This window comes from Fundicoccus sp. Sow4_D5, assembly GCF_052116365.1.
Taxonomy (GTDB): Bacteria; Bacillota; Bacilli; order Lactobacillales; family Aerococcaceae; genus Fundicoccus.
Map to the genome: position 1 here is coordinate 173,014 of NZ_JBQKLF010000001.1, position 768,425 is coordinate 941,438.

At 37.4% G+C, this 768,425-nt stretch carries 703 protein-coding genes, 7 tRNA genes, 3 other RNA genes, 9 pseudogenes, 6 riboswitches and 9 other annotated features (1 of these 737 running past the window's edge); of the genes and pseudogenes, 427 read left to right on the top strand and 295 right to left on the bottom strand.

Annotated features, from left to right (window positions below; genetic code table 11):
• The 6 genes from ACTQ45_RS00750 to ACTQ45_RS00775 all read left to right on the top strand — a co-directional run.
• Positions 1-1,622, top strand: partial view of a transglycosylase domain-containing protein gene (locus ACTQ45_RS00750; RefSeq protein ID WP_441750075.1) — the 3' portion only. The gene continues 514 nt to the left of window position 1, outside the view; the window shows 1,622 of its 2,136 coding nt (coding positions 515-2,136); its start codon lies off the left edge, out of view; it ends in the stop codon at positions 1,620-1,622.
• A 140-nt stretch (positions 1,623-1,762) separates the two neighbouring features.
• Complete coding sequence (locus ACTQ45_RS00755; protein ID WP_441750077.1) at positions 1,763-2,116, top strand: YlbF family regulator; 354 nt, start codon at positions 1,763-1,765, stop codon at positions 2,114-2,116.
• Between the two features lie 230 nt (positions 2,117-2,346).
• On the top strand, positions 2,347-3,615 hold the full coding sequence (locus tag ACTQ45_RS00760; RefSeq protein WP_441762667.1) for a metallophosphoesterase family protein: 1,269 nt from the start codon (positions 2,347-2,349) through the stop codon (positions 3,613-3,615).
• On the top strand, positions 3,605-6,496 hold the full coding sequence (locus ACTQ45_RS00765; RefSeq protein ID WP_441762668.1) for an AAA family ATPase: 2,892 nt from the start codon (positions 3,605-3,607) through the stop codon (positions 6,494-6,496). The genes ACTQ45_RS00760 and ACTQ45_RS00765 overlap by 11 nt, the downstream gene beginning before the upstream one ends.
• A complete protein-coding gene (locus ACTQ45_RS00770; protein ID WP_441750082.1) occupies positions 6,496-7,440 on the top strand; it encodes a 3'-5' exoribonuclease YhaM family protein in 945 nt (314 codons plus the stop codon). Before ACTQ45_RS00765 ends, ACTQ45_RS00770 begins: the two co-directional genes overlap by 1 nt.
• A 66-nt stretch (positions 7,441-7,506) precedes the next feature.
• Positions 7,507-8,064, top strand: a complete 558-nt coding sequence (locus tag ACTQ45_RS00775) for an SRPBCC domain-containing protein (RefSeq protein ID WP_441762669.1) — start codon at positions 7,507-7,509, stop codon at positions 8,062-8,064.
• 143 nt (positions 8,065-8,207) lie between these two features.
• On the opposite strand, the gene ACTQ45_RS00780 is transcribed toward ACTQ45_RS00775, so the two are convergent.
• The 3 genes from ACTQ45_RS00780 to ACTQ45_RS00790 form a co-directional block, all read right to left on the bottom strand.
• Positions 8,208-9,212, bottom strand: coding sequence for a peptidylprolyl isomerase (locus ACTQ45_RS00780; protein WP_441762670.1), 1,005 nt, complete (start codon positions 9,210-9,212; stop codon positions 8,208-8,210).
• Positions 9,213-9,337: 125 nt separating this feature from the next.
• Positions 9,338-9,685: a YtxH domain-containing protein gene (locus tag ACTQ45_RS00785; RefSeq protein WP_441750086.1), complete on the bottom strand. Its 348-nt coding sequence runs from the start codon at positions 9,683-9,685 to the stop codon at positions 9,338-9,340.
• 22 nt (positions 9,686-9,707) lie between these two features.
• A complete protein-coding gene (locus tag ACTQ45_RS00790) occupies positions 9,708-10,133 on the bottom strand; it encodes an HIT family protein (protein ID WP_441750087.1) in 426 nt (141 codons plus the stop codon).
• A 297-nt stretch (positions 10,134-10,430) separates the two neighbouring features.
• On the opposite strand from ACTQ45_RS00790, the gene ACTQ45_RS00795 reads away from it, so the two are divergent.
• Positions 10,431-11,141: a hypothetical protein gene (locus ACTQ45_RS00795; protein WP_441750088.1), complete on the top strand. Its 711-nt coding sequence runs from the start codon at positions 10,431-10,433 to the stop codon at positions 11,139-11,141.
• A gap of 49 nt (positions 11,142-11,190) precedes the next feature.
• Here the strand turns inward: ACTQ45_RS00795 and ACTQ45_RS00800 are convergent.
• The 5 genes and pseudogenes from ACTQ45_RS00800 to ACTQ45_RS00820 form a co-directional block, all read right to left on the bottom strand.
• Positions 11,191-11,754: pseudogene (locus tag ACTQ45_RS00800) on the bottom strand (Gx transporter family protein).
• Between the two features lie 308 nt (positions 11,755-12,062).
• Complete coding sequence (locus ACTQ45_RS00805) at positions 12,063-13,160, bottom strand: tyrosine-type recombinase/integrase (protein WP_441762671.1); 1,098 nt, start codon at positions 13,158-13,160, stop codon at positions 12,063-12,065.
• Positions 13,161-13,273: 113 nt separating this feature from the next.
• The gene (locus ACTQ45_RS00810) at positions 13,274-14,131 is read right to left on the bottom strand and encodes a hypothetical protein (protein WP_441762672.1); all 858 of its coding nucleotides are present in this window, start codon (positions 14,129-14,131) and stop codon (positions 13,274-13,276) included.
• The gene (locus ACTQ45_RS00815; protein ID WP_441762673.1) at positions 14,128-14,580 is read right to left on the bottom strand and encodes an ImmA/IrrE family metallo-endopeptidase; all 453 of its coding nucleotides are present in this window, start codon (positions 14,578-14,580) and stop codon (positions 14,128-14,130) included. The genes ACTQ45_RS00810 and ACTQ45_RS00815 overlap by 4 nt, the downstream gene beginning before the upstream one ends.
• Positions 14,495-14,860 (bottom strand): helix-turn-helix domain-containing protein, encoded by a 366-nt coding sequence (locus ACTQ45_RS00820; RefSeq protein WP_373738932.1) that lies wholly within the window; start codon positions 14,858-14,860, stop codon positions 14,495-14,497. The genes ACTQ45_RS00815 and ACTQ45_RS00820 overlap by 86 nt, the downstream gene beginning before the upstream one ends.
• 281 nt (positions 14,861-15,141) lie before the next feature.
• Here ACTQ45_RS00820 and ACTQ45_RS00825 point away from each other — a divergent pair, with 281 nt between their 5' ends.
• The 68 genes from ACTQ45_RS00825 to ACTQ45_RS01160 all read left to right on the top strand — a co-directional run bounded on the left by ACTQ45_RS00825 (position 15,142) and on the right by ACTQ45_RS01160 (position 61,791).
• Positions 15,142-15,333, top strand: coding sequence for a hypothetical protein (locus ACTQ45_RS00825; protein ID WP_373738933.1), 192 nt, complete (start codon positions 15,142-15,144; stop codon positions 15,331-15,333).
• Positions 15,334-15,346: 13 nt separating this feature from the next.
• Positions 15,347-15,667 carry a DUF771 domain-containing protein gene (locus ACTQ45_RS00830; protein ID WP_441763014.1) on the top strand — a complete coding sequence of 107 codons (321 nt, stop codon included), beginning with the start codon at positions 15,347-15,349 and terminating at the stop codon, positions 15,665-15,667.
• A 168-nt stretch (positions 15,668-15,835) separates the two neighbouring features.
• The gene (locus ACTQ45_RS00835) at positions 15,836-16,036 is read left to right on the top strand and encodes a hypothetical protein (RefSeq protein WP_441762674.1); all 201 of its coding nucleotides are present in this window, start codon (positions 15,836-15,838) and stop codon (positions 16,034-16,036) included.
• A gap of 12 nt (positions 16,037-16,048) precedes the next feature.
• The gene (locus tag ACTQ45_RS00840) at positions 16,049-16,336 is read left to right on the top strand and encodes a hypothetical protein (protein ID WP_441762675.1); all 288 of its coding nucleotides are present in this window, start codon (positions 16,049-16,051) and stop codon (positions 16,334-16,336) included.
• On the top strand, positions 16,302-16,625 hold the full coding sequence (locus ACTQ45_RS00845) for a hypothetical protein (protein ID WP_441762676.1): 324 nt from the start codon (positions 16,302-16,304) through the stop codon (positions 16,623-16,625). Before ACTQ45_RS00840 ends, ACTQ45_RS00845 begins: the two co-directional genes overlap by 35 nt.
• Positions 16,626-16,630: 5 nt before the next feature.
• Complete coding sequence (locus tag ACTQ45_RS00850; protein WP_441762677.1) at positions 16,631-16,822, top strand: hypothetical protein; 192 nt, start codon at positions 16,631-16,633, stop codon at positions 16,820-16,822.
• Positions 16,823-16,833: 11 nt separating this feature from the next.
• Positions 16,834-17,049 carry a hypothetical protein gene (locus ACTQ45_RS00855; protein ID WP_441762678.1) on the top strand — a complete coding sequence of 72 codons (216 nt, stop codon included), beginning with the start codon at positions 16,834-16,836 and terminating at the stop codon, positions 17,047-17,049.
• A gap of 95 nt (positions 17,050-17,144) precedes the next feature.
• A complete protein-coding gene (locus ACTQ45_RS00860) occupies positions 17,145-17,891 on the top strand; it encodes a hypothetical protein (RefSeq protein ID WP_441762679.1) in 747 nt (248 codons plus the stop codon).
• 16 nt (positions 17,892-17,907) lie between these two features.
• Positions 17,908-18,579: a hypothetical protein gene (locus ACTQ45_RS00865; RefSeq protein WP_441762680.1), complete on the top strand. Its 672-nt coding sequence runs from the start codon at positions 17,908-17,910 to the stop codon at positions 18,577-18,579.
• 1 nt (position 18,580) lies between these two features.
• Positions 18,581-19,753 (top strand): DUF2800 domain-containing protein, encoded by a 1,173-nt coding sequence (locus ACTQ45_RS00870; protein ID WP_441762681.1) that lies wholly within the window; start codon positions 18,581-18,583, stop codon positions 19,751-19,753.
• A gap of 17 nt (positions 19,754-19,770) precedes the next feature.
• Entirely contained in the window at positions 19,771-20,046 is a 276-nt protein-coding gene (locus tag ACTQ45_RS00875) for a hypothetical protein (protein WP_441762682.1), read from the top strand.
• A 17-nt stretch (positions 20,047-20,063) separates the two neighbouring features.
• Entirely contained in the window at positions 20,064-20,639 is a 576-nt protein-coding gene (locus ACTQ45_RS00880; protein WP_441763015.1) for a DUF2815 family protein, read from the top strand.
• A gap of 144 nt (positions 20,640-20,783) precedes the next feature.
• On the top strand, positions 20,784-22,712 hold the full coding sequence (locus tag ACTQ45_RS00885) for a DNA polymerase (RefSeq protein WP_441763016.1): 1,929 nt from the start codon (positions 20,784-20,786) through the stop codon (positions 22,710-22,712).
• 11 nt (positions 22,713-22,723) lie between these two features.
• Positions 22,724-23,269 carry a hypothetical protein gene (locus tag ACTQ45_RS00890; protein WP_441762683.1) on the top strand — a complete coding sequence of 182 codons (546 nt, stop codon included), beginning with the start codon at positions 22,724-22,726 and terminating at the stop codon, positions 23,267-23,269.
• The gene (locus ACTQ45_RS00895) at positions 23,256-23,459 is read left to right on the top strand and encodes a hypothetical protein (RefSeq protein ID WP_441762684.1); all 204 of its coding nucleotides are present in this window, start codon (positions 23,256-23,258) and stop codon (positions 23,457-23,459) included. The genes ACTQ45_RS00890 and ACTQ45_RS00895 overlap by 14 nt, the downstream gene beginning before the upstream one ends.
• On the top strand, positions 23,456-23,773 hold the full coding sequence (locus tag ACTQ45_RS00900; RefSeq protein ID WP_441762685.1) for a hypothetical protein: 318 nt from the start codon (positions 23,456-23,458) through the stop codon (positions 23,771-23,773). Before ACTQ45_RS00895 ends, ACTQ45_RS00900 begins: the two co-directional genes overlap by 4 nt.
• Positions 23,770-23,988, top strand: coding sequence for a hypothetical protein (locus ACTQ45_RS00905; protein WP_441762686.1), 219 nt, complete (start codon positions 23,770-23,772; stop codon positions 23,986-23,988). Before ACTQ45_RS00900 ends, ACTQ45_RS00905 begins: the two co-directional genes overlap by 4 nt.
• Positions 23,972-24,214, top strand: a complete 243-nt coding sequence (locus ACTQ45_RS00910; RefSeq protein ID WP_373782203.1) for a DUF3310 domain-containing protein — start codon at positions 23,972-23,974, stop codon at positions 24,212-24,214. The genes ACTQ45_RS00905 and ACTQ45_RS00910 overlap by 17 nt, the downstream gene beginning before the upstream one ends.
• A 13-nt stretch (positions 24,215-24,227) precedes the next feature.
• Positions 24,228-24,458: a hypothetical protein gene (locus ACTQ45_RS00915; protein ID WP_373738782.1), complete on the top strand. Its 231-nt coding sequence runs from the start codon at positions 24,228-24,230 to the stop codon at positions 24,456-24,458.
• 5 nt (positions 24,459-24,463) lie between these two features.
• A complete protein-coding gene (locus ACTQ45_RS00920) occupies positions 24,464-25,276 on the top strand; it encodes an HNH endonuclease signature motif containing protein (protein WP_441762687.1) in 813 nt (270 codons plus the stop codon).
• Positions 25,273-25,755: a hypothetical protein gene (locus tag ACTQ45_RS00925; RefSeq protein ID WP_441762688.1), complete on the top strand. Its 483-nt coding sequence runs from the start codon at positions 25,273-25,275 to the stop codon at positions 25,753-25,755. The genes ACTQ45_RS00920 and ACTQ45_RS00925 overlap by 4 nt, the downstream gene beginning before the upstream one ends.
• Positions 25,756-25,880: 125 nt before the next feature.
• Entirely contained in the window at positions 25,881-26,201 is a 321-nt protein-coding gene (locus ACTQ45_RS00930; protein WP_441762689.1) for a MazG-like family protein, read from the top strand.
• 1 nt (position 26,202) lies between these two features.
• Positions 26,203-26,523 carry a hypothetical protein gene (locus ACTQ45_RS00935; protein WP_441762690.1) on the top strand — a complete coding sequence of 107 codons (321 nt, stop codon included), beginning with the start codon at positions 26,203-26,205 and terminating at the stop codon, positions 26,521-26,523.
• Complete coding sequence (locus ACTQ45_RS00940; protein WP_441762691.1) at positions 26,508-26,744, top strand: glutaredoxin family protein; 237 nt, start codon at positions 26,508-26,510, stop codon at positions 26,742-26,744. Before ACTQ45_RS00935 ends, ACTQ45_RS00940 begins: the two co-directional genes overlap by 16 nt.
• Entirely contained in the window at positions 26,741-26,911 is a 171-nt protein-coding gene (locus tag ACTQ45_RS00945) for a hypothetical protein (RefSeq protein ID WP_441762692.1), read from the top strand. Before ACTQ45_RS00940 ends, ACTQ45_RS00945 begins: the two co-directional genes overlap by 4 nt.
• Positions 26,912-26,983: 72 nt before the next feature.
• Positions 26,984-27,181 carry a hypothetical protein gene (locus ACTQ45_RS00950; RefSeq protein WP_441762693.1) on the top strand — a complete coding sequence of 66 codons (198 nt, stop codon included), beginning with the start codon at positions 26,984-26,986 and terminating at the stop codon, positions 27,179-27,181.
• Positions 27,182-27,296: 115 nt separating this feature from the next.
• Positions 27,297-27,455 (top strand): hypothetical protein, encoded by a 159-nt coding sequence (locus ACTQ45_RS00955; protein WP_441762694.1) that lies wholly within the window; start codon positions 27,297-27,299, stop codon positions 27,453-27,455.
• A complete protein-coding gene (locus tag ACTQ45_RS00960) occupies positions 27,445-27,708 on the top strand; it encodes a hypothetical protein (protein ID WP_441762695.1) in 264 nt (87 codons plus the stop codon). The genes ACTQ45_RS00955 and ACTQ45_RS00960 overlap by 11 nt, the downstream gene beginning before the upstream one ends.
• Positions 27,705-28,010 carry a hypothetical protein gene (locus ACTQ45_RS00965; protein ID WP_441762696.1) on the top strand — a complete coding sequence of 102 codons (306 nt, stop codon included), beginning with the start codon at positions 27,705-27,707 and terminating at the stop codon, positions 28,008-28,010. Before ACTQ45_RS00960 ends, ACTQ45_RS00965 begins: the two co-directional genes overlap by 4 nt.
• 40 nt (positions 28,011-28,050) lie before the next feature.
• On the top strand, positions 28,051-30,453 hold the full coding sequence (locus tag ACTQ45_RS00970; protein WP_441763017.1) for a DNA primase family protein: 2,403 nt from the start codon (positions 28,051-28,053) through the stop codon (positions 30,451-30,453).
• 345 nt (positions 30,454-30,798) lie between these two features.
• Positions 30,799-31,083, top strand: coding sequence for a VRR-NUC domain-containing protein (locus ACTQ45_RS00975; protein WP_441762697.1), 285 nt, complete (start codon positions 30,799-30,801; stop codon positions 31,081-31,083).
• Positions 31,080-32,444 (top strand): DEAD/DEAH box helicase, encoded by a 1,365-nt coding sequence (locus tag ACTQ45_RS00980; RefSeq protein WP_441762698.1) that lies wholly within the window; start codon positions 31,080-31,082, stop codon positions 32,442-32,444. The genes ACTQ45_RS00975 and ACTQ45_RS00980 overlap by 4 nt, the downstream gene beginning before the upstream one ends.
• Entirely contained in the window at positions 32,441-32,962 is a 522-nt protein-coding gene (locus tag ACTQ45_RS00985) for a hypothetical protein (RefSeq protein WP_441762699.1), read from the top strand. The genes ACTQ45_RS00980 and ACTQ45_RS00985 overlap by 4 nt, the downstream gene beginning before the upstream one ends.
• Before the next feature lie 130 nt (positions 32,963-33,092).
• Positions 33,093-33,302, top strand: coding sequence for a hypothetical protein (locus ACTQ45_RS00990; RefSeq protein ID WP_441762700.1), 210 nt, complete (start codon positions 33,093-33,095; stop codon positions 33,300-33,302).
• 21 nt (positions 33,303-33,323) lie between these two features.
• On the top strand, positions 33,324-33,854 hold the full coding sequence (locus tag ACTQ45_RS00995; RefSeq protein ID WP_441762701.1) for a terminase small subunit: 531 nt from the start codon (positions 33,324-33,326) through the stop codon (positions 33,852-33,854).
• Positions 33,847-35,283: a phage terminase large subunit gene (gene terL, locus ACTQ45_RS01000; protein WP_441762702.1), complete on the top strand. Its 1,437-nt coding sequence runs from the start codon at positions 33,847-33,849 to the stop codon at positions 35,281-35,283. The genes ACTQ45_RS00995 and terL overlap by 8 nt, the downstream gene beginning before the upstream one ends.
• Positions 35,284-35,286: 3 nt before the next feature.
• Entirely contained in the window at positions 35,287-36,735 is a 1,449-nt protein-coding gene (locus ACTQ45_RS01005) for a phage portal protein (protein ID WP_441762703.1), read from the top strand.
• Positions 36,713-37,774, top strand: a complete 1,062-nt coding sequence (locus ACTQ45_RS01010; RefSeq protein WP_441762704.1) for a minor capsid protein — start codon at positions 36,713-36,715, stop codon at positions 37,772-37,774. The genes ACTQ45_RS01005 and ACTQ45_RS01010 overlap by 23 nt, the downstream gene beginning before the upstream one ends.
• A gap of 14 nt (positions 37,775-37,788) precedes the next feature.
• Positions 37,789-37,968 (top strand): hypothetical protein, encoded by a 180-nt coding sequence (locus tag ACTQ45_RS01015; RefSeq protein WP_441762705.1) that lies wholly within the window; start codon positions 37,789-37,791, stop codon positions 37,966-37,968.
• Entirely contained in the window at positions 37,952-38,107 is a 156-nt protein-coding gene (locus ACTQ45_RS01020) for a hypothetical protein (protein WP_373792301.1), read from the top strand. The genes ACTQ45_RS01015 and ACTQ45_RS01020 overlap by 17 nt, the downstream gene beginning before the upstream one ends.
• Before the next feature lie 14 nt (positions 38,108-38,121).
• The gene (locus tag ACTQ45_RS01025) at positions 38,122-39,306 is read left to right on the top strand and encodes a hypothetical protein (protein WP_441762706.1); all 1,185 of its coding nucleotides are present in this window, start codon (positions 38,122-38,124) and stop codon (positions 39,304-39,306) included.
• A gap of 55 nt (positions 39,307-39,361) precedes the next feature.
• Positions 39,362-39,628, top strand: a complete 267-nt coding sequence (locus ACTQ45_RS01030; RefSeq protein WP_441762707.1) for a DUF6275 family protein — start codon at positions 39,362-39,364, stop codon at positions 39,626-39,628.
• A 134-nt stretch (positions 39,629-39,762) separates the two neighbouring features.
• Positions 39,763-40,359, top strand: coding sequence for a phage scaffolding protein (locus ACTQ45_RS01035; protein WP_441762708.1), 597 nt, complete (start codon positions 39,763-39,765; stop codon positions 40,357-40,359).
• 16 nt (positions 40,360-40,375) lie between these two features.
• Positions 40,376-40,687, top strand: a complete 312-nt coding sequence (locus ACTQ45_RS01040) for a hypothetical protein (RefSeq protein ID WP_441762709.1) — start codon at positions 40,376-40,378, stop codon at positions 40,685-40,687.
• A 4-nt stretch (positions 40,688-40,691) separates the two neighbouring features.
• Positions 40,692-41,735 carry a major capsid protein gene (locus ACTQ45_RS01045; protein ID WP_441762710.1) on the top strand — a complete coding sequence of 348 codons (1,044 nt, stop codon included), beginning with the start codon at positions 40,692-40,694 and terminating at the stop codon, positions 41,733-41,735.
• 18 nt (positions 41,736-41,753) lie between these two features.
• A complete protein-coding gene (locus ACTQ45_RS01050; RefSeq protein ID WP_441762711.1) occupies positions 41,754-42,134 on the top strand; it encodes a hypothetical protein in 381 nt (126 codons plus the stop codon).
• A 1-nt stretch (position 42,135) separates the two neighbouring features.
• The gene (locus tag ACTQ45_RS01055; RefSeq protein ID WP_441762712.1) at positions 42,136-42,504 is read left to right on the top strand and encodes a hypothetical protein; all 369 of its coding nucleotides are present in this window, start codon (positions 42,136-42,138) and stop codon (positions 42,502-42,504) included.
• Positions 42,491-42,919, top strand: coding sequence for a hypothetical protein (locus ACTQ45_RS01060; RefSeq protein ID WP_373757815.1), 429 nt, complete (start codon positions 42,491-42,493; stop codon positions 42,917-42,919). The genes ACTQ45_RS01055 and ACTQ45_RS01060 overlap by 14 nt, the downstream gene beginning before the upstream one ends.
• A gap of 6 nt (positions 42,920-42,925) precedes the next feature.
• The gene (locus tag ACTQ45_RS01065; RefSeq protein ID WP_441762713.1) at positions 42,926-43,342 is read left to right on the top strand and encodes a phage tail terminator family protein; all 417 of its coding nucleotides are present in this window, start codon (positions 42,926-42,928) and stop codon (positions 43,340-43,342) included.
• Positions 43,339-43,524 carry a hypothetical protein gene (locus ACTQ45_RS01070; RefSeq protein WP_441762714.1) on the top strand — a complete coding sequence of 62 codons (186 nt, stop codon included), beginning with the start codon at positions 43,339-43,341 and terminating at the stop codon, positions 43,522-43,524. The genes ACTQ45_RS01065 and ACTQ45_RS01070 overlap by 4 nt, the downstream gene beginning before the upstream one ends.
• A 1-nt stretch (position 43,525) precedes the next feature.
• The gene (locus ACTQ45_RS01075) at positions 43,526-44,803 is read left to right on the top strand and encodes a phage tail sheath subtilisin-like domain-containing protein (RefSeq protein WP_441762715.1); all 1,278 of its coding nucleotides are present in this window, start codon (positions 43,526-43,528) and stop codon (positions 44,801-44,803) included.
• Between the two features lie 29 nt (positions 44,804-44,832).
• Positions 44,833-45,279: a phage tail tube protein gene (locus ACTQ45_RS01080; protein WP_441762716.1), complete on the top strand. Its 447-nt coding sequence runs from the start codon at positions 44,833-44,835 to the stop codon at positions 45,277-45,279.
• Positions 45,280-45,332: 53 nt separating this feature from the next.
• Positions 45,333-45,731 (top strand): phage tail assembly chaperone, encoded by a 399-nt coding sequence (locus ACTQ45_RS01085; RefSeq protein WP_441762717.1) that lies wholly within the window; start codon positions 45,333-45,335, stop codon positions 45,729-45,731.
• A gap of 35 nt (positions 45,732-45,766) precedes the next feature.
• Positions 45,767-45,892, top strand: coding sequence for a hypothetical protein (locus ACTQ45_RS01090; RefSeq protein WP_441762718.1), 126 nt, complete (start codon positions 45,767-45,769; stop codon positions 45,890-45,892).
• Positions 45,893-45,912: 20 nt separating this feature from the next.
• A complete protein-coding gene (locus ACTQ45_RS01095) occupies positions 45,913-50,058 on the top strand; it encodes a tape measure protein (RefSeq protein WP_441762719.1) in 4,146 nt (1,381 codons plus the stop codon).
• An 18-nt stretch (positions 50,059-50,076) separates the two neighbouring features.
• Positions 50,077-50,979, top strand: coding sequence for a LysM peptidoglycan-binding domain-containing protein (locus ACTQ45_RS01100; protein WP_441762720.1), 903 nt, complete (start codon positions 50,077-50,079; stop codon positions 50,977-50,979).
• The gene (locus ACTQ45_RS01105; RefSeq protein WP_441762721.1) at positions 50,976-51,932 is read left to right on the top strand and encodes an XkdQ/YqbQ family protein; all 957 of its coding nucleotides are present in this window, start codon (positions 50,976-50,978) and stop codon (positions 51,930-51,932) included. The genes ACTQ45_RS01100 and ACTQ45_RS01105 overlap by 4 nt, the downstream gene beginning before the upstream one ends.
• Positions 51,933-51,934: 2 nt before the next feature.
• Positions 51,935-54,253, top strand: coding sequence for a phage tail tip lysozyme (locus tag ACTQ45_RS01110; RefSeq protein WP_441762722.1), 2,319 nt, complete (start codon positions 51,935-51,937; stop codon positions 54,251-54,253).
• The gene (locus ACTQ45_RS01115; RefSeq protein WP_441762723.1) at positions 54,250-54,708 is read left to right on the top strand and encodes a DUF2634 domain-containing protein; all 459 of its coding nucleotides are present in this window, start codon (positions 54,250-54,252) and stop codon (positions 54,706-54,708) included. The genes ACTQ45_RS01110 and ACTQ45_RS01115 overlap by 4 nt, the downstream gene beginning before the upstream one ends.
• On the top strand, positions 54,689-55,750 hold the full coding sequence (locus tag ACTQ45_RS01120) for a baseplate J/gp47 family protein (RefSeq protein WP_441762724.1): 1,062 nt from the start codon (positions 54,689-54,691) through the stop codon (positions 55,748-55,750). Before ACTQ45_RS01115 ends, ACTQ45_RS01120 begins: the two co-directional genes overlap by 20 nt.
• Entirely contained in the window at positions 55,737-56,516 is a 780-nt protein-coding gene (locus tag ACTQ45_RS01125) for a putative phage tail protein (RefSeq protein WP_441762725.1), read from the top strand. The genes ACTQ45_RS01120 and ACTQ45_RS01125 overlap by 14 nt, the downstream gene beginning before the upstream one ends.
• A gap of 13 nt (positions 56,517-56,529) precedes the next feature.
• Positions 56,530-58,302, top strand: a complete 1,773-nt coding sequence (locus ACTQ45_RS01130) for a phage tail-collar fiber domain-containing protein (protein ID WP_441762726.1) — start codon at positions 56,530-56,532, stop codon at positions 58,300-58,302.
• Positions 58,303-58,603: 301 nt separating this feature from the next.
• On the top strand, positions 58,604-58,867 hold the full coding sequence (locus ACTQ45_RS01135) for a hypothetical protein (protein ID WP_441762727.1): 264 nt from the start codon (positions 58,604-58,606) through the stop codon (positions 58,865-58,867).
• Position 58,868: 1 nt separating this feature from the next.
• Positions 58,869-59,000: a CD1375 family protein gene (locus ACTQ45_RS01140; protein WP_441762728.1), complete on the top strand. Its 132-nt coding sequence runs from the start codon at positions 58,869-58,871 to the stop codon at positions 58,998-59,000.
• Entirely contained in the window at positions 58,987-59,391 is a 405-nt protein-coding gene (locus ACTQ45_RS01145; protein WP_441762729.1) for a hypothetical protein, read from the top strand. Before ACTQ45_RS01140 ends, ACTQ45_RS01145 begins: the two co-directional genes overlap by 14 nt.
• A 1-nt stretch (position 59,392) precedes the next feature.
• Positions 59,393-59,656, top strand: coding sequence for a hypothetical protein (locus ACTQ45_RS01150; RefSeq protein WP_441762730.1), 264 nt, complete (start codon positions 59,393-59,395; stop codon positions 59,654-59,656).
• Positions 59,656-59,928 (top strand): hypothetical protein, encoded by a 273-nt coding sequence (locus ACTQ45_RS01155; protein WP_441762731.1) that lies wholly within the window; start codon positions 59,656-59,658, stop codon positions 59,926-59,928. Before ACTQ45_RS01150 ends, ACTQ45_RS01155 begins: the two co-directional genes overlap by 1 nt.
• 45 nt (positions 59,929-59,973) lie before the next feature.
• Entirely contained in the window at positions 59,974-61,791 is a 1,818-nt protein-coding gene (locus ACTQ45_RS01160; RefSeq protein WP_441762732.1) for an N-acetylmuramoyl-L-alanine amidase, read from the top strand.
• 411 nt (positions 61,792-62,202) lie between these two features.
• Here ACTQ45_RS01160 and ACTQ45_RS01165 read toward each other — a convergent pair.
• Positions 62,203-62,274: transfer RNA gene (locus ACTQ45_RS01165), tRNA-Arg, on the bottom strand.
• Between the two features lie 283 nt (positions 62,275-62,557).
• Here ACTQ45_RS01165 and ACTQ45_RS01170 point away from each other — a divergent pair.
• From ACTQ45_RS01170 to ACTQ45_RS01190, 5 genes are all read left to right on the top strand, one after another.
• Positions 62,558-64,438, top strand: coding sequence for an FAD-dependent oxidoreductase (locus ACTQ45_RS01170; RefSeq protein ID WP_441750091.1), 1,881 nt, complete (start codon positions 62,558-62,560; stop codon positions 64,436-64,438).
• Positions 64,439-64,656: 218 nt separating this feature from the next.
• On the top strand, positions 64,657-65,634 hold the full coding sequence (locus ACTQ45_RS01175) for a polyprenyl synthetase family protein (protein ID WP_441762733.1): 978 nt from the start codon (positions 64,657-64,659) through the stop codon (positions 65,632-65,634).
• 106 nt (positions 65,635-65,740) lie between these two features.
• Entirely contained in the window at positions 65,741-66,934 is a 1,194-nt protein-coding gene (locus ACTQ45_RS01180) for an FMN-binding protein (protein ID WP_441762734.1), read from the top strand.
• Positions 66,935-67,112: 178 nt separating this feature from the next.
• Positions 67,113-68,240, top strand: a complete 1,128-nt coding sequence (locus tag ACTQ45_RS01185) for an FAD:protein FMN transferase (protein ID WP_441750096.1) — start codon at positions 67,113-67,115, stop codon at positions 68,238-68,240.
• On the top strand, positions 68,230-69,183 hold the full coding sequence (locus ACTQ45_RS01190; protein WP_441750097.1) for a UbiA family prenyltransferase: 954 nt from the start codon (positions 68,230-68,232) through the stop codon (positions 69,181-69,183). Before ACTQ45_RS01185 ends, ACTQ45_RS01190 begins: the two co-directional genes overlap by 11 nt.
• On the opposite strand, the gene ACTQ45_RS01195 is transcribed toward ACTQ45_RS01190, so the two are convergent.
• The gene (locus ACTQ45_RS01195; protein ID WP_441750098.1) at positions 69,180-69,590 is read right to left on the bottom strand and encodes a NusG domain II-containing protein; all 411 of its coding nucleotides are present in this window, start codon (positions 69,588-69,590) and stop codon (positions 69,180-69,182) included. The two genes, ACTQ45_RS01190 and ACTQ45_RS01195, sit on opposite strands and share 4 nt — an antisense overlap.
• Before the next feature lie 162 nt (positions 69,591-69,752).
• Here ACTQ45_RS01195 and ACTQ45_RS01200 point away from each other — a divergent pair, with 162 nt between their 5' ends.
• The 4 genes from ACTQ45_RS01200 (at position 69,753) to serS (ending at position 73,901) form a co-directional block, all read left to right on the top strand.
• Positions 69,753-70,361, top strand: coding sequence for a 50S ribosomal protein L25 (locus ACTQ45_RS01200; protein ID WP_441750100.1), 609 nt, complete (start codon positions 69,753-69,755; stop codon positions 70,359-70,361).
• A gap of 225 nt (positions 70,362-70,586) precedes the next feature.
• Positions 70,587-71,753, top strand: coding sequence for a tRNA epoxyqueuosine(34) reductase QueG (gene queG, locus ACTQ45_RS01205; RefSeq protein WP_441750101.1), 1,167 nt, complete (start codon positions 70,587-70,589; stop codon positions 71,751-71,753).
• Between the two features lie 29 nt (positions 71,754-71,782).
• Positions 71,783-72,310 (top strand): tRNA (cytidine(34)-2'-O)-methyltransferase, encoded by a 528-nt coding sequence (locus tag ACTQ45_RS01210; RefSeq protein ID WP_441750102.1) that lies wholly within the window; start codon positions 71,783-71,785, stop codon positions 72,308-72,310.
• Between the two features lie 33 nt (positions 72,311-72,343).
• Positions 72,344-72,563: a binding site (T-box leader), on the top strand.
• 54 nt (positions 72,564-72,617) lie between these two features.
• Positions 72,618-73,901, top strand: coding sequence for a serine--tRNA ligase (gene serS / locus ACTQ45_RS01215; protein ID WP_441762735.1), 1,284 nt, complete (start codon positions 72,618-72,620; stop codon positions 73,899-73,901).
• Between the two features lie 72 nt (positions 73,902-73,973).
• On the opposite strand, the gene ACTQ45_RS01220 is transcribed toward serS, so the two are convergent.
• Positions 73,974-74,810, bottom strand: coding sequence for an undecaprenyl-diphosphate phosphatase (locus ACTQ45_RS01220; protein WP_441762736.1), 837 nt, complete (start codon positions 74,808-74,810; stop codon positions 73,974-73,976).
• Positions 74,811-75,144: 334 nt separating this feature from the next.
• On the opposite strand from ACTQ45_RS01220, the gene ACTQ45_RS01225 reads away from it, so the two are divergent.
• Positions 75,145-75,648 (top strand): PTS sugar transporter subunit IIA, encoded by a 504-nt coding sequence (locus ACTQ45_RS01225; protein WP_441750105.1) that lies wholly within the window; start codon positions 75,145-75,147, stop codon positions 75,646-75,648.
• 58 nt (positions 75,649-75,706) lie between these two features.
• On the opposite strand, the gene ACTQ45_RS01230 is transcribed toward ACTQ45_RS01225, so the two are convergent.
• On the bottom strand, positions 75,707-76,738 hold the full coding sequence (locus ACTQ45_RS01230) for a lactonase family protein (protein ID WP_441762737.1): 1,032 nt from the start codon (positions 76,736-76,738) through the stop codon (positions 75,707-75,709).
• A 146-nt stretch (positions 76,739-76,884) separates the two neighbouring features.
• On the opposite strand from ACTQ45_RS01230, the gene ACTQ45_RS01235 reads away from it, so the two are divergent.
• From ACTQ45_RS01235 to ACTQ45_RS01245, 3 genes are all read left to right on the top strand, one after another.
• Positions 76,885-78,099 carry an AI-2E family transporter gene (locus ACTQ45_RS01235; RefSeq protein WP_441750107.1) on the top strand — a complete coding sequence of 405 codons (1,215 nt, stop codon included), beginning with the start codon at positions 76,885-76,887 and terminating at the stop codon, positions 78,097-78,099.
• A gap of 141 nt (positions 78,100-78,240) precedes the next feature.
• Entirely contained in the window at positions 78,241-79,734 is a 1,494-nt protein-coding gene (locus ACTQ45_RS01240; protein ID WP_441762738.1) for a hypothetical protein, read from the top strand.
• Between the two features lie 120 nt (positions 79,735-79,854).
• The gene (locus ACTQ45_RS01245) at positions 79,855-80,532 is read left to right on the top strand and encodes a DUF554 domain-containing protein (RefSeq protein WP_441750109.1); all 678 of its coding nucleotides are present in this window, start codon (positions 79,855-79,857) and stop codon (positions 80,530-80,532) included.
• A 170-nt stretch (positions 80,533-80,702) separates the two neighbouring features.
• Here ACTQ45_RS01245 and ACTQ45_RS01250 read toward each other — a convergent pair whose 3' ends face one another.
• The 6 genes from ACTQ45_RS01250 to ACTQ45_RS01275 all read right to left on the bottom strand — a co-directional run bounded on the left by ACTQ45_RS01250 (position 80,703) and on the right by ACTQ45_RS01275 (position 84,266).
• Positions 80,703-80,822, bottom strand: a complete 120-nt coding sequence (locus tag ACTQ45_RS01250; RefSeq protein ID WP_441762739.1) for an IS3 family transposase — start codon at positions 80,820-80,822, stop codon at positions 80,703-80,705.
• Between the two features lie 6 nt (positions 80,823-80,828).
• Positions 80,829-81,125: a DDE-type integrase/transposase/recombinase gene (locus tag ACTQ45_RS01255; RefSeq protein ID WP_441762740.1), complete on the bottom strand. Its 297-nt coding sequence runs from the start codon at positions 81,123-81,125 to the stop codon at positions 80,829-80,831.
• A gap of 21 nt (positions 81,126-81,146) precedes the next feature.
• Positions 81,147-81,356: a transposase gene (locus ACTQ45_RS01260; RefSeq protein ID WP_441763018.1), complete on the bottom strand. Its 210-nt coding sequence runs from the start codon at positions 81,354-81,356 to the stop codon at positions 81,147-81,149.
• Positions 81,357-81,608 carry a hypothetical protein gene (locus ACTQ45_RS01265; protein WP_441762741.1) on the bottom strand — a complete coding sequence of 84 codons (252 nt, stop codon included), beginning with the start codon at positions 81,606-81,608 and terminating at the stop codon, positions 81,357-81,359.
• Positions 81,609-82,214: 606 nt separating this feature from the next.
• Positions 82,215-82,871, bottom strand: a complete 657-nt coding sequence (locus tag ACTQ45_RS01270; RefSeq protein WP_441750112.1) for a type 1 glutamine amidotransferase — start codon at positions 82,869-82,871, stop codon at positions 82,215-82,217.
• A gap of 60 nt (positions 82,872-82,931) precedes the next feature.
• Complete coding sequence (locus tag ACTQ45_RS01275; RefSeq protein WP_441750113.1) at positions 82,932-84,266, bottom strand: MurT ligase domain-containing protein; 1,335 nt, start codon at positions 84,264-84,266, stop codon at positions 82,932-82,934.
• Between the two features lie 311 nt (positions 84,267-84,577).
• Between ACTQ45_RS01275 and ACTQ45_RS01280 the strand changes: the two genes are divergently transcribed.
• The 36 genes from ACTQ45_RS01280 (at position 84,578) to ileS (ending at position 122,101) form a co-directional block, all read left to right on the top strand.
• Positions 84,578-85,150, top strand: a complete 573-nt coding sequence (locus tag ACTQ45_RS01280) for a thymidine kinase (protein ID WP_441750114.1) — start codon at positions 84,578-84,580, stop codon at positions 85,148-85,150.
• 44 nt (positions 85,151-85,194) lie between these two features.
• Complete coding sequence (gene prfA / locus ACTQ45_RS01285; protein WP_441750115.1) at positions 85,195-86,274, top strand: peptide chain release factor 1; 1,080 nt, start codon at positions 85,195-85,197, stop codon at positions 86,272-86,274.
• A complete protein-coding gene (gene prmC / locus ACTQ45_RS01290) occupies positions 86,258-87,112 on the top strand; it encodes a peptide chain release factor N(5)-glutamine methyltransferase (protein ID WP_441750116.1) in 855 nt (284 codons plus the stop codon). Before prfA ends, prmC begins: the two co-directional genes overlap by 17 nt.
• Before the next feature lie 24 nt (positions 87,113-87,136).
• Complete coding sequence (locus ACTQ45_RS01295; protein ID WP_441763019.1) at positions 87,137-88,183, top strand: L-threonylcarbamoyladenylate synthase; 1,047 nt, start codon at positions 87,137-87,139, stop codon at positions 88,181-88,183.
• 33 nt (positions 88,184-88,216) lie between these two features.
• The gene (gene glyA / locus ACTQ45_RS01300; RefSeq protein WP_441750117.1) at positions 88,217-89,440 is read left to right on the top strand and encodes a serine hydroxymethyltransferase; all 1,224 of its coding nucleotides are present in this window, start codon (positions 88,217-88,219) and stop codon (positions 89,438-89,440) included.
• Positions 89,441-89,477: 37 nt separating this feature from the next.
• Entirely contained in the window at positions 89,478-90,116 is a 639-nt protein-coding gene (upp, locus tag ACTQ45_RS01305) for a uracil phosphoribosyltransferase (protein ID WP_441762742.1), read from the top strand.
• A gap of 140 nt (positions 90,117-90,256) precedes the next feature.
• Positions 90,257-91,552, top strand: coding sequence for a hydroxymethylglutaryl-CoA reductase, degradative (locus ACTQ45_RS01310; RefSeq protein ID WP_441750119.1), 1,296 nt, complete (start codon positions 90,257-90,259; stop codon positions 91,550-91,552).
• A gap of 147 nt (positions 91,553-91,699) precedes the next feature.
• Complete coding sequence (locus ACTQ45_RS01315; protein ID WP_441762743.1) at positions 91,700-92,899, top strand: hydroxymethylglutaryl-CoA synthase; 1,200 nt, start codon at positions 91,700-91,702, stop codon at positions 92,897-92,899.
• Between the two features lie 459 nt (positions 92,900-93,358).
• On the top strand, positions 93,359-94,075 hold the full coding sequence (gene atpB, locus ACTQ45_RS01320; protein ID WP_441762744.1) for a F0F1 ATP synthase subunit A: 717 nt from the start codon (positions 93,359-93,361) through the stop codon (positions 94,073-94,075).
• A gap of 25 nt (positions 94,076-94,100) precedes the next feature.
• Complete coding sequence (gene atpE, locus ACTQ45_RS01325; protein ID WP_441750123.1) at positions 94,101-94,313, top strand: F0F1 ATP synthase subunit C; 213 nt, start codon at positions 94,101-94,103, stop codon at positions 94,311-94,313.
• A gap of 28 nt (positions 94,314-94,341) precedes the next feature.
• Entirely contained in the window at positions 94,342-94,848 is a 507-nt protein-coding gene (gene atpF, locus ACTQ45_RS01330; RefSeq protein ID WP_441750124.1) for a F0F1 ATP synthase subunit B, read from the top strand.
• Positions 94,848-95,282 carry a F0F1 ATP synthase subunit delta gene (locus tag ACTQ45_RS01335; RefSeq protein WP_441750125.1) on the top strand — a complete coding sequence of 145 codons (435 nt, stop codon included), beginning with the start codon at positions 94,848-94,850 and terminating at the stop codon, positions 95,280-95,282. The genes atpF and ACTQ45_RS01335 overlap by 1 nt, the downstream gene beginning before the upstream one ends.
• A 35-nt stretch (positions 95,283-95,317) precedes the next feature.
• Entirely contained in the window at positions 95,318-96,802 is a 1,485-nt protein-coding gene (gene atpA / locus ACTQ45_RS01340) for a F0F1 ATP synthase subunit alpha (protein WP_441750758.1), read from the top strand.
• A gap of 18 nt (positions 96,803-96,820) precedes the next feature.
• Positions 96,821-97,759: an ATP synthase F1 subunit gamma gene (gene atpG, locus ACTQ45_RS01345; protein WP_441750126.1), complete on the top strand. Its 939-nt coding sequence runs from the start codon at positions 96,821-96,823 to the stop codon at positions 97,757-97,759.
• A 2-nt stretch (positions 97,760-97,761) separates the two neighbouring features.
• Positions 97,762-99,222: a F0F1 ATP synthase subunit beta gene (gene atpD / locus ACTQ45_RS01350; protein ID WP_441750127.1), complete on the top strand. Its 1,461-nt coding sequence runs from the start codon at positions 97,762-97,764 to the stop codon at positions 99,220-99,222.
• A gap of 13 nt (positions 99,223-99,235) precedes the next feature.
• Positions 99,236-99,676, top strand: a complete 441-nt coding sequence (gene atpC / locus ACTQ45_RS01355) for an ATP synthase F1 subunit epsilon (RefSeq protein WP_441750128.1) — start codon at positions 99,236-99,238, stop codon at positions 99,674-99,676.
• 450 nt (positions 99,677-100,126) lie between these two features.
• Positions 100,127-100,339 (top strand): DUF1146 family protein, encoded by a 213-nt coding sequence (locus ACTQ45_RS01360; RefSeq protein WP_441750760.1) that lies wholly within the window; start codon positions 100,127-100,129, stop codon positions 100,337-100,339.
• A 65-nt stretch (positions 100,340-100,404) separates the two neighbouring features.
• Entirely contained in the window at positions 100,405-101,712 is a 1,308-nt protein-coding gene (murA, locus tag ACTQ45_RS01365; RefSeq protein ID WP_441750129.1) for a UDP-N-acetylglucosamine 1-carboxyvinyltransferase, read from the top strand.
• 30 nt (positions 101,713-101,742) lie between these two features.
• Positions 101,743-102,807, top strand: coding sequence for a rod shape-determining protein (locus ACTQ45_RS01370; protein ID WP_441750131.1), 1,065 nt, complete (start codon positions 101,743-101,745; stop codon positions 102,805-102,807).
• Positions 102,800-103,030: a DNA-directed RNA polymerase subunit beta gene (locus tag ACTQ45_RS01375; protein ID WP_441762745.1), complete on the top strand. Its 231-nt coding sequence runs from the start codon at positions 102,800-102,802 to the stop codon at positions 103,028-103,030. Before ACTQ45_RS01370 ends, ACTQ45_RS01375 begins: the two co-directional genes overlap by 8 nt.
• Before the next feature lie 108 nt (positions 103,031-103,138).
• A complete protein-coding gene (locus ACTQ45_RS01380; protein WP_441762746.1) occupies positions 103,139-103,516 on the top strand; it encodes a hypothetical protein in 378 nt (125 codons plus the stop codon).
• Positions 103,517-104,035: 519 nt separating this feature from the next.
• Positions 104,036-104,467 (top strand): division/cell wall cluster transcriptional repressor MraZ, encoded by a 432-nt coding sequence (mraZ, locus tag ACTQ45_RS01385; RefSeq protein ID WP_441750135.1) that lies wholly within the window; start codon positions 104,036-104,038, stop codon positions 104,465-104,467.
• A gap of 17 nt (positions 104,468-104,484) precedes the next feature.
• A complete protein-coding gene (gene rsmH, locus ACTQ45_RS01390) occupies positions 104,485-105,438 on the top strand; it encodes a 16S rRNA (cytosine(1402)-N(4))-methyltransferase RsmH (RefSeq protein ID WP_441763020.1) in 954 nt (317 codons plus the stop codon).
• Between the two features lie 76 nt (positions 105,439-105,514).
• The gene (locus ACTQ45_RS01395; protein ID WP_441762747.1) at positions 105,515-105,967 is read left to right on the top strand and encodes a hypothetical protein; all 453 of its coding nucleotides are present in this window, start codon (positions 105,515-105,517) and stop codon (positions 105,965-105,967) included.
• A complete protein-coding gene (locus tag ACTQ45_RS01400; protein ID WP_441762748.1) occupies positions 105,964-107,676 on the top strand; it encodes a peptidoglycan D,D-transpeptidase FtsI family protein in 1,713 nt (570 codons plus the stop codon). The genes ACTQ45_RS01395 and ACTQ45_RS01400 overlap by 4 nt, the downstream gene beginning before the upstream one ends.
• 14 nt (positions 107,677-107,690) lie before the next feature.
• Positions 107,691-109,187, top strand: coding sequence for a UDP-N-acetylmuramoyl-L-alanyl-D-glutamate--2,6-diaminopimelate ligase (locus ACTQ45_RS01405; protein ID WP_441762749.1), 1,497 nt, complete (start codon positions 107,691-107,693; stop codon positions 109,185-109,187).
• Between the two features lie 42 nt (positions 109,188-109,229).
• Positions 109,230-110,189, top strand: coding sequence for a phospho-N-acetylmuramoyl-pentapeptide-transferase (gene mraY / locus ACTQ45_RS01410; RefSeq protein WP_441750140.1), 960 nt, complete (start codon positions 109,230-109,232; stop codon positions 110,187-110,189).
• A gap of 18 nt (positions 110,190-110,207) precedes the next feature.
• Complete coding sequence (gene murD / locus ACTQ45_RS01415) at positions 110,208-111,596, top strand: UDP-N-acetylmuramoyl-L-alanine--D-glutamate ligase (RefSeq protein WP_441762750.1); 1,389 nt, start codon at positions 110,208-110,210, stop codon at positions 111,594-111,596.
• Between the two features lie 18 nt (positions 111,597-111,614).
• On the top strand, positions 111,615-112,736 hold the full coding sequence (gene murG / locus ACTQ45_RS01420; RefSeq protein WP_441762751.1) for an undecaprenyldiphospho-muramoylpentapeptide beta-N-acetylglucosaminyltransferase: 1,122 nt from the start codon (positions 111,615-111,617) through the stop codon (positions 112,734-112,736).
• 44 nt (positions 112,737-112,780) lie between these two features.
• A complete protein-coding gene (locus tag ACTQ45_RS01425) occupies positions 112,781-113,974 on the top strand; it encodes a cell division protein FtsQ/DivIB (protein ID WP_441762752.1) in 1,194 nt (397 codons plus the stop codon).
• Positions 113,975-114,121: 147 nt separating this feature from the next.
• A complete protein-coding gene (gene ftsA, locus ACTQ45_RS01430; RefSeq protein WP_441762753.1) occupies positions 114,122-115,639 on the top strand; it encodes a cell division protein FtsA in 1,518 nt (505 codons plus the stop codon).
• A gap of 35 nt (positions 115,640-115,674) precedes the next feature.
• The gene (ftsZ, locus tag ACTQ45_RS01435) at positions 115,675-116,964 is read left to right on the top strand and encodes a cell division protein FtsZ (protein ID WP_441750146.1); all 1,290 of its coding nucleotides are present in this window, start codon (positions 115,675-115,677) and stop codon (positions 116,962-116,964) included.
• Positions 116,965-117,134: 170 nt separating this feature from the next.
• Complete coding sequence (locus tag ACTQ45_RS01440; RefSeq protein ID WP_441750147.1) at positions 117,135-117,401, top strand: YggT family protein; 267 nt, start codon at positions 117,135-117,137, stop codon at positions 117,399-117,401.
• 24 nt (positions 117,402-117,425) lie between these two features.
• A complete protein-coding gene (locus ACTQ45_RS01445; RefSeq protein ID WP_441762754.1) occupies positions 117,426-118,208 on the top strand; it encodes an RNA-binding protein in 783 nt (260 codons plus the stop codon).
• Positions 118,209-118,249: 41 nt separating this feature from the next.
• Positions 118,250-119,029 carry a DivIVA domain-containing protein gene (locus tag ACTQ45_RS01450; RefSeq protein ID WP_441762755.1) on the top strand — a complete coding sequence of 260 codons (780 nt, stop codon included), beginning with the start codon at positions 118,250-118,252 and terminating at the stop codon, positions 119,027-119,029.
• Positions 119,030-119,308: 279 nt separating this feature from the next.
• Complete coding sequence (gene ileS / locus ACTQ45_RS01455) at positions 119,309-122,101, top strand: isoleucine--tRNA ligase (RefSeq protein WP_441762756.1); 2,793 nt, start codon at positions 119,309-119,311, stop codon at positions 122,099-122,101.
• Between the two features lie 513 nt (positions 122,102-122,614).
• On the opposite strand, the gene ACTQ45_RS01460 is transcribed toward ileS, so the two are convergent.
• The gene (locus tag ACTQ45_RS01460) at positions 122,615-123,637 is read right to left on the bottom strand and encodes a LacI family DNA-binding transcriptional regulator (RefSeq protein WP_441762757.1); all 1,023 of its coding nucleotides are present in this window, start codon (positions 123,635-123,637) and stop codon (positions 122,615-122,617) included.
• 651 nt (positions 123,638-124,288) lie between these two features.
• On the opposite strand from ACTQ45_RS01460, the gene ACTQ45_RS01465 reads away from it, so the two are divergent.
• Together ACTQ45_RS01465 and ACTQ45_RS01470 are read left to right on the top strand one after the other, a co-directional pair.
• Positions 124,289-126,463 carry a PTS transporter subunit IIBC gene (locus ACTQ45_RS01465; protein ID WP_441762758.1) on the top strand — a complete coding sequence of 725 codons (2,175 nt, stop codon included), beginning with the start codon at positions 124,289-124,291 and terminating at the stop codon, positions 126,461-126,463.
• Between the two features lie 71 nt (positions 126,464-126,534).
• Positions 126,535-127,368 carry an endonuclease/exonuclease/phosphatase family protein gene (locus ACTQ45_RS01470; protein WP_441750155.1) on the top strand — a complete coding sequence of 278 codons (834 nt, stop codon included), beginning with the start codon at positions 126,535-126,537 and terminating at the stop codon, positions 127,366-127,368.
• A gap of 102 nt (positions 127,369-127,470) precedes the next feature.
• Here the strand turns inward: ACTQ45_RS01470 and ACTQ45_RS01475 are convergent, their stop codons facing one another.
• Positions 127,471-128,721, bottom strand: coding sequence for a toxic anion resistance protein (locus ACTQ45_RS01475; protein ID WP_441750156.1), 1,251 nt, complete (start codon positions 128,719-128,721; stop codon positions 127,471-127,473).
• 15 nt (positions 128,722-128,736) lie between these two features.
• A complete protein-coding gene (locus tag ACTQ45_RS01480) occupies positions 128,737-129,828 on the bottom strand; it encodes a 5-bromo-4-chloroindolyl phosphate hydrolysis family protein (protein ID WP_441750157.1) in 1,092 nt (363 codons plus the stop codon).
• A gap of 236 nt (positions 129,829-130,064) precedes the next feature.
• On the opposite strand from ACTQ45_RS01480, the gene ACTQ45_RS01485 reads away from it, so the two are divergent.
• The 28 genes from ACTQ45_RS01485 to ACTQ45_RS01620 all read left to right on the top strand — a co-directional run bounded on the left by ACTQ45_RS01485 (position 130,065) and on the right by ACTQ45_RS01620 (position 156,114).
• On the top strand, positions 130,065-130,637 hold the full coding sequence (locus ACTQ45_RS01485; protein WP_441762759.1) for an NUDIX hydrolase: 573 nt from the start codon (positions 130,065-130,067) through the stop codon (positions 130,635-130,637).
• A gap of 28 nt (positions 130,638-130,665) precedes the next feature.
• Positions 130,666-131,199 carry a hypothetical protein gene (locus ACTQ45_RS01490; RefSeq protein WP_441762760.1) on the top strand — a complete coding sequence of 178 codons (534 nt, stop codon included), beginning with the start codon at positions 130,666-130,668 and terminating at the stop codon, positions 131,197-131,199.
• 22 nt (positions 131,200-131,221) lie between these two features.
• On the top strand, positions 131,222-131,938 hold the full coding sequence (locus ACTQ45_RS01495) for a 5'-methylthioadenosine/adenosylhomocysteine nucleosidase (protein WP_441762761.1): 717 nt from the start codon (positions 131,222-131,224) through the stop codon (positions 131,936-131,938).
• Positions 131,939-132,345: 407 nt separating this feature from the next.
• Positions 132,346-133,146, top strand: coding sequence for an amino acid ABC transporter substrate-binding protein (locus tag ACTQ45_RS01500; protein ID WP_441762762.1), 801 nt, complete (start codon positions 132,346-132,348; stop codon positions 133,144-133,146).
• A gap of 36 nt (positions 133,147-133,182) precedes the next feature.
• Positions 133,183-133,815 carry an amino acid ABC transporter permease gene (locus ACTQ45_RS01505; protein WP_441750162.1) on the top strand — a complete coding sequence of 211 codons (633 nt, stop codon included), beginning with the start codon at positions 133,183-133,185 and terminating at the stop codon, positions 133,813-133,815.
• A 14-nt stretch (positions 133,816-133,829) separates the two neighbouring features.
• The gene (locus tag ACTQ45_RS01510) at positions 133,830-134,495 is read left to right on the top strand and encodes an amino acid ABC transporter ATP-binding protein (RefSeq protein ID WP_441762763.1); all 666 of its coding nucleotides are present in this window, start codon (positions 133,830-133,832) and stop codon (positions 134,493-134,495) included.
• 234 nt (positions 134,496-134,729) lie between these two features.
• On the top strand, positions 134,730-135,338 hold the full coding sequence (gene rpsD, locus ACTQ45_RS01515) for a 30S ribosomal protein S4 (RefSeq protein WP_441750164.1): 609 nt from the start codon (positions 134,730-134,732) through the stop codon (positions 135,336-135,338).
• A 302-nt stretch (positions 135,339-135,640) separates the two neighbouring features.
• On the top strand, positions 135,641-137,365 hold the full coding sequence (locus ACTQ45_RS01520; protein ID WP_441762764.1) for a septation ring formation regulator EzrA: 1,725 nt from the start codon (positions 135,641-135,643) through the stop codon (positions 137,363-137,365).
• Positions 137,366-137,543: 178 nt separating this feature from the next.
• Positions 137,544-138,680 carry a cysteine desulfurase family protein gene (locus tag ACTQ45_RS01525; protein WP_441750167.1) on the top strand — a complete coding sequence of 379 codons (1,137 nt, stop codon included), beginning with the start codon at positions 137,544-137,546 and terminating at the stop codon, positions 138,678-138,680.
• 14 nt (positions 138,681-138,694) lie between these two features.
• Entirely contained in the window at positions 138,695-139,909 is a 1,215-nt protein-coding gene (gene thiI, locus ACTQ45_RS01530; RefSeq protein ID WP_441762765.1) for a tRNA uracil 4-sulfurtransferase ThiI, read from the top strand.
• Between the two features lie 114 nt (positions 139,910-140,023).
• Positions 140,024-140,515, top strand: coding sequence for a thiol peroxidase (locus ACTQ45_RS01535; RefSeq protein ID WP_441762766.1), 492 nt, complete (start codon positions 140,024-140,026; stop codon positions 140,513-140,515).
• A gap of 121 nt (positions 140,516-140,636) precedes the next feature.
• Entirely contained in the window at positions 140,637-141,368 is a 732-nt protein-coding gene (locus ACTQ45_RS01540; RefSeq protein ID WP_441762767.1) for an NAD-dependent protein deacylase, read from the top strand.
• 10 nt (positions 141,369-141,378) lie between these two features.
• Entirely contained in the window at positions 141,379-142,011 is a 633-nt protein-coding gene (locus tag ACTQ45_RS01545) for a DNA-3-methyladenine glycosylase (protein WP_441762768.1), read from the top strand.
• A 96-nt stretch (positions 142,012-142,107) separates the two neighbouring features.
• Positions 142,108-142,312 (top strand) — a binding site (T-box leader).
• Between the two features lie 95 nt (positions 142,313-142,407).
• Positions 142,408-145,047, top strand: a complete 2,640-nt coding sequence (locus ACTQ45_RS01550) for a valine--tRNA ligase (RefSeq protein WP_441763021.1) — start codon at positions 142,408-142,410, stop codon at positions 145,045-145,047.
• Between the two features lie 115 nt (positions 145,048-145,162).
• Entirely contained in the window at positions 145,163-146,527 is a 1,365-nt protein-coding gene (locus ACTQ45_RS01555) for a bifunctional folylpolyglutamate synthase/dihydrofolate synthase (RefSeq protein WP_441762769.1), read from the top strand.
• A 61-nt stretch (positions 146,528-146,588) separates the two neighbouring features.
• Positions 146,589-147,290, top strand: a complete 702-nt coding sequence (gene radC / locus ACTQ45_RS01560; protein WP_441762770.1) for a RadC family protein — start codon at positions 146,589-146,591, stop codon at positions 147,288-147,290.
• A 312-nt stretch (positions 147,291-147,602) separates the two neighbouring features.
• Positions 147,603-147,803: a cold-shock protein gene (locus tag ACTQ45_RS01565; RefSeq protein WP_153832586.1), complete on the top strand. Its 201-nt coding sequence runs from the start codon at positions 147,603-147,605 to the stop codon at positions 147,801-147,803.
• Positions 147,804-148,009: 206 nt separating this feature from the next.
• Complete coding sequence (locus ACTQ45_RS01570; protein ID WP_441750177.1) at positions 148,010-149,032, top strand: rod shape-determining protein; 1,023 nt, start codon at positions 148,010-148,012, stop codon at positions 149,030-149,032.
• Between the two features lie 17 nt (positions 149,033-149,049).
• Entirely contained in the window at positions 149,050-149,901 is an 852-nt protein-coding gene (gene mreC / locus ACTQ45_RS01575; protein ID WP_441762771.1) for a rod shape-determining protein MreC, read from the top strand.
• Positions 149,882-150,433 carry a rod shape-determining protein MreD gene (gene mreD / locus ACTQ45_RS01580; RefSeq protein ID WP_441762772.1) on the top strand — a complete coding sequence of 184 codons (552 nt, stop codon included), beginning with the start codon at positions 149,882-149,884 and terminating at the stop codon, positions 150,431-150,433. Before mreC ends, mreD begins: the two co-directional genes overlap by 20 nt.
• A gap of 112 nt (positions 150,434-150,545) precedes the next feature.
• Positions 150,546-150,770: a binding site (T-box leader), on the top strand.
• A gap of 154 nt (positions 150,771-150,924) precedes the next feature.
• Positions 150,925-151,734 carry a transporter substrate-binding domain-containing protein gene (locus ACTQ45_RS01585; protein WP_441762773.1) on the top strand — a complete coding sequence of 270 codons (810 nt, stop codon included), beginning with the start codon at positions 150,925-150,927 and terminating at the stop codon, positions 151,732-151,734.
• A 21-nt stretch (positions 151,735-151,755) separates the two neighbouring features.
• Positions 151,756-151,968 (top strand): hypothetical protein, encoded by a 213-nt coding sequence (locus tag ACTQ45_RS01590; protein WP_441762774.1) that lies wholly within the window; start codon positions 151,756-151,758, stop codon positions 151,966-151,968.
• 12 nt (positions 151,969-151,980) lie between these two features.
• Entirely contained in the window at positions 151,981-152,562 is a 582-nt protein-coding gene (locus tag ACTQ45_RS01595; protein ID WP_441763022.1) for a substrate-binding periplasmic protein, read from the top strand.
• A gap of 91 nt (positions 152,563-152,653) precedes the next feature.
• Positions 152,654-153,529: a transporter substrate-binding domain-containing protein gene (locus ACTQ45_RS01600; protein ID WP_441762775.1), complete on the top strand. Its 876-nt coding sequence runs from the start codon at positions 152,654-152,656 to the stop codon at positions 153,527-153,529.
• A 152-nt stretch (positions 153,530-153,681) separates the two neighbouring features.
• Positions 153,682-153,757 (top strand) — a sequence feature (ribosomal protein L21 leader region).
• 38 nt (positions 153,758-153,795) lie between these two features.
• The gene (gene rplU, locus ACTQ45_RS01605) at positions 153,796-154,104 is read left to right on the top strand and encodes a 50S ribosomal protein L21 (protein ID WP_441750183.1); all 309 of its coding nucleotides are present in this window, start codon (positions 153,796-153,798) and stop codon (positions 154,102-154,104) included.
• Between the two features lie 2 nt (positions 154,105-154,106).
• Complete coding sequence (locus ACTQ45_RS01610; protein WP_441750184.1) at positions 154,107-154,448, top strand: ribosomal-processing cysteine protease Prp; 342 nt, start codon at positions 154,107-154,109, stop codon at positions 154,446-154,448.
• Positions 154,449-154,468: 20 nt separating this feature from the next.
• Positions 154,469-154,759, top strand: coding sequence for a 50S ribosomal protein L27 (gene rpmA / locus ACTQ45_RS01615; RefSeq protein ID WP_441750185.1), 291 nt, complete (start codon positions 154,469-154,471; stop codon positions 154,757-154,759).
• A 230-nt stretch (positions 154,760-154,989) separates the two neighbouring features.
• Positions 154,990-156,114, top strand: coding sequence for a baeRF6 domain-containing protein (locus ACTQ45_RS01620; RefSeq protein ID WP_441762776.1), 1,125 nt, complete (start codon positions 154,990-154,992; stop codon positions 156,112-156,114).
• A gap of 206 nt (positions 156,115-156,320) precedes the next feature.
• On the opposite strand, the gene ACTQ45_RS01625 is transcribed toward ACTQ45_RS01620, so the two are convergent.
• Entirely contained in the window at positions 156,321-156,755 is a 435-nt protein-coding gene (locus tag ACTQ45_RS01625) for a DUF2188 domain-containing protein (protein ID WP_441750187.1), read from the bottom strand.
• Between the two features lie 190 nt (positions 156,756-156,945).
• Between ACTQ45_RS01625 and ACTQ45_RS01630 the strand changes: the two genes are divergently transcribed.
• The 4 genes from ACTQ45_RS01630 to pyrR all read left to right on the top strand — a co-directional run bounded on the left by ACTQ45_RS01630 (position 156,946) and on the right by pyrR (position 160,867).
• Positions 156,946-157,650, top strand: coding sequence for an SDR family NAD(P)-dependent oxidoreductase (locus ACTQ45_RS01630; RefSeq protein WP_441762777.1), 705 nt, complete (start codon positions 156,946-156,948; stop codon positions 157,648-157,650).
• 164 nt (positions 157,651-157,814) lie between these two features.
• Positions 157,815-159,005, top strand: coding sequence for an acetate/propionate family kinase (locus tag ACTQ45_RS01635; RefSeq protein WP_441762778.1), 1,191 nt, complete (start codon positions 157,815-157,817; stop codon positions 159,003-159,005).
• Between the two features lie 123 nt (positions 159,006-159,128).
• Entirely contained in the window at positions 159,129-160,208 is a 1,080-nt protein-coding gene (locus tag ACTQ45_RS01640; RefSeq protein ID WP_441750190.1) for a chromate transporter, read from the top strand.
• A 122-nt stretch (positions 160,209-160,330) separates the two neighbouring features.
• The gene (gene pyrR, locus ACTQ45_RS01645) at positions 160,331-160,867 is read left to right on the top strand and encodes a bifunctional pyr operon transcriptional regulator/uracil phosphoribosyltransferase PyrR (protein WP_441750191.1); all 537 of its coding nucleotides are present in this window, start codon (positions 160,331-160,333) and stop codon (positions 160,865-160,867) included.
• A gap of 61 nt (positions 160,868-160,928) precedes the next feature.
• On the opposite strand, the gene ACTQ45_RS01650 is transcribed toward pyrR, so the two are convergent.
• The 3 genes from ACTQ45_RS01650 to ACTQ45_RS01660 form a co-directional block, all read right to left on the bottom strand.
• Positions 160,929-161,198, bottom strand: a complete 270-nt coding sequence (locus tag ACTQ45_RS01650) for a hypothetical protein (protein WP_441762779.1) — start codon at positions 161,196-161,198, stop codon at positions 160,929-160,931.
• A gap of 144 nt (positions 161,199-161,342) precedes the next feature.
• Positions 161,343-161,533: non-coding RNA, 6S RNA (gene ssrS, locus ACTQ45_RS01655), on the bottom strand.
• 115 nt (positions 161,534-161,648) lie between these two features.
• Positions 161,649-162,914: a replication-associated recombination protein A gene (locus ACTQ45_RS01660; protein ID WP_441762780.1), complete on the bottom strand. Its 1,266-nt coding sequence runs from the start codon at positions 162,912-162,914 to the stop codon at positions 161,649-161,651.
• A gap of 347 nt (positions 162,915-163,261) precedes the next feature.
• Between ACTQ45_RS01660 and ACTQ45_RS01665 the strand changes: the two genes are divergently transcribed.
• From ACTQ45_RS01665 to mnmA, 5 genes are all read left to right on the top strand, one after another.
• Complete coding sequence (locus tag ACTQ45_RS01665) at positions 163,262-164,443, top strand: DUF1576 domain-containing protein (protein ID WP_441750194.1); 1,182 nt, start codon at positions 163,262-163,264, stop codon at positions 164,441-164,443.
• Between the two features lie 19 nt (positions 164,444-164,462).
• Positions 164,463-164,810: a hypothetical protein gene (locus tag ACTQ45_RS01670; RefSeq protein WP_441750195.1), complete on the top strand. Its 348-nt coding sequence runs from the start codon at positions 164,463-164,465 to the stop codon at positions 164,808-164,810.
• 422 nt (positions 164,811-165,232) lie between these two features.
• Positions 165,233-166,378 (top strand): cysteine desulfurase family protein, encoded by a 1,146-nt coding sequence (locus ACTQ45_RS01675; protein ID WP_441750196.1) that lies wholly within the window; start codon positions 165,233-165,235, stop codon positions 166,376-166,378.
• 5 nt (positions 166,379-166,383) lie between these two features.
• A complete protein-coding gene (locus ACTQ45_RS01680) occupies positions 166,384-166,722 on the top strand; it encodes a cysteine desulfurase (protein ID WP_441750197.1) in 339 nt (112 codons plus the stop codon).
• 108 nt (positions 166,723-166,830) lie between these two features.
• Complete coding sequence (mnmA, locus tag ACTQ45_RS01685) at positions 166,831-167,955, top strand: tRNA 2-thiouridine(34) synthase MnmA (RefSeq protein WP_441750198.1); 1,125 nt, start codon at positions 166,831-166,833, stop codon at positions 167,953-167,955.
• A gap of 88 nt (positions 167,956-168,043) precedes the next feature.
• On the opposite strand, the gene ACTQ45_RS01690 is transcribed toward mnmA, so the two are convergent.
• Positions 168,044-168,424, bottom strand: a complete 381-nt coding sequence (locus tag ACTQ45_RS01690) for a hypothetical protein (protein WP_441750199.1) — start codon at positions 168,422-168,424, stop codon at positions 168,044-168,046.
• 119 nt (positions 168,425-168,543) lie between these two features.
• Here ACTQ45_RS01690 and recD2 point away from each other — a divergent pair, with 119 nt between their 5' ends.
• On the top strand, positions 168,544-171,141 hold the full coding sequence (recD2, locus tag ACTQ45_RS01695) for an SF1B family DNA helicase RecD2 (protein WP_441762781.1): 2,598 nt from the start codon (positions 168,544-168,546) through the stop codon (positions 171,139-171,141).
• 115 nt (positions 171,142-171,256) lie between these two features.
• Here recD2 and ACTQ45_RS01700 read toward each other — a convergent pair whose 3' ends face one another.
• Positions 171,257-172,195 carry a diacylglycerol/lipid kinase family protein gene (locus ACTQ45_RS01700; protein ID WP_441762782.1) on the bottom strand — a complete coding sequence of 313 codons (939 nt, stop codon included), beginning with the start codon at positions 172,193-172,195 and terminating at the stop codon, positions 171,257-171,259.
• 170 nt (positions 172,196-172,365) lie between these two features.
• Here ACTQ45_RS01700 and ACTQ45_RS01705 point away from each other — a divergent pair, with 170 nt between their 5' ends.
• A complete protein-coding gene (locus tag ACTQ45_RS01705; protein ID WP_441762783.1) occupies positions 172,366-173,166 on the top strand; it encodes a Cof-type HAD-IIB family hydrolase in 801 nt (266 codons plus the stop codon).
• On the opposite strand, the gene ACTQ45_RS01710 is transcribed toward ACTQ45_RS01705, so the two are convergent.
• A complete protein-coding gene (locus ACTQ45_RS01710; RefSeq protein WP_441762784.1) occupies positions 173,163-173,963 on the bottom strand; it encodes a DUF92 domain-containing protein in 801 nt (266 codons plus the stop codon). The two genes, ACTQ45_RS01705 and ACTQ45_RS01710, sit on opposite strands and share 4 nt — an antisense overlap.
• Positions 173,964-174,398: 435 nt before the next feature.
• Between ACTQ45_RS01710 and alaS the strand changes: the two genes are divergently transcribed.
• The 12 genes from alaS to ACTQ45_RS01770 all read left to right on the top strand — a co-directional run bounded on the left by alaS (position 174,399) and on the right by ACTQ45_RS01770 (position 184,820).
• Entirely contained in the window at positions 174,399-177,050 is a 2,652-nt protein-coding gene (gene alaS, locus ACTQ45_RS01715) for an alanine--tRNA ligase (protein ID WP_441762785.1), read from the top strand.
• Positions 177,051-177,141: 91 nt separating this feature from the next.
• Positions 177,142-177,402, top strand: a complete 261-nt coding sequence (locus ACTQ45_RS01720; RefSeq protein ID WP_441750205.1) for an IreB family regulatory phosphoprotein — start codon at positions 177,142-177,144, stop codon at positions 177,400-177,402.
• Between the two features lie 19 nt (positions 177,403-177,421).
• Positions 177,422-177,832, top strand: coding sequence for a Holliday junction resolvase RuvX (ruvX, locus tag ACTQ45_RS01725; protein ID WP_441750764.1), 411 nt, complete (start codon positions 177,422-177,424; stop codon positions 177,830-177,832).
• 24 nt (positions 177,833-177,856) lie between these two features.
• Positions 177,857-178,150 carry a DUF1292 domain-containing protein gene (locus ACTQ45_RS01730; protein ID WP_441750206.1) on the top strand — a complete coding sequence of 98 codons (294 nt, stop codon included), beginning with the start codon at positions 177,857-177,859 and terminating at the stop codon, positions 178,148-178,150.
• 148 nt (positions 178,151-178,298) lie between these two features.
• The gene (mltG, locus tag ACTQ45_RS01735; RefSeq protein ID WP_441762786.1) at positions 178,299-179,528 is read left to right on the top strand and encodes an endolytic transglycosylase MltG; all 1,230 of its coding nucleotides are present in this window, start codon (positions 178,299-178,301) and stop codon (positions 179,526-179,528) included.
• Between the two features lie 153 nt (positions 179,529-179,681).
• Positions 179,682-180,308, top strand: a complete 627-nt coding sequence (udk, locus tag ACTQ45_RS01740; RefSeq protein WP_441750208.1) for a uridine kinase — start codon at positions 179,682-179,684, stop codon at positions 180,306-180,308.
• 102 nt (positions 180,309-180,410) lie between these two features.
• Positions 180,411-180,893, top strand: a complete 483-nt coding sequence (gene greA, locus ACTQ45_RS01745; protein WP_441750209.1) for a transcription elongation factor GreA — start codon at positions 180,411-180,413, stop codon at positions 180,891-180,893.
• 390 nt (positions 180,894-181,283) lie between these two features.
• Entirely contained in the window at positions 181,284-182,033 is a 750-nt protein-coding gene (gene liaF / locus ACTQ45_RS01750; RefSeq protein WP_441762787.1) for a cell wall-active antibiotics response protein LiaF, read from the top strand.
• Positions 182,030-183,079 carry a sensor histidine kinase gene (locus ACTQ45_RS01755; protein ID WP_441750211.1) on the top strand — a complete coding sequence of 350 codons (1,050 nt, stop codon included), beginning with the start codon at positions 182,030-182,032 and terminating at the stop codon, positions 183,077-183,079. Before liaF ends, ACTQ45_RS01755 begins: the two co-directional genes overlap by 4 nt.
• A gap of 33 nt (positions 183,080-183,112) precedes the next feature.
• Positions 183,113-183,745 carry a response regulator gene (locus ACTQ45_RS01760; protein ID WP_441750212.1) on the top strand — a complete coding sequence of 211 codons (633 nt, stop codon included), beginning with the start codon at positions 183,113-183,115 and terminating at the stop codon, positions 183,743-183,745.
• Positions 183,746-183,874: 129 nt separating this feature from the next.
• Positions 183,875-184,186 (top strand): HesB/YadR/YfhF family protein, encoded by a 312-nt coding sequence (locus tag ACTQ45_RS01765; RefSeq protein WP_441762788.1) that lies wholly within the window; start codon positions 183,875-183,877, stop codon positions 184,184-184,186.
• 28 nt (positions 184,187-184,214) lie between these two features.
• The gene (locus tag ACTQ45_RS01770; RefSeq protein ID WP_441750214.1) at positions 184,215-184,820 is read left to right on the top strand and encodes an ECF transporter S component; all 606 of its coding nucleotides are present in this window, start codon (positions 184,215-184,217) and stop codon (positions 184,818-184,820) included.
• A 47-nt stretch (positions 184,821-184,867) separates the two neighbouring features.
• On the opposite strand, the gene ACTQ45_RS01775 is transcribed toward ACTQ45_RS01770, so the two are convergent.
• Entirely contained in the window at positions 184,868-185,854 is a 987-nt protein-coding gene (locus ACTQ45_RS01775) for an aspartate-semialdehyde dehydrogenase (protein WP_441762789.1), read from the bottom strand.
• A gap of 220 nt (positions 185,855-186,074) precedes the next feature.
• A riboswitch (Lysine riboswitch) is annotated at positions 186,075-186,223 on the top strand.
• A gap of 131 nt (positions 186,224-186,354) precedes the next feature.
• Between ACTQ45_RS01775 and lysA the strand changes: the two genes are divergently transcribed.
• From lysA to ssrA, 4 genes are all read left to right on the top strand, one after another.
• The gene (lysA, locus tag ACTQ45_RS01780) at positions 186,355-187,647 is read left to right on the top strand and encodes a diaminopimelate decarboxylase (protein ID WP_441762790.1); all 1,293 of its coding nucleotides are present in this window, start codon (positions 186,355-186,357) and stop codon (positions 187,645-187,647) included.
• Between the two features lie 42 nt (positions 187,648-187,689).
• The gene (gene dapA, locus ACTQ45_RS01785) at positions 187,690-188,583 is read left to right on the top strand and encodes a 4-hydroxy-tetrahydrodipicolinate synthase (protein WP_441762791.1); all 894 of its coding nucleotides are present in this window, start codon (positions 187,690-187,692) and stop codon (positions 188,581-188,583) included.
• Positions 188,584-188,607: 24 nt separating this feature from the next.
• A complete protein-coding gene (gene dapB / locus ACTQ45_RS01790; RefSeq protein ID WP_441750218.1) occupies positions 188,608-189,381 on the top strand; it encodes a 4-hydroxy-tetrahydrodipicolinate reductase in 774 nt (257 codons plus the stop codon).
• 156 nt (positions 189,382-189,537) lie between these two features.
• Positions 189,538-189,904, top strand: a transfer-messenger RNA (tmRNA) gene (ssrA, locus tag ACTQ45_RS01795).
• Positions 189,905-190,129: 225 nt separating this feature from the next.
• Here the strand turns inward: ssrA and ACTQ45_RS01800 are convergent.
• From ACTQ45_RS01800 to ACTQ45_RS01810, 3 genes are all read right to left on the bottom strand, one after another.
• On the bottom strand, positions 190,130-190,633 hold the full coding sequence (locus ACTQ45_RS01800; RefSeq protein ID WP_441762792.1) for an NUDIX hydrolase: 504 nt from the start codon (positions 190,631-190,633) through the stop codon (positions 190,130-190,132).
• Between the two features lie 23 nt (positions 190,634-190,656).
• The gene (locus ACTQ45_RS01805; protein ID WP_441762793.1) at positions 190,657-191,805 is read right to left on the bottom strand and encodes a tyrosine-type recombinase/integrase; all 1,149 of its coding nucleotides are present in this window, start codon (positions 191,803-191,805) and stop codon (positions 190,657-190,659) included.
• A 717-nt stretch (positions 191,806-192,522) separates the two neighbouring features.
• On the bottom strand, positions 192,523-192,906 hold the full coding sequence (locus ACTQ45_RS01810; protein ID WP_441762794.1) for a MerR family transcriptional regulator: 384 nt from the start codon (positions 192,904-192,906) through the stop codon (positions 192,523-192,525).
• Positions 192,907-192,982: 76 nt separating this feature from the next.
• On the opposite strand from ACTQ45_RS01810, the gene ACTQ45_RS01815 reads away from it, so the two are divergent.
• The 3 genes from ACTQ45_RS01815 to ACTQ45_RS01825 all read left to right on the top strand — a co-directional run bounded on the left by ACTQ45_RS01815 (position 192,983) and on the right by ACTQ45_RS01825 (position 194,719).
• The gene (locus ACTQ45_RS01815; protein WP_441762795.1) at positions 192,983-193,282 is read left to right on the top strand and encodes a hypothetical protein; all 300 of its coding nucleotides are present in this window, start codon (positions 192,983-192,985) and stop codon (positions 193,280-193,282) included.
• Positions 193,283-193,562: 280 nt separating this feature from the next.
• Positions 193,563-194,051 carry a GNAT family N-acetyltransferase gene (locus ACTQ45_RS01820; RefSeq protein WP_407090318.1) on the top strand — a complete coding sequence of 163 codons (489 nt, stop codon included), beginning with the start codon at positions 193,563-193,565 and terminating at the stop codon, positions 194,049-194,051.
• Positions 194,052-194,131: 80 nt separating this feature from the next.
• The gene (locus tag ACTQ45_RS01825; RefSeq protein WP_441750223.1) at positions 194,132-194,719 is read left to right on the top strand and encodes a 3'-5' exonuclease; all 588 of its coding nucleotides are present in this window, start codon (positions 194,132-194,134) and stop codon (positions 194,717-194,719) included.
• 462 nt (positions 194,720-195,181) lie between these two features.
• Here the strand turns inward: ACTQ45_RS01825 and ACTQ45_RS01830 are convergent, their stop codons facing one another.
• Positions 195,182-195,958, bottom strand: a complete 777-nt coding sequence (locus ACTQ45_RS01830; protein WP_441750225.1) for a hypothetical protein — start codon at positions 195,956-195,958, stop codon at positions 195,182-195,184.
• Positions 195,959-196,340: 382 nt separating this feature from the next.
• Between ACTQ45_RS01830 and ACTQ45_RS01835 the strand changes: the two genes are divergently transcribed.
• From ACTQ45_RS01835 to ACTQ45_RS01875, 9 genes are all read left to right on the top strand, one after another.
• Positions 196,341-196,487 (top strand): hypothetical protein, encoded by a 147-nt coding sequence (locus tag ACTQ45_RS01835; RefSeq protein ID WP_441762796.1) that lies wholly within the window; start codon positions 196,341-196,343, stop codon positions 196,485-196,487.
• A 514-nt stretch (positions 196,488-197,001) separates the two neighbouring features.
• Positions 197,002-198,366: a carbohydrate ABC transporter substrate-binding protein gene (locus ACTQ45_RS01840; RefSeq protein WP_441762797.1), complete on the top strand. Its 1,365-nt coding sequence runs from the start codon at positions 197,002-197,004 to the stop codon at positions 198,364-198,366.
• Between the two features lie 67 nt (positions 198,367-198,433).
• On the top strand, positions 198,434-198,709 hold the full coding sequence (locus tag ACTQ45_RS01845; protein ID WP_441762798.1) for a hypothetical protein: 276 nt from the start codon (positions 198,434-198,436) through the stop codon (positions 198,707-198,709).
• A 29-nt stretch (positions 198,710-198,738) separates the two neighbouring features.
• Positions 198,739-201,150: a carbohydrate binding domain-containing protein gene (locus tag ACTQ45_RS01850; protein ID WP_441762799.1), complete on the top strand. Its 2,412-nt coding sequence runs from the start codon at positions 198,739-198,741 to the stop codon at positions 201,148-201,150.
• Positions 201,151-201,197: 47 nt separating this feature from the next.
• The gene (locus ACTQ45_RS01855; protein ID WP_441762800.1) at positions 201,198-201,512 is read left to right on the top strand and encodes a hypothetical protein; all 315 of its coding nucleotides are present in this window, start codon (positions 201,198-201,200) and stop codon (positions 201,510-201,512) included.
• 246 nt (positions 201,513-201,758) lie between these two features.
• Entirely contained in the window at positions 201,759-202,211 is a 453-nt protein-coding gene (locus ACTQ45_RS01860) for an AAA family ATPase (protein WP_441762801.1), read from the top strand.
• Positions 202,212-202,365: 154 nt separating this feature from the next.
• The gene (locus ACTQ45_RS01865; RefSeq protein WP_441762802.1) at positions 202,366-203,190 is read left to right on the top strand and encodes an SMP-30/gluconolactonase/LRE family protein; all 825 of its coding nucleotides are present in this window, start codon (positions 202,366-202,368) and stop codon (positions 203,188-203,190) included.
• A gap of 532 nt (positions 203,191-203,722) precedes the next feature.
• Positions 203,723-203,869, top strand: a complete 147-nt coding sequence (locus tag ACTQ45_RS01870; protein ID WP_441762803.1) for a hypothetical protein — start codon at positions 203,723-203,725, stop codon at positions 203,867-203,869.
• A 113-nt stretch (positions 203,870-203,982) separates the two neighbouring features.
• A complete protein-coding gene (locus tag ACTQ45_RS01875) occupies positions 203,983-204,570 on the top strand; it encodes a 3'-5' exonuclease (RefSeq protein WP_441762804.1) in 588 nt (195 codons plus the stop codon).
• Positions 204,571-204,627: 57 nt separating this feature from the next.
• On the opposite strand, the gene ACTQ45_RS01880 is transcribed toward ACTQ45_RS01875, so the two are convergent.
• Entirely contained in the window at positions 204,628-205,584 is a 957-nt protein-coding gene (locus ACTQ45_RS01880; protein WP_441762805.1) for a 2-hydroxyacid dehydrogenase, read from the bottom strand.
• A 184-nt stretch (positions 205,585-205,768) separates the two neighbouring features.
• Between ACTQ45_RS01880 and ACTQ45_RS01885 the strand changes: the two genes are divergently transcribed.
• From ACTQ45_RS01885 to ACTQ45_RS01895, 3 genes are all read left to right on the top strand, one after another.
• On the top strand, positions 205,769-206,587 hold the full coding sequence (locus ACTQ45_RS01885; RefSeq protein ID WP_441750238.1) for an MBL fold metallo-hydrolase: 819 nt from the start codon (positions 205,769-205,771) through the stop codon (positions 206,585-206,587).
• Positions 206,588-206,925: 338 nt separating this feature from the next.
• A complete protein-coding gene (locus ACTQ45_RS01890) occupies positions 206,926-208,668 on the top strand; it encodes an ABC transporter ATP-binding protein (RefSeq protein ID WP_441762806.1) in 1,743 nt (580 codons plus the stop codon).
• On the top strand, positions 208,655-210,409 hold the full coding sequence (locus tag ACTQ45_RS01895; RefSeq protein WP_441762807.1) for an ABC transporter ATP-binding protein: 1,755 nt from the start codon (positions 208,655-208,657) through the stop codon (positions 210,407-210,409). The genes ACTQ45_RS01890 and ACTQ45_RS01895 overlap by 14 nt, the downstream gene beginning before the upstream one ends.
• A gap of 67 nt (positions 210,410-210,476) precedes the next feature.
• On the opposite strand, the gene ACTQ45_RS01900 is transcribed toward ACTQ45_RS01895, so the two are convergent.
• Positions 210,477-211,172, bottom strand: coding sequence for a histidine phosphatase family protein (locus ACTQ45_RS01900; RefSeq protein ID WP_441750241.1), 696 nt, complete (start codon positions 211,170-211,172; stop codon positions 210,477-210,479).
• A 171-nt stretch (positions 211,173-211,343) separates the two neighbouring features.
• Between ACTQ45_RS01900 and ACTQ45_RS01905 the strand changes: the two genes are divergently transcribed.
• The 3 genes from ACTQ45_RS01905 (at position 211,344) to ACTQ45_RS01915 (ending at position 214,069) form a co-directional block, all read left to right on the top strand.
• Positions 211,344-212,345: a YihY/virulence factor BrkB family protein gene (locus tag ACTQ45_RS01905; RefSeq protein ID WP_441762808.1), complete on the top strand. Its 1,002-nt coding sequence runs from the start codon at positions 211,344-211,346 to the stop codon at positions 212,343-212,345.
• Positions 212,346-213,554: an FtsW/RodA/SpoVE family cell cycle protein gene (locus tag ACTQ45_RS01910; protein ID WP_441750243.1), complete on the top strand. Its 1,209-nt coding sequence runs from the start codon at positions 212,346-212,348 to the stop codon at positions 213,552-213,554.
• Positions 213,555-213,730: 176 nt separating this feature from the next.
• Positions 213,731-214,069 carry a glycine cleavage system protein H gene (locus ACTQ45_RS01915; protein WP_441762809.1) on the top strand — a complete coding sequence of 113 codons (339 nt, stop codon included), beginning with the start codon at positions 213,731-213,733 and terminating at the stop codon, positions 214,067-214,069.
• A 494-nt stretch (positions 214,070-214,563) separates the two neighbouring features.
• On the opposite strand, the gene ACTQ45_RS01920 is transcribed toward ACTQ45_RS01915, so the two are convergent.
• Positions 214,564-215,304, bottom strand: coding sequence for a gamma-glutamyl-gamma-aminobutyrate hydrolase family protein (locus ACTQ45_RS01920; RefSeq protein ID WP_441762810.1), 741 nt, complete (start codon positions 215,302-215,304; stop codon positions 214,564-214,566).
• Between the two features lie 187 nt (positions 215,305-215,491).
• Between ACTQ45_RS01920 and holA the strand changes: the two genes are divergently transcribed.
• Both holA and ACTQ45_RS01930 read left to right on the top strand, forming a co-directional pair.
• On the top strand, positions 215,492-216,511 hold the full coding sequence (holA, locus tag ACTQ45_RS01925) for a DNA polymerase III subunit delta (RefSeq protein WP_441762811.1): 1,020 nt from the start codon (positions 215,492-215,494) through the stop codon (positions 216,509-216,511).
• Between the two features lie 69 nt (positions 216,512-216,580).
• Positions 216,581-217,567, top strand: a complete 987-nt coding sequence (locus ACTQ45_RS01930) for a diaminopimelate dehydrogenase (protein WP_441762812.1) — start codon at positions 216,581-216,583, stop codon at positions 217,565-217,567.
• Positions 217,568-217,628: 61 nt separating this feature from the next.
• Here the strand turns inward: ACTQ45_RS01930 and rpsT are convergent, their stop codons facing one another.
• Positions 217,629-217,883: a 30S ribosomal protein S20 gene (gene rpsT / locus ACTQ45_RS01935; RefSeq protein ID WP_441750248.1), complete on the bottom strand. Its 255-nt coding sequence runs from the start codon at positions 217,881-217,883 to the stop codon at positions 217,629-217,631.
• A gap of 228 nt (positions 217,884-218,111) precedes the next feature.
• On the opposite strand from rpsT, the gene uvrB reads away from it, so the two are divergent.
• The 6 genes from uvrB (at position 218,112) to ACTQ45_RS01965 (ending at position 227,546) form a co-directional block, all read left to right on the top strand.
• The gene (gene uvrB, locus ACTQ45_RS01940; RefSeq protein ID WP_441762813.1) at positions 218,112-220,097 is read left to right on the top strand and encodes an excinuclease ABC subunit UvrB; all 1,986 of its coding nucleotides are present in this window, start codon (positions 218,112-218,114) and stop codon (positions 220,095-220,097) included.
• A gap of 193 nt (positions 220,098-220,290) precedes the next feature.
• The gene (locus ACTQ45_RS01945) at positions 220,291-222,336 is read left to right on the top strand and encodes an acyltransferase family protein (RefSeq protein WP_441762814.1); all 2,046 of its coding nucleotides are present in this window, start codon (positions 220,291-220,293) and stop codon (positions 222,334-222,336) included.
• 152 nt (positions 222,337-222,488) lie between these two features.
• Complete coding sequence (gene rpsO / locus ACTQ45_RS01950) at positions 222,489-222,758, top strand: 30S ribosomal protein S15 (protein WP_441750251.1); 270 nt, start codon at positions 222,489-222,491, stop codon at positions 222,756-222,758.
• 168 nt (positions 222,759-222,926) lie between these two features.
• Complete coding sequence (pnp, locus tag ACTQ45_RS01955) at positions 222,927-225,026, top strand: polyribonucleotide nucleotidyltransferase (RefSeq protein WP_441750252.1); 2,100 nt, start codon at positions 222,927-222,929, stop codon at positions 225,024-225,026.
• Positions 225,027-225,244: 218 nt separating this feature from the next.
• Positions 225,245-226,933: a ribonuclease J gene (locus ACTQ45_RS01960; protein WP_441762815.1), complete on the top strand. Its 1,689-nt coding sequence runs from the start codon at positions 225,245-225,247 to the stop codon at positions 226,931-226,933.
• Between the two features lie 13 nt (positions 226,934-226,946).
• Positions 226,947-227,546: an energy-coupled thiamine transporter ThiT gene (locus tag ACTQ45_RS01965; protein WP_441762816.1), complete on the top strand. Its 600-nt coding sequence runs from the start codon at positions 226,947-226,949 to the stop codon at positions 227,544-227,546.
• 252 nt (positions 227,547-227,798) lie between these two features.
• Here the strand turns inward: ACTQ45_RS01965 and ACTQ45_RS01970 are convergent, their stop codons facing one another.
• Positions 227,799-228,158 carry a hypothetical protein gene (locus ACTQ45_RS01970; RefSeq protein WP_441762817.1) on the bottom strand — a complete coding sequence of 120 codons (360 nt, stop codon included), beginning with the start codon at positions 228,156-228,158 and terminating at the stop codon, positions 227,799-227,801.
• 359 nt (positions 228,159-228,517) lie between these two features.
• Here ACTQ45_RS01970 and ACTQ45_RS01975 point away from each other — a divergent pair, with 359 nt between their 5' ends.
• From ACTQ45_RS01975 to ACTQ45_RS02075, 21 genes are all read left to right on the top strand, one after another.
• On the top strand, positions 228,518-228,841 hold the full coding sequence (locus ACTQ45_RS01975) for a hypothetical protein (protein WP_441750256.1): 324 nt from the start codon (positions 228,518-228,520) through the stop codon (positions 228,839-228,841).
• Positions 228,831-230,837 carry a V-type ATP synthase subunit I gene (locus ACTQ45_RS01980; protein ID WP_441762818.1) on the top strand — a complete coding sequence of 669 codons (2,007 nt, stop codon included), beginning with the start codon at positions 228,831-228,833 and terminating at the stop codon, positions 230,835-230,837. The genes ACTQ45_RS01975 and ACTQ45_RS01980 overlap by 11 nt, the downstream gene beginning before the upstream one ends.
• Before the next feature lies 1 nt (position 230,838).
• Positions 230,839-231,315: a V-type ATP synthase subunit K gene (locus tag ACTQ45_RS01985; protein WP_441750258.1), complete on the top strand. Its 477-nt coding sequence runs from the start codon at positions 230,839-230,841 to the stop codon at positions 231,313-231,315.
• A gap of 18 nt (positions 231,316-231,333) precedes the next feature.
• Positions 231,334-231,918, top strand: coding sequence for a hypothetical protein (locus ACTQ45_RS01990; RefSeq protein WP_441762819.1), 585 nt, complete (start codon positions 231,334-231,336; stop codon positions 231,916-231,918).
• Positions 231,919-231,929: 11 nt separating this feature from the next.
• Positions 231,930-232,946: a V-type ATPase subunit gene (locus ACTQ45_RS01995; RefSeq protein WP_441750260.1), complete on the top strand. Its 1,017-nt coding sequence runs from the start codon at positions 231,930-231,932 to the stop codon at positions 232,944-232,946.
• On the top strand, positions 232,930-233,247 hold the full coding sequence (locus ACTQ45_RS02000; RefSeq protein ID WP_441762820.1) for a V-type ATP synthase subunit F: 318 nt from the start codon (positions 232,930-232,932) through the stop codon (positions 233,245-233,247). Before ACTQ45_RS01995 ends, ACTQ45_RS02000 begins: the two co-directional genes overlap by 17 nt.
• A gap of 36 nt (positions 233,248-233,283) precedes the next feature.
• Positions 233,284-235,062 (top strand): V-type ATP synthase subunit A, encoded by a 1,779-nt coding sequence (locus ACTQ45_RS02005; protein WP_441763023.1) that lies wholly within the window; start codon positions 233,284-233,286, stop codon positions 235,060-235,062.
• Positions 235,062-236,450 carry a V-type ATP synthase subunit B gene (locus tag ACTQ45_RS02010; RefSeq protein WP_441762821.1) on the top strand — a complete coding sequence of 463 codons (1,389 nt, stop codon included), beginning with the start codon at positions 235,062-235,064 and terminating at the stop codon, positions 236,448-236,450. The genes ACTQ45_RS02005 and ACTQ45_RS02010 overlap by 1 nt, the downstream gene beginning before the upstream one ends.
• A 3-nt stretch (positions 236,451-236,453) precedes the next feature.
• Entirely contained in the window at positions 236,454-237,101 is a 648-nt protein-coding gene (locus ACTQ45_RS02015) for a V-type ATP synthase subunit D (RefSeq protein WP_441762822.1), read from the top strand.
• 258 nt (positions 237,102-237,359) lie between these two features.
• Entirely contained in the window at positions 237,360-238,358 is a 999-nt protein-coding gene (locus ACTQ45_RS02020; protein ID WP_441762823.1) for an LCP family glycopolymer transferase, read from the top strand.
• A gap of 118 nt (positions 238,359-238,476) precedes the next feature.
• On the top strand, positions 238,477-239,118 hold the full coding sequence (gene gmk, locus ACTQ45_RS02025) for a guanylate kinase (protein ID WP_441750267.1): 642 nt from the start codon (positions 238,477-238,479) through the stop codon (positions 239,116-239,118).
• Positions 239,115-239,309: a DNA-directed RNA polymerase subunit omega gene (rpoZ, locus tag ACTQ45_RS02030; RefSeq protein WP_441750268.1), complete on the top strand. Its 195-nt coding sequence runs from the start codon at positions 239,115-239,117 to the stop codon at positions 239,307-239,309. Before gmk ends, rpoZ begins: the two co-directional genes overlap by 4 nt.
• Before the next feature lie 108 nt (positions 239,310-239,417).
• Positions 239,418-241,856 (top strand): primosomal protein N', encoded by a 2,439-nt coding sequence (gene priA, locus ACTQ45_RS02035; RefSeq protein ID WP_441750269.1) that lies wholly within the window; start codon positions 239,418-239,420, stop codon positions 241,854-241,856.
• A 14-nt stretch (positions 241,857-241,870) separates the two neighbouring features.
• Positions 241,871-242,836 carry a methionyl-tRNA formyltransferase gene (gene fmt / locus ACTQ45_RS02040; protein ID WP_441762824.1) on the top strand — a complete coding sequence of 322 codons (966 nt, stop codon included), beginning with the start codon at positions 241,871-241,873 and terminating at the stop codon, positions 242,834-242,836.
• A gap of 20 nt (positions 242,837-242,856) precedes the next feature.
• The gene (gene rsmB, locus ACTQ45_RS02045) at positions 242,857-244,218 is read left to right on the top strand and encodes a 16S rRNA (cytosine(967)-C(5))-methyltransferase RsmB (RefSeq protein WP_441762825.1); all 1,362 of its coding nucleotides are present in this window, start codon (positions 242,857-242,859) and stop codon (positions 244,216-244,218) included.
• A gap of 20 nt (positions 244,219-244,238) precedes the next feature.
• Positions 244,239-244,997 (top strand): Stp1/IreP family PP2C-type Ser/Thr phosphatase, encoded by a 759-nt coding sequence (locus tag ACTQ45_RS02050; RefSeq protein WP_441750273.1) that lies wholly within the window; start codon positions 244,239-244,241, stop codon positions 244,995-244,997.
• Positions 244,997-246,979, top strand: coding sequence for a Stk1 family PASTA domain-containing Ser/Thr kinase (gene pknB, locus ACTQ45_RS02055; RefSeq protein ID WP_441762826.1), 1,983 nt, complete (start codon positions 244,997-244,999; stop codon positions 246,977-246,979). The genes ACTQ45_RS02050 and pknB overlap by 1 nt, the downstream gene beginning before the upstream one ends.
• A 172-nt stretch (positions 246,980-247,151) precedes the next feature.
• A complete protein-coding gene (gene rsgA / locus ACTQ45_RS02060) occupies positions 247,152-248,099 on the top strand; it encodes a ribosome small subunit-dependent GTPase A (protein WP_441750277.1) in 948 nt (315 codons plus the stop codon).
• Positions 248,100-248,122: 23 nt separating this feature from the next.
• Complete coding sequence (gene rpe, locus ACTQ45_RS02065; RefSeq protein WP_441762827.1) at positions 248,123-248,764, top strand: ribulose-phosphate 3-epimerase; 642 nt, start codon at positions 248,123-248,125, stop codon at positions 248,762-248,764.
• Positions 248,765-248,791: 27 nt separating this feature from the next.
• A complete protein-coding gene (locus ACTQ45_RS02070; protein ID WP_441762828.1) occupies positions 248,792-249,484 on the top strand; it encodes a thiamine diphosphokinase in 693 nt (230 codons plus the stop codon).
• A gap of 24 nt (positions 249,485-249,508) precedes the next feature.
• Positions 249,509-250,468: a phosphoglycerate dehydrogenase gene (locus ACTQ45_RS02075; RefSeq protein ID WP_441762829.1), complete on the top strand. Its 960-nt coding sequence runs from the start codon at positions 249,509-249,511 to the stop codon at positions 250,466-250,468.
• Positions 250,469-250,626: 158 nt separating this feature from the next.
• On the opposite strand, the gene rpmB is transcribed toward ACTQ45_RS02075, so the two are convergent.
• Positions 250,627-250,815 (bottom strand): 50S ribosomal protein L28, encoded by a 189-nt coding sequence (gene rpmB / locus ACTQ45_RS02080; RefSeq protein ID WP_441750282.1) that lies wholly within the window; start codon positions 250,813-250,815, stop codon positions 250,627-250,629.
• Between the two features lie 410 nt (positions 250,816-251,225).
• Between rpmB and ACTQ45_RS02085 the strand changes: the two genes are divergently transcribed.
• The 19 genes and pseudogenes from ACTQ45_RS02085 (at position 251,226) to ACTQ45_RS02175 (ending at position 273,186) form a co-directional block, all read left to right on the top strand.
• A complete protein-coding gene (locus ACTQ45_RS02085; RefSeq protein ID WP_441750283.1) occupies positions 251,226-251,585 on the top strand; it encodes an Asp23/Gls24 family envelope stress response protein in 360 nt (119 codons plus the stop codon).
• Positions 251,586-251,613: 28 nt separating this feature from the next.
• On the top strand, positions 251,614-253,293 hold the full coding sequence (locus ACTQ45_RS02090) for a DAK2 domain-containing protein (RefSeq protein ID WP_441750284.1): 1,680 nt from the start codon (positions 251,614-251,616) through the stop codon (positions 253,291-253,293).
• A 156-nt stretch (positions 253,294-253,449) separates the two neighbouring features.
• Entirely contained in the window at positions 253,450-255,495 is a 2,046-nt protein-coding gene (gene recG, locus ACTQ45_RS02095) for an ATP-dependent DNA helicase RecG (protein ID WP_441762830.1), read from the top strand.
• 31 nt (positions 255,496-255,526) lie between these two features.
• Positions 255,527-256,522, top strand: coding sequence for a phosphate acyltransferase PlsX (gene plsX, locus ACTQ45_RS02100; protein ID WP_441750286.1), 996 nt, complete (start codon positions 255,527-255,529; stop codon positions 256,520-256,522).
• 180 nt (positions 256,523-256,702) lie between these two features.
• Positions 256,703-256,945, top strand: a complete 243-nt coding sequence (gene acpP / locus ACTQ45_RS02105; RefSeq protein ID WP_441750288.1) for an acyl carrier protein — start codon at positions 256,703-256,705, stop codon at positions 256,943-256,945.
• Positions 256,946-257,024: 79 nt separating this feature from the next.
• Positions 257,025-258,038, top strand: a complete 1,014-nt coding sequence (locus tag ACTQ45_RS02110; protein ID WP_441762831.1) for an ABC transporter ATP-binding protein — start codon at positions 257,025-257,027, stop codon at positions 258,036-258,038.
• Complete coding sequence (locus ACTQ45_RS02115; RefSeq protein ID WP_441750291.1) at positions 258,038-259,000, top strand: ATP-binding cassette domain-containing protein; 963 nt, start codon at positions 258,038-258,040, stop codon at positions 258,998-259,000. Before ACTQ45_RS02110 ends, ACTQ45_RS02115 begins: the two co-directional genes overlap by 1 nt.
• 2 nt (positions 259,001-259,002) lie before the next feature.
• Positions 259,003-259,965 carry an oligopeptide ABC transporter permease gene (gene opp4B, locus ACTQ45_RS02120; protein WP_441750293.1) on the top strand — a complete coding sequence of 321 codons (963 nt, stop codon included), beginning with the start codon at positions 259,003-259,005 and terminating at the stop codon, positions 259,963-259,965.
• Positions 259,966-259,979: 14 nt separating this feature from the next.
• Positions 259,980-260,912, top strand: a complete 933-nt coding sequence (locus tag ACTQ45_RS02125) for an ABC transporter permease (protein ID WP_441750294.1) — start codon at positions 259,980-259,982, stop codon at positions 260,910-260,912.
• A gap of 524 nt (positions 260,913-261,436) precedes the next feature.
• On the top strand, positions 261,437-263,215 hold the full coding sequence (locus ACTQ45_RS02130; RefSeq protein WP_441762832.1) for an oligopeptide ABC transporter substrate-binding protein: 1,779 nt from the start codon (positions 261,437-261,439) through the stop codon (positions 263,213-263,215).
• Positions 263,216-263,504: 289 nt separating this feature from the next.
• Entirely contained in the window at positions 263,505-264,218 is a 714-nt protein-coding gene (rnc, locus tag ACTQ45_RS02135) for a ribonuclease III (protein ID WP_441750296.1), read from the top strand.
• Positions 264,209-267,751: a chromosome segregation protein SMC gene (gene smc, locus ACTQ45_RS02140; protein WP_441762833.1), complete on the top strand. Its 3,543-nt coding sequence runs from the start codon at positions 264,209-264,211 to the stop codon at positions 267,749-267,751. The genes rnc and smc overlap by 10 nt, the downstream gene beginning before the upstream one ends.
• Before the next feature lie 106 nt (positions 267,752-267,857).
• A complete protein-coding gene (locus ACTQ45_RS02145) occupies positions 267,858-268,667 on the top strand; it encodes a Cof-type HAD-IIB family hydrolase (protein ID WP_441750298.1) in 810 nt (269 codons plus the stop codon).
• 24 nt (positions 268,668-268,691) lie between these two features.
• Entirely contained in the window at positions 268,692-269,711 is a 1,020-nt protein-coding gene (ftsY, locus tag ACTQ45_RS02150) for a signal recognition particle-docking protein FtsY (RefSeq protein WP_441750299.1), read from the top strand.
• A 430-nt stretch (positions 269,712-270,141) separates the two neighbouring features.
• A pseudogene (locus tag ACTQ45_RS02155) lies at positions 270,142-270,598 on the top strand (ABC transporter permease subunit); the annotation flags it as partial.
• Between the two features lie 65 nt (positions 270,599-270,663).
• Positions 270,664-271,435 (top strand): annotated as a pseudogene (locus tag ACTQ45_RS02160) (sugar ABC transporter permease).
• A 392-nt stretch (positions 271,436-271,827) separates the two neighbouring features.
• Positions 271,828-272,454: a phosphoribosyltransferase gene (locus ACTQ45_RS02165; RefSeq protein WP_441750300.1), complete on the top strand. Its 627-nt coding sequence runs from the start codon at positions 271,828-271,830 to the stop codon at positions 272,452-272,454.
• Between the two features lie 183 nt (positions 272,455-272,637).
• A complete protein-coding gene (locus ACTQ45_RS02170) occupies positions 272,638-272,862 on the top strand; it encodes a YdbC family protein (protein ID WP_441750302.1) in 225 nt (74 codons plus the stop codon).
• The gene (locus ACTQ45_RS02175) at positions 272,863-273,186 is read left to right on the top strand and encodes a MazG nucleotide pyrophosphohydrolase domain-containing protein (RefSeq protein ID WP_441750303.1); all 324 of its coding nucleotides are present in this window, start codon (positions 272,863-272,865) and stop codon (positions 273,184-273,186) included.
• 57 nt (positions 273,187-273,243) lie between these two features.
• On the opposite strand, the gene ACTQ45_RS02180 is transcribed toward ACTQ45_RS02175, so the two are convergent.
• The 5 genes from ACTQ45_RS02180 to ACTQ45_RS02200 form a co-directional block, all read right to left on the bottom strand.
• Complete coding sequence (locus ACTQ45_RS02180; protein ID WP_441750305.1) at positions 273,244-273,450, bottom strand: hypothetical protein; 207 nt, start codon at positions 273,448-273,450, stop codon at positions 273,244-273,246.
• Positions 273,451-273,948: 498 nt separating this feature from the next.
• Positions 273,949-274,797 carry a metal ABC transporter permease gene (locus ACTQ45_RS02185; RefSeq protein WP_441750306.1) on the bottom strand — a complete coding sequence of 283 codons (849 nt, stop codon included), beginning with the start codon at positions 274,795-274,797 and terminating at the stop codon, positions 273,949-273,951.
• Positions 274,794-275,681, bottom strand: coding sequence for a metal ABC transporter permease (locus ACTQ45_RS02190; protein ID WP_441762834.1), 888 nt, complete (start codon positions 275,679-275,681; stop codon positions 274,794-274,796). The genes ACTQ45_RS02185 and ACTQ45_RS02190 overlap by 4 nt, the downstream gene beginning before the upstream one ends.
• The gene (locus tag ACTQ45_RS02195; RefSeq protein ID WP_441750308.1) at positions 275,674-276,462 is read right to left on the bottom strand and encodes a metal ABC transporter ATP-binding protein; all 789 of its coding nucleotides are present in this window, start codon (positions 276,460-276,462) and stop codon (positions 275,674-275,676) included. The genes ACTQ45_RS02190 and ACTQ45_RS02195 overlap by 8 nt, the downstream gene beginning before the upstream one ends.
• A gap of 25 nt (positions 276,463-276,487) precedes the next feature.
• Positions 276,488-277,432, bottom strand: coding sequence for a metal ABC transporter solute-binding protein, Zn/Mn family (locus ACTQ45_RS02200; protein ID WP_441762835.1), 945 nt, complete (start codon positions 277,430-277,432; stop codon positions 276,488-276,490).
• A gap of 186 nt (positions 277,433-277,618) precedes the next feature.
• Between ACTQ45_RS02200 and ACTQ45_RS02205 the strand changes: the two genes are divergently transcribed.
• Genes ACTQ45_RS02205 through ffh form a run of 3 tightly spaced genes read left to right on the top strand, consistent with a single transcriptional unit; the run spans position 277,619 to position 279,870 of the window.
• On the top strand, positions 277,619-278,026 hold the full coding sequence (locus ACTQ45_RS02205; RefSeq protein ID WP_441750310.1) for a metal-dependent transcriptional regulator: 408 nt from the start codon (positions 277,619-277,621) through the stop codon (positions 278,024-278,026).
• Positions 278,013-278,342: a YlxM family DNA-binding protein gene (gene ylxM / locus ACTQ45_RS02210; protein ID WP_441750311.1), complete on the top strand. Its 330-nt coding sequence runs from the start codon at positions 278,013-278,015 to the stop codon at positions 278,340-278,342. The genes ACTQ45_RS02205 and ylxM overlap by 14 nt, the downstream gene beginning before the upstream one ends.
• Before the next feature lie 43 nt (positions 278,343-278,385).
• Positions 278,386-279,870, top strand: a complete 1,485-nt coding sequence (gene ffh / locus ACTQ45_RS02215; protein WP_441750312.1) for a signal recognition particle protein — start codon at positions 278,386-278,388, stop codon at positions 279,868-279,870.
• A 379-nt stretch (positions 279,871-280,249) separates the two neighbouring features.
• On the opposite strand, the gene ACTQ45_RS02220 is transcribed toward ffh, so the two are convergent.
• Positions 280,250-281,137, bottom strand: coding sequence for an acetamidase/formamidase family protein (locus tag ACTQ45_RS02220; RefSeq protein WP_441762836.1), 888 nt, complete (start codon positions 281,135-281,137; stop codon positions 280,250-280,252).
• Positions 281,138-281,303: 166 nt separating this feature from the next.
• On the opposite strand from ACTQ45_RS02220, the gene ACTQ45_RS02225 reads away from it, so the two are divergent.
• The 5 genes from ACTQ45_RS02225 (at position 281,304) to ACTQ45_RS02245 (ending at position 287,807) form a co-directional block, all read left to right on the top strand.
• Positions 281,304-282,074, top strand: coding sequence for a MerR family transcriptional regulator (locus ACTQ45_RS02225; RefSeq protein ID WP_153861730.1), 771 nt, complete (start codon positions 281,304-281,306; stop codon positions 282,072-282,074).
• A 183-nt stretch (positions 282,075-282,257) separates the two neighbouring features.
• Positions 282,258-282,436: riboswitch (M-box (ykoK) riboswitch) on the top strand.
• A gap of 417 nt (positions 282,437-282,853) precedes the next feature.
• Entirely contained in the window at positions 282,854-285,505 is a 2,652-nt protein-coding gene (mgtA, locus tag ACTQ45_RS02230) for a magnesium-translocating P-type ATPase (RefSeq protein WP_441762837.1), read from the top strand.
• Positions 285,506-285,712: 207 nt separating this feature from the next.
• Positions 285,713-285,985, top strand: coding sequence for a 30S ribosomal protein S16 (gene rpsP / locus ACTQ45_RS02235; RefSeq protein WP_441750316.1), 273 nt, complete (start codon positions 285,713-285,715; stop codon positions 285,983-285,985).
• Between the two features lie 52 nt (positions 285,986-286,037).
• On the top strand, positions 286,038-286,310 hold the full coding sequence (locus ACTQ45_RS02240) for a KH domain-containing protein (protein WP_441750317.1): 273 nt from the start codon (positions 286,038-286,040) through the stop codon (positions 286,308-286,310).
• Positions 286,311-287,432: 1,122 nt separating this feature from the next.
• Positions 287,433-287,807, top strand: a complete 375-nt coding sequence (locus ACTQ45_RS02245) for a hypothetical protein (protein ID WP_441750318.1) — start codon at positions 287,433-287,435, stop codon at positions 287,805-287,807.
• 415 nt (positions 287,808-288,222) lie between these two features.
• Here ACTQ45_RS02245 and ACTQ45_RS02250 read toward each other — a convergent pair whose 3' ends face one another.
• Positions 288,223-288,876: an SDR family oxidoreductase gene (locus tag ACTQ45_RS02250; RefSeq protein WP_441750320.1), complete on the bottom strand. Its 654-nt coding sequence runs from the start codon at positions 288,874-288,876 to the stop codon at positions 288,223-288,225.
• 313 nt (positions 288,877-289,189) lie between these two features.
• Here ACTQ45_RS02250 and ACTQ45_RS02255 point away from each other — a divergent pair, with 313 nt between their 5' ends.
• The 8 genes from ACTQ45_RS02255 (at position 289,190) to ACTQ45_RS02290 (ending at position 296,638) form a co-directional block, all read left to right on the top strand.
• Complete coding sequence (locus ACTQ45_RS02255; protein ID WP_441750321.1) at positions 289,190-289,867, top strand: hypothetical protein; 678 nt, start codon at positions 289,190-289,192, stop codon at positions 289,865-289,867.
• 619 nt (positions 289,868-290,486) lie between these two features.
• Positions 290,487-291,419, top strand: a complete 933-nt coding sequence (locus tag ACTQ45_RS02260; protein WP_441750322.1) for a homoserine O-succinyltransferase — start codon at positions 290,487-290,489, stop codon at positions 291,417-291,419.
• A 10-nt stretch (positions 291,420-291,429) separates the two neighbouring features.
• Positions 291,430-292,518 (top strand): PLP-dependent transferase, encoded by a 1,089-nt coding sequence (locus ACTQ45_RS02265; protein ID WP_441762838.1) that lies wholly within the window; start codon positions 291,430-291,432, stop codon positions 292,516-292,518.
• A gap of 91 nt (positions 292,519-292,609) precedes the next feature.
• The gene (locus ACTQ45_RS02270) at positions 292,610-293,794 is read left to right on the top strand and encodes a MalY/PatB family protein (RefSeq protein ID WP_441750324.1); all 1,185 of its coding nucleotides are present in this window, start codon (positions 292,610-292,612) and stop codon (positions 293,792-293,794) included.
• A gap of 351 nt (positions 293,795-294,145) precedes the next feature.
• The gene (locus tag ACTQ45_RS02275; protein ID WP_441750325.1) at positions 294,146-295,534 is read left to right on the top strand and encodes a L,D-transpeptidase family protein; all 1,389 of its coding nucleotides are present in this window, start codon (positions 294,146-294,148) and stop codon (positions 295,532-295,534) included.
• A gap of 133 nt (positions 295,535-295,667) precedes the next feature.
• Entirely contained in the window at positions 295,668-296,000 is a 333-nt protein-coding gene (locus tag ACTQ45_RS02280) for a hypothetical protein (RefSeq protein WP_441750326.1), read from the top strand.
• A complete protein-coding gene (locus tag ACTQ45_RS02285) occupies positions 296,000-296,449 on the top strand; it encodes a 2-keto-4-pentenoate hydratase (protein ID WP_441762839.1) in 450 nt (149 codons plus the stop codon). The genes ACTQ45_RS02280 and ACTQ45_RS02285 overlap by 1 nt, the downstream gene beginning before the upstream one ends.
• A 15-nt stretch (positions 296,450-296,464) precedes the next feature.
• The gene (locus ACTQ45_RS02290) at positions 296,465-296,638 is read left to right on the top strand and encodes a tautomerase family protein (protein ID WP_441750328.1); all 174 of its coding nucleotides are present in this window, start codon (positions 296,465-296,467) and stop codon (positions 296,636-296,638) included.
• Between the two features lie 64 nt (positions 296,639-296,702).
• On the opposite strand, the gene ACTQ45_RS02295 is transcribed toward ACTQ45_RS02290, so the two are convergent.
• Complete coding sequence (locus ACTQ45_RS02295; RefSeq protein WP_441750329.1) at positions 296,703-297,746, bottom strand: superoxide dismutase family protein; 1,044 nt, start codon at positions 297,744-297,746, stop codon at positions 296,703-296,705.
• A gap of 185 nt (positions 297,747-297,931) precedes the next feature.
• On the opposite strand from ACTQ45_RS02295, the gene rimM reads away from it, so the two are divergent.
• From rimM to rplS, 3 genes are all read left to right on the top strand, one after another.
• Positions 297,932-298,459, top strand: coding sequence for a ribosome maturation factor RimM (rimM, locus tag ACTQ45_RS02300; RefSeq protein ID WP_441750330.1), 528 nt, complete (start codon positions 297,932-297,934; stop codon positions 298,457-298,459).
• Entirely contained in the window at positions 298,449-299,189 is a 741-nt protein-coding gene (trmD, locus tag ACTQ45_RS02305; RefSeq protein ID WP_441763024.1) for a tRNA (guanosine(37)-N1)-methyltransferase TrmD, read from the top strand. Before rimM ends, trmD begins: the two co-directional genes overlap by 11 nt.
• A 197-nt stretch (positions 299,190-299,386) precedes the next feature.
• A complete protein-coding gene (gene rplS / locus ACTQ45_RS02310; protein WP_441750331.1) occupies positions 299,387-299,734 on the top strand; it encodes a 50S ribosomal protein L19 in 348 nt (115 codons plus the stop codon).
• A 144-nt stretch (positions 299,735-299,878) separates the two neighbouring features.
• On the opposite strand, the gene ACTQ45_RS02315 is transcribed toward rplS, so the two are convergent.
• Entirely contained in the window at positions 299,879-301,786 is a 1,908-nt protein-coding gene (locus ACTQ45_RS02315) for a fructose-1,6-bisphosphatase (RefSeq protein WP_441762840.1), read from the bottom strand.
• Positions 301,787-302,010: 224 nt separating this feature from the next.
• Here ACTQ45_RS02315 and ACTQ45_RS02320 point away from each other — a divergent pair, with 224 nt between their 5' ends.
• A complete protein-coding gene (locus ACTQ45_RS02320; RefSeq protein ID WP_441762841.1) occupies positions 302,011-302,454 on the top strand; it encodes a hypothetical protein in 444 nt (147 codons plus the stop codon).
• Between the two features lie 42 nt (positions 302,455-302,496).
• A complete protein-coding gene (locus ACTQ45_RS02325; protein ID WP_441750351.1) occupies positions 302,497-303,447 on the top strand; it encodes a YitT family protein in 951 nt (316 codons plus the stop codon).
• Between the two features lie 62 nt (positions 303,448-303,509).
• Here ACTQ45_RS02325 and ACTQ45_RS02330 read toward each other — a convergent pair whose 3' ends face one another.
• Positions 303,510-304,349 carry a Cof-type HAD-IIB family hydrolase gene (locus ACTQ45_RS02330; RefSeq protein ID WP_441750352.1) on the bottom strand — a complete coding sequence of 280 codons (840 nt, stop codon included), beginning with the start codon at positions 304,347-304,349 and terminating at the stop codon, positions 303,510-303,512.
• Positions 304,350-304,480: 131 nt separating this feature from the next.
• Between ACTQ45_RS02330 and ACTQ45_RS02335 the strand changes: the two genes are divergently transcribed.
• Positions 304,481-304,846: a metal-sulfur cluster assembly factor gene (locus ACTQ45_RS02335; protein WP_441762842.1), complete on the top strand. Its 366-nt coding sequence runs from the start codon at positions 304,481-304,483 to the stop codon at positions 304,844-304,846.
• Between the two features lie 152 nt (positions 304,847-304,998).
• Entirely contained in the window at positions 304,999-306,000 is a 1,002-nt protein-coding gene (locus tag ACTQ45_RS02340; protein WP_441762843.1) for a nuclease-related domain-containing protein, read from the top strand.
• On the opposite strand, the gene ACTQ45_RS02345 is transcribed toward ACTQ45_RS02340, so the two are convergent.
• The gene (locus tag ACTQ45_RS02345) at positions 305,964-306,620 is read right to left on the bottom strand and encodes a hypothetical protein (protein WP_441762844.1); all 657 of its coding nucleotides are present in this window, start codon (positions 306,618-306,620) and stop codon (positions 305,964-305,966) included. The two genes, ACTQ45_RS02340 and ACTQ45_RS02345, sit on opposite strands and share 37 nt — an antisense overlap.
• Before the next feature lie 57 nt (positions 306,621-306,677).
• Positions 306,678-308,453, bottom strand: a complete 1,776-nt coding sequence (recQ, locus tag ACTQ45_RS02350) for a DNA helicase RecQ (protein ID WP_441762845.1) — start codon at positions 308,451-308,453, stop codon at positions 306,678-306,680.
• A 368-nt stretch (positions 308,454-308,821) separates the two neighbouring features.
• On the opposite strand from recQ, the gene ACTQ45_RS02355 reads away from it, so the two are divergent.
• The 7 genes from ACTQ45_RS02355 (at position 308,822) to ACTQ45_RS02385 (ending at position 316,970) form a co-directional block, all read left to right on the top strand.
• Positions 308,822-309,244, top strand: a complete 423-nt coding sequence (locus tag ACTQ45_RS02355) for a methylglyoxal synthase (protein ID WP_441750358.1) — start codon at positions 308,822-308,824, stop codon at positions 309,242-309,244.
• Between the two features lie 167 nt (positions 309,245-309,411).
• Entirely contained in the window at positions 309,412-312,033 is a 2,622-nt protein-coding gene (gene clpB, locus ACTQ45_RS02360; protein WP_441750359.1) for an ATP-dependent chaperone ClpB, read from the top strand.
• Between the two features lie 175 nt (positions 312,034-312,208).
• Entirely contained in the window at positions 312,209-313,336 is a 1,128-nt protein-coding gene (locus tag ACTQ45_RS02365) for an AI-2E family transporter (protein ID WP_441762846.1), read from the top strand.
• 36 nt (positions 313,337-313,372) lie between these two features.
• On the top strand, positions 313,373-314,578 hold the full coding sequence (locus ACTQ45_RS02370; RefSeq protein WP_441762847.1) for an AI-2E family transporter: 1,206 nt from the start codon (positions 313,373-313,375) through the stop codon (positions 314,576-314,578).
• 115 nt (positions 314,579-314,693) lie between these two features.
• Entirely contained in the window at positions 314,694-315,290 is a 597-nt protein-coding gene (locus tag ACTQ45_RS02375; protein ID WP_441762848.1) for an NfeD family protein, read from the top strand.
• A 1-nt stretch (position 315,291) separates the two neighbouring features.
• Positions 315,292-316,323, top strand: a complete 1,032-nt coding sequence (floA, locus tag ACTQ45_RS02380; protein WP_441762849.1) for a flotillin-like protein FloA — start codon at positions 315,292-315,294, stop codon at positions 316,321-316,323.
• Positions 316,324-316,325: 2 nt separating this feature from the next.
• Positions 316,326-316,970, top strand: coding sequence for a hypothetical protein (locus tag ACTQ45_RS02385; protein WP_441762850.1), 645 nt, complete (start codon positions 316,326-316,328; stop codon positions 316,968-316,970).
• 57 nt (positions 316,971-317,027) lie between these two features.
• Here ACTQ45_RS02385 and ACTQ45_RS02390 read toward each other — a convergent pair whose 3' ends face one another.
• Entirely contained in the window at positions 317,028-318,302 is a 1,275-nt protein-coding gene (locus ACTQ45_RS02390) for an Mbeg1-like protein (RefSeq protein WP_441762851.1), read from the bottom strand.
• 298 nt (positions 318,303-318,600) lie between these two features.
• Here ACTQ45_RS02390 and dhaK point away from each other — a divergent pair, with 298 nt between their 5' ends.
• The 15 genes from dhaK to ACTQ45_RS02465 all read left to right on the top strand — a co-directional run bounded on the left by dhaK (position 318,601) and on the right by ACTQ45_RS02465 (position 332,834).
• Positions 318,601-319,590 (top strand): dihydroxyacetone kinase subunit DhaK, encoded by a 990-nt coding sequence (dhaK, locus tag ACTQ45_RS02395; protein ID WP_441750369.1) that lies wholly within the window; start codon positions 318,601-318,603, stop codon positions 319,588-319,590.
• A gap of 12 nt (positions 319,591-319,602) precedes the next feature.
• Positions 319,603-320,181 carry a dihydroxyacetone kinase subunit DhaL gene (gene dhaL, locus ACTQ45_RS02400; RefSeq protein ID WP_441750370.1) on the top strand — a complete coding sequence of 193 codons (579 nt, stop codon included), beginning with the start codon at positions 319,603-319,605 and terminating at the stop codon, positions 320,179-320,181.
• Positions 320,181-320,555 (top strand): dihydroxyacetone kinase phosphoryl donor subunit DhaM, encoded by a 375-nt coding sequence (gene dhaM / locus ACTQ45_RS02405; RefSeq protein WP_441762852.1) that lies wholly within the window; start codon positions 320,181-320,183, stop codon positions 320,553-320,555. Before dhaL ends, dhaM begins: the two co-directional genes overlap by 1 nt.
• 151 nt (positions 320,556-320,706) lie before the next feature.
• Positions 320,707-321,420 carry an MIP/aquaporin family protein gene (locus ACTQ45_RS02410; protein ID WP_441750374.1) on the top strand — a complete coding sequence of 238 codons (714 nt, stop codon included), beginning with the start codon at positions 320,707-320,709 and terminating at the stop codon, positions 321,418-321,420.
• A gap of 121 nt (positions 321,421-321,541) precedes the next feature.
• Positions 321,542-323,059 (top strand): glycerol kinase GlpK, encoded by a 1,518-nt coding sequence (gene glpK, locus ACTQ45_RS02415; protein WP_441762853.1) that lies wholly within the window; start codon positions 321,542-321,544, stop codon positions 323,057-323,059.
• 75 nt (positions 323,060-323,134) lie between these two features.
• Complete coding sequence (gene glpO / locus ACTQ45_RS02420) at positions 323,135-324,967, top strand: type 1 glycerol-3-phosphate oxidase (RefSeq protein ID WP_441762854.1); 1,833 nt, start codon at positions 323,135-323,137, stop codon at positions 324,965-324,967.
• Positions 324,968-325,219: 252 nt separating this feature from the next.
• Positions 325,220-325,981: a 30S ribosomal protein S2 gene (gene rpsB, locus ACTQ45_RS02425; RefSeq protein WP_441750380.1), complete on the top strand. Its 762-nt coding sequence runs from the start codon at positions 325,220-325,222 to the stop codon at positions 325,979-325,981.
• Between the two features lie 224 nt (positions 325,982-326,205).
• Positions 326,206-327,087: a translation elongation factor Ts gene (tsf, locus tag ACTQ45_RS02430; protein ID WP_441762855.1), complete on the top strand. Its 882-nt coding sequence runs from the start codon at positions 326,206-326,208 to the stop codon at positions 327,085-327,087.
• 90 nt (positions 327,088-327,177) lie between these two features.
• Entirely contained in the window at positions 327,178-327,903 is a 726-nt protein-coding gene (pyrH, locus tag ACTQ45_RS02435) for a UMP kinase (RefSeq protein WP_441750383.1), read from the top strand.
• A 276-nt stretch (positions 327,904-328,179) separates the two neighbouring features.
• Positions 328,180-328,335 (top strand): DUF1697 domain-containing protein, encoded by a 156-nt coding sequence (locus ACTQ45_RS02440; protein WP_441762856.1) that lies wholly within the window; start codon positions 328,180-328,182, stop codon positions 328,333-328,335.
• 441 nt (positions 328,336-328,776) lie between these two features.
• On the top strand, positions 328,777-329,337 hold the full coding sequence (gene frr, locus ACTQ45_RS02445) for a ribosome recycling factor (RefSeq protein ID WP_441750385.1): 561 nt from the start codon (positions 328,777-328,779) through the stop codon (positions 329,335-329,337).
• Positions 329,338-329,501: 164 nt separating this feature from the next.
• Positions 329,502-330,248, top strand: coding sequence for an isoprenyl transferase (locus ACTQ45_RS02450; RefSeq protein WP_441750386.1), 747 nt, complete (start codon positions 329,502-329,504; stop codon positions 330,246-330,248).
• A gap of 114 nt (positions 330,249-330,362) precedes the next feature.
• Positions 330,363-331,154: a phosphatidate cytidylyltransferase gene (locus tag ACTQ45_RS02455; protein ID WP_441762857.1), complete on the top strand. Its 792-nt coding sequence runs from the start codon at positions 330,363-330,365 to the stop codon at positions 331,152-331,154.
• A gap of 135 nt (positions 331,155-331,289) precedes the next feature.
• Entirely contained in the window at positions 331,290-331,652 is a 363-nt protein-coding gene (locus tag ACTQ45_RS02460) for a hypothetical protein (protein ID WP_441762858.1), read from the top strand.
• A gap of 3 nt (positions 331,653-331,655) precedes the next feature.
• Entirely contained in the window at positions 331,656-332,834 is a 1,179-nt protein-coding gene (locus ACTQ45_RS02465) for an ATP-binding cassette domain-containing protein (RefSeq protein ID WP_441762859.1), read from the top strand.
• A 236-nt stretch (positions 332,835-333,070) separates the two neighbouring features.
• On the opposite strand, the gene ACTQ45_RS02470 is transcribed toward ACTQ45_RS02465, so the two are convergent.
• On the bottom strand, positions 333,071-333,349 hold the full coding sequence (locus ACTQ45_RS02470) for a response regulator (protein WP_441762860.1): 279 nt from the start codon (positions 333,347-333,349) through the stop codon (positions 333,071-333,073).
• A 254-nt stretch (positions 333,350-333,603) separates the two neighbouring features.
• Here ACTQ45_RS02470 and rseP point away from each other — a divergent pair, with 254 nt between their 5' ends.
• The 16 genes from rseP (at position 333,604) to dnaJ (ending at position 354,265) form a co-directional block, all read left to right on the top strand.
• Complete coding sequence (rseP, locus tag ACTQ45_RS02475) at positions 333,604-334,869, top strand: RIP metalloprotease RseP (protein ID WP_441762861.1); 1,266 nt, start codon at positions 333,604-333,606, stop codon at positions 334,867-334,869.
• A 131-nt stretch (positions 334,870-335,000) separates the two neighbouring features.
• A complete protein-coding gene (locus tag ACTQ45_RS02480) occupies positions 335,001-339,308 on the top strand; it encodes a PolC-type DNA polymerase III (protein ID WP_441762862.1) in 4,308 nt (1,435 codons plus the stop codon).
• Positions 339,309-339,648: 340 nt separating this feature from the next.
• Entirely contained in the window at positions 339,649-340,197 is a 549-nt protein-coding gene (locus tag ACTQ45_RS02485; RefSeq protein WP_441750392.1) for an NADPH-dependent FMN reductase, read from the top strand.
• A 455-nt stretch (positions 340,198-340,652) separates the two neighbouring features.
• Positions 340,653-341,126: a ribosome maturation factor RimP gene (rimP, locus tag ACTQ45_RS02490; protein WP_441762863.1), complete on the top strand. Its 474-nt coding sequence runs from the start codon at positions 340,653-340,655 to the stop codon at positions 341,124-341,126.
• A gap of 24 nt (positions 341,127-341,150) precedes the next feature.
• The gene (gene nusA, locus ACTQ45_RS02495) at positions 341,151-342,560 is read left to right on the top strand and encodes a transcription termination factor NusA (protein WP_441762864.1); all 1,410 of its coding nucleotides are present in this window, start codon (positions 341,151-341,153) and stop codon (positions 342,558-342,560) included.
• Between the two features lie 27 nt (positions 342,561-342,587).
• Complete coding sequence (rnpM, locus tag ACTQ45_RS02500) at positions 342,588-342,887, top strand: RNase P modulator RnpM (protein WP_441750395.1); 300 nt, start codon at positions 342,588-342,590, stop codon at positions 342,885-342,887.
• Positions 342,884-343,201 (top strand): L7Ae/L30e/S12e/Gadd45 family ribosomal protein, encoded by a 318-nt coding sequence (locus ACTQ45_RS02505; protein WP_441750396.1) that lies wholly within the window; start codon positions 342,884-342,886, stop codon positions 343,199-343,201. The genes rnpM and ACTQ45_RS02505 overlap by 4 nt, the downstream gene beginning before the upstream one ends.
• 32 nt (positions 343,202-343,233) lie before the next feature.
• Positions 343,234-345,528: a translation initiation factor IF-2 gene (gene infB, locus ACTQ45_RS02510; protein ID WP_441750397.1), complete on the top strand. Its 2,295-nt coding sequence runs from the start codon at positions 343,234-343,236 to the stop codon at positions 345,526-345,528.
• Positions 345,529-345,555: 27 nt separating this feature from the next.
• Positions 345,556-345,957: a 30S ribosome-binding factor RbfA gene (gene rbfA / locus ACTQ45_RS02515; protein ID WP_441750398.1), complete on the top strand. Its 402-nt coding sequence runs from the start codon at positions 345,556-345,558 to the stop codon at positions 345,955-345,957.
• Between the two features lie 238 nt (positions 345,958-346,195).
• Positions 346,196-347,110, top strand: a complete 915-nt coding sequence (gene truB / locus ACTQ45_RS02520; protein ID WP_441762865.1) for a tRNA pseudouridine(55) synthase TruB — start codon at positions 346,196-346,198, stop codon at positions 347,108-347,110.
• A gap of 24 nt (positions 347,111-347,134) precedes the next feature.
• Positions 347,135-348,085 (top strand): riboflavin biosynthesis protein RibF, encoded by a 951-nt coding sequence (gene ribF, locus ACTQ45_RS02525; RefSeq protein WP_441762866.1) that lies wholly within the window; start codon positions 347,135-347,137, stop codon positions 348,083-348,085.
• Positions 348,086-348,144: 59 nt separating this feature from the next.
• Positions 348,145-349,308, top strand: a complete 1,164-nt coding sequence (hemW, locus tag ACTQ45_RS02530; protein WP_441762867.1) for a radical SAM family heme chaperone HemW — start codon at positions 348,145-348,147, stop codon at positions 349,306-349,308.
• 180 nt (positions 349,309-349,488) lie between these two features.
• The gene (gene hrcA / locus ACTQ45_RS02535) at positions 349,489-350,505 is read left to right on the top strand and encodes a heat-inducible transcriptional repressor HrcA (RefSeq protein ID WP_441750402.1); all 1,017 of its coding nucleotides are present in this window, start codon (positions 349,489-349,491) and stop codon (positions 350,503-350,505) included.
• A 33-nt stretch (positions 350,506-350,538) separates the two neighbouring features.
• Entirely contained in the window at positions 350,539-351,132 is a 594-nt protein-coding gene (grpE, locus tag ACTQ45_RS02540; RefSeq protein WP_441762868.1) for a nucleotide exchange factor GrpE, read from the top strand.
• A 41-nt stretch (positions 351,133-351,173) separates the two neighbouring features.
• Positions 351,174-353,009 carry a molecular chaperone DnaK gene (dnaK, locus tag ACTQ45_RS02545; RefSeq protein ID WP_441762869.1) on the top strand — a complete coding sequence of 612 codons (1,836 nt, stop codon included), beginning with the start codon at positions 351,174-351,176 and terminating at the stop codon, positions 353,007-353,009.
• Positions 353,010-353,128: 119 nt separating this feature from the next.
• Positions 353,129-354,265 carry a molecular chaperone DnaJ gene (gene dnaJ / locus ACTQ45_RS02550; protein WP_441762870.1) on the top strand — a complete coding sequence of 379 codons (1,137 nt, stop codon included), beginning with the start codon at positions 353,129-353,131 and terminating at the stop codon, positions 354,263-354,265.
• Between the two features lie 377 nt (positions 354,266-354,642).
• Here dnaJ and ACTQ45_RS02555 read toward each other — a convergent pair whose 3' ends face one another.
• From ACTQ45_RS02555 to ACTQ45_RS02570, 4 genes and pseudogenes are all read right to left on the bottom strand, one after another.
• The gene (locus ACTQ45_RS02555; RefSeq protein ID WP_441763025.1) at positions 354,643-354,939 is read right to left on the bottom strand and encodes a helix-turn-helix domain-containing protein; all 297 of its coding nucleotides are present in this window, start codon (positions 354,937-354,939) and stop codon (positions 354,643-354,645) included.
• A 784-nt stretch (positions 354,940-355,723) separates the two neighbouring features.
• Positions 355,724-356,779: a hypothetical protein gene (locus ACTQ45_RS02560; RefSeq protein ID WP_441762871.1), complete on the bottom strand. Its 1,056-nt coding sequence runs from the start codon at positions 356,777-356,779 to the stop codon at positions 355,724-355,726.
• A 120-nt stretch (positions 356,780-356,899) separates the two neighbouring features.
• Entirely contained in the window at positions 356,900-357,232 is a 333-nt protein-coding gene (locus ACTQ45_RS02565) for an HTH domain-containing protein (protein ID WP_441762872.1), read from the bottom strand.
• A 311-nt stretch (positions 357,233-357,543) separates the two neighbouring features.
• Positions 357,544-358,827: pseudogene (locus ACTQ45_RS02570) on the bottom strand (IS1380 family transposase).
• Positions 358,828-359,689: 862 nt separating this feature from the next.
• On the opposite strand from ACTQ45_RS02570, the gene ACTQ45_RS02575 reads away from it, so the two are divergent.
• From ACTQ45_RS02575 to ACTQ45_RS02595, 5 genes and pseudogenes are all read left to right on the top strand, one after another.
• Positions 359,690-360,139, top strand: coding sequence for an FAD-dependent oxidoreductase (locus ACTQ45_RS02575; RefSeq protein WP_441762873.1), 450 nt, complete (start codon positions 359,690-359,692; stop codon positions 360,137-360,139).
• A gap of 232 nt (positions 360,140-360,371) precedes the next feature.
• Positions 360,372-361,274: pseudogene (locus tag ACTQ45_RS02580) on the top strand (FAD-dependent oxidoreductase); the annotation flags it as partial.
• A 9-nt stretch (positions 361,275-361,283) separates the two neighbouring features.
• Entirely contained in the window at positions 361,284-361,430 is a 147-nt protein-coding gene (locus ACTQ45_RS02585) for a hypothetical protein (RefSeq protein WP_441750795.1), read from the top strand.
• A gap of 266 nt (positions 361,431-361,696) precedes the next feature.
• Entirely contained in the window at positions 361,697-363,520 is a 1,824-nt protein-coding gene (lepA, locus tag ACTQ45_RS02590) for a translation elongation factor 4 (protein WP_441762874.1), read from the top strand.
• A gap of 77 nt (positions 363,521-363,597) precedes the next feature.
• On the top strand, positions 363,598-363,828 hold the full coding sequence (locus ACTQ45_RS02595; protein ID WP_441750410.1) for a hypothetical protein: 231 nt from the start codon (positions 363,598-363,600) through the stop codon (positions 363,826-363,828).
• Between the two features lie 112 nt (positions 363,829-363,940).
• Here ACTQ45_RS02595 and ACTQ45_RS02600 read toward each other — a convergent pair whose 3' ends face one another.
• Entirely contained in the window at positions 363,941-364,774 is an 834-nt protein-coding gene (locus ACTQ45_RS02600; RefSeq protein WP_441762875.1) for a PRD domain-containing protein, read from the bottom strand.
• A 317-nt stretch (positions 364,775-365,091) separates the two neighbouring features.
• Between ACTQ45_RS02600 and ACTQ45_RS02605 the strand changes: the two genes are divergently transcribed.
• The 8 genes from ACTQ45_RS02605 (at position 365,092) to ACTQ45_RS02640 (ending at position 375,871) form a co-directional block, all read left to right on the top strand.
• A complete protein-coding gene (locus tag ACTQ45_RS02605) occupies positions 365,092-367,266 on the top strand; it encodes a glucose PTS transporter subunit IIA (RefSeq protein ID WP_441750412.1) in 2,175 nt (724 codons plus the stop codon).
• 134 nt (positions 367,267-367,400) lie between these two features.
• The gene (locus ACTQ45_RS02610; RefSeq protein WP_441750413.1) at positions 367,401-368,054 is read left to right on the top strand and encodes an endonuclease III domain-containing protein; all 654 of its coding nucleotides are present in this window, start codon (positions 367,401-367,403) and stop codon (positions 368,052-368,054) included.
• Positions 368,055-368,169: 115 nt separating this feature from the next.
• Positions 368,170-368,433 carry an ACT domain-containing protein gene (locus ACTQ45_RS02615; RefSeq protein WP_441750414.1) on the top strand — a complete coding sequence of 88 codons (264 nt, stop codon included), beginning with the start codon at positions 368,170-368,172 and terminating at the stop codon, positions 368,431-368,433.
• A 24-nt stretch (positions 368,434-368,457) separates the two neighbouring features.
• Positions 368,458-369,813 (top strand): PFL family protein, encoded by a 1,356-nt coding sequence (locus ACTQ45_RS02620; RefSeq protein WP_441763026.1) that lies wholly within the window; start codon positions 368,458-368,460, stop codon positions 369,811-369,813.
• A 53-nt stretch (positions 369,814-369,866) separates the two neighbouring features.
• Complete coding sequence (locus ACTQ45_RS02625) at positions 369,867-371,546, top strand: formate--tetrahydrofolate ligase (RefSeq protein WP_441762876.1); 1,680 nt, start codon at positions 369,867-369,869, stop codon at positions 371,544-371,546.
• 131 nt (positions 371,547-371,677) lie between these two features.
• On the top strand, positions 371,678-373,405 hold the full coding sequence (locus ACTQ45_RS02630; RefSeq protein WP_441762877.1) for an ABC transporter ATP-binding protein: 1,728 nt from the start codon (positions 371,678-371,680) through the stop codon (positions 373,403-373,405).
• Positions 373,402-374,073, top strand: a complete 672-nt coding sequence (locus ACTQ45_RS02635) for a uracil-DNA glycosylase (RefSeq protein WP_441762878.1) — start codon at positions 373,402-373,404, stop codon at positions 374,071-374,073. Before ACTQ45_RS02630 ends, ACTQ45_RS02635 begins: the two co-directional genes overlap by 4 nt.
• A gap of 763 nt (positions 374,074-374,836) precedes the next feature.
• Positions 374,837-375,871 (top strand): nuclease-related domain-containing protein, encoded by a 1,035-nt coding sequence (locus ACTQ45_RS02640; RefSeq protein ID WP_441762879.1) that lies wholly within the window; start codon positions 374,837-374,839, stop codon positions 375,869-375,871.
• A 23-nt stretch (positions 375,872-375,894) separates the two neighbouring features.
• Here the strand turns inward: ACTQ45_RS02640 and ACTQ45_RS02645 are convergent, their stop codons facing one another.
• A complete protein-coding gene (locus tag ACTQ45_RS02645) occupies positions 375,895-376,569 on the bottom strand; it encodes a CPBP family intramembrane glutamic endopeptidase (RefSeq protein WP_441762880.1) in 675 nt (224 codons plus the stop codon).
• Between the two features lie 131 nt (positions 376,570-376,700).
• Between ACTQ45_RS02645 and ACTQ45_RS02650 the strand changes: the two genes are divergently transcribed.
• The 6 genes from ACTQ45_RS02650 to pip all read left to right on the top strand — a co-directional run bounded on the left by ACTQ45_RS02650 (position 376,701) and on the right by pip (position 383,312).
• Entirely contained in the window at positions 376,701-378,596 is a 1,896-nt protein-coding gene (locus ACTQ45_RS02650) for an ABC-F family ATP-binding cassette domain-containing protein (RefSeq protein WP_441750420.1), read from the top strand.
• 25 nt (positions 378,597-378,621) lie between these two features.
• Positions 378,622-379,563 (top strand): thymidylate synthase, encoded by a 942-nt coding sequence (locus ACTQ45_RS02655; protein WP_441750421.1) that lies wholly within the window; start codon positions 378,622-378,624, stop codon positions 379,561-379,563.
• 27 nt (positions 379,564-379,590) lie between these two features.
• Entirely contained in the window at positions 379,591-380,079 is a 489-nt protein-coding gene (locus ACTQ45_RS02660; protein WP_441750422.1) for a dihydrofolate reductase, read from the top strand.
• An 81-nt stretch (positions 380,080-380,160) separates the two neighbouring features.
• Positions 380,161-381,459, top strand: coding sequence for an adenylosuccinate lyase (purB, locus tag ACTQ45_RS02665; RefSeq protein ID WP_441762881.1), 1,299 nt, complete (start codon positions 380,161-380,163; stop codon positions 381,457-381,459).
• Between the two features lie 15 nt (positions 381,460-381,474).
• Positions 381,475-382,296, top strand: coding sequence for a pyrroline-5-carboxylate reductase (proC, locus tag ACTQ45_RS02670; RefSeq protein ID WP_441750424.1), 822 nt, complete (start codon positions 381,475-381,477; stop codon positions 382,294-382,296).
• A 62-nt stretch (positions 382,297-382,358) separates the two neighbouring features.
• On the top strand, positions 382,359-383,312 hold the full coding sequence (gene pip, locus ACTQ45_RS02675; protein ID WP_441762882.1) for a prolyl aminopeptidase: 954 nt from the start codon (positions 382,359-382,361) through the stop codon (positions 383,310-383,312).
• A 78-nt stretch (positions 383,313-383,390) separates the two neighbouring features.
• On the opposite strand, the gene trhA is transcribed toward pip, so the two are convergent.
• The gene (gene trhA, locus ACTQ45_RS02680; protein WP_441750426.1) at positions 383,391-384,038 is read right to left on the bottom strand and encodes a PAQR family membrane homeostasis protein TrhA; all 648 of its coding nucleotides are present in this window, start codon (positions 384,036-384,038) and stop codon (positions 383,391-383,393) included.
• Between the two features lie 177 nt (positions 384,039-384,215).
• On the opposite strand from trhA, the gene ACTQ45_RS02685 reads away from it, so the two are divergent.
• The 13 genes from ACTQ45_RS02685 (at position 384,216) to ACTQ45_RS02745 (ending at position 397,140) form a co-directional block, all read left to right on the top strand.
• On the top strand, positions 384,216-384,881 hold the full coding sequence (locus ACTQ45_RS02685) for a DUF2140 family protein (protein WP_441750427.1): 666 nt from the start codon (positions 384,216-384,218) through the stop codon (positions 384,879-384,881).
• A gap of 18 nt (positions 384,882-384,899) precedes the next feature.
• Entirely contained in the window at positions 384,900-385,115 is a 216-nt protein-coding gene (locus ACTQ45_RS02690) for a YozE family protein (RefSeq protein WP_441750428.1), read from the top strand.
• Positions 385,116-385,151: 36 nt separating this feature from the next.
• The gene (gene deoD / locus ACTQ45_RS02695; RefSeq protein WP_441750429.1) at positions 385,152-385,868 is read left to right on the top strand and encodes a purine-nucleoside phosphorylase; all 717 of its coding nucleotides are present in this window, start codon (positions 385,152-385,154) and stop codon (positions 385,866-385,868) included.
• 39 nt (positions 385,869-385,907) lie between these two features.
• The gene (locus tag ACTQ45_RS02700; RefSeq protein WP_441762883.1) at positions 385,908-387,380 is read left to right on the top strand and encodes a S41 family peptidase; all 1,473 of its coding nucleotides are present in this window, start codon (positions 385,908-385,910) and stop codon (positions 387,378-387,380) included.
• Entirely contained in the window at positions 387,373-387,966 is a 594-nt protein-coding gene (lepB, locus tag ACTQ45_RS02705; RefSeq protein ID WP_441750431.1) for a signal peptidase I, read from the top strand. Before ACTQ45_RS02700 ends, lepB begins: the two co-directional genes overlap by 8 nt.
• 311 nt (positions 387,967-388,277) lie before the next feature.
• Entirely contained in the window at positions 388,278-389,132 is an 855-nt protein-coding gene (gene ylqF / locus ACTQ45_RS02710; protein ID WP_441750432.1) for a ribosome biogenesis GTPase YlqF, read from the top strand.
• Positions 389,132-389,926, top strand: coding sequence for a ribonuclease HII (locus ACTQ45_RS02715; RefSeq protein ID WP_441762884.1), 795 nt, complete (start codon positions 389,132-389,134; stop codon positions 389,924-389,926). Before ylqF ends, ACTQ45_RS02715 begins: the two co-directional genes overlap by 1 nt.
• 108 nt (positions 389,927-390,034) lie before the next feature.
• Positions 390,035-390,964, top strand: a complete 930-nt coding sequence (gene dprA, locus ACTQ45_RS02720) for a DNA-processing protein DprA (protein ID WP_441762885.1) — start codon at positions 390,035-390,037, stop codon at positions 390,962-390,964.
• 141 nt (positions 390,965-391,105) lie between these two features.
• Positions 391,106-393,166: a type I DNA topoisomerase gene (topA, locus tag ACTQ45_RS02725; protein WP_441762886.1), complete on the top strand. Its 2,061-nt coding sequence runs from the start codon at positions 391,106-391,108 to the stop codon at positions 393,164-393,166.
• 98 nt (positions 393,167-393,264) lie between these two features.
• Positions 393,265-394,194 carry a tyrosine recombinase XerC gene (xerC, locus tag ACTQ45_RS02730; protein ID WP_441762887.1) on the top strand — a complete coding sequence of 310 codons (930 nt, stop codon included), beginning with the start codon at positions 393,265-393,267 and terminating at the stop codon, positions 394,192-394,194.
• A gap of 3 nt (positions 394,195-394,197) precedes the next feature.
• Positions 394,198-394,731 carry an ATP-dependent protease subunit HslV gene (gene hslV / locus ACTQ45_RS02735; protein ID WP_441750437.1) on the top strand — a complete coding sequence of 178 codons (534 nt, stop codon included), beginning with the start codon at positions 394,198-394,200 and terminating at the stop codon, positions 394,729-394,731.
• 75 nt (positions 394,732-394,806) lie between these two features.
• Positions 394,807-396,219 (top strand): ATP-dependent protease ATPase subunit HslU, encoded by a 1,413-nt coding sequence (gene hslU, locus ACTQ45_RS02740; RefSeq protein WP_441750438.1) that lies wholly within the window; start codon positions 394,807-394,809, stop codon positions 396,217-396,219.
• Positions 396,220-396,237: 18 nt separating this feature from the next.
• Positions 396,238-397,140 (top strand): aldose 1-epimerase family protein, encoded by a 903-nt coding sequence (locus ACTQ45_RS02745; protein ID WP_441750439.1) that lies wholly within the window; start codon positions 396,238-396,240, stop codon positions 397,138-397,140.
• A 129-nt stretch (positions 397,141-397,269) separates the two neighbouring features.
• Here the strand turns inward: ACTQ45_RS02745 and plsY are convergent, their stop codons facing one another.
• Positions 397,270-397,899 carry a glycerol-3-phosphate 1-O-acyltransferase PlsY gene (gene plsY, locus ACTQ45_RS02750; protein WP_441762888.1) on the bottom strand — a complete coding sequence of 210 codons (630 nt, stop codon included), beginning with the start codon at positions 397,897-397,899 and terminating at the stop codon, positions 397,270-397,272.
• A gap of 233 nt (positions 397,900-398,132) precedes the next feature.
• Between plsY and parE the strand changes: the two genes are divergently transcribed.
• From parE to ACTQ45_RS02775, 5 genes are all read left to right on the top strand, one after another.
• Positions 398,133-400,238, top strand: coding sequence for a DNA topoisomerase IV subunit B (gene parE / locus ACTQ45_RS02755; RefSeq protein WP_441762889.1), 2,106 nt, complete (start codon positions 398,133-398,135; stop codon positions 400,236-400,238).
• A gap of 2 nt (positions 400,239-400,240) precedes the next feature.
• Complete coding sequence (gene parC / locus ACTQ45_RS02760) at positions 400,241-402,733, top strand: DNA topoisomerase IV subunit A (protein WP_441762890.1); 2,493 nt, start codon at positions 400,241-400,243, stop codon at positions 402,731-402,733.
• A 276-nt stretch (positions 402,734-403,009) separates the two neighbouring features.
• Positions 403,010-405,238, top strand: a complete 2,229-nt coding sequence (gene pflB / locus ACTQ45_RS02765) for a formate C-acetyltransferase (protein ID WP_441750443.1) — start codon at positions 403,010-403,012, stop codon at positions 405,236-405,238.
• A 73-nt stretch (positions 405,239-405,311) separates the two neighbouring features.
• Complete coding sequence (gene pflA / locus ACTQ45_RS02770) at positions 405,312-406,082, top strand: pyruvate formate-lyase-activating protein (RefSeq protein ID WP_441750444.1); 771 nt, start codon at positions 405,312-405,314, stop codon at positions 406,080-406,082.
• 175 nt (positions 406,083-406,257) lie between these two features.
• Complete coding sequence (locus tag ACTQ45_RS02775) at positions 406,258-407,211, top strand: manganese-dependent inorganic pyrophosphatase (RefSeq protein WP_441750445.1); 954 nt, start codon at positions 406,258-406,260, stop codon at positions 407,209-407,211.
• A gap of 64 nt (positions 407,212-407,275) precedes the next feature.
• On the opposite strand, the gene ACTQ45_RS02780 is transcribed toward ACTQ45_RS02775, so the two are convergent.
• A complete protein-coding gene (locus ACTQ45_RS02780; RefSeq protein ID WP_441750446.1) occupies positions 407,276-408,982 on the bottom strand; it encodes an Rqc2 family fibronectin-binding protein in 1,707 nt (568 codons plus the stop codon).
• A gap of 450 nt (positions 408,983-409,432) precedes the next feature.
• Here ACTQ45_RS02780 and ACTQ45_RS02785 point away from each other — a divergent pair, with 450 nt between their 5' ends.
• The 5 genes from ACTQ45_RS02785 to ACTQ45_RS02805 all read left to right on the top strand — a co-directional run bounded on the left by ACTQ45_RS02785 (position 409,433) and on the right by ACTQ45_RS02805 (position 413,207).
• On the top strand, positions 409,433-410,425 hold the full coding sequence (locus ACTQ45_RS02785; protein ID WP_441750447.1) for an ABC transporter substrate binding protein: 993 nt from the start codon (positions 409,433-409,435) through the stop codon (positions 410,423-410,425).
• 5 nt (positions 410,426-410,430) lie between these two features.
• Positions 410,431-411,333, top strand: coding sequence for an ABC transporter permease (locus ACTQ45_RS02790; RefSeq protein ID WP_441750448.1), 903 nt, complete (start codon positions 410,431-410,433; stop codon positions 411,331-411,333).
• Positions 411,333-412,124, top strand: a complete 792-nt coding sequence (locus tag ACTQ45_RS02795; protein WP_441750449.1) for an ABC transporter ATP-binding protein — start codon at positions 411,333-411,335, stop codon at positions 412,122-412,124. The genes ACTQ45_RS02790 and ACTQ45_RS02795 overlap by 1 nt, the downstream gene beginning before the upstream one ends.
• A gap of 428 nt (positions 412,125-412,552) precedes the next feature.
• Positions 412,553-412,780: a glutaredoxin-like protein NrdH gene (nrdH, locus tag ACTQ45_RS02800; RefSeq protein ID WP_441750450.1), complete on the top strand. Its 228-nt coding sequence runs from the start codon at positions 412,553-412,555 to the stop codon at positions 412,778-412,780.
• A 121-nt stretch (positions 412,781-412,901) separates the two neighbouring features.
• Complete coding sequence (locus ACTQ45_RS02805) at positions 412,902-413,207, top strand: hypothetical protein (protein ID WP_441762891.1); 306 nt, start codon at positions 412,902-412,904, stop codon at positions 413,205-413,207.
• Here the strand turns inward: ACTQ45_RS02805 and istB are convergent.
• Positions 413,200-413,949, bottom strand: coding sequence for an IS21-like element helper ATPase IstB (gene istB / locus ACTQ45_RS02810; RefSeq protein WP_441753162.1), 750 nt, complete (start codon positions 413,947-413,949; stop codon positions 413,200-413,202). The two genes, ACTQ45_RS02805 and istB, sit on opposite strands and share 8 nt — an antisense overlap.
• 150 nt (positions 413,950-414,099) lie before the next feature.
• Complete coding sequence (gene istA / locus ACTQ45_RS02815; protein ID WP_441762892.1) at positions 414,100-415,404, bottom strand: IS21 family transposase; 1,305 nt, start codon at positions 415,402-415,404, stop codon at positions 414,100-414,102.
• Between the two features lie 186 nt (positions 415,405-415,590).
• Between istA and ACTQ45_RS02820 the strand changes: the two genes are divergently transcribed.
• A complete protein-coding gene (locus tag ACTQ45_RS02820) occupies positions 415,591-415,788 on the top strand; it encodes a hypothetical protein (RefSeq protein WP_441762893.1) in 198 nt (65 codons plus the stop codon).
• Positions 415,789-415,869: 81 nt separating this feature from the next.
• Here the strand turns inward: ACTQ45_RS02820 and ACTQ45_RS02825 are convergent, their stop codons facing one another.
• On the bottom strand, positions 415,870-417,033 hold the full coding sequence (locus ACTQ45_RS02825; RefSeq protein ID WP_441762894.1) for a helix-turn-helix domain-containing protein: 1,164 nt from the start codon (positions 417,031-417,033) through the stop codon (positions 415,870-415,872).
• A gap of 299 nt (positions 417,034-417,332) precedes the next feature.
• Here ACTQ45_RS02825 and ACTQ45_RS02830 point away from each other — a divergent pair, with 299 nt between their 5' ends.
• The 10 genes from ACTQ45_RS02830 (at position 417,333) to ACTQ45_RS02875 (ending at position 428,918) form a co-directional block, all read left to right on the top strand.
• Positions 417,333-417,485 (top strand): PTS sugar transporter subunit IIB, encoded by a 153-nt coding sequence (locus ACTQ45_RS02830; protein ID WP_441750773.1) that lies wholly within the window; start codon positions 417,333-417,335, stop codon positions 417,483-417,485.
• Positions 417,482-417,784: a PTS sugar transporter subunit IIB gene (locus ACTQ45_RS02835; protein ID WP_441750774.1), complete on the top strand. Its 303-nt coding sequence runs from the start codon at positions 417,482-417,484 to the stop codon at positions 417,782-417,784. The genes ACTQ45_RS02830 and ACTQ45_RS02835 overlap by 4 nt, the downstream gene beginning before the upstream one ends.
• Positions 417,785-418,187: 403 nt before the next feature.
• The gene (locus ACTQ45_RS02840; protein WP_441762895.1) at positions 418,188-418,865 is read left to right on the top strand and encodes a thermonuclease family protein; all 678 of its coding nucleotides are present in this window, start codon (positions 418,188-418,190) and stop codon (positions 418,863-418,865) included.
• Between the two features lie 19 nt (positions 418,866-418,884).
• A complete protein-coding gene (locus tag ACTQ45_RS02845; protein ID WP_441762896.1) occupies positions 418,885-422,382 on the top strand; it encodes a pyruvate carboxylase in 3,498 nt (1,165 codons plus the stop codon).
• Positions 422,383-422,404: 22 nt separating this feature from the next.
• Positions 422,405-423,592 carry a CapA family protein gene (locus ACTQ45_RS02850; protein ID WP_441762897.1) on the top strand — a complete coding sequence of 396 codons (1,188 nt, stop codon included), beginning with the start codon at positions 422,405-422,407 and terminating at the stop codon, positions 423,590-423,592.
• Positions 423,593-423,676: 84 nt separating this feature from the next.
• Positions 423,677-425,380, top strand: a complete 1,704-nt coding sequence (locus ACTQ45_RS02855; RefSeq protein WP_441762898.1) for a hypothetical protein — start codon at positions 423,677-423,679, stop codon at positions 425,378-425,380.
• A gap of 101 nt (positions 425,381-425,481) precedes the next feature.
• A complete protein-coding gene (locus ACTQ45_RS02860) occupies positions 425,482-425,838 on the top strand; it encodes a thiol reductase thioredoxin (RefSeq protein ID WP_441762899.1) in 357 nt (118 codons plus the stop codon).
• Between the two features lie 60 nt (positions 425,839-425,898).
• The gene (locus ACTQ45_RS02865) at positions 425,899-426,492 is read left to right on the top strand and encodes a hypothetical protein (RefSeq protein ID WP_441762900.1); all 594 of its coding nucleotides are present in this window, start codon (positions 425,899-425,901) and stop codon (positions 426,490-426,492) included.
• 112 nt (positions 426,493-426,604) lie between these two features.
• Positions 426,605-426,819 (top strand) — a binding site (T-box leader).
• A gap of 101 nt (positions 426,820-426,920) precedes the next feature.
• On the top strand, positions 426,921-427,568 hold the full coding sequence (locus tag ACTQ45_RS02870; RefSeq protein ID WP_441750459.1) for an amino acid ABC transporter permease: 648 nt from the start codon (positions 426,921-426,923) through the stop codon (positions 427,566-427,568).
• A gap of 177 nt (positions 427,569-427,745) precedes the next feature.
• Positions 427,746-428,918: a pyridoxal phosphate-dependent aminotransferase gene (locus ACTQ45_RS02875; RefSeq protein WP_441762901.1), complete on the top strand. Its 1,173-nt coding sequence runs from the start codon at positions 427,746-427,748 to the stop codon at positions 428,916-428,918.
• Between the two features lie 54 nt (positions 428,919-428,972).
• Here the strand turns inward: ACTQ45_RS02875 and ACTQ45_RS02880 are convergent, their stop codons facing one another.
• Positions 428,973-429,488, bottom strand: a complete 516-nt coding sequence (locus ACTQ45_RS02880) for a GNAT family N-acetyltransferase (RefSeq protein ID WP_441762902.1) — start codon at positions 429,486-429,488, stop codon at positions 428,973-428,975.
• Between the two features lie 186 nt (positions 429,489-429,674).
• Here ACTQ45_RS02880 and adhE point away from each other — a divergent pair, with 186 nt between their 5' ends.
• The 8 genes from adhE to ACTQ45_RS02920 all read left to right on the top strand — a co-directional run bounded on the left by adhE (position 429,675) and on the right by ACTQ45_RS02920 (position 440,007).
• Positions 429,675-432,317, top strand: a complete 2,643-nt coding sequence (adhE, locus tag ACTQ45_RS02885) for a bifunctional acetaldehyde-CoA/alcohol dehydrogenase (protein ID WP_441750462.1) — start codon at positions 429,675-429,677, stop codon at positions 432,315-432,317.
• Between the two features lie 256 nt (positions 432,318-432,573).
• Positions 432,574-433,812: a serpin family protein gene (locus ACTQ45_RS02890; RefSeq protein WP_441762903.1), complete on the top strand. Its 1,239-nt coding sequence runs from the start codon at positions 432,574-432,576 to the stop codon at positions 433,810-433,812.
• Between the two features lie 278 nt (positions 433,813-434,090).
• Entirely contained in the window at positions 434,091-435,428 is a 1,338-nt protein-coding gene (locus tag ACTQ45_RS02895) for a TrkH family potassium uptake protein (RefSeq protein WP_441750464.1), read from the top strand.
• 9 nt (positions 435,429-435,437) lie between these two features.
• Entirely contained in the window at positions 435,438-436,097 is a 660-nt protein-coding gene (locus ACTQ45_RS02900) for a potassium channel family protein (protein WP_441762904.1), read from the top strand.
• A 35-nt stretch (positions 436,098-436,132) separates the two neighbouring features.
• Positions 436,133-436,618, top strand: coding sequence for a GyrI-like domain-containing protein (locus tag ACTQ45_RS02905; protein WP_441750466.1), 486 nt, complete (start codon positions 436,133-436,135; stop codon positions 436,616-436,618).
• Between the two features lie 268 nt (positions 436,619-436,886).
• Positions 436,887-438,122, top strand: coding sequence for a M20 metallopeptidase family protein (locus ACTQ45_RS02910; RefSeq protein ID WP_441762905.1), 1,236 nt, complete (start codon positions 436,887-436,889; stop codon positions 438,120-438,122).
• Positions 438,100-439,290 (top strand): M20 metallopeptidase family protein, encoded by a 1,191-nt coding sequence (locus tag ACTQ45_RS02915; RefSeq protein WP_441762906.1) that lies wholly within the window; start codon positions 438,100-438,102, stop codon positions 439,288-439,290. The genes ACTQ45_RS02910 and ACTQ45_RS02915 overlap by 23 nt, the downstream gene beginning before the upstream one ends.
• A gap of 276 nt (positions 439,291-439,566) precedes the next feature.
• Entirely contained in the window at positions 439,567-440,007 is a 441-nt protein-coding gene (locus ACTQ45_RS02920) for a hypothetical protein (protein WP_441750469.1), read from the top strand.
• Between the two features lie 91 nt (positions 440,008-440,098).
• Here ACTQ45_RS02920 and pcp read toward each other — a convergent pair whose 3' ends face one another.
• The gene (gene pcp / locus ACTQ45_RS02925; RefSeq protein ID WP_441763027.1) at positions 440,099-440,743 is read right to left on the bottom strand and encodes a pyroglutamyl-peptidase I; all 645 of its coding nucleotides are present in this window, start codon (positions 440,741-440,743) and stop codon (positions 440,099-440,101) included.
• Between the two features lie 152 nt (positions 440,744-440,895).
• On the opposite strand from pcp, the gene ACTQ45_RS02930 reads away from it, so the two are divergent.
• From ACTQ45_RS02930 to ACTQ45_RS02940, 3 genes are all read left to right on the top strand, one after another.
• Positions 440,896-441,573: a hypothetical protein gene (locus ACTQ45_RS02930; RefSeq protein ID WP_441762907.1), complete on the top strand. Its 678-nt coding sequence runs from the start codon at positions 440,896-440,898 to the stop codon at positions 441,571-441,573.
• Positions 441,574-441,613: 40 nt separating this feature from the next.
• Entirely contained in the window at positions 441,614-442,633 is a 1,020-nt protein-coding gene (locus ACTQ45_RS02935; RefSeq protein ID WP_441762908.1) for a YdcF family protein, read from the top strand.
• A 135-nt stretch (positions 442,634-442,768) separates the two neighbouring features.
• Positions 442,769-445,666 (top strand): insulinase family protein, encoded by a 2,898-nt coding sequence (locus tag ACTQ45_RS02940; RefSeq protein ID WP_441750472.1) that lies wholly within the window; start codon positions 442,769-442,771, stop codon positions 445,664-445,666.
• 198 nt (positions 445,667-445,864) lie between these two features.
• Here ACTQ45_RS02940 and ACTQ45_RS02945 read toward each other — a convergent pair whose 3' ends face one another.
• Positions 445,865-446,425 carry a ClbS/DfsB family four-helix bundle protein gene (locus ACTQ45_RS02945; RefSeq protein WP_441762909.1) on the bottom strand — a complete coding sequence of 187 codons (561 nt, stop codon included), beginning with the start codon at positions 446,423-446,425 and terminating at the stop codon, positions 445,865-445,867.
• Between the two features lie 426 nt (positions 446,426-446,851).
• Between ACTQ45_RS02945 and ACTQ45_RS02950 the strand changes: the two genes are divergently transcribed.
• Complete coding sequence (locus tag ACTQ45_RS02950) at positions 446,852-447,040, top strand: hypothetical protein (protein ID WP_441762910.1); 189 nt, start codon at positions 446,852-446,854, stop codon at positions 447,038-447,040.
• A 330-nt stretch (positions 447,041-447,370) separates the two neighbouring features.
• Entirely contained in the window at positions 447,371-447,703 is a 333-nt protein-coding gene (locus ACTQ45_RS02955; protein WP_441750778.1) for a phosphotransferase, read from the top strand.
• A 93-nt stretch (positions 447,704-447,796) separates the two neighbouring features.
• Here the strand turns inward: ACTQ45_RS02955 and ACTQ45_RS02960 are convergent, their stop codons facing one another.
• From ACTQ45_RS02960 to ACTQ45_RS02970, 3 genes are all read right to left on the bottom strand, one after another.
• Positions 447,797-447,949 carry a hypothetical protein gene (locus tag ACTQ45_RS02960; RefSeq protein WP_441762911.1) on the bottom strand — a complete coding sequence of 51 codons (153 nt, stop codon included), beginning with the start codon at positions 447,947-447,949 and terminating at the stop codon, positions 447,797-447,799.
• A 135-nt stretch (positions 447,950-448,084) separates the two neighbouring features.
• The gene (locus ACTQ45_RS02965; protein ID WP_441762912.1) at positions 448,085-448,729 is read right to left on the bottom strand and encodes a hypothetical protein; all 645 of its coding nucleotides are present in this window, start codon (positions 448,727-448,729) and stop codon (positions 448,085-448,087) included.
• Entirely contained in the window at positions 448,726-448,908 is a 183-nt protein-coding gene (locus ACTQ45_RS02970; protein ID WP_441762913.1) for a hypothetical protein, read from the bottom strand. Before ACTQ45_RS02970 ends, ACTQ45_RS02965 begins: the two co-directional genes overlap by 4 nt.
• A gap of 375 nt (positions 448,909-449,283) precedes the next feature.
• Here ACTQ45_RS02970 and ACTQ45_RS02975 point away from each other — a divergent pair, with 375 nt between their 5' ends.
• From ACTQ45_RS02975 to ACTQ45_RS02985, 3 genes are all read left to right on the top strand, one after another.
• Positions 449,284-449,499 (top strand): hypothetical protein, encoded by a 216-nt coding sequence (locus tag ACTQ45_RS02975; RefSeq protein WP_441762914.1) that lies wholly within the window; start codon positions 449,284-449,286, stop codon positions 449,497-449,499.
• A 189-nt stretch (positions 449,500-449,688) separates the two neighbouring features.
• Complete coding sequence (locus tag ACTQ45_RS02980) at positions 449,689-449,988, top strand: hypothetical protein (RefSeq protein ID WP_441762915.1); 300 nt, start codon at positions 449,689-449,691, stop codon at positions 449,986-449,988.
• Positions 449,954-450,400 (top strand): hypothetical protein, encoded by a 447-nt coding sequence (locus tag ACTQ45_RS02985; protein WP_441762916.1) that lies wholly within the window; start codon positions 449,954-449,956, stop codon positions 450,398-450,400. Before ACTQ45_RS02980 ends, ACTQ45_RS02985 begins: the two co-directional genes overlap by 35 nt.
• Positions 450,401-451,904: 1,504 nt before the next feature.
• Here ACTQ45_RS02985 and ACTQ45_RS02990 read toward each other — a convergent pair.
• From ACTQ45_RS02990 to ACTQ45_RS03010, 5 genes are all read right to left on the bottom strand, one after another.
• The gene (locus ACTQ45_RS02990) at positions 451,905-452,201 is read right to left on the bottom strand and encodes a transposase (RefSeq protein WP_441762917.1); all 297 of its coding nucleotides are present in this window, start codon (positions 452,199-452,201) and stop codon (positions 451,905-451,907) included.
• Positions 452,202-452,306: 105 nt separating this feature from the next.
• Positions 452,307-452,888 (bottom strand): hypothetical protein, encoded by a 582-nt coding sequence (locus ACTQ45_RS02995; protein WP_441762918.1) that lies wholly within the window; start codon positions 452,886-452,888, stop codon positions 452,307-452,309.
• Positions 452,889-453,410: 522 nt separating this feature from the next.
• Complete coding sequence (locus ACTQ45_RS03000) at positions 453,411-454,148, bottom strand: 16S rRNA pseudouridine(516) synthase (protein ID WP_441750482.1); 738 nt, start codon at positions 454,146-454,148, stop codon at positions 453,411-453,413.
• Between the two features lie 392 nt (positions 454,149-454,540).
• A complete protein-coding gene (locus ACTQ45_RS03005) occupies positions 454,541-455,584 on the bottom strand; it encodes a PepSY domain-containing protein (protein ID WP_441762919.1) in 1,044 nt (347 codons plus the stop codon).
• Between the two features lie 384 nt (positions 455,585-455,968).
• A complete protein-coding gene (locus ACTQ45_RS03010; protein ID WP_441762920.1) occupies positions 455,969-457,426 on the bottom strand; it encodes a DEAD/DEAH box helicase in 1,458 nt (485 codons plus the stop codon).
• Positions 457,427-458,010: 584 nt separating this feature from the next.
• Between ACTQ45_RS03010 and ACTQ45_RS03015 the strand changes: the two genes are divergently transcribed.
• From ACTQ45_RS03015 to ACTQ45_RS03025, 3 genes and pseudogenes are all read left to right on the top strand, one after another.
• Positions 458,011-458,985, top strand: a complete 975-nt coding sequence (locus tag ACTQ45_RS03015) for a tocopherol cyclase family protein (protein WP_441762921.1) — start codon at positions 458,011-458,013, stop codon at positions 458,983-458,985.
• A gap of 340 nt (positions 458,986-459,325) precedes the next feature.
• Positions 459,326-460,552 carry a quaternary amine ABC transporter ATP-binding protein gene (locus ACTQ45_RS03020; protein ID WP_441750486.1) on the top strand — a complete coding sequence of 409 codons (1,227 nt, stop codon included), beginning with the start codon at positions 459,326-459,328 and terminating at the stop codon, positions 460,550-460,552.
• Positions 460,545-462,306, top strand: a pseudogene (locus tag ACTQ45_RS03025) (ABC transporter permease/substrate binding protein). The gene ACTQ45_RS03020 and the pseudogene ACTQ45_RS03025 overlap by 8 nt, the downstream one beginning before the upstream one ends.
• 151 nt (positions 462,307-462,457) lie before the next feature.
• Here ACTQ45_RS03025 and ACTQ45_RS03030 read toward each other — a convergent pair.
• From ACTQ45_RS03030 to ACTQ45_RS03040, 3 genes are all read right to left on the bottom strand, one after another.
• A complete protein-coding gene (locus ACTQ45_RS03030) occupies positions 462,458-463,543 on the bottom strand; it encodes an alpha/beta hydrolase family protein (RefSeq protein WP_441762922.1) in 1,086 nt (361 codons plus the stop codon).
• A gap of 187 nt (positions 463,544-463,730) precedes the next feature.
• A complete protein-coding gene (locus ACTQ45_RS03035) occupies positions 463,731-464,126 on the bottom strand; it encodes a universal stress protein (RefSeq protein WP_441762923.1) in 396 nt (131 codons plus the stop codon).
• Between the two features lie 626 nt (positions 464,127-464,752).
• The gene (locus tag ACTQ45_RS03040) at positions 464,753-467,245 is read right to left on the bottom strand and encodes a G5 domain-containing protein (RefSeq protein WP_441762924.1); all 2,493 of its coding nucleotides are present in this window, start codon (positions 467,243-467,245) and stop codon (positions 464,753-464,755) included.
• 402 nt (positions 467,246-467,647) lie between these two features.
• Between ACTQ45_RS03040 and ACTQ45_RS03045 the strand changes: the two genes are divergently transcribed.
• On the top strand, positions 467,648-467,851 hold the full coding sequence (locus ACTQ45_RS03045) for a hypothetical protein (RefSeq protein WP_441762925.1): 204 nt from the start codon (positions 467,648-467,650) through the stop codon (positions 467,849-467,851).
• A gap of 507 nt (positions 467,852-468,358) precedes the next feature.
• Here ACTQ45_RS03045 and ACTQ45_RS03050 read toward each other — a convergent pair.
• From ACTQ45_RS03050 to ACTQ45_RS03085, 8 genes and pseudogenes are all read right to left on the bottom strand, one after another.
• Positions 468,359-468,577 (bottom strand): annotated as a pseudogene (locus ACTQ45_RS03050) (universal stress protein); the annotation flags it as partial.
• A gap of 491 nt (positions 468,578-469,068) precedes the next feature.
• On the bottom strand, positions 469,069-470,280 hold the full coding sequence (locus ACTQ45_RS03055) for an aspartate aminotransferase family protein (protein ID WP_441762926.1): 1,212 nt from the start codon (positions 470,278-470,280) through the stop codon (positions 469,069-469,071).
• 22 nt (positions 470,281-470,302) lie between these two features.
• Positions 470,303-471,511 carry a bifunctional glutamate N-acetyltransferase/amino-acid acetyltransferase ArgJ gene (argJ, locus tag ACTQ45_RS03060; RefSeq protein WP_441762927.1) on the bottom strand — a complete coding sequence of 403 codons (1,209 nt, stop codon included), beginning with the start codon at positions 471,509-471,511 and terminating at the stop codon, positions 470,303-470,305.
• A gap of 35 nt (positions 471,512-471,546) precedes the next feature.
• Positions 471,547-472,587: an N-acetyl-gamma-glutamyl-phosphate reductase gene (gene argC / locus ACTQ45_RS03065; protein ID WP_441762928.1), complete on the bottom strand. Its 1,041-nt coding sequence runs from the start codon at positions 472,585-472,587 to the stop codon at positions 471,547-471,549.
• 36 nt (positions 472,588-472,623) lie between these two features.
• The gene (argB, locus tag ACTQ45_RS03070) at positions 472,624-473,475 is read right to left on the bottom strand and encodes an acetylglutamate kinase (RefSeq protein ID WP_441762929.1); all 852 of its coding nucleotides are present in this window, start codon (positions 473,473-473,475) and stop codon (positions 472,624-472,626) included.
• A gap of 59 nt (positions 473,476-473,534) precedes the next feature.
• Positions 473,535-473,743 (bottom strand) — a binding site (T-box leader).
• An 89-nt stretch (positions 473,744-473,832) separates the two neighbouring features.
• Positions 473,833-474,053, bottom strand: a binding site (T-box leader).
• 184 nt (positions 474,054-474,237) lie between these two features.
• Positions 474,238-475,479 carry an ABC transporter permease gene (locus ACTQ45_RS03075; RefSeq protein WP_441762930.1) on the bottom strand — a complete coding sequence of 414 codons (1,242 nt, stop codon included), beginning with the start codon at positions 475,477-475,479 and terminating at the stop codon, positions 474,238-474,240.
• Positions 475,463-476,278: an ABC transporter ATP-binding protein gene (locus ACTQ45_RS03080; RefSeq protein ID WP_441762931.1), complete on the bottom strand. Its 816-nt coding sequence runs from the start codon at positions 476,276-476,278 to the stop codon at positions 475,463-475,465. The genes ACTQ45_RS03075 and ACTQ45_RS03080 overlap by 17 nt, the downstream gene beginning before the upstream one ends.
• Positions 476,279-476,283: 5 nt before the next feature.
• Positions 476,284-477,639, bottom strand: coding sequence for an efflux RND transporter periplasmic adaptor subunit (locus ACTQ45_RS03085; protein WP_441762932.1), 1,356 nt, complete (start codon positions 477,637-477,639; stop codon positions 476,284-476,286).
• Positions 477,640-478,010: 371 nt separating this feature from the next.
• On the opposite strand from ACTQ45_RS03085, the gene ACTQ45_RS03090 reads away from it, so the two are divergent.
• The 5 genes from ACTQ45_RS03090 (at position 478,011) to ACTQ45_RS03110 (ending at position 483,602) form a co-directional block, all read left to right on the top strand.
• Entirely contained in the window at positions 478,011-479,087 is a 1,077-nt protein-coding gene (locus ACTQ45_RS03090; RefSeq protein ID WP_441762933.1) for an NCS2 family permease, read from the top strand.
• Between the two features lies 1 nt (position 479,088).
• Positions 479,089-479,628 carry a phosphoribosyltransferase family protein gene (locus ACTQ45_RS03095; RefSeq protein WP_441750499.1) on the top strand — a complete coding sequence of 180 codons (540 nt, stop codon included), beginning with the start codon at positions 479,089-479,091 and terminating at the stop codon, positions 479,626-479,628.
• 724 nt (positions 479,629-480,352) lie between these two features.
• Positions 480,353-481,534, top strand: a complete 1,182-nt coding sequence (locus ACTQ45_RS03100) for a M20 metallopeptidase family protein (RefSeq protein ID WP_441750500.1) — start codon at positions 480,353-480,355, stop codon at positions 481,532-481,534.
• 42 nt (positions 481,535-481,576) lie between these two features.
• Positions 481,577-482,749, top strand: a complete 1,173-nt coding sequence (locus tag ACTQ45_RS03105; RefSeq protein ID WP_441762934.1) for a M20 metallopeptidase family protein — start codon at positions 481,577-481,579, stop codon at positions 482,747-482,749.
• A gap of 139 nt (positions 482,750-482,888) precedes the next feature.
• The gene (locus tag ACTQ45_RS03110) at positions 482,889-483,602 is read left to right on the top strand and encodes an alpha/beta fold hydrolase (RefSeq protein ID WP_441762935.1); all 714 of its coding nucleotides are present in this window, start codon (positions 482,889-482,891) and stop codon (positions 483,600-483,602) included.
• A gap of 503 nt (positions 483,603-484,105) precedes the next feature.
• Here ACTQ45_RS03110 and ACTQ45_RS03115 read toward each other — a convergent pair.
• Positions 484,106-485,329 (bottom strand): MFS transporter, encoded by a 1,224-nt coding sequence (locus tag ACTQ45_RS03115; RefSeq protein WP_441762936.1) that lies wholly within the window; start codon positions 485,327-485,329, stop codon positions 484,106-484,108.
• Between the two features lie 121 nt (positions 485,330-485,450).
• Complete coding sequence (locus ACTQ45_RS03120; RefSeq protein ID WP_441762937.1) at positions 485,451-486,305, bottom strand: C39 family peptidase; 855 nt, start codon at positions 486,303-486,305, stop codon at positions 485,451-485,453.
• A gap of 445 nt (positions 486,306-486,750) precedes the next feature.
• On the opposite strand from ACTQ45_RS03120, the gene ACTQ45_RS03125 reads away from it, so the two are divergent.
• Both ACTQ45_RS03125 and ACTQ45_RS03130 read left to right on the top strand, forming a co-directional pair.
• A complete protein-coding gene (locus tag ACTQ45_RS03125; RefSeq protein WP_441762938.1) occupies positions 486,751-486,969 on the top strand; it encodes a hypothetical protein in 219 nt (72 codons plus the stop codon).
• Positions 486,970-487,060: 91 nt separating this feature from the next.
• Positions 487,061-487,309: a hypothetical protein gene (locus ACTQ45_RS03130; RefSeq protein WP_441762939.1), complete on the top strand. Its 249-nt coding sequence runs from the start codon at positions 487,061-487,063 to the stop codon at positions 487,307-487,309.
• Positions 487,310-487,483: 174 nt separating this feature from the next.
• Here the strand turns inward: ACTQ45_RS03130 and ACTQ45_RS03135 are convergent, their stop codons facing one another.
• From ACTQ45_RS03135 to ACTQ45_RS03165, 7 genes and pseudogenes are all read right to left on the bottom strand, one after another.
• Positions 487,484-488,485 (bottom strand): MBL fold metallo-hydrolase, encoded by a 1,002-nt coding sequence (locus ACTQ45_RS03135; protein WP_441762940.1) that lies wholly within the window; start codon positions 488,483-488,485, stop codon positions 487,484-487,486.
• 150 nt (positions 488,486-488,635) lie between these two features.
• Positions 488,636-489,289: a DUF4097 family beta strand repeat-containing protein gene (locus ACTQ45_RS03140; RefSeq protein ID WP_441762941.1), complete on the bottom strand. Its 654-nt coding sequence runs from the start codon at positions 489,287-489,289 to the stop codon at positions 488,636-488,638.
• A 93-nt stretch (positions 489,290-489,382) separates the two neighbouring features.
• The gene (locus ACTQ45_RS03145; RefSeq protein ID WP_441762942.1) at positions 489,383-490,093 is read right to left on the bottom strand and encodes a C39 family peptidase; all 711 of its coding nucleotides are present in this window, start codon (positions 490,091-490,093) and stop codon (positions 489,383-489,385) included.
• A 321-nt stretch (positions 490,094-490,414) separates the two neighbouring features.
• Entirely contained in the window at positions 490,415-490,774 is a 360-nt protein-coding gene (locus ACTQ45_RS03150) for a Spx/MgsR family RNA polymerase-binding regulatory protein (RefSeq protein ID WP_441762943.1), read from the bottom strand.
• A 202-nt stretch (positions 490,775-490,976) separates the two neighbouring features.
• A pseudogene (locus ACTQ45_RS03155) lies at positions 490,977-491,195 on the bottom strand (PH domain-containing protein); the annotation flags it as partial.
• Positions 491,196-491,211: 16 nt separating this feature from the next.
• A complete protein-coding gene (locus ACTQ45_RS03160; protein ID WP_441762944.1) occupies positions 491,212-491,454 on the bottom strand; it encodes a hypothetical protein in 243 nt (80 codons plus the stop codon).
• A gap of 142 nt (positions 491,455-491,596) precedes the next feature.
• Positions 491,597-492,529: a LysR family transcriptional regulator gene (locus tag ACTQ45_RS03165; RefSeq protein ID WP_441762945.1), complete on the bottom strand. Its 933-nt coding sequence runs from the start codon at positions 492,527-492,529 to the stop codon at positions 491,597-491,599.
• A 120-nt stretch (positions 492,530-492,649) separates the two neighbouring features.
• On the opposite strand from ACTQ45_RS03165, the gene ACTQ45_RS03170 reads away from it, so the two are divergent.
• The gene (locus tag ACTQ45_RS03170) at positions 492,650-493,828 is read left to right on the top strand and encodes a 5-methyltetrahydropteroyltriglutamate--homocysteine methyltransferase (protein ID WP_441762946.1); all 1,179 of its coding nucleotides are present in this window, start codon (positions 492,650-492,652) and stop codon (positions 493,826-493,828) included.
• Positions 493,829-494,200: 372 nt separating this feature from the next.
• On the opposite strand, the gene ACTQ45_RS03175 is transcribed toward ACTQ45_RS03170, so the two are convergent.
• The 5 genes from ACTQ45_RS03175 to ACTQ45_RS03195 form a co-directional block, all read right to left on the bottom strand.
• Positions 494,201-495,937, bottom strand: coding sequence for a M3 family oligoendopeptidase (locus ACTQ45_RS03175; protein WP_441762947.1), 1,737 nt, complete (start codon positions 495,935-495,937; stop codon positions 494,201-494,203).
• 100 nt (positions 495,938-496,037) lie between these two features.
• On the bottom strand, positions 496,038-497,222 hold the full coding sequence (locus ACTQ45_RS03180; RefSeq protein ID WP_441762948.1) for an ABC transporter substrate-binding protein: 1,185 nt from the start codon (positions 497,220-497,222) through the stop codon (positions 496,038-496,040).
• A gap of 41 nt (positions 497,223-497,263) precedes the next feature.
• Positions 497,264-498,013 (bottom strand): 2-keto-4-pentenoate hydratase, encoded by a 750-nt coding sequence (locus ACTQ45_RS03185; protein ID WP_441762949.1) that lies wholly within the window; start codon positions 498,011-498,013, stop codon positions 497,264-497,266.
• Positions 498,014-498,053: 40 nt separating this feature from the next.
• Positions 498,054-499,097, bottom strand: a complete 1,044-nt coding sequence (locus ACTQ45_RS03190; RefSeq protein ID WP_441750516.1) for a branched-chain amino acid aminotransferase — start codon at positions 499,095-499,097, stop codon at positions 498,054-498,056.
• A 490-nt stretch (positions 499,098-499,587) separates the two neighbouring features.
• Entirely contained in the window at positions 499,588-500,571 is a 984-nt protein-coding gene (locus ACTQ45_RS03195; protein ID WP_441750517.1) for an aldo/keto reductase, read from the bottom strand.
• Positions 500,572-500,766: 195 nt separating this feature from the next.
• Between ACTQ45_RS03195 and ACTQ45_RS03200 the strand changes: the two genes are divergently transcribed.
• On the top strand, positions 500,767-500,892 hold the full coding sequence (locus tag ACTQ45_RS03200) for a hypothetical protein (RefSeq protein ID WP_441750518.1): 126 nt from the start codon (positions 500,767-500,769) through the stop codon (positions 500,890-500,892).
• A 350-nt stretch (positions 500,893-501,242) separates the two neighbouring features.
• On the opposite strand, the gene ACTQ45_RS03205 is transcribed toward ACTQ45_RS03200, so the two are convergent.
• The gene (locus tag ACTQ45_RS03205; RefSeq protein ID WP_441762950.1) at positions 501,243-502,913 is read right to left on the bottom strand and encodes a DUF1002 domain-containing protein; all 1,671 of its coding nucleotides are present in this window, start codon (positions 502,911-502,913) and stop codon (positions 501,243-501,245) included.
• 247 nt (positions 502,914-503,160) lie between these two features.
• Between ACTQ45_RS03205 and ACTQ45_RS03210 the strand changes: the two genes are divergently transcribed.
• Positions 503,161-503,574, top strand: coding sequence for an OsmC family protein (locus tag ACTQ45_RS03210; protein ID WP_441750520.1), 414 nt, complete (start codon positions 503,161-503,163; stop codon positions 503,572-503,574).
• Positions 503,575-503,938: 364 nt separating this feature from the next.
• On the opposite strand, the gene ACTQ45_RS03215 is transcribed toward ACTQ45_RS03210, so the two are convergent.
• The 4 genes from ACTQ45_RS03215 to ACTQ45_RS03230 form a co-directional block, all read right to left on the bottom strand.
• Positions 503,939-504,712, bottom strand: coding sequence for an SIR2 family NAD-dependent protein deacylase (locus ACTQ45_RS03215; protein ID WP_441762951.1), 774 nt, complete (start codon positions 504,710-504,712; stop codon positions 503,939-503,941).
• A gap of 39 nt (positions 504,713-504,751) precedes the next feature.
• On the bottom strand, positions 504,752-505,438 hold the full coding sequence (locus tag ACTQ45_RS03220) for a metal-dependent hydrolase (protein ID WP_441762952.1): 687 nt from the start codon (positions 505,436-505,438) through the stop codon (positions 504,752-504,754).
• A 76-nt stretch (positions 505,439-505,514) separates the two neighbouring features.
• Complete coding sequence (locus tag ACTQ45_RS03225) at positions 505,515-506,057, bottom strand: TIGR01440 family protein (RefSeq protein WP_441750523.1); 543 nt, start codon at positions 506,055-506,057, stop codon at positions 505,515-505,517.
• A 14-nt stretch (positions 506,058-506,071) separates the two neighbouring features.
• Positions 506,072-506,563, bottom strand: coding sequence for a ComE operon protein 2 (locus ACTQ45_RS03230; RefSeq protein ID WP_441750524.1), 492 nt, complete (start codon positions 506,561-506,563; stop codon positions 506,072-506,074).
• Between the two features lie 173 nt (positions 506,564-506,736).
• Between ACTQ45_RS03230 and nth the strand changes: the two genes are divergently transcribed.
• Entirely contained in the window at positions 506,737-507,366 is a 630-nt protein-coding gene (gene nth / locus ACTQ45_RS03235) for an endonuclease III (RefSeq protein WP_441762953.1), read from the top strand.
• A gap of 73 nt (positions 507,367-507,439) precedes the next feature.
• Here the strand turns inward: nth and ACTQ45_RS03240 are convergent.
• From ACTQ45_RS03240 to lspA, 11 genes and pseudogenes are all read right to left on the bottom strand, one after another.
• Positions 507,440-508,374 (bottom strand): annotated as a pseudogene (locus tag ACTQ45_RS03240) (2-keto-3-deoxygluconate permease).
• Positions 508,375-508,488: 114 nt separating this feature from the next.
• Positions 508,489-509,079 carry a magnesium transporter CorA family protein gene (locus ACTQ45_RS03245; protein ID WP_441762954.1) on the bottom strand — a complete coding sequence of 197 codons (591 nt, stop codon included), beginning with the start codon at positions 509,077-509,079 and terminating at the stop codon, positions 508,489-508,491.
• Positions 509,080-509,099: 20 nt separating this feature from the next.
• Positions 509,100-509,456: a CorA family divalent cation transporter gene (locus ACTQ45_RS03250; protein WP_441762955.1), complete on the bottom strand. Its 357-nt coding sequence runs from the start codon at positions 509,454-509,456 to the stop codon at positions 509,100-509,102.
• Between the two features lie 2 nt (positions 509,457-509,458).
• On the bottom strand, positions 509,459-509,749 hold the full coding sequence (locus tag ACTQ45_RS03255) for a DUF503 domain-containing protein (RefSeq protein WP_441750527.1): 291 nt from the start codon (positions 509,747-509,749) through the stop codon (positions 509,459-509,461).
• A 133-nt stretch (positions 509,750-509,882) separates the two neighbouring features.
• On the bottom strand, positions 509,883-510,551 hold the full coding sequence (locus ACTQ45_RS03260; RefSeq protein ID WP_441762956.1) for a deoxynucleoside kinase: 669 nt from the start codon (positions 510,549-510,551) through the stop codon (positions 509,883-509,885).
• 241 nt (positions 510,552-510,792) lie between these two features.
• Positions 510,793-511,230: a pyridoxamine 5'-phosphate oxidase family protein gene (locus ACTQ45_RS03265; RefSeq protein WP_441762957.1), complete on the bottom strand. Its 438-nt coding sequence runs from the start codon at positions 511,228-511,230 to the stop codon at positions 510,793-510,795.
• Positions 511,193-511,846 (bottom strand): hypothetical protein, encoded by a 654-nt coding sequence (locus ACTQ45_RS03270; protein ID WP_441750530.1) that lies wholly within the window; start codon positions 511,844-511,846, stop codon positions 511,193-511,195. Before ACTQ45_RS03270 ends, ACTQ45_RS03265 begins: the two co-directional genes overlap by 38 nt.
• Positions 511,847-511,876: 30 nt before the next feature.
• Entirely contained in the window at positions 511,877-513,397 is a 1,521-nt protein-coding gene (locus ACTQ45_RS03275) for a pyruvate kinase (RefSeq protein WP_441763028.1), read from the bottom strand.
• 270 nt (positions 513,398-513,667) lie between these two features.
• Complete coding sequence (locus ACTQ45_RS03280) at positions 513,668-514,381, bottom strand: DUF2786 domain-containing protein (RefSeq protein ID WP_441750531.1); 714 nt, start codon at positions 514,379-514,381, stop codon at positions 513,668-513,670.
• A gap of 215 nt (positions 514,382-514,596) precedes the next feature.
• Complete coding sequence (locus ACTQ45_RS03285) at positions 514,597-515,538, bottom strand: RluA family pseudouridine synthase (RefSeq protein WP_441762958.1); 942 nt, start codon at positions 515,536-515,538, stop codon at positions 514,597-514,599.
• Complete coding sequence (gene lspA / locus ACTQ45_RS03290; RefSeq protein ID WP_441750533.1) at positions 515,535-515,993, bottom strand: signal peptidase II; 459 nt, start codon at positions 515,991-515,993, stop codon at positions 515,535-515,537. The genes ACTQ45_RS03285 and lspA overlap by 4 nt, the downstream gene beginning before the upstream one ends.
• A 134-nt stretch (positions 515,994-516,127) precedes the next feature.
• Here lspA and ACTQ45_RS03295 point away from each other — a divergent pair, with 134 nt between their 5' ends.
• Positions 516,128-516,757: a YkyA family protein gene (locus tag ACTQ45_RS03295; RefSeq protein ID WP_441750534.1), complete on the top strand. Its 630-nt coding sequence runs from the start codon at positions 516,128-516,130 to the stop codon at positions 516,755-516,757.
• Between the two features lie 45 nt (positions 516,758-516,802).
• Complete coding sequence (locus ACTQ45_RS03300; protein WP_441750535.1) at positions 516,803-518,188, top strand: putative glycoside hydrolase; 1,386 nt, start codon at positions 516,803-516,805, stop codon at positions 518,186-518,188.
• A gap of 135 nt (positions 518,189-518,323) precedes the next feature.
• On the opposite strand, the gene addA is transcribed toward ACTQ45_RS03300, so the two are convergent.
• From addA to tig, 11 genes are all read right to left on the bottom strand, one after another.
• A complete protein-coding gene (addA, locus tag ACTQ45_RS03305; protein WP_441750536.1) occupies positions 518,324-522,250 on the bottom strand; it encodes a helicase-exonuclease AddAB subunit AddA in 3,927 nt (1,308 codons plus the stop codon).
• Positions 522,240-525,893, bottom strand: coding sequence for a PD-(D/E)XK nuclease family protein (locus ACTQ45_RS03310; RefSeq protein ID WP_441762959.1), 3,654 nt, complete (start codon positions 525,891-525,893; stop codon positions 522,240-522,242). The genes addA and ACTQ45_RS03310 overlap by 11 nt, the downstream gene beginning before the upstream one ends.
• Before the next feature lie 43 nt (positions 525,894-525,936).
• Positions 525,937-527,163: a peptidase T gene (gene pepT, locus ACTQ45_RS03315; protein ID WP_441750782.1), complete on the bottom strand. Its 1,227-nt coding sequence runs from the start codon at positions 527,161-527,163 to the stop codon at positions 525,937-525,939.
• A 23-nt stretch (positions 527,164-527,186) separates the two neighbouring features.
• A complete protein-coding gene (locus tag ACTQ45_RS03320) occupies positions 527,187-527,999 on the bottom strand; it encodes a Nif3-like dinuclear metal center hexameric protein (RefSeq protein WP_441750538.1) in 813 nt (270 codons plus the stop codon).
• A complete protein-coding gene (locus ACTQ45_RS03325) occupies positions 527,989-528,711 on the bottom strand; it encodes a tRNA (adenine(22)-N(1))-methyltransferase (protein WP_441750539.1) in 723 nt (240 codons plus the stop codon). The genes ACTQ45_RS03320 and ACTQ45_RS03325 overlap by 11 nt, the downstream gene beginning before the upstream one ends.
• A gap of 181 nt (positions 528,712-528,892) precedes the next feature.
• Positions 528,893-530,050, bottom strand: coding sequence for an RNA polymerase sigma factor RpoD (gene rpoD / locus ACTQ45_RS03330; RefSeq protein ID WP_441750540.1), 1,158 nt, complete (start codon positions 530,048-530,050; stop codon positions 528,893-528,895).
• A gap of 15 nt (positions 530,051-530,065) precedes the next feature.
• The gene (gene dnaG / locus ACTQ45_RS03335) at positions 530,066-531,985 is read right to left on the bottom strand and encodes a DNA primase (protein WP_441750541.1); all 1,920 of its coding nucleotides are present in this window, start codon (positions 531,983-531,985) and stop codon (positions 530,066-530,068) included.
• A gap of 20 nt (positions 531,986-532,005) precedes the next feature.
• A complete protein-coding gene (locus ACTQ45_RS03340; protein WP_441750542.1) occupies positions 532,006-533,265 on the bottom strand; it encodes an MFS transporter in 1,260 nt (419 codons plus the stop codon).
• Between the two features lie 31 nt (positions 533,266-533,296).
• A complete protein-coding gene (gene yihA, locus ACTQ45_RS03345; RefSeq protein ID WP_441750543.1) occupies positions 533,297-533,884 on the bottom strand; it encodes a ribosome biogenesis GTP-binding protein YihA/YsxC in 588 nt (195 codons plus the stop codon).
• 17 nt (positions 533,885-533,901) lie between these two features.
• A complete protein-coding gene (gene clpX, locus ACTQ45_RS03350) occupies positions 533,902-535,146 on the bottom strand; it encodes an ATP-dependent Clp protease ATP-binding subunit ClpX (protein ID WP_441750544.1) in 1,245 nt (414 codons plus the stop codon).
• 141 nt (positions 535,147-535,287) lie between these two features.
• Positions 535,288-536,568, bottom strand: coding sequence for a trigger factor (gene tig / locus ACTQ45_RS03355; RefSeq protein WP_441762960.1), 1,281 nt, complete (start codon positions 536,566-536,568; stop codon positions 535,288-535,290).
• Positions 536,569-536,801: 233 nt separating this feature from the next.
• Here tig and recU point away from each other — a divergent pair, with 233 nt between their 5' ends.
• Positions 536,802-537,404 carry a Holliday junction resolvase RecU gene (gene recU / locus ACTQ45_RS03360; protein ID WP_441750546.1) on the top strand — a complete coding sequence of 201 codons (603 nt, stop codon included), beginning with the start codon at positions 536,802-536,804 and terminating at the stop codon, positions 537,402-537,404.
• Between the two features lie 29 nt (positions 537,405-537,433).
• Positions 537,434-539,950, top strand: coding sequence for a transglycosylase domain-containing protein (locus ACTQ45_RS03365; protein WP_441750547.1), 2,517 nt, complete (start codon positions 537,434-537,436; stop codon positions 539,948-539,950).
• Between the two features lie 151 nt (positions 539,951-540,101).
• Here the strand turns inward: ACTQ45_RS03365 and ACTQ45_RS03370 are convergent, their stop codons facing one another.
• The 12 genes from ACTQ45_RS03370 to ACTQ45_RS03425 all read right to left on the bottom strand — a co-directional run bounded on the left by ACTQ45_RS03370 (position 540,102) and on the right by ACTQ45_RS03425 (position 553,668).
• A complete protein-coding gene (locus ACTQ45_RS03370) occupies positions 540,102-540,842 on the bottom strand; it encodes a DnaD domain-containing protein (protein ID WP_441750549.1) in 741 nt (246 codons plus the stop codon).
• A 96-nt stretch (positions 540,843-540,938) separates the two neighbouring features.
• Positions 540,939-542,237, bottom strand: a complete 1,299-nt coding sequence (asnS, locus tag ACTQ45_RS03375; protein WP_441762961.1) for an asparagine--tRNA ligase — start codon at positions 542,235-542,237, stop codon at positions 540,939-540,941.
• Positions 542,238-542,258: 21 nt separating this feature from the next.
• The gene (locus ACTQ45_RS03380) at positions 542,259-542,735 is read right to left on the bottom strand and encodes a PepSY domain-containing protein (RefSeq protein WP_441750551.1); all 477 of its coding nucleotides are present in this window, start codon (positions 542,733-542,735) and stop codon (positions 542,259-542,261) included.
• Between the two features lie 58 nt (positions 542,736-542,793).
• A complete protein-coding gene (locus tag ACTQ45_RS03385) occupies positions 542,794-545,355 on the bottom strand; it encodes an exonuclease domain-containing protein (RefSeq protein WP_441762962.1) in 2,562 nt (853 codons plus the stop codon).
• 40 nt (positions 545,356-545,395) lie between these two features.
• Positions 545,396-546,637, bottom strand: coding sequence for a CCA tRNA nucleotidyltransferase (locus tag ACTQ45_RS03390; RefSeq protein ID WP_441762963.1), 1,242 nt, complete (start codon positions 546,635-546,637; stop codon positions 545,396-545,398).
• On the bottom strand, positions 546,627-547,175 hold the full coding sequence (locus ACTQ45_RS03395; protein ID WP_441762964.1) for a YpiB family protein: 549 nt from the start codon (positions 547,173-547,175) through the stop codon (positions 546,627-546,629). Before ACTQ45_RS03395 ends, ACTQ45_RS03390 begins: the two co-directional genes overlap by 11 nt.
• Positions 547,176-547,238: 63 nt before the next feature.
• The gene (locus tag ACTQ45_RS03400) at positions 547,239-548,543 is read right to left on the bottom strand and encodes a tetratricopeptide repeat protein (RefSeq protein WP_441762965.1); all 1,305 of its coding nucleotides are present in this window, start codon (positions 548,541-548,543) and stop codon (positions 547,239-547,241) included.
• Between the two features lie 383 nt (positions 548,544-548,926).
• On the bottom strand, positions 548,927-549,256 hold the full coding sequence (locus ACTQ45_RS03405) for an HU family DNA-binding protein (protein ID WP_441750784.1): 330 nt from the start codon (positions 549,254-549,256) through the stop codon (positions 548,927-548,929).
• 105 nt (positions 549,257-549,361) lie between these two features.
• The gene (gene der, locus ACTQ45_RS03410) at positions 549,362-550,675 is read right to left on the bottom strand and encodes a ribosome biogenesis GTPase Der (protein ID WP_441750556.1); all 1,314 of its coding nucleotides are present in this window, start codon (positions 550,673-550,675) and stop codon (positions 549,362-549,364) included.
• A gap of 111 nt (positions 550,676-550,786) precedes the next feature.
• Positions 550,787-552,103 carry a 30S ribosomal protein S1 gene (gene rpsA / locus ACTQ45_RS03415; protein WP_441762966.1) on the bottom strand — a complete coding sequence of 439 codons (1,317 nt, stop codon included), beginning with the start codon at positions 552,101-552,103 and terminating at the stop codon, positions 550,787-550,789.
• A gap of 155 nt (positions 552,104-552,258) precedes the next feature.
• Entirely contained in the window at positions 552,259-552,927 is a 669-nt protein-coding gene (gene cmk / locus ACTQ45_RS03420) for a (d)CMP kinase (protein ID WP_441750558.1), read from the bottom strand.
• 105 nt (positions 552,928-553,032) lie between these two features.
• Positions 553,033-553,668, bottom strand: a complete 636-nt coding sequence (locus ACTQ45_RS03425) for a LysM peptidoglycan-binding domain-containing protein (RefSeq protein WP_441762967.1) — start codon at positions 553,666-553,668, stop codon at positions 553,033-553,035.
• Positions 553,669-553,851: 183 nt separating this feature from the next.
• Here ACTQ45_RS03425 and ACTQ45_RS03430 point away from each other — a divergent pair, with 183 nt between their 5' ends.
• Positions 553,852-554,055, top strand: coding sequence for a ferredoxin (locus ACTQ45_RS03430; RefSeq protein WP_441750560.1), 204 nt, complete (start codon positions 553,852-553,854; stop codon positions 554,053-554,055).
• Here the strand turns inward: ACTQ45_RS03430 and ACTQ45_RS03435 are convergent.
• The 12 genes from ACTQ45_RS03435 to dnaE form a co-directional block, all read right to left on the bottom strand.
• Complete coding sequence (locus ACTQ45_RS03435; RefSeq protein WP_441750561.1) at positions 554,015-554,656, bottom strand: ECF transporter S component; 642 nt, start codon at positions 554,654-554,656, stop codon at positions 554,015-554,017. The genes ACTQ45_RS03430 and ACTQ45_RS03435 overlap by 41 nt on opposite strands.
• Before the next feature lie 136 nt (positions 554,657-554,792).
• Positions 554,793-554,920: riboswitch (FMN riboswitch) on the bottom strand.
• Positions 554,921-554,998: 78 nt separating this feature from the next.
• A complete protein-coding gene (locus ACTQ45_RS03440; RefSeq protein ID WP_441750562.1) occupies positions 554,999-555,724 on the bottom strand; it encodes a pseudouridine synthase in 726 nt (241 codons plus the stop codon).
• A 25-nt stretch (positions 555,725-555,749) separates the two neighbouring features.
• Positions 555,750-556,340 carry an SMC-Scp complex subunit ScpB gene (gene scpB, locus ACTQ45_RS03445; protein ID WP_441750563.1) on the bottom strand — a complete coding sequence of 197 codons (591 nt, stop codon included), beginning with the start codon at positions 556,338-556,340 and terminating at the stop codon, positions 555,750-555,752.
• Between the two features lie 4 nt (positions 556,341-556,344).
• Positions 556,345-557,097 (bottom strand): segregation and condensation protein A, encoded by a 753-nt coding sequence (locus ACTQ45_RS03450; protein ID WP_441750564.1) that lies wholly within the window; start codon positions 557,095-557,097, stop codon positions 556,345-556,347.
• A gap of 23 nt (positions 557,098-557,120) precedes the next feature.
• On the bottom strand, positions 557,121-557,543 hold the full coding sequence (locus ACTQ45_RS03455; protein ID WP_441750565.1) for a hypothetical protein: 423 nt from the start codon (positions 557,541-557,543) through the stop codon (positions 557,121-557,123).
• An 82-nt stretch (positions 557,544-557,625) separates the two neighbouring features.
• Positions 557,626-558,426 carry a purine-nucleoside phosphorylase gene (locus ACTQ45_RS03460; protein WP_441750566.1) on the bottom strand — a complete coding sequence of 267 codons (801 nt, stop codon included), beginning with the start codon at positions 558,424-558,426 and terminating at the stop codon, positions 557,626-557,628.
• A 24-nt stretch (positions 558,427-558,450) separates the two neighbouring features.
• Entirely contained in the window at positions 558,451-559,620 is a 1,170-nt protein-coding gene (deoB, locus tag ACTQ45_RS03465; protein WP_441762968.1) for a phosphopentomutase, read from the bottom strand.
• A 33-nt stretch (positions 559,621-559,653) separates the two neighbouring features.
• Entirely contained in the window at positions 559,654-560,550 is an 897-nt protein-coding gene (xerD, locus tag ACTQ45_RS03470; RefSeq protein ID WP_441750568.1) for a site-specific tyrosine recombinase XerD, read from the bottom strand.
• A 6-nt stretch (positions 560,551-560,556) separates the two neighbouring features.
• Positions 560,557-561,429 carry a CvfB family protein gene (locus tag ACTQ45_RS03475; protein ID WP_441762969.1) on the bottom strand — a complete coding sequence of 291 codons (873 nt, stop codon included), beginning with the start codon at positions 561,427-561,429 and terminating at the stop codon, positions 560,557-560,559.
• A 177-nt stretch (positions 561,430-561,606) separates the two neighbouring features.
• Positions 561,607-563,364, bottom strand: coding sequence for a pyruvate kinase (gene pyk, locus ACTQ45_RS03480; protein ID WP_441762970.1), 1,758 nt, complete (start codon positions 563,362-563,364; stop codon positions 561,607-561,609).
• A 17-nt stretch (positions 563,365-563,381) separates the two neighbouring features.
• Positions 563,382-564,359, bottom strand: a complete 978-nt coding sequence (pfkA, locus tag ACTQ45_RS03485) for a 6-phosphofructokinase (protein WP_441750571.1) — start codon at positions 564,357-564,359, stop codon at positions 563,382-563,384.
• Positions 564,360-564,537: 178 nt separating this feature from the next.
• A complete protein-coding gene (dnaE, locus tag ACTQ45_RS03490; protein ID WP_441762971.1) occupies positions 564,538-567,879 on the bottom strand; it encodes a DNA polymerase III subunit alpha in 3,342 nt (1,113 codons plus the stop codon).
• 149 nt (positions 567,880-568,028) lie between these two features.
• Between dnaE and ACTQ45_RS03495 the strand changes: the two genes are divergently transcribed.
• Positions 568,029-568,217: a YjzD family protein gene (locus ACTQ45_RS03495; RefSeq protein ID WP_441750573.1), complete on the top strand. Its 189-nt coding sequence runs from the start codon at positions 568,029-568,031 to the stop codon at positions 568,215-568,217.
• Between the two features lie 73 nt (positions 568,218-568,290).
• Here ACTQ45_RS03495 and queA read toward each other — a convergent pair whose 3' ends face one another.
• The 22 genes from queA to ACTQ45_RS03605 form a co-directional block, all read right to left on the bottom strand.
• Positions 568,291-569,325: a tRNA preQ1(34) S-adenosylmethionine ribosyltransferase-isomerase QueA gene (gene queA, locus ACTQ45_RS03500; RefSeq protein ID WP_441762972.1), complete on the bottom strand. Its 1,035-nt coding sequence runs from the start codon at positions 569,323-569,325 to the stop codon at positions 568,291-568,293.
• Positions 569,325-570,341: a Holliday junction branch migration DNA helicase RuvB gene (ruvB, locus tag ACTQ45_RS03505; RefSeq protein WP_441750575.1), complete on the bottom strand. Its 1,017-nt coding sequence runs from the start codon at positions 570,339-570,341 to the stop codon at positions 569,325-569,327. The genes queA and ruvB overlap by 1 nt, the downstream gene beginning before the upstream one ends.
• A 26-nt stretch (positions 570,342-570,367) precedes the next feature.
• Complete coding sequence (gene ruvA, locus ACTQ45_RS03510; RefSeq protein WP_441750576.1) at positions 570,368-570,964, bottom strand: Holliday junction branch migration protein RuvA; 597 nt, start codon at positions 570,962-570,964, stop codon at positions 570,368-570,370.
• Positions 570,965-570,969: 5 nt separating this feature from the next.
• Positions 570,970-571,407, bottom strand: coding sequence for a peptide-methionine (R)-S-oxide reductase MsrB (gene msrB / locus ACTQ45_RS03515; protein WP_441750577.1), 438 nt, complete (start codon positions 571,405-571,407; stop codon positions 570,970-570,972).
• Entirely contained in the window at positions 571,404-573,341 is a 1,938-nt protein-coding gene (gene mutL / locus ACTQ45_RS03520) for a DNA mismatch repair endonuclease MutL (RefSeq protein ID WP_441750578.1), read from the bottom strand. The genes msrB and mutL overlap by 4 nt, the downstream gene beginning before the upstream one ends.
• A 38-nt stretch (positions 573,342-573,379) precedes the next feature.
• Positions 573,380-575,983, bottom strand: a complete 2,604-nt coding sequence (gene mutS / locus ACTQ45_RS03525) for a DNA mismatch repair protein MutS (RefSeq protein WP_441750579.1) — start codon at positions 575,981-575,983, stop codon at positions 573,380-573,382.
• Positions 575,984-576,013: 30 nt separating this feature from the next.
• A complete protein-coding gene (locus ACTQ45_RS03530; RefSeq protein ID WP_441750580.1) occupies positions 576,014-576,832 on the bottom strand; it encodes a TIGR00282 family metallophosphoesterase in 819 nt (272 codons plus the stop codon).
• A gap of 221 nt (positions 576,833-577,053) precedes the next feature.
• Positions 577,054-578,043, bottom strand: a complete 990-nt coding sequence (locus tag ACTQ45_RS03535; protein ID WP_441750581.1) for an LLM class flavin-dependent oxidoreductase — start codon at positions 578,041-578,043, stop codon at positions 577,054-577,056.
• A gap of 307 nt (positions 578,044-578,350) precedes the next feature.
• Positions 578,351-579,910 (bottom strand): ribonuclease Y, encoded by a 1,560-nt coding sequence (rny, locus tag ACTQ45_RS03540; RefSeq protein ID WP_441750582.1) that lies wholly within the window; start codon positions 579,908-579,910, stop codon positions 578,351-578,353.
• Between the two features lie 227 nt (positions 579,911-580,137).
• Entirely contained in the window at positions 580,138-581,205 is a 1,068-nt protein-coding gene (recA, locus tag ACTQ45_RS03545; RefSeq protein ID WP_441750583.1) for a recombinase RecA, read from the bottom strand.
• A 79-nt stretch (positions 581,206-581,284) separates the two neighbouring features.
• On the bottom strand, positions 581,285-582,553 hold the full coding sequence (locus ACTQ45_RS03550; protein WP_441750584.1) for a competence/damage-inducible protein A: 1,269 nt from the start codon (positions 582,551-582,553) through the stop codon (positions 581,285-581,287).
• 176 nt (positions 582,554-582,729) lie between these two features.
• Positions 582,730-583,314, bottom strand: a complete 585-nt coding sequence (pgsA, locus tag ACTQ45_RS03555; RefSeq protein WP_441750585.1) for a CDP-diacylglycerol--glycerol-3-phosphate 3-phosphatidyltransferase — start codon at positions 583,312-583,314, stop codon at positions 582,730-582,732.
• Between the two features lie 9 nt (positions 583,315-583,323).
• Entirely contained in the window at positions 583,324-584,379 is a 1,056-nt protein-coding gene (locus ACTQ45_RS03560) for a helix-turn-helix domain-containing protein (protein ID WP_441750586.1), read from the bottom strand.
• 75 nt (positions 584,380-584,454) lie between these two features.
• On the bottom strand, positions 584,455-585,741 hold the full coding sequence (gene yfmH / locus ACTQ45_RS03565) for an EF-P 5-aminopentanol modification-associated protein YfmH (RefSeq protein WP_441750587.1): 1,287 nt from the start codon (positions 585,739-585,741) through the stop codon (positions 584,455-584,457).
• On the bottom strand, positions 585,734-587,011 hold the full coding sequence (locus tag ACTQ45_RS03570; RefSeq protein WP_441750588.1) for a M16 family metallopeptidase: 1,278 nt from the start codon (positions 587,009-587,011) through the stop codon (positions 585,734-585,736). Before ACTQ45_RS03570 ends, yfmH begins: the two co-directional genes overlap by 8 nt.
• 104 nt (positions 587,012-587,115) lie before the next feature.
• Positions 587,116-588,069 (bottom strand): ABC transporter permease, encoded by a 954-nt coding sequence (locus ACTQ45_RS03575; protein WP_441750589.1) that lies wholly within the window; start codon positions 588,067-588,069, stop codon positions 587,116-587,118.
• On the bottom strand, positions 588,069-589,157 hold the full coding sequence (locus tag ACTQ45_RS03580; RefSeq protein ID WP_441750590.1) for an ABC transporter permease: 1,089 nt from the start codon (positions 589,155-589,157) through the stop codon (positions 588,069-588,071). The genes ACTQ45_RS03575 and ACTQ45_RS03580 overlap by 1 nt, the downstream gene beginning before the upstream one ends.
• A 3-nt stretch (positions 589,158-589,160) precedes the next feature.
• Entirely contained in the window at positions 589,161-590,780 is a 1,620-nt protein-coding gene (locus ACTQ45_RS03585; protein ID WP_441750591.1) for an ABC transporter ATP-binding protein, read from the bottom strand.
• A gap of 191 nt (positions 590,781-590,971) precedes the next feature.
• Positions 590,972-592,000: a BMP family lipoprotein gene (locus ACTQ45_RS03590; protein WP_441762973.1), complete on the bottom strand. Its 1,029-nt coding sequence runs from the start codon at positions 591,998-592,000 to the stop codon at positions 590,972-590,974.
• Between the two features lie 173 nt (positions 592,001-592,173).
• On the bottom strand, positions 592,174-594,252 hold the full coding sequence (locus ACTQ45_RS03595) for a LysM peptidoglycan-binding domain-containing protein (RefSeq protein ID WP_441750593.1): 2,079 nt from the start codon (positions 594,250-594,252) through the stop codon (positions 592,174-592,176).
• A 162-nt stretch (positions 594,253-594,414) separates the two neighbouring features.
• On the bottom strand, positions 594,415-595,443 hold the full coding sequence (locus ACTQ45_RS03600; protein WP_441750594.1) for a BMP family lipoprotein: 1,029 nt from the start codon (positions 595,441-595,443) through the stop codon (positions 594,415-594,417).
• Between the two features lie 295 nt (positions 595,444-595,738).
• Positions 595,739-598,507 (bottom strand): DNA translocase FtsK, encoded by a 2,769-nt coding sequence (locus ACTQ45_RS03605; protein WP_441750595.1) that lies wholly within the window; start codon positions 598,505-598,507, stop codon positions 595,739-595,741.
• A gap of 143 nt (positions 598,508-598,650) precedes the next feature.
• Here ACTQ45_RS03605 and ACTQ45_RS03610 point away from each other — a divergent pair, with 143 nt between their 5' ends.
• From ACTQ45_RS03610 to ACTQ45_RS03620, 3 genes are all read left to right on the top strand, one after another.
• On the top strand, positions 598,651-598,926 hold the full coding sequence (locus ACTQ45_RS03610; protein ID WP_441750596.1) for an acylphosphatase: 276 nt from the start codon (positions 598,651-598,653) through the stop codon (positions 598,924-598,926).
• A 102-nt stretch (positions 598,927-599,028) separates the two neighbouring features.
• Entirely contained in the window at positions 599,029-599,997 is a 969-nt protein-coding gene (gene yidC, locus ACTQ45_RS03615) for a membrane protein insertase YidC (RefSeq protein WP_441750597.1), read from the top strand.
• Between the two features lie 119 nt (positions 599,998-600,116).
• Positions 600,117-601,250, top strand: coding sequence for a M20 metallopeptidase family protein (locus ACTQ45_RS03620; protein ID WP_441750598.1), 1,134 nt, complete (start codon positions 600,117-600,119; stop codon positions 601,248-601,250).
• A 68-nt stretch (positions 601,251-601,318) separates the two neighbouring features.
• Here ACTQ45_RS03620 and ACTQ45_RS03625 read toward each other — a convergent pair whose 3' ends face one another.
• The 3 genes from ACTQ45_RS03625 to gndA all read right to left on the bottom strand — a co-directional run bounded on the left by ACTQ45_RS03625 (position 601,319) and on the right by gndA (position 605,148).
• Positions 601,319-602,806, bottom strand: a complete 1,488-nt coding sequence (locus tag ACTQ45_RS03625; protein ID WP_441750599.1) for a sensor histidine kinase — start codon at positions 602,804-602,806, stop codon at positions 601,319-601,321.
• 3 nt (positions 602,807-602,809) lie between these two features.
• Positions 602,810-603,511, bottom strand: coding sequence for a response regulator transcription factor (locus tag ACTQ45_RS03630; protein ID WP_441750600.1), 702 nt, complete (start codon positions 603,509-603,511; stop codon positions 602,810-602,812).
• A gap of 194 nt (positions 603,512-603,705) precedes the next feature.
• Positions 603,706-605,148: an NADP-dependent phosphogluconate dehydrogenase gene (gene gndA / locus ACTQ45_RS03635; RefSeq protein WP_441750601.1), complete on the bottom strand. Its 1,443-nt coding sequence runs from the start codon at positions 605,146-605,148 to the stop codon at positions 603,706-603,708.
• Between the two features lie 142 nt (positions 605,149-605,290).
• Here gndA and ACTQ45_RS03640 point away from each other — a divergent pair, with 142 nt between their 5' ends.
• Positions 605,291-605,434 carry a DUF4044 domain-containing protein gene (locus ACTQ45_RS03640; RefSeq protein WP_441750602.1) on the top strand — a complete coding sequence of 48 codons (144 nt, stop codon included), beginning with the start codon at positions 605,291-605,293 and terminating at the stop codon, positions 605,432-605,434.
• 253 nt (positions 605,435-605,687) lie between these two features.
• Here ACTQ45_RS03640 and ACTQ45_RS03645 read toward each other — a convergent pair whose 3' ends face one another.
• The 4 genes from ACTQ45_RS03645 to rpmG form a co-directional block, all read right to left on the bottom strand.
• Complete coding sequence (locus ACTQ45_RS03645) at positions 605,688-606,086, bottom strand: rhodanese-like domain-containing protein (RefSeq protein WP_441750603.1); 399 nt, start codon at positions 606,084-606,086, stop codon at positions 605,688-605,690.
• A gap of 12 nt (positions 606,087-606,098) precedes the next feature.
• Positions 606,099-607,073, bottom strand: a complete 975-nt coding sequence (locus ACTQ45_RS03650) for an ROK family glucokinase (protein WP_441750604.1) — start codon at positions 607,071-607,073, stop codon at positions 606,099-606,101.
• 14 nt (positions 607,074-607,087) lie between these two features.
• Complete coding sequence (locus ACTQ45_RS03655; RefSeq protein WP_441750605.1) at positions 607,088-607,792, bottom strand: rhomboid family intramembrane serine protease; 705 nt, start codon at positions 607,790-607,792, stop codon at positions 607,088-607,090.
• Positions 607,793-608,066: 274 nt separating this feature from the next.
• A complete protein-coding gene (rpmG, locus tag ACTQ45_RS03660; RefSeq protein ID WP_441750606.1) occupies positions 608,067-608,219 on the bottom strand; it encodes a 50S ribosomal protein L33 in 153 nt (50 codons plus the stop codon).
• A 419-nt stretch (positions 608,220-608,638) separates the two neighbouring features.
• On the opposite strand from rpmG, the gene ACTQ45_RS03665 reads away from it, so the two are divergent.
• Together ACTQ45_RS03665 and ACTQ45_RS03670 are read left to right on the top strand one after the other, a co-directional pair.
• Entirely contained in the window at positions 608,639-609,043 is a 405-nt protein-coding gene (locus ACTQ45_RS03665) for a hypothetical protein (RefSeq protein WP_441750607.1), read from the top strand.
• A 15-nt stretch (positions 609,044-609,058) separates the two neighbouring features.
• A complete protein-coding gene (locus ACTQ45_RS03670) occupies positions 609,059-609,679 on the top strand; it encodes an endolytic transglycosylase MltG (RefSeq protein WP_441750608.1) in 621 nt (206 codons plus the stop codon).
• 349 nt (positions 609,680-610,028) lie between these two features.
• Here ACTQ45_RS03670 and ACTQ45_RS03675 read toward each other — a convergent pair whose 3' ends face one another.
• Positions 610,029-612,146: a peptidoglycan D,D-transpeptidase FtsI family protein gene (locus ACTQ45_RS03675; protein ID WP_441750609.1), complete on the bottom strand. Its 2,118-nt coding sequence runs from the start codon at positions 612,144-612,146 to the stop codon at positions 610,029-610,031.
• A 273-nt stretch (positions 612,147-612,419) separates the two neighbouring features.
• On the opposite strand from ACTQ45_RS03675, the gene ACTQ45_RS03680 reads away from it, so the two are divergent.
• Entirely contained in the window at positions 612,420-615,068 is a 2,649-nt protein-coding gene (locus ACTQ45_RS03680) for a YfhO family protein (protein ID WP_441750610.1), read from the top strand.
• 71 nt (positions 615,069-615,139) lie between these two features.
• Positions 615,140-616,003: a DUF1189 family protein gene (locus ACTQ45_RS03685; RefSeq protein WP_441750611.1), complete on the top strand. Its 864-nt coding sequence runs from the start codon at positions 615,140-615,142 to the stop codon at positions 616,001-616,003.
• A gap of 37 nt (positions 616,004-616,040) precedes the next feature.
• Here ACTQ45_RS03685 and ACTQ45_RS03690 read toward each other — a convergent pair whose 3' ends face one another.
• Both ACTQ45_RS03690 and ACTQ45_RS03695 read right to left on the bottom strand, forming a co-directional pair.
• Complete coding sequence (locus ACTQ45_RS03690) at positions 616,041-617,393, bottom strand: DEAD/DEAH box helicase (RefSeq protein ID WP_441750612.1); 1,353 nt, start codon at positions 617,391-617,393, stop codon at positions 616,041-616,043.
• A gap of 99 nt (positions 617,394-617,492) precedes the next feature.
• A complete protein-coding gene (locus tag ACTQ45_RS03695) occupies positions 617,493-618,815 on the bottom strand; it encodes an FAD-dependent oxidoreductase (protein ID WP_441750613.1) in 1,323 nt (440 codons plus the stop codon).
• Between the two features lie 233 nt (positions 618,816-619,048).
• Between ACTQ45_RS03695 and zwf the strand changes: the two genes are divergently transcribed.
• Complete coding sequence (zwf, locus tag ACTQ45_RS03700; RefSeq protein WP_441750614.1) at positions 619,049-620,485, top strand: glucose-6-phosphate dehydrogenase; 1,437 nt, start codon at positions 619,049-619,051, stop codon at positions 620,483-620,485.
• A 132-nt stretch (positions 620,486-620,617) separates the two neighbouring features.
• On the opposite strand, the gene ACTQ45_RS03705 is transcribed toward zwf, so the two are convergent.
• The 16 genes from ACTQ45_RS03705 to ACTQ45_RS03780 form a co-directional block, all read right to left on the bottom strand.
• Positions 620,618-621,595 carry a DHH family phosphoesterase gene (locus ACTQ45_RS03705; RefSeq protein ID WP_441750615.1) on the bottom strand — a complete coding sequence of 326 codons (978 nt, stop codon included), beginning with the start codon at positions 621,593-621,595 and terminating at the stop codon, positions 620,618-620,620.
• A 13-nt stretch (positions 621,596-621,608) separates the two neighbouring features.
• Positions 621,609-622,937 (bottom strand): DRTGG domain-containing protein, encoded by a 1,329-nt coding sequence (locus tag ACTQ45_RS03710; protein WP_441750616.1) that lies wholly within the window; start codon positions 622,935-622,937, stop codon positions 621,609-621,611.
• 148 nt (positions 622,938-623,085) lie between these two features.
• Positions 623,086-624,537 carry an aminomethyl-transferring glycine dehydrogenase subunit GcvPB gene (gene gcvPB / locus ACTQ45_RS03715; RefSeq protein ID WP_441750786.1) on the bottom strand — a complete coding sequence of 484 codons (1,452 nt, stop codon included), beginning with the start codon at positions 624,535-624,537 and terminating at the stop codon, positions 623,086-623,088.
• Positions 624,538-624,539: 2 nt separating this feature from the next.
• Positions 624,540-625,889, bottom strand: coding sequence for an aminomethyl-transferring glycine dehydrogenase subunit GcvPA (gene gcvPA, locus ACTQ45_RS03720; RefSeq protein WP_441750617.1), 1,350 nt, complete (start codon positions 625,887-625,889; stop codon positions 624,540-624,542).
• 53 nt (positions 625,890-625,942) lie between these two features.
• The gene (gene gcvH / locus ACTQ45_RS03725; protein WP_441750618.1) at positions 625,943-626,326 is read right to left on the bottom strand and encodes a glycine cleavage system protein GcvH; all 384 of its coding nucleotides are present in this window, start codon (positions 626,324-626,326) and stop codon (positions 625,943-625,945) included.
• A gap of 15 nt (positions 626,327-626,341) precedes the next feature.
• A complete protein-coding gene (gcvT, locus tag ACTQ45_RS03730; RefSeq protein ID WP_441750619.1) occupies positions 626,342-627,460 on the bottom strand; it encodes a glycine cleavage system aminomethyltransferase GcvT in 1,119 nt (372 codons plus the stop codon).
• Positions 627,461-627,931: 471 nt separating this feature from the next.
• Positions 627,932-628,792 (bottom strand): helix-turn-helix domain-containing protein, encoded by an 861-nt coding sequence (locus ACTQ45_RS03735; RefSeq protein ID WP_441750620.1) that lies wholly within the window; start codon positions 628,790-628,792, stop codon positions 627,932-627,934.
• Positions 628,782-629,663: a helix-turn-helix domain-containing protein gene (locus ACTQ45_RS03740; RefSeq protein WP_441750621.1), complete on the bottom strand. Its 882-nt coding sequence runs from the start codon at positions 629,661-629,663 to the stop codon at positions 628,782-628,784. Before ACTQ45_RS03740 ends, ACTQ45_RS03735 begins: the two co-directional genes overlap by 11 nt.
• Positions 629,664-629,884: 221 nt before the next feature.
• Positions 629,885-630,700, bottom strand: a complete 816-nt coding sequence (locus ACTQ45_RS03745; protein ID WP_441750622.1) for a ZIP family metal transporter — start codon at positions 630,698-630,700, stop codon at positions 629,885-629,887.
• Positions 630,701-630,704: 4 nt separating this feature from the next.
• On the bottom strand, positions 630,705-631,820 hold the full coding sequence (gene dinB, locus ACTQ45_RS03750; protein ID WP_441750623.1) for a DNA polymerase IV: 1,116 nt from the start codon (positions 631,818-631,820) through the stop codon (positions 630,705-630,707).
• An 83-nt stretch (positions 631,821-631,903) separates the two neighbouring features.
• Positions 631,904-633,082 carry a cation:proton antiporter domain-containing protein gene (locus tag ACTQ45_RS03755; protein WP_441750624.1) on the bottom strand — a complete coding sequence of 393 codons (1,179 nt, stop codon included), beginning with the start codon at positions 633,080-633,082 and terminating at the stop codon, positions 631,904-631,906.
• A 56-nt stretch (positions 633,083-633,138) separates the two neighbouring features.
• Positions 633,139-633,214: riboswitch (Fluoride riboswitch) on the bottom strand.
• 40 nt (positions 633,215-633,254) lie between these two features.
• Positions 633,255-636,086, bottom strand: a complete 2,832-nt coding sequence (locus ACTQ45_RS03760; protein ID WP_441750625.1) for a cation-translocating P-type ATPase — start codon at positions 636,084-636,086, stop codon at positions 633,255-633,257.
• Between the two features lie 628 nt (positions 636,087-636,714).
• Positions 636,715-637,722 (bottom strand): YeiH family protein, encoded by a 1,008-nt coding sequence (locus tag ACTQ45_RS03765; RefSeq protein ID WP_441750626.1) that lies wholly within the window; start codon positions 637,720-637,722, stop codon positions 636,715-636,717.
• A gap of 384 nt (positions 637,723-638,106) precedes the next feature.
• Complete coding sequence (yajC, locus tag ACTQ45_RS03770; protein WP_441750627.1) at positions 638,107-638,457, bottom strand: preprotein translocase subunit YajC; 351 nt, start codon at positions 638,455-638,457, stop codon at positions 638,107-638,109.
• Between the two features lie 105 nt (positions 638,458-638,562).
• Positions 638,563-639,708, bottom strand: a complete 1,146-nt coding sequence (gene tgt, locus ACTQ45_RS03775) for a tRNA guanosine(34) transglycosylase Tgt (RefSeq protein WP_441750628.1) — start codon at positions 639,706-639,708, stop codon at positions 638,563-638,565.
• A gap of 52 nt (positions 639,709-639,760) precedes the next feature.
• Positions 639,761-640,561 (bottom strand): glutaminyl-peptide cyclotransferase, encoded by an 801-nt coding sequence (locus ACTQ45_RS03780; protein WP_441750629.1) that lies wholly within the window; start codon positions 640,559-640,561, stop codon positions 639,761-639,763.
• 97 nt (positions 640,562-640,658) lie between these two features.
• Here ACTQ45_RS03780 and ACTQ45_RS03785 point away from each other — a divergent pair, with 97 nt between their 5' ends.
• Positions 640,659-641,300, top strand: a complete 642-nt coding sequence (locus ACTQ45_RS03785; RefSeq protein WP_441750630.1) for a lysophospholipid acyltransferase family protein — start codon at positions 640,659-640,661, stop codon at positions 641,298-641,300.
• 396 nt (positions 641,301-641,696) lie between these two features.
• Here ACTQ45_RS03785 and ACTQ45_RS03790 read toward each other — a convergent pair whose 3' ends face one another.
• The 4 genes from ACTQ45_RS03790 to ACTQ45_RS03805 form a co-directional block, all read right to left on the bottom strand.
• Positions 641,697-643,484, bottom strand: coding sequence for an ABC transporter ATP-binding protein (locus ACTQ45_RS03790; RefSeq protein ID WP_441750631.1), 1,788 nt, complete (start codon positions 643,482-643,484; stop codon positions 641,697-641,699).
• Positions 643,484-645,238, bottom strand: a complete 1,755-nt coding sequence (locus ACTQ45_RS03795) for an ABC transporter ATP-binding protein (protein ID WP_441750632.1) — start codon at positions 645,236-645,238, stop codon at positions 643,484-643,486. The genes ACTQ45_RS03790 and ACTQ45_RS03795 overlap by 1 nt, the downstream gene beginning before the upstream one ends.
• 239 nt (positions 645,239-645,477) lie before the next feature.
• Positions 645,478-645,690, bottom strand: coding sequence for a YneF family protein (locus ACTQ45_RS03800; RefSeq protein ID WP_441750633.1), 213 nt, complete (start codon positions 645,688-645,690; stop codon positions 645,478-645,480).
• A gap of 104 nt (positions 645,691-645,794) precedes the next feature.
• Positions 645,795-646,070 carry a DUF896 family protein gene (locus ACTQ45_RS03805; protein WP_441750634.1) on the bottom strand — a complete coding sequence of 92 codons (276 nt, stop codon included), beginning with the start codon at positions 646,068-646,070 and terminating at the stop codon, positions 645,795-645,797.
• A gap of 89 nt (positions 646,071-646,159) precedes the next feature.
• On the opposite strand from ACTQ45_RS03805, the gene lexA reads away from it, so the two are divergent.
• Complete coding sequence (gene lexA, locus ACTQ45_RS03810; RefSeq protein ID WP_441750635.1) at positions 646,160-646,774, top strand: transcriptional repressor LexA; 615 nt, start codon at positions 646,160-646,162, stop codon at positions 646,772-646,774.
• A gap of 100 nt (positions 646,775-646,874) precedes the next feature.
• On the opposite strand, the gene ACTQ45_RS03815 is transcribed toward lexA, so the two are convergent.
• The 20 genes from ACTQ45_RS03815 to ACTQ45_RS03910 form a co-directional block, all read right to left on the bottom strand.
• Positions 646,875-647,387, bottom strand: coding sequence for an adenine phosphoribosyltransferase (locus tag ACTQ45_RS03815; RefSeq protein WP_441750636.1), 513 nt, complete (start codon positions 647,385-647,387; stop codon positions 646,875-646,877).
• Positions 647,384-649,747 (bottom strand): single-stranded-DNA-specific exonuclease RecJ, encoded by a 2,364-nt coding sequence (gene recJ, locus ACTQ45_RS03820; protein WP_441750637.1) that lies wholly within the window; start codon positions 649,745-649,747, stop codon positions 647,384-647,386. Before recJ ends, ACTQ45_RS03815 begins: the two co-directional genes overlap by 4 nt.
• 40 nt (positions 649,748-649,787) lie before the next feature.
• A complete protein-coding gene (locus ACTQ45_RS03825) occupies positions 649,788-650,084 on the bottom strand; it encodes a LapA family protein (protein WP_441750638.1) in 297 nt (98 codons plus the stop codon).
• Entirely contained in the window at positions 650,081-650,881 is an 801-nt protein-coding gene (locus tag ACTQ45_RS03830) for an SDR family NAD(P)-dependent oxidoreductase (protein WP_441750639.1), read from the bottom strand. Before ACTQ45_RS03830 ends, ACTQ45_RS03825 begins: the two co-directional genes overlap by 4 nt.
• On the bottom strand, positions 650,865-651,827 hold the full coding sequence (gene rnz / locus ACTQ45_RS03835) for a ribonuclease Z (protein WP_441750640.1): 963 nt from the start codon (positions 651,825-651,827) through the stop codon (positions 650,865-650,867). The genes ACTQ45_RS03830 and rnz overlap by 17 nt, the downstream gene beginning before the upstream one ends.
• 138 nt (positions 651,828-651,965) lie before the next feature.
• Complete coding sequence (locus tag ACTQ45_RS03840) at positions 651,966-653,819, bottom strand: acyltransferase family protein (protein WP_441750641.1); 1,854 nt, start codon at positions 653,817-653,819, stop codon at positions 651,966-651,968.
• A gap of 9 nt (positions 653,820-653,828) precedes the next feature.
• Positions 653,829-655,133 (bottom strand): GTPase ObgE, encoded by a 1,305-nt coding sequence (obgE, locus tag ACTQ45_RS03845; RefSeq protein ID WP_441750642.1) that lies wholly within the window; start codon positions 655,131-655,133, stop codon positions 653,829-653,831.
• Between the two features lie 35 nt (positions 655,134-655,168).
• Positions 655,169-657,220 carry a glycine--tRNA ligase subunit beta gene (glyS, locus tag ACTQ45_RS03850; RefSeq protein ID WP_441750643.1) on the bottom strand — a complete coding sequence of 684 codons (2,052 nt, stop codon included), beginning with the start codon at positions 657,218-657,220 and terminating at the stop codon, positions 655,169-655,171.
• A 12-nt stretch (positions 657,221-657,232) separates the two neighbouring features.
• Positions 657,233-658,132 carry a glycine--tRNA ligase subunit alpha gene (gene glyQ, locus ACTQ45_RS03855; protein ID WP_441750788.1) on the bottom strand — a complete coding sequence of 300 codons (900 nt, stop codon included), beginning with the start codon at positions 658,130-658,132 and terminating at the stop codon, positions 657,233-657,235.
• Positions 658,133-658,490: 358 nt separating this feature from the next.
• On the bottom strand, positions 658,491-659,279 hold the full coding sequence (gene recO / locus ACTQ45_RS03860) for a DNA repair protein RecO (protein ID WP_441750644.1): 789 nt from the start codon (positions 659,277-659,279) through the stop codon (positions 658,491-658,493).
• A gap of 23 nt (positions 659,280-659,302) precedes the next feature.
• Positions 659,303-660,211, bottom strand: a complete 909-nt coding sequence (era, locus tag ACTQ45_RS03865) for a GTPase Era (protein WP_441750645.1) — start codon at positions 660,209-660,211, stop codon at positions 659,303-659,305.
• 14 nt (positions 660,212-660,225) lie between these two features.
• Positions 660,226-660,633 carry a diacylglycerol kinase family protein gene (locus ACTQ45_RS03870; protein WP_441750646.1) on the bottom strand — a complete coding sequence of 136 codons (408 nt, stop codon included), beginning with the start codon at positions 660,631-660,633 and terminating at the stop codon, positions 660,226-660,228.
• The gene (gene ybeY / locus ACTQ45_RS03875; protein ID WP_441750647.1) at positions 660,617-661,156 is read right to left on the bottom strand and encodes an rRNA maturation RNase YbeY; all 540 of its coding nucleotides are present in this window, start codon (positions 661,154-661,156) and stop codon (positions 660,617-660,619) included. Before ybeY ends, ACTQ45_RS03870 begins: the two co-directional genes overlap by 17 nt.
• A 24-nt stretch (positions 661,157-661,180) precedes the next feature.
• Complete coding sequence (locus ACTQ45_RS03880) at positions 661,181-663,427, bottom strand: HD family phosphohydrolase (protein WP_441750648.1); 2,247 nt, start codon at positions 663,425-663,427, stop codon at positions 661,181-661,183.
• 34 nt (positions 663,428-663,461) lie between these two features.
• Positions 663,462-664,421, bottom strand: coding sequence for a PhoH family protein (locus ACTQ45_RS03885; protein WP_441750649.1), 960 nt, complete (start codon positions 664,419-664,421; stop codon positions 663,462-663,464).
• A gap of 241 nt (positions 664,422-664,662) precedes the next feature.
• Positions 664,663-665,049 (bottom strand): hypothetical protein, encoded by a 387-nt coding sequence (locus tag ACTQ45_RS03890; protein ID WP_441750650.1) that lies wholly within the window; start codon positions 665,047-665,049, stop codon positions 664,663-664,665.
• Positions 665,049-665,294: a hypothetical protein gene (locus ACTQ45_RS03895; protein ID WP_441750651.1), complete on the bottom strand. Its 246-nt coding sequence runs from the start codon at positions 665,292-665,294 to the stop codon at positions 665,049-665,051. Before ACTQ45_RS03895 ends, ACTQ45_RS03890 begins: the two co-directional genes overlap by 1 nt.
• Positions 665,282-665,431 carry a hypothetical protein gene (locus tag ACTQ45_RS03900; protein ID WP_441750652.1) on the bottom strand — a complete coding sequence of 50 codons (150 nt, stop codon included), beginning with the start codon at positions 665,429-665,431 and terminating at the stop codon, positions 665,282-665,284. Before ACTQ45_RS03900 ends, ACTQ45_RS03895 begins: the two co-directional genes overlap by 13 nt.
• 963 nt (positions 665,432-666,394) lie before the next feature.
• Positions 666,395-666,568 (bottom strand): 30S ribosomal protein S21, encoded by a 174-nt coding sequence (gene rpsU / locus ACTQ45_RS03905; protein ID WP_441750653.1) that lies wholly within the window; start codon positions 666,566-666,568, stop codon positions 666,395-666,397.
• A gap of 192 nt (positions 666,569-666,760) precedes the next feature.
• Entirely contained in the window at positions 666,761-667,258 is a 498-nt protein-coding gene (locus tag ACTQ45_RS03910) for a Fur family transcriptional regulator (RefSeq protein ID WP_441750654.1), read from the bottom strand.
• Between the two features lie 58 nt (positions 667,259-667,316).
• On the opposite strand from ACTQ45_RS03910, the gene ACTQ45_RS03915 reads away from it, so the two are divergent.
• Positions 667,317-668,144: a pyruvate, water dikinase regulatory protein gene (locus ACTQ45_RS03915; RefSeq protein ID WP_441750655.1), complete on the top strand. Its 828-nt coding sequence runs from the start codon at positions 667,317-667,319 to the stop codon at positions 668,142-668,144.
• A 53-nt stretch (positions 668,145-668,197) separates the two neighbouring features.
• Here ACTQ45_RS03915 and ACTQ45_RS03920 read toward each other — a convergent pair whose 3' ends face one another.
• The 3 genes from ACTQ45_RS03920 to hisS all read right to left on the bottom strand — a co-directional run bounded on the left by ACTQ45_RS03920 (position 668,198) and on the right by hisS (position 672,267).
• The gene (locus ACTQ45_RS03920) at positions 668,198-669,088 is read right to left on the bottom strand and encodes a deoxyribonuclease IV (protein WP_441750656.1); all 891 of its coding nucleotides are present in this window, start codon (positions 669,086-669,088) and stop codon (positions 668,198-668,200) included.
• A 72-nt stretch (positions 669,089-669,160) separates the two neighbouring features.
• Positions 669,161-670,942, bottom strand: coding sequence for an aspartate--tRNA ligase (gene aspS, locus ACTQ45_RS03925; protein WP_441750657.1), 1,782 nt, complete (start codon positions 670,940-670,942; stop codon positions 669,161-669,163).
• On the bottom strand, positions 670,942-672,267 hold the full coding sequence (gene hisS / locus ACTQ45_RS03930; RefSeq protein ID WP_441750658.1) for a histidine--tRNA ligase: 1,326 nt from the start codon (positions 672,265-672,267) through the stop codon (positions 670,942-670,944). Before hisS ends, aspS begins: the two co-directional genes overlap by 1 nt.
• A 45-nt stretch (positions 672,268-672,312) precedes the next feature.
• Positions 672,313-672,507: a binding site (T-box leader), on the bottom strand.
• A gap of 291 nt (positions 672,508-672,798) precedes the next feature.
• On the opposite strand from hisS, the gene ACTQ45_RS03935 reads away from it, so the two are divergent.
• Complete coding sequence (locus tag ACTQ45_RS03935; protein WP_441762974.1) at positions 672,799-674,190, top strand: N-acetylmuramoyl-L-alanine amidase; 1,392 nt, start codon at positions 672,799-672,801, stop codon at positions 674,188-674,190.
• A gap of 150 nt (positions 674,191-674,340) precedes the next feature.
• On the opposite strand, the gene dtd is transcribed toward ACTQ45_RS03935, so the two are convergent.
• From dtd to ACTQ45_RS03965, 6 genes are all read right to left on the bottom strand, one after another.
• A complete protein-coding gene (dtd, locus tag ACTQ45_RS03940; RefSeq protein WP_441762975.1) occupies positions 674,341-674,787 on the bottom strand; it encodes a D-aminoacyl-tRNA deacylase in 447 nt (148 codons plus the stop codon).
• Between the two features lie 17 nt (positions 674,788-674,804).
• Positions 674,805-677,006, bottom strand: coding sequence for a RelA/SpoT family protein (locus tag ACTQ45_RS03945; protein WP_441762976.1), 2,202 nt, complete (start codon positions 677,004-677,006; stop codon positions 674,805-674,807).
• A gap of 226 nt (positions 677,007-677,232) precedes the next feature.
• Positions 677,233-677,910 carry a deoxyribose-phosphate aldolase gene (deoC, locus tag ACTQ45_RS03950; protein ID WP_441762977.1) on the bottom strand — a complete coding sequence of 226 codons (678 nt, stop codon included), beginning with the start codon at positions 677,908-677,910 and terminating at the stop codon, positions 677,233-677,235.
• 32 nt (positions 677,911-677,942) lie between these two features.
• On the bottom strand, positions 677,943-678,713 hold the full coding sequence (locus tag ACTQ45_RS03955) for a 16S rRNA (uracil(1498)-N(3))-methyltransferase (protein WP_441750663.1): 771 nt from the start codon (positions 678,711-678,713) through the stop codon (positions 677,943-677,945).
• The gene (prmA, locus tag ACTQ45_RS03960; protein ID WP_441762978.1) at positions 678,713-679,663 is read right to left on the bottom strand and encodes a 50S ribosomal protein L11 methyltransferase; all 951 of its coding nucleotides are present in this window, start codon (positions 679,661-679,663) and stop codon (positions 678,713-678,715) included. The genes ACTQ45_RS03955 and prmA overlap by 1 nt, the downstream gene beginning before the upstream one ends.
• Positions 679,664-679,693: 30 nt before the next feature.
• Positions 679,694-680,188: a DUF3013 family protein gene (locus ACTQ45_RS03965; RefSeq protein WP_441750665.1), complete on the bottom strand. Its 495-nt coding sequence runs from the start codon at positions 680,186-680,188 to the stop codon at positions 679,694-679,696.
• Between the two features lie 348 nt (positions 680,189-680,536).
• Here ACTQ45_RS03965 and gpsB point away from each other — a divergent pair, with 348 nt between their 5' ends.
• From gpsB to ACTQ45_RS03980, 3 genes are all read left to right on the top strand, one after another.
• On the top strand, positions 680,537-680,893 hold the full coding sequence (gene gpsB / locus ACTQ45_RS03970) for a cell division regulator GpsB (RefSeq protein ID WP_441750666.1): 357 nt from the start codon (positions 680,537-680,539) through the stop codon (positions 680,891-680,893).
• A gap of 22 nt (positions 680,894-680,915) precedes the next feature.
• Positions 680,916-681,281: RNase P RNA component class B (gene rnpB / locus ACTQ45_RS03975), an RNA gene on the top strand.
• 111 nt (positions 681,282-681,392) lie between these two features.
• Positions 681,393-682,532, top strand: a complete 1,140-nt coding sequence (locus ACTQ45_RS03980) for a THUMP domain-containing class I SAM-dependent RNA methyltransferase (protein WP_441762979.1) — start codon at positions 681,393-681,395, stop codon at positions 682,530-682,532.
• A 197-nt stretch (positions 682,533-682,729) separates the two neighbouring features.
• On the opposite strand, the gene ACTQ45_RS03985 is transcribed toward ACTQ45_RS03980, so the two are convergent.
• The 5 genes from ACTQ45_RS03985 to ACTQ45_RS04005 all read right to left on the bottom strand — a co-directional run bounded on the left by ACTQ45_RS03985 (position 682,730) and on the right by ACTQ45_RS04005 (position 689,499).
• The gene (locus ACTQ45_RS03985; protein WP_441750668.1) at positions 682,730-683,482 is read right to left on the bottom strand and encodes an amino acid ABC transporter ATP-binding protein; all 753 of its coding nucleotides are present in this window, start codon (positions 683,480-683,482) and stop codon (positions 682,730-682,732) included.
• Between the two features lie 24 nt (positions 683,483-683,506).
• The gene (locus ACTQ45_RS03990) at positions 683,507-686,785 is read right to left on the bottom strand and encodes an ABC transporter substrate-binding protein/permease (RefSeq protein ID WP_441762980.1); all 3,279 of its coding nucleotides are present in this window, start codon (positions 686,783-686,785) and stop codon (positions 683,507-683,509) included.
• Positions 686,786-687,116: 331 nt separating this feature from the next.
• Positions 687,117-688,004 (bottom strand): prephenate dehydrogenase, encoded by an 888-nt coding sequence (locus ACTQ45_RS03995; RefSeq protein WP_441750670.1) that lies wholly within the window; start codon positions 688,002-688,004, stop codon positions 687,117-687,119.
• A gap of 28 nt (positions 688,005-688,032) precedes the next feature.
• On the bottom strand, positions 688,033-688,914 hold the full coding sequence (locus tag ACTQ45_RS04000; protein WP_441762981.1) for a prephenate dehydratase: 882 nt from the start codon (positions 688,912-688,914) through the stop codon (positions 688,033-688,035).
• A 162-nt stretch (positions 688,915-689,076) separates the two neighbouring features.
• Positions 689,077-689,499, bottom strand: a complete 423-nt coding sequence (locus ACTQ45_RS04005) for a ribonuclease HI family protein (RefSeq protein WP_441750672.1) — start codon at positions 689,497-689,499, stop codon at positions 689,077-689,079.
• Between the two features lie 82 nt (positions 689,500-689,581).
• On the opposite strand from ACTQ45_RS04005, the gene ACTQ45_RS04010 reads away from it, so the two are divergent.
• On the top strand, positions 689,582-690,562 hold the full coding sequence (locus tag ACTQ45_RS04010) for a hypothetical protein (protein WP_441762982.1): 981 nt from the start codon (positions 689,582-689,584) through the stop codon (positions 690,560-690,562).
• Positions 690,563-690,680: 118 nt separating this feature from the next.
• Here the strand turns inward: ACTQ45_RS04010 and ACTQ45_RS04015 are convergent, their stop codons facing one another.
• Positions 690,681-691,124 (bottom strand): DUF2187 domain-containing protein, encoded by a 444-nt coding sequence (locus tag ACTQ45_RS04015; RefSeq protein WP_441750674.1) that lies wholly within the window; start codon positions 691,122-691,124, stop codon positions 690,681-690,683.
• Positions 691,125-691,213: 89 nt separating this feature from the next.
• A complete protein-coding gene (locus tag ACTQ45_RS04020; RefSeq protein WP_441762983.1) occupies positions 691,214-692,113 on the bottom strand; it encodes a diacylglycerol/lipid kinase family protein in 900 nt (299 codons plus the stop codon).
• A 127-nt stretch (positions 692,114-692,240) separates the two neighbouring features.
• Between ACTQ45_RS04020 and ACTQ45_RS04025 the strand changes: the two genes are divergently transcribed.
• Together ACTQ45_RS04025 and ACTQ45_RS04030 are read left to right on the top strand one after the other, a co-directional pair.
• On the top strand, positions 692,241-692,804 hold the full coding sequence (locus ACTQ45_RS04025) for a 5-formyltetrahydrofolate cyclo-ligase (RefSeq protein WP_441750676.1): 564 nt from the start codon (positions 692,241-692,243) through the stop codon (positions 692,802-692,804).
• Positions 692,805-692,846: 42 nt separating this feature from the next.
• Positions 692,847-692,949: riboswitch (THF riboswitch) on the top strand.
• A 38-nt stretch (positions 692,950-692,987) separates the two neighbouring features.
• Positions 692,988-693,545 carry a folate family ECF transporter S component gene (locus ACTQ45_RS04030; protein ID WP_441750677.1) on the top strand — a complete coding sequence of 186 codons (558 nt, stop codon included), beginning with the start codon at positions 692,988-692,990 and terminating at the stop codon, positions 693,543-693,545.
• Positions 693,546-693,632: 87 nt separating this feature from the next.
• On the opposite strand, the gene ACTQ45_RS04035 is transcribed toward ACTQ45_RS04030, so the two are convergent.
• Positions 693,633-694,985: an MATE family efflux transporter gene (locus ACTQ45_RS04035; RefSeq protein WP_441762984.1), complete on the bottom strand. Its 1,353-nt coding sequence runs from the start codon at positions 694,983-694,985 to the stop codon at positions 693,633-693,635.
• A 256-nt stretch (positions 694,986-695,241) separates the two neighbouring features.
• On the opposite strand from ACTQ45_RS04035, the gene trhO reads away from it, so the two are divergent.
• Entirely contained in the window at positions 695,242-696,213 is a 972-nt protein-coding gene (gene trhO / locus ACTQ45_RS04040; RefSeq protein WP_441750679.1) for an oxygen-dependent tRNA uridine(34) hydroxylase TrhO, read from the top strand.
• Between the two features lie 31 nt (positions 696,214-696,244).
• Positions 696,245-701,257, top strand: a complete 5,013-nt coding sequence (locus ACTQ45_RS04045) for a transglycosylase domain-containing protein (protein ID WP_441762985.1) — start codon at positions 696,245-696,247, stop codon at positions 701,255-701,257.
• A gap of 829 nt (positions 701,258-702,086) precedes the next feature.
• On the opposite strand, the gene ccpA is transcribed toward ACTQ45_RS04045, so the two are convergent.
• From ccpA to ACTQ45_RS04115, 14 genes are all read right to left on the bottom strand, one after another.
• Positions 702,087-703,085 carry a catabolite control protein A gene (gene ccpA / locus ACTQ45_RS04050; RefSeq protein WP_441762986.1) on the bottom strand — a complete coding sequence of 333 codons (999 nt, stop codon included), beginning with the start codon at positions 703,083-703,085 and terminating at the stop codon, positions 702,087-702,089.
• 346 nt (positions 703,086-703,431) lie between these two features.
• On the bottom strand, positions 703,432-703,887 hold the full coding sequence (locus ACTQ45_RS04055) for a YtxH domain-containing protein (RefSeq protein WP_441762987.1): 456 nt from the start codon (positions 703,885-703,887) through the stop codon (positions 703,432-703,434).
• Positions 703,888-703,899: 12 nt separating this feature from the next.
• Positions 703,900-704,442 (bottom strand): DUF948 domain-containing protein, encoded by a 543-nt coding sequence (locus ACTQ45_RS04060; RefSeq protein WP_441750683.1) that lies wholly within the window; start codon positions 704,440-704,442, stop codon positions 703,900-703,902.
• A gap of 176 nt (positions 704,443-704,618) precedes the next feature.
• Positions 704,619-705,332 carry a GntR family transcriptional regulator gene (locus ACTQ45_RS04065; protein WP_441750684.1) on the bottom strand — a complete coding sequence of 238 codons (714 nt, stop codon included), beginning with the start codon at positions 705,330-705,332 and terminating at the stop codon, positions 704,619-704,621.
• A gap of 66 nt (positions 705,333-705,398) precedes the next feature.
• Entirely contained in the window at positions 705,399-706,385 is a 987-nt protein-coding gene (locus tag ACTQ45_RS04070; RefSeq protein ID WP_441750685.1) for an acetylxylan esterase, read from the bottom strand.
• Positions 706,386-706,403: 18 nt separating this feature from the next.
• Positions 706,404-707,807, bottom strand: coding sequence for a glycoside hydrolase family 1 protein (locus ACTQ45_RS04075; protein WP_441750686.1), 1,404 nt, complete (start codon positions 707,805-707,807; stop codon positions 706,404-706,406).
• A 17-nt stretch (positions 707,808-707,824) separates the two neighbouring features.
• Complete coding sequence (locus ACTQ45_RS04080; protein ID WP_441750687.1) at positions 707,825-708,388, bottom strand: hypothetical protein; 564 nt, start codon at positions 708,386-708,388, stop codon at positions 707,825-707,827.
• Positions 708,389-708,393: 5 nt separating this feature from the next.
• The gene (locus ACTQ45_RS04085; RefSeq protein ID WP_441750688.1) at positions 708,394-709,248 is read right to left on the bottom strand and encodes a carbohydrate ABC transporter permease; all 855 of its coding nucleotides are present in this window, start codon (positions 709,246-709,248) and stop codon (positions 708,394-708,396) included.
• Between the two features lie 4 nt (positions 709,249-709,252).
• Positions 709,253-710,125, bottom strand: coding sequence for a carbohydrate ABC transporter permease (locus tag ACTQ45_RS04090; RefSeq protein WP_441750689.1), 873 nt, complete (start codon positions 710,123-710,125; stop codon positions 709,253-709,255).
• A 73-nt stretch (positions 710,126-710,198) separates the two neighbouring features.
• Positions 710,199-711,494, bottom strand: a complete 1,296-nt coding sequence (locus ACTQ45_RS04095) for an ABC transporter substrate-binding protein (RefSeq protein WP_441762988.1) — start codon at positions 711,492-711,494, stop codon at positions 710,199-710,201.
• Positions 711,495-711,511: 17 nt separating this feature from the next.
• Positions 711,512-712,447 (bottom strand): glycoside hydrolase family 113, encoded by a 936-nt coding sequence (locus ACTQ45_RS04100; RefSeq protein WP_441750691.1) that lies wholly within the window; start codon positions 712,445-712,447, stop codon positions 711,512-711,514.
• A gap of 22 nt (positions 712,448-712,469) precedes the next feature.
• Positions 712,470-713,648, bottom strand: coding sequence for an AGE family epimerase/isomerase (locus ACTQ45_RS04105; RefSeq protein ID WP_441762989.1), 1,179 nt, complete (start codon positions 713,646-713,648; stop codon positions 712,470-712,472).
• Between the two features lie 262 nt (positions 713,649-713,910).
• Positions 713,911-714,786 (bottom strand): ROK family protein, encoded by an 876-nt coding sequence (locus tag ACTQ45_RS04110; RefSeq protein ID WP_441762990.1) that lies wholly within the window; start codon positions 714,784-714,786, stop codon positions 713,911-713,913.
• An 8-nt stretch (positions 714,787-714,794) separates the two neighbouring features.
• The gene (locus ACTQ45_RS04115) at positions 714,795-717,047 is read right to left on the bottom strand and encodes an alpha-galactosidase (protein WP_441763029.1); all 2,253 of its coding nucleotides are present in this window, start codon (positions 717,045-717,047) and stop codon (positions 714,795-714,797) included.
• A gap of 411 nt (positions 717,048-717,458) precedes the next feature.
• On the opposite strand from ACTQ45_RS04115, the gene ACTQ45_RS04120 reads away from it, so the two are divergent.
• Positions 717,459-718,304: a mechanosensitive ion channel family protein gene (locus ACTQ45_RS04120; RefSeq protein WP_441762991.1), complete on the top strand. Its 846-nt coding sequence runs from the start codon at positions 717,459-717,461 to the stop codon at positions 718,302-718,304.
• 66 nt (positions 718,305-718,370) lie between these two features.
• Here the strand turns inward: ACTQ45_RS04120 and cbpB are convergent, their stop codons facing one another.
• From cbpB to racE, 4 genes are read right to left on the bottom strand one after another with little or no spacing between them, the layout of a single operon-like run.
• A complete protein-coding gene (gene cbpB, locus ACTQ45_RS04125; RefSeq protein WP_441750695.1) occupies positions 718,371-718,871 on the bottom strand; it encodes a cyclic-di-AMP-binding protein CbpB in 501 nt (166 codons plus the stop codon).
• 14 nt (positions 718,872-718,885) lie between these two features.
• Positions 718,886-719,401 (bottom strand): YfcE family phosphodiesterase, encoded by a 516-nt coding sequence (locus tag ACTQ45_RS04130; RefSeq protein ID WP_441750696.1) that lies wholly within the window; start codon positions 719,399-719,401, stop codon positions 718,886-718,888.
• Positions 719,398-720,000, bottom strand: a complete 603-nt coding sequence (locus ACTQ45_RS04135; RefSeq protein ID WP_441763030.1) for an XTP/dITP diphosphatase — start codon at positions 719,998-720,000, stop codon at positions 719,398-719,400. Before ACTQ45_RS04135 ends, ACTQ45_RS04130 begins: the two co-directional genes overlap by 4 nt.
• Positions 719,981-720,829 (bottom strand): glutamate racemase, encoded by an 849-nt coding sequence (gene racE, locus ACTQ45_RS04140; protein WP_441750697.1) that lies wholly within the window; start codon positions 720,827-720,829, stop codon positions 719,981-719,983. The genes ACTQ45_RS04135 and racE overlap by 20 nt, the downstream gene beginning before the upstream one ends.
• 222 nt (positions 720,830-721,051) lie before the next feature.
• Here racE and ACTQ45_RS04145 point away from each other — a divergent pair, with 222 nt between their 5' ends.
• Complete coding sequence (locus ACTQ45_RS04145; RefSeq protein ID WP_441750698.1) at positions 721,052-721,444, top strand: type II toxin-antitoxin system HicB family antitoxin; 393 nt, start codon at positions 721,052-721,054, stop codon at positions 721,442-721,444.
• Between the two features lie 181 nt (positions 721,445-721,625).
• On the opposite strand, the gene ACTQ45_RS04150 is transcribed toward ACTQ45_RS04145, so the two are convergent.
• The 8 genes from ACTQ45_RS04150 to ACTQ45_RS04185 all read right to left on the bottom strand — a co-directional run bounded on the left by ACTQ45_RS04150 (position 721,626) and on the right by ACTQ45_RS04185 (position 730,053).
• Positions 721,626-722,909: an ABC transporter permease gene (locus tag ACTQ45_RS04150; RefSeq protein ID WP_441750699.1), complete on the bottom strand. Its 1,284-nt coding sequence runs from the start codon at positions 722,907-722,909 to the stop codon at positions 721,626-721,628.
• Entirely contained in the window at positions 722,902-723,810 is a 909-nt protein-coding gene (locus ACTQ45_RS04155) for an ABC transporter ATP-binding protein (RefSeq protein ID WP_441750700.1), read from the bottom strand. The genes ACTQ45_RS04150 and ACTQ45_RS04155 overlap by 8 nt, the downstream gene beginning before the upstream one ends.
• Before the next feature lie 165 nt (positions 723,811-723,975).
• Complete coding sequence (locus ACTQ45_RS04160; protein WP_441750701.1) at positions 723,976-725,352, bottom strand: alanine/glycine:cation symporter family protein; 1,377 nt, start codon at positions 725,350-725,352, stop codon at positions 723,976-723,978.
• A gap of 269 nt (positions 725,353-725,621) precedes the next feature.
• Positions 725,622-726,317, bottom strand: a complete 696-nt coding sequence (locus ACTQ45_RS04165) for a PspA/IM30 family protein (protein WP_441750702.1) — start codon at positions 726,315-726,317, stop codon at positions 725,622-725,624.
• A gap of 23 nt (positions 726,318-726,340) precedes the next feature.
• Positions 726,341-727,438, bottom strand: coding sequence for a hypothetical protein (locus tag ACTQ45_RS04170; protein WP_441750703.1), 1,098 nt, complete (start codon positions 727,436-727,438; stop codon positions 726,341-726,343).
• Between the two features lie 213 nt (positions 727,439-727,651).
• Positions 727,652-729,313 carry a hypothetical protein gene (locus tag ACTQ45_RS04175; protein ID WP_441750704.1) on the bottom strand — a complete coding sequence of 554 codons (1,662 nt, stop codon included), beginning with the start codon at positions 729,311-729,313 and terminating at the stop codon, positions 727,652-727,654.
• A 364-nt stretch (positions 729,314-729,677) separates the two neighbouring features.
• Complete coding sequence (locus ACTQ45_RS04180) at positions 729,678-729,902, bottom strand: hypothetical protein (protein ID WP_441750705.1); 225 nt, start codon at positions 729,900-729,902, stop codon at positions 729,678-729,680.
• Entirely contained in the window at positions 729,889-730,053 is a 165-nt protein-coding gene (locus ACTQ45_RS04185) for a hypothetical protein (RefSeq protein ID WP_441750706.1), read from the bottom strand. Before ACTQ45_RS04185 ends, ACTQ45_RS04180 begins: the two co-directional genes overlap by 14 nt.
• A gap of 520 nt (positions 730,054-730,573) precedes the next feature.
• On the opposite strand from ACTQ45_RS04185, the gene ACTQ45_RS04190 reads away from it, so the two are divergent.
• On the top strand, positions 730,574-731,050 hold the full coding sequence (locus ACTQ45_RS04190; protein WP_441762992.1) for a hypothetical protein: 477 nt from the start codon (positions 730,574-730,576) through the stop codon (positions 731,048-731,050).
• A 619-nt stretch (positions 731,051-731,669) separates the two neighbouring features.
• Here ACTQ45_RS04190 and ACTQ45_RS04195 read toward each other — a convergent pair.
• From ACTQ45_RS04195 to ACTQ45_RS04205, 3 genes are all read right to left on the bottom strand, one after another.
• Positions 731,670-732,362, bottom strand: a complete 693-nt coding sequence (locus ACTQ45_RS04195; RefSeq protein WP_441750708.1) for a hypothetical protein — start codon at positions 732,360-732,362, stop codon at positions 731,670-731,672.
• 111 nt (positions 732,363-732,473) lie between these two features.
• A complete protein-coding gene (locus ACTQ45_RS04200; RefSeq protein ID WP_441750709.1) occupies positions 732,474-733,019 on the bottom strand; it encodes an ECF transporter S component in 546 nt (181 codons plus the stop codon).
• A 15-nt stretch (positions 733,020-733,034) separates the two neighbouring features.
• Positions 733,035-733,883 (bottom strand): PfkB family carbohydrate kinase, encoded by an 849-nt coding sequence (locus tag ACTQ45_RS04205; RefSeq protein WP_441750710.1) that lies wholly within the window; start codon positions 733,881-733,883, stop codon positions 733,035-733,037.
• Between the two features lie 152 nt (positions 733,884-734,035).
• On the opposite strand from ACTQ45_RS04205, the gene pdxR reads away from it, so the two are divergent.
• Complete coding sequence (gene pdxR / locus ACTQ45_RS04210) at positions 734,036-735,457, top strand: MocR-like pyridoxine biosynthesis transcription factor PdxR (protein ID WP_441762993.1); 1,422 nt, start codon at positions 734,036-734,038, stop codon at positions 735,455-735,457.
• A gap of 79 nt (positions 735,458-735,536) precedes the next feature.
• Here pdxR and ACTQ45_RS04215 read toward each other — a convergent pair whose 3' ends face one another.
• From ACTQ45_RS04215 to ACTQ45_RS04295, 17 genes are all read right to left on the bottom strand, one after another.
• On the bottom strand, positions 735,537-736,721 hold the full coding sequence (locus tag ACTQ45_RS04215) for a 3-phosphoglycerate dehydrogenase family protein (RefSeq protein WP_441762994.1): 1,185 nt from the start codon (positions 736,719-736,721) through the stop codon (positions 735,537-735,539).
• Positions 736,721-737,812, bottom strand: a complete 1,092-nt coding sequence (serC, locus tag ACTQ45_RS04220) for a 3-phosphoserine/phosphohydroxythreonine transaminase (RefSeq protein WP_441762995.1) — start codon at positions 737,810-737,812, stop codon at positions 736,721-736,723. Before serC ends, ACTQ45_RS04215 begins: the two co-directional genes overlap by 1 nt.
• Positions 737,813-737,999: 187 nt before the next feature.
• Positions 738,000-738,707, bottom strand: coding sequence for an MgtC/SapB family protein (locus ACTQ45_RS04225; RefSeq protein WP_441762996.1), 708 nt, complete (start codon positions 738,705-738,707; stop codon positions 738,000-738,002).
• 359 nt (positions 738,708-739,066) lie between these two features.
• On the bottom strand, positions 739,067-740,176 hold the full coding sequence (gene ald / locus ACTQ45_RS04230; protein ID WP_441750715.1) for an alanine dehydrogenase: 1,110 nt from the start codon (positions 740,174-740,176) through the stop codon (positions 739,067-739,069).
• A gap of 191 nt (positions 740,177-740,367) precedes the next feature.
• Complete coding sequence (gene trxA / locus ACTQ45_RS04235; RefSeq protein WP_441750716.1) at positions 740,368-740,679, bottom strand: thioredoxin; 312 nt, start codon at positions 740,677-740,679, stop codon at positions 740,368-740,370.
• A gap of 98 nt (positions 740,680-740,777) precedes the next feature.
• Entirely contained in the window at positions 740,778-743,132 is a 2,355-nt protein-coding gene (locus tag ACTQ45_RS04240; RefSeq protein WP_441763031.1) for an endonuclease MutS2, read from the bottom strand.
• Between the two features lie 142 nt (positions 743,133-743,274).
• Positions 743,275-743,826 carry a CvpA family protein gene (locus ACTQ45_RS04245; protein ID WP_441750717.1) on the bottom strand — a complete coding sequence of 184 codons (552 nt, stop codon included), beginning with the start codon at positions 743,824-743,826 and terminating at the stop codon, positions 743,275-743,277.
• Between the two features lie 10 nt (positions 743,827-743,836).
• Positions 743,837-744,313, bottom strand: coding sequence for a cell division protein ZapA (locus ACTQ45_RS04250; RefSeq protein WP_441762997.1), 477 nt, complete (start codon positions 744,311-744,313; stop codon positions 743,837-743,839).
• A gap of 389 nt (positions 744,314-744,702) precedes the next feature.
• On the bottom strand, positions 744,703-747,126 hold the full coding sequence (gene pheT / locus ACTQ45_RS04255) for a phenylalanine--tRNA ligase subunit beta (RefSeq protein ID WP_441762998.1): 2,424 nt from the start codon (positions 747,124-747,126) through the stop codon (positions 744,703-744,705).
• Positions 747,126-748,193 (bottom strand): phenylalanine--tRNA ligase subunit alpha, encoded by a 1,068-nt coding sequence (pheS, locus tag ACTQ45_RS04260; RefSeq protein ID WP_441750720.1) that lies wholly within the window; start codon positions 748,191-748,193, stop codon positions 747,126-747,128. Before pheS ends, pheT begins: the two co-directional genes overlap by 1 nt.
• A 311-nt stretch (positions 748,194-748,504) precedes the next feature.
• Positions 748,505-749,074: an HD domain-containing protein gene (locus ACTQ45_RS04265; protein ID WP_441750721.1), complete on the bottom strand. Its 570-nt coding sequence runs from the start codon at positions 749,072-749,074 to the stop codon at positions 748,505-748,507.
• A 340-nt stretch (positions 749,075-749,414) separates the two neighbouring features.
• Positions 749,415-750,206, bottom strand: coding sequence for a TrmH family RNA methyltransferase (locus ACTQ45_RS04270; RefSeq protein WP_441762999.1), 792 nt, complete (start codon positions 750,204-750,206; stop codon positions 749,415-749,417).
• Positions 750,206-751,609 carry a dipeptidase PepV gene (gene pepV, locus ACTQ45_RS04275; protein ID WP_441750724.1) on the bottom strand — a complete coding sequence of 468 codons (1,404 nt, stop codon included), beginning with the start codon at positions 751,607-751,609 and terminating at the stop codon, positions 750,206-750,208. Before pepV ends, ACTQ45_RS04270 begins: the two co-directional genes overlap by 1 nt.
• A gap of 27 nt (positions 751,610-751,636) precedes the next feature.
• Positions 751,637-752,362, bottom strand: a complete 726-nt coding sequence (locus ACTQ45_RS04280; RefSeq protein ID WP_441763000.1) for a pseudouridine synthase — start codon at positions 752,360-752,362, stop codon at positions 751,637-751,639.
• 3 nt (positions 752,363-752,365) lie between these two features.
• Positions 752,366-755,353, bottom strand: coding sequence for an oligosaccharide flippase family protein (locus ACTQ45_RS04285; RefSeq protein ID WP_441763001.1), 2,988 nt, complete (start codon positions 755,351-755,353; stop codon positions 752,366-752,368).
• 94 nt (positions 755,354-755,447) lie between these two features.
• Positions 755,448-757,865: a leucine--tRNA ligase gene (gene leuS, locus ACTQ45_RS04290; protein ID WP_441763002.1), complete on the bottom strand. Its 2,418-nt coding sequence runs from the start codon at positions 757,863-757,865 to the stop codon at positions 755,448-755,450.
• Between the two features lie 64 nt (positions 757,866-757,929).
• Positions 757,930-758,135 (bottom strand) — a binding site (T-box leader).
• 35 nt (positions 758,136-758,170) lie between these two features.
• The gene (locus ACTQ45_RS04295; RefSeq protein ID WP_441763003.1) at positions 758,171-760,060 is read right to left on the bottom strand and encodes a LysM peptidoglycan-binding domain-containing protein; all 1,890 of its coding nucleotides are present in this window, start codon (positions 760,058-760,060) and stop codon (positions 758,171-758,173) included.
• A gap of 266 nt (positions 760,061-760,326) precedes the next feature.
• Between ACTQ45_RS04295 and ACTQ45_RS04300 the strand changes: the two genes are divergently transcribed.
• On the top strand, positions 760,327-760,893 hold the full coding sequence (locus ACTQ45_RS04300; protein WP_441750734.1) for a tRNA (mnm(5)s(2)U34)-methyltransferase: 567 nt from the start codon (positions 760,327-760,329) through the stop codon (positions 760,891-760,893).
• Between the two features lie 52 nt (positions 760,894-760,945).
• On the opposite strand, the gene metK is transcribed toward ACTQ45_RS04300, so the two are convergent.
• Positions 760,946-762,133 carry a methionine adenosyltransferase gene (metK, locus tag ACTQ45_RS04305; protein WP_441763004.1) on the bottom strand — a complete coding sequence of 396 codons (1,188 nt, stop codon included), beginning with the start codon at positions 762,131-762,133 and terminating at the stop codon, positions 760,946-760,948.
• Positions 762,131-762,222: riboswitch (SMK box riboswitch) on the bottom strand. (Overlaps the previous gene by 3 nt.)
• A gap of 93 nt (positions 762,223-762,315) precedes the next feature.
• Between metK and ACTQ45_RS04310 the strand changes: the two genes are divergently transcribed.
• The 3 genes from ACTQ45_RS04310 (at position 762,316) to ACTQ45_RS04320 (ending at position 766,726) form a co-directional block, all read left to right on the top strand.
• On the top strand, positions 762,316-763,116 hold the full coding sequence (locus ACTQ45_RS04310) for a hypothetical protein (RefSeq protein ID WP_441763005.1): 801 nt from the start codon (positions 762,316-762,318) through the stop codon (positions 763,114-763,116).
• Positions 763,117-763,245: 129 nt separating this feature from the next.
• Positions 763,246-765,846 (top strand): hypothetical protein, encoded by a 2,601-nt coding sequence (locus ACTQ45_RS04315; RefSeq protein WP_441763006.1) that lies wholly within the window; start codon positions 763,246-763,248, stop codon positions 765,844-765,846.
• A 19-nt stretch (positions 765,847-765,865) separates the two neighbouring features.
• Positions 765,866-766,726, top strand: a complete 861-nt coding sequence (locus tag ACTQ45_RS04320) for an ABC transporter ATP-binding protein (protein WP_441763007.1) — start codon at positions 765,866-765,868, stop codon at positions 766,724-766,726.
• A 245-nt stretch (positions 766,727-766,971) separates the two neighbouring features.
• On the opposite strand, the gene ACTQ45_RS04325 is transcribed toward ACTQ45_RS04320, so the two are convergent.
• The 7 genes from ACTQ45_RS04325 to ACTQ45_RS04355 all read right to left on the bottom strand — a co-directional run bounded on the left by ACTQ45_RS04325 (position 766,972) and on the right by ACTQ45_RS04355 (position 768,425).
• On the bottom strand, positions 766,972-767,559 hold the full coding sequence (locus ACTQ45_RS04325) for an acetate uptake transporter (protein ID WP_441763008.1): 588 nt from the start codon (positions 767,557-767,559) through the stop codon (positions 766,972-766,974).
• A 261-nt stretch (positions 767,560-767,820) separates the two neighbouring features.
• A tRNA-Asp gene (locus ACTQ45_RS04330) sits at positions 767,821-767,893 on the bottom strand.
• Between the two features lie 2 nt (positions 767,894-767,895).
• Positions 767,896-767,968, bottom strand: a tRNA-Met gene (locus ACTQ45_RS04335).
• A 29-nt stretch (positions 767,969-767,997) separates the two neighbouring features.
• Positions 767,998-768,087 (bottom strand) — tRNA-Ser (locus ACTQ45_RS04340).
• Positions 768,088-768,115: 28 nt separating this feature from the next.
• Positions 768,116-768,187: transfer RNA gene (locus ACTQ45_RS04345), tRNA-Glu, on the bottom strand.
• A gap of 34 nt (positions 768,188-768,221) precedes the next feature.
• Positions 768,222-768,311 (bottom strand) — tRNA-Ser (locus ACTQ45_RS04350).
• A gap of 43 nt (positions 768,312-768,354) precedes the next feature.
• Positions 768,355-768,425, bottom strand: a tRNA-Ile gene (locus ACTQ45_RS04355).

Below are 768,425 nucleotides of genomic sequence, written 5' to 3' on the forward strand. Positions count from 1 at the left end.
TAGAAAAGCACTATACAAAAGATGAAATTTTAGAGATGTATTTAAATAATTCTTATTTTGGTAATGGCGTTTGGGGGGTCGAAGATGCTTCAATGAAATATTTTGGACATTCAGCTGCCTCACTTGATTGGAATGAGAGTATGGTCTTGACTGCGACATTGAATGGTCCATCGATATTTAATCCGATTGATGATTACGACCTATCCATTGATCGTCGAAATGCGATTGCAGAATATTTAGGAAGTGAGGGTATCATTAATCCAGATGATGCAGCTTACATCCAGAATAGCCCGATTTACTTATATGATGCATATCTTTCAAGTGAACAGGGACAAGAATATCCTTCCTATTTTGATGCGGTAATTAATGAAGCTGTTTCTCTAACCAGTATTCCAGAGTCCGATTTATTGTCGAAGGGGTATCAAATTTATACGAATTTAGAACCTTCTGCACAACAAATATTGAATGCTTCTTATGATACAAGTGCTTGGGTATTTGGTGATGACGGTACCGGCACACCTTTAGTCCAAAGCGCAAGTGCCGTTGTCGATCCGCATAACGGAGGTGTGATGGCTGTCTATGGTGGACGTGGCGATTATGTTTACCGTGGCTTCAACCGTGCGACGGATATGTATCGTGCACCTGGGTCTACAATTAAGCCACTCGCTGTTTATGTGGCTGCTTTAGAGTCGGGCTATAATATACATTCAATGGTTGAAGATGTTGTGAAAGGATATGGTAGAGATAATTATGCACCTGTGAACTATGATTTATATACGGATCCTGACGGTGAAGTGCCTTTGTATTATGCGTTAGCTCAAAGTAAGAATACATCCGCTGTTTATTTAATGAACGAACTAGGGATTAATCGCTCTGTTCAAAAATTAAAGCAGTTTGGCATTAACATTCCTCAAGATGATCAAACATTAGGTTTAGCTTTAGGTGGTTTAAAAACTGGTGTGACGCCACTGCAATTAGCCAATGCTTACGCAACATTTGCTAATGATGGCGTGCGTATTGAGAGTTATTTTATTCGTCGAATTGAAGATTCAACGGGAAAAGTTGTTTATAACAATGAAAAACCAGCACGACATATGGTCATGACGAAAAACATTGCATCCGATATGACAAGTATGATGCTGGATACTTATAGTGGCTATGGTACTGGTTATGGAGCAGGCCCTGATTGGGGACAAATAGCGGGTAAAACAGGTAGTACCGAAGTGTCTGAAGAAAATATGAACACACGTGATAAATGGATGGTTGGCTATACACCAGACTTCAGTATTGTTACTTGGGTTGGACTTGATGAAGAAGGAGACGTTCCATTAGATGATTTGATGCCTTCTGGTATGGGCTCTTTATTCAATATCCAAACGACGAACTTAATGTCAATATCTAATCAAACACCCTTTGACGTTACCTACGCATCACAAATGTCTGAATCAACCAACCATTTACCAACAGCAAGTTGGTCAGACGATTGGCAAGAGGCATTTTCTGAAAATTGGTTAAAAGTTCAAGAGAAAACTGGGGAGCTATGGCAAGCGACCAAAGAAGTTGCAAAAGACTTTATGCATGATGCGTCACTATGGCTAGAGACGGTAGAACTTCCATTTTAGTTACCAAATGTAGAGCTTTTTAATGAACTATTTTGATATGAAAATGTTTTTAGAAAAAAAGAAATATAGCGTCGTGTTTTATTGAAAAGTGACCTGTATATTTGATATGATAGAGATTGAGAAGAAAGGGTGTATGACAAATGACAACAAATAATATTTATGATACAGCAAATCAATTAGAAAAAGATATTCGTGAATTACCAGTATTTAAGCAATTACAAGAGGCTTATGCTGAAATACAAGCTGATGAGGCTTCAAGTGAGTTATTCAATCAATTTAGAGAAACATCACAAGACCTTCAAATGAAACAAGTTCAAAATCAAGAAATCAGTGAAGAAGAAGTGTCATCACTTCAAGAATTATTCATGAAGGTTTCAAATAATCAAACCATTTCAAAATTAATGGATAGCGAACAACAACTTAGTCAAGTAATTGAAGACATCAACAAAGTGATTGTTAAACCATTAAATGAATTGTACCAATCTGGAAATTAAGGATAGGACACTGTAGTCTTTTTAGTATCAGCTGGAAGTCAATCGATTTCATTCGATTCAACTTTCAGTTGATTTTTTCAATTAAGATTACTTCTTTGCCTCATTGTTCGATAAATGATTCGAATAATTGAGAAATCATAGGGGGGAATAAGTGCTCTGAACGGGTGAGGTTAGATTTTTGCTTTTATTAATTAAGAAAATAGACATTAAGAGAAAGGAGAAAATGAATCATGAAAATTATGCATGTTGCTGACTTACACTTGGATAGTCCATTTAGAGGGATGGAGCGACATCAACAAAGCATCCAAAAACATTTAATTCAATCGCCGTATCAAGCTTTTGAACGTTGTGTCTCGATAGCTATTAACCAAAATATCGATGTATTTGTGATTGTTGGAGATGTTTATGATGCAGAGCGACAAACAATTTACGCTCAAAATTTCTTTATGAAGCAATTAATTCGACTAGATAAAGCAAACATTCAAGTCATACTGACTCACGGAAATCATGATTTCTTGAAGCCAGATAAAAAGAGACCGCAGTATCCAGAACGGGTTTATGTCTTTAACACTGAAGAAGTGAAGCATTATGACGTTACTTTATCTGATCAAACGACCGTACGTTTTTATGGCTTTAGCTATTTACAACGCTGGGTAAAAGAGAGAATGATTCAAAGGTTTCCTAAAAATCCACGCGTTACTGACTTTACTGTGGGATTATTACATGGTTCTGCCGAAGGCATCGCATCGACTGAAGGAAACTATGCCCCTTTTTCAACAAAAGAATTATTGAGTAAACAGTATGATTATTGGGCTCTAGGTCATATTCACCAAGCGCAAGTACTCCATGAGAGTCCCCTTATTCAATACTCTGGGACAATACAAGGGCGCCATCGCAATGAAATAGGGGACAAGGGTGCCTTTATTATTGAGATAAATAAAAATAAACCAGTAATAAGTGAATTTATATCATTGGCACCAATTGTTTGGCAAAATGCACACATTGATTGTTCAGAAGATTGGCAATCAACCGAAGTTGTCACTCAAATTGAACAGGTCATCCAAAATTACCAAAGTGAAGCAGAAGCTTCCTTGCAATCACAAATTCTTACATTGACTTTAACGAATGCTCAACGATTAAATCAAGAATTACAACGACAAATCGAAAAAGGTGAATTAGCATTCGCTTTGGAAAGTAGCCATACAGACTTACCTTTTGTTCATGTTGCTGGTATTCGTTTAACTTCTAATATTGCTTTAGACGCTTTTCAATATGACGAAGCTTTGAACCAAAGCTTCCATGAGGCAAGTGAAGGATTAGAAAAAGGTCAAGCATATGAAGAGATTATGTCAGATGTTTTCCAGCACACAATCATCCAAAAATGGTTACCGGAGTTGGCAGAAGATTTATCATTGAAAGATGATATTATAAAATCCTCTCAACAATTAATGATTCAAACGATTGGATTTGAGGCCAAGGAGGTGACCCATGAAGATTAAAACATTAGATATTTATGGTTATGGTAAGTGGGTTAATCAAAAGTTTGATATCGATGACGGATTACAACTATTCTATGGTCAAAATGAGGCAGGTAAATCAACCTTACAATCTTTTATACGGAGTATATTGTTTGGTTTCCCAACTAAACGTAGACGTGTTAATCAGTTGAATCGATACGAACCACGTCATGGAGAAGTTTATGGTGGACGTATCCTACTAACAGACACAGCTTATCAAGATGTATGGATTGAACGCACAAGCAAAATATTTACTGTGACAACTGAAAATGGTGAGAGACTTGCAGATGATACGCTTGAGAAAATACTCGGTGGCTTGGACGAAACGTTGTTTGATAACTTCTATGCCTTTAATTTGCAAAACCTGCAAGAATTAGCAACAATCGACGCTGAAAAAATTAGTGATTATTTCTTAAGTATTGGAACATTGGGGAGTGATAAATTTTTAGAAATTGCCAAACAATATGAAAAAGAAACGGACGCAATGTATCGTAAACAAGCTCAGAATCGTCCGCTAAATCAGTTGCTAGTTGAATATGAAGCAATGGCAGAAAATGTCTATCATATGGAATTAAATATGTCTCGTTATGATTCTCTGATAGAACAACAAACTCAACAAGAACAGATTATTAATCAATTAAATCAAGAAATTGACTATTTAGATAAAGAACTTCGTGTAAAAGACAAATTGTTGGGGCGCTATGATATCTATTTAAAGGATAGATTAGCCAAAAGAGAATTAGAACAACTCGTTTATACACACATACCCGATAAAGCGGTCGAGATTCTTGAGAATAATTTGAAAGCTATTAAAGAAAGTCAGACATTAATTATCCAACATGAAGAAAGATTGCGCAATTTATCCGGTGAATTAGGAACATTGACACGTCTAAATTGGGCGAATAACCACGAGGATGACAGACGTCTCTGGATTGCTGAAACACAGAAAACAAAAGAAGTTCAGGCTAAATATGAACGAACCATCGAACGAATTCAAGAACAAAATGAGACGATGTTGCAATTAGCACGTCGAGGGCAATTTTATCCTGAGAAAGTGTTTCAAAATTTAGAGTATGACGAAAAAGTTGAAGAAGGTTTAGGAATTCAATCTCAACTGGATGATTTGCTTAAACAACATGATTCAATTAAAGCAGAACGCAAAGTATATATTGATCAACGTAAAGAACAACAAAACTTTAGTGCGATTGTTCGACAACAAGTGGCTAAATTAGAAAATCAACGGCTTAACGAAGAAGCACAATTAACTCAATCAACGAGTCTAAATCATTACTTCTTAGGTTTAATATTCTTAATTGTTGGTGTCGTGATTGTGGCCATTAACTTCTTTTCTGCTGAAGGTGGTCCGTCATTATATGGCTGGTTAGGATTAGCAATTGCTTTACTTGGACTTTTAAGTGTAGTTTATATATTTATTGAGCATCGTAAGCATCATAAAACATTTAAGAACAGCCCAATTATTGAGAAGATAACCGAGTTACGTCAAAAAGAACAGCAGTATGGCGAACAAAGTAAAGCATTAGGAATTGAAATTAATGAAAGAGAGTCTGCTTTAGAAGCAATTAGTGCTGAATTAGAATCTGTTTCAAGCCAACAAAAGCGCTGGTTAGTAGCAATTGGATTTTATCCAACTGCTGATCCAGAAATTATACTTAAGACAAATCCAGTGAAACATTATTTTGAAGCTAAGGCACAAAGAACACAATTTGAAGAAGAAAAAGAGACTCTGAATAAAAAGATTGTAGAATGGCGAGCAAAAATCCAACCATTACTTGAACGATTCCCTCTGATAGATGAAGGAACAAGACCCTTGATACGACATGTGGAAGAGGTTGAAGTTGCTTTGACGCGCTCCCAAGAAAGAGGAAAAGCAATCGAAGAAAGAATGGAAAATTCTAAGCAAATCATTGAATCTAATAGAACTTTGATAAAAGAGAGCGAGGAAGCTATTAAACAACTCTTTGAAGCAACAGATAGTGAAAATGAACTTATTTTCCGACAAAAAGTCGATACCAATCAATTAATTGAAGAGTTAACAGCTAAACGCAGCTTATATCAAGACCAGATGATTGGCTTCGAAGCGGCATTAGAAGCTGTTTCAACCAAACAAGCCTTATCTGAAGAGTTCCAAAGTTTAGAACATCAACTGATGCTAACGAAAGAAAGATTAACACCACATCATAACGAACGAGCAAGTCTTTTGGTGGAAATTAACCACCTAGAACAAGACGGCTCTTATCAAGACTTACTTCAATTGTTAGAAAACAAAAAAGAAGAAGTTAAAGCAATGGTTTTCGAATGGGGCCGTATGCGTGTTGCGATGGAACTAATTTATCAAACGTTACGTCAAGGGATGGAAAGCCCTGTTCCAGAAATGAACCAGTTGGCTAATGAGATTTTTTCAACATTAACTTATGGGCGCTATACGCAAATTAAATTGAATAAAAAAGGCTTGAAGGTTAAGCAATTTAGTGACATTCTTTTTGAACCACATGAGTTGTCCCAAGGGACATTAGAACAGCTATATGTGGCTTTACGATTATCGTTTGTTAAAAACGCCTTGCAAATGATTAATATGCCAATTTTAATTGACGATGCATTTGTTAATTTTGACGAGATTAGAAAAACAAGTATGTATCAAGTATTAGAAAAATTTGCAGAAGATCATCAGATTCTGTTCTTTACTTTTGACTTACAAGCCAAGGAGTCCTTTGCTGAGACACAAAGAATTGACTTAGACGAAACAGAAAAAAGTGAAGAAATTGTTACAGAAGAAGAGATAACTGAAGTAGAAGTATCAATTGAACCAACTAATATAGATGAAACAGAAGAAGGAGGTATTTAATGTCACAGTTGTATGATTTACAAAACGGAGAAGAATTTAGTTTGTTTGTGTTAATTAAATCTGCTGATGTTCGTATTGCACGAAATGGTAAACCTTTTATCGCATTTAGTTTTCAAGATCGTTCAGGTTCGATGGACGGAATGTATTGGTCAGCGACAGAAGAAGAAATTGCTCGTTATCAAGCAGGCCATGTTGCCTATTTAAGAGGGGAACGAGATACTTATCAAGGATCTCCCCAAGTAAGAATTAAAGCGTTACGTTTAGCAGAAGAAGGGGAACCAAATGATCCTACTTTATATGTTGAACGTGTTGCAATCAAAAAAGACGAACTGAATGAGGAATTAAAAGAAGCCTTATTCTTAATTTTGGAACCAAACATCGCAAGAATTGTTCGCAAAATACTCCATCAAGTAGATGAAGATTTTTATACATATCCGGCTGCTAAACGTCATCACCATGCCTTGGCTGGTGGTTTAAGCTACCATACAATCTGTATGGTTAGGGTAGCGCGTGCTATGTTGAAGATTTATCCTCAATTAAATGCCAGTTTATTAATTGGTGGTATAATCTTACATGATATTGGTAAGACCATTGAATTAAGTGGTCCGATTTCTACTGAATATACCTTAAGAGGTAAATTAATGGGACATATCGTTATAATGAGTGAAATGATTGATCGAGCTTGTGTGGAAATCGGAATCGATCAAGAAAATGAAGCGGTGTTGTTATTAAAACACGTTATACTAGCTCATCATGGTAAACAAGAATATGGAAGTCCGGTTGTGCCACAATTATTGGAGGCTGAAGTTATTCATCAAATTGATAATATGGATGCCACAATTAACATGATTACAACAGCTTTAGATAAAGTTGAAGTAGGAAATTTCAGTGAGCCAATCTATCCGCTTGATCGCCGTCAAATTTTTAAGCCAAAGTTTAAATAATTAATGTCAATTATTAATATTGATGCTTAAGTTTTAGACTAATTTTCCAAATGGAGGAATTTTATTATGCATAACAAAGAAACTCATGACCACTCTTGTGGTGGACATGACCATCATCATCATTCAAGTCCATTGGATGATTTAACGGTAGATCAAGGCTTAACAATTGAATTTCAAGGGGTTTTTAAAGCTAGAATTGAAGATGTTTGGGATATGTTAACCAATAACGAAAAAATAAACTTATGGTTCCCAGAGTTAGAGTTTGTTTCATTAAAGTCAGGTGGCGTCCTTAGATTTAATCATCTGGACGGTGAATCAGAAGAGATGCTGGTATTAGATGTTGAAGAACCCAATTATTTATCATTCACTTGGGATCTTAATACTGTAACCTTTGAATTGAAGGCACTAGAAAATAATACTCAAACAGAAGTCAACTTTACTGAATGGTTGGCTGAAGTAACAGACCATAGTCCACGAGATGTAACTGGTTGGATGGTATGTTTGAATGTTATTGCGAATATATTTGATGGTAAAGAGCCATTCGATCGTGAAGATAAATGGCATGAACTATATCCGAGCATTAAAGAAATGCTTGAACAACAATCAGAATTTGAATTTGAATAAACTTGTGTATATTATAAGAGAAGTGGAGCAAGTAGCTTTATCCTTATCTTACTGAAAATACTCAATTCTAACAAAAAAAAGATGTAGGTTACTCAACGGTGAGTTGAGTTAGCCTACATCTTTTTTTATATTATAGAAAGAAATTATTCAGCGTCTTCTGTCGATTCTGTTTCTTCTTCTTCAGTAACTTCTTCTTCAGGAGTTTCTTCGGTTGTTTCCTCTGTATCTTCCGCTTCAACTGGTTGGTTTGCAAGATCAATCAAATCTTGAATTGCTAATTTTAGATCTTCATCATTGATTTGAACGTTTGCTTGTTCTAGTAACTTACCAATAATAGTATAAGAGAAGTTTGAATCAGCGAACTTACTTTCTTTATAAAGGTTTGTAACTTCTTCTTTGATTTCATCTAATGGTGCTTTTTCACCATTATTCAACGTCTTAATAATATGGAAACCATATTGTGACTGAACTGGTGTTTGTGTTACATCCCCAGCTGCTTGACTTTTAACTGCTTCTTCAAATTCTGGAACCATTTGTCCTGTTGTAAAGGGACTTAATAATCCACCATTTGCAGCAGAAGAATCTAATGATAATTCCTGAGCAACAACATCAAATTCTTCCCCAGCATTAATTCTTTCGATCGCAGCAATCGCTTCGTCTTCCGTTTCAACTAGGATATGTTGGGCTTCCATAGTAGGAGCATACTCATTATCGTAATAAGATTGGATTGCTTCATCCGAAGTATCTACTTCACGAGCAACTACTTCTTGTAGCATATTACTTACATAAATTTGATGAGTAAAATCTTCGACGCTACCTAATTGCTGATAAGCAAGCAGTTGTTCAAAAACTTCTGCGCCTCCGGCTTGTTCGATTTGAGTGTTAACCTCTTCTTGTGCACCGGTTAAAATAGCTTCAGCATTGTCGACGTTTTGCTCTAATACAGTTTCTAATAACATCGTACGTAGAGTAGCGTTACCGTAAAAAGCTTTCATTTCTTGATAGAAATCTTCTTTGGTAATTTCTTGCTCACCAACTGTAGCGATAATATCTTCATCCTGTGCTAAAACAGTCAGTTGAATTGGACTAGCTAATAAAATAGTAAGTGCCGCTGCAGATGTTGCAACTTTTAATAAAGTTTTTTTCATGTGGACTTTCCATCTCCTAAATCAAAATTTAGCTATTAGTAAATTGTAATAGCTTTAATACTTATAGAATACTATAGCATATTCTAAGTTGTGAATGTAAAAAAAAGTAAAAATACAAACAAAAGTCAAAGGTTTGAAGTTTTTGTCATATTTTCTAAATTTTCAGCTAATGTGTTAGCACTTTCCTGAACTCTTCGTATTCTTGGTTGTGTTTCTTCATTAAAATGTTGAAGAGTAGTCTGTAGTTCCTCACTGATTATTTTAGAACTTCTAACACTTTCGTTTTGTAAACGTTGAATAGCAACTTTTAGATTATCAACTTTAAAACGCACATCATTGACATCATCTGTGGTTTGATCAATTACATTCTTCAATTTAAGACGAGTTTCTTTACCACTACGAGGAGCATTCATTAAGCCAGCAAGGCCACCAAAGAAAACACCCCAAAATAAGCCAGATTTAAAATTAGACATAATTATCAATCCTCTTTTCTATTTAATTTAAATTATCAGCAATTCTTTTAGCACGGTCAGCATATTCTTCAGGCGTATACTGTTCTTGATTATTGTCAAAATGCATTGCAAAACCTTCAGATGCTTCATAGCGAGGAATTAAGTGAACATGAGCATGGAAAACTGTTTGGTACGCTATTTCTCGGTTGTTATTTACTATGTTCAAGCCTTTCATTTCAGGAAATGCTGCTTCTATTGCTAAAGCAATTTTAGGAATCCTTGCAAATAAATCACTTGCAGTCTCAGAGTCCATCTCAAAAATATCTTGAACATGATGTTTAGGAATGACGAGTGTATGTCCAGGAGTTACTTGAGACATGTCTAGGAAGGCGAATACTTTATCATCCTCATAAACTTTTGCACTAGGAATTTCATTTTTCATTATTTTACAGAAAATACAATTTGTCATAATAGACGCTCCTCTTTATATTAAAAATAGTTATGTAAGTTCTTTCATTCTATGCTAGAATAACATATTAAAGGGTGAACTTAAATCATAAACCACTTCCAAGCTGGAAGTGGAAAGAGAGAATTCATAAAAAAAACATAAAAGATTCATAAACTATCAGTTTTTTGCGTATAAATTCAAAAATATTTCCACTAAAACTCACTTTAGACGCGAAACTATTATGTTATAATAATCATGAGAAAAGAAATATGTCAGAAATAAATTAGACATATCATCTTAGAGAAGGAGGGACAATTTTTGCGAAAAATAACATCTTTATTAAAGATAGATAAATTATCAAAAGTTGGACTATTTATGATCATCTGCCATTTAGTGGTCTTAGTGCCAGTAAATCAAGTGAATGCACAAGAAACTACTGATGAGAATATAGAATTAAGTGAAAACAACAAAACAGTGACGTTTTCTGAGTTTGTACCCTATGCTCAATTTTTAAACTATCAATATCAAGGGGATGGCGCTGAATTTGCTTCACAAGATATTATTATGGAATATACGCCGGATGCTAATGGTATCTTTCAAGTAGCTGCGTTCACTGAATCTAAAGCTGTTGCTTATGTTTATCAAATTCGTAGTTCAGGTCTTTATGAGTTAGCATTTTATGATAACTACTATAACGTTCAGGACTTGAGATACTCAGAGCTTGCCAATGATGGAAACGAGTCTTTAATATTATCAAGTGATTTAAGTGTCGGTTCTTCATTTTATTCAGGATATCAAAATGAAAAGATTCGAACAGTAATTGATGTAATCGACTATTACGTTTCAGGAAATACTCCTTATGAAAATGTTGTGATTATTTCTGAAAGCAATAATGTGAATGGTCATAATGTCCAGCTGAATTATTACTTTGCGCCTTATTACGGTATTGTATCTGTTGAGCAAACTTACAGTGATGGCGGGGTAGCACGTATACTTGAACTTGTTGGGACACAAGGTTTTCTAAATTAACGGATCAAAAAAAGCATTCCACCTCAAGACGAGGAGGAATGCTTTTTGGTTACTGATTTAACCAATTTGCTTGGTTAGAATTTGAGACAAGCTCTTGATGATAAATTCTTAAACGAGACACTTTATTCAATAAATAATTACCAACAAAACCAACTGCGAAACCAGCTAGAATACCGCTTATCGCTAATACAGGCATGTAATTGAAAACTGACCATGATTGAGCAAACAAAGCAGCAACCGACAATTGACCGAAGTTATGCATGACGCCACCCATTGTCGAAATTCCGATAATACTTACACGTTTTGGTCCAAGAAGCTTAACAAACAGCATTGAAAATTAACTTAAGAATGCTCCTACAACACTATACATGAAGGTTGATAAAGTTCCTCCTACTAACATAGTAACAACTACCCTGATAGTAATGACTTGGATGGACTGCTTCCAAGGAAGAGTAAAAATAGCGATTATCGAGATCAAATTAGCTAGGCCTAACTTTGCACCGGGTGCAAAAGCAAAAGGAGAGGGGATGACTCTTTCTAAAATACTTATCACAACAGCTTGTGCGGCTAGCATAGCAATGTAAACCATGATTTGATATTTACTTTGACGCATGTGTTTCATCCTTCCTAAAACTTACTTTATCATAGAAGGTACATATATTTCACACATTTATTAGTATAAAATTGTGTAAAATGATTTAATAACTAAAGTAAAGCAAAAACAGTAAAACGCATTAAATCATTCCTAATTTCAGCTATGACAAACGATGATTTGTTATAAAATGCCTCCGAAGGGAATACGTAGCCCTCTGAAACGCCTTTAAATCAACCTATTTTTTAACCTTGTGTAAAATTTGTGTAAAATGATTACACTCTGTTACCTATCTACGGTCGATTAAATCAATCGGCGTGATAAACTTTTTAAAAAATTTCCAAAGAACTGCGCAGATGTTCCTCTTTACGTTTCCGTGTTTCATCCAAAACGTGCGCATAAACTGTCTGAGTAACCGTCACATCTTTATGTCCTAAACGTTCAGCTATAATCATAATGTTTACGTCGGCATAAATCAATAGCGAAGCGTGAGTATGTCGTAATCCGTGCAAAGTTATTTGATTCATGTGTAGCCCAGTTTGAGTTTGTATTTTTCGTAAGTAAGAGTTGACGGCTGAATTTGAACATGTGTCGTAAATGATTCGCTCTGATTTCGTGTTATTTTTTACCTGGTGTTCTTCTAACTGATTAATAAAATCCAGTAGCGTGTCGCTCACCGGGATGGTGCGCGGTTTTTTATTTTTCGTGGCGCCGTAGCGGGGCGTCTCAAGCTTGTATTGCCACGACTTATCAATCGTAAGGGTTTTATCTAGGTAACTGAAATCCGACCAGTTAAACGCCAGTATTTCAGCGTAACGCGCACCGGTGTGTGCGGCCAGCATCACGATTGTTTTGGATAAAGTTAAATCTCGTTTATCTAAGTTGGCCATGATTAAATCGTATTCCGCTTTTTCTAAGAATTTCGCTTCGTCTTTTTTAACTCGTGCGTTGTTGCCGGAAATGACCGCTTTAAAGGTCGGGTCTCTAAATATGGTACGATCTTCTATTGCATAAGACAGGCATGCTTTTATGTAGCTGTTTAATCGCTTAACGGTCGTTTCCGCTACTCTTTCAGCGTATTGATTGAGTGCCCTTTGATATCTTTCTCGTGTCAGGTCTTCTAGTGTTTCGACGGGGAAGAGCTGCTCGATCGTATGAAGCGCCACTTCATATTTACGGTAAGTGATTTCAGATATGGCCGGTTTCTTATACATTTCCATCCAGTTTTTAAAATAGTCTGAAAATAATTTCTTTTTAGAGTTTGGATTATGCCCTTGTGCTATCGCACTTTCTACCTCTCTTGCTGCGGCAGTCGCTTCTGTTTTTGTGCGGAATCCACCTTTGCGTACTTTATCAAATTCACCGTTTTCATTTTTAAAAGACACGATGTAGGTCCACGTTTTGCCTCTTTTAACGTAGGAAGCCAATTTCTTTTCCTCCTAAATGTGATATAATAGGGCATAGAAAAGAAGCCCTAAACACGGGTATTTTTTCCGCCTACTTCCAGCCGTCCAGAGCTAAAGGAAGTGGGTTTTTTTATTTAATCTAAATCTGCCATTTCTTCAGGTGATAACTGTCCTTCAAATTGAGGAGTAGAGGGTCCCCAATATTCTTCGTAACCTGGTCCATCTTCCCAGACTTCGGGTTGTTCTTCATAGTATATCGTTTCAGGCGCATTGTAATAATCATTCTGCAAATCATTGTAATACGCGTCTTCGATAGCGCTGTAAATTTCATCTTGCGACAATTCGTCTGGGGCTGGGGTTTCAATTTCGGTTGTAGGTTTATCTACCTGAGCCGTTTGAATGGGTTGTTCCGAAGTGGTCTCTTGAACAACTTCTTCATCTCGATTAATTCTTTTGTATTCGTTTACTTTAAATTCGAAGATTGTTTCACCTTTAGTGTAGTCGTCGCTTGGCTGATATCTGACTAGCAATTCTTCTGAGTTCGAAACATCTTCGGTAACATTGAAGTGTCTTAAACCTTCTACTGTTGTGTGACCAGGGATCGCTTGCATTTCCATTGACTCGTAAATAACATTGACTCCACCTTGCTGAACTTCAGCTAAGTACATATTGAAGGCGCCTGGATCAAACGGAACCGCAGCACTGGCTGTATTCTCGACAGTAACATGCAGGATTATATAAGTATCATCAAAATAATCTTGAGTACCTTCATATGGCGTAACTTCAATCTGAATAGTAAAAGAGAGCTCCTCATGCTCAAATTGAATGGTTGCTTGCTCATCCAGTAATGATTGTTTTAAATCTTTCAATTCACTTTGTTTTGCAGCGATTTCAGTTATTAACTGGTCAATTTGTACCTGCACGTCGTTTTGTGCACTAACAGTCGAGAGTGGCAAAAGTAATAGAGTCGTAAAAAGTAATATTTTCTTCACGTTTTCATCTCCTTATAATAGTATTCGTACCCCATGCCTAAATTAAAACGCTCGTTAACTAGCGAATAATTATAATCGCCTTCGTGCTCTTTAATAGTTTCGTCAAGCATATATTGATTAGCTTCTTTCTCCATTTTTAGCCTGAAATTGAAGCTCCTATATAGTAGGCTATACTCACTATGCGTTATTGCATGCTTCAATTCGTGCAATATTACTATTTTTATCAAGGGTCCCGGTAGGCGTTGGTTAATAAATATCTTTCGCCATTCAGGGATGTAATATCCCTTGCCTTCCATGTCTAATAAATACAGTTCGACTTCGATGTTTTTTAGCTTTTCTCGTATATGCTGCAATTCTATCACCTCATACACCTTTTCGGCCCAACATAAACGCAATGATCGCGTCTTTGTCGTTCTCTGTAATTGCCTCGCCGTCAAACGACATGACATTTTCTAACGCACTGCGCAATTCGGTTTCTGTTTGTGCAGACGGAAAGTCTGCGAAATCTTCTTCTGCCGACGCTATGATCGCCGGATTGTCTGTTCTTCCCAATAAATAATCTGTTGTCGTGCCGAAATAGTCGGCGACCATACTAATTACTTTTCCGTTCGGGACTTGCGTTTTCCATTTGTATAAAACATTTTTACTCAGCCCTAAATGCTCTTCGACTTCGTTAATTGACATCTTCTTCGCATCCGCAAACCCTTTTACGCGCTCAAACAAGTTCATTTCTATACGCTCCTTTACATCGCCCCCTAAATTAATTTTAACTAATTGTATAAAAAGACTTGCTTTATTTTAGACAATCGGTTAATATAATATTTGTAAGCGAGATTGTTAGTAAATTCGTTAAAAAACTATAACATATTATCCAGTTCCCCAACTGATATAAAAGCGTTAAACAAGGCTTTCTAGCGTTTATTTACTACGCCCTAAGTTTAACCGATTGTATAAAATATGTCAACGATTTTTAACGATTTCGCTAACTTAAATTGAGAGGAGTTGAAATTATGCCTGAAACTAAAGATGCACGCGAGCTGATAGCAAAATGGAAAAGCGAGTCTAGCACATCCTACGATCAATTGGCAGTGATGGCCGGGGTCTCAAAGCAAACGGTTTATGATGCGATAACGGGACGTAACAAATCTGCGACAGCCAATACACTGTTACTAAATATCATCAAGATGTTTGACATTAAATAGTGAGGTGAGACAAATGCAGCAATTAAAAGTAGAAACTCTGATTACGATTCCTGCAGAATATACGCTTTTGAGAACCGTTGATTACGAAAATCTACTTAAAGATAACGAAGTCGGCACATGGTGGACGATGCAGGACGTGTTGGAACGTATCAACCGTAAAGAAAAGTGGTTTAAAGAGAACGTGTTGGAAAATCCGCGTTATAAAAATCTCATTGATGTGGAGTCCGGCGGCTTTGTTAAATACCCAAGTGGCGGTAAAAGTGGTTACTTGTTTCTGGCCACGCAAACAAAACAGTTTTTAGAAAAATATTTCGCTGACATCGTTGGCGGTTAGTTAAGAGGTGTAGAAAATGGTTAAAAATTATTATATCGGACGGTACGGTACTTGCTTAGTAGTAGAGGCTGTCGATTTGGATCGCTTTGAGTTTCTGGCAACTGATGAATTGACCCAGCATCACATCTACTGTGACTTGCGGACTAATCAATGTGTGGCGGTGAGGGCATGAGATTCGCTGAGTTTAAAACTGTGGAGAAGAAATTAGTTAGAGAACTCAAGTGGCTAGTCGTTTCATCGTTGATTGTCGGTTTGGTGCTCGTCTCGATTTACGGGATTGCATTATTCAGCCAGTGGCGGGTAGATGTGAATATGTCCAAAGTTGAAGCCGGTCAAGTGGAAGTGGTTTCTTATACAAGTTGGAAATAGGATGCGGGCTAGTTGGGGAAGTTTAAATGGCACGCGTCTGCAGTTAAAAACATTTACCGCAAACCACGTCACTACAATCACATTAAACAGTTGTACCGGTTCATTTTACGCTATCCTGGCACGTTTAAAAAAACTGGCGTATCAATCTTTGATCACAACAAGTTAATTATCCAATTAAGTTTTGAAGAAGTTCAGCAGCGTTTATCGCTTGGGTTAACCGAAGTTGAAGAAAGAAAATATATTAGAAAAAGAGGTCGAGAAGAGAATGAACAAACAGGAGTTATTCGAGAATGTCAGTAACGATTTAAAAACTGTTCAGTTAAAAGTCGGGTCAGAACCACGAACTACCTTCGTGGATAAGAATGAAGTGTTGAATTTGATTTCTAGATTAGATGAAGTAGCGCCTAAAGCAAAAGTTGAGAGTTCCTATCAAGTTGTATTTTCTTTTAGTCATCGTCTACCGCTCACGTATTTGATTGAAGCGTCCAGCGAAAGACAAGCAATTAGCTTAGCTCTAACAGCGTTTAATCGAAACGCTTTTCTAGACAACGAGGTAATTAAACAAATTTATGTTGCGAAAGAAAGGTGAGAGAAATGGACGATCAATTAAAACCGTTATCATTTGAACGTTGGTTGGATTTAACTCAGCCACACATGAATCGGCACCGTTACATGCGAGCTCATCCTGCACTTAAAGGCAAATTGCACCGTCGCTATAATGACTACCTGGAAGGCTGGGAGAAGTTAGCAAACAAAGAAGTTGGAAAAGAGTTTTACATACTTTAGGAGGCTATCAAATGAGAATTAAAGAAATTATTTCACAAAATAGGCGAGACTTCAGGGCGTTTTACGAGTGCGAACATTGCAGACATTCCTATGAATCAGAAGGATATGACGATTCTAACTTTCATCAAAACGTTATCCCTAACTTTAAATGTCCGGAGTGTGGTAAAACAGCGGACAAACATTACCGCGCTTTAACGACAAAGCATCCTGAGTGGCTGCAAATTTAGTAGAAAGGAGGTGAGAGCATTGCAGGACGTAAAAAAGACTACCTCGGCAAAGGCAGTCTCAAAGTTAAATCTATCTGAAAGGAGTATACCACAAAATGTCTAATTTATCGAAATTTGTTCAGCGTCATGTGGACACATCATTTAAAGAATTAAAGAAATTGCCAACTAAAGGTAGCAAGATGCGCTACTTGAAAGTACCAAAAGACGAAGACTGTAAAACGGACATGCAGCGCAAGAAACGTTTAGAGAAAATCGAGGAAAACGAACGACGCGAAAAAGTGAATTTCGAAATGGAACAAGCTTTTGTAAAGGATAAAGCGAATCTTGAAAAGCTGTCCGGTGTACGCATCTTAGAAAACAACGTGGTGGTATTTGGTTCTAATTACCGTGTTGGACGTATCCAGTTATCTGAGACAGATCATATCACCGCGCACGAAGGTTCAGACGAGTTTACTGAACGTTTCATAAAACTTTTAGAAGGTCTCAGGACAGGTGTTGATACGGTGACCGGCTTACTAGATACTACGATATTTGCCAAGCAGTTAGACGTATTTATCGCAAACAAAGACGAGGAAGGTCGCATCGAAATAAGTGTCACCGGCGACATTAAAGTAACGCCGAAAGAGACTTCAGAAATTCAAGACATGACCTATCAGTCAGAGCATCTATTTAATGCTGATCTGACCTTTGGTTTTAATCTACGCATTTTAAGAGACGTGTTGGTATTGGCTGCACGATTTGGCCACGAAACAGTTGAATTAAGATGTCAATCGCCAATTAGACCTCTGTTGTTTATTGCTGAAGGATTTGAGTATCTTGTTGCACCGATTCGTGTCCATTAATAGGAGGAAAAAATAAATGTTTAAATTTGAAATTGTTGCGGAAAACGCGACAGAACTGAAAACTAAGATTGCTGATTTAGCGTTACTTTTTGATGTCGGCGAAGATCCACGAATTACATTGGCCAAGCGAGTGAATAAAGTCGAAGGTGTTCCAATTGATGTAATAAAGAAGTTGGAACTAGTTGAGAAAACTGTTAATGGCGTGGCAGAAGCTGCTTATGAAAATTCCGATGAAGCTGAAACAGAAGAGAAATCAGAAGAGCCTGAAACTCTAGAAGAAGAGTCCGAAGAGAACATCGCAACTAAGATGACTTATTGGCTAGCAGGCGGCGAGTACGGCAGTTCTCGTAAAGGCGCAGTGATTCCCGATGGGGCTAAAGTTTACGGCAGCAAGTCTGCTTGGGACGCATCGAAAGACCAATCAGAAGAGGAAGAGGCCGCCGAGGAAGCCGAAGAGGAAGAAGAAACAACTACCAAGACTAATTTCCCGGTCGAAGACGCAGAACCTGTTGAGAAAAGTACAATCATCGACAAGATGGGCGAGCTACTACGCGCTAACGGATCCGTGAAAAAAGAAATCGTTGGGCTGATGGCACGTTTTGACGGTTCTCGTTTTAGCGAGATTGCCGAAAAAGACTATCCTGAATTTTACGCTGGGTTGATGTCAATCGAAAAAGGCGGGGAATAAGATGGCTGAATCGTTTGGTCCTTTAAAACATGCCTACCTGGGGCCTTCTAGCGCGGTTCGCTGGATGTCAGTCCCTGCTATCGTCCAATTAGAAAAGGATATTCCCAGACGAGATACTGCTTATACATTAGAAGGAACTGATGCGCATACTTTAGCTGAATTTAAACTGCAGCACTTTATTGAGCCGTTTAAAAATTACGACGACGCTTTAGCCGAAGTGATTGAGAATCTATCTTACTTCGATAAAGAAATGGACGAGTACACGGATCTTTATCGCGACCTGGTAGTAGAACAATTCAATTCTCATGCAGACGGCCGTATGGAATTAGAAGTGCAAGTGGATATCAGTAAATGGGTGCCAGATAGTTTCGGAACGTCCGATGTGGTGATTATCTCAGAAGGACTGATCGAAGTCATCGACTTGAAATACGGGAAAGGGGTTCCGGTGGATGCTTATCAGAATCCACAGCTTATGCTGTATGCCTTAGGCGCTTACGACCGGTACGACATGATTTACGACTTTGACCGTATTCGAATGACGATTGTGCAACCTCGCTTGGATAATATTTCAACGTTTGAAATTGAAGTGGAAGAATTGCTGTTTTGGGCAAATAACTATGTCGCACCAAGAGCTGTCTATGCGTTTGAAGGAATTGGCGAATGGGATTTACGTGAAGACGTTCTGAGATTCAGTCCTGTACGTGCCACGTTAAGACCCAGAGCTGAAGGGAATTTCGAAGTCATTGAGAAGTACGACTTTAAAGAAAACGCGCTGTTAGATGATGTAGAAATAGCTGAAATTTTAGCTAAAGCAAAAGAAATTAAAAAATGGTTGGACGATGTCGAAGGTTACGCCTTACACGCAGCGCTACAAGGTAAAGAAATACCAGGTTGGAAATTAGTCGAAGGGCGAAGCAACCGCGTAATTACCGATAAGAATGAATTGGAAGTACGTCTCTTAATGGAAGGTTTCGAAGCCGACAAAATTCTCAAACCTAAAGAATTGGTCGCAATGGGTGCTTTAGAAAAAATAGTCGGAAAAGCGAAATTCTCAGAAATTGCGGACGATTTGATTATCAAGCCCGCAGGAAAACCTGTTCTAGCTCCTGCTAAAGACAAGCGCCCAGGCATTAACAGTGAAGCGTCTGCACAAGATGATTTCGCAGATCTGTAAAAGAAAGAGGTGTAGCCGTGAGTTGGGCTGAAGACGAAGGCTATGACGCGTGGGACATTGAAGATTTCTATTCTGACTATTCTACTGTGTCAAAAGAACAGCAAGAAATTGACTACTTTTCCCACCCAGTAGCTAACAACAGAACTGTAGATATTCGCACTATTGACGCAAATTATGCCCGCAACTTGCATAAGTGGTACGCCGCTAGAGGTTTTAGTGAAGATTTACTTTACATGAAAACTCTAAAAGACTTGTCAGAAACTAGTGCAGTAGAAGATTTTAAAAACCTATAAAACGAAAAGAGGAAATTATCATGTCAAAACCATCATCAACGAAAGTAATTTTACAAAACGTCCGTTTATCATTTGTCGCTTTATTAGAGCCTAAGGCTTTCGAGGGTCAAGCTGAAAAGTATTCTTGTATGATTCTGATTCCAAAAGACGACAAAAAGAATTTAGCCAAAATTGAACGCGCGATTGACGCAGCGTTTGAAACAGAAAAAAATGGCAAATTGAAAGGAATCAAACGTGATCGCTTGAAAGTAACCCTTCGTGACGCGGATGAAGAGTTGGATATCGAGTCTAATCCGGAATTTGAAAATCACATGTTTATGAACGTAAATAGCGTGCAAAAACCAGGCCTTTTAAACAAATACAAACAGAAAACAGATAGCCAAGAAGATATCTACTCAGGCGTTTACGCTCACGTTTCAGTCAATTTCTATGCTTTTAACATGGCAGGTAACAAAGGTGTAACGGCAGGCTTAAACAACGTTTTATCTTTAGGTCACGGTGATTACTTAGGCGGACGTGCATCAGCTGAATCTGATTTCGATGAGTTTGAAGTTGAAGAGGACGACAGTGCCGAGTTGGGCGACTTAATTTAATTTTGCTGGGGGACGCTTTAGTCCCCTTTCTTTTAATAACTAGGAGGTAGACACATGACTCAGGTAATCGTGCAACGCACGGCACACCCGAAGTTTGACACAGGTTACTATTTTAATTGGCTAAGAACTAATAAGCCGAACAAAATGTCGATTGATATTGAAACACACTCAGATATTAATATCCGGTTAGGTGTTTATAAATATGTTGATTCACCTAACTTTCAAGTATTGATTTTTGCTTTCTCTATAGACGGCGGTCCGGTCGAGGTTTGGGACCTTACAAAATCCGATTTACCGCAGTATATTGTTCAGTTGATATTAAGTCCCGATGTTTTAAAAAAGGCCTACAATGCGCAGTTTGAGCGCGTGGCACTATCTAAGCATTTTGATATGAAGTTAGATCCGACGCAGTGGCAATGTACGATGGTCCAAGCAATGGAACTAGGCTTGCCTGCATCTTTAGGTAAGTGTGCTGAATATCTATCTATTGAAGAACAAAAGGATACAGCCGGAACTCACTTAATTAACTATTTCTCGAAACCCTGTAAACCGACAAAAACAAACGAGATGAGAACTCGAAATTTGCCAGAACACGACGGCGAACGTTGGGAAAACTTCTTACAGTATTGTGGCCAGGATGTGGTGGTTGAGATGGCAATTGATAAAAAACTAGGTGTGCTGCCAATGCCTCAATCCGAATGGGATTTATATCACCAGGATCAGCGCATGCACGACTTAGGAGTCAAGATAGACACTGACTTGGCTGAAGCCGCGATTAAGATGGACGAGGCTTTAAGAGAAGAAACCGTTTTAAAGCTAAAGAGACTAACCGGATTAGATAACCCTAATTCACCAGCTCAATTAAAAGAGTGGTTTCACTCTCAAAATTTCCCGGTCGAAACTTTAGCAAAAGGCATTCTTCAGGGCTATCTCGATAACGATATCGTATCCGGAGACATCAAACAAGCGATTGAATTGCGATTACAGCTTGCAAACTCCAGCACAAAGAAATACATCATGATGCGCGACGCCACTCATACAGATGGTCGTATGCACGGCATCTTACAGTTTTACGGTGCGTCACGTACCGGTCGTTACGCGGGTCGGTTAATCCAGGTCCAGAACTTACCACGAAATTACATGAAAACGTTAGATACTGCCAGGAATCTGGTTAAAGCAGGTGACTTAGAGGCGATGGAAATGATTTACGATGATGTGCCAGATGTTCTGAAACAGCTGATCCGTACAAGCATTGTCGCCAAAGACGGTTACGAGTTACATATCAGTGACTTTAGTGCGATTGAAGCGCGAGTCATCGCTTGGTTTGCGGGCGAAGAGTGGGTACTAGAAGCCTTTAGAGACCACGGGAAGATTTACGAGGCGACAGCAGATCAGATGTTTAACCTGGGCGGTGTGGATAAAGTGTCCAGCGATATGCGTCAACGAGGAAAAGTTGCCACACTCGCGCTTGGTTATCAAGGGGGCGTTGGCTCGCTGATGGCGATGGGTGCATTAGAACAAGGCATTAAAGAAGAAGAGTTGCAGCCGTTAGTAGACACGTGGCGAAAAGCAAACAGCAAAATTGTTAAATTTTGGTATGGCACGCAGCGTCAAGCAATTCAAGCTTTAGAAAAAGGCGGGGTAGTTAAAGGGCCAAAAGGTCTTAGATTCTTCCGGAAAGCTGGTTTCTTATTTATCCAATTACCGAGTGGCCGAACGTTAAGCTATGCCAAACCAAAACTGGAACTAGATAAGTGGGACAGACCTAAAATCACTTACGAAGGTCAAGGGATGAAAGTTTACTACGAAAAGCAAGACACTTACGGCGGAAAGTTGGTCGAGAACATTGTCCAAGCAACAGCCAGGGATTTACTAGCAGGTGCGCTCCTGAGGTTAGAAGAAGCAGGGTATGAGATTGTCTTCCACGTCCATGACGAGGCGGTGGCCGAAGTTAAAAAAGGCACTCGCACGATTGAAGAAATGAACGTCATTATGTCAGAAGTTCCTGACTGGGCTGAAGGCTTGCCTTTAGGCGCTGAAGGATTTAGCACAGATTATTATATGAAAGATTAGGTGAATGTGTCATGAGAAAACAAACTTTATATGATTTTCTTAAAAAAGAAAAAATCAAGGCGATTAAAAATGTTGAAGCTGAATGTAAAAAACGTAAACAGGAAATGTTAGTTAGCGCTTTATCTAAACGCGTAGAAGACGCCACCGGGAATTTTGTAACGCTTCGAGAGTTAATGGCAGACGTTATAGCAGGAGCCAAATCGTTTCGAGACCACGTGATAGATATTGGTGTTGACGATCTTGCTATTAATAGCTACTTGCAAAGTTTGGTTTTTTACATTCAAAAACCGGAAGATGCATTAGTTATTACTTACAAAGGTTTTGCTGGGTATAAAGATGCTAAGTTACTTGATTTAGAAAGAGCGGGGGAAGAAGTACGAGCTACGTTTAATCAGTTAGAAGCTATTGTTCGAAATAATACGGCTAAACGTGCTGCGGCTCTGTTAGTCGAGTTAGGTATGGAAGTCCCGAAAGAAGAGGCCGCTATGTTGCCAGCAATTAAAGTGGATATGTCTGCTTATGCTCGCTGGGGAGGTATGCAGGATGAAAAGCAATAAAACGGATACCCTTAGACGTGTTAGACGGTTGCAGTTAAACGTCAATGAAATTGATTCAGCTTTGCTGTCTGCCTCGCTCAAATACCCTTTCGTAAGCCAAACTTTAATGTTAAAAAAGCAAGAGTTGAAACTTGAAATAAGCGAACTTAAAGAGTTTGCCCAAAAAATGAATTGGAGTGATCATCAATGAGATTGCGAGATTGTCCCGAAGGGACTTTGTTATTATTGGAAGCTTTAGCTATTAACGATTTAGAACTTGCCCGAAAAATAGCCATTGATTTTAACTTAGTTAAAGACGATATCGCTCGGAAAAAACAGGCGGTAAAGGTTCAATTTATTTACAGCGTGTGGGCTCCTGGACACGATGTTAAAACTTTTATCAATGCAAGAGAGGCCGCTGAATATGTGAGAGTGCCTGAATCAACACTTAGTTCTCGTATGCGCAGCGAAGGAGTTTTCAGAAAAAACATATATTTTGTCACGAGAGAGGCGGTAACTGTTTGAAAATCAAAACTGAATCGCATTACCTTGTTAGGCTGAACGATTACTTGTTTCTAAAAGACCAAAATGTTTTTACCCGAAACCATAATATGGCTACTAAATTCGCTATTCATGGGGAAGCTTCTGATCTGGCCAAGCGTAATGGCGGTTCAGTCGTTAAAGTTGAAACGTCTTTTATAGAAGTTGCGGAGGATTTACCAAATGAAAAATCCAATTAATCCAGATCATTATAAAAGCCACCGCGACGGCAAAGATCCTATCCAGCGCTGGTATGAAAAATATCCGTTCGATCAGTTTCGCACAGCGATGCTGACTCACATTGACAAGTACCTAGATAGATATGTCCTAAAAGGCTTCATTGAGGATTTAGACAAAGTTATGGAATTTACGAGGCGTTTAAAAGAATACGAAATATTACATGCGAAGGAATTTGGTCCGATATAAGGAGGAACTTAAAATGACACAAAATAAATTGACAGACTTAAATAATCATCTGTTTATGTCGCTCGAGCGATTAAACGAAGAAGAGTTAAGTGAGGAGGAGCTAGGAAGAGAAATAAAACGTTCCGAAGCTATAACTAGCGTAGCGTCTCAAATTATTAGTAATGCAGCATTGTCACTTAAAGCGGTGCAAGTTCGTGCGAATCTTGGTCAAGAAGCGGAAGTTCCTAAAACGTTATTGGAGTGATCTAATTGGCTCGTAAAAGACTATTTACTGAAGATATTCTAGCCTTCATGCGGTCAGTCGCAAAAGGACGTTTACATGAAGAGATTACAGACTTGGTTAATGCCGAGTTCGGCAAAGCGTTTAAGGTTAGCCAAGTAAAATCTGCGATGAAAAATTATTCAATTGTTACTGGCGCAAGAAGAAAAGTTCGCACGAAAAATCAAATTTGGACGGATGACATGCGAGAGTTTGTCATAGAAAATTATGAAGGTTTGCCTACTTCAAAATTACAAAAACTTGTCAATGAGAAATTTAACTTAAATTTGACCAATCAGCAGGTACGGGCTTTTAAGCAACGTCAAAGATTAGCATCCGGCGTTAACACTCAATTCGGTGAAGGTCATGTACCTGCTAACAAGGGCACCGTCGGTATTTACAACGTCGGAGGTAATGCCACCAGTTTTAAAAAAGGAGTCCGGGCCGCCAACTATCTGCCAATCGGTACTGAACGGCTTTCTGCAGATGGCTACTGGCGTGTAAAGGTGCAAGACGAGGGCGCTTGGGACGAAAGGTGGAGAATTAAGCACCGAATTGATTGGGAAGCTGTAAACGGCCCCATACCGGCAGGACACAGACTTTTATTTATTGACAACGACCGATCTAATTGTAAATTAGACAATCTCAGATTAGTGACAGACCGTCAAAATTCTGCTTTAAACAGGTATGGATTGCGTACTGGTGAACCCGTTTCTCTGGAGTCGGCACTTGTTTTAACAGATTACATTGGCGCGGTAAATGATAAAAAACCAAAAAGAAAAAGAGGTATTTTAAAAAAATGAGAAAAATTAAAAAATCAGCTGTTGGCTTGTTACTTGGAGGATTGTTACTAGGCGGTGGCGCAACCTATGCAGCGTCGAACGTGTTCGGAAATCTCGATCAAATTGAGAGTGATTTTAATTTCACTTTAAACTTTGCCAAAAGCAAACAACTAGAAGTAACCAATTTGCAAAGTCAGCTAGAAGGTGTTTCGAACGATAAAACAGATTTAGAAGATGATATTTCAGCCCTTTTGACCGAAATCGAGCGTCTTAAAACAGATAACGCGATTGAAGTCACTAACAAGAACCTCGAGATTTCCAATAAGCAAGCAGAAATTGATGCGAAGCAACAAGAAGTAAATGCCAAACAGAATGCTATCAACGATTTAAATAAGCAGTTGGGTGCTTTAAATGGCGAGTTATCTCAAGTAGAAGCAAAAGTTAGCCAGCTAGTCAATCACACGAATGCAGGTGTTAAGGAATTAACTGATGGCCAATAAGAGAGAGAGGTGACCAATCATGGAATATGTAAAACTGTTTTTATTTTTATACGTGCTACGAATTTTTTTTACAATCACTGATTTGTTAGCCAAATGGGCGACTGGATCAATTAGGAGGAAATGGTTTGAGCGGAAAAACAGACTGTATAGACTTAAATAAATTGACTCATGCGATTAATTTGTGGTCAATTGAGCGTAATTTACACATGCAGGACCCAACGAGGCAGGCTTTAAAGTCACTTGAAGAGTTAGGGGAAATGGCAAAAGCTTTACTAAAAAACGACCGAGAAGAATTGATTGATGCTGTTGGTGATACTTATGTCACCTTAGTTATTTTGTGTCAGCAGCTGGGCATTGAAATGTCAGATTGTGTCAACGCTGCATATAACGAGATTAAAGATAGACGTGGGAAGATTGTTGATGGGACATTTGTGAAAGAGGGTTAACATGAGAGCAACTCAAGCACCAGAACAATGGAATAAGCTACTAGACGCAGTGAAAGTTAAAGATTACGAATTAGCTCATAAGATTTGCGTCACATACGGGTTCGATGGGCGAGACGTTGCACCAGATAAACCTAAAGTGCCCTACGGTCATTATGCGGCAATGAATCCAGAGGGAGCCGTTATCCACAGCGAATTTGCGAGTGTGTTGTCAAGGCATCTGGGGTTTAGTAGTAATTATATCACGATGAAAATTAGAGAAACGCAAGGTAGACCTTTAAGACAAGGTAAAATGAAGGGGTGGACATTTTGGCAAGAAAAATAACAGTTTATACGAAACATGGCTGTGGACCGTGCCTAATCACGAAGAAGTTTTTAAATGAACACGACATTCCATTTAAAGAAATCAACGTATCAGAGCAACCTAGCGGACTGGTGGACTTACAAGAGCGTGGCATTAAAAGTGTACCAGTAACCGTAATTGGCGATTGGGAAGATTATTGGACGGGGCTTGAAATGGATAAATTGGAGGGGTTAGTGGGATGAAATATCAAGACAAGCAAGGAAAAATGTATTTGATTTATTGTTACAACCGCGTAAGAAACACTTGGAAAATTGAAGATTATCCTTTCACAGGGAGAATTATGGAAGTTGATGAGTCTTATGTAATGAGATTTGTTAGAGAGAATAAACTGAAAGAGGTGGCGGAATGAAAAAAGATATAAAGTGGGATATGGTGCCGCAGTGATGATGGTTAAAGAATTATTAGAGACGGAGGAATAGATGTGGATCACTTTGAAGAATTATTGGTTGGGCACATAATGGATGAATACGTTAAAAACCAAGAAGATGAACCACCAGTCGATGAATTAGACGCTGGTGTTTATGTCAGAATGTTTATTGGAGATTTTATCAGGAATGAATTTGACAAGTGGGTTAAAGGCAATTGTTCCGATATTCATGAGAAAGAGGCGCCAGAATGAGAGATTATTGGGTAGGGACTTGCGACAAGTGCGGTCAAGATATCTACGCTTACGAAGATGGCAGTGACGAGTGGTGCTACTATTGCGAAGAGGAACCTAATTTGGAGGTATCACCATGACCCGAACATTTGAAAAAGGCGACACATATCGCCCAGTAGTTAAGGTTACTAAAGTTAAAAAGGATGTGCCGACTGTCGTAGTGATGAGTGGTAGGCAATATATTTTAGTGCATAAAGATCAATTTGTTAGGAGTGGTGGACGAGATGGTCATTGAAATTAACGAGAATTACTTTATCAAAATTGATAATTACAATACGTTTCTAATGCAGAGTTACTGGGGCAAAGATCAATTTGAGCAGCCAAAAGAGTTCCAGAAGTCGTTAGGTTCTTTCCGGACGGTTGAACAGGCGCTGGTCAGTTTAGCCCGCCAGCAGGTGCTAGATGATCACGAGACGCTAACGCTGGGCGAGTATGTGCAAACGCTGAAAGACAACATCCAAGCGTTGAGAGAGGTGTGTCAAATTTGAAACAAAAAGAACTAAAGAAGCTGAAACGTGAGCTGATTAATCAGCCGATTGAGTTGTCGCCTAAGGACATTCAGAAATGGAAAGCAGAGTCATTTGAGTACGTGCTGTCGGCCATTATGCCGTTTAGTTTATTAATTCTAAGAGATAAATTCGGTTTCGGTAAAGTTAGGCTAGACCGCTTTCAAGAGGCATTTATGGACCTGCACGATTCGGTCGACAAAGGCTATTTAACCTTTAGCGACATGGAAGATATCCTTAACGAGGAAACTGGCGTTGACGTGGTTAGATCAAAAATTGTATAAAATTTGAAGAGGTGACGAGGATGTGAAGCAACAAGAAGAAATGGTGCTTGATGTAAAAGTGGACCGCGACATTAACTTGTCGACTGGGGCCGATCGTTTTGACACTAAATGGAAAAATAAAACAATGGCATGGTCAGCTTTTCTTGAGCGTTTGCAACGTCCGACGGTAACTCAAGAGTCAGCCGCTGAATATGCCAAGATGGCAAAAAGCAAACGCGATGAAGTCAAAGACGTGGGAGGCTATGTGGGTGGGTTCTTAAAACAGGGCCGACGTAAGGCCGACCACGTCCAGTCAAGAAGTATCGTCACATTAGACGCGGATAGTGGCCACAAAGATTTATGGGAAGATATCCGGATGCTGGCCACGTTCGCGGTCGCTGTATATACGACGCATAGCCACACGAGTAGTTATCCTAGATACCGGTTCATTATCCCCTTACTTAGACCGGTGACTGTCGACGAATACGAACCAATTGCCCGCAAATTAGCGAGTAAATTCGGCATGGATTACTTTGACGACACGACCTATCAAGCTGAGCGGCTGATGTATTGGCCGAGTCACTCGTTTGACGGGGAATACCTGTTCGATTACCAGGATGATAACTGGTGCAGTCCGGATGAAATACTCGCTGAATACCCAGATTGGTCGGACAGTAGTTATTGGCCAGAGTCCTCCAGGGGGCATAACCTCCGGGCTCGTGCTGCCAAAAAACAAGGTGATCCTTTGGAAAAGCCTGGCGCAATTGGCGCGTTTAACCGGTCGTATTCAATTAAAGAAGCGATTGCTGAATTTCTACCGGAAGTCTACACGGAGTCACGACATCCGGACAGATACACCTTCACGGAAGGGTCAACGTCCGGTGGGCTAGTCATCTATGAAGATAAGTTCGCCTACTCCCACCACGGCACTGACCCAGTAGGTGACACGCTGGTTAACGCGTTTGACTTGGTGCGTATTCACAAGTTTGGTGAGTTAGACGATGAGGTAAAACCAACGACACCGACAAGTAAACGCCCGTCCTTTAGAGAGATGCACTCGTTTGTAATCAAGCTCGACACGGTAAACACGTTGATGGCCCAAGAGGCGTTCGCCGATTTTGGGGTGATAGAAGACGAAGCGGACGAGGGCACTCACGCCCAAGTGGTTCACGACGACCGTGCCTGGATCGAGATTACTAAGCAAGGCGCTGAAATCAATACGTACTTATTAGCCCGACAAGTCGTTAAAGAAATTCCATTGTTTTACGATGGTTATGAATTGCTACGTTACAACGCGAAAAAAGGTATTTGGTCTGCCGATTCAGAGGAGTTTTTAAAATCTTATATTGCGGTGAAGAAGTTGGCAGCAGAAACTAAAATCAGACTCCTAAGTGAAACGATTGCCAGTATTAGAGCACAGACCTTCAGCGAAACATCTTTTGCAGACGGCGATTTAAATAAAATCGTGTTAACGAACGGCGTGTATGATATTAAAAAGGATGCATTCAGCGCGGTGTTCGATCCAGATTTACACGCTAGAGCGTCCCACCCGATAGAATTTGACGCCGAGGCAGACTGTCCTTTCTTTAAAGGATTTGTCACCGAAGTATTAGGCGAAGAGATGCTTCCTTTTATTTTCGAGTGGTTTGGTTATAACTTCTATCGTAGTTACGATGTACAGAAAATGCTATTCATTCACGGTAAAGGTGGCACGGGAAAATCGACCTTGATTAATTTATTGCGCGAGATGATTGGATCAGATAACTATTCAGCCGTTACGCTGCAATATTTAATGACGGAACGTTTCGCGAAAATTGGACTGTACCGTAAAGTGGCCAACTTTGATACCGACGCCAAACCGCAATATTTAGCAGATGGTGCCACACTGAAGATGTTGACAGGTGAGGATGCGATTTATGCAGACCGCAAGAACAAAGAACCCATCACTTTTTATAACTACGCGAAATTAACATTTGCAATGAATGAGTTGCCGCCGATGCGAGACTTCAGTGGAGGTCTTAAACGCCGGATGATGATCTTAACGATGGACCAGGTGCTAACAGACGAAGTAAAAGAGTTGTACCCTTTGGAAGAGATTCAGGGGGAGTTGGCCGGAATCTTTAATGGAGCGATGGCCGGACTAAGACGTTTACTTAAAAAAGGCGACTTCACTGAGACCCAGTCGATGAGAGATGAAGTCGGTAAGTGGGAACAAGGTAACGATGTGGTGTCGATGTTTATCGAAGATGAATGTAAAGTTGGTAAGAATTTAAGCACGCCTGTCAAAACCGCCTATGATGATTACAAGATTTACTGCAATAGCTCCGGATATAAACCATTATCAAGAAATACTTTCGGCCAGCGGATGACAGAATTAGGCTTTGTAAACAAATTAATCAAGATCGACGGCAAGCCAATCAGGAGCTGGGAAGGTCTACAAAGTGAAAGTGATGTGTTTTTATAGCTGTCAACAACGTTATAGAAAACAGCCAAAAAAAGGTAACAATTTTAAAAACAAGAAATGTTACCTTTTTTGAAGAATTGTTACTTTGTTACCTAAATGTTACCTCTCTAAAGTCAAGTGTATCAAGGGTTTAGGGGGTGTTGGTAACAAAGTAACAATTTATTCTAACTTAGATTACTAGGGTATAGAATAAAACATGTTTAAAATAAAAAAAATAGGTTAAAACATGTTAAACCCTATGAACGCTGAGTGAGTTGAGAAAAATTGTTACCTTTTTTTAAAAGACAGTAAATAATAAAAAAATAAAAATGTTGCGCGCGTATAAATTTCAGAGAGGTGAGTCGATTGCTGGAAAAGAACATCGAGATGTATTTCAACAAACAAATAAAAAAAATGGGAGGTCTTTCGCGAAAGTTCACATCCCCTGGGCAAAGAGGTGTGCCAGACAGAATCGCCATATTGAACGGTCAGGTTTATTTTGTCGAATTAAAACGACCGGGACAAAAACCAAGACCGGATCAGTTAGCCGAACATCGTACTTTAGCCAAACACGGTGTTAAGGTATATGTATTAGATTCCAAGTATGCAGTCGACGTGTGGCTGGAGAATTTAAAGGGGGCGACGTTTTGAAATGTCAATTACATAGCTACCAAGAATATTCAGTCGATTGGATATTAGAAAAGAACCATTCAGGTGTTTTCCAAGACATGGGTCTTGGGAAAACCCTAACTACTTTAACGGCTATTGATTATTTATTTAAACTAGAACAAATTAAAAAAGTATTAGTCATCGCGCCTTTAAACGTAGCCAAGCAGACCTGGAGCGATGAGATAGCTAAGTGGGACCATCTACAACACTTGACCTATTCAAAAGTGATTGGGTCACCTAAGCAGCGATTAGAAGCACTAGACCAGGGAGCCGACATTTACATTACCAACATCGACGTTGTGACGTGGTTAGTTGATCACTATCTAAAAGATTGGCCGTTTGACATGGTGGTGGTTGACGAACTGTCCGGTTTTAAAACGGCTGTCTCTAAACGATTCAGAGCTTTACGAAAGGTCCGTCCGAAGTTTAAACGATTTGTCGGATTAACTGGGACACCTGCGCCAAACAGCCTGATAGATTTGTGGTCCCAGATGTATTTAATCGACGGCGGTGAACGACTGGAACAAAACATTTCGAAGTACCGCCGAAAGTATTTCACGCCTGACAAAATGAACGGCCACATCGTTTATAGCTACAAATTGATACCTGGTAGCGACGAACTTATTTATGAGAAAATCGAAGACGTTGCTATCTCGATGAAAAGTAGCGACTACCTTGACATGCCCGAATTAATCGTTAATGACATTGAAATAGAATTGGACGGCAAAAGTAAAAAGCAATATGACACCTTTGAACGGGATTATGTCCTGTCATTAGGAGAGGATGAGCTAGTCGCAGCGAATGCAGCCGTCCTGTCAGGCAAACTTCAACAACTGGCTAATGGTGCAATTTACGATGAAGATAAAAATGTTATCGAAGTGCACGACGAAAAGCTAACCGTCCTAGAGCGCATTGTAGATGAGGCGCAAGGGAAACCGATCATCGTATTCTATTGGTTCCAGCATGACCGCGACCGCATATTAAAGCGGTTTAAACAAGCGAAAGTGTTAGATGTGACCGACGGCGATGTGGCTAAGTGGAATGCTGGAGAGATCCCCATCTTGCTGGCCCATCCAGCCTCGGCAGGGCACGGTTTAAACCTGCAAAAAGGCAGCAACACGATGGTTTGGTTTTCAATGACCTGGAGTTTAGAGTTATACCAGCAAGCAGTGGCCAGGCTATACAGACAAGGGCAAACCGAACAAACAGTCATCATGCACCGAGTCCTGGTTAAAGGCACTGAGGATATAAGAGCTAGACGACGACTAGAAACAAAAGACCGCGGACAAAACGAATTGATTGAAGCCGTAAAAGCAAAAATTGAGGAGGCCAGTAAACATTGAATCTACCTAAAGAGTTGATGGAGACAATCGTAGAACAAGTTTCTAAAGAATTTGAAAGCCAAAGCAGACAGAAACGCGAAAACGACAAAGATTGGCGACTTAGAAATACTCGCTACCTACTGCGAAACTACCGCAAATTAAAAAGTCACTGCGAAGTGACGTCTGGCGAAATCAAAGACCACGAGGACGTACTGCAAACAATATATTTAAGTTCGGTAACAGAGTACAAAGTCAAGACGATTAAAATGATGGAATATGTCGACATGATGCTGGAAAGCTATAAGAAATACTGCGAAGGCAGAGGCGAAGCAGTAAGAAGACGATATGCCGTCATTAACAGCTTGTACCTAGACACAAGCGTAAAAGATATGACACAAGACCGAATTGGGGAGATCCATGCGGTAGACGTCAGAACAGTTAGACGAGACGAAAAAAAAGCAATTGATGAAATATCAATTTATTTATTTGGTATCTCACATCTGTCAGATTTGATAGAAGAGGAAATGTCCGAAAGATGACCTGACAATGTCCTATCCTTTGGTGTATATTAATAGCATAAGGGAATACCCTTCACATTTTATAGCTGGCAGAATCTTAACGATTCTGGCGGCTTTTTTGTGCGTTTAAACGTAAAGAGGAGGTGGCAACATGCAAAAAGGTATAGAGATTGTCGATCAATACAACATGGTGAAAAATCAAATTGAGTTGGTAGCGACTGAAATTTCAGATTTGCAGGCGCAAACGGAAGAAAAAGAAAAAGAGCGACAAATATATGAGAACCAGATTGCCACCTTGAAAAGCGTGGCGCCAAAATTAATCAGCGAACTAGAAAAGGAATATGCCTATGATGTCGGTTAGGCGAAAGAAAGGGTGGTGGCAATGAGCGACCAATTAATTCAAGAAATATCAAATAAAGCAAACGAGTTGATGGCGAGTTGGCCACCATCTAGACAAAGGCAAAAAGACTTTGTCCTGGAGTACGTCGCAGGAGGGTTTGATAACGCGTCAGAGGCAGCAAGGAAGGCAGGATACAGTCCAAAATCAGTTCGTAAAGTAGCGTCAAACATGTTAGTCGGTACGGACAAATTTAGACACATTCCGCCCGTTGTAGAGCAATTGAGGGCCGAATACAACGAACGTCAAGAAGCGCTGAAGATTGCAAGTGGGGCAGAAATACTACAATTCCACTCAAAAGTGATGCGAGGCGAACTGCCAAATCACAAAGTCGTTGACGGAATAGTCAAACAAGTACCTGCAGAAATCAGCGATAAACAGAAATCAGCGGACAGCTTAGCGCGAATGCTTGGCTTCAATCAAGAAAACGTCAATATCAACCATTCAGGAAAGATTGATCCGTTTTCAGAGTTAACGGTCGAACAGTTGACAAAGTTGGCTGATGGCTATGACTAATTTAGCCTTGACGAAAGCATACATTCAACGCAAAGCACGAATTGAGCTTGCATCGCATGATTTTTTCAGGTATTGCAATCTAACCGCACCGGATTTTTATAAAGCGGACAGGCAGTATCTGATTGATTTGGCTAAAGATCTACAAGATTTTTATAAAAATGACGAAGATGATGTGCTAATCATTAACATTGGACCTCGTCACGGCAAATCACGAACTGCAGGTAAATTTGTTGAGTGGGTTTTGGGAAATAACAAAAACAAGAAAATCATGACAGGGTCTTATAACGAGACGCTGTCTACCACTTTTTCTAAATCCGTCAGAAATGCTATCTCAGAAGTCAAGGCAGACGAGAACATCGTCGTTTTTAACGATATCTTTGAGAATACGCACATCCGACGAGGCGACGGCGCGATGAACTTATGGGGCTTGGAAGGTGGACACCAAAATTACCTAGCCACGTCACCAGGAGGAACCGCGACTGGGTTTGGTGCAGACATCATCATCGTCGATGACTTAATTAAAAACGCGGAGGAAGCCAATAACTCACGCGTATTAGATATGCACTGGGATTGGTTTACAAATACCATGCTATCAAGATTAGAAACAGGCGGTAAAATCATCTTGATTATGACACGCTGGCATTCGAAAGATTTAGCAGGACGCGCGCTAAAGGAACTGCCTGAGCTAGGCTTTAAGGTCCGCCACGTCAATTTAAAGACGCACCTGGGCAACGGCGTCATGTTATGCGATGACGTCTTAACCTACGAAGAATACGTGCGTAAGACGAAAGCCATGTCTCCCGAAATAGCGTCTGCTAACTATCAGCAAGAACCGATCGACTTGAAAGGACGCTTGTATAACTTAGGCTTTAAGACTTACACAAGACGCCCAACCTTTAAACGGGTCGAATCATATACCGATACGGCAGACACTGGGAATGATTACCTGGCAACTTACATATACGGCGTCACGTTTGATAACGAAGCTTATATTTTGGACGTGATCTTTACTAAAGCGCCGATGGAGGAAACCGAACCTTTACTGGCTGAAAAGTTACACGAGCACGAGGTTAACAACGCCTACGTGGAATCAAATAACGGTGGCCGCGGTTACGCACGTGCCGTTGAACGCATCTTGAAAGATCAATACCAATCTAACAGAACGAAAATCGTTTGGTTTCACCAATCGAAGAACAAAATCGCACGTATCTTAACCAACGCTACGTGGGTAATGGATCATATCTATTTTCCAGAAGGCTGGGAAAACCGATGGCATGAGTTGTCGGAAAGCTTGAACAGCTATCAACGCGAAGGTAAAAATGAACACGACGATGCGGAAGATGCAATTACGGGAATTGCTGAAATGATTAGCAAACCGCCGAGCATACAAATATTAACCCCAAAAAACTTAACGAGAAGGAGGCGCTAACTTTTGCAACCCAAATCAAAATGGTATTTAGATTTAGTTGATCGGTTTTTAGCGGTGGAAACACCACAAGCGAAAATCTTAGAACATCGCATCAATCAACATTTAAAATCAGACGAACTTAAACGGATGACTAAAGCGCACGAGTATTATCACAACCGAACAGCTATCCAAGATAAAAAATCTATGCTGAAACACCGAAGCAACGTCAAGCTAGAACTTGGCCAATTTCGCAAACTAGTTAAACAAAAAGTGGGCTATTTATTATCTAAACCGCCGTCCGTAACAGTCGAAGACGAACTAACGCAAGAATATTTAAACAAAGAAGTGTTTGACCGCGACATGTTAAAAGTTGTTAAATCCTTAGGCCAAGAAGCCATCATTAAAGGCATTGCCTACTCAATGGTTTACCTGGACGAGGAAGGTGAACTGAACTTATTTAAAGTTCCGACTGAACAGATCATTCCTTTCTGGAGTGATGAACGAAACGGATTCATGGATGCATTCATCCGCATCTATCCAATTGAGGTGTGGGACAAAGGCAAACCAGTGATACGGACGCAAGTGGCCTATTTTGATGAAAACGGCATTACCTACTACCTGCTGGATAAAGCGGGCTTTTTAGGTTTAGACCCAACTTACGACGGGCCACAATCGCATTTCTATTTATTTAACCCAGAACTAAACGAGGTTACAGGCCAAAACTGGGACCGCGCACCACTTATCGCGTGGCGCTATAACGAGGACGAAGCGAGCTTGCTTCAACAGGTTGAGTCAATCATTGATAACTTGGCCTTGCAAGCGTCCACGTCTGCTGACTTACTAGCGGATATTCCGAAATTTATATATATCCTGAAAAACTATGAAGGCGAAGACCTGGACGAGTTCCTGTCGCTGTTAAATGAGTACATGACGATATCTGTTGGAGAAGACGGAGGAGTGGATAAATTACAAGCCACAATTGATTCGACGGCAACCGAAAACGAATTGAAGCGTACGCGTAAAGCTTTGTACGAGGCGGCCGCGGCGATTGATACACAAGACGAAAACCTGGGAAATGCCTCCGGGACAGCTTTGAAATGGCGATACACCGATTTAGACCTGGATATGAACGACATGGAAGCGGAGTTCCAGCAATCGTTCGAACAGTTTTTATGGTTTGTCGAGCAACACGCTGCGAACAACGACATACAAATTAACCTCGACGGCTTTGATTATGTCTTTAACCGAGACATGATTTCTAATGAGTCTGAAGCGATTACTAATGCGCAAAACTCAATCGGCATCTTGGACGACCAAACAATTCGAGAACAGCATCCGTGGTATTCGCAAAAAGTAGAAGATCGCTTGGAGAAACAAAACGCACAGTATGGCATTCCGCCCCGACCTCAATACGACGACAGGTTTGAGCCTAAAAAGAAGGTGACAACAGATGCCGAAGAAGACACGGACTAATGCACAATATTGGCTAGAGCGGTCTAAGCAGCAAGAACAACACGCGGAAGAACTTACGACCGAATACTTGGCCAAAATGTACGCGCAACTGGAACTGTTCCAACGCGAAGCAATTAAAGAAATTGAAGTATTTTATAATCGTTTTGCTAACGACTATAAAATGTCTAAGCATGACGCGATACAATACTTAACCAATAATCAACTCAAAGAGTTTCAGAACGTCACGCTTGCGCGTTATGCCCGCCTAGCTAAGGACCCATTAGCCGAACCACGGTTGGTTGAAGCTTTAGCTTACCGACACCGAATCAGCCGTCAAGAGGCGCTATTAGCCGAAATTGAACTAAAGGCTTTGGAAGCATACGGCAGTTCGAACGGACTGATCGAATCAACTTATAAAAATATGAGTCATGTGTACGGTAGCGCTAAAATCGAAATTGCAAAAAGCTATGCAGATATCGGCTACAGCGTCCGTCGCCCGGTCCTGGAGCTAGATACGATTAAAAGCCGGTTGAAAACCAATTGGGTTAAAGATAACCTGTCGGAACGCATTTGGGGTCAGGAAGAAAAAACGTATGACACGATTGCAAACATCCTAGACCAGGGTTTCATCGGGCAGTGGCCACAAGAGAAAATCATAAAAGAAGTTCAAAAACGAGTGAGTGTTGCAAAATCCAGCATTGAGACATTAGTCCGGACCGAACAAACGGCTTTTAATTCAATGGGATCCGTTGAGCAACTAAAAGCCCATTTGGAAACAAAATATAAAATAGTCGCCATATTAGACAACAGTACAACCGATAAGTGTCGAGGTGAACACGACAATATTTACGACATTGACGATTATCAAATTGGCGAAACCGCACCACCTTTCCACTACCGATGCCGGTCAAGTGTGTCGTCCACTCGTGACGCAACGCTGATTGATTATTTCGCAGACGAACATGATTACGATGGCCCAGAACTCGAAGACATATATGAGGAATGGGAGAACGAGTTGCTGGAAACAGTCAACCAGCTAGTGATTGAAGATTTGAATTAAAAAGGAGGAAACGCATGACGATCATTAAAAACGAAAGTCCAGTCAAAATGACAATGCAAGACCTTTTAAAGTTGTGGATACCTTTGAGACCAACGGAAACAGAGCTGACACACGAGACGTCGCACAAGCCATCAGGAGGTGATCAGGATGACAATCCATATCTACTAGAGGTGACGAATGGAAAAACTATTTAAAGAATTCTTAAAAGAGGTCAAAATGATCCGTCGAGCTTTAGAAAGAATCGCCGCTACTGATGAAGCGTGGAATGAACACAATATCGAATCGTTTGATATTGAAATTACGGATGATGACCTCGATAAATACATAATTTGAAGTGAGGCAAAGGAGTGGAAAGAAAACGACTAGGCAACCTGTCCGATACGCAAATCGCGTTTATAAAAAAGCAATACTTGGATTTTGAAACTTGGCCAGATATTGCCGAAACCTTAGGGTATGACCGCAAGCAATACAAAGCACTGTCTCTCAAATGCTACCGTGCCCAGTGGTGGGAAGAAGTGAAACAACAACGCTTAAAGCAGTCCGCAAAAATGGGCGTTCCTCATATCGTCAAGAAGAAAACCGATGAAGGTAAACTCTACAGCGAAGATGAACTACTTGCTTTACATGGCCTTGACCCGGACATGTTTCGAATTGTAACCGGCGACAGCAACCACTGGACGGTAAACACAAAAGAAGAAGAAAAGCTTAATATGCAGCACAAGATTAAATGGAAACCTAAAGACCAGGTACTCACACCGCAAGACATTGTTGACATTATTGGGACGATTGAGCCCACAGAAGTGGCAATGCTTGTGGATGAAATACCACAACAATATTTGCTGATTCCGTTATTTGATATGCATTTTGGACCTAATACGTACGACTCTTATAGCCAATTGCTTAAACGCATTGTTGATATTGTTCAAAATACTTACGAGGAAATTCTAATTATTGTTGGAGGAGATTACCTGCACGTCGATAACCTAAACAATACGACAGCTAAAGGAACCCAATTAGAAGATATGGACTTTCCACAAATGGTTAAAGACGGCGTTCAATTCTTAAAAGACATCATCAAAGTATGTCTAGTGAATAGCCCAAACGTGAAATTGTCGTTTCTTCCCGGGAACCATGCACCAAGTAATGATTATATATTAACCTGGGGCATATCAGAAAGTTTTCAAGATTTAGAAGCTGACGTGGAACTGGATCATTTTAAGCAAGCGTGGCTAGGACCACATTCAATTTTTATGCACCACGGAGACAAAATTAAAAACGGCAAAAGATTATTGGAAGTTATGGTGTCTAAGTTTGCAAAAGAATGGGGACAAAGTACCTCACGATATTTAATAACCGGCCATAAGCACCACGAGTTGTCTCTGGCTTTTGGAGGACTCACACACTATCAAGTCATGTCACCAAGCGATTTAGGCGCCTACGACAAAGATAACGGCTATATCGACAGTGAAAGTGGGTTGATGCTAATCGAATTTGACGTTAAACGCCGTACCGCAATTTACTATTTGGAATAAGCAAATTGATTTAAGTCGACTAAGGTCGGCTATTTTTATTGGAGGTAATGAAATAATGGAAACAGATAAATTTATAGGTATGTGTAAGAAGCTTGTGGCTGATTACGCAACAAAAGGTTTGGACGTAACGGACAACGTAGAGTTTTCGGTCGATAATGTATATGTGGTGTGGCTATCAAAAACACTACAAAACAGCAAAGCGCTATTAAGCACTACATTGCCAGATGGTATGTATTATGAGTTAACTTACAACGGGGATAAAAATGAAATCTACTTTGACGCTTACAAGAAAATAGAAAATACAGCTTACCAAGTCGGCTAACAACGGCTATCTATTACTTAGAATAAAACCCTGACCGGAATGTCATTAAACTAACCGCGCCGACGGAATATCCGGCAAATAATAAAATCCTTACTGGAACCACCAGAATAAAAAGGAATAGAGGAGAGAACAAGATGAATATTACTGACATTTTGAATGAACACGTGGATGCAGACGGAAAACTAAATGTTGCAGAAGCCGAGAAAGCACTAAAAGCGGGTATAGCAACAGACTTCGTACCTAAACACGATTTTAATTCAAAAAACGACCAACTCAAAGACGCAAATTCGACAATCGAGAAGTTGCAAAAAGACAATAAAGATAATGAGGCCTTACAAGCTGAAATTAATGACCAGAAAGCGAGAGCCGACAAAGCATTAAAGGATTTAACGGCGCACCAAATACGTAAAGACGCTGAAGATGCGCTACGTGAAAAAGGTGTGACGAATATCGAATTTGCTTTGTTTAAGTTAGGTGAATTAGAACGAGACGCGGATGGCAAACTGAAAGATTTCGACACGAAATTTACAACGTTTGCAGAAGCTAATCCCGATTTCGTTAAAAAAGCCGATGCCGAAGAGGAAAAGCCAGCGTTTAAGCTTTATGGTGCTAAACCTGCGGGCGTAAACAAAAATGCTGATCCAACGAAAGTATCACTTGCCGAATCATTAGGACAGCAACGTAAAGCCGAAATTGAAGCATCCGCGCCAAAAGCGTGGGGAGAATACTAAGGAGGAAACATAAACTATGAAAATTAGTGATAAAACAGTCTACACAGTGGAACAGAATATCTTTAAATCCGCACACCATGTGGCATTTACAGATACTGCAGAAGGAACATGGCCTGACAACGTTGTACCACACGGTGCAATCTATCCAGCCAATGACTTAACCGCGCGCGGTGTAGTTTACCATGACACCGAAGTTGGTCAACCGTTGACATTGATTGTCGAGGGACACTTGTTAGCTCCGGCATTACCTGCAGAGCCGACAGCAGCAGCGCAAGGCGCTTTAAAACAGATTTCATTTTACGATTTAACACCAGTGGGAGGAGAATAAGAACATGCCTAAATTACACGAAATTGTTAATGCAACAAATTTACAAGATTATACACATGAAATTCCAGTTGATAACGGCGTCATTGATGCTTTATTTCCTGAAACTAAGCAGGAAGCATTAACGCTGGAATACATCAAAGGTGGCGAAGGCTTACCTGTAGTGGCATCTGTCCATAGCTGGGATGCTGAGACTGAAATCGGAGACCGCGAGGCATTCGAGATCATGTCTATGGAATTAGCTCAAGTAAGACGTAAGTTAAAACTTAGTGCCAAAGACGCAATGGTTATCGAGACACCTCGTAACGACCGCGAGTTAACAGAGAAGATTGCTAAAGTATTTGACGATGCGAATAACTTAGTTAAAGCGGTGCGCACACGTTATATCGCAATGGCTTTCGAGGCACTAACGACAGGCAAACTTACATTTGACGAGAACGGTTATAAAGGTACGTTGGATTACAAATTGCCGACAGCACACACAAGTACGCCTTCAACTAAATGGTCAACAGCAAGTGCAAAACCCATGGATGACATTAGAGCATGGCAAGACGCGGTAGAAATGTCTACTGGTACACGTCCATCACGTGCAATAACATCTCGTAAAGTAGCTAATACACTACAAAATAATGCGTCTATCCGTTCAGCATTATATGGAACGAACTCTGACCGTTTAGTTAGTTTCGCCGTCTTAAACAGTTTCTTCGCTGAACAGGGATTACCACAATTGCAAGTAGTAGAAGGTAAATACCGTAAGCGCGTATTAAAAACAGGCAAGTATATCAATGAGACTATTCGCTATATTCCAGAAGATACGTTTATCCTATTACCTGAAGGCATCTTAGGAAACCGCGTATTCGGCCCAACACCTGAAGAATTGGTACTACGTCAAACGAGCGAAGTGAATGACTCTAAAGTCGGAAACATCGTAGTCGACACTTATGTGACCGATGATCCAGTAGCTAGATGGGTACGTGCGTCTGGAATGGGATTACCTTCATTCCCGGCAGCCGACAAAGTTTATATCGCGACTAAAGTCGTAGCTGCTTAGTAGAGAGGAGCGGTCCAAGTGGCCAAAACACTCAAACAAACCATCGACCAAAGGCTAGCGGTTTATAAGCTGAAGATGGAGCCAGCTTTACAAGAATACGTGACGGATGAAATCGTTCAGCACATCTTGAACTTAACAAACCATTCCAAGCTGCCAAAAGAGTTGTATTATTTGGTGGCCAAAATGGTTTGCGAGGTAGCCGAACCCGAAGTTGACGAATCTGCGGAGGAAATCGTAAACCCTTTAGCAGGCGTGAAAAGCCTGAAAGTTGGAGACATAACGGTTGACCTGTCTGGCAGTACACCAACGGCTAAAGCAAAAGACGTAGACGAGGCTATTCAAAGCCTCTTGCAAGATTACAATCGACAAATCTTATCAGTTCGTAAGCTGAGGTGGTAGCATGGATATTAATTCGATCTTAGCTGCTGCAGGCCCAGCAATCGCTTGGACGTTTGATAAAGTATTTGATATCTATGAGATGGTCGAATACACCAAACCAAACGGTGCAGACGGTAAGCAGTTACAGGCGACAAAGCTAAACGAACCCTGCCGAGTGTCGCTAGACAAGCGTCCGGTGTCACAAAAAGGTGAAGGAAACTTGGATAATAGCAGTTTGATTTTATTCTGTGGACCGGATGTCAATGTACCAATTGGTAGTAAACTGATGGTGCGTAATGGCGACCATCGTGAGAAATATCAATCGACAGAAAAACCGATGAAATACCCCTCACACCAAGAAATACGGGTGAACAAGCATGAGTGGATATGATTATAAATCGTTTGAAAAACGACTTGCACAACTAAGGCAGGTGCAAACCGGAGTTCAGCGAGAAATTCATTATGCCGTGATTGCTTTGGCAGCCAAATTTGTTGAAATATTGGAATATAATTCGCCGTATGACACCGGCCAATTAGAAGATAGCTGGACGTGGGATATTGAATATGCAGGCGATTCAATCCATCTGAAAATATGGAACGTCGCTAGAAATAAGCAAGGTCAATATTACACGGAATGGGTAAACGACGGCCACCGCTTAGTTGTGCAAGGTAAGAAAGTCGGATACGTAGAAGGACAATTCTTTATCGAATTTTCCGAGTTCGAAGTCCGGCAGTTATTGCCGAAATGGAAAGTAGCCACTGAAAGGCAACTAGCTAAAGTCATAAGAGACGCAATGAAAGGATGATGATGAATGCTTGATGCATTATCCACAGCACTGATTCTTAAACTTAAAGAAACCTTTCCTGGTATCAAAGTTTATGATGAGCCAATCCAACAAGGCATGGAAACGCCTTGCCTTAACATTAAAGCGAATCGAATTAACACAGATAGGCAAGTCAACAACGCAGTTGATGTGGCTGTCTTTTATTTTATCACCTACACACCGGGTGACAGTCTGGACAAACGGACTGAAATGAATGGAATGGTGTGGACGATATTAAATTCAAAAAGATGGAAGTATCTAGGGGATTTTGCGCACATTAATTACCTGAAAGCCAACCATAACGACGAGGTAATGACAATTTCGTTTGAGGTGAAAATACATGGTAGTTATGAAGCAGATCCAGGAGAGACTATCACAAAAATAGAAGGAGGCGTTAAGCTTTGACAGAACCAAAGGCAAAGCCTAAAGCTGTGGTTGAAAACCGGTATATGAAAGAAGCGGTTGTGCGCGGAATGCATGTAACGGATCAATCCATTGCAAATGTAATATTAGTTGACGCAAAAGAATATACGGTCCAAGAAGCACGCAAGGCCGTAGACGAGTGGAAGAAAGGAGACTTTAAATAATATGGCGATTATTCAAAACATGCCTTTACCTGGCGTAAGGGTAGATTTTCAATCGACTGGCGGAACAGCTTCAATCGGTGAAACCGCTGGGCGTTCAGCATTTGTGGTACCTAAATCATGGGGACCAGATGATGTATTTGTGGAGGTAGACGGAGGCACGAACTTTTTAACCCTATTAGGTAAAGAGTTGAAAGACCTAGTTGAAATTCGTGAAACCTTTAAAGGAAACGGTCGCGCGTTAATCTATTTACCAGCTCACACAGGTGCGGCGAAAGCGACAGCTACCGTTTCAGGATTAGTGGCAACTGCTAAATACAATGGCATTTTAGGAAATAAATTATCAGTCGTTATCGTAAAAGAAGTAGACGAGTCACTCACAGTGAAGACTATCTTTAACAACCGCACAGTGGACGAACAGTTAAACGTGACTGCCCTGCCGGTTGCAAATGACTTTATTGTATTCAGCGGAACCGTTCCAACAGCGGCCGGAACAGGCAATTTAGTAGGCGGTTTAGACGGCACGTTAACGTCTAGCGCTTATTCAGATTTCTTGGCAGGAGTTGAGAAGTATGATTTCACTCACATCGCAATTGGTTCGGAAGATGAGTCAGTTAAAACCATCGCCGTGGCTAAAGTGCGAGAATTACAAAGCCTAGGCCGTCCGGTAGTATTGGTGACAAACAGCTTGGCAATGGACTATGAAGGTGTGACATCCGTCAAGAACGGTGTGACACTGGAAGATGGAACAGTATTAGCGCCGAAGGATGTGGTCTATTGGGTCGCAGCCGCTTCAGCAGCAGCCGAAACCAATTCATTGACTTATGCAGCCTATCCGGGTGCAGTCGACTGTGAGCGTCTCTCGTACGCTGAAACAGTTGCTGCAGTTAAAGCTGGTCACATCGTATTTATTTACAAGAACGATCGTGTAAGAATCCAGCAAGATATTAACACGTTGGTAACTTTCACTGATACCAAAAACCAAGATTTCAGCAAAAACCGCATCGGTCGTACGATGGCAATCGTCGAGACTCAAGTGACCTCGCTATTCGAAGAATCGTTTTTAGGGAAGTTTGTCAACAATCTTGACGGACGAGAAAATCTAAAAGCAGCGATTATCACGAATGTGTTAGATCCTTTAGTGATGGCGAACGCGATTAGCTATGACCCGGAAGAGATTGCCATTGAACAAGGTAATAACAAAGACACTGTAGTAGTAACAGTACCTATTGTAATTAACGACGCAATGGAAAAACTTTATGTACAGGTCTACTGCAATTAATTAAACCCATGGAAGGAGCAAACTAAACAATGATTAAAGCAAACCAAGCGATTAGTGGCAAAGAGGGGACAGTCTATGCGACTGTCGGATCTAGCCGCTATGAAATGGCTGAATTAAAAACAATTTCAGCGCAAATTGCCGTAAAAGTGGCCAACGTACAAGCGATTGGCATGCGAATGGAAAAAGGAAAGGTAGTCGGCGCTGCCGGTACTGGAGACTTAACCGCGCATTACTTCTCTAATGTCGCTCGTCAAGCTATTGCGACGTACGTTAAGACAGGCGTGTACCCTGATATTACGATCAAGGTTACAAATGCCGACGTACAAGCTCAAAAAGGCCGTCACACAGTCTTGCTAAAAGAAGTTATCTTCAACGATTCAATTTTAGCAGCATTAGACGGCACGTCCGAAGACACGTTAGAAGAATCATCATCTTTCACTTTTGGTGATTTCGATATCCTAGAAACATTCAAATAACAACGACGCTAGGGCCCTTCGGGGCCTTTAATTATTAGGAGGAAAAAACAACTATGAGTAAATTAACAGCATTTTTCAAACAAAACAAAAAAGAAGCGACTACTTTTGACATCCATTTGGAATCGTTCGAAGAGCCAATCACGCTAAAAGTCATTTCCGGTGCAGAAAACAAACGAATCCAAAAAGAGTCAATGGTGGAACGTAAACAAGGTCGTCAAACTAAAAAAGAAATGGACGGCTCAGCATACAACGAGAAATTAGCAATTGCGTCAATCGTTAACCCCCCTCTATCAAATACTGAAATTCAGGAGTCATACGGAGTGATGGGCGAAGCAGAATTGTATAATGAAATGTTTAACTGGGCAGAGCAAACATTAATCGTCGAGGCTATCTTGGAAGAATCAGGATTTAACCAGGACATCAACGAAAAGATTGCCAAAGCAAAAAACTAATCGAGAGCGACAATGAAAGTAAATTGCTCCACGTGATGTTTCAAAATCACAACATCACACCGATGATGTGGGAATCATTTAGCGAGGAACATCAGGCTTTTATGATCGCTTCGACCGAAATTAACGCAAAAGAAATGAAAGCAAGTCGATCTAAAAAATAATAATTAGGAGGTGAAAAAGTATGGCAGAAAACCCACCAACAGGTGGCACAGGCTCAGGAGGTAGCACTAGTCTACATCTAACGGATCGTGTGTCAGGGACAATCAACAAAATCGTCAACAGCTTTGAACGTCTCATCAACACGGCAGAACGTGTGAACCAAACAATGGCAGGCATCGACCGCACAATGAGCGCACAAGTAAATGGCGTAGTTGCTTCTAACGGTCGGCTAGTTACCAATGTGCAAGCGACAGAAGCACAAGTGCGCACAAGCTCTGATGAGTTACTAAGCGCATTTGAAGCGGTGAACACGACAGATTTCAAAGCAATTGGTGGCGAGATGAGTGATTTAGCGACTGACTCAAATTCGCTTAAAAAGGCCACCGGAAACGTAAATCAGCTAAGCGACGCTACCAGACGCATGAATGATATTCTCGGAAAGGTAAAGAATACCTCGTTGGCTAGTCCTTTGAAATTTGACCAGAGCCCAATAGATTTTGAAACAACGTCTACTAAGCTAGTCAAGATGACCGAAAACATGAATCAATTAAGCGACGCAACGACACGCATGAACGCGATTCTCGGGAAAGTGAAAGACACGTCTTTACAAGCACCGTTAGAGTTTGAACAGAATCCACTAGGCTTTGAATCAATGTCCAGTAAGTTGGCCAAGATGTCAGAAAACTTAGCAAAAATAAAAACAGATATTGAGCTAACACCGGTCTTTGAATCTATCACTGACTTAGATGATATTCCGGTAGAAGTCGTGCCGAACTTTAATTCATCCGGCTTGAACGTGGAGGATTTAGAGGTAGCGGTTATCCCTAACTTTGAGAGCACCGAAGTGCCCGCATTAGAATCACAGGTTGTAGAAGTAGATGTTATTTCTAATTTCGATAGCGATATCAGTACAGATTTAGAGCCAATCTCTTTACCAGTGGGTGTGGAAGAGGTTGTTATGCCTGATTTATCAAGCTTAGAGCAACCAATTGTTATACCTGTTAATTTTGATCAAGAAGAATTACCAATTTTTGAACCTGTCACTCTTTCAGTTGATATGGAAGAAATTGTTATGCCTGATTTATCAAGCCTAGAACAACCAATTGAAATCCCGATAAGTTTCGAAAAAGTATTCAACACTGAAGCAGATTTAAACGCTTTAGAGGTAGATATAATTCCTAATTTCGATAGCAATATTAACACTGATTTAGAAGCAATCGAGTTAGATGTGACGGCCATACCTAATTTCGACAACGTTGCAGACGTGGAATTAGCGCCAATTGACCTTCCTGTCATGCCTCAATTACCAGAATGGAACATCGCACCGCCGGAAGAAATAAAAATCCCACTATTATTTGACGACAGTGGTTTAGACGGTTTCGCACCACCAGAATTTGAACCTATTCCTCTCGAAATGGAATGGCTACCAATCGAACAGCCAGAGGTGTTTTTAACTGACGGATTGACACGCTATCAGCAAGAAATGGCCTCGGCAAATCTAATGCTGGAACGTGCTAGTCAATCTCAAGCTAACTTAAACGCACTCGCGCGTGAGTTAAGAGCATCACCTGCTATTATGAGTGATTTTCAAACAATGCAGAACCGGATTAATGGTATTCAGCAGTCTATTGCTAATTTAGAGCCGATTGACGGCGTTATATCACCTGGTGCTAACAATCAGATTGAATCACTACGTGCGAACCTACAATCGCTGTTACGGACGCAAGACGAAGTCGCTAATGGTTTGTCAGACGTTAACACTGAAGCGGCACACGCTGCTTATAACCGCTTGAATACACAAGTCGGACAGATAGAACGTCAAATCAGAGAGAACACAACCGCCCAAAGCCAATTCAACTCAACAGTTGAAAATGGAGTCGGTTCGAGTAACAAATTGCTCAATACCTTGAGAAACGTCGCTGTTGCAGTCGGAGCCAAACAGGCAGTACAGTCAGTTGTCGGCCTATCAGATAGCTACTCACAAACGATTGCTAGATTAGACTTGATGAATGACGGTTTGCAAACAACGGCAGAATTACAAAATATGGTATTCGCCTCAGCGCAACGTTCGCGCATGGAGTACCAGGCGACAGCCGACATGGTAGGAAAATTAGGAACTTTGGCCGGGGACGCATTCAGCGGATCAGGTGAAATCGTTCAGTTTGCTGAATTAATCAATAAACAATTTACATTAGCAGGAACTAGCGCACAGGAAGCTTCTGGCGCAACTCTGCAGTTAACGCAAGCTTTAGCCTCAGGAGTATTACGTGGAGACGAGTTGAACTCTGTCATGGAACAGGCTCCGACGATTATCCAAGCTATCGCAGATTATCTAGGAGTTACTAAAGGCGAGATACGAGAAATTGCTGCTGAAGGAGAACTGACGGCGGATATTGTTAAAAATGCGATGTTTGCAGCTGCAGACGACATCAATGCTAAATTCGAATCAATGCCTAAGACTTGGTCACAAGTTTGGACCAGTTTTAAGAATTACGCTCTAGAAGCGTTCGAACCTGTCTTGCAAAGAGTTAATGATTTAGCAAACAGCAAAGCAGTTGAACAATTTGTAACTACTGCTGTATCAGCTATGTACGTCATATCAACTGTCGTCGTCGGTATTATGGATGTGATAGGAGGGTTGATGTCATTTATCGGCTCACAGTGGGCGTGGTTAGGTCCTATTCTCATGACTTTCGCCGCTTTACTGCTATTGCATTACGGACGTATTTTAATTATTAGAAGTGTCACAATGGCCGCAGCCGCAGCACAGTGGGCTTGGAACGCGGCAATCGTTATTTATCAAGCGATAACGGGAAGCGCGTGGATGATGACTATCGCTTTGATTGCTATTGTGATAGGCGCCATATACGCGGCCACGGGGGCCTTTAGTCAACTGACTGGAATAGCAGTCAGCGGTCTAGGAATGATTATGGGGACGCTTTATCTATTGTGGGACGTCATCCTGAACATTGTAATTGCAATTATGAATGCGGTAATAGGTGTTGTTAACTTTGTCGTTAACTTATTCCAAGCGGGCATTTTTGCCGTACAACTCTTGTGGTACGGACTTGGTATGGCCGTCGCTTTGGTCGCGTTCGGCATCTTGTTTGTAGTGCAGGCAGTCGTTAATGGCGCAGGTAAAGCCTGGGCGGCAGGTATCAATTTCTGGAACCAATTGTGGTTCGGTTTCAAGATGTTCGTCGGCGAAATGCTAGTCGGTATGTTAGAAGGCGTGAGCGGTTTTATAAACTCCGCCGTCAATGGTTTTAGTACGTTGAAATACGAAGCCAGCAAAGTGTGGTATAACATCGCACAAGGTGCGGGAAACATGGCGACTGCTATTGCGCAAGGTATTGACGGCATGATTAATGGCGTCATATCGGGAATCGAAGGAATGTTAAATGCAGTCCTCGGCGGTATCAATGATATGATTTCAGCCTTAGACAAAATTCCAGGAGTTAGCATCGGCCCAATCGGGCAAGTAACTTTAGGCCGAGCTAATAATGCGGGCAAATTACAAAACTTCCTTTCTGGTCTGACAGCACCTGTCCCCGACTCAAGAGGAAGTGCGTCTAACATTGACTTGGGCGCAGGTTTGAGAGACTCGCTTGCGAATATGAAAATGCCTGAAATAGCAGAGTGGGAGAACGTGGATTATACGTCCGGACTGCAAAATTGGATTTTGGATAACAAAGCGCCAGAAGCTCCGGAGCAGTGGATTGCGGACTACATCGACTTTAAAGACTTGTCAGGATCATTTGGTCGAGGTTATGCACAAGGCGAAAGCTGGGAAGGCAAACTTAGCCAAATGCTGGAAGAGTTCAAAACCGGAAACGCTGGAACAGATATTGCAGATATGTTTAACGACTTAGACATGCCTGAAATACCAGAGGCGCCAGAAGTCGGCGGAGGTTCAAACCCGACAGGCGGAAAATTAGATTCCGTCGGAGAAATAGAAGATGAAATTGAAATGGATGAGGAAACACTTAATCTCATCCGGGATGTGGCCAAACAGAAATGGCAACAGAATTACATTACCATGACGCCGCAAGTTACAACGAATATCGAATCAATCAACACAGAGCAAGAATATGAAGATTTCATTGCGCAATTCAACGATGATTTATTAGACGCAATTCATGACGGCGTAGAAGGATTGCCGGTTTAGAAAGGAGCAGTTTAACTTATGGTCAAAATATTTATTAAAGGACAAGACGGCACACTGTTAACTGTGCCGGTCAATCCTGATGAAATTAAGTCAAATGAAAATCAAAAAATCGAAGTCGTCGAGGTGTTAAACCTCGGCGGTACTCCGATACCAGGCTACTCAGAATTACAAACATTGTCTTGGGAATCGTTTCTGCCTACTCTAAAAGACGGCAATTATATTTCTAAGGGAATGGATGCTAAATATTTCATTCAGAAATTGCGTGAGTGGAAACGTGCAAATCAGCCTGTCAGAGTGGTTATTTCAGGAGTGTTCGGCTCCGCGCTAGAACATGGAAATACGAGTCAACTGTATTATATTCAAAATTTTGAAACAGGCACGAAACACGGCTATGAGACGGATATTCTCTATAAGATTAGTTTCATCGAGTACCGAAAATTACAAGAAAAGAAATTGATTATTGTCGAGAAAGAAAAACCCAAAGAGACACCTAAGCCAGCACCTCCGGCTAAAACACCGCCTCGGGAAAAAGAGACGCCTCCTAAGCCTCCAGAACAGGTTAAGAAGCCGATTATGCATACCGTGGTTAAAGGCGACACGCTTTGGGGCATAGCCCGTAAGTATTACGGAAAAGCCGATAACGCGCTAGTAAATGGCATTGTGGCAGCGAATAAAGCCAAGATTAAAAACCCTAACTTGATTTACCCTGGTCAAGTGTTTTTGATACCAGGAACCGAAGCCAAAACGACCACCGCGCCTAAAGCTAAAACCTATAAAGTGGTGAAAGGTGACTACTTACGTAAGATTTCTAAGAAGTTTTACGGAGATGAAATGCAGTGGAAGAAAATATATAACGCAAATAAATCAGTCATTAAGAACCCCGATCTGATTTACGCAGGGATGGTGTTAACAATCCCATGATATATAAATTGTATTTTCAAAATGTTTTATCAGGCGAGGTCTGGGACCTTGCGCCGGTGGTTAAAAGCTTTAATCTTAGCTCAAAACGAAGCGGTTCACCGTCTAAATTGGAAGTTGAGTTATTAAGTACGATGGATTTTCCAGAAGGTTCAATGATTGCTTTGACGGCCGGAACACATAAATTATTTTACGGCTACCTATTTAGAATACGCCGCAATAAAAATGGTAAACACACCCTAACGTTTTTTGACCAAAAGAAATATCTATTAAGAAAAGAAACGTATGTGTTTCAGAACAGCACCTTGGCAAGCATTATCACGAGTATTGCAAAAGATTTTGAATTAAAAGTCGGAAAATTAGTTGGACCTTCCGCTAAAATGCCGACTATGCTAAAAGAGGAAAAAACCGCTTTAGACATAATCGAAGAGAGTATTGATCAGATGCTTGTACAAACTGGTGAACTAACGGTTTTTTGGGATGATTACGGCGAGTTGCGTTTAGATTATCCTAAGAATTTGGCAATATTAACCATTTTAGGTGAAGGATCTATCGTAACGGATTTTGATTATGAACGAAGTATCGAAGATTCAGCAAACGTCGTAAAATTGCTACACGAGGATGGCGAATCTGGTAAACGTACGATGTACCACTACATTGATAGCAATAACATTAAGAAGTGGGGGAAGCTTCAGTATTTTAAAGTGGTTGATGAAAACCTCAACGCGGCACAAATTAACAGTATGGGACAAATGCTGATTAAGTTAAAAAATAAACCAAAAGAAACAATCAAACTATCTATGAGTGTGGGCGATTTTGATTTTATTGCCGGCCGGTCTGCATATGTAGACTTGCCTGAAATCAAAGTGAAAGGCTGGTATTTGCTAGAATCAGTAGACCACAAAGTCACAGCCAGCTCACACACAATGGAAGTTGAGTTGTGGTTAGGAGGTTAAACGTGTCTAAAGTTAATGTCGACAATTTAAAACATTTAATTAATAACTTTATTGATAATAGGCAATTTGCGAAAGTTTCTGCGGGCACGATAACTTCTATTAACCCGCTCAAAATCAGATTAGAAAACAATATCGAATTGTCCGGCGAATTAGTGACTGTTACCTGGGCGGACCAATTAGGTCCAGAATCGCTAAATCAAAAAATCTTCTTGATTCGTCAAGACACTGGCGGACATTATTACGCTTTGCCTAAATTCACCTCGACACAGCTGGGTCGCTTAAATAGTGACGGCTTGGCGAATCTGGGCAGTACAAATGGGTACGGAAACTATGGCACAGTCACTAGCTCAAATGCCTGGCTTAAAGATAGTCAAATGGAAGAAAATGCTCAATATATTTGGACGTGGCTTAAAGACAATGGTTGGAGCGAACAAGCGGCTGCCGGTTTTTTAGGGAATACGCATGTCGAATCTTCACATAACCCTGGTATTTATGAGAATTTAGATGTGGGAAATATGCAACGAGGCTTCGGTCTAGTGCAGTGGACGCCCGCTTCAATTTTTCACAATTGGGCGAAAGCAAATAAACTCGATCCAACTGATATCAAAGCACAACTAACCTCGGTAAGCGGGGACACATTAAGACACTGGATCATGACAGATGAGTTTCCGTTGTCATACCAAGCGTTTAAAACTTCGACGGATAGTCCGACGAATCTTGCACGAGCTTTTATGAAGAATTTCGAAAGACCCGCTAACCAAACGCAACCTAAACGGGGCGAATGGGCCGAATATTACTACGCGAGATATAAAGGTAAAGTTTTCCGTCCGTCAAGTGGTGGCCTAGTTCAACCGAAAGCCGCGTCATTCGACACAAGCAAGGCAACACGAGCGACAGCCGTTTCAACAGTAGGGTGGAATTTAGAAGAAGTGAACCGCTTTAAAATGAACGCCGCTGACCCGCCACACGTGACGGGGACTTACATTGATAACTTCTTGAAAAGTTATTATTCAGACAGTCCGCTCATCGGACAAGGCGAAACAATTAAACGCTGGTCTGATTATTACGGCATATCAGTAGGAGCGGCGCTGGGTGTGTGGGCGAAAGAAACGACATTTGGTCGAGGACACCCTGGCAAAGTAGACCACAATTACGGCTGTATGACAGCTGCGACCGCGCCACAATACCCAAAAGTATATTATGGCGATCGCTATTGGGTGAAATTTCCAAGCAAGAACGTGGGAATAGGTGAGTGGTTTAAATACGTTCGCTATCGCTACATTGAACAGGGCTTGGCTAACTATGAAGCGTTTCTAAATGTGTATAGCCCGCCGTTTGAGAACAATCAAGCGACGTTTAAAAACATCATGTGGGGCGTAATTAAAGCGTTCGGTTACAACGCAAGCGATTCCGTTGTTAAGACGAACTTGTCTAAGCAGTCGGATGACGTGCAAACACTTAATATTAACCAAGTGGCCAATCCTACTGACTATCAAACAGACGCACGCGTCGAAAAGATATTGCAGTGGTTTGAAGCAAGATTAGGTAAAGTCACCTACTCAATGGCAAACAGAACAGGACCTAACAGTTACGACTGTTCAAGTGCTGTTTTTTATGCGTTGATGCACGCCGGATTTCTTCCGGTAGGAACTTGGCCAGGAACAACGGAAACGTTATTTGGCTACGAAGGAAAACGTTTAATTCGAATCAACCGCAATGAAATTCGGCGCGGAGACATATTTGTAACAGGTATTCCAGGCCAGTCATCGGGGGCAGCCGGACACACTGGTGTAGTCTACGATTCAAATCGAATCATACACTGCACATATTCGAAGAACGGTATCGTGATTACGCCGATTGCTGGGTATACTAGTTCAAATACACGCTGGTATCGACTGGCAGGTACTGGGGCAAGTGCAAATACACCGGCTATCTCAAATGCGACAGCGTCTAAGATTGAAGCGGCTATCAGCAAAGCGACTGCACAAGTTGGTAAACGCTACGTGCTAGGCGCAGTTGGGCCTAACGCTTTTGACTGTAGCGGTTTAATTTATTATGCCTACCGTGCTGCCGGATTTAAAATAAACCACCGATGCACGACCTACACGATGAACGCGAATCAAGCACCATTTAAAACAATCAGTCGAGGTGAGCTGAAGCGTGGTGATTTGATAATGTATCCAGGTCACGTCGGTATTTATCTAGGACCAACATTAAGCAGTCCTAAATCACTAGTACACGCCGCCACGCCATCACTTGGTGTTATTTATCAGCGGGCAGATTCAATGCAAATAACAGGCTATAGGAGGGTTACAGGATGAGTGTTCCAGAAAAACCAATACGCGATTTCAGCTTGGAGGCTTGGGCCGCTATTGAAGATGCAGTTCAAAGTGAGAATATGGATGTCGTTTCAGCGTCGGAAGAACATCCTCCTTCCTTGACACTGGATGAAACAGACATTTTAAGAGAGATTGACGGCGTAAACGCTTTGAAGCAAAGCATCCGACGGATGTTAACGACAGAGCGATTTACTCGTACGATTTACGACCATAGTTACGGCATCGAGTCGGAAGATTTGTTCGGAAACGATTCGGAATTTGTGGACGTAGAAATCGAACGACGCATTAAAGAAGCGCTGAACGAGGACGACCGGATTTTAGATATTCATGGTTTCGACAAAGTATTTGTCGGCAATGAGTATCGGCTAGTCTTTACGGTGGACACAATCTTCGGCGCAATGGAGGAGGTGGCAGAATTTGGCTTTAATACAAACTAAAGAATTTGATGAGATTCTAAGCGATGCGCTGGATCGTTTTCGTGCAAAATATGATTTACGTCAAGGATCGGTGCTATATAATTTGACCGCGGCAATTGCCCAAGAAATTGCCATACAATACATGTATTTAGAAGAGTATTCCAACACGCAATTCTTAGACACTGCTTACGGCGAGGGGTTAACTCGTCTTGCGTCGCAATTCGGTGTGGACCGTATGCCGGCTTCGGCAGCGTTACGAGAAGCTTTTTTTATTGAGAGCATTCCTATTGGGACAAGATTTTCCATCATTGACACAGACGCGAATTTCGTCGTCACCGAAGACAACGGCGGTGGAATGTATTTCTTATCAGCAGAAGATTTAGGCGCTGAAGGCAACACCGTTCAAGGCGAATTGTTGAATATTGACCCGCTGGACACGTTCAGTGGTGCGGTATTAGGACGTGTCGTCATTGCGGGGGAAGATGAAGAAAGCGATGATGATTTACGTGAAAGAACCGCCGCCAGAGTAAGAGCGCCGTCTCTATATGGGACAGTGGCACAATACGAAGCGTGGGCGAGAGACTTTGAAGGTGTTGGCTCTGTGAAGATTGAACCACTTTGGGACGGCGCTAATACGGTTAAAGTGGCAATTACTGACGCGACTGGTTCAGAGGCGAGTGCTGAGCTGGTAGCACAGTTGCAAGAATACCTTGATCCCGAGCCTCGTGGCCACGGATTAGGGGTGGCACCGATCGGCGCAATCGTAACAGTCGAAAGCATTAATGCAGTAGCCGTAACAATTGAAGCGGATATTCGATTGGATATCGACTTTGAGATGACTAACGTGGAAGAGTTAATTCGAAACGAGTTGCAAATCTACCTAGCCGGAGAAGCCTTTAATGATTCAGAAATTAAAATATTCAAAATCTTAACTGTGATTGACCGGGTACAAGGAATCCGAAGTGTCAGCGGCGTGAAAATTAACGGGGTCGCTGAAAGTCTACTAGTCGATAATGGGGTGCCTGCTTACCTGCAAGGGGTGATTCTGAATGATATTGGATGATATTGAATACAGACTACTCAGTAGTTTTGATTACATTGATCCAAAAGTTCGCGATTATTTCCTAGCAGTTGAGCCGGAACTCCGGACGGTCGGGCAACGGATAATTGACGAAAGGTCGCTTGTCCTGTTGCAATATGCGGACGAAACTCACATTAAACGCTGGGAAGAGTCAGTTCAGGTTAATCCTGCACCTAGTGACTTGGAACAGCGTAGGCGCTACTTACAAACGCTGCTTGTGACTAAAATTAAAGTTGGTGCCGATTCGCTAAGTACGCTGGTCAAACAATTTACAGGAGCCAGTAATAAAGTCGAATTTATGAATGATGAGTCGATTGTCAAAGTGACGCTATTAAGTGGGATAAATAAAAGCTTGATGCACCAATTTGAACTGTTGCTGAAACAAATCATTCCGGCTCATCTGTATTACAAAATAGACATGGATTACGATTTAGAAGCTAGTCTAAACTTAGCAAACTATAAATCCGGCACGATTGAATTAGAGGTGACCGATCAATATGAAGGTTATTTCGAATCAACTGGCGGGGTATTTGGGTCAGGGGGATCTGTTGCGAGTGTGACATTTACCGAATTTACGGATCAATACCACACTAATTTAGCATTGGACGGCGTCGCTCAGTCTGGTGCTGGCTATATCCATGCAACACTTTACGAGATGACAGACCAAAACGACGTCCTTATTACAAGCTCAGGCGAGTCTTATACAGTCAGCACTGCGGAATTTATCCAAGAAATATTAATTGATTAGGGGGAATTATTAAATGTCAGAATTTTCAAAGGTAGTTATCACGAAAAAAGGTCAAGCACTCATGGCCAAGCTGATGAGTGGATCGGGCAAGGTAGAATTTACAGAAATTCGCGTGTCTGAAACAGCATATAGCGAGTCGCAATTAGAAAACCTTACGGCACTAACAAACGTGAAACAAACAACAGCTGTATCTAAAGTCACACGAACTAATGATGTGGCTGTTCAAGTAGAGGGGGCTGTTGGAAACGAATTGCTATCCGTCGGCTATTACATGCGCACGATTGGCTTATTCGCAAAAGACCCTCAGGACGGCATTATCCTGTTTGCTGTAACGACAGCCCAACAAGCCGGTTTTATGCCACCTTTTAATGGCAAAACGACAAGCGGGGCGCATTTTAAAATTGTCACAACAATCGGAAATTCGAGTAATGTCACAATTCAAGTTGATCCAGCAGCAGTTGCCACGATTGGGGATATACGAGACCTAGAAGCCCAAATCATCGACTTAAAATCGTACGTCGGCTACAAAGATGAAGATATATTAGGTTTAGAGGTTGACTTCAAAGCAAGTAAATTCACTCGTCTCTCAGGTGCTGTCAATCGTACTCCAGGAACCTCATTTGATGGCTTTAAAATGTTTGGTGGACGTAAGCGTTGTATGCTAACTAACGACGGTGTCAACTTAGGTTACTTAGGAGACGCAGGCTATACCGAAACAGGTGCCTTAGCTCAGCCAGTTACAGAAAATGATGTGACGTATCCAGTAGGAACCCCCGTCCAGGTGATGGTAGAACAACCTAAATTTTATTATAAAGTCGTGCCTCTAGTGACAGAAAAAATTGAAGGTGGAAAAGGTCACCATTTAAGAAAAGCTCGCTACTATATATCGGATACTCCTAAACTCGGCTTTAAGCTTCACCCAGCCTTTATCAAGAACGGTGAGGTTCTTAACCGCATTTACTTATCAGCGTACGAGGGGAGCTTGTATGACGTGTCAGCGAGTGCATACAACTTGATTGATGACCAAGCTGGCGACTTTACAGCTACGACTGGCGACAAATTAAGCAGTATCGCTAACGCCAAGCCAGCATCAGGATTGACTCAAAACATGACCAGGTCCGGTGCAAGAATTGTGGCTCAAAATCGTGGGGCTGGCTGGGAATTGATGTATGCAGCAACAGCGGCTGCTACTCAATTACTTTTTGCAATTGAATACGCAACCTTTAACACTCAAACGGCGATTGGCACGGGTGTTTCAAAAACGGATGATGGTGCAACAAACCAATCTGACCCGACTGGTGCGACAAGCGCTTTAGGTAATGCTTCTGGAAAAGCTGAAAGTGGCTTGGTAACCTATCGTGGCGAAGAAAACTTTTGGACGAATATTTGGAAATGGGTGGATGGCATGAACATTAAACCGCAAGGTTTACACGAGCTGTACGTCGCTGACCACGCTTTCGCAGATGATAAAGGAGACGGAAGCTATATAAACGCTGGTATCACCATGGCGAAAGTAAATGGTTATGTCTCTGCGTTCGCTTACAACGAAGCTTTTGATTGGCTATTTATGCCCTCTGACACGGTTGGCGGTAATAGTTCGGTCCCAGTAGGCGATTACTTTTATCAAAATGCGGTTTCTACGGAGGGTTGGTTTACTGCTATCTTGGGTGGTAATTGGGGTAGCACGTCGAATAATGGCGGTTTCGATTGGTATTTGACTCATTCGTCGGCTATTCGGGATCGTAGTCGTGGCGCTCGCTTGGTGTATGCCGCGAAAAATTTATAATAATTAATAATTAACATTGGTAATTGCAACACAGACTGTGGTTACGCGCCAAAACATATAATCTCAATAGAGTCGCGTTAGTAGGTTAACACTCGAAAGCTCGGCTTAATTGCATACAAATCGGAAAGGTACTTAATCATTTGAAACGACTTGGAAATCTATATGAAAAAGTATACGACATGGACAATTTAAGGTTGGCTAAACACTGTAACTCGCACAGATTGTATCAGAAATATAGCGCATCGCTTCAGGTGCACTCAGATTACTATTACACACATTACATAAAAGGAGGAGTTGCATAATGATAGACCACGGAATAGTAGAAAGTAACACACTGCCAGAACCGATCGTAGTTGACGAGTATTCAGTTTGGGAAGCAACAGATATTGAAGAATTTCAAGTCGAGGTTAAAACTGGGGAAGAAACAGTACCAGTAGTACATTACCGCTACCAATTAAAGCAATACACGAAAGATGATTATATCTTGTCGACCATTAAACAAAATCAAACGACTTCAGATTTAGCAATCGCTGAACTGGTCGAGATGATGTTAGGAGGTGTCTAATATGGTAGGAGTATATGTCAGATTAATTAACGCCGGTCTTCGCAGACTAGAAGACGTTCCGTCAATTTTTTATGACGGAGTCAAAGCAGAGATAGACAAACAAAACGGCGGTGGCCAACATGTCAAACCGTGAGCTCAAACGTCAACTAATTAAAGAGGCTGAACGGAAACCGCAAATATTCTACAGCTTTTGCGTTTCGTTTATTAGTTTGTTCTTCGGAGCATTTACTATTTATTACGACGGCTATTTAATTGCTAACGCCGAGCCTTATTTTTCTCGCCTCCCGGAAGATATTGTCGGCGCGCTGCTTATCATTTGGGCCGTCATTAAAATTTTGGGGGTGATTACAAATCGGACCCTCTTAAAAAGAGTTGGTATTTTAGGCCTGTCAGCACTTTGGACAGGTCTTTTAGTGTTGGCAATTACCTATAGTTTTGGTACCGGCTATCCTAACCCGTCCTACATGTACATCGCTTTAGTCGCCGCGATATGTTACCGAATATCGTACAGGGGGGATTTCTGATTTGAATGAAACGACGTCTATTTTTCTCACGCTGATCGGAGGCGGTACAGTCGGAGTGATTGTCAGTGCTATTTTTCAATTTTTTAACGCCAACAAAACTAGCGCTAACAGTTTATTAACGATCGCTCACGGCAGAATCGAAGAACAAGAAGAAACCATCAAGGAATTGAAACTTGCCTATGATTTAGAACGAAACGAAAAGCACAGAACCCAAGAAGAATTTCACCGCTACAAAATGTTAAATCCGGTAAAGGAGGAAATTTAATGGATAACGAAACAGTTGCTTTAGTGGTTGTCATCGCAATCGCAATCGCGGTAATTTCAGAAATCGCAAAAGCGTTTGTAAAATTAACAGCCGAACAGATCCACTTGCTAAATTTATCATTAGGCGTTGTCGGAGGAATCATTGCCATGCAAATATTCGGTGGAGATTTTGCATCCAATGTATATGTCGGGGTGACAGGCGGGATCGCCGCACCTGGTATTTATGAACTGGCCACAAAATTATTTAAGCTTAAATTACCAACAAGCTTGTAAGACGGATTAACCTCCGTCTTTTTTATACTCAGAAAGGAGCATAAAATGGATATTAAAACAATGGCACAGCTGATTAAGAAGTATCCGTCCCCGATTTCAGAATTGACTAGATTAGCTCAAGCCGTCCACGAGACAGGCAATTTTACGAGCAACATTTTTAAGAATGCCAATAACTCATTTGGCATTAAAGCAAGTGCACCGTGGACAGGCGATAGCTACAACGCTAAAACAGGCGAAACGGTGAATGGTAAAGAGATTCAGATTCGGGACAATTTTAGAAAATACAAAACGGTTGAAGATTCTGTCGCAGATCAGGCGCTATTCTTTGTATCGACCTCACACCGTAAAAACGTGGCTTATAAAGAGGCGATTGAGGCTAAAAACTACCAAGAGGAAGCTAAAGCCTTAATGGGTCCAGGAAGATACGCAACAGATGTTCCTACCTCAAACTCAATCGGATATGAAAAGAAATTATTGAGAACAATTGAGAATTATGGGTTAAAGGTCTACGGCATGAAAGAAAGCGCAAGCTTGAAAGATATTGAAGAGGCTCCTAAGGAAGAAACGAATAAAGGGGAAGATAAAACAATGGGATTTTATATTGGTTTAGACATTGGTCACGGTGCGAACACGTGGGAAACCGGTGGAGGTAAAGGGGTCAAAACAGGTGGGGTGGTGTACGAAGAACACACCTTTAATTCAATCGTGGCAAGAAAATTAAAAACACTACTCGAAAGGTCTGGTCACAGAGTGACGTTTGGAGTCCAGCAACCTATGGCTAATGACACGTCTCTTGTGTCAAGAACCAACCGCTTTAAAGCTGAAAAAGTTGATATTATGGTCTCTATCCATGCTAATTGGATTGGGTCATTTAAAAACTCAACAAATGGTATTGGTGCGTTTTATGCAGCCTATGCAGCAGGAACACGAACTAACAGCTCTAAGCGACTAGCTGATGCGATCATGAATCAATACCGTAAGCAAGGTCAGGATATTTACGGCGCTGGGTCAATTCCGTCTGTCTATTCAAATTGGACGAATTTCCATATGACACGAGAAGTAACCATGCCAGCGGTCTTAATGGAGCTAGGTTTTATGTCAGGAACGAAAGATTTTGATAAAATCTTTGGTAGCCAACAGGACAAATACACGACTCAAATGGCAGAAGGAATGGCTAATGGAATTAATGCTTACTTTGGTATGCAAGAAATACCGGCAGGCGCTATTCCGTCAACGCCCTCATCAGGAGGAGGCGGTTTAGACGATGTGAAATGGCCAGCCTATAAAGCGCCGACACAAGAATTCGGTGCAGTGAAAGATGGAGCTAAAGTTAAGATTCGTAAAGGGCATTCAGCATGGTTTATTCCGAATAACCCAAGTTTTGGTAAAAAGCCATCAAAAGACTTTGCCGGTGATACCGATATCGTCGTTAAATCAATGGCTGTTAACGTGAGCTACTCTAAACGTGCCTACCTGCTGAAAAACAAGGTTAGCTGGATCCTAGAGCAGGACCTAGAAGAGCCAAGAGCTAATTGGGGCGCAAGTAATGCCAGCTTAAAAACACACACGGTTAAATCTGGCGAATATTTATACTTAATCGGCGAGAAGTACGGAATTACAGTCGCTAACATCAAGGACTGGAACGGACTATCATCGAATGTAATTTTTAGTGGTCAAAAATTATATGTTGAAGACCCGTCTAAAAAGGCACAAGAGCCGACAAAACCACTGCCTCCGACAGATGTAGTTGAAGCGCCTAAAGAAGAACAGCCTAAGGATGACGGCAATCAAACGCCAGCCATCGAGTTAAAAGACGGAGAATTTCTCTGGGAAGGCAAGAAATACAAAATCACTAAAGCTTAATAATGGACATTCAGCAAAATAGACACTGCTATTAGTTGAAATCCAAGTTCTATTTCCATAAAACGTTAGAAAATCAAAATAGAAACCCCACTACCTTAATCGGTGGTGGGGTTATTTTTTTTGGTAATTGTTTTTCTTCTAACATTAATCGACCATTATTATAGTACTTCTTTTTATTTACGGAAACAATTTTGTTCCAAATATTGTCAATACCGCCGTGACAACAGATATCACTACGAGTGAGTTTAAAACAATATAATAGTGGGAACAAAAAAAGACCTCCGCTATGGTGGTCTATTGTTTGTGTAAAATTTGTGTAAAATGATTTAATAACTAAGGTAATTCTAAAAATAAAAACGTTGTTAAATCAGGATTTAGGTTGGCTAAGACAGGCTAAGATTTGTTATAAAATGCCTCCGAAGGGAATCGAACCCCCATTTCAAGAACCGGAATCTTGCGTGATATCCATTACACTACGAAGACCTAACTATTCAATAATACACAGATTTGAGTTTTTTTGCAAGATAAGCCTCATAAATAGTAATTAGTTCGAATTAAGATTAATAAAATTGCAACTGTTTGTACAGAACCTCACATTGTGAGGTCGATAGGATGCATTAATTATAAATCTTTTACTTTGCTAAAAAATCTATGAATAAAGACTAGTTCTTAAACATAATTAAAAAAATGTTAAAAATAAGTTGTCATTTTTGCTTGTGAAAGGTATACTTAATGAGGATAAATTTTGAAGGGGGAAGTGGAGATTTTGGCAAAAGAAATAGTTATTGTCGGGGCTGGGTATGCAGGTATTGCTGCTGCTCGAAAATTAGGTAAGAAGTTTAAGAAAGATGAATCAGTAAACATTACATTAATTGATAGACATTCATATATGACCTATATGACTGAATTACATGAGGTCGCAGCAGCGCGAGTAGAACCTGATGCAATTAAGTATGATTTACAACGCATCTTCAAGAAGTTGAAGAAAGTAGATTTGGTTACAGATTCAATCACGAATATCGATTACGATAAACAAGAACTAGTTGGTGAACAACGCAATTATAAATACGATTATTTAGTTCTTGCGATCGGTGGAGAAGCCAATGACTTTGGTGTTGAGGGCGTTAAAGAACATGGCTTTACTTTATGGTCAATTGAAGCAGCAGAAGAAATACGCAAACATGTAGAAGAAACAGTTTATGCTGCATCTCGTGAGCACGATGACGTTAAACGTCGCGCTATGTTATCATTTGTAGTCTGTGGGGCAGGCTTTACAGGTGTTGAAATGGTCGGCGAGTTAAACGAATGGTTACCTAAATTAGCAAAAGAATATAAAATCAAACAGAGCGAAATTTCAGTACATAACGTTGAAGCAGCACCTTCAATTTTAAATACTGTAACTGAAGTTGAACAAGAGCGTTCATTAAACTTCATGCGAAAAGAAGGCATTCAAGTATCTTTAGGTGACGGGATTGTAAAAGTTGCTGAAGATCATATTGAATTGGCTTCTGGACGTAAAATTCCATCATATACAACAATTTGGACTGCTGGTGTTCAAGCGAATCAAGAAGCTGCAGAATGGGGCTTTGAAAGAGCAAGAGCTGGTCGTTTAGTTGCTGACGAGTATATGAAAGCTAAGGGACACGATAATATCTGGTTAGCAGGAGATGTAGTTTACTATGAAGAACCAGAAACAGGTCGTCCTACGCCACAAATTGTACAAGCAGCAGAACAAACGGGTGATACTGCAGCACACAACTTAATTGCGGCAATCACTGGTGAAGAAAAAGAAGCATACAAAGGTAAGTACGACGGAAACATGGTTTCTATCGGATCTCGCTATGGTGTAGCTTTATTGTATGATAAATATCACTTACAAGGCTTTTTAGCTATGTTTGTAAAACATGCAAGTAACATTATTTACTTCTTAAGTATCAGAAGTTTCTATTATGCATTCATGTATGTTAAACATGAGTTCTTTGATGTAAAAGACCAACGTAATATTTTCCGTGGCCATACATCAAGAAAAGGTAACGTATTATGGACAGTTCCATTACGTATCTTCTATGGTGCAATGTGGACCGTTGAAGGGCTGAAGAAAACATTTGGTATGTTTGGTGGTTCTTCTTGGTTCGGAGATAATGTAGTATTCCCATTCCCATGGCTACAAGAAGTAGTGTCTGGTGCATCTGATGCGACTTCATCTGCTTCAACAGCTGCAACAGAAGTTGCTGAAACAGTATTTAGCTTGAACTACGTTTACGGCGAAGAGCCAATGCTAGTGTTTGACTCAATGCCCGGTTGGTTCGCTTCAATTATGGAATTCATGATGCCTAATCAGGATGTTGCCTTGTTTATGCAAAAAATGATGTCATTAGTAGAATTAGGAATCGGTTTAGCTCTTATGGCTGGATTATTCACCTGGATTATCAGTGCAGTAACAGTAGGTTTAGTAGCAATGTTCTGTTTATCAGGAATGTTCGTTTGGGTAAACATGTGGTTTATTCCAGTTGCGATCGCACTTATGAATGGTTCTGGTCATGCATTTGGTCTAGATCATTGGGTAATGCCTTGGTTAGGTAAATTATTAGACAAGTGGGTTTATGGTACGCCTAAGCATATCTATAAACCAGGAATCGATAACTAATCGAACATTTTAATTAAAAAGATATAACTAACAAATACTGTTAGGAGCTGTAGGTGAGAAAGGTTAGCAAATGATGCGTCATAGCTGATTCTCGCATTAAACAAGCTACTAGCAGTATTTTTTTGTATAGTAGTGGAAATTTAAACTTATAAAGCGAAATAATTCGACTAATATAGTATAATTAAACAATCAAAAAATAAGAACGGAGAAAGATAGCCTTGGTACATGCTATTTGGCAAGATTACCCTGAAATCGAAGCAGCATTAAGAGAAGTAAAAGAGATAATTCATCAAGAGCTTGCGATTAGTTCTCCTTCAATCAGAGACATCATACGTGACTATATCGATGCATCGGGGAAGTATATACGAGCTGGGCTTTGTATAATGTTTGCGAAGTTAAATTATGGAAGCATTCCTCGTGAAATACTCTATTCTGCTGCAGCTATCGAAATGTTACATCTAGCAACACTCATTCATGATGATGTGATAGATGAAGCGGATAGTCGACGTGGAGTGAAAGCAATACATAAACAGCATTCGAATCGAATTGCGATATATGCTGGAGACTATTTACTCGCATATTCAGCAAGGCTGTTTAAGGAAGCTCATAAATTATATGAATCTACTTCAATGGATGACTGGGTGATTGAGAGAATTTTAGATGGAGAAATCAGTCAGCTTGAAAATCAATTTGAACAATCTATTTCTATCTATCAGTATTTGAGACAAATTCGAGGTAAAACAGCAATGCTATTTGCTTTGTCTGTTTTTTCAGGTTCAACCCGCCCAGAATTAAATCGATTTAAAAGTCGACAAGCATTTTATATTGGACTTGAAATTGGAATGGCTTTTCAATTATCTGATGATTTAATCGATTATCAAATTGATCAGAGAGCTTCAGGTAAACCACAATTACAAGATGTTCAGAATGGAATTTATACGGCACCATTGATTTTAGCAATGCAAGAAGAGACGTTCAATAAACAATTGATTCACTCGCGCGGGCATAAGTGGACAGAGAATGAATTGACAGCTTTAGTTAATGAGATGGAAAAATTTAATGTGTTTAATCGAACGAATGAACTTGTTGATTCGTATTTAAAAAAATCTTTGAAGAAATTAGATAAATTATCTTCACAACAAAGTAAAGATGAAATAAGACAATTATTGAATGCTGTTATGAAACGAAATTTTTAGCTTGAAATTGGCACTTTACTAGACAAAATCAGTAAATTGATTTACTATTAAAGTAAGAGTTACAAGAAATCTATACTATTAGATGTAGCAAAAGGAGAGAAATAACATGGAAATGAAAAAGATTTTTCTTAAGAGTACATTATTATTAGGATCGGTATTCGTATTAGCTGCTTGTGGAAGCGATGAGCCTCAAACTGAATCAACACCAGAGGAAACTTCAAGTGTTGTCGAGTCAGATTCTGAAGAAACTGTAGAGGAAACAGTTGAAGAAGAAACAACTGAAGAAGAAACATCAGAAGAAGAGTCAACTGAAGAAGAAACATCAGAAGAAGAGTCAACTGAAGAAGAAACATCAGAAGAAGAGTCAACTGAAGAAGAAACATCAGAAGAAGAGTCAACTGAAGAAGAGACATCAGAAGAAGAGTCAACTGAAGAAGAAACATCAGAAGAAGAGTCAACTGAAGAAGAAACATCAGAAGAAGAGTCAGCTGAAGAAGAGACATCAGAAGAAGAGTCGACAGAAGCAGAAACATCAGAAGAAGAGTCGACTGAGGAAACTGCAGAAGGTTTAGTAGATGGTGAATATACTGCTGTATCTAATGTAGACGAGAATGGTTGGTCAATTTTACATGTAATTACTGTAAAAGATGGCGAAGTGACAGATTCAAACTTTGATTATACTAATGCTGACGGTGATTTAAAATCAGAAGACGAAGAGTATAATAAAATGATGGAGGAAAATGCAGGCGTTTCTGCAGCAGATGCAATGGAAGAATTAAACACTGCATTAGTAGAAACACAATCAGCTGATGTAGATGTTGTTTCAGGTGCTACTAGCACTTCTGAATCATTCGTAAAATCTACTGAAGCATTATTAGCTGCAGCCGCAGAAGGCAACACTGATGAAATCAATATTGATGAATTAGGTGGAGACTTACAAGACGGTGAATATACACTAACAACTGAAGCTGACGAACGTGGCTGGGCTCACCAATTTACATTAGTAGTTAAAGATGGCGCAATTGCTGAATCTAACTATGACATGGTAAATGAAGCTGGCGACTTAAAATCAGAAGATAAAGAGTACAATGCTAACATGGAAGATGGAACTGGAACTTCATTCGCAACTGCAGTAGAGGAATTAAACGCTGCATTAGTTGAAAACCAATCTGTTGAAGAAATTGAAGTAGTTTCAGGTGCTTCAAGTACATCTAATGCATTCTTAGCTTACGCACAACAATTATTAGATGCTGCAGCAGAAGGAAATACAGATCCAATTGAAGCTGAGTTAGTAGAATAGTAGTTAAGTTTAAAAAACTTATGAATGGAGAAGAAATCTTAAAGATTTCTTCTCTTTTTTTATATCATAAAGACAGGAAGAACTTGGAAGGAATCTACTTCTAGTCTATACGCATGCCATATCAATATGTTAAACTATTAACTATTGATAGTTTATTTATGAGGAGAGAATGATGACCATGTCATACACTAATAAAGCTAAAATTGGAGTGCTCTTAGCAAGTTCTTTAATGCTCTGGGGCTGCCAAGATGAAGAGGTTACTAAAAATAACGAAGTAGAGGTTGTCACGCAAGCGTCTCCGACAACAGAAGAATATACTGGTGAAGAGCTAAAAGTTTCAAAGACTCCAGTCTCTAGAACAGAAACGTTGTTACATACTGCTGTTCAAATTCAAATTTTTCATGAAGGTGAATCTGTTGATAAAGCAATGGATGAAGTTTATAGATACATGGAAGAAATGGAATTACAATTTAGTACTAATTTAGAAGGATCCGATGTTTATCGAATAAATCAAGCAGCGGGAGAAGAAGCTGTAGAAGTTGATGAGGAAACTTTTGCAGTGATTAAACATGCCTTGAGTATCGCTGAGCAAAGTGAAGGGAAATTTGATGTGACGATTGGTGCTGTAACAAACTTATGGCAAATTGGTTCTGAAGATGCTCGTAAACCCAGCGATGAAGAAATTGAAGAAGCGCTTGAGTTAATTGACTATCGTAAAGTCACATTAGACGAAGAAAAGCTTACAGTTAAACTGGAAGAAAAAGGAATGGTTATTGAACTAGGTGGAATTTCTAAAGGCTATATTGGTGGAAGAGTCAAAGATATATTAGCGAGTTATGGTGTGACAACTGCAATAATCAATTTAGGTGGAAATGTTGTTGTGATGGGGACATCACCTGGAAATGATGAAGGATGGAATGTAGGAGTCCAAGATCCAGATGAAAGCCGTGGGCAAGTTGTTGGTACGCAAAGAATGACTGATAGCGCTATTGTGACATCAGGAATATACGAACGTTTTCTAGAAGTAGATGGTGTTAAATATCATCATATCTTAGATCCTAAAACGGGGTATCCATTAGATAATGAATTGTCTGGTGTGACGGTTTTTGCTCAAAGTTCATTTGAAGGAGATTCTTATTCAACTGCACTTTTCTTGTTTGGTATAGAAGAAGGTATAGAATTTGTTGAAACAATTGATGGTCTAGAGGCTGTCTTTATTGATAAAGATCATGGTGTTCATTTGACTTCGGGATTAAAAGATTCTTTCGAATTAACTAATGAGGAGTATCATTTAGATGAACAATAAAAACTTAACAATATTTTTGGAGTTTGTGGAAATCAGAACGAAAATAGCGAGTATTTTCCCGATGATAATTGGTTTTTTATGGACCGCGTATCATTATCAACAATTTAACTGGTTAAACTCATTCATTTTTGCAATTGCAGTGATTTCTTTTGATATGTGTACGACAGCGATCAATAATACGATTGATTTTCATAAAGCTATCGATTTGGAATATAAAAATCAAGAAAACGTTATTGGGAAAAACAATTTAAGTCTTAAAAAGATGGTATATATTGTCTTGGCTTTACTATTGTTTGCTTTCGCGTTTGCTATTTCATTGGTGTTTTTAACGGACTTTCTTCTGTTAATTTTAGGCGGTCTGTGTTTTTTATTAGGTATTATTTATACATTTGGTCCAACACCTATTTCAAGAAGTCCTTATGGGGAAGTAATGTCAGGAGTCACAATGGGTTTTGGAATATTCTTTTTGGCTATTTACATGACAATGTATGAAAGTATTCTATCAAGCGTACACACAGTTGGGAATATTATGATTAATTTTAATTGGTTTGAAACTGTTAAGATTTTTATGATGAGTATTCCTTTGATATGTTTTATAGCTAATATCATGCTAGCAAACAATACAAGAGATTTAGAAACTGATGTCGTTAACGAACGAAAAACGCTGGTTTATTTCATCGGAAAAAGGAATGCAGTCATCCTTTATCAAATCTTGAGTATAATCCCTTGGCTTGTTTGGCTGTTATATATAATTAGTGGCATTCTTCCAGTATGGGCTTCGTTAGGTTTAAGCGTGATTCCAATACAATATAAAAGCGTATTAAGATACAAAGAAAAGCAAACAAGAGAAACTTTTCCGGAATCAATCAAAAGTTTCACCTTGTTTGCGAGTATGTATCTTATTATATTGTTAATTGCTAATGTCATTCAATTTTTCAGCTAGAGAGGTAAAATTAATTCATCTTCAGCCATTGTGCCCAGAATTTCGATAATCAGTCCATGTGGCAGACAAATAACAGTTTGACCTGGACGACTTATCCAACCAGTCTTTACACCGACTTGATCAGGACTGTTGTCTTCCTTGATACGTATTTGCTTGCCGTTTTTTTCGATGATATTGTACTGGCCAGGATTAGGGTGATACGTTTTAATTTCTTGTTCAGAACCTTCCTCTAATTCAAAACGATCCACTTCTTGTCCATTAATTTTGACTATAGCGACAAGAGTTTGATTACTAGATTGGTTACCATAAACATAAGCGGTTAAAATGTTTGGTGTTAAAGATAAAAGAATAGAAAGGCCGATTATGACAAAGTCATAAGGGCGAAATTGTTTCAAAATAGCTCTCATAAGCTCACCTCAGATTCGTTTCTTAGCAAATTTTGTGTCACAACTAGTATTGTAGTAGAAAAATGATGATTTTTCTAGCTTTTATACCAATTTTTTGGTATTATACATGATGTGCGAAAATACATATAGGCATTAACTAAGTAAAAAGGAGAAATAAATACTATGGCAATTAAAGCAGAATTAAGAACAAAAACTGGTACTAGTGCGTCACGCAAAGCTCGTCAAGAAGGTTTGATTCCTGTTTCATTATATGGAACTGATTTTGATGCATTATCATTAACAATCAACCGCCGTGAGTTTGAAGCATTATTGAAAAAAGAAGGGGCTAACGCAGTATTCGATTTAGCATTTGACGGAAAAACTCAAAAAGTTTGGATCAAATCATTCGCAAAAGCTTCTTTACAAGATACTTTCTATAGCTTAGATTTAGAAGCAATTTCAGCTAACCAAAAATTAACGGTTGAAGTTCCATTATATCTTGTTAACGAAGAAACTGTTCAAGAAGGTATTGTTGAATTAATCGCTAACACGATTCAAGTAGAAACAACACCAGATAACATTCCTTCAAGTTTCGAAATCGATGTTAAAGGTGCTGTAATTGGTGACGTTAAAACTGTTAGTGATTTAGTTGTACCAGAAAACGTTACTGTATTAGATGAAGCTGATCGTACGATCGTTTCTGTATCTGCTCCAACTGAAGAACCAGTTGAATCAGATGAAGAAGTTGCTGAACCAGAAGTAATTGGATCAGAAACTAAAGAAGAAGAGTAATCAACAATAAGATTATTAACCAACATTAACGGATAACGTTAATGTTGGTTTTTTTATTCGTTAAGCGACATATTCGCTTTGTTTTAATAGTGATAAAGGTATCGTGTGGATAGAGATAGAAGCTGAAAACAGCATATACAGTGGTAATATTTAGGAAGGCACAAATTTTAGTGATGATTTCTTAGATTTTTGATACAATAATAGGGAGCGGAAGAGGTGATTATTATGAGTCATACACTACTAAAAGAGAAGATTAGATTGGCTGCTAAAGAAATTGGAATAGATAAAATTGGCTTTGCAACTGCTGAACCTTTTGACCATTTAAAGGAATCACTTGAAGAACAGCAAGCTGCTGGACATTCCACTGGTTTTGAACATAAGGTATTAGAAGAACGTTTGTATCCAGATAAAATATTTAATAAACCGAAAACTATAATTTCGATTGCATTAGCCTACCCAAGTAAACTGAATGAGCCACACCCACAAGACAAAGATAATCGACGTGGAACCTTTGCCAGAGCCTCTTGGGGTGTCGATTATCATGATATATTACGCGATCGTATGGAAAAACTCATTGATTATATCAAAACTGAAGCGTCAACAGCCACGTTTAAGCCTATGGTTGATACAGGTGAGCTTATTGATGTTGCAACAGCTGAGAGGGCAGGTTTAGGCTTTATCGGACGTAATGGCTTGTTGATTACAAAGGAATTTGGCTCCTATGTTTATTTAGGTGAAATAATTACCGATTTAGAGCTTTCACCGGATGAGCGTGTCCCTTTTGGATGTGGTGATTGTATGCGATGTATTACTGCTTGTCCACCGAGTGCCTTATTAGGAGATGGTCGAATTAATGGTCGAATTTGTCTGTCTTATCAAACTCAGACTAAGGGCTATATGCCAGAGCAATATCGCCGTCAAATATCTCACGTTATTTACGGTTGTGATATTTGTCAACTGGTTTGTCCTTATAATCAAGGGATTGATTCTCATATTCACCCTGAAATGGAGCCGGATCCAGATGCAGTACAACCTGCTTTAAAGCCACTGTTAACCATTTCAAACAAAGAATTTAAAGCACAATTTGGTCATATGGCTGGTTCTTGGCGAGGTAAAAAACCCTTGCAACGAAACGCAATTATTGCTTTAGCAAATTATCGAGATCAGACTGCATTACCTCAGTTAATTGAAGTGATGGAAGAAGATCCAAGACCGATGATTCGTGGGACTGCCGCTTGGGCAATTGCTCAAATTCAACGTTATCGTAATGACGTATTGACTGAATGTGTTGCTGACCAGTTAGCTAAGGAAACAGATGAAGAAACAATTGAAGAGATGACCAAAGCATTAAAGACTTTAGAAAATAAAAAATTACCGCGATCAATGCGGTAAAATAAACCTCAAAGAAACTAGGAGATATTGTGAAAAATCATATTGCGTTATTTGAACCATTAATGCCAGCCAACACTGGAAATATAGCAAGAACTTGTGCGGGTACAAATAGTAGTTTACATCTTATCGAGCCTTTAGGTTTTGATACTTCAGATAAAATGTTGAAAAGAGCAGGCTTAGACTATTGGCATAATGTTGATATTACTTATCATGCTAATTTAGAAGCGTTTATTGAATATGTAGGTCAGCGTTCATTATATTTAATTACCAAATTTGCACCAAGAGTTTATAGTGAAGCCAACTTGGCAAAAAACCAGACTGGAGAACAATTTTTCTTGTTTGGTAAAGAAACAACTGGTTTGCCGGTTGAATTGATGGAAAGTCATAAAGCAGATAGCTTAAGAATACCAATGAATGATGAGCATGTGCGTTCATTGAATTTGTCGAATTCTGCAAATATTGTTATCTTTGAAGCGCTAAGGCAACAAAGGTTTGCAGGTCTTGAAGCAATTCATCATTATGATGACACTGAGAAAGCTTTAGAATTAAACTGGTAGGCTACTTGACTTTTTGAGTAGCTGATTTATAATAAAGTAAATATGAAACGAATAGTAACTATTAAGTTTGTTCAGAGAAGCGACGGTTGGTGAGAGTCGTTCAAGCGAGATAGTGAATCCACGTTTTTAATAGCCTATGAAAACTTTTGATTAAGTAGTGCCGGTGTTCGCCGTTATCGATTTAGAGTGCATGACGAGACTAGACTCGTTATGAATACGGGTGGTACCGCGAGTTTAGACCTTCGTCCCAGATTTATTTGACGAAGGTCTTTTTGCATACAAATTTATATTTCTGGGAGGAAACATCATGTTAGATCGAAAATTATTACGTGACCATTTTGAAGAGGCAACAGAATTATTAACGAAGCGAGGTATTTCTCGTGAAACGCTTGAAACGTACCGTGAATTAGATGAGAAAAGATTAGCTTTATTAACAGAAGTAGAACAACAAAAACAAACTCGTAATCAAGTGACTCAGGAAATTGCAACACTTAAGAGAAATAAAGAAAATGCCGATGCTAAGATTGCCCAAATGCAAGAAATTGGTAAAACAATCAAAGCGAACGACGATGAATTAGAATTTTTAGCAGGTAAATTAGAAAAAATTGAACATACTTTGCCTAACGTTCCACACGCATCTGTACCTGTAGGTGAAGATGAAGACGATAACGAAGAAGTTCGTCGTTGGGGAGAGTTACCAAACTTTGACTTTGACCCCTTAAACCACTGGGATATTGCTGAAAAACTCGATATTCTTGATTTTGAACGAGGGGCTAAAGTTGCTGGAAGTCGATTTGTATATTACAAAGGTTTAGGAGCGCGTTTAGAACGTGCTATTTACAACTTTATGTTAGACCAGCATACCCTGCACAACGGCTATACTGAGATGATACCTCCTTATATTGTTAATGAAAAAGCAATGTTTGGAACTGGTCAATATCCGAAATTTGTAGAGGATACGTTCCAATTAAATGACGATCGTCATTTTACTTTGATTCCGACGGCAGAAGTACCTTTAACTAACTATTATGCAAATGAAATTTTAGATGAAGAAGCATTACCAATTAAATTTACTGCTTTAGCACCATCATTTAGATCAGAAGCAGGAAGTGCTGGGCGCGATACACGTGGATTAATTCGTATGCATCAATTTAATAAGGTAGAATTAGTTAAATTCTCACATCCGGATCACTCATATGATGAGTTAGAGTCAATGACCTTAGACGCTGAAGGCATCCTTAAAGCGTTGAAATTACCCTATCGTACAATTGTTTTATGTACTGGAGACATGGGTTTTTCGGCTGCGAAAACTTATGATATAGAAGTATGGGTTCCGGCTCAAAATACTTACCGTGAAATTAGTTCTTGTTCAAACTGTGAAGCTTTCCAAGCCAGACGTGCGAAAATCAGATACCGTAGTTTCGAAGGTAAGGTTGAGCAAGTACATACTTTAAACGGCTCAGGTTTAGCAGTTGGACGTACAGTCGTTGCGATATTAGAAAATTACCAACGTGCTGACGGAAGTGTAGAAATTCCAGAAGTATTAATTCCTTATATGGGTGGCGTGAAGGAAATCACTGTGTCAAAATAATTTGCAAAAATAGTAAAAAAATCACCACACTCTCAAATGAGTTGTGGTGATTTTTCTCTTGAAAATGATAAATTATGAGTTGAATAAGAAATATAGAATGACAAGAGAACCTAAAATGATTCGGTAATAACCAAATACTTTGAAGTCGTTGCGTCTAATATAACTCAATAAGAATTTAATAGCGATAAGTGAGACAACAAAAGCAATCAACATACCAGATAGCAAGTAAACTAACTCTGCACTTGTGAAGTTAAAACCGAATTTCACAAGTTTTAAAAAGCTAGCACCAAACATAATTGGAATACTCATATAGAATGAAAACTCAGTTGCTACACTACGGTCCATCCCTAGAAGTAAACCACCAATAATGGTTGAGCCTGAACGAGACGTCCCCGGGATAATCGACAGTGATTGGAATAGACCAATTTTAAATGCATCTAAATAAGAAATATGGCTTAACTCATCAATTGAATGAGAATGCTTGCCTTGATGCTTATTTTCAATCCAAATAAATACAAAACCATAAGCAATTAATGCGATTGACACGACCCATGGGTTATAGAAGTACTCATCCATATAATCATTAAGGATAAAGCCGAAAATCGCAGCTGGTACACTGGCAACCACTACTTTAAACCAAACAATCCATGTTGCTTTTTGATCTTCTTTTGATTTTTTGGGTGAAAAAGGATTAAGTTTATTAAAGTAGATAACAATCACTGCAAAAATTGATCCTAATTGGACTAAAACCAAAAACATTTCCGTGAACTCTGGACGGATACTTAATTGAATGAATTCATCAATCAAAATCATATGACCAGTACTGCTGACCGGAAGCCATTCTGTAATACCTTGAACAATACTTAAAATGAATATCTTTATTAATTCAATAATTTCTAAATTTTCCAAAACTTGAACCTCGTTTCTCTTTTTACTAAATGCATTATACACTAAATTCATAGAAAGTGTACATCAGACTCCTGAAGCACTTGAGTGAGCTCTTCTTTAAAGAGGGAAAATGACTTAAAAAGTTTAATTAACCATAATTTTAAACTTTTTTTCTGTTTCAGAAGCTTTTCCTACCTGTTTTCATAGGATTCGTTTATAATAGAGTTAACAATGTTAATTATGAATGAAACACACCATTCATCAAATAAGGTTAGTTGACTAGACAAAAGGCGAAAACTGATGATATATTTACATTGGGAACACCATAAAATTTTATTGAGTGAGGAGTGAAAAAATGTTTGGATTATTTAAGAAAAAAGATAAACAAGAAGACATCGTCAAAGAACTAGATGTTTATGCTGTTGCAGACGGAGATTTAATTAATATCGAGAATGTTAACGATTTAGTATTTGCTCAAAAGATGATGGGTGATGGCTATGCTGTTGTGCCAGATAATGGTGTAATCACTTCACCAGTAGCAGGGAAAGTTGGCACAATATTCCCAACAAAACATGCCATTGGTTTTGAAGCACATGGCTTAGAAGTTCTGCTTCATATGGGAATTGATACTGTATCATTAGATGGCGGACCCTTTCAATCTACTGTAAGCGAAAATGAACAAGTAACAAATGAATCAGTGGTTTCAAATGTTGATTTAGAGAAGCTAACAGAAGCTGATAAAGATAATGTTATGATTGTAATTTTTACAAATGGTAATGATGTAATTGAAAGTTTTAACATTACAGCAACGGGTCGCGTATCAAAAGGACAAGTTATCGGAAATATTCGTTTAAAATAAAAGTAATAAAAAAGCGACCCCCATGATTCATTGGGGTCGCTATTATTTTTAACAATGATTAGGCAGAAGCGATACACACACATTCTGGTGCAAATGTTTCGTTGTTTACGAACTTCAGCTCACCAGTTTCAGTGTTGCGAGAAAAAACTGTAATGTAATCACTATCTTGATGTGCCACAAGAACAAATTGATCTGTCATGTCTAAGATAAAATCTCTAGGGATTTGACCAACAGTATCAATTTCCTGAACTTTCTCTAATGTTCCATCTTCAGAAGCAATAGAGTAGGCGGTTAATACATTGTGGAAACGAGTTGACGTATACAAGAATTTACCATCTTTAGTTATGCGGATGGCTGCTCCTGCGGATTCTTCTATTTGATCATTTGGAATGTTGGTAACAGTCTGAATTTCTGAAAGCGAACCGTCTTTAGCTACTTCTAAAACGATTGTTGTACTATTTAATTCACCAATGGCATAAACAAGCGGTTTAGCAGGGTGAAATACTAAATGACGTGGTCCAGTTCCAGGAGTAAGTTTTAATTCACTCGCTAGTGAGAGTTGGCCAACATCATCGATGGAATAAGTTGATATAATATCAGTACCTAAATCGCAAACGTATAAGAGCGTTTGATCAGCGTTCATATCTGCGAAGTGTACATGAGAAGATTGTTGGTTCTTATGAACACTCGAGCCTTCATGTTGAACAACTTGGACGTGACTTAGTGTATCGTTGTCGTCTAATTGATAAACGTCCACAGTACCACCATGATAATTTGAAACATATATTGTACGACTAGTTTCTCGAAAGCTTACATGACAGCCTGGAATGTCGCTACCAAAAGAACGAGCAATTTCATTCCATTGCCCATCTTGTGAAAGACGGTAAGCAACGATCCCCCCTTTATTATCTTGCTTATGAATCGCACATAATAAATCCTTGTCCTCTGAAAGTGCTACGAATGTAGGGCCGTCTAACTCACTAATTAAACTGGAAGAACCAAAAGTGCCTGTTTCAGGATTAAATTCAATTGAATGAATCCCTTTGTTTTTGCGTTTTGTATAGCCACCTAATATGTAATTCTGTATCATATACAACTCTCCTTCGTTACCAAAATATAATAAAAGTATAACATAAAATTATAAAATAATCTTATTCAAGCCTTTAGACTGATGTAATATAACTGACATTAATCTATGATAAAATAATCTAATAATGAGCGTCAGGAGGAAGATATATGCGTCGCAATGGTAATATGAATAGTTCAATTAGGAACACTTGGTTTTTCCAACGATTTTTGAATAATAAGGCTGTGACAAGTTTATTAATCATATTGCTAAGTTTACTTATCATTAAGTTATTTACTCAAATTGCCTATTTATTTAGTCCAATCTCACAATTTTTTAATTTTATTGCCTTTCCAATCATAGCAACTATTATTTTATTTTACTTAGTTTCTCCAATTATTAACAAGTTAGACCAAAGAGGAATAAATAAGCGGGTATCAATTTTTGGTTTATTCATCGTTATTGTTTTATTAATTGTTTGGGGAGTTTCATATTTGGTACCAATTCTTCAAAATCAAACAAAAACTTTCATGGACAATTTACCAGGATATATGGAAACAATCGATAGAATGATAACCGAATCTCCCTTTATACCTAACGCAGAGGCTGTATTTCCTAATATAAGTTCATATATTGAGAACTTTGATTTAGCTGTTATTACTGAACAAATTAATCCAATTCTTACTTCTACCTTTGGAAGTTTAGGAAGTGTGATAGGAACAATCACACAGCTTGCTACAGGTTTTGTGATGATTCCTATTTTGTTATATTATATTTTAGTTGAAGGAGATAAGATATCTCAACAAATATTACATCACATACCTACAAAGTATAGACCGACCACTAGACGGATCATGTACCGAGGAAATTACCAAGTCTCCCAATATATCCGTGGTCAAATTCTTGTGGCTTTAATCGTCGGTATTATGTTTGGTGTTGGTTACGCCATCATCGGCTTAGACTATGGAGTCACGTTAGCCGTTATCTCCGGATTATTGAATGTGATCCCTTACTTAGGCTCCTTTATAGCGGTTGTACCTGCTTTAATTATTGGTTTATTAACATCACCGCTAATGTTTGTAAAAGTAATTCTCGTTTTAGTGATAGAACAAACGATTGAAGGACGAATCGTTTCACCTCAGATTTTAGGAAATAGTATGAAAATTCATCCTGTCACGATTTTATTGATCTTAGTTGGTGCGGGTCATATTTTTGGTTTAATGGGAGTTATTCTTGGAGTGCCTGGATATGCCGTTATCAAAGTGATAATATCTGAATTGTATGGTGTTTTTCGTGAGCAATCGGGCTTATACGATGAGGATGAAGCGCCTATTCCTTTGATTATTGAAGAAAATGAAGGAACAGCAGAGAATTCTGATGATTAGAAAGTTATGAACAAGAAGAAATTAATAGCGAATATGCTTGACGATTAAATCAAAGCATTCGCTTATATTGAGAAAGAAAGTTGGACAATTATGAATAAGCAATACAATCCCATTAAAAGAAAGGTTTTAGTTAAAAGTTCCATGTTATTATTTAGTGCATTCTTTCTAGTGGGTTGCGATTCATTTGGCAATACCTATGATGATTTTATTCAAAATAGCGCAAGCGAAATTGAGCAGTCTAGTCAGCTAACACAAATTAGAAGTGATGAGTTAGTAGAATCCGAAGTAGAAGCAGGCGTAGATGAGTTTGTCGATACGCGTTTAGTGCCAGAACAAAGCATGGTAGAAAGTGCGCTTTTATCAAGAGAAGATATAAGCTTTGGAGAACCTATCTTTTCAATACAGGAGAGATTCGTACAAAAGCAACAAACATTTGAAGTGTCGATTGATAGTTTTCAGATGTTTGCAGTCGAAGATTATGATGCGACACTTGAAAATGAATTTAATTTTGATAATAATGACGCATCTATTATTTTAATGCACGCGACAATAACGAACACATCCAATGAAACCTTTTATTTCCCAATTGAAGAGTTAAGATTGTCCTATCCTTCCGCAACGATTCACACCTATCCAAGCGCTGCTCTTTATCCTATGGAAAGTGGGAATTTGGCAGATATTTTACTGGCTAATTCTGGGGAGATGGCACCACAAACGGCTGTAGAAGGTTTCTTAGTTTATGGTGTGGGTGGCGAAGCAACTAAAGACATTATGGATTTAGAAAGTTTCTACTTAACAGTAGTTCCTCCACGTCAAAACTTAAGTCAAATTGTTGGCTTAGGTTCTAATCCTTTAGGAGAAGAGCTGCCTTTATATTTGCCTACTACTGGGGAAACGGCAGAACAACTATTATTGAATATGACTTATATTCAAGATCGCATTACCACAGAAATGTGGGGAACGAAGGAAATTGTGGCAGCTCAACAATTGGATAAGACTGAAAGGATTGATGAAGGGATTAGCGTCACATTGAAACGGATCGAAGTATCAGAGTTTGAACCCGATGAAGAGTACGAAGAAGCCTTTCAATACTTTATGTATGGCCAAATGATTGTGTCAATCGAATATGAAGTGACAAACGAGTCTGACTACGATGTTTTGCCAATTGATGGCTCTGCGAGTTTAGTCATTAATGGTGATGAGATTAGAGATGACTATATATTAATCAACGAGTTGTATGGCAAGTCATTGAAGCCAGGACAAAGCTACACAGTTGTGAAATCATTTGCTTTAGATAAAATGAGCTATGCTGAAAATTGGCAAGGAAATGATTATTATATTAGTGTAACAATTCCTATTGATGACACTTCAGCTGATAGTCGTCTAGAAGCGAGTGATTTGATAAAGGAAGACGAAGATCCAACCTTGGAAGCTGATGAAGCGAGTGATTTTATGGAAACTGCTCTAACAGAATTTTTCTTTGAATTTACTTGGACGCCTGAACTAACAGCCTTTATAGATGATGAAATGAATTTAATTAGCCAAGAAGAGTGGCAAAAGATACAAGCTACTAATGAAGAATCATCCGAGGAAGAAACGCCTGACGAGTCAATTGAAAGCTCTGAAGAAGAGTAACATTAAAAATAAGTGATCATTCAGTCAAAATACTGGAAATTAGAGACGTAAACTCTAGTTTTCAGTATTTTGTTATTGTATAGTTATTGATATCAAATATTAAGATAGGGAGGTTAACAGATGGGGGCAATTGTTAACGCGCTAGCGATTGTGGTTTGTGGCTTAATTGGTTTGTTTTTTAATGCAGGAATACCTGAACGGTTTCATGAGAGGTTGATGCAGGGGATTGCTTTGTGTGTGGTTACTTTAGGAATAAATGGTGCAATCCAAGGAAAAGAAACGATTATTATGATTTTATCGATTGTAATTGGCATTTTGATAGGTGAAGGCTTAGACTTTGATCGTAAATTAACGAAGGGTGTTCAAAAATTAGAAGCTAAAGTTCAACATTTGGACCATTTTAAAAATTTAGGCCAAGGTTTTATAAGTGCTTCTTTAATTTTCTGTGTCGGATCAATGGCGATTTTAGGCTCGCTTGAAAGTGGTTTAACTGGTGATAATACAACGCTTTATACAAAGAGTATTCTGGATGGAATCACGTCAATTTTATTAGCCTCTTCGTTAGGAGCGGGCGTTTTGTTATCGAGTTTGCCTGTTTTGATAATCCAAGGAAGTATTACACTTTTTGCTTTTGTATTAGAACCATTATTACCAACAGCGGTTATTATAGAAGTAATCTGTGTAGGCTCAATTCTTCTAATTGGTCTAGGATTGAATATGATTGGTTTAACCAAATTAAAAATCCTTAATTTTACACCAGCAATCTTTCTACCAATTCTATTTATGATGTTTATCTAAGAGTAAAAGCTTCTATTTGCTCTTGTTAATTTTCACTATCTTTATAATAAAACATGACTACATAAAAACACCCTCAACGATATGTCGCTGAACTACTCCCTGTCAAGTAGACAGGTAATTAAACAAAATATTTGTGCCATGTATGCTGTCTTATCATACATGGTATTTTTTTATGCCGGTATCTTTAATCCCATGCTCAGTGTGACTCGCTTGCTGTTGTAGAAGTCAATATAATCTTTGATATCAGACTCTAACTGTTCAAAAGTCTCATAACCATTCAAAAGTCTCATAATCATTCAAAAGACACATTTGCCCACTCTCGACATACTCTGAATAACTTGATGTTCATCCGCGAAATGTTTGAAGCTGTGTGACGGATATTGAAAGCCACGATCACTATGGATGAGTGTTTTAGTTGCTTTAATTCTATCCTCAATTTGACTGACTGACTCTCGAACTAATTCATTATTATTATGTTTAGAGAGTTTGAATGTCACAATTATCTTTTCGCCATAATCTAGGATGACACTTAGATAAACTTTTGCTTGAGTCCCGTACTTAAACTCTGTGACACCTGTTAATAGGACTTCCATCGGCTGATAGTCTTTTTGGTATTATCTATTCAGTCTGTTTTCAGCCACATGGGATGGAGAATGAGGTTTATAATTGTAACGTTTGCGAGGGATGACAACTTTTAATCCCAATAGATGCATCAATCGTTGAACACATTTAAGGTTGAATTTAGCGTTAAGAAAATGATTTAAATAGATCGTTATACTATGGTATCCATAAATACCTTTCTGCTCTTCATAAACTTTAATAATCTATTTAATCAGCTGTCTTAGACGATTTTCAGAGGCGGTTGGTTTTCGTTTTAGCCATTTATAGTCACTCGAACGGCTGATGCCTAAGATTTCACATAAATGCGCTACTTTGTATCCTTCTTTTTTGAGTTTTTTTGACCGTTTGATAGTCTGCTTCATACCGCGTTTGCGTAACATCAACTCTCTTTCCATTTCTTTTAACTTTTTTAGCGTAGCATTCTCTGATTCTAGGGACTCATTTCGTGCTTTCAATGCGGCATTTTCAGCGTGTATTCTTTCAGTTTCAGTTTGAATAGCATCTGGTTTCCCACGACCACGTCCATCAATCCGTCTGTCAGGGCTATGTTTCTTGTACTTCTGTCTCCATGAATAGACTTTATTGTAAGAACTTGATACTTTTCAGCCGTTTTTTTTATAAGATAAGTCGTTGGCAAGACAGTCTTTAAAGCTCTCAATTTTTTCTGCTTGTGTTATTTTTTATCTTTCATGGTATACGCCACGGGTTTCGGAGCATAATTCCTCATTTCTTCCCCTCTAGTATACTTCAGTATCCAAATTCTAACAGTTGCATGAGATGGAATGTAATATAGTCGAGCCAAGTGTTTGATAGGAATCCCTTTAATAATGTGTTCATTCACGACCGTTAGTATAAAGTCTTTACTATAGTGAGTGTTCTTTAATTTTGATTGATTCTCTTGGTGTCTATGGGTCTGGTACCTTAAGACCATTTCGCGAAACTTTGACTTACCCAATATTAATCCATAATGTTTACTATTTGAACGCATAAAAACTCCCCCTAAAGTAGTTTTACTTTTTCAAGTGTCTACTTTAGGGGGAGCATATCAGCTGAGGGGATTCTTATTTTGCTTCGATTTGTTTTATAACCAAATCGATTAAATGCTGTGCAAGCCATTTGTTACGAACCAGCAATGGTCCGTGAAAATAAGAACCATAGACATTTTTATAATGAAGACCTTCAGTTTGGTCTTTACCATTGTTACCATTTCCTTTAATCACACGACCTAAGGGTTTTAAGGAACCGTCAAGGTAAGTGACACCGTTATGGTTCTCAAAACCAACATAGGTTTGCTGGTTTTCTTCATCATAAATTTCAATGTCACCGATAAAACGATGATTTATTTGTCTTTCGGTATAATGTGGTAGCGCGCCTAAACCTGTAATTTTTTCGCCAGCGGCATTAACATAGTAACGACCTAGTAATTGATAACCACCACAAATTGCTAACATCACACCGTCGTTTTCTATATAGTCTGAAATAGCTTCTTTCATTTTATGGATATCATTAGCGATAATTTTCTGTTCAAAATCTTGACCGCCACCAAAGAATACAATGTCAAAGTCGTCGGCATTGAAGCTATCCTCTAGACTAACTAATGTCGTCTCAACTTCATAACCTTTTTCTTTGGCATAATATTGAATCATTAATAGGTTGCCGTTATCACCGTAAGTATTTAGTAGATTTCCATATAAATGACAAATACGTATTGTTTTCATTGGGTATACCTCGTTTTCTTAACATTATTTATGTTAGTAAGTTCTATTGATTAGTACTATTTATAAGTAGCCTTTATCTTTCAATTTTGTACGCAAATCCAACATCGCAGTATAAGTAGCAAGAATATGTACATAGTCTTGAGATGAATGTTCTATTAAGTTAATAATCTCATCTAAGGATGAAGATTGTGTGATTTTTTCTTCGGGAATACCAGCCACAGTTAATCTTAACGTCATTTCGTCAGCTTTCATACCACCTACGACGACATCTTGAACAGGATAATCAACGACTTGTTCATAATGACCGTCCCAAATCCAACTGACATCAGTTCCATCAGCATAGTGGTTGTTCAATATTGATACAAGCATAAATGGGTTTTTATCGAGTCCGATTAATTCTAATACTTGGTTTAACCCAACTGGATTTTTGACTAAGTTTAATAAAACTTGTTTGCCATTAATATCAATCATTTCTTGTCGGCCAAAGACTCTTTCTGCTTTTGAAAAACCTTTTTCAATTTGTTCAGCATCTGCTCCTAAATATCGTGCCACGCTATAAGCTGCTAAAGCATTATAGATGTTATACAAACCCGCTACTGGAATCGTAAAGGAAAAACCATCGATTTCAAAAGAAGAATGAGTTAATGACAGTTCTTTCACTTGGTTAATAGCGTAATCTAATTCTGGTCGTTTGAAGTCACAATGGCCACAATAGTATTTACCAAGATTCGCATAGGTTAATTGATGATACTTCAAAATATTATGACAATTAGGACAGAGTATTCCGTCTGTATTATAGTGTGGTTCAACGTCGTGATCACTTTGATGATTGAAGCCAAAAAACAGTTGCTTGTTCGGTAAAGAAACAGAATTGAATAATGGAGAATCAGCATTTGCTAATACAGTAGCAGACGGAACTGCTTTAGCTGCATCGGCCATGAGTTCGTAGATTGAATAGATTTCTCCGTAACGATCCATTTGATCACGGAAAACATTCGTGTGTACAAACAGTTCAGGTTTTAACGCTTTAACTACATGCTTTAGTGACCCTTCATCAACTTCAAGCACGGCGACACCTCTTTCACCCGCTTTAAGTTTAGGTGCTGTAAGAAATGTGCTTACAATTCCTTGTTGCATATTAGAACCGGTCGGGTTTGTCAGTACTTGTGGGTACTTTTCCTGTAAAGCATGAACGGTTAGGGCAGTTGTTAATGTTTTTCCATTGGTTCCTGTAATCACGACAACATCGTAATTCTGTGCCAGAGAGTCGAGTATATTGGGATCAATCATTGTAGCAATTTTACCAGGTAAACTACTGCCACCACGAGTGAAGGTTGTTAAGCCCCAACGAACGAAACGGCCAACATTGCTTGCTAATTTACTTTTTAATGTCATTATATATTGCTCCTTTTAAAGAGTGAGGCTTGTGTCAGCCACAGTCTAAGATTTACCATAAATATCTTTATGCAGTAATAGTATTTTAGCAAGCAATCGAATCAATTGAAAGCACAAGAAAGCACTGTTAAGAAAATGTCAGAAAAAATCACAGAGGATGTTCGCTTTTATTCAAAGAGCAAATGACCTTATATAAGGTTAATCAAAAAATAATAAGAGTATCATTGACTAAAATCATCAATTATTCTAATATGGATAGTTGAGTAAGTCTACTTAAAGTAGAAAAATTAAAGTTAGGAGCACAATGTTTTATGGCACAATTTTATTTTAAATATGGCGCAATGAATAGTGGTAAATCAATAGAAATACTCAAGGTTGCCCATAATTATGAAGAACAAAACAAAGCAGTTCAAATCTTTACTAGTGCGATAGATGTGCGTTCTGGCGTAGGGATGGTTGCAAGCCGCATTGGCTTTGAAAGAGAAGCTATTGCGATAACAGAAGATATGAACGTGTATGATACAATTGCCCAATTAAAGACGCCTTTATATTGTATTCTAATTGATGAGGCACAATTCTTAACAAAAGAACATGTGTTGCAATTAGCAAGAGTTGTCGATGAATTGAACATTCCGGTAATGGCATTTGGTTTAAAAAATGATTTTGTCAACGATTTGTTTGAAGGGACGAAATACCTTTTACTCTATGCAGACAAGATTGAAGAAATCAAAACAATCTGTTGGTTTTGTCATAAAAAAGCGACAATGAATTTACGCTTTTCAAATGGACAGCCTGTTTATGAAGGTGAGCAGATTCAAATAGGTGGTAACGAGTCTTACGTACCTGTTTGTCGTAAATGTTATAAGAACCCTGGAACGATTTAACTATTTTATTGTAAACCACTGAATTTTGAAAAGGAGTGATATTGATGTTTGAACAATTAGATACCTTAATTTTTCGATTTGATGAGATTCATGAGCTATTGAGTGATCCTGAGGTAATATCAAATACGAATCGATTGCGTGAATTGACAATCGAAGAAGCGGATTTACGACCTAAAGTCGAAAAAATCAAAAACTATAAGAGTGTTAACCAAGGAATTGCGGATACAGAAGAGATGTTGAATGAGGGCCTTGATAGTGAAATGGCAGAATTAGCTAAGATGGAATTAGCTGATTTAAAAGAACAACGTATCGTACTAGAAGAAGAAATCAAAGTGATGATGTTACCCGAAGACCCTAATGATGGTAAAAACATTATTATGGAAATTCGTGGTGCAGCAGGTGGAGATGAAGCTCAGCTGTTTGCAGGTGATTTATTAAATATGTATACACACTATGCTGATGCACAAGGGTGGAGAGTAGAAGTTTTGGATGCTAATATTACTGGAATTGGTGGTTACAAAGAAGTCACCCTAATGATTACTGGTAGTAAAGTGTATTCTAAATTGAAGTATGAAAACGGTGCTCACCGAGTTCAACGAGTACCTGAAACAGAATCTCAAGGACGCGTGCATACATCAACTGCTACAGTGGTTGTTATGCCAGAAGCAGAAGAGATTGATTTTAATTTAGATGACAATGACATCCGTGTAGATATTTATCATGCCAGTGGGGCAGGCGGACAACACGTTAACAAGACTGCGTCAGCGGTCCGTTTAACGCATATCCCTACAAACACAGTTGTTGCTATGCAGGATGAGCGTTCACAGCTAAAAAACCGCGAGAAAGCGATGAAGATTTTACTTGCACGCGTTTATGACAAAGTTCACTCAGCAGCTCAAGCAGAGTTTGATGCGAGCCGTAAACTTGCCGTAGGGACTGGGGATCGTTCAGAAAGAATCCGAACATATAATTTCCCTCAAAACCGAGTGACCGATCACCGTATCGGTTTAACGATCCAACAATTAGACTCTATATTAGGTGGTAAATTAGATGAGATTGTAGATGCTTTAGTGTTATATGATCAGACTCAAAAGTTGGAGGAATTGAATGGACCGCAAGTCTAGTCTAACCTTGATTGAAGCTCAGAAAAGAGCTTCAATTTTTTTGGAAGCAAACGGCTTTGATGGGCAACTGGCTCGTTTCTACTGGCTTTCATTGTTTGATTGGAGTTTAACGGACTATATACTTAAACTTCATCAACCAATCCTAAAATCCGAAGAAGAAAAGTATCAAAAGGCTTTAAACAGGGTTGTCCAACATGAGCCTATTCAATATATAGCCGGCTATGCTGAGTTTATGAATGAACGATTTAAAGTCACGATGGATACACTTATTCCTCGTGAAGATACAGCTGGTTTAGTTGAACTGGCCTATGTTTTTTTAAATAATCAGCCAACAGCGAGTGTTTTGGACATCGGGACAGGAACAGGCATTATACCTATAATGTTAGCCAAAAAATACCCTGATGCTGATATCATGGCGTGTGATATTAGTCCGTCTGCCTTACAAATTGCAGAAATCAACCGGGAACAGCATCAAGTATCTATCGAATTTTTAGAAAGTGATTTATTTGCACAAATAAACACCGAGCAAACATTTGATTTGATACTGTCTAATCCACCTTATATTTCTGAAGAGGAGCTTGACTGGATGGATGAAAGCGTGAAGCGGTTTGAACCGACCTCCGCTTTGTTCGCTGAAAACAAGGGTTTAGCCATTTATCAAAGGATAGCAGTTGAGTGCCAACCTTTTATTCACGAAAAAAGCCTTATTATCTTAGAGGTAGGATTTCGTCAAGCTGAAACGGTAAGCCAGATATTTAAGCAACACTTTCCAAACGCAACAGTTACCATTAATCAAGATTTTAATTTACACAATCGTTACGTTAGTATTCAACTTTGAAAGAGGGGTGGTAAAGTGGACAATATGCAAATGGAAGATTCTAATTGTGGACAGGACACGCAAATCTTTGACCTTCATAATCTGAAGGCTGCTGCAGCTTTACTTAAGGCGGGGGAATTGGTTGCTTTTCCAACAGAAACTGTCTTTGGTTTAGGTGCGATAGCAAACAATGAACAAGCCGTGAGTAAAGTCTTTAAAGCTAAAGGTAGACCGAGTGATAATCCTTTAATTGTGCATGTTAGTCAAATAAGTCAAGTTCATGACACCGTTTCTGAAGTAAATGAGTTGTCGAAACGTTTAATGGAGGAATTCTGGCCGGGGCCATTGACCATAATTTTCCCTCTAAAAGATAAAGTGTTCGCACCAAGTGTTACACCCGGTAAGCAGACTGTCGCAATGAGAATGCCTCGTCAACTTGAAACGTTATTGCTGATTGATATGGTAGGTTTTCCTTTAGTTGGACCTAGTGCTAACTTATCTGGAAAGCCCAGTCCAACGACTGCCGAGCATGTTTTGCATGATTTTAATGGGAAAATTGCAGGAGTCATTAAAAGTCGAACAACTACTGCAGAAATAGGCGTTGAATCAACCGTTGTACTGGCTGAGGAGAATCGAATTGTCATCCTAAGACCTGGAGCTGTGACCCGAAACATGCTTGAGAAAATTGCCCCCGTTATAGAAATGACTGCAAGTCAACAACTTGAAAATCAGAAGATTCAATCACCGGGCGTGAAATATTTGCATTACAGTCCACAGCAACCAGTCTATCTTTTGCCACATACTTATTCAGATCAAGATTGGATGATGGAAATCAATAAACGTAGTGAACGTATTGGCCTATTGGCAGATAATGATATATTAGCTTGCTGTCAAAAAAATAAAAATGTTTATAGTTCGTATTCTTTAGGAGAGAGTGGAGATATTGCTTCTGCAACCCGTCAACTCTATGCTGGACTACGTTTTCTCGAACAATCAAATTGCGACATTATATTCGCCCAAGCTTTCTCAGATGCAGATGATAGTCACGCTTACATGAATCGTCTCACAAAAGCCTCGAATTATATGCTATAATAATTAAAATTTGAATAAGGGGGCAACGTCTCTATGCCAAGCAAACAGGATCTAATTTTTGATGTTATTCAACAAGAAGAAGTACGCCAAACTGAAGGAATTGAATTAATCGCTTCAGAAAATTTTGTCTCACCCGCCGTTCTAAAAGCTCAAGGAAGTGTATTAACCAATAAATACGCTGAAGGTTACCCTGGTCGCCGTTACTACGGTGGTTGTGAATTTGTGGATATTATTGAACAAGAAGCAATCGACAGAGCTAAGAAATTATTTGGTGCTGAATTTGCCAATGTTCAACCTCACTCGGGTTCTTCTGCAAACCTAGCAGTTTATCGAGCCTTTCTTGAAGTGGGTGACCGAGTATTAGGGATGGATTTATCACAAGGTGGTCATTTAACACACGGTTCACCTGTAAACTTTAGTGGTCAATCTTATGAAATGTACAGTTATGGTCTTGACCCTGAAACTCAGTTAATTGATTACGATCAGTTAGAACGATTAGCTCAAGAGTGTCAACCTAAAATGATTATTGCTGGAGCTAGCGCTTATTCAAGAGCAATCGATTTTGAACGAATTGGTGAAATTGCCAAAAAAGTAAATGCAATCTACTTCGTTGATATGGCTCATATTGCTGGTTTAGTAGCTGCCGGTGAACACCAGAATCCAGTTGCGTACGCCGATGTTGTCACAACGACTACTCATAAAACACTTCGCGGACCACGCGGAGGAATTATCTTAGCTAAAAAAGAACATGCTAAGAAAATCAATAGTGCCGTTTTCCCTGGCATTCAAGGGGGACCTTTGGAGCATGTTATTGCAGCAAAAGCTGTTGCCTTAGGTGAGGCTTTGGAAGATAGTTTTAAAGACTATGCCAAACAAGTCATAAAAAACGCCCAAGCGATGGTTGAGGTGTTTTTAGAAAGTCCAGTAAACATCATTTCTGGTGGAACTGATAATCATCTATTTTTATTAGATGTCACACCTTTAAATATTACTGGAAAATGGGCTCAAGAACGATTAGATCAAGTAAGTATGACTGTTAATAAAAACTCTATTCCTGGAGATAAACTTTCATTTATTGAAACTAGTGGGATTAGAATTGGTACGCCAGCGATTACAACGCGCGGATTGAAAGAAGAAGACGCGCGTCAAGTAGCTAAACTTATTTTAAAAGCATTACAAGCAGAAGAAAGTGAATTACCAGAAATAAAAGCACAAGCACAAAAACTTGTTGCTGGTAAGCCACTTCATGCTGAGTAAAAGAAATGATTAATACAAATATCAAGGAGGAATTTTAATGGCAAATTTTACGGTAGTTAACCATCCATTAATTCAACATAAACTGACAATCATTCGTGACAAACACACTTCAACGAAAGCATTTCGTGAGGCTACAAATGAGATAGGAATGTTGATGGCTTATGAAATCACTCGTGATTTACCACTAGAAGACGTAGTGATCGAAACACCACTAGTTGAAAGTACTCAAAAACAATTAGCAGGGAAAAAATTAGCTATCGTTCCAATTCTACGTGCTGGTTTGGGAATGGTTGATGGAATTTTAGATTTAATTCCGTCAGCGCGTGTAGGGCATATTGGCCTTTACCGTGAGCATGTTACTTTAGAAATTGTGGAGTATTTTGTTAAAATGCCTCAAGATATTACAGATAGACGCATTTTCGTAGTTGACCCAATGTTAGCAACAGGTGGTTCAGCAATTGCTGCAATCGATGTTTTGATTAATAAACATAATTGTAAAGCTGAAAACATCACATTTGTCTGCGTGGTTGCAGCACCGGAAGGTATTAAAGCATTACAAGCTGCTCATCCTGGTGTAGCTATTTTTACCGCTGCTCTTGATGAAAGATTAAATGAACAAGGGTATATTTTACCAGGTTTAGGCGATGCTGGAGATCGTATTTTCGGCACAAAATAATATTTTCTAACAAAAACAAGCGAGCAAACTGTGGATTATATATCAGCTTTGTTCGCTTTTTTTATTATCTATGGCATAATATAAAGTGATAAATTATGAGATTATAATTTTAAATATTCTGACAGTAGAGGGGGCTTACAATGAATCAAATATTTGATGGTTTTTATAAAAAAACAGCAGCAGAAAGATTGGAGATTCTTCATGGTTTAGGTTGGTCTAAAATTCGTTTGAATGAAGACGATAATACTGGAATTGAGGAAGTGACAACAGTAGAAGGCGTTCAATTACCAGGAGTGATTGCTAATCAAATGATAGAAAACTATTTATTTAATTATCAATTACCATTAGGCGTCGCAGTGAACTTCATCGTAAATGACATTCCATATTCCGTTCCAATGGTTATTGAAGAACCAAGTGTCATTGCCGCAGCAAGTAATGGTGCAAAAAAACTGGGAAATATTCAAACTGTGATGGAAAAACGTGATGTAATTGGGCAAGTTGTTTTAGCTAATGTGATTGATACAAGAAAAATCGAACAGATTATCATGAGTCATCAAGACGAGTTGTTAAAAGTTGCTCGTTCAGCAAGTCAGAATATGGTCAAACGTGGTGGAGGACCTAGAAACATTTGGACTAAGTCCTATAGCTCACAAGAGACAAATTTTACTACCATTTATTTAAGTTTTAATCCGTGTGAAGCGATGGGAGCGAATGCTCTGAATACGGTTCTTGAGGCAATAACACCCGTTATCGAACGTCTCACTGGACATGACGGCTTAATGAGTATCTTATCGAATTACGCTACAGAAGCAGTTGTAAAAGCCCGCTGTGAGGTACCAATCATTAGTTTACACGCTGATGTGATTGAAGCAGACACAATCGCAAGAAAAATTACGCTAGCTAGTGACTATGCTCAACTTGATCCTTATCGAGCAACCACCCAAAATAAAGGTATAATGAACGGTATTGATGCCGTATTAATCGCCACAGGCAATGACTGGCGAGCGGTAGAAGCTGGCGTACATGCGTATGCAAGTAAATCAGGCCAATATCGCTCCCTTACCCGATGGTTTATAGATCAGGAAACTAATGAGCTAATAGGGGAAATTGAACTACCCTTACAACTTGCTACAGTAGGTGGGACAATATCTGTACATCCAACTGCTCAATGGGCTTTAGGTTTAATGCATCATCCAACAGCAAATGAATTAGCTGAAGTTGTTGCTGCAGTTGGTTTAGCTCAGAACTTTGCAGCAATCCGTGCTTTAGTGACAGAGGGTATTCAAAAAGGGCATATGGCATTGCAAGCACGTAGCTTGGCATTACAAGTAGGAGCAGAACTTACGGAAATTGATGAAGTCGTTCGTCAATTAGGTCATAGTGACATTATGAATAGTACAACTGCCAAGAAAATCTTAGAGGATCTGAGAAAATAATACTTAAACAAGCATTAAACTTTTATTAAAATGAAAGAATTTAACAAATAAACAATGAATTTTATTCTTTAAGTGGTAAAATATTTAATGCGAGCCGCTCATATCATTTGATCGGCATTTAAACTGTAAGTTAGATGGAGGAATGTAATGGATACGAAAGTCGGAATAGATAAATTAAGTGTCTATCTACCACACTTTTATCTTGAAATGGATGAATTAGCGAAAGCGCGTGGAGCTGAGGTTGAAAAATATACGATTGGAATAGGACAGAATAAAATGGCTGTTCCAACGATTCAAGAAGATATTATTGCTTTAGGAGCGAATGCTGCTAATTTAATTCTTGATGACGAGGATAAGACAACAATCGATCAAGTGATATTTGCTACTGAATCAAGTTTTGATTTTTCAAAAGCTGCCAGTACTTATATTCACGAGTTATTAGAGATTCAACCTTTTGCAAAATCATTTGAAGTAAAAGAAGCTTGTTATGCTGCGACGGCAGCACTTCAAATGGCTTGTGATTATGTTAGATTGAGACCTGATCGTAAGGTATTAGTTATTTCGGCTGATGAATCTCGTTATGGTTTAGGAACTGCTGGAGAACCAACTCAAGGAGCGGGTGCCATTGCGATGTTGATCAGTGCAAATCCTCAAATCTTTGCTATTGATATGGATAGTATTAGTATTACGGATAATCAATTTGATTTTTGGCGACCAAGTTATTCGGAGTTTGCCATGGTAGAGGGGAGTTTCTCAACGGAGTTATATCAAGATATATTCAAACGAGTGATGTCACAATTAGAAGAGACCGATCCCGAAAAATTGAGTCAAATTAAAGCGATGACTTTCCATTTACCATTTACAAAAATGGGTCGAAAAGCATTGAGTAGCTATGAGTCTCAAGAGAAATCAGTCTTTACAAAAGAAGATAAAACAGAATTGTTAAAACAGTGGAATGGTCATTTTGAAAACAGTGCGCGATTAAACCGAGAAGTAGGTAATATTTACACTGGCTCACTATTTTTGAGCTTCCTTTCATTATTATTATTCTCTGAAGATATTCAAAGTGGCGATAAAGTAGGTCTGTTTAGTTATGGATCAGGAGCCGTAGCTGAATTATTAACTGGAACGATTCAAGAGCACTACTTAACAGCTTTGAAAAAAGAGTCAGTGATTCAACAGTTTAATCAAAGAGAAGCTATAACAATTGATCAGTATGAGCAATTCTATAATGAATTGCTTCCAGCAGACGATAAAAAACACATCATTGCTGATTCTACAAAAGAAGAAGGCTTCTACTTGTCAGAAGTAGACGCTCATCGTCGCTATTATAAATATCGCAATTAATGACATAGAACCAAAAAACTCACTTTGTGATACCTACGGTATTTTCAAAGTGAGTTTTTTTTAGCACTCTCAAGATAATCTTTGAGCAATTGTTTATGTTTAATTGTCAGAATATGTCAAAAAATTGAAAAATAAAAGTAGTTTATCAATTATTAATAATATTAAAAAATATAAAAACTCGCTTATTTATTCACTGATAAGTATTGCATGATTAAGTTAAAGTAGCTGTTTTTAGCGTGTTGATAAAAATGAAAGTAATAAAAATATTTACGGAACAATATCGTTGGTTTTGTCAAAAAAATATTTTTTTTGAAACTGAAAGCGATAACGAAATTTGAATTGGCTTTAGCAAAGTGCTAGAATGAATATCGCAAGTCAGTGGCTAAGAATTTAAGTTAACTAGTTCATTATCTAACTAATAATGCTTAACCATAAATAAAGATGAAAGAAGGTTTAAATGTGGAAGAAACACGCATAATTAATGTGTTGGGCTTGTCAATCGGCATGAACACATTCATTGCATTAGTAGCCACGATTATTTTGATTTGGGTCTTCTGTTTTGTAAGTACGCGAAACTTATCAGTAGACAATCCAAGTAAGGCACAACTATTGCTAGAGTGGGTGCTGGATTTCGTTCGTGGACTCGTAGGTGGTGCGATTTCCGATTCGAAAGTACAAATGTACAACTTACTTGGTATGACGTTGCTTTTATTCGTCTTCGTATCAAATATGATTGGTCTTGGGTTTATTCTTACAGTGGATCACTATTCATTGTGGAAAAGTCCGACGGCAGATCCTATCGTTTGTTTGGCCTTAGCTTTAATCATGATTATCATGTCACACTTTTTGGGTGTGGATAAACTTGGTTTTAAGAAATACGTAGTCATAGGTTATATGCAACCCTCACCGATAATGTTCCCTATTAAAATAATTGAAGAGTTTACTAACACATTGACGTTAGCACTTCGTTTATACGGAAATATTTTCGCTGGAGAAGTTTTATTAGGATTAATTGCACAAATGGGAGGCATTTTCTTCCCGGTCACTTGGGTCATTGGTGTGCCATTACAAATGGTATGGCAAGGGTTTTCGTTGTTTATTGGTGCGATTCAAGCATACATCTTCGTTACTCTTACAATGGTTTATTTATCACACAAAGTTGAAACTGAACATTAATTATTAAGAAAAGGGGTATTTATTTATGGATTCAATCGCCGCAGCAATCGCTGTTTCAATCGCCGCTCTAGGAGCATCAATTGGTAACGGAATGGTAATTTCAAAAACTATCGAGTCTATCGCACGACAACCTGAATTAGAAGGTAAATTAAGAATGACAATGTTCCTTGGTGTAGGTTTAATTGAAGCTATTCCAATTATGGCAGTCGTTATCGCCTTTATTTTGGTCTTTAGATAATAAATAATAATTTGGAGGAGCGATAAGCATGTCGTTTTTAATATTAAATAGTGGCAATACAGCTTTAGGACATACACTGATGACAGTGATTTCATTTATCGTTCTGCTTTTAATTATTCGAAAAGTAGCTTGGGTACCCTTATTGAACATCTTAGAAGAACGTTCAAAGAAAATCCATGACGATATTACGAAGGCAGAAAGTGAAAAAGCAGATAGTTCAGAAGCCAATAGATTGGCTCAAGAAGAATTAAGAAAAGCCAAAGCACAAGCAAGTCAAATCATTTTACAAGCTAAAAAGCAGAGTGTGTTAATTCAAGATTCAATGTTAAACGAAGCGAAAGTAGAAGTTGAACGTTTACATGAAACATCTAAACGTGAAATCGAACTAGAGCGTCGTCGAATCATGCATGAAATGCGTGACGAGATAACAAGCATTTCAATTGAAATGGCTGAAAAGGTATTGAATCGTGAAATTAAGGAAGCTGATCATAGACGATTGGTTGATGATTTTATTCAAAGAATGGATGATTTATAATGATCGAGGATAAAACTGAAGTAACTTCAAGTGACTCATCATCAACGAATTCCAGTTCAATGAGTGAACGAATAGTTGTGAGAGCTAAGTCTCATGAGGATGAATTGTTAAGAAAATTATCATCTGAAAATAGTGCAAGTTCATTGAACAATTTTGGCTTGTTTTCTTCGAATTCACTTGAAGCCTCAGAATCATTAATGATTACGAGTGCTATTGAATTAACAGATGATGAGAAAGAAAGAATCGTTCGCAAGTTCATTAAAACGACTCATAAGCCTTTAAAACGTATAACTACAGTAGTTGACTCAAAAATGCTGTCAGGAATTCGTCTGCAAAGCGAGTCTTTTTATTATGAAATTAGTGGACAGAAAACATTACGTGAATTACAGAGTTATATAGATAAAAGTTGGGTACAGGAGGAGGAGTTGAATTGAAATCTGAAAGATTAGAACAACAACTACGACAACATATTCGACAATTCCAAAATGATGAACATTTTCAAGAAATCGGAACCGTCACATACATTGGTGACGGTATTGCTCGTGCTATAGGTTTAGAGAATGTCATGTCAGGGGAAATGGTAGAATTTGCCAATGGGTCAATTGGTATGGTTCAAAACCTTGAAACTGATGATGTCGGAATTATAATTTTTGGTGAATATATCAATATTCACGAAGGTGATCTAGTTCGTCGTTTAGATAGAATTATGGAGGTTCCTGTTGGCCCAGCTTTACTTGGTCGTGTAGTAAACCCTTTGGGTGAACCAGTCGATGGGTTAGGTGAGTTAGGTTCGACAAAAACTCGTCCGATTGAAGCAGAAGCACCTAGTATTATGGACCGTCAATCCGTTTCTGAACCAATGCAAACAGGGATTAAAGCAATTGATGCTTTAGTACCCATCGGTAGAGGACAACGTGAACTTATTATTGGTGACCGTAAAACAGGGAAAACAACCTTAGCGATTGATACTATAATCAATCAACAAGGCAAAGATGTCATTTGTATTTATGTAGCTATTGGTCAAAAAGAGTCAACGGTTAAAAATATTGTGACGACTTTAGAACAGCATAATGCGATGGATTACACTGTTGTAATGACTGCGAGTGCGTCACAACCAGCACCCTTATTATACTTAGCACCCTATGCAGCTACTGCAATTGGTGAAGAGTTTATGTACAACGGCAAGCATGTCTTAGTTATTTATGACGATTTATCTAAGCAAGCTGCTGCATACCGTGAGATGAGTTTATTATTAAAAAGACCACCAGGCCGTGAAGCGTATCCTGGGGATGTCTTCTATTTACATTCACGGTTGTTAGAACGTTCAGCCAAATTGAATGATGCATTAGGTGGGGGATCGTTGACCTCTTTACCAATCGTTGAAACTCAAGCGGGTGATATTTCAGCTTATATTCCAACGAACGTTATTTCGATAACTGACGGTCAAATCTTCTTAGAAAGTGATTTGTTCTTCGCTGGAGTAAGACCAGCAATTAACGCTGGATTATCAGTTTCACGTGTAGGTGGATCTGCTCAAATTAAACCGATGAAGAAAGTTTCAGGAACCTTGCGTATTGATTTAGCTAGCTACCGAGAATTAGAAGCCTTTTCTCAGTTTGGATCTGATTTAGATCCTCAAACACAAAGGAAATTAAACAGAGGGCGTAGAACAGTGGAAGTACTTAAGCAACCCTTGCATAAGCCAGTAAACGTCGCGCATCAAGTGATTATTTTCTTTGCTTTGACACATGGTTTTTTAGATGCAGTTCCTGTGGATAAAATCAAAGATTATGAACGTGAATTATACCAATTCATGAGCGATCAATATGATGTTGTCTTGAAAGAAATTGTGACCCAACAAATTCTACCCGACGAAGAATTGTTGGAGAGAATCTTAACGGACTTTACTCAACAATTTAATCCAAATACTAGTCGTGCAAACAGCTCACATTAATTAGGAGGAGGGCTATCGATGTCACTCAATGAATTGAAGAAACGAATAGATTCTACAAGCAAAACAGCCCAAATTACTAAAGCAATGCAAATGGTTTCTGCGTCTAAGTACAATCGGATGGTTCAAAATAGTAAAAACTATGATATCTACGCAGATAAAGTTAAACGTATGGTTGCCCATGTGGGTAAACAACAGTTTGATCTGCTTGACAATGGGATGCCGATTGAGGATGATCTTACGAATTATGTTGATTTTCATGATATGTTGTTAACTAGGCCTGTCAAAAAAGTGGGATATTTGATAATTGCTTCGGATAAAGGACTTGCTGGAAGTTATAATTCCTCAGTCCTGAGATCAGTGGAAAGTATGTTAAAACAAGATCATGAAAATCCAGAAGAAGTTGTTGTTTTAGCGATTGGAGAACCAATTGTCCGATTTTGTAAAGAAAATCATTATGAAGTTGTGCATGAGCTACACCATTTATCAGACAGTCCAAGTTTCACTGATGTACAAAAGTTGGTGAGAACGGCTGTGGATTTATTTAAAAAACAAGTATTCGATGCCTTGTATGTCTGTTACAACCATCACTTAAGTCCTTTGTCTTTCCAGTTTCGAGCAGATCAAATACTTCCCGTTTCGGAATTGGAATTGGCAGATGCAGTCGAAGCGGCTGAAACTCAAATTGAGTATTTAATTGAACCAGATGAGTCGGCTGTTTTAGATAGACTTCTGCCGCAATACGCTGAAAGTCAAATATACGGAGCGATTTTAGACGCGAAAACAACAGAACACGCGAGTCGTATGAATGCAATGCGTAGTGCAACGGATAACGCACAAGACATGATTGAGGAATTGCAACAACAATTCCATCAAATGCGACAAGTGAAGGTAACGAATGAAATTTTAGAAATTATAAATGGCGCGAATGCCTTAGATCAGAATAAGGAGGGCAAATAATAATGCGCGTAGGACTAATACAACAAGTTATCGGTCCAGTCGTCGATGTAGCTTTTCCATTGGAAAATGGTCAGCCAAATATTCACGATGCACTGATTGTAGTGCGTCAAGATGATGTTGACACTGAAACAGATATAAAGGATATAAATTTAGATAAAAGCATTACGTTAGAAGTAGCGCTTGATATCGGTGGCGGAATTGTTCGTTCGATTGCGATGCAGTCGACTGAAGGTTTGAGACGTGGAATGAAAGTGATTGATACAAGTCAACCAATTTCTGTTCCAGTAGGTGAAGTCACTCTAGGAAGAGTCTTTAATGTGCTAGGTCAACCAATTGATGAGATGGGTGCAATAACTGAGGACTTTGAGGTTAAGAGCATTCACCGTGACGCACCAAAATATGAAGATTTAAGTAGTAACTTTGAAATTCTGGAAACAGGTATTAAAGTAATCGACCTACTGGCACCTTATATTAAAGGTGGAAAAATTGGACTTTTTGGTGGGGCCGGTGTTGGTAAGACTGTTCTAATTCAAGAATTGATTCATAATATCGCAGAAAAATTAGGCGGTATTTCAGTCTTTGCCGGTGTAGGTGAGAGAACCCGTGAGGGGAATGATTTAGTTTTTGAGATGAGAGAGTCTGGCGTTAACAAGAAAACTGCAATGGTCTTTGGACAAATGAATGAACCGCCTGGTGCAAGAATGCGCGTAGTGTTAACAGGATTAACGATGGCGGAATACTTCCGTGATGAACTAAAACAAGATGTGTTATTATTTATTGATAATATTTATCGTTTTACTCAAGCGGGTTCTGAAGTGTCAGCACTTTTAGGTAGAATGCCATCGGCGGTTGGTTACCAACCGACTTTAGCAAGTGAGATGGGCTCAATGCAAGAACGTATTACATCGACGTACAACGGCTCTATTACGTCAATCCAAGCCGTTTATGTGCCAGCAGATGACTATACTGACCCCGCACCTGCCACTACGTTTGCCCATTTAGACGCAACGACTAACTTGGAAAGACGCATGGCAGAACAAGGGATTTACCCAGCGGTAGATCCACTTGCTTCTTCATCAAGTGCTTTATCAGAAGATATTGTCGGACAGCGTCATTATGACATCGCAAGACAAGTTCAAACCACTTTGCAAAGATATCGTGATTTACAAGATATTATTGCAATTCTAGGTATTGAAGAGCTTAGCGCTGATGAGAAAATAATCGTTAAACGTGCGCGTCGCATTCAAAACTTCTTATCGCAAAACTTCCATGTCGCTGAAGCATTTACTGGCATACCAGGAGCTTTTGTTACAGTGGAAGAAACCTTACATGGTTTCGAAGGTTTATTGAATGGTAGATATGATGCGCTCCCAGAAGATGCTTTCCGAAATGTTGGTAGTATCAAACAAGCAATCGAAAAAGCAAGAGATATGGGAACGCAATTGCCACCGGATCTAGATTGATTGGAGGCAACTAATGACAAACCAAGCAAATAAACAGTTAACGGTGCGTATCATCTCCCCTCAGGGAATAGTGTATGATCATCATGCGTACGCTTGTACGGTAAAAGCGTTAGATGGCGGGATGACTATTCTCCCAAATCATGCACCGATTATGGCTGCGTTAGATATATCAGCAGTTAGAGTCAGAAGAGTAACTGAGGATGAGGAGCAAGATTTCATCGCAATTAATGGTGGGATTCTTGAGATGCGTGACAACCATTGTGAGATCGTCACAAGTTATGGTGTTAGAGCTCGTGATATCGATGCTGCGACGGTTCAATTAGAAAAACAAGAAGCAGAAGCAGAGATGAAAGCGGCCATTACTAATAAAGATACGCAAGCGTTCAGAAGAGCGAAAGTTGCGCTTGAACGAGCGATTAATATGATAACAGTTAGTCAGAAACGTCGTAATTAGTAATCTTACTATGTATGGTAATAAGCCATTATTTAGGAACTTTCTAAATGATGGCTATTTTTTTTTGAATAATTATATTAATAAACAAAAGACTATAAGAGCGTATTTATGAGATGTACAGGTATCTGATAGATAAAACCAGCAAATTTACTCGAATAAAACTAATATAAATAGTCTATTGAATTCAGTTGATAGCAAAATCGATACTTAAAACATTTATGAAAAATTAAGAATTGATTATTATGAAATAAAAATTGACGCCATTCATTGACAAATAACTCTTTTATATGACAAAACAATCGTACTTTTAATTGGATTGACATAGTAAATGACAAAACTGACACTTTCGAGACAATTTCTTAATAAATAATATTTCATTCTATCGAGAATTTGTGCTATTATAAGTCTGGACTAGAAGGGGAGATTTGAATGTCAGCAATCATAAACGGTATGGCAGTACTCGTAATTCGCATTCTTTTCATCTTTGTCAGCTACTATATTTTACGCAAACTCGATTGGCGAAAGCTTTTTACACAGCGTAATTTTTACATAGCGCGTTATTTGTGTATTTTAACGAGCGTAGCTTTAGGACACCTAGCTGGTTCTTTTTTTATTACGATCATTGAATTACTACAAAACCTTTTGTTGAGTAGTTTTCTATAAAAAAGATTTTTGAGCTTGTCGTCTACTCCAAAACGACAAGATAATTTAAAGGGGATTAATTAGAGATGGAAGAGATTATTGTACAAGGCGGCAATCGATTAGAAGGAACAGTTAAAGTAGAAGGTGCTAAGAATGCAGTATTACCTATATTAGCAGCAGCTTTATTAGCTGAAACAGGGAAAGTGCATTTAGAAAATGTTCCAATATTATCAGATGTTCATACGATGAACGAACTGTTAAGTAATTTAAACGTCTTAAATACATTTGATGAAGCAACTAATGAAATGTTCATCGACGCCACTGGTGAAGTATCTACAAAAGCAGATTACGATTTTGTCAGTAAAATGCGTGCCTCAATCGTTGTAATGGGCCCAATGCTAGCGCGTTACGGTCATGCTAAAGTTGCTATGCCAGGTGGTTGTGCAATTGGTACTCGTCCGATTGATTTGCATCTTAAAGGATTTGAAGCAATGGGTGCTAAAATTACGAGTACAGCTGGTTACGTTGAAGCAAAAGTAGATAAATTAAAGGGTGCTAAAATTTATTTAGATTTCCCTAGTGTTGGTGCAACTCAAAATATTATGATGGCTGCGGTACTAGCAGAAGGTGTGACAATTTTAGAAAACGTTGCACGTGAACCTGAAATAGTTGACTTAGCAAACTTCTTAAACAAGATGGGGGCGAAAGTGGTTGGTGCCGGTACTGAAACGATTAAAATTACTGGTGTTGACACATTGCATGGAACAAACCATACTGTGATTTCAGATCGAATCGAAGCTGGAACATTTATGATTGCTGCAGCAGTGACTAACGGAAATGTGTTTATTGAAGGAGCAATTCCTCAACACAATAAACCATTAATTAGTAAATTATCTGAGATGGGCGTGGAATTCGAAGAATATACAACGGGCTTAAGAGTTATTGGACCTAAGGAATTAAAACCTACAGATGTAAAAACTTTACCTTATCCTGGTTTCCCAACAGATATGCAAGCGCAGATGTCTATTGCTCAATTATTAGCACCAGGTAGCAGTGCATTAACTGAAACTGTGTTTGAAAATCGTTTCATGCATTTCGAAGAATTACGCCGTATGAGTGCTAAATTTACAATTGAAAGACAAACAATTGTAATGTACGGGCCAACTGAGTTCAGTGGAGCGTCAGTAAAAGCGACGGATTTACGTGCAGCAGCAGCACTTATTATTGCTGGTTTAGTAGCTAAAGGTTTAACACGCGTTTCTGAATTAAAATATTTAGATCGTGGTTATTACCGTTTCCATGAGAAATTAGCAAATTTAGGTGCTAACATCGAACGAGTAAATATCCAACCGATTGAATCACAAGAAAAAGCTGTTTCTTCAACTTTAGTTTAAGTCATAGCAAACTGATAGAGGGATAAACCAATGAGCAGAGATATCGGAATTGATTTAGGTACTGCAAATGTTTTAATCCATCTTAAGGGTCGCGGCATTATTCTGAATGAGCCGGCGGTGGTGGCTGTTGATAGTCAAACATATGAAGTGATAGCTATCGGGCGTGAGGCATATGAAATGATTGGTCGAACGCCTCCCTCAATTGAAATAATTCATCCGTTAAAAGGTGGAGTGATTGATGATTATGATATGACCGAAGCACTTTTGATATTGTTTTTGGAGAAAATGAACTCTCGCAGTTGGTTTTCTAAACCCAACATATTGATCTGTGCGCCGTCTAATATCAGTGAAATTGAAAGAGTATCTTTAGTCGAAGCTACCGAAAAAGCGGGTGGCGGAAGAATATATATTGAAGAAGAACCGAAAGTAGCCGGAATTGGTGCTGGTATTGATATACTCGACCCTTCGGGAAGTATGGTTATCGATATTGGTGGTGGTACTAGTGATATTGCTGTTATCTCATCCGGTGAAATAATTACGAGTGATTCAATAAAAGTTGCAGGCGATGAATTTGACTCTGCGATTATTCAGTATTTCAAAGATAATTTTCAACTATTAATAGGGGAACGTTCAGCAGAACAAATCAAGATGACGTTAGCAACCGCTCAACCTTTAGATGAGAACGAACTACAGACTCATGATTTGAAAGGACGAGATTTGGTTTCTGGTTTGCCGAAATCAATCAATGTTAATTCAAATCACATACATGACGCAATTAAAGACCAAGTGATTGTAATTGCAAGAGCTGCCAAACGTATATTGGAAGATACACCACCAGAAGTAGCCGCTGATATTATAGAAAAAGGCATCATACTCACCGGTGGTGGGGCGATGATTTATCATATGGATACATATTTAACGGAGTATTTAAACGTAAGTGTGTTGAAAGCAGAACAACCTATGAATTGTGTAGCCATCGGGACAGGATTGATGTTAGAGCTAATTACTAGTGGTAAATTAGAGCGGACGAATCCAACTCGTAAACAAAAGCTCGCTCGATTTTTCAAGAGGCTCAAACGCCGCTTGATTGGCTAATCTATTCTTAACTGGAGATGATGAATTGGAACCACGTAACTTAAAAGACTCAATTTTTCTTAATGTGTTAAAAACAATAGCAAAAATATTGTTTTACTTGGTGCTCGTGATTCTCTTTTTCTTAGCTGGTATTTTTATAGGATATGCCGTCATTGGAGACGGGAATTTCTGGGAAGCGTTGAATCGTGACACTTGGCAACATATTATTGATTTTATTAGTTAAGAACGAGAACTCATGCTTACCATTTGTGGGCATGGGTTTTTATTCAATTAAACGAATGATAACTTACTGTTTCTTTGACGAATTATACCAAGTTGAAAGGATAAGTTTATGGCAAGTAAATTTCAATGGGTAGAAATACTATTATTTATAACGCCAATTGTAGTGGTGTATATGTCTCATAAATATTTCCGATCTTATCTGAATTATTTTAAAGGCTGGCCACTGTCTTTGGCTATAATATTATTACCTTTATGGTTAGTTATGATTCATGAATTTGGTTGGCTTATTTTTGATTATAATCTAGTACCTTATATCCTTTTTATTACCGCATTTATGTTAGGGTGCCAATTATATGATTTTGTCAGACGGGTTGATGAGTTCTTTTACCGCGATTATTATCGACCAGCAGGTCAATTGGTTTTTATGTCATTTTCATCTTTTCTTACTGGTTTAATTATATTGCGATTCATTACATACTTTATTTAAACGATTCTTTCTTTTCTAGAAGGAATCGTTTTTTTTGTACTATTTTTTGTGTTGAGTCCTGAGAAACCATCGATAATTGGAATCATGACAGTAATTAATGCGGGAATCACCACTCTTACCCACTGGTTGTTAATAAAAATACAAAATAAATTTATAATATCCTAAATACTTATTTTATTATCCAAATAGTAAAATAGTAAGCTTAATTTCATCAATTCTCTAGCTGTTTTATCCTGGTTTTAATAATAATAATTATATGCAATATTCTTATTTTTTATAAGTCGATAGACCTCTTAAGTTTAGAATTCATTGCGTGTTTTATTGTTTTTATTTTAGTCCTTTGAATCTATGGGAAATCCCCCCACTTTCTAAATAGCGTGAAGAACCTTGTTAAACAAACGTTTTCAAATGAATTAAATATGACATGGGCTTATATTGTAAAAAATATGGTAAATGTGTGGTAGAAAGTGGAGGGTTGTGGTAGACTAAGAATAACTTAGAAAGGGGAGGTGTATCGTCGTGCTAATTGGAGAATTTAATCATAATATTGATACCAAAGGCCGACTGATTATGCCCGCTAAGTTTCGTCCTGAATTAGGCCAACAATTTGTTATTACGCGTGGTTTAGATGGATGTTTGTTTGGTTATCCGATGGAAAGTTGGACAGCTTTACAAGAAAAATTGAAGCAATTACCCTTAGCTAAAAAAGATGCCCGTAAGTTTACTCGTTTCTTCTATTCGGCTGCCACTGAAGTAGAAATTGATAAACAGGGACGTATAAATATACCGCAGAATTTAATTGAGTTCGCAAAGATCGATAAGGAATGTCGCGTGATCGGCGTATCTGACCGTATTGAGATTTGGAGTAGCGACTTATGGGATTCATTTGCAGAAGAAGCAGAAGAAGATTTCGAGTCAATTGCAGAAGAGATGATTGATTTTGGATTTTAAATGGAGAGGTGAACGAGGTGCAGTTTGAGCATGAAACAGTATTATTAAGAGAGACCATAGATGGATTAGAAGTAAATCCAAATGGTGTATATGTCGATTGTACTCTTGGGGGTGCCGGTCATGCTCGCTATATATTGTCACAATTAAGCGACCGTGGTCGATTGTATGCATTTGATCAAGATATCAATGCAATTAACAATGCACAAGTGGCGTTAAAAGAGGAATACGAAAAAGGAAAAGTTGTCTTTATTCATAGTAATTTTCGTAACTTACAAGAAGAGTTAGCTAAACATGATGTTCGTTATGTCGATGGTATTTATTATGATTTAGGTGTATCGTCTCCGCAGTTAGACCAAGCGGATAGAGGATTCAGTTATCATCAAGAAGCCCGTCTCGATATGAGAATGGACCAGTCACAAGAACTATCAGCTTATGAAGTGGTCAATCATTGGACCTTTGAACAATTAGTAAAAGCTGTTTACCGTTATGGTGAAGAAAAATTTGCTAAAAGAATTGTCCGTTCGATTGAGCAGACTAGAGAAAAACATCCTATTGAATCAACCACTGAGCTTGCTGAAATTGTTAAATATGCCATACCAGCAGCTACTAGAAGAACTGGCGGACATCCGGCTAAACGTACATTTCAAGCGATAAGAATTGCTGTAAACGATGAATTAGGAGCGATTGAAACATCGCTTGAGCAAGCTTTATCATTATTAAAAGTGGAAGGTCGCTTATCTGTAATTTCTTTCCACTCACTAGAAGACCGTTTGGTAAAGCAATTATTTAAACAAATGAGTACACCACCGGAAACACCAAGTAATTTACCGTTATTACCAGAACAAATGCAAGCGGAGTACCGTTTGATTAACCGCAAACCAATATTGGCTTCGGACGAAGAACTTGAACATAACAATCGTTCACGAAGTGCAAAACTTAGAATAATTGAGAGATTAACCATTAAAGATTAATCATTCATATAGAAATGAAACATAGCATTTACTAGTTAGTAACATAAGTAAGTTATGATTGTGAGGAGGGAACCGAGTGGCAGAAAGAGCAGGCTATTATGAGCAAGATGACTTGAGGTATAGTAATCGTCGTTCATCAACAGACAGAAAAGTGAATAACCCCTATGACGAGGATATACTTAAAAGTGGTCAACCTGAATTTGTGGATGAGTTAGCTCATAATGTTGAGACTTCTACTCGAACATCTGTATCCACTCAAGGACTGACTAAGGTAGAGAAAAGCTATCTAGCAGTCATTGGTGCCCTAGTGATCGGATTGACTGTTTGGAATTTAGTAATACAGTATAAAGATAATCAATTGGCACAAGCAACGTTTGAATATCAAGCTAAAACGTCTGAAGTTCAAAATCAAACCGATTTGATTTTAAACGAACTAGCATCGAAATACGATTATGATACTATTAAGCAAGTTGCCAATGAAAATGGCATGATTTTGAAAAAATCACAAGTAAGGAATGTTGGTGAATGAGAAAGGTTAACTCTAATCCAGATACCCACAGAAACGTAAGTATGCTTGCTATCTTAACACTGGTAGTCGGGCTTTTATTAATCATACGTTTTGGCCAACTTACGATAAACAAAACTGTTAATAATATTGACTTAGTTGAATATGGTCAAGATAATGAAAATAGAAGTAGTATTACAGAAGCAAGGAGAGGGACCATTTTCGATCGAAATGGCCAGCCGATAGCTATGGATACTACTTCTTATTCTATGTATGCAGTTTTAAATAGTAGTTGGGATAATAATGTTGTCGAAGATCCAGATTATACAGCGAGTGTTTTAAGTCAAATAATTGAATTGAGTCAGGATCAACTATTAGATATTTTACTGACTCAGGACGTTAATCAAGTGGAATTTGGAAATGCAGGCCGCAATCTAACACCAGAAATAAAAGCAATGATTGATCAACAGCAATTGCCTGGTATCCAATTTGAAAGTCAAACTGTCCGTCAATACGTGAACGATCATTTTGCATCACACCTTATTGGTTATGCAATACCAGAAATGAATGAAAATTTTCAAATGAATTTACTGACGGGGCAAATAGGTATTGAAAAAAGCTTCAATAGTATTTTGAGTGGTGAAAAGCAGTATCAAACAAATTTAGAAAATAATATAATTGCTGATTATTTGGCTGGTGATGATATTTACGTAACGTTAGACGCCAGATTACAAAACTTTATGGAAGAAGCACTCAGTCGTTCTTATGAGCGTTATCAACCGGAAGAATTAAGTGCTTATCTAGTCGAAGTAGATAGTGGTAAATTGATTACTGCTGCTCAAAGACCAACGTTTAACTTAAATACACGTGAAGGTATTGAAGATAAATGGACCAATATGTTGGTCGAAGAAGCGTTTGAACCCGGCTCAACCATCAAAATATTAACAATGGCTCTTTCCTATGATATGAATCTTTATCAGATGGGGGAAACGTTTATGTCTGGAGCCATTGAAGTGTATGATCAAATTGTTAAGGACTATAATCTTGTAGGTTGGGGCGAAATAACATTTGATGAAGGTTTATCCCGCTCAAGTAACGTTGCCATGGTCGAACTTGTTCAAAGAATGGGTGAAGATCAGTGGATCGAACAGTTGTCTAGGTTAGGCTTTGGTCACTCGACAGAATCTGGCTTACCTAATGAAACGATTGGGAGTCTTCAATTTGATAACCCGGTATCAAAAATAATGTCCGGCTTCGGACAAGGATTTGCAGCTAGTCCTATTCAATTACTTCAAGCATATTCTGCGATTGGTAATGAAGGAAAACAAATGAAGATACAATATGTGAATGGAATTGGAACGAATGCAGACTCCGCTTATGAAAGTGAAATGTTAGGGCAGCCTATTTCAGCCGAAGCAGCGAACCATGTACTGCAATTAATGGTTAATACCGTAGAAGAAAGTTACGGAACCGCTCAAGATTTTAAAAATAATAATATTAATATCGCGGCGAAAACGGGTACTGCACAAATTGCAGATCCTGACGGTTTAGGTTATTTAACCGGACCTTATGATTATTATTTTTCAGTCGTATCCTTTTTCCCAGCCGAGGCTCCACAATATATGTTGTATTTAAGTATGAAACGACCACAGAATCCACAAGGTCGGACTGGGTCTCAAATTTTAGCAGAAATATTTCTACCATTTGTAGAAAATGTAATGATTAATCATTAGAAAGAAGGCGAACAATGGAAGTAAAAGAATTAGTGAGTGTCTTATCTGACACTCAAGTGTTGGGTAAGGATTATTCAACTCTTGAGTTATCATCCATTGTCAATGACACACGTAAAGTTAAAGAGAATAGTTGTTTTATTGCAATTAAAGGTGAACAGTTTGATGGACATCAAGCATTAGCATCCGTCGTTAAAGAAGGTGCTAAATTACTGATTGTCGAAGATATTCCAGACAATTGGCAAGAAATGGATGCAATGATTGTTAAAGTAACCTCTACTTATCGAGCGCAAGCTATACTAGCGAATAAATTTTATAATATGCCATCTCAACAATTGAATTTAGTGGCTGTCACAGGAACGAATGGTAAGACTACAACAAGCACCATGATTAGTGATTTATTAATGGCGCTTGGACGTAAGACTGGCTTAGTAGGCACGATTCATTATAAAGTTGATCAAACGTATTATCCTGCGGTAAATACAACACCCAATGCTCTGGAACTTCAAAGTTTATATGCTGAAATGCTTTCAGCTGGCTGCAAGGATGCAATTATCGAAGCATCTTCACACGCCTTGTCATTAGGTCGTATTTGGTATAGTGATGTTGACTGTGCCATATTCACTAATTTAACTCGTGAGCATTTAGACTTTCATAAAACAATGGAACACTATGCCTATGCTAAAAGCTTACTGTTCGCTCAAATGGGGCAACAGTTTCATTCAGGTAAACCAAGGATCGCGATTATTAACTTAGAGGATCCTTATCATGAAGTCATGATAGCTGCTACAGCCGCTGATATTGTTACTTATAGTTTGTCGGATACTAAAGCCACTGCTTATGTAAGTGATATCGAAAGCCAACGTGGCACAACGACTTTTGTGCTACATTATGCAGGCAAAGCCCATACTGTTAAATTACCGATGCTAGGTGAATACAACATCTCAAATTATTTAGCTGCATTTCTAACAATGACCATTTATTATGGTTTTCCTGTTGAGGATGTTTTAATAGCAACTAGTGAATTCCGTGGCGTGACAGGCAGAATGCAGTCAATCGATGAAGGACAAGATTTTACAGCCATTGTTGATTTTGCTCATACCTCCGATGCGTTGGAGCGAGTGTTACAAGAACTATCGAGCCGTAAAACTAGAAAATTAATTGCCTTAACTGGACACAGTGGTGGAAACCGCGATAGTGGTGCGCGTCCTGAACTAGGCGATTTATTATTTAAGTATGCAGATGAGATAGTGTTCACTGCTGATAATCCACGATTTGAAGGTGTGGACAAAATCGTGAGTGAGCTTGTCCAACAACATACTGAAAAACCATATATTGTGATTGAAAAGCGTGAGGAAGCAATTGAATATGCTATTACACATGCTGGAACGGATGATATTATTTTATTCGCTGGTAAAGGTGGAGAAGCGTATCAAATTATTAAAGATGAGTATATCCCTTACGATGAGGTCGCTGTCGTACGCAACACGTTAAAAAAACAGTTAACAAAATAAACCCAAGATAGCTTAATTAGATAATTGACAAGGAGAACATTTATGGAACTTTTAATACCTTTTTCAGTAAGTTTCGCACTTACTGTTACCATTATGCCATTTTTTATTGGCTATTTTAATTATAAAAAAATAGGTCAGACGACTCGTGAGGAAGGGCCTTTGTGGCATGAAGCTAAAACAGGAACACCAACAATGGGTGGGACGGTTTTCGTCATTTCGATTTTAGTTACTTTGTTAGTTTCAGCTTGGTTACTCAATATGTTGGATTCAAGTGTTTGGATGATTTTATTAACCTTTTTATTTTTCGGTGGGATTGGTTTTATGGACGATTTCATTAGTATTTTTAAAAAGCAAAACGAAGGTTTAACTTCTAAACAAAAATTTATTGCGCAATTGATTTTTTCAGTATTGATTATCGGCTTAGGCTATCTACTAGGCGCCAAATTCTCACTTCCATTTCTTTCAATGACCGTGATAAATCCTTTAATCGTCACACTATTTAGTGTCTTCTGGATTACTGGTTTTTCAAATGCAGTAAATATTTCCGATGGTTTAGATGGATTAGCCGGCGGTTTGAATATTATTGCTTATGGTGCTTATTTTTACTTAGCGATGCAAACCGGTCAAGAGTCAATAGCTCTCGTTTGTTTAGTAGTAATTGGTGCATTATTAGGCTTTTTATTCTATAATAAGAAGCCTGCAAAAATATTCATGGGCGATGTTGGATCTTTAGCTCTAGGAGCAGGGTTAGCCGTCATCTCATTAGCACTAAACCACCCTTGGAGTTTAGTAATTATCGGCTTAGTGTTTGTTTTGGAGACAGCAAGTGTCATCATTCAAGTGGCTGTGTTTAAGCGAACGAAAAAACGAGTATTCAAGATGAGTCCAGTACATCACCACTTTGAAATGAGCGGATGGTCAGAAACTAAAGTTGTATTTGTTTTCTGGGCTGTAGGGATTATCGCGGCCTTATCATACTTTACTTTAGCTGGCTTACTTTAATTAGAAGAGGAATAAATTATGCTAAAGAATATTGAATTTAACAAGCACAAAGTTCTAATAATTGGCTATGCAATGACTGGCAAAAGCGTTGCAGAATTTTTATTAGAACAAGGTGCAAGTATTACTATCAATGACCGAGGGGATCTTAGCCAAGACCCGTCGGTTAATTTACTTTTATCGCAAGGTGCCAAAGTTGTCACAGGTGGACACCCTGTAGAATTATTAGAAGAGTCTTTTGATTATATTGTGAAAAACCCTGGAATACCTTACTCAATCCCAATCATAAAAAGAGCAATAGAATTGAAACTGCCAATTTATACGGATGTAGAATTAGCCTCTTGGATCAGTGAAGCTGCTCTTATTGGTGTGACGGGTAGTAACGGTAAAACAACGACAACGAGTTTAATTCATCAGTTTTTATCCTATCGAAAAGAGGGCCAAGCTTATTTGGCCGGCAATATAGGTGTTCCTAGTTTAGAAGTCGCCAAACTAGCTAAAGCTGAAGATGATATGATTATTGAACTATCTAGTTTTCAGTTGATGGGAACAGAGAAATTATGCCCCAATATTGCAGTGATTTGCAATGTTTACGAAGCACATTTAGATTACCATGGTACTCGAGACGCTTATATAAAGGCGAAACTAAATTTAGTTTCCAATGTATCGGCAAATGAGTCTGTTGTATATAATTATGATCAACATGAACTCAGAGAGTGGTTGGAAGATAATGTCGCCCAGAAAGTACCGTTTTCTGTTAACGCAGTCGATGACTTCGTAAGAACAGAAGGTGCTTATCTGGAAGACGAGACGTTATGCTTTAAAGGTGAAGCTGTTGCATCCCTAACAGACATCCAGATACCGGGATCTCATAATGTAGAGAATGTTCTAGCCGCTTTAGCGGTTGCGAAATTAAAAGGCATTTCGAATTCTAATATTCAAGAGGCTTTACATCGTTTTAACGGTGTCGCGCACAGAATTCAACCAATTGGCCAATTTAAAGAACGTCATTTTTATAACGATTCTAAAGCAACGAATATGACAGCAACTATTACAGCTTTAAAAAGCTTTAATACACCAATTGTTTATATTGGTGGTGGCTTGGATCGTGGGAATGAATTTGATGAATTAATCCCTTACTTGAGTCATGTAAAAGCGGCTTTCCTTTATGGAGAGACTAAAGAAAAAATGGCAAAAGCATTTTTGGAAGCTGAAACAGCGCAAATTGATATCAAAGAAAATCTAACGGAAGCAACAGAAGCAGCATACAAAGCGGCAAAAAAAGGTGACACAGTGCTATTATCACCTAGTTGTGCTAGTTGGGATCAATTTAAAACCTATGAGGTTCGTGGTCAATTATTTGTGGATGTGATTCAAAACTTAATAAAAGAAGAGCCATACCAAGATTAAATTAAGGAGTGAAAGCAATTGAAAGAAATCAAGCGAATTGTTCTTTCTGGTGGTGGAACTGGTGGGCACATTTATCCAGCTCTGGCATTATATCGCGAAATCCAAGCAAAGTATCCGAATGTTGAGTGTCTGTATATCGGTACTGAAAAAGGGTTAGAAGCATCAATCGTACCAAAAGCGGGCTTAGCCTTTAAAAGTATTGATATCCAAGGGTTAAAGAGAAGCTTATCTCCTGAAAATATTAAAGCCGTATGGTTGATGATGACAAGTACTAAAAAAGCCAAAAAATTATTAGCAGAATTTAAACCTGATGTCGTCATTGGGACGGGAGGCTATGTTTGTGCACCAGTTTTATATGCAGCTGCTTCAATGAAGATTCCATCGATGATTCACGAGCAAAATAGTGTCGCTGGAATCACGAATAAATTCTTGAGTAGATCAGTTGATATAATTGCAACATGTTTTCCAGAAGTTGAGAAAGACTTCACTAAATATGCCGATAAAATACGTTATACAGGTAACCCAAGAGGTCAAGAAGTGATCCAATCGAAAATGGATGCTACTATTTTAAAAAATCAATTTGGCTTAAGTCCCAGTTTATCAACAGTCCTAGTATTTGGAGGGAGTCGAGGGGCACCTGCAATTAACGAGGCCGCATTTACTGCAATTGACAACTGGTCGGATAAAAATTATCAAGTCATTATCGCAACTGGTACGATTCATTATGAGGATTTTTTAAAGACATTAGCCGATAAGAAGCTAACACTTCCTAATAACATAAAAGTTGTCCCTTATATAGACAATATGCCGGCCGTTTTTCAAGCAATTGATTTAGTTATCTGTAGAAGTGGAGCAACCACTCTAACTGAATTGACAGCATTAGGCTTACCAAGTATATTAATACCAAGTCCTTTTGTGACAAATAATCATCAAGAGGCTAACGCTTTATCATTAGTCAATAATGGTGCAGCTAAAATGATCAAACAAGCAGATTTAACTGGTGACAGTTTATTTAACTTTGTCGACGAAATCATTAAAAACCCCAATCAATTAGCGTCAATGAAACAAGCTGCCCTTGCATTAGGCATTATAGATGCGTCAGATCGTCTCATTAAAGAAATTGAAACGCTTATCTCATAAAGAGTTGACTGGAGTCATATTTCAATAGTGAAGGAGGTGACAACATGGCAAACTACCGAATAGGCGCAGAGGATCTTCAAAAGAATTATCAACGTCAAAGGAAGACATTAAGTGAAAGAAGTGACCAACCAACGACTGTACCGATGGGGAATTATCGCATTGATCAGGAAGGAAATCCGATGTTGCCTCAAGCAAGTATCCCTGTTCAATCATCCGCTCCTTTAGAAGATTTGGATTATTTTAACCAAATGGCTGAAGCCGAAGAAATAGCGACACCTTACCGCGAAAATGTTTATGATCTAGCTGATTATCGGCAAACCTCAACAGATCACAATGAAGCTTATCAGAAAAATTCAACTTTAAATGCAGAGCGAGTGTTTAGAGAACCAACATTTGAAGGGAATCATCGTCTGGATACTCGATCGAACTGGGAAAAACTTAATCAAAAACTACAAACAGTTATTAATCCTGCAGGCAATAATACAAGTATTCAAAAGTTGCCTAGAGGCTTAATTAAATTATCATCGATATTCTTTTTCATTTATTTGTTGATGTTAATCGCTGGCTGGCAATTATTGCCATTTAACAAAGTGAACCAAGTTGTTGTCACCGGAAATAACTATGTCGAAAGCGAAGCGATAGAGCTTTCCTCTCGTATTAGAGACACGGATGCAGTTGATGATGTTATCAGCCAAAGACAAGCAATTGAAGCTAAAATAATCGAAGAGAATCCTATTATTGAGAGTATTGTCTTCACACGCGATAATTGGATGCAATTGCAAATGAAGGTAACGGAACATCAAGTGGTTGCGAAAGTAGAAATAAACGGTCACTATGTCCCTATTCTGACTAATGGTGAAATGCTAGATGACCAAATAACGATTTCAACGATTACGGATGAAGCGCTCAATAACTTGCCAACTTTGTCTGGATTTTCTCAAAAAGGAAAATTAATCGAATTGACCACGATTCTAAGACAGGTAGAACAGGCAGTTTTGACAAAGATTGATACTATTCAATTAAGGAATGATCCTCAAAAACCAAATGGCATTCATGTAGAAATGAAAGACGGGAATAAGGTGCGTGCAATAATTTCAACATTTGCTCAAAAAGTCAACTTTTACCCTGAAATGGTCCAACAAATTGATGGTCAAATTGGTACAATAAATCTTGAAGTTGGAGCTTACTTTACACCAGATAGCGAAAATGCTAATAGTGTGAACCTTGGCACTAATTAAGATAAACATATGTTACTAATTGATAAAGAACTATGATTTTTCTTCTTTTAAAATCAAGTTTGTGCTACTATATTATTTGAGACATAAGTAGAAATTATTAAATGCTCCTTATTCAATTAACAAATCAAGAAGGGGGTTAAAACCTGAATGAGAAACCAAGAAATTTTTGTGAGTTTAGATATCGGGACAACTTCCATTAAAGTCGTTGTAGCGGAATACATAAACGGAAACGTCAATATTATTGGCGTTGGAAATGAAAAATCACGTGGATTAAGCCGCGGCGTAATTGTAGATATTGATGAAACAGTTTATTCAATTCAACAAGCTATCTCTCAAGCCGAACGTAAGGCAGGGGTTAAGATAAACGAAGTGGTGGTAGGAATACCAAGTAATAAATTAGCCATAGAATCCTGTCATGGCATGATTGCTGTAGCGAGTGAAAACAGAGAAATTACATCGAAAGATGTAGATAATGTTATTTCTGCAGCAAAAGTACGTTCTGTTCCACCAGAGCGTGAAGTCATCAGTATTATACCTGAAGAGTTTATAGTTGATGGATTTACAGGAATTCGTGATCCAAGAGGTATGATTGGTGTGAGACTTGAATTGTACGCAAGTTTACTAACAGGTCCACGCACGATTATTCATAACATTAAACGCTGTGTCGAAAAAGCAGGTTTAAAAATAAATGAATTAGTACTTCAACCACAAGCAATCGCAACTGTGGCACTTTCTCAAGACGAACGAGAATTTGGTACGGTAATTATTGACATGGGCGGAGGCCAAACGAGTGCTTCAATCATGTACGATGACCAATTAAAATATTCGTTTGTAGATCAAGAGGGCGGAGATTTCGTAAGTAAAGATATTTCAGTTATCTTGAATACATCGTTAGACTCAGCAGAAAGAATTAAACGAGAGTACGGCTATGCAGTATCTAGTCAAACTTCTTCAGAAGAATATTTCCCTGTTGAAACTGTGGGGCAGAAAGAACCTGTTCGAGTAGATGAAAAATACTTATCTGAAATCATTGAAGCGCGTCTTGTTCAAATATTTGAGACGATTCATGAAGATTTAACAGCAGTAGATGCATTAGATTTACCGGGTGGTTTTGTACTCACTGGTGGAGCAGCCTCATTACCGGGTGTACTTGAGTTAGCTCAACAGTATTTTGGAGAACAAGTTCGAATTTATATTCCAACTCAAATGGGTATGAGAAATCCTATTTATACAACAAGTATGGGAATGATTGATTATGTTGCTGGGCTAGATGATATTCATCGTATCGCTCAAGGAACTTATGCAAGCATCAGCCCATCCACACAAGCTTCTCCAGGTTTTTCTAGAGAAAGACAGAATGTTCAACCAAGACCTGGAACTCAAACATCTAATCCACAATATTCAAACAAAGATTCTAAAGCAAGCGCACCTCGAGAAGTCTCTCAAGGATACTCCGACAGAAAAGCTCGCGCACAAGATTATGAATATGATTCTTTTAAACAAACAAATCAATCAGCTAATCTTGATGAATCAATGTATTATGAGGATTATCAAGCGGATCGTACTCAAGAAACAGAACAAACTGTTTCTTACCAAGAAGACGAGCCAAATCCAAATAGTCTTATTGGCAAAATACGATCATTTTTCGCTACATTTTTTGGTTAATAACGACCTAACAAAACACAGGAGGAATTCACATAATGGAATTATCATTTGATTCAACAACCAATACAGAAGGTGCAGTAATTAAAGTTATTGGAGTCGGCGGAGCCGGTGGGAACGCCGTAAATCGCATGATCACAGAAGATGTGCAAGGTGTTGAATTCATTTCAGCTAACACAGACACACAAGCGTTAAATGGTTCCAACGCAGAAGTGAAAATTCAATTAGGACCTAAAGTTACTAAAGGTTTAGGAGCAGGATCATTACCAGAAATTGGTGAGAAAGCTGCAGAAGAAAGTGAAGAGCAAATCAGACAAGCTTTAGAAGGTGCTGATTTAATTTTCATTACCGCGGGGATGGGTGGAGGTACCGGTACAGGTGCTGCACCAGTAGTAGCTAGAATTGCTAAAGAGTTAGGCGCTTTGACAATTGGTGTTGTCACTAGACCCTTTACTTTTGAAGGACCAAAACGCGGACGCTATGCAGCTGAAGGGTTACAAAAGTTAAAAGAAAATGTTGATACTTTAGTAACAATCGCAAATAACCGTTTATTAGAAATTGTTGATCGTAAGACACCAATGCTTGAAGCTTTCAGCGAAGCAGACAATGTATTACGTCAAGGCGTTCAAGGTATCTCTGATTTAATTACATCTCCAGGTTACGTAAACTTGGACTTTGCTGACGTTAAAACAGTTATGAAAGACCAAGGTACAGCATTAATGGGTATTGGTACTGCATCTGGTGAAAACCGTACAGCAGAAGCAACTAAAAAAGCGATTTCTTCACCATTATTAGAAGTGTCGATTGACGGCGCAGAACAAATTATCTTGAATATTACGGGTGGAGCAGACTTAAGCTTATACGAAGCTCAAGATGCAAGTGAAGTGATTGCAGCAGCATCAAGCAGTGACGTAAACATTCTATTAGGAACTTCTATCAATGAAGCCTTAGGAGATGAAGTTCATGTTACAGTGATTGCGACAGGAATTTCAACAGAAAAAAATGAAAAAGCAAAGGCTGCACCACGTCAGCCACGCTCTAATTTTAATCACACAAATGAATCGGTAGTGAAATCTAATCCAGTTCAAACAGAACCTACACAAGAGACTTCACAAAGACAAGTTCGTGAACCAGAACGCGATTTATTCAGCAATTGGGACATTAAACGTGAAGACAACCAACGTGATGTGGCAAATGTAGATAGTGAAAAACCACAACGTACGTTCCAGAGACCATCAAGCGAAGTTCCGAATCGTCAAACAGAAGGTTCAAGTGAAAATGACGAATTAGATACACCACCTTTTTTCCGTAAAAGAAACCGTAACTAGTCCTTAACGATGTCATCTAAGTTAAGTATAATTAACAATTGGGAGGAGACCATTTTCGGTTTCCTCTTTTTCAATATTTGTAGTAAAATAGTAGAGTACAGTTATTGTTAAAATAATGATTAGATTTAGAAAAGATATGAAGACATGCACTTATTAGATTGGAGTGACAAATGGGTATTTTATTATTTAATTTAGTTAAATCTTTTTTTAGCTTGTATAGTATGTTGCTAGTTATTTATGCGTTATTATCTTGGTTACCAGGTGGTTATGAAAGCCAGTTAGGTAAGATTGTTATAAAATTAAGCAGACCCTATCTAGACTTTTTTGATCGATACATACCACCAGTTGGTGGCATTAGCATCAATGTCATGATTGCTATTTTTGTGTTGCAATTGATACGTAATGGGTTGCTAGGGTTATTGATTAGACTATTCTAAACAAAGGGTTTAGGAGGTTATACAATGAATGAAGAAGTGTATCAACATTATCGAAAAGAAGAACAAACATTTATAGACCAGGTGTTTGGTTGGATGCAACAAGTTGAAAATCGTTATGCACCTTATCTGAGTGTCTTCCTTACACCACGTGAAGCGATGATTGTCACGCGATTAATTGGTAACAGCGATACAATCTTACTAAAAATGTTTGGTGGTTATGAAGGGGCAGAAAGAAAAAGAGCCTTACTCTATCCAGCTTATTATGAACCTCAAAATGAAGACTTTGAAGCTGCTGCGTTAAACATTATTTTTCCAGTAAAGTTTGCTAATATTAGTCACGGTAAAATTTTAGGTACATTAATATCTACTGGAATTGACCGAGAAAGAATTGGCGATATCATTACTGATGGTGAAAACTGGCATGCAATAGTTGATTATAATGTTAAAGAGTATTTCAAACTGCATGTAACAAAAATTGGTAACGTTGGCGTGAGGTTAGAAGATATTGCTTTTGAAAATTTACTAGAATCTAGTGAAAGTTGGGAAACTAAAACAATCATAGCAAGTTCACTTCGACTTGACACTCTGCTTGCAAAAGTCTATAATTTCTCAAGACAGCGTGCGAAAGATTCAGTTTCTTCAGGCATGGTAAAGGTTAACTTTATGGAGATGGATCGTAGTGACGTGACAATAGGTGAGAATGATATTGTATCACTTCGTAGATCAGGTCGATTCTGGATAGACAGTATTGATGGAACGACAAAGAAGGATAACTATCGTTTGACTATTAATGTGTTAAAAGTGTAATAAGCATTTTGAATTAACGAAAATTATCGCAACAAAGATAAATGGAAGGACGTGTAATTGTGGGCTTAACACCAAATGAAATCCTTAGTAAAGAATTTGAATCTAAATTCAGGGGTTATGATATTGATCAAGTAAATGATTTTCTTGACGTAGTCCGTGTCGATTATGAGAAAGCTTTAGATGAAAATGAAATTTTCAAACGAAAGTTAGCTGATTCTGAAGAAAAACTGGAGTACTTTGCTCAACTGCAAGACTCTTTAAATAGCTCAATAATGGTTGCACAAGACGCGGCTGAGCGATTAAAACAGAACGCACGTAAAGAAGCCGAATTGATTCTATTCGAAGCTGAAAGAGAAGCGGATCGTGTGATCAACGAAGCATCAGAGCAAGCTAAACGTATTTATAATGAGAATGAAGAATTAAAACGTAATAGTGGTATTTACCGTCAACGTTTAACACAAATCATCGAATCTCATCTATCGATGATCCAAGATAAAGAGTTTGTCGAGTTATTTGATAGTGAATTTGCGGATTCGTTTGTTTATCCTAAAGCGATTGAAAAAGATCAAGACATTTCAACAGAAGAAGTTCTTGAAACTGAAGAAGAACCTTCAGTTCAAGAAGATGTCAATTTACAGGATACGTTAGAATTCAAAGATTCCCTTCCTTTAAGCCAAGAGGAGTTAGAACACTTAACTCAACACACACAAACGAGTGTATTAGAGGAAGAAGCAGAAGAAGATATCCAAGTCGAAAAAGCGCCTGAAACTCCAATGGAGAGTGTCTTAGGACAGACTATCCGCATCGATTTACCGAAATAAGGTACAGAACATATTGATTTAATTATATTCAAAGCGAGTCAAGGTCGGTGTAAGCTTGACAGTCACTAATTAAATTAAGATCCTCTGTATACATGCACAATGAACTAAAGTAGTTGTAGCCGCTTAAAGAGCGTTATCATGAAAGAGTGATGATTTATTTCAATAAATCATAAGCTGGGTGGTACCACGTTCTGACGTCCCTTCATTATGAGGGGCGTTTTTTATTGTATTTTATTATTTTTAATTAATTAAAGTTTTAATGAAGAATAGGGGAAAAAAATGAAACTGAAAGAAACATTAAATTTAGGTCAAACAAATTTCGCTATGAGAGCGAATTTACCGACTAAAGAAGCCGCCATGCAAGTAGAGTGGGATGAAGCTGGTTTATACAAGCAAATTCAAGAAAAAAATATGGGGCGTCCGACGTATATTCTCCATGATGGTCCTCCATATGCCAATGGAGCGTTACACATGGGACACGCTTTAAATAAAGTTACCAAGGACTTTATTGTTCGTTATAAATCTATGTCTGGTTTCCGTGCACCTTATGTTCCGGGTTGGGATACACATGGATTACCAATTGAATCAGCTTTAACTAAAAACGAAGGCGTTGATCGCAAGCAATTCTCAGTAGCTGATTTTCGACGTATGTGTGAAGAATACGCACTACGTCAAGTAGAAGGCCAAAAGAAATCATTCAAACGTTTAGGAGTTACTGGTGAATGGGATAATCCCTATTTAACATTAAGTCCAGAATATGAAGCGGCCCAAATTAGAGTGTTTGGTCAAATGGCCGAAAAAGGCTTTATTTATAAAGGCTTAAAACCAATTTATTGGTCACCATCAAGTGAATCATCTTTAGCTGAAGCCGAGGTTGAATACCATGATATTACGTCGCCATCGGTTTACGTCGCATTTAAAGTAAAGAACGGTAAAGATGTTGTGGCGGATAATGTAGAATTCGTAATCTGGACAACAACTCCTTGGACATTAGCTGCTAATTTAGGGATTTCAGTCGATCCAAATGCTAAGTATGTTGAAGTATTAGTTAACGACCGTCATTTTATCGTGGCAGAGGACTTATTATCGCATGTGGCGAAAGAAGTTGAATGGGAAAACTATGAAGTGGTTAAAGAGTATCAAGGAGAACAGTTCGATCGGTTAACGGCACAGCATCCATTCTATGAGCGTGAATCGTTATTAATGGTAGGTGATCACGTAACGATGGAAACAGGTACTGGTTTAGTTCATACAGCACCAGGACACGGTGAAGATGACTATTTAATCGGTTTAGATTATGGATTAGAAATCTTGTCACCAATCGATAACCGTGGTCACTTTACAGCACAAGCGCCAGAACTTGAAGGGATGTTCTACTTAAAGGGTAATAAAGTCATTATTGAAAAATTAACTGAGAGTGGACATTTATTAGCTCAAGGTAAAATTAAACATAGTTACCCTCACGACTGGAGAACCAAACAGCCTGTTATTTATCGTGCAACTCCCCAATGGTTTGCTTCAATAGATAAATTCCGTAAAGAGTTGTTAGAGTCAGTTGAAAATGAGGTGACTTGGTACCATCCATCTGGCGAGAGACGTATCTTTAATATGATTCGTGATCGTGGTGACTGGGTTATCTCACGTCAAAGAGTATGGGGCGTTCCACTACCAATTTTCTATGCTGAAAATGGTGAACCAATCCTCTCAAGCGAAACAATTGATTATGTAGCAGATTTATTTGAAACGCATGGTTCAAATGTATGGTTTGAACGTGAAGCTAAAGATTTATTACCTGAGGGTTATACTCATCCAGGAAGTCCGAACGGCGAATTTACAAAAGAAAATGACATTATGGATGTATGGTTCGACTCTGGAACATCTCACGCAGGTGTATTGAAACAACGCGACGACTTATCTTTCCCAGCTGATTTATATCTTGAAGGATCAGACCAATACCGTGGATGGTTCAACTCAAGTTTTACTACATCAATTGCTGTAAATGGCGTACCACCATACAAAGGTGTCTTATCACAAGGTTTTGTAATGGATGGAAAAGGTCAGAAGATGAGTAAATCTGTAGGGAACGTTATTCTTCCAGAGGAAATTATGGAAGATTTAGGAGCGGATATCATTCGTTTATGGGTGTCTAGTGTCGACTACGAAAATGATGTGAGAGTATCCAAAGATATTCTGAAACAAGTTTCCGAATCATACCGTAAAATCCGAAATACAATTCGTTTCATGCTTTCAAATGTCTCAGACATTGATCCAAGTACAGGGTTAATTTCTGAAAGTGATTTACGTCCAGTTGATCAATATATGTTAGCTAAATTCAGAATTCTAACAAAAGATATTCTGGCAGCGTATGAAGCTTTTGACTACTCAACTGTTTATAAAAAAGTAATTAACTTTATTACGGTTGACCTATCAGCTTTCTACTTAGATTTTGCTAAAGATGTTCTATACATTGAAGCAAAAGAATCTTACGAAAGACGTGCAATGCAAACTGTAATTTATACAATTCTACGTGATTTAATTCCATTGTTAACACCAATTTTATTGCATACTATGGAAGAAGCTTGGCATGTATTGCCTGGAGTTGAAGCTTATGTGCAACTAGTTGACATGCCTAAAGCGACAGACACACCTGAAGATGTCGAAACACTAGCAAAATGGAGTACTTTCTTCGACGTGAGAGATGCTGTCAATAAGGCTTTAGAAGAAGCAAAAAATAATGACACACAGCCAATTAAAAAATCATTTGAAGCTAGTGTTACATTATATGCTTCAGAAGCAGTTCAAGCAGAATTGACTAGCTTATCTGATCATTTAAATCAATTATTAATCGTTTCGAAATTTGAAATGGAAGCGACATCTGAAAAACCAGAGAATGCTTTAGTAGTTGATGAAGTAGCTGTTTTAGTTCAACCAGCGCCTGGACATGTTTGCGATCGTTGTCGAGCTGTAAAAGTCGAAGTTGGAACAATCGAGAACGCACCAGAATTATGTTCAAGATGTTATAATATTGTGATGGACAATTTCCCAGAATACTTTGAACAAAACGAAGCTTAATATGTCAAGTTTGAGTCGTATCAAATGATTTCAAAGAAACTCTAAAGACTCAATGAATATCTTAAAAGCACCAGAAAGTCGCTAAGGCGATTCTCTGGTGCTTTTTTTAGTATAAAATTTGCTAAGTTTATGATGCCAAGTGTTTGCAAGTTCGTCGAAGTATAGAGCGAAATTCGCTTCAAACGGCTAGCTTATAAACCTATTTATTAGTTTTAACACATGAACTCATCCTTAGAGTCGATACGTTAAACTAAGTTTATCTTCCATAGCAGTCATAGGAATTAAATCATAAAGATGCACTGCATATATTCAATTCATCAAGTCTTTCAAGCTTAGCTAATCATAGTAAAAAACAGCCATTAAGGAAAATCCATGCTGGTTGCTTAAATGTAATATGAGATACCTACTGTTGGGAACAGAGCTAAATAGTAATGGTAACTTGCATTTGTTAGTATGTTAGTAAACTAAAAAGACAAGAAAGAATTGTTAATCCTTATATTAACAAGCGGTATCTCAATTGTTAATTAATTTTCGTACTGTTTCGCGTTCGATCAATTCATGAGGGATAACGATTCGAACGCCAGTAGTTAACTCATTTTTATTGTTTAGCTGATCGATGAGTGTTTGAGTCCCGTGTCGACCTAGTTCTTGGATTGTAATATCAATACTCGTCAGATAAGGGTGCATAAGTGTAGCGAAAATCGAATTGTTAAAGCTAATTAAAGACAAATCATCCGGAACTTTATAATGATGTAATTGAGCTAGCTGTAAGACTCGCAAGGCAAAGATATCATCGATTACGACGACTGCTGTAGCTTTTGTTTCGGTTAAACTTTCACCAAAGTGCATATAATCATCTGGGCCATGAAGTTTTATCGCTGGAAAAGTATCATAACCAGCCAACATTAAAGCTTTTTGATAACCGAAGTATCGCTCGAAATATATAATTTCATCCGTTGTATTGGTTACAAATAGAATACGTTTATGCCCATTCTTTATTAGAAATTCTGTAGCGTGTTTGCCTAATAGCTGATTGTCATTATCAACATAAGAAATTTCATCTTCATATCGGTAAGGTTGACCAACCAAAGTAAACTTAATTTTATGAGTCGTTAAAAACTCAATAATTGGATCAGAACGATCCGAATATAATAAGATAAATCCATCAACCTGTCTTTGCCTATGCATTTGTTGGACGTTATGAAGTAAACTATCGAAATTTCGAGCAGAAGCAATTGCAGTTGCTAGACCATGCTTGCGTGATTCCTCGTTGATTGCTTCAATAATTTCAAGGTAGAAAGGGTTCCCTAATCGTTCCTTTGAATCTAAAGGAGGAAGGATTACCCCAATGGCATTAGAGGCGCCTTTACCCAAGTTTTGTGCGTTTTTGTTAGGCACATAGCCCATTTCTTCCATGACTTTGCGTACTTTTTTCTTGGTGGCGGGTGATATACTGGGGTGATCATTTATCACTCGTGACACAGTAGAAGTAGCAACGTTGGCTTTTTTAGCGACATCTTTAACAGTAACGGACATATTATTCCTCCTCTACTTATTTGACATAGTTTATCATACTACTAGAATAACCTTTTGTCTTGTTCAAATTATTAAAAGCGATTTTAAGAGGATGTTATCCTTAGGAGCTTAATTGTAAAGACTAAGAGAAAATTTCCTTTTAATTTATTATTTTCATTAGACTCAAGTTTAGCTAGACTCAAGTTTAGCGAAAAAGATAAAAATAGCACTTGATCTGTTTAAAAATAACACACGATAAAGAGAACATTAAAAAATTACCTAAAAATCATTTGATCTTTTCTTGCAATTTACCAGCTGATATTTTCTATAAGAAGTATTCAATATTTAGAAAATGATGTGGGAAAATATTAATAATGACAAGTGCCATGCTGTATTTATCAATGGCCTTAAATTTAGAGCGCAAACTTTCTTAATTTTATAGGGGATTTACCAATATTATCAAGATTAATGTATTTAATGACAAATATTTCGGATAAACAAACTATACCAACGCAACCGATTGCACAATTGACCGATTGGTTATATTCTTATAAAGTGAGAATTATCATAGTGTAAAATGTCATAAAAAGGTTTACAAATTGTTAGAGAGAGACTATAATATAATTTATCGAAACCGCTTGCGTTACTAACTGAATCTTTAGGAGGAATAATATGAAAAAAATATTTAATTTCGAATTTTGGCAAAAGTTCGGGAAAGCTTTAATGGTTGTTATTGCTGTTATGCCAGCAGCAGGACTTATGATTAGTATTGGAAAAACTCTTCCGCTAATTAATGCAGACTTAGCAGTGCTTGTGACAGTTTCAAGTGTCATTGAGAATATTGGTTGGGCAATTATTGGAAACTTGCATTTATTGTTTGCCTTAGCAATTGGGGGAAGTTGGGCTAAAGACAAAGCGGGTGGAGCATTTGCTGCTGGTCTTGCATTTGTGTTAATTAATCGAATTACTGGCTCAGTATTTGGTGTAACTGGAGATATGTTAAATGATCCAGAAGCATTTACTCATACTGTGTTTGGCACGAAAATTATGATAAACGGATTCTTTACGAGCGTATTAGAAGCACCAGCGCTAAACATGGGCGTGTTTGTAGGGATTATTGCAGGTTTCGTTGGTGCGATGGCATTTAATAAATACTATAACTTCCGTAAATTACCTGATGCTTTATCATTCTTTAATGGTAAACGCTTTGTACCATTCGTAGTTATCTTATGGTCGACACTTATCTCACTCGTTTTAGTTATGGTTTGGCCATATATTCAAGCAGGAATTAACAATTTTGGTTTATGGATTGCTCAATCGCAAGATACTGCGCCAGTATTAGCCCCATTCTTGTATGGAACGTTAGAACGATTGTTATTGCCATTTGGTTTACACCATATGTTAACTATTCCTATTAACTATACACAATTAGGTGGAACATATACGATTCTTTCAGGTGCACAAGCAGGAACTCAAGTGTTTGGTCAAGATCCACTTTGGCTAGCATGGGCAACTGACTTAGTAAACCTACGTGAGGTTGATGTCTCACAATACGAATATATACTAAATGGTTGGGTACCTGCTCGTTTCAAAGTGGGGCAAATGATTGGAGCATCAGGTATCTTGATGGGCTTAGGATATGCAATGTATAAAAACGTTGATATGGATAAGCGTACAGGTTACAAATCCATGTATCTATCGGCAGCATTAGCTGTCTTTCTAACGGGAGTTACTGAACCATTAGAATTTATGTTCATGTTTGCGGCAGTACCATTATATGTAGTCTATGCTATTATTCAAGGGACAGCATTTGCGATGGCAGATATTCTACCATTGCGTCTTCATTCCTTTGGTAACATTGAATTACTTACTCGAACACCATTAGCTTTTAAAGCAGGTTTGGGTGCAGATTTAATTTACTTTGTAATTGTTGTCATCATTTATGCAGTACTTACTTACTTTATAGCTAACTTTATGATTCGCAAATTTAACTTTGCAACGCCAGGACGTAACGGTAACTATGAATCTGATAGCAGCGAAACGACAACGACAGAACCAGGTTCAGTTGATAAACAAGTTGCGTCAATTGTTGGTTTACTAGGTGGAAAAGCTAATATTGTAGATGTTGATGCTTGTATGACACGCTTACGTGTAACTGTTAAAGACAGTGCAGCAGTTGCGCCGGAGAAAGAATGGAAGAGATTTGGTGCAATGGGCTTACTTGTGAAAGACAAAGGAGTCCAAGCAGTTTACGGACCAAAAGCTGATGTGTTAAAGTCAGACATTCAAGATTTATTAGATTCAGGTGTCGAAATTCCAGCTTACACAGCAGTTGATACACATGATGAATCACTAGTTGTAGAAAAGGGTGTAACGCCAAATTTCGGATCAGCTAAAGTTGATCTATTAAGTGTAGCAAAAGGCTATGTTATCCCAATCAATCAAGTCAATGACCCAGTATTCGCCGAAAAAATGATGGGTGATGGATTTGCTGTAGAACCAACGGACGGTAAAGTGTACTCACCAGTTTCTGGTAAAGTATTATCAATATTCCCTACAAAACATGCGATTAGTCTCCAAACAGATACAGGAATAGACGTGTTAGTTCATATGGGCTTGAACACAGTTGAAATGAAACACAATGCGTTCAACTTGCAGGTAACTGAAGGACAGACAATTGAAGCGGGGGACCTATTAGCAAAGATGGATTTAGAAGCTGTTAAGGCTGAAGGAAAAGAAACAACAATTGTTGTAGTATTCACAAATAGTGACACAGTTAAATCTTATCAATTAACTGAAACTGGATTGAAAGATGCGAAAGCACTAATTGGTCAAGTTGAAAACTAAGCGAATAGAACACCGTAGAAAACTAGGGATTTATTCCTGGTTTTTTATGTCAGAATAGGAAGGGGACTAACATGGCGAAAATCATGACTTTAAATACTCACAGTTGGATGGAAGAAGAAGCAGAGAAAAAACGCCAGCAACTTGTTGAGCACTTAGTAGAAGCGGATTATGAAATTATCGCATTACAAGAGGTCAATCAACTTCTTAACTCTGAAACAGCTATAACGGATGCCTACTTTCAGCCATTAGCCGATCAATCGGATATCCACCAGGACAACTTTGCATATATGTTGGTAGAAGAGCTGAAAGAAAATGGTATAAATTATTACTGGACTTGGACGGCAAGTCATATAGGTTATGGTCGTTATGCGGAAGGAGCAGCTATTTTATCCAAACATAAAATTGAACCAGCTAGTTTCTTAGTTTCATTAGAAGATGACTTTTCCGATTATCACACGCGTCAAATTCTGCTTGCTAAGACTCAATTACTAGGCAAAGAAGTTAGGGTCTTGAGTGGTCACTATTCTTGGTGGAATCCAGCCAGAACATCAGGGTTTTCCTATGAATGGGACAAAACCTTAGGTTTTCTAAGTCAAGAGGAGACTCCAATCATATTAATGGGAGATTTAAACAATGCCGCTGATGTTAAGGGTGAAGGCTATGACTACGTTCAAGAAACCGCTCCTTTCTTGTTAGATACTTACAAGATAGCAGAAGAGGTCGTAGGCCGTTATACCGTAGAAAAGAGTATTGACGGTTGGGAAGGGAATCAACAGAAATTACGCATTGATTATATCCTGATTTCTAAACCGTTTAGTGTGGCACGTTATCAAGTGATATTTGATAATGTTTCAAGTCCAATTGTAAGTGATCATTATGGTGTAGAAGCCGAACTATTTATCTAAACGCAATAAACCAATAACCCCTTAGGTCTTTTCAGGCTTAAGGGGTTATTTATGTTGAATGACTATAAAAAAGCATGCCACTTTTAGATGGCATGCTTACTGTTAGTGTTGATTCATATGCATTTCTTTTTGTTGATCAGAAATTTCTAATAACTTATCACGCAATTGATTTTCCATACTTTCTAATTCTAATTGAGCAGTCGCTCTTTGTTGGCGGCCCTCTTGTTGAATTTTAAGCGTTTCTTCAATCGTTTGAATTAAGTTACTTTGTGTTTTCTGTAAAGTTACTAAATCAATAACACCGCGTTCAGATTCACGAGCTGTATCAATGGCACTTTGTTTCAACATCTCTGAGTTTTTAGTTAACAAGGTGTTCGTAGTTTCAGAAACTTGTCTTTGTGAGACAGCAGCATTTTGCTGACGTAATAGAGTTAAAGCAATTGTAATTTGGTTTTCCCATAAAGGAATTGCAGTGTGAACGGAGACTTGGATTTTTTCTGCCAAGGCTTGGTTCGTATTCTGAATCATTCGAATCTGTGGTGCTTGTTGAATTGTCATTTGGCGAGTTAAACGCAAATCATGAGTTCGTTTGTCTAAACGGTCTAAAAATTGATTCAAGTCACTAACCACTTGGACATCCATTTGACTATTACTTTCACGGGCTTTTGTTATTGCTTTTGGAATAACTTCTTCCTGCATTTCTTGCATTTTCAATTCTCCAGCGGCAATATAAATGTTCAAGGCTTCAAAATAGTCTTTATTTTTCTGATAAAGTTGTTCTAACATCATGTTGTCATTTAATAACTCGTTTTTTTCACGTTCTAAGCGAATGACAACTTTATCAATTTGACTACCAATTTGCTGATACTTCATTTGAGTTTCAGTAATCGATGCTTTCACTTTACCAAATAGGCGTTTAAAAACATTAGGTTCTGCTGAAAGGTCTTTAGGGTTTGATGTTTCTAATGTTTGCATCAAGTCTGTTAAGACATCTCCGATTTCGCCGGTATCTTTCATTTGCACAGTTGCTAGCATGTTATGTGAGAACTCACTCAATTTTTTCTGAGCATTCGATCCATACGCTATAACTGCGGACATATTTGTTTCATCAATTTGTCCAGCTAAGTCACGGGCTTGCTTCTTGCGATGTTCTGGTAAACGCTCAATCAGTTTTTCAGTTGTCACAGCTCTTTGTGCCATCATAGTTGCATCGGCTAACTCAGTTTGAACGGCACTTGCACGGTCCGTTGATTCTTCGTTGAAGGGATTTGATAATAGATCATTAAACTCTGGACTCATTTGAGCATCTAATTCGTCAAAAATATCGATTGTTTGCTTCTTATCTTCAGTCATAATATCCTCCTTTATTTACTCATCTGCTTGATCAGCTAACCAATCATTGCTTTCCTTTAGTATAGCATCAACAGAATCGGTCATGTTATCAATATCCTCTTGCTCAGAAGACATTTGTTGTCTGGCTGCTTTACGAGATAAATTACGATTAGCTAATTTGATTTCATCCTGCATTTCATTGTAAGTGTCTTGGTGGAACAAGACATATTCATCAGTAATTTGTTCACAGATTTGTTCAATTGTTTGAGCACTTTTTTCTAAAATTAAATAAGTCTGCTTGTTCTTCGCAACGTGTCCATTAATTTCATTATACTTTAAGATCAAATCTTCTAAAGAAGGTAAGAACTTGTATAAGAATTGACTCGCTTGAGTAAAGCGGGTAGGGTCTTCAACAATATCTTTAAAAAAGTTTTGTGCGACTTCAATTGTATTGTATCTCACTTCAATCGCTCTTAATTTAGCTGTTTTTGCAATACCAGTTTCTACCGATTTGATTTGGTCACGCGCAATAGCCATTTGAGATCGGAAGTACTCAATCTCTGTCTCCGTTAGTCCCTCATTATAGTAATGTTGAATTTTATCTTTATTAGTAAAATTCATTTGAGTGGTGGTTGATGAATAACCTTTGCTACGCGTACTCAAGAACAATCTGGCAAACAAACATAATAACCAAACGAAGAATGATGAGCCTAGAACGAAACTAGCCACCACCGCACTTGTCTCAAAGGCACCTTCATAAATAGAGTACGAATTTGTAATCAGTATTGATGTCATAAACACACAGAAGATACCAATGTAATAAATAGCTTTTAACCAAGAAAAGTTAAAACTTACTTCCAATTTGCTAAAGATTACGGTTAATAGAATAGTGTTAACGATAATACTTATGACCACAGATAGAGTGTATCTAGAGAAAAAGGCTAATTGTCCAAAGACGCCACCAGAAACTAACAGCGCAATACCGACAAAAATTAACACACCGATACGGCTCTTGAGTTGCGTTTTTTCAGCTGAAGATAAATTCTTACCTGCTACTAAGTTGTAAATATTTATACATAAAATGATAAATATTAAAAAGCAGAAAATTATATACCCCATAAAAATCATTATTGTTTCCTCCTTTAAATTCCTAATAATTCTTTACACTATTAGATTACCATAAGTCTTGTTTGGACTTATCGGACTTGAGGCTTATCTATGGACAATTCTATCTATTATCTTAAATAATCATGACATTTCATAAAAAGAATCGAGACTAAAGATGGATTAAGCTATAATAAGAGTGTGTTTAAATGTTAAATGAAGTTAACATAAAATAATGAAAGTATCAGAGGTGGAAACAGATGAAAGTAGAGAACAAAGATATCAATTTTTTACAAGATCCACGCCTAGTATCTAGTGAGATGATTTTTGACGGTGCGATTTTACGGTTATATCTGAACCAAATTAAATTGGATAGTAAGCAAATTGTCTCGAGAGAATTATTACATCATCAACCAGCAGCGGCTATATTAGCAGTTACAAAGGAAGATAAGGTACTATTAGTTAAACAATATCGACCAGCAATAGTTGAAGAAATTTATGAAGTACCTGCGGGGATCCTAGATTATTTAGATACAGGAACCGAAGAGGCTGAAGTAGGTGCAATAAGAGAGCTTGAAGAAGAAACAGGTTATCGTGCCAACCAAATAGAACGATTAGCAAGTTTTTATGTCACTCCAGGCTATTTAAATGAAGAAATTATTTTGTTTTCTGCCACAGATTTAGTCAAAGTCGATCACCCCTTACCTCAAGATGAGGATGAAAATGTAACAGTCCATGAATTTTCTCGCTCAGAAATCCAAGCCATGTTAAAGGTTGGAGAAATTAAAGATTTAAAAACACTATATGCCTTACAGATTTGGTTAAATAATTAAGACACTAAAGTAGAAAGGGAAGTGTTTTATGAAATTTCGCACTAAAAAAAATCAAAAGAGTCATAAATACGATGAGTATTTAGCTTACGACGAGTCGAAGCATGGACCTGCGAGTGAATCATTGGATGTTGATAATAATCAAGAGCTTGACCAAATAGAAGGTCCGCTTTATGATCCACAAGCTCTTAACCAAGCTGTAGATGACAATTATCAATATCCGCAAGGAGAATTAAACCCATATGCTTATGATTATCATGAGATGGCAAATGAACTAGAGGAGTATCGTGAAGAGGTGACTGAGTCCTATGACACGCCAAATACTTTCTATAATAATGAGACACTACCAGAAGAAGGGTATCCTTCAAGGCAAGCTTATCTACAAGCCCAAAAAGCTTATGAAGCCGAAGTGAAATCTATTCAAGAGGTCTATGAAGATGATAATGAGCAAGGCAATGTACGGCGTGCTAAATACAGTGCAAAGGTCGATCGTTTTTTAACTAATGGTATAATCGTAGTCGGTGTTTTATTAATTGCCGTCTTATTGATTGCATTTTTAGTATGATATTAAAAGGAGAAAACATTAAATGAAAATTGGTATTATTGGCGCAATGGAAGAAGAAATTCGTTATTTAAAAAAAGTAATAAAAAATCAAGAAACAATCCATCATTATAATTTTGTATTTACAAAAGGACAGCTTGGTCAACATGATGTTGTTTTAGTCCTTTCTGGCATAGGTAAAGTAAACGCTACTGTCAGTGCTTTGTTATTAAAAGAAAAATTTGATGTGGATGTTATGATTAATACTGGATCAGCAGGAGCAATTGACCCAGTTTTAGAAGTAGGCGACATTGTTATCGCACATTCTTTAACGCATCATGATGTCGATGTGACAGGCTTTGGCTATGAGCCGGGACAAATGGCAGGGATGCCAAACGTTTATTACCCGAATACCCAATTAATGAGAATCGCTCAAGAGGTATGTCGCACGATGGACATGGAACCTATTATTGGACAGATCGCCAGTGGAGACCAGTTTATTAATAGTGGTGATAAAATCAAAGCAATTGCTACAACATTTCCAACTGTACGCGCAGCTGAAATGGAATCAGCAGCCATAGCGCAGACGGCTTATGTTTTAGGCGTACCCTTTGTAATCATCAGAGCAATTTCTGATCGTGCCGATGATGAAGCGAGCATGTCCTTTGATCAATTCATTTTATTTGCTGGAAAAGTATCCGCAACAATTGTGACGAAGCTAGTTGAGGCCATTCCAGAAACTATAAAAGTCACAGATGATTAAAATTAGATTAAAAAGCTTGACAAAAAAGACTTGATATCTTATTATTATCTTAAATAATAAAGCGAAACCTATTTGGTTTTAATTTAAGACAAAGAGATAGGAACTATTTTGTAAGAGAGTTTGCGGTAGCTGAAAAGCAAATCCTAATAGCCTGTTTCAACACAGCTTAAATTCAAATGATTTTTGCCGTTTGCCACGATATAGCTTCAGTTACTCTGTTAACTGTATGAGATGAAAACTGTGAGGTTTTCATGAATAAAGGTGGAACCACGTTATGACGTCCTTTAATCCCTAGTTGGATTAAAGGACGGTTTTTTTTTAGGTAGTGAAGCCTTGGACTGTCGCGCAGGTCAAATTTGTTGTTGCTACACAATGTTGAATAATAAAATTAAAGTGGGGGAATTGTTATGAAAAAAATGGTGAAGTTAGTATTAAGTTTATTAGTAGTGTTCTCAATCGCTCCAAGTACTGCATTTGCACAAAGTGGTAAAACAATTGATCGAGAGGCCGGAGTAGTGATTGGTTTTGACGATACGTTTGCTCCGTTTGGCTTTAAGAATGAAGCAGGAGACCATGTAGGATTTGATTTGGATTTAGCAGCTGAAATACTCGGTCGTATGGAAGTTGACTATTCGTTCCAACCAATTGATTGGAGTATGAAAGAAACTGAATTGAATACTGGTAATATCGATATGATTTGGAATGGTTATTCCATTACACCTGAAAGAGAAGAAGTCGTTTTATTCTCAGAACCTTATATTGAAAACCGTCAAATTATTATTGTGCCAGTTGATAGTGACGTGAAGTCTAAAGCGGATTTAGCTGGTAAGGTTTTAGCGACTCAAGAGCAATCCGCATCATTAGAGGCTATCCTTGCTGATGAGGAGTTTGTCGCTACTTTAGGTAGTGATCCAGTCACTTATGCAACTTTTGTAGAAGTTTTTAGTGATTTGAATAATGGGCGTGTGGATGCAATTGTTGTAGATGAAACGCTAGCTAGCTACTTCTTAGAGCAAAATGATTCAGCGGCAGATTATAGAACGTTAGAAGATAACTTCGGAGAAGAAGAATATGGCGTTGGTTTCAGAAAATCAGATGACGCCTTTGTGGAAGAATTTAATGCTACATTAGCTGAAATCATTGAAGACGGTAAATTTGATGAAATCAAAGCGAATTGGTTCACTGCTATTGAAGCAGAACAGGATTAATCACTCAATATAAATAGTAGAAGGAAGTGCTAGACGATGGAATCACTCACGATGTTTGAACCACTAATGGAAGGATTTAAAACAACTTTACAATTTTTTATGCTGACACTGATAGGCAGTATACCTTTAGGGTTGTTGTTAGCCTTAATTGAACAGAAACTACCGAAGTGGTTGGGAAGCATTATTCGTGTTTACGTCTATCTGTTTCGAGGTACGCCACTTTTACTTCAAATGATGTTTGTTTTTTTCGGTTTACCTTTTGTCGGAATTGTTTTGGGGCGCTTTGAATCTGCTTTGTTCACATTGATCATCAATTATGCGGCTTATTTTGTAGAGATTTTTAGAGGTGGCTTAAATGCGATACCTTCTGGTCAGTATGAAGCGTTGAAGGTGTTGTCGATTAATCGTTTGACCGGTTTATATCGTGTCATTTTGCCTCAGTTATGGCAAATTGTTATGCCATCAGTGGGGAATGAAGTAATAAGTCTGATTAAAGATACCTCGCTCATTTATATTCTGGGGCTAGATGAGTTGTTAAAAACAGGACGGACCCTAGCCAACCAGAGTGCGAGTCTTTTACCATTTGTGTATGTTGGTATTATCTACTTACTGTTCACAGGAATCACCACTTTAATTCTAAATAAAATAGAACAGAAAATTGCAGATTAGGAGGCGTTAATCAAATGAGTTTAATTGCTACAGGTATATCAAAAAGTTTTGGATCAAACGTCATTATTGATCAGTATGATTTTACTGTCACACCAGATCGCTTGACGATTGTTCTGGGAGAATCAGGAAGTGGAAAGACGACTTTATTAAGGATGATTAATCACCTTGAATCAGTAGATAAAGGTTCTATTTCACTTGATGGTATTCCATTAGTGATAGAAGGTGTCTATCAATCGAATGACAATATAAAACAATACCAACACAAAATTGGTTTGGTGTTTCAGGATTATCAGTTGTTTCCTAATCTTACAGTCCTAGAGAATCTACTATTAGCACCTTTATCTAATAAAATGGGGGATCGCGAGCAATTAATCATTCAAGCTAAAGATTTACTAGAACAAATGGGACTGCCTGGAAAAGAAGACATGAAGCCCCGCCAATTATCAGGTGGACAAAAACAAAGAGTCTCTATCGCAAGAGCAATGATGATGAAACCAAGTATGCTATGTTTCGATGAACCAACTTCTGCATTAGATGAAAATACTGTTTCTAAAGTTGCAGAACTAATTTTACAATTGAAAAATCAAGGGATGATGATTCTTATCATTACTCATGATCGGACATTAGTTGAAAAACTAAGCGATCAAGCGAATGTAATCGAATCAACAAGCTTTATTTAAATAAAACAACTTAATAAAAGTGCTTGTATTAGATTATGTTTTCTGTATAATGATAGGAGTGTAAAATAATGCAGCGAAAAAAAAGAAAGCGCGTCAACAGTCTAACGCCTTGTCAATTAGAGAAGGTCAGCGAGTAACTGCGGCTGCTAATGCGAAAGTTGAAGTTAAACTGCACGCATTCGGTTTTTTTATCAAGTTATTTTACTCCATAAAACTTTTATTGGAGGAATTTAAATGTCAAGATATACAGGTCCATCATGGAAATTATCACGTCGTCTAGGTGTGTCATTAACAGAAACAGGTAAGGAATTAGCAAAACGCCCATTCCCACCAGGACAACATGGTAATGCACGTAAAAAACTTTCTGAGTATGCTTTACAATTACAAGAAAAACAAAAATTACGTCATATGTACGGAATGAACGAACGTCAATTCGCGACTTTGTTCAACAAAGCAGGTAAAATCAAAGAAGGTAAACACGGTGAGAACTTCATGGTTATCCTTGAAACTCGCTTAGATAACTTAGTATACCGTTTAGGTTTTGCTTCAACTCGTCGTCAAGCTCGTCAATTAGTTAACCACGGTCACATTACTGTAGATGGTAAACGTGTGGATATCCCTTCATACTTAGTTCAACCGGAACAAGTTATCGGCTTACGTGAATCATCACGTGATGTTGCAGTAGTTAAAGAAGCATTAGAAAACATGGTAACTCGTTTAGAGTACGTTTCTTATGACGAAACTGCAATGGAAGGTAAAATGACTCGCTTGCCTCTAAGAAGTGAATTAAACGCTGAAGTAGACGAAGCTCTAGTCGTTGAATACTACAACAAATTAGGCTAATCGCTAAATTATTGCTAATGAAGCAGGTAGGAATCGCTAGGTTCTTACCTGTTTTCTTATGATTTTATGAGGGGGATAAACCGCTTAAAACTCTGAGATTAACAATTAATTTAGTTGTGGGTCTAATGCTCATCAGTTGTTGGGTGAATGATCTACTCAGTAAAAATAAAATCTTATGAATATTACTGGGTTTCGCTTTAATTAACACATTTATAATGCTATAATATAGAGTGATTAATTACGGAGAAAATTCATCTACTGCCAATAAAGATAATTACGATGGAACAGAGGAGCGAACTAGAATGCAATTGAGATTTACTGACATACTATTTATTATAGTCGTCATTGTCCTGGTTGTTTACGGAGTTATTTATTATTTTCGTACCCAGCGCAATAAAGACATAAGAGACTTGGAAGAGCGAAAAGAGAAGATGATGGCAATCTCGATTGCTGATCAATTATATACGTTAAAAAACATGAATTTATCAGGGCAAACTAAGCGTAAATATGAAAGCTTAGTAGCAACTTGGCAGACCATCACAAACTTTCAATTTACAGAAATTGAATCAGCTTTAGTTGGTTCTGAACAATTCCTTGAACAAATGAATTTAGTAAAAGCTCAAAAAGCTGTCAATCAAGCACGTGAAATTCTTGACGAGACAGAAATTCAAGTGAATGAATTGCATGAACAATTAACAGACTTACTTTCAGTTGATACTGAAAACCATGAACGTAACGAACAATTATTGGAGCGTTACAACACGGCTCGTAAAAGTATCATGAATCAAAGTTTTGATTATGGTCCTGCAATTGAAACCTTAGAAAAGAATATACAATACTTAGAATTGAATTTCACTAAATACAACGAACATACAACAAATGGCGATCACTTAGAAGCACAAGACATGTTAAGCACAATTGATGCTGATATGACTAGTTTAGAAGAAATTCTAGAAAAGATTCCAGCAATGTATGACAAAATTAAGAATGACTACGAAGACTCATTAACAGATTTACGTGAAGGTTATCAACGAATGATTGACAGCCGTTATAATTTCGAAAACATCAATATTCCAGAAGAAATTGATGAGATTCAAGAGCAATTAAACAATGCCAAAAAAGAAATTAAAAACGCCGATTTATCAGACGCTAAAACTTTAATGGATAAGGCTGATCGTGAAATTAACTCTTTATATGATTTATTAGAATCAGAAATTGCAGCAAAAGAGTATGTTAATAAGAATGTGAACCAATTACGTGACCAGATTAAACAAGTGGTTGAAAATAACCGCTATGCTGGTATCGAAGTGGATCGTATCGCTCAGAGTTATATTCTGCATAACAGCGAATTAGATCAAGTGAATGAATTGACAGATCAAATTCGTGTGGAACAGAATAAGTTCCGAGACATTACAAAAGAAATTAATGAACATCATGCTATCTTTACTAAAATTGAAGCATCTGTTAAGAAACTAAAAAAACGTTTCGATGATATTGATGACAAGCAGCGCAAATTAGTAGAGAACTTGTCTGGTTTAACAATCAGAGAAAAAGAAATTAAAAGCAATCTTGATTTGTATGAATTAGACTTGCGTAACATTAAACGTAAAGTTGAAAAACATCATTTACCTGGTTTGAGCGAAGATTATTTCACTAAGTTTTATCAAGTCACTGATGAGATTGAGAGCTTATCTAAACAATTAAACCGTGTTCGTATCGATATGACTGAGATTGAACTGACTGCTAGTCAGTTAGAAGAGCACCTTGATCAACTTGAAAGTTTAACTGAAGAGATTATCGATAGTGCGATGTTAACTGAATACATGATTCAACATAGTAATCGATTCCGTTATGATTATCCAGATATGGATCAAGCAATTAAAGAAGCGCAATATCTATTCCACCGTGAACATCGTTATCAAGACGCTTTAGCTGTAATTGAAAAAGCTTTACGTCGGATTGATCAAGAAGGGCCTACCCAAGTAAGACGTATGTATCACCAAGAAAAACAAACAAGAATTTATTAATTGTAGTTATGAGACAGAATCGACTTAGGTCATTCTGTCTTTTCTTTTGTATTAGAGGATAGTGCTAAAAATTTAGACTTAAATGTTCTTCTATAGACAATAGCAAATCGGTTTCGTTATAATAATTAGTGCAATAATTTAGACAAGTAGACAATAGCTAAGAAAAAGGAGTTTGAGGATGTTTTATTTTGACCATAGTGCAACCACTCAACCGAGTCATGAAATCATGAAAGTCGTTCAGGAAGTGGCTGTAAATTTTTATGCCAATCCGTCCAGTATTCATCAAATGGGAGAAAAATCAAAAGCATTGATGAAACAAGCAAGACAACAGATCGCCACTATTCTAAAGTTTAATAGAGACGAGATATACTTTGCATCAAGTGGAACTGAGGTAAACAATTGGGTTTTTCAAGCAATTCTACCTGCCTTACAGGCACTTCATCCAGAGAGAAAGCGCGTCATTATATCGAGTGTTGAACACCCATCAATAACCGCCCAAATTGCAGTGTTAGAGCAACAGGGCTTCATTGTTGACTTAGCACCTGTTAATGGCGATGGACTATTGGATATGGCCGCTTTAGAAGCGTTACTCGCTCAGGATGTTCTCCTTGTTTCAACAATGGCTGTTAATAATGAAGTAGGCAGCATTCAACCTATCGAGGGTATTGCCAAACGATTAGCGTCCTTTCCTCAAATCGTTTGGCATGTTGATGGTATCCAAGCGGTAACCACTCAAATGGAGTCCTTATTAAATTCTAGAATAGATTTAATTAGTTTATCTAGTCATAAGTTTCACTCCATTCGTGGAGCGGGGATTTTGGCCAAAAGAAATAAAGTTCACTCACACCCTTTTCTATATGGTGGAGGTCAAGAATCTGGCCTTCGTAGTAGCACGGAGAACTTACCAGCGATTGTTGCAACGGCTAAAGCTTTAAGACTAGCTTATGAACAACAAGACAGCGTTAAAAAAATGCTTGCTCAATATCGAATGACTATTATTGAATCGTTAATAGAGAAGCAATGGCACGTATTTGCTGAAGATACAGCAAGTGAACATATTATATGTGCTGCTTATCCAGGAGTCCCTGGAGAAGTGCTTGTCCACGCGTTTGAAGAACAACAAGTCATTATATCGACAACGAGCGCTTGTTCAAGTCGTAAGCATCAAACGCACCATACATTAAAAGCGATGAGTGTTGCAGAGGACCTATCCACTTCAGCTATTCGAATCAGTATGTCTCAAACCACAACGGCTCAAGAAGTGGCTGGCTTGATTAAAGCAATCAACGTCGTAACAAATAAATTTTCTAAATAATGGAAGGAACTATTATGACACATAAACAAATTTTAATTCACTACGGTGAGCTATCAACTAAGGGTAAAAACCGCAGAATGTTTCAAAACAAAATGGCAGAACATATTCGTCATAAAACAAAGGAATTAGAGAAAGTAAAAATCTTACCTCATCATGATTTTATGCATGTTAAATGGGAAGAAGCGAGTTATGAAGAAATGATTGAAGTTTTAAAAGATGTTCCAGGTATTTCTCGTTTCGAACCGACTTATCGAGTTGAAAAAACAATGGAAGCAATTTATGAAAAAGGGATTGAGTTGTTTAAAGAATTGACATTTGAGAGTAATGATTCATTCAAGGTCGTTGCTAAACGCTCAGATCGTTCGTTTGAATTTGATTCTATGAAGATTCAGCGAGAAGTTGGTCATGTGATAGGTGAAGCTTTTCCAGAGCTACATGTTGAAATGAAAAAAGCAACTTATAAATTAACTGTGAGTATTCAACAGGATGCGGCATACTTAAGCCTGATTTCAGTCCAAGGTATGGGAGGTTTACCATATGGTTCGAGCGGTAAAGGAATGCTGATGTTATCTGGAGGATTTGACTCTCCGATAGCCGGCTATCAAATGTTAAAACGTGGTTTAGAAATCGAAGCCGTTCACTTCAGTAGTCCGCCTTATACAAGTCCTCAAGCCTTGGAAAAAGCGAAAAAATTAACCGCTGTTTTAGCTCGTTACTCCACGCCAATGAAATTCCATAATGTTCCCTTTGCGCGTATTCAAGAAGAGATAAAAGAACATATTCATGAAGATTTTTCGATGACGGTAATGAGACGAATCATGTTGAGGATTATGGATCAACTGTTAATTAAAAACAAAGCAATGGCGATTGTTAATGGAGAGTCATTAGGTCAAGTAGCCTCTCAAACATTACAAAGCATGAGTGTTATCAATGAAGTGACGACGACGCCGATTCTAAGACCTTTAATTGCAGTCGATAAAAATGAAATTATTAGTATTGCAGAAAAAATAGGAACGTATGATATTTCGAATGAACCCTACGAAGATTGTTGTACTGTATTTGCACCGAAGAAGCCTAAAACAAAACCTAAATTGCATACGATTCAAGAAATGGAAGCCGCACTGGATATTCCTGCTCTAATTCAAGAAGCAGTTGAAAAAACAGAAGTGATGACGATTGATGAACATTACCTAACGGAGCAATATGCAAACTTTACAGAACTACTGTAGGATTTGAGTCAACTCTTTTATTAGGGAAGATTGCGAGGACTCATAAGTCATTCGGTTAGAACTTATATTCTGACAATGTTATACTGAACATATAAGAGAAAGGATGATGTGAGTATGCAAGTTAAATTTGATGGTTCACCATTAGAAGTAAAAGGAACACAACCTACTGTTGGAGACAAAGCACCTAACGCTAATTTAGTGAATGGTAAAGGTGAGACAGTTGCATTAAATGATTTGTTTGGAAAAGTAACGATTTTAAGTGTAGTACCTAATGTTTTAACAAGAACTTGTGAATTACAAACAAAGCGTTTTGATGAAGTCACTTCTGATAAAGACATCCAATATGTGACAATTGGTCGTAATACGGTTGAAGAATTCAATCAATGGAATACTGAGAATGAATTAACTGTCGATACATTAACAGATTCAACGGGGGATTTCGGTAAAGCTTATGGTTTAGATATTGAGCTTGATGGAAACGACTTACTAACTCGTGCGGTTTTCGTCGTTGATACTGATGGTACAATTAAATACGTGGAAATTGTTGACGAAGTAGTTAATGAGCCAAACTACGATGCGGCCTTAGAAGTTGCTGAAAAGTTATAAGCACATTCTTTTACAATACAGAACAATCAGCGGTGCTTAGGCATACGCTGATTTTTTATATTTCTCCGGTAGAGTGTTACCGGCTTGTTAGCAACTTTGCATACTAAATGGAGGAAGATTTATGGAGAATAAAATAGAGCAGTTTCAAAAAAAATTAACAGATAGCAAAAAAATTGTCTTTTTTGGTGGAGCGGGCGTATCGACAGCAAGTGGCATACCAGATTTTCGCTCAGCGACAGGTTTGTTCATGCAGGCAACAGGCAAGAATTTTTCTGCAGAAGAAATTATATCGCGTAGTTTCTTCGAGAGATACCCGGAAGAATTTTTTGAATTCTATTTTGATAAATTGATTTATCCTGAAGCGAAACCAAATTTAGCGCATGAATTTTTAGTTGAGCTTGAAAGACAAGGCAAGGACATTACAATTGTCACACAGAATATTGACGGTTTGCATCAATTAGCTGGGAGTCAGAAAGTATTAGAACTACATGGTACGGTATTAGAGAATTACTGTTTACACTGTCATAAACACTATCGATTGGAAGAATTGACGCGTGATGACAAGGGGATTCCGCGCTGTAAAGAAGATCATGGAATTGTGAGACCAGATATCGTTTTATATGAAGAAGGACTTAATCAACAGACAATTCAAGAGACAATTTCTGCTATTGAGGAGGCTGATATGTTAATTGTTGCCGGAACTTCATTGGTTGTTTATCCTGCCGCTGGACTAATCAATTATTTCAAAGGTGAACATTTCGTTGTGATTAACAAAACACCCATCCATACCTATTTACCGAATGCAGTGGTTTTTGAAGACACGCTAAATGAGGTTTTTTCTCGAATGGAGTGAAAGAGAAGACATGATTAACTTAGAAGACTATTATCAAGGGACAATAAGCGGTTTTAAAACGGAAGAAATAGCTCAGGCTCTGTTAGGATGTCTTCTTGTCAATGAGACAAAAGAAGGCCGTACGGCAGGTTTCATTGTCGAAACAGAAGCCTATTTGGGTGTTATAGATGAAGCGGCTCATAGCTTTAATGGGCGCAATACCAAACGAATCCAAGCAATGTTTGAAATAGCCGGCAGCTTATATGTCCATCAAATGCATAGCCATGTGTTAGTGAATATTGTGACCCAAGAAGTAGGCGAACCGGAAGGTGTGCTAATCCGAGCACTCGAACCAGTCGAAGGCATTTCAATAATGGAAATGCGTCGAAAAAGGACAGGGCGAGAGTTAACAAATGGTCCAGGGAAGTTAAGCCAAGCTCTAGGAATTACAATGGCATATAATTTAGAACATATTCAAGACTCAAATTTATCACTTGAAATGGACAACCGAAAAACACCTGAAAAAATCCTTAAATCAGGACGAATCGGTATCAATAATAAGGGCAATTGGACAGATGCTCCGCTGCGTTTTTATGTGAAAGGAAATCCTTATGTCTCTAGGTTTAGAGGGGAAGTATCAGAGAATTTTGGTTGGCGAGAATAATGAGTGTAAATTCAAAATAAATTAATTATTAGCTACTTGTCTAATGGGCGATGTTTTGCTAAACTGTGATTAATATGTCGGCTAAAGCTGACCCTATATTAAGCAATGAAGAGAAGAGTAGTTAATTAAAGACAGAGAGAAAGTAATCGCTGAAAGCTTTCACAATTGACGAAAGTAGCTTGGAGCTTGAAGTGTGAACGTTAAGTAGTACTTCACGGAGGAAATCTTCGTTAACAATAAACGAGCGGAAATGTTATTATTTCTTAAATTAGGTGGTACCACGTCAACCAACGTCCTATGTAAAGCATAGGGCGTTTTAAATTGGGAAGAATTAATACATTCAGTTCTATTAATTGATAGTGACTACTAATAAATTTGCGAGTGAAAGGAAGCGGGATATTGAATAGAGAAGAAATGCCAACGAAATATAATCCTCAAAGTATTGAAGAGGGGCGTTATGAACAATGGATTGAAGCGGGAGTGTTCAAGCCTTCAGAAAATCCTGAAGCAGAACCTTACTCAATTGTTATTCCACCACCAAATGTGACAGGGAAATTACACTTAGGTCATGCGTGGGATGTAACATTACAAGATATGGTGATTCGTCAAAAACGAATGCAAGGATTCGATACATTGTGGTTACCTGGTATGGACCATGCGGGGATTGCTACTCAAGCAAAAGTTGAAGAAAAATTAGCGACACAAGGTATCAGTCGTCATGATTTGGGACGAGAAGAATTTGTGCAACAAATTTGGGATTGGAAAGAAGAATACGCTGGAACAATCCGTTCACAATGGTCTAAAATGGGAATATCTGTTGATTACTCACGTGAGCGATTTACATTAGATGCTGGTTTGAATAAAGCAGTAAATAAAGTCTTTGTTGATTTATATAACAAAGGACTTATCTATCGTGGTGAATACATCATTAACTGGGATCCAAAAGCACAAACGGCATTATCAGATATTGAAGTAATCCATAAGGATGTTAAGGGTGCGTTTTACCACATTAAATATCCCATTGTTGGTTCAGATGAATTTGTTGAAATTGCAACGACTCGCCCTGAAACAATGTTAGGTGATACTGCGATTGCCGTTCATCCTGAAGATGAAAGATACCAACATCTAATTGGCCAGAAAGTATTATTACCATTAATGAATCGCGAGATTCCAGTGGTGGCTGATGAGTATGTTGAACGTGAATTTGGAACGGGCGTAGTAAAAATTACTCCAGCTCATGATCCTAATGACTTTGAAGTGGGTAATCGTCACGATTTACCACGCTTAAATGTTATGAATTTAGATGGATCGATGAACGAAAATGCTGGTGAGTATGCTAAACTTGATCGTTTTGAAGCTAGAAAGCAAGTAGTAGTTGATTTAAAAACACAAGGGTATCTAGTGAAAATTGAAGAACTAGAACATAGTGTAGGGCATTCAGAACGTAGTGGTGCAGTTGTTGAACCTTACTTATCTACACAATGGTTTGTTAAGATGCAACCATTAGCTGAGAAAACAATTCAAAACCAAAAGAGTGATGATGCGGTTGAATTTTATCCTCCACGTTTTAACCAAACATTCTTAACTTGGATGGAGAATATTCATGACTGGGTTATTTCGCGCCAATTATGGTGGGGACATCAAATTCCAGCCTGGTATCATAAGGAAACTGGTGAAGTTTACGTAGGTGAAACAGCTCCAGATAATGAGACTGAATGGGAAAGAGATAAAGATGTTTTAGATACCTGGTTCTCTTCTGCATTATGGCCATTTTCAACAATGGGTTGGCCGGAAGAATCCACTGATTATGATCGTTACTTCCCAACAAGTACTTTGGTAACTGGTTACGATATTTTAACATTCTGGGTAAGCCGTATGATTTTCCAAAGTTTAGAATTTACAGGTCAACGTCCATTTAAAAACGTCTTAATTCATGGTTTGATTCGTGATGCCGACGGTCGTAAAATGAGTAAGTCGCTAGGGAACGGAATTGATCCAATGGATGTAATCGATGAATTTGGTGTGGATGCTTTAAGATGGTTCCTAGCCAATGGTTCAACACCAGGTCAAGATGTTCGTTATAGTGAAGAGAAATTAAGCTCATCATGGAACTTTATTAATAAGATTTGGAACGCAAGTCGTTATGTTTTAATGAACGTAGGCGACTTGACAATCGACCAAATCGAAATTGGTAAGGATCAAACAGTTGCTGATAAATGGATTTTATCTCGTTTACAAACAACGATTGAAGCTGTTACTCGTTTATTTGATAAATTTGAATTTGGTGAAGCTGGACGAATTCTGTATCACTTTATTTGGGATGATTACTGTGATTGGTATATCGAAATGACTAAGGAAAGTCTACAAGATGACTCATCAGATAATAAGACAACGAAAAGTATTCTAATCTATGTATTAGACCAATTCCTACGCTTATTACACCCAATTATGCCTTTTGTTACTGAAGAAATTTGGCAACAATTATTAAGTGAAAAATCTTCAATTGTCGTAGCCGATTACCCAACAGTTAATGCAGCTTATATTAATGAAGAGGCTGTCACTGCTATGAATCAGTTAATCGAAGTAATTCGTGGTGTACGTACGATTCGTAATGAAATGAATACACCGTTATCAAAAGCAGTTGATATTTTCATTAAAGTGAATTCTAAACAAGTTGCAGAATTACTAGAGGAGAACAAAGCGTATATTGAGCGTTTCTGTCACCCAGAATCACTAGTTATCTCAGAAAATCCTGAAACACCTAATGAAGTAGTCTCACAAACCTTATCTTTCGCACAAATTTTAATGCCTCTCGAAGGTTTAATAAAAATTGAAGACGAAATAAAGCGTCTATCTCAAGAACAAGAAAAATTAAATAAAGAAGTAGAACGGATCGACAAGAAACTTGCGAACGAAGGTTTCGTAAGCAAGGCTCCTGAAAAAGTTGTGGAGGAAGAGCGCATCAAACGAGCTGATTATGTTAATCAACTGGATGCTGTTACGGAGAGAATCAACCAACTCGAAACGCTTTTATAATATTAAAAACTTAACCTCAAAGTGCTCATGATTTTGAGGTTTGCAATGGAAACTTTTTGCATTAAACACGTTAAGTGTATTATATCTGTGGTAACACAAAGGAGAACGAAGTTAGTTGAAATTTAGAAATGTTAATGAAGCCATCGCTTGGCTCGATACTCAGAAAAATATTGTTCCTAACATTAATGGAAGCGGCGTAGAGAAAGTTAAATTAGCGCTTGCTTTTATTGGCAACCCACATCATGGTATTCCAGCAATTCACATTACTGGAACCAATGGTAAGGGATCTACGACTGCATTTTTACGCGAATTATTACTTAGCCAAGGGTTACAAGTAGGGACGTTCACTTCGCCTCATATTATGACCTTTAAAGAAAGATTCACTTTTAACGGTGAGTTAATCGCAGATGAAGATTTAATAACCATTATTGAAGAAATGGTTCAAATAAACGATTATATGGAACAAACTGAGTTTGGTCGTTTAGTCTTTTTTGAATTATATACTGTAATGATGGCTATCTATTTCAAAATGAAAAAACCGGATGTTTGTTTAATTGAAGTTGGTATTGGAGGACGTCGTGACTGTACAAGCGTTATTGACGGACAAATTGCAATCATTACGACAATCGGTCTGGACCATTCAGATAAATTGGGTAATACGGTTGAAGAAGTTGCAGCTGAAAAAGCTGGTTTAATTAAACAAAATACCCAAGTTGTAACTGGTTTAATTGAAGAAGGTCCATTGAAAGTCATTGAAGCTTATGCTGCTGAAATGAATTCTGAAATCTATCGTTATCAAACAGATTTCGGAATGGCCGATGTTTTAAACCATCTGGATCAAGGTTCTACCTTCAACTTCTGGCAAGCTATGTCTGACCCAAATGAAACGCAACAAAATAATTTTGCGATCGGTATGTTAGGATTACATCAGATTCAAAATGCGACTGTTGCAATTCAAGCATTCAATTTATGGATGAACTTTATTGAACAGCCAATTGATTGGGTAGTAGCAAAACCTGGTCTACAACAGACGAATTGGATTGCTCGAATGGAAAGAATTAATGAGGATCCTTTTGTATATATTGATGGTGCACATAACGTGGCTGGTTTAAATGCCTTAAAGGGTTTAGTTGAAGAATATTTCCCGCATAAAGCGATTCGAATTCTTTATGCTGGTTTAGATTCCAAAAATCAATTAGAACAACTTCCTTTGTTGTCTACGTTTAATAGTATTAGTTTAACAGTCACTGAGTTTGGTCATCCACATGCAACGACTTTGGCGCAGTTTCAAGAGGTCGTTCAACAAGTACCAGAGAAATTGGAACAAGCGATTCAATATGTGGCAGATTGGAAGCCTTATGTTACGGAGTTCATTAATCACAAAGATAGCGATGAAATGCTGTTAATAACAGGTTCACTCTATTTTGTTTCTGATGTTCGACAGTTCATTGTTAAAGAATTTCAAAAGATTTCAAATTAAAAAGTATATTTAGCCTCCTTTTTACGTATTTATATATAAATACTAAAAGGAGGCTGTTTTTATGCCTATTAAAATGTCGTCGTTCATTCAAGAAGTTCCCAAGGATGCTCAACCGCGAGAAAGACTTGTTAATTTTGGTGAGAAAGCACTGGCTACACACGAACTTCTAGCCATTATCTTACGCACAGGTACAAGGGAGGAAAATGTTCTACAACTGTCTGCTCGTTTTATGCAAACATTTGAAAGCCTTTATGATTTAAGGCAAGCAAGCATAGATGAATTTCAATTAGTGAAAGGGATTGGTCCCATTAAAGCAATAGAACTTAAGGCAGCGATTGAACTAGGTGCACGTATCAGTTCGAGTGATATGCCTAAATTTGGTCATATTACTTCCACTCGTTCAGCAGGGCAGTGGTTGATACAAGAAATGTCTGATTTACAACAAGAACATTTGATGGTCTTATTTTTAAATACCAAAAATGAAATTATAAAGAAAAAGACAATATTTATGGGGACTGTTAATAGTTCTGTCGCACATCCGCGAGAAATCTTTAAAGAGGCTGTAAAATATCCAACAGCCAGATTAATCATCGCACACAATCATCCTTCAGGAGATACAGAACCATCGCATGCCGATTTATATTTTACACGTCGTATGATAGCGTGTGGAGAATTAATGGGCATAGAAATTTTGGATCATTTGATTATTGGACAAAATCAATACCTAAGTTTACGAGAAAGTTCGGATGTCTTTGATGAATAATTAAGAGCTAAATTTAATTATATAATTTGAAAAAACTTAAGAAATAAGCGTTGCTAAAGTTAAAATAAGCGTATTGTGATAGCTTTTAGCCTTGGGAATGAATACCGCTTCCATTGCTTATGATAATGAATAAAAGCGCTCTTTTAAATAGAAAAAACGATGAAACATGTTGCAAATTCCATAGAGTATGTTATGATATAGTTATGTTTTTGTAAGAGGTAAGAAAGATTGTTTTTGTAACATCCGCTTCGTACCAGTTAGCAAGAATATAATAAAAAATAGTGCTTTACGGCACGAGGAGGATTTTCATTCATGGAACAAGGAACAGTAAAATGGTTTAACTCAGAAAAAGGTTTTGGATTTATCGAGCGCGAAGGCGAAGCAGACGTATTCGTACACTTCTCAGCTATTCAAGGTGACGGCTTCAAGACTTTAGAAGAAGGTCAAGCAGTAACTTTCGAAGTTGAAGATGGCGCACGTGGCCCACAAGCTGCAAACGTAGAAAAAGCTTAATCTTTTTAAATTAAACTTTTAGTCGGGGGATTTTTTCTCCGGCTTTTTTTGTGCCTAAGGCAATAGCACACATTTTATTGACCTTTGTAATATTGGAATTTCATAAAGAACAATTCTACAGGTAGCTTTTTACCTGAGACTTTTGCTATAATATTTTAACGTAGTGTATTTTACACAATATAATTTGTAAAGGAGTTCGAAGTGTAGTGGGTTTGTTTAGTAAACAGCGTTTAGGTATTGACTTAGGAACCGCGAATACCATTATCTATATCGACAATAAGGGAATTGCACTTCGAGAACCTTCGATTGTGGCTAGAAATATTAAAACGGGTGAAGTCGTTGCATATGGAAAAGAAGCAGCTAAGTTAGTAGGACGAACGTCGGATAACATTGAAACGATTCGACCAATGAGAGACGGTGTAATTGCTGATTTTTCTTTAACGAAGCAAATGCTCTCACATTTTATCAAGCAAGCCGTCCATCGTTCGATTTCACGACCAGAAGTTGTAATCTGTGTTCCAAGTAGTATTTCAAAAGTCGAGAGAAGGGCTGTAATCGATGCGATTAAGGATTTAGGCATCCATCGAGCTATGATTATAGAAGAACCATTTGCGGCTGCTCTAGGCGCTAATTTAGCGATAGAAGAGCCACGTGGGAAGATGGTAGTTGATATTGGTGGAGGAACGACAAATATTGCAACAATTTCTTATGGAGAAATTGTACAAGGCTTAAGTACACGCGCAGGCGGTAGCTTAATGAATGAAACAATAATGACGTATGTTCGTAATCATTATCAACTAGCGGTCGGAGATTATACGGCTGAAACCATAAAAATTGTTTTAGGAAATGCAAAATTTTCCGAGCTTGATACATCTGACAAACTAAAAGTAAGAGGTCGTAATATTGCGACAGGTGTGCCAGATGAAGCGTATGTTGAAGCGAGTATCGTAGCAGAGGCTGTTGATGAAGTGGTCCAATTAATTGTAACGAGTATCAAGCAAGTATTAGAACTAACACCTCCAGAATTATCAGCAGATATTATCGAAAATGGAATAGTATTGACTGGTGGAGGAGCGTTATTGAAGAGATTACCAGAGCGCTTATTTGATGAGATTGGTATTCCAGTTCATTTATCAAATGTTCCGCTGGATTGTGTAGCGATTGGTGCTGGTAAAATGTTAAAACAGCTAGATGTTCAATCAAAAATTGCTGAGAAAAAAGCTCGTTAATAGAAAGAGGATTATGAATGTTTAATAATAAAAAGTTAATTGGTATTTTAATTGCGAGCATTGCCATTGTGTCGTTAATCTCGTATTCATTATTTAGTAGCACGTCTAATGTTGTCACAACCTCGGTAAATGAGGCCTCATCTTGGGCAGGACGTATTTTTTCAGAGCCGGTCAATATGGTGGTGCGTTTCGTTAATTCGGTTGATAATTTAGTTAATACATTTGAAGAAAATCAATATTTAAAGCAACGAATTGATCAAGTAAATGAGTTTCAAGTTAGAATTGCTGATTTAGAAGTTGAAAACGAAAAAATGCGTCAAGAATTGAATTTAACGGAAACATTAAGTAATTTCGAACCTTTAAGCGCGACTGTTATTTCGCGTAGCCCAGATCAATGGATGGAAACGTTAGTAATTAACGTAGGGTCAAATGATGGCGTGCGTAAAGATATGTCAGTTATGTCAGGAAATGGTCTAATTGGACGCATTATTGAAGTGACACCGAATAGTTCGAAAGTTTTGCTATTAACCTCAGAACAATCTAACGAAGGGGTCGTATCAGCGAGAGTTCAAACTAAAAATGGAGCATCAGCAAATGGTATCGTTAGTGACTATGATCCAAAAGCTAAGCATTATATTATGACTCAAGTCAATCCAGATGCCCAGATTCAACCAGGAGATATGGTTATTACGTCCGGTTTAGGTGGCGTCACACCAAGCACTTTACTAATCGGTGAAGTAGCGTCCGCTCAAATGGATGATTATGGTTTATTCCAAACTGTGAATATCATACCTGCTGGAGAGATGACTGATATACGTTTTGTCACAGTTATCTTAGTTGGGGATCGGAGTGAAGCAAGTGAAGACTAGCCGCGATCGTAAAGCGAAATGGCTCGTGCCATTTCTACTTTTTGTAGGGATTATCATCGATGCTGCATTGCCAGCAATTTTTCCTGGCGCGTTTATTGGCACAAGTCAAATAATTATTTCTCATTTGGTGCTTTACTATATTGTGACCTTTAGTTTTTATTTACGCGATACAAACATTTTGTTTTATGCGTTTATATTTGGTTTGTTATATGAGTCTTATATAGCCACTTTACTTGGCTTATATGCAACATTATATTTTTTACTTGCTTATTTAATCATCAAATTACGCAAGTTTTTCCCTAAAAAAGCCTTCATCCACTTTATGCTATTTATTGTGGCAGTGACAATTGTGGATTTCATTGTTTTTGTCTTTTACTTTGAACTGGGCTTAACCAACGTGACGATTACGACATTTTTAGTGGATCGTTTAGGTCCAACTTTGATATTTAATGTCGTTCTTGCTTTCTTGCTTTACTTGCCGACGAAACAAATACTGAATTGGTTAGGGTTTGAAGAGTATATCATCTTCTAACTAATAAGAAAACAATGAGAGAAAATGCGTTTAAATCAATAATTCTAATTAATTTATTAAAAAGTGTTGACATTAGATCTAGTTCTGGTGTAAACTCATGTCAAGTTAATAAATCAAGTCGATGATTAAGAAAGTAAATTATTAATTCGCTCACAGCGAGGTAGGACAGAGTGGAAGCCTACTGAGGAATTATGATTGAAACGCACTTATGAGACTAGTCAGTGAACTTAGTAGCTGACTTCGCTGTCTGAGCGTTAGCAAAAAGAGTGGATGAAGCCTTTATTTAGTTAGGGGCAGAGTTAACTAGAGTGGTACCGCGGATTAACCCGTCTCTATGTTCTTTTGAACATAGAGACGGGTTTTTTTATCACCAATTTTTACTAATACAAAGCTGATATTTAACGAATGCCCTATCATGAGTCACTGTGGAAAGATTATTTTTAATAAATTGTATCATGTACTTGAATGTACATAGACCAGGAGGAATTATTATGAAAAAAATCAAACTGTTATTGCTTGCCTTGTTAATTGCTATTTGTCTATCGCTACCTACACAAGTAGGTTCAGCAAAAACGGTAGAGGAAATAAAAGAAGCGGGTGTCATTGTTTTGGGGACCAACGCGGAATATCCACCTTTTGAGTGGGTGGAGATGAAGGATGGCAAACAAGTGTATCTCGGAATTGATATTGATTTAGCACAATTAATTGCTGAGGAGATTGGTGTTGAACTGGTTGTCAGTGACCAAGCCTTCAATGCATTAATTCCTTCTTTACAAGCAGGAAAAATTGATATGGCCATCGCGAGTATGTCTTACACGGAAGAAAGAGCTGAACAAGTTGAGTTTTCCGAGATCTATTTTGAAACGAAAAACTTATTTGCAGTACCGACTGGTAAGGAAGCTGATTATCAAAGCATTGATGATTTTTCAAATGCTAAAATTGGTGTCTTGAAAGCTTCGGTTCAAGAGCAAATGATCAAAGAGCTGTTTCCAGATGGGGACATCGTCTCAATGAATAAAAACGGAGATCTCATTGAAAGTTTAAAATCAGGTCGTGTGGATGTCGTCTTAATGGATAATGTCGTGATTTATCAGTACGAAACCTTAAATTCAGATTCAATTGTTGTATTGGATGAATTTTCATTAGAAGATGGGTCATTTGGTAATGCTGTGGCGATGGAAAAAGGCAACAGTGAGTTAAAAGCCATTGTCGATCAAGTTATTCTAGAAGCTATCGAGTCAGGCGAGCTAGATGAGATTGTTGCAAAAAATATCGACTTATCCTCTCAATCACAGGACTAAACCATCAAAGGAGGCACCACGATGGAAAAGATACTGTTAACACTTTCTTTACTAGTCACTTGTTTCTGGCTCATTAGCCCAAGTTCACACGTGTCAGCGAATTCCTTAGAGGAAATCAAGGCAGCAGGAAAACTTGTGATGGGAACCAATGCTGAATACCCACCTTTTGAATGGGTCAAGATGGAGAAGGGTGAACAACAATTTGTTGGCATTGATTTCGACTTAGCTCATTAGATAGCCGATGAAATTGGCGTTGACTTAGAAGTGAGTGAACATGCCTTTAATGCACTGATACCAACTCTTCAAAGTGGCAAGGTAGATCTTGTGATAGCGGGGATGTCCTATACCGATGAAAGAGCTGAACAAATCGATTTTTCTTCGACTTACTATTCGACGGTGAATCAATTCGTCGTTTCAGCCGAAGCCGTCAATCAGTTCAATAGCCTAGAAGACTTTTCCAAGGTCAAAATAGGCGTCTTAAAAGCTTCAGTCCAAGAACAGCTGATTGCTAAGCAATATCCAGAAGCGGATTATGTCGCGATGAATAAGAATGGGGACTTAATTGAGGCCTTAAAAGCAGGTAAACTTGATGCGGTCTTTATGGATAACATAGTCATTGCTGATTTTATTTATCAAAACGCAGGCCTAATTGCTGCGGTCGAAGAGCTTGAGTTGGAGGGAGGTTCGTTTGATAAGGCCGTCGCACTCGCGAAAGGAAATAGCGAATTGCTAGAGGTCGTTAACAAAGTCATTGATGAGGCAGTGGCTTCCGGTGAAATGGAAGGAATTGTTCAAGCTAATATTGCTTTAGTTCGTGAAGGAAATTAAAGAAAAATTCAAATAAATCTGATTGCTTGTTAATTTTAAATTCGATATGATAAGCAATAAGAATAGACAATAGAGAAAGAGGTTAGTTAAAATGAAAAAATTATTATTAAAATTAACGCTAGTAGTCACTTTATTAGCAATGTTTGTACCAGCTGGTTTAGCATCAGCAAAAACAGTTGATGAGATTAAAGAGTCCGGTCAGTTGGTTGTTGGAACGAGTGCTGATTATCCACCATTTGAATGGGTTGTTTTAGAAAGTAATGGCGATTCTAAAATTGTCGGGATTGATGTTGACTTAGCACAATTAATTGCCGATGAGTTGGGTGTCGAATTAGTCATGGAAGATATGCCATTTGATTCATTAATTCCGTCAGTAATTTCTGGAAGAATTGATATGACGATTGCGGGAATGACTTATACTGAAGAACGTGCCGAACAAGTAGATTTTTCAGAACAATATCACCAATCAGTAAGTAATTTCGTTGTCTTAGCAGGAGAAGAAGGTAAGTATGAGACAGTTGAAGATTTTGATGGGCTAAAAATTGGTGTTCAAAAAGGCACTGTTCAAGAACAAATGGTGACAGAAAACTTGCCAAACGCTGAAATTGTTTCAATGCAAAAAACAGGTCTATTAATCGAAGCCTTAAAAACTAAAAAAGTAGATGCTATCTTTATTGACGATATTGTGACGATTGAATTCGTAGCAGTTAACGAAGGACAAATTGCAGTGGTCTCTGATGTGGTATTCGAAAACCCAGAACAAGGTAAAGCAGTTGCCCTTGCTAAAGGTAATGAAGAATTATTAGAACTTATCAATAAAGTTGTTTTAGAAGCTGTTGAATCAGGTAAGATCACTGAATTCATTGAAGCAAACGTAACACTACAAGCTGAATCCGCAGATGAAGAAGTTGCTGAAGAGGATTCACAAGAAGACGCAGCAGAAGAATCTGAAGAAGATTCAGAATAATCATGGCTTTCAAATCCGTTAGACTGTTAGGGTCTATCGGATTTTTTTGTCGGCAATAATGGGTAAGTTTATTGAGTATAATAATATTTGAAAAAAAAGTTTGACGTTGGTTAGTATATTTGGTAATATACTATTGTTGTATTTGTGTAGCACCACGTCTACAACCGCGCATTTTAAGAACTAAGAATTGCTTGGCAATCTCTTAACGTGGCGAGTCTAAGTGTAGAGTTCATCGAACTCGCAAATCTAATATAGGAGGTGCTTGAATGTACGCAATTATTAAAACAGGCGGAAAACAAGTAAAAGTTGAAGTAGGTCAAACAATCTTTGTTGAGAAACTAGACGTCGAAGCTGGCGAAAAAGTTACTTTTGACGAAGTTGTCTTAGTAGGTGGCGAAGAAACTAAAGTGGGTACTCCACTAGTTGAAGGCGCAACTGTTGAAGCAACTGTTGAAAAACAAGGACGCGAAAAGAAAGTCGTGACGTTTAGATACAGACGTCGTAAAGACTCTCATCGTAAACAAGGTCACCGTCAACCATATACTAAATTAACAATTGATGCTATTAACGCATAATTATGATTAAGATTACGGTTTACAAAGATGCACAAGATACGATTCAACAACTAAAAATGATAGGGCATGCGCAATACGCAGATCCAGGGTACGACATTGTTTGTGCGGCTGTATCAAGTCAGGTCATTTCAGTTGAAAACTCTTTACAACAGTTGCTTAAAATTGCAGTTGAAACAAAAGTAGATGAAGTCGAAGGTGGCTTTTTACATTTGAAGATGCCGGCAATTACACAGAAACGGTTAAGAAGTGATAGCCAACTATTGTTAAATCATTTAGTCTTTGCATTACAAGTTCTCGCTGAGAACTACCCTGAATTTATTAAAATTCAAGAATCAACTATTTAACCTTAAGGAGGTGCTTGTCAATGTTGAAATTAAATTTACAATTATTTGCAACGAAAAAAGGTGGAGGTTCGACTCAAAACGGTCGTGACTCAATCTCTAAACGTCTAGGCGCTAAATCAGCTGACGGCGAAACAATTCACGCAGGTACTATCATTTACCGTCAACGTGGAACTAAAATTCACGCTGGTAATAACGTAGGCCGCGGTGGAGATGACACATTGTTTGCATTAGTAGACGGTGTTGTTCGTTTCGAACGTAAAGGTAAAGGCAAGAAACAAGTTTCTGTCTATCCAGCAGCTTTAGAAGCTTAATAAGAAAACATTTTCGGGACTCTCTGATTCGTCAGTGGGTCTTTTTTTATACCCATCATTAGACTCGTCTGAATATGATGTCTAAAGCCTAGAGAGTATATGTTCCTATTCTGCAAAGGAAGACCTTCTGTTATTTTTTAAAAATTAATCTGAGTTTTGAAGCGAAATAATTTTACAAGCGGCTGAGATATTGATACTCTTAAGGTAGTATATAAGAAAGGGGTTTCAATATGATAAAATTAAATGCCTTTCCAGCACCAGAGCTGGAGAAAGATGATGAACTCTTTGTGACGGTTGCCTTAGAATTACATTCAACGTCTGTTAGTTCCGACCAAGATCGAATTCAATTGAATAATCTGTTAGATGACGCTAAGAAAAGGATTAAAGATGAGTGTGATAAGGATTTAGCTAAAAAGTTAATCGCTCAAGTAGATAAAGCTAAGAAACATGATATTGAATTAGTTACTTACCGTGGAGGCCTCGCGCTTTATATTACGCAAGATGATATTTTTTATTACCATTTAGGTATTCCAGTAGCTAATTTATTGAATGTATCTAATGGCCCTAACTTGACACCTTTAATTGAAAACTACCAATTTACAAATCAATATTTCGTATTAGTGTTAAATAGAGAAGATATTCGACTGTTCGAAGGGGATTCGACTTCTGTTAAGGAAATCAAACTCGAGGGAGAAGATGTGCCTAAGACTTTAGAGGCGGCTCTTGGAACTGAAAAAACTGGCGACAGTTCTGCAAGTGGTGCTGGCGGTGGAGGCGGTGGAGAGAGCGCTTTGCACGGCCATACAGAAACTAGTAAAGAAAAGGATATCGACCGTGAAAATTACTTTAGAATTGTAGATCGCTATATTCAAGAGCATTATACATCTGAACGTGATTTACCATTGATTTTATACGCACTACCAGAAAATCAAGCGGTATTTCGTAAATTATCAAAAAACAATCATCTGTTAGAGGATGGGATTGAAGAGTCAGGTGCAAACGTAAGCTTTAATACGGTCCAAGAAAAAGCTTTAGCCAAAAACATCGAAGTTGTTAAGAAGCAGCAAGAAAAAATGTTTAATCGCTTTAGAGAAACGTCTATGAAGTTTCGTGTTGATAATCAATTAAATGATTTAGCGATAAGTGCAACGCAAGGGCGTGTAGAAGAATTATTGGTTAACAAAGGGTACCGTCAAAGAGGTATCATTACGCCAGAAGGTGAATTTGAAGAAGTCGATCACGATTTCGTCAAACGATTAATTACTCGTGTTGTCGCAACAAAAGGTAAAGTCTTTGTAGTCAACCAAGACGATATGCCAGTGGGAATTAATTTATCTGCGCGATTGAGATATTAAATATTAAAGAAGCCTCCAAACGATTAGGTTAGATCGTTTGGAGGCTTCTGCGTATCTTGTCCCTTAAATGCTGTCAGATTGTTTTGTTAAAACTGGAGTGAGTGGTTGGTTCAATGCTAAGGAATCTACTGCACGTACGAGTATGTGAGTTAATCGTCATACTGCTGTAGCTGTGGCACACAAGTATGTCTTAGTTACCATTCATGCTATCGCGTTTGTTTATTACCTTCTTTAGTATAAGTAACGACTTTTGTGCCCTTATTCTTAGCAATCTCTTTTGCACGTTCTATAGCGGTTTCTTTAGTTGTAAAAGTATCACTTGCACGTTCAGCTTTGACGGTTTTAACATGCCATTCATCATTTTTATAAAACACTTCAACATTTTCATCGAGTAAGTCGGGATTTGAGCTTTGGTCATGTGTATCATTTTTCTTAGGATTTGGCTCCTGTTCAAAAGCCTCTTTTTCTTGTGTACTCGCATTGTCATACCATTCTTTGCCTTGTGAGATTGCAATAGGAATTGCTTGATTATCATCGTATCCATTGGCTAACAAAGCGTTTGCGATATCGATGATTTTCTTACGTAGTAAGTTGTCAAAGTTCTTTAATGAAGCAGGATAATCATTCATGTTCCATGGCATTTCATTCACTCTCCTTTGATAGAATATGTCACATCATAATGTGAGTATGCTGAAAATTTAGCAATAATTCAATTGAAAAGCCTTTGATAAGGCAGTCAATACGATATAATAAGCTATAACGATATCGTATAATACAATTACAAGCAGCGTGGTGAGTTAAAAACCGATCAGAGTAGAAAAGAGGGATTCAATGTTCAAGGATAAAGTGGTCGTTATTACAGGCGGTGCCCAGGGGATTGGTGAAGCCTTAAGTAAAGAATTTACTAAATTAGGAGCACACGTATGTATCATTGATCAACAAAGCAATCATTATTTTCAAGGCGATTTGGCAGATGGTCAAGTGATTCAACAATTTGCGGCCAAAGTAATTGAAGATTATGGCGGGCTGGACTTACTAATAAATAATGCAGCGCCTTTATTTAAAGGGTTGACAGAGTGTAGTTATGAGGAATTTAACTTAGCGCTAAGTGTGGGAGTGACCGCTCCTTTTATGCTGACGAAATTATTTGCAGACTACTTCAAGCCAGGTGCTTCAATCATCAATATTTCGTCAACGCGCGATAGAATGAGCCAAGCACACTCAGAAAGTTATTCTGCTGCTAAGGGCGGAATTTCAGCGCTCACGCGTAGTTTGGCCGTCACACTGGCAGGGAAAGTACGGGTCAATTCAATTTCGCCAGGTTGGATTGATACGACTAATACTATAGCTTCACCTAGCGATGACTTGCAACATCTAGTCCATCGAATCGGCCAAGTCGAAGACGTTGTGCATGCGGTTAAATTTCTAGCGTCACCAGAAGCTGGTTTTATTACGGGAGAAGACTTGACATTGGATGGTGGTATGTCGAAATTAATGATTTATCATGACGATGCCGGATGGACTTATCACCCTTAGTAAACAGAGAATAGAGAGCGTGTTCTTCTATAAGCAAAAGTTATGGTTTGTAGTTGATTTTATGATGTACTTCTAACCATATATTGGATTTAATTATTATCAATAATCAGTAAACGTGTTATACTTAGGATATTAATTAATATATGAAATGGGGAAATGGATTAATGTCTAAGATTATGGCGGTCAACGCTGGTAGCTCAAGTTTAAAATTCCAAATTATCGTTATGCCGGAAGAGGAAGTTCTTTCTATCGGTTTAGTGGAGCGTATTGGTTTAGCAGGCTCACGTTTGGAAATTGAATACGGTGAAGGTCAAGAATTTGAATTAGTAGAAGATATTCCAAACCACGACCGTGCGGTTGAATTATTATTCGAACACTTAAGTTCATTAAAAGTAATTGAAAACTTCGATGAAATTGCAGGAGTTGGTCACCGTGTAGTTGCTGGGGGAGAACTCTTTAAAGATTCAGCTTTAGTAACTGACGAAGTAATCCAACAAGTTGATGATTTAGGTGAATTTGCACCATTACATAACTATGCTGAAGCAACAGTTATGCGTGCTTTCAAAGAGCGTTTACCTGAAGTACCAATGGCAGCGATTTTCGATACTTCATTCCATACAACAATGCCAGCTGTTAACTACGTATACAGCTTACCATATGAGTACTACGAAGATTTCGCGGCTCGTAAATATGGCGCACACGGTACTAGCCACCGTTACGTTGCAAACCGTGCAGCTGAAATGTTAGGTAAACCAGTTGAAGATTTAAAAATCATTACTTGTCATTTAGGTAATGGTGGTTCAATTACTGCTGTTGAATACGGCAAGTCAATTGACACTTCAATGGGCTTCACGCCATTAGCAGGTATTACAATGGGAACTCGTACAGGTGACATTGATGCCTCATTAATTCCATTCTTAATGGAAAAACTAAATATCACTGATGTTCAAGAAATTATCGATATCTTCAACAAGAAATCTGGTTTATTAGGAATTTCAGGCGTATCAAGTGATATGCGTGACGTTGAAGGTGCAGCAGCAGAAGGTAACGAGCGTGCACAATTAGCATTAGATATTTTCTATAACCGTGTTCAAAAATATATCGGTCAATACGTAGCATTAATGAATGGTGTTGACGCAATTGTCTTTACTGCAGGTATTGGCGAAAACTCAGGTATCACTCGTAAAATTATCATGGATGGCTTAACATTCTTTGGTGGTACAATTGACGATGCTAAAAACGATACGCGCAAAGAAGCGATTATTTCTACAGATGACTCAACAGTAGCAATTTTAAACGTTCCAACGAACGAAGAAGTAGAAATTGCCCGTGAAGTAATCCGTTTATCTAAATAATTTTTTAAAACCTACATATTTATTTTATGTAGGTTCTTTTTATGCATACTAATCAATAGATCAACCGACATTGAAGTGGAACGTTTCCTTTCTATCGATTGATCGAATCAAAGGAGATCCCTGATGAGTTCATTACATAAAAATATTGTCATTGTTTTTCTTAAACTAGGTCTATTTGCATTTGGAGGACCAGCGGCGCATATTGCGATGATGGAGGAAGAATTAGTAACCAAAAGAAAATGGATGAAAAGACAAGAGTTTTTAGATTTGCTTGGTTTCACTAATTTAATCCCCGGCCCTAACTCAACGGAATTAGCCATATTAATCGGCTATTCTCAAGGCGGAGTTTTAGGGTTGTTTTTAGCGGGAATTTCATTTATTTTACCGGCGATGATTTTAGTGTTAATCATCGGCTACCTGTATGTCACTTATGGTGAAATGCCACAAATTCAAGCAGTTTTTAATTTTATCCAACCAGTCGTTGTTGCAATTATAGTCAAAGCCTTAGTTAAGTTAGGTAAAACTGCTATCTCTAATATTCAAACATTTATGATTTTTATATTATCCTTTGTTTTAATAACGTATGGTTTAAGTGAAATAACTGTCTTACTCATTGCTGGAGCGATGATGTTTACGTTTAAACAGCTAACACAATATAAAGCAAATAATCTTAGTCTAGAACCGATTTCACTCATGACTTTGTTTTTAACCTTTTTGAAAATCGGCTCTGTTTTGTATGGGAGTGGCTATGTCTTACTAGCTTTTATCCAAGCAGAGTTTGTAGATCGCCTTGGCGTGCTGACGCAAAGTCAAATGATGGATGCCATTGCCGTTGGAGAAGTGACACCAGGTCCAGTTTTTACAACCGCAACCTTTGTGGGGTATATCTTACATGACTTATCCGGCGGGATTGTCGCTACCATTGGGATTTTCTTACCTTCTTTTTTATTAATTTTGATTTTAGCGCCAGTCTTTAACCGATTGAAACATTCTGAAGTCTTTTCTAATATCTTATTAGGTGTAAACGTCGCAGCTTTAGCTTTAATGGCAAGTGTCACATTTCAATTAGGAGCCGCCATATTAATTCAGTGGCACTATTTACTAGTGTTTATCATCAGTTTGCTCGGACTTATGTATTTTAAGTTGAATTCTGTTTACTTTATTATTGGCGCCATTGCGCTAGGTTTAGTTACAGTTATTTAGTCACTTTAATAAGAGGAAAGAAAGCTTTTTGATTTCAAACTCAAAAATAAAATCGCATATTTTGAAAAGAAAAAATGTTTGATACAATGAATAAGTAAAGAGAAATTAGGAGGAGACTAAGTATGATCAAAAGAGTCATTATGGATGAACAAGCAATCAGAAGAACCTTGAAACGAATTGCTCATGAAATTGTCGAACGTAATCATGAAACTGATCAAGTCGTATTAATAGGGATTAAAACGCGTGGAGAATTTTTAGCGAATCGCTTAGCTGAAAAGATATATGAGATAGAAGGAGTGAATGTTCCAACGGAGGTGCTTGATATTACGTTTTACCGAGACGATTTATCTCCAAAAGATCAATTGACAGAACCGAAACTAGAACGCCCGAATTTCACAACAGATTTGGAAAATAAGATTGTCGTCATTGTGGATGATGTATTCTACACAGGACGTACGGTCAGAGCGGCGATGGATGCCATATTGGTTGAGGGTCGACCTGCCAACATTCAATTAGCTATTTTAATTGATCGTGGTCACCGTGAACTGCCGATTCGCGCGGATTTTGTAGGAAAGAATATACCTACCGCTAAGTCAGAAAGAATTGCTGTAAAATTACAGGAAGTTGATCAAGAAGAAGTAGTTGAAATTGTTAATTAGCACTTAGCTAATCGTAGGAAAACAGCCAGCTGAATTTTCAGCTGGCTGTTTGTGTCAACATTTATTTTAAAAGTGAGTACATCATAAACGAAAGAAGGGCGGTCAGTATTAAAGAGATAACCATCCAGATATAAACAAAGTTCATGACTGCGACTAAATTTAAGACAAACCCTAAGAGTCCCATCAATAAAAAGGTTAAGGCAAATAATTTAATTAAGCGAGGATTTGTTAGATTCAGTATTTCAATTAAACTAGCTCGATAGATGTATAAGTAGGCTGCGATAATTATCATCATCGAAGGGAAAGCGTACATCAAAACTTGTAATATCATAAAATCCCTCCCGTTTTGATTTTCTTAATGTTATCATAACATAATTTTAATAATTAGTGGAAGCAAAGCTCTTTAAAATCAGATGACATTTAATTCTCATTTATTTTAAGGCACAAAAAAATGCTGGCGTATAGCCAGCAAAAAAAGATATCCGATGGTGCCGTCTTAGTATATATTTTGCTTGAACCCGCAGTATAAGCAGGTGGGCTCCACAACAGTGTTTTCTGACTTCCAAATGAAAAGGCTTGTCATAGTCACTAATTGACAGGATCCCGATATATAAATAAAAATGTTCGGTCAACACAGTGCATATACAACGAACACCTCAGATATATTTTCCTTATACAAAGTATAGCACATCTTCTCTTGATTGCAAGTATTATGAAGTTTTGTTTTTATAAAAGACTACTAGACGTGCCTTGGTAAGGCTACCGCAATTTAAAACTATCACTATTTGCTTCGAATATTCTGATAGAATTGGTTCAAAGCCGCTTCGAATTTTCCAGTAGGTTCAGCTTGGAAGTACTCACGGTTTTTTAAATTATTGGGTAGGTATTGTTGTTTTACCCAATGACCTGGGAAGCTGTGTGGGTATTGATAGTCGACGCCTCGATTAAGTTTTGCTGCACCAGAATAATGACTATCTTTTAAGTGATCCGGCACAGGACCGCCTTTACCTGTACGAACGTCTTGCATCGCGGCATTAAAAGCTCGGTAGCTTGTGTTTGATTTAGGGCTGAGGGCTAATTCAGTGACGGCATAAGCTAAAGGAATAGAAGCTTCAGGCAAACCTACTTTTTCCGCAGCTTGAACAGCAGCGACTGTTCTTTCAGTTGCTCCCGGATTACCTAAACCGATATCTTCATAAGCGATGATAAGTAAACGACGACAAGCAATGACAATTTCACCGGCTTCCATTAAAATGGCTAAATAATATAGCGCCGCATTAACGTCACTACCGCGAATCGATTTTTGTAAAGCTGAAATCACATCATAGTGTGCATCGCCATCTTTATCATGGGTGAGTCTTTTTCTCTGAAGACATTCTTCGGCAATTGCTTTTGTAATGATGACTTGCCCCTTATCATTTGCTTGGGTCGAAAGGACTGCTAGTTCCAACGCGTTGAGTGCACTGCGAATATCACCATTGGTTACGTTGGCGAAATGATTGATTACATCATCTGCTATTTGAACTGAATATTTACCAAGTCCATTTTTTTCGTCAGCAATTGCTCTTTCGAGACCTAACCTCATATCTTCAGGTGCTAAAGGCTTTACTTCGAAAATTTGCACACGACTACGAATAGCAGGGCTAATCGAAATATAAGGATTTTCTGTCGTAGCTCCGATAAGAATGATGCGTCCATTTTCTAGATGGGGCAAAAGGTAGTCCTGTTTGATTTTATTTAAGCGGTGAACCTCATCTAATAGTAAAATGACAGTACCAGACATTTTGGCTTCTTCTACAACGATTTCTAAATCTTTCTTAGAGTCTGTTGCAGCATTTAATATACGAAAGGCATACTTGGTACTACCGGCAATCGCGCTAGCAATACTTGTTTTACCTGTTCCAGGTGGGCCATATAAAATCATCGAGGCTAGACGTTTAGCGTCAACCATTCGACGTATAATTTTACCAACTCCGACTAGGTGTTCTTGTCCTAATACATCTTCTATATTATTTGGGCGCATTCGAAATGCAAGTGGTTGTTGCATAATGACCCCTCCTCTTATAATTAAACTACACTCATAATACTAAAGAATGCCTAGTAAGACAAACAGATGTTCCAAAAATAAAATTGAACAATATTAATGAGTAAAAAATCTGTATTTCTCTAATAGCTTAGCGTATAATTAGACTATAAAACATTGGATGTAAGGTTAATGTCTATTAAACTTATTACAATGTTTGTTTAGTGAAGAGTGAGTTCTTTATATTAATAGTCAATTCAAAGAGGGGTGGATACAGTATCAAGTTCATACGTACTTCAAGCATCGATGCTTGGTTTAGGAGAAATATAATATTATTTTTTAGCATACTTACTTTAGGATATGCTTTGCTAATGCCAGATGCGCAAACAATTTTAAGTGATTACATCAATTTATTAACTCATCAGACCTATTTAATGCACGATTTTTTTGAAATAGGGGGGATTGCGGCTACCTTTTTAAATGTTAGTTTACATTTTTTAGTGGCTTTTTATTTAATGCGCGATCGCGAATCGTTTCGTTTTAACGGTTTACAAATGGGAGCGATGGGAATCTTTATTGGGCATTCATTTTTCGGAACACATCCTGTTAATTTTTTGCCGATTATTTTCGGGATTTGGCTGTACACAAAATACACTGAACAGAAATTTTCAAGAAATGCATCGATTTGTTTATTTGCTGCTTCAAATGGACCCATTGTGTCTTTTATTCTTTTTAGAGAAGGCTTAAGTGTGCAAGCAATTCTGCTTGCTTTAGTTTTTGCAATTGTTGTGGGCTTCATTGCGGTCCCTTTAGCTGAACATGTCATTAAATTTCACCAAGGATTCACCTTATACAACTTTGGTTTCACCGCAGGTATTATCGCTATGTTTGCAATGATATTTTTTAAAATGCTAGATTTTGAAATAAAAACTGTTTCATACTTGAGTGACCATGCTCATAACTATGCCTTGATATTTATATTACTGATCTTAGGCTTTCTAATATTGTTGGCGTTTCTTGGTAAGAAAAGTACACCCAATTACCGAGAAGAGTATACACGACTCATCGATAGTTCTGGTAGAGTGCCAGCAGATTTTGTGACACGTTTTGGTTATGGTGTCTCAGCGATGAATATGTTTTTTAATGGTCTTATCTTTTTAGGAATCGTCTTGATAACGGGCTATCCAATTAATGGTTCAGTAATGGGAGGAATTATCTCAGTCATCGGTTTTAGTGCTTTTGGCAAGCATCCACGTAATTCTATTCCAATAGCTGTAGGTGTGACTATCGCTACATTGATTGCTGGCGAGAGTTTCCAATCACAAAGCTTTTTACTGCCTGTATTGTTCGGAACGAGTTTAGCACCAATTGGCGGTTATTTTGGTTTTGGGTATGGCATAATAGCTGGTTTTCTCCACTATCATTTAGTTAACAGTGTATTTGTGCTACACTTAGGAATGAACTTATACAATAATGGCTTTTCTAGTGGTTTTGTTGCCGCCTTCTTAGTGCCATTATTGGAAATTTTACCTGATTCATGGGTACGTAAATGATCATTAAAGGAGTAATGGTATGAAAAAGATTGACGAGCAGGATAAAGCGAAACGTATTTTGAAAGAGCTAGCAGGTTACTTTTTCGATAATAAAATTTATGAATTCGATTTAAATGTTCAATTCAATACAGAGGCTTTGACAATCACTATCTCAGGAGAAGTGAATGCAGAGCCTAAAACTTTTAGATCTTTGATGAAGGATTTGTCTTTACCACGTCAGATGGATATTGACGAGTATTACAATGCACTATTAGGTAGCCATACTCATTATCATGATGATTACAGTTTATTGGGTGAAGCGATTGATGTTGTTGAAGGTAAGTTTGAAGACGGTCGCTTGTCAATTAAATTAGTCAGAAATCAGTAGACCTGGAGTTAACCAAATAAATGATCATGCACGATGAGTTTAATTGATCTTACTTAGACATACTCGAAAGAGAAAGTCTCAGGACAGATTAGATAATTAAACTCGTCGTTTTTTTTTATAGATAATCACAAGATATGACTTAAATAAGTTGCTGCATCAATTGATTAACCAGCAAACTTAAGGAGCGATGGCACCCTCGACACTTTGGCATCATTATATAATAGGATGAATGGTTATTTAATATTTTATTAAGATTTATTTTATGTCGATAGCCTCTGTCAAAATAATCAAATGAATGTTATAATGACTGAGTTGTAAACTTAAAGAAAAAGATAGTCAGGTAAATTAACGAAAGTTTACATACAATGTGGCATAAATCATGTATAATAATACAATGTAATTAAGTTTTGAAGGAGGATGCAATGATTTATTTAGACTATGCGGCAACGACACCTGTAAGGGAAGAAGTTGTCCAGACGATCCAAGAGGCTTTAATTAATTCATTTGGAAATCCTTCAAGTACCTATCGTATTGGTAAAGCAAGTAAACATCAGTTGACTTTGGCTAGGGCAGAACTTGCTCGTATATTAGGTGTTCACGAAAGCGAGATCTTCTTTACGAGCGGTGCTACCGAAAGTAATAACTGGGCCTTGCGTTCTCAAGCGGAACAAGCTTTCAAATTAGGTAAAGGAAATCATATTGTCTCGAGTGCAATTGAGCATCCGTCAGTGATGGAAGTTTTAGAGTACTTGGCGATGAGTGGTTTTGATATTACTTATGTTCAGCCAACTGCTGAAGGTGAAATTACTACAGAAGCTTACTTAGCGGCTACAACCGATCAGACCATTGGTTGGGTGGCTATGGCAGTCAATAACGAAGTCGGCTCACTTTTGCCGATTCAAGCCTTGGGAGAACTAGCTAAAGCAAAAGATATTTGGTTCCATGTCGACACTGTCCAAGCAATTGGCCATTTAGCGTGGGATTTTTCTCAGATTTCTTGTACAAGTTTTGTAGGCACTGGCCACAAGTTTTATGCGCCTAAAGGGATCGGCTTTTTAGTCTATCGCCCTTGGTCAAACGACATGCGATTGCAAGCTTTGCTTCATGGAGGCGGACAGGAAGCTGATAAACGTTCAGGTACTGAAAACTTGCCTTATATTTTAGGGATGGTTAAAGGTTTAACATTATTAGCCAACGAAGCAGCAGATAATTTAGAAAGGCATCAAGCTTTACAAGCGTATTTTTACGCTGAATTATCAGCAAATGGTATTGCTTATGAAGTTAACGGACATCCCGACGAGAGAGTGCCTTATATTAATAATATTTGGTTAAAAGATTGCTTAGCTAGTCAGTTATTAATCATGATGGATTTAGCTGGCGTTTATATCTCAGCTGGAAGTGCTTGTTCTGCAGGAAGTTTGACTGAAAGTAATGTTCTGAAAGCATATTATCCAGGACAAAGTGATCGTTGGAAGCAAAGTCTCCGAATATCTTTTGGTAAAGATACGATGAAAGCGGATATTGATACATTTATAAAACATATAAAACAGTTTGTAGAGAGGAAATGATTGTCATGGCATTTGGAAAAGAAGCAACTTTAAAAGGTTTTAATCGTAAATTTAGTGTGAGCCCGGAATGTAAACCTTACACCTTACGCGATAATGGTTTCTCAGAGACTAAAGGTGGCAACTTTCAATATAGACGAGCGTTAGATACTGAACATCGCAATGGCTTAGTTTTAAAAGTAACCGTTGATAAAGCAATTCAAGGCGTAAAAATATCAACTGTAAACAACAACGGCTTATCAGCAGTTGATGTAACTAAACTAGCGAATAATGCGATGGTAGTAGAAAAAATCAACTTTATCTTTGATGGATTTGTTGATCGCAATGTTTTGATTGAACACAAATAGTCAACAGTTATTTGAGAAACGAACATTTTTGAGTATGTCTAATGAAGACTGACGCTCAATTTGTTCGTTTTTCAACTCTAGTAAGCAGGTTAATAGAAAGGAAGCAAGATGACTGATAATAGTAAAACAAGAGTAGTAATCGGTATGAGTGGTGGGGTAGACTCATCAGTAGCGGCTTTGCTCTTGAAAGAACAAGGATATGATGTAGTAGGTCTCTTTATGAAAAATTGGGACGATACGGATGAAAATGGTTACTGTACAGCAACCGAAGATTATAAAGATGTGGCACTCGTAGCAGAACAAATTGGTATTCCTTATTATTCCGTTAACTTCGAAAAAGAATATTGGGACCGTGTGTTCGAATACTTTTTGGATGAGTATAAAAAAGGCCGTACACCTAATCCAGATGTTATGTGTAATAAAGAAGTGAAATTTAAAGCCTTCTTAGATTATGCGATGGATTTAGGTGCGGATTATGTTGCGATGGGGCATTACGCGCGTGTCAAAAGAGATGTGGATGGTACTGTCCACTTATTACGTGGTGTCGATGAGAATAAAGATCAAACGTATTTTCTAAACCAACTGTCTCAAGCACAATTACAAAAAAGCTTATTCCCACTAGGGGATATGCAAAAAAGTGAAGTGCGTGAGATTGCAGAAAAAGCAGGCCTTGCAACAGCTAAAAAGAAAGATTCCACAGGTATTTGTTTTATCGGTGAAAAGAACTTTAGTGAGTTTTTATCAAACTACTTACCAAACCGTCCAGGACGAATGGTGACACTTGATGGTGAAGACAAAGGGTCACACGCTGGCTTAATGTATTACACAATCGGCCAACGTCAAGGCCTAGGGATTGGTGGAGGGGGCGATTCAAATGACCCTTGGTTCGTGATTGGAAAAGACATCGAAACTCAAACACTATATGTAGGACAAGGTTTCCACCATCCAGACTTATATGCGGATTACTTAGAGGCTTCAGATGTGCATTTTACTGGGGACTTACCAATGCCACGTGAATTTACATGTACGGCTAAATTCCGTTACCGCCAAAAGGATACAGAAGTTAAAGTGGTTTTAGATGAAACTGGTACGAAAGCGACTGTCTACTTTGCCGAACCAGTGCGTGCGATTACACCTGGGCAAGCAGTGGTCTTTTACGACGGTGCTGAGTGTTTAGGAGGCGGCTTAATTGACGCTGCTTATTCCGATTCTAAAAAGAGACAATACGTTTAATCATTACCCAATATGACGAACACCGCAGGTGGCGATATCATTCATAAAATAAGAACCTCGCCATCCGGCGAGGTTCTATTTTTATTGACTAAAGGTGGCGAAAAACACGGGTTACTCGGTTTTCAATCGCTTCTTCGATTGCTAAATCGGAAAGGGTCATCGCTTGAATTAATTTATTCAAACGAGTGTAAGCAGGGTGACCTGGTTTAAATTTTCTCATCGCTTTTTCAGATTTATGAATGAGCGAATGAATAGGTGCTTGTGCAGCTTGTAATTCTTCTTTTGAATAAACAGGGCTGTTTGGCTTATCATGGAGTAAACTTTGTGCGATTTCTAATGCTTTAATACGATTGGTCAAAAGTGTGTGTTGCGAGCTACCTTCAGTAAATTTTGGCATTACTTTCACACAACCTGCGATGGTTGACTCAATGACTGCTAGCGTTGCCATCATTTCTCTTTTTTCTGTCATGCAAATCACCTTCCTTGAGTCATTATGCCACATTCCTTTAATAACTTTCAATCATCTCTTCGTCTGTAATACTCAGCTAGTAAGTCTTATGTTATAATATGTTTCAATGAATGTTGGAGGTGGAGACAATCGAAAGAAATCAACAAGCTGAGGAAGTAGTTGTAGGACAAGTGTCAGCTATTTTCTTTGAGAATCCGTCAAATTTTTATAAAGTGATGCAAGTTCAAGTCGATCAGACGGAGACCAGTCTCTTGATTGATGATGAAATCGTCTGTACCGGACAATTTATGGCGATTCATTTAGATACGCCTTATGAATTTTTTGGAAAATTAACGAGCCATCCTAAATACGGCGAACAATTTACAGTCACTCGTTATCAACAAAAAGCACCAACGAGTGAAAATGGTTTAGTCGACTATTTGTCGAGCGACCGATTCAAAGGCATCGGGAAAGTAATCGCACGTAGAATCGTCGACACACTCGGACTCGAAGCCATTGATGTGATTATTTCAGATGCCAATAGTTTGAAGAAAGTTGAAGGCATGACTCAAACTAAACGAGAGAGTCTAAGAAACACCTTGTTGCAACATCAAGGAACCGAACGTGTTTTTATGCAATTAACAGACTGGGGCTTTGGACCAAAACTAGCGGAAAGAATCTATAAAGTGTTTAAAAGTGACGCAATAGAGCGAATCAAAGCAAATCCTTATGAGTTGATTGAAAAAGTTGCAGGAATTGGCTTTCAAAAGGCCGATCAATTAGCTGAGCAATTAGGTTTTGAAGCTTTAGCAATTGAACGCTTGACAGCTGGGATTGTGATGGCAGTAACTGAACAATGCATGAGTAATGGCGATACTTATATTACGGAAGCAGAGGCTCTAAAAAAAGCGCAACAATTACTTGAGAGCAGTCGTCGTCAGTTAATTGAAAATGACTTATTAATTGAAGCACTGGATAAAGCGTTACTTGAAAAGACGCTCTTTCGTGTAGATACCGGTTTGATGGTTCCTAGCTTATATCAAGCAGAATTTGGAATAGTTGCACGAATTAAACAATATTTATCGACAGAATTAGTGGAACGTTTTGAAAGTGAAGAAATTGACGAAAAGATTGAACAGGTCATCGAGATTACAGGCATTCAGTATGATGAGACTCAGCGAGCGGCCTTAAAACTTGCGATTGCGTCACCAATGTCGATTGTGACGGGGGGACCTGGTACCGGGAAAACTACCTTAGTCAAAGGATTAATCCACCTACATGCCTTATTGCACGATTACAAATTAGAAGATATTACAAAGCATTCTGATTTAGATCCGATTGCTTTAGCAGCCCCAACCGGACGAGCCGCTAAACGGATGCAAGAAATGACCGGCTTAGAGGCTTCCACGATTCACCGTTTAATTGGATATACACGCGATAGTTCCGTTGATGATTTTTATGCCAATGAAATTGATGCGAGTCTTTTAATTGTTGATGAGATGTCGATGGTCGATACTTGGCTAATGAACTGGCTGATGCAAGCAATTCCTAATCATATGCAAATTATTTTTGTGGGCGATAAAGATCAATTACCATCAGTCGGTCCAGGAAAAGTATTTAGTGATTTAATTGAATCTGGCGTTTTTCCGACGATTTCTTTGACCAAAATATACCGACAAGGGCAAGATAGTTCGATTATTCAGCTGGCGCATAGCATTCGAGAAGGTGGCTTACCCGCTAACTTTTTAGAAAAACAAGCGGACCGCTCTTTTATACCATGTTCAACTAACCAAGTAACCGATGTCATTAGACAAATCGTCAGCAATGCGATTCAAAAGGGCTTCGACGGCAGTACCTTACAAGTCTTAGCACCGATGTACAAAGGACCAGCCGGAATTAACGCTTTGAATTCGATGTTACAAGAGTTAATGAATCCGCCGACTGCTAAAAAGCGCGAAGTAAATCATTTTGAAAAGAAATTACGTGTTGGCGATAAGGTCTTACAATTGGTCAATAATGCTGAAGAAGGCGTCTATAATGGAGACATTGGAAAAGTAGAAGGCATCTATTACGCTAAAGAAACAGAATCGAAGTCTGATGAGATTGTGATTAGTTTCGAAGATGATAAAGAACTCGTTTACAAAAAGAATGAACTAGATCAAGTGACTTTAGCCTATTGTTGCTCCATCCATAAATCACAAGGGAGTGAATATCCTCTAGTTATTTTACCGCTTGTTGATACATTTTCACGTATGTTAAGAAAAGACTTGTTATATACCGCAATTACGCGTGCACAGAAAAGTTTAGTGATGATAGGCAATCCCGCCAGTTTTAATTTGGCAGTCACTCAAAACCAAACAGAAAGACAGACTTTCTTAAGCGATATTCTAATTACCACGCTTGGCAAAATGAGTAGTCAAGAGGAGACAGGAAATTCAAACGCTGAAGCTATTGATGTTAGCGAAACTAAGTCAGAAGCTGACAGAGAGTTATCGTCGCCAAAACAGACGAAATCAAAATCAACAGATACGGCTCAAAGTGTTAATAGTCATGACGCCGACAACTCAGCTAATACAACTCATTCAGTTGCAGTTTCATCAGTAACTAGTACAAGGGCTACTCTGTGGGAACTTGATACTATTGAAGAGGAAAGACCGCAATTTTTAACGGTAACAAATCTCTGGCAAGTGGATCCGATGATTGGTATGGACGGCATTTCACCTTATGATTTCATGTAGGTACTTATGATTTTCATGATTCAAGTCAACTAGACAACAAACACAGCGAAACAAAGAACAGCCTGGACAGTCTCTTAGTAAAGAGAGAGTCCTGGCTGTTCCTATTGTCCTAGGTTTATAAATAAAATGGAAAATCGCTCACACTCAACGTTAAATCAGCTTGAATCAAAGATAAGTCTTCTCCATCAACTTGACCACGAACCGCTTTATTCAGCTTGATTTGCATGCTTTGACCGGTATAGCGACTGGAGTATTCGGATTCATGTTGAGTTTGAGTCATTAAGACACGAGGTAATAAATCAAAGACCCCTTTTAAATTGACATTATGAAAGGCAATCACAGACAATTCAGCTTTGTCTGCTTGAACAAGATTGTCTAACTTAATACCGCCTCCCATAAAAGGATTGTTCATAATAGATAATAAGTTACATTGCTTGATTTCAATTTCTTTACCATCGATGGTTAAGTTGGCCTCGAAATTTTTAATTTTATTCAAGCATGAAAAGACACCTAGTAAATAATTTAAATGACCCATTTTTAATTTATTCAAGAGGTTTCCAAATGGAACTTTTGAAGCGGCATAATTAGCTTCCGCATCAAAGCCAAAACCCATGCTGTTTAAAATGACCCCTTTAGAGTCTGTCACAGCTTCTTCGTATGTAAAAATAGGGATGCGAACCGCTTCACGTGCGTATAACATCGTCTCGACGATTTGGCGAATCGATTTGTCTTTTTGCCATACACGATTAAAATCATTACCTGTTCCAGCAGCAACATAAGTCACTGGAATATCTAGTTGGTTTTGGTGAAGGGCATTAATCACTTCATGCAAAGTTCCGTCTCCACCAATCACCAGTAATTTATGTGAATAAGGCTTATGACCACGCATTACGATTCCTTGGGTCAGTACGTAAGCATGGGTGGCATAATTCGTATAATAAGTTAAATAATCGATGTTGAAATTTGTCAGTTCCTTTTGAACTTCAAGCAGGACCTTCTTACCATTTCCTGCGCCCGCTTCGCGGTGGCAAATAATATGTACTCTCTCTGTCATAATTTTCCTCAATCTATGTCATAAATAATCTTCTTTTTGTCATTATACTGAAACTTGCTTGTTTATGAAAGGGCATCTTTCTTTTAGGGAAAGATAAGATGCAATTGCTAAAAAAAGGCAGCTCTTCTATAATAATCATATTGATTTGATTAAAAGGAGACAAACACTTAATGACTTATAAAATGCTCGTACTCGATATTGATGACACGCTTTTAAATAGCCAACACGAAATATCTGAAAAAACATTTAAACGTTTAATTGAATTTCAAGCAGCAGGTAATCACTTGGTTTTAGCGAGTGGTAGACCAACGGCTTCAATGTTTCAAACAGCCCATGAATTAAAATTAGATCAGTATGATTCCTATATGATTTCATTCAACGGTGCCGTTGTGACCGACTTAGCTAAGCACGACGAATTATTCAGCCAACGAATGAATGTAAAAGAACAACAAAAAGTGGTTCAGTATATTCGCGATAATGATTTAGTAATTGTCGGGTATACACCAGAGGGAATCAAAGTAGATCGTGAAAATGAGTACAGTCATGTTGAAGGAGAATTGACAGGCTTACCAGTTGATTATGATTATGAGCATTTCAATCACTTAGAAACACCGCAATTAAAATTAATGGGCGTAGGAGATCCAGCCATTGTTAAACGTCTTGAAAACGAGTTAGACCGTTCGTTTGGTGAAGAAACTAATGCGGTAACGTCTAAACCTTATTTCCTAGAATTCATGCATCGATTATCATCAAAAGGGAGCTCATTATTAAGGCTTTGCAATCATTTAGGCATCGATATATCTGAAGTGGTTGCTTGTGGAGATGGAAACAATGACTTGACAATGATTCAAACAGCAGGCTTAGGTGTCGCTATGGCTAACGCTACCGACGCACTAAAAGACGCTGCAGATTACATTACAGCGTCTAACGATGAAGATGGTATTGTGCAAGTAATCGACAAATTTTTCTAAAGCAGGCGAAAAATCATCCAGCTGATTATAACAATCAGGCAATCACTTATAATATTGACCATGCTGTTATCAATACCAGGCAAGCCTTTGATTCGTCTGTAACGTTGGGAATCAGCGTTTATTGGAAGTGCTTCATATTCCTGATTCGTTTCTAAGTCTATGTAAACTTCTTGAATACTCAGACCTAATAGACTATCAATGATAGAACAGAAGCCCCCAAGCATCGTCAGGAGTATAAAGTCAGACGCGCTCACTGCTTGAGTGAACATAACCGCAAGACTGATAATAAAAGCCGCGCCTAAAAAACTCGCAATTAAACCTAAACGTGTTACGCCTCCTGATTTTCCGGGAGGCATTTTTTTACCACTAATCATCGAGCGTGGAATCTCTTGACTCAAGATGCCTATTTCTGACGCCCATGTGTCAGCCGTCGAACCCGCAATGGCAATCACCATCAAATGAAAATAGAGTGTATCTTGGCTTTTCCAGTAAACTAACAAGCAACTAAGAGCCAATAAACTATTAGCCAAAACTTGTAACGCAGAGCGCCCATCTTTTTCTTCACTTGGAGAAGAGAGACGACGAGGAGATTTCAAGCGAAATAAAACGCTCGCTTTCTCGATAAAACTGGAAGAAACTAATAACATAATTAACAATAGCCAACTAACAAAACCTCCAATAATCATAAATAAAGATCCCACAAGGAAAGCAGCCACCGTGCCGGAACGGGATAAACTTTTAACCGCGTAGGCTAAAGAAACAGCGAGACCATTAATTAAAAAACTAAATATGAACATAAAGCACCTCGTAAAAGTTTGTATAAAGCATTATATCAGAAAGCTAGCTCCCATTCTTAAAAGTATAAAAGAATTTGTAAGTAAACAAAGAACCACAATGAGGCAAAGGAATCATAAACGTTCATTTTTTTAAGAATATGACTAAAGTTTATCTGGTGGATGTTGACTTTTAGGGGCTTAATTCTTTATAATGATTAAAGATTGAGGCCAAATCTAAACTATTTAGAGACAATTCCACCTGGTGAAAGGAATTGATGTGACAGATGCTCCCTCAAATATGTATTAATCGAAAGATTAGCGTACCATCGGCGTTAACGATATGATAAGAAATAAGGACAAGAGTCGTTATTTGTAAGGTGGTACCGCGTAAGTCGCCCTTACTTATGACGGCTCTTTTATGTTGTTTTTTAATTGATTATAGAGGAGAAGATTTAAATGAAAAAATTAACCAGTTCTCAAGTTAGGCAGATGTGGTTAGATTTCTTTGAGGAGAAAGAACACTTAGTGTTGCCAAGTGCGTCTTTAGTCCCTGTAAACGATCCAACACTACTATGGATTAACTCAGGTGTTGCAACATTAAAAAAATATTTTGATGGAACAGAAGTACCCGAAAATCCACGCTTAACTAACGCTCAAAAGAGTATTCGTACGAATGATATCGAGAATGTTGGCTATACAGCTCGCCATCATACGATGTTCGAAATGTTAGGGAATTTCTCGATTGGTGATTACACTAAAACTGAAGCAATTCCAATGGCTTGGGAATTTTTAACAAGTGATAAATGGCTAGACTTTGATCCGGAAAAATTATACGTTACTTACTATCCTGAAGATACAGAAACGAAAGAACTTTGGGAAGCAATTGAAACATTTGATTCGACTCATTTAGTAGCAGAAGAAGGTAACTTCTGGGATATCGGGGCTGGCCCATGTGGACCAAACACAGAAATTTTCTATGACCGTGGTGAAGCTTATAATGATTTGCCAGAAGGTGATCCAGAAAATTATCCTGGTGGAGAAAATGAACGCTGGTTAGAAATTTGGAACCTTGTGTTCTCAGAATTTAATCACTTACCAGATGATACTTACCAACCATTACCTCATAAAAACGTCGATACTGGTATGGGCTTTGAACGATTAGTTTCTGTTATTCAAGATACACCCACGAACTTTGAAACTGATTTGTTTATGCCAATCATTAAAGCAATCGAACATTTTGCTGACGGTGCTAAATATGAAGATAATGAAGACTTAAAAGTTAGCTTTAAAGTAATAGCTGACCATGTACGTGCGGTTTCTTTTGCAATTAGTGATGGAGCTTTACCTTCAAACGAAGGTCGAGGTTATATTCTACGACGTTTAATTCGTCGTAGTGTGATGCATGGACGTAAATTAGGGATTAAAGGTACTTTCATGAGTCAATTAGTGCCTGTGATTGCAGATGTTATGGGCGATTACTACAGTGAATTGCGTCTCAATATTACTTTTGTACAACAAGTTATTTTAAATGAAGAAGATCGTTTCCATGAGACGATTGAAGCGGGTGAAACTCACTTGATGTCAATCATTGAGCAGTTGCGTTCAGAAGATAAAACTGTAATCAATGGAAGCCAAGCGTTTCAATTATATGATACATTTGGTTTTCCTTTAGAATTAACAGAAGAAATTGCTCAGGATAATCAATTTACTGTCGATAAAGAAGGCTTTGAAGTCGAAATGGAAGCACAACGTAACCGTGCACGTTCGGCTCGTTCTCAAGAAGCTAGCATGTCTGTTCAATCAGCTGTCTTACAGAGTATTGAATCACCCTTTGAATTTGTTGGTTATGACCAATTGTCAACGAATGGAACAATCAAAGCGATTGTGATTAGCGACGAGCTACACCAGCAAGTACCAGCTCATTCACAAGCATGGGTATTCTTTAACCGAAGCACTTTCTATGCAGAAATGGGTGGACAAGTAGCTGACAACGGTGCTGTTTTTGATGGTGAAGAGATGTTGGCAGAAGTATTAGATGTTAAAAAAGCGCCAAATGGTCAATTTATGCATAAATTGCGTACCTTAGAAATGCCGTTAACTATAGAACAGTCTTATACACTAACTGTTGACCGTCAAGCACGTATTAAAACAAACCAAAACCATACAGCGACACACTTACTACATAAAGCACTTAAAGTAGTATTAGGCGAGCACGCGAACCAAGCTGGCTCTTATGTCGGACCAGATCGTTTACGTTTTGACTTTTCTCATTTTGGTAAAGTAACGAATGATGAATTAAAACAAATCGCGAATATCGTTAATTATTACATTGAAAACGCAGAAGATGTAAACATTTCTGAAATGTCAATTGATGCGGCAAAAGCAATGGGTGCGATGGCGTTATTTGGCGAGAAATATGGTGATAACGTTCGCGTCGTTAACATTGCGAATGAATCCATCGAATTATGTGGGGGCACACACGTCTCAAACACCAATGAAATTGGTACGTTCAAATTAATCAGTGAAGCAGGTATTGGTGCGGGTATTCGTCGAATTGAAGCTTTAACTGGCCAAGCAGCTATTGCAGATTACCAAGAAAAAGAAAATTTATTAACCACTATCCAAACACAATTAAAAGTACAACAATTAGACCAATTAACACATAGAGTTGAGCAACTACAAGAAGAGTTAAAAACAGCAAACTCTAAAGTTGACTCATTATCTGCTAAGTTAATGCAACAAGAATCAAATAATTTATTTAATGATGTTAAGACAGTGAATGACGTCACTTTTGTTGGCTTGAAACTTGAAAACCAAACAATGGATGACTTACGTAATCTAGGGGATGTTTGGCGTCAAAAAGCTATTTCTAACGTTCTTGTTTTAGCTTCGGCTCTAGGTGATAAAGCAAACTTAATGGTTTTAGTGGATGACGAAACAATTGCCAAAGGCTTAAAAGCTGGCGATTTAATCAAACCCCTAGCTAATTTAGTAGGCGGAGGTGGTGGTGGACGACCACAAATGGCTCAAGCTGGTGGGAAAAATCCAGCAGGCATTGATAATATGTTGACTGCAATAGAAGCGGAAATCGCTCAACGCTTAAGTTAAGATGGATGATTTTTAGTTTTCTACCGATATAAGTTTCATTTCTTGGTCAACTAATGTAAAATGTGACTATAAGAAAGGTTCGGTGAAAAAAATGCAATCATTAGATGAAACAATATTATTCAAATTAGATGATTTAAATAAACGTACTGTAAGAGAAACTTTAGAGATTGTTTACTCAGCACTCGAAGAAAAAGGTTATGATCCGATTAACCAAATAGTAGGTTACTTATTATCTGGTGATCCAGCCTATATACCGCGCCATAATGATGCGCGTAACTTAATACGACGTCATGAAAGAGATGAAATTGTAGAAAAATTAGTAGAGTACTACTTAACTCAGAAAGAGAGCTAATGTGAATTATCAACGTACAATGGGGTTAGATGTTGGTTCGAAAACTGTAGGAGTCGCTGTCAGTGATTTGATGGGATGGACTGCGCAAGGAGTAGAAACTATCCGCATCGATGAGGAAGTTAAAGATTTTGGTTATGAGCGTTTGCTCGAATTGATAAAAGAACATTCAGTCAATAAGGTAGTGATTGGTTTACCTAAGAATATGAATAATTCGATTGGCCCAAGAGCTGAAGCGTCATATACTTACGGAGAAGGTCTACTTAAATTATTGCCTGAGATGGAAATTACCTATCAAGACGAGCGCCTGACGACCTCTCAAGCAGAAAGAATGCTAATTACCGAAGGGAATGTTTCACGCAAAAAACGTAAACAAGTCATCGATAAGTTAGCGGCCGTTATTATTTTACAAAACTATTTAGATACTAAATAAAGGGAAATTAGAGGAGGCAATACTATGGTTCAAAATCACGAGCATAATCACGATCACGAATACATTACAATTTTAGATGAAGAGGGCAACGAGTCTTTATATGAGATTTTATTTACCTTTGAATCGGAAGATTTTAAAAAGAGTTATGTTTTAGTATACCCAGCTGGAACAATTGAAGACGAAGACGTGGAATTACAAGCTTATTCTTACACTGAATCAGAAGAAGGTAATGCTGGTGCGTTACAACCTATCGAATCTGATGAAGAGTGGGATATGGTTGAAGAAGTCTTAAATACATTCTTAGCAGACGAAGATTAATTATTAGCACAGTTACATCCTACTTTTAAATCACACTTTTGCGTAATACGCGAAAGTGTGATGTTTTTGTAACATGGTTAATCTAGCCAGCATAGATGAAGTCTGATATAATGCTAACATTATTAGTCTGTTAGTTAAAGGAGGAGTTATGGCTAGATTTGATTGGAAAACGATTCGTGAACAGGCGAAATCGAAAGAGACTTACCAAGTCAAAGAGAAAATGTGGACAAATAGAATCGTTAAAATCATCATTATTACCATTCTTACAATCATGATTGCAGGTGGCTTAGGTGGTTACTTTTATGTTAGACATACATTAAGCTCCGTTGATTCATCCAATGATGAAACAGTTGAAGTGACTGTGCCGATTGGAAGTTCTACGAACGACATTGCATCGATATTAAAAGACAAGAATATTATACATAATGATTATATTTTTGATATTTATTTAAGGCTTCAAAACGTTGGAGACCTTCAAGCAGGTCATTTTGAATTTAATCAATCGATGGATGCTGGTGATATTGTTGCAACATTGCAAAAAGGGGGCGAACCGATCTTTGAAGACATTGACACAACGATCACTGTCATTGAAGGAACGAACCTAGAAGAAATTTCTGAGTTAATTGAAGATAAAACCCCCTTTACTGCGGAAGAATTTATGGAACTGGTTAACGATGAAGCCTATATTGCCAGTCTAAGTCAGCAATTCCCAACATTATTGGGTGACTTGACAGAAGTGGAAGGGTTAAGATATCCTCTAGAAGGGTATTTGTTCCCAGCTACTTACGATTACATCGGCGGGATGACCCTCGAAGATTTAGTAACTCAGATGGTTTCAACCATGAACTTAGAGTTTCAAGCAATTCGTGAAGATCTAGATCAAACATGGATGACGTTCCACCAAGTTTTAACTTTAGCTTCAATTGTGGAACGAGAAGGTATTACAGATGAGGATCGTGCGATGATAGCAGGCGTATTCTTAAACCGTATAGAAGTGGGTATGCCACTTCAAAGTGATATTACCATTTTATATGCTTTAGGTGAACATAAGGAACTGGTTACCTTAACAGATTTGGAAGTTGAATCACCCTATAACTTATATATGTATACTGGATTAGCACCAGGACCTTACAATAGTCCAAGCATGTCTTCGATTATGGCAACAATTTATCCAACTTATACTGATTATTATTATTTTGTGGCCGATTTAGATACGCAAGAAATATACTATTCAACAAATATTGATGATCATAATGCTTTGGTTGAACAATACGTTAATCCGTATTTCGAAGAAGACGAAGAAGCGGTTGATGAAGAAGCTACAGGGGAAGATGTAGAGGAAGTTACCGAAGAAATCATTGGAGAAGATGTAGAATAAAAGAATCTATCAAAATGAGTTGGCTTGAAAAGGTAAACCTTCAGATAATCTGAAGTGGCCGTTTTTAAGCCTGCTTCAATTTGTATTATGTAGCACCAAGGAATAAAAACTAATAGTTAATCAGGCGAAAGCCTAAGTATAGGAAGTGGAAAAGTGACAAAGAAACCTATTATCATAGGAGTGACAGGTGGGTCCGGTAGCGGGAAGACCAGTGTAAGTAATAAAATTTTAAAACATTTCGGTACTGGTAATGTTATGTTAATTCAGCAAGATTACTATTACAAAGACCAATCGCATTTAACGTTTGAAGAGCGTCTTAATACAAATTATGATCATCCATTAGCGTTTGATACAGAACTGTTTTATCAACATATTAATGAATTGTTAGCTGGTAAATCAATCAATAAACCGGTTTATGATTATACAAAACACACACGAAGTGCTGAAACAATTTGTCAAGACCCTCGTGCTGTAATCATTATTGAAGGGATTCTAATTTTAGAAGACAAACGCTTGCGAGATTTAATGGATATCAAAGTATACGTAGACACCGATGATGATATTCGCTTGGCGCGTCGTATTCAACGTGATGTAATTGAACGAGGCCGTTCGGTGGAATCAGTAATAGACCAGTATGTGAACGTTGTTAAACCAATGTTCCATCAGTTTATCGAACCAACAAAACGTTATGCAGATATTATTGTTCCAGAAGGTGGATACAATCAAGTAGCCATTGATTTGCTGACTACCAAAATTGGGACCATTCTATTAAACGATTAAATATTGTTATTTTATAATGATATATAAAAATATATTGAAATCCTTGCATTAAAATGATATGTTAATTTTGTTATTTTATTTAGAGGGGATAAGGAGAAAATTATGGAAGAAAAAGTATATCCAATGACTTTAAAAGGCAAAGCTAAATTAGAAGCTGAACTTGAAGAGTTAAAAGTTAATAAAAGAAAAGAAATTGTAGAACGCATCAAAGTTGCTCGTAGTTTTGGAGATTTATCTGAGAACTCAGAATACGAATCTGCAAAAGACGAACAAGCATTTGTTGAAGGTCGTATTTCTACACTAGAAACAATGATTCGTTTTGCTGAAATTATTAATGATTCAGAAATAGATGAAAACATTGTATCGTTAGGTCGTAAAATCACTTTTGTTGAATTACCTGATGGAGACGAAGAAACTTATACAATCGTTGGTAGCGCAGAAGCAGATCCATTAGACGCAAAAATTTCTAATGATTCACCAATTGCTAAAGCGTTACTAAAAAAATCAGTTGGCGATGTTGTCTCTATTGTTACACCAGGTGGTTCTTTCGACGTAAAAATTACAAAAGTTGAAAAGGTTAATTAAAATTGTACTCTCATGTTTAGCTAGTCTAAATATGAGAGTTATTTTTTTGGGTTCGTAACCGAACTTAATTTCATAGAAGAGTGAAATTAAGTTGAGATTAACTAAACGTTTAGTGGCTTATGTCTCTTTAAGACAGTTGATCTGGATAGAAAGTCATTACGATCTAAATGAAAGATCAACGTCTAATGCAAAATTTCAAAAATGTCGAACTTTGCTTAGGCTCTGAAAGATTTAAGCCGGTCGAAACGCTTCGCTGATTATCAAGGTTTCTTATCATCTGTCAATTTATGTGCTTGACTCCTTTAAAAATAATTTTAGGACTTTTGATGGTTGCGCACACATTCAAGCAATGACATGATATAATTAGACAAATTGAAATGAGGGACGCAAATGCTAAGTTTTTTTAAGAATAATATATTTATTGTTATTGGTATTAGCTTGATTTTAATTGCATTTGAAATTTTAACTTCAATCGAGAATACTGCTATTATTGGTCTAGGTATATTGACTATCGTTGGTTCAGCATTTGTCAAGAATTTATCTGTCAAACGCACATTATTGGGCTTAGGCTTCTTCTTAATACTGCTGGCAGTTTTTCTGACACGCTCTATATGGATGATGGTGTTAGCAATGGTATTATTAATTTTTTTTTATCGAACGCCTGAAGGTAACGAGTTTTTCTTTTTCGGTGAATCGATGTTGCATCCTTTTCAAATGAAAGAACAATATCATGGTATCCAATTGGTACGCCCTCAAAGCGGTCAAAGATCATTATTAAAAAGTCAGTCCATGTTTGATTCGCGTGACGAGAATAAGAATATATATGAGTGGGATGATATTAATCTAGTTTATTTTGGTGGAAACTCTATTATTGATTTAGGTAATACTATTCTCCCCAGTGGAGAAAACATTGTGATGATTCGTAAAGTATTTGGACGGACACGAGTGATTATTCCAAAAGATTTGGGCTTACGCTTAAATGTCAGTGCAATATCCGGTCAAGTAGTTTTTGAATCACAACAGTATCCCTTGCGAGGAGACAATTTCCAATGGACTAGCCCTGGTTATTCTGAAACAGATCGAAAATTAAAAGTTTTAATCACATTAGTGACGGGTGATATTGAGGTGATTTTACTGTGAATTTACGTTTATGGTTTCGTTTATTTCTGAACCAATTAGTGATTGGTTTATCATTGGTTGTCGTCATTATTTCATTAATCGTATTTAGTTTTGAAGTCATCCCTTTAACGGACTTGTTGATGAGAAAAGTTTACAATTTACCATTCTTTATAATTTTACTGGCTTTAATTATATCAGCCGCTGCTGTCTATTCAGCCTATATTGCTTTTTCACTTAATGAACCTTATGAACAAATACGGGCAAAAATTAATTGGCTCTTATTAGGAAAGTATAAACATAGTATTTTTAGTCAAGAAACCACACAAAGAAGTTGGTATGATAATGATAAAATATTGTCAAATGATTTAAACAGAATCCGCGAACGTCTTGCACAATTATCGACTGACTTACAAGAATTTACGGCAGCACCCGTTTTTGTTGGTGATGATACTAAAGAAGAAATTATCGAACAAGAACGTTCTAGAATTGCACGAGAATTACATGATTCTGTCAGTCAACAGTTATTTGCCGCTATGATGATGCTATCAGCGATTAATGAAACGATCGATGGTCAACTATCAGCGCAGTATAAAAAACAATTACTAAAAGTAGAAGAAGTGATTGGTAATGCTCAAACAGAAATGAGAGCCCTATTACTTCACTTAAGACCGATAGCACTCGAGGACCGTTCATTAAAACAAGGTATTACGAGTTTACTCGAGGAATTATATTCCAAAGTGTCATTGACGTTGAAGTGGGAATTGATGGAAACGTGTTTAGATAGTGGAATTGAAGATCATTTGTTTAGAATCGTTCAAGAAGCAGTTTCGAATACACTCAGACATGCACATGCAAGTAAGTTGGAAGTATATTTACATCAGACAGAAGATAGCGTCACTTTAAAAATTATTGATGACGGAGTTGGTTTTGATACAAATCAGCCAGATAAAGTAGGTAGTTATGGTTTGCGCAATATGCGGGAAAGAGTCACAGGTTTAGGCGGTACATTTAAGACAGTCAGTATCAAAAATCAAGGGACCATTATTGATATAAGTATCCCAGTTTAGAAAGAATTGACCACTAAAGATAGGATGTAAGATATGATAAAAGTTTTATTAGTTGATGATCATGAAATGGTAAGATTAGGCGTTTCTTCTTATTTGATGGTTCAATCAGATATTGAAGTAATTGATGAAGCAGAGAATGGTTTACAAGGGTATACGAAGGCAATGGATCTAAGACCTGATATCATTTTAATGGATCTTGTGATGGATGTGATGGATGGAATTGAAGCAACACAGAAAATCATGTCAGAATGGCCTGAGGCAAAAATAATTATTGTGACATCATTCTTAGACGATGAAAAAGTTTACCCAGCCATTGAAGCGGGTGCTTCAAGCTATATCTTGAAGACCTCCTCTGCTAAGGAAATAGCGGATGCGATCCGTTCAACACATGCTGGGGATAATGTGATTGTTCCAGAAGTGACAGATAAAATTTTAGCGCGTGATGCCAAAGAAAGTCAACATCATTTACATGATGACTTAACGAGTCGAGAGTTAGAAGTATTATTACTTATTGCTAAAGGTTATTCAAACCAAGAAATTGCAGATGAGTTATTCATTACCTTAAAAACGGTGAAGACTCATGTATCAAATATTCTGTCGAAATTAGAAGTTGTCGACCGAACACAAGCAACTATTTATGCTTTTCAAAATGAGTTAATTAAATAATCCCCCCATAAATGCTTAATTTAAACATAAAGAAAAGTGACAGTTAATTGTTTTCAATAAGCCTAAATTTTCTTTTTAGTTGAATTAAGGTATAATGATTGAGAAACCTTTATTGAAAGGAGTATATTAATGAAACTAACTGTTGATGAAAAAGCTGCAAATTGGTTTAAAGATGAGGTGGGAATTCGTGAAGGTGCGGGAATCCGTATTAAAGCTAAAATTTATGGAGGTAGTCCGGTAAGAGAAGGCTTTGGTTTGGCCATTGATCCAGTTGAACCGATGACTCCGATAGCTACTTTTGAAGCTGATAACGGTGTACTATTCTTTATTGAAGATACTGATGAGTGGTTTTTCGATGAACATGATTTAATGATTACTTTAAATGAAAAATTGAAAGAACCATATTATATTTATTCTAAGGACGGCATCGCCATTAATTAAGCGATGACCAGTTGCCGGAGGGAAGATTATGACAAGTTATTCAAATAATAAAACGAAAGAAATGGTGAGAATCAGTTTATTTGCTGCAATCATCATTCTTCAATCCTGGGTGCCATTTTTAGGCAATATCACTATTCCCCTTTACCCCTTAGCGATTACATTTATACACGTGACCGTTATAGTAGCCACATTATATTTAGGTACAAAAGCTGGTGTAATTGTTGGTGGAGTTTGGGGTATTAATAGTTTGATTAGAGCGTACGTCATGCCTACGTCACCAATGTACTTGTATGTTTTTAATTCACCTTTTGTGACGATTTTGCCACGATTATTAATGCCTTTATTGGTGGGATTAATCTCACATTACATCTTAAATAAAACGACTTCATTTAAAGTAAATGCAGCGATCTCAGGAGTTTTAGGTAGTCTTTTTAATACTATCCTTGTCTTAGGTGCGATTGTCGTGTTTAGACGCAACGAGTATTTAACAATACAAGACGCTTCAATGGAAACGTTATGGAATATTCTAGGAGGCATTGTCTTAGCAAATGGTGTGCCTGAAATGATTCTTGCGGGGCTTTTAGTGCCGATAATCCTAACAGCTTTAAAACGGCCACAAGGCTTAAAAAAATAATCATATAAAAACGCGTGTCAGTTTTTTTAGCTGACGCGCGTTTTTGTTTATACTAAGTTGTTTTTAATGAGTGTTTCTGCAATTTGTACAGAGTTTGTTGCCGCTCCTTTGCGGATGTTATCGGCTACTACCCAAATATTAAGGCCATTTTCTAAGGAGTCATCACGGCGAATGCGACCAATAAAGACTTCGTCTTTGTCATTAGCTTCGCTTTGAAGAGGATAACGTAAGTTGGCCGTGTCATCGACAACTACCAAGCCACTGTGATTGGCGAATTCAGTTTTGACTTGCTCTAAATCAAAGGCGTTTTCGAGTTCAATATTAATGCTAACACCGTGAGAATTTTTAATTGGCACACGAACGGTTGTTGCAGTAACTCGTAAGTCGGGTAACTCTAATATTTTGCGAGTTTCTTCAATCATCTTAACTTCTTCTTTGGTATAACCGTTATCTAAAAACACATCGATTTGTGGTATAACAGAATCGTTAATTGAGTAAGGAAAGTTATTCGTTGTATTGTTTTCTAAGTCTGCAATGCCTTTTTGACCAGCACCCGAAACAGCTTGATAAGTACTATATACGACACGTTTAATACCATAAGGTTTAAGTACACCCAAGGGTACGACGGATTGAATAGTTGAACAGTTGGGGTTAGCGATAATCTTAGAGCCGCTGTTTAACGCATTTGGGTTTACCTCGGGTACCACAAGCGGCACCTTAGGATCCATACGCCAAGCTGAACTGTTATCAATAACAATGACTCCATTATCTGCAGCAAAGGGGGCATAGTGTTTAGATGCATCTCCACCAGCTGAAAAAATCGCAATATCAATCGGTGCTTTTAACGAGTCTTCTGTCAATTCTTGGATCGTCACCGGTTCACCTTTAAAATCAATGGTTTGACCAGCTGATCTTGCTGATGCAAAAAGGCTAAGATTTGCGACAGGAAAATCACGTTCTTCTAATACTTCTATCACTTTACGTCCCACAACACCGGTGGCGCCACACACCGCTAAATTATATTGTTTTTTCAATGTTGGAAACTCCTTTCAAATTCAAGTTGTTATCGTTAACCCTAAAGATTTAGAGGATAAATGTCAAGCAAATATTTCATTGTAAATTAATAAAAATAAGCATAAGCACGGAAACGTTGTGTTAGCGTTGTTTTTAAATGTGATTATTATGAGAGTTCGAAGGAAGTGCGTTGACAAACTTTTGAATGCTTGTTATGCTAGGTTCAGTTAAATATAAAAGGTTTTTGGGCGAGGCGCGATTGACAAGAGTACAGATGAATTTCTGGAAAGGGGATATCGCCGAAACGAGTAATCGTTGGGGGCTAACCATAATAGGTTGACCACTGTTGTAATTAACTGCCCAGTTAATTACGAAGAGCAAGCAAATACCGGGCAAAAGGAAAGTTAACTCCAAGAAATAAAGTGGCCTGTTAAAAGCCAAGTGTGAGTGAGACCGTCGAACCTTTTGTTCGTGGTCTCTTTTTGTATTTATAAATAAATAGAAGGGTGAGGAGTAGCGAATGCGATTAGAAAAGTACCAGAGTATTATAGGGGGGCGCTTGAAACATTCGGGCCATGATTATGTTGAGTTGGCGAACCAATATGGAACGCCATTATATATTTTTGATGAAGCAAGCTTTCGTGAGCGTATTTTGGCTTATCGAGAGGCAGTAAAATCTACTTATTTTGAAACGGATGTACTTTTTGCATCTAAGGCCTTGTTAACTAAAGCGGTTGCTCGTATTATTGCCGAATTAGATATAGGACAAGATGTCGTGAGTGCCGGTGAAATTTATACTGGAGTGCGTCATGGCGTTGATCCAAAACGTATGTATTTTCACGGTAATAATAAGCTCAATAAAGAAATTCGTTATGCGATTGATAAACGTGTGGGAACGATAGTAGTGGATAACCGAATGGAAGTTGAACGTATTAGTAAAATTGCTGCGGAGTTTGAAACTAAACAACGCGTATTACTTCGTTTGAATCCTGGTGTTGAAGCGCATACGCATGAATACATCATGACAGCAAATTTAGATTCTAAGTTTGGAGAAAGTGTCTTTGACCCTGAGATTTATAATATTATCCAGTCAATGGTTGTTTCGCCGCATTTAGAATTTGCTGGTTTCCATAGTCATATTGGCAGCCAAATTTTTGAAGCAGATTCGTTCTACAAAGCCGCCAGTGAATTATTAACTTTTTCAGCTGAGGTTCAAAAACGTTTAGGTATTTTAATTTCAGAAATTAACTTTGGAGGCGGTTTTGGTGTGTATTATACACAAGAAGATCAACCATTTGATGTGATTGATTTTCTTCCTGATTTTATGGAATATGTTCATCAAGAAGCACAAGCTTTGGCGATTGATTTAAAAAAAGTAACGATTGAACCCGGTCGTTCCTTGGTCAATGCCTCTGGTAGTACTCTTTATGAAGTGGGAGATTTGAAGCACACGGCAGGTGGTAAAGATTACGCTTTTGTCGATGGTAGTATGAATGATAATATTCGTCCAGCACTTTATCAGGCTAAATACGAGGCGCTTGCTGTTAATAAAGCGGATAAACCGCAAGAAAAAGTTTATACAATTGCGGGTAAAGCCTGTGAGAGTGGCGATAAAATTATTGAAGAGATTAAATTACCGATATTGGAAACAGGGGATTTATTATTAGTGAATGGGACTGGTGCTTATAATTATTCAATGGCAAGTAACTATAACCGAATTCCTAGGCCAGCGATGATTCACGTGAATGATGAAAAGCATTATTTGACAGTCAAACGTGAAAGTTTTGAAGAAATGTCTATGAGAGAAATATAAAATGATTGTGATTAGCTTTTTTAATAATAAGGAGGAATTAGTATGTTAATTTATGAAGGGTCAGCAGTAGCAATTCTTACGCCATTTGATGAAAGAACGAACGAGATTGATTGGCAAGCGTTTGAAGGTTTGCTTGATTTTCATTTAGAAAACGAGACGGATGCTCTCGTAATTACGGGAACAACTGGTGAAAGTTCAACTTTATCAGATGGTGAACAAATTGAATTGATTAAATTTGCAGTTGACCACGTCGCTGGTCGTTTACCAATTATTGCCGGAACTGGAATCAACGATACGGCGCATGCGATTATGTTGAGTCAACAAGCAGAGAGGGTTGGAGCGAATGCTTTACTAATCGTAACACCTTACTATAATAAGACATCTACACGCGGCATGTTAATTCATTTTAAAACCATTGCAGATTCAGTGAACATACCAATTATTCTTTATCACGTACCCGGACGAACTGCCGCGACTTTAACCGTTGAACAAGTGGTTGAATTATCAGCGCATCCAAACATTGTAGCGATTAAAGATGCTACAGGTGACTTAGAGTATACCAAAGCCTTAAGAGAGCAATTACCGGCTGATTTTGCGATTTACTCAGGTAATGATGATATTAACTTAGATATCCTTAAATTAGGAGGCGATGGCTTCATTTCAGTAACTGCTAACGTATTACCAAGAGAATTACACGCTCAATACCAGTTGTTTGCTGAAGGGAAAATTGAAGAGGCAGAAGCATTAACGGAAAAATTAGCTGGTATCAATCAGGCTCTCTTTATTGAGAGTAATCCAATTCCAGTTAAATACGTTGTCCATAAGCTAGGGTACTTACAGAATAGTTACCGATTACCTCTTGTTGAGCCAAGTGATGAAACCAAAGCTACCCTTTCTCAATATGACGAGTTAGTGGCTAGCTACCGTAAAAACTAAGCAAATACATTTGGAGGGTTTAAAATGAATATATTATTAGTAGGCGCGAGTGGGGCGATGGGACAAGCTGTCATCCAGTACGTCGCTCATACGAGTGATCAGGTGACCGTTGTCTTGCAAGATAAGCCTAATGATCAAGCAGATTATCAAGTGTTTACTTCCTTTGAAGCGATGGGAGCATACCTCACTGAAAATCGCAGTCTAGTAGATGTCATGATTGATTTTTCGACACCTAAGATTACGGATCAAGTAGTAGCTTTTGCCAAGGAACATCGATTACCTCTGATGTTGGCAACGACGGGTCAAACAGAAGAACAAGAAGCTTTAATTAAAGCAGCAAGCCAGCAAGTAGCCATTGTGGATACGCACAATACAAGTATTGGTGTCAATGTCATGGAAGCACTGGTGGCTCAAATGACAAAAATTCTTTATCCTTTAGGTTACGATATAGAAATAATCGAGAAGCATCACCGCTATAAAAAAGATTCTCCAAGTGGCACGGCTAAAATGATTCTTGACGCCGTGCAAGACACTATCGATGAAAATACATCTGTCCTTGGTGGTCGACAAGGTCTTGAATATGCTAGACCTCATTCTGAGATAGGCGTACATGCCATTCGTGGAGGAGATATTGTGGGAGAACATACCATTCTTTTTGCCAACAACCAAGAGACTCTTGAGTTGACACATCGAGCAGGCACTAAGGATTTATTTGTGCGGGGCGCAATACAAGCAGCTCACTTCTTGATGACTGTGGAGCCAGGTTTGTATGATATGAAAGACGTTATTGAGTTATAATATTGAACAAAATAGGATAGAAATAGGCTCTGACTTGCTTTTCGTAAGTTAGGGCTAATTTGAAAACATAGTGTTAGAATTAGATATTAATGGAGTTTGACCTTACCTGACTATATTTGACATAGTTTTTATGACATGATATACTATAAGTCCTACGGGGATGTCATGGTTTCGACAGGTATTGTCGAGCTGTTGATGCGCCAGCAAGGCAGCGACTTGCTAAAAACGCTAACAGTTAAATATAACTGCAAAAACAACAAACAACAATTTCGCTTTAGCAGCCTAAGAACTGCGAGTGAAGATCAGTCCGGCATCGCCCATGTGCTCGGGTCCTGGTCTCAAATTAAGTGGGTTACGATTTAACTTTCCGTCTGCAAGTTAAGTAAGAGATTACCAGACTCGCGATAATTGATGCCAGTTTTTCGGCTAAATTAGAGCTAAACTTTAAATAGAAAAACTATTGGCGTAGAATTGATAGTGGCGAGATATTTGGACAGGGGTTCGACTCCCCTCATCTCCATTATAGCTTTACTAAGGTTTCCCACCAGCTTCTAAAGGCTGGTGGGAAGCCTTTTTTAATTTCTAAACATTGCTTACGATTGCTATAAACCATTACCAACCATTACCATTTCCATTACTGCTCGAAAAATGGTAATGGTTTTTTTATTATTCACAACATATTGATTACTTCAAAAAAATTAAATACAAATTTCTTTAATAATCTGTTTCATTTTATAAGATTTCAGGTTTATTTGTGCTCTGGTAATTTTTTTAACCACTGCTCATCCCACTGAAAATATGGATTGTTTTTTTCGTCGTATATAAATAAATCTTTAGGGTAGGGAAGTGCTAGTTCTGGCATACTACTTGGACTAAAAAATTGTAATTTTTTAGTTTCATTATCATTGGGATTAAGCTGTCCTTTCTGAATCGCACTTTCAAATAAGAAGATGTTATATTCCACTTTATTCCCATTGGGGTATTGATAGCGATATTCCTTCCCGCCAAAAACACCTAATAACTTTTTTGGGATGACAGATAGACCCGTTTCTTCCCATACTTCACGAACAATGGCTTCAGCCGGAGCTTCTCCAGGCTCAATTGCACCAGCAGGTAAGCTCCAGTGTTCACCATTTCCTTTATTTTGCAGTAAAATTTCTCCATGATCATTTCGTATAATTGTTGCCACACTTGGAATGAAAATTAACTCGTTACCAACTTTTTTTCGAAGCCTTTTATAAAAATTTGACATTCCCATAGTCCTAATTACCCCTTTTAGTTTTCCATAAACTTTGCAAATTTATCTGCTGTGTCTTTCTTTTCTTCTTTTGTAACGTGAGCATAGATATTCATAGTTGTTTGAATATCCGTGTGTCCTAGGCGAGCCTGTACATCTTTTATTGAAGCGCCCATAGAGAAGAGGATACTACAATGCGTGTGTCGCAACCTATGAACAGTAATTCTCTTGAGTCCATTACGCTTTTGCACATTTCTCATGCGGTCATTCGGCACATTAATAGAGTAGAAATTGTTTCTAGAATTTGAAAATACAAGCTGATCGGGTGAATTAGTATTATAGCCGAGTTTCAGCATGAATTGAGCCTGATGCATCTTCCATTGCTTTAAAAGTCTCATTGAGTCATTATCCATATCAATAACTCTTCTACCGTTCACTGTCTTGGTAGGTTGTATGATAATCTTGTTATTTAAGCCCCTAGTAAGTGTTTTGTTGATGTTGAGGGTAGATGTTTCAAAATCAATGTCCGACCATTTAAGAGCCAGTAGTTCTGATTTTCGAGCACCGCTATACGCTAATAGCCTGAAATACGTATACCAATTAAGGTCTAAATCTTCTTTAACGTATTCTAAGAACTCGTTTAATTCTTCTTTGGTATAGAAATTCTCAAATTCACTTTCGTCAATCGTCTCAATCCGTTTCGGTACAGTAACTTTATCAAAAGGATTGCTATCGATGATATCCATTCTTACTGCATAATCGAATATACGGTTCGCATAGTTCTTTATACGTCTGTAATTGACTAGCTTATCACGCCATTTATTTAATTCAAACTGGCAATGATCGGGTTTTATTTCACGAATGTTCATGTCATCAAAAGAGGGGACAATGTGATTTTTAAAGTCACGCATTGTTTTATTGAGTGTAGACTCTTGGACATTATCTTTATATTCAGATTCTAACCACAGTTCATATATCTCGTTAAAGGTACTTCTTTTCCTCTGAGATGGGAAACCATTTTTATTAAAATCATTAATTAGTCTTGCTTTATCAATTTCTGCTTCTTTCTTCGTTTTAAAACCACTTCGTTTACGATACACATCTTTATTTGTCACTGGATCAAGTCCAATGTATGAATGAAACATATATCGAGTGTCGCAATTTTTTAATTTATATTTCTTTATCATTATTATCTTTTCCTTTCATTCACGCACACGCCTATGCTTTATGAAATCAAGGAACAATAAACATAAATTTTCATTGTGTTCAAATTTATAATGTTATTTTCAGTTAGCTAATATTTTTTAATTTCCTTTAAGGAATTCTATAACTTCTTCTTCAGTAGGGCTATTTCCCAACTTAGCTAATCTTGCCAAATTTTTAGGATCGGTTAGCATAGGACCAAAAGCTTGAAACATCATTTCATTTAACTTGTCACTTTCATTTGATTTTCTTTCTACTTTTGATATATACCCAAGGTTTGAAGCGCGTAAGTATGATTATGAACTTGAACAGATTGCTAAGTCTATTGAAGAAAATAAAAAATAGTAACAAAGTTATAAGTAGCGCGGGTAAATATGACTCGGTACGTTATTTAGGATCATTTTGAAACGAAATAAAAAATCATACATAAAACATAGGCGTATGAGTGAAAATTGAGTACAAACCATTACTAAAACCATTACTATATAACTACAAACGTTGATGCGAGGGGGATTAGATGAGCCCCCTCATCTCCATACTAAACTATTGAAACAATAATTGTTCAATAACAATCTCAAAAGAGTATATTTAAACCTTTTAAAACTCAACTACTATTTACATAGTTGAGTTTTGAAAGGTTATTATTATGGCCATAATTAAAGCTGTGTTATAAGATTAATAATCTTTTACTAAATATTAGTTCATCTGTCATTATTTATGCTTTTAATTTTTTCTTGCATAACTTTTAGCCTAGACAAGCCAGCTTCAATCATCTTAGATTTTTCTTCTAAGTAGTTTACTTTATTATCTAATAGTTGGATGATTTCTTGATAATCATCATGTGTCATTGAGTGGATTTCATCAATTGATTGATATTTTTCATCAATATCAACAAGCAACTTTATTTCAGAAAGCGTAAAGTCTAAACCTTTTAATTGTTTAATTTGTTCTATTCTTTCTAAATCATCATCTGCATATTCTCTGGAATAACTTTCCCTATTAGGTTTCACAAGTCCTAATTTTTCATAAAACCTAATTGTATCTTTTGATAAACCAGATAACTTAGTAATATCTTTTGTTTTCATTTTGATTACCTTTCTCTTGACATAGACCTTACTCCATCTTTTAAGATAAGTATATCAAATAGTAAAGGAGAATTTCATGATTTTATTTAGAATATTTATTTTTTTGTATGGTTTACTTACTGTAATTGCTGTTGGGGAAGAAGTTAAAGTTGAACAATTCAATTGGTCGCATCCAATCTATATTTTGTTAAGTCTTTGCTTAATGATATTTGCGGTAAAAACTGATCCAGAATGGCTATTGTATTTTGGATTGATTGCTCTTATCATTTTTGCAGTATTCATGGGAGTGACAACAAACTCTTTTCATTGGACACATCTGATTGTCCGATTAATTACTTCAATTACGCTTATATTCGTATGGAATTGGTTGAAATAAGATAACTAATGATTGTTGAATAAATCAATTGTTAGATGTTATCTTACCTAAATTATGAAAAGTTTCTAAAAACTCAGGTAAAACACTAATTTAACAGTGTTTTACCTGATTTCTTGTTATTTTCAGTTTCTTGCTATTGCTTGCGTTATATGTAACTATTATAAAATAAATGCTTATTACAGGGAAAGTATTAACCACTTAAAGTATCTTTTTCAATAATTCAAAAGAACGTTTGAGTTCCATTTTTTTGTAATATAATCCAAATAAAAGGAGACATGGATTGAAACATTACACTATAAAGCAAGTGAATGCACTTGAATATCAAATTTTACAAAAGTTTCTTTATGAGGCACTATTTCAACCGGATCCCAAGAATCTCTTTCCATTTTCGATTGTCGAGACAGCAGAACTCAATAAATACATTGATAAATTTGGCCAATTGATAGGCGATTATGCCATTGCAAGTTATGATGGAGAAAATCCAATTGGCTTAGTTTGGGTACGACTTGTTGAAGGCTATGGGCATGTGGATAGTAAAACTCCAGAATTGAATATCTCTATCCTATCCCCATATCGTGGTAAGGGGATAGGGCGTACATTATTACAGAGTATGTTCCAATTACTAAAAGACAAAGACTACAAACAAGTATCGTTATCTGTGCAAAAGGCTAACCGAGCTTTGACGTTGTATCTAGCGCTAGGCTTCGAAATTTATACCGAGGATGAAGAAACGTTTACAATGATTTATTCATTGATTAATAATGATTAAGTAGACAATTTCGAGTCCAGTTTGCTTTTCGTTTATAAGAAGTTTAAAATGAGTAGATAATTAAGAAAAGAGGTAGTTGTATGCATGATTTTGTCGCCTTAGACGTTGAAACGGCCAATCAGAATCGTTATACGATTTGTTCCATCGGGATGGTACGTTTCAAATATGGGGAAATACTGGACAGTTATTACCAACTGATTAATCCAGATGAAAGTTTCTCATTGGCGAATATTCATGTTCATGGTATTCAAGAGCATGAGGTCATTTCTTCGCCGAGATTTTATGATATAACTAAACAAATTGAAGATTTTATTGGAGGACGACCGGTTGTTGCTCATAATGCAACGTTTGATATGGGCGCTTTGAAAGATAATTTTAATCGCTATGGTTTAGAAATACCTGCCTTTAAATATGCTTGTTCATATCAACTTGCAAGGGCAGTGCGAAAGAACTTTTATAACTATAAATTAAGTACGATTGCGAATTATTATGGCATACCTTTAACGCATCACGACGCTTTATCGGATGCTAAAGCTGCAGGTCTCATTGTATCTAAGTTTGTGCATGAAAATCGGTTTTCAAACTTAGATCAATTAGTTAGATTTGCAGGATATCAAAATTACGGTATGTTAGGTGGCACGGGCTTTAGAAAAGGTCGCATTCGTTAAACATTATAATGAGTCAGTCAGCAATAAGCTGGGTGGCTTTTTTTATAATATAAGGGTTTATAAGTTTTATATTGATTTATCCAGCTTTGTACTTTGTTCAAAATCAGAGAAAGCTATGACAATTGACCTGTTTACGGCCTTGCAAACCAGAACGGTAAGCAAGGCGCAATGGATATGGAATGAGCACTATAAATTCTTATAGTTTAAAAAAACGAACTCCGAGAGTTCGTCTTACTAATTTGATACTTACTTCACAATGCATTTAGATTTACCAACTACCTATGAGCTTTATAAGTAGACGGATATATTAATGAGTGAAATAAGAATATTTTTTCATATAGCAGTTGGAGCATCTGCGCCAGCTACTATTACTTTTAGAGCAATGAGTAAATTTTTCGAGTAAAGTATTTAATACTCTAAACTTGATTTTAATATTATGGTAAAAATTTTAGTGGTTAATCACTAACTTTCAAAATTAATAGAATGAAGTAATTCGATGTAATGAATTAACTTATAAAAGTCTATAATTTTTAAATCGCTAGGTGGACTGTAACCGTGTAGAACTGAATTTCTATTAATGAATTTATTTTTTTCAAAGTTATTTTTAAAGAAATATTCAGTTGTAGCAATTACCAAGCTTTTTAAATTTAGTTCATTCTCAGAGGACGAATCCTCATTAAAAAGTTTGTTTTGTCTATTTGCAATCCTCTTAATATTCCAAATGTCTACATGTATATTTTTAACTTTTTGGAATTTATTTATAAATAAAGCTTCAGAATAAGAATACAATGGATACATTAAAAGCATAAAGGTTGACGAAATATTATTTTCTTTAATTAAATTTAAAATATTCGTAAATAAGCTATTCCATCCAACTAAAGCTTCTTTTTGGATATCTTCTAAGACTATAGTTAGGTATTGATGATATCCTGGGTCACTATGGAGATAATTATAATATGCAATTTCCATAGTGGTATTTTTAGCTGCATCAAATAAATCATTATAATGAGATGCGTCACAACCACTAGGTAAAATATAACCTTTTCTCAATGTGTCAACGATAGTCTTTTTATATAGTTCAATACTTACTTTATTAAATTCTTTAGATGCATCTAATATTAACTTCGCTATTTTTAAGTCACTTAAATTTTCGTAAATAGCTTCACTTGAATTTTCTAATAAGTAGAAAGCTGTACTTTTATTAAATGCCATAAGAATTTCATCGTTAGAGTAAATCATATTTTAATACCTCCTTTTATAAAACAACAGATGGAATCATTAGTGTGTCATAAAACACAAGTATTCTAAGGTAGCCTCGAATATACATTGCAAACTAATTTGACATAAGAATTAATAACAGCCTATTTCCTTAGTTGGAGATAGGTTCATGTTTTGATGTGAGATTTCGAAGTCTTTATACATCAGAGTTTTAAGTTCGCCCCTTTATTTCAAAACGATTCAATTCTTTGTCTATTGAGTCTTTCCATTCAATATAATTGTTTGTTTTGCATAATTTAAAAGTACACTCAATAAATCATACAAACAATCAATGGTACCATTGTTTGAGTATAAATACCTTTTAACGTTGCTATATTGTTTTATAGTAAGCGGGACTACTTGTATGGGTTTCCCTAACCAAGTAAAGCTTGACCACTATTTAAAAGCAAACGGTGCAGGTGATTTGAAGATTAAGATTGATCGTTGTGAATTTCTGCAAAATGCGAACTTAATTGGTGCGGCGGTTAATTATCAAAATACAACAGATTAGAGCAATAATTGAGATAAATGGAAGATAGCTTACGAATTTAAATTTTAAGTGACTAGATTCATTTATGGATTAACTAATATTAATCAATTTCAATTTATTTTTATTGGACGGCATTAGAAATGAAAAATTAATTTATCTTCTAATGTCTTTTTTTGTACCTGTTTGATGATAAAAATGTCGTTTTTATGCGGTTTTATTGCTATAATGATAAAATATCAACATTATTAAGAATAAAATATAAAACATTAATGTTTGCGGAAATACAGGTAAAATACTGTTTTAACGGTGTTTATATAATGTTTCTAATAAACATTATAATTTGAATATTTTGAGATTATTTTAAAATTATATATTTTTTGATAATGTAAGCGGATACTTTAATGTCGTTAATATGCTCTTTTAGTCAGAAACATAGTAACCACTGTCATAAAATATTGATATGATAAAGACATCAAATGACATTAAGTAATTAATGGCAATAATTAGGAGGGGTTTGAGGGGTTTGAGGGGTTTTATGAGAAAATTGTTGGCGAAAAGTTGTTTAGCATTGACACTTAGTTCAGTTTTATTATCGTCTGCAGCATCATTAGTTAAGGTAAATGCTGAAGAAGGTAAAGTAATTAATATTTATTCATGGAATAATGAATTTCGTGACCGTGTAACGGCAGTTTATTCTAAAGTAGAAAGTACATCTGAAGATGGAACCGTAACAAAATTAACAGATGGTACTGAGATTCACTGGATTGTAAATCCTAATCAAGATGGTGTATATCAACAAAAATTAGACGAGGCATTATTAAGACAAGCAGACGCTAGTGCCGATGAAAAAGTAGATGTTTTCTTATCTGAAACTGACTATGTTAATAAATACGTTGACGAAGCAGTTGATGTGGCAATGCCACTAATGGATTTAGGCATTGATCCAGAAAAAGACTTAGCGGATCAATTTGACTTCGCTAAAGCAACACCTTCTGATCAAAGTGGCGTTCAAAGAGGATCTACTTGGCAAGGAACACCAGGGCTATTAGTGTATCGTCGTGATATCGCTAAAGAAGTATTCGGAACCGATGACCCAGCAGAAATTGCTAAAAAGACTGAAAATTGGGATGTATTAAAACAAACAGCAGAGGAATTAAAAGATAAAGGTTATCATGTTTTCTCTTCTTATGCTGATACTTTCCGTTTATATGGTAATGCGATTGAACATCCATGGGTTGAGAAAGATTCAACTGTTATAAATGTCGATCAAAAAATTCTTGATTGGATAAATGATTCTAAAGAATGGAAAGACGCAGGCTATTTTGATGAGACAGTAAAAGCGCAATGGAATGATGATTGGAATAAAGCGATGAGTTCAGAATCTAAATCATTTGCTTTCTTATTACCAGCTTGGGGTATTGACTTCGTATTAAAACCGAACTGGAATGGCGAAGCAAATTCTTGGGCAGTAACTACACCTCCTCAAGAATTTAATTGGGGTGGTTCTTACATTCATGCAGCTGCTGGAACAGATAATGTCGAACATGCAAAAGAAATCATCATGGAATTAACAGCAAATAAAGATAACTTAATGAAGATTTCTAAAGAGTACTTAGACTTTACCAATACTAAAAGCGGTATGAAAGAAGTAAGTGAAGATGATACCTTCTCACATGAATTCTTAGGTGGACAAAATCCATTTACTTACTTTACACCTGTTGCCGAAAATATTAAAGTAGCACCATTATCAGCTTATGACCAAGCGTGTGTGGAAGAAATTCAAAATACATTTGGCGATTACTTCCAAGAACAAGTTACATTTGATGAAGCAAAAGCAAACTTTGAAACTGCGATTAAAGAACGCCATCCAGAAATTACTGAAATTAAATGGCCAGAATAATCAAGTAAAATAATATTTAATAAGGCGAAGTAAGCAGTCGATAACTTGCTTTACTTCGCTTTATTTCTTGGAGGGAATGAAGCCAGCGATTGCGGTTCAATCCATTTTCGTTTTCGTAGGAGCATGGAATAATTACTTTATTCCAGCATTGATTATTGACTCAAAAGACAAAATGACTGTGCCAGTTTTAATTGCGACTTTACGTGGAGCGGACTTTATGAACTTCGATATGGCGAAGGTTTATATGATGATTGTGGTTGCTATCATTCCTATTGTGATTGTTTATCTGTTGTTATCTAAGTACATCATTGCTGGTGTTACTTTAGGAACTGTGAAGGAATAAAAATATATAGAGAAAGAGGTTCGTTATAGATGAAAAAAAGTTCAAAGAAATGGTTGTCTTTATTATCGATTATGGCATTAGGTAATTTAACACCGATTAATATCTTAGCAGAGGATTCAACAAGTGTGGAAGAAACATCGATTGAAACACAAGAAGTTAAATCAGACGATTCAACAACGACAGAAAGCTCAAATGAAGGAACATCTAAAGTGGAATACGCTAGTGAGTACCTTGAAAAATACCAAGAGCAAGGAGTTAACTTTGAAGAGTATGGCTTTGTATGGGGCGATGAATTTGAGGGAGATCAACTAAATCGTGATGATTGGAATGTTGAATTGCATGAGCCTGGTTGGGTAAATGAAGAGTGGCAAGAATATATTGATGATGAAAAAGTTTTACAAGTAAATGATGGAAAATTAGTAATTCAACCAGTAAAAGAGTCAGTTGATGGTCAAGACCTGTATTATTCTGGTCGTGTTAATACACAAAACAAACAAAATTTTAAATATGGTTTTTTTGAAGCGAAAGTAAGAGTCCCTAAAGGGCAAGGCTATTTACCTGCATTTTGGTTGATGTCTGCAGATGAAAATGTCTATGGACAATGGCCGCGTGCTGGTGAAATTGATATCATGGAAATACATGGTAGTGATACGACTAAAAGTTATGGAACAATCCATTACGGTAATCCACATCGTGAAAGTCAAGGCGAAATGCAATTGACTAAAGGCGATTTTAACGAAGAGTATCATATATTTGCACTCGAATGGTTACCTGGAAAAATCAATTGGTTTGTCGATGGCCAATTGATTCATTCTGAAAGCGAATGGTATTCAAAGACAGAAGGACAAGGTGAAATTACCTACCCTGCGCCATTTGATTCAGAATTTTACGTGACTTTAAACTTAGCGGTAGGTGGTAGTTGGATTGGCTATCCAGATGATTCAACTGAATTTGAAGGACAATCCTTTGATATTGATTATGTCAGAGTTTATCAAAAAGAAACTTATGATGAAAATGTTAAAAAACCTTTACAAGAATTTACTGCACGTGAAGCCGATGAATCAGGCAACTACATTGTTAATGGTGATTTTTCAGAAAGCGAAGAATTATTGGATGAAGACAATTGGGTTTTCTTGACCACGCAAGGTGGCGAGGCAGAAGCGAGTATTGCAGATAATCAGTTATCGATTAATACCACTTCTGCGGGCGAGGTGGATTATAGTGTGCAGTTAGTTCAAGCTAATTTGCCAATGGAACAAAATTATCAATATCAAGTTAGCTTCACGGCTTGGAGTGACCAAGAACGTTTGGTTAAAGTGAATCTGACCGGTCCAGATAATGGTTATATTCGTTATTTTGAGGAACAAGAACTTGAATTAACCTCAGAACCACAAATGTTTGAGTTTGAATTTACAATGAATGAAGCTTCAGATGAAAATGGACGATTAGAGTTTAATCTAGGAGCCTACGATGAAGCCTCTCCATTTTACTTAAAAGGCGTCAGTGTGAAGCGTTTAGAAAAAACTGAAGCTTCTGATACGGCCGAAAGTAAAACCGTATTATCAGATGGTAATTATGTTTATAATGGTAAATTCCAAGAGGGTGACTATCATATTGGTTTTTGGCAATGGGACGGTGGTTCAATTGAAGAAGCTATTTCTCCGTTGGAAGACGGTCGCCGTTTAATTATTGCTGGAGGTAAGGAGAGTACCTTAATGCAAGAGCAGCTACCATTAGATGCTGGGGTAGAGTATGAATTTTCCCTAGATATTGAAGCTGAAGAAGACTTTACACTTAAAGGTAAGATTGGTGAATCTACATTCGAGTTACCTGTAGAAAAAGGGTTAAATCCTTATCGTTATAGCTTTACTTTAGAGGAGAATCAGATCGATAATACCGATCTAATTCTAAACTTTGATAATGTGAATGAAGTCAGAGTCGATAATGTAAAAGTGCAAGAAAATCGTTTAATTAAAAATGGAAGCTTTGATGCGGGCTTAACGGGTTATAATGCATTTATTGATGCTTCTGCTAATGCAACGGTTGTGGTGGATAGCTTGAATGAGGACAATGCAGCTGATTTTACGATATATAATACAGGAGACCAAGCTTGGAAAATTCAATTGATTCAAGAACAAGTTCCTTTAATAAAAGGGAAGACTTATCGCTTAACCTTTAAGGCCAAAAGTAGTGTGGATCGTAGTATTATGTATGCTTTGCAACGAGATGGGAAATCTGATGATGTTTGGACGACTTATTTGCCAGAACAGATTGTTCCTTTAAAGGCTGACTATCAAGAGTATAGTTATGAATTTGCGATGGAAGAACCAGATGATTTGCAAGCGATGTTGAGTATTTCGTTAGGTGCTGTGGAAGATAAAGTTATCGAACAAGAACATCGCGTAGTGATTGACGATATCGAACTAGAAGAAGTAAACTAAAGAAAAGACAATAAATGGAATGAAGTTGAGGTGTTAAAATGAATCCGTTGAATGATAAATGGATTATGAATTCCGATTTAGAACAAATCGGGATAAAGCACCGCAAATTATCGGAAGAGTATTTATTTTATAAAGCGGTAGCAGATGGCAATTTGGGTGCGATAGATAAAAATTTACGAGCAAATAAATTTATTGAAGCGGTAAAAACTGATCCAGAATGGCTATTGTATTTTGGATTGATTGCTCTTATCATTTTTGCAGTATTCATGGGAGTGACAACAAACTCTTTTCATTGGACACATCTGATTGTCCGATTAATTACTTCAATTACGCTTGTATTCGTATGGAATTGGTTGAAATAAGATAACTAATGATTGTTGAATAAATCAATTGTTAGAAGTTATCTTAACTAAATTATGAAAAGTTTCTAAAAATTCAGGTAAAACACTAATTTAACAGTGTTTTACCTGATTTCTTGTTATTTTCAGTTTCTTACTATTGCTTGCGTTATATGTAACTATTATAAAATAAATGCTTATTACAGGGAAAGTATTAACCACTTAAAGTATCTTTTTCAAGCAGGCGATGAATTGAAGAGTTAGGTGTACATGATGTGCGAGCCTGCGGGATCAGGCAAGTCTACTCTAGCGAAGAAATTTGAAAGAAACGGCATAATTATACTTTCTTATGATACAGAATCGTTTAAAAGGGGATTATTGGTTCATCCACTACCACAAGAAATTCAAGGAGAAATTAAAGCTTATTTAGATACTATGCTAATTTTACTAATTAAACAAAATAAGGATATCGTTCTAGATTATTCTTTCTGGTCGGTAGGTAGCAGAAGAGAGTACCTTCAATTATTAAAACAGTTTGGGATTAAACCACTTATTTTATATATTGAGACACCTAAAGAGATTGTCCTGGAACGCCTTCGCCTAAGGACTGGTAAGCATCCAAATGATATTATTTTAAGCAAGGAAACAACTTCTCAGTATTATGACCAGTTTCAAAAGCCCAGTCTTGAGGAAGCAGAAGTCATAGTAGTTAAAGGCTATTAATCGTTTTTATAAGCGCTTTTTTAAGAACTCACTACTCACTCGAAATTATAGAATACCTAACTAGGCATTCTTACTTCAGGCTGTATCATTGGAGTGTGCGTTCTTTTATATGTATAGTATAAGTAGACACTAGAACTTGAAAGGATTGAAATGTATGACTCAAAATCTAACACCAGAACTAGTCTATTATGCTGGCAATCAATTATTAGAAGGTCCACACTGGGATGAAGAGAACAATTTACTATATTTCGTATCGATTGAAGATCAGATGATTTATCAATTTAATGAAAAATCAACTGAGATACAGACTTATCCAACTAGTGGCCCGGTAGGAGCCGCTGTACTGACAGAAGGTGGCTATATTCTTTCAGCTGAAAAGGATGGCTTATATTCCATTGATCCTGATACTAAGAAAAGAACCTTTCTAATGCAACCGAACACGGATGACCGTTTACGTTATAATGATGGGAAATTGGATCCAAAGGGGCGTTTCCTAATCGGCACCATGGGTTATGGTGAAACGCTTGAAGGAGCAGCCAGTTTGTTTGTGATTGATAATGGACACTATAAGGAAATTCTGACAGATTTAACATTATCAAATGGACTCGGTTGGTCTGCGGATGGCAGGACTTTCTATCACATCGATACACCGACGAATAAAATTCATAAATATGATTATGATTTAATGACTGCCGATCTCTCGAACAAGCAAATGGTTGTGGAGATTACAGATGGTGGTTCACCGGATGGCATGTGTGTCGATTTAGATGGGAATTTATGGGTTGCTGAATACGGTGGTAAGAGAATTTGTAAATGGGATAGCCAAACGGGTGAACAATTAATTGAAATCCCGATGCCAGTTTCTAACATCACGTCTTGTTGTTTAGGCGGTAGTGAGAAAGAATATCTTTATATCACGACAGCCAAAGAAGACGGTGAAGCTTTATCAGGTGGTTTATTCAAAGTGAAAATCAGATAATTTTAACACGACTGTTCCTTATAAAAAGGAGCAGCTTTTTTATGTAGTCGATGAGTGAGGGAACTAGCTACCTGCCGATTGTTCGTGCCAAATTGGCAGTTGGGGACCCTAGAATCTTCCGATAATTTAAATGGAAAAGCTTACTAACTGACCATCTTTCATGATATAGTATTCTAGATAAAACTAACAAGGAGAGATTCAATGCCAGCTGAATACACGATTAAGGCAATCAAACGCATTGAGCAAGGTGTCTTAAAACAGTTTCTTTATGAAGCAATTTTTAACCAGCTTCTGATAACCTGATTCCATTTTCAGCAATTGAAAGGCCTGATTTAAGTAAGTATATCTCTAAGTTTGGTCAACAGTAAGGTGATTATGCCTTTGGAGCGTTCGCTGGAGCAGAAATTGTTGGTTTAGTATGAGTTCGACTCGTTAAAGGTTATGGACACATCGACAAGGACACACCAGAATTGAATATTTCGGTACTAGAAGGGCATGGGGCAAACAATTAGGACAATCACCAATTAACCATATGCTTCATAAGTTAGCAAAAGAAGGCTATCAACAGTTAGCCTTATCCATTCAAAAAGCTAACAGAGCCGTCACACTTTATCATGCACTTGGTTTCGGGGTTCATTCTGAAGATGAAGAGACAAAAAAGATGGGCTATTTTCTTTAATACTTCGTCAGCTTATGAGGTCGCATAGATGAAGAGTAGCCCTATTGTGTTCGTGATATTGCATTGGATAATTGTTTAGCCTATTATTTAGTGTCATTGAAAGGGGAGATTAGATGCATGATTTCGTCGCTTTGGACGTGGAGACGGCCAACCGCAATCGTTATAGCATTTGTTCCATCGGGATGGTTAAGTTTAAAGATGGAGATATTTTAGATACTTATTATAAATTAATTAATCCGGATGAGAGTTTTTCGTTAGAGAATATTAGAATACATGGAATCCAGGAGCATGAGGTGATTACGGCGCCACGTTTTTATAATTTGTCATACGAAATAGAGCAGTTTATCGGTGGTCGACCGGTCGTGGCTCATAATGCGACGTTTGATATGGGGGCTTTGAAAGATAATTATAATCGTTATGGCTTGGATATTGCGCCTTTAAAGTATGCGTGTTCTTATCAGTTAGCAAGAGCAGTGCGTAAGAATTTTTACAACTATAAATTAAGTACGATTTCTAATTATTATGGAATTCCTTTAACGCATCATGATGCCTTATCGGATGCTAGGGCTGCCGGGCTGATTACCTCTAATTTTATTCATGAAAATCGTTTTGTAAATTTAGATCAATTAGTGCGTTTTGCAGGCTATCCCAACTATGGTATCTTGGGTGGTAATGGTTTTAGAAAAGGACGTAGTCGTTAGAGTGAACATAAAAAAACCCACTTTTGGATTGTATCCAGTGGGTTTTTTGCTCGTGGTTTAGTTAACGATATTTGTTGGCTTTCCGTCTAAGAAAGCTAAGGTATTATCAAAGGCAATATGGGCACGTAAGACCATGGCTTCATCAGTAAGATAAGCAACATGAGGTGTCAAAACGGCGTTTTTAGCTTTCAATAAGGGATAGTCCGCTGGAATTGGAGGTTCCATATCAAAGACGTCAATCCCTGCTCCAGCAATTTTATCAGCATTTAATAATTCGGCTAGCGCATCGTTATCAATGATTGGGCCGCGCGCACAGTTAATTAAAATGGCAGATTCTTTCATTAGTTCAAGTTTTTCTCGTGAAATAGTGCCACGAGTCGAATCGCTGAGAGGTAAATGAATTGAGACGATATCACTTTGCGCCATTAATTCATCAAGACTTACGTATTCAATACCTAAGTCGATTGCTTCTTGTTTTTCGCTACGATTATAGCCAATTAATTTAGCGCCAAAAGCTTTAAATAACTGAGCTGTCATTAAACCGATTTCGCCGGTACCGACAATTCCGACTGTTTTACCTTTAATTTCACGACCTTGGATTAAGCCAGGAAAAGCGTCTGCTTTACGAATGTCTGCGTCGCCTGCAGTCAGCGAGCGGTAAACATCAAGGGTTAAACCAATCACTAATTCAGCAACGGCTTGGTTAGAATAGCCGGCTGCATTTGAAATCGCGATGCTTTTCGCTTTAGCAGCGGGGCCGTCTACGTGGTCGACGCCAGTAAAGGCAACGTTAATTAGTTTAAGGTCGTCTAATTTTTCAATGACTTCGGCTGGGTAAGGGTTATTGGCAATCATGACAATGTCTGCGTCTTGGCTGCGTGCGTATAACTCCTCTGGATCGGTGGTTTTATCTGTGTAGTAGTCAAATTCATGGCCATGATCCTTGATTTTTTGACCTAATTCTTCAATTAATGCGTCTGGAACGCGCAATGGTTCTAATAATTTTACTTTCATTGATAGCTTCCTTCCTCATAACATATTAGGCAATATTGGCGAAAATCTAAGAAAAGAGTATACTTATCTAGTAAACCGCCAATTTGCGTTATTACCATTATATCAGATAATCCATTATAGGATGGCTTAATAGTAGGTAAAGGTAACAGCTGAATTGGACAAAGACTAATTTGGAGAGAGAAACATGGTATTATTTAAAGCTGAAAAAGTAACAGAGGCGATTACGAGAATTGTGATGCCTTATGTCTGTGCTTATTTAATAGAAGGAAAGGACCGAGCCGTCTTAGTGGACACTGGCTTTGGTTATGGCGATTTAAAAGCCTTTGTCGAAGAATTGACTCAGTTGCCATATGACGTTCTATTAACGCATGCTCACCCTGATCATGCCGGAGGGAGCGCTCAGTTCGAGAAGGTGTATTTAAACCCAAGAGAATTTATTGCGGCACAAAGAGATTGTTCGATTGAGAATCGACGGGCCATTCGTCAATATGTCACACGTAAATCTGGCGTGTTGGAAGACAAAGTCGAATTATGGCAGCCACAAAGACAAGCAGATTTTACGCCTTTAGAAGAAGAGGATGTGTTTGATCTAGGTGGGCTGAGTTTGTTGCCGGTCTTAGTGCCGGGACATTCTCAAGGGATTATGTGTTTTATTATTAAGGAAGAGCGGGTGGCTATTTTTGGTGATGCGTGTTCGGATCCCACTTTATTGAATTTAGATGCAAGCACCTCCATTAGAGAACATTTGAAAGGTCTATTGCATTTAAGAAGCTTTGAGGGGCTGTTCGACCATGTCTTAATCAATCACACTGACTTTCACATTGCTAAAGAGGTACTGGCGAATAATATATTACTAGCTCAGAATATTATTCATGGCGTTGATGACAAAATTCGGATTCGTATGTCAGGTAAAGTGTCTTATTCAGCCCGACCGAATCGACTGAAGAATAAGTATCAAATGGTTCCTGTGGGAAATATTATATATACAGAAGAAAAGTTATGATTTACTTAACTTTTTGTTTACTTTTATCTAATGTTGTAGTAGATTTAAAACTGTAATATAAATTACTATATTTAGAAAGGAGAATTATTGATGTACAATTTATTACTAGGCAACACTCAAATGAAATTGAATAGTCGAACTCCTTTCGTGGTTAATGAAATCTAGCCTTGCTGGACTGTAGGTAGCTAAATTTTTGTTAACATTATTTTCTGCAACTATGTCTATTAACCTAGGCCTACGCAAAAGGAAGAGTTTACTTCTGGATGTGTAGGCCTTTTTGTGCAGAAAAATAACGGGCCACGAGAGAAAGAGCAGTAAGAAAGAGAGGCAGTTTATAGATGTTATTAGCTTTATGGCAGTATGTAAAAAAACATCCGATCGTTTATATCTTGGGCGGGTCTTTGGCAGTTATCTCAAGTCTTTTATACTTGATCCCCAATTATTTAATCCAATTATTTGTGGACGCGATTGTCCAAAGTACATTAACGATACCGGATTTAACGAAATATTTATTAATTTATGCAATCACGATGGTTTTAATTTATTTAACCGAAGCAGGCTGGGTGATTTTAATTTTTGGCCAGTCAATGAAATATCAAAAAGAATTAAGAACAAGTATGTTTCGTCACCTTCTAACGCTAAGAGCGCCGTTTTATGAACGACTTCGTTCTGGTGACTTAATGACGCGTATGACGACAGATATTGATTTTATGGGGCAATCGATCGGCTATGGTTTCATGTTAATCGTGGCAGACGGCGCGTTGATGCTCGGTGTGTTAGCAATGATGATCGCGACGATTTCTTGGCAAGCGACTTTATTGAGTTCGATTCCCTTGGTGGTCTTTGGTTTTATTGTCTATCGTTTGGGGATGGAAGTAGACAAACGCTATGAGAAAAGTCGAGATGAAGTTGCCCAATTAAGTAACGAAGTCTTAGAAGTAGTAGATGGGGTACGTGTCATGCGTGCCTATGGTAAAAAGGAATTAGAGCAAGCACGTTTTCAAGAAAAAACCGAAAAAGTGATGGGTAAAGCAAATGATTTAATTTGGATTAATGGTGCCTTTCGTCAAGTAGCCCGCGTCTTTTCCGGCTTATCCATTGCGATTGGTTTATTATATGGCGGTTACTTAGTGGGTGAGGGGCAAATGACAATTGGTGAATTAGTGACCTTTCAAATTTACTTGAGTTATTTAAATGGCTCTATTTGGGGGATGTCTGATTTAGTGGCAGTCTACCAACAAGGGAAAGTTTCATACCGTAAAATTCATGAATTAGAAACAGCAGATGATTTAGTCGAAAAGGATGGCGAACTTGCGATCAGCCAAATCGATAGTATTCAATTTGAAAATTATCTGTTTGCTTACCCCGACGATTTGAATGCAACCTTAGCCGATGTGTCCTTTACTTTAAATAGAGGAGAAACGCTAGGTATCGTAGGTAAAACGGGGAGTGGCAAGTCGACGTTGATTAAACAATTATTGAGGCAGTATCCAATTAGTCAACAAGGGTCTATCTTAATTAATCAAGAAGCCATTAGACAATATAAAGTGGCAGATTTAGAACAGTTAATCGGCTATGTCCCACAAGAACATATTTTATTCTCAAAAACAGTGCGCCATAATATTGAGTTTGGTAATGCTGAAGCTGACGAATCAGGGTTTAACGCTGCCATTCAAACGGCGGACTTCGAAAAAGATATTAAGAATATGAGTGAAGGTCTTGAAACTTTAATTGGAGAAAAAGGTGTGGCAATTTCTGGAGGTCAAAAACAAAGAGTATCTATGGCTCGTGCGATGATACGTGAACCAGAGTTACTTATCTTAGATGATTCATTATCAGCGGTTGATGCAAAGACTGAACAAGCGATTATCGCAAATATTCAGAAAGTGCGTAATAATAAAACGACGATTATTGTGACTCACCGTTTATCTGCTGTATCGCATGCGGATCATATTCTTGTCATTGAAGAGGGTCGTATTACTGAATCAGGGACACCACAAGAACTGCTTGCCTCTAAAGGTTGGTTTTACAAACAACATGAAAAACAACAAATGGAGGAGGTAGATTATGACAACATTTAATCGCTTATTAACGTATGTACGTTATCGAAAAGTGAGTTACAGTATTGGAATCGTTTTATTATTAATATCGGCCGGCTTGTCGATTTATGCACCTATTTTGGGAAGTCAGTTAATTAACTATGTCTCTGAGCAAACACAAGCAAAAGCTGTAATCGAATGGCCAGTGTTAGTTCAATTATTTTCGTATTATTTGGCTTTCGTTTTTACGAGTGCAACTATCGGCTATGCAAGCTATATCATTTTAGCTTATGCATCCAATGATATTGGACGAATCATTCGGAACCAAGTTCATGAACATATGCAAGAATTGCCTATTTCATATTTTGATGATAAACCCGCCGCGAAAATTTCTGCACGGATTGTAAACGATACGGAAGTTTTAAGAGAGAATTTTTATCAAAACTTTTCAACCCAAGTGTTACTCAATGGTGTTCAAGTGGTTGGAACGTATATTGCTTTATTCTTAGTAAGTAAGCCAATAGGCTTAGCGATGTTAGGTTTAATTCCGATTTTTATTATTTGGCAGTTAGCTTATATGAAATTGGTTCAGCCACTCAACCATCGTTGGCGAGAGTCGGTTAGTGAAATGAATAGTCAAACGGCTGAAATTGTACAGGGAGCTTCAATTGTTCAATTGTTTCACCGTCAACAATCAATGGAAGATGAATTTGAAAAAACAAATCAAGAGTGGTTGGAATCGCGTAAAAAAACAAACTATATTGATTCAACTTTAACGTGGAATATCGCAGGCTTATTGAAGCATCTTGTGACTTTATTTGTGATGATGTACCTTGGTACGCGTTTTTCGAATGGAGTATTAGGTTATTCAACGGGTATTTTATTTATATTGATTGACTATGTGTCACGTATATTTGATCCTATAAGTATGATTGTTCGTTTAATGACGATGCTCCAACAAGCGCTTGTGGCTGGTCATCGAGTGTTTGAACTGCTAGATACACCGGTTGAAGTAGATAGCCAAGCGACTTTAGCCGTCGGTGAAGGTGTAGTGAGCTTTGAGCATGTCAACTTTGGCTATAAAGAAAACCATCAAGTGTTGAAAGATATCAATTTCACTGTCAAGAAAGGACAAACAGTTGGTTTAGTTGGTCATACAGGCTCAGGAAAGAGTTCGATTATTAACTTATTGTTTCGTTTCTATGATCCACAAAGTGGACAAGTACTCATTGATGGTCAGAATATTTATGACTATAGTCGTGAAAGTGTTCGAGATAAAATGGGGATTGTTTTGCAAGAACCTTATTTATTTACTGGGACAATCGCGAGTAATATTAGTATGAATGATGAAACAATTACTGAAGAGACTATCCTTGATGCGATTGATAAAGTCGGAGCAAGACCAATGATTGATAAATTGGAAAAAGGGATTTATACCGAAGTTGTTGAAAAAGGGCAATCATTGTCGTCTGGAGAAAGGCAATTGATTTCTTTTGCACGTACATTGGCCAGTGATCCTAAAATTCTAATCCTTGATGAAGCCACTTCTCATATCGACTCACAAACAGAAGAAGTGATTCAACATGCGATGAATGTCGTAAAAGAAGGGCGTACAACATTTATTATCGCCCATCGATTATCAACGATTCAAAATGCTGATCAAATAATTCTACTTGATCAAGGCGTGATTCGCGAACAGGGTAATCACCACGAACTACTGACGTTGAATGGCCAGTATGCCGAAATGTTCCGAATGCAAGGGAAAGTTTCAACCGTTATTTAATAAAAAGAAGCCAAACTGTTTGCTTTTATTAGCAAACAATTTGGCTTTTCTGATTTTAATGATGTAGTTATTGGTCGTCAGCTTCTTCAGCAATATCAGCGAAATGATGCGTTTGATTATAAGCTAGTATTTGGAAATGTCCGTCACTATATTTAACGATCGAAACGGATGCGTTATTAAGTGGGTCGTTTTCTGAAAAATCAGCAACTAAACCATGAAGTAAGTTACGAATAGTCATGCCGTGGCAGACAACCAGAATGTTCTGGTCAGTTCCAGCATGCTTGTTTAATAATTGTAACAAACCATTCTCTACTCGGTTCCAAAATTCTGCATAATTTTCAGCGTGTTTATATGGGTCGAGTTCTTTGACTGCGTTTAATGCAGCTTCCACTTGTAAATCATTTCCAGCTGGTAGGCCATGTTTTAAACGAACGTTGTTTTGAACGTCGTCCCAAACTTGACGAGCATCTAAACCTTCAAAAAATCCAAAATGAACCTCGCGAAATTCTTTCATTGGAACAATTTTTAAATGATCAGCCTGTTGATTTTCTTTTAAAATAATTTGCGCGGTTTCAATGGTACGCATTAAATCACTTGAATAAACAGCATCGAACGTGACGTTGGTTAAGCCTTTGCCACTTCTGTGAACATCCGTGATGCCTCGATCCGTTAATGGGGCATTTGCCCAGCCTTGCATACGACCATAAAGATTAAGATATGTTTCACCATGACGCATAAAATAAAAAGTTACACCTTTCGACATTAAAAAAAACCTCCTACAATAGTGTTCTCCCTTATTATAGCCTTTGTATTGTTACATGTCTAAGCAAAGACAAATTTATCAATTTTACTTTAAATCGCACGGCTTCGAGTGCATTTTAAAGTGGAATATGGTAATCTGAAAGAGTTATAAAAGTGTGAAGGAGATGAGACAATGGAAGTCGAACAACCTACACTAGGGGATCGCCTGCTTAAAACATTTCAAGTCAATAAGCAGCAGTTGCAGTTTGGAACGTATGCAGCAGAGTTATCATTCTATATAATTTGGGCAATTGTACCGATTATGCTAGCACTTGCTAACGTCATCGCTATACTACCTTTATCTGAGCAAGACATCATCTTTTACATTGAAAGAGCCTTGCCATCAGAAGTTGAGACTGTATTAATGCCAATTTTGGAAAGTTATCTAGATAACACCAGTACTGGGGTATTTTCTTTGGGGTTGGTTATATCCCTATGGCCAGCATCTAATGTGTTTAATACATTGCAAAGAGTGCTCAATACGATTTATAAAGCGGAGCCTCGTAAGAACTTTTTCTTAGCACGTGGTTTTGCTTACGCCTTTACCTTGGCCATCGTGGTCGTGTCTGCGGCTTTGTCATTCTTGATGATTTTTGGTGAAACAGTGATTGAGATGTTACAAAGTGTCTTTCATCTGGATTTATTCTTTTGGAATTTTTTCATTGAACAAGGGAGTATCATTGCGCTATTAGTCTTTTTCTTAATGCTGACAGTGATTTACCATTTTATCCCCAACGTTAATTGGCCGTTTAAATACTCGCTACCAGGGGCATTATTTTCAGTCATTGGCTTCATATTAGTCTCGCAATTATTTAATTTGTACTTATCTTTTGCTAGCAATGCAGCCACAAGTAATAGTACAATTGGAGTTCTAATAGTTGTGATTATTTGGCTCTATTTTAATGCGATGGTTATATGTATCGGTGCCTATATCAACGTCTTCTACCGTGACTTTAAAGAAAAAAGTTATTGGCATTTGGTTGAAGAAACGACAAAATACAAATCATTCAACTCTTATAGTTCAAATTTTCAACACTATAGTGGCGCAATGCCTGGACTTAAACATGAAATTATTAAGAATTTACCAACATCAGTGATTGATCGATCTGATGACGAAAGGAGAACGAGATCTTAGATGACAACTAGACATCAATCTCGACGATTATCCAAATCGAGTGATTCACGTATCGATTATGGAATTATATTAAACGTATTAATTTTAGCTATTATAGGTTTGCTAAGTGTTTATGCGACAACAACTATGATAGAAGGTAGTAATATTACACCGACGCTTTTACATGCTTTATGGTATGCGGTAGGTGCACTTATCGTGATAGTAGTCATTCAATTTGATAGTGAACAATACTGGAAATTGTCTGCTTTCTTATATGGAGGCGGCTTGCTCTTGTTAGTGTTGGTCTTGTTCCTTTATGACCGCCAAATGGAATCGTTAACCGGTGCGAAAAGTTGGTTTATTATTGGGCCATTTTCATTCCAGCCTTCAGAGTTATTTAAGCCTGCTTTTATTGTTTTCTTAGCGAGAGTCGTTACCGAACATAATAGTAAAAATATTCAACGTACTTTGAAAACTGACTGGGTACTATTAGGGAAAGTAGCTCTGTTTTCATTACCACCCGTTATTTTGATTCAACTACAAAATGACTTGGGAACCAACTTAGTTGTTTTAAGTATTATTGCCGGTACAGTCTTAATGTCTGGCGTTTCTTGGAAAATACTTGTTCCATCACTTTCTGTCGTTGTAATCTTTGGTGGAGGTTTGATTGCCTTAGCAGCTTTTTACCCAAATATTTTACTGGATTCTGGCATATTCCAACCCTACCAATTAGAACGTATTAATAGTTGGTTGAATCCATTTGGGGATGCTCAGGGTAATAGTTACCAACTTGCTCAGAGTATTATGGCAGTAGGCTCAGGACAATTAGCAGGTAAAGGATTCGGAATCTCAGAAGTCTCTGTACCTGTTCGTGAGTCAGACTTTATCTTTACGACGATTGCCGAAAGTTATGGCTTCCTTGGTGGATCGGTTTTGCTATTCATTTATTTCTTACTTATTTATCAAATGGTTCAAACATGTTTTGAAACGAAAAATGAATTCTACACCTATATTGCAACAGGTGTTATATCAATGATTCTTTTCCATATTGTTGAAAACATTGGAATGACTATTGGTTTATTACCTATTACCGGGATTCCTTTACCATTCGTTTCACAAGGGGGATCAGCCTTACTAAGTAATATGATTGGTATAGGATTGATTCTATCTATGCGTTACCACCATAGAAGTTATATGTTTTCAAATAATGATCAATTTAATTACGATTAATGACAAACCAAACAGATTGAAACAGCTTCCCAAAGTGTTGCAATTTCTGTTTGGTTTTTTGTATGCAATTCATCGATTGACGGTAATATTTACTAAAGGTATAATGGTTTTAAGGATAAGCGACGATATAACAGAGCTTATGGACTGTTGTAATTAAGAAAGGGTGGAGGATAGATATGATAAAAGAAATCAATCAATTATGGGTTCAAGCGGGTGACAAGATAGATGGAGAAGTAATCTATACAATCGGTTTATCTAGTCAATTACAAGATGAGGTCGGTGATATCAGTTTTGCTAGTATTGCAGATTTAGGGACAATTGAAGCCGACGAGACTTTATTGAATGTAGAAGCTTCAAAAGCAGCAATTGAAATTCCCGCACCATTCTCAGGGACAATTATTGAACGTCACGAAACCGCTGAAGAAACGACTAGTTTATTAGACTCGCCTGATCAAGCTTCAAACTGGCTAGTTCGCATGACAGCAAGTGAAGCAAATGCATTTGCTTCACTATAAGTAACTAAATATAGTTAGAAATAAATAATGACTTCACACAGATTGATGGGTGTGAAGTTTTGTCCTAGTATAAGGGATTATAAAATATAGGTGGACTTATCATGCTTCAGGATACTTGTCTTGGTAGGAAGTAAATTTAAAAGAAAACCTAGTCTCGCTAAGGAAATTCGCCGTGTTGCCAATACGACACATGCTTTCGGGCATCTTCAACGCCGTGTCACCAATAGACACGTGCGCCAGAGTGCTAATCAGACACAGTACTTATATAAAAACCTGACAGAAAAAGGTGTCCATTGTCACGTCGAAGGACGATTAAAGCTTGGTGCTACTATTAAATTATCGTCAAAATCATTGTAGCAGCCACCTTTCATCTGTTCTAAAGTATCGTAAACAAGATGCAAGAGCTAATTCGGTCGCTAAACAACTAGGGTCTCTTTAAGGCCTAATGAAAAAACACGCTCACTTTATTGAAAAGTTGGGCGTGTTTTAATGTTTTACATGGACGACTTCGAACTAATGGAACGCTTGATTAAATCCTTGAAAATCGATAAACTCTCATGATTTTCTAGAAATGTTAATTCTGGATGCCATTGGATGCCGATAATGCTCTGGTTATCATCAACTACTTCAATTGCTTCAATGACATTATCAGGACTCCAAGCGGAGACTGTTAAGCCTTTACCTAATTCTTTGATTGCTTGATGATGAATTGAATTGACATAGCTGTTATTGTCAATGATTTCAGCAATATGCGTGCCAGATTTTACTTTAATCGAGTGAGTGGAAAACTCTGGTTGAGATCGTTGAACGTGTTGAATCGTAATTGATTCATCTTCGGATAAGTCTTGTAGTAAGCTTCCTCCTAAAACCACATTTATTAACTGTAAGCCACGACAGATACCTAAAATTGGTTTTTTCTGGCGAATCGCTTCTTTGACTAAAGCGACTTCACATTTGTCTCGTTCAGGTGAAGTTGGTCCAATTACTTTTCTAGGTTCTTCACCATACAACATTGGGGTCACATCTTGTCCGCCAGTCAGTAAGAGCCCATCAATTAATTGGATATATTCTTTAGCAAAAGTAGCATCATTAATGGGAATAATAATGGGTGTGCCTCCTGCCAGACTGATGGCAGTTGAGAAGCCAGTAGAAGAGTAATTAATTTTGAATGCTTCAAAATCATCGTTTTTAAAAGCAGATGTATTGCCTGTAATACCTATAATAGGGTGTGTCAATCAAATGCTCCTTTCTGTAAGCAGTTATAAACCTATTATAGCCTAAGAAGAGTGAAAATCAAACCCAAAATTAAAACTTGATGAGAAAGAAAGGGGTGTTTTTCCTTTTTTGTAAAAAAGTGACGGTGCTTTTAGTAATTTACTGTGAATTAAGTTATAATGTTTCAATGAAGCAAGGAGTGATGGCGTGGATTACCAAAAAGCGATACAAGATGTCAAAAAAGGAAATTTGAAGGCAGTTTATACGATTTTCGGGTCAGAATTGTTTCTACAACAGGAATTTCTGCAGATTTTATTGAATCAATTCGGCGAGGCTGACAATTTAGATATGGCAAAAATTGATTTAAGCGAGCAATCACTTGATGCTGCATTAGATGAAGCAGAGATGTTTTCTTTTTTTGCTGAATATCGACTTATAATTGTAGAGAACGTCCAGTTTTTGAATGCAAATTCGAGTCAAAAGTTATCAACGAGTGAAGAAAAACGTTTGTTAGATTATATCAATAATCCGAACGAAGCCTCTGTGATTGTGTTTGTTATACCTTTTGATCAAGTGGATAAACGAAAAAAATTAACAAAAGCTTTTCAAAAGCAAACTGCTTTTATTGAAGTGAATCCTCTGAAAGAACAAGAGGTTAGCCGCTATATCCAACGTTATATTGAAGGGGAACAGTTAAACATCACCCGAGAAGCCAGTCAAGAATTGCTTGTGAGAGTGAATTATCAATTAACAGAAGCGATGGGTGAAATTTCAAAACTGAAGAGTTTTAGTTTAACAGGCCAGCCAATTACAATCGATGTTGTGAGAACCTTGGTGCCACGAACGCTTGAGTCCAATGTATTTGAATTAACAGATGCTGTCATGAAGAAAAGAGTGGATAAAGCCGTTCAGATTTATCAAGATTTAATTTTAATGAAACACGAGCCAATTGCCTTACATGCCTTGATAATTTCTCAGTTTAGATTAATTATTCAAAGCAAATTACTGAATCAGCAAGGTTATTTAGAAGCAGATATTGCAAAAGAATTGAGTGTCCATCCTTATCGAGTTAAGTTGGCACTACAATCTGGCCGTCGTTCAAACTTGAAGCCGTTGGCTGAATTTTATGATGAATTAATTGAAGTCGATTATCATATGAAAACAGGTGTTGGTATTAAAGAAACACACTTTTACTTGCTATTAACCAAACTGGTTTCGTTAGCATAATTTTTTTGATGCTTGCAAGGAAACCGAACTTAAACCAGAAAATGAAAGCTTTGAAAAGGAGAAACACGTATGAGTCAAACAATTAGAATCGGTATCTGTGGTTATGGCAATCTTGGTAGAGGAGTCGAACGCTCGATTTCTCAACAAGCCGATATGTCATTAGTCGCAATATTTTCAAGAAGAGGCAAGGCTGGGGTTGAACCGCTTAATCCTTTGACGACGGTAGAACATTTAGATCAAATGATTCATTATCAAGATAAAATTGATGTGATGATTTTATGTGGTGGATCAGCAACCGATTTGCCAGAACAAACACCAATGATTGCGCAATATTTCAATACGATTGATAGTTTTGATACGCATGCAAAAATACCAGAGCACTTTGCTGCTGTTGATAAAATTGCTCAAAAGCATCAGCATGTGAGTATTATTTCAGTCGGTTGGGATCCGGGCCTATTCTCCATGAATCGGGTCTTAGCAGAAACAGTCCTACCTGTAGGTGAGACGTATACATTCTGGGGGAAGGGGTTAAGCCAAGGGCATTCAGATGCTCTTAGACGCATTGAAGGCGTTAAGCATGCCGTTCAGTATACGATTCCTTCAGAGCAAGCGATAAAGCGAGTGCGACAAGGAGAACAACCGAAACTATCCACTGGACAAAAGCATACGCGTGAATGTTATGTCGTGTTAGAAGCTGAAGCAGACGCAGAAGGCATTGAGCAAGAAATCAAAGCAATGCCAGACTATTTTGCCGAATATGAAACCAGTGTTCAGTTTATATCTGAAGCGACATTGCTTGCAGAGCATAATGAAATGCCACACGGTGGAGTGGTTTTAAGAAGTGGTCATACGGGGGAAGAGACTAAACAAACTTACGAATTTAATTTAACTTTAGGATCGAATCCTGAGTTTACCGGAAGTGTCTTAGTCGCTTATGCACGCGCAGCTTATCGAATGAAGCTAAAAGGGCAAGTAGGTGCAAAAACGGTCTTTGATGTAACGCTTAGCGAGCTATCGCCAAAAACACCAGAAACTTTACGAAAAGATTATTTATAAGGAACAAAAAAAGCGTCGAAGCTCACTCGATAAAGAGTGCTTCGACGCTTTTAAATTAGAATTATTTAGATAATAATCCGCTTAAACGAGATTTGTCACGAGCAGCTTTATTCTTGTGAATAAGACCTTTGTTTGCTGTGCTATCAATTTCCTTAACGGCTAATTTAAATAAATCTGCTGCGTTCCCTTCGCCAGTTTCCACTGCATTACGGAAGTTTTTAATTGCTGTACGCATTCCAGCAACGTGAGCACGGTTTACTTCAGATTTACGTACGTCTTGACGAATACGTTTGATTGCTGATTTGTTATTTGCCATGCTAGTCACCTCTTTCCTGTTTATTTGCTATTTAAGTCTGAGACTTAGTCAACAAGAAACATTATACATGAAAACACTACCTATGTGCAATATTAAAAAATCATTTTTGAACAAAATATTAATAATAGTTATTTGATAAAATCAGAAAGATAGGTAGATATTGACGAAAGTGTTATAATAAAGGAGTAGTAAACCTACCTAAATGATGCATAAGAGAGGAAGGTCGAGATGGTGGATTTTAAAGTCGTATCACCTTATGAACCTGGCGGAGATCAACCGCAAGCAATTAAAGAATTAGTTGCTGGATTAAATGCCGGTAAAAAAGAACAAGTCTTACTTGGAGCGACAGGGACAGGTAAAACCTTTACTGTTGCCAATGTTATCCAAGAAGTAAATAAACCAACCTTGGTACTGGCCCACAACAAAACACTAGCTGGTCAATTATATAGTGAATTGCTAGAATTTTTTCCTGAGAATTCAGTTGAATATTTCGTTTCTTATTATGATTATTATCAACCAGAAGCATATGTCCCTTCATCCGACGCTTACATAGAGAAAGAATCGAGCGTCAATGATGAAATCGACAAGTTACGTCACTCGGCATCTAGCGCTTTATTAGAAAGAAGAGATGTCATTGTAGTAGCTTCTGTTTCCTGTATTTATGGACTTGTTAATCCGGAAAACTACCGGGAACATGTATTGTCTTTAAGACAAGGTCAAGAAGTGAGTCGCAATGATGTACTCAGTCGATTAATTGAGATGCAATTTGTTCGTAATGATATCGATTTTCAAAGAGGAACTTTCCGAGTTCGTGGGGATGTATTAGAAATATTTATGGCTTCTCGCGACAAAGAAGTGATCCGTGTTGAATTTTTCGGAGATGAAATTGAAAGAATCCGAACAGTGGATGTCTTAACGGGTGAAATTAAAAGTGATGTGGAACATTACCCCATTTACCCTGCGACTCACTTTGTTGCTAATGATGAACAAACACTTTCAGCTGTTGAATCTATTCGAGCTGAATTAGAAGAAAGATTAATTGAATTACGTGAAGAAAATAAATTATTAGAAGCCCAACGTTTAGAACAACGGACGAATTATGATATTGAGATGCTACTTGAGATGGGATATTGTAGTGGAATTGAAAACTACTCTCGTCATATGGACGGTCGAAAACCAGGAGAGGCACCTTATACCTTAATTGATTTCTTTCCGGATGATTTCTTAATCGTAGTTGATGAATCTCACATGACGATGCCACAAATTCGTGGGATGTATAACGGAGACCGTGCTCGTAAAGAAGTTCTTGTAGATTATGGCTTTAGATTACCTAGTGCTGTGGATAACCGACCTTTAAGACTGGAAGAGTTTGAAGCGAAAGTAAATCAAATCCTATATATTTCAGCTACCCCAGGACCTTATGAGTTAGAACATACAGGCGGCAAATTTATCGAACAAATTATTCGTCCGACCGGTCTATTGGATCCAATTATCGAAGTTCGTCCGATTGATGGACAAATTGATGATTTAGTGAAGGAAATTAGCTTACGTTCTGAGCGTAATGAAAGAGTCTTTATTACGACATTAACGAAGAAGATGTCAGAAGATTTAACAGACTATCTTAAAGAACTAGATATTAAAGTGAAATACTTACATAGTGATATTAAAACGCTTGAACGAACAGAAATTATCCGAGACTTACGTCTAGGTATTTTTGATGTTCTAGTAGGGATTAACTTATTACGAGAAGGCTTAGATGTTCCAGAAGTGTCATTAGTCGCAATCCTGGATGCAGATAAAGAAGGTTTTCTACGTAGTGAACGAGCACTCGTTCAAACGATTGGTCGTGCTGCCCGAAATGAAAATGGACGCGTGATTATGTATGCCAATAGAATTACTAAATCAATGGATTATGCTTTAGCGGAAACTGAGCGTCGTCGTGGGATTCAACAAGCCTATAATGAGAAACACGGCATTGTGCCTAAGACGATTAAGAAAGGCGTCCGTGATTTAATCCGAATCAGTCACGATATCGAATCTGAAGAACGAGAAGAGAATATCTTAAAACAATTTAAAGCTTTATCTCGTTTACAGCGTGAAGAAGAATTGGAACGCTTAACACTAGAGATGAAACAACATGCTAAGGACTTGAACTTTGAGGCAGCAGCAGATCTTAGGGATATCATTATGGAATTACGTGCATCATTCAAATAAGCACTCACATGAAACCAACATTATATAGATAAGTATTCATTTAGGAATGTCTATAGTAATGTTGGTTTTTGCTATTTTAGATAAGTAAATTTTTAATTAAGATACATAAATGAAGTGAGCTTTCTTCCTTCTTATTTATTTTTACTCTATAATTAGGAATCAAGATAACAAATCTTAGAGAAAGGGGATGAATATGAGTAAAACGCAACGTATACCGAGTTTTGATGGCTTAAAAGGTTTAGCGATTGTTTCAATTATTGCCTATCATTTATTTCCATCAGTGATACCTGGGGGCTTCCTCATGGTGAATACATTTCTTGTGATTTCCGGATATTTTTTTGCAAGAAAGATGGAACAAATCCCTGATATTAATTACAAAATAAATTGGTCACGGGTATGGCAATATTTAAAGAAAACAGTCGAACGTTTATTTATACCCGTGTTTTGGATGATTTTATTAGTAGTGGTGGGATTATTGCTTTTCTATCCACAAGAACTCAAGCACATTCAATCGGATGTATTTTCAGGCTTATTTTTTTATAATAATATTTTTCAAATATCTGCTGAACGTTCCTATTTTGTCCAGATGACAAATGCCTCGCCTTTTACGCACCTTTGGTACAATGCATTATACTTACAGTCATTTTTAGTGAGTATTCCCTTAATTTTATTGACTCGTCAGTTGAAATTATCCGTCCAAAGTAAAGCCGTTTTCTGGCTAGTACTTGTCTTGCTGAGTCATTTAATGGTGTGGTATTTATATTCCCCAGGGGAAGATCCTTCACGCGTCTATTATGGTTTAAGTACCCGTTTGTCATCATTTGCGATTGGGATTGCAGCTGCTTATGTCACGCCTTATATACTTAAACTGATTTCGGTCATCAAAGAAAAAAGAGTTTTCTATAATATTATTGGCGTGTTGACGGCTATTGATATGTTGTTCTTGATTTTGATTACAAAGGATCAAGCTGATATTACGTATCATTTGTGGTTACCGGCCTTTAATATCTTTAGTATGATATTAGTTTTCTTAATTAGTGTTAGAACTCAAAGTCTCTCAGTTTGGCTATCTTTACCACCTTTGACTGCAATCGGAAAAAGATCCTACGCTTACTATTTATGGTATTACCCGATTATCGTCTTTATGATGAGCCAATTCCGTATATTTAATGGCAATATGACTTGGATTAATCTAGCTTCTATAGTAGCGATTGCTATAGTGGGTGAATTGTTCTATCGTTTAATCGAACGTCAAGGAATTTATTTCTGGTTTGGATCAAGTTTTAACTTTAAAGAAGATGCCGCAGACCTGAAAAGGATGTTTAAAGAATCTGAGTTTAATAAAAAGAAACTTCTCGCTTTCATTGCTTATATGATTCTGTTGCTGTTATTTGCAATTGGTTTACTCCAAACAGCTAATAATACGCGATTGACTCAGTTTCAACTAGAATATCAGGCTTTTCAAACAGCTACGAACATCCAAGGCGATCCTTATCCTTTAGAAGAGGGGATGATCGAAACCAAAGAACGACTACTAAATGTTGATGATGTTTTAGACACCCATTTATTAGCGGAACGTCCACTTCGTGATTTCCATGAGGAATTAATGAAGATAACAGATGAAGCTCAAGCAGTGAGTGCAGAAGCGCAAAGAATTTACTCAGAAAATCAAGCCGTTTTCAATCAAATCGAAGCAAGTAGTCCATTGACTTTTGAGTTGCTCCCACCTGAAGTCTTACTTTTTGCAAGTGAAGTACCTGTGACTTTCTTCGGAGACTCATTAGTTTTCTTAAGTGGACCCCAAGCCATGGATGTTTTCTTGAATGGTAATCATTTTGGGCAAGCGAATCTTCAAATTTGGGATGCAGTAGACATCATGATTGATTTAATCAACCAAGGTTTCGTTAAAGAAAATGTCGTGATAGTATTAGGAACTAACGCTGGCTTAGATGAAGATGGGATGACTCAACTAATTGAAGCAGCAGGTGAACGTCAATTGTTTTTTGTTAATACAAATTCACGCGTGATGCATATCGATGATGTGAATACAATGATTAAAGAATTTACAAAAGCTTATTCTAATGTACATGAAGTCGATTGGTATAATGCTCAACAGGGACACCCAGAATGGTATGACGGTGATGATATTCATCATAGTCCTGAAGTGGGTAGAGCGAATTTCAATGCCTTAGTTGCGGAAAAGATGTTTGAAGTGCTAGAAAGCGCCAATAATAATTAACCTAAAAATAAATCATTTAATGGTTGCTTTTTGAATGGATTTCATGTAAATTAATTGAGTGTGATAATCACACTGACCCGTGCTCAGTTTTACGAATCACCAACGTATTACTTAGCGTGAGGCATATTAAATAAAGGAAGAGGTGGAATGAGATGGCAATATCAAAAGAACGCAAGAATGAGATTATGAAAGAGTACGCAACTCATGAAGGAGACACTGGTTCTCCAGAAGTACAAATCGCCGTATTAACAGCAGATATTAACTCTTTAAACGGACACATTGGTACTCACAAGAAAGATTTCCATTCATACCGTGGCTTAATGAAAAAAATTGGTCACCGTCGTAACTTATTAGCTTACTTACGTAAGAAGGATGTTTCACGTTACCGTGAATTAATCCAACGTTTAGGTTTACGTCGTTAATTCAATCAATTAAGGATGGCCTAACCGCCATCCTTTTTGTGTATATAGAATACAATCGGATGCAGTCTACTATTCAAGTATGAGTTAGTTGTTTAATAATTAATTGATATTTGTATAGTAGTGCAATTTGCTCCGAAATCAGAAATTAAATTATAGAGGAGAGTTAATATGTCAGAAAAAAGAATTTTTAGTACAACTCTTGGTGGACGCCCCTTATCTGTTGAAGTTGGACAAATGGCTAAACAAGCCAATGGTTCAGTATTAGTACGTTATGGTGATACAGTTGTTTTATCAGCTGCTGTTGCTTCTAAGCGTCCATCAATGGGAGACTTCTTCCCCTTAACAGTCCATTACATTGAAAAAATGTATGCAGTAGGTAAAGTGCCAGGAGGATTCATCAAAAGAGAAGGTCGTCCTACAGAAAATGCGACATTAACTAGTCGTTTAATTGACCGACCAATTCGTCCGATGTTCCCAGAAGGTGTTCGTACTGAAATTCAAATCACTAACACTGTTTTATCTGTCGATCAAGACTGTACCCCAGAAATGGCAGCAATGCTAGGCGCATCTTTATCATTAGCAGTTTCAGACATTCCTTTTGACGGCCCAATCGCTGGTGTTAACGTTGGTCGAGTGAATGGCGAATTCGTCATTAACCCAACAACAGCTCAAGTTGAAGAGACTGATATTGAGCTAACAGTTGCTGGTACAGACACTGCAATAAACATGGTGGAAAGCTCTGCAAAAGAAGTTTCAGAAGCAGATATGTTAGAAGCATTACTATTTGGACATGAGACAATTAAAGAATTAGTTGCCTTCCAAAAAGAAATTGCTGCTGAAGTTGGTAAAGCGAAGTTTGAATTCGATATTGCACAAGTTAGCCCAGTTGTTTCAGAGCCTTTAAACTTATTATTTAAAGAACGCATGATTAATGCCATTCAAACTGAAGAGAAAAAAGCACGTGAAGCTGCAATTGCTGAAGTAATGGATTCTGCTAAAGTTTACTTTACTGAAAAATTTGCTGATGAAGCTAATTACGATGCTTTAATGAAAGATGTTAACACAGCATTACATGATTTAGAAAAAGATGAAGTACGTCGTTTAATTACCCATGAAAGAATTCGTCCTGATGGCCGTAAAATTGATGAAATTCGTTCATTAGCATCTGAAGTAGGTTTATTACCTCGAGTACACGGTTCTGGTCTATTCACACGTGGACAAACTCAAGCACTTACCGCGGCGACTCTGGCACCATTAGGAGAGCACCAAATTATCGATGGTTTAGGCACAGAAGAAGCTAAACGCTTTATTCATCACTACAATTTCCCTAACTTCTCAGTGGGTGAAACAGGTCGTGTGGGTAGTCCGGGACGTCGTGAAATTGGTCATGGTGCTTTAGGTGAACGAGCGTTATATCAAGTGATTCCGACAGTTGAAGAGTTTCCATACATGATTCGTTTAGTATCTGAAGTTTTAGAGTCTAATGGATCATCTTCTCAAGCAAGTATCTGTGCAGGCACTTTAGCTTTAATGGATGCAGGTGTTCCTATTAAAGCGCCGGTTGCTGGTATTGCAATGGGCTTGGTAATGGACGGAGACAATTATTCAGTTTTAACGGATATTCAAGGTCTAGAAGATCACTTAGGAGATATGGACTTTAAAGTTGCTGGAACTGCTACTGGTATTACTGCTTTACAAATGGATATCAAAATCCAAGGAATCACGAAAGAGATTTTAGAAGAAGCCTTAATACAAGCTCAAAAAGCTCGTTTAGAAATTTTAGATGAATTAGTGAGCACAATTGCTGAACCACGTGCAGAATTAAGTCAATATGCACCAAAAATTGATTTAATTACAATCAAGCCAGACAAAATCAAAATTGTTATCGGTAAAGGTGGAGAAACAATTAACTCAATTATCGATGAAACTGGCGTTAAGATTGATATCGATCAATCTGGTACAGTCAGCATCGCTTCAGCTGATCAAGCAATGATTAATAAAGCAAAAGAAATGATTGAACTATTAGTCAAAGAAGTAAAAGTTGACGAAGTCTATGAAGGAACAGTAAAACGTATCGAAAAATTCGGTGCTTTTGTTGAAATTCTTCCCGGTAAAGATGGTTTAGTCCATATTTCTGAATTAGAACACCGCCGAGTGAATAATGTAGAAGATGTATTAACATTAGGCCAAAAAATTCAAGTGAAAGTGATTGAAATTGATGACCGCGGTCGTATCAACTTATCACGTAAAGTTTTATTAGAAAAATAACAAATCCTTAATTAAGTAGATGGCTAGTTTAAGTAGCCATCTACTTTTTTTTTCATTTACATTGAAGTATGCTATAATATTCAAGAACATACGAAGTGGCATGTATTTATCTTTTAATTATATAAAGGTTGATTTTCTCATAAAGGCAAGTAAAAGTCGACGCTATCTTTATTTAATAACATGTAATGAAAATGTAAATTAGAACAATGAGGTGCAAAATGAGTAATATTAAAATCATTCCTTTAGGCGGAGTCCGAGAGGAAGGGAAAAATATATATGTAGTAGAAGTAAATCAATCAATCTTTATTTTAGACTGTGGTTTAGTTTATCCGGAAGATGAATTGTTAGGAATTGACGCTGTCATACCAGACTTTACATACTTAGAAGAAAACGCTGATCGAATTGTAGGGATTTTCCTAACGCATGGTCATGCAGATGCGATGGGAGCTTTACCTTATTTATTAGGCACAGTTGATGCTCCAGTGTTTGGAACAGAATTGACGATTGAATTAGCAAGTATATCAGCTAAAGCGCAAGGCATAGAAGACAGATTAGAGAATTTCTTTAAAATTGATGAAGAAACAGAAATTGAATTTGATGATGCAACGATAAGTTTCTTTAGGACAACACATACAATTCCAGATTCTGTGGGAATCGTTGTATCAACAGATCAAGGTTCAATTGTATATACAGGTGACTTTAAGTTTGATGCAAGTGCATCGCCTCAATATAAGACCGCTTTTGGTCGCTTAACAGACATAGGTGAATCAGGCGTTTTAGCGTTATTAAGTGATTCTGCTGAAGCAGAAAGTTCTGTTGAAAACGCTAGTGACCTCGTCATTGCGGAAGATATTACAGAAACATTTCGTAATGCGGATGGTCGTGTGATTGTCGCAAGTATTGGTAGCAATATTGCTCGAATTCAACAAGTATTAGATGCAGCTTATCAATCCAAACGTACAATTTTTATGCCGGGTTCAGATATGTATGAAATTGTAGACGTTGCGATTAAACTAGACAAAATTCAAATTCCAAGTGTAAGCGTGATTGGGCAAACTAAGCAATTAGAAAAAACACCAGATCACCAAATCGTTATTCTTGAAACGGGTGGAACTGGTGAGCCGATTAAGACATTACAATCGATGGCTCAAGGTCGACATTCTGATGTAAACATTAAAGAGGGAGACTTAGTTTATCTAGCAACCACACCGTCTATTAAGATGGAAACTGTTCTTGCCAGAACCAAAGATATGATTTACCGTGCAGGCGCTAGTGTAAAAGAAGTAACCGATAATTTTAAAACATCAGGACACGGCGGTCCAAATGACTTGAAAATGATGATCAACTATATGAATCCTAAGTATTTAGTTCCAATTAATGGTGAATTTAGAATGCTTTCAGCTCACGCTAAGTTGGCTAATCAACTAGGCATCGATGATAGTAGAATATTTATACCAGCTTTAGGAGACGTCATCGAATTTGACGGGAAAAATGTTGTCATGAACAAACAAGTTCCAGCTGGAAATGTATTGGTTGACGGCATCGGTGTTGGAGATATTGGAAATGTCGTACTTAGAGACCGTCGTATTTTAAGCGAGGATGGTATCTTTGTTGTTGTTGCGACTATTTCAAGACGCTTAAAACGCATCTTGGTTGGACCACAAATTACTTCACGTGGCTTTGTTTATATGAAAACAAGTACAGATTTGATTGAAGCCTGTTCAGATATGACTTTAGATGTATTGGAAGAGCATATTGCGAGCGATGATTTCGATTGGAGCGAATTAAAAGGGGACTTGCGTGAAAAATTAGGCAAATTCTTATTTAAAGAAACCAAACGTCGTCCAGTTATTCTTCCAATAATTATGGAAGCTTCAAACTATCAACCTCAAAATAATAAAGACTGAGAGGGGTCACCAGATGAATAAACGATCGATTCGAGTAGTGATTGATATGCTAATTGCCATTGCAATTGGTGTTTCTGCTCATCAACTATTAGGTGTGTTATTAGCCACTTTTAATGGATATATTTTCCCAATTATTTTAATTCCATTAATTTGGTTAGCACTTAGACACGGTGCATCAACTGCGATTGTCGCTGCAGCGATTGCTGGCTTAATTAATGGTTTAATTGAGTTTCATTTTACAGAATGGATAAATATTATCTTGTATGAAATATTACCATTATTAGCAGCTGGTTTAGCAGGTTTCTTTGCTAAATATACACAGAAAACCTTAAATAATCGTCGTTTGAAATCGACTTATCTTAATATCGTAACAGCAAGTATATTGGTCACTTTTGGCTATTTCGCATTGCGATTTTTCATAGTTCCAATGGGGACTGGAGATCTTACGGAATTAGATATTGTCGGACTCAACTTTTGGATTAGTTTTATAATTACGGCGGTCCTAGCAGCGGTTATTCTATGTGCGATTGCTAAAACGATGCCCCGTTGGATTATTCCAGCGCGTAGCAAATACTTATCAAGAAAAGAAACGTCTTCATTATTAAATGATTAATTATTTAAAAACAATAAAATAGAAATATGTTTGACCATTACCATTAATTTCGGTAATGGTCATTTTTATATGAAAAATTAATATGTTCTAACAACTTAAAAAAATATAAGGAATATTATAAGTGAATAGCATAAAAAAACTACCTGTCATTTCATCAAGATTGATGATAACGGGTAGTTATTTGGAGCGGAAATACAACTCCGTGATAAATTAACTTATAAGGGGATAACAAATAAGTTAATATCGAAGCTTCTAACCAATGTTGGCAGACACGGTTAGAATTCGCTCTAAATCTAAGATTAAGCTTCGATTTTGATTTAGCTCATTTAATATAATTCGACGATCTGGTCGAACTGTAGATTGGACTGTAACTAATGTAGTCCTTTGGTTAATTTTATGATTGCTATCATAATATTCATAGGTTATAAAAAGAGGTTGCATGGATACGTAGTGGTCGTGCAATTTATTTTCTACAAGATATAAAGGCATAATAAAAGTATCATGACTGAACTGTGTTGTTTCTCTTAAAAAAGGCGCAAACACTGTCTCTGTATATTGGTGTAATTGTTTGACTAATTTGTTAGCTGGTGCAAAAGAAATAGGTAATTCCATCGCAATACCTCCTAGGCTTGTGTTTTATTGAATGTTAAATATAAACAGATGAAAAAAAGAGTTGGATTGTGATTAGTTAACTGTGTTAATAATTAGTTAACATCTATCTGCTAAATTAAAAATCTGGATAAAGGATTGATACAATCGATTTCTCGCTCTACAAAACGAACGTCTGTTTGTATTTATATTATACGAACAGGCGTTCTGAAAGTCAACAGTTATTTTTAGTAATGTGAAAAGTAATGTTTTTTAGAAAACGATTACCAAATAAAAAAAGTATTAAAAACCTGTAAACATCAGTGCTTTTTGTTATAATTAAAATGTACGTTATAAATAGTCTAATTATAGGGGGTGGTTGTATGCCGAAAACAACTTTACAAGTTATTCAAGCAATTGAAGATGAAGCAAGAAAAATAAAGCTTATCTATGATGAAAAAATTGCAGAGTCTCGGCTTGAGATTGAGGATAAGTTGGCAGAAGACGAAGTGATTTTTGATCATGAAACTGAAGTAATGTTGTCTAATTTACGCGAGAAACAGGAACAAGAATTGAATGAAGCAGAATTAAAGTTGAATAGAACAATTGAGACTAATAAACAAAAACGAGAACAAGCGTTAACAAATCGTAAAAATGATCTTGTTCAACAAATTGTTCAGGAGGTGGTGAGTAGATATGGCGATTAGTCCAATGAATAAAGTGACGTTGCTTGCTCCTGAGACGGAATTGGATGCTGTCTTAAAAGTAGTTCAGGAGTTACAACAAGTACAGATCATCAATCTTAACGAATTAAAAGATTGGAAAACTGTTAATAATGAAACACTAGAATTAATAGACGATTATGACCAAACGAACGAAAAACCCTTAACTGACCAAGAAATACTGCAAGAGTTGACAAAAAGACGACAAAGAATTGAAAGAGCGATTCTTCAGATCGAAGATTATATAACGCAGCCATCTTTTTTCGAAAAATTGAAACAAGCAAAGCCCTCTGTTACTTTTAATGAAATTGAAATGAGTGGCTCAACATTTGATGAATACCATATTGTTGATCGCGTCAATCATTTAACTGAAACCTATAACGATTTAGGAGAAAAAATCATTTCGACTAAAAATCAATTAGAAGGCTTAAGAAAATGGAAACCCTTAACAGTTACCCCTAATGAATTAAATCGATTTCAATACGTTCGAGCATTAGTTGGGACGATACCTAGTACGAATGAAGACCAATTTATCAATTATATTCGTGAAAATGTCGATTTGGAACATGAGACAGTGTTTATTGATGAACATGATTATGGAGTTATTATCTTTTTAAAAGATTACGAAGATAAAGCAATTATTCAGGATTTAAAAGATTATCAATTTACACCGTTTGAATATACCTCTAATAAATTACCAGCGGAAAAAATTATTGAATTGGAAGAGAGTATTAAGCGTAATAAAAAGAATCGGGAGGATATTCTCAACGAATTAAAAAATTCACACAGCTTACTTGCAGAGTTGAAATTGCAATATGAATATGTTGCTAATCTAAGTTTTAGAGAACAAGCAAAATTACAAATTGCTAGAACTCAACACTTAGTTTCTGTACAGGGCTGGCTAGAAGTTGAAAATACAGAAGGTTTTCTTTCTTTACTCAAACGAAATTTTGGAGAAAAGATTGTCGTAAAAGTAGCTGACATCTCTGATGCAGATTTGGACAGTGTACCGACTAAACTTAAAAACAATGGTTTAATCGAGCCTTTCGAAATGTTAACGACAATGTATGGTCTACCTAATTATCGAGAAATAGATCCAACTCCATTAGTAATGCCTTTCTTTTTCATCTTTTTTGGCATGATGGTGGCAGATTTTGGTTATGGCCTCTTACTAGCAACAGTCACCGCAATCCCCTTAAAGTTATTAAAATTAAATCGTTCTCAAAAAAACACCGTAAAATTAGTCCATATACTTTCTTGGTCCATTATTCTATGGGGCTTAATATATGGTTCATTCTTTGGTTTTACGATGCCATTCCAGTTAATTGATATTAATAATGATATAACCATTGTAATGATATTGTCCATCGGCATTGGCTTCGTCCATCTACTTATTGCATTCGGACTCAATGTTTACTTGAAAGCACAGGATAGGAAATTTGCTATAGCTTTTACTGAAGGTTTAGCCTGGATACTTATTATATTGGGAATCATTATGCTAATAATAGGGAATTTCTTTCCAGCATTATCAGCGTTATCCACTGTAGGTGGAGTTATTGCAGGATTAAGTCTCATTGGTATTTTCATTGGAAGCATTATAGATGCCGGTAGTATCACTGGTATCGGTGGTGGATTACTTGGCTTGATTAATGGGGTCAGTTACTTTGGTGATGTCATTAGTTATTCAAGATTGATGGCCTTAGGACTTTCAGGTGTGAGTATCGCAGCTGCATTTAATATGATTGTTGCTTATTTACCCCCAGTAGGACGATTTACTATAGGTGCAGTTATTTTTATGGCTTTACATATTTTCAATTTATTTTTATCGATGCTAACTGCAGCTGTTCACAGTCTAAGGTTAATTTTCGTAGAATTTTTCGGGAAATTTTACACAGGAAATGGCAATCCATTTAAGCCCTTAAAAACAGAAGAAAAATACGTAGATTTACAACAAAATACTAACAGTACGGAGGAATTGTAATATGGAATATATTTCAAGTTATTTTAGTCAATACGGTGGTGCTTTTTTTGCCGGATTGGGAGTCTTTTTAGCTGTCACTTTATGTGGTGTTTCATCCGCTAGAGGATTAGGTCTAGTCGGACAGTCAGCAGCAGCTTTGTTGAAAGAAGAACCAGAAAAATTTGCGCAAGCTTTAATTTTACAGTTAATGCCGGCATCACAAGGCCTTTACGGATTCGTAATTGGTTTCTTAATTTTGACAAACATCACGACAGATATGGCATTGAGTACAGGCGTTAGCTATTTTGTAGCTGCATTGCCGATTGCGGTTGTGGGCTATTATTCAGCAGGTAATCAAGCTGACGTTGCTGTGTCATCAATGGGTATTTTAGCTAAGAGACCAGAAGAGAATAGCCGTGGGATAATCTTGTGTTCTATGGTTGAAATGTACGCTATCTTAGCCTTCGTAATTTCATTTATCTTACAATCCAATGTTTAATTAGAGAGGACGTATTATATGAGCGAATTAACTCAATTAAAAGATTCTGTCCTAACCCAAGCGAATGAAAAGGGCCAACTAAAACTTGAGAGAGCTCAGCAAGAACATATCAAAGAATACGAACATAAACGAGAGCAATTGTTACATGATAAAGAAGTACTTAGACGGCTTAAAATTAATGAATTAAAAGGCGAACATATGCGTAAAATGCAACAAATATCCAACCAACAGCGCCTGACTTCATTAAATAGTAAGCAACAAGTTTTAGGTACTTTATTTAATGGAGCAGTTGACATGCTAACTGCGTGGTCTAGTGAAGAACACCTGTCGTTTATGAAAAAAGTTCTTACTAAGTATGAAGATGCTGATTTAACTTTAAAATTCGGGAATCTCACAAGAGAAGTGCTAACAGATGAGGACTTAACTCATTTCTCTGAGCAATTTCCAAATGTGAAAATTTCGGAAGAAACCTATCCTAGAGAAGGTGGATTTGTATTAACAGAAGATCGAATTGACTATAACTATTTATATACAGAATTAGTTAACGATACTCGTAAAGCTATAAACCTAAGCGTAGCAAAAGAAGTATTTGGTGAAGAATAGGGGGAGTGTTTGTGGACGCTGAACAATTTACAGAACTTAATACACTCATTAGCGTTAAAGAATCAACCCTGCTATCCAAAATAGATATTGAAAAATTAATAAACGCTGTTGACGAAGAAAGTTTACATTTACTTTTACAGAATACGGATTATCGATTTAGTTTGAGTGATTTATCTGACACTTCAAGAATTGAAAATCGACTAATGAACGAGTTAATCAATGAATTTCAGTTCGCTTATGAAGAGTCACCAATTCCAGAAGTGGTTGATATTTTTGCATTGAAATTTATTTATCATAATTTGAAGATGTTACTCTTGATGCGGGCCACAGACAAGGATTTAAACCACTTGTTGATTCCGATTGGTCGCTTCTCGATGAGTGAATTGCGACACGTTGTTCAAACCTTAGAATCATCTGTGTTGGATCCATCAGTCGTGAAAGAAATTGAAAGTACCTGGAAGAGCTATGGCCATTATCAAGTAGTGGAAGCCTTGGACATAGGTATGGATAATGCCTACTTTAAACATTTACGGCAAATTGAACACACTCTTAATCACCCAGACATTACTAATTTAGTCAATGTTTTGATTGATTTTTACAATGTCATTTCGGTTAGAAGAGGTTTAGACCATGATTCAGCAATGAGTGATTTAATCGAAATCATGTCTGACGATGGATCGTATGATTCGAGAACGTTTGTTCAAATGGTTGAAAATTCACAATTACACGTTTGGTTTGATTCAATTAATCAATTACCCTTTGATAAATCGTTTGCATTTTATCAAGATAAAATGAGAGACGGCTCCATTCAAAGTTTTGAGCTAGAGGAGCTCCAAAGTATTTATACTCATAGCTTTTTACATGAAAAGAGACGTGAAACGACAGGACCAATGCCAGTTTTAAGGTTTTTGTATGGTAAGCAAATGGAAGTGAAAAATTTGAGACTTATTTTGGCAGGTCGAGTCAATCAATTATCTAATGAACAAATTAAAGAGAGGATGAAACCGATTTATGGCGAAACAATATAAAATTGCTGTCGTAGGAAATGGTGATGCGATATTACCTTTTCAAATCATCGGTTTTGATACATATCCTGTCAATGAAGCTCAAGAAGCAGAGAAATTAATCAAACAGCTAGCTAAAAGTAATTATGGCATTATTTATTTAACTGAAAATATTGCAGAACTGCTTCCAGAACTGCTTCGTTATTATGATACACAAGTCACACCAGCAATAATACTAATACCGACACATAAAGGGCGTTTAGGAATTGGAGCTGCAAGAATTCAAGAAAATGTCAAAAAAGCTGTCGGGCAGGATATTTTATAGATTATGAAAAAAATACAAACACAAGGAGGGAATGTATTGAGTCAAGGTAAAGTGATAAAAGTTTCAGGACCACTTGTTGTTGCCTCAGGTATGCAAGATGCAAATATTCAAGATATTTGTCGAGTGGGTAAATTGGGACTCATTGGCGAAATCATTGAAATGAGAAGAGATAAGGCCTCCATACAAGTATATGAGGAAACATCAGGTATTGGACCCGGCGAACCAGTTATTACGACAGGTAGCCCATTATCAGTAGAATTAGGTCCAGGTTTAATTACTAATATGTTTGATGGAATCCAACGTCCATTAAAAGCTTTTATGGAAACCACAAAAAGTGATTATTTAATTCGTGGTGAGGAAATTGATGTCTTGGACCGTGAACAAAAGTGGCAATTTGTCTCAAGAAAAAATGAAGGTGACTATGTCCAAGCTGGCGATATATTAGGGGTCATTCAAGAAACTAAAGTTATTGAACACCGTATTATGGTTCCAGTTGGCAAATCAGGCACTATCAAGCACATAAGTTCTGGAGATTACACAATTAAAGATATCGTTTATGTCTTGAATTTAGACAACGGAGAGGAATTCGAAGGAACTATGATGCAAAAGTGGCCTGTTCGTCAAGGTCGCCCTTTCAAAAAGAAACTAATCCCAACAGAACCACTGGTTACTGGGCAAAGAGTTATTGATACTTTCTTCCCGGTTGCAAAGGGTGGAGCAGCAGCTGTCCCTGGTCCATTTGGAGCCGGTAAAACGGTTGTTCAGCATCAAATTGCCAAGTTTTCAAATGTTGATATTGTCGTTTATGTGGGCTGTGGTGAACGCGGTAACGAAATGACAGATGTACTTAATGAATTCCCTGAGCTAATTGATCCCAATACTGGAGAGTCAATTATGGAACGAACAATATTAATTGCGAATACGTCAAACATGCCAGTAGCTGCTCGTGAAGCGTCTATTTACACAGGAATAACGATTGCTGAGTACTTCAGAGATATGGGCTATTCAGTAGCGATTATGGCTGATTCAACTTCACGTTGGGCAGAAGCTTTACGTGAGATGTCTGGACGTTTGGAAGAAATGCCAGGTGACGAAGGCTATCCAGCTTATCTAGGAAGTCGAATCGCGGAATATTATGAGCGAGCTGGACGCATTGAAACGATTGGGTCTGAATCCAGAGAAGGGACTATCACGGCGATTGGAGCCGTTTCTCCACCCGGCGGCGATACGTCTGAACCTGTCACTCAAAATACTTTACGTATCGTCAAAGTTTTCTGGGGATTAGACGCTTCATTAGCTCAAAGAAGACACTTCCCTTCGGTTCATTGGTTAAATTCATATTCTTTATATTCCGATGACATCGGTCAGTACTTAAACAAAGAGTACGGTATCAAATGGAGTGAAAAAGTGACTCGGGCGATGAATTTGCTTCAAAGAGAAGATGAGCTGAATGAAATTGTACGTCTAGTTGGCGTGGAAGCTCTATCGGACCGCGACCGTTTAACACTTAATACAGCGAAAATGATTCGTGAAGACTATTTGCAACAGAATGCATTTGATGATGTTGATACATATACATCCTTTAAAAAACAAATTGCAATGTTAACGAATATTCTAACCTTCGACCATGAAGCTAATGAAGCAATTGATTTAGGATCTTATTATCAAGATATTATGAATGGAACCGAAGATTTACGTGATCGTATTGCCCGAAGTAAATTTATAAATGAAGAAAGAATCAGTGAAATAGAAGCCTTAAACCGAGAAATAGAATTAACAATTCGTCAAGTCATCCAAAGTGGAGGTGAGGACTGATGGCAAGAATAAAAGAATATCGTACAGCTAAAGAAGTCGTTGGTCCCCTAATGATTGTTGAAGGCGTCGAAGGCGTCAAGTTTAATGAACAAGTAGAAGTACAAATGCAGGATGGAGAAGTAAGACAAGGTCAAGTTCTTGAGGTTGACGAAGATAAGGCAATGGTTCAGCTGTTCGAAGGCTCAGCTGGCATTAACTTAGAAAGTTCAAAAATTCGCTTCTCTGGTCGTTCTTTACATTTACCAGTGTCTGAAGATATGATTGGTCGTGTCTTTGACGGAATGGGAAAAATTATGGATGATGGACCAGAAATCATTGCAGAAAAGCATCTTGATATTGATGGACAAGCGATTAACCCAGTCGCTCGTGACTTTCCAGACGAATTTATTCAGACTGGAATATCAGCGATTGACCATTTAAATACGCTCGTTCGTGGGCAAAAATTACCGGTTTTCTCTGGATCTGGTTTGCCCCATCAGGAATTAGCTGCTCAAATTGCAAGACAAGCAACTGTCTTAAATTCTGATGAAAATTTCGCAGTGGTTTTTGCTGCAATGGGAACTACTTTTGAGGAAGCAGAGTTTTTCGTGAATGATTTACGTAAAACAGGAGCGATTGATCGTTCAGTTTTATTTATAAATTTGGCAAATGACCCTGCAATTGAAAGAATTGCGACACCTAAAATTGCCTTAACCACAGCTGAATATCTGGCTTATGAAAAAGGTATGCATGTCTTAGTAATTATGACGGATATGACCAATTACTGTGAGGCTCTACGAGAAGTATCGGCTGCCCGTCGCGAAGTGCCAGGTCGTCGTGGTTATCCAGGCTATCTGTATACTAACTTATCAAGTTTATATGAAAGAGCGGGCCGTTTGGTGGGTAAATCTGGTTCAGTAACTCAAATTCCAATACTTTCTATGCCAGAGGATGATATTACACATCCAATCCCTGACTTAACTGGCTACATTACAGAAGGTCAAATTATTCTCGATCGCGACTTATACAATAGTGGGTATCGACCGCCTATTAATGTGTTGCCTTCACTATCACGACTGAAAGATAAAGGCTCCGGAGAAGGAAAGACACGTAAAGATCATGCGCCCACGATGAACCAGCTGTTTGCAGCTTATGCAACTGGAAAAGAAGCGAAAGAGCTTGAAGCAATTCTTGGGGAAGCGGCTTTATCTGCGACAGACCGTAAGTACGTTGAGTTTACAGAAAGATTTGAAGAAGAGTATATTAACCAAGGATTTTATACTAACCGATCAATAGAAGAGACACTTGATTTAGCTTGGGACTTATTATCATTGCTCCCTAGAACTGAGTTGAAACGAATTAAGGATGATATGATTGACGAATATCTTAGCGAAAAAGAGGGTGAATAACTCTTGGCCAAGTTAAATGTAAAGCCTACTCGTATGGAATTGCGGCGTTTAAAAAGTCAATTAGTCACTGCAACTAGCGGACATAAGTTATTGAAAGACAAACAAGATGAATTAATGCGCCAGTTTATCAAACTAATTCGTCAAAATAATGAGCTGCGCGAAAAAGTAGAGAATAGTCTGGTGGGAAGTATGCAAGACTTTGTTCTGGCTAAGTCATTAGAAAACGATCAAATGGTTCAAGGCTTATTTGCTGTTCCGACAAAAGAAATCAGCTTGAGAATACGTATTGATTCAATAATGAGTGTTAGAGTACCTAAAATGCACACGGATGTCTATGAACATGGACAAACCGATAGAGCGTATTATAGTTATTTGAATTCAAATAGTGGAATGGATGAGGCAATTGATGAAATCTCTGCTTCGCTCGATGATTTGTTGACGTTAGCTGAGATCGAGAAAACCTGTCAGTTGATGGCAGATGAAATCGAGAAAACACGTCGAAGGGTAAATAGTTTAGAGTTTCGTACAATCCCACAACTTGAAGAAACAATTTACTTTATCGAAATGAAACTTGAGGAAACTGAGCGAGCAAATGTCACTCGTATGATGAAAGTCAAGGATATGGATAAGGACAATGATGAAGAGGATTGAGGCTCTTAGAGCATAAATTGAACGGAAGACGTTTAGAAAATTAATTAATATTTGAAACTGTTGCTAGGAGTTACACTTCCTTGTAACAGTTTTTTTATAAAACAGCGAGTCAGAATCTTTAATCTTAGTCATTGACCCGAAACTTTAAAGTATTTTTCACAAAATAGTATTGGTCTTATCATAAAAGTTTGATATTATAAATAAGAAACTTTTTCGAATTATTTTGTAGCGATAAGAATCGCTTGAGGAGGCATTTGTTTGTCAAATGTAAATGAAAATATGAGGACTAGATCATCAAGAAATCGTCGACTTAAACCAAAACGAAGACACAAACGTCGTTTGGGATGTTTTGGAGTCATCGTTATAATTTTACTAATAGCCATTGCAGTTGCTGGTTTTTATGCGTTTAGTATTTACCGTAATGTAGAAGAAACAACGGAAGTCTTGTATACTGAACGACCAGCTGAACAGGTGGCTGTTCGTGAGGAAGTGATTGACATAAAGAATGAAGCACAGCCTTTCTCTGTTCTTTTGTTAGGTATTGATACAGGAGATATGGGGCGCGTAGATGCAGGGCGTTCTGACGTTATGATGGTCGCAACGGTCAATCCAACTACTAATCGCACGACGATTACTAGTATTCCCCGTGATAGTCTAACAAATATTGCTGGCTATGGAACTGAAGATAAAATTAACCATGCGTATGCTTTTGGTGGTGTAGCGATGTCAGTCAATACAGTCCAAGAATTATTGGGGATTCCAATTGACTTTACTGTTTCGGTTAATATGCAAGGATTTGCGGATATTGTGGATTCAGTAGGAGGCATTACAATTGCTCCGACGGATACTTTTAGTCAAGATAGTTACCAGTTTTATGAAGGACAAGCAACCTATATGGATGGTAAAATGGCCTTAGCTTATTCAAGAAATCGCTACGATACAGGTGGAGACTACGGAAGGCAAGCTAGACAGCGGCAATTAATTGATGGTATCTTGCATGCGGCGTTAAATATATCAACATTATGGAATTACAATGATATATTAGCTTCTTTACAAGGTAATGTACAAACGGATGTAACTTTTGAAGATATGATCACTATTTTTAACGGCTACCGAGGTGCCATAAATACTATTGAAAACTTTCAGTTAAGTGGGAGTGGAACGATGATTAATGGTATTTACTACGAAATTTTGGATCCATCGTCATTACAGAATGTTAGTGGTCAATTAAAAACTGAATTAGAAATTAATCATTAGAATCGAATGAATTTTCATGAATTTTCATTAATTTAGACACTCAGCTTTAAAGGTGACAGATTTTATGATAAGATAATCTTCATAACTAAATTAGCAGAAAACACATTGGAGGGGTAGCATGGCATCAACGAGAGGATTGTTAATTGTATTATCAGGTCCGTCCGGTGTAGGAAAAGGAACTGTTAGAGCAGCAATCTTTAAAAAGAATATATTCAATTATGTTTATTCTGTATCGGCAACGACTCGTGTTAAAAGACCAGGCGAACAAGATGGCGTCGATTACTATTTTGTTTCGAAGGAAGAATTCGAAAAATTAATTGAACAGGATGCTTTATTGGAACACGCTGAATACGTAGGGAACTATTATGGAACTCCTATTCAAAAGATAGAAGAGAACTTAGCCGCTGGTAATGATGTCTTTTTAGAAATCGAAGTACAGGGTGCTTTAAAAGTTCGTCAGAAAATGCCTGAAGGAATATTCATTTTCTTAGCTCCTCCTAACTTACAAGAGCTTAAATCTCGTATAACAGGACGTGGAACGGATGGCGCAGCAATTATCTATGAACGAATGCAAAAAGCACGAGAAGAAATTGAACTGATGCAACATTATGACTACGTAGTGGTGAATGACGTAGTAGAAACAGCTGTTGAAAAAATCAACTCAATTATTCAAAGTGAGCATTTGAAAGTAGAACGCGTTGTCGACAAAATAAGAGCAGATATTCATAAATATTTTCAAAAAGGGGATGAATCATTATGATGTTATATCCGTCAATTGATAGTTTGTTGGAAAAAGTTCCTTCAAAATATAGCTTAATCATCTTAGCAAGTAAAAGAGCGCATGAAATGCGCCTTTACGATAATATGCAATTGGATACATACCAATCAATTAAACCAGTTGGTAAAGCGCTAGAAGAAGTTGTAAATGGCGTTTTAGATATTCAACAATAATAAGTTGTCACATTAGAGACTGCTACGGAAAGTTATATATTAATAACTTTTCTAGTAGTCTTTTTTAGTGTAGGATAAAGGATGCAGAGTAAATGGAGGTGAGAGTTTGTGATTGTTCAAGTTATCGTGGATATACCTGCAGCACAAGTTAATCGAACATTTGATTATCATGTTCCAGAGCAATGGCATGCGATCATTCAATTGGGGATACGCGTTCAAGTTCCGTTCGGCAGACGACAATTATTAGGCTTCGTAGTTGGTATTAGTGAGGATACGGAGTTTAGTGGGAAATTAAAAGCAATTACTGGCGTATTTGATTATGTGTCATTTTTAAGTCCAGAGTTGCTTCAATTGAGTGAACATCTCGCTCAGAATCTACATGCATTTCGCATTTCAATTTTGCAAGCTATGTTACCCAACATGTTAAAAGTCAAGTATGAAAATGTGTTTGTTATACATAATTTAGAAAAGTTTAGAAAGTTGAGTCAAACTTATACGGATGAGTTTTCTGCAAATGAACAAGAAGAATATGAAAAGCATATATTAGAAGAGAAATTACCGAGTCAGTTACTCAAAGAGCTTATTCAGACTCAAACAATTGAACTTGAGTATCGTGTGTTAAACCAAACGACTCAGAAAAAGATTGCTCATGTTCGTCCATTAATTTCTCGTGAAGAGATGATCACTATTCGTGAAGGTTTGGATAAACGAAGCATTAAACAAGCTCAGTTATTAAGTTATTATATAGAAGAAAAGGATGTTAATCAGGATAGTATTCCTTTGAATGATGTGGCTCGCTTGGCTTCGGTTAGTACAGCCACAATTCGTACGATGATTGATAAAGGATGGTTTGAGCGGATTGATAAGAAGGTTTATCGCAATCCTTTAGAAAATAACCACGTAGTAGCAACGAATGCGCGTGAGTTATTACCAGAACAAGCCACAGCATTCAATGCAATTCAAACCGCAATTACGGAAGAAAAAAATCAGACGTTCTTACTCGAGGGAGTGACTGGTAGTGGGAAAACAGAAGTTTATTTACAACTGATGGCTCATGCCAGGGATAGGGGAGAGGCAGCTATTCTACTAGTGCCTGAAATTTCCTTAACGCCACAAATGGTTGCAAGAGTGACCGAACGGTTTTCATCAGGGGTAGCGGTATTACACTCCGGTCTATCAACGAGTGAGAAGTACGACGAATGGCGCCGCATAATTAAAGGTGAAGCGACCATTGTTGTAGGAGCTCGTTCTTCAATTTTTGCACCATTAAATAATCTTGGAATTATCATTATAGATGAGGAACACGAGACAACATACAAACAAGCCGATAATCCTCGTTACCATGCACGAGATGTCGCTTTATGGCGTAGTGAGTTTCATCATTGTCCTCTAGTTCTCGGTAGTGCAACACCTTCTTTGGAAAGTCGTTCGCGTGCTGAGGTGGGACGCTATACTTTAATAAAAATGGCCAATAGAGTGAATCAAGCACCTTTACCGCCAGTAGAAATAATTGATATGACACAGGTTATGCTACGAGAAACAACCAATGAAATCTCGCCTATATTAAAAGAAAAGATAGCTGATCGCTTAGCCAAAAAAGAACAAATCGTACTATTACTGAATCGACGTGGTTATGCCTCATATATCTTATGCCGCGAATGTGGTCATGTGTTAGAGTGCCCAAGATGTGATATTTCATTGACTTACCATAAACATGATAGACGAATGAAATGCCATTACTGTGATTATCAACAAGGAGTTCCGACTCAATGTTCACAGTGTCAAAGTACTCACTTAAGAACATTTGGATTAGGAACGCAAAAAGTTGCCGAAACAATTCAAGAGATGTTTCCTGAATCGAGAATTATTCGAATGGATAATGATACAACCAGACGTAAAGGACAGCATGAAAAATTATTAAAACAATTCGCAGATCACGATGCAGACATTTTACTGGGGACACAAATGATTGCCAAAGGCTTGGATTTTGAAAAAGTCACCTTGGTAGGCGTGATCAACGCTGATACATCGCTCAATCTGCCTGATTTTAGAGCAGGAGAGAAGACATTTCAACTACTGACACAAGTAGCCGGTAGAACCGGTAGAGGGCAATATTTAGGTGAAGTAGTCATTCAAACATATAATCCAGATCATTATGTCATGCAATTTGCACAAAGTCATGATTTTGAAAGATTCTTCTACTATGAAATGAAAAGACGTCATATAGGGAATTATCCACCTTACTATTTTACTACTTTAATATCAGTATCTAGTAAGAGACAATCGCAAGCACAAGAGAAGATATATGAATTGAAGGCTGCTTTATATAATAAAGAGAAAGAGACCAATCGTAGCCTTTTAATTTTAGGACCTAGTCGAGGCCCGGTTGCTAGAATTAATGAGTATTATTATTTCCAACTGATGTTAAAGTATAAGGATAAAGAAATGCTTCAAACTCAATTGAACGACATCTTAATGACTTCTCAAAAAGAATTACAACATGGCTTACGAGTGAATATTGATCACGAGCCTTTATATTTTATTTAGCAAGGATGGTTTTTATGGATAACAAGAAAATTATTTTTATGGGAACACCAGATTTTTCAGTCAAAGTCTTGCAAGGTTTAATCGATAGTCAGCATGACGTGATAGCAGTTGTTACACAACCCGATCGACCAGTAGGGCGTAAGCGTGTCTTAACTGCCCCCCCTGTCAAACAGCTGGCCGTTGAACATAATATTGAGGTTTATCAACCTGAAAAAATTAGTCACTCACTAGAGTTAGAAGCCCTTATTCATTTAAAGGCCGATTTAATTGTAACAGCTGCTTATGGTCAATTTGTCCCCACACGTTTATTGGAAGCACCAACATTTGGTGCAATCAATGTTCATGCCTCATTATTGCCTAAGTACCGTGGCGGAGCACCGATTCACTATGCTATTTGGAAAGGTGAACAAGAAACAGGTGTTTCAATTATGTATATGGTTAAGAAAATGGATGCTGGAGATGTTTTATCTCAAAAGTCAATTCCTATCGGAAAAACGGATGATGTTGGGATTATGTTTGAGAAGCTAGCGATTGTAGGCCGAGACTTATTGCTTGATACTTTGCCGAAGTTATTTGCGGGTGAGATCCAAGCGGTCCCCCAAGATGAGAATGCTGTTAGTTTTTCTCCAACCATTACTAAGGAACAAGAACAATTAAATTGGGCTGAGACAGCAAGTGAAGTTGATCGCCACGTGAGAGGATTTCGACCATTTCCATCAACTTATACCTGGTTAGATGGACAACGAGTAAAAATCTGGATGGGTGAAGAGATTGATTTTACCAATGCGACTAAAGATGCGGTGACAGGAAGCATTGTAGCAGTAAAAGAGGGCCGTTTAATTGTTCAATGTGGAGGCAATTCGTATTATGCGATTTCAGAATGGCAAGAGAGTGGAAAGAAACGTATGACAATTCAAACGTTCTTAATAGGTAACCCAGCAGAAAGTGTTATAGGAAAACAATTCGAGGTAAAGCATTAATTAATAGAAAGTAGAAGATAATGAAAACTAGACAGAAAAGTGAACAGAAATTTGCCGACAATTTACGTTGGCATGCGTTAAAGTTGCTAGATCAAATTGAACATCGTCATCAGTATTCGAATATTATTGTCGATCGTTTTCTGAAAGATTCTCAATTGTCTAATCAAGATAATCGTTTATTGGTAAAAATTGTCTACGGTGTGATTCAAAGAAGGTACACGTTAAATTATTATTTAAAACCTTACATTAAACATAGAAAAGTAGACAAATGGGTAGAAAGTTTGTTGAGATTATCCGTTTATCAATTGGTGTATTTAGATCGAATCCCTTCACATGCAGTGGTGAATGAAGCAGTATCAATTGCCAAAACAAATGGCCACCAAGGTTTAGGTAATTTTGTGAATGGTGTATTGCGTTCTTTTATACGTTCTGAGCGACCGTCATTTGTGGATATCACAGATGTTTCAGAAAGATTATCTATCCAGTATAGTATTGAGAAGTGGATCGTGGACAAATTACTTGAAATGAAAAACTTTGAAGAAACAGAAGCGATATTAGCCAGTTTAATTGAGGAACCCTTTGTTTCAGCTCGAATTAATTTACCTGTCGACAAACGAAGTCAATTGATGGATGACTTGAAAGCAGAAGGTTTTGACGTAGAAGAAAGTCCCTTATCACCATTTGGTATTCGTTGTCTAAAAGGTAATTTGATTTATTCGCAAGCGTTTGCTGATGGTCTTTTAACGATTCAAGATGAATCTTCAATGCTTGTTGCACCAGTTGGTAACTTAAAAGGCAATGAGCAGGTACTAGATGCCTGTTCAGCTCCGGGTGGCAAGGCAACGCATATCGCTAGTTTCTTAAACGAAGGTCATTTAACAGCATTGGATATCTCTGAAAGTAAACTTAAGAAAGTCTCAGAACATTTACACCGTATGGATTTAGAAGATAAAGTTACATTGCATGTCAGTGATGCAACGAAATTTAATCCTAAAAATGACCGATTGTATGATATTATATATTTAGACGCTCCTTGCTCTGGTTTAGGTTTGATGCGTCGTAAACCAGAAATTAAATATCAAAAAACACAGGATGATGTTTTAGGTCTAGCTCAGATTCAATCAGAGTTACTCGAACATATGGCGAGCCTACTGAAAGTTGGAGGGACGCTTGTTTATAGTACATGTACAGTGACTGTAGAAGAAAACGAGCAAACTTTAATAGAATTCATTCAACGCCATCCTAATTTTAGTATCGACAAATTTAATGAAGAGGATAATGTACCATCTGATATCGTGACTAACGAAGGTCAAATTAGAATTTGGCCAAATCAGTATCATACTGATGGTTTCTTTATTTCGCGATTAATTAAAAACAATTAAGTAACATTCGAGGTGAAAGTATGAAAATTTCAGTCCATTCCAATATTGGAAAGAGACGTACATCTAATCAAGACTATGCTGACTATTATACTTCTAAGGCCGACCAGAATCTATTCATACTCTGTGATGGAGTAGGCGGTCATCAAGCAGGCGATGTAGCAAGTCGAATGACAACAAACTATCTAGGAGAGAAGTTCGAGAGTATCGAAACAGCCTTCACGATAGAAAGCCTTCAAAATTGGATGCTGGAAGCAATCCAAGATGTGAACCAATTTATTTATAAGAAGTCTGTTGAACATGCCGAATTAGTCGGAATGGGAACCACATTAGTTATGGCAGCTTCTGTAGATAATCATTTTGTGATTGCCCACGTAGGAGATAGTCGTGCTTACACATATTATCGAGGCGATTTAACCCAAATTACTGAAGACCATTCTTTAGTCAATGAATTAATCCGTTCAGGAGAAATTACTGAAGAAGAAGCGAATCATCACCCAAGAAGAAACGTCGTGACACAATCCATTGGTGGAACCGAAACGGTTTCAGCAGAATTAAACACAGTTTCTTTATCTGAAATTGAAATGCTATTATTATGTTCAGATGGATTAACCAATATGGTTAGTCGTGAAGGCTTAATCAACTTATTTAATCAGCACCGATTTGAAGATAAATTTGGTGAGATGTTGATTAGGGCAGCAAATGATGCGGGTGGAATGGATAATATTACACTCATCCTAGTTTCGCAGGATTCTACGTCGGCGGACGGAGGCGAACACTAATGGAAATAGGAGAAAAACTATCAGGTCGTTATTTATTGACCGACACAGTCGGACAAGGCGGTATGGCAAATGTTTTCCTTGCGCACGATTTGATTTTAGACCGTGATGTCGCGGTAAAAGTTCTAAGATATGACTTCCAAGACAACAAAGATGCGATTCGCCGTTTTCAAAGAGAAGCGATGTCCGCTAGTCAGTTACTTCATCATAATATTGTTGAAGTGTATGACGTTGATGAAGAAGAAAATCAACAATATATTGTTATGGAATTTGTAAAAGGAACGGATTTAAAAACTTATATCCATCAGAATGCACCAATTTCTTTAGAATTGGTTGTATCAGTGATGAGTCAAATTCTTTCTGGTATTGATGTTGCCCATAAACATCGAATTATTCACCGAGATATTAAACCACAGAATATTTTGATTACAGGACAAAATGAAGTCAAGATTACAGACTTTGGTATTGCCATTGCTTTATCTGACACGTCAATCACTCAAACAAATACTTTACTTGGATCTGTTCATTATTTATCACCTGAACAAGCACGTGGAAGTAATGCGACAACTAAATCTGACATTTATGCTTTAGGTGTTGTTCTATATGAATTAATCACTGGTTCGGTTCCTTTCGATGGAGAATCGGCAGTTTCGATTGCTTTGAAGCATTTCCAAGAACCATTTCCAAGAATTAGAGAGAATTTAAATTATATACCTCAAAGTTTGGAGAACGTTGTTTTAAAAGCGACCGCTAAAGAACCGAAGGATCGTTATAACTCTGTTCAAGAGATGTTGCAAGACTTAAGTACAAGTTTGAGTGCCAATCGAATGAATGAAGCAATGTTTCAGCCTTCTGATAATTTAGAAGAAACGATGATTGTTAAACCAATTAAGCCGATTACTAGTGCTAGCAAAGCACTTGCAGAACAGATCACTGCTCCTGAACCATTAGATGAGGCGGTGTATCCTAGTTATGATGAAGTGGCGCCCATCTCTGCACCTAAACGCAAAAGAGGATTTTTAGGTTTGATATTTGCAGCCATAATCCTGTTATTAATGGCTGGTGGAGGCTATTATGTATACTCGCAGATGATGCGGTATGTGAACGTACCAGACGTCACTGAAATGTCACAGAGCGAAGCTCTAGAGATATTGTCAGAGTTTGATTTAACTGTAAGTACTGTGACACAAGCGTGGCACAATACGATTGAAGCGGGTCATGTGATTTCGACAACACCAAGTAGTAATGAGAGAGTTGAAAGAAATAGCGACATTGAACTTGTAATGAGTAACGGGAAGGAACAAGTAGAAATTGGTAACTATATTGGCCAGATGTATGAACCGATACGTAGTCAATTAAGAGAAGCAAACTTTATTGTTGAACGAAGAGATTTAGCTTCTGGACCTGAAGATGAAGGGAAAATACTTGATCAAAGTATTGAGCCAGGTTCAAAAGTTGTCCCAGAAAACACAACAATCACATTAATTGTGGGTAGTTACTCTGAATCATTTACTATGCAAGATTTCTATAATTTATCTTACGATATGGTTGAAAACTTTGCAGCCGCTTATGGTGTAACTGTTGAAACAGAATATGAATACAGTGACTTCATACCAGAAGGCCAGATTATTAGTCAATCACCAAGTAATGGTACACCTTTAGTACCAGGAGATGTTATTGCCGTAGTCGTGTCTGCTGGGCCAGAAGAAGAGGAAGTCGTCACAACAACACAAAACGTTGAGATTGAATATGTTCCCACTTATGAAGAAGATGATGTCGAACAATTAGAGCCTTTACCTAATACAATTGAAATTTACATTGGGGACTCTAAAAATAACATTAATAATCTGCATACTGAGTTAAGTTTAGATGAAACAAAAACGATTAAAATACTGATGTACATTTCAAGTAATGGAACGGGTCAATACCGAATTTTACGTAATGGCGAAGTGTATTCCGAGAATTTATCAGTTTATCCAGATTAGTAAGCCATACGAAACTAGCCACAATTTTGTACTTGTGACTAGTTTTTTTGGTTTTATTAGGCTATCAGCTAGATGAGTCTGGCTTGTAAATTCAACATAAAAAAGCTATTGTATTAATAGCGACTATGCAAAAGAACACATTATTTTAGTGATTTAACATAAGGAGGTTTTCATGAAAAAAACTACAGAACAATCATCTATAGTGGTAAAATCGGGTATCATCTACCAAGCAATTAGTGGCTTTTACTATGTTTGGAGTGAAGGAGAGTCTTATGCTACAAAGCCTAGAGGGAATTTTAGACATCAACAAACGAAACCACTAGTAGGCGATATTGTCAAATTCGAAGTTGATGAAGTAGACGATAATTCGAACAGTCGATTAATTGAAATCCAAGAACGATATAACGAACTTGTCCGACCAACAGTGGCAAATGTGGATTATGCCTTTGTGGTGACATCTCTTATTGAACCAGATTTTTCTTACAATTTATTGGATTATTTTTTAGTGTCAGTAGAAGCTAATAATATCCAGCCACTTGTCTTATTAACTAAATATGATTTATTAGTTAAACAAAAAGGACAAGTAGAAGCAAAGGCCTTTGTAAGAAAAATATCCAAAGTTTATGAAGCGATTGGCTACACAGTGATTACTCTTGATAATAGTGAAGAAAGTATTGAGAAATTAACTGGCCAAATTGAAGCAGGATTATACGTGATAATGGGTCAGTCTGGGGTTGGCAAATCAACGTTATTGAACCGTCTATTACCGGAGGCTAAAATTGAAACTGCTGCAATCAGTGATGCTTTGAATCGAGGGCGACACACGACTCGAGAAGTGACCTTATACCGATTTAATAAAGGGATGCTTGCTGACACACCTGGCTTTAGCGCGATAGAATTTGCAACGCTAGAAAAAGAAGAACTTGCGTCTTGTTTCCCAGAAATTGCTGATGCAAGTGAGGGATGTAAATTCAGATCGTGTTTACATATTAACGAACCAGATTGTCATGTTAAACAGCTATTGACAGAGGGAAAGATTGCAGAATCTCGTTACAAAAATTACTTACAAATTTTTGAGCGAATCGAACAACGTAAACCGATTTATCGTAAGAAAGATTAATAAATCACTTGGGGGAAATTATTATGAAAATTGCACCATCGATGTTAAGCGCTAATTTTGCAACATTAGCAGATGAAATTAAGAATATTGAAGCAGCAGGAGCTGATTACTTACATATTGACGTAATGGATGGGATGTTTGTACCGAATATTTCTTTTGGTCCGATGGTATTCGGAGCACTTAGACCAATGACAAGCTTAATTTTTGATTGTCATTTAATGGTTCAAGACCCAGAACGATATATTGAAGCGACTGCTTTGGCAGGTGCAGATATTATTACTGTTCATTATGAAGCAACGAAGCATATTCATCGTGTGATTCAACAAATTAAGGCTCTTGGTAAAAAAGCGGGAGTTGTTATCAATCCTGGTACACCAGTTGCGGCGTTAAATGCTGTCTTATCAGAAGTTGATTTAGTATTGATTATGACGGTCAATCCAGGTTTTGGTGGTCAAGTGTTTATTGAAAGTACCTTAAAGAAAGTATCAAAATTAAAAGATTTAAGGACAGAACACGGCTATCATTATGAAATCGAAGTTGACGGCGGAGTGAATGCTGAAACTGCTCGCCAATGTATTGAAGCAGGCGCTGATGTGTTAGTTTCCGGATCATATATTTTTAATCAAACAGATCGAAAAGCTGCGATTGATTCTTTACGAATTTAACAGAGATAAGGTGAAAGGAAAGAATTTATGTTAGTTAAATCACCTAAAGCTACTCAATGTGTCATTTTATGTGGGGGAGCAGATGCACCAGATTTAAAGCGAGTCGCCCAACTGATTTCAATCTATTCGTCAACCTTTTTAGTGGGTGTCGACCGGGGTGGTTTGGCATTAATTAAAGCAGGTTATTCTTTAGACTATGCTTTTGGTGACTTTGATTCTGTAACGCCAGACGAGTTGGAGATAATCCGAGAACACAGTCATAAGCTTCAACAATACTCGCCAATAAAAGACGATACTGATATGGAATTAGCGTTAAGTATCTCAATCGAACGGTATTCAGAAGCAGACTATTATGTATTTGGTGGTATAGGAGAGCAGCAGGGTCGTTTAGATCACATGTTTGCCAACATATGGCTAGTCTATCAGCCACGATTTCAAGCAGTTATTCATCGATTACAGTTTATTGAGTCGAACCACGTGATAAAGTTTTATAAGCCAGGTAGCTATCAAATTCAAGCGAATAAACAGACGGATTACCTTTCACTGATTTCAATGACAGCGCTCAAGCAATTATCTATCCAATATGCCAAGTATGAATTGGATACAGTTGACATTGCTTATCCTCGAGCGCTCATTAGTAATGAGTTTATCGATCAGCAACCAGTTCAAATTTCTTTTGAAGAAGGCATTATAATGGTAATGTGGGTAGAAGAAGAGTAAGACTTTTAGCATAGGAGAGATTGAATGGATAAAGCAATCATTTTATTAAATACAAAATTTAAACACCTTCAAATTGAAGAAATTGAAAGAATTGCTTCAGATTATCAAATTAAGTTTCAAGATGAGGTAAGTAAAGCGGATTTTGAAAAAGTGGAAATAATGTATGGTTGGAATAAAGCTTATACTCCAGAGGATTTAACAAAGTTTACACAGTTAAAATGGATTCAAGCCGCTTCCGCAGGTGTAGATTATTTACCAAAGGAAATTACACAAAACCCTCAAGTACAGATTACTAATATGAGTGGCGTGCATGCTGTTCCAATTACAGAATCTGTCTTTGGCTATTTATTAGCTACTGGACGCCAATTATTTACCAGTCAAATGAACCAAGCAACGTTTCAATGGATTCGTCCAGCACATGAATCGTATTTTTCTTTAAAAGAAAAAACACTTCTTATATATGGAACTGGGAATATTGGACAAGAAATCGCTCGAATTGGACAAGCGTTCAACATGAAAACAATTGGAATCAATACGAATGGACGATCAATTGAATATTTTGAGGAAAGTTTATCAATGTCTGATTCACTGGCTGCGGTTGAAAAGGCTGATTTTATTGTAAGTACCTTACCAGCAACAGATCAAACACACCATTACTTTAATATAGAATGGTTTAGTCATTTAAAAAGTACGGCTTTATTCGTCAATATTGGCCGTGGCCAAACTGTTGATGAAGAAGCAATCGCCTCTGCTTTAACAAAGGGGCAATTTGCGGGAGCGTACTTAGATGTTTTCCACACAGAGCCTTTGCCTGAAACGTCAAAATTATGGCAGATAGATAACTTATTGATTACACCTCATATCACAGGGCATATCGCACACTTTGCGAACGAAACGTTCCCAATATTTAAGCAGAATTTAGAGAGTTATATCAATACAGGTAAGTTAAGTCGAAATATCGTAGCGAAAAATAAAGGTTACTAATAATAGACTAACAAGAGCAATACACTATAATGGTAAGCGAATAAGCTATTGAAAACTTAATACAAAAAAAGCCAGTGAGCTGAGAAAATTCTCAGTATTCACTGGCTTTTACTTGTTTGGACTGTTAAACAATCCCTTACTCATTTAATCAATTAAAATTAAACACGTTCAACTTTTCCGCTTTTCAATGCGCGTGCAGAAACCCAAACTCTTTTAGGCTCTCCATCAACTAGGATGCGGACTTTTTGTAAGTTAGCACCGAAACTACGTTTCGAAGCGTTCATAGCGTGAGAACGTTGGTTACCTGATCTTGCTTTACGTCCTGAAAAATAACATACTTTAGCCATTGTTTATTCCTCCTTTTTCTTGCAGGAGCATTAACCTCTGCATTTCATACCAAAATAATTTACCATATTATAGACAGCAAATCAAGGTTGGAATCAAAAAAAGTTAATACCTTTCAATATAACGCTGATAATACAGCATTATTAATGAAATTTTAAAAAAGAACTTTGTGCTCATACCTATTTATAATCTAGTAGGATAACTTAAGAGTTTACTAAGATAAAGCAATTTGACATAACAAAAGAAGAGTAATTTAAAAATTACTAGGCTAATAGAGTCTTTTATGGTAAGTTATATGATGTTTGTGAATCCAAATAGTTTAAGAATATCTCAGTATTTGCTATTATTGATGCGTGGAAGGCACTTTTGTGCTAAAATAATGAAGATATAAAACTTTATAGGAGGACTTTAAATGGCTATAAATATTCAAACACCTAATGGACATATCTCGCTGACGACAGACGTTATTGCGACTGTTGTGGGAGCTGCCGTAACCGATAACTATGGTGTTGTTGGAATGGTAAGTAAAAGTTTCATCCGAGATAATATTACTGAAATTCTTAAAAAAGATAACTATGCAAAAGGTGTCGTTATTTCTCAAGAAGCAAATGAAGAAGTAATGGTCGATGTTTACATAGTAGTAACATATGGTACGAAGATCTCTGTTATTTGTCAGAATATTCAACAAACCGTGAAATATAACGTAGAACAATTACTTGGTTTTGAATTAAGTTATGTAAATGTTCACGTACAAGGAGTAAAGGTTGATTAATTAATCGACCAATCAAGGAGGACAAAAGTTGGAATTAGAAAAGTTAACCGCATCTCATTTTCAGGCGATGGTCATTGCCGGAGCGGAACGCTTAAGTGAAAACGTAGAATTAATTAATTCTCTAAACGTTTTCCCCGTGCCAGACGGCGATACAGGAACGAACATGAATATGTCATTTCAATCAGGGGTAGAGAACTTAAGGCAAACAAAGACTGAGCATGTTGGTGAATTATCACAAGCTCTAGCTAAAGGATTATTAATGGGAGCTCGAGGGAACTCTGGCGTTATTTTATCTCAAATTTTTCGAGGGTTTTCTCAAGCAATTAAAGACAAAAAAACTCTAAACTCAGATGAGTTTATGGCTGCTTTTGTCGGTGGAGTTGAATCAGCATATAAAGCTGTTATGAAACCAGTTGAAGGTACTATCCTAACAGTTGCTCGTGAATCTGCGATTCGAGGCGAAAAGAAAGCTAAAAAATCTCAGGATATTATTGAAGTGATGAGTTCTATTGTTAGAGGAGCTAGTCAATCCTTAGATAGAACACCAGATCTACTACCTGTTTTAAAACAAGTTGGAGTGGTTGATAGTGGTGGTAAAGGATTGCTCTGTATTTATGAAGGTTTCTTAGCCGCTTTAACAGGTGAAGTGATTATTGAAACATCAGATAATGTATCAAAATCAGAACACTCACATGCGATTTTTGAAGCTGATAACGATATTCCATTATCAATGGATGATATCACTTATGGTTACTGTACAGAAATCATGGTACGCATCGGTGAAGGTCCAACTGTGAAGAAATCATTTGATTATGATGAATTCCGTAATCTACTTAACACTAAAGGTGATTCTCTATTAGTTGTGAATGATGATGAAATTGTTAAAGTTCACGTACATACTGAAAATCCTGGTGAAATTATGCAATTAGGCCAAGAGTTTGGCGAGTTAATCAAAATCAAAGTGGATAATATGCGTGAACAAGTTCGTGGTCTAGAAGCTGAAGATAAAGCGATGCAAGTTGATAAGTCGGCTCTTGTACCAACTGAACTTAAACCATTTGCTGTAATTGCCGTAGCGGCAGGTGAAGGCATGATGGAATTGTTCAAATCAATTGGTGTAAATGAAGTGTTATCTGGAGGGCAAACGATGAACCCTTCTACAGAAGATTTTATTAAATTAATTGATCGAGTGTCAGCAGAGAATATCATAATTTTACCAAATAATAAGAATATTATTATGGCTGCTGAACAAGCAGCTGAAGTCACTGATAAACCGACAGTAGTTATTCCAACAACTACAATTCCTCAAGGAATTGCATCGATGTTAGCATATAACCCAACTCATTCTATTGAAGAAAACAAAGCGTTGATGACAGAATCTAGTCAAACAGTTGTAAGTGGTCAAATCACTTACTCAATTCGAGACACTGAAATCGATGGCGTATCAATCAAAAAAGATGATTACATGGGCTTAATCGATGGGAAAATCATATTGTCACAACCAAACATCGAAGCTGCTTTACTTCAGACAATCGAGCATATCATAAATGATGATATGGAATTAATTACCATTATTATTGGAGAAGATGGCGATAATGAATTAGCAGAATCGGTTGCAGAAAGAATAGAAGCGAGCAATCCAGATGTTGAGATTGAGTTCGTTCTAGGTGGCCAGCCAGTTTATCATTATATTTTATCAGCAGAATAATAATGTAAGAAGACGTTTATACCTGTAAAGCATTGTGTGTCATCTTGTAAATTTTAATGATTTTGTTAATTTACACCTTAGACTCTGCTGAAAGACACAGGTATAGGCGTTTTTTTCTATTTATCAGAGGAAGCGACATAAAAGGCGGTGAAGTGAGTGTCTCAAACGAAAAGTTGGTTAGACTCGTTAGTTGAACTAAAGGGCATAGGGCCGGTTAAGGTTCAACAATTTCAACAAATTGGTATTTATAATATAAGAGATTTGTTTTTCCATTTTCCCTTTAGGTATGAAGATATTCAGATTCGTGAAATAGAAACTATTCTTGATCAAGAAAAAGTAACTTTAAAAGGAAAAATCGTTTCAGAACCAGTTGTTCAGTATTTTGGACGCAATAAAAGTCGTTTAAATTTTCGATTTGCAGTAACAGATCACGATATTATTTCGGTCACTTTTTTTAATCAGCCTTACTTAAAAAACAGCATTCATTTAGGCGAAACAAGAGCAGTATATGGTAAATGGCAAAGCAATCAGCAGAATCTGATGGGAATGAAAATGATTAAACAAGCTGAAAATGAACAAGATTTCGCACCGATTTATCATACAACAAAAGGTTTAAGACAACCTCAGATTATCCAAGCGATTAAACAAGCATTCGAAGATTATTCAACTTTTATTCCAGAAATTATCCCCTCTTATTTAAATGATAAATACCAAATGCTGCCATTGGATCAGGCGTTATACCAAATGCATTTTCCAACAAACAAACAACAATCGAAACAAGCTCAACGGAAGATCATTTTTCAGGAGTTCTTTTTGTTCCAATGGCGGCTACAATTAGCCACACAAAGACAACATCAACTGAGTGGCACACGGATTCATTATGAAGTGGAAGAATTAAAAGAAGTGATTAAATCTCTACCTTATGATTTAACAAATGCTCAGAAAAAAGCAGTTAATGAAATATGTTTTGACTTAATGGCTAATTATCCAATGCGACGCATGCTTCAAGGAGATGTTGGTAGTGGTAAGACTTTAGTTGCTTTTCTTGCGATGATTGCGTCAGTTATTGCCGGCTATCAGACGTCCTTACTTGTACCGACAGAGATATTGGCCAAACAACATGTCAAAAGTTTTAACCGTATGTTTGAAATGATTGGTTTAAGAGCCGAGTTATTTGTTAGTGTGATGAACACAGTAGAAAAAAAGCAAATCATCGAGGGCTTAGCCAGCGGGCGTATTAGAATAGTCATAGGAACTCACGCTTTAATTCAAGAAAGCATTCATTTTAAAAATTTAGGTTTAGCAATTATTGATGAACAACATCGTTTCGGTGTAGGGCAAAGACAAGCAATGCTTAACAAAGGGCAAAGCGAACACTCAGTCAATTTGCTTCAAATGACTGCTACACCCATTCCAAGGTCACTCGCTTTATCTTTATATGGAGAATTAAGTGTGTCTACGATCGATGAACTACCGAATGGCCGAAAAGCGATAACGACTGTTCTAGCAGATGAAAAGAACATTGAATCTGTTTATGAAGCAGTAGAAGCAGAATTAGATAAAGGTCATCAAGTATATTATGTTTTACCATTGATCGAGAGTTCAGAACATATGGAAGAAATTGAAAATGTACTTGAAGTGGCAGAGAAACTGACGCAACGATTCTTTAACTATCAAGTCGATGTGCTACACGGCCAATTAGATAAAGGTCAGCAGCAATTAGTCATGGAACAATTTAGTCGTAATGAAACACAAATTCTTGTTGCCACCACAATGGTTGAAGTTGGTGTGGATGTTGCAAATGCTACAGTGATTGTTATCCAGTCAGCAGAACGTTTCGGACTTGCACAATTACACCAGCTAAGAGGTCGAGTAGGACGGAGTGACTTACCGAGTTACTGCTTCTTAATTGCCAAGCCAACAACAGAGCAAGGGAAAGCTCGGATGAAAATCATTGTCCAGCATCAAGATGGTTTCTTAATTAGTCAAGAAGATATGAAAATAAGAGGAATGGGTGATGTATTGGGGCGTAATCAAAGTGGTTTGCCACAATTTCATTATGCAAACTTGTTTGAAGATCAGCACATCTTGACTGTTGCACGTGAAGAAGTTAATGAGTTATTGAAACATCCAGAAAAACTTCTGGAGAGTGAACATAAAGCACTCGATCAATGGGTGGAGACCCAATTAATCGAAGCATGATAATAGGTTTGACTTATAGAGGAGGATATAAATGGTAACAATCGCAATCGATGCAATGGGTGGAGATAATGCTCCAGCTGCAATTGTCAATGGTGTTAATTTAGCCGTTCGTACTTATGAAGATATCCAAATAAAATTATTTGGTGATGAGGCACGTATCAATGAATATCTTGAAGCTCATGATAGAGTTGAAGTGATTCATACCACTGAAATTATTTCAGGTGAGGATGAACCAGTTATTGCAGTACGTCGTAAAAAAGAATCTTCGATGGTAAGAGCAGCTAAAGCCGTTAAAGAGGGTGAAGCGGACGTTTTACTTTCTGCAGGAAGTACAGGTGCCTTGTTAGCGAGTGGGCTACTGATCGTCGGACGAATAAAAAATATTGACCGACCAGGCTTAATGCCAGTCATTCCGACGATATCTAAAGAACACCCTCAATTTATTTTGATGGATGCAGGTGCTAATGCAGATTCTAAGCCGATTAATCTATTACAACACGCTATTCTAGCTTCTCAGTATGCCCGTGAAGTGTTAGAAATAGCTAAACCACGTGTTGGTCTGTTAAATAACGGGACTGAAGCAGGTAAAGGAAATGAACTAACTAAAGCTGCCTATGACTTGCTTGCAAACGAAGAGAGTATTCATTTTATTGGTAATGTGGAAGCGAAAGAACTATTAACAGGTTCATTAGATATTGCAGTAACGGATGGATTTACAGGCAATGCAGTGTTAAAAACTCTTGAAGGAACCTCTAAAAGTGTTTTCAGAGCAATTAAAGGGGCATTTACCGAAGGTAATATAAAAACTAAATTAGGGGCATTAATGATTAAAGAGGCGTTAGCTGATTTAAAAGATAATTTCGATGACACTAAAGCAGGTGGAGCTGTAATGCTTGGAGTAAAGGGTGCGGTTATTAAAGCGCACGGCTCATCTAATGAAGAAGCAATTTACAATGCGATTCGTCAAGCAAGAAAAGTGACACAAACTGGTGTCATTCAAAAAACGATTGATTTTTTTGAGGCTTAATATTATTTGTAATTCATAGATTTCTTGCTATAATGGTGAAAGGCTTTATTCAGATGAGATAAAAACTTATCCATTTGCAATAAAAATTTAAAAAACATAGACAATTTTCACTATTGACTGTAAAATGTGTAAGTATATTGAAAAAGATTAATACACGTGGGGAGTATGGGAGGTGTTGTTATGACCCAAGAACAAACTATATTAGAAAAAGTAAAAGAAATGATTGTCGATCGTTTCGGCGTACAAGAAGATAAAGTTACTACTACGATGACCTTTGATGACTTAGGTGCTGATTCTCTAGATGTTGTTGAATTGGTTATGGAGTTAGAGGATACATTTAATATTCAATTTGAAGATGATAAAATTGAACAGTTATCCAATATTGGGGATGCTGTAGATTATATCGAAGAACTAAAAAAATAAGTAACTTATAGATAAACTGTCATAACTTGTCACAAGTGAAGTCATGATAGTGTCAGTACAAACGAAACGGAGGTACGAAATGGAGAACAATAAAGTTCTATTAGAAGTCAAAGACTTACATACTGGCTTTAGAATTAAAGATTCATATTTTGATGCTGTAGACGGCATTTCGTTCACTTTATCAAAGAATGAGAAATTAGCGATAGTTGGTGAATCAGGCTGTGGTAAAAGTACATTAGCAACAAGTATTGTAGGATTACACAACCGCCTAAACACACGCATCACTGGAGAAATCATTTATAATAATGATAACCTAGTGGATTATGACGAAACGCAATACAATCAAATTAGAGGCAATGATATAGGGATGATCTTTCAAGATCCATTAGCCTCATTAAACCCACTAATGACGATTGAAGCTCAAATTGATGAGGCTTTATACTACCATACAAAATTAAATAAAAAACAACGTCAAGATCGTGTATTAGAGTTGTTAGATCAAGTAGGGATAGCTAATCCTGTAAGAATGGCAGCGCAATATCCGCATGAATTATCAGGTGGGATGAGACAACGTGTTATCATCGCCATTGCTTTGGCATGTAAACCGCCGATTATCATTGCAGATGAACCTACGACAGCGCTAGATATCACTATCCAAGCACAGATTCTAGACTTATTGAATGACATTCAAGATGAAACTGAATCTGGAATTATTTTGATTACACATGACTTGGGTGTAGTAGCTGAAACGGCTGATCGTGTTGCGGTAATGTATGCGGGACAGTTCGTTGAGATTGCTCCTGTTGATTTAATCTTTAACAACCCAAAACATCCATATACTCGTTCATTGCTACGTTCAATACCTCAGTCTAATGAAATGGCTGATGATGCGAGTGGCGAATTACACGTTATTCAAGGAGTAGTACCACCTTTAACACGCTTACCACGTAAAGGTTGTCGTTTTGCTTCACGTATCCCATGGATTCCTGCAGAACATCACGAAGAAAACCCTACTTTGCATGAAGTGGAACCAGGACACTGGGTACGTTGTACTTGTCATGAACACTTCCATTTCGAAGAGGAGGGACATTAATGTCAGAATTTATTAGAATAGAAAACTTAAAAGTTCATTATCCTATTCGTAGTGGCTTCCTTAATCGTGTAACCGATCAAGTAAGAGCGGTAGATGATGTGAGTTTAGTTTTTGAAGAAGGAAAAACTTACGGTTTAGTTGGTGAATCTGGATCAGGTAAATCAACAATTGGTAAAGCGATTATTGGGTTAGAAAAAATTACCTCAGGTAATATTTATTACAATGGTGAGGAAGTCTCTAAACAAGCACGTAACCGTCGATCAGAGTATCGTCGCAACGTTCAAATGATTTTCCAAGATGCTTTATCAAGTTTTAACCCGAAGCGTCGTATTAGCGATGTATTAGCAGAACCTATGCGTAACTTTTCAAACTGGACACCAGAAGAAGAACGTCGCCGCAGTATCGAATTATTAGAAATTGTTGGTTTGACTGAAGATGCATTAAACAAATATCCACATGAATTCTCAGGTGGACAACGTCAGCGTATTGGAGTTGCACGTGCAGTAGCTATCAACCCTAAATTAGTGATTGCTGATGAGCCGGTTTCAGCCTTAGACTTATCCGTTCAAGCACAGGTTTTAAACTTTATGAAACGTATCCAAGATGAATACAATATTAGCTATTTATTTATTTCTCATGACTTGGGTGTTGTTAAACATATGTGTGATGAATTAGCGATTATGTATCGTGGTCGCTTTACAGAGTATGGTAAACGAGCAGATATTTATGAAAATCCGCAACATATTTATACTAGACGTCTCTTATCAGCTATTCCGCAAATCGACCCAACAAACCGTGAATCCCATAAATTGGATCGCTTACGTGTTGAAAAAGAATATCAACAGAATGCAGCTAAATATTATTCTGAAGAGGGTCGAGTTTACGATTTGAAAGAAATTTCAGATTCCCATAAGGTCGCTTTGAAAGATGTTAGCTCTTTAACAGAAGGAGGCGTGCGTTAATTATGTGGAAAACAATACTTCGTCGAATCGTTTTAATGATTCCACAAATTTTCATTTTAAGTATTCTTGTATTCGTTCTGGGTTCGCTTATGCCAGGGGATGCCTTAACAGGTTTAATCGATCCAACGATATCAGCAGAACAAGTTGAAGCAATGCGCGAAAAGTTAGGTTTAAACAAACCAATGCCCGAACGCTATGTAGACTGGATAACGAATGCGTTACAAGGGGATTTTGGACGTAGTTGGCAACATCGTCAACCGGTTCTATCAATTATTGGACAAAGAATTTGGCCAACATTATGGTTATCATTATTAACAGTCATTTTAACTTATGCACTTGCTTTACCTTTAGGTTTATTAGCAGGTCGCTACCAAAACACGTGGTTAGATAAAGGGGTTAACCTGTATAACTTTATTAGCTATTCAGTCCCATCATTTGTTTTAGGTCTTTTAATGTTATGGTTATTTGGTTATACATTAGGCTGGTTCCCAACACGTGGAACGGTAGGATCAAGTGTTTCACCTGGAACGGTGGACTATATCTTCTCACGCTTTAACCACATGATTTTACCAGCAGTAACATTAGCACTTCTAAGTACAACAGGTACAATTCAGTATTTACGTACTGGGGTAGTCGATGCTAAGACTCAAGATTATGTTCGTACTGCTCGTGCAAAAGGTGTACCGGAATCTAAAGTATACACTCGTCATATTTTCCGTAACTCTATGTTACCAATTGCCGCATTCATGGGTTATACGATTACTGGATTAATTTCAGGATCTGTCATTACTGAAACAATCTTTACTTACCAAGGGATGGGCTTACTGTTTATTAGTTCTATTAATAACCGTGACTTCTCAGTCATGACAGCGCTAGTTCTATTATTCGGTATGATGTCATTATTGGGTACGTTATTGTCAGATATCATTATGGTGTTTGTCGATCCACGTATTAGAATAAACTAGGAGGAGGCGATAAAATGGTATTAAATAAACAAGAAGTAGATGCTCAAACAACTGAAGTCGTACTTGAAGAGAACCATGAAGGCGCTCCTCCAGTCGGTTTTGAAATCATTCGTCGTGAGTTTGCTAAAGATAAAGTCGCACTAACTGCTTTTTTAATTCTTTTAGTAATCGTTTTAGGGGTAATCTTTGCATCGTTATTTATAGATTTAGATAAAGCAACGACTGTTAATATCTTTAATCGTTTTACACCACCAGGTGAAGATGGTTATTGGTTAGGAACTGACGAGGGTGGACGAGATGTATTTGCACTCCTAGTTGTAGGAGCGAGAAATTCCTTATTCATCGGTTGGACTATTACAATTTTTACAGCCATCATCGGAATTATGACCGGAATTATTTCTGGATATTATGGCGGTATTGTTGATGATATCATGATGCGAATTGTTGACTTTATCATGGTGTTACCACAACTAATGATTATTATCGTTGTTGTAACAATTGTTCGTTCATTCAACGTATGGACTTTAATTTGGGTACTAACAGCTTTTGGTTGGGTTAGTCAGACACGTCTATTTAGAACCGCAACATTAAGTGAAGGATCTAAAGATTATATCAGTGCTTCTAAAACATTAGGAACACGCGATTGGAAAATCATGTTTATCGAGTTATTACCAAACTTGAGCTCATTGATTATCACTAACTTAACACTAAGTTTCGCAGCAAACATCGGGATTGAAACAGGGCTAAGTTTCTTAGGTTTTGGTTTACCGGTAGGTACACCAAGTTTGGGTACTTTAATCGGTTACGCTAATAACCCAGATGTTATTGAGAATAAGACATGGGTATGGTTACCAGCGGTCATTCTTATGCTAGTACTGATGTTATGTATTAACTACATTGGTCAAGCGATGCAAAGAGCTGCTGACAGTAAACAACGTAGAGGTTAATCTAAACTAAACACCCAAAAGGGGCAGAAAAGGGCAACTGTAATAAGTTGTTTACCTTTTCTGTCTCTTTTTTTGGGGGAACGAAAGATGTCATACGAAGTGATAATTCTATCCTTAAAATTATTCACTACTTTCGACTGAAAGGATTGGCGATATGAATTATTAAAAAAACAGGTCAATATTGTAAGAATATAATGACGAACTATTAACTAGTTGTGAGTTAACATCGTTTTAGAAAATCTTTTAACATATTTAAATACTTATAAAATAGCCATATGCAGACTAATTCACAATGAAAACTAAGCAAATACATAGTCCCAAAGCCTATTCCAATAAATATAACCTGGAAAAAGGCTGTATAAATTATGATAATTGGAATCGCTTAAATAAGAATTGCACTCATTTAATTATCATAAAATTGAATGTTTTTTAATAAAACTCTTGATAATCACTTAAGAAAACGTTATGATATATTTATGTAATGGCATTCACGCCAGAACGTTTAATTTATTTGGAGGGATATTATGAAAAAAACATTAAGAAAACACTTTTCACTAGCAGCAACAGCCTTTACTCTAGGTTCTGTTCTAGTTGCACCAACATCAACTTTTGTATCTGCACAAGAAGATGGTGAAGAAGGCGTATTAAACTTTGAGACTGCTGTCACTCATGAAGGCGAAGCGATTGAAGGTGGAACGTTACGTTACGCATTAGTTGGAGATCCATTTGCAGGCGTATTAAACAATATGCTTTATACAGGTAATCCAGATGCGAGCATCATCGGTTTCTTTAACGATGGGTTATACGGTTACGACTCAAGTTTCGCAATCGACAACTCAGGTTTTGCTGATATCGAATTTGATGTAGATAACAAACAAGTAACGATTTCAATTCCAGAAGGAACTTCTTGGGATGATGGCGAGCCACTAACGATTGATGATGTAATTTTCCCTTACTATGTAGTAGGTCACCCAGATTATACTGGTGTACGTTACGGAGAAGACTTCCAAAACGTTGTAGGTATGACAGAATATAACGCTGGTGAAGCAGAAGAAATTTCTGGTTTAGAGCGTATTGATGACTATACATTAAGAGTAACATACATTAACTTTAACAACTCTATGTTACAAGCTGGTGGTGGAGTTTCTTCTTATATTGAACCTGAGCATATCTTAGGTGAAGTTCCAGTTGCTGAATTAGAAGATCACGAAGCAGTTCGTACGAATCCAGTTGGTTTCGGACCATTCCGTGTCACTTCAATCACTCCTGGTGAAGCTGTAAGCTTTGAAGCTAACGAATACTATTACTTAGGCCAACCTGAAATTGACAACTTAGTCATTGAAGTTGTTAACGCAACATCAATTGTTGCTGAGTTAAAAGCTGGTAATTACGACTTAGCGACATTACCTGCTGACCAATACGATACTTATAAAGATGCGACTAACTTCTCAGTAATTGGTCAAATCTCTAATGCTTATACATACATCGGATTCAAGCAAGGTTCATGGGATGCTGAAGCTGGAGAAGTGGTTCCAGACGACTCTAAAGTAACGTCAAGCAAAGCATTACGTCAAGCAATGGCATATGCGATTGACAACGATGCAGTTGGTGCAGAATTCTATTCTGGTTTACGTCAAAACGCTAACTCATTAATTACACCTAACTTTGAAGCTTACCATAACTTCGATCAAGAAGCTTATACATATGACCCAGAGAAAGCTAAAGAAATCTTAGCTGAAGCTGGCTTTGTGGATGGCGATGGCGATGGTTTTGTTGAAGACTTAAATGGCGAGCCATTTACTTTAGGTTTCGCTTCAATGTCAGGTGGAGAAGTTGCTGAGCCATTAGCACAATACTACATCCAAATGTGGGGTGAAATTGGCGTATCTGTCGAATTAGTTGATGGCCAATTAATGGAATTTAACTCATTCTATGACCGTGTTGAAGCGGATGATCCTGCAATTGATATCTACCAAGGTGCTTGGGGAACTGGTGGAGATCCAAACCCAACTGGTTTATACGGACGTACATCTGCCTTTAACTACCCTCGTTTCGCATCGGAAGAGCATGACGCTTTATTAGAAGCCATTAACTCAGATGACTCATTTGATGACGAATTCCGTGAGAACGCATTTAACGAGTGGCAAGCATACGTACACGAAGAATTGCCAGTAGTACCTACTTTATTCCGTTATGAATTAGTAGCTGTTAATAATCGAGTTTCTCAATACGATTCTGAAATTGGTTCAGACTTAGATTGGACACAAATCTCATTAACTGCTGACTCTCCAGTAGCTGAGTAATTTAATGTAACTTTAAACGAAGAGCCTCCTTGTGGGGCTCTTTTCATTTATTATTGGATAAAGCTTTTTAACCGAGTCGTTTTTAGGTATACTAATAAGTGCTAAATGTCAGTCTTTTAATCCGTTTAACCGAATAAGACGGAATGTTTTATGGTGAAGAATGAAGCTTATAAAAGTTTAATAAATACAATTGGAATTGGATAGGAAGATTTTATTTACTGAGCTACTTATAGTCATATACTGGTCAAAATGTATCTTGTTGTGAAAGAAAAAAGTGAAGAGGGTAAATATGAAACTAGCGTTAACAAAATTAATTGAAAAGAATACGGGGATTCATTTTAAGAATGCCCTGCTACTTGAGACAGCCTTTCAACATACGTCATTTGTTAATGAAAGAGCATCAAGGAAATTGGAACATAATGAACGCTTGGAATTTTTAGGCGATGCGGTCTTAGAAGTGATTGTGAGCGATTATTTGTATCATGAGTATCCAAGCGAGCCAGAAGGTCAATTGACACGTATGCGTGCACAGCTCGTGCGTGAGGAGAGTTTAGCTTTTCTTGCTAAGCAATATAATTTTAATCGTTACATTCGTTTAGGAAAAGGCGAATTAGCGAGTGGTGGTAGTGAAAGGGATTCTATCTTAGCTGACTGTTTTGAAGCTTTTTTAGGAGCGGTGTATTTAGACCAGGGGATGGAAATGGCTAGAGAATGGTTAAACCGTGCTTTATTAGAACCACATCGTGTGATTTTAACAAAAGTGAATCTTGATTATAAGACACTTTTCCAGGAAAAAGCTCAACAAAAGGGTGCCGTTTTAATTCGGTACGAATTATTAGAACAATCGGGCCCAGCCCATAATCAAGACTTTACAATGGGACTTTATTTAAACGAACAACTAATCGCAAAAGGTTCAGGTAAAAGTAAAAAGCAAGCAGAAATGCAAGCGGCCGAACATGCTTTTGCTTTAGTGGATGAGAAAGGTAATATTAAATGCATTTAGAAAGAATTGAAATGACTGGATTTAAATCCTTTGCGGATAAAACAGTTATCGAATTTGACACAGGTTTAACGGCTGTCGTCGGACCAAATGGAAGTGGTAAGAGTAATCTTTCGGAAGCGATTCGTTGGGTATTAGGGGAACAATCAGCCAAAAGTTTACGTGGTAATCGCATGGAAGATGTTATATTTAATGGGACGCAAGAACGTAAGCCTGTAAATTTAGCAAAAGTAACATTGGTCTTAAACAACGAAGATCGATATTTGGATTATGATTTTAGTGAGATTAGTATTACGCGAAGTTATAATCGAAATGGTGATAGCCAATACTTTATCAATAAAGAAGTCGTCCGTCTAAAAGACATTGTGGATCTATTATTAGATTCCGGTCTAGGGAAGAACAGTTTTTCAATTATCTCTCAAGGTAAAGTGGAATCCATTTTCTTAAGTAAGCCCGAAGAGCGTCGAACTATCTTTGAAGAAGCAGCAGGCGTCCAAAAATATCAATATCGAAAAGTTGAGGCTGAAAGAAAGCTCGTCAGATCAAGTGATCATTTAAGTCGAGTGAAAGATATTATTCATGAATTAGAAGGCCAATTAAAGCCATTAGCCAAACAAAGAGAAGATGCTCTACGTTATCAAGAAAAACATGAAGCGTTACGACGCTTAGAGATTTCTTTATACAGTTATCAAATCGCACAGTACCGCGATGACTGGAATAAAGCTGAAGATGCGTTAAAGACTTTGAATTCAGAAATTGAACAATTAGAACAAGAAAACAATCAGTTAAGTCGAGCGCTGGAAAACGAGACACTAGAGCTCGATCAAATTACTCAAACACTTGATGTTAACTCTGAAGAATATCAAGTGAAAGGTCAACAATTAGAACGATTAAAAGCGCGTCAACAAATGACGGAGCAACAAATTCGTTTTAATCAAACCTCACTTAATGACAAACAATCTGCTTATCAACAACAGGTTGAACGTCACAGTAAACTTTCAGTTGAATATGATACCTTGTTGACTCAGCAGACTGACTTTGGTGAGCAATTGACTAGGATGAAGCAAAAACTGAAGCAATACGAACAGAAACGCTCGATTTTAACAGGGGACGATCAAGCACAAATTGAGGAGATACGTGGACAGCTGATTGATTTTTATCAATTAGAAACGACAGCTCGTAATCAAATCACTCAGTTTAATGCAACGGTTACCCAACAAGGTGAACGTAACAAACACTTAACTTTACAACTAGAACAAGTAGCGACTTCTCTAGAATTGGCTGAAACAGAGTTTGCTAAGCATATTGAAGGTCAAGCTGAACATCAAGCCAATCAACAGAGTTTGCGACAGCAGTTTAACCGTTTATTAGAAGAAAACCAATTAACGCAGCAAAAGCGTCAACAAATGCAACAAACTTTATTTCAGCATGAACGCCATACGCAGCAAATTGATTCCAAGGTGTCGAATTTAAAGCATATGCAAGAAGACTATGCAGGTTATTTCGCAGGGGTTCGTGCTGTCATGAAGCAAGCCAGTCGTATGCGTGGCGTTGAAGGTACAGTGGCGGATTTGATTAATGTTCCTCAAGCCTATCAGTTAGCGATTGATACTGCCTTAGGGGGGAGTTTACAACATATTGTGGTGACAGATGATCAGTCTGCAAAGGAAGCTATTCATTATTTGAAACAACAAAAGGCTGGTCGTGCGACATTCTTACCGCGTACGAATATTAAACCGCGCATGTTGAACAATAAGCAATTAGAACAAGCTCAACAACACGTAGGCTTTGTGGGAATCGCGAATCAATTGGTGGAGTATGCAAGTCAAAATAACAATATTATCGCGAATTTATTAGGTACAACGATCATTATGTCTGGTATTGAAGAGGCACAACAATTAGCACGCCGCTTGAATCACTCGGTAAAAATTGTGACTTTAGAAGGTGACGTCTTAATGCCAGGAGGATCGATTTCTGGTGGACAAGCACGTAAACAACAGAATTCAATGTTAGCTCGTCAAAATGAATTAAAAATTGCTGAAGAGCAGTTACAAGTAGCTCAACAAACCTTAAAACAATTAGAAGATGACTGGCTTAAAGTTCAATCGAAAGAACAACATTTGCATGAACAAGTGGAGAATAACCGTGAGGTGTTAAATCAAGCTGAAATTCAGTCGCAACAGCTACAACAAACCACTCATCAACTACAACAAACAATTAAGCAATTTCAAAATCAACAATTAATTTTAAAGGATGAATTAACGCAAGCAGAAGAAGTTGTCAGTGAGGCTGAAAAACAGTTATTGCTTGCAGAAAAAAACTTAGCAAAAGCGAGTCAAGGTATTGCTGACACCAATGAGACATTAGAACAGCATAGTTTAAGTCAAGAAGACCGCCAAAAGCAATTACAGCAATTAGAAGTTGAGTATAACGAATGTAAAACTCAACAAGCCGTGAAGCAAACGCAAGCTAGTCAATTACAACAACAAGTTGAAACGTTGACAGAGCAGTTAGCTGAAGTGACCGTATTCATTGAAAGTTATCAATTGAGTCAGCATCAAGATGAAACTGACCTAGACGAATTAGAAGCCGTGCTTGAACAAACGATTGTTGATATCAAAGAGATGACAGCAATCTTAGAACAACACAAAGCAGAACTTGCAAACTTGCGTGAACGTCGACACGTCTTGAGTGAAACCTCTCGTGCTAACGAACAAAAACAACGCGAAATAATTCAAATGACGCAACAATCTTATCAAAAACAAGCGAAACTTGAAGCTCAGATTGAAAAGTTCCAAGCTTTTATTGATAATCAGCTGGAATATTTAAGTGAAGAATACCAATTATCCTATGAGGCAGCTAGTAGCATGGCTGAGCCAATCGATACGATTGCCAAAGTAAATCAAGAAGTTAAGAACTTGAAACGAGAAATTGAACGTTTAGGTCCGATTAACTTAGCATCGATTGAAGATTATGATGTACTAAATGAGCGTTTTAAACATTTAGTAGAACAACAGGATGATTTATTAACTGCCATGTCTCAATTGAAAGAAACGATGGCTGAGATGGATAGTGAAGTCATTAAGCGTTTTGGAGAGACTTTCAGTGTCATCAACCAACAGTTTCAAAAGACATTTCGTAAACTATTTGGTGGAGGAAATGCAGCTTTACAATTAACCGATCCTAGTGATTTACTAGCAACTGGTGTCGATATCGTGGCCCAACCTCCCGGTAAGAAAAAACAAAACTTAGCTTTATTATCCGGTGGCGAGCGAGCTTTAACGGCGATTGCTTTATTATTCGCTATATTGGAAGTTAAGCCTGTTCCGTTTTGTGTACTGGACGAAGTAGAAGCGGCTTTAGATGATGCCAACGTTTATCGCTATGGTGAATATCTACAAGATTTTACAGAGAATACACAATTTATCGTGATTACTCACCGTAAAGGTACGATGGAACATGCCGACGTCTTATACGGCGTGACAATGGAACGTTCTGGAATTTCGAAACTGGCCTCCGTTAAATTAAGTGACTAAATTGTTTTATCTTTGTAGGTATAGCTCGTGGCTCTAGAATATGACTTTAACTATCGAAAAGTGTTATGATTATAGTACAGAGTAAGCTTTGAAGGGAAACTAATAAATGATTAAATTAATTGCAATTGATTTAGATGATACATTATTGACTGACGATAAAGTGATTACGGACCGTAATAAAGAAGCGTTACATTATGCACACAAAAAAGGAATCAAGGTGGTTCTTTGTACAGGTCGTCCATATTTAGCCATGAAAGACTTAGTAACTGAAATTGGACTGACTTCAGCGGATGATTATATTATTACGTATAACGGTGCTCAAGTAAGACGAGCAGCATCTGGTGAAGTAGTTGTAGAAAATATACTGACTAAAGCAGATGTTGTTGCATGGTATGAAGTGTTAATGGCAATTAATTTACCATTGGATGCAATCGATGCGCGGTATATTTTAGAACCGGTCAACTATCCAGAAGGTTATCCTTCTTTTTATTCAGAAAGAGTGAGTAATCTAGAAACCCAGACAGTGGATTTTGCTAGTTTAGCAGACGATCATAAAATCAATAAAATGGTCATTTGCATAGAACCAGAGCATTTAGATCGTCAGTTAGCTTTAATCGATCCGAACTTTATGTCAAAGTATTCAACGTTTAAATCGCGTACGTTTTTATTCGAAATTGTAGCTAAAGGCGTGAATAAAGGGAATACATTAAAACGTTTAGGTGAAGAATTGACAATTGCACCAAAAGAAATGTTAACCATTGGTGATCAAGAAAATGATTTAGCCATGATTGAATTAGCGGGAATAGGCGTGGCGATGGGAAATGCAGTGGATTCAGTCAAAAACGCAGCAGATTATATTACAGCTGATAACAATTCAAGTGGTGTTGCTCAAGCAATTTACCACTTTTTAAAATAAATTATTCTGTAGGGAGTGAGTTAAATGGGATTATTTGATCGAATAAAACGTGCCTTTACTGGTGAAGATAAGGTTGTTAAAGAAGAGATTCAAAAAGAAAGTTCCCCCGTCGTTTTCGACAGTTATGATAAGGGAATGGAAAAAACTCGTACGAACTTTACGAGTCTATTAACTGATTTATTTACAGGCTTTAAAGAAGTGGATGAAGATTTTTATGAAGACTTAGAAGAAACCTTCATCGGGGCAGATGTCGGATTTAATATGACATTGGCACTAACGGACGCTATACGCGATGAAATTGAATCACGTAATGTACATAAGCCCGAAGATGTAAAACGTGTGACATTAGAAAAAATGGTACAACTTTACGAACGCGAGGGTGGAGATGACTTAATCACTCTAAAAGAAAACCCAGATGGTCCAACGGTAATCTTATTCGTGGGAGTGAACGGGGTAGGTAAGACGACTTCTGTTGGTAAAATTGGTTATCAATTAAAACAAGAGGGGCATAAAGTTTTAATGGCTGCTGCTGATACTTTCCGTGCGGGAGCTGTGGAACAATTGAACGTATGGGGCCAGAGACTGGATATTCCAGTTGTTACAGGTCAAGACCAAGGGGACCCAGCTTCTGTCGTTTACGACGCTGTTAAACGTGCAAATGAAGAAGCATTCGACTATTTATTAGTTGATACTGCGGGTCGTTTGCAAACGAAGATCAATTTAATGGATGAATTAGCTAAAATTAAACGTATCATTGAGCGTGAAAATCCAAATGGTATTCAAGAAGTATTATTAGTTCTCGATGCAACGACCGGTCAAAACGCTCTAATTCAAGCGAAGCAGTTCAATGATGCTACGGAGATTACTGGACTTGTGTTAACTAAACTAGATGGAACGGCTAAAGGTGGCGTAGTCCTTTCGATCCGTTATGATTTAGATATACCAGTAAAATATATTGGTTTAGGAGAACAAGCGACTGACCTTCAAGTCTTTGATTCTGAACAATATATGTACAATTTAGTTAAAGGTGCTATTGAAGGATAACTATGACTCTACTTAGTCGAAACTCTAATGAGCGTTTCGACTTTTTTGTTTGCCCAACATGGGCAAACTTTAACGGGTGCAAGTCCCGAATGCGAGTTGCAGTGGTACGCATATAGTTGAAGACAAGGGTGTCCACTGTTAGGTGGAAACTGAAGGAAGTCTTAGATGCAACTCTGTTATGACGTACAAAAATCACACAAGAGGCGTGCTGCGCGGATAAGGCTGTAAAGGAAGCTGAAGTACTATTACTGCACAAGTTCAGCGCGTAGATGTGAATAAGCTATACTAAGTTAGACAGTATAGTTAAGTTAAGGTCCAGTAGAATGAAACCTAAGCACTTGAAACGGAGAGAATCTACCATGACTGAAAAAAGAGTACCCAGAATGTTTACTCCAGAATTAAAAAAACAAATAGTACGACGTTATAAAAGTGGAAAACAGATTCTTTCTGGACGAAGACAGCGCTAATTCTGATTCGAGGTTGGCTGGGCTTTGCTTATATCTATATCATGCTGACAAGTATCTTGCAAGCCAATCTAGAAGACCTTTACGAAGCAGCGAAAATTGATGGGACAATTGCGATTCAACGCTTCAAAACCTCACATTGCCTTCTATTTTCCAGGTAGCTGCGCCGACATTCATTACGCAGTACACGAGTAATTTAATCATTTCTCGATGATATATTTATTTAATGAAGGCAGTCCGGGAAGTATTGAGAGTAATGCAGGGTCAACGGATATTCTGATATCTTGGATGTATATATTGACGACAGGTGGTTCACCGCAGTATTCAGTCGTTGCTGCAGTGGCACTCATGATTTCAGGGATTGTGACTGTTGTCTCGGTGGTCTCTTTCAAGAAAACCAATGCTTTTGATATGGAGAATTAATGATTAGAAGATGAAGTTCAGAGAAAAACAAGCAATTGTTAAGCAAGATTTTCACTTATCTCTTCATGATAACTGTTGCAGTGATTGTTATTTATCCTTTATTGACTACTGTGGCTTCTGCATTTAAAGCAGGTAACATGATTGCTTTCAAATTAGACCTCTCAACCACATGGACGCTAGAAAAATTCTGTCGTCTGTTTAAAAAGACACTCTATCTGACTTGGTACAAGAACACTTTATTTGTCGCCATATGCACGATGTTGATTCAAGTCACAGTGATTGTTTTATCAGGCTTCGCCTACAGTCATTACCGTTTCGTAGGGCGCAAGCAAAGTTTGATGTTATTTTGATTATTCAAATAGGCCTGACGATGGTTGCTTTGACGGCCTTCTATGTCATGGCTTTGTTATCCGGTGGTTTAGATCCATTTTAGTTTATCCCCTTGCTGTACATGGGCCAAGGAATACCGATGAACACCTAGTTAATGAGAATCTATTCTGATACAGTTCCAAGGGCTTTTGATGAATCGGATAAACTGGATGGTGCAGGTCACTTTAGAAGTGAAAACATTAGTTCGAGCAATGATTTCTGTCTAAGCATTATGGGCGTTTATGGGGTTTTTTGGTGATCACATGTTAGCTCGTTTTCTATTACGTTCGTCAGATAAAATAACCATTGCTGTCGGCTTACAAAGCATTATTTAATGATTCAAGAAATCAGATAGTCACTCTATTTGCTGCCGGTGCGATTCTAATGGCTTTACCGATTGTGCTATTATTCTTTTTCTTACAGAAGATTATTGCTTCGGACTTAACTTCCGGAGGGACGAAAGGATAGTTCGCAATCGACAAATTCCTATTGAGTTTTTTAAAACAATATTTTTGTTAAATAATTCATTGCTAAACGTGTTTTGGTTAATTCTGACATAACTGAAAGCTGACATTCAAGAGCAAGTGATTTTGTTCTAAGGAGACATAATTGTAAACAAATACCTAATAAAAGGTACCTTCTGTAGTAAATCAAAAAATGTAATATTTAACTGTGCACTAGATTCTGTTTCCGCAGACCTAGTGTTTTTTTCTTTGCCGTCAAGGATTTGTTCCATTTATAGTTTAAACTCATACAAGGCAAAGAGATAACTCGTCTTAAAGTTTAACGAAAGGATTATTTGCAGTATGATGAAGTTAGGAGCAGGTTCGATTTATATTCTGTAAAAAGGAGGAAATAGCGTGTTTAAAGATCGGGAAGACGCAGGCAGGCAATTAGCTTTAGTAGTTGCGATAACAAGGCCAAAGGAGACCGTAGTGTTAGGCTTACCTCGAGGTGGTGTTCCACTAGCTGTTGAAGTGTCACAATATCATCAGACAGCGCTAGATATCATATCGGCCAAAAAGATTGGTCATCCACTGAATCCAGAATTTGCAATCGGAGCAGTAGCAGAAGGTGGTCGTCCCATTTATAAACAATCGGAAGTGGCACAGGTGGATAATGACTGGTTAGAACAACGATTGGAAAGTATTCATTCTGAGATGGCAAAGCGACGCAAACAATATGATGCGATAATCAAAGGGAAAATTTTGGAAAATCAGGATGTTATCATTGTTGATGATGGTATAGCGACTGGACAGACGATGATTGCGGCAATCGAAGCCGTTAAAGAAAGAAACCCCCGTAGCTTAGCAGTAGCTGTTCCAGTCATTGCGAGTGATACCTATCGAGCTTTAATAGAGTTAGTGGATGACGTTTATGCTGTCATGGTAACCGATCATTTTCTAGGCTCAGTCGGTGCATATTATCAGACTTTTCCACAAGTTAGCGACCAATTAGTAGAAGCCTTACTTAAAGAATATGGCTAAGAAGAGTGATGTTAGCCAGTAAAATGTAGTGTTTAATAAACCCTTGTGGCACATAAGTCGGACGATTTATGCTGGCTTGGTAAGTGATTAGAAAGTTGTTTATTTGGAACATGTTTCTGCTTGCATTGGCCGTGCCCTTGCTATAAAGTTATAATAATAAAGACGTAGAATGGAGGAGTTATAATGGCAGATTTTAAATTTGAGATTCAAGAGCATTTAGCGCAATTATCAACCAATGCTAAAGGTTGGTCAAAGGAACTTACATCGGTAAGTTGGAATGAGCGAGACGCGAAGTATGATATCCGCGAGTGGAGTGAAGATTATTCTAAAATGAGTAAAGGCTTGACCTTTACAGCTGAGGAATTGCGTTTATTGCGCGACGCTTTAAACAAGATTGAGTTAGACTAGATGACTGAATTTAATCTGAAGGATTTTCAAGCTTATTTAAGCGATAAATATCAAACAACTACGAGTTCGACAGGGCTTTTTATGAAATTAGTGGAAGAGATTGGCGAGGTAGCTGAGGCGTTGAATCAGTTAGAAGGACGTAAGCCAGCGGTAGAAGACAGTTCTTTAGCGTATGAGCTAGCTGACGTGCTGCATTATGTCGTCGCGATTGCCAGTGTTCATCAGATTGATTTAAGCCACACGATTCTTGAAAAAGATCAACTGGCAGTAATTAAATATCAACACCCAATCAATTTAAAAGAGTATCTATCAAGCAGCAATTAATAAAAGACTTCCCACCTTTCAAATACTGAAAGAAGTGTGAAGTCTTTTAATTTAAGTTTAAATAGCGCTAGTTTGTTTTTGAGCGTCTTGCTTCGTATGTAGAATAAATAAAACTTGACGAGCGATAGGTTGTGCGATTAAGGATTCAACTGCAAAGGCAATCGCAAAATTACGCGGCCATTTGTGGAAGAATGAATAAATTGGGCCCATTGAAATTAATCTTTGTCCAATCCATGATCCAATAACTGTTAATAGAACTGACATTCGTAAAACATTACACAGAATATTGATTGTGATTTTAGAATTAAAACTATCATCTTTAGCGACAATTTTGCTGATAATTTATCGGCAGGAGCGTGACTCAACAAGACTGGAATAACGACTGCTACCCAAATAAAAAGGAGAGTTGTTAAAGTTTGAACCCAGTTTTGGAATGAGAAACCAATCTCAAACATCGTAATTAATGGGGCGATAATAAGGAATGAAAGTACTGAAACAATAGCTAGAAACAAAAGAAAACTTTCGTTGATCTAGGTAAACGCATGTGAAAATCCATTTTCTCCTCCATTACGGCAAAAAAAACCAACAATCCCCCATTAGAAAGAGGGGTTGCTGATCAATTATACGCAAATTATTTTTTTACTGAATTTTAAAAGTCCAAAAAGTCTACCACATTAAAAAAATATTTCTAAAGTTATTTTTAAAAGTGTAATATTTCTTGTTTTAAAGCAACAGACAGACCACTTGACTAAATTGGTAGTACTAAATATAGCGTGATTGCTGCGTCAGGAAAACATTTTTAATAATAAAGACAATCATGAAACTAATAAAGGACACAACAGCCACCATCGAAGAGATAGAAGTATTGAAATAAAGTCCGATAAAGTAGCCAATGCAACTGTTAATTATGGCAATGATGACCGAGGTTAGAAGTAATTTTGGGAAAGACTCCACCAACAAACGAGCAGTCATGGCAGGTGCTGCCATTAAGGCAATCACAAGGATTGCCCCGATGCTTTCAAAGGATGTGACTGCCGTTAAAGAAACTAAAGTCATTAAGATGAAATCTAGCAAGTTAACTCGGATTCCAATTGTCTGAGCGTAAATCCGGTCAAACAAGCGTATTTTAAGCGATTGGTAGGTAAGTAAAATAAAACCTGAATTGAGTAATAAAACAAAAGCCCCTTGAATAAAAGCAGTCGGTAATTTTACACCTAGCAATTCAGTGCGTTTTAAAGGCGACAACTCCACTTGACCTAATAAAACCATGTCGATGTCTAAATGAACATTTGTATAATATTTTGAAATAATCAAAACAGCAATGGCGAAGAAAAATGGGAAAACTAAACCAATGGCTGCATCGTTAGCGACGCGTCCGGTTTTAACTAACAATTCGATAGATACAACTGTTATCACTCCGAATAATGTGGCACCTACAATTAACCAAGGGGAGGACAGATCACCGACAAAATAATAAGCAACCACAATCCCTAATAATATCGTATGAGAAATGGCATCCGCCACCATTAGACTCTCCCTTTGAAGTAATAGGCTTCCCATTAAACTACAAGATGCTGCAACAACACAGAGCACATATAAGATTTGAATCATGAGACAACCTCCTGTGATTTTTTATATAAATGTTCCATCAGAATGCCTTTTGGCCCGACTATTAATGAGAAGAGGGCAATGATCGTCAACACAACAACAATCATTGGACCTGTTGCGATATTAGTAATGACGGTACTCAATAATGTACCAAGAAAAGCCGCTATAGTTCCGAACAGACCAGACAGCCAAATCATACGAGGGTAGGCGTTGGTCCATTGTTGGGCAGCAATCGCTGGTGCAATGAGCATACTACTAATCAATTTGGCTCCGACTGCTTGGAGGCCGACTGAAATCACCAGTAAGCCCATGAGTAAGAGTAAATGACTAATCCAACTGGTATTAATACCAATCGTTTCTGCAAATACTCGGTCAAACAGCGTGATTTTTATTTTAGGATAAAATAACCAAAAGACACTTAAGACTAAGACAGTGACCATCAGAATTAATTCTACATCCGAACGCATCAAAAAGGCAGCTTGTCCCATAATATAAGTATTTAAGCCAGCAAAATTGACCGTTTGAAAACGAGGGCTCGTCTGAACAATATTATAAAGTAATAGACCTAAACTAAATAAGGACGATAAAACCAAAGCGAGTATACTCTCATATGGGAATTGACTATATTTTCGAATAAAGCCGATCAGCCAGAAGGCAATTAAGCCAAAAACGATGGCCCCTAAGAGTAAGACGCTCGTTTGACGCGTTTGAAAAATCATAAAAGCAAGAATCACGCCAGGATAAACTGCATGACCAATCGCATCTCCCAGCTGACTTTGTTTTTCTAAAACCAGTGTCGTACCTACAATGCCAGAAACTAAACCGAGTGCCATACTCCCCAAGGCGACCACCCAGAAAAAGTAGTCAAAAGTAAAATTACTAACCATGATGAACACTTCCTTTTTTCTCCATGTGATTATCTGAATAGAATTCACGACTGGTCGTGATGCCGTGATAAGTTGTATGGATGTTTTCAGGTGTAAAGATATCTTGGATAGAACCACTAGCAATCAATTGACGATTAATCAGAATGACCGAATCAAAGTATTCCGGTACGGTATTCAAATCATGGTGAACTGTGATACTTGTTTTACCACCTTGTTGAAAAGCAATCAGTTGATCCATTATCATCTGTTCACTTTTAAAATCAACACCCGCTAGTGGTTCATCTAAGAAATATAGATCAGCATTCTGGGCAATGGCCCGTGCAATAAAGACACGTTGTTTTTGTCCACCGGATAGCTGATTAATTTGACGTGCTTTTAAATCGGTTAGTTGCATTTTTTCTAAGGCTTCGTCGACCACTTGTTTTTGTGTTTGTGTAATGCGTTGGAAGGCCCAACGCTTTGATGTGACACCCATTAACACCACGTCATAAACTGTAGTTGGGAATTGCCAATTTACATCGGAAGTTTGCGGAACATAAGCAATCCGGTGGCGTACTTTAGCTAAAGGTTCGTCAAACAAGTGGATGCTTTTACTGTTGGCATTGACTAAGCCAAGAATCGCTTTAATAAGAGTCGATTTACCAGCTCCATTGGGCCCGACAATGGCTGTGCGAACATTGTAAGGTAAGGTAAGAGAAACGTTATCTAAAGCGCGTGTTTGTTGGTAATGTACGTTTAAATCTTCTATTGTCAGAATGTTCTTTTGCTTTGCTTGATGCATGATAAAATCCCCCTAGAGATAGTGTTCATTTCGTCAAATGCTTGACGATTAAAGAAACGTTGTGTTTGTACATGTCGATGTAATTGTCATTTGCTTGGCCACTCGCAGCTAAAGAATCTGAATACAAGGCATTATCCTCACCACCAACGACAATCACTTCACCACCTAATTGACTTACGCCTTCTTGAAGTTTCTCCATCGCCTGTGGGTTAGATGTAGTGTCTAAGAAGATAGCCGGTATTTGATGTTCAATGATAAACTCAACCGTTTGAATAATAGCTTCGTTAGACACTTCAGCTTCAGTACTAATGCCTTGTGGTGCATAGACCGTGAAGTTATTCATTTGGGCAAAATACTCAAAGGCATCATGCGGTGTGACTAAAATCCGTTCGTCAACGGCAAGTAAGGCGATTTGCTCATCAATCCATTCACCTAATGCGTCGAGTTCTGATATGTATTCAGCGGTGTTCCTTGTATATAAGTCGGCATGTTCAGGAAAGGTATTCATTAAATGATCACGTGCTGCTATGACGGATTGTTTATATAAGTCCAAGTTGAACCAATAATGTGGGTCAATTTCGTTAGAGTCTTCTGCGACAAAAATTAGCTGTTCTTTGGGAAAGTTGTCTGTGACAGAAAAACCATAATCTTCCAGAGCGGTTGCCATTTGTGCTTCAAAATTTAACCCGTGATAAAGTAATAGATCTGCTTCAAGTATTTTGGGTAAGTCACGAGCAGACGCGTTATACAGATGTGGGTCACCACCTGCCGGGATAATCAGTGAAATATCAACTGTATCTTCTGCGATGCGTCTCACAATATCTTCAAGGAAACTGGTTGTGACAGTGACTTTAAGTAAAGACTCCTCCTGTGCCTTGATTGGTAAGGTTGTTGACCTCAGTGCGCAAGTAAACAAAAGTAGTAGAACAATGATTGGGCGAATGAATAAGAATTTTGTTTTGATAAACATTTGAAAGCTCCTTTTAATAAAGTCTAGCGAATGTTTTAGGTGCACCTAAAACTTATCTAGTGACATTATAACTTGAGCAACTTTTAAAATCAATAGGCGCGCCTAAAAAAAGAGATTGATTTGTTTCACAATAAAAAACATGATAGAATAAAGGTTGCATTGAATGAATCAAGAAGGGGTGAGGGCTTGTCACAAAGTCGAGAAGATTATGTGAAATTTATTTATGAACATTCCTCAGGCGATTCGGTATCGAATAAGATGATTGCCCGAGGCCTTCAGGTTTCGCCGCCTTCTGTTAGTGAGATGATTCATAAGTTAGCCAATGAAGGTTTAGTCAACTACCGACCTTATTATGGTGCCAAACTTACTGAAGCGGGTGAGAATATGGCGAGAGAATTGATTCGAAAGCATGAGATTTGGGAATATTTTCTTGAGCATAAGTTAAATTATACAAAGGAAGAAGTTCATGATCTGGCTGAAATTTTAGAACATTCCACGCCGCTAGACCTGGCCGATCGTTTGGCTGAATTCATAGAGTATCCCAGTTTTTCGCAGGTTCCACTTGAAAGGGAGTTAGACGATGGCTATCCATAAAACCTTACGTATGAATCAATTGTTTGATTTTTACCAAGCTCTGTTAACCGAGAAACAACAACAAATGTTGGAGTTATACTATGAAGAGGATTTGTCACTAGCTGAAATTGCGGAACACTATGACATTAGTCGACAAGCGGTTCATGATAATATTAGACGCGGTGAAAATGCACTCGAAGATTATGAAGCAAAGCTTGAATTATTAGGACGGCGAACAGCGCGTATGACGATTTTTTCGCAATTAGATGTATTAGAGGACGTGCCTGAGGCTGTTTGTACTTTATTAAATCAATTAAAAGCAATTGACCTCACTTAAAACGAGGCAAATAAAAGATTATCCAAGTTAAAGGGGAAATAACATGGCATTTGAAGGATTATCCGAAAGACTTCAGTCAGCGATCAGCCAAGTCGGAACTGGCGGTACTATCACAGAAGCTGACTTAAAACAGATGATGCGCGAGATTCGTCTCGCATTACTAGAAGCTGACGTCAACTTTCAAGTTGTAAAGACTTTTGTTAAAAGCGTTAATGAGCGTGCTTTAGGGTCTGACGTTTTAACGTCACTATCACCAGCACAACAAGTACTAAAAATTGTAGATGAAGAGTTAACAGCTTTAATGGGCGGCGAAAGAGAACCGTTAAACTTCTCGAAGATGCCACCAACGGTCATTATGATGGCTGGTTTACAAGGGGCTGGTAAAACAACAACGGTTGGTAAATTAGCGAAATATGTGAGCGAAAACGGCAAGAAGAAACCTTTATTAGTTGCGGCTGACGTTTATCGTCCTGCAGCGATTGATCAATTAGAAACGATTGGTCGTCAATTAGGTTTTGAGGTATTTAGTCGTGGTACTGAGGCGAATCCAGTGGATATTGCATCTGAAGCGGTCAGTCAAGCACGTATGAATGGTAACGAAGTGGTTATTATTGATACGGCCGGTCGTTTACATATCAACGAAGAATTAATGGATGAGTTAAGTAATATTAAACAAGCCGTTAGCCCGGATGAAATTTTATTAACGGTTGATGCGATGACAGGCCAAGATGCCGTCAATGTTGCTCAATCATTTAATGAAATATTGGATATAACTGGGGTTGTTATTACGAAGTTAGATGGTGACACTCGTGGGGGTGCTGCTTTATCCATCCGTTCAATTACAAACAAGCCGATTAAATTTACGGGTCAAGGAGAAAAACTTGATGCTTTAGAACCATTCTATCCAGAACGTATGTCAAGCCGTATCTTAGGTATGGGTGACATGATGACTTTAATTGAGAAAGCTCAAAAGGACTTCGACGAAGAGCGAGCGGCTGAAATGGCCGATAAGATTAAAGATGCGAGCTTTGACTTTAACGACTTCATCGAACAGATGGAACAAGTGACTAAGATGGGATCAATTAAAGATATTCTAAAAATGATTCCTGGTATGAGTAAAGTTCCAGGAATTGACGAATTAAGTGTAGACGATAAAGACATCGGTCGTGTAAAAGCGATTGTCATGTCGATGACTCCAGAAGAACGTCAAAATCCCGACATCATTTCACAAAGTCGCCGTCGCCGTATTGCAAAAGGGTGTGGTCAAACATTAGCAGAAGTTAACCAAATGATCAAACAATTTAACCAGTCACGTGACATGATGAGTCAAATGTCGAATGGTAAGACAGGCGGCATGAAGAAAATGATGCGTCAAATGCAACAAATGGGCGGCGGCGGTGCCATGCCTGGAATGCCAGGTATGCCAAGCATGAATGACCGCGACTTCATGACACCAGAACAGCTTCAAGCTGAAAACGAACAGAAGAAATTACAACGTATGTTGAAAAAGAAAAAGAAAAAACGCTAAATTTAACAGCCACCTGCTTGTCTTGAAAATGACGAGGAGGTGGCTGATTTTTGTAATATAAGGGCTTATAAGTTTTATGTTGATTTACTAAGCTGTGTACTTCACTCAACTTATTGTTTTCAAAGGCAGAGGTCGCTTTCAAAGCCTCACTAATGTTCGTGCTTTTCCGATTGAATCGAAAAAGCTTTCGAAAACAAGTCGCTGAGCTAGGTTGAGTATTCCAACAAAAGTGACGCTGTATTATCTAGTCAAGAATGCTGAAGTTCTTGGAATTATCCGAGGTTTTCTGACGTTCCGTTAGGCGTCCAATGGCACGTGGCTCTTTCCATGACGTTCCGTTAGGCATCCAATGGCATGTGGCTCCTACCATGACGTTCCGTTAGGCATCCAGTGGTGAGTTTAATAATGTTTTAGCTAATTCCATCCGAACGGTGACGTTTGGATTAACGATTTGTGAAGTATGCAAATCACCGGCTAAGGATAGTAACATACCTGCTTGATTTAGTGTCAAATGGCTAATTTGAGTGATCAAGTCTGTCATATGGTCAATCGCCAATTGGCTTGCGGCTTCCAATGTTTCGCGCGATCCAAGTGTAATCCATAAATCATCAGTTTCTATTAAAGGTAAAGGTAGTGTGAAATCTTTAAGTACTTCGACTTTAACTGTGACTTCGCCGGCAATTTCTAAACCAGCTCCCATTATCTCGCCGTCTCCCATCGTGGCATGTAGATCACCCAAGGCTAAAAGTGCCCCTTCAACATTAACAGGTAAGTAGAGTATACTGCCTTCTGTCATTCGTGTCGTATCAAGATTTCCACCGTGATCATGAGGCGTTCCTGTATTAATTCCTTCACCAGCTGGAGCAGTGCCGATGACTCCAATCATTTTACGTAAAGGTATTTGAATACCTTTGTAGTCAACGTGTGTGTCTGAGACTGGACAAATAATGGTTTCTTCAGCTTCTATGCGATGTGCTAAACGACCAAGGCCAGGGGCGGTGACAATCGCTCCTTTATCGGCAAGGCTAATTTTTTCAATCGTTACTTTTAAAACATCACCAACTTCTGCACCTTGAATAAACAAGGGTCCGGTAGCTGGATTTACCTGACTAAAATCAATCGAACTCACTAAATCATCTTCAGTTAACACAGTATTCGAAAAACAATCTAAGGTTTCAAAAATTACTGTTTCACCATTATCAGCGGTTAAAGCGGGGGCATTATGACGATCCATTGTAAAAATTACATGTTCACTCGAAATTTTCATTAAGTTTCCTCCTTGATTTGCCTATACTATTAGTATGGTTAGCTGTTAGGCAAAAGTCAAAGTTAATGGTCACAGAAATGGTAAACTAAACTTAAAGAAAAAATGCTAATTAAGGCTTGACCTTAACGTAACGTGAAGGTTTATGCTATAGAAGAGAGGTGAGGTAATGGAATATTCAATTAGTCAGTTAGCAAGAATTTCAGGAGTGAGTGCACGCACTCTGAGGTATTATGATGAAATAGCGTTGTTGAGGCCCAAACGAATTAACTCAAGTGGTTACCGAATTTATGGAGCGAAGGAAGTCAATTTGTTGCAACAAATACTATTCTATCGTGAAATTGGAATTAATCTAGAAGAAATTAAGGCGATAATTTATGCAGAGGATTTCAATCTTCAGGAGGCTTTAGAAAATCATTTACTTCAACTATCTCAAGAAAAGAAGCGGATTGAACGTTTAATGAGTACTGTGAATGACTCAATTCAAGCGCTAAAAGGAGAGAGAACAATGACAGATAATGAAAAATTTGCGGCTTTTAAACAAGAACTCATTGACGATAATGAACAGAACTATGGTCAAGAAATTAGAGCAAAATATGGAGAAAAAACAGTTAATGCTTCAAATGCTAAAATGGCGAACATGACCGAAGAGCAATGGTTGGAGTTTCAACATTTAGGTGAATCAATCAATCAGAAGTTGGCGATTGCGATATCGGATGGTAATCCAGCTAGTGAATTAGCTCAAGAAGTCTGTGAACTACATCGACAATGGTTACTATTTTCGTGGCCGGAAGGGCATTATAGTCCTGAAAAACATTATAATTTAAGTTTGATGTATGTGCATGATGAAAGGTTTAAGGCTTATTATGATGGGATAACACCAGGTGCAGCTGAATTTTTACATAAAGCGATTGGTATTTATACTGCTATGGAAAATTAGGTGGCTGTTTGGTCAAGAAGACAGGAATGTCATTCGATGATGATCTATAAACGAAAAGAACCGTAAACAATCCTAATACCTTCGTGTTTAAAATAGGACACTTCTTTACTTAAAAAAATTCCGAGTTGACAATAATATTTACTGCTGTATACTGTTGAGTTGTAAAGTAATTACATAAAATTTTAAATGATTTGTTAGGCGAGGCTCCGCTACAAACACAGGCTACTGCCCAAAAACGTCGAGAGACACCAATGGGTATAACAGGAATTGTCGATATAAGGCTCTTCTTAACGTAGCTAAAAATAAACAACTGTTTATTTTTTACGTTGTAACGTGCTAAAGCTCCACGAAGAAATCACAGAAGCTTTTTTTGTGCACTTTTGAGCCCTCACTAACGATTAGTGGGGGATTTTTTGTTTTTATTTTATAGTTTATGAATGTTTGATGGGAGGGAACAATATGGTAAAAAGTTGGATCTAATAAACAATCTATTAAGTTGTCGTTTAGGTTACTTACGAGCAGTCGCTCAAGCATTAAAAGGAGGTTGAAAACAAATGGATGATAATAGTCGAAAGAATCGCAGCTTTAGGCGGAAAATGAATCAAAAGAATATAAACAAGTTATTATCTATTTGTTTGTAACCACCTGAAAATTAACTGCCTGAAGCCCAAACATAGAAGGAGGCAAACACATGTTATTACTAATAATTGAGTTGGTTGTTTTTATTGGTATTGCACTGTTGTTACTAAATCACTTCTGGGGAAAGAAGGTAAAATAATATGACAAAAATGAATAATAACCGTAAAGTGGACTACAACCGCTTTGCAGAAATGAACATAGCTGAAATTATGCAAGAATTTAAAACAACGATGCAAGGTTTCAGCGAAGAAACAGCAGCAGAAATTAGAAAAGAATTTGGTAATAATGAAATTGAGTATGGTGAGAAAACACCATTGTGGTTAACAGTACTAAAAGCGTATTTCACACCATTTACCTTAATTTTATTAGCATTAGCTGCAATCTCATTTGTGACTGAGTTTATCTTAGCAGATGCAGGTGATAAAAGTTTGGTAACTGTATTGTTAATTGTAGTGTTAGTTGTGATTAGCGGTACGATGAGCTTGATCCAATCGGTTAAGGCAAATGATGCAGCGGAAGAATTACAACAAATGGTAAAAGTTACCACGGCAGTAAAGCGTGATGGTCAGTACCAAGAAATTCCATTACAAGATATTGTCATGGGTGACTTAATCAAGTTATCCGCGGGAGACATGATTCCAGCTGATTTACGAATCATTCAATCAAAGGACTTATTCGTATCACAAGCTTCACTAACAGGGGAAAGTTATCCCGTTGAAAAGAAAGCAGAGTTAGGCACAGAAGCTTCCGATAGCCCAACAAACTTAGAAACTTTAGCGTTTATGGGGAGTAACGTTATCAGTGGTAGCGCTGAAGGAATGGTAATTGCTACAGGAAACAGTACAATGTTTGGTCAAGTTGCTAAAGAAGTTACGGCAGACGCACCTAAGACAAGTTTTGAAATTGGCATCGAAAAAACATCGCATTTATTAATTCGTTTCATGTTGATTATGGCACCCTTAGTTGTGTTAATTAATGGTGTAACGAAAGGTGACTGGTTACAAGCGTTACTATTCGGTTTATCTGTAGCCGTTGGTCTAACACCGGAAATGCTACCAATGATTGTAACAACGAACCTAATTAAAGGTTCTAATGCAATGGCTAAGGAAGGTACTATCATTAAGAATATCAATTCAATCCAAAACTTTGGTGCGATTGATGTGCTATGTACAGATAAAACAGGAACCCTCACACAGGACAAAATAGTACTCGAATACCACTTGAACTTAGAAGGGCAAGAAGATGAAAGAGTACTGCGTCATGCTTACTTAAACAGCTACTATCAAACTGGTTTAAAAAACTTGATGGATGTTGCAATTATTGAGGCAGCCAATGAAGAACTGAACACTAATGCAATCATTTACGAAAAAGTTGATGAAATTCCATTTGATTTTGCACGTCGTCGTATGAGTGTCGTCGTTGAAGATACGAATGGTAAAACTCAAATGATTACCAAAGGTGCGATTGAAGAAATGCTCGCAATCTCTGACTACGTGGATTACGCAGGTCAAGTATCGCCTTTAACCCAAGAAGCTAAAGAGATGGTGTTAGAAAATGTGCGTCGTTTAAATAATGATGGTTTCCGTGTAGTAGGGGTCGCTCAGAAGACAAACCCAAGTGTTGTTGATGAGTTCTCAATTAAAGATGAAGCCAATATGGTGTTAATTGGGTATCTAGCTTTCTTAGATCCACCGAAAGAAACAACGAAAGCAGCGCTTGAAGCTTTAAAAGCCCATCAAGTCGAAGTGAAAGTGTTAACCGGAGATAATGCACTCGTAACTCAAGCAGTTTGTAAACAAGTAGGAATTGATGCGTCTAAATACATTACTGGTGAAGAAGTAGCTCTTTTAAGTGAAGAAGAATTATCAGTTGTGATAGAAGAGCATTCAATTTTTGTCAAACTAAATCCAAGTCAAAAAGCGACGATTACGCGTTTATTAAGAGAAAATGGTCATGTCGTTGGTTTCCTTGGTGATGGAATTAATGATGCACCCGCAATGCGTGCAGCGGATGTTGGAATTTCCGTCGATACAGCAGTTGATATCGCTAAAGAGTCCGCAGATGTGATTTTATTGGAAAAAGACTTAATGGTTTTAGAAAGAGGTATAGTATCAGGGCGTAAGATTTTTGGGAATATCATGAAGTATATTAAAGCGACGACAAGCTCAAACTTTGGGAACATGTTCTCTGTGTTGATTGCAAGTATTTTCTTACCGTTCTTACCAATGATGCCGATTCACTTATTATTCTTAGGCTTAATTTATGATGTATCATGTATCGCAATTCCTTGGGACAAAATGGACGCAGAATACTTAGAAGAGCCTAAGAAATGGGATTCAAATAGTATAGGCAAATTTATGTTCTGGTTTGGTCCAACAAGTTCAATCTTTGATATTACAACTTTCGCCTTATTATTCTTTGTAATGGCGCCTCAAGTATTAGGTGGAAATTACGGAAGTTTAAATGAAGATGGCCAAGAGTTATTTATGGCTTTGTTCCATGCAGGTTGGTTTGTGATGTCATTATGGTCTCAAACAATGGTATTATATGCGTTAAGAACGGAAAAGTTACCATTTATTCAAAGTAACCCATCCGTACCATTTTTCTTAGTAACGATGTTAGGAATCGTAGTAGGGACTATTGTACCGTTTACTGAGCTTGGTACTTCGATTGGTTTAGCAAGTTTGCCAGGCAACTATTGGATTGGATTAGCCATTACGTTAGTGGCATACATCGCACTCGTAACGGTTGTAAAAAACTGGTATGTAAAATCGCATGGTAATCTATTATAAGCATTAAGACAAGAAACAGCTGTCATAAAAAGCAGCTGTTTTCATTATTTTGACTTGCGTCGTACGTATAAAACTGTATAATAATTAAGGCATTGCACATATTTTAAAAAATATTTTAATCTGTAAAGGAAAAAAGCTTTACAGCTTAAAAATAATCTGCTAAAATATGTAATTGTGATCGATATTAACCGGAGGTGAATTAAAACAATGGCAGTAAAAATTCGTTTAAAACGTATGGGTGCTAAGAAAACTCCTTTCTACAGAATCGTAGTTGCTGATGCGCGCGCTCCACGTGATGGCCGTATCATCGAGAAAATTGGTACTTACAACCCGTTAACTAATCCTGTAACTTTAGAATTAGAAGAAGAATTAGCATTAAAATGGTTAGCAGATGGTGCACAACCAACTGATACAGTTCGTGACTTATTATCTTCTAAAGGTATTATGAAAAAATTCCATGAATCAAAACAATCTAAATAGTAAGGCTTAAAGCAAATGTTATCTTAGTCAACAAACAAAGGATGATATTATAATGCCAAATATAGAAGCTTTAATAAGATCAATTGTTGAACCTTTAGTGGAAAACCCTGAAGAGTTTACAATTGAAATCGTTGATACAGAGGACTTCACTGAGTATCACTTACTATTACATCCTGATGATATCGGGCGTGTAATTGGTAAAAAAGGCCGTGTGGTTCGCGCTATTCGTACAATTGTTTACAGTGTACGCATCCGCAATCAAAAACGTGCTCGTATCGTGATTGCCAATGAAGCTGAATCACTCGACGATTCTGATGATGAATAGATATTTTTACAACCTGTCCTAGTGGCAGGTTTTTTTGTTATCTAAAAATAAATAACGCCATCCTTAATATAGACGATAAAGAGTCATTCACTTCGTTTCGCACGTTTGATTAAGGGGGAGATTTGCTGGAATTTTACTTAGTTTAGATTGTTAAAAAGTCAGAATGACGACTCGCTCGGATTTTTGTATGTACTAACACTCAGAATTTTAGCGCTCTGGTTAATTGCAGGCTTAGTTCGGGGCTTCCAGTGGTGATTTGAATTGGTAATCTAGTGATGCTGCGTGACGTGAAACTTAGGTTATACTGGTGTCTCAAATTGCGAGTTGACATGTTAAACCTTGCATAACACGTCTAAGGTGATAATTTATCTGGAAATTACGCAAAATAAGGTGTGATTTCACCCAACTTGTCTAGTATATGAGTAGTTTTTATTTTAACGTGTTAACTCGTGAAGTGAGTTGACACATTAAACCCTTTAACATGTCAACTCAAATTGCGAGTTGACATGTTAAACCTTGCATAACACGTCTAGGGTGATAATTTATCTGGAAATTACGCAAAATAAGGTGTGATTTCACCCAACTTGTCTAGTATATGAGTAGTTTTTATTTTAACGTGTTAACTCGTGAAGTGAGTTGACATGTTAAAAGCTAATGTCGTTCCCGAATTTAGCCATGGTGAGAAGGCACTTCAAGTGAACGAGTTCTATCATTTAATCATCTATTAGATATATCCATTTTTAATGAGCCTACTCGTGATTTGAGTGGGCTCATTAAAAGTTTAACAGGCTTACTCAATTTTTGGTGGGCTCCCCGTCAAGTGGAGAGTGAATAAAGAGGTAGTTTTCAATCAGGGATAATTTTGTCAAATATGTCATAAATATATTTTGAACGGATATGTTTGAGGATGTTGTTTCATCAGTACGTACGAGAATTAGTTATCATTATTTAAAATCAGAAAAAGAGGGCGAATGATTGAGTTTGATTAGATGGTTTACATATGGGATTTCAGGGACATTATTAAAGCTCACATGAAAAACATAGACTTTCCTCGCTGCTGGTACGGCAATCTTTTACTTGGTTATAAAATTTGGTAAACTATTTAAGTAAGGAGGCGGAATGATGAAATTGACCTTTAGTAAAGAAGACTTAGAAAGTAACCGTGAGATATATGCAGATCAGACTGCAGTTGTAGGGTATACTCAAAAAGCGCGCTATTTAAAGGTGATACCACCAACTTATTACGTGCTAGTTATAGACGATCAACAAATCACGATTATTCAACAGAATTGGAAATTAGATGAGATCGGCGTCACCCAGATCAAATTAAGGGAAATCGAACAACTAAAAATCAGTAAAGTGTTATTGGTTCATCATGTGAGGATACAGACACGCGATAAGAAATATAAACTACATGTCTATCCATTATATTGGCGGCTAGGCGTTTATCAGACAGATTTAGTTAATCGCTTAAAACAATTGGCCACAAATAAATAATATGCTGAAAAAACTAAACGATTTTATGAGAAGGTTTAATGGTGCTTAATTTAAATAGGTCAAAGGCTAAATATTAAGCTTTTATTATGATTACCATTTTGACAACATTTCAAAACTAAACATGTTATAATGTTAATACATGAAAAATATTTTTATGCGAGATTTTAATTTGTTTTAATGAAATTTATTCAAACTGGCGTAACATAGGGTTACAAGGATGCATTAGAGGTTGGGAATGTATCGTTTAAATGAGAAAAAATTAATGTTTAGTAATAGTTAGACCCGCTTTAAGATAAATAATATTAAGTAATTAGGTAGCCTTCTCTACAAAGAGAGGGCTATTGTCCATTCTGGGGATAAAAAAAACACGTTTTCCACTCAATTAGACTGGAAAACGTGTTTTTACATTTGGCTATTACGTTAAGCTATGGATTGCTTCTTCAACTGTGGACTGACCAGCTAACAGTTCAAATTCTTGATGGATGGTCTGATCATTTAATAAAACTGCCACTAATGCTCGTGCAACATCCTCACGAGGAATTTCATTGATTTCCATGTCCATGCCGACTTTGACTTGATTCTTTCCGGGGGTATCAACAAGAATTCCAGGGTGGACAATCGTCCAGGCTAAAGTCGTACGGTTTTTCAACCATTCATCGGCGTAATGTTTGGCGATAGTGTAAATTTGTAAGGCGTTTTCTTTCGCAATTTCTGCGCGGCCCGTACGGAATGTACTGACCATCACAAAACGGTTAACTTTAGCCTGTTCAGCAGCCATCATAGCTTTAATCGCACCATCTAAATCAATTTTCACTGTTTTATCCAGACCTTTTCCTCCGGCACCTGCACTAAAGAGGACGGCATCAACACCGGTCATTGCATGAGCGAGTTCATAAATTGACGCTTTTTCAAGATCCAATAGGACAGTCTCAATTCGCCTTTCTTCGAAAAATGGGAGCTGATCTGGATTACGAATCATTGCAACCTCCTCAATTGCTGGCGTTTCTGTAATAATATCCGCCACGTACTTAGCCACTTTACCATGGGCGCCAATAACTAATACTTTCATATGTATCATTCCTTCCAAATGTCTTCTAGCTTCAACTTAACACATCTAGTGACTACTCGCAACGAAGTCCGTTCAGCGATAAACCTCAGCATGTTAATACGCTTCAATTTTTCCGCCCGACGATGCCTTTACTAATTAATCGAGCTAATATTACTGAATTTGCTAGTGTCTAGAATATTAGGAAGGTGTTTATATAAAAGTATCAAGTTCAGTACCCACAAGTACGAAAATAGATTATAATGATATTGAACGATAAAAAAATTAAAATTAAATCAGGAAGCAGGATCAAAAATCGAAAAGGAGAGGTGACGTAATGTTTGAACAATGGTATTTGATGGAGAAGTTTTATTATGATGACTTAGGAACAATTGTGGCAATTTTTATTATTCTGAGTATTCTTTCAATTTCCACCTTGAGTCATTTAAGACATTTATTTCCTAAAATCGTCAACGGACTCTTCTTGGTTTTCCTCCTGCTAGCCGGCAGTTTCATCTATCAAAATTATCAGGTGCATGGAGATTTGATGGCACGAGCAAAGCATGTTAATCCAGCTATACGTGATTTTAAAAGGAGTTTTTACCGTGACCAAATTTATACGAATTATGAGAAAAACCTTTATCGCAATGACTACATGGGGAATTATTTCAAAGCCATCGGTTTATATGGCGAACTCGATCAGGTTGAAGAGGTCACATTTTTAGGGCGTGATACCTTTGATTATTTATATTTCAAAATTGATGATAAGGTTTATTTGACGATTGAAAAATGGGTTCAGTTTTCTGATCAAACAAGTGACACGAGTCGAGTGGGCGTTCATTACGAACTGCTGGATCCACAATTAGTTGAGCTCGGCTTTGTTCCCAAGTCACGAGTGTTTTTCCAACACTTTACTGTCCCGACTTCGTTAGAGACGTTAGAATATCAAGCTGCACCAAATGTTAAAGTGCTTCAGCATCGCGATATTGTCTCTAAATGGGTGTCACCTAGCTAGAGCAAAGCTAAATTACCAAAAAATTTAGGAGCCATTCAATCGGCGATCAACGGAATTCATTTTCCTTGATGGCTTATTTTGGCTGGAATATTTATCAAAGTTACCTAAATAAACGGATAACACACAACAGCTGCAAATACCAAATCCAAGCATCACCTATAAACTGAAGCCTAAGCGGGAAAAGTTCGATTGTCGAACCAAGCTTTTTAATAAGTAGCATTTTAAAGAATAAGAATTGACTTCTTCATTTTAAAAGGGTATATTATAATCAATAACCAACTTATCTAATCTAATTATAATTAAAAGATGAATAAATAATTAATGCTATGATGAGAAGAGTAACGACTTAAGCAACATATCAGAGAACCCGGATGCTGAGAAAGGGATTGTTCAATAGTCGTGAAGATGAGCTCTGAGTATTTAAGTGGTTCACGCCATTTGAACGTCCGCTCTCGATAACGAGCTAGGCAACTGATAATCTGTTTACAGGTGCTAATAAGGTGTAAAGCGTCAGCTTTGCACGAATTTGGGTGGTAACACGATAAAACGTCCCTTTGCGAATCAATGTGATTTGCGAAGGGACGTTTTTTATTTATTATGTGAAAAGGAGGGCTTAAACGTGCCAATAAAAATTATTGAAGGCCTACCAGTCCGCAAACATTTAAAAGAAGAACAGGTTTACACGATAGAACATGCTCGCGCTATCAAACAGGATATTCGACCGCTTCGGATTTTGATTGTAAATCTAATGCCTAACAAGGAAGCGACAGAACTCCATTTATTGAGACTTTTAGGCAATACTGCCCTGCAAATTGATGTTGACTTTCTTTATACTAAAACTCACACCAGTCAACATACGTCGACCAGCTATTTACGGCAATTCTATAAACATTTCGCTGAGGTTCAGGAGGAGTATTATGATGGCATGATTGTGACAGGCGCGCCGGTTGAGCACCTTGAATATCAGGCGATTGATTATATTAAAGAACTTGATGATATCATGCGCTGGTCACAAACGCATGTCTACTCGCGACTTTTCATCTGCTGGGCAGCTCTTTATGCACTGAATTATGACCATAAGATTGATCGAATACGGCTCGAAAATAAACTCTTTGGCGTCTTTGATTACCAGACGATTCAAGCGGATCATCCTTATTTGCGGGGCTTCGATGATACGTATGCGGTTCCGCAATCTAGGCACGTATCAGTCGATTGGGACACAATTAAGCAAAGAAGTGAAATAAGAGTTCTAACCGCTCATGAGACGTTTGGCCCTGATATTCTAACGACGAGTGATCAACGGGATTTATACGCTTTAGGGCATTTGGAATATGACCGTCAAACATTAAAACAAGAGTATGATCGCGATATTAGTCGGGGACTCGAGCAAGCAATCCCAAATGGTTATTATCCAGAGGATGATCCAGAAAAACAACCGATTAATAGCTGGAAAAGTCATGGTTATTTACTTTATAACAATTGGTTGAATGAAACATACCAACATACATTATATGATTTGAGTGGCTTAGCCCAACTCGATAGAAAACTTTAGGAGGCATTTCATGACACATTTATCAACCGACTTAGCTCAATTAGGTAACCGACAAGACGCCGCAACAGGCGCAATTAGTTTACCGATTCACCTTTCGACAACGTATGCTCACCCAGGCCTTGGATCTAGTACGGGCTTTGATTATACACGCACGAAGAACCCGACTCGCGCAGTCCTTGAAGCAGGTTTAGCCAAATTAGAAGGTGGTAGTCATGCATTTGCGACAAGTTCTGGGATGAGTGCCATTCAATTAGTTTTTCAGTTATTTGATCCAGGTAGTACGTTTTTAGTTTCACGCGATTTATATGGTGGCACTTACCGTTATTTCACGGAATTAGAAAGACTGGGAGTCGCAAATTTTATATATTATACTGATTTGGAAAATTTGAAGATTCAGCTAACTAATTCTGTGACAGCAGTCTTCATTGAAACTCCGACTAATCCCTTGATGCAAGAAGTCGATCTAAAAGAAATAGGCGGGTGGACGCAACAAATCAAGGCAACATTAATTGTAGACAATACATTATTGACACCTCTGAGACAAAGACCCTTAGATGACGGGGCACAAATTGTTATTCACTCAGGCACGAAATACTTAACGGGGCATAATGATATTCTGGCGGGAGTCGTAGTGACAAATGTCCCGGAATTAGGTGAACGTTTAGAATGGTTGGCCAATACAACCGGCCCAACTTTATCCCCCTTTGATAGTTGGTTGTTTATACGAAGCCTAAAGACACTACCTTTAAGAGTTGATCGTCAAGAAGAAACAGCCTTTAAAGTTGTGACCGCTTTACGTGAGCATTCAGCGGTTAAAGATGTTCTATTTGCTGGCAAAGGGTCGATGATTAGTATTCGCTTGCAATCTGAAGCGGCGGTCGGCCCCTTTCTAGAAGCCTTGGAATTATTCACTTATGCTGAAAGTTTGGGTGGAGTAGAGAGTTTAATAACTTATCCAACCACTCAAACGCATGCGGATATCCCTAAAGAGTTACGTGAAGCGTATGGCTTAACTCCAGATTTACTTCGCCTATCCATCGGTCTAGAAGAGGCAGAGGATTTAATCACGGATTTAAATCAAGCGCTAAAGCTTATTTAATGAATAATGGAAACGCATAGCTGACTTTACTGATTGACATCTGGTAGGCTATAATTGAGAAAATGATAATTTATCAGGAGGAGACGTGACTATGGATACAGCAACTTTTATTGAACGTTATTATACCGATCGTAAAGGAACGAACTCTTTGAAATGGGACTTAGTCGACCAACGGTTTGAAGGTGAAAATTTACTTCCTTTATGGGTCGCAGACATGGATTTCAAAGTGGCGGATGCGATTACTGAAGCCTTTAAAGAACGTTTAGATCATGGGGTTTATGGTTATTCATTAGTTCCAGATTCATATTTTGTTGCCTACAGTAGTTGGATGAAAAAGCGCTTTAATTTTGAAATTGATCAAGAATGGCTTCGATTTACACCCGGGATTGTACAAGCTTTATACTACTTTATGCATGTTTATACTAAGCCAAATGATGCAGTAGTTATTTTAACGCCCGTATACTATCCTTTCCACAATGCCGTTCGTGATACGGGGCGACAATTAATTACTGTCGATTTAGTGAATGAAGAAAATGTCTTTAGTATTGATTTTGATGCTTTTGAAGAAGCAATTATCGCAAACGATGCAAAAGTATTTATCCATTGTTCACCGCACAATCCAACCGGCCGTGTCTGGAGTGAAGACGAACAAATGCGTTTGTTTGAAATTTGCGAAAAACACGACGTTCTAATTATCTCTGATGAAATTCATCAAGACTTCACCTATGATGATAGTCGTCATATCCCATCGGCGAGAGTTGCAGACGGGAAGTACAGTGATCGAATCATTACCGCAAACTCGGCCTCTAAATCCTTTAATTTAGCTGCTTTAGGCCATTCAAACATTCTGATTCCTAATGCAGACTTAAGACAAGCATATGATTCCTTTGCAGCCACGATGATTCAAACTGAGGCTAATCTATTCGGCGTGATCGCTACTGAGGCAGTTTATACAGATGGTGCTGAATGGCTGGAGTCAGTTAAGGAGATTATTTCGGACAATTATATACAAGCTAAAATGAAGTTACAGGCAGCCTTTCCGGAAATAACTATCAGTCCATTGCAAGGGACTTACTTGATGTTTATTGACTTAAATCCGATTCTCAAAGGTAACGATATTATCGATTTTATGCAGAATAGTTGTGGTGTTGCGATTGATTACGGCGAATGGTTTGGCCAGGGCTATGAAGGCTATATTCGCATGAATTTAGCAACTAAGTTTGAGCTTGTAGAACAAGCGGTCGATGCGATTATACGTGAAGCGAAGAAATTATAGGTAGTTGATCAAGCGGCTATAATATATTCTCGGTGCTGCCACTCATGTTGGTATCATCGAGTTTGTTTATATTATGAGTGGGAATTCCCAATCCATTCCTGACTACCATTCTGATTTTATTGGTAAGCGTTAGCTTGATGTTGTACTCTTTTTAGCTCACGTGGATGTCGATTGCTTCACTTTGCTAACAGGTCGAAGGATATCTTATCCTTCGAAAATTTGCGGCAATTGTCGATGAACCTATTTATTTACTTTTTACCTAAAACTCTTATATATTTCCATCAATCTTAATTATTTCTTCATAATTACTTGATAAACTAATCTAAAAGAATGAATAGGAGGCCTTTGCTTATGAAGCGATTTAAGAAACCACTCATGATAGCTCTAAGTTTAATTGGATTAGTATATTTAATAGGTATGATTTTTTATAGTGGTCGTTTCCAGGCGAATACGCTCTATGCAGGTAGCAATATTAGTCATATGACCCTAGCAGATGCTAAACAACATATTCAAAAGGAATTGTCGAAGAATCGCCTAATTCTGTTAGAAAATGACACTGAATTTGGACAAATCGAGTTGAGTAAATTATATCCCGATTTTGATCCTTCAGTCGAATTAGATCATGCATTATCTGAACAAGATGCCTTTATGTGGAGCAGAGGCTTGGTTCAGCAGAACATGATTTTAAGTGACAAACTAAATGACATGCCTATTGACCAAGAGGTTTTGGAAAATGAGCTAGAAATTATTGGAATTAATCAAGAAAATCGAAGCTCAAGCCAGAATGCTTCGGTCGAATATAATGACGAACAAGGCTACTATCTTCAAGAGGAAGTTGTTGGGACACAACTCGATATGAATGCTTTAAAACAAGGTATCATCGACGCAGTTCAGAATAAAGAATCAAGTCTTGAATTGAGTCAGTATTATATTCAACCCGAAATAACTCAGGCTAACGAAGCAATCGTCAATAAAATAACACAAATCAAACAACTTTCTGATACACAAATCACTTATACTATGTCAGGTGAAGAGGTCACGATTCCTCAAACTGAAATTGAAAAATGGATATATTTTGACGAAGCTGGCGAAGCGCTTTTAGATGAAGCGAGTGTTTGGACTTACATCTCAGAATTGGATGCAGAATATGCTTCTTTGCATCAATACCGCGATTTCCAATCGACTTTACAAGGTGTCGTCACAATTGATCCGCAAATTTATGGTTGGACCTTTGATTTTGAAACGGAGGTAGCCGCTTTAATCGCTGAAATCTATGCCGGTGAGACAGTCAAACGTGAACCACATTATACAGGCAATATTTACACAAATGATATTAAAGAAAAAGATGATATTGGGAATAGTCATGTGGAAATCGATCTTGATCATCAAATGTTGTATGTCTACTTGGACGGTGAATTGGCTTTATCAACTGAGGTTGTGACCGGTTTGCCACCGTTGATGGAAACTATTCCAGGCGCTTGGAATATACTTTACAAAGAGACAGACGCCGTTTTGAAAGGTTACAATCCGCAACGTGATAAAGACTATGCGACTCCGGTTAATTACTGGGTTCCGTTTGACTGGGAAGGCATGGGGATTCATGATGCGTCTTGGCAAGGCACTTTCGGCGGTGACGTTTGGACTTATGCAGGTTCGAACGGCTGTATTAATATTCCAACCTCTGTAATGCCAAATCTGTTTGATTTAGTCGATACAGGAATGCCGGTGATTATCTTTTAATGAGTTTGTTGTGACTGGTGGAACAAGTCGTTCTTCTCTGAGCAACGTTAGGGGTTATTTTTCAATAAATGCGTATAATAGATAGTGTCTTGTTGGCTAAAATTTGATTGAAGAGATAGAGAGTAGGCATAATATGGATTCAATGAGGTTTAAAGATGCAGCTCGGTATGTTTATGACGGCGAGAAATTTAAGCGCGAGATTGTGAAGTTAACGGAAGAAATATGGCCTGATTTAACGGTTGATGAGGCGTATTTGATTCAAAAAGAAGTTTTAAGATTACGTGAGGCAGATGGTCAATCACTTTACGCACCGAAAATGGGTTTGACTTCAAAAGCGAAGTGGGATCAAATGGGCGTCGATTCGCCGATTGTCGGTTACATTTTTGGCGATATGTTGGAAAAAAAAGGACGATTAGTTTATCGGATTATATTCATCCGAAAATTGAACCAGAAATTGCGTTTGTGATGAAGCAGGAATTATCAGGTGACGTCACTGTTGAGGATGTTTTAAAGAATACAGACTATGTCTTAAGTTGTGCGGAAGTCATTGATAGTCGGTATTTGAATTTTGATTTTACACTAACTGATGTGATTGCAGATAATACATCGGCGAGTGGTGCGATTTTTGGGATTGAAAAATTTTCAGTCGATCAATTAGATTTAGTAACAGAAAAGGTCGCCATCAAGGTCAATGGCAAGCTTGCGGTTGAAGGCAGTGGCAGAGACGTCCTCGGCCATCCAGCTTTAGCGATTGTTGAACTGGCGAAACATCTGGCTAAAGTGGGCAAACCAGTCCCAACTGGTGTACCCATTATGACTGGTGGCATGTCCTCGGCAGTTTTACTTGAAGTAGGCGATGACGTAGAGATTGTGTATTCAACTTTAGAAACGATTCAGTTTAAAGTAATTGATTAAAAGGAGATAAATAGTATGCCATATGTAAGAATCCAATTAAAAGCTGGCCGCACAGAAGAACAAAAGGCGAAGTTAGCTAAAGAAATTATTGATTTAATGGAAGACAGCGAATTTGCGGACCGTCAAGCAATTCGTGTGATTTTTGAAGATATGTTGCCAGAGGATTTCTATTCCGGTCAACATTTTTAATTTAACACTAAAAGGGACCTCGTCTAAAAACGAAGTCCCTTTTATTTTATCCAAAATATGACACTTATTCCTCGGAGTTAGACTCCGATTCAGTTGCCTCGTCAACCGAACTTGTGTTTGAAGACTCGGTGTCTGTATTGTCTGTTTCAGAACTTTCAGAGTCTGTCGCTGCTTCAGACTCTGATTCTGCATTCGAACTTTCTTCGTCAGAAACCTCGCTCGTTTCATCATCTGTTGCGGGCGACTCTTCACTCATTGGTGCAAAAATGACACCACCAATCATACCGTAACCAGCAGTTCCAATTGGCTGAGTTTCATAATCATCGGCACCTTCATGAATAATTAAGGATGTACCATTCTCCGTTCTTAATGTATAAGGTGCTTCAGGATCTAATGAAACATTTGATACAACTAAGACGATGTTAACTTTGCCATCTTTGCCAACGATTAAGTTAGGGAAGTCGCCAATGTGCGGACCGCCTTCAGCATGAATGCCGTGACTGGTTCCTGTTGGATTGAAATGTCCCAGTGCATCCATAAATGTTGGCGCTGTTGCTTTTCCGTATTCATGAATATGGAAGCCGTATTCGCCTTCTTCTAGACCTTCCAGTTCCAAGCTTAAAATAACGCCATTTGCTGCTTCTTCAAACGTAGCCGTTCCCATTGAGTCGCCGTCTTGGTTAATCATTTCCACGACAACTGGGGCAATCTCAACTGTCGCGTCTTCAACTGCTTCGTCTGAAACGTCTGCCTCATCAGATTCAGTGCTTTCTTCGTCATCCGCTACTTCTGATTCCGTACTTTCAACATCGTCTGAAGCTGCCGATTGGTCATCACCCACTTCGTCGCTAGTTGCTTCATTTGAATCGCTCGACTCTGAGTTATCTTCTGACGCGACTTCAGATTCTGCGTCTGACGATTCACTATTTGCATCCTCTGCTAAACTTTCTTCTTCCTCAACCGATTCGACCGATTCAACCGATTCTTCGACAAGTTCTGTCGTTTCTGCAGAACTCACTTCCGTTGTAGGTTCTTCTTGTGGATCCATACATGCAACCATTAAGAGAGTGACACCTGACAGTAATAAAACTTTTAAGCTTTTTTTCATAGGCAATTTACCTCTTTCTTAGTTTATAGGCTAAGTTTACCAAAAAAAGAAAGCGCATTCAATTGAATGGACCTTTTAAAATCAATACAAAAGTCAAGCAATCGTCCTACTAGAAGACTAGCAGTGTGAAATGCGATAAAATTTTGGTATACTAGAAAAGAATTTGAGAAAAGTGAGGCAGAATAATGACGGATATAAAGATTGCGCGCATTGTAAATACATTTGGCGTGCGTGGCCAAATAAAAGTAATTTCAGAAACAGATTTCGAAGATGAGCGATTTAAAGTGGGGCAGAAGCTGAAAGTCATGAAGGATGACCAGATAATTGCTGAAGTTACGGTGTCATCTTCACATATAAATAAAGGTACTTATTCAATTGGGTTTGATGAATATGATAATATCAACCAGATTGAACATTTCAAGAATGGTTGGTTAGTCATTGATGCATCTGAGCAAGGTGAATTACCTGAAGATGAATTTTATCAACATCAAATTATTGGTTTAACTGTTAAGACGACGGATGGACGCGAGTTAGGGGTAATCAAAGAGATTTTAGCCCTAGGATCGAACGATGTCTGGGTAGTCAAACATCAAAATTCTAAGAAAAAAGATATTCTATTACCGTATATTGAAGACGTAATTAAATCAGTTAACCTTGAAACCGGCGAAGTATTGGTTGAACTAATGGATGGCTTAGTTGATGATGAAGATTGATGTTTTAACGCTTTTTCCAGAGATGTTCGGTCCGATGAATCAATCCTTGATGGGTTCAGCACAAGAAAAGGGTATCATTGAATTTAAGACCCATGATTTCAGACAATTCGCTGTCAACAAACATGGCCATGTCGATGATTATCCGTATGGTGGGGGCGCTGGTATGTTGCTACAAGTTCCACCGATTGTGGAAACCTTAGAGTCGATTCAACCAGCCGATGATGCGCGGATTATTTTAATGGATCCAACAGGTGTACCGTTCTCGCAAGAAATTGCCCAAGAATGGTCCACTGCCTCACAACTTGTCTTTATTTGTGGCCACTATGAGGGCTTTGATGAAAGAGTGAGAAACTACGTGACCGACGAGGTATCATTAGGCGATTACGTGCTGACCAATGGCGAATTACCAACGATGGTTATGGTTGATGCGACGGTCAGATTAATCCCAGAAGTGGTCGGAAATGCGGAATCGATTGTCAATGAATCGCATCAGAATAATCTATTGGAGCACCCTCAATATACACGCCCGCGAGAATTTCGTGGTCAAGAAGTTCCGGAAATCCTCTTAAGTGGGCATCACGGCAACATTGAACTGTGGCAACGTAAGGAAGCGATTCGTCGTACGTTTGAACGTCGACCTGATTTACTTGCGCAGGCCGATTTATCGCCACAAGAAATAGCTTGGTTAGAAGAATTTAAACAAAATAAGAATTCCACTGACCAAATATAACTGACAGTCCTGTAGTAATCAGCAGAAGAATTATTTTTGGAAGTATTCTGGTGAGAAAATTTACTAAATCAAGTAAAAAGCCTTTACAAGTTGTTTTATTCTAGTATAATAGAAAAAGTGGTCGAGAGACCTTAACTAACGATATTCCGCTAAGTAGCTTATCTATTTAAGAATGTTTGTTGAAAGGAGATAAAAACATGAGTAAATTAATTGAAACAATTACTTCAACTCAGTTACGTAACGATGTTCCTGATTTCCGCCCTGGAGATACTGTTCGTGTACACGCAATGATCGTGGAAGGCGAACGTGAACGTATCCAATTATTCGAAGGTTTAGTAATTAAACGTCGTGGTGCTGGTATCAGCGAGTCTTATACTGTTCGTAAAATTTCTAACGGTGTTGGTGTAGAACGTACATTCCCTGTACATACTCCACGTGTAGCTAAATTAGAAGTTATTCGTAAAGGTAAAGTTCGTCGTGCTAAATTATACTACATTCGTGCTCTATCTGGTAAAGCTGCCAGAATTAAAGAACGCGGAAGATAATTCAGAATTCAAAGAAGCTAAGAGTTGCGATTCTATCGCAGTCCTTAGCTTCTTTTTCTGTTTGAAAAAAAATATAAATGTGTATAAAATCAAATGACACTCCAACTTTTCTCTTAAAGAAGAGTTGGAGTGTCATTGAACATATTAACTTAAGTTAATATCCGGTCTTTCATCGTGTCCCCAAGAATAGCGTAGTCGGTTGGCTTGTTGAACCAGACCTTTTCCAATGTCAGTATTTAAAACTTTAGCGCGTTTGTTGCGATGGGCAACAATTTCTTGAGTAGGTAGAATATCACGATAGTTGGCAATCGCATCTTCTTTCGTCGTGAAGGGTTGATGTGCCACTAAATAGACCTCGTGAGAATTGTCAACAAGCGTATAGCCAGCGATACCTGTTTCTTTCTGATAAGGCTTTGCTAGTCCACCATCAATGACGAGCATTTTCCCACTCGCTTTTATCGGCAATTCACCTTTGATTGTTTTAACAGGTGTGTGACCATTGATAATATAGCCATCTGACGCTAGACCAAATTCTTCAAGTAACTTCACACAGAAAGCTTCGTCTGAACGTAACTCATAATAGGCGTTTTTAGCTTCGTCATGCAATGTTTTATCGTTAGAGAAATAACGTTCGAAAGTTTTCATTGTTTTCTTTCCAAATAGGTTGGAAGCTTCTCCGCACCATAAATACCAAACGACATCTGTTGCGAAATCATCATAAACATTTGGCTGTTCGTAAGCTTTATAAATGGCTTGCGTAAAGTAATCCATTAAAGCGCGACCTTTAAAAGTTTCTCCTTCAAATGTTACTTCAAGCAGTTCCCCCTCAGGCGTACAAGGGATGCAGCCGTGGAATAATAAGTTCCCATTATAAGTTAAATAGAGTGTGCCTTGAGTCACTAAAAAGTCAATGTGTTTTTGTAGTGATTCAGAACTTTGGAATTGGTGTAATAAATCACGCAATACTAACTCTTCACCTAATGTAAGCTCGTAAGGGTCTTCTTCATAGACTTTTTGGAAGCAACTATTTTCTAAAGGATAATCCTTACCGTTAACTGTTAGAGTTTGACGGTCCTGGGATAATTTATCAAATAATAAACGGTCCTCCATATTAAATTCTGGACGTCGTTTAATGATTTCCCCCTCAACTTTGAATTGCATAATTGAAATTGCTTGGTGCATCCGTGTAATATCTAATGCCTCTTGTTCGGATAAGTGTGATTGATCACCTTTAGGTCGAAAGGATGGATTGTCTGAATAGTAACGTTCACCGTACTTGGCTAATCTTGATAAATCAATAGCGTATGTGTCCATCAACTCAGTATGCCCATAGCGCAACGTGATTCTCAAAACATTACATAAACAAGCGATTGATCCACTATACGCACCAATCCAAATCAAGTCATGGTTTCCTAACTGGATATCTAAAGAAGGGACGTCCATTAACTTATCCATAATTTTATCAGGATCCGGCCCACGGTCGTAGATATCTCCCAAGACATGTAAGTGGTCCACGACAAAACGTTGAATTAGATTAGCCAGCACAATCGCAAAATTATTCGCTAAATCAAGATCGACGATTGTTACGTAAATCGACTTATAATATTCTTCTTTATTATCCGTCTCGTCATATTGGTATAATAATTCTTCTAAAATATAGGCATATGCTTGAGGCAAAGCTTTACGTACTTTAGACCGTGTATACTTTGTTGAGACAAAGCGGGTAACTTGAACCAAATGGTCGAGTAATTGATACCACTCGGCATTGCTTTTTTCAACAGTGGCTAATAAATCTTCAGGGTAATATATGTAAAAACAAAGTTCCTTTTGTTCTGCTTCAGTCAGTTGAGTATCAAATAGTTCATTTACTTTTAAACTAATGACGCCTGAGCAGTTACGTAATATATGGTCAAAGGCTTCAAATTCACCGTGTAAATCACTGATGAAGTGTTCAGTAGCTTTCGGTAATTGTTGGATGGCTTCAAGGTTAATGATTTCGATTAAAGCATCCATCCGCTGGTCCTGACTAGAAGTTGCTTGGGCTTGTGTCATTTTTAAAACGCTCCTTTATCTTCGCGATTAAATCTGTTTCTCATCATATTTTCATTATGACAATCATACCATATAAAGATGTTACCGGTAACATCTCTTTCTTATAAAAACACTAAAAATTCCATATAGCACAATTTTTGAGTTTGGTTTTATTATAGTGCTTTATTTGTTATACTTATAAAGGATGTATTTTGTCCAAAATATGTTGAAAATGGGGTTTTAGCATGTCACAATTTAAACAAGATTTTGAAGCTTTATTAACTGAAAAGAAATTACCTTCTTCTTATAAAGAAATTGAAAATGGACATCATCTCTATCGTTTTCAATTTAGAGTAACAAAAGAGACCGCGTTAATCGTAGAAGTGATTATTCAGAATACTGATAAATCGTATAGTGATGCTCAAATTATTTACCGTCACATACACATGTTGCGCGATTATAATGCACGTGGCAAGGCATTAGAGGTCATTAATGATTTAAATGAAATGAAAACAGGTTATTATGGTTTATTCCTTGCGGGAGATGGAGAAGTTTTCTTGCGCTCATTACTGCGTATTGGCACGGATCCAAGACCCCTATATGATACAATTGTCTTAGGTTCTGCCATCGCAAAAGGCTTACAGCCTCAATTAGTAGCAGAATTAGGTGAATCAGCAAAGAGAAATTAAACTCCAATCTAAGACTTAAATTGATATAGAGGAGAAGGTGTCGTGTTAAATCGGTTAATATCAGAAAAACCATGGGCGAATACAGTTCTACAATTAGTAGTGGTCGTCTTCGCATCAATCAGTTATGGTTTTGCATTAAATGTTTTTTTAATTCCAGGGAATATCTATAGTAGTGGTGTGACTGGAATCGCACAATTAATTAGCTATTATACAAATAAGACTGCTTTTGCGACTCTTTTGACCACTGGTAACTTAAACTTTCTTCTAAATATACCATTGATTATCTTAAGTTATTATCGTTTAGGAAGAACGTTTACAATCATGTCACTATTAGTCGTTGTAGGGACAACAATTTCCGCAAATACTCTGCCAATTGCTGGTATATCTGAGAATCCGTTATTAAATGCGATAATGGGTGGCGTGATTTCTGGACTCGGTGGGGGCTTAACTATTAAGGTCGGTATGTCTTCAGGAGGTATGGATATTGTTTCTGTACTTATTTCAAGAATGACCGGAATGAATGTCGGCTCCTTATCTTTCATTATTAATCTCTTTGTCATGGGAGCAGCGGGGCTTTTATTTGGTTGGGAGTTTGCCCTATATACGTTAATTTCGATTTATGTGGGTTCACGTGTCGTCGATACGATTCATACAAACGAACAGGTATTGACTGCCTTTATCGTGACGAACCGAACCGACGAAGTGATTGCTTCCATCTTTAAGCGAATTGTGCGTGGGGCAACAATCTTAGAAGGCCAAGGTGGTTATTCTAAAGATAAGCGTGATGTCGTAATGGTTGTTGTTAACCGTTATGAAATTCATGATTTACAAATAGCGGTGACTGAAGCAGATCCAAGTGCCTTCATCAATATGATTCAGTCGACAAAAGTTTCAGGTCGTTTTTTATCTCGCGATCAACAAAAGTCTTTGCGTAAAGAAGTTGCATTGATTGACCATGAAGCCGAAAAAACAGAAGTGATTGAGACAGTATAAATAAAAAAGAATAGGTCTGACTGTGGAGCATGCTCTACAGTCAGACCTATTTTGAACGGTGATTACTTTTCGACGATTGCTTCAACAGGAATGTCTAATGAAAATCGTTCAATCAAGTGACGGGCTAAGCCGTCTTCATCATTAGTATATTCTGTTTCTTCGTTCGATACTGCTTTGACAGTTGAACGACCATTTTTCATTGCGACACCCACTCCAGCAAATTGCAACATTTCTAAGTCGTTTTCCTCATCGCCGAAAGCGATGATTTTTGCTTGAGGAATTCGGTAAAACTCTGCAATTCTTTGGACACCAATTGCTTTGTTAATGCCTTTATGAACCACTTCCAATACAGGAAGTTCGCCTCCCCATGTACGCACAGACACGTAATCGCCATAGGCTTGATTAATATTCTGTTCGATGGTCTTTTGCTTTTCTTCAGCTGAAAATATAGTCAAAGCTGTCGGGTTAAAAGTCAATGATTCGCGTGATAGTTTATCGACGTTTGCTAAATCAACCGGATAGTAGGGACTATCTGGTAATTGAAGTGAAGTTGTATATAATCTGTCGCGACCTTCAGCCATCAATAATTCAATTTCCAACTTCTCTTGATTGGCAAACAGTTCAAATGCAATCTCACGATCCAAGTCTTGATGATAGTATGGCAGCCAGTTGGGCTGTCCAGGGAAATGACAGAGGGCGCCATTAAAGTTGACCATCGGAGCCTGAATATTCAGTTGGCGGTATAAATCGGAACTATTACGAAAAGGTCGTCCAGTCACAATCGAAATTAGATGTCCTTGCTCGCTTAACAGTCGTAATGTTCGAATCGTTAAGCGACTTAATTGTGATTTATCATTTAGTGTGGTGCCATCTAAATCGATAGCGATGAGTTGTTGCTGCATAATCAATCTCCTTTTGTTATATTCTTTACGATTATAACAGAATCTTAGGTTTCGAACCAATTTATCCCTCTACCCCTATGCCTTCTTTTGTGATAAAGTAAACAGGAGACTATTTTGAGAGGAGTATTCTGATGACTGATTTACCAGAGAGCATACCAGAATCAAGTGATGATTTTAATCTGAGTGCTGAGCAAGAGATGAAACAACGGATTATTGAACAACTGGAATTAGTGATTGATCCAGAATTAGGAATAGATATTGTCAACTTAGGTTTAGTTTATGATGTGGAATATCGTGAAAATAATGTAGCTTATGTCTTGATGACACTGACAACACCGGCTTGTCCATTGGCAGATGTGATTTTTGATGAAGTTGATCGTACTGTAAAGGCATTGGCCGAAGTGGACGAGGTTAAGTTAGAATTATCATTTTATCCACCTTGGCAACCAGACCGTATGAGTCGATATGCAAGAATAGCGCTTGGCTTTTCTGGTTAGATAAACTAATAATATATTTGATTTTAAAGAAACAGGCTACTGATTGTCAGTGGCCTGTTTCTTAATATTTTCTAAAGATTGGTCTGACAAAAACATATTTGACATTAATTTACGTATTTAATAGTAGTAAGTTAATATGGGAGGTTAAATTAATGTGTGTGAAGATGTCGCAACAACATATGTGGTTGTCAGAACTCAATAATAGAGAGGCTTTGTTAGAGCAAGAGGCAAAAGATTATTATTGGAAAGAATGTGGACATGAAGGGGAAGTGAAGTTTTCACAAATTTCCCAAAGAGAGTCAGCGGCTAGTTGGGAGTGGGTGTTTGATTTACGTCTGCAAACAAAAGCGGGTGAGATTCAACTGGATGCTGTATTAATTTGTGAAGTTGGTTGGATTTGTTTTGAAGTTAAGAATTATCGAGCAGCCTATCAATTTTCGGACAAGAAGCTAACTGTTAATGGAATTGTACAATTTCATGATGTCTTTAAGCAAGTTGAGCGAAGCAGGAGTATTTTTGAGCATGTGGCAAGACAATTTTCAGCTTTAAGAGAATTGCAGTACTATGTTGTGTTTATTAATGAGGAAGATACAGTTAACATTGAGGAAGGCGTCTCAGACATTCCCTATCTAAAAAATGCCAAGCTCCTGCAATTTTATCGTGACTTACGGTTTGAATGTGAAAGACTCGCTAATCTTCCAGCTGTTTTTAATCGTGATTTTAGAGATGAAGCCATGAAATTACGGGCAATGCATAAAATTGATAACCGTCGGTATTCCCTATCGGAAGAGCGATTTATAAACTTAAAGAAAGGACTTTACTGTGAGCGTTGTCGAGAGTTTAATTTAGAAGTGACACGTTATTATATCATTTGTAAGGAGTGTGGTTTTTGTGAAGGGAAGGAGAAAGCAACATTGCGACTAATATGTGCGCTAGGGATTCTGTTGCCTTATGAGGGGCTGAATCCGTATAAGGCCTGGCAACTGTCTGGAGGTATGTTAAACGTCTATTCAATAATAAAAGTAATGAATAAACACTTCATCCGTAATTCAACAAAACATTCATACAAAAACAATAATCTATCTTTTAAGGATCAATTCAGTCACAATATTTTTCACTACAAAGATAAAGATTCACCGCATAAAATACGATGACTCAATATTTGCCCCTGGCCGTAACGGCGAATACCATTTTTGCCCCTGGCCGTAACGGCGAATACCAATTTTGCCCCTGGCCGTGACGGCGAGTAGCATTTTTGCCCCTGGCCGTAACGGCGAATACCAATTTTGCCCCTGGCCGTGACGGCGAATACCAATTTTTCCCCTGGCCGTGACGGCGAGTTCCATTTTTGCCCCTGGCCGTGAGGGCGAATACCATTTTTGCCCCTGGCCGTGACGGCGAGTAGCATTTTTGCCCCTGGCCGTGACGGCGAGTTCCATTTTTGCCCCTGGCCGTAACGGCGAATACCAATTTTGCCCCTGGCCGTAACGGCGAATACCATTTTTGCCCCTGGCCGTAACGGCGAATACCATTTTTGCCCCTGGCCGTAACGGCGAATACCAATTTTTGCCCCTGGCCGTGACGGCGAATACCAATTTTGCCCCTGGCCGTGACGGCGAGTAGCATTTTTGCCCCTGGCCGTGACGGCGAGTTCCATTTTTGCACCTGGCCGTAACGGCGAATACCAATTTTGCCCCTGGCCGTAACGGCGAGCACCAATTTTGCCCCTGGCCGTGACGGCGAGTTCAGCTTTTGTAGCTTCAACCCGATTCACACGCGAAAAAAACTATCAACCAAAAACCATCAACCAAAAATCAGAAAAAGCCAAGTGCTAAGACTTGGCTTCGTATTTTTTAATTAAATCTGTGAAAACTTTCCAATAATTATCAGCCTTAACAGAACCGACGCCATCAACTTCTAGGAAGGCTTGATAAGTCGTGGGTTTTTTATTTGCCATATCCACTAAACTTTTGTTATTGAAGATGATATAAGAAGGCATACCTGCTTCGCTTGCAAGGTCATTGCGTAAAACACGTAGTGCTTCATATAAATCAGGATCTTCTGCTGAGATAGTGACAAAAACATTACGTCTCGAACTGTTGCGTGCAGAATCAACTTGTTTTTTCATCATCAACTGTTCGTCGCCTTTTAACAAAGCTTGTGCTCGACTAGTGAGCTCAAGCCCTTTATGTTGGTTTAAATTTAAGTAATGATTGGCCAGCAGAAGGGAAATAACATTTTTTACGAAAGACTCTGATTTATGTTTGAGAAGACCATAAGTGGATAATTCATCAAAATCCCAATCTAGTAATTTCTTTTCCTTACTCCCTCGCAAGACATTCGTAATCATTGTCATACCGAAACTATGTTTCATACGTACGATACAAGACAATACCATTTGGGCTTCTCTAGTGACTTCGACCGTAGTAAATTCACTTAAGCAACTAGAGCAGTTCATACAATCGACTTGCCTATTCTCCCCGAAATAATTCAAAATAAAGCGACGTAAGCAAGAGGTATGGTTAGCGTATTGAATCATCGTATCTAAACGTGAAATACTTGTAGGGTCCTGACTGTTTTCAATTAAAAACTTACTTGAAACAATATCTTGCTTCCCAAATAATAGAATTGCTTCAGATTCTAAACCATCACGTCCAGCACGTCCGGCTTCTTGATAGTAGCCCTCTAAATCAGTTGGCATATTATAATGAATCACCTTTCGCACGTCAGTCTTATCGATTCCCATCCCAAAAGCATTGGTTGCGATCATAATTTTCGCACGATCGTAAATGAAATCATCTTGAGCATTTGCACGCACTTGTGCTGATAAACCAGCATGATATTTGGCGACCGAATGGCCACTTTTCAATAAATGCTCGTGAATTTGATCGACATTTTTACGAGTTTGAGCATAGATAATCGTGGAATCTTCTGCATCTTTCAAATAATCTTTTAACTCTTGCATTTTATTTGAAGGCTCTTTAACTGTAAACTTAATGTTAGGCCGATCAAAAGAATTGATGAATACGTTTGGTTCAGTTAATTGTAACTGTTCAATTATATCGCCTCTCACCAATTCGGTAGCTGTAGCCGTAAAAGCTGCTATGGTAGGACGATGAGGCAATGCGTCTATGAAAGAGCTGATTTGGCGATAGCTTTGACGGAAATCATGCCCCCATTGAGACACGCAGTGTGCTTCGTCAACAGCGATCATCGATATTGGTAATCTAGAAATTTCATTAACAAAAAATTGGTTTTCTAAACGTTCAGGCGCGATATATAACAGTTTCACCCCCCCTTGACGCAAGCGGTAACGAATTTCAGAATATTCTTGTTGAGTTAGAGAAGAATTAATGAAATCAGCTGAAATACCATGTTGTTTCAAAGAATCAATTTGATCATGCATTAAGGAGATCAAAGGGGAGATTACAATTGTTAAACCAGCTTTCAATATAGCAGGTAATTGATAACAAACGGATTTTCCTCCACCAGTCGGTAAGACGCCAAGAACATCTTGATCTTGCATCAAAGCAGAAATGATATCCTCTTGTCCCGGTCTAAAAGTCGAATAACCGAAGTTTCTTTCTAATGCTACTGTTAAAGTCAAAATACTACCTCCCATATTATCCGTTTTATTTTAACAGAATACGAATAAAAACACGAATTTTCTAAAAAACATTTTAGTTAATAATCAATTAATAAATCTTTGTTATAGTTCCTTTAACCTCATAGTAGCGCATACTAACCACCACATAATTTAGTATGATTCACAACCTCTTTTTAGTCTACTAGTTAATGAATTCAGTCCATTATTTGCTGCTATGACCGGTAAAACCACCAAGCCCTGAAACTTTCAGCCCAAAGACAGCGCTTGGTGTTTTTTTCTGTTCATATTTGAAAGCCTATACAAAAAGATTGCAGGAGACAACAATATGTGGTTAGATTGAAGTAACAAAGTCAATGAAGAGGTGTAGAATGAATATTGCTTTAATTGCACATGATAAAAAGAAAGACGATATAGTTAATTTAGCGATTGCATACCGTGAAGTACTAGCAGAACATACCTTGTTTGCGACAGGAACCACTGGTCAAAGAATCATCGAGGCGACTGACTTAAAAGTTCACCGTTTTAAATCAGGACCATTAGGCGGGGACCAACAGATAGGTGCTTATATTTCTGACAATAAAATTGATTTGGTTTGTTTTATCCGAGATCCATTAACGCCGCAAGCACATGAACCAGATATATCTGCTTTATTGCGACTGTCGGATGTCTATGAAATTCCATTGGCCACAAATGTTAGTACAGCAGAAGCCCTGTTGCGCGCATTAGACGCAGGTTTTCTAGATTGGCGTAAAGTTGCTAAAACTAAAGAACGAGACCATCTCAATTTTTAAAACGAAGACCTTATTTCCCCAGGAAGTAAGGTCTCATTTTTTCAAAAAAGGACTAAAATATGCATTGACCTTTCCTGACCAAGGGTATATACTATAGGTAGCTCGTAAAGAGCTTACTTTTTGGTCAAAACTAATTGACCAATTTTGACTAATGACTAAACGGATAAATGAAAGGTTGTGAAACTGTGATTGATAAATTTACAACAACAATGCAAACTGCGATAGGTGAAGCACAGCAAATCGCAATAACACGTCAGCAACAACAAATTGACATACCGCATTTGTGGCTTGTCTTTTTGCAACCGGATCATTTTGCTTATAATTTATATGAAGAGTTAAATGTGCCGCTGAGCGAATTCAAAACATTGGTAGAAAACGAAATTGATCAATTACCTACTGTGTCAGGAGCAAATGTTCAATATGGACAACAGTTTAGCCAAAGATTTCAGCAGCTATTATCTGAAGCAAATAAAATAGCCAGTGAATTTCAAGATGAGTATTTGGCGACAGAAGTATTTATGTTAGCTTTATTTGAACAGAAAAATAATCCATTAACGAAGTTTTTACTAGAAAATGGGTTAACTAAGAATAAATTAAATGAAAGAATTAAAGAATTGAGAGGGGGAGACCGTGTGACTTCAGCAAACCAAGAAGAAACTTACGAGTCTTTAGCTAAATATGCCATTAATTTAAATGAAGCAGTTAAACAGAATAAATTAGATCCCGTCATTGGACGTGACGAAGAAATTCGCGATGTTATCCGCATTCTCTCACGTAAATCTAAAAACAACCCAGTTCTAATAGGGGAGCCCGGAGTGGGTAAAACTGCTATTGTTGAAGGGTTAGCCCACCGAATCGTACGTAAAGATGTGCCAGAGAACCTAAAAGATAAAGAAATTTATAGTTTGGATATGGGCTCTCTTATCGCTGGAGCGAAATACCGTGGAGAATTTGAAGAACGTCTAAAAGCTGTTCTTAAAGAAGTGAAACAATCACAAGGACGTATCTTATTATTCATTGATGAAATTCATACTATTGTGGGCGCTGGAAAAACAGAAGGTTCAATGGATGCAGGGAATATTCTGAAACCTATGCTTGCAAGAGGAGAGTTACATTGTATCGGAGCCACCACTCTAGATGAGTACCGCGAAAATATTGAAAAAGATAAAGCATTAGAGCGTCGATTCCAACGTGTCATCGTTCAAGAACCGACAGTGGAAGATACGATTAGTATTTTACGAGGGTTGAAAGAACGCTATGAAATTCACCACGGGGTGAATATCCATGACAATGCTTTGGTTGCGGCGGCTACACTTTCTGATCGCTATATTACAGATCGTTTTTTACCAGATAAAGCCATTGATTTAGTTGATGAGGCATGTGCAACTATCAGAGTTGAAATGAACTCGATGCCAACTGAAATGGATACAGTGACGCGTCGTTTAATGCAACTCGAAATCGAAGAAGCTGCTTTGAAAAAAGAAAACGATGATGCGAGTAAAAAACGATTAGAACTTATTCAAGAGGAATTGGCCGAGTTACGCGAAGAAGCGAATAACCTGAAATTACGTTGGGAAGTTGAAAAAGAATCCATGAATGCTATTCGTGATAAACGTCAAGCTTTGGAAGAGGCTCGTCGTACATTAGAAGAAGCAGAAGCAGATTATAATTTAGAAAAAGCTGCAGAAATGCGTCATGGTCGAATCCCACAACTAGAAAAGGAATTAAAAGAAATAGAAGCTTCTGAAGAAGCCAAAGAAGTCACTCGTCTCACCCAAGAACGTGTGACTGACGAAGAAATTGCGAAAGTTGTTGGAAGATTAACTGGAATTCCAGTGACTCGTTTAGTTGAAGGTGAAAGAGACAAGTTACTACGCCTAGATGAAACCTTACATAAACGTGTGATTGGTCAAGATGAAGCAGTTGAGAAAGTAACAGAAGCCGTCTTACGTTCACGTGCTGGACTCCAAAATCCGAATAGACCGATAGGATCCTTCTTATTCTTAGGTCCAACCGGGGTCGGAAAAACTGAACTAGCCAAATCTTTAGCGGAAGTTTTATTCGATGATGAAAATCATATGGTGAGAATTGATATGTCTGAGTATATGGAGAAACACAATGTGTCTCGTTTAATTGGAGCACCTCCTGGTTACATTGGATATGAAGAAGGTGGACAATTAACTGAAGCTGTTAGACGTAACCCTTATTCGATTGTACTTTTAGATGAAGTTGAAAAAGCCCATCCAGATGTATTTAATGTCTTATTACAGGTGTTAGACGATGGTCGTTTAACCGACTCTAAAGGGCGTGTTGTTGATTTCAAAAATACTGTGCTGATTATGACAAGTAACATCGGTTCACATTTACTATTAGAAGGTGTGAATGATGAAGGGCATATCGAAGAAAATACTCAAAATCAAGTAAGAGCGTTATTGAGACAACATTTTAAACCAGAATTCTTAAACAGAGTCGATGATATCGTGATGTTTACACCACTTTCACGTCAACATATGGGACAGATTGTTTACAAGATGTTAGGTCAATTGCAGACTCGCTTAGGCTATCAAGATATTCAATTGACATTAGACGAAGACGCTGCTCTATGGCTCGCTGAAAATGGCTATGATCCAATTTACGGTGCAAGACCATTAATGAGATTCATTACTAGAGAAGTTGAAACGCCATTGGCTAAATTAATTATCAAAGGTAGTATCCTTCCGAATTCATTGGTTCACGTATCTTTAGTAAATGATCAGTTGAACTTCGTTTCAGAAGTAATCGAAGCATAATATCCCCAAATACACACGCGAGGCTTTGATGCCTTTACGTGTGTATTTGTCTTGTAATATAATGCAAGCAATAATTTTTTATATATTAGTGAAAAATCTTCATTAGCTAATAAGAGTTGCTAGGCTAATCCGGCAAAATGTGATATATTTTAAACAAATCAAAAGGAGGTGCATGATGCAAAAATTAGATAGATTGGTGATTAAATACATTCTATTTATTGCACTCGTAGTGTTAATTGTATCCAATTATGAACAAGCAATTAGCTATATGTTTCACTTTCTAAGAATACTCTCGCCAGTTATCGTTGGTATTATAATGGCCTATATCTTGAACATCTTAATGATAAAATTTGAAAACATTTGGTTTCCTAACAAGAATAACCAATGGGTGAATAAAACACGCAGACCTTTGAGCATTCTGTTTGCGATGTTAACGATTAGCTTCGTATTATTTATTGTGTTAGGTTTAGTGGTTCCGCAAGTGTTAGTTGTTTTGACAACTTTAATCGAAGCCATACCGGTAGCAATTAACCAAATACAGACTTGGTTCACGAATTCTGAACAAAGATTCCCGGAACTAGCAGTTATACTGGATCAATTTGAAGTTAATTGGTCACAAATTGTTCAAGATGCAGTCGCCTTTTTTAATGGTGTGACAACACGAATTGTTGAAACAACTTTATCGACTATAGGCTCCATTGCGTCAATCGTTATTAACCTTTTCTTATCTTTAATTATTTCGATTTACATTTTAATGTCTAAAGAAAAAATAATGAGTCAGGGAAACCGAATGATCAAAGCATACTTCACTAAGAAGCAATACGATAAAATCCGTTATGTTTTGTCAGTCGTAGATGCATCTTTTAGTCACTTTATTACCGGAGAAGTATTAGAAGCTTTTATACTAGGCGTAATGGTTACGGCGGGGATGTGGATTTTCAGATTCCCTTATGCCACAATGTTAGGTGCTTTAACAGGAATTATGGCATTAATCCCTATGTTAGGCGCATGGATATCAGGCACGATTGGCTTTGTTTTAATTGGTGTGCAATCGCCGATTCAAGGATTAGCCTTTTTAATATTTATCATTATAATCCAGCAACTTGAAGGTAATATCATTTATCCGAAAATCGTTGGAGATAAGATAGGCTTGCCAGGTATGTGGGTCTTGATTGCAGTAACAATTGGTGCGGGGCTTGCAGGTATACCGGGTATGCTTTTAAGTGTGCCGATATCATCGGTAATCTATAAACTCCTTAAACAAGATGTTACGACACGAGAAAGAATAGACGTAATGTCTTAAAGCAACACATTAACTAAAAAATTCGGAGGTGTTTATTTGCGAAAATTAGATAAACTGCTGATTAAGTATATCCTATTTATTGCAGCCGTTGTTTTGATCGTGTTTAATTATGAACAAGTTTTAAGTTGGCTAAAAACGATTTGGTTAATTTTATCGCCAGTAGTTATTGGTGGCGTAATGGCTTATATATTAAACATATTGATGGTCAAATTTGAAACGTTGTATTTTCCAAAAAGTCAGAAGAAAATTGTTGTTAAATCCCGCCGGCCAGTGAGTATTTTACTTGCTATGGCAACGATTGTGCTAGTGGTTTTACTAGTAGTTGGTTTAGTCGTACCACAAGTTATTTCTGTGGTAGCTAAATTAATTGAAAACATTCCGACAATCTTCGAAAGAATTCAAGCATGGTTAACGGATTATGAGCAATTATTCCCGGAAGCGGCGACTTTGATGGACCAGTTTGATATTGATTGGAGTCAAATGGTTAGAAATGCAGTCAGTTTCGTTAACAATTTAACAACAAGTATATTAGAAACGACTTTATCTACCGTAGGGTCATTAGCAGGAATTATTATTAATCTCGTTTTATCATTCATTGTTTCAATCTATATTTTGATGTCAAAAGAAAAGTTAGCGAGTCAATTTGATCGCATGTTGAAAGTCTATTTAAACGAGAAAAATTATCGAAAATATCATTACGTGCTAACACAATTTGATGAGTCATTTAGACACTATATTACGGGTGTCGTGGTTGAAGCGTTGATTTTAGGAGCTATGGTCACTGTGGGAATGTGGATTTTTCGTTTCCCCTACGCAGCTATGATCGGTGCACTCACAGGCTTTTTAGCGATTATACCGATGCTAGGTGCTTATTTATCAGGTGCCGTTGGCGCCTTGTTAATCTCAGTCGAGTCCCCCGTTCAAGCATTGTTCTTTATTCTCTTTACAATTATCGTGCAACAAATTGAAGGGAACATCATATATCCTAAAGTTGTAGGCAGCTCCATAGGTTTACCGGGACTTTTTGTATTAATTGCAGTGACAATTGGTGGTGGCTTAATGGGAATACCAGGAATGATTATATCAGTTCCTTTGGCATCTGCTTTATTTAAACTTCTTAAGAATGATGTCAAAAACCGCGAGGCTATGAGACAATACAGGAATGAGACTGTTGAGCAAACAGGCAATTTAGATTATGTTAAACAGTACATTCAAGAGGTAAGCAAAAACATAAATACTTAGATTTATCATTTAAATGAACACACAATTTTTTGAGACCGCTCATAAAATTGTGTGTTTTCGTTTTGGATTGGTCTATAAGAATGATATAATAAAAATAAGAAAGGGGGACGAACAAATGTGGATTTTGCTATTACTTGGTGTAGCTTTTTTATCAACAGCTTTATTTTTAAATCCTAAGTTATTTTATATTGGTGCATCACTTATAAGCTTTGGCGTTTATTTTGGTGTAGCCAATGTTGATTTCAGTATATTTCTGATGTTCTTGCTTGGGGTTGGACTTTTAATTGTAGAGTTTTATGTTCCTGATTTTGGGGTCATTGGCGTTGTTGGTTTTTTAGCCATGACGATAGCGATTTACTTAAAAACGGGTAACTTTACAGAATTAGTCTATTTAGTTCTTGCTTGTTTAGCTGTGGCTTTCGTTGTAGTTATCTATTTCTTAAAAAGCGGAAAAGAGTTAAATATTAGTCCGGCTTTTATTTTAAATGAATCAATGACTTCAGATAAAGGCTATTCTAGTGAAAAAGATTACGGTTTTCTTCTCAATGCAAATGGAACAGTCGTCTCAGATTTAAGGCCAGTCGGTCGTGCAAAAATTGGTGAAGAAACGTATGAAGTCATTAGTACGGCAGAAATGATTTCTACTGGAGAAGCAATTATAGTCACTCGTGTTCAAGGTGCAAAAGTATATGTGAAGAGAGGAGCAATTTAAATTGGATTTTTTTAATTTATTTGATGGGAATCCCTATAACAATCCAGAGGGGTCAACTTTTACCGTCGTACTAATTTTAGTTATCGCAATTATCTTACTTGCGTTATTCTTTAGATTCGTACCCGTAGGCTTGTGGATTACAGCCTATTTCTCTGGAGCTAAAGTAAGTATTGGTGATTTAGTGGGTATGAGATTAAGAAGGGTTGTTCCTTCAAATATCGTTAATCCACTGATTAAAGCAACTAAAGCAGGGATTGATATTAACACGAATCAACTCGAAGCTCACTACTTAGCTGGTGGTAATATCAACCTGGTAGTCGATGCGTTAATTGCAGCTCAAAGAGCGAATATTGATTTAGAGTTTGAACAAGCAGCTGCGATTGATTTAGCTGGTCGTGATGTTTTTGAAGCGGTCCAAGTATCTGTAAACCCTAAAGTGATCGAAACGCCAATCGTTGCCGCAGTGGCGATGAATGGGATTGAAATTAAAGCGAAAGCTAAAGTAACGGTACGTGCAAACATTGAGCGATTAGTCGGAGGTGCGGGTGAAGAAACAATCATCGCTCGTGTAGGTGAAGGGATTGTTACTACTGTAGGTAGTTCGAAATATCACTCTGATGTTTTAGAAAACCCAGATTCAATTTCTCAAACAATTCTACGAAAAGGCTTAGATTCAGGTACAGCTTTTGAAATTCTTTCAATTGATATTGCGGATATTGATGTGGGCCGAAATATCGGAGCTAAGTTGCAAACGGATCAAGCAATGGCTGATAAGAAAATTGCTCAAGCAAAAGCAGAAGAACGCCGTGCATTTGCCGTCGCTCAAGAACAAGAAATGGTTGCCGAAGTTCAAAAAATGCGTGCAAGAGTTGTGGAAGCGGAGGCTGAAGTGCCTTTAGCATTGGCGGAAGCATTACGTAATGGTAAATTAGGCGTAATGGACTACTATAACATGAAAAATGTTCAGTCTGATACAACAATGAGAGATTCTATAGCAAGGACAAACTCAAGCGATAGCGAAAATGGTGAATAACCATGGAACTCATTGGAGGAATATTCTGGTTAATTTGGATTGTCGGATTTTTCTTCATTAAAAAAAGTGCCAAGCAGAGAAATCGCCAACAACGCTTTGAGCAAGCAAAAGCTAATCAAACTAAGAGAAGTAATCAGTTTACAAAACAAGTGTCGAACGTGCCCTCCGAATTAGAAAAGCACAAAGCGAGAGAGGCGATGTTTAAAAGAAACCAAAAGACACATCAATCCGCTCGTTTACATCAAGATAGTTTAAAGAAGAGAAATGTAGGAGTGCAACAACGTAAGCAAACATCTATCAAAGGTTTTGTTGAAGGTATACAGAAATTTCAACAGAATAGTGACAGTATGGAGGCTTATCTGAATGAAGAATATCATGATTTAGAAATGGATCCTTATCAAGAAAGCTTAAACGACGCTTATTCACTTGATAGTGACCAAGATGATATTGATTGGGAAAGTTATGAAACTGATTTATTCGATGATTCTGATTGGAACGATGATGAAGAAATTTTGAAAGAAGTCAAAACAGGCACTGCTGATACACATAATGTGCCAAAAACTAAGCCAATCACTTTAAATGCAAGTAATATCAAACAGGGAATTATTTTAAGTGAAATCTTAGCTAAACCTAAGAGTCAACGCTAAAATATTCCACAGTACTAAAGAGCCACTCGAGAGATTTATTCTCTTTGAGTGGCTCTTTTAATTTGATGATTCATCGTTTTCTGTTTGAGATTCATCGCTAGATTCTTTTGATTTGAAATGCTGCTTAATGCTTTTCAGTAGGGAACTTTCGACAGTCAATTTTTGAGTAAGAGACAAGTCAGTAATCCATTGATTAATAGTTAACGACATTTGGTGGTAATGATCACGGCGTTGTTCTAGCAAATGAGAACGCAAGATAGTGAAAAATGCCGAAAGATTGTCATCTAAGAAAGCTCTTAACTCGGGGTCAACTAAGTGTAAATGATTTAAGAACATGCGTCCAAACTGAAGTGGGTTTTTCCTAATTTCAATGACTGATTGTATACCTGTCTCAAAGATTAAATTAAAACTAGCATTAAAGACTTTTTCTAACTCACTTTCGGTACGATCAATCGCCCATTCTTTAAGGGTAGCATCCACTAAATAGCTAAAATCAGACCGCTTCTCAATGCGGTGAAGCATGTCTTCATCTATACACCAGTTAGTGACAATATGATGTGAAAAACCAAGCCGTCTACTCTTAATTACGATTGGGGCCTGGCTATGAAAAAGCATCATTCCGACTATAGCATCCTCCGGAACATAGTGGTGAATTTTATCTTGAATCTTTTTATAGCCGTCACTGTCTAAGGTTGCTTGATGAAAGCCAGGACCATCAAAACTCAAAATTAATTGAATAGACTGCTGGACTGCCTCTGCTTGAAAGGCGGCTGCGTAAATTGCCAGATTTCCGCCTTTAGAGTGGCCACTCACATATAATTTAGCTCCCTTTACTAAAGGGAAAATCCGCGATAAATAATGAGCGGCTAAAGGTTGGGAAGGGATCAGCGTTTGGTAAGCCATCTTGCAATCTTCTTTCCATCCAATTAACGTATCATCTGTCCCTCGATAAGAAATAAGCACCTCTTTAGTCGGGAGTTTTAAAGACAAAGCGGCAAACTGAAATTCATCGATTCGTTCAAGTTCGCTTTCAAATCCGAAAAGGTATATATCGCGATAACGCTTCGTTTGATAAATCATTTCTAATAGTTTAATACGAGCAGCAGAAGTTAGCACCCAATTCTCTTTCATTAAAAGCGGTAAACGTGGTTCGATTAACAAATAGAAGTCTTCGAGACGAATTCCATCAGATGAATCTTCTTGCACTTGAACGAATTGCTCAATTGGAAAATAAACGAGTTCATTTAAAATGAGAATATCGACTTCAGTCAATGCTTTCTCACTTAAACTAAAGTCTTTATTTCTCTGTGCGTATTGATACACACTAGTCATCGACACACCTCCTTGTTTTCACTTTAAATATAGCAAAGAAACACCCAAAGAAACAAGCCCACTTTTGACAAAAATAGCCAATGGTTCATATTGTCTTTGGGAAAAATTCACTTCTATGTGTGGCTAAAAACATAATGTTAGTCATTTAAGTCATTTAAACTAACAATATAAAGTCAAATTTCTTGAAATTATAAAAGAATTTATAAGTTTCTTAAATTGGAATCGTTTTCTTTGATATATACTTAGGGAAATATTAAGATGATGGTGAAGAATAAAAATTTAGAAGGAGTGATTATTGTTGAAAAAAATTATGAACGATCCCACTCACATTGTTGATGAAATGTTGAAAGGAATGATTTTCTGTCATTCAGATTTAATTAAGCGTTTAGATGGGTTTGAAGTGATTCAACGAACTGCAGAAAAGACTGGAAAAGTAGCGATTGTATCAGGCGGCGGAAGTGGTCATGAACCCTCTCATGCTGGATTTGTTGGTAAAGGTATGCTGTCTGCGGCTGTTTGTGGACCTGTTTTTACCTCACCAACACCAGATCAAATTCTAGAAGCGATTAAGGCGGCAGACGAAGGAGCGGGAGTGTTTCTTGTTGTCAAAAATTATTCCGGTGATGTAATGAACTTTGAGATGGCACAAGAAATGGCAGAAATGGAAGATATTAAAGTAGACCATGTAATCGTGGATGATGATATTGCAGTAGAAGATAGTCTGTATACTCAAGGAAAACGCGGAGTCGCTGGGACTGTGCTTGTTCATAAAGTATTAGGACATGCGGCTGAGAGTGGGAAGTCATTAGAAGAAATCAAAGAAATTGCAGATGCTTTTGTTCCGAATATCAAATCGATTGGTTTGGCTTTAACAGGAGCAACGACGCCCGAAGGAGGTCGACCAAGTTTTTCACTTGATGACGAACAAATCGAATATGGAGTAGGGATTCATGGAGAACCAGGTTATCGTACTGAAAAATTACAAGCCTCAAAAGATTTAGCCATTGAGTTAGGTGAAAAATTATTGAAAGAGTTTGATGCTAAAGCAGGTGAACAATATGCTTTACTAATTAATGGAATGGGTGGCACACCTTTAATGGAGCAATATGTATTTGCTAACGATGTGGCGAACTATTTGGATGAACATGATTTGCTTGTTAAGTTTCATAAATTAGGTAACTATATGACTTCGATTGAGATGCAGGGCTTATCCTTAACGTTAGTAAAACTAACAGATGCCGACTGGTTGGAAGCTCTGAATGCTCCAGTTGAGACAATTGCTTGGTAAGGAGCGAATAGAATGGATGTAAAAACAGGTTTAAAATGGATGGAACTTTTCAATGAAAAAATTCAAGCCAATAAGGCATTATTGATTGAATTAGATACGCCAATTGGTGATAGCGATCACGGCAGTAATATGGCTCGTGGAATGCAACATGTGACGGAAGCCTTAGAAGCCAAGGAACCTGAAAGCGTCCCTGATTTATTCAAAACAGTTGCGATGCAATTACTGAGTAAAGTAGGTGGTGCATCTGGTCCACTCTATGGTTCAGCATTTTTAGGATTATCTAAAGCTGCTCAACAAGACGCAAACATCGCTGATCAAGTGAAAGAAGGACTTGTCGGCATTCAAAAACGTGGAAAAGCAGCTGTTGGCGAGAAAACGATGGTGGATGTCTGGGCTGCTGTAGCAGATGCTTTAGCCGAACATTCACTCACAAGCGAGAGTGTTAAAGAGTTTGTCGAAGCAAGTAAAGACATTAAAGCGACTAAAGGACGTGCTTCGTATGTAGGTGAACGTTCAATCGGACATATTGACCCTGGCTCTTATTCATCCGGCTTACTCTTTGAAGCGATGCTAGAAGCAGGTGTGGAATAATGAGTGAATATGGAATTGTCATTGTGTCTCACTCGTCACAGATTGCCCAAGGCATTTATGACTTGATTCAAGAAGTTGCAAAAGATGTTTCGATTACTTATGTTGGTGGCGATGAGGAAGGAGGAATTGGAACAAATTTTGAAAGCGCCTCCAAAACGATGGAAAGTAACACAGCAGATAAGCTATTAGCGTTCTATGATTTAGGCAGTGCAAAGATGAATTTAGAGGTCGCAAGCGAGCTATCGTCAAAGGAAATTGAGATTTATGATGTACCTGTCGTAGAAGGTTCTTATACTGCTGCCGCCCTGTTACAAGCTGGCGTAGATATAGAAGTAGTTAAGTCACAATTAGCCGAAATGAACCTTAATAAGTAAGTTTTAGTTGTATGAACAACGAGAGATAACAACTTCCTTAACGATAGACTGTTCGATAGAAAAAGTTATTGTGTCAAAAGGAAGTTGTTTTTACCGAGTCCTACTATAGAATTTTTACCCATTAAAAAGAATGATTGAGGAGAGTGACAGAATGGTTGAGTTGTTTGGTGAAGCGATCGGGACATTTATACTTGTATTGCTAGGTAACGGTGTTGTTGCGGGGAATATTTTAAATAAGACTAAAGGCGAGAACAGTGGCTGGTTGATGATTACTTTAGGTTGGGGCTTGGCTGTTACCATTGCGGTTTATACGTCAGGGATTATGGGGCCAGCTCATTTAAATCCGGCGGTGACTATTGCAATGGCAGCACTTGGTCAATTAGCTTGGTCAAATGTCCCAGGCTATATTATTGCGCAAATGTTGGGTGCTATGGTAGCCTCAATTTTCGTTTGGGCGCATTACTATCCACATTGGGAAGCGACAGAGGATGCGGATACAATTTTAGCTACATTTGCTACTGGCCCAGCAATTAGACATACTCCTTCGAACGTTATTGGTGAAGTGATTGGTACTGCTGTTTTAATTATGGTTGTTATGGCATTAGGTCCAAACAACATGGCTTCTGGTTTTAATCCAATGGTCGTTGGTTTCGTCGTGACTTCAGTCGGTTTATCACTTGGCGGAACGACAGGTTATGCAATTAATCCTGCCAGAGACTTAGGACCACGTATTATGCATGCAATTTTACCGATTGCTAACAAAGGTGACTCTGACTGGAGTTACGCATGGATTCCGATTGTAGGACCTATTCTAGGTGCAGTGGTTGGAGCATTATTATACAACATGGCTTTAGCGTTAATTTAGTCTCGTTGTTTCAGTTGTTAGTTTGAGTGATGGAAATATTGTATCACTTAATGCCTGATGCTCAGTCATTTGAAGAAAATTAATTAGTCGATTCATTATAAGTATGAGGAGGAATTTATTTATGTCAGAAGAGAAATATATTATGTCAATAGACCAAGGAACAACGAGTTCCCGTGCCATTATCGTTAACCATGATGGTGAAATTATTGCCAGTCACCAAGCGGAATTTCCACAGATTTATCCAAAAGCTGGTTGGGTGGAGCATGATGCGAATAAAATCTGGAATAATGTGCAATCTGTTATTGCGGGTGCCTTTATTGATGGCGGGTTGAAACCACACCAAATTTCAGCGATTGGGATTACGAACCAACGTGAAACGACAGTTATTTGGGATAAAGAAACTGGCGTGCCGATTTATAATGCAATTGTTTGGCAATCGCGTCAAACAGCTGATATTGCGGACCAATTAAAAGAAGACGGCCATACTCAATTAATTAAAGATAAGACTGGTTTAGTGATTGATGCTTACTTCTCGGCAACTAAAGTTCGTTGGATTTTAGACCATGTGGATGGAGCGCAAGAACGAGCAGAAAAAGGCGAGCTATTATTCGGAACGATTGATTCTTGGTTAGTGTACAAATTAACTGGCGGAGATGAACACGTAACGGATTATACGAATGCTGCCAGAACAATGCTATTTAACATTCATGATTTAAAGTGGGATGAAGATATTCTATCAATCCTTAACATTCCCAAGGTTATGTTACCTGAAGTAAAATCAAACTCAGAAGAATATGGTTATACGAAGAGCTATCACTTCTTCAATCAAGAAATTCCAATTACGGGTATGGCCGGTGACCAACAGGCTGCTTTATTCGGTCAATTAGCTTTTGAGCCTGGTATGGTTAAGAGTACTTATGGTACCGGTTCATTCATTATTATGAATACGGGTGAAGAAGCCCGAGTATCGGACAATAATTTGTTAACAACGATTGGCTATTCGATTAATGGCAAAGTTTATTATGCATTGGAAGGTTCAATTTTCGTAGCAGGTAGTGCGGTTCAGTGGTTACGTGATGGCTTGGATATGTTTAATGACTCGGCTGAAACTGAGCAATTAGCCTATAAATCAACAAGTGAGGATGAAGTGTACATTGTTCCGGCCTTTACAGGTTTAGGGGCTCCTTATTGGAACTCAGCCGCACGTGGATCAGCATTTGGTATTACGCGTGGCACATCCAAAGCCGATTTCGTTAAAGCAACACTTCAATCAATTGCGTATCAAGTACGTGATGTTGTTGATACAATGATGATTGACTCAGGCATTGATATTAAACTATTGAAGGCAGATGGCGGAGCTGCATTGAATAAATACTTAATGCAATTCCAGTCAGACATTACAGGAATCGATATCGCTAGAGCCAAAGACTTAGAAACAACAGCCTTAGGTGCAGCATATTTAGCTGGGTTAGCGGTTGGTTATTGGGAAGACATGGAAGAATTACAACGCTTAGTAGGTGTTGGTGAAACATTCAGCCCAAATATGGACGAAGAGAAGAAAGAACGTTTATATCGCGGTTGGAAACAAGCCGTTAAAGCGACTGAAGTGTTCGCGGAGTTAGCCAAAGAAGACAGATAGATCAGACGTTGACTAGAGAAAAGCACTACTATAATGAAGTAGTGCTTTTCATCTTATGAGATAGGAGGCGATAGAATGGTTAAATTTTCTCATCAAGCCCGTCAAGTCTATATTCAACGCTTAAAAGAAGAAACTTTTGATGTCGTTATTATTGGTGGTGGTATTACAGGTGCAGGCATTGCGATGCAAGCAGCAGCAAGTGGAATGAAGGCAGCCTTAATCGAAATGCAAGATTTTGCTGAAGGAACGAGTAGTCGCTCGACTAAATTAGTCCATGGTGGGATTCGCTATTTGAAACAGTTTGATGTTGAAGTAGTTGCTGAAACGGTGTCGGAACGGGCTGTTGTTCAACATATTGCACCGCATATTCCTAAACCTGATCCAATGTTGTTACCCCTGTATGATGAACCAGGAGCTTCTTATTCTATATTTGAATTAGAGGTGGCAATGGATTTATATGATTCTTTAGCAAATATTACAGATGGGCCCTATGCTAACAAGATGTTAACAACCGAAGAAGTGCTCCAACGCCAACCGAATTTATTACAAGACAAGTTGATTGGTGGCGGTTCTTATCTAGATTTTAATAATAATGACTCGCGTTTGGTGATTGAGAATATTAAACAAGCCCAAACAGATGGTGCAGTGCCAGTCAACCGATTAAAAGCCATTGGCTTCACTTACAATGAAGATAAACAGCTTACTGGTGTAACCGTTGAAGATATGTTAGGTGATGAACAATTTTCAATCGAAACAAAACTGATAGTCAATGCGACAGGCCCGTGGGTGGATACTGTGAGAGAACTGGATACTAAAGTAGAAGACGTGCCAATGATGCGTCCGACCAAAGGTGTTCATTTAGTCATTGATCGAGACAAGCTATCGGTGAGTCAACCTGTTTACTTTGACTCAGGAGATAATGATAAGCGGATGATTTTTGTCTTGCCACGTTTTGGAAAGACCTATTTTGGCACGACTGATACGGACTACGAGGGAGAATTAGCGAAACCTAAAGTTGATCGAGCAGACGTAGACTATCTAATAAAAGCCGTTAATCATCGTTTTCCAGATGCAAATTTGACTTTAGCTGACATCGAAAGTAGTTGGGCTGGTTTACGCCCATTAATTTTAAGTCATGCAAGTTCGGATTATAATGGAGGCAATAAACAAGGGCTTTCAGACGAAGTGTTTAAGCAACTAGTGACACTATTCGACGATTATCGTGACGATAAGGTTTCACGCTTGACAGTCGAAAAAGAGATGAAAGAACTGTTGGACTCAAGTTCTAATTCAGAAGCATCACCTTCCAGTGTCTCTAGAGGAAGCGAGTTACTGGTAGATGATTCAGGTTTAATTACGATAGCTGGAGGGAAAATCACTGACTATCGTAAGATGGCAGAGGCCGTCATGCAAGAGGTTAACACACAATTAAGTGATAGGGGAAAGATCTTTTCACTGGTAGATTCCGCTAACTATAAAATATCTGGCGGACAGTTTGCTGTTGAAGAATATGATCAAGTCATGTTGAATTTAACTAAATTAGCTATGGATAAGGGGATAACAGAAGAAGCTAGTCATCAATTAGCGACACTTTATGGTACGAATTTACCTCAAGTGTTAGAAGGCTTCAGTTCAGCGGCTAGGTATGCTGACAAGTATGAAGTACCAATTGAAGTTGCTGTGAGTTTAGTTTATGCTTTGGACTATGAAATGACTTATACTGCAATCGACTTTTTCTTAAGACGAACCAATTATATGTTGTTTGATATTAAGGCTCTCGATCAATTAGCAGAACCAACTTTATTGATTATTAAAGAACATTTAGACTTGTCTGATGAAGAATATGAAACACAAGTTCAACTGCTCAAACAAGAAATTGATGAACACAGTCTTGCTTATTTAAAATAATACTAAGCCGCTAGTGATAGGTAGAAACTAGTGGCTTTATGTTTTTGTGGCTTGTTTCAAACGGAAAATTTCAAATCAGATAAAAAGATATCATTTATAGTTGCAATCTTAAGATTTATATCGTAGAATAGATAACGGTGTAAAAACCGAATTCACACGAACGTTGATAACCCGGAGGGTGCTTTCTCACAGGAGTCTACGAGTTACAGGATGCGTTCGGAGGAAAAAAAAACCAAATGGAGGAATTTTATTATGGCAGTAATTTCTATGAAACAATTATTAGAAGCTGGTGTACACTTTGGACACCAAACACGTCGTTGGAACCCAAAAATGAAACGTTATATCTTTACAGAGCGTAATGGTATCTACATCATTGACTTACAAAAAACAGTTAAGTTAATGGATGATGCATACAACTACATGCGTGATGTAACAGCAAATGGTGGCGTTGCATTATTCGTAGGTACGAAAAAACAAGCTCAACAATCAGTTGAAGAGCAAGCTAAACGTGCTGGTCAATATTTCATTAACCATCGTTGGTTAGGTGGATTATTAACTAACTGGGATACAATTCAAGGACGTATCAAACGCCTTAAAGAGATTGAAAAAATGGAAGCTGACGGAATCTTCGAATTGCTTCCTAAAAAAGAAGTTATCGAAATTCGTAAAGAGTGGGATCGTTTAGAAAAATTCTTAGGTGGTATTAAAGATATGCCAAGAATTCCAGACGTAATCTTCATCGTAGACCCTCGTAAAGAGCGTATTGCGGTTCAAGAAGCTCACAAATTAAACATTCCAATCGTTGCTATGGTTGACACTAACTGTGATCCAGACGAAATTGACTACGTAATTCCATCAAACGATGATGCAATTCGTGCAATTAAATTAATTACAACTGCTTTAGCAGATGCAATTATCGAAAGTAACCAAGGAAACATCGAAGAAGATGTTGAAGAAGTATCAGATAAAGATTTCTTTGACAACTTATTTGAAACTAACGAAGAAGCTAAATAATTTTTTTAAATTAAGAGTTATTAAGACAAGCTGTCTAAATCAGGAGTATCCCAACAGGCGCTGAGCTTTGGACCTGTTTAGACAGCTTTTTTATTAAGCAAAACTAATGGTCTGCAAATTTATAGAGAATTCCTTTTAGTTATGCAACATAGTTTGCTATACTGTTATAGGAAACATTTATTAATTTATTAGATTGAACTATTTTGAAGGAGGATTTTTAATAAATGACTAAGATTACAGCTAAACAAGTTAAAGAACTACGCGACATGACAGGTGTAGGTATGATGGATGCTAAGAAAGCATTAGTTGAAGTTGAAGGAGATATGGACAAAGCGGTAGACTTTTTACGTGAAAAAGGTTTATCATCTGCAGCTAAAAAAGCTGACCGTATTGCTGCTGAAGGTATGACAGCAACTTACGTTGATGGCAATACTGCAGCAATTATTGAAATCAACGCTGAAACTGACTTCGTTGCTAAAAACGAAAAATTCCAAGTTTTAGTTGATACTGTAGCTAAAGCTGTTGTAGCTGGTAAACCAACTAATATGGAAGAAGCTAACGCAATTGAAGTAGATGGTAAAACAATTGCTGATTTAATTGTTGATGCTACAAATGTTATCGGTGAGAAAATTTCTTTCCGTCGTTTCGAATTATTAACTAAAACAGATGCAGATGCATTTGGTGGCTACGTACATGCTGGCGGACGTATCTCAGTGCTTACTCTAGTTGAAGGATCAACGGACGAAGAAGTAGCTAAAGACGTTTCAATGCACGTTGCAGCAATTAACCCTAAATATATTTCTCGTGAAGATGTATCTGAAGAAGAATACAAACACGAAGAAAAAATCCAAACTGAAATTGCCTTAAATGAAGGTAAGCCAGCTAACATCGTTGAGAAAATGATTGCTGGACGCATGAACAAATACTTAGCTGAAATCAGCTTGAACGACCAACCATTTGTTAAAGATGGCGACCAAAAAGTATCTGATTATGTAGGTTCTAAAGGTGGAAAAGTTGCTAATTTTGTACGCTTCGAAGTTGGTGAAGGTCTTGAAAAACGTCAAGAAAACTTCGCTGATGAAGTAGCAGCACAAATGGGTAACTAATTTTAGATTGACGCATTAGCCCCAGTCCGCTGGGGCTTTTTTAAAGGAATAGATTATAAGATATTTTCGAAAGTGAGAGGTGGAACAACTATGAAAGAACCTAAATATAAACGTATTGTCCTAAAACTTAGCGGGGAAGCAATCGCTGGATCAGCTGGATTTGGAATTGACCCTTCAACGATTAATGACATGGTTTCTGAAATTAAAGAAGTACACGATTTAGGTATTGAAATAGCAATTGTTGTTGGTGGCGGTAATATTTGGCGTGGAAACATCGGTGCTGAAATGGGGATGGAACGCGCACAAGCTGACTACATGGGCATGCTTGCAACTGTCATGAATGCTCTGGCCTTACAAGACGTGCTAGAAAATAATGGTGTTCCGACTCGTGTTCAAACATCTATTGACATGCGTCAAATCGCGGAACCATATATTCGTCGTCGCGCTGAAAGACATTTAGAAAAAGGTCGCGTTGTAATTTTTGCAGGTGGTACAGGTAACCCTTACTTCACTACAGATACAACAGCTGCTTTACGAGCTGCTGAAATTAGTGCAGATGTTATCTTGATGGCTAAAAACAACGTTGATGGTGTTTATAATGCAGATCCAAAATTGGATGCATCAGCTACTAAGTTTGAAAACTTGACTCACTTAGAGATTATTTCTAAGGGCTTAAAAGTAATGGATTCAACAGCAAGTTCATTGAGTATGGATAATAACATTCCGTTAGTCGTTTTCAATTTAAACCAACCTGGTAATATCCGTCGTGTTGTAATGGGTGAAAACATCGGAACAACTGTACAAGTTGACAACTAGGACTTAACATATTAATTTTTTAGTCAGAGAAAGTAGCGAAAGCTATTTCCCTGACTTTTTTTATTGGAAATTATCAATTGAATCCACTATAAGCGGCCATATGACTAGTGAAATATAGATGACCCTTTTAAATTAATTGATCTTGCGAACCATTAACTTGAAAACTATGCGTATAAATAACAAACCATTTCCTTTTTTTTTTTCAAAATTCGATCACTATGATAAAGTGTCATAAATCAATCAGATATGAAAGAAAGTGAGCTATTGAATTAAATTGTGTTGTTAAGAGGTATGAATGTCGGTGGGAAAAGAAAAGTAAGTATGTTTAAAATGAAAGCTCAATTACCAGAAGTGGTTTTTGACAAAGTGACGTCTTATATAAATAGTGGCAATACTCTAATGACTTCTAAATTTAGCCATGAAAAGACGTAGAGGTTATAGATACGGTTTTCAAACTTCATTATGACTTTGATGTTTCTTTTGTAGCTTTAACATACAATGAATTTCAAGAGCAATATGCAAATTTACCTGCTTGGTGGTTTAATGAGCCTGCCTATAGAAGAAATGTATTATTCTATTTGAAGAAGTTGCTTTAAAAAAAATCTATCAAAGCAAGGCTGCGATTTATTGGACTATTATGGACGCTGAGCGTTATTTGCGTAGCCAATATCAAAAACTAGCGAAATCTCCAATCTATTCACAGGTCACCATTCGTAATGCGAATACTCTAAAGAAATTATATGAGCTGACCCAAAATGATTAAATTGAACTATTTACAATTATTGGCAGATTGTATGGATAGAATATTAACAAATTGCCTCTGAATATGTTACAATGATACTAATAACATGTTTAATTACAGGAGGACTTATTATGTCTACAGATAATTTAATTAGAGACACGAAAGAAAGAATGAATAAATCAATTGAGTCTTACCAACGCGAACTAGGATCGATTCGTGCTGGTGTTGCTAACGCCAGTATTTTGGACCGCGTCAATGTTGTTTACTACGGTGTACCTACACCTTTAAACCAGTTGGCAAGTATTACCATTCCAGAAGCTAGAATGTTATTAGTTTCTCCATACGATAAGAGTAGTATTGTCGATGTAGAAAAAGCGATTCTTCAAAGTGATGTTGGTATTATGCCAAACAGTGATGGCGAAGTGATTCGTTTAGTCATCCCAGCATTAACAAAAGAACGCCGTGTTGAACTTGCTAAAGTCGTTGGAAAAGAACAAGAAGGCGCTAAAGTTTCAGTACGTAACATACGTCGTGATGCCATTGATACTGCTAAGAAAATGGAAAAGAATAACGAAATCACTGAAGACGATGTGAAAGATTACGAAAAAGACATTCAGAAATTAACGGACGATTCAACCAAACGAATTGACGAGTTAACTGCTGAAAAAGAAAAAGAAATTATGGAAGGCTAATACCTCCTGATTTTACCTTTAAAACAATGAGCAAACGAATGTTAGCTCATTGTTTTTTCTGTATGTAGACAACTCTATATAATTGCGAGCTTTCAGTATTGAGATTTTATTGGGATTTTTGTTATAATATATAAGAATGTACGACTTTTTTAGAGGAGTAATTTATGAGTAATCAAACATTAAAAATTCCAGAACACGTTGCCATTATTATGGATGGTAATGGTCGCTGGGCTAAAAAACGATTTATGCCACGTGTTGCAGGACATAAAAAGGGTGTAGAAACGATCAAAGCAATTTCAATTCGTGCCAACGAATTAGGGGTTAAATTATTAACGGTTTATGCTTTTTCAACTGAAAACTGGGGACGCCCATCAGATGAAGTGAACTTTCTGATGAAGCTACCTTCTTTATTTTTCAAAAGTTTTTTACCACAATTGATTGAAAATAACGTTCGAGTAGACTTTATTGGTGATGCGACTGCATTACCAGAAGAAACTCAAAAGATACTTTATAATGCCTTAGAGCAAACGGCTCATTGTACCGGTATGGTATTGAATTTCGCCTTGAATTACGGTGGTCAACAGGATATCTTAGATGCTGTTAAACATATTGCTATGGCTGTGAAAAATAATGAAATTGAACCAGAGGCGATTGAATTCTCTACACTTGAGGCTGCTTTAAGCACAGGCGATTATCTTGAATTAGCCAACCCAGATTTAATTATTCGAACCAGTGGTGAGTTACGATTAAGTAATTTCTTAACCTGGCAATCAGCTTATTCAGAGTTTTATTTTACAGATGTTTTATGGCCGGATTTTAGTGCTAAAGATTTTGATTTAGCGATTGAAGATTACAGTCACCGCCATCGTCGGTTTGGGAAAGTGGATTCACAAATAAGCGAAGTCAAATAAACTATCCGCAAAGAACTGGCAAGTGTTTTCGAACTAGTCAAACAAGTGCTTCTATGCTACAATGTTGCGTAATGGCTTTAAGCAGTATTAATTATTTAAAAAGGATGGTATGAAATGATAATAAGGATACTTGGCGCATTGGCTGCCATTGCTATTTTTGTACCATTTTTAGTCGCTGGTGGTGCATGGTTCGCTTATTTCACACTTATCTTAGGTGTGATAGGCGTTTATGAATTAGCGAAGATGAAAGGGATTGACTTCCTTGGTAGTATTGGCGTTATCACGTCATTCGCCTTAGCATCAATCCTATTACCAGAAAATTATTTACAGATACTGGTGCCGATGGAAGCGCCACAATTTATCTTCTATATATGTGGAATTATTTTGCTCACCATGACGGTTTATAAACACAAATCATTCAATTTTGTTGATGCAGCAGTCTTAATGTTTGGCGCATTATATGTTGGCTTTGGTTTCCGCTTTCTTATCACGATGCGGGATATGGGCCTAGCGACTTTAATGTATCAATTGTTAGTTATCTGGTCGACGGACACCGGCGCTTATTTTACAGGGCGTTTTTTTGGTAAAACTCCATTAGCACCTGAGGTTAGTCCTAATAAAACAATTGAAGGCAGCATAGGTGGTGTTGTTTTAGCCCTGATTGTTTCATCAATTTACATTCATCTTTTTAATCCTATCGTTGGACAAGTGAACCATATTTGGTTATTAACCATCATTATGTCGATTGTCGGACAATATGGTGATTTAGTTGAATCAGCTTACAAGCGTTATTTCGGTGTGAAAGATTCAGGAAATTTAATACCAGGTCATGGCGGTGTCTTAGATCGATTCGATAGTATGATTTTTGCTAGTTTTACTTTTATGATTTGGCTTAATTTATTTTAACATATACGTGTATCGGCAGAAGCATTTTAATGTTTCTGCTATTTTTTTGGTCAAAACTGACCATTCGTTGATAAATTGTGACCATTCGTTAAAAAAAATCCTGAATCAAGCGATTGTTTAGGTAGACTATATTCAGTGATAAAGTTTATGAGAGGTGCAGCATATGGAAAAGTTAAAAATAAATGGCGAAATTTTAAACTACTCTGGCAATTAGTTCATGAGTATAAGAAAACAATGCTATTATGGATTTTAGTTAAAATATTTGTGTCATCATTCGTGCCGTTTGTTCAATTGTTAACCATGGCGAAAGTTATTCAGTGGCTAGGCGATGGAATGTCAGTGAAACAATTTATTCAAAATTTAATGCTCTGGATGTTAGCTGTGATACTGCTAACTACCTTAGAAGTATTCTTAAACAATACATTCGATTATTTTTCAGAAACGTTTAGGATTCAATTAATTCCTTCTATTACTTACCAACAATTGTCTTTGGACTAGCCGTTGACGACGGGTAAAGATGGGAGTCGTAAGTTTTGGGATGCCATGATGTTGTTGGATTACCGTGGCACGTCATTAGGACGAGTTTTGGATGAATGGTTAGCCATTGGAATAGCGGTTTTATCTGTAGGTATATATTTAATGACTCTTTTCAGATTGGAGAAGAATTTTTTACTTGTAATTTTAGTTACTTTATTAGGTTTAAGTTTACTGAAAAGAAGGCAAGAGATTTTAAAGGAAAAACAACGGCCAGCTTTATTGAAGAATTGGCGACAATTTAATTATTTAGAGAAGATTATTGGTGATCATCGAATTGCTAAAGATTTGCGATTATTTCATATGAAGGATTGGTTTCAATCGATAAAAGAAGAGTTGAGTGGAGAGTATCGAAAGATTACTAAAGATTTACGCTGGCATAAAATGATAGAGAATATATTTGTTACGCTTGCGCTTGTCTTGTTATCTTTAGGCGCTTACTTGAGAAGCATCGATTTGATTATCCAAGAGGCTTTACCTGTTTCGGAATTTGTAGTGTATGTGGGCGTGGTTACTTTAATTACACAAGCACTCATGAATTTCGTCAGCCAAGTCACTGCATTGAATGTTAGCTTGTTAGAGATGGATGCGTATGCTGAATTTATGAAACAAGAGCCAGTATTCAATCACCAAAAGGGTCTTTATGTACCAAATGATATTAATGATATTACGTTTCGTAATGTCTCTTATACGTATCCGAATAATCAAGACGCTAGTATTAAGCAACTGAATGTCACCTTTAAGGGGAATGAAACAATTGCAATCGTGGGTTCAAACGGAGCGGGTAAGACCACGCTTATCAAGCTTTTGCTAGGCTTGTTAAAACCAGATACTGGAGAGATTTTAATTAACGGTCGCCTACAAGCTGACTATAATATACATGAGCTGTACGATTTATTCTCACCTGTTTTTCAAGAATATATTGCCTTTACTTTTACAATACGAGAAGCAATCATTCAAGGGTATCCTTTTGACGAAGTAAAGTACATGAAAGTGCTTAAGGAAAGTGGGCTGGATGAAATCATTGCTAATTTGCCAGATGGAGATGAGAGTCGTTATGTTAAGGAAGTTCATTTTGATGCGGTTCAGTTGTCCGGTGGACAAGCTCAAAAATTAAAATTGGCTCAGGCTTTGTATTCATGTTAAGCGTTAATGTTTCTTCATTACAAAGGGTTAAAACAGTTTGATGTTTTGCTGCTTCAATATAAACAATGTCTTGAAGATTTAACTTGTGTGGGTAGCCTTGATAGTCAACCAACAGATAATTCATTTCTTGAGGCCGTTGAGCTAAGTAGCGCTTAAAAACTTGAGTCATCTTTTCCTGAGTAATCGGTTTGAGAGCATAATCTAAAGCGTTAACTCCGTAACTTTCCAAAGCGTACTCAGCAAAAGCAGTTACAAAAATTAAAAGTAACCGTTTGATTGCTTTCTCTTACTTTCTGGGCAGCCTTTAGACCGTTCAATCCCTTCATTTGAATATCTAGAAAGGCAATCTCCAACTCAGGCAAATCCTCGAGGGAAAAGAGGAAGGCTTCACCACTGTCAAAAAAATGTACCTGGATATTTAATGCTAACTCCTTAGCCGTAGTCTGGAGTAGCGTGTCCATAAAACGTTGTTGTAATATATCATCATCAACGACCGCAATTTGGATTTTCTTCAACGAAATCACCACCTAACTATATCCATTAGTTTAATAAATTTACTCTTAAGATTACAGTTTTTGGTGCAAAAGAAAACTTATCAATCAAAGCATTGAAAAACTATGCTAAACAATTCACTTTAATAAAAAAATTACTTGTGTTTAGTGCTTGCCTTATTTTACATTTCTAGTTAAATAGGCTAAAATTACATAATGTTGGGAAACTTATAAGTACGAGATAAAGACAAATAACTAGATAGAGGATTGAAGAAACTATGCAAACTTTGCAAACTATTATCGTATTTTTGATTATCTTTTCAATCATCGTAGTGATTCATGAATTTGGTCATTACTTTTTTGCCAAAAGAGCAGGCATTCTTGTTCGTGAGTTTGCGATCGGAATGGGACCAAAACTTTTTGCTAAGCAAGGAAAAGATGGCACAACATATACTTTAAGAATGCTACCTTTAGGGGGATATGTTCGTTTAGCTGGTCTGAATGAAGAAGAAGCCATCCAGCCAGGTATGCAAGTCGGCTTACAATTAGACGCACAAGATCAAGTGAATGTGATTAACACGACTGAGCGTACGGAAATCGATGAGTTACCCGTGCAAATAGATCAACTTGATTTATCGAATGACATGTATATTCAAGCGATTCCGGTCGGGCAAGTTGACCCGGTTCGTTATAATGTTTCTAAAACTGCTCAAATAATTGAAGCAGATGGTACTCGGGTACAAGTTGCTCCATTAGAGTCGCGTTACGAGGCAGCAACTGTTGGGCAGAAAATAATGACCAACTTCGCTGGGCCTATGAATAACTTTATTCTTTCTATTATAACATTTGCTATTGTGGGGCTTTTAATGCCTGCGGTACCCAATAATAGTTCAGAGATTGGAGCGGTCGTTGAGAATAATCCTGCGGCTGAAGCGGGCATGCTAGCTGGTGATAAAATCATTGAGATTAATCAACAAAGTGTTTCGACTTGGAGTGAAGTTGTTTCGATGATTCAAGCATTACCAGGTCAAACTGTTCCGGTTGTTGTGGAACGTAGTGGGGAAGAAATCCCCCTAACAATTGCGGTCAGTGGTGAACCTGATGGCGAAGCTGTAGGGCAAATTGGGATTTATGCCGCTCAAAAAACGGGTTTAATGGACCGCTTGCTTTATGGATTCACCGCGACTTGGGGCGTTATTGCGAGTGTGCTGAGTGTCATTGGTGGCATGTTCTCCAAAGGCTTTGATATTAATATGTTTGGCGGCCCAGTCGCAATGGCCGAAGCCACTAGTGAAGTCGTGGATCAAGGCTATACAACGATTCTATATTTTATGGCTTTTTTAAGTACTAACTTAGGAATTGTCAATTTACTACCGATTCCAGCTTTAGATGGTGGAAAGATTGTCTTGAACTTGATTGAAGCTGTTAGAGGAAAGCCACTGAGCCAAGAAAAAGAAGGCATCATTACAATCATTGGTGTTATTTTCTTATTCATCTTAATGATCGCTGTGACATGGAATGATATTAGTCGGGTCTTTTTCTAACAGAGTGATTTATTACACCTCTATTATGTGATTTTATTTATTTGAAGGCACGAGAGGTTACAATAGTATTAGTGAAGTAGTCCGTCGGTATCTTGATACTTACGGACTATTATTAACGAAAGGAGCATTGTATGAATGACAATCGTCAATTGTTCGAATTATTAATCGAGCAAATTCAGATCAATGATGCGGATATACTCGCAGCAATTAAAGCGGTGGAAATTGACCGTGTGGATGTTTATCCAGAATCTCGCTTATGGCATTTTTATTTAACAAGTCCACATAGAATTCATCCAGACGCTTTTAGAATATTTACTCACTATGTCAAAGCAGCATTTAGTGAAATCGCTGATATCGATATTTGGTGGGATTTTGAAGAGGATTCAATTAATAGCCGAGTGATCCTTGACTATTGGCAAGCTATTCAAGCGGTGTTTGGAACAGAGCGTCCATTCTTGAAAAACTGCTTGAGCCAGGCAAGTACTCGCATTGAAAATGACCAATTAGTGATTGGCTTATCGAGTCAACTACAAGTCGATATGTTAGAAAACCAATATAATGATATTCTGCAATTGCGCTTTAAACAAGTCGGTATCGAAGATGTGAAGTTAAAGTACTATGTTGACCATGAATTAAATGAACAAGAAAAAAATGATGTCATTCAAAGACAAAGTGATGAAGATGAACGTAGTTTAGTCGAAGCACTAGAAGCAATGGAGAATAACGAAAGAAAGCAAGTTAAAGTCATTGAATCAACGGGAGACCTTGCCCCGATCGGTAAGGATATTCCTAACGTCATTCCAACTCCGCTAATTGATTTACTTGATAATCAATACCGTCAAGTAATTGAAGGGTATGTCTTTAATAAGGATATAATTTCGCTTAAGAGTGGAAATGAACTGATGATTCTTAAAATTACTGACTACACGAGTTCTGTAGCAGTAAAAGTGATGTCTGGTCGTAATATAAAAAAAGAACAATTACAGCAATACGGTAAAGGTGACTGGTTGAGATTAGAAGGAGACATGATCCCGGATAACTATTCTGGTGAGATGGACTTTAGACCGCGTAGTATTCGAAAAATTAAAAAAGCGGTCCGTCTGGATAATGCCCCTGAAGATGGTAAACGCGTTGAATTACATATGCATAGTAATATGAGTATGATGGATGCTTCTAACTCAGTATCAGATTTGATTGCGCAAGCTGCTGCGTGGGGACATAAGGCTGTGGCGATTACAGATCATGCCGGTGCGCAAGCTTTCCCTGATGCCTTTTCTGCAGCGAATAAACATGGCATCAAAGTATTATATGGAATTGAAGCCAACGTCGTTAATGATGGGGAACTCGTTGCTTACAATCCGCACCACATTGCGTTAGATGATGCCACTTATGTGGTCTTTGACGTGGAGACAACAGGTCTTTCGTCTGTTTACGATTCGATTATAGAATTAGCCGGTGTAAAGATGCATGAAGGCAATGTTATTGATACTTTTGAAGCCTTTATTAATCCCGGTCACCCTTTGTCAGCATTTACAACCGAATTGACGGGGATTACAGATGCTATGCTAGCCGATGCACCTGATGCTGCACCTGTTTTACGTCGCTTTAAGGAATTCTGTGAAGGCAGTATTCTAGTTGCGCATAACGCGTCATTTGATATTGGTTTCATTAATAAAGGGTATGAAAAGATTGGTGAAGAACATACGTCACTACCGGTTATTGATACATTAGAATTATCGCGTTTAGTTAACCAACACTTGAAATCTCACGGGTTAAACCGTCTAGCACGACACTATGGTGTTCTTTTAGAACAACATCACCGTGCGATTTATGACTCGGAAACGACCGGGCAAATAATGCTGAAGTTATTAGAACAAGCTAAAGACCAATACAGTATGATTTACCATGATGAGTTGAATAATCAAATGGGTAAAGGGGAATCTTATAAACAGGCCAGACCTTTCCATGCGACGATTCTAGCTAAAAACCAACAAGGTTTGAAAGATTTATTTAAATTGATATCTGCTTCAAACGTGGAATATTATTACCGTGAGCCTAGAGTGCCGCGTAGCTTATTAAATAAATACCGTGAAAATTTATTAATTGGGACAGCATGTAGTAGTGGTGAAGTCTTTACTGCTATGATGCAGAAAGGTTATGATGAAGCGAATCAATTGGTCGATTTTTATGACTATATTGAAATTCAACCAAAATCTGTCTATGAAGTCTTAATCGAACAAGAATTAATTCGCTCTGAAGAGGATCTCGAACATATCATGAAAGAAATGGTACGTTTAGGTAGAGAAAACGATAAAATTGTTGTCGCAACAGGCAATGTGCATTATTTAGAAGAAAAAGATTCGATCTATCGAGAAATTTTAATCCGTTCGAAGAAGATTAATGCGAACCGTCAAATGTTCTTCCCGCCTCTACATTTTAGAACAACTGAAGAAATGTTAGCGGAATTCGCCTTCTTAGGTGAAGAACTAGCATACGAACTCGTTGTGACCAATTCAAATCTAATAGCAGATTCCATTGATGAAGTTGAAGTAATTAAATCGAAACTTTACACTCCGAACATCGAAGGTTCGAATGAACAGATTCGTGAGCTAAGTTACAATAAAGCCCATGAGCTTTATGGAGAAAATTTGCCTGAAATTGTCGAAAAGCGGATTGAAAAAGAATTAAACAGTATTATTTCCAATGGATTTGCCGTAATCTATCTAATTTCTCAAAAGCTGGTTCACAAGAGTATGGAGGACGGATATTTAGTAGGTTCGCGTGGGTCTGTTGGATCCAGTTTAGTGGCAACATTGACGGGGATTACAGAAGTTAACCCATTAGCCCCTCATTACTATTGTCAAAATTGTTATTTTTCAGAGTTTTATACGGATGGTTCAGTCGGTTCGGGTTATGACTTACCAGAACGTGGTTGTCCTGATTGTGGACAAAGGTTATCTAAAGAAGGCCAAGATATTCCGTTTGAGACTTTCCTAGGATTCTATGGGGATAAAGTTCCCGATATCGATTTGAACTTCTCAGGTGCTTATCAATCACGTGCCCATGCTTATACCAAAGAGTTGTTTGGGGAAGAGTATGTTTACAAAGCCGGAACCATTGGGACTGTTGCTGAGAAAACCGCCTTTGGATATGTCCGCGGCTATTTAGAAATTGAACAGAAACACTTACCTCAAGCCGAAAAAGAAAGATTAGCCAAAGGCATTGAAGGCGTTAAGCGAACAACTGGCCAGCATCCGGGCGGGATTATTGTTATACCGGATTATATGGACGTGTATGATTTCACGCCGATTCAATTCCCAGCCGATCAAGTCTTAGCTGAATGGAAAACGACTCATTTTGACTTCCATTCAATTCACGATAACGTCTTGAAATTAGATATTCTGGGACACGATGATCCGACCATGATTCGTTTCCTACAAGACCTAAGTGGAATTGATCCGTTAACCATCCCACCAACCGATCCTGACGTTATGTCTTTATTTAGTAGTCCAGATATTTTAGGGGTGACACCTGAACAAATCTTTTCTAAAACGGGAACACTGGGTGTTCCAGAATTTGGAACGGGCTTCGTGCGTGGGATGTTAGAAGAAACGAAACCGGATACCTTTGCAGAGTTACTTCAGATTTCAGGCTTATCTCATGGAACCGACGTTTGGTTAGGAAACGCCCAAGAGTTAATTCGTAAGAAGGTCGTACCACTAGCTAAAGTAATCGGCTGTCGTGATGATATCATGGTGGCTTTAATTCAGTATGGTATGGAAGATGGACTGGCCTTTAAAATTATGGAGAACGTACGTAAAGGTAAAGGCATCCCAGATGACTGGCAAGAAGAAATGCGTGCCAACAATGTGCCCGAATGGTACATTGACTCTTGCTTGAAGATTAAATATATGTTCCCGAAAGCCCATGCGGCCGCTTACATCCTAATGGCGCTACGCGTGGCATATTTTAAAGTTCACCACCCAATATTCTATTATTCGGCCTACTTCTCAGTACGTGCCACTGACTTTGACATCATCGCCATGCACCAAGGAAAAGAAATGGTCAAACGCCGAATTCGCGAAATTAACGACAAAGGTTTCGACAAGACAGCCAAAGACAACAACTTACTAACTGTCCTTGAAATCGCCAATGAAATGCTTGAACGAGGTTTCAGCTTCCAAATGGTCAACTTAGAAAAATCGCATTCCGACGAATTTATTATCGAAGGCGACACACTGATCCCACCATTTAGAGCAGTCCCAGGACTAGGCGCTAACGTCGCCAAACAAATCATTGCTGCCCGTGAAGAAGCTAGTTTCTTATCGAAAGAAGACTTGGCCAAACGTGGAAAAGTTTCAAAGACTATTATGGAATACCTATCAGAACACGGTGTTCTAGACGGCATGCCTGAAGAAGACCAATTAAGTCTCTTTTAATATTAAAAAATAGGGCACTAAAAATGTGTTGTAACATATGTAGCATAAACTATAAGGTCACCTGACTCTCAGCTAAAGTCTGCTGGGAGTTTTTCGTTGTATAAGGGATCATAAAGTACAGCTTGATTGACCATGCTTCAGTATACTGAACATTATTATAAATTGTCACCACACGGTTTTATAAGAAGAGCAGGTGGTTAGCTTTGTTTTCTGGTCATTAGTCACATGTTTAACTAAAACATTCAAGTTAGCTTTTGAATAATGCTTGATTTATTTCGAATTCGAGGTTATACTAAGATAGAAGTAAATGATACTATTAAAAATCGAAAGGATGTTTAGCATGACGAAGATTGGTGTAGTAGTAGGTACGTTACGTAAAGAATCATTTTCACGCAAATGGGCAAAGAATATTGTTGAATTATTACCAGAAGGTTACGAAGTTGAGTTTTTAGAGATTGACAACTTACCCTTATATAACGAAGAATATGATGAGAACAGTCCGGCTGAATATACAGCGTTTCGTGAGTCTGTCGCTCGTCAAGATGCGATTATATTTGCGACAGGTGAGTATAACCGCTCTATTCCTGGTGCATTAAAGAATGCTCTAGACGTTGCTTCTCGTCCATGGGGACAAAGTGTTTGGTCAGGAAAGCCGGCTTTAGTCGTTTCTCATTCAATTTCAAATGTTTCGGGATCGCTCGCACAATTCCACTTACGTCAAATTTTAGCATTCTTAGATATGCCTGTATTGGGTCAACCAGAAGTGATGTTAGCCAACTCTCAAAATTTAATTGGTGAAGATGGGAAAGTTAATAATCAAGGAACGGTAGACTTCTTACAGACAGTTGTGGATGCGTATGTGGCATTTATCGAGAAGCATAAAGCATAATTTAATAGTGACACGTTACAGACAGCCTCAAAAAATAGAGGCTGTCTTGTTTTTATGGATGACTGGTTTTGAACTAAGCAATCACTGAAAAGGGTTGCGATAGCTTAGTTCATCAAGGGTTTGAAGCAAAGCAAAATTTACTATGTGTAAACTTATGAATCATTCGTTGCTAAGTTTAAAATTAAATTAAGTAATTCTTATGAAGATTATATAACTTTTACTTTTGGCGTCTCTATGTCCTGATAATCAGTCGTTATTGGGCTGGTTTAGGCATAAAGACGCCATTTACTTGATATAAGGGAATGTTTGTGATATTATAATAAAGTAGAAAAACGTAGGAGAGGAGTGAGCGGCAACGCTCGCTTTTTTCATGCAGTTGGAAGCGTTAAAGAAACGTGTGAACAATTGGACTATGAGGTACAGACAGAATTTTGAAGAATTTAAGAGGTGAATAAATGAGTGCTGTTTTAGATAAAGTTAAGCCAATAATCGAGCCAATCGTAAGTGATATGGGTTGTTCTTTGGTGGATGTAGAGTATTTAAAAGAAGGTAGAAACTGGTTCTTACGTGTTTATGCGGATAAAGAAGGTGGCATCGATTTAGACGATTGTGCTGCAATTAGCGAACAGCTTAGCGAAGCATTTGACCAAATTCATCCTGACCCTTTCCCAGATGCTTATTTTCTAGAAGTATCGTCACCAGGTGCTGAACGACCTTTAAAAACGGAAGCAGATATCTTAGCGGCTATCGGTGAATATGTGCATTTTGATTATTATTTCCCACAATATGGTGAAAAACAACATGAAGGCACTTTATTAGAAGTATCTGACGAACATTATTTACTTGAAGTTCGAATTAAAACCGCGACGAGAAAATTTGAAATTGAGAAAAAAGCAGTTTCTAAAGCCCGTTTAGCGATTAAATTTTAAATGAAAGTTAAGTGAGGGAAAATAATGAGTAAAGAATTAGTTGCAGCAATGCAAGTGTTAGAAGAAGAAAAAGGTATTTCACGAACTGTCATTAAAGAAGCATTAGAATCAGCTTTAGTGTTAGCTTATAAGAAAAATTATGACCAAGCGCAAAACGTTGACGTGGTTTTCGATGAAAACAATGGTAAGATTGCTGTTTATTCAGTAAAAGAAGTTGTCGAAACGAACTATGACAGTACGTTAGAAATCAGTTTAGAAGAAGCTTTAAAAATTAATCGTGCCTATGAAATTGGCGACAAGATTAAATTTGAAGTCACGCCAAAAGACTTCGGTCGTATCGCGACACAAACGGCTAAGCATGTTATTATGCAAAGAATTCGTGAAGCTGAACGTGAGATTATCTTTGAAGAGTATAGCCAATACCAAGATGAGATTTTAACAGGTACAGTTGAACGTCAAGATAATCGCAACGTGTACGTTAACTTAGGTAAAATCGAAGCGATTATGCCAATTAATGAACAAATTCCCAATGAAGAGTTTACAATGGACGAGCGTATCAAAGTGTATGTCTCTAAAGTAGATAAAACACCTAAAGGACCTCAAGTCATTGTTTCTCGCGCACACCAAGATTTCTTACGTCGTTTATTTGAACAGGAAGTACCAGAAATTTATGATGGTGTTGTAGAAATTATGAGCGTTGCACGTGAAGCGGGCGATCGTTCGAAAGTAGCGGTTCGTTCACGTGACAAAAATATTGACCCTGTTGGAACGTGTGTCGGTCAACGCGGCCAACGTGTTCAAACTATTGTTAACGAATTGAATGGCGAGAATATGGATATTATTGAGTGGGCTGAAACGCCTCAAGAGTTTATTCGTAACGCCATGAACCCAGCAGATGTTATTGAAGTGATTTTCGATGAAGCGAATCACTCATGTATCGTGGTTGTTCCTGATTACCAATTATCATTAGCAATCGGTAAAAAAGGTCAGAACGCTCGTTTAGCTGCACGCTTAACAACTTATAAAATTGATATTAAGTCAGAAACAGCTTATGCTGAATATCAAGACGAACAAGCTGCCTTAACTTTTAAAGAAGAGGAAGATGCGCTAGATTATGGTCATGATGTTGACTTATCAAACGTTGACGGTGATTATTTAGCCTCAGAAGATGTGATTACTGATGAAACAGTTGATTACGATGCTGAAGCTAGCAATCTAAACGAAAGTTTATATGGCGAATCTACCGATGAAACATTCGAAACGACTGGTGACGTAGAGGCATTACGCGATCAACAAGATAATGCTGAACAAAACTATGACGCTGAAGATGTGGAAACTTTAATCGCTGATGCTGAAATTGATCCTGAGCAATCTTACGATGAATTAGTTGAAGAAACTGATTTTATTGAAGAAGTATCAGAAGAAGAATTATAATTTAATCTTACTTAGGGAGGGATACATTTGAAAAACAATCAAGCCAAACGTAAAGTTCCTTTGAGAAAATGTATCGTATCACAAGAAATGTACCCGAAAAAAGAATTGGTACGTGTGGTAAAAAATAAAGAAGGCGAAGTTTTCTTAGATCCATCTGGTCGACAAAATGGACGAGGAGCTTATATTGCCTTAGAGCCCAAATTAGCCTTAAAAGCTAAAGAAAAGCGAGTGTTTGATCGTGCCTTTAGTATGAAAGTAAGCGATGAGTTTTATGATGAACTGTATGCTTATGTAGATCATCAAAAAGCACGGAAAGAACTACTATGAGCCCGGAACAAAAACAATTAAACTTACTAGGTTTAGCGAATCGAGCGCGTAGTTTAGTATCAGGCGACGAGTTTGTTGAGAAGTCGATCAAAAGCAAACAAGTCTATGTTGTCATCTGTGCATCTGATGTCAGTGAAGCAACACGTGAACGTTATATAGGTTTGTGTGAGCGTGCAAATGTTCCTTTAAACCTGACTTTTACAAGAGAAGAAATTAGCCATGCGATTGGTAAAACGCGTTCAATTTGCGCCTTGAACAATCCGGGCATGTCAAAGAAATTTTTATCATATGTGACAGGAGAAAAAACAACATGAGATAAATAACTGAATATTAGGAAGGTGATATTATGTCAGCAATTCGCGTCTATGAATTTGCAAAGAAATTTGATTTAAGTAGTAAAGAACTACTTGATATTGCAAAAACAAATGGAATGAATTTCAATAGTCATATGTCGTCAATGGACGATAAACAACAAACGCAATTAACTAACGCTATCAAGAAACCAAAGGCGAAAGCCCAACCAACCAATCAAGCAAATCACAATAGAAAGAATGCCGAACAAACTGCTCCCACGAGCACGCCGGCAAAAGGTACATCCATGACTGAAAAATCTAACAAAACTACTCATACTCAAACGACTCAAGGCCAAGCGACTAACAACACGTCAAACACTACTCCTAAAGCGAATGCTAAACCAGTTGCACCGAAGCAGCCTGTTAAACAACAGACGAAAGCATCGATTGCAGCAGAAAAAGCAGCTAAAGAGTTTGGTAACAGACGTCATTCACGTGGCGGACGCCGTAATCGTCGAGGCGGCAGATATAATCAGCCGAAAACAGAATCTAAAGGTCTAACAGCACGTAAACATAAAGATTTGCCTGAAAAATTGGTTTATAGCGAAGGTATGAATATTCAAGAAATAGCGAAACAATTCCACCGTGATGCTTCAGAAATCATCAAAAAATTACTTATGTTAGGCGTAATGGCTAACCAGAACCAAGCATTATCAAAAGAAGTGATTGAATTAATCTGTATGGAATATGGTGTTGAACCCGAGCAAAAAGAAGTAGTCAACGTTTCTGATTTAAATTACTACTTCGAGAATGCTCGCGAAAATAGATCTGAAGAAGACTTAGCAACTCGTCCACCAGTTGTTACAATTATGGGACACGTTGACCACGGTAAAACTACTTTACTTGACCAACTACGTCATACACGTGTTACTGAAGGTGAAGCCGGCGGTATTACACAACATATTGGTGCTTACCAAGTTGTAGCTGACGGTAAAACAATCACATTCTTGGATACTCCAGGACATGCGGCCTTTACAACCATGCGTGCACGTGGTGCAGATGTTACCGATATTACCATTATTGTTGTAGCTGCTGATGATGGTGTAATGCCTCAAACAGTTGAAGCAATTAACCATGCAAAAGCTGCTGGCGTTCCAATCATTGTAGCAATCAATAAAATTGATAAACCAACTGCTAATCCAGACCGTGTCAAACAAGAATTAACTGAGCACGGAATTATCCCTGAAGCTTGGGGTGGAGAGCATATCTTCGTTGAAATTTCGGCGAAAATGAACATGAATATTGACGAATTATTAGAAATGGTTCTTTTAGTTTCTGAAGTTGAAGAATTAAAAGCAGAACCAAATCGTTTAGCTTTAGGGACTGTTATTGAAGCGCGTTTGGATAAATCACAAGGTGCAACTGCAACGTTACTTGTACAAGAAGGTACATTAAATGTTGGTGATCCAATCGTAGTTGGTAATACATACGGTAAAGTTAGAACGATGTTAAACGATAATGGTCGTCGTATCAAATCAGCTGGCCCAGCAACTCCTGTTGAAATCACTGGTTTAAACGATGCTCCTCAAGCGGGTGACTTATTCGTAGTCTTCGAAGATGAAAAATCTGCTCGTCAAGCAGGTGAAGAACGTGCGAGTCGTGCATTAGAATTACAAAGAGATAGCAAGAAAAAAGTAACTCTTGAAAACTTATTTGATAGTATTCAAGAAGGTGAAATGAAGTCTGTTAACGTTATTATTAAAGGTGACGTTCAAGGTTCAGTTGAAGCTTTATCTGCTAGCTTGCAAAAAATCGAAGTGGAAGGTGTTAAAGTTAACATCGTTCATCAGGCTGTTGGAGCAATCAACGAAAGTGATATTACCTTAGCTTCTGCATCAGGTGCAATTGTTATTGGCTTTAACGTTCGCCCAACACCACAAGCTCGTACACAAGCGCAAGAAGAAGAAATCGAAATTCGATCACATCGTATTATTTACGACGCGATCGAAGAGATTGAAACTGCTATGCAAGGGATGTTAGATCCTGAGTACGTTGAAGAAATCACAGGACAAGTTGTGGTTCGTGAAACGTATACAGTTTCTAAAGTTGGAACAATTGCGGGTGCTTATGTATTAGACGGCTTTATTCAAAACTCAAGTAGTATTCGCTTAATTCGTGATAACATTGTTATCTTCGAAGGTGAATTAGCAAGCTTGAAACGCTTTAAAGATGATGCTAAAGAAGTTGCTAAAGGCTTCGAATGTGGTATTATGATTGAAAACTACAACGATATTGAAGTAGACGATATCATTGAACCATACCGTATGGTAGAAGTTAAACGCAAATAATATTTAAAACAAAGGGGAGGCCCCACTATGGCGAAATTTCGCGCAGGTCGTATCCGTCAAGAGATATTAAAAGAAGTCTCAGACATCTTAATGCGTGGTGTTAAAGATCCACGTGTTGATGGTGTAACGATAACGGATGTTGAAGTGACTGGTGATTTACAACAAGCCACAATTTATTATAGTACTTTGTCAGACTTAGCTGGTGAACGCCAGAAAACTGAAGCAGGACTTAATGCTGCTAAAGGTAAAGTACGTAGTGAATTAGGCAGACGATTGACTGTTTATAAAACACCTGAAATCACATTTGAACGTGATCATTCAGTTGATTATGGTAGTCGTATTGATACTTTGCTTAATCAGATTAAGTCGACTGACGTGACATCTGAAGATGTTGAAGAGTTTGAAGACGACATTGACACTAAAGAATAATTAAATGAATCAATTACCAAAAGCACTCAACGATTGTTTCGGCAATCATTGCGTGCTTTTTTTTATTTGTGTACATGAAGTTTTGTGTGAACGGTAAGTTTTCGGCTAGCTTCTAGCCTAAATATAATTCTTAGAGTGATTAAGGAATGCATAGAAATATGGTGTAAGCACTATAATTTTGTTATAATCTAGAGTGATGAAATAAATGCTTGAATGTAATTATAGGGAGTGTCGTAGAATGTTTAATGGTATTTTACCAGTATGGAAAGAAAAGGGTATGACGAGTCACGATGTCGTCTTCAAGTTACGTCGTATATTAAAGATGAAAAGAATAGGACATACTGGAACGCTCGATCCTGAAGTGGAAGGCGTATTATTGGTTTGTCTAGGTCAAGCGACTAAACTAGTTGAGTATTTAATGGACGGAGAGAAAGTCTATCAAGGTGAAATTACCTTAGGTTATTCGACTGAAACTGAAGACGCTCATGGTGAAATTGTCGATCAGAAACCGGTTGAAACACCAATCTCACTTGAAGTAATCGATCAAGCTATGAGTTCTTTTGAAGGAGACATCACACAAATCCCTCCTTATTATTCAGCTGTCAAAGTCAATGGGCGTCGGTTATATGAATATGCTAGAGCAGGCGAGACGGTTGAACGGCCACAGCGTAAGGCAAGAATCGATTATTTCAAACGATTGACCGAGGGAACTTACGACTCAGTAAAACGCCAACAGACATGGGAGTTTGAAGTGAAATGTGGCAAAGGGACTTATGTTAGAACCTTGGCCGTTGATTTAGGCAGTAAATTTGGCTTTCCAAGTCATATGTCCCAGCTAACACGACATGCAACTGGTGGGTTTGATGCCAGTCAAACACATACGCTAGCTGATATTCAAGCGAAGATGGATGCTCAACAAATAGAAGAGATTATTTATCCGATTGAAATGGGCTTAACACAGTTTCCACAATTAGATATGACTGAGGAACAATTTGCTGATGTCAAAAATGGCAAGGTGCTTGATGAATCATATTTTGGCCAAGTGTTAAAAGAGTCCACTGTCTTAAAACTAAAGGGACAAGTCAAAGCAATTTATCGACCACATCCAGAACAAGAGGGATTAATTAAACCAGAAAAAATGTTTTTATCGTAAATTAATTGTGAAAGCGAGAATCTTATGGAAATTATAGAGTTAAGTCATCCGTATAATGATGAAGAAATCATTCACGAACCAATTGTATTAGCACTTGGTTTTTTCGATGGTGTCCATTTGGGCCATCAGGCAGTTATTAGAGCTGCTAAAGAAGAAGCAGTTAAACGTGGAATTAAATTGGCAGTCATGACGTTTAATCAGCATCCAAAAATTGTTTATTCGAAACTTGATGAAAAATCAATGTTTTATCTGTCAACAAACGAGCGTAAAGCAGACTTATTAACGGGGCTAGGAGTTGATATTCTTTATCTAGTGGATTATACATGGGCTTTCGGCTCACAAGCGCCACAGACTTTCGTTGATCGTTATATTGTCGACTTGAATGCGAAAGTGGTAGTCGCAGGTTTCGACTATACTTATGGTAAGAAAGATGTCGCCAACATGCAGACATTGCCTAAACACGCTTCAGAGCGCTTTGAAATTGTTGAAGTTGATCAATTTTCAATCAATCAGCACAAGATAGCGTCGACAAACATTCGCGAACAAATAGAAAATGGCCAAATTGAAGTCGCGAATAAGGAACTAGGATATTTATACCAAACATCAGGTACTGTCGTTCATGGTGAAAAACGCGGGAGCGCCTTGCTTGGTTACCCAACAGCTAATGTTGAAACAACAAGTAAAGAGCTTCTTCCGGGCATTGGTGTTTATATAGTAGAATTCTTTGTTTCAGAAAAGTGGCACCAAGGGATGGCCTCTGTTGGTTATAATGTAACATTCGGCGAAAATCGTCCAGTAACGTGTGAGGTCTTTATATTAGACTTTGACCAAATGATTTACGGTGAAAATGTTAAAGTCCGTTGGCACCATTACTTACGTGGGGAAATTAAATTCGATGGCCTTGATGGTCTAATTAAACAACTTGATCAAGATTTAGTGGATACCCGTGAATACTTTGCTGAATTAAATCAATAGCTCAATAAGTTAAGCGTTAAAGTCAAGGACCGAGCGTCAAATAGGATAGGAGAGAATTCATGGTAACGACCAAGCAAGCAGATGCGGTTTATATTCACATTCCTTTTTGTAAAAAGATTTGTCATTATTGTGCATTTAATAAGTACTTTTACGACGGACAACCAGTAGGTCGTTACTTGGATGGTTTAGAACAGGAAATGTCTCTTTATTCTTTAAAGCAAGATGAGGCTTTGGACACCGTCTATATCGGTGGCGGAACTCCAAGTTGCTTAAGTATGCAAGAATTAGATCAATTGATGCAAAGCGTCCATAGACATATGAGGTTAGATAAGCAAACAGAGTTTACCTTTGAAATAAACCCAGGTGAATTGTCACTAGAAAAATGTCAGTTGCTTTATGATTATGGAGTGAACCGAATTAGTATGGGAGTTCAAACCTTTAATGATAATTTATTACGTCGTATTGGCCGCAATCATCGTGTCAGACATGTTTATCAATCGATTGACTGGTTGCGTCAATCGGGTTTTGAAGCATTAAGCATTGATTTAATCTTCCGATTGCCTGGTCAGACACTTGAGGATTTTAATGAGAGTTTAAAAAAAGCGCTCGAATTGCAATTGCCGCATTATTCCTTGTATTCTCTGATTATTGAACAACAAACACTTTTTCAACAATTAATGCGCGAAGGGAAACTACCGATTCCTAATGAAGATACGGATGCTGATATGTTCGAACTCGCCATTAAACAGTTGAGTGAGCATCAGATTAATCAATATGAAATTAGTAACTTTGCAATGAAAGGCTATGAATCACGACATAATCTAAAATACTGGCAGTATCAACCATACTTTGGTTTTGGCGCCGGTGCCCACGGTTTTGTCGATGGCGTACGCTATTATAATCATGGACCAGTGCACCACTATTTGAAACAAACGCAACAACAGTCGAAGCCAATCATCAATCAATTAACACTAAATCAAAACGATCAGATGGAAGAATACATATTCTTAGCGCTGAGGACGAATCGAGGATTTAGTTTACAAGAGTTTGAAAGCAAATTTTATTATTCAGCGCTTGAATTATTTGGGGAGTTTTTTAATAAGCAAGTAGCGCAAGAATTAATGATAATTGAAAGAGAGACTGTTCGTTTAACTAATCGTGGGTTGTTTCTCGCAGATACCGTATTTCGCGAACTCATCGGCTGGTTAAACGTTGTAAAATGAACTGATATAAAATAAATGTATCTATTGATCCAGCGGGCTAGCACTCTTTATGTAAGAGTGCTAGTTTTTTGTATTATTTGAAGAAAAAGCCTTGACATGCCCCAGAATAGCGTGTAATATAATAGATGTTAGCACTCCTATAATTTAAGTGCTAAACCAAAGTGAGGTGAGCGAATCTACATGTTAACACCGAGGCAAAGGCAAGTTCTTTACTTAATCGTTAGATTATATAGTGAGTTTGAAGAACCCGTTGGTTCTAAAACTTTGTTAAGAGAGAGTCTTCTAAACGTCAGTCCAGCAACCATTCGAAATGATATGGTCGTTTTGGAAAGAGAAGGATTGCTGAGGAAAGCACACACTTCAAGTGGTCGAATTCCATCTTTCAGTGGCTATCGTTATTATGTTGACCGCTTAATCCATCACGAAGATGAGATGAAAGTCTTAGAAGAAGATGATCATGCAATTGCCGAATTATTTCATGAACGCCAAGCAGATGATTTACAGTTAGCTCAAATGGCTGCCGATATTCTGGTTTCTTTAACAGGTTATACAGCTGTTGTCTTAGGACAGAGCAATGACTCCCATCATCTGAAAGAGTTTAAGCTTGTTTATCTAAATGAGAAGAACTTAATTGCTATTATGATTACAGACGGAGGCCGTGTCGAAACTCAATTGTTCGTCACGCTTTATCCAGTAACTAAAGAAATGGTGATGAAGGCTTCAGAAATAGTCAACAATGAGTTAATAGGAACAAGTATTGAAGATGTTTACCATCGCTTAAAACTGACGATACCATTACTAACTCAACGAGCAGTTTCATATCAATTTGATTTTTCTCCCTTAGCTGAGAAAACTCTTCATAGTTTGAAAGGGCGCCAATATCATATTGGTGGTAAAAACAATTTATTTGATTTTATAGAGCCCCAAACAGACTCAGAAGATTTAAAGAAATTATTTACGATGGTGGATGGTTCTGCCAGTATGTATGATATGCTTGAAAATCGGAATCAAGGAATTGAAGTTCTTTTCGGAGCGGATATGTCGCCCTATGGGATAGCAAATCTTAGTATGGTAACAGGGAAGTTTCAACAACAAAATCAAGAAATCACATTGGGTCTGATTGGCCCCACAACCATGCCTTATCACCGTATTATCGGCTTAATGGAGAAAATGATTACAGAATTATCCAATTACTAGTTAAACGACTATATAAAATGAGGAGGTAGAAAATTGACAGAAGAAAACAAACATGTCGAGGACTCTACTGTAAAAGATGAGACACTATTTGAAACAGATAGCATCGAATCAGAAGAGGAAATTGCAAATGAAACGACTGAAACAATTACAACAGAAGATGAGACAGATGCTAAAAAAGATGACTTAGCTGAACTTACTGCAGCAAATGAAGCTCTAGAAGACAGAGTATTACGTCTACAAGCTGAAATTTCAAATATGCAACGTACGAATACACGTGAGCGTCAAAACGCAGCGAAGTATCGTTCGCAAAGTTTAGCTACAAATCTACTGGAAGTTGTCGATAACTTTGAACGTGCTCTAGCAACGGAAGTAACAAGTGAAGATGCTTTAACACTAAAAAAAGGAATCGAAATGGTTCATGGGCAACTAATTACTGCGCTAGAACGTGAAAAAGTGACTGTAATCGATCCGTTGAATGAAGCGTTTGATCCAAACTTCCACCAAGCAGTCAGCACGATGCCGGCAGAAGAAGGGCAAGCAAGCGATGTTGTCGTGAATGTATTACAAAAAGGTTATTTACTAGATGACCGTGTCATTCGTCCGGCTATGGTCATTGTATCAGCGTAAACGTATATAAATAAACAATTTAAGAAAAGAGGAAACAAATTATGGCAAAAATTATTGGTATTGACTTAGGTACAACTAACTCTGCGGTTGCTGTTTTAGAGGGTGGAGAGGCAAAAATTATTCCAAACCCAGAAGGTAACCGTACGACACCTTCAGTTGTCGCTTTTAAAAATGACGAAATTCAAATTGGTGAAGTAGCTAAGCGTCAAGCAGTGACTAATCCACATACAGTAAGCTCAATTAAACGTCACATTGGTGAGGGCAACTACAAAGCTGAAATGGATGGCAAAGACTACACACCACAAGAAATTTCAGCAATGATCTTGCAACACTTAAAGAGCTACGCAGAAGATTACTTAGGTGAAAAAGTAGAAAAAGCTGTTATCACTGTTCCAGCTTATTTTAACGATGCACAACGTCAAGCAACTAAAGATGCTGGTCGTATTGCAGGTTTAGAAGTAGAACGTATTGTTAACGAGCCAACGGCTGCCGCTTTAGCTTACGGTTTAGATAAAACTGATGCTGAAGAAAGAATCTTAGTATTCGACTTAGGTGGTGGTACATTTGACGTGTCAATCCTTGAATTAGGTGACGGAGTCTTTGATGTATTATCAACTGCTGGTGATAATAAATTAGGTGGAGATGACTTCGACGAGAAAATCATCGACTACTTAGTAGCAGAATTCAAAAAAGAAAACGGCGTTGACTTATCTAATGATAAAATGGCTTTACAACGTCTAAAAGACGCAGCTGAAAAAGCTAAAAAAGACCTATCAGGTGTATCAAGCACTCAAATCAGCTTACCATTCATCACTGCTTCAGATGCTGGTCCATTACACTTAGAAATTTCATTAACTCGTGCTAAATTTGATGAATTAACACATGATTTAGTTGAAAGAACTAAAGGGCCAGTTCGTCAAGCATTAAAAGATGCTGGTTTATCACAATCAGAAATTAACGAAGTTATTTTAGTTGGTGGTTCAACACGTATTCCTGCAGTTGTTGATGCAGTACGTAAAGAAACAGGTAAAGAACCAAACAAATCAGTGAACCCTGACGAAGTAGTTGCAATGGGTGCAGCAATCCAAGGTGGAGTAATCTCTGGAGATGTGAAAGATATCGTATTACTTGATGTTACACCATTATCATTAGGTATCGAAACAATGGGTGGCGTGTTTACTAAATTAATTGACCGTAACACGACAATTCCAACAAGTAAATCACAAGTGTTCTCAACAGCAGCTGATAACCAACCAGCAGTAGATGTTCATGTATTGCAAGGTGAGCGTCAAATGGCAGCTGACAACAAAACTTTAGGTCGCTTCCAATTAACGGATATCCCATCTGCACCGCGTGGTGTGCCACAAATCGAAGTAACATTCGACATTGACAAAAACGGTATCGTTAACGTAAGTGCCAAAGACTTAGGTACTAAGAAAGAACAAACAATTACAATCAAATCTTCATCAGGTTTAACAGACGAAGAAATCGACCGTATGGTTAAAGATGCAGAAGCAAATGCTGAAGCGGATAAAGCTCGTCGTGAAGAAGCAGACTTACGTAATGAAGTGGATCAATTAATCTTTACAACTGATAAAACGTTAGGCGAATTAAAAGATAAAGTATCTGAAGAAGAAATTAAACAAGCTGAAGCTGCACGTGATGATTTAAAAGCTGCGGTTGAAGCAAATGATTTAGAAGATATGAAAGTTAAACGTGATGCATTAAATGAGGTTGTTCAAAACTTAACTATTAAGTTATACGAACAAGCTGCTCAAGAAGCACAAGCTGCTGAAGGAGCTGAAGATGCAACTGACGCTTCAGGTTCAGCTGATGATGTTGTAGATGCTGACTTTGAAGAAGTTGACGAAGACTAATTTTATGTTAACTAGCGTCTTTGCTATTAAAGCCAAGGGTGAAAGACGCCCTTGGCTTTTCTATCAAAGGTGATTATGCATAAAGTATGCAATGAATTACTTATACGAGGGGGTAGAGTATGGCGAATAAAAGAGATTATTATGACGTCCTAGGTGTCTCACGTGATGCCTCAGATGTTGAAATAAAAAAAGCCTACCGAAAATTATCAAAAAAATACCATCCTGATATTAATAAAGCAGCGGATGCAGATGCTAAGTTTAAAGAAGTGACTGAAGCTTATGAAATGTTAAGTGATGCTCAAAAACGTGCAGCTTATGATCAATATGGTCATGCAGCCAATGACCCTAACTTTGGTGCTGGATTTGGTGGTGGTGGATTTGGCGGAGGTGCTGCTGGCTTCGGTTTCGAAGACATCTTTGAAAGTTTCTTTGGTGGACAATCTGGTGGATCTAGACGACCAAATGCACCACAAAGAGGGAACGATTTACAATATCGGATTGATATCAGTTTTGAAGAAGCAATTTTTGGTAAAGAAACAACGATTAAATACAAGCGTAAAGAAGAATGTCATACCTGTCATGGTTCAGGTGCTAAAGAAGGCACAGAGCCGGTTACGTGTTCTAAATGTCATGGTGCAGGGGCGGTACAAGTCGAAAGAAATACACCTTTCGGTCGCGTAATGACACAAGCAACTTGTGATGTGTGTCAGGGTACTGGTAAAGAAATCAAAGAGAAATGTACGACATGTGCAGGCACAGGTAATGAAACGGTGGATCATTCTGTTAAAGTCACAGTGCCAGCTGGTATTGAAGATGATCAACAAATGCGTCTAAGCGGACAGGGAGAAGCCGGTAAAAACGGGGGTCCTTACGGAGACCTTTATGTAGTCTTCAGAGTACGACCAAGCGATAAGTTCACTCGTGAAGGAAGTGAAATATACTTTAATCTTCCGTTATCATTCAGTCAAGCAGCACTAGGTGATGAAATTAAAGTACCAACTGTTCATGGTGCGGTGAAATTGAAAGTACCTGCAGGGACCCAAACGGGCACTACTTTCCGACTAAAAGGAAAAGGTGCACCAAGTGTACGTTCAGGTTACCAAGGTGATCAACACGTTACCGTTAACATTGTTACACCTAAGAAATTAACAGATAAACAAAGGGAATTATTAAAACAATTCGCTAAAGAATCTGGTGAAGAAATCAAAGGGAATGATCCTGGTTTCTTCAATAAAGTAAAAGACTTATTTGATTAATACTAAAGGGTTTAAAAATTTGAGTGTCGGTGAGGAAATCCTCGCTGACACTTTTTTTGTTTTAGGTTTTGAATTGGCAAATTAAATGCAACACCTTGTCAAAGAAGAGCTCATAAGGCGTTTCTAACCTTAGCACTTACGCTTATTTAGTTTATCAAGTAATCTGTTCAATAGCTTGTTAAAGCTTCTGTTTTTGGAAAGTACTCTCTTAGTAGTCCAGTTGTATTTTAATTTATTCCTTTTTGCCAAGGGGCATGAGGGTCTGCGAAATAAAACGAGATGTGATCTAAATATTGAGTGACTTCTCGATGTTTCGAAAAGTCTTTTCCACGGTCTGGAGTAATGGATTTTCTTTTACTATTCGCTAGAGCAGCTAGTCAATTAATGACGGCATCACGCACGTTGTTCGCTATAATGGACGGTTCGGTTATGCCAAAGGCATTCGCCGTATCTTTATAGGAAGCACTGGTGTCTTGTTTAAATCTTAATACATCTAGCTTGAAATTCAAAGGATACTTTTTGTTAGTCTTCTTTCTTTTAAGACCATCCTTCCCAAATGTTTTGTACTGATTAACCCATTTTCCAATTAGAGCAGAGTCAGATATGGCATGTTTTTTAGTGAGTAAAGTATATCCCAATGTGCCATTTAAATACTCTTGAACAACATTTAATATGAATACTTTTTTGACATGAAAATAACCCCCGTAAAGTTAGATTTTTAACTCTAACTTTTGGGGGCACATCACATTTTTGAATTCGAATAGTCTTTTTTTGTTCAATAATCTTGGGTACTGGTGAGGAAAACCTCTAAGAACCTAAAATTCAGCTCTCCTAACGAAGCTAGATTTTTATCAGTTCAAAATTTTTTAGTGTCGATAGCTATAGAAAGTCAGAATGATTCGTAACTTCGGATTTTTTTGCGGCATAATTTAGTCGAGTATTGAAAAGCGTTAATCAGCAGTCTCTTCACCTGAAAAGAGTAGCAGTCTAATAGTTTTGTTAGGTTTGGCCTGTAAGTTTTGACAAAGGAATACACAAGCCCTTATATTATCTAAATTTGTGTAGCCAAATCCACTGCGTTAAATCGTCTTGATCTTGTTGTTAGTTTCTTCCACCATTCTGTTCGATAAAGTATGGGTTAAGCTGCTCTCAATGGCTTCGAGGTAATGAAATAAGGGGGTAAAGGTCGTTCGGAAATGACTTGAAACGGTATGCTTTCGAATGATAGATAAAACAGTTTATAGTTGTGATTCATGATATCGGCTTTTAGATCGTTAATCAACGCGTACTCTAATCGGAGTCTTGGATCGATGGATAGAGTGTAATCAATCATACTTTTTTCAGTGACGAGCCCTCAAACAAGCGATGGCTATGGTAGTCTTAAAAGTTTAATTCCTCTCGATACTTTAAGGGCAACTTTCATAAACGATTCAGTTTAGTATAGCGCAATATGAATTCTTATAGTGCTGAAATGCTCCTAAGATGATCATTATTTCGATCGATTAGAACTGAACTAATAGCTGATTTAATGTTATCTAAATCTATGCTGGTTGGGAAGTCATGGATAACGACCACTTTTTTAGTAGTAGTGGTTGATATCATAAAATTGCTAACGATAATATCGTAGTTTAAGTTTTCAATGATAGAATCTGATATCTTTATTTTAGAGTAAACATCTATCGCCACCTTGCGTGGCAATTCGAGCTCCAAAAAATCTTTAATCATATTTGAGTGAGTATAATGGCGGTCACTTAGAATTACTACGGATACTTGTTTCTTCTTATGAATATAGTTGCTAATTAAACGATCCCAATAAGTAACCAAAGTAAACAATAGGTAATTGATTACAAGGTCTTCAGTCGCTATACTTAATTTCACACAAAAGTTATGAATTATGATGTGGATGGCCTGATAAAGTTCTGGGAAATTTGATTTGAATTTCATTGCAAAGTACTTATAACGGTCAAAAAAAATTAAATCTGAATTTAAAAGATCTTTGGCGTTCACTGCAGTCCCATGAACGACAAAAAGAACAAAATCTACATTAAGTGGCAGTTGCCATTTGTCGGATAAATCTAAAAGGGATTCTTCCAGAAAACGCAGCGCTTCACCATGACAATTTAATTGCTTTTTTGCTTTTCGCAATTGTTTTATATTTCTTGGAAGGTTTTTACGAATATAGGGAGAAAAAACTTGATAAAATGATTCTTTATTAATTTGCATGGAAGAAACTAAGCCTAAAGGTTGAATAATGTACTTATATATTTTTAAAAAGACATTTAGCAATTCAATTTCTCCATCGCTTGTATCAATAAGGTGGTGATGATCATAGCGAATTTTATTAACCAGGACGACTAAATTGATATCTTCATAGTAGGCGAAGTCTATTGGCATGTCCGTCACCATGAATGAAAGTATTTTGTCAAAATTATGATTGATTTGTTTTTCATTGATCCCCCTGAATGGCCAGCCCAAAAGAGTGTTTTTCTCTGCAAAATAAGTTCGGTAGAACAAACGAATATTCTATTCGTTACCGATTAAACGACAAGGATTAGTTTCGACATAACATTGAAGACTATCTCTAGAATAGTCATTTGTTTGAGTGATTGTTCGGTAAACCGTTGAATGACTGACCTAAAATTTCTCTGCTAAATCCTCAATTGATAAGGTTTCATCGGAGAATATTTCTTCTAAAATTTGAAAAACAAGAGTTTCACTGAGAAGTTTGCTATATACGGCTTGAACTCCAAAATCTGACTCTTTAGTCAATCGAATACCTAGATAACCTGCATCAAACTGGAGTTCGGTCATCAGTTTCCTTAATTCTGATAAATCGGCTTTAATAATACGGGTGGAGCAATTAAACATTACCGCAAGTTCTGAATTAGTCGTCCAACCATCCGTTTCCAGTAAATACTCAACGATTTGTAGTTGACGGAGTTCTTTAGATTTTAATAAGGACCTCATAGTAATTCCTCCTAATGTTTGATGATTGTAACGTTCAAAATTTACTATAAATATTTATATTACATGAATCATCATTTTAATAAATGTATGTTTAACCTGAATTATTCATACTTTTTTTAAATGACTCAGAACGCGAAAATAATTGAGCCTGGCTTAAAACGTTGTTAATAAATTGAGAATTCTTACTGAAACTACAATTTAATGATAGATTATATTTGTTATTCCCCTGATTGTGCATAAAAATGGGCGCACTACTCCTCCTAGCTGTCACAGTTTTTTTAAAATTATGCGTCTGATTATTACTGAATAAGCTATAGCTGGAATCGCATATGTTGAATGTGTGTCAACGTCTCCCAAAACAAGTTGTCATAGACGTTTGCGGAAGTTAATCGTAACTGAATCTTTCTGACACGGCGCGTGATTTTCCCTCCGATTCTAAACAAACGGTTCCGAATGGTTGCGGCGTTTCGTGTGTGTTCTTTTTCTGGGAGCGCCCATTGTTTAAAAATTTGAAATTGATTGTAGGTAATCGCACTCAAAAGCATTCTGGCGCGATTGGCGATAAATGAGGTGCTGTCTGTTTTATCAAACGCAAACCCTTGTGTAATTTCTTTGATATGATTTTCCATCTGACCACGCTGCTGGTACAAACGATAGAGCCACTGTGGCGATAGTTTCTTGAAAGTCGTGACGAGAAATTCATGACGATATAATAAGGCTCCCGCAGACCGCGTCGATTTAATAATGACTCGCAAGGGTTTATCCCATGTGTTCTCTTGATAGAGGCAATCATAGTAATGACACTCTGCCAGTGTGAAATCAGTTTCATCACCGTAAAGAATCCGTGACTCGGCCAAACGGGTTAATCGGGCATTTGTTTTGAGGCGTATGAGTAAATTTGTCCGATTACCATCGCATAAGTTGTAAACTTTTGGCATCGCAAAGCCACTATCGCCTCGGATGAGACAGGTCTGCTGCTCTTTGTAGCGGTCAATGATAGGGCGCTGGAAATCGCTTATGCCATTCGACGTGTAGACATTTCCAGGGCGCAGCTCTGCATCAAATACGAGGCCAGAAACGACTTCGATCGCTAACAACGGATGATAGTCCGTCGTGCGATAATGCGGATTATAATCCGTCTTTTCTTGGCGACCAAAGGTATCCGAATGGGTAGAGTCAATATCAATGATAAGACTATCGCGGACCTGTTCTTGAATCGAGCGTTCAGCTAATGTTTGGATAAGCTGAAGCAGTTGATTATTATCTGCCTGAGTGAGTCCATTTAAGAAACGTGATTGAGACGGCTGAGAGGCTCATTGAACAGACGTCACCGGTTAACCAAAGAATGGATCAAGTCTCAGGCGCGTAGCAGCATCGTCAGTGGCATACCCTAAGACTAGCTGACGTAACATCTGGGTCATTTGAGCTTGCTCAGGATAGGTATAATAAGCACGCTGATCACTCAACTTAAGTTGTGAGGAAAGGAATGGCTGGAAATTTAGATGATGAAGAAATTCTTCAAACAAAATCATTCCTGAATTCGATGAAATATCGCCGCCGTCGTTAGAAACAGTTAATTGCGTATTGAAATTTATTGTTTTTTTTCTGTAAAGTTACTATTTGGAGCCCCTCTTAGGTGTTTGGTGATTGTTTTGGTAACTTTACACTAACATATGGAGGGATCTTTTTGCACCTAAAAGGTGCAAAAAAAATATGAATTAAACCTGACTAGGGTAGGACTTAGCGTACTAATCAGCAATACTATGAATAATTCAGATTTATAATACTTTAAAAATAGTGCTAAATCAAACACCTGAAACCGTTTGATTTAGTATAACTATCTTGTCAGGAGACTTTTTCGACTGTCTCATGTACTTAACAGAATCTTTTCTTGTGATTTTGAGCCGTAAACCAGTGAGGAGAGTTATTTTTGTTGATAGACCCAGAATAAACGCGCCCACAAACTAAAATGGGCGCAAAATCCCTAAGTCATTTAAATGTGTGTGTGTTATGGCAGTTGCCCCTGTTTAGTGTCGCTGAGCTAACGTGAGGATTGTGGGTGCTCGACTAAAGTAGCGACTTAACTTGAAGACGGTTTGTCTTGCTGAAGTTACCATTTTACTACTGAAGAGCCGTGACTGGTTTGGCCAATTAATCTGAGAAAGTTGTCAGTCAATGAAATTTACGTGAGAGTCAAAGTATTGGTACTAAACTTACCAGACGGTAGCCGCTCAGAATCTAAATCATGTGTCAATTCACTATGATATTGTTCACAAATCGCATGTTTGTGGTAAAGCAGGATGATGGTCGAGACTCGTCCAATGGTGTTCAACGTCAATGTCTGGTAGGAGATAGATAGCCCCTTTCGTATCACTCCAACGTTGAGTGACACGAATTGCTGAACGATAGTCCTTTTCTTCCGTAAAGAATTCATAAACATATCATCCTTCACGTTCAATGACCGAAAACTTAGACGTAGTTTCTGGTACGTCACTCTCATCTGGAGGACTATTTGTTGCATTAGATGCAGCTCTAGAGGCATCGGGAGCTGATATTGATGCTTTAAAAAATCAAGAAACAACGGTAGTTGCTGAAGTCGATGAAACAATAGTAGACTCAACAACTGACGTCGTCATTGTTGGTGGAGGTGGGGCTGGTTTAGCTGCAGCAGTGAGTGCTCATCAGAATGGTGCAAAAGTTATTTTAATCGAGAAAACGCCTCGTATAGGCGGGAATACTATTATTTCTGGTGCTGCCTATAACGCTGCTGATCCTGAACGTCAAGCAATGCTTGAAATGACTGATAATGAGGAAGAGACAATTGAAACGATATTAATTGAAGAACAAGAAGATTCACTAGTTCAAGAGTGGCAAGCAACTTTACAACTAGAATGGGAAGCTTATTAAACTTCAGGTGAACAATCCTATTCGATTCACCGTCATTGCATAAATTACAAACTAATAATAGTGGAGATAAAAAAGGAGTCCACTTCTAATCAGTCAACTAGGTGATCAGGCTTATGAGTCGATCGAATGGTTAGAAGGATTGTGAATGGAATACAATGATGATATCTTTACTGTATTAGGTGGTTTATGATCTCGTGCTCATCAACCCTCAGAACCATTGGGAAGTGGCTATGTGAATACCTTGTCGGGTTACTTTGAAAAAAATTCTGATGAGATGCAAATGTTCATCAATACTGAGGTCACTCATTTAATCATAGAAGAGGGTCATGTAGTCGGCGTTGAGGCTGTCTATAATGGCGAAACAATAGAAGTAATGGCGGAACTTGGAGTGGTAATTGCAATCGGTGGCCTTGGTGCAAACGTAGAAATGCGTGATGAGTATAACAAAAGTTGGCCAACTTTAACGGATTTAGGGGCCACGAACCAGACTGGGGCAACCGGTGATGGGATTATATTAGCTAAAGATGTTGATGCGTCATTAATCGGCATAGAAGATATTCAATTATTACCAATGGGTGATCCTGAAACAGGGTGTTTTCTTGGAAATATTGAGCAAGGCGTCCAATATCGAATCTTTGTTAATATGGAAGGGAATCGTTTGGTTGACGAAGGTGCTCGTCGTGATGTTATGACTAAAGGTTTAATGGATCAAACTGATTCATTAATGTGGACAATAATAGATAAAAATTCATGCCCAACAGGCGGTGTCAAAAACAACTTTAATGAATCGATTGATCAACTCGTTGAAGAAGGGCGTGCCTTCAAAGCAGAAACACTTTAAAAGCTTGCAGAACAAATCAGTGTTGACCCCACGAACTTGGTAGCAGCGGTTGATGAGTTTAATCAAGCAGTTGATGGGAGTGTTGAAGACCCGTTTGGACGAACGCTCTTTGAATATAAATTGGATTCTGCACCGTACTATGCGGCTGCCAGTATGCCGACTTTTCACCACACAATGGGTGGCTTAGAAATCAATGCAGCAGCATAAGTTCTAGATAATGCAAGTGACATCATTCCTGGTTTATTTGCAGCAGGAGAAATTACTGGTGGAATTCATGGAACAAACCGCTTAGGTGGTAACGCATTGGCAGATATCATAGTATATGGTCGCATTGCCGGAGCTAATGTTGTTAATTCAGTAGTAGAGCCTAGATCAGAAGCTAATGACATAGAGGAAACAGAAATGTCACAAGACACAGAAGAGTCTGATGTAGAAGACGCAGACGAATAAACAAGCAGAGTTAATGTGAGCCACCCACTGATTTTTTCAGTATAAATCAGTGGGTATTTTTTCATATTTTGTCATAAAGTGTATGGTTTTTTTCGGATTAAATCACTTTTCTTTGCGTCTTTTTGTATAAATTTGACGTATTCAAACGCTTATTGTCCTTTTGCGAGTTTTTCCTTCAGAAGACTACCTTTTAATGTTTTTTTTTGATATGATGATAGGTGTGCAATTTGTAGGCATGTGCCTCATTTAAAGGAAGTGAGAATTAAATGGATTTAGATAAACTAAAACAAAGACAAGAAAAAATTCGTAATTTTTCAATTATTGCTCATATCGACCATGGTAAATCAACGTTAGCTGACAGAATTTTACAACATACTGATACGGTGGCAGACCGTGATATGCAAGAACAGCTTTTAGATTCAATGGATCTTGAGCGTGAGCGTGGCATTACGATTAAATTGAATGCGGTAGAATTAACATACACTGCTAAAGATGGCGAAGATTATATTTTCCACTTAATCGATACACCCGGACACGTGGACTTTACATATGAAGTTTCGCGTTCATTAGCTGCCTGTGAAGGTGCTTTATTGGTTGTTGATGCGGCTCAAGGGATTGAAGCACAAACATTAGCAAACGTTTATTTGGCGTTAGATAACGATTTGGAAATTCTACCCGTCATCAATAAAATTGATTTGCCTGCAGCAGACCCTGAAAAAGTAGCTTTAGAGATTGAAGAAATCATCGGAATTGATGCAAGCGAAGCAGTTCACGCTAGTGCGAAATCTGGGATTGGGATTGAAGATATATTGGAACAAATCGTTGAGAAAGTTCCAGCACCACAAGGGGATATCGAAGCACCCTTACAAGCCTTAATCTTTGACTCGGCTTATGACAGCTTCCGAGGTGTTGTTTTAAACGTTCGTATTGTTAACGGAACTGTTAAACCCGGCGACAGAATTCGTCTGATGTCTAACGGTAAAGAATTCGAAGTCAACGAAGTTGGGGTGTTTTCTCCAAAAGCATTACAACGTGGCATGCTTTCGGTTGGAGATGTTGGTTATTTAACAGCCGGTATCAAAACAATCCAAGATACACACGTAGGGGATACTGTGACTTGGGCTAATAATCCAGCACCCGAAGCTTTAGAAGGATACCGTAAATTAAATCCAATGGTGTTTGCTGGTTTATATCCAGTGGATTCGAATGATTATAACGATTTACGTGATGCTTTAGAAAGACTACAATTAAACGATGCAGCGTTAGAATTCGAACCTGAAACATCACAAGCCTTAGGCTTTGGTTTCCGTACAGGTTTCTTAGGCTTATTACATATGGATGTTATTCAAGAACGTTTAGAACGTGAGTTTAATATTGATTTAATTATGACTGCACCGTCAGTTATTTATCACGTTGTGAAAACTAACGGAGATAAAGTCATCGTTGATAATCCATCTGCTTTACCTGATGCAACTGAAATTGAAGAGATTTTAGAGCCGTACGTAAAAGCTACGATTATGGTACCTAATGAATATGTTGGGGCTGTTATGGACTTAGGTCAACGTAAACGCGGAACCTTTATTACAATGGATTACTTGGACGCGAACCGAGTGAACGTTGTGTATGAAATTCCAACTGCTGAAATCATTTTTGATTTCTTTGACAAATTGAAATCAACGACTAAAGGTTATGCTTCTTTAGACTATGAAATGATTGGCTACCGTGCATCTAAATTAGTAAAATTAGATATTCTTCTGAATGGCGATCCTATTGATGCGTTCAGTACAATCGTTCACAAGGATTTTGCGACAAATCGAGGCAAATCATTGGTTGAGAAATTAAAGAAAACTATTCCTCGCCAAATGTTCGAAGTGCCTGTTCAAGCAGCAATTGGTCATAAAATCATTTCTCGTTCGACAATTAAAGCGTTACGTAAAGATGTAACTGCTAAATTGTATGGTGGGGATGTGTCTCGTCGTAAGAAATTATTAGAGAAACAAAAACAAGGTAAAAAACGTATGAAGCAAGTTGGTAGCGTTGAAGTTCCACAAGAAGCCTTCATGTCGATTTTACAAATGGATGAAGATTAACTTTTAACTAATAATAAAACCTCGACTTTGGCTTGGCCTTTGTCGAGGTTTTATTAAGTACTATTGAGGTGAAGGATATGTATTTAACCATTGAACAGACCGCAGAGTTTTTAGAAGTGCCTGTGAGTGAAATTTACCGTCTCATAAGGGAAAAACAAGTTCGCTATTTAACAGTAGATGATCAAGTGTTGTTGTATCAGGAACAATTCAATTTGTTTTTGAAAGAACGTGACCAACAACAAGTCGCTTACGAAGAATACTTAAACACACCAATACCTGAAGATAAGGATATTAAGGATGAAGATTAATAAAAGACATCTCGTCTGGGAATGGAATCCTTTTGATTCACAAACCTTGAATGAGATGCTTTTTTATTTATACCATTTTTTAGCGTGGCGATTATCGTCCCTTTGCTTGGGATTAGACATCTGTTAGCAGACGGTTGATGTGAATGGTTAAGAACGTCACTTCGTCGTCAGCAATATCAAATTGGAATGTTTTTTTTATATAATTTTGGATGGTTAAGGAAATGTCGTGCTCATTAGGGAATTGGATTCTAATCGCCTCGTTTAAGCTTACATTTTTTGCTGAATTTTCTTTACGTGCAATAATTCTTTGAGCGAGTGCAAGTAGGTGGCGCATAAAACGTTCATAGGCTAACGAAGATTCGCTGATTCGTTTTCCCGTTTTTATTTCAATAATATGAAAACAAGTGCTAAGTAGGCTAGTGATTTCGTCTGTATGTGACATATTGCCATCTAACTGAGCATTAATTAAATGCATCGAGATATGAGCTGCCTCATCTTCAGGCATATGGATTGCTAGGTGTTCTTCAATGACGGTTAGGGCGAACAGCCCCACTTCATATTCCTTAGGAAACATCTTTTTGATCCATAATTTAAAATCATTTTTTAATGGCATACCTTTAGTAAAGCGTTCGACTGCGAAATCAATGTGGTCGGTTAATGTAAGGATAACGTTTTTATTCAGTTCAGTGTCTAAGGTTTCAAGAGCGAATTGAACAATTTTTGAACTGATTTCAACCGACGACATATCAACTTCCAAAAATAATTTTTTCATTTTTTCAGAAGAGGTCACCGTATCCATTCGGAAGATTTTCTCAATTTTACTTTCATCTACTGGATCGCCAGTTTTCATTTTCCAACCTAAGCCCTTGCCCATGATGACTATTTCATGGCCAGCTTGATCGGTACTACTGATGAAATTATTATTTAATATTTTATTGGCAAACATCCGAAGAAACTCCCATCTCGTAAATTTATTGCGGAAAACTCAGTTAAAACAGTATGTCGATATTACCACGCTATGATAAAAGGTGCAAGTTAGATATAAAGGAATGTTAAATAAAGAGTCAAAAAAAGCTTGCGTTTCCATTGAGGCCTGTGCTATGATTACTAGGAATTGAAAACAGAGGGCTTGTTACGTTTAGTCGGCAATACCCAAATCAATCTAAGGGGCATACTGTACCCATTTTAGGTTGGTTTGGGTATTTTTTATGCTTATAAATAAGTTTTGAGTCACTCTGAATGATAAATTAGGAGGAAACAAAAATGAAAGACCAATTATTTGGTGTTTTACAAAGAGTCGGGCGCTCTTTTATGTTACCGATAGCGATTTTACCGGTAGCGGGATTATTCTTAGGGATTGGCGGTTCGTTTACGAATCCAACGACTCTAGAAACGTACGGCTTAACTAGTGTGATGGGGGAAGGAACATTCCTACACCATATTTTACTAGTAATGAATGCAGCAGGTGGGATTGTTTTTGATAACTTACCCTTAATTTTCGCAATCGGTTGTGCGATTGGTATGGCCAAGTCTGAGAAAGCAACGGCTGCTTTAGCAGCGTCAATTGCATTCTTAGTGATGCACGCATCGATTGGGGCAATGATTCAAGTAGCTGGTGGTTCAGAAGCTTACTTAGATGGATCAGTTGCTAATGTGTTAGGAATCGAGTCCCTACAAATGGGTGTTTTCGGTGGTATGATCGTCGGCCTAGGTGTGGCTGCTTTACATAACCGTTTTTACAAAATACAATTACCAACGGCCTTGTCGTTTTTTGAAGGAACGCGTTTTATTCCAATCATTTCATCAATTGTATTCTTAGTAGTAGGTATCTTAATGAGTTATGTGTGGCCACCAATACAAGAAGGAATTTATGCAGTTGGTGAATTAGTTCAAGGTTCAGGTTATGCTGGTACTTGGTTATACGGTTTCATGGAAAGATTATTAATTCCATTCGGATTACATCATGTATTCTACTTACCATTCTGGCAAACAGCCGTTGGTGGAACTTTAGAAGTAAGTGGTCAATTAATTGAAGGGGCTCAAAATATTTTCTTTGCCCAATTATCAGATCCAACAGTAAGTAAATTTAGTGTAGAAGCCACTCGTTTTATGTCTGGTAAATTCCCATTAATGATCTTTGGTTTACCGGGTGCAGCTTTAGCAATGTACCGTACAGCTAAACCAGAAAACCGTAAAGTTACGGGCGGTTTATTATTATCTGCAGCGTTAACTTCAATGTTAACAGGTATTACAGAACCGCTTGAATTTACATTCTTATTCGTCGCAATGCCATTATATGCTATTCACTGTGTATTAGCAGGTGCTGCGTATATGTTAATGCATATCTTCCAAGTAGGTGTTGGTATGACATTCTCAGGTGGATTCATTGATATGTTCTTATACGGAATTTTACAAGGTAACGCAAAAACAAACTGGATTTGGATTGTTATCGTTGGAGTGGTATACTTTGCCATTTATTACTTCCTATTCAGTTTCTTAATCAAGAAATTTAATTATAAAACTCCAGGTCGTGACGACAATGCGAGCGAAATTAAATTATATACACGTGCTGATATGAACGGTAAGCAAGCTGATAGCACAGACACAGCAAACTTAATTGAAAACGAATCAGATGCTTTATCTGCATCAATCATTTACGGCTTAGGTGGACATAGTAACATTGTTGACATCGATAGTTGTGCGACTCGATTAAGAACAACTGTTGCCAATGGCGACTTAGTAGATATTGACATTTTAAATGCTTCTGGTGCGGCAGGCGTTATGCACAAAGGTAAAGGCGTTCAAGTCATTTACGGACCAAGAGTATCAAACATCAAATCAAACTTAGAAGAATTTATTGAAAAAGGTAAAGCGGCTAAACTGCCTTCTAAAGAAGTGTTTTATGCAACTGATCAAAATTCTGTAACAAACGAAAGTGCGACAGATTCAATAGTGACTGAAGCAGAAGATACACAGAACTTACCAATTATTGCGACCATCCAGTCTCCAATGAGCGGTCTTGTAATGCCGTTGTCAGACGTTCCGGATGGAGCATTCGCAAGTGGTGCTTTAGGAGATGGCTTTGGTATCGAACCTAATGATGGTAAAGTGACATCGCCTATTAATGGCCAAGTCATGATGGTTTTTGAAACTAAGCATGCCGTTGGTTTAGTATCTGATGAAGGGGTCGAAGTAATGATTCACGTTGGTTTAGACACTGTGACGATGAAAGGTGAAGGTTTCACTGCTCACGTTAAAGCTGGCGATCACGTTAAAGTTGGCGACCTCCTATTAGATGTTGATTTAGAAGCAGTTAAAGCTGCGGGACATCCGACAGTAACACCAGTTGTCGTTACGAATACAATGAATTATAAAGCTGTAGAAGTTACAAAACTTGGTGATATTTCACACGCAGAAGATATTTTAGTAATTAAATAATATTAATAGCTCTACCAACTTTAATTGTTGGTGGAGTTTTTTTGTTCAAATAAGAGATGTTTGGAGATTATCCTTCTATATTATAGATGTTTTTTGTTACACTAGTTTTTATGAAGGCTAGGAGGAGACGAGCAATGAAAAAAACCTTAACACATGAAGGACTTTATTATTTATTACAGACACATCAAGGAAATGTTGGCCACTGGCCGGCAGAATCACCATGGGAAATAATGTTAGGCGCTTTTCTGGTTCAGAACACCACGTGGCACAATACAGAGATATCTTTAGCAAAGTTAGGTCAAGCAACAGATTTTGATCCCCTAATTATTAGTCAACTAACAGCGGACGAATTATTACCATTAATCTACTCTAGTGGCTTTCACAAAAGTAAAACTCATTTAATCATGACTTGGTTCCAATGGTTAAAAAGTTATGATTTTGACCGTGCCCAAATAGTGTCAGATTTTCCTTCGACTGAAGCACTCAGACAACAATTATTGAGTTTTCGAGGGATTGGGAATGAAACAGCGGATGTCTTATTATTATATGTCTTCGATCAATCAGCTTTTATTGCTGATAATTATGCCCGGAAACTATTTACTGGCTTGGGCAGTCCAGCCGCTAAACACTATATGACATTAAAAGAACATGTTGAACAAACAACTTCGCTCTCTTTATTGGAATGGAAAGATTTCCATGGTCAAATTTTAGAATATGGAAAGAACAATCTAGTTGGCAAAGGACCACATGCGACTCATTTATTTTCGACTTATTATTTAGATAGTTAGCAAGATAAAGTCTAAAGCGAACTATTCATGATTGTCTATTAAATTACACTGATTTTTGATGTTGGAAAATGAGAGATATGCTATGATTAAATTATAAAAAATTGAGGTGAACAGAATGAGAGCAGTGATTACCGTGAATGGCGTCGATAGAGTCGGAATTTTAGCACGTGTAGCGACAGGGTGTATGAATGCCAATGCTAATATTGTTGATGTATCCCAAACTGTAATGGATGGTTTCTTTACAATGACGATGTTAGTTAAAATTGATGACATCAATTCTAGCTTTGAAGCAATGAAGGAAACGATGGAACAAACTGTACCAGACATGCAAATACGTGTCATGCATGAGGATATATTCAATTCAATGCATCGTATTTAAAAACGAGGAGGTGGTTATTAAATGATAAACATGAAGGATATTCTGGAAACGTTGAATATGATTGAGAATGAAAACTTAGACATTCGAACAATTACTATGGGGATTTCCTTAGTTGATTGTGCCGATGGTGATATTGAGCGTTCATGTGAAAAAGTCTATCAGAAAATCACTCGCAGTGCTAAAGATTTAGTCAAAACGGGTGAACAAATTGAACGTAAATATGGGATTCCGATAGTGAATAAACGAATTTCTGTGACACCTATTTCTCAATTAGTCGCTGCTTCGGGTGGAAATCCTGTCAAATATGCACAGACGCTAGATCGAGCAGCCGCAGCAGTAGGTGTTAACTTTATTGGGGGCTATTCAGCGCTCGTTCATAAGGGGATGTCAGCAGGTGACTTGGCATTAATAAAATCCATACCTCAAGCATTAGCTGAAACCACTCATGTGTGTAGTTCGGTCAATATTGGTTCAACAAGAGCTGGCATCAATATGGATGCAGTTAAACTAATGGGGAATGTCGTGAGAGAGTGTGCGATCTTAACGAAAGCTGACATGTGCGTTGGGGCAACTAAACTTGTCGTATTCTGTAATGCTGTGGAAGATAATCCGTTTATGGCAGGTGCTTTCCATGGTGTAGGCGAACCTGATGTTGTTATCAACGTTGGTGTATCTGGACCTGGCGTCGTTAGAGCTGCTTTGGCTAAATTACCAAAAGGTGCTTCCTTAGAAATAGTCGCCGAAGAAATCAAACGAACGGCTTTTAAAATTACTCGCATGGGACAATTGGTCGGAACGGAAGCCGCCCAAACGCTTAATGTTCCTTTTGGTATTGTAGATATCTCACTAGCTCCTACTCCAGCCGTTGGGGATTCAGTTGCTCATATCCTTGAAGAGATTGGCCTCGAACAAGTGGGGGCTTATGGCACGATTGCGACACTTGCGATGCTAAACGATGCAGTCAAAAAAGGGGGCGTGATGGCGTCATCGAGTGTGGGTGGTTTATCAGGAGCTTTTATTCCTGTCAGTGAAGATGCCGGAATGATTGCGGCAGTCGAAGCAGGGAATTTAAACATAGAAATGTTAACCGCCATGACTGCCGTTTGTTCGGTAGGGCTTGATATGATCGTTGTCCCAGGCGATACGACTGCTGCAGTGATTTCAGCAATTATAGCGGATGAAGCAGCGATTGGTATGATTAATTCAAAAACAACGGCTGTTCGCTTAATTCCAGCGATTGACGTCCCAGACGACGGTGAGCTTGACTGGGGTGGTTTGTTTGGTAAAGCACGTGTGATGCCTTTAAATGTTACGAAACCCGATGTGTTTATTAATCGTGGAGGGCGAATTCCCGCACCCATTCAAAGTTTAAAGAACTAATGTTAAAACTGATTATTTAATCTAGTTTTTCATAATTGAAAGGAAGTGTTTGTGTGTCAAGTTATTTAACAGATATTGATATTGCGAAACAAGTCACATTGGAGCCAATCGACAAGATTGCAGACAGAGCAGGAATTGATCAAGAGAGTTTATCCTTTTATGGGAAATATAAAGCTAAGGTAGATCTTAAACAATTAGACGCCTTAGCGGATAAAAAAGACGGGAAATTAATTCTAGTTACTGCGATTAGTCCAACGCCTGCAGGTGAAGGGAAAACAACGACGTCTGTTGGCTTAGCTGATGGATTATCGGCCATCGGAGAAAAAGCGATTCTAGCATTACGTGAACCTTCATTAGGTCCTGTTTTTGGAATGAAAGGTGGCGCGGCTGGTGGAGGCTATGCACAAGTTGTTCCGATGGAAGATATCAACTTACATTTCACAGGCGACTTCCATGCAATAAGTGCAGCCAACAATTTACTTGCTGCAATGCTTGATAACCATATACATCATGGGAATGCTTTGGCTATCGACTCTAGACGAATTACATGGAAACGGGCGGTCGATATGAATGACCGTCAACTTCGTTATATTGTCGATGGGTTAAATGGTCGTACAAATGGTGTACCACGTGAAGATGGCTTTGAGATTACTGTAGCCTCAGAGATTATGGCGATTCTTTGTTTAGCACAAAACATTACCGATTTAAAAGAACGTCTAGGTCGTATCATTGTCGCCTATAATTTTGATAATCAACCGGTTACCGCAAATGACTTAAAAGCAGCTGGCGCAATGACAGCTTTATTAAAAGAAGCATTGAATCCAAACTTGGTTCAAACGCTTGAACATACTCCTGCTTTTGTTCATGGTGGTCCATTCGCAAATATTGCACACGGCTGTAACAGTGTTTTAGCAACCAAGATGGCTTTGAAACACGCTGACTATGTTGTGACTGAGGCAGGCTTTGGTGCAGACTTAGGAGCAGAAAAGTTCTTAGACATTAAATGTCGATTAGCTGATCTAAAACCTTCAGCTGTTGTGGTGGTCGCGACGATTCGTGCTTTAAAAATGCATGGTGGAGTGTCTAAGAAGGCGCTCGAACCTGAAAATGTTGAAGCGGTACTAAACGGTTTACCAAACTTGGAACGTCATTTATTCAATATTCAAGAGACCTTCAATTTACCAGCTGTGGTTGCGATTAATAAGTTTCCTACGGATACAAAAGCAGAACTTGAAGCGGTAAGAAAAGCGTGTGAAGCTCGCGGAGTCGAAGTGTCTATCTCAGATGTTTGGGCAAATGGCGGAGCAGGTGCTGAGGATTTAGCTCATAAAGTAGTGGCTATGACTAAAGAAGAAAGTGAACTAACTTATGCCTATGAACTGGATGTTCCAATTCAAGATAAATTAGATCATATTGTTCAAAAAGTATATGGTGGGACAAAAGCTATCCTAACACCAGCCGCTCGTCGAGAAGGAAAACAACTAGAAGCACTTGGCTTTGGTAAACTACCTATTTGTATGGCTAAAACACAATATTCTTTCTCTGATAATCCTAAGTTATTAGGAGCGCCCCAAGGCTTTGAAGTGACCATTCGTAACTTAAAAGTTTCAGCAGGTGCTGGTTTTATCGTTGCTTTAACGGGTGATATTATGACGATGCCTGGTCTACCCAAAGTACCTTCTGCTGAGTCAATTGATGTTGCGGCTGATGGCACGATTACAGGTCTATTCTAAATAATTAACTAGCAGCCGGAATATAGCCGGCTGTTTTTTCTTTGTAGGATAAGAGGGGTTGTCTGACTTGTATAAGAGTCTGCTTTTAACTAGAATAGTAAAGGAACCATTATAAGTGAAAAGGAGTCAATATGTTAAAACATTTTTTTAGCTATTATAAACCGTATAAACGGTTATTTTTAATTGATTTTTGTTGTGCCATTATTTCTGCCATTCTTGAACTTGTTTTTCCGATTGCGGTTAACCGAGTGATAGATGAAGTATTACCTGATGGGAATTTAAAAATCATTTTAATGTTCTCAGTCATCCTATTTACAATGTACCTATTTAATACATGGTTGAATTATATTGTGGTTGCTGTTGGACATGAATTTGGGATTAACGTCGAAACGGATATGCGACGTGATCTCTTCAATCATTTTCAAAAACAGTCTTATCATTATTTTGATAATGTGAAGACAGGGGAGCTATTAAGTCGAGTAACAACAGACTTGTTCGATATTAGTGAAGTGGCTCATCATGGTCCAGAAGATGTTTTTATTACTTTAATGACCTTGATTGGTGCCTTTCTTTTAATGTTAGATGCACATGTACCTTTAGCTGTAATCACTGTTATTCTATTACCTTTGATGGCGATTGGCTTAGCTTTCTTTAATAAGCGAATGACACAAGTAAATTCACGAATTTTCTCAAACGTCGCGAAATTTACAGCCGGAATCGAAAACTCGCTGAGTGGTATTCGGGTCGTTAAAGCATTCGCTAACGAAAAGTATGAGCGTGGTGTGTTTGAAAAGTATAATCAAGGTTTCCGTACAAATAAGTTAGCTTTTTATCGTACAATGGCATTAAGTAGTTCCTTTAACTATATGCTTGTTCGTTTAATTAATCTGTTTGCTTTTCTTGCAGGTTCTTATTTCACGGTGATAGGCGAATTAAGCCTAGGTGAATTAGTCGGATTTATATTATTGGCGAACGTTTTTGTTCGACCATTAGAACGAATTAATGCAATGATAGAATTGTATCCCAAAGGTTATGCAGGTTTTAAACGTTTTCGTGAAGAGTTGATGCGAGAAGCAGATATTCTTGATCGAGACGACGCTTATCAAGCTCCCGCTTTTAAAGGGAATATCCGTTACGACAATGTCAACTTCTCGTACGAAGATGGCAGAAAAATATTGTCTGATGTTAATTTATCAGTAAAGGCAGGCGAAACGGTCGCATTTGTTGGTCCAAGTGGAGCCGGGAAAACAACGTTAGTTAGTTTATTACCTCGTTTTTACGAAATAGATTCTGGAGCAATTACTATTGATGGCCATGACATTCAAGCCGTTACGATGGAATCGTTACGTAAGCAAATTGGTATCGTTCAACAGGATGTTTTCCTGTTCACGGGAACCGTTCGTGAAAATGTCTTATACGGACGTCTAGATGCAACGCCAGAAGAAGTTGAAGCTGCCATTGATGCTGCTCAATTGCGAGAAGTTATTGCTGACTTACCTGAAGGCTTGGAAACTGAAATTGGTGAGCGTGGTGTGCGTTTATCTGGCGGCCAAAAACAAAGACTATCTATTGCTAGAATATTCTTAAAGAATCCAGCTATATTAATTCTTGACGAAGCGACGAGTGCATTAGATACTCAAACAGAACAATTCATCCAAGCCTCATTAGATACACTAGCCACAGGCAGAACAACCTTGATTATTGCTCACCGACTTGCAACAATTCGTCATGCTGATCGAATTGTTGTGGTCACAACAGATGGGCTTGTAGAAAATGGCAGTCATGATGAATTACTTTCATTGGATGGACATTATGCAACTTTATATTATGCTCAATATGGTAGAGGTGATAAAACATGAAACCTAACATCGGGAATGATTGGGAGTTAGTGTTAAAGGACTATTTTGTCCGGGAAGATTTTATTAAATTGACGCGTTTTTTAGAGCGAGCTTATCAGACACAAACAATTTATCCAGCAGCAGATGAAGTGTTTACTGCCTTGAAGTTGACCCCTTATTCAAATGTTAAGGTTGTTATTTTTGGGCAAGATCCCTATCACGGACCTAATCAAGCGCATGGGCTGGCTTTTTCTGTAGATAAGCAAGCAAAAATCCCTCCGTCATTGCGTAATATTTATAAAGAACTCGTCGATGACTTAGGTGTGTCGATACCGTCACAGGGTAATTTATCCAACTGGGCAAAACAGGGGGTACTTTTATTAAATACTGTTTTAACAGTAGAAGCAGGACAGGCGAATTCTCATCATAATCTTGGCTGGGAAGGCTTGACTGAAGAAATAATACGTCAGTTGAATTTACATTCTGAACCGATTGTATTTATTCTATGGGGCGCTTCAGCTCGTAGGTTTAAGAAATTAATTGATTTACAAAAACACGCGACAATTGAAGCACCGCATCCTAGTCCTTTGTCTGCTTATCGTGGTTTCTTTGGTTCTAAACCATTTAGTCAAGCGAATCAACAACTTATCGCTTGGGGACGCGAGCCGATTGATTGGGAAGTTACCTAAAGAACTTACGAACACTCTTGTCTTTGAATGAGATGAGGGTGTTTTTCTTTTGCATACGTCGTGTCATAGTGTGACACGCGTTTTCACCCTAGGTAAAGGACGTGTCATTTATGTGACAGGTCCTATTTAACGTTTATTGGATAAAAGACCACACATGTGGGCAGTTAAAGTGGCAAATTTTGCCTCAATCGTGCTTATTTTAATTGCATACGTCGTGTCATAGTGTGACACGCGTTTTCACTCTAGGTAAAGGACGTGTCATTTATGTGACAGGTCCTATTTAACGTTTATTGGATAACAGACCTCACATGTGGGCAGTTAAAGTGGCAAATTTTGCCTCAATCGTGTTTATTTTAATTGCAAACGTCGTGTCATAGTGTGACAGGCGTTTTCACTCTAGGTAAAGGACGTGTCATTTATGTGACAGGTCCTATTTAACGTTTATTGGATAAAAGACCACACATGTGGGCAGTTAAAGTGGCAAATTTTGCCTCAATGGTGCTTATTTTAATTGCATACGTCGTGTCATAGTGTGACACGCGTTTTCACCCTAGGTAAAGGACGTGTCATTTATGTGACAGGTCCTATTTAACGTTTATTGGGTAAAAGACCTTAATTATGGGCGGTTAAACTGTCAAAATATAGCCTCAAAAAGCGTGTCAAAAAAAAGAACAATTTATTTTCAGATTAAAAAGCATATTACGCTAAAAAATGTGTATTTATATATGAGACTAAAAATAATAGTTTCAGAAAGGAAATGATGATGAATATAATACCAAGTAAAATCTATCAAGTGGATAGTAATCGTAGAGTTTTAAACAAGCCAACCGAGTTACAACAGTTAGAGGTGTTAGAAAAACGGGGAGGTTTAGCGTCAGAAGCCAAGAGAAAACTTTGGATACACCGAACAGGTTTCCAAGGTGAACAAACATTTTATGATTTTATGTTTCGAATGGCAAAGTCACATTGGAGAATATTACATAGAACTTGGCTAAATATCAAAGGGCGCGTTGAATGTGATTTTATTGTAATAACTCGTGTGGGGATATATTTTTTTGAAATCAAAAATTATAACGGCAATTTAGTTTATGAATACAATCAACAGACAGTTAACTACCGTACGATTAGCGGGGATATTATGGGGCAGTTTAAGAACATGCAAGAGCGGACAATTGATATGTGTCGCCAAATGAATTATTCGGGTGGCGTTTTTCACCAATTGGTTTATATTAACCCGTATTATCAAGCGACCCTTCCTCATGAGTGGTTGAAAAGTCTTTTACACTACAATCAATTGACAGATTATATTGAGCAGATGATTCGAGAGGAGGCGACATTACTTCCGGCGAATTTTAGTCCTGACGAAGCGGTCGATTCTATAGAGAGTTTATTCGCGTGCACGGAACCTTATCCTCCAAACGTGCTCTCGCCAGAAGAACTGAAGCAGTTGAAGCATGGGATTGCATGCTCACATTGCGGTAGTTTTCATACTATCTGTACACGCTATAAATTAATATGTGTACACTGCAGGCAGAATGAGCCTAAGGAGCGTGCAGCTCTGAGGCTCATTGGTGATTACTCGGTGTTGACTCCTTTTAACCCCTTGCAAGCTGCCGATATTGTGAAGATAGCCGGAGAAAGTTTTCGAAGAGACTACATAAACAAAATACTTAGACGCTATTACCAATTAGCCAAAGTCGAAAAAACAGGCCAATATATTAATCCATCGCAAAATTTTGAACACACTTATCCTCATTTAAGTTTCAAATTAAAAAACTCGCGAAACCCCCTTCAATAAATAGACTAAAAAAGCCGGCAACCCTAAACAGGTAGCTGGCTTTCTACTGTAAATAAGACATACATCATTGCTAAGGCAATCGCATTGTTTAAGAAGTGAAAAAGAATTGAAGGAACAATATTGCGATCGTATTCCCAATAAATTTGAGTCAAAACGACTGTAATCGGTAAGTATAATACAAAGTCCGCCCACTGGAATGAATGCATATACGTGAAAAGGAACATTGAAAATATCGTTGAAACAATAATCATGACACGTTTATCTTTAGCCCAAGGTCCGATAATGGCTTGACGAAAGACAAGTTCTTCGACAATGGGTGCATAAATGGTTAATAGAAGAACGTTGGCAAACACGTTCATATTCTCTGCAGCGTCATTGAGGATCTCCTGATTTTGTCCTAGGGTGGATGTGTCCATGAACAAATCAAGTAGCCAAATTCCTGCGATTCTCAACAAGAGCATTAGCAAATAATAGCCGAATAATTTACCGAAAAAACGTAATAAACTGGGAGTATCCGCCCGGAAGCGATGCCACTCTGCCATTAAATGATCCTTAAATAAAAATAAAGCTAAGACAAGTAGAATCATTGATACAATAAAACTAGCATAAACAATGTCCGTGAATTGCATAAGAAGACTCGAACCTACAATCATAATTCCAAAATATCCCAAAAATAATATTGCTGATTTTTTTACCATACGTCACCTCACTATAGTTTACATTATTGTAACACATATCTTAAAATTTCATAAAGTATTAAAACTTAGAAGAATGAAAACTTACTGAACGATATGGTATAATTGACTGAGATTTGGATGGGGGCAAAGAGATGAAAGAATTAACGATAGAGAATTTACATAAAACATACGGTACGAAAACTTTATTGGAAGGGATAAACTTTGCGATACGCACTGGGGACCGCGTGGGCTTAATTGGGCCGAACGGAACCGGAAAGAGTTCATTATTAAAAGTAATCGCTGGTTTGGATAATTATGATGATGGAAAATTATCCCACCCGAACCAATATTCAATTGCTTACTTAGATCAACACCCAACATTTGATGAGCAAAAAACCATCTTAGAAACAGTTTACGACAGTAAAGCACCATTGATTCAATTATTATTACATTATGAAAACACTCGTTTGGCTTTAGAAGCCGATGCGATGAATGAAAGACTACAAACAGAATTCACCCGTGTAACGGATGAAATGAATGCTAAAGACGGTTGGGATGTAGAAGTAAGAGCTCGCACGATTCTCTCTCAACTAGGACTGAACGATTTGTCTCGTCTACTAGCAACTTGTTCAGGAGGAGAGCGCAAGCGAGTCGGTTTGGCACAAGTTTTAATTGCAGATCCTGATTTGTTGATTTTGGATGAGCCAACTAACCACTTAGATGTTCAATCAATCCAATGGCTAGAAAGATATTTAGCTAACTACCAAGGAGCTTTGTTCCTAGTAACTCATGACCGTTATTTCCTAGAACGTGTTGTTAACCGGATTATTGAATTAAAATACGGTCATATTACAGAATATGAAGGAAACTACGAGACTTACTTGGAGAAAAAAGCGAACTTAGAAGCTCAATCGGCAAGAAACCAAGAAAAACAAGACAGTTTATTTAAAGCAGAATTGGCTTGGATGAGAAAAGGTGCCAAAGCGAGAACAACTAAACAACAAGCAAGAATTGATCGTTTTCAAGATTTAAAGCAGACGATTCAAGGGCGAGATGTTGAAGCGGATGGTTTCCAATTTGAATTTGAACAACAAAGAATCGGAAATCGCATTATGGAATTAGAAGATGTGTCAGTCGAAATTGGCAATGTTAATGTCATTGAAAGTTTTACCAAAACCTTTGTTAAAGGCGAAAGAATGGGAATTATTGGTGAGAACGGAGTAGGTAAATCAACGTTGATGAACACCCTTGTAGGACAACATCCCATCGCTAGTGGAACTTACGAAATGGGTCAAACCGTTCGTTTAGCATACTATCGACAATTGGATCAAGACTTGCCCGGTGATACAAGAGTTTTAAGTTATTTGACTAAGATTGCGGATGATTTTGAGATGCCGGATGGCTCGAAGGCTAATGCTTCTCAGTTGTTGGAACAATTCAATTTCCCCCGTGTGACACATGGTCAAGAAATAAAACACTTATCCGGTGGTGAACGTCGTCGCTTGTACTTACTTACTTTGTTAGTACAACAACCGAATGTATTAATTCTAGATGAGCCAACGAATGACCTCGATATAGACACATTGACGGTTTTGGAAGACTACATTGAACAATTTGAAGGCGTCGTATTAATTGTTTCGCATGATCGTTACTTCCTTGATAAAACTGTCGATCAATTATTAGTCATCCAAGGAAATGGTGCCTTTGATTTAATCTGGGGAAGTTATTCGCAGTACTTAGACGAACAAGCCAAGAAACCTAATCCTAAAACAATGACTTCAACCGAAGTTAGCAAAAAAGAAGTGCTAGAAAAACCGACTGCTGCAAAACCGAAACGGATGTCTTATCAAGAAAAAAGAGAATGGGCAACCATATTAGAAGATATCGAGCAAGCTGAGAATCGAACCGATGCAATCAAAAAAGAAATGAATACAATAACAAGTGACGCTGCTCGTTTAATTGTTTTGCAAGAAGAGCTAGATGAAACAGATGAAAAATTACTTAACTATTATGAACGTTACGAGTATTTAAGTGAGTTGTCAGAATAAATAGTTTTTAGAAGGTGAGATGAACATGAAAGCATATCAAGATTTAGTGAGAGCTGTTTTAGAGACGGGACATAAAAAAGAAGATCGCACCGGAGTGGGGACAATCAGTTTGTTCGGTTATCAAATGCGTTTTGATTTAAAAGAAGGGTTTCCTTTATTAACAAGTAAACGGGTCCCTTTTGGTTTGATAAAGAGTGAATTATTGTGGTTTTTAAAAGGAGATACCAACATTCGCTATTTATTAGAACATAATAATCATATTTGGGATGAATGGGCTTTTGAAAGATACATAAAAAGTTCAAGTTACACTGGTCCAGATATGACTGATTTTGGTCTGAGAGCACCAAAAGACCCAATTTTTAACGAGAGCTATCAAATCGAAATGAAGAAATTTCAAGACCGTGTTCTCACTGACCCAATCTTTGCAGAAGAATTTGGAAATCTCGGTGATGTTTACGGCAAACAATGGCGTTCCTGGGAAATGCGTAATGGGGACACGTTAGATCAAATTGCCAATGTGATTGAGCAAATTAAACAGACACCAGATTCTAGACGTTTACTTGTCTCAGCATGGAATCCGGAAGATATTCCTAATATGGCTTTACCACCGTGTCATACATTATTCCAATTTTATGTTCAAGATAATAAATTAAGTTGTCAATTATACCAAAGAAGTGCAGATATCTTCTTAGGTGTGCCATTTAATATTGCCAGTTACGCACTGTTAACACATTTAATAGCGCGTGAAACTGGGTTAGAAGTGGGCGAGTTTGTGCACACGTTAGGAGATGCTCATTTATACTTAAATCACCAAGAAGCAGCTGACACACTATTAAGCCGTGAGCCAAAAGCATTACCACAATTAGTTATCGAAAGTGATGCTGCCATCGATCAGATTGCTAGCGATTCAATCAGGGTGGAAGGGTATCAACCACATCCATCTATTAAAGCACCAATTGCAGTCTAAAGGATTTTTTAACAAGGAGTGGATAGAATGATTTCATTTGTATACGCACAAGAAAGAAACGGTGGAATAGGTTACAAAGGGGATTTACCTTGGAGTTTACCAAGTGATTTACAGTTCTTCAAGAAAACAACCATGGGACATACTATGTTAATGGGGCGTAAAACTTTTGAAGCGATGAATCAACGCTTGTTACCTGGAAGAAAAACAGTTGTAATGACGACACAAAGTACTTATGGTGCTGACATCGAAGGATTAGAAGTTGTCAGCAGTATCAATGACGTTTTGGAATTAGCTCGTAACCAACATTTAATGGTGATTGGTGGAGCAGAGATTTTTAAATTAGTCTGGCCTCATGCGGATGAAATTATTCGAACAGTCATTGATGAAGATTTTCCAGCGGATGTATATATGCCAGAAATTGATGAAACTTACTGGGAATGTTATCAAATAGTCGAAGGTGAATTAGATGAAGAGAATGTTCATCCGCACCAATATGAATGGTGGCGTCGTAAATAGTGATTAAACACACTATTCTAATGACTGTTTTCCATTAACAATAAATAAAGAAATGCGCTTGATAAAGTAAGGAGAATTTAAATGACAATTGCACGCTATACTCGACCTGAAATGGAAAAAATTTGGTCAGATGAAACGAAATACGACACATGGTTACAAGTAGAAATCGAAGCTTGTCAAGCTTGGGCCAATTTAGGTATGATTCCCTCTGCAGACGTAGAGGCTCTTCGTAGAAATGCTACGTTTACTGTTGAACGAATTTTAGAAATTGAACAAGAAACGCGTCATGACGTAGTTGCGTTTACAAGAGCTGTCAGTGAGAGTCTTGGAGAAGAAAGAAAATGGGTACATTATGGTTTAACGAGTACTGATGTTGTAGATACTGCTTATGGTTATCAGTTAAAACAAGTGAATGAAATTTTACGACGTGACATCGAACGTGTCCTTGAAGTGACGGCTAAAAGAGCGCGCGAACATAAATATACTATCCAAATGGGACGAACTCACGGTGTTCATGCTGAACCGACGACCTTTGGTTTAAAATTAGCAGGTTTTTACTCAGAAATGAAGCGTAACTTAAATCGTTTTAACGCGTCGGCTGAAGGAGTAGAAGCTGGGAAAATTAGTGGAGCAGTGGGAACGTTTGCCAATACACCACCAGAAGTGGAAGAGTTTGTGTGTCAAACACTGGGTATTCGTGCTCAAGATATATCGACTCAAGTTTTGCCTCGTGACTTACATGCTGATTATGTTGCGACACTCGCTTTAATCGCAACTAGTGTCGAACGTTTTGCAACTGAAATCCGTGGCTTGCAAAAATCAGAAACAAGGGAAGTAGAAGAATTTTTTGCCAAAGGCCAAAAAGGATCTTCGGCAATGCCTCACAAACGTAATCCAATTGCGAGTGAGAACGTTACTGGATTAGCCCGTATTATGCGTGGTTATATCACCCCTGCCTACGAGAACGTGACGTTATGGCATGAACGTGATATTTCTCATTCATCAGCTGAACGTATCATGTTACCTAGTATTACGACGCTATTGAACTATCAATTAAATCGCTTTGCGAACCTAATTGAAAAATTAACCGTCTACCCAGACAATATGCTACGCAATATTGACCGCACGTATGGGTTAATTTTCTCTCAAAGAGTCTTATTGACACTGATTGATAAAGGGATGAGCCGAGAGACAGCTTATGATACGGTTCAACCCTTAACACAAAAAGCATGGGATGAGCAATTACAATTCAAAGAGCTTGTATACCAAGAAGCAGCAATTACAGAGAAGTTAACGATTGAGGAAATTGAAACATTATTTGATCCAAGTTACCACTTGTCTCAAGTAGATGCGATTTTCAGTCGGGTCGGCTTAGATTAGAAAAGGAGCTGTGGCATGGAAGTAAAGGGGATTGGAATGATTGGTGTGGGGAATATGGCTTCTGCGATTGCTAAGGCAATTGTGAAGGCTGTACCCGAAGAAACGTTATATCTGGCTAACCGAACAGCCAACAAAATAGAAAATCTAGTTGAAGAACTTCAAGCTAAACAGGTCTTGATGGAATCAGTCGCTTCAGACATGCTTCAACACTGTAATATGATATTTATTGGCGTTAAACCAAAAGACATTACTGACTTGTTCACATCTTTTGCAGATAGTCTGGATACATCACACTCAATCACTTGGATTAGTATGGCATCAAACGTTTCTTTGGCTGAATTAGCGCGCTTGACGCCTGAGCATCACCGTTGGATTCGCATCATGCCTAATACGCCTGTTGAAGTGGGGGAAGGCTTTACGAGTTATTGTTTTGATGCGCCAAATTTCTCGGAAACAATACTTGAGCGATTTACGAAATTAATGAGTGCATCAGGCACACTTTCTCAGGTACCGGAGTCTTTATTCGATACAGCTAGTGGCCTTGCCGGTTGTAGTCCAGCTTTTATTTTTCAATTAATTGAGGCTATGAGCGACGCTGGAGTGGCCTATGGCTTAGGACGTGACCAGAGTATCCAAATGGCTGCACAAGCTGTTAAAGGGGCTGCAGCGATGGTTTTAGAAACGGAACGTCATCCCGCTCAATTAAAAGATGCGGTGACGAGTCCTGGTGGAACGACCATTGCCGGCGTGACTACATTAGAGGCTGAAGGTTTTCGTTCAGCAATTATTAAAGGGATTTCGGCTTCAATAGAAAAGACACGTGAATTACAACAATAAAAAAAAGAACTCCTGCTTATTCGGTAGGAGTTTTACTTTTATAGACCAATAGGAGGACTTTTATGAAAACGTTAGGCTACTTTAATACACCAGTTAACGCAACCTATCAACTAGTTGTTGATGATGTGCATACACTTTATATCGAAGAATGTGGTAATCCTGATGGGCAGCCGGTGTTATTTTTACATGGTGGACCAGGGGGTGCGATTAGTGAAACCTCGAGACGATTTTTTGACCCTGCATATTATCGCATCATATTATTTGATCAAAGGGGCAGTGGTAAAAGTACACCTTTTTTAAGTTTGAAAAACAATACGATTTTATACAGTGTTCGAGACATTGAAAAAATTCGCGAATATCTAGACATTGACTCTTGGTTTGTCTTCGGAGGCAGCTATGGTTCTACACTGGCTTTAGCGTATGCAATCGACTATCCACAAAGAGTGAAGCATTTAATTTTACGAGGAATTTTCTTGGGCCGTCAAGAAGATGTGGATTGGCTATTCCAGTTTGGAGCGAGTGAGTTTTATCCAGAAGAGTTCTCACAGTTTAAGCAACACGTGCCGGTCAATCAACAAGATGATTTAGTTGCAGCCTATTATGATTTGATGACCTCAGGGGATCAAATAAAGCGGCAAGCAGCCTGTAAAGCATGGAGTGATTGGGAAGGGGGGATTGTGACAATGGTTAAACCAGCCATTAAAAACAATCAGATTGAGCCGTCCGATTTATCACTTGGTTTATTAGAGGCGCATTATTTTGCTAATCAAATGTTTTGGAAAGAAGATAACTATATTTTAAACCGCGTGAAACGCTTAGAGAAAATCCCAATGGCGATTTTCCACGGTCGCTACGATGTCGATTGTCGCGTGAGTGGAGCCTATGATCTAAAACAAGCCTGTTCACATGCAGACTTATCGATTGTTGAATTAGCCGCTCATTCACCAAATGAAGGACCATTATTCGAAGCTTTAGTCACATATATGGATGAATTAAAAGAAGAAGTGTCAAGTTAGCAAAGCGTCACAGAAGATATTTAAGGACAATATGATAAAAAGAAAGCTCATCTCGCATAAGGCAAGATGAGCTTTTGTTTAGACGTAATTGTAAATACTGATGAACATAAAAAATGCACCGCCGATAACGAACAAATGCCAGATGACATGCATCCATTTATTAGCTTTCATACGGTAGAAGATGGTGCCTAATGAATACACAATCCCGCCGAATGCCAGTAAGAAAAGACCATTGATTTCAATGTTATGGTAAAGCGGGTAGATGATAATCACACCTAACCAGCCCAGCCCTAAATACATGTAAGTACTCAGTTTAGGGTATTTGTCTGTAGCAACTACTTCGAAAACGATGCCTGCGATAGCCAGACTCCAAATCAAAGCCAGTAATAAATATCCAAGTGTTCCTCCAATTGAAATCATCAGATAAGGTGTATAAGTTCCAGCAATTAAGAGGTAAATTGAACCGTGATCTAGTTTTTGAAAGATTGCTTTATATTTGCTAAAACTAAAGCTGTGGTATAAGGTTGAATTTAAGAAAAGGGTAAAAAGACTAACGCCGTAGATGATGTAGGCTGTAATAGCGATGGGCGAAGAAACTTCAAAGCCTTTCATGACCAATAACACAATAGCGACGATGCTTAAAATCGCTGCTACACCATGGGTAATTGCATTGAACACTTCTGCTGTAATTTCTTGCTTCTTAGATATAGAATTTGTTTGAGTCATATCATCATTCCCTTTTGTATTAATACTATTATTGTACAACAATTAAAAATAAATGATAGTTTTTTTACTTTGCAATTCGATTACTTGTTAGTGAGTTGTCATAGTTTTATCATCGTTATATAGGAAAAAGAGTGATATAATAACAAGAGCAAAATTCGCAGAAATGAGGAAGTTTAAATGACAGATTCTAGATCGCAATTACCGAGGAAACGATCGTTTTTAGCTGGTTGTTTGAGTCATCTTGTCTTTTCAGTACTAGTCATTGGGCTATTAGTGGGTGGAGGCTATGTTTATTTGCAAAATTACTTACAACAGTACATTGGTGAAATCCCTACTGGCACTGTTACACAAGTCGATACTAGCCAAAAACAATCAATCAAGGTGGCTGTTAATCGAGAGACAACCAATTTGATGTTAAGTCGTTTTATTGGTCAAACTCCAGAAATTGACTTTTCAATTAAATGGGAAGAAGATTACTTATTAGGTGAAACTACGGTTCATTATAACGGTATGAATTTACCGGTGGAAATTAAGGCTGATTTAATCGTCGCCGAAGGCGGTTTTTTCCAAATTGTCATCGATTCAGTAAAGTTAGCCGAGATTCCTTTGCCTTCTGAAACGGCATATGAATTAGTGGCTAGTCAGCTGGTCCTACCTGAGTGGCTCATTTTTAATAATGATCAGCCGGTAATTGATGTTGATTTGAATCGAATTCCAATTGAACAAAGTAATATTCTATTAACTGCAGCAAAGGCTGACTTGGCTAATGATGAGATTACGCTAGAAGTTCATTATGATGCGGAAAATTTTGATTTATTGAGTAGCCTGCAATTTGGGCAATAGATGAGGGAGGTTGACTGAGTGAAACCAACATTTTATGAGTATATCCGACGCTATGTCGATCATGATGCTAAAGATCCAATGAGTCGTTTGGCTAATGCTATCCACAAGGATATCGCTTTTCCAAAACAGAGTAAAAGCTTTGATGAGGTATCAACTTATTTGGAGCAAAGTATCGAATATACGAAACTCTTGGTTATTTTTGACGAAGCATGGCATAATTATACATATGAGTAATAGATAAAATATATTCTGGAAGGAAGTAGATTATAAATGAGTACACATATTAACGCAGAACAAGGTGCAATTGCTAAAACGGTTTTATTTCCTGGAGATCCATTACGTGCCAAATATATCGCAGAAACATTCTTAGAAGATGTGACACAATATAATACAGTTCGCAACATGTTTGGATTCACAGGTACCTATAAAGGCGTTCCAATCTCAGTTCAGGGGTCAGGTATGGGAATACCTTCGGCAATGATTTATGCTGAAGAATTATATCAATTCTATAATGTTGAAACCATTATACGTGTCGGAACAGCAGGCGCTTTAAAAGAAGAGGTAAAAGTACGTGATATTGTTTTTGGTTTAGGAGCGACCACTGATTCAAGCGTGTTAAGAAATATTTTTGCAGGTGAAGTATCTTTTTCTGCAATTGCTAGCTTTAATGTGCTAGATACTGCTTACCACATTGCCAAAGACCATGATAAAGCAGCGATTCACGTAGGTAACATTCTTTCAAGTGACCGTTTCTACAATGAAGAGATGGATAAAGCGAAATTAGCTCGTTATGGTATCTTAGCTGTTGAAATGGAAGCAGCAGGTCTCTATTCAGTTGCAGCGAAACATAACCGCCAAGCGCTTGCTATGTGTACAATTAGTGATCATATTCTCACAGGCGAAGAAACAACCGCTGAAGAAAGACAAACAAGCTTTACTGATATGATGATTGTTGCACTAGAAACAGCGGTAGCATTAGAACAATAAAATTAATCGCTAGAGTCAAATCAGTCAGGAGATGAGTAGATGCATAAGATAAACGCTCGAAACAATCAGAAGAAAAATGTGATTATTTCCATAATCACTTTTATAGTTCTAATGACCGGCTCAGTCGTGACTCGGCCAGCTTATCACGCCCAGTTCGATTGGTTATTTGATCAAGAAAGTTTAATTACTGAAGAAAACCGCATAACTGATGAAGATCTTAAAGCTCTTGAAGATGTTTATAATTCAATTCAAGTGAACTACGTTGAAGAAGTCGATAAAATAGATTTATTAACCGGGGCTTTAAAAGGAATGGTGGATGCCATTGGTGATCCATATTCTGAGTATTTAAACGCAGAAGAATCCACTTCATTTGAAGAAGATTTTCAGGATTCCTTCGAAGGAATTGGCGTTCAGTTCATGATGGAAAACGGTCGTGTAACTGTCATTTCGCCGATTGATGGCACTCCAGCAGGAGAAGCTGGACTCTTACCAAATGATATCATTCTGGAAGCAGATGACGTCGAATTAAGCGATATGAATACAAACGAAGTCGTTAAATTAATCCGTGGGCCTAAGGGTTCCGATGTAAAGTTACTGATTCAAAGAAATAACTCAACATTTGACGTCGTTCTTACTCGCGATACGATTCCTAATATTACTGTAACAGGAGAAATCGATGCCAGCCAAGCGAGTATTGGTCATGTTAAAATATCACAATTTGCTGACAATACGTATAATGAATTAGTGGATGTGGTGCATGACTTACGTAGTCAAGGTGCAACAAGTCTGATCGTTGACTTGAGAATGAACCCGGGTGGCTTGTTAGATTCTGCCTTAGATATCGGGAATATGTTCTTAGAAGATGGCGATATGATTATGCAAATTAGCGAAAAAAACTCTGATGAAAATGCAGAGTTTGTAGCTAATGAGCGCGCCTATGGTTCTTTCAAAATAACCGAGCCGTATACAGTGTTAATCGACGAAGGAAGCGCAAGTGCTAGTGAAATACTAGCAGCTGCTGTTCAAGAGAATACTGATTCGAAATTAATTGGTCAAACAAGTTTTGGTAAAGGAACTGTTCAAACAATTTTAAATCAAAGTGAGATAGGTGAGTTAAAATTAACTTCTGCCAAATGGTTAACCCCTTCTGGAAATTGGATTCATGATGTTGGTATTGAACCGGATATTCTTGTAGAAGATTCCCCAGTTGCTTCATCACTATTGATGAATTCTAACGAAACACTTGAAGTGGGAGTTAGTAATGAGTTTGTTGAAAGTTTATCATTAATGTTAAATGCTTTAGGTTATGAAGTTTCCTCAGAAAGTTATTTTGATGAAACAGTTGAAGAGGCAGTTAAAGCCTTTCAAACTGACAATGAACTTGAAGCAGATGGAAAAGTCACGGGGGATACTGCTCATACTTTAAACCGATTAATCCGTGAACACTTAAAAGAAAATGATCCACAATATGATGCGGCTATTGAACTATTACTAGAGGCCACGAATGATTAATTTTCTCAAAACAGTCATTATTGAAACGGTCAATGTCGTTTTTGCAGTCTTATTTGCTGTGATTATTTTTCTAGTGATGCGTGCTTTTGTGGTTCAACCATTTCAAGTAGAAGGTACATCCATGAATAACACTCTAGAAAATGGTCAACAGATGTTGATGTTCAAGATGACTGAATTGGAGCGTTTTGACATTGTCGTATTCCCTGATCCCAGAGGTTCACAGGATTCTTATGTAAAACGTATTATTGGTCTACCGGGGGATACGTTATATTATGAAGAGGATCAATTGATTTTAAATAATCAAATCGTAGATGAACCTTACCTAGAACCTTTAAAAGAGGCTAGTCAAGAGAATTTCACCCAAAATTTTAATCTTTGGGACAATTTAGGAGTGACAAGTGTTCCGGAAGGTTATTACTTCGTATTAGGTGATAATCGACCTTATTCTGGAGATAGTCGTCAGTTCGGTTTTGTTCCAATTGACTCTGTGATTGGAGAAGCAAATTTTGTCTATTTTCCCTTTAATGAATTTGGACTTTTACCATCCTATACATTAAATGATGTCGGTCAATTAGTAACAGATTAGATGCATACAAACAGATAATATTATGAAGCAATACGCTTATTTTTTTAATCACGCTGAAGATTTTCCTGACTAAACAGTTATTATGAGGTTAAGCCTCCATTATAACTGTTTAAACAAGAGGATAATTTGAGGCTGTGAAGTAAAAATAAGCGTGTTTTATTTATCAAGGATCATTTTAAGCGCTAAAATCGCACTAATCATTTTTACAAATTGAAAAATCTGTTATAATAACGAAGAATTGATTTCATGGCGTGCTTAAATAAAGTACAACTATAGATTATATCCATTCCATACTAAAAGGAGATGAAAACATGAAGAACATACAGTGGTTTCCTGGCCATATGGCTAAAGCGCGACGAGAAGCGACAGAAAAACTAAATTTAGTCGATGTTGTTATTGAGCTTGTTGATGCAAGACTTCCTGAATCTAGTCGAAATCCAATGATTCAAGAAATTATTGGTCAAAAACCAAGTGTTATTGTGTTAAACAAAGCGGATATCGCTGATCATAAAGTAACTAATGCTTGGTTAGAACATTACCGTTCTCAGAATCTTTCGGCCTTAGCAATTGATGCTCAACATCAAAAAGGCTTGAAAGCTCTAGAACAAGAATGTAAAAAAATTATGGCGCCTTATTTCGAAAAACAGAAAACAAAAGGTGTTAAACCTCGTCCGATTCGTTTGATGATCTTAGGGATTCCTAACGTAGGTAAGTCGACGTTAATTAACCGTTTTGTTGGTAAAAACCAAGCCCAAACGGGTAATAAACCTGGGGTAACTAAAGCGCAGAGATGGTTAAAAATGGGGCGTGAATTTGAACTGTTAGACACACCAGGAATATTATGGCCTAAGTTTGAAGACCCAGCAGTAGGGCAAAGATTGGCGATTAGTGGCGCGATTAAAGACTCGCTTCTTCATATGGACGACTTAGCGTTGAATTTAATTGCTATTCTAAGAGAGCGTTATCCTGAGGTTTTAAAGAAACAATTTCATATAAATGATGAATTATTACAAGATTCAACGAACGTAGAGTTGCTTCTGGCGATCACTAAATCAATAGGTTTAAAAGAAGATTATGATGAAGCCAGTCAACGTTTGATTCATCAATATCGTCAGAATAAATTAGGGAATATTAGTTTAGATATTCCAATAGAAAGTTTGGTTTAATGGATATTGAAACAAAGTTAACAGTTGCACAAATCAAGTCCAAACTTGACGTTATGAGTGAAGATAACCTTCAATTATTGGATAAATTAAAAGATGACCCACGTAAAAGTGTACATAAACTTGTCGAAAACAAAAAGAAACTCATCGAAAAAGGCAAGTTGTTATTAAAAGATCATGAAGAACGATTGTCTATTGAAAGAATGCTAAAAAAAAATCCAACGATTCAATATATAGCAGGAATTGATGAAGTAGGTCGTGGACCATTAGCGGGGCCAGTCGTGGCGGCTGCCGTTATCTTGCCAGAAGATTGTTCTCGTTTGATAGGGGTAAACGATTCGAAACAATTATCCTTTGCTAAACGTAAAGAATTTGATCAATTAATTCGTGAAGTTGCAGTAGAATATACGATTGCTGTCGTTGATAGCCAAGCGATTGACCGCTTGAATATATATGAAGCGACAAGGCATGCGATGTTAGAATCTGTTCGCCAATTAAATGTGACACCCGATTTTTTACTGTTAGATGCAATGAAAATAAATAGTGAGGTTGCTCAGAAAAGCATCATCAAGGGAGACCAAAAATCCTTATCGATTGCAGCCGCGAGTATTATCGCTAAGGTTTATCGTGATGAAATGATGATGGCTTATGCGCAGATGTATCCTGAATTTGGTTTCGATAAGCATATGGGGTATGGAACAAAACAACACTTAGAAGCCTTAAAAACTTATGGTTTTACGCCCATTCATCGTCAATCTTTTTCACCAGTTACGAATACATTAAAAGAATATAAATAAAATTTCTTAAACAGTTGGTTAAATGCCAATTGTTTTTTTTTGTATTTTTTCAAAATAAAAAGCATTTTCTGGCTTAAAATGTGTATTTATATAAAAGGAGGTTTTTATATGAATACATTTATGAATCCCAAGATGACTTGGAAAGAAAGTATTATATTTTTACAATCACAAAGTTGCTCTTATCATTTTGTCTTTGAATATTTCAAATTAGGGGTTACGAAACATCTTACACAGGTTGAAATTGATGAACAAACGCTCCGGCTGCTACTTGAAGAACTCATCTCACAAGTGGAGGGTAGACGGATAAAACTACCAAACCTTAATCGATTATTGACTAACTATGACAATTCTTTAATGATGACCAAAACATTATCTAAGCAATCATTTATGATTGGTGATTCAATCTATCCTCATAATTGGCTACAACTGCCTCAACCACCTATACTAGTATTTTATGAAGGAGAGCTTGCTTGTTTAACTAAACCTACAATATCTGTTATTGGTACAAGGGCTATGAGCGCGTATGGAAGAGAAATCGTGACACAATTAGTCAGTGAATTTGTCACAAATAATTGGATTAGCGTTTCAGGTATGGCTAAAGGCGTCGATACTGCCGTTCACCTAACGGCATGTCAATTAAAGAAGGGCTCTAGTATTGGTATTCTTGCTAACGGCTTTCAATATGTTTATCCTTACGAGAATATGAGTTTGCAAGCCGAAATGTCTATGAATCACTTACTACTGAGTGAATACTTACCAAATGTGAAGGCGCGCCCTCATCACTTTGTTATGCGGAATCGATTGATCGCTGGTTTAAGTTTGGCGACGATTGTGATCGAAGCTGCTAAAAAAAGTGGGAGTTTAATCACCGCAAACTACGCTTTGCAATGCAATCGAGAAGTATTCGTATTACCTGGACGCATTAATGACCCCCAAGCATACGGCTGTAATTCTTTAATTCATCATGGAGCAATTCCCATCGTTTCTATAGAGGAATGTGTAGAAGAACTAGCCAATCTTTTTATCAAATTGGTGTAAATTGACGCTTTATATAGTAGGTAAAAATATCTTATGTTTGACAGATGCAAAACTTTAGCATAAGATTGTAACGATTTTAACTAACGAAATCTGATAGATAATATATAACGAAGACCACATGAAAGGACGTAGAATGATTATATGGCATATAAATATTTAGTTATCGTCGAATCACCTACAAAAGCTAAAACCATTGATAAATATTTAGGTAGAAATTATAAAGTAGTCGCTAGTAAGGGACACTTACGAGATTTACCCAAAAGTAAAATGGGTGTTGATATTGAAAACAGTTTCGAACCTCATTACATCAGTATTAGAGGTCGAGGCGATACAATTAAAGAATTAAGAAAATTAGCGAAAAAAGCAGAAAAAGTTTTTCTCGCAGCTGACCCGGACCGTGAAGGGGAAGCGATTGCTTGGCATTTAGGGTTCTTATTAAACTTAGACCCAGATGCTGAAAATCGTGTTGTATTTAATGAAATTACTAAAGAATCAGTCAAAGAAGCATTTAAAACACCGCGAAAAATTGATAAAGATTTAGTTGATGCTCAACAAGCTAGACGTATTTTAGACCGTATTGTGGGTTACTCAATTTCACCATTGTTATGGAAAAAAATAAAAAAAGGGCTAAGTGCTGGTCGCGTTCAATCAACGTCTTTAAAAATGATTATTGATCGCGAAAATGAAATTCGCAACTTTAAACCGGAAGAGTATTGGTCAATTCCTACAAAATTTAAAAAAGGTCGTTCTTCTTTTGAAGCTGCTTTTTATGGGATTGATGGGAAGAAAACAGAATTAAAAAACGAAGTTGATGTCAAAGCAGTGATGGCTCGTTTAGATCAAGAAAAAACGTTTGAAGTTGTTGATATTGAAGAAAAAGAAAGACGCAGAAAGCCACTTTCGCCGTTTACCACGAGTACATTGCAACAAGAAGCTTCGAATCGTCTGAATTTCCGAACCAGTAAAACCATGATGGTCGCTCAACAATTATACGAAGGAATTGCCATTGGTCGTAATACAATTGGTTTAATCACTTATATGCGTACTGACTCAACACGAATTGCACCTAGTGCAAAAAATGCAGCCGCTGATTTTATAGAGACAGAATATGGGAAAGAGTATTTAGGAGCGGGGCGTAAGATTGTTAATACTGCTGGTGCTCAAGATGCACATGAGGCTATTCGTCCATCTAATGCGAGTATGACACCTGAAAGTATAAAAGATTCACTTTCACGTGATCAATTCCGTTTATATGCCTTGATTTGGGCTCGTTTTATGGCTAGCCAAATGTCAGATGCGATATTCGATACGATTCGTGCTGACATTAATCAAAATGATGTCATGTTTCGAGCCAATGGTTCTCGAATTAAATTTGATGGTTTCTTAAAAGTTTATCCAAACAACAGCTCGAAAGATAATTATCTACCAGCTCTTGCAGTTGGAGACGCAGTAAATGCTACTGAAATTGAACCGACTCAACACTTTACACAGCCACCTGCTCGATATAATGAAGCAAGTCTAGTGAAAGTATTAGAAGAAAAAGGGATTGGACGCCCATCAACTTATTCACCAACAATTGAAACCCTACGACGTCGCTATTATGTGAAGCTAGTAGCTAAGCGATTTGAACCGACTGATTTAGGTGAAATCGTCAATGAAGTGATGAATGAATTTTTCCCTCAGATTGTAAATACAGATTTTACTGCTGGAATGGAAATGAATCTTGACGAAATTGAAGAAGGTAAACGTGAATGGGTGGCTGTTCTTGAACAATTCTATAGTACTTTTGGTGAAGATTTAGAAAAAGCCGAAAAAGATATGGAAAAAATTGAAATTAAAGATGAACCTGCTGGCTTTGACTGTCCAGAATGTGGCAACGCGATGGTTATTAAAATTGGTCGGTATGGAAAATTCTATGCATGTAGTAATTTCCCAGAGTGTCGTCATACAGAAGCAATTGTTCATAAAATTGGTGTGACATGTCCAACATGTAAACAAGGCGATGTTATTGAACGTAAGTCTAAGAAAAATCGTCTGTTCTACGGATGTAATCGATACCCAGAATGTGAGTTTGTTTCTTGGGATAAACCAGTTGCACGTGATTGTCCTAAGTGTGAACACTACTTAATTGAAAAAGTGTCACGTAAAGGAAAGCAAGTCAAATGTAGTAACTGTGATTACGAAGAAGCTCTTGAAAGTTAATCTATAATTCACATTAAAGCGGTAAAATAAGACCTTAGTTCAATGAAACTGAGGTCTTATTCTGTTATGCTATAATAGCGATTATTGGGAGGGATTTTGTGGACGCTAAAGTGTCAGCTTTTATCCGTTATTTATTGAACGAAAGACGTTATTCTGATTTAACCATCCAAGCTTATCAGCGAGATTTAAACGAATTTGAAGGTTTTTTACTAAGTTCTGGTGGCGTGTCTTTTAATGAGATTGCTTACCAAGATGTTCGGTTATATTTAGCTTTTTTAACAGAGAAAGAATTGTCTCGAACGACAATCGCTCGAAAGCTATCCACTTTACGCTCTTTTTTTAAGTATGCAGTGCAACAACAGTGGACGGAAATTAATCCGATGGAGTTAATTCAATACAATTCAAAGAAACAACGTTTGCCTGATTTTTTCTATGAAAGCGAAATAAATTCAATTATTGAAGCAGCCAAACGCGACGATCATCCATCAGCTACACGTAACGTTGCAATACTAGAATTGCTTTATGCAACTGGGATGCGTGTTAGTGAATGCTGTCAGCTAAAAGTATCGCAAGTTGATTTCAATATACAAATGATGCGTGTTATTGGAAAAGGTAATAAAGAACGCATTATACCCGTTGGTGATCAAGCAATCGCAGCAGTATTAGATTACCAAAAAAATTTACGTGATCAATTAATCGCTAACATACCAAATTCACCTTATCGGGACTTCCTTTTTCTGTCTGATAAGGGAAAACCTTTAACCGCTGCGCAAGTGAGAACAATTCTTAATCGAATTGTCGACCAGCACGGATTAAACTTAAAGATACACCCTCATAAATTAAGGCATACTTTTGCGACCCATTTGTTAAATAATGGGGCGGACATGCGGAGTGTGCAAGAATTATTAGGACATGTGGATTTGAGTTCAACACAAATCTATACTCATGTGACTAAAGATAAGTTAAGACAAACTTACTTACAGGTTCATCCTAGAGCTAAAAGACAAACAAAAACTGAGGAGGATTAATTTATGACAACAATATGTGCAGTAAAAAAAGATAATCAACTAGCAATGGCTGGTGACGGACAAATCACGATGGGCGAATCTGTCATTATGAAAGGCAGCGCACGTAAATTAAGACGTATTTATAATAATCAAGTCGTTGTTGGTTTCGCTGGCGGAGTGGCAGATGCGATTACATTATCAGAAATGTTTGAAGAAAAACTACAGACTCATCAAGGTCAATTGACTCGTGCAGCTGTGGAAGTAGCTAAACAGTGGAGAACAGACCGTTCTTTACAAAAGCTGGAAGCATTACTGATTGTTATGAACCATGAGACAATTTTATTAGTAAGCGGAACGGGTGAAGTGATTGAGCCTGACGATGGGATATTAACAATTGGATCAGGTGGCAATTATGCTCTGGCAGCTGGTAGAGCAATGCTTAGAAATGCTGAGACTTTATCTGCACGTGACATTGCGGAACAATCGTTAAAAATAGCTAGTGAAATTGACGTCTTTACAAATGACCAAATTATTGTCGAAGAAATAACTAAAAGTTAACGTTTGATAAGGGACAAACATATTAATGTTTAACTAATAAACAATAAATTATTAATCATTCAAGGAGTTGTTATGATGAAAGAATTAACACCACGTAAGGTAGTCGCTGAATTAGATAAATATATTATTGGACAAGATGATGCCAAACGAGCAATTGCCATTGCATTAAGAAACCGCTTAAGACGCTTACGTTTAGATGGCGATATGAAACAAGAAGTTAAACCAAAGAACTTACTAATGATTGGACCAACAGGTGTTGGTAAAACGGAAATTGCTAGACGTCTTGCTGATATTTCACAATCGCCTTTTGTTAAAGTAGAAGCAACAAAATATACAGAAGTCGGTTACGTCGGTCGAGATGTTGAATCGATGGTACGTGATTTAGTTGAAGATAGTATCCGATTAGTTAAAAAACAACAACATCTTGACGTTCACGATGAAGCCCAAGCAAAGGCAGTTGATCGCATTGCGAAAGCTTTACGTCCAGGACAAAAAGTTAAAAAAGAAGAGCCTACTAGCCAACCAGCTGGAATGGGGAACATTATGGATATGTTTAAGCAATTTACACCTCAAGCGGCCGACGTAGAAGAGGAAGAAGAAGAAATTGTTACAGATGAAGTGGCTTCTTCACGCCGTCAAATTCGCCAACAAATCCGAGAAGGTTTACTCGACAATCATGAAGTAACGGTTAAAATTGAAGAGAAAAAATTGCAATTAAACAACATGAATCCTGCGATGGAACAAATGATGGAAATGCAAGAAAGTCTAACAGCTATGCGTCCGAAAAAGAAAATCGAGCGGACACTAACTGTAAAAGAAGCAGTAGAATTGCTGACAGAAGAAGAAGCAGATCGTTTAGTTAACCAAGAAGATATTAATCAAAAAGCTCTTAAGTTAGCAGAAGAAAGCGGGATTATTTTCATTGATGAGATGGATAAAATCGCTACTAAAAATCAAAATGCTGGAGAAGTGAGTCGTCAAGGCGTTCAGCGAGATATTTTACCGATTGTTGAAGGGAGTCAAATTCAAACGAAGTATGGTGTCATTGCAACGGATCACATCTTGTTTATTGGTAGTGGTGCCTTCCATATGTCTAAACCATCTGATTTAATTCCTGAATTACAGGGGCGTTTCCCAATTCGTGTAAACCTTAATGACTTAACAAGAGACGATTTTGTTCGCATTCTGATTGAACCTAAGAATGCCTTAGTTAAACAATACCAAGCTTTATTAGCGACTGAAGGCGTCGAAGTCGACTTTACTGAAGAAGCGATTGCCAAGATGGCTGAATATGCGGTACACTTAAATGAGAATACAGATAATATTGGTGCACGTCGTCTTCATACAATTCTAGAAACTTTATTAGAAGAATTACTCTTTGAATCTGCCGAGATGCAAATGGGGCATATTGATATTACGGAACAATATGTTGAGCAGAAATTAGAAAAAATTGTTGAAAACAGAGACTTGAGCCACTATATTCTATAATATAGGAGTGTGATTGCGATGATTACTTTATCAAACGATGCATTAACTATTACTATTAATGAATTAGGTGCGGAATTAACTTCTGTCATCGATAATAAAACTGGTTATGAATTTCTGTGGCAAGGTGATTCGAATTTTTGGAATCGTCAAGCACCTGTTTTATTCCCGAATATTGGTGTATTTAAAGATGATACGTATCAATATCAAGAAAAAGACTATACTTTAGGACGTCATGGCTTTGCTCGCGATAAAAATTTCGTTGCACAGAATGTTACAGCAAATTCTGCGAGTTTTTATATTAAAAGTGATGAAGAAACTTTGGCACATTATCCATTTGAATTCAGTTTCCAAATTACATATATTCTATTTACGAACCGAATCACAGTCACTTACGAAATACTGAACACATCTGCTGTTGATAAAATGTATTATAACGTCGGTGGGCATCCTGGATTCAATGTTAGCCATACCAACACTAAAACTGGTAGGCCTGAATTTGATGATATTAGTTTTCATTTTGAACCAAGTGGCCAATATTTACATATCCCCTTTTATGAAGGTGGCTTAACTGAGCGAAAGAAAGCTAAATATACACTAGTCGATAATATTCCTTTATTACATCGATCATTCAAGAAAGATGCCTTAGTTTACCAAATAAGTGAACACACAGAGGCTGTACTGAATGACCCTAACAATGAGGTGCAAATTCGCTTAAAGCCCAATCGCATGAATTTCATGGGGATTTGGTCGCCTTATCCTGCTAAAGCAAGTTTTATTAGTTTAGAACCCTGGGCTGGTTTGTCAGATGACGTGTCTGCTACTGGTGATTTAACTGAAAAATATGGTGTGTTTGAATTATTACCAAATCAAATCATGACACATGACTACACGATGACCTTTAATAAAGGACCATTAGACTAAATGTTGTTTTAACTATATAATAATCTAGAAAATACAGCAGACTCTAAAAAATGAGTTTGCTGTATTTTCTAGATTATGACCATTTGATAAAAAAGATACTTCGAGCAAGCTCGAAGTATCTTAGACAATTTATTTTTTTGACTTGTTCAAACCAAAGCTCAAACGACTTTCCTCACCTTTGATAATTCGGTGAATATTCGTTCGATGGCGATACATCATGAATAGAGCAATCAATAAAAATCCAACGCCGTAGATTAACGACGATGATTTGATGAAGATGTAAATGGCGATAATTACATAACTTAACATCGCTGATAAACTGACCATACTCGTAATAAAAACTAATAAAACTAGTAAGCCCACTTGAACTAAAGCAATGTTAAACCAGAAACCTAGTAATACGCCAATTGAAGTAGCCACAACTTTTCCTCCACGGAAGCTAGCCCATAATGGGTATGCATGACCCAAGATAGAAGCTAGCCCAGTTAACATGATAGCCCAGTCCAAAGATGGGAAAAAGTGTTTAGTTAACAATATTGGTAGCCAACCTTTCAAAACATCCACCGCAATAACCAAAATTGCGGCAAGAGCTCCAAAGTTACGCCCAACGTTTGTACCCCCACTATTACCACTACCTAATTCACGTACGTCTATTTTATGTACGAATTTTGAATACCAGACACCAGAGGGAATTGAGCCGGCTAAATAAGCCAGGAAAATAAACAGTATTGGCATCCAAATAGTTACGTTTTGTTCCATAATAAACCTCCCTTTGACTTTTCTATTTTACCACGAAAAATATCGAATACAATAAACATTTACTCTAAAAGTGTGAGTGTAAGCCAAACAAGCGTTCTTATTGGTGGGATTTATGGTATACTTAATAGTGGTGTGCTTTTCAATAGCTGTAAAGCGTTGGATTATTGCAATTCTGAATGTAAATCTGATATGATAGCACAGTTGAAAGTTTGAGAAGTTAAAGAGGTGAGTACATGACTCAAGAAAAAGTATCGTTAACAAATTATAATGATGATGCCATACAAATTTTAGAAGGTTTGGATGCCGTAAGAAAGCGTCCAGGAATGTACATTGGTTCAACTGACCAAAAAGGTTTACATCATCTAGTTTATGAAATTGTTGACAACTCAGTCGATGAAGCCTTATCTGGTTTCGCTTCTGAAATTAAAGTTGAGATATTAAAAGATGGTAGTGTCCGTGTAACCGATAATGGGAGAGGGATGCCTACGGGGAAACACTCAAGTGGCGTACCTAGTATCCAAGTTATTTTTACCGTACTTCATGCAGGTGGTAAGTTTGGTCAAGGTGGTTATAAATCAGCTGGTGGACTCCATGGTGTGGGGGCAAGCGTGGTTAATGCGTTATCTAGTTGGTTAGAAGTCAATGTTATTCGAGATGGTAATCTCTATACCATGCACTTTGAAAACGGAGGGCATCCGGTAGGTAAATTAACTAAAAGTAAATACAAAAATAAAACGGCTCATGGGACTAGCGTACACTTCATGCCAGATGAGACGATCTTTGGTAATGCTACAATTAATTATGACATCATCGCTGAAAGATTAAGAGAATCTGCCTTCCTTCTAAAGGGCTTAAACATTAAATTAATCGATGAGCGTGATGAACAAGAGAGTGAATTCCATTATGAGAATGGATTGAAGGATTTTATTCAGTATTTAAACGAAGAGAAAGATACATTAGGTGAAGTAGCTGCATTTTCAGGAGAAGTCGAGAATTTCGAAATCGATTTTGCCTTGCAATACAATGATGGTTATTCAGAAACAATTTTATCTTTTGCTAATAACGTAAGAACAACCGGTGGTGGGTCTCATGAGGTAGGTATGAAAACTGCTATCACAAAAGCGTTTAATGAGTATGGTCGCAAAGTGGGCTTATTGAAAGATAAAGATAAAAACTTAGAGGGTAGTGATGTTCGAGAAGGAGCATCGATGGTAATCTCATTAAGAATTCCAGAACAATACTTGCAGTTTGAAGGTCAGACGAAAAGTAAACTAGGAACACCTAAAGCAAGAAGTATTGTGGACAACTTTGTCTTTGAACATATGTCTGCTTATTTAAATGAGAATGGTAACTTTAGCCAAATGATTCTAAAAAAATCGATCAATGCCCGTGAAACGCGTGAAGCAGCAAGAAAAGCACGTGATGCAGCTCGTACAGGTGTGAAACGTCAACAACAAGAACGTTTAATTTCAGGAAAGCTAACTAAAGCACAATCGAAAGACGCGAGTAAAAACGAACTCTATTTAGTCGAGGGTAATTCTGCGGGTGGTTCTGCTAAACTTGGACGCGATCGTAAGTATCAAGCGATATTACCTTTACGTGGTAAAGTTATCAATACAGAAAAAGCATCAATGACTGACATTATGAAAAACGAAGAAATTAATACGATAATTTATACCATTGGTGGTGGTGTCGGGGCAGATTTCGATATTAGTAATATTAATTACGACAAAGTGATTATTATGACCGATGCCGATACCGATGGTGCCCATATCCAAGTCTTATTATTAACATTCTTCTATCGTTATATGAAACCTTTACTTGATGCTGGACATGTTTATTTAGCAATGCCTCCTTTATATAAAGTGTCTAAAGGCAAGGGTGCAAAAGAAGTCATAGAATATGCATGGACTGATGAGGAGTTACAAAGTGTCACCAACAAGGTCGGGAAGGGTTATATCTTACAACGATATAAAGGTTTAGGTGAAATGAACGCTGACCAACTATGGGATACAACTATGAATCCAGACAGTCGCATATTAATCAGAGTGACCATTGATGATGCCACACAAGCTGAACGTCGTTTAACGACTTTAATGGGAAATAAAGTGGAACCGCGTCGTAAATGGATTGAAAAAAACGTCCAATTTACAATGGAAATGGAAGATACTCTATTAAATGATAATGTACCTTCAAGCTCATCAGCCACAAAAGACTTTACAAACGATGAAGTGATTGAAGCTAATCCTAAAAGCAATCTATCAGGTGGTCAAAATAGTGCGAGTCCGGCTCAAACCAATGATGAGCAAAATCATTCATTTGATAAAGGAGTTGAGTGATAATGAATAATTTGCCAGGAATTCAAGAACTAGAATTTGCAGATGTAATTGGTGATCGTTTTGGTCGCTATTCGAAGTATATTATTCAAGATCGTGCGCTGCCAGACATTCGTGATGGTTTAAAGCCAGTTCAAAGGCGTATCCTTTTTGCCATGTACCAAGAGCGCAATACAGCCGATAATCCTTACCGTAAGTCAGCCAAAACGGTCGGTAACGTTATCGGTAATTATCACCCTCACGGGGATACCTCTGTTTATGACGCTATGGTCCGTATGTCGCAAGACTGGAAGTTACGTGAGCCACTCATTGATATGCACGGAAACAACGGTAGCATGGATGGGGATATGGCTGCTGCCATGCGTTATACTGAAGCACGAATGTCCAAATATGCCAATGAGTTATTGCGTGATATTGATAGTGAAACAATTGATTATGCGTTAAACTTTGATGATACATTAGAAGAACCGCTTGTTTTACCCTCACGTGTACCTAATTTATTAATTAATGGGTCGACCGGAATTTCATCCGGCTATGCAACTGAAATTCCTCCACATAACTTAGGTGAGGTCATCGATGCAGTGATCTATATGTTATCTCATAAGACATACACACTAGATACATTGATGAAGTTTATTCAAGCACCAGACTTTCCGACCGGAGGGATTATTCAAGGAGCTGATGGTATCCGTAAAGCTTACAGCAATGGTCAAGGGAAAATTTTGGTGCGTGCCAAAACTCATGTTGAAAAACTTAAGGGCAATAAAAGCCAAATTGTCGCTACTGAGTTGCCTTATGAAGTAAACAAAGCTAAATTGATTCAGAAGATGGATGATGTTCGTATACTGAAGAAAATTGAAGGGATTGATGATGTTAGGGATGAATCAGACCGTACGGGTTTGCGTGTGGTTATCGAATTGAAACGTGATGTCAATTCAGATAGCGTCTTAAACTATCTTTTAGTGAATACTGATTTACAAGTGAATTATCACTTAAATATGGTTGCTATCCATGACAGTCATCCCAAAATTGTCAATCTTCAACAAATATTAGAAGCCTACGTTTCTCACCAGCAAGACGTTATCACACGTCGTACGAATTTTAATTTAGCTGCTGATCAAAAACGCCAACATATTGTGGATGGTTTGATACGTGTGGTTTCTATTCTCGATGAGGTAATCGCGACGATTCGCGCAAGTGAAAATAAAGCGGATGCTAAGAGAAATCTTGTAACTACTTATGAATTTAGTGATACACAAGCCGAATCGATTGTTAACTTACAATTATACCGTTTAACTAATACGGACGTTGTATCACTTCAGAACGAACGTTTAGAGTTAAATGAGCGCATCCATATGTACCGTAACATCTTATCAAATAAAGAAACACTCAACAAAGTCTTGATTAATGAATTAAAAGATGTCAAAAAACGACTACAAACACCTCGTAAATCTCTGGTTGAAGCTGAAATTCAAGAAATTAGTGTTGAAACGACCTTGCTAATTCCAGAAGAAAAAGTGTATGTGTCTGTGACTAAAGAGGGCTATCTGAAACGTACTAGTCTGCGCTCCTTCTCTGCTTCAGATTCATTAGATCTCGGTAGTCGTGATCACGATTATCCATTATTTGTGCAAGAATTAAGCACACATGATGCAATTATCCTTGTAACGAATAAAGGGAATTATATTCACTTGCCGGTCCATGAAATGCCAGATATTCGATGGAAAGAAATCGGCATTCATTTATCCCAAAACTATCAATTAGCTAGCGGAGAACAAATTATCAGCGTCTTTTCATCAATCAAAGGCGGCGTGCAAACCCAATCGGCTACGCAAACACAAGATGAGTCTGATAATATTGTGTTAATCACTCGTAACGGACGTATTAAGCAAACGAGTTTGTCTTTATTCACGACTTACAGAAGTTACAAGTCGAGAACAGCAGTAGCAATGACAATGAAGGATGCTGATGATGAATTACTTGCAGCAATTAGGGCCAAACAGGGCAGTGAATACCAAGTGGTTCTGCTGACGGCTAAAAGTTATAGTTTACGTTATGACTTAGAAGAAGTGTCGCAAACTGGTCTGAAAACTCAAGGAGTCATCTCCATTAACTTGAAAGATGATGACAATGTCGCAGCAGGAATGTTGTTTGACCAATCAATGAATCGTCCACAAGCTTTAGTTTTAACACAAAGAGGACATTTAAAACGCTTTGATATTGATATTATTAATCAAGCGGGGCGTGGTAGTCGTGGAATCTTATTACTGAAAGAATTAAAAACGAATCCACATAGGATTTTAACAAGTATTCCGTTGTCGCATGGCAGTATTCCAGTCGTTCTTTACGGCGATACAGGTTATGTCTATGAATTTAATACAACGGACATCCCGTTAACTGAAAGGCTGGCGAATGGTTCGGCTATTTCTGAGATAGATCAATTAGGAAAAGTCCTAACGATGCATCCAGCACGTCTAAAAATGTTAGACGACAACTAAAAACAGATTGAGAACTGTGCCACAAACTATCTTGTTATAGTTTTATTGGTACAGTTTTTTTCTGTCTTAAAACAGATTGGAATAATTTAGCAAAAATGAGATTACTATAATAAAGCCTTTGTAAGCGTGTATAAGAAATTGATTAAAATGCAGAAAAATACAAAATTATGTAAAAAGCCTATTGCTTTGTTTGTGAATCATGATACAATAAGGGTGAAATGTTGAACAAGTCGTTTGTCATATTTTAATCGGAAAGTATAACAAGGAGGATTTATTATGAAACAGTGGCAAGGGTTTAAAGGAAAAAAATGGCAAGAACAAGTAGACGTGCGTGAGTTTATTCAAGCTAACTTTAAAGAATATACAGCGGGGGATGAATTTTTAGCAGGACCTACAGAAGCAACCGTAGAACTATGGGACGAAGTCATGGAATTAACTAAACAAGAACGCGACAACGGTGGCGTACTTGATATGGATAATAAGATTGTTTCGACAATTACTTCTCATGAAGCAGGTTACATCGATAAGGAGTTAGAAAAGATTGTTGGTTTCCAAACAGATAAACCATTAAAGCGTAGCTTCCAGCCATTCGGTGGGATTCGAGTGTCAGAAAACTCATTGGAAGCCTATGGTTACGAAGTTGATCCAGAAAACCATAAAATTTTTACTGAATATCGTAAAACACATAATCAAGGTGTCTTCGATGCTTATACACCAGACATGCGTTCTGCACGTAAATCGGGTGTCATTACTGGACTACCAGATGCTTATGGACGTGGACGTATTATCGGTGACTACCGCCGTGTTGCTTTATATGGGGTAGATTTCTTGATGGCTGAAAAACAAAAAGATTTCGACAATATTGGCTATGGTACGATGTCAGATGACATCATTCAATTGCGTGAAGAAGTTAGCGAACAATATCGTGCTCTGAAAGATCTTAAAAAACTAGGTCAAATCTATGGCTTTGATATTTCAGTCCCTGCCGAAAGTGCTCAAGAAGCTTTCCAATGGACGTATTTAGCATATTTAGCTGCCATTAAACAACAAAACGGTGCCGCAATGTCACTTGGCCGTGTCTCTACATTCTTAGATATCTATGTAGAACGTGATTTAGCCAACGGTACATTAACAGAAGTTGAAGCACAAGAATTAGTCGATCATTTCGTTATGAAATTACGCTTAGTTAAATTTGCCCGTACGCCAGACTATAATGACTTATTCTCAGGTGATCCAACTTGGGTAACTGAATCTATTGGGGGGATGGGTAATGACGGACGTTCATTAGTCACTAAAAGTTCATTCCGTTTCTTACACACACTTTCAAACTTAGGTCCAGCACCTGAACCAAACTTAACAATTCTATGGTCAACACGCTTACCAGAACCTTTCAAAAGATTTGCTGCTAAGATGTCAATCGTATCATCTGCTATCCAATATGAGAACGACGATATTATGCGTCCAACATATGGTGATGACTATGGGATCGCTTGTTGTGTGTCTGCAATGGAAATTGGTAAACAAATGCAATTCTTTGGCGCTCGTGCCAACGTTGCAAAAGCACTTCTTTATTCAATCAATGGTGGGGTAGATGAGAAGCTAAAAGCACAAATCGGACCGAAATACCAAGCAATTACGTCAGAGTATTTAGATTATGACGAGGTTATGGAAAGATTTGATGACATGTTAGAATGGTTAGCTGGCCTATACGTCAATACATTAAACATTATTCATTATATGCATGATAAGTATAGTTATGAAAGTATCGAAATGGCATTACATGATACAAAAATTAAACGTACAATGGCAACTGGTATTGCTGGTTTCTCAGTGACAATCGATTCATTATCTGCCATTAAACATACAAAAGTTAAAACGATTCGTGATGAAAATGGCCTAGTGGTTGATTATGAAATTGAGGGAGACTATCCTAAATATGGTAATAACGATGACCGTGCCGATCAAATAGGTATCGACTTACTTAAATCATTCATGACAAAAGTTAGAAAACATCCAACTTACCGTAATTCTATTCATACAACATCAATTTTAACAATTACTTCAAACGTGGTTTATGGTAAGAAAACAGGTAACACGCCAGATGGACGTCGTGCAGGAGCACCATTTGCACCAGGTGCCAACCCAATGCATGGTCGTGATACTCACGGCGCACTTGCTAGTTTAATGTCAGTAGCTAAAATGCCTTATGAATATTCAATGGATGGTATTTCAAATACCTTCTCAATCATTCCAAAAGCGTTAGGTAAAGAAGATGCTGTTCAACAAGAAAACTTATCAAGTATGTTAGATGGGTACGTTGCACAAGGGGGACACCACCTGAACGTTAACGTCTTTAATCGTGAAACTTTAATGGACGCAATGGAACATCCCGAGAATTACCCACAATTAACCATTCGTGTGTCTGGATATGCCGTTAACTTTATAAAATTAACACGAGAACAACAATTAGATGTAATTAACCGTACAATGCATAGTTCAATGTAAGGTCCTAATATTTCTTACAAGCTTGCTAGTTTTAGCTAGTAAGCTTGTCATTTTAGTGAAAGGAGCTGGCGGAATGACTGAAGTAGCTACGCCAATTATCGGCCATGTGCACTCGACCGAAAGTTTCGGTTCAGTAGATGGTCCAGGTATTCGATTTATAACATTTATGCAAGGTTGTCGTATGCGATGTGAGTTTTGCCATAATCCTGACACTTGGAATATGAAAGGCGGCCATCCATATACCCCTCAACAATTATTTGATGAAGCTATCCAATATCGAGCTTTTTGGGGTAGTAAAGGGGGCGTAACGATTAGTGGTGGGGAACCTTTACTACAAATCGATTTCTTGATTGAGTATTTTAAGATTTGTAAAGAAAATGGTATTCATACAACAATTGATACATGCGGGCAACCGTTCACTTTTAAAGAACCTTTTTTTGGACGCTTTCAAGAATTGCTTAAATATACTGATTTATTTTTATTTGATATTAAGCATATTGATACAGAAGGGCATCGCCGTTTAACTGGTCATCCTAATAATGGCATTCTGGATATGTCTCGTTATCTTTCTGATATCAATCATCCAGTCTGGATTCGTCATGTCTTAGTCCCAGAACGCACAGATTATGACGAGTTTCTTTTACGTTTAGGTGACTATGTGGCAAGTTTAGATAATGTATTAAAATTCGAGATTTTACCTTATCATAAGATGGGGGTTTATAAATACGAAGCGATGGGGATTAAATACCGCTTAGAAGGAATTGATCCGCCAACACCTGAAAGAGTAGAAAATGCTCGCCGTTTATTGAGAACAGACGATTACAAAAACTACCTAAATTATTAAACTACATTTGCTAGTTAATAAAAATCAAAGCTCTTTAAAAGAGGGCTTTGATTTTTTTATTTTTGAACAGATAGTTTATCTACTAAAGTACGCAAATGTATCAGATTTAATTCATTTTTTTGTAAACTAGTGGTAAACTATTAGAGTAAGCATAACTAAGGAGGATTATACTTTTATGACGAAATATTTAGTGTTTGGACACAAAAATCCTGATACAGATACGATAGCTTCAGCAATCGCAATGAGCTATTTTCTTGAGAAACAAGGGCAAGAGGCTGAGCCAGTTGCTTTAGGTGAAATAAATGAAGAAACTGCCTTTGCGTTAAATCATTTTAATGTGTCGGTTCCACGAATTGTAACAACTGTTGCAAATGAAGTGAAAAACGTAGCATTAGTTGACCATAATGAGCCAATTCAATCGGTTGATGATTTAAAAGAGGTATCTATTGATTACGTTGTGGACCACCACAGAATCAATGCCTTTGAGACTGCGCATCCATTATATTACCGTGCAGAACCGATTGGATCTACTGCAACGATTCTTTATAAAATGTTTGTAGAACATGATTACGATATCCCTAAATCAATTGCAGGATTAATGTTATCCGCGATTATTTCTGATACTTTATTATTTAAATCACCTACAACCACAAACCAAGACGAAAATGCTGCTCATGAATTAGCAAAAATCGCTGATGTCAACTTAGAGGTATATGGCATGGACTTATTAAAATCTGGAACTAATTTAGATAGTAAATCTGAGACAGAATTATTAAATTCAGACGCCAAAAACTTTGATATGAATGGTAAACAAGTGCGTATTGGTCAAGTGAACGTTGTAGATTTCTCAGATGTATTATCACGTAAAGACGCTTTATTAGAGCAAATGAAAGCAGAATTTGATGCAGCGAGCACTTTAGATTTATCTGTTTTAATTGTGACAGATATTCTTGAAAGCAATTCAATCGGTTTTGTAGTCGGGAACGACTTCACAGCAGTTGAAAAAGCGTTTAAAACGCCTGTTGTTGAAAGCCAACTGAATTTACCGGGAGTAGTTTCTCGTAAGAAACAAGTTGTCCCTCAATTAACAGATAGTTTTACAGTTAAAAGCATAAAAAACGGAGTCTAGCCATTGCTAACTCCGTTTTTTTTTGCTTTATTTACCCATTAAAAACAAGCTTTTCATTTAATGGTTAATCTTCGATAGCCATTGCTGAAATTTTGCTTTCTACTGGGGTTACATAGAGGGTTTGTTGTCCTTCATAAATTACAAAACCAGGTTTTGCCCCATTAGGTTTATGTAGTTGTTTCACTTGAACGGTATCTACTGGCACATTGGCAGACTGTTGAAATTTTGAAAAATAGGCGGCAATTTCAGCAGCTTCCTGCATTGTCTGCTCACTAGGCTTATCAGACTCCACGATGACATGGGCTCCAGGAATATCCTTAGTATGGAACCACCAGTGATTTTTAGCTGCCTTACGCAGGCTTAATTCATCGTTTTGTTGATTATTACGCCCAACATAGATGATGATACCATCACTTGAGCGATAACGTCGCGGTTTAGATTTTGATTTAGCCCGTTTTTTCACTGAACCTTTTCTTTGACTGACATAACCTTCATCTGTTAGTTCTTGTTTGATCATTTCAATGTCTTCTAAATCTGCCTGAGATAATTGAACAAGGACTCCCTCTAGATAATCATTCTCTTCTAAAGCCAGTGTTTCTTGTTGATCAATATATTTTAGCGAATCACGGTATTTAGTATATTTCTTAAAATATTGCTGGCTATTTTCGATAGGTGTTTTCCTAGGGTCCAATTCAACCGTCAACAATTGGTTTTCATCATAATAATTTTCTAAGTGTGCTTCACTTATTCCTTTTTGAAGTTGATATGCGTAAGCGTTTAGTAACTCACCTTTTATACGATAATTATCTGCCGCTCCAGCAATAGCTCTTTCTTTTGCAAGTTTTGTTAATTTACTATTGTTTCGATCAATGATGTGTTTTATTTTTTGGATCATATCACCAGATAATTGTTTCACTCGATCCAAATGGACCTTCTGTTGGAAGAATAACTCTAGTAAATCTGACAATAAAGACACCGATTGACGTTTCCCCTGTAAATTTGGTAAATCAAAAGCATAGAATTTTAAATTCTCTTTACTTTCAAAAAGGGTAGGCTTTGGGGCTTTTAACTGTTCAAGAATAAAGTGAATAGCAGCAAGTGGTGTGTGACTTTCATTAACAATTAAATCTTGGATTGTTTCAGCAACCATCTTGCTTAAGCCTTGAATCACACGGTGGCCTTGACCAGTGGTCAACTCCTCGGCATGAGTCTCTACCCATTCACTCAAGTCAGCAGAATTCATTTCGAGAATATTTTGTTGATTAGGATTCTTTGGTGGGCGAATGTAAGCTGCACCTGGTTGAAGTGAGCGATAACTATTAAATGCAGGTGACACATGCTTAATACAATCGATAATCGTTTGTGTTTTAGTATTTACTAAAATAATATTACTGTGGCGGCCCATTAACTCAAAAATTAATAAATAAGTTTGTAAATCACCTAGTTCATCACGACCACTTAGCTCAAATTCAATGATTCGATCATTTTCTATTTGTCGAATGTCTAATATACTTGCATTTTCTAAATGTTTTCTAAGTAACATACAAAACATTGGCGCATGACTTGGATTACTCGGGCGTTCCTCTGTTAACAAAAGACGATAATAAGTAGGGTGAATTGAAGCAGATAAACGTTGGTTCTTTCTATTGGCACGAATGACAAATTGTAACTCTTGTTCGAATGGTTGATATATTTTATGAACTCTTCCGTTCAATAGTTGTTCTTTCAGTTCAGCAACTAGGCCGTGGGTAAACAAACCATCAAAAGACATATTAAAACCTCCTTGTGTCTAATTAATAGACTACTTTATCATTTTACTATTTTTTACAGAAAAAAACGAATGTTTATTTAAAATATATACGTAATGATGCTCAATCCAAGATTCGTGAGAAAATGATGTGAAAATAATTAAAAAACTCTTGACACTTTTAGAAATGAAGCGTAAGATAAATATAAATTATCGAGAGGAGCTAAGAATATGTTACATATCAACAATACTATTTTTAATAGCTGGCAAAGCTGGCATAGATAAGGTTGTAGACTTGGACATATTCCATGGATACAGCCCAGTTTGTACTGAAGTTGTATCTATGTGGCGAATCATCCAGTTTACCACGTAGATGTTTATTAAACATACTATGTGGTTTTTTTGCGTAACGCGGACACACATAGTATGTGGTCGGCGTTTTTTAGTGTATTCACATAAAAGGAGAGTATAAAAATGAAAAATTTCAAACAAATGATAGTAGCAGTCACTTTATTAGCCTCAATTCTTGTCTCTGGTTTCACTCAATTTAATGTTAAAGCTCACGCAGAAGATTCATTAGATATTGCGATTGTACAATTTGTCAGTCACCCATCTTTAGACCAAATCGTTCAAGGGATTAAAGATGAATTGGCTGCCAATGATTATGTCGAAGGAGAGAACCTAACGATTGAGTTTCATAATGCTGAGGCAGATATCAATTTATTAGGGACGATTGCTGAGCAAGTGGTCTCTCAGGAACCTGATTTAATTTTCGCTGTAACGACACCAGTCTCACAAGCTTTCCAAAATCAAACGAGCGACATCCCAATTATTATGGCGGGAGTGACTGATCCAGTTTCTGCTGGCTTAGTTGAAAACGTAGAAAAACCTGGCGAAAATATCACTGGAACGAGTGATGCTTTTCCTTTAGAAAAACACTTTGATTTAATGTTACAAATTGATCCTGACATTAAAAAAATTGGGATGATTTATACATCAAGTGAAGATAATGCTCAAGCAGAAATAGAATCGGCGAAAGAAGTGGCTGAAGGTATGGGCTTAGAGGTGGTTATTGAAGGAATCGCGACAACTCTTGATATGCAAATGGTTGCTGAAAACTTAAGTTCACAAGTAGATGCAATTTATGTAGGCTCTGATAATACCATTGCTTCGGCATTTGAAACTTTATTAGATGCCACTGATCGTATGGATATCGCCGTTTATCCAAGTGTAGATAATATGGTTGAACAGGGTGGTTTAGCGGCGGTAGCCATTAACCAAGCTGATTTAGGGATTGAGGCTGCGAGAATTGCGATTCAAGTCCTTAACGGTACATCTATCGGAGATATTCCCATTCATTTTGTTGAGAACTTAAGATTAGTTTATAATTCGGATACAGCTGAACGATTAAATGTCGAAATTTCTGTTGATTTAGTAAGTACATTAGAAGATTTAGGTGGGGAATAGTTAATATGGCAATTTATTTTAGTGCGGTCGCTCAAGGGATATTATGGAGTATCATGGGTTTAGGCTTATATATTAGTTTTAGAATTTTACGTTTTGCGGATTTAACAAGTGAAGCATCGTTTACCATGGGAGCAGCTACGGCTGCTACCTTGGCAACGAATGGAATCCATCCTGTTATAGCAACAATAGCCGCAATTGCAGCCGGCATGCTCGCGGGTTTAATTACTGGCTTTCTAACTACTTATTTTGAAATACCTGCTTTATTAGCAAGTATTATTACACTAACAGGTTTATATTCGATTAATTTACGTATTATGGGAAATCCCAATTTAAGTTTCCGTGGAACAGAGACTGTATTTGATTTAATAGGAAATCTATTTGATACAGTGCTTTATGCTCGCTTAGCTATTGGTATTATATTTGTGATTATTTGTATCTTAATGATGGTTTTTTTCTTTAAAACAGATATTGGGCAAGCAGTCATTGCTACAGGAGACAACGAAATTATGGCGAATTCATTAGGGATTAATACGCCACACATGATTCGAGTGGCTTTAATGTTTGCTAACGGCTTAATCGCACTTAGTGGGGCTCTTGTCGCGCAGGATAATGGGTTTTCAGATATTCAAATGGGGTCTGGTACCGTAGTTGTTGCGATGTCATCCATCGTCATTGGAGAGGTATTGCTTAAAAACGAGCTGACTTTAACTAAGCGTCTAGTTTCAATCATTATTGGGGCAGTTATCTATCGTTTAATCTTAGTGTTCGTTTTACGATTAGGCTTTAATTCGAATGATTTCCGTTTGATATCAGCGACGGTTTTAGCGATGTTCTTAGCCTTCCCATCTGTTAAGGCCAAGTTGTCTCCAAAAATAAATACAATTGGAAATAAAGGAGGGCGAGCATAATGGCCCATATTGAATTAGTCGATGTAACCAAACGTTTTAATCGTGGAAAAGGAGATCTCGTTTCCGGCCTAGATAAAGTAAATTTAAAAATTGAAAAAGGGGAAGTTATTGGCGTCATTGGAACTAACGGTGCTGGTAAATCAACTTTGTTCAATTGTCTATCTGGCCAAATAAAAATAGATGAAGGGCAAATATTTTTAGGCGATCATGAAATTTCTGAATTAAAACCGATGGACATTTCTCGTAAAATCGGCCGTGTTTTTCAAGATCCAAGAATGGGGACAGCTCCCAGAATGACAGTGTTTGAAAATTTAATGTTAGCTCGTAAAAGAGGAGAGAAGCGACTGTTTGGTCGTTCTCTAACCGAAAAAAATTATGAAGAAATGATTGAATACCTTAAACCTTTTCGTCTGGATTTAGAAAAAAGATTAGATGTTCCAATTGAAAATCTATCTGGTGGACAACGCCAAACAATTTCTTTAGTAATGGCAACCTTACAAGAACCACAATTGTTATTATTAGATGAACATACGGCTGCATTGGATCCTAGAACGGCTAAGCAAGTGATGGCGATGACTCAAGACATTGTTCGTCAACTGAATTTAACTACGCTAATGATTACTCATCACTTACAAGATGCACTTACCTATAGTGATCGTATAATTGTAATGCATCAAGGACAGATTAGTAAGATTTTTTCTAAAGAGGATATTTCTCAATTGACCGCGGCTGACTTATTTAGCACGATCGAACGCTTATCTGGTTTTGTTAATGGTGTGGAAATCGTTTAGGCACGAACTGTAAGTTAACAAGTCGGATTAGAAGCAGTTGGATTATCGGCTAGATTTTTCAGATATAAATTTTGGCAGAGTAGCCTTTACCGTTTTTTTGACATTAGTTTAGAAAAACCTAACACTAACTTAGACAGTTTTGCTAAGTGTTACGCGAAACAGTCAAACTTAGTTGTCTATCAGAGTACTTTAGGACATCACTAGCCAGTTTATCCTTTTAGAATCCAAAAACTAATAAGCTCTATTGATATATTATAGTAATTAATCCAGGAACTAAGTGAATTTGATTGCGTCTTACAATACAGTAACAACTTATCTAAAATACAATATTCGGTGTTATGATTAATAAACAACACAACATATAGTTGTTTATTACCTTGTAATTGAGTATGATAGAGTTACTTTGATAAAAAGAAAGAGTGACTATTATGAAAAAAATTATTGTTTATTCAAAACCTAATTGTATGCAATGTTCATTTACTAAAAAGTATCTTGATGAAAAATCCATCAGATACACTGCTTATGATGTTTATGAAAATGAACAAGCTTTAAAAACTGTAGAAGATTTCGGTTTTAAAAGCTTACCAGTTGTTGTTATTGAAGGTGAAACGCCATTCTTTGGTTTTAGACCTGATTTACTAGAAGTTTTAGCATAGTCATAGACTCATTAAAATGATTACATCGCTCTATCAATTGACTTGATAGAGTGTTTTTTAGGTAAGAATTCATTTTGGTTATACTATGGGTAGGCATATATATGTGAAAGTAGGGATAATGTTGATTAGTGAAAAAGATTTAGCTTACCTTAAACGTGCTGTGGCCCTTGCTAGACAAGCTTTAAAAGAAGGAGATGAACCATTTGGTTCGCTTCTTGTTTCTCACGAAGGCCTTGTATTGTTTGAGGATTATAATCATGTTTCTGGCGGAGATCATACGCGTCACCCAGAATTTGAAATTTCTCGATGGGCAGCTAAAAATATGACACCAGAAAATCGTAAGCTTGCAACTGTGTTAATGTCAACTGAAAAATGGACCACCTTGCTATTGAAAAATGGTCCATTTGGCTGGTTGTTTATTAATTAATTAACTGATTCATCCATTCGCTAGTTTGCTTAATCCGGTAGCTATCACCTCGCATATCAACGACATGTGCTTGATAGGCTAAGCGATCAACTAAAGCCCCAGTTAAGGTTGGATCTTTAAAACACTCTTGCCAACGATCAAAGGTAAGGTTTGTGGTAATTAAAAGAGAACCACGATCATTGCGGTTAGATAATAAATTAAAGAGTAATTCAGCTCCTGCTTCGTCAAAAGATAGATAACCTAACTCATCGACAATCACGAGATCAACTCGTTCAAACCTTCGTTTAAAACGCATAAATTGACTTTGACTCACTGCTTCCTTTAATTGAATCACAAGGTTTGGGGCATTCACAAAAAGTACTTGATAACCTTTTAGACAAGCTTCGATACCTATCCCGATACTAAAGTGAGTTTTGCCAGTTCCTGGGTTGCCTATTAAAATGCCGTTTTCTTTAGCCTCTATAAATTGAAGTGTTTTTAATTCACGTAATTGTTGCCGCGTCTTATCTTCAAACACTAGATCATCAAAATCCATCAAGTATTTTTTCTGGTGAAACTTCGCTTGTTTGATACGTCGTTCGCAACTTCTATTGCGTCGATCTTCTACTTCCGCATTCAATAATTCTGTTAAAGCTTCCTCAAAAGTCAAATTTCGATGGTTCGCTTGCGTAAGATGCTCTTGAAACTGAGTCTTTGTATACGCTAGTTTAAGCTCCTTTGCTGCCACTTCTATACTTAACATGACGTCACCTCTAATCCATAAAGTTTGTTTAACCGTTGAAGATTTGATTCTACTTCTAGAATGACCTGATTACGCTCAAAACCATTTGTAATAGGTTGTTTCAATGAAGCTCGTTTCAATTGTTTTAGTAATTCCTGATGAGATAATTGTTTAAACTTGGAGAGCTGTTCTATAAAAAAACTTGGCGTTTCCTTTATAATGTTGGTAGTAGAGGGTTTCGAGATCGGGATTGTTTTTTAGAGCTTTTGAATGCTTTAAAGCACCTGGTTTCTTCATCAACGTCTTGAGGTAGTGGTATATGTCAAGCTGATATTGATGAGAGCCCTCTATTTTTTGATGCCGACAAACTTCTTCATGGTTTGCGTAGATTAATAAGTATTCCGCGTATTCTTTTACTTGTACTTGATGCTGGACGAGATAGTCTGGAACTGAATAATGGTTGGTTTTAAATTGAATGGTTGAATATTTATTGACCCGACATTGATGAACGGTTGCGACTTCGTAAGGCGGACGGTAAGCAAGTAGGGATCCCCTTTCGACCTTAATTTGGCTAGTTTGATTTAATTGAATTAACCCCTGACTTAGATAGTCTCTCGCTGCCTCTAAGTTTTGAAACTGATAAACTTTACTGAAGATAGCTCGTCGTACTGATTTGACACGTCCTTCTACAGTGCCTTTTTCATTCCCACTGAAACAATTAGTCACATTGATGTCAAAGCCGTAATATAAGGACAGTTTAAGCAAGGATTCATTTAATTCCTTTTCATTCTTGCCAATAAAACGGGTGACGACGTTGCGCATATTATCATAGACTACTTCTCGGTAGACACCCCCAACTAACTCAAAGAACTGCACATGTGCTTCCTGAAAGACTGCTTGTTTTTGATTAGTATAAAGATAAGCCCAATGAAAACCAGAGGCTGGACAGGCCAAAACAGCTAAATAATAAGTACCTACTTTGCCTGCAACTTCTAACTTCACTTCACCAAAGTCAAATTCTACTCGATGTCCTAAGGGGTATTCTTGACGAATATAAGCTTCTCTTGTTTTTTCTTTTAATTTTGACCAGTAGTGCGCCACTGTACGATACCCAATTGAATGTCCTGCGTCAGTAATGAGTTCATGGACTGCTTTAGCGGTAAGCGCTTGTTTGTGAGAGCCTAGCCGTCTATTTTTGATTTTCTCTTGTTGATAAATATCTCGCATTAACTGATCAACTTCTGGCGTGAACGTACGAGTCGTTCGGTTTTTCGTATTATACTGATGAGAGCTAACCACTTGATGCGTTGCTTCTTCTAGCTCTTTTTCTGACTGAGAGTGTATGACTGCCTCTAATCCCTCCTGATAACGATGACAAATTTTACTGACTGTTTTCCGATCCACGTCCAACCTTTGAGCTATCTTTCGAAAAGAAACCCCATCTCGATACAAATTAATGATTTCATACTGCTTCATAAAAGTAATCACTCCTAATTGCCTCCAAATATAAATGATTTATACTTAAAAGCATAAAAATAAGTGGACCATTTTTCAATAGCAACTTGCCACTGAAATGGACCACTTTTAGATTACAACAAACAAACTGTATATACGTCCGGTGAACACTGTCCAATGTGTGCCGCTGCTCATGGATGGGTAGGCTTGGGCCGTATTGTTTATGCTTGTTCATCTCAACAATTGAATGAATGGAGTTATGCCTTTGATTGGCCAGAGTCTCCGATTGAACCGTTACCTATTCAAGCAATCATTCGTCATGTTGAAGTCGACGGTCCAGCGGAAAGTTTAATTGAAGAAGTTAAACAGATGCATATTGAAAATTTTCAAAGAAAAAATACATGATTAATTAAATATCTAAAGTGTAACCATAGTAGAAAAACAGCTGCTTACTCCAATTTTTAAGGAGTAGGCAGCTGTTCATTATTATTTAATTATTGATTTTGCATAACTAGAAGGACTCATACCAAATTCTCGACTAAACGCACGGGAAAAATATTGAATGGAACCATAACCAAGTTCACTAGCTATTTCAGATAAACTCATTTTTGATTCACGAATGAGCACTTTACTTCGTTGAAGTCTGAGTTGATTGATATAAGCTTTAGGGGATGTATTCGCATACTTCTTAAATAACATCTGCAAAGTCGAGCGCGAGAGGGCGAAATGATCGACTAAATCATTTACTTGATTCTGTTCCTCGACGTTTTGATGCAAATAATCAGCGATGGCTTGAAATAGCTCATTCTCATAATTTTCTCGCATAGAGGTGGTAGGTTCTTCGATTGTATCTGCTTGTCCTTGGATAAGACTCATTAATAAGTTTTTAAAACTTAAAAATATTTCATCACTAGTATAATACGATGTCGGATTAGTCGATAATTTCATCATTCTATCCACAAGACTTGAGTGTTTACTTGTTAAATGATAAATTTTTTGACTCATCTCATCCTCTAAACCTTTCGCTTTGAACATGATAGTTAAATAGGTTGTCACTCCTTCTTTGTGAACTGTTTGTGAATAATCTTCACCAGGAAATAAAAGTATACATTCATGTTGGCCTAATATTAATTCATTCCCATTGATTTGATGGTTTATTTCTCCTTGATCAACAATAATTAATTCGCAGTAGTCCCGATTTTGATGAGTTAAAGCAAAGGGAGCGGTTTTTACTTGATATACAATACTAAAAATGGATTCAATTTGAATTAATGGCTGATTATTCTTTACTTTAAATTGCTGCGCAACACTGATCAAAATAGGTTCATCTGATAACTGAGGCTCTAAAAAGATACTACATTGATCAGTCACAGTTAAAGTATTGAAGTAAACATTACTCTCTAATGTAATGCTTCCTTGCAATATATACTCTTCATAACTCGATGGGTCATGCGGGTCGGCAGTAACAACTAATAAAGCAATGCCATTATTAGCAGTTAACGTAACCGGCTTTTTAAATTGAAAGAAAGTGTCACTATAATTTTTCTGAATAGTCATCATGCGATTGCGTGGTTTCTTCTTAACGTCTTGGATTGTCGACAATTGTTCGAACAAGGAACTATTCGCCATTGCTGTGGTTTTCGTATACATAATATGTCCTTTCTTATATAATTGATCATTTAGATAATAAGTACACATTTAGTATACACTAAAAAAGAAACAATCTCTATCAATTCAGGCGTTTTAGTTGATTGAGTTACATTGTGTCTTTTTTGATAAATGTTTAAGATAAGCACTTTGCCAAAAAAGACAAAACAGAGTGCAGTTAATACATATAAAAGATTTTTGCTTTCCGTAGATTTTAACGATAATTGTTTGCATTACATTAAAACCATCCTGTTTAATTAGGATATTTGAAAGGAAAGAATGGGATAATATCTATTATAAAGATGGCTCACATTGATAATCATATAATTCATGGTCAAGACGCTACGCGATGGTGTGAGGCGCTAGATGCTAATCTGATTATTGTTGTAAATGATGAGTTAGCTTCAAATAAAATGCGCCAAGTTCTTCTGGATAGGGCAGTTCCCGATAAATAAATTCTCCATACTATAAAGCAGAAAAAGCAATGAGTCATCTGCCGACTATATCGAGCGAAAAACGAATTATGCTAATTACAGATTCTATTAAAGACATCAAACGACTCATTAATTCAGGTATCAATATCCTATTAGTGAATTTAGGTAGCTTAGCGATAGAGCCAGGACAACGATATATCACGAGTTCACTTATAATGAACGAAAACGATTTTGATATGTTAAAGCAATTGATTATCAAAGGAATTCAGATTGATTCAAGAGTTAATTCTGAAGGTGAGTCCAACAACTCATTTCTATAATTGGCCTTTTAAACTAAATAAGAAGGTTTAATGAGACTACGCGTGGATCAATTAAAGACAGGCCTACATAAGTCCTTCATTTAGTATTATAAAAACAAAGGGAGGATTGATGGGTAAGCTGTAGATTATTTATTAAGCTTTTATTAATAGCTATTATAAAATTAAACACATGCCCTTTAAATTGTCGCATCTGTCTTTTAAATTCTAAATATTAATTATCTAAACTGTGGGAAACCTCTTTTGTCACCATGATAATTTTATTGAAAGCCATGTTTTTTTTTAGTGTTTTAAATGCTATACTTTATTAAAACAATCTCATCAAGCTATCATTTATGATCTTTGGTGATGTTTTTTAGATAGGATGCACATTAAATAGTGAGGTGTTTACTTGAATAATAAACAAATGAATAAACTAAGAAAGGTAGTATCGGCCGGTCCAAGTGGTGGTCGATATGGCATAATTAAATGGATTATCGCTTTAGTCTTCATACTTCTTGCTGGCGGAGGCATTGGTGGTGTCTTCAATCAAGAAAATGATTCTTCACTTTCTACTGTAAGTCAAAGTAATTCCAACATAGAAGATGCTCTTCAAGCATTTGATGGTAATAACTTTGAACATTTACCAAAAATGGTTAAATTACCCGTCATTTACGATAGAGTGGTTGATGGAGATACACAAATCGTCACATTAAATGGTCACGATATTCGTGTGCGACATTTAATGATTGATACTCCTGAGTCCGTCAAAGAAGGAACTTCTGTTCAACCTTTTGGCAAAGAATCATCTCAAAGGAACGACGAGTTATTGAGTCAGGCTGAAACACTCTATATGATGTTGGATGTTGGTCCAGCAACCGATCAATACAATCGTGTCTTAGCTTATATATACGCAGACAACATTTTAGTTGCCGAACAATTATTAAAGGAAGGCTTGGCAAGCGTTCGATATGTCAAAGCGCCTAATAATTCCTTTGAGGATGAATTTAAAGCCGCTCAACAACAGGCAATAGAAGCCGAATTAAATATTTGGAGTATTGAAAATTATGTTGAATCCAATGGGTATTTCAACCAAGTTGACTAAAGGAAGCGAGGAACAATAAATGTATAAGAAAATTGAAAAATTATTAATTGCTAACCGTGGTGAAATTGCCATAAGAATTATGCGTGCTTGTAAAGAAGTCGGGATAAGCACCGTTGCCATTTATTCTAAAGAGGACATCGGTGGTTTACACAGACAACGTGCCGATGAATCCTACTTAGTTGGTAAAGATCTAGGTCCAATAGAAGCCTATTTAGATATAGAAGGTATCATTAAACTTGCTAAAGAAAAGAACGTTGACGCCATTCATCCAGGTTATGGTTTCTTAAGTGAAAACATTGACTTCGCTAGACGCTGTGAGGAAGAAGGGATTATTTTTATTGGTCCTGAACTTGCCCACTTAGATATGTTTGGAAATAAAACACGTGCTCGTGAAACGGCTGTTTCAGCAGGTTTACCAGTTATTCCAGGGACTGATGGAGCGATTGATGACTTATCCCAAGCTGAAGCATTCGGAAAAGCGCATGGTTATCCTTTAATGATTAAGGCAGTAAGTGGTGGTGGTGGAAAAGGCATGCGTATTGTAAATAACGCAGACGAAATCGCCGAAGCATACCAAAGAGCTAAGTCAGAAGCGCGTACTTCTTTCGGAGATGACAGTATCTATGTCGAAAAATACGTTGCAAACCCTAAACATATAGAAGTACAAATTTTAGGTGATAAACACGGCAACGTCATTCATTTATATGAAAGAGATTGTTCGATTCAACGTCGACATCAAAAAGTGGTTGAAGTAGCACCATCATTTAATCTATCTGAGCAGATGCGTAAAAAACTCACAGATGCTTCTATTCAGTTAATGGAAAAAGTTGGCTATGTAAACGCGGGAACAGTCGAATTCCTTGTGTCTAATGACGAGTTTTACTTTATTGAAGTGAATCCACGTATCCAAGTAGAACATACAATTACAGAATTAGTAACAGGAATTGACATTATAAAAGCTCAAATAAAAATTGCAGAAGGCTTAGCTCTATTCTCTGATGAAATGGGAATTCCGCAACAAGAAGACATTCGCCTATTAGGTTACGCTATCCAAGGAAGAGTGACGTCCGAGGATCCATTAAATGACTTTTCCCCTGATTCTGGTCGCATCATTGGTTACCAATCACCAGGTGGTATTGGTGTAAGACTAGACGGTGGTGGTGCTTTTACAGGAGCTGAAATCACTCCGTATTACGATTCATTACTAGTAAAAATATCTACGTTTGCTTTACAGCCACGTTGGGCCATTGAAAAAATGGAACGCGCCTTAAGCGAAATGAAAATTAATGGAATCAAAACAAATATTAAGTTTTTACAGAATATCGTCTCTCATCCACGGTTTGTCGAAGGAAGTTACGATACAAGTTTCATCAATGATCATCCTGAATTATTTGAATTTATCCCATCACGTGATCGTGGAAATAAACTACTAAAATATATTGCGAATATTTCGGTAAATGGTTTCCCAGGTATCGGACAAACTGCCAAACCGTCTTTTGAGAAAAGAGAAATTCCTAGAATCAAAGGAACAAACCAAACGATTGCGATTCAATCTGGAGATAAACTAGGGCGTATCTTAGATTTACCAAAAGAGCCTAAAGCAAGCTTTAAACATATTCTTGATACAAAAGGACCTGAAGCAGTAGCACAAGCCGTTCTAAAAGAGAGGAATGTGCTCTTAACAGACACGTCATTAAGAGATGCTCACCAATCGTCCCTTACTACTCGAGTGAGAACAACAGACATGTTAAAAATCGCTCCTTTTATGAATGAAAGCATGCGTGATTACTTCTCTCTTGAAATGTGGGGTGGGGCAACATTTGATGTCGCTTATAACTTCTTAAAAGAAAGCCCTTGGGATCGATTAGAACAATTAAGAAAAGCAATTCCAGATATACCTTTCCAAATGCTGCTTCGCGCTTCAAATGCGGTTGGCTATCAGAACTATCCGGATAATGTCGTTCGTAAATTTATTCAAACAAGTGCGCGTGAAGGGATTGATGTCTTCAGAATATTTGATTCATTGAACTGGTTAGAGTCGATGAAACTACCTATTGAAATCGCATTAAAAACTGGTAAATTTGTTGAAGGGACAATCTGTTATACAGGAGACATTACAGATCCACACCGATCTAAAGTTTATACGTTAGATTACTATGTACAATTAGCCAAAGAAATCGAACGTTTAGGGGTTCATTCTCTAGCAATAAAAGACATGTCTGGTGTCTTAAAGCCTGAAGCTGCTTTCCAATTGATTTCAGCTTTAAAATCTGAATTAAAGATTCCGTTACACTTACATACGCATGACACCAGTGGCAATGGCTTGTTAACCTATTCAAGAGCGATTGACGCGGGCGTCGATATCGTCGACACAGCTAATCAGTCTTTAGCTGGGCAAAATTCACAACCAAGTGATAACTCATTGTATTACGCACGCAAAGGAACACAACGTCAAGTTTTATTGAATTCAGAAGGCAATGATATGATTGCAGACTTCTGGAAGGTAACTAGAAAATATTATTCACCGTTTGAAACTGATTTAACTAACTCTTGGACGAAAGTATATGAGTATGAAATGCCTGGAGGACAGTACAGTAACTTAAGAATGCAAGCTCAGTCCATGGGCTTAGGTGAGCGATATCATGACGTGTTAGCGATGTATCGTCGAGTGAACTTCTTATTTGGTGATATTGTTAAAGTGACACCTTCTTCGAAAGTAGTCGGGGATATGGCTTTGTTTATGGTGCAAAACGAATTAGATGAAACAAGCGTGATTGAAAATGGAATGCAATTGGACTTCCCACAATCGGTCGTTTCCTTCTTCAAAGGAGAAATTGGTCAGCCAGCAGGTGGTATGAACACAGAGCTTCAGAAAGTGGTTCTTAAAGACGAAATTGCCTATACTGATCGTCCGGGTAACAGAATGGAAGCTTATGATTTCGATGAAGCCAAATCTGTGATTGGCAGTCGAATTTTTGAAGAAATTGATGAGAAATTGTTACTAAGTTATGCTTTATATCCAAAAGTCTTTACGGAGTTCCTTGATTTCGTCGCTGAAAGTGGCATGGTTGATATGTTAGATTCACCAACTTTCTTCTACGGTATGCGACCCCACGAAACAATTGCGGTTGACTTGGAACCAGGAAAAATGATGCTTGTAGAACTGACAAGTATTGGTTCTGTTAAAGAAAATGGTACTAGAACCGTCTTCTTTAATCTTAACGGTATGTCTCACTTCGTGGTTGTCCAAGACTTAAATGCGAAAGTAACGGTTGCCGTTAATAAAAAAACAGACAAACAAAATCCAAATCATTTGGGCGCTCAAATGCCGGGTACTGTATTCTCGATTGATGTAAAAGTCGGCGACTCAGTAAAACAAAACGATGTGTTAATTATTACTGAAGCGATGAAAATGGAGACTGCCATTCGCGCACCAAAAGATGGTACAATAAAAGCAATTCACTGCTCAACACAAGATATTGTTGCCGCTGGTGATTTACTAGTAGAATTTGAATAAGGATGACGAGGAGTATTGATGCATGAAAACAAAGCAATTTTGCAGTAGTCAATTAAGTAAGGTTTCTAAATTTGGTTTTTTCATCATATTACTGATGGTTTTATCAGCATGTGGAACAGGTCAACAACAAACAGACAATGGTGAATCAGAAAATGTTTCTAACGAGCAGATAGAGTCAGATGTTTCTGACGAAAACACCTTGACAGATGAAGCGTCTGGAGAAACTATAACAATTCGTTCAATTGGAGATATTCTGATTCATGACACTGTGTATTATGATGCTGCAACAGAGAATGGTTATGATTTCTCCGACATGTTCGAGCCAGTTCGCGAATATATTGGCAATGCAGACATCACTACAGCAAACTTAGAAACATTGGCTGCCGCAAGCGAGCTAGGTATTTCGAACTATCCGTTATTCAATGCACCAGAAGAAATTATTGATGAGTTGAAAGACTTAGGTGTCGATATTGTAAATAATGCGACTAATCATACAATGGATTTTGGTGCTGCAGGTGCCCATGCATCAATAGATGCCTTACAAGCACGTGATATGATGTATGTCGGTAGTTATGACAGTTGGCAAGACTACAACACACCACGCATCATAGAAGTAAATGGGATTAAAGTAGGCTTTTTATCTTATTCATATGGAGCCAATGGTAATTACATTCCAGAAGATGAATCTTACTTATTAAGCTTAATCGATACAGAATTAATACCACTTGAAATTGAATTGTTAAACAGCCAAGTAGATGTATCAGTGGTTATGTTTCATAATGGAATTGATTCTGTTCTACCTACGGAAGATCAGTTAAGTGTGATGCAAATTGCTCGAGAGGCAGGCGCTAATTTCGTATTAGGTGGACACCCACATGTACTCCAACCGTTTGTTTACTATAACGAATCACAAGCAGGAGTCTTCTCACATGGAAACTTTTTATCTGGTCAGTATTTACTAGAAGAAAAGCTTGGTGGGATTGTCGAGTATACATTTAGAAAAACTGCTTCGGGCGAAGTTACATTAGACGGCATGCGTTTTATGCCAACCTATAACTTTGGTTTGCCAGAACAAGCGAATTATTTAGTGATTCCTTTAGCTGATGGTGCCGATTATGGTTTAGCTGATGCCGAGTATTTATATGACATGATTTCAGAAAGAATGAGCTATTTCACGAATAATGTGGAAATCGTCGAACATCTCGATTGATTATAAAAAAGAAATAAGTGAAAACCCCAAACTTAAAAGTGAGTTTGGGGTCTTTTTTGCGTATTTATAGATGGAGGTGTTTTTATGAAAAGAAATAAATCATTTATCGCTACGATTCTTTTGTTTTTAAGTTTAAGTTGCTCATATCAAAAAACTGTACAGGTGAATGCTCAAACAAACATTGTCGACCCATTTATAGTCACTCAATCTATTAATCAAGAAGTCATAGACAAAGATCAATGTTATAGCTTAATACGTACTCACGCAACGGCTGAAGATACCTCATCTGATGAATCCCAATTAATTTTAGCTGATATCGATTTGCTTCAAGAAAACATGGAAGCCACTAATCTATTCTATCAAAGCTTAAATGAAGAAATTTCCATATTAGAAAGCGCAGATGTCGACTCACTACTTTATGCAAATCAACAATTAGAACAAGTCATTGAGTTAATCTATTTTGATCTTTTTGAAAATGACCCTGAATTTCAATCACTCTCAGAAGAAGAACAACTACAACTAATCAGTCAACATGAAATAGTGATTGAATGGCAAACTTATATCAATCAACTTCAACAATTAATTAATGAAAAAGTCGTTGCTCGTGACGAACAAGAAACACTCTATTACCAATTGGCTTATGAATTAGAAAACCAAAGTCGCTTGCTAGAAGAAGAAAAATGGACGCAGTCTCAGTTAAATCAATGTTTACTTTATCCTTATTCGACGACCTTTCTATCGGTAGAACGCTTATTACTCAATGCTCAAAACAGTCAATTAGACAGTTTTTTATTAGAGCTAGACAGTTACTTACAAAAGCTGGTTCCAAATGCTTTTCGCAAAATAGCCTATTATGACATTTATCGTTTTTTTACCTTACCGTCTAACGATGAAACTCAAACGATTGAACTGTTAAATAATAAAGAAGCAACCACTGTGGATGAAAGTGGCTTAGACAAATATAGTTACGCAAAAGAATTGAATCTCTATGATTTAGAGGTGTTGGGAAACTATGCTAAAAGCGCCTATCTTAAATATGCAAACATCGACGCCTTAACTGAGCGGTATCTTGAAGCCTTGAACTTGAAAGAAGCTCAGTTCAATTATTTCTACAGTATTAACTTTGAAGTCTTTACTGAATTATCAACACAACTAGCAAATTATTTGAACGCCCATCAATTTATCGATACAAACAGTCTGGAGAAAATTCAAACTCTACACAATCGTTACCAAATAAAATTAGTTTTTTATGATGATGTGACACAAACTTGGAATGTCAATAGTACAGATACTTCTGGCTATTATTCTCTCTATCAAGATTTATCCCTAAGCAATGTTCAGGAGGTAGACTCTAAAACTGGAAATCCGATTGAAAGTGGCGCAGAGTCCTCATCAGCTACTCATGACAGTTCACAAGATCCAACGAATAACTCATCAGACAATCACTCTTCTTGGTCTTTTGATATATCTTTACCTGATGAAACCAATAGTCCGCCTAATAATAACAACGGACTCGATTATTTAAAAGATAAGTTAACCAATGGCCAATCATCCAATGTGAAGTCACCAGACTTACCAAAACCAAATGAGTTGTCTAAACAGTCAAATAACTCTCATTCAAAACCGTCTTCATCTTCATCAAAGCTTTCCTTACCCAATACGGGTGATACAACTCGTTGGACCTTAATAGGGAGTGTTTTATTGATTATTGGTTTGGTATTGCTGTTAATCAATCAAATCATCAAACGGAAACGACGAGAAAAACTTGAAGAAATTGAATTAGATTAAAGCTTCCTATCCATTTGAACCACAATGTTTCGTCATCTGCTTTAATTTGAGGTATAATATGAACTATAACTAGATTAGTCATTTACTGGAGGTAAATAAATATGTCAGAAATTGAAATTTATTTAGAAGAAGTTAAAGCATTTGAAGCAATCACACCAATGGAAGCAGAAACGTTAATTGAAGCAAAGGCCGGTCACATTGTATATATTGGACGCGAAACCTGTCCTTATTGTCGCCGTTTCGTTGCAAAACTAAGTGAAATAGCTAAAGAAAAACACTTAACGATCCATTATGTACACGCTCAACATCCTGAATACACGCAAGAAATTCTCGCTTTCCGTAACAAATACGAGATTGCGACAGTACCAGGTTTTCTTTATTCAGATGAAGTCGGTATTAAAGTGAAATGCGATAGCTCAATGACGCCAGAGGACATTTTAACTTTCGTTAACGCGTAACTCTAGCTAATCTTAACAGAGCTATTGATTATCAATCTATTAAGTATGGGAGGCAACTCTATGAAAAAAACTCTTTTAGCTTTTGCTTTAATCAGTATCTTAGTATTAACTGGCTGTACAACGAACGAAGCTAATATAGCTGAAACGACTGCTGATTCATTTAATGAAACACCGGTAATTACCGAAGAAGTGATAGAAGAAAGCCAAATAACCCCCGTCATTTCTTCGAGCGAATCAGAAGCAACATCACAAGCAGAATTGTCTGTAGATGAGGTAACTAGTGAGAGCAGTTCATCAGAAAGTAGCGAAGAGATAAACGAAGAAGAAATAACACTTGTAGAAGAAGTTACGCATGATGATTCCCTTGAACTTGACATCGTCCCAATTCCTGAAGGGCTTTATACGAATTATGAATTAGAAGGCCAATTGATAGAGGATGAACGTATTGACAGTGCAATCAATGCTGTCGTGACTTACTTAAAAGAGAATAATCATTATTTTGATTCAGCAGAATATTATTTTAAAATTGTTCAATTAGCAGATGATGATTTGATTGAACTGACGATTGCAGAACAATATTCAGACGGAGAAATCATCAGAGGTGTCTTTGATTATAATCTTGCAGAGCGCAGCATCGAAAAGGTTCACAAGTAATCGCATAACTGTAACAACCGATAAATTAACCAATTTTTAGAATAGAAGGCTTTCATTAAAATTGAAGGTTGACAATCGATTTAATCTAGCATACTATTAATCACAAGTTAATATTCAATCGTGGATTAGGAGAGTAAGTAGTATAACATTCCAAGCGAGATAGAGTTGCTGAGAGTCTATCAATGTTATACTTCCCAAACGCACCTAGGAGATAAAAGAGTGAAAGCAACTGTTGTTAGCTCTTTTCGCATTATGGCGTTACATAATAAGTGAATTGCTTTTTAGAGCAATTAATTAGAGTGGTACCGCGGATATTTCGTCTCTATTTCCCAAGGAATGGGAAATAGAGGCTTTTTTATTGCAATTATTCAGATTGTTCAACGTATTCAGTGCATTTAAACAGTGTTATATAGAAAGGAACATGTAATATGGAAATTATTCAAGAATACTTACCCTTGTTTATGAGAGGGGCACAGTACACCTTACTGTTATCATTTACAGTCGTTGTTTTATCACTACCTTTTGGAGCTTTACTTGCCTTAGCAAGAATTTCATCTAATAAAGTCCTTAGTTCATTAGCGCGCGTCTATACAGAAATTATTCGAGGTACACCCTTACTTGTACAAGTTTACTTAGTTTACTTTGGCTTACCAATGCTTGGAATTTACCTAGATGACTTCCCATCAGCGGTACTAGCTGTTACGATCAACTCAGTCGCTTACATGAGTGAAATTATGCGTTCTGGTATTCAATCCGTTGATAACGGTCAAGCAGAAGCAGCGCGTGCATTAGGCTTACCAAAATGGGTAACCTTTAGAAAAGTCATTATGCCACAAGCCGTCAAAAATATTTTACCGGCCATTGGTAATGAGTTTGCAGTCTTAATTAAAGAAACGTCGATCGTTTCCGTCTTAGGAATCAAAGATTTGATGTTTGCCTCAGACACAGTCCGTGGCGCAACCTACACGACATTCACGCCATTATTATTCACGGCTCTCGTTTACTTCGTGATGGTATTTACAATTTCAACCCTAATGAACTTGCTAGAGAGAAAACTCGCTAAAGCAGATCGTTAAACACCACCTCCTCTTTGATAAAAAGAGGTTTTTTTACAAAAGAGGGCAAAACGTCCGACAGTCATAAAAGAACAGCTTGCAACTTAAATAAATGGGCAAAAGGCAATTGCTCTTGCAAGAAGTCTGCTGACAGTCTAGAATAGAATGAACATTAAAATTTAGTGAGAAGGGTGAACTATGACATTATTAGATAATCGTTTTAATAGAAATGTCCATAAAATTGCAACTTCTGCAATTCGTGATTTTGACCAGAAGGTTTCCTCAGTAGAAGGAATCATAAAATTAACCTTAGGCGAACCAGATTTCGCAACACCTGAGCATGTTAAGCAAGCAGGGATTGAAGCCATTCAGAATAATCGCACGACTTATGCTCCAACTCCTGGCATTCCTGAATTACTCCAGGCTGCGGCTCGTTTTATGGAAAACAAATACGATTTGCATTACGACCAAGATGAAGTAATCGCAACAATTGGCGCGACTGAGGCTTTATCAACGGCCTTGCAGACTGTTTTAAATCCGGGTGATAAAGTTCTCGTTCCAAACCCAATGTTTTCACTCTATGAATCAATGATTCTAGTCAACGGTGGCGAACCCGTTCATATCAACACAGCTGATAATGGATTTGTGCTTGCTCCTGAAATGATTGAAGAAGCCTTAGAGACACATGGTGAGAACGTTAAAGCGATTATTCTAAACTATCCAACTAATCCTACAGGGGTGATGTGGACTGAAGAAGACGCCAAAAAAATAGCAGATGTCCTAAGAGGCAAACCTATATTTGTTATCAGTGACGAGATCTACAGTGAATTAGTCTTTGATAGACCTCACGTATCGATTGCAAGTTACTTGCGTGAACAAACGTTTGTTATTAATGGCGTCTCTAAATCACATTCCATGACCGGTTGGAGGATTGGCTTACTGTTTGCGCCACGTCAAATCATGAAAGAAGCGGTCAAAGTGCACCAGAATATGGTGACTTGTGCGACAACAATTTCCCAAGTGGCTGCTACTGAAGCTTTAGTTAACGGCGCTGATGATGCTGTCCCAATGAGAGTAGAATATATTAAGCGACGTGACTTTATTTATGAATCAATGACCGATTTAGGTTTTAAAATCATTAAACCTAGTGGAGCTTTTTATATTTTTGCAGAGATTCCTGCTGATTTAGATCAAGATAGTTTCCAATTTTGTCTGGATTTAGCCTTAAATAACGCGGTGGCCTTTATTCCTGGTAATGCTTTCGGCATCGGTGGGGAAAATTATGTCCGTTTGAGTTACGCTGCCAGTATGGCTAATCTCCAAGAAGCGATGACACGTCTAAAACAATATGTAGATACTCAAAGAGCTTAAATAAAGAACGACCTGCTCTCTCATAACTACTATGAGAGAGCAGGTCGTTCTTTATTAGTTTTCAAGTCTTGCTGGATTGATTGTTTTCATCATCCATACAACATCATGCCATTGATCAAATTTATAGCCAATATTAGGAATCTGTCCAGCTTTTGTAAAACCACGTCTTTCAAAGAATAATAAACTGTTCGTATTAGAAGCTGTAATACAAGAAATCAATTGGACAATGCCTCGTTTTTTTAATATGTCCTCCATCTTTTGGTATAGCTGACTCCCCACGCCTAAACCTTTAGCCGATTCATCGATATACAGACTCATTTCACAGGAGTATTCATAAGCTTTTCGAGGAGAAAAGGGGACAGAATAAGCATAGCCAACAATTTGCTTGTCAATTGTAGCAACTAAGAAAGGATAGTTGCTTGAATAATTAATAATCCGTTGAGCCATCTCATCCTCAGAGGGAACTTCAATTTCAAAACTAATCGCAGTATTCAAAACGTAAGGACGATAAATGGCTAGAATTTCTTCAGCGTCTTCAATTTGTGCATTTTTCACGTGAATTTCTTTCATAAAGCACTCCAATCAAAAAAAGTTATAAATAAATAATAGTACAGAAAAGACTGTTTTACAAACAATGAAAGCGCTATTGTTAATTTGTTATTTCAAACACACAAAAAATAGTCCTTTACAAATCTTTGTGAAGGAGGTAACATGTAGTTGTAATCAAAACAACGCAAATACAGGGAGGACATTAAAATGGTTGAAACTGTTGTTAACACTCAAGAAGTTAATGCTGTAGAAACAATTAGTACATTAGTAGAAAAAGGGCAAGGGGCTTTAAAAGAGTTTATTATGCTCAATCAATCACAAATTGATTATATCGTTTCTAAAGCATCGGTTGCTGCACTTGATGCTCACGGAATTTTAGCAAAACATGCTGTAGAAGAAACAGGTCGAGGCGTTTTTGAAGACAAGGCAACGAAAAACTTATTCGCTTGTGAGCATGTAACAAATCACATGCGTCATTTAAAAACAGTCGGTGTCATCGAAGACAATGAAGTAACAGGTCTTACATTGATCGCGGAACCCGTAGGGGTCGTAGCTGGTATTACACCTGTTACAAACCCAACATCAACTGCCATCTTTAAATCATTAATTGCCTTAAAAACACGTAACCCTATCATATTCGCATTCCACCCAGGAGCGCAAGAAAGTTCTGCTCATGCAGCAAGAGTTGTTTATGAAGCAGCTGTTAAAGCGGGGGCACCTGAAAATTGTATTCAGTGGGTCGAACAACCATCAATGGAAATGACAGCTGCCTTAATGAACAACGACGGCATTGCAACGATCCTTGCTACAGGTGGTAACAGCATGGTTAAAGCTGCTTACTCATGTGGTAAGCCAGCCTTAGGTGTGGGTGCAGGTAATGTGCCAGCATATGTTGAAAAATCTGCAGACGTTCAACAAGCAGCACACGATATTGTGATGAGTAAAGCATTTGATAACGGTATGGTCTGTGCGTCTGAACAAGCAGCGATTATTGATAAAGAAATTTACGACGAGTTCGTTAACGAATTAAAATCTTACCATGTATACTTTGTAAACAAAAAGGAAAAAGCACTATTAGAAGAATTCTGTTTCGGAGCTAAAGCCAATAGTAAAAACTGTGCAAACGCAAGTTTAAATAGCGCAATTGTTGGTAAGCCAGTTCAATGGATTGCGGAACAAGCTGGTTTCACTGTTCCTGACAACGCCTCAATTATAGCAGCTGAAGTAAGTGGCGTTGGTGAACATGAGCCATTGACACGTGAAAAACTTTCTCCAATTTTAGCAGTAATGAAAGCTGAGAATACTGAAGACGGTTTAACAAAAGCCTCTCAAATGGTGGAATTTAACGGTTTAGGTCACTCTGCAGCGATCCATACTCGCGATGCTGACTTAAGTAAAGAATTTGGACGCCGTGTTAAAGCGATTCGTGTCATTTGGAATGCACCATCAACCTTTGGTGGTATCGGAGATGTTTATAACGCCTTTATCCCATCATTAACATTAGGATGTGGATCATACGGTAAAAACTCTGTCGGGGATAATGTAAGTGCGATGAACTTACTTAATATCAAAAAAGTGGGGAGACGTCGAAACAATATGCAATGGTTTAAAGTACCTTCAAAAATCTATTTTGAGCGCGATTCAATTCAATACTTACGTTCAATGAAAGATGTAGAACGCGTCATGATTATCGCAGATAAATCGATCACAAAATTAGGTTTTGTAAACCGAGTAATCGATCAATTAAATCTACGTAGTAACCCAGTTACTTATCAAGTCTTTGATGCGGTTGAACCCGATCCAGATATTACAACAGTTGAAAAAGGTGCAGAACAATTACGTCTCTTCCAACCAGATACCATCATTGCAATTGGTGGGGGATCAGTAATGGATGCGGCTAAAGTAATGTGGTTATTCTATGAGCAACCTGAAGTTGACTTTAAAGACCTAGTACAGAAATTCATGGATATCCGTAAGCGTGCCTTCCGCTTCCCAGAATTAGGCGAAAAAGCTAAGTATGTTGGTATTCCAACAACATCAGGTACGGGGGCAGAAGTGACACCATTCGCAGTTATTTCTGACAAGAAAAACAACCGTAAGTACCCATTAGCGGACTATGCTTTGACACCAACCATCGCAATCATTGACCCAGCATTAGTCGAAACAGTGCCTGGTTTCGTCGCAGCTGATACAGGGATGGACGTCTTAACTCATGCGGTTGAAGCTTATACTTCATGTTTAGCTAATGACTATACTGACGGTTTAGCCTTACAGGCCATTAAATTAGTCTTTGAATACTTAGAAAAATCAGTTATCTTGTCAGATTCTGAAGCACGTGAAAAAGTCCATAACGCTTCAACAATGGCTGGTATGGCTTTCGCCAATGCATTCTTAGGAATGTCTCACTCAATGGCTCATAAAATTGGGGGAATCTTCCATACCGTTCACGGCCGTACCAATGCGATTTTATTACCCTATGTCATCCGTTACAATGGAACAAGACCGTCAAAAACATCAACTTGGCCTAAATATAACAAATTTGTTGCTGACGTGAGATTCCAAGATATTGCAAGAACGTTAGGTTTACCAGCAGCAACACCTGAAGAAGCTGTGAATTCTTTTGCAGAAGCAGTCTTCGACTTAGGTGAACGCGTTGGAATCAAAATGAACTTTAAAGATCAAGGTGTTGACGAAAAAGAATGGTTAGCAAGTGCTGAAGAAATAGCTTTATTAGCTTACGAAGACCAATGTTCACCAGCAAACCCTCGTTTACCTTTAGTAAAAGATATGCAAGAAATTTTAGAAGATGCTTACTACGGTTATAGAGACCAACCGGGACGTATCAAGTAGTTATATCAAGAACAATCAGCCTAATGAATGATTGTTTATCGTCAGCTATCTTCTCAAAGCCATCACTGGACTTCTTCCAATGATGGCTTTTTAGTTATATCAAGAATTTATGTGATTTATCTAATCTCGATTATTAATGAAAATAAATCATCCTATAGGAATGAACTATATTCACCTATCAATTATAATTCATATCCTTTGTATGCCCTTGCAAGTGTCCATTATAATAGGGGAGAAGAATAGGAAGGAGATTTTTATGCTTAATCAAAGAAAACTTGGCGGCTTGTTTTTAGCGCTCGCACTTTTATTCTCAGTGTTCCCGCAGCAAATACTTTATGCAGAAACCGTGAATGAGACAGATACAACTGACTATACTGTCATTGCCGAGCAATTGAAACAGTTTTCGACGGAACTGAGACCCTTAGTACTTGCAGAAGAGGACAATATCATTTTTTCACCATTTTCTTACTATCTGGCTCTATTGGTACTTGAGCCCGGTGTAAGCGGTGAGCAGAAAGAACTTTTAGACACAGTTCTTTTACCAGATGACTTAGACCGTGACGAATATTTTTCAATTCTTGAAAGCTTTCTAAATGAATCGATGACAAAAGAACACGTAGCCTTTCAAACACAAACCTATCTGTTAGGTGGTTTGGATAAAACATGGTCTGATGATTTCCAAACAAGTGTCAAGGACTTGGCAACAGTTTTAAAACTAGTAGATTTTAAGGTTCCAGCAACTTACGAAGCGCTCAATGGAGATATCGCTGAATTTACTAAGGGTTTAATCGATCCCTTTTATAGCGACGAACGCATCAGCGAATTAACCCAAATAGATCAACTTCATTTACTTGTCTTAAATATGCTTTATTTCAAAGGTGAGTGGAAAGCGACGTTCAACGAAACATTAACTAGTCAAGAAAGCTTCTATGGCAAGTCAGAAGAAAGTACAGTTGACATGATGGCGCAAACGAAACAGTTCAATTATCTAGAAACAGAGGACTTTCAAGCCCTTCAGATGAAATATACAAATGGCGCTGATTTTTTAATTGTACTACCAAAAAAAACTGATGAGCCTTTAACTAATGAAATGATGTGGCAATACTATGATAAAGCTCTGGGTGAAGCAAATAACTGGAAAAAAACTAAAGTTCAACTTGCTTTGCCTAAATGGCAAGAGAGTGCGTCACTTGATTTAACAAAATCACTTGATTTATTAGGCTTAGAAAGTTTCAAAGATGAATTAACCGCTACAAGTTATTTCTCTGAAGAAGCCGATATTTTCTTAAGTCAAATTTCGCAACGTGTTGAGTTTAAATTAGACGAAATAGGAACCGAAGCAGCGGCAGTAACAGAAATCATCATGGAAACGACTTCTGCTAATATCGATGAAGAAGAGCCAATTGAAATGATTGTCAATCGACCATTTATTTACCGTATCGCTTTTTCTGATTTCTCATTATTTGAAGGTGTTGTCCAAAACTTAAATCATTAACACTTAATCGTTAACCACACAAAACAAATAACACTTTATGATATAACTAAACAAACAACTTATCAGAGGCGCCTCTTGTTGATGTTTTAAACTAGATGTTCTTCTGGTTTTCTATATGTTATAATCAATTTTTATTACGATTTTTTTGTAAATAATATTCTCAAAAGAATTGTATTTTATTAATGGGAAGACTATAATTCTTTCAGAACTAATTGAGTCAAAAACCATTAGTTGGGTTGATTATTACAACCTAATATATTTAGTCAGGAGCATATTGAATGACAGAGCGGCTGTTTAGAAAGATGTCGGTGCCTCAAATTATTGTGAGTGTCTACGTGTTTCTTATTTTTATTGGTGGCTTTTTATTATCACTACCCATCGCTTCCGCTACGGGAACATGGACCAGTTTTATAGATGCCTTATTTACTGCAACATCTGCGGTTTGTGTAACGGGGCAAGTAACACTGAACACTGCGACACATTGGAGTCCCTTTGGAAAAACCATTATTATTCTATTAATTGAGATTGGTGGCTTAGGTTTTATCACTATTTGGATGATTTTCTTTATGATGCGCGGCTTGAAAGCTAATATCAAACAAAGGAACGTTTTATTGGAGTCATTAAACTTATCGGCTGATTTCGAAGTAAAAGAAATTGTGTTTTATATTGTTAAATTTACACTCCTTGCACAATTAATCGGTGCCTTTCTATTAAGTTGGGCCTTTATCCCTCGTTTAGGATGGTTAACTGGTAGCTTATACGCATTATTCCATAGTATTTCAGCTTTTAATAACGCGGGCTTCGACTTATTTGGTGATAGTCTAATAGGCTTTCAAGACAATAGTTTTGTACTATTAGTCGTTGCAACTTTAATTATTGCTGGAGGATTAGGTTTTCTGGTTTGGCGAGATTTATTGACTTATTATCGCAACCGTCGCTTGCTTAGATATACAAAACTAACACTGATTGGAACATCGGCTTTGATTGTAATTGGCTTTGTGTTATTTGCTATATCCGAAACCAAGCAAGGAACTTTTAAGCACTTGAGTTTCGGTGATTCACTCAGTAACTTATTGTTCCTGAGCGTTACTCCCAGAACTGCTGGTTATGCGAATGTCGATTATAGTCAATTGTCACATTTAGGCATTTTTACCACCTTATTGTTAATGTTTATCGGAGGCTCCTCCGGATCAATTGCAGGCGGTGTTAAAGTCTCCACCATGATTATTGCAATAATGTTTCTCGTTCGGTATTTTTCTAGGAAACCTTTTACCATATTATCTCGAACCATTAAAATTGCGACGATTCGACGAGCACTCTTTATTATTGCGAGTGCCTTATTGATGATGATGACTGCAACGGTTTTACTATTGATGACAGAAACACTCCCTCCCGGGGTAGGAATTGAATATGTCTTAATGGAAGTTATTTCATGTATGAGTACGGTCGGCTTAACAATGGGCTTAACACCTGATTTAACCTTAGCCGGCAAGTCCATCCTTGTTGTTTTAATGTTAATGGGTCGTGTGGGCTTGATGACTTTCTTATGGTCAATTGGTCATCAAAAAAATCAAAGTCAAATTAATTACCCTGAAATGAACATCATGATTGGTTAGGAGAGTACAATGAAAAAGAAAATTTATGCTGTATTAGGACTCGGTCTATTTGGCGCCTCTTTAGCTCGTACATTAGCTAAAGAAGGTCAAGACGTTATTGCAATCGATAAGAATATGAATCACGTTGAAGAAGTGGCTGATGTCGTAGACAGTAGTATCCAAGCAGACTTTACTAAATTAGATCAATTGAAAGAATCAGGCGTTGGTGCAAGTGATGTGGCCGTTGTCGCGACTTCACAGCAATTAGAAGATACAATCGTTGCCATTCTAAACTTAAAAGAATTGCAAGTGCCGCATATTATCGTCAAATCAAAAAGCCGAGCCTACGAAGATGTTTTACTGAAAGTTGGCGCAGACCGCGTCATTCTTCCAGAAATCGATACAGGAATTAGAATCGGTAAGGAGCTAGCTAGTCATCATGTTAATGACCTTGTTGATTTAGGCAGTCGAAACCATATTAGTGCTTTTCCAGTTAAAGATGAATGGGTAGGGAAGGATTTAGCAACCATTAATTTCCGTTCTTTATATGGTATCAATATTATTGCGGTCAAAAGCTTAAACGAACCTTATAAAGTTGATTTAGATGGCGATTACCAATTACAGGCCCATGATGAATTACTGGGTATTTCCAGTGATGATACGTTAAAACAACTATTTAAAGATAAGTAATCGATTCATCATATAAGTTTAGGAGAGAGTGATAAATGAAAACACGAATTGTTAATAAAGAAGCATTCAAAGTTGCTGGCATCAAAGGGGATGGAATCCAAACTCATGAATGCTCCTCTATCTGGGATAAACTATACGAGTATGGCTCATTTATTGAACTAGAACTTCTTGGTAATGGACAGAGTATGGGATTATGTTATGGCGACACGCTCGACGATACCATTAATTATATGGCAGCCTATAATGTATCTAACGAAAATTTAGCTAAAGCACAAGCAATGGGGCTAGAACTGTTGGATGTGAACTCGGCAGTGTATTTCGTTGCCACATTAAAAGGTTCAGTACCTCAAAGTATTAAAAACGGCTGGCGTTATATTATGGAAGAATACTTCCCAGTCTACGGCTATGAACACGCAGGCAGCCCTGATTTTGAACTCTATAGCCAAGGAAACATGACAAGCGATGATTATGTAATGGAACTGTGGGTTCCTTTTACTAAAAGCAGTCAATCGATCACTTAATCCAAGAATAATGCCATGTTAAAATCTCTTGTCACAATAGTTGATGAGGGATTTTTTTGTACAAATTCCGTGCCGATCATGAAATAAGCCTCCTTTATACTAGGTATTTGCTAGCAAAAACATAGCTCAACTCTAAAGATAATATCACAAAATGTGACATCACATCATAAAAAAGCAGAAATAATGTTTATTTTAAGTTAAATCAGTTGTTTTTCTAATAAAACTCTAATATAATTCTTGTTAAACCTTTAGAAAGTGAAGTGATTCGATGGATATTGAACGCATTTTTAAGAATATAGAAGAAACATATGCCGAAAGTCAGCACATTTTTCGGCATTTACATCAACATCCCGAATTATCATTTCAAGAAGTGGACACACGAGCTTTTATTATTGAACAGCTACGCGATTATGGCTACCAAGATATTAAACAAAACGTCGGTGGTGGTGGAGTCATTACGCGTTTAGAAAGTGGTCGCCCTGGTCCAACGATCGCTTTTCGAGCCGATATAGATGCACTAGCAATTACTGAAGCGACAAATTTATCTTATCAATCAGTTAATCCAGGTGTTATGCATGCTTGTGGACATGATGCGCATACGACGATTCTATTGTCCGCTGCTAAACACCTATTTACTTGTCGTGATCAATTGACGGGAACGATTGTCTTTATTTTCCAACATGCTGAAGAGATGCATCCTGGGGGTGCTAGAGGCATTATGGAATCTGGAGAATTAGATGACGTTGATTTTATTTATGGCATCCATACTAAAGGCGATAGACCTTACGACGGCACAATTGAATGCAGACCTGGCTTTGCGATGGCTGCTTCTGATTCTTTCACAATCAAAGTCCAAGGAAAAGGAGGGCACGCAGCGACTCCTCATTTAACGGTTGATTCGACTGTCGTGGCTGCTTTTATTATTCAACAATTACAAACGTTAGTTAGTCGACATAAAAACCCAATGGATTCCGGCGTCATAACGATTGCGACATTCCACTCTGGTCAACAAGTAGGTAACATCATAGCACATTCAGCAAAAATGATGGGAACCATGCGAACATTTAATGCAAAGTTAAGGACACAATTAAAACATCGTATTCAAACAATGGTCGATCAAATCTGTCAAGCTCATGGCGCTCAAGGTGAAGTCGAATTCTCTAATGGCTATCCCGCCTTGTTTAATCACCATGAACAAACTGAATTGATTCGCCAGTTATTTACTAACCAACTAAAGAATAATCGCGTCATCCAAACTGGACCACGAATGGGCGGTGAAGATTTTGCCTATTATTTACAGAAAATTCCAGGCTCTTTCTATTATATTCGTGCCGGCATCACTAATGGTCGAAATTTCCCGCATCATCACCCAAAATTCCAATTGGACGAACGTTGCTTAATAGATGGAGCGAAATCGATTATAACCATTGTTAATCATTACAGCGCGGTAAAAGACAGCAAAGAGAAAGAAGGGAAGAGTCATGCGAAGCGATTGGCTAAATGATGCGCAATGGATTGAAGCGGATGTTATTCGAATGCGTCGCCACCTTCACCAGCATCCCGAATTATCTTTCCAAGAGGAAGAAACCTCAATTTACATTTATAATAAGCTCGTTTCCTATGGTCTGACAGATATCCAACGTAACGTCGGTAATGGTTATGGTATTGTCGCAACTATTCAAGGTCAAACAGGAGAAGGGCCAGTGATAGCTTTAAGAGCAGACATGGATGCCTTACCAGTTGAAGAGGAAGCAGATTATTCATTTCCTTCAAAGAAACCAGGTATCATGCATGCTTGTGGTCACGATGGTCATACAGCTATTCTGCTAGGCGTTGCGCACTTAGTTCAAAGAAAAAGAGCGGAATTTCGTGGCACTGTGATGTTTATATTTCAACATGGCGAGGAAGTGAAGCCAGGTGGTGCTAAAAGTATCATAGCCACCGGCCTCTTAGATAATGTCGATGAGATTTATGGCCTTCATGTCGATCCACAACTAACTGTTGGTCAAATGAGTTACTCAATGGACTATGGTTCTGCCGCTTCAGATACAATCAAGATAGATGTTCAAGGCAAGAGTGGTCATGCCTCGCGCCCACAAGAAGCCATCGATGCGATTATTATCGCCTCTGAAATCATTACTAACTTACAAACTTTAGTTAGTCGCACTGTCGATCCGTTTAAACCAGCTGTATTAACCTTTGGTAGCGTTCAAGCCGGTGGAACAGCTAAGAACATCATTGCAGATCAAGCATTGATACACGGTACAATTAGGACGTTTTCAGAAGAGGTTCGCTTACATTTAAAGCGTAAACTAATCCAGATGACTGAAGCAATTGTTGGCATGAATGATGGCGAAGTTGTGATCACTTACCAAGATGGCTATCCGGCTTTACTTAACACAGCCGAACTTGTCAAAGAATCAGTTAAAGTTATAAAGAATAAGCAAGTTTTTGACCGTGTCTTTGAATTAAGTCCTACTTTAATCGGAGAAGACTTTGCTTACTACTTACAAGATATTCCAGGTGCTTTTTTTCATTTAGGTATCAGCGATAAAGGGAGTAAGAATAACTATCCATTACACCATCCGAAGTTCTCTATGAATGAAGGGTGTTTATTAAAAGGGGTTCAACTTTTCTTGGCAATTTTACTGAATAAACTAGAAGAAGCTTAACTCAGCAGGCAAGTCTTCCATTGTAAGACAGAATAGATAAACTCTGAAATCCTTTATCATACTTTAGAAAGTATTGATAGTAAACTATAACCATAATACCGATGACACTATTGGCTAATTGCACTAAAACTGCTTATTCTAAAGAGTCTCTTATAGATTAGGTTTAGCAAAATACTCACTATTTGACAGACTATTCTAACGAATCATATGATTTTACTTTTAACTAGAGAAGACGTAAACTAATTATCAATCAACTTAATAAGGAGGATGATCAATTTGTCACAGACAGTCTATACGAATTATTGGGTCAATCGTCGAGCGAATCTAAAGAAAGAACACGGAAGTTACCTTACTGAAGAAGAAGCGTTACAAGGAATCAAAATCTGGTGGGAAATCCATAAAGAAAAACATCATGATGTCCAACAGACGCGCACTAATTCCGGTGCCTTAGAAATTACCTATGGTGATGAGAACTATTTTTACCGAATTGAAAAAAGAGAAATCACTGATAAGTTACCTTCTCGGAAGTATAAATTGAGGTCTAAAGGGGAAATCGAATCATTACGATTTAAACACCGCTTAAACGACGAAAGTTTCTTTTATGAAGAATTAGCTGAGCCTTACCGCGATCGACTAATGGTAGTGATGGCAGATGCCCAGAAATTACGTGAATACGTTTATGATGAAAAGGGTCGTCCTATTAAAAAATATGTATAATATAAATTAACGCCACACGCGAAGAAAGGCAATTTTCTTCGCGTGTGGCGTTTGCTTCATTATTGATTAAATTTAACTGTTCAAAAAGATATTAGTGTAAACTGCCACCGATAATTCTATCATCTACTTGATTATGATAAGAAACGATCGTGGCTAAGGCAATTTCTAAACCTTCTACAATCATATCCAGACTCATTGAAGGCGCAGGTCTCTTAAGTGTCTGTTCCGGTAAATATGGCACATGTATAAAGCCACTTTGTATATTAGGGTATTGTTTTTGACATAGATACAATGTTTGATACATGATGTGATTACAAACGAAGGTGCCTGCTGAATTGGATACACTGGCAGGAATCGTATGTTCATTCAAGGATTCAACGATAGCTTTAATTGGTAACTGGCTAAAATACGCTGCTTGTCCATCGGCTTTTATTATCCGATCAATAGGCTGTTGCCCGGCATTATCTGGAATAAGTGCATCATCCAAATTGATGGCGACTCGTTCTGGTGTTATGCCAAATCGTCCACCAGCTTGCCCAATATGAACTACGATATCAGGAAATTCCTGTTCAATCACCTTTGCCACAACATCGGCTGATTGATTGAAAACAGTCGGGATTTCTAGTTTGATTATTTCTGCATCATTAATTGTATCTTTGAGCAAATGAACGGCTTCTAATGCAGGGTTTTTAGTGTCCTGACCAAAGGGATTAAAAGCGGTAACGAGTAGCTTCAACATGTTATGACCTCCAAAATAGGGAATGATAGATAAATATTGCTATAAATTTTCAGTATTATATAATGAAAAGGTATAATAATACCGATTATATCACACGTATACATTTGTGAAAAATTTAGTACTTTTAAAAACTAGAGAGTAGGTCATCAATGTTTGAACAATGGGTTGCAATGGAAGATTTTTTTTATTCATCAATGATTATTGAAATTGCGATAGCAGTAGTATTTGGTATTGTTGCGATTGCTACGATTTTTAATTTAAAGAATAAACGGTCGCGTATTTTATTTGGTATCAGTGGCTTGATCGTGGCAGTTATGGCTGCCTTGATATTTACTGGTTTAAATAAGCATCAAGACTTTATAGATAAGACACGCTTTGAGAATGCAGCAGTTAGACGATACACCGTTGCACCTTTCAATAAATTTCGTTACTCTAATACCGAAACCTCCATTTATAGAGTCGGTTATATGGTCGAGACGTTTAAGGATATTGGACTATACAACGCCTTTCCAATCGAACAAGAAATTGAGTATTTGGGAAGTGACAATAGCTTTATGTATTTTCAGATTGCTAGTACGACCGTATATGCTAATCCTCGTTATGTTGAGTTTACCGATGAAGTGGACAAAGCCAAACGTGTGGGCATTCAATTTTCTTTAATTGAACCAGAATTTGAAGAACTTGGTTTCTTCTTAGAGTCAAATGAATTCTTTGAACAGTATCTCGTTCCTAAGACTTTAGAAGACAAGGTCGTTGATCCTAAAGTCGCTGATAAGGCCGTTTATCAGCATACTGAAGATACAATAGCCGGTTGGGTTGTTCACTAAGATCAATGCAGTAAAATAACAATCGAAGAAGGTGAAATATATGTTTGGATTTTTAACAATGGCTTGTTTGATGGTAGGGATGGCATTCGCAGTCATCTATTTAAAAGAACCAAGAACTTTATGGTTAGGTAGTAGTTTCCTGGCAATGGTCATGACTTTAGGTATCACACTTGCCACTTTCTTAATTACGCTAGGGCAGGTGACGCCTGTGCTGATCCTTGCCATAATAGTTGGTCTATTACTGTTTTTTCTACCAACCATTATCATCATCGTATTCTTATCCAGTGGAGTAACAATTATCCGACGAGAAGGTTTACGTTTAACCAACATATTGGCCTTTGGTGCCGGATTAATGACGATTGCTTACTTAACCATTTGGCCATGGGTAGGGGATATGACCCAGCATAATGTGATGAGTATTCTTTATGCCTATATTTCGTCTCTAGCGCTTTATTTTATTGTTCTGCTAAATTTATATACTCTAACGACCGCCTTGAACCTAATTCATTTCAATATACCTCAGTTAGATTATTTAGTGGTCTTAGGTGCAGGTTTAGACGGTGATAAAGTAACGCCATTATTAGCAAGTCGTATCGACAAAGCCATTCAGTTATATCATCGACAACCATCTGTTCAATTAATTATGACCGGCGGCCAAGGGGATGATGAATTAGTATCTGAAGGCTTTGCGATGGCAAATTACGCTTTGGAAAAAGGGCTTCCTTGCGAAGCAGTTATCGTTGAGGATAAAGCTGTAAATACTGAAGAAAACATCGCCTTCTCCCATCAATTGATGGCTAAGGAAGAGGCTAAATTTGCGGTAGTAAGTAACAACTATCATGTGTTTAGAGCATTATTGCTTGCTAGAGAACAAGGTTTAAAATGTATCGGTTTCGGTGCAAAAACGAAATGGTATTTTGCGATTAACGCCTTTATACGCGAATTCATTGGTTACCTCTATTTAAAACGGAAATTTCATTTAATAGTTATCACCATCTTTACGATAGGCTTTACGTTATTACAAGCCTTAATTATTTATATCAACCAATACATAGATTAGTGTTTATCTAAACAGTTGCTTAACCTTTTTAATATGGTTAATGGCGACTGTTTTTTAATATGTTGATTAAGTTTATTAGCTGTTTATTAACATATAGGTTAAAATATAATGAAACCGATAGAAAAGGAGAATTACATGACATTTAAATTGCTCGAAACAAAACAGTTACACGATATTCAATCAGAAGGTCGCATTTATGAGCATGAAGAAACAGGGGCTAAAGTATTACGTTTAGCCAATGACGATCCAAATAAGGCCTTTACCATTGCATTCAAAACGCCGGCATATAGCGATAACGGCATTGCACATATTCTTGAACATTCTGTTTTAAATGGTTCGAAGAAGTATCCATCTAAAGAACCATTTGTTGAACTAATTAAAGGTTCTTTGAACACCTTCGTCAACGCAATGACTTTTTCTGATAAAACAATTTATCCAGTCGCATCCACAAATCAACAAGACTTTGAAAACTTAATGGGAGTTTATCTTGATGCGGTTTTCCAACCAAACTTCCGAGAGAACCCTCAAATTCTTGAGCAAGAGGGCTGGCATTATCATTTAGAATCAGCTGAAGAAGATTTAATTTATAAAGGTGTCGTTTATAACGAAATGAAGGGAGCAAACGCCTCGCCTGATCGTCAGTTATCCATGTTTATGAGACGTAACCTCTATCCTAATACGCCCTATGCCTTTGATTCAGGTGGTAATTCACCAGATATTACGTCTTTAACTCAAGATGAATTTATTGCTTTTCACGAGCGTTATTATCATCCATCTAACTCATTGACTATTTTATACGGAGACCTAGACGAAAACGCTGCTTTTGAAGATTTAGCAGAATATTTCAGTGGGATGGGGCAATTAGATGAAGCGATAGAATTAGCTTTCGAGAGTCAAATTCCAGAAGTAACAGATGTTGAAGAGACGTATTCATTAGCGGATGGAGACGATCCTAAAGAAAAAGATTACTTAGCCCTAGCTTGGCATACAAATACTGTCGATAAAACATTAGATTATTTCGGCTTTAGCATTTTAACGGATATTCTTTTCGATAATAATGAGTCGCCTTTGAAGAAAGCCTTATTAGATGCTGAAATCGGGGGCGATATTGACGCAGATTTCTCGCAAATTGGATATGTTGAAGCCTTTTCAATTGTGGCGAAATTCTCGCAAAGTGATCGCATGGACGATTTCAAACGCATCGTTAAAGACGTCTTAAGTCAATTGGTAAAAGAAGGAATCCCAGGTGAATTAGTGGAAGCCTCACTGAATAAACACCTTTTCCATCTGAAAGAAGCGGCCATTTCTGAAAGTAATCCTCGTGGTGTTATTTATGCGATTGGTGCTTTAAATAGCTGGTTATATGGTAATTCACCATTCGAACGGATTGAGTTTTCTGATGCTTTAGCTCAATTAAAAGTGTTAGCAAAGGAAAGATACTTCGAGGAGTTAATTGAACGTAAATTATTGGATAACCCACATAGAGTGGCATTGACACTTAAAGCAGACCCTGGTAAAAGCGACCGCCAAGAAGCTAAAACCTTAGCCGACTTAAAGGCTTACCAAGAAAGCCTTAGTACAGAAGAGGTTCAAGCATTAGTGGACAATACACAAGCATTAATACAAAAACAAGAGCAAGCGGATAAACCAGAAGATTTAGATAAAATTCCTCGTTTAACACGTGAGGATTTAACGACTGAGACATCTGTCAAGGAAATCAACGTATCAGAGCTATTTGAAGGTACTATCTTTAACCATGCGGATGAATTTACATCTGGTATTGATTACTTAAATCTGTATTTTGACATTTCTGATTTCAAACAAGCTGATTACGAAGCACTCGGTTTCTTAAGTAATTTATTAGGCAGCTTACCAACAGAACGTTATTCTGTAGCGGAACTTCAAACTCAAATCGACCTTAATACAGGTGGGATTCATGCGAATGTTGTCGTTTACGATGATCCAAAAACAAAAGAAACAAAGCCATATTTGGTAATTAGTGGAAAAACACTTGAAGAATCATTAGATGCCTTATTGGTCTTAATGCAAGAAGTATTATGTCAGACGAAGTGGAACGCGACCGAAGATATCTTGAAGTTAACACAAAGCTACCTTTCAGATTTCGATCGTCAAATCGATTTCAGCTCACATGCGCTGGCTGCTTCTCGTGCGATGAGCCAAGTGAAAATCGCAAGTAAATTGAATGAACAGACATCTGGTTTAGATCAATACCAATACTTACTGAAAACTCGTGATCAGCTGAAAAACAAGGAGGGCGCACAGTTAACTAAAACGTTAGAGACATTAGCTAAACAGTTGATGAATCAACAAAGAATGCATGCCCTTTATGTTGGGGATGCCAGTCGTGTTGAACAAGTAAAAGCTCGCATTAAAACAGTCTTTAAACAAGTTCCAAGTGAAACGCTTGCTAAAAAAACAGTCCTAGCAACCGGATTTAAGCAAAAAGAAGCCTTCATTACGGCACAAGACGTTAACTATGTTGCCCAAGCAGCTAACGCATTAGATGCTTTACCGTATTCGGGTCCAGCAAATGTTTTAACGACAATGTTACGTTTCGATTATTTATGGAATAACATTCGTGTTAAAGGCGGTGCTTATGGGGCGATTATGCAGATGACACGTTCAGGTGGTTTAGCCTTTGTGTCTTATCGTGATCCAAACATCATGAAGACAATCGAAACTTACCAAGGTTTGCCAGCCTATATTGCGGAAATGTCAGTTGATGAGGCTGAACTATTTAAAGCAATTATTGGTACAATGAGTAATTTAGATCAACCACTTTCTGCTTACCACCGTGGGTTGAAGTCCTTTACAATGTTACAAACAAGCTACTGCGAAGCAGATATTATACGTCTGAAAGAAGAAATATTAGCAACGACATTAGAGGATTTAAAGTCAATGCATGCAGCCTTTGACACTTTATTAACTAATCCAGCAACTGTTGTGATTGGTAATAAAGCACAAATTGATGCAGTAAAGGATCAATTCGACGTTATTAAAGAGCTTTACTAACCGATCAAAATAATAACATCAAGCGTCTGGTCAAATGACTCGGTGCTTGGTGTTATTTATTTGCTTTTAAAAAGCTTAAAACTAGACGATTAATCAATTTGACTATTTTATTGTAATGTACTTCATTTCTTAAGTTATATAAACACGCTTTCTATAGAGCAGCGACAGAAAGCTAATAAACTATGTGGAAAAGGGTGATTAGTTTTTCGTTTTAGGTGAATTTAACTCTCTCTTATGACGTTTATTTTTTTTAATCGCCCAGTCATAATGACTAGAGGTAGCTGAAATCCAATAACTTGCTAAGGTTGAATTTCCAGTCCAAGTTAAATACCCCTTAGTAAACAATTCCTCATCAGAGAAAGGTTCAACTAACCCCATAAGCTGAGAATGACTCTCTTTAAAAGCATGAATACTTTCATTTAGGGTGGTCTGTTGATGATTCTCCCAGATTTTTTCATTTAATCCTGAATAGTTTCTCCAATTATATGGTTCGGGTAGAAACGCTTTATTTATCCCCGATTTTTGGTTTTTAGCCCATTTTATCAGCAATTGATGCCATTCGTACAAATGAACAATAACATCTCTTACATTTTTATCACGTTTCCAATGATTGGCTTTTTGTTTATCCAGAAAGTCCTCTGGGAACATAAATGGTGTGTTTAGTTCATACGTTGACATGTTTTCTAACGTGTTAATTAGCTCTGAAAATTTCAGCTCTGATAACTCCATAAGATCTATTTTATTTGTTGGTCGTGGCATTTCAAACAATCCTTCCTTTTACGGGTCAACTTACTGTTTACCTTGTCATTATTGATAGGTTACTACTTAATGTTTCACTGCAGCAAGAGCCTTTAAATAGTTCAAATAAAAATGTCCGATGCTTTAACCATGATTTTATCTCAGTATAAATCATAAATAACCTTTATAAAAGCTACAACAGAGCTTCATACACTTAACAATTTAAAGAACCATTCTAGCCTTAGGAGAAGGGGACAATGGTAATTTGATGACATACTAGGTAGAGTGTATTAGAATTGATATACAATTAAGTTAAAAAGGTGGAATGAAAATGACAAGAATTATCATTGGACTTATCGTAGTAGCCGTCATCGCTTATACTTTATATACACAAAATAAATTCTATAAAAGAAATGATAATCAAAAGGATAAATAAGGAGACTAGTAATGCCTTTAGAATTAACAGCAATTTCAAGTAATTATGAAATAGGTGTAATCAGAAGTATTAAATTTTTAACACAAGGAAAATCTACAAAAACGTGGAAAATAGAAACAGAAAATGAAGCCTACATTATGAAAACGCCACCAATAAAAGAGTCGGCAAATTTCGCTTACAATATCAGTTTACATATTTAACAAACATATCCTAATTTAACGAGCGAATTTTTGTTAAGCAAAAATAATACACCGTATTTGTTAATGAATGACACATACTATAGTGTTCAGTCATTTATTACACATAAAGACTCAACGATTCAGTTAGAGGATGTATTAAGCGATTATAATCTATTAAGAAACAAGCTAGCAAGTTTCTCATCGGAATTCGAACCCAATAATCGATTTACATTAAGTAAACTATGGACGGAATCCAGCCTTTATTTATTAAACACTCATCTTAATCTTTACAAACACGTTTCTAAAGACCTAGAGACGCTCTTAGAGCTTGATTCAAAGCGAGATACATAGATACACGGTGATCTAGGCTCCTGGAACATGCTACAAAGACCGAATGGTTCAATAAGCTTTATTGATTTTGATGAAGCAAGAGTTAGTCCAAAATATTTGGATTTAGCTGCGATTTACAGTTCCTTTATAAAGAATGACGAACAAAGATACTTACAAGGATATACAGAAGCTTTCTTAGAGCCGATGTCTGAGGAAACCAACCAGAAGGAATTATTAATGACCATCAAGTTATGGATACTAAAAGGTCTATTAACGTCTGCAAAGACCAACAATCAGGCAGTAAAGCATTTTTATCACATATATCAATTCATAGACTCTTTCAATTCAAAATAATATAATATATATTATGTAAACCCAAGTTTGTAAATTAAATTAGCGAATTAAGTTTACGAAAGTTCATAACTTAATTCGCTCTCTTCTCTCTTTTTAACTGAACATGCCTAAGTATCTTTCAAAGTCTTCGATTGTCACTAAATTATGATTGATAGCATAAATATTTTCTCTGTAAAAGCCAGTGTCTGAGTCTGTACTTTCAAAATAGTTCTTAGCTGTTGTTTGAAATTCAAATTCATCATCCATTAAACTACCTACTAATTTAACCTTTTTATCTTCATCATGAATATTATAAGGTATCGATATGGTCGCATTGCTTAGTGGTATCGGATAATAATCACTATGTTCATACTTCTGTGAGTCAATTGAGGAATCATCCGCTTAAATCGATACATACAATTCACGATAAGTATTTATTTTTGACTGAAGATCTTCTTGCTGCATATTCTGTAACTTATTGAAAAAGTCAGCGATAAATTCCTTTTCTTTTGAAGTCTTACACGCACTAACTAAATAATCTATATCCATTTCAAAGTTTATGGCTAATTGAATCAACCACGGAACATCATCCGTATTAAAATACAAAATACTTCTGACTCGATCAATAAAAATCTCCTTTACAGAGTTTACTCTAAACGTAAAGCCAAGCTCTGTTTCAAATTTTTTGACAGATTCATAGTTTCCAGCATAAGGACCTGTTAGAAACTCAATTGCTAGATCAAGTTCTTCATGATACCAATGGCGCGAATCTACTTTTACAAACTTTAATAATCCCAGTACTTCATTCATTATTTGATTTTCAGTAATAATGATATCAATATCTTTTGTCATATAATCACTATCTGTCCAAAATTCCAAACTTAAACCACCAACAACCACAAAATACTCATCGGTATAATTCAATTTTTCGTTGCATTTTTGTTGATAGAAATCAAAAATTATCCCTACAACTTCGATTGCTCTTTCCAATCTGTGTAGGGATTTTACTTTATCTAATAAATTTATGTAATCTTTTGTTGTCTTCATTTATCTAAGATGTCCAATATTTTTTTCTCGGCATCTGTTCTAGGTCGCTTATTTTCAGATGAGAAGTCATATTTTTTAGCTAACTCTTTAGTAACTTCTAAAATCATTTTTTTCTCATACACTACGTTTGTTTGTCTTTTTTTGCGCACCTGTTTAATGATGTTTTTCGTTGATTCCATCCGACTTCCCTCCTCTTGTTTATGTCACCCTTATTATAGCAAGAATCTAATGGAATTTATAGTATACCGAGCCTTCTTTAATTAGATGGTGTGACGAATATAATAATAGAAGACATTTACTTGGCCGATTATTAACTAATTACTCATCTCATATAGTTTGTCATGATCTTTACGCTTAAATGCATTATATGAGCACGTCATAAGAATTTTACTGCTTTATGATGGAATATAGAAAAAGTGTATCCATGACAAAAAAGTAACTTACAAGTACTAAGCACATATTTTTCTCACCAGTGAAGATTTTTTCGAAATTTGTGACAAAATTTACGCGATTCATGAACAGAAAATTATTAAGCTTTCGATGGAGGGACACCTATGAGTTATGTCACTTATTTAATGAAACTAAGTTTTAAAAATAAGCTGAACTTTTTCCCCATAGTCTTGCCAATTATTATCATTGGATTTTTTGCCATTATGAATACTAGTGCTAGTGAAAACACCAGTTATATCAATTCGATTGGTAAAGAAGTTCAAATTATGAATGATTTGCATGTTGGCTATCTGAAGATTTTAAAAGTATGTCATTCATAACTTCATCTTTGGAAAACAACACAGCGATAAGTAAGGGAGCTATTGAGTACGCTAAGCAAGGCAATTGGTCTGATTCTTTAGAGATCCAACCTAGTTTACTCGAAAAGAATGTATTAGCTAGTATAGAGAACGGTATGACAACTCCTAACGAATCTTATGTAAGAGCTATGTACAATCGTAAGGCTTCCTATGAAATTTTATCTGCGTGAATTTTCAGGGATTGAAATTAAAGGCTTTACCTTCACTTACAGAATGATGGATATACTCTTTCCAGCGATCTTTACGATTTGTTTAATTGCGCTACTCAGCAATATATTTGGTGTAAACCTGGTAGAGCGCACGGGTTTTGAAGATATGTTTCCTGTGAAGCAAGTTAAATGGCAATTGAAGAAAACTATTTTGATTTTTTTAATTAGTTTGTTTCTATGCTTGCTTTGGTATAGTTTCTACGTTAATGAATGGCAGTGGCTCTCTCCTCTACCCTATTAATCTATTTACAGACTCGTACTTAGAAACTATACCTTTAAGCACAATTATTGGTAAAGTAGCCATATTACAAAGCTTTGGCATCTTGTTTTTAGTCTCAACCGTCTATCTAGTTTCCTTACTTGTTAAAAATCAGATGACAAGCTTGTTCATTTCGGCATTTATGATTATTGGGCCTATTCTTTTAACTGGCAATGCAGCTCCGTTAGGTAAGCTGTTGCATTTATTACCGACTACCTATTTCAATGCAACACGAGTGATTACTCATCAACTTGCAGTAGAAAATGATAATTTAAACATTTCGTTTGTAACGGGGATCTATGTACTGTTGGTGTCTTCATGCCTGATTATTTGTATTATTGTGTTCTTAAAGAAACAGCATGAAATCAAACAACTTTTCCATAAAACCAAGTGACTTTAACTTATTACAATTTATGAAGCGTCATGAGTTACTACTTTTCAATTTGGAGGCTTTGGTTTTTAATAACATTCCCTCCCCCTACACAGATTCTACTGGTAGAGGGAGGGGAATATATTAAATGAATATTTTTTTACTTTTGCTTGTCACCTGCATAAATTCATTTGTTTAAGGAGAAATTCTAAAACAAATGAATTTATTCGCATGCTTGTTTTCACGCGACGTTTTATTTTGTAATTATTATACAATAATTATACAGTTAACTAAAAAGACTCAACAACATTCAGACAACTTCACTTGATATAGGTATCTATGCAAGATTTTAATTCATCCGATAGTTAAATTGTTTTCGTTTGTCTAATATATATCCGTTTTTCTCCTCAGCATCTGTTCTAGATTGCTTATTTTCAGATGAGAAGTCATATTTTTAGCTAACTCTTTAGTAACATTTAAAATCATTTTTTTCTCATATACAATATTTTTCTGTCTTTTTTACGCACTTGTTTTATACTATCTCTTGTTAACTCCATCTGAGTTTCCACCACTTTGGTCATAAAATGAGTATATAAAAATGTGAGAAAGCCGACAGTTTTACTTTGCCCTTTCATACATCATATAGTTGTCTAGTTCTCCTTTACTAATAATAATGAGGCACCTTTTAAATTACAAAATAATACGCAAAAGAATAAAATAGGAATTCAAAATTTACGTGAATTTATTAAAAAACTTTGTGTGTCTGTTAGAAATGTAATTTTATTGACACGAGTTGAAAAGGTATATAAAATCACAATAGAAGGTCGATAAAATATGACATTACAGAAAGGATATGTTTTATGTTTAAAAAATTTATTATCACTTATAGAAACTTGCTAATATTTTTAGGAGGACTTGTTTTAGGTCTGTTTTTAAGAACCTTTGTAAGCTTTTTCTTCTAAAAATTGTCCGATAGGTCACACTAGCTTCTGTTTGTAGCAATAGTCTGTATTTTCCGTTGCAATCTTATGTATAACTGACTTGCAAAACACACCCCAGACAAAGCTAGAATTTACCTAACTTTGTCTGGGGCTTTTTAATTATTATTTAATAAATAGTAATAATGTAACCGTCAAGTACAAATCGACAAATGGGCATGCGGACAATATCTTAGACCGAATTATTCATAACTCCTTTAAAATATTACTCGATGGGGATATATCCATGCGAGAACGTCATGGTTTGGTGCCCTAAAATTAACGAAAGGAAATGGATCAATCTTTTTCTCTATCGTGTAAATTGCGTTTCTCGGTCTATACGAAACTTAACTAGCAATAATTGTTGTTTCTAATTTAGCATAAATAACAATATTCACAAGTCGGCCATCTTTTTAGTAATCTTTCTCTTCTGCCAGGCAATGTTGTGTGATCTCGATGCGTTATCGTTGCGTTGTTTTGCGTCCTTTAGTCATCGAGGATCTTCCTTTACGAGTGGATTTGAGTGCCTTACCATTAGTATACTGGTTTAGCTACAGCCTTAAAACAGATTCGTCGGAAATACCATAACGTTGACTGCACCCAGCAAAACTAGATGGTCCATCTTGAACCGCCTCTAACTTTAGCTCAGTAGGATAAAGCTTCCATATTCTGGATTCCTTCAAGCCATCGAAACCTTCTGCTTTATATTTTCTTACCCAGGTCTTCAGAGTTGTTCTACTCGTCTCATAGTTCTTCGCCACCCACTGTATACTTTGATTCTGGTCAATGACTTGTCGAACAGCTTGGTCTCGTTCTTCTAACGAATGTTTACTTCCTCTTTTATACATAGAAATAGCCCCTAATAAAGCAATCAGAGTTTTTTGGTTTCTCTTTCTACTTTATTGGGAGCATATCACTATGACATAAAGTATTTTTTTAGATTAGTAAGCTACTCAATTACTTTCGCTAAATGTATAATCGTATACTTCTTCCAAAAACGACTGTTCATCTATTTCACTAATAATAAAAACTGTTTTACCCCATAATTTAATTACCCATTTTCCATCCGAATTCTTTTGGTAATGAGGATTTTTAATAATATATTCCTCAGGAAAATCGATTTCTTCAAATTCAATTTCTGGTAAATAATCGCTAACGAGTTGATTAATCATCTCTTGGTTCATCTCAGGCGTTATCTGATCAGCGACCTCTTTGTAGATAGCAGCATAATCAATGTTAAAATGCTTTAAATAGTCAACTGCAGGATTAGTCGGATTTATTTTTTCAGAAATAGCTTTCTCCTCGAAATTCCTCATATCTACGTTAAACTGGCTCGTCTTCACAACGTCCTCTGCATCAAGGTTCATTAATATTTTAATAGATGACTCATTAAATTCAATTGTTTTTACAGCTAATGAACTATCAGCATTTTCAAAAAATCCTTGATATGGAAAAATCTCTTCAGCGCTGGCAGTACCGTTGAGACCTACAAAAGAAAATAAAAACAAATTTAGTAAAAGAATATATTTTTTCATACCAATCCTCCTAATTATAGTAGTTAATTACTAATAATAAATATCAATTAAGGTGCGAATAATATAATCTAAGAAACTCTCATTTCATACTCGACAAATTGTAAATCTTTCCTTCACGATTAATTTAGTTATATCGGAATAAAAACAAGTTAAATCATTCAGTTGCTATTATATTCTCAAATGAATTCTGGACTTAAGCTCAAACTCGACGTTTTTTTTCATAGCATTCCCCTTTACAGTTGAATAATTGTACTAGCACAGAATTAACATAAATATTTATAAAACAAACCTTTAGTTTATTCGTAAATGTTTATGTTACAGTCAACACTTTCGACCTTAAAAACATTTGCATATTCGGGTCTTTTACGGTTTCACCCCTCAAAAAGTCTCACTAAATCTATTGGAGGCTGCTGAAAAAGCACCGTTTTTAACAAAATATAGTTAATTACTGGGTTCATGAAACTCATCTACTTTACGCATTAAATGGAAAGTAGATTTTCTATAATTAAAATAAGAGGATTTTTAGCTATTAGTCGATTTATACCTAAAATATGGAGCCAAAGAGAGTAACTCGTTCAATGTTAAGTCTCTATACTCGCCTAGTTGGAGACTGCTTTCTAGTTTTAAGGGTCCCATTTCAATTCGTTTTAAATAGATTACTTTTTTACCTTGTGCCAAGAACATTTTTTTCACTTGATGAAATTTTCCTTCTTGAATCGTAAGCTGAACCTTGCTAGTTCCTTGATTGGTAGATAAAACCTTTAGTTTAGCTGGCAGACATTTTACACCGCCAATGAAGACAATTCCTTTTCTAAAAGCTAGCACATCCTCATGGGTAACATCTTCGTTAATAATCGCCTCGTAAGTTTTCGAAACTTTTTTATTAGGTATCAGTAGCTGATAGCCTAATGGTCCGTTATCAGTAATCAACAATAAGCCCTCAGTATCTCGATCTAAGCGACCAACTGGATACAATTTGTCGTTTAGATCCTCTGGTCTTAATAAATCGATAACTGTCTGGCAATCACGGTCTTTTCTAGCAGTCACAACCCCTGCCGGTTTATTCATTAAATAGTAACGATGCGACGGAATGGGTATTTCTCTTTCTTTAACTGTGAGCGTATGTATTTGACTCTCGACATTAAAACTGCCATTAATAATTATTCTATCGTTAATTTTTACTAATCGCCGTTGAAATAAGCGTTTAATATCCTTTTTAGAACCCATTTGATGTTGAGCTAGCACTTCGTCAATCCGCATGGTTACACTCACTTTCTCGCATTATCTAAATTTTACTAAAGCTAAGTTTACTATAACTTGCTAGCGCTTGTAAATTTGATTAATGAGAAAAAGGGAGCTAAAACCTATTATCTCTAGTAAACCTTTGCTTCTTCTATTTTTTTCTTACAAACATAGCCTTATAGCAACCAGTAGATATTCAAGTTTTCCGTTTTGATTGTTTTGATACCACTAGGTGTATTCGGCCAAAATGGAATATCCTTTAAAAGAAAAGAAAAGTGCGCATCATCTTTAATGACACGCACTCCTTGAAACCTATATTATTTGTAATTGACTGCTACAACATATGAAGACAAACCTTGTTCTACGGTGCAATATTTCTAGTTTAATATTCTGAAAAATAAAGGTTCGACTTATTCGGATGACTCTTCGCTGGTTGATTCAGTATCAGATGAATTTTCAACACTTTCAGGTGTATCAATATCTTCTAAATTGATAATATCACCAGTGACTGCGTCGATACGGATTTCACTATCCTCTTGATCTTCTTCAGTATTATTTTCAATATCGATGGTCCAGATTGGATTTTCATAACCATCTTCCCAGAACTCATACCAATCAGGATCGTCCACCGTTAAGTTCCAATTGGTGATTTCACCTTCACCGTACTCTGCCGTTGCAATTTCAACCGCTTCATCTAGAGAAATTAATACTTCTAAATCAAGTCCACGTCTTTCTGCATTCTCATTAGTAGCGTCGGTTTCTTCGTCGACTGAAGTATCTCCTTCAACCGATTCCTCGGACATTGATTCAGAAGTACCTTCTTCTACACTGGTTTCAGTATCAGTAGCAGTTGTATCTGTTGAGTCAGAAGCGTCTGTATTAAATAGCCCTTCGTTAAAAGCTTGTTCGCGGATGTCGCCGTTGACCCACTCAATTTCTAATTCGAAATTATTATCTTCGGCATCAAATCCATTAATCGTTATTTGATAAACATCTTCTGTTTCTGTTGTCTCTTCATCTTCATCAGCATCATCTCTGTCCAACTCTACATCAATCTCTTCAATTTCTGCATCAGGATATTCCTGTTGGAAAATATTGAGTGTTTCTTCCACACCTTGTTGAACAAGACTCGCTTCTATTTCAGCTACTTCTTCGCTTACTTCTGTTGAGGTATCTTCAGTTGTCGACTCAGTCGTTTCTTCGACTGACTCTTCAGAACTTTCCTCTGTACTTTCCTCAGAGCTTTCATCTGTATTCTCCTCCGACGATTCTTCCGTCGACGTTTCAGAACTTTCTTCTGTTGACTCTTCCGGTAATTCTTCGCTTGGATCCTCCACTTGCTCACTCGACTCAGACGTATCATCTTGAGCCCACACAACAGGCGCGACAGCTACACTTGCTAATAAGGTCGTACTCAAACCAACTAGAACCATCTGACGTAATGACTTCTTCATAATATATCTCTCCTCCTGATTTTCTAAAAATTCAATTACCTTACTTACTCACAGTGTAATAATCATCAAATCACTTGTAAAACATAATGCATCGATTTATCTCAAGAGCGCGCAAGTTTAAATAATAATTAACTTTAGTCTATAAGAATCTTAAACTAAGTGTATTCTTGTTTTGATTTTCCTATAACCATGGATTAACAAGTACTTATTAGCATTCATGTTTAGCATTTCCTTTTCTATAGTTATGCATCTAACTTATGATAGCCAAAAAACACTAAATATTATCATTCATACGAATGATTATTTAGTGTCTTTTTTTGCCTAAAGTGCTATTAATTGATTAGTACTTTGTTACATTGACTAATGTTATTAAGGCGCAGTATATTAATTTTTAGCTTTATGAACTTTAAGGGTTTTACCTTTAACTGTACGACTCTGCATTTCAAAAACGACATAAGGTCCTTTTCCATTTAATATTTCAATATAGGTGACATTTTCTTGAATCGTGATGATTCCGATGTCATCTGCTGAAATATCTTTAATGCTTGTCAAAGTTCCAACGAAATCAACGGCACGTAATTTTTTCTTCTTACCACCATTAAAGTAAACTTTTTGTATATCTTTATCCAGTTCTTTCGCACGATTATCTTTTCGTACAATACGCGTTTGAATTTTCTTTTCAAATGCTTCTTTAGCACGAGTCACTATACGTTTATTAGGTGCATAAACTTCTGTCGCTTGCTGATCACCCTCAAAAGCGTAATCGCTAATTTCTTCCCAACGTCTTTGATCGTAATCACTAATCATCGTCAAAGCAATCCCCGTCTTACCGGCACGTCCTGTTCGGCCTGTACGGTGAGTAAAACTCTCTTTTTCAAACGGTACGTCGTAATTTATAACATGCGTGACATTTTCAATATCAATTCCACGAGCTGCAACATCTGTCGCTATCAAGTAACGTAATTTTCCTGAACGAAACTCATCCATCACGGCTAAACGGTCATCTTGATCCATCCCACCATGTAACTTATCAATCGGTAGGCTAGCTTTATATAAGAAGGCATCCACCGAATCGACAACATCCTTTGTATTACAGAAAATGATACAAGCATCCGGATTTTCTATTGTTAATAAATCTAATAGTAATTGCTCTTTATTTGCTTCACGTACTTTAATGTAAGAATGATTAATTTTAGGTGTGTTAGCTTCTGTTGGAGCCATTTTAACTGCCTGACGGTCTGCTTTCATATAAAAAGTTGCTAAGCGTTCGACTTCAGCTGGCATAGTCGCTGAAAATAACATTGTTTGACGTTCTTTTGGTAAGTAACTGATAATATCTTCCACTTGATCAATGAAGCCCATATTAAGCATCTCATCGGCTTCATCTAGGACTAAGCTTTGAACTTTATCTACGACTAATGTTCCTTCTTTTAAATGATCTAAAATTCTACCAGGCGTACCAACCACGATATGACTTTTCTGTTTTAATTCAGATTTTTGAGTTTTAAAGGGAGATTTACCATAAACTGCCGTTACTTTAATTCGTTTTAATCGACCCACGTTCATGATTTCAGACTTAATCTGTAAGGCTAATTCACGTGTAGGCACTAAAATTAAGGCTTGTGGTCGATTTTCTTCCCATACTGCTTGTTCACATAATGGGATACCAAATGCAACGGTCTTCCCGCTCCCTGTTTGAGATTCCACGATAATGTCTTGATTATCTAGCGCCAAAGGAATCACCGCTTCTTGGACTGCTGTGGGGTTAAAATAACGTAAGCTTGTTAATGCTTTTGTGATGTCGGAACTAATTCCGAATGATTCAAATGATATATTTTTCATAATTTCCTGCTTTCTTTTTCTTCGCTGAATCATTATATCAGAATAAGAGGAAGATTACTGTTAAAATCGGACATTTTAAAGATAATTATTGCTTAAATTTACTATTTATATCTAATATCGATAGGGCCTATAATAATATATGAACCGTTTAAGTATCAAAACATTATTTTGACTATCATAATATCAACTATATAATTTATATTGAAAGCGCACACTTTGCTTAGTTCTAATTCAGGTGGAAACTGAGTTTTGTGAAACAGTTTGAAATCTTTGAGCCACTTTACAGCACTCAATGGTCCAATTATCATCCCAATGGGATATTGATTAGAGTGATTCTTGAACGTTTTGGAAAATTTAATTAGCTAATGAAACTGACGGACATGTGATTGTAATCAGATTTGATGTACCCGATGGCACCATCTTCCAAATTAAAAAGGTATCCTCCATCTTTGAAACTCTATTAGCGAATTCTAAAATTGGGTGATATTTTTTTGGGGGCTTAGTTTTGTGGCTAAGTGTATTGTTATTCTCTCGTTAATGCTTATGTTATGATTATATCAATTATATTTATTAGGAGTGGTGAGATGCCAACTAACTTAAGAAATCCCCTACTCTTTCAAGGGGATTTAAAGAAATCCAATTATTTTGAAGGTTGGTATTACAAACAAGTCTCTCAAGACCAAAAAACAAGCTTGAGCTTTATTCCAGGCATCAGTTTAAACAAGTCGGATGAGCACAGTTTTATTCAATATATACTAGTACAAGCCGATGATACTGGCCAAACCTCAACCTTAACCGGCTATATTCGTTATCCCTTAGCTTCATTTAACTATCATAATAGTCCTTTTGAAGTTCAGATTGGGAACTCTGTGTTCAGGGAAGATAATATTACAGTCGATTTAAAAGATGAACATGTTGAGATTAAGGGTCAACTTGACTTAGGCTCTTTCTTACCCATTGAAAGTTCTCTTCTTATGCCCAATATTATGGGAATCTTTGCTTACACTCCTAAAATGGAATGCTATCACGGTGTCATCAGTATGGATCACACTCTGGAAGGTCAATTAACAATCAACCAAAAAACGATTCAATTTTTGGATGGCAAAGGATATATCGAAAAGGATTGGGGGACTTCATTTCCTAAACGTTATATCTGGTTTCAAAGTAATCACTTTGAAGAGTCGTCGACCAGCATATTTTTCTCGATTGCTCATATCCCCTTTCATTTCACTGAATTTGAAGGCTTTATTTGTAATCTGGTTCATCATGGAATCGAATATCGTTTTGCGACTTACAATTTAAGTTGCTGTTCTATAGAAGAGGTTTCTTCCAACCAAGTCCGTTTACGACTGGAAAACCGGAAGGCATCCTTAGAAATTGTGGCTGAGGTAACAGATCGTGCAGAATTAATTGCTCCTGTTAAAGGCATTATGCAGAAGACTATCAAAGAAGGTATAAGTGGCGTCTTAGCTATCCGTCTTGAAAATAAACAGACAGGTGAAGTATTTAAAGATATTGGCCGTCATGCTGGGGTTGAAATTGTCGATTATCACGTTTAATTTTCTTTGCTATATAGATGCAAAAAACTAGCCAGTCTTTTGGCTAGTTTTTTTATTTGGGGAATCAGAGGCTTGCTTGTTTCATTTAAGAGATAGTTGCGATCTTTTCATCTAATCCTTCGTGTGTATGATTTAAGTGACTATCACCCTTATCGCCTTATGAGAGTTTCTCATCGAATTATTACCATATTCTTAGAATTATATGAGCTTAGCAATTGTAAACGGCAACATGTTCTAAAGCTTGTGAAATTTGTGAATCCTTGTTTTACAGGGCTTTCTATCTATGTTAAGCTACAAAACAGTCAATATTACAAATTAATTACAAGAAACGAGGCAAATTGTGACTAAATTAAGAGTCGAAAATTTAACGAAAATATTTGGTAAACAAGATAAAGAAGCTTTGAATTTGATGAATCAAGGGCAAAGTAAAGAAGAAATTTTGAATGCTACGGGTGCGACAATTGGTGTCAATCAGGCGTCTTTTGATGTTCAAGAAGGTGAAATCTTTGTTATCATGGGCTTGTCGGGTAGTGGTAAGTCCACGTTGGTGAGAATGTTAAATCGTTTGATTGAACCGACGAGTGGTAACATTTTTATTGATGAGACGAATATCTCTACTATGAATAAGAAGAATTTACGAAATGTGCGTCGTAAGAAAATTAGTATGGTTTTCCAAAACTTCGGTCTTTTCCCCCATCGTACGATTCTCGAGAATACAGAGTATGGTCTTGAAGTTCAGGGTGTGGATGCTAAAGTTCGCCGCAACAAAGCTGAGAAGGCTTTGGAGAATGCTGGTTTACTTGCTTATAAAGATCAGTTTCCGGATCAATTATCTGGTGGGATGCAACAGCGTGTCGGGCTAGCTAGAGCGCTCGCAAATGATCCTGATATTCTGTTAATGGATGAGGCTTTCTCTGCCTTAGATCCTTTAATTCGTCGTGATATGCAGGATGAATTGCTTGAGATGCAGAAAACAATGAATAAAACGATTATTTTCATTACGCATGATTTGAACGAGTCCTTGAGATTGGGTAATCGGATTGCAATTATGAAAGATGGCGAGGTTGTTCAAATTGGTACGGGGCAAGAGATTTTGTCTAATCCCGCCAATGAGTATGTGACGCGTTTTGTCGAGGACATTGATCGTACGAAAGTTTATACAGCCGAACATATTATGGAAGAACCAACGGCCGTTTCTAAAGAGATGGATACGCCTGCGGTTGCTTTAAAAATGATGGAAGATGAAGGGATGAATAATATTCTTGTCGTTGATGATAAGCAGCAATTAGTTGGTTATGTCACACATGAGGAAGTTGAGAAGTTATTGAAATTGGATCATACGACGATTTCTAGTGCGATTCAAAGTGATGTCCCTGAAGTTGCTTCTGGCGTGTTAATCGACCATCTTTTTGATGTCATTCATGATTCAGAAACACCGGTTGCCGTCACAGATAAAGACGGAAAAATCGAAGGTGTCATTGTCAGAAGTAATGTTATCGGTGCGATGACGACGGATTATGATCTCAATGATACACAAGACAGAAAGGAGTCGGCGACCGATGAGTAGTTTATTAGATTTTTTCCCCCACTTACCTGTCTCACAGTGGATGACGCAGTTAATTGAATGGTTAACGGTTCACTTGAGTTTTATTTTTGATAGTATTAAAGAGTTTGGGACAAGCTTGATGGAAGGTACGACTCAAGTGCTGTTATTCATTCCCCCGCTTGTATTTATAGTGATCGTTATGTTTATTGCTTACTGGGTGACTGGTAAGAAGTTTGGTTTAGCTGTTTTTGCTGGTATTGGTTTATGGTATATCCATAACCAAAACCTCTGGACAAATATGTTAAACACCTTAACTTTAATCATTGCGGCAAGTTTAATTTCCATCATTATTGGTGTACCCCTAGGTATTGTGATGGCTAAGAGTAAGTTTTTAGAGCGTATTTTACAGCCTGCTTTAGACTTTATGCAAACAATGCCAGCCTTTGTTTATTTAATACCGGCTGTGTCATTCTTTGGAACTGGTGTCGTACCTGGTGTATTCGCGTCTGTGATTTTTGCTTTACCACCAATTGTCAGATTTACGAATTTAGGTATCCGTCAAGTGCCTGAAGAACTTGTTGAAGCTGCTGAATCTTTCGGTAGTACAGGTTGGCAAAAATTAGTCAAGGTGGAATTGCCAAATGCTAAATCAACGATTATGGCTGGTGCTAACCAAACGGTTCTGCTTGCCCTATCGATGGTTGTTACAGCCTCAATGATTGGTGCGCCTGGTTTAGGAACCGATGTTTTAACTGCCTTACAACGTGGCCATGTTGGTTCAGGTTTCGTGTCAGGCTTTGCTTTAGTGGTGATGGCAATATTAATTGACCGTATCTTGCAAAGTATTAACAGAAAAAACGCTCAATAAGCAGAAAGGATTAAATCACATGAAAAAATTATCTATAAGTAAAATCCTTGGCTTATTGTTAGTTCTGTTGATGGTTAGCGAATTAGCCTATAGTCTGACTCAAACAGAATTTACAAGTAAACAACAAGGTGAAACTATTCAACTCGTTCATAATCCTTGGGATACTGAAGTAGCATCAACTAACGTGATTGCTTTGGTTTTAGAAGAAGCAGGTTATAATGTGCGATTGGTTTCTGTCGACAATGCGATTATGTTTGAATCGGTTGCTTCAGGTGAGTCAGATGCGTTAACTGCTGCTTGGTTACCAACGACCCATGGCTCAATTTTTTCTAGTTACGAGGATCAAGTCGTCGATCTTGGCCCTAACTTAGATGGAGCCAGAAGCGGATTAGTAGTTCCTAGTTACATGGACATTGATTCAATTGATGAATTGGATCAAGAAGCCGCTAAGAATATTGTTGGAATTGAGCCAGGTGCCGGGATTATGATACAAACGGAACTGGTTATGCAAGAGTATGACAATTTAAGCGATTGGACGTTAGAGTCCCCTTCTACTGGTGCTATGTTAGCATTATTAAAAGATGCTTTAAACAATGAAGAAGACATTGTGTTGACTGGTTGGACACCTCATTGGAAGTTCCAGCGTTATGACTTGAAATTCTTAGAGGATCCGTTAAATGTTTACGGTGAATCAGAACAAATTCATACACTTGTGCGCCATGGTCTCAAAGAAGATATGCCAGAAGCTTACCAAATTCTTGATAACTTCTTTTGGGACGTTGAAGATATGGAAAGCGTCACATTAGAAATGGAAAATGGTGTGACGGAAAGACAAGCTGCTCAAAACTGGCTTGACCAAAATCGTGATAAAGTTGACCAATGGTTAGCTGAGTTACCTGAAAATTAATATACAAAGCTCCCCTCTGCGCAAATTATCTTGTGGCAGCGGGGAGCTTTTATGCTTTATAATGACTAACGGTTCCGGTGGCTTGTAGGGGTATATCGATTCTGTCGATTTTTTCAGTAAGGAATTCTTGTTGATGTAACAGCCTAGTCACTTAGTATTCTAAATTCTCTAAAAAGTTCAAACTAGCCTGATTAATTTCAGCCAATTTTTCATAGGCTGGCTTCGTATTTAGCCCACCATCTAATAAGTTTGTCACCGTAGGAGTCACCAGCGATAAATCGGTTAAGCCAATATGACCACTTCCAGCGATGTGAACATTCACGAATTTGGCTGATTGACTGTTAATTAGGCGCTGATTCATCTCATAAGTTGTAATCTCATCGAGCCTACCCCAGAGCGCATCCGAATAAAAATGTAGGACTGGTAATGGGTATTCCTCCGTTACAAAAAGATACTCATCGCCCTCAATCCCTTGAATATCACCAAAGAACGGTGCCTCTAATGAAATGACGCCAATCAGTTCATCTGCTCTTTCCCGACCAACTTCCAAAGCAGCCGAGCCACCTAATGAATGTCCAGCTAATAGAATCGCTTGCGGATTAATTCTTTCTAAATACGTTTGATTGATCTCGTCTTGAAGAATACTATCCAACACAAAATTTATATCTTCCACCCGAATCTCTTGCCAGTCGACAAAACGTTCTAAAGTTCCTTGTAAATCCTCTGATCCTTGTGAGTTAATGACACTTTGAAAAAAACTAGAATCTACTAAAATTGTTTGACCATCTGATAAAGTACTCGCAAACGAATGATAAGGATGATCTAAGCTTGCAATCGCATAGCCGTGAGAAGCTAATTCTAAAAACAATGATTCGTTTGATTCTGCAACACCAAAGGAACCATGAGAGAATATAATCAGTGGATATTGCTCGTTTTCAGACTGTGAAGGCAACCATAATTTTACTGGAATTTCCCTTTGACTTTCATTTGTTGCATAGTCTGGAAATGCTGTTTCGTGTTTGAAGTATAAGGTTTCAGTTATAACAGCCAGTTGGCCAGATGTTTTTAAAGGTTCATGAAATGGAAAGAGAAGTTGAAAACTAACGAAGCCGATGCCTAGCAATACAAGCAACAAGCTCAAATTTTTCTTCCACCAAGGTCTAATTTTACGAGTAATTACCAGTATAAATGCACTTGCCAGTAGAATGATTAAGACTAACCAGATAAAAGCTTCCATCGATGACCTCCAATTGTTTTATACTTAAACTATAAATTAATCCAGTTAAACTTACTAGTTACATTTGTCATCCTGTCGGTGATTAATGTTATCTGTTCTCCAGAAATTACGAGATAAAGCAGGTGTTTAATCTGCTGTTTATCAGCAAAATTAAACACCCGCATCATATTGACTCTTCTCACTTATCTTAACGAACAATCAAGACATCACACCGAGCATGCCGGATTACATAGTCTGTCGTTGATCCAATCACCATTTTTCCAACTCTTCCTTTGCCAGTTGCTCCCATAATGATTAAATCAATCGACCATTCATCGACTAAAATTGTCGCAATATGGCTTCGAGCCTCTCCATACACTAATAATTTATTGACGGTTACACCATGATTCTCCGCATACTCACTCAAGGATTTTAAGAATGACTCCCTCTCAGGTTTCGGAAGGTTCTCATGTCCCTCTTTGAGAACTTGTACGAGATAAACACTGCTATTCACCTCAGAAGCATATTCAATGCCTCGTTTAAACGCATCAATTGACTGTTGTGACCCATCTACCGGTAACATAATGTTTTTTACTTTTGACATGTTGACTACCGCCTTTCTTTTGTAAGCGCAAACAACCTTTCATTCTAAGTATAATTCAACCGAACCCTAATTCACAACATCTTGTCAAATTTATCGATAAATAACACCCGAAAACTAAGTTTAAATCAACTTTAGCTTTGCAAAGTTTTTCCTCCCCGTTTATTGATAAAGTCTTGCCCTCTCCACAATCGTGGCTAGACCATTTCCTCATGCAAAATGGTTTAGAGGACAAAGAAGTTAACAGGAATCCAATATTGATTCATTATTATGATATGGCGAACGATGAATTACAGTGCTTACTGTATCGTTAAATGATGACAGCCACCCAAGTTGTAAAGTTCTGCTAAAGTTTTCTGCCATAACTAAATTTCTCTTAACAGTTTGACGGCACCTTAAAAATGAAACTAAACGATATCCAATTGAGTTCAGTTAGTTCACTTATGAGATTAAAAATCGAAAATCAGCTGTCAATAAAGGATAACGAGTTGTATATAAATTACAAAACCGTTTTTTTATTTTTAAGAACCACTAATAGATTCAGAACGCCAACTTCCTAAAAACATTTTTATGAATAGAATAAAAAAACTAGGAAAGCACATGGCTTAGACCTAGTTTAAGGTAGTACTTTACTTAACGCTGTCATCTGTGACAGTGACAGAACCTTCAATTGTTGATGTAGTTTCTAGTACTGCAATAGCTTCTATAGGAATAACTTCAGATACAGTATCACTCACTTCTGGAGTAGATTCTGCGCTATCTGATTCAAACGCTTCTTCTACCTGGTCTGATGATTTAGTATCGTTATTTTCCTCAATTATGTCAGTAGATTCCTCTGTTTTCAGATCAGTTTCTAATATAAAGTCTGCTTGTTCCACAAAAGAGTCTAAAGTACTATCATCATCATTTAAATCTGATATTAATGAAACTTCTTCAGTATCTAAGTTTAAGGTTTGCATTGTATTGTTGGTTTCTTTCCATCTTGCATAAAAGGTGTATGATCCGGTGTAATCATAGTCATTTACTATGTTGCCATTTCCAAATTGAACACCATCACTATTATACCATCCATCGAAACGATGGCCTTCTCTTTCTGGAGTAGGGAATTCTAAAAAATCGCCATCTATATGGTCCGGAATAGTCAACAATTTTTCTTCCCCTAAGTCAAAAATAATATTCATGTACTTGCCCAAAGCGGGGTAAAGTGTGGTATTCGATTCAACGGTAATTTGATTTGAAGCGTAGTCTTTAGCCATAAAATCTGTTGCCCAGCCGTAAAATTTATATCCTTCTCTATAATAATCAGGCAAGTCAATAGTCTCCCCTCGCTCAGCTACATACACAACGGGTGCTTTGGGCACTTGATTATTAAATTCACTGTAACCATAATCGAGGAATAAGTAAACTTCATCTTTTCCAGCAGGTGGTAAAGGTTCTGCATCCTTAACCCAATTAGGATGTAGTCTTTGTTCTTGATATCCCACATTTTCTACAAGAGAATTATCAGTAATATGAGAACTGACTCTATCAATTAGTGCATGCCAACCCCATAATTCAAAGCCTTCAACTTTTGGCATTAGAGGAAATTCACCTTGAAATGTTTGGCCCTCCAACAAAATAATAGGTTCAGTAGCGAAAGAATTAATATATTCCATATAATCTTCACCGTAATATCCATTCCTTTGGTCTTCTGGGGTCATTAAAAGATAGCTGACTTTATATTTATTTAACCATTGAGGGTATAAAGTTATATCTTCTGTAATTGGTGTATTACTATCATAATGCGTGCCTTTCTCACCATAATACTTCATGTCAATTTTATCTTTATCAGCCCAACCTACAAAAACGGCTCCCTGAGTTTCACTCATAGTTGGTAAAATTAATGTATCCCCTTTTTTTACTTTAATGGATTCAATCATCTCTTCAGAAAATTGAAAAGAGGTATTAAAACTTACTGTTACATATTCAACAACAGCTTCTTTTGTTCCATTTTCAATTATCTGATTAACAGGATCCGAGGTAACTTCTTCCTTAACCAATTTACGAGAAATTTCTTTTCCATTGTGATAGGTTACTTCATAGACTTTAGTCTTGACTCCTTGTTTTCCTACTTGTACGACAATGCTTTCACCAATTTCAAGGTCTGCATTCTCTCGTGTAATTGTTTCGAAGGACATACTTTCATTCAGTGTGACATTTTCATAAGTGACTTTAATTGTTTCTTGCTCTCCAGGGTCTACTTCCTTATCTGGGTCCTCAGGATTTACTTCACCCGGTGTTTCTGATTCATTTGACGTGTCTGACTCGTCTGGGGTGTCTGACTCATCTGGTGTTTCTGACTCGTCTGGGGTGTCTGATTCATCTGGGGTGTCTGATTCGTCTGGATTCTCCGATTCGTCTGGATTCTCCGATTCATCTGGTGTGTCTGAATCGTCTGGATTCTCTGATTCACCTGGTGTGTCTGACTCGTCTGGATTCTCTGATTCTTCTGGGTTGTCTGATTCGTCTGGTGTGTCTGACTCGTCTGGATTTTCTGATTCAACAGGTTTTACTGGTGTTGCTGGTTTAACCGTCTCAACTGTTGCTACCGGTGTGGCTTGCTCAGATGATTGTACTTGGCCTTGTTTTACACTGAAATTTACCTCGATAACATTGATCAAGATATCGCCTGTCAATACAAAGTTCTTATTGTCAATCCCATTTGCATCCGCCAACTCTTGTACGTCTTTATTTACTGCCTCTGAGATTACACCTAATGTGTCTCCCCATTGGAATACATATGCTTCTAAGCCTAAATCTTGTTGACGTGCGATTTCTGCTTTTACTTGCTCCAATGTGTTTTGTTCCCAATTAGTAGTTACGCCATCTAATGCGTTTAATGTCTCTGCTTTAATTAACTCTAAACCAGCTAATTCTGCCTTACCTTCAAACTTTGTAGATGCATCCGATGTTAATACATACTTAACTGCTGACTCACTTGTTTCTGCTGATGCTTGTGCTGGTGTAGAAATTAGACCTACGCTGCCGATTAGAGATACCGATACCCAGATTCTTTTTACTTTACGCATTACCTTATGTACCTTAAGGTCTCTATGGTACTCTCGCCTTGTTATGTGTGTCAAACATGATTCCCCCTTTTAAATGTATATATATAAGATTGTAATTACCCGTCAAATATAGCATAATCCTGTTTGTTTTTGTCAAACCGTTGCATAACTGCACAATAATCACAATGTATATTGTACATATACTCTATATGTACCTGTCAACCTCGTCCGCTTACTGTCTTAGTGGGTCTGTGTGATAAATAATATCGTTATAAACTACCTGAAAACAGGTATGGAGCGCTGACGTCTTGTGAAAAAAGGTTCCACTCTCATTAAAATGCTTGTGAATTAGTCTGGTTAATGTAAAGCCTGTATAAGGTGGGTATGATTAACGTTAATAACTCAGAAGAAATATCCCCTAAGGTCAGAAGGATTGTTCTTGCGGATAAAACAAGGTTTACTGAAACCCTCAGTTTTTTGGACAGATTTGAAAATCCCGAAATTGGTAAATGGTCTTATTTTGGTTGGCGCAACTCTGTATATGGTGATGACATTGTATCTAAAAGAAACCCTAAGTCTGTTGGTTTAAGTCAAATTGTCCATTTTGATGAGATGTCTTTTGGCTTAAGGATGCAATACTTAAATATGAGCAACCCTCATTGTTGTTTCCACCATTACTAAAGATGTTGACAGTATGGTAAAGTTTTCGTCACTCTTTTATTACTAAAAAGGGACACGAAGCCGACACTATGGGAAACTTAATAATATTCCGTGATACGGTAACTTGATAACGACTACAAAAATTTAAAGGTTATGTAGATACTAGTAACTCTGACCTTTAATTCTTCTGCGTTTTCTTAGTACGATTTATAGCATCACTTTTAAGACATTATATTTATTTTTTATCAACAGCAAGTGTAACAAATTCAATAACATCAATAGAAACTATAATAAATTCTAGAGGCAATATATGGGTATCAAATTTGTTGATCTTTCGCAGGAGAGTTGACTATGGTTTACAGGAAAATAGCTAGATAGATTTCGAATTAGAATGATTAAAGCTAATCATATTATATGGCTCCAATTACTTCTTGATTAACTGTCTGTCGCTTGCCCAAGCATAACTAAATAAAACGAGTATTTAACTAGCTGAATTTCAGCTGGATTAAATACTCGTTCTTTTATTCATTATTGACGGACAACTAGAACGTCACATTTGGCGTGGCGTATCACAAAGTCTGTCGTTGATCCAATCAACATCTTTTCGATTCTTCCTTTTCCAGTGGCTCCCATTATGATTAAATCAAAGGACCATTTCTCGACTAAGTCTGAAGTAATTTGAGTACGAGCTTCTCCATAAATTAATGATTTAGTTACTCTGACACCCTGTTTCTCAGTAAATTCAGCTAAGGATTTTAAAAAGGACTCTTTTTCGTGTTTCGGAAGATCTTCTTACCTTTAATTAAATACCTGTACGAGATAAGTCTACTGTTCAACTCAGAAGCATAGCCAATTCCCCGTTTAAATGAACCAATTGACTGTTGAGAGCCATCTACCGGTAACATATTATTTTTTGTTATTGACATTTTGGACACCGCCTTTATTTCTTTGTAAGCGCGAACATTTAGTTAGTCTAAATATCAAACATCTGGACCATAAAGCAAAACATCTTGTCAAATTTCAATCAAAATAATCCCTGCAAACTATGTGTTAATCACTTTAGCTTGCAGGGATTATAGAGTGTTTTAGCTAGATAGTTTGCAAATCTCAATAGTTGCGATACTGTCATCCGTTACTGGCCCTTGCAGACAAGAGTTTTTATCCGCCAATATTGAGACGGCGGCTCTATATTAAGTCTCTGAGTCATTGGCCTGCTTTCACAATATCACTAAAATTGTCTAGGCCTTTTCAGACAACTTTTCCAAAACAGATTTAAAAATGGTTAAGAAATAGTCCATTTCTCGTTTGGTCACGGTTAATGGTGGCAGGATTCGGAGAACATTATGTTTAGAACTTGTCACTAATAAGCCTTGTTCGTAAGCTAAGCGAATAACCTCAGTCACTGGCACATCTAATTCAATCCCGATTAATAAGCCTTTCCCTCTGATTTCTTTGATTACAGGAAAACTCTGCTGTAAACTAGTCAGTTTTTCAACTAAATAGCGACTTTGTTGTTGGACATTGGCTAACAAGTCACGTTCTTTAATCGCCTTGACAATGTACAGGCCAGCCGCTGTTGCGAGTGGATTGCCTCCAAAGGTTGATCCGTGGGCACTTAGTCCGAAATGTTTAGCCGTCGCTTCAGTCGCGAGTACTGCGCCAATTGGGACACCTCCGCCCAAGCCCTTGGCTAATGTGATTATATCTGGTTGCAAACTTGTTTGTTGAAAGGCAAACATTGAACCGGTTCTCCCCATTCCTGTTTGTATTTCATCGATCAAAATCAAAACGTTGGCTTCCTTTTGAATTTGGTTGACCGTTTCAATGAACGCATCACTCATCAGATTAATCCCACCTTCTCCTTGAATCACTTCTAAGAGGATGGCACATGTATTGGAGGTAAGCGCATGTTTCAACGCTTGAGCGTCATTAAAAGGCACATAGTTGAACCCAGGTACTATCGGTCCAAAGCCATGATGCATTTCTTTTTGACCAGTAGCTGTTAAGGACGCAATCGTTCGACCATGGAAGGATTGCTGCATCGTGATTATTTCAACAGCAGACTCGCCTTTGGCTTCCAAACCCCATTTACGGGCTAATTTAATTGCTCCCTCATTGGCTTCGGTTCCGGAATTGGCGAAGAAGACTTTTGCTAATCCTGAGACTTCAACGAGTGCTTCAGCAAGCTCGATTCCAGGAAGTGTCCAGTATAAATTTGATGTGTGAATGAGCTGCTTTGCTTGTTGAGTGATCGCCTCGACGAGTCCTTCATCTGCATGTCCTAGAACATTTGTCGCAATGCCTGAAACAAAATCTAAGTAGTCTTTGCCGTCATCAGCTGTTACCCAAGCCTGTTTGCCGCTGACTAGCACTTTTTCATCACGTTTATAGGTATTCATCAAGACAGCTTCGCCACGTTTTACGATTGCTTCTTTACTAATGTTCTCCATCACAATTTCCTCCTATCTTGATTTAACTGCGATAATCGGCATTGATTTTAATATAATCCACTGTCATATCACACGTCCAAACTTCCGCTTGAAAATTTCCAATACCTAAATCAATCAGAATGCTCAGCTCTTTCTCTGACATGATCTCAGCTGCTGACTCTTCATCAAAAGTTAAGCCGATCCCCTGAGAACAAAGCGCAACTTGTCCCTTTATAGAGGCAATCGCAATATCAATTTTAGTCGGATCCAGTTCATCTGGTTGACATTGACCTATTGCAGAAATGATTCTGCCCCAGTTAGCATCTTGACCAAAAATAGCAGTTTTTACCAGGCTGGATGTCGCGACTTCTTTGGCAATTTTCACTGCGTCTGTTTGATTCTGTCCGCCTTTAACGAGTACTTCAACGTATTTCGTTGCGCCTTCGCCATCGGCAGCCATCATCTTCGCTAAGTCTTGGCACAACTGTTCCAAGCTTTGATAAAATGTGGCCAGTTTTTCTTCATTCCATTCAATTTTAAGTTCACCTGTTGAAGCTAAGAATACTGTGTCATTAGGACTAGTATCGCCATCGACTGTTAAGCGATTAAAGCTATTATCAACTACTTTTGACAACATTATGTTTAGTTCTGCTTGATCAAGCGCCACATCGGTCACTAAATAGGATAACATAGTCCCTAAATTAGGGTGAATCATGCCAGACCCTTTAGTAATGCCTGCGATTTTAATCGACTGTTGATCGATTTTAAATTCATATGCTAATTGCTTAGGATGTGTATCGGTTGTCATCATCGCCTCGACGGCGGTGATTGAGTCTTGATCCGTTAGTTGACTGGTCAATTGTTGAACCTTCTCATCAAAATTGTTCAATGTCAGCGGGACGCCAATTACACCTGTTGAACAGATTAAGACTTCCGTTACCTTGATATTTAAGTCATCTGCTAAGGTTTGGGCCATTTTTTGAACAGCCATGTCGCCTCGAACGCCATTACACGTATTGGCGTTTCCGCTATTAGTCAGAATTGCTTTAACAATCGAATGTTGTTCGAGTAAGTGGCGATCATACACAATATGATGGGATTGAATCGCATTTTTGGTATACACTCCAGCCACTGTGGCACCCTTGGGAAAGTAAATCAAGCCAAGATCTTTTTTATTCGCCTTGAATCCTGCATGAATGCCCGATGCGAAAACTGAATTAATGGCACACAAGCCACCCGCTATTTTTTTCATTTAATTTCCTGCTTTCCATTCATATTTGGTTATCATTAAGGAACTAGGGGCATTAAGTTCAAACCTTTTGTTTCAGTTAAACCAAACATTATGTTCATATTCTGAACGGCTTGGCCAGAGGCACCTTTGACCAAATTATCGAGAATGACTAGAATGATCAAACGATTCGTCCGTTCGTCTACCTGAATTTGTAACTGGCAATTGTTGGTCCCACGGATCGATTTCAATTCAGGTAATTGACCGATTGGTAAGACTTGAATAAAAGCTTCCTCGCTATACTTCTCTTGGAACATTTGGTGAAGCGCCGCCTCGTTAACTTTTTCTGTCAAATTGACATAGATAGTGGTGAAAATGCCGCGTTCAATCGGCAATAAGTGAGGGGTAAATTGAATTTGAACCGGCTGTTTCGTTTGAGCTTGGAGTTCTTGTTCAATTTCTGGAATGTGACGATGTTTCAGCACATTATACGCTTTAAAATTACCTTGCAATTCAGCTAATAAAGCGGCAGTATTCGCACTTTTCCCTGCACCGCTTGCTCCTGATTTGGCATCAATGATGATCGACTGAGTATCAATGAGCGTCGAGTTGATAATCGGTAGCAAGCCTAACAAGGCACTTGTGACAAAACAACCTGGATTCGCAATGAGTCGGGCATCTTTTATCCGTTCGCGATTGATTTCAGGCAAACCATAGACCGCAGTCTCTAGAAACTCTGGCGCCGTCTGTTTAACTTGGTAGTACTCTTCATAAACCGCTTTATCTTTGATTCTAAAATCCGGGCTCAAATCAATCAATTTGACCGGATAATTTTGCGCTTCTTTAACCAGATTCATCGCATGTCCATGAGGTAAACAGACAAAGACGACGTCACTTTCACCTAAGACACTTTCTGATTGATAGTCGCTAAACGTTAGATCAATCAATCCACTTAAATGAGGGTAATACGTTGCCACTGACTGCCCAGCTAATCGGGTCGACGTTAAATAATTGAATTCAATATCATCTCTAAGAATCAACAAGCGAATCAGTTCACTCCCCGTGTAACCAGTAGCTCCTATAATACTCACTTTAATCATCATCAGTTCTCCCTTTCTTTGCCTAAATAGAATGAATCAATGCGTAATCATTGTCCCAATGCCTTGCTTAGTGAATAACTCAAGTATTAGCGAATGCTTAATTGTGCCATTAATAATGTGACAACGTTGGACGCCGCCTTCGAGGGCTGCTAAGCAACACTCTAATTTTGGAATCATACCGCCGCTAATAATCCCCTCTTCGATGGCCGAGCGCATACCTTGAATATCTAATCGACTAATCAAGGTCGACGGATCGTTAAAGTCACGGTAGACTCCCGCCACATCAGTTAATAGAATTAGTTTTTCAGCCTCAAGCGCTTTAGCAATCTGACTCGCGGCTTCATCGGAGTTTATATTTAAACTGAGTCCGTCTGGCCCATAGGCAATTGGTGAAATTACAGGTAGAAAGCCGCCTTCGATGACATGATTTAGATAGCTCGTATTAACCTTCGTTATTTCACCGACTAACCCCAGTTCATCTGATTTTAATTCCGCTTCAAGTATTTTATTATCTTTGCCGCTGACGCTGACCGTAGGAATACCGTTCGCATTGAAAAGTGTCGTTAAAGAGGGAGACACACTGCCCGTCAAAACCATTTCAATATTCTGCATGATTTCAGGCGTTGTAACACGCAACCCATCGATGAAGCGTGTTTCAATTCCCTTAACTTTCAGGAGTTGATTGATTTCAGGCCCGCCACCGTGCACGATCACCGGCTTCATTCCGACATACTTTAACCAGACAATATCACTAATCACTTGCTCACGAATCTCAGGTGATATCATCGCGTGGCCACCATATTTGATTACAACGACTTTATTGTGAAAATTCTTAATGTACTCCAAACTTTCGATTAATATTTCTGCTTTTTCATTGTCATTTTTCATAATAACTCCCTACTTTCATTTAACTCAAATACCAAATCTCAATGCTTGGGTTTCACAAACATAGAGACGAGGCTAACCCGCGGTACCACTCTAATTAATCAGTCATCTTACTTACTGATTCACTTTAAAATCATAACGTTGATTCTACGTCTCGCTTTTATGCGAGAAATCTCCAAAGTGCGATTCAGTTACTTCGATCAGTAGACTCTCATCGTCTCCACCTCGCTGTCGATCCTCCATAACTTACTAGCTTTATCCTAGATTGTCTGTAAAATTAAATTCCTTTGACGACTTAACCGCATGAAAGGCGATAAAAACCTGGAAAGCGAAAAAGCCCGTCTCAAATGCTCATTGAACATTTGAGACGGACTTATCCGCGGTACCACTCTAATTAATCTAGTTTCCTAGATTCACTTTAATTGTTAACGCTGAACAGTTTCAGCGAAGCCAGCTATATCCAATCTCAATTCACTGGTTTTCTCGTAAGTGCGCTTCAAACATCAATCGGCAGTAGGCTTCCACCGTCCCTACTTCGCTGTGGCCTCATGATGATTTACTCTCTTACTCATCGAATTCCTTATTAAGTTATCAGCATCTTATCACCGAAATAACTTAAAGTCAACCGTAATATTAATTTTAGATTAGAACCCCTTCGTAAAATTAGTTTTTATTCATTTAGTGGTTCAGAATTAGACAGTGTTTATCATAAAACTTGTACTCTCTTGTATCTTTTTCACGTGAATTTCTCTTAAGAATCTGAAACTAACGTAATATTTCAACCACATTTTTACGTGATGCTGCCCTGGCAGGAAACACACTGAAGACTAAACCAATTAAAATGGACACTCCGACACTAACCATGGCTGTTTGAACATCGACAATCGCTGAGAATGGTAAAAATCGACTGACTGAAAAAGCTAAGCCTATCCCAGCAAAATAGCCGACTAAGCCACCTAGGGTGGTAATCGCAATACCTTCTAAAAGAAATTGCCATTGGATACTCTTGCGCGTAGCACCTAATGAACGACGAATTCCGATTTCTTTGGTGCGTTCGGATACAGAAATATACATCATGTTCATTACGCCGACACCTGCAATAAATAACGAGATACTCGCAACTGCTGAAATAAACAGTGTAATCATACTGAGTGTATTGCCAATTTGTTCCATCATTTCTGAACTATCATAATAAGTGTAGCTGCCATCTTCAGCGGCAGACCCATTCTGTGTTAAGTAATCTGAAATCTGTTGACTAATGGTTTTCATATTAACGCCTGCTTCAAAGAAGACAGTAATTTCCCAATTATAAAAGGTTTGGGGATTATAGTACTGAAAGGTCTCATAAGGTATTTCTACCTGGCTCATCACGGTGTACATGCCGCCCATGTCACCAAAGCCCATCCCATCATCTTCATTAGTAAAAGCAGCTTGACTATCATAGACACCAACAACAGTATAGTCGCTGCCATCGAGATCAAGTGATTTGTGTAAGGCTTTTTCAAGATCGCCAAATAGTTCACTTGCCGCAAAACTATCGATGATCGCATATTTCTGACGGTATTGAGAATCGGCGATCGTTAGATTACGTCCGACAAACAATGTATGATTACTTTCTTCGACCAGCGCCACATCATAGGAGTTGGTAATGTTTCGAAAAGTTGCCGACATGTAGGTCGCTTGCTGGGGAATATCTTCGGCCGTTCGTACTTCATCGACACCTGGAATCAGGTCGATCGCTGCTAAGTCGCTATTTTTGAAAGGCTGAAAACTACTAAAGTCAATGTCCATATTGGTTGGGTTATAATAAAAAGCCTGACTTGATCTTCCTAGCTCATCTTGAGCTAATTCATCCAGAGTTTGTTTTTGGAAGCCATTGCCTAAACTCATAATCGTGATTACTGCCGCTATACCGATGACAATCCCAATCATCGTCAGAAACGTCCGTCGCCCATTCATCCGCAAAGTCGCCAAGGATGACTTGAGTATTTCACTTAAGCGCATCATTCACCCTGCTTTCTTTGCCTGTTAGATCAATCGTAGTCAGTCGGTCCCCTGGTAGGTAGCCTAACTGGTTTTGATCGTAATCTTGTGAAGCTGCTTGAACTACTCCGTCGACAATTGTAATATGACGTGAGGCAAATTGACGGATTCTTGGATCATGGGTGACCATAATAATTGTCACCCCTTGTTCTTTGTGTAAGTTAGTTAAGATAGCCATGATGGCAGCAGATGTTTTAGTATCTAGGGCTCCTGTCGGTTCGTCAGCAATAATAAACTGTGGTTGATTAATTAAGGCTCTAGCAATCGCCACGCGCTGTTTCTGTCCGCCGGATAGTTCGGACGGTTTTTGTTTTAATTTATCTGCTAAACCAACTTTATCTAAGGCGTCTTTCACCCGGTCCTTTGTCTGTCTAGCGGACAAGCCATTATATAAAAGAGGCAAACGGACATTTTCTTCAACCGTCATATTTGCGATTAAATTAAAGTCTTGAAACACAAAGCCGACGCGTTTGTTTCTAAGGGCTGAAATCTGTTGGTCCGTTCTATGTTCGAGTGTCTTGCCTTCAAACAGATAGTCTCCTTCAAAGTCATTGTCCAAGAAACCTAAGACATTAATCAGGGTAGATTTACCCGATCCAGAAGGTCCCATGATTGAGACAAAATCATTCTTGTAGATTGTTAATTCCACATTTTTGAGTACATGTAATAACTGGTCGCCCATTTGATAATATTTGTTAAGTTGTTTAATTTGAATCAAGGAGCTATTAGATGCTAAGAGTTTTTCTGCTTCCTGCTGATTCATTACACTCACCAACTATCTTCCAAATTTTCTGGTAATCCGTCGAACTCAGTGTTCAATCCCATCAGATCAATATCTGTCATAATGCTTTGACCATCTTGTAAGTCGTAAGGATGCAGGACTAGTGCCTCTCCACTTGTTAACTCACGGAGAACCACCCGGTTAGTCCCTTGTTGTTCAATCGTGACTGCCCGTTTTTCAACCCTGCCATCTTGATAAACAAAGACAAAACTTTGGCCGGCCTCTTCGGTAATCGCTTCGGTCGGGATCACAACGCCTGGTAATTGAATCCCTATTTTCACAGAGAAGCCTGGTTGAATAAATGTTTCTGGTTGAATTGTAAAATTAAATTGGCTACTGCTTGAGCTTGAACCGATCATCTGATTGACCACCTGCCCCGAATCACTAGCTGTACTAGCGGCGGGAATTTGATCGAAAGCGGTGATTTCACCTGCGACCTCGCGGTCCTCTGCATTCACGTAAAGATTGACTGGTCGCCCTTCTGCTAGTGTATAATACTCATATTCAGTCACCGAGCCGACGACCGATACCTGATCACTAATGATGCGTACAAAGGGGACTTGTGAGTTGTCCTTGCCTGCTTCATTTAAGATGACCATGCCCTCAGACTTGGCGAGGATTCGGCCATATTGTTGTTCCTTGAGGCGGATCAATTTGATTTCGATATCCTCTATCTGTTGATTCAGCAGGCGGATTTGTTCCTTGAGTGCGTCTACACCAGAGGCTATCTCTTCCTCGACTTGCGAGGGTCTTTCAGTATTAGCTGAGTCACCAATTTCTTCCTCGATATAATACGCTTGTTTGCCAGAATAATCCCAATGGCTAGAAATCTTGTCGCCTTGATAATTATAATCAGCACCTGACAGCTGAGTGAGTTCTAGAAGTAAGTTTTCCCGCTGATTATATAATCGAGTTTGGTCTTTAAGTGTATCCTCAAGGTCATATTGCGTCTGTTGACTGTCAACTTCATATGCAAATAGGAGATCGTTTTTCTTCACATGTTGCCCGTCTCTAACTTGGACGCTGGTAATATTTCCCATCTCAGCATTATAGAAATACGGTTGATCTGTTTGCAGATGTGCGATTCCACTGACCGATACCGGATCTTGTTGATACAGTCTAAAGGTTGAATAAACCATCGAATCTGCTGTTTGGCCAGCTAATAGTGGCTTCCCGTCCAATATTTCTGTCGAATTCACCATTTCAGGTCCTGTTTGAGCGACTTGCATCTGATTTCCCTGTGCGCTGCCACTAAAGAAAAGCGAGCGAAGTACATAGCCCAAAGCCAGCAACAACACTAATAGGCCTACCGAAATCTCAATCATAACTTTGTGTTGCTTCATAATTTCCTCATTTCCAGTACAAAATATTTAAATTAACCTAATATTATTTTATTATACTGTTTGGCTATTAAACCTACAAGTGAATCCCTTAACCAAATACTTAAAATTCAAACTAAATTTTAAGTATTTCGATGTGGATAGAATTCTTTGGCGAGAGTGAGTGATTCGTCGTTTTATAGTCGACTGTTAATCGAATAGCGGAAATTAAATGAACGGACTTGTGGACTATTGTGTGTGTTTCAATCCCCAACCAGGCCAAAAGACGAACGTTAACAGTAAAACTTTATCCAATATTAACAAATACTTTAAATCTGTTCCTTATTTAATTTATAGTATGAGTAGAAAAACAGACAGGATGGAGTGTTTGATTAGTGGATTTTATTCAAGATTTATTGGCAGCAATTGGAGTTGTTATTAATGGCATCCCTCAAGGGATTCTAGCGTTATCGTTCGGTTTTGCGGCCTTTCCGACAGGGCTCGGCTTTGCTTTTGCTGCGATTGCGAATGTTCTAACGGGATCGGTTGCACCGGTCTCATTTCAAGTCGAAACTATAACCGTTGCCGGAACTATGGGTGATAACAAACGTGAAAGGGTCTCCTTAATTTTTTATGCTGCAATTATTATGACAGTCATTGGCTTATTTGGCTTGATGGAACAATTAGTCGACTTTATCGGTGTAGAAATTACCGCGGGTATGATGGCTGGTGTAGGTCTAATCCTTGTTAAAGCTGCGATCGATATGGCAAAGAGTAATCCTTGCGTTGGTATTATTTCCTTTGTAACTGCCTTGGTAGTCTACATTTTCACACATGACTTAGTCTATACGATTGTTTCTTCAGTCGTGCTCGCCACCCTCTATTCTGCCGTCTATAAGAAACAGTTCTTTCACTTACCTGAAGATGTGACGCAGAAAAAGTTATCCTTCATAAAACCACAAGCTTTAAATTTGAAGATTGCCCGAGGCGCCTTAGCACTAGCGTGTTTGAACATCGGTTCTAATATTTCCTTTGGGATGATTACGGGCAGTATGACCGGAGCAGAAACTAATCCAGTCAATGTTGATACTCTAACCGTGGTCAGTTCCGTTGCAGACTTTGTCACCAGTCTCTTTGGAGGCGCCCCACTTGAATCGATTATTTCCGCAACCGGAAGTGCCCCCAATCCTGTGCTATCTGGCGTTTTAATGATGACAATCATGGCATTGATTTTATTCTTTGGTATTCTGCCTAAACTCGGAAAGTTTGTGCCGATGGAATCGATTGCTGGCTTCTTATTTGTATTAGGCGCAGTGGTCACGACACCCTCAAATTTCTCAGCCGGTTCAGCCATTGACCCTATGACAACGGGCATCACCATGATTGTGAGTTACTTCTTCGATCCATTCTTCGGGATGATTGCCGGCATGATTGTCAAGTTCTTACTACCACTATTAGGAGTGACTTTATAAAATGAAAACTTATAACTTATCGATTGTTGGCTTAACTCGCCAATTACCCATTGTTCGTTTATCCGATAATCTATCGATAGCCTCTTTCGTCCTTCTGGGCGATACCGAGCTCGCACGGCTGGGCGCACAAGCCTTAGCTGAAAAAATAACCCTTCCTTTTGATTTTTTTCTCACAGCCGAGGCCAAGGGCATTCCACTTGTTCAATGTATTGCTCAGGAGTTTAACCACCCGAAATTTTATGTGGCTCGTAAAACAGTCAAAGCTTACATGGAACAACCACTGACGACAGAAGTTTATAGCATAACGACCCAGGCGGTTCAAACGCTCGTTTTAGATGGCCGCGATGTTCTAGAACTCAAAGGCAAACGCGTTGTCTTAATCGATGATGTGATTAGCACTGGCGATTCTTTAGCTGCCCTGAAGAATTTGGCCGAAGATGCAGGCGCTGTGGTTATCGACCAAATTGCCCTGCTTGCCGAAGGTCCAGCTAGCGAACGGACCGACATCAAATTTTTAGAAAAGTTACCACTATTTAAGTAAGAGACCCTTCGGTCCATAATGCGCCCCCATTTACTGCCGCCTCATGATAGGTTGTAATTGATGGGGGCTTTTTATTTCATACTAGATGACCTTGTGAATTATACTCAGCCATTCAGGTGGCGAAAAAAGAGCCACACCGGAAACGAGGGCCATCCGGTGTCACCCCAATTTAAAAACCGGAAATTGCGTCGCTTGAGTCGTATTACTGTCTTCGAGAAGATACCTTCTGTTTCGATTCTTGTAGTCTCAGTTAAGCTCACGCTTTTCACGTATAGAAAGATCAAAAGGTGTGCTGGCGAGCAAACACGATGTAAAGTCTGTGCATTTTTATCAAATCGTCGTGAAACGAAGTGAAGGACACTTTTGTATTTTCAAGCAGTCTGTAGGTTCTTGTTCGAGTAAATTACTGGTCGCTAAATTCAAATAAATATGTTTTTTGATGCGTGGCTAAGCGAGCCACGATGTGAAACAGTCCTCAGAATACGTGGATCAAGTAGCCATAATCTGCACAGAGTTTACCTGATTCCGATAAATAATAGAGAGAAGCTGCTGGGTCATACTCTGGCAGTGAAAATTTGATCTTTACGATTGATTTGCGTTCTTTAATACAAGTCCAAATAATGGCCTATATCACCACAAGTTTTAATTAGTTTCTTTGCCGAAGCGTATCATTTATAGTATTCTTAGCTTTGACTATCATCTAAAATTATTTAAGGAGAATTTTATGAATCCAAAAATAAAAGATTTTATCCTAACTCACGAATCAGAAATAATCAACATGCGTCGTCAGTTACATCAAACACCAGAATTGTCCTTTGAGGAATTTGAAACGACTCAATACATTGTGCGGCTCTTGGAACAATTAGGCGTCCCCTACCGTTTAATGGAGCCAACCGGTTTAATCGCCGAGATTAAAGGTCCCCAGTCTGGAAAAACGGTCTTATTACGGGCAGATATGGACGCTTTGTCGATTGATGAGTTAAACGATCAGCTGGCTTATCGATCAAATCACCCAGGTAAAATGCATGCTTGTGGACACGATGCCCATATCGCCATGTTGTTGATAGCCTTAAAAGCTTTATTAACTGTCCAGGAGCAAATCAAAGGTACTGTGCGTTTTATCTTTCAGCCGGCCGAAGAAATTGCGGCGGGTGCTAAGAAAATGATTGAACAAGGGGTGCTAGACGGCGTGGATAATGCATTTGGCATTCATATTTGGTCAGTTAATGAGACGGGTTTAATCGCCTGTGACCCAGGTCCCGCTTTTGCAGGCGCCGATCATTTCAAAATCCATTTTCAAGGCCAAGGCGGCCATGCGGCCCAACCTCACATGACGCATGATGCGGTGGTGATGGCGGCCGAGTATATTAATAATATTCAAAGCATCGTGTCCCGAGCCGTTGATCCAATGGAAGCGGCCGTGCTGACCGTTGGCCGTTTCGAGTCAGGCGATCAATTTAACATTATTGCGGAGAATGCCCACTTAGAAGGAACTGTCCGGACTTTCAGTCAGGAAACTCGCGATCTGGTGGAAACTCAAATGAAGCATTATGCGGAACAAATTGCTGCCATGTATCACGGAACGGTCGACTTTGACTATCGTCATATGACGGAAGCTGTCGTTAATCATGAGTTGAGTGCCAAACTTGTTCAGAGCGTGACCGAAAAGGCTTTTGGCAATCACCATGTCTACCACGATGTCCCAACAATGGGCGCAGAAGATTTCGGTTACTACCTGACTCAAATACCCGGTGCTCTCGCTACTCTGGGTTGCCGTAACACAGTCAAGGCAACAGACTATCCGCATCATCATGCGCGTTTTAATGTCGATGAAGATGCCTTGAAGTATGGTGCTGAATTATACGCACAGTATGCCTTGAGTTATTTAGACCAAGACGAGTTTTAAGCCAATTTAATCACGAAAGGATACTATGCAACTATGAATCAGATGATTAAAGATTATATCGAAGCCCATCAAGCAGAGATGATTGCTATGCGCCAACACCTCCATCAACATCCCGAACTCGCTTTTGAGGAGTTCGAAACGACTAAATTCATTGCAGAAACATTAGATGACTTAGGCCTAGACTACCGCTTAATGGAACCTACAGGCGTGATGACGGAAATTCGCGGTGACCACCCTGGTAAAACTGTTTTACTGCGAGCAGATATGGATGCCTTGCCAATCCAAGAACTCAATCATCATTTAAACTACGTATCGCAAAACGCAGGCAAGATGCACGCTTGTGGACATGACGGTCATGTTTCAATGCTCATGATGGCTCTCAAAGCCTTATTGGCTAACCGCGAACAAATTAAAGGAAAGGTCCGTTTTATTTTTCAGCCGGCCGAAGAGATTGGTCAAGGAGCGAAAGAGATGATCAAGCAAGGGGTCCTCGAAGGAGTCGATAATGCTTTCGGAATTCATATTTGGACAGTTGATGAGGCAGGTCTAGTCAACTGTATTCCTGGAGCTTGTTTTGCGGCGACTGATCGCTTTCAGATTCATTTTCAAGGTTCCGGCGGCCACGCTGCCCAACCCCATCTAACCAAAGATGCGGTCGTGATGGTCTCACAATATATTGCGCACATTCAAACCATTATTTCCAGAGCGACTGACCCACTTGAGGCAGCCGTTTTGACAGTTGGTAAGGTCGATGCCGGTGACCGTTTTAATATCATTGCTGAGAATGCTAAAATTGAAGGAACCGTTCGAACCTTTGACCCAGCCACACGTAATATCGTTGAAAGCGAAATGAAGCGCTATGCCGAAAGAACGGCCGCTATCTACGGTGGAACAGTTAAATTTGACTATCAGCGGGTCTTAGATCCTGTGATCAATGAGCGCCGCAGCGCGCAATTAGTTCAATCCATTGCTCGAGCCGCCTTTGGCGAACAATCGGTAGGTCATTTACCTCCGACTATGGGTGGCGAGGATTTCGGAGAGTACACCAATTATGTTCCGGGAGCTTTTGCGACGGTTGGTACACGCAATGAGTCGAAAGGCTCTGATTTCGCTCATCACCATGCACGTTTCAATATTGATGAAGACACATTAATCGTTGGCGCAGAATTGTATGCCCAATATGCCTTGGCTTATTTAAAGCAAGAGGATTTTTAAAATTATTGCCCAAAATATGACACTTATAAACCCTATTTTGGGAACCTTTATAAGTGATAGTGAGTCAGAGAAATTGTTGGTTTTTTAAAGAATATGATATACTTGGCTGAAATATAACTCAAGACTTGGAAGTGACGATTTGAAAAAATGGTTGAAATATGTACTGGGAATACTCGCTTTTATTACGGTTATTTCTGTAGTCGGGATTCGACAACTAACTTATGCCCCTACGCCAGCTGCCGAACTGGCCGCTCAAAAGGCTGTAACTGAAAACTATGTCAGTATCTTTGAACCTGAACAGGACGATTCACCTGCAATTGTCCTTTATCAAGGTGGCTTCGTTGAACAAAATGCCTACGCCCCACTTGCCAGTCAGTTGGCTGAAGCGGGTTTCACCGTCTATTTAATCGACACCCCCTTGAACTTACCGGTTTTAGCTGAACAACGTGGCTTGGCTGTGGTTGAAGACTATCAATTAACAGACGTGACTTTCATGGGCCATTCTTTAGGTGGCGTGATCGCAGCAAATAACGCCGCAGCTTTAGTCGATTCTGGTAAAGTGGCTGGCTTAGTCTTATTGGCGAGTTATCTGGCTGGCTCGACTGACTTAAGTGAGGTGACTTTCCCAGTTTTGTCGGTGACTGCTTCCGAGGATAAAGTCTTAAATTGGGAAGCTTTTGAGGCGGCAACTAAATTATTGCCGCCTGATACGACTTACGACGAAATCGAAGGTGGCAATCATAGTGGCTTTGGCGACTACGGCCGGCAAGAAAAAGACGGTCAAGCGACCATTTCGTCTGCTGAACAAAGAGAACTGATTGTAGATTTAGTGGTTAAAAATTTTCCATATTAATCTCATTAGCTATTTCCAATACAAATAAACACTCTAGCTCCATTCATTTTATCTGAATAGTGCTAGAGTGTTTATTTCGTTATTTTTAACATATATTATTGCTTGACAGTTTTTTCGATTATAGAATCCGGTCTTTAAAATCCAAACCCTTTAATCCAAACATCGTCAGCCTGAATATGTGCCACGCTGATCCTTTTTCTAAAGTTGACCGATAGCTCTCCTAAGTGCAATAACAATCGTTCCATTGACATTACCATATTCAACTATCAAATAACCATGATAATCTGAGGTTCTGTTCATCCTTTGCTTATAGATCATGAGCAGAATAATGATAATTCTTCGGATAGGTTTTATCTGAAGCAAGTCCTTATTAAGAAAACCTAGCACTTGGTTTATGGCCTTTAGATTGGTTATTCTTACACGCATCTCTAGCCGAACTTCTGATTATATCGGCAAAAAAAACGCTGAATCCTAAAAAAGGTCAGCGATATTTTATATTGGAGCTATAGTTTAGTTAATGAAGGAGCACGGTGCGCCAATTTTTGGGTAGTGCTTGCTAATAAATTGAGCCTTTCGGTACTAGATAATAAAATTATCGCATAGATAACTAAGAATATTGGTAAAACATTAACCGAAAAACGCGAAGCAACAAGGCCGAATAATGGCGGTAATAATAATGCACCTGTGTTACCGGCAGCTAGTTGAAGGCCCATGACATATTGGGAATTTTCAGTCCCAAAACGGGTAGGTGTTTCGTGCAACATGCTTGGGTAGACTGGTGCACACCCTAAACCAATCAGTACCAAACCAACTAACATAAAGGTATTTGGTAAAGGTAACAGTAAAGTCAGTGCGCCAACTAAGACAATTGATTGACCTAGACGTAACATTTGCTTGTTGTTTAACTTAAAGGAAACAAAGCCAGACAGCACACGTCCAATCGTAATTCCTAGAAAATAAAAGGACAACCATTCCGCTGCAGTGGCTGGATCGATTCCTTTAGAATCTACTAAAAATGTACTCCCCCATAGGTTAACGGTTTGTTCGATTCCTGTGTAGAAGACGAAAGTTAGTAAGGCCCATTTAACCCCAGGTATTTTAAAGACATTGGGTTTCTTAGCTGTGTTTGATGATGCCGCTACCTCTTGGTTCGCTTCTTGTTTGATTGGGCCTTCCCCCGCTACTTTTCTCCAAAGTGGTAAAGTTACCAGCAAGACAAGCACCAAGACAAATTGAAACGCAGCAATCACTAGATAACCATTCCGCCAAGAATAACCTCTTAAAATGAACTGGGATAAAACCAATGGTCCCATCGTTGCCCCTACTCCCCAGAAAGCATGTAACCAATTCATATGATGCGCTTTATAGTTAATCGCGACATAATCGTTTAAACCAGCATCAACTGCCCCAGCACCCAAACCTAATGGCAGGGTAAAAAATAACAGCCAGTAAATTGACTCCGCATAGTTAAATCCTAGTAAGCCAATCGCCGTCAGCATCACACTGACAACCGTCACTCGACCTGTTCCATATTTCTTCAATAGAGTTCCGCTAAATAAACTTGAAATAACCGTGCCGACTGAGATCATCCCAAATAATAAACCAGCTGCCTCTAAGGGAGCGTTCAGTTCTCCTTGCATGATCGGCCAAGCAGCACCTAAGACTGCGTCCGGTAAACCCAGACTAATAAATGCAATATAAATAATTAATATCAAAAAAGTTGCCAACAAGTATCCCCCTATCAATGTCAAATTCACATGTATAATCATAGTTCATTCACTTCAATATTTCCACAAAAAAAATCGTTCAAGCGCAAGAGCGTTGAACAATTTCTTATTAAAAATACTATTATTTGGAAAAAGACCAATAAGCGATGCCATCTTGTATCATGTATTCTTCGTCATGACCGACTAAACTCGCTTGGCTTGTCGCATCATCATTAGGATCATTGATATAAACCATTCCGTCCTCATAACCTCGAATCACCATGACGTGACCAATCGAAGAGAAATAACCAGGATTAATCCCAACAACCACAGGATTACCTGCTTCAACTTCTTCCATTGCTTCATGGAAATCATAAAACTCTTTGACTTTGTAGCCTCTTTCTTTACCAAAAGCTTCATAAATCGTAAAGGCTGTTCCCGCATAAGTCACATAATGGTCTAAACCAGCCCAGTCTGCAATCTCGCCTGGATCGATTGTTTCATTTTGAAAATAGCTGTCAACCATTGCTAGAGAAACGACGGCACAGCCGTTCGCCGCAATAATGCTCCCACTATCATCGCCATATGTATCAAACGCCCAACGGAAATCTTTTTGATTCATCAACGGGACATTGATTTGTTCAACACCCTTCAATAGAATATTTTCAGCTGGTTTCATATTATAAATAAACAAGGGAATAAAGCCAGTCTGTTTATATTGGTTAATGCCTTTATAAAGTGCCATTCTATCTAAATCATCTCTTGCTTGAATATCCACCCTCGTTGAAGTGGCTAAAGTGGCTTCTTCTGTCATTGACTCCTCACTTACAGGCAACTGTTCAACAACGTCATCAATCACATTCAAACGGTCTGTCACTAAACCATCACTAACTAATCGCCATACGCCTAGTATTAAAACCGTAAAGAGAAGCAAGACGACCGCTACCGACCTGATTGTTTTGTATTTATTCTTTCTTGGTTTTCTATCTTTGTTCATTTAGATCTCCTTCTGGATTTATCATTTCATCCATCACCACAATTTTATACGCCTCATTCTTAAATAGCAATCAATTATAAAAAAAATAATGTTTTAATTTGGAGACGCCACCGTGGCTAGACACATTCTAACACTTTTATTACAAGCCAAAATACTTCTCTTTGGTCTACTTGTCTTTTATTGTATAATAGTCTATAGCATATTCACAAAAATAAGGCTGATGAAACGCTTATTAGCGTGTTAATCTAAGTTGATTCCGCTGTAATTCTATATTAGGTAGCAGTCCATAAAATGTAGTGATTACCATATAATTTATTGTTGGAGGCGATTTTTAGAGACTAACGAAGATCTGTTCATTAAAGAAATAACTTATAGTCATTACGCCTCACTTTCACCTGATTTACCCTCTCATCCTTTTAGATGGGAAACGGCGGCTTTAGCTTTATTGAATCTTACGGAAGAGCGATCGATTGCTTCGGTCTTGGACTCAATAAGTGTGGCGCATCAAATTGTCTACTTGTTTAAGGCCGAACGTATTCTCTACCAATGGACGAATATTACTGAAGAGACTTTAGCATTTATTGAAGAAAATTCCATCTCCGGCATTCGTTCTGTTGTTAGCACACTCATTCCTACAACTTCCAGTAGTCCAGCTAAACAATAATATACAATTAGATAAAATATAATCATTATCACTATAATATTAGAGGGGTATTTATCATTAAATAATTGAAACGTTCAGAAAGGAAAATAGAATGAAAGAAAAAATACTCGCTTATCGTTTTTACTTAGTCATAATCGCTCTAATGGCGTTCTTAATTAATGTTACTTTAGTCCCCTTAAATTTAAGAGAATTTGTATTCACTGGTATCATGGTCGTGATTTTTGCTTATAATTTGTTATGTTCTTTAATCAGATACTATCAAGAAGAAAATTCTTTTCATCTTTTGTCAGCTATTCTACAAGTGATCATTTTAGTAATGTATTTATCCGCTTACTTTTAATTATAAATTTTAACTAAATGTAGTAGGCCACTATGTGACGATTATTTGCTAACTTACTATCAAAACCATGAGAGTAAGCTCCTGTACTGTATGCTCAATGGCATATTTGAGCAGATGGGTTAAAATTAAACACACACCCTGTCATATTTGCGTCAGGGTGTGTGTTTGTTCGCCTTAGAAGGCTTTGATTTTATTTTGTAATTTCGTAAAATAGAGTGTGCCATCGGCGTCTTGAGTCATTTCGACGCAGTGTGTGTGCCAGAGGTGCTCTAAGTGTGCCATTGTTTCGCCAGCTGCAAATATTTTTTGCGATTTCGGGAAGTCGTCCCAGTTGTCGGCTTTGATCCGCCAGCTAATCACGGCTGAAAGGTCACGGACTGTGTAGCCTTTGTCCTGTGTCATAGCGTCCAGTATCTCTTGCAAGCGCTCGTTATGATGCTCGATGAGTTCGCTCATGCGCTCATGAGGGTTGTGGATGATTTTACGATGTGTTGGTAAAATGACTTGAATATTCAATTGCTTTAATTTTTGGAGCGTGCCAACATAACTGCCTAGAATATCGACATGGTCAAAGCCCCAGAATGTGATATTGGGCGTGATGGGATCAAGGACTGTATCTGCACTCAACAGAACACCACTTGCTTCGTCATAAAAGCCAATGTGTCCTGGCGTGTGCCCAATTAGATCCAGCACTTTAAACTGATAATCGCCGATAATAAACTCATCGCCTGGTGTCAACGCTGTGAATTTAAAGGGTTCTGATGGCTGATTTAAAAAGCCTGGATTGTCATTATTGTCAATCTGGTCAGCTTGTAGGCCATAGAGATCTAACAAGTTATTGATTTGTTCCCAGTAATTGCCACTTATCATGTCATTCGTGTAATCACCATCTAGTTGGCTAGCAAAAATTTTGCAGCCTGCTCGTGAAAACAGATGCACAAGGCCTGTATGGTCCGAATGTAAATGAGTTAAAACAACTTCCACGTTCTTAAGTTCGATATCTAGTTCTTTTAAACCAGCGAGCAGTTCCCTTTCTGACTGCGGATTATTGAAGCCAGTATCAAACAAGACGGCACGATTTTTGTCTTTTACAACATAAGCATTAATCAATCTTAATGGACTGTTTGGTAAAGTGACCCCAAACGAGTAAATATTCTTTGCAACTTCTTGAATCAAATTTCCCACCCCTATAGTATACGCTTTCATAAAGTGTAGTAGAGTTACGTTTGAAAGTAAATACTCCTGACATTACAATAACTACCGTTAAGTATTAACTAATCTTATAGAAAAAGCAGCCCGCTTAATAGACAGGCTGCTCTTATTTATTCAGTCGGCTTCTCTTAGAATAACTTTCCCATTCACGGCGTCGATTTGGATGGCATCTTTTCCATCTCCGAGCGTCTTTTTGAAATCAGAGAAAGTTGCGGACATTGTATCTCCTAGTACCTCAAAGCGACCATTTACGAATTCGAAATCTAACTCAGCATTAAATGTTTCGAAGATCAATTCGATTTCCCCATTGATAAAGTCAACCGCCATTGGATAGGTTTCCTCGCCACTTAAAAAGAGTTTAACATTGGGTCCATCAAATTCGAATTTAGTGAGCGTTCCTTTTGCTTTTATTTCACCATTCACTAAGTCAACATTAACAGATAATTTTTCGGTTTCGGGTACCGTCACAACCACTCGCGAAGTTAAGGTTGTAAAGAAAGATTTAAAATTATTTTTCCAGTCTTTCTCATTTAATACGACTTGTTTCTTGTCAGTGGACAAGTTGAAAACATCATCAAATTTTAAGTCTTCTTGTGAAACATAAACTTCTAGCTTGTAGGTGTTTCCTTCTTGAATTTCGATATAAGAGGACACTAAGTCAATTTTTAGCTCGGCGAAAGCCTCTAAATCTCCGCTTTCATATAGTAAATTTGTAGGTAAGTCATCAGTTGCGGAATCATTGACTGCTTGTGCATCGACATGAATCATAGGTATAAATATGGTAAATAAGCTCAGTATGATTCATAACTTTGATATAAATTTCATATAGATCCCCCTTTCTTTCCTGATGTGTCATTATATTTATTGATACACCCAGTAATTAATTGATTCCGTAAGTAACAGCTCGTCTGAAAACGTTTGGGCATAGTGATTCTTTTCTGGTGAGTCATCAGGATCAAACACAACAATCTCACCGCTGTCATCTGTCATTAAGACCATTATGTGGCCGACATCTGTGAAGTAGCCAGGTTTAACTGAAACTAAAACAGGATAGCCTAATGTTATATAATGCTTGGCCGTTGCGAAATCATTACCTAAATCTTGTGCGGTCAAACCAATCGCATGAGCATAATCTGAGAAAATACTCCACATGGTTCCTTGTCCAGGCAAATAATAATAATTTTGAGCCCAGCCGAGTATTTCCACAGGTTCAATCAAACGGTCCTGCCAATATGAACCCACCATCGCCAATGATGCGAGTGCGCATCCATTGATTCCTAAAAAATTATCTCTTTCATCCGTCCCATATGACTCATAATACCAACGTTCATCCGTTTGTAAAATCAAAGGCATTGGTTGCTGACTAGCTTCTAAATATTGATTAGCTTCTTCGACAAATTCTTCTGTGACTACAAAGGGCTGATGCTTTAACCGAGTCAACGGTGATACTGTCAACCAGTTACGGTTACTTCCTAACCAACATGCAACAATTCCTAATAAAACAAACAAGTAAGCAATATAATGTCTTCCTTGTTTGTTCGAACGGTTGGACTGCCTCCTTTTTCTAAACATAGCTTTCCTCTTTTCCCACACTGTCATCTTTCCTCCACAATACCATCTCTAGTTGATATGAGAATCCTTCTTAGGTCCTAACAATTTAGTTCTAATCGAATGCTACTAAAAAAGGTGTCATTCACTAGCGTTTCGAACGATTTACAAGAGCGGATGCTGTAATAAATTCGTCTCGAAGCGCAGCCAACGACACCGGTTTGTTATGCCTTTAAGCATGACAAGCATTTGGTTATCTAAAATGAGGTGAATAAGCCTTATACATATAAGCTCTTATAGTAAAAAATAGAAGCAGAAGAAGCCTCTGTTACCTCAAAACTTAAGTTAACTTAACCAAGCATCTATTAATATGCTTTCTTTTGCACTAACAGTTGCTTTTTGACCATTGGTAATCAAAGGCCTTTTTATTAACATGCCGTTTTCATGTAACAAGGACACTACTTCATCATTACTCATCTCAGCTAGTTTGTCTTTCAATTCCATTTCACGATACAAGTTTCCTGACGTATTGATAATCTTTTTCACTAGTCCGCCATTGGCATCAACCGCCAATTGTATGACCTCTTTTGCTGGAGGCGTCTCACGAATATCAATAACATCTCCCATTGCAATGCCTTCTGCCTTCAAATAGTTAGCTGCTTTTTTGGTGGTTGAACAGTGACCCAAACCATAAATCTTTAACATATTATTTGTCTCCTTTTTATATCTGTCTTCAGTAATGATTATAATCTATCCATAGTAAACATGAAGTGCACTAAACAAAGATAAGTACCCAGTCTAAGTACCCTAGTGTACCTTAATGTGAATCACTCACATTAAAATTTTAATTGAAACAATCCTTTTCTAAAACTCCCAACAAAGTAAGCTTGTTTATTTATAAATCAATCTATAATCTAACACATCGTTTGTTTAAGTCATGGATCAATTCTTTTTTGTTTTCAGGTGATACTTTCACACTCCCTAAAAAAGAATTAGTATAAACAATTTCAAGCTCATCTCTTGACGACACTATTTTATATCCGGTAAAAATTTCTTTTGACCTTAATATCTTTGTGATATTCTCAAATGGAATTCGGCTTTTAAAAGGACCACCTTTTACAAATAAATGATCGTGTTCAAAATCATTTAATTGAAAAAGAAGCCCATAAGACTAAAGCAATCGTAATGATAAAGAGCGCTAACCATATGAATACTGTGATTAAATCATTTTTAAAGCTTTCAAAGTATAAGGGGAGAATGGCTAAAGCTACAATAATTAATACCTCTAACACTGTCGATGTTACGTAGAATATATCTACTTTTGCTTTAAATATCATACTTTCCTTACGTTGGAAAATCACTAAAACTGGATTACTCCATCTCATAAAGTTAAATCCTCACAATTTAGTATAGTACAAACCCAACACACTATCAAAATACTGCTCCAAATCAATTGTGAAAAACACTTGTTCCAAAGGCAAAGCATTAGAGCATTCACAGCGTCTATACACTTTCTTAAAGGCTTACTCAAACTCGGTCAATCGGACTGTCATTTACGGCCACTTTTAAGCATTGTTTTAATAAAACTAAATATTCTTCTGCAATCGGTCGTAAACGATGCAGATTGCTCGTGATAAAGCCGAGCTCAATTTCTTCACTCGACACTAACGGTCTCGCAATAATCGTCTCCCCATTTAAATCAGCATTAATGATTCCAGAACTAATGGTATAACCATTTAAGCCAATGGCTAAATTAAATAAGGTCGCTCGATCACTGACTGTAATTGTTTTAGGCGAAGCATGATCCGCCAATACTTCTTCCCAGAAATAAAAGGAATTATTAGTTCCTTGTTCATAACTGAGTTTTGGATAAGGTAACAAATCCTCTAATTCAATAGAAGCATAAGTTGCCAAAGGATGATTTTTATAGATAAACACATGTGGCTTCACTTTAATCAATGAAGTAAAGGTCAATTGATGTTTCTTCAATTCTGCATTGATCACTTGATGATTATAGTGACTGCGATAAATTATACCAATCTCACTTTTTAAATTGGCAACATCTTCAATCACTTCATAAGTACGCAGTTCCTTAAGAGAGGCTTGATATTCCTGATGATCAAAGGCCTTTAACAAACGGACAAAAGCATCAACAACAAAGGCATAGTGTTGACCTGCCACACTAAATATTTGTTGGGGGGTTTCATCTTCTTTAAAACGCCGATTCAAGAGATTTATCTGCTCTAATATTTGGCGAGCATAAGATAAAAACTCCTCTCCTTGAGCAGTTAGAGCTACCCCCTTTTGACTGCGATTCAATAAAATCACATTCATTTCCTCTTCTAATTCTTTAATGGCGTGTGATAAAGACGGCTGAGAAATATATAATTCACTGGCTGCTTGAGTAATTGACGTTGATTCTGCAACCTTAACCAAATACTCTAATTGTCTAATCCGCATAAAACTCCCCCTTTTTAGTCCATAGTTAAAAACTATGAAAGTTGACTTAAAATAGATATTGTTAATAAGTCTATTTTTATTCTACACTATGAGAAACAAATTAAAAAGGGGTTAACTTTCATGACTGAAACTAAACAAAGAAGCACTCGATTTTTAACGGTAGGCTCACTCCTACGTCCAGAAGATTTATTGGCTTATAAAGCACAAATTGAACATCGTGATGATATTCACTATCCCTTCTATCAGGAATTCGCTGGTTATAAAGAAACGGAAGATCAAGCAGTAGCAGCTGTCGTCGATCAACAAGTCAAATTGGAATTTCCAGAAATAACGGATGGTGAATTTTCTAAATCACTTTGGCATTTAGACTTTGTCTGGGGCTTAAAGGGCGTTCGTCGCTACATCGCAGATAAAGGTTACTTTTTTAGAGACCTTGACGAAACTGCTCATTATGAAACGCGTAAAGATATCGGAATCGAAATTCAAGACAATTTAAGCGGTCATAAACACACCTTTATCGATCATTTTAATCGCTTGAAAGAACAGGCACCAGAAAGTGCCAAACTTAAGCAGTGTATCCCTTCTCCTTCGCATATTTATGGTGAGTTGAGCATGCGTGAAGGCATTATTGGTGGACAAGTCTATGACACAGATGAAGCCTTTAGACAGGATATCGTCAAAGCCTACAAAGAATTTTTAGATGAATTCGCCGCAACTGGCGGAACAATTATTCAATTTGATGACTGCTTGTGGGAATTGTTCGCAGAAGATAATCCAAATAGTCCTTTCAATGGTCAAGAGATTGACCAGTCTGCCATGGTTGGTTTGGCGCAAAAATTCATTGATTTAAACAATGAGGTCATTGCTCATGGCCATTCACTTGGCTTAAAAGTTTATACGCATAATTGTCGAGGGAATTACGACTCACGTAACATGGGCGCTGGGAGCTACAGTGCGATTGCTCATTTGTTTTTAGAAAAACAAGATTACGATCGATTCTATTTAGAATGGGATGACGAACGAGCAGGTGATTTGAGTGCTTTGGAAGTCTTTAAGCATAAACCAGAAACTGAAGTGGTAATTGGTCTACTCTCAAGTAAAACAAACACGCTGGAAAACGAAGAAAAAATCAAAGCACAATTAGAAGAAGCAACCCAATATATTTCTAAAGACAAACTCTTCTTGTCACATCAATGTGGTTTCGCTTCATGTGATGGTGGTAATGAATTAAGCATTAATGATCAATGGGATAAAATTAAACAAGGACAAGCGATTGCCTTTGATTTTTGGGGCGAATAACATTAGACTATCCATCGAGTGAGCGACGCTTACTCGATGGATTTTTGTAAGATAAAGGATCATACATTTTACGAAAAATCGCTTCCAGCTCTATTTCGTCCATCGAATGGATACAATGCATAACGGACCAGATGATTCTCTAGTTACATTCCATTCTAATTGTCTAAGATAGAAGTAATATACTGAACAGAAAAATTTATACAGGCTGAAAATGCATCGTTATATATGATTCACTCACCCAATAGTACTAGCTAATAAACGGTTAACTCATCGATTTTGTTTAAGTGTTGCCTCAAGTCAAAAATACACCACCAGAAAGAGAGTTTTCATTCTCTTTCTGGTGGTGTTTTATATTCAATTTATAACACTCGTTTAATGACTTGTTAATTCAATAAATTGATCCACATAATCATCAATTCCCTGAAGAGCCATTCTCCAGAAATCAACGTTCGTCACATCAATATCCATGACCGCTGCTGTTTCTTCAACGGATGCGACTGTCGTTTTAGTTAACAATTCACCATATTGCTCGACAAAATTTTCAGGTTCTCGTAAATAACGCTCATATAAGCCACGTGAGAACAAGCCTCCGAAAGCGTAAGGGAAGTTGTAAAAACTTAAGCCAGATGAATAATAATGAGACTTATTAATCCACATATAAGGATGCAAGGTGTTTTCATCTAAGCCATCACCATAAGCTTCTTTTTGAGCGTTTAACATTAAATCTGCCAATTGTGGTGCAAACATAAAGCTTGCTTGACGCTTATCGAAGACAGCCGTTTCAAACAAGTAACGTGAATAAATATCCACGATAATTTGTGTCACATCTTGTAGGTATTGTTCAATGACCGCTACTTTTTCATCATCAGTAGCCGCTTCAGCTAGTAAATGATTGATCAGGATCGCTTCATTAAACGTTGAGGCTGTTTCTGCCACTGGCATTGAATAACTCCAGTTTAACGGACGATGTGATTGGATTTTAGTTCCGTGATAAGCATGCCCTAACTCGTGAGCGATTGTTAAGACGTTATTTAATGTACCGTCAAAGTTTAACATGATTCTTGATTGACTAATAAACGGTAGATTAGCACAAAAAGCACCACCACGTTTACCTTTACGAGGATAGAAATCCATGTAGTTTTTTTCATAGAATACTGCGGTCATTTCTGCTAAATCAGGCGCGAATTGAGAGAACTTATCCACTAAATAAGTTTTCGTTTCTTCAACCGTAAAAGTTTGACTTGATTCGCCCATTGGTGCGAATAAATCGTAAAATGGCAGACCATCTTTATGTCCTAACACACGCGCTTTATGTTTAAGGTAACGGCGGAAAGTTGGTAAAGATTCTTTAATCGCCGTTAATAATGCATCTAACGTTTCTTCGCTCATTCGCGATTGAATTAATGTCTGCTCTAATGGACTCGAATAACCACGCATTTCACTGACATCTAACACTTGTGATTTTATATTATTCAATGAGAAAGCTATAGGATCTTTCAATTGATCATATAAAGCCAATTCCACCTGATACGCTTCACGTCTGACGTCTGCTTCTTTTGCATAAGCCAAGTTACGTAATTCACTTAAGGTTTTATTTTCGCCACGAAAGTCCGCTTCAGCTTGAGACGTTAAAAAACCTTGCAAACTTGACCAAGCTTGCCCAGCTGAACGTCCTATTTTTGAAAGAGCTTCTTCAACTTCGTCACTTAATAAGTATTGGTGATGTTTCTTCATTTCTTTCAGATAAAAATCATAGTCTGCTAATTCAGGGTCCTGACTGGTATCAACAGTTATATCACCTAAAAAGCGATTCGTTTGTGCTTGTAATTTCGTTAACTGATTTAAGCGATTCGAAAGAACATTCTGGTAGTTAGTACTTTCTTCATCGGTTGCCTTGGTTGATAAATTTAAAGAAATGAAAGCTGATAAACGACGTGCCGTAATATACAATCTTTCTTTAACATCAATTACAGCTTTGACTGACTCTATCGTATCTTCCAAAGTTAAAACTGCCATCTCATCTTTAAAACCAGCTAACGAAGCTAAATCTTGTTGAAATGCCTCACTTTCATAGCTAGAATATAAATCATCTAATTGCCATTCGTACATTAAACCGCTCCTTTAAACGTAATACCTTCTATTATAATCCTGTTCATGCAAAAATACAAAGTACACCTCTCTTGTGAAAGGTGCACTTGTTAAGTAACGCTTATTCTACCACGACTTCTTGGGCATTAACGACTGCGCCTGCTTCTAAAGTTACCATGATAGCTGGTTTGACTGGGTTGTGCTCCTCATTGATTGAGAAGGTTCCTGTGACACCTACGAAATCAACCGTTTCAGCTAAAGCTTGACTGATTGCTTCTGGATCGGTAGATCCTGCTCTTTCAATTCCATCTACAAGGAAAGAAATCGCATCATAACCTAAGGCTGCAAATGTATCCGGGGCTTTACCAAATTTTTCCTCGTAAGCTTCAGCAAAGGCTACTGACGCTTCGTTTTCTAAAGAGGCATCATAATGTGTTGTATAATGAACATCGTAGGTATTCTCTGCACCTGCTAATTCAACAAAAGTATCACTTGCATAACCATCTGCTCCAACTACTGGTTGAGTAATGCCTAATTCACGGAAAGCTTTTACAAGTAAGCCAGTCTCAGTATAATAACCAGGCATGTAGATTGCATCGTACTCATAACTTAATGCTTTCGTTGCTAATGCTGTGAAATCTGTATCTCCTGAAGAATAAGCTTCTGTTGCCACCACTTCTCCGCCTAAACTTTCATATTGCTTAACAAAGGCATCGGCTAATCCTTGTGAATAATCTAAGGCATTATCAACGACTAACAATGTCTTCTTAGCCTCTAAAGTATCATGTACATAAACCGCCCCTGCTGTTCCTTGATAAGAATCTTCATAAGCTGTTCTAAATAAGTTCGTAACCGCCACACCATCCGCGTTAAGCGTTAAACCATCTCCAGTTGTTGCGGGTAAAACCGTTGGTTTACTGGATGTTTCGATTACAGGCTTAGCTGCATTGACTACACCAGATGCGTTGGGACCTAAATTTGCGACAACCCTATCGTCATCCGCTAAACGTGTTTGTAAAGAGACGCCTTCTGTTGTGTCAGTTTTATTGTCCAAGACTAACAATTCTAAAGGACGACCATCAAGAACGCCTCCTGAAGCATTGACTTGTTCAACGAATAATTCAAAAGCTTCAACAGCTGGGACACTATAAGGAGCTGCTGCACCCGTTAACTCTAAGTTCACACCTAATAATAATGACTCGCCAGTTGCCTCTTGAGCTGAAACGCTCCCGGATAATGGTGCCAAAACTGTCCCTGCAAGGGCTAAACCGGTTAATAATAATGTTTTTAATTTAGAATGTTTCATAATAATTTCTCCTTTTTATGTATGTATAGTTGTTTAGTAACTTACGGTTTGACTACTAAAGTGACGTCACCTAGACCAGTGTATTTAGCTGTATACGTTCCGGCTACTAAGCGTTCTGGTAAAACAAATGTTCCAGAAGAAACAAAACGACCTGCTGTTAACTTTTCTCCATTAGCTTCTAGTGCTTGGGCTAACCATTGGACTGAATTAACAGGATGTCCTAGCACTTCTGATGAATGCCCGCGTTTTACTTCTTTTCCATCCAAATACAAAACACCTTCCACGTCTGCCAATTGCTCATAGCTATACTTTTCTGCTTCTCCCCATGCTAGTGCACCATTGACCGCACCATCTGCGATAACTTCGTAAAAAGTCGTCTTGGGGAACCAATCATCATAACGACCATCTGGAACTTCTAAACCTGGTGCAACACGACATTTGTTCATTACTTCTTCTTTTGAATCGGATCCGTTAACTGTTTCATCCACTAAAAAAACTAACTCCACTTCAACAAGCGGTTCATTGTAATCGCTCAATGATAAAGACTGTTTGAACGTCACGTCGGTCATTTGGCCATATAATGGCGAATCACTTTTAAATAAATCTTGTGTTTCTTGACTCGTTAAACTAATTTTATAACCTTGATGTTGCTCACCATTGGCCTCTTTTAAAGCTAAAACCTCGTTTTGGACTTGGTAAGCATGTTCACGACTTTTGAGCGTTAAAGAACCTTTTTCTAGTGGTTGGTTATTCTGATAAGCTTTGAATAATTTTTCTGCTGGATTTGTCATGGAATCTTCCTTTCTGCTGAACTTTAGTTGTTACGTCTAATTAATTATCTAATGGAACTTTTTGGATCCAACCTTCTGGTGCAGGCTTATCACCAAATTGAATGCCCACTAATTCTTCATATAAAGCTTTCGTTAATGGCCCAGTCTGTGTTTCAGAGTGGAAGACATGTTTTTGATTATTATAAGTAATACTTCCTACCGGTGTGATGACTGCTGCTGTCCCCATCGCGCCCGCTTCTTTAAATTGGTCTAACTGATTTAAGTAAACATCCCCTTCTAATGTGCCAAGTCCTAAGCGTTCTTTGGCTAAGTAAAGTAGAGAGTACTTGGTAATACTTGGTAAAATTGAAGGTGACTTTGGTGTCACAAAAACATTGTCATGCGTAATTCCAAAGAAGTTTGCTGAACCAACTTCTTCAATCTTTGTATGAGTAGCTGGATCTAGAAAAATAGCATCCGCAAATTGCTTAGCACGCGCTTCTTTTCCTGCTTGAAAACTTGAGGCGTAATTTCCACCGACTTTAGCGGCGCCTGTTCCTCTTGGTGCGGCTCGGTCATAATCACTGACCATAAAGTTTGCCGGTTGTAAGCCTCCTTTGAAGTAAGGTCCAACTGGTGTCACATAAATACCAAAAACGGCCTCTGGACCTGGACCTACTCCGACTACAGCACCACTACCAAACAAGAAAGGTCTTAAATATAACGTAGCGCCCGTTGCGTAAGGTGGTACCCATTCTTCATTAGCTTGTACAACAGCTTTAGCGGCAGCCACAAAATCTTCGACCGGATAAGGCGGTAACATCACTTGGTCGGCTGAACGCATCATTCGCTCACCATTTTGATCAGGTCTAAACAGCTGAACACTTCCATCTTTCGTACGATACGCTTTTAAACCTTCAAAACATTGCTGACCTAAATGTAAAGCAGGTGATGCGTGACTAATTGTCACTGTATTCTCCGTCGTAATCTCTCCTGCGCTCCATTGACCCTCTTTGAAGTGGGCTCGAAATGCTTTTCCTGTTTCTATATAGTCAAAGCCTAAAGTTTCCCAATTTAAATCTGCCGGTGTTAATCTACTTGTCATTGTCTGTCATCCTCCATTTCAAAATAAAAAAAGCCTATTTAGATTAAAGAAAATAATCTAAACAGGCTTAAAAAAAACCGTATATTAAAAGAGAGCTGCACGCTACCCGTTTAGATTATTAGTCTATACGAGCAACACAAAATCTTAGCACGTATAGATACAAACTGAAAAGTTTTTTCGTGTTTGTATCTATACTGCGGATACAAACACTATCTAATAATGCTAATAATAATTGTTACATATTGAACTGTGTTTGAATTAAATTGTGTCATGTTCATCGCTCCAAATCTCTTTGATAAAAACATCTTAACAAGCAACAAATTAAAAGTCAACACAATCCTCTAATTATTTTTTAATTAATCGCACATTTCATAAAAAAAGCACCTGATAAAACAACCTTTCAGCGACCTAGATGTGTTATTGCTCCTATTTGGTCAACTAATTTTTTATTAAATGAGTGTCTGTTAAGTAAATGTGTATTTTCTAATATTTATTGTGGTCCCATGACTTGATGTGGCACGTAAGGTTCTTCAAGGTAGGCTATGTCATCGATTGTTAATTTAAAATCAATGGCTGCAACTGCATCATCCAAATAAGTCGTTTTTGTTGCGCCCACGATTGGAGCGGCTACTTCTGGTTTATTTAATAACCAAGCAAGCGAAACAGTTGCTGGTGCAATTTGATAATTGTTAGCCAGTTCATTCACACGTTTAACGATTTCATTATCAGTTTCCATAGTCGTGTCATATTTGGCACGAGCGATAAAATCAGTTTGATAACGTGGCGTTTCAGCATTTAACGTACGGGCAAGCCGACCAGCTGCTAAAGGACTATAAGGGGTGACAGCGATTTTAGCATCGGCGCAATATGGTAACATTTCCCGCTCTTCTTCACGGTAAAGTAAATTCAAGTGATTCTGCATCGAAACAAAGGAAGTGCACCCATTCTGACTTGCAACATGGTTGGCTTTTTGAAATTGCCAAGCATACATTGCAGATGCACCAATATAGCGAACTTTACCCATTCTCACTAAATCGTCAAGCACTTGCATGGTTTCTTCAATCGGCGTCTGGTAATCCCAGCGGTGAATAATATAGAGATCGATATAATCTGTTTCTAAACGACGTAGACTATTATCGATTTCTGTAAGAATTGCTTTACGCGATAGGCCCGCGCGATTAGGTTTATTAGCCATCGGGTTAAAGACTTTCGTGGCTAACACAATTTCATCACGTTTAGCATAGGCCTTTAAAGCACGACCTAGAAACTCCTCGCTACTACCATTCGTGTAGACATTGGCGGTATCGAAAAAATTGATGCCTAAATCAAGTGCATGTTTAACAATTTGCTTTGATTTAGTTTCATCGAGGACCCATTGGTGAATCCATTCTCCTTTGTCCTTTCCAAAGCCCATAGTGCCTAAACAAATTGGCGAAATATCTAAACCAGTGTGACCTAACTTTTTATATTCCATTGTTCCACCCCTATTTGATTTTTTTTAAGTATAGCACGTCTATTCCTTAAATGATTTCATTAACACTTGTAACAAGCCAGTCTTAATTGAAGTTTTCCACATAGCGCAACAAGATGTGCTTTCTCATAAATATAATGTATGCGCTACCAACCGGCGTGTGTTATTCTACAGTTAGATAAACAAGGAGTGAGCGCAATGAAAGAAAATACGATACTAAAAAAAATGAATGCCCAACAACAAGTCGTTGGAACCTTCTTCGAGACAAATGGGACGTCCATTGTAGAATGTGTGAGAATTGCCGGTTTAGTTTTTTATTGTTGATTTTGAGCATAGTATCTTTACAGCGGAATCACTTTTAGAAATTGTTCACCCTCTTTTTACAGAAGCCTTCCTTCGTATTTACAAAGCTTGTCGCGCACATGATAAAACCACTTTTATTTTTGGAGCGAATACTCAGCAGGCGCGTACTTATAAAGAATATGGCTTTGATGCGATTACTTGTAGTATGGATGCTTCTTTAATGATTCAAGCTTTTAAAGATATGTTAGAAACAGTTAAAGAAGACTCATTCTGAATGTATCGATAAAACAAGAAAAAAAACGTGCCAAAGTAAACTGATGAATCAGCTCACTCTGGCACGTTTATTTGTTTTACTGTTTGTTTTCTAAGTCTTATTGATTCACAATCGATTCAAAGCCAGCTTGTAACTCCATATTTTCTGTTGGGGAAAAATGGATTAAACCGTCTGGCATTCCTTGGTTTTGTTGACTATTTAAAACGACGGCCGCCCCATCTACTATGGCAAAAAGATAAAAGTGTGCACCAGCCGGTGCATTTGGATTGGCTTCATAGAAGTGTGTGACATCATTGTAAGCTGCGACAATAACATATTCGCCAGCTTGGCTCGCTTCACCTGTAGGTGACCAGTTAGCCGCAACAGCTGTGTCATTCACTCCAAGAATAGGTAACACATCGGTTGGAAAAGCGACTCCATACATGTCGCCTGGCGAATCAGGTGTAAAACTTTCATAGGTCTGTTCCATGCCATCCCCCCAAGTTACCATAAGGTCTGCTAATTGTGACGCTTTGCTTTCGTCCCATAGAGCTTGTCCTATTGCTTCATCTTCTGGTTCTTCTACTAGGTCTTCTTCGTTACTAGCATCCACATCCGACTCGTCTTCAGTTACTGAACTATCTTCAAGAATTTCAAAAGTTGATGTATCAACACGGTAGTCTACCATCGGTACATCTGGATAAGCCTCTTCACCTTCATATACCGTTATTAAGACACCTTCTGGTGTTTTTTCAAATCTTAAGAAGCGCTCGCCGCCTTCATTATCAAGTTGGCTTAAGACTATGACAGACTCTTCATTTTCGACTTCTTGCCATTGATCACGTTCATAATGTTCTAAATTGGTGTCATCTGCTGATGGACCATCGATAAAGGTCGCTTCCCAAAAGTCAATTGCTTGTTCTAACGTCCAAGTGAAGCCAGTTGAAGCATCAATTTGTGCTGTCGTTCCTTCATTTTTAGCTGTTTCTATTGCGGCATATTCAGTAACAAACGTTATAAATTGCGTCGCTAATTCTTCTGTTAATTCTATGTCATGTTCAGCTGCAAATTCCTCTAACACCGCTAAAGTTAAGTCATTGAATACCGCTTCAGTAGGTTTTTCTTCCGCTTGGAAAGCCTCGTTAACAGCTAACTTTAAGGCTGTTTGTAATTGGCTAATCTGTTCAATTGTTAAATGGCTTGTCTCTTCTATCTCTGTTACTAGTTTAATTTCTTTCTGGGCTACTTGAACAGCCTCGGGATTGAGGGCTAAGTCATTCTCATCATAAATGGCATAGACACCCGTTAAGGCACCTTCACCGGTCACAGCTTCCACTGCGGCAATCTTAATCAATACATCCATGGCTCCTGCAGTAATGGCTGCTTGTTGATAAGTTTGTGCTGCAACCGACGTAATGGTATCCGGTGTTACAATCTGTACTTGGACTCCATACCCTTCTTCACGTGGTTCAATAACTGCACTTGAAAAGACTTGCGTTTCTACTGTCGACCCATCGGCTAAATATTGATTGATTAACGCCCCATCAATGGACATCATCTGTTGATCAGATGTATCACTCGCTCGTAGTAAAGCGAGTGTATTCTGTCTTTGTTCATCATTTAATGATGCTCCTAAAGCAACTTCGCTCTGGCTCAAGCGTTCATTAAGCCCCTCGGCTTGTTCTTCTTGGGCATAAATAATTGCAGCAGTTGACAAGGGTGCTACCATCGTTCCTATTCCTAAAGTCGTCGCTAATAATAAAACGGACTGTTTTCTTCGCTTCTTCATTAAAAAAATCCCCTTCCTCAATCTAACTTCCACCAACAGTTTTACTCTAATTTCATCCTACAAAGCGAGCCTTTCAAAGTCTAACTAAATGCCTTATCTTCATAAACAATCAAATATTTCATCATTGTTTATTCACATAAACACAAGATTTTCTTAAGTTTTCATCTATCTAAAACTTCTCAATCATTGGTCAAATAATGACTACATGGTACAATGAAATTAAATAATCTGTGGAAGGAATGAATGTATGAGTAAGAAAACTGTGTCCGCAACACTGGAAGACGCTTATGTGGTAAAATCCGAAACGGAAGGCTTCACTTATGTCATGGACTATGCTGAACGCAACCCCGTTGGCGAAAGTCAAGGCACAAGCCCTACTGGACTTTTATTAACTGCTTTATCTGGTTGTCATGCAATGACTGCCCGTTCTTTTCTCGCCGGAAAAAGGATTCCATTTAGTAAATTAGAAGTCGTGGTGGAAGGCAATTTTGAAAATGGTAAACAAAGTTGGCACCTAAGTGCCAACGTTATCATAAAAACAGATGCTCAATTGGATGATCGTCAAAGAGAAACGATGGAGCGCTTCATTGCTCGCAACTGTACGGTTTCCAGCATCCTTCAATCTGGTAATGAAATAAACTGTTCAATCGAACTCGAATAAAAGACAAAAAGCCATCTTAATGATGGCTTTTCTAATGGACTGAAAAAAATCTTCAATCGTCGCACCCACGACTGAAGAAATCTTCGTTCGTCGCACACACGACTGAAGAAATCTTCGTTCGTCACACCCACGACTGAAGAAATCTTCGTTCGTCGCACCCACGACTGAAGAAATCTTCGCTCGTCACACCCACGACTGAAGAAATCTTCGCTCGTCACACCCACGACTGAAGAAATCTTCGCTCGTCACACCCACGACTGAATGATTGACTACCTCGTCAAGATTGTCTATTTTATCGGAAACCCTCGTCATAAGTGTCCGTTCTATAGGGTCCACTTGATTCTGACTATTAAAACAGACCTGTCTAAAGGATACCTGGTTGCATCTCATTTAACTTGGCAAAAACCTGCCCAACTTCGCCTTGAATAAAAGCATCCACTTCCAACTTCTGTAGATCAAGCGGTTCTCTGTTAATGACGATGACTCGCTTCCCCTCGAAATGATAAATCAAATTTTTGGCTGGATAGACTGTTAGTGACGTTCCAGCAATTATTAAGACATCCGCCTTTTGGATAGTCTCAATACTACGATTAATATCCACCGATTGAGGATTTTCTCCAAAGAATATGACACTAGGTCTAACGATTCCTTGATCGACATAGCAACGTGGGATATTCTGCTCATCGCGAGGGGCTTCATTCGGCAAATAAACGCGCCCACACTCCATACAATGCCAAGTCCGACCGTTTCCATGTAATTCAACAACAAAGCGATGCCCGGCCTTCTGGTGAAGCCCATCGACATTTTGGGTAATGATGCGAACGTCTTTACCCGCTTGTTCCCATTCAGCTAGCACCAAATGCGCCGCATTGGGCTCAATCAGTTGTGGACGATCTGTCTGTGGACGATCTGTCTGTGGACGATTAAAAAACTTTTCAGGATGCGTCATAATATATCGTTTATTCATGATTTTTCTGGGATCTTCTTGAGCTGCTTCCATTTTAGAATACTGTCCGTCACGAGAACGGTAAACTTTCAAGCCACTTTCAGTTGAAACCCCTGCGCCTCCAAAGAAAGCAATTAACTTAGCTTCTGCAAGCCATTCTTTGACTAGTTTTAACGTTTCTAAATTTGTCATTAAGCCACTTCCCTTTTTTCACTTTGATGTTTAATCTTCTTAAAGTTCAAAAAATTCGCCTAATTTCGGCACATAGCCTACTCCTTCTGGCAAACGATTAATAAAAGCATATGGGTCTTGTTCGATAAGTGGGAAAGTATTGTAATGAATCGGTACCACACGTTTAGCTTGCAGCCATTCAGTTGCCAGGATAGCATCTTCTAGCCCCATCGTAAAATTATCACCAATCGGAACAAAAGCCAAATCTATTGCTTCTCTATTGCCAATTAGTTGCATATCTGAATACAAAGCGGTATCTCCTAAATGATAAACCGTTTGATTATCCGCCGTTAATAAAATCCCAGCGGCTAAACCTAACTCATAAGGTTTGCCGTTTTCTAAAGTAATTGAAGAACCATGAATCGCTGGTGTAAATTTAATTCGCCCAAATGGGAAGTTATGGGCTCCACCCGGTTGCATTCCGTGCACATTATTTAGACCTTGGCTACTTAAATAAGACACAATTTCAACGGTAGAAATCACGTGAGCGCCCGTTCGTTTAGCTAATTCAATTGTATCACCTAAGTGATCAGCATGTGCATGGGTGACTAATATAACATCTACTTCAACCTTCGATAAATTTAAGTCGCATTGTTCATGTCCTGTAATGAAAGGATCGAATAATAGTTTCGTACCATCATGTGTGACAACAGAAACAACTGCATGACCGTGAAAGGCTACTTTCATATTACTTCCTCCTTGTAGTATCGGTTTATTCTACACATTCATTTGCTTTTGACCATTTACTTGACTCAAACTGCTTTTAATACACAGCTCTTGGACCACCGATGTATTTACCACGCGAATTAGCGGCCGTCACATGTGCTTGACCGATCTGTTTCGTTTTCAAACGAATAGGCACTTGAACATGTTTAACATGCATTCCAATTAAAGTGTCTCCAATATCTAAGCCAGCGTTTGCCTGAATGAATTCTACCATGACAGGATCTTCTGCTAACTGATAAGCAGCAACACAAGCTGCCCCTCCAGCCTGTAAACTAGGCTTAACATTAACAATTTCAAGACCATGTTCAATCGCATACGCTCTTTCAACGACCAATGACCGATTGAGATGTTCGCAGGCTTGTTGAGCTAAATAGATCTGCTTAGGCTTTAACTCTTTAAGCAGCGTTTCAATTATTCTATACCCGATTTCTTTATTGGAAGCTTGCCCAATAGTCTCGCCTACAACTTCACTCGTACTTGCTCCAACGACGAGTAAATCCCCAGCTTGTAAATCCAGAAGTTCCAGCAATTCTCTAATCGCTGCTTGGACTTCTTTTTGAATAGTGTCTAGCATCTCCATTCACCTCACTGATCTTATTCTGCTTCTTTACTTAAATTACGATTGTTTAACTGAGTCATTTGAATAAAGAAATCATCAGGGATTTCACCTTTAATCGTTTCAACACCAGCTTGCCTTAGTAGTTGCTTGGCGTATGGATGATTATGATAATCATGTAAATAATAGATTTTATGAATGCCTGCTTGAATAATCGATTGTGTACATTTTAAGCAAGGAAAATGCGTCACGAAAATTTCTGCACCGTCTGTTTGTACCCCGAATTTCGCACATTGTAACAGAGCATTCATTTCTGCATGGACCGTTCTGACACAGCGACCCTCTTCTAACAAGCAGCCAACGTCAATACAATGGTCCTCTCCACTAACAGAGCCATTATAGCCACCTGCGATGACGCGCTTATTACGAACGATAACGGCTCCCACCATTAAGCGTTCACAAGTGCTACGTAATGATAAAACTAAACTTTGAGATAAAAAGTATTGATCCCAAGGGATTCTTTGAGTCATTTACAGTCCTCCTAGTATGTATTCGTGCTTTTATTTTATCATACTTTGAAATATACACGACATTATTCACTGAATTACCTCCATACTAAAACAAAGTCGTCTAATTGAACTTACCAGAAATGAGTATTCAATGTGGTATACTTGATTTAACGAAAAATAATATAGGTGATTAAATGTTAACTAAAGAATGTGCAAGAAAAGTTATAGAAGAAATTATGGCGCTTTACCCTGATGTCGAAACGATTTTAAATTATCGTAATAATTATGAATTATTAGTAGCCGTCATGTTGAGTGCACAAACAACTGATATTGCCGTTAATAAAGCAACCGTGGCTTTATTTGAACGATTCCCTAATCCAGCAACAGTTGTTCAAGCTTCTCCAGCCGAGATTGAGCCTTATATTCAATCGATTGGCTTATATCGAAATAAAGCCAAGTATCTCTTCCAGTGTTGCCAGCAACTCGTTGAGAGATTTAATGGCGAAGTGCCTAGTAATAGAAAAGACTTAGAGTCATTAGCTGGTATTGGTAGAAAAACAGCTAACGTAGTCTTGAGTGTCGGGTTTAATATTCCAGCTTTTGCAGTCGATACTCACGTTTCAAGAGTCTGTAAACATCATGATTTAGTCCCAGAAAATGCAACGCCTAGACAAATTGAAGATTATATTGTATCTATTTTACCAGCAAATCAACTAACTCAAGCCCATCAGTCTATTATCTTTTTCGGGCGAAACATTTGTCATCCTCGTCATCCTGCCTGCGAAAATTATCCACAACTTTATTCTTGTCAGGAACATATCTAGAATCAGTAACAAAAAAAACTAATCAAAACAGACGAACTGGTCTCTTTTGATTAGTTTTATTTATTTCGTTAAATTAATGAACGGTTGAATTCTTTTCAACTTCTTCACTTTTAGCCAAGTAATTCACCAGAATAGGAGTGATGATACTTGTTATGACGGTTACAGTTACAATTTGAGTGGCCGCAACTTCTGCATAGGGGACGACTTCAGGATAACTGGCTGCGACTAAAGCAGGTGATACTGCAGATGCTCCAGCGACAGTTACTAAAGATAAGCCGATAATTCCATTCTTCTTTAATAATTTGTCCACTCCGAGTAAAACAGGAATAGTCAAACTATAAAACACAATAGAAAGTAAAATCCCTGCAAAACCAGCTGCAAAGGCTGCTTTAAAATCAATCCCTTGTCCAATATTCCAACCCAATAATGGTAAAAGTACAATAGGCAATTGTCCAAAGATACCTCACCATGCTGGATCTAAATTCCCAAGAGTCATCCCCACAAATAAGGGTAATAAAATCGAAAATATTGGCATTAAATCCACATCGCCACCAGCAGATACCGCATAGATAATTAAGGGAAAGGCTGGAATACTGAACAACCCTGCCAAACTGAAGGCTAATGAGTCATGTTCTGTTCCAAAATCTTTCACCAATCCTAAATAAATTGCAGGATTAATTGAAGCAATCGCTACTACAAAAGCCACGGTGCTTATACCAAATAAACCTTGGGGTTCAAGTTGAGTAATGGCTAAATAGCCAAACAGCAAAGCCAATCCAATCTTAGCTAAAAAAGCACGCCATGGTGTTTAAAAATTGAACCTACTTTTCTAATATCCAACATAATTCCCGAACTAAAAGTCAGAACCCCAACAATAAACGTCATTCCCCCGCCTGAGAAAAAGACTTCTGAAACCCCTCCAATATCGAATAAAGCAGGCGCAAATGTATTGAACAAAGCACTTACAAGCATGGGCACAATAAATGTCCCTGCTGGAATTTTCTGCATAAATTTTATCACTTTAAATCTCCTTTTAATGTGATGCTTAACTAAAGAGTTAAGTAAATTCTATCTAAACCCAAACGGAAAAGTGTTAGAGACTTGTAATCGAGCAACTTCTATTTAAAAATAATCATTTTTCTTTAACCAAATGATTGTTAGGATGCTTAGTATGACTGATACAAGAATAAGAATTGCAAAACCGAAAGGATTATTTTCCCAAGGTAAGCTAACATTCATCCCCCAAAGTGAACTAATTAATTGTGGGATTGTTAAAACAAGTGTTAATGCAGTCAAGAATTTCATAATCGAATTCATATTATTAGATATAACACTCGAAAAGACTTGACTCAAATGTGTTATCATTTCATCTGATTCATGTACTAGAACGGATGCTTGTAGAGAAACCACTTCAATGTCATGTAATAGCTCATTGCTAAGCATTTCTTCTCCAACGATATTTTCTTCTTTCAAGGCTTCGATGCGCTCGTGATTTTTACTAATGGCAGTATTAAAGAAAACTAGACTTTTGTGAACTGAAATCAACTTATCGAACATCGCATTTTTAGTTGATCCATGAATGTTTTCTTCCATTTCATCAATTTGCTGATTAATTTCCCCAATATCTTCAATAAATTCATTAGTCACACGCCATAAAACCCGTAGTACTAAATGACTTTCAATTAAGTCTCCATGCATTAAAAATTTTTCCATCTTGGAATTTTCATTTCTAGCTATTTTCCGGATATATCCGGTGTTTTTTCTGTAATGGTCAACACTTTGTTAGGCATAATAATCATTGCAAACGGTTTGGTACAGTATTCAATTCCACTAGAATCAGAATGTTCTCGTTCAGGAGTTAAAACAACAAGTAACTGAATCTTTTCTCCTTCTTCATTTTCAAACACTTCATATCTCGGTATTTCATAGGGAGATACTCCAGAAGTTACAAAATCTTTCGGGATTTGATATTTGGTTTGTAACACATCTATCTCTGCTTCTGTTGGCTGCTCTAGGTGTATCCAATCCGCTTCTAGTTCATCTTGCGTTTCTTGATAATGTTTGTCTTCATTGAAAAAATAGAACATCATGACTAAATTCCCCTCCCATCAATCCATTCGACTTCAGTGACTTCGATTAAATAGTTGTTTTCAATAAAATCAAGGCATTTTTGTAGCACACTTTCACCATGTCGTTGATTATTAGTCACAAGCGCTAAACCAATCACACCATTATATATATTATCTTGCTGTGAGACTTCAGCTATACTCACTTTAAATTTTTGCTGACATTTTTGTATCATACTTTTTAATATTCTGCGTTTATCTTTTAGAGAATTTGCTTCTTCAATTCTAAACTTTAATAGGGTTGCTACAATATACATCTAAAACACCTACTTTCCATTAACAGAATGTTCAAATGTTCTTGCGAATATAATATTAGTATACATTTTCTCCTGATAAAATGCATTTAAAGTGAATAGAAAAACAGCAAACCAAAGTCTGCTGTTTGTCCTATTAATATACTGTAGTTGTGATGTTCATTTCTGCTAATTTAGACTGAACTAAGTGAATTAAACGCTCAGCGTCTTCTGGATTATTAACGACATCAAATTCATCAATATTAATCTCTAAAACTTGTGACGCATTATAATAGTTTTCTACCCAATCATCGTAACCAGACCATAGAGTATGATAATAATTCATTAGGCCTTCATCTTGTTCAAACTCACGCCCGCGTAAGCCTATTCGGTGAATAATCGTATCAAATGACCCCGTCAAATAGACCATTAAGTCAGGTGATTTTTTCGGTAACTCTTCCAATTCTTCCATCATATTATTTAATAATTTTTCATAAATTCTAAATTCTGTGTCAGAAATACGACCTAATTCATTATTAATTTTACAAAAATACCAATCTTCATAAATTGAACGGTCTAATACGTTGTTTTGATTAATTAATGCATCTTTAATGTTTTTAAAACGGCTGCTTAAAAATTCAAGCTGTAGTAAAAATGGGTAACGTTTTGCCTCTTGTTCCTCTTCACTTGCTGTGTAGAATAAAGGCAGAATATCATTATCATCAACATTCTCATAAAAAACTTCTGTTCCCAAAGCATTTGCTACTAACTCAGCCACACTTGTTTTTCCAGCACCAATCATACCACCTATTACTATTATTGCCATCTTCCCCTCTCCCAATCTCAACGTCTTATTTATCTATTTTGTCCTTGTATGTTAGTGATGAGCCATCGCTCAACACAACATGTGGCGTTTAATAGAATATCATCAATCAACATCTGGGACAAGTACAATTATTAATAAACTCGTATAACTAATAATGACCCTTGACAATTATTCACTAAAAAGACTACCGATAAATGGTAGTCTCATCTACTTTCTATATAGTTACACCACTGTGTCAAATTTAGCCATTAGTTGATTCAAAGGTGAAGTCTTCATTAAATCGCTTTTGTAAGTGCATGTAATTTCCAGTCCCTTTAAACACTTGGAATACTTGAGCGTCTTTTCTTTTCTCTTCATCAGGATAAACATCTTTTACATAAGGATTATCTTTTAATACTTCCTCTAATTTTTCTTGTCCTAACACTCGGACTTCTCCCTTAATACGAATGACTTCCATCTCACCATCTGCTTTGGCCATTCCCGTAATTGAAACAAAGGGATGATTCATTAATTGTGAATAAAACTTACTTGTAGGACTCGTCATAAAAAAGACACCTTGATCATTTGCTACCCCGATATTAATATACCGTGAATCCGGCTTTTGATCTTCATTCACCGTACCAAACACTGCAACACCGACTTTATCTTGCAAAATTGCTAAATATTTCTCTGCGCTCATCTTTGACTCCTCTATACTGATTATTTGTTAATATTAAAACTTCATCTGTAAAGTTTTTTTCCAGCTGTACTGCTATTTTTCTGTTTATGTCAAAAAAACCGAACATTTCTAAATGGGCATAATAAGCTGGCATTGGAAAGTAAATAATTAATGTGATTTCTCTTGGGTACATTTCGATTGATGAAATAATGTTATCTAACACTTTTTTAAAAATGGTACCCGAAAATGGATTAAAAAAGTAAAAAACATTCATATGTTTCGCTATCTCATAATTTTCCGCAAAATCATTTACCAATTTAATTGGGTTAGTACTAGGAAACTTACTCAAATAGTTTTGTTTGTTAGTACTTAATGATTGAAATACAGTGGAACTTAATTCAATTCCAGTAACGGGTATTTGAGCATGGTGATGGACATAAAACAGAACCCGACCTTTCCCACTACCGAAATCGATTAAATGATCGGTTGGTTTAAAATTAAATTCTTTAAATAATTGATCAAGAACATAGTAACTCGTCGATTCTGTTCGATTATAGTGAGCATGATTCCATTCATTTAATTCATACATGCCACTTGTTTTTATATTTAATTCACGGTCTCTTTGAAACTCGTTCAATCAGCCAACTCCTTTATATTAATTGTTCAATTAATTTTTGTGATCATTATTTTTGGCAATACTTAGTGCTCTGAGTTTGGGGGTCTTCTTAAATTGATGTTCCTTCATCATATGGAGAATTTCGTCTAACATCTCGACTGTATCAACAATGTAATCCCCTTTGTTTAGCATCACACAGTCAGAACGCCCGCCTTCAGCTGCATCTGTTACTTCTGCCCTACTTGGTATTCCAGTATCAATCATATTAGCCAGTACCTCAGTCCCCCAAACGACTGGAATATCTGCGGCTTCACAAATCCACATGATTTGTTGCTGAACTTCTGCCAAACGAATATAACCTGTTTCAACAGCTAAATCCCCTCGCGCAATCATGACACTAAACGGATTATGACTTGCTGCGGCTAAAATAATTTGAGTTAAGTTTTGAACGGCTTGGACGGTTTCAATCTTCACCATCAACGGTATATCTTTAGCCTTTTTACCAAGTAAGCTATGCAATTCAGATTGAATTGACTTAATATCGTTAACATCTCGAACGAAAGAGCAACCAATAATATCTGCATGTTCCGCTGAAAATGCAATCGCTTCCTTATCTTCTTGTGTGAGGATATCGATCGCAAAATAGAGTCCAGGAAAGTTTAATCCTTTGTCTGCTTTGATACGGATACTCTTGCCTTTGATTTTGTGGACTTCTAATTTGGCGTAATCATGACTAACATCAATGACTTTGGTTTCTACAGTTCCGTCATCAATTAAAACAGCATCACCTATAGATAGCTGTTCAAATATTTGTGGGATGCTGCAGCCTGCAGTTACCTTAGCCTCATTATTTTTCGGTAAATGATTGTAATCTTTCGTCAAATAAATCGTATCACCTAAGGATATTTTAGGTTTCTTATGAGTGGTAAATATCCAATCTATCCGTATTTTAGGTCCAGCAATATCCATTAGTATACGGACATCTTTATTAAGTTCGTTTGATACCTGACGTATATTCCCAATAATTTGCATCCAGATATCTTCTGTATCATGAGCGCAATTAATACGTGCTACATTCATGCCTTTATTAATTAAATCTCGGACTAATTGAATATTACCTGCTGCTTGTGTCGGCATTGTAACCATAATTCGTGTGTTTCGGTTATTCGGTTTCTCACCCAAAATCAAAGCGGTATTAAAGGCTAATCTTTCTTCACCAAGATTAAACGCATCAAAGGGAGGCGTTTGCTCGCTTACTTGTTCACCCACAATAGCAGTTAAGGCGTGAATGACCGCTTCTAGAGTACTTAACGTTTTTGATTCTAGACGACCTAAAGAAGATAAGCCCCATGGAACAAGGTCGCGTTGAATTCCACGTATATCTCTTTGCCTTAAAGCTAAATAATAACTTAAATTGCGTGCGCTCTCATTAAATTCTGGTCGAATAATATCCGCTTCCCATTTTTCGAAGATGGCATCGCCTTCAGTGACAACTAACTGATATAACTCAGAAATTTCTTTTAACAAATCCTTAGCATTTGTAACTTTGTAAGCCTCATCAAAATCCAACATAATCACCCTCGCTCTCCTTAGTCGATCTAATGTCATTATAACATTAGTCTTCCAGACTCACCAATACGGCAATTGACTATCGTTTATTTTAAACAGGTTACTTTTTAATGGCTTTATGACAAGTTAATATGACTATCTGCCTAAGTCTTAGTCAATTTACTTGCTATATCTAAAACAATAACCATCACAAGGATTTAACATCCCAATGATGGTTATTTGCAAGTTTTACTTCCTGACATTCATGAACTTATTTATTCATTTGTTAAATACTTAATTTTCTAAATATTTATTTGATAAAGATATATTCGAGCCCTTATCATAGCCTTCAGTATACGCCTCATTCTCTTTACTTAACTCAGGTTGTTTAAAAGCAAGATGACCTTGAATCTCTTCATTAAACTTATCCAGGACATCTTGAGGTGTTTTAATCATCAAGGCATACTTTTCATTTTCATCTATCATTTGATCACGTTGTAATTTAAATTTATGACTCAAACCATCCATGAATCCTTGGTAATAAGATTTCCTTAAAGCTCCCTGTGACTTTTTATCTTTAGCCTCTTGACTCTCTAAAAACTCTTTAATATGTAATGTTGCATAATGTTTCATCGCTTCTGCTGCTAAATGAAACATCTCAAAAGCAAAGTCTACATCTTCAGGATATCCCATCAAAACAAGTTTTCTTTGAACGGTTGTTTGATGTGGCAAGCGATTACTTTGCATATAAAACATTACTCGGAAATTATCAGCAATTATTTTAACTAATACTTTTTCCCACCAGTAAATCCGCTTATAAACAGATAACGAACGAATAACAATTTTCTGTTCGCCACCAAGATTGAGTTCATTTTGAGAAATTTTATGTTTCAACATCAACTTTTGAGCCATCAGTAAGGCTGTTTGACTCTCTTCGTCATTACCACCATCCTCAGCAAGGCTAAGTAGGTTTCTAATCTTTTCTAATATTTTATCGTTAACAGACAATTACTCACCATTGCCGTAAATCTAATTAAATCTAGCTTGCTATTGTTCATAAAACAATCAATTTTACTAGATTAATGAGATTACTAGATTTAGGCATTCCTTTCTCTATTGTTTTGTATAAAAATCTCTTCTATTTTTATAACAGCTCACACTTATCGAATGAATAGTCAATTTAAGCATTAATTTCTTTTAAGAAAAGCTATCATCTTATTATCTTATATTTTCTCTAATGTGTCCAATACTTCTGTGAAATATTTGGGCAGTTCACTCGTAAATTCGACCAGTTCATTAGTGCGTGGATGATTGAAATGTATTGATTGAGCATGCAATAACTGACCGTCTTTTAATTTAGCTAAAGAGGTTCTAAAATTATTCATGCCTTGACGGTAAATTGAATCCCCAACGATTGGATGACCTATATGTTCCATGTGGACTCTAATTTGATGTGTTCTTCCCGTTTTAAGTTCTAATTGTAACAAAGTACTATCTGTAAATCGAGTATGAACTTCAAATGTCGTAAGGGCATACTTGCCCTCTCTATCAGCATGCCAACGCATACGACTACTTGGATCTCGTCGAATTGGAATTTCAATTGTAGCATCATTGGGCTCAATTGTCCCAAGGACTAACGCTACGTATTGACGTCCCATAGTATGAGCAATCAATTGTTCACTCAATTTCTGATGAGCGTAATTATTTTTTGCCACCACTAAAAGTCCTGACGTATCTTTATCAATACGATGAACAATTCCGGGACGAATCATTTCAGATGTTTCTGATAAGTTATTACCTAAATAATAAAGTAAAGCATTGACTAAGGTTCCATTACGATGTCCTTTTGATGGATGGACAACCATACCAACTGGTTTATTGATTACGAGAAGATCTTCATCTTCAAACACAATGTCTAACGGAATATTCTCCGCTACAAGTTCTAATGGTTCTTCTGCAGAAAACGTTACTTGAATTGTTTCAGTTCCTTCAAGCTTGTAGTTCGCTTTTTCGTTCTTTTCATCAACTGTTACCCATTGATCCTTAATTAATTTTTGAATTGTTGAACGACTTTCTTTAGGGAATTCACTAGTTAAGACTTTATCCAGTCGTCCTGTTTGTCCCGTAAGTTTAATAATATATGTGTTTTCGTTTAAATTATTCATAAGACTCCTTCTGTGTCTTGAGTAAACAAGACTTGTATAATGAGAAAAAATATACCCAGTGACAATGCAGTATCGGCTATATTAAAAATCGGAAAATTTATAAAAGACAGACGGAACATATCAATAACAAAACCTAACATGACTCTGTCTATAAAATTCCCAATTGCCCCGCCAAGCAATAATCCATAAGTAAATTTCAACCAAACGCTGGATTGACGGTGTTTGTAAATTAAATAAATAAGATAAGCAATGATTATAAGTGTGACAATATAGAAAAACCACATTTGACCTTGCAGTATTCCCCAACCAGCACCTTCATTACGTATGTAATAGAAGTCAAACACGCCTTCAATTCCGGCTTTGGACTCATGTAATTGTAATGAATGAGTCGTCCATTTTTTAACAATTTGGTCAATAACAGTGATTAAAAATGCAACAATAAAAGCTAGCGTCATCATTACCTCCTTGTGTTCTTGATTCGAAGTTTGTTATAATGTTTGTGTTTATAATACTTATTATTATATACTAGTTTGAGTGATAATAAAATTGAAATTATAAATACGTAAAATAAAAAGCTAAGGAGTCCTTTATGAAGAAAACTTTTCAACTATTTCTCCTTACATTTTCTGTTATCCTTCTAGCCGCGTGTGATAATTCTTTACAACGCGCTGACAGAGCTATAGGGTTGATCCAAGAGAATGTTACACAAATAGTAAATGAACTAAACGAAGTGCAGGTTCTCGAGAATAACTTGCAAAGTGATTTTGAAACAATGCTTCAAAGTAGTGAAGACTTAGGAATCTTTAATGCTAGTGACAGTCTTGTTCAAATAAATATTCAAAATCGAAAAGACCATTTAACAAGTATAACGGAAAGCATCAGTAAATTAAATGAACTTATTGCTGAGCTTGAAAATGTTAAGAAAAGTGATGCTATTCCTACCGCACAAATTGATCAAGTCATTACACATTTAAAAGATCTTTCGACAGATTTAAATGTTTACATTACTGATTATCACGACAATTTGACCGAAGAATCAATCACGTTTAAATCGATTGCAAATCCAGAAACAGATTACAATACATTTTTCGGTGTCTTTGATAATGTCAACACACTATCTACAGAAAATCATATCAATTTAGATAAAATACTTGTTCATTTCGAACCATTGACCAGTCTACTAATCAATTTAAAAGTCTTTTTAGTAGATGCTCAGTAACAAAGCAATAATTTGTGTTTTTCACGAATTTTAAAGAGGTGTAAAATGAACGTAAAAAAAATAAACAAGCGATTACTAACGTATCATAAAGGCTTATCCGTCTTCATATTAGTCTTTTTTGTCTGCATACTAACTGCTTGTGGTAATCAACAGGCAACTGAAACTTTAAGTACTCACTATAATCTTCCGAATGTAGCGAATAAATACTCAGAAGAAGACATTCTCAATTTTACAAGTCGTGTCAATCGCGGTCAAACGAACCGTTATGAAGGGTTAGTCATCCGAGAGACGCCTTTGCTACAAAGACCCGCTGAATTACCCAGTGCCCTCTTCTATGATAGTGGCGTTGATATTCCCTATCCAGCAGAGGGTGTTAAGGGTTTATACTTAACGACGGATAATTTACTAGATGATGACTACTTTAACTACATCATTGATTATATCGATCAAACAGCACTTAATGCAGTCGTTATTGACTTTAAAGACGATTATGGTCAAATTATTCCATGGTTAGAAACTGACGATCCTTTGATTCAAGAAAACTCATTAGGTCTAGTAGACTTACAAGACAAACTAAAGATTTTTGAAGAAAAAGGAATATATCCGATAGCACGTATTGTAACCTTTAAAGATTACATGCTCTCTAATAGTCGTCCAGATTTATCATTCCATGACATCAATACAGGTGAAATTTGGCAAGATGATAATGGTGCTCAATTTATCAACCCATTCTCAAAAGAAGTATGGGATTATAATATTCAAATTTCGATTGAAGCTGCAAAGATGGGCTTTAAAGATATTCAATTTGACTACGTACGCTTCCCAGAAGGTTTTAATGAGTTTGCTGACACATTGGACTATGACATTGGTAATTACAGTAGTTATATTACTGAGGATGCCGAAACTGAAGGTGGCGAACGCATCATGGCTATAAATGATTTCTTAGAATATGCCCGTGATCAATTAGCACCTTACGGTGTAAAAATTAGTGCCGATATCTTTGGTTATACTGCAGTAGCAGGTGATGCACCCGATGTACGGGGTATTGGTCAAAACTTTGCGCAAATGGCTGAACATGTCGATGCCGTTTCATCAATGATTTACCCTTCTCACTGGGACGATGGATTTTTCGGTATTGATTATCCTGATTTAAATCCATTTGAATCTATCGATGAATACATGTACTCTGAAGCGATAGCCTTATCAGATGTATCCAATCCAATTATCACTCGTCCTTGGCTACAGGATTTTACTGCCTGGTATAAAATCCCCGGAACGTTCCAAGAATATGGTACTCAACAAGTTCAAGAACAGATTGTTGCCTTACAACAACATGGCGTTTACGAGTACTTATTATGGAATGCTGCCGGCGATTACAGCGAAGGTGTAGATTATGCACCTGAACTTACCGGTAATCAATTTTATTATTAATTCAATCTAAATGAAAACACCCAATTTCGGAACTTTTAATGGTCGTTCCTTAGTTGGGTGTTTTTTGATTTTTCTATCTATTCACAAGCCACTCTAATTAATCAGAACTGTCTGGTTAATTAATCCTATCTTTGTTTAATTAAAGTCATACAAATCCTCTACTTTGACAGTCTCACCAAAGTCTAAAAGTACTAAATAAGCAGCCGTTACTTTATGTTCCTTGGCTTTGCCAAGTGCTTGGGCATATAAACTAACTTGAAACTTGTACTTTTTGATAATTAGAGCAATCTGATCATCTTTACTCAATTTTAAATCCGAACGAAAGCGGTCAGTTTTATAATCAATTAATACAAGACCAGCTTCTGTTTGAATATAATTGTCAATCACTCCATGAACGAGCAATTGATCGTCCTCAAGTTTTTCTAAAGTTATCTCGTCTAATCTTGCTTGTAGTAGTTGATTAGCCGGTAGTAAAAATGAGAAAGCTTGTTCTTTCTTGAGACGTGAAGCATTCTGAATAACAAATTGACCGATGGAACCCAATAAAAACTTTATAATCGCATCCATTTGGATCACTGATAATTGGTCACTGTCAATGTAATTATCTTCCAGCATTCGTTTGGCTTCCTCATTTAGGATTTTTACATACATTGTTTGATCTTCCTCGTCAAACAAAGAGAAGTTCAATTGTTGTAAGAAAAAGTGTGTAATCGTTCCTATTTGTGCATAATCCATTTGCTTATTTTCGATAAAACGAGGGGGTTCAAAAGTATCCTGTGTATATCGTATACTTTGGATAGCCTCCGTCCCCTCTTCAAACTGTGGAAGATTCTCTTGAATTTGCTGAGTGGATGCTCTTCGGTCTTGAAAGACTTCTAACTTTTCAATTCTTGGCTCTTCATACATCCGTTTTAATTCAGATACTGATTGGTAACTTGAGGTATGCGTAGATAATTCATGAACATAAGGCTCTCTCATCAAACGATCGATTCTTTCAACTACTGGATGAGCTGAATCTTCGACTTGTTTAATCGTCTGATTAAATTGAGTGACCCATTGTTCTGGTGTAATGAAAAAAGATGCTTCAATATCAACAAATTGCTTGTCCTTAATCATCGCATCATTAATAAACTCAATCTTAACTTGTTCACGTTTAAAATGAGTGACAGATTTCTGTTGTGTTTGATCTAGTGCTAATGCTTGTCTAATCCAATCGAGCCAAGTCGATGCATTTTGTCTTTCTTGTGTATCTGCTAAGATTGACGCTCTACTTGCTAATTGACGTGTCTTATCAGATTTCTCTTCCCAATCATCCGCATTTTTTATCGAACCAACTATAATAAGTTTTTGCTCACAACGGGTTAAAGCAACATATAATTTACGCATTTCCTCTGCTTTAGACTGACTCTCTTGTTGAATTCTTAATGCTTGTTTTGAAAGAGATGGATATTGTAGCAAGTCTTCATAATCATAAAAGTCTGTTGCAATACCATAATCTTTCGATGCAATATATCGTTTATGAGTGATGTCTCTTAAGTTAAATTTTTTCCCAGTGTTAATTAAGTAAACAATAGGAAATTCTAAGCCTTTACTTGCATGGACTGTCATCGTTCGAATAACATTTTGATCCTCGGCTAAAATCACTGGTTCCGCCAAATCGTTTTCTGTTTGCATCACTTTTTCTATATAATTTACAAAACCAAACAAGCCTTTGAAACTACTATCTTCAAATTCAGCCGCCTTTTGATAAAAAGCATGTAAATTGGCTTGTCTTTGTGGACCATTACTCAAACCTGATACGTAATCTAAGAAGTTTGTCTCTTGATAGATGGTCCAGATTAGTTCAACTAAAGAAACTTCACTAGCAATAGAACGCCAATGTTTCAATTGGGCAAAGAAACGTGTTAACTGTTGTTGAATGAGAGGGTCCGCTTGTTTATTTTCCTTTGACTGATAATGCGCACATGCGGTATAGAATAATCCACTCGGCTGCTCGATTCGAATTTTACTCAACATTTCATCACTTAAACCAACAAAAAACGACTTCAAAATTGCGACGAGTGGAATATCCTGTAAAGGATTATCAATTAACTTGAGTAGCGCAATCATTAAACGTATTTCTTGTCTCTGAAAATAATTCTCCACTTTTTGTGTTAAAACTGGCAGATGATAGTGTTCAAATACTTGTTGAATAGGCAAAAATGGGCTTCGCGTAGAACTCAGCAACACAATATCTTTAAATGTGGCTAAACGCATTTGTTTTGACTGCTTGTCATATACTTCAAAACCGTCTGCAATTTTTTTCTGAATGTCTTGAGCCACAAGATGTACCTCAGCTTCGAGTGAAGATTCGTAGTTTAGTAAGTCTTCTTCTAAAGCAGATTCATTGGCATCATCATCCATTTCTTTTTGATATAGAAGTAAGTCGATATCAAACATCGAATCACCAGCTGGCGGTAAAAACGAAAGATTCCCTGTCTTTAGAGATTCTTGAACCCCGTAATCCATCTCACCGAATTCAGTATCCATGATACGTTCAAATAAATAGTTGGTAAACTGTAAGACTTCATCTCGCGAGCGATAGTTCTTATCAAGAACTATTAGATCTCCACCTTCTCCTCGATCATACGCACGATATTTTTTTAAGAATAAACTAGGCTCTGCCATACGGAAACCGTAAATAGATTGTTTGACATCCCCTACCATAAACATATTTCCTAATAAATCTGTTCGATAATCATGAGCGAGCCAACTGAGAATAGTTGCTTGGATATCATTGATGTCTTGATATTCGTCCACCATGACCTCTTTAAATTGATTCTGAAAATACAATGCTGCAGGACTGGCTTCACGTCTTTTACTGTCCGGATGATAAGGTGCTAGAATATCAAGCGTTAGGTGTTCCAAGTCATTATAATCAATAATATTTAGTTGTCTCTTGTGACGCATTAGATATTCCGAAAATAACAATGTAAGTGTGCTTAATTGTTGGATAATTGGTGAGATATGTTCCTCAATTTTGACAGTATCTTCATAACTAAAATGAAATAGCGTCGCTAGTCGATCAGACATAATTTTCTTAGCGTCATCACGAAAGCCTTTCATTAAGCTGACTATATCAAAGTCATCGTCCGTTTTTTTCGTCGACGGCCAACGTTCAAACTTTAAATGCCCCATTAAATGCATAATGCTTTCTAAATCATCTGAGTAATTGGCTTCAAGTAATGTCACAATAAATTGGCGATCTGATTCCAAAACAGCTGCATATTTATCAATGGTTTCTTGACTCGTTCCTTGTACTAAATCAAACGCTCTATCTAAAAGGCGGTGTGCAGCTAAAGCATTCCTTTCAATATAACGTTTTAAGAAGTCTTGGTATAAATCTGAGGTTTTAAACACTTCAAAATCTGCCGTTAACTGATGAATTGTTGCTAGCCATATGCTTGGTTCTGTATGAGAACTTGAGAACAAGTACAAATCCAGAACCATATCGAACAAAGCTTGGTCGCTACGTGCATCTGCAAATCGATTCATCAACTCTCCTAAAGACTCTTTGGTTAAATGATGGGACTCGCTAGTCGTTTTTTCTTCAAGAATATCTGACAAAACATTCTGCCATACCTCCTGATAGATTAATGTTTTCTGAGTTTCGTCCGTTAATAATTGAAAGCTTGGATTAAAATCGATCACATAGAAAAATTGTTGAATAATTTGTAAACAAAAACTATGTAAGGTTCGAATGTGTGCAGTTGGCAAGAGATTGATTTGATGTAATAAGTGTCGCTGATGAATCGGGTCACTCGTTTTTGAGACAGCTTTTTTAAGACTGACTTCCATTCTCTCTTTCATTTCCTTTGCAGCAGATTCTGTAAAGGTCACCACTAGTAATTCATCTAATTCAGCATAATTGTTCCCCAAATGAGTTAAAATCCGCTCAATTAATACTGTTGTTTTACCGGACCCAGCACTAGCTGCTACTAGAATATTTGAGCCTTTTTGATGTATTGCTTGCCACTGCTCATCATTAAATTGGACATTAGCAGGTTTAATTTCAAATGTCATCAATCGTCTCCTCCTCTCCATCAATTGCTTCTAATTCTTTTTTCATCATTTGAATAACTTCATTTTTCTTTATTGTTTTATGACGATAAGTTGAATAGGACTGTGTCGCATCAAAACCTGTAATCACTCTAAATTGCGCTTGTAACGCCGGTGTAAAACGTTCGTGCAAGAATGGTTGAAGTTCTATTTTTCCGGCTTGGATTTGCTCTGCAGCGCGTTTAAACATGTAATGCGTATATCGGAGCAGAATCTTTAACTCATTTTCATCAAAAGCCACGCTATAAGCATTGTAGTTCCCATCTTTTTTTAATGCGACAGGATAAATTAAGCTCTTGCTTGAACTTTCAATCGATGGTTCGACTTCTGCCATGACCGTTGGGTCGACAGTGACAAAGCCATTTAAACGGTTTTTAGTTAAGTGTAGTTCAGAGGTTTTATTTTGACCGTCTTGGCTGTCCAATAATTCATTTGTTGCTTTTTGATAACTATGAATGATTGGCTGATAAAAAGCGCCGAGTGACAAATGATCAGCATAATTTTTCAGTGCAACCGATAAATACGTTAATACTTGTAAATCCAAACCGTAATAGGCATCAATTAGGTCAAATGTTTTATTGCCAGATTTATAATCAATGATTTGCAGATAATTTTGTTGTTTAACATTCACACGATCAATTCGATCAATCTTTCCACTTATCGAAAGTTGCCCTCCACTCGAAAGTGGATAAACAAAACCATCTAAACCTTGTTGTTTCAAATTCAAACCAAAAATCGCTTCAGTTTGTAACGTTTCTATATTACTTAAGCTTTGTTGCTTTTTAATAAATGCTAAAAATTCGTGAAGACGTCGATCCATTTGTGACTTAATGGCAGTTAATCGTGGTTGACTATCAAATAAATTAAAACGTGGATCTTCACTGATGGTCCATAAAGTTTGAGTAAATAGTTGGTCAAACTGTTCACGGTCCAATTCATTAACCGATAAGTTTTGTAAAATTAACTCTTGCATAAAACGGTCCAAGAATTCATGGAAATAATCACCAGTTTTTGCAGGATTTAGTTCGAATAACTGACGCTCTTGTAATTTTAGACCATGTAATAAGAAGTGACTATATGGGTCTTGGTAATATTGTTCAATTTTTGAAACTGAAAGATTTAAGTTTTTACCAAATAATTCTAACGCAATGTTAGCATCTATATCCTCTGGCAATTGATTAAATTTAAACGTGGCTTCTATTAATTCAGTTAACGGTCTAACATTCAAGACCGGAAAGTCTGATTGATAATTCAACATATGTTTAACTAAAGATAAAAACTCTATAGAAACAGCGGATTGACTTTCGAAATGATGACGTACTTTCTGTAAGATTGGTGTTATTTGCATTGGGAAACGTCCGAAATGAGACATACTCAACTTCGAGGCCTCATTCGTTGCAAGTAAACTGGTATACGTTTGAACCGGCAGAGAAAGACCTTTAATCAGTTGTTCAAAATATGGAGACCATTTGACGTGCTGAGAACCAACATTGACAGCATAAGATATATATAAGCGTTCCGTAGCATTAAGTAGTAATTGATATGCCAAGAATACTTCTTGATTGCTGTGTAAGGCATTATGATTCATCAAATATTGATGTGGCAAAAGGTGTTCCGAGATAGTCTGTCTATTCTCCTGTGTTAATAAAGACTGATGGGCTATCTTTTGTGGTAGGGAAATATCATCTGCACCTAGTACAAAACATATTTTAAAAGGTTGTGCTTGAGGACTCACTACGTTTGAAAAAGTGATTTGATCAATTGTAGGTGGAATAATATGATAACTTCCCTCTTTTAAGCCAGCAAATAAAATATCTAAGAAATGATGATAATCGACTGTTTGCGTTTCATAAAGTGTATAAAATTCATCTAGGGTCTCACTAAAGACTTGCCAGACTTGTTCATGACGTCTTGAGGCATCAATGTCTCCTTTAGCAATCGCAGCGTCTCGTAAACGGATCAATTGTTGTCGGACTCCAGTCTGGTCGACGAGTTGATATAACCAACTCGCAGCTTCAGCACCCGTCATATCTTTGCGCCATTTTTCTAAAGGTGAATGAATCTTTTGTACAGTCCATTCTCTTAAACGATTGGCTAAAGAAAATAACGTTCTCCCTTCTGTTAATCCTAAGGAGTTTTGATAGAATTGTTCTCCTTGAGGAAACAACCAATCAAATGTTAAATTAAAGAATCGAAAACCAAAATATCCATTTGCTAGAAGAATATTCTCTAATTGACTGATTTGATAGAGATGTTCACTAATCAAATGTTCCCATTCATCTGGTGAATACGTATCAAAACTCGCATGAGCAACTGGATCCATTAAAAACAATTCGCTTTTAAGCACAAGCATTAAATCATCATAGCGCCAGTTATATTTTTTTAAATTCAATAAGCCTTCTAACCAAAGCATAAAAGGATGCTGAGACATACTCGCCGCATGGTCATAGAATAAAGGAATCTGATTCATTGCAAAAAAAGGCTCAACTAATGGTTGATACCGATCTAAGTCTCTGGCCACAATTAAAATGTCCCGGTAGCGATAACCTTCTTCCGTAACCAATGCATGAATACTATTGCTGACATGGCGAAGCTCTGTTTGAATTGAATCAAATTCAAGGAAATGATGCGTCGAAGGTAGGCTAGTTAAAGCTTGGGAACTTAGTCTAATTTGACTATCCTGGGCCTGATTATGATAAAAGTATTCAGCGACTTGCTTGATACTTTCGTTAAAATTATACATAGAATGATTAATTTCCCAATCTTTATTGATAGGTAGTTGCAAGGAGTGACATAATTGTCGAATTTGTTGATAAGTCTCTCTTTGAGTTTGCACTAAGGGATGCCACATTTGAGAAGCAGCTTGAGAACTACTTATGGGTAAAGCGATCCAAACTTGTTGGAATACTCTAATTAAATCTAATAATAATTTTAATTGTTGTGCATTAAAATAATAATGATGGTCCACAATTAAATAATGCTCGTTAAAATCGTCTCCTGAAGTCAAAAACTGACTTAAAGCATCGAAATTTTGGTAGCTAGCAAGCTGCCTATCCTTTACAGCCTCAACATAAGCACTATATAATAATTGAAGCTCAGCTAATCGCTGTGCTTCAATATTAGGTACCTCTTGATTAAATTCTTCAACAACTATTTCTTTACCAATGGATGTGCCTAAATCCTCTGGTTCAATATTACCTTCAAATAACTCATCAAATAAACTGACTAGTTTTTCTACAAACCCTTGGTAGTGTATCTGTCCGCGATAAACGATTAATTGGTCTGATTTCTCTAGAAGTATTTGACGAACCAACATGCTTAAACCAATTGTCGATAGATTTTGAGCGCTCTTTAAGTTAGCCGGTAGCATAAACCAAGCTAATCTTGTAAAACTCACTACTTGAATATCTATCATAGCTGCTTGATCCGTCTGACGTATTTCTTGAAGTTCTTTTAACAGATAGGATTCCATATCAAACTTCAAATGTTCTGGAACTAAATAATATATAATCGCCTCAGGATTCTGAGCCTTTATTTTTACTATTTGTTCTATAATGATTCTTTTTTTATTAACCGACAACTCACCTGTAATAAATTGAAGCGGCATGGGCTCACAATCCTTTCATTGGTGTCAACGTTAAAACAATCGTTTATTGTGCGTTTAATTCGATAATTCGAATAACGACTTCTGTCGCTTTAACCATCGATTCAACTGCGACAAATTCAAATCGTCCATGCATGTTTTCCCCGCCAGCGAAAATATTTGGTGTAGGTATTCCCATGAAACTGATTTTCGATCCATCTGTCCCCCCACGAATTGGATGAATAAGTGGTTTAATATCTAAGTCTTCCATCGCTTTTTTGGCTAATTCTACGGATGTCATATCTTTTTCAATCACTTCAGCCATATTGTAATATTGATCAAATAATTCAAGTTTAATTGGGCGGCTAGGATACTTCTCATTGATTTTTGCAACCGCATCTTCAACGAATGTTTTACGTTGATTAAATAACTCACGATCATGATCACGAATAATCATACTTAATTTAGCTTCATCAACTGTCCCCGTTACATCAGCAACATGATAAAATCCTTCTAAACCTTCAGTTTGTTCAGGCACTTCATTTTCAGGTAGTAATTGCATAAAATCATTCATAACAGTGATTGCATTCACCATTTTCCCCTTAGCCGTACCAGGATGAATGTTTTTCCCCGTAATCGTTAATGTAGCTCCAGCAGCATTAAAACTTTCATATTCTAATTCTCCAACTGGTCCGCCATCCAATGTATAAGCAAAATCAGTAGCAAAGCCTTCAGCATCGAAGTGATCGGCTCCACGTCCAATCTCTTCATCTGGACCAAATGCCACACGTACTTTTCCATGCTTGATTTCAGGATTTTGAATGAGATATTCCATAGCAGTGATAATTTCAGCTATTCCCGCTTTATCATCTGCACCTAAGAGCGTCGTTCCATCTGTTGTGATTAATGTTTGCCCTTTGTACTTCAATAAATTTGAAAAATAAGCCGTCGTCATTACGATGTTCTGTTCTTTATTCAATACGATATCTTCAAGATTATAATTTTCGACAATCTGAGGAGACACATTAACTGAATTAAAGTCAGCTGTATCAACGTGAGCAATAAAACCAATTGTTGGAACATCTTTATCAATAGTTGATGGTAATGTTGCTGTTACAAAAGCATTGTTAGGATCTAATATTACTTCCGTCATCCCGATTTCTTTCAGTTCATCTACCAATAAATTCAATAAATCGAACTGAATTGACGTTGATGGAATAGTTGGACTATTCACATCTGAACGCGTATTGATTTTTGCATATTTAATTAAACGATTTTGAGTTTTTGTAAAAATTGACATTAAAACACTCCATTCTATTATTCGTAAGAAAAAGGATTGGTATTCATTTGACTAGCTGTGACTGTGATATTCCAATGACGTTCATTAACCAGTGCTTGCAAATCCTTAGTTAAGCCTGGGACAAAGATTGATTCTATATAATGACCTGCATCTATCGTCATAAAACCTGTCTCATAAAAATCATGGCCCTGGTGATAAGAGACGTCCCCAGTAATGAAGACATCCACATTATTTGCCAGAGCTTCATGCATAAAGCTAGATCCAGCTCCGCCAACAATGCCGATTACCTGATAATTTTCTTTTGGTTCTTTCTCAATAACTACTAGTTGTTGGCGCTGATACTTCTCTTTTAAGAAAACCAGCAACTCCTCTCGAGTCATTGCTTCTTTCAAACGTCCTACTCGACCAATTCCTGGATTCTCAGGTTCTTCATGAGTGACTAACGATTGTATATCCACTAACTCTAGCTGCTGCGCTAACCAGTCATTCATTCCATTATGGGCTGCATCAAAATTTGTATGCATTGCAAAGACATTGATGTCATGTTTTATCAAGTCAGCGTACATTGCAATATCAGGTTTATTTAAATCAAATCTTTGAATAGCCTTAAAAAGCGGCGGGTGATGCACAATAATCGTGTCAATCCCTTTATTAATTGCTTCTTCTACAACATTTGGTCTGATATCTAAACTAACCATCACATTATTAACGCTAGCATCTAAACGCCCAAAGTGTAAACCGTTTTGATCCCAGTTTTCTGCAAGGAATTCTGGATATACAGCGTTTAATTCATTGGTTAAATCTTGTAACTGGATAATATTATTTGACACGGACTAACTCCTCCCTAATCATCTGAATATGGTTTTCCATTTCAATTAGTTTAGTATTCGTCGCATCTCCTAATCCTTGTTTCATCGAGGCATAAATTTTCTTTTGACTTTTTAATTCACGCTCCCACTTTTCAACAAAAGAAGGACTTGTTTCTTTTAAGTTAAAGGGTCCAAAGATTCGTTGACGGCGGCTTAGTATTTGTTGTTGCCCAGAAACAAATTCTGCAACTATAATTTCATACATACGGTCATTATCCTCGACAACCTTCTCATCTCGAATAATAAAATGATGTCTACTTAACCATTCTCTTAATTGAGGTTCAGCCATGTTCGGTTGCAGTACAAGGATTGTATTTTCTTTGATAACTTCTAAGCCAGCTTCAAGAATATTACGAATTAATATCCCTCCCATCCCACAAATTGCAACGACATTAATTTGATCTTCAACACTAACCACTTCAAGACCATTGCCTTTTCTAACCTCAATTGTTTCTGTTAAACTTTGTTGCTGAACTTCTTTAATGGCAGATTGATAAGGCCCTTGCACAACTTCACCTGCTACTGCAAAAGAAATTACATCATTTAATGCCAAATGACAGGGTAAATAAGCATGGTCACTTCCTATATCTGCTAAACGGATTGGTTCAGTTCCATACTGTTTAATAAAATGCGCGACATGTTCTAAGCGCGGCGATAATTTTTCAGAATTCATTGTCTCACCTCATTACATTATGTTAGTTAATTTATCAAAAAAAACCGAACATATCTAAGAAGAGCATACTTCTCAATTCAAATAAATTGTTAACATCACTCTTTAGCGTGAGTAACTGCTAACCTTTTGAATTCAGTCGTTACATGCAACGCTTCTTTTGAAATGTTCGGTTAATCATTTTTTATTCTAAAAAGTCTTTTAATTGTTTAGAACGGCTTGGGTGGCGTAATTTACGTAACGCTTTTGCTTCGATTTGACGAATACGTTCGCGAGTTACTCCGAATACTTTGCCGACTTGTTCTAAAGTGCGGATATTCCCATCATCTAAACCAAAACGTAGACGCAATACGTTCTCTTCACGATCTGTTAAAGTATCTAAAACATCTTCTAATTGCTCACGCAATAAAGCAGAAGAAGTAAATGTTTCTGGACTCATTGCTGCTTCATCCTCAATGAAATCACCTAAATGAGAATCATCTTCTTCACCAATTGGTGTTTCAAGAGATACAGGTTCTTGGGCAATTTTAAGGATTTCACGAACTTTTTCAGTCGGTAAATCCATTTCCGCTCCGATTTCTTCAGGCGTAGGTTCTCTTCCTAAATCTTGAAGCAATTGACGTTGTACCCTAACTAATTTATTGATTGTTTCCACCATATGAACTGGGATACGAATCGTACGCGCTTGGTCAGCAATTGCACGGGTGATTGCTTGACGAATCCACCAAGTAGCGTAAGTTGAGAATTTGAATCCTTTCGTATGGTCAAATTTCTCAACTGCTTTCATTAAGCCCATATTGCCTTCTTGAATTAAATCCAAGAATTGCATACCACGGCCAACATAACGTTTAGCAATTGACACTACCAACCTCAAGTTAGCTTCAGCTAATTCTTGCTTAGCTAAGTCATCATTTTCTTGAATTCTAATCGCAAGTGCAACTTCTTCTTCTGCATTTAAAAGAGGCACACGTCCAATTTCTTTCAAGTACATTCTTACTGGATCACTAACTTTTACTTTGGATGCAGCCGCTTTTGAAGCAGCACTCATCTCTTCTTTTTTAGACTCTTTAACATCCTCAGCACGAACCATTTGTTGTTTCGTCGGACCACCATCGTCACCGACAACTGAAATCCCACTATCTTCAATCTCTTGAATAAGTAAGTCAATTCCTTCTGATTTAAGTGCATAAGGACTTGCGATTTTTTCAGTTAATTCATCATAATGAATTTGACCCAGTACTTTCTTATCAGCAATTAATTTCTTCGTTGCTTGTTTCACTGTTAGTTGTAATGCTTGTTTTTTAGTATCTGATACTTTAGCTTTATTTTTTTCTTCAGACATTAAAAATCCCCCTTTTTAACGTTTTTTCAACTGTCGATTTAAACTCATAATACGATTAATCACTTCGTTATTTTCAGTATACTTCTGTTCTTTACGGTATTGTTCTGATTTTTGTCTTAACTCTTTAATTTCTAAGTGTATAAACTCTTCATTAATCACACGTAAACAATCTTCAATAATTTCATCTGCATAACCTAAGGGATCACTTTCCCAAATTAAAGTTGTCAGAAAATGATTGAGTTCCGTATCTTGAATTTTATCTACAATCCCAGTTAAAGGCATTTTATTCCCTTGATAATAATAATCTTGTAATTCAAAGTAAACAGCTTGAGCCGTTTCGTGAAACATGATAATCGTTTGATTTTGACTATTTAAATAATCCCAGGCTTCTTGATAATAAATTAAGCACGCAATTAAATGTTTTTCACTTTGGTATGCTCTTGCAGATTTTACTTTGAGTACGGTTGGCGCTGAAGATAAACTATCTACTTCATAATTCGATTCAAACTCTTCCTCCGGTGGAGGTGCCCCCCAAAAATCAGGCGAAGCTAATTCCGTTTCTGTTTCAATAGGTTTTGGCTTATATGTAGATTGTTCATTAACCGGCTTATCCAATTGATTATGTCGTGCTCGAGCAAGTTGTTCTAACAGTATGCTCTCACTTAAATGATATTGTTCAACAATATCACGAATCCTTAATTGTTGTTCAATAGGTGATTTAATTTCGGAAATTAATTGAATAAGTCGTTCGATATAAGCGGCTAGTTGTTGATCATCACTCACATCAAACTCTTGTTTTAAGTATGTGCGGTAAAACTCAAATCGTGTATCTGCTTGATTAATTAATGTTTGAAAGCTAGCCGCTCCCTTTTGCTTAATCCAATCATCTGGATCAAGTTTATTTGGAATATGGATACTTTTAAACAATTGTTTGTATTTATTGGAAAGATCGAAAGCTCTTGCCGTTGCTTTCTGTCCAGCTTCATCACCATCAAATACAAAGATGATTTCGTTAGCTAATTTACCTAATTGTTTGATATGGGCATCTGTCAAACTCGTTCCCATTGTAGCAACTGAGTGAATATAGCCTGCTTGATTTAAAGCAATAACATCCATATATCCTTCGCATACAATGACCTGATTTAATTGTCTAATTTTAGGTCTTGCAACATCTAAATTATATACTAAATCAGTTTTATGGAAAATATCTGTTTCAGGTGAATTTAAATATTTAGCTGGTGAGGAATTTGTTAACGTATCATCGTAAACACGTCCTGAGAAACCAACTACTTCTGCTCTTGCATTTCTTAAAGGGAAAATAATTCTCCCACGAAAACGATCCACAAGACTCCCTTGACTATTCTCATAAAAGATTCCACTGGAAACGAGTTGTTCTTTCGTATAATTCTCTTGTGATAAGTATTGTAAAAGCACATCGGAATTTAATGGTGCCACACCCAGTTGAAAAGTATCTAATGTGGCTTCTGTCATATCTCGATCAGTTAAATAATTAAGTGCTTTTTCACCATTAGTGGTGTTTAATAAATAATAATGATAAAAGTCATTCACTTTTTTATGGATATCATAAAGAAGTTGATGTTCTTTTGAATGACCACCTGCATCGCTGTTAAGAGTGTAACGTTCATCGAGTGTTACATTAGAAAATTCTGCAGCTTTTTGAACAGCGGCAACAAAATTAATTCCTTCTATTTCTTGTAAAAAACCATAAACATTTCCACCGCGACCACAACTAAAACACTTGTAGATTTGCTTGCCTGGATGGACTGAAAACGACGGATTACGGTCTTCATGAAAAGGACAAGAAGCTGAATAATTTGTCCCCTTTTTGGTTAATTGAACATATTGATTAATTACATCAACAATATCTGTTTTCTGACGTATGTCTTGGATGACTTCTTCAGGAATATAACTCATTGAAATCACCTTTTCTAAATTTATACTGCCTCTTTTGTGACTGGAGGCTTAGCAATGAATAATAAAATGGCTCCGATGATAAATTGTACAATAAGTGCAAATACACCTTTCAACGAATCATCCGTTAATTGAGCCACAATACCAAGTGCTGTTGTCCCTAGAACCGAACTAAATTTTCCGAAGATATTGTAAAACCCAAAAAATTGATTCGTATTCTGACTAGGAATCATTTGTCCGAAGTATGATCGACTTAATGATTGAATTCCCCCTTGGGCAGTTCCAACTAGGATCGCTAAGAAAAGAAAATCATTAAACGTGTCTAAACCTAACGCAATAACACAAATGACCATATAAGTGGCGATACCAACAAACAACATACTCCGTGTTCCAAATTTTTTGGCTAACACGCCGTATAAAATAGTACACGGAAATGCAACAACTTGAACGATTAATAACATAATAATCAGTTGGTCTGCCGATAAGCCTATATCTGTACCAACAGACGTAGCCATCTTGATGATGGTACCTACTCCGTCAATATAGAAAAAATAAGCGATTAAAAATAATGAAATATGTTTATACTTTTTAATTTCACTTAAGGTTGAGCGAATCGACTGAATCGTTGATTGAAATAAATTGCCGTCTTTTTCAGAATAGGACTTTTGTTCAACATTCATCCAATAAGGAATTGTGAAGCCAAACCACCAGACAGCTGTTAACATAAATCCAATATTAACAGTCGTTCTAGCGTCAAAAAAGCCACCTAACTGAAACACCATAAAGATTAAGAAAGGAATCACACTTCCAATATATCCAAAGCCGAAACCAGCGGAACTAACTTGATCTAAGCGGTCACGACTTGTGACGTCCATCAAAGACCCATCATAAAAAATATTTGCCATTCCAAAACCAATGGCTGATACAGCATATAATAAGAGTAAGCTCATCCATCCACTACTTGATACAAACATCATACTAAACACAGCCATTATTCCTAACATCGTACCTATTGTGAATAAAGGCTTCCTAACTTTAGGATAATCTGCGATAGTTCCTAAAAGTGGAGCCAGTAACCCAATTAAGACGGTGGCTGTTGAATTGGCGTAGCCAAGATATGCGGTAGAATCAGAGGCCCCTATACCTGCAGCGTCTGTAACAGATTTATAGAATATTGGAAATACAGCTGTGGTAATCATTAACGAATAAACCGAGTTAGCCCAATCTTGAAATATCCAACTCCACTCAGTTTTGGTAAACTTTTTAGATATCGTTTTTATCATTTAAAGTCTCCTTTTAGATAGTTAAATGAATCTAATCAGCAAGTTGATCTTCAATAATGTCCCATATATCTTCCGAACCTTCTCCGGTTTCAGACGAAATATAGAATAAAGCATCTATAGAAGGCAAATCCAATGCATTTTTATACATTGAGAGTTGCTTATTTAATTGGCTTTTTTTTATTTTATCTAATTTAGTTAAAACAATGGCATAAGGTATTTCAGCATCATCCGCAAAATCTTTCATTGCTTTATCCAAATCAGTTGGCTCGTGGCGAATATCCATTAATAGTAATAACAAACGAATATTATCTCTATTCAGAATGTAATGCTCAATCATTGAACCCCATTTAACTCGTTCAGTTTTTGATACTCTGGCGTAACCATAACCAGGTACATCGACAAAACGAAACTTATTGTTAATATTGTAAAAATTTAAAGTTTGAGTTTTTCCAGGTTGTCCAGACGTACGAGCTAATCCGATTCTTTCAATCATTCGATTAATAAAAGAAGACTTGCCAACATTTGAACGTCCAGCTAGTGCTATTTCCGGTACGGAATCAACAGGGTACTGATCAGGTCGAACAGCACTAATTACTAGTTCTGCGTGTGTTACTTTCATAAAACTCACCTCTTAGTTTAAGAAATCTTTCGGTTCTCTTCATTGTAATAATTGGGTTCACTTTCCCCAATGACATTCTCGCGCGTGATAACAATCTTCTTAACATCATCACGATTTGGCACTTCGAACATCACATCTAGCATAACTGCTTCAATAATAGATCTTAAGCCACGCGCGCCAGTTTCGCGACGAATTGCTTTTTTAGCAATTTCAACTAATGCACCCTCTTCAAACTCTAATTGTACATCTTCTAATTCAAGAAGACGTTGGTATTGTTTAACCAATGCATTTTTAGGTTTAGTTAGAATATTAATTAAATCATCTTCAGTCAATTCTTCTAATGAAGCCATTACAGGTAGACGTCCAATAAATTCTGGTATTAAACCAAACTTCAGTAAGTCTTCCGGTGTAATTTGTTGCATATATGATTTAGTATTATCCACTTGACTGTTTGTGCTTCCAAAACCGATTACTTTGCTCCCAAATCTTTCTTTAACAATCGTTTCGATGCCATCAAAAGCACCACCAACAATAAATAGAATCTGACTTGTATCTAATTTTAGGAAATCTTGGTTAGGATGCTTTCTTCCACCTTTAGGTGGAATATTAGCTTCTGTCCCTTCTAATATCTTCAAGAGAGCTTGTTGGACACCTTCACCACTTACGTCACGTGTAATTGAAGTGTTTTCTCCTTTTCGAGAAATTTTATCAATTTCATCAATGTAAATAATGCCTTTTTCTGCTCTTTCTAAATCATAATCAGCTGCTTGAACTAATTTTAATAGAATATTCTCAACGTCTTCACCTACATAACCTGCTTCGGTTAGGGTGGTAGCATCTGCAATTGCAAAGGGAACATTCAGAATTCTAGCTAAACTTTGTGCTAGGTAAGTCTTACCAGAACCAGTTGGTCCTACCAAACAGATATTACTTTTGTGTAATTCAATATCATCTTCAAAATCCACATCATGGTTCACACGTTTATAGTGATTATAAACCGCTACTGAAAGAGTTTTCTTCGCTTCTTTTTGCCCAATCACATATTGGTCTAAAGTCGCCATGATTTCGCTAGGCTTTAAGATATTAATTGGCTGCTCTTGTTTATCATGCTTCAATTCTTCATCAATGATGCTTTTACATAATTCAACACACTCATCACAGATAAATACATCTGGACCAGCGATAATTTTATTTACTTCTTCTTGTGATTTACCACAAAATGAGCAAAAATAGTCATTTATTCTAGGCGTTTTCTTAGCCATACGACTACTCCTTTCTAATAATTATCACTTGTGACTTCTCATCACAAATGATAAAAAAGGGATGCAATTAGCCCGTGCCTTCACATGTGACTTTTGCATTCCCTCTTATAGTATTATAATTAGTATTTGAACCTAATTATCTTATTTTTCTTCAACTGAGTCAACAATTAAGCTCATTGCTTTTTTCAATCGAACATCTGCTTCTAACATATCTGTAGATACAAATCCACGGACTTGTTCAACTTCCATGTTGTATTGTGCAGCTAATGATTCTACTTCAGCATTGATCTCATCTTCAGAAATTTCAATAGCTTCTGCTTCTACGATAGCTTCAAGAACTAAGTTAGTTTTTGTACGTAATTCAGCTTCCTCAGCATATTGAGCTTTTAAATCATCTTTAGATTGACCTGAGATTTGGTAGAACATTTCTTCGTTGATTCCTTGACGTTGTAAGTTGTTTAAGAAATATGACATTTGACGTTCAATTTCTTGATCAACCATTGCTTGTGGCAATTCAACGATTTCAGCGTTCTCAACAGCTTGACGTAAAGCTAAATCTTCAACCGCTTCTTTAGCGTTTGCTTCTTTTTCTTCTGTTAATTGAACACGAATTTTATTTTCTAATTCTGATAATGATTCAACTTCTTCATCAGCGTCTTTAGCAAATTCATCATCTAAAGCAGGTACTTCTTTTGCTTTAACTTCGTGAACTTTAACTTTAAACACTGCTTCTTTGCCAGCTAAATCTTCAGAATGATATTCTTCAGGGAAAGTTACAACTACGTCTTTTTCATCTTCAGCTTTTGTTCCGACTAATTGTTCTTCGAAACCTGGGATGAATGAGTTAGAACCTAATTCTAATGAATGGTTATCGCCTTTTCCACCTTCAAAAGCTTCTTCGCCAACGAAACCTTCGTAGTCAATGACAACTGTATCGCCAGAAACTGCTTCAGAGTCTTTAATAACTAATTCAGCTAAAGCTTGACGTTTAGTTTCGATTGCTTCGTTAACTTCTTCGTCAGAAACTTCACGGTCTTGTTTCTCAACAGTTAACTCTTTGTATTGACCTAATTTTACTTCTGGTTTAGTAATGACGTGAGCATGTAATACCCAAGCTTCACCTTTTTCCATTTTTTCGATATGTACTTCTGGTTCGATAACTGGTTCAACACCAGACTCTTCAATTGCTTTTCTAAAAGCATCTTGTAATAGAAGATTTAATGTATCTTCATATAATGCTTCTTCACCGTAAACGTTGTTAAAAATTTGGCGTGGTACTTTACCTTTACGGAAACCTGGTACAGAAACAGTTTTTTGAACTTTCTTAAATGTTTTATCTAAACCTTTTTTTACATCTTCTAATGGGATTTCAAAAGTTAATAATCCCTCGTTTGTTGCGTTTTTTTCGAATTTTACAGACATGTGTCTTAACCCTCCAACACTAAATATAGTTTACATACTAGTATAGTTTACCGAATTTATCATGTTTTGTAAATGATTTTAGTGAATTATTGTGATATCCGTTGTTTTTTTCAATAATTTGCTTTGAATTAGCTTATTTTAGCGTATACTTAAGAGTAATTCACACAATAGTAACAAATTGTTCATTTTTTATTCAATAATAATTCTGTATAATGGATGAGAGGAGTGAATTTATGTTGAACTATCCTGCTGGTCAAACACCTGGCCGTACTTTTCAGCCAAGTGCTCGTCCAAAGAAGAAAAATAAAAACTATGCAAGCCGCGGAATGTCTCTGGAGGATAAATTGAATCAGAGTAACGAGTTTTATTTACATAACGAACTTGCCGTCATACATAAGAAGCCTACTCCTATTCAAGTAGTTAAAGTCAATTACCCTCATAGAAGCGCTGCTAGAATAACTGAGGCTTACTACAGAAATGCTTCCACTACAGATTACAATGGTGTTTATAAGAATCATTACATTGATTTTGAAGCTAAGGAAACAACAAATAAAACCAGTTTCCCATTAGCTAACTTACCAGAACATCAGCGAGTGCATATGCGCCAGTGTATAAAACAGGGAGGACTTTCTTTTTTGATTGTATCATTCAAAGTTCACCAAGAAGTATATTTATTACCTTTTCAGAAAGTTGATGAATTTTTACAATCTTCTGATAAGCAAAGTCTTACCCATCAGTGGATTAAAGAAAATGGCTACCAATGCAATATTGGTCTATTCCCACTAATTGATTATTTACCCGCAATCGATGCCTATATTAAAGATAGAATATGTTAAACCATCGATTGTTTGAAAGGAAGAGATGAATGGTTACAGGAAGTCGAGTTGAACGTAAAAAATATCAGAATAACAATAAACGTTCTTCTAACAGGAACCCAAAGAAAAAAAATAATAAACATACGGCCAGAAAATGGATAAAGCGAGTGGTTATTCTGCTTATTACCCTTTTCTTTTTAGCTTTAATGGCTGGAGGTGGATTGTTTGCTTATTACGCAATGAATGCTCCAGATATCACTGAATCCGACTTGCGTGGTCAGATTTCAAGTAAAATATTTGATCGTGACGGTGAATTAGTTAAGGAACTCGGCGGTCAGAATAGGGACTTGATGGCTCCAGAAGAAATTCCAGAGCTATTAAAAGATGCGGTGTTAGCAATTGAAGATGCTCGCTTTTATAGTCATAAAGGAGTAGATCCAATCCGAATCGTAGGGTCAGCCCTTGCAAACTTACAAGCTGGTGAAATTACTCAAGGCGGGAGTACAATTACTCAACAACTCGTCAAACTCTCAGTTTTCTCTACGGATTTCCAAGATCAAACACTTGAGCGTAAAGCACAAGAAGCATGGTTATCCCTTGGCTTAGAACAAGAGTACTCTAAAGATGAGATTCTCACGATGTATTTAAACAAAATGTTCTATTCAAACAATACATACGGTGTAAAAACGGCCGCTAAAAATTTCTTTGGTAAAGAAATTAAAGAAATCAACTTAGCAGAAGCTGCCCTTCTTGCTGGTATTCCACAAGCACCAAGTGACTATGATCCATACAGTTTCCCAGAAGATGCCAAAGAAAGACGTGATTTAGTCTTATCGGTGATGTTAGATCGAAAATTAATTAACCAAGAACAGCACGATGAAGCGTTAAATACATCGATTGATTCAATGCTAGTACCTCTTAACACGGACTCACTGGCTCAATATGATTTAACAATCGATTCTTACATTGACATGGTCAGTCAAGAAGTTCAAGAAAAAATGAATTTAAATATATTTACTGATGGTGTCGAAGTTTATACGAATTTAGACATGTCTGCTCAGAAAAAATTATATGAAACAGTAAATGATAATTCTGCCGTTATTTTTCCAAACGACCGCGTTCAAACTGCTGTCTCAATTATAGATGTTGAAACCGGACAATTAGTTGCAGTAATCGGTGGACGTAATCAAGAAGTTGCCTTCGGATTAAACCGTGCGAACACGGATAACCGTAGTGTCGGTTCAACAATTAAACCTTTAATTGATTATGGTCCTGCTTTTGAATACTTGAATCATTCAACTGCTACAACAATCGTCGATGAACCTTATACTTATAGTGAAGGCATACCACTTTATAATTTCGACTTTGATTATAAAGGTCAAATGACTTTAAGGGAAGCACTCGCAGGTTCACGTAATATTCCTGCATTGAAGCTGTTACAGGAAGTTGGCATGGATAATGCTTACGCTTTTTTACAAAAGTTAAATATTAATATTACTAATGATAAAAACAATCGTGAATTAGTGGAATCTAACTCGATAGGTGGCGAAATGACACCAATTCAATTATCTGCCGCTTATGCAGCGATAGCTAATCAAGGTGAATTTATTGCACCCTATACTGTCAATCGAGTAGTGACAGCAGCTGGAACTGTACAGGAATTCACTTCTACACCCAGACAAGCTATGAAAGATTCAACAGCCTATATGTTGGTTGATATCTTGAAAGGCGTTCCTGGACCATTTGCTGCTGCTGCTCAAATCGAAGGCTTACATCATGCTGGTAAAACAGGCACAACAGATTATGGTAGCACAGAACTTGAAACATTAGGTTTAGATAACGGTACGTATGCTGCACGCGATGGTTGGTATGCTGGTATAACACCCAAGTACTCCATCGCCACTTGGATTGGTTATGACGATCCTATGGTTCAAGGCAATCAATTAACCTTAGAAGACACGAGAATTCCACAGGAAATTTATGCAGAAATGATGTCCTTTATGATGCAAAGCTCGCCTAATATTGACTGGGTAAAACCAGATAGTGTCGTTGCAGTAGAAATTGAGAAATACTCAAGTCCACTTCAATTACCAGGTCCGTATACGCCTGCTGAAATGCGTTCAACTGAACTGTTTGTTAAAGGCTCTGAACCAACACAACAATCCTTATATTATGGTCGATACATGAATCCTCCCTCTTGGTTCGATGCGAATTACGATGAAGAAACTAAGAGTATCATTGCCCAATGGGGTGCTTTAACTGATAATGGCGCTTTTGAGTTAAGTTTAAATGGAGTGGTTATTTACACTGGTAGCGGTACAACATTCTCAGTCCCAGTTGAAGGTGACGGTGAGTATGTTCTACGCTTAAGAATTGTCGATGGTAATAGTTCTTCTGATACATTGGTAGTGACTTTAACACTAACAACTAACTCAGAAGAAACAGACTCTTCCGAATCAGAATCGGAAGAATTACCACCGGATGAAACAGAGTCGACACCAACAGATCCAAATGAGTCGCTTCCTCCGGAATCATCCGAACCTGTCGAGACGGCCCCCCCTGCCTAAGCGATTACACCATCTAATTAAAAATAGAACAGACTAGTTAAAGGCTATAAAATGCCTTTATACTAGTCTGTTTTTACTTTATATGCCTCTTTTCTAGAGAGCCCCCTTCAAAATAGGGTCGGTTGTATACTTAAATAATGATATAACAAAGTTAATTATCTGGTTTCCAATCATAGAGTGGGATTTCAAAATGATCATAGCGATTGTCCTTTTTAGGGGGCATCGCTTTACTCTGTTGTTTCTGTTGGAATCGTTCACTTTCTTGTTGAGCCTCGTTAACTGTGCGAATATTTTTCTTTTCCCACGTCAATAAGATACGGTCGATATATTTCAAGCTGAGAGCTTGATGAATAACGGCCTCTTTAAGTGCATATTTAATCAACGCTGGCTGATAATTATCTTGAGATACCCAGGTATTTAAAGTTTCGAGTTCCAATGGCGTTAACATACGACCAAATTCATTTTCAAAGGCCATCACTAAAGATTCTGTTTCCTTAAATGTTTCATCTTCTGTTTGTTTCGCTTTTGAAATTTGAGCAGTCGTTTGTTGCCCAGCCTTCTGAAAATACTTCTCGTCAAGTTGTTCGAAAAATGGTCTTAAACTATAATGATCTGTTTGTTTACCATTTCTATCTGGTACTAATTCGATGGATAAATAATTTTTATCCATTAATTGATTTAGTTCACCGAATAACTTGCCGCTTGTCCAACCTAATTGATTGGCAATTTTTGTAGTTTCTTCAATCGATTGACTTTGGTTCATTTGAGATAATAAATAAAGCACTAATAACATTTCGTCTGAAGTCAGGTTTAACTGATGGAATCGATTAAAAAGTATGTTCGGGACCATCGTAAAACCTTCTTTCATCCAATCGTAAGCAGATGATTTCATGGTAAGCTCCTTTCAGTCGGTTTGAAGTGTCTAAAAAAACAATTGGCTGACGAAGCAGACAATTGTTTTTTAGACACTCTCGTTTGTAATTTTATGTTATGGGTATAAACGGTTTAATAGACGTGGGAATGGCGCTGTTTCACGAATATGTTCAATTCCTGTTAACCAAGCAACTGCACGCTCTAACCCAATTCCGAAACCTGAGTGAGGTACTGGACCGTATTTAGATAAATCAGCATACCATGAGTAAGCTTCTGGATCTAAGCCATAATTTTCGATGTTTTTAATAATGTGATCGTAGTCAGCAATTCTTTCTGAACCACCAATAATTTCCCCATAGCCTTCTGGTGCGATCATATCCGCACATAAGACCGTTCTTGGGTCTTCAGGGTTTTCTTTCATATAGAAAGGTTTAATGTCTTTTGGATAGTGTAGGATAAAGATAGGTTGTTCATATTGGCTTGCAATGAATGTTTCATGTGGAGAACCAAAGTCATCGCCCCATTTAATATCATCAAAACCATTAGCATTCAATAATTCAATGGCTGCTGTATATTCAATTCGTGGGTATGGTGTTTGAGTATATTTTTCTAATAATTCTACATCACGCTCAAGAGTTTTTAATGCGATTGGACAGTTATCAATAACGTTACGTACAACAAATGCAACGTATTTCTCTTGTACTTCTAAACTCTCAGCATGCTCAACGAATGCCATTTCTGGCTCCATCATCCAAAATTCGATTAAGTGACGTCTTGTTTTTGATTTTTCAGCACGGAAAGTTGGTCCGAATGAGAATACTTTTCCAAATGCCATAGCAGCTGCTTCTAAATAAAGTTGACCACTTTGCGATAAGAAAGCATCTTCATCAAAATATTTCGTGTGGAACAACTCAGTTGTTCCTTCTGGAGAACTTCCAGTTAGGATTGGTGGATCTACTTTAATAAAGCCGTTAATATTCATGAATTCATACGTCGCACGTATAATTTCATTACGTACTTGCATAATGGCATGTTGTTTTGAAGAACGTAACCAGAGGTGACGATGATCCATTAAGAAATCAGTTCCGTGTTCTTTTGGAGTGATTGGATAATTTTCACTTTCCCCAAGTAATTCGATTCCCTCAACCAATAATTCATAACCTAAAACTGATCGTGAATCCGCTTGGACAGTACCTTGTATACGAACGCTTGATTCTTGATGCAATGATTTTGCTAATTCGAAAATATCCTCAGGCACTTGATTTTTTAATACTACCCCTTGGAAATAAGCTGAACCATCACGTAGTTGTAAAAAGGCAATCTTTCCACTGCTTCGTTTGTTGGTTACCCATGAGTTAATCATAACTTTTTGATCCACATATTGTGCTGCTTGTGACATTGTAATTGTTTCCATAAGTCCTCCTTGAAAATAAAATTAAATATTTGATATTGTTTTAACCCAACGACCAGTTGACGCATCGATGTAAAAATACGTTAATGTATTATTCTCATTTTTTAACGTCACTTCCCAAACTGGCTTATTTTCTAATAAACCTAAGCGCGTTTGGATAATGTTCATCAACGATGTTTCATTCATTGCGATGTCACTGGCGTCTTGTTCAGAGATGATTTCATTTTCAGCATAATACTGAATATCGCCACCCTCTTGCCCAACAATTGCAAAATGTTGTACGCCCTCTTCATCAATAAAATCTAAACTAAAATAAGTATTATCAGTTGTCATCCAATAAAACTTATTTATTTTATCTACTGCATAATCAAATTCAACTAAGCTGATAGTTTCTTCTTCTGCTTGATTCACACGGGCTTGGCTCTGCATAAAGACACCAAGAATGCTCATCAGCAAGATTAGAAAAATCGCTGTTAAAACTGAGACTGTTTTTCGATTCAACAGCTAACCTCCTCTATCGTATTGTCGTTCCTTATCATACCATATTTTTTAGGTCGATTTACTGACTAATTTCAAAATTTACTAAAACTTCTAATTGTTCACGAACTTGTTGTGAATAATATTTCGTATAAACTCTCTCATCAAATAAATAGGCTGTATTGATTTCAAAAGAATCTCTCAAATAGTTCGTAAGGACTTTAAAATCTTGAATCATTTGCGGTAATAACACTTCATGAAAGTCAGTTTCATCTGTTTCTTTTAAATACTCACTCATCGCAAGCATCAAAGAGTTCTTAGGAGAATTAAAAGGTAAGCTACTGATTAGAATATCAAATGTCTCATTAGGAATCCTCCATTGTTCTGTCAGTAAGGCGTTCCAACTTAACGCAACAATTGATGGTTTCATTTCTTGAGCACGCCTTTTAATCTTTTTTAAACTACCACTAACACCTTGTGCATGTAAAGAAAAATGAGTCTTAATCACTTCAGATTTAGACAGAATACGATAGGTCTCTTGCGCAGCCGCCTTACTATTAACAATGATCAATAGATAGTCGGCTAAAGAATCAATATTTTCTTCGATAAATTGACAGTGTAATTTTTCGAATTTCTGTGTAGCTATTGAGTCGTCTGATTCTTGAATAAATTCGATTGGCACTTTTATGTTTAATGGGGCAAGTTGTGATACTTTCGGTAAGGAATAAAAGTAAAAATTATGTAACTGCAGCCATTCGTATGTACCATTATTTTGTAAATAATGTAAGTCACCCGGACTCAAAAAGAGCAATTGCTCAAATTTTCGCAAGTAATTGATATGACTTTCTTCAAGCACCAGTCTTTCTTTAATTAATTCTACATGGAAAAACTGTCCTTGAATATATTCAGCTTTGATTAACCAATAACTCGCTCCATAAGCGTTCGCTATATTATGTCGCAAGGAATGTTTAAGTAATCTAAAGTGATACAACCAATTGGGATCCACTTCTGAAATAGTGTTTTTCAATCGATGATTATCTAATTCAACCAATCTCTCTAAGTCAGAATAGATCGCTTGAATTGTTGCGATTACTTGGCTGAAATACTGACTAGCCGTATCTTTCGTTGAAATAAAGTGTTCAACCTTCGTTTTCTTCAACTTATTCTTAGGTAAACCTTTTAGTAGAAATTGACAATAATTAAAGAGTTCATTGAAGGCTTCGGTAAATTCTTGAAGTTTTTTTAAAAAATGGGATGAGCTAGTTGTTTCCAAGGAATGATATGTTAGTTGATCTATCAGTAAACGGGTGCGAGTAAACCATTCGCTAATTGAAAATTTATCTTGATAAGTCTGTCTAACACGTTTTGTGTAAAAACTTAAATTATCAATTAATAAAGTGCGTTTGAATAGTGCTTGATTCACTCGGTCATAATAACGTGTTAATTCAGATAAGAAACGATGATCCATTAAAATCACTCGCGCCAAGTAGCTTTTTTCTATCATATTTTGATAAAATTGATGGCTTCTGTTCGATAAATATCTTTCAGTGTATTTACTTAACAAAGCTTGTGCACATAATTCTTGATTAAGTTCATCATAGTCACCGTTTTTCGTAAACGATAACCAATTAATAGTAGCAGCGATAATGATAAGTTCTTGCTGATTACTCGATGGCGACGGTTGGTAAATTTCTAATAAACGTTTAAATGCACCGACATGAATAAAATGCCGGGCGTTTTTTAACACAAGGATGTCTTCAGCTGACACTTGATCTTTCAAGAATGATAGCCAATCTTTTAAACGATTAGAACGAGTAACGGCTAAAGCAAAGGCTTGATTCTGATTAAGTAATTCACTAATAAGACTTTGTACTAATTCTTCATTGATTGGTTGTAGGGCATCTTCAACCACTATTTGTTTTTTTTCGTTAGTTTTTTCAAGAATTAATTGAGCAAATTGTTGATTACTATGCCCCACTTTACCTTCGTTTGCAATTGATTTTCTGATGAATGGTGCCTCACTAATCGCATCCTGATTCAATGTAAATAAAGAAGGTTGATCAAACAATTCGATTTCTTCATTCGGTAAAGCTTCGACGAAAGGACGCATATTGAGTAACACACCCTTAGGTAGATCTTGAACTCTCATCGCTAAGTGATGCAGTAATTGAGTTGTCAACTGAGCGTCAGCTAAAGCGTCATGCGCATTTTCGAAAAACAAATTGAAATGTTTACTCAAATCATTAAGGTTAAAGCCTGGTGCTTGTGGAATTAGAATTTTAGCTAATTTCACTGTGTCTAACGCTATAGGTTCGAAACTCTCATAACCATGAAGCCTAAAGTTCTCTTGCAGAAAGTTTAAATCCAACGCTAGGTTATGAGCAACAAAAACACAGTCGCGTAAACGTTCATACCACAAGCCCGCTACTTGTTTAAAGGTTGGTGCTTTTAAAACCACTTCTTGATTGATTCCTGTTAGCTGAGAAATATGAAAAGGGATCTCTATTTCAGGATTAATTAGCATATTATGCTCTTGTATAATATGTCCCTCTTCAATAATCACAGCTGCGATTTGAATGATTTGATCGCCCTCTTCTATTCGAGGTCCTGTTGTTTCAATATCAACAATTGCGATTTTTGTCATAGTTTATATCCCTCAATTTCTTGCTAAGCAGTATCGTTGTCTATTTAGATTCTTGGCCATAGTGTTTGATGACATATTCAATCAAAATTCGTTCTTGGTTCACGAGCTGCTTAGTGACGACGAACTGTTCGACGTCACTTAATATTTTGCCTACTAATGGGCCACCTTTTTTCATGCTTAATGCTGTCATGATTCGGCGTCCGTCCAATTGTAATTCATTTCGTTGCTTAATCGGTAATGCATGGTAAATCGTCATTAATTGCTCTGACAAAGCATGCTGATGAACAATTAAAAATTCATAAACTCTTTGAATAATATCGTCAGGATATTGGTAAACAGTCCACGGTTCTAAAGACTGACGGTCGATTGCTTTAAGTAATGACATGCTCGCTTGTACGTCCTTGATGAACTGTTTGCTATGCGTCCATTTTTGTAACAAGTTTTTTATTCTCGTTTCACTTTTAATTCCTGCATGATATAAAAACAAGGTCCAAACAAGACTCTCGTCTCTAGCAATTCCATTTTCAATCATAGGTTTAACAGCCGTTTTGAGCCCTTCAACCCCTTCTTCCACTGGAAGTCCGGCAAAGGGTTCAATGTACTCGCAAAGACCTGTCAATGGCAATAATTGACCATTTAAGTGGAAGTAAGCACCTTGGAAAAACTTACTAACTTCGATTCGAATTCTTTCAATTGAAACATTCTCAATTAATGGAGCAAGTTGTTGCAAAGCTAAAAAAGTTTCGCTCTCAATTTTAAAGCCTAATTGACTGGCAAATCGAATGGCACGCAACATTCTTAAAGCATCTTCATTAAAACGCTCGTTTGCTTGCCCCACCGCCCGAATCACTCTTGCGTTTAAATCTTTTAAGCCCTGATGGTAATCATATAATTGGCCGTGACGATCAAAAGCAAGAGCATTAATCGTGAAATCTCGTCTTAAAGTATCTTCCTCAAGATTACGCACAAAGTGCACTTCGTCTGGCCTTCTAAAGTCGCTATAAGTCCCTTCAGTTCTAAAGGTTGTAACTTCATAAGGAACCTCTTGGTAAAGTACTACAATCGTTCCATGCTCTTTACCTACATCAAAAGTGTGTTTGAATATACTCTGAATTTCATCAGGTGTGGCATTACTCGCGATATCTATATCGTGAATCGGTAAGTTTAATAACGTATCGCGAACACACCCACCAACAAAATAAGCCTCATAACCATGAGACTCAATCGTACTTAAAACCGGTAAAGCCGCCTGAAACAGCTGATCGGATAACTCAATCTTCATCTAGCTCACCTCTAAGTTGCTCTATTTGCTTTAAATAATAGCTGACCTGTTCAAATTGATGTTTATCAAGGGCACCATCTAATTTCTTACTTAATTGTTTAATAGTCGCTTCAATACTTAATCGTTCCAAATGTGCGTTAGTTTTTAAGACTAACTCATCATCTTGCGGCATAAATGGGTTTTCTTCAAAGATATCTAAATGGTAAAGCTGCTGAAAATAATCAGGCGTATTGAATTCTAGATAAAATTTTTGCTGTTCAAATTTAGTACTTAAACGGATGTCATGAAAAGCTTGCTCACACAAAGTGTAGCTCAACTGATCTTTATAATAAACAAAAGGAACCTGTGTATTTTGTTGATATGAAATATAAATCCCTCGGGGAGTATATTTCACATTTTCAGTAAACACAACAGAATTAATGATGTTTGGCTGTGTTTTTAAAAAATTGAGCAAATAAGTGACCGTCGGATTAACATGATGATACTTTTGTAGAATATAGTCAATAAATTGACGCTTGCGTTGGTTATGATTAATCATGTTTTTCCCTACTTTCTATTGATCTTAGTAGACTGGATACAGTGAGCTGGTTTTCAATGAGTCCTAATAGTCTTGTGAGAGTGTCTTTCTCATTTGAGTTCTTAAACTCTTCAACTGCGCTGTGTCATAGATAGAATGTTTATATTTTTCTGCCACTTCAAAAGCTCTCTTAATATCGCCTAATGTTTGGTAGAATTTGACAATGTTAGAAACTAACTCTGATTCTGGTGCCATTTGTTCTAAAGCCAACAGATAAAACTTTTCGACATATTCCATCATGTTTAATTTTTCATAAGTAATCGCAAATAAATAACTCAACACTAGTTCATCTTCGAAAGCACCTGCTAACGTTTTAAGATAGTGTAAAGCATCTTGTGGTTTATCTGTTGCGATTTTATAGCGAACAAGATAACTAATAATTTTATACTGTTCCTCTGCATCATCTGTATACTCACAGTAATCAATCATCTTATTAATCAGTACTTGCGGAAACTCTTGAATTTTATTAGCCGCATCAGCCACTTCTAAAATCGTTTCATGGTAAGATGGTAACGCATTTGCTAACAAATGAATAATATCTTTTAATCCTTCTTTTTGTCCTGTCTCAACGTACAGTTCCATTAAGAGTAAACGTGCATCTAGGAAATCATAATCCATCGCAATAGCTTCAGCAGCATACGTGATCGCTTGTTGAAATTGAAAAGCTCTCTTATAGGCAAGTGCTAGAATAAACGCTTCTTCAGAATTTTCAACTGGTAAAGCTTCTGATAGCATTAGTTTTTCAATTTTTTCAATATCAATGACTTCTTTTGAAATTTCTATCTCGACTAGTTTTAGTCGAATCGTACGTCCATCTACTTGATCTTTAAAATAATCAAATGCTGTTTGATAAAAATACTCTGCTTTATCATAAATGTGATTTGTTAGGTATAACTCCGCTAACTCAACATAAGCTTGTGGCTTTGTCGGAAATTTCTTCACGTTCGCAAGCAATAAATCTTTCGCCTGGTTCATATCTCCTAGCTCAATTAAAATGCGAGCTTCTAAAAGAGACGTTTTATTACGTAAAGGGCCATCTAAACGCTTAATCCAAGCATATGCCTCCTCAAATTGGGCATATTCATAATACGCTTTTGAAATTAAATAAATTATGTTCGAATTTAGTTTAATCTCATATAAAACAGTTAAAATTTCAATTTGCATATCGCGGTAGCCAGTTTGTGCATAGTACTCGGCTACATTTATCAGCTCATTATAAATAATCGGATCAGTCTCTGCTTCAATATAATACTCTTCAAGCACAATCGACAATTGTTCCATATTCTCTAGCTGAGATAAATCTTTCATCATTTGATCAAACAATGACATATGACGCCTCCTTTTTTCAGGTCTGTATTATTATAACATGAACTCGAAGGCTTAAAAAGTTACATAGTCAAAATAATGAGCTTATCTCTATTTTGATAGATTTTGAATTAAATTAGGAAGTACTGACCTCTCAATTTTTTTAGTTTACCAGTAGATTTGTATTTTCTATATTGCTAATTAAAAACTTGGTCACATTTTTGGGGGGGCTAAGTATAAATAACTAGTTAGTTCGATTAAATTTATATCATAAGGAAAATAATATGGATATTTCGCTTTTAAGCAGAAGATTCGTTTAAGCCTACCGTCCCTTTTGTCCCCATTCTCATAAATACCCAAAATAAAAACCCCTAAGGCCTTCCGGCTCTAGGGGTTTTAATCTTAAATTATTTTACAGCGTCTTTTAAAGCTTTACCAGCTTTGAAGCCTGGAACTTTGCTAGCTGCGATTTCAATTTCTTCACCTGTTTGAGGGTTGCGACCTTTTCTTGCTGCACGGTCACGAACTTCAAAAGTACCGAAGCCAATTACTTGTACTTTCTCGCCTTCAGCAAGAACGTCTTGAATTGTTTCAAATAACGCTTCAACTGTTGCTGTAACGTCCTTCTTAGTTAAATTTGTTTTTGCTGCTACTCTTTCTACTAATTCTGCTTTGTTTGCCATCTTAGTATATCCTCCTTTAAAATAGTGCTCTTTTTGAGCAACTTTCTTTTTAATGAAATAAACCCGTGGGTATAATCATCATGGTTATTTCTTTAATAGAATATCACATAAAACTTGCTATTACAATGTTTTACTATGATAACTAGTAATTTAACCAGATTATTTCCGTTCTCTTACGAGAAGTTTTAGAGGTGTTCCGTCGAAATAAAATGCATGACGCAATTGATTTTCTAAGAAACGTTCATAACTAAAATGCATCAATTCAACGTCATTGACAAAGACAACGAAAGTTGGTGGATTGACCGCGACTTGTGTCATGTAATAGATTTTTAGGCGACGGCCTTTGTCTGTCGGTGTAGGGTTCATTGCGACTGCATCACTTACTACATCGTTTAACACTGAAGATTGTACACGTCGATTACGGTTATCGTAAATCATCTCTAATAATTCAGGCAACTTATTTAGTCTTTGACCTGTTAATGCACTAACAAATAGAATCGGTGCAAAAGATAAATATTGAAATTCAGCCCGAATATCTTTAGTAAATTCTTCGAACTTTTTATCTGATTTATCCACAGCATCCCATTTATTTACAACGAGAATAATCCCTTTACCTGCGTCATATGCGTAACCGGCAACTCTTTTATCTTGTTCACGAATACCAGTTTCAGCATCAATTACAACACAGACAATATCACTACGATCAATCGCAGACATTGCTCTTAACACACTATACTTTTCAGTATGTTCGTACACTTTTCCACGTTTACGAATACCCGCTGTATCAATCATCGTAAATTCACGCCCATTTTCACTAGTAAATTTAGTATCTACGGCTTCTCGTGTTGTTCCCTCAATGTTAGAAACGATCACACGCTCTTCCTTTAGAATACTGTTTACTAAACTAGATTTACCAACGTTAGGACGTCCGATAAAGCTAAATTTGATAGAGGTATCCTCTTCTGTTTCATCGCTGTCTGATGGCGCTTGAACCATAATTTCATCAAGTAAATCACCAAAACCAGTTCCGTGTGATCCAGAAACCGGGAATGGATCGCCATGACCTAATGCATAGAAATCATAAATCGCTTGTCTTTGCTCTGGGTTATCTGTTTTATTTACTGCTAAGATAACAGGTTTTTTCGTGCGATGTAATTGGTGACCAATTTCTTCATCAGCATCTGTCAAACCCTCTTGTGCACTAACGAGAAAAATAATAATGTCCGCTTCATCCATCGCGATTTCAGCTTGAAAACGCACTTGATCCATTAATGGCTCATCACTCATTTCAATCCCGCCTGTATCAATCAAACGAAACTCTTTGCCTAGCCATTCACCTGTGCCATAAATTCTGTCACGAGTCACACCTGGATAGTCTGCAACGATCGAAACACGCTCACCGATTAAACGGTTAAATACAGTCGATTTACCAACGTTTGGTCTTCCGACCAATGCTATAGTTGGAATACTCATTCTTCACTCACCTCCGTGATTTTCTTGTTAAATTCTAGAATTAGACAAAACAAGAGACTGACCAAGAATTAGTCAGTCTCCATGCCTTTAAATCCAATTCAAATACTTAAATTAGTCTTGTTCTGACTCTTCTGAGCTTAGTGCGTCAAAAGCATCACCTAACATATCAGCTAATGTGAAACTACCTTCTGATGATGTATCAGAATATGTTTCAGTTGCTGGTTTTTGTTTAGCTCTTGGTTTGCGTTGTCTTGGTGCAGATTCTCTCGCTGCTGGAGCTTCGCCTTCTTCTTGAGCAGGCTTGTCTAACAATGCTTTAATTGATAATGATAAACGTTGAGCTTCTGGATCAGCACTCAATACTTTCACTTCAATTTCTTGACCCTCTTGTAATTTTTCGTGAGGTGTCGCAATGTGCTCGTGAGCAATTTGAGAAATATGTACTAAACCTTCAACAGCTGGGAATACTTCAACGAAAGCACCAAAGCTTGTTAAGCGTTTAACAGTACCTGTTAATACAGATCCTTCTGGAGCTTTTTCTTCGATATTATCCCAAGGTCCAGCTAAAGTATCTTTAATTGATAATGACACTCTACCTTTTTCTTTATCTACAGATAAAACCTTAACATTAACTTTGTCGCCAATTGTTAAAACATCACTTGGTTTAGCAATGTGCTCGTGAGCAATGCGGCTGATATGAACTAATCCATCAACGCCACCTAAATCAACGAAAGCACCAAAGTTAGTTAAACGAGCTACTGTACCTTCAACTACTGAATCTTCTACTAATTCGTCCATTAAAGACTCACGTTTAGCTTCACGTTCTTTACGTGCAATTTCTTTATGAGATAAGATTAAACGGTTTTCGCTTGGCTCAATCTCAATAATAGCAAATTCTAAAGTTTTACCTTTATAAGAAGAAAAGTCTTCTACGAAGTGATCTTCAACCATTGATGCAGGTACGAATCCACGTACGCCAGCGTCAACAACTAAACCACCTTTTACAACATCTTTAACAGGTGCTGTAATAGTTTCGCCTTTATCTGCTTTTTCTTGGATTTCAACCCAAACTTTTTTAGCGTCTACACGTTTTTTAGATAATAAGAAGTTTCCATTCTCTTTATCTTTAATAGGCTTCAACACTACTAATTCAATTTCATCACCAATGTTAACAATATCTGTTAACTCTTCGTAAGGTGCAGCTGATAATTCGTTTGGTGGGATTACACCCTCCAGGCCGCCACTTTCTTTAATTGCAACACGTACTTGATTGTCATCAAAAGCTAACACATCACCTTTAACAGTGTCGCCAACTTTAATATCTAAGACGCTTTCTAAAGCATCTTCCATTGAAGTCATTGTTGCTTCAACCTCTTCAGCTGATTCAACTTCTTCATTTAATTCATTATTCTCTACAAACTCTGACATCTACCAGTTCCTCCTAAGCGATTACCTAAAAATTGTTGCTTGTATAACTAGTATACAAACCACCTAATAATAATTGTAACAAATAAATCAACATTAGTCTAGTCGCTATTGTTATTAATTATTCCTTTAGATTTAATTTGATTTTAATTTAAAAATCATTCTGCTTTATTTAGATAGCTCAGAACAATTTCAATGTTCTCTTCAATCGATCCTTGTCCTGTATCTAGTGTAATTGCATCTTCCGCTTGTTTTAACGGACTATGCTCTCTAGTTGAATCATATTCATCACGGCGAATAATATCCGCTTTTAATTCTTCAAAGCTTTGACTTGTAATCCCTCTTGCTATATTCTCATCATACCTTCTTTGAGCTCTGATTTCTGGACTAGCAATAAAGAAAAATTTATAATCAGCTTCCGGCAACACGACGGTTCCAATATCACGACCATCCATAACTACCGAGTGTTCTTTTGCCATTGTTCTTTGACGCGCTACTAAATCTTCTCTAACAAAATCAAGAGCAGATACAGCAGAGACATTCTGAGAAACCTCAACACTACGAATAGCCTCTTCAACATCCTCATTATTTAAAAACAAATGTTGAACCCCATCGACAAATTCAAAAGATAGATCAATCTCTTTTAAAATGGTTTCTATTCGTTCGATATTATCAACTGCTACCTTTTGACGAAGGACGGCCAGAGTCACTCCTCTATACATAGCGCCAGTATCAATATATGTGATACTTAATCGTTTCGCAATTTGTTTCGCGATTGTACTTTTACCTGATGCTGCTGGACCATCAATTGCAATTGTTATACTCATGTCATTACTCCTTTATATTCGAAAACATCGTTGTAAACATAGAAAATCACGTTTCTCTACGCTAAGTGCACGAATTGAGAAACGTGATTATAAACATCTTAAAAATTATGGAATAACAATTTCCATTCCTGGGTAAATTGGTGTATCAATCGTTGCACCGTTAGCTTGTGCTAATTGATAAACATCCACTCCATAAGCTGTAGCAATACCATACCAAGAGTCTCCTGCTTGAATCACATAAAAACTTCCGGCTGTTTCTGGTGCTGGTGTCTCTTCCACTGGCGGTGTTGTTTCCACTGGTGGCGTTGACTCAACTACTGATGATTCTGGTGCTGTACTCTCATCAATTTCTCGTGAACTGATTGATTCAGATTCACTTGACGATTCAGATTCAGATTCACTTGAAGCTGTCGATTCGCTAGACGCTATTGAGCTTTGGTCAATTTGAATCTGCGAAGTAGTTCTTTGCGGAATTTGGTTTTCCGATCTTTGAGCACTTACAAACCAATACAATAAAAAAGGTGATAACAACGTAATTACTAATAAGAATAACAATACTTTTGACAAAGTAGTTGCTTCCTTAACAGGTTGATTACGTGCAGCGCGTGAGTATTGTCTGGTTTTCAAATTCTCATCTTCACCGAATTTTTTATTCCAAGGCGCTTTAAATTTACTTTCTTGTTTTGGTTGTTGCTCATCTTGATGTTCTTGATTTTCATTTAGTTCGTTATCTTTTGCCATCAAAATTCCTCCTACATATGTTATACTATTAATAACATATTTATTCTAGAATAGCTAGTCAGACTATTCGTAATAGCATACTATCATCATACTTTATTTTAAAAAAATAGAAAATATACAAAGCCTTTTAATACCGAAAAGATACGGTATTGTAATTACATTGTAACAAATGGCGGTGAGAAAGTGAACAAATTACACATAATCCCTGAAAAATGCATCGCTTGCGGTTTATGTTACTTACATTATCCGGAAGTTTTTGACTGCAACGATGAAGGAATAGCCTTCATAAAAAAAGAGAGTACCACTCGCCAACAAGACGAGAGTACTCCAGCAGTTTATAGATGCCCTACCCGTGCGATTGAGATAGTCGACCATCAGTTGAATTAATTGAACTTTTTTCAAAGGAATATGCTTCGTAAAGCATATTCCTTTTTTTCATAATTGGAACTAATGTTTTAAACACAGCCAATTGACCAAATACTAAGAACACACCTTTGATTAAGTTAAACGGGATAATAATGGATACGACGTAAACAAAAAGATCTGGTATTGGGAAATTCAATACGGCTACATACCATGGCAAAGCCACATAGTAGTTGAAAATTGCCATTGATATTACTAAAAATGTGACTAAAGAAGTACTCATCAAAACATATTTAAATTTAATAGATAGTTGTTTCAAATTAGATAAAATATAGTGAGTTGGTAAAAACATTGCCATCGATGCAATAAAACTCATAATCACACCAATTGGTAGACCCGCTTGTCCTCCACCCATTATATAATTTAATAAATCTCGTGTACCTGCTACAACAATTGCCCCAATTGGACCATTTGCTAGTAAACCAATCAAAACCATCAAGTCACTGAAATCAATTTTTAAAAACGGAGCTGCCGGCAGAATAGGAAAATCAAATGTCCTCAATACAATTGCCCATGCCCCCAAAATTGCTAAGAAAACCAAACGCGATAACTTCATGTTCTTCATTACTTTTTCTCCTTCCACGTCTATGGAATAGAAAGCAAATCAACCACAATGTGTTGATAATGCCTACAAAAATACACCGAATCTGCCTCAAAAAAACTCTTCGGCAAATACGGTGTAGTAAATAAGCATAATCATGCAATCTCTTCTACTATCAGACTTTACTGTCGGTACTGGAATTACACCAGTTCATCTAAGCAATGAAATCATTGCAAAGTCGTGGACTATACCACCGGTCGGGAATTTCACCCTGCCCCGAAGACGTATTGTTTTATTTGTTAAAAGTATAACATGTTTTTTATGACATAACAAGCATAAAATAAATTTATTCTTATACTAATTTGATTATTTAGAACTTTTTGCTAATTTTAGCAATTTATCTACTTCAAAGGCTGTTAAATCGCGCCATTGACCAACATGTAAATTATAAATATCTAAAAATGCGAATCTTTCGCGTTTAAGTTTCATAACCGGATGACCGACCGATTCAAACATTCTTTTTACCTGGTGGTTCCAACCTTCGTGAATAGTCAATTCAACAATAGCCGTCCCATTAGTTGGATTTGATGTTAATAAATTAGCTTTTGCTTTAGCTGTCTTTTTCCCATCTAAAACAACGCCTCTTTCTAACTTATTTAATGAAGCTTGTGTAGGAATCCCTTGAACTTTTGCTACATATACTTTATCAATCTGATATTTAGGATGCATCAATAAATTGGCAAATTCACCATCATTCGTCAAAACAATTAAACCCGTTGTATCATAATCTAAACGGCCAACTGGATAAATTCTCTCAGTGACCCCTTCAATTAGATCCAAAACAACTTTACGTCCTTTATCATCACTGACCGCACTGATCACTGAACGTGGTTTATTCAGTAAAATATAACGTGGTTCTTCTTTATAAATAGGCACTTGATCAACTTCGATTCGATCAGTCGCATTAACCTTTACGCCTAATTCTCGAACAACTTCTCCATTAACTTTAACGCGACCATCCAATATTAATTGTTCGCATTTTCGACGACTGTCTACACCTGCATGCGCCATTACTTTTTGCAATCTTTCCATCTATCTACACCTCTTGTTCTTTCGATTAGTTCTCTAATTCATCATATAATTCAATCTGCCAATTTTTAGTAGAAAATAATTCTTCTACTGCGGATTCGGAATTTAATTCCAATGGTTCGACTTCCGGTAAATCTTCTAAAGACTGTAAGCCAAAATAATCCATAAAGTAATTTGTTATACCGTATAGGACTGGTCTTCCTGGCGCTTCGACTCGCCCTACCTCTTTAACTAAGTCTCGACCTATCAGCTTTTGAATCATACTTGCTGAAGAGACTCCTCTTACTTCATCTACTGCCAGACGTGTAATTGGTTGTCGATAAGCAATGATTGCTAACGTTTCGATCGCAGCACGTGTCAACGTGTTTTTATAAGGTGACTGAGCATAAGTTTCAACATCCTGTGCTACCTCTTTTTTGGTAACAAGTACATAGTGTTGATTGAAATTGACTAATTCAATTGGAGAGTCTTCATCTGAATATAAATTCAATTTTAATTGCTGTAATGCTGCGTCAATCGCTTTAACATTTTCATTCAATGAATTCGATAAATGTTCTCGGCTGACACCTTCTTGTCCTGAGACAAACAGAATCGCATGCACTCGTTTAATTAAATTCATTCTTCTAAGCCTCTCCCTTTGCTTTAAGTATTTCAATTGGCTGTAATGCTTCATTTTGATTGAATATAATTGCTTTTTTTCTAACTAACTCTAGCATAGCCATAAAAGTTGTAATCACTTCATGACGACTATTATGGTGAATTAGATCATTAAAATGAATCGAATCGTTTGCATCCAAGCCATTCAAAACTGATAAAATATCATCCATTCTTTGCGAAACAGTTAATGGATCATGAATTATTTCTTTTTGTTTTGGTGCTCTTTCTAACTCTCTTTGTAAAGCCAAAGACATCGCTTCGCTTAATTGTTGAAGCGTGATATCCCCCTCATCTAAAGGAACAAATTGTTGCAGTAAAGACAAGTCTTCGCTGGGCCGTGTATAAAGCTTTGCACGTTCAATTTGTTTTAATTCTAGAGCGGTCGCAACATCTTGAAATTGTTGATACAACAGTAATTGTTGAACTAAAACCTGACGAGGATCCTCTGATTCATAGTCCCCTTCAAATTCTGGATCGGGTTCAATTGGCAACAAAAGGCGACTTTTTATTTCTAGCAAAGTCGCCGCCATAACCAAATAATCTCCAGCAACATCGAGTTGAAACTCTTGAATCGAATGAAGATAGCTTAAGTATTGTGAGGTTATCTCACTCATTGGAATATCATTGATATCCACTTTCATTTGCTTAATCAAATGCAATAGTAAATCAAAGGGACCCTGAAATGCCTCCAACTCCAATTTTAATTCAGTATTTGACATATCTACCCTCATTCTCCACTAAATCATTTAGACTGTGCATCGTTATATTGTTGTGCCCATTTTGAAACTAAATCAATCGTTTTATTCGTTGTTGTCCCTATAATTGTCGCATTCGGATGTGAATGACGTAAATCATTATAAATCTTATAGCCGATGCCTTCATTTCTAAAAGAAGGTATCACTGCTACTCGTTGAACCATGATATTCTCTCGAATTGAAATTTCATCCTCACTATTGGTAACCGAGGATTGATTATGTTCAACAGCCATAACGCCGACATAATTTCCAGAAGAATCATCTTTGTATAGATAAATCTCACGATTATCGTCATTACGATAATTCTCTAACAGTTCTTTTAAAACTTCAGTTTTAACATTGTCATCATATGTATAAGATAATAACCCTAACACAATTTTTTCGTTTTTATTTTTAGAACGTATTAGCATATTCATCCTCCTTCCTTAGCTCCACTTTTGAGATAATAGCATTCAAAACATGAAATTTCAACTATCAAGCCGTAAAGTAGTCTTATGCGCGTTTCACTAAATCTTTAATTAATTTCTTAAAGCGTGGTTTAACAACAGTCGTTACATCAACTACTTCATCATGGTTTAGCGAAGCTTGCATACCTGCTGCTAAGTTAGTAATACATGAAATACCAAACACTTCCATTCCACAATGTTTTCCAACAATCGCTTCTGGTACGGTTGACATACCTACAGCGTCCGCTCCGATTGTACGAGCAAATCTAATTTCTGCTGGAGTTTCATAGGTAGGTCCCGTAAACCAAGCATATACACCTTGTTGTAAGTGCAATTGGTTATCTTTCGCGATTTCAATTAATAGGTTCTGACCACGTTTACTATATGTTTCTGTCATATCAACGAATCGTGGTCCATGCGCGTCAATATTCTCACCGATCAATGGATTTTCACCGGTTAGGTTAATTTGATCAGTAATAATCATTAAATCACCAGGTACGAATGACGTGTTTACACCACCTGCAGCATTCGTTACCACTAATTTACTTACTCCAAGCTCTTTAAAAACTCTTACTGGATAAGTCACTGTTTGTAAGTCATAACCTTCGTAGTAGTGGAAACGGCCTTGTAAAGCAATCACTTTACGACCAGACAATGTTCCATAAACTAATTGACCAGCATGACCTTTAACAGTTGAAACTGGAAAATTTGGAATATCTTCGTAAGGAATTTTCACAGCATCTTCAATATCGTCTGCTAATTCCCCTAGACCTGACCCTAAAATCAAGCCAATTTCTGGTTCAATGATTCCTTTTGAAACTAAGTAATCTTTTGTATCTTTAAACATATACATTTCCTCGCTTTATAATTTTTAGATTAATTGTGATAAGAACGACGTTCCGTTTTCAGTCTGTTTAACACCAAAGTTTTCTGAAATAGTTGCCGCAATATCACTAAAATACCTTGCCTTCAATTCTTTTGCTTGTGTAAATTTCGGGCTGTAAATTAAAATTGGCACATACTCTCTTGTATGATCCGTTCCTGGATAAGTCGGGTCATTACCATGGTCCGCCGTTAAAATAAGTAAGTCGTTTTCTTTTAAGTTAGCGTAGATTTCTGGTAAACGGCCATCGAACTCTTCTAGCGCTTCTGCATAGCCTTCAACATTACGACGATGACCGTAAACTGCATCAAAATCAACAAGATTTGTAAAGCTTAGGCCTTTGAAATCTTCTCCTAATTTAGCAATTAACTTATCAACACCATCCATATTATCAGTCGTACGAATTGCTTCAGTTAGTCCTTGTCCATTAAAAATGTCATTAATCTTACCAATTGAAATGACATCTAAAGCCGCTTCTTTTAAGTAATCTAATGTAGTTTCTCCAAACGGACTTAGAGCATAATCGTGACGATTACTTGTACGCTTAAAGTTACCAGGCGCTCCTAAGTATGGACGCGCAATAATGCGACCTAACATATAGGGTTCTTCTAATGTAATCTCACGACAGAATTCACAGATACGGTATAATTCTTCTAAAGGGATAATTTCTTCATGGGCTGCAATTTGTAAAACGGAATCTGCAGATGTATACACGATTAAGTCTCCCGTTTTCATCTGGTATTCTCCTAATTCGTCTAAAATCTCTGTTCCTGATGCTGGTTTGTTCCCAACAATCTTTCTACCTGAAAACTCTTCAATTTGGTCAAGTAACTCTTTGGGAAAACCATCCGGAAACACTCTAAATGGCTTTTCAATTTTTAAGCCCATAATTTCCCAGTGTCCCGTCATCGTATCTTTACCAACTGACACTTCTTCTAACTTTGTCCAATAACCCTTCGTTGTTTCTTGAGCTTCTAGTCCTTCCAAAGCCTCAATATTCGCTAGGCCAAGTTCTACCATATTAGGAACTTTTAACCCTGCATTTTTAGCAATGTTTCCTAAAGTATGGGAATTTAAATCATTAAACTCAGCTGCATCTGGTGCCTCTCCTATACCGACTGAATCTAGTACTACTAAATGAATTCGATCAAAACTCATCAAAAAACCTCCTATTAATATTGTTTGATTATTTTATGCTCTTGGAAAATATTGCCGATAGACTTTCTGCAATCTTTGTTTAGAGATATGTGTATAAATCTGCGTCGTGGAGATATCTGAATGCCCCAACAACTCTTGAACCATACGTAAATCTGCTCCATTTTCCAGTAAATGTGTTGCGAATGAATGCCTTAGCATATGTGGTGACACGTCTTGATCCACATTAGCTAATGCAACATATTTTTTGAGGTTTTTCCAAATACCTTGTCTGGTAAATTGTTTGCCTCTTTCTGTTAAGAAAACAGAGTGTGTTGCAGTTGTTCCTTTCAAAGCAAAGCTTGGTCTGACTAAATCCAAATAGCGTTGTAACCAATACTCAGCTTCTTCTCCTAAAGGAACTAACCGCTCCTTATCACCCTTACCTACTGTTTGAATAAAACCTAAATCTAGATGTAATTCATCCAAGCTCAATTGAGTTAATTCAGTCACACGTAAGCCTGTCGCATACATTACTTCTAATATCGTACGATCTCTTAATCCCCATAGAGTTGAGGTATCTGGTGCTTGAATCAGCGCTTCTACTTCTTTCATCGTCAAGACTTTTGGAAGCCTTTGAGCTTTTTTAGGCCCTTGAATTAAAGTTAATGGATTCTGTTTAATCATGCTTTCTTTCATTAAGTAAATGAAGAATTGCTTTAAGGATGAAATCATTCGACTCGTTGTACTATTAGCATAACCTGCTTGTCTTAAGTGTGCTAGAAAAAGTTGTATGGTTTGTTGATCCACTTCAATTATTTCCGTCAAATCTTGTTCTTCCAAAAAAAGAATGAATTTGTTTAAATCAAGCTGGTAACTTTTAATCGTATTCTCTGATTTACCTTGATCAATCAGAAGATAGCGTTTAAACTCCTCAATAAGCTCTTCAAACATTAGTCATTATTCCGAATCGTTTTTAAGCAAATAAATTCCGTCACCTTTAACTTGCTTAATCATAGAATTCTTCATTAAGTTTCCAACGGCTCGTTTGAATTGGGCTTTACTTATCCCCAATTGTTGTTTAATTTCGTCTGGCGCTGACTTATCATGTAATGGTAAGTGCTCATTTGGCATTTTCTGTAAAACTGCAATCAACATTTTAGCATCATCATCAATTGCTTCGTGGGCACGAGGATTTAGGGATATATTGATTCCACCATCCGTGCGGACTCCAACAACACGTCCTTGTAGCACTTGTCCTAAACGAGGCTCGTTTTGTCTTTCACTCTCATGCAAGAAGGCTGAAAATCCTTCTTCAGTGATTGCTAAGGAACCTGCCATTTTTAATTGATAAACAGTTGCTGTAATGTCTTGATTTTTTAATCTCATAGGTGCTTTGATGAAGAGCTCTGCCATTTTTTCAGCATCTGCCATATGTCCCCAGAATCTGTTACGATCATCGACTGAGTAAGTCAGGTACAAGCGATCGCCTTTTTTGGGCCATAAATGATTAAGTAATGGTAAATCATCTAGTGAAACAACGACTTCCTTATTCAATAAACCTACATCAACGAAAACGCCTAAGTCTTTACGGCTAGAAACCACTGTTCCCCAGCCATAATAATTTGGACGAATATCAGGTAAATCTACTTGAATGACTTTCTTACCGATTTGTGTTTCGTAAACCATTCCTTCAACTTCTTCACCATTGTTTAATGCTTCCTCAACGTCTGTTTTTGCTAAAGCAAACGTGACCCCTTGACTCTGTACGAAATATTCTTTCTCGTTTTCATCGGTTACAACTGCCGTTACTATCTCACCATATTTAATCATTGTGATTCACTACCTCTCATTTATCTACTTTCGGAATATCGTCTTGACTATTATAGCATTTATTCCAAAAGAAAAGACGAACCTTCCCTTGTGTCATAGTTAGTTTTAGTGGTATCGATTTCGCCAACTAAAAAACCAGCATGCCCTAGGGAAGATTTCGTCTAAATATACTTATTCTTAAATACTAATTGTTGCACCACGGTAGATTATGCCACGTCGTGCATCTACTGTAATTAATTCATTATTCTTAATTTTTTCTAATGCGCCTTCTGCACTTACAATTACTGGAATTCCTCTTTCTAAACCAATAACTGATGCGTGAGAAGTGATTCCGCCTTGCTCAACAATGATTGCGCCAACTTTTTCTAATGCAGGAGCATACTCTTTATCCGTTGATTTAACAACTAATACAGAGCCTACAACAGCGTTATCGTTTGCAGTTTTAGCATCTTGGGCTAATACAGCTTTACCGATAAAGTTTCCGCTACCAACACCTTGACCTTTAACTAATTGTGTACCAATTAATTGAATTTTCATGATGTTTGTTGTTCCTGCTTCACCTACTGGTACACCAGCCGTAATGATAATTAAATCACCTTCGTTAGCATAACCTTTTTCTTGAGATAATGCAGTTGCAGAATCTAACATCTCATCAGTAGAACCTGGTTTTTCGATGACATAAGCTTCTACACCCCAAGTTAATGTTAATGGACGAGCTGAGATTTCATCAAAAGTAGCTGCAAGAATATGAGCTTGTGGACGGTATTTAGCAATCATGTTAGCAGTATGACCTGAAGAAGTCGCTGCAACAATTGTTTTAATCCCTAAGTTACGCGCTGTATGTCCAACTGCTTGACCAATTGCTTCAGTTAAATCATCATTGCCGTAGCTTTTCAATGTGTAAGCATCTTGACCAACAAAAGCTTCTTCTGTACGTGAACAAATACTTGCCATCGTTCTAACTGCTTCAACTGGATAATCTCCAGCAGCTGTTTCACCAGAAAGCATTACCGCATCGGTACCATCAAAGATAGCGTTCGCTACGTCTCCTGCTTCAGCACGTGTAGGACGTGGATTCTTTTGCATTGAGTCTAACATTTGAGTTGCTGTTATAACTGGTTTACCAGCTTGGTTACATTTCTTGATGATTTGTTTTTGAACAATCGGAACATCTTCCGTTGGAATTTCAACTCCCAAGTCACCACGAGCAACCATGATTGCGTCAGAAACTTGTAAGATTTCATCGATATTCTGTACGCCTTCTTCGTTCTCAATTTTAGAAACGATTTTAATATGGCCAAAGCCTTCGTCTTCTAAAACAGCACGAATTTCCATTACATCACTCGCTCTACGAACGAAACTTGCTGCAACAAAGTCAATTCCTTGCTGTGCGCCAAAGCGAATATCTGATTCGTCTTTTTCAGTGATCGCAGGTAGGTTCAATTTCGCTCCAGGTACGTTGATACCTTTTTTAGTTTTAATTGTTCCTGTATTTTGTACTTCAGTGACAATTTCATTGCTTTCACGGTCAATTTTAGTCACATTTAATTCAATCAAACCATCATCAATTAAAATTTTAGTTCCAAGTTCAACATCGTTGATTAATTCTGGGTATGAAACAGAGAACTTTTCAGCATTTCCGACGATTTCTTCCATCGCAATACGGACTGTTGAGCCTTTAACAAGTTCTGCTTGATTGTTTTCAATTTCGTGTGTACGAATTTCTGGCCCTTTAGTATCTAATAAAATAGCAACTAATTTTCCAGTTTCCTCACGAGCAGCTTTCAGTTTATTGAAACGCTCTAAATGTTCTTCGTGAGATCCATGTGAGAAGTTAAAACGTGCAACGTTCATCCCTTCATTAATTAACTGTGTTAAGATTTCCTTTGTGTCTGAAGCAGGTCCTAATGTACATACAATTTTAGTTTTTTTCATTGATTGAAGCTCCTTTTTTAGTCTATTACGCGATCAGTTAGCTCTAAGTTTAATTCATATAAATCTTCCCGTACTTTATGTTTAGTTTTTTCAAGTGTTTCAACAATATCAAAGACTGCTAATTCCTCGTTGATAATCCCAACATATATACCTGATTGTGCATGAATTAGTAAATCTACTGCTTTAGCTCCCATTAATGTAGCAAATACACGATCTCGTCCAGTTGGATTTCCACCACGTTGAATATGTGACAATGTTACCCCACGTACACTTTGCCCAGGTGCTACTTCACTATACTGCTTAACAAATGCCTCAACACCCATTACACCTTCTGCTAAAACAATCATAGAATAATCTTTACCAGCTGCACGACCTGCTGTAACGCGTCTAGCCACATCCACTAGGTCATACTCTTCTTCTGGAATAATAATGGCGTCTGCGCCGGCAGCAATACCTGCCCAAATAGCAATATCTCCAGCGTGACGTCCCATAACTTCAACAACAAAGGTTCGGTTATGTGATGCAGCTGTATCTGAAATATTATCAATCGCTTCTAAAGCGACAGTCATCGCTGAGTCAAAACCAATTGTATACTCCGTACCTGGAATATCGTTATCAATCGTTCCTGGAATTCCAATTGCTGGGAATCCGTGTCTTGTAAGAGCTAGCGCACCCCCAAATGAGCCGTCTCCTCCAATAACGATTAAACCATCAATTTCATGCTTTTTAAGTTGTTCAATTGCTGCTAGTTGCGTTGCTTCTTCTTTAAATTCCGGATAACGAGCGGTATAAAGCATCGTTCCTCCGCGCTTTACTTGATGATGGACATCCGCAACTGTTAAAGGAATGAACTCTCCCTCAACCAGTCCTTTGTACCCAAACTTCACACCTAGTACTTCAATACCATGGTGCAAGCCTTGTTCAACTACCGCACGAATGGCAGCGTTCATACCAGGGGCGTCTCCACCACTTGTTAATACTGCAATGCGTTTCATCTATTCACCTCAAAATAAAAAATTTAATAATAATTACACACACACGGCCTATTCTACCACTAATTGTAAGAGTTGTCATATTTTTTCAGTAAAGTTAACGAGGTTTATATAAAGTAAGAATCACATGAGAAAGACTTCATCAAAAAATGGGCTAACTTTCATTTTCACGCTTTAAAATTTACTTAAATACCACTCGTTCATTCCCAAAAATTTCTTTAACTTCATTTTGTACTCTTTGACTATAACTAATTGTATAAGGAGAATTAAATTGCCAAGTCTGTCTTAGATCATTAACTAATATTATGATCGCCGGGCCAGGGTTTTCTATCGCCAAATCTTTTAATTTTTGTATTTGATCAGTTGCAGTCTTAAAATCAGGTATCTTCACGTAACATTTAGTAATTTCTTTACGTTCGAACGTTAAATCTAGTTTATTGGCAACTTTTAAATCATTGATAATGACTTGTTTTTCATCTCGTTTATTCAGACTAATCGTTCCATCAAGAAACACTATTTGTTGCTCCACTAAAAGTGATGAAAAACGTTGATACTGTTGTGGAAAGACTATGAGTTCCGCTTCAGAATCCGCATCATTGACACTAACAAAAGCCATCAAATCATTATTTTTCGTTCGAATCACACGAATCCCTTTGATATAAGCAATTGCTTTAAAGCGTTGTTTAGCTTTCATGTCATGTATTGAAGCTAAAGGACTCAATTCCTGATGATTCTCAATATACTCTTGATACTCATCAATAGGATGTCCCGCTAAAGTAAAGCCTAGCACTTCTTGTTCTCTGTCAAGTTGTTCTGTTAAACTCCACTCTTTTACCCAGGTCACTTTTGGTTCAATTTCTGCAAATAAATTTATATTTTGACCACTAAATTCAACACTTTGAATCATTGTGGATAAATTGTGTGTCAAAGTTGCACGGTTATAACCAAAACTATCAAAGGCCCCACCATCGATTAATGGTTGGACAATCTCATCTTTTAAAAAATTATTAGGGAGTCGTCTTAGAAAATTCAATAAATCCGTGTAAGGTCCTAATAAATTTCGATTATCGATAATATGTTGAATTAAGTCCTTACGCATGCCTTTAACCGAATCAAAGCCAACCTGAAGCTGTTTTTTATAAATCGAAAAACCTGCTAAGCTGAAATTGATGTCTAGCCCGCCCACTTTCTTCAAACGTTTCTTAGCTTCTTGAAAGTACTGATTAGCAGTTGTGCTGTTTGAACGTCCATTATTCAGTAAAGCTTGGTAAAATTCTAAAGGATAATGTACTTTTAAATAGGCTAATTGATAAGCCAGTGTTGAATAAACAACAGCATGTGCACGGTTAAATCCATAGTTAGCAAATTCATAAATATATTGATACACACGTTCAGCTGTTTGTCTGTCAATCTGATTTTCAAGAGAGCCTTGGATGAAATGTGTTCTTTCGCGTTCCATAATATCCACTTGTTTTTTTCCCATAGCTCTTCTAAGGATATCCGCTTGACCTAAACTAAATCCAGCCATTTGTTGACAAATTTGCATAACTTGTTCTTGATAAACAATGATTCCATAAGTATTAGACAGTGTTTTTTCTAACAATGGATGTAAATACTCGATTTTTTCTTCACCGTGTTTCCGTCTGACAAAGCGATCAATTTGCTTCATTGGCCCTGGCCTAAACAAGGCATTCACCGCGACAATATCTTCAAATGAAGCTGGCTGTAACTTCCTCAATACATTACGAATACCATCTGATTCAAATTGAAACACCCCCGCTGTCGTTGCTTTGCGGAAAAGTTCGAGTGTTCTCGAGTCATTCATATCAATTGTTGCAATATCAATTTCTTCTTCTTGGGATAGCTTTATATTATTCAACACATCATCCAGTAATTTTAAGTTTCGTAGTCCTAAAAAGTCCATTTTTAGAAGTCCCATACGTTCGACATCTGCCATTGCATACTGTGTAATTAACATTTGATCTTGACGATCGAAAACAGGCACTTGTTCTTCTAACGGAAAATCACTGATAACAACTGCTGCCGCATGTGTCGAAATATGACGTGGTAAGCCTTCTAAAGTCAAAGCAACTTGAAACAATTGTTGATTCAAGTCTGAACTTTCAACAATCTGTCTTAATTCACCAGATTTAATAAACGCACTTTCGAGCGTAATATCTAATTCACGTGGTATAGCATTTGACCACTTTTTCAATTCTTGAGCGTCAGCTCCTAAGACTCTTAATGTATCGCGAATGGCCTGCTTGGCACCAAACGTCCCAAAGGTACAAATCTGAGCAACTTGCTCATAACCATAATGCGTTTCTATAAAACGTAGAACTTGTTCACGTTTATTATCAGGAATATCGATATCAATATCCGGCATATTAAACCGCTCTGGATTCAAAAATCTTTCGAAAAGTAAATCATATTCAATCGGATCAACTAAAGTAATCTTCAATAAATAACTAACCAATGAACCAGCGGCTGAGCCACGTCCTGGTCCTACTCTGATTTTCTTATCGTGACAGTAAGAAATAATGTCCCAAACAATTAGAAAATAATCACTAAACCCCATTTGTCTAATGACCGTTAATTCATGTTCTAATCGTTCAGTATAGGCCCTTTGATCTAATAAATTCAGTGAGCTAAGGCGTTCAAAGGTCAGTTGTTTCAAATAATCATCAGAACTTAACTGATTAGGCACTTGATATTTGGGCAACAAGTGCTGATCCAAAGGAATGACTACATTTAATTCATTCGCTAAAATTTGTGTGTGTTGGATACATTCATTAAGTTTTGCCTCCTCATAAAGTGACTCCATTTGCCTTGCAGAATAAAGGTAGTGTCCACCACGTATATTCCGTAATGAGATATCTAATTGTTCATTCGCCGCAATAGCTTGCATCACTTTCAAACTAAAAGCATCTTCTTGATTAATGGTGTCAACCAGCTGATTACTGACCATTGGTATTTGAGATTGTTGGGCGAATTCAACTAAATTCGCGATTTCTAAAGGATTATAAGGATAAATTGGAACACCCAAGTAAACATTTCCACTGCCAAAATAGGACCGCCACAAACTTAACACTTGCTTGGCCCATTCTTGATCATCATGAATAAGGGCTTGTTCAATCTCGCCATTTCTTCCACCACTAATGAGGATTAAATGCTTTTCTTGATTAGAAATTAATTGCCAAATTTGTTGATTAGCTATTTGGGGTTGATTAGCTAATCGCGATAGTTTTAATAGGACTAAATAGCCCTCATAATCTTTTGCATAAATAATTAAGGGATAACGAGTCTCTTGTCTAACGAGACCTGGTATTTCTAGCGTCATTCCCATTAAAGCTTTTATTCCTATTTTTTGACAAGCTTGATAAAATTCAAGTGCACCATGTAAAACGTTATGATCTGCGATTCCAATCGCTTGATAGCCTAATTCTTTCGCTTTTTTCACATAGTCTTGAATGTTAACCGTGCTATTTAATAACGAGTAAGCGGTTCTAACATTTAATAACACTGCGCAAAACCTCCTGTATACACTTTAACAAACAAACGTTTTATTTAAGATAATCATATCATTCTTTACTACGTTTTGTTTAACTCTAAACAAATAGAATTGTATTTTTTTTCCTTTATTGATAAACTGATTATGAAAGAAGGGATTATATGAAGTATATCGTTACTTTATTTTGGAGTTTTATTCTAGGTCATGTTGCTTATTATCTAGGCAGCTCATTGACGAGTGTAAGCTATGATTTCAATAGCGCTTCTCTCTTAGGTTTAATTGTGGCCATAGGAGTCGTTATTATCGCTAATGTTTTGAAAAATTCAATCGAACCAACTACAGACGCTTAAAATTTAAAGCGAGCTAACAGTCAGTAATCTGACGCTAGCTCGCTTTTTTATATTTTTAAGTAGAGTGCTTAATTTAAATTAGTAACATGGCATCGCCAAAACTAAAGAAACGATACTTCTGCGCCACTGCATGTTCATAAGCTGCTATAACTGCTTCACGATTATAAAAAGCACTTACTAACATAACGAGTGTTGAAGCTGGCAAATGAAAATTGGTAATTAATGCATCTACAGCTTTAAATGTATAACCTGGAGAAATAAATATTGATGTCCAGCCTGAACTTGCAAGCAATTTACCGTTATTCTCGCACGCAATTGTTTCGAGGGTTCTGACACTCGTGGTGCCAACAGCTACAACTCGACCACCATTAGCTTTCACCTGATTAATTTTCAAGGCAGATTCTTCACTTAATTGGTAAAATTCCGCATGCATTTCATGATCTTCTAAATTGTCTACTGAAACGGGTCGGAACGTTCCCAAGCCAACGTGTAGTACTAGCGGAATAAGTTCTATGCCTTTTTTCTTCACTTGTTCCAATAATTCTGGAGTGAAATGCAAGCCAGCAGTTGGAGCCGCAGCTGAGCCATTATGTTTCGCATAAACAGTTTGATAACGGTCTGGATCATCCAAACGTTCTTTAATATACGGAGGTAAGGGCATTTCGCCTAATGATTCTAGCACCTCTAAAAACACACCTTCATATGAAAACTCAATGATCCGGCCACCGTGCGTTAACTCTTTAACAACTGTCGCCTTTAATCGAGCATCCTCACCAAAATGAATGACTGTTCCAACTTTTGCTCGTTTAGAGTGTTTTACAAGACACTCCCATTGGTTGCCATGCGTATTGGTTAACAGTAACACTTCCAAATGCCCTCCGGTATCCGGTTTTACTCCAAATATCCGTGCTGGAATAACTCTAGTCTCATTTACCACTAAAGCATCGCCTGTTTGTAAGTAATCTAAAACATGATCAAACGTCGTATCAGTCAATTCATCCGTTTGACGATTAACCACTAACAAACGCGATGAACTTCGGTTTTCTAGGGGTGTTTGCGCAATTAATTCTTCAGGTAAATCATATTCAAAATCTTTAGTCGTTAACATTAAAATTCCTCTTTCATTCTATCTGGATAGCGAATACCTAAATGTTCATACGCATATGGTGTTACCACACGCCCGCGAGGTGTTCGTTTAAGAAAACCATTTTGTAACAAATAAGGTTCATACATATCTTCAACAGTTTCAATTTCTTCGCCTATATTTACGGCAATCGTATTTATCCCTACCGGTCCACCATTATAATGTTCAATCATTGTTATCAATAAACGACGGTCGATAGTATCTAATCCTTTTTCATCTATTGCTAATATGTCTAAAGCCGCTTCGGTAATTTCTTTAGTTATGATTCCATCACTCTTTACTTGCGCGTAATCTCTAACGCGTCTCAAAATTCTGTTTGCAATACGAGGTGTCCCTCTACTTCGCAAAGCAACCTCCGTCGCACCGGTTTCGTCAATTTGAGTATCAAAAACAACGGCACTACGTTCCACTATTAATTTCAAGTCAGCGGGTTGATAGTACTCCATATGAGCAATGATTCCAAACCGATCCCTTAAAGGTTGAGACAACATCCCAGCTCTTGTAGTTGCTCCAATTAATGTGAATGGTGGTAATTCGAAATGCACAGGATGAGCTGATGGACCTTGTCCCACAATGATATCTACAAAATAGTCCTCCATAGCAGAATATAATACTTCTTCTACCACTCGTGGCAGGCGATGAATCTCATCAATAAATAGTATATCGCCTGGGCTTAGCTCATTGAGAATTGCTAACAAGTCCCCTGGGCGATCAATTGCTGGACCACTGGTCGTTTGAATACCAACATTTAATTCATTGGCAATTACCATGGCTAATGTGGTCTTTCCAAGTCCAGGAGGGCCATACAACAGAACATGATCCAATGCTTCTTGTCTTTGTTGAGCTGCTTGAATATAGATACTTAGCTCATTTTTAATTTTACCTTGACCAATATACTCAGCTAATCTTTGCGGACGTAAACTTAATACTTCAACTTCGTCCGCTAACAATTCTGCGCTAGTTATTCGTTCTTCGCTCATTTTCACCCTCCTCTCATCACTTGTTTTTATTTAATTAATAATTTAAACGCAACACTTAACGCCGCTTGAGTATTCTCAAAGTTTTGTTCACCAAGTGGTTTTTCAATGCGCTTAATTTCTCTTTGTGAGTAACCTAAACCTAATAAAGCTTCGTAGACTTCTTCTAAGAGCTGTTGTTGTTGAACCTCTTGAGCGTCCTTAGGGTCGTTGGTGAAATCAGCTGCAAAATCTAGTGACCCTTGTAAGTCTAAAATCATTTGCTGAGCTGTTTTCTTGCCGACACCTGGAAACTTCATTAAATACTTACTGTCGCTTGCATCAATGGCTTGAATTAAGCCTTGATGGTCATCCAATGCTAAAATTGACATTGCACTCTTAGGACCAATTCCAGAAACTTTATTCAGAGTTAAGAATAATTTCTTTTCACTTAAATCTTTAAAGCCATATAGAGTCATTGAATCCTCTCGAACCACTAATTCAACATAAATTTTTGCTGTTTGCATTAGTAAATCTTGCCAACGATAAGGATTAGCACAATATATCTGAAAACCCATCCCATTGGCTTGAAGTACTAAATAGGTAGGATAGATATGAAGTAATGTTCCTTCAATAAATTCATACATATTGCTTACTCCACGTGCTTCTTATAATCACTATAGCCTGCGTCGTCCATTTCAGCTAGCGGAACAAATTTTAATGATGCAGAGTTAATACAGTAACGTAGTCCGCCCATATCTTCGGGTCCATCTTCAAAGACATGCCCTAGGTGAGAATCTGCTTGTGAACTTCTAACTTCAATCCGTGTTCTTGCAAGTGAGTTATCAATTTCTTCTTTTAAACTACTACCTGGAATTGGAGTAGAAAAAGATGGCCAGCCACAGCCAGCATCATATTTACTTGTACTAGAAAATAACGGTTCTCCACTCACAATATCTACATAGATACCTTTTTCATAAAAATCATCATATTCTCCTGAAAATGGACGTTCTGTAAATTCCTCTTGAGTAACCTTGTATTGTAATTCTGTTAAGTTTTCAATTGTTTCTTTAAAATTTTCCTTTGTCATCTAAAATGACCTCCTTCATGTGGATCTTGAATTCGTTTAAATAGTTTCTCTAACGTATTCTGATTAAATTCAATAAAAACCGGTCGGCCATGGGGGCAATGGTAAGGATCTTCTAACTCCGCCATGCTCTCAATCAATGCTTTTGCCTGTCTTTCGTCTAAATAGTGATTGGCTTTAATAGCGCCTCGACAACTTTTCATAATGATAGTCTTTTCTTTTATTTGAGCGATTGTTAAATCTGGCTGATCGCTTAATAATTCGACTAAATCATACACCATTTGTTCCACTTCATCTTGCAATAACCAATTAGGATAACTCTCTAACTGAAAACTTGTAGGCCCAAAAGCGTCTAAAAATATCCCCAAGCGTTCAAAAGGTTCCTGCATCTGTTCAATCTGCAATACTTCCGCTTGGGTAAAATTAAAAACAATCGGAAATAACAACTGTTGCTGCAATAAGACATTAGGATCATAACGCATAAATGCTTCATAACGACTTCTCTCTTGAGCAGCATGTTGATCAATCAAATAGAAGCCTACTTCACTTTCTGCAATCAAATAAGTACCATGAATTTGTCCAACATATCGTAACTGTTTAAAGTCAATCAGATGTGCTGTTTTCTCAATTGCTTGTTGCGAATCTTTGGTGAGTTTGTTTTCATTAGTTTCTGCCTCAACTTGATTCTGTTGGACTGCATCATACTCACCGACGGGGGCTTCAACTTTAAAGATATCCGAAGATGAAGACTCGTTAGATGCCTTATTTATGGCTGTTTCTGGTTGAGTGACTATTTTTTTATCAGTTTTTTCGGTCATTGTCGGCCCGTCAAATGAAGTTTGCTTTTCTATCTGTCTAAACTCAAATGGTAACGTTTCAACACGAGGCTTCTGCTTTGGTAGATTAGGAATGTCTTTTAGATCAACTTCCGGCACTGGGTTGATACTACTAAGCTTTTCTTGAACTGTTTGTGTTAATAGTTTAGCGAGTTCTTCCTCTTTACTTAAACGAATCGTTTGTTTAGTCGGATGAACATTGACATCAACCAATCGTGGGTCTAAATTCACTCGAATAATCGCCACTGGAAAGCGTCCAATCATCAATCTTCTTCCATAGGCTCTGATAAGTATATTATTCAAAGCGTAGCTTCTAATCGCTCGTCCATTCACAATCCAATGAATATATTGGCGATTCGTACGTGTTAACTGTGGTGGTGAAATAAAGCCTGACAATTCAAAGTCATTATCACTTGCTTCTATCTCAAGTAATTGTCTGGCTAAAGCGGGTTGATACACGTTAGCAATTGTTTGTCTCAACTGCCCAGTTCCAAAAGAAGTGAATAATTTATGTTCGTCATTACTTAATGTAAAGCGTATTTCTGGAAAAGAAAGGGCAATCTCTTGAACAAAATTAAGTATATGCCTTAATTCCGTCTTAATGCTACTTAAATGCTTTAAGCGAGCGGGTGTATTATAGAAAAGACTATCTACTGTAATAATTGTCCCTTTTCTTGGTTTTGATATACCACGTTCAACAATTCTTGAACCCGAAACTTGTACAAAATGACCTGTCGCATCATCTTCATCACTCACTTGACTAGATTCAAGTCTCACTTTAGCTACAGAGGCGATACTAGCCAAAGCTTCTCCTCTAAAACCTAAGGTATGAATACTGAACAAATCATGCACTGAGTAAATTTTACTTGTCGCATGTGCTTGGAATGCCAATCCAATATCTTCCTCGTCCATTCCATCACCGTCATCAATGACACGAATTCTTTGAATCCCCGCTTCGAGTAGTTCAACAACTATATCTGTTGCATTCGCATCAATCGCATTTTCAACTAATTCTTTCACAACAGAAGCGGGCCTTTCGACCACTTCTCCTGCAGCAATCTGATTAGCTAATGCCTCTGACATTTGTTTAATTCTCCCCATAAAATCCTCCTTCCAGACATTGTATGTTTACTATTGGGTTATTTCAACTGCTGTTGCCAGTCGAGTAGTTTTTGCATTGCTTCAAAAGGTGTCATTAAATTAATATTAGCGTCTTCAATCTCTTTTAACACCTGCTTAATCTCACTAGATATTGCACTCGCAGGACTTTCTAGTTTATCATCTGATGGTTTAATTGTTTCATCAAACAAACTCATTTGGACTGCGCCAGGGTGACGTAATTGGTGGGCTTTAGCTTCTAATTCCGTCAACGTCTTTTGACTTTGAATTAATAAGGATTGAGGTAAACCAGCTAATTTAGCTACATGAATCCCATAACTTTTATCAGCAGGTCCATCGATAATTTTGTGTAAAAAGACAACTTCTCCTTCATGCTCAGTTGCTCCAACATGAACATTCTTTAACGTTGATATTTTCTCATCGAGTTCAGTTAATTCATGGAAATGCGTTGAAAAAACCGTCGCAGCATTCACTTTTTCAGCAATATAGTATAAAATCGCTTCTGCTAAGGCTATACCATCAAAGGTAGCTGTCCCACGACCTAATTCATCGAATAATAATAAACTACGTTCTGTTGCTTGAGAAATCGCATAATTAGTTTCCATCATTTCAACCATAAATGTACTTTGTCCACTCGAAATATCATCAGAACTTCCGATACGGGTGAAAATCTGATCAATTAACGGTAAGCGCGCTTCTTTTGCAGGAACGAAACAACCAATTTGGTTCATAATAACGCAAAAAGCAATTTGACGCATATAAGTACTCTTACCAGACATATTGGGCCCAGTAAGTAGCAAGAGCGATTGTTCTGGTGTAATAACTAAATCATTCGGTACGAATGCCGCTTGGCCTATTAGTTTTTCGACAGCTGGATGACGGCTATCTTTTAAAATCATGTCTTTGTTATCCGTCGTTAAATCCGCTCTCACGTAGCCTTCTGTTTCACTTACTGTTGCAAAGTTACATAGAACGTCCAGTTCAGCGACTTGACTCGCTAAAAATTGAAGTGGGCTGATGGATTCGTTAATTTTTGCTCGTAGTTCTAAAAATAAGCGATACTCTAAATCTACAGCTTTTTCTTGAGCACTTAAAATTGTTGTTTCCATTTCTTTCAATTCTTCAGTGATATAACGTTCGTTATTCGCCAAAGTCTGCTTACGAATATAGCGATCATCCTTCAATTGTGCAGCCTGTAAGCGACTAATTTCAATATAATAGCCAAAGACTTTATTATAACCAACCTTTAATGTTTTTAAGCCTGTTAGCTCACGTTCTCTTAACTGTAACTGCGCTAACCATTGTTGTCCATTTTCTAACGCATCATGATAACGGTCCAATTCCTCATGATAACCTGTCTTTATGATATGACCATCCGTTATCGATATGGGTGGCTCATCAACTAAGACCTCTTCAATATGCTGATATAAATCAGAAAATGTTGGTAATAAATCGAACACCTCGACAGAAAGACCATTGAGTTCCTGATTAATTTGAGTTAGGAGGTGATTAATTACCGGTATTTGACTCAATGAATAACGTAACTGATCAACATCACGAGCATTCGCTGTTCCTAGACTTATCTTTGTTACAAGACGTTCTAAATCATATATTTTGCCCAGACAAGTCATCAAATCGACTCTTTCGAAATAATGATTCATCAACTGCTCCACTTTTTGATGACGTTTCACTAATGGTTCCATTCTTAATAAGGGCTTTTCTAGCCATTGATGTAATAAACGTCCACCCATGGCAGTTTTTGTACGATCAATCAGCCATAATAGACTTCCTTTACGCTTTTGAGTTCGCAAAGAACGCGTCAATTCTAATTGTACCTTGGCATAATGATTCATTTGTAAATATTGACTCAATTCATAGCGCTGAACCGGTTTAACATGGTGCAATGCTTGCTTTTGAATACTGAATAAATATTCGAAAAGAACGTTTAATAAATAAGCTTCCTCTTTAGTTGCCTGATCTAACTGCCATCCAATTTCACCTTTAGTATCCTCAGGTAATTGGTAATAAGTGTAATGAGCTTTAACAGCTTCATGGATCTTTATCGCTTCTGCTGTTTCTTTGTGCAAGCTTTCCATCACAATCTCAGTTGGATGAATTGCTTGAATTTCATTGACATATTGTACCCAGTCATCTGTATGCGTTAATTGAATCTCTCCGGTTGAAATATCGATAAAACTTACATAATAGTGTTGTCCACTAAAATAGCAAGCTGCTAAGTAATTGTTTTCTTTATTAGGAATGGCATCCTCTTCCAAAATAGTACCTGGAGTCACAACGCGAACAACCTCACGCTTGACCATCCCTTTGGTTAATTTAGGATCTTCCATTTGTTCACAAATCGCTACTTTGCGACCTGCTTCTACCAATCTTTTTATATAGTCAGTTGCTGAATGATGTGGTACACCACACATTGGCACAGGATTCTCTGCTTTTTTATTTCGCGAGGTTAGTGTAATTTCTAAAATATTTGCTGCTTCAATTGCATCTTCATTAAACATTTCATAAAAATCACCCAACCTAAAAAATAGGATGGCATCTGGATATTGTGCCTTCATTTCATTATACTGTTCCATCATTGGCGTTACTTTTGCTTTACTTGACACACTTACACCTCATTCTAATTCACATAACTCTTAATCAAATTTTCGTTTACTGACCGATGACATATTACTATTGCTCAAGCGAATCGGTTCTATTTTTTTAGCTAAGCCTGTTTGGGAATCTGTTTCAATAAACACTCCACTTAACACAAATGGTCCTTCTGTTTCTGGAGTGAGGCGTTGTGGTAAGTGAGTTGTAAACCTGTGTAGAGCGTCGCTTGGTCTAAAACCAATAATACTATTCAAAGCGCCAGTCATCCCTACATCACTCATATAGCCAGTTCCTTTAGGCAGAATTCGCGCATCGTTCGTTTGAACATGCGTATGTGTACCCACTACTGCAGATACTTGACCGTCAAATAACCACCCTGTTGCTTGCTTTTCGCTTGTAGTTTCAGCATGCATGTCAATCAGAATATGAGGCGTTCTTTCTCTGACTTCCTTAATCACATCAGGCAATACTTGGAAAGGATCGATACACGGTCCCATAAAGACACTCCCTAAAGCATTAATAATGGCTACTTCTTCTTGGTTAACCTTCACATAATGTACACCTTTACCTGGTGTCCCTTTGGGTAAGTTAACCGGTCGCACTAAGCAGTTTGCTGAGTCAATAAATTCGTATATGTCTCTGTTATCCCAAGCGTGGTTGCCTAACGTTACCACATCTACCCCTTGATTTAACAACCATTTATATAATTTTTCAGTGATACCTTTTCCATTTTCTGCAATATTCTCACCATTAACAATCGTTAATTGTGGTCGAAAACGTTGTTTTAATTCTGGTAAATATTGACTGAGTGCTTCTTGCCCTCTTGCAGCGACGACATCGCCTATAAATAATATTTTCATGAAAGTCCTCTTTCTAATCTTGACATCTAATCTATTTTATCAATCATTATGATAAAAATAAAGTATCAGGCAATTAGGCACTGATACTTTACTATACAAAAAAGTTGCATATTTCATTTTCGACTAGCAAATGCTGCGTCTGCTGGTTTTTAAATCAAAATTGGCACTCATTGGAGTCTGATATCACTTTTTTGTTGTGGCAAGTGAGTATACAGTTCTATTTATTTATCATTTAAAACGACCTCTGCAATTATTCCATAAGATGTTTCTAATTGCTCTAATGTCGGCAAGTAAGAAACTACAATAATTTCATCTGCTTGATAAGTGTCTGATAACTCTTGCCATTGCTTGGTGATCGTTTCTTTACTACCTTTTAAGCTAATACCCATTCTAGAGTCGATAAATAATTTTTCCGCTGACGTTAATTGATCACGGAAATTCTCATCCGGTTGTTTGTAATGCCCTTGTTCTCCTCTGATTAAATCTAATGTTACTTTTTGATTAATCATATAGAGCCTATCAGCTTCTTCATCTGTTTGTGCACCGTAACCTAAGACACCCATTATAACATATGGTTGCGCTAGTTGTTTTGATGGTTTAAATCGAGAACGATAAATCTCTAACGCTTCAGACATTTGTTGAGGAGCAAAGTGAGAAGCAAAAGAATACGGTAAGCCAAACTCCGCTGCGACGTAGGCTGAACTAATAGAACTTCCTAAGATATATAAAGGTACTTCTAAACCGATTCCTGGATTAGCAATCACTTCTTCTTGGATTTCCTCTGGACCGAAGTAACGTTGCAACTCTAGAATCGAACGCGCAAAGCCTCCCTCACTTGAATCTCCCCTATAAATCAATCGTGCTGTTGCTTGGTCAGTCCCTGGTGCGCGTCCTAAACCTAAATCGATACGATCAGGATATAACGTCGCTAAAGTACCAAATCTTTCCGCTACTTGTAGAGTGGTATGGTTAGGTATCATAACGCCTCCCGCACCTAAGCGAATCGTTGATGAATTAGCTAATAAATGTTGCATGATTAAATCTGTGGCTGAACTCAAGACCCCTTTGAAATTATGATGCTCTGCAACCCAATAACGAGTGTATCCTTGTTTTTCAACAATTGACACTAAACCTGTTGCTCGATCAATGGCTTCTTTTTCAGTTTCACCTTCGAAATGTGGCACCAAATTTAAAACAGAAACTTTTGTCATAGTACATCCTCCTATTAAAAGTGTTCTAATATTTCTATATGTGTGAAAGCACTAAATGTATTGGCATACTCCTATTATAACAAACATCCGTTTGAATGAAAGGTAAAGCAAAACGCAGGATGTTTTCTCTGCAACTAAGTTTTTCTTCAAAAATAGGCAGTTCAATCAGATAGATTAACCATTTAACCCTTTAAGCTTAATCAAAATACAGTTGATATCAAACATTGTAAATAAAGTCAGTAAAAATAAATAAAAGCAGGTTAACAACTTAATGTTGTCAACCTGCTGGTAATTTTGTTATTTTCTGTTATTTCGCGTACTCAATCGCTCTTGTCTCGCGAATTACTGTTACTTTAATATTGCCTGGATAGTTCATTTCTTCTTCAATACGTTTCTTGATGTCTCTAGCGATACGAATAGATTGCGCATCGTTCACTTCATTTGGTTTTACCATTACGCGTATCTCACGTCCTGCTTGAATAGCATAACTTTGTGAAACTCCGGTAAAACTATTTGAAATTTCTTCGAGTTTTTCCAAACGACGAATATAATTTTCTAATGATTCGCTTCTTGCACCAGGTCTTGCGGCAGATAATGCGTCTGCTGCAGCAACTAGTACGGCGGTTGTTGAAGTAGGCAATGTATCCCCATGGTGAGAGGCAATTGAATTAATAACAATTTCCGGTTCATTATACTTATTAGCAATTTCTGCACCGATTTCAACGTGGGAACCTTCAATTTCATGATCAAGCGCTTTTCCAATATCATGCAATAAACCTGCACGCTTAGCCATGCTAATATCTTCTCCAAGTTCTCCAGCCATTACTCCAGCCAATTTTGCAACTTCAATACTATGTTTTAAGACATTCTGTCCATAACTAGTACGATAAGATAAACGTCCTAAAATTTTAATTAAATCTGGATGTAACGAATGCACACCCACATCAAAAGTTGCTTCTTCTCCAATTTCACGTATCTTCTCATCAATTTCTTTACGAGCGCGATCCACCATTTCCTCAATACGAGCTGGATGGATACGGCCATCTTGAATTAATTTCTCTAATGCTAACTTAGCAATTTGACGACGGATTGGATCAAAACCACTGATAACGACCGCTTCCGGTGTATCATCAATAATTAAATCAATCCCTGTTAAACTTTCAAGTGTTCGAATATTACGACCCTCACGTCCGATAATTCTACCTTTCATATCATCATTAGGTAGATGAACGATTGTGACAGTGTTTTCTGTAACAATATCCGATGCACTACGTTGAATAGCCTGAAGGATTATATTTTTAGCGTTTCGATCTGCTTCATCGGTAGCTTTTTGATCAGCATCTCGAATCATTAGCGCAATATCGTGCGATAACTCTTGCTCGGTTTCATCCATGATGATTTTTCTTGCATCATCACGTGAAAGCATTGAAACTCTTTCCAGTTCAGTCTTTTGGGCATCAATTAATGATTGAATTCTAGTTTCTTCATTAACTAAATCATCTCGACGTTTGAAGAAATCTTCTTCCTTAGCTTCTAAATTTAGTTCGCGTTTATCTAAATTATTGCTTTTGATTTCTAGATTTTCTTCTTTTTGAATTAGCCGCTTCTCTGTACGATTAGCTTCACTACGACGTTCTTTTAACTCTTGCTCAACCTCATTACGGTACTTAATATTTTCTTCCTTCGCTTCGAAAAGCGCTTCTCGTTTTAAGATTTGAGCTTGTTTAATTGCATCATCAATGATTGCTTCAGCGTTAGCTTTAGCACCAGCTACATTCTTTTCGTCGGATTTTTTACGAATATAAAAACCGATTCCTGTCCCTAAAATTAAAGTAACGATCGCGAAGGCGTATGACATAAAGTCCATTTGAGTCACCTCCGAATCTATTATAATTTATTCATTTTAAAAATTTTTTGACATAAAACAAATAATGTGTTGCCACATAACATTATAATACGTTTAAATTCGTAAACTGTCAATGAACTAAACCGCTTACGTTAGATAGATTCATTACAAAAAAAGATCAATTAACGTAACAAAATACCATTTTACTGGGCTTTTGCTATCTATTAATTGATCTTATAACTCTCTTTTTAATCTAATGGAAGTTCTGTTACTTCTTTTTCTTTAGAGGCTGATTCTTCCATTGCAGCCAATTCTTCTGCTGTTCCAATGTTATAATGCTTACGCACTTGTAATTCAACAACTTGACGAATTTCAGGATTATCCTCAAGGTATTGTTTCGCATTCTCGCGTCCTTGTCCGATTCGGGTATCTCCATACGAGTACCAAGATCCTGCTTTATTAATCACATCAATGTCTGATGCCATATCGACTAATTCTCCTGTTTGAGAGATACCTAGCCCATACATAATATCAACAATAGCCTCTTTAAACGGAGGAGCAACCTTATTCTTCACAACTTTAATACGCGTACGGTTACCAATCATTGTCCCGCCATCTTTAATTGTTTCAGTACGTCTTACTTCTAGACGAACGGTTGAATAGAATTTTAATGCACGACCACCAGGTGTCGTTTCTGGGTTCCCAAACATAATACCAATCTTTTCACGAATTTGGTTAATGAAGAAACATATCGTTTTTGTTTTGTTTACTGAACCAGATAGTTTACGTAAAGCTTGTGACATTAAACGAGCTTGTAGACCCATGTGTGAGTCTCCCATCTCTCCTTCAATCTCTGCACGAGGTACTAGAGCAGCTACCGAGTCAATTACAACAATATCAATCGCTCCAGAAGCAACTAAAGCATCTGCGATTTCTAATCCTTGTTCTCCTGTATCAGGTTGTGACAATAATAACTCATCAACGTTTACACCCAATTTGGCAGCATAATCTGGATCAAGCGCATGTTCTGCATCAATAAATGCCGCCATACCACCACGTTTTTGAACTTCTGCGATTGCATGTAAAGCAACTGTTGTTTTACCTGACGATTCCGGTCCATAACATTCAATAATACGACCGCGCGGGTAACCACCAACACCTAATGCTACATCAAGTGCTAATGAGCCAGTAGGAATTGTTTGAATCTTAGTATCCCCTTTTTCTCCCATCTTCATGATGGCACCTTTACCGTAATTTTTCTCAATTGTTTTCATTGCCATTTCTAAGGCTTTTTGACGTTCTTTTTTATCTACCATGAAAATCCTCCATTCCATAACTTCTTTTACAGTTTATCTAATAATTTGAAAGAATGCAAGCGAAAAACGAACAAACGTTCTATTTTTCTGTTAAATATTTCCTTAGTAAATTTAAAGCTTCATATTTTGCTATTTCTCGCACAATTTCTCGAGGTTTATCATCAATCATTAATTCTTTTATTTGTGTTGATTCATTTTTTATGGCTAGGGCAATAAAAACTCGACCAGCAGGTTGTTCCCCTAAAGGTCCAGGCCCCGCCACCCCCGTCAAACTTAACGCGAAATCAGATTTACAACGACTTAAACACTGTTCTGCCATATCTTGAGCAACTTGTTCACTCACCACACTGTATTCTTCTATGAGGTCATGATTGACGCCTAATAGAGTTTCCTTCATCGCTGTTTGATAAGTTACAAAGCCACCTTTGAGTACATCTGATGAGCCAGGAACTGCCGTCAAACTCGTCATCACTAATCCACCCGTGAGGCTTTCTGCTACGCTTAGCGTTTTCTGACCTTCCTTTAACATCGTTAAAATGTAAGCCTCGAAGGACAGATGTTCCCCACTACCAATATAATAGTCAAGCATTCTAACTTTTATTTGTTTAGCCATTTGACTATTCATTGAATGCGCTGTTTCTTTGTCTAGCGCACTAGCTGTGATACGAATAGTCGTTAAACGAGGACGTGCATAAATTGCCACCGTAGGATTTGTCTGAGAAAGGATTAAATCATCAATTGCTTGGGCAACCCTTGCTTCTCCCAGTCCATAAAAGTTTAGATACATCGATTCAATTTCAATCTTTTCTTCACGATGTTTACTCAAATAGGGCTTCACATAATGTTCCATCATATGTTTCATTTCATATGGCGGTCCTGGTAAAACGATATAATGTTGGTGTCTTCCAGCCATAAGGCAAGAGCCTCGTTGGTAACCAAGCCCACAAGCTAAGCCGACTTCGTTAAAAAGTGTTTCCCCATTTTCTATAGTCAACGCTTGACGATAATCCCCCTCTGTCATTTTACGATTGTTTCGTTTGTAATTTGCCTCGACTTTTGCCAATTGAGCTTGATCGTAGACTAGTGGTTCGTCTAAAAATTCTGCCAATATAATTTTTGTCACATCATCTCGAGTCGGTCCCAATCCACCTGAAAGAATAATGAGGTCTGACCGTTCTGACGCTAAAGTTAGTGCCTCTTTTAAACGAATTGGATTATCACCTACTACCTGTTGATAATACGTTCCGATGCCGATATCCAATAAACTCTGTGCAATATCACTTGTGTTAGTGTTTACTATGTAGCCCATTAATAATTCTGTTCCTACTGCGATAATTTCTGCTTTCATAAAACCCCTCTATCTTAAATACGTATTTAATCCGCAAATATGCGTCGAACTTCCCATTTAGTTAATAAAGACACCAAATAAATTAATAAAGATACATGCCCCCTTATTAAAATAACCCTCTAAGCAAATAAAGACGAATGAACTCAATCATTCGCCTCTAATTTTAGTTTATAGTCTTATTCCACTGTATCCATAAAGACAAATCGTCCTTGGTAAAAGTACTCTATGCCCGAATAAAGCGTAAAGAACAAGCAAATATATAATAAAATATCCGCCATTGGAATGTTTAGCATAACAAAGCCTGCGTCATTAAATAGATAGAAAATTATTGAAAACATTTGAGAAAATGTTTTAATTTTCCCAGGCATTGCTGCTGCCATAACTTTTCCATCATGCTGAGCAAGTAAAACTCTCAAACCAGTTACTAGCAATTCACGACTAATAATAATAATCGCTATCCAAGCAGGTATAACATTAGCAGTGACTAACATGATTAACGCTGCCAAAACAAGTAATTTATCTGCCATGGGATCTGCAAATGCACCAAAAGATGTCACTAAGTTATATTTACGAGCCAAATAGCCATCTAAATAATCAGTAAAACTAGCCATCGCAAAGATGATGCCTGCGACTAATTGATGAACCGGGATAACTGCCCCCATCCAAGTGACTTGTCCCCAGTCAAGTGGTAAAGTTAACAATATAATAAATACTGGAATCATTACAATTCGTGCTAGCGTCAATTTATTTGCTATATTCATAATAAATCACTACTCATTTCCGGTGTTAGTACCTGGGTCTAAAACAGCGGGTCCTTGATATTCTTCTGTTGTTTCTTCTGCTGTTTCTTCGCCAGTTTCTTCAGTTTCATCAGACGGTATGTCTAATTCAATTGTTTCGTTCGATTCCACTTGGTTAGTATTCTCCGTTTCATCACCTAACACAAACACTACGGTATCTGCGAAGAATGGATTATCAATTGGTAATTGTGTTCCATTAACTAAGAGTAAACCACCTTCTGGATAGCCAAAACGAATTCTAAAGCTAGTCGTACCTTCTGATACACCAGCAAATTCAAAGGTATCTCCTTCGGCAATCGACTCATCAACAACCATCATCTCATCTTCATACATACCTACCCAAACAAAACCAAGTCCTTCTACTTCAAATGTATAATCAGAGAAAGAACCACTAATCTCGTAAGTCGTTTCTTCCCCCTCAGCTGAAACTAAAGTAAGTACTTGATCACCTACTTGAATTTGATTATCTGCCAACTCTGCCTCAGAGTCCAAACTTTCAACAGAGGATTCATCTTCTGTAGGTAATGCAACTGAATCAGGTTCAACTGAGCTAACGATGCTAGTCGATGATGATTCCGTCACATTTGTATTTTTTTCGACATTTCCTATACGATTAATTGCTATAATTAATGTCAACATAATCAAAACAATAATAGCCACTAAAAAAACAACTGGTAAATAAGAAAACACTGACTCCCAGGCAGTTTTTTCATTATTATTTTGTCTTTGAGATAGTCGGCTAGGTATGACTGTTTCAGTCGGTACTACGGTTTCATCAATCTCATCTGATTGAGTTTCAAGCTCTTCTTGATATTCTTCAAGCAACTCGTCACCATTCAAACCTACCATATCTGCGTATTGTTTAACAAATGCTCTGACATAAAAAGTGCCTGGCACTTCTTCATATTGTCCCTCTTCAATTGCTTGTAAATATTTCTTTTGAATCTTAGTCATTTGTTGCAATGTATTTAATGTGTAGCCTTTTTCAACACGGGCTTCTCTTAAACGTGTACCTAATTCACTCATCCAGGTTGCTCCCTTACATCTTTCTAAACACAAAGATATTATAGCACAGAATAATGTCCGAATGATTAATTCTTTTTAAGCAATCGGTAAAATAACTGCACGGCTTAGTTCCGCAGTTGTCCAATATTTTTTTCCATATGCGATAACATCAGATAGTGTCATATCTTTTAAATATTTCAAAGTATTAAAATACTCATAGTCATCAAACTCACTTTCAATAATAGCATACGCTATATTTTCTAGCGAATTATGCATTTGCAGTAAGTCTCCAATTCTTCCTTTTATCACTTGTTCAAAATGAATCTGATTTAAATCAAAAGAATTCTCCCAATCTTTGAGCACATTTTCCCATTCTAATAAGATGTCCTGGGGATAGTCAGTTGAAACGCTTAAATATAAATAATGCATAGGATTTTTTGAAGAAATCATCCAATCAAAACTATTATCAATCCATTTCTTCTCATACCAAGCTTGAGAGACAGACGCCGTTGGACCAAATAATAAATCTATCAGAACAGCGCTTTGAAGTGTTAATCGATGCAACTGGTCATTACTCGCGTTAATCTCCCCCAAACGAGCGCCTAATGCTACTAAGGGTTGACTGACTTCCATTCTAACTGTTTGCTTATCCACAACAGAGCTTTCCAAAAGGACTGGTTTTGATTGATAAACTAACTCTGGAAATTTTTTCTTAGATTGATTGACTTCTATCAAGGGAATTACTTTCTCAGGGCTAATATTCCCAACCAGAATCAAACTCATTCGAGAGGGATGGTAAAAAGCATTATAAGCGTTCGTAAGATCCGCATAGGTCGTTGCATTAACACTTGCTACACTTCCAGCAATATCAATAGCTGCAGGATGATTAGGATACAGTCCTTCTAATAATAACTGATGAATTCGCCAATGAGGGCTATCAAGATAAGATATAATTTCTTGTTCAATAATTCCCTTTTCTTTTTCGATCCCATCCTTTGTAAAATAAGGTGTTTGAACAAAGTCTAGTAAAGTTTCAATATTTTTTTCGATTTGAAAAGAAGTAGAGAATAAATAACTTGTTTGGAAATTCGTAGTAAAAGCATTGGCCTGTGCACCTTGTCTCATGAATTTGACGAAAGCATCTTCACCATTTTGACCTTCAAACATCTTATGTTCCAGAAAATGAGCGGCACCGGCTGGTATTGGAATCACTTCACCAGTTTGTACATTCTCAATAGCCACGTCTAATGAACCAAAATTGGTGGTCAAAATACCATATACACGATGATAATCTTCTTTGGGAATCAATGTCACACTCAACCCATTTTTAAGTTTGGTCTGAATCATTGTTTCGTCTACATCCTTAAAAAATTGCTTATGCATCCAATTCCCTTCCTTTCAATACAAAACTCGTAATAGCCTTTAACTCATTGAGTAATACCAACAAATCTTCCTCTTGAACATCTTCAACATAATCACGATAAACGTTGGCATCTCTAGGAAAAGTTGGCTGCAAAAATTGATTAATTTGCAAATACAACTCTGTCTCTTGATAATCTCTAGATTGGATATGATCACTGATTAATGTAAACTTAACCTCCGCTAAAAAACTTTTATCGGCAACTTTTTCTTTCACTAATTCCAACAGATTATTCACTTCATTCATTACATGACCAACCTTTTCACCATCAACTGAAGCAAAAACCAGCAATAAGCTCCGTGAAAAATCAACAGATGAATAAATAGAATAAGCCAAACTTTGACTCTCGCGAATCTCCATGAACAACAATGAATTCGGCAATCCACCAAATATTGCATTCAACAGTTGCATTTGTACTCGCCCACGTAACGTACTGATAAAGGGGAAATGATACGCCATTGCCAAATGGCTTTGTTTGCCATCAACTTCTTTAGTAAATAGTTGGTATGATGTTTCGGGCGCAATAATTTGATTATTACTGTAGTTATAATCAATAACTCGAGAGGATAATGGCCACTTTCTTACCGTAGTCATTAACTTTTCTTCGCTAAATTCACCATGAACGCCAATCAATACCAGAGACTCATCTAATAGTTTTCGATACTCCTGCGCTAAATCTGCTAACGTTAATTCTCTCAATATTGAATCGCTACCTAGACCATCCAAATATTTAGTTGTATCATTCTGGTAAATTTTCTCCAGTAGATTTTGGGCTACTAAATTCGTTTTAACATCTTTTCGACGTTTGATTCTTGTCAATAATAATTGCTTTTCTCGTTTAAAACGCGCCAAAATAAATTCATTTGAGTCATCAAAACTTTGCTCGAACAGCAGTGAGTAGATCAATGAAAACCACTCACTCAATAAATTCGGTGCTAAATCTTTTATAAGTGACGGTCGTACTAAAGTAGAACTTAGTGTAAATTCAAGAAAATTACCGTTTCTTTGGACTGAAACGCCTAAGCTTGATCCATATAAGTTGGCCAATTTTTGTTCTAATATTCCCTTGTTTTTAATTGATATAGACCCATCTTCAATCATTCTAGCAATTAATGATCGTTTAGAAGCAGAAGCTACTGAATATGGCGTTATAAATTTAACGACTATCATATTCGATTTGTATTTTTTCGATAATTTGGTATCTAGATATATCCCTTGATATAGTTCTTTCACACTCTGTCTCCTCATTTAACAAATAATAAAAATAACCGAAATAGCGACCTACGCTTCATAAGCTAGTCACTACTTCGGTCATAAAACTCAGTCTTTTCGTTGTTCTATTTAGTCTTCACATAAGTTGTACCGTTGGCAGCAGGTCCTCTTGAGTTCCCAACAAATCCAACTAATACAATAATTGTAATGATATAAGGTGCAATTTGCAAGAACACGGACGGAATTGCACTAATAAATGGAATTTGTCCTCCAATAACAGCCAAACTTTGAGCAAAACCAAAGAATAATGCTGCCCCCATCGCTCCTAATGGATTCCATTTACCAAAAATCATTGCTGCCATCGCCATGAAACCTTGACCAGCTACAGTCGAGATAGAGAAATCTAATGAAATAGATTGAGCTAAAACCGCTCCACCCATACCTCCAAAGAAACCGGATAATAAGACACCTGCATAACGCATCAGATAAACATTAATTCCTAACGTATCGGCTGCTTGAGGGTGCTCACCTACTGAACGTAATCTTAAACCAAAACTTGTTTTAAAGACCACAAACCAGGCAATGACGGCTAATAAGATACCAACATAAGCAGCTAAGGACGTTCTAGTAAAGAAAATTTGCCCAATAACTGGAATTTTACTGATGATAGGGAAGTTAAAGTAACCAAACGATTCTCGAATAATATCAGTTTGGCCTTTACCATCAAACATTACACGAACTAAGAAAATACCTAGAGCAGGCGCCACTAAGTTTAACACTGTACCAGAAATAATATGATCTGCTCTTAAATTAACTGTTGCAACTGCATGAATTAAAGAGAACAGTATCCCAATGAAACCACCAAACAACATCCCAAACCAAGGAGTCCAGTCCCCTAAAGTCGGTGCCATTGCAAGGTTGAAAATAATGGAACTGAACGCCCCCATTACCATGATACCTTCCAAACCAACGTTTACAACACCACTTCGCTCAGAAAATACGCCTCCAAGCGCGGTATAGATAAGTGGCGCAGAGTAAACAAGTGATGAGGATACGATTAAGGCTAAAGTTTGTACCATTATTCATCGCCTCCTTCAGTTTGAGTAATTACTTCTTTATTTGCCATAGCAGGTTTTTTTCTTTTATCTAGGAAGTAAGTAATGATATAACTTGAACCTACAAAGAAAATAATTGAGCCAGTAACAATTGATACAACTTCTTGAGGTACTTTTGCCGCTAATGGCATTAAGTTCCCACCAGTTTTTAGGCCACCAAATAAGAAAGCAGAGAATAATACCCCAATTGGGTTATTTGCACCAAGTAAAGCAACAGCCATACCATCAAAACCAATCGCTGGTGCGACCCCGTTTTGCATGAATATATTACCAAATTCACCCAAACCACTCATTACTCCACCTAATCCAGCTAAACCACCTGAGATAACCATGGCTAAAATGATATTCTTCTTAGCATTCATTCCTGCGTAATTAGCTGCATGTCGGTTTAAGCCTACAGCTTCAAATTCAAAACCAACAGTCGTCCGTTTCATCATAATATATACAATAACCACTCCGATAATTGCTAAGAAAATTCCACCATGAATTGTGGAACCCTTGGTTAAATCAGTTAACCATTGAATGTCTAACGATGCATTGTCTCCAACAAACGGTGACCGGTCCATACGGTCCGTCATCACATTTCTAACGACATAATCACTAATATAAACAGCAACATAGTTCAACATAATCGTCACGATAACTTCACTCGTATTAAAGTATGCCTTTAAAAAGCCAGCAATTGCAGCCCATAAAGCACCTGCAGCCATCCCACCTAGTATAGCTAATGGTAAAGCAATTAGTTTTGGTGCATCTGGTAATGATACTCCAATCCAAACAGACACCAGCCAACCAGCTAAGGCTTGACCAGAAAGTCCGATGTTGAAAAAACCAGCAGTTGATGCCACTGCAAATCCTAGACCAGTGAAAATTAATGGTGTTGCTGCTCGAATTGTCTGTCCAGTAGCAAAAGGCGTTCCTAATGCTCCCTCATACAAGGCTTTGTAACCAGCAATCGGATCATAATTAAAGACTAACATAACCAACGCACCAAAAATCAAACCAATAATAACTGTCAAAATAGGTACTAAAACACCTCGAAATTTTTGCATGGCCTATACACTTCCCTTCACATGAGTCGTTCCAGCTTCAGAAAGTTCTGATGAATTAACTTCACTGACCGTTTTATCAGTTGTTCGACTAGCTAGAACTTCTTCAAAAGTTGTCCCTGCCATTAGTAGTCCTATTTCCTGTTCATTTGTCTCATTCGCAGGCATATCTGCTACTACTTTTCCATCATACATGACTAAAATTCTGTCTGAAACATTCATGATTTCTTCTAATTCAAAACTCATCAGTAAGACTGCTTTATTTTTATCACGTTCATTAATTAACTCTTTGTGAATAAATTCAATCGCACCTACATCGAGTCCACGTGTTGGGTTCGCTGCAATTAATAGATCAGGATTGCCTTCAACTTCACGTGCAATAATTGCTTTTTGTTGGTTTCCACCTGACAGTGAACGAGCGGCTACTTTTTCTGAAACAGTTCTTACATCAAACTTTTTAATAAGTTCTTTTGCACGAGTTTCTATTGCTTTAAAGTTTAAGAAAACAGAATTTGAGTATGGGCTCTTAAAATAGTCTTTAAGGACAATATTACTTTCTACAGCCATATCTAGAATCAAACCGTGTTTATGACGGTCTTCTGGAATATGACCTACACCTATTTGGTGAATTTGACGTGGATTTAATTTGTTTAATTCTTGACCATTTAGGGCCGCATGACCTTCTTCAATTGGTAAGAGACCAGTTAAAGCAAGAATTAATTCTGTCTGACCATTACCATCGATACCAGCAATACCAACTACCTCACCATGTTTTACATTAAAACTTAAATTATCAACTGCCATTATACCTCGTTCATTTTTGACAACTAAATTTTTAACTTCTAAGGCTACATCAGTTGGTGAAGCTACTGACTTTTCAGTTTTAAAGGAAACAGATCGTCCCACCATCATATCTGCCAGTTCTTTTGATGATGTATCTGCGACTTCTACTGTTCCGATTGACTCGCCACGTCGAATGACGGTACAACGATCAGCTACTTGTTTAATTTCGTCTAATTTATGCGTAATAATGATAATTGACTTACCTTCTTTAGTTAATGATCGAAGCGTCAACATTAAATCATCAATTTCTTGAGGTGTTAATGATGCCGTGGGCTCATCGAAAATTAAAATGTCTGCACCTCGATATAAAGTTTTTAATATTTCTACACGCTGTTGCATACCGACACTTATATTTTCTATTTTGGCATCTGGATTTACTGCCATACCATATTTCTTAGAGATTTCTAAAATCGCTTCCTTGGCAGCGACACGATCCAACATGATACCTTTCTTAGGCTCAGTCCCTAAAATAATATTCTCAACGACAGTAAAATCTTCTATCAACATAAAATGTTGATGGACCATGCCGATCCCTCGTTCGTTCGCAACAGATGGTGAATTTATCACCACTGGCTCACCATTCATCAGAATCTGCCCATCAGTTGGCTCAAGTAAGCCCGATAGGATATTCATTAATGTAGACTTACCGGCACCGTTTTCGCCGAGTAAGGCATGGATTTCTCCTTTACGAAGTTCCAGATTGATATTTTTATTTGCGAAAAACTCACCAAATTGCTTTGATATATTTCGCATCTCTATTACGGGGAATTGTTTTGTTTCCATACGTAATCCTCTCATTCATAGTTAGTATTTCAAACGCTTACTTCCACTATTTTATATTATAACAATTTACAAAAGAATTTGCAGTTCAATTTTGGTAGTTTAGCTATGAAATAGACATATTCCGAAAAAAATAAGACTGACATTGTCAGCCTTATTATTGTAAGTTATGTTGCTTATATATTCAAGCGAATTTAGTTTTCTGGAGTTTCTGGAATTTCAACTTCTCCAGCGATAATTTTCTCTTCGTACTCTTTAACTAATTCGTAAGTTTCTTCAGAGATGTTACCTTCAGTGATACCCACACCACCGTCAGCTAAACCATAAGTTGTATTACCAGCCACAAAGCCATCTGTTTGAGTTTTCTCAATAAATAACTTCACTGACTCTCCTACTTGTTTAAGTGTAGAAGTCAATGTTAAATGACGCTCTTCTCCGTCAACTTCAATAACACCTTCAGCTTCTTGATCCATATCTACACCAACCACCCAAATGTTTAATGAAGGGTCGTTCGCTACTAAGTCTTTAGCTTCTGAGAATACACCGTTTCCTGATTCACCAGCAGCTTGGAAGATAATGTCTGCTCCGTTTGAGTATATTGCAGCTGCTAATTGACGTCCGCGTGGAGCATCGGCAAAACTTCCCACATATTCAACTGAAACTTGGATTTCTGGATTAACGGCTTGTGCCCCAGCGATATATCCGGCTTCAAAACGGTCAATTACAACACCTTCTACTCCTCCGATAAATCCGATATGTCCTGTTTCTGAGGTAGCTGCTGCAGCTACACCAGCTAAGAATGCTGCTTCGTGATCTTTAAAGTTTAAAGATGCAACGTTTGGTTGTTCTACAAATGAGTCAACAATTGCGAAATGCTTGTCTGGGAATTGTTGAGCTACATCATTAATTGCAGTTTCTAGTTTGAATCCAATTCCAAATGTAATATCAAAATTAGCTTGTACAGCTGAATTTAAGTTTGTTACATAGTCAGAGTCGCTATTTGATTGTAAGTAATCATATCCACCTACACCACGTTCTTTGCTATTGTCATTGCCCCATGCTTCAATCCCTTCCCAAGCACTTTGGTTAAATGATTTATCATCTACACCACCTTGGTCAGTAATCATGATTACTGAGAAATCTTCTTGTGCAGATACCACTGCTGGTGCAGTAAATCCTGCTAATAATAAAGACGCTGAAGCTAAAGCTAATGATTTTTTCATTTTGTTTTCTTCCTCCAAAAAAATAGTTTTATTGAATCTCTAGAATTCATTACTATCATATTCTAAATAAATGCTTCCCGCAACAAAATGCGCATGTTACCCTTCTTTAAAATCCTAACGTTCGTATTTTTAAATTAGAATCAACCGTTTAAAGCATTAAACAATTTATCTGCTTAACTCATTACAGCCGTAAAAATCTTTTTGGCCAGTGTTGCAATTGAACTATCAGACCAATAATCTGTCAGAACAGTTAATACATAAGGTCGCTTACTGTCTACAATCGCAGTCGAATGATTATAATATGGCCACCAGGCGCCAATTTTTTGGAATACGTTTGCTGAAACAGTATCTAATTTAGTGTGATCATAGTTAGTTTTATCTAAAGCGCTCATCGCATACTGCTGAGGGTGTTCATGAATATAGCGCATAACTTTGTTCACTTCTCGAGGTGTCATTGTCCTTGAGTAACTTGTAGCACCATATACTTCTTGGGTGAAGCGATTAAAATCTGTTTTATCACGATAACCAACATAATGAAGCAACATATTACTAGCTAAATTATCCGAATGGGCAATGGTACGATAAACGATATCTTTTAATGTATAAGATTTATTCTGGTAGTTTTCATACTGAATTGTTCCACTACCACCCCAGGCGTACGATTCTGAATGATTATAGATAGCTGAGTTATATTTCAATGGTGTGTCCCAGGACAAGTTCTCTTTTTCTATCTGGTCTAACGTATAAGCTATCAGAACAACTTTAGGTACTGACGCGCCGTACATCGCTACATCGCCACTTAATGAAGCTGTACGTAAATCGTCTTCCAATAAACTTTCATAAAACACATGAATTGGAGAGTTTTTATACTGATTTAATACTGCTTGAACTGCTTGATGGGTCCCTGTTAAAGAATCGCTGGGAATAGTTGGTTGTTGTTCTGTTTTGTTTGGCTCTGTTACAACTAATCGATCCCCTGAGTAAATATAATTTGAAGTAAGCTTATTCCAAGTCTTCAATTGATTGACAGTTATGCCGTTTTGAGTTGCAATTAACCATAAGTAATCTCCTGATTTTACTGTATAATACTTTACTGAGGTTTTGTCTTTATCTTCAGAACCAGTTTCAGGCTCTTTTTCATTACCTTTGTCTGGTTCAGGTGACTCAGTTTCTGGCTTACCAGTTTCAACTTGTTTAGATGGATCGCTAACTGCCAATCGATCACCTGAATAGATATAATTTGAGCTTAATTTATTCCATTCTTTTAATTGGCTTAATGTGATGCCATGCTGAGTAGCAATTTTCCATAAATAATCTCCTCGTGTGACTGTATAATAAGCAACTGTAGGCTTAGGTTCTGGTTTGGGCTGTGGTTTCGGTTCGGGTTTCGGTTCGGGTTTCGGTTCGGGTTTCGGTTCGGGTTTCGGTTCGGGTTTCGGTTCTATTGGTGTTGGCGTCACGATTTTAGGATTAGATACTAAGAAACGATCCCCTGAGTAAATATAATTAGACGTCAGATTATTCCAACTCTTTAACTGATTGACAGTAATTCCGTGATCTGTGGCAATTTTCCATAAATAATCCCCTGCTCTAACTGTGTAATATTTGCCCGTTTCCGAAACCGGTGTTTTCTCCGCTTCTGTTTCTTCTGGTTTTGGTTGGTTAACCGCGGGACCGGATATTAACAATTGATCTCCTGAGTAAATATAATTCGAAGTTAAATTATTCCATTCTTTTAATTGTTGTACTGTTACACCATAATTTTGACCAATTAAATATAGATACTCCCCTGACTTTACAGTATGAGTCTGAGTTTTAGCCAAAGACATTGTAGTAGCTATAGCTATTGTTGGCTCATTTACAGTCATTCCACTCTCATCCTTAGGCTCATCCAATCGATCCTCATTATCTTTGCTGCTTTCTTCCACTAACTTATCTTGTTCAACTTCTGAATCAATTACCGTTTCCTCTACTGTCTCTTCTTTTTCAAGTGACTGATTTTCTAAAGAGTCTATTATTGGTAACTCTTCACTTTTGATGCTTTGTTCTTTTACAATATTTGATAATTGCGTGTCTGAGCGTTGTGAGGTTTCTGAGTCAACGATCAGCAATTCTGATTCCAGTTCAGTTGGTATATCAACTGAGTGACCAAGCTTTTCTGCACTGACTGTTTGTAGCGATAAGGACATTGCTGCAGTGCTTAGTCCAACGATAACCCATTTGCCTTTTGACTTTCGCATAATCTTCTTCAATAATAAACCCTCCATATAATCTCATTAATAGAAATTGTAACTTACGTGTCAAACCATTACCCTTTAAAGAAGGCGCTCTCATCATAAATCTGTTTTTCAAAACCATAAATATATTCGTCAAAAAGAGCCATGTTTTCACATGACTCTTCCTGCCTTATTCAATTATTCAGCGGGTGCTTCTGGCACTTCAATTTCACCGTTGATAATTTGTTGTCTGTACTCTTCGATAGTTTCTAAATGTTCTTCAGCAATATTACCTTCAGAGATTTCTACACCACCGTCGGCTAAACCGTACACATGATTTCCGCCTTCAAAGTTATCTGCTTGAGCAAGTTCAGTAAATTGTTTGACAGCTTCACCAACACCTTTAAGCGTTGAAGTTAATGTTAAATGACGCTCTTCGCCGTCAATTTCAACGATTCCTTCTGCCTCTTGGTCTAAGTCGACACCGATAACCCAAAGGTTACGTTCTGGATCGTTAGCAACAATGTCTTTTGCTTCTGAGAACAAACCGTTACCAGTAGCTCCTGATGCGTGGAAAATTACGTCCGCACCGTTTGAGTACATAGCAGCTGCAATTTGACGTCCTTTAGGCGCGTCAGCAAAGCTTCCTGCATACTCGATAGAAATTTCAATGTCTGGATCAACTGCTTGAACACCTGCAACGAAACCAGCTTCAAAACGTCCGATTACAACGCCTTCAACTCCTCCAATGAAGCCAACATGGCCAGTTTCTGAAGTTAATGCTGCAGCAACACCTGCTAAGAATGAAGCTTCGTGATCTTTAAACGTTAACGATGCAACGTTTGGTTGGTCAACTACAGAGTCAACGATTGCGAAATGACGATCAGGGAATTGTTGAGCAATGTCATTGATTGCAGTTTCTAATTTGAAACCGATACCAAATGTGATATCAAAATTAGATTGTACAGCTGTATTTAAGTTTGTAACATAGTCAGAATCACTATTTGACTGAATGTACTCAAAACCGTCTATGCCTTGTTCTTTACCTTGCTCTTCTCCCCATGCAGTTAAGCCTTCCCAAGCACTCTGGTTAAATGATTTGTCATCCACGCCACCAATATCTGTAACAATTACTGCAGAAAAATCATCTTGAGCAGCCACCATCGTTGGTGCCGCCACCCCTACCACTGATAAGACTGATGCAGCTAAAGTAATAATTTTTTTCATATAATACCTCCTTGTTATTTGGATACGCTTTCCAACTTCATTATATTAAACTTTTGCAAATATTTCAATATGAAAACAAAAATTATTTTCATACACGTATATTGCTAACCACAAGTATCACACTTCTAGGAACTACTCTCCATTCTGGCTCTATGATGATTCTATCAGATGATTGGTTTGATTTCGCTGGCAACATTAGATTTTAATGTGTTATTTAATGTTGTTTATCATAAAGTTGACATGAAAATATCCTCTATGTAATTAAAATCGTTACATAGAGGAATATTCTTAACAATTACACATCTAATGGTTGATCGCCAATCAGTACTTGACGTGGTTTACTACCATCTTGAGCGCCTACATAGCCAATTGCTTCTAAATCATCAATCAATCTGGCCGCTCGGTTGTATCCGATTCGGAACTTTCGCTGTAAGTGAGAAATACTGACTGTCTCAGCTCCTTTTATGAGTTCTACTGCGTCTTCGAAGTATTCATCTTCTGATAGTTGAGCACTATCCGATGTGTCTTCTTCTAACACCATAATGGTCTCGTCGTATTCTGCATCTTGTTGATCTTTAATAAATTCAGTAATTCTTTCAACTTCGCTATCTGAGATATAGGCGCCTTGCACACGCACTGGTTTATTCTTACCCATTGGTTGGAAAAGCATATCCCCGCGGCCTAATAACTTCTCGGCACCATTACTATCCAGTATAGTTCTCGAATCTGTTCCACTTGATACAGCAAAAGCCAGTCGTGATGGAACATTCGCCTTGATAATCCCTGTTATAACATCAACAGATGGTCTTTGAGTAGCGATGATCATATGTATTCCTGCTGCTCTGGCCATTTGTGCAAGTCGAATAATCGCATTTTCAACTTCGTTACTCGCAACCATCATTAAATCAGCTAACTCGTCAATAAAGACAACAATCTTAGGTAAGCGTTCGTAGCCAGTTCCTTCTTCAGCATTGTATGTATCAATCTGTTCATTATAACTATCAACATTTCGCACACCCGTAGCTGCAAAAAGCTCATAACGTCTTTCCATCTCTTGGACGATATTATTCAATGCTTTAGCTGCCTTACGCGGATTAGTAACGACGGGCGATAATAAATGAGGAATACCATCGTACATTGTGAGTTCTACTTTTTTAGGGTCAATCATTAAAAATTTCACTTCATCTGGTTTAGCTTTCATTAACAATGACACGATGATAACATTCATTCCAACCGATTTACCACTTCCCGTTGCACCAGCCATAAGTAAATGGGGCATTTTGCTTAAATCAGCAAGACAGACTGTTCCAGAAATATCCCGACCTAAAGGAACTTCCAGAATATTCGGACTTTCCAGACCAGCTTCAATGATTTCTGCAAAAGAAACGGGACTTACTTGATTGTTCGGGACTTCAATTCCAATTAAAGACTTGCCTGGAATTGGTGCTTCCATTCGTATGTCTCGTGCCGCCAATGCTAAGGCGATATCATCAGAAAGAGAAACAATTTTACTGACTTTCACACCGATAGCAGGCTCGATTTCGTATTTAGTAACGGAAGGTCCTAAATTCGCTTTAACAACGACGGCTTTAACACCAAAACTTTCAAAAGTCTTCTCAAGTTTATCAATATTAATATTAATTCGTTCATATTCTTCTGATTGATCAACTGGAGCAATTTTATTTAACAATTTCTTGCTTGGAAGTTGATAAGCTTTTGAGCGTTTAGGCTTCTTAACTTCTTGCTTTTGTTTAGAAGCAGCTTCACTTTCAGATAAAACGACGTCTAAATCATCCTGAGTTAAGTCTTGTTTTTTATTTGATCCTTCTTGCCAATGAGCCGCTGCCATATTATTTAATGTTTCTGTTGTTTGACCGGTAGCAGGCATCTCTTCCGGAAGTTCTAGAACTGTTGCGTTTGTTAAACTTTCTTCTGGAGGCGGCGAAGTATTCAATGATTCAGCTTGTACAATTGGTATTTGCCTTTGCTTAGTTTCTTCGCTTGATTCCTGACTTCCTTTAACTCTCGAAGTCATATTAGTCATTTCATCGAAATAATCTAAGTCTAAGACAAGTGTTTTTCTTTCACTGGCTGCAGTACTAGCTAATGTGTCTCTTGCTGTATAGGGTTGCCAGTTCGTCTTTGTTTCTCTTTCAATCGACGGCTGATAGCTAGATTCAAAAGTAGCTGATTTAACTTTCGGATCAGCATAATTCGCTACCTTATTTGGCTTAAATAGTTTCTCAAAGAATGGCGATTTCTGTTCAGTATTTGTCTTTAGCACCTCAATTTCTTCTAACTTATCTTGATTTACCTGTTGAGACGTCACAATTTGAGCTTTCTTTTTCTCAATTGCTGGTACGTAATCTTTATCAGTCACTTCCACACGATTAAATACATGCTTAATTTGCTCAAAGTTAGGGAATAAAGCGTTAAAACTTGCGAATAGGCCGTTCACTAATTGTCGACCGGCTGAAAGTAATTGCTCAATCGAACAATCAACGACCATAAACAAACCAGCAAAAAACAACATAAATACAAGTAAATAAGTTCCCCACTGACCAAATAAATAACCAAAGCCTGCATAGAAGGTAGCACCTAACATACCTCCACCTAAACTTTGGTAATTTTGACTAGTCAGTAACTCATTTCGAAAAATATCGAATGTTAGACTGAAAATAGTATTAGCTGTTGCACCTTCACTAAAAAATGTATTGAAATGCAGTAAAGTAGTAATTGATGCCATAACTAAAACACCACCAATCAGTTGTTTACCTCTAATAATTATGAGTCGCCCTTTGATAATAAGTACAAACGAAAAAATTGTAATCAGCGATAATAATAATGTATAAGCTTCTCCTACAAATAAACGGAATGTATTGGCGAACATTAGTCCAAAAAATCCCCAATTAAAAAGTGCGACCACACTAAAGAAAAAAATGGCTAAACCAAGCAATAGGTACATGGGTTTATAAGCTTGATTATCCTTTTTAGTAGTTGGCTTGCGTTTTTTAACAGTTGTCTTATTTGTTTCGATCTTCTTCGTTGTTTGATTAGTTGCCAACTCTACATCCTCCTAATCCTTATATAATAAATGTTTTTTTTGATATAATAGTAGCATCTAGCATTATAACATTACTTTCTTCATTTTTCGAACCTTGTCTTAAAACTAATGCGTCAAAGCTAAACAAGAAGGGGACTAAATTTATGAAAACATATCAAATCATTGTAAACGGTCGTGTACAAGGTGTTGGTTATCGTGCTCACATCCATAATTTGGCAAGTTCAAAAAAATTAAAGGGTAATGTTAGGAATTTATCTGATGGTTCAGTCAAAATCATTCTCCAAGGAGATGACCTGGATCTAGATACGATGGATAAAATTATTTATAAAAAAGCGCATCCTTTTATGAATGTCACTGAATCTAAAGTGGAAGAAAGGCCTAATACAAAGACTTATAAAGATTTCAAGATTGTATACTAAATAATATTTAGTTAACATGGTTACTTATTTCATAATTCTTATTGAAAAAGCTTCCGTTATTCGCTATAGTATTGAAGTATGAATTTTACAAGGAGTGTGAAAATGAGAAAACTTTCTATAAATAAACAAAAAATCCAAATGATTGGCTTACTTGTATTAGTGGTATTAGTTGCGTCAGGTTGTGTTTCTTATGACACGGCTGGTAATCCTTCTGGCTGGGTTTATGAATACTTAGGACGTCCTGCTTCCTTTTTCTTAGACTGGTTAGCAAATGTATTTGGTGGTAGTTATGGTATTGCGATTATTATCGTAACAATCATTACTCGTTTACTGATGATGCCCTCTTCTATCAATATGACGAAGAATTCAATGATTAGTCAAGCGAAAATGAAAATTGCTCAACCGGAAATCGATGAAATTAAAGCGGAGATTGAAGCAACGAGTGATGCACAAGAACAAACAGCGTTAAATCAAGAATTAATGGCTGTTTACAAAAAGTATGATATTGATATGTTTGGTGGTTTATCCGGATGTTTACCTTTAGTCATCCAAATGCCAATCATCTCTGCCGTTTATGCAGCTATTCGCTCATCACAAGAAATTCGCACCTCTAGTTTCTTAGGTATTAACCTAGGTGAGCAAAGCATTCCATTAGTGGTCATCGTTGTAATTGTAACCGCCCTTCAAGGTTGGGCAATGCAAAAGAACACGCCTCAGACTGATAATCCTCAAGCAAATCAAACGGGACGTACGATGATGTTAATGAATCCATTAATGATCGGGTGGATTTCTTGGATTTCTGCTGCAGGTCTTGGTTTATACTTCTTAGCAGGTGGTATTTTCGCTCTAGTGCAACAACTTTATACTAATAAAATTGTTCGTCCAAAAATCAAAGCGATTGTTGCTGAAGAAGAAGAAAAACTAAAACGTTCACCGCGTAAGCCACGTAAGGCTCGTCCAATACAAACACAAACCAAAAGTGATGGCAAAAGCCAACGCTTAGTACCAACAAAAAATGATCCAACAGTTAACACGGGTAATCGACGGAATGCTGGAAAACAAAAGCGTTAATCATTACAAGATGTTATTAAGTCAAGACCTTTAAAAGTCTTGGCTTTTTATTTTATTCACTTGCTTAAAATTATAATCAAGTTATAATTATCTCATTCGATTTCTAAGGAGATTTCAATATGAGCGAAACAAAAATAGATGAGCACTTGATAAAACTTACTCGCAACTTACGCAAAGAACTTCATTCTATACCTGAATTATCTGGGCAAGAATTTAAAACAAGAGAGCATTTAATTTTATTTTTAAAAAATTATACTTCAGTTGAAATTCATGATTTTGGTACTTGGTTCTACGCAGTCCATCGGGTAGTTAACCCTATAGAAACAGTTGTATTTCGAGCAGATCATGACGCAATATTACATCCCGATGGTCACCCATTTCATGGTTGTGGCCATGACGGACATTCAGCTATACTAGCTGGCTTAGCCTTACTCCTAGAAAATGCAAATCTCTCAAAGACGATTATCTATCTTTTTCAACCGTCTGAAGAAAACGGACTGGGCGCTAAAGAGTGTTTAAGACTTTTTACACTCGAGAACGTTGATCGAATCTATGGGATGCATAATTTCCCTGGCTTCGAACTAGGTCAAATTTTAACGCGTTCAGGTACATTCATGTGCGCTTCAGTAGGAATGTCTATTACATTTACTGGAAGACAGACCCACGCCGCCACTCCCGAACAGGGATTAAACCCTGCATATGCTATTGCTAGACTTATATCATCTCTGGCTCCCTTGTCAGAATTTAAGGGCTATCACCCTATTACTTGGCAGAATATTACTTTTTCGAGTATGGTTTTAGCAACTATTATTAGTACTCAAATTGGTCATACAAATCATTTTGGAATCTCTCCGGACAATGGAAACTTGCAACTTACTCTAAGAGCAGAGAATCATCGAGATCTTCAAACGTTAATTCAAGCAATCGAAGAGCAAGTTAAATCATTAGTGTTAGAGTCAAATTTGACTTTTACAATTGCTTTTATTGATGATTTTGTTGAAACTGCTAATGATGAAGGTAGTGTGAACGATTTTTTAAACCTAATGACCATTGCGGATTTATCTGTCGCTAGACTAGCCGAACCTTTCAGACCATCAGAAGATTTTGGTCATTACTTAATTTCAAAACCAGGTGTTTTTTTTGGAATTGGGGGTGGTGTAACAACTGCACCATTACATGACATTAGCTATGAATTTCCAGATGACATTATACCTTACGCCATGCGTGCTTTTTACTCTTTAGCTTTAAACTAATAAAATGAAAAAAGTTCGTCTACCATTTTAAGGCAGACGAACTTTTTATTCTATTATCTAACGTTATATTAGATATTCTTATGTTCAGCAATTTGTTTTAATTTATAGACTTGACGCGTATCAGTTAAAATTGGAAATTCAATATAGAAAATTGACCCATGATTCAAGACACTTTCTACTCGAATATCGCCTTTATAGCCCTCTACAAGTTGTTTAGCGATACTTAAACCTAAACCATTCCCGCCTTTATTTCTAGAACGTGCTTTATCTACACGATAAAACCGCCCAAACACTCGCTCTTTGTCATCATCAGTCATTCCTTCTCCAAAGTCTTGTACTGCAATTTCAACTTTTGTGAGTGATTGACTGACTGAAACATGAACTTCTTGACGATTACGGCTGTATTTAACCGCATTATCTAAGAGTATAATCAGAACTTGTTCAAAGTGATTACGGAAAATCCTTACATAAAGCTCGTCCCCATCCTTTTCACCGTCTAAATAAAATTGGAAGTCAGGATACAAAATAACAAAATTGTTAAAGACTTGACGTGTTGTAGAATTTACATCTGTAATTTCATCTTTGTAATCAATATCCACATGATCGGCACGTGACAGATCAAGCATTTCTTGAACAAGCCCTTTCATTCTCGTGATCTCTTGTAAGGAAGCAGATATTGATTCTTCTAGAATTTCAGGATCTTCTTTTCCCCAACGATTAAGCATTTTCAAATGTCCCTCAACAATAGCAACAGGTGTTCTTAATTCATGGGAAACATCTTCCACAAATTGTTTTTGATTGCGAACATATAAGTCGATTTTATCGAGTAAACGATTGACATGAATACTCAAGTCGCTCCATTCATCATTACTAGAGGGTTTGCGTACTCTAAGTTCTGACAAGTTCTCTTCTTCTACTAAATCTAAACTATTATTTAAATAAGTTAACGGTCGTAGGAAACGATTAGAAATTAATACGGAAAAAATCATCGCTGTAGCAAGTAAAATTAGTACTACCCAGAGAAAATGTGAATGTTGGACCCTTTCCATCTTACGAATAACTTCAGGCGAAACTAAAAACTGAAGTGTTCCTAACATCTGTTCATTATCTTTAGATAGAATTGGCGTATTACCTACATAGGTTTCTGTGCCTTCAATAATTATTGCCGTTAGTTCTTGAGATGAATCAGTTTTTGGAACAGTTATGCGACGCGTTTCAAAAATCAACTGACTCTCGTTGTTAAAAAGTCTGACTACTATATCTTCGTTTTCAAGATAACTTAAATAGTCGTTAATCATCTCATTACCTGTTAAGCTGTCTTCTTCAAAGTCAGCTTTTTGGAAAGGTTCATCCAAACCAGCTAACATATTTTCAATTATATTAAACCTCTGTTGGCTAAAAGAACGTAAATGATCATAACGACTAGACATCGTTTGTTGATGATAAAGAGTCACGCCTAGCAAGCTTACGCTAAGAAAGCTAATTAATAACAAAATCCCCCATTTCCATTTTAAGGAAAGGGGTTGTTTTGTATCTAAAAGTTGTGGTAATTTCATAGATTACGTTCTCATTACGTAGCCTGTACCACGAACAGTTTGAATGTAACTATCTTGTCCAGCAACATCGATTTTATTACGTAGATAACGAATATACACATCAACTACGTTAGTCTCAACTTCTGATTTATATCCCCATACTTTATCTAGTAATACTTCACGGGACATCACCATATTTAAGTTTTCCATTAAGAATAACAATAACTCATACTCACGTTTCGTTAAGTCAATGACTACGTCATTACGTCTAACGATACGATTTGCTTTCTCGATGACTAAATCACGATATTTAACCGTTGGTTGTTGTTGAGATCTTTGTTCATCTTCCGTTTCAATACGTCTGAATAAAGCGCGTAAACGCGCCAATAATTCTTCAATAGCAAACGGCTTAACAATATAGTCATCTGCTCCCTGGTCTAAACCAGAAACACGATCGATAACAGAATCTCTCGCAGTCATGATGATGATTGGAGTATCTTTAACTGGACGAATTCGACGACAAACTTCTAATCCATTCAACTCTGGTAACATTAAGTCCAGAAGAATAACATCCCAATCTTCGTTCAGCGCAGTTTCAAGACCACTTCGCCCATCCATGCAAATAGCAGTTTCATAACCTTCATGTTGTAATTCTAGGTCTACAAATCGTGCTAAGTTTTTCTCATCTTCAATAATTAATATACGTTGCTTCTCTTTTTCTGTCATAAAAGGAATCTCCTCCTTATTGATATTTTATCTACTTTATTAATTTTACACAATTAGTTAGCATATTGCTATAGATTTATCTTAGTTTTCTAATAATAACCTAATGTATTTCTACTTTTTCACCATTTTAAGCACAAATAACCTCTCACTGCTCGCTAGTGATTAGCTAAACAGTGAGAGGAATGATGAAAAAACTAATCTTCTAATTTTTCCTCTTTGCCTTCATTCCATAAGAAGTGGAATGTACCTGGTTTATCTACACGATTATAAGTATGTGCACCAAATAAATCACGTTGCGCTTGAATCAAGTTTGCAGGTAAAACTGCTGAACGGTAAGAATCGTAATAACTAATAGCACTTGAGAAAGTTGGTACTGGAATTCCAGCTGCAATTGCAGTTGATACCACATGACGAACTGCCTCATGATTATTAGAAACAATGTCTAAGAAATAGTCATCTAACATTAAGTTTTGTAAATTCCCATCTTTGGCATAAGCATCTGTAATTTTTTGTAAGAATTTAGCACGAATAATACAGCCTTCGCGGAAAATACTTGCAATCTCTCCATATGGTAAATTCCAGTTGTATTCTTCACTTGCAGCATTCATTTGAGCAAATCCTTGAGCATAACTCATAATTTTACTAAAATATAGAGCGTTGCGTAAAGAATCTATGAATTCTGATTTTGCAGAATCATCTAAATCTAATTGAGCATCAACATTAGGTATAATCTTACTTGCAGCCACACGTTGATCTTTTTGAGAAGAGATAAAGCGAGCAAAAACTGATTCTGTAATTAACGACAGTGGCTCACCTAAGTCTAAAGCACTTTGAGATGTCCATTTTCCTGTCCCTTTATTACCCGCACGGTCCATAATTACCTCTACCATTGGTTTACCAGTTTCAGGATCGTAAGTTTGTAGAATTTGAGCAGATATTTCCATTAAGAAACTATCTAATTCACCATTGTTCCACTCTTCAAAGATTTTACCTATTTCTTCTGCTGGCAAGCCTAGTCCACGATGCAATAGGTCGTACGACTCAGCAATCAATTGCATGTCACCGTATTCAATTCCATTGTGAACCATTTTTACATAATGACCGGATCCGTTTTCACCGATATACGTCACACACGGTTTGCCATCTTCAGCTTTTGCAGCAATTTTTTCAAAGATCGGTGCTACTAAATCATAAGCTTCTCTTTGACCACCTGGCATAATCGCTGGTCCTAATAAAGCACCTTCTTCTCCACCAGAAACACCTGTACCGATAAAGTTAATACCTGATTCAGCTAAATATTCACTACGACGAATTGTATCTTTATAGTATGTATTTCCACCATCTATCAGAATATCGCCTTTGTCCAAATGTGGTAATAAGTTTTCAATTGTTGCATCTGTACCTGCACCTGCTTGAACCATTAACATGATTTTACGTGGTGTTTCTAAACTCGCTACAAACTCTTCGATCGAATAAGTTGCTTTAAGATTTTTGTCTTGATTTTCACCTAACACTTCAGTAGTTTTTGATCCTGTTCTATTATACAAGGCAACTGAATAGCCACGACTCTCAATATTTAATGCAATATTGCGTCCCATAACAGCCATACCAACTACACCAATTTGTTGTTTACTCATAATTTTCCTCCTCAAACTTTTAACTCAATTCTATTTTAACAAATTTTAATGATAGTTTAAAGTTTCTCTTCCTTTTCCCAATTGAATTGCTTCTTAATTTCCAGTAAACTATAGATATAGTATGTTATTAAAGGAGCTTTCAATGACTCAACAGTTTAATCAATACCCTAAAAAGAAAAAAAGTAAAATGGAAAAGATAATTAAAATTACTGCCATAATTATGGTTGTAGCAATGGTATCTTCTCTTCTAATTAGTTTGGTCATGAGTTTAAACGTCTTTATTTGATTTTTTTAAATTGGCCTAACTTTAAATAACTTTCGTTTATCATTGACGAAGAATTTTAGTGTAACATCAGCTTTTTCGTCAGATGAATCCTACTCATATAGAATCTTATTGACAAGCTTGCCGTTGCAGCATCAATTTTTCAATATGAGTCACGCACTTTAATCATACCTCACGGATTAAAGTGTGTGTTTATTATAGAAAGATACATAAAAAAACTGTCTCCTTAATTCATTAAGAAGACAGTTTTTTTATTTTATTTAATATTAGACTTGATTTTACCCGTCCAGTTCGAAAAACCACCTTTAAGGATATGAATCTCTTGATAGCCGTTTTTACGTAGGATGTTTGCTGCACGCGATGTGTAGTTTAATGAATCATCGTACAAATAAATCTTTTGATCACGACGAATTTCATTAAAACGAGCTTTAAATTGAGATATGGGGATATTACGTGCACCCAACACATGATTCGCATCGAACTCTGCTGGTTCACGAACATCGATAACTTGGACTCTACGAATATTCTCATTCATTTCGACCGAGTCTACCATCGTTGCTGAAAGTTTACGCATTACCCATAACCATAAATAATAGATACCGTAAAGTGCAGCAATAAATAACAGTGTAAATAAAATCATTTCAACTAACGTCATAGCAACTAACCCTTACCCTTCTTTTGTCTGTAAACGAACTAATTGAGCCGCTCCCATAATTCCAGCATCATTACCTAATTGAGCTAAAACTAACGTCTCTTTGTTACGAATTTGCGGGAAACAATACTCAATAAATTGTTCGTTTACTTTATCAAGTAGAAATTCACCGGCTTGAGCAACACCACCAGCTAAAACAATCTTCGATGGATTTAAACTGTTCGCTAAATGTGAACAGGCTAATCCTAAGTAATGAGCAAAGCGATCCACTACTTGTAGGCCAAAATAATCGCCTTCTTTAGCTGCATCAAAAATATCTTTCGATGTTACTTCCGATCCATCATCAATACGTGCTTTTACAATAGAGTCTCCAACGTACTCTAAAGCGAAATGACGAGCTAGGTGCATAATACCTGTTGCTGATGCAACGGTTTCTAAACACCCTTTTTTCCCACAAGTACAATCAAATTGTCCTTGTGTATCAATTGTTAAATGGCCAATCTCACCAGCAGTTCCTGTCGCACCACGAACTAGCTGACCATTGACAACCACTCCTCCACCAACACCGGTTCCTAAAGTAACTGTCACACAGTCTAAAGCTCCTTCGCCTGCGCCTTTCCATTGTTCTCCTAATGCTGCGATATTCGCATCATTTTCAATGTAGAACGGAATATCGAAAGCTTTCTCAAACGCTTTACCTATCTCTTGCAAAGTACTCCAGTTTAGATTGTATGCGCCAATAACTGTTTTAGTATCAGCATCTACTTTACCAGGTGACCCCATGCCGATTCCAAGGAAATCTGCAGCAGACATCTTGTAAAGTTCAATTCTTTCTTCCAAAGATTCTATCAGGTTTGGCACAATATGTATCCCATCTTCAAGAATATTTGTACTTACAGTCCATTTTTCTAAGATTTCTCCTTTTAATGATATAATCGCCATTTTTGCTGACGTTCCACCTAAATCAATTCCGATTATTTTATCTTTCATTAATAATTGCTCCTTTAAGAATATTGATGAATACCATACATGATTAATAATACAGTCAAAATGACTCCGATTACAAGTGCTAAAAGACGTTCTTTTTTGGATGTTTCGTTTTTTATTGCTAAACCAACAACCAAAGTGGCAATTGCGCCATAAATGGCCCCACCGAAATGGCCCCAATTATCTATACCAGGCATTATCAAGCCATTAAAAACGTTCAACACAATTAAAATAGTGTAAGTAGATGCTCTTTGCTTTAAAGCATGGACTCGAGGATACATCTTCGATAAAACGATAATTGAAGCAAACATGCCAAATAATGCAGTGCTCGCTCCAGCAGACACACTATCACTAAAGGCAAAAGAAAAAACATTTCCTCCGATAGCCGCGATGAAATAAACCAACGTAAAGCGCCAATGTCCCATTATTCTTTCCAATTCTTGCCCAAGAAAATAAAGTGTAATACCATTCATAATTAAGTGTTGGATACCAATGTGAAGAAAGGCTGCACTCAGCAAGCGCCACCATTGTTGTTCAGCGATAATTAAAGGACTAAACTTTGCTCCCATTAATAGCAAAACGTAGGTGTTTTCTGTCGTACCGAAACGCCAAAGCGTGATTAAATAAACAATTATGTTTAAACTTAAAAATAAATAGGTCATAAAAGGTCCATCTGAGTGAAAGACTCTCTTCTGGTTAAACAGTCGATAGTTTTTTTGCATTAAACCCCTCTTTTCTGCTCATTTATTTAATAATGAATCTTTAACTGACATATCACTGTAAATGCTCGCCTAATAACTATACATTCAACTTTTTTTGAAAATAAGTTTTGATTTTAGTCTGTTACTTGAATATTTTACCATTAAGATACTGTCTTGTCATGATTTTAGGGTTAATGAGTATTTTATTAATAAGCAGAGCGGTTATATAAACATTTAGACAAAAACAGTTAGCAACGTTGTGGCTGCTAACTGTTTTATATCATACAAATATGAATTATTTCTTAACTTCACGGTGAAGTGTTGCTTTACGCTCACGTGGACAATATTTTTTAGATTCTAAACGATCAGGGCTATTACGTTTACTTTTGCTAGTTAAGTAGTTACGTTCGCCACATTCTGTACATTCTAGGTTGATGTTTACGCGCATTGATATCCCTCCAAACATTATTAGTATTTGTAATATTATTGATTTCTTCAAACAATACTAAAGCATTATATCATTAATCTTTGAGTTTGGCTATGTTTTTTTTGAAAACCACTTGATTTTCAAAAGAAACGATAGCTGTAAACATTTAGTATTTTTTTCGAATATCATTTTACATCGTACTCAAGTTTTAGTTGAATAACAAGTCATTTTTTCAACAAATTTAACTTATAATTTTAGTTTATCTACTTTAGGCGATTTTTATATTAGGAATCTAAGGATAGAATATGATATAATGATTAAGCATTTTAGAAGATAGCATATAAAATTAACTAGACTGTAATGAGCAAATAGTTGAAACTTTTATTGCGTCTGATAAAATTAAAGAATGAACAGGTAAATTAAATAGATGAGGTGAAACCATGGATATATGGATTTTAGTAATTGCCCTACTAGTCATTGCTATTATTTTATTTGTAATTTCAATGTCTGGTAAAGACTCTAGTAATGTTGAGGAACAACTAAGCGAGTACACAGTACAACAATCTCAAGAGTTGTATACGATTAAAAGTCGTCTATCTGAGTTAGAACGCGAGCAACGTCAACCGTCGCTAAGCCCTACTGATGACTATGACCATACAACTGAAGATGCAACTGATTTTGCTGAAGGTGATGAAACTTACCCTGAAGCCGTCTCTGATATGACTCGCGAAGAAGTCATTCGTTTATACTCTCAAGGATACACAATGCATGAAATCGCGCATGAAGTTAAACTTAATCCACAAGTTGTTCAACATGTGATTGATGATTATATCGAAAATCGTTAAGAAAGGATCGAGCTTATGAATAAAAGTAGTTTACGTTCGCTAGCACTTGGATTCTTAGCTTCCGGTATTATTACAGGAGCCTATGCGATTTTCTTTCAAGGACATGTACCTGTACAAGGTATCACTGTTCCTACTGTCTTAACTTCTAATTCTGTTGCTCATGAAGAAGAGTTGGCAAAGTATCGTGAAGAAATGAGTTCTCTTATTACTGAACGCGATGCTTTAGAAGAAGATCTAGGCACTAAAGACGAAGAAATCGCATCTTTAACTCAAAAAAATACTGGTCTAGAAAGTCAAGTTGCTGAATTGCAATTAGAAAACCGCTCAGTTGCTGGTGAGGATACTGATAGTGAAGATGAAACAACAGAAGCCAATTCTGAAGAAACATCCGAAGATGAATCAGAAAATACAGCTGCTGAGGGCAGTTTCGTTATCGCTCAAGGTGAAACGTCTGTTGACATCGCAAGCAACCTAGAAGCAGCTGGTTTTGTTGAATCAGCCTCTGAATTCCAAGCTTTACTTGATGAATGGGGATTAAGTTCCATCATCCAAGCTGGTACTTATGAATTAACCGCCGACATGTCAATCCATGACATTGCCAATGAATTAACTCATGGTGCTTATTATTACTATTAACACTCTACCACTCCTTCTGGAGTGGTTTTTTCTTATGGTAAATGATTAATACTATGCAATATTATCAATCATTCACTCGTATTGCTCCCTCTTACACTTCATAAACGAATAAATCCATGGCATAAGATCGGCTAATTCTTTAGCGTTCCCTAATTTACTATTGAATACCACTTTTTCCCTTTGCTTGAATAATTTTAACAATGTACTTTTAAAGCGGCCGAGATAACAGACGAATGTCTTTTACAATATTGAGTATACACCCAAGCTTGCCCTTTCCTCTCCTATACTTTCTTTGTGAAAATCAAAAACCCTTGAAACAATTTTCACTGTCTCAAGGGTTATAAGTAAATTATTCTGAAGGTGGAACGAAGGTCTTCATGTAGTTTTCGATGATTTCACGTGTTTCTTCTTTCTGCATAAAATACGCATTCATCACTTCATGAGCAACTTTTGTACTTTCGCGTCCCCATGCTTCTTCTTCTAGATAAGGGACCACTACAGTAATCGCAATTTCCGGATTATCAAATGGTGCATAACCAGCATATGTTGCATTGGTTACAGGCTCATTAGCCGCATGTTGAATCGGTCCAGAATAAAAGGCCTCTGTTGTTCCTGTTTTTGAACCAACTTCAATTGGATAATTTTGGAAATAGTATCGAGCTGTACCATCTGAAGTATGCGACACTTGTCTCATACCTTCTTGAATTCTTTTCATTGCATTGGGATCAATATCGATTACATTCATAACTTTCGGTTTAATCGTTGTCTTAACAGCTCCTAATTCACCGTCATAATCAGTACCTCTTATCTCTTTTACGATACGCGGAGAGTAACGAGTACCACCGTTAGCAATTGTCGCTGCGTATTGAGCCATTTGTAATGGTGTATATAAGTCAAACTGTCCATAGGACAAATCTAAAGCACTCACTAATTGATCACTAGATGGCGTATAACCAGATGATTCATTCGGTAAATCTATTCCTGTTTGTGTTCCTAAACCAAATTCTGAAAAATAATCTCTTAAAATATTTATCGTATTATAATCAATATTCAAACGACCATCTTCTTGATAATCTGTTTGTCCACCAATTCTCATCGCTAATTTAATCATATAAATGTTTGATGACATTTGTAAAGCTTGGATATCATCTATTGGCATTGAACCAGTACGGTTAAATACAGATGATTTCTCTTGAGATGCTTGGAATTTTAATGGTTCATCGACAATGACATTATCATCGAGATTGATTACACCTTCCATATATCCCATAGCAACCATGGCTGGCTTAATACTAGACCCCATACCATAACTTGTATTAATCGCTCCTAAAGCATCATCAACAATGACATCATAATTATACGAATCCGTCGCTGCATCATATTCAAATCGTTTACCTGCAATTCCTAATATGTCGCCAGTTGATGGTTCTTGAGCAACGATATAAATACGGTCATTCAATCCTCGGTTAGTCATATTCTGGAGTGCATTTTCAGCAATCTCATCAAGTTTAGCTTGAAACTCAGTATCAATTGTTAAAATTAAGTTATCTCCTTTGGCCCCTTCAAATAGAAGCTCATTCTCAAGGATATCATCGGCTGAGTCTGTTACAATATTATAAATTGATTTTGACCCACGTAACGCATCTTCGTATTGTTGTTCCAAATAACTGATGCCCACTCGGTCATTCATCGCATAGCCTCGACTCAATAACAAATCGGCACTTTCACTTGGTAGCCCTCTTTGTTCAGTTGAGACATGTCCAAGAATCGACCGCAACATTTCTCCTTGCGGATAGACTCTTTGCCAGTCTGTTCCGATTTCAATTCCCGGTAAACTACCTAACTGTTCACTTACTCGAGCCACTTCTGCTTCAGTTACGTTTTTATTCTTCACTGTTACAGTAGATAATTCGAAAGCACTGTTCATTTTTTTGAATAGTGCGATAATTTTCAACTCACCTTGAGAGAAATTTAAATCTTCAGTAGTGACTGTGGCTAATTGAGCTTCATATGCCTCAGAACCACTTAATAAGCGTTGTTCGGCTGTTAAGCGACTATTCACTTCATTTAAGTTGACGACAATGAAATAATCCTTCTTATCCCGTTCTGTCAAATCTTGGACCGGAATATCTATAAGTGATGCTAGTTCGCGCGCTACATCAACAATATCAATCGGAGCTACTCGAGAAGCTCGATCACGCGTATATAAAATTGCAAGTTCTGGCTGATTTCCAACCAACACTCTTCCTTGACTATCATAAATTACACCACGTGGAACAGAGCCAGTCGATAAAGTCGATTCTGTTCGTTGAACCATGTTAGTAATTGTTTCCCCTTGATATAATTGCAAATAACCTAGACGCACAAACAAAGCCGTAAATGCTAAAAAGGTTATAAAAAATAGCAAATTCAATCGTCGTGGGATATGTGAACGATTTTTTTTGTTTTTAATTTTATATTTCGCCATATATACACTCGATTCTATAGTTTTATTACAGTTACGTTAGCTATTATATCAAATAAGTCGCCATCGACCAAACTCTTTTACAAACTTAACGAAATATTCATGATTTATTCGTTAAAAATACTTAGTGCTTTAGGATGAAGATTTAAGAATGTTTTGCTATGATATTCTATGAGTTCTAAAAATACACTTTTTTCTCAATTGATGACGATTCAAAAACCCTACATATTTAGTAATTTTACTTGAAAGTGTATATAGAAAAGGAGTTTTAAACTAATGTGGTCAAAAAGCAAACCTTATTTATTAAATTTAGCCCTATCCAGTAGTATATTTATTGCCATCGCCCTAATTATAGGCTTTATTCCTTTTGGTGAAGACACTATGTTAACGATTGATTTAGGGCAACAATATATCGATTTTTATAGTCTATTTCGTGACACAGTCTTTAATGATACAAGTCAATTGTTTTATAGTTTTGAAAAAGCAATTGGTGGTGAAATGATTGGGCTTTGGGCTTACTATTTACTCAGTCCCTTTAACATCATCTTCCTATTTTTTGCTGAGGCTGATTTGGCCCTGGCAGTCACTTTAATTACTTATCTGAAATTGATGGCGGCTAGCACAACATTTATGTTCTTAGTCCGACGCAAGTATCAACTAGAAACCATCCCAGCTATACTCTTTAGCCAAACATATGCTTTTATGAGTTATTCTATGGTTTACCTATTAAATATCATGTGGTTAGATGGTTTAGTTCTACTTCCTCTGATTGCCCTTGGTTTAGATCATATACTAAACAGAAAGAATAATAAGTTATACATCTTCAGTCTAGCTTTGTTGTTAATGGCTAATTATTATATTGGCTATATGGTTTGTTTATTTTTAGCATTCTATTCTCTTTATTCAATTATCGAAAACCAACAAAAATTTAACCTTAAAGGACTAATGATTGATTATTTTAGTTTTATCAAGCACTCCATTATTGCTGTACTAATCGCTGGTATCATTCTACTTCCGACTTTTTATTCATTAACACAAAATAAAGGCAGTTACATGAGTTTTGAGTTTAGCTGGGATACTGTGCATACACTCAAAGATGTTACTTCTAAATTTTTTATTGGTAGTTTTATTTTTGATGAAATGTCATCTGGTTCACCAAATCTTTACGCTGGCATGATTGTCTTACTACTAGTATTTCTTTATTGGTTTAATAGGAAAATTAAACTTTCAGAAAAAATAGTAAGCCTAGGGATATTCTCAATGTTTTTCGCATCCTTTCATTATGAAATCATTGATAAAATTTGGCATGGTGGCCAATTTCCAATTTGGTACCATTTTCGATTTTCATTTGTCGCTAGCTTCTTTTTAATTATGCTGGCCGTAAAAGCATTTAAAGCTCAGCCGAAATATTACCCTACTTATCACCTTGTACTGGCAACCTTAGTGATTGTTGCTTTCAGTATGTACTATTATGTTTACAATGAATATGATTTTCTGAATTCAATTAACATATTTGTTACACTTATTGTTTTCTTAGGCTTACTTATTGTCCTACAACTAGACTTTTTAGATAATAACTTCCGTTATATCTTATTATTGGCTATTGTTACTGTTGAATTAACAGCTAACGCGAGTTTAATTCTATCTGATTTAAATTATGTCGCTGAGTCAAAATTTAAAGACTATGTCGCAACATTAGATGAAGCCGTCACTGACATCCGACAGGATCAATCTGATTTTTATCGTATTAATAAAACCTATCAACGCACTAAAGACGAAGCGATGTTTACTCATTACAACGGCTTAGATCATTTCGGATCGACGATTGAAGCTCATGTACCCGAATTATTCGGTTATCTAGGTTTACCAGATGGTAATGGTTTTGTCACTTATACTAATGGAACGTTATTTACTGATGACTTCTTTAATGTCCGTTATCATTTAGAACCAACTGAACAGTCGTCTGATCATACGCTCGAACATGAGTATGTTCTTTATCCGAGAGCAACAGATTTAGATAACCAAGCTTACTCAATCATACAAGAAGCAGACCGATACCTGATTCGAGAAAACGAGGAGCGCCTGGCTTTAGCAATCGAAGTTTCAGATGAAATCGCTGATGGCTCACATTCTTTCATTCAACACCAACCAATTTATAATCAAGAACTGTTATTAGATTTAATTGATTTTCAAGGTTCTGGTGAACCTTACTTTACAGAACATGCAATGGATGAAGCGTCTTACCACAATATAGAAGTATCGAATGTCGGTGACGGTGATTACTATACATATAATAAGATAGTCACCGAATCGGATGATGAAGCCTATTTTGAAATAAATTTCGCAACAGAAAGCGAAAATCCTTACTATTTCACTCTGCCAAGTCAGTATGATGATGAAACTGTTGCTTTATCCTTGAATGGTCAACAGTATCGTTTTTATACTCCTTACCGTCGACGTCAAGTGACCAATGCCAGTTATCTGACTATTAGGCCTGACCAAATTTTTAAAGTTAAGATGCTAGAAGACAGCCTAAGCGCCAATTTAATCTCTTTATATGAGTTTGACCAAGCACGATTTGACGAGATGATAGCAACTAAGCAAGAGGGACAGTTTAAAATTTCACATTTCAAACAGAATTACATCGAAGGTCATGTCACGATTCAACAAGATCAAGGTTACTTGTTATTCACCATTCCTTTTGATACACAATGGAAAATTACTATAGATGGACAAAGTGTTGAACCTGAAGCCGTTTTAAATGAGACACTTATGGCAATTCCGATCACATCTGGTAATCACGAGATCACCTTACATTATTTACCACGTTCTATATGGTTCGGAATTTCAGCCTCTCTGCTTGGTTTAGGCTTATTGGTAATTAATGACCGTTGGGTATCTGATTTTTCGAAGAAAAGAGTTTGAAATTTTACTCAAACTTCGCTATGATGGTTAAATTAGGTATGTACTAACATACAAAGTAAAGGAAGTTGAAATTGAAATATACTCTTAAAATTCTTAAATTAGGCTTGAAAAATCCTCGTTTTTATATTGAGGCTTTTAATTTGAAGTGGCGTTATCTATTTATTATCAGTTTTATGGCTATGGTGGCTCTAGCTGCAAATATAGCCACTCAAGCTTTACCTTTTGTTAATTCTGTTTCTAACGATGTGACTGCTTCAATAGAATATATTCCTGAATTTTATTTTGCCGAAGGTAATTTACAACTGGCTGAAGGCGAAAAACCTCTTTACTATCAATCAAATACCTTCCAATTAATCGTTGATGATACGTTAAAGAGTCGAGGAATTCAGAACTTTATTCCAATTGCAAATGATAAAGTTGATTCAATCTCAACCAACACACTATTCAACTTATTGATTTTGCAAGATCAATCAATTGCAGTAATAATGGGGAATATGTATAGAATTCCTGAATCATCACAATTGTTCAGTAATCATACTGCATTAAATCGTCTATTGCTGTCGATTGACAGCCAGAAACCCATGATGTTAATCAGCATTTTCTTGACAGCTTTAGTCTTTGGCTTTTTCATCTACTGGTTACAAATGCTATTGATTGCTTCGGTAGCTGGCTGGTTTAATACTCGCTTAACGCAAGTGATTCCATATAAACTGCGACTCAAACTTAGTATAATGGCATCTTTCATTCCATTAGTCTTATTACAAATAATGGATGCCTTTCTGCCTTTCTTTAGAGCAAATTATATTCTGTTACTGTTCATTACGCTCTATATTATTTATTTAGCATTTAAGAACCATACTGAATTTGTTCAAGAGCTAATGAAAAAAATTAATAAAAATGAATTAGATAAAAGAGAAGAAGAATCCCAACGTTAAACGTTAGGATTCTTCTTTTTGTTGATTTCAATTATTATTATTTTCGTTTGTTACTGCTTCTTTCAGTTCGTCTTTGTTGACGGCCTGTTTTTTTAGCTTCATTGCGTCGATGCTGTTTGATTTCATTGTCTAATTTACGTTTATAACCTGGTTTAACTTTACGTTTTTTGTTTCGCATAATCATCCCCTTAACAACTGGATCATCTGAGTCTCGTTTTGAATCTTCACGTTCACGACGTGCATGACGGGATTTAACTTCTTTCAGTTCACCTTTAACAATTTCTACTGGTGTAAATTCAATGCCTTTTTTTTCTAATTCAGCAATTGAACGATCATCATCAGGTGTAACAAAAGTATAAGCAGTCCCTGCTAATTGGTTACGTCCTGTACGACCTACACGATGCACGAAAAATTCCAATTCTTTAGGTACCTCAGTGTTAATTACCATTGAAATTCCAGGTATATCAATACCACGAGCTGCTAAATCAGATGCAACCACGTATTGATACTCTAAGTCTCTAATCTGGCGCATCAAACGTTTTCTTTCTCTAGGCTGAACACCACCATGAATCGTTGCAACTTTCATCCCTTGATCTTTTAAGTATTCACTTACTTGATCAGCATATTGACGAGTGTTACAGAAAATTAAAGCTAAGTAAGGATGTCCCATTGTTAGAAGCTGGTGAACTAATTCTTCACGTTTACGTCCATGCGTATTAATTAAATAGTTATCAATTTTTTCTGCTAAGACTGTTTTAGGTTCAATTGTAATCACTTTTGGTGCGACCATATATTTATTTAAGAATACTTCTAATTGTTGTGGAATAGTCGCTGAGAAGACCATCATTTGTAAGTTTTCTGGCATACGTGATGCGATTTCATCAACTGTTTGTAAAAAACCTAAGTCCATTGTCATATCAGCTTCATCAACAATAAATGTTTGAGCTGTTTGTACCCATAAAGCATTTTCTGACATTAAATCAAAAATACGCCCTGGTGTACCAATAACGATTTGTGGTTGTCCAACATTTTTAATACGATCCAATTGTTTCGTCTTATCAGTACCACCGATGTAATTTACAATTGAAATTTCTTCTTCTGAAAAATCTGCAATTTGTTTAGCAAAATCAAATAATTGAGTAGCTAACTCACGACTTGGTGCGGTAATAACAACTTGAACTTCCTTTTTACTTATGTCTAGTTTGTTAAGTAGTGGGATTAAGAAACTATGCGTTTTCCCAGAACCAGTTTGCGATTGAACAATTAAATTGTCGCCTGCTAGAGCTGGCGGAATCACTTCGTTTTGAACGGGTGTTAATGTCTCGAAACCTATCTCTGCAATGGCCTTTTGAATAAAAGGCTTTAATGTTAATTCTTTATATAATGTCATGTTTTTCTCCTAAATTTCGGCATATAGTAACGTTAGCTATTCACGTAATTCAATGAGTGAATAGGCACTGTTTATCCGTCACTCATGCAAAAGTTTCATTTACTTCAGCAATCTTTTCTCATAACTACGAAGAGCTGCAAGATAAATTATCGGCTGTGTTGAGGTAATTCTCGGGTAATATAAACGATCCTGGAAGGCCAATTCTTGGTCCGTTAAATCGTTAGCAATGGCAAGTGCCATCGTATCAGCCATTGAGAGAATATCTTGTTCCGAACGGATTTGTGCTCCTAGTATTCTACCTGTTTCGCGCTCAGTAATCAATTTTAATTTTACTGGTTCATGAATTGTAATAGAATAAGGCGCTTCAACATAGGTAGTTTCTATCTCATGTCTCTTGCTTGCTTCCACTTCTGTTTGTCCTACACTTGTTATGTATTGACTAAACACGCGAGAGCCTATCAAACGATAAGACTGTTGGTGCTTGATTCTTTGTTCAAATAAGTTAAATGCGGCGATTTGTCCCGAACGCACCGCATTATTAACTAAAGCAATAAAAGTAGCACCCTGATTGAAAGATGGCGTTTGAACTAAGTCGCCAATGGCAAAAATATTTTCATCTGTTGTTTCTAAATAGTCATTGACAAGAATCGTCCCATCTTCATTTATTGCGAGTTTGTCTGCGACCATTTGACTTTGAGGGCTTAAATTTACCCCTAAGATTACCGCATCAGGGTGAATCGTTTGCATGTCAGTTTGTATCTCTATTGGATTGCCACTTATATCAATCACTTTTTCTGAAAGATGAATATCGACACCAACCATTTCAATCGCTTCTTGAATCGAATCAACGAAATCTTGGTCAAAATATCTTGACAATAAAGAAGTTCCAGCTTCAATCAAGGTCACTTGTTTGTTAGCATTCACTAAAGCTTCAGTTACTTCAATTCCTATTTGGCCACCACCAACCACAGCAATGTGTTGTGCTTTATCCAATAAAGCAAAGCCGTTAGCAGCATTTTGAAGTTCCTTTGTCGTGACTATTTGTGGATGTGTCCAATCTTTTAAGATATTTGATTGTTGACGAGACCCCATGGCTAAAACTAATTTATCGTATTGAATGATATTTTCTTCTTGACGCACTTCATCATAATAGGTGATTTCTTGCTCTTTCGGATGAACAGCAGTCACTTCTGAATCAAGATGTAATTTTATGTTCGCTCGACGCACATCTTTTTCCGTCGCAAAATATGCTTGTGTGATATCTTCAATTTCCTCATTTAATGTTAAATTTAAACCACTCGGGATAAAACCAATTGTGGATTGTTTTTCAAAAATATAAATATTCGCCTTTGGATGTAGTCTGCGAGTCTGCATCGCACAACTAATTCCTGCAAATGATCCTCCAATAATAACAATATTCATTTTTTTACTCCTCTGCCCTGTTTTAATAAAGCTTTTCATCTATCAGTATACAAGTTTTTTTCAAAGACAACAATTTGTTTCGTCTTTTCACAGTGATAAAACAATAGTTTATTGTCGTGTTCAGGGGATATGGATATAATTTTATTTGATAATTTTTTTCTCATTTAAATTTAATCAATTGTTATCTGATTTCAAATCGTATATAATAAACGTTGTGAAAACGGAGGGATCCTATGAATAGAAATAGTTTAATTATTACATTGTTTGGGGCATCAGGAGACTTAGCAGCAAGAAAATTATATCCTGCTTTTTATCGTCTTTATAAGAACCAACAACTTTCAACGCACTTTGCTTTAATAGGTACAGCACGGCGTGAATGGTCAGATGACTATTTTCGAGAAAAAGTTTTGGAGAGTATTCAATCCGAAATTGAAGATCCAAAACATGCTGAAGAATTTGTCTCACATTTTTATTATCAAGCACATGATGTCAATGATGCAGAACATTATGTAAAATTAAAACGTTTAGCTGATACTTTAGATAAAGAATACGACGCATGTGGTAATCGTATTTTCTATATTTCACTATCACCATCGCTCTTCCCTATCATTACGGGCCATTTAAAAAGCGAAAATTTACTCACAGACAACGGATATAACCGTCTAATCATTGAAAAACCATTTGGAAATGACTTTGACTCTGCTCAAGAATTACAAGCACAATTAGAGAAAGCTTTTGATGAAGAGCAAATTTATCGTATTGACCACTATTTAGGTAAAGGTATTGTGCATTCGATTTACAACCTACGCTTCGATAACATGTTAATGAAATACGTTTGGAATAAAGATGCAATCGACAACATTCAAATTTCTTTATCAGAAGAAGTTGGAGTGGAAGATCGTGGCGAATATTACGAGAGTTTTGGTGTTGCTAAAGATATGATTCAAAATCATGCTTTACAATTACTAGCCTTAGTCGCTATGGAAAAACCTTCAAGTAATAATCCAGAAGCAATTCGTCAAGAGAAAATAAAAGTACTTCAAAATCTACGTCATTTCACATCTGTTGAGGACGTGAGAGAAAATGTCGTCCGTGGGCAGTACGCAAGTAGTGAAGACAACCACTTAGTGGCATACCGCGATGAAAGTAGCGTAGCTAATGATTCAATAACAGCGACTTTTTTTGCTGCTAAAGTTGAAGTGAACCTTCCACAATGGGAAGGCGTGCCCTTCTATATTCGCTCAGGTAAAAGGATGGCAGAAAAGCACACTGAAATCAACATTCTTTTTAAAGCAACTAGTCCAGACTTACCACCCAATCGCTTTAAAATTGAAATCGGACCAAATCCAGCTTATAGAATTTATATCAATCAAAAGCAAGTGGGTTATAATTTGGAGTCTGAGTTAGTGCCATTAAGTTATTATTATAATAAAGAACAGCTCAACGAAATGCCGGCAGATTATGAGCGTCTTATTTTTGAATGTATTCAAGGCAACGTCAGCAACTTCACTCACTGGTTAGAAGTAGCGAATGCTTGGAAATATGTCGACAATATTATCGACTTGTGGGAACAATTCCCAGCACCTGATTTCCCGAATTATTTAGCTAATTCAATGGGACCTAAGGCATCTGATGAATTATTAAAACGAAACAACACTCACTGGGTATAGTTTAAAGTCATTCAGCACACTTCTAGTTAACAGGAAGTGTGCTTTTGTGTATAGCTCTAGACAAATATAAAAAGCCCCCATACTAGAAGCAATGATATGCTTCTTCTATGGAAGGCAATTTTTTCAGTTATACTATTCGTTTTCATTACGATAGGACAAACTTACGACCTTTAATTCTTCAATAATTTCTTCAACTTCAGCAAGACTGTAAGCTTTTGCCCCACTGGCTTTGGGATGTCCACCACCGTAATGATTGGCAGCAATTTCGTTAATTGCTGGTCCTTTTGATCTAATCCGGCAACGATAGGTGTCGTTATTTCCTTCTTGTTCCACAAAAATAATCCAGGTTAGCACACCCTCTATTTGTCCAGGGAGTCCCACAGCACTATTAGTATCTTCCTCGGTAATCCCGAATGTGCTAAGATCTTCGCGACTGATCATAATATCCGCTACGCCTTCTTGGCTTATTCTTAATTTTTCTAACAAATAGCCCTGAAATTTCGCAACTTTGCTCGTCATGATCTGGAAACGATCGCTTATTTCGTATGCGTTAAAGTCAAAAGTCAATAATCGTGCAGCAGCATTGAACGTAATAGGTGTAGTTGAATTAAATAGAAAACGACCTGTGTCACCAACAATTCCAGCGTATAAAACCCGTGCTGCTCGATCATTCATGGGTAATCGTTCACCTAAGTAATGGCTTAATTCAACAATCATTTCGCTACAAGAACTTGCCTCTGTGTGAACAATTTGTAAGTCGCCAAAAAAGTCAACGGCTGGATGATGATCAATTTTTACTAACTTAGCCCCAAGATGGTATAATTTCCCATCAATTCTTGGAACATTTGCTGTATCAACGACAATAACTAAAGCATCTTCATAATCCTTTTCAGAAACTATTTCTGTTTCGGCTAGCCAACTTAATCCTTGTGATACTGTCCCGGCTGCTTTTACTGTTTTATCAGGAAATGATGCTTCTATTAAGTACTTTAAACCATACTGAGAGCCTAAGGCATCAGGATCAGGACGAACATGACGGTGAATAATAATAGAATTACTTTCTTTAATTAGTTCATAAAGTGTTTCAATTTGTTCTGGATGTAAATACATACTTGCCTACTTTCTATTTTGTATAATTGCGACCAATAATTTGACTTGTCACCATGGCTCTTGCCACAATTGAATTCTCATGAAAGATATCAACTTGGCTCAAAGCCGAGCGACGATTTTGATGAACTATCTCGACATTGAACTGGATTTCATTCCCCATTTGAACCAAATTAAAATAATTTAAATTGAGTGATTCAATAATATTATTCAAGCCTGTCGTTTCCAATATACGTCGATAAGCTACTTGAGTAATTAATTCACATAGCACACCATAGGATATGGTCCCTAAGTTATTAATCATTTGTGGCTGAACATTTAATGCATATTGATAGCGAGTATCGTCCACTTCCGATTGATATTCTTCCAGATGAACAACAACGTCATCCTCATATGTATTGACAATTTGAGGTTGTTGTTGCACGGTCTGAATAGCTTTCATAATATCTTGACGCGTCACAACGCCTAGCAACTGTAGATTATCAGCAACAACAGGAATCATTTCAATATCTTCCCACACCATTCGATGTGAAACGTTAGCGATACTCATATGGGTTTTAACTGTTACCGTATCCTTTGTCATGACTCGCTCGATTGGTACCGATTCACTTTTTCCAATTAAATCTTTCGCAGTCACGACACCTGTTAATCGATTATTATAAACAACGGGAAAACGGGATAACCCTGTTTCATTTGATAAATCATGGAACACCTTAATCGTATCCTGTGGACTGATTGATTTAGTTTGTTCGATTGGGGTATAAATATCTTTAATTGTCATAATTTCTTTTTTTATCAATTGTTCTGTCATTGACCGGTTAATAATTGTCGCTACTGTGAATGTATCATGAGTTGTTGAAATAATCGGCAATTCTTTCTCATTTGCTAGTTTGATAACTTCAGGACTTATTTTAAATCCACCTGTGACTAATACAGCAATACCATTATTTAATGCTAATTTTTGAACATCTTCTCGGTTTCCGACAATGATTAACGTATTCTTGGCAAAATAGCGCTCCATGGCATCTACCGTCATAGCTCCGATAATAAATTTAGATAATGGATGATCCAAACCATTGTCCCCACCTAGAATTTCTCCATCGGTTACACGAGCAACTTCGCGAAACGTTAGCATATCAGGGATATATTCCATTTTCTTTTCTATACGAATTGTGCCAACACGTTCAATCGTTGAGACTAAACCATTCACTTCAGCGTCTTTAATTGCACGATAGGCTGTACCTTCACTCATATTTAATTGTTTAGCGATGCCTCGAACAGATATTTTCTCTCCAACTGGTAATGTTTCAATATATTGAATAATTTGTTCGTGTTTCGTTGCCACTTTTTTCACCTCTTATATACTTTTTCAAAATATATACAAAAAAACTAAAACTGTTACACTAAATAGTATAACAGTTTTAGTTAGCTTATACTATGCAACGTTAAGCTATTTCTGCTCATTTTTATGCAAGATAAAAATGATGTTTTAACTAATATTTCACGACAGGTTTTCTTGCCGCTAGCGTTTCATCAAGCCGTTTAACAGGTGTTTGATGTGGCGCGTTATTCAACAATTTCGGATTATTTTCTGCAGTTTTTGCAATTTCAATCATTGCATCTGCGAATTCATCCAACGTTTCTTTAGCTTCTGTTTCAGTCGGTTCAATCATCAAAGCTTCTGCCACAATTAATGGGAAGTAAACAGTTGGTGCATAGAAGCCATAATCCAATAATCGTTTTGCTATGTCTTTTGTATTAGCTCCCTGCTTCTTCTGACGATTACCACTTAACACAAATTCATGTTTACAGACTTGTGGATATGGCGTGTCGTAATAAGGCTCTAAGCGCGCTTTAAGGTAGTTAGCATTTAAAATCGCATCCTCAGACACTTGACGTAAACCATCTGGTCCCATTGCTCGAATATAAGCATAGGCACGTACATTAACGCCAAAGTTTCCGAAGTAACCTTTTACTCTTCCGATTGAATCCGGGTAGTCAGAATTCAAGATATAGTGATCACCCATCTTTTCTACTTGTGGGACCGGCAAATAAGGTTTCAAGAAATCTTTAACGGCAACTGGTCCTGATCCAGGGCCACCACCACCGTGTGGTGTACTGAATGTTTTATGTAAATTAAAATGAACCGCATCGAAGCCCATTTCACTTGGTTGTGTTAAGCCTAAGATAGCATTTGAATTTGCACCATCACAATACATTAATCCCCCAGCATCGTGGATAATATCTGAAATTTCTTTGATGTTGTTCTCAAATAAGCCTAATGTATTTGGGTTCGTCATCATCATTCCAGCAGTATCTGGACCAACCACTTCTTTTAGTGCATCCACACTAACCGTCCCATCTTCATTTGATTTAATTTCAATAATATCAAAGCCACATATTGCAGCCGTTGCTGGATTCGTGCCATGAGCAGAGTCTGGGATTAATATTTTCCTTCTTGTTTGCCCGTCACCATTTTTTTCATGGTATTTTTTAAATATGAGTAAGGCAGTCCATTCCCCTTGTGCCCCTGCTGCAGGTTGTAATGAAACTTCATCCATACCTGAGATAGCTTTTAAATAATTTTGTAATTCATACATTAATTCTAGAGCACCTTGAGTGGTAGTTGGCTCTTGATATGGATGGATCGCTGCAAAACCTGGATAACGCGCAATATCCTCATTCACTTTTGGATTATACTTCATCGTACAAGAGCCTAATGGATAAAAGCCAGTTTCTAAACCAAAGTTTTTATTCGATAAAGCAGTATAATGTCTCATGAGTTGTAATTCAGAAACCTCTGGCAATTCAGCAGTTTTTTTGCGAACTAAATGTGCTGGGATAACTTCTTTTACATCAACATAATCGACATCATTAGACGGTAAATCAAACGCTCGTCTGCCTGAGCGAGATTTTTCAAATATTAATTGATTTTGTTGTATCATCATTATTGAGCCACCTCCGTTAATACCGTCACTAATTTATCCATTTCTGACTTGCTACGCTTTTCAGTCACACACAACAGCATGGCATTAGAAACCCCTAATCGCTTGGATACATCTAAACCACCAATAATATCATTTGTTAACAATCTCTCATTAACCTCACTGATTGGTTCCTTTAATTGAATAACAAATTCATTAAAGAAGTCTGGTTGACTTAACACATTAATACCAGCCTCGGCCAAAGCTGTGGATAAATAGTGAGCTTTTGAAATGTTCTGTTGTGCCATTTCACGGATGCCCTCTTTGCCCATAGCGCTCATAAACACTGCTGAAGCCAAGGCAAACAACGCTTGGTTAGAACTCATATTACTTGTCGCTTTTTCACGACGAATATGTTGTTCACGCGTTTGTAATGTCATCACAAAGCCACGTTTGCCGTCGGCATCTACTGTCTGACCGACAATACGACTTGGTAACTTTCGCATATATGCTTTTTTCGCAGCAAAGTAACCACAATGAGGTCCACCGTAAGACATGGAAATCCCTAGTGGTTGCATATCCCCGACGACAATATCGGCTCCTAATTCTCCTGGTGCTTCTAAAAGAGCTAAAGCTAACGGATTTGCCACTACAATCAGTAAGGTTTTCCGTCCTTCTAACAAGTTTTTTATGGCTTGTAAATCTTCCACAGTTCCAAAAAAGTTAGGATATTGAACAACAACAGCAGCCGTTTCATCATCAATCGCTTGCTCTAATAAAGTTATATCGGTCGCGTGATTGCTTAGAGCGATGGCTTCCACACCATATTCCATGCCGTAAGCATAGGTAGACAACACTTCTCGTGCTTGAGGATGTACCGCTTCAGATACGAGCACACGTTTTTTCTTGGTTGTCCCAACTGCTAAGTTACACGCTTCTCCTAAAGACGTAAAAGCATCATATAGACTCGAGTTGGCAACAGCCATCCCTGTTAATTCACACACCATTGATTGAAATTCGAATAACGCTTGTAATTCACCTTGACTAGCCTCAGGTTGATAAGGAACATAAGCAGTCATAAATTCCGAACGTAATAGCACATGGTTAACTACACTAGGGATAAAGTGATCATAAGTTCCAGCACCTAAAAATAAAGCCGCTTCATTGGCTGATTTATTCTTCATTGCTAATTGAGTCATATGTCTCGTTAATTCTAATTCACTTAATGCTTCTGGGATTCTTAAGGCTTCCTTAAGTCGCAGTTGACTTGGAATATCTTTTAATAAATCCTCCATCTCGTTGACGCCAATTTGAGCTAACATTTCGTGTCGATCTGCTAGTGTTAATGGTAAATAACGATGCTGTTTAGTCAAAAACTTCACTCCTCATGATTTAAATTACTCAAATAGTTTTGTTTTAATATGAATTATTCTTCAATGAATTTTTCGTAATCCGCTAAAGAGAGTAAGCCAGATGTATCGACAACGTCTTTTGTTTTCATTTCGACTAGCCAACCTGTTTCAAGTGGTGATTCATTCAATACCTCTGGCTCGTCTTCTAATAGTGCATTTGTATTTGAAATAACACCTGCAATTGGCGCATAAATTCCTGACGTTGATTTTACTGATTCAACTGTCGCAAATTCTTCTTCCAAAGCTAACTCATCTTCAACGTCGGGTAATTCAACGTAAACGATGTCTCCCAATTGATCTACCGCAAATTCCGTAATACCGATACGAATTGTATGTTCATCTAAAACTGCTACCCATTCATGCTCTTGTGTATAAAACAATTCGTTTTTGTTTACCATTTAAATCACTCCTGTTTATTTTCTTTTTAACCAATCTTTTTTGGTAATGATTGCTGGTATTCTTTTCTTACGTACTTGAACGTATACCTCTTGACCTAAAGCAGCCTCATGTTTATTCAACAACATAAAACCGATGGCTTTTTTTAAGCTTGGTGATTGGGTTCCTGATGTAACAATGCCAATTTCTTCATCTTTGTCGTTGTAAACAGGATAGCCCTGCCGCGCAATCCCTTTACCAAGCATTTCAAAACCTCTTGAGATTCGTTGCGTGCTAGTTTCTTTGAGCGCTTGTAAACTATCCTGACCAATGAAGTGCGGGTCTTTATTTAATTTAACCGCAAAAGAAATGCCTGCTTCTAAAGGATTAATATTTTCATCTAATTCTTGACCATATAAAGACATACCCGCTTCTAAGCGCAAGGTATCTCGCGATCCTAAACCACATTCAGTGATTGCAAAATCTTCTCCCGCTTTTAATAATTCAAGCCATAAAGCCTCTGTTTGGTCCCATTGACAATATAATTCAAAGCCATCTTCGCCTGTATAACCTGTTCTTGATAAGAACACATCAGGAATTGATGAAACGATGACTTTTTCAATAAAATGAAATGGTTTTAAAACAGATAAGTCTTCTTTGACTAATTTTTGCATGACATCCACTGCACGAGGACCTTGAACAGCGACTAAGCCCATCTTGTGCGAAACATCTTCGATCGTCACTTGATAGTCTAATTGGTGTTTTTCTAACCATTCTACTATCTTTTCTGTATTTGAAGCGTTGGGAGTAAATAAAAATCGTTCGCTATTTAATTTATAGATAATCAAATCATCTAAAGTTCCACCTGATTCATCAACAATTGCAGTATATTGAGCCTGGTTATTATCAACCTTACGAATATCATTTGTAATAATGTGGTTAATAAACAACTCTGCGTCCGGACCAGACACGAAAACTTCACCCATATGTGATGTTTCAAAAAGACCTACATTTTGACGGACTGCCTCATGTTCAGTCTGAATTTTGCTAAATTGAATCGGTAACGCCCATCCATGAAAATCTGCTAATTTAAGCCCTTGTGTTTGATAGTAATCATACAACGGTGTTCGTTTCAATACAGAGCCATCTTGTGACATTGAATCCCCCCTCATTTAAGAACTTAAGATAAGTTTAACATGAAAGGTTAAAATTTAATAGCTGTTTGAAAGGGTTTACAACCTAAATAACACGAACATATTCAAGGTGTTACATTATAATGAACACATCTTTAACACGCCAGAAGTTCACGCTTTCAAACGCATTAGATAGCCATTTGCTCTGTTTGTATCCCCTTAATTAAAAACATTCACAATAGAGAGATATTCTAACTGAACATTCGTTTTTAATCTCAGAAAGCCTTATGCGACCCAGTTGAATTCAACTATAATCTTTTAAAAATGAGAAAACACGAACATTAACTTTTAAAAGGGGTTTTTTTATGGTTATTTAGCTTTTATTTATCAAACATTTCTAAATAACCCACAATTAAAAGGGTAAATCACGAATGATTCACCCTTTTTGAAGAATATCAGTCTTTAATAATCTTCATTATCTTTAAACTTCCAATGCTACCAATTCAATTTAGCTAAATTATGAATGACCTGCAATTCATCATAACGATGTCTCAATCGCAGGGCTAGAAAATCCATTTTAATGTCATTAAAGCGCTTATACAAGCGTAGAACACGTGTGTAATCGTCTTCTTCCCCCCCAAAAACGACAGCATGTAACGCTCGATTAATCGCATAAAAAGCTTGGAGTGTTTCATAACTTTCAATTAAAAGCAAAGCTGCCAATTTGTCAGAAATATCTTTTGCGTAATGCTTTTGCGAACGTTTGATAAATTCATAATAAGCCACATCCAACAGGTAAATTAATACCATATTTTGTTCTAAATAGATCGGATTAGCTGCTTCTTGGTAAATACGATTAACAAAGGACATAATGACGGAACTACGATGCTGATAGAGAATTAATGTGTACAGCTGAATCTCTTTTGAACTCCATTCTTGGATTTGAAAGATATAATTTTTAATGTTTTGAAGTTGCTGAGCTTCGTCCGTCCCACCCATCTTCAGACGAATCTGAATAGCCATCATTCCATAATGATCGTAGCGCAACGTCGATTGTCGATCGAAAGAGGCAGCTTGCTGCTTCATTTCTTCAAGATCTTGGCGTTGAATGACTTTTGCCATTCTCAAAACATCTTCAGATTCTGTCGATTTGACATAATCAAACATACTTAATTCATGCTCATTTATATCCAAACGACTTAGAAGATACAAGAACTTGTCCACAGATAAGGCTTGGCCTTTATTAATAAAACGAGAGTAAGTCGAATGGGAAATATAATCACCACAAAGTTGCTTGACCGACAAGCCACGTTTCAAACGCAAAGACTCCACTAGATACTTATAATCAATCGGCACCTTTTCCCCCCCCTTTCATGGTTGACACACCTAAATTTTCCATCAAGTCTTTAAGCTTTTTGCTTCGTTGATTTAAATTTAAATCTTCATAAAATATCAACAAGTCCTCGATCATTTGAAAAGCTACTTCGTCCTCTCCTTTGATAAATAATCGCAATGCATCCAATTGTCGAACTGTTAATTTACCACTTAAATCGGTAGGTAAAGCAAACAACTCTTTGTACGAAGTAAAATACTCCTGCGCATGTTTAAATTCTCCTTTTCGAATTCTTTCGATTATCATTTGTGCACACAGTTCCAAGAGCTGTTTAGATACGACTGGATCTTGCTTATAATCGCTAAGAGCCAGAGCCGTTTGAAATAAGCTCTCAGCATCATCCAGACTGATATACTTAAATATTAACTGAAGTGCTCGCAAATCATTACTGGAGTAGTATTTTATCTGACGAAGTTGACGCAGCACCTCAGCAAATTTCGGCTCAACACCACTTATTGGATGCGCAATGGCTTCGAAAGTAACTAATAGTGTCAAAAATAATTGATCACTTGAATACCAATATTTTCCTAACTTCTTTTGCTCATAATTCTCGATTAAAGATACTAAAATTGAGAAATCAGCCGTCTCCTGAGCATGATGTAACACGACATAATCATACGACAGCTGAAAAAACACCAAATATTCTTGAAGGAACACCCCAAATGATATATCTAATTTAGAAATAAGCGCTAGAAATGAGTCTGCTGATAAAAGAGTCTTCCCTCTAATGAAACGTGAATACGTCGAAGGAGCCACAATTCCATCGCACACCTCAGCAATCGACCGACTTTGATTTTGACGAATCGCCTCAATTACCCGGCCTATATTATCCATAACTTGTCCTCCTAAAACATTTCATCATTAAACACATTATAAAATGCTTTTATTACTATGTTAGAAGACAGTGCACAAACGCACAAAACAAGACTGACTGAAGGCAACAGGCATTAATATTAATCATTCATTCCTCTTCGAAAACCTATTCATCTGCGTGGAAAGGTGCTATTATTCTGAACAAGAGTAAAAAAAAAGAGCCATAAAGGCTCAAAAAAAACTTATCCTAAAGCAACATCTAAAATCATCATGACACAAAAACCAACCATTAAAGCCATCGTGGCTTCATCTGTATGATTAGAAGTTTGCGACTGTGGAATTAAATCTTCAACCACCACAAATATCATCGCTCCAGCTGCAAAAGCCAGCGCATAAGGCAATATAGCTGTAATCGATAAGACGGCAACTGCTCCAACAACCGCTGCAATTGGTTCAACTAATGCAGAAGACTGGCCTAACATAAAGGCATATTTATGGCTTTTTCCTTCTGCTCGGATTGGCATTGATAAGGCTGACCCTTCTGGAATGTTCTGAATACCAATGCCAATCGTTAAAGCCAACGCACTGGCTATTGTCGCTCCATTTAAATCTAAAAATGCCGCTGCATAAGCAACTCCTATCGACAGACCTTCTGGAATATTATGAATCGTTACGGCTAAATATAGCATGGTCGAACGCGATAAACTGTTTTCTTTTGGATCTGTATCGCCGTGATCACTTGCTGTGTGAATATGCGGTACGACAAGGTCTAGTAAGCGTAGGAAAACCCCACCTGCTAAAAAACCAATCGTGACAGCTAACCAAGCCGGTATTCTTGAATCGCTCAACTCTGCAAAATCCAACGCTGGAGCTAAAAGGGACCAAAAGGAGGCGGCAATCATTACGCCTGCTGCAAAACCTTGCATAACGGCAAGTAAACGCTCATTAACTTCTTTCGTTAAGAAGACAGCAGCTGAACCAAATACCGTACATAACCAAGTAAATATGCCTCCTAATAATGCTTGAAAAACAGGATGAAGAGTTTCGAAATATTCCATTTAATCACTCCAATTCTAATTGTATTGATGAAAATTCTAAATCTTCAAATTTAGAAACAGAGACACCAAGCAAACGAACTGTGCGGTCCAAATTACCATGAGTTTGCCATAAGTGCTTGACCACACGGATACACTCTTCAAATTGATCAGATGGTGTCGATAATTGCATTTGTCTCGTGAACGTTTCAAAATCATCATACCTAATTTTAATTGTTATTGTTTGAGCTTTCAAGCCTTTTTCCTGTAGTTTATTCGCAACCTTTTGGGTTAAACGGTCAAATATCGTCAATACATCTGCATCCGTCTCTAGAAACTTACTAAAGGTTGTCTCTGTTCCGATCGACTTACGTTCGCGATGACTTTTAACTGGGGCATTATGAATTCCCCTGACTTTAAAAAATAAAGAATAACCCATTTTTCCAAATTGCTTAATCAAGTCATCAAGTTTCCATTTAAATAGATCTTCACCTTTAAAAATTTCATGATGATGAAAAGTTGGCACTGATTTTCGGCCTACACCGTAAAAATCCTCAATCGGTAATTGCTTTAAAAACTCTACTGCCTCATCTGGTTTAACCAAAGTCATGCCAAAGGGTTTATGATAATCAGAAGCCACTTTTGCGATAAATTTATTATAAGATACTCCAATTGAGCATGTTAAACCTATATCTTCTAATATTTGTTGTTGAATCATCCGGGCAATTTTTATGGCACTTTTCAATCCTTTTTTATTTTCTGTTACATCTAAATAAGCTTCATCCAGAGATAAGGGTTCGACTTGGTCAGTATATTGATAGAAGATTTGTCGAATCTGTGCAGATACTTCGACATAATGTTGCATATTACCATGAATAAACACTGCATGCGGACAACGTTTATAAGCTTCTAAAGAAGACATTGCCGAATGGACGCCATATTGTCTCGCCATGTAGTTACAAGTTGAGACAATTCCACGCCCTTCTGTTAAATTAGGATGCTTTGCAATCACGACTGGTTTATTCGCCAATTTCGGATTATCGCGCATCTCAATACTAGCATAAAAAGCATCCATATCAACATGTAAAATCTTCCTCGACGTATCAGGCTTTGGCTCTTCAAACCTTAATATACCGTATTGCATTGTCTCACCCCCTACTTAATTATACAAACGTTCGTTCGCTTTATCAAGCGGTTGTTGCCGTAATGTTCTTTAATAGACTGAGATTATTCTTTGTCTAGTAATTTTGAATAAGTCTGGTCAATTCCAATCGCACCAAGTGGTGCTGTCACAAGAATTGCAAGGACAGCGACTGTTAGTATTAATTTTCCAGCACCTACATTAGCTGCTAAAGGTAACCCTCCGATTGCTGCTTGTACCGTTGCCTTAGGTAAATAAGCAATCGCACAAAAGATTCTTTCTTTAATCGTTAACTGTGTTTTCATTAATGACATAAACACGCCAACACTTCGAAAAATCAAAGCCAAGAGGATTAAAAGGATCGCTAATAAGCCTGCATTTGCCACATAAACCAAATCAACAGACGCCCCTACTAAAATAAACAGCATTAATTCAGCTGCAATCCAGATTTTCGAAAATCGTTCTGAAAGTCTTTTAGCTAAAGTGCCATATTGTTGTAAGAGAGTGATACCCAAAACCATAACTGCTAACAAGCCCGACATCGGCAACCAAGCTTGGACTGATCTTTCTAAAGCTACTAAAGCAAGTGCCAGCGCGAGAATAATTAATATTTTGATAGTGTCTCGTATGTCTACTCTTTTAAACAGTTTGACAAGTATACTGCCTACTAAGAAGCCAAATAGACTACCGACCACGATCGCAATCGGAACCGTTAACAATAAACACACAGAAAAATGGCCACTTTGATAAATTTCCATAAAAGTTGAAAACCAGACAATTACGTAAATATCATCAACCGAAGCGCCTGCCAAAATTAATTGTGGTACTCCTGCTTTTCTACCGTAACCTTTTTCAAGCAACTTCAGCATTTGTGGCACAACCACTGCTGGAGAAACCGCTCCTAACACTGTTCCAAGAATCGCTGCTTCAGTATATGATATATCAAACACTAAAGGTGCAACCACTATCGTCAAGATTATTTCAAAAGTCGCCGGAAGAAAACTCATGAAAAAGGCGGGACGCCCTACTTTCTTTAGGTCACCAACATCCAATGCTAAGCCTGCTCGCATCAGAATAATGATTAAGGCAATTTGTCTTAAATCAGATGATATCGATAAAATTGTTGGACTGATTAAATTTAAAACGGAAGGTCCTAATAACCCCCCTGTAAACAACATACCTATCAGAGGCGGCATATTTACTCGTTCCATCAGACGACTCAGACACAAACCAACTAAAATCATTAAAGCCAAACTATATAACATAACGATTCTCCTTTGTCGCGAGAATGAAAAAAAAGCCGACACTCCCGCAATTAAAATTAATTGCAGAAGTCATCAGCTTAACAAGCGGTTCGGCTAAACTTAGCCAGGGAGAACTTCATTCCCTTTTATTAATCATAGTTTAGCATATTGTTCAGTCGTTAGCAATCTTCTTTTAGTCCTTTGTCAATGGATGTTTCTTATCTGATTCTTTGTTCCATTTTAACATCAATTGTTTTGAAAAATGTACGACTACCGTTGCAGCTATCGCAACTGAAAGAATAATCCCCCATGCAGTCAGACTCAAGGCTTCTGTACCAAATACTTGTTGCAACCAAGGAAGATATACGACCATCACTTGAAGGACAGCTGAAAAGATGATTGCTCCAATTAAATACTTATTTTCCAATAAGCTTTTATCTAAGCCAAACGATTGCTCGTGTCGCACATTTAAAATGTGCAGTAACTGGGCAAACGCCATAAAGGTAAATGTAGCTGTTTGAGCGTAAGCAAGTGATTCTTCTGAAAAATGATGGAACACATTGAAAACTCCAAAGGCAGTCAACCCTAGAATAACGCCATTAATTGTGATTCTGCTGAGGAAAGCCTTATTTACTAGCCCACTCTTATTATCACGAGGCGGGTGCTTCATGACGTCATCTTCAGCAGGTTCAAAGGCTAAGGTAATTGCTGGACCAATATCGATCAATAGGTTTAGGAATAAAACGTGGAGTGGACGAATTGGCACGGGGAGTAAAAATAGAATCGTCATTAAAATGGTGATGATTTCAACCATATTGCAGGCAAACAAGAAAGATACATACTTCTTGATATTTGCAAAAATGATTCGCCCTTCTCGAACTGCATCTACTATCGAAGAAAATCGATCATCGGTTAGAATCATATCAGAAGCATCTTTGGCAACTTCTGTTCCTCTAATGCCCATGGCAATTCCAATATCTGCTCCATTTAAAGCAGGCGCATCATTCACTCCGTCACCAGTCATCGCAACGACGTCACCGTCTCCTCTGAGTGCATCAATGATTTGAAGTTTATTCTCCGGTGAGACACGGGCAAAGACAGCTACTCTTCTAATGCGATCTAAGAAGTCGTCTGCATTAACCGCTTCATCGATTTCTTTACCAGTCATTGTTCTTTCTGCATTGTTCAGACCAATTTGCGACGCTATGACCGATGCTGTTTTTGGATGATCTCCTGTGATCATTTTAACATCGATTCCCGCGGATTGTGTTATTTCAATCGCTTCTTTAACATCTTGTCGCGGTGGATCAATAATACCAAAGAGTCCCATGATTTTAAAACTATCGATGTTGTCCTCTAGTATCGATTCTAATTCTTTATCACTTTGTGCCTCCACGCCTTCTACTTGTTCAACTGGAACTTCGGCAATGGCAATGACGCGCATCCCTTCGCCAGCTAGTTGTTCATTTTTTTCTCTCCAGTAGTCAACGCTTGCCTTAGTTTCGTTTGCTAAGGCAACAAGTACATCGACAGCACCTTTAATAATAATTTTTGGTGTCGGTCCATTATATAGTACCGCCATATATTTATTACTTGAATCGAAAGGCATCTCATTCGTTTTCTCCCAATTTTCCTCTCGTAGCTGCCGACGAGTTAAATCAATTTTTCTGGCTAGGACAACTAACGCTCCATCTGTGGGATCGCCTAACACTTCATATTCACCTTTTGTTTTGTTAGATGAATCATCCTTCTTTGTTTGATCTGTTGATTGCTCAGCTTTACCGTTTGACTCGCTGTCATCGGTTGATTCACTACCTTGACGCAGCTTAGCATTGCTACTCATCAGTCCGTTGCGAATCATTTTTAGCAACAGTTCATGTTCATCGGCCTGATTACTATCCTCTACTGACAATTCAAGGACTTCATCAGCCATTTCAATTTTACCTTGAGGTTCATAACCTTTTCCTGTGATTGTATACTCACGGTCTTCATCCAACACTACTCGAGCCACCATCATTTGATTTTCGGTTAAGGTCCCCGTTTTATCACTCGCAATCACTGACGTTGAACCTAAGGTTTCAACAGCCGATAAACTTTTAACAAGGGCTTTATACTCGGACATCGTCTTCATGCCACGCGACAAAGTAATTGTTTGGACTGCTGGCATCGCTTCTGGTATAGCAGCAACTGCCAATATAATGGCAATATGTAACATTTCAGTCCACTCTTGGCCCGTCATTAAGCCAATAACTAAAACCGCTGCGGCAGCAAGAAATGCTACGATAATGAGGGCGGTACCTAATTGATCTATTTCTTTATCTAATGGTGTTGTATCATCACTATCTCCACTCATTAAGTCAGAAATTTTCCCGACTTCGGTTTCCATTCCCGTTCCAGTTACAATAACTGTGGCTTTGCCTCGCGTGACTGCTGTTCCAGAAAAGACCATATTTGATCTGTCTCCTAATGGCACATCATCCGCTTCAATGTCTTCGGCGTTTTTATCGACTGCCTCTGATTCACCAGTCAATGCTGATTCGATGACCGCAAAATTATTCGCCTCTACTATCCTACCATCCGCTGCAATAGCATCGCCTTCTTCTAATAACATAATATCACCAGGTAACAGCTCTCCCGATTCAATTTCATCAGTGGTTCCATTTCTCAAAACTTTTGTTTTGGTGTAAATCATTTTTTGTAAAGAATTGACAGATTTTTGAGCACGCAACTCTACTACAAAGCCAGTTAATACAGCTAATACAACCGCTAATAAAACTGCCACCGCTTCAATATAATCCCCCATAATAAATGATAATAAAGCAGCTCCGCCTAATAAATAAACAATAATATTATTTATGTTTTCTAATAGAATAATCCAAGCATTCTTTTGATCATCTTGTTCTAATTCATTCGCTCCATACTTTTCTCGTCTTTTTTCGACCTCTTCTTGAGTTAACCCTTTGTTGATGGAAGTTTCAAATTCTTTTTCAACTCGATCAACGGATTGATAAAAATATTCTGACATAATATATCCCCTTCCTTCAATTACATTCTGTCTTTACGAACAAAACTACTATTTAATTTCTATATAAATAATATAACACACACTCAATTTCAGCTATATTATTTAGCTCATGCATGCCTAATTTTAATAAAAATATTCCCGAACTTATTATTAGCTATCTGTTGATTATTGCCTTAATCACCTCTGAGACGCAATTGAAAGTCATTCGAATTTTGATTAAGCTAGTAAAAAATTGATGAATATATAATTGTTACTTTTAAGTAGGATTATCAAGTTTAACTTGTATCGTAATTTGAATTAAGAATAGCAAAACAACACGTAGTATCTAGAATCACGATGTGAGACACTCTGCAGAATCCGTCGCTCATGACGCCACGATGTGAGATGGCCGATTCAGGGCTTTTCTGACGAAAATACAGACAAACGACTAGTATTTGCAGGCAAAACAGTGTTTATTTACGTTTCCACATCGTGGTGATTAGAGCCACGATGTGAAACACTCTGTAGAATCCGTCGCTCTTAACGTCACGATGTGAGACGGGAATATTGATGAGTTTTTTTAAGTGTGTTGGCGAATTCTCCATAAATAAAAGACGTCAGCAGCTTTCCTACCGACGTCTTTTATCGCTTAATACATTACCATAATTAGCCCCACACTGATTGTCACAACAGCTAACCAGCAAGCTGCCCCTAGAATGACAGGTTTGATGCCTGCCTTTTGAATCTGCTTAATATGGACACCGAGCCCAATCGTAATCAAAGCGATTGTCATAAAAATTTTACTGATTTGACTAATAACACTTGTTAATGTTGCAGGTAACGACACTAAACTTGCTACGATGACTGCCGCTACAAAAAACACCACAAACATTGGAATCGTACTTTGAATTTGCTTCCAATCAATCCTTAACTTACTTGTGCCATTTTCCTTTGCTTCTTTAGCCGTTTGTAAATATTTGTAGTGAATCATCCCGACAGTCACCGGTACAATAAATAATGTACGTACCAGTTTGACAACCGTCGCAATATTCCCTGCTTCTAGGTGCCAATCAAAGGCAGTCGCTACTACGGACGCTGTGTCATTGACAGCGACTCCAGCTAAAATGCCGTATAGTTGGTTACTAAAGCTGAACATGACACCCAAGGTCGGTAAAAGGAATAAAGCGAGCATTGAAAAGATGAACATTGTGGTAATCGATACCGCAATATCATCATCTTCTACTTCAATAATTGGGGCGGCTGCTATGATGGCAGATCCTCCACAAATCGAGGTCCCAATTCCAATCAGCAAGGCGAGTTTATTATCGACTTTTAGCCCCTTATTGACTAAGACGCTGGTTAGAATTGACACGATAATCACCGCTGCAATAATGACTAAAATATTGAGGCCGACTTCGTTTAAGATCCTTAGAGATAAGGTAAAACCTAATAAGACAATTCCCGTCTTCAATAAATAGGACGAGACGAACTTTGTCACCGCCTTATCTAATAGATCAAATAGCGGTGTATGTCGGATAATGGCACCTATTAAAATAGCTGAAATAGAGCTCCCGAGTAATGGAATTTGTTTTCCAATAAACAGGGCTAGCCATGTTACAATTGCTAGAGAAATAATTGTCAGTATTCTATTTTTCATAATAATTCCTTCCTAAGTCAAGACTAAATTAATAATCAATGACAGACCACACGATATATTCGCTAAAAAGCGTGTTAGCCGGCTAATTTTTTTCTAATTAATCAAAAACAATATGCTTTTGTTTTAGTTTATATTTCTTTAATTATAATGGATATCTTCTGATTATACGTTTGCTTAGTGAATATTTCAATATAATGATGGCAACTAAAGAAGATTCTGCAGAAAGCTTTAGCATGCGACTCGCGTTTTATATTTCGCTTTTGATTGGTCGCTTTTAACTTTCTCATTCGCCATGTTATCGAATATAACTATTAGAAAACTTTTCCCCACAAAAAGCACTGGTTTGACCATTAAAAAAAGCGCCCATAAGGACGCTATCGATTTTTAGTTTGTGCCTTCTTCGGCAAATTCGTCTGAGTCAGTATACTCAGCATCTGCTTGTAGGTCTTCAACTGTTGTTTCGTTTGTTGGTGTGCTCGCTTTTACTGTTGCGATTGCACTTAGTTCAAATGTTAAATAAATGCCTTCACAATCTAAAACGACAGTACGGTTTGCTTGATTGACTTCATCAATGATACCGTGTAATCCACCGATTGTTACTACTCCGTCGCCGTGTTTCATCGCGTCGATCATTTGACGTTTTTTATCCGCTTGCTTCTTCTGTGGACGAATCATTAAAAAGTACATCACCGCAAAAAGTACGACCATGGGTAATAAACTTACTAAAAGTTCCATTATTTCACCTACCTTCAAAAAAAATGCTTCCTAAATTAGTCTAACAAAAAAAGGCATTACATGCTATTGTTTAATTGAAAATTCGTTTAAAATTTACTCAATATATTAAAAACTTTTAGCATTTTCTTTATTATAGCCATAGCGTTCGAAGAAATCTTCTCTAAATTCCAATAATGAATCGTTTTTAATATTCTCACGAACATCTTTCATTAATTTCAATAGAAAGTGAACATTATGAATCGATGTTAGGCGCATACCAAAAATTTCATCCGTTTTAATTAAGTGACGGATATAAGCTCTTGTATAATTGCGACATGTGTAGCAATCACAATGCTCGTCGATGGGTCTAAAGTCACGGGCGTACTTCGCATTTTTAACGACTAAACGGCCATATGTGGTCATACAAGTGCCATTTCTTGCAATTCTTGTGGCTAAGACACAATCAAACATGTCAACGCCTCGAATCACTCCGTCAATTAATGCGTCGGGTGAGCCAACACCCATTAAGTAACGTGGCTTATCTTTTGGCATCACAGGCGTTAAGTAATCCAGTACTTCATTCATTTCTTCTTTCGTTTCACCAACTGATAGGCCTCCAATTGAGTAACCAGGAAAGTTCATTGACGCTAAGTCGCGTGCATGTTGTAAACGTAGGTCTTTGTAGCCTGCCCCTTGCATAATACCAAAAAGCGCTTGTGTCGATGGGTTTTTATGTGCTTCCATCCCACGTTCAGCCCAGCGTGTCGTACGTTCGATTGATTTTTTTACATAGTCGTATGTTTGGTCGAATGGCGGGCACTCGTCAAAACTCATAATAATATCTGCACCTAGTGCATTTTCAATTTGAATTGCCTTTTCAGGTGATAAGAATAATTTAGCTCCATTAATATGGTTTCTAAAGTGTACCCCCTCTTCTTCAATGCGACGCATGTCACTTAAGGAGAAAACTTGAAAACCACCGGAATCTGTTAGAATGCCTCGATCCCAGTTCATAAATTTATGTAAGCCACCTGCCTCCTCGACAATGTCTTCACCTGGGCGTAACCATAAGTGATATGTATTGCTCAGAACAATTTCTGCTCCCATGTCTTTTAATTCTTCAGGCGAAAGACCTTTAACGGTTGCTAATGTCCCAACTGGCATATAGATGGGTGTTTCAAAACTACCTTGTGGTGTATGTAAGATGCCTAAACGGGCACCCGTATTTTTTTCTTCTTTAATTAATTCATAACGAATTGCTGATTCTGTCATAATGCTTCCTTTCTGTCTAAAACAATGTACTCAACACATAATTATAGTAAACTTAGCGTGGTAATTCAACTTCTAATACATAGGGATATTGTTTGCCAGTTAAATAAAAGACATTGTTTTCTTTATGGGCAATCCCATTTAAGACGTCCATGTTAGCAACTTCTTCTGCTGAAAATTTTTGATTGACTTGTTCAATTAAGGCTTTTAAATCATAGATCTGTTCGATCTGTCCATTTTCTGGATTAATGGCAACAATTTGGTCTGTTAACCAAATATTTGCATAAATCATGTCGTTGGCGAATTCTAATTCATTTAGATTGCCGATTGATTGTTGTTTATAAGTTACTTCTAGTGTGTCTAATAAGTCAAAACTATCTGGGTCTCTCAGACTTAATTGACTAGTCCCGTCTGACATCCATAGGACTTGGCGTTTCTCATCGTATGCCAGCCCCCAGCCCTGTCCTGTATAGTTTGCTGTCTCCAAGACTTCAAAACTGTTTAAGGCTCGCTTAAAGGCCGTTCCTTCTTTCCAAGTCAATTGCCAAATAGCATTTTCAGTAAGTGTTAAGCCCTCTGCGAAATATTGTTTATCTAAAGTTTCTATTATTTGATAGTCGCCTGTTTCGAGATCCAGAATTCCTATACTAGACTCACCATACAGCCCTGTTCCGAGTAACAACTGTTGTGGCTCAAGTTCTGGATGGACTTCAAATCCTTGCGTGAAAGCTGTTTGATCACTAGGATAAAGCGCCAGTAAATTAATCGATTCTTGGGCATTGACGTAGGTTTCTCCCAATACTGAAATCAACAGCCCATACAATAGGCACAATGTGACTCGTCGTTTGCTTGTCATTTTCGCATCTCCTAACTATTATTATTCGTTTATCTATTGGCTATTCACTGAATAATTGGTAAAATTAAACTAATGTAACAACGAAAGGAATAAACGAATGACATTCTATGATATTGCAATTGTAATCGTCCGTGCGGTTATGTATCTTTTTAATGGTAAACCTCACTACGAGGGCCTTGAGAACGTTCCGAAGGACAAAGTGGTGGTATTTGCAGGCACACACCGCTCATTATTAGACCCTTTATATTTAGCCTTTGCGATATACCCTCTTGGTAAAAAAGTGGCTTTTATGGGCAAAGATACGCTATTTAATAATAAACTGATGGCTTATGTTCTACCAAAGTTAAATGTATTTCCGGTTAACCGTGAAAAAACGTCGCCACGTACCATTAAACACGCTGTAAAAGTAATGAATGAAGATCATCTGAACCTAGGGATTTTCCCTTCAGGTACACGCTATTCAACTGAAATTAAAGGTGGAACAGCTTTCATTCAACGGTTAAGCAAAAATGATATTGTCCCCGTTGCGATTCAACCGACTCTGAATACCGCTGATTTTTTCAAACGTAAAAAAATTAAGTTAGCTTTCGGCGAACCGATTGCTTATGACGAAACGGTGAAGTATGATAAAACTAAATTAGCTGACGTGGACAACTTAATTGCGATTCGTTTTGATCAATTGGATCAACAACTAACACCTAATTACAAGTATATACCACCCGTTAAAAAAGATAAATAAAAGCTCGATTATTTACACTTTTATTGAATGAATGACAGTAAAAACTGCAGTGAAATCCATTTGAGATTTCACTGCGGTTTTTTGGTTAGTTTGAAATCCTTTCTAAAAGGTTAACAAATAATACTTAATAAAGAACCATGGAAAACTTGGTGAATTGCATACAATCCGTACTTGTTTGTGCTTTAATGTGTTTGAGTGGCAGAATAATTTTAATCGATCGATTGGTAAATTGAATTAACATGTTAACAAAATCAATCTAAAAAATCGGGCGGTCGAGGCGATTCCCCTCAATTTTGGACGGAGTTCCAGTTAGTTAGCTCTTTAAACTTATGGTCTCTTATGTAAATAAAAATAACCTAGTAATTCGCCTTCTTGGCCAACCACTAGGTCTATTCTTTAATTCATACTTTGCAGACGGTACATCTGGAAGTAGGTACCGCCTAATTCAATCAGTTCATCATGCGTTCCTTTTTCAATGATGCGCCCTTTATCGAGGACGATGATTTGGTTGGCATCACGAATGGTACTTAAACGGTGAGCAATCGCAATCGTGGTACGATTCTTACGCATCTTCTGAAGACTATTCTGAATATATTCTTCGGTTTCAGTATCAATATTCGCTGTTGCTTCATCTAAAATTAATATCTTCGGTTCACGTGCCATAGTTCTGGCAAAGGATATCAATTGTTTCTGACCACTTGAATAACTAGCACCACGCTCAATGACACGTTTTTTATAGCCAGCTGGATCTGCTTCAATAAAGGTATCCGCATTAACGAAGCGTGCAGCGTCTCTTACTGTATAATCTGAAATACCTCGCTCGAGTAGACGGATGTTTCTTGAAACATCCCCGTAGAACAAGAAGCTATCTTGTAAAACCAAACCAACTTGTTCACGTAAAGCTTCGTAAGGAAATTCACGAATACTATGCCCATCAATCAAGACATCACCTGATTTAAACTCATAAAATCGCATCAAGACATTGATAATCGAACTTTTCCCACTACCAGTATGTCCGACTAATGCAACTGTCTCGCCGGGATTCACAGTAAAACTAATGTTACTTAACACATCTTGTTCACCGTCATAGGAGAAGGTTAAGTCTTTGAATTCAATCTTTGCATCTGTGATGCTTGCAGCTGGATTGATTAGTTGTTCTGGTACATGTTCTTCATGATCTAACACACGCAAAATTCGCGAACTAGACACGACACCGTCTTGTAAGAAGGACAAATTATCCATCATCATTCCCATCGGTCTGAAGAAGTTTGCTGAATATTGAGTAAAGGCATAGACAATCCCCACTTCAATCAAACCATCAAAATATTGATTACCAAGAATATAAAAGACTAAGGCAATTGATAAGCCTTCAAAAAGGTTAATAACCGAATTTAAAAGCAAAGCATTCATACGAACCATTGCTAGATGTCCTTTATATTGGTTTTCATTTTGCTCTTCGAATTCAGCCATTGTCCGTTTTTCTTGTCTTAAATGCTGAATAACTGACATCCCTAAAATTGATTCATTAATCTTAGTATTTAAACGACTTAAGTTTTCACGTAATTGACGATAGATTCGTGTACTATAATTTTGGTAGAGCCAAATTGCAAAAACCATTAATGGTACAAATAATAAGAAATATAAAGCCATCGTTTGATTCAGACTCCACATACCGATAAAGACAGCAATAATCGTTGCAAAGCCTTCAAAGATTGCAAAGAATACATTCCAAAACTGTTTGATCGTCTCTGTATCATTCGTCACTCGCGAGACAATTGAGCCGCCCGGTGTTTGGTCAAAATAGCGCATCCCTAAATGAACGACTTTATCAAAAATAACATTACGAATATTTTCAACCGTTTTTTCAGAGGCCATACTAAAGATATATGTAGAAAAATAGTTTGAAATCCCTTGTATGACTAGTAAAAATGCGTACAGGGCAGTAAATAATATGGCGGTTTGCGTGGTTGCTGAGGATGTTGACAAGTATTGGTCAATATAGGATTGAATCACTCGCGGCATGAAAACAGTCGCCACAATTTGACCTGCAGAAAAAACGAGCGCTAATAAAAATTCTTTCCAGTAAGGTTTGGCAAACTGCATAATTCTCTTGGTTACCTGATACTGGTCACGCATTGTCATTTTCTTAGTCCATGCGGATTGAAAATCTTTTGCTTGTGCCATTACTGTGCGCCTCCTTCATTTAATAATGCTTCTAATTGTTGTTTTTCATACATTTGTTTGTACCAACCATCCTGTTGTAACAGCTCATAGTGGGTGCCTCTTTCAACAATTTCACCTTTATCTAAAACGATAATCTCATTGGCATGCATTACACTACTGATACGGTGAGCTGAAATAATCGTCGTTTTATTCTGTCGATTGGTCTTAATCGAACTTAATATCGCTTCTTCCGTTTTTGCATCAACTGCAGATAAAGAATCATCTAAAATTAATAAGGATGGTGAATTAATGATCGCTCGCGCCATCGATATTCTTTGTTTTTGACCACCTGATAAAGCCACGCCACGCTCTCCTACTAAGGTATCATACCCTTCAGGAAAGCCGATAATATCTTCGTGTACACTCGTTAATCGAGCAGCTGTTTCCACACGCTCTTGAGAGGCAGTTGGATCAGCAAAGCGAATATTATCTCTGATTGTCGTTGAAAATAAAAAGTTATCTTGTGGAACATAACCAATCGATCCCAGTAAAACATCTAAGGCATATGCTTTCATATCAATCCCATTGAAACGAATAGTTCCTTTGTATTGATCATAGTCTCGCATAAGTAATTTGAATATTGTCGTTTTCCCTGAACCTGTTTTACCTACTATGCCTAAAGTATGTCCTTGAGGAATAGTAAAGTGCACATCTTTCAGCATAGGTTCTTTTGTTTGAGGATAAGTAAAACGTTCGACAGCAAAATTTAGATCACCATCAATCGGAGAAGTCACAGGATCGGCTGCTTCCACAACATTTGTTTCCTCTTTTAATAATTCCATAATACGGTCATAACTGGCTGAGCCACGTTCGATAATATTAAACAACCGCCCGATTGCCACCATTGGCCAAGACATGCGGGTAATGTAGTTTAGAAAAGCCACTAATAAACCAACAGTGATTTGCCCTTGTGTTACTAAAAAACCACCATAAAACAAGCCGATAATCGTACAAACACCCATAATTAATTGAATCGTTGGGCGGAACAATGCATCATAAAAATAAACTGATTTATTTTTAGCTACTACGGTTGCGGTCATATTTTTAAAATCGATACTGTCCAATTCTTCTTCACCAAATGTTTTAATTACTTTTATACCAGTAACACTTTCTTGTACTTTATCATTCAAAGAAGAGAAGGCTTCTTGAGCACGTCTAAAGTGATAATGCATTTTCTTACCAATTAAACGTATTGAAATAGCTAAAATCGGTAAAGGAATGATAACCATTAAACTCAATTGCCAATCAATGGCCCAAAACATCATAAATAGCGTAATAATACCTTGTGTCAATGAATCGACCATCGTTAAGATTCCACCACCAGCAACCATGCGAATGGCGCCTAAGTCATTCGTTGCATGAGCCATCAAGTCTCCTGTTCGGTACTTTTGATAAAAAATGGAATCCATCTTTGTAAAATGATTGAATAATCGCTGACGTAAAATTTTTTCTAATTTTGCTGACGTACCAAAAATATTAATTCGCCACACGTAACGCATTGCATATTGTAGTATTGAGATGACAATGATTGCCACTACCCAAAAAAATAAGACAGTCGGCGTTAAGCTACCGTCAGTCATTCCATCAATTACTGTCGCTATAATCATTGGCACAATCCCGGCTAACAATCCTACTAAAACTAACATCGAGGCTCCTGTTATATAAGCCCATTTTTCTTGCTTAAAAAACCAAGCTAACCTAGAAAATATATCCAAACTATCCACCCTTTCTGATTTATATGATTTAATTATTAATTAAATAGTCCATGAATAAGTTTATCACTCTTTTTGTGAGTAAACAAAGCAATCAGCTTATAAATACGCGATACCTCTCCTAAGCAAATTGTTCTTTAACTCTACCTTTTAAACAGACTAAATATCATCTATCTCTCAAATTTTATAAAAAGAAAACAGGAGTTAATCCGAACAAACGGACAACCCCTGCAAAACTTTAATTACTGCTGTTTCATTGAACGCATAATTTGTTCAACTTTCTTTTTAGATGGCTTTTGACCCATCTGAGCCATCATTTGAGAAATCATTCTTTCGTCAATTGGTGGGTTTTCTTTAAAATACTTCATCATATAACGACGAGCTAAAAAGAATCCTCCCACTGCACCAGCTACTAAAGCTAGTAAAACAATAAAAATCCAAGCGATTGTTGGCATATATAAACCTCACTTTCTAAATATCATGTAGTTATAGTTTACTAAAGTTCATCTGTTTTTCATAGTATATTTTCACAAGAAGCAGACGATAAACTAAATTTATTTTACTTTTTATTCTTCTTATCGAAGAAGTGTTGAAGGTGACGGCCATGAAGTTTTTTAGCTTTTTGGATTTCTTTCACTTTATCAGGAGTTAAATCAGTTCCATCTTCATCGACGACCTTGATTCCTTCGATATGATTACGCATACCGAAACGTAAATTTTCGATATATTCTTCTCTTAGCACTTTTTGTTCAGCTAATTCAGCTTCATTTAAACCTTCAGCTTTTTTCTTGCGGGCTAATTCATTAATTCTCTCCATTTTATCTTTCTCTAACATGTAAATCCTCCTTTTTACGAACGTTTGTTTGTCATTGAAAAACGTTTCTGATATAATAATAATAACAAAAATGAAATGAGTTGATTCCAATGGCTAAATTGTCAACGAAACAAATGACAATCCTACAATGTATTTATGATAACATTGAGGAAAATGGTTATCCACCTACTGTTCGCGAAATTGGTTCGTCAGTTGGCTTATCCTCAACTTCGACAGTACACGGACATCTATCTAGATTAGAAAAAGCTGGCTATTTAATTAAAGATTCTAGTAAAACACGCGCTCTTGAATTAACACAAGCTTCAATTGATTTGCTTGGCGTTGGACCTGTACAAGTTCCTTTATTAGGAAGAGTTGCTGCTGGTGCGCCAATTCTTGCAGTTGAAGATGCGGTTGCCTTCTATCCAATACCACCAGAGTTACCTTATGATCCAAGCGAATTATTTATGCTTGAAATAAAAGGCGAAAGTATGGTTAATGCGGGTATTATGGACGGCGATATCATAACTGTTAGACGCCAAACGTCTGCCAACAATGGTGAAATCGTCATTGCTATGACAGAAGAAGAAGAAGTTACTTGTAAGACATTCTTTAAAAAAACCGATCATTACGTCTTAAGACCAGAAAATGATTATATGGATGACATTATTTTAAATTCAGTTACCGTATTAGGTAAAGTTGTCAGCCTGTTTCGACGCTTCTAGATTATTAGTTGAGTATCTTTACAAATAAGCGAACAAGGCATATAGAGGAAGCAAATTGCTTCAGCTCTACACGCTTTGTTCGTTTTTTTTTGTGTGTAGTTTAGTAAGTCATTAGTGTTTTAATGTCGTAACCAGAAATTTTATCACGGCCATTTAATTCTTCTAATTCAATTAAGAATGCACAGCCAACGACAACTCCACCTAATTTTTCAACTAAATCGATCGTTGCTTTGATTGTACCACCTGTTGCTAATAAATCATCAGTAATTAATACTTTTTGACCTGGTTGCAGAGCATCTTTATGCATTGTCAAAGTATTGCTACCATACTCTAATGAATAATCAACCTCAATGACTTCTCTTGGTAATTTGCCTTTCTTACGCACAGGTACAAATCCAATCTCTAAAGCATAGGCTACAGGACAACCTACAATGAATCCACGAGCTTCTGGCCCAACAACTACGTCAGCACCTAACTCTTTAGCATAATTAACAATTTGTTGTGTCGCTTCTTTAAAAGCATCTCCATCAGCCATTAATGGTGTGATGTCACGGAAAATTATTCCTTCTTCTGGATAATTTTCAACTTTTGCAATATAGTCTTTTAAATTCATGATCTTTTTTCATTCTCCTCGAAATATCTTTTAATATCTGATAAAGTCTGGTAATTCATTATTGCTTCGACTTGCATTTCTTGTCGGTAACGCTCGAATGCCGGCATAGTAAACAAATCAACAGCCTCTTTCGAGTGTTCTCTATTAAATGCAACAAAGCCATCTTTTATTGTAACAAATTCCGCTTCAAAAAACACAACAATCATCAATTTTAATCTAGTTATGGATATTTTTAATAGTTCACTCATTTTAGAGAGGTTTTGTCGCAAATGAAATGCCGTTTGCTTGCTTAACCAACGGTATAAAACAGCAAATTCTTCACGTGTCGGCTCTCCAGCAGTATACTTAGATTCTTGAATAAATGATCCTAAATAAATATGAGACCAATCCTTTTGCTTTAACAAAATCAGTAACGTTTCTAGACTTTGCGGTGGTTCCATAATGACTAGTTTTTTATAACTCACGTCATTGACTAACTCATTTAGCAATTCTTCGTTGATGTTGGCATATAGTTCGACACGGCTATTCTTAGGTAAAGATTCTTTATAACACTCAGCTAACTTAGAGTGTTTAAATAAATAAATCGCCCCATTAACTTTTAAAAGTTGAGGATCTATTTTACTTGATCGATAATCTAGCCACTGTGACTGATTGACGCCCATATCTGTTACCATCAATTGGGGATTAACCAAATGACGCCATTCATTAATGGATAAGGTGCCTACAATTGAAATGATTGAATTAGCTTCAACACCTTCAAATTGTGTCGCTTTTGAAAAAGCCACACAATTTAAAGCGGATTCTTTACTATCTTTCTCAGCAATAGAGAGTTTAACATGTGTTTTATCAGCACCAATTAAACGTTTTTCTTGAACCGTTACATCCTCGAATTCGAATACAGGTTTAGCATTATCCATTCCAAAAGGTCCTAATAATTCAATTTCTTCGATAAATTTGACAGTGGCTTCCGATGGTTTTATTACCATATCGACTTTTAGTTCCTCTGGTTGACGAATCAAGGCTTCATTCTGATTAGCTAATGAAGCCAGTGCCGATTTAAAATTCAACCATTCAGAAGAATTGACTGTAAGTCCAGCGGCTTGACTATGACCGCCATAATAAGCAATCGTCTCTTTAACTTCCGTTAACCAAGCAAAAATATTAACACTATTAACGCTTCGCCCACTCCCTTTATACACTTGCTTATCTTCTAGATATTGGAATAGAATGGTCGGTCGGTTATATTTTTCTTTCAATCGACTCGCTACAATTCCCAATACCCCCGCTTGCCAAGAAGCATCCGCTTCAACAATTACATCAGGAATCTCTTCATACTGTTCCATTCTTTCCTCAACTTGAGTTTGAATATCTTTAACCATCGCTTGGCGCTGAGAGTTTTTATCATTAATTAACAGAACAAGTCGGTCAGCTTCGGTCTCATCGAACGTTTTTAATAATTCTAAAGCAGGCGTTGGATCACCTAAACGTCCTATCGCATTCAAACGAGGTCCTATAACAAAGCCCACTGTATCAACGTCTACTTTAGTTAAATCAACTTTTTGATCTTCTAAGAGCATTTTTAAGCCTAAACGATGAGTGTCCGCTACTAATTGTAAACCACCTAAAACAATTGTTCGATTCTCGTCTGTCAACGACACCATGTCACACAACGTCCCAATGGCAGCTAATTCTACCGCTTCCGGAGCAATTTCGTCTAGTAGTGCATGTGAAATTTTTAAGGCGACTCCAGCCCCACTTAATTCGCCAAAAGGATATTGACCTTGCGGATGTTTAGGGTGTATGACCGCATACGCATTAGGTAAAGTTTCTTGAATCTCATGGTGATCGGAAACTATGACGTCTACTCCAAGTTCATTAGCTAAATCAATCGCGTCATGCCCTGCGACACCATTATCACACGTTAGTATTAATTGTATACCCGCTTCGATAAATTCTCGATAACGCTCACTGTTGGGACCATAACCATCTGTCAAACGATTAGGCAAATAATACTCGACATGAGCACCAATCATTTCAAGCGTTTCATAAAGTATTAGAGTACTTGTGATACCATCCGCATCATAATCACCGTAAATGAGTATTCGTTCTTCATTTTCGACGGCAGTCTGTAGCCTCTTCACAGCAAGCTCCATTTGATATAATTCAAATGGATTATGATAGAGTTGAGGCGTTTGGTTTATCGCTTGTTCAATCTGTTCTGGACTTTTTAAGCCACGATTTAAACATAAACGCAAAAAAGCAGGCGAATATTTCAAGCCTGCTGCTTGTAATGCATGTATTTCTTCTTCTAGTTCACCGGAAGAACTTGTCATCTTCCAGTCATATTTTGCTAAATTCATATTAAGACCTCAATTTACTTTGTCTTTTCTTAAGTGATAGTCACCCTTCAACAACTGACTCCGTAGATATTTCTTTAGTTGCTTGTTCACTTGTCAAACTAGCAACTGTTTGCTCTAATGCTTTAATTTTCTTTCGAGTTCTACTAACTGAAGCAATAGAGACCAATAGGCCTACAATTACACCAATAATAAGCGTAATCAAAATGACCATAACAAGTGGGACAGTAATATTAATGAAGAATAGATTAACGGTCACATTCGCAGTATTTTGAACTGCAAAAATGACCACAAAAATTAAACTAAATAAAGATAGTAGTATTCTCCAAGGTTCTCTCATGATATTTCCTCCTTGAAATTAAACAGGTGTTCCTTTAGAAAGTCACTAATATGTGGGACTAAAGGTGATACAAAGGCTGCCATTTTTAAAGCAAAAGGTATCGTTATTTCTCTTGCATTATGGGTCATCGCTTGGATTACTTTGTTCGCTACGTAATCTGTTTCTAAAGCAAATTGTTCAATGCGTTGATAATAACTTCCTAATTCATCTGAATGAGAAAAGAAGGGTGTTTTGACTGGGCCAGGATTAATCGTCGTAATCCCTATGCCAAATCGTCTTAATTCCAATCTAAGCGAGTCAGCATAACCGATTATAGCAGATTTAGTAGCTGAATACACACTTGATGAAGGCGTCGACAACTTTCCTGATATTGAAGATATGAAAACAATTTGACCTTCTCTTTGTTCAATCATCACTTGTGCGACTAATTGACTCAAATACATCATAGCAAATGTATTTATTTTAAACATGGCTTCGATCTCACCATAAGTAAATTCTAAGGCAGGTTTAAATTCTCCAAAACCTGCAGAATTTACTAAATAATCTATTCTGCCACAATGTTGCTTCGTCTTGGCGACTACTCGTTCAATTTGTGTCGATTGACTTAAATCAGCACAAATCATCAGAATATTTACATTATAATCTTTTTTTATTTCATCAGCCAATTCTCTCAACTGTTCTTTACGACGAGCTACGATAACTAAATTTGCACCTTCACGCGCAGCTTGATGAGCAGTTTCGCGACCAATCCCACTCGATGCTCCTGTGATTAAAACAACTTTATTCAGCAGTTTCATTCATTATCTCCTCAGAATTCACATAATTTAAATTATATTCTTCCAAGTCGAATACAATCTTAGTTGCTTTGAAATAATGTTTAGCTTCCATTTCCAATTCTCTAATATCTTGTCCCATATATCGCGCACTTATGTGGTTTAAATATAATTGTTTAACGTTAGCTTTTGCGGCAACTTTCGCTGCTTGAACATTTGTGGAATGGTAATAATCATGCGCCATTTGAGCTTCTTTACTTTCATGGGTCGCTTCATGTACTAAGACATCAGCACCTTGCGCCAGAAGTGGAATATTAGTACATTGTCGTGTGTCGCCTAAAATCGTCACAATTTTCCCTTTACGATCAGGAGCAACAAAGTCTTTACCATTTATAACAGTACCATCAGCTAAGGTCACTTCTTCTCCACGCTTTATCTTACCAAAAATTGGCCCATTGGGAATTTGATAAGGGGCCAATAAATCTACCAGTAACTCACCAACAGAATCAGGTTCAGTCACACGATAGCCAAAAGAAAGCACACCATGTTCTAAAGGTAAATAATCAACTGTCCACCCCTTATTCAAATTAAGGGTTCCACCATTAGGATCTAACTCAATGATTTTCAAACTATATAATAATTTTGTTTTTGATAGTTTTAATGTCGTTTGAATAAATTGACGAATGCCCGGCGGGCCATAAATAGTTAACGGACCATCGCCGCCTTGAAAAGATCGACTACTTAGAAAGCCTGGCAAACCATAAATATGATCACCGTGCATATGTGTAATAAAAACTTTCGTAATTTTACGTGGCTTAATTGTCGTTTTTAAAATTTGATGTTGAGTTGCTTCGCCACAATCAAATAACCAAATCTCATTCAATTCATCAAGTAACTTTAAAACTAAGGCACTAACGTTTCTAATTCTTCCCGGAACTCCTGCTCCAGTACCTAAAAATTGTAATTTCATCTTTTTAACACTTCCTAACAATTCATCCATTTTTAATTGAAAATTAAATCCGGACCCTTTAAGTAATAGACAGGTCGAAAAAACGCGAGTCTACTTACTATAAAAGTCCGGATTAATCATCACCCTTAACTATTAATTTTATCGTTGGCGATAAATTTCTTTCGCGATTAACTTCGCTAATTCCAAACCACCCACATCATTAGGATGAATACCAGCATCTGCATACCATTCCGGATGATCATTAGCGTATCCTGCCCAATCAATTAATTTTACATTCCCATAACGTTGAGCGGCTGCATAAATTTGTCTATTTGCGTCATCAGTCCATGCTCTATTTACATGTACCGTTAAGATATAATGATCTCTATCTGTTCCAACCGCCTCAATATAGTCATTAAGCTGCGCGGTTGTGAACGTTCCGTTGGAACCTAACATTGTAACGACCGTTGGTTTGAGTAAGTCGTTTTGTTTCATAGACTCTAATACAGAAAAACTATTATATAATTGGCGTCCTACTTCTCCATCTACAACAGCTTTTGGAAACACACTTTGGATTTCTGATGTACTAGCTAACAAGACCGAATCACCAATAAAACTAATATCTAGGCCATTGGCAAACAGTAGTTCTTGTTGGGTCAAGCCTTCAATATTATTTACCACTTTAACTGTTTCAGTATCTAACGTTTGAGTTTGCTGGGCAACCGTTTGATTAGCTTCAATGACATCTTGAAGGTTCTGTGCCGTCTGGCTACGTTCTTCGGGAGAAGCTATAACCCCTACTAATCCCATTATCAACACAAAAACATAACTACCAGTTGCTATCTTAATACCCGTTAAACTATTCGGATTATTTCTTAAATAGTTGAATTGATATCTTGATTTTTTCAAGTTAAAATCTTGTCCAATGGGTAAGCTCCATTGTTTAATTTCAAATAAGCGATAAGTTACTTCACTTAGAATCATAATAACTAAAAATTGCACTAAAAAATTTAAATAGATATTTGTGTTAAAGAACGATAAATGCCTAGAAACAATTAAATATACTGGATAAAACCATAAGTAGTATGAAAAACTTCTTTTACCAAAAAATGTAAAGATTCCTAAACTGAAAAACTTATTCCAAATTGTTGCTGGATGAATTGATGACATAACCAAGATTGCACTGACCAATGTGAATAAAGTCATTCCGAATTGGTAGGCAAAAGCATGAGTACCGTACATAAATTTCACCATAAAGAAAGCTAACACAAATGCCACTAAACCTAAGCAGTTAAATAGAACTTTGACTTTAGCATTCATTGGTTTAGGTACCAACTTCACGGGATACAACAAGCCTACAGCTCCACCAAAAGTAAATGCAGACGCTCTCGTTAATAATCCATAATAAATTCTTGTTGGATCCTGTCCTTCTTTATACAAATAGCCAAGTAAGACTGCCGATAATACTGAAATGATTAACAGAATATTTGCAGTTGTTCCTGGTTTTTTATGCCAAGAGTAAAACAATTTTATCATGATAGGAACTAAAAGTATTAATTGACCATAAAGTGCTACGTACCATAGATGTGTGAAGGGACTTGGATTTGCTGCTTGTACAAAATAAGATTGATTATTAATAATTTGATAATAGTTATTGAAGAAAAACAAAGCCGAGACGGCCATGTTTCTAATATTAAATAAATAATCTCTTGCAAACAACAGAATATAAGTTATCGTCACAGCAATCATGGATAACATTGGATAAAAAAGACGGCCAAAGCGTAATCGGTAAAAATTTAAAACATTTAAACTTTCACCTCTCACATTTGCTGAATATAAACTTCTGAAATTAAAGAATCCTGCAATAAATAAGAATAAATTAACAGCAAGGAATCCACCTGGAACGATATGTTCAAAGAAATAATAACCAATAATGGTCAAAATTGACACACCTTTTAATCCGTCAAATATAGCTAATCTTTTGACTGGCGCATTAACTTGTTTGTGATCCATAGCTTTCACCTAATCCATAAACTCGAAGTAGAAATCTGATAGTTGAATAGTATCTCCATTCTGTGCCCCTAAACGACGTAATTCATCGTCAATTCCCATTCCACGCATTTGGCGTGCAAAGCGAGCGATACTTTCATCATGAGCCATGTTAGTCATCGCATAAAGTTTTTCAATCTTGCGTCCAGTAATTAGCCAGTGTCCTGGTTCAAGTTCTTCAATTTCAAAGGCATCGTCGTCATCCAATGTGTAATGTACTTTCTCTTCTACTTCATTTTCTAAAGAGATAAAATCAGAAGTTTGTACTAATTGGTAAGTTCTTTGCAATAATGGTTGAAGACCTTTGTTTTGCCAAGCACTAATTTCGAAAATTTCTGGCATTTCTTGATTTAATTCAGCATAATGCTCAGCTAATTTTTCTTTAAATGTTACTAGGTTTTCAGCAGAAATCGCCTCATCCATCTTATTCGCCACAATGATCATTGGGCGTAACAATAATTTTTCATTATAGTTAGATAATTCATGCATGATGTCTAAGAAATCTTGGAAAACATCACGGCCGTGAGTTTCTGACACATCTAAAACATGTATAAGGACTTTGGTTCGCTCAATATGACGTAAAAAGTTTATTCCAAGACCAACACCTTCAGATGCTCCCTCAATTAAACCAGGCATATCAGCCACAACAAATTCTTGATCCACTTTTAATTTAACAACACCTAAATTAGGTACTAATGTCGTAAATTGGTAATCTGCTACTTTAGGTTTAGCATTACTAATAACAGAAAGTAAGGTAGATTTACCTACACTTGGATAGCCGATTAATCCAACATCAGCAAGAACTTTTAACTCTAGTTCTAATTCAAACTCTTCACCTGGTTCTCCGTTTTCAGCAATAGATGGCGCCGGGTTCTTATGAGTCGCGAACTTGATATTCCCTCGACCTCCACGACCTCCTCTAGCGACTATTAATTCTTGAGCATTTTCTACTAAATCCCCTAGAATCTCTTGAGTTTCACTATTTCTGATAATTGTACCTGGCGGGATCTTAACAACTAAATCTTCGGCATTTGCTCCGTATTTACTTTTACTCATCCCATTCTGTCCATTTTCACCTTTAAAATGACGATTATATCGAAAATCCATCAAGGTTCTTAAACCTTCATCAACACGAAAGATAATACTTCCGCCTTTTCCACCGTCACCGCCGGCTGGTCCACCATCTGGCACATATTTCTCGCGTCTAAAGGCTACCATTCCGTCTCCGCCTTTACCGGCTCTAACATTTACTTTTGCACGATCTAAAAATGTAGACATACACTTCACTCCTTCCGTTCATATTATTATAATATTTAATCAAATTTACTAATTAATTCTCTTGGATCTACCATTTGCATAATGAACTGAGTTAAACATTTCATTGTTGCTTGACGATTTTTTTTCAATTGTTCATCTTCAGCATTTACCATATTATGCTCAAAGTAGTCGTTTATTTTCTCAACTAAACTTGAAAATTGAGCTAATATCTCTTTGGGACTCGTTGCTGTTAACGTTTGTAGTTGTTTAAGTAAGTTAGTTTCCGAAACTGTTTCAGCTAAGTTCAGATTTACTTCCGTCATTTCTTTAACTTTCGACCCTAAATTAACCACACGCGTCATTGCTTCTACCATTGATCGATAGTCACTAGCTTGTGTATTTTTTAAAGATTGCAACTGGTGTGCACTCTCTACTATATAGTATACATTTAAATGGGATACTTTTGAAACAGCTTGAATGATATCATGGTCAATTTGATCAGTTTCAAGATGTTGTTGTACTCTACCTTTAATAAAGTTGACTAATTTATCTTTAAAAATAATCCAGTCTTCAGATTGATTTTCGACACTCACTTTATTAAGTAATTCAATTATATCAAAATTCCATGCTTGATCTAGAATGATTTCAACAATCCCAAGCGCTTTACGTCTTAAGGCATATGGGTCATTCGAACCAGTAGGAATTAATTCAATACTAAAATAATTTGCTAGTGTATCTAACTTATCAATAAGGGCTAGCATTGCTCCGGCAGTCGTATCTGGAAGCTTTCCGCCACTAGTTACTGGTAAATACTGACTACCAATAGCCGCCGCTACTGCTTCACTCTCTCCAAAATAAGTTGCATAGATTTTTCCTAATTGTCCTTGCAGCTCATCAAATTCCCCAACAGTTTGAGTTAATAAATCAAACTTATAGATAAGTGCCGCACGAGCACTCGTAGCAATCGTTTCTGATGAAATATTACTTGATTCAAGAATTTCACCAAGTATTTCAATCCCTTTTTTTACCCGCGCTTGCTTTTGAGCAAAAGAACCAATTTTAACGTGTTCATTCACTGTAGAGAGTTTTTCAAGGTAGTATGTTAAATCATGACTTAAGTCTTCTTGATAGAAGAACAATGCGTCTTCTAATCGAGCTTTAAGAACTTTACGGTTCCCTTTGATAACATTTTCAATATGTTCTGCATTACCATTACGAACTGAAATAAACACTGGCAATAAACGTCCAGTTTCTTTTGATATAGCATAGAAGTAACGTTGGTGATCTTTCATCGCTGTAATTAGCACACTTTCTGGTACAGCTAGATATTCTTCTTCAAATTCACCATAAAATGCTGTCGGCCATTCAACAATAGCAGTCACTTCCTCTAAAAGAGCGTCATCTATTGGAACATCCCACGAGTTTGCATCGGCAATCGCTTCTACTTGTTCACGTATTAGTGTACGTCTTTCATCAAAGTCTGCTAACACAAATTGTTCTTTAAGACTTGCTAAATAGTCACTTGGTTGATTGATTGTGACATCGTGTCCTAAAAATCGGTGACCTTTAGTAACATTACTTGCTTTAACACCAACAAATTCAAATGGAATCACTTGAGTATCTAACAGTGACACCATCCAATGAATTGGACGGATAAATGGAGTAGGAACATTACTCCAGTGCATCGCAACAGGGAATGTCATATTCTTTAATACAGAATCAACGTTTGTTAGAACACTCTCAACTGATGCACCTGCTACAAATTTATCGATGTAGACATAATCACCCTCGATAACCAAGTCATCTAGTGTTGCTTTTTGGCCACGTGTAAAGCCTTGTGCTGCTTTTGACCACGCACCTGTGTCATCTTTAGCTAGTTTAATTGAAGGTCCTTTAACACGTTCATTTAAGTCTGCTTGCTTTTCAGCTATATTCTCTACAATAACTGCTAGACGTCTTGGTGTCGCATAGCTATTGATATGACTAAAAGAAATTCTTTCTTCTGTCAAGAATGTTGCCAAACGTTCTTTTAATTGCTCACTTAAACTTAACAAGAAACGAGCAGGGACTTCTTCTAATCCAATTTCTAGTAAATATTGTTTTGCCATCTCATTTCCTCCTTATTCAACAACCGATTGGTTCTCATGTAATAATGGGAAACCAAGTGCTTCTCTTTCTTCAACAAATGTTTTCGCAATATTACGAGCCATCTTACGAATGCGACCAAGATAACCTGGTCGATCTGAAACAGATATATAGCCACGAGCATCAAGTAAATTAAATGTATGAGAACATTTCAGGATGTAATCATAGGCAGGATGAACTAAACGTAATTCAATCAACTTTAGTGCTTCTTCTTCATACGCTTCAAATTGTTTAAATAACATCTCTGTATTACTGTGCTCAAAAGAATAAGTAGAATGTTCACGCTCAGGTTGTAGGAATATATCACCATATTTAACGCCATCAATCCAATCAAGATCATAAACATTTTCAACATCAAGAATGTACATTGCTAATCTTTCAAGACCATAAGTAAGTTCACTTGTCACTGGATCACATTTTAATCCACCAACTTGTTGGAAATAAGTAAATTGAGTAATTTCCATACCATCAATCCATACTTCCCAACCCAATCCAGCACAACCTAATGAAGGGTTTTCCCAGTTATCTTCAACGAAACGAATATCGTGTGCCAAAGGATCAATACCAATGGCGACTAAGCTTTCTAAGTAAAGTTCTTGAATATTTAATGGTGAAGGCTTCATAACCACTTGAAATTGATGATGTTGGTATAAACGGTTCGGATTTTCTCCATAACGTCCGTCCGCTGGCCTTCTTGACGGCTCAACGTAAGCTGCATTCCAAGGTTCAGGACCAACAGCACGTAAAAACGTATAAGGACTCATTGTCCCTGCACCCTTTTCAGTGTCATAACTTTGTAAAATTAAGCAACCTTGTTCTGACCAAAACTGCTGCAAAGTTAAAATAATTGATTGAACGGTTCTCTTTTGCATAATAATCTTTCTCCTCACTCTTATACTGTTATACAAGTGCTATCCACTTTCTTAAAGTACATTTACCCACAAAAAATCCCTATGATTAATAGATAAGCGATTATCTGTTAATCATAGGGACGAATTGAATTCGCGGTTCCACCCTAATTCTAGTAAACACTAGCACTTTATTGATAGATTAAATTGTTCCAAAACAGCCATCGAAATTGCTCTAGCTTGCACTGTCCTAGAGTCGCTGAACTTTCTTTACTATATGTTTTGGATGTGATACTTATTTTACTAACTTCACTTTCAAATGTCAATGAAACTAAAGTTAAAGTTTCGAATGTCAAGTTTAACAGTCAGTAATTACAAAAATGCCTCATAATGGCTTTTGACGCTTTTCTAATAAACTCACCATCGATTGATTAACTTCTAACATTTGATCTAAGTAACTTTTGCTTTTTAATCTCAATCCAACGAATTCTTGATAAATTTCATCCATAAGTCGTTTAATGTTTGTCAGAGTTTCTGAAGAAACATTCACTGATTGAATTTGAGTTAATTCGGCTTTTGCCAAAACACTTGCTACATACATCGCTCTGGGTGAGATTCTTAGTCGAAAATCATCTTCATGAAAATGCTTTTCACACAAGACTCCTTGCCTTCTTATACTAAAATCAAATGGTTGTTGCGTGGATCCGCAGATCACGCATTGATGCCATTGGATATGCGTGCCAAATTCAGGCAATAGATAGATTTCTATGAAAGCTGTAATCACTTCTGGTGACTTATCCAGATTCATCTGTTGTAGAGCTAATTTGAATACTTCATATAATTTTCTATGTGGCACATTATCGTCAACCGCTGCATCTACCAGCTGTGAAACATAAGCAGCATAAGCTTGAGTCATGAAATTCTCTTGGACTTTGCGATTAAACTCTAACGTAGACGCCTCTCTTAAAAATGAAAGTCCATCTAGATTAATCGTGCCGATATAATCATTAATTGTTAAAGGAATCAATTGACTAGCTAAAGGATGATTAGGTTTCTCTAAGCGTTTAACGAAAAACATACGGGTCCCAAAATCATTAGTAAAAATTTTGACTAAAGCATCATGTTCGCGATGCTTTCGTTTAAACAATACAATCCCCTCAAAACGCTCATTCATCCCTTCACTCCTTTGTCCTAAGATTAATAATTATCTGGTCTGTAGCCGTAATCCATAAGGTTTGACTGACGATCACGCCAATTCTTTTGAATTTTAACCCATAAGTCTAGATAGACTTTATCATCCAACAACGTCTCAATATCACGACGTGCTAATTGGCCAATTTTTTTAATCATACTTCCTTGAGCGCCAATGATAATCCCTTTTTGACTTTTACGTTCTACAATTATAGTTGCTTGAACTTCAATTTTCCCGTCTTCATTACGTTGCATGCTCTGAACCTGAACAGCTACCGAGTGAGGGATTTCTTCACGAGTTAACATTAAAATCTTTTCACGAATAAATTCCGCCACAACGAAATATTCTGGGTGATCCATTACTTGATCGGCAGGATAATATTGTGGCCCTTCTGGAATAATATTCTTCAAATTATTTACTAACTCAGGAACATTGCTACCTTCCTTGGCACTGATAGGGAAAATTTCATCAAAGTCATGCTCATTTTTGAATGAATCAATAATCGCAAATAACTCATCAGGATGTACTAAGTCAATTTTGTTAATTAATAAGTAAACTGGTACTGGACTATGTTTAGCTTTTTCTATAACTAATCGATCTCCAGGTCCAATTTTCTCTGTTGCATTCACAACGACTAAAACCGCATCAACCCCTTTTAAGGCGCTATATGCCGTTTTTAGCATAAAATCTCCTAATGCATGCTTCGGCTTGTGAATTCCTGGTGTATCAATAAAAATAATTTGTGAATCATCATCAGTGAAGACACCTTGAATTTTATTTCTTGTAGTTTGTGCTTTATCAGACATAATGGCAATTTTTTGTCCTACGATACGGTTAAGTAATGTAGATTTCCCTACGTTTGGACGACCTATAATTGCGACGAAACCTGATTTAAATGCTTGCTTTTCTTTCATAATTACTCCTATTCTTATAAAAAACTGATAAATAATTGCCAAATATATGGCAGGAATACGACAAATCCAATAACAACGGCTAAGAGTGCAGATAAAACTACTGCAGCGGCCGAAACATCTTTAGCAATTCTAGCGAGTTCATGGTATGTACTTCCTACAATTAAATCAACCGTTGTCTCAATGGCAGTATTGACTAACTCTGCTGCCATAACAAGACTAATGCATAAAATAACTACTAGCCATTCCATTTTATTGATATTAAGAACAAAACCTGCCGTAACGACTAAAAGTGTCACGACAGTGTGAATTCGAAAATTACGCTCATTATTAAACGTATAGTTTAAACCTGCAAAAGCATCTTTAAAAGACGTGGCTAAGGAGCGACTTTTATCTCTTATAAATTGTTTATCGGGTGAGACCATGCTGACTTAGCACCTCTTCTTGAATACCAAACATGGCGGCTTCTTCTTCTTTTGTCTGATGATCAAATCCATTTAAATGTAGAAAGCCGTGAACTGCCAGAAAAGCAAGCTCTCTTTCAAATGAATGTTGATATTCAACCGCTTGCTCGTGCGCTTTAGGGTAAGAGATGATGATGTCACCTAAATGTCTTGGCATAGCTTGTTCAAGTGATTGATCATCGTCGAGTAAAACTTCTTTCTCATCTTCAGTAAACTCTGAGTCTAATGTGAATGAGCTGAAATCTGTGATATCAAACTCACTACTCACTTCTTCTAAAGCAAAACTTAGAACATCTGTTGGACGATCGATTTGTCGATACTCTAAATTTAATTGATGTATTTCCTCATTCGACACAATCGAAATATCCACTTCAATTTCCCCAGTCATCTTTAAGTATTTAGCTGTTAATTCAACTACCTCTTGAATCAATGTGACTTGTTCGGTTGTTAAATATCTCTCATCATCAATAATATCGATAATCATCTAAAATTCTCCATTCATTGCGTTTTATTTCGGATACTCTACTCGAGTATGGTACATGCCGGCTACTCCTGATATTAACGAGCGTCTAGCAATTTTTAAATCATTTACTGTTAAATCACAATCAGAAAATTGATCATCATTTATTTTATCATCAATGATATTATCTATTAAAGTTTCTATTGATTTTTGATTGTATTCTTTTAATGAACGCGACGCTGCCTCAACCGAATCTGCAATCATTACAATTGCTGCTTCCTTTGTTTGAGGTTTTGGTCCTGGATATCTAAAATCACATTCATTAACAGTTGGATTATCTTTTCTAGCTTGGTAATAAAAATACTTCACCAATGTCGTTCCATGATGCTGCATACAAATATCAATAATACTTTTTGGCATTGAACTCTCCTCTAGGATCTTTGTCCCTTCAGTTACATGTCCCATAATAATTGCCGCACTTTCTTGTGAAGCAATCATTTGGTGTGGTGATTCCATGCCTGAATTGACATTTTCTGTAAAAAAGCGAGGATGAACTGTTTTTCCAATATCATGGTAATAGGCCGCTACTCTCGTCAATAATGAATCGCCTCCGATAGCTTCCACCGCATTCGCGCTTAAATTAGCAACTAGAATACTATGATGGTAGGTACCTGGAGAATTTTCAATCAGACGCTTGAGTAATGGATGATTTAAGTTTCCAAGTTGATTTAATGTTAAAGCTGCTTTATCAACTAACAACTGTTCCCAATACGGTGTCACAAAAAATAAAATCATATTGACAAAAAGTACATTCGTTACCATTAACAAAATGATACTTGTTCCTTGTTCCGAGAATACATTGACATTTAAACTCAGTAACAAAGGTACCGCAATAGCTAAATGCCATAAAAACAAAGGTAAAAAGAATTCATAGAAATTGTAACGATAGCTTCCTTTTTTTAATACAAACATCATTCCTAAAATGCTACTGAAAAAATAATACAGTGTCGTTAATGTGATAACTGTTAAATTATCATATCCGTTTACTACAAATAAGGCGAGTATATTAAAAAATAACACAGATAGAATGCCAATTCTTGGATTGGTTCGTGGTGTTATCATAAAGGGAATCAAAAACACTGGTACGACTAATGTTGCATACGTTAAGCCACTTGATTGCATTAAATGGAAGCCTTTTAACAAAGCAAAACCAAATAACATCACCAATGTATAAGCTGTAGCTTCCATATTTTGCTTGGCTAAATCGATTTCTGACCACTTAAAGCGTTTCGTAAAGACAATTATCATTACGATACCATGGAAGATGACTGTGCTATAAAATGCGTAAGCCAATGTATTTTGAGAGGCCTGATCTAAGAAACCATAAATTTCTAATTGGCGCATCGTATCGTCACCAATGATGTGTCCTTCTTGAATGATTACTTGTCCTTGTAGGATATAGCTAGGTTGTACTGCATTAGCCACTTCTTCACGGCGTCTTTCAGTTTCGCTTTCACTATAAGTCATCGTGGGTATAATCAAACCGTTAAGAAAATCAGTTAAAGCGAGTCTCGCGTCTAAACTGTAAGAAGCATTGCTAATGTTTTGTTCACCTATATTAATATGACCTTCAATATTATTTGCTTGAATCTCTTCAGCTAAAGTTTTAGCTACCAGTTCAGTCAAAGTTGATTGAAAGGCAGATAATGTTTCAGAATCGATTGACAGTATATGACTCAAAGTTGACGTACTAATGTTATTGCCTAAGTATTTTATACCATCTACTTGATCGGATAATTTAATTTCATAAACTAATAGTTGCTCGACCGCATCCAATTGCATAAAAGTAACAGTCTGTCCTTGTGGTCGATTGACATTAGCAAATTGATTTAATAATGTTCGCTCGATAACGCCAGACTCAATTAATTGAGCATTATCCTCTATTAGCGCTTGAATTGATTCTTTTGAATGAGATTCATTCTTTAACTGGCGAATAAAACTAAAATATTGTTCGATAATCATTAGCTGTTGCGTTCGAATATCTTCTTGATATAAATAGACATCATTCACAGCATCTTTCGCCCTTTGTCTATTCAACTCAGTCTGTTCGACATCCTCAGTAGTGACAGGAGCTAAGATTGTATCTTGAGCGACTTGATTAAGTTGAAAATTATACTCAATAGGTTGTACATTTGAATAGCCTAAGAGAATAATTGAAAGTGACAAAATGAAACTCATGAGTGGAATATAATAATGTCCGAGTAACGCTTGAAAACGTTGTAATCTACGGTTCATCCAATTCCTCCATTCTTTAATGACAGAAAACTAATTATTCATTGTAAGCTCTTATTATATCCGCGACCACCGGATGACGCACCACATCGAACTCATCGAATTGCACGAAAGAAATTCGTCGTACATTATTTAATTTATGTTCTGCATCAATCAAACCTGATTTCACTCCGTTTGGCAAGTCAATTTGAGTCTTATCGCCGTTAATAATCATTTTAGATCCAAAACCTAAACGGGTTAAAAACATTTTCATTTGTGCAATTGTTGTGTTTTGAGCTTCATCCAGGATAACATAAGCATCGTCTAATGTTCGTCCACGCATGTAAGCTAGAGGGGCTATTTCAATAATGCCTCTTTCCATTAAGCGATTGGTCTGCTCTGTCCCATATATAGTATATAAGGCATCATAAATCGGTCTTAAATACGGATCGACTTTTTCTTTCAAATCCCCAGGTAAAAAGCCAAGGCTTTCTCCAGCTTCAACGGCCGGTCTTGTTAATATAATTTTTTTAACGGTGCCTTCTCGTAATGCTTGTACGGCAAGAACAACTGCTAGAAATGTTTTACCAGTTCCGGCTGGTCCTATTCCAAAAACGACATCGTGTGTTTCGACAGCTTTAACATATTGTAATTGTCCAAAGTTTTTCACTCGAATTGCTTTACCGTCTGCAGCTCGCCCTACTACTTCGTCATATAAATTTAAAAAATAATCTAAGGTGTTATTCTGAGTCATTTTAATGGCGGTCATGACATCCATCGTCCGTGGTGTAATGTTTCGTTCCATTAATTGTAGTAAATTTAATAAGAGTTGACGGACTTGTTCGACTTCTTGTTCGTTTTCGCCCGACAGATTAATCATTTCGCCTCGATTTGCAATGGTGACTGCAAAGTTATCTTCTATTAAATTAACGTACTTATCCTGTGTGCCCAATAAAGCAATTAGCCAATTGGGGTTAGTGACAATCAGTTGACTCGAAAAATTATTAGTTTCACTCAAATAGTTGTCTCCTTTTCAGTTTGAATAATCTAACAATATCACAACTGAGCGGAAATTTGAACAAATTAAATCGATTAGTTTAGCCATCGTGAAGCTTGAGTAGCTTCTTTTGATTCCTCCACAGATCGATTAGCCATACTCGGAAAAATAAGGGGCTTCCTTTTGAAGAGTTTGTTTAATAATGGCAACAAAAAAACTAGTATCAACAGTAATAAACTGTTCATACTAGTTTGTGTTGAATTTATATAAAAGCTAACACTAAACTTAAAATGATAATCGCTGCTGCAGGTGGATCAATATGTGATCGAACTCTAGCGTTAATGTGTATGCCGATAAAGTCACAAAGCAAATTGGCCATCACACCAAATACTCCAGCCAGCCAAACATTATCGAAAGTTAACATCGCAATGTCTGCGATTAAAGCGATATGATGTACCATAGGTATATTGATACCGGCTGCAATAAAGATTAGGACGAATGCCCCTAAAACAAAGCCGAATAGCGGGATTTGAATGACATCAATCACACCACCGATGATAACCGCTAAAGCAAAGCTCCAAATCATATTGAACATTAGTGGTTTCGTTAATAATTCAACTTTACTAACGTCAGCTGGTAGTTGACTCACTAAACTTCGCCAAATAATAATCTAGCTAAGATGTTTGTCCCTACACCCCCTACTGCAATATTATCTGCTAGGAAACCTGATCCATTTAATAATGAAGTTATTGTGTAACCTAAAACACCAAATACTCCTGCGACTAGTAATACGCCCACATTATTTGTGGTTACTAATGGAGCAAAAATATTAGAGCCATCGAAAATTTCTGCCGTTGAATCTAATTTCTCTTTCTCTCGTGTCACCTTGCCCAATAAGCAGCTGCTGCAACTGCCCCAGCAAATGATATTTCAGAACTAATGATAGGACTTAAGACCACTGTATTTAAAAACACATCTGACCCTGTCGAAACGATTAAGCCAATTCCAATCAGACCAAAAAAACCAAACATTATAAATACGGTTGCTCCTCCAAAAACAGCGTCGAAAATACCACCGAAAAATGCAAGTATATAAGGGATTAATTGTTCAATATAGAAAGCTCCTTTTAATTTATCATTATGCTTAACAACCTAGTTGTTAAGTATGCCTTCGTAATTGGTAACGCGAAAGTAACTTTTCTAATCAATTCTCTATTCAACTTGAATAGCCCCCAATAGCTACCGATTGTAAACGCCGCCAAACGACTGCAATACAACTCTATATTATATTATTGTGATAAGATAGTTGAACTTTATTCACAGTGCTCCTGGATGCAACAACTTGACACGACAGATATAAACTTACCGATCAATTTCATAGCAATAGGCTTTCTTTAGTCTATTAGGACAGGTTGAGTGCTTAATATTCGTTGAGTTAAGTTCACTTTTTATTTTAAATGACTACTTATAGACATTGTTAACAAGTTATTTATGCCTTAATTTGCTGTTTCGAGAACAGTTAGTTGAGTATTTAATTTTAAGTACAGAAAAAGCGTCCCATTAAAAAATGAGACGCTTAATTTTTAAAGCAGCATCTAGCGCTATAGTGATCGCGTTATGCATTTCACCATAATTCCATCTGCTTGACCTTTAAGTTTAGGCATCGTTTTACTAGAACTTTAACAAATTCTAAAAAGATTTTGTTAAAAGTTCATTCGACGATGGGTATTTCATGGAGAATTTAACCCGAAAATCCTAGAGACTAAACGGATTAAATTCAGCTAAAGTATCGTTTGGCTGCTTTCTTTCGCGTGCAATTGCGGTTATCTCCTGATCGGTTGATACGGAATCAGATTAGTTAATCTGCTCATTTTGCAGTGCTGCTTTCAGCATCCGAATGATTTTTAGGGTTCTTAGTCTTTAGTTTTCATCGCTTGCTTAACGTTCATGATAAGATTGACCATAATTAACCTTACAATCAGCCTTTACCAGATACTAAAACTTTCTTTTACGAGCTGCTTCAGATTTCAATTTTCGTTTAACACTTGGTTTTTCATAATACTCGCGTTTACGAGCCTCTCTTAAAGTACCTGTTTTTGAAACGTTACGCTTGAAGCGACGAAGAGCGTCATCCAATGATTCGTTATCGCGAATAACTGTTTTTGACATATGGTTCCCCTCCCTCCGAGCTTTTAGTAACCCTTCATTAGAAATAAAGTTTCTAAATAAAGTCCTTCTAACATTATAGCAAAAACCGAATCATTTTCAAGCTATTTTCCAAATGAATATGACGAATTTTAATATTTTTTTTAACTTTATTTGATAAATAGACTTGTTTTATTAAAAAATATAGTTTTCCCCTTATGGTACTGCATGATTTGCCGAAAGTTTGCTTGCACATTCTCGGCATAATCCAAACACTTCAAATCGATGTGATTCAATCACAACTCCAGTTAAATCAGTCGTCACTTGTTGCATCGGACAAGCATCTAATAATAGCGTTAAGCCACACTCACGACAAATAAAATGGTGATGATGATGATTTTCTACTTTCTTTTCATTTAATAAATAGCAGTCAAAACGGAAAAGTTGTTCTTGATTATATTCAGTTGATTCTAATAAACCAATTTCCACGAAGTCATAAATATTACGATACGTCGTATTATAACTCATCGTTGGATAACGTTCACTCATTTCTTGATGAATGTGAGTTGCACTTAAATAGCGTTGAGTTTGTGCGAACAGTTCGATGATTTCTTGTCGCTTTTTGGTTAATTTAAAGCCAGCTGCTTTTAATTGTTTGATACCGGCAGTTACAAGTTCACTTGTTTGTGAAATTTGCTTGCTTTTTTCTTTCATCATCATTGCTCCTTTTTCATTTTATGCTATGATGTGAGAATAGAAGAGGAGGATTTGCATGGATAAAAAAAATCAAACCTTACACTATTTTATTCTCTCAGATTCGATTGGTGAAACAGCACAGAAAGTAGCCAGAGCTGCCCTTGTGCATTTCCCATCAGCAAAAACAGTATTACACAAATATACTTTTATTTCAAATATTGAAAAAATCGATGAAATCACTCATGATGCGTTGAAATATGATGGTTTATTATTTATGACAATTGCGAATTCGGAATTGGCTAAATACGTCGAACAAAAGTGTATTGAAACGGGATTGATTTGCTACAATCTCATTCAACCATTCACGTTAGAAATACAACGTCGTTTAGGTATCGAAGCAACGTCTTTAGCTGGTGCTCAACATGAACTGTCTGACGAGTATTTTGACCGTATTGAAGCAATGGAGTTTTGTATGAAATATGATGATGGAAAAGATCCTAAAGGGATTGGTGAAGCTGAAATCGTCTTGTTAGGCATTTCAAGAACCGGTAAAACACCGCTCAGTATGTACTTAGCGACTCTAGGATATAAAGTATGTAATTTACCTTTAATACCTGAAAATGAATTGCCAGATATTCTTTTTGAAATTAACAAGTCGAAAATCATCGGCTTGACAAATAATGTTTCCGTAGTGAATAAACACAGAGAAATAAGAATGTTAGAATACGGTATTCCTGAAGGCTCTCGTTATGCTTCTTCTGAAAGAGTTCAACAGGAATTAGCTTATGCAGATGAAGTTTACCGTACATTAGGCTGTCCAGTCATCAACGTGGCAGATCGAAGTATTGAAGAATCAGCGCATATTATTTCAGAGATTATGAAACTTGTTCCCCTTTCCTTTTAAACCCAAATTAAAATCCCCTCAGTACTCAAATTGAGTACTGAGGGGATTTTATATTATTGTTCGATGATGTCAGTCATCAAGTTTGGATTGTAGGTCTGTGACTTAAGCATTTGAATTTCATGACGATAAGGCGCTACTTTCTTCTTTTCATTTAAAGGTAGCCAAGGGGTTTCTAATATTTTCGGAATATGAGTTAATTGCGGATGATGGACAATACGATTTAAAGTTTCAAAACCAATGCTTCCTTGCCCAATGTTAGCATGACGATCTTTATGACTCTTAAAAGGATTCTTCGAGTCATTGATATGTAAAACTTTCAAACGATTTAAACCAATTATCTTATCAAAATCATTTAATACGCCGTCTAAGTCATTGACAATGTCATAACCCGCATCATAGACATGGCAAGTATCCAGCGTGATGGATAATTTTTCATTATAGGTCACTCCATCAATGATACATGCTAATTCTTCAAAATTACGGCCAATTTCAGTACCTTTACCTGCCATGGTTTCTAAAGCGATTTGTGGTGTTTGCTCTGGGGTCAAAACTTCATTAAGTCCCCGAACAATTTGTGCAATACCACTATCTACTCCTTGTCCCACATGAGCACCAGGATGCATGGTAATCTGCTTCGCCCCGATATACTCTACTCTTTCAATTTCTTGTCGTAAAAAATCTGTAGCAAATTCGAAATAACCTTCCTTAACTGTATTGCCTAAATTGATGATATAAGGAGCGTGAACCGTACAGAACTTAATGCCATGTTCAGCCATGAAAGCCTTCGCTTCTTCTAACCGGAACAACGAGACGTCTTTACGGCGCGTATTTTGCGGTGCTCCTGTATAAATCATGAAAAGATTGGAGCCATATGACGCAGCTTCTTTAGCTGAACCTAACAACATTTCTTTTCCACTCATTGAAACATGGGAACCTAATAACATGAATGCATTCTCCTTTTAACTATTATTCTAAATAATTTAACCCAACTAGACTATGCCAGTTGGGTAGTGTGTTTAGTCTTTTTGACTACGAATATTTAGGTGTAATTCATTCAATTGACTGTTTTCTACATAACCAGGTGCACTTGATAATAGATCAACACCACGGCCTGTTTTAGGAAAAGCAATCACTTCACGAATGTTCGGTTCATTTGCAAGTAACATTACTAAACGGTCCAAACCAAGAGCGAGTCCACCGTGCGGAGGGAAGCCGTATTCTAATGCATTTAATAAGAAGCCAAATTGCTCTTCTGCTTGTTGGCGAGTAAAGCCTACTAAGTCAAAGATTTGTTCTTGCATTTCAAGGGTGTGGATACGGATACTTCCGCCACCAATTTCATAACCATTCAAGACGATGTCATAAGCTTGAGCTAATGCTTCTGCTGGTTTTGCTTTCACAGCTGCTGGATCATCGTGTTGTGGTGCAGTAAACATATGGTGCATTGCGACATAGCGCCCTTCTTCTTCGTCATATTCAAACATTGGCCAGTCTGTAACCCATAAAAATTCTAAAGCATTCGGATCAAACAGCTGATGTTTTTTTGCTAAGTGAACACGTAACTCACCTAATGAAGCGGCCACTACCTCTGCTTTGTCTGCTACGAAAAATAGAATATCACCCACTGACGCATTCAGACGGTCAGTGATTAATTTACTTTCTTCTTCTCCCGCAAAGAACTTAGCAATTGGTCCGTTAAAGCCTTCTTCAGTGACTTTTAACCAAGCTAAACCTTTCGCTCCGTATGGTTTAACAATATCAATTAACCCATCTGCTGTCTTACGAGTATAGGCATCGGCTTGTCCTTTTAAGTTAATTGCTTTGACCTGACCGCCACTCTGTGCGACCGATTTAAAGACACCAAATTCTGATGTTTCTGCCATATCTGTAAAATCAACCAATTTCATTTCAAAACGAATATCTGGTTTATCCACTCCGTACTCAGCCATGGCTTTCTCGTATGTCATCGTTGGGAAGGCTTCTATCAGTTCGATTCCTTTAGTTGCTTTAACAACTTCTTTTAACATTTCTTCTGTTAAGCTTTGAATCTCAGCTTGAGATAAGAAACTTGTTTCTAAATCGACTTGAGTAAACTCTGGTTGACGATCTCCACGTAAATCTTCGTCACGGAAACAACGAACGATTTGATAGTAACGGTCAAATCCTGCACCCATTAATAATTGTTTAAATAATTGTGGCGATTGTGGTAAGGCGTAAAACTTGCCTGCTTCACGGCGAGTTGGCACTAAATAGTCACGTGCACCCTCTGGGGTTGATTTTGTTAAGTAAGGTGTTTCTACATCAATAAAGTCTAATTGATCTAAGTAGTTACGAATCGCACGCGTTACTTGATGTCTTAGTTTTAAATTGTTATACATTTTCGGACGTCGTAAATCTAATACACGATTACGTAAACGTACTTCTTCGTCAGCATCTAAATCATCTTCGATATATATAGGTGGTGTTTTAGATTTGGCTAATAAAGTCAGTTCTTCCGCGAACAATTCATAATGTCCTGTTGGAATTTTAGGGTTGATTTGAGTTGCTTCACGTTCTTTAAGTGTACCTGTTACTTCAATTACATATTCACTACGTAATTTATCAGCTGTTTCCATCTCGTCGCTGCTTAAATATTCAGCATTAAAGACTACTTGACAAAAGCCTTCACGATCACGTAAATCCGCAAATATTACACCACCAAGGTCACGACGCTTTTGAACCCAACCTTTTAACGTAATCGTTTGACCGACTAAAGATGGTTCGATTAATCCACAGTATACTGTTCTTTGCTTACTCATTATAATTCTCCTCTAAAATATTTATCTATTTCACTCGTGTCAACTGTCGCACGGCGGTAAACCCCTGAGAAATCTTTTAATATTTCATCCAGTTTCACAGTCGATTGTTTACCATTTTCTTGATTTTTTAATTGAACAACTTGTTGTTCCACTTCATTATCTCCGACAGTCATTACCAATTTAGCTTGAAGCTTTGCAGCAGTTTTAAATTGTGACTTCATGCTACGTCCTAAGTAGTCACGTTCTGCTAACAGACCTTCTGTTCTAGCTGCTTGCACAAGTTGTAAAGCCATCACATTACTTGCTTCGCCTAAGCCCATTACGTAAACATCTAATGGTTCTTCAGTAGGAATGTCAACTTCTTGTTCTTCCAATAGAAGCATTAAGCGTTCAACACCCATTGCAAAACCAAAGCCTGGTGCAGATGGTCCACCTAATTGTTCGACTAATCCGTCGTAACGTCCACCACCACAGACTGTTGATTGTGATCCAATCGTATCGTCTTCGACAACAATTTCAAAAATTGTATCTTGATAATAGTCCAAACCCCTAACGATTAACGGATTGATTTCAAATGGAATATCCAGTGCCTTCAACATGGTTTGCACTTGGCTAAAGTGTGTTTGACTCTCTTCACTTAAAAACTCTAAAATCACAGGTGCGTCTGCTACTAACTCTTTATCTTTAGGATCTTTACTGTCTAAAATTCTTAATGGATTATCAGATAATCTACGTTGTGAGTCCGCACTTAATTGATCTTGTATTGGTGTGAAATAAGCAACAAGTGCTTCACGGTATGCCGCTCTTGCTTCTGGCTTACCTAATGAGTTCAATTGAATTGATAATTTTTCAATACCTAACTCTTGGAAGTAATCCCATGCTAAAGCAATACTTTCAGCATCAGTTGCAGGATTTCTACTACCAAATACTTCTACACCAATTTGGTTAAATTGACGTTGACGTCCTGCTTGGGGTCTTTCGTAACGGAACATTGGCCCCATATAGTAAACTTTTAAAGGTTGTGGATGCTCTGGTCCAAATAACTTGTGTTCAACATAAGCCCTTACTACAGGAGCAGTACCTTCTGGTCTTAAAGCTAAGCGACGATCTCCTTTATCCATAAAATCATACATTTCTTTAGAAACAATATCCGATGTATCCCCAACAGTACGACTAAATAAGTCGAAAGCTTCAAACATCGGTGTACGAATTTCTCTAAATTGGTAAGTGTCAAATACAGCTCTTGCTGAATCTTCAACGAATTGCCATTTATAAGAGTTTTGAGGCAGAATATCTTCTGTCCCTTTCATTTTTTGAATTAACATAATTTTCCTCCTGAATATAAAAAAAGCGCCTATGACGAATAATTGTCATAGGACGCGGAAATTTGCGTGGTACCACCTAAATTTGTAATGTATCATTACCTCTAACCTTAACGCGGTGAACGGAGTAACTTTTAACTACTCTTCTCCGTAGTGTCTTCATTAAGTCTCGCACCCTTGCAGCCTTCGGGGATTGCTCTCTAAAATTTCGCCTTAATTACTTATCTACTTCATCGAATAAACTATGATTTACTATAGGTTACTGATTTTAGTCCATAAAGTCAAGTAATTTTCTTAGTAAAATTTAATTATTCATTCGACTTACCATTTATCTTTCTCGCTGTCAGATTATTATTCCTATTTTGTTGGACAGATTAGCCATCGTTTGAAAGCGGTTTATATCATCTGCTTGTCAGTTGTGTTACCGTTAAATGACAGATGAAGAGGATGTTTGAATTCAACGCTATAAGTTTATATAATAAGCTTATGTTTTTAATAAGGTTTTCATGAAAAGGAGGGATTTACATCCAACTGATGCGTCAGTTTTTTAAAATTGTGTTCTCTCGCAACTATTTCCCTCCATTGCTAACAGTCACTATTTTTCTAATCAGTGCATTGAGTATTTCAGTCCTGCTATCGAACACCGCATTAATTATCGAACGTGACAATGTAATTGTAAGAACGGAGCCGGCAACAAACTCTCAAGCCTTGTTGCAATTGGAAAGTAATACCGAAGTGAATATTCTAACCAATCGCAATGGCTGGTACAAAGTTCGTGTTGATGGAAGAACGGAAGGCTGGATACCTCAATGGTTATTAGAGTCCACTTCTTTAGAATCAGATCAAAATATGGCGGCACAAATTTTGATTAATACCCCTATTTATTCTAGTCAAGACGAAACGACCGAACAAATCATAACAGTTGAAACTGGCACTTATCTATTTGTTCAAAACGAAGCGAATGGTTGGTTACTTGTATCCTTTGAAAATCAATACGGTTATATCCCCACTCGTCTCGTTAATCTTGTACCTGCTGAATCAGTAATAGATGAAGAGGATGCGCTTGATGTTGTCGAAACGCAACCGGTGTACAACCGTGATGAGTTGGAAAAGCAAAGGGCTCAAGCTGAAAAAGCTGTAGTTATTCGTTCAAATGAAGAACCTCTATTAACTGAAGCCGCTGTTGATTCAGAAATCATTTATTATGCACTATATAATCAGATGTTTACACTGATTGAGACAATCGAAGATGCAAATGGTAATGAATTTTATTTAGTTGAAGATGATGATGGTATTCGAGGATATCTTGATTCTATCCGTGTGTCAGTTTCAAGTTACTCACTTGGACACGTGGAGTGGCCTATTGCAAACAGCTTAGCACAAGCCACGATTATGTTGGATCCTGGTCATGGCGGGGAGGATTCTGGCGCAACCAATGCTAACAGTACTGCTTATGAAAAATCTGCCACATTTGATACGGCTATGGCTTTGAAAGCTCAGCTTGAAGCTGAGGGAGCAACTGTGATGTTGACACGACCGACCGATGTCTTTGTTGCCTTAGAAGAGCGTGCTGAGGCAAGTAACTTGAATCAAGTCGATGCTTTTATTAGCCTGCATTACGATGGGTCTGAAGATCCTACTTGGAGCGGAACAACAACCTATTATTACCACGAAGCAGACGAAAGTTTAGCACAAGCAATTAATCAAAGTATCACACCATTACCTTTAGAAAATGTTGGGGTAATGTTTGGTAACTACCATGTTTTACGTGAAAATACTCGTCCAAGTATCCTCTTAGAATTAGGATATATGAGTAATCAAAATGACTTACAATATATTTTCAGCGAGAACTACCATGAATTAGTTGCTTCAGCAATTACGGACGGTTTGCTTAATTACTTCGAGCAAGTCCAAGCTTTAAGATAGTCTATCCATTTTATCAGACATTAGACGATGAGTCTGACTCAATAACGCCACTTAGATCAAGTAGCTCTTCTGTTGACTCATCGATTTATTGAAATCTAGCAAACAAATAAACCTTCATCCGGAGTATTTACTCTGGATGAAGGTTTATTTTTATGGGTTTTTTGAATCGATTAAAACAGTGACTGGCCCATCGTTTAGAATGGATACTTGCATCATTGCTCCGAAACGTCCAGTTTCAACTTTGAAGCCTTGATTTTTTAATTGGTCATTGAAATAATCATAAAGCGCTTCTGCTTGTTCTGGTCTTGCTGAATCGGTAAAGCTTGGTCGATTACCTTTACGTGTATTCGCAAATAAGGTGAATTGACTAATTGATAAGATTTCGCCACCTACCTGGCTTAATGATAAATTCATCTTGTCATCTTCGTCTTCGAAAATACGCAATTTAGCAATTTTACGAGCACAATATTCTGCATCTTCTTCAGTATCTTCATGGGTTACTCCCACTAATAAAACAAAGCCTTTTTCGATTTGACCTGTAATTTCTTGATCAATCGTTACCGAACTTTGCAAACTTTTCTGGATTACAACTCTCATAGATACGCCCTTTCAGTTTAAGATTTAATACGTGATACGTCGTAAACGTCCGGAATGCTTCTTAATTTAGACATTAAATTATCTAATTGATCCGTATTTGAAATAGCAACCTTAATCACCACGACTGCTGTGCTATTGGCATCCACTTTTCCGTTAACATTACGTAGGTTTTTGACGGTATGATTGACCACATGCAGAATGTCATTAATCATACCCGAACGGTCGAAACCAGTGATTGATAATTCTGTTTCATACTCTGTCGAAAGTTCTTCTTGTGTTTCCCACTCGACATGAATGGTACGTTGCTTTAGATCAGGTTCACTCTGTAAGTTTGTACAGTCTTTGCGGTGAACGGAAATCCCTCGACCGCGTGTAATATAACCGACAATTTCATCACCAGGTACAGGACTACAGCAACGGCTGAGACGAATCATTAGATTATCGACGCCTTCAACTACAACGCCACTTTCGTGTACAGTACGGCTACCACTTGAGTTTGCTGGGTTTTCTTTTGAAATAGCAGCCGTTTGTTGCTTGTCATTTTCTCTTTCCGGTGTAATTCCTAAGAAGTTTAAAACGGTTGTCGCAGATAATTCACCCAAACCGACAGCTGCATATAAATCAGTTAAACTATTAAAGTTGAATCGTTCTAATAAATTTTTCTCATTTTGCTTCTTGGTAATTAATTTAATACTCGCATTATTATCTTTTAAATCTTTTTCTAGTGTTTGTTGTCCTCGTTCTGCGTTTTGATCACGGTCTTTTAGTTTAAAGAAACGCTTGATTCTGTTACGCGCTTTACTTGTTTGTGTAAAACTTAACCAATCGCGACTTGGACCATTTGAACTTGGATTCGTTAAAATTTCAACAATATCCCCATTTTTTAATTTATAATTTAAGGGTGCAATGTTTCCATTAATTTTTGCTCCAATTGTTTTGTTACCAATTTCCGAGTGAATATGGTAGGCAAAATCAATCGGACCCGCGCCGTTAGGTAATTCAAACACGTCCCCTTTTGGAGTAAAAATATACACTTGATCCTTGAAGATATCTTCTTTTACAAAGTTCATAAATTCGCTAGCGTCTTGAGCTTCATCTTGAAGTTCTACAAGGTCTCTAAACCAATTTAATTGTTTTTGAATGTTATCTTTGCTTTGAATCTTTTCAGTTTTACCCTCTTTATAAGCCCAGTGAGCAGCAACCCCGTACTCAGCGACCTCGTGCATCTGGAAGGTTCTTATTTGAATCTCTACTGGTTTACCGTATGGACCAATAACTGTCGTATGAATCGATTGGTACATATTGGCTTTAGGCATTGCAATATAATCTTTGAAACGTCCGGGCATTGGCTTCCATTTCGTATGAATCGCACCTAAAACAGCATAGCAATCCTTAATCGTGTTAACTAATACTCGAATCGCAAGTAAATCATAGATATGATCAAAGTCTTTATTTTGGTCGACCATTTTACGGTAGATTGAATGAATATGCTTCGGACGGCCATAAACTTCTGCTGAAATTTCTAACTCTTCCACTGCTTCATCAATATCTACGATCGCTTCTCGGATATATTTCTCTCTTTCGTCACGTTTACTGTCCATCAAACGGACAATTCGATAATACTCACTTGGATTAATATAGCGCAAAGCGATATCTTCTAATTCCCACTTAATTAAATTCATACCAATACGATCAGCTAAAGGCGCATAAATCTCAATGGCTTCTTGCGATTTTTCGATTTGTTTACTTTCTTTTTGGAACTTTAATGTTCGCATATTGTGTAAACGGTCAGCGAGCTTTACCATGACAATTCGAATATCTTTAGCCATGGCTAACAGCATTTTACGGTGATTTTCAGCTAGCGCTTCTTCTTTGCTTTGAAACTTGAATTTACCTAATTTAGTTACTCCGTCGACTAAAAGTGCAACAGTTTCAGAAAACTCTCGTTTAATATCTTCTAAAGTATATTCCGTATCTTCCATCACATCATGAAGAAAACCAGTTGCTACAGTATCAGGATCCATTTGGAGTTGCGCCAAAATACCAGCCACTTGAATTGGATGGATAATATACTCCTCACCTGATAAACGTACTTGCCCTTCATGTGCATTCGTAGCAAAGTCGAGTGCTTTCTTTACATATTTTGTATTTTTTTCATTCATATAACCTGCACAAATATCTATAACCTCTTGTGCCGTTAATTCTTGATTACGAGCCATTAGCTTTCATCCTTTACTACAATGTAATTACCAGTTATTATACACTACAATGCTTTTTAAATACAAACATTGTTTCACCAGTCTTTTAAGGACTCCCGATGATAGATAAACAACCTTGGGTATTTATTGTTAAACATTCAAAAAACTGACTGCATCACTCTTAAATAGAGTCTGACACAGCCAGTTCGTCATATTATAATTAAAATAATATTTTTTTATCAACTAATTAGTAGTTATCCTCGCCCGTTAGGTCAGCTGGTTTTTGTGTCACAATGGCAATACCTTTAGAAGCGCCAATACGGGTAGCTCCAGCTTCAATCATCGCTATCGCTTCTGCATAGTTAGATACACCACCACTTGCTTTCACGCCTAAGTCTGCTCCTACAGCTTTACGCATTAACGCAACATCTTCAAGTGTCGCTCCACCCGTCGAAAAGCCTGTTGACGTTTTAACAAAGTCAGTACCAGCGCGTTGAGCAGCTTGTGATGCTAGTGTTTTCTCTTCATCATTTAGTAATGATGTTTCAATAATTACTTTAACGATCACATGGTCAGGCATTGCTTCAACAACCGCGCGAACATCACTCTCTACAGTCTTCCAGTCACCTGCTTTTGCAGCACCAATATTGATAACCATGTCAACTTCAGTCGCTCCAGCTTCTACTGCTTGTTTAGCTTCGAAAACTTTAACGGCCGTAGTATTCGCTCCTAGAGGAAAGCCAATTACCGTACAAATCTTCACATCACTGTTGCCTAAAGCCATTTTAGCCACTGGAATGTGAACTGGATTGATACAGACTGACATGAAGTTATAGTCAACTGCCTCTTGACATAATGTTTCAATTTGGGCAACCGTCGCATCTGCTTTTAACAATGTGTGGTCAATATATTTACTTAGTTCCATTTTAATACCTCTTCCATTTAATTAATCTATTTCTAGTATACTTTATCTAATTCAAGAGCAAAACTCAAGGCACTTAAAAAATAGATTGGCGCTGTTTCGGCTCGTAATATTCTTGGCCCTAAACTACACGCTATAAAACCTGCTGCTTCCAATCGTTCAACTTCTTGGGGCTCCAAACCGCCTTCAGACCCAAATACAATCAAGATATTCTGATTACTTTTGATGCTGTTGATTATCTGTACTAATTGCGAGTGTTGCCCTTCTTTTGCTGTTTCTTCATAAGCAATGAGCTTGATATCATAATCTGAACTCGCTTGAAGCAATTGTTCCATCGTGTGTAATGACGTAATTTTAGGAACCATTAATCGATGACTTTGCTCGGCAGCTCCTTTAGCAATTTTGGCTAAACGATCAATCTTAGCGTCGGCCTTTTTGCCGTTCCATTTTACAACATCCCTTTTCAAAGCCAGTGGCATAAACTCGCTCATACCACATTCTGTTGCCTTTTGAACAATCATTTCAATCTTATCATTTTTAGACAAACCACACGCAATCGTCACTTTCACTGGCAATTCAACTGAATTAAAAGTGTCTTTTTCGATTCTTATGATTGAAAGTGTGGCTTGTCCATCCATGTTATCAACCAATTCAGCCAGGTAACTTAAGCCATCTTCACTTACTACTGTTATTTTAGTGCCTAATTGAGCGCGCATGACATTCAGAAAATGATGACTATCCTCTTGACTTAAAGTGACCAGTTCACCAATGTCAACTTGTAACCTATTTAGAAAATAATGTTGCATCAAACTTCACGTTCCTTTTGAGTAACATAGCCTAACCAGCCTTTTAACCAAGTTTTCTGAATTATCATCCAACCTTTTTCTTTTAAAACCTTTTCTAATTTTTCGCCTTGTTCTTCAAGAATACCTCCTAAAATTAAGTAGCCCTCATCTGTCAATAATACTTTTGCATCGTCTAACATATTGACTAATATATGTGGCAGAATATTTGCAACAATGACATCCGCTTCATCTTTGACACCAACTAAAAGGTCATTCACACTAAAGCTTAATGGACTTAAGTCGGCTGTTTTTTGGTAGGCCATATTCTGTACGGCGCTTTCTATCGCTTGTGGATCTAAATCATAACCTTTAACCATTGAGGCACCGAACGCTAATGCCACAAATGCTAAGATACCAGAACCCGTTCCTACATCAAGCACACGGTCTCCACTACGCATAAACATCTCGAGGCCTTGAACACCTAATTGTGTCGTTGGGTGGTTGCCTGTTCCAAATGCTAAGCCTGGATCCAGTCGAATCACTCGCTCATCCGCTAGACCTTCATACTCTTGCCACATAGGCACTATTTTAACAAAACGACTGACATCTTGGACTTCATAATGTTGCATCCAATTTTGTTGCCAGTTTTCATTTTCAATTTCTGATAACTCAATACGATAAAGAACTGATTGAACAGCCTCTTTCACTGCCAGTTCGAATGCCTCTAAATCGATCATACGTTCTTGAGAAAAATATCCCACCACTTCAGTATCACGATTCAACAATTCCTCAGGAATCTCTTGAGGAATTTCACCAAATAAATCTGGATGATTTTCTAAATAGCCAAATGCATAATTAACCTCTGTACCTTCTGCTTCAATTTCTAATAATAAATAACTCAACCAATCAATCAGTTGGGTATCAAGTGAAGCAACTGTGACAGTTAGTTTCTGCCAACTCTTATTTGTCAATTAAAATTCTCCTTCTCTTAGTCAATAGGTTCAATTTGTTTTCGGAAAGAACACTTGACTTTCACTATAACGTGATGTGTTGATTAAACTTTCTCTTAATTTATTGAATTCATCTTCATTCCAAAAAACATTAAAGCGCGTTTCTTCTGTTTGTCTCATAAATTCACGCCATTTAAGTGGGACTTCAGCTGTTAAAATTTTCAAATACTTTATAATCGCAATTAATTCTCCATACATAATGCCTCTATCGGAATTAACTGGGACGGTTGTTATATAATGTTTCGCTTCAACTTTTACTAAATCTTCATCGTAGATAAGGACCCTCACTTCAAAAGGCACCTCATCATTTTTATAAACATTCTGGTAGACATCTTGTAAAACAAACTGATTAGAGTTATCTAATTGAAATTGGAAAATAATTTCTAGATAGTGGCGCTGTTCTTGCCATTCTATGCCCCATTCGCAATGAAAATAATTTTCTTGAATTAACTTATCGACGACCATTAAAATGTTGTTACGTTCCATTTTATTTCACCTACTTTGCATTAATATTATGAATGACTAAACCATAAAATTCAATCAGAAACTCCCATTTTCTTCTATACTTCACGACTTCTATTGATAATACGAGCTTTCACTTGCAAATAAGAACAGATATTCGCTTTTAAAATAATATTACGCATGTCATAATGAATAATACAGAGCTAAATCTTAAAAAGCTTTAAATACTTACATTTTCTTTTGATAATTGGGAAGAATAATAGTAAACTGTAATAGTTGCTAATTAGCATCCTTTACAGGAAGCTAAATTAGATTGAAATAGAGGTTTGATGTTTCATATAATTCATGACAAAAACTTACGAGGTGACTGAAATGGCTGAAAAAAACTTAACAGCAAAAGATATATTACAAAAAGAATTTACCAAAACCATGCGTGGTTATAATACTGCAGAAGTTGATGAGTATTTAGATAATATTATTCGCGACTACGATTCATACCAAAAAGATGTTGTTTACTTAAAAAATGAAAACGAACGTTTAATCAGTAAAGTGGATGAATTAACGAAACAATTAGCACTGGCTAAGAAAAATGTTCCAAATACACCTGGTAGTGGCGTGACTAACTTTGATATCTTAAAACGTTTATCTAATTTAGAAAAACATGTTTTTGGTTCAAAGATTAATAACACTGATAACACCATTGATTACTCAGAAGTAACAAAGTATTAAGCTAATAATTAAATAATTAGTGAGTTTCAGATAATCGCGGTTAAACTAGATTTAGCTGAGGAAAGTCCATGCTCGCACAAGCTGAGATGCTTGTAGTGTTCGTGCTCAGCGAAACAATAAGCTGAGGTAGTACAATTGTGCTAACGGCGAAGAAACCATCTAAGGCGAAAGCTATGATGCAGTACTTCCTAAGGTGCCACAGAGACGATACTTATTGGAAACAGTAAGTTTGGAACGGGTAAACCCCTCGAGCGAGCAACCCAAACATTTGGTAGGGGCACTTTTTCAACGGAATTAAACGGAGAAAGAGACAAGAAATTGTAGATAGATGATTATCCTTTTGTTACGACGCCTATTCGTAACAAATGACAAAACATGGCTTATCGAAACTCACTATTAGGCATTAAAAGACTCTGTTTCAGAGTCTTTTTTATTGGATTTTTCACAAGTTTTTAAGCATACTATTCCTAAAAATAACACATTATGAAAGGAGTCTTTTATGAAGACTTATTCGCTTATCGCAACAGTTGCTGCAGGTATTGAATCACTTGTTGCAAATGAATTAAAAGAACATGGCTACAAAACAGAAACTGAAAACGGACGCGTCCGTTTTGAAGGAAACGCTCGTGACATCGCATTCACTAACTTATGGTTAAGAACAGCAGACCGTATTAAAATTTCTTATGGAGAATTTACTGCCAAATCGTTCGAAACACTATTTGATCAAACGTACGCCCTACCTTGGGAAGATATTCTTCCACTGGATGCAGAATTTCCAGTTAGTGGTAAATCAGTTAAGTCGACACTTTTCAGTGTGCCAAACTGTCAACGTATCGTTAAAAAAGCAATCTCAAAACGTTTGATGGACTACTACCACCGTCGTCAACATTTACCTGAAACGGGTGCTCTATACCCGATCGAAGTATCGATTTTAAAAGATCATGTTATTTTAAGTTTAGATACTACTGGTTCAAGTTTATTTAAACGTGGTTACCGTATGGACAAAGGCGGCGCGCCACTAAAAGAAAATATGGCAGCCGCTTTAGTAAAATTAACTACATGGCGTCCGGATCGTCCTTTATATGACCCTACTTGTGGATCTGGAACCATCTTGATTGAGGCTGCATTAATCGGTCACAACATCGCTCCGGGTTTAAATCGCGAATTTTCTGCTGAACAATGGACAATGTTGAATCCAGACGTTTGGCCAATCGTCCGTGAAGAAGCGCGTGACGCGATTGATCATGAGATTGAACTTGACATTTATGGTACTGATATTGATCACCGAATGATTGAAATTGCCAAAGCTAATGCCAAAAAGGCTGGTGTTGGTGACAGTATCCACTTCAAACAAATGCAATTAAAAGACTTTACAACTGAAAAGGAATTTGGCATTTTAATTTCTAATCCACCTTACGGTGACCGACTACTCGATGAAGAAGAAGCTCACGAAATTTACCGACAAATGGGCGACATCTACCGCGCCATGCCGACATGGAGTAAATATATTTTAACAAGTGATGAGACCTTTGAACAACATTATGGTGCCCGCGCAACTAAGAAACGTAAATTATATAATGGTGCTTTAAAAGTTGATTATTACCAATATTGGGGAATTAGAAAGAAACGAAACGACTAATGCTAGCCCGCTTGACCAAATCTTATGTGTAACAGAAGTCAATTGAATAAACGCGATAAGTGAATTATCCTATTTTGCCCCTTTTCTTTGATTAGGGGTTTTTGTTTTACTTACGAATAGCGGACTTTTTTCCTGCCTCAGGCATTCCTCCCATAAGTAAAAGCCCAGTCCTTTTGAACTGAGCTTTCTCCTATTGATTAACTTATACTCGCATTCGTCGCTTCAAAACCACGAATAAATTGACGCGTCCGTTCATTTTGTGGATTCTCAAAAATCTGAGTTGGACTTCCTTCCTCCGCAATTCTTCCTTGATCTAAAAAGATAATATGGTCAGACACTTGTTTGGCAAAATTCATTTCGTGAGTGACAAGTAACATTGTCGTTTTCTCATGTGCGACTTGCATAATCAAATCTAAAATACCGCCCACTAACTCAGGATCCAAGGCTGACGTCGGCTCATCAAATAAAATCACTTCAGGTTCAATCGCTAAGGCTCTAGCAATCCCAACCCTCTGTTGTTGCCCTCCGGATAACTTATTCGGATAATAGTTCATGCGACTCTTCATCCCAACAATTTCTAAATAGTGTTCAGCAATCGGTTTGGCCTCGGCCAAGGTCATCTTTTTGACCATCAATAAGTTTTCCATCACGTTTTCTAAAGCGGTTTTCTTAGAAAATAACGCATAGTTTTGAAAGACCATCGCAGTTTGCCGTCTCAAAGCTAAAATCTCCTGTTGGCTAATTTGCTCGACCTGCTTAACGGTTTCACCAATTTGAATCAACCCTTTATCGGCTGGCTCAAGAAAGTTTACTGTTCGTAATAAAGTGGATTTACCAGACCCACTCGAGCCAATGATCGTTAAGACATCTCCCGTCGCAACTTCTAAATTGATATTTTTTAAGACTTCATTTTTATTAAATGATTTGGACCAATTCTCTAATTTTAACATGTTATTCTCCTTTGGCTCATTCTCTTAAGGACGTTCTGGCAATGAGTCGATCTCCAACTCATCTTCCTCATGTTCAACAGCGAGGTGCTGATCAACATTCAGTCGGCGCTCTAGACGACGAACTAACTGTTCAATCAGAATACAAATAATCCAGTAAATGATGGCGACAGCAATATAGGCCTCGAAAAAGCGTAAATTAGAACCAGCAATAATTCGAGCTTGTCCCATAATATCAATCACTGTTACTGTAAACGCAAGCGACGTTCCCTTCAATAAACTAATCAGACTATTCCCTAAGTTAGGAATCGCAACAATTAATGCAGACGGTAAAATGATGCGACGCATTGTCTGACCATTTGTTAAACCGATTGACTTAGCTGCTTCAATTTCAATCTTATTGACCGATAGAATAGCTGCACGGAAAGTTTCAGAGTTATAAGCGGCTTCGTTTAGACCAAGCGCCACAAACACATACAACAAGGCAGGAATACCATTGACATCAATGCCCCAGCCCATTTGAGCATTTAACCAACGGACGACTAGCGGGAAACCATAGAAAGCTAAGAATAATTGAACCAGTTGCGGCGTCCCTCTCATAAAGGACACAAAAACACTCAAGACTTGGGACAAAATAGGAACCTGTTTTATCTTGACTAAAGCAATCAAGAATCCTAGGGTCAAGCCGATGAAAGCTGACACCAGTGTCATCAATAAAGTGACCGGCAATTTTTCTAGAATTGATGGAATAATTTGAGGAATGACTTCAGGCGCAAAAATCTTCCCATCTGATGAACGATTAGTTGAAGCTGGCAAAGAGTCGTCCGCTGAACTTGGTAATTCTTTCAATCTGTCAGCTTCAATCGCATCATTTTTGGCAATGATCTCATCCGATAACTGTGTATCATCTTGGCCAAAATATTTAGTACTGATAGCTGCTAAAAAGCCATCCTCTCGCATCTCAGCTAGCACCCCATCAATCGCTTGACGCAATTCAAGACTGTCAGCATCTTCTCGATATAAAACATAGGCGCCTGGTGGTTGAATCGCATCTTCATTTTCGATGGGATGACCTAGCAAATCAATACCAAACGTATTTTCAACATCAGTTAAATACGTTGTCGAATAAATCGTCGCATCATAACGACCCGAGGCCACCTCTCGAATAATCATTGACGCATCCGCATCAATGTACTCTAAATTAACTTGGGCATCTGGAGTATCCTGATTATATTGTTCCATAAAAATTGCTTGCGCGGAACCGGCTACCAAGCCCATCTTCTTACCGGCTAAATCAGCCAAGGTGATTGCCTCCCCCTCATCCGGTCGAGTAATCAACACATTATGAGTCATCACGTAAGGGTATAATGAGAACACATACTTCTCACGGCGATCAGGTTTCTCACCAATATTATTCGTAATTAGGTCAAAAGTCCCCGCATCCAAGCCGGCGAATAAAGAAGCAAATTCAGTCGTACTATAGTCAAATGTATAGTGCTCAAGCCGCTGATCTAACTCTTCAAGTAATTCAATTTCAAAACCTGTTAATTGATTATCTTCATCAAAATAATTGTAGGGCTTTGATTGAGCGGAAATGCCCACTGAAACAGTTTCAAGGCTAGCCTCATCAGCCGTCTCCGTTCTGTCTGCTTCAATCGCATCGTTTTTAGCAACGATTGCCTCTGTTAATTGCGTATCATCTTGGCCCAAATACTTCATGCTAATCTCCGCTAGACTGCCATCTTCTCTCATCTGAGCGATGACCTCGTCCATTCTATCGCGTAATTTTGCATCATCATTCCGATAGATAAAATAAGAACCTGGAGGTCTAATCACATCTTCATTATCAATCGGATGAGCTTTTAAGGAAATGCCAAACGTTTCTTCAACATCGTACAGATAAGTCGTGGCATAAATGGTTGCATCAAAGCGCCCATTATGAACATCTCTGATGATGGTTGACGGATCAGAGTCAACATATTCAATTTTAACAGCTGAGTCTGGATTTTCTTCATTCCAAGCTTCTAAGAATAGCGATTGCGGGGAAGCAGGCACCACACCAAAGCTTTGTCCTGCAAAATCTTCAATGCCTAAATCATCGGTCACATCTTCTGACGTAATGATAACATTATGAGTCACGACGTATGGATATAATGAGAAAAGAAACCGATTACGACGATCGCCACTTTCTCCTAAATTGTTGGCGATTAAATCAAAATTTCCTGAATCCAAGCCAGCAAATAGAGAAGCAAATTCGGTCAGTTCAAAACTAAAGGAGACATCATCTAAACGTCGATCAATCTCTTGAATAATTTCGACTTCCAAGCCGACTAATTCATTCTTATCATCGAAATAGTTTAAAGGTTTCGTTTGACCCGACGTTCCAACTATCACTACTGAATCATTTGTGTCGCTCGGCTCCAAACTCGCTTCGCCAGTCCGCATGCTTTCAATTTCGTCATTTTTCGTCATTAAAGCTTGGTTTAACTGAGTATCATCTTGCCCAAAATATTTCAGACTTAACTCTGCTAGAAAACCATCTTGTCGCATTTGGGAGAATACCTGATCAATCGCGAGTCTTAACTCTTGGCCTTTTGTATCATTGCGATATAAAGCGTAAGCTCCAGGTGGTTGAATGGCATCCTCGTTCTCAATCACATGCCCCACTAATTCAATACCAAACGTATCTTGAACATCTTTTAAATAGGTCGTGGAATAAATGGTCGCATCATAACGACCTGACGCTACTTCTCTAATTATTGTGGAAGCATCCGCGTCAATATACTCTAAATTTACTGTTGCATCAGGGTGGTCAACATTGTATTGTTCCATAAAGATTGCTTGAGATGAGCCTGCCACAATCCCCATGGTCTTGCCCGCTAAATCGGTCAGCGTCACTTGCTCACCTTCATCTGGACGTGTGATCAACACATTATGAGTAACGACATAAGGATACAATGAAAACAAATACTTTTCTCTTCGATCTGAATTTTCACCAATATTATTTGTAATCACATCAAAGGTTCCTGCGTCTAAACCAGCAAAAAGTGACGCAAATTCCGTTGTGCGGTAAGTGAATTCATAAGCTTCTAAGCGTTGGTCCACTTCCTCCAATAATTCAATTTCAAAGCCAGTTAATTCGTTAGCTTCGTCGTAGTAATTATATGGTTTTGATTGTGCTGATATTCCGACGGTCACTGTTTCTTGTGCATGAACCTCTATTGGCTGTTTTTTTATACCAAGTAAGGTCATTAACGCTACAACCAGTGCCAATAAATATTTTTTCCTTTGTCTACTGTGTCTCATTGTCATCCTTCTTTCCTGTTATATTAACGTGATAGCTTGTCGATTTATCCAAACAAAAAGAGCCGATTAGCAATTAAACTAATCGACTCTAACTTAAATGTCAGTCAAGCCGCTTAGATTGCTAAAACTAATCTATGCGGCGAACACAAATTACTGCCCCCATAGATACAAACCAGTGTTTGTATCTAGAGTGATACAAACATTATCTATAAAAGCTGTAAAAATATATCATTGTTTGTAGCTTTTGTGTTCTCATACACTGCCACTCCTTTTTGTTTAACCAAATTTTAATAGTTACTTCCGGGAATGTCAAGGATTTCTCACCGTCTTATCATTTTCCTCGTTCATTTGCGTGACTGTGAGCTAAATCTGTTGTTTCTAACTCTAATCTTCGCTTCGTTGATTCTACAAACTCTCTTTCCAAAGCTTTCTGATTCTGAGCCAAGATAGCTTCCTTAATCGTAGACAATTTGTCTTCAAACGCATCGAAAACCTGTAAGAGTGCTTCTCGATTATTCAGCATCAATTCAGACCACAATGACTCATTCATTTTCGCAATGCGCGTCAGTTCACGGAAACTGTCTCCAATAAAATCGACGGTTGCATGCTCAGATTGATCACTATTAATTAATGCTGCTGCAATGATATGCGTTAACTGACTAGTATAGGCAATCATTTCGTCGTGTAATTGAGGAGTAGCCACAGTTAAGCGTCCAAAGCCAAGTCCCTTAATAAACTCAGAAAATTTATCCAATGCCTCTGTCGTATTATCTTTATGAGGCGTCAGAATATAATTTGCGTGTAGAAAAACCCGTTCATCAGAGAAGGCAAAGCCTTGGCTTTCTCGACCCGCCATCGGATGACCAAAAATAAATTCAACTTGCTTAGGCACGACTGGCAAAATTTCAGCCATAATTGCTTGCTTAATTCCGGAAGCTTCTGTGATTATCGCGCCATCCTTGAAGTCTGCATGATGATCTTGAATAAACTGTTTCACTAAATTAGGATAAAGCGCAATAATGACTAAATCAGCTTGTTGCAGAATTGTGTGGTTTTGAATCTCTCCTCTTTGTATCACACCTAATGAGAGGGCCTCATCAATTGCCTTTTGATCAATATCAATGGCCGATACATGATACTGTTTAGGAAATCTATGGTGAATCGCTTTTGCAAAAGACCCTCCAATGATGCCCAATCCAACTATTGCTATATGTTCCATACGTCTCCCCTTACTATCTTACTCATTCCTATTTATTAGATGGTCGCTGGACGGCTTTAAATTGTCCGATCAGTTGAACATACTCCGCGACATGTTCTAAGGTTTTTATTAAAATATCATTCGAGACCGTCATCTTATCAGCCAAGAGTTCTAAAAAGAAACCATAAGTAAAGGCTTGATTTTTTATCGGTCGAGCCGTTAAACTTAACAAGTTTCCATTGTAGATATCAAAGACTTGTAGCACTTTTAATAAGGCGCCTGCCTCGTGTCTCGTCTCAATATAAAACGAAAGTACCTCGCCTGAATAGTCTTTGTTAGTATGCTTCTTTTCGACGACATAAAATCGTGTCATATTATTCGATTCATCCTGAACATCTTCTAGTAAAGGGATTAAATCGTATAATTCACCTGCACGCCCGCTAGAAATAGCTGCCACATCTGGTCGATTGAGTTCTTTTACGTACAAGCTCGCTTTAGCTGTATCATCGTGAGCTTTTGCTTCAATGTGTGGGTAACGAGCAAAAAAATTCGAGCATTGTGACAAAGCCTCTGGATGAGAGTAGACTGTCTTAATCTGCATTAAATCACTACCCTTTGCTGCCCATAAATTGTGGCTGACCGGCTGATAAGCCTCAGCAATACTTATGACTGGTTTATATCGAAGTTGATCAAGTAATTTAGTGATTGCTCCAGTTGTTGAGTTTTCCACGGGCACAACGATTAAATCGACTAATTCATTAAGCAAGGCATCCGTCGTTTCTTGAAAACTAGAATATTCAACCACTTCATAGCTTCTATTTGCTTGAGTATTCGGTGTGCGCCCAATGTTTTCGTTTTCTAGGCGGTTAATATAATCGCGCGCAGTCATCTCACTATATGAACCTGCAATTCCTTGAATCCCAATTTTCATTACAACACTCCATTTCCATTAGAATCTTCAATCTATTATGAGAATTTAATTAACTCCAATACTGTATCATGCTTTCAATGAGATTCCTAGCCTGAAACAGCCAACAAAATCAGAAGATGATTGACCTTTTCCTACTGAAAAAGCTAGTTCAATAAAATATTTCTATTCGTCTATAAAAGTGAACAACTTTCCTTGTTGATGCAAAGCCTGTTTGGCTAACACATCCGCCCCTTTATTCTCTTTTTCTGGCAGCCATTGAATAAATGCTAAGGGTGATAATCGAAACCGACAAAGTATACTTTCTAAAAGAACCCGATATTGAGTCTCTTTAACGTATTCTTTTTCTACCGATTGCACAACAATTTTGCTGTCCGAATAGAAGAATAAACTTTCACCCAGTAAATTTTCAGTTTCAAGTATTCTTAAGGCTTGATCTAATGCCATAAACTCCGCTTGATGATTATCAAATACTTTAGCTATATGAATTTTATACTGTTTCTGTTGTCCATGTCTTTGGATGATAATCGCTAAGCCAGCTGCTTGAGTTTTCATTTGATACGCGCCGTCTGTATAAATTTTTATCAATCTTCTCTCCTCCTAAGGCTAGTAAATATGTTAAGATAAGGCGTAACGCAGTTTAAAATTTTATCCAAGAGGAGGCCTCTCGATGACCGATGTGTTTGAAATGCCTAACAATGCGGAAAACTATTATCGAAAAGCACTGAACCTAATTGAAGCGAAGCGCTACATAGAAGCTGCAGAATTGTTGAAAAAAAGTTTTCTAATCGAACCAAATTTCCATGTCTTTGAAGAATTAGTCCAAATTTACCTATCTTTCGCTTTAAACGAAGAATTAAAAGACATTTGGGAAATACTTGATTTAGATACTGACCAGATCCTAGAAGATAGTGCCTTGACTCAACTATATGGTCTCTGCGTTCCGATACTTTTTGATCAGCAATTAGCTATAATTGAATTATATCGTATTAAAGAAGTATCACATAGCCGACAATGGCCCACTGAACATCTTAGTCGCTCCATTGCAGAATTAAATGATCAACATCTTTTTGAAAAAACTCTGTCAAAAGCGAGCACACCCGAAGCAATCCAGCAACTGATAGACCAACTTGTCAAGAAAGGCAGTCATGAACTTTCCTTACGGATTAAACAACTCATTCAAATGCCTTTAGAAGTCACTGACACTTTGCTGAGAGCATTACTGGTTCATCCTGAAATTTTTCAATACCTAAAATCCAATATTCTACATAATTTAATTAAACAAGAGGTTACGGGCACTTATCTGCTATCTTGGTTCGGTGAAACAAGCTCTGTTACAATTGTAGAATTAAAACAGTTTGACCAATATCCAATTTATGATCAGACAATAAGCTGTATCCAAGAATATTGTGACAGTCATAATCCACACCTTTTCGAGCAGATTTGCCAGCAATTTGTCATGCACTCCATGATCTACTTTCCTTATTTGGAAAATGTTATCACCAGTGGACAAGCATGGCTAGATATTTTCTTAGTCCAAAATGGTCTTGAAGATGAACGTAACGCGTCGAGCCTGAATCAAGAATTACTTACTTACTACAGTGTCGCCAACGACGAATTGTTGAAACTCTATTCTGGTCGACAAAATTAGCACAGTTGCTCAGTCCACACTATGTGGCCATAGAAATAAAGATTAAGAGCTAAGCAACCCTCAACCATTTATTCAATGAGTGAGGGTTGCTTAGCTCTTTTAACTATCATAAACCTTATTATTTAGATTCTTTGGTATCTTCTTTGTCTGCTGCTTCATCCTCTTCTTCGAAATCACTCACTGTTGGTTGTGAATCTAAGATAAGTCCTTCGTCTTCATCTTGAGGAGGTAAAGTGACAAAATCAATAATATCTTTAAAATTGACGATCGTTCTTTCTTCGATAATATCGTGTAAAGTTTTATCAGACTTATCCCAATAAATCTCAACTACGGCACTGTTCATCAACAACTTTACAATAATACCAGTCATATCCATTCCGCGGAAAGTAAAAGTAATTTTATCGCCAATGTCTGGTCGAATTGAGGCTTTAACTTTCTCAATCATTTCCAAGCCTTCGTCATATTCAACGTTCAATAAGGTTGCAATTCTTGATTTACTCGTTCCACGTCTTAATTCTTTCTCGATTAAGGCACGCTCATCTTTAGACAGCTTTGTTGCCATCGCTACCCCTCTTTTCTGTTGGCTAATATGCTACATACAATATTATACCATACTTCCAAGATTTGAGTTAAGAAAACACTTTATTCAGGCTAAGCCGGTACGATTGCCTGCAAACGATGTTTTAAAACTTTAATATTTAATGGCAGGTTAGGACCTTGGTCGCCATCCACATTACTTTCAACCCTGTCGTGTGATGGACACGTAATCGTAATTTCTGAGTCAGATAAAACAAACATACTATCCGTTTCTTCTGGATGAATGCCGCCTTCAAATAGAGTTTGTATCGTTGACTTAGCAATCGCTCCTTTAGGTGCTATCAAGTGAGCAAGTCCGTCATCATAAGAAGCATGCGGAATCATCACTTCAATACCGGCGACACTATTTGTCAGAGCTACAATTGCTAAATTTGTTTCAATCTCTCTGATTTCACCATTGGCATTCTTTATTTCAAGAAGGTATTTATCTTGATTAAAGTAGGCTTTCACACCATCTCTTAAATAAGCCAATACGCCTAATTTGTTTTTGTCATCGGAATCTGTATGCATTACTGATTCTGGTACGGCACCAATTGCGATTACATTAATAAAGTGGCTTTCACCATTAATTTGACCAATGTCTAAAGGAACAGTTTTTATGTCTCGATATTGTTCAATGGCCTTATCGGGATTCATATCGTATCCAAGGACACGTGCTAAGTCATTGACCGTACCTAAAGGCACAAAGCCAAAATAGGGAACTTCATCATTTTGTAATAAACCGTCCACTGTTTCATTGACAGTCCCGTCTCCTCCTAAACAAATGACCGTATCAAAGCCATCTTCTAAAGCGGTTGAACTCCATTGTTTTGCATCGCCAACATCAGTAGTTGGACGAACCTCAACTGTCGCTTGATAAGTTTCCTCTAAAACTTGACCTAATTTATTGCCATAGCCGACTGCTTTACCTTTTCCAGATCCTGGGTTAGGTATAATTAATACATTCTTCAGCAATATGACACCTCCTAATCATCTTATTTGCTTACATATTAGCATATTTTTAATTCGAAAGGGAGATTTTGATTTTTATATTAGAAAAGGCTATGATGGACGTACCATTTAATAAGAGGAGGTTTGATTATTGAATAAAAAGACCTTGCGCCAAAGTATTTTTGAAAAAAGACAGCAGCTTTCACCTGATTATTATCTGAAGGCGAACGCTGCCATCGTAGATAAGGTGTTGTCTACAGAGGTCTTTCAAAAAGCAGCAAATATTTTTATATACCATGGAGTCGGAAAAGAATTAGACACGAGTAAAATTATTTCCGAAGCGTTTAAGCAAGGTAAACTAGTTGCTCTGCCTCGCGTCCACGGCAAGGGAGATATGCGTGCCCATTACTTTCAACACGGTGATCAATTGGCCGTCAGTTCGTTTGGTATACCTGAACCTTTAGCCAATAGTCCTGAGATGATGCCTAAAGACATTGACTTAATCATTATGCCGTGTGTCACATGTAATACGAGGGGGCATCGCTTAGGGTATGGTGGAGGTTTCTATGACCGTTTCTTAACTAAGACTGATGCCTTTACCTTACTGCCATATTTTGACGAACTTCTAGTTGAAGAGATTCCGATTCAGGAACATGATCAAGTGATGGATTGTGTGTTAACCGAAACGAGTGACTATCCCATCCAAATTGACTAGTTTCTATCGGAGATAAAGGTTATAATTATAAAAATAATAATTGACAGAGTAAATAATCTGCGTCAAGTGTTGCTAGATGGAATGTTGCTAGCAAACGAAAAGCCCATTCATTGGAGACTTGCGATAGATTATTGCATTCGCTGCATATTAATGTAGCTCTCATGTCTTAAGGAGAGTATAAAAATGAATAAAAAACACAGTCAACAACCGATTAGATACACCAAGGCTGGCAAGTTACAAACACAACAAATCACCCTCTTAGCTATCGTTTTAGCTGGTAGAATTGTTTTAAGTTATGTTCCTTCGCTGAGTTTTGGTACCTATGCTGAAATTGGGTTTGGCTTTATTGGGACTGCCTTCAGCGGCATTCTCTTCGGTCCTTGGTATGCTTTAATTGTTTCCGTCGCAAACGATTTGATTACTTCTTTGTTGCATGGTAAAAATTTCTTCTTGGGCTTCGTTATAAGTGCTGCTCTCGGAGGGTTTATTTACGGGAAATTACTTTGGCGCCAACCATTTTCTTGGTTAAGAGCCTTTCTAACTGTGTTACTCGTGACTGTCGTTATCAACCTAGGTCTTAATTCTCTTTGGATAAAAATGATGTTCGACGAGGCATGGGTAGCTTTCATGCCACTTAGAATTGGCAAAAACTTGGTATCTTTACCACTGAATACTTTAATGTTAGGACTCGTCTTCAAAAATCCTACCATTCAGCGATTAATCAAACAATATGAATTCTAAGCCATTTCCGCCGCCAATAGTTATTGGCGGTTTTTTCACGGTTCAGTGATTGTTCCTATTTTGGCCTTCAAAAAAAGCCTAAACTCTTTACGAGTCTAGACTTACTGTTTGAGCTTGTTGTTGCACATCTAATTTATTTTTCCGTTTGTGGTAAGCATAACCTAATGGGACAACCGCTCCGATCCATGCCAAAGGGCTAGCTAATACAATGCCAATGAAACCTAGATATTCACTCAGTACAAAGGCAGCAATGACGCGCATAATTAATTCCATGATGCCCGCAATCGTTGGTATCAAACTGTCTCCTAGACCTTGCAAAGTATAGCGGTAGATAAATAATAAACTTAATATCCAATAAAAAGGCGCCATATAAGCAAAATACATCCTACCATAGGTAAAGATATCGGCTTGTGAGCTACTGTCTGCGAAGATTGTCACAACATGTCCGCCGAAGAAAGCTAAAATAACCCCTGCAATAATAGCGACACCCAAGGTTAAAAAGGTTACTGAACGAACACCTTGTTTAATTCGTTCAAATTTTCTAGCTCCGTAGTTTTGGCCAACATATGTTGCCATCGCGACACCGAATGACATTAAAATTAGATTCACTACTTGATCAATTTTCTGTGAAGCTGTAAAACCCGCTACCGCTAAGGGACCAAGTTTATTTAACGCGAAAGTGACTGATAATGAGCCAATAGCGATTATTGATGATTGAAATGCCATAGGTAAAGCGATTTTCCAGTGTTGGAAAAGCTCGTCTTTTTTGGCTTTCAAATATTTAAAATCAAATTGCAATAACGGCCATCTTTTCTGAATCGTCCATAATAACAGTATAACTGCTACTGTTTGAGAGATGATTGTCGCAAAACCTGCGCCAAATGTTCCCATATGTAAATGAACAATGAAGACATAGTCTAAAATAATATTGGTGACCATCGCAATGACCAAGAAATATAAGGGTGTTCGGCTATCACCTAAGGCACGCATAAGATTACTCAGCATGTTATAAAGTATGGTCATCATCATCCCACCAAAGATGATTTTCAAATAATCATAGGTATAATCAATAATTTCTGTTGGTGTATTCATCAATATGAGTATATCTCTTAAGTAATAGACACTGAGCAGCGTTAAAATTAAACCAACAACTAATGAAGACAGCCAGTTGATCACCACGCTACGCTTCAAGCGCGTGTAATCTTCTGCGCCAAAGGCCTGAGCAGTTGGTATGGCGAGTCCAGACGTAAAACCTGTTGAAAAACCAATAATAAAAAACATTAAACTGCCTGATGCACCTAGACCAGCTAGCGCATGAACCCCTAACGTTCTTCCTACTATGAAAGAATCGACCATATTATATAAGAGCTGAAAAAAATTCCCAATAATTAAAGGCACTGAGAACAAAACAATATTTTTTAATGGTGATCCGCTAGTCATCCCTTTCAATTTTAGCACCTCTTCCTTTTGTTAACACTGAATAGTATAGTCCAATAAGTCTCTAATATCAATCTTGTGGGGCTGCTTATTCACTTAATTTTGGTTATAAGATTATTATATTAACGGAAGATGTAGCGATGTTTAAATTTTAATGAAAAAAGGCCAACTATTGTGACTTTTACGCTTTTTAAGTATAATATTAGAGTTAGATTTTATATTAATTTGTAGCATGCAACTACAAGGAGGAATTATTATTATGTCAAAACCATTTAGAGTATTATTGTATTACAAATACACACCCATCGCAGATCCAGAAGCTTTCTCGAAAGAGCATTTAGCTAATTGTAAACGAATCGGAGTTAAAGGTCGTATTTTAGTTGGTGAAGAAGGTTTTAACGGGACTGTTTCAGGTACGGTTGAACAAACAGAAGCTTATAAAGCTTATGTTCATTCATTACCAGGCTTTGAAGATGTTTGGTTTAAAGAAGATGAAGAAGACGTGATGGCATTTAGAAAAATATTCGTTCGTCCTCGTGAAGAAATAGTCAGCTTAGAGCTTGAAGAAGACATCAACCCATTAGAATTAACTGGTGAATACTTAGATCCCAAATCATTTAAAGATGCTTTACTTGATGAGGATACTATTGTATTGGATACACGTAATGACTATGAATATGACTTAGGTCATTTCCGTGGTGCCGTTCGTCCTGACATTCGTAACTTCCGTGAGTTACCACAATGGGTTATTGATAACAAAGAGAAATTCATGGAGAAACGTGTTGTTGTTTACTGTACTGGGGGCATTCGCTGTGAAAAATTCTCTGGTTGGTTAGTGCGTGAAGGTTTCAAAGATGTTGGTCAATTACATGGTGGTATCGCTTCTTATGGTAAAGATCCAGAAGTTCAAGGCGAACTATGGGATGGAAAAATGTATGTGTTTGATGATCGTATCGCAGTGGACATTAACCAGGTTAACCCTACAATCGTTGGTAAAGATTGGTTTGATGGTTCAGCTTGCGAACGTTACGTAAACTGTGGTAACCCAGAATGTAACGCTCAAATCCTAACTTCACAAGAAAACGAAGCTAAATATGTGAGAGGTTGTTCACCACAATGTCGTCGTCACCCAAGAAATAGATATATCTCAGAAAATAAATTGACGACTGAAGAATGGGAAACACGTTTAAGAAACATTGGTGAATCATTAACAGATGTTGAAACTGCATAATTATAACTTACGCGACTAAGGAGGTGAATGAATGACTAAGAAATATACTTCAAAAGATTTTAATAAACAAGATGAATTTCATGATGATCAAGACGATTCTTTTTACGACGTTTCCTTTGATCTGCCCATCGATGAAGACACTGATCGTCATTCATCGCCCAAAAATGAGTCAGCTTTAGAGGACTCAACCAATAAAGATAGCCCATCAAAATGGGATGGGTTTTACGATGATTTTAAGGAAAAACAAGAAGCGAGCTTCGAACAAGCTAAACAGGAGCAAGTCGAAATCGATGAAAAACTTCGCCTAACACCAGAAAGTGATCAGTCTCCAAGGGAGTCTCTCCTTCCTGTGGATGATAATCGTGAAAGCGACGATTTTATTCAACAAGATGCGGCAAAATCTTCAGTTATGCTTGATCGCTCGATTCGCAAGGTCAGATCTTTATTTGCTGATTTTGACAACTACGAGCCGCCTGTTGCTAATCCCTATAAATCTGAAGTCAATGAAATATTGAAGCAACGTGGTGCTACTTTTAAGAAAGAAGACACGACTCATGCACAAGCAACTGTCCCTTCACTTGATGAGGGCGTAGCGTCTGATTCACAAGAGACGACTCCCAAATGGTTTAAACGTTTCCGTCAAAGTACAACTGACCATGGTGAAACGTTTGATGGAATCAAGAGTCAGCATGATATCGAAGAAGGTCGTCCGGCTGATGAACCACAAGCAACTGACTCCTTGATAAGTCAAGCGGATTCAGATAACTCACGCAGTGTCACAGGTGTCAGCTTGTTTAAGAAACTATTCAAAGCAAATACAGGAGAAGACTCACCTTTCGAAAAAGACACTACTACCACTGCTGATGGATTAGACCGTTTCAATACTGACCCAGACTTTGAAACGATTCAACATGAGCCTAACGAAAAGGAATCTTCATTATTTAATCCAACTGTGAATGAGACAGCCGAAATAGATGAGCCTGTGGATGTTCCACTGTCTCCTACTGCTTCAGCTTCAGATGAAACAGATCAACCAACTAGTTGGTATCAACGCTTCAGTCCTTTCAAAAAGACTTCTAGCGAAAATGATCTAACTGATCAATCCTTGTTAGATTCACATGGGCTTTCCTTAGAATCACCTTCTTCGAAGCTAGAAAATTATACGACTGAAGGTATACGAGATTTTTCAAAAGAAGACGCTACAAGCAATAAAGAGTCTTTCATTAAGAAACGAGTTGAGAACGAACTTACTTTAGATAAAGATTATTTTGATTCTCAAAAGCCAGTTATTGAAAAAGATCAAGAGTCTTACTCTCCTTTAAGTCACTCTGAGAAGGCACCTATACAAGAATATGTTTCTAACACAATTTCGTCTGATTCTCCTGCTCATCAGTTTAAAGAAGCACAAACACGTCGACGTTTATCAAGTGACCTCCCATCTCCAGAAGAGATAAGAAAAGAACGCGAAAGACGCCGTCGTTTAAGAGTTCAAGAATTAGAACAAATGACTAGCTCTGAGGAAGTTGAAAAAACGTATAAGCAAAGCTACACTGAGTGGCTAAAGGACTACAATAAAAAAACTATTGAAAAAGACACATCAACACCCGGTAAAGATAAATCCGTGGATTCATCTTCCACGCTTGTAGCCTCTAATTTAGGCAGAGAAGATACTGTTCAAGCTGCTGATGCAGTTCTTGATGAAGCAAGTCAACACCCTGATGCTTTTAATGCTGACAATTCTATCAAGTCATTGGAAAGCACTTCTTCTGAATCCGAAGAAACTATTAATTTAGATAAAAACTTTAATCATTTTGAATCATCTGATGAAATCGTTCAGGAGATTTCAGAACATGAGTTTGAAGAGGCTCTGCTTGAAACGCCTGTTGAATCAGAAAGTTTTTATGAAGTCGAAGACATAACAGATAATCAGATGTTGGATGAGTTTGAGTTGGAAGTCGATTCAAATACAAGTTTAGAAAAGCAATCCACTCCAAACACACCATCCATTAAAACTAAAGATTTAGAAACCGAAGAAGCTACTGTGATTCCAAAAGTCTATCTTGAGGACGAGGTAATTGACGTCACTCTTACTGAACAGTCATTGACTGAAGACGAGTGGTCTAACACAATCCTTGCACCAATAGCTGCAGAAGTTGATGATAATATTGAAGTAAATTCGTTTATTGATGATGACGCATTAGTCTTTAACGAAGAGCATCAGAATTTCACCAACGAAACCGTTGGCTCTGTTGATGAATTAGCAGAAGGACTTGAAACTGATGATCACAACAAGCAAAGCAAGCTAGTGACCGGATCTTTGCTTGTATCAGATAAGATAGCTAACAGCTCTAAAGGTTCAACACTTGATTTAACTGAAGTGAGCGTTGAAGCTGCTGAATCAGAGGATACACATTTTACAGTTATCCATGAACCTGTCAATTCAACGAAAATTGACAAAGAATTAGCTGCTGAAGTTGAAGCAAATTTATTGTCTGAATCAATCCCTATTTATAAACGAAAAGATAAAAAAATAAAAAAAGAAATTTATTCACTTGCTAGTTTATCTACTAAAGAAAGAATTTTCTTTGGTATTAATATTGCCTTTAACGTTATTAAACGAATCGGTTTATATATTATTCTAATCGGTATTTTAGGTGGTGCCATGGCAGGTGGAGTAGGTTTTGGTTATTTTGCTAATCTCGTTTCTAAAACGCCCCCTCCTTCTTCTGAAGAGATGGCGACAGCAATCAATCGTCTCGAACAACAAAGTACCTTATATTATGCGAATGGTGAACCTATCGCAAATATCCGTGCAGATGTTGTTAGAACGATTACGAATATCGATGAGATTTCACCTTATATCATAGACGGTTTGATTGCGACTGAGGATGAAGATTTTTATAATCACCCTGGCGTTATGCCTAAAGCAATTTTTCGAGCGGTCATTGAATCCATTTTGACCGATGATGGTTCCGGTGGTTCTACTCTTACCCAACAATTGGTTAAACAGCAACTCTTAAGCCCGGATGTAACCTTCTTCCGTAAAGCTAACGAAATATTATTAGCCCTACGATTAGAGAATTACTTTACTAAGGATCAAATTTTGATGGCTTACCTTAACGTTTCACCATTTGGACGCAATAATAATGGAGACAACGTGGCTGGTATTATGAAAGCTGCTGAGGGTATATTTGGAGTGAAACCAACTGATGTCACGTTAAATCAGGCGGCATTTTTAGTTGGCTTACCTCAAGACCCCTATAATTACACACCTTACGATCAATTAGGCGCTCTAGTTGATGATTTCGAATCCGGTATCAATCGAATGCAAGAAGTGCTCTACCGCATGTATCGTGAGGAAAAGATCAGCAAAGAAGAATATGACAGTGCAATTGCGTATGACATTACTCAAGACTTCTTGCCGCAAGAAACACGCGATGAGCAAAGACAATCTTACTTATACCAAGCAATGATGAATGGTGCGATTGAACAGTTAATGTTACTTAACATTAGAGAAGATGGTTACGATTGGAAAACTATTTATGAAGACGTTGACTGGTATAACGAATATTATTTTGCTGCAGAGGAACAATTGAGAACTGGTGGTTATAAAGTGTATACAACCATCGACAAAGAAATCTACGATCATTTACAAGTATCCGCTGCAGCCTATGATGACCAATTAGGAGCAACCTATGATGGTATCTTCATAGATCCCGAAACAGGAGCGGAAACATACTATATCGAAAGTGTTCAAACAGGAATTGTTGTCATCGATAATAAGACTGGTAAGGTACTTGGTTTTGTTTCTGGTACAGACTTTGAGAATAATCAAATTGATCATGCATTCAATATGCGACGTTCTCCTGGCTCAACAATCAAACCACTTGCTGTTTATGGACCAGCGATTGAAGAAAATTTAATTAACCCTTCAACGATTATCCCTGATACAGAGTTTGTTCAGACACTAAGCGATGGGAGTGAATACCGTCCTACCAACTATGGCGAAGTGATTAGTGGAACTTATTATTCTGCTCGAACTGCCTTAATGAAATCGGACAACATTCCTACCATTCGAATTTATGATCAATTAATCAACCGTAAAGTGCCGATTATTAATTATTTAGAAAAAATGGGCTTCAATACCGTTGATTCTTATACTGAAACAGAAACTCAATACCTATCGTTCGCCTTAGGTGGAGTGGGTACTGGACCGACTGTTTTTGAACAAACACGTGCATTTTCAACTTTCGCTAATAACGGTCAATATGTCGATGGTTACTTCATCGAACGTATTGAAGATACTTTTGGAAATGTTGTCTTCCAACAAAATGAACAATCTGTTCAAGTGTTTTCTGAAGATTCGAACTACTTAATGGTCGATATGTTAAGAGATACAATGGATGGTGGTTCTGGGCAAACAGCTGGTGGTGTTAAAAACTTTGGTGGGGATTGGATTTCTAAATCCGGTATCAGTGAAAACTCCAAAGATATTTGGTTTATTGGATCAACACCGGCGATTACAATTGGTTCATGGATTGGTTACGATAATCAATATGCAGAGTATGTCTTTGATTTAAATGACGGTTTTGACCGTGAAGCTGTTCGTAGCCAAACTTATTGGGGCAATGTCGTTAATGAACTTTATGCCTTGCGTCCTGATATATTCGGCATTGAGCAAAGCTTTACACAGCCTGATTCGGTACAAAGTCAAGCAGTCTTAGAGACTACTGGAACTCTATCAGGCAGTGTTCAGATAAATAACCGAACTTATCAAGTGACTTCACCAACCTATGAAGATTTATTTAAAAAATCGAATCCGGCTCCAACTCTAAGCTTTAACTTTATGTTTAATGCGGCAGATACGGATCATCAAACATTCTGGGCACAATACGCTCAAGTGGCTGATCAACAAAGACAACAACAGCAACAACAAAGCTCATCTAGTTCAAGCTCTAGTGAAGCCGAAGAGAATTCTGGTGATGAAACAAGTGAAACGCCACCTGAAGAATCATCCCCTGAGGAAACGCCTCCTGCTGAATAACTGTTTTCTTGCGAGTAATGTAAAGAGTTAACAAATTTTATAGTTAAACGAGCGTCACTGTCAAAACTAAAGTTTTGACAGTGACGCTCGTTTTTATACTCTCTAGTTCTTTAAATTACCCAATAATATTCTCCTACTCTATTTAATCTGAGCAGCTTTATTCGGATGTGCCTTAATGCTCCTAAAACACTAGAATGCTCGCCAATTGTATTGACTCTTCTGCCTATTCTATTTCACAGTATATGCTCCTATGGTTTCATTCTTTTGGATTAAATGAATGAACCTACGGCTTCTTTAGCTATTGCAACCACTATGTCGTATTGAAGCACCTCAAATTCACTATAAATAGTGCCTAAGCTCTTCAGTAAAACAAAACACCCTACAGCTCCATTATGTACAAAGTCTGCTCATATTGCCTATCCAGCGATTAAAAGACATCTCTCAACCTAAGTTATCAATTATTAAACTTAATTTTTTCTTTTTCCTATTTTGGAGTAGGATTTTTTGATTTCCTCTTTCCCCCATCGTTTAATCATTTGCTTTTTATTAATTAGACGATTTATTTGAAGTCATCGACACCTTAGAGACATCCATTCAAATAATCCATAATCACCCTATGCAGTTCATCTAGATAAATCACTTGAAAAAATATCAGTTCAAAAAAAGCCAGCCACTTATACAAGTGACTGACTTGATATCATAATGTTAGTTATCATGAGTTTGACGTTGAAGTGACTTCACTAATTGAAAAGCTTGGTATAGTATTACGGCAAGGGAAAAATATACTTGCAGTTTTCTTAAAGAGTTTTTCAATGTTATCGCATCCTTCTTATTTTGTCGTTCCTCGTTTAAGAACTTTATGAGGTAAAATAATTTGTTTTTCATCAATGTCTTCACTGTTCATAATTTTAGTTAATAGTCGCATTGCAACCGCACCAACATCATAAAGCGGGAATTGAATACTTGTTAATTCAGGACGAACATATTGAGTGATTGGTGAGTTATTACTTGCTACCACTTCAAATTCCTCAGGAACTTTAATTCCGCGGTCTTGTAAAGCATTTAATATGCCTACTGCCACTTCATCTTGTGAAACAAAAGCTGCTGTAGCATCTGCATCTAATAACTGATCAACAATTTTTTCGCCATCTTTATATGAATAAGATTTTTGGAAAAGTAACTCTTCGTCTAAATCTAAACCATGTTTCTTTAATGCTTCTAGGTAACCTACATTACGGAAACTACGGTTAATCACATATTCATTAGGTCCTGTTACTAAAGCAACGCGACTTCTGCGCTCTAGAAGGTCTTCAACAACCTCTTTTGCAGCTTCACGGTAATCAATATTAACTGTAAAGAAATCATCCTCTAATAAAACAGTCCCTGCAAAAACAACAGGTGTATTCGTTCTTTGAACTTCTTTTTTTATGCTATCACTAATATTGTTCCCCATGTAGATAATGCCATCAACTTGCTTAGATAAAAGTGTATTAAACACTTGTAGCTCTTTCTCTGAGTTTTCATCAGAGTTAGCTAAAATGATGTTATATTTATACATTGAGGCAATATCATCGATACCTCTGGCCAATGATGAAAAGAATAAGTTTGTTACGTTAGGTATAATAACTCCAACTGTAGTAGTTTTTTTACTTGCTAATCCACGTGCAACAGCGTTAGGTCGATAATCTAATCGATCGATTACCTCTGACACTTTTTTGCGTGTGCTTGGCTTCACATTTGGGTTACCATTCACTACACGTGAGACAGTTGCCATAGAAACGCCAGCTTCTCTTGCAACATCATAAATTGTGATGGTTTGCTTCTCCATAAAAAAATCCTCGCTTTCAGAAAATCATATATTCACACATAATCTATCATAGCGATTTACATTTTGCAAGCGTTTTAATTACATTTAAACATTTTATTACCAACGATTGTTTGAAAAAGAGTATTTTCAAAGTCTTTATGCAATTTTAAAAAGTATGATAAATATTTTAATAGAAAAAGATAGTTTTTTGTTATTAACACACACACTATCATTTGGTGAATCTCTCACTCTGGTATTTGTGAAGAGTTGTTCATTCAAGAATTTTTCATGAAATCGTACTCAACGGATAAAAAATGATTAATCGCTGAAAAACCTGCCTTCAACGATTAATCATAAGAGTTCTATATTACGCTTTATCTTTTACTTCGTCAACTGCATCTTTAGTTTCTTCAGCTAAATGTGTCGCTTCATCAGCTACAGTATCAGCTAAATTACCAGCATCGTCTTTAATTTTATGTTTAGATTGCTCTAGTTCGCTTTTTACTTTACTCCACTCTTGAGACGCTTCTTTAGATAAATCGTTCACTTGAGTTTTAAACTGATTCGCTGAATCTTTCAAATTAACTTTGATATCTTCAGTTGCTTCTGCTGCTGCGTCATACATTTCTACACCACGTTCAACTGCATAATCAGAATACTCTGAGGCACGATCTAGTAATTGGTCTAACTCATCTTGTATGTCATCTCTTAATTCTTTACCTGATTTTGGTGCGTATAAAAGCGCGGTTGCTCCTGCAATGGCTGCTCCAAAAAGTGCTCCTAAGAAAAATCCACTATTGTTATCTTTTCTCACTTTCAACATTCCTTTCTATAACTACTTTAGATTAATTTCACCAGCTGTTGAAGATGGCTTTGTTTTTGTTAATGATACAAGTTCTGATTCAGAATCTACTTCTGAAAGATTGACTGTAGTTTCTGCAAATGACTGATTGGGCGTTGCTACTTTCGTCTGCGCTTTTGGCTTAGATCGCGTCGACTTAATAAAACGTTCCAGTGGTGAGGTTTTCTTTTTACTTGCGCCACTCAGTAAATTAGAGGTCAACTGTTTGGTTGAACTATTTACATCTGAAACAGTGACACCTAAATCACCAATTGCTGTAAACAATGGGTCAGTCTTACTCAGTTTACCATTTACGTCGTCTACCAATGTGTTAGCCTTGTTTAGAAGTCCTTCAACCTCAATCGATAAATTATCTACATCTTTTGTTACAATATCGATGGTTGAATTCAATCTTTGGACAGTATCACGAATTTCTTTCATAATCGTGGACAGCCTCGAAAGATTAATACTAATAAACCCAACTAAAACAGCAAACGCAAGCGCCGCAATCAAGCCTGCAATTTCTCCGATACTCATGCTAGAAAATCACTCCTTTACTGTTTTCATGTTATAAATATACCATTTTAATTAAATTATCACAAACATTATCGCTCTATTGACAAAAGTATATTGCTGTAAATAAAATTAATAACAAAATACCTCGCGACACATTTCCGTGAAACGAGGTAGCTTACTAGGTGTTCGAAAATTCATCAAGCTCTAGTTAAAACAAATTCAACTTGAAATTCGTCATACTTATGAGTAGAAATGGAATATTCAAACAGTTCTCCCGTATTTAAATAACCAGTTTGTTCGACGATCGCAACTGGATCTCCCTGTTCAAGGGCAAGTTCTTCCGCTTCAAAATCATTTGACTTTCTAACCGTTATTTTGCGGTGTGCGCTTTGAATACTGGCATTAAGAGTAGATTCAATATACTCATAGATTGAACCGTTGACATTCTCTAGCTTTAAACCTGGGATCACATCAATCGGCATATAAGTCTTTTCAATGGCCAGTGGCTTTCCGTTCAGAAATCTGACCCGATGAATATGGTAGACAAAACTATCTTTTTCAATATTTAAGCTATTCGAAACATGTTCAGTAGCGACATCCACGGTGAAGTTAAGAACCTTACTATGAACTGCTCCCTCTTCATACAAAGCAGAGGTCCCCATAAACTGACGCGACATCATTAAACGTTGAATCTCAACTTGGCTAAGGTCTTTAACAAAAGTACCATAACCTCTTCGCTTGATAATTAGTCCCTCACTCACAAGAATGTCTAATGCTTTCTTCATGGTCATTTTACTAACTTCGAATCGTTCACACAATTCTTTTTCCAGAGGGAGTTGTTGATTTGGTACATATTCCCCAGATAATATTTGTTTTCTTAGTTCATTCGCAATATACGTATACTTAGGCATAAATACCCTCCCTTTTATCTTAATAACAAAATTTCTTGCGAGCTAACACTTCTACTTTAGCATAATTTAAGCCTGTTCGCTTGGTTTTTTCTCGTTAAGTGATAAGTATATATCTTTTCTCATGAAATCTGAGAAATCAGGTATATATTCATGGCCGAACTCTGGGAAAAACAACAGTTCTTTATCAGTCGTAATCTTGTTATAGACGCCGAATTGTAATTTGGGGTGACAAACTCGGTCTTCAAGTCCAATCCCCCACAATACATTTGCTTTTAAATCTGAGACGAAAAATTGTAAGTCTATATAGTCAAGCGTATTGAAAAAATATTCTTCATGCTTATGCTGTGGGTCATTGAATCGAAACCAGTAAGCTAACTCTTCATAAGCTGATTGTTCAACATCTAAACGATAAGCTTCACGAAAGTTACTTAAGAAGGGATAGAGTGTAAAGACCGTTTGAATTCTTTTTTCAAAGTAACTAGAGATTAATGCTAAAGCACCACCTTGTGAAGCACCATAAGCATATAAATTATCAGTATCCACCATTGGCATGTGTGTGACAATTCTAGTTAGTTGATAGATGTCTAAGTAAACTTGACGGAAGAAGAGATTATCAGGTCCTTCCTTAAGCCCACGAATAATGTGACCCTTTAAAGAATTTCCGCGACTAACTGTCGTGTCTTCAGAAGGCCCACCCTGACCCCTAACATTTAAAGTAACAGTTAAGATGCCTTCGGCAGCATAGGCGATTTTATCGCCCCAATCGCCAGCATTACTATGGTAACCATGGAATTGAAATAATACAGGCATTTTCTTTTGAATATTCTTTGGCCGAACTATCTGGGCATGTATCCTAGCCCCATTGACACCTTCAAAGTAAAGATCAAAGCCTTCGGCAATGCTGGAATATATCTCGTGCTGAACTAGTTGATAGTTTACTCCTAAATCTTCTACCTCTTTTTTCCCCTTTTTCCAGAATTCATCAAAGTCTGCTGGTTTTAAATCACTGGACTGATAGTCTCCCCAATTTTCTAATGCGACTGTTTTTAACATGCTATCCCTCTTCTTTTACTAGTTATCTAATGTCAGACAATTATTATCGGCAACAGTCTTGAACCAATGACCTGACTTCTTAATTGTTTTTACTTGAGTATGAATGTTAGTCGAAATAAAGCCGTAGCGGTTTTTATAAGCATTTGACCATGACCAACAATCGATTGGTGTCCATAAATGGTAACCTACACAGTTAGAGCCTTCTTCTATTCCTCTATGTAACTCTAGCAAATGTTCCTTAATAAAGTTAATACGGTAATCATCTTGAACAACACCTTGTTCATCTTGAAACAGCTCTTCATTCGAGACACCCATGCCGTTTTCAGCAACGAACCACGTAATATTGCCATAATTATCTTTGATATTCTTAGCAATATCATACAAGGCTTTAGGATAAATTTCCCAACCACGATCAATATTCATACGACGTCCCGGCATATCAAAATCCTCATAATACTTATTAGGCATCCAATTAAATCTTAAGCTATCTGGTGACACATCTGGTTGCTTTACTCGGTGAGGATGATAGAAATTAACACCTAATATATCAACGGTATTGTGTTTTATAATAGCCAGTTCCTCATCTGTAGCGTCAAAAAGCACATCGTCATTACTTAATAGTTCTAATAGTTCAGCTGGATAAGCTCCTAAAACAGAAGGATCTAAGAACAGTTGATTAATCCATAAGTTCGCAATTCTTGATGCCTCTTGGTCTGCTTCATCTTCGCTCGCTGCATAAGATGGCGTTAGATTCAGGATGATACCAATCTGTCCTTCAGGATTTTTATTAACTTCTTTAAATTTAGCAACTGCTTTTGAAGAAGCTAATTGTAGGTTATAAGCAACTTGAACTGCTTTTTTACCATCCACTACTTTAGGATAGTGGAATTGATATAAATATTGACCGTCAACGACAACCATCGGTTCATTATGAGTAAACCATTCACTCACACGATCACCAAATAGTTTGAAACATTGTTCTGCAAATTTTACAAATAATTCTACAACATGTTTTGATTCCCAACCGCCATACTTATCATATAATTCAACTGGCAAATCAAAATGATGTAAGTTGATAAAAGGTTTAATACCATTTGCGATCAGCTCATCAATCACATTATTATAGAAATCTACACCATCTTGATTCAAAGAAGCTGTTTCAAAATCGTCTATTAAGCGAGTCCACTGAATTGATGTTCGGACACTATTTAAACCGGTTTGTTTCATCAATTGAATATCTTCTTTATAACTATTATAAAAATTTGAGGCTGTATCTGGACCTACTTGATTGTGGAAACTTTCTGGTTCAATTTCATACCAATAATCGAAGACATTCGCATGTTGTTTATTAAAGCGACCTTCACTTTGTGGGCCAGATGTGGCTGCGCCCCAATAAAAATTCTTCGGAAATTCTAAATTCATAATATACCCCTCTATGTTTAATTTTTTAATTGTAACTGAGCGTCTTGTATCAACTCTTGGTAACGAGACATCATCAATTGACTCAACTTAACGTACAAGCCCGGCAATAAGCATACTAATATAATTAGATTGCTATAGCCTATGATAATCGCCACGATAATGAAAAGAGAAAAACTCAATGAAGTGGTCCAATAACGGACAGAGCTATAAAAAGCTGTTAGCAAAGCTTCCTCTTCGGTCGAAACATCACTGATCACTTGAACATAACTCAGCCAACTAGTAAATACTGTACACACAATAAAAACTAATAATATGATATAGCTAAAAAAGTTTATCAAAGGATGGTTGAGTTTCATGTATAGCGTGCTCGCTAGAAAAAGATTGATAAAAAGTAACAACCAAACAACTGATAAAGCTTGCTGATAACGTGTCTTTTTGACCACCTTCTCTGGATAATCTTCTTCATAAAAGCCAATTAACGTTTGGACAATTCCTTTCGTGAAAATTCTGATCCAAAAATGCCCCGAATGACTAATCATCTGATAAATATAATTTATCCACTTTACCATATTTGCTTTCATTGAGACTATCCTTTCACTGAACCTGAGACACCATTATAAATATGCTTTTGTAAAAATAAGAATAAAACTAAAATTGGTACAATTACAATCACTACTCCAGCTAATATAACCGGCCAATTTGTGCCATAAGGTCCTTTAAAAGCAAATAATGCAGTCGAAATCACCTTAAGTTCGCGACTTGGCATGTACAGGAAAGGATTATAAAAGTCATTATAGATAGCCACACCACTGATGACTAAAATCGTTACCATCGGTGCTTTTAAATTCGGCAAAATGACGCGTCTGAACACTGTAAAGTAGGATGCACCATCAATAATAGCTGACTCATCTAACGAAATAGATATTTCATCTAAATATTGTAAAAAAATGTAAATTGAGATAACATCCGTTCCTAAACTCAAAATAATCACTGACCACATCGTATTGAAGAGACCAAGTGAGTTGATGATTTGAAAAGTGGCCACTTGACTTGTAATTCCTGGGATTAACATCGCAGCCATATATAAAGCCATGATCACTTTTTTCAATTTAAAATCAAAACGATGAATCGCATACGCAAACATGGCCCCTAAAAGCAATTTTCCAATCATACTTATAATGAAAATAATCAACGTGTTTTTGAAACCTACTAACATGTCACCTTCGACAAAGGCCCGTGTATAATTTTCGATGGTCCAAGTTTCTGGCAAAGCTAGGACACCACTGTTTAAAAATTCATCATTTGTTTTGAACGAACCAATGAAAACTACCAACACAGGCAGAATAGCTACAATAGCTCCAATTATTAAAACACCATATTTAAAAATCGTTCCCAAATACAATTTTTCTATTATCGATTCTTTACTGACAGCTTGTTCCATTTTCTCACCCTTTCTCACGTAGGAACCATCTTTGGACGATTGTCACAAATAAGACAATAAACAATAGGATAACCGCCATTGCAGAAGCTAAACCTACACGATTGTATTCGAAGGCTGTTTCAATTGTTTGAATAACAAAGGTCGAAGTCCCGTTTGATCCTCCGGTCATAATATATGGGATATCAAAGACGCTAAGTGAGCCTGAGATACCTAGAATGATATTTAAAAAGACAATATTTTTGATACTTGGCAAAATAATAAATCTAAATTTATGCCAATTGTTGGCGCCGTCAATTTCAGCTGCTTCATAAATTTCTGGATTAATGGATTGAATTGACCCCAAGAATATCAGAAAGTTGAAGCCTGTATAACGCCAAACCGACGTAAATGCAAGGGATATATTGTTAATTGCCCGATTCCCTAGCCATAACTGAATTTGGTCTTCCAGGCCAATCATAGTTAAGATTGTATCGAGAGTCCCCCCACCTTTATAGAAATAAAGGAAGATAAATCCAATAGCAACCCCATTTAACAGATATGGGAAGAATAAGATACCTTTCCAAAAATTTGCAAACTTCACTTTAAATGATAAAAGTGTCGCAAACAACAAAGCAATGCCTAGTTGGAAAAAAGTGGCAAAGAAATAATAAAGGCTAGTTTTAAAAACAGAGAAATAACGTGGATTCGTTAGAACCGTCTTATAATTATCTAGACCCACAAATTTTTGATTAGGACTGTAACCATTCCAGTCAGTTAAACTATATTGAAACATTTTAACAAGTGGAAAATATGAAAACAGCACCAATAAAACTAGGGGTATGATTGTAAAAGTAAAGATCAGTATTTTTTTTTCGGCATTAGCATTAAATTTTTTCATGAGCTACTCCTTTTATTAATAGTAGCGCTCGTTTAGGAGCGCTACACAATTCTACCTTTTTACCAGACCTATATTATTGGTTAGCTTCGATAGCTTCAGCCCAGCGCTCATTGAATTCAGCCATCATGTCCTCAAATGTTTCGCTTGTATTGCCAATCGCAGCATCGATGATGCGTTGTTTTTCATTATCAGTTGAACCTACACCTAATTGTGAGTAATCATTAATTTGACTAAATAACGCTTCTTTTCCAGGTTCAGCAGGATTTTCTTCTAATAAAATAACTCCTGATTCTTCAGCACTTGCTAGAGAGGCTGGCATTTCAGCACCGATCACTGGTGAAATTCCGCCATTTTCTTCTGCATAGTTAGAGTCTTGAATTAACCAATCTAAGAAAGCACGTGCAGCTTCTTTATTTTCACTATGAACATTGATAGCTAAGTTATAGTCGCCACCCACTGCTAAATATTGGTTGCCATCCTCAGCTGTCATTGGGAATGGGAAGAAAGCGATGTGTTCAGCATTTTCTGGATTTGCATCTTGTACTTGAGGAACTGCCCAGCTACCTAAAACCATAATACCTATTTTGCCATTAGCTAAGTCTACTTTAGATTGTTCCCAGTCTGTCGTTGTTGGATCTGCTTCAATTAATCCTTGGTTCGCAACGTCATATAATAAACGGTAAATTTCGTTCATTGTTTTACCATCTTCGAAAGGTGCAGTATCTGTAGTCATTTCATTTGTGAAATCTGGGTTACCTGAAACACCTGAGCGAGCAAAATCCCAGTTTGATAGCGTCCATCCAGCTGCATAGTTAGTATATAACGGTGTCACTTCTGGATTGTTTTCTTTGATTGTTTTTAAGGCTTCAATAAATTCTTCTGTTGTCTTAGGAAATTCAGTAATCCCTGCGTCTTCAAATACTTTACGATTGACAACCATTCCTGTTGCATTTAATTGTGTCGGGATACCGTATTGAACACCATCAAATGAACGGTCATTTAATCCTAAATATGTGTCGGATAAAGCTTCTTTTTCGCCCAATGGTTCAAAGAAATAGTGGAAATCTTCTGGGTTAATGTCCGCTGGAAGCATTAGCACGTCACCGTATTGTTCAGTGTTCATACGTGTTTTAATTTGACCTGCATAATCCGTAATTGTTTCGATTTTTACTTCAACATCTGGATACAACTCATTAAATTCAGCAATATACTCATCCCATTTACCATTTCCCTCCCAGTCAGTTTTGTGGTTGATAAATGTAATTGTACCTTCCTGTGCTTGTACAGTAGTTGTCTGAGTTAATACGCCAACGGCTGCTAAGGTTAGTGCTGAACCTAGAACTAAAGTAGCTTTTTTGAATAATTTCATTATAATTTTTTTCCTCTCTATTTTGAACTTTTAGCATAATATGCTTGAATGATTGTTTCTGCTTTTTTTCCATAAACGGCATAATCATCATTTTCATTTGCTGATACAATCGGGTATAGCACGGTTTTCCAATCCCACAGCCCAAATCCTTGAACCCAGGATCTTTTATCTGTCGCTTCAAACATCGCCTGATACCAGTCCGCTTGAGCGGTTGGATCACTCGCTCCTTCTTTAGTCCAATCATTAGGCAAATATTGACTACCTGAACGACTTGGACATCCCGCTTCACAAAAGAAAAATGGTTTTTCATATTTTTTTACGACTGTTTCTATTCTATCGAGTTGCTGGTCCCATTGATCGATCGGATAATAACCAGAACTTGAAATAACATCTAATGCATCCCACCATTGAAGGTGATCTTCTTGATATTTATCGCAATTATAAGTCACTAAACCATTGTACTCTCGCCTAACTAACTCAATTAATTCACGCCATTCTTGGCTTCGTCGGGTAGCATTCACCAACTCACAGCCAATCACAAGCATCTCACACTGAGTCTCTTCAGCAAGTTTCGCATAATGCACAATGTAATCATTATAATTTTTAAACCAATCTGACCATTTGGGCTCACATGGAATATCCATATCGAAAAAATTGATATGAGCGCGCCAAGTCCCATCACTTACATTCACCATTGGCTTCAAAATCACTCTCAGGCCTTGTGCTTTAACAAAAGCAATCATATCCTTGACTTCTTCATCGCTCAGTACAGTGTCAGCCTGCCAGTTAATCATAGTAGATTGGGCAGTCTCTTGTTCGACAACAAGTGCTAAAATGATTGTATCAGCGTCAAGTCGCTCTTTTAATAACAAGAGTGATTCTTTCGCTTCTGGTTTTTCAAAATCACCTCGACGACTCATAAAACCAAAAGTCATCCCTTTAATAAAATCCAACTGCTTCCTCCTTTCCTTTTTTTTATGATAAACGCCCTAACATTTCAACATACATTCTGACTGTATGATATGGGCCTTTCCACCCATCTGATAAACTTGTTGATTTAGTCTCGACAACTTGCCCACTTTCATCAACGTGAGGCAACCATTCACTCAATTGCCCTGGTATCATTAAATGTGCTTGGATAAATTCCCAGTGGCTTTGTGCTAATCGTTTAAATTGAACTTCTTTAGTACGGCTAAAGGCATCATAAAAACCAATCACACTTTCAGCCAAACTCCACCATTGTTTAATTTGACTCTTTTGACCTGAATGATAATGATCAAGAATAATTCCTTGATCATCCAGTCCTTCCTCAAGCACGGATTGAACGATTCGTTGAACGAGTGCCACATAGTCAGAGTCATTCGTTTTTTCCAAGACCTCCAGGCTACGATAAAGTAACCAAGCAGTTTCGATATCATGGGCATAAGATATGTCTGAATTTAAGGGAGTCCAATCACGATGAAATTCTGTGTAACAATGCCCCTCTTCTGACACAATATACTCTTTAAACAAAGCCAAAAGATGTGTGATTCGCTTGGATAAACGAGAGTCTGGATAGACCTGATATAGATTGGTATAAGCTTCCAATAAATGCAATAAAGCATTGGTTGAATAATATGTTGCCTCACCCTTAGGCCCCATCAGTGTCGCTGAATGTGGCTGCCAGTCGCTTGTGAATTCTTCATGATACCCACTATCGTCCGCTAAATAAGCTTTTGATTCGATTAAATTAAATAAGTCAATCGCCAATTTTAAACTACTTTCTTTCTGGGAAACTTTGTAATACTCGCTGAAAGCATAAATCGCAAAACTTTGGACATAAATATGCTTCTGAGTGACTTTCGCTTGACCATCATAAGTGACAGACCAGAACAAACCTTGCTGATCTTCATCAAGTAAATAATCGACAATGAATTGGTAGACCTGATCAGCAGCCTCTAACAAGCCCTTAGTCTCTGACACGGGGTAAGCCGCAGATAATGCCCATAAATACCGTGTCATTAAAATTGCGCTCTTATCCGCCTGCTTATCAATCGATAAATCGGCAGCTACCTTCGCGTAAAATCCACCCTGTGCTTTATCCTCAAGACTCAACCAAAAAGGTAAAATCCTTTCATCCAATTGCTTTTGAACTGTTTCTTTCGTCAATTCCATTTTTCAACCAACTCCTCGTGCGTATACAAAAATTAAAAGATAGCCTCACCCTTTCAATTTCATTCATTCGGAAAACGATTACAAATAGATAATAACACATCATTTTAGTAAAGTATATACTTTTGCTTAAATTATATATACTTCATCAAACTTTAATCTTCTCTAATCAAACACAGGTACAATAAGACACTGACTTTTCCAAATGAAAAACGCCCTCCTACAGCCTTTATAGACTCGCAAGAAAGCGTCGCTTCAAATTCCGCTATGATAAAAAAGTTCGTTCAAAATGGACGGCTGCACCAATTAAATTGGCATCGTTAAAGAATTGACATACCTGAATATTGGGTTTAATGTCGGCAGCACCTTGTCTGTCTAACAACTGAGAGACGCGCTCAGTTAATACGCGTGTAATTTCTGGTCTGACAGAAATACCGCCACCTATCGCTACTAATTCAGGATCGATGATCAAGGATAAATTATAAATGCCTCTGGCAAGCGAATCATAGATTTCATTGACCATCGCTTTGGCAGCTGGATCGTCTACCTCAGCTAAAGAGAATAATTCCAAACCATTTGCGATAGGCTGCTCAGGATGGGCTGCATTATGACGGTTAATCTGAAGTAAGCTACTTGATAAGTTACTTAATGTATTCTCATGATCAAGCAACATATAACCTAATTCACCTGCAAATAAATGCTGACCCTTCACTAATTCGCCATTAATCGCAATGGCACCACCTATGCCAGAGCCTATTATCATAAATGCAACATTTTTGTAGTCTTTCGCAATTCCGTAATCTAATTCTGCTAAGGCAGCAGCATTCGCATCATTTTCAATCGAAACCGGTAATTCAAATAATTCTTGCCACGCCTTTACAATCTCAAATTCATGGAGGTACTGAACCGCACTAATTCCATGAACCACACCTGCCTGACTATCGACACTACCGGGACTACTAATGGCAACACCCGTAATCTCATGTTTTTCTTGCGCAATAACAAGGACTTCTTTCATTGCTAACTTTAAACTATCCCAATTGGCTGGGGTCGCAAAAGATCCTTTATCCAACAAACTAGACTCATGCCAAATTGCATGTTTAACTCCTTGACCACCGATATCAAATACTAATAAACTCATAGACATCCTCACTTATCCTTTTTAATTTTAAGATAAAAGACACGACTGTGATACTCGCCGGCTTTTTCACGCCCCCAATACTCATCGGCACGTCCCGTAAAGTTTTCATTTAATATCAAACCAATTGCCATTAAATCATCCCCATAACGAACCGGAATATCCTTACTTTCATGGTCCAATTCAAGCAATTCATAGGCTTGATCACTCGCTAAACCAGCTAATTGAATCCGCTCATAAGCTGGATTTGCGCTTGCTTGACTTTGATAAACTCCGACAATCGCTTCTGACTGATCCTTACTCACTACCATCCAAGCTGTTAAGCCTGCTTCGAAGGGATTATTCAAGCGGTAAAAATCACCATGATGTAACAAACTTTGATATTGATTAAATTGATTGATTTGCTGACGAACTTCTTCACGGTCTGCATCACTCAACTTCATGATGTCTAATTCATAACCAAACGTTCCAAAAAGTGCCACATCTTTACGCATCTTCAAGCTTGTTATTCGTCCTACTTGATGGTTCGGTATTTCAGACACATGGCTCCCCATCGTAGAAATAGGATACACCATCGATGCTCCATACTGAATTTTCAATCGTTCTATCGCATCCGTGTCATCACTGATCCAATTTTGATTTGCATAGAAAAGCATCGCAGGATCATAACGTCCCCCACCTCCCGCACATGTTTCAATAAAGACGGCTGGAAAGGCCTTACGAATTCTATCGAGTAAGTCATAAACGCCTAGAATATAACGGTGGAATAATTCACCTTGTTGATGTTTCTTTAAGAAATTAGAAAATGGTTCTGAAATATAACGATTCATATCCCATTTAATATAATCTATTTCAGCTGAGCCAAGAATCTGAGACATTTGCTCAAAAATATTCGCTACAACGTCCGGATTAGAGAAATCCAAGACAAATTGATTACGCCCGTGAGAAATATTCTTATTAGGGTGCCCAATAATCCACTCCGGATGGGCTTGATAAACAGGTGTATCTACAGATAACATTTCTGGCTCAAACCACAGACCAAAATGAATCCCCATCGCTTGAATATTGCTTGCTAACGAACGAATACCTTGTGGTATTTTGTCTAAATCAGTTGTCCAATTACCCAGCGATCCATTGTCAGAATCGCGTTTTCCAAACCAACCGTCATCTAAAACAAACAAATCAAAACCAAGATCCTTAGCCAATTGAGCTTGTTCTAATAATTTCTCTTCGTCAAAATCAAAGTAATTTGCTTCCCAACTATTTAACAAAACAGGTGCCTTCTCAAAAGGTGTTTCATTGTGTAAGAGTTGTTGACGATAAATATCGTGGAACTGTTGACTCATCCCGTTCAAGCCCTTAGAACTATAAGCCATGACAACTTCTGGTGACTCAAAACTCTCACCAGTATCTAAATGCCAGTCAAATTGGAAAGGATTAATCCCCATTGATACACGCGTTACATGATAAGTATCCACTTCTATTTGGCTCAAAAAGTTTCCACTATAAACTAAACTGAAGCCAAAAGTTTCCCCTTGGTGCTCACTTGTATTTGGCGCAACTAAAGCCAAGAATGGATTATGGGCATGACTACTTGCTCCACGCGTACTTGAAAAGTTTTGCACACCTTTTATCAGAGGTTTGCGCTCCAAGTGTGTTTCACGAGCCCATGCGCCATATAAATGAAGCAGCTCAAAATCATCATGCGGAAAGTCTATCGACATACTCAAAAGACGCTTTAAGCGTAAACTCTCTTCCCCATGATTGTGAACAACCACCCGTCTGACAATAACAGCTTGCTCCCGATAAATCGTATAATGTAAATCGATGGCCGCCTGGGAGTAGTTATCTTTTAAATGAATAATTAATGTAGCGGCATCTTCTTCTCCTGCTCGTAACATCGGCTGAAGATTCGACGCATGCTTACCCGACAGTTGGGTATAACCGACATAACTCAGATGTGAAATATGATCCCCATCAGGATAAGCAATTTCGATTGCTGGGTAACGAAAATCTGTTGTCCCATAAACAGGAAATTCTTGTTTAATATGTTCAAAAGACGTAGTATGCGTGTCCTGGTATAAATTATTCGAAGGACGCACTTCCCTTTCAATTAAATAATCATAATTATCTCTAGGCTTGATGGCAGCCCCGTAGTACAACTGTTCCAACGTTTGAGTACTTTCTAATACATGGAAAATATAACTAAGCTTACCGTTAGTTAAGTGGAAACTTGGATAGTGACCTTCATTTATAAAAATCATTTGCGACATATACTCTCTCCTCTAATCAATGATTAAATTTATAGACTACCGCTAAATGCAGTTGTAATCGCCATTACGGTACATTTTAAGCATGAAAGCAAGCTAATAATCTAGTTTATTACTTCGTTTCAGATTTCCAAGCCTGAATTTAAATAACATTCGAACAACTGTAATCGTTTTCCTAAAACATTCTATAATCTAATCCTAGGTAAGTCAACCAAGAATAATAGTGTCTTCACTTTCAAAATTAGACATTCAAGGCAAAATAGGAAGCCTCGCCGCCTTGAATAGCACTAATTTTCTTGAAAACCGTAAGAATATTCTGAATTACTAGCGATTAAACGGATTGACTTGAAAAGAAGGGGTAATTTACTTTAAACTAAACTTGAAAACATAAAAGGAGGTAATAGTTTGAAACAATGGATTAATCAATTTCTCAGACAAGAATGGGATGAACTAGCAGTCGATGGTTTATCATTTTTATTGAGTTTTATATTTATGACAGCATTATTTATTTTAGCAAGTAAATTACTTGACCTGATCTTTGATAACCGCTTTAATTCAAGATTAAAGGTAATTACTAAAAATAGTTCGCCTCAAAGAATGAAAACAATCAATAATTTATTACGCAATGCAGCCAATTACGCTTTATATTTCATCTATGCTTACGCAATTTTAAAACTGTTTGGCTTTCCAATCGAAACTTTAGTAGCCAGTGCTGGGATTGCTGGTGTTGCTTTTGGTTTGGGTGCTCAAAATTTTGTAAAAGATGTAATTAATGGATTCTTTATCATTTTAGAACACCAATTTGAAGTTGGGGACCTCGTGGAAATTCCGCAAGAAGGGATTACAGGCACTATCATTAGCACCGGGATTCGAACAACCACGCTCAAAGCTGCCACCGGCGATACCTACTTCGTACCGAATAGTTATATTGCAATTGTCAATAATCAAAGTCGACAAGCAATGCGTATCGTTATCGATTTACCTTTAGACGACGATATGGATTTGTCTTTATTTAAATCCGTCGTACAAAAGACAACCGATGATATTCAGAAAGATTTTAGTGATTCTCTGACGCAAGAACCCGCGATAACAGGTATGATCCGGGGCGAACATCAAACTTTTTTATATCGCATCACTTTTTACGTGCTAAATGGCGAACAATATCAACTCAATAGTGAGTTTTATGAACGATACTTTTTGGCTTTACAAGAAAACGATATAAAATTCCCAATCAGTACTTTTACGCCTTAAAGCCGTAAAATCGGACAAAAAAAGACCACCAAGGATTCTCTCAAGAATGCCTGGTGGTCTTTTTGTCTAATTAATCAAGACATGTTGTAGTGTTTCAATTTGTTTCGTTATTTCAGAGTTGCCGGAAATTCTATGAATGAAATGATTGAATCGTTTTAGAATTTCTCGTCGTGTAATCAGACCCAGAAATTTATTGTCACGTTCTGGATCAATGACACATACAAAGTTATGATCGATTAATTCTCTAAAAATAAACTCAAATGGTGTATCTGGATGGATTGTCGTTACATCTGTGCGCATAACATCCTCTATCTTTAATTGGTCCAATTGATTGATATCTATTGAGTCTAAAGTAACAGCTGCATTAATAATTAAAGGCATACTGATTAGACCGACCAATTGTGATTTCGGAGACAAAACAGGTATCAGTGAATACTTCACTTGAGACAAAACCAGTAAACCATGATTCAAAGTATGTGTTGAAATGACACTCGCTACATTGTCAGCCGGTATCATCAATTGTTCCATATCAGAACAGATAAAACGTTCAATTGTTGGATGTATCATTTTGCATCTACTTTCTAGCGAGTAAAGCTTTGACTTAAACGCGTTAATTTAGTTAAGTTATCATCATAAAATTCAACCAATATTTCTTCAGGAGATAAACTCACGACAGCAAAAGTTTTTTCAGGAACTGGTCCTCGAGATTGATTTAAACTCCCAGGATTTAATAACAAAACGTCATCTTTAACTTCAGCATATAAGCGGTGAGTATGGCCATGAAAGACAAATTTCGCCCCTATTTCATTTGCCAATTCTAACACTTGTTGGTTAGAATGATTGACACCGTGACGATGTCCATGTAACACAAGTACTTTTCCCTCATCCGTCGTTAAATTACCAATTTTTCGATATTGTGGATCGTAATCCATATTACCAGAAACAACCAGTGCAACAGATTCCCAGATTGGATCATCCGATGGAAATTCTGAATCTCCACAGTGGAAAATATAATCCACATCATCTTTAAATGCATCAATCACTTCTTGCACTTTCTGCCATCGTCCATGATTATCACTCATGACTAAAAACCTCATAATTGCTTCAACTCCTCTAACCAACTTGGTAATAAGTCTAATAACTGTGCCGTAGCATTGGCACGGTGACTAATCTTATTTTTTATAGATAAAGGAATTTCTGCAAAGGTGCTATCTTCTGATGCTACGTAGAACAATGGATCATAACCAAAGCCTTCAACACCACGTAATTCTTCTAGAATTTCTCCGTGGGCACGTCCTTCGACGACTAAACTTTCCATATTTGGATGAGCCACGACGATACATGAAACAAAATAAGCGGAACGATCGCTTGCATTTACCTCAGCTAAACGGGCCAATAATTTTTGATTATTGCGTTTATCATCTTTAGGTTCGCCTGAATATCGTGCACTATAAATACCTGGTTCACCATTTAATGCGGGGACAACAAGACCAGAATCATCTGCTAAGGCAATACAGTTTAATTCTTTCGCAATCTGTTCTGCTTTTAATCGAGCATTTGCTTCAAACGTCGTACCTGTTTCTTCAACTTCCGCTAACTCTGGAAAATCCAATAATGATTGGACTTCCATTGCTAAAGGAGCAAACATTTCTTTAAATTCCTTGATTTTTCCTGCATTATGACTGGCTATAATCACTTTCAACTACAATCTCTCCTTTTATAACAGCACTTTTGATATTAGGTTGAGCCTCTTCTAACCATTGGCTAGCAATTGTCTTGAAGGGTTCCACTTCACCTGTAGTGTAATAGACTTGTGTCGCTGGTTCAGCAATTGCATCCTCAGCCGACCGACTTAAATTAAAATAATCTAACAAAGTACTCACTTCATTGATGGTTTCTTTCCCAGAATCGATTAGGTGAACCTGAGGGCCAATTGCTGTTTGGATTGCCTCTTTCAACAAAGGATAATGTGTACAGCCAAGAACTAATGTATCGATTTGAGTGCCCTCAAAGGCGCTCATTCGCTTTGAAACGATTTCATCAATTTCAGCTTGACTATATACTGTACTTTCAGCAATCTCCACAAATTCAGGACAAGCGACACTCGTCACATCTAAGTGTTCTACTTTTTCAGTTAATACTGTTTCATACAATTCACTGTTAATTGTCCCTTGGGTTCCAATAATGCCAATCCGATTATTAGTCGTTTGCTTTATGGCCGCGCGACTTCCAGGATGAATGACACCTACAACGGGGATCGCTAAAGTGGCTCGGATATCATCTAGAGCAGCTGCTGTGCCAGTATTACAGGCTATAACTAACATTTTTATGCCTTTTTCTCTCAAGAAATTTGTTAATTGCCAGATATAACGTTTGACTTCTTCAAGTGGTCTTGGTCCATAAGGACAACGAGCATTATCTCCTAAATAAATAATTGATTCATTAGGGAGTTGTCGTAAACTCTGCTTAACGACCGTTAAGCCACCAACTCCTGAATCAACAAAACCTATGGGTAAATTTTTCATTAAAAAACCTCACTTATTCATAATTTAATTCTATCATATTATACTTAGAAAAAGTTGCCATCCTTACAATTTTACCGAATTCTCACTTAAATTAGAACCAATACACACTTAAATCTCAATAAATATTCTTTAAGAATTGGCTATCAAGATTTTACTAATTTTGATAGAATTAGAGATGAGTAGATATTGTCTGTTTAATCAATCGATGAAAGGAGTTTTCTGATGACACAACCAGAAGTTTTTTACCCTGCAATTTTCTTTAAAGATAAAGAAGGTGCTTATACTGTTCAATTTCTAGATATACCTGGAGCTGTTACATTTGGTAATAATTTATCTGAGGCTTTCCAATATGCTCAAAACACTCTCGGCAACGCGCTTTATGACCAAACGAACTTACCTGAACCAACGCTTGATTTCACCCACGTAGATCTCAAACCAACGGATCGAATCGTCTTAGTGAGCATCAACTTAATGGAATTTCGTTCTCGCATGAATCATAAAAAAATTAAGAAAAATACTTATATCCCAGAGTATCTTGCGCTACTTGCTGAAAAGAAAAAAATTAATTTTTCGGCAACTTTGGCCGATGCTTTAGAAGAAAAACTATTCCCATAAACAAACAATTTATGAGAGTTTGTTAAGCTTTTTTTTAATTTAGTGAGAGCACAACTTTTTAAAATTGGATCCAATCGCTAATCATTCGTAGTGCCCCTTTAAGCACTCTCCTCAAAAAAAATAACATACCAGCACCAAGCTCATTACGAGCAAGCGGGTGTTGGTATGTTTTTTTATTGAACTATGACGCTTCTCTTTCTGATTTCCAAAGTGCGAATGATCGTTTAAAGGTGTTAATTATCCCTTTGTCGCTATAAACTAGCACATTACTCTTGTAAAAGACGGCCGAGAACCATAGGCAAAGAATCATGAAAATAATCGATAGGATAAAGGATAACACAATTTCTCCGTTACCAACCGTTTCAGCTGCGATTCTAAAAGGCATAACAAAAGGTGTAAACAAAGGGATTTGTGAACCAATTCGAACAATGGGATTATTAGTCGACACATTGGCGTATAAACCAATATAAAAACCAGCTAATGCTGTAAAGATAATCGGTGTAATCATCTTGCTAACATCTTCCGTTGTTGAAACAAGTGAGCCTAGGAAGCCAGCTATACTTGTATAAATCAAAATCCCGATAATAGCGTAAAGTGCTCCTAGTGCTAAAACATTACCACTATTACTTAAGTAGTAACCGATATCTAACTCATCTAAGAAATTAAAGAAGTCCATTTGTTGAACTACTAATCGAACTAAAAAGAAAATAACGACATAGGCTGCTAATTGTGTCAAAATAACTAAACCAACGCCAATCATCTTACCTAAGAAATGAGTCGTAGCTGATATACTTGAGAGAATAATCTCCATAATACGTGACCCTTTTTCAGCAGCAATTTCTTGAGAAATGATGCCGACGTAAGTCATAATAAACATGAAGACGATAAAACTCACACCATAAGCAACCCCTTGACGCACTAACACCGTAGGATCTTGTGAAGAGGTCTCTGTTGTCGTCCCATCATCGCCAGTTTGTAAAATTATCGTGTCGATTCCAACTGTACTGGATTGAATTTGGAGCAACTGCTCTTGGCTCATCCCCATACTTTCGGCCACATTATTTAAATGAAAATTTCCCAAAGCCTGTTGGATTAAACTCATATTTATATCCTTACTTGTTGGTTTACGGTAGTAAATTCCATTTAGAGTTTCTTCTGTTTGATCGACCACTAAGTAGCCATCGATTTCATCGGCAGTCAAGGCTTGATTGGCCTCTTCTTCTGTTAAAGTAAAAATGACATTATGTTGGCCACCACTTTCAGAAATAACTTCCTGAACTTCACTGTCAGCATTTACAACCGCAATCTCACCCACACTTGATGACATTTGATCTTGAGCAATTAGATAACCAATTCCCCCAAAAATCGCAATCATAAAGATTGGACTCATCACCATAAAGAAAAATGACCAAGACAGCACATTTTTACGATACACTTCTTTAATAACAATCCATGCTTTATTCATGAGTCGCTTCCCCCGCTTTCATCTTAAAGATCTCCTCTAGCGTCGGCGGTTGCTGACTAAAGGTTCTAATGTATTGTCCTTGAGTCACTTGTTTAAATAATACCTCTCCATAAGAATCATCTTCTAAAGTTAATAAGAAACTATCAGTATCACGCTGTTTCACACTCGCAACGCCTTCCAAAACTGATAAGCTATCCACGTTCCATTGATTTGTATCCAGAAATAGCTTCGTGCGACCAAAACTCTCACGAACCTGCGAAACCGTTCCATAGAGTACTCGTTTTCCATTATGAACCATCACTAACTTATCACATAACTCTTCAACATTATTCATATTGTGACTTGAAAATATAATACTGCTCCCCTTAGCTTTCAAATCCAAAATCCCTTGCATCAATAAATCAGAATTGACCGGATCTAAGCCACTAAAAGGTTCATCAAGAATGACCAACTTAGGTTCATGAATTAAAGTCGAAATAAGCTGCACCTTCTGTTGATTCCCTTTTGACAAAGTTTTTACTTTATCCGAACGTTTCCCTTTAACAGCAAACCTTTCCATCCAAAAATCAATTTTATCCAGAATATCTTGAGCATCCATTCCTCTTAAACGAGCAAAATACATAATTTGCTGCTCCACTGTCAGCTTTTCATAAAGCCCACGTTCTTCCGGTAAATAGCCAACAATATTATATAACTCCTTGCCCATTTCTTGACCATTCCAAAGCACACGGCCATTTTCTTCTGGTGTTAAAAAATCTAATATCATCCGAAAAATAGTCGTCTTACCTGAACCATTCTGACCAATAATCCCAATAATAGAACCAGATTCAATACTGAAGGATACATCATCCACAGCTCTCAAATCACCAAAAGTTTTAACTAAATTTGTTACTTCCAGCATAACTAACCTCCTATAAAAAACTTTACCTCTATCGTTATAGTGAACAAAAACACGTATAAAGTCAACTAATTACAACAACTATCGAGGTCTAAATAAGACCAATAAAAAAAGTTTCTTTAAGGAAATGGTAAGCACCCCTTAAAGAAACTGAATCTATCGTTATAATTAGTGATGATTATACAAACGCTCCATTGCAGGCTTTTCATAATCTTCTGATAACGCCACGACCACTTTGGTTAAAACAAATAGGCTGATGATATTCGGTATCACCATCAAACCATTAAATAAATCAGCTAAAGCCCACACCAATTCTACTTGTAAACTACAGCCTACTACAACAAATAAAGAAACTAAAACGCTATAGAGTGGAACAGCTTTGGCTCCAAACATATACTTAACATTCGCCTCGCCAAAGAAATACCAGCCAACGATTGTCGCAAATGCGAAAAAGAACACAGAGACGGCCACTACAGAATAACCTACTTGACCAAAAACTTGCGCAAATGCAAATTGAGTTAATTCAATCCCCGTACGGCTACCATCTAATGACTGAGTCACTAAAATTACTAAAACCGTCAAAGGTAATAAAACAATCGTATCAATAAAGACACCCATCATTGCTACTAACCCTTGATCTCCTGGATGCTTTACACGAGCTAAGGCATGAGCATGTGGCGTCGAACCCATCCCTGCTTCATGAGTAAAAAGTCCTCTGGCAACACCAAATCGAATCGCTTGCTGAACTGATACACCTAAGACACCTCCCAAGACAGCTTCTGGACTAAAAGCCCCCACAAAAATTGAGACGAATGCAGCAGGAACACGGTCAATATGAATTGCAATCACAATAATTGACGCTATCGTAAAGAACAAAGCCATCAAAGGAACTAGTTTTTCAGTGACAGCCGCAATTCGACCAATCCCTCCCATGAATACAATCAAGGTTAAAACGCCCATTATACTACCGGTTATCCATGGATTCACCCCAAAAGCAGTCTGCATCGCTTGTCCAACTGAATTGGCTTGAACCATATTCCCCATAAAACCTAAAGCAAAAATTAGTAAGACAGCAAAGACACTCGCCAAACTTTTACCCAAACGGCCTTTAAATGCGGCACGAATATAATAAACTGGCCCACCGACCAAATGACCTTCGACCGTTGTGCGGTAGTGCTGTGCAAGAATTGCTTCTGCATAAATAATCGCCATTCCTAAAATCGCGCTCATCCACATCCAGAAAACCGCTCCTGGACCTCCTGACACCATCGCCGTTGCTACTCCCGCTAAGTTCCCCGTACCAAGTTGGGCAGATATCGATGTGACTAAAGATTGAAAGGATGTCATTCCCTCTTCTTGACTAGCCTTAGTCCCTTTTAAAGATATTGATCCGAACGTTTTACGGAAACTATCCGGGAAAAGACGAAACTGTACAAATTTTAACTTAAAAGACAAATACAAGCCCATGCCAGACAGTAATCCAATTAACAAGACATCCCATAACCAGCTATTCAGAACTTCGACCAAACTCATTAGTTGACTCATTTAGTCACTCCTAATTTCATTAATTTTTTATATTAATCACAATTATTATTAAAATAAAGTTATAATGCAATATTTATTCACACTATCAATTAATATTACTGCTCTTGTTCGTGTTTTTTGGTGTAAAGCAGTAGTGAAGAACGACTTAACAACTCATGTATCTATCAGTCAGTCAGCTGTTTATCGTCTGTATATATTTTGCTAAATTAAAAACCTCAGATTATAGTCTGAGGTTTACCACAAGGTATGTCATCCAATTAGCGTAAACGTTAATTGGGATTATTTTCGTCTAAGCCCATTTCAGTTTTCATGCGAGCAAGCTCATCTTCAACAGATGCTGTTGATTTGGATGCATATTTAGCTTCTAAGTCTTTAGCTTTATCAATTGGTTCGGTATTTAATTCAGACATCGCATTCGCTTCATCAAGCATGCGGTTGGCTTTATCTTCCATCCGCTCGAAGTTACTCATCGCACCTTCTGAATTAGAAATTGATTGGGTCGCTTCATTCACTTTGGATTGAGCTTCAGCTACTGATAACTTTCCTTTAATCATTGCACGACGTCTACGTAAGGTTTCGATATCTGTGGCTAATTTATCATGCATTTGACGCATCTTAGCCGCATTCTCATGGGCTGATGCGTAAGTGGTCGCTAAGCCTGCTCCCACATTTTCAAGTTCTTGTTTTTTACTTAAGAAAATACGCGCATCATCTTCATTACTTGCTTCTAATGCTTTTTTTGCTAATTGTGCATATTTTTGAACTTCGGCTTCATTTTCATCAACTCTGCGTTTAGCACGCGTTTCTTCAGCCATCACTCCTGCGGTACTTTCTTTTACTTCAGCCAAATCTTCCATCATATCACGTAAGTATTGATCAATCATTTTGTCAGGATTTTCCATCCGATCAATCATTGAATTGACATTTGCACTGATAATTTTACTAAAACGGTTTAATATTGACATATTATTTTCCTCCTAATAATTAGCTATTCCTCTGGTTTTATGTCCGAATATTTTTTCTCTAGTTCATCTGCTTGTGAGGCTTGTCCAAATGTATCAAGTGGTTTATTGAGCATATCTTCAGTTCGTTTGGCTTCAAGTGCCCGTTGTTTTTGACGAGATCTCCACCAAACAAACAAGATTGATACTAAAAGGATGCCTCCACCTACCAGCATAACTGGTATCCAAGGAGAGGTTGTGACTTCCATGATTCGATCGGCTGCTTCCTTAAAAGAATTACTAAAGAACTGTTCTTCACTCAAACTACTATCATAATAGTTACGATCGATATAATCTAAGAGTATATCGCCTGCCTCAGTATCAATGACTTGCTTTGCTTGTGTCCCTGCGACGTAATAAGAAATATATTGATCACCATAAGGTCCTATTGCTTCAAAGGGTTCATAAAACAATAGTAATAAATGGGCTTCATCTGTAAATAACTCTTCATAAAGTTGATTCGCATAATTCTCAATATCGTCCATATTAACTGTATCAATTCCTGGAAGTCTGTCCGTAATGTAGACATAAGGTTGAATCCCAGTTTCTTGATAGAAATAGCGTAAACCATCTGTCATTTGAGTGCGATTACCAATCCAGTTGACTTCATCTGTAAAATACTCAGTTTCATTGACTGATCCTGAAGGAAGTGGTTCTCGCTCAACCGTTGACACCGTGATATTATTTGGGCCGCCGGACGATTGATTATTTCCAGAACTGCCTAGTACTGACCATAAGATGAGAACAACAACTACAATGAGTACCAAAATACCTAATGTTTTGCCGCACCCTCTGTTTTGACTGCTCCCCGGGCCACCAAAGCCATAGCCGCCACCACCGCCATAATTTCTGTAGGTTGGGCCCGTACGTATTATTGGTCCAATACGTGGTGAACGATTTCCCCAGCTACTTCCACTTGAACTCTTACCGCGACTTCCGCGACTTCCGCTACTACCACTACTTCCAAATGAACCACGTCCGCGACTTCCGCCGCCTATTCGACCGCCGCCACCTCGACTTCCACCAAAGGATCCGCCGCCGCCTCTTGAACTGCCTCCACCACGACTTCCACCACCTCTTGCCATTAAATCACCTCGCTTTCACTAAAGCTTGCTGTCATGTGTGTTATACCTTTTATAGTGTAAATATAGCATTCCATTTGATTTTGTGTCAATTTATTCCCCTTATTGGGGGGCAGTCCAAATGTTTGTGGCTTAACTCAAGCAGTTTAGCTGCCTATTTTGGGAAAAAACAGATTGCAGAAACCTTAAATTAGGTAGTGCAATCTGTTAGTAAGTTTATTCAAATTCAAGCTCACGAACGACGCCGTTTTCTGTCGCTGTAAATTGAACTTCTTGGCCCGCTTCCACAAAAGGTAATTGTTCGCTCAAGCTGATGTTAGCAGTGTAAACTGATCCATCGACCATGAAGTAGTAGATCGTGTTTCCCTCTACTACAACGGCTTGTATATCTTCAATTTGACCATTGATTGAGGCGAGTTCTTCTTCTGTCTCAATTTCATCAACATTTATTGGATTATCTTCTGCGTAACTTAGCATCAGACGTTCGACACTAGACTCCACATAAACATTTTGGTAATTCTGTACATCAATCAGTGCATATTCCTTAATTAGACCTGAACTATCTTTTAAGCTGAGAATATACATTGGACGTCCTTCAATACTGATAAGTAATGGGAATGTGGCAACATAGCCTGTTTCTTGAACACTACCTTCAGCCGACTGCATGGCTGAGAATTCTTCCGCAGCATTGAGTGGGTAAAAGCGCGTATCTTTCGTTCGCATATTGACTAGTACAAATCCTATATTCGATTCATCAGAAACAACCGATGTGATACCGGTATATAAATATAAGTCGTCGTCGATCGGTAAGTAATTATAGCCTGCCGTTGGTTCAGTAACACCTTGTTTTGAAAATATTGAGTTCCAGTAGCCGCCTTGATATCTTCCGTTCATTTCTAACTGGTGCAGAATTAATTCTGAACTATGCACACGGTCAACCCAACTTGGAATTTCTTCTAATTTATAGGTTGTTGTTTCACCTGTCATCGCATTTAAAGTGATTAACCCATTGGCTTCTGGCTCACGTAAGAAAAAGTTACGTGTATAAGTTGTGGCAATATAGTAAGGTCTTCCTTCATCATCCACTTCGAAATTGGGTGATTCAAATAAGGTAAATGGATTACTGAAACGTAATTTACGCATCACATCTCGGTTGAACATGTCTGAATAACTATACTTAATGGGTTGTTCAGGAGTTTCTACCGTTACTGCCCCTGTGACGTTATCGACTTTAAAGTAATGAGGAATTCCTTCTCTAAAATTATTTAACCATTTAAAGAAACCAGCATACTCAAGAGGTGTCACTCGGTATGGATAGCTTTCAATATTGATTTGTGTGTAATCGTCTGCTGCTTCAAACTGAGAAACTAGATTAGTTAAGGCTCCAAGATGACGATTACCTAATCGTGTCGCAGTATCACGGTCGATTAAAGTGATTTGGTTCAAGTCAGTTTGCGGAAATTCTGTCGCAAAATCAGCTTGTTCAATGTCAATCATTGTAGAATAGCCTTCTGAAAAAAAGAATGGTGAAAACACTAAATTACCAATCATTGCTACTAACCATAAAATAGGTAGTGGTAAAATCAATAATAAGTATTTCTTTGGCACTGAGCGCCATTTGACATTTTTAACATCGCCAGATTTTAATTCTGATATAAAGCTAGAACTATCGGCTAAGACTTCAATCACTACGATTCCTATTATCGCTAGTAATACAAAGAACCAAAAGTCAATTGCCGCATAATGGATTGCTGGTAAAGTCACATAGTAATAAATAAACAACGCGATAGCTAACAGAATATATAGTGATCGAATTCGTTTACCGCCCGTTTTTTGTTTTTTCGCTTTCTCTTTAGCTGTACCTGTTACGTCTTTCATAAAAAACCTCCTAAGTTTTGTTCACAATGAACACCTTACTTTAATTGTAAGCATTTTTACATCAATTAGCAATTGGGACTTTAGCCCTATCTTCTAAACCTCTATATCATGGTAAATTAAGGGCAGAATATGAATAAGGGATGAGTAAGATAAACGACAATAAGGCTTGAGAAAACTAAAGCACCCTGACATCGAAAAAAAGATGCCAGGATGGGATATGGCATTTATTGGTTAATCACTTTATAAATAAGTGTAGTGAAAAATCAAATTTGTATGTAAATTTTGAATATACGATAAGACAATTCACCAAACTATCTTATAAAATCATCAAATGATATCCAGTTCACCATTCCAATAACTGGCATCATACTGGCTCCCAATAACCGCCCCACGTATTTGTAGAGGTTTTCAATTTTCTTCTATGCAATTTACCATTAATCATTTTAAAGTGCCATTCATAAACATCTGACAAAAGCTTCACTGCGTAAGCGTTACCAAACTCATCGGTCTGCGCTTTGATTGCTCTTTCTTTTGGAAACACAAAACTTAATAGAATAAAGTCTACAAGTAATAATTTAATTTTTTTCATCTATAATCCCATTCTTTAACTCAAATTTTGGTATATTAGTAAACGATTCATGAGATACATCTGTTACTATCTGAAGAAACTGATTATTAACATATAGTTCGTATTTATTATGCTCATTTAAAAGAAAATAGGCATTTCCCTCATTAATCATAAAGCCCTCCTTGCACTTAGAGCTATTTACATAATAAGGTTCAATAGCAATTGCTGTTGACATATAAAAGAAAAAGAAAAAAATAAAGACCATAAACATTAGAATTCAGTTAACGAGTGACCTCAAAAAAAACCACATTTCACTTATACTTCATCGCTCATTATATATATGGTCAACTACTAATGTACCCTTCAGAATATTCGAATGTTGAACACATCATTATCTTTCAAGAAGAGGTTAATAGTTTTCGTTGCATCATTTATCACTATATATTTTTAATTACAACCGATACATTATTACGTTTCGCTGACATTATGAAACATCATCGCTTTGTCACTTGCATTTTGTTTCTTATGTCATTAAGAGAAGGGATGAATTATGAAGAAATTATATAGACCGGACAGAGTTTACAGAGGTTATCTGTATCGTGAGGGTCATCCCTATCCAATTCCAGCTAGAAAGGAGGTTTATGATGACTAAATAATCGACGTTTTCTCGATATATTTGCTTAATTTGATTAATGCTAACTTTGGCATTACCTAAAAATGTGAACGCAAACGAAGCTTTCTATGGCCATTATGTTCCAAGCGAAGCCAGCATTATTAAGGAACTGATTATAGAACAAAACACATTCCAAATTGTCCTAAATAACTATTCAGATACAATAGCTTCCGATGGCAATTATCAGAGAATAATGGATATCAGAAACTATCTTAAAAATATTGATTCTTATACATTAACTGTTGATTCTAGTGAAGAGAATGTCAATGAAGCTTCTCTTAAGCCCAATTCTCAAAAAGTTGTTATAGAATTCTGGGATGGTGAGGTTTTCCCAATGTTTGCTGTTAACATTTATAATCCAAAGTATTACTTTGCTGATGATTATTTGACAATCACTTTTCCAGATAAAAGTACATGGTCATTTGAATTAGATGTTGAACAGAATTCGCTTGAAGATCACCAAAACACGACTTATGTTAGAAGTGAGGAACCTTAAGCTGTTATTTTTTTAACTAATAAGCCCAAGCCATATCAAGTAATTAGCGCTTCACAATTCAGAACTGTAAATTATATATGATAAAACTGGATTGTCCTAAATCGACCAGCCCTAAAAAACGCTATAAACGCTGTTAAAACAGCGTTTATAGCGTTTTTCGTGTAGTAATCGTGTAAAGTTATCTTCTTCAAAAAGATTTGTCAAAATTTATCCTAACATTATGTTAAATAAAAACAAAGTATTTATATCAGAGAACACCATGCAGCTCATAGTATTAGTGGATTAACTTTACTTGTGACAATCATCTGTTTATAGAATTATTTAACTCCAAAAGTGCCACTTACCAGGCAGATAATTAACGTATTTCTTGGACAAAGGTTTGAAGAATACGTTAATTTTTAATAGTTAATTGCCTAATTGATGATAATCTTTAGATTGTTGGAGCCAAGCTTTTCCCAGGTACTATCAAGTATTACCTTGAATGCTTTACCTAAGAAACTCTTAATTTCATATCCTATTATTAGTAAAATTTTGGCATGAGTTTTACATTTACTACACTTTCTACAGTAATCAACACAAAAACTGCCTCTACTTTACATAGCGGCAGCAAACTCTCTAATTATTCAAAATCCGTTGGCCAAACATAAGTTGGCCCTTTAAGTGTATCGAGACTTGTTGTGACTGGATAATCGTCATCATTTTCAGTGAAGATAAATTCATCCATTATGTGGCCAATATTCGGTGCATAATAAAATCTTTGTTCGCCACCTTCAGGATGATTAACTGGCTCAACCACAATCACATTGTAATAGGTTGCCCCTTCTAATTCGAAAGTTGCCAATAAATCCACGACACGATAAGTTTCCTCTTTACGATAGCCACGCTTAAACTCCGTGCCTACAGATAAGGTCGCTGGGAAAACTAGTGATTTTTGTGAATCAGTCGCATCCGCATGATTACGTAAATCCGTGTCTTCATAATTTTCTGGGTAATATGCTAACTCATAGACGCCCTCTTTTGATAATTGATAGACGAAGACGATACTTGTTCCCGCGGTACTCACACTGAACTGATAAATACCTTGATCATTTGGTGGATACTGTAAATTTACTACCTGGCTGGCATACTCGTTACCGTCCCCAAGATAGTCATAAACTTGATAAAACACGTTTGGTGCATAACTTAACCCTTTGACTTCAGTTTGAGCATTCGCATCACGCCCACCTGCTAAAAACGTCATTAGAAGTAGGCATAAAACCAACACATAACGATCTCTCTCTTTATAAATTTCTCCTGCTTGCTTGTTTCTCATATCGTACGCCTCCTCAAAAATTTACTGCCTTTTCATATCATAATATAAGTATACTCTATCTTTGACTTTTCTGCAGATTTTGCGCATTATTGAGGCTAGAAACACACACATTTATTGGTTGATTGGGTGAAATCTTTCAAACACTTTTTTCATTGGATAATAAAGCATTGGCACTAAAACTGCCGTCACCACACCTGTAATAAAAGAAGCTGGCATCTTTGATAAAGCTAAAGTTAAAGCCGTTGCTAGTGTACTACCTAACATTAATTGTGTCAGCGTATGTTTGATAAAAATCGCCACAATTTTTGTCACAGCCCCTAAAATCCCCAGACTAACAATCGACAGAAAATAATCTTCTCGCTTAAAGGCCACACGATAAATCCCTTCTATTACTAGTAAAACTAAAAAGTTTTCTAATAAAGTAAACGGCACCGATGTGATATAACCAGCCGTTGCATCAAAGATAAACAATCCAAGCATCGCTGCCATCACACCTCTTCGAAAGCCCATCAGTAATACGGCCAGAATTACCAAAGCATTCCCCGGATGTACAAAGGCCGTCGGCATCGGAATTCGGACAAAATATATCGCCACAACAATTAAGGCTGCATACATACTCACTTCTATCATTTGAAACACATCTGATTGTTTTTTCATAAAGAATCCTCTTTTCTATCGAATGGCTTGAATCACTTGCATTAACTCAACTAACATTGGTTCAAATCTTAAACCAGCTTCCTTTGGACGATTAGCTTTTAAAGTACTTTCAATCGCCGATTCCATCAAGCGGCCCGTCATTTCCAAAGCTTCTACAATCGGCACCCCCGCCACATATAATACCGTCAATAAACTAATCGCCAGGTCCCCAGTGCCATAAAGTAACTGATCGTAACGTTTATGAACAATTAATTCCGCAACCACATCAGGTCTAATTAAGAGAAAACCAATCGATTCCAACTGAACCGCACTCGGTGACACGCCTGAAATAATTACATGTTTAGCACCAGTTTCCAATAACTTATGACCAATTATTTCTAATTCAGCAATTGAAAAATCAGGACGGTAAGGCGTATTAGTTAATAAGCAGGCCTCCGTAATATTTGGCATAATCACGTCAGCATATTGAATTAATTCAAGCATCGTATCAGAAATACTTTGGTCAAAGCCTTTATAATACTTACCTAAATCCCCCATTGTTGGATCAATGATCAATTTAATGGCCTGTGTTTGTTGCTCAACATAAGCTTTAATGGCTAAAACTTGTTGACTGTTACCGAAGTAGCCAGTTAATATGGTTGAAAATTTAACTTCAAGTTCTTGCCAATGCTCTAACATTGCTTGAAAATCATCAGCCAAACAATGTCGAATCACCTGTCCTTTGCCACTAGCAAAAGTCGACAGTAAAAGCGTTGGCAAAATTGAAACTTCCAACTGCCCTGCTGACAATACTGGTATATTGATGTTGCCGGCTACTTTCCCCACACCAGGCAAGTCATTGACGACAAGTATGTTATCTTCCAAAAAGCCACTCCCGTTCTCTCATCTTATCTTAACTCTCTTCACTTTTGTTTCCATATACTTATTCTAAATAAGAACTGGTTCCATTGAAAGGTCCAGTTTTTTACATTATGATGGTATCAGATTTAAACTCTAAGACTAGAAAGGAGCTTACTATGCAATTAAAATTAGACAGCTCTATAGATCAACCACTTTATTTTCAAATCTATACACAATTGAAGCAGTTGATCCAAACTGGAGAACTCGCTGCTGGTATGAAACTGGTCAGTAAGCGACAATTAGCCTTGATCAATGGCATCAGCCAGAATACGGTAATGAATGCCTACAACCAACTGCTAACTGAAGGTTATATTTATTCCATCGAACGTTCTGGCTATTTCGTTGCCGATGTCGAACTATTATTTAAGTCACGTGAGACAGCAGTTACGTCTAATCATAATGACGCAAAACAACTAACTACCGCTCCAGCCAAAATAGATTACCTATATAATTTTACCGATTCAATTCCCGATCAACAGCTCTTTCCTTTCAAAGCCATAAAAAAAATCTATCAAAAATTGCTCGATTCGGAAAATTCTACTTATCTACATGCCACTGAGCACCAAGGCTTATATGAACTCCGCTCGACCTTGCAACAATATTTGAGTCAATCTCGCGGTGTGCCTTGTCAGGCTGATCAGATAATCCTGGGACCTAGTTCCCAATACTTAATTCAATTGTTGCTTCAGCTATTACCAGAAGTCTCAAACATTGGCATGGAGTCTCCTGGCTATCTCGGTGCAAATCAATTACTTTCTCACTTAAAGATTGAGATTCAGCCGATTCCCTTGGATGAAAGTGGTGCCAAACCTGAGGCTTTAGAAGATGCTAGGTTGCAATTACTCTACAGCACGCCCAATCATCAATTCCCGACTGGCAGTATTATGCCACTTGAAAGACGTCAGTCTTTGCTAGAATGGGCCAATAGTTCAAGCGAACGATTTATTATTGAAGATGATTATGATAGTGAGTTCAAATATTCTGGTCGACCGATTCCGCCTTTAAAACAACTCGATACGCAGGATAAAGTCATTTATATGGGTAGTTTTTCCCGCTCAATTTCACCTGGTATTCGCATAAGTTTTATGGTGTTACCTCATTATCTATTAGATAAATATCGCATCGGCTTCAATCAACTGACTAGCAGTCTGAACACGTTGAATCAGTGGCTGGTTTATGATTTCATGGCCAGTGGACAATTTGAACGTCATTTGAACCATTCACGCAGTTTCTATAAAAAGAAACGCGATGCCTTGATTAAAAGTATTCGACAACTGGACCCTAACGCCCATATTCTGGGGGCAGATGCAGGTCTCTATATCCTATTGAGTCCTTCACTTGATTATCAGCCCGAGCGATTTAAACAATTAGCCCAAGCGAACAGTATTAAAATCAGAACTCTTTCTGACTACTCTTTCGGTAAAATCCCCCAAGATAAGCAGACGCTTTTCTTAAGCTTCTCATCGATTCCCGAGGAAGACGTTGATCAAGCCATTCGCTTACTTTATGACTTATTAGACCAGAGCCGCTTGAGCTGATTTTCTAGTAGAAAGCTTCAACAATAAAATAAGCAGCAGCAACCCTACTGGTCCCTGCCGCTTATTTTATTCACTATTTTTAATAAGTTGTCGTTGGTTGTGGGATTACACGAACGCGGACGACTTCTTCTAAATCATGTAGCGATTGTGCTACTTTATTTATTTTTTCAAGATTAATTTCGTTAACGTCAACTAAAGTATAGGCATAATCGCCACGTCCACGATTAATCATGTTGTCAATATTAATACCACCTGTCGCAATTTTTGTTGAAACCTGCCCCAGAACATTTGGCACATTTCGGTTAACCACTGTGATTCGATAAGGCGAGTTGAAGCCCATTTCAACAGTTGGAAAATTAACAGAATTCTTAATGATCCCAGTTTCTAAGTAGCGTTTTAAGTTACGAGCGGCCATTTTGGCACAATTAATTTCTGCCTCTTCAGTTGAAGCGCCTAGATGTGGAAGCACCGTAATATTCGGAATCTGTAGTAATTTCTCTTCGGCAAAATCTGTCGTGTAGCCTGCGATACGATTTTCCTTGATAGCTGCTAAGACCGCATCAGAATTGACAATTTCACCGCGAGCAAAGTTGAATAATTTTGCCGAAGCTTTCATCATAGATAATTCGTGCGCACCCACAAAGTCACAAGTTTCTTCTGTTAATGGCACGTGAATACTGATAAAATCACAATTTTTAAAAATTTCATCGCTATCCAACACTCGTTGAACACGGCGTGAGATGCTCCAAGCGGTATCAACTGAAACATAAGGATCATACCCCATTACTTCCATTCCTAAACGATAGGCATCATTTGCGACCATCGCTCCAACAGAGCCTAGACCAATAACACCGAGTTTTTTCCCTACCAATTCATTCCCAGCAAATTGCTTTTTATTCGCTTCTACTTGTTTTTCAATATCTGAACCCGTCAACTCTTGAACCCAAGCAGCTCCTTGAATCACAGGACGCACACTCGTTAATAGACTCGCTAAGACTAATTCTTTAACCGCATTTGCGTTACCCCCCGGTGTATTAAAGACTACCACACCATTTTCTGTACAATGCTTGACTGAGATATTATTTGTCCCAGCACCGGCTCTAGCAATCGCTAAAAGTGATTCAGGCAACTCATAATTGTGTAAGTCTTGACTTCTTAGAATGATGCCGTCTGGTTGTTCTGATTCATTAATGGCATATTTATCTTTGCTAAAACGTGACATTCCTTCGGCAGCAATTGCATTAAATGTTTTAATTTGATACATTATTTCGCTCCATTTCCATATTCGAGTTCAAAGTTATTCATAAATTCAACAAGTGCCTGTATCCCTTCAAGAGGAAAGGCATTATAGATACTTGCTCTCATACCGCCAACTGAACGGTGACCTTTCAGGTTTTCAAAGCCAACTGCTTCTGCTTTGGCTATGAACTGCTTATCCAATACCGCATCACCTGTAATAAATGGAATATTAGTAAGCGAACGGTCTTCTTTCGATACTGGACTTTTAAACAGTGTAGAGCTATCGATTGTATCATATAATAACTTAGCTTTAACTTGAGCTAGACGATACGATTCTCTTTGTCCTCCCATATCTTTTAACCACTCAAATACCAATTTAGCAATGTAAATGCTATAGGTTGATGGAGTATTGTATAAAGAATCATTATCTGCTTGCACACGGTAGTCTAACATCGGTGCAAAAACAGGCTTATTATTTAATAAATCTTCACGAATGATCACTAAAGTTAAACCAGCAGCTCCTATGTTCTTTTGAGCACCTGCATAAATGACGCCAAAGTCTTCAACCCGGTAATCATTGGCTAAAATATTTGATGACATATCCGCAACAATCGGAACCTCTCCTGCATCTGGTAAATTTTGATAGGTAATTCCACCAATCGTTTCGTTGGTGGTAATGTGTAAATAAGCGGCTGTTTGATCAATCATATCTTTAGTGAGTGTAGGGATGTATGTAAAGTTTTTATCTTCACTTGAAGCAATGACTTCTACTTCTACACCTGGAACTTGTTTAGCTGCTGAAATCGCCTTTTTGGCCCATGCGCCTGTATTTACAAAAAGTGCTTTTTTTCCAATTGCTAAATTTAAAGGTAACATGCTAAATTGTAGACTAGCGCCACCTTGCAAAAATAACACTTTATAATTATCTGGAATTCCCATTAAGTTACGTAATAAAGCCTCGGCTTCTTTTATAATGTCGTCATAAAGGGAGGACCGATGACTCAACTCCATTACAGACATTTCGCTACCGCGGTAGTCTAGAAATTCGTTTTGAGCTTGCTTGAGTACTTTTTTAGGTAAAACGGCTGGTCCAGCCGAAAAATTATACACTGTCATTCGATTTGCTCCCTTATTGTTTTTATTGTTAAACACCCAATTAAATGAGAATTAGATTAACAAACTCTATTATACATAAGTTTTTGAGAAATGAAAGCTAATCTTTTCACAATCTGATATAATTTTGTCTTAAGACTTTCATACATAAGCCAATAGACTTGTTCGTTAGAACAAGTCATCGTCTGTTTTATTGTCTTATTTTTTTAACAAAGAGAATGCCTTCACGTTTTTCTAAGTATTCCATAAAATGGTCCATTTGATCATTATGGTTTAATTGGAAAGTTATTTCATAAATATGATGTGGGGCATCGAAATCACTATGTTCTGATTCAATCTCTATAATTTTCCAAGCTTGCTTTGCTGTGTGCTTTAATAAATTATGAAAATCAGTAGCAGACTCAAAAATAATATAACAATCAATCGTCCGTGTTCGATCTTCTATCAATATTTTGACTTTTTCAAATAAAGTTAGAATAAATAAGACGGTGATTCCACCAAGAACTGCGCCTGTATAGAAGCCAATTCCGATTGCTAAGCCTAAACAAGCTGCTACCCATAAGCCTGCTGCAGTAGTTAACCCTCTTATTTGATTTCGATGAGTCACTAATATCGTTCCGGCACCTAAAAAACCAATCCCACTAACAACTTGTGCTCCCATTCGGGTCGGATCGCCACTACCAAAAGTATCATAAATATACTGATTCGTCATCATGACCATCGCTGATCCTAAGCAGACTAGCATATAGGTACGAAAGCCAGCAGATTTACTTTTGATACCTCTTTCTAAACCAATAATGCCTCCTACTACAAGTGATAACAAGATTCTGAGAAAAATTGTGTAAAAATGTAGTTCATGAAAATCAAACTGTCTAATATCTAAAAAATTAAAATTCATTCTGTCCCCTCTTTCATCCACGCAATTCATTACTAAGCGATAACCCCATATAGTTACTCTCTAATAGCTCTTATTACTTCTTTAAAGGTTTTATACTTTATTATAAGCTAAATCTCTTAAATTCGATATACAAACGCCTTCATTTCTAAGGTCTGATGTTACTATTATATAAATCAATTGTTTCTTCATCTATCTATTTATGCCCATAGTTTTTCAGTCATTCTCAACGATTGCATCAATAAAAAAACTCTCATCAGATTCAATCTGATAAGAGTTTAATATCTGCTTGTTTTAGTTAGTGTTTATTACGTGATACGTTTATTCAAAACTAGCTTATGCACAGTTTCAAAAATATGACGTTAAATTAAATCACTAATATCAGTATACTTACGCTCTTGTGATTGAGCGACTCCTTTTTGAGTCAACTTCCCTTTGTAAGTATTGATTCCTGTTAAAATAGTATGGTTGTTTAATGCGGCTGAACGTACGCCTTGCTTGGCAATAAGTTGCGCATAACGTAAAGTGACGTTGGTTAATCCATAAGTTGCTGTACGCGGAACAGCTCCAGGCACGTTTGCTACTGCATAGTGAACAACACCATGTTTAACATAAGTAGGATCAGCATGACTGGTTGCATGAGTGGTTGTTTCAAAGTTCCCACCTTGGTCAACTGCTATATCAACGATAACTGAACCTTCTGACATTTGTTTAACCATATCTTCCGTTACTAAAACGGGTGCTTTCATACCTGGTATTAATACAGAACCAATAACTAAATCTGCATCAACGACTGATTTCTCAATATTTTCAGCATTAGACATTAAAGTCTCTACTTGGTCGCCTAAAATATCTTCTAATTCAGCTAAACGAATTGGGTTTAAGTCTAAGATGGTGACTTGAGACCCCATACCTAATGCCATCTTCGCTGCATTAAACCCTACGGTTCCTCCACCAATAATAACGACTTTACCACTTGATACTCCTGGAATCCCGCCAAGTAATATGCCTTTACCACCGTTGGGTTGTTCTAATAGGTTTGCACCAATTTGAATTGCCATACGTCCTGCAACCTCACTCATAGGTGTTAGTAATGGTAAGGTTCCTTGGTATTCCATGGTTTCATAAGCAATAGCAGTGACACCATTTTCTAATAAAGCTTCAGTTAAACCATTCTCAGGTGCAAGGTGTAAGTAAGCAAATAGGATTAACCCTTCACGGAAAAATTGGTACTCTTCCTTTAAAGGTTCTTTAACTTTAATCACCATTTCTGCTGACCATACATCTGCAATATCTTCTTTAATTTCAGCACCGGCTTCTGCATATTCCTCATTAGTAAAGTTCGAGCCGATTCCGGCATCCTTTTCTACGAACACTTTATGTCCTTCTTCAACTAAAGTAGCAACATTACCTGGTGTTAAGCCTACTCTATTCTCACTAGCTTTTATTTCTCTAGGTACTCCGATTATCAAAATATAATCCTCCTTGATTAGTTGTGACTTTGTGGCTATCTATAAGTATAGCATGTTTTCCACTAAATTTAAAAATGATATGCCTTTTTAAAGCTTTTTTAAAATGAAAAAACTCCAAATAATCAACCTTTTACTGGAGTAAAAGCGATTTATTTGGAGTTAAAACTTCTATAAAACAATCATGAAAAAAATTAGATATGACGATTTAAAACTTCTTGCAGACGATTTTTATCGTGGAAACCAACTAATTTTTCTACAACTTCACCGTCTTTTTTAACTAGCAATGTTGGGATTGACATAATGCCAAATCCTTGTGCAGTTTTAGGCTCATCATCTACGTTCATTTTAAAAACTGACACTTGGCCTTCCATCTCTTCTGCTAACTCATCAACAATCGGTGATTGCATACGACATGGTCCACACCAAGGTGCCCAAAAGTCTACTAAAGTGACGCCTTCTGCTGTCTTTGTTTCGAAATCTGTATCAGTTAAAATATTTGCCATTCTACATAACCCTTTCTATTTCTAATATATTTTTATTTTATCATGGTTCATTAAAGCTTACCACCATTCAGCTCAAACAATCAAGTGATCATTTGAATCTATTTGAAGTATACCACAGTCGATCCATCTCCGCCAGCATTAGCTGCTGAATATTCGAATCGTGCGACTTGTGGGTGTTTTTTCAGTGTATCTTTCACACCCTCTCGTAATGCACCCGTTCCTTTACCATGGATGATCGTCACCATGGAGTGGTTTGATAGCAAGGCAGAATCTAAATACTGGCTTAAACGATGAATTGCTTGCTCATATCGTTCACCTCTTAAATCTAAGCTCGTTTGTACTTTAGGCCCCGCACTTCTTTGAACATTTACCTTTGTTTTATTCTCTACTTTGTTAAGCGGTGTTAAATCTTTACCTTCAATCTTCATTTTGAGAATCCCCATTTGAACAACGTACTCATCCTTGCCTGATTTTTCAACGATTGTTCCTCTTTGTCCATAAGATAAGACTTCAACATCATCGCCCGCCTTAAGCGTTTGTTGAAATTTAGCACGTTTTAGTACTTTATTTTTCTTTAAGTTTTCGGGAACTTTTAATTGATCGAAAGCATTTTTCTTATCGATTAAAACGTGTTCCTTAATGGTTTGACTCTGTCCTTGTTCAAGTTGAAGTTCACGAATCTCTTGAATTAATTTACTTGCTTCAGCTTGTGCTTCATTAATTTTTTCGTTAGCTTCACGTTTAGCATTCTCAACAATGTCATTTTTCTGTTCTAACCAACGATTATATTCGGTTCTTAAATCTTGATGCAACTGTTCTGCCGCTTCCAGTTGTTCCATCGCTTCTAAATGGTTTAACTCAGCTTCTCGACGTTCTCTCTCCAAGTTTGCAACCATCTCATTCACAGATTGTGTATCTTGAGAAATACCTTGTCTTGCTTCAGTTAATATATCTGTACGCAAACCTAATCGTTGGGAGATATCTAGCGCATTACTTCTTCCTGGTATACCAATGAGTAAGCGATAAGTCGGCGATAAACTATTGCTGTCAAATTCCATACTGGCATTAATCGTATTTGGCGCATCATGGGCATATACTTTTAACTCTGGATAGTGAGTCGTCGCCATTACGGTTGAGCCAACTTTATTAATATAGTTTAAAATTGCCATTGCTAAGGCTGCCCCTTCTTGTGGGTCAGTCCCTGAACCTAATTCATCAAATAACAGTAATGATTCGTAGGTCATGTTTTCTAAAATTCTGACAGTATTAGTCATATGACTTGAGAATGTACTCAAACTTTGTTCAATCGACTGTTCATCGCCGATATCAGCAAACACTTGATCGAAAATACCTAACTGGCTACCTCGATCACATGGAATATGTAAACCTGATTGCCCCATTAACTGAATCAAACCTAAGGCTTTTAATAGAATGGTCTTACCACCTGTGTTAGGTCCGGTAATAATTAGAGCTTGATAGTTTTCTCCAAGGATAATGTCATTCGCCACGACTTCATTTGAGTCTAATAATGGATGGCGAGCTTGCCACATGGCGACATGGCGATCCTGCGAGAATATTGGTTTAGTGCTTTCAGTTTCTCTCGCATATTCAGCACGTGCTTGAATAAAGTCTAATTGAGCAATGACTAGTTGATTTTTCTCAATATCTTGGTAATGAGGCATTAATGTTTGCGAGATTTCTAACAGAATGCGTTCAATTTCTTTTCTTTCTTCAACTTGTAATTCTGCTAATTTATTATTTAACTGCAGCACAGTTTGAGGTTCAATAAATAAAGTTTGACCTGTACTACTTTGGTCGTGAATTGTTCCTCCGAATTGATGGCGATATTCTGCTTTTACTGGAAGGACATAACGACCATTTCTAACAGTAATTAAACTGTCTGATAATTGATTTGCCTTACTCTTTAATAATTGATTCAACTGATTACGTATTTGTTGCTCACTTTGTTGTTGACCGCGACGTATCCCAGATAATTTAGCTGAAGCGTTACTCAGTACAGAGCCTTCTTCAGAGACAGATTGATCAATCAATTTAACTAAATCGGGCAAACTAATTGCTTGCTCCACCCAACGATTTAATGCTGGGAAGTCTTTTTCTTCCTCAGATAATTGAGAGAAGAATTGGATTAATTGGTGAGTTGTTGATAATAGCTTCCCAATTTGTGCGATTTCTAACCCGTTTAAACCAGCTCCTAGTTCTAATCTTTTTAAAGCATTGCTTAAGTTTTGTAGACGAGGAATGGGTATTTGTTTCTTCTGAGTTAACAATGTGAGGGATTGCTCGGTTTCAGCTTGTAGTTGCTCTAAGGTCTTACGATTTGAGCTAGGTCTCATTTCTTTAATTAGATCTTTGGCTAATTCAGTTTGTGCATGAGCTTGAACTTTCTGCAAAACTTTGCCAAACTCTAATGTTTCAAAAATTTTCTCGTTCATCATTTAGAGATGACATCCCTTCTTATATATTAACCTGACTAATTCTAAGCCAAGGTTTTTAAATTCATATTTTGACACACAGTTTATTATAACAAAAGAAACGTCACCATGCTCACAATGATGACGTTTCTTACCATAAATATTAACTTGTAGGGTTCACTTGCATCCACATCTCTTTGGCGAAATCTGCAAAGAACGGTGTTCGATCCACAATCCAAAAAGCAAGAGGATTATCAACAAACTGTTGTTGGATAAACTCAATGGGGATCAGTGATAGAATGTATAGTAAAATAAAAACGATGACATAAGTCACTAATGCATTAATTAGCCCACCACCAATATAATTAACATATTTCATCACGTCATAATATGTGACACGTGTGAAAAACATTGCCAAGAAATTCGTTATTAACCAACCCACAATACCAATCAATAGAAAGGTAATCGCATTATAAAAAGCTTGGTCAAGCATAAAACTTTCTGACTCCGTATAGATGGCTAAATGACTCCCCTGTTGGACAGCCGGAAATGGAATAAGCATCTCAACATATGTAGCAATCACATCATAATACTTCGTGGCTAAAATAAAGGTCACGATATAACCGATTAAACGAATCGCTTGCATAATTAAACCGCGACGATAACCGGTATAAAAACCTATTGCTAAAGCGATAACAATCAAAATAGTTAGCATGGCAAACTCCTTACTTACGCTTAAACGGAAACTCTGTGCTCTCCGTTTTAGCTTCATGTGTTAAATTAGATTTTGCTTGTGATTCCAAGCTTTGATTTATATTTGTATGGTCCGCAATCATTCCTTTTGTTGAACGGCCATTAATTGTCGGTCTTTCATCAGCCTGTTTTGACTGAGTTTTCGGTGTAGGCTTCTCTTGAAGTTGTGCTAGTTGAGCTTCTAATGCTATAATCCTTTTTTCTTTAACCAGCTGATCTGATACAGCATTTACTGCCATTAGAACGCAACGGTCCGCATTTGATAACTCCGGCGCAAGCTCGGTTAATTGATCTATTTGTTGATTCACCAAGTCAACCACTGTATTCAAATGTGTTGCAGATAAAGACCCTAGGATTGTATAATCCTTGCCTGCTATCTTTGCTTTAAATCTTTTCTTTCCGTCCATTGCTTCCCCCACTCTCATCAATAAAATTTGATTTATTTTCATATAGTTTACCAAATAATCAATAGTAATGCACCTTTTGGTCAAATTTAGCTTTAATTTTTCATAGATAATTCATATTACTGAGAGCGTGACTATCCTTCGAAACAGAGCCAATAGACTGAATTAATTCGAGTTAAAATTAACTAAAGCCACTGTTGTCTCAACTATCATTTTATTTTTCTAGAATTCTTTTTACTTAACTAATGGACGATTGATCCATTCCACAAGGCAAAAGAGCTTGATTTTAGCCGTGTAAGGTTAAAACACATAATTTAATTCCTCAATGTTAAATTCTAGACGATCAATTAGCAACTTTCGGTATTAAAATCATCCTTCTCACAATGTAAAAGGTGTCAGTGAGCACTTAACTCACCAACACCTTTTAAAAATGATTATCTAATTTCTAAACCATCGATACTTAATAAAGCAGTCGTTACACGTTCCATCGCCTCATTAACTTCTATATCTGTTAATGTTGCATCAGGATTCTGGAAGACTAAATGGTATGCAAGTGATTGTTTATCTTCCGCAATATTCTTGCCTTTATATAAGTCGAATAAAGATACTTTCTTCAAATATTGGCCAGCATTATCAGTAATTAAATTAACTAACACGTCATGTGTTTGATCGACAGATACTAATAAAGCTAGGTCACGTGAAGTTTCAGGGAATTTAGAAATGCTTAATTGAACTAAAGCCTCACGACTGATGGATACAACATAGCTTAAATCAATTTCAGCATAAAAACTTGCAGTATCCAAATCATAGTCGTTTGTTATATTAGGGTGTACTTGGCCTAAGAAACCAACTTTTTGGTCACCTAAATAAATGTTTGCGGTACGTCCAGGGTGCATCACATCAATATCCGACACTGCTTCAAATCTCACCATATGATCTAAACGAATCGCTTCAAAGTACCCTTCAACCATCCCTTTTAATGTAAAGAAATCATATTGACGTTGTGGAGCATACCAGGAGGCTGCTTCTGCTTGTCCTGAAATCAGAATTGCATAACGCTCTTCTTCAAGAGGTAAAGCGGCATCCACTTGTCCATAGAATACTTTACCAGTTTCGTAAAAAGCTAGCGGTTTATTCTGATGGGCATTGTTATATTTAGCGATTTCCATCATCGCAGGAAACATACTTTGTCGTAAAACAGAACGTTCTTCGCTCATAGGCAACGTTAACTTAACAAACGGGTGAGAGTCTGATTTAATCAGTTCTGCCTCTTTGGGTGACGTTAAAACGTAGCTAATCACTTGATTTAACCCAAACCCTTCGCTAATCGCACGAGTTTGACGAATTAAACGCTGACGTTCTGTTAACTTGCCTGGCGTACTTGGCACTGTCGGTAAAGTAGTCGGAATGCGATCATATCCATACATTCGCGCAATCTCCTCAAGAACATCTGCCTCGATTAAAATATCCCAGCGGCGTGGCGGAACGGTTACTGTAAAATAATTATCATTAAAAGTGATAGAAAAACCAAGACGTCTCATAATTTCACTTAAGTCATCTTCTGTCATTTGAATTCCTAACTTACGCTCGATGACTTCAAAGGCAAGTGTGACTTCAGTCGCAAGAACGTCGAGTGTATTTTTTTCGACTTTCCCTTTTACAACTTTGCCTTGTCCTAAGGTAGCGATCATCGCAGCAGTCTGTTCACTTGCTTCATCAACCGTTGCAGGGTTAATGCCTTTTTCAAATCGTGAACTTGATTCTGAACGTAGATTAAATTTGTTAGATGTTATGCGAACTCTTTGAGGATCAAAGACAGCAGCTTCTAACAACACATTTTTCGTTGAATCTGAAACTTCTGAATCTAAACCTCCCATTACGCCTGCTAACGCAATTGGAACATCTCCACCCCAGATTAGGATGTCAGCAGATGTTAATGTGCGTTCAGTTCCATCTAAGGTTGTAAATTTAGAGCCTTCATCTGCTTCTTTAACTTTTACATTAGATGCAGTCAATGTGTCGAAATCAAACGCATGGAATGGTTGCCCATACAATAACATGAAATAGTTAGTTAAATCGACAACATTATTTATTGGTCGCATATTTGCCTTCATTAACCGCATTTGTAACCACACAGGACTTTCCTTAATTTCAATGTCTTTAATCAAACGTAATTGATAATGTGGGGACAACTCCGGCATCGCCACTTCTACTGAAACAGAATCTAATAATGCTTGATCTTCGATTACTGAGTAATCAGAAGTTAGCGAAAATCTAGGTGCTTGGCCAATGATTGCGCCTATTTCATGAGCCGAACCACGCATACTTAAAGCATCTGCTCGGTTAGGTGTAATTGATAATTCGAGAATTGGATCATCAAGCTTTAAATAGTCAACCACATCCGCACCAACAGGTGCATCGCTAGGCAATATATAAATACCATCAGCATATTTTTTAGGTACAACGTTGTCTGGGAAACCTAATTCTTGTAATGCACATAACATCCCATTAGATTCATAACCACGCATTTTTGCCTTTTTTATTTTAAACTCGCCAGGTAATACAGCTCCTGGTACTGCTACTATTACTTTTGCTCCTTGATGTACATTAGGCGCACCACATACAATCTGCGTCAACTCACCTTGTCCAATATCAACTTGTGTAATACTCAAATGATCGCTATCAGGCATTTTTTCCATCTGAACAACTTCACCAATGACCAAGTTGGAAAGCTTGGCACCAATATTTTCGACACCTTCAATTTCAATTCCAGTACGTGACATTCTATCAGCAATATCGTCCGCTGACCATTCTTTTAAATCTAGAAAATCATTCAGCCATTCATAAGATAAATACATTAATTTTGGCCTCCTTTAAATTGTGTAATGAATCGTAAATCATTTTGATAGAAGTGACGGATGTCATCAATATTGTATTTCAACATTGCCACTCGATCTGGTCCTAGTCCGAATGCGAAGCCGCTATATTTACTTGAGTCAATTCCCGACATTTCTAATACATTCGGATGAACAATTCCAGCACCTAATATTTCAATCCAACCCGTTTGCTTGCAGACATTGCAACCATCTCCACTACATTTGAAGCAGCTAACGTCTACTTCTACTGATGGTTCTGTAAATGGGAAGTAGCTTGGTCGTAATCGAATTTCACGTTCTGCGCCAAACAAAGTTTGAGCAAATTGTAGTAAAGTTCCCTTTAAATCAGCTAATGTAATATGTTGATCGATCACTAAGCCCTCAATTTGATGGAACTGATGAGAATGAGTCGCATCATCGCTATCACGGCGGTAAACTTTACCAGGACTAATCATTTTCAATGGTCCTTTATTTTCGAAATCATGTTGTTCCATAGTCCGCGCTTGAACGGGTGAGGTATGAGTTCTTAATAGAACCTCATCCGTCACGTAAAACGTATCTTGCATATCACGTGCTGGATGATTTTTTGGTAAATTCATTTTTTCAAAGTTATATGAGTCAAGTTCTACTTCTGGACCTTCAATAATTTGATAGCCCATTCCTAAAAATAAATCTTCTATTTCTTCCATTGTTTGTGTAATAATATGGCGTGAACCTACTGGTACACTACGCCCTGGTAAAGAAATATCGATTGTTTCAGCAGTCAATTTAGCTTGTAATTCTTGCGTTGCCAAAAGCGTTTTTTTGTCCTCGAATGCTTGGTTGAAAGCACTATGGAATTCTTTAATAAGCTCTCCTAGTTTTGGTTTATCTTCAGCTGATAAATGACGCATTTCTTTCGATATGTTAGCTAAAGCACCTTTCTTACCGGTAAACTTCACACGTACGTCATTTAATTCCTTTGTAGAATTAGCTGCTTGAATATCCGTTTGTGCTTGTTTAATAATTGATTCAATTGATGATTGTAAATCTGTTATTGAAACAGTCATTGTCATACTCCTTTGATTTATAATTTTAAATACAAAAAAACGCCCCCTATAAAAAGGGACGAATCATCGTGGTACCACCCTCGTTCTTAGAAAAACTAATGATATTCTAAGCACTCAGAGCCTATAACCGTGGCCGGCGGTATCTTTTTCGAAAATAAATTTTCTTAACAGATCGACTCCGAAATTGAATTTAATAAATGTCTGACATAATTTAGTCTCAGTCTTGCTAAATTTCCCTGTAGATTGCATTTATTAAGGATTTCATCCTAGTCTTTTATGAATGATTATTGTATTGAAGCTTAAGTATACCTTTAGATTTCACGTTCGTCAACGCCTTGATAGGTCAAATAAGATTGATAGTTGTGTTGCATTGCGATCAATTGATAAGCATAATCTTTGGTTTCACTAAACTTTTTAGCTAAAAAGGTTCTCACGCCGCCTGCACATTCTACCACGGCACACTGTTTATCCATCAACGTTACAATTAAACTTTCTGGATATTTAGGAATATCGCGTGTAGTGCCTGCCATATGTTTTAAAATGATGTCTTTTTCTAAATCAGATAATTCTGTAATTTTAAGTGCGTTTTCTAACGCAATACGTGGGTGTTCATAATTATGTCCACGACCACCTACAGTGTTTTTCGTCTCGGACTCATAGAAAAACAAATCATGTAGCAAGCCTGCTCTTGCAATGGCGCGAGTATTTAATCTTAATCTTCTGGCCCAACAGAAACTACTATAAGACACAGATATCGAGTGTGCTAATCGATTAGTAACCTTATGGTGGACATATTTCTCAAGATTTTTCACATCTTCATGTTCAATTAAATCTTTAATTAATTCAAGATATTCTGTATCTCTTTGCCATTTCATTGTCATTATATTGAATTCCCCCAAATAAGTTTCACTTCATAATCATTGTGTTTTATTGTAAATACGTTCTAACGTTATTATAGATTTTTTTATATAACTGTTTTCATTTAAGCGTTTGGTCTAACTGTTCCTTATATTAACATACTCACTCTTTATAAAAAGGAATAATTTCGCATTTTAAAGCATTTTTAACAAATCCTTTGAAACTTTAAAGCATCTGAAATTACTGAGCGTATATTTTATTTTATGATATGAAGCTCTTCCACTATCAGACAAGAGCAACAAATATAATGACAGGCAAAATAAGGAAGTAACCAAATTAATTGAGTTACTTCCTGTATATGATTTATTTAGCAAATTGGAACATAAGCAAACCGGCTGCAATCGCAACATTTAAAGATTCTGCTTGACCAAACATCGGAATATAAATAGCATGATCCGCTTGTTCAATCCATTCAGCCGCAACGCCTTGCCCTTCATTCCCCATAACGATTGCCACTTTATCCCTGTCTGGTACTGCTTGATAAGCAATAGCCTCTTGATGAAGTGCTGTGGCATAAATAGTTATATTAGCTTCACGTAAAGCTTGATAAGCATGGGCTAAGTCGGTTGTCACAATTTCTAAGTGCCAGACAGATCCTTGTGTGGCTCTTAACACTTTATCATTGTATAAATCGACTGTTCCATTCCCCATTACAACACCATCAAAACCAGCAGCATCTGCCGTTCGAATCATTGTGCCTAAATTACCTGGATCTTGAACTTTATCAAGTAATAAATACTTCTTACCAGAGGGTGCCCACGTTGTTGTTTTTTCTGGTAAAGATAAAACAGCAAGTATGCCTTGGTTCGTTTCTGTAGCACTAATCGTTTGTGCAACGTCTGGCGCTATCAAAATAGGTGAAACACTCCTTGGCATGAGGGTTTCAATCATTTGCCACTCTGCAGAGGCTAAATAATCTGGAGTTACCATTACTTCAAGGACTGTCTGCTTATGCTGTAAAGCTTCTTGAACTAAATGCGTTCCTTCTATTAAATACTGTTCTTGTTGTTTTCTGCCTTTTGCTGTGTGGAGCTTACGCCAATTTTTGACTTTCACATTCTGACGTGACGAAATGAGTTCTTGTTTAGCCATCATTAACGAGTTAAGCGATAAATTGCTTCAGCATATATAGCAGTTGCACGAACCAAATCACGAACTGATAGAAATTCATTTGCTTGATGCATTGTATCTGTTGAATCTGGGAATAAAGCGCCATAAGCCACTCCGCGAGGCATTAGTCGTCCATAAGTTCCGCCACCAATAGTCATTTCAGTCCCTTTTTCACCCGTTTGATTTTCATAAACTTCTAGAAGTGTTTTTACGAGTGGGTCATCGGCGGGGACATAATGAGGTTCTTTACCTTCATCAGTTGTAACTGCCACTTCATAATCTGTTACATGGCGTTTAATCGTCGCTAGAATTGTTTCAGGATTTGTTCCGACTGGGAAACGGAAGTTTGCATCAATAGATGCCCCTTCAGTCATTGAGTAATTGGCAATACCAACGTTCATTGATAACTCGCCCATTACTTCATGTGTCACGTTAACTCCAATTTTCTCCCCAACAAAATCTTCATGTAGTTTATCACCTAAGATAGTTAAGAAATCTTGAGCAGACACATTATCGTACGATAAATCTTTTAAGAAGTTAGCTAAATAAGTAGCTGCATTAACACCTTTTTCCGGTGTTGAACCATGAGCGGCTTTTCCTACTAATTCTAATTCTAATTGATTATCCATTGTCACAACCGAACCTTTTAGTTGGTTTTCTTGAGCAAAAGCTTTAAAGCTTTCAACAATTGACTCTAGATTAGTCCCTTTTATAATGGCACTTGCATCTTGTGGCACCATATTCGAGCGCAAACCAGCGTTAAAACTAATTAGGCGGTAGTCAGCTTGTGTAAATTCTTTAACATCAAAGCTAAATGTGGCAGATACATTTCCTTTTTCGCCATTAATAATTGGGAAAACAGCATCAGGAGAAAAACCATAGTCCGGCATTTCAGCATGCGCAAAGTAGTAATCCATACATTGCCAGCCACTTTCTTCATCTGTTCCGACAATTAAATGAACTCTTTGATTAAATTCGATACCCAATTCCCGCAATAATTTTATAGCGAAATAAGCTGCTACAGTAGGTCCTTTGTCATCACTAGATCCTCTTGCGAAGATTTTATTGTCAATAATTACTGGTTTAAATGGATCGGTATCCCAGCCAGAGCCTACTGGTACTACATCTACGTGACCAAGAATTCCTAATAACTCGTCTCCTTGACCTATTTCAATTCGCCCAGCCCAAGGTCCAAACTGTTCAGTTTTGAAGCCATCTTCTTCAGCCATTTTCATAAATTCTTCTAAAGCTGCTAAAGGTCCTGGTCCAACAGGCGCTTCCGGTGTTGCTAAGTGGTCTTCTCTAACAGATGGAACACTTAGTAAACGAAATAAGTCCATTAGTAAAGTTTCTTTTCTTTGTTCTACTTCTGCAAGCCAATTTACCATATAATATCTTCCCCCTATGTTTTTTTCTTACTCATATCCGAATGGAACTAAAGCGTTTCTTTCCTCTTCAGTCAATTCACGCCACATACCTTCTTCTAAGTCTTCTTCTAACTCAAGTGGCCCCATCGATTTTCTTTTAAGCGTGAGTACTTTTTTGCCCACCTTTTCAAACATACGTTTAACTTGATGGAATTTTCCTTCCCAAATCTCAACTTCTATCCATGAACGATTTGACTCTTCATCTGTTGAATGAACAAGTAATTGAGCTGGTTGAGAAATGAAATCCTCCAAATCTAACCCTTGAGAAAAAGCTTCAATATCTTCTTCAGTCACTATTCCTTCTATTTCCGCTTCATATCGTTTTGACACTTTTTTCTTAGGTGATAATAACTGATGAGCCAATTGTCCATTGTTCGATAACAATAACAATCCTGTTGTATCAATATCTAAACGTCCTACTGGAAATAACTCCATGTAACTAAAATCTGGGCCGAGCCAGTCAATAACCGTTTCATGATAGTTATCCTCAGTCGCACTGATGATACCAGCAGGCTTATTTAGAATATAATAGTAGTATTCTTGGTAAAAAACGGGTTGATTCATGACTGTTACAACATCTGAATCGATTTTTACCGCTTGGCCAATTTTCTTACATATTTCATCATTAATTCTTACAACACCACTTGTAATCAGTTGTTTAACTTCTTTTCTAGTGCCATAGCCTGTATGAGCGAGTAATTTGTCTAATCGCATGTCTTAAAACATCCTCATTTTTTCTTGTAAATCTTGTTTTTTGTCACCTAATAATATAGATAATTGACCTAAAAGTCCCATGACACCACCATATACAAAGATACCCATTCCAACACCAAGCATTACTTTAACAAAGGTTAAGAAACGTCCCACTTCGCCCATTAATAAATCTAGTAATGAATTCCATTGAGAAACTGCAATCCCCATAATGACAGTACCTATAATGATTTTAAAGACTGATTTAAAGAGTCTTTCCATATCAGGTTCTACCTCACGTTGGATTTTAATCCACATTAATACGGATGAAACTGCAAAGGCAATGGTTGTGGCAATCATTGCACCATGTGCATGTAGAAATGCCACAAGTGGTACTTGTAGAATGATTTTAACTAATAAACCAACTACCAAAAACCTCACCGCTAAACGACGGAAGTTCATCGATTGTAAAACGGTTGATAAAACGGTATATAAGCCAAGTGAGATACTCATAATGGATCCAGTAATTAATAAGGACGGTCCACTCGTATGACCTTGTGGATAGAACATTGTGTATAGATTGTTTGAAACTCCGATCATACCAATAGCAGCAGGTAACATCACAAAACTAAATACTTCAACAATCTGCTCGATTAGAGAGCTTGTCCCTTTAATATCACGTGCAGCAAATTTGCTTGTAATCAATGGTACCACTGAGGAAGCTAAGGCTACTGCTAATGAAACGACAATCATCACTAATTTGTTCACGTCTAAACTCATCGCACCGTACAATTCACTAATTTCTCTTAACAGCATAACAGTTGTTGGTAACAAAATTTGTTTGAATGTGTACGTATCAATCACCTGCGCAAGGATAATCCCTGATCCCAATAGGATAAAAGGTACACTATCCATGAACATAATATGAATACTTTCTTTGAAATCTATTTCGATTAAATCTAATGAGCGTTCTTTTAGTTTATTGATCATTGGTAGACGCTTAAAGTATAGAATAGCTAAGTATCCTAAAGCTGCCAAAGCACCAATGAAAGCAGCAAAAGTTGAATGAACAACAGCTTGCGTAACCTCACCACGATAAACCATCATGATAGCATACGTCGCAGCTAACAAGTAAAACACTCGAGCAATCTGCTCAATAATTTGAGAGATGGCAGAGGGCACCATGTCATTAAAGCCTTGGAAATACCCTCTTAAGATACTCATTAAAGGCAATATCAGTAAAGCAGGTACTAATGAACGAATCACTAGTGTCGCTCCAAGTGGATTATCTGTTGAAGTAATCGATGCTAGAGACGGTGCTAATAAGTACAATAACGCGCCTGAAAATAAACCACTAATCAACATTAAGACAATACTATTCTTAAACAATTTATCTGCTACACGATACTCTTTTTGGGAATGATAAAAAGCCATTTGTTTAGCAATGGCACTCGGGAACCCTGCTGTGGCTATTGCTAAAAATAAAGAATAAGGCGTGTAGCCCGCACTGTAGAGTGTATTCGCTTGTGTATATTCCGCCCCTAGCCAAGTACTCCAAGGAATGATATACAGTGCACCTAAAATTCTTGAAAATACACTTCCGATTGTTAGCCATGCAGCGCCTTTAACAAAACTCTCTGATTGGTGATCAAGTTCATCATCAATCGTGATATCATCAGAACCAAGTACTTCTTCAAGCACTTGATCTGTCAAAATAGGCTCTGAAAAACGTTGAGTTTCTTGACTAACTTTTTCACTATACAAATCTGCTGCCGCTTCTTCGTCTACATCTGAATCACTCGCTTTGTTTACCTCTTTATCGACAGTGGCTAATAATTCATTGTCTTCGCTTAAAGTATCGGACTCTTTTATTGAATTTTTCGGAAGTTTTTCTACTTCATGAACGTCTGTAAATTCAAGAGTATCTTCACTAGATTTTTTTTCTGAAGGGAACTCTTCGTCAAAAACAGGATCAATTATTTCATTCGCTGATTCCTGAGAACCTAGTCCCATTGTCATCGTTTCTTCTTTAGATAACACTTCTTTAATTTCATTTTCGATGTCATCTGATTTCCTTTGAAGAGGGTCGTTGTGTTCTATATCTGATGCTAGTTCCTGTTCAACTGAGCGACTTAAGCGAGATTCTATCGCAGTTTTTGCACGATTAAAAAAGTTTTTATCATTCTTGATAGATGCATCTACAAACTGTTTAGACTGTTTAGACTGTTTAGATGCACTGTCTGTCGATTGTTGAGTTTCTTGAATATACTCATCTATTTCAACGGCATCTTGACCATTTAGCAATGACTTAACTTTATCCACAATATTCTTCCCAATGTCTGGTTTGTTCATAAAGTCTTCATCATCAGTCACAATAGCTTCGTCATCAGCCTTTACTTTCTTAAAGGTTTTATTCCTTGAATCTGACTGCTCATCCGTCGATTGATTAAACTTCCATAATGGTCGTTTATTATCTGAGCGTGTACGACTCATACGCTCTTTAGCCAGGTTATCTTCTTCTACTCTCTCTGTTTCACCGGTATGATTCCAAAATTCCATTTCAGATTTTTCATATTCATCCCAATATTCAATGTCTTCTTTTGCTTTTTCTTGCTCAATTTCTTGTTCAAATCGAGCTTTAATTGGGCTCTTATAGTGAAACTCGCTATCTTCTGGTGCAGTAATGATTTGTTTTTGACTTGGTGCCGGTGGACCTTTAATATCTATAAATTCAATTGAATTTTGTTCAGACTCTCCCTCGCTTAATTCGTCATGGTTAAACGGATTTTCTTCCCCATCATTAAGTTCAGATTCATTACCAGTTCTTTGAGAGTTGGCACCTGAATGATTAGCGAAATAGTCACCGTCCAATGGTTGATTATTTGGTTGTCGTATTTTTCTTAATTCTTCTTCTGTAAATTGAATCGTCTCAAATAAAGATTCATCCATCGGCTTATATGAGCGACGTTTATTTAAATTATCGTTCTCACCTTTTGAATCAAAATTATTACGCATTTTCTCAACTCCTTTATGCTTCTTTAGCATTCTCGAGACATAGACTTATTATAACTTATTTCAAGAAAGATGCTAAACAAGAGCAGTGGCTTCTTTAATTTGCCACGATATTGACCAGACGATTCTCAATAGCAATCACTTTACGGACTGTTTTACCTTCAATCTCAGATTGAATTGTTTCATCAGCCAATGCAAGTTTTTCCATTTCCTCTTTCGCCAAGTCTAATTCGATTTCAAGTTTTACTTTCACTTTTCCATTTACTTGAATAACGATTTCTACGGTACTTTCTACGGTTAATTCCTCTTGGAAGGTTGGCCATGATGCTTCTGAAAGACTTTCTGTGTGCCCTAACATCTCCCAGAGTTCTTCCATCAAATGCGGCGCCAATGGTGAAAGTAATTTAACATACCCTTCAACATATTCACGTGGTAACACACTTTGATCTTTGGCTGCATTTAGAAAAATCATCAGTTGTGAAATAGCAGTGTTGAAATGTAAATTATCAAAGTCTTCTGTTACTTTTTTAACAGTTTGATGATACACACGAGTCAATTCTTTGTTTTCACTATCTTGAATCGCTGCACTGATCTCGTTTTTTTCTTCGTTAACTAGTAAGCGCCACACACGATCTAAGAATCGACGGCTACCCTCTAAGCCATTTTCGCTCCATGCAATTGAAGCATCCAATGGTCCCATAAACATCTCATAAACTCGTAATGTATCAGCGCCATACTCTTTTACAACGTCATCAGGATTCACAACATTCCCTTTAGATTTAGACATTTTCTCGTTATTTTCACCTAGGATCATTCCTTGATTAAATAACTTTTGGAATGGCTCTTTAGTAGGGACAACGCCTAAATCATACAAAAATTTATGCCAGAAACGCGCATATAATAAGTGAAGAACGGCATGTTCTGCTCCACCAATATACAGATCGACTGGAAGCCATTTGGCTAATTTTTCTGGATCTGCGATTTGAGTTTCATTATGAGGATCGATGAAACGTAAGAAGTACCAAGAACTACCCGCCCATTGAGGCATTGTATGTGTCTCACGTTTACCTTTCATTCCAGTAATTGGATCAACGACGTTAACCCACTCTTCAATTTTTGCTAATGGTGATTCACCTGTCCCACTAGGTTTAATTTCAGTTGCTTCTGGCAGTCTAACTGGTAATTCTTCTTCTGGAACTAAAGTTGTCGTACCATCTTCCCAATGGATGACTGGAATAGGTTCTCCCCAATAACGTTGACGTGAGAACAACCAATCGCGTAAACGATAGTTTACTTGATGTTCACCTTTATTATTGTCTGTTAACCATTCAATCATTTTTGCGATTGCATCATCATTATTCATACCATTGATGAAATCTGAATTAAAATGATTACCGTCTCCAGTATATGCACCAGAACCTTCGGTTTCTCCTTCAATCACTTTGATGATTGGTAATTCATGGGATGTTGCAAATTCAAAATCACGTTCATCATGAGCAGGCACTGCCATTACTGCACCTGTTCCATAAGATGAAAGAACATAGTCCGCAATCCAAATTGGCAATGCTTCGCCAGTAATTGGATGTTCTACATATCCTCCAGTAAATACACCAGACTTCTCTTTGTTTAACGATGTTCTCTCAAGCTCACTTTTTGTTGCAACGGATTTAACATATGCTTCAACTGCTTCTTGCTGCTGGGCTGTTGTCACTTCTTTTACAAGTTCATGTTCTGGTGCTAATACAACATAGCTTGCACCAAATAAGGTATCTGGACGCGTTGTATAAGATTGAACCGATGCATCGTGCCCAATAATTTGGAAGTTAACTAAAGCACCTTCTGATTTACCAATCCAATTTCTTTGCATGGCTTTTAGACTTTCTGGCCAATCTAAATCTTCCAAATCGTCTAATAGTCGTTCCGCATAAGCTGTAATTCTTAGGACCCACTGACGCATCGGACGACGATAAACCGGATGTCCACCACGTTCACTTACCCCATCTACAACTTCCTCATTCGAAAGAACCGTTCCTAAGGCCGGACACCAGTTAACAGCAACTTCTTCTTCATAAGCTAAGCCTTTCTCATACATTTTCGAGAAAATCCATTGAGTCCACTTGTAAAATTCTGGATCAGTTGTATTAATTTCTCGGTCCCAATCATAGCTAAAACCAAGCTCTTTAATTTGACGCTTAAAGTTTGCTACGTTTGTCGCAGTAAATTCTGCAGGTGCATTACCCGTATCTAAAGCATATTGCTCTGCTGGTAGACCAAATGCATCCCATCCCATTGGATGTAATACATCATAACCTTGAGCACGCTTCATACGTGCAATAGCATCAGTTGCAGTGTAGCCTTCTGGGTGACCAACGTGTAATCCTTGTCCAGATGGATAAGGGAACATATCTAAAGCATAGAATTTTGGATTCCCTTCTCTTTCTTTAGTTTTAAATGTTTTATTTTCATCCCAATAAGCCTGCCACTTTTTCTCTATTATTCGATGTTGATAAGTCACTATAAAAGCCTCCAGTTAATTTTTTTCAAAACAAAAGCCCTATATCATTTAGCATAACTAAACAATATAGGGCGAATTTTTTCGCGGTACCACCTAAATTTATTATTGTATAAACAATAACCTTAGTACTTTAACGCAGTAAGACGTCTCACTCTACTATTAATTTCAAGCAAGAAACAAGTTAGACGAGTTCAAGATAGATATCTGACTTATTTTCACCAACCATAAGCTCTCTAAACAGATTCTAATTCTACTATTCCTAACGAAGTCATTTATTATATGACTAATATAACAAATTTACTCCCTTAATTCAAGCTGATAACTTGTCCAACTAAGATGTTATTACCGCCATTAATTGCGATTAGTTTATGAACATCTACACCATGTTTTTGAGCGATAGCATATAGTGTTTCGCCTGCTTGAACAACATGTGTCCCTACACTAGATGTATTTTCACTTGGTGCACTTTCGACCGGTGCTGTCTCAACTGGTGTTGTTACTTCAACTTCAGGTGTAGCTACTGGAGTTTCTGGAGTTTCAACTATAGTTTCAACTGGTGTTTGTACAGCAGCTGTTCCAGATACACTCAATACTTGACCAGGATGAATTAAATATCCAGATAAGCCGTTTAGTGATTGTAACTGACTTAATGACATACCATGTTTAGTTGCAATTGCGTATAATGAGTCTCCACGTTGAACTGTATACGTTCCTGAACTTGTAACTGGCGTGCTAGTTTCAGGTGTTGATGGAGTCGTTGGAACAGATGTTTCTGGTGTACTTACCTCAAGTGCAGCTGTTGACGGAGTTGTTGTCGCTCCACTTACTTTCAATGACTGACCTGGATAAATTAAACTACCAGATAAATTATTTAATTCTCTAAGTTGGCTTAATGTCATCCCATGTTTTGATGCAATGGCATAAAGACTGTCGCCAGCTTTAACTGAATAAGCCCCAGATGTAGAGGGTGTTGTCGGTGGTGTGACCGTTCCATTTTCTACGTTACCAGGTGTTGTTGCTTCTGGTACATTTGTTTCTGGTGTTGTTGAACTTCCTGTTCCTGGCACTTTCAACGATTGACCAGGGTGAATTAAAAAGCTTGTTGTACCGTTTAATTTTTGTAAATCAGCAATTGAAACACCATATTTACTTGCAATAGCCCAATAGCTGTCGCCAGCTTTAACTACATAAGATCCACCTGCTGCTGGAGCAGAAGGATGAGTTGTCACTGGATTATCAATTTCAGGCTTAGTACTTTCTTCAGGTGCAGTATCAGCCGCTTCATTATCTGTTGTTCCACCAGGAATGACTAGCTTTTGATTCGGCGCAATAAAGTAAGAAGTTAATGAATTAGCTTCCATCAATTGCGTTAATGAAATACCATGATTTGCGGCAATTCTATATAATGAATCTCCCGCTTTGACTGTGTAACTACCAACAGAAGTTGATGGTAAATCTGGCGTTGATGGTGTTTCTGAAACTTCCGGATTTGCTGGAACTTCTTCAACTGGTGTTTCAGGCGCTACCGGATTACCATTCATATCGAATTCAGCTAAACCATATTGTTCAATAATTTTATTTAACTTTGTTGCGTATGAAGTGTCTGTTGCATAACGTCCAGTTAAATATTGAGTGGCATCTTGATACGATTCAGTATTACTGTAACGCGTACCAGAATAGAACTCATAACGCCAACTAGATGGGTCATTGTCACCGGTTAAAAGTGACGCATAGTCCCCTAATGATTGATCATAATTTTCGTACTTACGGAAATCATCCGTAATAGTATAATAATTACCTGAACCATCATCTTCTAATGTTTCTACATGGATTGAATTTCCATTATAGTCGCCTTTAATTCCAAACAAGTTATAGTTTGGTGATTGAGCTAAAGTACTATTACCCCAAGCAGATTCTAAAGCTGCTTGCGCAATCATTACAGAAGCATACAAATCATTTTTTGCTGCAATATCTTTAGCGTAACCAGATATGTTCTTAAGAAATTCTGACGGACTTAGTCTATTACTTTGTGCATAAACAGTAGTTGACTGTGTTTCAGGAGTCAACTGGTTTAATACAGCACTTGCTGAAAACAATACAAGTCCTGTATTGATTCTAATAATGAGTTTTTTTGATGAGTCTAAACGTTTCATTGCTTTTTTACGTTCTATGACTGATTGTCTCGTTTTAATCACTCATTTTACCTCCCAGTTTCCAAATTAATTCTGTAAAAATATTCCAAAATTGTAACTACACCCGTTATTATAGTCAACATTCACACAAAAAACTTGAATAAATCAGTCTTTTTGTTTAGTCTTAATAAATGTAACAATAACGTAACATAGTGCACAAGCTAAATTATTTTCTTTACCACAATAAAAGAATAGTATCTTCATCCTTATGCTAAGATTAACATTACATAAAATATTACTAAAATCCATAAAATTTAAAGGAGATTTCAATGTTAAAAGCCTTACACTACAGCAAAGAGCTTCTACGTACACTCGTTTCTCAGTTTCCAAACGGTACATTTATTGATGCTACCCTTGGCAAAGGAAATGACCTAATATCAGTATTAACCCACCCTCATTTCACAGGAAAAGTGATAGGTTTTGATATTCAAGAAGCTGCCATACAAACGACTCAAGAAAGAATTTATACGCATGGTATTGAAGGGGAATACCAACTTATTCAAAATTCCCATGCCAAACTAGCAGATTATTTAGAAAGTGACGAACAAATCCATGGTGCTATATTTAATTTAGGCTACTTACCTGGAGGCGATCATTCTATTACAACACAAGCAAATTCTACCCTTTTAGCCATTGAAGAGATGGGAAGTCGCCTTGTCACAAAAGGCCAAATTATCATCGTGGTTTATTCTGGTCATCCAGCTGGACAAGCTGAGAAGGAATCCCTTTTTCAAGCACTGAGCACGTGGCCACAAGAAAACTTTCAAGTTTTACAATATGAATTCATCAATCAGAGAAATAATCCTCCTATGGTTATAATCATAGAGAAAAGATAATTTTCTCAATACAAAAAAGCTTTTCAGAATTAACTGAAAAGCTTTATTTTTATTAAGCATTAAAAGCAGCTTTTAATTCTTCTACTTTATCTGTACGTTCCCACGTAAATTCATGGTCTAATCGTCCAAAATGACCATAAGCAGCTGTATTTGCGTAAACTGGTTGACGTAAATTGAGCATATTAATAATACCATTTGGAGTTAACGTAAAGATTTTGCGAATTGCTGCTACTAATTCAGCTTCAGAGACTGTGCCTGTTCCAAAAGTTTCAGCGGCAATTGATAATGGTTCTGCCACACCAATTGCGTAAGATAATTGAATCTCACATCTTTTAGCTAATCCTGCTGCAACAATGTTCTTGGCAATATATCTAGCAGCATAGCTGGCAGAACGGTCAACTTTAGTTGCGTCTTTACCACTAAACGCTCCTCCACCATGTCGTGAAAAACCACCATAGGTATCCACAATGATTTTACGTCCGGTTAATCCAGAATCTCCTACTGGACCACCAATGACAAACTTACCTGTTGGGTTAATATACATAATCGTATCGTCGTCTAACCATTCGCTAGGTATAATGGGTTTAACAACATGTTCAATCACATCCGCACGTAACTGTTCTAACTCAATACCTTCATCATGTTGAGTACTGATAACAATTGTATCTAAACGTTTAATAGATTCATCGTCATTATATTCAACAGTAATTTGTGTTTTTCCGTCTGGACCTAAGTAAGGAACAATTCCTTCTTTACGTACATCTGTTAATCGTTTAGCCAACTGGTGACTTAAAGAAATTGGTAATGGGATCATTTCCGCTGTTTCATCGTTGGCATAGCCAAACATTAACCCTTGATCGCCTGCGCCTATTTCTTTTTGAGTTACATCTGTTCCTCGAGTTTCAATAGCATCGTCCACTCCTTGGGCAATATCTGGTGATTGTTCGTCTAAAGAGACAAGCACCGCAACATTATCAGCATCGAAACCATATTTACGGCCTACATAACCAATCTCAGCGATTTTCTTTCTTACAATTTGTTGGATATCGACGTACGCTGTAGTAGTCACCTCTCCAAATACTAAAACTAACCCCGTGTTAACGGCAGTTTCACAAGCCACACGTGCAAAAGGATCTTGTTCTAGGATTGCATCTAAGATTGCGTCACTAATTTGATCGGCAATTTTATCTGGATGCCCTTCAGTTACTGACTCAGATGTAAATAGTTTTTTCTCTTTCATTTCTTTTCCCCCATATTAAATTTTGGTTACAAGGCAATTTCACTTGATAGACAAGTGAACCCTATCGGGAACTTTTGGTTGTAACGTTCTTAATTATACATTAATATAGTCAATATAGGTAGTTTTATTGAAGAAATCCTTGGTGATTTTAAACAAGGTTTCAAACGAAAGGTATAAATAGCATGAAACAATTTATTAAACTTTTACAACATCCCCTGCTTAAAATCTTATTATCACCTCTAGCCTTTATTGGATTTGGATTGATTACAGGGTTAACGATGACCAGTCAGCCCCAGTGGCTAAATATTGTGTTACTTTATCTTATCGTTGCGATGGCCCATTTAATTGATCACTTTTTCTTTTTGAAATATTCACGTAAGAGAGATGACGCGACACCGATGGTATTGCTCTACTTATGTGAAGTGGTCATGGTTGTAAGTGCAGTCATATTTTTTATGCAGCAACATATAATCATCAGTTTGTTGCTGACGATGTACTTAATTTTTATTCATCTTCAATGGTTCCCCTATAAAATGACTGGAACATTCTATCATTATTTACTTAATGTCTTTTTCCATTCTTTTATTTTAAATGTTATTGCCTTTTATACCCAGACTAATGGTATTACACCAGAAATATTAATTGCTTTAATTCCTGTTGTACTCTTTGTAGCAGGTAATCAATTGGAAACCACACGATTAAAACAATTACTGGGAAAAGCAAAGATAGCCTTTTGGTTGAAAGGCAGTACCATTCTTTCAGTCATTTTTTCTTTCATTGCCCTTGGCCTAGCAGTCTACTTCTGTCTACCAAGTAGTACTTTTTACATGGTCCAAAGCATTTTCTTCTTAATTACGACAGTTAGTATTCTGCCAACTCTAGTCGTGACCAAACAAGCTAAACAAGCACAGAATAAAATAAACTATTACAGTAGCATCAGTCTAATTTTTAGTATCCTTTATGGCTTGAGCTATGTCTTTTAAATCATTAGCCTTTGACTTAGTCAACGGCTTTTTTTTATACAATTTAATAGTAAACCGTTTGCATATTCATTATGACAGTGATAACATCAACTCAATATATTTATAATCCAATCAATAAAGGGGATGTCTATGAAAGCTCTCTACTTTGAACTTAAAAAAATTCAGAATAAGCGACTCATTATTTTATTGTTTTTAGTTCCCATTATCGTAACAGCCGGTTTGTATACTTACCGTTCTAATTCATCTATAGATTTCAGACGCCAAGAGCAACAAACTGCTAATAGACTACTTAGTGATTTAAGTTGGAGACTCGCTGAATATAATGATCAAAGAGGTTATTATGGCCCTAGTCAAAACCAAGCAAATAATCCTGACGAGCTTACTGAACATCAGCAATACATCTATGATTTATTGGATGCATCTGAGCGTGAAAGATTTCATTACAGCGTCGCAGCGTATCATGAAAACTGGGCTGACTTAAATCAATCAAAACAGAAAATTTGGCTTAATTTACTTAAGGTTATCGACGCCGGTGAAAATTTAAGATCTTTAAATCATGATGAACTAATCGCTGACACCTATAAGTTAGATTGGTTAATCGAGCACAATATTGATCATTTAGATTTTGAAACAGATAACCATTCTGCTTTCGTTTTGTTTAACAGTTTCCAGCTCCTTTTAGGACTTCCAGCGATTGTTATGATTATCTATCTATTCGGATTAGAATCCTTCTTAGAAGCTAAACGTGAGCAGTTTAATTTCTCTAGAGTGCTACCTATCCCGTATGCAAAAGTCTTATTTACAAAGTTAAAACTTTTTATTTCAATGCTCGTTATTTATCTCGTCATGAGTCTATTGACTCTTGGTATGTTTAGTCTTCTATTAGATGAGAACCCTTTAACTACTCAGTTAAATTATCCCATCGTTTCCACTCTCACTGAATCCGTTATAGTGAAACCATTATGGGAGGTTTTTACTTATCAAATCATCGGTTTTATTCTACTAAGTTTGCTTAGTTTGATACTCATTAGCATTCTCGCCTTTATTTTTGGCAATGAGCTATTCGTCTCTTTTCTTTTTGCTACTTTTTTTACAACAGGTATTCAAATCAATCAACTTTATAACAAAGACTCTCAGTTCTACAATCCATTTGCTTGGTTCAATAGCAATTACCATATTATACATAATTCACGGTTACACTTAGTATTAACAGCTAGTTTGCTTGTCATATTTATTTTAATATTATTTTTCTTTGTCTTTTTAAAAGGTGCTTATCTACGGCCATGGTCGTTTAAAGATACTTATAAGCAAAAACACTCATTAAATAAATTATTTTTTGTTAAGTTTGAATGGCTCAAAATACGCCGACAAAACTTCTTGTTTTATAGTCTCGCAATAGTGTTTTCTTTTGTATTGACACTCGCTATTTCTCAATTTCAACAATACACTAATGACTTAAGTACACTAGTGGAAAGAAATGAAGCAGCAGTGGCAGACCAAGCGCGTACAAAACAATTATTTGAAGAGTCTATTACTTCTATCGAGTTAATATTAGCTGATGAAGAACTGCAAAATTTTGACCGACGTCAATATGAAGAACAATTGGAGTATCTGAGAGAAAGTTACTCTGATACACTGGCAAATCATGCCATAATAAATCAACAACTTATCGACATTAAAGCCAATGATTATCGATTATTTAATCAAGAAGCAACAGATAGTCTCGAACAAGATTATCATTTCGTTATGGGGAAAGCTGAGGTTCAATTTTCTAGAAGAATTCCTTTGCGACATCATATTTTCGTTCCGAATGCTTATATCAACTATGAACTTAGCCAATGGAAGCAAAAACACTCGATTGACTTCGTTCCATTAGGTGGGCCTTTCCATACATTATTTATTCCTGAGTACGAAGAAACCCCACGCAGTGGAGAGAATCAACCTCCTTTAAGTATTGATCAAGCTGTTTTTGAAAATTATTTAACAACCGTTTCAAAACCACATCAATATATTAGTGGACTAAATTTATCTGCTTCACTTTTAACTGACTCGATATACCTAATACTACTTATCACAATCATTGTATTCTTCGCGACAAGCTACGCGACAGAATTAGATAATCGCCAAACGATTCGTTACTTAGTCACTCAACCTAAGACGCTCGTACAAATTATTTCGACTAAACTAAAAGTAGCATACGCAATGACTTTTCTATTTATTTTATTAAGTTTACTTATCACATTCACAATCGGTAGTTTATTCAATGGCCCAGGACAAATGGATTTTCCTTTTATCCAATACATTGCTAAAAGTATCGGAGATTCCAATGAGTTTAGCTATTTTAACATTCCATCTTTCAATGAGTACTTTCAAATATTACCGTTATGGAAATTAGTGCTGATGGGGCTAGCTCTTCTACTATCAAATGCATTTGTCGCAATCAATTTAACTTACTTCATTTCAACAGCTATCAAAAACAGATGGCTTGTTGCTACAACAAGTATCTTATTTTTAGGAATCGGTATGGTATTTTTCTATTACATACCTAACCAACTGCAACAATTTTCACCTTTTGCTTACTTAAATATTGCAGATGTTCTATCAGGTGAATCATCTATTACGCATAACTATCAGTATTTCAATTGGATAACAGGTGTATCTTCACAATTCGTATTTGGCCTAATACTCAGCCTATTAACTTTCTTACGCGTTCGTAAAAAGGCTAATTAAAAAGGAGACCTCAGACTATATGATATCCGCACAAAATATAACAAAAACATATCACAATAAAACAGTACTCAATCAAATCAGTTTTGAACTAAATTATGGTGACATGGTGGGCCTAGTCGGCCCAAATGGGGTTGGTAAAACTACCCTTCTATCGTCAATGATGGGACTGATACCTTTAGATAATGGAAAGGTCGTAATGGCAGACACTTCGTTTAGTGAAACTGACATGTATCGTAAAGTAGGATTTATGCAAGATAACAGTGTCTTGTACCCCTATTTAACTGGATATGACCACTTAGCATACGTTGCTTATGCGCAAAACATTAAGGCATCTGATATTGAAAAAATTTCTAGAAGAGTTGGTAATTTTGATTACTTACATAAAAAAGTTGGTGAGTATTCTTTAGGTATGAAGCAACATCTTTTGTTTGCCTCTGCTATATTACATAATCCTAAAGTTCTTTTATTAGATGAGCCTTTCAATGGTCTTGATCCGACGAGTTTAATTCGTATCCGCGAATTAATAGAAGAACTCTCTGATAATAAAACGACAGTCATTCTGTCCTCTCATAACTTGGATGAAATCGACAGAATGACTCGCAACATTTTTTTCTTAAAAGATGGAGATATTTTATATCGCAACCTTGCCAAGTATAAAATCTATTCTTATTTAATCACAGTTTCTCAACTTCCAGATAAAGAGACACTAAGAAAAATGTCTGTCGAAGAAAGGATAAATAATCAGTTACTTGTTTCTAAAGAACAATTAAATCCATTAATTTATGAATTAAACCAACAAGCTATTGAGATTTTAGATATCGAAAGAACACAGTTTGGTAGTGAAAATCTCTATCGAGAACTATATCATCAGGCACAGTGAAGCACAGTCATCTTAAGCTGCTAGAGTTTAAAAAGGATTGCTTATTATCTGAAGAAAGCAAATTTTCTACAATGTAATGATTTGAACCAAGCATTCGTCACCATATTCAACATCACTGATCACATAGTAAAGAATCAAGCCTCGTTATGTTGGCTATCAACTTTTGTAATAATCCCTTATAATAAAAAACATCCTTTCTTACGCAAATATACTCGCGCGAGAAAGGATGTTTGTTATTTTATATTTTAGTGAGCTGATAGTTCGCCAATTGGTAATACAGTCTTACCATAAGTTTCGTTAATTACTTGTGCCATAGCGGCATAAATTGCTGAAAAACCACAGATAATACCTTCATAACCTGCAATAGTCAAAATTAAAGTAGAACCTGTAAAATTGCCAATTGCTAATAAGAAGAACAATAAAGTTAATGTTCCAAACACTACCTGAAGTGCCTTAGTGATACGTAAAGTTGCAATAAACATAAATAATGTAAAAAATCCCCACATAAACAAGAAAGCTGCCATTGATAATGAATCAGCTGCTTCACCTAAACCCATTACCGGTAAGATGTTTAGGGCAACTAATGATAACCAGAAAAAACCATATGAAGTGAATGCAGTAGTACCAAAAGTGTTATTCTTTTTAAACTCCATAATTCCTGCAACAACTTGAGCCATACCACCAAAGAAAATTCCCATTGCTAATATCATTGAATCTAACGGGAAAAAACCTGCGTTATGAATATTCAATAAAATCGTTGTCATCCCAAACCCCATCAATCCTAACGGTGCTGGATTCGCAGTGATTTCTGTAACTAATACCTTCTTTTCCATTTTCAATCTCCATTCAATATAATTTACACAACGATTTACATTATACCCATGCATGCATTGAAGAGTCAATCAAAATTGATAACAAAATATAACGAAAACGTTTTATTGATGTTTTATTCTATAAAAATATATATCGAAATATTATATAAATTGAAGCAAAAAAATAATAGCAAATAGTAGTGTAGTTAATAAATAATAGTCAATATCAAATGGTTCATATAGTTGTACACAAAAAAAGACCTACCTAAGTAAGTCTAAAAACGGTCCGGACGGGATTTGAACCCGCGATCTCCTGCGTGACAGGCAAGCATGTTAACCCCTACACCACCGGACCAATTGCGGAGGTAGGACTCGAACCTACGACCTTCGGGTTATGAGCCCGACGAGATGCCAACTTCTCCACTCCGCGATAATTTAAATGACTAAGTAAACTTAGTAAGGAGGATAAGAGATTCGAACTCTTGCACGCTTTTACACGTCTGACGGTTTTCAAGACCGTTCCCTTCAGCCGGACTTGGGTAATCCTCCATATTGACTGAGCTATTCTATTCAATCATGACCCGTACGGGATTCGAACCCGTGTTACCGCCGTGAAAGGGCGGTGTCTTAACCGCTTGACCAACGGGCCTTGTGTTTATTAATGCTGTCTAGCAGTTAAACTACGGAGAAGGAGGGATTTGAACCCTCGCGCCGCTATAAAGCGACCTACACCCTTAGCAGGGGCGCCTCTTCAGCCTCTTGAGTACTTCCCCATCTTAAGTGATCAAATGGTTTGTCTATCCTTAGTCTGCTAAATGGGCCTGAATGGACTCGAACCATCGACCTCACCCTTATCAGGGGTGCGCTCTAACCAGCTGAGCTACAGG

Excerpts from the sequence above, each read along its gene's own strand:
- ACTQ45_RS00755 (WP_441750077.1), top strand. The coding sequence starts at position 1,763 with ATGACAACAAATAATATTTATGATACAGCAAATCAATTAGAAAAAGAT.
- ACTQ45_RS00760 (WP_441762667.1), top strand. The coding sequence starts at position 2,347 with ATGAAAATTATGCATGTTGCTGACTTACACTTGGATAGTCCATTTAGA.
- ACTQ45_RS00765 (WP_441762668.1), top strand. The coding sequence starts at position 3,605 with ATGAAGATTAAAACATTAGATATTTATGGTTATGGTAAGTGGGTTAAT.
- ACTQ45_RS00770 (WP_441750082.1), top strand. The coding sequence starts at position 6,496 with ATGTCACAGTTGTATGATTTACAAAACGGAGAAGAATTTAGTTTGTTT.
- ACTQ45_RS00775 (WP_441762669.1), top strand. The coding sequence starts at position 7,507 with ATGCATAACAAAGAAACTCATGACCACTCTTGTGGTGGACATGACCAT.
- ACTQ45_RS00780 (WP_441762670.1), bottom strand. The coding sequence starts at position 9,212 with ATGAAAAAAACTTTATTAAAAGTTGCAACATCTGCAGCGGCACTTACT.
- ACTQ45_RS00785 (WP_441750086.1), bottom strand. The coding sequence starts at position 9,685 with ATGTCTAATTTTAAATCTGGCTTATTTTGGGGTGTTTTCTTTGGTGGC.
- ACTQ45_RS00790 (WP_441750087.1), bottom strand. The coding sequence starts at position 10,133 with ATGACAAATTGTATTTTCTGTAAAATAATGAAAAATGAAATTCCTAGT.
- ACTQ45_RS00815 (WP_441762673.1), bottom strand. The coding sequence starts at position 14,580 with ATGTCATGTCGTTTGACGGCGAGGCAATTACAGAGAACGACAAAGACG.
- ACTQ45_RS00820 (WP_373738932.1), bottom strand. The coding sequence starts at position 14,860 with ATGAACTTGTTTGAGCGCGTAAAAGGGTTTGCGGATGCGAAGAAGATG.
- ACTQ45_RS00825 (WP_373738933.1), top strand. The coding sequence starts at position 15,142 with ATGCCTGAAACTAAAGATGCACGCGAGCTGATAGCAAAATGGAAAAGC.
- ACTQ45_RS00830 (WP_441763014.1), top strand. The coding sequence starts at position 15,347 with ATGCAGCAATTAAAAGTAGAAACTCTGATTACGATTCCTGCAGAATAT.
- ACTQ45_RS00835 (WP_441762674.1), top strand. The coding sequence starts at position 15,836 with ATGAGATTCGCTGAGTTTAAAACTGTGGAGAAGAAATTAGTTAGAGAA.
- ACTQ45_RS00845 (WP_441762676.1), top strand. The coding sequence starts at position 16,302 with ATGAACAAACAGGAGTTATTCGAGAATGTCAGTAACGATTTAAAAACT.
- ACTQ45_RS00850 (WP_441762677.1), top strand. The coding sequence starts at position 16,631 with ATGGACGATCAATTAAAACCGTTATCATTTGAACGTTGGTTGGATTTA.
- ACTQ45_RS00855 (WP_441762678.1), top strand. The coding sequence starts at position 16,834 with ATGAGAATTAAAGAAATTATTTCACAAAATAGGCGAGACTTCAGGGCG.
- ACTQ45_RS00860 (WP_441762679.1), top strand. The coding sequence starts at position 17,145 with ATGTCTAATTTATCGAAATTTGTTCAGCGTCATGTGGACACATCATTT.
- ACTQ45_RS00865 (WP_441762680.1), top strand. The coding sequence starts at position 17,908 with ATGTTTAAATTTGAAATTGTTGCGGAAAACGCGACAGAACTGAAAACT.
- ACTQ45_RS00870 (WP_441762681.1), top strand. The coding sequence starts at position 18,581 with ATGGCTGAATCGTTTGGTCCTTTAAAACATGCCTACCTGGGGCCTTCT.
- ACTQ45_RS00885 (WP_441763016.1), top strand. The coding sequence starts at position 20,784 with ATGTCGATTGATATTGAAACACACTCAGATATTAATATCCGGTTAGGT.
- ACTQ45_RS00890 (WP_441762683.1), top strand. The coding sequence starts at position 22,724 with ATGAGAAAACAAACTTTATATGATTTTCTTAAAAAAGAAAAAATCAAG.
- ACTQ45_RS00895 (WP_441762684.1), top strand. The coding sequence starts at position 23,256 with ATGAAAAGCAATAAAACGGATACCCTTAGACGTGTTAGACGGTTGCAG.
- ACTQ45_RS00900 (WP_441762685.1), top strand. The coding sequence starts at position 23,456 with ATGAGATTGCGAGATTGTCCCGAAGGGACTTTGTTATTATTGGAAGCT.
- ACTQ45_RS00910 (WP_373782203.1), top strand. The coding sequence starts at position 23,972 with ATGAAAAATCCAATTAATCCAGATCATTATAAAAGCCACCGCGACGGC.
- ACTQ45_RS00915 (WP_373738782.1), top strand. The coding sequence starts at position 24,228 with ATGACACAAAATAAATTGACAGACTTAAATAATCATCTGTTTATGTCG.
- ACTQ45_RS00925 (WP_441762688.1), top strand. The coding sequence starts at position 25,273 with ATGAGAAAAATTAAAAAATCAGCTGTTGGCTTGTTACTTGGAGGATTG.
- ACTQ45_RS00935 (WP_441762690.1), top strand. The coding sequence starts at position 26,203 with ATGAGAGCAACTCAAGCACCAGAACAATGGAATAAGCTACTAGACGCA.
- ACTQ45_RS00945 (WP_441762692.1), top strand. The coding sequence starts at position 26,741 with ATGAAATATCAAGACAAGCAAGGAAAAATGTATTTGATTTATTGTTAC.
- ACTQ45_RS00955 (WP_441762694.1), top strand. The coding sequence starts at position 27,297 with ATGACCCGAACATTTGAAAAAGGCGACACATATCGCCCAGTAGTTAAG.
- ACTQ45_RS00960 (WP_441762695.1), top strand. The coding sequence starts at position 27,445 with ATGGTCATTGAAATTAACGAGAATTACTTTATCAAAATTGATAATTAC.
- ACTQ45_RS00970 (WP_441763017.1), top strand. The coding sequence starts at position 28,051 with ATGGTGCTTGATGTAAAAGTGGACCGCGACATTAACTTGTCGACTGGG.
- ACTQ45_RS00990 (WP_441762700.1), top strand. The coding sequence starts at position 33,093 with ATGCAAAAAGGTATAGAGATTGTCGATCAATACAACATGGTGAAAAAT.
- ACTQ45_RS00995 (WP_441762701.1), top strand. The coding sequence starts at position 33,324 with ATGAGCGACCAATTAATTCAAGAAATATCAAATAAAGCAAACGAGTTG.
- terL (WP_441762702.1), top strand. The coding sequence starts at position 33,847 with ATGACTAATTTAGCCTTGACGAAAGCATACATTCAACGCAAAGCACGA.
- ACTQ45_RS01010 (WP_441762704.1), top strand. The coding sequence starts at position 36,713 with ATGCCGAAGAAGACACGGACTAATGCACAATATTGGCTAGAGCGGTCT.
- ACTQ45_RS01015 (WP_441762705.1), top strand. The coding sequence starts at position 37,789 with ATGACGATCATTAAAAACGAAAGTCCAGTCAAAATGACAATGCAAGAC.
- ACTQ45_RS01020 (WP_373792301.1), top strand. The coding sequence starts at position 37,952 with ATGGAAAAACTATTTAAAGAATTCTTAAAAGAGGTCAAAATGATCCGT.
- ACTQ45_RS01030 (WP_441762707.1), top strand. The coding sequence starts at position 39,362 with ATGGAAACAGATAAATTTATAGGTATGTGTAAGAAGCTTGTGGCTGAT.
- ACTQ45_RS01035 (WP_441762708.1), top strand. The coding sequence starts at position 39,763 with ATGAATATTACTGACATTTTGAATGAACACGTGGATGCAGACGGAAAA.
- ACTQ45_RS01040 (WP_441762709.1), top strand. The coding sequence starts at position 40,376 with ATGAAAATTAGTGATAAAACAGTCTACACAGTGGAACAGAATATCTTT.
- ACTQ45_RS01045 (WP_441762710.1), top strand. The coding sequence starts at position 40,692 with ATGCCTAAATTACACGAAATTGTTAATGCAACAAATTTACAAGATTAT.
- ACTQ45_RS01055 (WP_441762712.1), top strand. The coding sequence starts at position 42,136 with ATGGATATTAATTCGATCTTAGCTGCTGCAGGCCCAGCAATCGCTTGG.
- ACTQ45_RS01060 (WP_373757815.1), top strand. The coding sequence starts at position 42,491 with ATGAGTGGATATGATTATAAATCGTTTGAAAAACGACTTGCACAACTA.
- ACTQ45_RS01065 (WP_441762713.1), top strand. The coding sequence starts at position 42,926 with ATGCTTGATGCATTATCCACAGCACTGATTCTTAAACTTAAAGAAACC.
- ACTQ45_RS01075 (WP_441762715.1), top strand. The coding sequence starts at position 43,526 with ATGGCGATTATTCAAAACATGCCTTTACCTGGCGTAAGGGTAGATTTT.
- ACTQ45_RS01080 (WP_441762716.1), top strand. The coding sequence starts at position 44,833 with ATGATTAAAGCAAACCAAGCGATTAGTGGCAAAGAGGGGACAGTCTAT.
- ACTQ45_RS01085 (WP_441762717.1), top strand. The coding sequence starts at position 45,333 with ATGAGTAAATTAACAGCATTTTTCAAACAAAACAAAAAAGAAGCGACT.
- ACTQ45_RS01090 (WP_441762718.1), top strand. The coding sequence starts at position 45,767 with ATGTTTCAAAATCACAACATCACACCGATGATGTGGGAATCATTTAGC.
- ACTQ45_RS01095 (WP_441762719.1), top strand. The coding sequence starts at position 45,913 with ATGGCAGAAAACCCACCAACAGGTGGCACAGGCTCAGGAGGTAGCACT.
- ACTQ45_RS01100 (WP_441762720.1), top strand. The coding sequence starts at position 50,077 with ATGGTCAAAATATTTATTAAAGGACAAGACGGCACACTGTTAACTGTG.
- ACTQ45_RS01105 (WP_441762721.1), top strand. The coding sequence starts at position 50,976 with ATGATATATAAATTGTATTTTCAAAATGTTTTATCAGGCGAGGTCTGG.
- ACTQ45_RS01115 (WP_441762723.1), top strand. The coding sequence starts at position 54,250 with ATGAGTGTTCCAGAAAAACCAATACGCGATTTCAGCTTGGAGGCTTGG.
- ACTQ45_RS01125 (WP_441762725.1), top strand. The coding sequence starts at position 55,737 with ATGATATTGGATGATATTGAATACAGACTACTCAGTAGTTTTGATTAC.
- ACTQ45_RS01130 (WP_441762726.1), top strand. The coding sequence starts at position 56,530 with ATGTCAGAATTTTCAAAGGTAGTTATCACGAAAAAAGGTCAAGCACTC.
- ACTQ45_RS01135 (WP_441762727.1), top strand. The coding sequence starts at position 58,604 with ATGATAGACCACGGAATAGTAGAAAGTAACACACTGCCAGAACCGATC.
- ACTQ45_RS01140 (WP_441762728.1), top strand. The coding sequence starts at position 58,869 with ATGGTAGGAGTATATGTCAGATTAATTAACGCCGGTCTTCGCAGACTA.
- ACTQ45_RS01145 (WP_441762729.1), top strand. The coding sequence starts at position 58,987 with ATGTCAAACCGTGAGCTCAAACGTCAACTAATTAAAGAGGCTGAACGG.
- ACTQ45_RS01155 (WP_441762731.1), top strand. The coding sequence starts at position 59,656 with ATGGATAACGAAACAGTTGCTTTAGTGGTTGTCATCGCAATCGCAATC.
- ACTQ45_RS01160 (WP_441762732.1), top strand. The coding sequence starts at position 59,974 with ATGGATATTAAAACAATGGCACAGCTGATTAAGAAGTATCCGTCCCCG.
- ACTQ45_RS01180 (WP_441762734.1), top strand. The coding sequence starts at position 65,741 with ATGGAAATGAAAAAGATTTTTCTTAAGAGTACATTATTATTAGGATCG.
- ACTQ45_RS01185 (WP_441750096.1), top strand. The coding sequence starts at position 67,113 with ATGTCATACACTAATAAAGCTAAAATTGGAGTGCTCTTAGCAAGTTCT.
- ACTQ45_RS01190 (WP_441750097.1), top strand. The coding sequence starts at position 68,230 with ATGAACAATAAAAACTTAACAATATTTTTGGAGTTTGTGGAAATCAGA.
- ACTQ45_RS01195 (WP_441750098.1), bottom strand. The coding sequence starts at position 69,590 with ATGAGAGCTATTTTGAAACAATTTCGCCCTTATGACTTTGTCATAATC.
- ACTQ45_RS01200 (WP_441750100.1), top strand. The coding sequence starts at position 69,753 with ATGGCAATTAAAGCAGAATTAAGAACAAAAACTGGTACTAGTGCGTCA.
- queG (WP_441750101.1), top strand. The coding sequence starts at position 70,587 with ATGAGTCATACACTACTAAAAGAGAAGATTAGATTGGCTGCTAAAGAA.
- serS (WP_441762735.1), top strand. The coding sequence starts at position 72,618 with ATGTTAGATCGAAAATTATTACGTGACCATTTTGAAGAGGCAACAGAA.
- ACTQ45_RS01225 (WP_441750105.1), top strand. The coding sequence starts at position 75,145 with ATGTTTGGATTATTTAAGAAAAAAGATAAACAAGAAGACATCGTCAAA.
- ACTQ45_RS01230 (WP_441762737.1), bottom strand. The coding sequence starts at position 76,738 with ATGATACAGAATTACATATTAGGTGGCTATACAAAACGCAAAAACAAA.
- ACTQ45_RS01235 (WP_441750107.1), top strand. The coding sequence starts at position 76,885 with ATGCGTCGCAATGGTAATATGAATAGTTCAATTAGGAACACTTGGTTT.
- ACTQ45_RS01240 (WP_441762738.1), top strand. The coding sequence starts at position 78,241 with ATGTTATTATTTAGTGCATTCTTTCTAGTGGGTTGCGATTCATTTGGC.
- ACTQ45_RS01245 (WP_441750109.1), top strand. The coding sequence starts at position 79,855 with ATGGGGGCAATTGTTAACGCGCTAGCGATTGTGGTTTGTGGCTTAATT.
- ACTQ45_RS01250 (WP_441762739.1), bottom strand. The coding sequence starts at position 80,822 with ATGAGACTTTTGAATGGTTATGAGACTTTTGAACAGTTAGAGTCTGAT.
- ACTQ45_RS01255 (WP_441762740.1), bottom strand. The coding sequence starts at position 81,125 with ATGGAAGTCCTATTAACAGGTGTCACAGAGTTTAAGTACGGGACTCAA.
- ACTQ45_RS01270 (WP_441750112.1), bottom strand. The coding sequence starts at position 82,871 with ATGAAAACAATACGTATTTGTCATTTATATGGAAATCTACTAAATACT.
- ACTQ45_RS01275 (WP_441750113.1), bottom strand. The coding sequence starts at position 84,266 with ATGACATTAAAAAGTAAATTAGCAAGCAATGTTGGCCGTTTCGTTCGT.
- ACTQ45_RS01280 (WP_441750114.1), top strand. The coding sequence starts at position 84,578 with ATGGCACAATTTTATTTTAAATATGGCGCAATGAATAGTGGTAAATCA.
- prfA (WP_441750115.1), top strand. The coding sequence starts at position 85,195 with ATGTTTGAACAATTAGATACCTTAATTTTTCGATTTGATGAGATTCAT.
- prmC (WP_441750116.1), top strand. The coding sequence starts at position 86,258 with ATGGACCGCAAGTCTAGTCTAACCTTGATTGAAGCTCAGAAAAGAGCT.
- ACTQ45_RS01295 (WP_441763019.1), top strand. The coding sequence starts at position 87,137 with ATGCAAATGGAAGATTCTAATTGTGGACAGGACACGCAAATCTTTGAC.
- glyA (WP_441750117.1), top strand. The coding sequence starts at position 88,217 with ATGCCAAGCAAACAGGATCTAATTTTTGATGTTATTCAACAAGAAGAA.
- upp (WP_441762742.1), top strand. The coding sequence starts at position 89,478 with ATGGCAAATTTTACGGTAGTTAACCATCCATTAATTCAACATAAACTG.
- ACTQ45_RS01310 (WP_441750119.1), top strand. The coding sequence starts at position 90,257 with ATGAATCAAATATTTGATGGTTTTTATAAAAAAACAGCAGCAGAAAGA.
- ACTQ45_RS01315 (WP_441762743.1), top strand. The coding sequence starts at position 91,700 with ATGGATACGAAAGTCGGAATAGATAAATTAAGTGTCTATCTACCACAC.
- atpE (WP_441750123.1), top strand. The coding sequence starts at position 94,101 with ATGGATTCAATCGCCGCAGCAATCGCTGTTTCAATCGCCGCTCTAGGA.
- atpF (WP_441750124.1), top strand. The coding sequence starts at position 94,342 with ATGTCGTTTTTAATATTAAATAGTGGCAATACAGCTTTAGGACATACA.
- ACTQ45_RS01335 (WP_441750125.1), top strand. The coding sequence starts at position 94,848 with ATGATCGAGGATAAAACTGAAGTAACTTCAAGTGACTCATCATCAACG.
- atpG (WP_441750126.1), top strand. The coding sequence starts at position 96,821 with ATGTCACTCAATGAATTGAAGAAACGAATAGATTCTACAAGCAAAACA.
- atpD (WP_441750127.1), top strand. The coding sequence starts at position 97,762 with ATGCGCGTAGGACTAATACAACAAGTTATCGGTCCAGTCGTCGATGTA.
- atpC (WP_441750128.1), top strand. The coding sequence starts at position 99,236 with ATGACAAACCAAGCAAATAAACAGTTAACGGTGCGTATCATCTCCCCT.
- ACTQ45_RS01360 (WP_441750760.1), top strand. The coding sequence starts at position 100,127 with ATGGCAGTACTCGTAATTCGCATTCTTTTCATCTTTGTCAGCTACTAT.
- murA (WP_441750129.1), top strand. The coding sequence starts at position 100,405 with ATGGAAGAGATTATTGTACAAGGCGGCAATCGATTAGAAGGAACAGTT.
- ACTQ45_RS01370 (WP_441750131.1), top strand. The coding sequence starts at position 101,743 with ATGAGCAGAGATATCGGAATTGATTTAGGTACTGCAAATGTTTTAATC.
- ACTQ45_RS01380 (WP_441762746.1), top strand. The coding sequence starts at position 103,139 with ATGGCAAGTAAATTTCAATGGGTAGAAATACTATTATTTATAACGCCA.
- ACTQ45_RS01400 (WP_441762748.1), top strand. The coding sequence starts at position 105,964 with ATGAGAAAGGTTAACTCTAATCCAGATACCCACAGAAACGTAAGTATG.
- ACTQ45_RS01405 (WP_441762749.1), top strand. The coding sequence starts at position 107,691 with ATGGAAGTAAAAGAATTAGTGAGTGTCTTATCTGACACTCAAGTGTTG.
- mraY (WP_441750140.1), top strand. The coding sequence starts at position 109,230 with ATGGAACTTTTAATACCTTTTTCAGTAAGTTTCGCACTTACTGTTACC.
- murD (WP_441762750.1), top strand. The coding sequence starts at position 110,208 with ATGCTAAAGAATATTGAATTTAACAAGCACAAAGTTCTAATAATTGGC.
- ACTQ45_RS01425 (WP_441762752.1), top strand. The coding sequence starts at position 112,781 with ATGGCAAACTACCGAATAGGCGCAGAGGATCTTCAAAAGAATTATCAA.
- ftsA (WP_441762753.1), top strand. The coding sequence starts at position 114,122 with ATGAGAAACCAAGAAATTTTTGTGAGTTTAGATATCGGGACAACTTCC.
- ftsZ (WP_441750146.1), top strand. The coding sequence starts at position 115,675 with ATGGAATTATCATTTGATTCAACAACCAATACAGAAGGTGCAGTAATT.
- ACTQ45_RS01440 (WP_441750147.1), top strand. The coding sequence starts at position 117,135 with ATGGGTATTTTATTATTTAATTTAGTTAAATCTTTTTTTAGCTTGTAT.
- ACTQ45_RS01445 (WP_441762754.1), top strand. The coding sequence starts at position 117,426 with ATGAATGAAGAAGTGTATCAACATTATCGAAAAGAAGAACAAACATTT.
- ACTQ45_RS01450 (WP_441762755.1), top strand. The coding sequence starts at position 118,250 with ATGGAAGGACGTGTAATTGTGGGCTTAACACCAAATGAAATCCTTAGT.
- ileS (WP_441762756.1), top strand. The coding sequence starts at position 119,309 with ATGAAACTGAAAGAAACATTAAATTTAGGTCAAACAAATTTCGCTATG.
- ACTQ45_RS01460 (WP_441762757.1), bottom strand. The coding sequence starts at position 123,637 with ATGTCCGTTACTGTTAAAGATGTCGCTAAAAAAGCCAACGTTGCTACT.
- ACTQ45_RS01465 (WP_441762758.1), top strand. The coding sequence starts at position 124,289 with ATGAAAAAAATATTTAATTTCGAATTTTGGCAAAAGTTCGGGAAAGCT.
- ACTQ45_RS01470 (WP_441750155.1), top strand. The coding sequence starts at position 126,535 with ATGGCGAAAATCATGACTTTAAATACTCACAGTTGGATGGAAGAAGAA.
- ACTQ45_RS01475 (WP_441750156.1), bottom strand. The coding sequence starts at position 128,721 with ATGACTGAAGATAAGAAGCAAACAATCGATATTTTTGACGAATTAGAT.
- ACTQ45_RS01480 (WP_441750157.1), bottom strand. The coding sequence starts at position 129,828 with ATGATTTTTATGGGGTATATAATTTTCTGCTTTTTAATATTTATCATT.
- ACTQ45_RS01485 (WP_441762759.1), top strand. The coding sequence starts at position 130,065 with ATGAAAGTAGAGAACAAAGATATCAATTTTTTACAAGATCCACGCCTA.
- ACTQ45_RS01490 (WP_441762760.1), top strand. The coding sequence starts at position 130,666 with ATGAAATTTCGCACTAAAAAAAATCAAAAGAGTCATAAATACGATGAG.
- ACTQ45_RS01495 (WP_441762761.1), top strand. The coding sequence starts at position 131,222 with ATGAAAATTGGTATTATTGGCGCAATGGAAGAAGAAATTCGTTATTTA.
- ACTQ45_RS01500 (WP_441762762.1), top strand. The coding sequence starts at position 132,346 with ATGAAAAAAATGGTGAAGTTAGTATTAAGTTTATTAGTAGTGTTCTCA.
- ACTQ45_RS01505 (WP_441750162.1), top strand. The coding sequence starts at position 133,183 with ATGGAATCACTCACGATGTTTGAACCACTAATGGAAGGATTTAAAACA.
- ACTQ45_RS01510 (WP_441762763.1), top strand. The coding sequence starts at position 133,830 with ATGAGTTTAATTGCTACAGGTATATCAAAAAGTTTTGGATCAAACGTC.
- rpsD (WP_441750164.1), top strand. The coding sequence starts at position 134,730 with ATGTCAAGATATACAGGTCCATCATGGAAATTATCACGTCGTCTAGGT.
- ACTQ45_RS01520 (WP_441762764.1), top strand. The coding sequence starts at position 135,641 with ATGCAATTGAGATTTACTGACATACTATTTATTATAGTCGTCATTGTC.
- ACTQ45_RS01525 (WP_441750167.1), top strand. The coding sequence starts at position 137,544 with ATGTTTTATTTTGACCATAGTGCAACCACTCAACCGAGTCATGAAATC.
- thiI (WP_441762765.1), top strand. The coding sequence starts at position 138,695 with ATGACACATAAACAAATTTTAATTCACTACGGTGAGCTATCAACTAAG.
- ACTQ45_RS01535 (WP_441762766.1), top strand. The coding sequence starts at position 140,024 with ATGCAAGTTAAATTTGATGGTTCACCATTAGAAGTAAAAGGAACACAA.
- ACTQ45_RS01540 (WP_441762767.1), top strand. The coding sequence starts at position 140,637 with ATGGAGAATAAAATAGAGCAGTTTCAAAAAAAATTAACAGATAGCAAA.
- ACTQ45_RS01545 (WP_441762768.1), top strand. The coding sequence starts at position 141,379 with ATGATTAACTTAGAAGACTATTATCAAGGGACAATAAGCGGTTTTAAA.
- radC (WP_441762770.1), top strand. The coding sequence starts at position 146,589 with ATGCCTATTAAAATGTCGTCGTTCATTCAAGAAGTTCCCAAGGATGCT.
- ACTQ45_RS01565 (WP_153832586.1), top strand. The coding sequence starts at position 147,603 with ATGGAACAAGGAACAGTAAAATGGTTTAACTCAGAAAAAGGTTTTGGA.
- mreC (WP_441762771.1), top strand. The coding sequence starts at position 149,050 with ATGTTTAATAATAAAAAGTTAATTGGTATTTTAATTGCGAGCATTGCC.
- ACTQ45_RS01585 (WP_441762773.1), top strand. The coding sequence starts at position 150,925 with ATGAAAAAAATCAAACTGTTATTGCTTGCCTTGTTAATTGCTATTTGT.
- ACTQ45_RS01590 (WP_441762774.1), top strand. The coding sequence starts at position 151,756 with ATGGAAAAGATACTGTTAACACTTTCTTTACTAGTCACTTGTTTCTGG.
- ACTQ45_RS01600 (WP_441762775.1), top strand. The coding sequence starts at position 152,654 with ATGAAAAAATTATTATTAAAATTAACGCTAGTAGTCACTTTATTAGCA.
- rplU (WP_441750183.1), top strand. The coding sequence starts at position 153,796 with ATGTACGCAATTATTAAAACAGGCGGAAAACAAGTAAAAGTTGAAGTA.
- ACTQ45_RS01610 (WP_441750184.1), top strand. The coding sequence starts at position 154,107 with ATGATTAAGATTACGGTTTACAAAGATGCACAAGATACGATTCAACAA.
- rpmA (WP_441750185.1), top strand. The coding sequence starts at position 154,469 with ATGTTGAAATTAAATTTACAATTATTTGCAACGAAAAAAGGTGGAGGT.
- ACTQ45_RS01620 (WP_441762776.1), top strand. The coding sequence starts at position 154,990 with ATGATAAAATTAAATGCCTTTCCAGCACCAGAGCTGGAGAAAGATGAT.
- ACTQ45_RS01625 (WP_441750187.1), bottom strand. The coding sequence starts at position 156,755 with ATGCCATGGAACATGAATGATTATCCTGCTTCATTAAAGAACTTTGAC.
- ACTQ45_RS01630 (WP_441762777.1), top strand. The coding sequence starts at position 156,946 with ATGTTCAAGGATAAAGTGGTCGTTATTACAGGCGGTGCCCAGGGGATT.
- ACTQ45_RS01635 (WP_441762778.1), top strand. The coding sequence starts at position 157,815 with ATGTCTAAGATTATGGCGGTCAACGCTGGTAGCTCAAGTTTAAAATTC.
- ACTQ45_RS01640 (WP_441750190.1), top strand. The coding sequence starts at position 159,129 with ATGAGTTCATTACATAAAAATATTGTCATTGTTTTTCTTAAACTAGGT.
- pyrR (WP_441750191.1), top strand. The coding sequence starts at position 160,331 with ATGATCAAAAGAGTCATTATGGATGAACAAGCAATCAGAAGAACCTTG.
- ACTQ45_RS01650 (WP_441762779.1), bottom strand. The coding sequence starts at position 161,198 with ATGATATTACAAGTTTTGATGTACGCTTTCCCTTCGATGATGATAATT.
- ACTQ45_RS01660 (WP_441762780.1), bottom strand. The coding sequence starts at position 162,914 with ATGCAACAACCACTTGCATTTCGAATGCGCCCAAATAATATAGAAGAT.
- ACTQ45_RS01665 (WP_441750194.1), top strand. The coding sequence starts at position 163,262 with ATGCCAGATGCGCAAACAATTTTAAGTGATTACATCAATTTATTAACT.
- ACTQ45_RS01670 (WP_441750195.1), top strand. The coding sequence starts at position 164,463 with ATGAAAAAGATTGACGAGCAGGATAAAGCGAAACGTATTTTGAAAGAG.
- ACTQ45_RS01675 (WP_441750196.1), top strand. The coding sequence starts at position 165,233 with ATGATTTATTTAGACTATGCGGCAACGACACCTGTAAGGGAAGAAGTT.
- ACTQ45_RS01680 (WP_441750197.1), top strand. The coding sequence starts at position 166,384 with ATGGCATTTGGAAAAGAAGCAACTTTAAAAGGTTTTAATCGTAAATTT.
- mnmA (WP_441750198.1), top strand. The coding sequence starts at position 166,831 with ATGACTGATAATAGTAAAACAAGAGTAGTAATCGGTATGAGTGGTGGG.
- ACTQ45_RS01690 (WP_441750199.1), bottom strand. The coding sequence starts at position 168,424 with ATGACAGAAAAAAGAGAAATGATGGCAACGCTAGCAGTCATTGAGTCA.
- ACTQ45_RS01700 (WP_441762782.1), bottom strand. The coding sequence starts at position 172,195 with ATGACAGAGAGAGTACATATTATTTGCCACCGCGAAGCGGGCGCAGGA.
- ACTQ45_RS01705 (WP_441762783.1), top strand. The coding sequence starts at position 172,366 with ATGACTTATAAAATGCTCGTACTCGATATTGATGACACGCTTTTAAAT.
- ACTQ45_RS01710 (WP_441762784.1), bottom strand. The coding sequence starts at position 173,963 with ATGTTCATATTTAGTTTTTTAATTAATGGTCTCGCTGTTTCTTTAGCC.
- alaS (WP_441762785.1), top strand. The coding sequence starts at position 174,399 with ATGAAAAAATTAACCAGTTCTCAAGTTAGGCAGATGTGGTTAGATTTC.
- ACTQ45_RS01720 (WP_441750205.1), top strand. The coding sequence starts at position 177,142 with ATGCAATCATTAGATGAAACAATATTATTCAAATTAGATGATTTAAAT.
- ruvX (WP_441750764.1), top strand. The coding sequence starts at position 177,422 with ATGGGGTTAGATGTTGGTTCGAAAACTGTAGGAGTCGCTGTCAGTGAT.
- ACTQ45_RS01730 (WP_441750206.1), top strand. The coding sequence starts at position 177,857 with ATGGTTCAAAATCACGAGCATAATCACGATCACGAATACATTACAATT.
- mltG (WP_441762786.1), top strand. The coding sequence starts at position 178,299 with ATGGCTAGATTTGATTGGAAAACGATTCGTGAACAGGCGAAATCGAAA.
- greA (WP_441750209.1), top strand. The coding sequence starts at position 180,411 with ATGGAAGAAAAAGTATATCCAATGACTTTAAAAGGCAAAGCTAAATTA.
- liaF (WP_441762787.1), top strand. The coding sequence starts at position 181,284 with ATGCTAAGTTTTTTTAAGAATAATATATTTATTGTTATTGGTATTAGC.
- ACTQ45_RS01760 (WP_441750212.1), top strand. The coding sequence starts at position 183,113 with ATGATAAAAGTTTTATTAGTTGATGATCATGAAATGGTAAGATTAGGC.
- ACTQ45_RS01765 (WP_441762788.1), top strand. The coding sequence starts at position 183,875 with ATGAAACTAACTGTTGATGAAAAAGCTGCAAATTGGTTTAAAGATGAG.
- ACTQ45_RS01770 (WP_441750214.1), top strand. The coding sequence starts at position 184,215 with ATGACAAGTTATTCAAATAATAAAACGAAAGAAATGGTGAGAATCAGT.
- lysA (WP_441762790.1), top strand. The coding sequence starts at position 186,355 with ATGCGATTAGAAAAGTACCAGAGTATTATAGGGGGGCGCTTGAAACAT.
- dapA (WP_441762791.1), top strand. The coding sequence starts at position 187,690 with ATGTTAATTTATGAAGGGTCAGCAGTAGCAATTCTTACGCCATTTGAT.
- dapB (WP_441750218.1), top strand. The coding sequence starts at position 188,608 with ATGAATATATTATTAGTAGGCGCGAGTGGGGCGATGGGACAAGCTGTC.
- ACTQ45_RS01800 (WP_441762792.1), bottom strand. The coding sequence starts at position 190,633 with ATGTCAAATTTTTATAAAAGGCTTCGAAAAAAAGTTGGTAACGAGTTA.
- ACTQ45_RS01805 (WP_441762793.1), bottom strand. The coding sequence starts at position 191,805 with ATGATAAAGAAATATAAATTAAAAAATTGCGACACTCGATATATGTTT.
- ACTQ45_RS01810 (WP_441762794.1), bottom strand. The coding sequence starts at position 192,906 with ATGAAAACAAAAGATATTACTAAGTTATCTGGTTTATCAAAAGATACA.
- ACTQ45_RS01815 (WP_441762795.1), top strand. The coding sequence starts at position 192,983 with ATGATTTTATTTAGAATATTTATTTTTTTGTATGGTTTACTTACTGTA.
- ACTQ45_RS01825 (WP_441750223.1), top strand. The coding sequence starts at position 194,132 with ATGCATGATTTTGTCGCCTTAGACGTTGAAACGGCCAATCAGAATCGT.
- ACTQ45_RS01830 (WP_441750225.1), bottom strand. The coding sequence starts at position 195,958 with ATGATTTACTCTAACGATGAAATTCTTATGGCATTTAATAAAAGTACA.
- ACTQ45_RS01835 (WP_441762796.1), top strand. The coding sequence starts at position 196,341 with ATGGGTTTCCCTAACCAAGTAAAGCTTGACCACTATTTAAAAGCAAAC.
- ACTQ45_RS01840 (WP_441762797.1), top strand. The coding sequence starts at position 197,002 with ATGAGAAAATTGTTGGCGAAAAGTTGTTTAGCATTGACACTTAGTTCA.
- ACTQ45_RS01850 (WP_441762799.1), top strand. The coding sequence starts at position 198,739 with ATGAAAAAAAGTTCAAAGAAATGGTTGTCTTTATTATCGATTATGGCA.
- ACTQ45_RS01860 (WP_441762801.1), top strand. The coding sequence starts at position 201,759 with ATGATGTGCGAGCCTGCGGGATCAGGCAAGTCTACTCTAGCGAAGAAA.
- ACTQ45_RS01865 (WP_441762802.1), top strand. The coding sequence starts at position 202,366 with ATGACTCAAAATCTAACACCAGAACTAGTCTATTATGCTGGCAATCAA.
- ACTQ45_RS01870 (WP_441762803.1), top strand. The coding sequence starts at position 203,723 with ATGCTTCATAAGTTAGCAAAAGAAGGCTATCAACAGTTAGCCTTATCC.
- ACTQ45_RS01875 (WP_441762804.1), top strand. The coding sequence starts at position 203,983 with ATGCATGATTTCGTCGCTTTGGACGTGGAGACGGCCAACCGCAATCGT.
- ACTQ45_RS01880 (WP_441762805.1), bottom strand. The coding sequence starts at position 205,584 with ATGAAAGTAAAATTATTAGAACCATTGCGCGTTCCAGACGCATTAATT.
- ACTQ45_RS01885 (WP_441750238.1), top strand. The coding sequence starts at position 205,769 with ATGGTATTATTTAAAGCTGAAAAAGTAACAGAGGCGATTACGAGAATT.
- ACTQ45_RS01890 (WP_441762806.1), top strand. The coding sequence starts at position 206,926 with ATGTTATTAGCTTTATGGCAGTATGTAAAAAAACATCCGATCGTTTAT.
- ACTQ45_RS01895 (WP_441762807.1), top strand. The coding sequence starts at position 208,655 with ATGACAACATTTAATCGCTTATTAACGTATGTACGTTATCGAAAAGTG.
- ACTQ45_RS01900 (WP_441750241.1), bottom strand. The coding sequence starts at position 211,172 with ATGTCGAAAGGTGTAACTTTTTATTTTATGCGTCATGGTGAAACATAT.
- ACTQ45_RS01905 (WP_441762808.1), top strand. The coding sequence starts at position 211,344 with ATGGAAGTCGAACAACCTACACTAGGGGATCGCCTGCTTAAAACATTT.
- ACTQ45_RS01910 (WP_441750243.1), top strand. The coding sequence starts at position 212,346 with ATGACAACTAGACATCAATCTCGACGATTATCCAAATCGAGTGATTCA.
- ACTQ45_RS01915 (WP_441762809.1), top strand. The coding sequence starts at position 213,731 with ATGATAAAAGAAATCAATCAATTATGGGTTCAAGCGGGTGACAAGATA.
- ACTQ45_RS01930 (WP_441762812.1), top strand. The coding sequence starts at position 216,581 with ATGAGTCAAACAATTAGAATCGGTATCTGTGGTTATGGCAATCTTGGT.
- rpsT (WP_441750248.1), bottom strand. The coding sequence starts at position 217,883 with ATGGCAAATAACAAATCAGCAATCAAACGTATTCGTCAAGACGTACGT.
- uvrB (WP_441762813.1), top strand. The coding sequence starts at position 218,112 with ATGGTGGATTTTAAAGTCGTATCACCTTATGAACCTGGCGGAGATCAA.
- ACTQ45_RS01945 (WP_441762814.1), top strand. The coding sequence starts at position 220,291 with ATGAGTAAAACGCAACGTATACCGAGTTTTGATGGCTTAAAAGGTTTA.
- rpsO (WP_441750251.1), top strand. The coding sequence starts at position 222,489 with ATGGCAATATCAAAAGAACGCAAGAATGAGATTATGAAAGAGTACGCA.
- pnp (WP_441750252.1), top strand. The coding sequence starts at position 222,927 with ATGTCAGAAAAAAGAATTTTTAGTACAACTCTTGGTGGACGCCCCTTA.
- ACTQ45_RS01960 (WP_441762815.1), top strand. The coding sequence starts at position 225,245 with ATGAGTAATATTAAAATCATTCCTTTAGGCGGAGTCCGAGAGGAAGGG.
- ACTQ45_RS01965 (WP_441762816.1), top strand. The coding sequence starts at position 226,947 with ATGAATAAACGATCGATTCGAGTAGTGATTGATATGCTAATTGCCATT.
- ACTQ45_RS01970 (WP_441762817.1), bottom strand. The coding sequence starts at position 228,158 with ATGGAATTACCTATTTCTTTTGCACCAGCTAACAAATTAGTCAAACAA.
- ACTQ45_RS01975 (WP_441750256.1), top strand. The coding sequence starts at position 228,518 with ATGCCGAAAACAACTTTACAAGTTATTCAAGCAATTGAAGATGAAGCA.
- ACTQ45_RS01980 (WP_441762818.1), top strand. The coding sequence starts at position 228,831 with ATGGCGATTAGTCCAATGAATAAAGTGACGTTGCTTGCTCCTGAGACG.
- ACTQ45_RS01985 (WP_441750258.1), top strand. The coding sequence starts at position 230,839 with ATGGAATATATTTCAAGTTATTTTAGTCAATACGGTGGTGCTTTTTTT.
- ACTQ45_RS01990 (WP_441762819.1), top strand. The coding sequence starts at position 231,334 with ATGAGCGAATTAACTCAATTAAAAGATTCTGTCCTAACCCAAGCGAAT.
- ACTQ45_RS02000 (WP_441762820.1), top strand. The coding sequence starts at position 232,930 with ATGGCGAAACAATATAAAATTGCTGTCGTAGGAAATGGTGATGCGATA.
- ACTQ45_RS02010 (WP_441762821.1), top strand. The coding sequence starts at position 235,062 with ATGGCAAGAATAAAAGAATATCGTACAGCTAAAGAAGTCGTTGGTCCC.
- gmk (WP_441750267.1), top strand. The coding sequence starts at position 238,477 with ATGGCATCAACGAGAGGATTGTTAATTGTATTATCAGGTCCGTCCGGT.
- rpoZ (WP_441750268.1), top strand. The coding sequence starts at position 239,115 with ATGATGTTATATCCGTCAATTGATAGTTTGTTGGAAAAAGTTCCTTCA.
- fmt (WP_441762824.1), top strand. The coding sequence starts at position 241,871 with ATGGATAACAAGAAAATTATTTTTATGGGAACACCAGATTTTTCAGTC.
- rsmB (WP_441762825.1), top strand. The coding sequence starts at position 242,857 with ATGAAAACTAGACAGAAAAGTGAACAGAAATTTGCCGACAATTTACGT.
- ACTQ45_RS02050 (WP_441750273.1), top strand. The coding sequence starts at position 244,239 with ATGAAAATTTCAGTCCATTCCAATATTGGAAAGAGACGTACATCTAAT.
- pknB (WP_441762826.1), top strand. The coding sequence starts at position 244,997 with ATGGAAATAGGAGAAAAACTATCAGGTCGTTATTTATTGACCGACACA.
- rsgA (WP_441750277.1), top strand. The coding sequence starts at position 247,152 with ATGAAAAAAACTACAGAACAATCATCTATAGTGGTAAAATCGGGTATC.
- rpe (WP_441762827.1), top strand. The coding sequence starts at position 248,123 with ATGAAAATTGCACCATCGATGTTAAGCGCTAATTTTGCAACATTAGCA.
- ACTQ45_RS02070 (WP_441762828.1), top strand. The coding sequence starts at position 248,792 with ATGTTAGTTAAATCACCTAAAGCTACTCAATGTGTCATTTTATGTGGG.
- ACTQ45_RS02075 (WP_441762829.1), top strand. The coding sequence starts at position 249,509 with ATGGATAAAGCAATCATTTTATTAAATACAAAATTTAAACACCTTCAA.
- rpmB (WP_441750282.1), bottom strand. The coding sequence starts at position 250,815 with ATGGCTAAAGTATGTTATTTTTCAGGACGTAAAGCAAGATCAGGTAAC.
- ACTQ45_RS02085 (WP_441750283.1), top strand. The coding sequence starts at position 251,226 with ATGGCTATAAATATTCAAACACCTAATGGACATATCTCGCTGACGACA.
- plsX (WP_441750286.1), top strand. The coding sequence starts at position 255,527 with ATGGTAACAATCGCAATCGATGCAATGGGTGGAGATAATGCTCCAGCT.
- acpP (WP_441750288.1), top strand. The coding sequence starts at position 256,703 with ATGACCCAAGAACAAACTATATTAGAAAAAGTAAAAGAAATGATTGTC.
- ACTQ45_RS02110 (WP_441762831.1), top strand. The coding sequence starts at position 257,025 with ATGGAGAACAATAAAGTTCTATTAGAAGTCAAAGACTTACATACTGGC.
- ACTQ45_RS02115 (WP_441750291.1), top strand. The coding sequence starts at position 258,038 with ATGTCAGAATTTATTAGAATAGAAAACTTAAAAGTTCATTATCCTATT.
- opp4B (WP_441750293.1), top strand. The coding sequence starts at position 259,003 with ATGTGGAAAACAATACTTCGTCGAATCGTTTTAATGATTCCACAAATT.
- ACTQ45_RS02125 (WP_441750294.1), top strand. The coding sequence starts at position 259,980 with ATGGTATTAAATAAACAAGAAGTAGATGCTCAAACAACTGAAGTCGTA.
- ACTQ45_RS02130 (WP_441762832.1), top strand. The coding sequence starts at position 261,437 with ATGAAAAAAACATTAAGAAAACACTTTTCACTAGCAGCAACAGCCTTT.
- rnc (WP_441750296.1), top strand. The coding sequence starts at position 263,505 with ATGAAACTAGCGTTAACAAAATTAATTGAAAAGAATACGGGGATTCAT.
- smc (WP_441762833.1), top strand. The coding sequence starts at position 264,209 with ATGCATTTAGAAAGAATTGAAATGACTGGATTTAAATCCTTTGCGGAT.
- ACTQ45_RS02145 (WP_441750298.1), top strand. The coding sequence starts at position 267,858 with ATGATTAAATTAATTGCAATTGATTTAGATGATACATTATTGACTGAC.
- ftsY (WP_441750299.1), top strand. The coding sequence starts at position 268,692 with ATGGGATTATTTGATCGAATAAAACGTGCCTTTACTGGTGAAGATAAG.
- ACTQ45_RS02170 (WP_441750302.1), top strand. The coding sequence starts at position 272,638 with ATGGCAGATTTTAAATTTGAGATTCAAGAGCATTTAGCGCAATTATCA.
- ACTQ45_RS02175 (WP_441750303.1), top strand. The coding sequence starts at position 272,863 with ATGACTGAATTTAATCTGAAGGATTTTCAAGCTTATTTAAGCGATAAA.
- ACTQ45_RS02180 (WP_441750305.1), bottom strand. The coding sequence starts at position 273,450 with ATGTCAGTTCTATTAACAGTTATTGGATCATGGATTGGACAAAGATTA.
- ACTQ45_RS02185 (WP_441750306.1), bottom strand. The coding sequence starts at position 274,797 with ATGATTCAAATCTTATATGTGCTCTGTGTTGTTGCAGCATCTTGTAGT.
- ACTQ45_RS02190 (WP_441762834.1), bottom strand. The coding sequence starts at position 275,681 with ATGGTTAGTAATTTTACTTTTGACTACTTTTTCTGGGTGGTCGCCTTG.
- ACTQ45_RS02195 (WP_441750308.1), bottom strand. The coding sequence starts at position 276,462 with ATGCATCAAGCAAAGCAAAAGAACATTCTGACAATAGAAGATTTAAAC.
- ACTQ45_RS02200 (WP_441762835.1), bottom strand. The coding sequence starts at position 277,432 with ATGTTTATCAAAACAAAATTCTTATTCATTCGCCCAATCATTGTTCTA.
- ylxM (WP_441750311.1), top strand. The coding sequence starts at position 278,013 with ATGGCTATCCATAAAACCTTACGTATGAATCAATTGTTTGATTTTTAC.
- ffh (WP_441750312.1), top strand. The coding sequence starts at position 278,386 with ATGGCATTTGAAGGATTATCCGAAAGACTTCAGTCAGCGATCAGCCAA.
- ACTQ45_RS02220 (WP_441762836.1), bottom strand. The coding sequence starts at position 281,137 with ATGAAAATTTCGAGTGAACATGTAATTTTTACAATGGATCGTCATAAT.
- ACTQ45_RS02225 (WP_153861730.1), top strand. The coding sequence starts at position 281,304 with ATGGAATATTCAATTAGTCAGTTAGCAAGAATTTCAGGAGTGAGTGCA.
- mgtA (WP_441762837.1), top strand. The coding sequence starts at position 282,854 with ATGACAAAAATGAATAATAACCGTAAAGTGGACTACAACCGCTTTGCA.
- rpsP (WP_441750316.1), top strand. The coding sequence starts at position 285,713 with ATGGCAGTAAAAATTCGTTTAAAACGTATGGGTGCTAAGAAAACTCCT.
- ACTQ45_RS02240 (WP_441750317.1), top strand. The coding sequence starts at position 286,038 with ATGCCAAATATAGAAGCTTTAATAAGATCAATTGTTGAACCTTTAGTG.
- ACTQ45_RS02245 (WP_441750318.1), top strand. The coding sequence starts at position 287,433 with ATGAAATTGACCTTTAGTAAAGAAGACTTAGAAAGTAACCGTGAGATA.
- ACTQ45_RS02250 (WP_441750320.1), bottom strand. The coding sequence starts at position 288,876 with ATGAAAGTATTAGTTATTGGCGCCCATGGTAAAGTGGCTAAGTACGTG.
- ACTQ45_RS02255 (WP_441750321.1), top strand. The coding sequence starts at position 289,190 with ATGTTTGAACAATGGTATTTGATGGAGAAGTTTTATTATGATGACTTA.
- ACTQ45_RS02265 (WP_441762838.1), top strand. The coding sequence starts at position 291,430 with ATGACACATTTATCAACCGACTTAGCTCAATTAGGTAACCGACAAGAC.
- ACTQ45_RS02270 (WP_441750324.1), top strand. The coding sequence starts at position 292,610 with ATGGATACAGCAACTTTTATTGAACGTTATTATACCGATCGTAAAGGA.
- ACTQ45_RS02275 (WP_441750325.1), top strand. The coding sequence starts at position 294,146 with ATGAAGCGATTTAAGAAACCACTCATGATAGCTCTAAGTTTAATTGGA.
- ACTQ45_RS02280 (WP_441750326.1), top strand. The coding sequence starts at position 295,668 with ATGGATTCAATGAGGTTTAAAGATGCAGCTCGGTATGTTTATGACGGC.
- ACTQ45_RS02285 (WP_441762839.1), top strand. The coding sequence starts at position 296,000 with ATGAAGCAGGAATTATCAGGTGACGTCACTGTTGAGGATGTTTTAAAG.
- ACTQ45_RS02290 (WP_441750328.1), top strand. The coding sequence starts at position 296,465 with ATGCCATATGTAAGAATCCAATTAAAAGCTGGCCGCACAGAAGAACAA.
- ACTQ45_RS02295 (WP_441750329.1), bottom strand. The coding sequence starts at position 297,746 with ATGAAAAAAAGCTTAAAAGTTTTATTACTGTCAGGTGTCACTCTCTTA.
- rimM (WP_441750330.1), top strand. The coding sequence starts at position 297,932 with ATGACGGATATAAAGATTGCGCGCATTGTAAATACATTTGGCGTGCGT.
- trmD (WP_441763024.1), top strand. The coding sequence starts at position 298,449 with ATGAAGATTGATGTTTTAACGCTTTTTCCAGAGATGTTCGGTCCGATG.
- rplS (WP_441750331.1), top strand. The coding sequence starts at position 299,387 with ATGAGTAAATTAATTGAAACAATTACTTCAACTCAGTTACGTAACGAT.
- ACTQ45_RS02315 (WP_441762840.1), bottom strand. The coding sequence starts at position 301,786 with ATGACACAAGCCCAAGCAACTTCTAGTCAGGACCAGCGGATGGATGCT.
- ACTQ45_RS02320 (WP_441762841.1), top strand. The coding sequence starts at position 302,011 with ATGTCACAATTTAAACAAGATTTTGAAGCTTTATTAACTGAAAAGAAA.
- ACTQ45_RS02330 (WP_441750352.1), bottom strand. The coding sequence starts at position 304,349 with ATGCAGCAACAACTCATCGCTATCGATTTAGATGGCACCACACTAAAT.
- ACTQ45_RS02335 (WP_441762842.1), top strand. The coding sequence starts at position 304,481 with ATGACTGATTTACCAGAGAGCATACCAGAATCAAGTGATGATTTTAAT.
- ACTQ45_RS02340 (WP_441762843.1), top strand. The coding sequence starts at position 304,999 with ATGTGTGTGAAGATGTCGCAACAACATATGTGGTTGTCAGAACTCAAT.
- ACTQ45_RS02355 (WP_441750358.1), top strand. The coding sequence starts at position 308,822 with ATGAATATTGCTTTAATTGCACATGATAAAAAGAAAGACGATATAGTT.
- clpB (WP_441750359.1), top strand. The coding sequence starts at position 309,412 with ATGAAAGGTTGTGAAACTGTGATTGATAAATTTACAACAACAATGCAA.
- ACTQ45_RS02365 (WP_441762846.1), top strand. The coding sequence starts at position 312,209 with ATGCAAAAATTAGATAGATTGGTGATTAAATACATTCTATTTATTGCA.
- ACTQ45_RS02375 (WP_441762848.1), top strand. The coding sequence starts at position 314,694 with ATGTGGATTTTGCTATTACTTGGTGTAGCTTTTTTATCAACAGCTTTA.
- ACTQ45_RS02385 (WP_441762850.1), top strand. The coding sequence starts at position 316,326 with ATGGAACTCATTGGAGGAATATTCTGGTTAATTTGGATTGTCGGATTT.
- ACTQ45_RS02390 (WP_441762851.1), bottom strand. The coding sequence starts at position 318,302 with ATGACTAGTGTGTATCAATACGCACAGAGAAATAAAGACTTTAGTTTA.
- dhaL (WP_441750370.1), top strand. The coding sequence starts at position 319,603 with ATGGATGTAAAAACAGGTTTAAAATGGATGGAACTTTTCAATGAAAAA.
- dhaM (WP_441762852.1), top strand. The coding sequence starts at position 320,181 with ATGAGTGAATATGGAATTGTCATTGTGTCTCACTCGTCACAGATTGCC.
- ACTQ45_RS02410 (WP_441750374.1), top strand. The coding sequence starts at position 320,707 with ATGGTTGAGTTGTTTGGTGAAGCGATCGGGACATTTATACTTGTATTG.
- glpK (WP_441762853.1), top strand. The coding sequence starts at position 321,542 with ATGTCAGAAGAGAAATATATTATGTCAATAGACCAAGGAACAACGAGT.
- glpO (WP_441762854.1), top strand. The coding sequence starts at position 323,135 with ATGGTTAAATTTTCTCATCAAGCCCGTCAAGTCTATATTCAACGCTTA.
- rpsB (WP_441750380.1), top strand. The coding sequence starts at position 325,220 with ATGGCAGTAATTTCTATGAAACAATTATTAGAAGCTGGTGTACACTTT.
- tsf (WP_441762855.1), top strand. The coding sequence starts at position 326,206 with ATGACTAAGATTACAGCTAAACAAGTTAAAGAACTACGCGACATGACA.
- pyrH (WP_441750383.1), top strand. The coding sequence starts at position 327,178 with ATGAAAGAACCTAAATATAAACGTATTGTCCTAAAACTTAGCGGGGAA.
- frr (WP_441750385.1), top strand. The coding sequence starts at position 328,777 with ATGTCTACAGATAATTTAATTAGAGACACGAAAGAAAGAATGAATAAA.
- ACTQ45_RS02450 (WP_441750386.1), top strand. The coding sequence starts at position 329,502 with ATGAGTAATCAAACATTAAAAATTCCAGAACACGTTGCCATTATTATG.
- ACTQ45_RS02455 (WP_441762857.1), top strand. The coding sequence starts at position 330,363 with ATGATAATAAGGATACTTGGCGCATTGGCTGCCATTGCTATTTTTGTA.
- rseP (WP_441762861.1), top strand. The coding sequence starts at position 333,604 with ATGCAAACTTTGCAAACTATTATCGTATTTTTGATTATCTTTTCAATC.
- ACTQ45_RS02480 (WP_441762862.1), top strand. The coding sequence starts at position 335,001 with ATGAATGACAATCGTCAATTGTTCGAATTATTAATCGAGCAAATTCAG.
- ACTQ45_RS02485 (WP_441750392.1), top strand. The coding sequence starts at position 339,649 with ATGACGAAGATTGGTGTAGTAGTAGGTACGTTACGTAAAGAATCATTT.
- rimP (WP_441762863.1), top strand. The coding sequence starts at position 340,653 with ATGAGTGCTGTTTTAGATAAAGTTAAGCCAATAATCGAGCCAATCGTA.
- nusA (WP_441762864.1), top strand. The coding sequence starts at position 341,151 with ATGAGTAAAGAATTAGTTGCAGCAATGCAAGTGTTAGAAGAAGAAAAA.
- ACTQ45_RS02505 (WP_441750396.1), top strand. The coding sequence starts at position 342,884 with ATGAGCCCGGAACAAAAACAATTAAACTTACTAGGTTTAGCGAATCGA.
- infB (WP_441750397.1), top strand. The coding sequence starts at position 343,234 with ATGTCAGCAATTCGCGTCTATGAATTTGCAAAGAAATTTGATTTAAGT.
- rbfA (WP_441750398.1), top strand. The coding sequence starts at position 345,556 with ATGGCGAAATTTCGCGCAGGTCGTATCCGTCAAGAGATATTAAAAGAA.
- truB (WP_441762865.1), top strand. The coding sequence starts at position 346,196 with ATGTTTAATGGTATTTTACCAGTATGGAAAGAAAAGGGTATGACGAGT.
- ribF (WP_441762866.1), top strand. The coding sequence starts at position 347,135 with ATGGAAATTATAGAGTTAAGTCATCCGTATAATGATGAAGAAATCATT.
- hemW (WP_441762867.1), top strand. The coding sequence starts at position 348,145 with ATGGTAACGACCAAGCAAGCAGATGCGGTTTATATTCACATTCCTTTT.
- hrcA (WP_441750402.1), top strand. The coding sequence starts at position 349,489 with ATGTTAACACCGAGGCAAAGGCAAGTTCTTTACTTAATCGTTAGATTA.
- dnaK (WP_441762869.1), top strand. The coding sequence starts at position 351,174 with ATGGCAAAAATTATTGGTATTGACTTAGGTACAACTAACTCTGCGGTT.
- dnaJ (WP_441762870.1), top strand. The coding sequence starts at position 353,129 with ATGGCGAATAAAAGAGATTATTATGACGTCCTAGGTGTCTCACGTGAT.
- ACTQ45_RS02565 (WP_441762872.1), bottom strand. The coding sequence starts at position 357,232 with ATGAGGTCCTTATTAAAATCTAAAGAACTCCGTCAACTACAAATCGTT.
- ACTQ45_RS02575 (WP_441762873.1), top strand. The coding sequence starts at position 359,690 with ATGACCGAAAACTTAGACGTAGTTTCTGGTACGTCACTCTCATCTGGA.
- lepA (WP_441762874.1), top strand. The coding sequence starts at position 361,697 with ATGGATTTAGATAAACTAAAACAAAGACAAGAAAAAATTCGTAATTTT.
- ACTQ45_RS02595 (WP_441750410.1), top strand. The coding sequence starts at position 363,598 with ATGTATTTAACCATTGAACAGACCGCAGAGTTTTTAGAAGTGCCTGTG.
- ACTQ45_RS02600 (WP_441762875.1), bottom strand. The coding sequence starts at position 364,774 with ATGTTTGCCAATAAAATATTAAATAATAATTTCATCAGTAGTACCGAT.
- ACTQ45_RS02605 (WP_441750412.1), top strand. The coding sequence starts at position 365,092 with ATGAAAGACCAATTATTTGGTGTTTTACAAAGAGTCGGGCGCTCTTTT.
- ACTQ45_RS02610 (WP_441750413.1), top strand. The coding sequence starts at position 367,401 with ATGAAAAAAACCTTAACACATGAAGGACTTTATTATTTATTACAGACA.
- ACTQ45_RS02615 (WP_441750414.1), top strand. The coding sequence starts at position 368,170 with ATGAGAGCAGTGATTACCGTGAATGGCGTCGATAGAGTCGGAATTTTA.
- ACTQ45_RS02630 (WP_441762877.1), top strand. The coding sequence starts at position 371,678 with ATGTTAAAACATTTTTTTAGCTATTATAAACCGTATAAACGGTTATTT.
- ACTQ45_RS02635 (WP_441762878.1), top strand. The coding sequence starts at position 373,402 with ATGAAACCTAACATCGGGAATGATTGGGAGTTAGTGTTAAAGGACTAT.
- ACTQ45_RS02640 (WP_441762879.1), top strand. The coding sequence starts at position 374,837 with ATGAATATAATACCAAGTAAAATCTATCAAGTGGATAGTAATCGTAGA.
- ACTQ45_RS02645 (WP_441762880.1), bottom strand. The coding sequence starts at position 376,569 with ATGGTAAAAAAATCAGCAATATTATTTTTGGGATATTTTGGAATTATG.
- ACTQ45_RS02650 (WP_441750420.1), top strand. The coding sequence starts at position 376,701 with ATGAAAGAATTAACGATAGAGAATTTACATAAAACATACGGTACGAAA.
- ACTQ45_RS02655 (WP_441750421.1), top strand. The coding sequence starts at position 378,622 with ATGAAAGCATATCAAGATTTAGTGAGAGCTGTTTTAGAGACGGGACAT.
- ACTQ45_RS02660 (WP_441750422.1), top strand. The coding sequence starts at position 379,591 with ATGATTTCATTTGTATACGCACAAGAAAGAAACGGTGGAATAGGTTAC.
- purB (WP_441762881.1), top strand. The coding sequence starts at position 380,161 with ATGACAATTGCACGCTATACTCGACCTGAAATGGAAAAAATTTGGTCA.
- proC (WP_441750424.1), top strand. The coding sequence starts at position 381,475 with ATGGAAGTAAAGGGGATTGGAATGATTGGTGTGGGGAATATGGCTTCT.
- pip (WP_441762882.1), top strand. The coding sequence starts at position 382,359 with ATGAAAACGTTAGGCTACTTTAATACACCAGTTAACGCAACCTATCAA.
- trhA (WP_441750426.1), bottom strand. The coding sequence starts at position 384,038 with ATGACTCAAACAAATTCTATATCTAAGAAGCAAGAAATTACAGCAGAA.
- ACTQ45_RS02685 (WP_441750427.1), top strand. The coding sequence starts at position 384,216 with ATGACAGATTCTAGATCGCAATTACCGAGGAAACGATCGTTTTTAGCT.
- deoD (WP_441750429.1), top strand. The coding sequence starts at position 385,152 with ATGAGTACACATATTAACGCAGAACAAGGTGCAATTGCTAAAACGGTT.
- ACTQ45_RS02700 (WP_441762883.1), top strand. The coding sequence starts at position 385,908 with ATGCATAAGATAAACGCTCGAAACAATCAGAAGAAAAATGTGATTATT.
- lepB (WP_441750431.1), top strand. The coding sequence starts at position 387,373 with ATGATTAATTTTCTCAAAACAGTCATTATTGAAACGGTCAATGTCGTT.
- ylqF (WP_441750432.1), top strand. The coding sequence starts at position 388,278 with ATGAAGAACATACAGTGGTTTCCTGGCCATATGGCTAAAGCGCGACGA.
- ACTQ45_RS02715 (WP_441762884.1), top strand. The coding sequence starts at position 389,132 with ATGGATATTGAAACAAAGTTAACAGTTGCACAAATCAAGTCCAAACTT.
- dprA (WP_441762885.1), top strand. The coding sequence starts at position 390,035 with ATGAATACATTTATGAATCCCAAGATGACTTGGAAAGAAAGTATTATA.
- topA (WP_441762886.1), top strand. The coding sequence starts at position 391,106 with ATGGCATATAAATATTTAGTTATCGTCGAATCACCTACAAAAGCTAAA.
- hslV (WP_441750437.1), top strand. The coding sequence starts at position 394,198 with ATGACAACAATATGTGCAGTAAAAAAAGATAATCAACTAGCAATGGCT.
- hslU (WP_441750438.1), top strand. The coding sequence starts at position 394,807 with ATGAAAGAATTAACACCACGTAAGGTAGTCGCTGAATTAGATAAATAT.
- ACTQ45_RS02745 (WP_441750439.1), top strand. The coding sequence starts at position 396,238 with ATGATTACTTTATCAAACGATGCATTAACTATTACTATTAATGAATTA.
- plsY (WP_441762888.1), bottom strand. The coding sequence starts at position 397,899 with ATGGAACAAAACGTAACTATTTGGATGCCAATACTGTTTATTTTCCTG.
- parE (WP_441762889.1), top strand. The coding sequence starts at position 398,133 with ATGACTCAAGAAAAAGTATCGTTAACAAATTATAATGATGATGCCATA.
- parC (WP_441762890.1), top strand. The coding sequence starts at position 400,241 with ATGAATAATTTGCCAGGAATTCAAGAACTAGAATTTGCAGATGTAATT.
- pflB (WP_441750443.1), top strand. The coding sequence starts at position 403,010 with ATGAAACAGTGGCAAGGGTTTAAAGGAAAAAAATGGCAAGAACAAGTA.
- pflA (WP_441750444.1), top strand. The coding sequence starts at position 405,312 with ATGACTGAAGTAGCTACGCCAATTATCGGCCATGTGCACTCGACCGAA.
- ACTQ45_RS02775 (WP_441750445.1), top strand. The coding sequence starts at position 406,258 with ATGACGAAATATTTAGTGTTTGGACACAAAAATCCTGATACAGATACG.
- ACTQ45_RS02780 (WP_441750446.1), bottom strand. The coding sequence starts at position 408,982 with ATGTCTTTTGATGGTTTGTTTACCCACGGCCTAGTTGCTGAACTGAAA.
- ACTQ45_RS02785 (WP_441750447.1), top strand. The coding sequence starts at position 409,433 with ATGAAAAATTTCAAACAAATGATAGTAGCAGTCACTTTATTAGCCTCA.
- ACTQ45_RS02790 (WP_441750448.1), top strand. The coding sequence starts at position 410,431 with ATGGCAATTTATTTTAGTGCGGTCGCTCAAGGGATATTATGGAGTATC.
- ACTQ45_RS02795 (WP_441750449.1), top strand. The coding sequence starts at position 411,333 with ATGGCCCATATTGAATTAGTCGATGTAACCAAACGTTTTAATCGTGGA.
- nrdH (WP_441750450.1), top strand. The coding sequence starts at position 412,553 with ATGAAAAAAATTATTGTTTATTCAAAACCTAATTGTATGCAATGTTCA.
- istB (WP_441753162.1), bottom strand. The coding sequence starts at position 413,949 with ATGTTAAGTATAGAAGTGGCAGCAAAGGAGCTTAAACTAGCGTATACA.
- istA (WP_441762892.1), bottom strand. The coding sequence starts at position 415,404 with ATGAAGCAGTATGAAATCATTAATTTGTATCGAGATGGGGTTTCTTTT.
- ACTQ45_RS02825 (WP_441762894.1), bottom strand. The coding sequence starts at position 417,033 with ATGTATACGAAAACCACAGCAATGGCGAATAGTTCCTTGTTCGAACAA.
- ACTQ45_RS02830 (WP_441750773.1), top strand. The coding sequence starts at position 417,333 with ATGGCTCACATTGATAATCATATAATTCATGGTCAAGACGCTACGCGA.
- ACTQ45_RS02840 (WP_441762895.1), top strand. The coding sequence starts at position 418,188 with ATGAATAAACTAAGAAAGGTAGTATCGGCCGGTCCAAGTGGTGGTCGA.
- ACTQ45_RS02845 (WP_441762896.1), top strand. The coding sequence starts at position 418,885 with ATGTATAAGAAAATTGAAAAATTATTAATTGCTAACCGTGGTGAAATT.
- ACTQ45_RS02850 (WP_441762897.1), top strand. The coding sequence starts at position 422,405 with ATGAAAACAAAGCAATTTTGCAGTAGTCAATTAAGTAAGGTTTCTAAA.
- ACTQ45_RS02855 (WP_441762898.1), top strand. The coding sequence starts at position 423,677 with ATGAAAAGAAATAAATCATTTATCGCTACGATTCTTTTGTTTTTAAGT.
- ACTQ45_RS02860 (WP_441762899.1), top strand. The coding sequence starts at position 425,482 with ATGTCAGAAATTGAAATTTATTTAGAAGAAGTTAAAGCATTTGAAGCA.
- ACTQ45_RS02865 (WP_441762900.1), top strand. The coding sequence starts at position 425,899 with ATGAAAAAAACTCTTTTAGCTTTTGCTTTAATCAGTATCTTAGTATTA.
- ACTQ45_RS02870 (WP_441750459.1), top strand. The coding sequence starts at position 426,921 with ATGGAAATTATTCAAGAATACTTACCCTTGTTTATGAGAGGGGCACAG.
- ACTQ45_RS02875 (WP_441762901.1), top strand. The coding sequence starts at position 427,746 with ATGACATTATTAGATAATCGTTTTAATAGAAATGTCCATAAAATTGCA.
- ACTQ45_RS02880 (WP_441762902.1), bottom strand. The coding sequence starts at position 429,488 with ATGAAAGAAATTCACGTGAAAAATGCACAAATTGAAGACGCTGAAGAA.
- adhE (WP_441750462.1), top strand. The coding sequence starts at position 429,675 with ATGGTTGAAACTGTTGTTAACACTCAAGAAGTTAATGCTGTAGAAACA.
- ACTQ45_RS02890 (WP_441762903.1), top strand. The coding sequence starts at position 432,574 with ATGCTTAATCAAAGAAAACTTGGCGGCTTGTTTTTAGCGCTCGCACTT.
- ACTQ45_RS02895 (WP_441750464.1), top strand. The coding sequence starts at position 434,091 with ATGACAGAGCGGCTGTTTAGAAAGATGTCGGTGCCTCAAATTATTGTG.
- ACTQ45_RS02900 (WP_441762904.1), top strand. The coding sequence starts at position 435,438 with ATGAAAAAGAAAATTTATGCTGTATTAGGACTCGGTCTATTTGGCGCC.
- ACTQ45_RS02905 (WP_441750466.1), top strand. The coding sequence starts at position 436,133 with ATGAAAACACGAATTGTTAATAAAGAAGCATTCAAAGTTGCTGGCATC.
- ACTQ45_RS02910 (WP_441762905.1), top strand. The coding sequence starts at position 436,887 with ATGGATATTGAACGCATTTTTAAGAATATAGAAGAAACATATGCCGAA.
- ACTQ45_RS02915 (WP_441762906.1), top strand. The coding sequence starts at position 438,100 with ATGCGAAGCGATTGGCTAAATGATGCGCAATGGATTGAAGCGGATGTT.
- ACTQ45_RS02930 (WP_441762907.1), top strand. The coding sequence starts at position 440,896 with ATGTTTGAACAATGGGTTGCAATGGAAGATTTTTTTTATTCATCAATG.
- ACTQ45_RS02935 (WP_441762908.1), top strand. The coding sequence starts at position 441,614 with ATGTTTGGATTTTTAACAATGGCTTGTTTGATGGTAGGGATGGCATTC.
- ACTQ45_RS02940 (WP_441750472.1), top strand. The coding sequence starts at position 442,769 with ATGACATTTAAATTGCTCGAAACAAAACAGTTACACGATATTCAATCA.
- ACTQ45_RS02945 (WP_441762909.1), bottom strand. The coding sequence starts at position 446,425 with ATGCCACGACCAACAAATAAAATAGATCTTATGGAGTTATCAGAGCTG.
- ACTQ45_RS02950 (WP_441762910.1), top strand. The coding sequence starts at position 446,852 with ATGCCTTTAGAATTAACAGCAATTTCAAGTAATTATGAAATAGGTGTA.
- ACTQ45_RS02960 (WP_441762911.1), bottom strand. The coding sequence starts at position 447,949 with ATGGATGATGAATTTGAATTTCAAACAACAGCTAAGAACTATTTTGAA.
- ACTQ45_RS02965 (WP_441762912.1), bottom strand. The coding sequence starts at position 448,729 with ATGAAGACAACAAAAGATTACATAAATTTATTAGATAAAGTAAAATCC.
- ACTQ45_RS02970 (WP_441762913.1), bottom strand. The coding sequence starts at position 448,908 with ATGGAATCAACGAAAAACATCATTAAACAGGTGCGCAAAAAAAGACAA.
- ACTQ45_RS02975 (WP_441762914.1), top strand. The coding sequence starts at position 449,284 with ATGAGTTATGTCACTTATTTAATGAAACTAAGTTTTAAAAATAAGCTG.
- ACTQ45_RS02980 (WP_441762915.1), top strand. The coding sequence starts at position 449,689 with ATGAAATTTTATCTGCGTGAATTTTCAGGGATTGAAATTAAAGGCTTT.
- ACTQ45_RS02985 (WP_441762916.1), top strand. The coding sequence starts at position 449,954 with ATGAATGGCAGTGGCTCTCTCCTCTACCCTATTAATCTATTTACAGAC.
- ACTQ45_RS02990 (WP_441762917.1), bottom strand. The coding sequence starts at position 452,201 with ATGTATAAAAGAGGAAGTAAACATTCGTTAGAAGAACGAGACCAAGCT.
- ACTQ45_RS02995 (WP_441762918.1), bottom strand. The coding sequence starts at position 452,888 with ATGAAAAAATATATTCTTTTACTAAATTTGTTTTTATTTTCTTTTGTA.
- ACTQ45_RS03000 (WP_441750482.1), bottom strand. The coding sequence starts at position 454,148 with ATGCGGATTGACGAAGTGCTAGCTCAACATCAAATGGGTTCTAAAAAG.
- ACTQ45_RS03005 (WP_441762919.1), bottom strand. The coding sequence starts at position 455,584 with ATGAAGAAGTCATTACGTCAGATGGTTCTAGTTGGTTTGAGTACGACC.
- ACTQ45_RS03010 (WP_441762920.1), bottom strand. The coding sequence starts at position 457,426 with ATGAAAAATATATCATTTGAATCATTCGGAATTAGTTCCGACATCACA.
- ACTQ45_RS03015 (WP_441762921.1), top strand. The coding sequence starts at position 458,011 with ATGCCAACTAACTTAAGAAATCCCCTACTCTTTCAAGGGGATTTAAAG.
- ACTQ45_RS03030 (WP_441762922.1), bottom strand. The coding sequence starts at position 463,543 with ATGGAAGCTTTTATCTGGTTAGTCTTAATCATTCTACTGGCAAGTGCA.
- ACTQ45_RS03035 (WP_441762923.1), bottom strand. The coding sequence starts at position 464,126 with ATGTCAAAAGTAAAAAACATTATGTTACCGGTAGATGGGTCACAACAG.
- ACTQ45_RS03055 (WP_441762926.1), bottom strand. The coding sequence starts at position 470,280 with ATGGAGAACATTAGTAAAGAAGCAATCGTAAAACGTGGCGAAGCTGTC.
- argJ (WP_441762927.1), bottom strand. The coding sequence starts at position 471,511 with ATGAAAAAAATAGCGGGTGGCTTGTGTGCCATTAATTCAGTTTTCGCA.
- argC (WP_441762928.1), bottom strand. The coding sequence starts at position 472,587 with ATGATTAAAGTGAGTATTATAGGAGCTACTGGTTACACGGGGAGTGAA.
- argB (WP_441762929.1), bottom strand. The coding sequence starts at position 473,475 with ATGAAAAATGACAATGAAAAAGCAGAAATATTAATCGAAAGTTTGGAG.
- ACTQ45_RS03075 (WP_441762930.1), bottom strand. The coding sequence starts at position 475,479 with ATGATGCGCTTAAGTGAAATACTCAAGTCATCCTTGGCGACTTTGCGG.
- ACTQ45_RS03080 (WP_441762931.1), bottom strand. The coding sequence starts at position 476,278 with ATGAATCAGCAGGAAGCAGAAAAACTCTTAGCATCTAATAGCTCCTTG.
- ACTQ45_RS03085 (WP_441762932.1), bottom strand. The coding sequence starts at position 477,639 with ATGAAGCAACACAAAGTTATGATTGAGATTTCGGTAGGCCTATTAGTG.
- ACTQ45_RS03095 (WP_441750499.1), top strand. The coding sequence starts at position 479,089 with ATGAAAACTTATAACTTATCGATTGTTGGCTTAACTCGCCAATTACCC.
- ACTQ45_RS03100 (WP_441750500.1), top strand. The coding sequence starts at position 480,353 with ATGAATCCAAAAATAAAAGATTTTATCCTAACTCACGAATCAGAAATA.
- ACTQ45_RS03105 (WP_441762934.1), top strand. The coding sequence starts at position 481,577 with ATGATTAAAGATTATATCGAAGCCCATCAAGCAGAGATGATTGCTATG.
- ACTQ45_RS03120 (WP_441762937.1), bottom strand. The coding sequence starts at position 486,305 with ATGAACAAAGATAGAAAACCAAGAAAGAATAAATACAAAACAATCAGG.
- ACTQ45_RS03130 (WP_441762939.1), top strand. The coding sequence starts at position 487,061 with ATGAAAGAAAAAATACTCGCTTATCGTTTTTACTTAGTCATAATCGCT.
- ACTQ45_RS03140 (WP_441762941.1), bottom strand. The coding sequence starts at position 489,289 with ATGATTCATGTCGATGCACAAGCAGTCAATGATTCCGCAACTGATGAC.
- ACTQ45_RS03145 (WP_441762942.1), bottom strand. The coding sequence starts at position 490,093 with ATGTTTAGAAAAAGGAGGCAGTCCAACCGTTCGAACAAACAAGGAAGA.
- ACTQ45_RS03150 (WP_441762943.1), bottom strand. The coding sequence starts at position 490,774 with ATGTTAAAGATTTATGGTTTGGGTCACTGTTCAACCACCAAAAAAGCA.
- ACTQ45_RS03160 (WP_441762944.1), bottom strand. The coding sequence starts at position 491,454 with ATGAGATGGAGTAATCCAGTTTTAGTGATTTTCCAACGTAAGGAAAGT.
- ACTQ45_RS03165 (WP_441762945.1), bottom strand. The coding sequence starts at position 492,529 with ATGCGGATTAGACAATTAGAGTATTTGGTTAAGGTTGCAGAATCAACG.
- ACTQ45_RS03170 (WP_441762946.1), top strand. The coding sequence starts at position 492,650 with ATGACTGAAACTAAACAAAGAAGCACTCGATTTTTAACGGTAGGCTCA.
- ACTQ45_RS03175 (WP_441762947.1), bottom strand. The coding sequence starts at position 495,937 with ATGTACGAATGGCAATTAGATGATTTATATTCTAGCTATGAAAGTGAG.
- ACTQ45_RS03180 (WP_441762948.1), bottom strand. The coding sequence starts at position 497,222 with ATGAAACATTCTAAATTAAAAACATTATTATTAACCGGTTTAGCCCTT.
- ACTQ45_RS03185 (WP_441762949.1), bottom strand. The coding sequence starts at position 498,013 with ATGACAAATCCAGCAGAAAAATTATTCAAAGCTTATCAGAATAACCAA.
- ACTQ45_RS03190 (WP_441750516.1), bottom strand. The coding sequence starts at position 499,097 with ATGACAAGTAGATTAACACCGGCAGATTTAAATTGGGAAACTTTAGGC.
- ACTQ45_RS03195 (WP_441750517.1), bottom strand. The coding sequence starts at position 500,571 with ATGGAATATAAAAAGTTAGGTCACACTGGTTTAGATATTTCGCCAATT.
- ACTQ45_RS03200 (WP_441750518.1), top strand. The coding sequence starts at position 500,767 with ATGAAAGAAAATACGATACTAAAAAAAATGAATGCCCAACAACAAGTC.
- ACTQ45_RS03205 (WP_441762950.1), bottom strand. The coding sequence starts at position 502,913 with ATGAAGAAGCGAAGAAAACAGTCCGTTTTATTATTAGCGACGACTTTA.
- ACTQ45_RS03210 (WP_441750520.1), top strand. The coding sequence starts at position 503,161 with ATGAGTAAGAAAACTGTGTCCGCAACACTGGAAGACGCTTATGTGGTA.
- ACTQ45_RS03215 (WP_441762951.1), bottom strand. The coding sequence starts at position 504,712 with ATGACAAATTTAGAAACGTTAAAACTAGTCAAAGAATGGCTTGCAGAA.
- ACTQ45_RS03220 (WP_441762952.1), bottom strand. The coding sequence starts at position 505,438 with ATGAAAGTAGCCTTTCACGGTCATGCAGTTGTTTCTGTTGTCACACAT.
- ACTQ45_RS03225 (WP_441750523.1), bottom strand. The coding sequence starts at position 506,057 with ATGGAGATGCTAGACACTATTCAAAAAGAAGTCCAAGCAGCGATTAGA.
- ACTQ45_RS03230 (WP_441750524.1), bottom strand. The coding sequence starts at position 506,563 with ATGACTCAAAGAATCCCTTGGGATCAATACTTTTTATCTCAAAGTTTA.
- nth (WP_441762953.1), top strand. The coding sequence starts at position 506,737 with ATGTTAACTAAAGAATGTGCAAGAAAAGTTATAGAAGAAATTATGGCG.
- ACTQ45_RS03245 (WP_441762954.1), bottom strand. The coding sequence starts at position 509,079 with ATGGAAAAATTTTTAATGCATGGAGACTTAATTGAAAGTCATTTAGTA.
- ACTQ45_RS03250 (WP_441762955.1), bottom strand. The coding sequence starts at position 509,456 with ATGATGTTCTATTTTTTCAATGAAGACAAACATTATCAAGAAACGCAA.
- ACTQ45_RS03255 (WP_441750527.1), bottom strand. The coding sequence starts at position 509,749 with ATGTATATTGTAGCAACCCTATTAAAGTTTAGAATTGAAGAAGCAAAT.
- ACTQ45_RS03260 (WP_441762956.1), bottom strand. The coding sequence starts at position 510,551 with ATGGCAATAATAGTAATAGGTGGTATGATTGGTGCTGGAAAAACAAGT.
- ACTQ45_RS03265 (WP_441762957.1), bottom strand. The coding sequence starts at position 511,230 with ATGAGCGCAGAGAAATATTTAGCAATTTTGCAAGATAAAGTCGGTGTT.
- ACTQ45_RS03275 (WP_441763028.1), bottom strand. The coding sequence starts at position 513,397 with ATGTTGGATTTTGATGAGGCTTACAAAGTTACAAATGCTAAGGATTTG.
- ACTQ45_RS03285 (WP_441762958.1), bottom strand. The coding sequence starts at position 515,538 with ATGAATAATTTAAACGAAAACACATATATTATTAAACTTACGGGACAA.
- lspA (WP_441750533.1), bottom strand. The coding sequence starts at position 515,993 with ATGACGCTAGCTTTTATTGTTGCATTTTTAATCACTGTTATTGACCAA.
- ACTQ45_RS03295 (WP_441750534.1), top strand. The coding sequence starts at position 516,128 with ATGAAGAAAACTTTTCAACTATTTCTCCTTACATTTTCTGTTATCCTT.
- ACTQ45_RS03300 (WP_441750535.1), top strand. The coding sequence starts at position 516,803 with ATGAACGTAAAAAAAATAAACAAGCGATTACTAACGTATCATAAAGGC.
- addA (WP_441750536.1), bottom strand. The coding sequence starts at position 522,250 with ATGACATTTGAAATTAAACCTGCTAATGTCCAATTTAATGATGAGCAG.
- ACTQ45_RS03310 (WP_441762959.1), bottom strand. The coding sequence starts at position 525,893 with ATGCCGCTTCAATTTATTACAGGTGAGTTGTCGGTTAATAAAAAAAGA.
- ACTQ45_RS03325 (WP_441750539.1), bottom strand. The coding sequence starts at position 528,711 with ATGAATTCTGAAAAATTATCGCCGCGCTTAGAACATGTCGCGCATTTT.
- rpoD (WP_441750540.1), bottom strand. The coding sequence starts at position 530,050 with ATGTCTGAAGAAAAAAATAAAGCTAAAGTATCAGATACTAAAAAACAA.
- dnaG (WP_441750541.1), bottom strand. The coding sequence starts at position 531,985 with ATGAGTTATATTCCTGAAGAAGTCATCCAAGACATACGTCAGAAAACA.
- ACTQ45_RS03340 (WP_441750542.1), bottom strand. The coding sequence starts at position 533,265 with ATGATAAAAACGATATCTAAAAAGTTTACCAAAACTGAGTGGAGTTGG.
- yihA (WP_441750543.1), bottom strand. The coding sequence starts at position 533,884 with ATGAAAGTAACACACGCAGAACTAGTAATTAGTGCTGTTCGACCTGAT.
- clpX (WP_441750544.1), bottom strand. The coding sequence starts at position 535,146 with ATGGCTAAGAAAACGCCTAGAATAAATGACTATTTTTGCTCATTTTGT.
- tig (WP_441762960.1), bottom strand. The coding sequence starts at position 536,568 with ATGTCTGTAAAATTCGAAAAAAACGCAACAAACGAGGGATTATTAACT.
- recU (WP_441750546.1), top strand. The coding sequence starts at position 536,802 with ATGTTGAACTATCCTGCTGGTCAAACACCTGGCCGTACTTTTCAGCCA.
- ACTQ45_RS03365 (WP_441750547.1), top strand. The coding sequence starts at position 537,434 with ATGGTTACAGGAAGTCGAGTTGAACGTAAAAAATATCAGAATAACAAT.
- ACTQ45_RS03370 (WP_441750549.1), bottom strand. The coding sequence starts at position 540,842 with ATGAAATCATCTGCTTACGATTGGATGAAAGAAGGTTTTACGATGGTC.
- asnS (WP_441762961.1), bottom strand. The coding sequence starts at position 542,237 with ATGGAAACAATTACAATGTCACAAGCAGCACAATATGTGGATCAAAAA.
- ACTQ45_RS03385 (WP_441762962.1), bottom strand. The coding sequence starts at position 545,355 with ATGACAAAAATCGCAATTGTTGATATTGAAACAACAGGACCTCGAATA.
- ACTQ45_RS03390 (WP_441762963.1), bottom strand. The coding sequence starts at position 546,637 with ATGAAGATTGAGTTATCCGATCAGCTGTTTCAGGCGGCTTTACCGGTT.
- ACTQ45_RS03395 (WP_441762964.1), bottom strand. The coding sequence starts at position 547,175 with ATGATTAATCATAACCAACGCAAGCGTCAATTTATTGACTATATTCTA.
- ACTQ45_RS03400 (WP_441762965.1), bottom strand. The coding sequence starts at position 548,543 with ATGTCATTGTTTGATCAAATGATGAAAGATTTATCTCAGCTAGAGAAT.
- der (WP_441750556.1), bottom strand. The coding sequence starts at position 550,675 with ATGAGTATTCCAACTATAGCATTGGTCGGAAGACCAAACGTTGGTAAA.
- rpsA (WP_441762966.1), bottom strand. The coding sequence starts at position 552,103 with ATGTCAGAGTTTGTAGAGAATAATGAATTAAATGAAGAAGTTGAATCA.
- cmk (WP_441750558.1), bottom strand. The coding sequence starts at position 552,927 with ATGAGTATAACAATTGCAATTGATGGTCCAGCAGCATCAGGTAAAAGT.
- ACTQ45_RS03425 (WP_441762967.1), bottom strand. The coding sequence starts at position 553,668 with ATGGCAAAAGATAACGAACTAAATGAAAATCAAGAACATCAAGATGAG.
- ACTQ45_RS03435 (WP_441750561.1), bottom strand. The coding sequence starts at position 554,656 with ATGAAGAACATGAAGTTATCGCGTTTGGTTTTCTTAGCAATTTTGGGG.
- ACTQ45_RS03440 (WP_441750562.1), bottom strand. The coding sequence starts at position 555,724 with ATGGAAAGATTGCAAAAAGTAATGGCGCATGCAGGTGTAGACAGTCGT.
- scpB (WP_441750563.1), bottom strand. The coding sequence starts at position 556,340 with ATGAATTTAATTAAACGAGTGCATGCGATTCTGTTTGTCTCAGGACAA.
- ACTQ45_RS03450 (WP_441750564.1), bottom strand. The coding sequence starts at position 557,097 with ATGTCAAATACTGAATTAAAATTGGAGTTGGAGGCATTTCAGGGTCCC.
- ACTQ45_RS03455 (WP_441750565.1), bottom strand. The coding sequence starts at position 557,543 with ATGCTAATACGTTCTAAAAATAAAAACGAAAAAATTGTGTTAGGGTTA.
- ACTQ45_RS03460 (WP_441750566.1), bottom strand. The coding sequence starts at position 558,426 with ATGTTTAAAGATACAAAAGATTACTTAGTTTCAAAAGGAATCATTGAA.
- deoB (WP_441762968.1), bottom strand. The coding sequence starts at position 559,620 with ATGAGTTTTGATCGAATTCATTTAGTAGTACTAGATTCAGTCGGTATA.
- xerD (WP_441750568.1), bottom strand. The coding sequence starts at position 560,550 with ATGTTTGAAGAGCTTATTGAGGAGTTTAAACGCTATCTTCTGATTGAT.
- ACTQ45_RS03475 (WP_441762969.1), bottom strand. The coding sequence starts at position 561,429 with ATGATTAAATATGGTGAGATAGTAACGGCAGTTGTAACCGATGAAAAC.
- pyk (WP_441762970.1), bottom strand. The coding sequence starts at position 563,364 with ATGAAAAAAACTAAAATTGTATGTACATTAGGACCTGCTTCAGACACA.
- pfkA (WP_441750571.1), bottom strand. The coding sequence starts at position 564,359 with ATGAAACGCATTGCAGTATTAACAAGTGGTGGAGACGCCCCTGGTATG.
- ACTQ45_RS03495 (WP_441750573.1), top strand. The coding sequence starts at position 568,029 with ATGAAGTATATCGTTACTTTATTTTGGAGTTTTATTCTAGGTCATGTT.
- queA (WP_441762972.1), bottom strand. The coding sequence starts at position 569,325 with ATGTTAACGACTAAAGATTTTGAATATGATTTACCTGAAGAATTAATT.
- ruvB (WP_441750575.1), bottom strand. The coding sequence starts at position 570,341 with ATGAGCGAAGAACGAATAACTAGCGCAGAATTGTTAGCGGACGAAGTT.
- ruvA (WP_441750576.1), bottom strand. The coding sequence starts at position 570,964 with ATGTATGAATTTATTGAAGGAACATTACTTCATATCTATCCTACCTAT.
- msrB (WP_441750577.1), bottom strand. The coding sequence starts at position 571,407 with ATGACAAAGGAAAATTTTAAAGAAACAATTGAAAACTTAACAGAATTA.
- mutL (WP_441750578.1), bottom strand. The coding sequence starts at position 573,341 with ATGGGGAGAATTAAACAAATGTCAGAGGCATTAGCTAATCAGATTGCT.
- ACTQ45_RS03530 (WP_441750580.1), bottom strand. The coding sequence starts at position 576,832 with ATGAAAATATTATTTATAGGCGATGTCGTCGCTGCAAGAGGGCAAGAA.
- ACTQ45_RS03535 (WP_441750581.1), bottom strand. The coding sequence starts at position 578,043 with ATGACAAAAGTTTCTGTTTTAAATTTGGTGCCACATTTCGAAGGTGAA.
- rny (WP_441750582.1), bottom strand. The coding sequence starts at position 579,910 with ATGGACTTTATGTCATACGCCTTCGCGATCGTTACTTTAATTTTAGGG.
- recA (WP_441750583.1), bottom strand. The coding sequence starts at position 581,205 with ATGGTAGATAAAAAAGAACGTCAAAAAGCCTTAGAAATGGCAATGAAA.
- ACTQ45_RS03550 (WP_441750584.1), bottom strand. The coding sequence starts at position 582,553 with ATGAAAGCAGAAATTATCGCAGTAGGAACAGAATTATTAATGGGCTAC.
- pgsA (WP_441750585.1), bottom strand. The coding sequence starts at position 583,314 with ATGAATATAGCAAATAAATTGACGCTAGCACGAATTGTAATGATTCCA.
- ACTQ45_RS03560 (WP_441750586.1), bottom strand. The coding sequence starts at position 584,379 with ATGAGTGAATTAGGTACACGTTTAAGAGAAGCCCGTGTTGAAAAAGGC.
- yfmH (WP_441750587.1), bottom strand. The coding sequence starts at position 585,741 with ATGCATAAGCAATTTTTTAAGGATGTAGACGAAACAATGATTCAGACC.
- ACTQ45_RS03575 (WP_441750589.1), bottom strand. The coding sequence starts at position 588,069 with ATGGTACAAACTTTAGCCTTAATCGTATCCTCATCACTTGTTTACTCT.
- ACTQ45_RS03580 (WP_441750590.1), bottom strand. The coding sequence starts at position 589,157 with ATGCAAAAATTTCGAGGTGTTTTAGTACCTATTTTGACAGTTATTATT.
- ACTQ45_RS03585 (WP_441750591.1), bottom strand. The coding sequence starts at position 590,780 with ATGGAAACAAAACAATTCCCCGTAATAGAGATGCGAAATATATCAAAG.
- ACTQ45_RS03590 (WP_441762973.1), bottom strand. The coding sequence starts at position 592,000 with ATGAAAAAATCATTAGCTTTAGCTTCAGCGTCTTTATTATTAGCAGGA.
- ACTQ45_RS03600 (WP_441750594.1), bottom strand. The coding sequence starts at position 595,443 with ATGAAAAAAATTATTACTTTAGCTGCATCAGTCTTATCAGTGGTAGGG.
- ACTQ45_RS03610 (WP_441750596.1), top strand. The coding sequence starts at position 598,651 with ATGAAAACATATCAAATCATTGTAAACGGTCGTGTACAAGGTGTTGGT.
- yidC (WP_441750597.1), top strand. The coding sequence starts at position 599,029 with ATGAGAAAACTTTCTATAAATAAACAAAAAATCCAAATGATTGGCTTA.
- ACTQ45_RS03620 (WP_441750598.1), top strand. The coding sequence starts at position 600,117 with ATGAGCGAAACAAAAATAGATGAGCACTTGATAAAACTTACTCGCAAC.
- ACTQ45_RS03625 (WP_441750599.1), bottom strand. The coding sequence starts at position 602,806 with ATGAAATTACCACAACTTTTAGATACAAAACAACCCCTTTCCTTAAAA.
- ACTQ45_RS03630 (WP_441750600.1), bottom strand. The coding sequence starts at position 603,511 with ATGACAGAAAAAGAGAAGCAACGTATATTAATTATTGAAGATGAGAAA.
- gndA (WP_441750601.1), bottom strand. The coding sequence starts at position 605,148 with ATGAGTAAACAACAAATTGGTGTAGTTGGTATGGCTGTTATGGGACGC.
- ACTQ45_RS03640 (WP_441750602.1), top strand. The coding sequence starts at position 605,291 with ATGACTCAACAGTTTAATCAATACCCTAAAAAGAAAAAAAGTAAAATG.
- ACTQ45_RS03645 (WP_441750603.1), bottom strand. The coding sequence starts at position 606,086 with ATGACGTTAGTTGAAATGATTTTATTTACACTGTTATTTATTGCTGCA.
- ACTQ45_RS03650 (WP_441750604.1), bottom strand. The coding sequence starts at position 607,073 with ATGAAAGATAAAATAATCGGAATTGATTTAGGTGGAACGTCAGCAAAA.
- ACTQ45_RS03655 (WP_441750605.1), bottom strand. The coding sequence starts at position 607,792 with ATGCAAAAAAACTATCGACTGTTTAACCAGAAGAGAGTCTTTCACTCA.
- rpmG (WP_441750606.1), bottom strand. The coding sequence starts at position 608,219 with ATGCGCGTAAACATCAACCTAGAATGTACAGAATGTGGCGAACGTAAC.
- ACTQ45_RS03665 (WP_441750607.1), top strand. The coding sequence starts at position 608,639 with ATGGATATATGGATTTTAGTAATTGCCCTACTAGTCATTGCTATTATT.
- ACTQ45_RS03670 (WP_441750608.1), top strand. The coding sequence starts at position 609,059 with ATGAATAAAAGTAGTTTACGTTCGCTAGCACTTGGATTCTTAGCTTCC.
- ACTQ45_RS03675 (WP_441750609.1), bottom strand. The coding sequence starts at position 612,146 with ATGGCGAAATATAAAATTAAAAACAAAAAAAATCGTTCACATATCCCA.
- ACTQ45_RS03680 (WP_441750610.1), top strand. The coding sequence starts at position 612,420 with ATGTGGTCAAAAAGCAAACCTTATTTATTAAATTTAGCCCTATCCAGT.
- ACTQ45_RS03690 (WP_441750612.1), bottom strand. The coding sequence starts at position 617,393 with ATGACATTATATAAAGAATTAACATTAAAGCCTTTTATTCAAAAGGCC.
- ACTQ45_RS03695 (WP_441750613.1), bottom strand. The coding sequence starts at position 618,815 with ATGAATATTGTTATTATTGGAGGATCATTTGCAGGAATTAGTTGTGCG.
- zwf (WP_441750614.1), top strand. The coding sequence starts at position 619,049 with ATGAATAGAAATAGTTTAATTATTACATTGTTTGGGGCATCAGGAGAC.
- ACTQ45_RS03705 (WP_441750615.1), bottom strand. The coding sequence starts at position 621,595 with ATGTATTTACATCCAGAACAAATTGAAACACTTTATGAACTAATTAAA.
- gcvPB (WP_441750786.1), bottom strand. The coding sequence starts at position 624,537 with ATGATACAACAAAATCAATTAATATTTGAAAAATCTCGCTCAGGCAGA.
- gcvH (WP_441750618.1), bottom strand. The coding sequence starts at position 626,326 with ATGGTAAACAAAAACGAATTGTTTTATACACAAGAGCATGAATGGGTA.
- gcvT (WP_441750619.1), bottom strand. The coding sequence starts at position 627,460 with ATGTCACAAGATGGCTCTGTATTGAAACGAACACCGTTGTATGATTAC.
- ACTQ45_RS03740 (WP_441750621.1), bottom strand. The coding sequence starts at position 629,663 with ATGGATAATATAGGCCGGGTAATTGAGGCGATTCGTCAAAATCAAAGT.
- ACTQ45_RS03745 (WP_441750622.1), bottom strand. The coding sequence starts at position 630,700 with ATGGAATATTTCGAAACTCTTCATCCTGTTTTTCAAGCATTATTAGGA.
- dinB (WP_441750623.1), bottom strand. The coding sequence starts at position 631,820 with ATGCAATACGGTATATTAAGGTTTGAAGAGCCAAAGCCTGATACGTCG.
- ACTQ45_RS03755 (WP_441750624.1), bottom strand. The coding sequence starts at position 633,082 with ATGTTATATAGTTTGGCTTTAATGATTTTAGTTGGTTTGTGTCTGAGT.
- ACTQ45_RS03760 (WP_441750625.1), bottom strand. The coding sequence starts at position 636,086 with ATGTCAGAATATTTTTATCAATCCGTTGATCGAGTTGAAAAAGAATTT.
- ACTQ45_RS03765 (WP_441750626.1), bottom strand. The coding sequence starts at position 637,722 with ATGAAAAATAGAATACTGACAATTATTTCTCTAGCAATTGTAACATGG.
- yajC (WP_441750627.1), bottom strand. The coding sequence starts at position 638,457 with ATGGAACTTTTAGTAAGTTTATTACCCATGGTCGTACTTTTTGCGGTG.
- tgt (WP_441750628.1), bottom strand. The coding sequence starts at position 639,708 with ATGACAGAATCAGCAATTCGTTATGAATTAATTAAAGAAGAAAAAAAT.
- ACTQ45_RS03780 (WP_441750629.1), bottom strand. The coding sequence starts at position 640,561 with ATGACAAGCAAACGACGAGTCACATTGTGCCTATTGTATGGGCTGTTG.
- ACTQ45_RS03785 (WP_441750630.1), top strand. The coding sequence starts at position 640,659 with ATGACATTCTATGATATTGCAATTGTAATCGTCCGTGCGGTTATGTAT.
- ACTQ45_RS03790 (WP_441750631.1), bottom strand. The coding sequence starts at position 643,484 with ATGGCACAAGCAAAAGATTTTCAATCCGCATGGACTAAGAAAATGACA.
- ACTQ45_RS03800 (WP_441750633.1), bottom strand. The coding sequence starts at position 645,690 with ATGCCAACAATCGCTTGGATTTTTATTGTTTTACTAGCTTTAGTAGCT.
- ACTQ45_RS03805 (WP_441750634.1), bottom strand. The coding sequence starts at position 646,070 with ATGTTAGAGAAAGATAAAATGGAGAGAATTAATGAATTAGCCCGCAAG.
- lexA (WP_441750635.1), top strand. The coding sequence starts at position 646,160 with ATGGCTAAATTGTCAACGAAACAAATGACAATCCTACAATGTATTTAT.
- ACTQ45_RS03815 (WP_441750636.1), bottom strand. The coding sequence starts at position 647,387 with ATGAATTTAAAAGACTATATTGCAAAAGTTGAAAATTATCCAGAAGAA.
- recJ (WP_441750637.1), bottom strand. The coding sequence starts at position 649,747 with ATGAATTTAGCAAAATATGACTGGAAGATGACAAGTTCTTCCGGTGAA.
- ACTQ45_RS03825 (WP_441750638.1), bottom strand. The coding sequence starts at position 650,084 with ATGAGAGAACCTTGGAGAATACTACTATCTTTATTTAGTTTAATTTTT.
- ACTQ45_RS03830 (WP_441750639.1), bottom strand. The coding sequence starts at position 650,881 with ATGAAACTGCTGAATAAAGTTGTTTTAATCACAGGAGCATCGAGTGGG.
- rnz (WP_441750640.1), bottom strand. The coding sequence starts at position 651,827 with ATGAAATTACAATTTTTAGGTACTGGAGCAGGAGTTCCGGGAAGAATT.
- ACTQ45_RS03840 (WP_441750641.1), bottom strand. The coding sequence starts at position 653,819 with ATGGATCACAAACAAGTTAATGCGCCAGTCAAAAGATTAGCTATATTT.
- obgE (WP_441750642.1), bottom strand. The coding sequence starts at position 655,133 with ATGTCTACATTTTTAGATCGTGCAAAAGTAAATGTTAGAGCCGGTAAA.
- glyS (WP_441750643.1), bottom strand. The coding sequence starts at position 657,220 with ATGGCAAAACAATATTTACTAGAAATTGGATTAGAAGAAGTCCCTGCT.
- recO (WP_441750644.1), bottom strand. The coding sequence starts at position 659,279 with ATGAATGAGCGTTTTGAGGGGATTGTATTGTTTAAACGAAAGCATCGC.
- era (WP_441750645.1), bottom strand. The coding sequence starts at position 660,211 with ATGAAAGAAAAGCAAGCATTTAAATCAGGTTTCGTCGCAATTATAGGT.
- ACTQ45_RS03870 (WP_441750646.1), bottom strand. The coding sequence starts at position 660,633 with ATGGTCTCACCCGATAAACAATTTATAAGAGATAAAAGTCGCTCCTTA.
- ybeY (WP_441750647.1), bottom strand. The coding sequence starts at position 661,156 with ATGATTATCGATATTATTGATGATGAGAGATATTTAACAACCGAACAA.
- ACTQ45_RS03880 (WP_441750648.1), bottom strand. The coding sequence starts at position 663,427 with ATGAACCGTAGATTACAACGTTTTCAAGCGTTACTCGGACATTATTAT.
- ACTQ45_RS03900 (WP_441750652.1), bottom strand. The coding sequence starts at position 665,431 with ATGTTTGGTTTTTTTGGTCTGATTGGAATTGGCTTAATCGTTTCGACA.
- rpsU (WP_441750653.1), bottom strand. The coding sequence starts at position 666,568 with ATGTCAAAAACAGTTATTCGCGATAACGAATCATTGGATGACGCTCTT.
- ACTQ45_RS03910 (WP_441750654.1), bottom strand. The coding sequence starts at position 667,258 with ATGAAAGAAAAAAGCAAGCAAATTTCACAAACAAGTGAACTTGTAACT.
- ACTQ45_RS03915 (WP_441750655.1), top strand. The coding sequence starts at position 667,317 with ATGGATAAAAAAAATCAAACCTTACACTATTTTATTCTCTCAGATTCG.
- ACTQ45_RS03920 (WP_441750656.1), bottom strand. The coding sequence starts at position 669,088 with ATGTTATTAGGTTCCCATGTTTCAATGAGTGGAAAAGAAATGTTGTTA.
- aspS (WP_441750657.1), bottom strand. The coding sequence starts at position 670,942 with ATGAGTAAGCAAAGAACAGTATACTGTGGATTAATCGAACCATCTTTA.
- hisS (WP_441750658.1), bottom strand. The coding sequence starts at position 672,267 with ATGTTAATTCAAAAAATGAAAGGGACAGAAGATATTCTGCCTCAAAAC.
- ACTQ45_RS03935 (WP_441762974.1), top strand. The coding sequence starts at position 672,799 with ATGCGTCAGTTTTTTAAAATTGTGTTCTCTCGCAACTATTTCCCTCCA.
- dtd (WP_441762975.1), bottom strand. The coding sequence starts at position 674,787 with ATGAGAGTTGTAATCCAGAAAAGTTTGCAAAGTTCGGTAACGATTGAT.
- ACTQ45_RS03945 (WP_441762976.1), bottom strand. The coding sequence starts at position 677,006 with ATGGCTCGTAATCAAGAATTAACGGCACAAGAGGTTATAGATATTTGT.
- deoC (WP_441762977.1), bottom strand. The coding sequence starts at position 677,910 with ATGGAACTAAGTAAATATATTGACCACACATTGTTAAAAGCAGATGCG.
- ACTQ45_RS03955 (WP_441750663.1), bottom strand. The coding sequence starts at position 678,713 with ATGCAACATTATTTTCTAAATAGGTTACAAGTTGACATTGGTGAACTG.
- ACTQ45_RS03965 (WP_441750665.1), bottom strand. The coding sequence starts at position 680,188 with ATGGAACGTAACAACATTTTAATGGTCGTCGATAAGTTAATTCAAGAA.
- gpsB (WP_441750666.1), top strand. The coding sequence starts at position 680,537 with ATGGCTGAAAAAAACTTAACAGCAAAAGATATATTACAAAAAGAATTT.
- ACTQ45_RS03980 (WP_441762979.1), top strand. The coding sequence starts at position 681,393 with ATGAAGACTTATTCGCTTATCGCAACAGTTGCTGCAGGTATTGAATCA.
- ACTQ45_RS03985 (WP_441750668.1), bottom strand. The coding sequence starts at position 683,482 with ATGTTAAAATTAGAGAATTGGTCCAAATCATTTAATAAAAATGAAGTC.
- ACTQ45_RS03990 (WP_441762980.1), bottom strand. The coding sequence starts at position 686,785 with ATGAGACACAGTAGACAAAGGAAAAAATATTTATTGGCACTGGTTGTA.
- ACTQ45_RS03995 (WP_441750670.1), bottom strand. The coding sequence starts at position 688,004 with ATGGAACATATAGCAATAGTTGGATTGGGCATCATTGGAGGGTCTTTT.
- ACTQ45_RS04000 (WP_441762981.1), bottom strand. The coding sequence starts at position 688,914 with ATGAAAATTGGGATTCAAGGAATTGCAGGTTCATATAGTGAGATGACT.
- ACTQ45_RS04010 (WP_441762982.1), top strand. The coding sequence starts at position 689,582 with ATGACCGATGTGTTTGAAATGCCTAACAATGCGGAAAACTATTATCGA.
- ACTQ45_RS04015 (WP_441750674.1), bottom strand. The coding sequence starts at position 691,124 with ATGGCAACAAAGCTGTCTAAAGATGAGCGTGCCTTAATCGAGAAAGAA.
- ACTQ45_RS04030 (WP_441750677.1), top strand. The coding sequence starts at position 692,988 with ATGAATAAAAAACACAGTCAACAACCGATTAGATACACCAAGGCTGGC.
- ACTQ45_RS04035 (WP_441762984.1), bottom strand. The coding sequence starts at position 694,985 with ATGACTAGCGGATCACCATTAAAAAATATTGTTTTGTTCTCAGTGCCT.
- trhO (WP_441750679.1), top strand. The coding sequence starts at position 695,242 with ATGTCAAAACCATTTAGAGTATTATTGTATTACAAATACACACCCATC.
- ACTQ45_RS04045 (WP_441762985.1), top strand. The coding sequence starts at position 696,245 with ATGACTAAGAAATATACTTCAAAAGATTTTAATAAACAAGATGAATTT.
- ccpA (WP_441762986.1), bottom strand. The coding sequence starts at position 703,085 with ATGGAGAAGCAAACCATCACAATTTATGATGTTGCAAGAGAAGCTGGC.
- ACTQ45_RS04055 (WP_441762987.1), bottom strand. The coding sequence starts at position 703,887 with ATGTTGAAAGTGAGAAAAGATAACAATAGTGGATTTTTCTTAGGAGCA.
- ACTQ45_RS04060 (WP_441750683.1), bottom strand. The coding sequence starts at position 704,442 with ATGAGTATCGGAGAAATTGCAGGCTTGATTGCGGCGCTTGCGTTTGCT.
- ACTQ45_RS04065 (WP_441750684.1), bottom strand. The coding sequence starts at position 705,332 with ATGCCTAAGTATACGTATATTGCGAATGAACTAAGAAAACAAATATTA.
- ACTQ45_RS04070 (WP_441750685.1), bottom strand. The coding sequence starts at position 706,385 with ATGTTAAAAACAGTCGCATTAGAAAATTGGGGAGACTATCAGTCCAGT.
- ACTQ45_RS04075 (WP_441750686.1), bottom strand. The coding sequence starts at position 707,807 with ATGAATTTAGAATTTCCGAAGAATTTTTATTGGGGCGCAGCCACATCT.
- ACTQ45_RS04080 (WP_441750687.1), bottom strand. The coding sequence starts at position 708,388 with ATGAAAGCAAATATGGTAAAGTGGATAAATTATATTTATCAGATGATT.
- ACTQ45_RS04085 (WP_441750688.1), bottom strand. The coding sequence starts at position 709,248 with ATGGAACAAGCTGTCAGTAAAGAATCGATAATAGAAAAATTGTATTTG.
- ACTQ45_RS04090 (WP_441750689.1), bottom strand. The coding sequence starts at position 710,125 with ATGAAAAAATTTAATGCTAATGCCGAAAAAAAAATACTGATCTTTACT.
- ACTQ45_RS04095 (WP_441762988.1), bottom strand. The coding sequence starts at position 711,494 with ATGAAATTATTCAAAAAAGCTACTTTAGTTCTAGGTTCAGCACTAACC.
- ACTQ45_RS04105 (WP_441762989.1), bottom strand. The coding sequence starts at position 713,648 with ATGGAATTGACGAAAGAAACAGTTCAAAAGCAATTGGATGAAAGGATT.
- ACTQ45_RS04110 (WP_441762990.1), bottom strand. The coding sequence starts at position 714,786 with ATGAGTTTATTAGTATTTGATATCGGTGGTCAAGGAGTTAAACATGCA.
- ACTQ45_RS04115 (WP_441763029.1), bottom strand. The coding sequence starts at position 717,047 with ATGATTTTTATAAATGAAGGTCACTATCCAAGTTTCCACTTAACTAAC.
- cbpB (WP_441750695.1), bottom strand. The coding sequence starts at position 718,871 with ATGATACATCCAACAATTGAACGTTTTATCTGTTCTGATATGGAACAA.
- ACTQ45_RS04130 (WP_441750696.1), bottom strand. The coding sequence starts at position 719,401 with ATGAGGTTTTTAGTCATGAGTGATAATCATGGACGATGGCAGAAAGTG.
- racE (WP_441750697.1), bottom strand. The coding sequence starts at position 720,829 with ATGAAAAATTTACCCATAGGTTTTGTTGATTCAGGAGTTGGTGGCTTA.
- ACTQ45_RS04145 (WP_441750698.1), top strand. The coding sequence starts at position 721,052 with ATGACACAACCAGAAGTTTTTTACCCTGCAATTTTCTTTAAAGATAAA.
- ACTQ45_RS04150 (WP_441750699.1), bottom strand. The coding sequence starts at position 722,909 with ATGAATAAAGCATGGATTGTTATTAAAGAAGTGTATCGTAAAAATGTG.
- ACTQ45_RS04155 (WP_441750700.1), bottom strand. The coding sequence starts at position 723,810 with ATGCTGGAAGTAACAAATTTAGTTAAAACTTTTGGTGATTTGAGAGCT.
- ACTQ45_RS04160 (WP_441750701.1), bottom strand. The coding sequence starts at position 725,352 with ATGAGTCAACTAATGAGTTTGGTCGAAGTTCTGAATAGCTGGTTATGG.
- ACTQ45_RS04165 (WP_441750702.1), bottom strand. The coding sequence starts at position 726,317 with ATGTCAATATTAAACCGTTTTAGTAAAATTATCAGTGCAAATGTCAAT.
- ACTQ45_RS04170 (WP_441750703.1), bottom strand. The coding sequence starts at position 727,438 with ATGGCAAGAGGTGGTGGAAGTCGTGGTGGAGGCAGTTCAAGAGGCGGC.
- ACTQ45_RS04175 (WP_441750704.1), bottom strand. The coding sequence starts at position 729,313 with ATGAAAGACGTAACAGGTACAGCTAAAGAGAAAGCGAAAAAACAAAAA.
- ACTQ45_RS04180 (WP_441750705.1), bottom strand. The coding sequence starts at position 729,902 with ATGAAAAAAATTAAATTATTACTTGTAGACTTTATTCTATTAAGTTTT.
- ACTQ45_RS04185 (WP_441750706.1), bottom strand. The coding sequence starts at position 730,053 with ATGATTAATGAGGGAAATGCCTATTTTCTTTTAAATGAGCATAATAAA.
- ACTQ45_RS04190 (WP_441762992.1), top strand. The coding sequence starts at position 730,574 with ATGCTAACTTTGGCATTACCTAAAAATGTGAACGCAAACGAAGCTTTC.
- ACTQ45_RS04195 (WP_441750708.1), bottom strand. The coding sequence starts at position 732,362 with ATGAGAAACAAGCAAGCAGGAGAAATTTATAAAGAGAGAGATCGTTAT.
- ACTQ45_RS04200 (WP_441750709.1), bottom strand. The coding sequence starts at position 733,019 with ATGAAAAAACAATCAGATGTGTTTCAAATGATAGAAGTGAGTATGTAT.
- pdxR (WP_441762993.1), top strand. The coding sequence starts at position 734,036 with ATGCAATTAAAATTAGACAGCTCTATAGATCAACCACTTTATTTTCAA.
- ACTQ45_RS04215 (WP_441762994.1), bottom strand. The coding sequence starts at position 736,721 with ATGTATCAAATTAAAACATTTAATGCAATTGCTGCCGAAGGAATGTCA.
- serC (WP_441762995.1), bottom strand. The coding sequence starts at position 737,812 with ATGACAGTGTATAATTTTTCGGCTGGACCAGCCGTTTTACCTAAAAAA.
- ACTQ45_RS04225 (WP_441762996.1), bottom strand. The coding sequence starts at position 738,707 with ATGAATTTTAATTTTTTAGATATTAGACAGTTTGATTTTCATGAACTA.
- trxA (WP_441750716.1), bottom strand. The coding sequence starts at position 740,679 with ATGGCAAATATTTTAACTGATACAGATTTCGAAACAAAGACAGCAGAA.
- ACTQ45_RS04240 (WP_441763031.1), bottom strand. The coding sequence starts at position 743,132 with ATGAACGAGAAAATTTTTGAAACATTAGAGTTTGGCAAAGTTTTGCAG.
- ACTQ45_RS04245 (WP_441750717.1), bottom strand. The coding sequence starts at position 743,826 with ATGCTAACTATTTTGATTGTTATCGCTTTAGCAATAGGTTTTTATACC.
- ACTQ45_RS04250 (WP_441762997.1), bottom strand. The coding sequence starts at position 744,313 with ATGAAAATAAATCAAATTTTATTGATGAGAGTGGGGGAAGCAATGGAC.
- pheT (WP_441762998.1), bottom strand. The coding sequence starts at position 747,126 with ATGTATTTATCTTATGAATGGCTGAATGATTTTCTAGATTTAAAAGAA.
- pheS (WP_441750720.1), bottom strand. The coding sequence starts at position 748,193 with ATGACTGTTTCAATAACAGATTTACAATCATCAATTGAATCAATTATT.
- ACTQ45_RS04265 (WP_441750721.1), bottom strand. The coding sequence starts at position 749,074 with ATGACAATGAAATGGCAAAGAGATACAGAATATCTTGAATTAATTAAA.
- ACTQ45_RS04270 (WP_441762999.1), bottom strand. The coding sequence starts at position 750,206 with ATGATGGCTAAACAAGAACTCATTTCGTCACGTCAGAATGTGAAAGTC.
- pepV (WP_441750724.1), bottom strand. The coding sequence starts at position 751,609 with ATGGTAAATTGGCTTGCAGAAGTAGAACAAAGAAAAGAAACTTTACTA.
- ACTQ45_RS04280 (WP_441763000.1), bottom strand. The coding sequence starts at position 752,362 with ATGCGATTAGACAAATTACTCGCTCATACAGGCTATGGCACTAGAAAA.
- ACTQ45_RS04285 (WP_441763001.1), bottom strand. The coding sequence starts at position 755,353 with ATGCGTAATAATTTTGATTCAAAAGGTGAGAACGATAATTTAAATAAA.
- ACTQ45_RS04300 (WP_441750734.1), top strand. The coding sequence starts at position 760,327 with ATGTTAAAAGCCTTACACTACAGCAAAGAGCTTCTACGTACACTCGTT.
- metK (WP_441763004.1), bottom strand. The coding sequence starts at position 762,133 with ATGAAAGAGAAAAAACTATTTACATCTGAGTCAGTAACTGAAGGGCAT.
- ACTQ45_RS04310 (WP_441763005.1), top strand. The coding sequence starts at position 762,316 with ATGAAACAATTTATTAAACTTTTACAACATCCCCTGCTTAAAATCTTA.
- ACTQ45_RS04315 (WP_441763006.1), top strand. The coding sequence starts at position 763,246 with ATGAAAGCTCTCTACTTTGAACTTAAAAAAATTCAGAATAAGCGACTC.
- ACTQ45_RS04320 (WP_441763007.1), top strand. The coding sequence starts at position 765,866 with ATGATATCCGCACAAAATATAACAAAAACATATCACAATAAAACAGTA.
- ACTQ45_RS04325 (WP_441763008.1), bottom strand. The coding sequence starts at position 767,559 with ATGGAAAAGAAGGTATTAGTTACAGAAATCACTGCGAATCCAGCACCG.